Annotated in this window: 825 protein-coding genes, 24 pseudogenes and 1 riboswitch (2 of these 850 running past the window's edge); of the genes and pseudogenes, 454 read left to right on the forward strand and 395 right to left on the reverse strand. The window is 62.2% G+C overall.

What is annotated here, in order from left to right; genetic code table 11:
• Positions 1-256: the final stretch of a type III secretion protein HrpB7 gene (locus FAZ95_RS24300; RefSeq protein WP_175425741.1), read on the forward strand. 260 nt of this gene lie to the left of the window's left edge; 256 of the gene's 516 nt are visible here — the last part of the coding sequence; its start codon lies beyond the left edge, outside the window; it ends in the stop codon at positions 254-256.
• Positions 253-1,077, forward strand: coding sequence for a type III secretion system export apparatus subunit SctT (gene sctT / locus FAZ95_RS24305; protein WP_137335080.1), 825 nt, complete (start codon positions 253-255; stop codon positions 1,075-1,077). Before FAZ95_RS24300 ends, sctT begins: the two co-directional genes overlap by 4 nt.
• 95 nt (positions 1,078-1,172) lie before the next feature.
• Here the strand turns inward: sctT and FAZ95_RS24310 are convergent, their stop codons facing one another.
• Entirely contained in the window at positions 1,173-2,051 is an 879-nt protein-coding gene (locus FAZ95_RS24310; RefSeq protein ID WP_137335081.1) for a LysR family transcriptional regulator, read from the reverse strand.
• A 109-nt stretch (positions 2,052-2,160) separates the two neighbouring features.
• Here FAZ95_RS24310 and FAZ95_RS24315 point away from each other — a divergent pair, with 109 nt between their 5' ends.
• From FAZ95_RS24315 to sctC, 3 genes are all read left to right on the forward strand, one after another.
• Positions 2,161-2,439 (forward strand): hypothetical protein, encoded by a 279-nt coding sequence (locus FAZ95_RS24315; protein WP_137335082.1) that lies wholly within the window; start codon positions 2,161-2,163, stop codon positions 2,437-2,439.
• Between the two features lie 188 nt (positions 2,440-2,627).
• Positions 2,628-4,103, forward strand: a complete 1,476-nt coding sequence (locus tag FAZ95_RS24320; RefSeq protein ID WP_137335083.1) for a helix-turn-helix transcriptional regulator — start codon at positions 2,628-2,630, stop codon at positions 4,101-4,103.
• A gap of 52 nt (positions 4,104-4,155) precedes the next feature.
• Positions 4,156-5,952 carry a type III secretion system outer membrane ring subunit SctC gene (gene sctC, locus FAZ95_RS24325; RefSeq protein ID WP_137335084.1) on the forward strand — a complete coding sequence of 599 codons (1,797 nt, stop codon included), beginning with the start codon at positions 4,156-4,158 and terminating at the stop codon, positions 5,950-5,952.
• Between the two features lie 56 nt (positions 5,953-6,008).
• Here the strand turns inward: sctC and FAZ95_RS24330 are convergent, their stop codons facing one another.
• The gene (locus FAZ95_RS24330) at positions 6,009-7,019 is read right to left on the reverse strand and encodes a response regulator transcription factor (RefSeq protein ID WP_437437779.1); all 1,011 of its coding nucleotides are present in this window, start codon (positions 7,017-7,019) and stop codon (positions 6,009-6,011) included.
• A gap of 479 nt (positions 7,020-7,498) precedes the next feature.
• On the opposite strand from FAZ95_RS24330, the gene FAZ95_RS24335 reads away from it, so the two are divergent.
• Both FAZ95_RS24335 and FAZ95_RS24340 read left to right on the forward strand, forming a co-directional pair.
• The gene (locus FAZ95_RS24335) at positions 7,499-8,605 is read left to right on the forward strand and encodes an aromatic ring-hydroxylating dioxygenase subunit alpha (protein ID WP_137335085.1); all 1,107 of its coding nucleotides are present in this window, start codon (positions 7,499-7,501) and stop codon (positions 8,603-8,605) included.
• Complete coding sequence (locus tag FAZ95_RS24340) at positions 8,605-9,972, forward strand: polysaccharide pyruvyl transferase family protein (RefSeq protein ID WP_137335086.1); 1,368 nt, start codon at positions 8,605-8,607, stop codon at positions 9,970-9,972. The genes FAZ95_RS24335 and FAZ95_RS24340 overlap by 1 nt, the downstream gene beginning before the upstream one ends.
• 59 nt (positions 9,973-10,031) lie before the next feature.
• Here FAZ95_RS24340 and FAZ95_RS24345 read toward each other — a convergent pair whose 3' ends face one another.
• On the reverse strand, positions 10,032-10,691 hold the full coding sequence (locus tag FAZ95_RS24345) for a DUF3455 domain-containing protein (protein WP_137335087.1): 660 nt from the start codon (positions 10,689-10,691) through the stop codon (positions 10,032-10,034).
• 235 nt (positions 10,692-10,926) lie between these two features.
• Here FAZ95_RS24345 and FAZ95_RS24350 point away from each other — a divergent pair, with 235 nt between their 5' ends.
• Positions 10,927-11,328 (forward strand): hypothetical protein, encoded by a 402-nt coding sequence (locus FAZ95_RS24350; protein WP_137335088.1) that lies wholly within the window; start codon positions 10,927-10,929, stop codon positions 11,326-11,328.
• A gap of 160 nt (positions 11,329-11,488) precedes the next feature.
• On the opposite strand, the gene FAZ95_RS24355 is transcribed toward FAZ95_RS24350, so the two are convergent.
• From FAZ95_RS24355 to tssJ, 3 genes are all read right to left on the reverse strand, one after another.
• Entirely contained in the window at positions 11,489-12,268 is a 780-nt protein-coding gene (locus FAZ95_RS24355; RefSeq protein ID WP_137335089.1) for a DotU family type IV/VI secretion system protein, read from the reverse strand.
• Positions 12,265-13,611 (reverse strand): type VI secretion system baseplate subunit TssK, encoded by a 1,347-nt coding sequence (gene tssK, locus FAZ95_RS24360; protein ID WP_137335090.1) that lies wholly within the window; start codon positions 13,609-13,611, stop codon positions 12,265-12,267. Before tssK ends, FAZ95_RS24355 begins: the two co-directional genes overlap by 4 nt.
• Before the next feature lie 115 nt (positions 13,612-13,726).
• A complete protein-coding gene (gene tssJ / locus FAZ95_RS24365; protein ID WP_137335091.1) occupies positions 13,727-14,341 on the reverse strand; it encodes a type VI secretion system lipoprotein TssJ in 615 nt (204 codons plus the stop codon).
• A 347-nt stretch (positions 14,342-14,688) separates the two neighbouring features.
• On the opposite strand from tssJ, the gene FAZ95_RS24370 reads away from it, so the two are divergent.
• The 15 genes from FAZ95_RS24370 to FAZ95_RS24440 all read left to right on the forward strand — a co-directional run bounded on the left by FAZ95_RS24370 (position 14,689) and on the right by FAZ95_RS24440 (position 33,708).
• The gene (locus FAZ95_RS24370) at positions 14,689-15,375 is read left to right on the forward strand and encodes a tetratricopeptide repeat protein (protein ID WP_137335092.1); all 687 of its coding nucleotides are present in this window, start codon (positions 14,689-14,691) and stop codon (positions 15,373-15,375) included.
• A 33-nt stretch (positions 15,376-15,408) separates the two neighbouring features.
• Positions 15,409-15,945, forward strand: coding sequence for a type VI secretion system contractile sheath small subunit (tssB, locus tag FAZ95_RS24375; protein WP_137335093.1), 537 nt, complete (start codon positions 15,409-15,411; stop codon positions 15,943-15,945).
• 22 nt (positions 15,946-15,967) lie between these two features.
• Positions 15,968-17,458, forward strand: coding sequence for a type VI secretion system contractile sheath large subunit (gene tssC, locus FAZ95_RS24380; protein ID WP_137335094.1), 1,491 nt, complete (start codon positions 15,968-15,970; stop codon positions 17,456-17,458).
• 131 nt (positions 17,459-17,589) lie between these two features.
• Positions 17,590-18,093: an Hcp family type VI secretion system effector gene (locus FAZ95_RS24385; protein WP_137335095.1), complete on the forward strand. Its 504-nt coding sequence runs from the start codon at positions 17,590-17,592 to the stop codon at positions 18,091-18,093.
• Between the two features lie 83 nt (positions 18,094-18,176).
• Entirely contained in the window at positions 18,177-18,656 is a 480-nt protein-coding gene (tssE, locus tag FAZ95_RS24390) for a type VI secretion system baseplate subunit TssE (RefSeq protein WP_137335096.1), read from the forward strand.
• 44 nt (positions 18,657-18,700) lie between these two features.
• Positions 18,701-20,536, forward strand: coding sequence for a type VI secretion system baseplate subunit TssF (gene tssF, locus FAZ95_RS24395; protein WP_137335097.1), 1,836 nt, complete (start codon positions 18,701-18,703; stop codon positions 20,534-20,536).
• Positions 20,500-21,594 (forward strand): type VI secretion system baseplate subunit TssG, encoded by a 1,095-nt coding sequence (gene tssG, locus FAZ95_RS24400; protein WP_137335098.1) that lies wholly within the window; start codon positions 20,500-20,502, stop codon positions 21,592-21,594. Before tssF ends, tssG begins: the two co-directional genes overlap by 37 nt.
• Positions 21,595-21,634: 40 nt before the next feature.
• On the forward strand, positions 21,635-24,334 hold the full coding sequence (gene tssH / locus FAZ95_RS24405; RefSeq protein WP_137335099.1) for a type VI secretion system ATPase TssH: 2,700 nt from the start codon (positions 21,635-21,637) through the stop codon (positions 24,332-24,334).
• Position 24,335: 1 nt separating this feature from the next.
• Positions 24,336-25,457 (forward strand): type VI secretion system protein TssA, encoded by a 1,122-nt coding sequence (gene tssA, locus FAZ95_RS24410; RefSeq protein ID WP_137335100.1) that lies wholly within the window; start codon positions 24,336-24,338, stop codon positions 25,455-25,457.
• Between the two features lie 459 nt (positions 25,458-25,916).
• Positions 25,917-28,460, forward strand: a complete 2,544-nt coding sequence (locus tag FAZ95_RS24415) for a type VI secretion system Vgr family protein (protein WP_137335101.1) — start codon at positions 25,917-25,919, stop codon at positions 28,458-28,460.
• Positions 28,461-28,485: 25 nt separating this feature from the next.
• Entirely contained in the window at positions 28,486-29,301 is an 816-nt protein-coding gene (locus FAZ95_RS24420) for a DUF4123 domain-containing protein (RefSeq protein ID WP_175425742.1), read from the forward strand.
• Between the two features lie 28 nt (positions 29,302-29,329).
• Entirely contained in the window at positions 29,330-31,906 is a 2,577-nt protein-coding gene (locus tag FAZ95_RS24425) for a T6SS effector BTH_I2691 family protein (RefSeq protein ID WP_137335103.1), read from the forward strand.
• A 2-nt stretch (positions 31,907-31,908) separates the two neighbouring features.
• Entirely contained in the window at positions 31,909-32,856 is a 948-nt protein-coding gene (locus tag FAZ95_RS24430) for a DUF6708 domain-containing protein (RefSeq protein WP_137335104.1), read from the forward strand.
• 14 nt (positions 32,857-32,870) lie between these two features.
• Positions 32,871-33,389, forward strand: coding sequence for a hypothetical protein (locus tag FAZ95_RS24435; protein WP_137335105.1), 519 nt, complete (start codon positions 32,871-32,873; stop codon positions 33,387-33,389).
• Positions 33,390-33,423: 34 nt separating this feature from the next.
• Positions 33,424-33,708, forward strand: coding sequence for a PAAR domain-containing protein (locus tag FAZ95_RS24440; protein WP_137335106.1), 285 nt, complete (start codon positions 33,424-33,426; stop codon positions 33,706-33,708).
• 70 nt (positions 33,709-33,778) lie between these two features.
• Here FAZ95_RS24440 and FAZ95_RS24445 read toward each other — a convergent pair whose 3' ends face one another.
• From FAZ95_RS24445 to FAZ95_RS24460, 4 genes are all read right to left on the reverse strand, one after another.
• Complete coding sequence (locus FAZ95_RS24445) at positions 33,779-34,735, reverse strand: OmpA family protein (protein ID WP_137337575.1); 957 nt, start codon at positions 34,733-34,735, stop codon at positions 33,779-33,781.
• Between the two features lie 13 nt (positions 34,736-34,748).
• The gene (gene tagF, locus FAZ95_RS24450) at positions 34,749-35,738 is read right to left on the reverse strand and encodes a type VI secretion system-associated protein TagF (protein WP_137335107.1); all 990 of its coding nucleotides are present in this window, start codon (positions 35,736-35,738) and stop codon (positions 34,749-34,751) included.
• Positions 35,735-39,703 carry a type VI secretion system membrane subunit TssM gene (gene tssM / locus FAZ95_RS24455; protein WP_137335108.1) on the reverse strand — a complete coding sequence of 1,323 codons (3,969 nt, stop codon included), beginning with the start codon at positions 39,701-39,703 and terminating at the stop codon, positions 35,735-35,737. The genes tagF and tssM overlap by 4 nt, the downstream gene beginning before the upstream one ends.
• 105 nt (positions 39,704-39,808) lie before the next feature.
• Complete coding sequence (locus FAZ95_RS24460; RefSeq protein WP_175425743.1) at positions 39,809-40,702, reverse strand: M15 family metallopeptidase; 894 nt, start codon at positions 40,700-40,702, stop codon at positions 39,809-39,811.
• 125 nt (positions 40,703-40,827) lie between these two features.
• Between FAZ95_RS24460 and FAZ95_RS24465 the strand changes: the two genes are divergently transcribed.
• On the forward strand, positions 40,828-41,787 hold the full coding sequence (locus FAZ95_RS24465; protein ID WP_137335109.1) for a hypothetical protein: 960 nt from the start codon (positions 40,828-40,830) through the stop codon (positions 41,785-41,787).
• A gap of 240 nt (positions 41,788-42,027) precedes the next feature.
• Here FAZ95_RS24465 and FAZ95_RS24470 read toward each other — a convergent pair whose 3' ends face one another.
• Positions 42,028-42,738: a hypothetical protein gene (locus tag FAZ95_RS24470; protein ID WP_137335110.1), complete on the reverse strand. Its 711-nt coding sequence runs from the start codon at positions 42,736-42,738 to the stop codon at positions 42,028-42,030.
• A gap of 575 nt (positions 42,739-43,313) precedes the next feature.
• Here FAZ95_RS24470 and FAZ95_RS24475 point away from each other — a divergent pair.
• Positions 43,314-43,559, forward strand: a complete 246-nt coding sequence (locus FAZ95_RS24475; RefSeq protein ID WP_137335111.1) for an H-NS family nucleoid-associated regulatory protein — start codon at positions 43,314-43,316, stop codon at positions 43,557-43,559.
• A 192-nt stretch (positions 43,560-43,751) separates the two neighbouring features.
• Here FAZ95_RS24475 and bluB read toward each other — a convergent pair whose 3' ends face one another.
• From bluB to FAZ95_RS24495, 4 genes are read right to left on the reverse strand one after another with little or no spacing between them, the layout of a single operon-like run.
• A complete protein-coding gene (gene bluB, locus FAZ95_RS24480; protein WP_137335112.1) occupies positions 43,752-44,408 on the reverse strand; it encodes a 5,6-dimethylbenzimidazole synthase in 657 nt (218 codons plus the stop codon).
• Positions 44,392-45,693: a cobyrinic acid a,c-diamide synthase CobB gene (locus FAZ95_RS24485; protein WP_137335113.1), complete on the reverse strand. Its 1,302-nt coding sequence runs from the start codon at positions 45,691-45,693 to the stop codon at positions 44,392-44,394. Before FAZ95_RS24485 ends, bluB begins: the two co-directional genes overlap by 17 nt.
• 3 nt (positions 45,694-45,696) lie before the next feature.
• Positions 45,697-46,299: a cob(I)yrinic acid a,c-diamide adenosyltransferase gene (gene cobO, locus FAZ95_RS24490; RefSeq protein ID WP_137335114.1), complete on the reverse strand. Its 603-nt coding sequence runs from the start codon at positions 46,297-46,299 to the stop codon at positions 45,697-45,699.
• Positions 46,296-46,703, reverse strand: coding sequence for a cobalamin biosynthesis protein (locus FAZ95_RS24495; protein WP_137335115.1), 408 nt, complete (start codon positions 46,701-46,703; stop codon positions 46,296-46,298). The genes cobO and FAZ95_RS24495 overlap by 4 nt, the downstream gene beginning before the upstream one ends.
• A gap of 215 nt (positions 46,704-46,918) precedes the next feature.
• On the opposite strand from FAZ95_RS24495, the gene FAZ95_RS24500 reads away from it, so the two are divergent.
• From FAZ95_RS24500 to FAZ95_RS24530, 7 genes are all read left to right on the forward strand, one after another.
• Positions 46,919-47,197, forward strand: coding sequence for a type II toxin-antitoxin system RelE/ParE family toxin (locus FAZ95_RS24500; protein ID WP_137335116.1), 279 nt, complete (start codon positions 46,919-46,921; stop codon positions 47,195-47,197).
• Between the two features lie 12 nt (positions 47,198-47,209).
• Complete coding sequence (locus tag FAZ95_RS24505; RefSeq protein ID WP_137335117.1) at positions 47,210-47,512, forward strand: HigA family addiction module antitoxin; 303 nt, start codon at positions 47,210-47,212, stop codon at positions 47,510-47,512.
• A 71-nt stretch (positions 47,513-47,583) separates the two neighbouring features.
• Positions 47,584-47,851, forward strand: a riboswitch (cobalamin riboswitch).
• A 155-nt stretch (positions 47,852-48,006) separates the two neighbouring features.
• Positions 48,007-49,068: a HoxN/HupN/NixA family nickel/cobalt transporter gene (locus FAZ95_RS24510; protein WP_137335118.1), complete on the forward strand. Its 1,062-nt coding sequence runs from the start codon at positions 48,007-48,009 to the stop codon at positions 49,066-49,068.
• Between the two features lie 15 nt (positions 49,069-49,083).
• The gene (cobW, locus tag FAZ95_RS24515) at positions 49,084-50,160 is read left to right on the forward strand and encodes a cobalamin biosynthesis protein CobW (protein WP_137335119.1); all 1,077 of its coding nucleotides are present in this window, start codon (positions 49,084-49,086) and stop codon (positions 50,158-50,160) included.
• A gap of 45 nt (positions 50,161-50,205) precedes the next feature.
• Positions 50,206-54,027, forward strand: coding sequence for a cobaltochelatase subunit CobN (gene cobN, locus FAZ95_RS24520; protein ID WP_137335120.1), 3,822 nt, complete (start codon positions 50,206-50,208; stop codon positions 54,025-54,027).
• Positions 54,024-55,148 carry a magnesium chelatase ATPase subunit I gene (locus FAZ95_RS24525; RefSeq protein WP_137335121.1) on the forward strand — a complete coding sequence of 375 codons (1,125 nt, stop codon included), beginning with the start codon at positions 54,024-54,026 and terminating at the stop codon, positions 55,146-55,148. The genes cobN and FAZ95_RS24525 overlap by 4 nt, the downstream gene beginning before the upstream one ends.
• Before the next feature lie 53 nt (positions 55,149-55,201).
• A complete protein-coding gene (locus FAZ95_RS24530; RefSeq protein ID WP_137335122.1) occupies positions 55,202-55,819 on the forward strand; it encodes a vWA domain-containing protein in 618 nt (205 codons plus the stop codon).
• A 32-nt stretch (positions 55,820-55,851) separates the two neighbouring features.
• Here the strand turns inward: FAZ95_RS24530 and FAZ95_RS24535 are convergent, their stop codons facing one another.
• From FAZ95_RS24535 to FAZ95_RS24560, 6 genes are all read right to left on the reverse strand, one after another.
• On the reverse strand, positions 55,852-56,577 hold the full coding sequence (locus FAZ95_RS24535; protein WP_137335123.1) for an amino acid ABC transporter ATP-binding protein: 726 nt from the start codon (positions 56,575-56,577) through the stop codon (positions 55,852-55,854).
• A 41-nt stretch (positions 56,578-56,618) separates the two neighbouring features.
• On the reverse strand, positions 56,619-57,275 hold the full coding sequence (locus tag FAZ95_RS24540) for an amino acid ABC transporter permease (RefSeq protein WP_137335124.1): 657 nt from the start codon (positions 57,273-57,275) through the stop codon (positions 56,619-56,621).
• Positions 57,272-58,027 (reverse strand): amino acid ABC transporter permease, encoded by a 756-nt coding sequence (locus FAZ95_RS24545; RefSeq protein WP_137335125.1) that lies wholly within the window; start codon positions 58,025-58,027, stop codon positions 57,272-57,274. Before FAZ95_RS24545 ends, FAZ95_RS24540 begins: the two co-directional genes overlap by 4 nt.
• 43 nt (positions 58,028-58,070) lie before the next feature.
• Positions 58,071-58,895 (reverse strand): transporter substrate-binding domain-containing protein, encoded by an 825-nt coding sequence (locus tag FAZ95_RS24550; protein WP_137335126.1) that lies wholly within the window; start codon positions 58,893-58,895, stop codon positions 58,071-58,073.
• Between the two features lie 415 nt (positions 58,896-59,310).
• Positions 59,311-60,219, reverse strand: a complete 909-nt coding sequence (locus FAZ95_RS24555; RefSeq protein ID WP_137335127.1) for a flagellar brake protein — start codon at positions 60,217-60,219, stop codon at positions 59,311-59,313.
• 145 nt (positions 60,220-60,364) lie between these two features.
• Complete coding sequence (locus tag FAZ95_RS24560; RefSeq protein WP_137335128.1) at positions 60,365-60,709, reverse strand: hypothetical protein; 345 nt, start codon at positions 60,707-60,709, stop codon at positions 60,365-60,367.
• Between the two features lie 149 nt (positions 60,710-60,858).
• Between FAZ95_RS24560 and FAZ95_RS24565 the strand changes: the two genes are divergently transcribed.
• Together FAZ95_RS24565 and FAZ95_RS24570 are read left to right on the forward strand one after the other, a co-directional pair.
• Complete coding sequence (locus tag FAZ95_RS24565; protein WP_137335129.1) at positions 60,859-61,773, forward strand: LysR family transcriptional regulator; 915 nt, start codon at positions 60,859-60,861, stop codon at positions 61,771-61,773.
• A gap of 113 nt (positions 61,774-61,886) precedes the next feature.
• Positions 61,887-62,720 carry an NHL repeat-containing protein gene (locus tag FAZ95_RS24570; RefSeq protein WP_137335130.1) on the forward strand — a complete coding sequence of 278 codons (834 nt, stop codon included), beginning with the start codon at positions 61,887-61,889 and terminating at the stop codon, positions 62,718-62,720.
• Positions 62,721-62,761: 41 nt separating this feature from the next.
• Here the strand turns inward: FAZ95_RS24570 and FAZ95_RS24575 are convergent, their stop codons facing one another.
• On the reverse strand, positions 62,762-63,103 hold the full coding sequence (locus FAZ95_RS24575; protein WP_137335131.1) for a superinfection immunity protein: 342 nt from the start codon (positions 63,101-63,103) through the stop codon (positions 62,762-62,764).
• A gap of 372 nt (positions 63,104-63,475) precedes the next feature.
• On the opposite strand from FAZ95_RS24575, the gene FAZ95_RS24580 reads away from it, so the two are divergent.
• Positions 63,476-64,150, forward strand: coding sequence for a peroxiredoxin-like family protein (locus FAZ95_RS24580; protein WP_137335132.1), 675 nt, complete (start codon positions 63,476-63,478; stop codon positions 64,148-64,150).
• A 76-nt stretch (positions 64,151-64,226) separates the two neighbouring features.
• Here the strand turns inward: FAZ95_RS24580 and FAZ95_RS24585 are convergent, their stop codons facing one another.
• Entirely contained in the window at positions 64,227-64,826 is a 600-nt protein-coding gene (locus FAZ95_RS24585) for a LysE family translocator (RefSeq protein ID WP_137335133.1), read from the reverse strand.
• A 140-nt stretch (positions 64,827-64,966) separates the two neighbouring features.
• Between FAZ95_RS24585 and FAZ95_RS24590 the strand changes: the two genes are divergently transcribed.
• The 4 genes from FAZ95_RS24590 (at position 64,967) to FAZ95_RS24605 (ending at position 66,536) form a co-directional block, all read left to right on the forward strand.
• Positions 64,967-65,539, forward strand: a complete 573-nt coding sequence (locus tag FAZ95_RS24590) for an RNA polymerase sigma factor (RefSeq protein WP_175425744.1) — start codon at positions 64,967-64,969, stop codon at positions 65,537-65,539.
• A 12-nt stretch (positions 65,540-65,551) separates the two neighbouring features.
• On the forward strand, positions 65,552-65,875 hold the full coding sequence (locus FAZ95_RS24595) for a hypothetical protein (protein ID WP_137335134.1): 324 nt from the start codon (positions 65,552-65,554) through the stop codon (positions 65,873-65,875).
• The gene (locus FAZ95_RS24600) at positions 65,863-66,165 is read left to right on the forward strand and encodes a 4Fe-4S dicluster domain-containing protein (RefSeq protein WP_137335135.1); all 303 of its coding nucleotides are present in this window, start codon (positions 65,863-65,865) and stop codon (positions 66,163-66,165) included. The genes FAZ95_RS24595 and FAZ95_RS24600 overlap by 13 nt, the downstream gene beginning before the upstream one ends.
• Before the next feature lie 65 nt (positions 66,166-66,230).
• Positions 66,231-66,536 (forward strand): HigA family addiction module antitoxin, encoded by a 306-nt coding sequence (locus tag FAZ95_RS24605; RefSeq protein WP_137335136.1) that lies wholly within the window; start codon positions 66,231-66,233, stop codon positions 66,534-66,536.
• Positions 66,537-66,590: 54 nt separating this feature from the next.
• Here the strand turns inward: FAZ95_RS24605 and FAZ95_RS24610 are convergent, their stop codons facing one another.
• Entirely contained in the window at positions 66,591-67,361 is a 771-nt protein-coding gene (locus FAZ95_RS24610) for a ParA family protein (RefSeq protein WP_137335137.1), read from the reverse strand.
• Positions 67,362-67,848: 487 nt separating this feature from the next.
• Here FAZ95_RS24610 and FAZ95_RS24615 point away from each other — a divergent pair, with 487 nt between their 5' ends.
• The 3 genes from FAZ95_RS24615 (at position 67,849) to FAZ95_RS24625 (ending at position 69,721) form a co-directional block, all read left to right on the forward strand.
• Positions 67,849-68,217, forward strand: a complete 369-nt coding sequence (locus tag FAZ95_RS24615; RefSeq protein ID WP_137335138.1) for a BON domain-containing protein — start codon at positions 67,849-67,851, stop codon at positions 68,215-68,217.
• A gap of 306 nt (positions 68,218-68,523) precedes the next feature.
• Positions 68,524-69,270: an SDR family NAD(P)-dependent oxidoreductase gene (locus tag FAZ95_RS24620; RefSeq protein WP_137335139.1), complete on the forward strand. Its 747-nt coding sequence runs from the start codon at positions 68,524-68,526 to the stop codon at positions 69,268-69,270.
• Positions 69,271-69,322: 52 nt separating this feature from the next.
• Positions 69,323-69,721 (forward strand): DUF427 domain-containing protein, encoded by a 399-nt coding sequence (locus tag FAZ95_RS24625; protein ID WP_137335140.1) that lies wholly within the window; start codon positions 69,323-69,325, stop codon positions 69,719-69,721.
• On the opposite strand, the gene FAZ95_RS24630 is transcribed toward FAZ95_RS24625, so the two are convergent.
• The 5 genes from FAZ95_RS24630 to cobG form a co-directional block, all read right to left on the reverse strand.
• Positions 69,718-70,803 carry a glycosyl hydrolase family 18 protein gene (locus FAZ95_RS24630; protein WP_175425745.1) on the reverse strand — a complete coding sequence of 362 codons (1,086 nt, stop codon included), beginning with the start codon at positions 70,801-70,803 and terminating at the stop codon, positions 69,718-69,720. The genes FAZ95_RS24625 and FAZ95_RS24630 overlap by 4 nt on opposite strands.
• A 111-nt stretch (positions 70,804-70,914) precedes the next feature.
• Positions 70,915-72,741, reverse strand: a complete 1,827-nt coding sequence (gene cobJ / locus FAZ95_RS24635) for a precorrin-3B C(17)-methyltransferase (protein ID WP_137335142.1) — start codon at positions 72,739-72,741, stop codon at positions 70,915-70,917.
• Positions 72,729-73,487 (reverse strand): precorrin-2 C(20)-methyltransferase, encoded by a 759-nt coding sequence (locus FAZ95_RS24640; protein WP_137335143.1) that lies wholly within the window; start codon positions 73,485-73,487, stop codon positions 72,729-72,731. Before FAZ95_RS24640 ends, cobJ begins: the two co-directional genes overlap by 13 nt.
• On the reverse strand, positions 73,488-74,114 hold the full coding sequence (locus FAZ95_RS24645) for a precorrin-8X methylmutase (protein WP_137335144.1): 627 nt from the start codon (positions 74,112-74,114) through the stop codon (positions 73,488-73,490).
• Positions 74,107-75,558 (reverse strand): precorrin-3B synthase, encoded by a 1,452-nt coding sequence (gene cobG / locus FAZ95_RS24650; RefSeq protein ID WP_437437780.1) that lies wholly within the window; start codon positions 75,556-75,558, stop codon positions 74,107-74,109. Before cobG ends, FAZ95_RS24645 begins: the two co-directional genes overlap by 8 nt.
• Positions 75,559-75,756: 198 nt before the next feature.
• Between cobG and cbiE the strand changes: the two genes are divergently transcribed.
• From cbiE to FAZ95_RS24680, 6 genes are all read left to right on the forward strand, one after another.
• Positions 75,757-76,992, forward strand: a complete 1,236-nt coding sequence (gene cbiE / locus FAZ95_RS24655) for a precorrin-6y C5,15-methyltransferase (decarboxylating) subunit CbiE (RefSeq protein WP_137335146.1) — start codon at positions 75,757-75,759, stop codon at positions 76,990-76,992.
• Entirely contained in the window at positions 76,992-78,098 is a 1,107-nt protein-coding gene (locus FAZ95_RS24660) for a cobalt-precorrin-5B (C(1))-methyltransferase (protein WP_137335147.1), read from the forward strand. Before cbiE ends, FAZ95_RS24660 begins: the two co-directional genes overlap by 1 nt.
• Positions 78,095-78,826: a cobalt-precorrin-6A reductase gene (locus FAZ95_RS24665; RefSeq protein WP_137335148.1), complete on the forward strand. Its 732-nt coding sequence runs from the start codon at positions 78,095-78,097 to the stop codon at positions 78,824-78,826. The genes FAZ95_RS24660 and FAZ95_RS24665 overlap by 4 nt, the downstream gene beginning before the upstream one ends.
• 73 nt (positions 78,827-78,899) lie before the next feature.
• The gene (gene cobM, locus FAZ95_RS24670) at positions 78,900-79,631 is read left to right on the forward strand and encodes a precorrin-4 C(11)-methyltransferase (RefSeq protein WP_137335149.1); all 732 of its coding nucleotides are present in this window, start codon (positions 78,900-78,902) and stop codon (positions 79,629-79,631) included.
• Between the two features lie 148 nt (positions 79,632-79,779).
• Entirely contained in the window at positions 79,780-80,613 is an 834-nt protein-coding gene (locus FAZ95_RS24675) for an RNase A-like domain-containing protein (protein ID WP_137335150.1), read from the forward strand.
• A gap of 8 nt (positions 80,614-80,621) precedes the next feature.
• Positions 80,622-80,915 carry a contact-dependent growth inhibition system immunity protein gene (locus FAZ95_RS24680; protein WP_137335151.1) on the forward strand — a complete coding sequence of 98 codons (294 nt, stop codon included), beginning with the start codon at positions 80,622-80,624 and terminating at the stop codon, positions 80,913-80,915.
• A 93-nt stretch (positions 80,916-81,008) separates the two neighbouring features.
• Here FAZ95_RS24680 and FAZ95_RS24685 read toward each other — a convergent pair whose 3' ends face one another.
• From FAZ95_RS24685 to FAZ95_RS24705, 5 genes are all read right to left on the reverse strand, one after another.
• Positions 81,009-81,473: a hypothetical protein gene (locus tag FAZ95_RS24685; RefSeq protein ID WP_137335152.1), complete on the reverse strand. Its 465-nt coding sequence runs from the start codon at positions 81,471-81,473 to the stop codon at positions 81,009-81,011.
• 121 nt (positions 81,474-81,594) lie between these two features.
• On the reverse strand, positions 81,595-82,839 hold the full coding sequence (locus FAZ95_RS24690) for a patatin-like phospholipase family protein (RefSeq protein ID WP_137335153.1): 1,245 nt from the start codon (positions 82,837-82,839) through the stop codon (positions 81,595-81,597).
• Positions 82,836-83,621, reverse strand: coding sequence for a 3-hydroxybutyrate dehydrogenase (locus FAZ95_RS24695; protein ID WP_137335154.1), 786 nt, complete (start codon positions 83,619-83,621; stop codon positions 82,836-82,838). Before FAZ95_RS24695 ends, FAZ95_RS24690 begins: the two co-directional genes overlap by 4 nt.
• Positions 83,622-83,679: 58 nt before the next feature.
• On the reverse strand, positions 83,680-84,420 hold the full coding sequence (locus FAZ95_RS24700) for an acetoacetate decarboxylase (RefSeq protein WP_137335155.1): 741 nt from the start codon (positions 84,418-84,420) through the stop codon (positions 83,680-83,682).
• Between the two features lie 547 nt (positions 84,421-84,967).
• Positions 84,968-85,198, reverse strand: coding sequence for a hypothetical protein (locus FAZ95_RS24705; RefSeq protein WP_137335156.1), 231 nt, complete (start codon positions 85,196-85,198; stop codon positions 84,968-84,970).
• 575 nt (positions 85,199-85,773) lie between these two features.
• Between FAZ95_RS24705 and FAZ95_RS24710 the strand changes: the two genes are divergently transcribed.
• The 8 genes and pseudogenes from FAZ95_RS24710 to FAZ95_RS24745 all read left to right on the forward strand — a co-directional run bounded on the left by FAZ95_RS24710 (position 85,774) and on the right by FAZ95_RS24745 (position 108,255).
• Positions 85,774-87,948, forward strand: coding sequence for a two-partner secretion domain-containing protein (locus tag FAZ95_RS24710; RefSeq protein WP_137335157.1), 2,175 nt, complete (start codon positions 85,774-85,776; stop codon positions 87,946-87,948).
• Positions 87,933-89,768 carry a ShlB/FhaC/HecB family hemolysin secretion/activation protein gene (locus tag FAZ95_RS24715; RefSeq protein ID WP_137335158.1) on the forward strand — a complete coding sequence of 612 codons (1,836 nt, stop codon included), beginning with the start codon at positions 87,933-87,935 and terminating at the stop codon, positions 89,766-89,768. The genes FAZ95_RS24710 and FAZ95_RS24715 overlap by 16 nt, the downstream gene beginning before the upstream one ends.
• A 16-nt stretch (positions 89,769-89,784) precedes the next feature.
• Complete coding sequence (locus tag FAZ95_RS24720; RefSeq protein ID WP_137335159.1) at positions 89,785-90,684, forward strand: peptidylprolyl isomerase; 900 nt, start codon at positions 89,785-89,787, stop codon at positions 90,682-90,684.
• Positions 90,685-90,832: 148 nt separating this feature from the next.
• On the forward strand, positions 90,833-101,920 hold the full coding sequence (locus tag FAZ95_RS24725) for a filamentous hemagglutinin N-terminal domain-containing protein (RefSeq protein ID WP_137335160.1): 11,088 nt from the start codon (positions 90,833-90,835) through the stop codon (positions 101,918-101,920).
• Between the two features lie 383 nt (positions 101,921-102,303).
• Positions 102,304-102,936 carry a VENN motif pre-toxin domain-containing protein gene (locus tag FAZ95_RS24730; RefSeq protein WP_137335161.1) on the forward strand — a complete coding sequence of 211 codons (633 nt, stop codon included), beginning with the start codon at positions 102,304-102,306 and terminating at the stop codon, positions 102,934-102,936.
• Between the two features lie 32 nt (positions 102,937-102,968).
• Entirely contained in the window at positions 102,969-103,310 is a 342-nt protein-coding gene (locus tag FAZ95_RS24735) for a hypothetical protein (RefSeq protein ID WP_217497470.1), read from the forward strand.
• Between the two features lie 412 nt (positions 103,311-103,722).
• Positions 103,723-106,538, forward strand: a pseudogene (locus tag FAZ95_RS40155) (DUF637 domain-containing protein); the annotation flags it as partial.
• A gap of 673 nt (positions 106,539-107,211) precedes the next feature.
• Complete coding sequence (locus FAZ95_RS24745) at positions 107,212-108,255, forward strand: hypothetical protein (protein WP_137335163.1); 1,044 nt, start codon at positions 107,212-107,214, stop codon at positions 108,253-108,255.
• Positions 108,256-108,889: 634 nt separating this feature from the next.
• Here the strand turns inward: FAZ95_RS24745 and FAZ95_RS24750 are convergent.
• The 3 genes from FAZ95_RS24750 to FAZ95_RS24760 are packed head-to-tail and all read right to left on the reverse strand — an operon-like array spanning position 108,890 to position 111,863.
• A complete protein-coding gene (locus tag FAZ95_RS24750; protein WP_137335164.1) occupies positions 108,890-110,335 on the reverse strand; it encodes a LutB/LldF family L-lactate oxidation iron-sulfur protein in 1,446 nt (481 codons plus the stop codon).
• Positions 110,332-111,066, reverse strand: a complete 735-nt coding sequence (locus FAZ95_RS24755) for a LutC/YkgG family protein (RefSeq protein ID WP_137335165.1) — start codon at positions 111,064-111,066, stop codon at positions 110,332-110,334. The genes FAZ95_RS24750 and FAZ95_RS24755 overlap by 4 nt, the downstream gene beginning before the upstream one ends.
• Positions 111,063-111,863, reverse strand: a complete 801-nt coding sequence (locus FAZ95_RS24760) for a (Fe-S)-binding protein (protein WP_137335166.1) — start codon at positions 111,861-111,863, stop codon at positions 111,063-111,065. Before FAZ95_RS24760 ends, FAZ95_RS24755 begins: the two co-directional genes overlap by 4 nt.
• A gap of 181 nt (positions 111,864-112,044) precedes the next feature.
• On the opposite strand from FAZ95_RS24760, the gene FAZ95_RS24765 reads away from it, so the two are divergent.
• A complete protein-coding gene (locus tag FAZ95_RS24765; protein ID WP_254700277.1) occupies positions 112,045-112,767 on the forward strand; it encodes a FadR/GntR family transcriptional regulator in 723 nt (240 codons plus the stop codon).
• A gap of 132 nt (positions 112,768-112,899) precedes the next feature.
• Here the strand turns inward: FAZ95_RS24765 and FAZ95_RS24770 are convergent, their stop codons facing one another.
• On the reverse strand, positions 112,900-114,417 hold the full coding sequence (locus FAZ95_RS24770; protein ID WP_137335167.1) for a peptide MFS transporter: 1,518 nt from the start codon (positions 114,415-114,417) through the stop codon (positions 112,900-112,902).
• Between the two features lie 615 nt (positions 114,418-115,032).
• Between FAZ95_RS24770 and FAZ95_RS24775 the strand changes: the two genes are divergently transcribed.
• On the forward strand, positions 115,033-115,605 hold the full coding sequence (locus tag FAZ95_RS24775; protein WP_137335168.1) for a helix-turn-helix domain-containing protein: 573 nt from the start codon (positions 115,033-115,035) through the stop codon (positions 115,603-115,605).
• A gap of 156 nt (positions 115,606-115,761) precedes the next feature.
• Here the strand turns inward: FAZ95_RS24775 and FAZ95_RS24780 are convergent, their stop codons facing one another.
• From FAZ95_RS24780 to FAZ95_RS24810, 7 genes are all read right to left on the reverse strand, one after another.
• Complete coding sequence (locus tag FAZ95_RS24780) at positions 115,762-117,498, reverse strand: FAD-dependent oxidoreductase (protein ID WP_137335169.1); 1,737 nt, start codon at positions 117,496-117,498, stop codon at positions 115,762-115,764.
• Positions 117,499-117,610: 112 nt separating this feature from the next.
• On the reverse strand, positions 117,611-118,606 hold the full coding sequence (locus FAZ95_RS24785; RefSeq protein ID WP_137335170.1) for a DedA family protein/thiosulfate sulfurtransferase GlpE: 996 nt from the start codon (positions 118,604-118,606) through the stop codon (positions 117,611-117,613).
• Between the two features lie 294 nt (positions 118,607-118,900).
• Positions 118,901-119,146, reverse strand: coding sequence for a hypothetical protein (locus FAZ95_RS24790; protein WP_137335171.1), 246 nt, complete (start codon positions 119,144-119,146; stop codon positions 118,901-118,903).
• A 212-nt stretch (positions 119,147-119,358) separates the two neighbouring features.
• Positions 119,359-119,928 (reverse strand): TetR/AcrR family transcriptional regulator, encoded by a 570-nt coding sequence (locus FAZ95_RS24795; protein ID WP_137335172.1) that lies wholly within the window; start codon positions 119,926-119,928, stop codon positions 119,359-119,361.
• Between the two features lie 649 nt (positions 119,929-120,577).
• Positions 120,578-121,321, reverse strand: a complete 744-nt coding sequence (locus FAZ95_RS24800) for a cytochrome c biogenesis CcdA family protein (RefSeq protein WP_254700278.1) — start codon at positions 121,319-121,321, stop codon at positions 120,578-120,580.
• Entirely contained in the window at positions 121,321-121,707 is a 387-nt protein-coding gene (locus FAZ95_RS24805; protein WP_137335173.1) for a thioredoxin family protein, read from the reverse strand. The genes FAZ95_RS24800 and FAZ95_RS24805 overlap by 1 nt, the downstream gene beginning before the upstream one ends.
• Before the next feature lie 28 nt (positions 121,708-121,735).
• Complete coding sequence (locus FAZ95_RS24810) at positions 121,736-122,527, reverse strand: YkgJ family cysteine cluster protein (protein ID WP_175425746.1); 792 nt, start codon at positions 122,525-122,527, stop codon at positions 121,736-121,738.
• A gap of 245 nt (positions 122,528-122,772) precedes the next feature.
• Between FAZ95_RS24810 and FAZ95_RS24815 the strand changes: the two genes are divergently transcribed.
• From FAZ95_RS24815 to FAZ95_RS24830, 4 genes are all read left to right on the forward strand, one after another.
• Positions 122,773-123,471: a J domain-containing protein gene (locus FAZ95_RS24815; RefSeq protein WP_137335174.1), complete on the forward strand. Its 699-nt coding sequence runs from the start codon at positions 122,773-122,775 to the stop codon at positions 123,469-123,471.
• Positions 123,472-123,608: 137 nt separating this feature from the next.
• A complete protein-coding gene (locus FAZ95_RS24820) occupies positions 123,609-124,796 on the forward strand; it encodes a GGDEF domain-containing protein (protein ID WP_137335175.1) in 1,188 nt (395 codons plus the stop codon).
• Positions 124,797-125,125: 329 nt separating this feature from the next.
• A complete protein-coding gene (locus tag FAZ95_RS24825) occupies positions 125,126-125,386 on the forward strand; it encodes a hypothetical protein (RefSeq protein ID WP_137335176.1) in 261 nt (86 codons plus the stop codon).
• 144 nt (positions 125,387-125,530) lie between these two features.
• The gene (locus tag FAZ95_RS24830) at positions 125,531-126,145 is read left to right on the forward strand and encodes an NUDIX hydrolase (RefSeq protein WP_137335177.1); all 615 of its coding nucleotides are present in this window, start codon (positions 125,531-125,533) and stop codon (positions 126,143-126,145) included.
• Here FAZ95_RS24830 and FAZ95_RS24835 read toward each other — a convergent pair.
• Positions 126,142-127,734 (reverse strand): sensor domain-containing diguanylate cyclase, encoded by a 1,593-nt coding sequence (locus tag FAZ95_RS24835; RefSeq protein WP_137337580.1) that lies wholly within the window; start codon positions 127,732-127,734, stop codon positions 126,142-126,144. The two genes, FAZ95_RS24830 and FAZ95_RS24835, sit on opposite strands and share 4 nt — an antisense overlap.
• A gap of 290 nt (positions 127,735-128,024) precedes the next feature.
• On the opposite strand from FAZ95_RS24835, the gene FAZ95_RS24840 reads away from it, so the two are divergent.
• Complete coding sequence (locus FAZ95_RS24840; protein WP_137335178.1) at positions 128,025-128,261, forward strand: DUF2442 domain-containing protein; 237 nt, start codon at positions 128,025-128,027, stop codon at positions 128,259-128,261.
• Positions 128,262-128,337: 76 nt separating this feature from the next.
• Here FAZ95_RS24840 and FAZ95_RS39470 read toward each other — a convergent pair whose 3' ends face one another.
• Positions 128,338-128,697: a hypothetical protein gene (locus tag FAZ95_RS39470; protein ID WP_175425747.1), complete on the reverse strand. Its 360-nt coding sequence runs from the start codon at positions 128,695-128,697 to the stop codon at positions 128,338-128,340.
• 525 nt (positions 128,698-129,222) lie between these two features.
• Between FAZ95_RS39470 and FAZ95_RS39475 the strand changes: the two genes are divergently transcribed.
• Positions 129,223-129,627 (forward strand): hypothetical protein, encoded by a 405-nt coding sequence (locus tag FAZ95_RS39475; protein WP_175425748.1) that lies wholly within the window; start codon positions 129,223-129,225, stop codon positions 129,625-129,627.
• Between the two features lie 51 nt (positions 129,628-129,678).
• Here the strand turns inward: FAZ95_RS39475 and FAZ95_RS24855 are convergent.
• A pseudogene (locus FAZ95_RS24855) lies at positions 129,679-130,593 on the reverse strand (LysR family transcriptional regulator).
• A gap of 114 nt (positions 130,594-130,707) precedes the next feature.
• Between FAZ95_RS24855 and FAZ95_RS24860 the strand changes: the two are divergent.
• Positions 130,708-131,802 (forward strand): tartrate dehydrogenase, encoded by a 1,095-nt coding sequence (locus FAZ95_RS24860; RefSeq protein WP_137335179.1) that lies wholly within the window; start codon positions 130,708-130,710, stop codon positions 131,800-131,802.
• A gap of 95 nt (positions 131,803-131,897) precedes the next feature.
• Positions 131,898-133,193 (forward strand): MFS transporter, encoded by a 1,296-nt coding sequence (locus tag FAZ95_RS24865; RefSeq protein WP_137335180.1) that lies wholly within the window; start codon positions 131,898-131,900, stop codon positions 133,191-133,193.
• On the opposite strand, the gene FAZ95_RS24870 is transcribed toward FAZ95_RS24865, so the two are convergent.
• Positions 133,141-133,407: a hypothetical protein gene (locus FAZ95_RS24870; protein ID WP_137335181.1), complete on the reverse strand. Its 267-nt coding sequence runs from the start codon at positions 133,405-133,407 to the stop codon at positions 133,141-133,143. The two genes, FAZ95_RS24865 and FAZ95_RS24870, sit on opposite strands and share 53 nt — an antisense overlap.
• 187 nt (positions 133,408-133,594) lie before the next feature.
• Here FAZ95_RS24870 and FAZ95_RS24875 point away from each other — a divergent pair, with 187 nt between their 5' ends.
• From FAZ95_RS24875 to FAZ95_RS24890, 4 genes are all read left to right on the forward strand, one after another.
• Positions 133,595-133,960, forward strand: coding sequence for a hypothetical protein (locus tag FAZ95_RS24875; protein ID WP_137335182.1), 366 nt, complete (start codon positions 133,595-133,597; stop codon positions 133,958-133,960).
• Positions 133,961-134,225: 265 nt separating this feature from the next.
• Complete coding sequence (gene arsH / locus FAZ95_RS24880; protein ID WP_137335183.1) at positions 134,226-134,999, forward strand: arsenical resistance protein ArsH; 774 nt, start codon at positions 134,226-134,228, stop codon at positions 134,997-134,999.
• 5 nt (positions 135,000-135,004) lie between these two features.
• On the forward strand, positions 135,005-135,334 hold the full coding sequence (locus FAZ95_RS24885) for an ArsR/SmtB family transcription factor (protein ID WP_437437781.1): 330 nt from the start codon (positions 135,005-135,007) through the stop codon (positions 135,332-135,334).
• Entirely contained in the window at positions 135,335-135,805 is a 471-nt protein-coding gene (locus tag FAZ95_RS24890) for an ArsI/CadI family heavy metal resistance metalloenzyme (RefSeq protein WP_137335184.1), read from the forward strand.
• 47 nt (positions 135,806-135,852) lie between these two features.
• Here the strand turns inward: FAZ95_RS24890 and FAZ95_RS24895 are convergent, their stop codons facing one another.
• A complete protein-coding gene (locus FAZ95_RS24895) occupies positions 135,853-136,194 on the reverse strand; it encodes an ArsR/SmtB family transcription factor (RefSeq protein ID WP_137335185.1) in 342 nt (113 codons plus the stop codon).
• 204 nt (positions 136,195-136,398) lie between these two features.
• Between FAZ95_RS24895 and FAZ95_RS24900 the strand changes: the two genes are divergently transcribed.
• Positions 136,399-136,902: an arsenate reductase ArsC gene (locus tag FAZ95_RS24900; RefSeq protein ID WP_137335186.1), complete on the forward strand. Its 504-nt coding sequence runs from the start codon at positions 136,399-136,401 to the stop codon at positions 136,900-136,902.
• Positions 136,899-137,642: an aquaporin gene (locus tag FAZ95_RS24905; protein ID WP_137335187.1), complete on the forward strand. Its 744-nt coding sequence runs from the start codon at positions 136,899-136,901 to the stop codon at positions 137,640-137,642. The genes FAZ95_RS24900 and FAZ95_RS24905 overlap by 4 nt, the downstream gene beginning before the upstream one ends.
• Positions 137,643-137,761: 119 nt before the next feature.
• Here FAZ95_RS24905 and FAZ95_RS24910 read toward each other — a convergent pair whose 3' ends face one another.
• Genes FAZ95_RS24910 through FAZ95_RS24925 form a run of 4 tightly spaced genes read right to left on the reverse strand, consistent with a single transcriptional unit; the run spans position 137,762 to position 141,799 of the window.
• Positions 137,762-138,064: an acylphosphatase gene (locus FAZ95_RS24910; RefSeq protein ID WP_137335188.1), complete on the reverse strand. Its 303-nt coding sequence runs from the start codon at positions 138,062-138,064 to the stop codon at positions 137,762-137,764.
• Positions 138,065-138,088: 24 nt separating this feature from the next.
• A complete protein-coding gene (locus FAZ95_RS24915) occupies positions 138,089-139,438 on the reverse strand; it encodes a sigma-54-dependent transcriptional regulator (protein ID WP_137335189.1) in 1,350 nt (449 codons plus the stop codon).
• Between the two features lie 14 nt (positions 139,439-139,452).
• On the reverse strand, positions 139,453-140,910 hold the full coding sequence (locus FAZ95_RS24920) for a HAMP domain-containing sensor histidine kinase (protein ID WP_137335190.1): 1,458 nt from the start codon (positions 140,908-140,910) through the stop codon (positions 139,453-139,455).
• Between the two features lie 10 nt (positions 140,911-140,920).
• Complete coding sequence (locus FAZ95_RS24925; RefSeq protein WP_137335191.1) at positions 140,921-141,799, reverse strand: substrate-binding domain-containing protein; 879 nt, start codon at positions 141,797-141,799, stop codon at positions 140,921-140,923.
• A gap of 174 nt (positions 141,800-141,973) precedes the next feature.
• Between FAZ95_RS24925 and FAZ95_RS24930 the strand changes: the two genes are divergently transcribed.
• From FAZ95_RS24930 to moaA, 3 genes are all read left to right on the forward strand, one after another.
• Positions 141,974-142,498: an arsenate reductase (azurin) small subunit gene (locus FAZ95_RS24930; protein WP_137335192.1), complete on the forward strand. Its 525-nt coding sequence runs from the start codon at positions 141,974-141,976 to the stop codon at positions 142,496-142,498.
• A 16-nt stretch (positions 142,499-142,514) separates the two neighbouring features.
• On the forward strand, positions 142,515-144,992 hold the full coding sequence (locus FAZ95_RS24935) for an arsenate reductase (azurin) large subunit (RefSeq protein WP_137335193.1): 2,478 nt from the start codon (positions 142,515-142,517) through the stop codon (positions 144,990-144,992).
• A gap of 80 nt (positions 144,993-145,072) precedes the next feature.
• Positions 145,073-146,200, forward strand: a complete 1,128-nt coding sequence (moaA, locus tag FAZ95_RS24940; protein WP_137335194.1) for a GTP 3',8-cyclase MoaA — start codon at positions 145,073-145,075, stop codon at positions 146,198-146,200.
• Between the two features lie 74 nt (positions 146,201-146,274).
• Here the strand turns inward: moaA and arsC are convergent, their stop codons facing one another.
• The 3 genes from arsC to merR form a co-directional block, all read right to left on the reverse strand.
• Positions 146,275-146,697: an arsenate reductase (glutaredoxin) gene (gene arsC, locus FAZ95_RS24945; RefSeq protein ID WP_137335195.1), complete on the reverse strand. Its 423-nt coding sequence runs from the start codon at positions 146,695-146,697 to the stop codon at positions 146,275-146,277.
• Positions 146,698-146,702: 5 nt separating this feature from the next.
• A complete protein-coding gene (locus tag FAZ95_RS24950) occupies positions 146,703-147,788 on the reverse strand; it encodes an ArsO family NAD(P)H-dependent flavin-containing monooxygenase (RefSeq protein WP_137335196.1) in 1,086 nt (361 codons plus the stop codon).
• Between the two features lie 142 nt (positions 147,789-147,930).
• On the reverse strand, positions 147,931-148,350 hold the full coding sequence (gene merR, locus FAZ95_RS24955) for a mercury resistance transcriptional regulator MerR (protein ID WP_137335197.1): 420 nt from the start codon (positions 148,348-148,350) through the stop codon (positions 147,931-147,933).
• 67 nt (positions 148,351-148,417) lie between these two features.
• Between merR and FAZ95_RS24960 the strand changes: the two genes are divergently transcribed.
• From FAZ95_RS24960 to FAZ95_RS24990, 7 genes are all read left to right on the forward strand, one after another.
• Complete coding sequence (locus FAZ95_RS24960; RefSeq protein WP_137335198.1) at positions 148,418-148,768, forward strand: mercuric transporter MerT family protein; 351 nt, start codon at positions 148,418-148,420, stop codon at positions 148,766-148,768.
• A 9-nt stretch (positions 148,769-148,777) separates the two neighbouring features.
• Entirely contained in the window at positions 148,778-149,065 is a 288-nt protein-coding gene (gene merP / locus FAZ95_RS24965; RefSeq protein ID WP_137335199.1) for a mercury resistance system periplasmic binding protein MerP, read from the forward strand.
• The gene (locus FAZ95_RS40160; protein ID WP_137335200.1) at positions 149,065-149,277 is read left to right on the forward strand and encodes a GDCCVxC domain-containing (seleno)protein; all 213 of its coding nucleotides are present in this window, start codon (positions 149,065-149,067) and stop codon (positions 149,275-149,277) included. Before merP ends, FAZ95_RS40160 begins: the two co-directional genes overlap by 1 nt.
• 249 nt (positions 149,278-149,526) lie before the next feature.
• Positions 149,527-149,730 carry a cold-shock protein gene (locus tag FAZ95_RS24975; protein ID WP_042305669.1) on the forward strand — a complete coding sequence of 68 codons (204 nt, stop codon included), beginning with the start codon at positions 149,527-149,529 and terminating at the stop codon, positions 149,728-149,730.
• 81 nt (positions 149,731-149,811) lie between these two features.
• Positions 149,812-150,003, forward strand: coding sequence for a hypothetical protein (locus FAZ95_RS24980; RefSeq protein ID WP_137335201.1), 192 nt, complete (start codon positions 149,812-149,814; stop codon positions 150,001-150,003).
• Positions 150,004-150,196: 193 nt separating this feature from the next.
• Positions 150,197-150,469, forward strand: a complete 273-nt coding sequence (locus tag FAZ95_RS24985; protein WP_137335202.1) for a DUF1488 family protein — start codon at positions 150,197-150,199, stop codon at positions 150,467-150,469.
• A 104-nt stretch (positions 150,470-150,573) separates the two neighbouring features.
• On the forward strand, positions 150,574-150,801 hold the full coding sequence (locus FAZ95_RS24990) for a hypothetical protein (RefSeq protein WP_137335203.1): 228 nt from the start codon (positions 150,574-150,576) through the stop codon (positions 150,799-150,801).
• Between the two features lie 143 nt (positions 150,802-150,944).
• On the opposite strand, the gene FAZ95_RS24995 is transcribed toward FAZ95_RS24990, so the two are convergent.
• The 3 genes from FAZ95_RS24995 to acuI form a co-directional block, all read right to left on the reverse strand.
• The gene (locus tag FAZ95_RS24995) at positions 150,945-151,760 is read right to left on the reverse strand and encodes a class I SAM-dependent methyltransferase (RefSeq protein ID WP_137335204.1); all 816 of its coding nucleotides are present in this window, start codon (positions 151,758-151,760) and stop codon (positions 150,945-150,947) included.
• Positions 151,761-152,724: 964 nt separating this feature from the next.
• Positions 152,725-153,324: a short chain dehydrogenase gene (locus FAZ95_RS25005; RefSeq protein WP_137335206.1), complete on the reverse strand. Its 600-nt coding sequence runs from the start codon at positions 153,322-153,324 to the stop codon at positions 152,725-152,727.
• Between the two features lie 1,072 nt (positions 153,325-154,396).
• The gene (gene acuI / locus FAZ95_RS25010; RefSeq protein WP_137335207.1) at positions 154,397-155,404 is read right to left on the reverse strand and encodes an acrylyl-CoA reductase (NADPH); all 1,008 of its coding nucleotides are present in this window, start codon (positions 155,402-155,404) and stop codon (positions 154,397-154,399) included.
• A gap of 247 nt (positions 155,405-155,651) precedes the next feature.
• Between acuI and FAZ95_RS25015 the strand changes: the two genes are divergently transcribed.
• From FAZ95_RS25015 to FAZ95_RS25025, 3 genes are all read left to right on the forward strand, one after another.
• Positions 155,652-156,362: a lysophospholipid acyltransferase family protein gene (locus FAZ95_RS25015; protein ID WP_137335208.1), complete on the forward strand. Its 711-nt coding sequence runs from the start codon at positions 155,652-155,654 to the stop codon at positions 156,360-156,362.
• 372 nt (positions 156,363-156,734) lie between these two features.
• Positions 156,735-157,427, forward strand: a complete 693-nt coding sequence (locus FAZ95_RS25020) for a glycine zipper 2TM domain-containing protein (protein ID WP_137335209.1) — start codon at positions 156,735-156,737, stop codon at positions 157,425-157,427.
• A 150-nt stretch (positions 157,428-157,577) separates the two neighbouring features.
• Complete coding sequence (locus FAZ95_RS25025; protein ID WP_137335210.1) at positions 157,578-157,868, forward strand: hypothetical protein; 291 nt, start codon at positions 157,578-157,580, stop codon at positions 157,866-157,868.
• A 252-nt stretch (positions 157,869-158,120) separates the two neighbouring features.
• Here the strand turns inward: FAZ95_RS25025 and FAZ95_RS25030 are convergent, their stop codons facing one another.
• Genes FAZ95_RS25030 through FAZ95_RS25040 form a run of 3 tightly spaced genes read right to left on the reverse strand, consistent with a single transcriptional unit; the run spans position 158,121 to position 163,374 of the window.
• On the reverse strand, positions 158,121-161,156 hold the full coding sequence (locus FAZ95_RS25030; protein ID WP_137335211.1) for an efflux RND transporter permease subunit: 3,036 nt from the start codon (positions 161,154-161,156) through the stop codon (positions 158,121-158,123).
• 20 nt (positions 161,157-161,176) lie between these two features.
• Positions 161,177-162,214, reverse strand: coding sequence for an efflux RND transporter periplasmic adaptor subunit (locus tag FAZ95_RS25035; RefSeq protein WP_137335212.1), 1,038 nt, complete (start codon positions 162,212-162,214; stop codon positions 161,177-161,179).
• 8 nt (positions 162,215-162,222) lie between these two features.
• Positions 162,223-163,374 (reverse strand): TolC family protein, encoded by a 1,152-nt coding sequence (locus FAZ95_RS25040; RefSeq protein ID WP_175425749.1) that lies wholly within the window; start codon positions 163,372-163,374, stop codon positions 162,223-162,225.
• Between the two features lie 304 nt (positions 163,375-163,678).
• On the opposite strand from FAZ95_RS25040, the gene FAZ95_RS25045 reads away from it, so the two are divergent.
• The 3 genes from FAZ95_RS25045 (at position 163,679) to FAZ95_RS25055 (ending at position 166,619) form a co-directional block, all read left to right on the forward strand.
• Positions 163,679-164,353, forward strand: coding sequence for a response regulator (locus FAZ95_RS25045; RefSeq protein ID WP_137335214.1), 675 nt, complete (start codon positions 163,679-163,681; stop codon positions 164,351-164,353).
• A 29-nt stretch (positions 164,354-164,382) separates the two neighbouring features.
• Complete coding sequence (locus FAZ95_RS25050) at positions 164,383-165,654, forward strand: ATP-binding protein (protein WP_254700279.1); 1,272 nt, start codon at positions 164,383-164,385, stop codon at positions 165,652-165,654.
• A gap of 623 nt (positions 165,655-166,277) precedes the next feature.
• Entirely contained in the window at positions 166,278-166,619 is a 342-nt protein-coding gene (locus tag FAZ95_RS25055) for a YciI family protein (RefSeq protein WP_175425750.1), read from the forward strand.
• Positions 166,620-166,684: 65 nt separating this feature from the next.
• On the opposite strand, the gene FAZ95_RS40715 is transcribed toward FAZ95_RS25055, so the two are convergent.
• From FAZ95_RS40715 to FAZ95_RS25075, 5 genes and pseudogenes are all read right to left on the reverse strand, one after another.
• On the reverse strand, positions 166,685-166,903 hold the full coding sequence (locus FAZ95_RS40715) for a transposase domain-containing protein (protein ID WP_367873625.1): 219 nt from the start codon (positions 166,901-166,903) through the stop codon (positions 166,685-166,687).
• Positions 166,904-166,909: 6 nt separating this feature from the next.
• A pseudogene (tnpC, locus tag FAZ95_RS25060) lies at positions 166,910-167,688 on the reverse strand (IS66 family transposase); the annotation flags it as partial.
• Entirely contained in the window at positions 167,583-167,948 is a 366-nt protein-coding gene (tnpB, locus tag FAZ95_RS40720) for an IS66 family insertion sequence element accessory protein TnpB (RefSeq protein WP_367873324.1), read from the reverse strand. The pseudogene tnpC and the gene tnpB, both read right to left, overlap by 106 nt.
• On the reverse strand, positions 167,945-168,376 hold the full coding sequence (tnpA, locus tag FAZ95_RS25070) for an IS66-like element accessory protein TnpA (RefSeq protein WP_367873326.1): 432 nt from the start codon (positions 168,374-168,376) through the stop codon (positions 167,945-167,947). Before tnpA (FAZ95_RS25070) ends, tnpB begins: the two co-directional genes overlap by 4 nt.
• Positions 168,377-168,490: 114 nt before the next feature.
• Positions 168,491-168,820, reverse strand: coding sequence for a hypothetical protein (locus FAZ95_RS25075; RefSeq protein WP_137335217.1), 330 nt, complete (start codon positions 168,818-168,820; stop codon positions 168,491-168,493).
• A 470-nt stretch (positions 168,821-169,290) separates the two neighbouring features.
• On the opposite strand from FAZ95_RS25075, the gene FAZ95_RS25080 reads away from it, so the two are divergent.
• Entirely contained in the window at positions 169,291-169,491 is a 201-nt protein-coding gene (locus FAZ95_RS25080) for a hypothetical protein (RefSeq protein ID WP_137335218.1), read from the forward strand.
• A gap of 125 nt (positions 169,492-169,616) precedes the next feature.
• On the opposite strand, the gene FAZ95_RS25085 is transcribed toward FAZ95_RS25080, so the two are convergent.
• From FAZ95_RS25085 to FAZ95_RS25100, 4 genes are all read right to left on the reverse strand, one after another.
• On the reverse strand, positions 169,617-170,429 hold the full coding sequence (locus FAZ95_RS25085; RefSeq protein WP_137335219.1) for a class I SAM-dependent methyltransferase: 813 nt from the start codon (positions 170,427-170,429) through the stop codon (positions 169,617-169,619).
• Between the two features lies 1 nt (position 170,430).
• Positions 170,431-170,979, reverse strand: coding sequence for a hypothetical protein (locus tag FAZ95_RS39480; RefSeq protein WP_175425751.1), 549 nt, complete (start codon positions 170,977-170,979; stop codon positions 170,431-170,433).
• Positions 170,980-171,164: 185 nt separating this feature from the next.
• Complete coding sequence (locus FAZ95_RS25095) at positions 171,165-171,611, reverse strand: hypothetical protein (protein WP_137335220.1); 447 nt, start codon at positions 171,609-171,611, stop codon at positions 171,165-171,167.
• 202 nt (positions 171,612-171,813) lie between these two features.
• Positions 171,814-172,950: an NHL repeat-containing protein gene (locus FAZ95_RS25100; RefSeq protein WP_137335221.1), complete on the reverse strand. Its 1,137-nt coding sequence runs from the start codon at positions 172,948-172,950 to the stop codon at positions 171,814-171,816.
• A 2,194-nt stretch (positions 172,951-175,144) separates the two neighbouring features.
• Here FAZ95_RS25100 and FAZ95_RS39775 point away from each other — a divergent pair.
• Complete coding sequence (locus FAZ95_RS39775) at positions 175,145-175,369, forward strand: hypothetical protein (protein ID WP_137335222.1); 225 nt, start codon at positions 175,145-175,147, stop codon at positions 175,367-175,369.
• A gap of 414 nt (positions 175,370-175,783) precedes the next feature.
• On the opposite strand, the gene FAZ95_RS25110 is transcribed toward FAZ95_RS39775, so the two are convergent.
• Positions 175,784-176,059, reverse strand: coding sequence for a hypothetical protein (locus FAZ95_RS25110; RefSeq protein WP_137335223.1), 276 nt, complete (start codon positions 176,057-176,059; stop codon positions 175,784-175,786).
• Between the two features lie 213 nt (positions 176,060-176,272).
• On the opposite strand from FAZ95_RS25110, the gene FAZ95_RS25115 reads away from it, so the two are divergent.
• From FAZ95_RS25115 to FAZ95_RS25135, 5 genes are all read left to right on the forward strand, one after another.
• Positions 176,273-176,689, forward strand: a complete 417-nt coding sequence (locus FAZ95_RS25115; RefSeq protein ID WP_137335224.1) for a hypothetical protein — start codon at positions 176,273-176,275, stop codon at positions 176,687-176,689.
• A gap of 53 nt (positions 176,690-176,742) precedes the next feature.
• Positions 176,743-177,294, forward strand: coding sequence for a DUF1444 family protein (locus tag FAZ95_RS25120; protein WP_175425752.1), 552 nt, complete (start codon positions 176,743-176,745; stop codon positions 177,292-177,294).
• A 243-nt stretch (positions 177,295-177,537) separates the two neighbouring features.
• Positions 177,538-177,879 carry a hypothetical protein gene (locus FAZ95_RS25125; protein ID WP_137335226.1) on the forward strand — a complete coding sequence of 114 codons (342 nt, stop codon included), beginning with the start codon at positions 177,538-177,540 and terminating at the stop codon, positions 177,877-177,879.
• A gap of 1,217 nt (positions 177,880-179,096) precedes the next feature.
• A complete protein-coding gene (locus tag FAZ95_RS25130; RefSeq protein WP_137335227.1) occupies positions 179,097-179,336 on the forward strand; it encodes a DUF2442 domain-containing protein in 240 nt (79 codons plus the stop codon).
• Between the two features lie 91 nt (positions 179,337-179,427).
• A complete protein-coding gene (locus FAZ95_RS25135; protein WP_137331109.1) occupies positions 179,428-179,631 on the forward strand; it encodes a cold-shock protein in 204 nt (67 codons plus the stop codon).
• A 201-nt stretch (positions 179,632-179,832) separates the two neighbouring features.
• Here FAZ95_RS25135 and FAZ95_RS39485 read toward each other — a convergent pair whose 3' ends face one another.
• Positions 179,833-180,000 carry a hypothetical protein gene (locus FAZ95_RS39485; RefSeq protein WP_175425753.1) on the reverse strand — a complete coding sequence of 56 codons (168 nt, stop codon included), beginning with the start codon at positions 179,998-180,000 and terminating at the stop codon, positions 179,833-179,835.
• A 25-nt stretch (positions 180,001-180,025) separates the two neighbouring features.
• Positions 180,026-180,193, reverse strand: coding sequence for a hypothetical protein (locus FAZ95_RS39490; RefSeq protein ID WP_175425754.1), 168 nt, complete (start codon positions 180,191-180,193; stop codon positions 180,026-180,028).
• 245 nt (positions 180,194-180,438) lie between these two features.
• Here FAZ95_RS39490 and ligD point away from each other — a divergent pair, with 245 nt between their 5' ends.
• The 3 genes from ligD to FAZ95_RS25150 all read left to right on the forward strand — a co-directional run bounded on the left by ligD (position 180,439) and on the right by FAZ95_RS25150 (position 184,835).
• Positions 180,439-182,952, forward strand: coding sequence for a DNA ligase D (ligD, locus tag FAZ95_RS25140; protein ID WP_137335228.1), 2,514 nt, complete (start codon positions 180,439-180,441; stop codon positions 182,950-182,952).
• A 120-nt stretch (positions 182,953-183,072) separates the two neighbouring features.
• Positions 183,073-183,999: a non-homologous end joining protein Ku gene (ku, locus tag FAZ95_RS25145; RefSeq protein ID WP_137335229.1), complete on the forward strand. Its 927-nt coding sequence runs from the start codon at positions 183,073-183,075 to the stop codon at positions 183,997-183,999.
• Between the two features lie 29 nt (positions 184,000-184,028).
• Positions 184,029-184,835, forward strand: a complete 807-nt coding sequence (locus FAZ95_RS25150) for a tetratricopeptide repeat protein (RefSeq protein WP_175425755.1) — start codon at positions 184,029-184,031, stop codon at positions 184,833-184,835.
• Between the two features lie 47 nt (positions 184,836-184,882).
• Here FAZ95_RS25150 and FAZ95_RS25155 read toward each other — a convergent pair whose 3' ends face one another.
• Positions 184,883-186,664, reverse strand: a complete 1,782-nt coding sequence (locus FAZ95_RS25155) for a hybrid sensor histidine kinase/response regulator (protein ID WP_137335231.1) — start codon at positions 186,662-186,664, stop codon at positions 184,883-184,885.
• Positions 186,665-186,841: 177 nt separating this feature from the next.
• Between FAZ95_RS25155 and FAZ95_RS25160 the strand changes: the two genes are divergently transcribed.
• Positions 186,842-187,222, forward strand: a complete 381-nt coding sequence (locus FAZ95_RS25160) for a response regulator (protein WP_137335232.1) — start codon at positions 186,842-186,844, stop codon at positions 187,220-187,222.
• An 816-nt stretch (positions 187,223-188,038) separates the two neighbouring features.
• Here the strand turns inward: FAZ95_RS25160 and FAZ95_RS25170 are convergent.
• Complete coding sequence (locus FAZ95_RS25170) at positions 188,039-189,346, reverse strand: tryptophan leader peptide (RefSeq protein WP_137335234.1); 1,308 nt, start codon at positions 189,344-189,346, stop codon at positions 188,039-188,041.
• Between the two features lie 254 nt (positions 189,347-189,600).
• On the reverse strand, positions 189,601-190,194 hold the full coding sequence (locus FAZ95_RS25175) for a short chain dehydrogenase (protein WP_137335235.1): 594 nt from the start codon (positions 190,192-190,194) through the stop codon (positions 189,601-189,603).
• 311 nt (positions 190,195-190,505) lie between these two features.
• Between FAZ95_RS25175 and FAZ95_RS25180 the strand changes: the two genes are divergently transcribed.
• Positions 190,506-190,838 carry an antibiotic biosynthesis monooxygenase family protein gene (locus tag FAZ95_RS25180; RefSeq protein WP_137335236.1) on the forward strand — a complete coding sequence of 111 codons (333 nt, stop codon included), beginning with the start codon at positions 190,506-190,508 and terminating at the stop codon, positions 190,836-190,838.
• Positions 190,839-190,939: 101 nt separating this feature from the next.
• Here the strand turns inward: FAZ95_RS25180 and FAZ95_RS25185 are convergent, their stop codons facing one another.
• Together FAZ95_RS25185 and FAZ95_RS25190 are read right to left on the reverse strand one after the other, a co-directional pair.
• Positions 190,940-192,097: a pyridoxal phosphate-dependent aminotransferase gene (locus FAZ95_RS25185; RefSeq protein ID WP_137335237.1), complete on the reverse strand. Its 1,158-nt coding sequence runs from the start codon at positions 192,095-192,097 to the stop codon at positions 190,940-190,942.
• A gap of 36 nt (positions 192,098-192,133) precedes the next feature.
• Positions 192,134-193,576, reverse strand: a complete 1,443-nt coding sequence (locus FAZ95_RS25190; RefSeq protein ID WP_137335238.1) for an MATE family efflux transporter — start codon at positions 193,574-193,576, stop codon at positions 192,134-192,136.
• A gap of 548 nt (positions 193,577-194,124) precedes the next feature.
• Between FAZ95_RS25190 and FAZ95_RS25195 the strand changes: the two genes are divergently transcribed.
• Positions 194,125-195,198 carry a DUF6765 family protein gene (locus tag FAZ95_RS25195; protein ID WP_137335239.1) on the forward strand — a complete coding sequence of 358 codons (1,074 nt, stop codon included), beginning with the start codon at positions 194,125-194,127 and terminating at the stop codon, positions 195,196-195,198.
• Positions 195,199-195,366: 168 nt separating this feature from the next.
• On the opposite strand, the gene FAZ95_RS25200 is transcribed toward FAZ95_RS25195, so the two are convergent.
• Positions 195,367-195,693: an H-NS histone family protein gene (locus tag FAZ95_RS25200; protein WP_137335240.1), complete on the reverse strand. Its 327-nt coding sequence runs from the start codon at positions 195,691-195,693 to the stop codon at positions 195,367-195,369.
• 292 nt (positions 195,694-195,985) lie between these two features.
• On the opposite strand from FAZ95_RS25200, the gene FAZ95_RS25205 reads away from it, so the two are divergent.
• On the forward strand, positions 195,986-197,005 hold the full coding sequence (locus FAZ95_RS25205; RefSeq protein ID WP_137335241.1) for an H-NS family nucleoid-associated regulatory protein: 1,020 nt from the start codon (positions 195,986-195,988) through the stop codon (positions 197,003-197,005).
• Between the two features lie 18 nt (positions 197,006-197,023).
• On the forward strand, positions 197,024-197,506 hold the full coding sequence (locus FAZ95_RS25210) for a hypothetical protein (protein WP_137335242.1): 483 nt from the start codon (positions 197,024-197,026) through the stop codon (positions 197,504-197,506).
• Between the two features lie 54 nt (positions 197,507-197,560).
• Here the strand turns inward: FAZ95_RS25210 and FAZ95_RS25215 are convergent, their stop codons facing one another.
• Positions 197,561-198,964: a GntP family permease gene (locus FAZ95_RS25215; RefSeq protein WP_137335243.1), complete on the reverse strand. Its 1,404-nt coding sequence runs from the start codon at positions 198,962-198,964 to the stop codon at positions 197,561-197,563.
• Positions 198,965-199,207: 243 nt separating this feature from the next.
• On the opposite strand from FAZ95_RS25215, the gene FAZ95_RS25220 reads away from it, so the two are divergent.
• From FAZ95_RS25220 to FAZ95_RS25250, 7 genes are all read left to right on the forward strand, one after another.
• Complete coding sequence (locus tag FAZ95_RS25220) at positions 199,208-199,735, forward strand: BON domain-containing protein (RefSeq protein ID WP_137335244.1); 528 nt, start codon at positions 199,208-199,210, stop codon at positions 199,733-199,735.
• 107 nt (positions 199,736-199,842) lie between these two features.
• Positions 199,843-200,076: a hypothetical protein gene (locus FAZ95_RS40170; protein ID WP_254700281.1), complete on the forward strand. Its 234-nt coding sequence runs from the start codon at positions 199,843-199,845 to the stop codon at positions 200,074-200,076.
• 224 nt (positions 200,077-200,300) lie between these two features.
• A complete protein-coding gene (locus tag FAZ95_RS25230) occupies positions 200,301-200,465 on the forward strand; it encodes a hypothetical protein (RefSeq protein WP_437437782.1) in 165 nt (54 codons plus the stop codon).
• Between the two features lie 204 nt (positions 200,466-200,669).
• Complete coding sequence (locus FAZ95_RS25235; RefSeq protein WP_137335246.1) at positions 200,670-200,957, forward strand: H-NS histone family protein; 288 nt, start codon at positions 200,670-200,672, stop codon at positions 200,955-200,957.
• Between the two features lie 620 nt (positions 200,958-201,577).
• Positions 201,578-202,102, forward strand: a complete 525-nt coding sequence (gene fae, locus FAZ95_RS25240; protein WP_137335247.1) for a formaldehyde-activating enzyme — start codon at positions 201,578-201,580, stop codon at positions 202,100-202,102.
• A gap of 105 nt (positions 202,103-202,207) precedes the next feature.
• Complete coding sequence (locus FAZ95_RS25245; protein ID WP_137335248.1) at positions 202,208-203,245, forward strand: aldo/keto reductase; 1,038 nt, start codon at positions 202,208-202,210, stop codon at positions 203,243-203,245.
• Positions 203,242-204,693, forward strand: a complete 1,452-nt coding sequence (locus tag FAZ95_RS25250) for an NAD-dependent succinate-semialdehyde dehydrogenase (RefSeq protein ID WP_137335249.1) — start codon at positions 203,242-203,244, stop codon at positions 204,691-204,693. Before FAZ95_RS25245 ends, FAZ95_RS25250 begins: the two co-directional genes overlap by 4 nt.
• Before the next feature lie 211 nt (positions 204,694-204,904).
• On the opposite strand, the gene FAZ95_RS25255 is transcribed toward FAZ95_RS25250, so the two are convergent.
• The 3 genes from FAZ95_RS25255 to FAZ95_RS25265 are packed head-to-tail and all read right to left on the reverse strand — an operon-like array spanning position 204,905 to position 207,985.
• Positions 204,905-205,873, reverse strand: coding sequence for a GDP-mannose 4,6-dehydratase (locus tag FAZ95_RS25255; RefSeq protein WP_137335250.1), 969 nt, complete (start codon positions 205,871-205,873; stop codon positions 204,905-204,907).
• Positions 205,860-206,903, reverse strand: coding sequence for a GDP-mannose 4,6-dehydratase (gmd, locus tag FAZ95_RS25260; protein ID WP_137335251.1), 1,044 nt, complete (start codon positions 206,901-206,903; stop codon positions 205,860-205,862). Before gmd ends, FAZ95_RS25255 begins: the two co-directional genes overlap by 14 nt.
• Positions 206,904-206,932: 29 nt before the next feature.
• Entirely contained in the window at positions 206,933-207,985 is a 1,053-nt protein-coding gene (locus tag FAZ95_RS25265) for an acyltransferase family protein (protein WP_137335252.1), read from the reverse strand.
• A gap of 460 nt (positions 207,986-208,445) precedes the next feature.
• Between FAZ95_RS25265 and FAZ95_RS25270 the strand changes: the two genes are divergently transcribed.
• From FAZ95_RS25270 to FAZ95_RS25280, 3 genes are read left to right on the forward strand one after another with little or no spacing between them, the layout of a single operon-like run.
• Entirely contained in the window at positions 208,446-210,611 is a 2,166-nt protein-coding gene (locus tag FAZ95_RS25270; protein WP_254700348.1) for an NHL repeat-containing protein, read from the forward strand.
• Positions 210,612-210,666: 55 nt separating this feature from the next.
• On the forward strand, positions 210,667-212,133 hold the full coding sequence (locus tag FAZ95_RS25275; RefSeq protein WP_137335253.1) for a flippase: 1,467 nt from the start codon (positions 210,667-210,669) through the stop codon (positions 212,131-212,133).
• Positions 212,130-214,601: a glycosyltransferase family 4 protein gene (locus FAZ95_RS25280; RefSeq protein WP_137335254.1), complete on the forward strand. Its 2,472-nt coding sequence runs from the start codon at positions 212,130-212,132 to the stop codon at positions 214,599-214,601. The genes FAZ95_RS25275 and FAZ95_RS25280 overlap by 4 nt, the downstream gene beginning before the upstream one ends.
• 48 nt (positions 214,602-214,649) lie before the next feature.
• On the opposite strand, the gene FAZ95_RS25285 is transcribed toward FAZ95_RS25280, so the two are convergent.
• The 5 genes from FAZ95_RS25285 to FAZ95_RS25305 form a co-directional block, all read right to left on the reverse strand.
• Positions 214,650-215,027 carry a BON domain-containing protein gene (locus FAZ95_RS25285; RefSeq protein WP_137335255.1) on the reverse strand — a complete coding sequence of 126 codons (378 nt, stop codon included), beginning with the start codon at positions 215,025-215,027 and terminating at the stop codon, positions 214,650-214,652.
• Positions 215,028-215,057: 30 nt separating this feature from the next.
• The gene (locus FAZ95_RS25290; RefSeq protein WP_137335256.1) at positions 215,058-216,203 is read right to left on the reverse strand and encodes a porin; all 1,146 of its coding nucleotides are present in this window, start codon (positions 216,201-216,203) and stop codon (positions 215,058-215,060) included.
• Between the two features lie 188 nt (positions 216,204-216,391).
• The gene (locus tag FAZ95_RS25295; protein ID WP_137335257.1) at positions 216,392-218,335 is read right to left on the reverse strand and encodes an acyl-CoA synthetase; all 1,944 of its coding nucleotides are present in this window, start codon (positions 218,333-218,335) and stop codon (positions 216,392-216,394) included.
• A gap of 5 nt (positions 218,336-218,340) precedes the next feature.
• On the reverse strand, positions 218,341-219,294 hold the full coding sequence (locus tag FAZ95_RS25300) for a fumarylacetoacetate hydrolase family protein (protein WP_137335258.1): 954 nt from the start codon (positions 219,292-219,294) through the stop codon (positions 218,341-218,343).
• Between the two features lie 67 nt (positions 219,295-219,361).
• Positions 219,362-220,435, reverse strand: coding sequence for a VOC family protein (locus tag FAZ95_RS25305; protein ID WP_137337585.1), 1,074 nt, complete (start codon positions 220,433-220,435; stop codon positions 219,362-219,364).
• Positions 220,436-220,614: 179 nt separating this feature from the next.
• Here FAZ95_RS25305 and FAZ95_RS25310 point away from each other — a divergent pair, with 179 nt between their 5' ends.
• The 4 genes from FAZ95_RS25310 to FAZ95_RS25325 all read left to right on the forward strand — a co-directional run bounded on the left by FAZ95_RS25310 (position 220,615) and on the right by FAZ95_RS25325 (position 222,756).
• Positions 220,615-221,220, forward strand: a complete 606-nt coding sequence (locus tag FAZ95_RS25310; RefSeq protein ID WP_137335259.1) for a TetR/AcrR family transcriptional regulator — start codon at positions 220,615-220,617, stop codon at positions 221,218-221,220.
• A 133-nt stretch (positions 221,221-221,353) separates the two neighbouring features.
• Complete coding sequence (locus tag FAZ95_RS25315; protein ID WP_137335260.1) at positions 221,354-221,746, forward strand: YciI family protein; 393 nt, start codon at positions 221,354-221,356, stop codon at positions 221,744-221,746.
• A gap of 68 nt (positions 221,747-221,814) precedes the next feature.
• Positions 221,815-222,111, forward strand: a complete 297-nt coding sequence (locus FAZ95_RS25320) for a YciI family protein (RefSeq protein WP_137335261.1) — start codon at positions 221,815-221,817, stop codon at positions 222,109-222,111.
• 57 nt (positions 222,112-222,168) lie between these two features.
• A complete protein-coding gene (locus FAZ95_RS25325) occupies positions 222,169-222,756 on the forward strand; it encodes a malonic semialdehyde reductase (protein ID WP_137335262.1) in 588 nt (195 codons plus the stop codon).
• Positions 222,757-222,848: 92 nt separating this feature from the next.
• On the opposite strand, the gene FAZ95_RS25330 is transcribed toward FAZ95_RS25325, so the two are convergent.
• Positions 222,849-224,021, reverse strand: coding sequence for an acyltransferase family protein (locus FAZ95_RS25330; RefSeq protein WP_137335263.1), 1,173 nt, complete (start codon positions 224,019-224,021; stop codon positions 222,849-222,851).
• Positions 224,022-224,265: 244 nt separating this feature from the next.
• Between FAZ95_RS25330 and FAZ95_RS39495 the strand changes: the two genes are divergently transcribed.
• On the forward strand, positions 224,266-224,409 hold the full coding sequence (locus FAZ95_RS39495; protein ID WP_175425757.1) for a hypothetical protein: 144 nt from the start codon (positions 224,266-224,268) through the stop codon (positions 224,407-224,409).
• Between the two features lie 165 nt (positions 224,410-224,574).
• Complete coding sequence (gene galU, locus FAZ95_RS25335) at positions 224,575-225,462, forward strand: UTP--glucose-1-phosphate uridylyltransferase GalU (RefSeq protein WP_137335264.1); 888 nt, start codon at positions 224,575-224,577, stop codon at positions 225,460-225,462.
• A 157-nt stretch (positions 225,463-225,619) separates the two neighbouring features.
• On the opposite strand, the gene FAZ95_RS25340 is transcribed toward galU, so the two are convergent.
• Complete coding sequence (locus FAZ95_RS25340; RefSeq protein WP_137335265.1) at positions 225,620-226,759, reverse strand: acyltransferase family protein; 1,140 nt, start codon at positions 226,757-226,759, stop codon at positions 225,620-225,622.
• Positions 226,760-227,026: 267 nt separating this feature from the next.
• Between FAZ95_RS25340 and FAZ95_RS25345 the strand changes: the two genes are divergently transcribed.
• The 3 genes from FAZ95_RS25345 (at position 227,027) to FAZ95_RS25355 (ending at position 232,262) form a co-directional block, all read left to right on the forward strand.
• Positions 227,027-228,418: a hypothetical protein gene (locus FAZ95_RS25345; RefSeq protein ID WP_137335266.1), complete on the forward strand. Its 1,392-nt coding sequence runs from the start codon at positions 227,027-227,029 to the stop codon at positions 228,416-228,418.
• Positions 228,415-229,506 carry a 3-phosphoserine/phosphohydroxythreonine transaminase gene (gene serC, locus FAZ95_RS25350; RefSeq protein ID WP_137335267.1) on the forward strand — a complete coding sequence of 364 codons (1,092 nt, stop codon included), beginning with the start codon at positions 228,415-228,417 and terminating at the stop codon, positions 229,504-229,506. The genes FAZ95_RS25345 and serC overlap by 4 nt, the downstream gene beginning before the upstream one ends.
• A 641-nt stretch (positions 229,507-230,147) precedes the next feature.
• Positions 230,148-232,262 carry a phosphocholine-specific phospholipase C gene (locus tag FAZ95_RS25355; RefSeq protein WP_137335268.1) on the forward strand — a complete coding sequence of 705 codons (2,115 nt, stop codon included), beginning with the start codon at positions 230,148-230,150 and terminating at the stop codon, positions 232,260-232,262.
• Between the two features lie 121 nt (positions 232,263-232,383).
• Here FAZ95_RS25355 and FAZ95_RS25360 read toward each other — a convergent pair whose 3' ends face one another.
• The 4 genes from FAZ95_RS25360 to FAZ95_RS25375 form a co-directional block, all read right to left on the reverse strand.
• Positions 232,384-232,548, reverse strand: a complete 165-nt coding sequence (locus FAZ95_RS25360) for an FmdB family zinc ribbon protein (protein ID WP_137335269.1) — start codon at positions 232,546-232,548, stop codon at positions 232,384-232,386.
• A 240-nt stretch (positions 232,549-232,788) separates the two neighbouring features.
• A complete protein-coding gene (locus FAZ95_RS25365) occupies positions 232,789-233,112 on the reverse strand; it encodes a hypothetical protein (RefSeq protein ID WP_137335270.1) in 324 nt (107 codons plus the stop codon).
• A 141-nt stretch (positions 233,113-233,253) separates the two neighbouring features.
• Positions 233,254-233,826: an alginate lyase family protein gene (locus tag FAZ95_RS25370; protein ID WP_137335271.1), complete on the reverse strand. Its 573-nt coding sequence runs from the start codon at positions 233,824-233,826 to the stop codon at positions 233,254-233,256.
• Entirely contained in the window at positions 233,819-234,163 is a 345-nt protein-coding gene (locus FAZ95_RS25375) for a DoxX family protein (RefSeq protein WP_137335272.1), read from the reverse strand. Before FAZ95_RS25375 ends, FAZ95_RS25370 begins: the two co-directional genes overlap by 8 nt.
• 139 nt (positions 234,164-234,302) lie before the next feature.
• Between FAZ95_RS25375 and FAZ95_RS25380 the strand changes: the two genes are divergently transcribed.
• Positions 234,303-234,905 carry a TetR/AcrR family transcriptional regulator gene (locus FAZ95_RS25380; RefSeq protein ID WP_137335273.1) on the forward strand — a complete coding sequence of 201 codons (603 nt, stop codon included), beginning with the start codon at positions 234,303-234,305 and terminating at the stop codon, positions 234,903-234,905.
• 114 nt (positions 234,906-235,019) lie between these two features.
• On the opposite strand, the gene FAZ95_RS25385 is transcribed toward FAZ95_RS25380, so the two are convergent.
• Both FAZ95_RS25385 and FAZ95_RS25390 read right to left on the reverse strand, forming a co-directional pair.
• Entirely contained in the window at positions 235,020-237,749 is a 2,730-nt protein-coding gene (locus FAZ95_RS25385; RefSeq protein WP_137335274.1) for an MGH1-like glycoside hydrolase domain-containing protein, read from the reverse strand.
• Between the two features lie 85 nt (positions 237,750-237,834).
• Positions 237,835-239,892, reverse strand: coding sequence for an amylo-alpha-1,6-glucosidase (locus tag FAZ95_RS25390; RefSeq protein ID WP_137335275.1), 2,058 nt, complete (start codon positions 239,890-239,892; stop codon positions 237,835-237,837).
• Between the two features lie 355 nt (positions 239,893-240,247).
• Between FAZ95_RS25390 and FAZ95_RS25395 the strand changes: the two genes are divergently transcribed.
• Positions 240,248-240,694 carry an HU family DNA-binding protein gene (locus FAZ95_RS25395; RefSeq protein WP_137335276.1) on the forward strand — a complete coding sequence of 149 codons (447 nt, stop codon included), beginning with the start codon at positions 240,248-240,250 and terminating at the stop codon, positions 240,692-240,694.
• A gap of 75 nt (positions 240,695-240,769) precedes the next feature.
• Here FAZ95_RS25395 and FAZ95_RS25400 read toward each other — a convergent pair whose 3' ends face one another.
• The 4 genes from FAZ95_RS25400 to FAZ95_RS25415 form a co-directional block, all read right to left on the reverse strand.
• Entirely contained in the window at positions 240,770-240,946 is a 177-nt protein-coding gene (locus FAZ95_RS25400; protein ID WP_137335277.1) for a helix-turn-helix transcriptional regulator, read from the reverse strand.
• Positions 240,924-241,646 (reverse strand): alanyl-tRNA editing protein, encoded by a 723-nt coding sequence (locus FAZ95_RS25405; RefSeq protein WP_137335278.1) that lies wholly within the window; start codon positions 241,644-241,646, stop codon positions 240,924-240,926. The genes FAZ95_RS25400 and FAZ95_RS25405 overlap by 23 nt, the downstream gene beginning before the upstream one ends.
• 123 nt (positions 241,647-241,769) lie before the next feature.
• On the reverse strand, positions 241,770-243,242 hold the full coding sequence (locus FAZ95_RS25410; RefSeq protein WP_137335279.1) for a cytochrome-c peroxidase: 1,473 nt from the start codon (positions 243,240-243,242) through the stop codon (positions 241,770-241,772).
• A 143-nt stretch (positions 243,243-243,385) separates the two neighbouring features.
• Positions 243,386-245,062: a phospholipase C gene (locus tag FAZ95_RS25415; RefSeq protein WP_137335280.1), complete on the reverse strand. Its 1,677-nt coding sequence runs from the start codon at positions 245,060-245,062 to the stop codon at positions 243,386-243,388.
• 1,020 nt (positions 245,063-246,082) lie between these two features.
• Here FAZ95_RS25415 and FAZ95_RS25420 point away from each other — a divergent pair.
• On the forward strand, positions 246,083-246,997 hold the full coding sequence (locus FAZ95_RS25420; protein WP_137335281.1) for a proteasome-type protease: 915 nt from the start codon (positions 246,083-246,085) through the stop codon (positions 246,995-246,997).
• Positions 246,998-247,118: 121 nt separating this feature from the next.
• On the opposite strand, the gene FAZ95_RS25425 is transcribed toward FAZ95_RS25420, so the two are convergent.
• From FAZ95_RS25425 to FAZ95_RS25435, 3 genes are all read right to left on the reverse strand, one after another.
• Positions 247,119-248,318 (reverse strand): porin, encoded by a 1,200-nt coding sequence (locus tag FAZ95_RS25425; RefSeq protein WP_137335282.1) that lies wholly within the window; start codon positions 248,316-248,318, stop codon positions 247,119-247,121.
• A gap of 400 nt (positions 248,319-248,718) precedes the next feature.
• Positions 248,719-249,858: a YihY/virulence factor BrkB family protein gene (locus tag FAZ95_RS25430; RefSeq protein WP_137335283.1), complete on the reverse strand. Its 1,140-nt coding sequence runs from the start codon at positions 249,856-249,858 to the stop codon at positions 248,719-248,721.
• A gap of 156 nt (positions 249,859-250,014) precedes the next feature.
• Positions 250,015-250,971 (reverse strand): chemotaxis protein CheV, encoded by a 957-nt coding sequence (locus FAZ95_RS25435; RefSeq protein ID WP_137335284.1) that lies wholly within the window; start codon positions 250,969-250,971, stop codon positions 250,015-250,017.
• Positions 250,972-251,322: 351 nt separating this feature from the next.
• On the opposite strand from FAZ95_RS25435, the gene FAZ95_RS25440 reads away from it, so the two are divergent.
• Positions 251,323-252,531, forward strand: a complete 1,209-nt coding sequence (locus FAZ95_RS25440) for a sensor domain-containing phosphodiesterase (protein ID WP_137335285.1) — start codon at positions 251,323-251,325, stop codon at positions 252,529-252,531.
• Positions 252,532-252,558: 27 nt separating this feature from the next.
• Here the strand turns inward: FAZ95_RS25440 and FAZ95_RS25445 are convergent, their stop codons facing one another.
• Positions 252,559-253,452, reverse strand: a complete 894-nt coding sequence (locus tag FAZ95_RS25445; protein WP_137335286.1) for an IclR family transcriptional regulator — start codon at positions 253,450-253,452, stop codon at positions 252,559-252,561.
• 35 nt (positions 253,453-253,487) lie between these two features.
• Positions 253,488-254,300, reverse strand: coding sequence for an IclR family transcriptional regulator (locus tag FAZ95_RS25450; RefSeq protein WP_137335287.1), 813 nt, complete (start codon positions 254,298-254,300; stop codon positions 253,488-253,490).
• A 303-nt stretch (positions 254,301-254,603) separates the two neighbouring features.
• Between FAZ95_RS25450 and FAZ95_RS25455 the strand changes: the two genes are divergently transcribed.
• From FAZ95_RS25455 to FAZ95_RS25465, 3 genes are read left to right on the forward strand one after another with little or no spacing between them, the layout of a single operon-like run.
• Complete coding sequence (locus FAZ95_RS25455) at positions 254,604-255,563, forward strand: MBL fold metallo-hydrolase (protein WP_137335288.1); 960 nt, start codon at positions 254,604-254,606, stop codon at positions 255,561-255,563.
• Positions 255,564-255,616: 53 nt separating this feature from the next.
• Positions 255,617-257,332, forward strand: coding sequence for an FAD-dependent oxidoreductase (locus FAZ95_RS25460; RefSeq protein ID WP_137335289.1), 1,716 nt, complete (start codon positions 255,617-255,619; stop codon positions 257,330-257,332).
• A gap of 21 nt (positions 257,333-257,353) precedes the next feature.
• Positions 257,354-257,581, forward strand: coding sequence for a DUF2783 domain-containing protein (locus FAZ95_RS25465; protein ID WP_137335290.1), 228 nt, complete (start codon positions 257,354-257,356; stop codon positions 257,579-257,581).
• On the opposite strand, the gene FAZ95_RS25470 is transcribed toward FAZ95_RS25465, so the two are convergent.
• Entirely contained in the window at positions 257,544-257,867 is a 324-nt protein-coding gene (locus FAZ95_RS25470; RefSeq protein WP_137335291.1) for a DUF4148 domain-containing protein, read from the reverse strand. The two genes, FAZ95_RS25465 and FAZ95_RS25470, sit on opposite strands and share 38 nt — an antisense overlap.
• A gap of 444 nt (positions 257,868-258,311) precedes the next feature.
• Here FAZ95_RS25470 and FAZ95_RS25475 point away from each other — a divergent pair, with 444 nt between their 5' ends.
• The 5 genes from FAZ95_RS25475 (at position 258,312) to cysS (ending at position 262,890) form a co-directional block, all read left to right on the forward strand.
• Entirely contained in the window at positions 258,312-259,118 is an 807-nt protein-coding gene (locus FAZ95_RS25475; RefSeq protein ID WP_137335292.1) for a transporter substrate-binding domain-containing protein, read from the forward strand.
• 68 nt (positions 259,119-259,186) lie between these two features.
• Positions 259,187-259,864 carry an amino acid ABC transporter permease gene (locus FAZ95_RS25480; protein ID WP_137335293.1) on the forward strand — a complete coding sequence of 226 codons (678 nt, stop codon included), beginning with the start codon at positions 259,187-259,189 and terminating at the stop codon, positions 259,862-259,864.
• A complete protein-coding gene (locus FAZ95_RS25485) occupies positions 259,861-260,511 on the forward strand; it encodes an amino acid ABC transporter permease (RefSeq protein ID WP_137335294.1) in 651 nt (216 codons plus the stop codon). Before FAZ95_RS25480 ends, FAZ95_RS25485 begins: the two co-directional genes overlap by 4 nt.
• The gene (locus FAZ95_RS25490) at positions 260,498-261,217 is read left to right on the forward strand and encodes an amino acid ABC transporter ATP-binding protein (protein ID WP_137335295.1); all 720 of its coding nucleotides are present in this window, start codon (positions 260,498-260,500) and stop codon (positions 261,215-261,217) included. Before FAZ95_RS25485 ends, FAZ95_RS25490 begins: the two co-directional genes overlap by 14 nt.
• Before the next feature lie 284 nt (positions 261,218-261,501).
• The gene (cysS, locus tag FAZ95_RS25495; protein WP_137335296.1) at positions 261,502-262,890 is read left to right on the forward strand and encodes a cysteine--tRNA ligase; all 1,389 of its coding nucleotides are present in this window, start codon (positions 261,502-261,504) and stop codon (positions 262,888-262,890) included.
• Between the two features lie 57 nt (positions 262,891-262,947).
• Here cysS and FAZ95_RS25500 read toward each other — a convergent pair.
• Together FAZ95_RS25500 and FAZ95_RS25505 are read right to left on the reverse strand one after the other, a co-directional pair.
• Positions 262,948-263,049 (reverse strand): annotated as a pseudogene (locus FAZ95_RS25500) (mechanosensitive ion channel family protein); the annotation flags it as partial.
• A 216-nt stretch (positions 263,050-263,265) separates the two neighbouring features.
• On the reverse strand, positions 263,266-264,375 hold the full coding sequence (locus tag FAZ95_RS25505) for an alginate lyase family protein (RefSeq protein WP_254700282.1): 1,110 nt from the start codon (positions 264,373-264,375) through the stop codon (positions 263,266-263,268).
• 493 nt (positions 264,376-264,868) lie between these two features.
• Here FAZ95_RS25505 and FAZ95_RS25510 point away from each other — a divergent pair, with 493 nt between their 5' ends.
• From FAZ95_RS25510 to FAZ95_RS25525, 4 genes and pseudogenes are all read left to right on the forward strand, one after another.
• Positions 264,869-265,051: a hypothetical protein gene (locus FAZ95_RS25510; protein ID WP_137335297.1), complete on the forward strand. Its 183-nt coding sequence runs from the start codon at positions 264,869-264,871 to the stop codon at positions 265,049-265,051.
• A pseudogene (locus tag FAZ95_RS25515) lies at positions 265,041-265,439 on the forward strand (molybdopterin-dependent oxidoreductase); the annotation flags it as partial. The gene FAZ95_RS25510 and the pseudogene FAZ95_RS25515, both read left to right, overlap by 11 nt.
• A gap of 48 nt (positions 265,440-265,487) precedes the next feature.
• Complete coding sequence (locus FAZ95_RS25520; RefSeq protein WP_137335298.1) at positions 265,488-266,102, forward strand: hypothetical protein; 615 nt, start codon at positions 265,488-265,490, stop codon at positions 266,100-266,102.
• A gap of 189 nt (positions 266,103-266,291) precedes the next feature.
• Positions 266,292-266,876, forward strand: coding sequence for a DUF308 domain-containing protein (locus FAZ95_RS25525; RefSeq protein WP_137335299.1), 585 nt, complete (start codon positions 266,292-266,294; stop codon positions 266,874-266,876).
• 469 nt (positions 266,877-267,345) lie between these two features.
• Here FAZ95_RS25525 and FAZ95_RS25530 read toward each other — a convergent pair whose 3' ends face one another.
• The 9 genes and pseudogenes from FAZ95_RS25530 to FAZ95_RS25570 all read right to left on the reverse strand — a co-directional run bounded on the left by FAZ95_RS25530 (position 267,346) and on the right by FAZ95_RS25570 (position 274,758).
• Positions 267,346-267,801 (reverse strand): hypothetical protein, encoded by a 456-nt coding sequence (locus FAZ95_RS25530; protein ID WP_137335300.1) that lies wholly within the window; start codon positions 267,799-267,801, stop codon positions 267,346-267,348.
• A gap of 134 nt (positions 267,802-267,935) precedes the next feature.
• Positions 267,936-268,280, reverse strand: coding sequence for a cupin domain-containing protein (locus FAZ95_RS25535; RefSeq protein WP_137335301.1), 345 nt, complete (start codon positions 268,278-268,280; stop codon positions 267,936-267,938).
• Positions 268,281-268,319: 39 nt separating this feature from the next.
• The gene (locus tag FAZ95_RS25540) at positions 268,320-269,297 is read right to left on the reverse strand and encodes a M14 family metallopeptidase (RefSeq protein WP_137335302.1); all 978 of its coding nucleotides are present in this window, start codon (positions 269,295-269,297) and stop codon (positions 268,320-268,322) included.
• Positions 269,294-270,766: an NAD-dependent succinate-semialdehyde dehydrogenase gene (locus FAZ95_RS25545; protein WP_137335303.1), complete on the reverse strand. Its 1,473-nt coding sequence runs from the start codon at positions 270,764-270,766 to the stop codon at positions 269,294-269,296. The genes FAZ95_RS25540 and FAZ95_RS25545 overlap by 4 nt, the downstream gene beginning before the upstream one ends.
• 49 nt (positions 270,767-270,815) lie before the next feature.
• Positions 270,816-270,932, reverse strand: a pseudogene (locus FAZ95_RS25550) (tartrate dehydrogenase); the annotation flags it as partial.
• 269 nt (positions 270,933-271,201) lie between these two features.
• Positions 271,202-271,699, reverse strand: coding sequence for an Lrp/AsnC family transcriptional regulator (locus tag FAZ95_RS25555; RefSeq protein ID WP_137335304.1), 498 nt, complete (start codon positions 271,697-271,699; stop codon positions 271,202-271,204).
• 43 nt (positions 271,700-271,742) lie between these two features.
• On the reverse strand, positions 271,743-273,152 hold the full coding sequence (locus FAZ95_RS25560) for an aspartate aminotransferase family protein (RefSeq protein WP_137335305.1): 1,410 nt from the start codon (positions 273,150-273,152) through the stop codon (positions 271,743-271,745).
• Positions 273,153-273,325: 173 nt separating this feature from the next.
• Positions 273,326-273,777: pseudogene (locus FAZ95_RS25565) on the reverse strand (NAD(P)-dependent oxidoreductase).
• A gap of 96 nt (positions 273,778-273,873) precedes the next feature.
• Positions 273,874-274,758, reverse strand: a complete 885-nt coding sequence (locus tag FAZ95_RS25570; RefSeq protein WP_137335306.1) for a GNAT family N-acetyltransferase — start codon at positions 274,756-274,758, stop codon at positions 273,874-273,876.
• Positions 274,759-274,999: 241 nt separating this feature from the next.
• Here FAZ95_RS25570 and FAZ95_RS25575 point away from each other — a divergent pair, with 241 nt between their 5' ends.
• The 11 genes from FAZ95_RS25575 to FAZ95_RS25625 all read left to right on the forward strand — a co-directional run bounded on the left by FAZ95_RS25575 (position 275,000) and on the right by FAZ95_RS25625 (position 288,922).
• On the forward strand, positions 275,000-276,478 hold the full coding sequence (locus FAZ95_RS25575; RefSeq protein ID WP_137335307.1) for an aldehyde dehydrogenase family protein: 1,479 nt from the start codon (positions 275,000-275,002) through the stop codon (positions 276,476-276,478).
• 206 nt (positions 276,479-276,684) lie between these two features.
• Positions 276,685-277,353, forward strand: coding sequence for a haloacid dehalogenase type II (locus tag FAZ95_RS25580; RefSeq protein ID WP_137335308.1), 669 nt, complete (start codon positions 276,685-276,687; stop codon positions 277,351-277,353).
• Between the two features lie 31 nt (positions 277,354-277,384).
• Positions 277,385-278,659: an NAD(P)/FAD-dependent oxidoreductase gene (locus FAZ95_RS25585; protein ID WP_137335309.1), complete on the forward strand. Its 1,275-nt coding sequence runs from the start codon at positions 277,385-277,387 to the stop codon at positions 278,657-278,659.
• A 27-nt stretch (positions 278,660-278,686) separates the two neighbouring features.
• Positions 278,687-280,303 (forward strand): ABC transporter substrate-binding protein, encoded by a 1,617-nt coding sequence (locus FAZ95_RS25590; protein ID WP_137335310.1) that lies wholly within the window; start codon positions 278,687-278,689, stop codon positions 280,301-280,303.
• Positions 280,304-280,368: 65 nt separating this feature from the next.
• On the forward strand, positions 280,369-281,325 hold the full coding sequence (locus FAZ95_RS25595; RefSeq protein ID WP_137335311.1) for an ABC transporter permease: 957 nt from the start codon (positions 280,369-280,371) through the stop codon (positions 281,323-281,325).
• Positions 281,322-282,278 (forward strand): ABC transporter permease, encoded by a 957-nt coding sequence (locus tag FAZ95_RS25600; RefSeq protein WP_137335312.1) that lies wholly within the window; start codon positions 281,322-281,324, stop codon positions 282,276-282,278. Before FAZ95_RS25595 ends, FAZ95_RS25600 begins: the two co-directional genes overlap by 4 nt.
• Positions 282,275-284,104, forward strand: coding sequence for an ABC transporter ATP-binding protein (locus FAZ95_RS25605; RefSeq protein ID WP_137335313.1), 1,830 nt, complete (start codon positions 282,275-282,277; stop codon positions 284,102-284,104). The genes FAZ95_RS25600 and FAZ95_RS25605 overlap by 4 nt, the downstream gene beginning before the upstream one ends.
• A complete protein-coding gene (locus FAZ95_RS25610) occupies positions 284,101-284,421 on the forward strand; it encodes a (2Fe-2S)-binding protein (protein ID WP_137335314.1) in 321 nt (106 codons plus the stop codon). Before FAZ95_RS25605 ends, FAZ95_RS25610 begins: the two co-directional genes overlap by 4 nt.
• A complete protein-coding gene (locus FAZ95_RS25615) occupies positions 284,400-285,803 on the forward strand; it encodes an FAD/NAD(P)-dependent oxidoreductase (protein WP_137335315.1) in 1,404 nt (467 codons plus the stop codon). Before FAZ95_RS25610 ends, FAZ95_RS25615 begins: the two co-directional genes overlap by 22 nt.
• Positions 285,800-286,966, forward strand: a complete 1,167-nt coding sequence (locus tag FAZ95_RS25620; RefSeq protein WP_137335316.1) for an NAD(P)/FAD-dependent oxidoreductase — start codon at positions 285,800-285,802, stop codon at positions 286,964-286,966. Before FAZ95_RS25615 ends, FAZ95_RS25620 begins: the two co-directional genes overlap by 4 nt.
• Positions 286,967-287,149: 183 nt before the next feature.
• Positions 287,150-288,922 carry a methyl-accepting chemotaxis protein gene (locus FAZ95_RS25625; protein WP_137335317.1) on the forward strand — a complete coding sequence of 591 codons (1,773 nt, stop codon included), beginning with the start codon at positions 287,150-287,152 and terminating at the stop codon, positions 288,920-288,922.
• Positions 288,923-289,054: 132 nt separating this feature from the next.
• Here FAZ95_RS25625 and pdxR (FAZ95_RS25630) read toward each other — a convergent pair whose 3' ends face one another.
• Both pdxR (FAZ95_RS25630) and FAZ95_RS40725 read right to left on the reverse strand, forming a co-directional pair.
• Entirely contained in the window at positions 289,055-290,521 is a 1,467-nt protein-coding gene (pdxR, locus tag FAZ95_RS25630) for a MocR-like pyridoxine biosynthesis transcription factor PdxR (RefSeq protein WP_137335318.1), read from the reverse strand.
• Between the two features lie 612 nt (positions 290,522-291,133).
• Positions 291,134-291,343, reverse strand: coding sequence for a GntR family transcriptional regulator (locus FAZ95_RS40725; protein WP_137335320.1), 210 nt, complete (start codon positions 291,341-291,343; stop codon positions 291,134-291,136).
• A gap of 236 nt (positions 291,344-291,579) precedes the next feature.
• Between FAZ95_RS40725 and FAZ95_RS40730 the strand changes: the two genes are divergently transcribed.
• From FAZ95_RS40730 to FAZ95_RS25665, 6 genes and pseudogenes are all read left to right on the forward strand, one after another.
• Positions 291,580-293,634: a PepSY domain-containing protein gene (locus FAZ95_RS40730; protein WP_367873358.1), complete on the forward strand. Its 2,055-nt coding sequence runs from the start codon at positions 291,580-291,582 to the stop codon at positions 293,632-293,634.
• Between the two features lie 96 nt (positions 293,635-293,730).
• Positions 293,731-293,913, forward strand: a pseudogene (locus FAZ95_RS25650) (hypothetical protein); the annotation flags it as partial.
• A gap of 46 nt (positions 293,914-293,959) precedes the next feature.
• On the forward strand, positions 293,960-294,703 hold the full coding sequence (locus tag FAZ95_RS25655; protein WP_137335322.1) for a DUF4198 domain-containing protein: 744 nt from the start codon (positions 293,960-293,962) through the stop codon (positions 294,701-294,703).
• A 28-nt stretch (positions 294,704-294,731) separates the two neighbouring features.
• Positions 294,732-294,866 carry a hypothetical protein gene (locus FAZ95_RS40545; RefSeq protein WP_302674758.1) on the forward strand — a complete coding sequence of 45 codons (135 nt, stop codon included), beginning with the start codon at positions 294,732-294,734 and terminating at the stop codon, positions 294,864-294,866.
• 227 nt (positions 294,867-295,093) lie between these two features.
• A complete protein-coding gene (locus FAZ95_RS25660) occupies positions 295,094-296,248 on the forward strand; it encodes a porin (RefSeq protein WP_137337587.1) in 1,155 nt (384 codons plus the stop codon).
• A 492-nt stretch (positions 296,249-296,740) separates the two neighbouring features.
• A complete protein-coding gene (locus tag FAZ95_RS25665; RefSeq protein WP_137335323.1) occupies positions 296,741-297,040 on the forward strand; it encodes a CysS/YqeB C-terminal domain-containing protein in 300 nt (99 codons plus the stop codon).
• Between the two features lie 57 nt (positions 297,041-297,097).
• Here FAZ95_RS25665 and FAZ95_RS25670 read toward each other — a convergent pair whose 3' ends face one another.
• Together FAZ95_RS25670 and FAZ95_RS25675 are read right to left on the reverse strand one after the other, a co-directional pair.
• Entirely contained in the window at positions 297,098-297,952 is an 855-nt protein-coding gene (locus FAZ95_RS25670; protein WP_137335324.1) for a mechanosensitive ion channel family protein, read from the reverse strand.
• Positions 297,953-298,064: 112 nt separating this feature from the next.
• The gene (locus FAZ95_RS25675; RefSeq protein WP_137335325.1) at positions 298,065-298,325 is read right to left on the reverse strand and encodes a hypothetical protein; all 261 of its coding nucleotides are present in this window, start codon (positions 298,323-298,325) and stop codon (positions 298,065-298,067) included.
• A 95-nt stretch (positions 298,326-298,420) separates the two neighbouring features.
• Here FAZ95_RS25675 and FAZ95_RS25680 point away from each other — a divergent pair, with 95 nt between their 5' ends.
• The 17 genes from FAZ95_RS25680 to FAZ95_RS25760 all read left to right on the forward strand — a co-directional run bounded on the left by FAZ95_RS25680 (position 298,421) and on the right by FAZ95_RS25760 (position 319,212).
• The gene (locus FAZ95_RS25680; RefSeq protein ID WP_137335326.1) at positions 298,421-299,203 is read left to right on the forward strand and encodes an AraC family transcriptional regulator; all 783 of its coding nucleotides are present in this window, start codon (positions 298,421-298,423) and stop codon (positions 299,201-299,203) included.
• A gap of 173 nt (positions 299,204-299,376) precedes the next feature.
• On the forward strand, positions 299,377-300,348 hold the full coding sequence (locus tag FAZ95_RS25685) for a MurR/RpiR family transcriptional regulator (RefSeq protein WP_137335327.1): 972 nt from the start codon (positions 299,377-299,379) through the stop codon (positions 300,346-300,348).
• Positions 300,345-301,319, forward strand: a complete 975-nt coding sequence (locus FAZ95_RS25690) for an isoaspartyl peptidase/L-asparaginase family protein (protein WP_137335328.1) — start codon at positions 300,345-300,347, stop codon at positions 301,317-301,319. Before FAZ95_RS25685 ends, FAZ95_RS25690 begins: the two co-directional genes overlap by 4 nt.
• Before the next feature lie 63 nt (positions 301,320-301,382).
• The gene (locus FAZ95_RS25695; protein WP_137335329.1) at positions 301,383-303,335 is read left to right on the forward strand and encodes a dipeptide ABC transporter ATP-binding protein; all 1,953 of its coding nucleotides are present in this window, start codon (positions 301,383-301,385) and stop codon (positions 303,333-303,335) included.
• A gap of 46 nt (positions 303,336-303,381) precedes the next feature.
• On the forward strand, positions 303,382-304,944 hold the full coding sequence (gsiB, locus tag FAZ95_RS25700) for a glutathione ABC transporter substrate-binding protein GsiB (protein ID WP_137335330.1): 1,563 nt from the start codon (positions 303,382-303,384) through the stop codon (positions 304,942-304,944).
• A 73-nt stretch (positions 304,945-305,017) separates the two neighbouring features.
• Positions 305,018-305,938 carry a glutathione ABC transporter permease GsiC gene (gene gsiC / locus FAZ95_RS25705; protein ID WP_137335331.1) on the forward strand — a complete coding sequence of 307 codons (921 nt, stop codon included), beginning with the start codon at positions 305,018-305,020 and terminating at the stop codon, positions 305,936-305,938.
• Positions 305,939-306,110: 172 nt separating this feature from the next.
• The gene (gsiD, locus tag FAZ95_RS25710) at positions 306,111-306,995 is read left to right on the forward strand and encodes a glutathione ABC transporter permease GsiD (protein WP_137337588.1); all 885 of its coding nucleotides are present in this window, start codon (positions 306,111-306,113) and stop codon (positions 306,993-306,995) included.
• On the forward strand, positions 306,992-308,038 hold the full coding sequence (locus FAZ95_RS25715) for a DmpA family aminopeptidase (protein WP_137335332.1): 1,047 nt from the start codon (positions 306,992-306,994) through the stop codon (positions 308,036-308,038). The genes gsiD and FAZ95_RS25715 overlap by 4 nt, the downstream gene beginning before the upstream one ends.
• Positions 308,035-308,871 carry a M55 family metallopeptidase gene (locus tag FAZ95_RS25720; protein ID WP_137335333.1) on the forward strand — a complete coding sequence of 279 codons (837 nt, stop codon included), beginning with the start codon at positions 308,035-308,037 and terminating at the stop codon, positions 308,869-308,871. Before FAZ95_RS25715 ends, FAZ95_RS25720 begins: the two co-directional genes overlap by 4 nt.
• 52 nt (positions 308,872-308,923) lie before the next feature.
• The gene (locus tag FAZ95_RS25725; RefSeq protein ID WP_137335334.1) at positions 308,924-309,589 is read left to right on the forward strand and encodes a cupin domain-containing protein; all 666 of its coding nucleotides are present in this window, start codon (positions 308,924-308,926) and stop codon (positions 309,587-309,589) included.
• A 334-nt stretch (positions 309,590-309,923) separates the two neighbouring features.
• Entirely contained in the window at positions 309,924-310,226 is a 303-nt protein-coding gene (locus tag FAZ95_RS25730) for an EF-hand domain-containing protein (RefSeq protein ID WP_137337589.1), read from the forward strand.
• 129 nt (positions 310,227-310,355) lie between these two features.
• Positions 310,356-311,912 (forward strand): efflux transporter outer membrane subunit, encoded by a 1,557-nt coding sequence (locus FAZ95_RS25735; protein ID WP_137335335.1) that lies wholly within the window; start codon positions 310,356-310,358, stop codon positions 311,910-311,912.
• Positions 311,896-313,026 carry an efflux RND transporter periplasmic adaptor subunit gene (locus FAZ95_RS25740; RefSeq protein ID WP_254700283.1) on the forward strand — a complete coding sequence of 377 codons (1,131 nt, stop codon included), beginning with the start codon at positions 311,896-311,898 and terminating at the stop codon, positions 313,024-313,026. The genes FAZ95_RS25735 and FAZ95_RS25740 overlap by 17 nt, the downstream gene beginning before the upstream one ends.
• On the forward strand, positions 313,023-316,151 hold the full coding sequence (locus FAZ95_RS25745; RefSeq protein WP_137335336.1) for an efflux RND transporter permease subunit: 3,129 nt from the start codon (positions 313,023-313,025) through the stop codon (positions 316,149-316,151). The genes FAZ95_RS25740 and FAZ95_RS25745 overlap by 4 nt, the downstream gene beginning before the upstream one ends.
• A gap of 18 nt (positions 316,152-316,169) precedes the next feature.
• Positions 316,170-316,883 (forward strand): response regulator, encoded by a 714-nt coding sequence (locus FAZ95_RS25750; protein ID WP_137335337.1) that lies wholly within the window; start codon positions 316,170-316,172, stop codon positions 316,881-316,883.
• Positions 316,880-318,226, forward strand: a complete 1,347-nt coding sequence (locus tag FAZ95_RS25755) for an ATP-binding protein (RefSeq protein ID WP_254700284.1) — start codon at positions 316,880-316,882, stop codon at positions 318,224-318,226. The genes FAZ95_RS25750 and FAZ95_RS25755 overlap by 4 nt, the downstream gene beginning before the upstream one ends.
• Positions 318,227-318,447: 221 nt before the next feature.
• Positions 318,448-319,212 (forward strand): DUF4410 domain-containing protein, encoded by a 765-nt coding sequence (locus FAZ95_RS25760; RefSeq protein ID WP_175425758.1) that lies wholly within the window; start codon positions 318,448-318,450, stop codon positions 319,210-319,212.
• On the opposite strand, the gene FAZ95_RS25765 is transcribed toward FAZ95_RS25760, so the two are convergent.
• Complete coding sequence (locus tag FAZ95_RS25765; RefSeq protein ID WP_137335340.1) at positions 319,205-319,435, reverse strand: hypothetical protein; 231 nt, start codon at positions 319,433-319,435, stop codon at positions 319,205-319,207. The genes FAZ95_RS25760 and FAZ95_RS25765 overlap by 8 nt on opposite strands.
• A 155-nt stretch (positions 319,436-319,590) precedes the next feature.
• Between FAZ95_RS25765 and FAZ95_RS25770 the strand changes: the two genes are divergently transcribed.
• Complete coding sequence (locus tag FAZ95_RS25770) at positions 319,591-320,418, forward strand: hypothetical protein (RefSeq protein ID WP_137335341.1); 828 nt, start codon at positions 319,591-319,593, stop codon at positions 320,416-320,418.
• A gap of 36 nt (positions 320,419-320,454) precedes the next feature.
• Here FAZ95_RS25770 and FAZ95_RS25775 read toward each other — a convergent pair whose 3' ends face one another.
• Positions 320,455-320,823 carry a tetratricopeptide repeat protein gene (locus FAZ95_RS25775; protein WP_137335342.1) on the reverse strand — a complete coding sequence of 123 codons (369 nt, stop codon included), beginning with the start codon at positions 320,821-320,823 and terminating at the stop codon, positions 320,455-320,457.
• A gap of 1,346 nt (positions 320,824-322,169) precedes the next feature.
• Entirely contained in the window at positions 322,170-322,958 is a 789-nt protein-coding gene (locus FAZ95_RS25780; protein WP_137335343.1) for an AraC family transcriptional regulator, read from the reverse strand.
• A 136-nt stretch (positions 322,959-323,094) separates the two neighbouring features.
• Between FAZ95_RS25780 and FAZ95_RS25785 the strand changes: the two genes are divergently transcribed.
• Positions 323,095-323,859: an alpha/beta fold hydrolase gene (locus tag FAZ95_RS25785; RefSeq protein WP_137335344.1), complete on the forward strand. Its 765-nt coding sequence runs from the start codon at positions 323,095-323,097 to the stop codon at positions 323,857-323,859.
• Between the two features lie 14 nt (positions 323,860-323,873).
• On the opposite strand, the gene chrA is transcribed toward FAZ95_RS25785, so the two are convergent.
• The 6 genes from chrA to FAZ95_RS25815 form a co-directional block, all read right to left on the reverse strand.
• Positions 323,874-325,112, reverse strand: a complete 1,239-nt coding sequence (gene chrA / locus FAZ95_RS25790) for a chromate efflux transporter (RefSeq protein WP_137335345.1) — start codon at positions 325,110-325,112, stop codon at positions 323,874-323,876.
• 64 nt (positions 325,113-325,176) lie between these two features.
• Complete coding sequence (locus FAZ95_RS25795) at positions 325,177-326,598, reverse strand: ATP-binding protein (protein ID WP_175425759.1); 1,422 nt, start codon at positions 326,596-326,598, stop codon at positions 325,177-325,179.
• Complete coding sequence (locus FAZ95_RS25800; protein ID WP_137335346.1) at positions 326,598-327,257, reverse strand: response regulator; 660 nt, start codon at positions 327,255-327,257, stop codon at positions 326,598-326,600. Before FAZ95_RS25800 ends, FAZ95_RS25795 begins: the two co-directional genes overlap by 1 nt.
• A 204-nt stretch (positions 327,258-327,461) precedes the next feature.
• Positions 327,462-329,387, reverse strand: a complete 1,926-nt coding sequence (locus FAZ95_RS25805) for a potassium transporter Kup (RefSeq protein WP_137335347.1) — start codon at positions 329,385-329,387, stop codon at positions 327,462-327,464.
• 361 nt (positions 329,388-329,748) lie between these two features.
• Entirely contained in the window at positions 329,749-331,194 is a 1,446-nt protein-coding gene (locus FAZ95_RS25810; RefSeq protein ID WP_137335348.1) for an NAD-dependent succinate-semialdehyde dehydrogenase, read from the reverse strand.
• A gap of 115 nt (positions 331,195-331,309) precedes the next feature.
• On the reverse strand, positions 331,310-333,541 hold the full coding sequence (locus FAZ95_RS25815; RefSeq protein WP_137335349.1) for an SLC26A/SulP transporter family protein: 2,232 nt from the start codon (positions 333,539-333,541) through the stop codon (positions 331,310-331,312).
• A 176-nt stretch (positions 333,542-333,717) separates the two neighbouring features.
• Here FAZ95_RS25815 and FAZ95_RS25820 point away from each other — a divergent pair, with 176 nt between their 5' ends.
• Positions 333,718-337,026, forward strand: coding sequence for an adenylate/guanylate cyclase domain-containing protein (locus FAZ95_RS25820; protein WP_137335350.1), 3,309 nt, complete (start codon positions 333,718-333,720; stop codon positions 337,024-337,026).
• Positions 337,027-337,183: 157 nt separating this feature from the next.
• Here FAZ95_RS25820 and FAZ95_RS25825 read toward each other — a convergent pair whose 3' ends face one another.
• A complete protein-coding gene (locus FAZ95_RS25825; protein WP_137335351.1) occupies positions 337,184-339,199 on the reverse strand; it encodes an alkaline phosphatase family protein in 2,016 nt (671 codons plus the stop codon).
• Between the two features lie 552 nt (positions 339,200-339,751).
• Here FAZ95_RS25825 and FAZ95_RS25830 point away from each other — a divergent pair.
• On the forward strand, positions 339,752-340,225 hold the full coding sequence (locus tag FAZ95_RS25830) for a hypothetical protein (RefSeq protein WP_137335352.1): 474 nt from the start codon (positions 339,752-339,754) through the stop codon (positions 340,223-340,225).
• A gap of 49 nt (positions 340,226-340,274) precedes the next feature.
• On the opposite strand, the gene FAZ95_RS25835 is transcribed toward FAZ95_RS25830, so the two are convergent.
• A complete protein-coding gene (locus FAZ95_RS25835) occupies positions 340,275-340,592 on the reverse strand; it encodes a hypothetical protein (protein ID WP_137335353.1) in 318 nt (105 codons plus the stop codon).
• A 718-nt stretch (positions 340,593-341,310) separates the two neighbouring features.
• On the opposite strand from FAZ95_RS25835, the gene FAZ95_RS25840 reads away from it, so the two are divergent.
• Positions 341,311-341,685, forward strand: coding sequence for a hypothetical protein (locus tag FAZ95_RS25840; protein WP_137335354.1), 375 nt, complete (start codon positions 341,311-341,313; stop codon positions 341,683-341,685).
• Between the two features lie 215 nt (positions 341,686-341,900).
• Here the strand turns inward: FAZ95_RS25840 and FAZ95_RS25845 are convergent, their stop codons facing one another.
• Positions 341,901-342,785, reverse strand: coding sequence for a LysR family transcriptional regulator (locus tag FAZ95_RS25845; protein WP_137337592.1), 885 nt, complete (start codon positions 342,783-342,785; stop codon positions 341,901-341,903).
• Positions 342,786-342,886: 101 nt separating this feature from the next.
• Here FAZ95_RS25845 and FAZ95_RS25850 point away from each other — a divergent pair, with 101 nt between their 5' ends.
• Both FAZ95_RS25850 and FAZ95_RS25855 read left to right on the forward strand, forming a co-directional pair.
• Positions 342,887-343,330, forward strand: a complete 444-nt coding sequence (locus tag FAZ95_RS25850) for a multidrug/biocide efflux PACE transporter (protein ID WP_137335355.1) — start codon at positions 342,887-342,889, stop codon at positions 343,328-343,330.
• Between the two features lie 230 nt (positions 343,331-343,560).
• Positions 343,561-343,821 (forward strand): hypothetical protein, encoded by a 261-nt coding sequence (locus FAZ95_RS25855; protein WP_137335356.1) that lies wholly within the window; start codon positions 343,561-343,563, stop codon positions 343,819-343,821.
• A 323-nt stretch (positions 343,822-344,144) separates the two neighbouring features.
• Here the strand turns inward: FAZ95_RS25855 and FAZ95_RS25860 are convergent, their stop codons facing one another.
• On the reverse strand, positions 344,145-344,354 hold the full coding sequence (locus tag FAZ95_RS25860) for a hypothetical protein (RefSeq protein WP_137335357.1): 210 nt from the start codon (positions 344,352-344,354) through the stop codon (positions 344,145-344,147).
• Positions 344,355-344,873: 519 nt separating this feature from the next.
• Here FAZ95_RS25860 and FAZ95_RS25865 point away from each other — a divergent pair.
• From FAZ95_RS25865 to FAZ95_RS25885, 5 genes and pseudogenes are all read left to right on the forward strand, one after another.
• The gene (locus FAZ95_RS25865; RefSeq protein WP_254700285.1) at positions 344,874-345,830 is read left to right on the forward strand and encodes a fimbrial protein; all 957 of its coding nucleotides are present in this window, start codon (positions 344,874-344,876) and stop codon (positions 345,828-345,830) included.
• A 260-nt stretch (positions 345,831-346,090) separates the two neighbouring features.
• A complete protein-coding gene (locus FAZ95_RS25870) occupies positions 346,091-346,369 on the forward strand; it encodes a response regulator (RefSeq protein WP_175425760.1) in 279 nt (92 codons plus the stop codon).
• 164 nt (positions 346,370-346,533) lie between these two features.
• Complete coding sequence (locus FAZ95_RS40185) at positions 346,534-347,673, forward strand: metal-dependent hydrolase family protein (RefSeq protein ID WP_254700286.1); 1,140 nt, start codon at positions 346,534-346,536, stop codon at positions 347,671-347,673.
• Positions 347,595-348,302 (forward strand): annotated as a pseudogene (locus tag FAZ95_RS25880) (AAA family ATPase); the annotation flags it as partial. The gene FAZ95_RS40185 and the pseudogene FAZ95_RS25880, both read left to right, overlap by 79 nt.
• A complete protein-coding gene (locus tag FAZ95_RS25885; protein ID WP_254700287.1) occupies positions 348,299-349,132 on the forward strand; it encodes a response regulator transcription factor in 834 nt (277 codons plus the stop codon). The pseudogene FAZ95_RS25880 and the gene FAZ95_RS25885, both read left to right, overlap by 4 nt.
• Here the strand turns inward: FAZ95_RS25885 and FAZ95_RS25890 are convergent.
• The 3 genes from FAZ95_RS25890 to FAZ95_RS25900 all read right to left on the reverse strand — a co-directional run bounded on the left by FAZ95_RS25890 (position 349,119) and on the right by FAZ95_RS25900 (position 351,123).
• Positions 349,119-349,865: a glutathione S-transferase C-terminal domain-containing protein gene (locus FAZ95_RS25890; protein WP_137335359.1), complete on the reverse strand. Its 747-nt coding sequence runs from the start codon at positions 349,863-349,865 to the stop codon at positions 349,119-349,121. The two genes, FAZ95_RS25885 and FAZ95_RS25890, sit on opposite strands and share 14 nt — an antisense overlap.
• A 174-nt stretch (positions 349,866-350,039) precedes the next feature.
• Entirely contained in the window at positions 350,040-350,222 is a 183-nt protein-coding gene (locus tag FAZ95_RS25895; RefSeq protein ID WP_137335360.1) for a hypothetical protein, read from the reverse strand.
• A 13-nt stretch (positions 350,223-350,235) separates the two neighbouring features.
• Positions 350,236-351,123 carry an NmrA family NAD(P)-binding protein gene (locus FAZ95_RS25900; RefSeq protein WP_137335361.1) on the reverse strand — a complete coding sequence of 296 codons (888 nt, stop codon included), beginning with the start codon at positions 351,121-351,123 and terminating at the stop codon, positions 350,236-350,238.
• Positions 351,124-351,316: 193 nt separating this feature from the next.
• On the opposite strand from FAZ95_RS25900, the gene FAZ95_RS25905 reads away from it, so the two are divergent.
• Positions 351,317-352,216 (forward strand): AraC family transcriptional regulator, encoded by a 900-nt coding sequence (locus FAZ95_RS25905; RefSeq protein WP_137335362.1) that lies wholly within the window; start codon positions 351,317-351,319, stop codon positions 352,214-352,216.
• A gap of 32 nt (positions 352,217-352,248) precedes the next feature.
• Here the strand turns inward: FAZ95_RS25905 and FAZ95_RS25910 are convergent, their stop codons facing one another.
• Positions 352,249-353,322 carry an alkene reductase gene (locus tag FAZ95_RS25910; protein WP_137335363.1) on the reverse strand — a complete coding sequence of 358 codons (1,074 nt, stop codon included), beginning with the start codon at positions 353,320-353,322 and terminating at the stop codon, positions 352,249-352,251.
• 187 nt (positions 353,323-353,509) lie between these two features.
• On the opposite strand from FAZ95_RS25910, the gene FAZ95_RS25915 reads away from it, so the two are divergent.
• Entirely contained in the window at positions 353,510-354,385 is an 876-nt protein-coding gene (locus FAZ95_RS25915) for a LysR family transcriptional regulator (protein ID WP_137335364.1), read from the forward strand.
• 176 nt (positions 354,386-354,561) lie between these two features.
• Here the strand turns inward: FAZ95_RS25915 and FAZ95_RS25920 are convergent, their stop codons facing one another.
• The 3 genes from FAZ95_RS25920 to FAZ95_RS25930 all read right to left on the reverse strand — a co-directional run bounded on the left by FAZ95_RS25920 (position 354,562) and on the right by FAZ95_RS25930 (position 358,486).
• Complete coding sequence (locus FAZ95_RS25920; RefSeq protein ID WP_137335365.1) at positions 354,562-355,428, reverse strand: M48 family metallopeptidase; 867 nt, start codon at positions 355,426-355,428, stop codon at positions 354,562-354,564.
• A gap of 220 nt (positions 355,429-355,648) precedes the next feature.
• Positions 355,649-356,815, reverse strand: a complete 1,167-nt coding sequence (locus tag FAZ95_RS25925) for a porin (protein ID WP_137335366.1) — start codon at positions 356,813-356,815, stop codon at positions 355,649-355,651.
• Between the two features lie 603 nt (positions 356,816-357,418).
• Positions 357,419-358,486 (reverse strand): DUF3466 family protein, encoded by a 1,068-nt coding sequence (locus FAZ95_RS25930; RefSeq protein WP_254700288.1) that lies wholly within the window; start codon positions 358,484-358,486, stop codon positions 357,419-357,421.
• Positions 358,487-358,860: 374 nt separating this feature from the next.
• On the opposite strand from FAZ95_RS25930, the gene FAZ95_RS39505 reads away from it, so the two are divergent.
• Together FAZ95_RS39505 and FAZ95_RS25935 are read left to right on the forward strand one after the other, a co-directional pair.
• Entirely contained in the window at positions 358,861-359,010 is a 150-nt protein-coding gene (locus FAZ95_RS39505; RefSeq protein ID WP_175425762.1) for a hypothetical protein, read from the forward strand.
• Between the two features lie 139 nt (positions 359,011-359,149).
• A complete protein-coding gene (locus FAZ95_RS25935; protein WP_137335367.1) occupies positions 359,150-360,037 on the forward strand; it encodes a LysR family transcriptional regulator in 888 nt (295 codons plus the stop codon).
• 41 nt (positions 360,038-360,078) lie between these two features.
• Here FAZ95_RS25935 and FAZ95_RS25940 read toward each other — a convergent pair whose 3' ends face one another.
• Positions 360,079-360,792 (reverse strand): phosphatase PAP2 family protein, encoded by a 714-nt coding sequence (locus tag FAZ95_RS25940; protein WP_137335368.1) that lies wholly within the window; start codon positions 360,790-360,792, stop codon positions 360,079-360,081.
• A gap of 246 nt (positions 360,793-361,038) precedes the next feature.
• Here FAZ95_RS25940 and FAZ95_RS25945 point away from each other — a divergent pair, with 246 nt between their 5' ends.
• Positions 361,039-361,521, forward strand: a complete 483-nt coding sequence (locus FAZ95_RS25945) for a D-alanyl-D-alanine carboxypeptidase (protein ID WP_175425763.1) — start codon at positions 361,039-361,041, stop codon at positions 361,519-361,521.
• Between the two features lie 45 nt (positions 361,522-361,566).
• The gene (locus tag FAZ95_RS25950; protein WP_137335370.1) at positions 361,567-362,211 is read left to right on the forward strand and encodes a DJ-1/PfpI family protein; all 645 of its coding nucleotides are present in this window, start codon (positions 361,567-361,569) and stop codon (positions 362,209-362,211) included.
• Positions 362,212-362,275: 64 nt separating this feature from the next.
• On the opposite strand, the gene FAZ95_RS25955 is transcribed toward FAZ95_RS25950, so the two are convergent.
• Positions 362,276-362,644, reverse strand: coding sequence for an antibiotic biosynthesis monooxygenase family protein (locus tag FAZ95_RS25955; RefSeq protein WP_137335371.1), 369 nt, complete (start codon positions 362,642-362,644; stop codon positions 362,276-362,278).
• A 144-nt stretch (positions 362,645-362,788) separates the two neighbouring features.
• Between FAZ95_RS25955 and FAZ95_RS25960 the strand changes: the two genes are divergently transcribed.
• Together FAZ95_RS25960 and FAZ95_RS25965 are read left to right on the forward strand one after the other, a co-directional pair.
• Positions 362,789-363,217 (forward strand): MarR family winged helix-turn-helix transcriptional regulator, encoded by a 429-nt coding sequence (locus FAZ95_RS25960; protein WP_254700289.1) that lies wholly within the window; start codon positions 362,789-362,791, stop codon positions 363,215-363,217.
• Positions 363,218-363,251: 34 nt separating this feature from the next.
• Complete coding sequence (locus tag FAZ95_RS25965) at positions 363,252-363,785, forward strand: cysteine hydrolase family protein (RefSeq protein ID WP_254700290.1); 534 nt, start codon at positions 363,252-363,254, stop codon at positions 363,783-363,785.
• Positions 363,786-363,853: 68 nt separating this feature from the next.
• On the opposite strand, the gene FAZ95_RS25970 is transcribed toward FAZ95_RS25965, so the two are convergent.
• A complete protein-coding gene (locus FAZ95_RS25970) occupies positions 363,854-364,282 on the reverse strand; it encodes a hypothetical protein (protein WP_137335374.1) in 429 nt (142 codons plus the stop codon).
• 306 nt (positions 364,283-364,588) lie between these two features.
• Here FAZ95_RS25970 and FAZ95_RS25975 point away from each other — a divergent pair, with 306 nt between their 5' ends.
• Together FAZ95_RS25975 and FAZ95_RS25980 are read left to right on the forward strand one after the other, a co-directional pair.
• Positions 364,589-364,828, forward strand: a complete 240-nt coding sequence (locus FAZ95_RS25975) for a hypothetical protein (protein ID WP_137335375.1) — start codon at positions 364,589-364,591, stop codon at positions 364,826-364,828.
• 274 nt (positions 364,829-365,102) lie between these two features.
• On the forward strand, positions 365,103-367,475 hold the full coding sequence (locus tag FAZ95_RS25980) for a DNA polymerase II (protein ID WP_137335376.1): 2,373 nt from the start codon (positions 365,103-365,105) through the stop codon (positions 367,473-367,475).
• A 92-nt stretch (positions 367,476-367,567) separates the two neighbouring features.
• Here the strand turns inward: FAZ95_RS25980 and FAZ95_RS25985 are convergent, their stop codons facing one another.
• The 3 genes from FAZ95_RS25985 to FAZ95_RS25995 all read right to left on the reverse strand — a co-directional run bounded on the left by FAZ95_RS25985 (position 367,568) and on the right by FAZ95_RS25995 (position 370,765).
• Entirely contained in the window at positions 367,568-368,455 is an 888-nt protein-coding gene (locus FAZ95_RS25985; RefSeq protein ID WP_137335377.1) for an isocitrate lyase/PEP mutase family protein, read from the reverse strand.
• A gap of 73 nt (positions 368,456-368,528) precedes the next feature.
• The gene (locus FAZ95_RS25990; RefSeq protein ID WP_137335378.1) at positions 368,529-369,422 is read right to left on the reverse strand and encodes an amidohydrolase family protein; all 894 of its coding nucleotides are present in this window, start codon (positions 369,420-369,422) and stop codon (positions 368,529-368,531) included.
• Between the two features lie 59 nt (positions 369,423-369,481).
• On the reverse strand, positions 369,482-370,765 hold the full coding sequence (locus tag FAZ95_RS25995; protein ID WP_137335379.1) for an MFS transporter: 1,284 nt from the start codon (positions 370,763-370,765) through the stop codon (positions 369,482-369,484).
• Between the two features lie 140 nt (positions 370,766-370,905).
• On the opposite strand from FAZ95_RS25995, the gene FAZ95_RS26000 reads away from it, so the two are divergent.
• The gene (locus FAZ95_RS26000) at positions 370,906-371,793 is read left to right on the forward strand and encodes a LysR family transcriptional regulator (protein WP_137335380.1); all 888 of its coding nucleotides are present in this window, start codon (positions 370,906-370,908) and stop codon (positions 371,791-371,793) included.
• Between the two features lie 146 nt (positions 371,794-371,939).
• Here FAZ95_RS26000 and FAZ95_RS26005 read toward each other — a convergent pair whose 3' ends face one another.
• From FAZ95_RS26005 to FAZ95_RS39510, 4 genes are all read right to left on the reverse strand, one after another.
• Positions 371,940-372,209, reverse strand: a complete 270-nt coding sequence (locus tag FAZ95_RS26005) for a DUF1488 family protein (RefSeq protein WP_137335381.1) — start codon at positions 372,207-372,209, stop codon at positions 371,940-371,942.
• Positions 372,210-372,395 (reverse strand): hypothetical protein, encoded by a 186-nt coding sequence (locus FAZ95_RS26010; RefSeq protein ID WP_137335382.1) that lies wholly within the window; start codon positions 372,393-372,395, stop codon positions 372,210-372,212.
• A 454-nt stretch (positions 372,396-372,849) separates the two neighbouring features.
• Positions 372,850-373,167, reverse strand: coding sequence for a hypothetical protein (locus tag FAZ95_RS26015; RefSeq protein ID WP_137335383.1), 318 nt, complete (start codon positions 373,165-373,167; stop codon positions 372,850-372,852).
• Positions 373,168-373,352: 185 nt separating this feature from the next.
• Positions 373,353-373,508 (reverse strand): hypothetical protein, encoded by a 156-nt coding sequence (locus tag FAZ95_RS39510; RefSeq protein ID WP_175425764.1) that lies wholly within the window; start codon positions 373,506-373,508, stop codon positions 373,353-373,355.
• 628 nt (positions 373,509-374,136) lie between these two features.
• On the opposite strand from FAZ95_RS39510, the gene FAZ95_RS39515 reads away from it, so the two are divergent.
• Both FAZ95_RS39515 and FAZ95_RS26020 read left to right on the forward strand, forming a co-directional pair.
• Positions 374,137-374,277, forward strand: a complete 141-nt coding sequence (locus tag FAZ95_RS39515; RefSeq protein ID WP_175425765.1) for a hypothetical protein — start codon at positions 374,137-374,139, stop codon at positions 374,275-374,277.
• Between the two features lie 553 nt (positions 374,278-374,830).
• A complete protein-coding gene (locus FAZ95_RS26020; protein ID WP_137335384.1) occupies positions 374,831-375,706 on the forward strand; it encodes a lipid A biosynthesis lauroyl acyltransferase in 876 nt (291 codons plus the stop codon).
• A 407-nt stretch (positions 375,707-376,113) separates the two neighbouring features.
• Here FAZ95_RS26020 and FAZ95_RS40905 read toward each other — a convergent pair.
• From FAZ95_RS40905 to FAZ95_RS26035, 3 genes and pseudogenes are all read right to left on the reverse strand, one after another.
• Positions 376,114-376,359, reverse strand: a pseudogene (locus tag FAZ95_RS40905) (cytochrome c biogenesis protein DipZ); the annotation flags it as partial.
• Positions 376,360-376,469: 110 nt separating this feature from the next.
• A complete protein-coding gene (locus tag FAZ95_RS26030; RefSeq protein ID WP_137335385.1) occupies positions 376,470-377,219 on the reverse strand; it encodes an alpha/beta fold hydrolase in 750 nt (249 codons plus the stop codon).
• Between the two features lie 43 nt (positions 377,220-377,262).
• Positions 377,263-377,568: a putative quinol monooxygenase gene (locus FAZ95_RS26035; RefSeq protein ID WP_137335386.1), complete on the reverse strand. Its 306-nt coding sequence runs from the start codon at positions 377,566-377,568 to the stop codon at positions 377,263-377,265.
• 107 nt (positions 377,569-377,675) lie between these two features.
• On the opposite strand from FAZ95_RS26035, the gene FAZ95_RS26040 reads away from it, so the two are divergent.
• The gene (locus FAZ95_RS26040) at positions 377,676-378,635 is read left to right on the forward strand and encodes a GlxA family transcriptional regulator (RefSeq protein WP_137335387.1); all 960 of its coding nucleotides are present in this window, start codon (positions 377,676-377,678) and stop codon (positions 378,633-378,635) included.
• Positions 378,636-378,780: 145 nt separating this feature from the next.
• Positions 378,781-379,566: an acyl-ACP--UDP-N-acetylglucosamine O-acyltransferase gene (lpxA, locus tag FAZ95_RS26045; protein ID WP_217497490.1), complete on the forward strand. Its 786-nt coding sequence runs from the start codon at positions 378,781-378,783 to the stop codon at positions 379,564-379,566.
• Between the two features lie 35 nt (positions 379,567-379,601).
• Here the strand turns inward: lpxA and FAZ95_RS26050 are convergent, their stop codons facing one another.
• Positions 379,602-380,609, reverse strand: coding sequence for a questin oxidase family protein (locus FAZ95_RS26050; protein WP_137335389.1), 1,008 nt, complete (start codon positions 380,607-380,609; stop codon positions 379,602-379,604).
• 83 nt (positions 380,610-380,692) lie between these two features.
• On the opposite strand from FAZ95_RS26050, the gene soxR reads away from it, so the two are divergent.
• Positions 380,693-381,181 (forward strand): redox-sensitive transcriptional activator SoxR, encoded by a 489-nt coding sequence (gene soxR, locus FAZ95_RS26055; protein WP_137335390.1) that lies wholly within the window; start codon positions 380,693-380,695, stop codon positions 381,179-381,181.
• A 96-nt stretch (positions 381,182-381,277) separates the two neighbouring features.
• Here the strand turns inward: soxR and FAZ95_RS26060 are convergent, their stop codons facing one another.
• Together FAZ95_RS26060 and FAZ95_RS26065 are read right to left on the reverse strand one after the other, a co-directional pair.
• Positions 381,278-382,648: an epoxide hydrolase family protein gene (locus tag FAZ95_RS26060; protein ID WP_175425766.1), complete on the reverse strand. Its 1,371-nt coding sequence runs from the start codon at positions 382,646-382,648 to the stop codon at positions 381,278-381,280.
• A 133-nt stretch (positions 382,649-382,781) separates the two neighbouring features.
• The gene (locus FAZ95_RS26065) at positions 382,782-383,708 is read right to left on the reverse strand and encodes a DMT family transporter (RefSeq protein WP_137335391.1); all 927 of its coding nucleotides are present in this window, start codon (positions 383,706-383,708) and stop codon (positions 382,782-382,784) included.
• A 100-nt stretch (positions 383,709-383,808) separates the two neighbouring features.
• On the opposite strand from FAZ95_RS26065, the gene FAZ95_RS26070 reads away from it, so the two are divergent.
• Complete coding sequence (locus FAZ95_RS26070) at positions 383,809-384,711, forward strand: LysR substrate-binding domain-containing protein (RefSeq protein ID WP_137335392.1); 903 nt, start codon at positions 383,809-383,811, stop codon at positions 384,709-384,711.
• Positions 384,712-384,753: 42 nt separating this feature from the next.
• Here the strand turns inward: FAZ95_RS26070 and FAZ95_RS26075 are convergent, their stop codons facing one another.
• Positions 384,754-385,386 carry an arylsulfatase gene (locus tag FAZ95_RS26075; protein ID WP_137335393.1) on the reverse strand — a complete coding sequence of 211 codons (633 nt, stop codon included), beginning with the start codon at positions 385,384-385,386 and terminating at the stop codon, positions 384,754-384,756.
• A 201-nt stretch (positions 385,387-385,587) separates the two neighbouring features.
• On the opposite strand from FAZ95_RS26075, the gene FAZ95_RS26080 reads away from it, so the two are divergent.
• The 4 genes from FAZ95_RS26080 to FAZ95_RS26095 all read left to right on the forward strand — a co-directional run bounded on the left by FAZ95_RS26080 (position 385,588) and on the right by FAZ95_RS26095 (position 388,936).
• Positions 385,588-385,914, forward strand: a complete 327-nt coding sequence (locus FAZ95_RS26080; RefSeq protein WP_137335394.1) for a DUF2322 family protein — start codon at positions 385,588-385,590, stop codon at positions 385,912-385,914.
• Between the two features lie 114 nt (positions 385,915-386,028).
• The gene (locus FAZ95_RS26085) at positions 386,029-386,658 is read left to right on the forward strand and encodes an Lcl C-terminal domain-containing protein (protein ID WP_137335395.1); all 630 of its coding nucleotides are present in this window, start codon (positions 386,029-386,031) and stop codon (positions 386,656-386,658) included.
• 398 nt (positions 386,659-387,056) lie between these two features.
• Positions 387,057-388,292 (forward strand): PAS domain-containing sensor histidine kinase, encoded by a 1,236-nt coding sequence (locus tag FAZ95_RS26090; protein WP_137335396.1) that lies wholly within the window; start codon positions 387,057-387,059, stop codon positions 388,290-388,292.
• 8 nt (positions 388,293-388,300) lie between these two features.
• Complete coding sequence (locus FAZ95_RS26095) at positions 388,301-388,936, forward strand: response regulator transcription factor (protein ID WP_137335397.1); 636 nt, start codon at positions 388,301-388,303, stop codon at positions 388,934-388,936.
• A 46-nt stretch (positions 388,937-388,982) separates the two neighbouring features.
• Here FAZ95_RS26095 and FAZ95_RS26100 read toward each other — a convergent pair whose 3' ends face one another.
• On the reverse strand, positions 388,983-389,993 hold the full coding sequence (locus FAZ95_RS26100) for an AraC family transcriptional regulator (protein ID WP_137335398.1): 1,011 nt from the start codon (positions 389,991-389,993) through the stop codon (positions 388,983-388,985).
• 242 nt (positions 389,994-390,235) lie between these two features.
• Between FAZ95_RS26100 and FAZ95_RS26105 the strand changes: the two genes are divergently transcribed.
• The 19 genes from FAZ95_RS26105 (at position 390,236) to FAZ95_RS26195 (ending at position 410,188) form a co-directional block, all read left to right on the forward strand.
• Positions 390,236-391,291, forward strand: a complete 1,056-nt coding sequence (locus FAZ95_RS26105) for a beta-keto acid cleavage family enzyme (protein WP_137335399.1) — start codon at positions 390,236-390,238, stop codon at positions 391,289-391,291.
• 25 nt (positions 391,292-391,316) lie between these two features.
• Complete coding sequence (locus tag FAZ95_RS26110; protein WP_137337597.1) at positions 391,317-392,639, forward strand: MFS transporter; 1,323 nt, start codon at positions 391,317-391,319, stop codon at positions 392,637-392,639.
• A 32-nt stretch (positions 392,640-392,671) separates the two neighbouring features.
• Positions 392,672-393,652, forward strand: a complete 981-nt coding sequence (locus tag FAZ95_RS26115; protein ID WP_137335400.1) for a quinone oxidoreductase family protein — start codon at positions 392,672-392,674, stop codon at positions 393,650-393,652.
• A 17-nt stretch (positions 393,653-393,669) separates the two neighbouring features.
• Positions 393,670-394,518, forward strand: a complete 849-nt coding sequence (locus FAZ95_RS26120) for a TauD/TfdA dioxygenase family protein (RefSeq protein WP_137335401.1) — start codon at positions 393,670-393,672, stop codon at positions 394,516-394,518.
• A 20-nt stretch (positions 394,519-394,538) separates the two neighbouring features.
• Entirely contained in the window at positions 394,539-395,099 is a 561-nt protein-coding gene (locus FAZ95_RS26125; RefSeq protein ID WP_137335402.1) for an RBBP9/YdeN family alpha/beta hydrolase, read from the forward strand.
• Positions 395,086-395,445 (forward strand): Rieske (2Fe-2S) protein, encoded by a 360-nt coding sequence (locus FAZ95_RS26130; protein ID WP_437437784.1) that lies wholly within the window; start codon positions 395,086-395,088, stop codon positions 395,443-395,445. Before FAZ95_RS26125 ends, FAZ95_RS26130 begins: the two co-directional genes overlap by 14 nt.
• A gap of 67 nt (positions 395,446-395,512) precedes the next feature.
• The gene (locus FAZ95_RS26135) at positions 395,513-396,658 is read left to right on the forward strand and encodes a porin (RefSeq protein ID WP_137335403.1); all 1,146 of its coding nucleotides are present in this window, start codon (positions 395,513-395,515) and stop codon (positions 396,656-396,658) included.
• A 30-nt stretch (positions 396,659-396,688) separates the two neighbouring features.
• Positions 396,689-397,072, forward strand: coding sequence for a BON domain-containing protein (locus tag FAZ95_RS26140; RefSeq protein WP_137335404.1), 384 nt, complete (start codon positions 396,689-396,691; stop codon positions 397,070-397,072).
• A 160-nt stretch (positions 397,073-397,232) separates the two neighbouring features.
• A complete protein-coding gene (locus tag FAZ95_RS26145) occupies positions 397,233-397,784 on the forward strand; it encodes a hypothetical protein (RefSeq protein WP_137335405.1) in 552 nt (183 codons plus the stop codon).
• Positions 397,785-397,953: 169 nt separating this feature from the next.
• A complete protein-coding gene (locus FAZ95_RS26150) occupies positions 397,954-398,340 on the forward strand; it encodes a response regulator transcription factor (protein ID WP_137335406.1) in 387 nt (128 codons plus the stop codon).
• A gap of 105 nt (positions 398,341-398,445) precedes the next feature.
• Positions 398,446-398,913, forward strand: coding sequence for a glycine zipper domain-containing protein (locus tag FAZ95_RS26155; protein ID WP_137335407.1), 468 nt, complete (start codon positions 398,446-398,448; stop codon positions 398,911-398,913).
• A gap of 28 nt (positions 398,914-398,941) precedes the next feature.
• A complete protein-coding gene (locus tag FAZ95_RS26160) occupies positions 398,942-399,337 on the forward strand; it encodes a hypothetical protein (protein WP_254700292.1) in 396 nt (131 codons plus the stop codon).
• Positions 399,338-399,354: 17 nt separating this feature from the next.
• Entirely contained in the window at positions 399,355-400,671 is a 1,317-nt protein-coding gene (locus FAZ95_RS26165) for an efflux RND transporter periplasmic adaptor subunit (protein WP_137335408.1), read from the forward strand.
• Between the two features lie 12 nt (positions 400,672-400,683).
• Positions 400,684-403,875: an efflux RND transporter permease subunit gene (locus tag FAZ95_RS26170; protein WP_137335409.1), complete on the forward strand. Its 3,192-nt coding sequence runs from the start codon at positions 400,684-400,686 to the stop codon at positions 403,873-403,875.
• A 1-nt stretch (position 403,876) separates the two neighbouring features.
• A complete protein-coding gene (locus FAZ95_RS26175; protein ID WP_137335410.1) occupies positions 403,877-405,361 on the forward strand; it encodes an efflux transporter outer membrane subunit in 1,485 nt (494 codons plus the stop codon).
• Positions 405,358-406,653 (forward strand): paraquat-inducible protein A, encoded by a 1,296-nt coding sequence (locus FAZ95_RS26180; protein WP_137335411.1) that lies wholly within the window; start codon positions 405,358-405,360, stop codon positions 406,651-406,653. Before FAZ95_RS26175 ends, FAZ95_RS26180 begins: the two co-directional genes overlap by 4 nt.
• A complete protein-coding gene (locus tag FAZ95_RS26185) occupies positions 406,628-408,247 on the forward strand; it encodes a PqiB family protein (RefSeq protein WP_137335412.1) in 1,620 nt (539 codons plus the stop codon). Before FAZ95_RS26180 ends, FAZ95_RS26185 begins: the two co-directional genes overlap by 26 nt.
• Positions 408,244-408,834, forward strand: coding sequence for a PqiC family protein (locus FAZ95_RS26190; protein WP_137335413.1), 591 nt, complete (start codon positions 408,244-408,246; stop codon positions 408,832-408,834). Before FAZ95_RS26185 ends, FAZ95_RS26190 begins: the two co-directional genes overlap by 4 nt.
• A 55-nt stretch (positions 408,835-408,889) precedes the next feature.
• Complete coding sequence (locus FAZ95_RS26195) at positions 408,890-410,188, forward strand: TAXI family TRAP transporter solute-binding subunit (RefSeq protein WP_137337600.1); 1,299 nt, start codon at positions 408,890-408,892, stop codon at positions 410,186-410,188.
• 16 nt (positions 410,189-410,204) lie between these two features.
• Here FAZ95_RS26195 and gltS read toward each other — a convergent pair whose 3' ends face one another.
• From gltS to FAZ95_RS26210, 3 genes are all read right to left on the reverse strand, one after another.
• A complete protein-coding gene (gene gltS / locus FAZ95_RS26200) occupies positions 410,205-411,410 on the reverse strand; it encodes a sodium/glutamate symporter (RefSeq protein WP_137335414.1) in 1,206 nt (401 codons plus the stop codon).
• A gap of 28 nt (positions 411,411-411,438) precedes the next feature.
• Positions 411,439-412,650, reverse strand: a complete 1,212-nt coding sequence (gene nhaA, locus FAZ95_RS26205; protein WP_137335415.1) for a Na+/H+ antiporter NhaA — start codon at positions 412,648-412,650, stop codon at positions 411,439-411,441.
• A gap of 174 nt (positions 412,651-412,824) precedes the next feature.
• Positions 412,825-413,181, reverse strand: coding sequence for a hypothetical protein (locus FAZ95_RS26210; RefSeq protein ID WP_137335416.1), 357 nt, complete (start codon positions 413,179-413,181; stop codon positions 412,825-412,827).
• 251 nt (positions 413,182-413,432) lie between these two features.
• Between FAZ95_RS26210 and FAZ95_RS26215 the strand changes: the two genes are divergently transcribed.
• The 3 genes from FAZ95_RS26215 (at position 413,433) to FAZ95_RS26225 (ending at position 414,505) form a co-directional block, all read left to right on the forward strand.
• Entirely contained in the window at positions 413,433-413,696 is a 264-nt protein-coding gene (locus tag FAZ95_RS26215; protein WP_137335417.1) for a hypothetical protein, read from the forward strand.
• A gap of 232 nt (positions 413,697-413,928) precedes the next feature.
• Positions 413,929-414,060 (forward strand): hypothetical protein, encoded by a 132-nt coding sequence (locus FAZ95_RS40550; protein WP_302674759.1) that lies wholly within the window; start codon positions 413,929-413,931, stop codon positions 414,058-414,060.
• Between the two features lie 118 nt (positions 414,061-414,178).
• Positions 414,179-414,505, forward strand: coding sequence for a DUF4148 domain-containing protein (locus tag FAZ95_RS26225; RefSeq protein ID WP_137335418.1), 327 nt, complete (start codon positions 414,179-414,181; stop codon positions 414,503-414,505).
• Positions 414,506-414,719: 214 nt separating this feature from the next.
• On the opposite strand, the gene hmpA is transcribed toward FAZ95_RS26225, so the two are convergent.
• The 6 genes from hmpA to FAZ95_RS26255 form a co-directional block, all read right to left on the reverse strand.
• The gene (hmpA, locus tag FAZ95_RS26230) at positions 414,720-415,907 is read right to left on the reverse strand and encodes an NO-inducible flavohemoprotein (RefSeq protein ID WP_137335419.1); all 1,188 of its coding nucleotides are present in this window, start codon (positions 415,905-415,907) and stop codon (positions 414,720-414,722) included.
• A gap of 137 nt (positions 415,908-416,044) precedes the next feature.
• Positions 416,045-416,830, reverse strand: coding sequence for an enoyl-CoA hydratase (locus FAZ95_RS26235; RefSeq protein ID WP_137335420.1), 786 nt, complete (start codon positions 416,828-416,830; stop codon positions 416,045-416,047).
• A 32-nt stretch (positions 416,831-416,862) separates the two neighbouring features.
• On the reverse strand, positions 416,863-418,089 hold the full coding sequence (locus FAZ95_RS26240; RefSeq protein WP_137335421.1) for a CaiB/BaiF CoA transferase family protein: 1,227 nt from the start codon (positions 418,087-418,089) through the stop codon (positions 416,863-416,865).
• Positions 418,090-418,118: 29 nt separating this feature from the next.
• Positions 418,119-418,901 (reverse strand): enoyl-CoA hydratase-related protein, encoded by a 783-nt coding sequence (locus tag FAZ95_RS26245; RefSeq protein ID WP_175425767.1) that lies wholly within the window; start codon positions 418,899-418,901, stop codon positions 418,119-418,121.
• A gap of 149 nt (positions 418,902-419,050) precedes the next feature.
• Entirely contained in the window at positions 419,051-419,989 is a 939-nt protein-coding gene (locus FAZ95_RS26250; RefSeq protein WP_137335423.1) for a 3-hydroxyacyl-CoA dehydrogenase NAD-binding domain-containing protein, read from the reverse strand.
• 21 nt (positions 419,990-420,010) lie between these two features.
• Entirely contained in the window at positions 420,011-420,925 is a 915-nt protein-coding gene (locus FAZ95_RS26255) for a 3-hydroxyacyl-CoA dehydrogenase (RefSeq protein WP_137335424.1), read from the reverse strand.
• 341 nt (positions 420,926-421,266) lie between these two features.
• On the opposite strand from FAZ95_RS26255, the gene FAZ95_RS26260 reads away from it, so the two are divergent.
• Positions 421,267-422,562, forward strand: a complete 1,296-nt coding sequence (locus tag FAZ95_RS26260) for an NAD(P)/FAD-dependent oxidoreductase (protein ID WP_137335425.1) — start codon at positions 421,267-421,269, stop codon at positions 422,560-422,562.
• A gap of 235 nt (positions 422,563-422,797) precedes the next feature.
• Here the strand turns inward: FAZ95_RS26260 and FAZ95_RS26265 are convergent, their stop codons facing one another.
• The 3 genes from FAZ95_RS26265 to FAZ95_RS26275 are packed head-to-tail and all read right to left on the reverse strand — an operon-like array spanning position 422,798 to position 425,531.
• Complete coding sequence (locus tag FAZ95_RS26265) at positions 422,798-423,076, reverse strand: DUF3331 domain-containing protein (protein ID WP_137335426.1); 279 nt, start codon at positions 423,074-423,076, stop codon at positions 422,798-422,800.
• 44 nt (positions 423,077-423,120) lie between these two features.
• Positions 423,121-424,104: a cytochrome d ubiquinol oxidase subunit II gene (locus FAZ95_RS26270; RefSeq protein WP_137335427.1), complete on the reverse strand. Its 984-nt coding sequence runs from the start codon at positions 424,102-424,104 to the stop codon at positions 423,121-423,123.
• A 32-nt stretch (positions 424,105-424,136) separates the two neighbouring features.
• Positions 424,137-425,531, reverse strand: coding sequence for a cytochrome ubiquinol oxidase subunit I (locus FAZ95_RS26275; protein ID WP_137335428.1), 1,395 nt, complete (start codon positions 425,529-425,531; stop codon positions 424,137-424,139).
• 282 nt (positions 425,532-425,813) lie between these two features.
• On the opposite strand from FAZ95_RS26275, the gene FAZ95_RS26280 reads away from it, so the two are divergent.
• The gene (locus tag FAZ95_RS26280) at positions 425,814-426,056 is read left to right on the forward strand and encodes a hypothetical protein (RefSeq protein ID WP_137335429.1); all 243 of its coding nucleotides are present in this window, start codon (positions 425,814-425,816) and stop codon (positions 426,054-426,056) included.
• 222 nt (positions 426,057-426,278) lie between these two features.
• Complete coding sequence (locus tag FAZ95_RS26285; RefSeq protein ID WP_137335430.1) at positions 426,279-426,797, forward strand: lecithin retinol acyltransferase family protein; 519 nt, start codon at positions 426,279-426,281, stop codon at positions 426,795-426,797.
• A gap of 59 nt (positions 426,798-426,856) precedes the next feature.
• On the opposite strand, the gene FAZ95_RS26290 is transcribed toward FAZ95_RS26285, so the two are convergent.
• From FAZ95_RS26290 to FAZ95_RS26310, 5 genes are all read right to left on the reverse strand, one after another.
• Positions 426,857-427,525, reverse strand: a complete 669-nt coding sequence (locus tag FAZ95_RS26290; RefSeq protein ID WP_137335431.1) for a response regulator transcription factor — start codon at positions 427,523-427,525, stop codon at positions 426,857-426,859.
• 31 nt (positions 427,526-427,556) lie between these two features.
• A complete protein-coding gene (locus FAZ95_RS26295) occupies positions 427,557-427,928 on the reverse strand; it encodes a response regulator (protein ID WP_137335432.1) in 372 nt (123 codons plus the stop codon).
• Positions 427,928-430,372 carry a PAS domain-containing protein gene (locus tag FAZ95_RS26300; RefSeq protein WP_137335433.1) on the reverse strand — a complete coding sequence of 815 codons (2,445 nt, stop codon included), beginning with the start codon at positions 430,370-430,372 and terminating at the stop codon, positions 427,928-427,930. Before FAZ95_RS26300 ends, FAZ95_RS26295 begins: the two co-directional genes overlap by 1 nt.
• 192 nt (positions 430,373-430,564) lie before the next feature.
• A complete protein-coding gene (locus FAZ95_RS26305; protein ID WP_137335434.1) occupies positions 430,565-436,051 on the reverse strand; it encodes a trifunctional serine/threonine-protein kinase/ATP-binding protein/sensor histidine kinase in 5,487 nt (1,828 codons plus the stop codon).
• Between the two features lie 135 nt (positions 436,052-436,186).
• A complete protein-coding gene (locus FAZ95_RS26310) occupies positions 436,187-436,474 on the reverse strand; it encodes a DUF1330 domain-containing protein (protein ID WP_137335435.1) in 288 nt (95 codons plus the stop codon).
• Between the two features lie 537 nt (positions 436,475-437,011).
• Between FAZ95_RS26310 and FAZ95_RS26315 the strand changes: the two genes are divergently transcribed.
• Complete coding sequence (locus tag FAZ95_RS26315; RefSeq protein ID WP_137335436.1) at positions 437,012-437,716, forward strand: LuxR C-terminal-related transcriptional regulator; 705 nt, start codon at positions 437,012-437,014, stop codon at positions 437,714-437,716.
• Between the two features lie 43 nt (positions 437,717-437,759).
• On the opposite strand, the gene FAZ95_RS26320 is transcribed toward FAZ95_RS26315, so the two are convergent.
• Positions 437,760-439,706 carry an ATP-binding response regulator gene (locus tag FAZ95_RS26320; RefSeq protein ID WP_137335437.1) on the reverse strand — a complete coding sequence of 649 codons (1,947 nt, stop codon included), beginning with the start codon at positions 439,704-439,706 and terminating at the stop codon, positions 437,760-437,762.
• Positions 439,707-439,775: 69 nt separating this feature from the next.
• Entirely contained in the window at positions 439,776-441,605 is a 1,830-nt protein-coding gene (locus tag FAZ95_RS26325; protein ID WP_217497474.1) for an ATP-binding response regulator, read from the reverse strand.
• Between the two features lie 705 nt (positions 441,606-442,310).
• Here FAZ95_RS26325 and FAZ95_RS26330 point away from each other — a divergent pair.
• Positions 442,311-442,664 carry a DUF4148 domain-containing protein gene (locus FAZ95_RS26330; RefSeq protein WP_137335439.1) on the forward strand — a complete coding sequence of 118 codons (354 nt, stop codon included), beginning with the start codon at positions 442,311-442,313 and terminating at the stop codon, positions 442,662-442,664.
• Positions 442,665-442,960: 296 nt separating this feature from the next.
• Complete coding sequence (locus FAZ95_RS26335) at positions 442,961-443,530, forward strand: hypothetical protein (RefSeq protein ID WP_137335440.1); 570 nt, start codon at positions 442,961-442,963, stop codon at positions 443,528-443,530.
• Positions 443,531-443,560: 30 nt separating this feature from the next.
• Here FAZ95_RS26335 and FAZ95_RS26340 read toward each other — a convergent pair whose 3' ends face one another.
• Entirely contained in the window at positions 443,561-444,070 is a 510-nt protein-coding gene (locus FAZ95_RS26340) for a MarR family winged helix-turn-helix transcriptional regulator (protein ID WP_137335441.1), read from the reverse strand.
• Positions 444,071-444,318: 248 nt separating this feature from the next.
• Here FAZ95_RS26340 and FAZ95_RS26345 point away from each other — a divergent pair, with 248 nt between their 5' ends.
• Both FAZ95_RS26345 and FAZ95_RS26350 read left to right on the forward strand, forming a co-directional pair.
• Entirely contained in the window at positions 444,319-445,290 is a 972-nt protein-coding gene (locus FAZ95_RS26345) for an amidohydrolase family protein (RefSeq protein ID WP_137335442.1), read from the forward strand.
• A gap of 8 nt (positions 445,291-445,298) precedes the next feature.
• The gene (locus FAZ95_RS26350; protein ID WP_137335443.1) at positions 445,299-446,696 is read left to right on the forward strand and encodes an MFS transporter; all 1,398 of its coding nucleotides are present in this window, start codon (positions 445,299-445,301) and stop codon (positions 446,694-446,696) included.
• 83 nt (positions 446,697-446,779) lie between these two features.
• Here FAZ95_RS26350 and FAZ95_RS26355 read toward each other — a convergent pair whose 3' ends face one another.
• Positions 446,780-447,187 carry a DoxX family protein gene (locus FAZ95_RS26355; protein WP_137335444.1) on the reverse strand — a complete coding sequence of 136 codons (408 nt, stop codon included), beginning with the start codon at positions 447,185-447,187 and terminating at the stop codon, positions 446,780-446,782.
• A 135-nt stretch (positions 447,188-447,322) separates the two neighbouring features.
• On the opposite strand from FAZ95_RS26355, the gene FAZ95_RS26360 reads away from it, so the two are divergent.
• Positions 447,323-448,249, forward strand: coding sequence for a LysR family transcriptional regulator (locus FAZ95_RS26360; protein WP_137335445.1), 927 nt, complete (start codon positions 447,323-447,325; stop codon positions 448,247-448,249).
• 56 nt (positions 448,250-448,305) lie between these two features.
• On the opposite strand, the gene FAZ95_RS26365 is transcribed toward FAZ95_RS26360, so the two are convergent.
• The 9 genes from FAZ95_RS26365 to FAZ95_RS26405 form a co-directional block, all read right to left on the reverse strand.
• A complete protein-coding gene (locus FAZ95_RS26365) occupies positions 448,306-449,019 on the reverse strand; it encodes a hypothetical protein (protein ID WP_137335446.1) in 714 nt (237 codons plus the stop codon).
• Positions 449,020-449,705: 686 nt separating this feature from the next.
• On the reverse strand, positions 449,706-450,101 hold the full coding sequence (csgH, locus tag FAZ95_RS26370; RefSeq protein WP_137335447.1) for a curli-like amyloid fiber formation chaperone CsgH: 396 nt from the start codon (positions 450,099-450,101) through the stop codon (positions 449,706-449,708).
• Positions 450,102-451,364 (reverse strand): hypothetical protein, encoded by a 1,263-nt coding sequence (locus tag FAZ95_RS26375; protein ID WP_137335448.1) that lies wholly within the window; start codon positions 451,362-451,364, stop codon positions 450,102-450,104.
• Positions 451,365-451,491: 127 nt separating this feature from the next.
• The gene (locus tag FAZ95_RS26380) at positions 451,492-452,037 is read right to left on the reverse strand and encodes a hypothetical protein (protein ID WP_137335449.1); all 546 of its coding nucleotides are present in this window, start codon (positions 452,035-452,037) and stop codon (positions 451,492-451,494) included.
• 52 nt (positions 452,038-452,089) lie between these two features.
• Positions 452,090-453,004, reverse strand: coding sequence for a CsgG/HfaB family protein (locus tag FAZ95_RS26385; protein WP_137335450.1), 915 nt, complete (start codon positions 453,002-453,004; stop codon positions 452,090-452,092).
• On the reverse strand, positions 453,001-453,435 hold the full coding sequence (locus FAZ95_RS26390; RefSeq protein ID WP_137335451.1) for a curli assembly protein CsgF: 435 nt from the start codon (positions 453,433-453,435) through the stop codon (positions 453,001-453,003). Before FAZ95_RS26390 ends, FAZ95_RS26385 begins: the two co-directional genes overlap by 4 nt.
• Positions 453,436-453,445: 10 nt before the next feature.
• Positions 453,446-454,000: a curli production assembly/transport protein CsgE gene (locus tag FAZ95_RS26395; RefSeq protein ID WP_175425770.1), complete on the reverse strand. Its 555-nt coding sequence runs from the start codon at positions 453,998-454,000 to the stop codon at positions 453,446-453,448.
• Between the two features lie 576 nt (positions 454,001-454,576).
• Entirely contained in the window at positions 454,577-455,143 is a 567-nt protein-coding gene (locus FAZ95_RS26400) for a hypothetical protein (protein ID WP_137335453.1), read from the reverse strand.
• A 419-nt stretch (positions 455,144-455,562) separates the two neighbouring features.
• Positions 455,563-455,805 (reverse strand): hypothetical protein, encoded by a 243-nt coding sequence (locus FAZ95_RS26405; protein WP_137335454.1) that lies wholly within the window; start codon positions 455,803-455,805, stop codon positions 455,563-455,565.
• A gap of 165 nt (positions 455,806-455,970) precedes the next feature.
• On the opposite strand from FAZ95_RS26405, the gene FAZ95_RS26410 reads away from it, so the two are divergent.
• On the forward strand, positions 455,971-456,588 hold the full coding sequence (locus FAZ95_RS26410; protein WP_254700295.1) for a HupE/UreJ family protein: 618 nt from the start codon (positions 455,971-455,973) through the stop codon (positions 456,586-456,588).
• A 3-nt stretch (positions 456,589-456,591) separates the two neighbouring features.
• The gene (locus tag FAZ95_RS26415) at positions 456,592-457,218 is read left to right on the forward strand and encodes a HupE/UreJ family protein (RefSeq protein WP_137335455.1); all 627 of its coding nucleotides are present in this window, start codon (positions 456,592-456,594) and stop codon (positions 457,216-457,218) included.
• Between the two features lie 35 nt (positions 457,219-457,253).
• Here FAZ95_RS26415 and FAZ95_RS26420 read toward each other — a convergent pair whose 3' ends face one another.
• The 7 genes from FAZ95_RS26420 to FAZ95_RS26455 all read right to left on the reverse strand — a co-directional run bounded on the left by FAZ95_RS26420 (position 457,254) and on the right by FAZ95_RS26455 (position 465,372).
• The gene (locus FAZ95_RS26420; RefSeq protein WP_137335456.1) at positions 457,254-458,387 is read right to left on the reverse strand and encodes a HupE/UreJ family protein; all 1,134 of its coding nucleotides are present in this window, start codon (positions 458,385-458,387) and stop codon (positions 457,254-457,256) included.
• Entirely contained in the window at positions 458,384-459,514 is a 1,131-nt protein-coding gene (locus FAZ95_RS26425) for a tetratricopeptide repeat protein (RefSeq protein WP_137335457.1), read from the reverse strand. The genes FAZ95_RS26420 and FAZ95_RS26425 overlap by 4 nt, the downstream gene beginning before the upstream one ends.
• Positions 459,515-459,779: 265 nt before the next feature.
• A complete protein-coding gene (locus tag FAZ95_RS26430; protein WP_437437785.1) occupies positions 459,780-461,282 on the reverse strand; it encodes a DUF4331 domain-containing protein in 1,503 nt (500 codons plus the stop codon).
• 482 nt (positions 461,283-461,764) lie between these two features.
• A complete protein-coding gene (locus FAZ95_RS26435) occupies positions 461,765-462,079 on the reverse strand; it encodes a YdhR family protein (protein ID WP_137335458.1) in 315 nt (104 codons plus the stop codon).
• 337 nt (positions 462,080-462,416) lie between these two features.
• Positions 462,417-463,046, reverse strand: coding sequence for a nucleotidyltransferase domain-containing protein (locus tag FAZ95_RS26440; RefSeq protein ID WP_137335459.1), 630 nt, complete (start codon positions 463,044-463,046; stop codon positions 462,417-462,419).
• 459 nt (positions 463,047-463,505) lie between these two features.
• Positions 463,506-464,357 (reverse strand): aldo/keto reductase, encoded by an 852-nt coding sequence (locus FAZ95_RS26450; RefSeq protein ID WP_137335460.1) that lies wholly within the window; start codon positions 464,355-464,357, stop codon positions 463,506-463,508.
• A gap of 31 nt (positions 464,358-464,388) precedes the next feature.
• A complete protein-coding gene (locus FAZ95_RS26455) occupies positions 464,389-465,372 on the reverse strand; it encodes an aldo/keto reductase (protein ID WP_137335461.1) in 984 nt (327 codons plus the stop codon).
• 111 nt (positions 465,373-465,483) lie between these two features.
• On the opposite strand from FAZ95_RS26455, the gene FAZ95_RS26460 reads away from it, so the two are divergent.
• Together FAZ95_RS26460 and FAZ95_RS26465 are read left to right on the forward strand one after the other, a co-directional pair.
• Positions 465,484-466,416, forward strand: a complete 933-nt coding sequence (locus tag FAZ95_RS26460; RefSeq protein WP_137335462.1) for a LysR family transcriptional regulator — start codon at positions 465,484-465,486, stop codon at positions 466,414-466,416.
• A 116-nt stretch (positions 466,417-466,532) separates the two neighbouring features.
• Positions 466,533-466,937, forward strand: coding sequence for a hypothetical protein (locus tag FAZ95_RS26465; protein ID WP_137335463.1), 405 nt, complete (start codon positions 466,533-466,535; stop codon positions 466,935-466,937).
• 91 nt (positions 466,938-467,028) lie between these two features.
• Here the strand turns inward: FAZ95_RS26465 and FAZ95_RS26470 are convergent, their stop codons facing one another.
• Positions 467,029-467,286 (reverse strand): GNAT family N-acetyltransferase, encoded by a 258-nt coding sequence (locus FAZ95_RS26470; RefSeq protein ID WP_437437786.1) that lies wholly within the window; start codon positions 467,284-467,286, stop codon positions 467,029-467,031.
• Positions 467,287-467,293: 7 nt separating this feature from the next.
• Entirely contained in the window at positions 467,294-468,595 is a 1,302-nt protein-coding gene (locus FAZ95_RS26475; protein WP_137335465.1) for an aspartate aminotransferase family protein, read from the reverse strand.
• 104 nt (positions 468,596-468,699) lie between these two features.
• Between FAZ95_RS26475 and FAZ95_RS26480 the strand changes: the two genes are divergently transcribed.
• On the forward strand, positions 468,700-469,557 hold the full coding sequence (locus tag FAZ95_RS26480; RefSeq protein ID WP_137335466.1) for a LysR family transcriptional regulator: 858 nt from the start codon (positions 468,700-468,702) through the stop codon (positions 469,555-469,557).
• On the opposite strand, the gene FAZ95_RS26485 is transcribed toward FAZ95_RS26480, so the two are convergent.
• The 4 genes from FAZ95_RS26485 to FAZ95_RS26500 form a co-directional block, all read right to left on the reverse strand.
• Positions 469,538-471,163: an efflux transporter outer membrane subunit gene (locus FAZ95_RS26485; RefSeq protein ID WP_137335467.1), complete on the reverse strand. Its 1,626-nt coding sequence runs from the start codon at positions 471,161-471,163 to the stop codon at positions 469,538-469,540. The genes FAZ95_RS26480 and FAZ95_RS26485 overlap by 20 nt on opposite strands.
• A complete protein-coding gene (locus FAZ95_RS26490; protein WP_137335468.1) occupies positions 471,160-472,236 on the reverse strand; it encodes an HlyD family secretion protein in 1,077 nt (358 codons plus the stop codon). The genes FAZ95_RS26485 and FAZ95_RS26490 overlap by 4 nt, the downstream gene beginning before the upstream one ends.
• Positions 472,237-472,248: 12 nt before the next feature.
• Positions 472,249-473,892 carry an MFS transporter gene (locus FAZ95_RS26495; protein WP_137335469.1) on the reverse strand — a complete coding sequence of 548 codons (1,644 nt, stop codon included), beginning with the start codon at positions 473,890-473,892 and terminating at the stop codon, positions 472,249-472,251.
• 83 nt (positions 473,893-473,975) lie between these two features.
• Entirely contained in the window at positions 473,976-474,647 is a 672-nt protein-coding gene (locus FAZ95_RS26500) for an antibiotic biosynthesis monooxygenase family protein (RefSeq protein WP_137335470.1), read from the reverse strand.
• 225 nt (positions 474,648-474,872) lie between these two features.
• Here FAZ95_RS26500 and FAZ95_RS26505 point away from each other — a divergent pair, with 225 nt between their 5' ends.
• A complete protein-coding gene (locus FAZ95_RS26505) occupies positions 474,873-475,805 on the forward strand; it encodes a LysR family transcriptional regulator (protein ID WP_137335471.1) in 933 nt (310 codons plus the stop codon).
• Here the strand turns inward: FAZ95_RS26505 and mug are convergent.
• Both mug and FAZ95_RS26515 read right to left on the reverse strand, forming a co-directional pair.
• A complete protein-coding gene (mug, locus tag FAZ95_RS26510) occupies positions 475,766-476,311 on the reverse strand; it encodes a G/U mismatch-specific DNA glycosylase (RefSeq protein WP_137335472.1) in 546 nt (181 codons plus the stop codon). The genes FAZ95_RS26505 and mug overlap by 40 nt on opposite strands.
• Positions 476,308-477,288: a GlxA family transcriptional regulator gene (locus FAZ95_RS26515; RefSeq protein WP_137337603.1), complete on the reverse strand. Its 981-nt coding sequence runs from the start codon at positions 477,286-477,288 to the stop codon at positions 476,308-476,310. Before FAZ95_RS26515 ends, mug begins: the two co-directional genes overlap by 4 nt.
• 256 nt (positions 477,289-477,544) lie before the next feature.
• Here FAZ95_RS26515 and FAZ95_RS26520 point away from each other — a divergent pair, with 256 nt between their 5' ends.
• From FAZ95_RS26520 to FAZ95_RS26530, 3 genes are all read left to right on the forward strand, one after another.
• Positions 477,545-478,138 (forward strand): AraC family transcriptional regulator, encoded by a 594-nt coding sequence (locus FAZ95_RS26520; protein WP_137335473.1) that lies wholly within the window; start codon positions 477,545-477,547, stop codon positions 478,136-478,138.
• A 123-nt stretch (positions 478,139-478,261) separates the two neighbouring features.
• Positions 478,262-480,127, forward strand: a complete 1,866-nt coding sequence (ilvB, locus tag FAZ95_RS26525; RefSeq protein WP_137335474.1) for a biosynthetic-type acetolactate synthase large subunit — start codon at positions 478,262-478,264, stop codon at positions 480,125-480,127.
• Positions 480,128-480,162: 35 nt separating this feature from the next.
• Entirely contained in the window at positions 480,163-480,462 is a 300-nt protein-coding gene (locus FAZ95_RS26530; protein WP_137335475.1) for an ArsR/SmtB family transcription factor, read from the forward strand.
• A 157-nt stretch (positions 480,463-480,619) separates the two neighbouring features.
• Here FAZ95_RS26530 and FAZ95_RS26535 read toward each other — a convergent pair whose 3' ends face one another.
• The 5 genes from FAZ95_RS26535 to FAZ95_RS26545 all read right to left on the reverse strand — a co-directional run bounded on the left by FAZ95_RS26535 (position 480,620) and on the right by FAZ95_RS26545 (position 483,406).
• The gene (locus FAZ95_RS26535; protein ID WP_137335476.1) at positions 480,620-481,717 is read right to left on the reverse strand and encodes a hypothetical protein; all 1,098 of its coding nucleotides are present in this window, start codon (positions 481,715-481,717) and stop codon (positions 480,620-480,622) included.
• Positions 481,718-482,185: 468 nt separating this feature from the next.
• Positions 482,186-482,584, reverse strand: coding sequence for a hypothetical protein (locus FAZ95_RS26540; protein WP_137335477.1), 399 nt, complete (start codon positions 482,582-482,584; stop codon positions 482,186-482,188).
• A 162-nt stretch (positions 482,585-482,746) separates the two neighbouring features.
• A complete protein-coding gene (locus FAZ95_RS40555; protein ID WP_302674760.1) occupies positions 482,747-482,878 on the reverse strand; it encodes a hypothetical protein in 132 nt (43 codons plus the stop codon).
• 33 nt (positions 482,879-482,911) lie between these two features.
• A complete protein-coding gene (locus FAZ95_RS39520) occupies positions 482,912-483,076 on the reverse strand; it encodes a hypothetical protein (protein WP_175425771.1) in 165 nt (54 codons plus the stop codon).
• 18 nt (positions 483,077-483,094) lie between these two features.
• Positions 483,095-483,406: a hypothetical protein gene (locus tag FAZ95_RS26545; protein ID WP_137335478.1), complete on the reverse strand. Its 312-nt coding sequence runs from the start codon at positions 483,404-483,406 to the stop codon at positions 483,095-483,097.
• Between FAZ95_RS26545 and FAZ95_RS26550 the strand changes: the two genes are divergently transcribed.
• The 4 genes from FAZ95_RS26550 (at position 483,381) to FAZ95_RS26565 (ending at position 488,606) form a co-directional block, all read left to right on the forward strand.
• On the forward strand, positions 483,381-485,174 hold the full coding sequence (locus tag FAZ95_RS26550; RefSeq protein WP_254700296.1) for a PQQ-binding-like beta-propeller repeat protein: 1,794 nt from the start codon (positions 483,381-483,383) through the stop codon (positions 485,172-485,174). The genes FAZ95_RS26545 and FAZ95_RS26550 overlap by 26 nt on opposite strands.
• Positions 485,175-485,209: 35 nt before the next feature.
• Positions 485,210-485,965, forward strand: a complete 756-nt coding sequence (locus FAZ95_RS26555) for a carbonic anhydrase family protein (RefSeq protein ID WP_137335479.1) — start codon at positions 485,210-485,212, stop codon at positions 485,963-485,965.
• A gap of 226 nt (positions 485,966-486,191) precedes the next feature.
• Positions 486,192-487,259, forward strand: coding sequence for a glycosyltransferase family 2 protein (locus FAZ95_RS26560; RefSeq protein ID WP_137335480.1), 1,068 nt, complete (start codon positions 486,192-486,194; stop codon positions 487,257-487,259).
• A gap of 168 nt (positions 487,260-487,427) precedes the next feature.
• On the forward strand, positions 487,428-488,606 hold the full coding sequence (locus FAZ95_RS26565) for a glycosyltransferase family 87 protein (RefSeq protein WP_137337605.1): 1,179 nt from the start codon (positions 487,428-487,430) through the stop codon (positions 488,604-488,606).
• On the opposite strand, the gene FAZ95_RS26570 is transcribed toward FAZ95_RS26565, so the two are convergent.
• The 12 genes from FAZ95_RS26570 to FAZ95_RS26625 all read right to left on the reverse strand — a co-directional run bounded on the left by FAZ95_RS26570 (position 488,570) and on the right by FAZ95_RS26625 (position 499,130).
• Positions 488,570-489,580, reverse strand: a complete 1,011-nt coding sequence (locus tag FAZ95_RS26570) for a pilus assembly protein TadG-related protein (RefSeq protein WP_137335481.1) — start codon at positions 489,578-489,580, stop codon at positions 488,570-488,572. The two genes, FAZ95_RS26565 and FAZ95_RS26570, sit on opposite strands and share 37 nt — an antisense overlap.
• 71 nt (positions 489,581-489,651) lie before the next feature.
• Positions 489,652-490,080: a TadE/TadG family type IV pilus assembly protein gene (locus FAZ95_RS26575; protein ID WP_137335482.1), complete on the reverse strand. Its 429-nt coding sequence runs from the start codon at positions 490,078-490,080 to the stop codon at positions 489,652-489,654.
• Positions 490,077-490,955 (reverse strand): tetratricopeptide repeat protein, encoded by an 879-nt coding sequence (locus FAZ95_RS26580; protein WP_137335483.1) that lies wholly within the window; start codon positions 490,953-490,955, stop codon positions 490,077-490,079. Before FAZ95_RS26580 ends, FAZ95_RS26575 begins: the two co-directional genes overlap by 4 nt.
• Entirely contained in the window at positions 490,952-491,902 is a 951-nt protein-coding gene (locus FAZ95_RS26585) for a type II secretion system F family protein (protein WP_137335484.1), read from the reverse strand. The genes FAZ95_RS26580 and FAZ95_RS26585 overlap by 4 nt, the downstream gene beginning before the upstream one ends.
• A complete protein-coding gene (locus tag FAZ95_RS26590; RefSeq protein WP_137335485.1) occupies positions 491,899-492,873 on the reverse strand; it encodes a type II secretion system F family protein in 975 nt (324 codons plus the stop codon). Before FAZ95_RS26590 ends, FAZ95_RS26585 begins: the two co-directional genes overlap by 4 nt.
• Before the next feature lies 1 nt (position 492,874).
• The gene (locus FAZ95_RS26595; RefSeq protein ID WP_437437787.1) at positions 492,875-494,224 is read right to left on the reverse strand and encodes a TadA family conjugal transfer-associated ATPase; all 1,350 of its coding nucleotides are present in this window, start codon (positions 494,222-494,224) and stop codon (positions 492,875-492,877) included.
• A gap of 15 nt (positions 494,225-494,239) precedes the next feature.
• Positions 494,240-495,442, reverse strand: a complete 1,203-nt coding sequence (locus FAZ95_RS26600) for a CpaE/TadZ family protein (protein ID WP_137335487.1) — start codon at positions 495,440-495,442, stop codon at positions 494,240-494,242.
• A gap of 11 nt (positions 495,443-495,453) precedes the next feature.
• On the reverse strand, positions 495,454-495,870 hold the full coding sequence (locus FAZ95_RS26605; protein WP_137335488.1) for a CpaD family pilus assembly lipoprotein: 417 nt from the start codon (positions 495,868-495,870) through the stop codon (positions 495,454-495,456).
• A gap of 58 nt (positions 495,871-495,928) precedes the next feature.
• Positions 495,929-497,305: a type II and III secretion system protein family protein gene (locus FAZ95_RS26610; RefSeq protein WP_175425772.1), complete on the reverse strand. Its 1,377-nt coding sequence runs from the start codon at positions 497,303-497,305 to the stop codon at positions 495,929-495,931.
• Positions 497,306-497,345: 40 nt separating this feature from the next.
• Positions 497,346-498,350 carry a Flp pilus assembly protein CpaB gene (cpaB, locus tag FAZ95_RS26615; RefSeq protein ID WP_137335489.1) on the reverse strand — a complete coding sequence of 335 codons (1,005 nt, stop codon included), beginning with the start codon at positions 498,348-498,350 and terminating at the stop codon, positions 497,346-497,348.
• A 19-nt stretch (positions 498,351-498,369) separates the two neighbouring features.
• Complete coding sequence (locus tag FAZ95_RS26620) at positions 498,370-498,837, reverse strand: prepilin peptidase (RefSeq protein WP_137335490.1); 468 nt, start codon at positions 498,835-498,837, stop codon at positions 498,370-498,372.
• A gap of 110 nt (positions 498,838-498,947) precedes the next feature.
• The gene (locus FAZ95_RS26625; protein ID WP_137335491.1) at positions 498,948-499,130 is read right to left on the reverse strand and encodes a Flp family type IVb pilin; all 183 of its coding nucleotides are present in this window, start codon (positions 499,128-499,130) and stop codon (positions 498,948-498,950) included.
• Positions 499,131-500,018: 888 nt separating this feature from the next.
• Between FAZ95_RS26625 and FAZ95_RS26630 the strand changes: the two genes are divergently transcribed.
• Both FAZ95_RS26630 and FAZ95_RS26635 read left to right on the forward strand, forming a co-directional pair.
• Positions 500,019-501,842, forward strand: coding sequence for a S10 family serine carboxypeptidase-like protein (locus FAZ95_RS26630; RefSeq protein WP_137335492.1), 1,824 nt, complete (start codon positions 500,019-500,021; stop codon positions 501,840-501,842).
• An 87-nt stretch (positions 501,843-501,929) separates the two neighbouring features.
• Complete coding sequence (locus tag FAZ95_RS26635; protein WP_137335493.1) at positions 501,930-502,319, forward strand: 2-oxoglutarate dehydrogenase; 390 nt, start codon at positions 501,930-501,932, stop codon at positions 502,317-502,319.
• A 90-nt stretch (positions 502,320-502,409) separates the two neighbouring features.
• Here FAZ95_RS26635 and FAZ95_RS26640 read toward each other — a convergent pair whose 3' ends face one another.
• Positions 502,410-502,877: a helix-turn-helix domain-containing protein gene (locus tag FAZ95_RS26640; protein WP_137335494.1), complete on the reverse strand. Its 468-nt coding sequence runs from the start codon at positions 502,875-502,877 to the stop codon at positions 502,410-502,412.
• Between the two features lie 74 nt (positions 502,878-502,951).
• Here FAZ95_RS26640 and FAZ95_RS26645 point away from each other — a divergent pair, with 74 nt between their 5' ends.
• From FAZ95_RS26645 to FAZ95_RS26660, 4 genes are all read left to right on the forward strand, one after another.
• Positions 502,952-503,803 (forward strand): class I SAM-dependent methyltransferase, encoded by an 852-nt coding sequence (locus FAZ95_RS26645; RefSeq protein ID WP_137335495.1) that lies wholly within the window; start codon positions 502,952-502,954, stop codon positions 503,801-503,803.
• Positions 503,804-504,002: 199 nt separating this feature from the next.
• The gene (locus FAZ95_RS26650) at positions 504,003-505,667 is read left to right on the forward strand and encodes a tetratricopeptide repeat protein (protein WP_437437791.1); all 1,665 of its coding nucleotides are present in this window, start codon (positions 504,003-504,005) and stop codon (positions 505,665-505,667) included.
• Positions 505,668-505,947: 280 nt separating this feature from the next.
• Positions 505,948-506,742 (forward strand): substrate-binding periplasmic protein, encoded by a 795-nt coding sequence (locus tag FAZ95_RS26655; RefSeq protein ID WP_137335497.1) that lies wholly within the window; start codon positions 505,948-505,950, stop codon positions 506,740-506,742.
• A complete protein-coding gene (locus FAZ95_RS26660) occupies positions 506,739-509,486 on the forward strand; it encodes a bifunctional diguanylate cyclase/phosphodiesterase (protein ID WP_137335498.1) in 2,748 nt (915 codons plus the stop codon). Before FAZ95_RS26655 ends, FAZ95_RS26660 begins: the two co-directional genes overlap by 4 nt.
• Positions 509,487-509,511: 25 nt before the next feature.
• On the opposite strand, the gene FAZ95_RS26665 is transcribed toward FAZ95_RS26660, so the two are convergent.
• Positions 509,512-510,864, reverse strand: coding sequence for a TAXI family TRAP transporter solute-binding subunit (locus tag FAZ95_RS26665; protein ID WP_137335499.1), 1,353 nt, complete (start codon positions 510,862-510,864; stop codon positions 509,512-509,514).
• 237 nt (positions 510,865-511,101) lie between these two features.
• On the opposite strand from FAZ95_RS26665, the gene FAZ95_RS26670 reads away from it, so the two are divergent.
• Together FAZ95_RS26670 and FAZ95_RS26675 are read left to right on the forward strand one after the other, a co-directional pair.
• The gene (locus FAZ95_RS26670) at positions 511,102-512,166 is read left to right on the forward strand and encodes a phytoene/squalene synthase family protein (protein ID WP_137335500.1); all 1,065 of its coding nucleotides are present in this window, start codon (positions 511,102-511,104) and stop codon (positions 512,164-512,166) included.
• A 63-nt stretch (positions 512,167-512,229) separates the two neighbouring features.
• Entirely contained in the window at positions 512,230-512,835 is a 606-nt protein-coding gene (locus FAZ95_RS26675) for a helix-turn-helix domain-containing protein (RefSeq protein WP_137335501.1), read from the forward strand.
• A gap of 5 nt (positions 512,836-512,840) precedes the next feature.
• On the opposite strand, the gene FAZ95_RS26680 is transcribed toward FAZ95_RS26675, so the two are convergent.
• On the reverse strand, positions 512,841-513,797 hold the full coding sequence (locus FAZ95_RS26680) for a queuosine precursor transporter (protein ID WP_137335502.1): 957 nt from the start codon (positions 513,795-513,797) through the stop codon (positions 512,841-512,843).
• 664 nt (positions 513,798-514,461) lie between these two features.
• Between FAZ95_RS26680 and FAZ95_RS39785 the strand changes: the two genes are divergently transcribed.
• A complete protein-coding gene (locus tag FAZ95_RS39785; RefSeq protein ID WP_217497475.1) occupies positions 514,462-514,704 on the forward strand; it encodes a hypothetical protein in 243 nt (80 codons plus the stop codon).
• Positions 514,705-514,724: 20 nt separating this feature from the next.
• On the opposite strand, the gene FAZ95_RS26690 is transcribed toward FAZ95_RS39785, so the two are convergent.
• The 4 genes from FAZ95_RS26690 to FAZ95_RS26705 form a co-directional block, all read right to left on the reverse strand.
• Positions 514,725-515,495: an ATP-binding cassette domain-containing protein gene (locus FAZ95_RS26690; RefSeq protein ID WP_175425773.1), complete on the reverse strand. Its 771-nt coding sequence runs from the start codon at positions 515,493-515,495 to the stop codon at positions 514,725-514,727.
• Complete coding sequence (locus FAZ95_RS26695) at positions 515,495-516,496, reverse strand: ABC transporter permease (RefSeq protein ID WP_137335505.1); 1,002 nt, start codon at positions 516,494-516,496, stop codon at positions 515,495-515,497. Before FAZ95_RS26695 ends, FAZ95_RS26690 begins: the two co-directional genes overlap by 1 nt.
• The gene (locus FAZ95_RS26700; protein WP_137335506.1) at positions 516,497-517,591 is read right to left on the reverse strand and encodes a sugar ABC transporter substrate-binding protein; all 1,095 of its coding nucleotides are present in this window, start codon (positions 517,589-517,591) and stop codon (positions 516,497-516,499) included.
• A 333-nt stretch (positions 517,592-517,924) separates the two neighbouring features.
• A complete protein-coding gene (locus FAZ95_RS26705; RefSeq protein ID WP_137335507.1) occupies positions 517,925-518,653 on the reverse strand; it encodes a FadR/GntR family transcriptional regulator in 729 nt (242 codons plus the stop codon).
• 256 nt (positions 518,654-518,909) lie between these two features.
• On the opposite strand from FAZ95_RS26705, the gene FAZ95_RS26710 reads away from it, so the two are divergent.
• The 4 genes from FAZ95_RS26710 to FAZ95_RS26725 all read left to right on the forward strand — a co-directional run bounded on the left by FAZ95_RS26710 (position 518,910) and on the right by FAZ95_RS26725 (position 522,686).
• Positions 518,910-519,254: a YciI family protein gene (locus tag FAZ95_RS26710; RefSeq protein WP_137335508.1), complete on the forward strand. Its 345-nt coding sequence runs from the start codon at positions 518,910-518,912 to the stop codon at positions 519,252-519,254.
• Positions 519,245-520,207: a sigma factor gene (locus FAZ95_RS26715; protein ID WP_367873420.1), complete on the forward strand. Its 963-nt coding sequence runs from the start codon at positions 519,245-519,247 to the stop codon at positions 520,205-520,207. Before FAZ95_RS26710 ends, FAZ95_RS26715 begins: the two co-directional genes overlap by 10 nt.
• Positions 520,208-520,388: 181 nt before the next feature.
• A complete protein-coding gene (locus tag FAZ95_RS26720; protein ID WP_137335509.1) occupies positions 520,389-520,979 on the forward strand; it encodes a BPSL1445 family SYLF domain-containing lipoprotein in 591 nt (196 codons plus the stop codon).
• Positions 520,980-521,105: 126 nt separating this feature from the next.
• Positions 521,106-522,686: an amidase gene (locus FAZ95_RS26725; RefSeq protein ID WP_137335510.1), complete on the forward strand. Its 1,581-nt coding sequence runs from the start codon at positions 521,106-521,108 to the stop codon at positions 522,684-522,686.
• Positions 522,687-522,737: 51 nt separating this feature from the next.
• Here the strand turns inward: FAZ95_RS26725 and FAZ95_RS26730 are convergent, their stop codons facing one another.
• From FAZ95_RS26730 to FAZ95_RS26740, 3 genes are all read right to left on the reverse strand, one after another.
• Complete coding sequence (locus FAZ95_RS26730; RefSeq protein WP_137335511.1) at positions 522,738-525,785, reverse strand: efflux RND transporter permease subunit; 3,048 nt, start codon at positions 525,783-525,785, stop codon at positions 522,738-522,740.
• 13 nt (positions 525,786-525,798) lie between these two features.
• Positions 525,799-526,950, reverse strand: coding sequence for an efflux RND transporter periplasmic adaptor subunit (locus FAZ95_RS26735; protein ID WP_137335512.1), 1,152 nt, complete (start codon positions 526,948-526,950; stop codon positions 525,799-525,801).
• Positions 526,951-527,081: 131 nt separating this feature from the next.
• Entirely contained in the window at positions 527,082-528,584 is a 1,503-nt protein-coding gene (locus FAZ95_RS26740) for an efflux transporter outer membrane subunit (protein WP_137335513.1), read from the reverse strand.
• 99 nt (positions 528,585-528,683) lie between these two features.
• Between FAZ95_RS26740 and FAZ95_RS40910 the strand changes: the two are divergent.
• Positions 528,684-528,986, forward strand: a pseudogene (locus tag FAZ95_RS40910) (ArsR/SmtB family transcription factor); the annotation flags it as partial.
• Between the two features lie 45 nt (positions 528,987-529,031).
• Positions 529,032-529,475: pseudogene (locus FAZ95_RS40915) on the forward strand (SRPBCC family protein); the annotation flags it as partial.
• A gap of 12 nt (positions 529,476-529,487) precedes the next feature.
• On the opposite strand, the gene FAZ95_RS26750 reads toward FAZ95_RS40915, so the two are convergent.
• From FAZ95_RS26750 to FAZ95_RS26770, 5 genes are all read right to left on the reverse strand, one after another.
• Positions 529,488-530,126, reverse strand: coding sequence for an HAD-IA family hydrolase (locus FAZ95_RS26750; RefSeq protein WP_137335515.1), 639 nt, complete (start codon positions 530,124-530,126; stop codon positions 529,488-529,490).
• A gap of 217 nt (positions 530,127-530,343) precedes the next feature.
• Positions 530,344-531,426: an alkaline phosphatase family protein gene (locus FAZ95_RS26755; RefSeq protein ID WP_367873424.1), complete on the reverse strand. Its 1,083-nt coding sequence runs from the start codon at positions 531,424-531,426 to the stop codon at positions 530,344-530,346.
• A gap of 161 nt (positions 531,427-531,587) precedes the next feature.
• Complete coding sequence (locus FAZ95_RS26760; RefSeq protein ID WP_254700298.1) at positions 531,588-532,031, reverse strand: universal stress protein; 444 nt, start codon at positions 532,029-532,031, stop codon at positions 531,588-531,590.
• Positions 532,032-532,073: 42 nt separating this feature from the next.
• A complete protein-coding gene (locus FAZ95_RS26765) occupies positions 532,074-532,265 on the reverse strand; it encodes a hypothetical protein (protein WP_137335516.1) in 192 nt (63 codons plus the stop codon).
• A 556-nt stretch (positions 532,266-532,821) separates the two neighbouring features.
• Positions 532,822-536,442, reverse strand: a complete 3,621-nt coding sequence (locus FAZ95_RS26770) for an indolepyruvate ferredoxin oxidoreductase family protein (protein WP_137335517.1) — start codon at positions 536,440-536,442, stop codon at positions 532,822-532,824.
• Positions 536,443-536,541: 99 nt separating this feature from the next.
• Between FAZ95_RS26770 and FAZ95_RS26775 the strand changes: the two genes are divergently transcribed.
• From FAZ95_RS26775 to FAZ95_RS26810, 8 genes are all read left to right on the forward strand, one after another.
• Complete coding sequence (locus FAZ95_RS26775) at positions 536,542-537,447, forward strand: LysR family transcriptional regulator (RefSeq protein WP_137335518.1); 906 nt, start codon at positions 536,542-536,544, stop codon at positions 537,445-537,447.
• Between the two features lies 1 nt (position 537,448).
• On the forward strand, positions 537,449-538,324 hold the full coding sequence (locus tag FAZ95_RS26780) for a LysR family transcriptional regulator (RefSeq protein ID WP_137335519.1): 876 nt from the start codon (positions 537,449-537,451) through the stop codon (positions 538,322-538,324).
• 147 nt (positions 538,325-538,471) lie between these two features.
• Entirely contained in the window at positions 538,472-539,350 is an 879-nt protein-coding gene (locus FAZ95_RS26785) for an MBL fold metallo-hydrolase (protein WP_137335520.1), read from the forward strand.
• Between the two features lie 186 nt (positions 539,351-539,536).
• Positions 539,537-540,694, forward strand: a complete 1,158-nt coding sequence (locus tag FAZ95_RS26790) for a patatin-like phospholipase family protein (protein WP_137335521.1) — start codon at positions 539,537-539,539, stop codon at positions 540,692-540,694.
• 40 nt (positions 540,695-540,734) lie between these two features.
• Complete coding sequence (locus tag FAZ95_RS26795; protein WP_254700299.1) at positions 540,735-541,961, forward strand: substrate-binding domain-containing protein; 1,227 nt, start codon at positions 540,735-540,737, stop codon at positions 541,959-541,961.
• Positions 541,962-542,020: 59 nt separating this feature from the next.
• Entirely contained in the window at positions 542,021-543,568 is a 1,548-nt protein-coding gene (locus tag FAZ95_RS26800; protein ID WP_137335522.1) for a sugar ABC transporter ATP-binding protein, read from the forward strand.
• Positions 543,569-543,589: 21 nt separating this feature from the next.
• Positions 543,590-544,591, forward strand: a complete 1,002-nt coding sequence (locus FAZ95_RS26805) for an ABC transporter permease (RefSeq protein ID WP_137335523.1) — start codon at positions 543,590-543,592, stop codon at positions 544,589-544,591.
• Between the two features lie 8 nt (positions 544,592-544,599).
• Positions 544,600-545,592, forward strand: a complete 993-nt coding sequence (locus tag FAZ95_RS26810; RefSeq protein ID WP_137335524.1) for an ABC transporter permease — start codon at positions 544,600-544,602, stop codon at positions 545,590-545,592.
• On the opposite strand, the gene FAZ95_RS26815 is transcribed toward FAZ95_RS26810, so the two are convergent.
• From FAZ95_RS26815 to FAZ95_RS26825, 3 genes are all read right to left on the reverse strand, one after another.
• Complete coding sequence (locus tag FAZ95_RS26815) at positions 545,565-546,362, reverse strand: HvfC/BufC N-terminal domain-containing protein (protein ID WP_137335525.1); 798 nt, start codon at positions 546,360-546,362, stop codon at positions 545,565-545,567. The genes FAZ95_RS26810 and FAZ95_RS26815 overlap by 28 nt on opposite strands.
• Positions 546,346-547,251: an MNIO family bufferin maturase gene (gene bufB / locus FAZ95_RS26820; RefSeq protein ID WP_254700300.1), complete on the reverse strand. Its 906-nt coding sequence runs from the start codon at positions 547,249-547,251 to the stop codon at positions 546,346-546,348. The genes FAZ95_RS26815 and bufB overlap by 17 nt, the downstream gene beginning before the upstream one ends.
• A gap of 68 nt (positions 547,252-547,319) precedes the next feature.
• Positions 547,320-548,330 carry a VTT domain-containing protein gene (locus FAZ95_RS26825; protein WP_137335526.1) on the reverse strand — a complete coding sequence of 337 codons (1,011 nt, stop codon included), beginning with the start codon at positions 548,328-548,330 and terminating at the stop codon, positions 547,320-547,322.
• 108 nt (positions 548,331-548,438) lie between these two features.
• Between FAZ95_RS26825 and FAZ95_RS40200 the strand changes: the two are divergent.
• Positions 548,439-548,549, forward strand: a pseudogene (locus FAZ95_RS40200) (IS6 family transposase); the annotation flags it as partial.
• 10 nt (positions 548,550-548,559) lie between these two features.
• On the opposite strand, the gene FAZ95_RS26835 reads toward FAZ95_RS40200, so the two are convergent.
• The 3 genes from FAZ95_RS26835 to pdxR (FAZ95_RS26845) all read right to left on the reverse strand — a co-directional run bounded on the left by FAZ95_RS26835 (position 548,560) and on the right by pdxR (FAZ95_RS26845) (position 551,218).
• On the reverse strand, positions 548,560-548,976 hold the full coding sequence (locus FAZ95_RS26835) for a cupin domain-containing protein (protein ID WP_137337610.1): 417 nt from the start codon (positions 548,974-548,976) through the stop codon (positions 548,560-548,562).
• A gap of 244 nt (positions 548,977-549,220) precedes the next feature.
• A complete protein-coding gene (locus FAZ95_RS26840; protein ID WP_137337611.1) occupies positions 549,221-549,676 on the reverse strand; it encodes a DUF3788 domain-containing protein in 456 nt (151 codons plus the stop codon).
• Between the two features lie 135 nt (positions 549,677-549,811).
• Complete coding sequence (gene pdxR, locus FAZ95_RS26845) at positions 549,812-551,218, reverse strand: MocR-like pyridoxine biosynthesis transcription factor PdxR (protein WP_137335527.1); 1,407 nt, start codon at positions 551,216-551,218, stop codon at positions 549,812-549,814.
• 296 nt (positions 551,219-551,514) lie between these two features.
• On the opposite strand from pdxR (FAZ95_RS26845), the gene FAZ95_RS26850 reads away from it, so the two are divergent.
• From FAZ95_RS26850 to FAZ95_RS26890, 8 genes are all read left to right on the forward strand, one after another.
• Positions 551,515-552,435 (forward strand): AraC family transcriptional regulator, encoded by a 921-nt coding sequence (locus FAZ95_RS26850; protein WP_137335528.1) that lies wholly within the window; start codon positions 551,515-551,517, stop codon positions 552,433-552,435.
• Positions 552,436-553,077: 642 nt separating this feature from the next.
• The gene (locus FAZ95_RS26855) at positions 553,078-553,602 is read left to right on the forward strand and encodes a DUF4142 domain-containing protein (protein ID WP_137335529.1); all 525 of its coding nucleotides are present in this window, start codon (positions 553,078-553,080) and stop codon (positions 553,600-553,602) included.
• 507 nt (positions 553,603-554,109) lie between these two features.
• The gene (locus FAZ95_RS40210) at positions 554,110-554,442 is read left to right on the forward strand and encodes a cupredoxin domain-containing protein (RefSeq protein WP_302674765.1); all 333 of its coding nucleotides are present in this window, start codon (positions 554,110-554,112) and stop codon (positions 554,440-554,442) included.
• A 131-nt stretch (positions 554,443-554,573) separates the two neighbouring features.
• Positions 554,574-554,990, forward strand: a complete 417-nt coding sequence (locus FAZ95_RS26870; protein WP_137335531.1) for a cupin domain-containing protein — start codon at positions 554,574-554,576, stop codon at positions 554,988-554,990.
• 115 nt (positions 554,991-555,105) lie between these two features.
• Positions 555,106-555,741 (forward strand): nitroreductase family protein, encoded by a 636-nt coding sequence (locus FAZ95_RS26875; protein WP_137335532.1) that lies wholly within the window; start codon positions 555,106-555,108, stop codon positions 555,739-555,741.
• Between the two features lie 186 nt (positions 555,742-555,927).
• The gene (locus FAZ95_RS26880; protein WP_137335533.1) at positions 555,928-556,473 is read left to right on the forward strand and encodes a carboxymuconolactone decarboxylase family protein; all 546 of its coding nucleotides are present in this window, start codon (positions 555,928-555,930) and stop codon (positions 556,471-556,473) included.
• Positions 556,474-556,616: 143 nt separating this feature from the next.
• A complete protein-coding gene (locus FAZ95_RS26885) occupies positions 556,617-557,312 on the forward strand; it encodes a glutathione S-transferase N-terminal domain-containing protein (RefSeq protein ID WP_137335534.1) in 696 nt (231 codons plus the stop codon).
• A complete protein-coding gene (locus FAZ95_RS26890; protein WP_137335535.1) occupies positions 557,309-557,707 on the forward strand; it encodes a DUF3331 domain-containing protein in 399 nt (132 codons plus the stop codon). Before FAZ95_RS26885 ends, FAZ95_RS26890 begins: the two co-directional genes overlap by 4 nt.
• Here FAZ95_RS26890 and pdxR (FAZ95_RS26895) read toward each other — a convergent pair.
• On the reverse strand, positions 557,637-559,061 hold the full coding sequence (gene pdxR / locus FAZ95_RS26895) for a MocR-like pyridoxine biosynthesis transcription factor PdxR (RefSeq protein ID WP_137335536.1): 1,425 nt from the start codon (positions 559,059-559,061) through the stop codon (positions 557,637-557,639). The two genes, FAZ95_RS26890 and pdxR (FAZ95_RS26895), sit on opposite strands and share 71 nt — an antisense overlap.
• A 90-nt stretch (positions 559,062-559,151) precedes the next feature.
• Between pdxR (FAZ95_RS26895) and FAZ95_RS26900 the strand changes: the two genes are divergently transcribed.
• Positions 559,152-559,589 carry a GNAT family N-acetyltransferase gene (locus FAZ95_RS26900; protein WP_137335537.1) on the forward strand — a complete coding sequence of 146 codons (438 nt, stop codon included), beginning with the start codon at positions 559,152-559,154 and terminating at the stop codon, positions 559,587-559,589.
• On the forward strand, positions 559,586-560,230 hold the full coding sequence (locus tag FAZ95_RS26905) for an FMN-dependent NADH-azoreductase (protein ID WP_137335538.1): 645 nt from the start codon (positions 559,586-559,588) through the stop codon (positions 560,228-560,230). Before FAZ95_RS26900 ends, FAZ95_RS26905 begins: the two co-directional genes overlap by 4 nt.
• Positions 560,231-560,281: 51 nt before the next feature.
• Here FAZ95_RS26905 and FAZ95_RS26910 read toward each other — a convergent pair whose 3' ends face one another.
• Positions 560,282-561,229, reverse strand: coding sequence for a helix-turn-helix domain-containing protein (locus FAZ95_RS26910; protein WP_137335539.1), 948 nt, complete (start codon positions 561,227-561,229; stop codon positions 560,282-560,284).
• Positions 561,230-561,314: 85 nt separating this feature from the next.
• Between FAZ95_RS26910 and FAZ95_RS26915 the strand changes: the two genes are divergently transcribed.
• From FAZ95_RS26915 to FAZ95_RS26930, 4 genes are all read left to right on the forward strand, one after another.
• Positions 561,315-561,620, forward strand: a complete 306-nt coding sequence (locus FAZ95_RS26915) for a carboxymuconolactone decarboxylase family protein (protein WP_137335540.1) — start codon at positions 561,315-561,317, stop codon at positions 561,618-561,620.
• A gap of 495 nt (positions 561,621-562,115) precedes the next feature.
• Positions 562,116-564,938, forward strand: coding sequence for a PAS domain-containing protein (locus tag FAZ95_RS26920; RefSeq protein WP_137335541.1), 2,823 nt, complete (start codon positions 562,116-562,118; stop codon positions 564,936-564,938).
• A gap of 10 nt (positions 564,939-564,948) precedes the next feature.
• Positions 564,949-566,595: a CHAT domain-containing protein gene (locus tag FAZ95_RS26925; protein ID WP_137335542.1), complete on the forward strand. Its 1,647-nt coding sequence runs from the start codon at positions 564,949-564,951 to the stop codon at positions 566,593-566,595.
• 27 nt (positions 566,596-566,622) lie between these two features.
• Positions 566,623-567,882: a hypothetical protein gene (locus FAZ95_RS26930; protein WP_137335543.1), complete on the forward strand. Its 1,260-nt coding sequence runs from the start codon at positions 566,623-566,625 to the stop codon at positions 567,880-567,882.
• A 114-nt stretch (positions 567,883-567,996) separates the two neighbouring features.
• On the opposite strand, the gene FAZ95_RS26935 is transcribed toward FAZ95_RS26930, so the two are convergent.
• Entirely contained in the window at positions 567,997-570,450 is a 2,454-nt protein-coding gene (locus FAZ95_RS26935) for a S53 family peptidase (RefSeq protein ID WP_137335544.1), read from the reverse strand.
• Between the two features lie 589 nt (positions 570,451-571,039).
• Between FAZ95_RS26935 and FAZ95_RS26940 the strand changes: the two genes are divergently transcribed.
• Entirely contained in the window at positions 571,040-572,071 is a 1,032-nt protein-coding gene (locus FAZ95_RS26940; RefSeq protein ID WP_137335545.1) for a LuxR C-terminal-related transcriptional regulator, read from the forward strand.
• A gap of 203 nt (positions 572,072-572,274) precedes the next feature.
• Here FAZ95_RS26940 and FAZ95_RS26945 read toward each other — a convergent pair whose 3' ends face one another.
• Positions 572,275-572,538 (reverse strand): hypothetical protein, encoded by a 264-nt coding sequence (locus FAZ95_RS26945; RefSeq protein ID WP_137335546.1) that lies wholly within the window; start codon positions 572,536-572,538, stop codon positions 572,275-572,277.
• A gap of 222 nt (positions 572,539-572,760) precedes the next feature.
• Entirely contained in the window at positions 572,761-572,907 is a 147-nt protein-coding gene (locus tag FAZ95_RS39525) for a hypothetical protein (protein WP_175425775.1), read from the reverse strand.
• A 344-nt stretch (positions 572,908-573,251) separates the two neighbouring features.
• Between FAZ95_RS39525 and FAZ95_RS26950 the strand changes: the two genes are divergently transcribed.
• A complete protein-coding gene (locus FAZ95_RS26950; protein ID WP_137335547.1) occupies positions 573,252-576,314 on the forward strand; it encodes an NAD(P)-binding protein in 3,063 nt (1,020 codons plus the stop codon).
• Positions 576,315-576,354: 40 nt separating this feature from the next.
• Here the strand turns inward: FAZ95_RS26950 and FAZ95_RS26955 are convergent, their stop codons facing one another.
• Positions 576,355-580,371, reverse strand: coding sequence for an AAA family ATPase (locus tag FAZ95_RS26955; RefSeq protein WP_137335548.1), 4,017 nt, complete (start codon positions 580,369-580,371; stop codon positions 576,355-576,357).
• A 952-nt stretch (positions 580,372-581,323) separates the two neighbouring features.
• Here FAZ95_RS26955 and FAZ95_RS26960 point away from each other — a divergent pair.
• A complete protein-coding gene (locus FAZ95_RS26960; protein ID WP_137335549.1) occupies positions 581,324-581,650 on the forward strand; it encodes a hypothetical protein in 327 nt (108 codons plus the stop codon).
• 175 nt (positions 581,651-581,825) lie between these two features.
• Here FAZ95_RS26960 and FAZ95_RS26965 read toward each other — a convergent pair whose 3' ends face one another.
• Positions 581,826-582,377, reverse strand: a complete 552-nt coding sequence (locus tag FAZ95_RS26965; protein WP_137335550.1) for a methylated-DNA--[protein]-cysteine S-methyltransferase — start codon at positions 582,375-582,377, stop codon at positions 581,826-581,828.
• Positions 582,378-582,702: 325 nt separating this feature from the next.
• Between FAZ95_RS26965 and FAZ95_RS26970 the strand changes: the two genes are divergently transcribed.
• The gene (locus FAZ95_RS26970; RefSeq protein WP_137335551.1) at positions 582,703-583,152 is read left to right on the forward strand and encodes an ester cyclase; all 450 of its coding nucleotides are present in this window, start codon (positions 582,703-582,705) and stop codon (positions 583,150-583,152) included.
• Between the two features lie 516 nt (positions 583,153-583,668).
• On the opposite strand, the gene FAZ95_RS26980 is transcribed toward FAZ95_RS26970, so the two are convergent.
• Positions 583,669-584,157 carry an SRPBCC family protein gene (locus FAZ95_RS26980; protein ID WP_137335553.1) on the reverse strand — a complete coding sequence of 163 codons (489 nt, stop codon included), beginning with the start codon at positions 584,155-584,157 and terminating at the stop codon, positions 583,669-583,671.
• Between the two features lie 356 nt (positions 584,158-584,513).
• On the opposite strand from FAZ95_RS26980, the gene FAZ95_RS26985 reads away from it, so the two are divergent.
• The 10 genes and pseudogenes from FAZ95_RS26985 (at position 584,514) to FAZ95_RS27030 (ending at position 594,621) form a co-directional block, all read left to right on the forward strand.
• The gene (locus FAZ95_RS26985) at positions 584,514-585,647 is read left to right on the forward strand and encodes an extracellular catalytic domain type 2 short-chain-length polyhydroxyalkanoate depolymerase (RefSeq protein WP_137335554.1); all 1,134 of its coding nucleotides are present in this window, start codon (positions 584,514-584,516) and stop codon (positions 585,645-585,647) included.
• Between the two features lie 452 nt (positions 585,648-586,099).
• On the forward strand, positions 586,100-587,797 hold the full coding sequence (locus FAZ95_RS26990; RefSeq protein ID WP_137335555.1) for a sialidase family protein: 1,698 nt from the start codon (positions 586,100-586,102) through the stop codon (positions 587,795-587,797).
• A gap of 46 nt (positions 587,798-587,843) precedes the next feature.
• Positions 587,844-588,200: pseudogene (locus FAZ95_RS26995) on the forward strand (hypothetical protein); the annotation flags it as partial.
• 168 nt (positions 588,201-588,368) lie between these two features.
• A complete protein-coding gene (locus FAZ95_RS27000; RefSeq protein ID WP_137335557.1) occupies positions 588,369-589,235 on the forward strand; it encodes an alpha/beta fold hydrolase in 867 nt (288 codons plus the stop codon).
• Positions 589,236-589,495: 260 nt separating this feature from the next.
• A complete protein-coding gene (locus FAZ95_RS27005; RefSeq protein WP_137335558.1) occupies positions 589,496-590,329 on the forward strand; it encodes an ABC transporter substrate-binding protein in 834 nt (277 codons plus the stop codon).
• 54 nt (positions 590,330-590,383) lie between these two features.
• Positions 590,384-591,100 (forward strand): amino acid ABC transporter permease, encoded by a 717-nt coding sequence (locus FAZ95_RS27010; RefSeq protein ID WP_137335559.1) that lies wholly within the window; start codon positions 590,384-590,386, stop codon positions 591,098-591,100.
• Positions 591,101-591,115: 15 nt separating this feature from the next.
• The gene (locus FAZ95_RS27015) at positions 591,116-591,763 is read left to right on the forward strand and encodes an amino acid ABC transporter permease (protein ID WP_137335560.1); all 648 of its coding nucleotides are present in this window, start codon (positions 591,116-591,118) and stop codon (positions 591,761-591,763) included.
• Complete coding sequence (locus tag FAZ95_RS27020) at positions 591,760-592,512, forward strand: amino acid ABC transporter ATP-binding protein (RefSeq protein ID WP_137335561.1); 753 nt, start codon at positions 591,760-591,762, stop codon at positions 592,510-592,512. The genes FAZ95_RS27015 and FAZ95_RS27020 overlap by 4 nt, the downstream gene beginning before the upstream one ends.
• A 38-nt stretch (positions 592,513-592,550) precedes the next feature.
• Entirely contained in the window at positions 592,551-593,312 is a 762-nt protein-coding gene (locus tag FAZ95_RS27025) for an IclR family transcriptional regulator (RefSeq protein ID WP_137335562.1), read from the forward strand.
• A gap of 34 nt (positions 593,313-593,346) precedes the next feature.
• Positions 593,347-594,621: a lactonase family protein gene (locus tag FAZ95_RS27030; RefSeq protein WP_175425777.1), complete on the forward strand. Its 1,275-nt coding sequence runs from the start codon at positions 593,347-593,349 to the stop codon at positions 594,619-594,621.
• A gap of 81 nt (positions 594,622-594,702) precedes the next feature.
• Here the strand turns inward: FAZ95_RS27030 and FAZ95_RS27035 are convergent, their stop codons facing one another.
• From FAZ95_RS27035 to FAZ95_RS27050, 4 genes are all read right to left on the reverse strand, one after another.
• Positions 594,703-594,975: a hypothetical protein gene (locus tag FAZ95_RS27035; protein WP_137335563.1), complete on the reverse strand. Its 273-nt coding sequence runs from the start codon at positions 594,973-594,975 to the stop codon at positions 594,703-594,705.
• 94 nt (positions 594,976-595,069) lie between these two features.
• Complete coding sequence (locus tag FAZ95_RS27040) at positions 595,070-595,495, reverse strand: Ohr family peroxiredoxin (RefSeq protein ID WP_137335564.1); 426 nt, start codon at positions 595,493-595,495, stop codon at positions 595,070-595,072.
• 566 nt (positions 595,496-596,061) lie between these two features.
• Positions 596,062-597,333, reverse strand: a complete 1,272-nt coding sequence (locus FAZ95_RS27045; RefSeq protein ID WP_137335565.1) for a three-Cys-motif partner protein TcmP — start codon at positions 597,331-597,333, stop codon at positions 596,062-596,064.
• A gap of 29 nt (positions 597,334-597,362) precedes the next feature.
• Positions 597,363-598,220, reverse strand: coding sequence for a DUF5131 family protein (locus FAZ95_RS27050; RefSeq protein WP_137335566.1), 858 nt, complete (start codon positions 598,218-598,220; stop codon positions 597,363-597,365).
• A gap of 267 nt (positions 598,221-598,487) precedes the next feature.
• Between FAZ95_RS27050 and FAZ95_RS27055 the strand changes: the two genes are divergently transcribed.
• Positions 598,488-599,312: a three-Cys-motif partner protein TcmP gene (locus tag FAZ95_RS27055; protein ID WP_254700302.1), complete on the forward strand. Its 825-nt coding sequence runs from the start codon at positions 598,488-598,490 to the stop codon at positions 599,310-599,312.
• Positions 599,313-599,486: 174 nt separating this feature from the next.
• Positions 599,487-600,035: a hypothetical protein gene (locus FAZ95_RS27060; protein ID WP_137337614.1), complete on the forward strand. Its 549-nt coding sequence runs from the start codon at positions 599,487-599,489 to the stop codon at positions 600,033-600,035.
• A gap of 88 nt (positions 600,036-600,123) precedes the next feature.
• Here FAZ95_RS27060 and FAZ95_RS27065 read toward each other — a convergent pair whose 3' ends face one another.
• Together FAZ95_RS27065 and gcvA (FAZ95_RS27070) are read right to left on the reverse strand one after the other, a co-directional pair.
• The gene (locus tag FAZ95_RS27065) at positions 600,124-600,891 is read right to left on the reverse strand and encodes an SH3 domain-containing protein (RefSeq protein WP_137335567.1); all 768 of its coding nucleotides are present in this window, start codon (positions 600,889-600,891) and stop codon (positions 600,124-600,126) included.
• A gap of 190 nt (positions 600,892-601,081) precedes the next feature.
• The gene (gene gcvA / locus FAZ95_RS27070) at positions 601,082-601,972 is read right to left on the reverse strand and encodes a transcriptional regulator GcvA (RefSeq protein ID WP_137335568.1); all 891 of its coding nucleotides are present in this window, start codon (positions 601,970-601,972) and stop codon (positions 601,082-601,084) included.
• Between the two features lie 112 nt (positions 601,973-602,084).
• Here gcvA (FAZ95_RS27070) and FAZ95_RS27075 point away from each other — a divergent pair, with 112 nt between their 5' ends.
• The 8 genes from FAZ95_RS27075 to FAZ95_RS27110 all read left to right on the forward strand — a co-directional run bounded on the left by FAZ95_RS27075 (position 602,085) and on the right by FAZ95_RS27110 (position 613,604).
• Positions 602,085-602,933: a transketolase gene (locus FAZ95_RS27075; RefSeq protein ID WP_137337615.1), complete on the forward strand. Its 849-nt coding sequence runs from the start codon at positions 602,085-602,087 to the stop codon at positions 602,931-602,933.
• Positions 602,930-603,931: a transketolase family protein gene (locus FAZ95_RS27080; protein ID WP_254700303.1), complete on the forward strand. Its 1,002-nt coding sequence runs from the start codon at positions 602,930-602,932 to the stop codon at positions 603,929-603,931. Before FAZ95_RS27075 ends, FAZ95_RS27080 begins: the two co-directional genes overlap by 4 nt.
• 71 nt (positions 603,932-604,002) lie before the next feature.
• Positions 604,003-604,767 (forward strand): SDR family NAD(P)-dependent oxidoreductase, encoded by a 765-nt coding sequence (locus FAZ95_RS27085; protein WP_137335570.1) that lies wholly within the window; start codon positions 604,003-604,005, stop codon positions 604,765-604,767.
• A gap of 164 nt (positions 604,768-604,931) precedes the next feature.
• Complete coding sequence (locus FAZ95_RS27090; RefSeq protein WP_137335571.1) at positions 604,932-605,972, forward strand: TRAP transporter substrate-binding protein; 1,041 nt, start codon at positions 604,932-604,934, stop codon at positions 605,970-605,972.
• Between the two features lie 10 nt (positions 605,973-605,982).
• A complete protein-coding gene (locus FAZ95_RS27095; RefSeq protein ID WP_137335572.1) occupies positions 605,983-607,845 on the forward strand; it encodes a TRAP transporter large permease in 1,863 nt (620 codons plus the stop codon).
• A 120-nt stretch (positions 607,846-607,965) separates the two neighbouring features.
• Positions 607,966-609,987 carry a transketolase gene (tkt, locus tag FAZ95_RS27100; RefSeq protein WP_137335573.1) on the forward strand — a complete coding sequence of 674 codons (2,022 nt, stop codon included), beginning with the start codon at positions 607,966-607,968 and terminating at the stop codon, positions 609,985-609,987.
• Positions 609,987-610,952 (forward strand): D-2-hydroxyacid dehydrogenase, encoded by a 966-nt coding sequence (locus tag FAZ95_RS27105; RefSeq protein WP_137337616.1) that lies wholly within the window; start codon positions 609,987-609,989, stop codon positions 610,950-610,952. Before tkt ends, FAZ95_RS27105 begins: the two co-directional genes overlap by 1 nt.
• Positions 610,953-611,681: 729 nt before the next feature.
• The gene (locus tag FAZ95_RS27110) at positions 611,682-613,604 is read left to right on the forward strand and encodes an FAD-dependent oxidoreductase (protein ID WP_137335574.1); all 1,923 of its coding nucleotides are present in this window, start codon (positions 611,682-611,684) and stop codon (positions 613,602-613,604) included.
• Between the two features lie 502 nt (positions 613,605-614,106).
• Here FAZ95_RS27110 and FAZ95_RS27115 read toward each other — a convergent pair.
• Positions 614,107-614,613: a YkgB family protein gene (locus FAZ95_RS27115; RefSeq protein WP_137335575.1), complete on the reverse strand. Its 507-nt coding sequence runs from the start codon at positions 614,611-614,613 to the stop codon at positions 614,107-614,109.
• 360 nt (positions 614,614-614,973) lie between these two features.
• On the reverse strand, positions 614,974-615,279 hold the full coding sequence (locus FAZ95_RS27120; RefSeq protein ID WP_137335576.1) for a carboxymuconolactone decarboxylase family protein: 306 nt from the start codon (positions 615,277-615,279) through the stop codon (positions 614,974-614,976).
• 30 nt (positions 615,280-615,309) lie between these two features.
• Here FAZ95_RS27120 and FAZ95_RS27125 point away from each other — a divergent pair, with 30 nt between their 5' ends.
• The 3 genes from FAZ95_RS27125 (at position 615,310) to FAZ95_RS27135 (ending at position 617,753) form a co-directional block, all read left to right on the forward strand.
• The gene (locus tag FAZ95_RS27125) at positions 615,310-616,005 is read left to right on the forward strand and encodes a response regulator transcription factor (RefSeq protein ID WP_254700304.1); all 696 of its coding nucleotides are present in this window, start codon (positions 615,310-615,312) and stop codon (positions 616,003-616,005) included.
• A 75-nt stretch (positions 616,006-616,080) separates the two neighbouring features.
• Positions 616,081-616,758, forward strand: a complete 678-nt coding sequence (locus FAZ95_RS27130) for a hypothetical protein (protein WP_137335577.1) — start codon at positions 616,081-616,083, stop codon at positions 616,756-616,758.
• Positions 616,743-617,753, forward strand: a complete 1,011-nt coding sequence (locus tag FAZ95_RS27135) for a VTT domain-containing protein (RefSeq protein WP_137335578.1) — start codon at positions 616,743-616,745, stop codon at positions 617,751-617,753. Before FAZ95_RS27130 ends, FAZ95_RS27135 begins: the two co-directional genes overlap by 16 nt.
• A gap of 47 nt (positions 617,754-617,800) precedes the next feature.
• Here the strand turns inward: FAZ95_RS27135 and FAZ95_RS27140 are convergent, their stop codons facing one another.
• Positions 617,801-618,490, reverse strand: coding sequence for a cytochrome b/b6 domain-containing protein (locus tag FAZ95_RS27140; RefSeq protein WP_175425778.1), 690 nt, complete (start codon positions 618,488-618,490; stop codon positions 617,801-617,803).
• A gap of 641 nt (positions 618,491-619,131) precedes the next feature.
• Here FAZ95_RS27140 and FAZ95_RS27145 point away from each other — a divergent pair.
• From FAZ95_RS27145 to ccsB, 4 genes and pseudogenes are all read left to right on the forward strand, one after another.
• On the forward strand, positions 619,132-619,548 hold the full coding sequence (locus tag FAZ95_RS27145; RefSeq protein WP_137335580.1) for a DUF3331 domain-containing protein: 417 nt from the start codon (positions 619,132-619,134) through the stop codon (positions 619,546-619,548).
• Between the two features lie 166 nt (positions 619,549-619,714).
• Positions 619,715-620,176, forward strand: coding sequence for a hypothetical protein (locus FAZ95_RS27150; protein ID WP_137335581.1), 462 nt, complete (start codon positions 619,715-619,717; stop codon positions 620,174-620,176).
• A 1,247-nt stretch (positions 620,177-621,423) separates the two neighbouring features.
• Positions 621,424-621,735, forward strand: a complete 312-nt coding sequence (locus FAZ95_RS27155; RefSeq protein WP_137335582.1) for a high-potential iron-sulfur protein — start codon at positions 621,424-621,426, stop codon at positions 621,733-621,735.
• Positions 621,736-622,051: 316 nt separating this feature from the next.
• Positions 622,052-623,143: pseudogene (gene ccsB, locus FAZ95_RS27160) on the forward strand (c-type cytochrome biogenesis protein CcsB); the annotation flags it as partial.
• 50 nt (positions 623,144-623,193) lie between these two features.
• Here the strand turns inward: ccsB and FAZ95_RS27165 are convergent.
• Entirely contained in the window at positions 623,194-623,532 is a 339-nt protein-coding gene (locus FAZ95_RS27165; protein ID WP_137335584.1) for a hypothetical protein, read from the reverse strand.
• 2,042 nt (positions 623,533-625,574) lie between these two features.
• On the opposite strand from FAZ95_RS27165, the gene FAZ95_RS27180 reads away from it, so the two are divergent.
• The 3 genes and pseudogenes from FAZ95_RS27180 to FAZ95_RS40560 form a co-directional block, all read left to right on the forward strand.
• A complete protein-coding gene (locus tag FAZ95_RS27180) occupies positions 625,575-626,492 on the forward strand; it encodes an NADP-dependent oxidoreductase (protein ID WP_137337617.1) in 918 nt (305 codons plus the stop codon).
• 64 nt (positions 626,493-626,556) lie between these two features.
• Positions 626,557-627,474, forward strand: a complete 918-nt coding sequence (locus FAZ95_RS27185) for an NADP-dependent oxidoreductase (protein ID WP_137335585.1) — start codon at positions 626,557-626,559, stop codon at positions 627,472-627,474.
• Positions 627,475-627,701: 227 nt separating this feature from the next.
• A pseudogene (locus FAZ95_RS40560) lies at positions 627,702-627,860 on the forward strand (peptide-methionine (R)-S-oxide reductase); the annotation flags it as partial.
• Between the two features lie 95 nt (positions 627,861-627,955).
• On the opposite strand, the gene FAZ95_RS40565 reads toward FAZ95_RS40560, so the two are convergent.
• The 4 genes from FAZ95_RS40565 to FAZ95_RS27210 all read right to left on the reverse strand — a co-directional run bounded on the left by FAZ95_RS40565 (position 627,956) and on the right by FAZ95_RS27210 (position 631,354).
• Positions 627,956-628,117 (reverse strand): DUF2798 domain-containing protein, encoded by a 162-nt coding sequence (locus FAZ95_RS40565; RefSeq protein WP_137335586.1) that lies wholly within the window; start codon positions 628,115-628,117, stop codon positions 627,956-627,958.
• Positions 628,118-628,985: 868 nt separating this feature from the next.
• Positions 628,986-629,375 carry a pyridoxamine 5'-phosphate oxidase family protein gene (locus FAZ95_RS27200; RefSeq protein WP_254700305.1) on the reverse strand — a complete coding sequence of 130 codons (390 nt, stop codon included), beginning with the start codon at positions 629,373-629,375 and terminating at the stop codon, positions 628,986-628,988.
• A 550-nt stretch (positions 629,376-629,925) separates the two neighbouring features.
• Entirely contained in the window at positions 629,926-630,462 is a 537-nt protein-coding gene (locus FAZ95_RS27205; protein ID WP_137335588.1) for a peroxiredoxin-like family protein, read from the reverse strand.
• Between the two features lie 253 nt (positions 630,463-630,715).
• Positions 630,716-631,354 (reverse strand): cytochrome P460 family protein, encoded by a 639-nt coding sequence (locus tag FAZ95_RS27210; protein WP_137335589.1) that lies wholly within the window; start codon positions 631,352-631,354, stop codon positions 630,716-630,718.
• A gap of 434 nt (positions 631,355-631,788) precedes the next feature.
• Here FAZ95_RS27210 and FAZ95_RS27215 point away from each other — a divergent pair, with 434 nt between their 5' ends.
• Positions 631,789-633,873, forward strand: coding sequence for a cytochrome c biogenesis protein ResB (locus FAZ95_RS27215; protein ID WP_137337618.1), 2,085 nt, complete (start codon positions 631,789-631,791; stop codon positions 633,871-633,873).
• Positions 633,874-634,109: 236 nt separating this feature from the next.
• Positions 634,110-635,433, forward strand: a pseudogene (locus tag FAZ95_RS27220) (IS5 family transposase).
• Between the two features lie 73 nt (positions 635,434-635,506).
• Here the strand turns inward: FAZ95_RS27220 and FAZ95_RS27225 are convergent.
• Positions 635,507-635,800, reverse strand: a complete 294-nt coding sequence (locus FAZ95_RS27225; protein WP_137335590.1) for a DUF2818 family protein — start codon at positions 635,798-635,800, stop codon at positions 635,507-635,509.
• A gap of 700 nt (positions 635,801-636,500) precedes the next feature.
• On the opposite strand from FAZ95_RS27225, the pseudogene FAZ95_RS27230 reads away from it, so the two are divergent.
• The 3 genes and pseudogenes from FAZ95_RS27230 to FAZ95_RS27240 all read left to right on the forward strand — a co-directional run.
• A pseudogene (locus FAZ95_RS27230) lies at positions 636,501-636,638 on the forward strand (cold-shock protein); the annotation flags it as partial.
• Between the two features lie 260 nt (positions 636,639-636,898).
• On the forward strand, positions 636,899-637,189 hold the full coding sequence (locus FAZ95_RS27235) for a GNAT family N-acetyltransferase (RefSeq protein ID WP_137335592.1): 291 nt from the start codon (positions 636,899-636,901) through the stop codon (positions 637,187-637,189).
• Entirely contained in the window at positions 637,186-637,803 is a 618-nt protein-coding gene (locus FAZ95_RS27240; protein WP_137335593.1) for an FMN-dependent NADH-azoreductase, read from the forward strand. The genes FAZ95_RS27235 and FAZ95_RS27240 overlap by 4 nt, the downstream gene beginning before the upstream one ends.
• Positions 637,804-638,125: 322 nt before the next feature.
• Here FAZ95_RS27240 and FAZ95_RS27245 read toward each other — a convergent pair.
• Positions 638,126-638,227: pseudogene (locus FAZ95_RS27245) on the reverse strand (IS6 family transposase); the annotation flags it as partial.
• Positions 638,228-638,824: 597 nt separating this feature from the next.
• Here FAZ95_RS27245 and FAZ95_RS27250 point away from each other — a divergent pair.
• Positions 638,825-639,496: a response regulator transcription factor gene (locus tag FAZ95_RS27250; RefSeq protein WP_137337619.1), complete on the forward strand. Its 672-nt coding sequence runs from the start codon at positions 638,825-638,827 to the stop codon at positions 639,494-639,496.
• Between the two features lie 44 nt (positions 639,497-639,540).
• On the opposite strand, the gene FAZ95_RS27255 is transcribed toward FAZ95_RS27250, so the two are convergent.
• Positions 639,541-639,843, reverse strand: a complete 303-nt coding sequence (locus tag FAZ95_RS27255) for a response regulator transcription factor (protein ID WP_437437788.1) — start codon at positions 639,841-639,843, stop codon at positions 639,541-639,543.
• Between the two features lie 870 nt (positions 639,844-640,713).
• Between FAZ95_RS27255 and FAZ95_RS40230 the strand changes: the two are divergent.
• Positions 640,714-640,866, forward strand: a pseudogene (locus FAZ95_RS40230) (LysR family transcriptional regulator); the annotation flags it as partial.
• Between the two features lie 176 nt (positions 640,867-641,042).
• Positions 641,043-641,711, forward strand: coding sequence for a response regulator transcription factor (locus FAZ95_RS27265; protein ID WP_137335595.1), 669 nt, complete (start codon positions 641,043-641,045; stop codon positions 641,709-641,711).
• Here FAZ95_RS27265 and FAZ95_RS27270 read toward each other — a convergent pair.
• Positions 641,683-642,057 (reverse strand): response regulator, encoded by a 375-nt coding sequence (locus tag FAZ95_RS27270; protein ID WP_254700306.1) that lies wholly within the window; start codon positions 642,055-642,057, stop codon positions 641,683-641,685. The two genes, FAZ95_RS27265 and FAZ95_RS27270, sit on opposite strands and share 29 nt — an antisense overlap.
• Here FAZ95_RS27270 and FAZ95_RS39540 point away from each other — a divergent pair.
• Positions 642,037-642,258: a hypothetical protein gene (locus tag FAZ95_RS39540; protein ID WP_175425713.1), complete on the forward strand. Its 222-nt coding sequence runs from the start codon at positions 642,037-642,039 to the stop codon at positions 642,256-642,258. The genes FAZ95_RS27270 and FAZ95_RS39540 overlap by 21 nt on opposite strands.
• Before the next feature lie 304 nt (positions 642,259-642,562).
• Positions 642,563-648,067, forward strand: coding sequence for a trifunctional serine/threonine-protein kinase/ATP-binding protein/sensor histidine kinase (locus FAZ95_RS27275; RefSeq protein WP_137335596.1), 5,505 nt, complete (start codon positions 642,563-642,565; stop codon positions 648,065-648,067).
• Positions 648,068-648,898: 831 nt separating this feature from the next.
• Here FAZ95_RS27275 and FAZ95_RS27285 read toward each other — a convergent pair.
• The 5 genes and pseudogenes from FAZ95_RS27285 to FAZ95_RS27305 form a co-directional block, all read right to left on the reverse strand.
• On the reverse strand, positions 648,899-649,444 hold the full coding sequence (locus FAZ95_RS27285) for a carboxymuconolactone decarboxylase family protein (RefSeq protein WP_137335597.1): 546 nt from the start codon (positions 649,442-649,444) through the stop codon (positions 648,899-648,901).
• 186 nt (positions 649,445-649,630) lie between these two features.
• Positions 649,631-650,266: a nitroreductase family protein gene (locus FAZ95_RS27290; RefSeq protein WP_137335598.1), complete on the reverse strand. Its 636-nt coding sequence runs from the start codon at positions 650,264-650,266 to the stop codon at positions 649,631-649,633.
• Positions 650,267-650,704: 438 nt separating this feature from the next.
• A pseudogene (locus FAZ95_RS27295) lies at positions 650,705-650,857 on the reverse strand (LysR family transcriptional regulator); the annotation flags it as partial.
• Between the two features lie 1,511 nt (positions 650,858-652,368).
• A pseudogene (locus tag FAZ95_RS27300) lies at positions 652,369-652,806 on the reverse strand (dimethylsulfonioproprionate lyase family protein); the annotation flags it as partial.
• A complete protein-coding gene (locus FAZ95_RS27305) occupies positions 652,754-653,560 on the reverse strand; it encodes a DMT family transporter (protein ID WP_137335600.1) in 807 nt (268 codons plus the stop codon). The gene FAZ95_RS27305 and the pseudogene FAZ95_RS27300, both read right to left, overlap by 53 nt.
• Before the next feature lie 202 nt (positions 653,561-653,762).
• Here FAZ95_RS27305 and FAZ95_RS40740 point away from each other — a divergent pair.
• Positions 653,763-653,951, forward strand: a pseudogene (locus tag FAZ95_RS40740) (N-formylglutamate amidohydrolase); the annotation flags it as partial.
• 301 nt (positions 653,952-654,252) lie between these two features.
• Here FAZ95_RS40740 and FAZ95_RS27315 read toward each other — a convergent pair.
• Together FAZ95_RS27315 and FAZ95_RS40235 are read right to left on the reverse strand one after the other, a co-directional pair.
• A complete protein-coding gene (locus FAZ95_RS27315) occupies positions 654,253-654,915 on the reverse strand; it encodes a dihydrofolate reductase family protein (protein ID WP_137335601.1) in 663 nt (220 codons plus the stop codon).
• Entirely contained in the window at positions 654,912-655,262 is a 351-nt protein-coding gene (locus FAZ95_RS40235; protein ID WP_137335602.1) for a low molecular weight protein tyrosine phosphatase family protein, read from the reverse strand. The genes FAZ95_RS27315 and FAZ95_RS40235 overlap by 4 nt, the downstream gene beginning before the upstream one ends.
• Before the next feature lie 367 nt (positions 655,263-655,629).
• On the opposite strand from FAZ95_RS40235, the gene FAZ95_RS27325 reads away from it, so the two are divergent.
• Positions 655,630-656,013 carry a nuclear transport factor 2 family protein gene (locus tag FAZ95_RS27325; RefSeq protein WP_137335603.1) on the forward strand — a complete coding sequence of 128 codons (384 nt, stop codon included), beginning with the start codon at positions 655,630-655,632 and terminating at the stop codon, positions 656,011-656,013.
• Positions 656,014-656,074: 61 nt separating this feature from the next.
• Here FAZ95_RS27325 and FAZ95_RS27330 read toward each other — a convergent pair whose 3' ends face one another.
• The 4 genes from FAZ95_RS27330 to pcaH form a co-directional block, all read right to left on the reverse strand.
• On the reverse strand, positions 656,075-656,815 hold the full coding sequence (locus tag FAZ95_RS27330) for an acetoacetate decarboxylase (protein ID WP_137335604.1): 741 nt from the start codon (positions 656,813-656,815) through the stop codon (positions 656,075-656,077).
• A 94-nt stretch (positions 656,816-656,909) separates the two neighbouring features.
• The gene (locus FAZ95_RS27335) at positions 656,910-659,306 is read right to left on the reverse strand and encodes a hypothetical protein (protein WP_137335605.1); all 2,397 of its coding nucleotides are present in this window, start codon (positions 659,304-659,306) and stop codon (positions 656,910-656,912) included.
• Positions 659,307-659,754: 448 nt separating this feature from the next.
• Positions 659,755-660,348: a protocatechuate 3,4-dioxygenase subunit alpha gene (gene pcaG / locus FAZ95_RS27340; protein ID WP_137335606.1), complete on the reverse strand. Its 594-nt coding sequence runs from the start codon at positions 660,346-660,348 to the stop codon at positions 659,755-659,757.
• 3 nt (positions 660,349-660,351) lie between these two features.
• Positions 660,352-661,059, reverse strand: coding sequence for a protocatechuate 3,4-dioxygenase subunit beta (gene pcaH / locus FAZ95_RS27345; RefSeq protein ID WP_137335607.1), 708 nt, complete (start codon positions 661,057-661,059; stop codon positions 660,352-660,354).
• Between the two features lie 119 nt (positions 661,060-661,178).
• On the opposite strand from pcaH, the gene pcaQ reads away from it, so the two are divergent.
• Positions 661,179-662,186, forward strand: coding sequence for a pca operon transcription factor PcaQ (pcaQ, locus tag FAZ95_RS27350; protein WP_137335608.1), 1,008 nt, complete (start codon positions 661,179-661,181; stop codon positions 662,184-662,186).
• Between the two features lie 114 nt (positions 662,187-662,300).
• Positions 662,301-665,168 (forward strand): EAL domain-containing protein, encoded by a 2,868-nt coding sequence (locus FAZ95_RS27355; RefSeq protein ID WP_137335609.1) that lies wholly within the window; start codon positions 662,301-662,303, stop codon positions 665,166-665,168.
• 42 nt (positions 665,169-665,210) lie between these two features.
• Here the strand turns inward: FAZ95_RS27355 and FAZ95_RS27360 are convergent, their stop codons facing one another.
• The gene (locus FAZ95_RS27360) at positions 665,211-665,870 is read right to left on the reverse strand and encodes a glutathione S-transferase family protein (RefSeq protein WP_137335610.1); all 660 of its coding nucleotides are present in this window, start codon (positions 665,868-665,870) and stop codon (positions 665,211-665,213) included.
• Positions 665,871-666,093: 223 nt separating this feature from the next.
• The gene (locus FAZ95_RS27365) at positions 666,094-666,951 is read right to left on the reverse strand and encodes a sigma-70 family RNA polymerase sigma factor (RefSeq protein WP_254700308.1); all 858 of its coding nucleotides are present in this window, start codon (positions 666,949-666,951) and stop codon (positions 666,094-666,096) included.
• 166 nt (positions 666,952-667,117) lie between these two features.
• Between FAZ95_RS27365 and FAZ95_RS27370 the strand changes: the two genes are divergently transcribed.
• Entirely contained in the window at positions 667,118-667,447 is a 330-nt protein-coding gene (locus FAZ95_RS27370; RefSeq protein WP_137335611.1) for a hypothetical protein, read from the forward strand.
• A gap of 63 nt (positions 667,448-667,510) precedes the next feature.
• On the opposite strand, the gene FAZ95_RS27375 is transcribed toward FAZ95_RS27370, so the two are convergent.
• Complete coding sequence (locus FAZ95_RS27375; RefSeq protein WP_137337621.1) at positions 667,511-668,755, reverse strand: RNA-guided endonuclease InsQ/TnpB family protein; 1,245 nt, start codon at positions 668,753-668,755, stop codon at positions 667,511-667,513.
• A 21-nt stretch (positions 668,756-668,776) separates the two neighbouring features.
• Between FAZ95_RS27375 and tnpA (FAZ95_RS27380) the strand changes: the two genes are divergently transcribed.
• The 3 genes from tnpA (FAZ95_RS27380) (at position 668,777) to FAZ95_RS27390 (ending at position 676,181) form a co-directional block, all read left to right on the forward strand.
• Positions 668,777-669,193 carry an IS200/IS605 family transposase gene (gene tnpA, locus FAZ95_RS27380; RefSeq protein WP_137335612.1) on the forward strand — a complete coding sequence of 139 codons (417 nt, stop codon included), beginning with the start codon at positions 668,777-668,779 and terminating at the stop codon, positions 669,191-669,193.
• A gap of 205 nt (positions 669,194-669,398) precedes the next feature.
• Positions 669,399-670,295 carry a LysR substrate-binding domain-containing protein gene (locus FAZ95_RS27385; RefSeq protein ID WP_137335613.1) on the forward strand — a complete coding sequence of 299 codons (897 nt, stop codon included), beginning with the start codon at positions 669,399-669,401 and terminating at the stop codon, positions 670,293-670,295.
• Between the two features lie 384 nt (positions 670,296-670,679).
• Positions 670,680-676,181 (forward strand): trifunctional serine/threonine-protein kinase/ATP-binding protein/sensor histidine kinase, encoded by a 5,502-nt coding sequence (locus tag FAZ95_RS27390; protein ID WP_137335614.1) that lies wholly within the window; start codon positions 670,680-670,682, stop codon positions 676,179-676,181.
• Between the two features lie 45 nt (positions 676,182-676,226).
• Here FAZ95_RS27390 and FAZ95_RS39550 read toward each other — a convergent pair whose 3' ends face one another.
• Together FAZ95_RS39550 and FAZ95_RS27395 are read right to left on the reverse strand one after the other, a co-directional pair.
• On the reverse strand, positions 676,227-676,376 hold the full coding sequence (locus FAZ95_RS39550; RefSeq protein ID WP_175425780.1) for a hypothetical protein: 150 nt from the start codon (positions 676,374-676,376) through the stop codon (positions 676,227-676,229).
• A gap of 52 nt (positions 676,377-676,428) precedes the next feature.
• On the reverse strand, positions 676,429-676,959 hold the full coding sequence (locus FAZ95_RS27395; protein WP_137335615.1) for a lecithin retinol acyltransferase family protein: 531 nt from the start codon (positions 676,957-676,959) through the stop codon (positions 676,429-676,431).
• Positions 676,960-677,256: 297 nt separating this feature from the next.
• Here FAZ95_RS27395 and FAZ95_RS27400 point away from each other — a divergent pair, with 297 nt between their 5' ends.
• Together FAZ95_RS27400 and FAZ95_RS40240 are read left to right on the forward strand one after the other, a co-directional pair.
• On the forward strand, positions 677,257-678,477 hold the full coding sequence (locus tag FAZ95_RS27400) for an acyl-CoA dehydrogenase family protein (protein ID WP_137335616.1): 1,221 nt from the start codon (positions 677,257-677,259) through the stop codon (positions 678,475-678,477).
• A 112-nt stretch (positions 678,478-678,589) separates the two neighbouring features.
• Positions 678,590-678,891: pseudogene (locus FAZ95_RS40240) on the forward strand (carboxymuconolactone decarboxylase family protein); the annotation flags it as partial.
• A 442-nt stretch (positions 678,892-679,333) separates the two neighbouring features.
• On the opposite strand, the gene pdxR (FAZ95_RS27410) reads toward FAZ95_RS40240, so the two are convergent.
• Positions 679,334-680,785: a MocR-like pyridoxine biosynthesis transcription factor PdxR gene (pdxR, locus tag FAZ95_RS27410; RefSeq protein ID WP_175425781.1), complete on the reverse strand. Its 1,452-nt coding sequence runs from the start codon at positions 680,783-680,785 to the stop codon at positions 679,334-679,336.
• A gap of 192 nt (positions 680,786-680,977) precedes the next feature.
• Between pdxR (FAZ95_RS27410) and FAZ95_RS27415 the strand changes: the two genes are divergently transcribed.
• On the forward strand, positions 680,978-682,003 hold the full coding sequence (locus FAZ95_RS27415) for a hypothetical protein (protein ID WP_137335618.1): 1,026 nt from the start codon (positions 680,978-680,980) through the stop codon (positions 682,001-682,003).
• Between the two features lie 462 nt (positions 682,004-682,465).
• Here the strand turns inward: FAZ95_RS27415 and FAZ95_RS27420 are convergent, their stop codons facing one another.
• Positions 682,466-683,212: a response regulator gene (locus tag FAZ95_RS27420; protein WP_137335619.1), complete on the reverse strand. Its 747-nt coding sequence runs from the start codon at positions 683,210-683,212 to the stop codon at positions 682,466-682,468.
• A 340-nt stretch (positions 683,213-683,552) separates the two neighbouring features.
• Between FAZ95_RS27420 and FAZ95_RS27425 the strand changes: the two genes are divergently transcribed.
• On the forward strand, positions 683,553-684,170 hold the full coding sequence (locus FAZ95_RS27425; protein ID WP_137337622.1) for an HAD family hydrolase: 618 nt from the start codon (positions 683,553-683,555) through the stop codon (positions 684,168-684,170).
• Positions 684,171-684,356: 186 nt separating this feature from the next.
• Positions 684,357-685,157: a PhzF family phenazine biosynthesis protein gene (locus tag FAZ95_RS27430; RefSeq protein WP_137335620.1), complete on the forward strand. Its 801-nt coding sequence runs from the start codon at positions 684,357-684,359 to the stop codon at positions 685,155-685,157.
• 46 nt (positions 685,158-685,203) lie between these two features.
• Here the strand turns inward: FAZ95_RS27430 and FAZ95_RS27435 are convergent, their stop codons facing one another.
• The gene (locus tag FAZ95_RS27435; RefSeq protein ID WP_137335621.1) at positions 685,204-686,502 is read right to left on the reverse strand and encodes an APC family permease; all 1,299 of its coding nucleotides are present in this window, start codon (positions 686,500-686,502) and stop codon (positions 685,204-685,206) included.
• Positions 686,503-686,632: 130 nt separating this feature from the next.
• On the opposite strand from FAZ95_RS27435, the gene FAZ95_RS27440 reads away from it, so the two are divergent.
• Positions 686,633-687,616, forward strand: coding sequence for a helix-turn-helix transcriptional regulator (locus tag FAZ95_RS27440; protein ID WP_254700309.1), 984 nt, complete (start codon positions 686,633-686,635; stop codon positions 687,614-687,616).
• A 121-nt stretch (positions 687,617-687,737) separates the two neighbouring features.
• On the opposite strand, the gene FAZ95_RS27445 is transcribed toward FAZ95_RS27440, so the two are convergent.
• The 4 genes from FAZ95_RS27445 to FAZ95_RS27460 form a co-directional block, all read right to left on the reverse strand.
• The gene (locus tag FAZ95_RS27445) at positions 687,738-687,917 is read right to left on the reverse strand and encodes a hypothetical protein (protein ID WP_137335623.1); all 180 of its coding nucleotides are present in this window, start codon (positions 687,915-687,917) and stop codon (positions 687,738-687,740) included.
• 26 nt (positions 687,918-687,943) lie between these two features.
• Positions 687,944-688,174, reverse strand: coding sequence for a hypothetical protein (locus FAZ95_RS27450; RefSeq protein WP_137335624.1), 231 nt, complete (start codon positions 688,172-688,174; stop codon positions 687,944-687,946).
• A gap of 222 nt (positions 688,175-688,396) precedes the next feature.
• Positions 688,397-692,863 (reverse strand): DEAD/DEAH box helicase, encoded by a 4,467-nt coding sequence (locus FAZ95_RS27455; RefSeq protein WP_254700310.1) that lies wholly within the window; start codon positions 692,861-692,863, stop codon positions 688,397-688,399.
• A 160-nt stretch (positions 692,864-693,023) separates the two neighbouring features.
• Entirely contained in the window at positions 693,024-693,530 is a 507-nt protein-coding gene (locus FAZ95_RS27460; RefSeq protein ID WP_137335626.1) for a metal-dependent hydrolase, read from the reverse strand.
• Between the two features lie 290 nt (positions 693,531-693,820).
• Between FAZ95_RS27460 and FAZ95_RS27465 the strand changes: the two genes are divergently transcribed.
• Positions 693,821-694,342 carry a hypothetical protein gene (locus FAZ95_RS27465; protein ID WP_137335627.1) on the forward strand — a complete coding sequence of 174 codons (522 nt, stop codon included), beginning with the start codon at positions 693,821-693,823 and terminating at the stop codon, positions 694,340-694,342.
• Between the two features lie 33 nt (positions 694,343-694,375).
• Here FAZ95_RS27465 and FAZ95_RS27470 read toward each other — a convergent pair whose 3' ends face one another.
• On the reverse strand, positions 694,376-695,089 hold the full coding sequence (locus FAZ95_RS27470) for a BPSS1780 family membrane protein (protein ID WP_137335628.1): 714 nt from the start codon (positions 695,087-695,089) through the stop codon (positions 694,376-694,378).
• A gap of 268 nt (positions 695,090-695,357) precedes the next feature.
• On the opposite strand from FAZ95_RS27470, the gene ggt reads away from it, so the two are divergent.
• The gene (gene ggt, locus FAZ95_RS27475; protein WP_137335629.1) at positions 695,358-697,091 is read left to right on the forward strand and encodes a gamma-glutamyltransferase; all 1,734 of its coding nucleotides are present in this window, start codon (positions 695,358-695,360) and stop codon (positions 697,089-697,091) included.
• 44 nt (positions 697,092-697,135) lie between these two features.
• Here the strand turns inward: ggt and FAZ95_RS27480 are convergent, their stop codons facing one another.
• A complete protein-coding gene (locus FAZ95_RS27480; protein ID WP_137335630.1) occupies positions 697,136-698,161 on the reverse strand; it encodes a S1C family serine protease in 1,026 nt (341 codons plus the stop codon).
• 286 nt (positions 698,162-698,447) lie between these two features.
• On the opposite strand from FAZ95_RS27480, the gene FAZ95_RS27485 reads away from it, so the two are divergent.
• From FAZ95_RS27485 to ppk2, 3 genes are all read left to right on the forward strand, one after another.
• Positions 698,448-699,044 carry an FUSC family protein gene (locus FAZ95_RS27485; protein WP_175425782.1) on the forward strand — a complete coding sequence of 199 codons (597 nt, stop codon included), beginning with the start codon at positions 698,448-698,450 and terminating at the stop codon, positions 699,042-699,044.
• A gap of 101 nt (positions 699,045-699,145) precedes the next feature.
• The gene (locus tag FAZ95_RS27490; protein ID WP_137335631.1) at positions 699,146-699,541 is read left to right on the forward strand and encodes a VOC family protein; all 396 of its coding nucleotides are present in this window, start codon (positions 699,146-699,148) and stop codon (positions 699,539-699,541) included.
• A 125-nt stretch (positions 699,542-699,666) separates the two neighbouring features.
• Positions 699,667-700,590, forward strand: coding sequence for a polyphosphate kinase 2 (gene ppk2 / locus FAZ95_RS27495; RefSeq protein WP_137335632.1), 924 nt, complete (start codon positions 699,667-699,669; stop codon positions 700,588-700,590).
• 105 nt (positions 700,591-700,695) lie between these two features.
• On the opposite strand, the gene FAZ95_RS27500 is transcribed toward ppk2, so the two are convergent.
• Positions 700,696-702,282, reverse strand: a complete 1,587-nt coding sequence (locus tag FAZ95_RS27500) for an inorganic phosphate transporter (protein ID WP_137335633.1) — start codon at positions 702,280-702,282, stop codon at positions 700,696-700,698.
• A 345-nt stretch (positions 702,283-702,627) separates the two neighbouring features.
• Between FAZ95_RS27500 and FAZ95_RS27505 the strand changes: the two genes are divergently transcribed.
• The 6 genes from FAZ95_RS27505 to FAZ95_RS27530 all read left to right on the forward strand — a co-directional run bounded on the left by FAZ95_RS27505 (position 702,628) and on the right by FAZ95_RS27530 (position 711,004).
• Positions 702,628-703,899, forward strand: a complete 1,272-nt coding sequence (locus FAZ95_RS27505; protein ID WP_137335634.1) for an NRAMP family divalent metal transporter — start codon at positions 702,628-702,630, stop codon at positions 703,897-703,899.
• Positions 703,900-703,994: 95 nt separating this feature from the next.
• Positions 703,995-704,936, forward strand: coding sequence for a LysR substrate-binding domain-containing protein (locus FAZ95_RS27510; protein ID WP_137335635.1), 942 nt, complete (start codon positions 703,995-703,997; stop codon positions 704,934-704,936).
• Between the two features lie 262 nt (positions 704,937-705,198).
• The gene (aldA, locus tag FAZ95_RS27515) at positions 705,199-706,623 is read left to right on the forward strand and encodes an aldehyde dehydrogenase (protein WP_137335636.1); all 1,425 of its coding nucleotides are present in this window, start codon (positions 705,199-705,201) and stop codon (positions 706,621-706,623) included.
• Between the two features lie 149 nt (positions 706,624-706,772).
• Positions 706,773-708,089, forward strand: coding sequence for an MFS transporter (locus FAZ95_RS27520; RefSeq protein WP_137335637.1), 1,317 nt, complete (start codon positions 706,773-706,775; stop codon positions 708,087-708,089).
• Positions 708,086-709,303: a mandelate racemase/muconate lactonizing enzyme family protein gene (locus FAZ95_RS27525; protein ID WP_137335638.1), complete on the forward strand. Its 1,218-nt coding sequence runs from the start codon at positions 708,086-708,088 to the stop codon at positions 709,301-709,303. The genes FAZ95_RS27520 and FAZ95_RS27525 overlap by 4 nt, the downstream gene beginning before the upstream one ends.
• Positions 709,304-709,333: 30 nt before the next feature.
• Positions 709,334-711,004 carry a GMC family oxidoreductase gene (locus FAZ95_RS27530; protein WP_137335639.1) on the forward strand — a complete coding sequence of 557 codons (1,671 nt, stop codon included), beginning with the start codon at positions 709,334-709,336 and terminating at the stop codon, positions 711,002-711,004.
• A 67-nt stretch (positions 711,005-711,071) separates the two neighbouring features.
• Here the strand turns inward: FAZ95_RS27530 and FAZ95_RS27535 are convergent, their stop codons facing one another.
• Together FAZ95_RS27535 and FAZ95_RS27540 are read right to left on the reverse strand one after the other, a co-directional pair.
• Positions 711,072-711,662, reverse strand: coding sequence for an IMPACT family protein (locus FAZ95_RS27535; protein ID WP_137335640.1), 591 nt, complete (start codon positions 711,660-711,662; stop codon positions 711,072-711,074).
• A 123-nt stretch (positions 711,663-711,785) separates the two neighbouring features.
• A complete protein-coding gene (locus FAZ95_RS27540; RefSeq protein ID WP_137335641.1) occupies positions 711,786-712,442 on the reverse strand; it encodes a glutathione S-transferase family protein in 657 nt (218 codons plus the stop codon).
• 377 nt (positions 712,443-712,819) lie between these two features.
• On the opposite strand from FAZ95_RS27540, the gene FAZ95_RS27545 reads away from it, so the two are divergent.
• Both FAZ95_RS27545 and FAZ95_RS27550 read left to right on the forward strand, forming a co-directional pair.
• The gene (locus FAZ95_RS27545; RefSeq protein ID WP_137335642.1) at positions 712,820-714,136 is read left to right on the forward strand and encodes a polyhydroxyalkanoate depolymerase; all 1,317 of its coding nucleotides are present in this window, start codon (positions 712,820-712,822) and stop codon (positions 714,134-714,136) included.
• 216 nt (positions 714,137-714,352) lie between these two features.
• Entirely contained in the window at positions 714,353-715,081 is a 729-nt protein-coding gene (locus tag FAZ95_RS27550; protein ID WP_137335643.1) for an OmpW/AlkL family protein, read from the forward strand.
• A 57-nt stretch (positions 715,082-715,138) separates the two neighbouring features.
• Here the strand turns inward: FAZ95_RS27550 and FAZ95_RS27555 are convergent, their stop codons facing one another.
• On the reverse strand, positions 715,139-715,570 hold the full coding sequence (locus FAZ95_RS27555; protein ID WP_137335644.1) for a cupin domain-containing protein: 432 nt from the start codon (positions 715,568-715,570) through the stop codon (positions 715,139-715,141).
• A 333-nt stretch (positions 715,571-715,903) separates the two neighbouring features.
• Here FAZ95_RS27555 and FAZ95_RS27560 point away from each other — a divergent pair, with 333 nt between their 5' ends.
• Positions 715,904-716,989, forward strand: coding sequence for a GGDEF domain-containing protein (locus FAZ95_RS27560; RefSeq protein ID WP_137335645.1), 1,086 nt, complete (start codon positions 715,904-715,906; stop codon positions 716,987-716,989).
• Between the two features lie 49 nt (positions 716,990-717,038).
• Here the strand turns inward: FAZ95_RS27560 and FAZ95_RS27565 are convergent, their stop codons facing one another.
• The 4 genes from FAZ95_RS27565 to FAZ95_RS27580 form a co-directional block, all read right to left on the reverse strand.
• Complete coding sequence (locus tag FAZ95_RS27565) at positions 717,039-717,560, reverse strand: hypothetical protein (RefSeq protein ID WP_254700311.1); 522 nt, start codon at positions 717,558-717,560, stop codon at positions 717,039-717,041.
• Complete coding sequence (locus tag FAZ95_RS27570; protein WP_137335646.1) at positions 717,560-718,426, reverse strand: hypothetical protein; 867 nt, start codon at positions 718,424-718,426, stop codon at positions 717,560-717,562. Before FAZ95_RS27570 ends, FAZ95_RS27565 begins: the two co-directional genes overlap by 1 nt.
• 212 nt (positions 718,427-718,638) lie before the next feature.
• The gene (locus FAZ95_RS27575; protein WP_137335647.1) at positions 718,639-720,417 is read right to left on the reverse strand and encodes a peptidoglycan D,D-transpeptidase FtsI family protein; all 1,779 of its coding nucleotides are present in this window, start codon (positions 720,415-720,417) and stop codon (positions 718,639-718,641) included.
• 60 nt (positions 720,418-720,477) lie between these two features.
• A complete protein-coding gene (locus FAZ95_RS27580; RefSeq protein WP_137337625.1) occupies positions 720,478-721,095 on the reverse strand; it encodes a trimeric intracellular cation channel family protein in 618 nt (205 codons plus the stop codon).
• A 257-nt stretch (positions 721,096-721,352) separates the two neighbouring features.
• On the opposite strand from FAZ95_RS27580, the gene FAZ95_RS27585 reads away from it, so the two are divergent.
• The 9 genes from FAZ95_RS27585 to FAZ95_RS27625 all read left to right on the forward strand — a co-directional run bounded on the left by FAZ95_RS27585 (position 721,353) and on the right by FAZ95_RS27625 (position 727,915).
• The gene (locus FAZ95_RS27585) at positions 721,353-721,883 is read left to right on the forward strand and encodes a DUF4142 domain-containing protein (RefSeq protein WP_137335648.1); all 531 of its coding nucleotides are present in this window, start codon (positions 721,353-721,355) and stop codon (positions 721,881-721,883) included.
• A 16-nt stretch (positions 721,884-721,899) separates the two neighbouring features.
• The gene (locus FAZ95_RS27590) at positions 721,900-722,268 is read left to right on the forward strand and encodes a cupredoxin domain-containing protein (RefSeq protein ID WP_437437789.1); all 369 of its coding nucleotides are present in this window, start codon (positions 721,900-721,902) and stop codon (positions 722,266-722,268) included.
• A 20-nt stretch (positions 722,269-722,288) separates the two neighbouring features.
• Complete coding sequence (locus FAZ95_RS27595) at positions 722,289-722,990, forward strand: RNA polymerase sigma factor (RefSeq protein WP_137335649.1); 702 nt, start codon at positions 722,289-722,291, stop codon at positions 722,988-722,990.
• Positions 722,987-723,388: a hypothetical protein gene (locus FAZ95_RS27600; RefSeq protein ID WP_254700312.1), complete on the forward strand. Its 402-nt coding sequence runs from the start codon at positions 722,987-722,989 to the stop codon at positions 723,386-723,388. The genes FAZ95_RS27595 and FAZ95_RS27600 overlap by 4 nt, the downstream gene beginning before the upstream one ends.
• Before the next feature lie 98 nt (positions 723,389-723,486).
• Positions 723,487-724,389 (forward strand): LysR substrate-binding domain-containing protein, encoded by a 903-nt coding sequence (locus tag FAZ95_RS27605; protein WP_137335650.1) that lies wholly within the window; start codon positions 723,487-723,489, stop codon positions 724,387-724,389.
• A gap of 209 nt (positions 724,390-724,598) precedes the next feature.
• Positions 724,599-724,835 carry a DUF3311 domain-containing protein gene (locus FAZ95_RS27610; protein ID WP_137335651.1) on the forward strand — a complete coding sequence of 79 codons (237 nt, stop codon included), beginning with the start codon at positions 724,599-724,601 and terminating at the stop codon, positions 724,833-724,835.
• Positions 724,832-726,355 carry a monocarboxylate uptake permease MctP gene (mctP, locus tag FAZ95_RS27615; RefSeq protein WP_137335652.1) on the forward strand — a complete coding sequence of 508 codons (1,524 nt, stop codon included), beginning with the start codon at positions 724,832-724,834 and terminating at the stop codon, positions 726,353-726,355. Before FAZ95_RS27610 ends, mctP begins: the two co-directional genes overlap by 4 nt.
• A complete protein-coding gene (locus FAZ95_RS27620) occupies positions 726,339-727,049 on the forward strand; it encodes a class I SAM-dependent methyltransferase (RefSeq protein ID WP_254700313.1) in 711 nt (236 codons plus the stop codon). Before mctP ends, FAZ95_RS27620 begins: the two co-directional genes overlap by 17 nt.
• Positions 727,049-727,915, forward strand: coding sequence for an MBL fold metallo-hydrolase (locus FAZ95_RS27625; RefSeq protein ID WP_137335653.1), 867 nt, complete (start codon positions 727,049-727,051; stop codon positions 727,913-727,915). The genes FAZ95_RS27620 and FAZ95_RS27625 overlap by 1 nt, the downstream gene beginning before the upstream one ends.
• Before the next feature lie 2 nt (positions 727,916-727,917).
• Here FAZ95_RS27625 and FAZ95_RS39555 read toward each other — a convergent pair whose 3' ends face one another.
• Both FAZ95_RS39555 and FAZ95_RS27630 read right to left on the reverse strand, forming a co-directional pair.
• The gene (locus tag FAZ95_RS39555; protein WP_175425783.1) at positions 727,918-728,064 is read right to left on the reverse strand and encodes a hypothetical protein; all 147 of its coding nucleotides are present in this window, start codon (positions 728,062-728,064) and stop codon (positions 727,918-727,920) included.
• 62 nt (positions 728,065-728,126) lie between these two features.
• Positions 728,127-729,233, reverse strand: a complete 1,107-nt coding sequence (locus tag FAZ95_RS27630; RefSeq protein ID WP_137335654.1) for a YeiH family protein — start codon at positions 729,231-729,233, stop codon at positions 728,127-728,129.
• 297 nt (positions 729,234-729,530) lie between these two features.
• Here FAZ95_RS27630 and FAZ95_RS27635 point away from each other — a divergent pair, with 297 nt between their 5' ends.
• Positions 729,531-730,481 carry a LysR family transcriptional regulator gene (locus FAZ95_RS27635; protein WP_137335655.1) on the forward strand — a complete coding sequence of 317 codons (951 nt, stop codon included), beginning with the start codon at positions 729,531-729,533 and terminating at the stop codon, positions 730,479-730,481.
• 18 nt (positions 730,482-730,499) lie between these two features.
• Here FAZ95_RS27635 and FAZ95_RS27640 read toward each other — a convergent pair whose 3' ends face one another.
• The 5 genes from FAZ95_RS27640 to FAZ95_RS27655 form a co-directional block, all read right to left on the reverse strand.
• Positions 730,500-731,486 (reverse strand): zinc-dependent alcohol dehydrogenase family protein, encoded by a 987-nt coding sequence (locus tag FAZ95_RS27640; RefSeq protein ID WP_137335656.1) that lies wholly within the window; start codon positions 731,484-731,486, stop codon positions 730,500-730,502.
• Positions 731,487-731,714: 228 nt separating this feature from the next.
• On the reverse strand, positions 731,715-733,256 hold the full coding sequence (locus tag FAZ95_RS27645; protein ID WP_137337629.1) for a methyl-accepting chemotaxis protein: 1,542 nt from the start codon (positions 733,254-733,256) through the stop codon (positions 731,715-731,717).
• Between the two features lie 188 nt (positions 733,257-733,444).
• Positions 733,445-733,597, reverse strand: a complete 153-nt coding sequence (locus tag FAZ95_RS39560; RefSeq protein ID WP_175425784.1) for a hypothetical protein — start codon at positions 733,595-733,597, stop codon at positions 733,445-733,447.
• Between the two features lie 60 nt (positions 733,598-733,657).
• A complete protein-coding gene (locus tag FAZ95_RS27650) occupies positions 733,658-735,217 on the reverse strand; it encodes a TIGR03915 family putative DNA repair protein (protein WP_137335657.1) in 1,560 nt (519 codons plus the stop codon).
• Between the two features lie 201 nt (positions 735,218-735,418).
• A complete protein-coding gene (locus FAZ95_RS27655) occupies positions 735,419-736,003 on the reverse strand; it encodes a nucleotidyltransferase family protein (protein ID WP_137337630.1) in 585 nt (194 codons plus the stop codon).
• A 125-nt stretch (positions 736,004-736,128) separates the two neighbouring features.
• Between FAZ95_RS27655 and FAZ95_RS27660 the strand changes: the two genes are divergently transcribed.
• Positions 736,129-736,695, forward strand: a complete 567-nt coding sequence (locus FAZ95_RS27660) for a cysteine hydrolase family protein (RefSeq protein ID WP_137335658.1) — start codon at positions 736,129-736,131, stop codon at positions 736,693-736,695.
• Between the two features lie 310 nt (positions 736,696-737,005).
• On the opposite strand, the gene FAZ95_RS27665 is transcribed toward FAZ95_RS27660, so the two are convergent.
• Together FAZ95_RS27665 and FAZ95_RS27670 are read right to left on the reverse strand one after the other, a co-directional pair.
• Positions 737,006-738,358, reverse strand: coding sequence for an MATE family efflux transporter (locus FAZ95_RS27665; protein WP_137335659.1), 1,353 nt, complete (start codon positions 738,356-738,358; stop codon positions 737,006-737,008).
• A gap of 467 nt (positions 738,359-738,825) precedes the next feature.
• Positions 738,826-739,434 carry a hypothetical protein gene (locus tag FAZ95_RS27670; RefSeq protein WP_137335660.1) on the reverse strand — a complete coding sequence of 203 codons (609 nt, stop codon included), beginning with the start codon at positions 739,432-739,434 and terminating at the stop codon, positions 738,826-738,828.
• 289 nt (positions 739,435-739,723) lie between these two features.
• Between FAZ95_RS27670 and FAZ95_RS27675 the strand changes: the two genes are divergently transcribed.
• On the forward strand, positions 739,724-740,812 hold the full coding sequence (locus tag FAZ95_RS27675) for a zinc-binding dehydrogenase (RefSeq protein WP_137335661.1): 1,089 nt from the start codon (positions 739,724-739,726) through the stop codon (positions 740,810-740,812).
• A 2-nt stretch (positions 740,813-740,814) separates the two neighbouring features.
• On the opposite strand, the gene FAZ95_RS27680 is transcribed toward FAZ95_RS27675, so the two are convergent.
• Together FAZ95_RS27680 and FAZ95_RS27685 are read right to left on the reverse strand one after the other, a co-directional pair.
• The gene (locus FAZ95_RS27680; RefSeq protein WP_137335662.1) at positions 740,815-741,186 is read right to left on the reverse strand and encodes a DUF6697 family protein; all 372 of its coding nucleotides are present in this window, start codon (positions 741,184-741,186) and stop codon (positions 740,815-740,817) included.
• A gap of 69 nt (positions 741,187-741,255) precedes the next feature.
• Complete coding sequence (locus tag FAZ95_RS27685; RefSeq protein WP_137335663.1) at positions 741,256-741,492, reverse strand: hypothetical protein; 237 nt, start codon at positions 741,490-741,492, stop codon at positions 741,256-741,258.
• 767 nt (positions 741,493-742,259) lie between these two features.
• Here FAZ95_RS27685 and FAZ95_RS27690 point away from each other — a divergent pair.
• From FAZ95_RS27690 to FAZ95_RS27710, 5 genes are all read left to right on the forward strand, one after another.
• The gene (locus FAZ95_RS27690; RefSeq protein WP_137335664.1) at positions 742,260-744,584 is read left to right on the forward strand and encodes a DUF3141 domain-containing protein; all 2,325 of its coding nucleotides are present in this window, start codon (positions 742,260-742,262) and stop codon (positions 744,582-744,584) included.
• Positions 744,585-744,629: 45 nt separating this feature from the next.
• Positions 744,630-745,568 carry a phosphate acetyltransferase gene (locus tag FAZ95_RS27695; protein WP_254700314.1) on the forward strand — a complete coding sequence of 313 codons (939 nt, stop codon included), beginning with the start codon at positions 744,630-744,632 and terminating at the stop codon, positions 745,566-745,568.
• Between the two features lie 4 nt (positions 745,569-745,572).
• Positions 745,573-746,757: an acetate/propionate family kinase gene (locus tag FAZ95_RS27700; protein WP_137335666.1), complete on the forward strand. Its 1,185-nt coding sequence runs from the start codon at positions 745,573-745,575 to the stop codon at positions 746,755-746,757.
• Positions 746,758-746,797: 40 nt separating this feature from the next.
• Complete coding sequence (fabI, locus tag FAZ95_RS27705; protein WP_137335667.1) at positions 746,798-747,583, forward strand: enoyl-ACP reductase FabI; 786 nt, start codon at positions 746,798-746,800, stop codon at positions 747,581-747,583.
• A gap of 72 nt (positions 747,584-747,655) precedes the next feature.
• Positions 747,656-747,913, forward strand: a complete 258-nt coding sequence (locus FAZ95_RS27710) for an RNA recognition motif domain-containing protein (protein WP_137335668.1) — start codon at positions 747,656-747,658, stop codon at positions 747,911-747,913.
• On the opposite strand, the gene FAZ95_RS27715 is transcribed toward FAZ95_RS27710, so the two are convergent.
• Both FAZ95_RS27715 and kdpB read right to left on the reverse strand, forming a co-directional pair.
• The gene (locus FAZ95_RS27715) at positions 747,888-748,628 is read right to left on the reverse strand and encodes a response regulator (protein ID WP_137335669.1); all 741 of its coding nucleotides are present in this window, start codon (positions 748,626-748,628) and stop codon (positions 747,888-747,890) included. The genes FAZ95_RS27710 and FAZ95_RS27715 overlap by 26 nt on opposite strands.
• Positions 748,629-748,653: 25 nt before the next feature.
• Entirely contained in the window at positions 748,654-750,711 is a 2,058-nt protein-coding gene (gene kdpB, locus FAZ95_RS27720) for a potassium-transporting ATPase subunit KdpB (RefSeq protein ID WP_137337631.1), read from the reverse strand.
• A gap of 284 nt (positions 750,712-750,995) precedes the next feature.
• On the opposite strand from kdpB, the gene FAZ95_RS27725 reads away from it, so the two are divergent.
• Complete coding sequence (locus tag FAZ95_RS27725; protein ID WP_137335670.1) at positions 750,996-751,247, forward strand: AbrB/MazE/SpoVT family DNA-binding domain-containing protein; 252 nt, start codon at positions 750,996-750,998, stop codon at positions 751,245-751,247.
• Entirely contained in the window at positions 751,241-751,591 is a 351-nt protein-coding gene (locus FAZ95_RS27730; protein ID WP_137335671.1) for a type II toxin-antitoxin system ChpB family toxin, read from the forward strand. Before FAZ95_RS27725 ends, FAZ95_RS27730 begins: the two co-directional genes overlap by 7 nt.
• Before the next feature lie 85 nt (positions 751,592-751,676).
• Here the strand turns inward: FAZ95_RS27730 and FAZ95_RS27735 are convergent, their stop codons facing one another.
• Positions 751,677-752,969 (reverse strand): aspartate carbamoyltransferase, encoded by a 1,293-nt coding sequence (locus FAZ95_RS27735; RefSeq protein WP_137335672.1) that lies wholly within the window; start codon positions 752,967-752,969, stop codon positions 751,677-751,679.
• A 341-nt stretch (positions 752,970-753,310) separates the two neighbouring features.
• Between FAZ95_RS27735 and dapA the strand changes: the two genes are divergently transcribed.
• The gene (gene dapA / locus FAZ95_RS27740; RefSeq protein WP_137335673.1) at positions 753,311-754,168 is read left to right on the forward strand and encodes a 4-hydroxy-tetrahydrodipicolinate synthase; all 858 of its coding nucleotides are present in this window, start codon (positions 753,311-753,313) and stop codon (positions 754,166-754,168) included.
• Positions 754,169-754,224: 56 nt separating this feature from the next.
• On the opposite strand, the gene FAZ95_RS27745 is transcribed toward dapA, so the two are convergent.
• Together FAZ95_RS27745 and FAZ95_RS27750 are read right to left on the reverse strand one after the other, a co-directional pair.
• Positions 754,225-754,971 (reverse strand): hypothetical protein, encoded by a 747-nt coding sequence (locus FAZ95_RS27745; protein ID WP_137335674.1) that lies wholly within the window; start codon positions 754,969-754,971, stop codon positions 754,225-754,227.
• A gap of 77 nt (positions 754,972-755,048) precedes the next feature.
• Positions 755,049-755,501 carry a rhodanese-like domain-containing protein gene (locus FAZ95_RS27750; RefSeq protein WP_137335675.1) on the reverse strand — a complete coding sequence of 151 codons (453 nt, stop codon included), beginning with the start codon at positions 755,499-755,501 and terminating at the stop codon, positions 755,049-755,051.
• Between the two features lie 62 nt (positions 755,502-755,563).
• Here FAZ95_RS27750 and ftrA point away from each other — a divergent pair, with 62 nt between their 5' ends.
• Complete coding sequence (ftrA, locus tag FAZ95_RS27755) at positions 755,564-756,550, forward strand: transcriptional regulator FtrA (protein WP_137335676.1); 987 nt, start codon at positions 755,564-755,566, stop codon at positions 756,548-756,550.
• Between the two features lie 36 nt (positions 756,551-756,586).
• Here ftrA and FAZ95_RS27760 read toward each other — a convergent pair whose 3' ends face one another.
• Positions 756,587-757,555 carry an AraC family transcriptional regulator gene (locus FAZ95_RS27760; RefSeq protein ID WP_137335677.1) on the reverse strand — a complete coding sequence of 323 codons (969 nt, stop codon included), beginning with the start codon at positions 757,553-757,555 and terminating at the stop codon, positions 756,587-756,589.
• Between the two features lie 113 nt (positions 757,556-757,668).
• On the opposite strand from FAZ95_RS27760, the gene FAZ95_RS27765 reads away from it, so the two are divergent.
• Positions 757,669-758,205, forward strand: a complete 537-nt coding sequence (locus FAZ95_RS27765; protein WP_137335678.1) for a carboxymuconolactone decarboxylase family protein — start codon at positions 757,669-757,671, stop codon at positions 758,203-758,205.
• 54 nt (positions 758,206-758,259) lie between these two features.
• Here FAZ95_RS27765 and FAZ95_RS27770 read toward each other — a convergent pair whose 3' ends face one another.
• On the reverse strand, positions 758,260-759,378 hold the full coding sequence (locus FAZ95_RS27770) for a 3-deoxy-7-phosphoheptulonate synthase (protein WP_137335679.1): 1,119 nt from the start codon (positions 759,376-759,378) through the stop codon (positions 758,260-758,262).
• A gap of 106 nt (positions 759,379-759,484) precedes the next feature.
• Positions 759,485-760,681 (reverse strand): phytanoyl-CoA dioxygenase family protein, encoded by a 1,197-nt coding sequence (locus FAZ95_RS27775; protein WP_137335680.1) that lies wholly within the window; start codon positions 760,679-760,681, stop codon positions 759,485-759,487.
• Positions 760,682-760,909: 228 nt separating this feature from the next.
• Here FAZ95_RS27775 and FAZ95_RS27780 point away from each other — a divergent pair, with 228 nt between their 5' ends.
• The gene (locus FAZ95_RS27780; RefSeq protein ID WP_137335681.1) at positions 760,910-761,497 is read left to right on the forward strand and encodes a LysE family translocator; all 588 of its coding nucleotides are present in this window, start codon (positions 760,910-760,912) and stop codon (positions 761,495-761,497) included.
• Between the two features lie 22 nt (positions 761,498-761,519).
• On the opposite strand, the gene FAZ95_RS27785 is transcribed toward FAZ95_RS27780, so the two are convergent.
• The gene (locus FAZ95_RS27785) at positions 761,520-762,353 is read right to left on the reverse strand and encodes an AraC family transcriptional regulator (RefSeq protein ID WP_137337632.1); all 834 of its coding nucleotides are present in this window, start codon (positions 762,351-762,353) and stop codon (positions 761,520-761,522) included.
• A 153-nt stretch (positions 762,354-762,506) separates the two neighbouring features.
• The gene (locus FAZ95_RS27790; RefSeq protein ID WP_367873479.1) at positions 762,507-763,310 is read right to left on the reverse strand and encodes a glycosyltransferase family 9 protein; all 804 of its coding nucleotides are present in this window, start codon (positions 763,308-763,310) and stop codon (positions 762,507-762,509) included.
• Between the two features lie 33 nt (positions 763,311-763,343).
• Here FAZ95_RS27790 and FAZ95_RS40745 point away from each other — a divergent pair, with 33 nt between their 5' ends.
• Entirely contained in the window at positions 763,344-763,526 is a 183-nt protein-coding gene (locus tag FAZ95_RS40745; RefSeq protein WP_367873481.1) for a hypothetical protein, read from the forward strand.
• Positions 763,527-763,758: 232 nt separating this feature from the next.
• Here FAZ95_RS40745 and FAZ95_RS27795 read toward each other — a convergent pair whose 3' ends face one another.
• The 3 genes from FAZ95_RS27795 to FAZ95_RS27805 form a co-directional block, all read right to left on the reverse strand.
• A complete protein-coding gene (locus tag FAZ95_RS27795) occupies positions 763,759-765,522 on the reverse strand; it encodes a tetratricopeptide repeat protein (protein WP_137335683.1) in 1,764 nt (587 codons plus the stop codon).
• A gap of 160 nt (positions 765,523-765,682) precedes the next feature.
• A complete protein-coding gene (locus FAZ95_RS27800) occupies positions 765,683-765,988 on the reverse strand; it encodes a high-potential iron-sulfur protein (RefSeq protein ID WP_137335684.1) in 306 nt (101 codons plus the stop codon).
• A gap of 18 nt (positions 765,989-766,006) precedes the next feature.
• On the reverse strand, positions 766,007-766,984 hold the full coding sequence (locus FAZ95_RS27805; protein WP_137335685.1) for a LysR substrate-binding domain-containing protein: 978 nt from the start codon (positions 766,982-766,984) through the stop codon (positions 766,007-766,009).
• 73 nt (positions 766,985-767,057) lie between these two features.
• Between FAZ95_RS27805 and FAZ95_RS27810 the strand changes: the two genes are divergently transcribed.
• The gene (locus tag FAZ95_RS27810) at positions 767,058-768,059 is read left to right on the forward strand and encodes a carbon-nitrogen hydrolase family protein (protein WP_137335686.1); all 1,002 of its coding nucleotides are present in this window, start codon (positions 767,058-767,060) and stop codon (positions 768,057-768,059) included.
• 21 nt (positions 768,060-768,080) lie between these two features.
• Here FAZ95_RS27810 and FAZ95_RS27815 read toward each other — a convergent pair whose 3' ends face one another.
• Entirely contained in the window at positions 768,081-768,854 is a 774-nt protein-coding gene (locus FAZ95_RS27815; RefSeq protein WP_137335687.1) for an SDR family oxidoreductase, read from the reverse strand.
• 231 nt (positions 768,855-769,085) lie between these two features.
• On the opposite strand from FAZ95_RS27815, the gene FAZ95_RS27820 reads away from it, so the two are divergent.
• Positions 769,086-769,505 (forward strand): type II toxin-antitoxin system HicB family antitoxin, encoded by a 420-nt coding sequence (locus FAZ95_RS27820; protein ID WP_137335688.1) that lies wholly within the window; start codon positions 769,086-769,088, stop codon positions 769,503-769,505.
• Here FAZ95_RS27820 and FAZ95_RS27825 read toward each other — a convergent pair.
• From FAZ95_RS27825 to FAZ95_RS27835, 3 genes are all read right to left on the reverse strand, one after another.
• The gene (locus FAZ95_RS27825) at positions 769,441-770,283 is read right to left on the reverse strand and encodes an oxidoreductase (RefSeq protein ID WP_137335689.1); all 843 of its coding nucleotides are present in this window, start codon (positions 770,281-770,283) and stop codon (positions 769,441-769,443) included. The genes FAZ95_RS27820 and FAZ95_RS27825 overlap by 65 nt on opposite strands.
• Positions 770,284-770,431: 148 nt before the next feature.
• Entirely contained in the window at positions 770,432-771,361 is a 930-nt protein-coding gene (locus FAZ95_RS27830; RefSeq protein WP_137335690.1) for a LysR family transcriptional regulator, read from the reverse strand.
• 37 nt (positions 771,362-771,398) lie between these two features.
• The gene (locus FAZ95_RS27835; RefSeq protein WP_137335691.1) at positions 771,399-772,673 is read right to left on the reverse strand and encodes an aspartate aminotransferase family protein; all 1,275 of its coding nucleotides are present in this window, start codon (positions 772,671-772,673) and stop codon (positions 771,399-771,401) included.
• Between the two features lie 144 nt (positions 772,674-772,817).
• Between FAZ95_RS27835 and FAZ95_RS27840 the strand changes: the two genes are divergently transcribed.
• The 4 genes from FAZ95_RS27840 (at position 772,818) to FAZ95_RS27855 (ending at position 777,018) form a co-directional block, all read left to right on the forward strand.
• Positions 772,818-773,312 carry an SRPBCC family protein gene (locus tag FAZ95_RS27840; protein ID WP_137335692.1) on the forward strand — a complete coding sequence of 165 codons (495 nt, stop codon included), beginning with the start codon at positions 772,818-772,820 and terminating at the stop codon, positions 773,310-773,312.
• A 141-nt stretch (positions 773,313-773,453) separates the two neighbouring features.
• A complete protein-coding gene (locus tag FAZ95_RS27845; protein ID WP_175425786.1) occupies positions 773,454-774,974 on the forward strand; it encodes an alkaline phosphatase family protein in 1,521 nt (506 codons plus the stop codon).
• Between the two features lie 209 nt (positions 774,975-775,183).
• On the forward strand, positions 775,184-776,614 hold the full coding sequence (locus tag FAZ95_RS27850; RefSeq protein ID WP_254700356.1) for an amidase: 1,431 nt from the start codon (positions 775,184-775,186) through the stop codon (positions 776,612-776,614).
• A gap of 26 nt (positions 776,615-776,640) precedes the next feature.
• Positions 776,641-777,018, forward strand: a complete 378-nt coding sequence (locus FAZ95_RS27855) for a nucleotide pyrophosphohydrolase (protein WP_137335695.1) — start codon at positions 776,641-776,643, stop codon at positions 777,016-777,018.
• Between the two features lie 37 nt (positions 777,019-777,055).
• Here FAZ95_RS27855 and FAZ95_RS27860 read toward each other — a convergent pair whose 3' ends face one another.
• On the reverse strand, positions 777,056-779,146 hold the full coding sequence (locus tag FAZ95_RS27860; protein ID WP_137335696.1) for a 2Fe-2S iron-sulfur cluster-binding protein: 2,091 nt from the start codon (positions 779,144-779,146) through the stop codon (positions 777,056-777,058).
• Between the two features lie 222 nt (positions 779,147-779,368).
• On the opposite strand from FAZ95_RS27860, the gene FAZ95_RS27865 reads away from it, so the two are divergent.
• Together FAZ95_RS27865 and FAZ95_RS27870 are read left to right on the forward strand one after the other, a co-directional pair.
• A complete protein-coding gene (locus FAZ95_RS27865; RefSeq protein WP_137335697.1) occupies positions 779,369-779,791 on the forward strand; it encodes a DUF302 domain-containing protein in 423 nt (140 codons plus the stop codon).
• A 90-nt stretch (positions 779,792-779,881) separates the two neighbouring features.
• On the forward strand, positions 779,882-781,084 hold the full coding sequence (locus FAZ95_RS27870) for an amino acid aminotransferase (RefSeq protein WP_137335698.1): 1,203 nt from the start codon (positions 779,882-779,884) through the stop codon (positions 781,082-781,084).
• A gap of 13 nt (positions 781,085-781,097) precedes the next feature.
• Here FAZ95_RS27870 and FAZ95_RS27875 read toward each other — a convergent pair whose 3' ends face one another.
• A complete protein-coding gene (locus tag FAZ95_RS27875; RefSeq protein ID WP_137335699.1) occupies positions 781,098-784,085 on the reverse strand; it encodes an EAL domain-containing protein in 2,988 nt (995 codons plus the stop codon).
• A 126-nt stretch (positions 784,086-784,211) separates the two neighbouring features.
• Positions 784,212-784,970, reverse strand: coding sequence for an N-acyl amino acid synthase FeeM domain-containing protein (locus FAZ95_RS27880; protein ID WP_137335700.1), 759 nt, complete (start codon positions 784,968-784,970; stop codon positions 784,212-784,214).
• Between the two features lie 697 nt (positions 784,971-785,667).
• On the opposite strand from FAZ95_RS27880, the gene FAZ95_RS27885 reads away from it, so the two are divergent.
• Positions 785,668-786,576, forward strand: a complete 909-nt coding sequence (locus FAZ95_RS27885) for a LysR family transcriptional regulator (protein WP_137335701.1) — start codon at positions 785,668-785,670, stop codon at positions 786,574-786,576.
• Positions 786,577-786,621: 45 nt separating this feature from the next.
• On the opposite strand, the gene FAZ95_RS27890 is transcribed toward FAZ95_RS27885, so the two are convergent.
• The 4 genes from FAZ95_RS27890 to FAZ95_RS27905 form a co-directional block, all read right to left on the reverse strand.
• On the reverse strand, positions 786,622-787,980 hold the full coding sequence (locus FAZ95_RS27890) for a chloride channel protein (RefSeq protein ID WP_254700357.1): 1,359 nt from the start codon (positions 787,978-787,980) through the stop codon (positions 786,622-786,624).
• A 107-nt stretch (positions 787,981-788,087) separates the two neighbouring features.
• A complete protein-coding gene (locus tag FAZ95_RS27895) occupies positions 788,088-789,125 on the reverse strand; it encodes a lysylphosphatidylglycerol synthase domain-containing protein (RefSeq protein WP_137335703.1) in 1,038 nt (345 codons plus the stop codon).
• Positions 789,126-789,238: 113 nt separating this feature from the next.
• Positions 789,239-790,366, reverse strand: coding sequence for a bacteriohopanetetrol glucosamine biosynthesis glycosyltransferase HpnI (hpnI, locus tag FAZ95_RS27900; protein WP_254700358.1), 1,128 nt, complete (start codon positions 790,364-790,366; stop codon positions 789,239-789,241).
• A gap of 638 nt (positions 790,367-791,004) precedes the next feature.
• Positions 791,005-791,955, reverse strand: a complete 951-nt coding sequence (locus FAZ95_RS27905; RefSeq protein ID WP_137335705.1) for a LysR family transcriptional regulator — start codon at positions 791,953-791,955, stop codon at positions 791,005-791,007.
• A 138-nt stretch (positions 791,956-792,093) separates the two neighbouring features.
• Here FAZ95_RS27905 and FAZ95_RS27910 point away from each other — a divergent pair, with 138 nt between their 5' ends.
• Together FAZ95_RS27910 and FAZ95_RS27915 are read left to right on the forward strand one after the other, a co-directional pair.
• On the forward strand, positions 792,094-792,735 hold the full coding sequence (locus tag FAZ95_RS27910) for an NADPH-dependent F420 reductase (RefSeq protein WP_175425787.1): 642 nt from the start codon (positions 792,094-792,096) through the stop codon (positions 792,733-792,735).
• 167 nt (positions 792,736-792,902) lie between these two features.
• Positions 792,903-796,469 carry a hypothetical protein gene (locus tag FAZ95_RS27915; RefSeq protein ID WP_137335707.1) on the forward strand — a complete coding sequence of 1,189 codons (3,567 nt, stop codon included), beginning with the start codon at positions 792,903-792,905 and terminating at the stop codon, positions 796,467-796,469.
• A 119-nt stretch (positions 796,470-796,588) separates the two neighbouring features.
• Here FAZ95_RS27915 and FAZ95_RS27920 read toward each other — a convergent pair whose 3' ends face one another.
• Entirely contained in the window at positions 796,589-797,140 is a 552-nt protein-coding gene (locus tag FAZ95_RS27920; RefSeq protein WP_137335708.1) for a thioredoxin family protein, read from the reverse strand.
• A 228-nt stretch (positions 797,141-797,368) separates the two neighbouring features.
• On the opposite strand from FAZ95_RS27920, the gene FAZ95_RS27925 reads away from it, so the two are divergent.
• The 13 genes from FAZ95_RS27925 (at position 797,369) to FAZ95_RS27975 (ending at position 806,268) form a co-directional block, all read left to right on the forward strand.
• Positions 797,369-797,740 (forward strand): GFA family protein, encoded by a 372-nt coding sequence (locus FAZ95_RS27925; RefSeq protein WP_137335709.1) that lies wholly within the window; start codon positions 797,369-797,371, stop codon positions 797,738-797,740.
• On the forward strand, positions 797,737-797,859 hold the full coding sequence (locus FAZ95_RS40570) for a hypothetical protein (protein ID WP_302674761.1): 123 nt from the start codon (positions 797,737-797,739) through the stop codon (positions 797,857-797,859). The genes FAZ95_RS27925 and FAZ95_RS40570 overlap by 4 nt, the downstream gene beginning before the upstream one ends.
• A gap of 7 nt (positions 797,860-797,866) precedes the next feature.
• Complete coding sequence (locus FAZ95_RS27930; protein ID WP_137335710.1) at positions 797,867-798,607, forward strand: response regulator; 741 nt, start codon at positions 797,867-797,869, stop codon at positions 798,605-798,607.
• On the forward strand, positions 798,604-799,944 hold the full coding sequence (locus FAZ95_RS27935) for a HAMP domain-containing sensor histidine kinase (protein WP_254700315.1): 1,341 nt from the start codon (positions 798,604-798,606) through the stop codon (positions 799,942-799,944). Before FAZ95_RS27930 ends, FAZ95_RS27935 begins: the two co-directional genes overlap by 4 nt.
• A 307-nt stretch (positions 799,945-800,251) precedes the next feature.
• Positions 800,252-800,566 (forward strand): DUF4148 domain-containing protein, encoded by a 315-nt coding sequence (locus tag FAZ95_RS27940; protein ID WP_137335711.1) that lies wholly within the window; start codon positions 800,252-800,254, stop codon positions 800,564-800,566.
• Between the two features lie 187 nt (positions 800,567-800,753).
• Entirely contained in the window at positions 800,754-800,918 is a 165-nt protein-coding gene (locus FAZ95_RS39565) for a hypothetical protein (protein WP_175425788.1), read from the forward strand.
• 94 nt (positions 800,919-801,012) lie between these two features.
• Positions 801,013-801,222 carry a hypothetical protein gene (locus tag FAZ95_RS27945; protein ID WP_137335712.1) on the forward strand — a complete coding sequence of 70 codons (210 nt, stop codon included), beginning with the start codon at positions 801,013-801,015 and terminating at the stop codon, positions 801,220-801,222.
• 117 nt (positions 801,223-801,339) lie between these two features.
• Complete coding sequence (locus FAZ95_RS27950) at positions 801,340-801,801, forward strand: MarR family winged helix-turn-helix transcriptional regulator (RefSeq protein ID WP_137335713.1); 462 nt, start codon at positions 801,340-801,342, stop codon at positions 801,799-801,801.
• A 194-nt stretch (positions 801,802-801,995) separates the two neighbouring features.
• Positions 801,996-802,994 carry an NAD(P)H-dependent flavin oxidoreductase gene (locus tag FAZ95_RS27955; RefSeq protein ID WP_137335714.1) on the forward strand — a complete coding sequence of 333 codons (999 nt, stop codon included), beginning with the start codon at positions 801,996-801,998 and terminating at the stop codon, positions 802,992-802,994.
• A 76-nt stretch (positions 802,995-803,070) separates the two neighbouring features.
• Entirely contained in the window at positions 803,071-803,301 is a 231-nt protein-coding gene (locus FAZ95_RS27960; RefSeq protein WP_254700316.1) for a 4-oxalocrotonate tautomerase, read from the forward strand.
• A 90-nt stretch (positions 803,302-803,391) separates the two neighbouring features.
• Positions 803,392-803,817 carry an organic hydroperoxide resistance protein gene (locus FAZ95_RS27965; RefSeq protein WP_137335715.1) on the forward strand — a complete coding sequence of 142 codons (426 nt, stop codon included), beginning with the start codon at positions 803,392-803,394 and terminating at the stop codon, positions 803,815-803,817.
• A gap of 146 nt (positions 803,818-803,963) precedes the next feature.
• Positions 803,964-804,851: a LysR family transcriptional regulator gene (locus FAZ95_RS27970; protein ID WP_137335716.1), complete on the forward strand. Its 888-nt coding sequence runs from the start codon at positions 803,964-803,966 to the stop codon at positions 804,849-804,851.
• A gap of 139 nt (positions 804,852-804,990) precedes the next feature.
• Positions 804,991-806,268 carry an MFS transporter gene (locus tag FAZ95_RS27975; protein WP_137335717.1) on the forward strand — a complete coding sequence of 426 codons (1,278 nt, stop codon included), beginning with the start codon at positions 804,991-804,993 and terminating at the stop codon, positions 806,266-806,268.
• Positions 806,269-806,467: 199 nt separating this feature from the next.
• On the opposite strand, the gene FAZ95_RS27980 is transcribed toward FAZ95_RS27975, so the two are convergent.
• From FAZ95_RS27980 to FAZ95_RS27990, 3 genes are all read right to left on the reverse strand, one after another.
• Complete coding sequence (locus tag FAZ95_RS27980; RefSeq protein ID WP_137335718.1) at positions 806,468-807,445, reverse strand: LysR family transcriptional regulator; 978 nt, start codon at positions 807,443-807,445, stop codon at positions 806,468-806,470.
• 670 nt (positions 807,446-808,115) lie between these two features.
• Positions 808,116-809,882 (reverse strand): sensor histidine kinase, encoded by a 1,767-nt coding sequence (locus FAZ95_RS27985; protein ID WP_137335719.1) that lies wholly within the window; start codon positions 809,880-809,882, stop codon positions 808,116-808,118.
• Between the two features lie 56 nt (positions 809,883-809,938).
• A complete protein-coding gene (locus FAZ95_RS27990; RefSeq protein WP_137335720.1) occupies positions 809,939-810,646 on the reverse strand; it encodes a response regulator in 708 nt (235 codons plus the stop codon).
• A 320-nt stretch (positions 810,647-810,966) separates the two neighbouring features.
• On the opposite strand from FAZ95_RS27990, the gene FAZ95_RS27995 reads away from it, so the two are divergent.
• Positions 810,967-811,788: a sulfite exporter TauE/SafE family protein gene (locus FAZ95_RS27995; RefSeq protein WP_217497476.1), complete on the forward strand. Its 822-nt coding sequence runs from the start codon at positions 810,967-810,969 to the stop codon at positions 811,786-811,788.
• 103 nt (positions 811,789-811,891) lie between these two features.
• On the opposite strand, the gene FAZ95_RS28000 is transcribed toward FAZ95_RS27995, so the two are convergent.
• The 6 genes from FAZ95_RS28000 to FAZ95_RS40575 form a co-directional block, all read right to left on the reverse strand.
• Positions 811,892-812,335, reverse strand: coding sequence for a hypothetical protein (locus FAZ95_RS28000; protein WP_137335722.1), 444 nt, complete (start codon positions 812,333-812,335; stop codon positions 811,892-811,894).
• The gene (locus FAZ95_RS28005) at positions 812,332-812,592 is read right to left on the reverse strand and encodes a hypothetical protein (RefSeq protein WP_175425790.1); all 261 of its coding nucleotides are present in this window, start codon (positions 812,590-812,592) and stop codon (positions 812,332-812,334) included. The genes FAZ95_RS28000 and FAZ95_RS28005 overlap by 4 nt, the downstream gene beginning before the upstream one ends.
• A gap of 176 nt (positions 812,593-812,768) precedes the next feature.
• On the reverse strand, positions 812,769-813,194 hold the full coding sequence (locus tag FAZ95_RS28010; RefSeq protein WP_137335723.1) for a VOC family protein: 426 nt from the start codon (positions 813,192-813,194) through the stop codon (positions 812,769-812,771).
• 251 nt (positions 813,195-813,445) lie between these two features.
• A complete protein-coding gene (locus FAZ95_RS28015) occupies positions 813,446-813,676 on the reverse strand; it encodes a tautomerase family protein (protein ID WP_137335724.1) in 231 nt (76 codons plus the stop codon).
• Between the two features lie 64 nt (positions 813,677-813,740).
• Entirely contained in the window at positions 813,741-814,451 is a 711-nt protein-coding gene (locus tag FAZ95_RS28020; RefSeq protein ID WP_137335725.1) for an SDR family NAD(P)-dependent oxidoreductase, read from the reverse strand.
• A 311-nt stretch (positions 814,452-814,762) separates the two neighbouring features.
• The gene (locus FAZ95_RS40575) at positions 814,763-814,888 is read right to left on the reverse strand and encodes a hypothetical protein (protein ID WP_302674762.1); all 126 of its coding nucleotides are present in this window, start codon (positions 814,886-814,888) and stop codon (positions 814,763-814,765) included.
• Here FAZ95_RS40575 and FAZ95_RS28025 point away from each other — a divergent pair.
• Complete coding sequence (locus FAZ95_RS28025; protein ID WP_137335726.1) at positions 814,887-815,882, forward strand: LysR family transcriptional regulator; 996 nt, start codon at positions 814,887-814,889, stop codon at positions 815,880-815,882. The two genes, FAZ95_RS40575 and FAZ95_RS28025, sit on opposite strands and share 2 nt — an antisense overlap.
• Here the strand turns inward: FAZ95_RS28025 and gcvA (FAZ95_RS28030) are convergent.
• The 6 genes from gcvA (FAZ95_RS28030) to FAZ95_RS28055 all read right to left on the reverse strand — a co-directional run bounded on the left by gcvA (FAZ95_RS28030) (position 815,842) and on the right by FAZ95_RS28055 (position 824,300).
• Complete coding sequence (gene gcvA / locus FAZ95_RS28030; RefSeq protein ID WP_137335727.1) at positions 815,842-816,798, reverse strand: transcriptional regulator GcvA; 957 nt, start codon at positions 816,796-816,798, stop codon at positions 815,842-815,844. The genes FAZ95_RS28025 and gcvA (FAZ95_RS28030) overlap by 41 nt on opposite strands.
• Before the next feature lie 106 nt (positions 816,799-816,904).
• Complete coding sequence (locus tag FAZ95_RS28035) at positions 816,905-817,651, reverse strand: SDR family oxidoreductase (protein ID WP_137337635.1); 747 nt, start codon at positions 817,649-817,651, stop codon at positions 816,905-816,907.
• 107 nt (positions 817,652-817,758) lie between these two features.
• Positions 817,759-818,313, reverse strand: coding sequence for a carboxymuconolactone decarboxylase family protein (locus FAZ95_RS28040; RefSeq protein WP_137335728.1), 555 nt, complete (start codon positions 818,311-818,313; stop codon positions 817,759-817,761).
• Positions 818,314-818,478: 165 nt separating this feature from the next.
• Positions 818,479-819,933 carry an efflux transporter outer membrane subunit gene (locus FAZ95_RS28045; RefSeq protein WP_137335729.1) on the reverse strand — a complete coding sequence of 485 codons (1,455 nt, stop codon included), beginning with the start codon at positions 819,931-819,933 and terminating at the stop codon, positions 818,479-818,481.
• On the reverse strand, positions 819,926-821,104 hold the full coding sequence (locus tag FAZ95_RS28050; protein WP_137335730.1) for an efflux RND transporter periplasmic adaptor subunit: 1,179 nt from the start codon (positions 821,102-821,104) through the stop codon (positions 819,926-819,928). Before FAZ95_RS28050 ends, FAZ95_RS28045 begins: the two co-directional genes overlap by 8 nt.
• Positions 821,094-824,300: an efflux RND transporter permease subunit gene (locus FAZ95_RS28055; RefSeq protein WP_137335731.1), complete on the reverse strand. Its 3,207-nt coding sequence runs from the start codon at positions 824,298-824,300 to the stop codon at positions 821,094-821,096. The genes FAZ95_RS28050 and FAZ95_RS28055 overlap by 11 nt, the downstream gene beginning before the upstream one ends.
• A 285-nt stretch (positions 824,301-824,585) precedes the next feature.
• On the opposite strand from FAZ95_RS28055, the gene FAZ95_RS28060 reads away from it, so the two are divergent.
• Positions 824,586-825,428 (forward strand): oxidoreductase, encoded by an 843-nt coding sequence (locus tag FAZ95_RS28060; RefSeq protein ID WP_137335732.1) that lies wholly within the window; start codon positions 824,586-824,588, stop codon positions 825,426-825,428.
• A 77-nt stretch (positions 825,429-825,505) separates the two neighbouring features.
• Here the strand turns inward: FAZ95_RS28060 and FAZ95_RS28065 are convergent, their stop codons facing one another.
• Positions 825,506-826,447, reverse strand: coding sequence for a LysR family transcriptional regulator (locus FAZ95_RS28065; protein ID WP_137335733.1), 942 nt, complete (start codon positions 826,445-826,447; stop codon positions 825,506-825,508).
• Positions 826,448-826,555: 108 nt separating this feature from the next.
• Between FAZ95_RS28065 and FAZ95_RS28070 the strand changes: the two genes are divergently transcribed.
• The gene (locus FAZ95_RS28070) at positions 826,556-828,067 is read left to right on the forward strand and encodes a CoA-acylating methylmalonate-semialdehyde dehydrogenase (protein WP_137335734.1); all 1,512 of its coding nucleotides are present in this window, start codon (positions 826,556-826,558) and stop codon (positions 828,065-828,067) included.
• A 59-nt stretch (positions 828,068-828,126) separates the two neighbouring features.
• Here the strand turns inward: FAZ95_RS28070 and FAZ95_RS28075 are convergent, their stop codons facing one another.
• Complete coding sequence (locus FAZ95_RS28075; RefSeq protein WP_137335735.1) at positions 828,127-828,813, reverse strand: haloacid dehalogenase type II; 687 nt, start codon at positions 828,811-828,813, stop codon at positions 828,127-828,129.
• 245 nt (positions 828,814-829,058) lie between these two features.
• Here FAZ95_RS28075 and FAZ95_RS28080 point away from each other — a divergent pair, with 245 nt between their 5' ends.
• The 4 genes from FAZ95_RS28080 (at position 829,059) to FAZ95_RS28095 (ending at position 832,972) form a co-directional block, all read left to right on the forward strand.
• A complete protein-coding gene (locus FAZ95_RS28080; protein ID WP_137335736.1) occupies positions 829,059-829,979 on the forward strand; it encodes a LysR substrate-binding domain-containing protein in 921 nt (306 codons plus the stop codon).
• Between the two features lie 40 nt (positions 829,980-830,019).
• Complete coding sequence (locus tag FAZ95_RS28085; protein WP_137337636.1) at positions 830,020-830,931, forward strand: LysR family transcriptional regulator; 912 nt, start codon at positions 830,020-830,022, stop codon at positions 830,929-830,931.
• 37 nt (positions 830,932-830,968) lie between these two features.
• Positions 830,969-832,069 carry an NAD(P)H-dependent flavin oxidoreductase gene (locus FAZ95_RS28090; RefSeq protein WP_137335737.1) on the forward strand — a complete coding sequence of 367 codons (1,101 nt, stop codon included), beginning with the start codon at positions 830,969-830,971 and terminating at the stop codon, positions 832,067-832,069.
• Between the two features lie 198 nt (positions 832,070-832,267).
• A complete protein-coding gene (locus FAZ95_RS28095) occupies positions 832,268-832,972 on the forward strand; it encodes a glutathione binding-like protein (RefSeq protein ID WP_137335738.1) in 705 nt (234 codons plus the stop codon).
• A gap of 104 nt (positions 832,973-833,076) precedes the next feature.
• Here the strand turns inward: FAZ95_RS28095 and FAZ95_RS28100 are convergent, their stop codons facing one another.
• The 3 genes from FAZ95_RS28100 to FAZ95_RS39570 all read right to left on the reverse strand — a co-directional run bounded on the left by FAZ95_RS28100 (position 833,077) and on the right by FAZ95_RS39570 (position 835,558).
• Complete coding sequence (locus FAZ95_RS28100; protein ID WP_137335739.1) at positions 833,077-833,967, reverse strand: SDR family NAD(P)-dependent oxidoreductase; 891 nt, start codon at positions 833,965-833,967, stop codon at positions 833,077-833,079.
• Between the two features lie 103 nt (positions 833,968-834,070).
• Positions 834,071-835,216 (reverse strand): LysR family transcriptional regulator, encoded by a 1,146-nt coding sequence (locus tag FAZ95_RS28105; RefSeq protein WP_217497477.1) that lies wholly within the window; start codon positions 835,214-835,216, stop codon positions 834,071-834,073.
• Positions 835,217-835,339: 123 nt separating this feature from the next.
• Positions 835,340-835,558 (reverse strand): hypothetical protein, encoded by a 219-nt coding sequence (locus FAZ95_RS39570; RefSeq protein WP_175425715.1) that lies wholly within the window; start codon positions 835,556-835,558, stop codon positions 835,340-835,342.
• On the opposite strand from FAZ95_RS39570, the gene FAZ95_RS28110 reads away from it, so the two are divergent.
• Positions 835,495-835,734, forward strand: a complete 240-nt coding sequence (locus FAZ95_RS28110; RefSeq protein WP_254700359.1) for a DUF4148 domain-containing protein — start codon at positions 835,495-835,497, stop codon at positions 835,732-835,734. The two genes, FAZ95_RS39570 and FAZ95_RS28110, sit on opposite strands and share 64 nt — an antisense overlap.
• Before the next feature lie 186 nt (positions 835,735-835,920).
• On the opposite strand, the gene FAZ95_RS28115 is transcribed toward FAZ95_RS28110, so the two are convergent.
• From FAZ95_RS28115 to FAZ95_RS28140, 5 genes are all read right to left on the reverse strand, one after another.
• The gene (locus tag FAZ95_RS28115) at positions 835,921-837,048 is read right to left on the reverse strand and encodes an amidohydrolase family protein (protein ID WP_137335741.1); all 1,128 of its coding nucleotides are present in this window, start codon (positions 837,046-837,048) and stop codon (positions 835,921-835,923) included.
• Positions 837,049-837,618: 570 nt separating this feature from the next.
• A complete protein-coding gene (locus FAZ95_RS28120; protein WP_175425792.1) occupies positions 837,619-837,882 on the reverse strand; it encodes a DUF4148 domain-containing protein in 264 nt (87 codons plus the stop codon).
• Positions 837,883-838,938: 1,056 nt separating this feature from the next.
• Positions 838,939-839,124, reverse strand: a complete 186-nt coding sequence (locus FAZ95_RS28125) for a hypothetical protein (protein ID WP_137335743.1) — start codon at positions 839,122-839,124, stop codon at positions 838,939-838,941.
• Between the two features lie 247 nt (positions 839,125-839,371).
• Complete coding sequence (locus FAZ95_RS28130; protein WP_175425794.1) at positions 839,372-840,379, reverse strand: dienelactone hydrolase family protein; 1,008 nt, start codon at positions 840,377-840,379, stop codon at positions 839,372-839,374.
• Between the two features lie 912 nt (positions 840,380-841,291).
• Positions 841,292-842,152: a DMT family transporter gene (locus FAZ95_RS28140; RefSeq protein WP_137335744.1), complete on the reverse strand. Its 861-nt coding sequence runs from the start codon at positions 842,150-842,152 to the stop codon at positions 841,292-841,294.
• A gap of 738 nt (positions 842,153-842,890) precedes the next feature.
• On the opposite strand from FAZ95_RS28140, the gene FAZ95_RS28145 reads away from it, so the two are divergent.
• From FAZ95_RS28145 to FAZ95_RS28170, 6 genes are all read left to right on the forward strand, one after another.
• The gene (locus tag FAZ95_RS28145; RefSeq protein WP_137335745.1) at positions 842,891-843,958 is read left to right on the forward strand and encodes an ABC transporter substrate-binding protein; all 1,068 of its coding nucleotides are present in this window, start codon (positions 842,891-842,893) and stop codon (positions 843,956-843,958) included.
• A gap of 30 nt (positions 843,959-843,988) precedes the next feature.
• Positions 843,989-845,725 carry an ABC transporter permease gene (locus FAZ95_RS28150; protein ID WP_137335746.1) on the forward strand — a complete coding sequence of 579 codons (1,737 nt, stop codon included), beginning with the start codon at positions 843,989-843,991 and terminating at the stop codon, positions 845,723-845,725.
• Complete coding sequence (locus tag FAZ95_RS28155) at positions 845,726-846,796, forward strand: ABC transporter ATP-binding protein (RefSeq protein ID WP_137335747.1); 1,071 nt, start codon at positions 845,726-845,728, stop codon at positions 846,794-846,796.
• 89 nt (positions 846,797-846,885) lie between these two features.
• Positions 846,886-847,500, forward strand: a complete 615-nt coding sequence (gene nthA / locus FAZ95_RS28160; RefSeq protein WP_137335748.1) for a nitrile hydratase subunit alpha — start codon at positions 846,886-846,888, stop codon at positions 847,498-847,500.
• On the forward strand, positions 847,497-848,159 hold the full coding sequence (nthB, locus tag FAZ95_RS28165; protein ID WP_137335749.1) for a nitrile hydratase subunit beta: 663 nt from the start codon (positions 847,497-847,499) through the stop codon (positions 848,157-848,159). Before nthA ends, nthB begins: the two co-directional genes overlap by 4 nt.
• Complete coding sequence (locus FAZ95_RS28170) at positions 848,156-848,521, forward strand: nitrile hydratase accessory protein (RefSeq protein ID WP_137335750.1); 366 nt, start codon at positions 848,156-848,158, stop codon at positions 848,519-848,521. Before nthB ends, FAZ95_RS28170 begins: the two co-directional genes overlap by 4 nt.
• A gap of 413 nt (positions 848,522-848,934) precedes the next feature.
• On the opposite strand, the gene FAZ95_RS28175 is transcribed toward FAZ95_RS28170, so the two are convergent.
• The 4 genes from FAZ95_RS28175 to FAZ95_RS28190 form a co-directional block, all read right to left on the reverse strand.
• A complete protein-coding gene (locus tag FAZ95_RS28175) occupies positions 848,935-850,095 on the reverse strand; it encodes an IS30 family transposase (protein WP_137335751.1) in 1,161 nt (386 codons plus the stop codon).
• 580 nt (positions 850,096-850,675) lie between these two features.
• Entirely contained in the window at positions 850,676-851,266 is a 591-nt protein-coding gene (folE, locus tag FAZ95_RS28180; RefSeq protein ID WP_254700318.1) for a GTP cyclohydrolase I FolE, read from the reverse strand.
• Positions 851,267-851,438: 172 nt separating this feature from the next.
• Positions 851,439-852,053, reverse strand: a complete 615-nt coding sequence (locus FAZ95_RS28185; protein ID WP_137335752.1) for a hypothetical protein — start codon at positions 852,051-852,053, stop codon at positions 851,439-851,441.
• Positions 852,054-852,210: 157 nt separating this feature from the next.
• Complete coding sequence (locus tag FAZ95_RS28190; protein WP_137335753.1) at positions 852,211-852,864, reverse strand: FMN-dependent NADH-azoreductase; 654 nt, start codon at positions 852,862-852,864, stop codon at positions 852,211-852,213.
• 118 nt (positions 852,865-852,982) lie between these two features.
• On the opposite strand from FAZ95_RS28190, the gene FAZ95_RS28195 reads away from it, so the two are divergent.
• Positions 852,983-853,834: a LysR substrate-binding domain-containing protein gene (locus tag FAZ95_RS28195; protein WP_137335754.1), complete on the forward strand. Its 852-nt coding sequence runs from the start codon at positions 852,983-852,985 to the stop codon at positions 853,832-853,834.
• A gap of 484 nt (positions 853,835-854,318) precedes the next feature.
• The gene (locus tag FAZ95_RS28200; protein ID WP_137335755.1) at positions 854,319-857,756 is read left to right on the forward strand and encodes a hypothetical protein; all 3,438 of its coding nucleotides are present in this window, start codon (positions 854,319-854,321) and stop codon (positions 857,754-857,756) included.
• A 69-nt stretch (positions 857,757-857,825) separates the two neighbouring features.
• Here the strand turns inward: FAZ95_RS28200 and ampC are convergent, their stop codons facing one another.
• Positions 857,826-858,968, reverse strand: coding sequence for a class C beta-lactamase (ampC, locus tag FAZ95_RS28205; RefSeq protein ID WP_137337640.1), 1,143 nt, complete (start codon positions 858,966-858,968; stop codon positions 857,826-857,828).
• Positions 858,969-859,238: 270 nt separating this feature from the next.
• On the opposite strand from ampC, the gene FAZ95_RS28210 reads away from it, so the two are divergent.
• Genes FAZ95_RS28210 through FAZ95_RS28225 form a run of 4 tightly spaced genes read left to right on the forward strand, consistent with a single transcriptional unit; the run spans position 859,239 to position 862,855 of the window.
• A complete protein-coding gene (locus FAZ95_RS28210; RefSeq protein ID WP_137335756.1) occupies positions 859,239-860,060 on the forward strand; it encodes a MipA/OmpV family protein in 822 nt (273 codons plus the stop codon).
• Positions 860,061-860,070: 10 nt separating this feature from the next.
• Positions 860,071-860,802, forward strand: coding sequence for a response regulator transcription factor (locus FAZ95_RS28215; RefSeq protein WP_137335757.1), 732 nt, complete (start codon positions 860,071-860,073; stop codon positions 860,800-860,802).
• Positions 860,799-861,494, forward strand: coding sequence for a response regulator transcription factor (locus FAZ95_RS28220; RefSeq protein WP_137335758.1), 696 nt, complete (start codon positions 860,799-860,801; stop codon positions 861,492-861,494). Before FAZ95_RS28215 ends, FAZ95_RS28220 begins: the two co-directional genes overlap by 4 nt.
• 5 nt (positions 861,495-861,499) lie before the next feature.
• On the forward strand, positions 861,500-862,855 hold the full coding sequence (locus FAZ95_RS28225; protein WP_137335759.1) for a sensor histidine kinase: 1,356 nt from the start codon (positions 861,500-861,502) through the stop codon (positions 862,853-862,855).
• A gap of 17 nt (positions 862,856-862,872) precedes the next feature.
• Here FAZ95_RS28225 and FAZ95_RS28230 read toward each other — a convergent pair whose 3' ends face one another.
• Both FAZ95_RS28230 and FAZ95_RS28235 read right to left on the reverse strand, forming a co-directional pair.
• On the reverse strand, positions 862,873-863,715 hold the full coding sequence (locus FAZ95_RS28230) for a helix-turn-helix transcriptional regulator (RefSeq protein WP_137335760.1): 843 nt from the start codon (positions 863,713-863,715) through the stop codon (positions 862,873-862,875).
• A 102-nt stretch (positions 863,716-863,817) separates the two neighbouring features.
• A complete protein-coding gene (locus FAZ95_RS28235) occupies positions 863,818-864,954 on the reverse strand; it encodes an MBL fold metallo-hydrolase (protein WP_137335761.1) in 1,137 nt (378 codons plus the stop codon).
• Positions 864,955-865,038: 84 nt separating this feature from the next.
• Here FAZ95_RS28235 and FAZ95_RS28240 point away from each other — a divergent pair, with 84 nt between their 5' ends.
• Positions 865,039-865,653 carry a TetR/AcrR family transcriptional regulator gene (locus FAZ95_RS28240; protein ID WP_137335762.1) on the forward strand — a complete coding sequence of 205 codons (615 nt, stop codon included), beginning with the start codon at positions 865,039-865,041 and terminating at the stop codon, positions 865,651-865,653.
• Positions 865,654-865,704: 51 nt separating this feature from the next.
• Here the strand turns inward: FAZ95_RS28240 and FAZ95_RS28245 are convergent, their stop codons facing one another.
• From FAZ95_RS28245 to FAZ95_RS28260, 4 genes are all read right to left on the reverse strand, one after another.
• Positions 865,705-866,781, reverse strand: a complete 1,077-nt coding sequence (locus FAZ95_RS28245) for a PQQ-binding-like beta-propeller repeat protein (RefSeq protein WP_137335763.1) — start codon at positions 866,779-866,781, stop codon at positions 865,705-865,707.
• A 224-nt stretch (positions 866,782-867,005) separates the two neighbouring features.
• On the reverse strand, positions 867,006-867,995 hold the full coding sequence (locus FAZ95_RS28250; RefSeq protein ID WP_137335764.1) for a zinc-dependent alcohol dehydrogenase family protein: 990 nt from the start codon (positions 867,993-867,995) through the stop codon (positions 867,006-867,008).
• A 44-nt stretch (positions 867,996-868,039) separates the two neighbouring features.
• Positions 868,040-869,143, reverse strand: a complete 1,104-nt coding sequence (locus FAZ95_RS28255) for an alkene reductase (RefSeq protein ID WP_137335765.1) — start codon at positions 869,141-869,143, stop codon at positions 868,040-868,042.
• 99 nt (positions 869,144-869,242) lie between these two features.
• Positions 869,243-870,088 carry an alpha/beta fold hydrolase gene (locus tag FAZ95_RS28260; RefSeq protein WP_137335766.1) on the reverse strand — a complete coding sequence of 282 codons (846 nt, stop codon included), beginning with the start codon at positions 870,086-870,088 and terminating at the stop codon, positions 869,243-869,245.
• Positions 870,089-870,403: 315 nt separating this feature from the next.
• Here FAZ95_RS28260 and FAZ95_RS28265 point away from each other — a divergent pair, with 315 nt between their 5' ends.
• Both FAZ95_RS28265 and FAZ95_RS28270 read left to right on the forward strand, forming a co-directional pair.
• A complete protein-coding gene (locus FAZ95_RS28265; protein WP_137335767.1) occupies positions 870,404-871,285 on the forward strand; it encodes a LysR family transcriptional regulator in 882 nt (293 codons plus the stop codon).
• A gap of 194 nt (positions 871,286-871,479) precedes the next feature.
• On the forward strand, positions 871,480-872,049 hold the full coding sequence (locus FAZ95_RS28270; RefSeq protein WP_137335768.1) for a lipid-binding SYLF domain-containing protein: 570 nt from the start codon (positions 871,480-871,482) through the stop codon (positions 872,047-872,049).
• Between the two features lie 54 nt (positions 872,050-872,103).
• On the opposite strand, the gene FAZ95_RS28275 is transcribed toward FAZ95_RS28270, so the two are convergent.
• Positions 872,104-872,865, reverse strand: a complete 762-nt coding sequence (locus FAZ95_RS28275; protein WP_137335769.1) for a bestrophin-like domain — start codon at positions 872,863-872,865, stop codon at positions 872,104-872,106.
• Between the two features lie 276 nt (positions 872,866-873,141).
• Complete coding sequence (locus tag FAZ95_RS28280; RefSeq protein WP_437437792.1) at positions 873,142-874,581, reverse strand: sensor domain-containing diguanylate cyclase; 1,440 nt, start codon at positions 874,579-874,581, stop codon at positions 873,142-873,144.
• 299 nt (positions 874,582-874,880) lie between these two features.
• Here FAZ95_RS28280 and FAZ95_RS28285 point away from each other — a divergent pair, with 299 nt between their 5' ends.
• Complete coding sequence (locus FAZ95_RS28285) at positions 874,881-875,312, forward strand: YybH family protein (RefSeq protein WP_137335771.1); 432 nt, start codon at positions 874,881-874,883, stop codon at positions 875,310-875,312.
• A gap of 70 nt (positions 875,313-875,382) precedes the next feature.
• Positions 875,383-875,859 (forward strand): VOC family protein, encoded by a 477-nt coding sequence (locus FAZ95_RS28290; protein ID WP_137335772.1) that lies wholly within the window; start codon positions 875,383-875,385, stop codon positions 875,857-875,859.
• 69 nt (positions 875,860-875,928) lie between these two features.
• Here FAZ95_RS28290 and FAZ95_RS28295 read toward each other — a convergent pair whose 3' ends face one another.
• Positions 875,929-876,492: a c-type cytochrome gene (locus FAZ95_RS28295; RefSeq protein WP_254700319.1), complete on the reverse strand. Its 564-nt coding sequence runs from the start codon at positions 876,490-876,492 to the stop codon at positions 875,929-875,931.
• A gap of 546 nt (positions 876,493-877,038) precedes the next feature.
• On the opposite strand from FAZ95_RS28295, the gene FAZ95_RS28300 reads away from it, so the two are divergent.
• From FAZ95_RS28300 to FAZ95_RS28320, 5 genes are all read left to right on the forward strand, one after another.
• Positions 877,039-877,953, forward strand: a complete 915-nt coding sequence (locus FAZ95_RS28300; RefSeq protein ID WP_137335773.1) for a LysR substrate-binding domain-containing protein — start codon at positions 877,039-877,041, stop codon at positions 877,951-877,953.
• A 181-nt stretch (positions 877,954-878,134) separates the two neighbouring features.
• Complete coding sequence (locus tag FAZ95_RS28305) at positions 878,135-879,427, forward strand: dicarboxylate/amino acid:cation symporter (RefSeq protein WP_137335774.1); 1,293 nt, start codon at positions 878,135-878,137, stop codon at positions 879,425-879,427.
• On the forward strand, positions 879,424-880,908 hold the full coding sequence (gene cuyB / locus FAZ95_RS28310; RefSeq protein ID WP_137335775.1) for a cysteate racemase: 1,485 nt from the start codon (positions 879,424-879,426) through the stop codon (positions 880,906-880,908). Before FAZ95_RS28305 ends, cuyB begins: the two co-directional genes overlap by 4 nt.
• Positions 880,892-882,310 carry an aspartate ammonia-lyase gene (gene aspA / locus FAZ95_RS28315; RefSeq protein WP_137335776.1) on the forward strand — a complete coding sequence of 473 codons (1,419 nt, stop codon included), beginning with the start codon at positions 880,892-880,894 and terminating at the stop codon, positions 882,308-882,310. Before cuyB ends, aspA begins: the two co-directional genes overlap by 17 nt.
• A gap of 229 nt (positions 882,311-882,539) precedes the next feature.
• Positions 882,540-883,034 (forward strand): GNAT family N-acetyltransferase, encoded by a 495-nt coding sequence (locus tag FAZ95_RS28320; protein ID WP_137335777.1) that lies wholly within the window; start codon positions 882,540-882,542, stop codon positions 883,032-883,034.
• Positions 883,035-883,144: 110 nt separating this feature from the next.
• Here FAZ95_RS28320 and FAZ95_RS28325 read toward each other — a convergent pair whose 3' ends face one another.
• From FAZ95_RS28325 to argH, 9 genes are all read right to left on the reverse strand, one after another.
• A complete protein-coding gene (locus tag FAZ95_RS28325) occupies positions 883,145-884,524 on the reverse strand; it encodes an FAD-containing oxidoreductase (RefSeq protein ID WP_137335778.1) in 1,380 nt (459 codons plus the stop codon).
• A 48-nt stretch (positions 884,525-884,572) separates the two neighbouring features.
• Complete coding sequence (locus FAZ95_RS28330) at positions 884,573-885,523, reverse strand: Dyp-type peroxidase (RefSeq protein WP_137335779.1); 951 nt, start codon at positions 885,521-885,523, stop codon at positions 884,573-884,575.
• A 152-nt stretch (positions 885,524-885,675) separates the two neighbouring features.
• The gene (locus FAZ95_RS28335; protein WP_137335780.1) at positions 885,676-887,070 is read right to left on the reverse strand and encodes an MmgE/PrpD family protein; all 1,395 of its coding nucleotides are present in this window, start codon (positions 887,068-887,070) and stop codon (positions 885,676-885,678) included.
• A complete protein-coding gene (locus tag FAZ95_RS28340; protein ID WP_137335781.1) occupies positions 887,067-887,981 on the reverse strand; it encodes a polysaccharide deacetylase family protein in 915 nt (304 codons plus the stop codon). The genes FAZ95_RS28335 and FAZ95_RS28340 overlap by 4 nt, the downstream gene beginning before the upstream one ends.
• On the reverse strand, positions 887,978-888,850 hold the full coding sequence (locus FAZ95_RS28345) for a polysaccharide deacetylase family protein (protein WP_137335782.1): 873 nt from the start codon (positions 888,848-888,850) through the stop codon (positions 887,978-887,980). The genes FAZ95_RS28340 and FAZ95_RS28345 overlap by 4 nt, the downstream gene beginning before the upstream one ends.
• Before the next feature lie 6 nt (positions 888,851-888,856).
• A complete protein-coding gene (locus FAZ95_RS28350) occupies positions 888,857-889,690 on the reverse strand; it encodes an ABC transporter substrate-binding protein (RefSeq protein ID WP_137335783.1) in 834 nt (277 codons plus the stop codon).
• A 91-nt stretch (positions 889,691-889,781) separates the two neighbouring features.
• Positions 889,782-890,546 (reverse strand): amino acid ABC transporter ATP-binding protein, encoded by a 765-nt coding sequence (locus FAZ95_RS28355; RefSeq protein WP_137335784.1) that lies wholly within the window; start codon positions 890,544-890,546, stop codon positions 889,782-889,784.
• Positions 890,547-890,588: 42 nt separating this feature from the next.
• Positions 890,589-891,449 carry an amino acid ABC transporter permease gene (locus FAZ95_RS28360; protein ID WP_254700320.1) on the reverse strand — a complete coding sequence of 287 codons (861 nt, stop codon included), beginning with the start codon at positions 891,447-891,449 and terminating at the stop codon, positions 890,589-890,591.
• A 47-nt stretch (positions 891,450-891,496) separates the two neighbouring features.
• Entirely contained in the window at positions 891,497-892,930 is a 1,434-nt protein-coding gene (gene argH / locus FAZ95_RS28365) for an argininosuccinate lyase (RefSeq protein WP_217497479.1), read from the reverse strand.
• Positions 892,931-893,046: 116 nt separating this feature from the next.
• On the opposite strand from argH, the gene FAZ95_RS28370 reads away from it, so the two are divergent.
• Entirely contained in the window at positions 893,047-893,925 is an 879-nt protein-coding gene (locus FAZ95_RS28370) for a LysR substrate-binding domain-containing protein (protein ID WP_137335786.1), read from the forward strand.
• Positions 893,926-894,005: 80 nt separating this feature from the next.
• Here the strand turns inward: FAZ95_RS28370 and FAZ95_RS28375 are convergent, their stop codons facing one another.
• From FAZ95_RS28375 to FAZ95_RS28385, 3 genes are all read right to left on the reverse strand, one after another.
• The gene (locus FAZ95_RS28375; protein WP_137335787.1) at positions 894,006-894,602 is read right to left on the reverse strand and encodes a mobile mystery protein B; all 597 of its coding nucleotides are present in this window, start codon (positions 894,600-894,602) and stop codon (positions 894,006-894,008) included.
• Positions 894,587-895,042 carry a mobile mystery protein A gene (locus tag FAZ95_RS28380; RefSeq protein ID WP_254700321.1) on the reverse strand — a complete coding sequence of 152 codons (456 nt, stop codon included), beginning with the start codon at positions 895,040-895,042 and terminating at the stop codon, positions 894,587-894,589. The genes FAZ95_RS28375 and FAZ95_RS28380 overlap by 16 nt, the downstream gene beginning before the upstream one ends.
• 422 nt (positions 895,043-895,464) lie before the next feature.
• On the reverse strand, positions 895,465-896,196 hold the full coding sequence (locus tag FAZ95_RS28385; RefSeq protein WP_137335789.1) for a GntR family transcriptional regulator: 732 nt from the start codon (positions 896,194-896,196) through the stop codon (positions 895,465-895,467).
• 153 nt (positions 896,197-896,349) lie between these two features.
• Here FAZ95_RS28385 and FAZ95_RS28390 point away from each other — a divergent pair, with 153 nt between their 5' ends.
• From FAZ95_RS28390 to FAZ95_RS28420, 7 genes are all read left to right on the forward strand, one after another.
• Positions 896,350-897,732: a class-II fumarase/aspartase family protein gene (locus tag FAZ95_RS28390; protein ID WP_137335790.1), complete on the forward strand. Its 1,383-nt coding sequence runs from the start codon at positions 896,350-896,352 to the stop codon at positions 897,730-897,732.
• Positions 897,733-897,753: 21 nt separating this feature from the next.
• Positions 897,754-899,166 carry a cation:dicarboxylate symporter family transporter gene (locus FAZ95_RS28395; protein ID WP_137335791.1) on the forward strand — a complete coding sequence of 471 codons (1,413 nt, stop codon included), beginning with the start codon at positions 897,754-897,756 and terminating at the stop codon, positions 899,164-899,166.
• Positions 899,167-899,481: 315 nt separating this feature from the next.
• Positions 899,482-900,993 (forward strand): sugar ABC transporter ATP-binding protein, encoded by a 1,512-nt coding sequence (locus FAZ95_RS28400; RefSeq protein WP_137335792.1) that lies wholly within the window; start codon positions 899,482-899,484, stop codon positions 900,991-900,993.
• Positions 900,994-901,012: 19 nt separating this feature from the next.
• Positions 901,013-902,038 carry an ABC transporter permease gene (locus tag FAZ95_RS28405; protein ID WP_137335793.1) on the forward strand — a complete coding sequence of 342 codons (1,026 nt, stop codon included), beginning with the start codon at positions 901,013-901,015 and terminating at the stop codon, positions 902,036-902,038.
• Positions 902,039-902,137: 99 nt separating this feature from the next.
• On the forward strand, positions 902,138-903,079 hold the full coding sequence (locus tag FAZ95_RS28410) for an ABC transporter substrate-binding protein (protein ID WP_137335794.1): 942 nt from the start codon (positions 902,138-902,140) through the stop codon (positions 903,077-903,079).
• Positions 903,080-903,255: 176 nt separating this feature from the next.
• Positions 903,256-904,554, forward strand: coding sequence for an L-fuconate dehydratase (locus FAZ95_RS28415; RefSeq protein WP_137335795.1), 1,299 nt, complete (start codon positions 903,256-903,258; stop codon positions 904,552-904,554).
• 88 nt (positions 904,555-904,642) lie between these two features.
• Entirely contained in the window at positions 904,643-906,391 is a 1,749-nt protein-coding gene (locus FAZ95_RS28420; protein WP_137335796.1) for an FAD-dependent oxidoreductase, read from the forward strand.
• Between the two features lie 24 nt (positions 906,392-906,415).
• Here the strand turns inward: FAZ95_RS28420 and FAZ95_RS28425 are convergent, their stop codons facing one another.
• Together FAZ95_RS28425 and FAZ95_RS28430 are read right to left on the reverse strand one after the other, a co-directional pair.
• Positions 906,416-907,165, reverse strand: coding sequence for an SDR family NAD(P)-dependent oxidoreductase (locus FAZ95_RS28425; RefSeq protein ID WP_137335797.1), 750 nt, complete (start codon positions 907,163-907,165; stop codon positions 906,416-906,418).
• Positions 907,166-907,270: 105 nt separating this feature from the next.
• On the reverse strand, positions 907,271-908,386 hold the full coding sequence (locus FAZ95_RS28430) for an alkene reductase (RefSeq protein ID WP_137335798.1): 1,116 nt from the start codon (positions 908,384-908,386) through the stop codon (positions 907,271-907,273).
• Between the two features lie 296 nt (positions 908,387-908,682).
• On the opposite strand from FAZ95_RS28430, the gene FAZ95_RS28435 reads away from it, so the two are divergent.
• The 3 genes from FAZ95_RS28435 to FAZ95_RS28445 all read left to right on the forward strand — a co-directional run bounded on the left by FAZ95_RS28435 (position 908,683) and on the right by FAZ95_RS28445 (position 911,446).
• Positions 908,683-909,777 (forward strand): SDR family oxidoreductase, encoded by a 1,095-nt coding sequence (locus tag FAZ95_RS28435; protein ID WP_137335799.1) that lies wholly within the window; start codon positions 908,683-908,685, stop codon positions 909,775-909,777.
• A gap of 266 nt (positions 909,778-910,043) precedes the next feature.
• Complete coding sequence (locus tag FAZ95_RS28440) at positions 910,044-910,712, forward strand: MlaC/ttg2D family ABC transporter substrate-binding protein (protein ID WP_137335800.1); 669 nt, start codon at positions 910,044-910,046, stop codon at positions 910,710-910,712.
• A gap of 197 nt (positions 910,713-910,909) precedes the next feature.
• Complete coding sequence (locus FAZ95_RS28445) at positions 910,910-911,446, forward strand: DUF4142 domain-containing protein (protein WP_137335801.1); 537 nt, start codon at positions 910,910-910,912, stop codon at positions 911,444-911,446.
• A 115-nt stretch (positions 911,447-911,561) separates the two neighbouring features.
• Here FAZ95_RS28445 and FAZ95_RS28450 read toward each other — a convergent pair whose 3' ends face one another.
• Both FAZ95_RS28450 and FAZ95_RS28455 read right to left on the reverse strand, forming a co-directional pair.
• Complete coding sequence (locus tag FAZ95_RS28450) at positions 911,562-911,879, reverse strand: YnfA family protein (RefSeq protein ID WP_137335802.1); 318 nt, start codon at positions 911,877-911,879, stop codon at positions 911,562-911,564.
• A gap of 161 nt (positions 911,880-912,040) precedes the next feature.
• Positions 912,041-912,331, reverse strand: coding sequence for a hypothetical protein (locus tag FAZ95_RS28455; protein ID WP_137335803.1), 291 nt, complete (start codon positions 912,329-912,331; stop codon positions 912,041-912,043).
• Positions 912,332-912,441: 110 nt separating this feature from the next.
• Between FAZ95_RS28455 and FAZ95_RS28460 the strand changes: the two genes are divergently transcribed.
• The 5 genes from FAZ95_RS28460 to FAZ95_RS28480 all read left to right on the forward strand — a co-directional run bounded on the left by FAZ95_RS28460 (position 912,442) and on the right by FAZ95_RS28480 (position 916,541).
• The gene (locus FAZ95_RS28460; RefSeq protein WP_137335804.1) at positions 912,442-913,407 is read left to right on the forward strand and encodes a GlxA family transcriptional regulator; all 966 of its coding nucleotides are present in this window, start codon (positions 912,442-912,444) and stop codon (positions 913,405-913,407) included.
• Between the two features lie 139 nt (positions 913,408-913,546).
• Complete coding sequence (locus tag FAZ95_RS28465; RefSeq protein WP_137335805.1) at positions 913,547-913,816, forward strand: MoaD/ThiS family protein; 270 nt, start codon at positions 913,547-913,549, stop codon at positions 913,814-913,816.
• A gap of 38 nt (positions 913,817-913,854) precedes the next feature.
• Complete coding sequence (locus tag FAZ95_RS28470; protein WP_137335806.1) at positions 913,855-915,039, forward strand: WD40/YVTN/BNR-like repeat-containing protein; 1,185 nt, start codon at positions 913,855-913,857, stop codon at positions 915,037-915,039.
• Positions 915,040-915,147: 108 nt separating this feature from the next.
• Complete coding sequence (locus FAZ95_RS28475) at positions 915,148-915,993, forward strand: SPFH domain-containing protein (RefSeq protein ID WP_137335807.1); 846 nt, start codon at positions 915,148-915,150, stop codon at positions 915,991-915,993.
• Positions 915,990-916,541 (forward strand): hypothetical protein, encoded by a 552-nt coding sequence (locus tag FAZ95_RS28480; protein ID WP_137335808.1) that lies wholly within the window; start codon positions 915,990-915,992, stop codon positions 916,539-916,541. The genes FAZ95_RS28475 and FAZ95_RS28480 overlap by 4 nt, the downstream gene beginning before the upstream one ends.
• 8 nt (positions 916,542-916,549) lie before the next feature.
• Here the strand turns inward: FAZ95_RS28480 and cydB are convergent, their stop codons facing one another.
• Positions 916,550-917,180, reverse strand: partial view of a cytochrome d ubiquinol oxidase subunit II gene (gene cydB, locus FAZ95_RS28485; protein ID WP_137335809.1) — the 3' portion only. It continues 371 nt past the right edge of the window; only the last 631 of its 1,002 coding nucleotides appear in the window; its start codon lies off the right edge, out of view — the gene reads right to left on this strand; its stop codon occupies positions 916,550-916,552.

Consider the following 917,180-nt stretch of genomic DNA (forward strand, 5'->3'; position numbering starts at 1 on the left):
CGACATCGTCGCCGAACGCCTGCGCGCGAGCGAGGCGCACCTGGCGCAAGCGGAACACGCGGTGCAGGCGAGCCTCGACGCGATCGCGAAGACGCAACGCGATATCGCGCTCAATCTCGGCCGCATCGATCTCTGCGATGACCGCGTGAGGCAGATCCACCGCCAACAGGAAGAAGCCGCCGCCATCGCGGGCGACGACGAAGCCGAAGAAATCGCGCTCGCCCGGCGCTTTCAGGATCGCAGAGCGAACGCATGAACGACATTTTCTCGGTACTGCCCGACCTCGGGAATTTTCTCGTCGGCTACGTCACGCTGACGGGCGTCTGCTCGCTGCGGCTCTTCATGGTCATGTTCATTTTTCCGCCGACCGCGGACGGCTTGCTGCAAGGCGTCGTGCGCAACGCGATCGTCGTGCTGTTCAGCTCGTACATCGCCTACGGCCAGCCGATCGCGTTCATCCAGACGCTGCGTGGCATCACGCTGATCGAAGTGGGCTTGCGCGAGGCGCTGATCGGCGTCGCGCTCGGCTATGCCGCGTCGATCGTGTTCTGGGTGGCCGAAGGCGCGGGCACCTATATCGACGACCTGACCGGCTACAACAACGTGCAGGTCATGAACCCGTCGCGCTCCGAGCAAGCGACGCCAACCGCGACGCTGCTCATGCAGATCGCCTCGGTCGCGTTCTGGGCGCTCGGCGGCATGACGTTCCTGCTCGGCACGCTGTACGAGTCGTATCACTGGTGGCCGCTGACGTCGTCCGGGCCGAGCATGTCGAACGTGCTCGAATCGTTCGTCTTGCAGCAGACCGATTCACTGATGCAGACCATCGCCAAGCTTGCCGCGCCGATGATGTTCATTCTGCTATTGATCGACTTCGGGTTTGGGTTTGCGTCGAAGTCGGCATCGAAGCTCGATTTGATGACCTTGAGCCAGCCGGTGAAGGGGGCGGTGACGGTGTTGATGCTGGCGCTCTTCGTCGGCGTGTTCGTCGATCAGGTCAAGGAGCAGATCACGCTGAGCGGGCTGACGGCGGAGATGCGGGCGTTGTCGGGGGGGCATCAAGGCAAGCCGGATTGAGCCACTCGGTCAAGCCTTGCCGCGCATTGAGCCCTAGCCTGGTGTCCCCGAAGGCCGCTTCGGCGCTCACCGACGAAATGACAAACCAAGCCGAACTATCGTAGCTTCGATAACACATCGAGCGCGAGCTGTGTCGAGCGATCCACCTGTGCGGCGTGCGCGATGCCAAGTTGACGCCATAGGGCCGGACGAAGCGGTCGCACGACCATGCGTGTGTCTTGCGCTGCGTTGGCGCCGCCTTCGTGCGGAAGCAGCGCCGCGCCGTAGCCCGCCGCAACGAGACTTCGGATCGCGTCGTTATAGTTGAGTTCGATTCGGGCAGCGGGCCGTTGTCCGTCCGCGGCGAACCATTCCGTGGTCAACCGCGAGAGCTGCGTCGTCGAATCGTTGAGGATGAGCGGCCGGCCGGACAGCCACTTCGGCGTCACGCGAGCCGGGCATGGCCATTTCGCCGGAAGGAACGCCATGACGGGATCTCGCCGCCAGGGCTTGATGACGAGGCCTGCCGTGGCTGGTTGCGGCAACGCAACCAGCCCGATATCCAGCGTCCCTTCTTTTAACCGGGTCAGCGTCTCTTGCGAGGTGAGCACAGCGATCTGAACGTCGATCGACGGATGTCGCTGCTCCAGCACTTCCAACGCCTGCGGCAACAGATGCGCAAACGCGCCGGTCGATGCGCCAAGCCGGACACGTCCCTCGAGCCCTTGAACTTGCCTCTGGATATCGTCCACTGCGAGTTCCGTATCGGCCAGAAGACGCCGCGCACGTGCGAGAAGTGTTTCGCCAATCGCCGTAGGGCGGACGTGACCTCGCTTGCGCGATAGCAGCGGGGCGCCGATACGGTCCTCCAATTCCTGAATATGAAGGCTGACGGTCGGCGGGGCCAAGTGCAGGATGCGTGCGGCTTCGGCAAAAGAGCGGTGATCGGCGATCGTCACCAACGTACGCAGACGGTCCAGGCTGATCTCTCTCATTGCCGCACCATGATTCAGAAAAGCTGAATATACGCTTTTTTAAATTCAACTTTTCGTACTTCACTCTCGGTCCGAGAATCGGGATTCGCAAGCTCACCGGGGATCGGAAATGGCAGATATCACGGAAGGTGTTCAGAGCAACAAGAACGCTCAATGGCTGGACGGTAACGCGCACATGAAATGGTGGGTCTGTATGCTTGTGCTCAACGGGCTGATGCTGACGCTGCTCGTCGTCGCAGGGCTGTATTTTGAAGCGACACCCCGTGACGTAGATCGGGCATGCTTCAAGAACAAGATGAGCGACGCGCACACCTTAGACGAGGCGTTCTTCCAGAGTCCGCCCGATCAGAACGCCATACAGCAGGCCATTCGTGCCTGTTCGCGCTGACTTAAGCCAACGCATGCCGTTGAGCTTTGGTTGAGAAATCCGCGCGCTTCTCTCCAAACCTCAATCCTCCTCAAATCCCGCCCGTTCATCAGATTAATTGAGAGTTAGCACGAGACGTTTGACTACTCTGACTCCAGCCCAAGCAGCGCGCTTCAAACGCTGCGGCGCGCACTCAAAGGAGTCGATCCATGTTCTCGATGCTGTATTTCCCCGTTGTCGCCGCACTCGCCACGCCGGCGCCGTCCGGCGAGCGGGCGCTCTCGATCCGTTTTCTCGACGCGTTGCTGGGCGGCAAGCTCGCCGCCGCAAGCCAGCAGGCTAGCCGCTGGGCCGACGAGGGCGGTGGCGACGAGGCCGCCGCCTACGGCTTGCAGTTGCACGCCGATTTGCAATTGATGCTCGGCATCGAAGTCGAGGCCGAAGAAAGCTATCGCCGCTCGCAAAAACTCATCCGCTCCTCGAAGCTGGCGATTCGCACGGCGTCCTGCCGCAACGCCGCGTGGCAGGCTTTCTTCCGGCACCGTCTCGGCACCGCGCTCGCCTGTTTCTCGCGCATTGCCGACGAATCCGAAAACGAAGCCGAGCGCGCCGCGGAGGCGCAATTCGGCATCGTCCTCGTGCTGCATGAACTCGGCCGTGCGAGCGAAGCGCTCGACGCGCTCGACGCGCTCGCCTCGCAGCTCGACAACGGCCTGACCGACCCGTTCGGCCATTGGCGCGACGTCGTCGCGACGCTGCGCTTCGAGCTGGCGGTGCAATACGAGCTGCGCAGCGCGCCCGCGTTGAGCGACCACGTCTATTGGCAATCGGGGCTCTCGACCGACCGCCTGCCGGCGGGCGCCACCACGACCGACATCACCGTCGACGGCCTCAATCGCGCGGTGCAAAGCGTGCGCTCGCCGCTCTTGCGCGCACGCATCGACTACCTGCGCCGCTTGCGGCTCGCGGCGTGCGCGGACCGCGATGCCATCGGCGGCCTGCAAGAGCATCTGCTCTGGGCGCGCGAGCAAGGTCTCGGCGACTATCAGCGCACGCTGCGCCTCGAAATCGCGCTCGCGACGCTCGCGGGCGCGGCGCCGAATCTCGCGCACTCGATGCTCGAACCGCTGCATCAGATCGGCCGCAACGGCTCGACCGGGCACCGTCAGCTCGAGTACCTCTATTGCTCCGCGAAGACGCGTCAGGCGCAGGGCCGCGCGCAGGAGTCGCTGCAACTGTATAGCCGCTATGCGCTCGTCGCGATGCAATGCCTGCGCGAGAACTCGCAGGCGCGCACGCCGTTCCTGCAGCGCGCGGCGAAGTCGTCGCCGCAGCTCGACGATGTCGGCGCGCGCCTGCCCGCCAAATATCGCCGCGCCTATAGCTATGTGCTCGACAACCTCGACCGGCGCGATTTGTCGGTGCGCGAAGTCGCCGCGGAAATCGGCGTGACGGAGCGTGCGCTGCAAAGCGCGTTCAAGAACTTCCTTGGGCTGTCGCCCACCGAGCTTATTCGCCGTCAGCGCATGGAGCGCATTCGCGCGGAGCTGACCGACAAGTCGTATGCCAGCGATCGCGGCGTGCTGGGCGCGGCGAGCAAGTGGGGCGTGCTGAACCGCTCGACGCTCGTCAACGGCTATCGCAAGCAGTTTCATGAAGCGCCGTCGGAAACGCTCGAACGCTGAGCCGCGCATTGTTCACTTCATCCATTCGCTACCTTTTCACCCACACGACACCATGAAACCGAAGAAGCTGTTCTGCGCCGCGTGGCTCGCGGCGTCCCTCATGTGCGCGGCGCTCGTTCCGGCGAACGCGGCCACGGTGCGCTGGCGCAGCTCGGCCGTGCATATCGCCGTCGAAGGCAAGGACCTCAAAGACGTGCTGCGCGACTTCACCGCGAGCCAGGGCGTGGCCGCGTCGATTGCGAGCGACGTGCAGGGCACCGTGACGGGGCACTTCGACATGTCGCCGCAACGCTTCCTCGACACGCTCGCGTCGACGTTCGGCTTCGTCTGGTTCTATGACGGCAGCGTGCTGACGATCAGCGGCGCGAACGACGTCACGCATCAAGTGATCCGGCTCGATCACGCATCGCCCGAGGATCTGCGCGCGACGCTGCGCACGATGAACATCGACGACCCGCGCTTTCCCGTGGTCTACGACGAAAACGCGGGCACGGCGCTCGTGAACGGCCCGCCGCAATACGTGCAGCTCGTGACCGAAGTGGCGCGGCGGCTCGACGACAACGCGGCCAGCAAGACGGGCTCGGTGATCCGCGTGTTCAAGCTCAAGCACGCGTGGGCCGCCGATCACAAGGTGCAGATCGACGGCAACACGATCACGGTGCCGGGTGTCGCGAACGTGCTGGCGAGCATGTATCACGCGAAGAAGGACAAGCAGAACGGCGATGCGCCGTCGACGGCGACGGCCACGCCGAACATGCAGCGCGTTCCGCCGATGAACGACGTGAACGGCAGCTCGCTCGGCGGCGGCCCGCAATTTAATCCGCCTTTGCCGGAGAACATGCCCGAAGGGCAGGGCGCGACCCTCGGCGGCCTCATCAGCGGCAGCCCGCCTTACCCGGGGGGCGGCGGCAACGTCGGCTATGCGAGCGCGTCGCCGGGCGGCTACGCGCCATCGCCCGGCGCGGTCAGCGGCGGCGACGTGGCGCTACCCGTCATTCAGCCCGATCCGACGACCAACTCGGTGCTGATCCGCGATACGCCGCAGCGCATCGCGCAATACGCGTCGCTGATCGATCAGCTCGATACACGGCCCAAGCTCATCGAAATCGAGGCGCACATCATCGAGATCGACGACAACTTCCTCAAGCAGATCGGCATCGACTGGCGCGCGCACAACAGCCACTTCGATCTGCAAACGGGCACGGGCACCTATCAGCAGAACGACTACTCGACAGGCCAGATCAATCCGAACTTCGGCACGACCACGCTGGCCGACGGCACGACGGTCGTGAGCACGACGCCGGTCGGCGCCTCGATTACGGCAGTGCTCGGCGATGCGGGGCGTTACCTGATGGCGCGCATCAACGCATCGGAGCAGACCAACAAGGCGAAGATCGATGCGTCGCCGAAAGTCGCGACGCTCGACAACGTCGAAGCCGTGATGGACAACAAGACGCAATTCTTCATACGCGTGTCGGGCTATACGTCGGCGGACCTGTACAGCGTGTCGACCGGCGTGTCGCTGCGCGTGCTGCCGATGGTCGTGCAGGAAAACGGCCAGACGAGCATCAAGCTGCAAGTCCACATCGAGGACGGCGAGGTGACCAGCCAGAAGGTCGATAACATTCCGGTGATCACGCAGAGCGACATCAATACGCAGGCGTTCGTCGGCCAGGGCGAGGGTCTCTTGATCGCGGGCTACAGCACCGACAACAACACGAACGGCGTGACCGACGTGCCGGGGCTGTCGAAGATTCCGCTCATCGGCGCGCTGTTCCGTTTCAACAGCGATTCGCGCTCGCATATGGAGCGGATCTACTTGCTGACGCCGCGGGTGCTCGATCTGTGAAGTGAGGGGAATGGGCGGCGCCTGCGTTAAGCGCCGCCCGTGTTGTCGGCACGTCTTCAGCGGCGCCAGAGCGGTGCGCCGAGGAGCGCGGCAGGAAAGGAGAACGAAGGCAGCGCAGTCGTGCTGCCTTTTGGCGTTTTAAGCGGTGTTTTGAGCGGCGCTTCAAGCGACGTTCCAAGCGACGTCTCAAGCGTCTCGGGGCTGGGCTCGACGAAGTGCGCGACGATCTTCGGCGCTTGCAGCGTGCCCAGGCTCCATATGTTGACGGCCGCATGCTTCTCCCAGGGCTGCGCGCTGCGCGCGGCTTCGCTGTCTTCGGCATGCACGAGCGTCTCGACGCCGCGCTCAGCTTCGGCCTTGCCCTCCTCGCACAACTCGACGCGATACCCGTGCGCATACATCGTGCGCAGCTGCACGCCGTCCGCGCCATTCAGACCGAGCTTCTTGCGCAGCTTGTAGATGTGCTGTTCGAGCGTGCGGCCGACGATGTCCTCGGTGCTGCTCCAGATCGTGCCTGCGATCTGCCGGCGGCTCACGTATTCGCCTGCGCGCGAGAACAGCAGCCACGCAATCGCGAATTCGCGCACCGTCAGCTTCACGAGCCGGTCGTGGATCAAGACCGCGCCGGTGCGCCGGTCGAGCCGGTAGGGGCCGAGCGTGGCCCAGTCGTCCGATTGTCCCGATTGCGCGGCGGGCGCGGCTTGAAAGCGGCGCAGCGCGAGATAGGTGCGCGCCGTCAGCTCGCTGCGATCGATCGGCGCGCGCACGACGTCGTCCGCGCCCGCTTCGAATGCGCGCTCGATGCTGCCGCGATCGGCGAGCGCGCCGACGACGACGAGCGGTGCGCGTCGATCGCCGTAGCACTCGCGGCGCGCGAATACGGCGCGCGTCGAATCGATTCCCGTGGCGGCATCGACGAGGATCGCGTGGTACTCGTCGCGATAGATCGCTCGCGACAGGGCGACGTCGTCGTCAAAGCGGCGGCACTCGATCCTGTCGTCGGAAAAGCATTGGCAAATCAGATTGAACAGACTGCTGTTGTTTGTCATGACGGCGAATTTCAACATGCTCTCCAAAACTGATGGCCGAAGGTCTCACTCCCGAAACGAAGTTTCTGACCGAAAATTACGGCTCTTGATTTATCAGGGCTGTAACCAATTGTTTCGATGTTGCATGCCACGCAAGCGCTTAATGTGCGATGACTTGTTTAAGACGCGCTTGGCTCGGCAATTCAGAAAAAAGTTATGCGAAATAGCGGTAAAAAAGGGCGCGAATTCAATATTGCGGTATCAATTGCAAGCATGATTCGCCTCCAGGTAAAAGCGACCGGAGTCCCGCTAGATTGCGCGGGACGCAAAGCTTTACGGCACCTTTCAGCGTTGCAAGCGGGGTTCAGCTTTGTTGAGGTTTCGTTTGACGGGTTGTTGTGCATCGCTTCGCGAGAACATGAGGTTTATTGAATCTGTATTGCGAGCGGCTAATTAAAATCGTCGAGCAATGTCCGTAGAACGCCTCACTCGCTCATCTATTCCGTCCGAGTCCGCTCATGCCGTTTCTTCTGAATGCGTGGTATGTCGCCGCTTTCGCGCACGAGGTGCGCGCCGATGCGCCGCTTGCGCGCACCTTGCTCGACCGGCCCGTCGTCCTCTATCGCGATGCGGCACAGCGCGCGATCGCGCTCGACGACCGTTGCCCGCATCGTTTCGCGCCGCTTTCAAAAGGGCGGATCGTAGAGGGTGTCCTCGAATGCCCGTACCATGGGCTGCGTTTCGACGCGACGGGGCAATGCGTGCATAACCCGCACGGCGACGGGCGCGTGCCGGCCGGCGCGAAGGCGCGGGCCTATCCGTCGGTCGAGCGTGACGGCGCGATCTGGTTCTGGCCGGGCGATCCGCAACAGGCCGATGCGTCGCTGCTGCCTTCGTTCGATTTCGTCGACCCCGGCAAAAACCTGACGCACACCGGCTACCTGCTCACGCGCGCGCACTATCAATTGAGCGCGGACAACCTGCTCGATCTGAGCCACTTCCAGTTTCTGCATCCCGATACGCTCGGCAGCGAGGCGATTGCGCGCGGCAACATGCAGTCGGGCAGCGTCGAGGACACGGTCTGGGTGCGCCGCACCACGCACGACGAAGTGTTGCCGCCGTTCGTCGCGACCGGCTTCGGCGTGCCGCCCGGTGCGCGCGTGGACCGTTGGATGGACGTGCGCTGGACGCCGCCCGGACTCATGTCGATCGTGATCGGCGTGACGGGAGCGGGGATGCCGCGCGAAGCCGGTTTGATCTCGCCGTCCGCGCACTGGCTCACGCCCGAGACCGAGCGCACGACGCACTACTTCTTTGCGTTCGGCTTGCCGAAGGAAATGGGCGATGCGGGGCGCGAGCTCGTGCGCTACGCGGTCGAAGGGCTCATGCAGCCGTTCGAGCACGAAGACCTGCCGATGCTCGAAGCCCAGCAAAAGAGCCTCGGCGACAGCGATTTCTGGGCGGCGCAACCGGCGCTGCTGCCGATCGACGCCGGGGCGATCCGCGCGCGTCGCGTGATGGAGCGGCGGATTGCGGAGGAGCGCACGGCGGCAGGTACAGCGGATACGCCGAGCACGTTGCGCGGTGTACGCGTGACGGTGGCGGACCCACTAGGGGCAGGCTGATGGATTGGACCATCGCGGAAGATCCTGTCCAGCGTTCGCTCACCGCGCTGCATCGATACGCTGGCGCGGCAGCGCCCGATGAAGTCTTTCTCGACGATTTGCAAGAACGCATCGACGCGGCGCGGCGGCGTAGCGCGCGGGCGCGTCCGAGAGCGCTTGCCTCGGGCCGTGAACCGCGTGTCCTGCTGCTCGGCTATAACGGCGCGGGCAACACGGGCGCCGATCTGCGCGCCATCGAAACGGTGATTCAGTTGCGGCGTCTCTTGGCGCCACGTGAGCCGCGCATCACGCTCTTCGCGCTCGGCGATTGCTTCGATCATCCATTGCTTGCGTCGCTGCCGCGGCTGGCGTCGGCGTTGCCGTATCTGCCGGATGCGCTCGACGCCGCGGTTCAAGACGCAGACATCGTGCTGAATGTCGAAGGCTCCACCTACACCTCGAAGTTTTCCGACTCCCTTGCCGGGACGCTGATCGGCGGCGTCGCGCTTGCGCACGCGCATGGCCGGCGTGCGATCGCATACGGCGTCGATAGCGGCGCGATGACTGGGACGCTGACTCGCTTTGTCGAGCGCAATGCGCAAGGCGGGCTCGTGATTGCCCGCAACGAGGCCGCGCGCGTGCAGCTCGAGGGGCTCGGCATCGCGGCGCAGCCGGGCGCGGATACCGCTTGGACGTATCGCGCGTCGTCGAGCCCGCGAATCGCGGCGCTTGGGCCGCGCGTCGCGGCGTTGTGTCCCGCGAATCCGTTCTGGTGGCCTGTTTGCGCCGACGCGGCACGCGCACGCTCGCTCGATGCGCGCGGCGAGTCGTCGCCGTTCCGTTATGGGCCGCTGCATTTTCATAGCTGGGACGAAGCGCGTGCCGCGGCTTATGACGCTTACGTCGAGCGTTTTGCCGCGATTGCCGCGGGCTTGCGCGACGAAGGCTACACGCCCGTGCTCGTCGGCATGGAGCAGCTCGATCTGACGGTTTGCCGCGACCTGGCGGCGCGCTTGCCGTTCGCGTGCGAGATCGTCGCGCGCGGACCCGACCGGCTCGACGATGTCGCGGCCGCCGTCGCGCACGCCGCGTGTGCCGTGACGACGCGCTATCACGCCGCCGTGCTGGCGATGTCGCACGGGGTGCCGATGTTCGGCTTGTCGATGGATACGCGGATCGCGCGCTTGCTGGAAGAAGCGGATTGCGCGCAATGGTATGCGGCGTGCGATGCGCTTGATGGCGCCGAGCGCGCGCTGGCGAAGATCGGGAGCCTCGATGAAACGGCCAAGCGTGAAGCGCTTGTTACGGCGTTCGCGCGGTATGCGGACGCGCAGCGTGTGCGTTTCGACGAGATGGGCGAGCGGTTATTGAAGGCGATCGAGATCTGAGCGATATCCAGGCGGATTCTCGGCGACGACGCAATGTCTTGCGCCGTCGGCTTTCGCTTTTAGTGCGCAGGCGTGGAGGGATTGCTTGCCGACAACGCGATGGGCGAGCTGCCTTTGGTTCGATAGATCATGTAAGTCGCCGAATACGGCACGAGCAGATGCGCGCCTTCGAGATCGCAATCCGGTTGCGGAGGCAATCCGCCCGCCGTATCGATGCGCTGGATCGAGCTGACGTCGGCAAAGCGGCCTTCGCGCGGACGCGGCGTGGCGATGTAGCGCGTGGTGAAGCGGGCCCACGTCAGCGCGTTGGCCGAGACTTGGCTCTCGCCTGCGGGGTTCACGATCACGTAGCTGCCGTCGTACGCGAGGAAGTAGTGGTTGGGAGCCACGGTGCCCGCGCTCGTGCCGCTCGTGTCGACGAGCGTGGCTTCGGAGCCGGATTGCGTCCACAGAAGCTGGGTGCTTGCCGCTGCGGCTTCCGTTGCGTTGGCGTCCGAAGGGACGCGCCGGCAGAGATAAGTCTCGTCGCCGTGCGTGGTCATGACTTCTTGCAGTTCCTCGTCGCCGCTTGCGCGCAGGTTCGGGGGGAGGGAGTCGTTGGCGGTGGGCGTCGGCGCAGGCGGCGTGGCACACCCGTAAAGCGCCAGCATGCCGCCGATGCCGATGACAGCAGCGAACCGGCGAACGGGAAAAACAGCGCGCGTGCGAAAGCCATTCATGAGTATCTGCACTGGTGACGGACGATACCGCTATCACAACCGATTCGGCACGAAGCCACCCGGCACGATACGAAACGCTGCACGGGAAAACGCACACGTACGCGGCGGCGCGTGGACGTGTGCAAGCGTTCGCGATTTACGCACCGTGTTCGCCGATTCGACCCGCACGCTGCGCGATTGCGTTACCGTCGAGCACTGGCGCGTCAAGCCTCTATCAACTCGCGCAAAGGACCCAATGAACGATCCAGCCTACGCTCTCCACGCATCGAAGACCCGATTTCTTTCGCGCGTGGCTTCGGCCGCAGCGCTCACGGCGCTGGTGTGCGCGGTGATACCTGCGTCTTCGTATGCTCAGGTCTCGACTACCTTGGTGAACATCTGCAAAGCGCGCGCGAACACCGCGAAGCTCGTCGCACAAGACCGGGATGCCGGCGTGAGCAAGGAGGACGAGCTGCGCAAGTCGCGGGAAATCGCCGCGGCCATGCCGGTTGGGCGGCAGGAATATGCGCTCGCGGAAATGGCGGCCTTCATCGACAAGCTCTACGGCAAATACGCGTCGATGCCGCCGCAGGATGTCTACACGAAGTACCTGGCGTATTGCGAGGCGCAGGCGTCGGGGCAGAAGCCGCCGTATTGATCCGGCGCGGGTGGCCGGTGATGCGCGCGCGTGCTGCGCGACGAAAGATTGCTTTTCGATCAACGACTTCGCTCGTCTATCAGCGAGTTGTCCACAGAGCTATGAACAAAATCTGTGGACAACCTCCTGGATCGACGCGTCTTGCGGAAACGCGATCGCGCTACGGCAACGAAATCGTCAAATTCGCCTGCTCCGCGCCCGCCTTGATCAACTGCGAATACGGCGCCAGGGTCTTCGCCGTGCTGTCGCGCAGATACGCATTGAGCCCGATAAACGCACCGAGCGCGATGAGCGCGAACACCGCGCCGACGGCCCACATCGGCACTTCATGCTTCAGGCGGTGCGCGACCTGATCCGGCAGCGGCCATTGCGGCGCGAACGGCGCGCGCTTGCCCTTCAAGTGCGCGATTTCATCGCCGAGGCGGGCCGTCAGATACGCGAGCTTTTCCGGCCCTTCGAGCAAATACTTGCCCTGAAAGCCGAGCAGCAGGCACATATGAAACACCTCGAGCGATTGCAGCCGAGCCGCGCCTTGCGCACGGCATTCCTCGAGATGCTGGTAGAACTTCTCGCCCGCCAGCTGCTCGCCGAACAGCACGAGCTGCAGCGGTTTGCGTTCCCAGTCCGCGCGAATCTTGAACGCCGACGACAGCACCGATTCGTCGACCGCCGCGCAAAACGCGAACTTGGACGCGTACACGTCTTCGGCCGCGACGTTGAGCTTCTTCGTGCCGCGCTCGAAGTCGCCCAGGAACGACTGGATGCGCGCGCTGAATTCGCCGGCGTCGCTTGGCTCGTGACCGTTCTTCAAGAGGAACAGCATGAAGAACCCGTCGTACAGCAGATCGAGCAGCGAGCGCGCCTGGTAGTTCGGCTCGCTCACGGGCGCGGGCGGCGCGGACGGCATGCTGCCGCCAAAGAGGGAAGGCGCGTAGCTCATGATGTGACGGCGATCAGTTCGAGTTTGAGGTCGTTGATGCCAGACGGCGCGTAGATCATCGCCGACTGGGCCTGCAGCATGCGGTCATAGAGCGCGCTGCGCGATTCGAAAGCGAAGTAGCATGCGCCGGGCCGCACCGGAATCGCGGGCGGCACCTGTGGCGTATAGACGAGGCGCACGCCGGGCATCGCGGACAGCACCAGCTTGTCGACGTCGTCGGGCGCGCCGACCTTGAAGCGCGCGGGCACGGCGTCGATCAGCTCGATGGTCGGCATGTCGGCCGAGACGGCGATATAGAACGTGGTCTTGTCGTCGATCTTGCCGGAGTCGAGGCGGCCGACGTGGAACGACGGACGCACTTCGTCGAGCGCGATCGCGAAGTAGCGCGTCGAGATCACCGTTTCGAGCAGATCGCGCAGGATCGAATCGAGCCGCGCGAAGCCTGGGCCGGGATCGTCGTGACGATAGGCGGGCAAGTCGGCAAGCGCGTAGCCCTTCGAGAACGTCATCAACTGGCCGGCCAGGCGCAGCCATTCCTGAAAGAGCCGCTCGGGATGCAGCGCCGCATGCTGATGCAAATGCGCGAGCGTCGCGAACGCGGCGCTTGCCGTATGCAGCAGCCAGAACGATGCGATATCGCCGGAACGGAATTCGATGATGTTCTTGGTCGGCTCGCGATGAAAGCCGTAGAGCGCGCTGACCTTCGCCTGCAACGCATCGATCAGCTGACGCAGGCGCTGATGAAGAATCGGCGACGCTTCGATCGCGAGGCACGGCGGCACGAAGCTGTCGTCGATCTCGAAGCCAGAGGTGGCGGTGCGGCGCACGCGCACGAGCGGCACGGACAGCAATTGATCGCGCGGCTCGGTATGGGCGATCAGCTTGACGCTCGTCTTGAGGAACGTGATGTCGGCAACGGCTGCGTCGGTGAAGTGGTCGGCCACCGGCGCCTGCTCGCTCACGTAGCGCGAGATGAAGCCGGCGTCCGCGTTCTCGGCGTAGTTCGCGCCGGTCTCGCGCAGCGGATGCAGCGCGAGATAGAACGTGAATTCGCTGATGCCGTCGGGCAAGGTATCGAGCGCGATCGGCGGCGGCAGATTATCGGCCTGCGGCGCGGCATAGAGCGTGCCGTCGGGAAACACGAGCGACAGCTCGCTCAAGCGCAGCACGTTGCTGCCGAGCGCATCGCGATCGAAGCGCACCGAGCGCACCCCCCAGTTGTACGGCTGGATCGCCTGTATCGATTCAAAGAGGCGCGCCTCGTGATAGGCATCCTGCCGCTGGAAATGCTGCGGTCTGAGAAAGAGCCCTTCTCCCCAGAGCACCTTTGCCGAATAGCTCATGTGAAACCCGTTAAATGCGTTCAGTGGTTGAGTGCGCTTGCGGTTCGGAAGCCGCTTGTTGTCATTGTCATGGCCGGATCGTGAAATCGTTTCAAAGCGCTTTCAATCCGGCGGATTAGCCGCAACTGACCGACGAGAGCATATTCAACTGCTGCGGCGGCATACTCGGATCGGCCGGTATCACCGTGCCGTTGGTAACGGTCATTGCGCAGTTATGCAGGCCGATCATTATGCCGGATTTCTCCGACTTGGCCGGATCGAATGCGAATTTCCAGCGCTGCAATGCCGGGTCGCGGAATAGCGCGACTACGCCGAATGCCTGCGCTTCACGCGAGACTTTCTCGGTGACGTTGTAACGCTGCCCCGGTATCAGCGTGACTTCGCGCACGCTGAGCAAATCGGTACCTAAAGTACTTTTTTCCTTATTCGGATCGGTAAAAGTATCAAACGGCGCTTGCTGGAATGAGGTCGGGTCTTTCAGCGCATATAACCGGACCACGAGCGCCAGCGGCTTTTGATCGGTGGCGGCATTCAGATTCGGCGCGGCCGCGAGCGTCAGGCCGATATTGCGCGGCGGCTTTTGGGAATCGGGCACGTCCGGCTTGCCGATACCCGCGGCCTGTAAGGCGGAGGAGGCGGCGGCGCCGAGCACGGACACGCCCGCGGCGCACCCCGTGAGCCACGCGCAAAACAAGACCGGCACCCCGTAGCGAATAAATTGCTGCTTCATTTAATTCGGCAAGCCAAACCCTGCCGCCCCCTTAAAGCCTTCGACAAAATCACAAAAAAATACACATATTCGGGCATCCCGCGCACCGGCCGCGCAGTGCCGTCATTCGAGGCTCCGCCCCGGAAAATTTTGCCGAATATTCACGCGATTTAACAATTAATCCGGAAATAATTTCTTCGCTCATTAGCCGAATTGCAAAACACATTCAACTCGCAATCGGTTTTTCACGCGAAAGTTGAATTATCAAAAATTGGCCTGTACTATACCCGCGCATTCGCCGCAAAGCAAAACTGCGGTTTCTCCAGTTTCTCCATGAATTGAATAAACCGCACGCCGGTAATAGAACGATGAAACAGCAACTTATCTCTAGACTCTCCGGTGTGGTGCTTGCATGCGGCGTCATCGCCGGTTGCGCCACGCAAAACACCAACCCGGCGGCCACGCCTGAAGCCTTTAATAAGGGGCTCGCCGATGCCGACGCGGTTGCGAAGGCGGGCGATCAGGATCGCGCCCTCGGCCTTTATCAGCAATTGACGAAGGCCGATCCGACGCGCGAAGAGCCGTGGTCGCGTATTGCGCAAATCCAGTTCTCGCAAACGCATTACGGTCAGGCGATCGTCGCGGCGCAAGAAGCGCTGCAGCGCGACAACACCGACCGCAATGCGAAGAGCGTGCTGGCCGTGAGCGGCCTGCGCGTCGCAACCGAATCGCTCGGCCAGTTGCGCCAGGACGCGGCGCTCCAGGGCGACGCGAAGTCCGACGCGCAAGTTCTCGCGAAGCAGTTGCGCGACACGCTTGGCGAGGACACGTTGTTCCCCGACGAAGCCGAGGCGAAGAAGCCCGTTGTGAAAAAGAAGAAGTGGGTTCGACGTCCGGCGGCAGTCGCCAAGGCGTCGAGCGACGCGGCGGGCACCGACGCAGCCGCGCAGAAATCCGCCCAGCCTGCGGCAACGCAGGCGGCGCCGCAGCCGGCCGCGCCGGCCAAGGCAGCGCAAAGCGGTGGCGCTTCCGATCCGTTCAGCGCACTTCGCTGAGCAAACGCTGACATTCCCAATCCGAGGGCCGTGATGGCTAAGAAAGAAAGCATCCAAAAGCGTTTGCAAAAAGTGCGCCCGCCGCGCGTTCAACTGACGTACGAGGTCGAGCGCGGCGATGCGATCGAAGTGAAGGAGCTGCCGTTCGTCGTCGGCGTGATGGCCGATCTCGCCGGTCAATCCGAAGTGGAGCAGCCGAAGCTGCGCGACCGCAAGTTCGTCAGCATCGACCGCGACAACTTCGACGACGTGATGCGAGGCATCGAGCCGCGCGCCGCGTTTCAGGTGAAGAACCGGCTGAGCGATGCGGGCGGCAAGTTTGCCGTCGACCTGAAGTTCCGCTCGATGGCCGATTTCAACCCCGACGAAGTGGTCGCGCAGATCGAGCCGCTGCAGCGTTTGCTCGAGGCGCGTTCGAAGCTCGCGGACTTGCGCAACAAGCTGGCCGGCAACGACAAGCTCGAGGACCTGCTCTCCGAAGTGCTCGCGAACACGCAGCAATTGCAGACGCTGGCGAAGAACACCGGCGCAGGCAGCGACACGCCGGATCAGGACAAGCCAAGCGAATAAGAACGAAGACGGGGGGTGTGAGATGAACCAGCAAACAGCCGCGGCCCAACTTGCGCAAGTCCAGACGGACGCCGGACCTTCTTTGCTCGACCAGATCGTCGAGAAGAGCAAGGTGGCGAAGTCCGAGTCGGAGCATGCGCGCGCGAAAGATCTGATCGGCGAACTCGTGAACCAGGTGCTCGAAGGCACCGTGGTGGTGTCCGACAATCTGTCGGCGACGATCGATGCGCGCGTCGCCGAGCTCGACCGCCTGATTTCCGCGCAGCTTTCCGAAGTGATGCACGCGGCGGAATTCCAGCGCATGGAGAGCACCTGGCGCGGCCTCAATTATCTGGTGATGGAGAGCAACACCGGCTCGACCATCAAGATCAAGGCGCTGCATGCGCCCAAGCGCGACATCGTGCGCGACTTCAAGAGCGCGAGCGAATTCGATCAGAGCGCGCTCTTCAAGAAGGTTTACGAAGAAGAATTCGGCACGTTCGGCGGTGCGCCGTTCGGCGCGCTGATCGGCGACTTCGAAGTGACGCGCCAGCCGGAAGACATGTATTTCATCGAGCAGATGTCGCACGTCGCCGCGGCCGCGCACGCGCCGTTTATCGCGTCGTCCTCGCCCGAGCTGCTCGGCCTCGAATCGTTCGCCGATCTCGGCAAGCCGCGCGATCTCGGCAAGGTGTTCGACACCGTCGAATACGCGAAGTGGAAGTCGTTCCGCGACGCCGAAGATTCGCGCTATGTCGGCCTCACGCTGCCGCGCTTTCTCGGCCGCCTGCCGTTCAATCCGAAGGACGGCGCGATCGCCGAGAACTTCAACTTCCTCGAAGACGTCGACGGCACCGACCATTCGAAGTACCTGTGGTGCAACGCGGCGTGGGCATTCGGCGCGCGCTTGACGGCTGCGTTCGACGACTTCGGCTGGTGCGCGGCGATTCGCGGCGTCGAAGGCGGCGGCTTGGTCGAAGACCTGCCGACGCACACGTTCAAGACCGACGACGGCGAGATCGCGCTCAAATGCCCGACCGAAATCGCGATCACGGACCGTCGCGAGAAAGAGCTTTCGGACCTCGGCTTCATCCCGCTCGTGCACTGCAAGAATTCCGATTACGCCGCGTTCTTCGCCGCGCAATCGGTGCAAAAGCCGAAGAAGTACAGCACCGATAGCGCCAACGCGAACGCCGTGCTGTCCGCGCAGCTGCAATACATCTTCTCGGTGTCGCGCGTGGCGCACTACTTGAAGGCGATGATGCGCGACAAGATCGGCAGCTTCGCATCGGCGCAGAACGTCGAAGTGTTCCTGAACCGCTGGATCTCGCAGTACGTGCTGCTCGACGACAACGCGACGCAAGAGCAAAAGGCGCAATTCCCGCTGCGCGAAGCGTCGATTCAGGTCGCCGAGATTCCGGGCAAGCCCGGCTCGTATCGCTCGGTCGCGTTCCTGCGTCCGCACTTCCAGCTGGACGAGCTGTCGATCTCGCTGCGGCTCGTCGCCGACCTGCCGAAGCCGGCGGGCGCTTGATCAGATTGAGGGTAGGCTCTGCATGCAGAGCTGGCAGGGCCTGAGAGGTAGAAGAAGTAAATGAAGTCAGTGCATCCGGGCGGGCCGCCCGGATAGCTTGTCAAACCGCAATGCTCGGGAGTAACGAAGTTATGAAGGACATCTATCTAAAGTTTGGCAACCCTGCCATCAAGGGTGAATCCGCCGACAAGGATCATTCGGGCTGGATCGAGATCGATTCGTGGAATCACGCGATCACGCAGCCGCGCTCGGCAACCGCCTCGACGTCCGGCGGCCACACGTCGGAGCGCTGCGAGCATGACGACATGCAGTTCACGAAAGACATCGATGTCGTGAGCCCGCTGTTGTACCAGCACGCTTCGGGCGGCACGACGTTCGACGAAGCGACGATCGAATTCATGCGCTCGGACGGCGAAGGCAACCGGGTCAAGTACCTGGAAATCAAGCTCAAGTACGTGATTATCTCGAGCGTGGCGCCGAGCGTCGTGGGCGAAGGTCTGCCGACGGAAAGCTTCTCGCTGAAGTACGCTGCCGTGCAATGGAAGTACACGCAGCAGAAGGTCGGCGGCGGTCAGGGCGGCAATGCGCAAGGCGCATGGAGCCTGACGAAGAACGACAAGACCTACGCGGTCTGATGACGTGACGTAGAGAGCGGCGCGCCTTTGGCTTGACCCTAAAGGCGTGGCCGCTCTTTGCTTCGCATCGCGGACTACTGCTGATGAAACGCTTCGAACCGAGCTTTCTCGACAAGCTGTTCGATGACGAACCGCACGTGCCTGCAACGGCCACGATGCGGCAATTGTCGTTGGATGAGCTGAAGAGCACCGTCGCGCGCGATGTCGAGGCCATTCTGAACACGCGGATCGCGCTGACCGAACGCGAGCTGGCGACGCTGCCCGAGTGCCAGCGTTCGGTGCTCACGTATGGCCTGAACGATTTTGCGGGCCTGAGCCTCGCGAGCCACTACGACCGTGCGTTCATCTGCAAGTCGATCCAGCAGGCGATTGCGCGTCATGAGCCGCGCTTGCAACGCGTGTCGGTGGAGCTGGAGCTCAACGAACAGTCGACCAACGCGCTGTATTTCGCGATCTCGGCGCTGCTCGTCGTGCATCCGGCCGAGGAGCCGGTCAGTTTTGACGCGATGCTGCAACCGTCGACGTTGCAGTATTCGGTGACGCGCGCGCGGGCGAAGCTCTGAGCACGCTCGAAAGGCAGTAACCAAGCCGTACCGGGGAACGATTGATGGAAGAATTGCTGCCTTACTACGAGCGCGAGCTGGCCTTCTTGCGGCGCGGCTCGCGCGATTTCGCCGATCGTTACCCGAAGATCGCCGCGCGCCTCGCGATCTCGGGCGAGCACTGCGAAGATCCGCACGTCGAGCGGATGATCGAATCGTTCGCGCTGCTCGGCGCGCGCATCAACAAGAAGCTCGACGACGACTACCCCGAATTCACCGAAGCACTGCTCGAAGTGCTTTACCCGCATTATCTGCGGCCGTTTCCGTCGTGCTCGATCGCGCAGTTCGGCGCGGCCGACGCGCACCAGCTGACCGAACCGGCCACGATCGAGCGCGGCACCGAGCTCAGAAGCCGCGCGCTGCGCGGCGTGCAGTGCCGCTTTCGCACCGCGTATGACGTGACGCTCGTGCCCATTCGCATCGCCGAGGCGCGCTGCGTGCCGATCTCGATGGCGCCGAGCGCCGCGCTGTTGCCGAACAACGCGACGGCGATCGTGTCGATCACGTTCGAATCGACCGCGCCGCAGCTCGACGTCGGCGCTTTGAAAGTGAACACGCTGCGCGCCCACCTGCACGGCGAGCAGTCGTTCATCGCGGCGCTCGCCGACAGCCTCTTCGTCAACGCCATGGCGACCTACGTCGAAGCCGACCGCAGCGGCCAATGGAAGCTGCTTCGCGCGGCGCCGCTCGCGCAAGCGGGTTTCGACGAGGCCGACGCGCTGATCGACTATCCGGCGAAATCGCACCCGGCGTATCGCCTGTTGACCGAATACTTCGCGTTTCCCGAGAAATTCAACTTCGTCGACTTCGACCTGGCGGCGATGACGCGTGCGAGCGGGCGATGCAAACGCCTCACGCTGCACGTCGTGCTCAAGGACGTGCGCAGCGATTCGCACGTCGCGCGCCTGCTCGAATCGTTGTCGGCGCAACATTTGCGGCTGTTCTGCACGCCCGTCGTCAACCTGTTTCAGCAGCACGGCGAGCCGATCCGCGTGAATCATCAATCGGTGTCGTACCCGGTCGTGGCCGACGCGCGCCGTGCGTTCGCCTACGAGGTCTATTCGATCGATTCGGTCAAGCTCGTCAAGCAGCGCGCGCATGAGGAGACGGTGACGGAGTTTCGTCCGTTCTATTCGTTGCATCACGGCGAGACGGCACGCGAGGGGCACTACTGGTTCGCCCGCCGCAACGACTGGGTCGCGCAGAACAGCCCCGGCTACGAGACGGAAATCTCGGTCGTCGATATCGACTTCGAGCCGGCCGCGCCGCAAACCGATACCTTGTCGCTCGATCTCACCTGCACCAACCGCGACCTGCCCGAATCGATGGCGGTGGGGCTCGAAGGCGGCGACCTGTTTTACGAAGGCGGCTCGCTCGCGGGCAGCATTTCGCTGTTGCGCCGGCCGACGCCGACCGTGCGCTTCGATCGCGGCCGCGCCGCGCACTGGCGGCTCGTCTCGCATCTCGCGCTCAATCACGTCTCGCTCGCGAGCAGCGGCTTGGCCGCGCTCAAGGAAATGCTCGTGCTCTACGACTTGCGGCGCACGGCGGTATCGGCGCGCCATATCGACGGGCTCGTCGGCATCGAGCAGCGCGCCGCGGTGCAGTGGCTGCCCGGCAAGCCGTTCGCGACTTTCGTGCGCGGCATCGAGATTCAGCTGACGATCGACGAGGAGCATTTCGTCGGCACGAGCCTCGCGTCGTTCGTGCGGGTCATCGACACGTTTTTTGGGCTGTACGTGCATTTGAACAGCTTTGTGCAACTGGTCGTCGTGTCGAAGCGCACCGGCGAGGAGATCATGCGATGCAAGCCGCGCAGCGGAGAATCGATCCTGGCGTAGTCGAACGCCTGCTCGACGAGCCGTATCGCTTCGAATTTTTCCAGGCGGTGCGGATGCTCGAGAAGTGGTTCACGCAGCAGGCGCCCGAGCGCGCGAATGCGCGGCCCGGCGACGTGCTCGCGCGCCATATTGCGTTTCGCAACACGCTGTCGCTCTCGTTTCCGGCGAGCGAAATTCACCACGCCACGCCTTACGACGAGGCGGGCGCGGCCATTGCCGATAGCGCGAAGCGTGCAGAAGCGATCGAGGCGGGGGAGCTGGCGCGCATCGAACTGATGCCGATGTTCTTCGGCCTATTGGGCGGCCAAGGCGCACTGCCGCTTCATTACACGGAGCAGATGGTTGCGCGCGAGATGAAGCGCGACCACGCCGCGCGCGAGTTCTTCGACATCTTTTCGAATCGCGCCACCGCGCTCTTCTACTCGGCGTGGAAGAAATACCGGCTGCCGTTCCACTACGAACTCGACAAGGACGAACGCTATCTGCCGCTCTTGCTCGCGCTCGCGGGCGTGTCCGATACGCCGTCGCGCACGAGCGTTCAGCAGGGTCGCGGCGCGCTCGAAGACGAAGCGATCGCAGGCTATGCGATGGCGGCGCGGCATCGGCCGATGTCGGCGGCTTATTTGCAGCGCACGCTGGCGGAGTATTTCGACGTGCCGGTGCGCGTCGAGCAATTCGTCGGCAAGTGGTACGACGTGCCGCCCGATCAAGTGACGCTGCTCGGCAACGTCAACGCCACCTTGGGTGCGACCGCGCTTGCCGGCGCGCGTGTCTGGCAGCGCGACATGCGCGCGCGGCTCGTCGTCGGTCCGCTCAGGATGGCCGACTACGAGGCGTTCTTGCCCGGCGCCGAGCGCGCCGTCGCGCTCGAACGGATGCTGACGCTGCTCGCGGGCGTGACGCTCGAGTATGAAGTGAAGCTCGTGCTGCGCCGCTCGGAAGTCGGCTCGATTCACCTCGGCCGCGGCGCGCGCCTTGGCTGGGACGCCTTCCTCTGCACCCGCGATGCCGAGCGCGATCGCTCGGACGCCCGCTACGAACTCCACGTCATTCACTGACTGACCGCAACACAACAACACGAGAACCGGACCGCACGATATGAGCACGCCCCTCAAGACCCTCATCGCGAAGCTCGACACCACCTGCCGGGACGCCGCGTCGCGCGCGGCAAATCATTGCCTTGCGCGCGGCCACTACGAGGTCGATCTGGAGCACCTGTTCATCGCGCTGCTCGACGAAACGGCGAGCGACTTCGCGGTCGTGCTGAAAGCGAATCGCGTGAGCGCCAATGCGGTGCGCTCGGATCTCGAGCGCGAGCTCGAACGCCTGAAGACCGGTAATACGCGCACGCCCGTGTTCTCGCCGCATTTGATCGCGCTGTTCGAGCAGGCATGGCTGATCGCATCATTGGATTCGCAGATCGGCAGCATTCGCTCGGGGCACGTGCTTCTGGCGCTGCTGAGCGCGCCTGACCTCGCGCAATTCGCCCAGCGCATGTCGCCGCTCTTTGCGAGCATTTCGGTGCCGGACTTGAAGCACAAGTTCGACGAGACGACGGAAGGGTCTTGTGAGAGCGAGCGCGCGCGTTCAACCGCCGCCGCGGCGAGCGATGCAGCGGCGCGCGACGACAACGACGGCTTTGCCCAAGCGCCCAAGGGCCCATCGAAGACACCCGCACTCGACACTTACACCACCGATCTCACGCAACGCGCGCGCGACGGCGCGATCGATCCGGTGATCGGCCGTGAAGCGGAAATCCGCCAGACCATCGACATCCTGATGCGCCGCCGGCAGAACAACCCGATCCTCACCGGCGAGGCGGGCGTCGGCAAGACGGCCGTGGTCGAAGGGCTCGCGCTGCGCATCGCCGCGGGCGACGTGCCCGAGCCGTTGCGCGGCGTCGCGCTGCACGTGCTCGACATGGGCTTGCTGCAGGCCGGCGCGAGCGTGAAGGGCGAGTTCGAGAACCGCCTGAAGAATGTGATCGACGAAGTGAAGAAGAGCGTCCACCCGATCATCCTCTTCATCGACGAAGCGCACACGATCATCGGCGCGGGCGGTCAGGCTGGGCAGAACGATGCGGCGAACCTCTTGAAGCCGGCGCTTGCGCGCGGCGAGCTGCGCACCATCGCCGCGACCACATGGAGCGAATACAAGAAGTACTTCGAGAAAGACGCGGCGCTCGCGCGGCGCTTCCAGGTCGTGAAGATCGAGGAGCCGAGCGAGACGCTCGCCGCCGCGATGCTGCGCGGCATGGCGACGAAGATGGAGGCGCATTTCAACGTGCGGATTCTCGACGAGGCGATTGTCGAGGCGGTGCGCTTGTCGCATCGCTATATCACGGGACGTCAGCTGCCGGACAAGGCCATCGGCGTGCTCGATACCGCTTGCGCGAAGGTTGCGCTCGCACACAGTTCGACGCCTGCCGCGATCGACGATACGAGAAAGCACATCGAACGCGTCGATGCGGAGATCGTGGCGTTGGAGCGCGAGGCCGCAACGGGCGCTTCACACGGGGAACGTTTGGCGCAACTGCATGCGCTGCGCGAGGAGGACCTCGTCGCGCTTGCGCGCGATGAAGCGCGATACGAGGAAGAGCGCGCGATCGTTACGCGCATCGAAAGGCTGCGGGCGGAGATCGACAAGGCGCGCGAGGCGGTCGCGGCAGGCGACGCCGAGCAGACCGCGCAAACCGCGCAAACCGCTGACGTCCGTGACGCGCTAGCTGCAGAGACCTCGAAGCTGCAAGCGCTGCAGAACACGCAACCGATGGTGCCGCTGCAAGTCGATGCGCACGTGGTTGCGGAGATCGTCGCTGCTTGGACAGGCATTCCGTTGGGCCGCATGGTGAAGGACGAAATCCAGACTGTGCTGAACCTGCAGCCGCTGCTGGCCGCGCGCGTGATCGGCCAGGACCACGCGCTCGAAGCGATCGCGCAGCGCGTGCGTACCGCGAGCGCGAGCCTCGAAGACCCGAACAAGCCGCGTGGCGTGTTCATGTTCGTCGGGCCGTCGGGCGTCGGCAAGACCGAGACCGCGCTCGCGCTCGCCGACATCCTCTACGGCGGCGAACGCAAGCTCGTCACGATCAACATGAGCGAATACCAGGAGGCGCACAGCGTCTCCGGCTTGAAGGGCTCGCCTCCGGGCTACGTCGGCTACGGCGAAGGCGGCGTGCTGACCGAGGCCGTGCGGCGCAATCCGTACTCGGTCGTGCTGCTCGACGAAGTCGAAAAGGCGCATCCCGACGTGCTCGAAATGTTCTTCCAGGTGTTCGACAAAGGCGCGATGGACGACGCCGAAGGCCGCGAGATCGACTTCCGCAATACGCTGATCATCCTGACGTCGAATGTCGGTTCATCGGCCGTGATGCAGGCGTGCCTGAACAAGAGCGCCGAGGAACTGCCAGACGCGGACGCGCTGGCCGAAACGTTGCGTCCGCATCTATACAAAGCGTTCAAGCCCGCGTTCCTCGGCCGCATGAAAGTGGTGCCGTACTACCCGATTCCTGACGACGTGCTGGCCGAGATCATCGAGCTCAAGCTCGATCGCATCAAGAACCGCATCGCCGCGAATCACAAGGCGGCGTTCGAATGGGACGAGTCGCTCGTCGACGCCGTGCTTGCACGCTGCACCGAAGTGGATTCGGGCGCGCGCAACGTCGATCACATTCTGAACGGCACGCTGCTGCCGGAGATCGCGGAGCACGTGCTGGAGCGGATCGCGGAGGGCGAGTCGATCGGAAAGATTGCCGTGCATGCGAACGATGCGGGCGAATTCGAATACACGGTGGCTTGATATGGCGATCGATCTGAACACTTTGTTGGCTCCGGTTTCCGATGCGTCGCCTTGCGGCGAGGACCTGCTGTTCTCGTCGGATTTCGACGCGATTCAGCACGCGCGGCGCTTCGATGATCCGTCGCTCGATCAGGGCGAGTGGGTCACCGAAATCAAAGAGGCCGACTGGAACTTTGTCATTGAGCGCAGCACGGCGCTTTTGAAGTCGCAGACGAAGGACTTGCGGCTTGCCGCGTGGCTCACCGAAGCGTTGGCGATCGAAGACGGCCTGCCGGGACTCGCGCAAGGCTATGCGTTGCTGGCCGGATTGAGTGAACGCTATTGGGATCACTTGCATCCGCTGCCCGAGGGCGACGACGCCGAGTACCGGCTCGGCAACGTCGCGTGGCTGATCGGCCGTACTGCGCAGTTGCTGCGCGAGGTGCCGCTTGCGCAGGCGCCGGGCGGCGCGCCGTTTACGGCGCTCGATATGGAAGTGGCGACGCACGTCGCGCAAGCGGTGAAGCGCGATCCCGATCACGCGGACGACATCGCGCGGGGGAAGCCGTCGATCGAGCAGATCGATGCGGCGAAGCGGTCGACGCCGGTGGCGTTTTATCGCTCGCTTTTAGGTGATTTGACGCGCTTCGAAGTGGCGATGCTCGCGCTGGAGAAGGAGCTGGATAAACGCGCAGGTGATTCGGCGCCGAGCTTCCGTCAAGCGAAGGATGCGTATGAGGTCGTTTATCGGCTTGCCGAGCGGTTTGCGCGGGAGCTTGGCGTGAGTGCGGCTGAGCCCGTCGCTTCGCCTGCGCAGCAGGCCGATCAAATGACGCACAACGAAGCCGGCGGACGCGCCGAACCGACGTTCAAGGCACCGACGCAAACGCAACGCGAGGAACCCATGCTGAACACGACGCCGCAAGCGGCAGCCGGACTTCAGAACCGTGCGCAAGCGGTCGCGCAATTGCGTGCGGTGGCGAAGTTTTTTAGGGCGACGGAGCCGCATAGTCCGGTTGCTTATCTCGCCGATAAGGCCGCGGAATGGGCGGATATGCCGTTGCATCAGTGGCTTGAGACCGTCGTGAAGGACGATGGGTCGCTTGCGCATTTGAGGGAGTTGTTGGGGGTGAAGGCGGAGTGAGGCTCCGATACAGATCTCGCTGCCTAAATGTGGGGTAGTGCGGTACTACGACGTCGTAGGAAGAATTTAAGAGAAAAATCGCGAGTGCAGTCGAGAATTCTTTCGCAACTTGCTCAGAAAGTCGCCATTTTAAAATTTGGCGTTTTGGGTCATTTCGTGCACGGTTGTCAACATATAGCAATAGCTCAAATCGATAGCGTTTGATGGTCGCTGGAATTGCAAGATTTGACAATTTTTAGGTATGGCAGTCGATATCATAGTGTTTGTGAAATAACTAGCCGAAGCGACCGATTAGGTAATTATTCCCTGGATTTTGTGAGGTCTGGATAATAAATACCGAAAGCGTTCGGTCGTCGGTGCGCCTCAACTGAACAAGAAAGGGATTGCGTTGTGAGTTCAACGCTTTCCACTTATTATTCCGGTCGCATTCAGAATCAAGAAACTGACGGGTGAGAGATTATGGGAGCGCAGGACCTTAATTCGATAATGAAGGCTGGTGTCTATCAAACAGACCGCCTCCTCAAGCTGGATACACCCCTTGGTTCTGATGTTCTACTGCCGCAGCGTGTGGTTGGAGAATCTCGCATCGGCCGAAATTTCGAATTTACGGTCGATGTCGTTTCGCTGAAAGGCGAAATAGAGTTGAAGACGCTGGTCGCGCAATCGGTCACGTTGTGGATTCAGCAAACCGACAAGTCCTATCTGCCGCACCACGGTTATGTCCATACCGTGCGGAAGCTCGGCGCCGACGGACAGATGACGAGCTATCAGCTCGCCTTTTCGTCATGGATGCATTTTCTGAAGTTTCGCAAGGACGCTCGAATATTCCAGGAAAAGACGGTCGAGTCCATCCTCGAAGAGGTCTTTGACGCGCATCCACAGGCAAAAGGCGCCTATCGATTCGCGCTTCGCAGCCCGACGCCGACACGCTCGTTTTGCGTTCAGTACGAGGACGATTGGAATTTTGCTCATCGCCTGATGGAGTCGGAAGGCCTGTATGGCATCTTTGAACAGGCGAGCGACGGCAAATCCCACACGCTTGTCATTACCGATGACCTGTACACGTGCAAGCCGGTGGAGCCACAGCAGGTCGAGTTTTATCGCTCAGGCGTGAACAGCGAGACCGATGCGTTTGTGCAGTGGTCCGGCACACGCACGTTGCAGAGCGTGACGTATTCGACAAGCACGTTTGATTACAAGACGCTGAACGCGCGAAAGACCACCAGCGCCCCAACCGTGCAGAATCAAGGCGATCTGCCCGACCAGGCGGAAGTTTACGAATACACGGGGCCGTACACGTATCAGCAGAGCGGGCGTGGTGACCATCTCACGAGCCTGCGCCTCGAGGAATGGGAGTCGCGAGCGAAGCGATTTTATGGCGCGGGTAGCGTACGCCGCGTCGATGCAGGGCGTTGGTTTCAGCTGGCAGACCACCCCGAACATGATAGTGACAAGTCGCAGGATCGCGAATTCGCGGTCATCGCTGTCCAGTGGTACATCGAGAACAATCTGCCGATTGGGGAGAGCCGCCCCTTTCCTCATAGTCTGCGGGCTCGTCTTGCTCAGGTGCGCGCGGAGCATCAGGACGGGCTCGCGCAATCGCTCGTAAAGGATTCCACCGGCGGTGAGGGGTTCTTCCTGGCTGAAGTTGAGGTGCAAAGGCGGAACGTCCCCTTCCGCAGCCCGTTCGAGCATAAGAAGCCGGTCATGCACACGCAGACGGCAACAGTTGTCGGCCCTTCGAATGAGGAGGTCTACACGGACAGTCTCAACCGCGTCAAAGTCCGCATGCATTGGGACCGGGTTAGCAGTGGAGATGAAACGTCGTCTTGCTGGATGCGCGTCATGTTTCCGCACGCAGGCGGTGATTTTGGGGGGGTCTTCGTGCCGCGCGTGGGGCATGAGGTGGCCGTGACATACCTGGATGGCGATTGCGACAGGCCCGTCATAAGCGGTTGTTTGTTCAACGATGCTCAGCAGCCGCAGTGGCACACGAATGGCCTCATGTCCGGCTTTAAGTCCAGCGAGTACAAAGGCTCGGGTTTCAATCAGCTCGTATTCGACGACTCCACTGGACAAAACCGCGCCCAGTTGCTCAGCTCGACAGCGAACAGCTACCTCCACGTCGGCTATCTCATCGACCACACCGGCAATACGCGAGGCAATTATCTCGGGACCGGCTTCGACCTGAAGACCGAAGCCTACGGCGCGGTACGGGCCGGCCAGGGGATGTATTTGTCGACCTTCGCGCGGGGCGGCACGTCGAGCCAGCCGCTGGATGTGCATGAAGCGAAAGAACACCTGACCGAATCGGTGAACGTTGTGGAGATTCGCTCCGACGCGGCGAAGGCAGTGCAAGCCGAGGATTTGACGGGCGCGCACGACGACTTGCAAGCGTTTACCAACGCCACGGAGCTGGAGGCTTCTGGTTCGGCGTCGGGGGGCAGTACCGCAGGAGGTGGCACGGGTAGCGCTAACGGATTTTCGGAGCCGGTCATGCTGCTTGGCAGCCCGGTGGGCATCGGGCTGACAACGATGAAGTCCGTGCATGCGGCAGCCACCGACAACGTCAATCTGGTCAGCGGCGCCAACACGCACGTGGCAGCTACGAAATCGTTCATCGCGAGTGTGGGCGAGAAAATCAGCCTCTTTGCACAGACCGCGGGTATGAAGCTTTTCGCTGGCAAGGGCAAGGTTCAGGTGATGGCGTTGTCCGACAACATCGAGATGACTGCGGATAAGACCGTCAAGATCATATCGACTTCGGACGCGGTATCCGTGGTCGCGCAGAAGGAAATAACCCTGTCTGCCGGTGGGGCTGTGATTAAGATTTCCGGCGGGAACATCTCGGTTCACGCACCGGGCGCTTTGGATTTCAAGGGAGCGTCGCATTCCTTTGCCGGGCCGCAGGGAGAAAATGCTTCCGCGAGCGTGCCTGCGTCGAGCTCCTGTGCCTCGCAGTTCGCTTCGGCGGCGTCGAGCGGCGCAGCGCTGGTTGGGTAATGTCCTTGCGTCCACGAGAAGAAGCATGACGACCACAACGTACATCATTGTCGAACCGAGCAACGGGGCACTGGATATGTCGCCAGCGCCCAACGCTTACGAAATCGGCGAACTCATCCCTGTCGCGCGCCCCGAATTGGAAGGCGTAGCCCCGGTTCTATACCGGCTTGAACACACGGAGCGCCAGTTGCCGCGTGTGCGCGAACTGGCCGAATCCCACCATCGAGACGGGCGTCCGCCGCTGATCTGCTGCGTGCTCGAAACCGAAGCAGTGACAGACGTGATTCGAGAGCATCTTGCGGAGTCACTTCTACTGCGCAAGCCTGCTGATGGAAGCGTGGTGTTTCGCTACTACGATCCGCGTGTCTATGCGCATCTGGGTTCGATACTCGCGCCGGGGCAGATGCTTACGCTGATGGGACCGGTGACCCGCTGGACGTATCTGGATGTGGCTAGAGCGTGGCAAGAGGCAAGCTTCGACGGAAACGGTAGCGGTAGCCTTGCTGTGACTGACGAACAGTATGAGCAGATAGCACGTCTGAGTTTCGTTCGACGAGCACTCGAGCTCTTGCGCGATGCAGGTGTCGCGATGTCGGCCGACTTGCCGCGTCAGCTCGATACGCAACTGCGCAAGGCTGAGCGTTATGGTCTTTCTCCGGAAGACCAAATCCCGTTTGCACTGCACGGTGTGCTCGTCGCGCCCAATTTCGACCGCCATCCGCAAGTGCAAAGCGCGCTGTCTCAGGTCCGTGAGACGCCGTATGTCGATGCAGTTGGACAGTGGAGCGATAACGACTGGCAGCGCATCGGCCAGGAAAGCGCTCAGTACCCGCTCTCGTAAACAATCTGCTTTTTAAGGAATGACTCGCATGCTGCTAGATGACTCCGGTTTTCAAAGCATCAGCCAGATTACGAAAGCCGCAGTGTCTGCGGGCGCCCCAGCAACACAATGCAAGATGTGCCAGAAGAAGGGGCTGCCGATACTACCGGTGCGCTATTCGGCGCTGGCGGCTACGCGCGCGCATGGCATCGACGGTGTGCCTCTAGTAAGTGGCAGCTTTGGCGCCCACGTGCAGGGTGTCGCGTCGGGTAAGGCAAAATACACGCTTCGCTCCCTGCGATACGGTTTTGTGTACGTCTACTACCCGAAGACATCGGCGTGGAAGTGCTACGCGGTAACCAACGAGGGCAACTGCTACGACTATCCACTCGATGTCGTGCTGGACCGCTCGACCGAAATGCCATTTTCGTGCACGCAGACCGGACATCCGGAACTCGCGCAGTGCATCACGATCGAGAACGCCAACAAAGTCGGGACTGTGTACCTTGCCTTCAGCGACGTTCAGTGGACCAAGGCGGTGCGCGACGCTTACGCCGCTGATAAGGAAGGTTGCCGCACAAAGCGGATGCAGGCATTCAATGCTTCTGCCTGGTTTGCAAGTCCGGGCCACGCGCCACATGCGGCTTCGGCGACTCAGGTCCAGCAACTGGTATCCGAGTACAAGGGCGGGGGCGATAAGGTGTTTTACACCTCGCCTTTTCCGTATAGAGACCGCAGCACGGAAGGTGCGGCACTCAACACAGCGATGGACCACCTCGCCCCTCATAAAGGTGCAGTGTTCGCGCTTTGGGACCCCGTCGGCATCACACAGGAACTCAACGTGGAGAACCATTACGCCTACGGTGTGGTGAAAGCCGAGTATGAATGGGGCGTCTGGTCGGCCACCATGGCCAAGAACTGGAAGGAGGTCGTTGAAGACGGCGCGGTCAAGGATGACAACATGGCCGAACAGATGCTCGAAGGCCAGACGATGGAAGCAGAGGCACTCGGTTCGCTGTTCGACGGCGGCAAGCAGCTGAACAAAGACCTCGCGCAGTTGCGCTCGAGCCAGCAGGCCGAGCTTTCACAGGTCCGTGAGAAGGCGTGGGAGAGTTATGGGGAATCTGTCAGCACGACGGCGGCCGACGAATATCTGCAGAAAATGCAGACTGACTATGCAAATGAGCAGAACGCGACCTGGTTGCCTTTGTCGCAGGACTACACCCAGTGGCTCAGCTCGCCGAATCTCGCGCACGTCTTCCAATATGACTATGACGAGCAGGACGCGTTAAGCGGGATGTTTTACGAAGGTGCCTTCACAGCTTGCATCAAGGGAGCGTCCGAAAGAAAGGAGGCGCTGGACCAGCTCGCGAAGTGGTTGCAAGGCAAGGCGGACGACCACTCGAACCTGCTACTGCGAGCATTTTGCCTGAACCTGAAAACGAACGTTGACCACTTGATGTCGACGGCGGGCTTTCCCTATTCCGAATTACGCGAAACCTGCGCCAAGGCCATCGAATCCTGGTTTCAGGCTGCGAAGGCAGTCGAGGGCAAGGCGCCAAAATATTTTGCGGACTTCTATCTGCGCGGAGCGCGTCTGGTCTACGAACTTGGAGCGCCAATTGCCCGTGTCATGTCTTCCGGTGCGGAAAGCGCCGCCGCGAAGGTTGCCGTCTATCTTGCCAGTGCGAGAAGCGGCCGTGTGGTGCTCTACAGGCCAGTGCAAGGGAGCCAGTCGCAATGGATTACCTACTTCGCGCGTCAGATGTACGAAATGATGCCGGCCGCCAAGCGGCCCAGCATGCGCGACCTGAAGTCACAAATCCGCACGCAGTTCACGACGAATGGCGCCGACGGCCGAATAATGGAAGTGCCGCAGTTCATTATCGTCGACGAGGCTGGGCTCACCAACATCAATCAGGGTGCACCGGGAAAAGCGACTGCGCAGCAGGTCACCAGTCCTGCGAACAAGCTCATGCTCACGGATGAGACCATCGAGAAAGACTTCGTACCGACCTTCCGCAAGCTGACGGGTGGGGAGGTGGCGGGTTCCGGCATCTCGGCCGTGTTCACCGTAGTGAACATGATGTACGCGCTAAAGGAGTTTCAGAAGTCCACGCACTTCAACAGCCGGGAAACGATGCTCAAGTTCGGAACCTCACTCACTACGGTGGCGGGCGGTGTCATGAGTCTATCCGGCAATCTGCTTGAGGCTGCGCATGGCGCAAAACTCACATTGCCAACATTTCTCTCCAAGGAACTGGCCGAGCGGCTTGGAATTGCCGGTCGCATCCTCGGGGCACCAGCTGCGGTCGTGGGTGTGGTTTATGACTTTATCAACGGCACGGAGCAGTGGAAGTCCGGCCATGTAGGACTAGCCATTGCTTACTGGCTGTCCTCCGGTATGGGAGCCCTGCTTGCCATATGCCTGACGTTCGGCGTGTTGACCTCCTGGATACTGCCGTTGACCATCCTGCTTATCGTCATCGGGCTCGTCATCATGTGGTTCAAGGAGCGCGAGATAAAGGAGTTTTTGGGGCGCAGCTACTTTGGGACCAACAAGAAGGGCGACAAGTATCATACGCTGCAGGAAGAACAGAAAGCATATAGCGGATTGGGAGCCTAGCCATGGCATGGGATGGCATTGTATGGGTGAAGCTGCGCAGGCAGCTCAACGATGAAGAGAGGGCGCGACAGCTCAAGGTAAATGCTGTGGTCAGCACGAAGGCGCAGGACGACTTTTCGGTGTTCGAGATGAACGACATATTTCTCGAGACCACCAATGCTGCCTACGCACAGCGCGGGACGCTGACTTACGGCTGTATTTTTATCTTCGCGATTGGGGTGCTGTTCGTCTGCGGGATGATATGGGCCGTGTTGAATCCGCCGCCCAACACGAGCGGTGCGGAACTCATACTTGCCATGGCCTTCGTCGTGTGCTTCATGTTATTTGGACTGGGCATCATATTCGTGTCGCTTTGGGGGTTTCACCAGGAGAATTTCACTTGGACAAGAATCCCGGTGCGCTTCAATCGCAAGACGCGCATGGTCCATGCCTTTCGTGGCGCTGGCTCGAAAGGCGTTATCTCAGTTCCCTGGGACAAAGCCTTCTTCTTCATCGAACAGCGTCCGAAAGACCCGATTTCGCGTGGAACCCCATATGGACTGCGCTGCCACGTGCTCGACGATGGGGGGCAGGTGATGCAGTCGTTCTCGGTCGGCCGACGCGTGTACACAATTGACGACGAGTCAACAGAAAATGGGCGCTCCATCGTGCATGGGTTAAACGACCAGTTCGAGTTCATTCGCCGTTACATGGAGGGTGGCCCCTCTGCCGTGCCCGCCCCAGAGTTGGTTCCAACTGAAGTCTCACTCCGGAATAGCGGCAACCTATACTTCCGCACTGACAGGAAACTACTCGCCGAAGGCAATGTGGTCGCCACGCTGCTTGTCTGGCTGCTCAAGCCATTTATTGCACTTACCGTGGTGTTGCACTACACCGGCATGCGCACGAGCCGCGAGCCGGTCTGGCCCGCGGACATCGATGCCAGCCCGATGTCGCTAGCAAAGACCTAATCAACGGACTCAGGATGAAAAAGCCCCTTAACAGTGGCCTCGTTCTGGCGGCATTGCTTGCACTTGGCGCCTGTCACAGCTCATCGGACAGCCCGCTTGCCCGTGCGGCCGCGGCGATGGCAAAAACCGAGGCGCCACGCGACGCCCAATGGGTCAAACTCGATAGTAGCGACAAGGTCGTGCAGGAGTGCTCCATCAAGTTCCCCGAGTCCGGCGAACCGTGGACGGGGCGTCTTGCGCTCAAACAGGGTGAATACGCCATTCACGCACGACTTGAGCAGGACGGAACGAGTGGTGTTTGGTCGTCTGGTGAGGTGTGGTCGGACGCAAAGACCGACCTCGGCAAAGATACCGTTGACGAGAACGTGCTACGTACGCGCCTGCACAATTGTGTTGCGCATACCATGGCGCTGGGCATGCTCGCGAGCACCGTAGGCCCGGACAGCCCCGTTGTTGCTGCACTACGCGAGCAGGAGCGGCAGGAAATCGACGCTGCTCGAACTCGAGCAGCGTCGAGCAAGACCGCGAACTAGTTCGGCGGATTTCCAACCCAACGGAGTCTCGCATATGAGCCGCAAATTCATTCTTAAAGACGACAAGACTGACCACGACGGTGTGGTGCTCGATGGCATCGCGGGCTCATCGTTTGATGGCCGGCCGCTTGCGTATCTTGGCGCGCCTGTCCAATGCCACACATGCAAGTCCGAGGGGACCATCATCACAGACGGTGCACCTCATACGATGTCGGTCATGAGCAAACAGGTAGCGTTGGAAGGCGACTTGTGCCAATGCAAGTGTGATCCGCTGCCGAAGCTGATTGCGTCGCAGGCGACGGGAACATTGTCGAGCTGACGACGGCTGCCGGCTTTGGCGTCGGCGTGCTCGCAATCACGCCAGCTCCAAAGCCTCACGCAACACCCCCCTACCGCCCCACCCGAAACTCAATCCTTCGATTTCTCGCTCTCCCATCCGCCGTATCATTCGAAGCAATCGGCTGATCCGGCCCAACTCCCATCGTCGCCATCGATTGCGGCGCAATCCCCTGCGTAACGAGATACCCCTTCACCGCATCCGCACGCGCCTGACTCAGCGCAATATTCGAAGACCGATTCCCCGAGTTATCGGTATGCCCGATGATCTCAACGGACTTCCCCGGCATCTTCGAAAGCACCGCCGCCATTTGATTGAGAATCGCGCGGCCTTCGGGCGCCAGCGTCGCGCTACCGGTTTCAAATTCGATCGTGCGATTCGCGAGCGTCTGATCGAGCAGCCCCTGTTCCGAAGCAGAAACACGCAAGCCATTGCGAATCGTATAAGTCGGATTCAACGCATTGGCCATATCGCTAGCAATCTGCTGCCGCTGCGCTTCGTTGTTCACTTCGCCCTTCACGTCGATCGACGTGCCGTCGATCTTCAACTGCCCCTTGCTGATCTGCTTGAGCTGCGGCCCGATCAGCTTCTGCACGTTCCCTGCCCAGTTCGCTGGCGTCGAGACGTTGCCCACTTCGATCTGATCGACCACGTTCGCGGCGCCATACGTATCGCGCAGACGCTGAAGCACGGCATCGCGCGTCGCTTCGTCCGGCACCTTGCCGCTCACGACCACCTGCCCAGGCGTCGCATTGGCCGTGGGCGGCGTGTACGAACTCGCGGCGCGATTACCCGCAGGCGCAGGAGCAACCGCATTCGACCCACCCGCCGAATTCGAAGCACCTGACGCCGGCAGAACCGTCATCTTGACCGTGATGCCACTGTTATCAATCGGCGTAACAGTCGCAGGCCCGGCGTTGTCGGCAAGCGCCGACCCATTCGCAGCAAAACAAGCCAGCAACACCGCCACCGCAAGCGAATGCCGCTTACCCAACCGTGAAAAATTCATCATCGCCATCGCATCAAGCCCCAACAAACGCTTCGCGGAACGTGTCGATGCCGACACGCAACGAGAGCTGCGGTTGTTCAAGATAGCTGACGAGCTTGCTGATTCCATGATCGTTTTGTGCGTGGTCGTCGATCCATTCGGGATCGTCGATGTCGATGTTGTGCGCGGCGTATGCCTGCGGGTCGAGGACGCTGTGCAGCGTTTTCGCGGACGCGCCGTTGAAGCCGACGATGAGCCGTTCGCGCTCGGCGATCGTGCCAATGAAAATCGCGAGTTCAAAATCGGCCTGCGAGACGAACGGCGCGATCAACTCGAGCCAGAACGCAGCGACGAGGCTGCGATAGAACGTGTCGTTCGGCAGCGGCAGCGTGAGGCCGCGTTCGAGATGCGAGGACTTGCTCTGCATCACGGGCCTGAGCAGCGAGCCCAATGCGAGCATCGCGCCACGCAAGCGCACCGGATGGCCGCTCGCGAGCAGCATCTGTTCGAGGCCCGCCATCGTCTGATGATCGACGAAATCGGCGAACGTGCCGTCGTGCGGATTGGCGGGCCCGCCCACGTCGATCGGCACCTGCGTTTCGCCGAGCGCCTGCAGCGCCGCCGTCGGTTCGGCTTCATCGAGCAGCGAGCGCATCTGCGTTGCAGCACGCCCCCATAGCCGCGCGAACGCGAGCGGGCTGCGCGCGAGGAACGGCAGCGGCCGGTCGACTTCGAGCGCGGTCGCGGCGAGGAACGGGAAGCGCCGCGACGACACGTCGTGGCTCGCCATGATGTGCCCCGCGATCGCGAGCTTGCTCTGTGAGCCGAGGAACGCGAAGTGCATCGGCTTCGAGTTCTCGTAGACGATCTTCCAGCGCGGATCGTCGGCGAGCAGTTCCATCGCCTGCGCGACCCAGCGGTCGAGCGTCTGCAAGAGCTGCGGGTTGTGCGCGCTCTTCACAAAATCGCCGCGCGAAGGGAGCTTGCCGAAGTAGGCGAGTTGCGCCTGAACCGATTGCGTCATTGCGCACCTCCAGTGTTGCCGGCCGCCGGGGCGGCCGGCGCGTTCGCGGTCGCCGAGACGTTCACCGGCGTGCCTGTTTGTGCGTTTGCGGCGGCGCTGGCGCCGGCGAGCGCGCTCGAAGCGCCGCCGACGTTGCCGCTCGCGATCGCGAGCGCGGCGTTCGCCGCGCCGATATCGGCCACCGACGACGGCAGCTTCAAGCCACGCAGGCTCTGCTGCTGCGGCTGGTCGCTGCTGCCGCCGCCGGTCGGCTGCGACGTGCTGATGATCCGCATCGACAGCGCGACCGTCACGTTGCCCTGCGTCCACGACAGATCGAACGTGCCGTCCGGACGGCGCTTGCGCTGCGCCGAGTTGATGAGCTTCTCCAAGCCGTAGCGGCCCGGCTCGTTGACGAGCTGGATCGTGCGGCCGTCGAACGTCGTCGCGGACAGCGTCGCGCCCGGCGTGCCTTGCGGATTCGGCCACACGAAGTTGGTCCACTGCGGCGGCGTGTTGCGGTAGCGCAGCTGCTGGCCGTCGATCGCGATCGTGTACTCGGTCGTGCCGGTGCTCGGCTCCGGCAGGATCTGGAACACCGTCTGCGGCTCGGACGATCCGCCGCCGCCTGCACCGCCACCGGCCGCGCCGCCCGCGAGCGGTGCGACCCAGCGTGCAAAGCCGGTCGTGAAGTCCGGCGTGAGCGTCAAGCCCATGTCGCCCCAGGTGCGCGCGGTGAGCGTGTCGCCGCGGCGCACGGCGAGCGGCCCGAGCGTCGTGTTGACGAACTTCGCGACCGAGCCGTCCGGCCCGAACACCTGCGCGATTTCGCCCGCGCCGGCCTCGACCTTCGCGTCGCTCGCAAACGGATACTTGTTCGCGAGCGAGCCCTGGAACGGCTGGTACACCTGCGCGTTCCACACCTTGTTCACTTCGGCGCTGGCGGGCTGGATCACGACCGCGAACGCCTGCATCAGCGGCCGCACGAGCAGCGGTCGCAGCGCCTTGCGTTGCGAATCGGTGAGGCCCGTGAGCATTTGCTCGTCGACGAGCTTGAGCGAATCGGCGAGTTCGGAGCCGTTGCCGTCGAGCGTCTGCTGCATCAGCTCGCGCGCGCCCGGCCCCGGGTCGCCCTGGTTCTTCAGCACGTTAAAGCGCGTGCGGACCTTCGAGAGCGAATCCATGTAGCCGCGCAACAGCGAGTTGCCGTCTTGCGTCGCGACCACGCGTGCGAGCCCCGAGAACTGCTGGCCGATCGGACCCACGCCCAGCTCGACCGGATTGCCGTTGATGTCGATGTTCGCGGCAACCGTGCCCGACGGTGCGCGCGAGAACAGGTTCTTGAACCAGTTCGTCACGCCGCCTTGCACGCTCTTCAAAGCCGAGTTCGCGAGCGCGGGGTTGTCCCACGAGGTCTGGTCGTAAGCCGTTTGGAGCACCTTCTTGATCGGCGAATCTTGCGGATCGCCCAGGCGGTTCATCGCATCGACCGCCTGATTGAAGCTGCCGAAGCTCTGCACGGCGATGCCCTGCATGAACTTCTGCCAGTGCTGCGCGTACTCGTCCTTGTACATGCCGACGAGCGCCTTCTGGATCTGCTCCGGGCTGCCTTCCAACGTCAGGTCGTCTTGCGATGCCGTGTTGAGCACCCAGTCCTTCGCTTGCAGTTCCTTCGTCGCGGCGTCGCGGATCGCGGGCTGCACGTACTGGAACCACGCTTCGCGCGTGAAGGTGCCCGGAATCGCGTAGCTGCCGCCGATCAGGCTCGTGTTCTGATCGCCGACGATGCGTGCGATCGTCATCGGCGCGAAGCGAGTCGACGCGCGCGCCTTGATCTCCTCATACACACGCTGACGCGCCGGCATGCCGCGCACGACGCGGCGCAGGTTCTCGCGCGTCTGGTCGACGAGCGAGAGGTTTGTTTCGATCATCGGCCAATCGTCGTCGTTCACGCGCGCCAGATAGAACGTGATCATGCGTTCGGCGCTGCGGATCATCTCGTCGCGAGGCATGTTGCCGCGATTCGATTCGAGCCAGCCGCGCCAGAAGCGGGCGATCTGGTCGGTCAGGTGCGCCTGCTCGACGTGGCGCTTGTCGGAGAGCATCAGGTAGGTCTTGAGCGCGTTGTAGGCGTCTTCGACGTTGGTCGGCGACGCGTCGCTATAGAGGCCGCCCTGGCTGCCCGCTGCGCTGGAAAGGCTCGTTGCGCCCGGCGTGCTGGCCGCGCCGGGCGTGCGCGCGGCCACCTGGATCGCGCCGGAATCGGGCGCGTGCGTCATCGGCGCGAGCTGGTCCGGATGCGCGTTCACGTCCTTCAGGAACGACACGAGATTCTGCGAGACCGGATCGAGCATCAATTGCTTCACGCCGCTGTAGTACTCGGCGAGCAAGCGCTGCTCCATCTGATCGCCTTGATACAGCCCGAGCGAGACGGACAGCGGCCGGTCGCGGCGGAACTGCTCGAGCTGATCGATGCGGTCTTCGAGGATGTCCATCGCTTGCAGGCGCGACTGCAGGTCTTCGCGGTTCTGCTGCAAGCGCACGACGTTGTCGAGATCGGCCTGCACGTTCGCGGCGAGCTGCTGATTGCCGATGGTCGACCATGTCCAGCCGCCGAGCGCGAGCGCGAGCACGGCGACAAAGGCGAAGAACGTCGCGTAACGCAGCCGCGTTTTTGCGGGGCTCGCGAATTGGCGCACCGTCTGGCGGTCGGCGAAGATGACTTTCGAAAACAGGTCGCGCAGGAAGAACCCGTTCTTCGAGAACGCGCTCTGCGGCTTGGGGATGCTGTCGGTGTTGAGGCCGAAGCGCTGGCCGATGCGCTCGGCGGCGGCGCTGTTCGTCTCGCCTTCCTGCAACGCGCTCGTGAAGTAGAAGCCGCGGAAAATCGGCTTGTACTGGAACGGGTTGTTCTCGAACAGCGTGGCGAGGAAGACGCGCAGCGCGGGCTTGATCGTCGAGAACTCGAGCGGGAAGCTCAATTGCCCCGGCGACAATTTATTGCCCCGGCTGATCGACATCTGCGCAACGCTGATCTCCTTGAGCCCGTCGTAAAGCGCTTCGAAGCGCTCGTCGAAGAGGGCGACGATGTCGCGCTTCTCGTCGGGTTCGTAAGGCAGCGTCGCGCCCCAGACGCGGTCGTACTCCGTGCGGTCGCTGCCGCTGAAGAATTCGGTGAAGCCGGTGATGAGGTCGGTCTTCGTGAACATCACGTAGACCGGCGCGAACACTTCGAGCTTTTCAGTGAGCTCCTGCACGCGCTGGCGCAGGTTTTTTGCAAGGTTGATCGTCGCTTCGGGGCGGTTGCCGGTCAGCTCGGCGATGCTCGCGGTCACGATGATGCCGTTGATCGGCGCCTTCGGGCGGTAGCGCTTGAGCAGGTTCAGGAAGCCGAGCCATTCGCTGCGGTCCTCCTCGTGCACCGAATAGCGGCCCGCGGTGTCGAGCAGAATGCCCTCGGTCGTGAAGAACCAGTCGCAATTGCGCGTGCCGCCGATGCCGTGGACCACCGCATTGCTCTTGTCGGCGAACGGGAACTGCAGCCCCGAGTTCAGCACCGCGCTGCTCTTGCCGGCCGCCGGGTTGCCGATGACGATGTACCACGGCAGTTCATAAAGCGCGGAGCCGCCGGACATCTGGCCGATCTTCGAGGTCTTGATCGTTTTGACCGCCTCGACGAGCCGCGTGCGCAACGCGTCGAGCTCCGGCTGCTTTTGCGACACGGCCGCGGTCGTGGTCGCCCCGGCGCCCTGCTCGGCCTGCGCTTCGAGCATCTCGCCGAGCTTGTTGTTCGCCCGCCGCGTGCGCAGCTTTCGCCATAGCCAGACCAGCAACATCAGCAGGACGACTGCGCCGAAGATCGCGGCCGGCCAGACCAAATCGATCTGCAGCGCATCGGCGCCGATGAACAGCACCGCCGCGAGCGCGATGAGGCCGACCACGGTCAGCGTGCGTTTATGAGTCAACCAACTGAGAAAGCGTTGCATAAGGCGTTCTGGTCTTGATGATAGGCGTGGCTAATTGCGGCTAAGCGTGGCTAGTTGTGGCTGCTTGTGGCATTAAGTGCACAATTGGAATGGCGTCTGATTGGTTTATTGGCGCAAGGAGGCGCGGCTTTCAATGTTTTGCAATTGCGGGGGCACCGGGCTCTTCCCCATTACGAAACCCGGCTTGTGATATTCGACGTGTCCGAGATCCATCAACTTCCATCGTCCGCCCCAAACCAGGCCGCATTGCTCGGCCGTTTGCCCATATAACTGATATCCCCGCATGGCCCAGGGGTCTTTTTCGGAAATGACGAGCTTGCCGTCGCGCAAAAAGGCGTTGTCCGTGGCCAGCCCGTATTGGTGATAGCTCTGAAATGCTGCGGCATTGGTGACGCCCCCCAATTGCGACAGCCGGTTTTGCCGCTCCGGGCTGCGATAACCTTCCAGCAAAGCCATTTGATAGCCGTATTGCTCGCGCATGATTTTATAAACGAGCAGCAACCGTGTTCTGAAGTCTGCGTCGAGCAAATTCCAGTCGCGGCTGGCGTCCTGCAACGCAGGCCGGACCTGTTCCACTTCCTGCGTCGCAAACACCTCGGGCGGCAGCTGTGGCGGCGGCACCAGCTGTTCGCCGTTCAACAGCGCGGCAATTTTCTCGTCGGGAACGCGGGTCGTGTCGTCGTACTGAAATAAAAGCTGACGGCCGCGTAATGCAATTGCGATTAACGGCGGCGTCGCAAGAATACCTGCCGTTATGAAAATCAGCAAGCGCCGGCGAAACAGTAATTTTTGCGTGTCGACTAAAATGCTTTGCGAAGTTTTTACTGATTTTGTTAAATGTCCGCGAGCGCGCGACGCGCTATTGGACGCGCGACGGCTTACGCGGCCATGCAAATCGGCTACGGCATTCAATATTGACGCGCGTATCGGCGGCAATAGCAGCATTGCGGCCACGGTGACGGCGACGGCGAAATAGGCGATCAGTGCGACGACAAACAAGGGTAAGCCCCGGAAATTCGAAATAATTGAATTTTGTAATGCTTGCTCTTAGAATCGGGCCTGCTAAGAGACAGGCCGAAGCGTATTATCACGGCGAATTAAACAAGGATTCAATGAGGCAGTGAATGAATGCGCCGGACAGTTCCAATTCAAAAGCGCCGCCTAGCTTGCTAGCCGATGCGGCCAAGGGCGCACAAGCGAACAATGCGCGCATTCTGGCGAATCTCGAAGGGCGCGTGGCCGCGCAGCCCGCGCCTGCGAAGAAGCGCTCGAAGCTGCCGTTCGTGCTGGCGGGATTGCTCGTGATCGCCGGCGGCGGCATTGCGGCGTGGCAAGTGCAGAAGGTCAAGCAGACGGATCACGCGCTTGCGGCGGTCGCGCCGGCGGCGGGCGACGCCGAGCAGAAGGCCGCCGTGTCCGCGAATGCGGGCAGCGCGGCGCAGCTTGCCGCGGCCGCCAGCGCCGCGCAGAAAGACGCGGCTTCGGCCCCGCATGCCGCGACCATCATCACGGAAGACAACAGCGACGCCGACACCAAGGCCGCGCCGCTCGCGGGTGCGAGCGGGGTAGCCGACAATCGTTTGTCGCGCGCACTGGCCGAAGGCGCGGAGCCCGCGAGCGGAGCGCCGCCCGGCGGAGCAGCGCCTGGCGTATCGACGCCGGCTGTCGCCGCGGCGCCCGCGATTGCAGCGGCGAAGCCGGTCAGCAGCGCGAAGCCGTCGAACACGGCGGCATCGCGCGCCAAACGCGAAGCGGCAAGCGAGCGTCACGCGAGCAAGGTCGAACTCGCGCACGCCGCCAAACACACGGAGACCAAGAAGGTCGCGTCCAAGAATGATTCGGATGCCGATCTACTTGCAGCGCTCGTCGCGCGTACGCCGCCGTATAGCGCGAAGAAACCGGCCGTGCCGGCCGCTCAGCCGGGCGCGAAGGCGCCACAGGCTTCGACGAGCCTCGCCGAGCAAGTCAAGGATTGCAGCACGCGCGGCTTCTTCGAAGATCAATTGTGCCGCTGGCGCGTGTGCGACGGCCACTGGGGCACGGACCCGGCTTGTCCGAATGCGGCGCAAGCCAAGCAGCCGTGAGATGACGTGAGGTTCGCGGCGGGCGCGATGCCAGGCGCCGCGCGATGAATCGTCAATTAAGGTGAGGTTTTTCGGGAGCGCCTGGTTTTACGCTCCCGGCCTTGGCGCAGTCGCTTGCTGGATGGGCGTTTGCGAGGACCGGAAAAGCGCCGTTCGTGCTCAAAGGTGAGCGTTTTCGGGAGTGTGCGCTCGGCCGCGCATAGAACCGTTCGATCGAATGCCGCGTTCGGCGCGCGCAAGCTAGTGAGCTTGCAGGCAGCTAGGGTAGGGCGCGCGCTCGCCCGGCACGATCGGACACAGCCTGATCGGGCTCAGTTGGCGCAGGCGGTCCAGCCATTTGCTGTTCTCCGACGCGAGCTCGTCCGTCGCCACCGGTCCGCGCTCGGCCCATTGCATCGTGTAGTAGTCGGATGTCCCTTTGAGCGTCATCACGATGGCGGTCTCGCTATGCGTCGAGGCGCCATCGGAGATCGAGCCGCAGCGTATCACCGCCACAAAACCCGAAAAGCCGGCGACTTTCGCGTCGCCAAACGGGTTGACCGCAAACGTGTCCGGACACGCGCGATGGAATCCGCCCGCGATGGTCTCGGCCAGCACGCGCGGATTCGCGTCCGGGTTGCTGCCGAGCCCCTTGATGCCCGTTACGGTGATCATCTGCGTCCAGTGATCGACCGTCTCGCCCTTCAGGACCGATTCGCGAATGTAGTTATCGCCCTGAGTCTTTTCGAAGTCGGCCGGGTTGAAACCGGCCGGCAACGTAAATCCGACCAGTTGCCCGAAGATCGGCGTGATCGTTTGAACCGATTTTTGCTGGGGCGGGAGCGCGGCGGAAGCGGCGGCTTCCTGCGCGTTGGACGTGACAGAGGCAAGCAATGCCGACAAGCACGCGGCCAGCATGACCGTGCGGCTAGCCAGCTTGGCGCGATGAGTTCGATCCGCGAATTGGCGCATTTTATGAATATTGATGTGCTACGAGTTTGCGCGTGTTAAGCGCGCACTCGCTAGAGTGTGGATCGAAAGTGTAATGGCTCTGGTGGAATCGTGCGGCGAACTTCGCGCGAGCCCCGGACGCGCACGCAGCGCACGCGGCTCGCTGCACGGCTGTGCGGGGCGAGCCTATTCGCGCCATCGCTCGAGCGATGTGCAACTTCGTGTTGCGAAACCGTAGCGATTCGATATACGCTTTGCCACCAGAAAGCGCCGCAAACTAATTCGGCGCGCATAATGTGTAAATCGGCACGATTGCGATTTCAGATAGTCTATCTATTTGCGGGGATCGTGAGGGCGCTGGCGTGCTGCAATGCGGCGTCGTCTAAAGAACGCCTCGGTAATCTCCGCTAAGAAAGTCCAACGGCAGGGTGCGCGGGTTTCCCAAGCGACGCTTCGCGTCGGCGTGCACGGCATCCGCCAGTGTCTTGATTCGCATTAAATGATCGGTAACGCTCCGTCGCCGCGTGTCGAGTATGATTCGGCTCTACTCCTTTTGGGGCCCACGCGCTCCCGCATCAACCGTATCGGAATCATCGATGGAACAGCTCAATGGCGAAGCTCGCGACCGGCTCATTCGCTGGCTGCGGCGCCGAATGGAAGAATATGGCATTACCGAAGAGGCGCTCGCCGCCTCCGTGATGGCGGACCGCCAGGCGGAGCGCGAAGTGCTATACCGGGATGCCTATGGAAATACCTGGGACGGTCACGGCGATCTGCCTGACTGGCTGCGCCGCGCCGTTGCGGCCGGGCAGCATGTCGAACATTTTCGAATCGGCGGTTAAAAATCGCCGCGTTTTCGAGGGTTTGATTCGGATGACGGAACGCCGGATCGCGCGTTCTAGCGGGACAGCCGGAATGTTCTGATCAATCCGCACCGCCGCCGCAGGTTAAACGGCAATCGTTCTGGTCTCTTCTGTTCTGTTTCGTTTGTATCGCAGCGCCTATCGGTACGGGTAGGGTACGGGTAGCGTCTGTCAGGCACCGTTTTCCGCGCACGGCCAATAGTTCTCGAATACGCATTCGGCGACGGGCATTCTTTGCGCCCAGCGCTCCATTTCGAGCATCGGCTTTTGATAGAACTGCTCGACGTGACCGAGGCAGAGAATCGCAACCGGCTTCGCACCGGGCGGCATCTTGAGCAAACCGCGCACTTCGTCGAGGTCGAATAGGGACACCCATCCCATCCCGAGTCCTTCCGCGCGCGCCGCGAGCCACATGTTCTGAATCGCGCAGGCGACGGACGCCAGGTCCATTTCCGGCAGCGTGCGCCGCCCGAAGACGTGTTTCTCGCGGCCATCCATCAGCGCCATGACGAGCAGTTCGCCGCAGTCGCGCATCCCTTCGACTTTGAGCTTCATGAATTCGTCTTGCCGCTCGCCGAGCGCTTCGGCGGTCTTGACGCGTTCGCGCTCGACCGCCGCGTGCAAGGAGGCGCGCAGGCTCTCTTCGGTCACGCGCAGGATGCGCCACGGCTGCATGAAGCCGACGCTTGGCGCGTGATGCGCCGCGTCGATGAGGCGCTGCAACACGTCCGCATCGACCGGCTCGCGCACGAAGTGCCGCATGTCGCGCCGCTCGTAGATGGCGCGGTAGACAGCGGCTCGTTCGGATTCGTCAAATTGCATTGCCATGAAATAGTGCGGCCGCGAAAGCCGGGTTCGAGGGCCAATAGCCGTGCATATACGTCGCGACGATCGAGCCGGAGCGAAACACGGCTTCGCCCGGCGCGCCCGAATGCGGATGCACGGCCGTCAGCACCGGCGCGAGCGGCGTGCTCACGCGCGAATAGTGGAACGTGTGGCCCGTCATCGCGCCGTGCAGGCCGTTCAATTGCTGCATGCCGAGCGCCGACAGACGCGCTTGCAACGCCGCTTGCCCGGGCACGAGGCCGAGCATCGGCGTCGTCGTGCCGGCGCTGTCCGTCAACGCATCGAGCAGATACAGCATGCCGCCGCATTCCGCGTAGATCGGCTTCGCGGATGCCGCGTGCGCGCGGATCGTATCGGCACTACGAGTGTGACCGGCAAGCGCCTGCGCGTGCAACTCGGGATAACCACCCGGTAGGTACAGCGCATCGCTGGCATCGGGCACGGGTTCGTCGGCGAGCGGGGAGAAATAGCGCACGTTCGCGCCGAGCGCTTCGAGCAGCCGGATATTGGCCGGATAGATGAACGAGAACGCGGCATCGCGCGCGACGGCGATCCGCATGCCGTCCAGCAAGCGCGGCAACGCCACGGGCGCTTGCGGCTCGGCGAATTCGACCGCCGGGGGCAACACGGCCAGCGGCGTCGAGGCGAGCGCATCGGCGGCGCGCTCGAGACGCGCGTCGAGGTCGCTGATTTCGCCGGCCGTATGCAAGCCGAGATGCCGCTCGGGCAATTCGATTTCGCTCGTGCTCGCGATATAGCCGAGCCAGCGCATGCCTTGCGGCACCGCCTCTTCGAGCATGCGCGCGTGGCGCTCCGAACCGACGCGATTGGCGAACACGCCAAAAAACGGCACCTGTGGCCGGAAATTTGCGAGGCCGAAGGCGATGGCGCCGAACGTCTGCGCCATTGCCTTCGCGCCGATCACGGCGGCCACGGGCACGCCGAACGCGGTCGCGAGATCGGCGCTCGACGGCGTCCCGTCGTAAAGACCCATCACGCCTTCGATCAGAATCAGATCCGCTTCGCGCGCGGCCTCGGCGAGCAGTTGCCGGCACCCGTTTTCGCCGACCATCCACAAGTCGAGCGATTCGACCGGCGCGCCGCTCGCGTGCGCGAGGATCATCGGGTCCAGAAAATCGGGGCCGGTCTTGAAGACGCGTACGCGCCGTCCTTGCCGCCGATGGAGCCGCGCGAGCCCCGCCGTGATGGTGGTCTTGCCTTGGCCCGAAGCCGGTGCGCTGATGAACAGCGCGGGACACGCGGACATCGTTTAGAACTCCACGCCGCGCTGCGCCTTCACGCCTTGCTCGCGATACGGATGCTTGACGAGCCGCATTTCGGTGACGAGATCGGCCGCTTCGATCAGCGCGTCGGGCGCATGCCGTCCCGTCACCACGACGTGCAGCATCTCGGGCCGCGACGTGAGCACGCCGAGCACTTCGTCGAGCGGCAGGTATTCGTACTTCAGCACCGTATTGAGCTCGTCGAGAACGACCATCTGGTAGTCGCCGCTTTCGATCATCCGGCGCGCCTCGTCCCAGCCTTTGCGCGCGGTGGCGACGTCGGCGTCGCGGTTCTGCGTATTCCACGTGTAGCCGTCGCCCATCGTGACGAAATCGCAGTTCGCCTGAGCGCCGAGGAAGTCGCGCTCCGACGTGTGCAGCGCACCCTTGATGAATTGCACGACGCCCAGCCGCATGCCGTGCCCGAGCACGCGCACGGCCATGCCGAACGCGGCCGTGCTCTTGCCCTTGCCGGTGCCGGTGTTGACGATCAAGAGGCCCTTTTCGACAGTGGCGGCGGCCTGCTTTTTCTCGTGGCCTTCGCGGCGCCGCTGGGTCATGCGTTGGTGCGATTCGGGATCGGTTTTCATCGAGTGTCCTGGTCGTGTGTTTCGTGCGTGGCGACGGCTGCCGTCACCCCATCGCGTACGGTCTTGCCGACGATGAGCCGCCCGCCTCGCGACGCGAGCAGCGCGCACGGCTCGCAGACGCCGTCGACGCCGAGATGCGCGAGCGCCGCGGGCGAAGGCGTGAGCGTGAGTGTCGCGGCAAGCGCCTCGATCTGCGCGCGCGTGAAAACCTCGAGCGGCAAGCCGTGCCGCGCGCAAAACGCGACGAGCCCCGGCTCTTGCGCTTTCGCATCGATCGTCGCGACTGCGCGGACGTCGTCGAGCGAATGCGCGCCGAGCGCGGCGCGGACGGCGGCGTCGATCTGTTCGGCCGACGCGAAGCGCCGGCAGCCGATGCCGAGCGTGAGCGGCTTATGCGATTGCATCAGACGTGGCGGTGACAAGCAAGGCGAGAATGAACGCGTGGAAAGGTGCGGAAAAGGTGCCAAAAAACGCGCGCATACGATAGCACAGGCCTATTCGTTGGATACGACAAGTAAAAGCTCGCGTGTCGCGCGGCATCTCGTAGTACGTAAAGCGCCTGCATCACGCACTAAGTTTCCTCTTGACGTATTACGCGTAACGTAATACTGTGGGCGTTATGATTAAGTCCTTCCGATGCAAAGACACCGAAGCCCTTTACGCCGGCAAATCGCCGAAACGCTTTCGTGCAATTGAGGCGGTTGCGATACGCAAGCTTCAGATGCTGGAGGCGGCCAAGGAACTGAAAGATCTACGCTCACCGCCTGGCAACCAACTCGAGGCGCTCAAAGGCGACCGGCGCGGCCAGTGCAGCATCCGCATCAACGGTCAATGGCGTTTGTGTTTCGTATGGACGGACGACGGTGCGACCGAGATCGAAATCGTCGACTACCACTGAAAAGGAGTTCATATGGTCAAGAACGGAATGCGCCCGGTACACCCGGGCGAAATCCTGCGGGAGGAATATCTGGTTCCGCTGGAAATGAGCGTGAATGCGCTCGCGCTGGCACTGAACGTGCCAGCAACGCGACTTCACGAGATCGTGAAGGAACGGCGTGGCATCACTGCCGACACCGCGTACCGGCTTGCGCGTTACTTCGATTCGACGCCCGAATTCTGGCTGAACCTGCAAGCCGCGTATGACCTTAAGACGCTGTCGACGCGGGCCGAGATTGATCGCAAGGTCGAGCCTCGCGAGGCAGCGCATCCATGATCGAGTCGGGCCTGACCGACTGGTCATGACGTTGTCCTGGGCTTCGCCTTGACGCTAAGCAATGGCACGCCTACACTCCCACGCACTTTGGTGCTCGTATGCGCGCTCATCGCGCATGCAGTTAAACGGGAAACAGGGCGCGAAGCCGCATCGGCCGAGCCAACCTGTGCTGCCCCCGCAACGGTAAGCGAAGGCATCGCGCCACGCGATGCAGAGCCGACTTCAATGTGTGCACGCAAGGCCGTGCCCACATTAGCCACTGCGCGAGAAATGCCTCGTGCGGGAAGGTGAAGCGGCGCTTTCGCCAGCCCGGATACCGGCCAGAGCAAGGGGTTGGCGCCGCGGGGATGCGGCGTTACTGCCACGAACCGCACCGCGCTTTCCCGCTGACGTGACGATGTTGTGACGATCGATGCTTCGCACGCGGGGTTTTTCGCCGGTGCTGTTCGTGTTGGCAATCTGTGTGTTTGTCGACCGTTCAAAAAGGGGCGATCGTGCTCAAGTCTGTTTCCCAGTTGTTCAATGACAGTCCGACGGAATTACGCGGCAAGATCGTCGGGATCTACATTGTGTTGATTGCGTTCAATATCGGTGCGTGGATCTGGGCCTTCGCGGCTTTTCACGGCCATCCGGTGCTGCTCGGCACCGCGCTGCTCGCCTATACGTTCGGTTTGCGCCATGCGGTCGATGCGGACCACATCGCCGCGATCGACAACGTCACGCGCAAGCTGCTGCAGGAAAAACGCAATCCGCTCGGCGTCGGCTTCTTCTTTTCGCTCGGGCATTCGACGGTGGTGATCGTGATGACGGTCGTGGTGGCGATGACGACGGCGTCGCTGTCGAACCACTTTTCCGATCTGAAAGATATCGGCGGCGTGATCAGCACTTGCGTATCCGCATTCTTCCTGTTCGTGCTCGCAGCGGCGAACCTCGTCGTGCTGCGAGGCGTGTACCGTACGTTCCGCGCCGTGCAGCGCGGCGAGCCGCTCGTCGAGGAGGATCTCGATCTGCTGCTCGGCAATCGCGGCTTTCTCGCGCGCATTTTCAAGCCGCTGTTCAAGCTCGCTTCGCGAAGCTGGCACATGTACCCGATCGGCTTTCTGTTCGGGCTGGGTTTCGATACGGCCACCGAGATCGCGTTGTTCGGTATTTCTGCGACGCAGGTATCGAGCGGCGTGTCGTTCTGGGCGGTGTTGGTGCTGCCGGTGCTGTTTACCGCGGGCATGTCGCTCATCGACACGACCGACGGCATCCTGATGATGGGCGCCTACCGGTGGGCGTTCGTGCGTCCGATCCGCAAGATCTACTACAACATGACGATTACGTTCGTGTCGGTGCTGGTGGCCGTGTTGATCGGCGGTATCGAATCGCTGGCACTCGTCGCCGACAAGCTCGATTTGAAGGGACCGTTCTGGGATTTCATCGGTACGCTGTCCGACAATTTCGGCACGCTCGGCTATATCGTCATCGGTCTTTTCTTTGTGAGCTGGATCGTGTCCGCGCTCGTGTATCGCTTGAAGCGCTACGACGAGATCGACGTCACGGTGTCCACCTGATCTGGAGTCAGCAGAATGCAAACGCGCAAAATTCCCGTCACCGTCGTCACAGGCTTTCTCGGCAGCGGCAAAACCACCCTGCTGCGGCACATCCTCAAACATGCCGACGGCAAGCGCATCGCCGTGATCGTCAACGAGTTCGGCGAGCTCGGCATCGATGGCGAGATCCTCAAAGGCTGCGGCATCGGCTGCGATGAGGACGGCAACGAACAAGCGGGCCAGCTCTATGAGCTCGCCAATGGGTGCCTCTGCTGCACCGTGCAGGAAGAGTTCTTTCCCGTGATGGAAGAGCTGGTCGAGCGGCGCGGCGACATCGATCACGTGCTGATCGAAACGTCCGGCCTCGCGCTGCCGAAGCCGCTCGTGCAGGCGTTCAACTGGCCGTTGATCAAGAACAGCTTCACGGTCGATGCGGTCGTGACGGTGGTCGACGGTCCCGCCGCCGCGAGCGGGCAGTTCGCGGAGAATCCGCAAGCCGTCGATGCGCAGCGCAAAGCCGATCCGAATCTCGATCACGAATCGCCGCTGCACGAGCTCTTCGCCGATCAGCTTTCGGCTGCGGATCTCGTGATTCTCAACAAGACCGACTTGCTCGACGGCGCGCATCACGAAGCGGTCGTCGCCGCGATTCGCGAAGAGATTCCGCCGCAGGTGAAGATCGTGCCCGCGCAGATGGGCCAGCTCGACGTCCACGGGCTGCTTGGGCTCGCGTCGGCGTCGGAAGAAACGATTCACTTGCGCCATGACCATCACGGTTCCGCCGACGACGCCGATCACCATCACGACGAGTTCGATTCGGTCGTGGTGGCAGGCGAGACGCGTTCGCGCGAGGCGGCGATCGCCGCGCTGCAGACGCTCGTCGAGCAGCACACGATCTATCGCGTGAAGGGTTTCGCGGCGCTGCCCGGCGCGCCGATGCGTCTGGTCGTGCAAGGCGTGGGCCGGCGCTTCGACAGCTACTTCGACCGTCGCTGGCAGGACGGCGAGGCGGTGACGAGCCGCTTCGTGCTGATCGGCGAAGACCTCGATCAAGCGGCGTTGCAGGGCGCGCTCAGCGCCGCGCTTGCGGCGGCCGAGGCTCAGCAGGCTTAACCACCCCTACCCGCCACCACTCGCCATCACAGGAAAGACCGCGCCATGCACCTGCTGCGAACCACGCCGGGCGGTTTCGTCGACGACACGGCGGGCGTGATCCGCATCGATCAGCGTCCCGCCGACATCGTCGTGCTCAGTTCGGCCGATACGACGCTGTCGCTTCTCGCCAGCGTGTTTCCTCGCTTGGGCGAGGGCTTTCCGAGCGTGCGGCTCGCGAACGTGACGTTTCTGCGGCAGCCGGCGTCGGTGGATTTTTACATCGACGATGTGTTGAAGCATGCGCGCGTCGTGGTGGTCGATCATCTGGGCGGCGAGGCTTATTGGCCGTATGGGATCGAGCAGGTGGTCGCGCTCGCCGAGCGCAACGGCCAGTTGCTCGCGATGTTCTCCGGCGATTTGCAGGAGGACCCGAACCTGCTCGCGAAGAGCACGGCGGATGCCGAGTTCTGCCACGTGCTATGGCGCTACTTGCGCGAGGGCGGCGCGCAGAACGCGGAGGGTTTTCTACGCTGCATCGCGTACCGCGGGCTCGGATGGGGCGAGGAGCCGGCGCCGCCGCGTCCGCTGCCCGCGGTGGCGCTCTATCACCCGGCTCATGACTTGGCGACGATCGAGCACTGGCAGGCGGATTGGCGCGCAGGCGCGCCGGTCGTCGCGGTGCTGTTTTACAAGGCGCATTTGCAGGCGGCGAATACGGCGGTCTTCGACGCGCTCTTGAAAGCGCTCGCGGACGAAGGAATGAACCCGCTGCCGATCGCGATCACCTCGCTCAAGGATGCGTTGAGCCGAGACGTGGTCCAACAGCTGTGTGCTCAGCATCATGTGGCGCTCGTGCTGAACACGACGGCGTTCGCGGCATCGGCGATCGACGACCCCGAGCCGCTCGCGCTCGCCGGCGACGCGCCCGTCATGCAGGTGATCCTGAGCGGCGGCAACCGCGACGATTGGCTCAAGGACAACCACGGCCTCAATTCGCGCGATATCGCCATGCATGTCGCGCTGCCGGAAGTCGACGGCCGCATCATCACGCGCGCGATCAGCTTCAAGGGGCTGGCGTACCGGTGTCCGCATACGGAAGTCGACGTCGTTCGCTATCAGCCGGATCTGGAGCGGATCGCGTTTCTCGCCGAGCTTAGCCGCCGCTGGTGCCGGCTAAAGCGTGCCGGCAACGCCGACAAGAAGCTCGCGCTGATTCTCGCGAACTATCCGATGAGCGAAGGGCGCATCGGCAATGGCGTAGGGCTCGATACGCCGGCGTCGGTCGTTAACATTCTCGCGATGCTGCGCGACGAGGGGTATCGCGTGGCGGACTTGCCTTCGGACGGCGACGCGCTGATACGCACGCTCACGCAGGGCGTGACGAACGATCCCGTGGTTCGCGACTTGCGGCCCGCGCTGCAGAGTCTCGCGCTCGACGACTACTTGCAGTACTTCCAGCAGATCCCCGCCGAGGCGCGCGATGCGTTGAATGCGCGCTGGGGGCAGCCTGAACAAGACCCGACGCTCCGTCACGGCCGCTTCATGATCGCGGGCTGGCGCTGCGGTCAGGTGTTCGTCGGCATCCAGCCGGCGCGCACGCGCGCGGAAGGCGACTATGCGAGCTATCACGATGCCGAACTCGTCCCGCCGCATTCGTACCTCGCGTTCTATTTCTGGCTGCGGCATCGCTTCGGCATCGACGCGGTGGTCCACGTCGGCAAGCATGGCAACCTCGAATGGCTGCCGGGCAAGAGCGTCGCGCTAAGCGACGCATGCTGGCCCGATCTCGTGCTCGGGCCCATGCCGCATCTGTATCCGTTCATCGTCAACGATCCCGGCGAAGGCAGCCAGGCGAAGCGCCGCGCGCAGGCCGTGATCATCGATCATTTGATGCCGCCGCTCACGCGCGCCGAGAACTACGGCCCGCTGCAGGACCTCGAGCGGCAAGTCGACGAATACTACGAGGCGCTGATGGTCGATCCGCGCCGAGCGAAGCTGTTGCGCAAGACGATTCTCGCGACGATCGTCGAGCATCGGCTGCACGAGGAATTGAGCGTCGGCTTGCCGGCCGATCAGGACGCGGAAGACGCGCTGCTCACGCGCGCCGATGCCTACCTCTGCGAGCTGAAAGAGGCGCAGATCCGCGACGGCTTACATACATTCGGCGAGTCGCCGCAGCGCGAGCAGCGTCGCGATACGCTGCTTGCGCTCGCACGCTTTCCGGTGAGCGGCGGGCAGGGCGCGAATGCCGGGTTGATCGAGGCGCTCGCGAGAGACCTGCAGGTCGACGCGATCTTCGATCCGTTGGCGCCGGATTGGTCGGCTGAGTGGAACGGGCCGCGTCCGGAGTTGCTGCAGCGGGCGAGCGATGCGCCTTGGCGCCACAACGGCGACACGCGCGAACGGCTCGAATGGCTGGCCGCCGAGCTGTTGAAGAACCTATGCGGCGAGGCGGACGACGAGCCCTCGGCGGCGGCGGCCATCGCAACGCCTGCCCCCAACACACTGCCGCACACCGAGCGTGTGCTCGCACGCGTGCGCGACGATCTCCTGCCGCGCCTCGACGCGTGCGGCGCGCAGGAAATGCGGCACTTGAAGCGCGGGCTCGAAGGACGTTTCGTGCCGCCGGGGCCGAGCGGTTCCCCCTCGCGCGGACGCCCCGACGTGCTGCCCACCGGCCGCAACTTCTATTCGGTCGACACACGCGCCGTGCCGACGCAATCCGCGTGGGCACTCGGCTTGAAATCGGCGCAGCAGCTGATCGAGCGGCACGTGCAGGAACAGGGCGACTATCCGCGCGCGGTCGGCCTCTCGGTGTGGGGGACGGCGACGATGCGCACGGGCGGCGACGACATCGCGCAGGCGATGGCGCTGATCGGCGTGCGGCCGAAATGGGCGCCGGGCAGTCATCGCGTGACCGACTTCGAGATCATGCCGATCGAGGCGTTCGACCGGCCCCGCATCGACGTGACGCTGCGCGTTTCCGGCTTCTTCCGCGATGCGTTCACGAACGTCATGCATTTGTTCGATGCAGCCGTCCAAGCCGTCGCCGAACTCGACGAGCCCGAGCACTTGAATCCGATTCGCGCACGTGTGCTGCGCGAGCGCGACGCGCTGATCGCGCGCGGCATCGAAGCGGGCGAAGCACGGCGCCGCGCGGGCTGGCGCGTGTTCAGCGCGCGCCCCGGCGCATACGGCGCGGGCCTGCAGGAACTGATCGACACGACGCAATGGCAGAGCGATGCCGATCTTTCCGACGCGTATCAGGCGTGGGGCGGCTATGCGTATGCGCAGCAAAGCGCGGGCGTCGAAGCGCGGCAGGCGTTCGGCACGCGGCTCGCGACGCTCGACGTCGTCTTGCAGAACCAGGACAACCGCGAGCACGACGTGCTCGACTCGAACGACTACTACCAGTTTCAAGGCGGCATGGTGGCGGCGGTCCGGCATCTCGCGGGCAGCCAGCCGCACGTCTATCACGCGGATCATGCGAACCCTGCCGCGCCGCGCATCCGCACGCTGCAGGAAGAGATCGCGCGAGTGATCCGCTCGCGCGTCGTCAATCCGAAGTGGCTCGACGGCGTGAAGCGCCACGGCTATAAGGGCGCGGCGGAGATCGCGGCGACCGTCGACTACTTGTACGGGTACGATGCGACCGCACGCGTGATTGCCGACCATCAATACGCGCTCGTCACCGACGCCTATCTGAACGACGACGACACGCGCGCTTTCCTGCAACGCCATAATCCGCACGCACTGCATTCGATTTGCGAGCGGCTGCTCGAAGCGATGCAGCGCGGGCTGTGGCAAGCGCCCGGCACGTATCGCGAGCAAGTCGAGCAGCATCTGCTCGCGAGCGAACAGCACCTCGAAGGAACACGGCAATGAACACATCGAATGACGGGCGCGCAATGAATGCGGAGCGGCACGCCGAGCGCGCGAACCACGCAGGCGCGGCATTCGGATCGCGTCCCGCGTTCCCCTTTGCCGCGCTCGTCGGCCAGCAGCCGTTGCAGCAAGCACTGCTGCTCGCGGCGATCGACCCGGGCATCGGCGGCGTGCTCGTCAGCGGGCCGCGCGGCACCGCGAAATCGACGGCGGCGCGTGCACTGGCGGAGCTGCTGCCCGACGGGCGGCTCGTGACCCTGCCGCTCGGCGCGAGCGAAGACCGCTTGATCGGCACGCTCGATATCGAAGCGGCGCTGCGCGACGGCTCCGTGAAATTCTCGCCGGGCCTGCTCGCGCACGCGCATCGCGGCGTGCTCTACGTCGATGAAATCAACTTGCTGCCCGACGCGCTCGTCGATGCGATGCTCGATGCGGCGGCGAGCGGCGTGAACACCGTCGAGCGCGATGGCGTCTCGCACAGTCACGACGCGCGCTTCGTGCTGATCGGCACGATGAATCCGGAAGAGGGCGAGTTGCGTCCGCAACTGATCGATCGCTTCGGTCTGGCCGTCGAGCTGGAGAATTGTTTCGAGCCGAACGTGCGGCAGCAGATCGTCAAGGCGCGTCTCGCGTTCGATACCGATCCGCACGCGTTTCGCGCGCAATACGCGACGCAGCAGGCCACCTGCGCCGAGCGCATTCGTGCTGCGCGCGATGCGCTGCCGCTTCTGACGTTCGACGATGCCGTGCACGCGCGCGTGAGCGCGCTGTGCATCGCGGCGGCCGTCGATGGCTTGCGTGCCGACCTCGTGATGCTGCGCGCGGCACGCGCGCTCGCCGCGCTCGAACACAGCGATGCGGTGACGACCGGGCATGTGGAGCGTGTTGCCGAAGCGGTGCTGTGGCATCGACGGCGCGAGCACGATGAATCGCAGGCGAATTCACCGGCACAACCGACGCAATCCCACGCCCACGCGTCGAACAACACGTCGAACCCCGCGCAAGCACCGGAGCCCGATTCGCCCGACGGCGACTGGGGCTACCTGCCGCCCGAGCCAACGGGGCTCATGAAAGTCAAAGGCGTCATCCCGCTGCCCGCTCATCCAGCAAAAAAACGCTGAGCCATCGAAAGCTCGCCGCCGCTCGCACGAACTCGACGAGCGGTCTTCGATGGCTGACGGGCGGAGGCAACGTTGCACGCGGCGGTGTACCTGGCTCACGCATCGCGTGGCCGCAAACGCTCGCCGCCAAGCGCGCCGAACGCTTGCGCGCCGAGCATCTGCGTTTCGCGCGCGAAGCGTCGCGAGAAAGCGTGCTGCACTGCTTCGTGCTCGATTGTTCCGGCTCGATGCTGACGGGCCAGCGGCTCGCGCTCGCAAAAGGCATGCTGCTCTCGATGTTCGAACACGCCGCGACGACGCGTGCCGAAGCGGCGCTCGTATGCTTCGGCGGCGCGCGCGCCGACGTGCGCTTCGGGCCGCTCGTGCCGCGCTGGTGGAACGAGCGCTGGCTCGCGCCGGTGGGCGGCGGGGGCGGCACGCCGCTCGCGCTGGGCGTGCGGCGCGCGGCGCAATTGCTCGAACAGACGAAGCGGCGCAAGCCCACGCAGGCGCGCTGGCTATGGGTACTGTCGGACGGCCGCAGCCGTGATTGGCCGGCGCGCCCCGATGCGGCCGATCAGATCGTCGTCGTGGACTTCGAGACCGGCGCGCTCAGGCTCAACCGATGCGAACGCCTTGCGAACGAGTGGGGCGCGAGGTTGTGCCGCCCCGAGGATTTGATTGGCCGTTGAGATGTGGCGCGCCGCGTGAACCGGCGGGCCCGTCAATGCAGAATCTTCCCCAGAAAATCTCTGGCCCGCTCGGAGCGCGGATTGGCGAAGAACGCCTCCTTGCTGTCATCCTCGACGATGCGCCCCTGATCCATGAAGATCACGCGATGGGCGACCTTCTTGGCGAACCCCATTTCGTGGGTGACGCACATCATCGTCATCCCTTCTTGGGCCAATTCGACCATCACGTCGAGCACTTCGTTGATCATCTCGGGATCGAGCGCCGACGTCGGCTCGTCGAACAGCATGGCGACCGGGTCCATCGATAGCGCGCGAGCAATCGCCACGCGCTGCTGCTGGCCGCCCGATAACTGTCCCGGATACTTCCCGGCGTGCGCGCGAAGCCCGACGCGATTGAGCAGGCTCAGCGCTTTGTCCGCCGCTTCGTCCTTGGCGCGGCCCAGCACCTTGATTTGGGCGAGGGTCAGATTGTCGGTGATGGACATGTGCGGGAACAGCTCGAAGTGCTGAAACACCATCCCGACTTTCGAGCGCAGCTTGGACAGGTTCGTTTTCTTGTCGCCCACCGACTCGCCGTTGATGGTGATCGCGCCCTGCTGGAACGGCTCGAGCCCGTTGACCGTCTTGATGAGCGTCGACTTCCCGGAACCGGAGGGGCCGCAGACGACAACCACCTCGCCCTTCTTGACGCCGGTGGTGCAGTCGGCCAGAACTTGAAAGTGGCCGTACCACTTCGATACGTTGCTGATGGAAATCATGATGCCTTTCGCTTCTGAAAGTGTTGTACGGGTGCGCGCCTTTAGCGATGCCGCCCAAGCCGATACCGGCGCTCGAGCGCGCGCGCATACCACGTCAGCGGAAAACACATTGCGAAGTACAGCAGCGCGACCATGGCGTAGATCGGGAACGGGCGAAACACGGCGTTCGTGATCATCGTGCCGGTCTTGGTCAATTCGGTTAGACCGATGATCGACGTCAGCGCAGTGCTCTTCACCACTTGCACGAGAAAGCCCACCGTCGGCGGGACGGCGATCTTCCACGCTTGCGGCCAGACGACATAGCGCAGCTGCTGTGTCCAGGTCATGCCGAGGCTCGCCGCCGCCGCCCATTGGCCACGCGGCACGGCCTCGACGCAGCCGCGCCAGATGTCGGCGAGATACGCGCTGGTGTACAGCGTGAGCGTGACCGTCGCCGCCGTCCAGGGCGATACTTCGACGCCGAGCAGCGGCAAGCCGAAGAAACCGAGGAAGAGCTGCATCAAAAGCGGCGTGCCCTGGAACAACTCGACGTACAGCATCACGGTCCGCCGCAGCCACGCGAGCGGCGATACTCGCATCGCGAGCAGCACGAGGCCCATGACGCCGCCTCCGAGGAACGCAATCAGCGACAGCAGCAAAGTCCACCGCGCGGCGAGCAGCAGATTGCGCGCGATGTCCCAAAGCGTGAACTCGATCATCGTGAAGGCTCCTCGGTCGCTGCCGCGCGAACGCGGAGAGCAAACAATGCGCGCAGCCTGCCTCGCGGCGCGAGGCTGTTGCCGCGGGCTGCACGTCCCGCAAAGAGCCCCTTGCCGAGCCAGTTGATCAAGAGCCGCAACACGATCGAAAGCAGCAAATACGTTGCGGTGATGATCAAGTAGCTTTCGAACGAGCGGAAGTTGCGCGACTGGATGAAGTTCGCGGCATAGGTCAAGTCGGGGACGGAGATCTGCGATACGACGGCCGAGCCGAGCATCACGATCAGCACCTGCCCGAGCAACGCCGGAAACACGTTCGCGAGCGCCTGCGGCAGCACGACGTAGCGAAACACCTGCCGCCCCGGCAGACCGAGCGCCAGCGCCGCCTGAATCTGGCCGCGAGGAATCGAGTCGATTCCCGCACGGACGATTTCGACCGCGTAAGCACCGAGGTTCACGGTCATCGCGAGGACGGCCGCCTGCATCTCGTCGATATGCACGCCAAGGCTCGGCAGCCCGAAGAACACGAAGAAGAGCTGCACGAGAAACGGCGTGTTGCGGATCAGCTCGACGTAGGCCGCCACCAGCGCGCGGACCCACTTCGGGCCCGCAACGGCAACGCAGGCGCCGACGATACCGACGATGCCTCCTAGCACCGTCGAAACCGCTGTCAGCCCGAGCGTCACTTCGACGCCGCGGGCGAGCATGCCCGCATACAGACCGAAGCCGCTGAAGTCGAACGTATAGGTCATCTCGGTACCGTCCTTCGTGCGGTTGCCTGGAAGACGACAAGCATCACAGATCGGCCGGCAACGGCGTGCGCAGCCATTTCTGCGAAATCGCGTTCATCGTGCCGTCCTTCTTCGCGTTCGCAATGGCGTCATTGACCTTCTGCATCAGGCGCGGCTCGTTCTTGTTCAGGCCCACGTGGTCGGGCGAGCTGAAGAGCTCGAATTTCTGCTCCGGATCGTTGGCCGGGTGGCGGGCCATGATCGTTGCGCCCACATCGTTTCCTACCACCAGCAACTGCGCCTGACCGGACAGGAACGCCGAGATCGCGCCATTGGGATCGTCGAAGCGCTTGATCGTCGCCGAGGGCGGCGCAATCTTGCTGACGCTCAAGTCCTCCAGCGTGCCGCGTGCGACCGCGACAGACTTGTTGGCAAGGTCGCCGGCGTTCTTGACCGCCAGCGACTTGGGCCCAAATACCGCGAGATAGTACGGCGCATAGGGCTGCGAGAAGTCGATCACTTTCGCGCGTTCTGGCGTCTCTCCGACGGAGAGCAGCATGTCGGTCTTGTGATCGGCGAGGTAAGCCATGCGGTTGTCGCCCGTCACCTGTACCAGCTCGACTTTGGCGTTGAGCGCCTTGCCGATCAGGTTCGCGACTTCGATGTCGTAGCCTTGCGGTTTCATGTCCGGGCCGATCGAGCCGAAGGGCGGATAGTCTTCGAAGACGCCGACGCGCACGACGCCGGACTTCGCGATCCCGTCGAGCGCATCGGCATGGGCTGCCGGTGCGAAGGCGCTCAAGCCGGCGACGCTCGTCAAGGCAAGTGCGAAAGCGGCATGGGCAAACAAGCGCTGCACGGCGCTCGTGGTTTGCGTGGATTGGCTCATTTGCTACGGCTCCTCTATCTGCGAGATGCAGTCGAAAGTGAAGGATCGATGAATCGGTGCGCGGCGATCCGCTTGCGCGCGTGAGCGGGCATATCGGCGGACACTCGCAAGTCGGCGCTCAGGTCAGGGGGTGACGAAGAGCTCGCGCGATCCTGTCGATTTGATAGGGAATCCGAAATAAGGCTTCTTGAGCCATCTCGGAACGCGGGGGCGATTCCCGGACGCGGTTGTCGGAAATCTTGCTTCCACGCGACAAATTCTGGGTGGCTAGAAAACGAGCGGCAATCGATAAGTTTTCATGGCGCGCATGACATTCATGCATGGCCTATGGAAAACCCTGGGCGGCGCGAATTGCCGGGCAAACGCGCTGCGTGGGAAGCGGAGGATTCCTTGCGGAACCCCCCGTCTGGTCAGGTCAACGCGAGCCGCCGACCCAATATTCCGTGTCTTCCTGACGATCGAACACAAACGACTTCAGCGCCATTTGCTGGGCCGGTTCGAGCGGATCGAATTCGAGGCCATGCGTCGTGGTCATCCGATCGGCATTCGGCGTGTTCTGCACGTTGCGGATGACGGCCGTCGTTTCGATGTGCGCGTCGAGGTCGTCCGAGCGCAATTGGAACGCCAGCTTGATGCGCTCGCCGACCTCTCCGAGCGCGCGCGGGGCGATCAACGACATGCCGGATGCGCTGATTCCGCTGGCCAGCGCGAGGCCGCCGTAGACGTCGCCTGCCTCGTTGGTCGCGTAGCGCACCGGCAGCCGCGTGCGAACGCGGATGGACTTGCGCTCGCGCAGGCGGCGAATCGCGCCCGGCGAGGACAGCACCACGTAATCGAATGGATGGCTGCACAGCGCTTCCACCGTGCACGAGAAGCGGAACACCGCCTGGCTCGCGATGGCGACGACGTCGACGTTCTCGCCTGCCATCAGCGGCGCCGGACGGCCGCCCGCGAGCGGCGGCGTGACGAAGAGCGCTTGGTTCGGCGAGAAGCCGATGAGCCGGCTCGGCTGCATGGCGCTGCCGCCTGCGCGCGAGCGGATGCCGAGCAGGCCGCCGATCGTCAGGTGCATGTCCTTGAGCGTCGGGGGCTGCGAGGCGTCGGGCTCGTTGTCGCCGCCGCGGGGCGCGGATTGCGCTTGCGCCGCCTCTTGCGTCAGCCGGTGCGGACGAAAATGCGCAAACAAGAACGCGAGATCGCGCTCGCCGGCAAGCGCAACGCCGCGATCGAGCAGCAGCGCGCCGGTTTCATCGACGATCGCCCATTCGAGCGGCGCGCCGACCGGCACCTCTTCCTGGTTCAAGCTCGTTCCTGGTGTATCCATGCTCTCGGTGCTCCCGTGTTTTTGACAGCGCCGCCCGCGAATCCGGCGAGCGCTTTTTAAGGGGATGCTTAGCTATGAACGTATTACGTCAGGATGATAGGAAAGTTTAGGTGCTTCGCGCTAGGGCAGAACCCTAGCCACGGACTCAGCACGGAAACGCCGACTGCAGCGAGCGCAAGATCGCGAGGCCGATCGGGAAATTGTCGGGAAGGTCGGGGTGGTTCTGGAAGAACTGATCCAAAAGCGGGTACACGTTCTGGTTGCCGAGGATCATCTCCTTCGGCTGGCAGTACAGCGGCGGGTGCTTCTTTGCGATCAAATCGCCGTTGGCCCAGCCGTACGCGTTGATCGTGCCGGTGATGTAGGCGGCGTACACCGAGTTGTTGTCGACGTGCGCCCATTGCTTGTACTGCGCGGCGGTCATTTCGGCGTGGGCGGTGACGGCGAAACATGCCGTAAGCAAAGCCAGCGCGGTGGTGCGTATCTGCATGGTGGGGTCCTTCCTTGTGCTTTTTTTGCTTATGTCGCTTATGTTGATGTCGCCGAGCATTGTAGGGCAGCCGGGTAGGGGCATGCAGATGCGCGTCGTTTGACGGTGCGCTGCACGAACTTCTACCATTCGCACGAGGAGGAATGATCATGGACCGTCTGACGGCGATGGAGACGTTCGTTTGCGTAGTGGAGTCGGGGTCTTTCTCGGCGGCGGCACGGTTGCTCAATGTAGGGCAGCCTGCCGTTTCGAAATCGATTGCGTTGCTGGAAGAGCGGCTCGCCGTTCGGCTGCTGCTGCGCTCCACGCGCGGCCTGACGCCCACCGAGGCGGGCCTCGCTTTCTACGAGCGCGCAAAGCGCGCGATCGAAGAAACGGACGAAGCCGAGCTCGCCGCGCGCGGCGCGGGCGCCAGTCTGTCGGGCCGGTTGCGCGTTTGCGCGGCCGTCACGTTCGCGAGACTGCACATCGTGCCCGCAATGGGCCGCTTTCTCGACCAGTACCCGGATCTCACGCTCGACATCGTGCTCGACGACCGCAATGTCGATTTGCTCGAAGAGGGCGTCGACGTCGCGCTGCGCATGGGCAAGCTCGATGATTCGGGCATGACCGCGCGCAAACTGAGCGAGGCGCGCCGGCTCGTCGTCGGGACCCCGGCGTACTTCGAAAAGGCCGGCGTGCCGGCTACGCCGGCGGAACTCGCGACGCACCAGGCCATCGTCTATGGCCAGCGCTACGGCGGCACGGCGTGGACGTTCCGGCGCGAAAGCTCGGAAGTGTCGGTCGCGGTATCGGGGCGCATGACGGTGAGCGCCGCCGAAGGCGTGCGCGAGGCGGTGCTGGCCGATCTCGGCGTCGCGGTGGCGTCCGAATGGATGTTTGCCGACGAGCTGAAGAGCGGCAAGGTCTGCGCCGTGCTCAAGGATTGGGCCCTGCCGCCGATCGAACTCTGGGCGGTGTTTCCGGCCGGCCGCATGGTTAGCGCAAAGGCGCGCGCCTTTGTCGGCTTCGTCGAAGAGACGCTGATGTCGGCAAGCGCGGCGCAATCCGAATCGGCCGTTTAGTTTCCGCCATTCTTTCCAGCAATAAGTGTTATGCGCTTGGAGCACGTAGAGCGAGACGTGCCGCATGAATAGACTCGATCCCATTCCATTCGATCTATCCGGAAGGTTTCGACATGCGTGTTCTGGTGACCAGCGCCTCCGGCGCCAATGGCGACGGCTACGGCGCGCTTTTTTCGTTCGGACTCGATGGCGCCCCGCTCGGCCGGTTCAGCGATGACCCGCGTATCGCCGATCCGCGCGGCTTGAGCGTCAGCCCCGATCGACAGCATCTCTATGTGAACAGCGGCAGCGACCGCGTGCTGGCGCTTGATGCGCGAGGCATCGTCACGCGCGACACCGGCCTCGTTCCCGGGCTCAATGCCGGCGGCGGCATTTTTGGGGCCGATGGTCGTTACTACGTCGGATTGCGCAGCGCACGCAGCATCGCGGCGTTTTCTCCCGCGCTTGACGGTCCCGCAAAGGCGGTCTTGCCGAGCGGCGTCGTGCCGTTTCCTCGCGGATTTGCGTTCGATGCGGATGGAAGGCTCTTTCTTGCCTCCGGCATCGGGCCGGGCGGCGAGGGAGAAAACACCATCGCGGTGTTCGACGCGCACGGCGAGTTGCTGAGCCCCCGCTTCATCTCCGACGATGAAGCCAGCCCGCTCGACCTTATCGTCGCGCCGAACGGCAACGTGCTGGTGTCCAGCGAATTCCCGTTCGGCAAGGCCGACGCCGTCGCGACGATACGCGAATACGACGGCGCGACCGGCAGACGGGTCCGCGTGTTGGCTGCGGACTCGAGCACGCGTTTTCAAAGACCCAGAGGATTGCGTTTCGGTCCTGGCGGATATCTGTTCTGCGTCGCGCGCGATAACGTGCTTGCGTTCGACTTCGCAGATGGGCGATGCCTCGGTCCTATCATCGACATGCCCAAGCTCAACGGCCAGGCCATCGCGTTCTTCGCTTGACGCTCGCGCTCGATGAGATCGCGAGCGTCAAGCCGTCGACATCACATGCAGCGTCCCGGCATCGCGTGACCCTGTTCCTTCGAACGGCGCTGAAACGGTGCACAGTTGCTTGCGTGCGCAACGATCTTGTCGACGGTGGCATGCGCGGCTGCGTGGCGGACGCGGAGCGCGACGCGCGCGATCCGCTTTTCGCCCGACGGGTTGCGCGCTGCACGCAAAGCCGCGAACCAGCCGACGATCGTCCAGCCGAGAAACACGTTGACGAGCGTGATCGCGAGCGCGTGGTCATGTTCGCGCGCGTCCGCTTCCATTGCCGGAATCAGATACACGATCAATCCGCCCACCAAAACGATGCTTTCAAACAGATGCAGCGTGGCATTCATGTCATTACCCCTTCTTTGAACCGGCGGTGTGGCGCTGAGTGCAGAGGCGGAGTTTCGCCGAATCTGCGTAGCGCATTGGCCGCGTAGTTGGATGAATGGCCGCTGACCGGATAGGGCAGGGCCGTGGGTAACAATTTAGGCGCTATTCCGACAATATCCATGCCGGCATTCGGAAAAGACAGTCGCGGATTCGAGAACAATGGGGCCAGTCCGCAACAGTGTGTTTCGTTTTGTGTCGATGCCGTATTCCCCGCGGGAATGATAGTTACGCGTGCGCGCCGCCTACTGTGCGGGGCCGTTTTGCAAGAACCTGAACACCGTGATGTCCGACATCGCAAAGCAAAACGACCCTCTCACGCAAGGAGCCACATCATGTCACTGCAAAACAAACTCGACGCCTTCAAAGCAGACTTCAAGGCCGGCAAAGCGCCGTTTTTCGCGCCGCCGGAAATTCACCCGGTGATGGAGCGGGCCACCGCGGAACTGATCGCATCGGGGCAGGCGGAGCGCGCGCTGCGCGCGGGCGACCAGGCGCCGGTCTTCACGCTCAACGATCCGAACGGCACGCCGGTTTCGTCGGAAGCGCTGCTCGCCAAAGGGCCGCTCGTGATCAGCTTCTACCGCGGCGTTTGGTGCCCGTATTGCAACCTGGAACTGCAGGCGCTGCAGGAGGCGCTGCCGTCGTTCGAGGCACTCGGCGCGAGCCTCGTCGCGATCTCGCCGCAGAACGCGGTGAACAGCCGCAAGTCGGTGCGCACGAACCAACTGGGCTTTCCGATCCTGAGCGATACGCACAACGATGTCGCCGCCGCGTTCGGCCTGCGCTTCGCGCTGCCCGACTATCTGGTCGAGCTCTACAAGCAATTGAAGAACGATCTTCCGGCGTTCAACGGCGACCCGAACTGGACACTGCCGATGCCGGCGCGCTACGTGATCGGCCAGGACGGTACGATTCTGTATTCGGAAGTGAACCCCGACTACACGCATCGGCCGGAACCGGCGGACATGCTGCCGGCACTGCGCCGTGCCACGGCGCGCGCGGCGTGACGCGGCTCGAGGTGGGTGCGCGACGACTGCCCGCCTTTCATCGCCGTGCTCGTTCGCGAGTCGCGACCGAGCACGGCTAGCGAATCACCGTCCACGCGAGCGATAAAGAAAACGTACCGAGCACGACCGACGCGCAGCGTTGCACCTGTGCCGGGCTGACCCATTTCAGACGGCCGCGTCCGAGCTCCGCGCCGAAAGCGATCCACGCGAGGCCGATCGGAACCAGCAGGGCCGAAAAAATCGACATCGCCTCGAGATACGCCGGCCAGCTCGCGAAAGCGGCGGCCGGGAAAATCGTGCCGGCGAAGAGGATGGCCTTCGGATTGAGCAGCGTCGCGACGAACAGCGTACGCATGCCGATGGACCCTTGCGGCGACGAAGCAAACGAGACGGCCGCGTGCCACATGCGGACGGCGAGATAGGCGATATACAGACTGCTTGCGAGGCGCACGAGCATCGGCAGCCACGCGAGCGGGCTCGCCAAGTGCGCCAGGACATGCCCCCAGAGCGAAATCGACACGAGGTAGCCTGCGAGTTCGGCGCCGGTCAGGCGGGCCGCGCGCCCGATGCCTTGGCTCAGGCCGGCAGCGGCAAGCAGCGTGTTGGTGGGGCCGGGCGTGATCAGGATGACCGCGCTACCCAGCGCGAGGAGTGCCGCATTGGTGGTTGGAAGCATGGACGGGCAGAGGGACGGACTGGAGCAAGCCGTTTTTACCACAGTTGTATTTCGTGGCAACGCGCGCGTCAAAATTGTCACCGGGCCATTTTTTTTGCGGCTCGCGACAATATTCCCGATTGTGAATCGTCATCACACGCATGGAACCGCCGCACACCCCGAACCGGATGATCGAACGAGACAGCGATATCGCTGAGACCGTGTTGCGCGAGCGCACGCGGCTCGGCAATTTCATCCGTCGGCGCGTGCGCGATCCTGGCGAGGCGGAAGACATCTTGCAGGATGTCTTTTATGAGTTCGTGCAGGCGTACCGGCTTCCGGAGCCGATCGAACAAGCCGGCGCGTGGCTGTTCCGCGCGGCGCGCAACCGCATCGTCGACCGCTTTCGAAAGAAGAAAGAGCAGCCCTTGCCCGAGCCGGCCCACGACGACGACGGCGAATACCGGCTCGATCTCGCACTGCCCGCTACCGATGCGGGCCCCGAAGCGGCCTACGCGAGATCGGTGCTTTTGGAAGCGCTGCAGGCGGCGCTCGACGAATTGCCTGCGAATCAGCGCGACGTCTTCGTCGCGCACGAACTCGAAGGGCGCAGCTTCAAAGATTTGGCGGCCGAAAGCGGCCTGAGCGTGAACACGCTGCTCGCGCGCAAGCGCTATGCGGTACTGCATCTGCGCGCACGCCTGCAGTCGGTCTATGACGATTTGGAAATCTGAAGGAGTCGATGGATGAAATTCAAAGCGAGACATTTTGGCAAAGTGCTGTTGGTCCTGGCTGGCATTGCCGTGCTGGGCGTCGTGGTGATGCTGTTGTGGAATTGGATCGTGCCGGCGGTATTCGCGGGCGGCCGGGCGATCGGCTATTGGCAGGCGCTGGGTCTGCTGGTCCTGAGCCGGATACTGTTCGGCGGATTTCGCGGACATGGCGGCTGGGGCGGACACCGGCACTGGCGACGCTGGGAACGGATGACGCCGGAAGAGCGCGAGCGCTTTTTGAAAGACGCGTCGTCCGTCAGCGGCAAGCGGCAGGAGGATCAGCCATGGGCCGGTTAACTAAGCCTGTGACGCCTGCATGCAAACAGGATGCAGGTGTGTTTGCCCCGGTGGTCAACCTGAATCGATGTGAAGGCAAAGGCGATTGCGCAGCGGTGTGTCCCGAGCAGGTCTTCGAGGTTCGCCGGATCGATGCTGCGGACTATGAGCAGTTCGGGCCGCTTCAGAAGCTGAAGCTGCGCGTGCATGGGATGAAGGTCGCTTATACGCCTAACGCCGATGCGTGCCGCGCGTGCGGGGTGTGTGTGACGGCGTGTCCTGAGCGGGCGATTACGTTGGCGCGGGTGTGAGGGCGCGGCGACAAGCGATTCTTGTCGCTTGACGGGTCTAGACTTCGCCGATATTGTTTCGACCCATGGCCGATTCAGAATTCATCCATCCCGGCGAGACCGTTCGGCAGAACTGTCTCGCTCGATTCCACTTGAGCGTCACCGAAGGCGCAAAGATTCTTGGCGTCAGCCGTCAGGCGTTGACGAACTTGCTGAGCGGCAAGGCGGGAATTTCGCCTGAAATGGCGCTACGGCTCGATAAAGCGTTCGGCGGCGGCGCCGAAATGTGGTTGCAGAGACAACTACTGCATGATCTCGCCAAGGCGCGCGTGCGGTTTCGCGAGCTCAATGTCGTGCCGATGGTGCCCGCTCAACAGGGGGCGTTGTTTTAAGGCGGCTTACTAAGGCCGCCTATTAAGTCCGCTTATTAAGTCCACTTAACCGGCCTATTCCCCAACCAATTCCCGATGCAAAGCCAGATACTCTTGAGCGAGCTTATGCTTCGGCTCCAGATGGATCATCGGCTTCGCATGCTGATGCGATTCGCGAATCTTCACTGATGACGACAAGCGCGAATCCAGCACCGGCAATCCCTCGCTCACCAGTTCGTCGACCAGTTGCTGCGGCAGGCTCGCGCGCGGTTGAAACTGATTGATGACGATCCCTTCGACTTCCAATGCTGCGTTATGGTCCTGCTGGATTTCTTTGACGTTATCCAGCAACGCGTACAAAGCACGGCGCGAAAAATCATCGCAGTCGAACGGAATCAGGCAGCGTTCCACCGCGATCAACGCAGAGCGCGTGTAGAAGTTCAAAGCAGGCGGCGTGTCGATATAGATCGCGTCGTAAATCTCGTCCAGCTCGTTTAACGCGTCGCGCAGCTTGTAGATCTTGTAGCGCGATTCGAGCTTGCCGTGCAGCGAGTCGAGATCGGGATGCGCCGGCATCACGTCGAGATTGTCGAACGGCGTCGGATGCACGAACGACGCGACATCGACCGGCTTAAAGCTGAACCCCAAGGCCGTTTCGAAGAACGTCGCGACATTCGGGTTCGCTTCGCTAGCGCGTGCGCCCAGCAGGTATTGGCTCGAATTGCCTTGCGCATCGAGGTCGATGACCAGCGTGCGCAGGCCCTCGACGGCGCTGATGGCCGCGAGGTTGCACACAATGGTTGATTTGCCGACACCGCCCTTCTGATTGAATACGACGCGCCGCATCTGTCCCTCTCGATATGAACGTGCTAAAGGCAGCAGCATACCTTAGCAATTGGGACGTTCGTGTGGCTAACACGGTCGCAGTGCGAAGGTCGCAAGTCATGCCGTCCGAGCGGTAATCAAAGTGGCTTCGCGCGTCGCGGCGCCAACCCGATTCGTATGAAGTGAACGCTTAGCTGAGGCTCCCGAACCCGGCTCGCCAACTGCTTGCGCGATGTCGCGTTGCGTCGCGCACGATTCACATGCGCGTTGCGCGCCCCATTAAATGCTTTGCGCTTCTCGTCCGGCTGGATTACATTGGCTTTCGCCGTCTTAGGGTCAGCGCCCTTGCGCGCACGCTTTGATTCCACAGGCCGGGGCATGACAGGGCGCATGACACCGCTTCAATATTTGAGTCGCAGTGCAAATATTGATGCCCGGCCGGGCAGTCGTTTGTTCGTTTCTTCCATCTGCAACACGCGTAGTTTTCAAGCGAAGCAAAAGGAGAATCATGAAAGCAACCGATATTTTGAAAGCGCTGGGCGTTGTCGTGTGTATTGCCGTGGCATCGAGCGCCTATGCCCAATCGAGCGACGCCATGGCGGCTTCGGGCACGATGGCCGCACCGTCGGCGAAGGCCGTCAAGCAGGCCAACCGTAAGCTGGGTCTTGCCGTGCGCAAAGCGTTGGCTCACGCACAAGGCTTCGACGTATCGAACGTCTTCGTGCGCGCGCGCGGCGGCGCGGTCACGCTGACCGGCACGGTGCCGGACAGCTCGCAGATCGGCCAAGCCGAAGAAGTGGCGAAGAGCGTGCCCGGTGTGACGTCGGTCTCGAACAAGCTCACGCTTGGCGTGCAAGGCGGCGGCGGTGGAGGCTGAGCCAAGCTGCACCTGAATGCAAGCAAAGGGGACGCTTAGCGTCCCCTTTGCATTTCCCGCCTGTCGTCGGTCACAGCGGTCGATCACGGCGATTTTGTCTGAAGAGATTCCATTCATTCCCCGCCCCCTCGACAAGAACAGTGGCCATGCCTGTGAGGCATGCCAGTCAGCCTACAAAGTCTTTTCCCTTTGGGCGAGCGATCACTAGATTAAGGCTCAAGGCGGCGATACGAAGCCGACGGCGAACCCGCCAAGGTCAGCTGCCCCATACCTTCTATCTATCTCTCTCTCGGAGAATCCGCGATCATGGCTCAACTTATCGGAAAGACAGCGCTCGTGACGGGCGCCTCACGCGGCATCGGACGCGCCACCGCACTCGCGCTCGCCAAATCCGGCGCTCAGGTGCTCGTTCACTTCAGCAGCGCGGAGCAAGCGGCCGACGCCGTCGTCGCCGAGATCCGCGCGGCCGGCGGCCATGCCGACAAAGTCGCCGCCGACCTGCGCGCAGCCGATGGCCCGCACAAGCTCGCCAAGCGCGTGAAGGAGATCGTCGGCGGGCGTCTCGACATCCTCGTCGCGAACGCCGGCATCTCGAAGGCCGCAAGCATCGAAGAGACGACCGTGCAGGATTTCGACGACCTGTTCGCCGTGAACGTGCGCGCGCCGTACTTTCTCGTGCAGCAACTGCTGCCCGTGATGTGCGAGGGCAGTAGTGTCGTGCTGCTGTCGTCGCTCGCGGCGCGCGCGTCGGTCGGCACGCTGTCGGCTTATGCCGCCACCAAGGGCGCAATCGACACGCTCGTGCGGCACTTCGCGTCCGCGCTCGGCGCGAAAGGCGTGCGCGTGAACGCGGTCGCGCCGGGCGTCGTCGAAACGGATATGTCGAGCTTCGCGAAGACCGACGCGGGCCGCGAGTACTCGCTAGGCATGCAGGCGCTCAAGCGTGTCGCGCAGCCTGACGACATCGCCGGAGCCGTCGTTTTTCTCGCTTCGGACGACGCACGCTGGATGACCGGCGACACGCTGAGCGTCGACGGCGGGTCCAAGCTCTGAGCAAAGAACGTCTGTTTGCAGGATCATGGAGCTACCTACCAGGAGTTCGACCATGTCAGACAACGACACCAAGTCGACCCGGACCGTCAGGATTCCGGGCCCGGATCATCCGATTTCGATCGAGCGCAATCCGTCGCGCGTGGTGGTCACGCTGGCGGGGAACGTGATAGCCGATACGCGCGATGCGCTGACGCTGTGCGAGGCGGCCTATCCACCTGTCTTCTATATCCCGAGAAAAGACGTGGACATGGCGCTCCTGAAGCGCAGCGCGCATGCAACCTACTGCCCGTACAAAGGCGAATGCGCGTACTACTCGATCCCGTCAGGCGGCGAGCGCTCGGTGAACGCGGTGTGGACGTACGAGCACCCGTACGAAGCGGTCGTGGCGATCAAGGATCATCTCGCGTTTTATCCGGACCGCGTCGACGCGATCGTGGAGCATGCGGATTAGAACCCCGCCGTGACGGCGCTCCAGAAGGTCGCGTCCTCGTCGCCCAAGGCCCACATCGATACACCCGCAAGGCCCAGCGTTTTCGCGAATTGGGCCTTCGCCTGCAAGCCTTGCGCGGTTTCGTACCAGACTTGATGCGCGCTGCTGTCCGACGCGGTGTAGTTGATATATGCGGAGCGGGTGGCGGCGTCCCATTGGGGCGTCGCCCCCGTCGAAGCGAGCAGCGCGGGCATCTCCTTGTAGGCGACCGAGGTGCCGCCGCCCGCAGTCAGGTTCCAGTCGTATCCATACGCGGGCAGCCCCAGCAGAATCTTGCTCGCTGGGATCTGACTTGCGGCGTACTGCAACGACTCGAGCATCCAGTCGCTGCCGGCGACGGGGCCCGGGCTCCGGCTGGGCACGTTTTCGTCGTAGGTCATGACCTGAATGATGTCTGCGCTCTGGCCGATTGCCGCGTAGTTGAAAGGCCAGGTCCACGTGTTGGTGGGATCGTCGCTCGTTTTGGCGGGCACGCTCAGCACGAGACTCGAGTGGATCGCGTGCAGTTGTGTGGCCAAGTCGGTCACGAAGCTCGTATAGGCATCGCGGTCCGCCGGGTAGATGCCTTCGAAGTCGATGTTGATGCCGGTGAGGTTCGCCGTTTTCGCGAGCGCAACGATGTTCTGGATCGTGGCGGCGCGGTGGGTGACCATGGCGCCATGCCCGATGTCGGGATCGAAGTCCGTCGCGCCGAAATTGGAAATGCTCGCGTACGACGCCTTGCCTGCCGCCGCGTCGCTCGAGAGCAGACTCGAGGGCAGCGTTCCGCTCAAGCTGCCATCGGTCGCTACAAGGATGACGTCCAAGGACACCGCGGTCACGGGCGTCGACGCACTCATCGCTGACGTCATGGACTCGGTCGTGCCGTCGTAGTAGCCGAGTACCACGTTCGCCGCCGAGGCGATGGGTTGGGTCGAAGCGGCCGGAGCCGAAGCGGCGGCGGGGGCCGACGTGCCGGTCTGTGCCGCGCTGCCGCCACCACCGCCGCAACCGAACAGCACAAGCGCGGCGCCGAGCGCGCCGATCAAGCGGACTACATTCACGAGGGACCCGTCGAATTTTTTGTATTTGGGTTTAACGGTTGGCCGTGCCAAAACTTGAATTCGCCGACGAGCGTGCAAGCGGCCGATCATCGACCGACCGCTCGCTCGCCGTCACTCATACCATCGCGGCGTGTACACCCACTCGCGCGCGTCGAGTCCGCCATGGCGCGCAAACGCCCGCGTCGTCGACGATCCGACGATCACCATCGTTCGCATGTCCACTTGCTCGGAGCGCAGCTCGCCGAGCGTCGTCGTCGTGAGCGCGGCGCCGGGGCGGCCGATGTCGCGTCCGAGCACGACCTTCGTCGCGGGCGACCGGTGTTCGCGCACGATGTCGAGCGCTTTATCCAGTTGCCATGGGCGCGCCCGCGAAATCGGGTTGTAGAACGCCATCACGAGATCGGCGATGGCCGCATGCCGCAGGCGCGTTTCGATGATCGACCACGGCTTCAGGTTGTCCGAGAGCGACAGCATGCAGAAATCGTGGCCAAGCGGCGCGCCCGCCAGCGCGGCCGTCGCCATCGCGGCGGACACGCCCGGCACGATCTCGAGCTCGACGGCGGCCCAGCGCGCGTTGCTCGAGGTTTCGAGCGCTTCGAGCACGGCCGCGGCCATCGCGAACACGCCCGGGTCGCCCGACGATACGACGACGACCGAACGTCCCGTGCTCGCGAGCTCGAACGCGTCGCGCGCACGTTGCAGCTCTTGGCGGTTGTCGGTGCAGTGAAGGCGCTGGTTGGCGCGAAACGGGCCGGCCATCTTCACGTAGGTCTCGTAGCCGAGGATGTCGGCGGCTTCGTTCAAGGCGGCGCGCGCGGCGGGCACCATCAGCGAGGCGTCGCCCGGGCCGAGGCCGATCACCGTCAGGCGGCCGCGTGCCTGGCCGATCGATTGCGGATCGATGGGGGTGTCGCGGGTCTCGCAGATGGCGAGCGCGATGTTTGGGGCCCGTGCTGAGGAGACGTCCAGCACGCGATGCGGTGTGCGCATCGCGCTGGTGAACAGCGCTCGGGCGTCGCGTCGCGTACCCGTCTCCTCGTCGTAACCGGCAAAACGGAGCGGCACGCTCAAGATTTCAGCGGCTCGTGCAAGCGCGGGCTCCGTCATGCGTTCCGCAGGCGCGAGAAGCGCGGCGAGCGAAAGCGGTGCGAGCCGATGCGCGCTCAACGCGTTGCGTACGGCTTCGACGATGCGCTCAGCTTCGTCATCTGTGAGGGCGCCGCGGCTGCCATCTTCACGCGGAGAATTCGCCATCACCGCCGCCACGACACAACGCGGATGAATCACCAGTTCATCGCTGCTGCCATCCCACACCTGCGGGCTCACGCGTATGGCGAGCCGAGCCGATGGCGTCAAAGGCAAGCGCGCGTCGTCGAGCCACGGCGCCTCGCCTTCGATGCGCGTGCTTTCCCCGGCGAGCAGGTCCGACACGAAGCGCTTGCCTTGTTCGAGGCTCGCGAGCGCGTAGCCGTCCGGCGGATTGAGCACGCACGTGCCGAAGCGCAACTCGCCGCTCGTCGTGATCGCGGGCGCGACGGCGAGCGCCTCGCCGATCTCGCGCGCCATCACGTTGACGCCGGCCAAGCCGCCCAAGAGCGGCACGACGGCGCTGCCGTCTTCGGCGACGGCCAGCACCGGCGGCTCGGCGCCCTTGTTGGCGAGCAAAGACGCGAGCGCACGAATCACGATGCCCGCCGCGCACAGCGCGACGATCGGCGTGCCGCGCGTGTAGAGGTCGCGCAGATGCGGGCCGAGTGCTTCATAAGCGATGTCGGCGCGATCGTCCCCGCCGCCGCTCGCGACGCGACCCGTCAGGCCATGCACCTGCGCGCCGGGGTAGCGCGCAGCGATGCGCCGCGCGGTGGCGAGCGCGCCGGGTCCGAGAACGACGATCGCCGGCTCGACCGCGTTTGCGGCGGCGGAATTCACCCCTGCCATTTTTCCCCCGGCACGACGAGCAGCGAGAAATACGGCGACGCCATCGGATCGACTTCGGCAAGCGGCACGATGCGCTGGTTCGCCATCGTCGCGCGCTCCACGTACAGCGCGCGGTCGGCGAGACCGAGCGCATCGAGCACGCGGCGCACCTTGTCGAAATTGCGTCCGAGCTTCATCACGACGGCGGCGTCGGCATCGGCGAGACGCCGCGTCAATTCGTCTTCGGGCAGCACGCCCGACAGCACCGACAGCGTTTGATTCCGATACACGAGCGGCGAGCCGAGCACGGCCGTGCCGCCGAGCATCGAGCAGACGCCGGGCACCACCTGCGTCTCGAAGCGCGCGGCGAGGCGGTCGTGCAGGTACATGTACGAGCCATAGAAGAACGGGTCGCCTTCGCAGATCACGGCCACGTCGCGGCCCGCATCGAGATGGCCGGCCACGACCTCGGCCGCCGTGTCGTAGAAATCGGCGATCACCGCTTCATACGAGAGCGGGGGTTCGAGCGCTTCGGTCGTCACCGGATAGACGAGCGGCAGGCGCGTTTGCGCATCGCTCAAGTGAGCTTCGATGATGCCGAAGGCGTTGCCCTTCTTGCCTTTGGCGACGAAGTACGCGACGACCGGCGCGGCTTGCAGCAAGCGCAACGCCTTCAAGGTGATGAGCTCGGGGTCGCCGGGGCCGACGCCCAGGCCGAAGAGCCGGCCCGGCTGCGCGCCCGGCTGGGTTCGATCGATGAGCGCCATTTACTCTGCCTCCGACGCCAAGGCGTTGACGGCCGCCGCGACCATCGCGCTGCCGCCGCGCCGCCCAACGACCGCCACGTAGGGCACGCCGCGGCTGTCCTCGGCGAGCATCGCCTTCGATTCCGCCGCGCCGACGAAGCCGACCGGGAACCCGAGGATCAGTGCAGGGCGCGGCGCGCCGGCGTCGAGCATGTCGAGCAGATGAAAGAGCGCGGTGGGCGCGTTGCCGATCGCGACCACGCTGCCGGCCAGATGCGGCCGCCACAATTCGAGCGCCGCGGCCGAGCGCGTGTTGCCGATCTCGTTCGCGAGCGTGGGCACCGATGCGTCGCCGAGCGTGCAGATCACGTCGTTGCCGGCAGGCAGGCGCGCGCGCGTGATGCCCTCGGCGACCATGCGCGCGTCGCACAGGATCGGCGCGCCGTTCGCGAGCGCGCGGCGGCCGGCATCGCCGGCGCCTTCGGAAAAGCGCAACGCGTCGACGATATCGACCATCCCGCACGCATGGATCACGCGCACGGCGAGCTTCTCGAGGTCGGGGGGAATGCGCGCGAGGTCGGCCTCCGCGCGAATCGTCGCGAAGGATTGGCGATAGATCTCCTGACCGTCGCGGATGTAGTCAAGCATCAATGGGGCTCCAGGGCTGCCGGCTCAAATGGGCGGCGGCCTCGTCGATGGTCATGTGGCGCGCGACGCAACAGCCGAAGCCGGATTGCAACGGCAGAGCATCGCGCTGGTAGAGGTCGTAGCGGCCCGGCGCCACGGCGAGCAAGGTATGCGGCGCGCAGTGCGCGGCGGCGCAAGAGCGTGGGCAGCCGCTCAGATGAACGTCGACGCCTGCGGGCAGACGTAACGCGAGCTGCATGGCGTCGGCCTTCGTGTCGGCGAGGCCCTTCGCGCAGCCGGTCGAGCCTGTGCAGGCGATGAGGCGCGTCAGCGGATCGCCGGAGCGGCATGCAAGACCGAGTGCGCTCAGCGCATCGATTGCGGCCGTTACGTGGCGGCTCGGCACGTCGGGCAGCAGCACGCTTTGCCACGGCGTCATGCGCAGCGTCGCATTGCCGAGTTCTCGCGCGAGGGCGGCGAGGCCGCGCAGCGAGGCCGCATTCAAGCGGCCGAGCGGCGCTTGGCCGCCCACGTGATAGAGGTCGTCCGTGCGTTGTCGATGCGCGCCGAGTCGCAGGGAGGCGTCGGCGGGCGCGCGGCGCCATGCGCGGATGGACTCGTGGCACACGAGCGGGAAATCGATGCGTGATTCGACGTGCCGCATCAATTCATCGACGGAGCGAACGCCGAGCAGATCGCGCATGCGCGTCATGTCCGGCTCGGCGAGATCGAGGAACGTGTGCAACAGCGCAGCGACCAGCATACCGGCGTGTTGCGGCTCGACCGCTGCGAGGGTGGCGCGAGTCACGTCACAACTCGCGGCGCCGTCGCCTGCAACCGGCGGGCAGCCCGCGAGGCCGAACGCGAACAGCGGCGCTTCGGCGTGTGCCGAGGGCATCGCTGCGAGCCAGATATCGTGCGGATGGTCGAGCATCGCGAGGCGCTCGCCGCCGTCGAGCAGCAGCGCGAATTTCGCGGACAGCGCGTGCAGGCGCGTGTCGGTCCGCAGCCGTTCGAGGATGTCGTGCGCGAGAGGGGTCGTGTCGATCGACGCCTGCGGATCGCGTCCGGCCGCCGGGCTGACCATGACGTTGCGGACGTCGTCGGCCGCGAGGCTCGTGGCCGATTGTGACGATTGCGCGGTTTGATCCGTCGATCCGGAAGCGTCCGATCGACCATCGGGCCCGAGGCCGGCGTCGATCAGCGCTTGCGTCAGCGCGCTTTCGTCGCCCGAGCGCACGCCGCGCAATTGCAGATTCGCCCGATTGGTGACGTCGACGACGCCCGAGGCGTAACGCCCGGCGGCGTCCGCAAGCGCACAAGCCTGCTCGGCGCTCAACTCGCCGCACGGCAGCTTGATCCGGCAAATTCCGCCATCGAGCGCGGCGACGATGCGCGCGAGCCCGGGGCAGGCGGTGGGGCGCGGCGCTGTGGACGTCGTGACGGCAGGCATGGATCGATTCAAGAGGCGGCGCGGACTTGCTGCATTCGGTTGCGGGAGCGGCCACGGTTGCGCTGGGTTCCCTCTACGCGCCCGCAAAGGGCACAAAAGGGCACCGGCGAACGCTGTATTATGCCTTCTTTCCCCTTGGACAAATCCGCTGCGGCCCTCTCCAGGCTTGCCGCAGCCGAATTTATCGCGATCGAAAGAAAGGATGGGCAGATGCCGGCGTGGCTGACCGTGGTAGGGATGGGAGATGACGGTTTTGCCGGATTGGGGCGGGCGGCGCGGCGCGCGCTCGTCGAAGCGTCGGTGGTGTTCGGCGGCGAGCGGCATCTCGCGATGCTGCCCGCGCGTCTTGCCGCGCGGCGCGAAGCGTGGCCGCGTCCGTTCGATCTCTCGCGTGTCCTCGACCATCGCCATGCGCCCGTATGCGTGCTCGCGAGCGGCGATCCGATGCTGTTCGGCGTCGCCGCGACGCTCGCTCGCCAGTTGCCCGCCGGAGAAATGCGCGTGCTGCCCGCGCCGTCGTCGCTGTCGCTTGCGGCGGCGCGTCTTGGCTGGCCGCTGCAGGACGTGGCGACGATCTCGCTGGTCGGCAGGCCGCTAGCCGCGTTGAATGCGCACCTGAGGCACGGCGCGCGCGTGTTCGTCTTGAGCGCCGACGGCGAGACGCCCGGCGCCATCGCGGAGCTGGCCGCCGCGCGCGGCTTCGGGCCGAGCCGCATGATCGTGCTGGAACACCTGGGTGGCGCGCAGGAGCGTATCGCTGAAGCGCGCGCCGATGAATGGCGCGATCGCTTGAGGCTTGCCGAGGCGGGATCGATTGCCGCGTTGAACATCGTCGCCCTGGAGTGCCGCGCCGCGACGGGCGCGTTGAACCTGCCGTTGACACCGGGCCTGCCCGATGACGCCTACCTTCACGACGGCCAATTGACCAAGCGTGACATCCGCGCTATCACGCTCGCGCGCTTGGCGCCCCGTCCCGGCGAATTGCTGTGGGACGTCGGCGCGGGCTGCGGCTCGATCGGCATCGAATGGATGCGCTCACACCCTTCGTGCCGCGCCGTCGCGATCGAAGCGAACGCCGAGCGGCGGCGTTTCATCGAACGCAATCGCGATGCGCTCGGCGTTCCCGCTTTGCAACTCGTCGCGGGACGCGCGCCGGAGGCGCTCGACGGCCTGCCCGCGCCCGACGCGGTTTTCGTCGGCGGCGGCGTGACCGTGCCCGGCGTGCTCGATCTCTGCTGGCAGCGTCTCGCGAGCGGCGGCCGTCTCGTCGCGAATGCGGTCACGCTGCAAGGCGAAGCGGTGCTCGTGCAGTGGCGCGAGCAGCACGGCGGCACGCTCACCCGGCTCGCTGTTGCCGAGGCTCAACCGCTCGGCGGCTTCGAAACGTGGCGGCCGGCGCTGCCGATCACGCTCCTCGAGATCGCCAAGCCGCGCGACGAAACGTGATGCGCGACGAGACCCCCGAACAACCCGCGCCGCTCAGGAGCGGCTACACGACAGGCAGCTGCGCGACGGCGACGTCGCTTGCCGCCGCGCGCCTGCTGCTGGCCGGCATCGCGAGCGACGTCGCCGAAATCGTGCTGCCCAAGGGCCAGCACGTGCCGATGCCGCTGACCTTCTGCCGGCTGATCGACGAGGCTGCGGGTGCGGCGGGCGGCGCCGAGGCCGGCACGATCAAGGATGCCGGCGACGACCCCGACGTCACGCACGGCGCGGTCGTATTCGCGCGCGTGCGTCTGTCGCAGGAACCTGGCGTGCGTTTTCACGCGGGGCCCGGCGTCGGCACGGTCACGCGCGCGGGGCTGACGCTTGCCGTCGGCGAACCCGCGATCAACCCCGTGCCGCGCAAGATGATGACCGACCACCTCACCGGACTCGCGGCCGAGCACGGCTATGCGGGCGGCTTCGAGGTGACGATCGGCATCGAGGGCGGCGAGGCGCTCGCGTTGAAGACGATGAATCCGCGGCTCGGGATCGTCGGGGGCTTGTCGATCCTCGGCACGACCGGCATCGTGCGGCCGTTTTCGTGCTCGGCCTATATCGCGTCGATCCATCAAGGCATCGACGTGGCGCGCGCGAACGGCTATCGGCACATCGCGGCTTGCACGGGCAACGCGAGCGAAGACGCGATGCGCGCGCACTACGGCCTGCCCGATATCGCGCTGATCGAGATGGGCGACTTCGCCGGCGCGGTGCTCAAGCACGTGCGCCGCGCGCCCGTCGACAAGCTCAGCATGTGCGGCGGCTTCGGCAAGCTGAGCAAGCTCGCGGCGGGACACCTCGATTTGCACAGCGGTCATTCGAGCATCGACTTGGCTCAGCTTGCCGCATGGGCGGCGGAGCATGGCGCGGGCGCAGCATTGCAAGAAGCGATTCGCGCGGCCAACACGAGCCAGCAAGCGCTGGTGCTCGCGCGGCAGGAAGGCGTACCGCTTGGCGACGTCGTGTGCGAGCACGCGTTGCGCGTCGCGCGCGAGATCGTGCCGCCGGAAGTCGCCGTCGAGATGTTCGCGATCGATCGCCAGGGCCACATCGTCGGAGTCGCGCGATGACGGCGGCGCGCATCCTGCTGCTCGGCGGCACCGGCGACGCGTTGAAGATCGCGCGGCAGCTTTCGCGCGAACACGTCTATAGCCTCGCCGGGCTCGGCAAGGTGCCTCACGATCTGGCATGCGCGGTCCGCGTGGGCGGGTTCGGCGGTGCGCAAGGGCTCGCGCGCTATGTGCGCGACGAAGGCATCGGGCTCGTGGTTGACGCCACGCATCCCTACGCGGCGCAAATCAGCGCGAACGCGGTGGCCGCGAGCCGTTCGGCCGGCGTGCCGTGCTGGGCCGTGCGTCGTGCTGCGTGGGAACCGCAAGCCGGCGACGACTGGCGCACGGTCGCCGATTGGGACGGCATCGTTGACGCACTCACGCCGTTCGCGCGCCCGCTCTTCACGCTCGGCCGCGAACCGCTCGCGCATCTCGACGAGATTCCCGTGCATCAATTCTGGACCGTGCGCTGCCTCGACGCACATCCGGGCAACGCGCGCTCGCGCGTGATCGACGCGCGCGGGCCGTTCACCGAAGCGGGCGAGCGCACGCTAGTCGATGCGCAAGCGATCGACGTCATCGTCAGCAAGAACAGCGGCGGCGGCGCGACCGAAGCGAAGCTCGCCGTCGCGCGCGAGCGGGGGCTGCCGGTCGTGATGCTGCGGCGTCCGCCGCTGCCCGCCGCCGATCGCGAATTCGACAGTCCCGAGAGCGTGTTGGCCGCGATCGAGGCGTTGCTGCGATGACGCAGACGTTGGCGCACTCGCGCGCGAGAACGCTCACGCAATCACAGCCCTTCACTGCATCACGGAGCTAGGCATGACGGTATTTTTCATCGGCGCGGGTCCTGGAGACCCCGAACTGATCACGGTAAAAGGGCAGCGTCTCGTGCGGACCTGCCCGGTGATTTTGTACGCGGGGTCGCTCGTGCCGCAGGCCGTGCTCGAGGGGCATCGCGCCGAGACCGTGGTGAACACGGCCGACCTCGATCTCGACGCGATCGTCGCGTTGCTCGACGATGCGCACCGTAAAGGCCACGATGTCGCGCGCGTGCATTCGGGCGACCCGTCGCTCTACGGCGCGATCGGCGAGCAGATCCGGCGCCTGCGCGAGCTGAACATTCCCTACGAGATCGTGCCGGGCGTGACGGCGACGGCCGCATGCGCGGCCGCGCTCGGCTGCGAGCTGACGCTGCCGGACATCTCGCAGACGCTGATCCTCACGCGCTATGCAACCAAGACCACGATGCCCGAGGGCGAGCAGCTCGCCGATCTGGCGCGCCATCGCGCGACGATGGCGATCCACCTCGGCGTGCGGCACCTTGCACGTATCGTCGACGAACTGCGGCCGCACTACGGGGCCGACTGCCCGATCGCCGTGATCTACCGCGCGAGCTGGCCCGACGAAGAACGCGTGACGGGCACGCTCGCCGATATCGTCGGCAAGGTGCAGTCGACGAATATCGAGCGCACCGCGCTGATTCTGGTCGGGCGCGTGCTGGCGGCGGAAGGGTTCAGTGAATCGACGTTGTATGCGAAGGCGGGTGGGTGACGGGGGGGGTGTGGTCCTCGTTCTTTGTGATTCAAGCGGGATTTTTCCTCTGACATGACCAGAAGCAAGGCTTTTGGTCTATCCCAAAAAATATTCAGGAAAGCGAACTGTTAGCATCGTGACTTTTCGTCGACAGGAGACAGTCGAGATGTCACAAACCAATGATGCTGATGTCATGCGTGTGGTTCTCAGCCCGGTTCAATTGGCGGCGGTGCTGTCCAGGGGATCGCTGAGTCAGGAAGCCACGCTTTCCAACCGGCTGTGGGGCGGTTTGCAAATTGTGGGCGGGGTGCTGGAAATGGTCGGCGCAGGTGCACTCTGCGTTCTGCCAGAGCCGACAATGGCAAGCAAGGCTGGCTGCGTCGTGTTTGGAGTGCATGGATCGGACACGGCGGCGACCGGTATCCGTCAAGTCTGGACGGGCCAGGATACGGCGACCTTGACGCAACAGGGCACGTCAAAACTGGCTGAGACTTTGAGGGCCAGCCCGGATATGGCTGGCAATATAGGCTTATCGGTCGATATTGGCGTGTCGTTTGGCGTGGCGGGGGCGTTGAAGGCGGTACGTGCGTCCAGTGTCACGCTCGGGCGGATTAATCTGGTGCGGCATGAGGCAATACGGGGAAGCCGGATTGGCGGGCATACGCTTGAAAAGCATGTGGGGCAGACTGAGGCACAATTGCGCGCCAGATTGATAGCTGAACCAGATAGAAAAGCGGTATCAACGTTTCTGAACCTGGAAATGGCGGAGCGGGCAATATCGAAAGTGATGCAATCTAATGCTATGAAAATTAAAGCATGGTCGCAGTCATCGCCAAGCTACCCCTTGGTTCTTGTGCAAAATGTTGGGGAGAATGTTGGCTACGGTGTAATTCGAAAGACGGGAGAATTCATCCCGATGAATAAGGTGAGGGTTATTTTGAAGTGTCAGAAGTATAATGGTATGGATTATTATATTCTGACATCTTATTTGGAGATTTAGGAGGGCTAATGCGCGAAAATTCACCATACCCGAATCTTGATTTGCTTTTTGATGGATATTTAAATCAAGATTACGAGTTGTTTGGCGAAAAGATTGGCGACGTTTTGCGTGTGTACTGCAAGGAGATTACGCCATCTATGCGTCAGTCTGCCATTTTGGAAATGGAGAAATTCAAGGCGTCGCATATTGATGATCTGGAGGAGGCATTTGAGTTAGCCTACGAGCGTGAAATATCCATCAAATCGCACGGTTATACTGCCGAATCATTCTTTGATGAATTATGTCGGCTATTGCGAGGGTAACTAATTGCATTGCTATAGGTAGCCGAGGCTCGCGGATCGTGCGAAGCTTCTCGATTCGCCCGCCGCCAGTTGCCAAGGCTCCGAAAGCATTCTTCAAAGCTTTTGCGCCTGCGCCAGCGTCAAAATCCGCGTCCACCGATCGGCATCGCGCTTGTTCGTCATCGGCAGCTTCCACTCGGCGCGGACCTTGTCGCGAACTTTCACGATCAGATACCAGCGCCCGTCCATATCCTTCGCGGCGCAATCGTGCAGATCGGTGAGCGTGTACTTGCCTTCGGCGCCATCGAGCGACAGCCACAGCAGCCCCTTCGTCGCCGACAAGCGGATGCCGCCCCAGGTTTGCACGAGTGCGTGCGTCCAGTCGCCTTCCTTCGTGTTCGGCGCGATCTCGCGGCGGCGCTGAATCCAGCGCGCCGCGAGCGCGATCACCACCAGCGCAACGACGATCGAAATGCCGATGGCGGCGGGTTCGCCCAGGCGGGCGGCGATCACATCGAACGCATACACCGCACCGACAGCCAACGCGCCCAATACCAGCAGAGCAATGATGATCGGCATCGTGGCCTCTTATTCGTTGGTTCGACCCAAACGAAAGACACCGGCACGGCCCGCGGCCGTCCGGTGTTGTCGTTCAAGCGCCTCCCCGTGATCCCGCGTGAGCGGATCGACTGACGCTGATTTACTTGCTGATTCGATGCACGTCGTGCGTGATGAAGCCCGCGTCGTTATCCGGCAACTCGAGCCACGAATCGTGCTCGAGCGTCTTGCGGATATCGGCGAGACCCGCCGACCAGTGGCTGCGCATCGTCGATGCGCCGAACTGGTAGTCCTTGTAGTCGTGCTCGAACTTTTGCTGCTGATAGATCAGGTGCAGCACGTTGTAGCGCTTGCCGCATGACAGGTCTTCCGCGAGCTGGCACCACGCGTCTTCCTTGCGGACGCTCTCCGGCACCTTGTCGAGCACTTCGCGCAGCACGTTGCGATAGCGCTGTTCGCGCTGCAGGATGTCGGTGACGAGACGCGTGCGGCTCGAATACTGAATGTCCTTCATACGTTCGGAGACATCGTTCAGGCTCTCCGGCACCGGCCCGCGCGCGCTCCACAAGTCGACTTGGAACGCGAGCGTGTCGTGGCGCGGCGTTGCGTTCAGCACTTCGCGCAACGGCGTGTTCGACACGACGCCGCCGTCCCAGTAGAACTCGCCGTCGATCTCCGTCGGCGCGAACGCCGGCGGCAGCGCTCCCGATGCGATGAAATGCTCGGCGCGCAACTTGATGCGCGAGTTGTCGAAGTACGCGAAGTTGCCCGAGGCGACGTTGACCGCGCCGACCGACACGCGCGTTTCACCGGAGTTGATCCGGTCGAAGTCGCACAGCCGCTCGAGCGTGGCTTTGAGCGGCGCGGTGTCGTACCAGCTCGCCGTATCGGGGCTGCTCGACACCCACGGCACCGGCGTCGGCTTGCGCGGCTGGAAGAAGCCGTTCTGCCCCTGCCAGATGGCGCTCGCCGCCTGGAACGCGGTGAGCATCTGGCGGGTCACCTCGGTGCCGTTGAACAGCGCATGTTCGAAGATGTGCGGCAGCGGCGGCGTGGCGGCCGGCCTGCAGATCGTGTCCCAGAACTCATGCAGGCGCTGGACGCGATGCTCCGGCGCATTGCCCGCGATGATCGCGGTGTTGAGCGCGCCGATCGAAATGCCGGCGATCCAGTTCAGCCGTATGCCGGCGTCGTGCAGACCCTCGAACACGCCGGCCTGATAGGCGCCGAGCGCGCCGCCGCCCTGTAGCACGAGCGCCACCGTTTCATACGGCAGATGACGCTCGCGGCGCTCGTGATGCGGATGCGCGTGCGGGACGGCGCCGGTCTCGACCCTGACGCCGGACGGGTCGGTTGCCTGCCTTTCGGTTTTGGCGTGCGGCTTCATTGCATGTACCAGCCGTGGCTGACGATGAACGACTGGCCGGTGAGCGCCGCGCTCGGGAACGCCGAGAGGAACAGCACCGTCTGCGCGACGTCCTCGACCGTGGTGAACACGCCGTCCACCGTCTGGCCGAGCATCACCTTCTTGACCACTTCCTCTTCGCTGATGCCGAGTTCCTTCGCTTGCTCGGGGATCTGCTTGTCGACGAGCGGCGTGCGCACGAAGCCCGGGCAGACCACGTGCGAGCGCACGTTGTGCGCCGCGCCTTCCTTCGCCAGCACGCGCGCCAGGCCGAGCAGCGCATGCTTGGCCGCCACGTACGCCGACTTCAGCGGCGACGCCTCATGCGAGTGCACCGAGCCCATGTAGATCACGACGCCGCCGCGATTGTCCTTGTACATGTGCTTGAGCGCGGCCTTGGTCGTGAGGAACGCGCCGTCGACGTGGATCGCCTGCATCTTCTTCCAGTCCGAGAACGAGTAGTTCTCGATCGGATTGACGATCTGGATACCGGCGTTCGACACGAGGATGTCGACCGAGCCGAATTCCGCGGCAACCTTATCGATGCCCTGGTTGACCGCTTCTTCGTTGGTGACGTCCATTGCGACGCCGACCGCCTTGCCGCCCTTTTGCTTGATCTCGTCGGCCACGGCTTGCGCGCCGGCCAGGTTCAAGTCGGCGATCGCCACCGCGGCGCCTTGGGCCGCGAGCACCAATGCGATTTCCTTGCCGATGCCGCTTGCTGCGCCGGTTACGACTGCGGTCTTACCGTTGAGTGTCGTCATGTTCGTATCGTCCTGGTTGATGGGTTGTCGGTGTTTGCGTTAAGCAGGTTTTGCTGATTTAGCGCGCGAGATAGTCGTGCACGACGGTGCCGAGGCCGAGCGTCAGGTCGGCAACCAGATGCCGCGCTTCGACGATCTCGAGCACAGGCAGATCGGCCACCGGCGCGAGCGCGTGATGCGCGAGCTGCAGCGATGCCGGGCCCGTCCATGCGCCCTTGAGCTTGATGTCTTCCAGGTAGTAGCGCACGAGCTCGCAGACGCGCGGCGAGCCGTCGACGTGAGGAATGATCTTCAGCAGATAGTTCGGAGCGGCCATGCGCTTCGTTTGTTCCGCAATATCGAGCTCTTTGTGCTTGTAGCCCATCGTGCCCGTGGCGACACGGACCGAACCGTAGTTGAGCGTGCCGAGCAGGTGGTCCGTGTCGACGTGCAGCGTCGGCTTGGCGAGCTTCTTCGGAAAGCCCCACAGCTCGCGGCCGCCGGCGATCGGCGGATGGTCGTCGAGATACATCGCGAGCGTGTAGCTGCCGGGCTTGCCTTCGTAGGTGACCGGAATCACCTGTCCGCTTTCGGTGTAGTCGCCGAAGCCGGTCGAGTCGGCCATGCGGATGAATTCGTAGTGGACGTACGGATCGGTCACCTGGAGGGGCTCGGGGACGATCTCGCGGAGCAGGTCGAGATCGGTGCGGTAGGTGATGATGAGGAACTCACGGTCGTAGAACTTGTACGGACCCATCGGAAACGCCGGGCTCGTGAGCGGCATGGCAAATGCTTTCGAAACCACGCGGTCGGGACTCATAGGTACTCCTTTAAAAAGCGTTGGCCGAGGAAAACGTGCCGACATCGTATATGGAGGTTGTGTCTTTCGCGAGTCGAGAGTGGGGAACAGATTGTTGCGTTTTCTGCGCCAAACGGCGGGCTAACGAGAATAACACCGTCTCATTAATGAGGTTAAACGGATAATCTGAGGCGAAAATTAAGGTGCGTGGCCGGTGACTGGTCGCGATGCGCAGCACACGGCGATAGCTGTGCCGCGAGCCAGTATGTCGTGAGTGTGCCGAGGCGCGACGCCAAAGGTGAGCGTTTTCGGGAGGGCTTCGCGGAGGATGAAACGGGCGGCGCGTTTTCGCGGAGGCCGGGTGCTGGCGCGCGGAAAAATTCACGCAGCGTGCTTGTTTTTGCGGGGAAAACGAGCGGAATTGAAGTGCTCAGGTGAGCGGCGACGGCGCCATGGCTCACCGTCTAAACGGCCGAGCGAGCACAAAGGTGAGCGTTTTCGGGAGCCTTTGCGCGGGTGAGGCGGTGACTGTTGCGGACCCGCCCGTGTAGAAGAAACCGCTAGCGGGCTAGCCGGCGTAGATGGTCATGTCGAATTCCGCTTGCGTCCCTGCTGCGCGTTCCTGGTGTTCGCTCTGGATCGGCTGGTCCGGCGAGGACGTGGGCGGCTCGGGCTCGCTGGCCTCGGCGGCCAGCGCCGCCAGTTCGGCGGCTTGGCGGGCATCGCGCAGCGCGGTACAGCGCTGGGCCCGCCGGATGTCGGAGAGTGTGCGAACCAGGCGCATCGTCCTTTTCGACATGGCTTTCTCCTTCCGTTGCAGTCGCAACTTGATAAAGCACTTTAAGTTTACTGCGCGGAGGGCTGATGTATAAGGCTCTTTGTGGTTATGGCAACAGTTTGACGGGAAAATCCCAAGGTTTCTCGGTTGTGCAAGGGGAGGGTCAAGAAAGAGGGCGCGATTGCCGATAAAACGCTGACGAATACCTTGCGCACCTTGCAGGCGTGTTCGAAGCACTGAAAACGGCACAGCGTATGAGGAAACGAAATGAGCGACGCGTGTACCTTCAACACAAGGATATTGCCCAAACTAATTTGCTTATTCGAATTGCCAATAGTTCTAAGCAATCTTTCTATTAAATTGAATCAATCATTCTAAAGGCTTTCAATATTTAAGGGCGATTCCAGCTTTCCCCGCTAAATGATTGAATTTACTGATGTGAAAGCCATCGGAAAGAAAATTTTTCAAATAACGCCCTAAAGAATCCCCTGCGGCTGTCGAAAACGTCATAACAATGCGCGCGTGCATAAGCATTCGCCCAAACAAACAAGACCAATTGAGAACCCGTAGCGCACCCGGCGCCGGGTTACATTCGAATGAAAAACCGGTATCGAGGCCGGCGCGCAAGCAATGGGGGCTTGCGCGCCTTGCAGTGTTTTGCCCTTCTTTTTTCGGCGTTACCCGCTGCGGTATTGGCCGCAGGCATCGTCCCAGATGGCGGGACGGCGACATCGGTTTCAACGGCCGCAAATGGGCGGCAAACGGTCAATATAGCGCCGGCATTTTCCGGCGTATCACAGAACACATATAACTCATTCAACGTTAGCGCTGCCGGTGCGACGCTGAATAACACCGGCATTAATGCCCGGACCATCGTCAATCAAGTCACCAGTACCAATCCGAGCTTGATTGAAGGGCAGATCAGCGTGAGCGGCCCGAACGCCAATGTGGTGCTCGCCAATCCGAACGGCATTACCGTCAACGGCGGCTCGTTTCAGAACATCGGGCACGTCGCATTGACGACGGGCCAAGTCAGTTTCAACGATTTGCAAATCGCCCCTGGTGTCGTCCAGCGCAATGTCGTTTTGAATACGACATCCGGCACCATTGTGGTCGGCCCGCAGGGCCTTTCCGGCGCGCTCGTCGGCTTGGACCTGATCGCGAAGAACATTGCCGTCAACGGTCCGCTGACCAACAGCTTCACCTCGCCGACGGCCTATGTGCGCCTTGTCGGCGGAACCGAGCAGGCGACCCTGAACACCGGCCTGTCGCCGACCGATAACGCCAACGATTGGCTGACCGTCCAAGCGCCCGCGACACCCGCGACGGCGAATTCCGTCGCCGTCGACATCACGGCGGCCGGCAGCGTGACCAGCGGACGTGTTGTGCTGATCGTGACCGACCGCGGCCCAGGCGTGGCGAGCGCCGGCCCGCTCAACGCAACGCTCGGCGATTTCACGCTGACCTCGAACGGTAGCGTGCAGATTTCGAACACGACGGTCTCGGTAGCGCAGAACGCCAATCTGCAAGTGCAGGACGCGATCACGCTGACCGATACGCAATTCAACGTCAGCAACGGCACGGCGACGCTTGCGGCTTCCCTGCCTGTCACGCTGACCGGCAGCGGCCTGATCGCGAGCGGCGGCATCTCGGTGACGGGCGGCGGCATTACGCTGCAGCCGGACAGCAACCAGACGGGCTCGACCATCGCCTCGGCGAACTCCGGGGTCGTGCTGACGAGCACGGGCGACATCACGAATATCGGCTCGCTCGTGCAAGGGCAGACGCGAATCGCCAACGATTCGGCGTCGCTTGGCGCCGTCACGCTCAACGCCGCGGGCGACGTCCTGAATCAATCCAAGCCGAGCACGGGCCTGGGCATCCTGTTCGGCGTGAACGACGACGTCTCGGTGACGGCCGGCGGCAACGTGATCAACGAGGACGCCCGCATCCTGTCGAACCAGAACGTAGCGATCGCGGCGGCCGGCGACGTGAACAACATCGTCGACCACTCGACAGGCGTCAACAACGGCGCGGAGTCGAGCTATTCGAACCGGGGTTGGAGCTTTCTGTTCTTCACGCATCGCAACGACGGCTTCTCGATCGATTACGGCGAGTTGAGCGATCCGCAGAAGCTGTCGTACATCACGGCGGCAGGGGGCGACGTCACGATTCACGGCAACAACGTGTCGAACGTGGGCGGCTCGATTCTCGCGGACGCAGGCAACACAGCCGACACCGGCAACATCTCGATCACCGCGAACCATTCGCTGCTCACGCAAGCGGTCTTCACGGGCCAGGTGAACTACAACCAATCGTGCTTCATCTTCTGCCACTCGAGCGCATCGAGCACGGTTCAGGCATTTGGCGGCGTGATCGAAGCGAACACGAACATTGATCTGAAGGCCGGCACGCAGATCACGAATACGGGCGGCATGGTGCTCGCGCTCGGCACGCTGACGCTCGATGCGCCTAAAACGCTCGCGCAGGGCGTACTCGGCTATAGCGCAATCAATCGCGACAACGACCTCAAGGCGTGGTTCGGCAACGCTTGGGGGACCATTTACGCGTCCGACACCGGCGGCATCTTCAGCGGCGGCTCAGGACAGGTCGAGCTCACCGGCGAGGGCGTGATCGACGGCGGCGCGTTCAGCGCGCCGGGCGGCGTGAACGCGGCAGGCGGCATCGTCACGATCAGCAAGCCGTACACGCAGCCGGTGACGGTCGGCGCTCACAATCACATCGGGCTCGTTTCATGGCTCGGCCTGTGAGGCGCCGTCTGCCCGGCGTGGCGAAGTGCGCGCTCGCGCTCTTGGCGGGCGCGGCCGCGGCGCGGGCCTGGGCGCAGACGCCGCCGGGCGCGCCCCCGCTGCCTGGCGGTGGTGCGTTGCCGGGCGGCGCGTTGCCGTTCAGGCCCGAGCAAGACCCGGGGCAACGCCTTCTGCAAGAACAGCGCGACCAGCAGCGCCAGCAGCAGCTTCAACAGGCGCCTGCGCAGATCGCCGTGCCGGCACAGCCCACGCTGCCGAACCTGCCCGAAGGCGCGGACATCGACACGCTGCCCGACGTCGAGCCGATGTTCGACATCGAGCACATCGATTTCATCGGCGACAAGGTGTTGAGCCAGCGCGAGCTGACCGCCGTCGCCAAGCCGTTCATCGGCAAGCGCCTCGGACGCAACCGCATCAACCTGTTGCTCCGGCGCGTGACCGAGGCGTTCATCGCGCACGGCTACATCACGACGCGGGCCTACTTGGGCCCGCAAAACCTCGCGTCCGGCACGCTCAAAATCAATATCGTGGCGGGCCGCGTGGCGGCGTTTACGCTGAACGGCAAGCCGCTGCGTCCGCGCGATCCCAACGCAACCCTGCTCGAAACGCACGGCGGCGGCCTGCTGACCGACGCCGGCACAGCATGGGCGTTCGGCGACAGCCAGGGCGATGTGTTGCGCTTGCCGGATCTGGAGCAAGGCGTCGACCAGATCAACCGGCTGCGGCGCAACCAGGCCGAGATTCAGATCATGCCGGGACAGTCGCCCGGCGATTCGATCGTGGCGATCACGAACCACTACGGCGACCGCTTCTACTACGACGTCGGCATCGACAACTACGGCAGCTCGCAGACCGGCACGCTGCGCTATCGCGCCGACGCCGAAGCGGACAACCTGTTCGGCCTGCAGGAATCGCTCTCGCTCAACTACGTCGGCACCGAGGACACCAACGCGCTCGTGTTCTCGGCGGCGGTGCCATACGGCTATCAGACCTTCAGCTACACGACGTCGCTCTCCGAGTATCAGCAGACGATCGGCGACACCGCGCTGCTCGAAGGCCGCACGTTCAGCCAGATGCTTGGGTGGAACGACGTGCTCACGCGCTCGCGCACCGGCAACATCAGCCTCGACGTGGCGCTCAACAAGATGCGCATCGAACGCAACCTGAACGGCTTCTTCTTGTCGCCGCAGGATTTGACGGTGCTGCGCGTGGGCGTCAACGGCTTGTATCGATTCGTCTCGCGCGATCAGGGCGCTGCGGCGACCTGGGACGTCGGCATCTCGCAGGGCCTGCCGTGGCTCGGCGCGAGCCATGACGCGTCGGACATCGACAGCACCGACGCGCACAGTCAATTCACCAAGGCCGACGCCAACGGCACGCTGCAAATCTCACTCGGCACGCTCGGCAAAACCGCGTGGACGTATCGCGGCACGCTGCGCGGCCAATTCAGCCCGGTCGCGATGTTCGGCAACGAGCAGATCTTCCTCGGCGGCATGGACTCCGTGCGCGGCTTCACCGAGGGCGGGATCAGCGGCGACAGCGGCATCTATCTGCGCAACGAAGCGGCCTGGCAGAACGCACCCGCGTGGCGCGACGCGCGCATCGAGCCGTACGTGTTTCTCGACGGCGGCAAGGCGCATCTGGTCGCGCAAGGCGGCTGGCCGACGCTCGTCGGCACGGGCGTCGGCGCACGCGCGCAATGGCGCATCGGCAAACAAACGATTTCGAGCGAGGTGCTGCTCGGGCAAGCCCTCATTCAGCCGGCCGCACTCGGTAGGAAAGCGACCGTGCTGCTCGCCACTCTCAACTGGTCCGAATAGAAGATAGGAGAACCCAATGAACCATCGATCGAATCCGCGATTCACGACTTTCGCAAGCGCGCTTTGTCTCGCGCTTGCCGCGACGCTCGCGCCGGCTGCTCACGCGGCTAGCCAGCCTTCGAAAACGGACAAAGCCGCTGCGCCACAAAGCGCATCGGCCCCGTTGCCCGCCAACGCGATTGCCCGCGTGAACAACGTGCTGATCACGCAGGACGAACTCGATCAGGCCGTGCGCGCGACGAATGCGCCCGATACGCCCCAGTTGCGCACCGGCTTGAAGAACCAGCTGATCGCGCGCGAGCTGTTCCGCCAAGCGGCGGCCAAGGCGCACTACGACACGAAGCCGCAAGTGATCGCCGCAGTCGAGCAGGCCAAGACGATTGCGATGACGCAGGCGTACCTGCGCGACCAAGTGAAGCCCGCGCCCGTCACCGACGCCGACGTGAAGGCGAAGTACGACGCGATCGTCGCGACGCTCGGCGAGAACGAATACAAGCCGAGCGTGATCGCGGTGAAGGACGCCGATACCGCGAACAAGATCCTCGACCAATTGAAGAAGGGCACGGATTTCGCGCAGCTCGCCAAGCAGTACAGCCAGGGCCCGAACGCTGCGCAAGGCGGCGCGCTGAACTGGATCTCGTTCAAGACGCCGATTCAACCGGGCAACACGCAGAACTGGCCGCAGCCGCTGGCGGAAGCGCTGGTGAAGCTGCCGCAAGGCGCGGTATCGAGCGCGCCGGTACAAGTGGGCGACGTCTACTGGATCTTGCGCGTCGATGAAAAGCGTCCGACGCAGGTGCCGCAACTCGATCAGGCGCAGGCCGAATTGCGCAAACAGCTCGAACAGATCGCGCTTGAGAAAGCGACGGCGCAGGTCGTCGGGTATCTCGTGAAGAACGCGCAGATCCAGCAGTAACGCAGTAACAGCAGCCTCGAGAAGCCACACCGCACGGCGCGCAATAACGGGCACATAAGCCCGGACGCGCCGTGCTCCGCCGGCTGGCCGGCCGGCGAGCGATCGCATGAAACGCAGCGAATAACAACGAAGAACGATCGATAACGATATGAACACGACCACACGGGGTAGTTTGCGACAGCTCGAACGCGCTCAAGCGGCGCGCGATTTTGCGCGCCATCGGGCGTTCGAGGCGTTTCGTGCATCGACGCGTCTGCGCATGCCGGCAGGCGGGACGCCTCGCGTGTACACGTGGTGGCAGCGCGCGATCAGCGCTGTCGTGGCCGCGACGCTGTTCGTCGGGCCGATTACCGTGACGGTCGAACAAGGACGCGCAGCGGCGGGTGTTCTCGCCGCAGGCAGCCATCGCCTCGACGACGACGCTTGGCAGGTCATACAAGACCTCGCCGCACTGCGCGTGCGCTTCGCGATGCAAATGGCCGAGGCGGCGCCGATCGTCGACCCCACCGCACCGATCACGTTCCAGCCGAAGATCACGCAATCGACCGGCGCGAACGGCGGCGTGCCTGTCGTCAACATCACCGCACCGAACGGCGCGGGCATCTCGCTCAATCAGTATCAGAGTTTCAACGTCGATCCGGTCGGGCTGATCCTCAATAACAGCTTGATGTCCGGCACGTCGCTCACGGGCGGCAACGTCGCGGCCAATCCGAATTTGAACGGACGCACGGCGAGCGTCATCGTCAATCAGGTGACGTCCACCGGCACGGCGTTCGCCACGCTGCTCAACGGCCCGCTCGAAGTGTTCGGCGCGCCCGCGACGGTCATCATCGCGAACCCGAACGGCGTCGCGACGCAGGGCGCGGGCTTTACGAACACGATCGGCGTCACGCTGACGACGGGCACGCCGCAATTCCTGACGAGCGTCGGCGGCACGGCGACCGGTTTCGCGAACGCGCAGGCGGTCGGCTACAACGTGACGGGCGGGCACATCCAGATCGAAGGCAATGCCGGCGTCAACGGACCGGGGTCCGGGATCGAAGGCACGGTCGGCACGATCGACCTGATCGCCGAGACGATCGGCGTCAATGCGCCGCTGTACGCGGGTAACCGCATCAACGTGATCGCGGGGCGGCAGTTCGTGGCGCCACAAGCGGTGGACAGCAACGGCACGACGACCTACGCGACGTCCTCGAACGGCGCGACGAACACGGCCGCGGCGATTAACGCAGGCAACGGCAACGCGAACAACGGCTATGCCGTCGACGCGACCGCGTACGGCGCGATGACGGCTGGGCAGATTCAAGTGATCGGCACGGCGGCCGGCATGGGCGTGCGCACCGATGCACAGCTTGCCGCCAATGCGGGCGACTTGTCGCTGTCGGCGAACGGCGATGTGCAGATGGCGGGCAGCATTGCGCAGAAGCTAGTGAGCGTGCAATCGAGCGGAAACGTGACGCTGACGGGCTCGCACATCGGCATCGGCGGCTACACGATCAACGCGAACGGGGATGTGACGTCGACTGGCACGCTGCAGTCGGGCAGTGACGTGAGCATCACTGCGGGCGGCAACATCACGACCAGCGGCAACGTGAACCTGGACGGCAACCTGACGTTGAGCTCTGGGCAAACGACCACGATCGCGGCGCAGGCGACGGCCAAGCAAGCGGTGGCGCTGAGCGCAGGACAGAGCATTTCCGTGACCGGGTCGCTCGCGAGCGGCACGACGCTGACAGCTACAGCGCAAGGGGCGTTCAGCGCCGCAGGCTCGGTGCTGATCGGCACGGACGCGACCATCAACGGCGGCAGCATCGACGTGGCGGGCGTGCTGATCGCGCAGAACAACGGCACGCTCGCGGCGCAAGGCGACCTCACGGGCAGCGGCTCGATCGCGTTCGGGCAGAACGGCACGCTGACCACGGGCAATGACGTGTCGCTCACGGGCAAGCTGCTGGCCAACGGCCTGAACGTGGCGGCGGGCAACAGCGCGACGTTTGCGCAGGTGCAAGCGGGCGGGGCGTTCAGCGTGGCGGCGAAGGGCGCTTCAGGTGGCACAACCGGTGCGGGCGACGTGACGTTCAACGGCGACGCGGCGGTGGTCGGCGCGACGACGGTGCAGGCCGCGCGCGACGTGATCGTGAATGGAACGCTGGCGGGCGGGGCGCGGGTCGGTTTAACTGCGCAGCGCAACGTGACGGTGGCTTCGGGTGGAACCGCGCAGTCGGTCGGCGATATGTCGATCGTGGCGACGACGGGCAACGTCACGTCGACGGGCACGATCAACAGTGGCGGGGCTCTCGGCGCGCAGGCCGCTCAGAATCTCTCGCTGACCAGCTCGACAAGCGCAACGGGCGACATGACGCTCAAGGCGGGCAACGACTTGACGATCGGCGGCTCGCTCGCGGGCCAAGGAAACGCGACGCTCAGCGCGGGCCACGACGCGATCCTCGGCGGTAACAGCGGCATCGCGAAGGACGTGACCGTCACGACCGGCAACGACATCGCGATGACCGGCGCGCTGCAGGGCAACCACGTTTTGATGACCGCGGGCAACTCCGCGACGCTTGACAACATCCAGGCCAACGACACGCTCACCGTGACCGCCAACGGCGCGGCGGGCGGCGGAAACATCACCGTGAACGGCCTCGTTGCGTCGTTCACGAGCGGCACGCTCAATGCCACGCAAAACGTCACCGTGAACGGCACGCTGCAGACGGCGTCGGGGCTCGGCATCACGGCGGGGGCGAACACGTCGGTGGCGGGCACCGTGCAGTCGAACGGCAACGTCACGTTCACGAACAACAGCGGGTCGCTTGCGAGCACCGGCAACATCGCGGCGGGCGGCAACCTCGTCGCCAACGCATCGCAGTCGATCAATCTCGGCACGCTGAGCACGTCCGCGCTCGGCGACATGACGTTGACGGCCGGCCAGAACATTCAGATGGACGGCACCGTCGTCAGCCAAGGCAACGGCAAGCTGAAGGCGGGCGGCAACATCGCGGGCGCGGCGTCGGCGGCGTTCGGCCTGGCCGCGAACCTCACCTCGGGCGGCGACACGGATCTGACCGGATCGCTGCACGCCGCGACGGTGCAGACCAGCGCGGGCGGCAACGCTACGCTCAACAACGCCCAGGCCGGCTCGACGATTTCGCTCAACGCGCAGAACAGCCTCACGGTGACGGGCGCGGTGGCGGGCGGCTCGACCGTTGCGCTCAACGCGGGCCAGGACATCGCCATCAGCGGCTCGATTCAATCGACGGGCGATACGAACCTGACCGCGCAGAACGGCAGCGCGGGCTTGAACGGCACGTCTGCATCGATCGCAAGTAGCGGCGCACTGAACGTGCAGGCGGGCACCGACATCAACCTCGGCGGCACGACCACGGTTGCGCTCGACACAACGCTCAACGCGACGCGCGACGTCAACGTGACGGGATCGATCAGCGGGCAGGGCAATGGCCTCGTCACGTCGGGCCGCGATATCGGCGGCGCGGGGTCGATCAGCTTTACGCAGGCGGCGACGCTGCTTGCCGGACGCAATGTCGCGCAAGGCGGCCTGATTCAAGGCAACACGGTGCAGGTGTCGGCGGCGAGCGACGCGACGGTCAACAACGTCGAGTCCGCGACGACGATTGCGCTGACCTCGGGTAAGTCGGGCGCGGGCAACCTCACGGTGACGGGCGGCGCGGCCTCGACGGGCGCGATCACGGCGATCTCGGCGGGCGACGTGACGATCGCGAGCACCGGCAAGCTCGCGAGCGGCTCGACGATCGGCGTTGCGGCCGCGAACGACATCAACGTGGCGGGCGCGATCGAATCGAACGGCGATACGACGCTCAAGGCGCTGCAAGGCAGCCTGAACGTGACGGGCGGCATCAACAGCGGCGGCAAGCTGACGGTGACGACCGGCCTCGACTTGTCGCTCGGCGCAAGCACGAGCGCGGTGGGCGATGTCACGCTCAACGCGGGCCGCGACGCCGTGCTGAACGGCACGCTCGTCGGACAGGCGAACGGCCATGTGACGGCTGGTCGCGACATCTACGGGCCGGGCACGAAGTCGTTCACGAACGCGGCAGCGGTGCTCAACGCGCAGCGTGACATCGCGCTGACGGGCTCTTTGCAGGCCAACGTCGTGCAGGCGACGGGCGGCGACAACGCGGCGCTGAACAACGTCACCTCGGCGACGACGCTCACGCTCACCGCGAACGGCAACGCAGGCAACGGCGACGCGTCGATCACCGGTACGGCGACGGCGCCCGGCGTGGTCTCGCTCACGGCTGCGCGCGACGTGCTCGTGAGCGGCTCGCTCACGGGCGGCAGCACCGTCACGCTGAACGGACAGCGCAACGTGACCGTGAGCGGCGGCGTGCAATCGCAAAGCGACCTCGACGTGACCGCGACGACGGGCAGCGCCTCGCTGACCGGCACGACGACCACGAACGGCGCGTTGAACGTGACGTCGGGCCTCGATACGCAGCTCGGCGGCCAGATCGCGGCAACGAACCAGGTCACGGTGCAGGCGGGACGCGACATCATGCTGACCGGCGCGCTCGCCGGTCAGGCGGGCGGCAAGTTCACGGCAGCGCAGGACATCAACGGCGCGGGGGCGGCGGCGTTCGCGCAAGCGGTGAGCGTCAACGCCTCGCATGACGTTGCGTTGACGGGCTCGCTGCAGGGCACGGCGGTCACGGTGACGGGCCAGAACAACGCAGGACTCGGCAGCGCGCAAGCGACGAGCGGTGACCTGAACGTGACCGCGAAGGGCAACGCGGGCGGCGGCGACGTGACGTTCGGCGGCGCGGCAACGGCCTCGGGCAACCTGACGCTGACTGCGGCGAACAACGTCAACGTGGCGGGCGCGATGAACGCGGGCGGCACGACGAACATCACCGCGCCGGGCAGCGTGACGCTCGCGAGCGCGAACTCGACCGGCGACTTGACGATCGGCGCGGGCGCGGGGATCGCCGCGAGCGGCAGCGTCACGACCAACGGCAATTTGCTCGCGACGGCGGGCAACGATATTTCGATGGGCGCCGCGCTCGCAAGCGGCACCGTCAATCTGCAAGCGCAGGGCTTGAATGGCGCGGGTGACGTCAGCGTGACCGGCACGCTCGGCTCGGGCGGCGCGACGACCGTCTTAGCGGTGCGCGACGCGACCGTAGGCGGCAACGTATCGAGCGGCGACAAAGTCACGATTACTACGGGGAGGAACCTGAGCGTCGGCGGCAACATCGGCGCGGGCGCGGATACCGCGCTGACGGCGACGGCGGGCAATCTCGCGGTGACCGGCTCGACGACGGGCACCGGCAACCTGACCGCGAACGCAGGCGGCACGCTTGCGCTGGGCGGCGAACTCGTCAACGGGGATACGACGCTGAACTCGGTCGGCACGGCGACGTTGACCGGCGCTTTCTATGGTTTGGGCGCGGCCACCGTCAACGCGGGCTCGATCGTGGGCGGCGGTGCTCTGACGTTCGGCAAGGACATCAACCTCACGGCGAACTCGGGCGGTATCACGCTTGGCGCGATTCAAGGCGCGGGGCAGTTGATCGCGACGTCGAGCGGCGACATGTCGTTCGTCGCGTCCACGGCGGTCGGCAACGTCAACGCCACTTCGAAGAACGGTAGCGTGACGTTCAACGGCGAATTGCAGACGGGCGGCAATGCGCAGATTCAAGCGGCCGAGAATGCGGCGGTGACGGGCGGCATCTCGTCGATGGGGACGGTGAACGTCACCGGGACGAACGGGAACGTGACGGTGGCGGGCGTGTCGTCGAACGGCGATACGACGATGACGGCGGGCCAGACGCTGACGCTTTCGGGCACGAGCGTCGTCGCCGGACAGTTCCAGCTGACGGGCGGCAACGTGACGTTGAGCGGCTCGGCGAGTGGCTCCAAGAACGTCACGGTGACGGCGCAGAACACGCTCGATGCGAGCCAGGCGACGCTGGTTTCGACGCAGAACACGCAGGTGTCGGGCGCGAACGTGACGCTCGGGAATCTGGTGGTCGGCGGGACGTTGACGGCGAACGCTTCGAATCAGCTGTCGATCGCATCGGGTAGCGCGGTGGACGTGGTGGGCGCGACGACGCTTGCCTCGCAGAACGGCTTGACCAACGCGGGCCAAGTGCTCGCGGGTGGGCCGCTGAAGGTGTCGGCAGTGAACCTGACCAACGCTGCGAACGCGTCGCTCGCGTCGACCGGCACGACGATGATCAACGCGACGAGCTTCACGAACGCGGGGCTCGTGAACGGTCAGACGACCACGGTCAACGTGGCGGGCGGACTGAGGAACGTCGGCGGGTCGTTGATGGGCGTGGATGCGCTGACGATCAATACCGGCGCGTTGAATAACCAGAACGGGGTGATTTTTGCGGGCAATCCGAATTCGTCGGGCGGCCCGACGACGGGGGATTTGTCGCTGACGATCAACGGCGGCAATGGGTCGCTCTATAACGCGGGCGGGCAGTTGCTTGCCCAGCGCAACATGGGGATCAGCGCGGTCAACTTGGCGTTCGACCCGTCGCAAGGGACGATCAGCCAAGGCGGGCAGCTCTCGATTACGGCAGGGACGATCAGCAACAGCGGGACGTGGAATTACGGCGGGCAGGGTGTATCGATCGATGGTCTCTACGGGATCTACAACGGCGGGACGATGACCGGTACTGCACCGCTCACGATTTCGACGGGCGGGACGTTCACGAATGCGGGGAGCGTGATTGGCAACGACGTCACGTTCAACGGGACGCTGTACAACGCCGGCGGCGCGTTGACGCATGCGAACGATGCGCTGACGTTGAATGGCAATACAACCAACCGTGGCACGGTGGAGTCGGGGAACTCGCTGACTGTCAGCGGCGGCAATTACGACAACCAAGGGGCGTCGACGCAGACGCAGGGGAATGCGACGTTCAATTTGGGTGGGACGTTGCAGAACACGGGTGGGTCGATTTCCACTGGAAACAACCTCACGATCAATGCGGGTGCGGTGGTGAATGACCAGACCGCGCCCAGTGGTTCGGCGACGAGCACCACGGTTGTAGCTGATCCGGCATTGCTTTGGTCGGGTGCGGTGGGGACCGAATATGGTCAGAGCCAAAAGCGGTTGAATGCCGACACCTGGATACCGTTCAACTGGCAGTTCAATGTAACGCTAGGGGATGTCCTGTCACCGACAGGGTGTAGCTCGACGAGCAGTTGCGGGGCGTCAGGAGGAGGAACGCAGCCTGTGGCCGGTTCGGGCTCTCTAACGCTCAACGAATACAGCGTAGCGGTCGGATCGGATCAGAACGGCGACACGACGTATGAAAACGTTTGGTACGTAGGGACAAGCGCTGATCCGAATGCGATCAGCTCGATGACGCTTGCCTTGCCGACCGTCTATCAGAGCACCACAACACAGCAGCCGGGGACGTCCGGCGTGATTTCTGCCGGCGGCTCCATATCGCTGACGGCGAGCTCATTGTCGAATCGGGGTGGGCAGATCGCGGCGCAGGGGAATGTGTCGCTCAATATTCAGTCGCTGGATAACGGTGCGGTGGCGCCGACGTTGGCGAGTCAATCCACGACGTACGTCGATCAGTCGCAGTACTCATCATTTCTCTCTCAGCTCAACGCGCTCGGAACCTTATCGGTCGCTCCCCCGGCCAACAGCCCTTGGCAGAATCCACCGACGCTGTTCAATTTTGCGCTCGGCGCGGCTGCACCCACGGCTACAGGCACGCTGAGCGATTCGACGCCGACCGGGATGATTGCTGCCGGTTACAACATGACGGTTGGGGGTGGGAATCTCACGAACGCTGGCCTTATGTATGCCGGTAACAACGTAGTGATCACTTCCGGGTACCTCACAAACCAGGGCGGGAATTCACAAAACTATTCGTCCCAAGTGGGCTGCGCCGCGGGCGTTCCGAACTATGACTGCGGCGGATTCGGCCACCCCCGCGGCGAAAACCCGAATACGACGACCTTCAGTTATTCGCAAAACGACGCCACGATCTATGCCGGCAACGATCTAGTTATCGCCGCAGGACAAGTCAACAACACCTACGGCAACTTGCTTGCCGGTCACAACATCGTCATTGGCGGCGTAGGCACGACGGCAACATCGACGACCCCGGCTCAAAGCCTGAACAACACGTCGGGCAACATCGTTGCAGGCAACAACATCACGCTGAATGTCTCCGGCGCGATCACGAATAATCTGCCGCCGCCGGTACTGGTCCACCAGAACTACGGCGCCAAGGAGGAATACAGCGGCTGCATGACCGCAGGCGGCTACAAGGAAAGCTACTGCGAAGGCTACGTAGAACAGCAATCGGGTAGCTCGTCGGTGATCGGCGCGGGCAACAACCTGCAGATCAACGCCGGCAGCCTGACCAACATCGGCAGCCTGATCGCGGCGGGCACAAGTGCGACCATCAACGTGACCGGCCCGGTCGTGAACGAAGCGCAAACGCTGAACGCCTACTGGCACTCGCACTGGGTGCAAGAGACGGGCGATTTCAGTCCGGACAAACGTCACGACGTCTGGGCGTGCGGCTCGGTGGCTGAGTGCACGCAGTTGTACGGCAGCGCATATACCAACGTAGGCGGCTCCATCGATCCGCCCACGCCGGTCGGCAACATCGCCGCGACGATTCAGGCACCGAACCTGACGGTCACCTCGGACGGGCAAATCCAGAACGTCGGCAACATCGTCGGCACGTCGGTGACGCTCACGGGCCAACGGCTGATCAACGGCATCACCACGGCGAACACGTACACGCCGCACGTGAACGCGCCGTCGCAAGTGATCTCGCTGAGCCCAGTGGACTTGCCGGGGCTGAACCTGTCGTTGCCGCTCGTGTCGGGAAGCTCGATCCCAACGGCGGTGGCGGGGACGGCGTCCTACGTGGAGCAGTCGCTCGGAAGCTCGTCGCTCCTGGGCCCGCAGCAACTCATCAGCGCGCTGCCCGCGAGCCTGCAGCCGAGCTCGACGCTGTTCTACTACAACCCGCAGGAAGAGGACCTGGTGCTGCAGCAGGCGGCGCTGCAGCAGACGGGCCAGTCGAGCTTCGTGAGCGGCCTGACGTACGACAGCACGAACGGCTTGTCAGTGACCGATCAAGAGAAGGCGATCCTGTATCAGAACGCGATCAACTACGCGAAGCAGAACGATTTTCAACTGGGCGATGCGCTGTCGCAGACGCAGATCAACGCGTTGACGCAGCCGATGTTGTGGTACGTGCAGCAGACGGTGCCCGACCCGAGCTGCACGGCGACGGGCACGGCAACCTGCCCGACGATCACGGCGCTCATGCCGCAGGTGTATCTGCCGCAGAACTGGAGTGCGATGTCGGCGGGCGGGAACATTGAGGGCACCAATGTCACGCTGAACTTCAATCAGGGTGGTCAAGGCAGCATCCTGAATACGGGAAGCATCACCGCGTCGAACACGCTGACGGTGAACACGCAGTCGCTGACGAACGAGGCGAATCAGGTCAACGTCGGCAACATCTGGCAGTACGTGAAGGACACCGGCTACCAGGACACAACGGGTACGGAGGTGCAGCCGGGCGGGTTCATGAGCGCGGCGAACATGAATCTGAACGTGGAGACGCTGCAGCAGATTGGTGGGGCGCTGCAGGAGCTCAACGCGGACGGCACGGTCAATCAGGCAGGCACGCAGCAGATGTTGGCGGCGTTGCAGCAGCAATTGGGCGCGAATTTCACGCAAACCAGTGTCAGCGACAATCTGCACACGAGCTTCACGGCGGAGGGTGGGTTTGGTGTTGGCCAGTTGGCTTCGATGGTAGTCGCGGTGGCGCTGTCCGCGATGGGCATGCCGGTGCTTGGCGCCATGTTGGCCGCCACGATGAACGAACTAGCTAGCGGTCAGGGACTTAACCTCGGTAGCATCATCGAGGCGGGAGTGGTGGCGTATGCGACCGAAGGCCTTGACTCCGGACTGGGGCTGAACGATCTGCAGCTTTCCAACGTGGGCAGTGACATCGCCGCGGGGACGGCGAGTGCAAGTGAAATTGCGCAGGGCGCAGTAGAGGTCGTGGGTCAGAGCGCGGTATCGGCGGCGGTCAATACCGTGGCGTACGGAGGCAGCTTCGGGCAGGCCTTGGAATCGGGCCTTGCGAGCAACCTTGCGGCGGCGGGCGCAGGCGCAATCGGCGAGCTTAATAGCGAAGGGTTCTTTACTAATACGTTTGGAGACTTTTCAAAGATTGCGTACGCTGCATCTCACGCGGCGTTGGGGTGTGCTGCCAGCGCGGCTGAGGGAACGGGGTGTGCAAGTGGGGCCATTGGCGGGGCGGTGAGCTCCGCGTTCACTTCCCTGATTCCAGATCCTACCGATAGCAACGGCAATCCGACTTCGTGGTCATCAGGTCAGGTTGCGGCACTGACTGCTGCATCTATGGTGTTAGGTGGGACTGCAGCGGGTTTACTGGGACAAAATGCCGAGGCCGGAGCGACAGCGGCTGAAAACGAGACGCTTAACAACCGAGTGCTGCACCCGCAGGAACAGCCGCTTGCGCAGCAACTTGCCGCCGCTGCCAACGCTAAGGGAATTACCAATTCGGACGGGGCGGCGGTGACTGCAAACGACATTGCGAACCAGCTGGCTCAGATGAGCTATAGCCAGAACGGGAGTTCGGAAAGCGGAGCTGCGGCGACGGTAGAAGGAGCTGTACCGCCGAATGACGGGACGACGTGGGCGAAGGCTGGGGTTGACGCGAATACAGGGCAGACCATCTGGACACAAATACCGGGAGCGGCGAATCCGACGCTGCAGGCTTTTATCCTACAGAATACAAATGGTGCCGACGTACCGCTGCTCCAGCAGTATAAGGCGTCGTCCCCGGGAGATCAGTCGAGTTACGGGCCGCAGGGGATTTCGGTGGGGTCGGGTGCAGGATCGATCTGTCCGAACGGAAATTGCGGTTTGGCTAATGGTAGTGTGCAACTTTCGTTTCCAAGCCCGGCGACATTAACTGATCAAGCCTCGACAGGATTCGGTTTGGTAGCGATTTGGCTTCCGCCGCCATATGGCGAAGTCGCGCTTGCCGGTGCAGCGGCAGTAAAATCGTTGAATTACCTTTACAGCCAACCGACACCTTTTAGCGTTGTGTACGATACGGTTAACGCGATGGTCGGGGCTGTGATTCCTCAAGGACGAGCGGTACAGACGATTTTTACGCTCGGGACAACTGCTGCACAGCCTTACGTGGTGCCAAAAAAATGAGAAACGACTTGGTATTGTCGGAGGAGAGTGGCGATGAATGATCAGCGTTGGAGTGATGACTTGATTCCATTGGAGCGGAAGGTCTATCGACTAATCGCTTATTCGGCTTTAGGCGTGGTGTTATGGTGCCTAGTTGTACTTCACAGTCCGTCTGGTAGAGATTCTCTGACTTTCGTAGGTATTGCTTTTGCTGCTCTCTTCATTGGTATTGTCTTTGGATGGGGGTATAACAAGAGTGTGAGAGTGCTAGATCTTCGACGATTCGAGAAAAAATAGCGAATTCCGACTGATGGATGTGTACCGCTGCTTAAAGATACGAACAAGGTCGCAAGCCGATAATCGCCTATGCTAATGGGGCCATTGGCGGGGCCACCAGCGCACTTGTGGCTCCGTTCCTGGTTGACCAAGCGGGCGGACTAGCGAACCTGACCGATGGGCAGCGAGCCGCAATCGTCGGGGCGTCAATGTTGCTCGGCGGTTTGACGGCAGGGCTCGCAAGGCAGAATGTAGCGGGCGGTGCGAACGCTGCCACGAACGAGTCGCTGAACAATTCGACGAATCCAGAAGATATCGTCCACGGCAAGGATCTGATCCCGCTTGAAGGCGGTGGTGGCGGAAACGGGGGAGACATCGTTTCAGAGGTACCCCCTGTAAGCACCAGTGGTTCCGCCGACGCTGATTCGGTTACCACGCCTGCCACAAACAACGCGGGAGCTACTTTAGGAGATATTCTTGCGCCAAATGGTCAACTGGTTGGCTATGTGAACCAAGGGGCAGGAGCGAACATTCGAACCGTCACACCGGATCAGTTTAGTCAAATTGAATCGCAGTTAATGCAAGACGCAACACCGGTGGCGACGTCACCTAGCTATGCCCGGAATGGCGGGACCTACTATCAAATGCCAGACGGAACCATCTTTGGGATCAGACAGAGTGCAACAAGTGGCACGACTATAGACGTTATTCAGAGCAATAACCCAAGTCTACCGCCTGGATTCAAGGTGCATCAAAAATGAGCGAACCTCGTGATCGATATAGCGGGGATACCATGAGCGAATACATCGCCAAGGTTCCCAACGAACTTCCGGTCGATGCAGTAGGGCTATGGCAAATAGTTCCTTATGGCCGTCGCGGATTTGGATTGGAAGGAGACGAGCTGGTTAGCTATGTTCGTCGCAACTTACATGCGTTGCTCGAACGAGGGGCGAAACCAGTAGTTGGAGCGACCGACGGCATCCACTATTGGCAGTTGCAGAATCAATACGGCACGACGACCGAGGAGATTGCAAATGCAGTCATAAAGGAGTGGCTTGCCAACGGTGGGGACGATCCGGATCCAGGTGGCCTTTGGTTCGCCCTCCCTGAGGTATACGAAATGACCAAGAAATGAGAAATGCCGCTAGAGGCCGTATGATCCATCTCCGTTCTTGTAGGTGAAAATGAACTTCTCCCTCACTGCAGGCGTGGGCCGGCTATTGCCCGGACAGCAGCAGTAAGACGAGCCCGGCGTGAGCCGGGTTTGTTGTTTATGGGGTCCGCGAGCATAGCGGTGCGGTCATCAGATTTGTGCAATTCGCGGTCGTTGTGCGTGCGGCGCCGGTTGACTAGAAAAGCCCCCTGGCGACTGCGCGGCCGAAGTCCTCGTTGAGATGCATTTGCTTCGAAGTCTGCATCGCGCGCTGTATCCACTCGGAGCCAAAATCCCGATTTGTACCCTGCTGCATGTCGTGTGTCGTGGTGGCGGAAATGTCGGAAATCCCGCTGAGCGCTACGTGGTCCATGGTCGCCGAATTGCGCGATTGAGCATCGCGGCGACGATCCAGGCGCCGAACTTGACGGTCACGTCCGGCGGCCAGATCGTGAACGTCGGCAACATCATCGGCACGTCGGTGACGCTCTCGGGCCAGAAGCTGATCAACGGCATCACGACGGCGAACACGTACACGCCGCGCGTGAATGCGCCGTCGCAAGTCATCTCGCTGAGCCCGCTGGATCTGCCGGGGTTGAATCTGTCGATGCCGCGCGCGGCCGGCAGTGGCTCGATGCCGACTCCGGTGGCGGGTCAGGCTTCCTATTTCGAGCAGTCGCTCGGCACGTCGCAGACCTCGACGCTGGGTCCGCAGCAATTGCTCAACGCGTTGCCGGCGAACCTGCAGCCGAGCACGACGCTCTTTTACTACAACCCGCAGGAAGAGGACTTGGTGCTACAGCAGGCCGCGTTGCAACAGACGGGGCAGGCGAGTTTCATCAGCGGGTTGACGTACGACAGCACGAACGGCGTGTCGGTGACCGACCAGGAGAAGGCGGTTCTGTATCAGAACGCGCTGAACTACGCGCAGCAGAACGATCTTCAAATGGGCGACGCGCTCTCGCAGACGCAGATCAACGCGTTGACGCAGCCGATGTTGTGGTACGTGCAGCAGACGGTGCCCGACCCGAGCTGCACGGCGACGGGTAACGCGACGTGTCCGACCGTGACCGCGCTAATGCCGCAGGTGTATCTGCCGCAGAACTGGAGTGCGATGTCGGCGGGTGGAAACATCGAGGGCACGAATGTCACGCTGAACTTCAACCAGAACGGCCAAGGCAGCATCCTTAATACGGGGACGATCACCGCGTCGAACACGTTGACGGTGAAAACGCAGTCGCTGACGAACGAGGCGAATCAAGTCAACGTCGGGCAGGTCTGGCAGTACGTCAAGGACGCCGGGTATGAGGACACGACTGGCACGCAGGTTCAGCCGGGCGGGTTCATGAGTGCGGCGAACATGAATCTGAACGTGGATACGCTGCAGCAAATCGGCGGGGCGCTGCAGAAACTCAATGCCGACGGCACGGTCGATCAGGCTGGCACGCAGCAGATGCTGGCGGCGTTGCAGCAGCAGTTGGCGGGAATTTCACGCAGACGTCGGTGACCGATCATCTGCACACGGACTTCTCGAAGCAAGGGGGGAGCTTTTCCGACCAGCAACTCGCGGCGCTGGTGGCCGCCGTTGTGGTAACGATTATCACGTTCGGAGCGGCGAGCGAAGCGATCGGTGCAACGCTGGGTGCCCAGGGGGGCACGTTTGCGGCCGGTGCAGCGGGGTCCACAGCGGGGCTGGGTAACGTGGCGCTATCCGCCGGTATTGCAGGCGTGGCATCGAGTGCAACCAGCCAAGCAATAGGAAATGATGGTCAGGTCAACTGGGGCAGCGCATTTGAAGCGGGTGCGGTGGCGGCAGTTACGGCGGGGCTGACCAATGGCATCACCTACAACTCGACTACCGGCTTAGGGTTCTCGACACAGCCGCTGGCGATTGGCGGTCCCACCGTTTCGCTGGCGAGCCTGGCCGGGGTGAGTCCAGCGATCGGCAATACGGCGAGCCAAGCGAGCACGCCGCTTGCCACGACGATTGAGACGCGCGGCCTGGCGATGCTGGCGGACGCGGGGATCTCGGCTGGGGTGAGCAGTGCGATCGAGGGTGGGAGCTTCCTGACGAACTTGAAGCAGGACCTTGTGAGTGAAGGTGCAGCGGCTGGAGCGTACGAGATCGGCAATCTCGAACCAACGCTCATGAAGGACCTGGGACAAACAGGCGGAGAGCTTGCTTACCTTGGGGCTCATGCCGCTTTGGGGTGCCTGACGAGCGCGGCAGACGGTACGGGATGTGCGGGTGGGGCGATTGGCGGGGCGACTTCCGCGCTGGTATCACCGTGGGTAACCTATGCGGCATCGCAGACGGGTGCGCCGCTAGATGTTCAAAACGGGATTGTCGCGGGTCTTGCGACGCTTACTGGTGGCCTCGCTGCCGGATTGGCAGGGGCCAACGCGCAGGCGGGGGCTATATGGGCCCAGAACGAGGCATTGAACAACACACTTCAGCATCGGGATCAGGTTCTCGCGGCTATCAAGAAGACGCTGAGCGCCAACCCGACGCTGGCTTCAAAGTACAGCGCGGATACGCTGCTGAAGGCGGCCGAGAATGTGTACGGCGGAAACGGCGGCATGGGTGTTTGGACCAACCAAGCCGATGCCCAGGCCGCCACCGCGCAGAACGGCACGACATACTATCGGAATGCGCAGGGGCTGTATGTCGAGCAATGGAACGTCCCCGCCGGTGCAGAAGAAGTCGCACAGAATATCGTTGATAACGCGTATCACGAGTACGGAGCTCAGTTTAAAGCGGTAACGTTTGACAACCAGAGCCAACTGATGTCGACGTATTTAAAGGCGTTTGGCTTTGACCCGTCGCAGTTCCAGGGAGCGGCGGAGCTAGCGGCGGGCGGTGCCTTGTCTGGGATTAGTGGCAGTCTTGGCGCATTCGGGGGGACCATAGACGCCACTGCCACTCTAGCAAAGTATGGAAACTCGGCCGCAAAGCTCACACATATCTTTGACGATCCGACGCACGATCTGGGACAAATGGTCGACCAATACGGGAGTAATGAAGCTGCGTTTGCCGCTGTCGACGCCGCTGCGCAACAGTTGGCGGGTCGACCCGGGGTAGTTACCGAGTGGATCAATGTGGGAGGAACCCCGGTATGGGTGCGTGGAACGACGGTCAATGGATCGTTCAGAATTGGTACCTTTTCGGGGAATACAGCCAACCCCAAATATCCTTTGCCGGGTAAATGAAATGGGAACTAAGCCAGAACTGTTTGAACTGAAAGTCATGAAGCTCGCCTTAAGGGGCGATGCTGACTGGATTGTGGGTATGCGGGCGCAGCTTCCGCACTTGACTGTCGCTGACCGTCGATCATCCGGGAGTGGTTTCACAACCGACTTTAACTGCGCGGAAGACGCTGTTCCGGTCAGCGTCCCCCGCAGGCCGGACGGACTTCCCGTAACGGGGTATCCACCAGCAATCAACGCGAGGCGCAGCAAGCCGATTGAGGGCCTCGTGAGCTTTATCGTTTGGTTAGGTCATGACGGGAAGATTCGACAACTCGAAGCGTGTCCGTTGACGGACGACCAATGGCCAGACGACCTATTTAGCGGTTTTCACTTGTTCCAAGATGATGTGGGAAATATCGTCGAGGAGTGAAAGACGCTAAAAGCGGAGGGTGTTGCCAGATCACCGAAGTGAACTGCAGAAGGATGAGGTCGCGTTCAAGGAGCGGTATTCGAAGGAACGAGGCTTTTGCCCAGACAGCAGGAGAGACACGAACCACTTCTTTCCAATTGGGCACGCCGGTGGGCCGAAAACCGCGTCTGGGCAAAAAATCCTCTGAGCCGAACCGCATGGGGGCGTGAGCGCGCGCAAAGCCGCATGGGTGTCTAGGTTTGCGGGCGATTGCGAAAGCGGGGCGTGTTGGGTGCTGGATACGGGGCGATTGGCGGGGCGACTAGTGCGGCGTTCTCGCCGGACTTTATCAAGGCGATCGATCCGACGGCTGCTGCGTTGGATTCTGGGCAGCAGGCTGGGTTCGCGACTTTGCTGGGCGGGGTAACGGCTGGATTGGCTGGGCAGAACGCCCAGGCTGGTGCGATGGCGGCGCAGAACGAGGCGCTGAATAACGCTGGAAAGCACACGGATGAAGGCGGGCTGTTTAGCAAGTTGGGCGATGCTTTCACGACCGCCTGGAACAACTATCAGAATCAGCAGGCGGCGCAAGCCATAACGGAGTCTCAGGTTGGCGCCGGGGTAGGCCAGACATTGGCGCCGGGGGCTGCTGGTACCGTGCAGGCGGGCACTGGCTTTGGGATGGCCGCTCTCGGTTCGAGCGTGGTCACCGCTGGATTGGCATCCTGTCTCGAAACGTTCCTCATCGGTTGTGGGCTAGCCGCTGGAGGAGCGGTGATGGCGTTCACCGGCGCTGACAATATTGCGTCCGGTACCGCCCTAGCGCTGACAGGGCAATATTTGCCGACGTTGGGCTCGGGCTTGGTCGGCAACGTTCTGCCCGTGGATCAGCAGACGGCTGAGGCGATTTATGGCTCGTTGAGTGCGGGGGCGGCTGGTAAGCTGGCACCCGTGGCCTTCACGATGCCTGCTGGTTTCGGTACAAACAGCGTGGTGGTGGGCGCTGATTCGGCGCAGAATATTGCAACCGCGAAGCAACTGGCCCAGCAGTTGCAGCTTGAATCGGCTAATTCACCGTTCACGGCAGGTGGTACGCTGACGCAGAATGCTATTAACGATGTGCAGGCAGTCCCCGGATTGGGTCCGGGTCAATTGGCCAATCCCAACATACCGGCAGGCTTCGGCAAATATACGACGCAGACTTATCAAAGCCCTGCGGGACCTTTCCAGGTGCATTTCTATATGAATCCAACGACCGGGGAGGTGTCCTATGGTTTGGATTACAAGGCAGTCTTCAACAATATGTCTGGCGTGCCCAAGAAGCCATGAAGGTTAAATGCACCCGCTTACTTGATGCCTTCGGTCGAGAGGTTGAGTTCTCTCCGTGGCTGACGCTCGGACGTATCTATCATGTAATGAGCATCGAGATTGACCCGGATGGAAAACGTAGTTACGGGATAGTGACGTCTGAGCGGGCGGGGGAGTGGCCAAACATGGGGGGGCACCAAGTAGAGTGCTTTGAGATCGTAAGTACGACGGTGCCATCGAACTGGCGTCCAAAAATAAATACGAATGGTGGGATCAGAATTGCGCCTGAGGCTTGGCAAGAGTCAGGCTTCTTAGAGGCTTTTTATGATCGAGATCCTGCTGCGCATCCGATCTTCGAGCGAGAGCGCGATCTCATTCTGAACGAGGACCCGTAAGCACTTGCGGGATAGGCTTGCACCGGGTTTTTTCCGGCCAGCCGCAGCGAGACGAACCCGGCCGCGTGAACTGACCCCGCAAAGTTGGACAGTTAAAGACTAAGCGGCTCACAGCCTGAGATTCGCAGACATCGTTTCACTTTCGTGGAGACCTTTTTCTCGGCTTGTCGGGGTTGGCGACTCCCATAGGCGTGGCAAGCCGGCGCGCCGCAACCGCCGTAGATTTCATGGACATTGACGGAAGCACCAAGCCCTTCCGCCTATTCCCCCTGTCCCCGCTCCCGCAACAAATCCGCAAGACTCCGCCGCGCAGGCTCAAGCGGCATCCGATACCGCGTCCACCCCATCTGTCTCGCCGGCGTCAACGCACGCAGCCTCGTCGCCGCCCACCGAAACACCCGATACACCCGCGGATGCCCAAACGCCCCACTCCAAAACCGCCAAATCAACTGCTCCCCGCGACTGAACTTCGCCCCTTGCCCGCGCAACGGATGCTCAACTGCTTCATGCGGATTCCGATTCGCCTCTGTCCTCAACCGAATCAGCAATTGCGGTATCGGAATCCGCACCGGGCAAACCTCTCCACAAGCCCCGCACAAACTCGACGCGGTAGGCAAATCCGCCGTCGCCTCGAGCCCAAGCAAATGCGGCGAAATAATCTTGCCGATCGGCCCCGGGTAGGTCGTGCCATAAGCATGCCCACCGATACGCGCATAAACCGGACAGTGATTCATACACGCCCCGCACCGAATACATTGCAGCGTCGTGCGTAGTTGTTCGTCCGCATACGCCTGCGTGCGCCCGTTATCGAGCAGCACGAGATGAACTTCGCGCGGACCATCGAGCTCACCTTCGCGACGCGGCCCTGAAATCAGATTGAAGTAAGTCGTGATCGCCTGCCCGGTGGCCGATCGCGTCAACAGGCTCGCGAGCGGCACGATATGTTCGAGCTTCTCGACAACCTTCTCGATGCCCATGATCGCGATGTGCACGTCGGGCACTGTCGTCGCGAGGCGCCCGTTGCCTTCGTTCTCGACGAGCCAGAGCGTGCCGGTGTCCGCCGCCGCGAAGTTGACACCCGAGAGCCCGATATCCGCGTCGACGAACGTCTGACGCAGCGCACGCCGGCCCGTCTGAATGAGTTCGTCGACGTCCTCGGTGTAATGCGCATCGGGGATGCGTTCTTCGAACAGCTCGCCGATGTCGGCTTTAGTCTTGTGAAGCGCGGGCATCACGATGTGCACGGGCTTCTCGCCGGCGAGCTGGAGGATGTACTCGCCCATGTCGGCCTCGATGCAGTCGATGCCGCGCTCGGCGAGATAGTGATTCAGCTCGATCTCTTCGCTCGCCATCGACTTGCCTTTGACGATGCGTCGCGCGCCGTGCGATTTCGCGATCCGTTCGATGGTGGCGTTGGCTTCGTCGGCGGTCTCGGCCCAATGGACGTGTACGCCGGCGGCGGTCAGTTTTTCTTCGAGTTGCGCAAGCAGATCAGGCAGTCGTGACAGCGCGTGCTGACGCACCGCTTCGCCGAGATCGCGCAGGGGCTCGAGTTCATCGGCGTCGGGAAACTGGATCGCGCGCTTGCTTTGCAGGAAGTTCATCGCGCCGCGCATGCTCTTGCGCAGCTTCGGATCGTCGAGTGCCGCGCGGGCGCGTGCCTTGAAGTCTTCGGTGGGGACGAAGTGCAGTGGGCTCGTGCTCATTGGCTTACTCCTGTCCCATGCAAAGCAGCCTCATTGGCGGTGTGATCGTCCGTGACGATCACGACCCACAGTTCGCGCGGCCCATGCGCGCCGTAGGCGAGCGTTTGCTGGATGTCGCTCGTCTTCGACGGGCCGGAGACCAGTACGAGGTTCGTCGGCATCCCTTCGCGCCAGCGTTCGGTTTTGGCTGCCGAGTGCATGTCGGGATAAAGCGTGTGCGCATGAACGAGCGCGATATGCAGCGGCGGCGCGAGCGACACGCTACGCGGCGTTCCCGTGTCGGGTTCGACGATCAGCGTACCTGTCGAGGCGATTCCAGAACGGGCGATGGTAAAACCGGCATCCACAGTCTCGAAGAGTTCGGCTTTCCAGTTCTCGATCGGTGCAGCGAAGGGCCGTGCTTCAACCGATGGGGGTAGCGCGCGCGTCAGAGCGGCGCCTTCCGCGCACGCGTCATCGACAAGCAAGCGCCGCACGCCTGCCGCAGCCATTCGTTGCGCTATGAGAGCCGGCCATGAGGCGGCGTCGGCGCACCAGACTTCGGCGTGCGAGGCTATGAGCGCGGTTTGCATCGATTGCACGAGTTGCTGTGCCGATAACGCAGCCCGTCGACGTTGCTGCTCGTAATGAACGTCGATGCGCGCATCGATATCGCACGTATCCAATATGGCCGAGGGCGCGGCGGCGCGCAGCCGCCCGAGTATGCGTTCGCGTGCGCTAAGCGTGCTCATGCCGACTCCCCTGCGTCGTCGACCTTGCCGCCGGTGCGCCGCCACAGAAACGACGCGAGGTGTTCGACCGGCAGCGGCGCGCCTTGCTTCGCGGCGGCATGACCGATGTTCAACAGACATCCGCAGTCGGCTGAAACCAACCGGTCGCAGCCTGTCGCGCACGCCGACGCGAGCTTGTCCTGCACCATCGCACCGGAAATATCGGGGTGCTTCAATGCAAATGTGCCACCGAAACCGCAGCATTCCGATTCGCGTTCATGCTCGATGCGCATGACGCCGGGCAGCGCATCGACGAGCTCAACGCCGTGCGCGCGCGTTCCCATTTCGCGGCGTGCTGCGCAAGACGTGTGCAGCACGACCCGCTCCTGCGCGAGTCCTTCCGCGCATTCGTCGGCGTACTGAACCTTGAGCACGTGCAGCAGGAATTCACCGAGTTCGTAAACGCGCTCGGCCAGAGCACGCGCTTTCTCTTGGGCGGCCGAATCGTGCTCGAAGAGCGTCGGCCAATGGTGCCGCATCATTCCCGCACAAGACCCCGAAGGCACGACGACCGGCCAGGGCTCGCGGAACAGATCGAGTTGCGCGCGCGCTACCTCGCGCGCTTGCTCGGGATTGCCACTGCTATACGCCGGCTGGCCGCAGCAGCTTTGCGCACGCGGGAAGTGAACGGTCAGGCCCTCGCGTTCGAGGAGGCGCACCGCGTCGAGCCCGGCCTGCGGTACGAACAGATCCACCAGACAGGTGCCGAATAGATAGGCGTGCGCGGGGCGCACGGTGGGGTATTGCCGTTCGATCATGTCTCGCTCGCTGATGTCGTGTGCCGCTTTTCCCGCTGCGTAATTCCGCGCGATTTCAACGTGCCGGTGCGGTTTTCGCGTGCTCCAGCGCATAATTCCCGCTTACATGCGTGGGTTCAAATTGGTTGGACCAGTTGGGGCGGCAATAGGCGGTGCAGCGAGACAAAGGGCAGGGAAAGTGATGACGACAACAAGGAAGATATCGGCAAGAGACGCCGCGCGCGGACGCGTCGAAGGCATCATGCGCCAAATGGAGACTGCGCTGATCGACGGCACTTGGCGCGCCGGCTCGCGCCTGCCTGCCGAGCGCGCGCTGGCGGAACAGTACGACGTATCGCGCAACACGATACGCGAGGCCATCCAGCGGCTCGCGGCGCGCGGCTTGGTGCAAAGCCGGCGCGGCTCAGGCGTATTCGTCACCGATCAACTGCGTACAGGCATTGCGTCGCCGTGGGGGCAACTGGTCGCCGATCACCCGGCGCTGCGCGAAGACATTCTGGAGTTCCGTCGCGTGCTCGAAGGAGCGACCGCGTACTTCGCCGCACAGCGCGCCAGCGCGGAAGACCGCAAGCGGATTCGCGCGCTGCTAGTCGAGCTGGAGCGCTCGCACGCCGCCGACGACAAGCCCGCCGAAGCACGAGCGGACGCCCAACTGCACGAGGCGATTGCGCAGGCGTCGCACAACGCGATGTTCCTGCACTTGCATACGAGCGTGATCGGCATGCTGCGCGAACACATCACGACGAGCGGAACGGGGTTAAGGGAACAGGACGCCAACGCGTCCGATCAGTTGCTGATGCAGCACCGCAAATTGTGCGAGGCGATTTGCGCGCGACAGCCGGAGGAGGCGCGCACGGCGATGCAGTCGCATATCGACTTCGTGCGCGCGAGGATGGAGCCGTAAGCGGTGGGAGGGAAGCTTGAAGACCAGCGGCTTGAACTTTAACCGAACCAGTTCAAGCCGCTGCTGCAAGAAGCAAACGGCGCAGGTCCGTCCGCGTTCGGCGCCTAAGCGCCGATAAACAACTGAAGTGACTTACGCCTGCTTAGCCGCAAGCGCTTCCGCGCGCCTATCATCGCGCTGCTGCTCAGCGCCTTGATGATGCCGACGCGAGAGCTTGCCCATGAACGGCAGCAGCAGGAACGCCAGCAGTGCGCCCCCCGCGGCGAGCCAGCCGAGACCAAAGAAGAGCTTCGTATACATCGGCAGCGACTGCAGCGGGCTCAGCTCGTTCGACGGCATCTCCGCAAAGTTCGCGACCACGCTGCCGAGGTATTGCGACACGCCCGTCGCGACGAAATACGCGCCCATCATGAAGCCGCTCATGCGCGTCGGCACGTAGCGGGCGATCATCGCGAGACCGAGGCCGCTCACGAGCAATTCGCCGAGCGAGTAGAGGCCGTAGCCCCACACCATGAACCACGACGACACGCGTCCGTCGACGGCATAGCGTCCGCTGATCGCATAGACGAAGAAGCCCGCGGCTACCACCACGAAGCCCATCGCAAACTTGCCGGCCACCGGCACGTCGTTGCCGCTCGTGGCGAGACGCGTATAGAGGATCGCGAGGAACGGGCTCAGCAGCATGATCCAGATCGGATTGAGCGCTTGGAACTGCGCGGCGCTCCACGAGAACAGATGCACGCCGAACACCGAGAAGCCCGGATCGACGTTGCGCAGCGCGAACAGCGTGAGCGACGTCGACATCTGCTGATAGAAGATGAAGAACAGGATCGATTGCAGCGTCAGCACGAGCGCCGCGATCAGGCCCGCGCGCTCGGAGCTTGCGCATTTGGCAAGCATGTAGGCGAAGATCGCGAGAATCGCGACGCCCGCCGCATACACGCACGCGACGGCCACGGCCTTGTGCTGCAGCACGAACATCGTTGCAAGACCGAGCGCCACGCCGCCCACGGCGATCGCGCCGACACGGCCCCAGCGGATCGGCTGGTCGTCGGGCAGCGAGCCGATGCGCGACAGCGAGCGGTGCATCAGCAGGAAATTGATCACGCCGAGCAGCATGCCGGCGCAGCATACCGCGAAGGCTTCGTGCCAGCCCCAGTGGTCCTTGATCCACGGCGTCGCGAGCATCGAGACCGTCGAGCCGATGTTGACCGCCATGTAGTAGATCGTGAACGCGCTGTCGATGCGCGCGTCGTCGCCTTCGTAGATGCGGCGCACGAGGTTCGCCGCGTTCGCCTTGAAGAGACCGTTGCCGACGACGATCACGCCCAGCGACGCATACATGAATGCGAGGCTGTCGTTGGGGATCGAGAGCATCAGGTAGCCGCCGCACAGCACGAGTGCGCCGAACACCATCGTGCGGCGCGCGCCGAGCACCTTGTCGCCGATCCAGCCGCCGATCGACGGCGACGCGTAGACGAGCGCGGTAAAGGCGCCCCATGTGAGGTTCGCGTGGCTGTCGGTGAAGCCGAGCTTGTCGATCATGAACAGGACAAGCAGGGCTGCCATCCCGTAGTACCCGAAGCGTTCCCACATTTCGATCAGGAAGACCGTGGTAAACGAGCGGGTCTGCGATATCGGTTGGTTCATCGAGGACCTCTTATTTGAAACTTGAGTCGCGCCATACCCAGTCGAGCCAGGATTGCGGCGGCGTAGATCGAAAGCGCGCAATGATACCGGTAGCAAAAAAACGCGGAATTTGGCGCGCGACGAATGACCTCTACGAGACGAGGGCAGGATGAGAGCGCGCAGGCGGGGGCGTGGAAAGATAAGTCATTTCTAAGGTGTCGGCGACCGCCCGGTGGGGCGTGCTTGAGAAAGCCGGCGCGCAGGATCGCTGCGTGGGCATTCGTTGCGAAGGCGAATCGTAAGTTTTAGCGACTCGCAGGGTGGCGAGATTGTCCAGAGGAAAGTCACGGACGTCACTACGGGAATTCACTGACGTGCCGATTTAAGACGATGTAAGTGGGGCGGAAACGTTTGCCTCTCGAAAGCCCGCGCCAGCCCCTCGGTATCTTGATATCGTTGATTCCCCGATTGCTGAAGCTTTGATATACGCCTTACGATTTGCCTCTGGCAAGATAGAGCGTTGTCTCTAAATTGCGCGTCCCCTTCGCCTCGGCTGCCCGGCATCGTGCGCCCCGCATTCATCAAACAAAATTAACCAGCATCAACCTGTTTTTGGCTGGCGAACTACGGACTGGTATGGTCTCTACACTCGAAAACGTCCACTCCTCCTCGGAGTTGGGCAGCAAGATCCGCGCGCTCAGACAGCGCCTCAAGCGCACGCTCGACGAAACTGCAACCGCAGCCGGTATTTCGAAGCCGTTCTTGTCGCAAGTCGAGCGCGGGCTCGCTTCGCCGTCGCTGACGTCGCTGAAGGGCATCGCTGGCGCGCTCGGCGTGACGATGCAGTATTTCGTCGAGACGCCGAGCGAGGAGCGCTCGGTATGCCGCGCCGATCAATTGAAGTTTTTCAGCTTTGCGAATTCGGCGAATCTTTTCGCGCGGTTGACGAATTCGACCGGCGGCCGCCAGTTGGAAAGCATCCTCGTGCGCCTGCCGCCGGGACAGCGGCGTTCCGAGGTCACCACGCATGCGGGCGAAGAGTTTCTGTATGTGATCGCAGGTCAGATGGTGCTGACGCTCGAAGGCAAGACGTTCGAGCTGCACGCCGGAGACAGCGCGCACTACGAATCGACGGTCCCGCATGCCTGGATGAACAACGGGAACATCGAAACGATGGTTGTCTGGGTGGGTACGCCTAGGCTGTTTTAGGATCGATGGCCGGCGCGAACGGCGCCTAGGCCGCGCAATCCACGTTCGGCGTGGATTGCTTGTCGGTGAATTATTTAGGGATGCGAAGGTAATGATGGGCCGAACGGACTTCGTAGCGGCAGGGCGGCTCGTGCTGCCACGGCCGCAACCAGCCCGCTAGCAGCCGCCTTCCACCGCTTCTCCAGCGTGCGCCGCAAGCATCTTGTGAATCTGCGCGACCACCGCTGCGCCTTCGCCCACGGCCGCGGCCACCCGCTTGGTCGAGCCCGCGCGCGCGTCGCCGATCGCGAACACGCCTTCGACGCTCGTCGTCAGACTCGAACTGAGCGGGGCTCCCGGCGCGTTGCCGCGTGCTTCGTTCGGGCCATCCGAGCCGGTCAGCACGAAGCCCTTGGGGTCGAGTTCGACACTGCAGGTACGCAGCCAATCGGTGTTCGGATCGGCGCCCGTGAACAAGAACAGATGCCGCACGTCGAAGCGCGTCGTGCCGTCGGGGAGCGGCTCCTTCAACACGACCGCGCCCAGTCCGCTCTCATCGCCTTCGAGGCTGCCGATTTCCGAATGCGGATGCACGGTCACGTTCGGCAAGGCGTCGATCCGGTCGATCAGATAGCGCGACATCGTCGCTTCAAAGCCGCTTCTGCGGATCAGCACGTGCACGTGCTTCGCGTGCGTCGCGAGATAGACGATGGCCTGCCCGGCGGAGTTTCCGCCGCCCACCAGCACGACTTCCGCATGCTTGCACAGGCGCGCTTCCACGGGCGAAGCCCAGTAGTACACGCCGCGCCCGTCGAACTTGTCGAGACCTTGGATATTCGGCCGCCGATACACCGCGCCGCTTGCGATCACCACCGAGCGCGAGGAGATCGAACCGCCGCATCCCGTCTCCAGCCGGTATGGCCGCTCGCCGCAATGGAGCGCCGTGATCGTCACGGGGATGGCCACGTGCGCGCCGAATTTCTGCGCCTGGACGAATGCGCGCCCCGCGAGGGCTTGCCCCGAAATGCCGGTCGGAAAGCCAAGGTAGTTTTCGATTCGTGCGCTCGAGCCCGCTTGGCCACCCGGTGCCCGCAAATCGCACACGATCACCGACAGCCCTTCCGACGCCGCATAAACCGCGGTCGCGAGACCGGCCGGCCCGGCGCCGACGATGGCGACGTCGTACACGCAGGAGTCGTCCAGGTCCGGCAGCAGGCCGAGCTTCGACGCGAGCAGCCCGTCGCTCGGACGGCGCAGCACGGTGCCGTCGGGACACATCACGAGCGGCAAATCGTCGGGCTCGGCCGAAAAGTTTTCGACGAGCGTGCGCGCATCGTTGTCGGCGCCCATGTCGAGCACCGTGTGCGGATGGCCGTTGCGCGACAGAAACCCTTGCAGCGCGACGAGCCGCGCCTCGTTGCTGTTTCCGATCAGCACCGGGCCGCCCGCGCCGTGCTCGATCAGCGCGACGCGCCGCAGGATCAGCGAGCGCATGATCCGCTCGCCGAGCTCCGCTTCGGCGATGATCAACGCGCGCAGTTGGTCGGGCGGAATGAGGAGGACGTCGACGGGGCCAACCGCCACGCCGTCGACGAGCGAATGCCGCCCCGAGAGCTGGCCGACTTCGGCCATGAAGCCGCCTGCGTGATGCTCGACGACCAGATGCTCGTTGCCGAAGGCGTCGCGCTGCAGGACGCGAACGGTGCCGCTCAGCAGGACGAACATCCCTGGGCCGGGGCGGCCGGTCTGGAACAGCAGCTCGCCCGATTCGCAGCGCTTCTCCGTGCCGAAGCGGCGCATCCGGTTGATTTCCTCGGGGCTGAGTTGCGGATGCAACTGATGGAGCCGCGTATGCAGCGACGAGTACGGTGCTTCGACTACCGGTTGTCCTTCGACATCGCTTGACGCAGGCATTCGGAAGACTCCTTGGGGGAAATGGGAAACCGGCGACACGCGGCGCCCGGCGGATTTGGCGAACCCGCCGGTGCATGCGCCGCTTGGTGAGCGGCGGGCGTGAACAGGCGGCTTAGACGGCCTTCGGCGTGGGCTCCGCGGCCGCGTCCGGCATCGTCGTTGTCGCCGCGGGCAGCGGCGACAACGGGCGACCGGCATCGCGCCACGCATCGATGCCGCCGAGCAGCGGCACCACGTCGTTGAAGCCGGCCTCGCTCAGTTGCTTCGCCATCCACGCGGCCGACACTTCGTTCGGGCACGAGCAATAGATGACGAGCTTCTGCTCGGGACGGTAGGTTTTGACGATGTCCTCGAGATGACGCTCGTCGGCGAACACCGCGCCGGGAATCACGTACGGATCGAGCACACGCTTTTCGTCCGAGCGGATGTCGAAGACGATCGGCGTTTGCTCCTGGCGCATCAGGTCGTACAGTTCGTCGACTTTGATGCGCGCGGCCGCGAGCTTCTTGAGGAGCGCGCGGCGGCGCGTCCAGCGATAGGCCGCGTAAAGCAGCAAGAGCACAACGGCGATAAGCGCCGCGGCTTTGCCAAGCCGGTTGATGCCCGCGAACAGCATGTCGATCTGTTGCGAAAAGACCGCGCCGACCACGAGCCCGACGCCCGCCCAGATCGCCGCGCCAATACCGTCGTACAAAAGGAAGTTGCGGTAGGGCGTGTTCATCGCGCCGGCCATCGGGATCGAGACGATCGACAGCCCCGGCACGAACTTCGCCACGGCCAATACGCGCACGCCCCAGCGGCCGAAGAAACGCTCCGTTTTCTTCACGCACGTGTCGCGCGACAACGAAAGCTTGCAAATGGTTTTCAGCGTGTTGCCGCCGTAAATGCGGCCGGCGAGGAACCAGGCGCTATCGCCGATGAGCGTGGCGAATACCGAAAGAATCAAAACGGGCGCGAGCTGCGCCCCGACCGATTCGGGATGGAGCGCGGCCATGGCTCCGAATAGGACGAGCGTGGGCAGCGCGGGAACAGGCAAACCCAGCGACGCGGCCAGCACGTTGGCAAATACGAGCGCGGGGCCATAGCGCACGACGAGGTCATGTAGCATCGGCTTACTTCCTCGGCCTTGGAATAGGTCTGTTAGGCGGTTTGAAAACTTTCGAATTATCACGCATTTCAGTAAACGGTGAGCGTTGCCTGCGCAATGCCCATGCGCGTACTAACGTCTTCCAGTTTATTCAATATCGCGCAGACGGCGCAGTCCAAAACTTGGGGCGGAATGGAAAAAAGGAAGGCTAGCAGCGCCGCTTTAGCGGCGCCGCTCAGAAGGCGGTGTCACGGCGCGCCAAGGTGCGGGCCGCCGGGGCGTGCAAACGAAGGTGAGGCTTGAGGTTCGGCAGGTTCAGCGCGCGTGATGCTCGCCGGGCAGCTCGGCCCCATGTGCGCGGATCGCTGCGATCAGTTCGGCAGGCGTGATTTCGTAGCGCACTTCCCGATGGATGCCGGGCTTGCGTTCATCGATATCGATCAGAAGAATGCCTTTGCCGTCGGCGGTTGCCTCGAGCCGCAGCGAACGGACTTCGCGGCTGTTCGCCTCGTCGAATTCGGTGAGCAGGGTCATTGCTCCGGATGAGCCGGTAGTGCGCATCGAACGTGTCCTCGAGTCGTCGTTGGATGTGATTGTACGGACTGAGTGTAACGCGATCTCGGATTTTGGCCGCGGCCTTTTTAAAGCGCACGATCGGCGCACCGCGACGGGCGTCGCGTGAGGCTTGCCGCTCTCGGTTCGAGCGGCGCGGGCTCCCGAATGTTCTCACCGCAGGCGGGCCGCAACCGCTGGCGCGGCCCGTCTGTGGCGCATCAGGCGACTTGCAGGCGTTCGTTTTCGATGAGGGCCGCTGCCATCTCCCACGCATCGAGCGCGGCGTCGTGGCGGCCGCTGACCTGCGCGGCAATCGCCGCGCCGTCGAGCAGCATGGCGCAGCGGCGCGCAGCTTTCTCCGCGTTTTCGGCATCGAGGATGTCGGCGAGAATGCCCGCGAGCATGCGGATAAATCCCTCTTTTTGCGCCGATGCCGCCGCGAGAATTTCGTTTTCTTCGGCATGGAATTCGGCGGCCGCATTGGTGAACATGCAGCCGGTGAAAGCATCCGAATTGATCCACGTGTTATGCCAAAGGAAAACCGCATGCAGTTTTTCCAATGGATCGGAATGCGGCGCGACTGCCGCAGCGATATCGGCGGCGCGTGCCGCGTTTTGGGTATTCAGTACTTCGACGACGAGCTTGCTCTTCGACGGAAAGTACTTATACATCGTCATCTTTGCCACTTGGGACTCGGCGATAATGCGATCGATTCCCACAGCGTGATAGCCGTGTTGCGCAAATAACCGCGTGGCGGTGTCGACTAGCGCTTTCTTTTTCTCGCTCATACTCGTTTCCCGGGGTTGTGTGCGAACGTGCTGCGTTTTGCGTCGGGGGGCGGCGCACTGAGAACATTTCTGAAACAATCCGGCGCATTAAAGCTCTCGATGAAATTAACCGCTTTAGTCCGCCGGTGAATCTATTCGGAGCGCGTGGCAATCCGAGACTCGTCATTCAAATCCAATTGAGCGGCAAAATCAAGCATTAGTTTTCTTTATCCAAATCGTTAATTTATCCATTCGTTGTTTTACTAGCCGATACGCGATGAGAGCAGCTTTGCATGGGACCCGAGTAATCGCTGAAGCGATAACTCGAGTCGACAAAAAAAAGCCCGCCCCGTAAAGGGCGGGCGCTTAACGCCGTAATTGCTCGGATCAGCCGTCCGCAATGGCGGAGCACTGACGCATCCATGCTATCCGGCCTTAATACCGTGTCCAGCCAGGGGATACGCCAATATGCGGGATGAAAGAAAAATCGGCATTCGCCAGGCTGGCCGGCTTATCGGATCGATCGAGCGTCGCCGGTCGGCCGGCCCTGAACTTATCCCCATTTTTTGTTGGCAAGGCTGTGGGTAACTTGGGCACAGGCCGACCAAGTGCTTGACCCGCAAGCGTTCTTTGCCGCGGACGCGCGCCTGGGCAGACGCGAGCCTGCAGCTCAGATGGAAGTGGTCAGCGCGGTCAGCCAGTCGGGGCTCAGCGCGAGCAGCGCGGATTCGAGTTGGCGATCGAGGCCGGTCACGATCAAGACGCCGAACGCGACGAACAGCGTGCCGAGCGCAACCCGTCCGGCCGCGCCGATCGCGCCGACGCGGCCTCGAAACTTGACGAGCGCTGCGCGCGAGAACGTGCCCAGCAGCATGAGCGGCAGCGCGGCGCCGATGCCGAAGCACGCCATCAGCGCCGCGATGTTGCCGAGGTGCTTGCCTTGCGCAGCGAGCGTGGTCGCGGCGCCGAGCGTCGGACCGACGCACGGCGCCCACACCGCGCCGAGCAGGAGGCCGATGCCGAACTGGCCGAGCACCGTTTCGCCTTTCAGCTTGGCGAGCCACCCTTGGGCACGGTCGGCGAGCGGGGAGACGCCGCTCGCGAAATGCGCCTGCAAGCGGCGCGACAGCATGACGACGCCGAACGCGATCAGCAGCACCGCTGCGATCTTGCGGAGCACGTCGTCATCGAGGCCGAGCGACGCGCCGGCGGCAGCCAGAAAAATGCCGATCGCGGCAAACGAAAGCCCGAGCCCGGCCGCGAGCGCGAGCGGCCCCAGGCGATGAGCGGCGAGCGCCGAGGCCATCAGGATCGGGATCAGCGGCAGCACGCATGGCGAGAGCGTCGACAGCGCGCCGGCCAGCAGGCCGAGACCGTACGTGCTCCACGCGAAGGCGCCGCCGGCCATGTCCATCACAGCGCCTTGTCGAGCGTGTTCTTGATCGCCGGCTCGGTGGTCTCACCGGTCGAACGGGCGACTTCGTGCCCGTTCTTGAAGACGACGAACGTCGATTGCTGCGTCACGTGCAACGCACGCTTGAGCGCGACTTCCTTGTCGTAGTCGGCTTCGAAGAGCGTCACGTCTTTCAGGCGGGCCGACGCGCTGAGCCGGTCGACGATCGGCTGCTGGATCTTGCAGGTCGGACACCACGTCGCGTGGAAGTAGACGACGACCGGCTTGCCTTCGGCCTTCAGTTGGTCGAAGGCGGCCTGGTCGAACGGCCGTTCGCCGGCCGCCGCGAGTCCGGACGCGAACAACAGGCACGCGAGCGCGAAATATCTGCCGATGCATTTCAACATGGAGTCTCTCCAGACAGGGGCAAAACGGCTAGGCCGATGGGGCCAGGAATCCCAAATACTCATACGCGGCGGGCGGCGATTCAGATGCGGCATCGACGAACTCGCCCTGTGCGCCAACCGACACCAGCACATCCACCATCTTGCGCTGGTTCGATACGAACGACCACGACGTCTCCGTGCGCGCATCGTCCGGTAGATCGGCCGAAGCACGGGCCTGCTTCAATGCGGCATGCAGTTCAGCGGCTTGCGGCGTGTGCGCGACAAAGCCTTCGTTGGAAACCGCGGCGCGGTCGATGCCGAGCGCGGCGCACACCTCCCGTTTCAACGGCGCTTCGCGCTCGTCCGCGCTGCGCGAGCGCGCGATCAGGTCGCGCAGCGCCGCGTCGACGATCGTGCCGTGCCTGACGTACGGCGTCGACGGCGCCCACGCTTCGGGCGGACAGCCCTTGTGGCTCGGCACGAGCGGCACGAACGGATTGATCTCGGCGGGATAGATCCGGCAGACGAGCGGGCGGTCCTCGTAAATTCCGCAGCGCATGTCCGGCCCGAGATTCGGACACGGACCGGCGAACGTTCCCGCCAAAACGACGATGACGCGCGCGGGCAGCGTACCGCTCGTCGCGGCAAACGAGCGCTTGCGCTTGTGCTGGGCCTGCAGATCGTTCGCGCCGGGCTCCTCGAGCCAGGGCAGCGCTTCGCACAGGACTTGAACCTGCCCGCCGCGTTCGATCCAGGCCGTCGCTTCGTCGACAGTCAACGGCAGGCGCAGGTCGTGGCAGCAGTTGCCGCACATCGTGCAGGTGAAATCGATATCGTCCACGGTGGCGCCTTCGTTTTGTATCCGGTTAGCGGGGCAAGACCCGGTTGAGTCGTTCGAAGACGAAGATTCTTACGAGGGAAAGCGAAATTGTTTTATGGGGAAACAACGTCGATATAGTGCGGCTGCGTTGCCGGCTGAGCGCTTGGCGCCATGGTATTGCCCGCGCGGGACGCTGCCCGAGCGTCCCGGTGCTGCCATGCATGCGTGCTACGATGGCCCGGCATGCAACTTGGATCGAGCAATGGATGGCGACGCTATATGACACGCTGGGTGTGCGCGAGGACGCCACCGTCGACGAAATCAAGGCCGCGTATCGCAAGGCCGTGATGAAGTGGCACCCCGATCGCAACGTGGGCCGCGAGGAGCAGGCGCGTGCGGCGTTTCTGGAGATCAAGGAGGCTTACACGATCCTGTCGGACCCTTTGCAGCGCAAGGTGTACGACGCCGTGTACGCGGACGAGATGCGGCGCCACGGCCGCCAGCAGGAACAGGAAAAGCGCGCGAAGGCCGAGCGTGAGGCGCAGGCTCAACACGCCGCCGATGCGTCGTACGCGGAACTCGTGAAAGTGGCGATGCGCTTCGCGGAGGACGGGCACAACCGCGATGTGCTGTTCGGCGTGCTGCTCGGCCGCGATTGCGACGTTCCGCTTGCGACGCGCATTGCCAATAGCGTGTGGGCGCTGCATGAATCGCGTAAAGCGCCGGCACCCGCGCCCGCGCCGGCGAATTTCGCCGAGGCCGAAACGCGGGCCGAGGAGCCGGCAGCCGCATCGGCCGCCCAATCCGCCTCCGCCGCCGAACCGGAGCCGCCTAAAAACGAAACAGCAGACGAAACAGCGGACGCAGCAGCGGACAAACAAGCGGACGAACCCTCGACCCAAGACCAGCGTCACGCCGGCGTATTCAATTCCCTCTGGCACAGCTTTTTCGGCATCCGCTCGTAGCGCAAGCGGTGCGATTGCAAACTTAGTTGCGTACGCAACAATTCGGCGTATCGGCATCAAGAGTGCGTTACGGCGGCCGTTAACCGGTTTGTGTACACACGTTGCGGAGTTTTGGCGGCACCTCCTCCCGCGCGCCTATGCTATTGAGCCCAGTCAGCATACTTGCCGTCACCGTTCTCTCCGGCCTCATGAGCATGGCGGTGCTCGGTTCGTTGCGCTCCGCCGCGATTCCGGGGGTGACGTACTGGATCGGCGCCAACGCCATATCGATCGTCTCGTTCGTGCTGTTCGCCATGCAAGGGCATGCGCCGCGCGGCATCACGATTCTTTGCGCAAACGGCTTGCTTGCCTACGCCGTGCTGCTGGTGCTGCACGGCTGCCGCCTGTTTTTTGGCCGGCGGCGCGCGTGGTGGCCGGAATACGCGGCGCTCGGCGCCACGATGCTGGCGATCGCGTACTGGACTTACGACACGCCCGACATCTACGTGCGCATCGCAGCGGTCTCCGCGTTTCACGCTTACATCTACATGGCGGTGGGCTGGCAAGCGTTGCGGGCGCGTCCGCCGCAGCGGCCGAAGTACGCCTACCGTTTCGTGACGATCGTCGCGTTTCTCGGCGGCGCGGGGCACGCGGTGCGCGGCCTGACCTACGGCTTCGGGCTCGTTCAGCAGCACACGCTGCTGGAATCGACGCCGCTCAACATCGCGTTTCTCGGGCTCGGCATTCTGATGCTGCCGTGCATGTCGATCGGCATGGTGATGCTCGCGCACGACCGCATGGCCGAGCAGCTCGAACGCCTCGCAAACGTCGACGAACTGACGGGCGCGGTCGCGCGCCGCGCGTTTCTCGCGCAGGCGCACGCGATGGCGAAATCGCGGAAGGGCACGAAAGGGCGGCTCTTCATGGCGATCGTCGACATCGATCACTTCAAGGCCATCAACGATAAGCACGGCCACGCGAGCGGCGATCTCGTGCTCGCGCATTTCGCGTCGGTCGTCGCCGACAATCTGCGCCCGTGCGATCTCTTCGGCCGTCTCGGCGGCGAGGAATTTGCGGTGTTCTTTACGGCCGACGAAGGCGAAGCGGCGGCCGGCATGATCGACCGGCTGCGCGTGGGCGTGTCGGCATCGCGCTGCAAGGTGGCGGACGCGGAGCTGTCGTGCACCTTCAGCGCCGGCATCGACGAATACCGCGACGGCGAACCGCTCGCGGACCTGTTGGCGCGCGCCGACAACGCGTTGTATGCCGCTAAGAGCCAGGGTCGCAATCGGGTCGTGCCGGCTTGGTCGCTCGACCTCGAAACCGAGGGCGCGGAGCCGCTTTGATTCGTGCGGCAGTTTTGTCTGGTAATGCCTGCCGCATTCCCTATATTGATTGAAGCGGCGCGGCCTTATTCGCGTTCGCCGACTCACGAAGTCATGATGCGCAGAATTGCGTGCGCCCTTTCCGCACGTAGCTGCCAGCGCTAATCCGCCAATTCGGCATTAGCGTCATGCGCTGGAAATCGGTTTCAGCTTTCCAGCGCTTACGTCAATAACGTCCACTTCCCGGGCCGTTGCACGCTGGTCGGATGCCGGCGCGCCAACCCGTCCAGGCTAGCGAGTTGCCGCGATTTTCATTCGGGCAATTGGCACAGCATGAAAGGAGTGTCGAGATGAAATCACGCTTTGTATTGCCGATAGCGGGTGCGCTGCTCCTCGCGGCGGCGGGTGCGGCGAGCGCCGCCGATATGCAGCCGGCGGACCAGCAGTCGCAGGGTCAGGCGCAGATGATGCAGAACGCGGATACGTCCGCGCAATCGAGTACGGATACGGCCTATGGCGGCGTTTCGGATACGCGCAGCGCTGCGGGCGGCATGCGCACGAATACCACCTGTCTGTCACGGCCGCAATGCGACATTTTCTTTGGCCAGTGAATCGCGGCCGCGGTTGACGCCGCTGCCGCCGACGCGGCAGCGGCTTACATCGAGATAACGCGCCGTCAGGGTCACGGCCATTTCAACGCAAACGCCGACGCTGCTAACCTAAGCGCTTCCAGCAGCGACCGGTGAGGACCCAACTTGACGAATCGACGTTTGGAGCAAGCGCGCCGCTTGCTCGCGCTTGCGCAAACCGGCCTTCACTATACGAAGGCCCCGTTCGACGCCGAGCGCTATCAGGAAATCGAGAGCATCGCTCACGCGCAGCTCGCCGAAATCGCCAACTTCGACACGGAGGAAGTCGCGCAGCTGTTCTCGAAGGAGCAGGGCTACGCCAATCCCAAGATCGGCGTTCGATGCGCGGTGTTCAACGAAGCCGGCCACGTGCTGCTCGTGCGCGAAAAAACGGACGGCCTTTGGTCGCTTCCGGGCGGATGGGCCGACATCGGTGCGACGCCGGTGGAAAACGCGGTGCGTGAAGTCCAGGAGGAGAGCGGTTTTACGGTGCGCGTGACGCGGCTCCTTGCGGCTTGGGACCAGCGCAAGCATGCGCATCCGCCGACGCTCTTCCACATCTGGCTGCTGGTGTTTCTCGGCGAAGTCGTCACGCCGGGCACGCCGCCTGGCTTGGAAACCGATGCCGCCGATTTCTTCGCCCTCGATGCGCTGCCGCCGCTTTCGCTCAAGCGCGTGCTGCCCGAGCAATTGCTTCGCTTGGGCGAGCTGTACCAGAGCGGCGAAATCGAGCTCGACTAAACCAGCTCGCTGCTGCCGCGGGTCGCATGCCGGTTCGCCAGGGCGATGACCGCTTCGTTGTTCCCTTTGATCGACGCGAACCGGAACGTCCCTTTTCCGGCGGTCTTCGCGTCGTACAGCGCGGCGTCCGCGCGCCGCATCAAGCGTTCGAACGTGTCGCCGTTGACGGCAAACGCAATGCCGATGCTCGTGCCGATGGCGACCGTTTCGCCGGTCGACAGCGAATAGGGCTCGGAGAGCCGGTAAATGACGCGCTCGGCCAGCGCCTCGCTCGTGGCAGGCGCGGCGTGCTCGACGATGACGGCGAATTCGTCGCCGCCGAGCCGGGCCACGAGCTCGCCGTCGCCGGAGCGCAGCATCGCGCGCAGGCGCGCCGCGACGGCGGCCAGGACTTCGTCGCCGGCGTGATGGCCGAGGCTGTCGTTGACCTGCTTGAAGCCGTCGAGGTCCAGGTACATCACCGCGAGCGGCGCCGCTTGATTGGCCGCATTGCGCGCCAGCAACTGGCTGAGCCGCTCGGACAGTTCGCGGCGGTTCGGCAGGCCCGTGAGCGGATCGTGCCGCGCGAGGTGCAGGATTTTGGCTTCGGTGAGGCGGCGCTCCGTCACGTCTTCGATGATGATGACGGCGCTGCCGTCCGGCACCGGGTTGCGCGTCATTTCGAGGCGGCGGCCGTCGTTGAGCGGCAGGTCGAGCGAGGTGCGCTCCTCCGCGAGCCACGCGGTGCATCGCTCGACGAGCTGTCGCCGGAGCGTCTCCCCGAACTTCGCCAGGCCGGCGTGCCCGATGAACTCCGGCAGCGGCACGTTGAGCCGCAGCATTTCGACGGTCGCGCCGAACAGCTCGGCGGTCCGGCGGTTCGCGATCACGACCTTGCCGGCGTCGTCGATCGTGCAGAGGCCGTGCGGCATATGGGTCAGCGCCGCGTCGAAGCGCGCCGCGAGCTCCGCGTGCTTTTGCTCCGCGGTCATCAGCGCGACGAGGCTGTCGTAGTGCCGTCCGACGATCGCGGCCATGCCGGCGATATAAAGCGCGAGCGGCGGGATCAGAATCCACGCCGAGCTGCGCGGCGCGAGCGCGGCGCCCACGCCGATCGGAAGCGCGCCCAGGCAAATCTGCGCGATGGCGAGGCGCGGCAATGCTGCATTGCGCGACGCGACCCCGCCGAGAATGCCGGCCGTCACCATCGTCGCAAGCGAGGCCAGCTCGGAGTCGGGCGACATCACGCAGCCCATCGTTCCGGCGCCGAGCGTGAGGCAGTAGACGAGCGAAACCGGTGCGTATTGGGCCGCCCAGGGGCCCGGATGCACGGCTTCGGCGCGATTGCGCGCGACATAGCTGCGGATGATGCCGAACCGTGCCGCAAGCAGCGCGAGATCGGCGATGAGCCAGCACAGGGCCCATTCCGCGCGCAAGCGGAACAGCGCGACCATCGCCACGAACGCGCCGGCGGCGCCTGCCATGAGCATCGAGCGGGTGTTCTCGAAGAGCGTCGACAGCAGCGACGCGCGAATGGACGCCGTGACGTCGCTGTGGCCCGACGGCGGCGTCGCGAGAATCGAATCGAGAAGGGTTGGCTTGCCTGGCATGGTGTGGCGCATCGTGGGCGCTGCGTTCCACGTGGCGTCGGTCGCAGCTTGTCCAATGCGTTATCGGCACTGACAGCGGTTTGCTTGATAGGTGAAAACCGCTAGTTGGCTCGGGGTTTGCTTTTTGTAGGCGTGCGAGGCCCGGAGGCGTCGCATGCGCAGCGCCCGCCTACATCGCGCCATGCGCGTTGTCCGGCCCCGTTGCGGGCGCCGGCGGCGTGCTTGACGCAACAAAGCCGCGACCTATTCTGTAAGCCGAAGACCCATTGCTCTGGACTCTGGAGACGACCATGGAAACCAGCGCCGTTGACGTACGCTTCGATCCCACTCATCTGTTTCTCCAGTTGTCCGACGGCCAGGAACTCGAGTTTCCGTTGCGCTGGTTTCCGGTACTGGCGGCCGCGACGCCGGACGAACGCAGTCACTTTGCGATTTCGATCGACAGGCAAGAGCTGTATTGGCCCGATCTCGAAGAAGACATGAGCGTCAATGCGCTGGTCCGGTCGTTGCCGGACATGCGGCATTGAGCGGATTGCGGCGCGTGGCGGTTCGAACCGGCGTGCCGGCGGGCGCCGCGCGTCATGGCGCCCGCTTCATGACGGCCTAGACATTCGGCGCGAGGGATGAAGGCGTCGTGCTAGGCGCGAAGGAAACTTCGCGAATCGCAAAGCCCTGCGGGTTCGCCGGCCGGCAATGGCCGCGCGCGGCTTCTACTTCTACCGCAAACGCGCCCGGGTCAGGGTCGATCACGAAGTGGTGGCGCGCATTCGTCGCGCCGGCGAATTGCACGTCGATCAACGGCGTCGTGGTCATGGCCAGCGCCACGCCCTTCGATGCGGGCAGCAGCCCCGCGAATGCCGCGATACCGGTCCCGCATGCTGCCGTCACGGCGACAGCGGTCACGGCGGCGAGAACACGAATACGAGTCGACTTCGATTTCGCCGCGTTCGATGAGTGGTTCATGACAGCGTCCTCCTATTCGGTGCAGTCCAATATAACGTCCGATGGAAGCCGATTCGCCCACACCGGCGTCACATTTGTAAGTAAATGTCCGAAGCCGCGCCCGCGGCTCGCCGCCTGACAATCCCGCCCGTTTCCTTGCCTTAACCGCCATCTCGCGAGGGCGTACGCGAATCGCGTACGCCCGTTCATTTGCCGCTGCGGTCCGAAAGCGCGCTCGCCGCACGCGACACGTCTCGTTACACACAAACACAAAGGTAATCGGCTCGATCCCTATCTTGGTTCCTGGCACTGATACGCGAGGAACGCCATGAAACGAATCCTGTTGCTGGCCTTGATGGCCGTCTGTCTCGGAAGCGCGTTGAGCGGTTGCATCATCGTGCCGGACGGCGGCTATCACGATCACTGGCACGACCACGACCGCTATTGATCGCTCGATCGAGCACTTGGACACGATGCATCCGCTCTTGGCTTTGCATAGGACCGGAGTAAGCGCAAAGCCCAGCCGACACAGAGGAGAAGCAAACGATGAGCAGCACCTTGCAAAAGATGGCCGTCGACGGTCGTGGCATGTACGGCAAGCCGGGCAAGAATAACGACATCAACGGAATCCCCCGTCCACGTCCCAGATCGGAACTCGTGGAATGCGCCGCGCGCTATGAGCTCGAGCTGGCGCGCGGCGCTTCGCATCTGGCGAGCATGATGTCTTATGCGACGCTCGAAGCGGCCATGGTCGAGGCGGTCGCCGAGTTCGTGAAGCAGCACGGCGACGACGATTTGCCGGTATTTCTCGAACTGCTGTCGCGGCGCTTGTCGGAGCGCAAGAAGCCCGAGGCCGCATCGGCGCTCCGCATCCTCAAGGACAGCGGCCGGCCCCCCAGCGCCGATGAGCTTCGCAGACTCTGGAGCTCGGTCGGCATGGCGATGGGCTGACGATGTCTTGACTGCGACGGGCCTTGGCGACCGGCTTCGGCGACCTCGCGCTTATCCTCGCTTGCCGAGCGCTGCCACGAGCATGTCGACGAACGCTTTGACGCGCGCGGTCATCTGCAGGTGCTGCGGGTAGACCGCATAAATGTCGGCGCCGGGCGTGCGGTATTCGGGCAGCACGTGGACGAGGCGTCCGTCGGCGAGTTACTCCGCGATATCCCATTCCGCGCGCATCAGAATGCCGTGGCCGTCGAGCGCCCATTTCACGGCGATCTCGCCGTCGTTGGTGGTCAGGTTGCCGCGCACGTGCACGGTCTCCGTTTTTTCCGCCGCGCCGCGACCGCTCGTCAGACGCCAAAGCCCGTAGGCGTCGTCGCCTTGCCGGATGCCGATGCAGTTGTGCTGCGACAGCTCGGCCGGACTGCGCGGCAGCCGCCGGTTCGCGAAGTACGCCGGCGCTGCGCAGAGCAGGCGCCGATTCGGCGCGACCCGGCGCGCGATGACGCGCGCATCGGGCGGCTCGCCGAAGCGCACGCAGACGTCGAACGCATCGTCGGAAAGCGGCGGCGGATCGACCGATAGCTGCAGCTGCACGTCGACTTCCGGATACGCGCGCACGAACCGCGAGATCAGCGGCGCGACGTGGCTTCGGCCGAAGCCGAGCGTCGCGTTGACGCGCAGCAGACCTTTGGGCGTGGCCTGCGCGCCGCCGAGCAATTGCGCGAGGTCGTCCATCTCGCCGAGGATGCGGCGCGCTCTCGCGAGATACAGCTCCCCCTCGGCAGTGAGGCTCATGCGGCGCGTCGACCGGTTGACGAGCGAGACGCCGGCGCGCGCTTCCATTTGCGCGAGATGCTTGCTGACGGCCGCCGTCGTCAAGCCGAGTTCGCGCGCGGCGGCGGTCAGACTGCCGCTCGCCGCGAGCGTCGAGAAAAACGCGAGGTCCTCGGGCTGGATCGAAGCGGTCATGCGCGTCTCCCTCATTGTCAACTTCAAGTTAAGAATGCTTTAAGTCTAGCGGCGTTTGCAAAGCCCGTCGCCGTCCTACCATCGTCATCACATTCACATATCTGGAGACGACAGGTGAGGACTTATCGCATTGCCACGATTCCCGGCGACGGCATCGGCAAGGAAGTGGTTCCGGCCGGACGGCGCGTGCTCGAAGCGATCGCCGCCGGCAGCACGGACTTTGGCTTCGACTTCGAAGACTTCGATTGGGGCGGCGACTACTACCGCAAGCACGGCGTGATGATGCCGGCCGACGGGCTCGATGCGTTGCGCGACAAGGACGCGATTCTGTTCGGCTCCGCCGGCGACCCGCACATCCCCGACCACGTGACGCTCTGGGGCCTGCGCCTGAAGATCTGCCAGGGCTTCGACCAGTACGCGAACGTGCGTCCCACCCGCATCCTTCCCGGCATCGACGCGCCGTTGAAGCGCTGCGGCCCGAAGGACCTCGACTGGGTGATCGTGCGCGAGAACTCCGAAGGCGAGTACTCCGGCGTGGGCGGCCGTGCGCATCAGGGGCATCCGATCGAAGTGGCGACCGATGTTTCGATGATGACGCGCGCGGGCGTCGAGCGCATTCTCCGCTTTGCGTTTCGTCTCGCGCAATCGCGCCCGCGCAAGCTCCTGACCGTGATCACGAAGAGCAACGCGCAGCGTCACGCGATGGTGATGTGGGATGAGATCGCGCTGCAGGTGTCGAAGGCATTTCCCGACGTCAAATGGGACAAGGAACTCGTCGATGCGGCCACGGCGCGCATGGTCAACCGGCCCGCGACGCTCGACACCATCGTCGCCACGAATCTGCATGCCGACATCCTGAGCGACCTCGCCGCCGCACTCGCCGGCAGCCTCGGCATCGCGCCGACGGCGAACCTCGATCCCGAGCGCCGCTATCCGTCGATGTTCGAGCCGATCCACGGGTCCGCATTCGACATCATGGGCAAGGGCTTGGCCAATCCGGTCGGCACGTTCTGGTCGGTCGTCATGATGCTCGAGCATCTCGGCGAGCGGAGCGCCGCGCGTCAACTGATGGACGCGATCGAACGCGTGACCGCCAACCCGGCGCTTCATACGGGCGATCTCGGCGGCAAGGCGACGACCGTGGAAGTGACCGATGCCGTTTGCGCGATGCTCGCTTCGAACGCGGCGGCGGCTTCGCAGGCAGCCTGAGACGCTTGAAGCCGGCAACGGCCGACCACGCACGCAAACGAAGACGCCCGGGCCGGAGCGATCAGGCCACGGGCATCTCGCTGGAGACGACGTTCATGAACACCGATTTGGAAACCCGCACGGTGCGCAAGCTGATCTGGCGCATTCTGCCGTTCGTCATGCTGCTTTACTTCGTCAGCTTCCTCGACCGCGTCAATGTCGGCTTCGCGGCGCTGACGATGAACAAGGACCTCGGACTCACGCCGACGATGTTCGGACTCGGCGGCGGCATCTTCTTTCTCGGCTATTTCCTGTTCGAAGTGCCGTCGAACCTGATCCTGCACAAAGTGGGCGCGCGCATGTGGATCGCGCGCGTGATGGTGACGTGGGGGCTCGTTTCGGTGGCGTCGGCGTTCGTCACCGGAGAGAAGTCGTTCTATGTCCTGCGCTTCCTGCTCGGCGTGGCGGAAGCGGGCTTCTTCCCGGGCATCATCCTCTATCTGAGCCAGTGGTTTCCCGCGCGTCAACGCGCGCTGGCCGCCGCCGCATTCATGGCGGCGGCGCCGCTCTCGACGGCGATCGGCTCGCCGATTTCCGGCGCCCTCATGCAAATGCCCGTTATGGGCGGTCTCAAGGACTGGCAATGGCTCTTCATCATCGAGGCCGTCCCCGCGATCGTGCTCGGCTTCGTCGTGCTGAAAGCGCTGACCGATTCACCCGCCAAGGCGGCCTGGCTCGCCGATGACGAAAAGGCGTGGCTCACGGCAACGCTGCGCGAAGAGAGCCGCGGCCGAGAGTCCGAAGGCGGGCACGTGGCCGGCGCGCTGGGCGCGCTGCGCGACCCGCGCGTGTGGGTGATGGCGATGATTTACTTCGGCACGTCGGCGGGCCTGTATACGCTCGGCTTGTGGGCGCCGCTGATCATCCGCCAGTTCGGATTCTCGTCGTTGGAGACGGGCGCGTTGAACGCGATACCGAGCGTGCTCGCCGTGATCGGCATGGTGCTCTGGGCGCGCCGTTCCGATCGCAGCGGCGAGCGCACTTGGCACGTCGTGATTCCCTGCGTGGCGGCGTGCGCGGGGCTCGCGTGGGCCGGCTTCGCCGATACCGCGTTGAGTGTGGTGCTGGCGCTCGTCGTCGTGAACGTGGGCATCAGCGCGGCCAAGGCGCCGCTTTGGGCGATGCCGAGCACGTTCCTCTCGGGTGCCGGCGCGGCCGCCGGCATCGCGATGATCAACTCGATCGGCAACCTCGGGGGCTTCGTCGGGCCGTTCGCGATCGGCTGGCTGAAGACGCTGACGGGCGGATACGCGGCGGGGCTTTTTGTCGTCGCGGCGAGCCTCGCACTTTCGGCGATGCTCACGCTGTTCGTCGGGCGGCGCGGGTATCGCGTGACGCCGATGGCGCGCTGAACCGGCCCTCGGGATACACGCGCCAGCTTCCATCGCCGTGCCGGAAAAAATACAAAGCGCGCACGCCGCTTTGCGATTGCGCTTCGACGCAAACGTAGCGTGCGCCATCGATGCGGGTACGGCCGAACGCCGTCACGCGCACCGGCGTCGCCAACTCCGGCGTGAGCCATTTCTCGACTAGGCCGCGCAAGGATGCCTCGGCTGGGGTTTTCATGTTTCGCTCCGCTCGGCGAAAAGGGCGGCGATGCGCCGTTCCCCTCCATAACGCCTTCGCGGCGTGCGATGTTGACCGGGGTTTTCCGGGGTTACATGTGACACCTTTGGATACACAAAAACACACGCGCGGTATTCCGTCTCGATAAAGTTCGCAACGTTGCATCTGACACTCGAGAAAACAAATCATGAACATCACACGAAGCCGCTGGATTGCGATAACACTGATTGCGGGCGCCGGAATAGGCGCATCGTCCGCGGCGTTCGCGCACGTGGATATCGGGGTCGACATCGGTGTTCCGGGTGTCGTGTATGCACCCCCGCCGCCGCCGGTGGTGTACGCACCGCCGCCGCCTGTGATTTATGCCCCGGCTCCGGCGCCGGGCGTGGTTGTCGTCAGTCCGGGCTGGTATGGGGAGCGCTACTACGACGGGCGTCGCTACTGGGATCGCGATGAGTGGGAAGAGCGGCACCATGGCTGGGACCACGATCACGGCCACGGCCACGGCGAGTGGCACCATGAACACGAGTGGCATCACGACCACGACGACTGAGCGTGGCCGGTGGCGGGGCGCCTTCGCTGTCCATGACGGGCCTCGCCTTGATTGATAGCGACGTTCACTGCAGCAAGCGCTATTAACGCCCCTCGCCATCCGCACCCATCCACGAAACCGTGGGTCAGCGGGATGAAGACGATCCTGGCGAATCCTGCAACCAAGGTGATCGGGGTACGCCGACGCCTGTCAACACTTCCACTTGCAATTTCTCGATATTTCCATAAACTTGGAAATATCAAATCATGCGTTGCATTGGTGCTCGATGACGCTCGCCTTCTCCGAATCCTCCTCACTTCCGGCGGCCAAGCCGCAGTTTCTCGACACGGCAATTGCAGCGCGCCTAGGCATGTCAGACGCGCCGCCAGTGCGCATCCTGCTGCTGTACGGCTCCTTGCGACAGCGTTCCTACTCGCGTCTGCTTGTCGAGGAGGCGGCCCGTCTGCTTCAGTTATTCGGTGCTGAGACGCGTATCTTCGACCCGCGTGGACTGCCATACCCCGACGAGGTGGAAGGTAACGACCACCCGAAAGTGAAGGAGTTGCGAGAGCTGTCTTTGTGGTCCGAGGGGCAGGTCTGGTGCAGTCCGGAACGCCACGGCACGATTTCGGGCGTTCTCAAGACGCAGATTGACCAGCTTCCCCTATCGATGGGCGGTATTCGTCCCACCCAGGGGCGGACTCTTGCCGTGATGCAAGTCAGTGGCGGCTCTCAGTCGTTCAATACCGTGAACCAGCTGCGCCAGCTAGGCCGGTGGATGCGCATGTTCACCATCCCCAATCAGTCCTCGGTTGCAAAAGCGTACGAAGAGTTCGACGAGGAGGGGCGCATGAAGCCTTCGTCGTACTACGACCGGTTGGTCGACGTGATGGAAGAGCTCGTCAAGTTCACGTTGCTGCTGCGAGGCCGTGCCGACTACCTAGTGGACCGTTACAGTGAGCGGGTCGAGGCAGGCCGTCCGCTTGACCCGAAGACGGACCTGGCGTCCCTGGCGATGGGACTCGGCGAGTCGGCGCCGCAGCAGGAAGATATCGAGTAATCCCTATGGCGACGATCGATTCAAAGTCAGCGGTGACGGCTCTCGCCGCACTTGCGCAGGAATCACGTCTCGCAGCGTTCCGGCTTCTCGTCACTGCGGGCCCTGCGGGCATGAGCGCGGGCGCCATCGCCGAGGCGTTAGGACTCCCTTCGCCCAGTCTGTCGTTTCATCTCAAAGAGTTGAGTCACGCGGGTCTTATCGAAGGTCGCTCGCAGGGAAGGCACATCATGTACAGCGCGAATTACGCCAACATGCAGGCGCTCATGGATTTTCTTATGGAGAACTGCTGCGCGGCCCAGCAAAGCGGTTGTGCACAGAACGAGACGGAGGCTTGAATGAAGCGATTTCACGTGCATGTGGTGGTTCCGGCGCTCGAGGAAAGCGTGCGCTTTTACACCGGACTGTTCGGCGCAGAGCCCACGGTATTAAAGGACGACTATGCCAAGTGGATGCTGGACGATCCACGCGTCAACTTCGCCATCTCGTCCCGAGGCGGTGCGGTCGGTGTGAATCACCTTGGATTTCAGGTCGACAGCGACGAAGAACTGGCTGAGCTGCGGGAACACGTGGTGGCGGCAAGCGTGAAAGTCGCAGACCAGCCTGGTGCGCAGTGCTGCTATGCGTCATCCAATAAGTATTGGAGCCAAGATCCCGCGGGTATTGCCTGGGAAACGTATCACACCCTCGGAGACATTCCCTTGTTCGGAGCAGACAACAGACAGGCATCTACCGCGACGAGCGAAGCGTGTTGCGCTCCGGTTACTTCAATTCCGGCTGTGATAGGTCGACAGGTCAACTGCGGCTAAGCCCCAAAAGCCACCAGCCGCATGAAGGCGGCCGGTGTAATCAAAGATCAAGCCGGTACGGGCTTGCATTTGACTTTCCTGCGAGGCTTGCACTCCGCGGACTCTACGCCCTGACAGCAGTTTTCCGTCAGAAACCCGATAAGGCCGTTCATGTGCTCGATTTCCGGCGCGTAGTAGACGAACCGGCCTTCCTGGCGCGAACTGACCAAGCCGGCATACGCCAGTTCTTTCAAATGGAACGACAGCGTCGCACTGGCCAGCTCCATTTGCTCTTGGATAACGCCGACGCTCATCCCGTCCGGGCCGGCTGAAACAAGCAGTCGGAAAATTGCCAGTCGGGTGGGCTGGGCCAGCGCAGACAAGGCTTTGATGGCGTCTTTTTCGTTCATGGTGCAAATGTTGCCGCGTTAAATCGATGATTCTAACGCCATTGAGACGTCATAGCGCGACACCCGAATTGATGGCGCGACGAACAGGGCGTCCTCTATTCACTATTGCTTCCAGGTCCCGGCTTGTCGTCGATCTACATTTCCATTATATTGGAGATGTCGATTCATACGGCAAGCTCGCCCGGCGTCCGACTGGAGCCTCTCATGACCGAAGTCCGAAAATACAACGTACTTTTTCTATGCACCGGCAACTCGGCGCGAAGCGTGCTTGCCGAAGTGCAATTGAATACGTTAGGTCGTGGTCGCTTCAATGCCTATTCGGCGGGCAGTCACCCGAAAGCGGAAGTTAACCCGTTCACACTGGATTTGCTCACTAAGATGAGGTTGTCCACCGAAGGACTGCGAACGAAGTCATGGGATGAGTTTGCCAAGCCCGACGTTCCCGTTATGGATTTCGTGTTCACGGTATGTGATCAGGCCGCGGGGGAACAATGCCCGCTTTGGCCAGGGCAGCCGATGACAGCACACTGGGGGATTCCCGACCCAGCCGCCGTTGAGGGCTCTGACGACGAGAAAATGCGCGCGTTCAAGGACGCAGCTGCGAGCCTGCGCAAGCGAATTGAGCTGTTTATCAGCTTGCCGATTGCGTCCCTTGAACGGCTCGCGCTCCAGAAGGAGGTCACGGCCATTGGGAAAACGCCGCTATGAGATTGCGCCACGCGGTCGTCGCCGAGTTTTTTGGCTCAGCGCTCTTGCTTGCCACCGTGGTTGGCTCCGGTGTGATGGGCGAGCGACTCGCCGGCGGCAACGTGGCAATCGCGCTTCTCGCCAATACTTTGGCGACAGGCGCAGGCCTGGTTGCGCTGATTGCCACGTTCATCAGTATCTCGGGCGCGCACTTCAATCCCTTGGTGACGCTCGCTGAAGTTTGGCTCGGCAAGCTGCGTTGGAAGCACGCGGCGGCCTACATCGCAGCACAAGCCGTTGGCTCGATCGCGGGTGTGATCGCGGCTCAGGGTATGTTCGATTTGCCGTTGCTCGAGATGTCCCGGCATGTGCGCACCGGGCCCTCTCAGTGGTGGAGCGAGGTAGTCGCATCATTCGGCTTGCTCACCGTGATTCTGAACGTGGCAAAGCGGCGCATCGAGTTCGTTCCGGCGGCCGTCGGCGGCTATATCACTGCCGCCTATTGGTTCACGGCATCGACGTCGTTTGCCAATCCGACCGTGACCATCGCGCGTTCGTTCACGGATACCTTTGCCGGTATCCGGCCTATCGATGCACCCGGATTCATCGTGAGCGAACTGGTCGGCGGAGCACTCGCAGTCTTTCTGTTCCGCTGGATGGAGGGGCGTCCGCATTCCCCATCGGGAAGCGCGTCCACGGCAGCGGGTAGCGAATCCGGGAAGAAACATAAGACGGATGTCTCTGTCGAGGCGGGACATTAGGATAAGGAGCCCGTCAACTAAATTGACGACGCCGAGCCTCGTCGCGCGCAGTAACGCCGCAGTAACGCTAATAGGGGGGCGCAGTTAGCGTGCGCGTCCCTGCATCGCGCCGACCAAAGTCACAGGGTTGGCAGCCGTTCGAATGCATCGAAGCGGGTAAACGGCGGCGGTACTTCCGTCACCTCGAGTTCTTCGACAAGCGCTGCGGACATTCCTTCATCGAGCCACACGCACATGTCGTCAAGCTGCTCCGGGGAACCCTGAAGCATGACCTCGACCGAGCCGTCCATGCGGTTGCGCACCCAGCCCGTGACCGCCGACGCTCTGGCCCGGCGCACACAAGCTTCGCGGTACCCGATACCTTGCACCTGGCCGCGCACCCTCACCAGCCTGGTCTCGAGAATTCCATCGTCTGAGCTCATACGACGTCCTCTGCGTCGGTGGTGCTACTTCGCAGCGTCGATGGGCGACTCTGCTGCAATCGCATGCCGACGCATCTTTTCCCATAGACTCTTCCGCGAGATACCGATGGCCTGGGCAGTCTCGGAAATGCGTCCTTGGTGCTGCATCAGCGCTGCGCGCAGGAAGGCGTCTTCGCACGCGGCCATATAGTTGTCCAGCGGCGTATCCGTCTCCGTAATGGCGGGGGACTCCGTTCCTTCCTCCTCGAAGATGTCAGACGAGAGAAGCATGTTTCGAGCGCACACAATACATGCTCGTTCGAGGCGGTTTTGCAGCTCCCGCACATTCCCGGGCCAGCCATACGTCGCAAGTCGCGCCTCTGCTGATGGGTGAAACAACTTCACGGGCTCTCCGAGCCGGCTGGCAATATGGCGGACAAGACGATGCGCAAGCCATAGGACGTCGTCGGGCCGGTCGCGAAGCGCCGGCACGTGTAGCCGGAGGATATTGATGCGGTAGTAGAGGTCCTCGCGAAACTTCCCGAGCCGGACTTGTTCGGCCAGGTCTCGGTTCGTCGCACAGATGAGGCGGAAATTCGCTTCGACGTCATGTTCGCCCCCAACTCTCGTGATGCGGCGCTCCTGCAATGCGCGCAACAGCTTCACCTGCATAAGCAGAGGCAAATCGCCTATTTCGTCGAGGAAGAGCGTGCCGCCGGATGCCTGCTCGAAATACCCTTTCTTTTGCCGGTCCGCTCCGGTGAACGCTCCCCTCTCGTGTCCGAAAAACTCGGATTCGAGCAGCGTCTCCGGAACCGCACCGCAATTGACTGCGACGAACGGCAGCGAGTCGCCGGGCGCATGTCGATGGATAAACCGCGCAAGGACTTCCTTGCCCACTCCTGACTCGCCGGTAACCAGTATCGACTTGGCGCGGCCTGCGACTCTCGGCACCAGTTCCGCAAGCCGCCGCATCGGTTCGGACACGCCTAAGTCGCTTTGAGCGGGCATCGCCTGGTCCGGTATGCCTGCGCCGGTAAGCAGTCTGATTTTGTCGACCAGCGCGCCGATGTCGAATGGCTTCGTGATGTAGTCCGCCGCGCCGCGCTTCAGCAACGAAACGGCCGTATCGACCGACGCGTAGGCGGTGATAAAGACAAACGGGGGATTGGATGTGCGCGTCGAGACCGCGCGAGCAAACAAGTCGTCACCGGAAATGTCAGGCAGACGGATGTCGCTGATGACGGCCTGATAGGGGCGGGTTTGCAGTGCGCTCCAGGCGGACTCACCGTCGGTGTGCCAGTCAACTTCGAATCCTTCCAGCCGGAATCGGTCAGCCAGAGATTCCCCCATGATGGGGTCGTCTTCAATGACACAGAGAAGGGCAGGCAACATGACGTGCTCCTGCTTTAGCGAGCAGAAATCGGCAACAGCACGGCAAAGCACGTCTGCCCCGGTTCGCTATCGACTGAAATGGTGCCACCGAGCTGCGTCACGATTTGATAGCTGACCCACAGACCGAGGCTATGTGAACGACGTCCCTCCCTTGCTGCGACCGACCCGAACGGCTCGAATAGATGTTCCATCGCGACGCCGGATATGAACTGGCCTGAATTGGACACGGCAATCTGCAGAGCACCTTCGCTCACCGCCACTGAGCAGCTAACGCGGCCGCCCGTTTCGACCGCCTTGGCGGCATTCAGAAGCAGGTTAAGCACGAGCTGCCGCACGAGATGGGCCGGTAACGCGACGTCCCCGTCCAACACGATGTTCCAATGAAACGATGCTTGCTTGGCGTGAATCTGCGGCGCCGCCAGCAACTTCAAGTCCTGCCAGTCGGATAAACTGATTGCCGGTGAGTCCAGTCGTGCCTCAAACAGCAATGCGCCAACCGTTGCGCGAATTTGGCCCAGACCGCGCTCGAGGAGTCCCAGCGTCTTCCGGGTTTGGGCGTCGGGCTCACCATGCGTGTTGAGCGTGTCGATGGCGTTTAGCATGCCGCCCAAAGGGTTGTTGATTTCGTGCGCGATACCCGCTGCAACGCGTCCGACGGCCGCGAGCCGTTCGGAGACGACGACTTCGCGTTCGAGGGCCTGCTTTTGTCCGAGCTCGGCGAGCATGGCCTGGAACTGTTGTCCGAGCTGGCCGATTTCGTCGTTGCTTTGCGTCGTGATGTCGGCTCCGACTTTATCTGGCGGCTCCTTGCCGATGCGGGACATGGCAGAAGCGAGGCGCAGGAGCGGTTTCGCCATTCGGTCACCCCAGACCCAGCCCAGCGGTATCAGCAGCAACAGGACCGGCACCGTGGCCACTCCGAGTTTGACCAGCGTCGAGCGCACACGGCTGTAGAAGGTGTCGGCGTCGTAAACCAGAACCACATAGCCGAGGCGGCTCCCATCATCGGAATCCACCGTCATGCCGGCAGTGACGTCACGACGCGCGAATAATCCGGGGAAGTCAAAGAAGAACGGGTCCCCCGGGCCGCCCAGCTTTGAGATGACCGAAGCAAACTCAGCAGGAAGTTGGCTGACTGGGCGTTGAATCGGTTCCGTCTTCGGCGAGGTCGAGACGTATACGCGGGCCCTCGCATCAAATAGGACGATTTCCTTGAGCGGATTGGTGGGTTCCCTCACCGACACGGGTGTTCGAATCACCTCGAACGCATGCCATAGGTCGTCCTTCACCATCGGATTGCGAAGCGACAGCGTGAGCACCCGGCAAAGATTCTTTGCACTGCTTTCCAGGTCGTTTCGCGCGTCGGACACCGCAACGCTCACGAGCGCGATGGTCACGAGCAATTCCGTCAGCAGAATAACGGCGGAGAGCGCCAGCGGAATCTTGTAGCGGTAACTGAGGCGGGACAGCATGGACGCGCCCTTAGATGGGTCCGGCGTTCAAGATGGCGACCAGGCGGCGAATGCCGTCGAAGACCTTGTCGTCATCGCGCACAAAGCCATCAAGGTTCAGTCGCTGCAGCACTTCGCGGCCGTCGGTGCGGTCTTTCATGCCGACAAGCGCCTGCTGGATGTGAAGAAAGGCGTCTTCGTCGAGGGAGCGACGTGCCACGATAGGGGGAAAACCGTACTTGGGGGAGCGCCAGGCAACACGTACGTCACGCGTGCGTTCGGGGTCCTGCTTTTCGATGGTGTCAAACACGTAACCGTCGATTTCTCCGCCGTCCGCCACGCCGGAACTCACCGCATCGACCACCTTCCTGTGCGCATAAGTGAAGAAATACCGCTTGAAGAACTGGCTCGGCCGGATGCCTGAGCGAATCAGTTCGGTGGTCGGCACCAAGTAGCCAGAGTTGGATTCCGGGTCACTGAACGCAAACACACGGTTCCTGAGTTGGGAAATGTGGTTCGTCGTCGAGTCGCTTCGCGGAACAAGGAGATAGGAGCGATAGAGCGGCTGAGCGTGATAGTCCGGTATGGCCAGCAGCCGCATCGTCTGAGGATGCGTGACGTAGGGAAAACCACACACCCACGCGACGTCAAGTCGACCGCCGGCCAGCAGGTCATCGATTTCCCGATAGCTATTGCGCTGCACAAACTCCACATCGGTATTGCAGACGTTCCCCAGCTCGCGGCTCCACTGGTCGAGCAGGCTGATTTCGTTGTCGAGGAACACGGCGGTCGTGCCAAACGCGAGTGCTGGATTTTCGTTAGCGGTGCTGACTTTGATTTGTGAGAGCAAAGGAATGCTCAATGCGAAGCGCAGAATCTGCCGCCGCCGGATGTTACGAAGTGGTGACATAACGGCGCACTCTCCCCGACGAACCGTTACCGAACGGTAATGCCGTCCAGCAGTTCCCTGACGGCAGCGACCGCGCACGCGCCTTTCTGCAAAGGTCAAGCCGGATGGCATACCTCTTGCCGTTGACTCGATGCTAACGACAACACCTGCAAGATTCAAGCAAAGGAGGAGGCCATGTCAGACCTGAAAATCGCGCGCCGGACGTTCCTAAAAATCGGTGCTGGCTCGGTTGCCGCGACGGCCGCGTCGACGCTCGCGCCGAAAGCCGTCGCTGCCGCGAATCCGGTGGATACAAGTAAGACGAATCTTCCCTATCCGACGAAGCCGGTCGCTCAGGTGGGGCGCATGACGGTCAACGCGCCGGTTTCCTTCTCCTATCCGGATGCGTCGTCGCCGTGCACTGCCATCAAGCTGGGGAGCCGCGTCCCTGGCGGCGTCGGACCGGAAGGCGACATCGTGGCCTATAGCGCCATGTGCACCCACATGGGCTGTCCGGTGACCTACGACGCGGCGACGAAGATCTTCAAGTGCCCGTGCCATTTCAGCATGTTCGACGCCGAGAAGGCTGGACAGATGATTGCCGGTCAGGCTACCGAGAACCTCCCCCGGATACGACTGCGCTACGACGAAAAGACCGGGACGGTATCTGCCGTCGGCATCGAAGGGTTGATATACGGCCGTCAGGCCAATGTGCTTTGAGTTCGAGGAGCTGAAAATGGCTAAGGACAAAGACCGTATCGTGTTACCGCCTGTCACGGCCCAGCGAACCAATATGACCTGCCACTTCTGCATCGTTGGATGCGGATATCACGTCTACAAGTGGCCGGAGGACCAGGAAGGCGGCCGCGCGCCCAGCCAAAACGCGCTGGGCGTGGACTTCCGCAAGCAGGTGCCGCCTCTGACGCTCATCATGACGCCTGCAATGGAGAACGTGGTGACGGACCACGATGGCACGCGACATACCATCATGATTGTTCCGGACAAGAGCTGCGTCGTGAATAGCGGCCTAAGCTCGACGCGGGGCGGCAAGATGGCGACGTACATGTACACGCCGGACGGCATCACGCAGGAGCGATTGAGGAATCCTCGCGTCTTCGTGAGCGACCAATGGGTCGACACGAACTGGGATGACGCGATGGCGCTCTACGCCGGGTTGATGAAGAAGGTGCTCGACAAGGACGGGCCGAACGGCATTGTGTTTTCCTGCTTCGACCACGGCGGCGCCGGCGGCGGATTCGAGAACACGTGGGGTACTGGCAAGCTGATGTTCTCGGCGCTGCAAACTCCGATGGTACGCATCCACAATCGCCCAGCCTACAACTCGGAATGCCACGCCACCCGCGAGATGGGGATCGGCGAGCTGAACAACTCGTATGAGGACGCCGAAGTCGCAGACGTTATCTGGTCCATCGGCGCCAATTCGTATGAGACGCAGACCAACTATTTCCTCAATCACTGGGTACCGAACCTGCAGGGCAGCACGCTCGGCAAGAAGCAGAAATGGTTCGCGGGCGAGACATTCCCGAAGACGAAGGTCGTGTTCGTGGACCCGCGACGGACGCCAACCATTGCCATCGCCGAGCAGGTCGCGGGAAAGGACAACGTCCTGCATCTGGATATCCAGCCGGGTACGGATATCGCGCTCTTCAACGGCCTCTTCACGTATGTAGTGCAGCAAGGCTGGATTGACCGCGACTTCATCGCGGCTCACACGAACGGGTTCGACGACGCTGTGAAGGCGAACACTTTGTCCTTGGCTGATTGCAGCCAGATTACCGGGGTGCCTGTCGAGAAGATTCAGATGGCCGCGGAATGGTCGTATAAGCCGAAGGCCCCGGGCCAGATGACACGGACGATGCACACCTATGAGAAGGGCATCATCTGGGGCAACGACAACTACCTGATTCAGTCGTCGCTCGTCGACCTCGCGCTCGCCACGCACAACGTCGGCCGTCGAGGCACGGGATGCGTGCGCATGGGCGGCCACCAGGAGGGATACACGCGGCCACCGTATCCGGGCAGTACGAAGATTTACATCGACCAGGAGCTCATCCACGGCAAAGGACGGATGATGACCTGGTGGGGATGCAACAACTTCCAGACGAGCAATAACGCTCAGGGCTTGCGCGACGTCGTCCTGCGCCGCTCGCAAATCGTCAAGGATGCGATGCAGGGCGCACGCGGTGCGACGACTGAGCAGATGGTCGACGTTGTCTACGATGCGACGTCCAAGGGCGGCCTGTTTGTCGCGAGTATCAACATCTACCCGACGAAGCTCGCAGAGGCCGCACACATCATGCTTCCCGCCACACACCCGGGCGAGATGAACCTGACGTCGATGAATGGCGAACGCCGCATGCGCCTCTCTGAAAAGTTCATGGACCCGCCGGGCACCGCGATGCCGGATTGCCTCATCGCCGCGCGCGTGGCCAACACACTGCGCGATATGTACCGCAAGGATGGCAACGCGAAGATGGCGTCGAGATTTGACGGCTTCGACTGGAAGACCGAAGAGGACGCCTTCAACGACGGATTCCGTCGCGCCGGACAACCGGGCGTGGAGAAGATAGACAGCCAGGGTGGCAGTACAGGCAATCTGGTCACGTATGAACGCCTGCGGGTGATGGCAAACAACGGGGTGCAGTTACCGACAAAGGCGTGGGAAGGTGGCAAGCTGGTCGGCACGGAAATGCTGTACATGGACGGCAAGTTCGATACGCCGGACGGCAAGGCGCAATTCAAGCAATCGCCGTGGCCTGGTCTGCCGAAGCTGGTCGCCGACCTGAAAGGCAAGTACCGCTTCTGGATAAACAACGGTCGAACGAACGAAGTGTGGCAGACGGTCTATCACGACCAGTACAACGAGTTCGTCCGCGCGCGCGACCCGATGGCCTACATCGAAATCAACCCCGGCGATGCGCAGGAACTCGGCGTCAGTGCGGGCGATATCGTCGAGGTTTACAACGACTTCGGGTCAACCTATGCAATGGCCTATCCGGTTGCGGAGGCGAAGCACAACCAGACTTTCATGGTGTTCGGCCACATCAACGGCATTCAGGACGATGTGACGACAACGTGGACTGACCGCAATATTGTCCCGTACTACAAAGGAACTTGGGCGAACATTCGCCGGGTCGGGTCGATGGAAGATTACAAGCGAACAGTGAGCTTCAAGAGTCGACGTTACGTGTAGGTGATGGCGGCCGGCGTTACGCCGGCCGCATCTCGCTTTTTTCGGATTCGACGGCCATCCGCATGGGGAGTGGCGCTGCGATGAAGGCATTTACGCTGGGGAGAGTCATCCCGCTTGTGGAAGTCAGCGCCGCAAGCTCGGCGGAGCAGCGTTTGCATGCGGCTGACCTCACCGCGATTGAGCTGCCGCTTCGCGACACGCGCCAGCGCCCGTTGCGAGATCTGCGCATTTCGGTCACCGACCGATGCAACTTTCGCTGCATCTACTGCATGCCGAAGGAGGTGTTTGGCAAGGACTACGCGTTCCTGCCCCGGAGTGAGCTGCTCAGCTTCGAGGAAATCGAACGCGTTGCTCGGGTGTTCGTTGGTCTCGGTGTCGAAAAGATCCGCTTGACGGGCGGAGAACCCCTGCTGCGAAAAGACCTCGAGTACCTTGTCGAGCGGCTAGCCAGATTGCAAACGCCTCGCGGTGCAGATATCGACCTGACGCTGACGACCAACGGTTCGCTGCTCAGTCGCAAAGCACAATCACTGCGCGATGCGGGGATGAAGCGCATCACCGTCAGCCTCGACGCGATAGACGAGGCCATATTCCAACAAATGAATGGCGTCGACTATCCGGCAGCGCGAGTGCTCGACGGTATCGAAGCCGCGCAACGTGCCGGCCTGGCTCCGGTCAAGGTCAACATGGTGGTCAAACGCGGCGTGAACGACACGCAGATTTTGCCCATGGCACGGCACTTCCGGGGAACCGGAGCGGAGGTCCGCTTTATCGAGTTCATGGACGTCGGCACGAGCAATGGCTGGAACATGGAGTCGGTAGTGCCTTCGTCCGAGGTTCTGCGCATTATCCATGCTGCCTTCCCACTGGTGTCAGCCAACCGCGACAGGCCTTCCGACACATCGGTTCGATTCCGCTATGCAGATGGTCAGGGAGATATTGGTGTCATCTCGAGCGTCACGCGGCCTTTCTGCGGAGGCTGCACGCGGCTACGGTTGTCTGCGGACGGCCAGCTCTTCACTTGCCTGTTCGCTTCTCGCGGACTGGACATCCGCAATCCAATGCGAAACGGCAGCTCTGATGATGCATTGCGATGGCTTGTCGCCGACTTGTGGACGCAACGGGCTGACCGCTATTCAGAACGCCGTGGCGAAAATAGCGCCGCGCACGACCAGCCCAAGGTCGAAATGTCGTTCATTGGTGGTTGAGGCTGCGCCGACTGTCCGTCCATCAAGATGAATCGTCGAAGTCGTTGCTGAGATTCATCGCCCCTTGTGTTCCGCTACTTCACGCGATGCCCGTGTTCGTCAATGACCACCTCGCCATCTTCTTTGGTAAATGGAACGTTCTGCGCTTCCGGCAGGATGTCCAGAACCAATTCTGACGGCCGGCACAATCGCACGCCATGTGGCGTCTCCACGAACGGGCGGTTGATGAGTATGGGATGCTTCATCATGGCGTCGAGAAGCTCATCGTCGCTGAGCGACGGGTCGTCAAGGCCCAGCTCCGCGTACGGGGTACCTTTCTGCCGCAAAACTTCACGCACGCTCAGGCCGGACTTGCCGATAAGCTCCAGCAGCCGTTCGCGGGTCGGCGGTGTTTTCAGGTATTCAATGACGACCGGTTCGATTCCGGCGTTGCGAATCATGGCCAATGTGTTCCGCGAGGTGCCGCAATCCGGGTTGTGGTAAATCGTGACGTTCATGGTGTCTATTCCTTAAGGGTATTCAAATACTGGTCAATCTGCGTAGCCGCCGACCTCGCGGTACGCATCACACCGATGAGCGTCGCGGATGCAAAGCCGCACCATTCACCGTATCCGACGAGCCAGAGTCTCGGTTCCTGCACTGCGCGACCGTCGAGAACATCAACGCGGCCAGCGTCGTTTAGGACGTGCAGCGGACGCAGATGCTCGAGTGCGGGCCGGAAGCCGGTACACCAGATCATGGCATCGACGTGCGAGTGGGAGCCGTCCTGCCATACGACGCCATCGACCGCAAAGTGCGAGAACGGGCGCTCGGAACGCAGCACTCCCCGGCCACGCGCTTCACGCACGGGCGGCACCATGACAACGTCGCCTAGCCCGCCAGTTGGCGCAGGGTCCGGACGACCTTCGGCCCGCGCTTTCCATCGTGCCGTAGCGCGTTCGAAGAGCACACGCCCGTCAACGTCGTCCGGCAAGAAAGTGGGCTCTTCCAACGTAACCCATGTCGTGTGACAGACCTGCGACAGCTCCGCGAGTATCTGGGCGCCTGAGTTGCCCCCACCCACGACCAGTACGTTCTTCCCGCGAAACCCCTCCGGGTTGCGATAGTGTGCCGAGTGCAACTGCTCACCCTCGAAACTCGCTTGCCCCGGGTAGTCTGGAATGTACGGACGGCCCCACGTGCCCGTGGCACTGACGACCGCTTTTGCGAGCCATTCCCCCTTGTCCGTCGACACGAGCAGCCCGGCGTCGCGACGCGCTACGGACGTGACGTCGACTGGGCGCTGGACCGGAATTTCGTATCGCTTCTCGTACTCGGTGAGATAGCGAAGGACATGGTCGCGCGACGGGTATTGCTCTGATGCGGGCGGCATTAACCAGCCTGGCAACGAGCTCCACTGCGCGGGCGAAAAGAGGTGAAGCGAGTCCCACGTATGCTGCCACGCTCCGCCGGCGGCCGGCTGGTCGTCAAGGACCATGTAGCTGATACCGGCGCGGCGCAGGAAATAGGCAGCGGCGAGGGCCGATTGACCGCCGCCGATAATGGCAACATCGATTGGTGTAGTCGCTGACGCGTTGCTGTTAGACATGGTGGGTCGAGTAGGCGATATTTCGATAATACCGGATATGTTGTATTTGATGGGGTGCGCGAGATGTGCGGTGACTTCTGACCTGTCGAAGATAATCAGCGGACTCAGTGTGGACCGACACCGTCGTCCGGCCGGCCAGGAGCTAGCGCTTTGAATGGGCCAAATCGCTGCCGTCCATCAGTGCATTGATAAGCGGACAAGACACCTTGCCTTTCGACCTCGAACAGCGCTGTACCAGCGTCGTCAATGCACCTTCCAGCATGGACAAATCCTGTATGCGCTGACGCACTTCAGCGAGCTTGTTCTCGGCGATTGCGCGCGCCGTCGAGCACGCTCGTCCGTCGTGCAGAGACAACAGCGCCTCCACCTCATCGAGCGAAAAGCCGAGCGACTGCGAACGCTTGATGAAGAGAAGCCTGGTCAACATATCCGCCGGATATCGTCGAATGCCACCTATAGGGCGGGGTGGTGCTGGAAGTAACCCGCGGCGATGGTAGTACCTCACTGTTTCGACGTTGACCTCTGCCGCTTCGGCCAACTGTCCGATGGTCATTTCTTGCATGGTGCGCTTGACTCCGTACTTAGGTACGCACCTAGACTAGACTCAACCAATGCGTAAAGGAAGTGCCATGCGACTTCGATGGGCCACCACTGGCTCCCTGCTCGCCGGAATTGCTGCGGCATTTGGAGCCTCCGCTTGCTGTGCTGGCCCCTTGCTTCTTGTCGTACTGGGAATCGGGGGCGCCTGGGGCTCGCGCTTGACCGCGCTTCGACTGTTCCAACCCCTATTTGTCGCCATATCCATCGCCTTTTTCGCGGTCGCTTTCCGCAGGCTATACGCTAAATCCGATGAATGTGCGGTGGGCAAAGCTTGCGCGGTGCCCTCGGCGCGACATCGTCAACGGTTCATTTTCTGGGTCGTGATGCCGGCCGCGCTCGCGTTGATGTCGTTCCCGCTGTATGCGCCGCTCTTCTATTAAGTACCTGCCATGAAGAAACTGATTGCTGTGCTCGTCGCGACGGCGCTGACCGCGTCCACGGCCCTCGCCGACGGACTTCGCACGGTCACCCTTGATGTCACGAACATGGATTGTGCTGTGTGTCCGATTACGGTTCGCAAGGCACTTGAGAAAGTGCCCGGTGTGACCTCGGCCAAGGTCGACTTCGCAAGCAAACGCGCGAAGGTGGTGTTTGACCCGAAGAAGGCTTCGGTCAACGCGTTGACGAACGCCACGGCGGATGCTGGCTATCCGTCCCACGTAATGCAGGTGCAGTGATGACTGCAGTCGTGCTGAAATCCTGCGTCACGTGTCCGGAGTGCGGGCACAGGAAAGACGAGACGATGCCCACTAACGCATGCACGTGGTTTTACGAATGCGAGCATTGCAAGGCAGTGCTCAGGCCAAAACCGGGGGACTGCTGCGTGTACTGCTCGTATGGCACCAACAAGTGTCCTCCAATACAGCAGTCTGGCTCCTGCTGCGCCTGAGCAAACTTACGGAATAAGCCAGGCGCGACGCCGACGCGGGTCGCCCCGACAGTCACCGTTTCCGGAAGCTGCAGTAAAGAAAGTTGCACGGCGCTCCCGGTAGCGAACCCGGAAGACTCTAGTTGCGGATATTCGCCACGGGTGCGCGCAAACGAATCACCCATGAATCTGAGCTATTATCAAAAAGACCCATGCGTTTCTCATCGTATGGGTCTAACTACACGACCTATTTTAATTTTGGACACAATCATGGCAACCGGCACTGTGAAGTGGTTTAACGATGCGAAGGGCTTTGGCTTCATTACGCCGGACGATGGCGGCGAAGACCTGTTTGCTCATTTTTCGGAAGTAAAGGCGGAGGGATTCAAATCTCTTCAGGAAGGGCAAAAGGTGAGCTTCGAGGTCAAGCAAGGACCGAAGGGCAAGCAGGCCGCGAACATCCAGCCGCTGTAAGCACAAGGGGGCCCGTCTGTCGCCGCGTTTTCCAGTGGGTGACGCCGCTCGGCGACATTCCGTCTGCTACATGACCGCCGAATGGTTGATGGCTATGCGCAGGGCAAGCGTAGGCCACAGCATGGCATCGCAGTTCTCATCGACCGCCCTGGCGTCTTTGTGAACCGAAGTGCCGTAAATACCGTTCTGGATTTCGACGTCGTGAAACGGATTGTTTTCAAGGACGGGTCGTGGCTTGATGTTCGATACTCCGGCCCGGACATCGACCTCTAATCGGCGTGGCTCAATGTCGTCAACATTGTGCGAGAGTCGCGGCGCCAGCCGTGAATATCACTCGCGTCAGCACGCTCGGTTTGAATATCAGACGAAAGCCGAGCGGTACTAATCCGAGCTTTTCGTTGAGATTTTAATGGGGTCTCCAGTACGATATGGGGAGCCCGATAATCAAATTTGAAGAGTCGTGACCGTGGAAACCCTCGACGCACCGCCGAGCGTAGCACCGGACAACCAAAGCGTGATTTTTACCCTTTCGACTCACGGACGTGAAGTCGAGTGTTCTGTCTCACGTGACGCGCTTGAACAGCACTTTTGGGTGCAACCAGGAGCCAGCGATAAACGCATTCTCACGGCGTTCGCAGATGGCCGTAAGCGCATTATGGCCATCGCGGAGAGGAAGATACTTGCGCACTCCAGCGAACGGATTGTGTTGACCGCGGTCGACTTCGAGGCGCGGACGTAACGCGCCGAAGCCGCGAGGCCGTGTGCGCGCAGGAAACGAAACAACGACGGTGATGTCAAAATCGGCCGAGACGTTGCAGCGACGGCTGCGCTGGCGACAGAGACATGACGACACGAAACACACTTTCGCCTGAAGCCACTGCGCTCGAGCGAATTGCCGCTGCGGCGCGTGAAGTGCAGGCCGCGTCTGCCGTACTAGAGCAGCGCTTCGGCAGCACGCCACGCGCACAGCCATCGACGCTAGAACTTGCGAGGTTCACTGCGGCGATGCAGGAACTGCTCAATGCGCGCGAAGAATTCGACCGCGTTGTGGCCGACTCCGCGCCGCATTAACTTGTCGGCATTTGCCGAAGTCGTCGGGCTCACCCGTAGGTGCTTCGAACGATGACTTGGTCTGTTCTGCACTCTTACGCTACAACCGCGCGTCTCTCTCACCGTGGAACAGTACGCGACTGACCAGTGTGGCGGCCGCGCCCCTAAGCCTTGAGCGCGGAAGCCAAGACACAGGGCATGGGAATCCGCAGTTCTCCTGCATCGGTCCGGTACGCCTCTGCATCGCGCGCGACGGTCTGTTCAATGAGCGCCAGCGCGGCTGGAGTCTGAGCGTTTAGCATGGCGGCAAGTCGAACGCCACCGCGCATGACCGCGTGAAACGGTGTATCCGGAGCACGAAGCACAAGGGTTTGCTCAACCTCCCGCACTTTCGGTTGGACGAACCCGGCATCGAGCAGTGCGCGCCGCGACTCCTTCCAATCACTGAACCGAAAGAAGGACGCTACCGGCGGCACTGCCACATCGGTCGTCCCATGCTGCTTGATTGCGTTTAACACCATAGCGAAGCCGACTGCCTTGTCCGGCGCCGACAAGACCGTAAAGGCAATTCTGCCGCCAGGTCGCAACACGCGAAACGCCTCCGCGAGCGCACGCTCAGGGTGCGCAAAATGCGGCATCCCGAAGCTGATTCCGACCGCGTCAAAGCTTTCGTCGGAAAAGGGCAAATCCTCGGCATTGCCGATACGAAACTCGAGTTCGGGAAAGACGCGTCTCGCCTTTTCGACCATCGCGAACGAGAAATCGATGCCGGCGACGTCCGCGCCGCGCCGCTTGGCTGCAGCGGCGAGGTAGCCTGGGCCGGATGCTACGTCCAAAAAACGCGAACCTCGCTGAATGCCGAGCACCTCGAGCATTGCGTGGCTCGACTGGGTGGTCAAATCACCGAAGTACTCGTGATAGGCCTGCGCGACCCGCTCCCAACCTTCGTGCTCATATGCGCTGAAGTCGACTTGTCCCATGATTGCCCCCACTCGTTCGGCACCTTGGCGCGTTGGAGCGCAGGCCTTCATATTCCTCGTACAGGTATTGGCTGTCTATTGAGGGAACAATCCAGACTGGCGACTGAAGCGCGAGCAACTCTGTGGTGCGGCGCACCAACAAGCGTCGACCAAAGCTGCCGAGCATGCACTTTTGCACTAATCTTGTTTCTGTTGCTATCTCGCTGAAATGTACGCCAGTACCCGTATCTAGCGCTATAGTTAAAGTGGTTTCTTAGCTGTCGATGCGGCGCGGGAAAAACGCGTCGTATATCAAAGGCAACCGGTACATGCATGGCATTTCGCCCCTTTGGCGAATGGGCTGCGAAAATACGGGTGCACGGGAGCGGCAGATGAAAGGCACTAAGGCTCAGTCACTGCGGTATCAAGTCGAAAAATGGCTTGGCCCCGCTACACCAGTGCATGTGACCGCGTTTGGTCACACCCGCTCGGGCAGAGGGCGCTACGTATGTGTGGAGACCTGTCTACCAGCGGGCCCACACGCGCTTTTCTTCTTCCGGCACCACGACGGTTACTGGAACGTGTTCCCGCCCGTGGCTGACACCGAGCAACAACACGTACGGCGCACAGGCACGTATGGCGGTTAAGTTTGCTCTTCCAGGAGGTTAGTCCGCCGCCTGCACACTTGCTTTCTCGGCTCACCCACGTCTGGCACGACGGGCAGACTGCACCCCAGCAAGTGTGGTTTTCTTTGAGGCACGCGCTTGGCGGCAGCCTTTCTGGTCATGTGCTATTAGGGTGACGCTTACTCCTCTTGCTGGCCCCTCCTGATTCATGTAGCTGCAATTTTTCCGCGGGTCCGCATATCACTCAGCGAGTCCATCACGTCGCAGATGGATACGGTAGCCGTGGTTTTCGACTCATGCGCCGGCCCAGGAGAGGTTCGCCAGTTTGATGCGAGCAGTGATGAACTCAGAGCGCTCGCTTACCACTTGACGACCTGAATGACCTGGCCCGTGATGTCCTCGACCAGACTCCGTTTGTACGCCTGGGCCACGGCCTCGGCGGGAACGCCGGCAGAGCGGGCCTGGCCCATTGCGGCAAGTGTCTCGGACACCCAGCCCGGACTGACGACATTGATTCGTGCCTTGCCTTGCAGTTCGAGTGCTGCCGACCTGACGAATGCCTCAACCCCTGCATTCACGATGCTCACGGCGGAACTGCCGTTCATCGGATGTTGGGCCAGGATGCCGCTGGTTAGTGTCAGGGACCCACCTTGCGTAACATGGCCGACAGAGCATCGGACGAGATTGACCTGACCCATCAGCTTGTTGGCAAGACTGAACGCAAAATCTTCATCCGTCAGCGATTCCAGCGGTGCGAATTTCGCTGCACCTGCGGTGCAAATCACGGCATCCACGGTTTCGAGTTGCCGATACATGGACACGATGGATGCTTTGTCTGCGAGGTCGACGGAGAGGTGAGAGCCTTTGCGGCTAGCGCCGATGACCTCGTGCTCGGGTGAGAGCAGGCGAACGACCTCTTTGCCGAGCAGTCCGGTTGCGCCGACTATCAGGACACGCATAGGTCCTCCTTTGTCTGGAAAGGACGCGCGAGCGCGGAACGACGCTTCACGCAAGGCGTGAGGAGAAAGGACCGGAATATCGTACTACCGCTCGCGGCAACGTGAACACAGCACCCTGTGCTTTGCAGCGGGCTGGCAACTATGTCCCGTTGGCCCCGGTACCCCGACGTCTGCGTAGAGGAAGGACGCCACAACTACTCGCACTACCGAACGGGGGCTATTCCCAAGTCACCCCGACCTGGGGATGCGCGAGAGCCACTTCTTGCAGCGAGGTTCTGCGAGGCGTCGCTCAATAGAGACAGCGCGACACGCATCGTCTCACCGCTACACGCCTGACGGGACGATTCTCCCTCCGAGGCGCGTCTGTTCTATCAAACAAAGAGCGACTGCTATTGAATGGAGGTACGGTTTTCCGGCGACGACTAGGAGGAGTGTGCGCGATGAGGTCGGTACAGTATGTTTGCGCGTCGAGCAGCAGGAAAATCGATGGAAGGCTCGATGAGAGCACAGCCTGGTTCGAATTCCGTCAGGTTGCCCATCTGTTCGGCATGAATCTCGAACAGGCAACCAAGTTACTCCGGCAAGCGTGCGCGACCGGCGACATTGAGCCGACAAAAGACGTCAGGTCGTCGGACCGCTGCAAATGCCTATTGAGTCACCGGGCAGTCGTCGCGGTCGGATACCGGGCCAACTATGGTCGGACGACAGCCTTCCGTCACTGGTGCGCCTCGGCCCTGACTGTCCTGTTCCGTTAAATCTTCCGCCGACTGACAGTTCGATAAATCCCGTTGAACAAGTACTCAGTCGCACGTTGGCTGTGACCGTTAGAACCGGGCAGCGCTTCTATTCGCAGCCGTCGTCTGTTGCCGCCGGGGCGCGACATCAAGTTGATGGTGTGCCCCTGCCTGATTTTCATCAAGCCAGCCATATGTGACATTAAGGCAACCTTGGCACCGAATTCGAGTTCGACGTCATCGCAGCGTGCTTTATTGGTGGTGCATCCGCATTGGCGAGGGCTCAGTTGTCATCACCCCGGCCAGATTGCTTGCCGGGTCCGCCTCGCGCTCTTCGCTCAAGGAGCGCGGTTCACGTCAACTACCGTTCTTCCTCGCACACGTCCGGCGAGAATTTGCTCGGCGGTCGCAAAGACATCTCCCAGGCCGACGACCGTGGTTATCGCGTCGAGCTTGCGGGCATCGAAGTCGCTTGCAAGTGCACTCCAGGCGCTCGTGCGTCGCTCCATCGGGCACATCACGGAATCGATACCGATGAGTTTCACGCCTCGCAAAATGAAGGGCGCGACGCTTGCCGGAAAATCCATCCCTTGAGCCAGACCGCAGGCCGTTACGATGCCGCCGTATCGGGTCTGCGCACAGGCATTCGCAAGCGTATGCGAGCCAACCGAATCGACCACCGCCGCCCACCGCTCTTTTTGCAGCGGCTTGCCTGGTGCCGCGAGCGTCGCCCGGTCCAGAACCTCCGCTGCACCCAGTGCGAGAAGGTAGTCCGCCTCGTTCAGCTTTCCTGTTGCTGCCACGACCCGGTAGCCCCAAGAACTCAGAATGGAAACGGCAACGCTGCCGACACCCCCGCTCGCGCCGGTGACGAGGACATCTCCGGACGTCGGCGTCACGCCTTCGTTACGCACGGCGAGGCAGCAAAGCATGGCGGTGAAGCCGGCCGTTCCGACGGACATGGCGTCTGCGGTGCTGAAAGAGCCTGGCAGCGCGACGAGCCAGTCGGCTTTGAGCCTGGCGCGTTGGGCGAGACAGCCCCAGTGCGTTTCCCCAAGGCCCCAGCCAGTGACGACGACACGGTCGCCTGCCTTCCATTTGGGGGCGGACGACGACTCGACGATGCCGGCGCCGTCAACGCCGGCGATCATCGGCCACACTCGCACAACCGGACTGCGGTTGGCAATCGCCAAGCCATCCTTGTAATTGATGCAGGAGTGTTCAATGCGCACCACAACCTCGCCCTCGGATAGCGGGTTGCTATCGAGGACATTGTCTTCGAGATGCTTCAGTTCCGCGGAGAACAGGTCACCGTCTTTGGTCAGATAAACAGCAGTAAAGGACATGTCGGCCTCCAGATAGAAGCTGCCATGGACGCGCCGGACCGGGGCATGGTGCGACCAATTCGTCTATAAGGAAGCACGGATGGCCATCTTCGAACGAGTCCAGAACTGTAGGATAGCGCCCTGTGCAAACCAGTGACCTGGCCGGATATTCAACTGCGCCAGACGCGCGAACGAATCGCACACCGCGCAGTCCCTATTGGTAGCGACGAAAACCTCCCGCTGCCAGGTCCACCTCATTCGGCTCACCATGCGCTCCACATTCATCAAATGGCTGTTCATTGTCTACCTGCTCGGCAGCGGGACGTTGTACTCGATGGGGATACTGGTGTTCTTTCCTTTCGTCGGTAGGTCCGGCCGCTACTGGCTGGCGGCGCAGTGGTGTCGCGCAATGGTTGTCGTGATGCGCTGGCTACCCGGTATCACGTATTCGGTGGAAGGGCTCGAGCATCTTCCGGAAGGACCATCAATAATCTTGTGCCGCCATGAATCGACGTGGGAGACGCTGGCATTCCTCGCCGTGTTTCCACGACGCATCAGCTTTGTGTTCAAGGAAGACCTTCTGCGGATTCCGTTCTTCGGATGGGTCCTGCGTGGCCTCGACATGGTCAGCCTGAATCGTGGCTCGCCGCGCCAGGCGCATCTGGCAGTGACACAGGAGTGTGCCGAGCGGCTGGCAAAGGGCGATGTCGTAGTCATATTCCCGGAAGGAACCCGGGTGCCGCACGGTGCGCCATTGAGACTGACGTCGGGCGGAATTCGTCTGGCATGCGCGACCGGCGCTCCGGTCGTCCCTGTCGTCCACAACGCCGGAAAAGTTTGGCCCGCGAAGGGGTGGCCTGACGGGGTGGGGCATATCCGAGTGGTCGTTGGCCCCGCACTTTCACCCCGAGACACGTCGCAACAAGAACTGAGCCGGACTGTCCACGATTGGATGAAAGCAGAGTTACTGCGGCTCTGACGGCCGCTGCGCCGGGTGGCTTTCAGCCCTTCGGGTACGCGCACAAAGCTCTGCGTAGGCCAGCTGAATGGACTGTCGATTCCGCGGTTCTCTCTCGCAGAGAGGAATCGCGCGACTTCAACATCCACTGCTTTAATCGCATGCCTCTTGTTGCGCCCGGTGTCGGGTGAGCCTGGAGAGCTAACGAGTTGGCGCTCGACGCACCCCCATCGCTATGGTCATCATAGGCGACCTGCTCGAGCTGCCAACCGAGTTGGCTTGCGCGATTGGGTCGGACCGAGACGGTACAAATGCTTACAAAGCATTGTGCTTGCGGGTACACCATCCTCGCTGCTGTGACGTTATTGCAGGCACATCCCAATGGAGGTCGCAATGACCACGAACGTCACCTCGAACATGCCGCCGCGCGGTCGCATCCATCCCCTGGTCGCGGGTGCGGCCGTGGCCGTTATCCTCGCCAGTGCGACCGGCATCGCGGCGATGACCGGAATGCTGCCCACTTCACGAGCTGTTACGGCGCCTCCGACACAAGCTGTACCGGCCGCCGCCCCGGTTGCCAGCGCGCCGGTTATTTCGCCGCAACCGTACGTTGAACAACGCGCGATGCAGGAGGCGCCAGTCCAGCCGCGCGTCCATCATCACCATAGCGCTCCGGTTGAACCGGCTCCGAGGTATGCGAACAACGATACCTATCAAAGTCAGACTCAACCCGCTCCAAGGCCAGTAGCAGTTGACCCGAATGCCGGGGAGGTTGTCGCCGTTAACGCAGTCCAGGAGCCCGAGCCGACGACGGGGCTTGGAGCCGTAGGCGGCGCTGTCGCCGGCGGGCTGTTGGGAAATCAGGTCGGTGGAGGACGCGGTCGTGTTCTCGCAACGATAGCTGGCGCGGTCGGTGGCGGGTTTGCGGGCAATGGCATCGAGCATGCGGTGCGCAAGTCTACGACCTACCAGGTGCAGGTCAGAATGCAAGACGGCAGCTACCGCAATTTCACCTACTCGACGCAGCCTCAGGTTCAGGTCGGTGAACGTGTCCGTGTCTCGGGCGACTCCCTGGCCGCCTTGTAAGCATGGTCGGTACCGGCAGTATCACAGCGGGTTACTGCCGGTTACGGATTTGACGTTTTCGCCGCACCTGCTTCCGCGCGCCACCCCTAAAATCCGCATTGTTCGCCATTGTTTGGCGCCCGCCAGAAACGAGCAGGACAGGAGAACTCCATGAAACACGCAACCCTTTTTCTGGCAGTGGGCGTTTCCGCTGCGTGCGTATCCAGCGCGGCGCTCGCTCACGCGGACATCGGAGTTTATCTGGGCGTGCCAGGACCAGCCTATGTCGCCCCCCCTCCTGTCGTGTACGAGGCGCCGCCGGTGGTCTACGCGCCAGCCCCGGCCTACGGCTACGGCTACGGTTACCGCTATGAAGGGGATTACGACGACGAGCGCAGGTGGCATGACCACGGTCGCCACCGTGGATGGGAACACCATCATCATGATGACGATGACGACTGATGCACCGATGGCTGCGCCCCATAGCGACTGAATGCTCGCGGACGGGATTCGACGCGCACCCAAATCGGGTGTTCATCCTGTCAGCGCAAGCTCAGGCGAGTTCGAATCCCCCTCGACGTGCGTTCGTCGGCATTGACCAGGCCGTCATTTGCCGCCGTGTTTCGCTTGCCATCTCTGCATAAAGCTGATTTCGTCGTGCTGGGCACCATGAAGCTCTGCTCTTTGACAGAGCAACGTCGCGACTCGACACGCCTAGGATGCCTTCTGAAGCTGCTTCTCACGCCTGGCGACATATAACGCAGGCAGCAGGTTGGTACTGAGCAGGCCGCTCCAGACGAGCCCACCCAGCGTAACGATGGCCAGTCCTTGTTCGGGCGCGGCCCCTTTGCCGAAGCCGAGCGCTGTGGGTAACAGACCCAGCGATGCTGTCAGGACCGTTAGCAAAATCGGCCGGAAGCGCACATCGACCGCGTCGCGCACAGCGTCGACCACGGACAGTCCCTGCGCTTCGTTTCGTTTCACCAGTTGCAGCAACACGATGCCGTGGTTCAAGCTCACTCCAATCAGGGTAAGAAGCGCTATCAGGCCGATGGCATTAAGACCGACGCCGCTCACTACCAGGGCAATTGCGCCGCCCGAGAACGCCAGTGGCATTTGCAGCAGTAGCAGGCCCGGTACGAGCAGGCCATCGAATTGCAGCGTCAGGATGCCCAGCATCAGCGCCAGGGCGACCGCCGCTGCGACGCCGACGTTAAGCGCGGCACGTTCGAGTTGTGGGTACAGGCCGCCAAACTTCACTTCATAGCCGGTCGGCAAAGAGAGCGTCGCAAGCGCCTGTTTAGAAGCTGAAATCACCTGTCCGAGAGGGGCGGTAGGTGTTGCGAGTATCTCAACCGCACGGAGTCCATTCAAATGCCTGATGACATTGGGTCCGGTCGCCATGCGGACGTCGGCCACGTCGCTCAGCGCAATCCATCCGCTGGCCATGACGGGAATTCGATTGAGTTGCTCGACGGAAAATTGCGTCGGGTCGGTCAGTCTCACGAACACGTCCAGGTGACCGTTGCCTTCGGGGACCGTCGCAACCGTTTGACCGGCCAGCAGGATGTGCAGTTGGGAAAAAAGCTGCGCGGGCGTAATGCCATGGAGTGCAAGCCCGTCCGGTTTGGGCGTGATTTGCATCTCGGTGATGGGATAGCCGTCGTTGTTGAAGACGTCCGACAGGTTGGGCACACGGGCTAGCCGGCGCGTGACTTCTGACGAGAGCGACTGCAAGGTTGTGATGGAATCGCCGTACACGTCAATAACGAACGGTTGGGGCAGTCCGGAAAGCGTTTCACCCACCCGTTCCAGTGTCGGCGTCCCAATCACGGTCTGCACGGCAGGCAGCTTCGATGCGTCCAGAACCTGCTGTCCGATTTTGTCGAGGCTGCTCGCATTTACATTCGGCTTCAGCGCAATTTGAATCTCCCCAGCGTAGGCAGGCTCCGTGTAGGACGTCCCCGATGCGGAGCCCACACGTGAAAAAACGTGCGCTACAGGTTCGAGCCTGAGCAATCGCTGAGCGATGCGGTCCGCCGCATCCTGGGCATCGTGCAATGACGTTCCAGGCGGAAGAGTGAAGCTCTCAAGCAGCACGGCCTCGTTCGGCAGTGGCAAGAAATCGACCGGCACCAGCACAAGTCCAGCAACAGAGACCGCGAAGATGGCCACGCAAGCCCAGAGCGAGGCCCCTGGACGACGCAGGGCAACGTCGAACAGGCGAAAGTTCTGGCTCTTGAGCCACGCGACTGCGCGCGCCCCTGATGTCGCGCGCCTCTCGATATGTGGGCCGATGAATCCCAGCACGAGCGGAATCAGGCTCAGCGAAATGAGTAGCGACGCAATCAGGCTCACCGTCATCGCCAGGGAGAACGGGACAAAGAACAGTCCCGCGAGGCCGCCTACGAACGCAAGCGGCAGAAATACTGCGACGGTCGTCATTGTCCCGGAAATGTCAGGACCGGCAATGTCGCGTAAGCCACGTGCGACCCCCTCCCACCGGCCGTCGCCAGCCTCCCATCGGTGGTAGATGCTCTCGAGCACAATGATGGCGTCGTCGGCGAGCAAACCCACGGCCACCGACAAGGCGCCGAAAGTCAGCAGATTCAGCGTTTGTCCTGCCAGGTACAGTCCTGCGATACCGAGCAGAAGCGAGAGCGGGATGCTCAAAGCGAGCGCCCAGATTCCGCGACTCGCTCCGAGCATCCAGAAGAGGACTGCGACGGCAAGTACGGCGCCGATGGCCAGATTCCTGCTCAAATCAGCAGCGACCACGCGGACAATGTGTCCCTGACTGTAGATACGCACAAATCGTGCGCCGCCGGGCAACTGAGGCTCAAGCTCATGCAGTATCCTGTCGACCTCCTTGACGACGGGTAGCGTCGAAGCGCCCGGCTGCTTGAACACAATCAGCGCGATGGTCGGCCTGTTGTCGAGCTTGACCGCATGATGAGACGGGGGCGCGGACCGAACAATGTCCGCAATCGAACCTAGCGGGACGGTGCCGCCGGATGTCGCGACAGGCACTCGGGCGTAGTCGGAGGGCTTCGTCGGCAGGTTTCGGCCTTCGACGAAAACATCCTGGTGTCCGAGGTCGACATACCCACTCGGCACCATTGCAGTCGTCGCATCGAGCGATGCCGCGAGCGCCGATGCAGAGACGTTGAAACGCTGGAGCTTCGCCAGGTCCGGACGCACCCATATCGCATCCGCGCCCGGGCCGGCCACCGACACGCGCTGCACACCCGCAACCGCACGGATGCGCGGCGCGAAATTTGACTCAACGATTCGCTGCACCTGTGACGCATCCGCTCCGTCGGGAATCTGGATTGCGTAGTCCGCGACCTCATTTATCGCGTTGCCGGAGATTTCCGTCGTCAGGCTCGTGTCCTTCGGCAGCGAACTGTTGACGCGCCCGATGACGCCATTGACGTCTTGCAGCGCGGTTGCTGCGGTAGTCCCCTCTGCAAATCGCGCCTCAATCTTGACGGAACCCTGGCCTACGACGGTTCGCACGTCGCTCAATGACTGGAGCGACAATAGTTCGGCTTCGATGGGCCGTGCAATCAGTCCCTCCAGGTCCAGGGTCGTCGCTCCCGGTAGTTGGGCGACGATGCTCACCTGCGGCAGGTTGAACTGCGGCAGGACCTCAGCGTGAATGTTGAGGAGCGCGTAGATGCCGTACGCAATCAGCGCGGCATACAGCATGACCCAGAGCAGCGGCCGTTTGACGATATCGTTGAGCATCTTCTTGTCGGCAGAGGGGGTCAATCGGCTTGCTGGTAGCGCGTAGCGAAGTCCTGGTGAAAGAGAAGATAAGTGTCCTGCGTCACGACTCGCTCACCTGGCGCAAGTCCTTGCCTGACTGACGTCCAGCCGCCCTCGGAGGGCCCAGGAACGACACGTCGCCGGTGGTTGCCGCCCTTATCGCGCACCAATACCCACCATTGGCCGCCGTCGAGAATGAGCGCTGCGGATGGAACGGCTAAGCGTTTGTCGTCGGATGCGGTTAGTGAGACGGTGCCGACGGTCCCTGCCACGAGGCTGTGACCCGGCTGGGCATCAAGCCAAACTTCCAGTTGACCAGGTGCGGTAACGCTCCACGAGGTGCGTTGTACGGCTACGTCAACGGGAGCATCGGTGCCTTCCCGAAGAAAGACGCCTTTCATTCCCGCAGTGACCGATGCCGCGTCGCTCCCGTAAACATTTGCGACCACGTGAAGGTCGCGCGCCGATGCCACGGTTACCAGTGCCTGCCCGGCGCTTACATATTGACCATCGGCGGCATTGACTGCCGTCACCACGCCAGGCTCTGTCGTTCCAATGTCGGCCAGGCTTGTATAGCTTCGGGCAGCCGCTTGTGCGGCGACGAACTGCTGGCGCGCGGTGTCGAGCTCGGCGTGAGCGCGGGCGACAGCGTCGCGGGTGCTGAGTTGCTCATCAAATTTCTGTTGCTCAATGGCGGCGGCTTGGGCTGCGGCAGACACACGTATCTGGGCCGACTTCAGGTCGGCCGCGAGGCGCGCGCGCTCTGTCGATACCATGGGACCGGTCAAATGCGCTATCGTCTGCCCAGACCGCACCACTTCCCCGGGAAGGATGCGCAAGCCGGAGACGATGCCGGCCGTAGGCGCACTCAGCACGGTGTTGGAGGTCGCCTGCACACGCGCCGGCGCTGAGACCGTGACCACAATGCGCTTCTGTACCGCAGGCATCGTCACGACGTCCTGAGCGAACGCATGATGACTCGCGACGGACCACGTACCGGTGATTGCCACAAGAAAGAGCAGCCGGATGGCATTCATGGAAGGTCCTAGTGAAGCGGTTTGTGGTCAATGGCGCTCACGCCAATTAAGGTGCAGAGCTCGACCTGCTGTTGAAGTACGGAATTCGCGAGCTTTGCCGTCGCCACGCGTTGGTTCAGCAACCGGGATTCAAGGTCAGCCAATACCGGCAGTGTCACGTCGCCTGCGTCGAACGCGGCACGCGCTTGCATCACCGACGCCTCGAGTGCAGCCTCCATTGACTGCCCGTTACGAAGCTGGTCACCCAGCAGGCTCAGCTCCGAGCTGATGCCGTCGACAGCCGTGTACGCGTCGTCGAGTCGTTGACCGTATTCCTGATAAAGACTCTCCCGAGTGGCTTTTTCCACCGCGATATTTCCTCGATTGCCGTTGAACAGGGGAAGCGTCGCGGAAACGGTAAGTCCTGAGGTATAGATGGCCGACGTGTCTCGGCCCCGTGTGACTCCAATGTCCAGTCGCGGAAACTGTGCGAGGAGCGCGCCGCGATAGCGTTCGTCCTGTTCGGCGTAGCCAGCACGCAGTGCTAGCAAATCAGGGCGACGCTGCCCGAGGCTGACGAGCGCCTGTTTGATAGTGTCTTGCGGGACCTCATACGGCTCCGGTGGAGCTGCAAGTGTCAGGCGTGTCCCCGGGCGCAATTCGAGCAGCGTATGGAGTTCCTGTTCTGCTTTGAGGTGTTCCTGTCGCAGCGTACTCAGCTGTTGCACGCTGTCGCGGTACGCGGTTTCCGCCTGCACGGCGACGTCTCGCGTCACATCGGCGCGCGCGAGTGCCTTTTGCATTAGTTCAGTGACACTTTTCTGATAGGCCACCCGTTGCTCGACTTCTCTCTCAAGACGCTCGAAACTCACGTTGTTGACGTAGAGCGCATACGCGTGGTTCGCGACCTGCCATTTCGTCCATTCCAGCGCGAGTCGTTGCTTCTCAAGAGCGTTGTCTGCCGCCCGCTTCTTCGCGGGACGGTCAACGAGTGCGGACACTTCATAGCTAAGCCCGACCATGAATGCGGGGACGAAGCCCTCCGCACCGGGGCGGTCAGTACTGAAGCTGAGTGTTGGGTCTGGTAGCAAGCCATCCGCGTACTTCCTGGCGGAGGCGATATCGAGCTCGCGTTCAGCGCGATGGATATCCGGGCTATGCCCGAGCGCGCGTTCGACCACCTGGTCAACTGAGAGTGGGGCGGCTGTTGACGCAATGTCATCAGGCCATTGAGGTGTGTCCGGCAGCGGCCTAGGTGCATACGCTGCGCAACCGCTCAATGCCACAGCCAGCGTGACAAGCGCGACTCGCGCGGGTGCAAATACGCTGCAACGTCGCCGACCAGTTGCGGGAATCCTGCATTGCAACCTACTATCGTAAGCACCGTGGGTCACGACGGATATCCGATGCAAAAAAAACGCTTCGGATAATAATCCGCGAGACTTAGATTTGACTTAGCACGCTGCTTCGACCTTGGTGAAACGCATGAGAATTCTCCTCGTGGAGGATGACGAAATGATTGGCGATGCAATCCTCCAGGCATTGAAGGATGCGGCGTACGCGACCGACTGGGTGCGCGACGGTGAGTCAGCGATGGGTGCGCTGTTGGGTCGGGAGCACGATGTGGTACTGCTGGACCTGAATTTGCCGAAACGCGACGGCATCGATTTGCTTCGCGTGATACGAGCGGGAGGCAGCAAGCCTCCGGTCATTATTCTCACGGCGCGCGATAGCGTTGAGGACAGAATCGTCGGACTGGACGCTGGTGCCGACGACTACCTTGTGAAGCCATTCGAAATCGGCGAACTACTCGCGCGCCTTCGGGCGGTGACTCGCCGACTCGGCGACCACGGCGATACCAGGATGACGAGCGGAAGCCTCACGCTGGATTCTGCTACGCACATTGCGGTGTACGGAAACACCGAATGCCGACTGACGAGTCGTGAGTTCGCGCTGTTGAGCGCGCTGTTGATGAGGCCTGGGACGGTTCTGTCGCGAAGCCAACTGGAGCGGAAACTCTATGCCTGGCAGGAACAGGTCGAAAGCAATGCTGTGGAAGTCCTGATTCACGGCATTCGGAAGAAGCTGGGGGCGTCGGTCATTCGAAACGTACGAGGTGTGGGATGGTTGGTAGACAAGGAAGACAATCACGCTCTCTGACGTTGCAACTATCGGCGTGGATTGGTTGTGTGATTGTGGCTGTCGGAGTTCTCGCTTGCGGTTTCTCGTTTGCGTTTGCCTATCAGGAAGCCAGGGAGCTTCAGGACGGGCAATTGAAGGAAATCGCTGCGCTGATTGATAGTCGCGCATTGGCGTTCACTGGGTCTCGCCCGTCAATTGAGAGTTCCCAGGATGCGGACGTCAAAGTGGTCATCGACAGATTGAGCGACGCAACTTCGGGCGTCGCACAGGCCGCTGGACTCGTGATTCCGAAGGCAATGTCTGACGGGTTTCACGACTTGAACGGCATAGGACAAAGCTGGCGCGTCAACATCCGAACGCTCCGCAGCGGTGAGCGCATCGCCGTTGCGGAGCCCTCCGCGTTGCGTGACGAAATTGCACAGGACGGCGCAATGAGAACGCTTGTTCCCATGCTCCTTTTGTTGCCGGGCCTATTCATCGTCATCGTGGTGATAGTTAGAACGAAGCTGGCGCCGCTCACACGTCTTGCGAGTGTTGTGGACCGACAGAATGATACGTCGCTCGAGCCGTTGCCTGAAGATGGGATAACTAACGAAGTGTTGCCATTTGTCCGGTCGATTAACCGTCTGATTACGCGACTGAAGGAGGCAATCAGTCACCAGCGCCGTTTTGTCGCGAGCGCTGCCCACGAATTGCGCTCGCCGCTGGCAGCGTTGTCGTTGCAGGCAGGAAATCTCGGGGCAACCATCACGTCGCCGGATGCTCGTGAGCGGCTCCTGGCCTTCCAGTCTGGATTGCGCCGTACCCACAGACTGGTGGAGCAGTTGCTCGTATTGGCGAGGTCTGAACAGGGCGCACTCGAGCAGCCGACAACGGTATCGCTGCGAGCCATGGCAACCGAGGTCATAAACGTCACAATTGGGCTTGCCCGCGAGAAGAATATCGACCTTGGATTCGACCACTTCGATGAACTTGATGCAATTGTCGACGTGTCGGCGGTTACGGTGGTGCTGAGAAACCTGGTCGACAACGCGGTGCGATATACACCAGCCGGCGGGAAGGTGGATGTGTCCGTTGTTCAGTCAGGAAGCGAAGTGTTGTTTGAAGTTGTCGACTCGGGCCCTGGTATTCCGGATGAGGAACTGGAGCGTGTCCTGGAGCCGTTCTATCGGCTGGACCGTTCCGTTGCAACGGGCAGCGGGTTAGGCCTTTTCATCGTGTCCGAGATTGCACGGCGGACCGGCGGCCGCCTGGTGCTCGAAAACGTCGACGGCGGATTTCGCGCGCGTTATTTCCAGCCGTTGCACCGGAACGGCTGATAGCGCACGATGGAGCAGGCTTACGTCCACCTGTTGCATTTGCTCGCCGGACACGCCGGTGCTCTTGAAAATGACCGTTTGCATTCCGATGCAGAAGTGCCAAAGCTGTGACCCGCTCCTTGAAGCCGGAATAGCCCGGCAATATGGAGTTGGCGCCTGCGCCGACAAGCAACAACACGATAACCATCCATAACGCCTGCTGATAGTTCCCTTGCAAGTGAAAGAGACGCCCCGCAAAGACGGGCCCGATCGCCGCTCCCACAACAAACGCGCTGTAGATGACGGCGTAGAGGCGCCCGTAAGACCTCATGCCGAAATAGCGCGATGTGAGGAAGGAAATCATGTTGACTTCCGCACCCAACGACAGCCCAATCAGAAGGGCTGTTAAGGACGCCAGTTCCTTGCCCCCGAGCATCAGGAGTAGGGTAAGCGAGTACGGCGTACCGTCTAGACGCTCCAATCAGAAGTTGCCTGAGTAGCCCCCGCCACATCGAGTAGGGGGACTACTTTGACAACAGAAGCACCGACGAGAACTGGCCGTAAAGGCGTACCGAATCATCCGCTCGCATTCCGGCGCGAGATAGCCCGACTGGCGAGCGAACTCACACTCGGAGGACCGAACGATGACGAAGTACCTAATCTCCTTCCCCGGATCGGCGATGGACATCTCCGACGAAGACATAGCTGCGGTCGGCGAAGCGGCACACGCAGTCATACGCGAGGCGAAGGATGCCGGCGTCTATGTGTTCGGCGGTGGTATCAACGAGGACGTCGCGCCGCTGATGGTCGCCGCTGACGGCACCGTCACGAACGAGACCTACCCGCAGACCAAGGAGTTCGACGGCGGCCTTTGTGTCCTGGAACTCCAGTCGCGCGAAACCGCCGTCCAATGGGCCGCGAAGATCGCCAAAGCCTGCCGCTGCTCGCAGGAGCTCCGCGAGTTCGGGTACGACCCGGAGAGCTGACCCGCGAGGTCGCAGCCCGATGGTAAGTGTGGCACCAGCGACGTTTTGACTAAGGATCGTGATCTTCAGACTGCGGTGCGGAGCTGATCGGCGACGACCCACGGGGCGAGTTCGTCGATGCGGTTAATCGCGTGGTCGGCGATGCGTGCGAGCACGTAGCGCAGATATGCCTCAGGATCGATGCCGTTGAGTTTTGCGGTGCCGACGAGGCTGTAGATTGCGGCGGCACGTTCGCCGCCAGAGTCTGCTCCAGCAAACAGATAGTTACGTCGACCGATGGCCACCCCGCGTAGCGCGCGCTCGACCGGCAGATTGTCGATTTCGAGCTGGCCGTCATCGCAATAGCGGGTGAGCGCTTCCCACCGGTTCAGCGCATAGAGGATCGCCTGACTTGTATCCGATTTGCGCGAGAGCGTTTCCAGCGTCGTCGTGAGCCACGCATGGAAGCGGTCGAGTAGCGGCCGCGCATGTTCCTGGCGATGCACCCGGCGCTCGTCGGGCGGTTTGCCCGGATCGTTTCCTCAATTCTGTATAGCGCGCCGATACGCTGGAGCCCTTCGGTGTTCAACGCATTGGGGCGTGCTGCGTGTAGTTCATAGAACTGTCGTCGGGCGTGCGCCCAGCAAGCCGCCTCCATGACGCGCCCTGTTTCGTAGATGGCCTGATAACCACCGTATGCGTCGGCTTGCAGCGTACCCTTGAACGACTCGAGATGCTGCTGCGGATGGATGCCCTTGCGATCCGGCGTATAGGCAAACCACACCGCCGGCGGCGTCATGTCGGCCGACGCACGATCATCGCGCACATACACCCACAAGCGACCGGTCTTCGTCTTGCCATTGCCCGGTGCAAGCACTGGAACCGGTGTGTCGTCGGCGTGCAGTTTCGTCGCCGACATCACATGACGACGCAGTGTTTCAACGAGCGGCTGCAGCAGTGTCGCCGCGTGTCCAACCCACTTCGCTAGCAGTGAGCGATCAAGCTCGACGCCTTCTCGCGCGTACATGACCGACTGCCGGTAAAGCGGCAAGTGATCTGCGAACTTCGAGACCAGGACATGTGCCAGCAGCCCTGGGCCGGCGAGTCCGCGCTCGATGGGACGACTCGGTGCAGGCGCCTGAGAGAAATCAGCAGGCACATGCCATCGCCGCTCCACCACAGCACTTTGAGCAGGTCGCCGCGTTTGCCGCGAAACACGAAGACGTGCCCGCAGAAGGGATCCCGTTCAAGCACGGTCTGCACCTTGGCGGCGAGACTGTTGAATCCGGCCCGCATGTCGGTCACGCCGGCAGCCAGCCACACACGCGTGCCGGCAGGAAGGCCGATCACGTCTCAGCCTCCGCAGCGGCACGCAATGTACGCAACACAACACGCAGCGTGGCCGCGTCGGGCGTGCCCTCGATACGCACGCGTGCGACGCCGACGCAAATCTCAATCACTCCCGCGACGGCCGGCTGAGCCTTACTCTGCGGCTGAACGGGCAATGAAGCCGCGTTCTCGATCGTACGCTCCTCGGGCACCACATTTACCGGCAACAGGGTCGGCGGTTCATACTGTCCAGCCTGATAGGCTCGGCGCCATTTGAACAACAGATTGGTATTGAGCCCGTGTTCCAGAGCCAGTCGTGCGACCGACACACCCGACTCACCTGCTAGCTTTGCGCGTTCTCGCCGAAATTCGATGGGGTGGTTGGGGGTACCTCTACGCGTCCGTCTCGCTGCTGTCGCTATCTCAGGTGACAAAGTAGTCTCCACCACTCATTTGGTGGGGCCTACTGTGTCCACTTTGGCACCATCGGTCTAGACGGTGCTGGGGCAACGCTTACGCAGGTATCGTGGACGTCCGCGCATCTGCTGCGCCTCGCGGTGCTCTTACGACCGACGACCGGTATCGGTTTTCCTGCCATCCAACTCGGGAACAGGCGGCAAAGTACCGCATCCTCGCAGGTGCAGGACGGCGTTCGCCGCTTCGGGCTTTTCTCGTTTTTGCAGTCGCTCAGCCAACAGCTCCAGAAAGAGCGGTAAATCTTCATGCCCCTGTCTCGCGATGAACACTTCGACAGCTTCGTTGATAGCGGCATTGAGCGTTAAGGGCGTAAGAGTGCCAGCGATAAAGCAACTACCTCGCGCCAGACAATAGCTCCATTTGGCCTCAAGGTGGGCTCTGCTTGCGCGAGTGCGCTTTCCTTGTTTGACCGGCATGATTATTTTCCCCCGAACATTTTTTGTCTCTGTCACCACGGGCACCAGCGTACATCGTCAACGTGAAAACGATATACCTCGCGTTGCAAAATAAAAGGATTTCGCCATGCACTGAGCTTCGTCAGGAAATGCTCCCCGCCTTGAAGTGACTTTTTGAGGTCTGCATGCTCACATTTTGATTCGCGCCTCGATTGATGCGGCTTGCCAATAGACGTCACCGTCTCGCAAGCTAGAAGATGACCACCGGGATATTGGCAAGTGGACCATCTCCCTTCGGACCTCAGGCTGCCTTTAATTGTGAGAGCACTTTCAATGGCTCTCGTGAGCACCATTTGGTGACAGGACTGTGACGGGTGAAATTTCGAAATCAGCCCAGGCTCCGCATGTCAACGAAACCGAGCCCGACGCGTTATGACGCTTGGACGACGCCAAAAATTGTCGCCTCGCCATCCATCTCTTTGGAGAATCACATGAAGAAGCTCGCTGCCGTCCTGATTGCATCGCTGTTTACTACCGTCGCGTTCGCACAGGCCTCGACACCGGCCGCGACCGCACCGGCCACGCCGGCTGCGACCACCCCGGCTCCGGCTGCTGCGTCCAAAGTGCACAAGCACAAGGTCAAGCATCATAAGACGACCGTCGAGCCGGCCAAAGCAGCGTCGGGCGCATAGGTAGCGGCGTCCGGAAGTCTCAGAACCGTGCTTTGGCAGGGTTCTTTGCTTTGGGGCCGGCATTATGACTGAGTTACGCCTTGACTTCCGGAGGCGTTGAGGCTCCGAGTAGCGAACGCGGCCGCCTAGCGCCTTCGCGCAGAAGCGAGCACGGCGGGCATGGGCACTCGGACCTCTCCGTCAACTTCGTATGCGGCCGCGCTTTCGGACACCGTCTTCTCAATCAAAGCCAACGCCACGGGCGTTTGCGCCTTCAGCGTTGCGGCCACCCGCACGCCGCCGCGCATGAGCGCGTGAAAGGGCGTTTCCGGCGCGCGGATAGACCACGTCTGATTGACCTCCTGAACTGTGGGCTGCACAAAGCCCGCTTCGAGCAGCACACGCTCGCATTCAGCCCAGTCGCTAAACCGAAAGAACGGCGGTCCCTCTGGCAGGCCGACATCCGTTTTGCCGCATGCTTCGATTGCTTTGAGTACGATGTCCAGGGCGACGGCCTTGTCGCGGCTCGCCCAGACCGTAAAGGCAATTCTGCCGCCGTGCCGTAGGACGCGAAACGCCTCCGCGAGTGCTCGTTCGGGGTGCGAGAAGTGAAACATTCCGAAATTGATGCCCACTGCATCGAAGCTCTCATCGGGGAACGGTAGGTCCTCCGCGCTGCCCACTCTGAAGGTGAGTCCTGGGTTGAGGTGCGTCGCCTCTTCGACCATTGCCGCTGCGAAATCAACGCCAACGGCATAGGCACCTCGCGCAGCTGCTGCCGCAGCAAGGTAGCCTGGACCCGATGCAACATCGAGAAAGCGGGTTTCGCGCCCGACACCGAGCACGTCAAGCAGTAAGCCAATCGACTGAGTCGTCAAGTCCGCGTAATACCAGTGATACGACTGGGCAAGATGCTCCCAACCTTGGTGCTCGAAAGCGCTGAATGCATCTTCTTCCATGTCAAACATCTCCGTTGGGTCGTTGCCATTCGAAGCTGCACCCTTCACGGCCGTCGGTGGATTCACATACAACGCCGTCGAACAATGAGAGGGCGTATTCCCTACTAAGTCCCCCACCAGGCAACTTGAACTGCCACGTCACATTGTGTTCAACCTCAGTGGCGCCCAAGCCTTGGTCCGGTGCCGAAAGGCGTATCACCGTGTATGGCGCGGTGCCGGAAATCCCCTTGTACTTGCCGGTGCCACCTATTAGGGTGTGCACGCGGGCGGCCGCATCGAACGTTGTAAATATCTTGTCGCCATCCATGTCGGTCTCGGTACAGGCACCAACGCCGCCCACTTTGCCGCCCATGGCCGTATGGAAATACAGGCAGCGCACCGACATGCTATCGAACAGCTTCTGACCATCTGCGTTGCGGGTGATGCCTACCGGCTCCCACAGTGCGTCTTCACCGACACCGCCCATATCAAGGCTGGCAGGCGAGTGGCTGGTGTAGTACGTCACATAGGTTGCGGTACCTTGTTTTGGCATCTGAGCCTTGTCGGCCATAGCAGTCTGGTCAAAAAAAGGACAGGGCGACGGCAAGGATTGCAGAAGAGAGCGTTTTCAAATTAGCCTCACTTATTGATGGGGCGCTACGGGGGGGCGTACATACGCGAGTTCGCAACCTACAAGCAGCAGACGCTAGGACCAGTGAGCGACGCACCACGCGTCGCGCCCCCTGCTGCTGCCACTTACGTTGCCAACAAAGCAATTCGCATGATGCCGACGATAGTGTCGCTTTGGTTTGTGGTCGTTTCCGCCATACCCTTTTTGCAGGTCCAGACATCGCCCGTCTTGGCGACGAAGGGCTTACCCATTCCCTGGTCAACGAGTAACTCACCCTCCAAGCAATGGCACACCATGTCAGTTGCCATCGCGGGGTTGGCGAACTTCGACTTGGGCTGGAACACGAGGTCCACCAGCGCCACCGACTTATAGGCAGGGATTTCCGATGTCCGCTTCGAGACTTCGACTCGCCTGACACCGGGTGCGAGCTGCGTTCCCTCATCTGCGCGGTAACGCTCTGCAGACGCGTCGGTTGGTAGCAGCAGGGCCGGTGATGCCACGGCGCTCGCCAAGGCAAGGGTCAGCACAGAGCGCCGATTCGCTTGGTGCTCTTCTGACGTCGAGTGATTCATGTTGACCTCCATTTCGGCTAGAGAGGATGGCACTGGTCGCTGAACGTCGCGAGCGCGAGCGTTAGACGAGAGCGCAGTGCGGTGGAGTATCGTCGAAACGTCAGCATGATTGCGCCCTCTTGATGACGCGTTCGACGCGGCGAACTGGCATGAGCAGGCAAAGCCTGGCTACGGCGCCGGGCCTTCCTGCCCCTCATCATTTCTAGTCGTCGTAGCTAAGTGTCGCAGGGTCGCTGTTCCTAAAGATTAAGTACCACGGAGACTGCAACGGGCCACCCTTGGAGTTGGCCGGCACAATGACGTCGCACTGAACGGGCGTGGTCGTGGTATCGCAACGCTGCACCTCACCTGTCGTCGCCGGGTCACTGCCAGTGTTAGGTACGCCAGTGATAGGGATGTACAGATAGCCGCCCGGCCCGAAGATGATTGCTTCCGCGAATGACCTGGGCGAACCCGCTACGTCTAGTTCGAGCTTGTAGAGCAGGTGACCGGTCTTTCCGTCAAGTTTCAGGATTTTGTCGGTGTCCGTGGCCCCCGCACGGGGGCTCGTGACCCACAGGTTGCCTGTGCTGTCGAAGACCAAGCCCTCTGGGCGGTGCAAGTCGGAGACCGTTTCATCTGAAGCGAACACATCAACGAATGCATTGGTGCGTGGGTCGAAGCGCAAGACGTAGCCGACAAGAGGGGCATTCGGGTCCTTCGAGACGGGGCAGGCTCTTGCAGAGACATACAGCAGTCCGTCGGGTCCGAAGACGACTCCACGCGGGTAAAACCCTGGCTTGAAGTTCGTCCGGTTGAGATTGCCCAGAAAAGCACCCGCCGCATCATATTCCTTTACGTCCCCTTCGTTAGCACATTTGTTGGACCGCGTACCATCATCGGCCACATAAAAGCTGTTGTTTGGCCCACCGCGCACAATGCCGCGAGGCGCGAAAGGCGCGTTGAGGTCGCTCGAAGAGACAAGTTTGCCGATAAATGTGCCGGTCTGCGCATCAAAGCGTAGAACCTCACCGTTAGATGGAGTGTTGACATTCTGATTGACGACCACGAGCTGCCCATCCGTAAAAATCATCCCCCGTGGCCCGTTCAGCCCGGCAGCGGCAGCTCCCGAAGCGACAAACGGGCCAAGATAGGCTCCGCTAGCATTGAACCGTTTGACGGAATTGTCGCCAGCATCGCCAATGAACAACTGCTGCGCCGTCGAAGATTGACTGACCACCAAGGCACTCAGCCCCACCGCCGCTGACAGCAAGAGAGAGCGCAATACATTACGACACGTTGGCCGGCGTTTTGCCTGCAGGAAGCCGAAGCGCGAAGAGACAGGATTTCTTGCAATCATTTGATGCCTCCGTTGAGTATTTGCGACTTGGTATGACAACAAGAACATCTAAGTAGACATCCTAACCACCGTTTGCCGGCGCCGACGCAGCAGAATTGTTGACTGCGGAACCGGCGGGACCTGCATTGTCACCGCCGCATGCGGTCAATGTCGTTGCGACCAAAACGGCGAATGCTGATGCCTGCAAGGCCTTCCTGACTAATGCGAGCAAGACATTCATGGCGAACTCCGACGAGGGTGGTGTAACCGACGAGTTGTTCGTCGCTATCGAAGAAAACGCATGGCGACCAGTGAGGTGCCTGCTGCTTTCAAGCAATGCGCGGGGGGGGGCCGTCGCGCGCTTCGGACGGACGTTTCACGATGCCCTCCTTGAAGGTTATGCTTGTTGCACACAACGGGCGGCGTGAAGTTGGCTGCACCGTAAGCGACGGTGCAGCCGGACGGAGAAATCCCGAAGTGGTCTAGCCCCAGGTCAGGGGGTCACGGTGATTGTGTACGTGGCGCTTTCCGAGACGCCGAAACTAGGGAAGGCACCTTCAACATGTATTGTGTGTGTCCCGGGTGATTGCGGTTCTATCATCAGCCAGTATCCATCGCTTACCGCGGACCCCGTGCCCATGGGTGCGATGAGAGGTGGAAAATCGGTGACGAACCAATTGTTCGTTGGAATCGAGAACTGAAAAAACGGCGATTGCACCCTAAACGCCGACAGTGCATTTACGGGTATATCGTGACCGTCAATGGAGGCCTTGAGCGTGTTTGGGCCTATCGCATCCGCCAGGGACTTCGCACACGCACTGCAGTCCTGAGCATTCGTGCAGCTGCTGGGGATATATGGAGGTCCGGCCTCCACAGTTGAGCACTCCGCGTTGATAATCGGAATGAATATGAACTTAGCGGCCGGCACCGTGCATCGTTCGACACCGCTGCCTGATGTGGGCTCGCTGAGAAACCACACGGCTCCAGACTGGTTGCTACTACAACCCGTCCCATCAGAGTAAAAAGTAGGGTTTGGGAGGCCCTTGCCATACGGTATCGCAAGCATCCACTGCCACCATGCGGCAGACCACTGACTGTAGGTCTCTCCGTGAACTGCTGCTTGAGGTGGAGACACATCCGAACTCTGCTGTGCCGATACCTCACGGCTTGCGACGCCCAGTGCTAGTGCCAACATTGCTACGACGATGGGGCACAGCCAATACTTCTTAACTCGTTTCATATTTACCTCCATAGAACATGCCCTAGGCGTGCCGAGACGCCCAATCGGACGACCGTCCGGCGGCTCAATACGATTGTTGAGCTAGAAAGCGCGTCTCAGGATTGGCTAAGGCGTCCTGCCCCCGCTCGCCGGCATGGACTGGGCCGAGTCCTTGTCAACGGCCGAACCCGTGGCGACATCACTACCGCCGCCCCCAACCACATCCTGTGAGTAGTACCGTCGCCATGGATATGACGGTCGGTGATGTTTTGAACGCACTTTTGACGAGTGGGACGAAATCTTTCATGGCGACCTCCATCGTTCCAAAGCGTGTTCTACGGGAGGGCCGGAATCGTGCGGCCGCGTGCAAAGAGATGCGGACAACAGCCAACGCGATGCCGGCAGGCAGTGGCGCAATAAGTTGGCCGAAGGTGTTGCTTACTGTGCATGCGGGCAGAATTAAACTCTCCCGCTTCGTCGGCCCAAGCTGAGCTGAAGACGGAGTTCAAGAGCATTGCCCGATGCGATAGTGGAAAGAGTAGTCGTGTAATACGTGCTCTGAAGAAGTAGCAGCCTCCTCGCAATTAATCTTAGTAATTGGCGACAAACAAACGTTTTAACTTCTTTTAGAACGCATATCGAGACTCGCACCCAGTATAGGACACGTGTGTTACCAAAAATTACTTTTTATATTTTTCCGATAGCCACTGTGTTATGGCGGGAAATCGCTACCAGGACTGCCTAATCTTAGCGATTGGTCGAAGTCTGCCCGCGAGGTCGAGGCCGACCTGTTGAGCTTATGCGTAAGGACCAACAGCGACTGATTTTGCCTTGCTTTTGTCCGCCCGTTACCGTGGGTCAACCAATTATTGCGGACTCCTCTCAATTTCCAATGCAGAAGCAGCTACGCAGTACGCGATACTTGATGGCAGAGACCGGCCTTTTTACGAACATCGATTGGCTGCTTGACCGCTCGCAATTATCGGCTACTGACGAATGGACCTTTGGATTCAACCCTGCGCGCGGTGCGCTGACCTCTACGGGAAGTCCGCAGCCGAACCTCCGCATCAGGACCTCACGCTCAACGGCGCCGGCGCGGTGAAAGATGCGCGAGTAGAAGAACACTACACCTGCGTTCAGTGCCGCGCGGTGTTTGCGCGGATTCTTGCCGGGCCGCCGACACGACAGATTTGGATGCTGCTGAACGCCGGCCAGCATTGACGCGATGCTGGCGCACGCTCAAACGCGGCGGATTTGGCGGCGCTCCGTGCCATTTGCGATGACAGGGGCCCGCCGTTTGAAGAGCATAGGTTACGTTCCGGAGGTTCTCAATAGGGTTGTCCGGATGGCTTGGGATAGCTCGCCCAAGTTCAGATTCCATGTTGGCTTTGCCATCGCTCACCTCGATTTCGACCTCGACGGCAGCGAAAAGCATTTGGTTTCTGGAGTTTGCACTTGAACCTCAGTACTCGATGCTCACGACATCGTCAGGAAAGTGTTGGTCTTCCCGTGCGACTCACTAATACTTCGGTACGCCGCCTCGTTTCCGCAGTTCCAGCCTCGGAGGAAACCTTCTGCCGAGTAAGCGCCGGTGGCCATCCCTTGGACCTGTGGGTCCTCAATCACCGGATTGAATCAGCCGACAAAGGCCGACACCTCGGGCTCAGCTTCGAGACCAAAAATGTGCGGGCGAAAATAGTTCAAGTTGAAGGCGATGCGCCGTTGCGGACCGGTACCTTGCTCATTTGGTACTTCGCCTTCATCAACCGCGAAGGAGAAGTAAACGCCCGTGTCCGGATTTTCGTATGTGGCGCCGCCGTCGACCCTGTAGCACCTGCGCTGTCGAAAGTACGCTTCGACGTCATCTTGAGCGACGTCAGCAGGCAAGGTAAAGAAGAGGTCGTAGCTCATTGATATCGGGCCCCCGGTTCTTGATTATTGGATTATGGCTGATGACTTCGCTGCTGCGTAGTGGCAGCGCGTTGCGAGAGAAAGCGCTGTGCAACCACCGCACTCGCCAATCGCTCGATAGTCTAAAGCTTAGTTGGCAATATGCCGTTAACCCGTGAGGCCCGTCTTACTCGCTGACGGGAAAAGTGAAAAACCGAGGCTTCGAGGGCACTGATGGCTGCAATCAACGCGTATATCCCAACGGTTACACCGCTGTTGTTCGACACTGAAGAAGGGAGGCGCACCGCAGGCGCGTGCCTTGAATTCGGCGGTTGGAATCACGACAAGAAGACGCTGACGCCAATTCGCGTCGAGGCCTTGCTGGCAATGCCGCACAATCCCGCGCTTTTCTGGGTGATGGACAGCCTCGCCGCGGCTGCGGAAGCCGGGCGATTGGACGCAAACAGATATATTGAACAACTGTTTGCAAGCCGCAGCGACGCGCGCGCGTTTCGGCTCGTCCTGCGTGACGCTGGAGCTGACCATTGGCTCAACGACCGGCACCATAACGCTTTGCGCAAGCTCGGCTGCGCGAGTATGGATGCGGCCATCTATCCGGTTCTTGCTTCCTTCTTTGACCCGGAAGCGTAACGACACCATCCGCGACTGCATCGCAAACCTTCAACAATGAACGTGGAGCAATCTTGGAGTCGTCACCGTCATTCTGCAGAAAGGCCATCGCTTACCTCAAACCTACGGTCAAGGACGCGGTACCGACAACCTCACTCTCGCAGCGAGAGTCGGCTGTTCTCCAAGTTATCAACGAGGACTTGGTAGTAGCGTATCTCGTCGACGCCGGCACCCATTTCCAGTATGTAGAGCATTGTCACATTGAGGAGGAAGGCCTGTCGGTTGACGAACTGCATGGAATCGCGGTTTCAAACCTGCAGAGTCTTGCTGAAGAGAAGTTGGTTGTTCGTGAGTATGGGCCCATCTACATCGCCCTGTTGGGTGGCAATTTCGAAGCGAGCCTTCTGATGGTTCATGCGATGTGGACCGATTGGTACGCTCATCTCGTACAGGGCGCCTTTATGGTTGCCGCGCCAGCGCGAGATGTTCTCGCATTCTGTGATGCATCGTCGGCGGACGGCGTTGCGGAACTCCGCCAAGTTATTCAAAGGGCAGAAAACGGCGACCACCTTCTTCATCCGCATTTGTACCAGCGGGTCGGCCTCGAGTGGCAAACAATTACGTAATTGCAGCAGCGGCACGAGCAGTATACGAGCGAACAATGTGGACTGAAAAACCTGATTCGATAGCCACACGTTGCTTCAAGGCTGCAGTGGCTTGCGTTATCGCAGTTGTGTGGGCCTGTGGGGCGGTAAGCGCATATCAGACATCACAGGCGCTCGAGAAAGACTCAGCCGTCGTCGAAGGGCGCGTCCTACGGTTCGAGACAGGTTCTAACGGCAATCTAAGTCCGCTTGTCGGATATTCGTATGGCGCGCATCTACGTTTCATACGATTCGATTCCTGAACTCACGTCACTTCCACAGGCTACACGTAGGGCCGTGGTTCGAAGCGCTGCTTCAGCTCTCGCAGGAAGCGCAGAGGGTCGTAGTCAGTTCCGACTTCAAGTCGGGTGGCTTGTCTTCGTTGCGGTGTCGTGCGCGCTCTTCATTATCCTCAACAACACCGTACTCTCCGGCTGGCTGTCCGCTGTCGCCATTGTGGTGGTTGTGGTTCTGAGCTACACCGTCGTATTTCAGTTCCAGGTGCGGCGCCTGCGTCCTCACATACGGGCAGTGTTGTCGGCCGAGCAAAAGGGCGAAAGCAGCTGAAGTGTTCCGCGGGAATGCCCTTGAAGATTGCGTCGCAGTAGACGGGGGCATTGTCGAACTGACGGTTTGCTATCTCGAACTCAACCGTCGTTGTATATCTGGGCCGGACGCCCGTGAATACCGACAAGTTCTGCGTCCGCCTCAGTTTTGATACGGCCCATCTCGCCTGCGCCGCGCGGTGCAGGCCCCAATGGGGCTTTCTGCCTACGCTGCTGACTGCGCGGTATACCCGTGGTGCATCAAGCACCTACGATGCGTGTCCGCAGGTTGTCCACAGCCTTGCCAACAAAATGTGGGGATAAGTGATGGCGCCGCGAGCGACGGCGGACCATCGCCGCGTCTGCTATTGCGCCCGCTCCGCTTTTCGTTGTGCGGCTTGCTCTTCGGCGTGCTTCTTTGCCATGTGGTGTCCCACAATGCAGCCGCCGATTGCTCCGACAACTGCGTGGTGTCCGGCGTAGTGGCCGGCTACGCCGCCGACCGCCGCGCCCTAAACAGGCTTATCGTCTACGCCTGAACAGGCCGGTCGGCCGTCGCGACTGATACCTGACATTTTCTCGTTTTGGCGGGCGTGACCGTGGTTCGAGCGCCAGCCTGCGAGCTTCGTCTGCCTGCGGCGAACTCTCCGACAACTCGTCGTTGCTCCACATCCAGAGTGGCAGAACAGTAACGACAGCCCAGTTACCGATATCTTGCACGACGACAAAACAGCGGTCGTCGGCTTTACTGTAGATGAGGTAGCACCGCCGGTTGGGCGGAACCTCCCCAAGTGACACGCATCGACCTGCGTCCAACATTTCTCGAACAGATGTTGCCGACAGCGCAGACCGTTGACTCACACGTTCCTTCGCGTGAGGTGCAACCCACGACCCTCGAGGACCGGACCGTCTCTTGGAGAAATGAATCTTTGCCTCCTACGCGTTACTGGCGCTCCCGCGCAAGTCTGTATCGCCTTCGGCCTCATCGCAACGCGACCATCGGCGGTTCTGGCGAGCCTGGCTCATGCGCGCGACCGATGAGGTGTCCCGTGGGCTTCCCTTGCTCGCAACCTCACTGGCCAAACACCGCAAACCGCTACTCGGCGATATCGCGTTGAAAATGGAGAGATGCATCGCTTCATACCCAACGCCCGGCGCAGCCCGGCTTGCCAGCATGCGCGCTTGTGTGGCGCCCTGCGGCGGGCTATCTTTTAATGGCTTCTCATTCAGGAGACGACCATGGAAGGCGCTGCGGTGGGTGCGCATTTCGACAGCGCGCACCTGTTTCTTGACCTGTCCGGCGGCAAGACGGTTGAATTCCCACTGGACTGGTTTCCTGTCCTGCAGGCAGCGACAGCAGCAGAGCGCGAACACTTCGCCATCTCGATGGACCGCCAGCAACTTTTCTGGCCGGAAATCGATGAGGACGTGAACGTTCCCGCGCTGCTTTCATATCAGCCCGCAACGATGCGTCAGTAGCGTAGCTCACGACTGCTTCATGTGGGAATCCCTACGACGAGCGATTGACGACTATATAAATCTGACTGTTTCAATTCTGGACACAACTACTATGGCAACCGGTACTGTGAAGTGGTTCAACGATGCGAAGGGCTTTGGCTTCATTACGCCGGACGATGGTGGCGAAGACCTGTTTGCTCATTTTTCGGAAGTAAAGGCGGAGGGATTCAAAACTCTCCAGGAAGGGCAAAAGGTGAGCTTCGAGGTCAAGCAAGGACCAAAGGGCAAGCAGGCGGCGAACATCCAGCCGCTGTAAGCACAAGGGGCACAGCTATCGCCGCGTTTTCTAGTGGGTGACGCTGCTCCCCGAAAGTCTGGTATCGAATCCGCCGCCTCCCCGTCGTTCACGTTTGCCGTGTCACATTTGTGGCTTTCGTCACCACGATACGGCTTGCCGGCCAAATGTCTGTTACCTACCCGGATTCAACTCGGGCGGCCGGTGTGAGTAAGGCGCTGCTTACTTCAATTTGTAGTGCGCGCCGGCGCCAGTGCGCGATGGCGGGAAGCGGGCGCCCTCAACGCATGTGGCATCGAATGTCCGGCCCTCGTTGTCGCCGCCCTCAAGTACGACCGAATAGATTCCCGACACCTTGACGAATTCTCCGGGTTTGAAGGTGTCTGCCATGGTGTCTCGTTCCTTGCGCCGGTCATTACTCCGGCGAATCTTCATCGATTTCTTCGCCGTCCTCTGACTCGATGCGGGTGGCTCCGCCCGTCGCGGGCGGGTCGCTGGCGGGGAAAGTGCCGTCTATAGCCTTATCGATGTCGTCCTCGGACTTCTCGCTGGTTGGATTCTGTGTCTTCGCCTTTGTGGCCATGTGTGTCTCCGCTGGTGTTGTGAGTAACTCGATAGCAGCAAGGCGTATTCTGCGACCCGGCAAGAAAACCGCCGCATCGGGCGTTCTTATCGCTAGTGCCCGGTTTACGTTTGACCAGACTTCTATTCGGCCACGGGGTTAGGTCGCGTCATACGCGAAGCCGGAGTCAGACCAAGCGGTTCGATTGGACCACTCGGATTCCTTGCTGACCCTACTTGAGGGGCAATAGGACCTAAACTGAACCCATGCCCTCCATTCCCCCTGACCGGACACGTTTGCCGCTGTCCAACTACCGGAAGAAGCGTGATTTCCGCGTCACGCCGGAGCCCGCACCGTCGGCTGCGAGCCCGTTAGCTGACGACCAGCGACTGGCCTTTGTCGTGCAAAAGCATTGGTCTGGCCGGCTGCACTATGACTTCCGACTCGAACTGGGTGGAGTCTTGCTGTCCTGGGCCGTTCCGAAGGGTCCCTGCTACGACCCGAAGGAAAAGCGGATGGCGATTCACGTCGAGGACCATCCCGTCGACTATGCGAGCTTCGAAGGCACTATCCCACCCAAGCAGTATGGCGCCGGCACCGTGCTTGTATGGGACCATGGAACGTGGGAACCCGTCGGTGACGCTCACGAGGCCGTGAAAGCGGGCAAGCTTGTTTTCCGACTCCACGGTGAAAAGCTGGCCGGACTGTGGGAGCTGGTGCGCATCGCAAAGCCGGAGGACACGCAGGACTCGTGGATGCTCTTCAAGAAACGCGACGAGTGGGCGCAACCACTTGCGGAGTACGACGTCATCAAGGCGCTTCCCGACAGTGTTGTCACGAAGCCGCTTGGGCTTGTGGAAGAGCGCGAGCCCAAATCGGCTCGGCCCTCGAGCGGCGTGGATACGGAAATCGACCTCTCTGCTGCAGCGCCGGCGCCGCTTCCCGCGAAACTCGAGCCTCAACTTGCGACCCCGGCAGATTCCCTGCCTACGGGAGGAGACTGGATAACCGAGGCCAAGCTGGATGGTTATCGAATGCTCGCGCGAATCGATAAGGGGCGCGTGCGACTGTTCACCAGCGGAGGACACGACTGGACAAAGAAGCTCGTAGGTCTCGCCGCAGAGGTGGAAAAGCTAGCAGTTTCCAGTGCGTGGCTCGACGGCGAAATTGTCGTTCTCAAAGACGGCATTCCGGATTTCGCCGCGCTGCAGGATGCGATGGACGGCCCGTCCGACCGGAGTATCGTCTACTTCGTGTTTGATGTGATGTATCTCGACGGAAAGGACCTGCGGAAGGTGCCCCTGTGGGCGAGGCGCGCGGCCCTCAGCGAGCTTTTGGAAAATGCGGGCGACCGGATTCGCTTCAGTCAGGACTTTCAGGCGCCCCCGGCTCAGGTATTTGAAGCCGCCGCGGAACTGGGTCTTGAAGGCCTGATGCTCAAACGGCGTGATGCGTCGTACGTCTCGGGGAGGTCGCAGACGTGGTTGAAGGCAAAGTGCCGGCTGCGGCAGGAGCTCGTCATCTGTGGCTTCACCAATCGCAGCGGCACAGCTGGGGAAATCGGCAGCTTGCTGCTCGGATACTACGCCGACGGCACGCTCCACGACGCCGGCAGCGTCGGCACCGGATGGGATGCCCGGACTGCGCGGGACCTGTGGGCCCGCCTCACCCCGCTCGAAGTAGACTCCCCGCCCTTTGATGTCGCCGCTGCGAAACCACGGCGGTGGTCAAGACGGGCCGCCGGCGGCGAGCGCTGGGTTCAACCCGTGTTGGTGGCGGAGCTCGAATTTGCCGCCTGGACCACGGATGGTCTCGTGCGACAAGCCTCGTTCAAAGGACTGCGCGTCGACAAATCCGCAAGCGGTGTCATCCGCGAAGCAGGTAAGGCGCTTTCGACGAATCCCGTTCCCCAGGTCAGGGTTACTCACCCCGAGAGAATCATTGACCCGTCGACTGGCGTCACGAAGCTCGACCTGGCCCGCTACTACGCGAGCGTCGCGCAGTGGATGCTGCCTCACCTGAAGGACCGCCCGTTGGCGATGCTCCGCGCGCCGAATGGCATCGCCGAAGAGGTTTTTTTCCAGAAGCACGCGGAGAAGACGGGCATGCCCGGTCTGACGGCACACGACGGGAGTCTGTGGCCAGGACACCCATCCTTGCTGACTGTCGACACGCTCGATGCGCTGTTGTCGGCAGCGCAAATGAACGTCGTTGAATTTCACACCTGGAACTCGACGGTTCGACGGTTGGATAAACCCGACCGGGTTATTTTCGACCTGGACCCAGGTGAAGGCGTGAAATGGGTGCACATACAGGAGGCGGCACTCCTTGTTCACACGCTTTTGCTAGAGCTAGGTCTCAAGGCGTGGCTGAAAACAAGCGGCGGCAAAGGGCTGCACGTCGTCGTGCCATTGACGCCACGACTTGATTACGAGGAGGTGAAGTCGTTCTCGCGGGCGTTTGTTCGACACATTGCGAAGACAATTCCCGAGCGTTTTTCCGCGACATCAGGCGCCGCCAACCGCGTCGGCAGGGTTTATGTCGACTTCCTGCGCAACGGGATGGGGCAGACGACGGCGGCCGCCTTCTCAGCCCGCGCCCGTCCCGGCATGGGGGTTTCGATGCCAGTCTCTTGGGAGCAGTTGTCCGCCCTGAAAAGCGGGGCGCAGTGGAATGTGCAGACAGCGCGCGAGTATCTCAGCTTCCAGTCGGAGGACCCGTGGGCGGATTACTGGTCGACGAAGCAGACGTTGGCGTCAGCGTTAAAGCGCCTACAATAAATCGACTGGCGGCCAGCGCAGGAACCCGTGACGCTCGCAGCTAAGCAGTCTGGCGCCACCGGCGGCGGCATACCCCTTGCTCGGCGATTTGCTGAACCGCCAATCCGAGAGGAGAACTCCATGCCTGCTCGTTCCATCGCCTCCTTATCCCTGTCCTTCGGGCTCGTTTCCATACCGGTGAAGCTGTACACGGCGACGGAGAGTTCGTCTGACGTTAGGTTCAATCTGTTGGCTCCAGATGGTTCCCGCGTAAAGCAGCAGTACGTCTCAGAGGCAACGGGAGCGGTCGTCGAACGCTCGAACATGAAAAAGGGCTACGAATTCGAAAAGGACAAGTTTGTCGTGTTCACCGCCGACGAACTAAAAGCCCTGGAGGATGCCGCCAGTCACGTCGTCGAGATACTCGCCTTCATACCGGAGAAAGCGGTCAATCCGGTCTATTACGACAAGGCGTACTACATTGCCCCTGACAAGCGTGGTGGGAAGCCATACTGCTTGTTGCAGCAGGCGCTGGCCGAGAGTGGCCGATGCGCACTTGCCAAATGGGCATTCAAAGGCAAGACCCGAATCGTACAGGTACGGCCGGAAGCCGACGGACTCGTCTTTCAGCAATTGCTTTTTGCGGACGAGGTTCGGTCGCTCGAGGAGTTGCACATCGAACACATACAAGTGTCCGACGCTGAATTGAAGCTCGCGCTTCAGATTATCGACCAGGGGGCCGAAGACAATTACGACCCGACTGCGTACGAGGATGACGAGAAGAAGCGCATTCTTGCCGCCATCGACGAAAAGATTGAAGGCAAGCAGGTCGTCATTCACGAGCCCGACGAAGCCACGGCGGGCGGTGCGCAGGTCATTGACCTCATGGAAGCTTTGCGCGCCAGTCTAAAGGGAGGGGCAAAAGCGAAGCCCGCTTCCACACCTAAGCGCAAGAGCGCAGAGGAGCCCGTCGCGGAAATTGCAGCGGCGCCGAAGACGCGCAAGCCTGCGGCGCGCGCCCCCAAAACGCCTGCACAAGAGCCCGCAAAGGTCCGGGCACGCAAGTGACGTTAGGAGATTCCGCGCGCGAGATTTCGATGCGCGAGTTGCAATCGATGCTCGGCGTTTCCCGCGCGGTGGTTTCTGGTCTGGTCACAGCGGGTTTCGTCACGCCCAGTCGGGGGCCGCGAAACGGATATCGCTTCACCTTTCAGGATGTCGTTCTGCTGCGAACCGCGCTGCAGTTGCGCGCTGCCCGGATACCGCCTCGCAAGATAATTCAGGCGCTCTCGCGGCTCAGGGAGGTACTGCCGGATGAGCTGCCGCTAACAGGCATTCGCGTATCAGCGGTCGGCAACGATGTGGCGGTAAGGACAGGCCCCTCTCAATGGGATGCGGTGACGGGACAGCTTCTACTGGATTTTGAGGTCGCTGAAATCAAAGGCGACGTCGTCTTCCTTGACACCGCACCGGCACAGAAGGACCTCGCGCGTCAGGCTGAGGAATGGTACGACCTCGGTGAAAAGCTGAGAACGTCGGACATGATGGGCGCTGAACAGGCATACAGAAAGGCAATCGCGCTTTCCCCGCAACCGTACTACGCCGCCTACGTTGACCTGGGTGCGCTGCTGTGTGAACTCGAAGCGCGATGTGTAGATGCGCTTCAAGTATTTGACGAGGCGCTGTCCTACTTCCCCAAGGACTCCGTCCTTCACTTCAATCGAGCCATCGCCTTTGAGGAACTGGGCCGGCTTGACGATGCAGAGCAGAGTTATCAACGATGTCTCGAGCTTGACCCATCCTACGCGGACGCCCATCACAACCTCGCAATTCTGCTCGAGACACGTGGCGACCAGCAGGGGTTGATACGCCATTTGAGTGCTTATCGTCGGCTGACTGAGTAGCAGGATGGTCTCGACGAACATGTTCAGGCGCAGCCGGCGCCCTGTCACTATGTTGCTGATTGCCTCAGAACCGTCGCCAGGTCACCAAGGGAGACCGGCTTGAGGAGCTTGTAAGCGAAGAGACTACTGGCTTCCGGACGTTCGGCCTCGAGCTGGGAGAGACCAGTCATCGCGACAAACCGCGTCGTTGCGCACTGTGTGCGCTCGCGAAGCAGTCGGGCCAGTTCCGTCCCGCCCATGTCTGGCATGACAATATCAATAAGCGCGACTTCCGGTGCAAATGTCTCGACGATGGAAAGCGCCTCGCGGCCGCTCTGAGCTTGTTTCACCTCATGGCCTTCCAATTCGAGCAACGTTCCGAGTGCCTCTGTCGCGTCGACATTATCATCGACCACTAGAATGCGTCGCGGTGTGGAGGCTGGCGAGACGGACGCAGCACATTCCTCTTCGTCTTCCGAGACCCTACGGGACGCTATTGGCAGGCGGACAATCACCCGCGTACCCCTTCCTTCGCCTTCACTGAAGATGTCAACGCGTCCGCGATGAGCGTCAACAAGGCGCTCCACCACTGACAGACCAATGCCTAGTCCTCCCTCTGCCCGAGTGCGGGCGGACGCCGATTGCGAAAACATTCGAAAGACGTAAGGCAGCAACGCTGGCGAGATACCGATGCCGTTATCGCGCACTGTGATGATGACGTCCTCCAAAGGGCCCCCCGCGGTAGGACGATTGCTGAGGTCCGGCGCTTCCACGAGTACATCGATTTTTCCGCGCGCTGGCGTGTACTTCACCGCATTGGAGAGCAGGTTCGAGATGACTTGGACGATGCGCGCAGTGTCGGCACGCACCTGCACCGGATAAGCAGGTACATTGACAGTCAACCGATGCTGGCGTCGCTCAGTCTCTGCTTTCACCGCAGCCACGGCATCAGCGACAATGTCTTGAAGGAGCCCGTAGGTTGGTTGAATCGAATGCTTGCCATGCTTCATGCGAGATGCATCCAGCAGGTCATCTACGAGGCGACATAGGTGGACTACCTGACGGTCGACGATATCCAGGGCCGAGAGGGCTGGGGGCTTGTCCGTACACAACTTGCGAAGGACCTTGAGCTCGGCGTCAATCGGGGCTAGCGGGTTGCGCAGTTCATGCCCAAGCGTTGCGATGAAGCTGTCTTTGTGCACTTCCGCCAACGCTAGCGCATCCTTCGCCGCTTCGGCTGCCATTGCATGACGCCGCGCATCCGACTCAGCCCTCGAAATCGTCAAGGCGGCGCAAGTGAAATCTGCGAGCGCCGTCAGGAGCCTGCGATGCTCGGCGTCGAACCCGTGACGCTTATCCCTGGACGCGACCCAAAGCGTGCCCCAGGGCACCGGCTGCCCGGGAATCGGCACCACGAGCGCTTCCACAACGTCGGGCATTTTCGCGTACAGCCCATCAAAGTGATGCTGAGGATGTGCGAAAAGCTGTGCGCCCCGCAGATACAGCGTCATGCCATCTGGACTGTTGTCAGCAGGAATTGACGCAACTGCCGCGTTGACTTCAATGTCACCTTCGAATGCGGAGCAGTGGAATTGCCGTTTCCCGCCCGAGTCAACCGTCGCGAGGTTGATGCCAGCATAGGTGGCACCACATAGCTCACGGGCAATATGCGCGAGTTCCCGCAAGACCGCCCCGCTCGAGGTGGTCAGCGCTTGTGCGAGCTTGTGCAGTGCGCCGTTCTCCGCAGAGAAGTCGGGCGTGCGGTGCGGACGCTGGTCGAGGGCGTCGGTCACAAGCACGCCTGCCCGCCTTGCTCGGTCGACGGCGGCAGACAAGGAAAGCTCGGCCATCAAATCTCTCTCGCGAACTGTCAATCGACGTAACGAGTGAAAAAAGTACAAGTAACCGAATCGCTCACGTAGCCAAAAGAACCGGATTCGGTGCTAGGGACGTTCCAGTCTAGACTAGCGCCCGCCAGGAACGACGGTTGCTGCGCGTCACGTTGCTCTTTGATACAAGGTTTGCCCATGGTTACAATCCTCGCCGTCGACGACGACCCCAATTTACTGCGTGCCCTCGGAGTCCTGTTCGAGGAGGAAGGGTATCGCGTGCTCACCGCATGCGACGCACAAGCCGCCATGGCGATAGCCGTCGCGGAGCGGCCGGACGTTATCCTCACTGACTACATGATGCCGGGCATCAACGGCGCCGAGTTTTGTCGTCGTCTGAAATCCAACTTTACGACCGCGCGCATACCCGTGGTCGTGCTCACGGCGTTATATCCTCCGCCATCTGCGTCAGAGGACCTATGGCATGCCGTGTTGACGAAGCCGGTATCCGTTGCGAACCTACTGAAAGCAGTCAGGGCGTTTTGGGATAGAACAGGACCGAACGCGCCTGCTTGCTGACAAAAGCTGAAGGGGCGGCAGCGTATACCGCAGCGGTAACAGCCGCAGCAAAACGAGACGATGTCCAACTTGCTTGATGCTTGCGCCGCGCCTGTCTTACCGGCTGGGTGCCGGTTCAGATAACCCGCGCACTGTCACGGAGGACAGCACGAGACACAAACGTGGTGACCCCGTGACGTTGCCGACGTTATGCTGCACGCCACCGCGTCGCGTGTGCTGCGGCGCTAAGCCTTCGCAGCAGCGCTTTCCCCGCAGCTGTGAGTGTGTACTTGGCTTCGCCAAGCTCCGATGTGACCCGCTGGACCAGCGAGATTTCTTGCAGCGCCAAGACGTCCGGGGTTGAAGCTATTGCCCCTGTAGGCGTGTTGCGCAGCCGTAAGAGCGTCGCGATTTCATGCGCACTCAACATCCGATGCGGCCGAAAGCCACGATGCGCTGATGCACCATCAGGGCGCGTTGCTGGTACAACCAAAGCCTTACTCCAAGTTGCGCGGCCCACTTGAGGCCACGCCAGATTCCGAAACAGCGAGAATTATCGACGACCTAAAAACCGACAGGGGAAACTGCAGGTTTTTTCGCGTAACCCTTTGTAAGTCAAGTTGCAAGTTCGCACGCCAATCCGTGACCCTTGCCGTCGCGTCAGGACGGCAATTCGCACGGAGCGATGCTACCAGCGGGTTGTTTCCGGCGTTTGCCGCCGGTTCAAAATGCGAACGCTTCGCATGGTTCCCGTTGCAAGGCGGCTTGATGGCGTCAAAGGTCTCCGCCCCCTCGGCAATGGCAGTCGCGAGATGTCGAGCGTGTCGATGAGGAACGTCAGGCCGGCACCTGCCCGGGTGTACCGTCCAGGATACGAAGCTTGTCGCTCATATCGGGAACGTTGTGACCTGCCGCGCGAAGCTCGCCCACGAGCCGATGTGCAGCTGCCCGGCAGTGAGCAAGCGTCTCACGCAGGCGTGGCTCTGCCTGCAGGCCGGCCACCGCTTTCTCAAGTTCAGAAGGAGATTCGCTTAGCAGGGCGGGAACAACTTCGTCCGGCGGTATCACGGAGCCGTGACTCAACAGCTGCGCGGTCCAGTCGCACCCATACAGAAGCGCACGTCGTTCGGCCTTTCGCGCTTCGTCCTGCTCGAGCGTGGCGAGGCTGTGTCGGTTCTTCTGAATCTCAGAGCGCCACGCCGCCAGGATGTCGGCTCGCAGCGCCGCTATCGCGTCAGCGAGCGACGCGTTCTGCCCACCCGCTATAAGGCGGCGTTCATCAAGTCTGTCTAACCGGTCCCGATAGCTTTCGAGGTACGGCTGCCAATTCAACGGTAACTCCGACTTTTCGAAGAACGCGTGGCTTACCTCAGTGAGTTCGTTGCGAATATCCTGAAGGGCCTGATTGTCGGCAAGACGCGCTTCATGCACGTCGTGGGCCGTCACCATCTGCCGGTGTAGAGGGAAGAGTGGATTGCTGAAGCGCCGCTGTAGATGTCGCTCAGCCGCGCCCGGCCGGGCGCTCCATTTCCAGTTGGGCAGCGAGTTCGCGTCAAATTCGACCGCCTGTATCATCGGCCTGAAAACAGCCAGCGCTTCTTCTGTGGCATGGCGAAAGCAGTCTGCCAGTTTGTAGTCGTTGCCTTGCAGGGCGGCGCCCGCATTCCCCGCATAAGGTGAGTCGGGGGTGAGCCTGAGCGTGCCTGTGGCCAAAAAGAATTCCACCGGCAATTCCACGGACAGGCCTTCCTGCCTGAAGGTGCGCTGTTCAGCGGAAATTGCCTCGACTGAATGCGCCAGGCGGTTTTCCAGGTCGAGAAGCGCATCAATGGTGTCTCCCGACGACGGCTGCGCCGCATCGGCAAGCAGGCAGAAAGTTTCACGTGCCATCCTCGCCGCGATAGTTCCGTGCTTCTCAGCAAATAGCCAGAACCAAAGGGCAAGCTGGTAGCCCATGGCACCGTTTCGTGCGATGGGTTCGACGTCAGGTGTGAATGCGATGCCCGGCGCGGCCCAGCTTGCAAACGGCGGTGCTCCGGCGCCCTGGTACATGCCTAGGAGTTGCCGTATCGATTCATGCGTATCGTTGGGCCAGTTGCGCGCCTCCTCGTGGCGCTTCTCGGTCTTCCAGAACCTCCAGTCCATTCTGAACCTCGCAAGACAGCAAGAGTATCTGTGCTACGCGCTGCGAGGGATACTTGCACACTATGCGGAGGGCGTAAACCGGAGACTGTCCTTCGCCGCCTGCCGGCGAGGTTCATGGTCGTCCCCTCAAAACCTGCCCTGGCATGCAGCATCGTACGAATCTCGCCGTTGCTACGAGTTAAGACAGCGAGACTGACGTCGACCGCGGTTGCTGCGACGGCACGCGTTGAACGACGGCGGTGCTACTTTCACGATTATTTGACTGGAATGACCTGTCCCGTGATGTCCTCGACGAGGCCTCGCTTGTATGCTTGGGCCACTACTGCGGCGGGAGTACCTGCCGAATAGGCCTGCCCCATCGCGGCAAGTGTTTCCGAAACCCAGCCTGGGCTGACGACGTTGACCCGTGCCTTGCCGTGCAATTCGAGAGCTGCGGACCGGACGAACGCCTCGACTCCTGCATTCACGATGCCCACCACGGCACTCCCCGTGACCGGATGCAGGGAGAGAATGCCGCTGGTTAGCGTCAGGGACCCGCCTTGTGCGATGTGACCGACCGAGCACCGGACGAGATTGACTTGTCCCATCAGCTTGTTGGCCAGACTGAAGGCAAAGTCTTCATCCGTCAGCGATTCAAGCGGTGCGAATTTCGCCGCACCTGCAGCGCAAATCACGGCGTCAACGGTTCCGAGCTGTTGATACATTGAGACGATGGATGCCTTATCTGCGAGGTCCACCGACTGGTCAGGGCCATTGCGGCTCGCACCGATGACCTCGTGTTCGGACGAGAGCAGTCGGACAATCTCCTTGCCGAGCAGTCCGGTTGCGCCAACTATTAGTATGCGCATGGCTCCTCCTTTTCCTGAAAGACAACACCAGCGCGGAGCGACGAAGCGCTCGTGTGCTGACGAACGAATATCGTACTACCGCGGCTCACGACATTGCGAACACCACCACTAACGCGGCGCCGTGGGGCAGGATGGCGCATCCCCAACCCGCCTCTGTAGTATGAAAATTCAGGAGCACCGCAACGGACTTATGCTGTCCATCGTCGCTTGACTACCGAGGGTAGATGGAGCCAGCATTGGCGAAGCGCCGCATTGCCGTGCCAGCGAGCTGTCAGAGGGAACAGCCAGTGAAAACTGCCGAGGAGACTTCTATGATTGAAGTGACCAATACCTATGACCTACGGCCGGATGTAAATCTGGAGTCTTACGCTGAATGGGCGAGGAAGACTTCGGAAACGATTCGGCAGCAGCCTGGCGTGCTCGAGCTTCGTGCAAACCGAAATATGTTGGGCAGCCCGCAGATTCGAACGACCACTTGCTGGAACTCTATGACTGACTGGGCAGCGTTCGCGGACGGGCCGTGGCGCACGATGGAGCAGGAATTGCGAACATTTGCGACCAATTTCAAGGCCGAAGTTTGGGGCCCGTCGCCGCTCTTGCCGACGCCACTCCGTCCGGACCCAACGGGCGGTGCTGGCGCATGAGCAGACCCAGAAGCGTCTCCAGCATACAGAGCTGCGGTCGGTTCACTCTGTGACGTCCGGCTGCGGCTCTGTATGCTGCCGCTTCAAATCGTGCCCGCCTTTCAGATTCCCCATGCCGCTCGCACGCGATTGCGGATATCCGCGAGCCGGGACACCGGTTCGTTAGCGAACACGAAGCGAATATATCGGCTAGCAACCGGTCCCCAGCCAACCATTGGAGTAGCGGCCACTTCACCCTTCGCGAGCAGCATTCGTGACGCATCGGGAGACGACAGTTCGAGTTGTTCCGTGTCGATTAGCATGGACCAACCTCCATCAGGGCGAATGACAGGAAGGTCGTGGAGCTCGCCTAGCAGAAAATCACGGCGCGTCTGCCACTCGGCTACCGCTTGCGCCACGCCATCGTCCGAGCAAGTGAGCGCGGCTGTCGCTCCAGGCATGCCGATGCCAACTTGGCACACGACGTTAGTCAGACTGGTCAGCCGGACGTCGGTCATGATGACTTCAGGGCCGACAATCCAGCCCACGCGCCATCCAATCATCCTGAACTCCTTGGAGACGGACCCAACCGTGATGGTGCGTTGCCGCATGTCCGGCAACGCAGCTGGATGAATGACCTGGCGGCCATCGAACAGGATGCGCTCCATCGCAGCGTCATAGACGAGCCAGGCATTCGATTGCCTGCAATGCGCCGCGATGGCTGCCCACTCGGTTTCGGTCGCAACAAACCCGCTCGGCATGGAGGGCGACATGACGAGTAGCGCGCGCGTCCGCGGTCCAATTGCTGCTGCAAGACTGTCGAGGTCTAGCCGCCAACCGTCGGCACCTGGTATCAGGCGCGCGAACTTCGGAACGCCGCCGGCCAGACTGACGCGGTTGATGAGCCCTGCGTAGGTCGGGTCCGTCAGCACCACCTCGTCGCCGGGTTCCAGTATCGATAACAGGACGTTGAGAATACCGGCTAGCCCGCCCGCGGATATGATGCATTCGCTGTTCGCGTCGTAGCTGATGCCGGTCGATTGCTTCATACGCGCGATGACCGCCTCGCGCAGTGCGACCTGACCGGTGAACGGTAGGTAGCTGTTCGCGTCGTCATCGTCGACTGCCTCGTGGGTTCGACGGATGGCCTCGGCGGGCGGTCTTAGGTCGGTATCAAGATTCTCGAGCCGTAGGACGTTGCGGTTTTTCGATGAGTCCGCGGCGTCGCCCATTTTGTCGACGCCGATGCCGGGAATATCTCGCAGACGAGAGACTGTCACAGCAACCTCCTCAAACTGACCGGTAGGTAGGGAGCATCATTGCACACGAGGCGCGATGGTATTGCCAGCCGCCGCGCCTGGGACGCTGACCGCCGACGAAGTCGGCTCGTTGGCGTGCCGCTGTGCCAGTCGAGCGCAATCTTCCATCGGCAGACGCCTGACGACAAGAAAGGCGACCAGCATCGCCATCGTTCCAAAAATCGCGCTGCCGGCTGCCTGGCCCACCAACACACCGATGGGACCATGTCGGATTCCGACCGCTACAAACGGCAGTGTTCCGACCGTTGCTCGTCCCCAATTGAATAGCGTTGATAGAAGAGGACGGTCTAAATTGTTGAACGTCGCGTTCGCCACGAAGAGACAACCAACGAAGACATAGCTTGCGACCAGCCACGAGCAAAAAGTCGAGAGGATTGTTGCGGTTACACCGTGGGCGGAAAAAGCGCGAATTAGACTGTTCTGAGCGAACGCCAGCACGAGCCAGGCCACTGCAACGGTTAGCAGGACGAACGCGAGGCTGTTGCGTACAGTTTCCCGAATTCGGTCCGCTCGCCCAGCACCGAGGTTCTGCGAGATGATGGGACCGACCGCACCGGTCAGCGCGTATATCAAGGCGAAGGCGACCGGTGAGATGCGGTCAATTGTGGCCTGTCCGGCGACTGCCGCTGGACCAAAACGCGCCATTGCATGCGTGACGTATGCACTGGCGACCGGCGTCGCCAGGTTGGTCAGGACGGCCGGAAGTGCCACCTTCAGCACGGGCTTCACGTCCCGCCACGAGCGCCCAATACGTGGGCGGCCGACCAAGTGATTGACTCTAGCCACTCCGTACAAACCTACAACGGCCAACGCTATGCGTGCGACGACGTTCGAGACGGCCGCACCAGTCAATCCAAGGCGCAGGCCAAAGATGAGAATTGGGTCTAGAACTGCAGTGATGACCGCCGCCGTGAGAGTTACCATCATGGCTCGTCGCGCGTCGCCAGTCGAGCGCATAATCGCCGCTGTACACATCCCAATTGCAAGCAGCGGATAGGTCGGGCCAGTGATGTAAAGGAAAGTGCGCGCCAACTCGCGCGTTTCTCCTCTCGCACCAAGCGCGTTGAGAATTGGGTTGAGTAGCGCCAGCGTCGCTGCGCTCAACACGATGGTCACCAAGCCCATCCAAATGAGACTGGCAGAAGCGACCTGTCGAGCTTTGGCATGTTGACCAGCGCCGAGTAAGCGAGCGACGGTCGCACTTACTCCAATGGTCGCGCCGATTGAGATGGCGACATGAAAGAAGGTGACGGTGCCCGCGAAGCCCACAGCCGCCGCTACCGAAGCATCGCCAAGAAGCGATATATAGAAAAGGTTCGCAAGGTCGACCGCGAATACCGCCATCAGGCCGATTGCGCCGGTGCCGGCCATGACAACCACATGACGCATGGTCGAGCCCGAAACGAAACGGGCAGAATGTGCTGAGGTGCGTACGTTCATCGCGTCGATGTGAAGGTCACAGTCCACGAATCATGGCACGAACCGCAGCCGTACACGGTTACGCCACTTTCTAAGCGCTCAACACGACCGGGAGATGACGGCGACGGAAGCGACCTGTTTGCAGTCGCGGACCGCGCGCTCTATGCCGCCAAACGCCGGGGACGGAACCGGACCTGCGTGGCCGGGGCCGATAGCCGGATGAGCCAGTGGTGTGACGCGGACATGTATTCAGAGCCTGTGCGGCGTTGTGTTCCCGTCGACTTCCTGCCGAGAATCGAGCGCGTTTTTTGAAGTCTGGGTGTTCTCGGTCGTTTCACTCACATGGAATAAGGCGCCTGCGTGGATTCTTCGGCCGGCGCGCCAAGGCACGCTATCAACCCAGAAAACCCGCGGCTCGACACAAGAGCAGAGCGGAGCAAGACTCGTGTCTCGGTCAGGGCAATCGAATCGTGCGGCGCTTTGTAACGGGGGCAGCCCGGGTTGGCGTGTACGCGCAATTCTCGCGACTCGCTGTTCCTCCAATGAGTTGCGTTTGAGGAGAGTCGTCAATGAACATCGATTTCCACTATGGCGTTGTGTATATCGTCGCGCGCCTGGCCGGCATGCCGGCCGACCAGGCGCTGACGGTGGCACACGCCTGCCAGTACGTCGATGACGCAACGACGGCGGGGATATTGCGATTTGCAGGAGGCGAGACGTTTGAGCGCTTCGCAACTGCGCACAGGCTGTTCGATTATTCCAACACTGAAAACGACCAAAATAGGCTTGTGTGGACGCCATTCCATTTCCTCCCCGCTGGCGAGGGTGAAACCCTGCAGGAGAAAGCCGTTTGTCGCGCAGATAGCGCGATTGCGCGAGATGTCGTTCGGCGGGCGATTCGGCAAAGGGACGCCGATACCGCCCTGCATCGATTGGGCGTGACGCTCCATGCCTACGTGGATACATGGGCGCACCAGGGGTTCGCGGGAATCGACTGCGAGTTCAACCGCGTTCTTCGACTTGAGGCCGAGGACTGCACGACGGAGCACTGGCTGGCACATCTGGTCCATGCGACCGAGCACCTGGTCGATGACTTGGAGTCCAACGTGCTGACGAAGGCACTGCCAGTTGGTCACGGTGCTGCGCTGCATTATCCAGACCAGCCATGGGCGAAATGGAGTTACGTCGACGGTAGAGGAACGCCTGTCGAAAGGCACAATCTGGAAGACTTCGTTTGCGCGGCCGATATGGCTTGCCGTGTCGTTCAGGCATTTATCGCAGGAGCGGACGGTTTCGAGTCTCAGCCAGGAATACCGCCTAACGTGAAAGAGGTGCTTCGCAACGTACTCGCTAACAACAGAAGCGACGACGACCAGGAACGACTTCAGGCAATTTGCGATTCAGTGCATACCGGAGCCATTCCTGGCCTGAAGGAGCGCATACCGGACTATGTGGCAAAAGGACTCGGCTCTTGGAAGTTCGAAGCGACAGGTTTGCTGTCAGACGATGACCATGGCGACCGTCCACGATGGGGCGAGGCCTTTGAAAGAAGCGACTACCGACGCTTCCACGACGCAGTGAAGGAGCATCGCTTCGTTGTCACGCAGGAGATTCTGCCCGCTCACGGACTGCGTATAGCCTGAATTGATTCACGTCGGGATTGGGTCGGCAGTGGCGTTACCTGCTCGCTCGAATGTGGTCGGTCCGACTGCGACGAACGCATCCGAGCCTTGCGCGTGGCAAGCACACTTCGGAGTTCGCTGAGCCACTCCGCCGTCATCGGCACTTCATGCAGAGTGCTTGCACCGCGCCTAACGCGAATGACTTTCCTGCCGCGCGAGCGGGGTGCCCGCAAACGGGTCATTACGCCAATCCACGCCTGGTCTGCTCGACGGCACAGGTTGTGCCGCCTTTGGTGCCAATTTAAAGTGGTCAAGGGATTGACCCGCACTAATCGCTTGCTTGAGCCACTGCGGCATTTCTCCTTCGCCGGTCCACGTGTCTCCCGTCGCACTAAGGTAGCGAGCTTCTGTCTGCTCGTTTGCTAGCGCTGAAGCCAGGTCCTCTGGCGTGATGCCAAACTCCTCTATGCGATGGCGGAGATAAGCAATCATGCTGTCTCGCTTACGTTCGTCCATAAAATATTCCTTCTCGAATGCCAATGGCTGACAGCTACTAAGCGCCGCTTGTGGAGAATCGCACCGTACGCTCATTGCGCCGATGTAACGAGGTAGTCATGGTGGTGACAAGCTGCAGCACTTCCGCAAGCGCCGGTGTCGCAGCCTATCTGATTGAGGGGCCAGAAAGCCAACTCGTCGATGTCGAATTTGAGAACCGGATTGATACTTTCGGTGACCTATGAACCCATAGCCACAGTATGCATCCATATGGCATAGTGCGCTCGATTAATCAACAACAAGGGGAGCCCAGATGGCAACTTTAGAGCAAATTCAGGCAAAGCTGCAGAAGCTTCAGGCGCAAGCCGATGCGCTCGTCGCAAAGAAGTCGTCGGCCATCATCGATAAAATCCGCGAACTGATGGCACAGAACGACCTGACGACAGCTGATATTGAAGCCCACACCGGTCCAGTGAAAGGGGGCGCAAAGCGTGCCGGCAAGTTGGCAGTTGCGGCGGTGGAAAAGCCTGCTGCCAGCGCGACGGGCAAACTGCCGCCGAAATACCTGAACCCAAAAACTGGCGAAACTTGGAGCGGTCATGCCCGTCCGCCGGCTTGGATTAAGGACGTCAAGGACCGCAGTAAGTTTTTGATTGCAGGCGGTGTCGTCAGCTCGGCGCCGAGTGCCGCAAAACCAAAGAGAACTGGCGCTTATGTCCGAGGCCCGCAACCACCAATGTATCGCGACCCCAAGTCCGGGTCGACGTGGAGCGGGCGTGGTCGCGCGCCGGCGTGGATTGCTGAAGCCAAAGACCGGAATAAATTCTTGATTGCCGGTAGCACTAAAGCGACTGCTCCCGCGACCGCAGGTACAGCGACAAAGGCAAAGACTGCGGTCAAGAAGACAGCGTCGAAGGCTGTTGGTTCGGGCGCTGGAAAGGGGCAGCCGAAAGGTCCGCAGCCTGCGCTTTACCGTGACCCCAAGTCCGGTGCGACGTGGAGTGGCCGCGGCCCTGCACCGGCTTGGCTGGCTGGTGCCAAAGACCGGACGGCGTTTTTGATTGCAGGCGCGGCGAACGAAGCGGCTACCAGCTCTAGCGCTGTGACGAAGAAGACTCCCGCAAAGAAAGTTGGCGCCAAGAAAGCCGTGACGAAGGCCGCTGTTGCCAAGAAGGGACCTGCAAAGCACGCGGCCGCCGCCGGCAAGGTTGCTAGCAGGAAGTCTGCTGCCAAGAAGAGGCCTGGCCGCAAGACGGTCGCGACCGAGCAGACAGCGGTGGAGAAGGAGATTGCTCCGGCATCAGTCGCTGCGAGCACGCCCGCGAGCGAATAAAGGAAGTCGCGTTCTCAGATGGCTTATACGCTCGAATCCGAAGAGCAGGACAAGATTGTCCTGCTCGACTCTGTTCCCGTTCCATCGCCCGGTTCGACCGAGCCGTTTGTCATTGCCAACGAGCGCCAAGTCGCCATCGTGTACCGAATCGCGGAAATTGACTTTGAACGGTACGGTCCATTTAGCGACGAGGACGAGCCGTTCTGCCTGGTACAGTTTCCGTGGGCGGCGTTCCATCGACTAGGACCGCCGAATGATGAAGGGTTGGGCTCTCATCCGTTGGCAGCGGTAGGCTTGAAGTGGTATCAAGCACACGAGGTCCTAAAATCCTCGTTCGTCGCTAGCTCCTGGAAACGGGTGTCACCTCATCATCCGCGGCGGCATTTTGTGTTCACGTTTCAGGACAGTACTTTTGAGTGCGTGGCGGCGGACTGTGTGATGTCAGGGGTGTACGGTTCCGCAGATATTGCTGGCAGGGAGGCGTTCTCGCTATTTCGGTGAGGTGCGGCTTGGTACCTTGAAGGTCGGCTTTCACCGCAGCCTTTTATTGCCGACTCAAACCAAACCGGTCAGATAGTAGACAGCGATCACAAAGAACACCGCCATCGTCTTGATGACCGTCACCGCAAAAATGTCGCGATACGATTCGCGGTGTGTCAATCCGGTGACGGCCAACAGCGTAATCACCGCGCCGTTGTGCGGCAGCGTGTCCATCCCGCCGCTTGCCATCGCCACGACGCGATGCAGGACCTCGAGCGGGATCTGCGCGGCTTGCGCGCCCTTGATGAACACGTCCGACATCGCCGCGAGCGCGATGCTCATGCCGCCCGACGCCGAGCCGGTGATACCCGCGAGCGAGCTGACCGAAATGGCCGCGTTCACGAGCGGATTCGGAATGCTCTTGAGCGCATCGCTGACCACGAGAAAGCCGGGCAGCGCGGCGATCACGCCGCCGAAGCCATACTCCGACGCCGTATTCATCGCCGCGAGCAGCGCGCCGCCGACCGCGGTCTTGGTGGCGGAGGCGAAACGCTCCTGCACCCGGCCAAACGCGGTGATGACGACGAGCAGAATGCCGAGCAGAAGCGCCCCTTGCACGGCCCATACGGCCACCACCGATTTGATCGTCGCCGAAACCGGCGCATGCACGCCTGGCAGGACGTCGGGCGCGACGGTATAGGTCTCCGTGCCGTACCACTGCGGAATCCACTTCGTCAGCGCGAAGTTCGCCACGCCGACGAGCAGGAGCGGTGCAATCGCGAGCAACGGATGCGGCAGTGACGACGCTTCGACGCGCTCCGGCTCGTTCACGAGCGACGTGCCATAGCCCTCGCCCTTGGCGATCGCGGCGCGGCGGCGCCATTCCAGATACGAGAGGCCGACCGCGATGATGAACGCCGAGCCGATCACGCCGAGCGCGGGCGCGGCCCAGGCGGTCGTCTTGAAGAACGTGGTCGGGATGATGTTCTGGATCTGCGGCGTGCCCGGCAGCGAATCCATCGTGAACGAGAATGCGCCGAGGGCGATCGCGCCCGGCATCAGCCGCTTCGGAATATTGCTTTGGCGATACAGTTCGGCGGCAAACGGGTAGACGGCGAACACGACGACGAACAGCGACACGCCGCCATAGGTGAGCAGCGCGCACACCGCGACGATCACCGCATTCGCGCGCGAGCGGCCGATATAGCGGATCGCGGCGTGCACGATGGCCTCGGAGAAGCCCGACAGCTCGATCACCTTGCCGAACACCGCGCCGAGCAGGAAGACCGGAAAGTACAATTTGACGAAGCCGACCATCTTCTCCATGAAGATGCCCGAGAACACGGGCGCGACGGCGGCGGGCTCGGTCAGGAGGACGGCCGCGAGCGCGGCGATCGGCGCGAACAGAATGACGCTGTAGCCGCGATAGGCGGCGAACATCAGGAACGCCAGCGCAGCGAGGACGATGACAAAGGACATTGAGTCTCCGTTTCTGAGTTGCTTTCCGTACGCCGGACGGAGTGGGCGGGCGCTCGCGGTTGCCGCATCGGCTCGCGCGTGGCGCGCCGCGCCTCGCGTGCGGCGTGCTTCAATGCTTGCTGTGTCGAAAGAATTCGCGAGCGATTGTACAGAAGCGCCCTTTTTCGTGCTTCGCAGTGGGCTTGCGTTCTGTCTGTTGGACTGGGACTGGGCGAAGGAACGTGAACGACTGGAGGGGCTGTCATGAAGCGTCTTTTTGTCGCGAGTATGCTGCTCGCATCGAGCGTGGCGTCTTATGGGCAGGAGGCGTCGGCGGCAGCGGCGCCTGAGCCGGCCGCGCCGGAAATACGGAACTGGTTCAACGATCCTTTCTTCACGCTTTCGCAAGACTTCACCGGCTGCCCGGTGCCGCTCGGCCCGTTCACGGGCCGCGCCGAAATGGAAGACGATGCGCATTACCGTGTCGAGCGCGGCACCACCTGCTGGCTCGCGCACAAGTGCACGAAGCCGAATTCGTATATGTACGACGCCGATATCGCCGACGCAGTGCGTTCTCGCTTCACAGGCGCCCCAACGCTGCACGGCACGAGTATCTGGATTACCGTGCAGCGGCGTTTCATTTACGCGGACGGCTGCGCGCCATCCGCGTTTGACCGCGATGCGCTCGAGAAGCAACTCGAGGCCGTTCCGGATGTCGAGAAGGTTTTTATTCGCCTGAGCACCGATCCGCACGCGCCTCTGCCGTATAAGCCATTTCCCGCGCAGAAGTAACGGCGAGACGCGCACGCATGGCATACTCCGGCAGATCAAAATAAGAGCGCCGATGGGGTGATTCGATGAAGCACACGCAATTTTTTTCGGTTCGATTTGGCGTCGCAATGCGCGCGATGGCGGCTGCCGCATTCGCGGCGGCGCTCGGCGGCTGCGGCGGCAGCGCGCCGCTCTTCACCGGCGACGGCCGGGTGACGACCCAAGTCCAATGTCCATCCGCCGGACCGTGGGATACCTGTATGCAGAATGCTCGCGGTATCTGCCAGGGTGATTTCGACATCGTCAAGCAATCGAGCAGCGGCGACACGCGCACTTTGTTGTTTGCCTGCCGGGCGAAATAACGCGCAGTGTTGCGCGACATGTGGACCGGACCCGAAAACCATCAATCGGTTTAAATCGCCAAACCACATTGACCGGATGCACAAAACTTTCATCGTGTTTCGCCAATAATCGGCTAAAGGCCCGTTTTGCCGGCATCGCAGGCGGGACGCCGAACGTCGAGGCTGAATGTGCAATCCGGGGGCGGTAAATGGGTCATTGCCACGTCGAACAAGATCTCGAGCATTTGGAGCGGATCGTCGCCCGCATTTCCCCCGGCGACCGGATTCCGTTGTCATATTGGCGCAAGCGCGTGGATTCCGTTTTGGCGGCGGCGCGCTTGCCTTCGCATATCGAGCGCGCAAAGAAATTAATCGGCACGTTGGATTTGCTTGAATTGAGCGCTCACTAAAGCCTGTTATTAGCATCGACAGGTCCTGGCGAGTAGTCAGTTCCGCTAATTGCCTATCGTTCCGGCAATCGCATTTGCGCTGCTTGCCGAGTCGAGGCGCACCCCTATCGGTAAGAACGGACCTATTTGCGCACCCCGTGCGGCACTTTTTGTTCATGGCACAGTCACATTGCTGTAACCGATGACAATGGGAGGCAATGATCCATGGCGACATACAAACAGCTCACCCTGCAACTTGAAAAGCTTCAGGTTCAGGTCTTGGAGGCCCGCGAGAAGGAAATAGAGGCCGCGATTGCGCAGATCAAAGAAAAGATTGCGGAATATGGCATTACCGCTGAAGAACTTGGCTTTTCCAGCAAACGTCCAACTGCGCGCAAAGCCGCGTTGCCCGCTAAATACCTCAATCCGAAAACCGGCCAGACTTGGAGCGGACGCGGCCGCGTGCCGGCATGGATCGGCAAGAATCGCGAGCGTTTCCTGATCGAAGGCTGACGGCAAAGTCGCCTAAGCGGTTTTAAGCGGCGACCTGCAATGAACTACCGCCGGCGCGACTCTGCAATCCGCAGGTCGCGCCGGCTCCCGAATCGGCTCACCTTTGGCATGACGGCTCAGCCGAGTGAGCGCGCGAGAGAGGCGCGTGTCCCCGGTTTCGCAGGCATGGCTTAACGTGCTCAACCCGTTGTCGTGACGGATGCGGCGAGCCGCGCAACGTGCAACGGCCGCTCTGCGGCGCATTCCCGGCGATTCGCGGAAAGCCTTATCTGACAAGGGCTGGCGGCGTATTCATCGAGCGCTTCACGCTATTCCCGGCTCGGCCGGCAGCGACTCGACGCGCCAATTCTTTGCGCTTTCCATTGCCAAAGTTCCAGCCACTACCGGTGCGTCACCGTCCATCGATATCCATCGCCGAACGCCTCTCGCGAGCGGCATTGTCCCCGCTCCCGAATTTCCTCACCTTTCCCGCCGCCGCGCCCGTTTCCGCCCGTCAAGACTCCGTAAAAACCCGAACTTGAGTCGGCCTCATACCCCAGATCAAAAAACATCGCTTCATACGCTATTCGGCCCGATAGCACAATCGTTCCACCTCCCCAACCTCCAACGGGTTCACACACATGAGCGCAGCAACGGACAAGCAACTCTATATCGGCGAAGGCTTCGAAGGCCCGGGCGTCAATCTCGCCCACATCAACGTGCTGGTCGGTCCGCGCAACGGCCCGGCGGGCCAGGCGTTCGCCACGGCGCTCTCGACGCCGTCGGCGGGCCACGCGCCGTTCGTCGTCATCGCGCGCCCCGGCGTGCCGACCAAGCCGCTCACGCTCTATGTGAACAAGGCGCAGATCGAGGGCGATTTCCACGGCAACGCAACGTGGGGCGCATCGCAGGCGGGCATCGCGAAGGCCGTGGCCGAGTCGCTCGAAAACGGCACGCTGCCGCCCGAAGCGGAAAACGACTGGGTCGTCGTCTCGGCGAACTGGGTCAATCCGAAGACCGACGATCTCGACGCCGTGTTCGAGAACAACTACCGCGCTTGCAAGAACGCGATCCTCGCAGCGATGAAGGGCTTGCCGCACAAGGAAGAAGTGTTTGCCGCCGCGCGCGAAGTTTCGAACCCGTTCTACACCCCCAAACAACGCTAATACATGCACTGCGGCTTGGGTGTCGTTAGAAGCGCCGCCGCTAGCTTTGCATGGGACCAGAGTAAGCACTAAAGCGCCAACTCTGGTCGACAAGGAGACACAAATATGGAATACGTCCGCCTCGGCCAATCCGGTCTGAAGGTTTCGCGCCTGTGCCTCGGCACGATGAACATGGGCACGCCGCAGTGGAAGCCCTGGATTTTCGACGAAGCGCAAAGCGAGCCGATCGTGCGTCACGCGCTCGAAGCCGGCGTGAACTTCATCGACCTCGCCGATTTCTATTCGACCGGGGTGGGCGAGGAAGTGGTCGGCCGCATCCTGAAGCGCCTCGCGCGGCGCGAGGAGATCGTCGTGACGACGAAGGTCGGCTACGACATGGGTGCCTATCAGAACGCAGGCGGCCATTCGCGCAAGCACGTGATGGACGGCATCGACGGCTCGCTCAAGCGCCTCGACATGGATTACGTCGACATCTTCATGCTGCACTTCTTCGACGTGAACACGCCCGTTGAAGAAACGATGGGTGCGCTCAACGATATCGTGCGTGCAGGCAAGGCGCGCTATGTCGGCGTGTCGACGATGTACACGTGGCAGCTCGCGAAGATCATGCAAGTCTGCGATCGCAATGGCTGGGCCAAGCCGATCAACATGCAGCTGCAGCTGAACCTCGCGTATCGCGAAGAAGAGCGCGAGATGATGCCGTACTGCTTCGATCAAGGCATCGGCGTCTCGGTGTTCAGCCCGCTCGCGCGCGGCCTGTTGACCTCCGATCCGAACTCCACGCGCAATCAGACCGACTTCTTCACCGCGCAAATGTACGGCGACAAGGCGTCGCTCGAGATCGCGGCATCGGTCGCGCGTGTCGCGAAGCGGCGCGGCGTGAGCCCGGCGCAGATCGCGCAGGCGTGGGTGCTGAATCAGCCAAGCGTGTCGAGCATGCTGGTCGGCGCGGATACGCCCGCGCAATTCGACAGCGCGCTCGCCGCGCTCGAGACGAAGCTCGACGCCGACGAGCTGTATGAGCTGGAACGCAATTACACGCCGTGCGATCTGATCAACGATTACACGGCAGGCAAACGTATCGCCCGCGAAGCGCGTCCTGCGCAGGGCGTGTTTGCCGACACTTTGGAAAAAGCAGCATGAGCGAATTTCTCCGTACTGGACACTACATCGACGGCGAATGGCATTCGGCCAAGGGCCAGGGCGACGGCACCTATGCGGTGCTCAACCCGGCTACCGGCGAAGTCATCACCCAAGTGGCGAAGGGCGGCGCAGCCGAAACTGCGCAAGCGATCGCCGCCGCGGAACGCGCGTTCCCCGCCTGGCGCAAGCTGACCGCCAAGGAACGCGGCGCGCGCGTGAAGCGCTGGGGCGAGCTGATGCTCGAACACCGCGAAGCGCTTGCCGAGCTGATGGTGCGCGAGCAAGGCAAGCCGCTTGCCGAAGCGCGCGGCGAAGTCGGCTACGCGGCAAGTTTCCTCGAGTGGTTCGCCGAGGAAGCGAAGCGCATGTACGGCGACGTGATTCCGAGCCCGCGCCCGGATTCGAAGATCGTCGTCACGCGTGAGCCGATCGGCGTCGTCGCCGCGATCACGCCGTGGAATTTCCCGCTCGCGATGATCACGCGCAAAGCGGGGCCCGCGCTTGCGGCCGGCTGCACGATGGTGCTCAAGCCCTCCGAGGAAACGCCGCTGTCCGCGTTTGCGCTCGCCGTGCTGGCCGAGCAAGCGGGCATTCCGGCGGGCGTGTTCAACGTCGTGTCCGGCGATGCCGTCGCAATCGGCAATGTGCTGACGTCGTCGTCCGTCGTGCGCAAGCTGTCGTTCACGGGCTCGACGCGCGTCGGCAAGCTGCTCGCGAAGCAGTCGGCCGACACGCTCAAGAAGCTCTCGCTCGAACTCGGCGGCAACGCGCCGTTCATCGTGTTCGACGATGCCGATATCGATGCCGCCGTGCAAGGCGCGATCGCGTCGAAGTTCCGCAACACCGGGCAGACCTGCGTGTGCGTCAACCGCTTCTATGTGCAGGACGGCATCTACGACGCGTTCATGCAGGCACTCACCGTTGCCGTGAAGAAGATGCGCGTCGGCAACGGGCTCGAAGGCGACACCGAGCAGGGGCCGCTGATCAACGAAGCGGCGCTCACGAAGGTGGAACTCCACGTCGAAGACGCGTTGAAGAAGGGCGCGCAAGTGTTGACGGGCGGCAAGCGCCACGCGCTCGGCGGCACGTTCTACGAGCCGACGGTGCTCGTGAATGCGTCGAGGTCGATGCTCCTCGCCGACGAAGAGACGTTCGGCCCGGTCGCAGCGGCGTTCCGCTTCAAGACCGAAGAGGAAGCGATCGCGGCGGCCAACGACACGCCGTTCGGCTTGTCCGCGTACTTCTATACGCGCGACCTGGGCCGTGCATGGCGCGTCGCCGAGGCGCTCGAGAGCGGCATGGTCGGCATCAACGAAGGCATTATTTCGACCGAAGTGGCGCCGTTCGGCGGCGTCAAGGAATCGGGCCTGGGCCGCGAAGGCTCGAAGTACGGCCTCGACGAATACGTCGAACTGAAGTACATGATGATGGGCGGTCTCGGCCGCTGACGCGCCAAGCGCGTTGGCCCGCGTCGCGTCGTGAGCAGAGTGAGCTTGGGTAGACTTGGCCTCTCGGTTTCGTAACCGAGAGGCTTTTTTTTTGTCGATCGGAGTTAGCGCTTCAGCGCTTACTCCGGTCCCATGCTGCGGTTGCCTGGAGTTAGCGCTTTAGCGCTTACTTCAGGCCCACAGCGATCTCAAACGCTAGGGGGCGCGCTTGTCAGCCGGCTTGCGATCCATTGTGCTGAGGCGTGGTTTCTTCGCGCTGCGCCGCTGCCTCATACATCCATTCGAGCGTCTCCGCGAGCGGTGTCACCGGTACGCGTCCGATCGCGCGCTGCAGCTTGCGATTGGAGCCGACGAGCCGATGCACCTCGTTCGCCCGCAAAAACCGCGGATCGACGAACACCTCGATCTCGTAGCCGGCGATGCGCGAGAGCATCGCGAGCACTTCGCCCAGCGAGTGCCCGACGCCCGAGCAGATGTTGAACGTCTCGCCCGCAGGCGCGGCTTCGAGCAGGCTGCCGTAGATCGACACCACGTTGCGCACGTCCGAGAAATCGCGGCTGACGTTGAGGTTGCCGAGCGAGATTTTCGCCTCGTTTCGCGCATGGTGGCCGACGATCTTCGGCAGCAGGTAATCCTCGCGCTGCCCGACGCCCGTGTAGTTGAACGGGCGCGCGACGACGATCGGCAAGCGGTCCATCCAAAGCCGCGCCGCGTGCTCCATCGCGAGCTTGCTGACCGCGTAGTCGTTGGCAGGTGACGGCTCGATGCTCTCGTCGAGCACCTCGACGGGCGCGTTACCGTAGACATTCGCGCTGCTCGCGAGCAATACGGCGCGCGGCGGCTTGTCGAGTGAGGCGAGCGCCGACAGCAAGTTGCGCGTCCCGACGATATTCACGAGGTACGTATTGCCCGCCGTGCCGTTCGCCACGTGCGCGGCGCCCGCCAGATGCACGACCACGTCGGGCCGTGCATCGGCGACCATCGCCTTCATGCCTTCGGCGTCCAGCAGATCGACGGAACACACGAGGTGCCGGTTCGAAGCGACGTCCGCCAATTCGGGCGACACCGTGCCCCACACCTCATAGCCGGCGTCTTCGAGATAGTCGGCCATGTGCTGGCCGGTGAACCCGCCCAGCCCGGTGACGAGCGCGCGACGCCCTTGCCGATCAGAATGTCTCATGGTGCTGATTGCGTTCGAGATCGGCATCGACCATCAGCTGGCACAGTTGCTCGAGCGTCGTCTCGGGCTGCCAGCCGAGCTTGTCCTTGGCCTTGTCCGCGCAGCCGATCAGCAGATCGACTTCGGCGGGCCGGTAGAACTTCGGATTCACCTGCACGAGCACCTTGCCCGTCGACACGTCGAGCCCTTTCTCCTGCTCGCCTTTGCCCGTCCACTCGATCTGGTAGCCGGCCGCGGCAAACGCCATGTCGACGAAATCGCGCACCGTCTCCGTGCGATTGGTGGCGAGCACGTAGGTATCCGGCTCGTCGGCTTGCAGCATGCGCCACATGCCTTCGACATATTCCTGCGCGAAGCCCCAGTCGCGCTTCGCATCGAGATTGCCGAGTTCGAGCTTGTCCGTCTTGCCGAGCTTGATCTTCGCGACGGTGTCGGTGATCTTGCGCGTGACGAATTCGCGTCCGCGCAGCGGCGACTCGTGATTGAACAGGATGCCGCTGCAACCGAAGATGTTGTACGACTCGCGGTAGTTGATCGTCGTCCAATGCGCGAACAGCTTGGCCACGCCATAGGGGCTGCGCGGATAGAACGGCGTGGATTCCGATTGCGGAATCGCCTGCACCTTGCCGAACATTTCGGAGGTCGAAGCCTGGTAGTAGCGCATGCGCGGATTGAGCAGCCGGATCGCTTCGAGCAGGTTCAACGCGCCGATGCCGGTGACGTCCGCGGTGGTCGCTGGCTGATCGAACGACACGCCGACGAAGCTCTGCGCCGCGAGGTTGTAAAGCTCGCTTGCTTGCGCCTTTTCGATCAGGCGCATGCTGGATCCGAGGTCGGTCAGATCGTGCTCGACGAGCGACAGGTTCGGATGCCGGCTGATGCCGAGTTCATCCATGCGCCAGAAATTCACGGAGCTGGTTCGCCGATAGGTGCCGGTGACGTGGTAGCCCTTTTCGAGCAGCAGCTTGGTGAGATACGCGCCGTCTTGTCCTGAGACACCGGTGATGATCGCTTTGCGTTGAGGGTCCATGGCGTTTCCCTAAGAGTGATGCGAGTGTTTTATTCGACGGTCAGCAGTTGGCGTGCTTCATGGCGGGGCCCGCCGTGAATGAGCCGCTTTTCGAAGCCAAACCAGGTGAGGCTTGCGTAGGCGAGCGTGATGGCGAGCGCCGCTGCGGCCGCTGCATAGCGGCTGTGGATGTGCGGCCAAAGCGCGTAAAGGATGCTCAAGTGAATCAGGTAGATCGTGTAGCTGATCGTGCCGATATAGACGAGCACGGGGTGGCTCAAGAGGCGCTTCACGATCCCTTTGCTTTGCAGCGCGATCACGACCAGCGACGTGCAGAGAACCAGCGACACGCTATAGAGCCCCGCATTCGACAGCGGCGTGTTCGCGGCGCGAAAGCGCGGATAGTGAAGATGCAGCCACGCGAGCACCGCGAGCGCTGCGAAAAAGCCGACATAGGCCGCTGCTTTCAGCCGCACGAGCGCATTGGCGTCTTGCCGTACCAGCACGGCCAGCAATGCGCCTGCCGAGAGCAAGTCCATGCGAAACGGCGTGAGGTAGTAAATCGGCCAGAACGTATCGAAGAACGGCGTCGAGACCGCGCGCAGCACCGGCACGATGACGATCAAAGCCGCGGCGATGAACAGCAGCGCACGTTCCGACGCAAACAGCACGACAAACGGCCAGAACACATAAAACTGCTCTTCGACGGCAAGCGACCACAACACGTTGAGGCTGGGGTGGCCGGCTTGATCGAGCGCGTCGCCGATATTGGTGGCAAAGAACGCGTACCACTGCCAATGCTCGGCCCAGCCGAGGCCGAACAGCAGCGACGAGACGATCATCAGCAGCACGTAAGGCGGCAGGATGCGGCGAGCGCGGCGCGCGTAGAAGTAGCTGAAATAGGACTGCCCGCGCGCCTTGCGATCGAGCAGGATGCCGGTGATCAAGAAACCGCTCAACACGAAAAACAGGTCGACGCCCATCCACAACGGCGCTTTCAACGCGTGTTGCGCGAACACGGCAAGCACGGCGATGGCGCGCAGGCCGTCCAGTTGAACGATGCGTTCACGGCGCGTAGCGGTGGGTAGTGCGCTGACAGTCATTGAGCGATCTATGCAGTGTCGAGAATAAGCATGCGGCAATGGATTAGCGAAAGGATTTCGCGTATTGCCAATGGCGTACGTGACGCTTTGCAGGCGCAATCGATTCTAGGGAAAAGAAATTGACGAAAAAACCGACCAGTAATGAATAGGAATTAGGCGTGGCGGGCGGAATTTTCTACCTGGATGCCGTCTGGTGCGGGCGTGATTCGGTCGATATTGCGCGCAAAAAATCGGTTCGGCAGACGCGATTCTTTGTGAGGCGATCAAAAATCGCGGGTATTCGCGAAACAAAATTCATTCGAAATTTTCGGAATTATTTGTCAATTCCTGCCGATATTTTTGCTTGTACTCTGAGTCGCCTTGAACGGATTCCCCGATCAATCCCGGCTCAGCTGGACCAGTGGGCCTCGAATGGAGGAACGCCTTGTTCCGCGCAATATCCAGTTCAACGCTTGCCGCCGTGCTGTGCGTCAGTTTCGCGCTCGATGCGGGCGCCGTGCCTTCGGAAACCGTTTTGCCTGCGTCGACGTCCTGGATCGGCAACAGCTTTGGTTATGGCGACGGCACGTGGACGCCCATCAATATTGCCGCGATTGCCGTCGCGCCGGACGGCCGCGTCTATACGAACGCGCCCTGGGACGAAAGCGGCGCCGAAGTCAGCATCTTCAAGGACGGCAAGATGCTCGGCTTCGCGGGCGGCACGCACGGCTGGGGCAATACGGGCGGCAGCGCGATTGCGATCAACAAGCGTTATTCGTATATCGCGACTTCGGTCGGCAACGAGAAGGGCCGGCTCGTCGCGCAGGGCGTGTGGCCCGAATCCGGACAGCAATGGTTTGGAATTTCGCGCCGCGTGATCAGCGATGTCAAGGAAGTCGCGCCGCTGCGCTCGGTGAACATGGAGCCACGCGCGCGGCTGGCGGCGAGTTTCCTGATGATGAACCAGGTGCCCGTCGGCACGCGTGCGGAAATCGGCGGCTTGGCGGCGAACGATTCGATGCTTTACGCGGCGAATACGACGCGCGACGAGGTCGATGGCTACGACGCGGCGTCGATGCAGCCGAAGAGCAAATGGACCGTCCACGAGCCGGGCCGCTTGGCGATCGCCGGCGACGGCACGGTTTGGGTGCTGGCCGGCACGCTGACCGATTCGGCGCCGCACGTCGAGCACTATTCGGCAAGCGGTCAGAAGCTCGACGATACGCTGCCGCTGCCCGCCGATGCCGTTGCGGTGGATATCACCGTCGACGATAAAGGCCGCGTACTGGTCGCGGATAACGGTCCGCGCCAGCAGGTGCTCATTTTCAGCAAGCGTGACGGCCGCTACGCGCTCACCGACACGCTCGGCGAGCGCGGCGGGATCTTCGCCGGGGCGCCGAGCCAGTCGGGGCGTCCCGGGCCGCTGCGCTTCAATGGCCTGACCGGCGTCGGCGTGGATGCCGCGGGCAATATCTACGTGTCGACCAATGGCATCGGGCCGAAACTCGGCACGACCGGCGCGGGCCTCGGCGCCACGCTCGAAAGCTACGCGCCCGATGGCCGCTTGCGCTGGCAAGCGCAGGGGCTCTTGTTCGTCGACGGCGCGTGGATGGACCCGGGCCGGCCCAACAGCGTCTTCACCGGCAACAAGCGTTTCGAACTCGATCTATCGAAGCCGGCGGGGCAGCAATGGAAGTACGCGGGCTTTCTCTCGAACCGCTTCAAGTATCCGCAAGATCCGGTGTTCAGCACGGACCAATGGCCAGGCCTGCCGATGGCGCGCAAGCTCGACGGCCGCACGTTCCTGTATCTGACGGATATGTACGCGGATCACTTGAAGATCTACCGCTTCGATCCGCAGCGCGACGGCGAAACGGCGATTCCGTCGGGCTTGATCGCAGGGCGCGCGCGACCCGTCGACAAGATTCCGAATCGGCCGCCCGGCGGCGACTGGATCTGGCGCGATACGAACGGCGACGGCAAGTTCGACAGCAGCGAATTCACGCTGAACACGACCAAGGCCAAGCTCGCGGGCGGCTGGGGATGGTGGGTCGATACGAAGGGCGATATCTGGCGCACGAGCGATCAGCGCGGCATTCACCGCTTCCGCTATGGCGGCCTTGATAGCGTCGGCAATCCGATCTATTCGTACTCGGATATGACGACGTACCCGATGCCCGCGCCGTTTTCCGAATTGCGGCGCGCGATCTACGAACCGCAAACCGACACGCTCTACGTGACCGGGTACACGTCCGATGCGCCGGCAGGCGCGCAAGGCACGTGGAAGGAAGTCGGCCGGCTGCTGGTGCGCTACGACAAATGGTCGACGGGTGCGCCCGTGCAGCGCTACGCGATCACGCTGCCGTGGGACACGAATGCGAAGCCGATCCAGACGTTCATCAGCGTGACGGTCGAAGGCAAATACGTCTTCGCGGTCGAACCGGCCGGCGACGTGCACGTGTACGACAAGGCGACGGGCGCCGCGATCGGCGTGATCAAGCCGGGGCCGGAAGTGGGCAGCGCGTCGGGCTGGATCGACGTGCCCAACGGCATCAGCGCATACCAGCGCGACAACGGCGAATACCTCGTGTTCGTCGAAGAGGACGCGCGCGGCAAGGTGATGATGTACCGCTGGAAACCGCAATGAGCGCAGTGACCGCCATGACGTCGGCATTCGCACGCATCAATCGATAGGGCATTCGATGGACAAGAGCATTCTCAAGAACGTCTCGATCAATTTTTTGGGGCTGATCCTGCCGACGTTCGTTTCGCTCGTGACGGTGCCGGCTTATATCAAGCTGCTCGGCGTCGAGCGCTACGGCGTGATCGCGCTCGTGTGGACCCTGATCGGCTACTTCGGGTTTCTCGATCTCGGCATGAGCATGGCCGCGCAGAATCAGATTTCGAAGGCGCGCGCGTCGAACGACGAGAGCCTGAGCGCGCGCGTGTTCTGGAGCGCGTTCTGGCTCAATCTGGCGACGGGCATTGTAGGCGGCTTGCTGATCTATTTCGGCGCGTTCATCTATACGGCCTACTTCACGAAGGTCTCGGCCGAGCTTCAGCATGAGGTATATCGCGCGTTGCCGTGGCTTGCGGTCGCGATTCCGATTGCCAACGTGTCGTGGGTGTTCGCGGGCGCGATCAACGGCGCCGAGCGCTTCGGTGTCTACAACACGAATCAGACGATCGGCACGTTCCTGTTTCAGCTGCTCCCGCTCGGCGCCGCGTGGCTGATTGCGCCGACGCTGCAGAGCGTGCTCGCGGCGGCGGTCGTCGCGCGCATTCTCGCGGCCGTGCTGCTCGCGCACGCGAGCCTGAAAGTGCTCAATATCCGGCACATTCAGATGCCGCAACTCGGCGTCACGAAGGGGCTCTTCAGCTTCGGCGGCTGGATGCTCATTGCGAGCATGACGAGCATGATCTCCGATACGCTCGATCGCGTGATGCTCGGCGCGGGGCTCGGCGCGCGCTTCGTCACGTACTACACGGTGCCGCAGAATCTCGTCACGCGGCTGAACATGTTGCCGAATGCGTTGATACGTACGCTGTTTCCGCGCTTGTCGGCCGTCGAGCGCGAGCATGCGGACGTGCTCGTGCGGCAGTCGCTCGAATTCCTGAATGGCGTGTTCACGCCGGTGGCGATCGTCGCGATCATCGTGCTTGGGCCGTTCCTGCAAGTGTGGGTGGGCAGCGATATCGCGACGGCTTCGTCGCCCGTGGGCCGCATTCTAATCATCAGCGTTTGGCTCGTCGGGCAGGCGAGCGTGACGCGCATTCTGATCCAGTCGCAAGTCAATCCGGCGCGCGCCGCGTGCGTGGGCCTCGTCGAACTGCCGTTCTTCGTGGGGGCGTTGTGGTTCGGCATCGCGCATTACGGGCTGGTCGGCGCGGCCGTTGTCGTCGCCAGCCGCGCGCTCGTCGACTATGGCGTGCTGCTGTATCTGTCCGCGATTCGCATGCGCCCGATCGTGCTCGACATGCTCGCGCACCTCGCATTCTTGCTCGCAAGCCTGTATGCCGCGAATGCCGTGTCGAATCTCGCCACGCTTGCCGTCGTGGGGATCGTGCTGCTCGCGGCGAACGTCGGCTGGTCCATTTCGATGACGCCGGCGCTGCGCAATCTCGCGCGCGATCTGCTGCTTCGGTTGAATCTGAGGAATAGCGCATGAGCGATAACGCCTACGCAGACTATGACGAGGCCGCCGCGCGAGCCGTGGCCGTCGACGTCGATGGCGGCGCGAACCGCGTCGCACTTAACGAAACGAAAGACCGTCCACAGACGATGCCCGCCACGCGCGCGTTGCGAGTGGCGATCGTGCACGACTGGCTCGTCACCTACGCGGGCGCGGAGAAGGTGCTCGAGCAGATCATCGCGTGCTTTCCCGACGCCGACGTGTTCAGCCTTGTCGATTTTCTCGACGACAGGTCGTTCCTGCGCGGCAAGCGCGCGACGACGTCGTTCATCCAAAAGCTGCCGATGGCGCGCAACAAGTACCGCTCGTACTTGCCGCTGATGCCGCTCGCGATCGAGCAGCTCGACGTCAGCGCCTACGATCTCGTCATTTCGAGCAGCCACGCGGTCGCAAAGGGCGTGCTGACCGGGCCGGACCAAGTCCACATCAGCTACGTGCATTCGCCGATTCGCTATGCGTGGGACTTGCAGCACCAATACCTCGAACAGTCGAAGCTGACGAGCGGCCTGAAATCCGCGCTCGCGCGTGTGATTCTTCACTACATCCGCAATTGGGACATTCGGACGTCGAACTCGGTCGATCACTTCGTCGCGAACTCGGCGTTCATCGCGCGCCGCATCAAGAAGGTGTATCAGCGCGACGCGCAGGTGATCTTTCCGCCGGTCGATGTCGAAGCCTTTTCGCTGAATACGCAGAAGGAAGACTTTTATCTGACCGCGTCGCGCATGGTGCCGTACAAGAAGATCGATTTGATCGTCGAGGCGTTTGCGCGGATGCCGGGCAAGCGTCTCGTCGTGATCGGCGACGGCCCGGAAATGAGCAAGATCCGCGCGAAAGCGGCGGGCAATGTCGAGATCATGGGTTATCAGCCGTTTGCGGTGCTGCACGACTGCATGCGCCGTGCGAAGGCGTTCGTGTTCGCGGCGGAGGAGGACTTCGGTATTTCGGTGGTCGAGGCGCAGGCGTGCGGCACGCCGGTGATCGCATTCGGCAAGGGCGGGGCGCTGGAGACGGTGCGCGACCTGTCGCGATCGCAGCCGACCGGCATGTTCTTCCACGAGCAAAGCGCGGGCGCGATCGAGGCGGCTGTCGATGCGTTCGAGCAAAACACCGGGCGTTTCTCCGCGCAAGACTGCCGCGCGAATGCGCAGCGCTTTTCCGCTGCGCATTTCCGTGAGCGCTTTACCGAGTACGTCGAGCGCGCGATGCCGGCGGTGTCGGCGCGTTCGTGGCCGGTTGCCGCGCCCGCGGCGGCGCTTGACGCGGCCTCGCAAGTGAAGGTGCTCGCGATCGATCAAACGGGCTTGCTGGGCGGCGCGGAGTTGTCGCTGCTGGAAATCGCGAAGAACCTCAAGGAAACGATGAACGTCGTGCTGTTTTGCGACGGGCCGTTCCGGATCGCGCTGGAAGAGGCGGGTGTGAACGTCGACGTGCTAGATGTGCCCGCGTTGCACGGCATAAGCAAAGACGGCAAGGGGCTGCCTAAGATGCGTTCGTTGACCGGACTCGTTTCGCTGGTGCGCGAAACCTGCCGGCGCGCGCGCAACGCCGACATCATCTACGCGAACACCCAGCGCGCGATGGTCGTCGGCGCAATGGCCGGCCTGTTTGCGCGCAAGCCGGTAGTGTGGCACTTGAGAGACATCGTCAGCGCCGAGCATTTCGGAGGCGCCCAGCGCGCCATCATCAAGTGGGCGAGCAAGCTCGGCGTCGATCATGTGATCGCGAATTCGGATGCGTCGGCGCGGGAGTTCATTGCGTTGACGCATGCCGATGCGAAGCGCGTCGATGTCGTGTTCAACGGTATCTCCGAGGCGCCTTTTGCGGCGCTCGAAGGCGTCTCGAACGCCGAGCTTCGCGCGCGCTTCAATTTGCCGTTGGACGCGTTTCTGATCGGCGCCTACAGCCGGCTCGCGAGCTGGAAGGGGCAGCACGTCTTGCTCGAAGCGATCGCGGCGAATCCCGACATGCATGCGGTTCTCGTCGGCGCCGCGCTGTTCGGCGAGGACGAATACGAGGCACAGCTGCACGCCTATGTGAACGAACAAGGGATTGCCGGCCGCGTGCATTTCCTCGGTTTCCAGCGCGATATTGCGGCGTGCATGAAGGCCGTCGATGTCGTCGCTCATACGTCGATTACGCCGGAGCCGTTCGGCCGGGTGATCGTCGAGGGCATGCTGGCGAAGCGGCCGGTGGTGGCGTCGCGCGCGGGCGGCGTGGTCGAGATCGTCGACGACGGCGTGAATGGCATGCTGTGCGAGCCGGGCGACGCGCAGGCGCTCGCCAAGACGCTGGCTGAACTGCAAACGAATGTGCAGTTGCGTGCGCGGCTTGTCGAGAATGGCTATGCGACGGCGCGGCGCAAGTTCGGCACGCGCAACTATGTGCAAAGTGTCGAGCGCGTGCTGGCTGGCGTGGCGGGGAAGCGGGGCAAGCGCAAATAAAGGCGGTTGCCCTCGTTCCCGCATAGCTCGCATGCCGACGACCGCCGCCTACGTTCCGCCAAATGGTTTTTGCACGGTCAACTTGTTGATTACCGAAGTCACCCCTGGCACGCCCTTCGCGATCTCCGCGACTTCGTCGATCTGGGAAGCGTCCGTGACCGTGCCATGCAGCGTCACCGCGCCGTCTCTCGCGATGACGCTGATATTCCCGGCGCTGATCTCCTTGTGCTGCCCGATGGCGGCATAAACCTTCCGACGCAGGGCACGATCCGCTTTCTTTCCGTTAGCCGGCGACGTTGCGCCGGGCGCCGCCATCGCGGATGCGCCCGGGGTGCTGGCCGTCTGACCCGTCTGGGACCCCGCGTTCATGGACGCTGCGACGATCAAGGTAGAGACCCCCAGCACGATTACCTGAATGCTTTTCATCGGACACTCCGGTTGATGTGGATAGCGGAACTAGAAGCTATGGCGGATGCCGATCATCGCCGCCGTGGTGGACACGCCCGGCGCAACCGCGGACCCGTAAACAACGGTCTGGTTCATGGTCCCCTTGTTGTCGACATACCCGACTTGCACATACGCCTTGGTGCGTTGGGACAGGTTGTATTCCGCGCCCACTGCGAACTCGCTCGAGTGATTCGCCGAATTGTTCCGATCCTTCAGGTAGTAGTAGCCGGACGTGATCTTGAAACGCGGACTGAACTGATAGCCGAGACCCGCCGATGCCATTTCGAGGTTCGCGGCGTTGAGGTTGGCCGGGTTCTTGCCGATGCCGTACGAGGTCGAAACGGAAAACCCGCCGATCGTGTACATCGCACCGAAATAGTAAAAGCGATTGTTGTCGACACCTGTCGCGGGGGTAGCGGGAGTCGCCGGATAGGTCAGCGGGAACGGATTGGTGTCGTGTCCGTTGTAGTACACGGCGGCCAGATTCAGGCCGTAATTCGAATAATTGAGCACGGCGGACTCGCGCGTGCCGCCCTGAAACTGGCCGGCGACGCCGCCCGGCGCGTACTCGAGCGCAAGCGAGGCGCCATAGAATTTCGGCGAATTGTAGACGAGCGCATTGCTGTCATACAAGGCGCCGATCGGGCCGTTCGTACTGGTGCCCGGCCAGCCGGCCGCCTGTCCCATGCCCAACCACGCAGTCAGGATGCTGCCGAAATACTGTGCACCGCGAACGTCGGTTTGCCCCATCGCGTAGACCATCGGGACGATCTGCCGGCCGGCGTCGAAGCTGCCAAAGGGCCCGGATACGCCGACCGTCGCGAACTGGCTGAAGATCGCGTTCGTGCCTGGTGTGTCGGAGAGGGTGAATTTACCGTTGTTGGTGTAGAACGAGCCCTGCAGTTTGAAGTTGACCCGGTAGCCGCCGCCGATGTCTTCGCTTCCCTTCAAGCCCCAGTTGCTGGAATAGATGCCGCCGTCCTTGAATTGATAGACGTGGCCCAGGTTGGGCGCGTGCGGTAGAAATGTCGCCGCCGAGGTGCTCTGATACTCCAGTCCACTATCGAGTACGCCATAGAGCGTGACCGACGTTTGGGCATGGGCGGCATTGGCGAAGATCGCCAGCACCGCAGCGCTGCTTAACCTCAATTTCATTCCGTCTCCTCCGGTTTTGGGGGCGCCTGGTGGACCAGGCCGTCTTTTGGATGGATAAAGCTGGGTTTCTGCGAGGTCGGCGTGTCAGGCCATAACGTAGTACTACGAATTTATTGGGTTAATGGTTTTAGAGCACCTTGCCCTTTGCACCGATGGGAGCCGCGTCGACGAACGGTCCTCCCGAACGGTCAGTCGATGGAAAAAGAAAATGGAAAGCGGCCAAGCACCTGTCGAGCGGCGACATCGGAGGCGTGCGACTCCAGCCGTACGTTCACCGCCAGTCCCTTCGACTTGTCGTCCACAACCACGAGCTCTAGGAAAGCGACCTGGGCATCACGCAATGCAGCTTCAAGGGCATCCTTTGTCTCGCGATGTTTGAGCGCGGGCTTGAAGATCTTGCCGACAGCCGTCAGCGGCATCGCCTGGATGATGTGCACCTGGCGAGGCAGCGCAGCCCGTTCTGCGATCTCAGTCTTGAGGAAGGCGAAGAGTTCGGCTTCGGTGGCCGACGCGCCGGCGCGCAACTGCACGTAGGCAACAGGAAGCTCTCCGGCGTGTGTGTCGGGGCGGCCGACGGCGGCGGCGATTTGCACTGCGGGATGACGGTGCAGCGGCTCCTCGATCGTCAAAGGATCGATGTTGTGGCCGCCCCGGATGATCAGTTCCTTTTTGCGACCGGTCAGCCAGAAGTAGCCCTGCTCGTCCTGCCGCGCGAGGTCGCCGGTGTTGAGCCAGCGCGCGCCGTCTTCGCGATCGATCCACAGTCCGTTGTTCTGTTCCGGCACGAGGTAGCCCGAAAAAACATTGGGACCCGACACGATCAGCACGCCGACCTCACCGATCGCGCAGTCACGCACGTACTTGCCCTGCTCGTCGAGCACGACTGTCTTCATCATCTGGCCTGGGACACGCAGCCCGATCGAGCCGATGCGACGATCGCCCAGTGGCGGATTGACGCTGCTGACACACGTCGCCTCAGTCAAGCCATAGCCTTCCAGAATCTTGATCCCGGTCTGCTGCTGGAAGTTGCGGAATACTTCCACCGGCATCGGCGCTGCGCCGCACAGGCCATACTCGAGCGAGCTGATGTCGCGCGACCCGACAGGCACCTGCAGGAGCGATGCGTAGAGCGTCGGCACGCCGCTGAAGAAGTTGATGCGGTGATGCTCGACGATCTCCCAGAAACGCGTCACCACGCCCTCGCCGCGAAAACCCTGCTGCGTCCCGAGAATGACGTGCGCGCCATTGGAAAATGGCTGCAATCCGGTAACGAGCACGCCGTTGACGTGAAACAACGGCAAGCCGCAGAACACCACCTTGCCCGGCCCCATCACGTCGCCCAGGACCTGTGCGGTGCTCCATGCGTTGGCGACTTCGTTGCCGTGCCGGCGCATCGCGATCTTCGGCAGGCCGGTGGTGCCGCCGGTGCAGAAATACGAGGAGGCGTCTTGCTCCGAGAAACGGCGTTCGCTCTTCAGGCGATCCGAAGGCTGGTTGCCGATCGCGCTGTTGAAATCGTGAATCCGGATCTGTGCCGGGACCGCGCCAAGCCGTTCCGGCGAACCTTGCCAAGGCCCGATTTCGCTCTTCTGCATGATCCGCGCAGCGTCGTGCCCGTAAGCCCGGACCCGATCCGCGAGATTGACCAGCGCCAGATGCCTGAGCGACTTGATCGACGGCAAATGCGGCTGCAGCTTGGCCCAGATATCGGTGCCCGGAAACGGCGCCAGCGTCACCAGCACGCTCGCATTCGTCGCGTTCAACAACTCGGCGAGCGCCGTGCCTTCAAGGAGCGGGTTCAAGGCGGCCACGATGCCCGCGGCTTGCCCGCCCCAGATCACGAAATGCGTTTCCGGCAAGTTGGGCAATACGAAGGCAATGACGCTGTCCTTTTTGACGCCGATATCGTCGAAGAAGTTAGCCGTCTGCGTGATGCGCGCGAGCAACTCGCGGTAACTCCAGGTTTCCGGCGTCTGATGCTCGTCGACGCTCAGAAAGAAGCTGAGTGCCGGGGCTTCCGGATTCATGTTCGCGCCCCGGTGGATCATCTCGTAGGTGCTTTTCGGCAAATCGGCCGTCAAGCCGTGCGCCTCCGCAACTTCGACATCGTAAAGTGTGGCGATTCCTGACATGGCCTTCATTCCTGAGCGACGATGCGATTGCGCTGCACGCCCAGGTCCATGCGGCCGTCAGCGGTACGGATGCTGGCTTCCACCACGTCACCGGGCTTCAGATACTGCGGCCGCGCGGCCTGAACCTTCAGGAACATGGCCCACTTTTCCTTTTCCGGCAGCAACGCGGCGATCCTTTGCTTGGCCGGAGACGGGACGGACAACGCACATCCGGCAGGCGTGCCGGTGGCGAGCAAGTCGCCCGCTTCGAGATCGTGTACGCCTGAAAGCTCGGTTAGCGTCTCGGCCGGCCCATAGATGAGATTCGCCGTCGTGTCGTTTTGCCGGACTTCGCCGTTGACGGTCAGCTTGAGCTGAAGATTGTTCAACGCCTCGATATCGTCGACGTCTATCAGCGTCAGCCAGGGCCCGACCGGACCGAAGGTCCGGAAGGACTTGCCTTTGTAGAACTGCGTCTCTGGAATCTGGATGTCGCGCGCCGAATAGTCGTTGACGATCACCACGCCGGCGACATACTCGTGAAGGTTCGCGTTCGTGAGCTTGACTGCATCGTGGATGGCCTTGCGCATGACCAGACCCAGCTCGATCTCATAGTCCAAAAACTGCACCACGCGCGGTTTCACCACGTCGCTATCGGCCGGGACGATGCAGCTCGGCGCCTTCGTGAAGATCATGTTGTAGCGCTTCACGTCGGGATCGATGCCGGACTCGATCATGTGCTGGCGGTAGTTGGCTCCCTGGCAGACGAACTGCTGGTTTCGCGTGACCGGCGACAAGAGCTTCACGGCGGACAGCGCCAGCGTGTCGGCGTCGAGCGCCGCGAGCTCGGCCAGCGAGGTATTGCGGACGAACTCGCCAGTCGTGGCGTAAGTGCCGGGAATCGGCGTGATTTGCGAGCCGCGAATCACGCCCCACTGGACGTGATTTTGATGCTCGAAGCGGACGATATTGACGGACATGGAAAAAAACTCGTTCGAGGAATGAAGACGTAGTGCTTGCGGATCTAGCGGTCGGCTCGCGTGCTCATCATCCGAATATCCGGGCTAGCGTCACCAGCTTGCGGAAGGTCAGATCCGGACTGCGCCGCAGATTGCGAATCAGTGCCGCAATCGCCGATAGCGTCAGCTTGGGCTTGGTAAAACTCTTGGGCATCGGCTGACCCCACTGCGACATCGCCTCACGGCTGACTGCGTGAACGCCCATGGGATGATGATTCGCGGTGAACACGTCGCCGTCGCAGTAGTGCTCGTGCTTGTCGCCCCAGGGGTCCTGCCAGTAATCGAAGATTTGACTGCCGAGTATGTGCCGGCCGATTCCCCACGCGTGTTTCCAGCCCTTTTCGCGCAATACGCGTTGCCCCATGCCCACCGCATCCGCGTCGACGACTTCATAGGCGCTATGGCTGTAGAGCGGCATGAAGCTCTGCGCCAATGCCAACGTGTGATGGTCGGTGGGCGTGTCGCCGAGATCGAGGCGGAAGAACGTCACCGAGGGAGAGCCATCGGGCAACACCTGCACGTCGCTCGGAATCAGACCGAGATGCTGCGTGTACCACGCACTAGCCGCCTGGAAGTTCGCGACCTCCAGCACGCAATGACCGAGACGGATCACTTCGGGCGGCTTTGCGGGCGGTCGCTGCGTGATGTCGACTCGATGCAACTCGTCCGCGAAATTGACCGGAAGCGGTTCGCGGCGCGGCAACTCGGCAACAGGAGCCTGACCGCAGATGATTTCCACCGCGTAGCCGTCCGGATCCTGCAACACGAGACGCTCGCCGCCTCCGGGATGGGTGACGCGCTCAATGCTGCCGGCGCCCGGCAGTCGCGCGAGTTTCTCCAGATCCTCGCGGCTGCCCACGGTGAAGCCAATGCCGACGAAGCGCGGCTTGTCGGCACGATGCACGCGGTAGCAGTAAGGTGCGCTGGAGGTGCCGCGCAGGTACAGCACCTCGTCGGTGCGCCGAGCGACGGCGAAGCCGAAATCGACAAGGAAACGCTCGGCTTGCTCGAGCTCGGGCCGCTCGAAAATCACATAGGCGAGAGAGGTGGCCTTGGCCGTCGGATTCGGATGTCGGGCCGGTTGGGCGGTAAGCAGTTTGATCATGGCAACGGGCGAAGTGGCGGACGTCGCGTCCTCCGGCAATCTCTCGGTAGAACATATGGCGTCAATTATGAACACGTGTGTTCAAATTTGTTTATAAGTGTAAATCACTAGTGCGCGCTGTTGACCAAGATTGAACATTGGTGTTCAATGGCGGGTATCAAACGAAGGATTCATCCATGGAGCCAAATCTTCAGATCGTTTCGCGTATCCATCGGGCCGCGTTCGAACTGTTCGCCCAGAAAGGCGAGACCCAGGTGAGCATCAGCGAGCTAGCCCAGGCGGCCGGTATCGCACGCGGGACCGTCTATAACAATGTCCCGTCTCCCGAGACGCTGTTCGAAACCGTCGCCGCGCAGATGGCGGAAGAAATGCACGGGCGCATCCTGGCGAGCTTCTTGGACATCACCGACCCTGCGCAGCGGCTGGCAAACGGTATTCGTTACTTCATCCGGCGCGCGCACGAAGAACCTCAATGGGGACGTTTCCTGAGCCGATTCGCCTTCTCCCACGACTTGCTGCAAGGCATGTGGACGGGGCCGGTGATGCGCGACGTGATCGGTGGCCTGGAACAGCATCGGTACGATTTCCGAGCCGACCAAATGCATTCGGCGATCGCCCTCATTGCCGGCGCCGTGCTCGCTTCGATCGTTGTGGTGCTCGACGGCCACCGTACATGGCGCGACGCCGGTTCCGATACCGCCGAACTGGTGTTACGCGGTCTCGGTGTCGAGGCAGCGGCGGCTCGGCGTTACGCGACGACCGAGCTGCCGCCGCTGCCGTAAGGGAGTCAAAATATCAAGCGGGCCTGTCAGTAGGCTAATTAAATAGGATGACTAATGAAATTGCGGAAGGATCAAGAGCGGACGCAGAAGGGCGATCCGATATGTGTTAACCCCGTCAACAGGAGAGGCAATCATGGAAGCGAAGCGCGTTACACGTGAGCAGGCTTTTGAAGCCAGCAAGGGCATGCTCAGGAAGCAGTTTTACGTCATCTTTTCGAAGCCGACCGCTGGTTTCGGTCCCGTCATGGCGAGCCTCCCGGCCCACCTCGAACATCAATGCAAGATCGAGCGTGAGGGCATTTTGGTGGCTGCCGGGCCGAATTGGACCGACGACGAACACTATTGGGACGGTGACGGGATGTTCGTGATCCGTGCTTCCTCCATTGAGCACGCGCGCGACCTCGCCGCTACGGATCCCATGCATCAGAGCGGCGCCCGGTCGTTCACCGTTCGTCCGTGGCTCGTCAACGAAGGTCGCCTTAACCTGAAGATTGATTTCTCGACTGGAAAGGTGGCATTCGACTAGTAGGGTGCGATCTTTTTCCGTCTTTTAGATTTAGTACTACGTAGTGTGTAAATTACCGGAGGAATGTGATGCTTTATATCCGACTATGTTTTGACAAGGCTGGCCAGCTTGAATTGCGCGAAAGCACGAGGGCTGAGCATCGTGCCTACGTTATGCCCATTCTTGCGCCAACTTCGGTGCCGCGCTTGGTTCAGGGCGGTCCGCTTTGCGTTAGTGACGCCGACGACACGAACATCGCGAGCTTCATGATTTTGGAGGCTGACAACATCGAGCAGGTGAAACGATTCCACGAAGGGGACCCGTTCACGAAGGCCGGTTTGTATGAGCAGGTCTACATTCATCGATGGGACAAGCATGTTGGTTAGCAACTGAATACGCTTGGGTTTTATCGATCAACAGCATTGTTAACAGGAGAAAGTCAAATGTCCAACTCCGTCGCCGACCTGATTTTTTCTCAGGCCCGCAGCCAGAACGGTTGGCTCGACCGTCCCGTCAGCGACGAGCAGCTGCACGCACTGTACGAGCAATTGAAATGGGGCCCTACCTCCATGAACTGCTCGCCGGCACGCTTCGTGTTTCTGCGCACGTCCGAGGCAAAGGAGAAACTGAAGCCCGCGCTGATGCCGGGCAACGTCGACAAGACCATGAGCGCTCCGGTCGTCGTGATTGTCGGCTACGACGCACGCTTCTACGACCGTTTGCCCGAACTGTTCCCGCATAACCCGGCCGTCAAGATGTTGTTCGAGGGCGAAGGAAAGCGGGAGATCGCGCACGCCACGGCGTTCCGCAACGGCACGCTGCAAGGCGCCTATATGATTGCGGCAGCGCGCTCCGTGGGTCTCGATTGCGCGCCGATGTCGGGATTCAGCGAAGCGGCCGTCGATCAACTGTTCTTCGGCGGCACCACGGTGAAATCCAATTTTCTGTGCGGCCTCGGATACGGTGATCCGGCGAAACTTTTCCCGCGAGGTCCACGCCTCGCGTTCGACCAGGCGTGCACGTTCGCCTGATGCTCGGCAAAAGGCGGATGCGTTTTCAAACGCGTCCGCCTTCGATCGTCACCAGAACTGCAACGAAGCTTACATAACACGTGAGATCGAGGCTAACCACGCCGGGGCTTAATACTCGCCGACCACTGCATCGCCGGCAGTTCGACGAGACGGTAGAACACGTAGGCCACGGCAATCGCGACCAGCATGAAGCCAAACGACGGCCAGATCGAAAGCTGCAGCGTCGAGCGAAACAGCACCGATGCGAGGCACACGAAAATCGGCAGGTGGATGAGGTACAGCGAGTAGCTGAAGTCGCCGAAGCGTCCGAGCACGCGAGCTGCGAGATTGGGTTTTCCGGACCCGTCCAACGCCTTGTACAGATAGCACGCAAAACCAAGCGCCCAAAGCTGAAACGCGCCGTATTGACCGAAGTGGAACGCTACACAGCCAAGCCCGGTCAGCACCGCCGCTGCCGCGTACCAAAGCCAGGACTTGCGCGACTCGACTGCGCTTGCGGCGCGAATGTCGGCGATATACGCGCCGATCGTCCACGACAGCCAGTAGGACGTGAAGAACTGCAGGTCATGGCGTTCGAGCACGAGCGCTGAGACGACATTCACCGCTGCCACGGCGCCCAGTACCGCGTTCATTCCAAAGCGCCGCCGCGCCGCAAAGAGAAGCGGGTAAATGGCGTAGAACTGCACTTCGAGCGACAACGTCCACAGCGCGCCGTTAGACCCGTACGTATAGCCCGCCACGCCTTGCAGCGAAAACAGGTTGACGAGAAACGGCACCAGGCCGAACTCGCGAATCTTGTGGCTGACCGGCGGGAAATGGAGGCTGATCGTATCGAGCGCGAGCGTGAGCAGCAGTGCGGCGAGCAACACCGGATAGATACGTGCAAAGCGCCGCGCCCAGAAATTCCCCGCGTCGAGCCGGTATTGCGGGTTCGCGGCAAGCCGTATCGCCGAATTGCGATGAATACAGTAACCGCTGATGACGAAGAAGATCGGCACGCCCGCCGAGCCCCAGGCGATCGGCAGCGTCAGGTAGCCGGCGATGGTGCTGAGATCCAAGGATCGACCGACCGTGCGGTGGAACTGCTCCATCCCGACCCAGACAACTTGCCGGCAATGAAAGTACGCGACCAGGAGCGCTGCAAAGCCGCGCATCGCATCGATGACGAAGTCCTTCGGGGCCGCCGCCGCTCGTGCCTCGGGCTTGCGGATGGCGGAGAACGCGGGGTTCGCGACGGCTGTCTGCAACGCTTGGGAATCGCTCATTCGAGATCGTCGTCCGTGCTGTTGGGAAGTCTTGGCGCGGCATGCGAACCGGACCGCGAGCCGCCCTTCATCCTAGCGCAGCGAGAATGCGCGAAATAAGGAAATTAATTCGCAAGCGCTATTCATTTTGATAGCTCCGTTGGAAATGATTTCCGGAAAAAATTCGCGTGCGAGAAGCACAAATTATTTGCCGATTTTTTCATGTTAATTTGACGTTCGGAACGATCAGACAAGGAGGTGCGTCATGGACTTGCATTGGGTTGCCGGCATCGTGGTGTTGTTGGTCCTGGTCGCGATCTCGGCCTATCGAGACGCGCTGAAGAACGAGCCGATCGGTCATTTCGGCATGGCCCACGGCGATCTTCCGCAAATGGAAGAAATCGAATAGCAAATGGATTTCTGAAGCAGGTCGAATTTACTCGATTCATTTCGGAAAATCGGTAAATCGGTAATTTCGAATTGAAGGCACACATTGGAGACATGAGCGGGTAAAAAGCGGCTGCCCGCGCATTTCATCTGCACGTTTTTTACATCACGACCGGGAATTCTCACGATGTTGAAAGTCACCAAAGCCGTGTTCCCCGTAGCGGGCCTGGGCACACGGTTCCTTCCGGCAACAAAGGCAAGCCCCAAGGAGATGCTTCCCATCGTCGACAAGCCGCTCATTCAGTACGCGGTCGAGGAGGCGATCGAGGCAGGGATTACCGAAATGATCTTCGTCACGGGGCGCAGCAAGCGCGCCATCGAAGATCACTTCGACAAGTCGTACGAGATCGAGGCCGAGCTCGAGGCGCGCGGCAAGCAGAAGCTGCTCGATCTCGTGCGCAGCATCAAGCCGAGCCATGTCGACTGCTTCTATGTGCGCCAGCCGGAGGCGCTCGGCCTCGGCCATGCGGTGCTGTGCGCCGAGAAGCTCGTCGCCGATCATCCGTTCGCGGTGATCCTCGCCGACGACTTGCTGCACGGTCCTCAGCCGGTGATGAAGCAGCTCGTCGACGTGTTCAATCACTATCACAGCTCAGTGGTGGGCGTCGAAGCGATCGCGCGCGAAGACAGCCGGTCGTATGGCGTGGTCGAAGGGCGCGAGTGGGAAGAGGACGTCATCAAGCTGTCGGGCATCGTGGAAAAGCCTGCGCCGGAAGTCGCGCCGTCCAATCTCGGCGTGGTCGGGCGCTACGTGCTGATGCCAAGCATCTTCGATCACATCAAGAAGCTGAAGCCGGGCGCAGGCGGTGAGCTGCAATTGACGGACGCGCTGCAATCGCTTCTCACCGAGGAGCAAGTGCTGGCTTACCGCTACTACGGCACGCGTTTCGACTGTGGCAGCAAGCTCGGGTATCTGAAGGCGACCGTCGAGCTGGCGCTGCGTCACCCTGAAGTCAGCAAGGAATTCGAAGCGTACTTGCGCGGCTGCTTGCCGGCTTTTGCGACTGCCGCCTGAGACTGCTTCTCTTCATTGATCGCGTGTCCCCATTGGCATTGCCTCCGTAACGACGTTGCGGGGCGATGCCTTTTTTCTTTGCGGCGCCGCTTCGAAGACTCGGAAGAGGAGCGCGGCGTTCGCGACCGCGGCTTACTTCGAATAGCGCGGTAACCAGTCAATACGGTTGCGGCTCCACACCCACGCGCACGCGGCTCCGCAGCGCAGCCTCGATCGGCTTCTTTAGCGCGAGCACGCGTTTTTCCAGCAGATGCCACGACAAGTGCGCGAGCAGGAACGAAAGCTGAAATTGCAGCACGATGGGCAGCGCATGCTGTAACGCGATCGGCACATGCAGCCGCGCGTAGAGCGCGGGCGCCTCGCCGAGCTTCGTCGGGATGAGGTTGTGAAAAAGATAGAACCCGTAGCTGATCTTGCCGAGGTAGTCGAGGGCGGGTGTATCCAGTGCGCTAACAAGCGAGCTGTCTTGCCGGTTGACGACGTGAAGAAAGACCCCGCACAGCGAGACGGAAAGGCCGAGATCGATCCATCCGAGCGCTACGGAGCTCAGCGCGGGCGCCCATAGCGGCTGCGAAACGCAGATGCCTGTTCCGGCAAGTGCCATCGCCAGCCATGACGTACGGCGCGCATAAGCGGCAACTTGGGCGCCAATTTGCGCATCGTCGCGTGCCATGCCGCACATCCCGCCTAGCGCGAGCAGCGCGAAATTCCACGGCGAAAGCGCGTAAATCAACGGCTGGCTTGCGCCGCTCGCGTAAAGCACGAGATGCAGCACCGCGCAGATCGCGACGATCGCCGCGCACAAACGCAAATGCACCGATGCCCGCGTCAACACCAGTGCGAAAGGCGCGACGAGATAGAACTGCTGCTCGATCGCGAGGCTCCAGAAGTGCGAGACGGTCCCGGGCCACTTTCCGATGACGACGCCGATCCAGAAGTTCGAGAGAAACGCGAAGTGCCACGCGAGCCCAAGATGGACGCCGCGCTGATAGAAGAGCCGATGGGCGATCGCCAGCGCGATCAGCAGCAGGTAGTAGACCGGAAAGATGCGCAGCGCGCGCTTGACGAAGAACACCGCAATGACAATGCGGCCTTGCTGCGTGCCGTGCTCGATGCCGGCGCGGTTGCGATGCAGCTCGCCGACGATCAGAAACCCGCTGATGAAGAAGAAGATCCAGACGCCGAGCTTGCCTGCATCGATGGCCTCGAAATGCGCCTTGTGCGACAGGAAAACCAGAATGACCGCCAGCGCTCTGAGACCGTTCAAGCCCTTCACGTGCTTCGTACTGTTCTCCATAGTCGTTCCAGAGCACGAATGACGCGAAAGTATAGGCAGGCATTTATTCGCGATTAATTCTGAAGACTTCTCCAAAGGCGACAATCGTCTTTCGCGGCTGCAATCAATATTGGCAATTTGAAAGATTGCGACGGGTCGCGCGGGCCTAAGCCAAGCGTAAATTTTCGTAACCGGAATAAGCGGCGCTGTAATGTGGATGACAGCGGGCGCGGGTATGCTTCGGGCGCCCGCATCCAGGCCCCACGAACGGATTCCACCCCTACGGCGATGACACGAGACTCCGACCCCGCCAGCGGCGCGCCGCCAGCGGCGCAGCCGCCCGACGCGCTGGTCCGCGCGCTCGCCACCGTGCCGCGAGACGCCGCGTTGCATCGCTCGATGGCGGACGCAAGGCGAACGCAAGGCGACGAGCTTGGCGCAGTCGCGCACTTGATCGCCGCGCAAACCCTCGATGCGTATGCGGCGGGGTCTCCCGATGCATCGGTCGGCGACTTGTGCATGGTTGCCACGGGCTACTTCATGAAGGGCGATAGCGAAACGGCCGCCAGCTGGTACCGGCTAGTGCTCGCCATCGATCCGCGCACTGCGATCGCTTATCAGAATCTCGCCGCCATTCATGCGACCGAGGGCCGTAACGCGGAAGCCGAAGCGTGCCGCGCCAAGGCCTATGAAATTCAACGCGTGTTCGTCGAACGCTCGGGCGAGCCGGTTCGCGACGTGCTGATACTGTGCACGGGCGCGGGTGCCGGCAATGTGCCGTTCGACGCGCTGCTGCCGAGCGCCACGTGCGGCCGGATCAAATACGCGATCGACTACGCGCACGACACCGAAGACACGCGTCTGCCGCCGTATGACCTTGTCTTCAACGCGATTGGCGACCCGGACGCCGCCGCGCCGCTTGCCGGCCGGCTCGAGCGATTCGCAGCGCGTTGCGAGCGCGCCTTGCTCAACCCGCCCACCGCGATAGAGCGGACGTTTCGCGATCGGCTGCCCGGCTTGCTGAACGATCTCGATGGCGTCGTGACGGCCGCTTGCATTCGCTCGGAAACGCCGCCCGCGTCGCGCGCCGAGCTCGACGAGCGGCTGTCCGCCGGCGGGCTCGCCTTGCCGGTATTGGCGCGTCCCGGTGCGACGCATGGCGGCGAAGGTCTCGCGCGCTGCGACTCGCTCGACGCGCTCGAAGCGAAGCTGAAGACGCTCGACGGCACGCACTATCTGACTGCGTTCTCCGACTATCGCTCGGCCGACGGCTACTACCGCAAGTACCGGATGATCTTCGTCGACCGCGAGCCTTACCCCTACCATCTCGCGATTTCGCCGCATTGGATGGTGCATTACTTTTCTGCCGAGATGGAACCGCACGCCTGGAAGCTCGACGAAGAGCGACGCTTTCTCGACGATCCGCGTGCCGCGCTCGGCGGCGGCGCGATGGATGCGGTCACCGCAATCGCCCGCACACTCGACTTGGACTACGGCGGCATCGATTTCACCGTGCTGCCCGATGAACGCGTCTTCGTCTTCGAAGCGAATGCGACGATGCTGGCGCACTTCGAACGCGGCGACGGTGTGCTCGCGCATAAGAACCCGCATGTGCAGCGTATCGTCGGCGCGTTCGAGCAGATGCTGGCGCGTCGAACCATCACTAGGGGCGGCGCGTGAACGAGCAAAAAAATTTCTCGGGCGGCCCCGGCGCACTGCCGCTTGCCGTATTGCGCCAAACGCGCGACGCCATCGAGGCATTGCCCGAGACGGGGCTCTCCGTGCTCGGCATGAGCCACCGGTCCGCGTGGTTCCGCGCTGTGCTCGACGAAGCCGAACAGAACCTGCGCACGCTGCTCGGCATTCCGAGCCACTATCACGTGCTGTTCATGCAGGGCGGCAGCAGCCTGCAGTTCTCGATGCTGCCGATGAATTTCTTGCGCGGCACGAAGCAGCGCGCCGAATACATCGTCTCCGGCTACTGGAGCGCAAAGGCGCCGCCGGAAGCGCGTCACGAAGGGCCGGTGAGTGTCGTCTGGGACGGCTATGACGGAGGCTATACACGCTTGCCGCACGCGGACGAATTGCCGTTGTCGCGCCATGCCGCGTATCTGCACTACGTGTCGAACGAAACGGTCGAGGGCCTGGAATTTGCCGGTGTTCCCGGGTTGCCCGACGTGCCGCTCGTGTGCGACATGTCGTCGAATCTGCTCGCGGGGCCCGTCGATATCGAACGCTACGCGATGATCTACGCGCATGCGCAAAAGAACCTTGGGCCATCCGGCGTCACGGTCGTCATTCTGCGTGACGACTTCGCGCGACGTGCGCGCGGCTCGTTGCCGACGATGCTCGATTACCGCACGCATATCGACACGCGCTCGCTCTACAACACCCCGCCCGTATTCGCGATCTACGTGCTGATGCTCGTCACACGCTGGCTGCGCGACGACATCGGCGGCGTGGCGGCCATGGCCGACATCAACCACGCAAAAGCGCGGACGGTGTACGGCGCGCTCGATGCGCATCCCGGCTTTTATCGCGTGCATGCGGAGCGGCCCTATCGCTCGTCGATGAACATTGCGTTTCGCTTGCCCGATGCGGTCACGGAGACGCTGTTCCTCGACGCGGCGAAACGCGACGGCTTTCATGGCCTCGAAGGGCACCGCTCGATTGGCGGTTTGCGTGCTTCGCTATACAACGCGGTGACACCGGAAGCTACGGCAGCGCTTGCGCAATGGCTGACCGATTTCGCGCAGCGATACGGCTGATCGGCATTCGCACGCGCGTCAATCGCTAGCGGTCTATATTCCAAAAGCGACTTCTAAAGTCGCATCGAAAATACCGCTTCGCAATTTTTAAAGTGGTCTACTCCAATTCACAAATTGGACATGATCGCTTTCTATCCTTAAGCGCCAAACCGTATGGCGCCTTTCCAATTCTTGTTGCGCCGACGCTCATTTCGCGCGTGGAGAGAGATCGTGCACATCAGGTCCCGTTTCGTTTGCGTTTGCACAATCGCATTCGCGTGCGTAGCCGTGGCTGCTTGCAGCAATGACGACGGCTCGAGCGTGCAAGGGCAGCGAAGCGCGGCAGAACGCTCGCCGCAGTTGCCCGGCATATCGCAGTTCGCGGACACGCACGTGAACGCGCAACAAGCTCCGCTTCTCGCACAAGGTTTCGATACACCGCAGCCGGGCGCCGCAACAGGCGCATCGGCGCCGCGTCCGCTTCTTCCACCCGTATTCCACACGGCGGATTGAATTAGACGCAGCTCGTTTTATTCGCTTTTCCGCTGTCCGCTTTTTCGTGCTTTTCGCAGTTCGGTTGTCCCCCCAAAAGGCTGTATTCACCGACGCGTATCGCCCGCTCGCGTGCCGTCTTATTCCATCCTTATCCAAAAGAAACGAATATGACTTCGAATAGCCGACGTGACTTTCTGCGCGCCACCGCTCAAGCGGCCGGCGCCGCAGCCGCGATGGGTGCGTTGCCCGCTGGCATCCGCAACGCACTCGCCATTCCCGCCAACAATGCGACCAAGAGCATCGAGGACGTGCAGCACATCGTCATCCTGATGCAGGAGAACCGCTCGTTCGACCACTACTTCGGCACGCTGCGAGGCGTGCGCGGATACGGTGACAAGCGCACCATCACGCTGCCCACGGGCAAGCCGGTCTGGTATCAGCCGCTCGCGGGCGACCTCGGGTATGTGCTGCCGTTCCGCCCGAGCGCACCCGATCTCGGCCTGCAGTTCATCCAGGACTTGCCGCACGACTGGAACACGACGCACACAGCCTGGAACAGCGGCAACTACGACCAGTGGGTGCCGGCCAAGGGCACGACGACGATGGCCTACCTGACGCGTCAGGACATCCCGTTCCACTACCAGCTCGCCGACGCGTTCACGATTTGCGATGCGTACCACTGCTCGGGCATGACGCCGACCGACCCGAACCGCTACTACATGTGGACCGGCTGGGTGGGCAACGACGGCAGCGGCGGCGGCCCGGTCATCGACAACGCGGAAGCGGGCTACGGATGGTCGACCTATCCCGAAGTGCTTCAGCAAGCGGGCATTTCGTGGAAGATCTATCAGGACATCGGCACGGGCCTGAACGCGGCCGGTTCGTGGGGCTGGACGAGCGATGCGTACATCGGCAACTACGGCGACAACTCGCTCCTGTACTTCAACCAGTATCGCAACGCGCAGCCGGGCAACCCGCTCTACGACAACGCGCGCACCGGCACCAACGTCGCGGTGAGCGGCGGCTATTTCGACATCCTCAAGCAAGACGTGGCGAACGGCACGCTGCCGCAAGTGTCGTGGATCGTCGCGCCGGAAGCGTATTCGGAGCATCCGAACTGGCCGGCGAACTACGGTGCGTGGTACGTCGATCAAGTGCTGCAGATCCTGACCTCGAATCCCGAAGTGTGGAGCAAGACGGTGCTGCTCGTCACCTACGACGAGAACGACGGCTTCTTCGATCACGTCGCGCCGCCGTATGCGCCGTGGTCGAGCGCGGAGGGCTTGTCGACGGTCGATACGAACAACGAATACTTCACGGGCAACTCGACGTATTCAGCGGGCCCCTATGGCCTCGGACCGCGCGTGCCGATGCTCGTGGTGTCGCCGTGGTCCAAGGGTGGCTGGGTGTGCTCGGAGACCTTCGACCACACGTCGATCATCCGCTTCATCGAGCGCCGCTTCGGCCATCATCACAACCTCTCCGAGTCGAACATCACCGCGTGGCGCCGTGCGGTGTGCGGTGACCTCACGCGCGCCTTCGACTTCACGAACCCGAACGCCGCGTTCCCGACGCTGCCGAGCACGAGCGGCTACGTGCCGCCCGATCAGAATCGTCACCCGAGCTACGTGCCGGTTCCGCCGCTCGTCCAGGCGATTCCGCAGCAAGAGCCCGGCGTGCGTCCGGCGCGCGCGCTGCCGTACGAGCTGTTCGTGCGCGGTCTGCCGCAAGCGAACCAAGGCAAGTTCAATATCGAGTTCGTCAACTCGGGCCAGGCCGGCGCCGCGTTCTCCGTTTTCGCCGCACACAGCACGGGCGCGCCGCGTGCGTACACGGTCGAAGCGGGCAAGCGGCTCAAGGATCAGCTCGCGTTGAACTCGGACGGCAGCTACGGCTTCGCCGTGCACGGCCCGAACGGGTTCTTCCGCCGCCTCGCCGGCAAGGCGGTGGCGATGCACTGGTGGAGCGGGACGGACGCGGCGATTCCGGATGTCGCGGAAGGGTATGACGTCGCCAACGGCAATATCCAGTTGACGCTCAAGAACACGGGCAACGCGGCGTGCCAGTTCACGATCTTCAACGCGTTCGACCGTGGCAATCTGATTCGCCGGTCGGTGGCGGGCGGCGACAGCGTCAACCTGTATATCGATCTGCGTGCGCAATACGGCTGGTACGACCTGCGCGTGACGGTCGATACGGACGCGTCGTTCGAGCGTTGGCTGGCCGGTCACGTCGAAACGGGCAGCAGCAGCATGAGCGATCCGGCGCTGGGTCAGTCGTGATTGAGCGTTGCAGCGGTTGAGATAGCAGCACACTGAACCCGCGCTTCAGGCGGGTTCGTGGATGAGGGGCCTGACGGGCCCCTCATCTTTTTGCACGGTGGCACTCGGCGTCGAGCCGATTTCAGCTTTTTCTCGACGTTTGCGCGACAAATGGCGTGGGTACGTGTTGGACCTGCTCGCTTCCGCACTTGGGGCAAGGCGGATGCGCCTTCTCATGTTCGGCGAGGTGTTCGATATGCTCGAACGTTTCACCGCACTTCTCACAACGATATTGGTAAGTCGGCATGGCAGTCCTCCGGCACGAGTCCTGCACGTGCTTGCCCAACAGCGCTGCGGGCGGTGTGCGGCACTCTATCGACTCATTGTAGTGCAGGAAAATGAGCCGATCGGACGGCGTTTAGCGCGAATCGAAGTGCGGACTGACGTGCTGAATGCAAGGAAACCGACAGGATTCTTCTTGCGGCGCGAAGCCCCAGTGGGCTCATCGTCCCGTCATGACGACGGGACGACATCGTTTACCGATCGCTTAAGGATTGCTTTGCGGCACGTCTTCCGCGACACGCAGCGCGGCGTGAGCCGCAACCAGCAACATGGCGTCGTGCTCGCGCAGGGACGCATCGACGGCGTTCAACGCCTTATGAAGTTCGTGGCGTCCTTCTTCGGTCGAATTGCCGTTGTCGAACACGAGTTCGGCTTCCTTTCGTAGCCGCTTAATGAGCTTGGCAGCGCAGCGGCTGTCGAGCGTGCCGTTATGAACGAATGCACTGATTTGGAGCGTAAGCGCCGCTAGCGTGGCCTCGGTGGTTTGGTTGAGATTTTCTAATTCGTCAGACGACGATCGCTTGCTCATCGAGCTTCTCCGATGTGCGTTCGGTTGAAAAACACTGGATAGACGCTGCGGTATATGCGGCTCCGTGGACGTCCGATGGGTAGAGCGATCTATTCTAATAGACGATCCTGTATTTATCGACCGCCGGCGAGCGTGAAGCCGTCAACTCCACGCAGCCGTGACGTTTCCGCCGAGCCGCAAATTGATGAACGGCCGGCGCGTCGCCATCAGGGCTGGCAGGCGTGGATCGTGGAAGCGCGCGTAGTAGGGCTCCATCCAGGCGAGGTCGCTTTCGAAAGTCCACGGAAACAGCTTTTGTGGCGTCGCGCTATAGGCGGAAAAACTGTCGGGGTTTTGCACGGCTTCGATGAGCACGTTCGCGAGCCGCTTGATGGCGCCATGATTCTCGTCATAAAGATCGACGCCCCGCGCCCGCGCCAATTCAGCCGTGAAAACGAGGGGAAGGAGATCCAACAAGCACGTTTTGTCCCCGGCGTCCGCGGCCTTGTTGACTCGCTCGATAAAGGCGTGGAGCGGCGCGATCTCGCGACTGTACCCCGCAGGGTCGTCGTAGAAGCCGGGGACGTCGATCGAGGCCAGCGGCGGCGGGACCTCGCACGCTTGCGCTTGCTCGGGGGCGTAAGTGAAAGCGACGAACGCGAAGGCTGATGCGATGACGGCAAGTGTGTGCCGTGCGCGCGCTCGATGATCCTTCTGAATCGTCGCGTCAAACATAGGCGGCTCCCACCACTGCGAGCAGCGCTGAAAAAACCAGTGCCGGGGCAAAGTGGCGAAGCGGTTCTTTATTGCGCGCGAGCGTGGCAAGCACGCCAGCCATGATCGCGGCGAGCAGCCCGAGCCCCCAAAGCCGCGTGGTATGCACGAACAAAAGCACGGCCCCAATCAGCTCGAGCCCGCCGCAAACCAAATTGAAGCCGGCCGGATAGCCCCAGCGCGCGAAGTCTTGCTTCACGGTGCCGCGTCCCGAGAGATTGATCGCTGCCGCCACCGCGAACAGGCCCGACACGAGCGTCGCAGCAATCGTCGTAACGAGTGAGTGGTTCCATTCCATCTTTGCTCTCCATGAAAAAGCCGTCAAAAAGGTCGTCCAGCAAACGGCGACAAGACGAGACTCATCAGTCTCGTTGCGGAGCGTAAACGAGACTGATGAGTCTTGTCAATGATCAGGCGATCTGTTATTTCTTCTGTCCATGAACTCATCACCTATTCCCGACCTGACGCCGCTGCAACGCCGCAAGCGGTCCGCGATTCTCGACGGCGCAGAAGCCGTCTTCCTGCGCGAAGGCTTCAGCCTTGCGACCATGGACGACGTGGCCGCCGCCGCAGGCGTCGGCAAGCAGACGGTCTACCGCCACTTCAAATCGAAGGAGGCGCTGTTCGTCGGCTTGGTCGTATCGAAGTGTGTGCAATTCGGCGAAGTCGTCAGCGCTCGAAGCGAATCAAGCGACGGTTCACCCGAAGCGGTATTGCGAGAGTTGGGATGGTCGCTCGCCCGTAACCTCATTACGCCCGACAAATTGCGGCTCTATCGCGCGGTCGTTGCCGAGGCGGAGCGTTTTCCCGAACTCGGCAAGGTCTTTTACGAACACGGCGCAAAACCGGTACGCGCGTTTGCGGCGGAGATTCTGAGGCAGCGTTTCGACAAGAAGACGGCCGCCATCAGGGCGTCGACGTTCGTTCAAATCGTGCTGGGCGACACGCACCTCGAGTTGACGCTCGGCTATGAGGTGCCTGATGTAGAGGCGCGTCTCGCGGCGCAGATCGAAGAAGCGTTGGAAGCCGCGCTTCGCTGATACGAGCCAAGCGCGGGCACACCGCTAAGCGTGCAGGACGAGCTTTTGCACGCGCCAGTTCAGAAGCTCGGCGACATAGAGCACGTTCGGCGCGAGTACGGATCGAAAACGGTGTTACTTCATCACGCTCTCGGTCTGCATCTCACCGGCCTCGTCTTCAAGCGCACGCACGCCGTGCGCGCACGACACCATCCCAGGCTGCAGCAGCAGCGCGACTAATCCGCTCCAGCCGGTCTGATGCGAAGCGCCGACGCCGCGCCCGTTGTCGCCGTGAAAGTATTCGTGGAAGAGCACGAGGTCGTCGCAGCGCGGGTCCGCTTGCAGCTTCGGATACGCGCCCATGACCGGGCGTTTGCCGTCTTCCCCTTTCAAGAACAGCGTCGTAATGCGGCGTGCGAGGAAGAAGGCGATCTCGCGCAGCGAATACTTTTCGCCGGACCCGGTCGGGTACTCGACGCGGAAATCGTCGCCGTAATAACGGTGGAATTCGAACAGCGATTCGATCAGCAGGAAGTTCACGGGCATCCAGATCGGCCCGCGCCAGTTCGAATTGCCGCCGAACACGTGCGAATCGGATTCGGCGGGCAAATACTTCACGAAGAAGAAGTCGCCGTTGTGCTGGAAAGTGAACGGCTTGTCGCAATGCGTTCGCGACAGCGCGCGCACGCCGAATGGCGACAGGAACTCGTTTTCGTCGAGCATGCGCCGCAAGAGGCACTTCATCCGATGGCCGCGCAACAGCGAGAGCAGCGCGCTGTTGCCGACGCCCGCTTCATGCCAGCGCGACACGAGGTGCGCGAGATCGGGGCGATGCTCGAGGAACCACAAGAGACGCTCGCGCAAGCCGGGCAGGCTGCCGTGCCTGCGCTGCTCGAGCACGCGCACCGCGAACAGCGGAATCAGGCCGACGATCGAGCGCATTCTGAGCGGAATGCTGCTGCCGTCGGGCAGGCGCAGCTTGTCGTAGTAGAAGCCGTCTTCGTCGTCCCAGAGTCCGGTGTCGCAGGCGTCGTTGCAGCCGACCGCTTCCGCGATATACAGGAAGTGCTCGAAGAACTTCACCGCGATGTCGACGAACACGGCGTTTTCGATCGCCAGTTCGAGCGCGATCTGCATCAGGTCGAGCGCATAGGCGGCAACCCAAGCGGTGCCGTCGGCCTGATCGATGCGGCCGCCGGTCGGCAACGGCGCCGAGCGGTCGAAGATGCCGACGTTGTCGAGCCCGAGAAAGCCGCCTTGGAAAATGTTATGGCCGGCGGCGTCCTTACGGTTGACCCACCACGAGAAATTCAACAGCAGCTTGTGGAAGATGCGCTCGAGAAACATGCGGTCGCCGCGGCCCGTGAGCACCTTGTCCATTTCATAGACACGCCACGCGGCCCACGCGTGGACCGGCGGGTTCGCGTCGGAAAACGCCCACTCGTACGCGGGCAACTGCCCGTTGGGGTGCTGGTAGCGGTCCTTGATCAGGAGGATCAGTTGTTGCTTCGCGAACTCGGGGTCGATCATCGCGAACGCGACCGCATGAAACGCGAGGTCCCACGACGCGTACCACGGGTACTCCCATTTGTCGGGCATCGAGATCACGTCGCAATTCGACAGATGCCGCCAATCGGCGTTGCGCGCGTTGCGGCGCGTGCGCGGCGGCTTTGGTTGCGCGGGGTCGCCGTCGATCCAGCGCGTCACGTCGAACTGGTAGTACTGCTTGCTCCACAGCATCCCGGCCAGCGCCTGACGCTGGACGAGCCGCGCGTCGGCATCGTCGAGGTCTTCCTGCAGCGCGGCGTAGAACTCGTCGGCTTCCGCGCGGCGCATGGTGACGACGGCGTTCGCGTCGACATGCGCGGAGCGTTCGGCCGAATCGGTGCGCACGCGCAAATGCACGACGCGCTTTTGGCCGGCGGCGAGCGAAAGGTGTACGCGAGCGGCGGCGCGCGTGCCGCGGTCGCGCCGGATCGCGTGCTTGTCGCCGGCGACGAGGTAGTCGTTGAAGCCGTCCTTGAACGGTCCCGCGCCCTCATTGCCGAACAGGCGCCGCACGTTGGTGTCGTTTTCGCAGAAGAGCCATTCGACCGGCGCGTCGGCGCTTGCCGTGACGATGAGCGGTTCATGGCCGGCATGGCGCGCGATCACGCAGGTCTTGCCGTCGAGCGCTTCGAGCGTCAGCGAGGGTTTCGTCTGATCGGGCCACCACGACCAGACGTTGCGCGCCCAGATCTGCGGCAGCACGTCGAGTTCGGCCGGCTCGCTCGCGCGGTTCTCGACGGTCACGCGCATCACGATGTCGTTGGGGTCGCCCTTCGCGTATTCGATCAGGATGTCGAAATATTGGTTCGAGTCGAATACGCCGGTGTCGAGAATTTCGTATTCGGGTTCCTCCGCGCCGCGCCGGGCGTTTTCTTCGACGAGCGCCGAGTAGGGAAACGCAGCCTGCGGATACTTGTAGAGCATCCGCATATAGGAATGGGTCGGCGTGCCGTCGACATAGAAATACAGCTCCTTCACGTCCTCGCCGTGGTTGCCTTCGGCATTGGTCAGGCCGAACAGGCGCTCTTTGAGGATGGAGTCGCGCCCGTTCCAAAGCGCGACGCTCATGCACCAGTTGAGCTTTTCGTCGCCGAAGCCGCCGATGCCGTCCTCGCCCCAGCGGTACGCGCGGCTGCGTGCCTGGTCATGCGGAAAGTAATCCCAGGCGGTGCCGTTCGCGCTGTAATCCTCGCGCACGGTGCCCCACTGGCGTTCGCTCAAGTAAGGGCCCCAGCGGCGCCAGCGTGCGATATCGGGCCCATGGAGGCGGCGGCCTTCGACGGTGTCGAGGAGCTTGGAGCGGCGCGGACTGAGCATGTCGACTTCCTCGGATGAGGAGCGGAAGAGGCCAATTTAGCGCATTCGGGGCGTGATGTCTTATGCGCCCGCTCGATCCCTCGGCTTACGCGCTGCCGCGTGCGCCTCCGGGTCCGCCATTCGGCTGCACCGATGCCAGCAGCGCTTCGACACGCAGCAATTCGCCGAGCGACCACGCCTGGAACGGCGTGCCGCGCGGCGTGTGCGGCGCGTCGCCGTCGGCGATTTCGCAGACGTGGCCGAGGCCGTCGCTACGCAGATGCGCAAAGAGCGGCGCGAGGAAACGCCGCCGCGCTTCGGCGCGTGTATGGGGCGAGCTGCCGTGCACTTGCAGCCACGCTTCGACGAACGGCCCGATCAGCCAGGGCCAGACGGTGCCTTGGTGATACGCGGCGTCACGCTGCCGGACGTTGCCCGTGTAAGTGCCTGCATAGTTCGGATCGGATGGCGAAAGCGTGCGCAAACCGAGCGGCGTGAGCAGATGCGTTTCGACCTGCTCGACGATACGGCGTGCGGTTTCGCCTTTGACGAGCGCGAACGGCAATCCCCCGGCCGCGAAGATCTGATTCGGTCGGATGCTTGCGTCGACGCGGTTCGGCACGTGATCCGCATCGACCACATCGAAGAGCGCGCCGGTCTCCGGATTGACGAAGCGCGCGTGAAAAGCGTGGGTCGCGCGTTCTTCGAGGTTCTGCCACTGCGCGGTCCAGCCGAGCGAGATACGCAGCGCGTTGATCCACAGCGCCTGCACTTCGACCGGTTTGCCGATGCGCGGCGTCACCACCCAGCCGTCCACTTTCGCGTCCATCCACGTCAACTGGACGCCGGGCACGCCCGCGCGAACGAGGCCGTCCGTATCGGCGCCGATCGCATAGCGGGTGCCGTGCGCGTAGCCGTCGAGCACTTCATCGACGGCGTTGCGCAACGCCAGGCGGGTGACGTGGCTCGCATGGTCGGTGCGCAGGTAGTCGTGCACCGCGACGACGAACCACAACGACGCGTCGACGGAGTTGTATTCGGGCTCGTTGCCGTCGTCGGGGAAGCGGTTCGGCAGCATGCCTTGCGACACCGTGCGCGACCAGTCGAGCAGGATCGCTTCGGCGTCCGCATAGCGGCGCGTGACGAGCGCGAGACCGCGCATCGCGATGAACGTGTCGCGGCCCCAATCGGTGAACCACGGGTAGCCGGCGACGAGCGTCTGGCCCGTGCCGCGCGTGACGAAATACGCGTCTGCGGATAAACGCGTGCGCGAGCGGAACGCGGCGCGCCGGGCGTGCTCGGCGCGCGCGAGTCCGGCGGCGCGCGTGTCTGCGTCATCGGCGAGTTCGCCGTTCGAGCGCAGGATGATGACGGCGTGGCGCGCGCCGATGTCGAACGAAAACACGCCAGGGGTCGCGAGATCCTCGCTGTAGTCGAGTCCGCGCTCGCGCTCGCGGACGTACAAGAAGTTCTGGTACCAGTCAGGCGCGTGCAGATAGGCGCCGTTCGTCAGCGCGGTTATGGCGGGCAAATCGCCGTACGGGCGCCACGTGACGTTGCTGCCTGAATGGCCGCCGGTTTCGCCGCCCGCTTCACGATAGGCGAAGCTGAAGGCCGCGTTTTCGTGGTGCAGTGCATGATGGTCGCGGCCGGATAGCAGCAATCGCACCTTCAGCTGAAGCGGTCCCGCGATGTCGTGCGCGCCTTCGAGACGCCAGCGCAGCACCGTTTCGCCATAGCCCTTTGCGACGAACAACTCATAGACGAGCGTCGCGTCGTCGTCGATACGGAAGCGCCAGGTGGGCCACGGCGCAACGTCGAAAGCGATCAGGCGCGATGCGAGATCGGGATGGACGACGTCGGGAAGATAGCGCTGCGTCGAAAGCGGAACCCGGCCGTCAGGCGTTTCGAGCCATGCTTCGAGTCCGTTGACGAGCGCCACGCGGCCGGTCGGCGGATGCGTGGCGGCAAGCAATAGCGCGTGATAGCGGCGCGTGCGCTCGCCGCCCGCGGTGCCCGACGCAAAGCCGCCGAAGCCGTCCGGCTCGAGCCATTCGGCGTCGGCATCGAACTGCTCCGCGAGGAAATCCGGCGTGCCGCCGGCGCCTCGCGCGGTGCTGCTGCCGTCGTCCGGCAGGTGTTCCGAAGGGATCGTTCGTGTCATGTCGAAGCCTTTCCAGGTCGCTCGAAACTCGCTCGAAACGCACAATGAGCGCGCAATGCAGGTATCGATGCATCGTATCGCCTCGCCGCGGAATCGGTTCGCCGACTCGGGAAAACACGGTGTCCGCCGAGCTGCTCACGGCATGCCGAACTCGCATCGAACTCACTTTGACACCTGAAACAAGGCTCAAAATGCATCGGACAGTCTGCGCCGCGCAACACATCAAGCGATAAAGCAGCGAGAAAAACACAAAAGTGCTGCACGAAACGTTGTGGCGCTTGTAGAATCCGCCGTTGAAGCGCACGCATACCGCGCGCTCTTCGGTTAATCACTGACCACAACTGGTAGGAGAAACATGGCGACTTCCGCAAAAAAGGTAGCCAAGAAGGCTGCCCCGGCACCGGCTAAGAAAGCAGTTGCAACGAAAGCTCCCGCGAAGAAAGTAGCGGCTAAGAAGGTCGCCGTGAAGGCGTCCGGCGCATCGTCGCCGATCAAGGACACCTTCACGAAGGCCTCGCTGGCTGCTCACCTCGCTGAGCGCGCTGCTGTCGAGCCGAAGTCCGTCAAGGCTGTGCTGGCTGCACTCGAAGACACGATCCTCGGTTCGGTCCACAAGAAGGGCGCTGGCGAATTCACGCTGTCCGGCCTTCTGAAGATCGTCGTGCAAGCGGTTCCGGCGAAGAAGAAGCGCTTCGGCAAAGACCCGTTCACGGGCGAAGAGCGCTGGTTCCCGGCTAAGCCGGCAAGCGTGCGCATCAAGGCACGTGCACTGAAGAAGCTGAAGGACGCAGCAGCGGCGTAAATGCCGGCGCGTTTGCTCTAAGGCGAACGCTCTGCTGAGGAATCCCCGCGAGGCGAAAGCCCGCGGGTATTTTTTTTACTGCCGAGAGGGTGCGCATGCAGACGCGCGCATCAGATGAAAACGGCTGAGCCCGACGAGCGCCGCGAGCGCGTCGATCGAGACGTCTTCGCGGTAGTGCGCGTCGAGGTAGTCGCGCGCCTGAGCCATCTTGCGCGATTCGCGCTGCACGTCAGCATAGTTCGATTCGCACACGGCGGTTGCGCCGGCCCTTGTTTTCGATCTTGGCGATGCGAACGGGGCGCGATTGCGCCGTGTTGGTCAGATGCGTGCCGCCGCATGCTTGGCGGTCGAGCGTGCCGATTTCGACGATGCGGATCTTGCCGTCGGGCGTCGGCGGCGGCGCAACCGACAAGCTGCGGATCAGCCCCGGCGTGCTGCGCGCGTCGCTCGCGCTGACGTAGGTCGCGCGCACGTCGAGGCCCTGGCGGATCACGTCGTTGAGCGGGGCCTCCAGCGCACGCAGCAGGTCGTTGTCGGCGTCGGGCAGATCGAAGTCCATGCGGGCGGTGCCGTCGCCGTTGATCTGCGCGCCGGTGACCAGCGCCCCCGCGAATTGCCGATAGACGAGCGCGTTGAGGATATGGGTATCCGTATGAAGTTGCGCGACGGTCGAGCGCCAATCGGCATCGATCGACACGTGCACGTCGCCGCTCAACTCGAGCGCCGCGTGCTCCGGATCGAGCAGATGCCAGTAGCGGCCGTTTTCGAACGACACGCCGACGATACGCGCGACCCCATGCGCGTGCGTAAGCGTCGCGACATCCGACACCTGCCCGCCGCCGCCGGGGTGCAGCGCCGAGCGCGCGAGCACGATTGCGCCCGGGCGCGCGTCGATCACATCGGTGTCGAACTCGAGCAAGTCGGGTGCTTCGTGGCATAAGTAGTGCGGCATCCCGGGTTCCTTGGCGAAGTCAGCGGAAAACGCCAGTGTAGGACTGCCGCGCGGCGGGTGATTGGTGAAAAGTGCTGTGCCGCGGGACGGGCGCCGCATGCCCGTCCCGCAGTCTTTTCAGAACTACGGCTTCGAGTCGAGCGCCACCTTCGAGTCCGGCTGATAACCGTCCGTCAGCGTCTTCACGAACGCGATGATGTCGCGGATATCGTCGTCGGTCATCGACGGCTTGTCGCCGAACTTGCGGTCGAACGGCGCATCGGATTTGTCGATGTTCGCGCGGTAGCGGGCGGGCAGGTCGTTGTACTTGGTGACCTTGCCGTGCGCATCGCGCGGATAGATCTTCGCCGGGTCGATGTCGCGCAGGTTGTAGAACGCCATCACCTGATCGAGCGAGTGGTAGACGCCGTTGTGGAAGAACACTTCGCGTGTCGCCGAGTTGCGCAGCGTCGGCGTGAGGAACATCCCGCAGTACTGCGTTTGCTTCGCGAGGTCGGTCCGGTACGGGCCGCAGATCCCCATGTCGTAGTACTTCGGGTTATGGGTCGCGGCGAGGCTCGTATTGCGCGGCACACCGAGCGCTTCGTACTGGTAGTCGGTAAACATCGGCGGCAGGCCGTCCTTGCCCGGCTTCGACAAGTGGCAGCCGGCGCAATTGGCCTTGTTCGGATCGTTGAAGAGCTGCAGGCCGTGCAGCTCGGCCTGGGTCAACCGCGCCTTGCCTTCGAGCCAGTAGTCGTACTTGCTCGTGTACGGATGGAACGACGAATCTTCGAACTGGTAGCGCGCCACTGCGAACATCGCCTCCGACACCAGCATGTTCGGATTGTTGAAGATGCCGGCCCCGAAGAGCTGCGCGAACGTGTTGTGGTACGCGCTGGTCTTGAGCTTGGCGGCGATCGCGTCGATGCTCGGGTTCGCCATTTCGGTCGGGTTCAGCATCGGGCCGATCGCCTGCGCTTGCAGCGTGTCGGCGCGGCCGTCCCAGAACAGGCCGCCTTGCGGCACCATCGCGGGCGCGGCGGGCGCGACGCCGGCCGTCTTCTGCGCGCGCGCGACGCCGCTGGCGGCGTCCGCGGCTTGCGCGAGGCTGGGCGCTTGTTCGTCGTCGCCCTGATCCGGACCGATGCTGAAATTCGGCTGCCGGTAGAGGTACCTCAGCGAGGGCGGCGGACGATCGCCCTGCAGCGTCAGCGACGGGCCGCCCATTTGCACGGGCAGGCCGTTGGGCGGGCCGTACGCGTGTTCGGGGCTATGGCACGAGGCACACGACATCTTGCCCGAGCCCGATAGCGTCTGGTCGTAGAAGATCTGCTTGCCGAGCTGCGCCATCACGGAGAGCTGCGTCGTCACGGGTGGGCGCTGCAGATGCACGGGGTGCGGATTCGCGCCCGTCAGCTGTTCCACCATCTTGCCGACGGTGGCCGGTGCCTGATCCGGCGCGTTCAGCGCCCACACCGACAGGCCGGCGGCAGCGCAAGCGGCGGCGATCGCGCCGCTGACGATCCAATGCGCGCGGCGGCGCGCAACGCGAGGGGAGGCGTCCGCGGACGGGACGGATGGCGTGGACGGAGCGGCGTTCTGCGATTCGTTCATCGAAGTCGTCTTTGTCGAGTATCAGAAACGGCTACAGCCCGTCTCCGGGCTGTGGGCATGCATGCACTGCGATAGCGGTTCCTGAGCGCTTGCGTGGGTCTGGACGCTCGCGCTGCAGGAACCGCGAGGGCTTCAAGCGTTCATCAGGTCGATGGCGGCGTCGTCACTTGCGTGCCCGACGTCGGGTCCAGATAGAGCACCGGGTTGTTGCCGCTGCCACCGAAGTTGAACATGTTCATGATGCTGCCCGACGTGGAGTCGAACGCACCGCCGCCGAGACGCTGGCTGCCAAGCCAGTTGTCTTCGATGAAGCGCACGACCGACGCTTGCGTGAGCAGCGTGTGGTCGACGTAGTTCTGCTTCGCCCACGGCGAGATCACGAGGAACGGAATGCGCGTACCCGGACCGCAGCGGCCGTTCACTGGGCTGCCGTTCAGACCGTTCGGCGCCGTGCCGCTGCCGCAGATGCCCGAGCCGTTCACCTGGTCGGCGACGGAATCGAACGAGGCATTGGTCGGCTGCGTGTACTGATGGTCATACCAGCCGTCCGAATCGTCCCATGCCACGATGACCGCCGTGTTCTTCCAGTCCGGCTGCTGCTGGAGGAAGTTGACGACCTTCGTCACGAACGCCTGCTCGTCGAGCGGATCGGAGTAGCCGGCATGGCCGTCCTGATAGGCCGGCGCCTTCAGGAAGCTCACCGACGGGAAGTTGCCTGCCTTGACCGAGGCGAAGAAGTCGTCCGTGTCGTACTGGTGGTTCGCCGGATCGACCGTCTTGTTGTCCGCTTCCAGCGTGAAGCCGATCGCGGCCGTCGAGCTCGGGCGCAAGTGCTGCGGGTTGGCCGTCGACGCGAAGTACTGGAACCAGTTGTGGTGCGGGATGTAGTCGGTCGTGCTGGCGCCCACCACGGTCGAGAGCGTGCTGCGCTTGCAGCCCGTCGTGCCGTTGCCGTTGGTCGTCGACAGGTTGAAGCCGCCCATGAAGCCGCCCCACGAGATGCCCTTGGCGTTCAGCAGGTCGCCGATGTTCTTGCCGGTCATCATCGCCTGGTCGGTCGTGCTGGAGCAGGTGTCGAAGCCCGGGTCGACGTCGTTGATCATCGTGAAGCCGCCTTGGCCGTCATTCACGTAGTACGAACCCGCCACCGACGGCTTCTTCGTGGTCTTGACCACGGTCATGCCGTTGGTCTGGCCCGAGACCACTTCGAGCGCGCCCGGCGTCGACGGACCGTACGTCGACGTGTAGGTGTTGTCGCTCATCGCGAAGTTCTGCGCGTAGTTCCACATGGCCGTGACGGTGTTGCCGTCGAAGTAGCCGAGCACCTGCCACGGCGTGCCGAACGCGCCGGCGCCGCCGCTCGTGCCGTTACCCGTGTACTTCGGGAACAGGTCGGCCGCGCCGTTGTCGTACGCCAGCTGTTCCGCGGTGTACGCGTGGTTCTGGTCAGCCGTCGCTGCCTGCGTGCGGTCTAGACGAAACGGGTTCGTCGCGCTGGTTTGCGGGTTGTTCGTGTTCAGCAGGTTGGGGTTCGACGTCAGGAGCGTACCGGATAGACCATTCGGCGTGGTCGTGCCCGCGGCGGCGTTGAACGCCGGCTCGCCGGCCGGGTTCGTCGCAACCGGATAAGTCGCGAAGTAATGATCGAACGAGACGTTTTCGTTATAGATCACCACCACGTGCTTAATCGGCGTCGCGGTTGTTGCCGCATCTTGAACCGACTCGCCATTCGGAGTCGGACTGTCATTGCTGCCACAGGCAGCGAGTGCGATCAAACCAGCGATCGCAAGAGAAACGGGAACGAGCTTACGGCGGAACATCGACGGAACTCCTTTTGTAATTGAATTACCTGAAACCCTTCGTCCGGAACGCTTTTACGTCCTCTCGAACAGACTTGAACCGGGGGCTGGGTAATGCGGTGGTTGTTTTACGGAATTGCGCGGCATTGGACCATGCGCGTGTTAAGGCTTGGAGACACCTTCCTTTCGAATTGTTTTCAATCATTTTCAATACATGATTTGGCAAATCGGCGTGAATCTTTTGTGACGGGGAAAATCGAGGCACGCGATTTGTTTTGAGAATGGTCTGAAAATTACTCGCTTGTCTTAAATCGCGGGAATTCGATTTATGTTTGGATGAACTTTCAATATCGAAATCGCGCCGGATTAAATTGATAAGGATTTCGTATTAATGAGGTGTCGTTCGGGTTAATGTGTTTCATCGCGGCGGGATTAATCCCGAATCACAAAATCGGCTGAACTGGCTTGAGCATTCGTGTCCTGTTCAGGCTAGGTCTATACCAGCACGCAATATCGTCCTGAGAGGTTCGTGTTGTCCGGCAAGACCGTCGAGATGGCCTCGGGCGGGCTGACTCGGGTGGTGTTGCAGGAAGGGCCGCTCGTCTCAACGGGATGCCGTCATGCTTAGTCGTACTGCCGATCATCTTTTCTGGACTCGCGTCGCCCGAGGGTGTCTGCACGAATCTGGCGTATCTGACGATCCGCCACCAGGTCGTCTAATGCTACGAATCCCCGGTTCACTACTCGATTAAGCGATTGCATCTGACGCCGGGAAGCAGTGGCGCGCGGATCGGCGAACGTAAGGAGAGCCTCGTGGCGCCGGTGAGCGTCGCCGAGGCGTCCCAGTAGGGCGGCGCGGCGTCGGCCGGGGTTCGACTGTGGTTCGAAAGCGACTCCCACACCGCCGAAACCGCGCAAAACCCGGCAAAAGGGGCCAATGAACGGTCAAAAAGTGTCCGAAACCACGCCCGGAACCCTATGCCGCATCGCCCGCGCATTACAATAGCGGCGTTTGGTTGGCTTCCGATTCGAGAAAAACCCATGACTTACTGTGTGGCGATGTCCGTCGACGAAGGGCTCGTCTTCTTGTCCGACACGCGGACCAACGCCGGTGTCGATCACATCAGCACCGCGCGCAAGATGACCGTGTTCGAGCAGCCCGGCGAACGCGTGCTGGTTCTGCTGGGCGCAGGCAATCTCGCGTTGACCCAGGCCGTGCTGCACGAGCTGTCCGAGCCGTCGAACCCCGATCGGCCTACGTTGTGGACCGCGCCGACGATGCCCGATGCCGCGCGCGTGGTGGGTCAGGCCGTGCGCGACGTGCATCAGCGCGAAGCCCGCGCGTTGCAGGAATTCGGCGTCGACTTCAATTGCAGCTTCATTCTCGGCGGGCAGATCGCCGGCGCGGCGAACGGCCAAGGCGCGAATGTCGAGCTCAGCAACGGCCGCGCGCACAATCGTCCGCGTCTCTTCATGATCTATTCGGCGGGCAACTTCATCGAGTCGTCGAGCGTGAATCCGTATTTCCAGATCGGCGAGTCCAAGTACGGCAAGCCGATCATCGACCGCGTGCTGACGCCGGCGACGCCGCTCGGCGAAGCGGCGAAATGCGCGCTGGTGTCGATGGATTCGACGCTGCGCTCGAATTTGTCGGTGGGTTTGCCGCTCGATCTGCTGGTCTACGAGACGGATGCGTTGCGCGTCACGCGCTTTGTCTCGATCGATCAGGACAACGCTTACTTCGACTTGATTCACCGGACTTGGGGTGAGCGGCTGCGTCAGGTGTTCGCCGAGATTCCGGATCCGAATTGGCAGGATGGGGCCGAAGTGCCGCTGCAGCGGCCCGAGCGCGCCCCCGTATTGCACCGCTCGCCCTTGGCCGGTGCGGAAGCGGCTCATTCGTCGGTGCCTGCGCAGACGCTCGCGCAAGACGATAAAGCGAAACCGCAGCGCTAAGCGCAGGGAAGGCGGAAGCGTTAAGGCGTTTGCGTCGTCGATTCGAAAATAAGCCCGTCTCCGGCGTTAGCCGGGACGGGCTTTTTAACCGCGTGAAGCTTCAGCTGTCAGTCAAGTCCAATTAGAACTTGTGACGCAGGCCGAGCGCGACGAGCTCTTGCGTGTTGGTGCCGCCGTCGTAGCCGTACGAACCGATCGAAGCGACGGCGTTGACGGTTTGCGTGCCGGCCGCGTTAAGCGTATCGCCGCTCGCGTGCTGGTAAGCGCCAACCAGGTATACGTCGGTGCGCTTCGACAGGTTGTAGTCCGCGCCCAGCGAAACCTGATGGTAGGTCGCGCTCGTGTTGCCGCTCGACTTCGTGTAGCTGTAGCCGAGGCCCAGCAGCAGCGCAGAGTTGGCTTGGTAGTTGAAGAAGCCTTGTCCGGTGTTGAACTTCTCGGTCGACGTGAACACCGAGTAGCCGTCGTTCTTGTATTGCGAGTTGCTGTAGGCGGCGCCGAACGTGAACGGACCTGCCACGTATTGCGCTGCCAAGCGAGCGATGTTGATCGACTTGGCCGACTGGTAGCCGAGGTTGACCAGCGAACCGTCGAACGTGCCGCCCGACGTTGCGCCGCTGCTCCAACCGTCGCCGGCGGCATCCGACTTACGCGGGCCGTCGTTGTTGTCCGCGACGAAATAGCCTGCGGCCACGGAGATCGGACCATTGTTATACGACGCAGCGAGCGACCATGTCTGACCCGAACCGGTCTGGCCGGCCACGCCGCCCAGCGCATACATGCCTTCTGCCTGGAAGCCGGCGTACGTCGGCGTCACGTACTTGATCGCGTTGTTCGTGCGCGAGCTGTTGTCGTAGTTGTCGACGTCGCCGACGGTCGCGAACGGGCTGCCGAAGTAGTTGTCACCCGTGATGCCTTGGACCATGTCGACGAGCGGGTCGTACTGGCGGCCCAGCGTGAACGTGCCGAACTTGTCGCTGTCGAGGCCGACGAATGCTTGACGGCCGAACTCGCGGCTACCTTGGAGCAGCTTGCCGGTACTCGGATCAAAGCCGTTTTCCAATTGGAAAATCGCCTTCAGGCCGCCGCCCAGGTCTTCCGTGCCCTTCAAGCCCCAGCGGGTGCCCGACAGGTCGCCGCCGCTGGCGTTGCCCAGCGCCCACAGGTTCTGGCTCTGGCCTTGCGAGTTCTGTGCGGCGTTATGAACATAAGTCAGCGACGTATCGATCGTGCCGTACAGCGTGACGCTGCTTTGGGCGTGCGCTGCGCCAGCGGCGCCGAGCATTGCCAGCGAGAGGGTAGACAGTGTGATTTTTTTCATCGTTTCTCCACGCGAATGAATAGTTTATTTGTTGCGGGGGGGAGAATAGCGCAATGATGTGACCGCTTAGAACTGGAAAAAAACGACTGTCTCGAAAATGAAACACGCGTCCAAGTCCCTGATATATAAGGAAGATAAAGAATTGTTGCCACAATCGAAATATTGAATTGTGGCGGTTGAGAGATTTTCGCTTTAACGATGCATCTCGCCACCTTTTTGGGGCGTTAATTAATCTATTTGTAAGAAACGTGCACCAAATATTAAAGTCGAGTGATTAATTTTGGAGCTCGTGCACGTAAAGGCGGCCTGTGCACTGGAATGTCCGGTAAGCGGTGAGCGCTGGACGGCATAGGCGCAATGTGCTCGACGACGTGCGGCTCTCAGCCGCTGTCGTTTAGCGTCAACGGTCGTCGCGCGAGGTCGCACCGTTGCCGCGCCCGACGACCGACGTGAGAAAGAGCGCCGCGCCGGCAGCCAGCATCACCGCTCGCCACGGGTGCTTTCGCACATAGCGGTCGGCTGCGGCGGCGCGGCGCCCGGCTGCGGACATCGCGGTATCGCCATCGCGCGCGTCGCGCGATCCCGCCGACACGGTCGAAGCCGCAAGCGCCGACGCCAGCATTGCCCGGCTGCCCGCGGGCGTGTCGTTGTCCTGCAGCCCCCAGGCGCCGCGCGGATCGTGGAGGTGGCCGCGGGCCGAGGCGAATTCCGCACCGAGCAGCAGCACCGCCGCCGAAAAGTACAGCCACATCAACAGCACCGCGAGCGACCCCGCCGCGCCGAACGAATTCGCCATGCCCGCATGGGCCAGGTAAAGCGCAAAGAGTTTCTTGCCGACGGAGAACAGCACGGCGGCGACGATGCCGCCCGTGAACGCATCGCGCCAGACCACCGGCGCATCGGGCAGGAACTTGAGCAGCGCGGCGAACGCGACGGCGAGCACCAGCAAACCGACGGCCAACTGCAGCAGGTTGCCGATCACGATGTACGGCGTGTTGCCCCACAGCCATTGGCCGACGAACGTGATGGCCGTATCGAGCACGAGCGAGACGATCAGCAGAAACGCGACGCCGAGCACGAGCCCGAACGAAATGAGCCGCACCTTGACGAGCGCGACGACGGTCGACGTGCGTGAGCTGGTCTCGGGCCAGATGATGCTGAGCGCGGTGTTCAGCGACGAGAACGTCGCCGACGCGCCGACGAAAAGCAGCGCGAACGAAATGATCGCGGCGATGCCGCCCGCGCTGCCGCTGCGATGCGCGTTCTGGACGATGGTCTGCACACCGGCGGCGGCTTCGTTGCCGAGCAGCCCGTGGACGTGGCTGAAGATCTGCCCGCGCGCGGCGTCGTCGCCGAAGAACCAGCCTGCCACGGCGATCACCATCACGAGCATCGGCGCGAGCGAGAACGCGGAGTAAAACGCGATGCTGGCCGCCATCGCGGCGCAGCGGTCCGCGCCGAATTGCTTGAATGCGCGAAGTCCCCACGACGCTTCCCTGCGTATCGATGCGTGCAGTTTTTGGGTGGAGAGTGTGCTCATGGCTCGGCCTCAGTGCTTCAAGAGGTCTAGATGCTACCTGAACTGAGCACGATGCAGCAGGGTTGCTGGCAGATGAGCGCGGTTGTTCACAGACGTAAAAAAACGCGGCATGCCCCCGGAATGGAAGCGATGCCGCGCGACAGAGTAAAAATCAGATCAGGAAACCAGCGCCTGCCGGATGGCGGCGGCCAGATCGCCCGCCACGAATTTCGCCACGTAGCCCGTCGCGCCGGCGTTCTTCACGTGCGCTTCGTTCGCCGCGCCCGTCAGCGACGAATGAATGACGACCGGGATATCGCGCGTGCGCTCGTCGCTCTTGATGAGGCGGGTCAGCATGAAGCCGTCCATCTCGGGCATTTCGAGGTCCGTCAGTACGAGCGCGATCTTGTCGCGGGCGCGCAGGCCCTCGGCCTGCGCCTCGCGGGCGATCTTATCGAGCATGTCCCAGGCTTCCTGACCGGTCTTCGCCATCAGGTGATCCGCGCCGATCGCGGTCAGGCTCTGCTCGATCAGCTTGCGCGCGAAACCGGAATCGTCGGCAGCGAGAATCTTCGCGCCGGGCCGCATGCTGATCGTGTTGCCGACGTCCTTCGGCTCGACGCTCGGATGCTGCGCCGGGAACACGTCGCGCAGCACCTGCTCGACGTCGACCACTTGCGCGAGGCGCGAGTCGCCGGTGTTGCCGTCGATGCGCGCGATGCTGGTCACCGAGTTGCCGCCCGTCGCCGCGCCTTCGGCCGCGAGCACCTGATTCCATTCGAGCCGCACGATATCGTCGACTTCCTCGACCGCGAACCCTTGCGTCGAGCGCGCGAACTCGGTGACGAGCAGGATGTTGCGGCCGCGCGTCGGGTTGCAGCCCAAGAGCTTCGGCAGATCGATGACGGGAATGATCTGGCCGCGGATATCGACCGCGCCGATCATGTGATCCGAGGCGCCGGCGATCGGCGTGACGGCCGGCATCGTCATGATCTCGCGGATCTTGAAGACGTTGATGCCGTAGAGCTCGTGTTCCTCGCTATCGGCGACGCAGCCCAGGCGAAACAGCAACAGTTCGAACTTGTTCGAACTCGTCAGATTGGTGCGCTCGTCGATCGAATGATGATCTGCCATCGAAATGTTCGGTTCCACCATTGCGCCGCCTGGCCCCGTGCCGGCCCGGCTCGCACGCGTGCGGAACCGGTGCGCAGTTCTCAAACTTCGATATCGGCGCGGCGCGCCAAAAGTTGAAGGGGATGGGCGAAAAGTTCAATGGATTCAGCGCTTTTGCGCAAATTTTTACTCAGGGTTTGCTTACTTATGAAATATTGCCCAAGAAATTAGAACGGGTTAAGTTTGCAGCCTTCAAGTCGCGGCATCGTTTTGACGTTATCCCGTGGGTGAGACGAACCGGCGGGTGGCGACTAGGCAACCCACACACCTCTTGCGCCCCGCACTTTATCGACCTCATTAAAAAACGCTTACATGAGCGATGCGCAAAACCCCAGCCTGCCGACCATAGAGAGTGCGTTTCAGCCGATCTTCTCGCTCGCGCATCAGGCGCCAGTGGGCTACGAGGCGTTGCTGCGCCCGTCGTACCGCGGCGAGGCGTGCTCGCCCGTCGCCGCGTTCGGCATCGCCCGCGGGCTCGCCTTGAGCGGCGAGTTCGAGCGGGCCTGCGCGCGCAACCACGTCGGCCGTTTTCTCGGCATGGGCGACAGCGATAGTGTGCTGTTCCTCAACGTGCACCCGGACGTGCTCGTTCACCCGGTGCATGGTCAAGGGCTCATCGATGACATCCTGGCCTGCGGGATTGCGCCGTCGCGCGTCGTGATCGAGATTCTCGAAGCGCCCCAGGACACCGCAGCGTTGCTCGCGGATGCGGTCGCGCGGCTGCGTCTCGCGGGGTTTCTGATCGCGCTCGACGATTTCGGCGCCGGCCTCACGAACCTGGGCCGCGTGTGGGATCTGCATCCCGACGTCGTGAAGCTCGACGGCGAGCTGATCCGCAAGGCCGTCACGAGCTATCGGAATGCACGCAGCCTGCTGCGGCTCATCGAACTGCTGCATGACATCGGCACGTTCATCGTGGTGGAGGGCATCGAGACCGAGGCGCAAGCGCTTTTGAGCATGGATTGCGACGCCGATTTCGTGCAGGGCTATTACTTCGGCCGCCCCGAAATCCTGACCAACGGCAAGCACAGCGCGCTCCCGGTGACGGAGCCGCTCGCGCGCCGCTTCATGGATGCGCGGAAGATTCCGCAGGTCGCCGACATGGAGGAGCTGACGCCCTACCGTCACGCCTTTCGCACGATGGTCGAAGCGTTCATCAATGGGCACAGTCTCGACGAGAGCGCCGCGCATTTCCTGGCGCTCGAATGGTCGATGCGCGTCTTCCTGATCGACGAGCAAGGCGTGCAAGTCGGCAACAACATCGAATCGGTGGCGCACAGCAAGCGCCGCCGTGTCACGTTTCCGTTGCTGTCGCGCCCGGCCGGCGCCAATTGGTCGAAGCGGGCTTACTTCAGGAATGCGTTGGCGCATCCGGGAACGCTCATGGTGAGCGAGCCGTATATGTCGTCGAGTTCGACGAATCTGTGCGTCACGCTTTCCGTTCACATCAAGACGGCGCAGGGCGGGCGGGTCGTGGGCGGGGATGTGTTGTTCGAGGGGTTGAGCCGGTTGCTCGAATAGCGGGGTGACGCCTCGCTTTGGCTGGCGTTATCGCGCGTGCGTCCCCGCGTCCTTCGCGTCCTTGACGGGCCACCACCCCAATCTCCGCGACAACCGCTGCACGGCATCCCGCAGCCGATTCGCCGGTTCGCCGTGCGGATCGCAATCGAAACTGCCCGCCGAGCCCATCAGCGCGATGACCAGGCAAATGTCGCCGGTGTGATCGAACACGGGGGCCGCGAGCGAGTCGATGCCGGGCACCGGCTTGCTCAGCGCGGTGTCGATGCCGTCGGCGCGAATTTGCGCGAAGCGCTGGCGCAGCGGAGCGAGCAATTCGCCCTGGTTCGCCGCGGCATCCTCGAAGATCTCCCCGCGCGCCGCCCCCGCCAGCCGCAATCCATCCTGCGCAAAGAGCGGCGCGAGCACCTCCGCGCTCACATGCGCGGCATACGTCCTGCCGATCGCGGTGTTGACGAGCGACATCACCGTGCCGACCCGCAAGCTCACATGCTGCGGCGTCGACGATTCTTCGAGGCGCACGACCGTCGGCCCGAGCGGCCCGAGCACGGCCATCGCGACGCTCAACGCCGTGGCCGACGCGAGTTCCATGATCTCGGGCTCCGCTTCGCGTGTCGGCGACAGCCGCTGCATCGCGATCAAACCCAATTCCAACGCGAGCGGACCGGCTTCGAAATAGCCGTTGTCGTCACGGCTCAGCAAGCCGATCTTGAGCAGGCTCACAAGATGCGGAAACGCTTTCGCGGGCGGCATGTTCGCGGCGGCAGAGAGGTCGCGCAGCGACAGACGCTCGCCCGAACCGACGAGCGCGACGAGCAATTCGCCGGTGGTGTCGAGCGAGTTGATGCCGCGTTGCGGCTTCGCGCCGGACGCGGATTCTTCGCGCTTGCGTGCGGCGGTTGATGAGGAGGGCGTGGATGGCATCGCGTGAGTCAGGCAATCAAAGCGTCGAAACATCGTCAGGACGTGGACGCGAGTTCGCGGCCGATCGCATCGCTGGCTGCTCGCATTGCGCGGGCGATCGAGCCGTCGAAGGCCACGTCGAGCGCCCCCGACGAACCGATGACGGTCAGCGCGGCGCCAAGCTCGCCGTTCGCGTCGAGTACGGGCACGCTCAGGCTGCTGGCGCCGGGGCTCGGCGCGTCGACCGCACGTTCGATGCCGCGCTTGCGGATCTCGCCGAGCGTCGCTTCGAAGACGCGCTGTTCGTCGGCTGACGCAAACGCGTCGAGCGCGCGCTTGGTCTGCGTGGCCCACATGGCTTGCACGCGCTCGGCGGGAAGGAACGCGCAGAAGACGCGCCCCGTAGCCGTCTTCGTGAGCGACATGACCGTGCCGACGTGCAAGTTCACGTGCAGAGGAAATCCCGAGCGCTCGTAGCGCACGATGGTCGGGCCTCGAGGCCCGGCGATGCAGATCGCGACCGTATGGCCGATCGCTTTGGCAAGCGCCGCCGCATGCGGGACGGCCGCGCGATAGACCGGCTGATGCTCGAGATGCAGAAGGCCAAGCCGCAGCGACAGCGGCCCCGGTTCGTAGCGCCCCGACAGCTCGTCGCGCTTGATGAGCCCAAGGCGCGTGAGGCTGACGAGATACGTGTGCGCCTGGGCGGAGGCGAGTTCGGCGCTCTCGGCGAGATCGGTCAGCGCAAGCGGCTCGCGAGCGCGCACGAGCGCGTGCAGCAGGCGGCCGCTGACTTCGGCGCTTTGCACGCCGCGCTGTGCCTTCTCCTTCTGCTTGCCGCCGGCTTCGCCTGCTGCCGAATTCTTCATACGCTAAATCGGGTTGAAAAACGGCGAGTGTAATGGATGGACTCGCGATCGACTTGCGATCGCCCCCTGCTGTCGGAACCGGCCTCGCCACTGCGCCGCCGTCACGCTCCTCAAGATATTAGCAAATAGCAACGTGATTTGTTATTGACAAATAATTCGACCGCCCCCATGATTGACTCCACCCCGGCATAGCAGCCGCATACTTAGAAACGGGGCGAGACACCTGCCGTTCCCACAAGCCGCGCGCAAACCGCGTGTCGAGTGTCCCGCCGCCGTCGGTCCACCCTTTTGACGGAGACAACCATGGCGAAGGCATTCGCATCTCAGGCCGATCTCGAAGAGAAAAAAATCACGTTCACGCAGCTCTCGGAGAACGCGTATGCGTACACGGCCGAAGGCGATCCGAATTCGGGCGTCATCGTCGGCGACGACGGCGTGCTGATCGTCGATACCACCGCGACGCCCGCGATGGCGCAAGACCTGATCGCGAAGATCCGCACCGTCACCGACAAGCCGATCAAATACGTCGTGCTCTCGCACTACCACGCGGTGCGCGTGCTCGGGGCGTCCGCGTATTTTGCCGAAGGCGCGCAGCAGGTGATCGCGAGCCGCGGCACGTACGAAATGATCGTCGAGCGCGGCGAGGCCGACATGAAGTCGGAAATCGAGCGCTTCCCGCGTCTCTTCGCGGGCGTCGAAACAGTGCCGGGCCTCACGTGGCCCACGCTCGTGTTCGAGAAGGAAATCACGCTGTGGCTCGGCAAGCTCGAAGTGAAGATCGCGCATCTGGGCTCGGGCCACACGAAGGGCGATACGGTGGTGTGGCTGCCGTCGCAGAAGGTGCTGTTCTCGGGCGACCTCGTCGAATACGACGCCGCGTGCTACTGCGGCGACGCGCAGCTCGAACAGTGGCCCGCCACGCTCGAAGCGCTGCGCGCGCTCAACGCCGACAAGCTGGTGCCGGGACGCGGCCCCGCGCTCTTGAATCCGGCCGAAGTGAACCAGGGCCTCGACTACACGAAGGATTTCGTCACGACGCTGCTCGCGCAAGGCCGCAAGGCGGTCGAGCGCAAGCTCGATCTGAAGGCCGCGATGGCGCTCACGCGCGAAGCGATGGACCCGAAGTTCGGCCACGTCTTCATCTACGAGCATTGCCTGCCGTTCGACGTGTCGCGCGCGTTTGACGAAGCGAGCGGCATCACGCATCCGCGCATCTGGACCGCCGAGCGCGACAAGGATATGTGGGCGGCGTTGCAAGACTGAGTGCGGCAAGCGTAGAGCAGATAAAAGTTGGAGACGTTGGAGGGAGACGAGCAATGAGCATCAACTACCAAACCGTGTCGTTCGATTACCGGCGCAGCGCGGAGCAGGAGGGCAAGGGGGCGCCGCTCCATCCGGTGATCGTGGTCGGGGCCGGGCCTGTGGGCCTCGCCGCCGCCATCGACGTGGCTCAGCGCGGCGTGCCGGTGGTGCTCGTCGACGACGATTGCACGCTGTCGACGGGCTCGCGTGCGATTTGTTTTTCGAAGCGCTCGCTCGATATCTTCGACCGGCTCGGCTGCGGCGAGCGCATGGTCGAGAAGGGGGTGCGCTGGCATGTCGGCAAGGTGTTCGTGCAGGACGAGCACGTGTATACGTTCGACTTGCTGCCAGAGAGCGGACACCGCCGGCCGGCGTTCATTAACTTGCAGCAGTACTACGTCGAAGGTTTTCTCGTCGAACGCGCGCAGGAACTGCCGAATCTGGATATCCGCTGGAAGAGCAAGGTCACGGGCATTCGCCAGGAAAACGGCGGCGACGTCGGCGGCGCGACCGTGACGCTCACGATCGAAACGCCCGATGGTTCATACGATTTGCGCGGCCGCTACGTCGTGGCGGCGGACGGTTCGAGAAGCCCCTTGCGCACGTTGCTCGGGCTCGACAGCAAGGGGCGGATTTTCAAAGACCGCTTCTTGATCGCCGACGTGAAAATGAAAGCGGACTTCCCGAGCGAACGCTGGTTCTGGTTCGATCCGCCGTTTCACCCGAACCAATCGGTGCTGCTGCATCGCCAGCCCGACAACGTCTGGCGCATCGATTTCCAGCTCGGCTGGGATGCCGATCCGGTGCTCGAAAAGACGCCCGAGCGGATCATTCCGCGCGTGCGCGCGCTGCTCGGTCCCGATGTCGAATTCGAGCTGGAGTGGGCGAGCGTCTATACGTTTGCTTGTGTGCGGATGGAGCGCTTTCGCCACGGCAACGTGCTGTTCGCCGGCGATTCCGCGCATGGCGTTTCGCCGTTCGGCGCGCGCGGCGCGAATAGCGGCATACAGGACGCGGAAAACCTTGCATGGAAGCTCGAGATGGTGCTCGCCGGCCGCGCGCCGGACGCCCTGCTCGACACCTATGGGAGCGAGCGCGAATACGCGGCCGACGAGAACATCCGCAATTCGTCGCGCTCGACGGATTTCATCACACCGAAGACGCCGGTCTCGCGCGTGTTTCGCGACGCTGTGCTCAAGCTCGCGAAACAGCATCCGTTTGCGCGGCAGCTGGTGAATACGGGCCGTTTGTCGGTGCCGGCGGTGCTCAGCGAATCGACGCTCAATATGCCCGATCGCGATCGCTTCGAGGGGCAGATGGTGCCGGGCGCTGCGTGCGTCGATGCGCCCGTGCAATGCGGCGGCAACGACGATTGGTTGCTCTCGCAACTGGGCGGCGCGTTCACCGCGTTGGTGTTTTGCGGGCCCGAAGGCGTCGACGCGGCGAGCGTTGCCGCTTTGAGCGCGTTGCGCGACGCGGCGCTGCCGGTGAAGTCAATCGTGGTGAGCGCCGGGCCACTCGACGATTACCGCCAGGCAGGCGCGGCGCTTGCCGATATCACGCTGCTCGAAGATACGGAAGGCATCGCGGCGCAGCGCTATGACGCGAGCCCCGGCACGCTCTACCTGATTCGTCCCGATCAGCACGTCTGCGCGCGTTGGCGGCACGCGGAGCCGGGCGATCTCGAAGCGGCGTTGAAGCGCGCGCTGGGCGTGCGAGGCGTTGCCTGAGCCGATCAACCGGAGACAACCATGGCACTGAATACGCAACCCAATCTGACGCGCCCCGACGACTTCTACGAGGCGCTGCTCGACATGCATCGCGATCTCGACGAGGCCGCGAGCCAGTCAGCCAACGCGCAACTGATCCTGCTGCTCGCGAACCATATCGGCGATTACGCGACGCTTGTCGAAGCGATCCAGCACGCACGCGAAGGCGTCCTCAGCCGGCCGGAGCCGGCACTCGCGCACGCGCTGTAGTCGACGTACTGACGGCATCGGGCGCGCAATCCTTCTGATATTTGGCTTGCAGCGCCTGCTGTGCGCGTTGGAGGTTCGTGGGGTAATCGGGGTCGTCGGCAGTCGGGTCATACCCGACCGACTCCAGCTCGCCAAGCTCGCGTATCAACTGCGCGCGCGTGACTTCACCGGAAGCGGGCTTGAACGGGTAACTGTTGCATTCGTGCGGCGTAAGCGGTGCCGCCATGGCGGAAGCGCTGACGAGCGACAGCATCAATAGTGCGATCGCGGTCGGGGTCGATCTCATGTTCGTGCTCCATCCTTCTTTTCGCGTCTAGCCGGATTCGATCCGCTGGTGGACGCGGCATTCGGCAGCAAGCTCACGATAAGCGAGCCGCACCGCCGAAACGCTGTCATGCAAATGAAGGATGTTTCATTGAAGCCTGGCGGAATAGGGCACAGCACACATGCTGCCGCGAAAATTAAGACTTTTTACACGTACACGCTGGGCAAGCCGGGGCGATGCCGTTTTAGCGGGGGCGCGCGGCTCAATGCCATACGCGGTGCATATGCCCCAAAACGGGGAATCCCGAATTCCCACGCGCCGGATTACAGCCTTCTGCCGGTGCTTGCCATCGCGCTCGGCGCGTCACGCGGTGCCTGGCCCGTTCCTTGCTCCTATGCCGCCTCGACCTCGAGCGTGCGTCAGCATGCGCGTGCCGCCCCAAATCACTCAGCTTCGGAAATCAAGATGGAACACACGCCTCACCGCACCGCTCGGCGCAGCTGGCTTGTCGCACTCGTCGCCGTATCGGCATTCGTTTTCTCCGCTTCGCAAGCCGCGCATGCCGATGCGCTCGACGCGGTCACGAAGCGCGGCACGCTGCGCGTAGCGGTGCCGGAGGATTATCCGCCGTACGGTTCGGTCGGCCCCGACATGAAGCCGCAAGGCTATGACATCGACATGGCCACGCTGCTCGCGAAATCGATGAACGTGAAGGTCGAACTCGTGCCGGTCAATAGCGCGAACCGCATTCCGTATCTGCAAACCGACAAAGTCGATCTCATCATCTCGTCGCTCGGCAAAACGCCCGATCGTGCGAAGGTCATCGATTTCTCCGCGCCGTACGCGCCTTACTTCCAAGGCGTGTTCGGCCCGGCCGACATCAACGTCAAGACCGCGTCCGATCTCGCCGGCAAGACGGTAGGCGCCACGCGCGGCGCGCTCGAGGAAATCGCGCTCACGGACATGGCGCCGAACGCGACGATCCGCCGCTTCGACGACAACAACGCCACCATTCAAGCGTTCCTCTCCGGCCAAGTCCAACTCATCGCGGCCGGCAACGTCGTCGCGGCCGCCATCATCGCGAAGCACCCGCCGCGGATGCCCGAAATGAAATTCATCATCAAGGATTCGCCCTGCTACGTCGGACTCGCCAAGAACGAGCCGCGACTGCTCGCGAAGGTCAACGCAACGATCGAGCAGGCGAAAAAGGACGGCACGCTCCAGGCGATTTCGATGAAGTGGCTCGGCCAGTCACTGCCGGCCACCTTCTAAAACGCGTCCGCATCGGGCTCACCGCCGCGCGGCGAGCCATTCCGTCGTTTGCTTCAACGGTATCGTTCATGAGTTATCAACTGCAGTTCGGCGAACTCGCGGCCTATGCCGGCATGTTCGCCAACGGCGCGGCCGTCACGCTCGGTCTGACAGCCGCATCGACACTGCTCGGCGTGAGCGTCGGGGTGCTCGGCGCGGCAGCGTGCGAAAGCCGCTACGCGGCGGCGCGCAGGCTGAGCTTCGCGTACGTCGAGGGCATTCGCAACACCCCGTTTATCGTTCAGCTCTTCTTCGTTTTCTTTGGCCTGCCCGCGCTCGGCATCCACATCGGCGAGTACACCGCGGCCATCGCCGCGATGACGCTCAATCTTGGCGCCTATTCGGTCGAAATCCTGCGCGCGGGCATTCGCGCCGTGCCGAAGGGACACCATGAAGCCGCCGCGGCACTCGCGATGTCGCCGCGCGAAACCTTCATCCATGTCCTGCTGCCGCAGGCGTTCGCGAAAGTCTTTCCCGCGGTCGCCAGCCAGATCGTGATTACGATGCTCGGCTCGGCAGTGGTTTCGCAGATTTCCGTGGCCGATCTCACCTATGCGGCCAGCTACGTGCAATCGCGCAACTTCCGTGCATTCGAAACGTACTTCCTGATCGCCGGCGTCTATTTCGTGATGGCGCTCGTCCTGCGCGCTGCGCTTCACGCGGCAGGCCGCCGGCTCTTCGCACGCAATCTGCGAGGTGCCCGATGATCGAGTTCACTTTCGGACAAATTCTCGAAGCGTTGCTGCTCGCCGCGCGCTGGACCGTCTTGCTCTCGCTCGTCTCGTTCGTCGCGGGCGGAGCGGTCGGGCTCGTGCTGCTCGTCATGCGCGTATCGAGTTCGAGAGCGTTGCGCGCGCTGGTGCGCGTCTATATCGAGGTGTTTCAGGGCACGCCGCTGCTGTTGCAGCTGTTCATCGTGTTCTTTGGATTGCCGCTTGTCGGCATCGATGTTTCGCCCTGGGTGGCGGCCACGCTCGGCCTCACGTTCTTCACGAGCGCCTACCTCGCCGAGATCTGGCGTGGCTGCGTCGAGGCTGTGCCAAAAGGGCAGTGGGAGGCGTCGGCGAGCCTCGCCATGAACTACTTCGAGCAACTGAGGCACGTTATCTTGCCGCAGGCGGCGCGCATCGCCGTCGCACCGACCGTCGGCTTCGGTGTGCAAGCGATCAAGGATACGGCGCTCGTCTCGATCATCGGATTTTCCGAGCTCGCGAAGGCCGGCGCCGAAATTTCAAACGCGACGTTTAAGCCGTTCCTCGTGTACGGGCTCGTCGCGCTCATTTATTTCGCGCTCTGTTATCCGCTTACGCGTTACGCGCGAACGTTGCAAAGGACTTTGTATGGCGCTCGTTGAAACCATTGGCGTCGAAAAGCAGTTCGGCGCGAACCAGGTATTGAAAGGGATCGATTTTTCCGTCGAGCGTGGGCAAGTCGTCTCGATCATCGGCCGCAGCGGGTCGGGCAAAAGCACGTTCCTTCGTACGCTGAACGGGCTCGAAAGCATCGATGCGGGATCGATTCACATCGACGGCGAGCATATCGACGCGCGTCATGCCGACTTGCGCGCACTGCGCCTGAAAGTGGGCATGGTCTTCCAGCAATACAACCTCTTTCCGCATCTGACGGCGGGCGAAAACGTCGTCCTTGCGCAGACCGTGGCCAAGAAGACGCCTCGGCACGAGGCGCGCGCGCTGGCCGAGAGGATGCTGGAGCGCGTCGGTCTCGGCGACAAGTTCGGTGCGTATCCGGACCAGCTCTCGGGCGGACAGCAACAGCGCGTGGCGATCGCTCGCGCGCTGGCAATGAACCCAACCGTGCTGCTGTGCGACGAGATCACGTCGGCACTCGATCCGGAACTCGTCGGCGAAGTGCTGAGCGTGGTCGAGAGCCTCGCGCGCGAGCATATGACGCTCATCATGGTGACGCACGAGATGCGATTTGCGCGCGCGGTCAGCGACAAGGTCGTCTTCATGCACCAAGGCCGCGTGTGGGAAAGCGGCTCGCCGGAAGCGATCTTCGATCGGCCTTCGACGGTCGAATTGCGTCGCTTCATCCAATAGCGGCGCCGGTTGTGCAAGGGCTCGACATGCGATAGCGATGAATTGGCTGCTTTATTGACCAAGCTACGCGCAGCCGTTAGCATCCTCCCCATGACCGCCTATCTCCGCTCCCTCGTCTTCGTCTCGCAGGCATGCTGTCGCAGCTTGCCATGGGGAGCGCGCGCGTTGCGCTGAGAGTCCGTCATTCCGCTTACCCGTGGCCGCCCGTTGAAAAACCGGCGGCCATTTTGTTTTTCGAGCCGCTTTTTGCGCGACTTGGCCGTTTCGCCACCCGAGGCATCCCGATGACACTCGCCTTGTACGACACGTGGACGCGCTCTGTGCGCCCCTTCGAACCGCTCCAGCCCGGTCACGCCGGCCTCTATTGCTGCGGCCCGACCGTGTACGACTACGCCCACATCGGCAACCTGCGCACTTACGTATTCGAGGACGTGCTGCGGCGCGTGCTGGCCGAAAACGGCTACGAGGTTCGGCATGTCGTGAACATCACCGACGTCGGCCACCTCGTCTCCGATGCCGACGACGGCGAAGACAAGATGGAAAAGGGCAGCCGCCGCACGGGCGAATCGGCGTGGACGATCGCCGAGCGCTACACGGCCGCGTTCATGGACGACTGGCGCGCGCTGAACCTGCTCGAACCGGCGATCTGGTGCCGCGCCACCGACCACCTCGCCGAGCAGATCGACTTCATCGCCACGATCGAACGAAACGGCTACGCGTACCGCACCGCCGACGGCCTTTACTTCGACACCAGCAAGCAGGACGACTACGGCTACCTGGCGCGCCTCGACCATGCCGGCTTGCAAAGCGGCAAGCGCGTGGCCATGGGCGAAAAGCGGCACGTCACCGATTTCGCGCTATGGAAGTTCAGCCCGCCCGATACCCAGCGGCAGATGGAATGGGACAGCCCCTGGGGCCGTGGCTTTCCAGGCTGGCATATCGAATGCTCGGCGATGTCGGCGAAGTACTTGAGCCCGTGGTTCGATATCCATTGCGGCGGCGAGGACCACATCGCCGTGCATCACAGCAACGAGATTGCGCAGACGCAGGCGTGCCACGGCACGCGTCTCGCGAATTTCTGGATGCACGGCCGGTTCTTGACGACCGGGGACGACGCGAAGATGTCCAAATCGGCGGGCGATTTCCTGCGCATGCAGACCTTGATCGACCGCGGCATCGATCCGCTCGCGTATCGGTATCTGTGCCTGACGGCGCACTATCGAAGCGAGCTGCGTTTCACGTTCGATGCGCTCGACGCGGCGCAGGCCGCGCTTGGGCGCTTGCGCAACGCGTATGCGAGCTGGCCGGCGGGCGGTGCGGCCGATGAAGGTTTCGTCGCGCGCTTTCGCGCCGAGATCGACCAGGACCTCAACATGCCGCGCGCACTGGCCGTGCTCTGGGAGCTGGTGAGAAGCGATTTGCCGCCCGCTGTGCGGCGCGCGACGGTCGATCGATTCGACATCGTGCTCGGCTTGCGGCTCGCGGAGTGGAAAGCGGAGGACGAAGCGGTGCCGCCAGACGTCGCGGCGTTGCTCGCGCAACGTGAAGCGGCGCGCGCCGCGAAGCACTGGCCGTTAGCCGATGCATTGCGCGACGCGTTGAAGCAATTGGGCTGGCGAGTCGAGGACAGCGCGAATGGCCAACGGGCGACACGTTGCGGCAGCGGCACGTAATCGCGCGTTAGAAGCGAGGCCGCGCGCCGATCCGCGCCGATTCGCAAATAGGCCGCCTTACTTCGACTCCCCCGCGTTCTGCACGATATGCAGTTCGCGCGTGCGAATCGGCAGCGCGCACTGCGCGTCCGCGAGCGTCTGGCGCACCTTGCGCGAGAGGTCGATGGTGGCAGCACGCTCTCTAACCACGCTCGGTAATGCTTGCTTGCCCATAGCATTGCTGCTTTTCTTTGGCGCCAGAGTTGCGTGCGGCTTGGCCGACATGGATTGGCAATTGCGTTCAGCACTTCGAGCTTGCAAGTCTCCTGTGTAAAAGGCAATCCTCGTGTTGCGCCAGCCACACCGTACCTGATAATCTGCCTGAGACGCTGGCCGTCATTTAAGCGTATATGTCAACGTCCCATATCCCAGTTGATCGAAGCCGCCGCTGTTGGGACCGTAGTCGCCACCGCCGCCTTCCGGCGCGACCTTGCGGGCAAAAGCCTCGACGTCCGGCGCGGAGAGCCCTTTGAGCACAACGTAGTGGTTGTAGACGAGTGCCCAGATCGGACGCCCGTCACCGCGCGAATTCGGCGAGATGACGGGCTGCGTGACGTCGCTGTTCGTGTATTGCGTGTAAGGCACGTCCTTCCCGAGGTTGTATCGGGCGGCGTATTCCGCTCCGCGCAGGAACCGGTTGTCGTCATATCCGTAAAGATCGTCCCCCTGGCTCCAGGCCATCTGGCAGAACGCCCCGAGCAGCGCGATATCGAGCATGGTATGCCCCTGGTCGCGCCCGCTTTCCTGCACCTGACCCAGCCCATTCGGATACAGCTTCCACACCACGTGTTCGATTGAGCCGTTGCCGGCGCCATGCCTGAAATAGTCGACCGCTTGGGCATAGATGTCGTGACGGTCGGTCAGGACCCCGATTGCCAGCATGGATGCCATGTTTGCGAGATCCCAGTTGGCCCAGTAGTGGTCGATCTTTGCGCCGTTGTGCCGCGCCAGGAAGTCGTGGTTCATGGGATAGAACACGCCTAGCATCATCGACTGGAAGCGCCGGAAATCGTCGGCGCGCCACAGTGGGGACGTGCGCAGGATTTCGCCGGCGTTCGCCAGCTGGTAGCCGTAAATACCGGAAGCCAGGAACTTGTCGGAACTGCCACCGATCATCGTCAGCGTGCGCGACCACGCATTCAGGACTTCTATGGCGTGTTGCGCATAGGCATCGTCGCCGGTGATCTTCCACCGAAGTGCAAGCGCGTAGGCCGCAGCGGCATCGTTGAAGAGCGTGGCGTAATTCTCCGCGTGGTCGGGGTTGCGTCCGCGATAGATGGCCGGCTGCGGATTCGGTTTCCAGTCGAGCGACGCATGCCGGTTGGCAACCAGGCGTTGCCAGCCGTCGAACCACGGCTGCCGCCGCGCGGCGACGTTTTCGCGCATGCGCGTGAAATCGCTCTCCGTATGCAGCAGGCCGGGGTGAACAAAAGGTGCGCCGGCCATGCGGGCGCCGGGCGCAGGCTTAGGCTGCGCGTCGGTGTGTGACTGATATGAACCGGTCACGTCGGTATGGTGCTGCGTCGCGGCGATGCACCCGCTAAGCATCACGATGCAAAGAACGGGAATCGTGGCTGCTGCTCGCAAGGACAGACGAAACGCCATATGGCTCCGATAATGATTGCGCCGGTCTTGTTGAGAAAGAATCAGCACGGAATCGAATAGGAACCGGCGTGCGAAGAACGGGCCGCCGGGAGAAAACCGCTTTGCAACGTATGAACGGTCCTCGCGACGCTACGGTTGACAGTAAGCATGCCGTAAAGATTCGTCCGGCATCCCGGGAAGACTCATTCCGATTTTGCGCATACCGATCTAACAGGCGTCGCTTACGGACCGCATACCTTTCTGGCGATCTGCCCATCGGTCAATTGACCGATACCCCGGCGGCGCCTTCCTTGCGATCCTTTCGTTCACACCATTCGCGAGCCCCGACAGCACGATGCTCTGGCGTTACAGCGGGAAATCTGGCTGGGCCGGCGATGTGCATCACGCTGCGCTCGTCGATGGTCGCGACGCGTTTTACATTGTCTACAAAGAGATTGTTTTGAACACCGCAACAGTTCATCCCGTATGGGTCCGCACGCTTCACTGGATTAATGCCGTGGCTGTCATCTCTGGCTGAACTCAACGCATTGCCGAAGCGCAGTCAGGTTACACGGCATATCTGTATCGAAGGCTGGAGCGCGATCGGCAAGTGGGGCGGGGTGCGTTTCTCCGAATTTCTGTCGACGGCTGGTGCGGATACCACGGCGAAGTACGTCGCACTGCACTGCGCTGACAACTACTGGACGAGCATCGATATGCCGACGGCTCTGCATCCGCAGACGCTTCTGACGCTGACCTTTGATGGCCAGACTTTGCCAGCGAAGTATGGTTTCCCGATGAAGCTGCGCATGCCGACCAAGCTCGGCTATAAGAACCCGAAGCATCTCGTCGCCATCACGGTGACAAACGAATTTCCCGGCGGCTATTGGGAAAACCAGGGCTACAACTGGTTCGGCGGGTCCTGACCCGCCAGCCACCAACAACTGCAATCCCATCATATCAACGGAGCATATATGTCCATCCGTATCAAGCTTGCTGCTTCCCTCGTCGCACTCTCGCTTGCTAGTGCATCTTTCGCACAATCTCCAGCGACAAAGCCTGAGCGCATTCGCGGCGACATCGTGTCGCTCTCGGGCAATACCTTGACCGTACATCGCCGCAGCGGCGACACCGTAACGGTCACCTTAAGCGACGCGTCGAAGGTAAGCGCGGTGAAGGCGATCCAGCTCTCCGATATCAAACAGGGCTCATATGTCGGCGCCGCGGCTGTGCCCGGTCCCGACGGCAAGCTGACCGCCACGGAAGTGCTGGTGTTCCCCGATGTCGCGCGAGGAACGGGCGAAGGGCACTATGCATATGATCTCGGCGCCAACAGTTCGATGACGAATGCCAATGTGGACACGGTCGTCGAGGGCACGAGCGGACGCGATCTGAAACTTTCGTACAAGGGTGGCAGCAACACCGTCACGGTGCCGACCAATGCGCCGGTCGTGACGCTTGCACCTGCCACGCGTGCCGATTTGGTTGCAGGCAAGAAAGTGTTTGTCGTCGCTGCCCCGGCCAACGGCGGAGCCCATACCGCGCAATTTGTCGTGGTCGAAAAGGACGGCGTAGCGCCGCCGATGTAATTGTCTCCGGGGTCGCAGCGCGACGGATGGCGATGTCGTCACCGAAAACGTCGGCGAAACCCGCCGCGTTCGCCGTACAACCGGACCAGCGCAGCAGCGAAGTCTCGCGGACCGCATCGTTCGCAGTTGGGTCTATCCCGGATGCATCGCATCAAGCGACGCGACAGGCAAAATTTTTAAGGAGTTTCAATGGCTACTCGTCTTTCGGAAACTACTCGCCTTCAGGATGAGCTGTGGCTCAAATACTTTTACTTTACCCGTGCCGCGTTCTCTGTCGTCTGGGTCGCACTTGCGTTCACCATCGGGCAGCAGGTCACGGCGATCGGAGCCGCACTGCTAATTGTCTATCCCTTATGGGATGCGCTGGCCAATTACGTCGACATGTTGCGTAGCGGTGGAATGCGCGGAAATTCTACTCAGGCTTTCAATGTCTTCGTTAGCTCGGCTATAGCGATTGCGGTGATTGTCGTGTTGCAGGTCAACGCAAGCTCGGTGCTTGATGTATTCGGAGTCTGGGCCGTTGTGTCCGGATTACTTCAACTCGCCACTGCTGTCCGCCGCAGGAAGGTCTTTGGTGGGCAATGGGCAATGATTCTGAGCGGAGGCCAGTCAGCGCTGGCGGGTGCGTTTTTCATCGCACAGGCCTATGCATCGGTGCCTCCGGCGATTGTCAAAGTGGCCGGCTACGCAGGTGTAGGGGCGATCTATTTTCTTGTCTCCGCGTTGTGGTTGTCTGTCGGGCAACTGCGGCGCAAGTTCGCATCGATGCCTTGAAGAACTGGACTAACGTGACCGCTCTTTCGTGCGGGTGCTGCGATTCGGCGATCGCTATAAGGTGAACGCCAGCATGGATTGAATGAACCGCCAAGCAATCGAACGTGTGAGGTGTTAAAGGCGTAGTGCTTCCGCCACCGGTTGCCAGGTCTCCCTTTGGCTGTCACCCGATTGATGTTGATACAAGTGCACCCCAATGAATTCAACGCGGCGAATGTTGCGAATTGCCGACTGTAGCGGCGTAGAGCGGTCGGACGGCAGCTTCCTGCATCGGGAATCTACCACTCCTGGTTTCCTGTCGCCGCGCCGCATGCGAAACGGCCAGCTGCTTGAGCCGGCCGTGTTCGGCGCATATAAAGCGGCGCGTATCGACGCCACCCAGGGAATCGAATCGGATTAGAACCAGTGAATCAGGCCGACACCGCGCCCGATCTGAGTTCGCGTCGACGAAGGGGTGTTATTGAAGCCGTCATCTGCGCCGGGACCGCTGAACAAGTGCCGGAATAGACAATCGTCTTTCAGCAGATGCATGGAAGTTGCGCTCGGCGCGTTGATGCGCCGCGATCAATTCATCAAATGGCGCCGTCCGCAGCTGACTATCGTAGAGTTCTAGCAGCCGCGCGGTAGTTTCAAAAGCATGCGGTCCTAGACTGTAACTAGATGCGAGGCTTCGGGACATTGCGAGTTCACCGAGGCTCCTGTCGGTGTCGATGTAGATCGACAGATTTCCGTCGCCGAAGCCAGCGTCAAACAAATAGAACGACGCAAACATCGTTCTGACGATAATTCCCAAATGGAATGCGCAGCCATGCTCCGAACGCAGAGCACTGAGACTCAGATGATTCCGAAGCGACAGATCGATAATCACCGCATCGGAAAGCCTGCTTTTCACCGGCTGCGCAATATCTCGAGCACGCAATGCCATGTTGAGTCGGAAGAAATGGTTCGTGCAGACGTCCGAGCGGCCACGTGTTTCGGCCACGCCAACGACGGCATATGAAGCGTCTGATCCGTCCCAATCCTCGGGGCGTCAGCGTAAAGAAGGCTTCAACTAGGACGTTAAAAGATCACGTAGACCTTGCGCATCGTCTCTTCGACTTCCCACGTGCCTTCCGTGTGTGCCTCAAAGAACAGCGTGTCACCGCCCGTGAAGTGGATTGTGTCTTCGCCGTCGGGCGTGAAGCGGCCGCGGCCGCTGAGGAAGTGCATCACTTCGGCCTGCTTGACCGAGCGCCGATATGTGCCGGGCGTGCATTCGAAGATGCCTGTATCGATCGCTTCGCTGCCCCGTATCACTTTCTGCACACCCAATACCTTGATCTCCGGCGTGCCCGGAAGGCCGGCCGTGCCCCAGTCCTCCAGGTTCTGCAACGCAATGCTTTGTTTGATCTGCTGGACTTTCATCTCGTGGTTTCCTTGACGATGGTTGAATGACGACAAGACTTATTGCGCGTGTGCGATGCGGCGCTCGATCTTGCCGAGCCGCACGACGGTCACGCCCGCCCGTAACTGCCTGAGCGAGGGCATCACGAGCATGCAGTCGGCGTAGGGGGTGCGCACGGCTTCGTCATCCGACCAGCCGATCACGCTGCCCGCTTCGGGAAACACTTCGAGGCCTGTGTAGTTATCCGCGAAACGAAAATCGAGGCTCTTCGCGACGACAGGTTCCGTCACGCGCACGATCAGCATTTCGTCGGGCAGCGGAAGGGTCCACCCGGCAGGCAGGTCCGCCTCATCGACGACACCGGACCGCACGAGAAAGCGCGCCGTTACATCCCGCGCGACTCCGGCGGCGCTCGCTTCCCAGTGCTGTCCGCATTCGATCAGCAGCGCGTTTTTCGCACTTTGCGGATCGCCGAAGCCGTCATAGTCGCGCATGCGGCGTCCATCGGGATGGCCTTCGTCGCAGATCACCGTGGCGGGCGTGCCGAGCTGTTCCGCCAGCGCAATGCCTTTGTCGAGCGGGCCCGCGACGATCAACGGCTTGCTCTTCTCATGCATCGAGTGCAGATCGAGCAGCAGATCGACGGTATCGATCACGGGCCGCATCGCGCGAGCACGGCGCAGTTCGCTCGAATCGAGGGAAGCGTCGTCGAGCGTTTGCGATGTCCAAACGCGGTTGAAGTCCTGATCGACGAAGCGCGCCGCGTCGGGTTTCGACGAATCGAAGCGCGCATACGCATCGACGTTCGCGAACGCGAACGTCAGCTTGCCGCGCCGTGGACGCAACCGGGCGCGCAGCAACGCATCGACGACAATCGCACCGCACACTTCATTGCCGTGCGTGAGCGCATTGATCATCACATGCGGACCGGCGACGCCCGAATCGAACGTATGCACGTACGCAATGCCAGTATCGCTTTTTTCGTGCGCGGAGATGTCTGGAAACGCGAGCTCGATCGGATAGGCGCGCGCGCTCATTCGAGTCCGCCCTGGCAAAGATATTTGATCGACAGATAGTCGTCGAGGCCGTATTTCGAGCCTTCGCGGCCATAGCCGGATTCCTTCACGCCGCCGAACGGTGCCGCTTCGCTCGCGAGCGCGCCTTCGTTGATGCCGACGATGCCCGCTTCGAGCTGCCGCGCAACGCGGTCGATGCGCCGCACGTCCTGGCTATAGAAGTACGACGCGAGGCCGAACGGCGTGTCATTGGAGGCGCGGATCGCCTCGGCTTCGTCGTCGAAACGGGATAGCGGCACGACGGGGCCGAAAGTTTCCTCGCAGCTCAACTGCATGTCGGGCGTCGCGTCGGCGAGTACGGTCGGCGCGTAGTAGTTCGGACCGATTTCGGGCAGACGCTTGCCGCCTGTCATCACGCGCGCGCCGCGGCTCACGGCGTCGTCGACGTGACGCGTAATTTTGTCGATCGCCCGCGCATTGATCATCGGACCAATCTGCGCGGCGGGATCGGTGGCGGGCGCGACCTTGAGCGCGGCGACGCGCGTCGCCAGCAGATCCGCAAAACGCTCGTACACGCCCGACTGCACATAGACGCGGTTCGGGCACACACAGGTCTGCCCGCCGTTGCGGAACTTCGCGGCCATCAGGCCCGTGACGGCGGCATCGAGATCGGCGTCGTCGAACACGATGAACGGTGCATTGCCGCCCAGTTCCAGCGACAGCTTCTTCAGCGTTTCAGCGGATTCGCGCGCGAGATATTTGCCGACAGGCGTCGAGCCCGTGAACGTGATCTTGCGCACGCGGCTGTCGGCGAGCCAGTCGGCGACGGTGGGCATCGCGTTGTCGCGCGATGCCGAGATCAGATTCAGCACGCCCGGCGGCACGCCTGCCTCGTGGGCGAGCATCGTGAGCGCGAGCGCGGTGAGGGGCGTATCTTCGGCGGGCTTGCCGACGACGGTGCAGCCCGCCGCGAGCGCGGGTGCGATCTTGCGAGCGATCATCGCGAGCGGGAAATTCCACGGCGTGATTGCGGCGACGATGCCGATGGGCTCCTTCACAGCGCTCATGCGCTTGCCGCGCTGCTGCTGCGGAATGATGTCGCCGTAGATGCGCGCCGCTTCGTCTGCGAACCACGCGACGTACGACGCGCCGTACATCACTTCGGCACGTCCTTCCGCAAACGGCTTGCCCTGCTCGAGCGAGATCAGTCCGCCAAGCGCGTCCGCGTTCTCGACCATCAGCGCATGCCAGCGATGCAGCACGGCTGCGCGATCCTTGGGCAGCGTGTCGCGCCATGTGGGGAAGGCGCGGGCGGCAGCATCGGTGGCGGCACGCGCGTCGGCGGCGACGCTGTCGGCGACCTGCGCGATCACTTCGCCCGTCGCCGGATTCGTGACGTAGAAGCGCTTGCCGCTCGTAGCGGCGACCCATTGGCCGTCAATGAAATTGTCGCTGCGGATCAGTTCGCTCAACTCGTATCGCTTTGTCACTAGAACACTCCTTTGCAGTTCAAGCGGGGCGCGTCACGCGAGTCGATGCGTCGAGGCCGATGCCGTAGCACTCGCTGACGGCGTCGAGCGCGCGCAGCGTTTCGGGCATCACTTCCTTTCCGATGCCATCGCCGGGCATCACTTCGATGCGATAGTTGCGGGTCATATTCGTCTCCTCTTCCAGTGTTCGCGAATGGTTGGGTTTCATACCCGTGCACAGTTGAAAGGCGTGGTTTCTTGAGGGCAATGCGTAAGGAGGTAACGTTCACGACGACGACGGACGGCGCCGAGCCGCGAGAAGGCGCTTATCGATGAGCTGTGAAGCGACGCTTCAAAGTCAGACTGGCGCGCAGTCGGTCTCCTCGCGGAGTGCGTGTCCGGGGCGACGCCTAAATAGGTGACCTGGTTGCTTGACCGTCAAGACGATTTGCCATCCTAATGATGGTTTTGCGAGAAGAGTGATTCGAGGGGATACTGGGTCTTCAGGAACGCGGTTTTGATGATGACGTAGCTGAAGTACTTCTCGATGCCGATATCGCGCTCCAGTAGCCCTTCAATGATGCTCTGATAGTGGCTGACACTGCGTGTGACAAACTTCAGCAGATAGTCGTAACCACCGCTCGCCAGATGGCATTCGACGATCTCGTCGACGTCCTTGATCGCGTTGACGAAGTTGACGAAGTCATCGCGGCGATGGTCGGCAAGCGTCACCTCGGTGAATACGAGCTGCAGGTCGCCGAGCTTTTCGAACTGGATCTGCGCGCCATATCCGACAATATAGCCAGCTCTCTCCAGACGCTTGACGCGTATCAGGCATGGACTCGCCGACAGCCCGACTGCGTCGGCGAGCTCGATGTTCGTGATACGCCCTCGCTTTTGCAGTTGCGAGAGGATGCGCAGATCGATTCGGTCCAGCTTGCAGTCGGTACTCATCGTGATTCAGTCGCGTCCGCATGTCGAGGTTCGGTCGATGCTATCAAGCGGCCGCACGACGGTTGGATTCGATCTGCCCCTTAAGCGCGGCGCGGACATCAGCTTGCGCAAGCACTTCATCGAGCGTCTTTTCGAGGCGCTCGAACAGCATGTCGAACTCGCTTTCCGTGTAGCACAGCGCGGGCGCAAAGCCGAGGATGTTGTCGCCGAATGCGCGAAACACGAGACCGTTGCCGTACGCGGCGGCGGCGATGCGGTCAGGCAGTTTCAGCGACGCGTCGAAGCCCTGCCTCGTGTCCTTGTCCGACACGAGTTCGAGCGCGCCGAGCAGACCTCGATGCCGCGAATCGCCGACGAGCGGATGCGCAAGCAACGCGTCGAGCCCTTGCGCGAAGCGCGGCGCGCGAGCGATGCCGTTCGCGAGCAACCCGCCTTCATGATAGAGGCGCATGACTTCGAGTCCGATCGCAGCGCTCACCGGGTGTGCCGAGTACGTATGCCCGTGGCCGATCGCCGCCGACACGTCGCTGCCGTCGGCGATGCCCTGATAGACGGCATCCGACATCAGCACCGCGCCCATCGGCGCATAGCCCGCCGTGAGGCCCTTGGCGACGGTCATCAGGTCCGGCTCGACGCCTTCCGCTTCGCACGCGAAGAGCGGCCCCGTCCGGCCGAAACCCGTAATCACTTCGTCGGCGACGAACAGGATGCCGAGCTTGCGGCAAGCTTCGCGCATCGCCTTCAACCATCCGACGGGCGGCACGATCACGCCGCCCGAGCCCTGGATCGGCTCGCAGAAGAACGCGGCGACGTTGTCCGCGCCGAGCGCTTCGACCTTGGCTTCGAGAGCGGCGACGGATGCGGCGATCAGCGCGTCGTCGTCGGCGTAATCGTTGCGGTACGCGTAGGGCGACGGAATGTGATGCTGCGTCGGCAGTGGCACATCGAAGTTGCGGTGGAACGCGGGCAGCGCGGTCAGCCCCGCGCCGATCGCCGACGAACCATGATAGCCACGTTGCAGCGCGATGATGTGTTTCTTCGACGGGCGGCCCGTCGCGTTGTAGTAGTGCGTGATGAAGCGTAGCGCGGAGTCGACGGCATCCGATCCGCCCAGCGTGAAGTACACGTGCTGCAGCGACGCGGGCGACAGTTCGACGAGCTTCGCCGCGAGTTGGATGGCGGGCTCAGAGCCGAAGTGAAAGTAGCCCGTCGCGTAGGGCAGGCGAGCCATCTGCTTCGCGGCCGCATCGACGATGCTCTGATGGCCGTAGCCGGTGTTTACGCACCAGAGGCCTGAAAATGCGTCGAGCAGCGCGTTGCCGTCGATGTCGCGCAGGAACACGCCCTGCGCGGATTCGAGGACAGTTACGCCACGCGCTTCATGCGCGCGATAGCTAACGACGGGGTGGATCAAATGCCTACGGTCGGCTTCGATGAGCGATGGGATAGACATGGTGCAGTTCTCTTTTAAGAGTAGGCGTTGGACCATTTCAATATTACGTGAGAGCCCCATCCACTGCTTCGCAAAATCAGTCATGGAAAAACGAAAAAGCGGCTTTTTATAGGCTACGTACAACATTTTGTGCTTGCGTTCGACTTTGATAGGGAAGTACGGATTCCATATCGTTAGTAGCCAAGGCTGCGGTCAACTTGCCCAAGCATCGGCAAGCCGTCACGATGACGGCGGATGTTGTCCAGCACCACATCCACGGCCGTCTCGGGCCGCGTCGCGCTAGCGATATGCGGCGTGATCCGCACGCGCGGATGCGTCCAGAAAGGATGCGACTCGGGCAACGGCTCGGGATTGGTCACGTCGAGGATCGCGTTCTGCAGTCGAGCGCATCGAGCGCATCGAGCAGATCGAACTGGTCGATGCCTGCGCCCACCGAAAAGATTACTTCGAGATTCGGCAGCGTGCGCGCCGGGTCCTCGGGCGGCTGCCACGCGGCGAGATAGCTGACCGATGCCGGATCGCCAATGTCGGGCCAAAGGCGAAACGGAATGTCGGGTGCTTTCTGCGCAAAGAGGCGTGCCCATTGCTTACCGCGGTCAGGATCGGCCTTGTAGAGTAGTGTCATGTTTTGGTCCGGCTCTTGAGCGGTTTGTCCTGGCAAAGAGGCATCAGGATTGTTAATTAAGTGAGGGCTGCCAGGTCAGAAGGGCATGATCGTCAACTAGCAGACGGCCTGATTAACGATGCCGAATTGTCGAACGGATGCATCAGCGGGAAGCGTACCGTTGCGTGCCATTTTCACAACGGTACCCGCGCTTGCAAGTCCGAGTCCTTCCAGCCATTCCGAGAGTCGGCACTCATGAGGCGTGTCAATACGTACGAATGCGCCCGCGTTCAGCGCGAGCCAGTAACTGATTAACGCCTTGGCACGGCAAGAGTCGTCGGACTCCGGCGCGACGACGGGGCCGATCGCGAAACCGGGTCCGAAGCGTCGGAAAAGCGCGAAGCCAATGAGATCGCCATCACGGGCGAGCGCGATCCCTTCGGAAACTTCGAGAAGCGCAGGCAGGAGCGTGCCGCGGTCCAGGCCGCTAGCACGGGACGCGAGATCGATCAGGCGCGCAGTATCGTTCGAGCCGAGCGGGCGAAGCCTCTCGCCTTGTGGGAGCGAAACAAGTGGCAACTGGAATGCGGTTCCCTGGTGCTGATGGATTGTTCCAATCGCTTCGAAGCCGAGCTTCTTATACAGCGGCTGGCCCTCTGTTGTGGCGTGAAGAATGACCGTCCTCTCGCCGAGTTCTTCCATCAGAAGTTCCATGAGCTTTCGTCCGATTCCCTGACCTTGGTGCTGCGGAGACACAATCAACATTCCGAGCGATGCGCGATCAGGCCCGTACTTCCAGCAGAGCCCCGTGCCAACCAGTGTTCCGCCGCCATCCTGCGCGACGAATCCCTTGCCCACCTGAGCGACAAATTGCCAGTCCTCCAGGCGATGAGGCCAACTGAGCTCGCTCGAAAGTGCGCGCGCTGCGGCGGCGTCCTCGAGTGAAAAAGGACGGTAGACAATTGCGCGACTCGCGACCTCGGATTCGTTTCGGCCGGACATGCCTTTCTCCTTAGCTAGGTGCTCACGCCCAAACTCTCGCATTGCCTTACTCCGTTGTCCATAACGTTGAGAGGGTGCACGCTAAATCGACGCAAACTGCAGTGTCGACGCGCTAAAAACGCTCTGGATCTGCTAAATCGCGCTTTTAGTCAACGAGTTCTTTTAGGCGGTCAGCGGTACGATTTCCACCTGAGACATAGCGCAAAATCAACGTCAGATGCATGAGTCAAAAGGACACGAAATGGACAGCTTCGATCCCGGCCAAGTAGCGGTGCGTTCGGGGCATTTCATCGGCGGAAAACATGTCGAGGAGGGCGCGCAGAAGCTACAGGTGGTTCGGCCCTCGGATGGGGTTGCATATGCGTCGATACCAGTGGCCAGTGCTGAAATGACGGATCGTGTTATCGAGAATGCGTGGTCCGCCTGGCGTGCGAGCGGCTGGGGACAATCTGCACCGCGCGAACGCGCAAGTGTCTTGCGACGCTTTGCTGACCTTGTTGCTGCAGATGCCGAGACGCTGGCGCCGCTGGAGGCGCTTGGCTCGACCCGCCCGATTCGCGAGGCGAGAGCCTGGGATGTGCCCTTCACAGCCGAGGGCATCCGCTTCTACGCCGAGTTCGCCGACAAGATCGGCGGCGATGTCGCCGCGACTGATCACGACCACCTCGGTATGACGATAGCGGAACCTTACGGAGTGGTCGGCGCGATCGCGCCGTGGAATTTTCCCCTGGTGATGGCTTCGTGGAAGCTTGCACCGGCACTCGCGGCGGGAAATGCAGTCGTGTTGAAGTCCTCGGAGGCGACGCCGTTTTCGGTGCTGCGCCTCGCGGAGCTGGCCGTCGAAGCGGGCGTGCCAGCGGGTGTTTTCAACGTGATACAGGGCGACGGTCACACGACCGGCGATGCCCTTGTGCGTCATCCGCATATCTCGAAAGTGACGTTCACCGGGTCCACGCGCACGGGAGCCGCGATCATGGCGGCATGCGCTCAATCAGGCACGAAGCCGGTTACCTTGGAACTGGGCGGGAAGAGTCCCCAGATTGTCTTTGCGGATGCCCCGCGGCTCGACGACGTGGCGCGTCGCATTGCGACAGCGGTGGCAGGCAACGCTGGCCAGGTGTGTGTCGCGGGATCACGTCTACTGGTCGAGCGGTCAATCGCGGACGACCTGGCCGAGCGGATCGCGTGCATCTTCGCCGAACGTAAGGCGGGCGCGACATGGTCGCACGGCACGACTCTCTCGCCGATCATCTCCGCGGCCCAGGCGGCGCGCATCGAATCGATTGTGCGGCGCACAGTAGCTGGCGGCGCCACCGTGCTTTGCGGAGGGCGTCGCGCGGAGGGGGAATGGGGCGGAGCATTCTATTCGCCAACCATTCTCCGCAACGTCAATGAGCAATCCGAAGCGGTGCGGGAGGAGGTGTTTGGCCCCGTTCTGACACTTCAGACGTTTGATACAGAAGAAGAAGCGCTGGCGCTGGCCCAGCACCCCGACTATGGCCTGGCGGCAGGTGTGCACACCGCGGATCTGGGTCGTGCACTGCGCTTCGTGCGCGCTATCGAAGCGGGAACCGTATGGGTGAATCGCTACGGGAGAACCAGCGATTTCATGATTCCAACGGGCGGCTACAAGCGCTCCGGCATTGGAAAGGATCTTGGGCGGCAGGCATATGAAGCGAATCTGCGTTTCAAAAGCGTCCTGATCGACATGCGGTCATGAACGGGCCAAAAAACTAACGGCAGCAGGGCGTGCGCTGGCCGCAGCAGACTGTGCTGTTTCAGTCTTTTATAAAGCGTTGAGGCCACGTTTTGCCGAACAGATTCGACGACATCTTCTTCTTCGCAATGCTTAAATTCTGTTCAGGAATACTTCCTGATTTCGCCACTGGACCCCACGCGGGTTCCTAATACGATAGGACTGACACCATGATCGATTTCGAGCCAAAGTACATCACGTTCGACTGCTACGGCACGTTGACGAAATTCCGCATGGGCGACATGGCCCGCGAGATGTACGGCAATCGCCTTCAAGGCGCCGAACTGGAGCAATTCGTCGCGTTCTTCTCGGGCTATCGCCGCGACGAAGTGCTGGGTGCATGGAAGCCGTATCGCGACGTGATCGTCAATGCCGTTCGCCGCGCCTGCAAGCGCATGAACGTCGAGTTCAATGAAGCGGAAGCCGAAAAGTTCTACCTCGCCGTGCCGACGTGGGGTCCGCACCCGGACGTGCCGGAAGGCCTCTCCCGTCTCGCGAAGAAATACAAGCTCGTGATCCTGTCGAACGCATCGGACGACCAGATCCAGAGCAATGTTGACAAGCTCGGCGCACCCTTCCACCGCGTGTTCACTGCCCAGCAGGCCCAGTCATACAAGCCGCGCATGCAGGGATTCGAGTACATGTTCGACCAGCTGAACTGCAACCCGGAGGACGTGCTGCATGTGTCGTCGAGCCCTCGCTACGATCTGATGACGGCGCATGACATGGGCATCAAGCACAAGGCGTTCGTCAAGCGCGGCCACGAACCGGATGCGCCGTACTACGAGTACTATGAAGTCGACACCATCGGCGATCTGGCAACGCAACTCGGCCTGTGATCCACTGCTTCCACTTATGCAAGGACAGCCGATGAAACTCGACTCCTACTGGCTCGACACCGCGCCTGCCGGCATTCAGGCTTGCGAGGGTCCCGTCAATGGACATGTGGACGTCGCTGTGATCGGCGGCGGTTTCACCGGACTGTCTGCTGCGCTCGCGCTCGGCAAGCGCGGCGCGGCGGTTGCGGTGCTCGACGCCGGACGCATCGGCGGCGGCGCGTCGGGGCGCAATGGCGGCCAATGCAACACGGGCGTCGCGCAGGACTATGCGACGCTGCGCGAGCAACTGGGCGTCGAGCGCGCCCGAGGCTGTTATCTCGCGTATGCGGCCGCCGTCGAGACCGTTGAGCGGCTGATTCGCGAAGAGCGCATCGATTGCGATTACCTTGCGTCGGGCAAGCTGAAGCTCGCAGCGAAGCCGCATCATCTCGCACATCTCGAACGTACGGCCGAACTGATCAGCCGCGAAGTTGATCCCGATGTCGAGATCGTTCCTCGCGGGCGCATTCGCAGCGAAGTCGAGTCGGACAGTTTTTTTGGCGGCCTGCTGCATAAGCACGGCGGGCAGATGCACATGGGCAAGTTCGCGGTTGGTCTGGCGAATGCGGCCGTCCGCCAGGGGGCGAGGCTGTTTGAACATGCTGAGGTAACGTCCATCGGCAAGTACGGCAGCGTATATCGCATCGAGTCCGCGCGCGGCTCGTTGCATGCGCAGCAGGTGTTGATCGCGACAGGCCCATCGCGACACGGGCCCTTCGGCTGGTACCGGCGTCGAATGGCCCCGGTTGGATCGTTCATCATTGTGACGGAACCCTTGCCCGCCGAGGACCTCGCGCGGCTGTTGCCGAATCGACGCTCCTACACGACGAGCCGTCTGATGCATAACTACTTCCGTGTCACGCCCGATTCCCGTCTGCTGCTCGGTGGACGCGCGCGCTTCACGGCATCGGAGCAGCCGTCGGATGAAAAAAGTGGTCGTATTCTGCAGGCGAATCTGGCGCAAATCTTCCCGGGCCTTGGCAACGCGCGCATCGACTATTGCTGGGGTGGACTCGTCGATATCACGGCTGACCGTCTGCCACGCGCGGGACAACACGACGGTATTTACTTTTCGATGGGTTACAGCGGCCACGGCACGCAGATGTCGACGCACATGGGCCAGGTGATGGCCGATGTTATATCCGGAAACCCAGAAGCCAACCCATGGCGCGACTTCGACTGGCCCGCCATTCCAGGGCATACGGGCAAACCATGGTTTCTGCCGCTCGTCGGCGCCTATTTCCGGATCAAAGACGTCTTTTATTGACGAATTACTCCCTCGCGGAGGAGACAAATGCACAAGATAAATATGCCCGATGCTGCCGCCGGTGTCGGAGCTGAGCTCGAACAACTCACCGGCAAAGGCCTGTCGCGGCGCAATCTGCTTCGCGCGATGGCGGCAGGGGGAATGCTGTCGATGACCGGCACGGGATTGCTCGCGGCGAGCGGGTCGGCATTTGCCCAACAGAATCCAAAAAAGGGCGGCAAGATTCGCGTCGCGACTCAATCCGCATCCACTGCCGATACGCTGGACCCCGCGAAGGGCGCGTTGAGTACGGACTACGTGCGCGCCAACATGTTCTACAACGGTCTGACGGAACTCGACTCGCATCTCGGCGCAAAAATGGCGCTCGCAGAATCGCTGGAATCGAAGGATGCGACCGTGTGGGTCGTCAAGCTGCGCAAGGGCGTACAGTTCCACGACGGTAAGGCGCTGGCCCCCGCCGACGTAGTCTATTCGATCATGCGCCATAAAGACCCGGCGACCGCCTCGAAGGCGAAGACGCTCGCTGACCAGATCAAGGACGCGAAGGCGACGGGTGCGAACGAAGTGACGATCACGCTGGAAGGGCCGAACGCCGACCTGCCGGTGATTCTCGCGACCTCGCACTTCATGATCATCAAGGACGGTACGAAAGATTTCAAGACGGCCGTCGGCACCGGTCCGTTCAAGCTCAAGGAATTTTCGCCGGGCGTACACACCGTCGGCGTGCGCAACGAGACGTACTGGAAGACCGGCCTCCCGCATCTTGACGAGATCGAACTCATCGGCATCGGTGATGAACCGGCACGCGTCAACGCGTTGCTTTCCGGTGACGTGCAATTGATCAACGCAGTGACGCCCAATTCGGCGCAGCAGATCAAGGGGTCGCCCGGGTTTTCCGTGCTCGAGACGAAAACGGGCCAGTACACCGACCTGATCATGCGCGATGAAGGCGGCATTACGGGCAACGAGGATTTCCGCCAAGGCATGATGTACCTGTTAGACCGTGAGCAGATCCTCCGCGCGGCTTTTCGCGGCTACGGAGCAATCGGTAACGACCAGCCTATTGATCCGACGAACAAATACTACTTTGCGGGTCTGCCGCAGCGGACCTTTGATCCTGACAAGGCAAAATTCCATTTCCAGAAGGCAAAGCTTGGCGGAACGCCGCTGCAAGTTTACGCGTCGCCGGCGGCCACCGGATCGGTCGAAATCGCGATGCTGCTACAGGCGGCAGCGCCGCAGGCAGGGCTCAACCTCCAGGTGAGCCGCGTTCCGGCGGACGGCTACTGGTCGAACCACTGGATGAAGCATCCGCTCAGCTTTGGCAACGTCAACGCACGGCCGAGCGCAGACGTGCTCTTCACGCAGTTCTTCAAGTCCGACGCGCCATGGAATGAAGCGAACTGGAAGAACCCGAAATTTGACCAGATGCTCATCGCCGCACGGGGCGAACCCGACGAGGCGAAGCGAAAAAAGATCTATGGCGACATGCAGGTGCTCGTACACGAAACCGGCGGGATTGGTATTCCTCTGTTCGTGAGCTCACTCGACGGCCATACGACCCGGCTGAAAGGACTCGGCTCCATTCCGCTCGCTGGCCTGATGGGCTTCACGTTTGCGGAACACGTCTGGCTCGAGTCCTGACCTGCTATTTCTTCTGTCGTGCCGCTGCTCGCGGCGTACATTTCTATTCAGGAGGCGTTTCTCGTATGAAAGCAAACGCGCAACGACTCATCGCCGCCCGCCTCGGCTTCGCGCTGGTCACGCTGCTGCTGGTGTCCGCTATCGTGTTCGCGATCACCGGCCTGCTGCCCGGCGACGCAGCGCAGCAGGCACTCGGCCAGGCGGCGACGCCAGAACAGGTGGAAGTCTTGCGTCACCAGTTTGGGCTTGATCAGCCCGCGCTGCAGCGCTATTTCCAGTGGCTCTTTCATCTGGCAAGCGGCAGCTTCGGCACCTCGCTGTCGAACAACATGCCCGTGAGCGAGCTGATCGCCACGCGCCTGCCGAATACGCTCATGCTCGCAGGGCTGACGGCCGCCGTGTCGGTGCCCGTCGCACTAGCGATCGGTATCTTGTCGGCGATGTATCGTGGTTCGCTGCTCGACCGCGTGCTCAACGTGCTCACTTTGTCGACCGTCGCCGTACCCGAATTCCTCATCGCGACCATCGCTGTGCTGATCTTCGCCGTCAAGCTGCGCTGGCTGCCGGCGCTCTCGTATCTGTCGGAGGTCACGTCGTTCAGCGCACTAGTGCGTATCTATGCCATGCCCGTGATGACGCTGTGCTGCGTGATCGTGGCGCAGATGGCGCGCATGACCCGCGCGGCGGTGCTCGATCAACTGAGTGCGTCATACGTCGAGATGGCTGTGCTCAAGGGCGCGTCGCCGGTACGCATTGTGTTGCGCGATGTGCTGCCCAACACGATCGGCCCGATCGCCAATGCGGTCGCCCTGAGTTTGTCCTACCTGTTCGGCGGCGTCGTGATCGTCGAATCGATCTTCAACTATCCGGGGCTCGCGAGCCTGATGGTCGACGCCGTGACGAATCGCGACATGCCGCTGGTGCAAGGATGCGTAATGGTGTTTTGCGCAGCGTATCTCGCGCTCGTACTCATTGCCGACCTCTGTCAGATCATCTCCAATCCGAGGCTGCGTCAACGATGAACCGACCCGACACACCCCACGCGAGGACCGTTTTTTATGCGGTGCCCGATGAAGAAACCCCTGCTGGTACCGAAGCGTTTCAGGAGACGTCCGCCGCGGTGCCTGTTGCAAAGCGTGGTCCGCTGCGCCGTTTCGCGAGCCGCTTCTCGCTGCTTGGCCTGATAGGCCTCGTCATCGTCGTGTTCTGGCTCGGCGTCGCGTTTATCGGGCCGCTGGTTGCGCCGTACAAGGGGGGCGCGGTAACGTCGACGGAGGTGTTCGGGGCGTATAGCGCGGCACATCTGTTCGGCACCGATTACCTGGGCCGCGATATGCTGAGTCGCGTTCTCTATGGCACGCAGTACACCGTGGGACTCGCGCTGGCATCGACGGTGCTCGCCAGTTGCATCGGCACGTTCTTCGGGCTGGTTGCTGCCGTGTCCGGGAGGTGGGTCGACGAAATACTGAGCCGACTGTTTGACGCGCTGATCTCAATTCCGAGCAAGATCCTGGCGCTCGTCATCATCGCCGCATTCGGTTCGTCGGTGCCGATGTTGATCATGGTCGCCGCGCTCGCGTACATTCCGGGTGCGTTTCGCATCTCGCGTTCCCTCGCTGTCAACCTGATGACGCTCGAATACGTGCAGGTCGCGAAAGCGCGCGGCGAAGGGCTGTTCTACATCGCGCGCGTCGAGGTGCTGCCCAACATGATTCATCCGATGCTCGCAGATTTCGGCCTGCGCTTCGTGTTCATTGTGTTGCTGCTTAGCGGCTTGAGCTTCCTTGGCCTTGGTGTGCAGCCGCCGAATGCCGACTGGGGTTCGCTGGTGCGCGAGAACATCAGCGGGCTCGCGCAAGGCGCGCCTGCCGTGCTGATGCCCGCCATTGCGATTGCAACGCTGACGGTCGGCGTGAATCTGCTGATCGACAGCCTTCGCCGTCATGGCGCGCGCGCTCATGGAGGCGGCCAATGAACATGATCGAAGTCAAAGGCCTGCGCGTGGTAGCTGGCGAGGAGCCCGACCCGGTCGTCGAGATCGTCAAGGGTGTCGATTTCTGTGTGAAAAAAGGTGAGGTGCTCGCGCTTATCGGCGAGTCGGGGTCGGGCAAAACGACGATTGCGCTTTCGTTGCTCGGGCACGCGCGCGGCGGCTGTTCGATTGCAGGCGGCTCAGTGAAGATCGGAGGCGTCGAAGTGCTGTCACTCGATGCAGCCGGACGCCGCGCGTTGCGCGCGCGCATGGTCGCTTACGTCGCACAAAGCGCGGCCGCGGGCTTCAACCCCGCCCGCACGATTATGGACCAGGTGACGGAGCCGGCGCTGCTGCACAAGCTGATGACGCCCGCTGCCGCACGCGAGAAAGCCATCGGACTTTTCCGCTCCCTTGCATTGCCGTCGCCCGAGACGATCGGGACACGCTATCCGCATCAGGTGTCGGGTGGCCAGTTGCAGCGGCTGATGGCTGCGATGGCGCTGATCACCGATCCCGCCGTCGTCGTTTTCGACGAACCGACGACGGCGCTCGACGTCACCACGCAGATCGAAGTGCTCGCTGCGTTCAAGAAAGTGATCCGCGAACTGGGCACGACAGCTGTCTATGTGTCGCATGATTTGGCTGTGGTCGCGCAGATGGCGGACCGCATCGTCGTGCTCAACGGCGGCACGGTGCGCGAAAACGGCACGACGGTTCAGGTACTCGATGCGCCCGCCGACGACTACACTCGGCAGTTGCTCGCGGCGACACGCCGTCCGGAACCGGAGCTCGCGGGACCGGCCACCGATGCGTCGCCACCGCTGCTCGAGGTGCGCAATCTGAACGCGGGTTACGGGCGCATCGACGCCAACGGTGTCCCTGCTGTATGTGTGCTCGACAACGTGAGTCTGCGTATTGCGCGCGGCAGTGCGCTTGGCGTGATTGGCGAATCGGGTTCAGGCAAGACAACACTGGCGCGCGTGGTGGCGGGTCTCGTCGATCGTGCCCGCGGTGAAGTGCTGCTCGACGGCAAGCTGCTCCCAGCGAAGCTGTCAGAGCGCACACTCGACCAGTACCGGCGGGTGCAAATCGTGTTCCAGAACGCGGATACGGCGCTCAATCCGAGCCGCACGATCGCCGATATTCTCGCGCGGCCGATGAACTTCTATCACGGCCTGCGCGGCGCGGCGGCGCACAAGCGGATGCTCGAACTGCTCGATCTGGTGAAACTTCCGGCATCTATTGCGAAGCGCCAGCCCGGCGGTCTGTCGGGCGGCCAGAAGCAGCGCGTAAATCTGGCACGTGCGCTTGCGGCCGACCCCGCGTTGATTCTCTGCGACGAAGTCACCTCCGCACTGGATACCGTGGTTGGCGCGGCAATCCTGGATCTGCTCGCAGAACTGCGGCGCGAGCTGGGGGTGTCGTACATGTTCATCAGCCACGACATTTCGACGGTTCGCGCAATCTGCGATGACGTAATGGTGCTCTATGCCGGTCAATGCGTGGAAGCCGGCCAGCGCGATGTGCTGGCCGCGCCACCCCACCATCCGTACACGGGGCTGCTGGTCGATTCCGTGCCCGCGCTGCGCCCGGGCTGGCTCGACTCGCGGCGCGCGCTCACAGGCGGGCCCTTGCCGTCGATGGGGCCCGCCAGCGAGTCGGCTGAGCTTTGCAGTTTTCGCGCGCGTTGTCCTATGCGCATCGACGGCAAATGCAACGTCACGCCCCCGTCTGCCACGAAGCTCCCTTCCGGCGCTGTGATCCTTTGCCATCGCTCTGCCGCGGAACTCGCGCTCGCGCAGAAAGCCGATCCGGTGACCGCATGACCGCGCGTTTCGTGAGAGTCGCGGAGACAGCGCGCAAGACCTTTGAAATAGCCGTCGACGGGGATACCGTTCAGGCGGCCGAAGGCGACATGCTGCTGGTTGCGCTATTGACGGCGCAAGACACGTTGCGTGATTCCGAGTTCGGCGATGGCCGCCGGGCGGGCTTCTGCCTGATGGGAGCGTGCCAGGACTGCTGGGTCTGGACCGCGCAGGGCGAGCGCGTACGGTCGTGCACGACGCCTGCGATGCCAGGCATGTCGATCATCACGCGGGTCGAGCTAGTCGGGGAGGGCGTATGGCCACGACTGCAGAAGTAAAGCGCCCAATAGTCGTAGTCATTGGCGCCGGACCGGCGGGTGTGCGTGCCGCTCAGGCGCTGGTCGAAGCGGGGCTGCGTCCTACAGTGATCGATGAAGGGCGCCGCGACGGTGGCCAGATCTATCGGCGCCAGCCCGAAGGCTTCTCGCGCTCATACGAAATGCTGTATGGCACCGAGGCCACGCGGGCGGCGTCCTTGCATCGCGACTTCGATGCGCTGCGCGCGCAGATCGACTATCTGCCTGATACGCTCGTGTGGAATATCGGCCCAAATGCTGTGCACGTCGTAAGCGGCACGCGTTATCGGCAGATCGCGTTCGATTCGCTGATCATCTGCAGTGGCGCAACCGATCGCCTGATGCCTGTTCCTGGCTGGCATTTCGCGGGCACCTACGCTCTGGGGGGCGCACAGGTCGCGCTGAAGTCTCAGGGCTGCGCTATTGGGGCGCGAGTTGTAATGATGGGGACAGGGCCGCTGCTGTATCTGGTGGCCGCGCAGTACGTCAAGGCGGGCGCAACGGTGAGCGCCGTGCTCGATACATCTACATTCGCGCAACGATTGCGCGCGTTGCCCCAGTTGCTCGCGGTGCCTTCGACATTGAGCAAGGGCATCGCGCTGATGCGTGCCTTGCGCCGTGCCCGCGTGCCGGTTCGGCGCGGCGTGACACCTCTCGCAATCAGTGGTTCGCCAGAGCATGGCGTAACCGGCGTTCGCGTCAAGCTTGCCAACGGCGAGACGTTCGACGTGGCGTGCGAAGCCGTCGCGCTCGGCTATCACCTGCGTCCGGAAACGCAGCTTGCCGATCTCGCCGGCTGCAGCTTCCGTTTCGATGCTGGAACGCGGACATGGCTTCCCGAGATCGACGAGGACGGCCGCAGCAGCGTCACGGGAATCTATCTGGCGGGCGACGGGGCACGCGTGCGCGGAGCTGACGCCGCCGAGCACGCGGGTCGGCTCGCCGCACTGGCCGCACTGCATGACGTGGGTATCGAACGGCAGGGCGCCGCCAAGCTGCGCGCCGAGCTCGCGCGCTTGACGCGCTTCGCGGCCGGCTTGCGCGCGGCGTTTCCGTGGCCCGCCCGTTTCGCGGCGGCGCTGCCCGACGACACCATCATATGCCGCTGTGAGGCAATCACGGCAGGCGAATTGCGGCATGTCGTTCGTGCGATGGGCGCGACGGAAGCGAACCGCGCGAAGGCGTTTTCACGCGTCGGCATGGGCCGCTGCCAGGGGCGGTACTGCTCGCACGCAGGTGCTGAAGTCATCGCAGCCGAAGCGCGCGTGCCATTGGAAGCAGTCGGGCGATTGCGTGGTCAGGCGCCCGTCAAGCCGCTGCCTATGGCGCTTGAAGCGGAGCCCAAAATGGAGGACGTACGATGAACCGATACGCCGATGTGATTGTTATTGGCGGCGGCATCATGGGTGCGTCGACGGCTTTCTTCCTGCGCAGGCGCATGCGATCGGTCATCCTGATCGAACGCGGCCTGATCGGACAGCAGGCGAGCGGCACAAACTTTGGTGGTGTGCGTCGGCAGGGTCGATCTTTGCCGCAGCTTGCAATAGCCAATCGCGCGCTGGATATCTGGTACCGCACCCGGGAACTGCTGGAAGAGGACGTTGAATTTCTGCCCTCTGGTCACACGCGGGTTTGCTACCACGCGCATGATGCTGAATATTTTCACCGTTATGCCGATGAGGCGCGTGCGTTTGGCTTGGACCTCGACGTGCTGGAGGGTGAAGCCATGTTCAGGCGCTTCCCTTTTCTGGGGCGAGAAGTTCTGGCCGCTTCCATATCACCGCTCGACGGGCATGCCAATCCGCGGATCGCATCACCAGCGTTCGCGCGCGCTGCCATGCGGCTCGGCGCACAGATCGTCGAAAATACCGACATCGTGAGCGTAGAGAAGGACGGCGCTGAGTTTCGGGTACAGAGCGGGGCAGGTGAAACCTATCGCGCAGCGAGGGTGGTTATCTGTGCGGGCGCGTGGGCGAACGCGCTCACCCAACAGTTCGGCGAGCCTGTGCCGATGACGGCGCGTGGTCCCCAGATGGCCGTCACGGAGCCGGTACCCTATGTATTTCGCTCATCGATGGGCGTCTATACGTCGATCAAGGAAGAGAGCGTCTATTTCCGGCAGATCCCGCGAGGCAACATCGTGCTCGGCGGCGGCCCGCCAGGTCCCGCCGATGCCGTCACGCGAAGGGCGTCTGTACTGCCGGAAAACACGGTGCAACAGTTGGCGCAGTTCCGTCGTCTTGCGCCCGCGCTGGCCCACCTGAACGTCATCCGCGTTTGGAGTGGCGTCGAGGGTTACCTTGCCGACGGGGAACCGGTGATCGGTCCAAGTTCGAAGGTGGACGGTCTTTTCTACGCATTTGGGTTCAGTGGCTCAGGGTTTCAGATCGGACCAGGCGTGGGGGAAACGCTCGCGGAGTTGATCGATACCGGGCGCACCCCGATCCCGCTCGACACATACTCGATCGATCGGTTTGCCGCGCTACCTGCCACTGATGCACCCGCAGCCATCCAGTGCGACGCCTGACCGGCCAGACGCTCCACTCAACGGAATGAAGGAAGGCTGGTCTTCGCTGCCACGCGCCTTTTTGTGATGCGACCGCCAACGCACGAGGCTGACGATTCGATAAGAGACATTGTCCGCCAGCCACGTCTTTCACCCGAAGAGATCACGGGAACAAAGGTTAGTTATCCAATACAGAGTCTATAAATGTTATCGTCCATTCGCGCGCGCGTTGTTTGTGCTTGCGTAGCTCTTGTGGTTCTTTCAGTTGTCTCCAGTACCGCGACTAACTATTTCATCGCTAAGGCGAGCAATGAGGAGGAGATTGACCGCAACTTGAGCTCTGACGTAGATAACCATGCTGTCGTTATCGGCGAGTGGGTCGCCTCGAAGGCCCGAATGATTTCGTCGCTGCAGGACGTTGCTCTGACGTCCGACCCGGTGCCAATGCTTAAGCAGGTTGCTATGGCGGGAGGATTCTGGGATATCGGCGTCGGCTATCCGAACAAGACGGCCAAGTTCACTGATTGGCCCAACATTCCGTCCACCTACGATCCCACCAGTCGCCCCTGGTACAGGGATGCCGTGCGGGCCGGAAAGCCGATTGCCACACCCTACGTCAGCGTCAGCGGGGCGTTGCTGGTTGCGTTTGCGGTACCCGTGGTGCGCGATGGTGTGCTGAAGGCTGTGGTCGTGGGGGATGTGGCGTTAGACAGCGTGGTTGCGAACGTAAAATCGATTCATCCGACTCCGACGAGTTTCGGCATGTTGATCGATAACGGCGGCCGGGTCATTGCGCATCCGGACCGGAAGCTCACATTCAAGCCTGTTACTGATCTCACACCGGATTTCGACAGAGTCACTACCACTCCGTTTGCGGTCACGATCAATGATAAGACGAAGCTAATACGCACACAGTCGGTGCCAGGAACCGATTGGCGCGTTGTTATCGCTCTCGACAAGTCTGAAGCGACTGCAGGAACGCGGTCGCTATTGACTGCGTCACTCGTGTCCCTCATCGTCATCGTCGGCATCGCATCGCTAATCGTTGGCGTTATAACGACGACCGCGTTCCGCCGCCTTAGACATGTCTGCGACGCGATGGCGGCTATCGGTTCGGGTGATGGTGATCTGACTCAGCGCTTGCCGGCCGATGGGCGCGACGAGGTGGGTGACATCGCACGCTCGTTTAACAACTTCGGAGAGAAACTGCAAAGCGTAATGCTGCAGATTCGCGACGCAAGCGAATCGGTGCGCACGGCTGCTAACGAAATCGCAACCGCAAGCCACGACCTTTCGTCCCGTACAGAGTCTGCCGCGGGGAGCCTGCAGCAAACGGCCGCATCGATGGATGAAATTACCGGGATTGTAGATCAGTCAACCGCGGCGGCCCGCGAGGCCGACGAGCGTTCGGCCGGCGCTGCGAAGATCGCTTCGCATGGTGGCCAGTTAATGGCTAATGTAGTCACGACAATGGCGAGGATTGAGAAAGCGTCCGACCGGATAGGCGAGATCATCGGCGTGATCGACGGCATTGCCTTCCAGACTAATCTCCTCGCGCTCAACGCTGCTGTCGAGGCCGCGCGAGCAGGCGAGCAAGGCCGTGGCTTTGCAGTCGTCGCGCAGGAGGTGCGCAGCCTCGCCCAGCGCAGCGCGCAGGCTGCGCGCGAAGTTAAGGAACTCGTCGAGTCTACGGTAGCAAGCGTTGCAGCGGGCTCGGTGCAGGTGCGTCAGGCGGGTGAGACGATGAGCGAGATTGTCACTAATGTGACGGAGGTCAAAACGATTATCTCGGGGATCACGCGTGCGGCCAACGAACAGACACGCGGGATTCAGGAAGTCAATCGCGCGGTCACACAGCTCGATAGGATGGTGCAGCAGAACGCAGCGCTCGTCGAACGGTCGGCAGCGGCAGCAACCGTCTTGCAGACTCAGGCTAACTCGTTGGCATCTACCATCGAACAGTTCAAGGTCGCATAAAAGAGGCGGGGGCGACGGCTTAGTCGAGAAATTTCTCGCGCTTTCTGCTTCTCTGACTACGCGTAGCGGGACTTCAGTCACACCGTGCCGGCTATCTTGTCGTCCGGCGACAGCGGGGCACAATCCGGAATGTCACGGGCCCGGCACGGAAACTACGCTCTCGACGATGCGGGCGAAGGTCTGGACAGCGGGACGGATGGCTTCGATATCGAGCGCGCCGAATCCCAACAGAAATCCGTCACGAAATCCTGGATCGCCTTGATTGAACGTGTGCAGCCTGCGAAGGTAAATTCCCTGCTCAAGCGATCGCGATACAGTCGTATCGAAGTCAACCAGATCCCGGATCCTGATTGTCATATGCAGACCCGCGGCGTTCCGTGATGTTTCAAGTGCATCGCCAAAGCACTGGTCCAGACATCGGAGCAATTCCGATTGCCTCGCCCCGTAGATATCGCGCATCTGCCGAATGTGCTTCGAGAAATGCCCGTCCGCAATGAAGTCTGCCATCGCTGCCTGCAAGGAAAGGTGCCCTGGTCTGTATAAGCGCAACGAAGCGGCTGCGAAGGAATCGACCAGGCCGGGCGGAACAACGATATAGCTGAGCCTCATGCCGGGGTACATGACCTTACTAAACGTTCCCATCAGAATGACACGGCCGCTTTCATCGACGCCTTGAAGAGACGGAAGCGGACGCTGGTCATATCGGAATTCACTGTCATAGTCGTCTTCCAGAACGAATGCGTCCCACTGCTCAGCGGCCGCACGCAGATGGGCACGCCGTTCGTCCGACAACGTCACCCCCATTGGGAACTGATGCGATGGGGTCGTCACTACGAGTCGAGGTCGGCGCAAACATCGTTCGAGCTTCATACCGTTACTGTCGACGGCAATAGCCTCCACTTCCAGCCCGTTGGCGCGCAACAGGATTGGCGTTGCCCAGTGGCAAGGGTTTTCAACATAGGCCAGTTCACCCACGTCGGCCAGAATGTGTGAGCAAAGGTCAATCGACTGATTGCTCCCCATTGTTACGATGATCTGTTCCGGGGAGGCCCGAACCGCGCGCGATACGCGCAAATACTCCGATAGCGCGCGGCGCAACGGGAGATATCCGCCTGGATTGGAGTAGCCCATGAGGTGCGCATGCTGCTCCCCGAGATAGCGATTCTGGATACGCCTCCAAATCTGATAAGGAAAATAATCCGTATCGCAGACACCCGGCACGAACGCCCCCTTGCGTTCCTGGATGCCCGCAGGAGCGCGTATCAGTCGCTCCCCGCGCTCGGACAGGGTTCGTGCGGTTGATTCCCGAGGCGCCGACTTCATCGCTTGCGGCAGCTTGTCGGAGACAAACGTGCCACTCGTGGAATCGGTATGGAGATAGCCGTCGGCCGCTAGCCTGTCATAAGCCGTTACAACGGTTATGCGGGAGACCCCTAGTGCCGCCGCGAGCGTTCGGGAGGACGGCAAATGTGCGGATGCCTTCAGAGTGCCGTCGGATACCGCGTCCCGGATCCCGTTCGCGATCTGGATCTGTAGTGGTACGGACCCGTCTCGACAAAGACGGCCGATCAGGAGGTCAGCAAGCAACGAGTCAGCCATTGGACCTATCAAAAGAAACGGCGACGTACCGGTTAAACAGCCGTTCCGACTCCATCTAAACAAGGACGTATGGTCGGGCGGGCTGGATAAGGCGGGAATACCCGCCACGCACCATCTGCATGTTGAAAGAAGCAAAGCGCGACTATTCCCTCCAGTCGCGACGCCTCGACCCGCACATAGTGTCCGTGAGCGCAGCGTGCGTGAGTGAACCGTGTTATCCGGAGCGATGTGGTCAAAGTTGACGCCAACCATTTTTCAACCACCAGACGCAAGGACATCTCTGCGGGGTTCATCCAACTCTCCATCAACTATGTTCCGTCAGTACTGCCTGCCCATTTGCACGTGCCAAGTGACGGCCTGGCCCACAAAGCGTTTGGCTGCTTCGGCAAATTTTTGCTGGATGCATCTTAGTGAATCGCACCCAACCTGCGTCATTGAAAATACTTTAATCAAGCAAGAATGCAGATGTCGCTGATTCGCAGTGTGACGACAACATAAAGCGCGCGTTTTGGGGCCGCTCGACAGCAGAGTCTGCCGCGCTCCGATAGGGCGTGGCGGCCGAACTGTTTGCGTGAGCCGGCAGCTCGCGTCGCGCGGCGACAAAAAAGTTCGTCATGCTAATCGATAAGCCGTTACAACGGTTATTCGGGAGACCCCTAGTGCCGCCGCGAGCGTTCGGGAGGACGGCAAATGTGCGGATGCCTTCAGAGTGCCATCGGATACCGCGTCCCGGATCCCGTTCGCGATCTGGATCTGTAGTGGTACGGACCCGTCCCGACGGAGACGGCCGATCAGGAGGTCAGCAAGCAACGAGTCAGCCATTGGACCTATCAAACTTTTTGAATTGGACTCATTGGTTCGCCGCGGGTACGCGTACTGTCAAGGCTCGCCATCGACCAAATCATCAAGTCGAAGTGCGCCAGGAGAATTCGTGGATCTTACCGCTATTAAGCGTCATAGGGGCGTTAATTTGGAGTCTTATCTTATCGGGTTTGCTCCTGACGTACTATCCGGCCCTAACGATCAAAGCCAACGTCATTCCAATTATAGGTAATCCTATGCGTGTATCTCTACGTGAGCGTATTCGTCAGTTACATCGCGTGACAGGCCTGAGCATCGGTCTGTTCGTCGTCATGGTGGCGGTTACCGGCGCGGGCATGCTGTTTCGGGAGCCACTCGAACCTGTCATCTACCACGATCTGCTCAAAGTCGCATCGTGCAAAGAGCGCCTGCCGCTCGATACGTTGATTGCCAATGCCAGCGCTTCCAATCCAGTCGCAGGTCGGCCACAGCAGCTGCGCATATACGACAACGCGGATTCCAGCACGCGTGTTCTTTTCAGCGACCACCGGTGGTACTACGTCAATCCGTGCACTGGCAAAGTGCTTGGAAGCGAGGATCGTTACGGCGGCCTGTTCGGTGTGATGGCCAAACTGCACAGCTTTCAGTTTCTGGAGAACGGAAGCGTCGTCGCTGGATCGCTTGCGCTGACATTCGCGATTGTCCTGATCGGTGGCGGCTTGGCTGTGTGGATTCCAGAGGCGTTGCGCAAACGCAGGCGCGCCGTCACGATCAAGCCCAACCTCACCGGTCGCGCGCGCTGGATCAATCTGCACAAAACCCTTGGCGTCTATGTCAGCCTCATCCTGCTTGCGTCCGCGCTCACCGGCGCGCTGCAATCGTTTCAATTCGTGAGGGATGCGCTCTACGCACTGACGGCCTCCAAGCCCCCCGCACCTTCTCCTAGATTGGTCGTGAAGGCGGATACGCAAAGCCTGCCAGTCGAGGCCCTCTGGCAACGCGCGCAGGCATTGGTGCCGCAACCGAAATATGCCCGCATTCACTACCCCGGCAAGCCCGGGGATGCTTTCAACGTCGATCTTGTCGCGCGCGACGCACCCCATGTCAATGCGTTTTCCTACGTTAGTCTCGATACGAGCACAGGCAAAGTGTTGCGCTTTACTCCATATGGCGAGAACAGCTTAGGTCATCGAATTTACCTGGCGGCGCTTGCGCTGCATTACGGATGGCTAAGCGGCGGATTTATTCAAGTGCTGCAACTGATCGGCATGCTCTCTATACCGGTATTGGCTTTCGCCGGCATCGGCAGTTATCTGCGCGGCAAACGCCCTCGGCCGGCTCCCGCGTCGCCCCGAACGACGCTCGCGTTGAAAGTGGCCAGGAAAACGGCCGAAGCGGAGAACATTCAATCTTTTGAACTTGTGGACCCTGCCGGAAAAGCGCTGCCCCCGTTTACTGCTGGTTCCCACGTTGATGTTCATGTACCCGGCGGAAAGGTTCGACAATACTCACTGTGCAATCGTCCTGAGGAAAGACATCGCTATCTCATTGCCGTCATGCGGGCGGAACCCACGCGCGGTGGGTCGCGGGCCATGCATGAGCAGGTCAAGGAAGGCGACATGATTGAAGTCAGCGCCCCGAAAAATCACTTTCCGCTCGTGGAATCCGCGAAGCACTCCGTGCTCATCGCGGGCGGTATCGGTATTACGCCGATTCTTTGCATGGCGGAACGCCTGGCTGGTCTCGGAGCCGATTTCAAAATGCATTACTTCGCGCGCTCGGCGGCGCGCGCAGCCTTTGTCGACCGCATCGCGCGCTCGAAATTCGCCGGCCGCGTTTTCTTCCACTTCACGGAAGACGAGAAACAGCAACGGCTAGATCTAGCCGCGCTTCTCGAAACGCACGATGCCGAAATGCACTTATATGTATGCGGCGGCGAGGCATTCATGAATGCTGTCATCAACACCGCATTGCAAAAAGGCTGGCGCGAAAACAATGTGCACAAGGAATATTTCAGCGTTGAGCGCAGGGAATCCGACAGCAATATCGAATTCGACGTCACGATCGCAAGCACCGGTAAGACTATTTGTATCCCTGCAGAAAAGACGGTGATTGCTGCTTTGGCCGATTGCGGAATCCATATTCCGGCGTCCTGCGAGCAAGGCGTCTGCGGAACCTGTGTGACTCGCGTGCTGGAAGGCGAGCCGCAGCATCGCGACGTGTTTCTCTCCGACGAAGAGAAAAATAGGAACGATCGCTTCACTCCCTGCTGCTCGCGTGCCAATAGCCGGACGTTGATACTCGATCTGTAGATGGAAAGGCCGGCACTGTCGGCAAACTGTAATCTAAAGTTTTGATCTGAGCGACTGCTGGCGCGATAGAGGATAACACGGTATGGATACCTAAATATTGAAGGATTCGAGTACGTGTTCGACTCCGAGGACGTTTTGCGTGTTTCGCCGAGCTTGCGCTACGACCTGATGACGGCGCATGACAAGGGCGTAAAGCACAAGGCGTTCGTCAAGCGCGGACGCGAGCCGTCGACGCTTTACTACGAGTACGCAGCGCATAACCTTCACGGCCATCAATAGCGATGCGAATTGACCGTTTTTTTCCAACCACTGAAAGGAGACACAAATGAAGATCACCGGAAAGCTTGCTGTCGTGGCAAGCCTGATTGCAGGCATGGGTGCCGCCAGCCTGGCGCAGGCCCATGGCATCTGGTTCGCGCAACGCTCTAACCAGCTGGCGCTGATCTACGGCCTCGGCGGCGACGACCTGGATGTCATCAAGCGCCAGCAAAAGGTGAAGAGTGTCTCGGCCTACGACGAGCAGGGTAAGGAGGTCTCCACGCAGCTCACGCCCAGCGGGCCGCTGCTCGTGGTGAATACCGACAACCAGCCGGCAATCGTTGCCGGGATTATGGACAACGGCCTGTGGAGCAAGACGGCGGACGGCAAGTGGTACAACAAGGGCAAGGACGAGGTGCCCAACGCCACGATCAGCGAGCACACATTCAAGTACGCGGTGCATCTGCGCCGGCCTCTGGATGGGGCGATGCCCGTACTGCCCGCGCAGAAGCTGCAGATCGTGCCGGTCGGCAAACAGCTGCCGGATCAGATGGGCCAGCCGCTCACGGTTCGGGTGCTCTTCGACGGCAAGCCCGCGCCCGGCGCCAAGGTGCAGCCAGACCTCCTCAACGACCCCGATTCCGAACCGCTGAAGACCGGCGCCGACGGCACCGTGACGATAAAGGTGCGCAACCAGGGCCTGAACGTAGTCGTTGCGATATTGGATACGCCGCCGTCGGAACCCGCGAAGACGAACAGCGACGAGCATGAGGCCACACTGTCGTTCGTGTTGCAGCATCTGCCCGAATGATCAACCGTTATCTGCTGGCGCTATTCCCATGAAACGAATTTCCGGCCTGGCCGCACTTGCTGCGGCCGCTCCCGGCGTGAAGCTTGTCAAGGGCGACAAGGCGATCGCTCTCGTGACGATGGAAGACGAGTCGACGAGCAGCGCGCGCGTGGTCATCAAGTAAGGAAGGCTCCCTGGACGCCGGCAACTCTGGTTGCCGGCGTTCCAAAAAGAGTCGTCCAAGGGCAGGTCGCGTGACCTTGCTAATGCGGAGATTCCAGGCAGGCTACATCCATCTTGACGCTGCGAGTTGAGAGGACTCCTATTCGCGGCGCCTCCCGGAGTGGTCTGGTGACGACGCGTGATGAGCGTCGTTTCCATTTATTTTTTATCCAAATGCAAGACCTTCATATGAAAAAGTCCTTGATTGCGGCGGCCGTTGTAGCCTCTTTCACATGTACCGCACGTGCTCAGAACAGCGTCACACTCTACGGTTTGATTGACGTCGGCATGGCCTATGCGAACAACATTGGCGGCCACAAGCAGTATTCGATGACCGTCGGAAATCTCAGTGGCGACCGTTGGGGGCTGCGAGGCGCTGAGGACCTCGGCGGCGGACTGAAAACACTTTTCGTGATCGAAAACGGCTTCAGTGTTGCGAACGGAAAGCTCGCTCAAGGGGGCGACGAGTTCGGACGCCAATCCTATCTCGGCATTTCATCATCGAACATAGGTACCTTTACGTTCGGGCGTCAATATGATTCGCTTACTGACTTCACCTACATGTTCGTGGCGGCACAGATGTGGGGCGGATATGCCAGCGCCCATCCTGGCGATGTAGATAACCAAGACGGCAGCAACCACGTCAACAACGCGATCAAGTTTAGTAGTCTGTCGTACGGTGGATTCAAGTTCGGAGGCCTCTACAGCTTCGGCGGTGTCGCTGGGAAATTCAATCAAAACCAGATCTGGTCAGTCGGGGCGAACTACAATTGGGGACCACTCACGCTTGGCGCCGGCTTCGTCAACGCGCAGGATCCTAACTTCTCGTATTTTGGCAATACCGCAGCTTCGAGCACTACGGGGTCCAACATGACTGCAAGCCCCGTGTATTCCGGCTATGCGTCCGCGAAAACGCAGCAGATCTTCGCCGCAGGCGCTTCTTACGTCGTTGGTTCCGCTACGTTCGCCGTTGACTACAGCAACACGCAGTTCAAGGGTATCGGGACACTACCGGGTCTCCCGGCTACCGGCGCAGGCGGCGATGCAAAATTCCACGACATTGAAGTCAACGTCGGCTATCAACTCACGCCTACCCTCCACCTCGGCGTTGCCTATAACTACTTGAAAGGATACGGCGTCAACGGTGCAACTTACAATCAAGGCACGATCGGGGCAGACTACTTCCTATCCAAGCGAACTGACCTTTACGCAGTCACTGCTTATCAGCATGCGTCTGGCACTGATTCGACCGGCGGGAAGGCGGTCGCAAGCCTCACTGGCCTAACCGCCTCCAAAACTCAGAGCCAAGTGCAAGTAGTTATTGGCATCCGGCATCGCTTTTAGCGGAGCTTGAAGCAGGCTTCAGTTCGACGAACTGGGCGCTGTGAAAATGAGTCTCGTACGCGCTCAGCCGTTCAGGCAACGATGGGCTGGCTAGCGGCCGGCCGGTGCCCGGTTCACGATGGCCGCGCCGCGACTGCGTTTGCGTCCGAACTCAGGTGCGTTGCGAGATGCAGCAGACGTGTCCAGTGAGGCGCAGCAAGGCCAGGAGAGAAGCTGATGATGATAGGAGGTGTACGAACTGTTTGCGACCGAACGTTGCGATGACGTGGGCTGGCTGATTTGTGCGGCTTGCAATCGCTGCGTCCGACGTCCGCAAGAGTATCTTTGGGAAACCGTGCAGGCTGCCGCGCCTTTGGGCAATACTGAGCTGCTGGTGCCTGCCGGAGGCAACATGCCGCGGCGTACAGCACGCCTGACATTGCGCTGTGCGGCAGTGCGACCGATGAAGGTTTCGTCGCGCGCTTTCGCGCCGAGATCGACCAGGACCTCAACATGCCGCGCGCACTGGCCGTGCTCTGGGAGCTGGTGAGAAGCGATTTGCCGCCCGCTGTGCGGCGCGCGACGGTCGATCAATTCGACATCGTGCTCGGTTTGCGGCTCGCGGAGTGGAAAGCGGAGGTCGAAGCGGTGCCGCCAGACGTCGCGGCGTTGCTCGCGCAACGTGAAGCGGCGCGCGCCGCGAAGCACTGGCCGTTAGCCGATGAATTGCGCGACGCGTTGAAGCAATTGGGCTGGCGAGTCGAGGACGGCGCGAATGGCCAACGGGCGACGCGTTGCGGCAGCGGCACGTAATCGCGCGTTAGAAGCGAGGCCACGCGCCGATCCGCGCCGATTCGCAAATAGGCCGCCTTACTTCGACTCCCCCGCGTTCTGCACGATATGCAGTTCGCGCGTGCGAATCGGCAGCGCGCACTGCGCGTCCGCGAGCGTCTGGCGCACCTTGCGCGAGAGGTCCCAGCGCATGGTCCAGAAGTCGGCGATGTTGGACCAGACGCGAATGTTCACGACGGCCGTGCTGTCGTCGAAGCGGATCACCATGACTTGCGGCGCGGGGTCCTTCAACGCGGCGGGTTCGCTCTCGGCGAGGGCGCGCAACGCGTCGAGCGCGCGATTGACGTCGTCGCGCACCGACACTTCGACTTCGAGGTCGAGGCGGCGAGTGGGGTTGCGCGAGTAGTTGCGAATCGAATTGCTCCAGAGCGCGCTGTTCGGCACGTATTCGCAGATGCCGTCGGGTTTCGTGAGGCGCGTCGTGAAGAGGCTGATCTCCTCGACCGTGCCGGCCACCGATCCGCCGCCGCCATCGATGTAATCGCCGACCCCGAACGGACGCAGAAGCAGCAGCATGATGCCGGCCGCGATGTTCTGCATCGTGCCTTGCAGCGCAAGGCCGATTGCCAGGCCGGCCGCGCCGAGCACCGCGACGATGCTGGCCGTCTGGATGCCGAGCTGCGACAGCGCGCCGACGATCGCGACGATGCGGATGCCCCAGATGCTCGCATCGCAGACGATGGGGCGCAGCGTCGTATCGAGGCGCGCCTTGTTGGTCAGCACGCGGTTGAGCCAGCGGCCGACGCGCGTCGAAATCCACCAGCCGATGACGAGCACGAGAACGGCGGTGCACGCGTTGACCGAGAACGTCGAGAGCGCGTTCCAGAGGAAAGTCCAGTTGTCCGGATGAATATGTGCGAGAAGGTCTTGCACGGAAATCGCCTCCTGGTGAGATCCGCAGACGGCAAGCGTCCGCGGAGTTCGAGAAAGGCGGGCATTTTAATCGATCTCTCCGGCTTTTTTAGAGACGTAAAGGAAAGCGGCCCTAGCGGACAACCCTGTCATTCACCAATGCGCGCAACGTTGCGTCGCGAATCTCGAAGACATCGAAGACGCCGAGCGCACGAAGCGCGGGCAGCAACTCGACCATATCGCGCTCGGCAAGCGCGCGCGCTTCGTCGGAAACCTGGGGGTCGGCGAGGGTCTTCGCATTCGCGAGAAAGGCGCCGACCGAGCCTTTGCGGACGACGACGCCATTGAATTCGCCGGCATTCTTGTCGTCGGGAAGCATGTCTTCAGCACGCATGGTGTATCTCCGTGAGGGTCAGGGGTGAGGCGAGTGTAGCCAGCGTGCTTAGGCTCGGATACGCTATTGGGGCCATTCAATACCGCATTCAGGCCATGTCAGATCCGCTCATTTCTCCGTCGCGCGCCGAATCCGCCGGCGGGCCGCTTGTCGTCGCAGCCCAACGGATCGGCGACACGCCTCGTTCGACGGCCGCGCACAGCCACGCGCGCGGGCAGTTGCTCGGCGCGTCGCGCGGGCTGCTGACAGTCGGCACGGCGAGCGGCCATTGGGTCGTGCCGGCGATCCACGCGGTCTGGATTCCGCCGCATCACGTTCATTCGCTGCGCTCGCACGGCGCCTTCGCGGGCTGGAGCGTCTATGTCGCGCCGCACGCATGCGACGTGCTGCCCGACACGCCTTGCACGATGCGCACATCGGGCTTGCTGCGCGAAGCAGTGATGCGGGCGGCGACCTGGAGCGACGCGCCGCACGAGGAAGCGCAGACGCGCATTGCCGGGGTGATCCGCGACGAGATTCGCAGCTTGCCGCGCGAGCCGCTCGGCTTGCCGCTGCCGCGCGACCCGCGCCTCGTGCGTATCGCGCAGGCGCTCGCCGACCATCCGGCGGACAACCGGCGCATCGACGACTGGGCCGAGTGGGCCGCGATACCGGTGCGCACGCTCACACGCCGCTTCGTCGCCGAGACGGGCTTCAGCTTTACCGAGTGGCGCCAGCGCGCGCGGCTGATGCGCGCGCTCGAAATGCTCGCGGCCGGAACGCCGGTGACTCGCATCGCGCTCGACCTCGGCTACGACAGCATCAGCGCGTTCATCGCCATGTTCCGCCGCACGCTCGGCGTGACGCCGACCCAGTACTTCTCCGCTTCGAACGTTTGATGCATGTTCCGCACAGGTGCGCGGCGCTCGTTTGTGTGCGTATGCACGCGTATTAGAGAAAACCCGCACTGGATGAAAATATTTTTTTCTCGGAAAATTTTCGTGTAAACATATTTTCATTACGAGATGAAAGTTTTCCGTAGCCGCTTCAATCGCGACACCCTTTGAACCCCATGGCCCGTCACTCTTCCACGCAGGCTTCCACGCAGGCGCCGCCTGTCGAACAGACGATTTCGGCGCGCATTTCCGCGGCGATGCCCAGCCTCACGCCGATTCACCGGCGCATGGGCGAGTACGTGCAGGCCAATCTGTTTCGCGCGGCGACGATGCGCATCGACGAACTGGCCAACGCCACCGGCGCGTCGGTCGCGAGCGCCAACCGCTTTGCGCGCGCGCTCGGCTTCGAGGGCTATCCGGCGTTTCGCGACGCGCTCGTGCGCGGCTTCGAGGCCACGCTCGCGCCGGTCGAGCGCTTGCGCAGCGCGCAGGAATCGCCTGCGGGCGGCGGCGAATTGCTCGACGCGTCGCTCGAACAGACCATCGCCAACCTGCACGCCACCCAACGCGCGATCGATGCGGCGAGCGCCGAGGCCGCCGTCGAAGCGATCCTCGCCGCGCGCCGCGTGTTCGTGCTCGGCTATGGCTCGAGCGCTTTCCTCGCGGGGCTGATGGAACACGGCCTCGCGCCTTATCACGAGAACGTCGAATCGCTCGCGCTGGCCGGCGGTCCCACGCACGCGGCGCGGCGGCTCTTCAACGCGAGTGCCGACGATCTCGTGATCGCGATCGCGTTTCCGCGCTACGTCGACGACACGATCGCGCTCGCTTCGCGCGCCGCCGGGCTCGGCGCGCGCGTGCTCGCGCTGACCGACAGCGTCGACTCGCCGCTCGCGCAGTTCGCTCACCTCGCGCTGTATGTGCGGGCCGAGCGGCGCCTCGCGGCGAACTGCGACGCCTCGGTGCTCGCGGTGATCGAGGCGCTTTGCGATGCGGTCGCGCACCGCACCAAGCGCTCCGCCAAGGCCGCCGCCGAGATGACCGAATTCGTGCTGCCCTGGCTCACGAAGCCGCGCGCGGCCACCGAACCGATTGCGGCCGGCGCGCCACTGAAATCCCGTCTTTCCAAACGTTCGAAAACACCATGACTCGCACCGCCGTTCTCGCCATCCATGGAGGCGCAGGCACGATCCTGCGCGCCGCGATGGACCTCGCAGCCGAACAGTCGTATCACGCGGCGTTGCGCGACGTGCTCGCCGCCGGCCAGCGCGTGCTCGCCGATGGCGGCAGCGCCCTCGACGCGGTAAGCGTCGCCGTGCGCCTGCTCGAAGACTGTCCGCTCTTCAATGCCGGACACGGCGCCGTGTTCACGTCGGATGGCACGCATGAGCTCGACGCCGCGATCATGGACGGCCGCACGCTCGAAGCGGGCGCCGTGTGCGGCGTGAAACGCGTGAAGAATCCGATCTTCGCCGCGCGCCGCGTGATGGAGCAAAGCGAGCACGTGATGTTCGCGGGCGCCGGCGCCGAGGCGTTCGCCGAGAAGCAGGGGCTCGAAATCGTCGACCCGTCGTACTTCCATACCGACGCGCGCTACCAGCAGCTGTTGAAGGCGCGCGAAGCCGGCAAGGCGCTGCTCGACCACGATGCCGCCGCGCTCGCCAGCGCGCAGGACATTCCCCACGAACCGATCGATCCGAACCGCAAGTTCGGCACGGTCGGCGCGGTCGCGCTCGATCTGCACGGCCATCTCGCCGCCGCGACGTCGACGGGCGGCATCACGAACAAGGAGCCGGGCCGCGTCGGCGATACGCCGCTGATCGGCGCGGGCTGCTATGCGAACGACGCCACCTGCGCCGTCTCGACCACGGGCAGCGGCGAAATGTTCATGCGGATGGTGGTCGCGTACGACGTCAGCGCCCAGATGGAATATCGCGGCGTGCCGCTCGCAACCGCCGCGGATGACGTCGTGATGAACAAGCTGCCGCGCATCGACGGACGCGGCGGCCTCGTCGCCGTCGATAAGTACGGCAACGTCACGCTGCCGTTCAACACCGAAGGGATGTACCGCGGATACGCGCGCGTGGGCGAGGCGCCCGTGACCGCGATCTATCGATGAGCGCGACTGCCGCGCACCTAACTTTCAAGTGCTAATCGAGCGCTAAACGACGAGGAATCGATCGTGTCGACTTCATCGAATGCAACGGGGCCGCTTGCCGATTTGCTGCCTGAGCCGCGCGTGATCGCGGTGGACGATCTGTCGGTCGCGTTCAGGCGCGATGCGCGCACGTTCGAAGCGGTGCGGCAGCTGTCGTTCTCGGTCGACCGCGGCGAGACGCTCGCGATCGTCGGCGAATCGGGGTCGGGCAAATCGGTGACGTCGCTTTCGCTGATGCGTCTCATCGAAAACGGCGGCGGGCGGCTCACGAGCGGACGCATCGCGTTCAAGCGCCGCAATGGACGCGTGCTCGATCTCGCGCAGGCGTCGAACGCGACGATGCGCTCGATTCGCGGCGCGGACATCGCGATGATCTTCCAGGAACCGATGACATCGCTGAATCCGGTGTTCACGGTCGGCGATCAGATCGCCGAGGCGATCGCGCTGCATCAGAGGAAGAGCCGCTCGGAGGCGCGCGCCGAAGCGCTGCGCTTGCTCGATCTCGTGCGCATTCCGCAGTCGCGCCGCGTGTTTGCGCGCTATCCGCATCAGCTTTCGGGCGGGATGCGGCAGCGCGTGATGATCGCGATGGCGCTCTCGTGCAAGCCGTCACTGCTGATCGCCGACGAGCCGACCACCGCGCTCGACGTCACGATCCAGGCGCAGATTCTGCAATTGATCCGCGGCTTGCAGGACGAGATGAACATGGGCGTGATCTTCATCACGCACGATATGGGTGTGGTCGCGGAGGTCGCCGATCGCGTGCTCGTGATGTATCGCGGCGAGAAGGTCGAGGAAGGGCGCTCGGACCGGATTTTCGCGGCGCCGTCGCATGCCTACACGAAGGCGCTGCTCGCCGCGGTGCCGCGCTTGGGCTCGATGGAGGGCACGGAGCGGCCCGCGAAGTTTCCGATTCTCCAGGTGCAGCAGGATTCAACTGCGGGTGCCGCCGAGAATCTCGTTGCGGACGCAACGAACGCGAACGTCGCTGCGGCTGCGGCGCCCGGCGTCGACGCGCAGCAGCCGGAAGTGCACGAAAGCACCCCGCCGATCCTGCGCGTGCGCGATCTCGTCACGCGCTTTCCGGTCAAAAGCGGCCTGTTCGGACGCGTCGCGCAGAACGTGCATGCGGTCGAACGCGTGAGCTTCGATCTGCGTCCCGGCGAGACGCTTGCGCTCGTCGGCGAGTCGGGCTGCGGCAAGTCGACGACAGGGCGATCGCTGTTGAGACTCGTCGAAAGCCAGAGCGGCACGATCGAGTTCGACGGTCGCGATATCAGCTCGCTGAGAGGCACGGACCTGCAAGCGCTGCGCCGCAATATCCAGTTCATTTTTCAGGACCCGTTCGCGTCGCTCAATCCGCGCTTGACGGTCGGCTTCTCGATCATGGAGCCGCTGCTCGTGCACGGCGTCATGCGCGGCGAAGAAGCGCAAGCGCGCGTCACGTGGCTGCTCGAGAAAGTCGGCTTGCCGGCCGACGCCGCGCGCCGCTATCCGCACGAATTCTCGGGCGGTCAGCGTCAACGCATCGCCATCGCGCGGGCGCTCGCGCTGAACCCGAAGGTCGTGATCGCCGACGAGTCCGTCTCCGCGCTCGACGTTTCCGTGCAAGCGCAGATCGTCAACCTGATGCTCGATCTGCAGCGCGAGCTGGGCGTCGCGTACCTGTTCATCTCGCACGACATGGCGGTCGTGGAGCGTGTAAGCCATCGCGTCGCGGTGATGTATCTCGGCCAGATCGTCGAGATCGGGCCGCGCCGTGCGGTGTTCGAATCGCCGCGCCATCCGTACACGAAGAAGCTGATGAGCGCGGTGCCGGTCGCCGACCCGGCGCGCCGGCACGCGAAGCGGATGCTCGCCGCCGATGAAATCCCGAACCCGATTCGCGCGATCGGCGACGAGCCGCTCGTGGCGCCGCTCGTCGCGGTCGGACCGGATCACTACGTCGCCGAGCATCGCATCGGCGGCGCGTATTAAGACCTCAAACCTGAGACCTCAAACGGACTACTAAGGAGCCCAAGGCATGACGTCGTCTCTCTTCTCTTCCCAGTTCCGCTTGCGAGCCCTGATTGCCGGCGGCGTGTGCGCGTTCGCGTTGGCAGCGGGCGGCACGGCGCATGCCGAACAGCAGGCCGTGATGGCGGTTGCGTCGACGTTCACGACGCTCGATCCCTACGACGCGAACGACACGCTTTCGATGGCGGTCGCGAAGTCGTTCTATCAGGGCCTCTTCGGCTTCGACAAGGACATGAAGCTCGTCGACGTGCTCGCGACGAGCTACGAGGCGAGCCCCGACGCGCGCGTCTACACGTTCAAGCTGCGCCAGGGCGTCAAGTTCCAGGACGGCACGGATTTCAACGCGGCTGCCGTGAAGGCGAACTTCGACCGCATCACCGATCCGGCGAACAAGTTGAAGCGCTACAACATGTTCAGCCGCATCGACAAGACCGAGGTGGTCGATCCGTACACGGTGCGCGTGACGCTGAAAACGCCGTTCTCGGCGTTCATCAACGTGCTTGCGCATCCGTCGGCGGTGATGATCTCGCCGACCGCGTTGAAGAAGTGGGGCAAGGACATCGCGTTCCATCCGGTCGGCACCGGCCCGTTCGAGCTCGTCGAATGGAAGCAGACCGACGACCTCAAGGTCAAGAAATTCGATGGCTACTGGAAGAAGGGCTACCCGAAGATCGATGCGATCGACTGGAAGCCGGTGGTCGACAACAACACGCGCGCCGCGCTGATGCAGACGGGCGAGGCCGATTTCGCGTTCCAGATCCCGTATGAGCAGGCGGGCGTGCTGCAGGCGAGTCCGAAGGTCGATCTGATTTCGGTGCCGTCGATCATCAATCGCTACGTGAGTCTGAACACGCAGCAAAAGCCGTTCGACAACCCGAAAGTGCGTGAGGCGCTGAACTACGCGATCAACAAGGACGCGCTCGCGAAGGTCGCGTTCTCGGGCTTCGCGACGCCCGAGGACGGTGTCGTGCCGCAGGGGGTCGATTACGCGGTGAAGCTCGGACCCTGGCCGTACGATCCCGCGAAAGCGCGCGCGCTGTTGAAGGAAGCGGGCTATCCGGACGGCTTCGAGACGACGCTCTGGTCGGCGTACAACAACACGACGTCGCAGAAGGCGATCCAATTCATCCAGCAGCAGCTCGCGCAAGTCGGCGTGAAGGCGCAGGTGCAGGCGCTCGAGGCAGGGCAGCGCGTGGCGAAGGTCGAGAGCGCGCCGGACCCGGCCACCGCGCCGGTGCGGATGTACTACATCGGCTGGTCGTCGTCGACCGGTGAAGCCGATTGGGCGATCACGCCGCTGCTCGCGTCCGCTTCGTTCCCGCCGAAGCTCGTGAACACCGCTTACTACAAGAACGCGGATGTCGATCAAGCGTTGTCGAAGGCGCTTGAAACAACCGATCGCACGCAGAAGGCCGCGCTGTACGGCGACGCGCAAAAGCGCATCTGGTCCGACGCGCCGTGGCTCTTCCTCGTGCAAGAGAAGATCGTCTATGCGCGCAGCAAGCGCCTGTCCGGTGCGTATGTGATGCCGGACGGCTCGTTCAACTTCGACGAAATCGCCATCAAGTAAGGGTGGCTTGGCGGTTTGGTTGCGCGCACAACGAGCGTGCAAGCAAGCCGCGTTTCGACACGGACCCGCTCGTATGCTGAATTTTCTCGTCAAGCGTCTCTTTGGCCTGCTGCCGACGCTCTTGATCGTCGCGGTGCTGGTGTTTCTGTTCGTGCACATGCTGCCCGGCGACCCGGCCCGTCTTGCCGCCGGCCCGGAGGCCGACGACGCCACGGTCGCGCTCGTGCGTGCCGACCTCGGGCTCGACAAGCCGCTGCCCACGCAGTTCGCGAACTTCTTCACCCGCATCGCGCATGGCGACTTCGGCGTCTCGACGCGCAGCAAGCGCCCGGTTGCGACGGAAATCGGCGAGCGCTTCATGCCGACGATGCTGCTCACGCTCGTGAGCATGGTGTGGGCGACGGTGTTCGGGATGGCGATCGGCATCGTGTCGGCAGTGTGGCGCAACCGCTGGCCCGACCGGATCGGCATGACGCTCGCGGTCTCCGGCATTTCGTTTCCGGCCTTCGCGCTCGGCATGCTGCTGATGGAGATTTTTTCGGTGAAGCTCGGCTGGCTGCCGATCGTCGGCGACGGCACGTGGAAGAGCTACGTGCTGCCGTCGATCACGCTCGGCGCGGCGGTTGCCGCCGTGATGGCGCGCTTTACGCGCGCGTCGTTCGTCGAAGTGATGAACGAAGACTTCGTGCGGACCGCGCGCGCGAAGGGCGTGCGCGAATCGATCGTCGTCGTGAAGCACTGCCTGCGCAATGCGCTGATTCCGGTCGTCACGATGATGGGCCTGCAATTCGGCTTTCTGCTCGGCGGCTCGATTGTCGTCGAGGCGGTGTTCAACTGGCCGGGGCTCGGGCGGCTGCTCGTCGATGCCGTTTCGATGCGCGACTATCCCGTGATTCAGGCCGAAGTGCTGCTGTTCTCGCTCGAATTCATCGTCATCAATCTGGTCGTCGACGTGCTGTACGCCGTCATCAATCCGACCATCCGCTTCAAGTGAGGTCTAGATTGAACTACCCCCACGCTCACTATCGTTCGCTGCCCCCCGAGGGGGCGGATGCCTCCCTTGGGGCGGCATGGGACCCGAGTAAGGCGCTGAAGCGCCAACTCGGGTCGACACGGGAGGCATCATGAATGCGACTGCCAATGAGGACGGCGCGGTGAAGTCCTCGATGTCCCCGTCGGCCGCCGTGCCTGAAGCGCGCGCGATCCGCACGCCGTGGAGCGAGTTCTGGCGCAAGTTCAAGAAGCAGCCGGTGGCGCTCGCGGCCGGTGTTTTCGTGCTGCTGCTCGTCATCTGCGCGATCGTGGCGCCGCATCTGGTGCCGTACGATCCCGAGAACTATTTCGACTACGACGCGTTGAACGCAGGCCCTTCCGCTGCGCACTGGTTCGGCGTCGATTCGCTGGGCCGCGATATCTTCAGCCGCATTCTCGCCGGCACGCGCATTTCGCTCGCGGCGGGATTTTTCTCAGTGGCGATCGGTGCAGTGATCGGCACGTTCTTCGGGCTGCTCGCCGGCTACTACGAAGGCTGGTGGGACCGCATCACGATGCGCGTCGCCGATGTGCTGTTCGCGTTCCCCGGCATTCTGCTCGCGATCGGCGTGGTCGCGATTCTCGGCAACGGCATGGTCAACGTGATCTGCGCCGTGGCCGTGTTCAGCATCCCCGCGTTCGCGCGGCTCGTGCGCGGCAACACGCTGATGCTCAAGCACCTCACGTATGTGGAGGCGGCGCGCAGCATCGGCGCGTCGGACTGGACGATCATCATGAGGCACATCCTGCCGGGGACGATCTCGTCGGTGGTCGTGTACTTCACGATGCGCATCGGCACCTCGATCATCACAGCGGCGAGCCTGTCGTTCCTTGGTCTCGGCGCGCAGCCGCCGACGCCCGAGTGGGGCGCGATGCTCAACGAAGCGCGCGCCGACATGGTGACCGCGCCGCATATCGCGCTCTTTCCAAGCCTCGCGATTTTTCTGACCGTGCTGGCGTTCAACCTGCTCGGCGACGGGCTGCGCGATGCGCTCGATCCGAAGTTGGACCGGGCATGAGTGGCGCGATCACCGATGTGCCGGGCGTCAGCGTCGGGCATTGCACGCTCGACGATGGATCGATTCAAACGGGCGTGACCGTCGTGCGCCCGAATGGCGGCAACCTCTATCGCGACAAAGTCCCGGCGGCGGCGACGGTCATCAACGGCTTCGGCAAGAGCATCGGCCTTGTGCAAGTCGAGGAGCTGGGCGTGCTCGAGACGCCGATCGCGTTGACGAATACGTTCGGCGTCGGCGCGATCGCGCAGGCGCAGATTCGCGCGACGATTGCGGAGAATCCGCTGATCGGCCGCGAATGGCCGACGGTCAATCCGCTCGTGTTCGAATGCAACGACGGGTATTTGAACGATATTCAAGCGCTGGCCGTTAGGGAGGAACACTACGACGCCGCGTCTGCGGCAGCGAGCGGGACGTTCGCGCGCGGTGCCGTTGGCGCCGGACGCGGGATGTCCTGCTTCGATCTGAAAGGCGGAATTGGATCGGCTTCGCGCATGGCTTTGGCCGCGGGGACTTCGTACACCGTCGGCGCGCTCGTGCTCGCCAACTTCGGGCGCCTGCCGATGCTGACGATCGGCGGCGTGCCGGTTGGACGCGCGCTCGCCGAGCGAGCCGCCTTGGAGCAGCGCGCAAATGCGGACATTGCAGGCGCGCTCGTAGCAAAACCCGAGCAAGGCTCGATCATCATGCTGATCGCAACCGACGCGCCGCTCGATGCGCGCCAGTTGAAACGGCTCTCGATGCGCGCAGCGGCCGGGCTCGCGCGCACCGGCTCGACCTATGGCCATGGCAGCGGCGATATCTCGCTGGCGTTCTCGACGGCGTACACGGTGCCGCACGAAGCGGACTTCGTTGCGGTGCCGCCGTGCGTGGCCGATGCGCGGCTCGATCCGCTTTTTCACGCGGCGGCCGACAGCGTCGAACAAGCGATCATCGACGCACTCTTTCAGGCGACGACAGTCACGGGCCGCGACGGTCACCGACGCCTGTCGCTCGCCGACGCGGCGCCCGATCTCACGCAAATCCTCGCTCAACCGACACGATGAAAGTCCTGATTTCTACCGATATCGAAGGCGTCGCAGGCGTCTTTCACACCGAACAGACGCGCCCCGGCAACGGCGAATACGAACGCGCGCGGCGCTGGATGACCGAAGAGGCGAACGCGGCGATCGAAGGCGCGTTCGCGGGCGGCGCGACCGAAGTGTGGGTCAACGATTCGCACGGCGGCTTTCGCAATCTGCTGCCCGATCTGCTGGACGAGCGCGCGCAGGTGGTGCTCGGCAAGCCGCGCACGCTCGGGATGATGGCGGGGCTCGAATACGGCGCGGAGTGGGTGTTCATGATCGGCTATCACGCGAAGGCGCAAAGCCGCGGGATACTCGCGCATACGATCAACAGCTTTGCATTTGCGCGCGTGTCGATGAACGGCGCGGAGGTGGGCGAGGCGGGAGTGTATGGGGCGCTGGCTGCGGAATATGGGGCACGTGTCGCGCTTTTGACCGGCGACGATGTGTTCGTCGAGGAGACGCGCGAGACATTTCCGGAGGCGGATTTCGTCACGGTGAAGACGGCGTCGGGGCATGCAAGCGGCGTCACGCAGACGCCGGCGGCCGCGTGTGCGGCGATTCGTGCGGCGGCGCAAGAGGCGATGGCGCGGCGAGTGCGTGGTAGTGCCGGTCGATTTGAGCGATCGGGCGTGACGCAACGCCCCACCCAGTGCGAACTCCGCGTGCAAACAACCGCGCTCGCCGACTTGTTCTGCCAATGGCCCACGCTCACGCGTATCGACGGCGTGACGCTTCGCTTCGAAACACCTTCGGTCGAACACGCGGTGAGGACGCTGAACTGCTTGTCGGCGATGTCGTTTATGTTGCGGTGACGATCGTTGCGGGTATATTTGCCGGTTCTGACATCTGCGACGAGACGAGGGCATGAAAAAGCAGCCGGAAAAGAAAGACAAATCCGCAAAGGAAGAGAAATCCGCAAAGAAAGAAAAATCGCCAAAGAAAGGCCAATCCACGAAGAGCAGCCCGTCCAAAATACAGAGCGCACTGCCCTATGTCGTGAACGTCGACAATGTCAGGGAAATCGAGCGCTTGAACGGCGAGCACTGGGGCAGCGCGTGGAAGCCGCTGACACCGGCGCTCGATTCGATCCCTGGCCGCCTCGGCGCCAACCTGACACGTTTGCCGCCGGGCCGCACGGCCTGTCCGTTTCATGCGCATGCACGCGAGGACGAAGTGTTTTTCGTGCTGTCCGGTCGCGGGGTTTTGCGTTACGGCAATGCGCTCCAGGAAATTCGCGCCGGGGACTGCATCTCGTGCCCGGCCGGTATGGGCGTCGCTCACCAGCTCGCCAATCCGTTCGACGAGGATTTGCTCTTTTTCGCTGTGGGACTGAACGACCCGCATGAGGTCTGTACCTATCCCGATACCGGCAAAGTGATGATCCGCAGCTTGAACAAGGTTGCCCGGCTGGCGGAAACGCCTTACTTGGACGGCGAGCCGGATACGCCGCGCGTGCTGGAATTGGCGCGATCGATTGCGGGTGTGTCGGTGGGCAAATCGAAAGGCAAAAATAAGAAGCGCAAGCGTTGATTTGCGGTGATGGATTGAGTGTGCAGGCGGGGAGGCGATCTGAGCTTATGTACGATTTCGCCGATATGTACGACAAAATCGTACACGTGCAAAAAAACGTACAAAACGTACATAAGCTGCTGATTTAAATAATTTTTATGTTGCAGTCCAACGTGCGCGACTGGCCGTGACGCAAGGTCCCGGTTCCCTTTTTTTCCGGCGACATCCCACGACATAATTCCCAAATTGCCTTCCCAGCCTCCGTGGCCAAGAATTCGCCCTGCCGTCGAACGCATCGCAGCACACCGCCAGCGACGTTTCGACACCCAACCCCACGGAGAACCCCATGAACGCCATCCACAAGATGATCGCCATCCAAGCGCTGTGCCTTGCCTCGACCTGCGCCTTCGCTCAAACCGCGCCGCAACCCGGCATGGGCAACATGAGCCCGCAGAAGATGGAGCGCATGGCGCAGCAGCTGCAGACCCGCTTCGCGAACGCGAACACCACCCACGACGGCAAGCTCACGCGCGAACAGGCCGCCAGCGGCATGCCGATGGTCGCCAAGCACTTCGACGAGATCGATACGCAGAAGCTCGGCTACGTGACGCTGCCGCAGATCGCCGCATTCGTCCAACAACGCGGGGTAGCGAACTGAATCGCGCAAACATCGGATGGATCGTAGGCGTGTCGCGCGCCGTGCCTCGCCGCGTGCGGGACATTGCGTGCAGAGCGGCTGCCGGCCGCCTGGATCCGTGTATCGACCTGGCCTTAGCGAAACAACGCAATGAAACCTGTCACGTCACGTCGGTTGTGGCTCGCTTGTGCGCTGTGCACGGCGCTCGCCGGCTGCGTGACGGTCGGCCCCGACTTCAAGCAGCCTGACGTCACACTCGAAGATCAATGGTTCGAGAGCTTGCCGCCAGCGGCGCAAGCCACGCCCGCCGCCGAAGCGGCCTGGTGGAAAGCGTTCAACGATCCGGTTCTGACGGCGCTCGAACAGCGCGCTTATGAGCGCAACATCTCGATTCAAACCGCAGGGCTCAACGTTCTCAAGGCGCGCGCGCAACTGTCGATCAGCGACGAAAACCTGCTGCCGCAGCAAGGCGGCGTGTCGGTGGGCGCGAACCACATCAACAGCAGCGGCGTCGGCCCGGTTCCGCCTGCGCACTTGTGGGCCCAGCATGCGAAGTCCAACGTGAGCTGGGAAATCGACTTCTGGGGCAAGTATCGCCGGCAGATCGAGTCGGACACGGCCGCGCTGCGCAGCTCCGAAGCCGCGTATGACAACGCGCTCGTCTCCCTGTTCGGCAACGTGGCCAACGCCTATATCGACTTGCGAGCGCTCGAGCGGCGCATCGTCATCGCGCAGCAGAACCTGGATTCGCAGCAAAAGAGCCTCGATTTGACGAAGGCGCGTTTCAAGCACGGCTCGGTGAGCCAGCTCGATGTCGAGCAGGCCGCGACGCTCGTCGCCGAAACGCAAGCGCAAATTCCGCCGCTGATCAAAGGCCGTGCGCAGGATCGCGACACGCTTGCCTTGCTGCTCTCCGATACGCCCGAAGCAATCGAAGCGATGCTCAAAGATTCGAGCGGCATTCCCGTCGCGCCGACGCAAATCGATGCCGGCATTCCGGCCGATCTGCTGCGCCGCCGTCCCGATGTGCGTGAGGCCGCGCTCAATGCGGCGTCGCAATCGGCGCTGATCGGCGTCAACAAGGCGAAGCTGTATCCGTCGCTGTCGCTGACGGGCCTGTTGGCGGCGTCGTCGGGCGAGGAGCAGGCGCTTGGGTTGACGTCGTTGGGGGCCAAGACGATCGGGCTTTTCTCGGCGAGCGTTTCGATACCGATTTTCAATCGCGGACAACTGAAGAACGCCGTGCGCATTCAAGACGCTGCGTTCCAGGAGGCGGTGCTCAATTACCAGAACACCGTGCTGCAGGCGCAAAAGGACGTGGAGGACGCGATCGTCAACCTGCGCACGACGCTCGACGCGCTCGACGCCACCGCGCGCGCGGCCGATGCGTCGCAGCGCGCGCTGAAACTGGCGAACGCGCAGTACCGCGCGGGCAAGGTGACCTACGACACCGTGCTCGATTCGGCCCGCTCGCTGCTGAAAGACGACGATTCGCTCGCCCAGTACCAAGGGCAGGCTTCGCTCGCGGTCGTGCAGCTCTATATCGCGCTCGGCGGCGGATGGGAAGTCGCCAAGGACCAGCCGGTCGTGAGCGAGCGCATTGCCAAGGAAATGGCGCAACGCACCGATTGGGGACGGCTCATCGAACCGCCCAAGGGCTCGTCGTTTGCGCGCACCAGTGGAGACCCGCTTGAAACCGGAAAATAAAGGCGTCGCGGCGCGGTCGCGGACCGCGTTGACGGCCATCGCGCTCTCGTTGCCGTTGCTGAGCGCGTTGAGCGCGTGCAGCGGTCACGATTCGGCAAGCGCAGCGTCCGCAGCCGAGGCGCCGACTACAGCGGCCCGGCCTAGCGTCACCGTCACGCACCCCATCGCGCGCGAAGTGCAGCCGCAGATCGATCTGACGGGCACCGTCGCGCCGTCCGCGACCGTCACGCTCGTGGCGCGCGTGCAGGGCGCGCTCAAGGAAATCGGCTTTACCGATGGCTCAAATGTGAAGCAAGGCCAGTTGCTCTTTCGCATCGAGCCTGACTCGTACCGCGCGCAACTTGCTTACGACCAGTCCGTGCTCGACAACGCGGAGCAAAACCTCACACGCGAGAAGCAACTGACATCCGACCAAGCGACGTCCGTATCGTCGCTGCAAAACGCGCAGGCGACGCGCGACCAAGCCCGCGCCAAACGCGACATGTCGCGCATCAATCTCGGCTATACGGAGATTCGCGCGCCGTTTGCCGGTCGCATCGGCGCGCGCGCATTCGATGTCGGCAACGTGGTCGGCACCTCGGCGGACACGACCAAGCTCGCGACGCTCGACCGCATTCAACCCGTCTACGTGAACTTCACGCTGAACGAGCGCGACGCGAACCGGATCGGCCTTTTCACAAAACCGCCGCGCACGGTGCGCGTGAACGTATTGGGCGCACCGGCGGCAAAAGGCGACGACGCGGCGCTCGAATTCGTCGATACGCGTATCGATTCGGGAAGCGGCACGCTCTCGCTGCGCGCGGATGTCGCCAATCTCGACTCGCATTTGATCCCCGGCATGTCCGTCGAAATCCACATTCCCGCGGGCCCGCCGCAAACCGTGCTGCTCGTGCCCGACGCCGCGTTGCGGCGCGATCAAACCGGCGCCTCGGTGTTCGTTGTGAATGCGGCAGGCGAGATCGAAAAGCGCGCAGTCGTCACCGCCGGGCTCTACGACAACCTTCGCGCCGTCACCTCCGGCCTCGAGCCCGGCGATCGCGTGGTGACGAGCGGCGCGCTCGCCGTCCCACCGGGCGCCAAGGTGCAAGCAGTGAACGCGCAGGGGCAGTCATGATTCGCTTCTTTGTCGAACGGCCGGTATTGGCGAACGTCATCGCCGTGATCGTGATGCTGCTCGGCGCGGTGGCGATGATCAACCTGCCGATCTCGCAGTACCCGCCGATCACGCCGCCTACGGTGCAAGTCGTCGCGCGCTATCCGGGCGCGAGCGCGGCGACGCTGATCGACCGCGTCGCGCTGCCGATCGAAACGCAGGTGAACGGTGTCGAGAACGCGCTCTACATGCAGTCGACGAGCACCAACGACGGCACCTATACGCTGACGATCACATTCGCCGTCGGCACCGATGTCGACAAGGCGCAGGTGCTCGTGCAGAACCGCGTGTCGGCGGCCACTGCGCAACTGCCGCAAGCGGTGCAGCAGCAGGGCGTGACGGTGAAGAAGAAGTCGACCGCGATCCTCCAGCTCTACACGCTGCAATCGAACGACCCGAAATACGATTCGCTGTTTCTCGGCAACTACGCGGTCATCAGTCTGAAGGACGCGCTCGCACGCATTCCCGGCGTCGGCGATGTAACGGTGTTCGGCACGGGGCAATACAGCATGCGCGTGTGGCTCGATCCGCAGCGCCTGGCCGAGCGCAACCTGACCGCCGCCGACGTGATGAATGCGATCCAAAGCCAGAACCAGGACGTGAGCGCGGGCCAGCTCGGCTCGGAGCCGGGCGCGGGCGGCCAGGCGTTTCAACTGACGCTGACGATGGAAGGCGGCTTGACCGATCCGCACCAGTTTGACGACATCATCATCAAGGCGGACCCGTCCGGCGGCGGGCGTTTCATCCGCATACGCGATGTCGGCCATACCGAACTCGGCTCGTCGAGCTATAGCCAGTTCTTCAACATCGACGGCAAGTCGGCCGCCGGCATCGCGATCTATCAATTGCCGGAGGCGAACGCGCTCGAAGTCGGCAACGCCGTGAAGGACACGATGGCGCGCCTGGGTGCGCAGATGCCCAAGGGGGTCACGTATTCTTTGCCGTTCGATACGACGCGCTTCGTCCGGCAATCGGTGAACGACGTCTACAAGACGCTCTTCGAAGCCGCCGCGCTGGTGCTCGTCGTGATCCTGCTGTTTCTGCAGAACTGGCGCGCGATGCTGGTGCCCGCCACGACGATTCCCGTGACGATCCTCGGCACGTTCGGCGCCATCTACGTCATGGGATTTTCGATCAACCTGCTCACGCTGTTTGCGATCGTGCTCGCGATCGGGATCGTGGTCGACGACGCGATCGTCGTGGTCGAAGGCATCACGCAGCACATCGAGCGAGGCAAGTCACCGAAGCAAGCTGCGATCGACGCGATGCACGAACTGCTCGGGCCGATCGTGGGCATCACGCTGGTGCTCGTGGCGGTGTTCCTGCCGTCGGCGTTTCTTGGCGGCGTGACGGGGCAGATGTATCGGCAATTCGCGCTCGTCGTCGTGACGACCACGATCATCAGCGCGATCAATGCCGTCACGCTCAAGCCGGTGCAGAGCGCGAAATGGCTGAGGCACAAGCCGCCCGGCCGGCCCAATATCGTTTATCGCGTGTTCGAAGCCGGCTATGGGCGGATGGAACGGTTCTATGTGGGCGTGGTGTCGTGGCTCGTGCATCGCAGCATGCTCGCGCTGGTAGTGGCGCTCGCGCTTGCTGCCGGTTCGGGGTATTTGCTCACGCGTGTGCCGACGAGCTTCATTCCGCTCGAAGACCAGGGCTACATGCTGATCGCCGCGCAACTGCCGGATGCCGCGTCGCTCTCGCGCACACGCGAGGTGAGCCACGAAATCGAGCAGCGTATCGGGCCGATTCCCGGCGTCGATCACGTGGTGTCGATCGGCGGCATCTCGGCGCTCGACAATAACGCGTCGCTGCCGAACTCCGTGCTTGTCTATGTGACGCTCAAAGACTGGAGCGTGCGCGGCAAGGGCGAGGACTTGCGTTCGCTTTACGAGCGCATGAACGGCGAACTCGCGAAGTTGACCGACGTGAATTCGATCGTCATCGTGCCGCCGCCGATTCAAGGTCTGGGCAACAGCGGCGGCGTGCAGATGCAGGTGTTCCTCACCGACGGCTCGCAGGACTATCAGCGCCTGCAGGACGCGACCAATGCGCTGATCGCGAGCGTCGAAAAGCGCCCCGAGCTGCAGCGCGTGTTTACGCCGTTCCGCGCGTCGGTGCCGACCGTCGAGCTGACGCTCGACCGGGCCAAGGCCGAGTCGCTGCAGGTGCAAGTCGGCGACGTGTTCGGGATGCTGCAGGACTATGTCGGTTCGAGCTACGTGAACCAGTTCACGGCGTTCAATCACACGTTTCCGGTCTTCGTGCAGGCCGACGGCCAATTCCGCCGCGAAACCGACGACATCCGCCGACTCAAGATTCGGAACAACAGCGGCAGCATGGTCGAACTCGGCACCTTCATCGACGCGCATCCGAGCATCGGTCCCGCGGTCGCGACGCTCTACAACCTCACGCCGTCCGCGACGGTCAACGGCAACCCGGCGGCCGGCTACAGCACCGGCCAAGCGATCGCCGCGTTCGAGCAGGAAGCGAAACGCGTGCTGCCGCCGGGCGTCGGCTACGACTGGACCGCGATGTCGTACCAGGAGAAGCTCGTCGGCAACTCGGCGTACTGGGTGTTCGCGATCGGCGTGCTGCTCGTGTTCTGCGTGCTCGCCGCGCAATACGAAAGCTGGCTGCTGCCGGTCGCCGTCGTGCTGGCCGTGCCGCTCGCGCTGCTCGGCACCGCGACGACGCTCGCCGCGCTCGGCGTCGCGAACAACTTGTACACGCAGATCGGCCTCGTGCTGCTGATCGCGCTCTCGGCGAAGAACGCGATCCTGATCGTCGAGTTCGCGCGACAGCGGCGCAAGGACGGGGTGAGCATCGTCGACGCCGCGATCGAAGCGGCGCGCCTGCGCCTGCGGCCGATCATGATGACGTCGTTTGCGTTCATACTCGGCGTCGTGCCGCTCGTGGTCGCCACGGGCGCCAGCGCGAGCGCGCGCCGCTCGCTCGGGATCGCCGTGTTCTCCGGTATGCTGGCATCCACCTGCATTGCCGTGCTGTTCATTCCGTCGTTCTATGTGTTGCTGCAGCGGCTCGCCGAGCGTTGGGACGCACGTCACCCGGCGCACGATTGAGTCATGGAGATAGCCATCATGGACCGTCCCGCCAAGATCATCGTGCTCGACGACGAAGCCGAGCTGCGCAACATGCTGCAGCGCTTTCTGACGCAGCACGGATTCGAAGTGCGCGTCGTCGAGGATAGCCGCCGTCTCGATCGCTATTTGCAGCGCGAGCCCTACGATCTGCTCGTGCTCGATTTGATGATCGGCGAAGAAAACGGCCTCGAGATCTGCAGCCGCTTGCGCGCGGAAGGGCAGACGCTGCCGATCCTGATGCTGACGGCCAAGGGCGATCCGCTCGACAAAGTGGTCGGCCTCGAGACCGGCGCCGACGATTACCTCGCGAAACCGTTTCTGCCGCGCGAGCTGGTCGCGCGGATCAAGGCGCTGCTGCGGCGCCAGAAGATCGCGGCGGGCGACCCCACGGTGACGACGCAAACGGTGCGCTTCGGCGATTTCAGCCTCGATGTCGGTAAACAGGAACTCATGCGCGCAGGCGAGCGGGTCGAAATGCACTCCGCGCAGATGCAATTGCTCGTCGCGCTGGCGTCGTCGCCGAACCGGCCCGTGAGCCGCGATAACTTGATGGCGCGCGCCCGCGGACGCGAGCACGAAGCGCTCGATCGCAGCATCGACGTACAGGTGCTGCGCCTGCGGCAGATGGTCGAAGCCGACCCGTCGAAGCCGCGCTTCATCAAGACCGTATGGGGCGTGGGCTACATGCTGATCGCGGACGTCGAATCATGAGACGCCGCTTGCTGCCGAAATCGGTGCTCGCGCGCAACATCGCGCTGCTGATCGTGGTCGTGATGCTGAGCCAGGTGTGTTCGTTGGTGGTGCTCGTGCATTACGTGCAGAAGCCGCGCGTGGAGCGTGCGGCGACGGTGTTCGCGAACTATGTCGCGCTGCTCGATTCGCTGCTCGATGTCGTTCCGGATCACGCACGCGATGCGGTGATCGCACGCTTCGATGGGCGCAAGACCCCGCCCGAAGAGGCCGCGTCCGCGCCGACGCCGAATCCCTTGATGCTCTATCACTCGTATCAGCGCGACGTGTTCCTCGACAGCCTGCGCCAGCATCTGCCGGGCGACATGCCGGTGCGCTGGCAAAGCGAAGGCGGGACGCGCTTGTGGATACGGATGCATGCGATGAACTCGTCGTATTGGATCGCGCTGCCGCTTCCCGAGGATGCGCAAGGCGAAGGCCTCGAAGTGGCGATCCTGCTTTCGCTCGGTCTCGCTGCTGTCGCCGCGTTCACGGGCTATCTGCTCCAGCGCCACCTGAACCGGCCGCTGCAGGACCTCGCGAGCGCCGCGCGCCACGTGAGCGCGGGCGACACGCCCGCTCCGCTGCCGACCAACGGCCCCACGGAAATCGCCGAAGTCAGCACGGCGTTCAATCAAATGACGGCGGCGTTGCAGCAAGCCGAAGCGACGCGCGCCGTGATGCTCGCGGGCATTTCGCACGATATCCGCACGCCGCTCACGAAATTGCGGCTTGCCATGGCCATGGCGCCCACCGATCACGGCGACGACAGCTTCACCATTGCCGCCGAATCCTATCTCGACCAGATCGATACGATCGTGCAGCAGTTCATGGACTTTGCGGGCAGCAGCGAGCGTGAAGCGCCGCAGCGCGGCGACGTGAACGCGCTGGTGAACCGGCTCGCGGGAGACTTTGCCGGGTTGGGCCACGAGTTCGAATTGACGCTAGGCGACGTACCCCAATTTCCGTTTCGTCCGATCAGCATGATGCGCTTGCTGATGAATCTGATGCAGAACGCGGTTGTGTACGGGCGTGTCGGCCTTTCAGTGCGGACGTGGTTCGATGCGGGGACGGCTTATGTCGCGGTGGGCGATCGCGGCGAAGGGCTGACGGTGCAGGAGCTCGAGGCACTGAAAGCGCCATTTCAGCGCGGGCGCAATGCCCGCACACATAGCGGCGGGACCGGTCTCGGGCTGGCGATCGTCGAGCGGATCGCGAAGCTGCACGGCGGCACAGTGCAGTTTCATGCGCGCGAGGGCGGAGGGCTGGAAGTATGGGCCGTGCTGCCCGTCGACCCTGCGGCGAGCACTGCCAAGCATCGCTGAGCCGGTGACATTGCGCGACACAATTCTCGAATAGTCATGCGCGGGGCGTTCAACCATACTTCGTTCCGCGTGCAGGAGCCTTGTTAAAACCACATCAGAGCAGGCGCATCACGCATCGGTGAGATCTGCGATGACGGAAGCCATACAGCGTGTTTCCAGTCATCGGCTGATACGTATGAGCTAACGGCGGCACGCCACTGTTGATGACAAGGCTGAACATTGTGCTTACTTCATTCGAATTCGTAGGAAAAAAGGCGGCGCGCTGCGCCACGGTCGCGCTGACGTTCGGTGCGTTGCTGCTGGGCGGTTGTGCGTCCGGCATCACCAACCAGGCGCAGTACAGCGCGCAGCCGCAACTGCATCCCGACAGCGTCTACGTCTACACCTTCCGGGTGATGCCCGATCAAGTGAAGCTCGATACGAGCGGCGTTGCGCAGAAACTCAAGGCGCAAATGAGTGGCGCGTCGCCTGAAGCGGAGCAGGCCGAGGCGGCCATGGAAGTGCGCGAAGCCTTGACGAGCGAAGTCGTGCAGAAGCTGCAAGCGATGGGGCTGCGTGTGATTCGCTCCGACTCGCCGCCGCCCGCCGATCAAAACGTCCTGATCGTGCAGGGCAGCGTCTCGAAAGCGGATGAAGGGAATCGCCGGCGCCGCGTCGTGATCGGACTTGGCGCCGGCAAGAGCGAAGTCGCTGCATCGGTGCAGGTGCTCTACAAGCAGGCGGGCGGCGCGCCGATGTTCGTGCAGAGCTTCGATGCCAGCGCGGATAGCGGCAAGATGCCGGGCGTCGCGGAAACGGCTGGCGTCGGCGCGGCGGCGGGTCATGTGGCGACTTCGGCGGCGGTCGGTGGCGGCTTGCACGGCATCGGCGAAGTGAAGCACGCCACGCTGACAGCGGTTTCCGAGAAACTCGCGGACAAGATCGCCAAGCAAGTCGGCGAGATCGGCGTGAGCCAGGGCTGGATGGCGGCGGATCGGGTCAAATGACGGGGTAAGTGACGGGCCAGCTGACAATCGCGAGGCGCGGCCCGTCGCAATGCCTGACCCAAGCGCATTCCGCTTGCAGATGCCACGCTTCGCTCAATCCACTCAATACCGCTGCTTTACCGCGTGAAGTGTGCCGCCCGATGCGCTGGCACGCTTCACAAAATTCGACGATTTTCAATCGAAGCGACGCATCCTGTATCTCTTCCGCAAGTTCGCGAAGCATGCGCGGGTCCATGCGGCACGCGACCTTCCAGTTCGACTCGGCGAGTGCATCGTAGGGGGTCGAGAATTAGGCGGAAATGAGGTTTAGCGTCTATACCAGAGGAGTGCATCCACAAGAGAGAAACGATTAAGCACGCGGGGCAAAGAGGAATCGAGATGTCTCATGAACTCTACGTTCAGGCGCTGAGCGCGATGTTCCTGTTCTGGAACGGCGCGCGGGTTCTCACCTACTTGCCCACCATCGGCAAACTGTTGGCAAGGGAAACCGATGTGCGCAGCTACAGCCTCCTGAGCTGGGGGAGCTGGGTACTCAGCAACGGGACGTTCGCGCTCATGCTGCTCGAAATGAGCCGAGGGGTGCCGAATCAAATGTTCTGGATGAATGCCGCGAACACGCTGATGTGCCTCGTGGTGTCTTTCATCATCGTTCACCGGCGTTTCCAGCAGTTGCGCGCGTGCGTGAGCGGGCAGGACGAACCGCAGGTGCAGCGCAGGCGTCTGGTGGTTTGGGGGACGACCACGGGGATCTTGTCCATTGGATTCGCGAGCGCCGTCGCGTATGGAGTATGGGCCGGGCAGGAGCAGCGCGGTCAGGTCGCTATGCGGGCGGGCGCGCACCCAGCGCTCGAGACGGCGGGCCCGGTTGCGGTGACGCCATCAACCGCGGCGTCTCAGCCTTCCGTGCTCGCATCGGCGCCGTTGACGGCCACGACTGCAGCCGCCGGTGCGCGGCTCGCGTCAAATGCGTCCGTTGTTCCGTCCGATAGCAGCGCAGCAGCCCCCACGCATTCCGCGGCGCCGAAAGTGGCCGCTGTGCAGCCCGTGCATGCAAACAGAGCCGCCGATCCGAATCACCGTCATGTTGCGGCACGTGGCGTTAGAACGGACAGCGACTTGTTCACGCGCGTGAGCTTCTTTTTTCGTCACGTGATTTATCGGGGGCACGGCGCGAAAAGCCGCCGGTATGTCGACGATCATCCTTGACTTAAGTGCCTTCGCGCGCAACGCGGCTTCGCACGTTCAATGGTAGCCGGGGGGCATCACAGGGCCGTCCGGCATGTCGGGGCCCGGGCCCGCCGGCAGGTCCATCGCGCCGGAACCGACGATCGAGCGCTGGACCATCGCCTTCGCCTCCGCACTGCTGCTGTCGATCGCGAGCGCTTTGCCCGCGTTGTGCCACGCGCAGCGCCATTGATGCTGCGCGGCGCAGCCGCGTGCGGCAATGAGCGCGTCGTCGCGGTTCTGTTCGCGCGACATCAAGTCCTGACGCAGCATGAACGCTTCGCTGTTGTTGGGGTCCGCTGCGAGGGCGCGATCCAGTGACCCTTGAGCGCTTTTCAGATCGTTCTTCTGCATGCTCTGCCATGCGGCGGCAAGTTCATGCGGCACCGCCTCTCTGCGTTGCGAGTCGCGCGATTCGCGCGACGATGGAGCGGGCGGGGATGGGATTCTCGAGCGCGTGTTCGCGTACATCGGTGGCGAGGGCACCGGCGCTGGGGCGGAATTGGCGCTGAGTCTCCGCGTCGGCGAAGGCGGTTGCGGCACCTGAGCCGTGTAAGCCGAAGCAGGTGGCGGATGGGGTACCGAAGTCGGCTGTGCCTGCGCGATTGCCGCTTGTGCAGGTGCGGGTGACGGTTCGATAGTTGCTGGCGCCGCTGGAGTCGGTGCCGGAGCGGGAGCGGTTACGGTTGGTGCCGGCGCAGTCGGAACCGGTGCGATGGCGACGTGTGCCGGCGCAGATGGCGCTGGAGCCGGAGCGGCTGCGACGGGCGCAGGGGTGCTCGGCTTCGGCGCAGCCGGAGCCGGAGCCGGAGCCGGAGCCGGAGCCGGTTGTGAGACACGCGGAGCCACCGCCGGTTGCTGCGAGGGTGGCGGTGGGGTCATGGCCAACGCTTGAGGCGAGGGCGAATTTTTCGTGGGGGGCGGTGTTGCTTGAGCGTGATCCTCGGCCCCGGGTGTCACCGAGCCCACTGACGTGTGCATCAACACATCGCGTGTGTGCTGTTCCGTTTTATCGCTCTGCTGACTTAGCAGAATGGAGCCGCCGAACAGCACGACGAACGCCAGCAGCGTGATTCCCGTGCCGGTTTTCAGGCCCCACTGACGCGTGTTGTCATACGTCGCCGTGCTCGAACCGCCACCGCCGTGCGCAGCCGCACCGGCCGGCATGAAAAGCGGTACTGGACGCGGCGGACGAATCGCATCGCCGAGCGGCACGTCTGCACGCTCGTTCTTTGCCCATGACTTCGCATTGGGGAACGCAAGCATCGCATTCGCACCGCAATGCGGACAGAACGATACGGGTCTCGATACACGGCCGCCGCACTTGCGGCACGTCGCGGAAAAAGTCGAATTGGAGGCGGTTGGACTACTCATCGCTGATTCTGTCCCATGCAAAGCGGCGGGCGTTCTTGCTGACCGAGTCGACGTGTGGATTTCGCAATCGCCGAGACTCTCAGGTCCTTTACCGAAGTAAGCGATTGGTACGCTTTATTGAACCGTGCGCGACGACAATAGAACCGAACCAGTGACCAATATGTGTCTGTTTACTCGGAGCGTCAAGAAACGTAGCACTTTGAAACGTAGCACTTTCACGCCGGCAAAATCCGCCATAAATGTAAGATTTCGTTATTTAATTCGTAGACCGTAGTAATGATTCTTGAGAGGTGACTTTGTCTTTCGGCTCGAAGTGATTGATGTGTTGCCGGTTTTTTGATCGACCGAAACGTGCTCGATCAATGCGATTCGGGCCGGTCTTTGAAATAGCGGCTCGGCGGTGCGCCGAGTACGCGCTGGAATAGCGCCGTGAATGCGCTCGGACTGCTGTAGCCGAGATCCAACGCCACGTTGGTGATGCTCTCGCCGTCGCCAAGCCGCGTGATGGCGGCGAGCAGGCACGCTTGCTGGCGCCACTCGGCAAAGCCAATGCCGGTTTGGGCCCTGAAAAAGCGGGTAAACGTGCGCCGGCTCATGTTGAGCGCATTGGCCATGTCGTCGATGTCGACTTGCAAGGACGGCTGATCGAGCAGCGCGCGGCACAGGCGTGCGAGCGCCGCGTCGGCAGGCAGCGGCGCATTGAGGGACAGCTTCGGCATCACCGCGATCTCTTCGACGAGCAGCCCCATGATCTTGCCTTCCCGTCCATCGAGGTCGTAGTGCGCCGGAAGATCGACGGCCTCGGCGATGAGATTGTGCAAAAGAGGCGATACGCCCATCACGCAGCACGCATCGGGAAGACCTTTCTCATCGGCGTCCTCTGCGGCGACGAACGTGTTCAGCATGGTCACCGGACCGCGGATACGCATTTCGTGCACGACGCCTGCCGGTATCCAGCACGCGCGCGTGGGCGGAACGACCCAATTGCCCTGCGACGTATACATGCTGATCGTGCCGGATGCCGCATAGGCAAATTGTCCCCGGCGGTGCGTGTGGGCGGTAAAAAAGGACGATGCGGGATAGTCGTTTGCGGTAACGACTACGGTTCGCGGAATGTCTTCGTAGGGGTTGAGCAGGGTGTCGCGCATGGCCCGAAGTCTACAGAAATTGACCCTGAGCAGAAAGCGGGCCGACGTGGGCCTCTTTACGATTAGGCCAGCCTTTGCATGACGTTGCGGCGCATGGCTCGCTTCTCTCTCTTCTCTCTTTTCTTAAGGAGGCTAAATGATCAATACGTTTCATCGCGTGGGGACAGGCCCGCATCCCGTCATCGTCCTGCACGGCTGGTTCGGCGATGCCCGCTCGTTTGCGCCCATGGAATGCGCGCTCGATCACGACACCTTCACCTACGTCTTCATGGACTACCGCGGCTACGGGCAGATGCAATCGGCGCACGGCGACTACACGATCGACGAAATCGCGAACGATGCGTTGGCGCTCGCTGACGCGCTCGGCTTCGACACGTTCAGCCTGATCGGCCATTCGATGGGCGGCATGGCGATCGAGCGCGTGGCGATGCTAGCGCCGAAGCGTGTGCGGATGCTGATTCCCGTGGCGCCGGTCCCGTCATGCGGCGTCGAGTTCGACGATAGCCGGCGCACGCTGTTCGAATCGGCGGTCGAGCAGATCGAATGCCGTCAGGCCATCATCGATCGAAGCACGGGGCACCGCCTTCCTGCCGCCTGGGTGCGGGCGAAGGCGATGTATTCGTGGACCCATTCATCGAAGCGCGCATACGGTGCGTACCTCGAGGCATGGAGCAGCGCTAACTTCAGTGAGGCGATCAAGGGTGTCCCTTACCCCGTGCGCGTGTTGATCGGCGAGCACGATCCGACCTACAACGCGGCGTTGATGAACGCGACCTACCTCGCCTGGTATCCCGACTCGAAGCTGGAAGTCCTGCCGAACGCCGGTCACTATCCGATGGATGAAGTGCCGCTCGCGTTGGTTGCGAGTCTCGAGCGCTGCTTGCTGAGCGCGAAAGTCTAGCGCGACACGCCTGCTCACTTCCACATCGATTCGATCAAGGCCGCCGCTACGCAAAAGACGACGACAACCAGTGGCGGCGCCTTCCAGCGCGTCAACAAGCAGAACCCAATCGCCGCGACGACGAAATCGATCTTTGTCACGACCGCGCTCGTCCATACCGGCGAGTACAGCGCGGCGCCGAGCAAGCCCACGACGGCGGCGTTCGTGCCGCTGAGGACCGCGGTCAGCGGCGCACTGGCGCGAAGCCGCCGCCAATAGGGCAGCGTGCCGAGCACCAGCAGCAATCCCGGCAGGAATATGCCCGCCGTCGCGAGCCATGCGCCGGCCCAATGATGGGGCGCCGCGAGCATCCTCCAGCCGAGAAAGGCGGCGAACGTGAAGAGCGGGCCGGGCACGGCCTGCGCGGCGCCATATCCGGAGAGAAAGTCGCTCGGCGCGACCCAGCCTGTCGCCACGGTTTGCTCTTGAAGCAGCGGCAAGACGACGTGCCCGCCGCCGAACACGAGTGCCCCGGAGCGGTAGAACGCATCGAAGACGGCGAGCGTGTGGCTTGGGTAAATCGCCGCGATGGCCGGCAGCGCGAGCAGAAGCGCAAAGAAGGCCGCCAATGCGAGCAAGGCGACCTTGTGCGAAATGGGAAATTCCTCTGCGCCGAGGGGGCGCAAGCGCGCGGCGTCCGAGCTCGCGGGGCGGCAGAGCGCGAGCCCAAGCGCCGCGCCAAAGGCGATGACCGTCAACTGCCCATAGGCGTTGGTCAACACGCTCGCGGCGGCAAGCGCAAAGAGCGCAATGGCCGCACGCGTGAGATCCGGGCAAAGACGCTTTGCCATGTCCCAGACGGCCTGCGCGACGACCGCGACGGCCACGAGCTTCAGGCCGTGAATCAGGCCGGCGCCGAGCGTGCCGTTCAAGTCCGGCGCGATGGCGGCAAAGCCCAGCAGCAGCGCGACCGAAGGCAGCGTGAACCCGCACCACGCGGCCAGCCCGCCGAGCCATCCGGCACGCAACAGGCCGATGGAGAACCCCACTTGGCTGCTCGCGGGGCCGGGAAGCAACTGACAAAGCGCGACCAGATCCGTGAACGATTCTTCATCGAGCCAGCCGAGCCGCTCGACGAACTGCCGGCGGAAATAGCCAAGATGCGCGATAGGGCCGCCGAAGCTCGTCAGCCCGAGCTTGAGAAAGACGATCAACACCGTGAGTGCCGAACGTTGTTGTTGCCGTTGCGGATACGGTATCAGCTCAGTTTGCATAGCGAGGCGCCGGAGGGATTCGAAGTGATCGGCTATGCGTCAAGATATCGCCGATCGGCAACGCTCAAGTTTCGGCCGCCGATGTGACACGAGCCGGTGCGACGGCTGCGCCGGGAAAGGCAATTTCCGCACTCAGGCCCGCACCGCCGATTCCCGTATCGAACGTCAACTGCGCGCCAAAGTATTCGACGATGCGCGCCACGATCGACAGGCCCAAGCCGCTGCCGCTCGCTTGCATGCCCTTGCCGCGGAAGAATCGATCGGTCAGGCGCGCGCGATCCTCGGCGCTCACGCCTGGGCCGTCGTCCCGCACCGTCAGCAGCACCGCTTGGTTTTCGCGCCGTATCGCCACTTCGACACGCCCGCCCGTATCGCCGTACTTGATGGCGTTGTCGATCAGGTTGTCGAGCAAGATGCCGATCAAGAGCGGCTCGGCGACGACTTCGCAAGGCTCGCTGTCGATCAATGCGACGTGCATGTCCTTGCGCCGCGCGCCGGGCACTTTGGCGGCGATCGCATTGCGCGCGAGCGTCTCCAGCCGGACAGGCGCCGTCGGCAGCCTGTCGTGCTCGTCGAGCCGCGCGAGCAGCAGCAATTGCTCGGCGAGACGCGCGCTGCGATCGACGCCTTGCACCACGCGCTGCATCGCCAGCTGTTGCGAAGCCGCATCCTCCGCGCCGAGCGCGACCTGCGCTTGAACCTTGATCGCGGCGAGCGGCGTTTTCAATTCGTGCGCGGCGTCGGACGTGAACGCGCGCTCTCGCTTGATCGATAACGCGAGCCGCGAAAGCAATTGATTGAGCGCGTCGACGAGCGGGCGGACTTCCGCCGGCGTCGGTCCCATTTCGATCGGCTCGAGCTTGCTGACATCGCGCGTGCGGATCGCCTTCGACAGCATCTTCAACGGCGCGAGACTGTGGCCGATGCTGAACCAGACCAAGATCGCAAGGACCGGCAGCGCGAACGCGATCGGCGCCGAGATGCGCCGCGCGGCGCCGGTCGCGAGATCGCTGCGCGTGTTGGCAGGCTCGAGCACGCGCACCGTCCGGCCGCTGGCCGTGTCGTGGAGCGTGAACGTGTGCCACGGCTTGCCGCCGAGCGTCATCGAGCGTATGCCGGGGCTGGCCGGCGTCTGCGCGTCCCACCCTTGCAGCGACGCGAGCTCCGGGCTGCTCGCGAGGATGCGGCCGTCGGCGTCGCGCACTTGCATCAGGATGTCGCGCGGCAACGCGTCTTGGTCATCCTTGGCATTGGCGTGCGTGATGTCGAATTCGTCGCGCGCATCGATGTGCCGCTTTGCCAACGTCGTGAGATCGGCGGGATTCAAGACGACGAGGAATTGCGCGAATTCGGCGAGGCGCGCGTCTTCCCATTCTTCGAGTTCCTGCGTCGCGTGGCGATAGCTGGACACCAATGCGACCGTCCATACGAGCGCGATGCTGGCGAGAATCAGGAACACCAGACGGCGGCGTATCGAAGCGGTCATCAGACCTTCTCCATCACATAGCCGATACCGCGCACCGTGGTGATCAGATCCGCGCCGAGCTTCTTGCGCAGATTGGATACGTGCACCTCGATCGCATTGCTTTCGATTTCCTCTTGCCAGCCATACAGGCTTTCTTCGAGACGCGATTTCGATTGCGGCACGCCTTGATGGGTCAGCAATTGAACCAGCACCGCCAGCTCGCGCGCCGTGAGCGGCACGCGCGCGTCGTCGCGCAACACCGTTTGCCCAGCCGGGTCGACGACCAGGTCGCGATAGCGGATCACTTCGACGCTGCGCCCTTGCGAGCGGCGCAACAGCGCGCGGCTGCGTGCGACGAGCTCGAGGAGATCGAACGGCTTGCCGATATAGTCGTCGGCGCCGGCCTCCAGTCCGTCGACGCGATCGGCGACGGTGCCTTTCGCGGTCAGCACGAGCACCGGCACGTCGTTGCCGGCGTCGCGCAGCCATCTCAGCAGCTCGTTGCCGGACATGAGCGGCAAGCCCAAGTCGAGCACGACGAGCGCATAGGCGGTGGTTTCGAGCGCGAGCATGGCCTTGCGGCCGTCGCGTGCCCAATCGACTGTGAAGCCGGCTTGCCGAAGACCCGCTTCGACGCCGCTGCCAATCAAATCATCGTCTTCAACTAGGAGGATGCGCATGAGAAGGAGTGGGGGTGGCCCGCATAAGGTTTCCTTCAGGATCGGCCGGTACCGTCGCTTGGCCCGGTTCGATACAGAGGGGTCCGCGTAGCATAAGCCATCTGCCGCGCTTTTCGCCGAGAGGCGACCCCGCATGCATTCCCTATCTGTGCCGATGCGTATCGTCGAGTCGAGCCGAGTTGAGTCGCGTTGCGCCGATAAGCTTCAAAGCTCCACGCGAGCCCCGAGTTCGATGACGCGATTGGCGGGCAGCTTCAGATATTCCGCGACGTTGCCGACGTTATGCAGCATCACCGCGAACATCTTCTCGCGCCACAGTGCCATGCCGACGTTGGAAACGGGGACGACGCTGGCGCGGCTCAGGAAGTACGACGTCTCCGTCGGGTCGAACGCGAGGCCGAGCGGCTTGCACGCTTCGAGCGCGACCGGCAGATTGACCTCGTCCTTGAAGCCGTAGTGGATCGTGACCTGGTAGCACTCGTCTACGAGCCGCTCCACCGTCGCGCGCTGGCTTGGCGGAACCCACGGAATTTCCTTCGTGCTGACAGTTAGGAACACTACGCGCTGGTGAAACACGCGGTTGTGGATGAGATTGTTCACGAGCGCATGCGGCACGCTATGGGGATTCGGCGAGAGGAAGATCGCCGTGCCGCCGACGCGCGTCGGCGAGTGCGCGAGCAGCGTGCTCAAGTACGACTTCAACGGCGTGGTGCCGGCGCGCACACGGGCTTCGGCCAGCATCATTTCCCAGCCGCGTCCCCAAGTGGCCATCACCGTGAACATCACGATGCCGATCACGAGCGGGAACCAGCCGCCTTGCACGATCTTGAGCAGGTTCGCCGAGAAGAACGTCGCGTCGATGAGGAAGAAGAACACGGTCGCGAACACGCACAGGAACCAGTTGTAGTTCCATGCGTAGCGCACGACGAAGAACGTGAGGCAGGTCGTGATGAGCATCGTGCCGGTCACGGCGATGCCGTAGGCGGACCCGAGCGCGGTCGATGAACCGAAGCCGACCACCGCGGCCACCACGGCGCACAGCAGCGCCCAGTTGATGCCGGGCACGTAGATCTGGCCGATTTCCTGGGCCGACGTGTACACGACGGTCATGCGCGGCAGGAAGCCGAGCTGCATGGCTTGCTTCGCCATCGAATAGGTGCCGGAAATCACGGCTTGCGACGCGATGATGGTGGCGATCGTCGAGAGCACGATCATCGGAAACAGCGCCCATTGCGGAAACAGCAGGTAGAACGGATTCTGCATGGCCTTGGGATTGGCGAGCAGCAGCGCGCCTTGTCCGAGGTAGTTCAAGGCTAGCGCCGGGAACACGAGACCGAACCACGTGAGGCGGATCGGGTTTGCGCCGAAGTGGCCCATGTCGGCATACAGCGCTTCGGCGCCGGTCAGCGACAACACCACTGCGCCGAGCGCGACGAACGCGAGCCAGCGGTGATGCAGGCAGAACGCGAGCCCATGGAACGGATCGAGCGCGCTCAGGATGGCGGGCGCATCCGCGATGTTGACGACCCCGGCCACGGCGAGCACCGCGAACCAGACCACCATGATCGGGCCGAACACCGCGCCGATGCCGGCCGTGCCGTGCTTCTGCATGATGAACAACGTGATCAGCGCTGCGAGCGTGACCGGTATCACGTAGGTCTTGAGCACCGGCGCCGCGACTTCGAGCCCTTCCACCGCGCTCAGCACCGAGATCGCCGGGGTAATCACGCTGTCGCCGAAGAACAGTGCGGCGCCCATGATGCCGACCAGCAGCAGCGAATTGCGCAGCCGCTTGCGCGTCGCCACCGACGACGCGGCGAGCGACAGCAGCGCCATGATTCCGCCTTCGCCGTGGTTGTTCGCACGCAGAATCAGGGCGACGTACTTGAGCGAAACGACCACCATCAGCGACCAGAAGATCAGCGAGACGATGCCGATCAAATTGAACCGGTTCAGCGCGAGGCCGTTGGCGGGGTCGAAGACGGTTTGGAGCGTGTAGAGCGGACTCGTGCCGATATCGCCGTACACGACGCCGAGCGCGGCGAGCGCCAAGGCGGGCATGGCCGGTTTGTGCGGCCGAGGCTCGCCGACATGCCCGGCGCCGGAGGTTTCGGTTGCAGGTAGGCTCATGTCTCCCTCCAGATTGACGCTCGCTGCGCAAAGGAAGACCGTATCCGTTTGCGCCGCATGGCGGCTCTGAAAGCTGGTTGTATTGTTCGATGCTTGGCTTTCTATCTGCAGTTGTTCGAAGTATAGGGAAGCGTCGGCGTAAGAACCGTGACGCGTTAAAAAAACGTTAACGTGTAGTTAAGCAAGCGTCGGGCAGGGTGGCGTGCATGCGGCGTGCCCGCTTGCGCTCGATGGCGTCTCTTGTCATAGGAATGGGGGAGGCGTGCGGCGCGGTCCATGAATGCAACGCGGGCCTTCTCGTCAGATACCGAGAAGGCCCGCGCCGTACCGCCTGATTGAAGCCGCGAGGCGGCTGCCTTGCTTATACCGCCGCGACCGTCACCGACTTGGTCACCAAATAGCCTTCCATCGCTTCCGGCCCGCCTTCCGAGCCGTAGCCCGAATCCTTGACGCCGCCGAACGGCATTTCCGGCCAGGGCGTGGCGGGCTGGTTGATCCACAGCATGCCGACTTCGAGCTGTTGCGACAGCAGGTGCACGTTCTTGAACGACTTCGTGAACGCGTAGCCCGCGAGGCCGAAGGGCAGGCGGTTGGCTTCGGCGATCGCCTCTTCGAGCGAATCGACGCCGCGCACCGCCGCGACCGGGCCGAACGGCTCGTTGTTGAACACGTCGGCTTCGAGCGAGACGTTCGACAGCACCGTCGGCGCGAAGAAGTTGCCTTCCGTGCCGACGCGCTCGCCGCCCGTCTCGACCTTGGCGCCCGTGGCGCGCGCGTCTTCGAGCACCTTGCTCATGGCCGTGAGGCGGCGCGCGTTGGCGAGCGGCCCGAGGTTGGTGCCTTCGGCAAGACCGTCGCCGAGCTTCAAGTTTTCGGCGTGCTTGACGAGCTCCCGCACGAATTGTTCGCGGATGCTGTTGTGCACCAGAAAGCGCGTCGGCGAGATGCAGACTTGGCCGGCGTTGCGGAACTTCGCGCCGCCCGCCGCCTTGACGGCGAGCGCGACGTCGGCATCTTCCGCGACGATGACCGGCGCGTGGCCGCCCAGCTCCATCGTGGCGCGCTTCATGTGCGCGCCGGCGAGTGCCGCGAGCTGCTTGCCGACCGGCGTCGAGCCCGTGAACGTGACTTTGCGGATCACCGGGTGCGGAATCAGGTAGCCCGAGATTTCGGCCGGATCGCCGAACACGAGGCCGACCACGCCGGCGGGCACGCCCGCATCGACGAACGCTTTCAGCAACGCGGCCGGCGACGCCGGGGTTTCCTCGGGCGCTTTCACGAGAAACGAGCAGCCGCTCGCGAGCGCGGCGGAGAGCTTGCGCACGACTTGATTGACGGGGAAATTCCACGGCGTGAACGCGGCGACGGGACCGATCGGCTCCTTCTGCACCGTTTGCTGGACCGCGAGATTGCGCGGCGGCACGATGCGGCCGTAGACGCGGCGGCCTTCGTCGGCGAACCATTCGATGATGTCGGCGGCCGACAGCACTTCGATGCGCGATTCGGCAAACGGCTTGCCTTGCTCCATCGTCATCAGGCGCGCCACGTCGTCGGCGCGTTCGCGGAACAGGGCGGCGGCTTTGCGCATCGTGGCCGCGCGTTCGTGGGCCGGCACCTTGCGCCACGTTTCGAAGCCGCGCTGCGCGGCGGCGAGCGCCCGGTCGAGATCGGCAATGCCGGCGTGCGCGACCTTGCCGATCGCCTTGCCGGTCGCGGGATTGATGACGTCGATCGTCTTGCCGCTCAAGGCGTCGCACCATTCGCCGTTGATCAAGAGACGGGTATCGGTGTAGCTCGATGTGACCATGCTGAATTCCTGATAAGTGGGGGACGACAGGCTGCGTTCGCTAGGGAAGCAGCCGAGGGGGGCCTGCGGATAGGACGATCTTATCTGATTACGCCGCAACGCCGCGAGCCAGCGCTCAATACGCGGCGCGCAACGCTTCGTTCGCGACGGCAAGCCGCGATGCGACGACCTTGACCAGAAAGCGGTGGAATTGCTGCGCGGCGACAGGATCGTCCTGTTCGAGCGCGAGAAGCGCCGCCAGGGACAAGCGCCGCACGCGCGCGGGTGTCTCGGCGAGCACGTCCGCGCTGCGCCGCTGCTGCGTGTACACCGCCATTTCGCCGACGACCGTCCCCGGGCCGAACGAGCGCAGCCGCACCGAGCGGCCATTGTCGAGCGGCAGCGAAATGGCGACTCGCCCGCGCTCGACGATGTAGAGCGCGTCGCCCGGCTCGCCGCGAAGAAAGAGCGGCTGGCCAGCCTGCAAGTCGCGCACTTCCAGGCGAGCGGACAGCGCGTCGAGCGCCGGGGCCGTGAAGTGCGGCGCCAGCATCGCGTGGAAATCGCCGCCGTCCTGCCCCGGCGCTCGCGGATTCGAAGCGAGCAACTGGTCTTCGACCCATTCCAATCCGGCATCGAGCGATTCGAACTCGTGAATGCGCAGCTTGAGCGTGCCGGTTTTCACGAGCAGATCCCGCGAGCGCGACGGCAGCGCGGTCAGCACCAGGTCTGCGTTTGCCGCCGCGCAAAGCTGCCGGAGCTTGACGAAGCTGATCGACACCGAAGCATCCATCCCATTGGTCGAAGCGAAGTCGAGGACGACGAAGCGCACCGGCGTCGAGCCGCGCGCAGCAAGCCGCTCGCGGATGTGCTGCAAGATCGAATTGGCCGTGCCGAAGAACAGAAAGCCTTGCAGGCACATTCCGTACATCTGCGAGCCGAGCCGATGCAACTGCTGGGTCTCCTCGATGCTGCGCTCGACGGTCGACGTGCGCGTGCCGGTGTCGAATTCCATGCGTATGCAACTGACGCGGCCGTATAGCAGCGTGAACATCACGCAGGCCGCGACGACGCCGGCCGCGACGCCCGCGATCACACCATAGCCGGCGATCACCGCCAGGATGACCGGCACGAGCAGATACTCGTACCAATTGAGCTTCGCATAGGCGCGCACCAGCCATTCCATCAAGAGGCGCAGCCCCATGTAAATCTGCAGTCCGACCAGCACCGGCACCGGAAACAGCGCCGCCAGATCCGGGGAGACGGCCAGCACCACCAGACACGCGAGCGAAGCGAACACCCCCGCGATGCGGGTCGTTGCGCCGGCGCGTGCGTTGAGCATCGAACGATTGAACGATTGATAGCCGACCATGCCGCCGAGCAATCCGCTTGCGACGTTGGCGATGCCCGCCGCGCGCATCTCGCGATTCAGGTCGATATCCTCGCCGGTCGCCGCGCCGATGGCCGTCGAGTTCATCAGGATCGTGATGGCCGACGCCGAGGTGACCACGAGCGTTTCCGGAAGGTGCGCGCCAATGGCCAGCCAGTCGATGCTCGCCTGCGCGAGCGGCGCCGACAGATGCCATTCGGGAAGGCGAGGCAGATGCATGGCGACGCGCGGGAGCAGCAGTCCCATGTTGCGCGCGTCGTCGGTCGAGAGGCCCGCTGTGTGGAGCAGGACATAGAAGAGCGCAATGCCGAGGGCGAGCACCAGCGGCAACGCGGCGGCGTGCTTCCAGCTGCGCACCAGGATCGTCGCCAGCGCGCCGACCAGCAGCGCGGGCACCCATGCGAGCCAGGGCAGATGAATCAGCAGCGCGAGCGTGCGCCAGTGCGGCGACTCGCCCGTCAAGACGCGAAACGCCCCTGCCAGCAGCAGGTACCCCGTGCCGGCCAGAAATCCGCCGACCACGGGGTACGGGAGAAACTGCAGCGAGCGGCTGCGTTTCGTCGAACCGATCGCATACAGGACGAGGCCCGTCACGATCGAGCACAACGCGATCGCGAGCAGCACGGTCAGAAGGAGGGTCTGCGGGGAGCCGCCGTCGGCGCGGACGCTGCTGGCCACGCCCGCCGCGACCCCCGCGAGAAACGCGGTGGCATTGCTGTCGGGCCCGCCGATGTTCAGGCGCATCGAGCTCGTCAAGGCGATCACGAGCGCGGTCACGACGCAGCTGACGAGCGCGGTGGGCACGCCGAGCACGGCATAGCGGGCGAGATCGGCGCTGAAGATCATCGTGCCGAGGCTCATCGCGTAACACAGCATGACGAGCGTCGAAACGGCGCCGCCGGTCAGGTCGCCGAGCAAACTGGCGAAGCGGGAGCCGGGGGAAACCTCGGAGACGGAACCGGTGGTGCCAGGCTTCACGGCGATCTCCGGTGAGGGACGGCGGCGAGCGGGAGGCGCGCTTCAGTATCCGTCCGCACTTTTCAGTCTGTCAATTTCCATACGGCGCGCTTGGCAAGGTCCTACACTGGGTAGCACCGGGCGGGCGAAGCAGTCTTGGCAAGCGTGCCGCGCGGCACCGGATACAGGCGACGGCGATGGACATCGGGCAATGGCTGGCGGGATTGAGCCTCGAGCAATACGCGCAGGCGTTCGGCGAGAACGACATCGACCTGTCGATGCTGCCGCAACTGACCGATGCGGATCTGAAAGAGCTCGGGGTCCAATCGCTCGGCCATCGCAAGCGCATCCTCGCCGCCGCCGCGCAACGTTCGGCGCCGCCGCCGGACGCCACGGCTCGCGTATCCGCCACCGCGCCCGCCGCCGCATCCGGCCCGCCGGAGGACGAGCGCCGGCAAGTCACCATCCTCTTTGCGGACCTTTGCGGGTACACCGCGCTTTCGCAGTCGCTCGACCCGGAAGAATTGCGCGAGCTGATCGGCCGCTATACGGCGCTGGTCGACGGCATCGTGCTGGCGTATGGCGGCACCGTCGACAAGCACATCGGCGACGCCGTGATGGCGCTGTTCGGCGCGCCTCGCGCGCACGATACCGACCCGCTGCGAGCCGCGCGCGCCGCGCTCGATATCCACGACGCGCTCGCCGAGCTGAGCGCGCGAACGGAGCGGCGGTTGCAGGCGCACGTGGGCATCGCGAGCGGCGAAGTGGTCGCGGGGGCGCTCGGCCGCGCCGACGCCCAGGACTACACGGTGCACGGCGATCCGGTCAACCTGGCAGCGCGGCTCGTGGCCGCCGCGCGCGGCGGAGAGACGCTGCTGTCCGACGACGTGCGGCGCGCGCTCGGCGAGAGCGCGCTGTGCGAGCCGGCCGGCGACATGCGCTTCAAGGGTATCGATGAACCCGTGCCCACGTGGCGGCTTTCCAGCATGACGAGCGAGGCGGCAGCGGTGAGCCGCAGCCGCTTCATCGGCCGCCATGCCGAGCTCGATCAATTCCGCGGCATCGTCCACGCGTGTCTCGAGCAGCGGGCCGGCCACGTCGTCTATGTGCGCGGCGAGGCGGGCATCGGCAAAACGCGGCTCGTCGACGAGATGCGCGGCCAGGTCGAGGCGCAGGGCTTCGAAGTCCATCGCGGCCTGGTGCTGGACTTCGGCGTCGGCAAGGGGCAGGGGCCCGTCCACGCGATCGTCGGCAGTCTGCTTGGCCTGCCGCTCGCCGCGCCGAGCGAGACGCGGCAAGCGGCGGCCGAGCGTGTCGCCGCAGAGGGTGTCATCAAGCCCGAACAGCGCGTATTCCTGCACGACCTGCTCGGCCTGCCGCAAACGAGCGAATGGCGGACCCTTTACGACGCGATGGATCACGGCGCGCGCAAGCGCGGCAAGGAGGCGCTCGTCGCACGGCTTACCGAGGAGGCATGCCGGCGCGCGCCAACCATGATCGTGGTCGAAGACGTGCATTGGGCCGACCAGCAGGTGCTCGACTATCTGGCCGCGTTTGCCTCGGGCGTCGGCAACGGGCCGGGCCTCGTCGTCATGACTTCGCGCGTGGAAGGCGACCCGCTCGACGCGGCATGGCGCGCGCGCTGCCGCGACATCCCCTTCGCCACCATCGATCTCGGGCCGTTGCGCAAGGAGGAGGCGCTCTCTCTCGCCGGCAACTTCATCGATGCGACCCAGCGCGTTGCGCTGGCGTGCGTCGAGCGCGCGGACGGCAATCCGCTTTTTCTCGAGCAGCTGTTGCGCAATGCCGAGGAGGGCAGCGGCAAGGCGGTCCCGGGCTCGATCCAGAGTCTCGTGCTCGCGCGCATGGACAGGCTGTCGCCGCGCGACCGCCTCGCATTTCAGGCGGCCGCGGTGATTGGCCAGCGCTTTGACATTGCCTTGCTGCGGCAGCTCGTCGACGAGCCGGATTACGTCTGCGATGGGCTGCTCGCCAACGCGCTCGTGCTGCCGGAGGGCGACGATTACCTGTTTGCGCACGCCTTGATTCAGGAGGGCGCGTATTCGACGCTGCTGCGAACCCGCCGGCGCGAATTGCACCTGCGCGCGGCCGAGTGGTTCGCAGCGAGCGACCCGACGCTTTACGCCCAGCACCTCGACCGCGCGGAGGACGCGCGCGCCCCGCGGGCCTATCTCGATGCCGCTGTCGCGCAGCGCGCGGCGCATCTTGCGGAGGCCGCTCTGCGCCTGACCGAACGGGGCCTGGAGATTGCGAAAGCGGATACGGACCGTCACGCGCTTAGCTGCTTGATGGGCGAGCTGCAGCGGGACTTGGGCGCCATCGAGGCATCGATTGCCACGTATCGCGCGGCGCTTTCCGCCGCTGCCGATGACACGAGCCGCTGCCGCTGCCAGCTCGGGCTCGCGGAAGGCTTGCGCGTGAACGAGGGGCTCGAGGAAGCCCTCGCGCTGTTGGACGCTGCGCAGCAGGTTGCCGAGCGCGAGGACCAGGTGGCGGAACTCGCGCGCCTGCATCACCTGCGCGGCAACATTCTGTTTCCCCTCGGAAGGATCGAGGACTGCAGCGCCGAGCACGAACGCGGGCTGACCTACGCCCGGCGCCTGGGCCTGCCCGAAGCGGAGGCGCGTGCGCTCGGCGGTCTCGGGGATGCGGCCTATGCGCAAGGACGCATGCGGACCGCTTTCGAGCACTTCAGCCGTTGCGTCGCCTTGAGCCGGGAACACGGCTTTGGGCGGATCGAGGTCGCCAATCGTTCGATGCAAGGCTTTAGCCGCATTTATTTGAACGAGGCGCGGCTGGCGCGCGAGGACACGGCTGCGGCCACACGCGCCGCCGAACTGATCGGGCAGCCGCGCGCGCAAATGCTTTGCGAAACGCTAGGCGTGTTCGTGTGTCACGAACTGGGGGACAGCGAGGCGACCCAGATCCATCTCGAACAAGAAATGCGTCTGATCCGGCAGCTTGGCGCGCGCCGTTTCGAGGCGCAGAACCTGGAAATGCGAGGCCGGATGTTGCTCGATTGCGGACGGCGGCGTGAGGCCGCGCATATGTTGCAGGGCGCGCTCGACATCTGCCGCGAAGTCGGTACGCAGTTCTGCGCGCCGAAAGTCGTGGGCGCGCTTTGCCGCGCCGTCGAGGACGACGCCGAGCGCGCTCGGCTCCTCGCCGAAGGCACGGGTCTATTGGGGCGTGGCGCGGTCGGCCACAACCACCTCTGGTTCTATCGCGACGCCATCGAGGCATCGCTCTCGATGGGCGACGCGGACGGTGCGGCGCGCTATGCACAAGTTCTCGAAGACTACACGCGCGGCGAACCGCTGCCTTGGGCGGCACTGTTCGCGGCACGGGGGCGCGCCCTTGCGCGGGCTCTGGAGAGGCCCGGCGACGCGGCCGAGCGGCGCGAACTCGAGCGCGTGCGTGCGGCGGTGCTCGCAGCCGGATTCAGGGGCTACCTTTCCGCCATGGATGCGGCGCTCGCCGCCTGACTTGACTGAAGACACGTCACGATCTGCGCAATCGGTGCCGTCACAACCAGAACATCGAGCCGTCGGCGTCGTAGCCGTCCGCGCATAAAAAAACGGCGCGACCCGGTGCACACCGGGCCGCGCCGATCAAACCACACGAAACGCTTTTCTACTCGGCTCAGAACGGCGGCATGCCGATCGGGCCATTGCCGTGGTCATCGCTATCGTGATCGCCCTTGTCGTGACCGGGCGGCACGAACCGGAACGCGTCGAACAGATCGTCGAGCGCGGGCGAATTGGTCGGCACGTACGGATTCGACGGCAACTGCTGCGGATTCGGCAGATTGTCCCGGCTGCGCGAAGTGATCGGCCCAAGCGACCAGTTGCGCTCGATGAACTTGACGAGCGAAACGTGATCCGCGTAGTCGTGCACGACGCGCCCGCCGCGCGAATACGGCGACACGACGATCAGCGGGATGCGCGGTCCGTCGCCGAAGAAGTCGACCGGCTGGATGTAACCCGAATCGTAGTAGCCGCCGCCCTCGTCGGTCGTGATGAAGATCGCCGTCGACGCCCACAGTTTCGGGTTCGCCTGGACGAGATCGACGATCTGGTGCACGAAGCCTTCATACAGACCGAACTTCGACGACGACGGGTGCCCGTCCAGCAGCCCTCCCGGCTTCACGAACGAGACCGCGGGCAGCGTGCCGTTCTTGATATCCGAGTACAGATTGGGCGTGTCCTGCAGGTGCTGCGAAACGGTCGTCGGATTCGTCATGATCGCCGTTTCGTACAGGAACGGATTGCAGATGTTGCAGTAGACGCTCGTCAACGGACTCGTGATGAAGGTGCCCCAGCCTTCGCCGTAGTACTTCCACGAGATGTTCTTCGCGAGCAGCGTGTCTGCGATCGTCTTCACCGGCGAAGGCGGAATCGTGGACGTGCTCGTGTTCACGGTGCCGTCGCCGTTGTAGCCCGGGTTGTAGTTGTTGAGCAGGTAGTACGTGCCCGCCGCGCAGTTCGCGTTCGGTTTATAGGGCAGCGAATCGAGGTAATGCCGAATTGCGCCGACCCCCGGCTGGCTCGTCTCGGAGCAGTTGCTGTAGGTGCCGCCCGAATAGCCGTCCTGCGTGTACCAGTTATTCGTGCCCTTCACGGGATGCGGATTTTCGATTTCGTCGTTCGGCGGAGTGATCGCCTTGCCGTGGCCGTCGGTGTAGTAGAGCGCGTCGGCCGTGCCGATCATGATGCTGTTGGCCCCCGTGCCGCCCATCACCGGCTGGTGATAGTTGTCGCTGATCGTGTAGTGACGCGCGAGGTCGGTGAAATACGGCATGTCGCCGGTGTTCACGTTGTAGAAGCCAAGTGCGGTGGCCCCTTCATGGGTCGTCTCGTCGTCGAAGTTCGCCGGCTGCGGCTTGCCGTCCGAGCCCGCGCCGACCGACGTCTCGACCCACGCGAACAAGTCCATCTTGCAGCCGCTCGGGTTGTCGAAGGTCGCGTCGGAGACGTTGCAGTCCGCTTGCTGCCAGTTCTGATAGAAGCGGTGCACCGGGCTGTTCATGTACTGGTCGTAGTTCGGGCCGACCTTCGAGATTTGATACGGGCCGTTCGGCAGGTTGTGCGTGTTCGAGCCGAAGCGCGTATCGAAGGAGTCTTTCGGCAGGCCCGTCGCGCCGGTCGTCAAGTGAACGATGTCCGGCGTTTCGAGCGCGTACCCTTCGGCCGCCGTTGCAGCGGCAAGCGTGGCGAACGGCGGCGGGTTGGTGTCGCTTGCCGCCATCGGCGCGCCGCCTGTGTTCGGCGCAGGCAGGTTGGTATAGGGCTTCTTCGATCCCGGGCTCAAGTCGAAGCGCGACGGGTTCGTCGCTTGGGCCGTGTTTTGCGCGGCGAGCCAGAAGTTGGGGCCGGCGGAACCGTCGGCGTTGATGATGCCCTTCGACAGCAAGTTCGACACGGTCTGGCCATGACGCGGCTGATAGGCGCCGAAGACATGATCGAACGTGCGGTTTTCACCGACGATCACGATGACGTGCTTGATCGGCGAAACGGTGTTGGCCGATGGGTCGGCGGGCGTTTGCGACTGGCTTTCCGCAAGCGATGGAAAGACGGCGCTGCCTATAGCCAGGGCGGCAGCACCGCATAGCAATGCGGCATGCCTTAAAGGCATGCTGAATTGGCGTTTTCGCTTCATGAACATCTCCGTTGACGTGGTGCGCTTGGGGGGGAGCACTGCGTATGCAAGCACCATTGCGGTGCCTGAGATTTCTTACGGCTTGTTACCACGGAGAAAGTTAGAGGCCGATGGTGACGAGGCGGAGGCGGAAATGTGTCGCGATCGTGGTGGACTTGTGACGTCGCTGACGAATGGCTTGGGAGCGGCTTTCAGGGGGATGTGCGCAGCCCTAAGCCTCGCCGCCCGTTTCGGCGCGCGCGTTCATCGTATCGAAGACCTTCACGCCGGCGGGGATACGTTTGCACGGCGCCATGCTAGGCCCCGGTATAACAAATAAGAAGCCCTGATAGGGTCGAAATCAGGACCTCACAATGACATCCAACCGATGACAAAAAATGGATTTGCAATTGTTAACAGTTAATGAAGAAATACCATCAAGACTGACAGTTAAAGAGGTCCCGCTCCATTCCTAACATGTTGATCAGCGTTGCCTCAACCCGAGACACGCGACTCCTCGTCGGAACCGTCTATGTACCACCGACATTGACTCAATACCTTTGGAGAATCAACATGGCAACCCCGAATGAACTGGCCGCAACTGTTACTTTCAAAATCGTCTCGTATGTTGATCCGGAATTCGTCTTGTACGTGAAGCGCGGCGACCCCGGTCAACTGGTCAGCGTTACGTCGCAACCCATTCCCAAAAGCTCGCTCTCCACATGGATTTACGACGGCAGTAACAGCAAACTGTTCCTGAAATATGACTTCGATGCGACAAACGAGGACGGTTCGTACAAAGTCGTAGGCAACTCATCCGACGCAGCAGCAAGAATCAAAGTTACGGTCCCCGATACCGACGATTGTCGTACCTGGACCATGACCAAATTCAATGGCAATTTGTACAGATTTGATTCCGTCGAAAAGCCTGGATTGTCTCTCGGGCTGCCGGCCGGCGTCGGCGATGATTTCGGCGTAAAGTTCGTCCCAACCGACGTTACCTGGCAGACGCCCGGACAGATTTGGCAATGCACCGTTAGCGCTTAAAGCAACCTCATGCAGGCGGCCGGGCGTCGCTGCCCGGTTACGAAGGTATTCAAAAGATTTTCGAACAAAGCGCTATTCCGATAGGAAAACCGACGACCATACCGAACGCCCGGCCTATCAGCATTGCATTCAGATCCTCATCGAACAGCAGTGGATCTCGCCGCGATCGCAAGACTGTTCTGAGCAAAATTGGCCGCGGGAAGAGGACACAGGCAGCAACCGCGATCGGTGCTGCCCCTTGAATTGCCGCGTGCGCGTACGGCCCTGACGGGATGCCGAGGCACCCGAAGATCACCTCCGCAGCCGCCGTGACTATTGCTCCAATCAGCGCTCCACCAAAGAGTTTGCCTGTCGAATGCGTATCCATTTCAATTCCCTTCTGAAATTCGGAAGTGAACTAAATCGCAACGCGGAATAGCAGCTTTTGCGATGCCACGGCAGTGCTTAGTTTATCCGTATCAGTTCGGTCAAAATGTCAATAACTGTGAAACCGCCAAGCGGCCACGTCTCCCTCAGACCGGCGACAATTGCTGACATGTGAGGGCCACATTGTGAATGCCCCTAGTTACGTCGACCTCTCGATCAATCGGGGACAGGAGCGTGACACACCTCCAAGCACTGCCCGCCCATCGGAGCCCCGAGATGACTCCCCGATTCTTCAGGCTTCCCTTTTTCTATCGCTGATCTGCTGCAGGAATCCTGGGCAGATATGCGGCAATGAAAAGGCTTTCGGAAATGAAAAGGGGCTGCGGTATTTTTCCGTAGCTCTTTAATTATTCTGGAAACTAACTTAGCGAGAGAGGAAGTGCTGCATTGTCAGGCAGGCCCTGCCAACGTTAACAGGGAACGCGTTAAAAAATAATGCCTATACTCAACGCGCAGAACGCCAACTTTTCTTTACTGGAAGTCGAAATTCTGCTCAATACGCCTTGCATAAATCGCGTCGAACTTCCCTTCGCCGCGAGATCTTTGTTTGTGAGATCGAATATTGCAGGGTAGCGCCACATGCGCTGCGATGCTCGTGTCAGTGATTTTAAAAGTGATTTTGCTAGCGAGTTCGAATTAACAACCAACGAGGACGGGACATGGATACGAATTTGGCATATGCGGAGTCAAAAAAATCGGCGCAGCCGGCGGCCTTCGAGTCGAAATGCGAGTATGACTCCGGCTGGCAACCTGCTGACAACCAAACCAATCACAATCTGCTGTTTGCTCACAAGCTGGGAGTGACGCCCTCTCAGATTTCGATTTTTTTCTCACCTGATCAGGAAACTTCATACCCCTTGCTCTGGCCCTGGTCTAACAACACTTCTGGAAATCCCGTTTCGATTTGGGCCGACACAAAAGCGGTGACGATGTCCGTCTTCAATGGATGTCCATTGCATGGCAATTGGAATGGGCAGACCGCCAGTTGGACATATTGGAGCTCGGGTTTCTTCCGGGTTTTTGCTTCAGCCTGAGTGGGTGGGCTGCATGCATGGCATGGCGGTCGCAAAGAAAAGAAGCCCTGCATACGCGGGGCTTTTGTTTTGTACAACGTCAGCTGAGGCTCGCTATCAGCCTGAAGTGTCGGGCCAAACAGCGCTGGAAGCGCTTCCAGAGTCTTCTGGCTGGAACGAAATCGCTCGAATCCCTCATCATAGTTTCCACAACGTGTGATGCGCGACGACCTCCCTCACCCCGCCAACATCGTCTCCAGCAGCCAGGCCCCAGCAGGCCCCAACGGCCGTTTACGCGACCACACCGCATCCACCAGCACGCGTCGCGGCCAGCCACGCGCGCGCACCTCATGCAACTGCCCGGCCGCGAAATGTTCGACCAGCCAGCGTGGCAGTTCAGCCCAACCGAAGCCCAGCCTGGCCATTTCAAGCAGCATCAGATAGCTTGGCGCGGACCATCGGCGCGCGCTCCCCACGCGGTGCGCGTCGCTGTTTGTGCCGCTCGGGTTGACGAAGGTGTTGAGCCGCAGCTCGCGCGTGTCGCGCAGCGCGGCGTGCGGCACCTCGGCATCGCCGTAGGCCGCGAGCGGATGCTGCAGGCCGACGAAGACGCCAATTTCCGATTGCTCGGCAATCTTCGCCGTGCCGATGTCGGGCGGGTAGACCGCCCGCGCGGCCATCAGCCCGAGTTGGGCCCGGTCCTGCTGGATCAGGTCCAGCACGTCCTCATGCTCGGCGATCAGGTATTCGAGTTCGAGATCGGGAAAGCGCTGCTCGAGTGCGGCCAGCGTGTCTTCGTAACGGTCGGAGTAATAGGTGTCGGAGACGACCACGGTGAGCCGCACCTCTTGCCCGCCGGCGATCTGCGCGGCGAGGCGGTCCATGTGCTCGCTGGCGTCGAGAATGCGTTGCGCCTGAGACAGCATGGCGCGCCCGGCCTCGGTCAGCGTGGGCTGGCGCGTGCTCCGGTCGAACAGGGTCAGGCCGAGGTCGATTTCCAGCGCGGCAATCGCTTCGCTGATCGTGGATTGTCGTTTTCCCAGCTTGCGCGCGGCCGCGGAAAACGAACCGAGGGCGGCGGCCTCCGCAAAGGCCAGCAAGGCTTCGGGCGAATGACGCATGAGCCGCTCCTTCGATGTATCGGAAAAACCGATGATATCGAACTGGATTGTGCCGATCAAACCGATAACATGGCGCTCATTGGTTTTATGGAGCTTGTGTCATGAGTGCCTTGAGAAAATCTCCGGCCGAGCGCGTCGTCCATGCGCTGGCTTTCGAAGTGATCGCGACCATGATCTGCGCGCCTGCGCTCTCTTTGATCATGGGTAAGTCGCTCGCGCAAACGGGCGTGATGACGATCATGTTTGCGCTGGTGGCGATGACCTGGAACATCGTGTTCAACGCGGGCTTCGATCGCGTCGAAAAGCGCTTCGGTTTCAGGCGCACGATCGCCGTGCGTATCGCGCACGCGTGCACGTTCGAAGGTGGACTGATCGTGTTCCTGGTGCCGCTCGCTGCGTGGTGGATGAACGTCGGCCTGCTGGAAGCGCTGATGCTCGACATCGGCATCATGTTGTTCTTTCTGCCGTACACGTTCTTCTACAACCTCGCTTATGACCATCTGCGCGCGCGTTGGATGGCGCGGCGCATGCCGACGGTCGCTTGATGTCCGTGCTTGAGAACGCGCCGCTTGACGATCAGCGCGTGCGCGATGCCGAGCGGTGCCGCAAATAGCGGTCGTTGAGCCTCAACGCGGCGTCGGTCAGGCATGCGCCGGCGATCTGCATGCGCCGGCTCGACACCCGTCGATGACGACACGACGAACGCTGTCACCGGCAACACATCCATGAACAGCACGCCGTTCGCGGGGTTTCGATTGCAGTTAGACTATTCGTCATGGACACATGTCGTTACTGCGGAAAAGTCCGTGACGAATGGGACTGCCACGGGCAGGAGTGCCGCACGGCCATCGCCAAGGCATTGCGGCGTCAGCGTTCGGGCTTGCCGATGGTGCACGATGTCATCCGCAATGAGATTCCTCCTGGCGCGACGACGGGCGAAGTCATCGCCGTCTTGTCGCGTCAACGCTTGCGCGCTCGCCGCAGCAACGAAGAGCGGCGCGAGCGCAAAGCCATCGAAGACGGCGACGGCGAGTGATCTTGGCGGCCGTGTCGACCATGCGCCGCATCGCTTATTGGTCCAGTTGGTCGTCAAATAAGACTCCCGATGTCCAGTCCCAGTGACCCCAGCGTCGCTTTCGAAAAGCAGGCTTGCGCCGAAGGTTGTCAGCTTGTTGCGTGAGTCTTCGATGTAGGCGACCCGCTTTCCGTAGATCAAAACCGCTGCCTGAGAATGGTATAAATTTAGTATTGCTAATTGCCATTCATGGGTCACGCCCATGCGTTGCGACATGCCATTCGCCTTGAGGCGGGACAGGAGCATCACGTTCGGCACGCCCCTGTCATCAGCCTGAAAAACGCTTACCGATACGACAGCGTATAGGTCGCGTTGGAGTTGGCAGTGCCGACCGATGTGATGCCCGTCGCCATATACCGGGCGTTGTAGCGCAAGGTTGCCGTGCCACTTTCCATGGTTTGGTCAGCACTGGCCGGAGGTTGCTGGCCGAACGTGTTGTCGGTGCCGGTTACGTCGAAGACAGCGGCCTCTCTACCCAATGTCAGGAGGTTCAACTGGGTTTGACTGTTTATAGGTCTAGTACGAATCGTTCGACCTATTTTTAGAGCTAATCCTATTTATATGCATTACGCATAAAATTACATTTTCATCACTGAATCTTGAGCTCAGCCTTGTCATGAAGAAGTCGCAGTTCAGCGACGATTCAACTACAACCGTCCACGCTACCGGGCTCCCCCAACTGTCAAATATAAGGCCCGTCTTATTGAGTGATCCATAGATGAGGCATGGGTCCCAAATCCGATGTTGTCGGAAATTTTTGAGATATCGATCAAGAAATATCGATTGGTGATCTCGAACTGGAAATGCTGGGTTTCAGTATTCAGGGCGATTGAGGATGCATCGATATGTCGACAGGGGATTTCGTACAGGTGAACGGCTTGATTCGATGTCGAAGCGTGTGGAAGCTATCGCCGCGCGAAATCGAGGTGATTCGGCTTTACCTGTCCGAACGGAGCTGTCAGGCGATCCGTACGCGAACAAAGTGCAAGGATAACCAGGGACGAGGAAGTGAGATGACGAACACGACGAACGATGCGACGCGCACGGTCTGCGCGCGGGCGCTGCTGCGCATGATGGCCTTGCTTGCCGCAGTAGTGGCCGGCGCGGTACCGCTGTCTGCTTGGGCGCAAAATTATTACTCTGCCGATGCATTTGGACAACAGATTTCGATCCCGAAGAGCGTGGCTAGCGGCACCGTGCTGGCGCGGCATTACATCACGCCGATACAGGCGTGCGGTCAGACGAAGTGCACGGCGACGAGCTTTAACAACTTTCCCAATGGCGGGAGCCTGGGAACCGGCCCGACGATTACGACGAACGTGTCGGGCGTGTCGACGCGTCTGCTGATCAATGGCCAGATGTATGCAACTGGGACGTTCGCCACGCCGATCGAGTTTACTCAACCGCTCGAAGTGCAATTGCTGAGCGATGGCCGGACGAATACAGGCGGCTCTCTTGCGGGCGAGATGGTGGGCTCTCCGTTCTATTTCTCCTTTCGTTATTCAAACGGCGACCTTCTAAGGGTCTACCTGGGAGGAAGGATCACGCCGATCGACGGCACCTGTTCGGTACCGGCCCAGACCGTGACATTGCTCGACGCGACGTTGAAACAATTCGGCGACGTCGGCTCGACGGTCGGCACGCAGAGTTTCCAGATACGGATCAACAATTGCCCGCAGGGATACAACCGCGTCGGCTACACGCTTAACCCGACCGGCGGAGTGATCGCGAATGCGCCGGGCGTGCTGCCGCTTACCGCTGGCTCAACCGCACGCGGCGTGAAGATCCGGGTCGCTGACAACAAGGGCGTGCCCGCGATCTTCGGCACGTCGATCAATGTGGTCGATTACAACAAGGCGACGGGTGGCTCGTACACGATTCCGATGGAGGTGTCCTACGTCAAGACCGACGCGACGATCCAGTCCGGCACGGTGAATGGCGCGATGACCGTGCTGCTCGACTATCAGTGACGTCGAGTCGTCACTGCCCAGCGCGGCTCGCTCGTATTCGGCACTTGTTTTCGCGATAAAACTGCCGAAACACCGTGCCGAGATCGATGCTGCAACAGGTCACTCGATCGGTGGAGAATAATATCGAGATATAATCGGTGCGTTATGCATAACGAATAAACACGAGACGTCGCGCACGGCGTCGCATTCCGGATAGGGGTGACCGACGGACGAATTTTCGGTTCGAGTCGTAGTGGCAGACGATCATCCCGTGATGGGGCATGGCATTGTGCAGGGGCTGGGCGGCATGCCGAATCGACGTGGTCGCGCCCGTCTCGTTTCTGCGCCGGCGCTACTGGCAATCGCCGATCGTGACGGTGACAATGCTCAAAACACCGGCGGTATTCCGCGCGCTGCTGCAGCTCGGCGTGCAATGCATCGCGAGCAAGTTCGATGCGATGTCGCGCATGATTGCCGCCGTGCATGCGGCACACTCGCAAGGCCATTACCTGTCGCCGAAGGTCCGGCCGCTTGTCCTTGCTGAGCCGCGGCTCAGTTGAATACCGGTTCATAGACGTCAGCGCTGTTATCTGCCCAGGAGTCCATATTGAATAGGTTTTTAAATGAAGAGCGTCGCGCGTCGTATCGCGCTTCATGTGGTTGTCAAAGCGCCCTTGCCGCAAGCGTAAGCAGACGTCTGACGGAAAGACTGTCTCGAAGGGAGGTGGTCAAGAGCATCGCTGCCGGCCTCGCCGTTTCATCACTCGGCTTTGCGCCGGCTGCGTTCTCGCAGCCGGACGATCGTCCAATCGTGCTCAAGGGCGCACGAATCTTCGACGGTAGACGAAACGCGCTGATCGAGGGGCAAGACGTCGTCGTGAAGGACAACAAGATCACCGGCCTCGTTCCGACCGGGCAAGTGACGGAAAACGTGGATGTCGTTGACTGCGTGAACAAAGTCATCATGCCCGGCATGATCGATGCGCACTGGCATTCCATATTTGCCGCGGTGCCGCCCAGCGTAGCGCTCTCACCCAATATCGACGTCAACTACGTCTACTTGCTTGCCGCTCAAGAAGCGGAAAAAACGTTGATGCGGGGCTTTACGACCGTCCGGGACGTCGGAGGACCGTCGTTCGCATTGAAGCGGTTCATCGACGAGAGCCGGCTTCCCGGGCCGCGTATCTATCCGTCCGGCGCAATGATTTCACAGACCTCCGGCCATGGCGACTTCCGCAATCGCAACACAGTCTCCAATCCCGCGCTATGTGCGATAAGCGCCGCCGAAGTGGCGGGGGCCTCGGCCATCGCAGATGGTGTCCCCGAGGTGCTGAGGAAAACACGCGAGCAACTGAAGTTGGGAGCCAGTCAGATCAAGATCATGGCCGGTGGCGGCGTGACATCCTTGTTCGACCCGCTCGACTCGCTGCAGTACACGAAAGAGGAGATGCGCGCGGCGGTCGACGCCGCAAGCGATTGGGGAACCTACGTTTGCGCGCACGTGTACACCTCTGCGGGAATTCAACGCGCTCTCTCGTGCGGCATCAAATCGATCGAGCACGGCCAGTTGGCTGACGAAGAAACCGTGCGGAAAATCGTCGACGCCGACGCATGGTGGAGTATTCAACCCTTTCTGGTCGACGAAGACGCCAATCCCCAATCAACCGAGGAACAGCGTGCGATGCAGCGGACTATCGCCGAAGGCACACTGCGCTCGTTCGAGTTGGGTCAAAAGCACAAAGCCAAGATGGCGTGGGGAACGGATATCTTGTTCAACCCTGCAGGTACCAGGAGGCGCACACCGTGTCGGGCCTCAAGGGGGCGCCGCCCGGATACGTCGGTTATGGCGAGGGCGGCGTGCTGACCGAGGCGGTGCGTCGGCGGCCATACTCGGTCGTGCTGCTCGACGAGATCGAGAAGGCGCACGGTGACGTGCACGAAATGTTCTTCCAGGTCTTCGACAAGGGGTACATGGAGGACGGGGACGGCCGCCTGATCGACTTCCGCAACACGACGATCCTGCTGACGAGCAATGTCGGCGCGGAGCTCAGCGCGAGCCTGTGCGCCGACGAAGCATTGGCTCCGGACGTGGAGGGCCTGCGCACGGCGCTGGCGCCGGAGCTTTTGAAGGTGTTTCCGGCCGCGTTCCTCGGGCGCGTGACGCTCGTGCCGTACCGGCCGCTCGAGCAGCAGTCGCTCGCGCGCATCGTGCGCCTGCATCTCGATCGCGTCGTCAAGCGCATGGCGGCACAGCAAGGCGCCGAGCTGACTTACGGGGGCGGCGTGGTCGACTACGTCGTCGTCCGTTGCATCGTAGAGGAGACCGGCGCGCGGCGCCTGATCGGGTTCATCGAACAGCACATCCTGCCGCGGCTTGCCGCGCTGTGGCTCGATGCGGTGTCGTCAAAGCGGGCGCTGGCGCGCGTGGCGATCGAGGTGGCCGACGGTTCGGCGCCTCCTGCGACAGCGCTTCTATTCATGGAACAGCATTGAGCGGCGTCGATGACGCCTGCGTGCAAGGCCCGCTCGTGCGGGCTCCACATCCGGCGTGCCGGCACGCGGGCGAAGCGACGCCGCGCCGTATCAACCGGGAAACGCAAGTGAACGAAAACCAGTCGCCGATACGCGTCGCCATTCTCGACGATCATCCGGTCGTCCGGCATGGCATGCGGATCTGTCTCTCTGGCCAGCCTGATATCGAGGTGGTCGGTTGCTTCGAGCGGTCGCGCGATCTGCTCCAGTGGATGAGGAAAAATCGAGCCGACGTGCTCGTGCTCGATTACTCGCTCGGCCCCGGCGAAATCGACGGCATCGCCCTGATCCGCGCGATCCGGTCGCGCTTCGCAGGCAGCCGCATCGTGATCTCGTCGTCGTTCAATGCGCCGACCACGGTCGTGTTGACGGCAATGGCCGGCGCGAGCGGCTTCTTCAGCAAGGAGCAGCACCTGAGCGAGCTGGTCGGCGCGATCCGCAGGGTCAATGCGGGCGGCACGTACTGCGACCCGTCGTTGGGAATGGGCGTCGCCGTAGCGTCGACGCACCTGGGCATGCATGCGCCGCCGTCCGCCGCCGAGTGCGCCGAGGCGGACGGCACGGTGGACGGGAACTGCCGCGCCGCGTTGTCCCCCAAGCTGGTCTTGAGTCCCCGCGAGTATGACGTGCTGCGTTGCTGCCTTGCCGGAATGTCGCTCATGGATATCGCACACAAGTTTTCCCGGAGCCCGAAGACGATCAGCACGCAGAAGAACGCGGCGTACCGCAAGCTCGGTATCCAATCCGACATCGAGCTGTTCGGCAGATTTCAGGACTTCACGTTGGCTTGACGATGTGTGCCGGCCTGAAGTGCCGCGATAGCCGCCTCGCGTTTCTCCCGATCCGCTCGTGTATCGCCTTGCAATGCCGAACGAGATTCGGCCGCGACAGCACATAGCCCTTCAACGGCGTATCGATCTCGTAGTAGTAGATGTTCGCGACGCAGCCGTAGATCGCGGCATCGATCGTGGCCGGCTTCGGCCCGAAGACAAACCCGCTGTCGCCGAGCAGATCGGCCACCACGCGCAGATCGCCGATGCCGCGCTCATACGCCTGATCCGGCTCGTAGCGGCCGATGCCCTGATAGTGATACCGCAGCCGGTTGTACTCGCTCGCGGCTTCGAGCGCGCTCGCGGTGACTTCGGGGTGCGCCGCCATGAACGCATGGCAGAACGCGGGGCGAAAGCGCTCGTCGCGCCAGCGCGAAAAGCTCATCGGCCAGTACAGGTCGTCGAGCGTGCGCCGCACCAGGAAGTCGAGATTCGATTGCCCCGCGGAGAGCGCGCCGTCGATGCGCAGATCGTACTTGCGCTTGAGGTAGGCGATGATCGTATCGCTATCGCCGATCGATGTGTCGCCGTCGACCAGATACGGCAACTGTCCGCGGGGCGCCTCTTTCGGATCGAGAATGTGCTTGTGCTCGAAGTCGAGATCGCACAAGCGCATGAACGCATAGACCTTCAGACCGAACGGATTGTTGTCGGCGACGCCGAACAGGTCCGGATAGGAATAGAGCGTCGGCATGAGCCTCTCCCGTGATGGCGACACGATGCGGCCGGCGCCGAGGGCCGTCGAGGGCGCTCAGGGCCGGCCGCAGTGGGTGATCGTGACACATGGAGGGGCGGCTCGACTGTGACCCAGCGAACGCAGCCAATGCGCTGACGAAGCGGCTGCGCGAGTCGGCATCAGGACGCTGTTCTAAGCGGCGAAGTCATCGTTGCTGTCGGGGATGGCGGCCAGCAGCTGTTCCAGGCTATGCCATCCCAACCGCTCGGCCATGCTCGCAGCGAACACGTACAGCGTGCTCGCTGCGCCGCCGCGTACAGGATTGCGTTCGCGCCGAACGTCCAGCGCGATGCGCAGCAAAGGACACGTATGCATGCGATGTTCCTTCTCAACGGGTAGCGAGTGCCGGCATCAGTGCGGCCAACACTTCGCGCGGCGTCGTCGCGCCGAAACGCCGCTCGCCGACACCGTTTTCGACATCGATCCGTCCTGCATTCGTCGCGTCGTAGAGGTCGGTGATGAGCTGCGCGTGATTCGCGTTGAGCCCCGCACGCAGCAGGGTCGGCGTCCATTGGTCGCGTGGCAGCGCACGCGCGACGACATCACGGTGGCTCGCCTCGCTCAATGCGTGGGCGACATCGTTCGGACTGTAGCGGTGACTGCCCTCGATACTCACCACGCGGGCCGTATGGCCCGTATTGCGTTCGAGCAGCAATTGCGCCGCGACAACGCCGACGTCGTGTGCCGACACCATCGGAAACTTCCGATCGACTGGCTGATGAAAGCTCGGCAGCACGCCCGTTGCGAGTGCGACCGGCATGACGCGAGCCCAGTTCTGCACATGCTCCGCCGAACGCAGCAGCGTGAGGTGTCGCACTGCTTGCTTGAACTGCGCTTCGAGATGGTGAAAGACCATCGTGATGCCCGTGTCCGCATCGAGCTCGGCGCCGTAGTCGGACAGCGCGACGACATGCAGCGCCGGATACGCGCTCAACGCCTTGGCGGCCGTGTCGACCACGCGCCGCATTGCGTCTGCGGGCTCGGCGTCGCCGCGCGCGACGGGGCACAGCATCTGCGCACTGTGCGCGCCATCGAGCGCGCGCACGACCGAATCGCCATCCATCAGATCGCCCAGCACGACTTCGCACCCGAGACGCGCGAGCGGCTCGCCTTGCGCCGCATTTCGCACGACAGCGCGCACAGGCTGATCCGCGCGCCGCAGCGCCGCTGCCGACGTCTGCCCCACTTTGCCCGAAGCACCAAAAATCACGAACATCACTCGACTCCTCGATCCATGACACGGAGCCAAGCGTAAGCCGCCCCGCAGGCGGATGCGCGCAGGCAAGGATGCTCGACAGCAGATTCGGATGACGATCGAGTCGTGGCGCACGGCGAGCGCCATATGACCCTCAGCAGGAAAATGCAAATCGCAGCACAATGCGCAATTCGATGATCGAAAGGCGCAAGCGATGAAAGCCGTCACCTCCTCCTTGATCTCTCATTCCGCTGCCCGCGTGAGCCTGCGCTCGAGCGCAGCGCTTGGCTGGTCAGGCTTTGGCGCGCAAATGCTGGGCATTGCGGCGGGGTTGCATCGCATCCCAGCGATGGCGGTACATCGCGTCGGCGTGCATGTGGGTGCGCCGGTCAGGGCCGACTGCCGGTCCGATGGCAAGCGCTATGTGCGCATCCAGGCGCATGGCGATACCGATGTGATTCCCGCGGGCCTCGAGGGCGAATGGCGCGACGACGCGAGCTGCACGGTGCTGCACGTCTGGATGACAGACGAGTTCGTCCGCAACACGTTCGATCAACTCGGCCTGCGCGCTTCCGACGCGCAGATCCGGCATCAGTATCAGATCCGCGATCCGCGTCTTCAGCATCTGGCGTGGGCCATGCGCGCGGAACTCGAAGCCGAAGACGCCTCCGATCCGCTCTATGCCGAGAGCCTGTGCACGGCGATGGTCGTGCGGCTCGCGGGTGCCTCGGCGTCACGCGATGAGCGACGGCGCACGCTGACGCCGCGTTCGGCGGCGCGCGTCATCGACTACATCGAGGCGCACCTCGACGAACGCTTGACGCTCACCGAGCTTGCCGCACTTGTCGAGCTGAGCGTGCCTCACTTCAAGGTGCTGTTTCGCGAGACCGTCGGTGTGCCTGTGCATCGGCATGTCGTGCAGAGGCGCGTCGAGCGCGCGAAGGCGCTGCTGATGCAAGGCCGCCTGAGCGCGAGCCAGGTCGCGCTCGAAGTCGGCTTCGCACATCAGAGCCATATGGCGCATTGGATGAAGCGGCTGCTCGGCGTCACGCCGCGCGATATTGCACGCGAAGGCGTGGCGCCAAGCGAGATGCGGCTGATCGTGTCGCGATAGCCGCGTGCTGTCCGCCCTGACAGACAACATCTTCAGAGAGCGTCGGCTTCGCTTAGAGTCGGATAGTCGGTGTAAAACTTCTCCGAGCCACCAAAAAAGCCTTCTCTACGCGGCTCATTCATCGGGGCATTGATCTTAAGGCGTTCGACGAAGTCCGGGTTCGCCAGCACCATGGCACCGTAGGCTTCCAAGTCGGCGATACCGGAAGCGACGTCGGCGCCCACCTGTTCGCGCGATCGCCCTGGACGGTTCAGAATCAGCTTGCCAGTCCAGAGCTTGCGGATGTCCTCCAGAAGCGTCTCGTTGCCTTGGTGCATGACGTGCAGATAGGCCAGCCCCAGCTTGTCGAGTTCGCCGACCAGGTAGCGGTAGAGCTCCGCGCCTTCGGCACCTTCGTCGATGCCCCACATCGTCGTGCCGGGCGACAGGCGGATGGCCGTTCGGTCAGCGCCGATCTCGCGGGCAATTGCCCTCGCTACCTCGATGGCGAAGCGCGCGCGATTCTCGATGGAGCCGCCGTATTCGTCTGTGCGCGTGTTGGCGCTTGGGGCGAAAAACTGCTGAACCAGATACGCATTCGCGCCGTGAATTTCGACGCCGTCCGCCCCGGCTTCAATCGCGCGGCGTGCCGCGAAGGCGAAGTCGGCGACCGTCTGGTGGATTTCCTCGATTGTCAGCGCGCGCGGCACGGGAATGTCCTGCATTCCCTTGGCGGTAAACATGCCCGTGCCTGGCGCGATCGCAGACGGAGCGACACCCGGGCGATGGTGAGGCGTGTTGTCCGGGTGGGACATGCGTCCGGCGTGCATGAGCTGAATGAACAGATGGCCGCCTTTCCCATGCACCGCGTCTGTGACGCGCTTCCAGCCGGCCACGTGCTCATCGGTGTAGATGCCGGGCGTCATCAGGTAGCCCTGACCGTCAGCCGAGGGCTGCGTCCCTTCCGACACGATCAGGCCGACACTGGCGCGCTGCGCGTAATACTCGACGGCCAGCTCGCCTGGCGTGCCGTCGAACTGGGCACGCGACCGGGTCATCGGTGCCATGACCAAGCGGTTTTGCAGGGTGTAGCGGCCGACACGGACGGAATCGAATAGTTTGCTCACGTTTAAATCCTTGGTTGGAGTGGAACAAGGGCAGGCACGATGACTCGACGAAGTGACGGACACTGCCGTGGCCCCACGAACGCGTCGGCTGCAGCCTGAGCTTGCGATGGACGAATCATCGTCTGCTTCGCACGGAAGATAAAGATGGTCTTTCGGATATCATTGCTCCATCGATGGAGCAATGCGGATGGACGATTACCTCAATGACATGGCTTTGTTCGTAGAAGTCGTCAAAGCCAAAGGCTTTCGGAACGCGGCGCAAGCGCTGGACATACCGAACTCGACGGTGTCGAGGCGAATCGGCGCACTCGAGAAAACCGTCGGGCTGCGTCTGCTGCATCGCACGACCCGCAAGATCGAGCTGACAGAGGCTGGCCAGATTTATTTTGAGCGGTGCAAGCGCATTGTCGACGAGGCCCGCCTCGCCCACGAGCAGCTCGGCGAAATGCTGGCTCAGCCCAGCGGCGTACTGCGCGTGTCGCTGCCGGTCGACTTCGCCGTGACTTACCTGGCGCCGCTTGTCGTGGAGTTCGCTGAACTCTATCCCGGCATCAGCTTCGATTTCGATCTCACGTCGAGGCGGATCGATCTTGTCAGTGAGCCCTACGACGTTGCGATCCGGATAGGCGAGTCCGAGGACTCTCAGTTGATTGCGCGTCCGCTGGCCTCGCTGACCCCGTACCTGTTTGCGTCACCTGGCTATCTCAAACTAGCGGGGGAACCGAACAAGCCCGCCGATCTCACGCGGCACGAATGCCTGACGATCCTAAAGGCGGCCACCTGGACATTGCAGGATGGAAAGCGGACGACTACGGTGCCGGTACGCGGGCGGTTCGCGCTCAACAGCGTCGGCATGATTCGACGTCTCGCAGTGCTGGATCGAGGCATTGTTCTGATGCCGCGGGAAGTCGTCGTAGACGATCTGGCCAGCGGGACGTTGCGCCCGGTTCTGCCGGGCTGGCACGGCACGGCCGTGTCGATCTATGCCGTCACGGAAACCCGGTTGCTGCCCGCGAAAACGCAGCGCTTTATTGAATTCCTTCAGGGACGGTTGGCACGGTAGAGCAGTGAATGCCGACTTCAAGAGAGTTCGAATCCGAAGCGTCAATGGCCGGCACTTCTTGTGCCAATTCCCCAGCGCTACGCGGGACCGCGGGAATTCCCGGACGACGAAATTGCGCGCTAACGTTTGCGATATATCTTGCGTTGGCGCGCGTCGAATTTTGCTTGCGCCGATCCTCAATTTGAGTCGAGCGTGTGGCTGCCGACGTTGAATTGCGGCTCCCGCGAGGCGCCTTCGAAGCCACCGAGTGCATGGTTTGCCACGCTGCTGTCGATTGCAGCGACGCGCCGCGTCAGCCGCGGATGGGTCCGGAAGATTTCGGTGAGGAAACCGAAGATGGGCGGCACCATTTTTTCCTGAGCGATGAATGCATTGGAATTCATCGATGCATTCAGGCGTCGGCAGCCGCAACCCAGCATCTGCAATGCGCCGCGTGACGCGTGGGCGTCCTTTGATAGATAGGCGCCAATGCTGTCGCATGTGTATTCCCGCGAGCGCGAGTAAGCCTTGCCGAGAAATGGGACGACGTGCGCCGGCAGCTTGAGCGTGTTGATCCACGGATTCAGGTGCCCGGCCGCATGATGGCCCAACTCGTGACCGATCACGAAACGCACTTGGGCGTCGCTGTTCGCTTCGACGAGAGCACCGGTCAGGAAGACATAGCGGCCGCCGAGCAGGCGCCGCGCAAAGGCGTTGAAAAGGCCGTTCGAGTTGTAGATGAAGGTCTTCGGCGGCTCGGACAGGCCGATCTCCCGCGAGGCTTCGACGACCATCGCGTGGAACTCCGGGAACTGCTCGCTGCCCAGCAGCACCATGTTGCCGAATGCGGACGCCCGATAAGCCGCGGATGCCAGCCAGTAGAAAATCGCTGCCGCGACGCCATATCCGACGTAGAGGCGGATGAAGTGGCCCGCCTTGGGGTCGTTCCAATGGTTATAGATCGCCAGCGCAATGGCGATCCACAAAAGGACGCCAATCACGATCATGATCCGTTGATAGCCCTTCTCCCGCTTGTTTCTAAGTAAATCGAATGTATTCGCCATTTGATTTTCCCCAGCCTCGGATTGTTAATTGGTTTTCTCTCAGAGCGGCATAGCGGGCCGCAATAAGTATATAGAGGGCTTTGGGGATTGGGCGCAAGTTTTTTTGAAGGGCGGGCCGCCGCATATCACGCGGATGAAGCGCTGCGGCGATTCGTGGAGATTGCCCGTGAAGCAAGGCACAGCTTCCTCGCGTTCGTGCGATGAAGCTGTGCCAAGGCGCTTAGAACGCGTGCCGAATGCCGACCGTCACGGCCACTTGCGTGCTCGTCGACGACGGTGACAGCGTGTTGATCATCGCGTCGCCGAGCACGGAGCCCGCAGGCGCACCGTGCACGTTCTGATAGACGCCTTCGAGGTAGACGTCGGTGCGCTTGCTCAGCGAGTAATCGGTCTGCAGCATGACCGTGTTCCACCCCGGCGTTGCGTTCGTCGCGCCGTCCGAGTAGGCGCCGTCGGTGTACGTGTACGCAGCCGACAGCGTCAACGCCGGCGTGAGCGCGTATTTCGCATTCACTTCGAAGTTGTCGAGGCGCAGGGTTCCACCGAGCGGCATGTAGTTGCCCGTGCCCAGCGAGATGACGCTCGCCATGTTGTCGATCTGCGTATGGCTCCAGACCAGACCGACGGTGGCCGGCCCGAACGTATAGTTGCCGCCGGCGCCCCAGATGCGCTGACGTTCGGCGATAAAGTTGGCGCTGCCGTCCTTGACCGCGATGGCGCCGTTCGGGTTGGTGCCGAGCACGCCGCCACCCGGATTGTTGAACTGGAGATAGCCGGCCGCCAGATTCACCGGGCCTTGGCTGTACCCCACGCTAAAGCCATAGACGCGGTTGTTCGCAAATCCACCCGCCGCATTGCTGAAGGAATACATGGCTTCGCCCGTGATGCCGGCGATGGTCGGGCTCACGTACTTGACCGTGTTGTTGACGACGACCGAGTCAGCTGCGAGGTTGTCGTTCTCGAACGGATGCGCCGCGATGTTGCCGCCCCACGTGTTGCTTTCCGCGGAGAGCGGTCCGAGCAGGTCGTTGACCACGTCGAACTGCCGGCCGAATGTGACGGTGCCGTAGGGATCGCTCTGCAACCCGACCCACGCCTGCGAACCGAATCCGTCGCCGGAGAATGCCTGGGTGCCGTTGTTCAGGTTGAAGCCTTGCTCGAGCTTGAAGACCGCATGCAAGCCGCCGCCCAAGTCTTCAGAGCCCTTGAGGCCGAAGACGGTGTTCTGCGTCGAGCTGGTGGCCATTTGCCAGGCGCTATGACCGGTCTGGTTGTTCGTATAGACGATGCCGGTATCGATGAGACCGTACAGGGTCACGCTGCTTTGCGCATGGGCCGATACCGCAAATGCCCCGGATACCGCGAGAGCCAGCAAGGACTTTTTCACTATTATCTTCTCCGTAAGTTTTAACGAACTGCGAAAACCACTATGCCTCTATTGCTGGTCAGCACGACGACCCGCCGCGGTGCGGGCTCATGACCTGTGGGGCGGCAGGGTGCGCGCGCGAGCGTGGCGATTGACTGGACTTCATGAGATTCTCTTGTTGTTGTCAAAGCGGCTGGCGTAACGCGGTTCCCGGCCGAGTAAGCACGAGGCGTGCAAATCTAAAGAGCTTCACTATGCAGCAAGCAAACCGGCCGCAAGCTATGAACGGCCTATACAGCAAATCACGTGCCATGGGCGTTCATCGGCCGAAGCTACGATTGCCTGTTGCTGGAAGGGACCGTCGTTCCGAAGCCAGTTGGGTCAATGCCAGAAGATAAAACGATTAATGACGGTGATTTAAATGCGGGTGGCAGCGTTATTGATAAGGGAGGGTGAAGATAGGGGATGCGAATGGAAATCGCTCCGCCACTTGATATGACGTCAAACGTGAAAGATGAATTTGGTGCACAAGTTGCTTTCACTTGTGGCACGAATGGGCATCTTTGGTGCTCTGTTGAACGATTCGGGCGATTTGGCGCGAGAGGGGGAGTTAGAGGTCGGCAGTCATCTATCGCGAGTCCAAAGGACGGCGTGCCACACGGAGTTACTCGGCGCGGAGTAACCCGCGATTTCTCCGCGGTTGTTGATTGACCGAGCCATACTTTGGTTGTCACCGGGGAGCATGCCCAGGTCGGTCATCACCCCGTGCTCATAGAGAAAGGCGTGCTGCTCCCACCCGCTTGCCGTGGACGATGAGCCGACCACCTGGCCGCGCTCGTTGATCCCGTAAGCGGCGCTGTTGGTGCCGCCGGGGAGCGTGCCCAGATCGATCATCTGTCCGTGCTCGAACAGAAAGGCGTGCGTGTTCCCGCTTGCCGTGGACGACGAACCGACCACCTGGCCACGATTGTTGATCGCGTAAGCGGCGCTGCTGTTGCCGCCGGGGAGCGTGCCCAGGTCGGTCATCACCCCCTTTGCAAACAGAAAGGCGTGCTCGTTGTTCCCGTTTGCAGTGGACCAGCCGACCACCTCGCCGCGCTCGTTGATCCCGAAAGCGGAACTGAAGTAGCCGCCGGGGAGCGTGCCCAGATCGGTCATCACGCCGTTTTCGTAAAGAAAGGCTTGCGACGCCCGGCTTGCGTTGAACGACCAGCCGACGATTTGACCGCGATTGTTGATCGCGTTAGCCGCGCTGTTGTCGCCGCCAGGGAGCAGACCCAGGTCGGTCACGACCCCGTTCTCGAACAGCGTCGCATGCGGGTAGCCTTTCGAGTCGAAAGAGTAGCCGACCGCCTGGCCGAGCTCGTTGATTCCGTAAGCGGCGGCACTGCGCTCGCCACCGGGAAGCGTGCCCAGGTCGGTCACCACTCCGTTATCAAACAGAGCAGCGTGCGGGTAATTCCTCGAGTTGATCGAGCCACCGGCGATTTGGCCACGCTCATTGATCGCGATCGCTTGGCTGCTCTTGCCGCCGGGGAGCGTGCCGAGGTCCTTGATGCTAAAACTTTGGTTGGCGATGTCAGCGCTTTGACCTGCGGCGGGTTGGAATGCGGCGATCGTGACCAGGGCGAAAACAATCAGAGCGCAGTGAACGTAGTTCACACTGCTAATTAGCTTGCGTACAGATTGCATGACGATCCCCATTCATGGGACATGACCTGGATCGCAATCGGCGACCCGTCCGTAAGCGCGCCGAAGCCTGCTAAAGCTAGCTGAACTTTTGACAACTCACTGCGTGATAGTCAGAGGCATAGGTCGACATCGAGATGGACGTCGGCAGGACTTCGATTCGCGTGCGGTGCGAAGCGCCACGCCTTGCGTCTCAATGTAGGCAAAGGCCGAAAGAAAGTCGAGTTTTATTATCAATAAAAAATCCAGTAAATTTTCCATCCATTGCATATGGGTCGGAATAAATTCCATTGAAATGAATGCGGATATAGGCTATCGGGCGATCAACGGGACAGCCCAAAACATCATCGATTGACTCAAGACGAGGAGCATTTGAAATGGATTGGCTACATGCCATCTCTTATTTTTTCGGCGGTGCGTTTTTCGCGAATGTCGTGCCATTCGGCATGCGAATCCTGGCGATGGGGCTGTTCTGTGCTCGGCACTTCGGCAGCTTGCATGGCGGCAATACTCGGGAACGTATATGATCGCCTCGGCAACCGGTACCTTCAGGCTACTGAAGCACTTCAGCTTTCCCGCATTGACTCATACGCGTGCTCGAACTGCTGCGCCGCACGCTAGCAGGCAGGAGTAGACTGCGCAATCCGATACGAGCCAAATCCATCAATGCAGCGCGTCGACTTCAACAATCTCCGGGCTTTCATCGTGGTCGCGCGCGAGCGCAGCTTTACTCGCGCGGCGGCGCAGCTTGGCGTGTCGCAATCGGCGCTCAGCCACACGATTCGCGGACTGGAAGAGAAACTAGGCATTCGCCTCCTCACGCGCACGACGCGCGGCGTCTCGCCGACCGAGGCGGGCGAGCGGCTGCTCTTGAGCGTGGGGCCGCACTATGAGGGAATCGAGTCCGAGCTGACCGCGTTGAACGAGCTGCGGGAAAAGCCTGCCGGCACGATACGCATCACGGCGCACGATCATGCGATCGATACCGTGCTCTGGCCGAAGCTCGCGAAGCTCATGGCCGAATACCCGGATATCACGGTCGAACTCAACGTCAACTACGCGCTGACCGATATCGTCGCCGAGCGCTACGACGCCGGGGTGCGCAACGGCGATCAGGTGGCCAAGGACATGATCGCCGTGCGCATCGGTCCTGACGTTCGCATGACGGTGGTCGGCGCTCCGGCGTACTGCTCGAACAAATCGCTGCCGAAAACGCCTCGAGACTTGGCTGCGCACGTCTGCATCAATCTTCGGCTGCCTACCTATGGCGGGCTCTACGCTTGGGAGCTCACCAAGGACGGCCAAAATCTGCAAGTCCAAGTACGCGGCCAATTCATCGTCAATACCACACCGCAGATACTCACCGCTGCGCTTGCGGGTTTTGGCCTCGCGTTCTTGCCGGAGGACGTGGTGGCGACGCATATCGAGGCGGGCCGCCTCGTGCGCATGCTCGACGATTGGTGTCCGTCGTTTCCCGGCTATCACCTGTATTACCCGAGCCGCCGGCAGGTGTCGCCGGCGTTTGCACTGCTGGTGAATGCGTTGCGCTATTGACGTCCAAGTTTAGACGTCAACGATAGACGTCAACGAGGACGTCAATGCAACAAGCCGTGCGCCAGCACGCGCAGCTCGTCGAACTGCGTCGTCAGCTCAAAACAGAGTATGAACGCCCCGCCGTAAAACACGCCGGGATAGCGCTGGGCCAGTGAGAGCATCGGTGCGGCGACGCGCGTGCGTATCGCGTTCACGTTCATCAAAGAGGCGATGCCGATACCGAGTACCGCGCCGGCGAGCACGTCGGTCGGGTAGTGCAGTCCGAGCAGGATGCGTGGCACGCCGATCAGCACGATCGCGTGGAATAGCGCGTAAATGCCCACAGGCCGCGAGGCGAGAAAAATGCCCATGGCGACCGCGGACCAGAGCATGACGTGGTCGCTCGGAAACGCACTCCACGTTCGCAGCACGGGCTCGTCGATATTGGCTTCTGGAAAGTACGCGCGTAACGCCGGTTCATACATCGGCCGCAGGCGGAACGGCAGATAGTGCGCAAGCAGGCGGCCCGCCGCCAACGCGATAAACCCGCTCACGATCGCGATCACGACGATTTCGCACTGGCGTCGCCTCAAAGCCGCACCGTCTGGCCCGTCCGCACGTTCGGATCTGAACCAGATCCACCAGAGCAGCATCGTCAAGACCACGCCTTTGAACAAATACATGGCCACAATCGTTTCGATGGCGTGGTCGAAACGCGGAGAGTCCATGATCGCTGGACTCATGAGCTCGATGAGCCATGTGTCGAAGTGAGTCATTCGCTTAGATGTCCTCCTCGATAGGTAAGAACAATAAGTGGATATACGGTAACGATGCTTGGATATAGGGTATGTGCGTTAGCGCAAGCAGCGTGCCTGATCGATCCGAGCGTCAAGGCGGCAGACCGCATCGCTGTGCCGGCGCTGAAATCCATGACGCCAGCGCCTATAGCATTCATGGATGCGGGTGCAAAGAAGTATCGTCTGCCGAATGCATTGCTTGCCGGCGCCGAGACGAGGGCTGTCATGTCCAGACGAATCGTGGGTGCCATAGCGGCGTGCTTAGCGTGTGCGGGTCTCCTCGTGTCCGGTGGCGGCGGCAGCGTGACGCTCGATCCGATCGTCGCGATCATGAGCAAACCGCGCTACGTCGCAGCGAATTCGCAGTGGTCGATGGTGGTCATGGACGCCGCCTCGGGCAGCGTGCTCTATTCGGTCGACCCGGACGTGCTTTCCTACACGGGGTCGGTGCGCAAGCTGTTTTCGGTGGGCACGGCGCTCGACGAGATCGGCCCGAGTCACCAGTTTGAAACGCCCGTCTACCGGAACGGCACGGTGAGCGCGGGCGGCACGTTGCCGATGGCCGGCTATATCGACGCCAAGAGCGGGCGGCGCCTCACGTTCGCGCTATTCGTCAATCACGCGGGACCACTCACGGCGTTCACGGATACACTCGATGTGTACGACGACGAAGCGCAGATACTCGGCATCGTCTATGACAGCTTCTAAAATACATCGCATCTCAACCGGCTGGGCTCGATGCCCGGGAGCGCCATGCACATCGCCATCCTCACGTTCGACGGTTTCAACGAGCTCGACTCGCTCATCGCCCTTGGCGTCCTGAATCGCATCAAGAAGCCCGATTGGCGCGTGACGTTGTGTTGCCCGCAGCCGGAGGTCACGTCGATGAACGGCGTCACCGTTCGTGCTCAGTCGATGCTGGAGGAGGCGCGCACCGCCGATGCGGTGATCGTCGGCAGCGGCATCAAGACGCGGGAGGTCGTCGAAGATGCGGGACTGATGGCCCGTCTGGCGCTCGATCCGTCACGTCAATTGATCGCCGCGCAGTGCTCCGGCACGCTGATCCTGGCCAAGCTCGGTTTGGTCGGCGGCATCCCGGCTTGCACGGACCTGACGACGAAGCCTTGGGTGCAGGCGGCGGGCGTGGAGGTGCTGAACCAGCCGTTCTATGCGCACGGCAATGTTGCGACGGCGGGTGGCTGCTTCGCTTCGCCTTATATCGCGGCATGGATCATCGCGCGGACGGAGGGCGTGGAGGCTGCCGCTGCCGCGCTGCACTATGTGGCACCCGTCGGCGAGAAAGAGGCGTATGTGGAGAACGCCATGAAGCGGATTTCACCGTACTTGCCGGAGCAAAACGCACTGCGCGGCATGCCGCTTCACGCGCCTGCGGCGTAGCGCGCCGCTAATAACGCGCGTCGGCCGGATTGCCGCCGTTGGGCCAGTCTTGCGCTTTCGCCGCTCAAGCGACGCAAATTCCCGGCACCGCGACCTTCTGGAACAGGTGCGGCGAAGCGACCGCCGATGACGGATACGCGGTGATCTTCGCCTGGAATTCCGGATGGGTGAACGCCGCCCGAAAGTGGGCGTTGGACTCCCAAACCGCGTAGTTCAAATACGTCGGACTTTCTCCAACCGCGCGGTGAAGCTGCGTCGAAATGAAACCGGGCTGCCGCTTCATGAACGCGGCATCGTCCTGCCAGACTTGGAGAAACGTCTGCTCGTCGGCCTGATCCAGTGTGAAGACGTTGACAAGGACGACCGGGGCGGCGTCTGCGGCAAGCTGACGCTGAATCGGGAAGGCAGGGTCAAGGGGACGCATGTGTGGCATGATGGGCTCCGTCAATTTGGTTGCATGATGTCAATTCGACATAGATGATGTATACTGCGTTGACATCTCAATGTCAATTTAGTTTTATGGTGACAGATGCGCAAAACGAAGCGAACACCCGCTGGTGAGACCCTCACGAGTTTCATGCTCGATTTTTTCAGGCTCAACAGTCGGATTCTGGCCGCCGGCGACCGGCTGGTGGCCGAACTCGGGCTCACTAGCGCGCGCTGGCAGATTCTTGGCGCCATCACGGGAGCGGAGCAGCCGCAGCCTGTCTCATGGATCGCGCGAGACTTGAGCGCCAATCGCCAAAACGTGCAGCGTATCGTCAACGACCTGGAAGCGGACGGGCTGGTGAGATTCGAGGCCAACCCCCACCATCGCCGCGCGCAACTTGTCGTGATGACGGACAAGGGCAAGCAGACCTTCGAGGCGGCAATGGGCCTTCAGGCTGCGTGGGTCAATAGCCTCTCGGACGGGTTATCGGTCAAGGAGATCGAGGCGACGCACGACGTCGTGATGAGGCTGCGAAAGAATCTGGACGACATGAGTGAACCCGACAGCCAGGAGTGATTGACAAATGAACTCGCTACCACGCGACGCTGTTTTGATCGTCATCGACGTGCAACAGGCATTCAACGATCCAAGCTGGGGCCAGCGCAACAATCCCTCGGCCGAAACCAACATCGCGGCGCTCCTTGCAGGCTGGAGAAAAACACAGCGGCCGATCATTCACATTCAACATCGTTCTGCGCGGCTGGAGAGCTTGTTTCATCCCGATCGCCCGGGCTTCAAGGTCAAGCCCGAAGCCGAACCGTTGTCCGAGGAGCCGGTTATTTACAAGGACGTGAATAGTGCGTTCATCGGCACCGATCTTGAACAGCGCTTGCGTACGATGGGTGCCAAGACGTTGGTGATCGTCGGCATTACGACCGATCACTGCGTATCGACCACGACGCGCATGGCCGGCAATTTCGGCTTCGAAACTTATCTCGTGTCGGATGCCACGGCAACGTTTGAGCGCCGTGGGCCAGACGGCAACGTTTTCAGCGCGGAGCTGATGCATGAGACAGCGCTAGCGAGCTTGCATCGGGAATTCGCAACGGTGATCGATACGGCGAGCGTCCTGGCCGGGTTGTAGGAGACTGAGCGCCGGTCATTGGCGCAATCGCGTCGATCGATTTCCTGCCGCCGCTCGTCGCCAGGTATTCAAGTGCCGCGATGCCCCCTTTCCCGCGCGAGCAGTTCCTGTTTCAGCGCAAGCGCCTCGCTGTTGTCGCGCTCGATCGAAAGCGCCCAATAAACGCCCGAGCGCGCTTTGCGCAGATCGTTTTTGTCGAGGCCGTCATGCGCTCGTGCCAGTGCGAGCGACAGCAGCTTGCTGCGTCGATCGCCATGGGGCGCTTCGCTCGGCGGCGCGGAGCTGGGCGGCAGCGCGGCCACGGCCGTTGACGGCGGCGTCTTGGCGGGAGCGGCCGGCGTCGGCGGCAACGCCGGATGGGGGGCGGTTTGTGTGCTTAGCGGCGGCATCGAATTGCGGTCCATCGTGGGCCCCTGCGTCGCCGCTACCGGGGCGCGATCGTGGCTCGCGCCTTCGGGAATGACGCTGCCCTGTACCACCGTTTGCATTGTTTGCATGTCATGCCGCTCGAGCGCGGCAGTGCTCTCATACCGCTGCAAAGCCGCTGATGCGCCGAGGAGAACGAGAAATGCGAACGATGCGATCGCTGTGTTCGGCCTCACATTCCAGAATCGGAAAGCGCTATGCAATGGCGAGCGCACGTTCCCATCGAGATAGCGGTCGGGCGACTCGAACAAGAGCGTCGGCCGCGGGAGCCCTTGCAGTTCGCCGAACGAAATCGCAGCACTTCCACCTGCTGCGCTTGCGGGGGCGAATGCCGTTGCCATCTCGGGCCGCTTTGTACGCGTGCGTTCGCTGAGAGCATGGCGAACATTCACGCCGCAGTGCGGGCAATAGGCGACCGGCTCAAGCAATCTGCCGCCGCAACGGGCGCACGCCGTCGGAAAAGCGCGGTCATGAGCGAGCGGATCGCTCGTCGTAAAAAGTTCCGTTCTGGTCTCAAGCATGAAGAGGGGAATAATGCGTTGGGGTCGGATGGCGCGCTCGCCGAGCGAGCGCAAACCAGGGATCGATCCGTTAAAGAGGGTCTGCTTTCGTCGTGATGGCGATACGAATTAGACGAACGACCCCGGCCAATATCGAACAGCGGCGACACAGCGTCAACCCACGAAAACCGTGTCTATCGGGACTCATCCGCCAAACATCAGAGGCTGTCCGCCATAGGGCCCAGCGAGCACTCGCGGCGCCTTTTGATCAGATCAGCAGGAGTTGTGCCAGGTCGCTAATCGAGTTCAACGCGAGTTCAGCGGCCGCCTCGCTCAAGCGCTAAAATCCGCCGCTTGGGCATCAATTGAGCATCAACGGCGAGCGTGCGTTTTGACGGAGTTCGAGCAGGGTTTCATCCTCACCCGCCACTGGCGGGATACCCCGGACGGCATCGAGATCGAGTTCTGGCTGGCGACCGGACGCGGTCCGCGCCGGGTGCGGTTGCGCCCGCAGGATGCCGTCGCGTTCATTCCAGCCGAACAGCGTGACGAGGCCGAGCGCGTGCTGGCGGGCGAAAGCGGCACCGAGCTGCGTCCGCTCGCGCTGCACGACTTCCGTCAGCGGCCGGTCGTCGGTCTCTATTGCCGGCGGTATCGTCATTTGGGCGCGTTGCAGAAGCGTTTGACTCGGGAGGGCGTCGACGTCTACGAATCCGACGTGCAGCCGCCGGACCGCTACACGATGGAGCGGTTCATCACGGCGCCCGTGGTGTTTCGCGGTGTGCCGGCCGCCGATGGCGTCATCTCCGACGCCGAGCTGAAGTCCGCGGACGACTATCGTCCCGCGTTGCGATGCGTGTCGCTCGACATCGAGACCAGCGCGCGCGGCGAACTTTATTCGATCGCGCTGGAAGGCTGCGGGCAGCGGCAGGTGTTCATGCTGGGGCCTGCCAATGGCGACGCTGGGGACCTCGACTTCGATTTCGAGTACTGCGATAGCCGGCCCGCGCTGCTCGAGCGGCTCAACGACTGGTTCGAGCAACACGACCCGGACGTGATCATCGGCTGGAACCTCGTCCAGTTCGACTTGCGCGTGCTGCACGCGCATGCCGAGCAGTATCGCGTTCCATTGCGGCTCGGACGCGGCGGCAGCGTGCTCGACTGGCGCGCGCACGGCCAGCAGCCCGATCGCTTCTTCGCGGGCGCCGCGGGGCGCCTCGTGATCGACGGCATCGACGCGTTGAAGTCCGCTACCTGGACCTTTCCGTCGTTCAGCCTCGAATACGTCGCGCAGTCGCTGCTGGGCGAAGGCAAGGCGATCGACGATCCGTATGGGCGCATGGAGGAAATCCAGCGCCGTTTCGATCACGACAAGCCCGCGCTCGCGCACTACAACCTGAAGGATTGCGAGCTCGTCACGCGCATCTTCGAAAAGACGGATCTGCTCTCGTTCATGCTCGAACGCGCGACCGTCACCGGCCTCGCGGCCGACCGCACGGGCGGATCGGTCGCGGCCTTCACGCATCTCTACCTGCCGAGAATGCATCGGCTCGGCTACGTCGCGCCGAACCTCGGCGACGTGACGGGGCAAACGAGCCCCGGCGGCTTCGTCATGGATTCGCGTCCGGGCCTCTACGATTCGGTGCTCGTGTTCGACTACAAGAGCCTGTACCCGTCGATCATCCGCTCGTTCCTGATCGATCCGGTCGGGCTGATCGAGGGCCTGGCTCACCCCGGCGACGATGAATCCGTGCCCGGCTTTCTCGGCGCGCGTTTCTCGCGTACGCGCCATTGCCTGCCGGACATCGTGCGGCGCGTCTGGGACGGCCGCGACATCGCGAAACGCGAGCGCAACCAGCCGCTGTCGCAGGCCCTGAAAATCATCATGAATGCGTTCTACGGCGTGCTGGGTTCGACCGGCTGCCGGTTCTTCGATCCGCGACTCGCGTCGTCGATCACGATGCGCGGCCACGAAATCATGCACAGAACGCGCGAGCTCATCGAATCGCACGGCTACGAGGTGATCTACGGCGACACGGATTCGACCTTCGTCTGGCTGAAGGAGCCGCATACCGATGACGAAGCCGCGCGCAAGGGACGCGCGATCGTCGAGCACGTGAATCGCTGGTGGAAGACGCACTTGCACGAGCGCTTCGGTTTGGAGAGCGCACTGGAGCTGCAGTACGAGCGGCACTACCGGCGTTTCCTGATGCCGACCATTCGCGGTGCGGAGGAGGGCAGCAAGAAGCGCTATGCGGGCCTCGCGGTCACGCCGGAAGGTAGCGAAGAGGTCGTGTTCAAGGGCCTCGAGACGGTCCGCACCGATTGGACGCCGCTCGCCCAGCAGTTTCAGCGGGAGCTGTACCGGCTCGTCTTCATGCGGGAACCGTATCAGGACTTTATCCGCGACTACGTCCGCCGCACGCTGGCCGGCAAGCTCGACGCGCTGCTCGTCTATCGCAAGCGCGTGCGCCGTCCGCTCGCCGAATACGCGCGCAACGTGCCGCCGCATGTGCGCGCGGCGCGCATCGCCGATGCGTTCAACGAAGCGCACGGCCGCCCGCTGCAATATCAGCGCGGCGGGTGGATCAGCTACATGATGACGACGGCCGGCCCGGAGCCGCTCGAAAGCAGGCGCTCGCCGATCGACTACGCGTTCTATGTGAGCCGCCAGCTCCAGCCCGTCGCCGACGCGATCCTGCCGTTTCTGCGCGACGACTTCGAGACCGTGATTTCCGGGCAAGAGCGGCTGTTCGAGGGTTAGCGATTCGATCGCGGGATTATCGGATAGATCGAGGTGGGCAACAATTGCCGGGGGATTGGGTTGAGATTGGTGCGATCGAGTAGCGTTTCCGCTCACTCGTCCTTTACGGCGTACTCGCGATCGAGCTTGTCGTAGAGCGGCTTGTTCACAAGGCGCTGGCGTTCGCTGAATGGTGCGACCAGGGAGGCGTCTTCATCCAATCGGCCATGTTCGCGCAACGCGCCGAGCGCTCGCTGCATGCCGAGTACCGCACCTTGCAGCGCTGCGTTCGCGTACAGCACGATCCCATAGCCGAGGCTGGCGAGCGCTTCACGCGTTTGCACCGGCGTCTTGCCGCCGATCACGATGTTGATCAATTGCGGCCTATCGAACAGCGACGGCAGACGCGTGATGTCGGCGAGCGATTCGATGGCCTCGATAAACAGAATGTCCGCGCCGGCTTCGATGAAGCGATGGCCGCGCTCGATCGCGTCTTCGATGCCGTGCACGGCAGCCGAGTCGGTGCGCGCCATGATCTGTAGGTTGCCGTCTTCGCGGGCATCGACCGCAGCGCGGATCTTGCCGGCCATCTCACTCACGCTAACCACTTCTTTGCCCGAGAAGTGGCCGCATTTCTTCGGCATGACCTGATCTTCGAACTGGATGACGTCAGCGCCGCTGCGCTCGAGCACGCGCACGGTCTGACGCACGTTGAGCGCATTGCCGAAGCCGGTGTCGGCATCGACGATCAACGGCAGCGCGACGGCGTCGCGGACTCGTGCGGTATGTTCCGCGATTTCGTGCAAGCCGACAAAACCGAGATCGGGAAGGCCGAGTGACATGTTGGTCACGCCCGCACCGGTCAGATAGAGCGCTTCGAAGCCAGCGTCCTCTATGACGCGCGCGCTCATTGCGTTGAAAGCACCCGGTACGAGAAGGCCCTGGCGTTCTGCGACCTTGGCGCGAAACGCTGCGCGGCGAGCAGTGGACGAAATAGACATAGCGTGTCTCCGAATGATCGTGTGAGGGACGACTCCGCGGCGGGCAGTCGATTGCGGTGCTAACGGCTCAAGTCTAGAAACGAAACAGATTCGCTGCCGACGTCGTAAGAATCGTCCGCCTGGTGGCTTCGTCGGGAATCCACTGTTGCAGCGCGTTTGCGGCTGCGGCGTAGTCGATCAGGTGACGATGCTGCGTATGCGGCCAGTCGCTGCCCCATACGAGCCGTTGCGCACCGAATGCGCCGAGCAGTGCGCCTGCGAGCGCGATCCCGCTCTCCGTGCCGCATGTTCCTTCCCCGCTGCGATAGGCTGCGGAGAGCTTGACCCATACGTCGCCGGACGATGCCTTCGACAACAGATGGCGAAAACCGGGATCGTTCGCGCCGAGCGTGGCATCCGGACGGCCGAAGTGATCGACCACGACCGTGCAGCGATGCGCGAGCAACGAGTCGAGCACATAGGGCAGATCGGCCGCGTGCGCCTGCACTTCGACATGCCAGCGCAGCGCGTTGAGCCGCGACAGGAGCGCCGACCATCGGCGCTCTTGAAAGCCGGGCAGCGGCAGGCCGATCAGATTCAAGCGCGCCCCGACGACATGTGCGGCATTCAGGGTCTCGAGTTCCGCGTCGCTGACTTCCGGGTCCACGACAGCGACACCGCGAAAGCGCCGCGGATATCGCTTCGACACCGCCGCGAGAAACGCGTTGTCGACGCCGAGAAAGCTCGGCTGCACGAGCACGCCCTGAGACATGCCGTGCCCGTCGAGCTGGTCGATGTACTGATCGAGCGTCGCGTCGTAGTTGGGCGCGTGACGGCGCTGCGTGGCGAGGGGCAGCCCCCGCACGAAGATGTGCGCATGCGAGTCGATGCCGGTGATGCGCGGCTCTTCTCTGGCGAGCCATGCGGCGCTCTTCATGGAGAGGGCAGTGAACGGATCGGCCACGGTTGCGGGCAGAGTGAGGTCCATCGTGCGGTTAGCCTGAGAGTCGATTGAAGATGAGCGGGCGGCGACGGGAATGCGCGAACTCAGCTGCGGGAAGCGGCAGGAGCCTCGGCGACCGTGCCGTTTTGCGCAGAGGCCGCCATGCGAGCGCCGCGTGTCTCGGGCAGCATCAGGGCAGCGATGACGACGAGGCCATAAGCCGCGCCCGCGTCGATGCCAAGCGCCGCGCCCAGCGACATCGAACTGCTCATGTGGCCGATCAGCACCGGAAAGCCGGCTGATGCGATGCGGCCGAAGTTGTAGCAGAATCCGACGCCCGTGCCGCGCACGCCTTGCGGATACAGTTCGTTGAAGAGGGCGCCGAGCGTCGCGGGAATGCCCGCCGAGAACAGCCCGAGCGGAAAGCTCAGGATCAACATGGTGGTGTCGCTGACCGGCAGGAACGTGTAGATATTGACCATCACCGCGCAGCAAACCGCAAAGAGGATCACATTCCAGCGACGCCCGATGCGGTCCTGCAACCAGGCGCTCACGAAACATCCCACGATGAACGCGACGATGACGACTGCCAGATAACCGCCCGTACCCAGCACCGACAGGTGTCGCTCGGTCTTGAGGTAAGTCGGCAGCCAGGTGGTGATTGCGTGATAGCCGCCGTGCGCGCCGAGTCCGATCAGAGCGCCGACAAGGGTCGTGCGAATCACCGCTGGGTCGAAAATACCGGCGGCAATGCTGAAGACGCCGCGCTGACCACGATCGTCGCGCGCGGTCTGCGCCTCGCGCGCCGGCTCGACAATGTTGCGGCGCAAGTACAACACGAGCACCGCGGGCGCGAGACCGATCGCGAACAGCACCCGCCAGGCCCATTGCGGCGACACGAACGAAAAGACCAGCATATAAAGCAGCACCGCTCCGCCCCACCCGAAGCCCCATGCGCTCTGCACGATACCCATCGCCTTGCCGCGATGCTTCGGGTTCATCGTCTCGCTGAGGAGCACGGCGCCAGCCGTCCACTCGCCGCCGAAGCCGATGCCTTGCAGCGTCTTCAACGCCAGCAACTGGTCGAAGCTTTGCGCGAACGCGCTGAGAAAGGTGAACAGCGAGAACCAGATGACGGTGATTTGCAGGGCCCGCACACGGCCCACGCGGTCAGCCAGAATGCCCGCGAGCAGGCCGCCGAGCGCACCGGCGACGAGCGTCGCGCCGCCGATCAATCCTGCTTGGCCCTTGCTGATGCTCCAGGTCGCCAGCAGCGACGGAATGACGAGGGAAAAGACCTGCGTGTCGACGCCGTCGAGTGCCCAGCCCGCGAAACAGCTCCACAGCGTTCGCTTTTCGACGGACGTGATGTCCCGATACCAGCGCATAGTCGTCTCCTTGTGCGCGCCGCTGGGCGCGGCGGCCGATGATGGATCAGGACGGCCGCTGTTGATTGGTGCAGGTCATTCTAAAAAAGGCGGCAGTGCGCGCATACTATGGAAATGTTGTTTTTTCATAGCGATTTGATATGGAATCCGTCCGCACGCTCAAGTATTTTCTCGCTGTCGTCGATGCCGGCAGCGTCACCGGCGCGGCCAGCCACCTCGGCATGGCGCAACCTGCGCTCAGTCAGGCCATCACGCGGTTGGAGCAGGATCTTGGCGTGAAGCTCCTTGCGAGAACGCGCCGCGGCGCGGCGCTCACGCCAGCTGGTGAGGCGATCGTCGAGGACATCCGGCTGAGCGTGTCGCGAATCGAGGCGGCCGAAAGGCGTGCTCGTGATATCGGCGCGCAGCGTGGCGGGAGACTCACGATCGGCTTCGCGTCGGCGGCGCTGTTCGAGGTGATGCCCAAGGCGATCAGGGCACTGCGCCTCGAGGTGCCCAACGTCGAACTGACGCTGCGCGAGATGAGCAACGCCGAGCAGGCTAGCGCGCTTGAATCCGGCGAGATCGACATTGGCCTGCTCCATACGCCGGTTGCCGTGAGCGGGCGAATGCGCGAGAAGCTGATCGTGCGTGAACGGCTGCAGGCGGTCGTGCACGAATCGCATCCGCTCGGTGCCGACGGCAAGCTGGGCCTCGCGGATCTTGCGCGCATCGGGCTCGTTTGGTTTCCGCATGGCCAGTTGCCGGTGGTGCGCGCCGGCATCCTTAGCGCGTTTCGCAAATTCGGCTGCGAGGCCAATATCGTGCAGGAGGCGAATCGGTCGCTGACGGTGCTCGCTTGTGTTGCGTCTGGCTGTGGAGCTTCATTGCTGCCGCAATCGGTGAAGGCGCTTCAGTTTGCCGGCGTGCGCGTGTGCGAAGTGCGCGAGGGCGATGCGCTGCCGTTCTTCGAGCTCAGCGCAATCTGGCCGCACCGGTCCCGCCCAACGCTCGCCGACAAGTTCGCGGCGCTGTTGAGTCCGCGATGAGTCGCGTTGGCTTTCAGATTCATAAGCTCGACGTTGAAGCGCGGCCCGAACGATTAGCGGGTCCCGAGCGAGCAGACAACTACCTACGGCTAGTGCAGGTCAGAAAGAAGGTGCACGTCGGGTGTGCGCGCAAATGGAGACCCTTCTCACGAGATCGTGTACCTGATCTGGGGACCACCCTTATAAAGGTCTCTGGCGAGTGCCAAAATCCGCTCGCGATTGCGGTCGAAGGCCGCAAGCAAGGCGGGCTCGCCGGAACCCATGTCAGAGTTCAGTTTCGCCAGCATCGCATCGTCGACCAGAAAGGTAATCTCGCGAGAAGAATTGTCGTAGCCCCAGAAGCACACACAGTGTCTGGAAACGTCGTAGGTGCGACTGGGATTAGGAAAGTTGAGTGTCACGTCACTTTTGCCCATCTAACCCTCTTCACAGATATAACGCCACTTGCTCGCGTTGACATTGATGCGGGCGTCATTTTCTTGCCGCTTCTGGGCGCGCTCGATGTCCGCGCGCTTCAGTGCCAAGGAGCGTGCCTTTTGCCCATCAACGAAGTCGCTTTGCCTGACGGGCGTGGCTGACTTCAGCTCGGTTTGCTTTGGCATGCTGGTTCCAAAAAAAGAATTTCAAATGGCAGGACCGTCGCGGCGACCGAATTTCATCGTCGTCCGCCCTATGGGAGGTGCGCACGACTACCCGCGCGGGCTTGCCGCCGACGGCATCTCTTGTGCACTGAACAGCCGGATCGAGCCTCACAGTGAGGCCCGGTTAACGCGAAAAGTTCGCAGCTTCGACGTTCGCTCGCGGGATCGTTGTGGTGAGCTTTCTGCGGAGCCGTGCTGACCGGGGGTATCGCAAGGAGTCGACGCAAAACCACCGGTCGTTCACATCGCACTTCCCGAGGATGCGCCCGATACCACAGCCATGCAAGCGCTATCTCGACGCGTCAGTTCACTCAAATCCCCCGCGCACGTACCTTTGGCCTGCAGGCTCCGATGAATTCTTTCACTTCCCGTGAGGCAGAACGCTTCGTTTCCAGACGAGTGCATCGCCCGGGATTCAACGTCTAGGTCCCTTCATACCTTCGGTTTCCATGGCCGCATGCCGCTCCTCGTTTGCTTCTATGGGTTCCATGGCCTCGTCGATGGAAGCTGTGGCGCGCTCGGTGGCCGATCGGGTTTCGTCGACAGTGGCCCCGGGTTCTCCGTCTTCGTTGCGCGGGGGCTCCAGCATATCCTTAAGCATTGCCGTCAACTCCGGCGTGTCCCACGGCTTTCCGCGCTGCTTGTTCTTCTTTATGTAATGCCTGACTTCCGCGTCCTGCTCCGGCGTCAAGGGAAGACCGCGAAAAGTGTTTTGGGGGGTAATGTCGGCCATGGTACTGCTCCGAGATTTGTCCTGTTGAAGTTGAAGGCTGTCGCAAAAGCTGCCGGCGATGTCCATCTGAAGGCGTAGGCAGAAGTACCATGGCCTTTCCCGTCTTGGGCGGCGCTGGAACCCGAGGTCTTCATGCAACGAACAATCGAATATCGCGGATCGGAACCGCATCGTTGACCGCGCCGTCAATGCTTACGGTGCATCCAACCCATGTGATGTGCATCAAGCCACTGCGCCATCCCGTCGCCCTTGTGGTCGTGCATGTAACGTTGCGCCAGCATGAACGCGACGACCAATAGGACCGCCAGGCCGACCATAAAACTAATCATTGACTGAGTCATGGCAACCTCCTTGCCAGGTCGCGACCATCTTTACATTGTAGGTGATGCGCTCACGGAAACCGCCATCCCGCCCGGTTCCTGTCCCTCAGGGACAATTCGGTGTTTCCCTGGCCCGGCGGTCGTGTGGAGGCCGCCCGCTTCACTTCGGTTCCGGCCAGTTTTCTTGTACGTCAGACAAAAAGCCGGCGCTTGGCCGGCTTCTGCTGACTGCTCTTCAGCAGTCTCGCGACTGACGCTTGTCAGACGCGCTGTTCCGTGGTTTAAGGCGCAATGGGCGTTTCCAATGTATGTTCGGCGCCGTCATTTTAAGCTTCGGCTTACTTGCGCTTGCCGTGCTCAACTTGCTGTGCGCGCCGCAGATCCGATGCTTGACCTCGTCACGGTTGTTCCCGTTTTGCTGTTGCTTCGTTACAAACTCCGGTGTACTGCAAAGTCCATTCTGTCTCGCGAAACTTCAACTAATTCGTAATCCTACAAATTAGACTTTGGAAAAATCGTTACGTTCGGAACGGAGTTGTAACAGCCGGCCGAATCGCTGAAAACGCTTCGCGACAGCGAGCTGAAATCAGCGCACAATGCTTGGACACTCGAGCTTTTTGGCGAGCACCAATACCACCGGAGTAGTGTGATGGCAAAAGGTCAGTTGCGCAGCAATCGCGAAGCAAAGAAACCGAAGCAGCCGAAAAAGCCGCCGCCCGGTTTGTCGCCGTCCAGATCGGTCGCACCCAGCGTGCAGCCGAATTCTGTGGATACGAAAAAAAAGCGTTGAGGACCCTCTCGTCCAGCCAATTCGTCGGCGTCGCATCGATGCCCGACAACTTTGTCTCGAGCTCATCCGGTCGCGGTTTCGATGATCCTCGCTTGCCACAACGCAGGCGTGGGTCTTCGTGCGCATGCCGCCGGTGCTCGTCCTACCGAGTTCCCGTACGCCGGCGGGCCGACAGCGATACCTCTCTCTGAGCGCATGCCGTTAGGCTTGCCGATGTTCTTTGTTAGGTGCACAGCCGACGTTTGAATGTCCGGGCGGCGGGGTAAACGATCGTCTCCTTCTGGCCGCACTGACCCGAAGCCACTGTCCACTGTTTTGCAGAACGGAGGTCCCCTTTCGGCGTGGAATTATCATTCGCATACTCACGATCAAAATCTTCGGGGTAGGTCGAACCTTGGCCGTCCGTTATACTCGCGAACTTCGCATGTCGTCTCAGTAACCCGGTGATCACGCTTGCACTGTATGGTCCACGGTTGATATATCGAGCGGAAAGGTCGCCTGCCTGGCGTTTAACTTCACTTTCCGCCACGCCACCACACATAGGGGACAACCTTTGGAACGCCTCAGCCTTGCGCTCATCGTGGCGTTGCTCCGCACGCTTTCCGTGCTTCCTTACAAGTTTGTCGCAAGGCTCGGGATGGTTGTCGGCACTGCGTTGTATGTGCTTCCGAGCCGCCGCAAGCATATCGTCCTGGTGAACTTGCGTCTCTGCTTCCCCGAGAAGACTAGCGACGACCATCACAAGCTCGCAAGAGATCACTTTCGTCATGTTGTTCGCAGCTATCTCGAGCGAGGCATCCAGTGGTTTGGCAGTGCGCAGTCAATCCAGGATATCGTACAGATCGAAAGCAAAATTGATCTCAATGCCAAAGAAGCCCCGCCCACCATCTTCATGGGCTTTCACTTTGTGGGCATTGAGGTCGGCTGCATGCTTTACTCGACGCACCTCCCCGTCGCCTCCCTGTACACACGTATGTCAAGCGCAGCCCTATGCGACCTGGCCAAGCGGCAACGCGGCAGATTCGGCGCAGAGATGATCGAGCGCGCGACAAGTGCCAGAAAGATCGTGGGATTGTTGCGTTCCGGCAAACCGGTCATGCTCGCGGCGGATATGGACCAGGGCGTCGACAACTCCGTGTTTGTCCCTTTCTTCGGCGTTCCCGCCTGCACGCTCACGGCTGTTTCGCGTCTCGCGAGACTGGGGCGTGCGCGGGTTGTTCCCTTCGTGACTGAGGTGCTTCCGAATTATCAAGGGTATAAGTTGACCATTTTCGATCCGCTCCTGGACTTCCCATCGGGGAGCGATGAGGTCGACGCGCGTCGCATGAATGCGTTCCTTGAGGAACAGGTCGTTAAATTTCCCGAGCAGTATTACTGGGTGCACCGACGTTTCAAGCACCGACCACCGGGTATGGCATCGGTATATTGAACGGTTCGCCCGGTCAATGAGCTTGCCGGCAGCGTTTGCCAGCATCCATGCGTTGTGCGTTTTCAAAGGATGCTAGGCGCTCATCGCCCCGATGCTTCCGGGAGCGGGCTGGTGAGTGCCGCGCCCGTTGAGTGGTCAGTATCGCGGACGATGTAGTCGACGCCCAGACCCTTCACGGCCTGCGTGACGTTTTGCGGATCCTTCTCGAAGGCGAACTCGGGTGCGTGCACGCCGATCACCACGAGGCCGTGATCCTTAAAATTGCCGGCCCAGCTGCGTACGTAGGGCAGCGCACCCACGGCTCTGGCTGCGGCCTGCACGGGGCCGACGAGATGTACCGCGTCGATCAGCTTCTGTTCAATTACGCCGGCACTCTCCAGCGACATTCGTGTCAGCAGATGAGTATCCAGCCCGAGCGCAATGGCGGCTACCCGCGCGAGCGCGAGCACGCCCAAAATGCAGCGCGCCAATTCGCCGGCGCCAAGCACGCGCTTCATGGCGGCGAAGGTGAGCGCCTTGCCGGCCGGCATGGGCTGTCCATTACGTGCGAACGGCCGGTCTGTGCGAGCAAATACGAACGGCAGCACGCGCAGGATGCCGGGACTCGGAATGGTGAGTACCCCGCCCAGGTAAGCAAGGATCAGTAAAAGCATGGGAGCGACTTCCGTGGTGGGTTCATGGCGCTATTCGCGCGACCCCGCGCCCGGGTTATGTCCCGGTGTGCGCGAGGCTGCGGACAGCACGCTCTGGCGTCTACGCCGGTCTACTTTGCGGCAGCCTCGATGACTCGAGCGACCTCGTCAGGATGCGAGATATAGACAGCGTGGCCTGCGCTCACTTCGGTAACCTTGGCGCCCGAGCGTTGATACATCCAGCGCTGAAGCTGAGGGCTCACGACACGATCCTGAGTGGTCAGCACCGCATAGCTAGGCTTGCTTCGCCATGCCGCGACAGGCAATGGGGCTGCCACGGCTTTCTGCGCAAGTGGCTGCTGCGAGTCCGCCAGGAATTGCGCGTCTGAAGGCGGAAGATCCTGCGCGTAGGTTTCGCGGAATCTCGCCGGCGGGATGTAGAAGTACTTATCCGGCGAGGCGCGCATGGCATCGTTCGGCGCGGCAAACTTCTGCAAGAGTTGACCGGTGGCTTCTCCTTTGTCGGGTTGGAGTGCGGCGACATAGACGAGTGCGCTGACCTTCGGGTCGGCGCCTGCGTCCGTGATCACGGAGCCGCCATAGCTATGACCGACGAGCACGACCGGGCCCGGCAGCCGATCGATGACGCGTTTGGTCGCGTCGACGTCCTCGTCGAGGCTCGTCAGCGGTTCTTGCACGATACTCACGTGGTAGCCGTCTTTCGAGAGGATGTCGTAGACGCCGCGCCAGCCCGAGCCGTCCACGAGCGCGCCGTGAACAATGACGATTTCTTTGGCCGCCGTTCCAGTCTCGGCGTGGGCCATCGTGCTGCCCATGGCAGCCATGACGGCAATGAAAATACTCTTTCGCAGTGCGAACATTTTAATCTCCACAATGACTTTCGAATATGCTTGTCTAGGGGTGTCAGGCCAGTACGTTTTTCATGGCCAGAACGTCGAACGCCTCGACCGCCGGCGGGCGTGCCAGCATCTCTTCGACCCGCGCCATCAGGCTCTGTGCCATGTTGCCGGCGAGGTGCGCCTGGCGATCCTCTTCACTCGCAAAAGCGTCGAAGACACCGAACGTGTTCGGCGACAGCCTGAGGGCGAACCAGATCGGCGTCGTTGCCTCCTGATTCGTCATTTCCAAGCCGTCGGCAAGAAAGTCCGCTACCGCCTGCTCCTTACCGGGCTTGGCTTCCAGTTTCACAAATAAAGCGTGCTTGATCATCTGCGTTCTCCTGTATTCGCGTGAAGGGCCACGCGATGAACGCACTTTACAAACTGAGCAGGCTGGAGAACACTGTCTGAATCGACAATTTTGATAGCGATTCCGCCATGAGGATTTTTGTTCTGGCACTCGAAGGTGTGTTCGACACGGGCCTCACCATCGTGCTCGATGCCTTGATGACGGCCAACGAGCTTGCGCGCGCGACGGGGATCGCCATACCGGACTTCGAGATCACCGTGGCCGGGATGCGACCGGAGGTGCGCACCGCGCTTGGGCTGCAGGTGCCCGTCCGCGATGTGGCAGACGCCCCTGCGCCGGATTGGGTCGTCGTACCGGCGATCAACAGGACGACAACGGACCTGCTCGTGCCTTCGCTCGGTCGGGCCGACGTGATCGATGCGCTCGGTGCATTGCGCTCGTGGCACGGTGCCGGCGCTCATATCGGGGCCGCCTGCACGGGTACCTTCGTGCTGGCCGAAAGCGGCTTGCTCAATGGGCTCGAAGCCACGACCACCTGGTGGCTCTCGCCGGTGTTCCGGCAGCGTTACCCCGACGTGCACCTGGACGCGCATCGCATCGTCGTTCCCAGCGGCAACACAGTGACGGCAGGGGCCGCTCTGAGCCATCTCGACCTTGCGCTCTGGCTGATCCGCAACAACAGCCCCGAGCTTGCGGCGCTCGTAGGCAAGTACCTTGTATTCGATTCGCGGCCGTCGCAGTCCGCCTTTGCGATCTCCGACCACTTGGCCCATTCGGACCCGCTCGTCGAACGTTTCGACCGCTGGGTGCGCGAGCACCTCGACACGGCAATCGCACTCGACGACGTCGCGGATGTATTGGCGACAAGCACGCGGACCTTGACGCGACGCCTGAATGAGGTGCTCGGTAAGACGCCCGTCGAGTACATACAGGATCTGCGGGTCGAGCGCGCCGTTCATCTGCTGAAAACGAGCAAGGACAGCGTGGATCGCATCGCCGAGCAAGTCGGCTACGCAGATGGTGTCACTTTGCGCACGCTACTGCGGCGGCGGCTAGGTAAGGGGGTCCGTGAACTGCGGGCGCCGTGAGACTTGCCGATTTCGACGCTCTGCAATTGAAAGGAAATTGAAGGTAATGCGTTGCGGCGCGACGCTTCGTTAAGATAAGCGGGTCACGCGTTGGCATTGTCCCTAGCCATCGCATCCATCGATAACGATAAGGACTTGACCCGTGATTCACGAAACTGCTGTCATTCATCCCAGTGCGATTATTGAAGAAGGCGCGGTGATCGGCGCGCGCGTCCGCATTGGGCCGTATTGCTGCATAGAAGGCAACGTCGAGATTGGCGAGGGAACGGTCCTTAAGGCGCATGTCGTCGTGAGCGGACACACCCGCATCGGCCGAGACAACACTGTCTATCCTTTTGCCACGATTGGGGAAGAGAATCAGGATCTCAAGTATGCCGGCGAGGCAACCTTCGTCGAAATAGGCGATCGCAACAGAATACGTGAGAGCGTCACGATCCACCGGGGAACGGTTCAAGGCGGCGGACTCACGAAGGTCGGCAACGACAACCTCCTGATGGTCAACGCTCACGTCGCACACGACTGCGTGGTGGCCGATCATTGCATCTTGGCGAATAACGCGACACTCGCCGGCCATGTCACGCTAGACGACTATGTGATCGTTGGCGGCATGTGCGCGGTTCACCAATTCTGTTCCATTGGGGCGCATGTCATGGTGGGCGGTTGCTCGGGCATTGCTCAAGATGTGCCGCCCTATGTGATAGCACAAGGCAATCACGCTTCTCCAAAGGGTGTGAACACCATCGGGCTCGAGCGTCGCGGCTTCAGCAAGGACGCGATTCAAGCGATTCGCGAAGCCTATAAGGTGCTATATCGAAGCGGAAAGACGCTGGAGGAGGCGAAGCCGGAAATCGCCCGGATTGCCGAGGCTCAACCCGAAGTTCGACCCTTCTACGATTTCCTATCGCGTTCGACGCGGGGCCTGATCCGCTAAACGTTGATCAAGTCAGTGCTCGGCCGATAGTTCGCTCAGCCCATGCCCACCGCTCGTGCTGCTGAGGCGAGATATAGCGGCGATGGTTCGCGACGGTTCTCGCAAAGACAGGTGTATGTCATCTTGATCACGTGATCGTCGTTCGAAACCATTGCCCGCTGGCATACCTCGTTCCACCCGGCATCGATGTCTGGCGTAATCGCTTCGACGTCCAAAGGCTTTCGCACTGTTGCGTAAGCCGCGCAAAGCGCAACCCACAAGCCGGGCAGCAATGGCTCGACGAGAGAATCGTCTAGCCGGGCGAACAGGGTACGCGCCGCGTGCGCGGCGGTCACCGTGTGAAGCACGGTGAAATCCGGCGTACGCCAGTACGCGGCAATCGCGGCTCGCGCGATATCGTCCAGCAAGGACGAGGTAACCGGGGGCGCAAGGATTGCCCGCCTGAACCGGACATCGCCCGCAACAGCGCGCAACCGTGCGGTGATCGAGTTGCCTTGCGCGAGATCGTCGCCCATCGCACAGGCGACATGGACAAACGCCGCATCGGCGCTTTCTGCTGCTGGCCTCTCGGCGAAAGAGACATCAATGGGTAGATGCGACGAAATCAATGCCGCCAGGCCCGCGGCGATCTCGCCGCGATGTGCTGCCTCGATACCGTAAGCCAGGCGGATCAGTGCATGAAAGGCGCCCGTTGCCGGCGCGAACGGCACTTCTTTCAGTACGGTAGCGATGACCATATCGGGATCGTCGTCGGCCATCCAATCCAGGAAGCAGAGGCGTAAGGCGCCGAATGCAGCGGTATTGCCTAAATGGCTCGCCCATTCGCGGCGGTCGATGATGGTGCCGACTGGCGGAGCGCTTAACGCGTATTCGCGCTCCCACATATCGAAGAATTCCTGAAGTCGAGCCGGCGATGCCCCCATTTCAGCCAACGCGACAAGCGCCATTGGGCAATGATTCGTCGTCCCTCGAGCCGCCAAATCGAAGCGTGCATTGGCATCTAGGAGCTCGTGCAGCTTGAGAGCCGTACCTTCCTTTAGCATTTCCCAATCCTCGAATTCAAAAGCACAACCCATTGTAAAAGTTCAAGTAAGCTTGAAGGCAAGTGAAGATTGTGGGGTGCGCCATGAAAGAAGCGGTCATTTCCATTGGAGAACTCGCGAAGCGCTCGGGCGTGGCGGCGAGTGCGATTCGTTTCTATGAGGAAGAGGGCTTGATCAGCAGCACTCGAACGGATGGCGGTCAACGTCAGTATCGAAGGGACGCTCTCCGCCGGGTCGGGTTCATTCGTGCCGCGCAGGCCGTCGGGCTGAATCTGGCGGAGATTCGTTCTGCGCTCGAAACCTTGCCTGGGCAGCGCACGCCCACCAAGCAGGATTGGCAACGTCTCTCGCGCGCGTGGCAGCCACTGCTTCAAGAGCGGATTGACGGTCTCATCGCATTGCGCGATCAGCTTGCTTCGTGCGTGGGATGCGGTTGTTTATCGTTGAAGTCGTGTTCTCTCTACAACCCTGGCGATGTTGCCCGGCGGCGCGGGAGCGGTGCGCGATATTTGCTCGGCGACACGTCGCGTGCGGTGTTGGCGGATGCCAATCGGGACCAGCAGGAACCGTAGCGGGACACGCGTCCAAGATCGGGTGACCTATCCCGACTTCTCGCGACGATTGGACCGGGGCGCGTGCGTTGCCCTTCGGCAACGCACGAATAGCCATCAAGTGCGCAGCGATCTCAACCCCGCGCGAACCTCCTCGGCAAACAATTGCGGTTGCTCCCACGCCGCAAAGTGCCCGCCTTTATCGAGCCTGTTGTAGTAGATGAGGTTGTGATACGCCCGCTCAGTCCAACTGCGCGGGGCCTGATAGTTCTCGCGCGGAAAGACGCTCACGGCGGCCGGGACGGACACATCGGCGGCGGCGGTAAAGTTGAGGTGCGACTCCCAATAGAAGCGCGCCGCGGAAACGCCGGTGTTCGTCAACCAGTAGAGCGTGATGTCGTCGAGGACGTCGTCGCGCGTCATCGCACCCGACGATTCCCCGTTGACGTCGCGCCCGTACACGGCCGAGGTCAGTGCCGCCGCAGGCTGAATATAACCGTCGCCGTGATCGAGCATCCAGCTTGCCAGGCCGATAGGCGAGTCCGCCAATCCATACAGCGTTTGCGGGCGCGTGCTTTGCTCCGCGATGTAGGCGCGGCGCTTCTTGGCCGCACTGCTCAATTGCTCGTAAGCGTGCTTTTCGTCGTCCGAGAGGCCGGAGGGAGGCGGGTCGCCGTCCTGAAGCGCCTTGACGATCTCAGGCGGTATCGTTGCAGGGAAGTTGACGTGGATGCCGAGCAATTCCGGCGGCGCCTGCTTGGCCATCACGTTCGCGACCACCCCACCCAGATCGCCGCCCTGCGCCGCGAATTTCTCGTATCCCAAGCGCTTCATCAGAACGACCCAGGCACGCGCGGTGCGCTCCGGACCCCAGCCGGTCTCGGTGGGCTTGCCCGAAAATCCGTAGCCCGGCAAAGACGGAATGACCAGATGAAAAGCGTCCGACGCGCTTGCACCATAAGCTGTGGGATTGGTCAGCGGGCCGATGATCTTGAACTGCTCGATGATCGAGCCGGGCCATCCGTGCGTGACGATGAGCGGCATCGCGTTCTCGTGTTTCGAGCGAACGTGGATGAAGTGAATATCGAGTCCGTCGATTTCGGTCACGAAATTCGGCAGGGCGTTCAGTTTCGCCTCGCACTTGCGCCAGTCGTAATCGGTCGACCAGTGGCGCGCGACTTCCTGCATCATCGCGAGCGGCACGCCTTGCGAGTCGTCGGTGACGGTCTCCCGGTCGGGCCAACGCGTCGCTTTGATGCGGCGTCGCAAGTCGATCAGTTGCGATTCGGGCACATGCACGCGAAGCGGACGAATAGCGGTTTTATCGCCGCCTGCCGCTGAGGCGACTTCCGTAATTGCCTGTTTGGTATCCGCAAAAGCGAGCTGACTTAAAGTGCCCGCGGCGACGGTTGCGGCCGCCACGCCGACAAAACGGCGGCGAGACGGCGATTGGGGAAAGGGAATATCAGTGATGGGTTTCGTCGTCATATCGTCCACCTATCCGTTGCGTTAATAGTGCTTATGCACATTGATGCGGTGCTGACCTTGCTACGGACGGTATTGGAGCGTGCGAACGTATCCCGAATGTGTCGCGGAAGGGCGGTGTGTGTATACGCGTGTTTCAGCGCGCTTTGCCGATACGTGGCGATACAAAGTTGGCTTGTGCGGCCCCGGCTTGCCTACGGCTTTGCAGCAGATAAACACCGCCGAGAATCGCCGCCATTGCCGCCAGATCGAGCGGCCGCATCGGTTCGTGCGCGATCGTCAAGCCCATGAGCAAGGCGACCACCGGCGGGATATACGTCACGCTCGAAGCCGCGAGCGCGCCTAGCTGTCCGACGATGAAATAATAGAGGATGTAGGCCACGCCCGTGCCCGACAAACCGAGCCCGAGCACGAGGCCGGCAAACGCGCGCGTATCGCCGGTCACGCGCGTCATGCCATGGAAATCGGTGACGCAACTGAGCACGACAAGCGCAAAGCCGATTTGCCAGGTCGATAAAGCGAGCGGCGAGAGATCGAGGCCGGAGAGGAAGCGCCGCGCGTACACGAACGAGCATCCGACGCTCAGCGAGCCGGCGACCATGTAGAGCACGCCGAGCAGATTGATCCCCGCACCGTGCGCATTCCACGGTTGCGCGATCATCAGCACGCCGGCGAACCCCACGAGGATGCCGGCGATCATCCGCCCGGTCGGCCGCTCCTGCCGCAACAGCGCCCATGCGCAAACGAACGAAAACAGCGGAATCGCGCCGCTCAACATGCCCGCCACGCTGGACAGCAGCAGCGCCGCGCCCTTCGCAAACGCGTAGTAGTAGACGGCGGTCGCGAGCAGCGACATCACGAAGAAATGATGCGCGTGCTTCAGATGGCGCCATTTGAGCGCCCGGGTGAGGAGCGCGAAAGCCAGTATCGGCACGAAGCCGAACAGCACGCGGAGAAAGACGATCTGGCTGGCGGAAATGTCGACGCTCGCCCACTTCATGAACATGAAATTGGTGCCCCAGATGAGGCCGAGCGCGGCGAAGGCGAGGTAGGCGGGATTCACGGCAATGACTCTGAAGAAAGTTTCGTGTCTTCATTGTCGTGACGGCACCGATGCGGTACAAACGATTTAATGTCCCTCGATGCTATAGAGAAACTACGCCATGAGACCGATTCCTCCTTTAAAAGCCTTGGTATCGCTGGAGGCCGCGATGCGGCTAGGTAGTTTTACTCTAGCTGCCGAAGAGCTGAGCGTGACCCCCGGCGCGGTCGGCCAGCAGATCCAGAAGCTCGAAGAGTGGCTCGGCGTCGCGCTGTTCGTGCGGCAGGTCAGGCAGGTGGCGCCGACGGCCGAAGGCCGCGCGTATTTCGCTCGAATCCAGCCTGCGCTCGCGGAGATCATCCATGCGAGCCGCCGCTTGCGGGAACGCCAGAACAAGGGCTTGCGGCTTTCGATGCCGCCGAGCTTCGCCGCCAAGTGGTTTGCGCCGCGCATGGCGGACTTGCTGCAGGCGCACCCGGGCATCGCGCTGAGCCTATCGACGTCGACCAGCCTCGTCGATTTCGAGCTCGATGCGGTCGACCTCGCCGTGCGGTATTTCAATGGCGTCGACCCGCAGCTTTCGGTGCAACGGCTTTGCGCCGACGAGGCGCGTGTCTATTGCAGCCCGGCTTACGCGAAGAAATGGAAATTGAAGCGGCCCGAAGACCTTCAATCGGCGACGCTGCTGCACAACACGCTGCATCCTCACTGGCCGGCCTGGCTGGCGCGCTTCAGCAGTCTTGCCGATGCGCGGATCGAGGCGATCGCCGGCATTCAATTCGATCAGTCGCTGATGGCGATTGAAGCGGCTGTTAGCGCGCAGGGGGTGGTCCTGACGAGCGCCATTCTGGTCGAAGCCGAGCTGGTGGACGGTTCGCTTGTCGAGCCGTTCGACAAGGCGCTTCCCTTGCCGACTGGATACTATCTCGTCCACCCCGAAACGGATGAGCCGCCCCCAGGCGTGCAATCGCTGAAAGCGTGGTTCGCCGACAAGATCGCTGCCGATCGCAACGTTTCAGATTGAATGAGGGGCGGCGAGACTTTTACGCTGCCCCCGGATGCGTCGTTATTGCATGACCGCCCGCAGCGCGGCACGGGGGCTATCGAGCGCCACGTGCCCCGCGCGAATCAGCGACACGGCCGGCGCCATCCATGGGTGGGCAAAGGCGACCACCGTTGCGCCGATATCGTAGGCCCGCTCGGCTGCCCGTGCGGTTTCGGCGAGGCAGGCATCGAAGTCTCCACCGCTAAAAAGCGCCCATACGCGCGGGACGTGAACGACCGTGACGGGACCCTGGTTCGCGGCGGCTGTAAACGTTTCGAACAACCGCCGCGTGGATTCGATAGCGGATTCCGCCGCACACAACACGACAACGCTGCCGCCGGCTTTCGCAGCCGCCGAAGCCAACGCGGCATCGGCCCGCACGATCGGGATGGGAAAATGAGGGAGGCCGTCTACGGCTGGACCCAGCGTGGCGCAGGTGACGACGACGGCGTCGGCCTCAGCAGACAAATCCAGGAGACAGCGCGTGATCGCCTGCCTCAGTTCGCTGGTGATGCCGCCCGCCAGCTGCACGGCCACGCGCAGGTCCGCTCGAACCTCATGATGAAGATGCTCGGCCGAGAGCCCGAGATCGTTGGCTGCCTGCTCGAATATGGCTTGGTTGGCGTCTATCGTGTGCAAGAAGGAAATCCGCATGGTTCACTGCCCCCGTAAAGTGTCGCCACGATTGTTGCAACGCCGGTCGCGGCGAACAAGACAACCTCGAGTACTGGTATGAGCGGTACCCGTTTCGAGCACCGCCAAGGCCATTCCCGCGATTCCAGCGGCGCGGCGCCGTGCCCAATCGGATAAGATGCGGCTCGCCAAGCAACTTCCCGAACGATTGGAGTGTTTTCAATGATTCAACCGAGCAACGTATTCAAGGACAACCTCGCCCAACTGCCGGGCATCGACGGTATCGAACGCATCGATCTGGTCGACGGCAACGGCGCCGTGGTGGCGAGCATCGAGAACAAGCCGGGCAAACAGGGCTCGCTCGCGGTGTATCACTATCTGCGGGAGGCGTTCGGCACGCTCGACGCCAAGGCCGCCGAGCACGGCCTCGCGGTGTTCGCCGAGCACACGGCCGACGCGCGCAACCGTCCGGGCGCGCATCCGAACGTCGACCGGTTGCTCGCGATCGTCGCGGGCGGCGAAGCGCTGCGTATGAACGTTGTCAAATGAATCGTCTGCGTTGATGGACCAAAGTCCTATTTCGATTTCCACGCGTACCCATTAGCCTGAATCTGCGGGACTGCGGTTGCAGCCAGTGCAGCCCTGGATACCGGAGCGCAGGCTATGGGCAAATTCAGTTTCGTCGGGCTCGCCGACACAGCCAGGACTACGAATGCGCGCGATGCGCACGCGGCAGGGGCGCTGATGGTGGGATGTGTCTCGCTGATGCTGGCCGTTGCGCCGGACCGCGCGCATGCGCAGCTCCCTGACCCTCCGGCCGGCAGCATTTGCATGCCGGCCGGCAAGTACCCGGTAGCGGGCGGTACGGACCTCGTGCTGAGCACGCCTCGTTGTTTCAGCCCGCCTGGCGCGCAAGAGGGGCCAGGCGGCAAAGCCGGCTTGGGCCGCCCAGTCAAGCGCGATTCATTCAGCGGTACCTCGGTAGGCGGCTATACCTACGACGAGGCCGTTCACTATTGCCTCGATCGCCACATGCGCTTGCCGTCGAGCGACGAGCTCAAAGCGCTGGTCGGCTACGCCAACGGCCCAGAACATCCCAACGGCGGCTACGCGATCGTCGCTTCCAAGGACGACACCCGCTATCCCGGGGGCATGTACGGGTGGGGAGGACAGCTTGGGTATTGGACTTCGACTTTTGGCGGGCACCGGCTTCATGACATCGTGCAGTTGACAGACGGACGGGGCGGTCCGTATCACAATTCGCATCGCGCTTACGTAAGTTGCGTCCAATAGGGACGCTGCGAGGGGAAAGCGGGCCACTGCCATGAATTAAGCAAAAATATAGTCTTACCGATGATCTGAATGGTCTAACTAGCGAAAAGCGGCGCTGGCGCAAATAATGTCGTGCGCGCGGAAAAAAAGTGACTAAGATCAAGAAGCAACTGCCGCACGTTCGTATAAATGGCTGCGGAATTGAAGCACGATGAGCGCTGTATCTTCTCGACATAGCGGCGAGCCAAGTTTGCCGCTTTTTGCGAACACGAATAAATCCATGTTTGAGAAGTCGGTGAGCTTGCAGGCATTGCGACGCCCACCCACTTAGCTCTTCCCGAGTGCGACTGCCAGTTAGGCGCGATTTGGAATACTTTGGCCAGCCTTATGCCGCGCGCGCTGGCAGGGAGAAATTTGCCATGCCTATTGCCATGCCGGGCTACGAGGCTGTGATGGCTGCGATCGGACAAGCTTGCCGCTTCGTGGCGGGTGTGGCTGAACGCCTGCCGTCGATCATCAAGCGTATCCAGCCTCGCTCTGTAGCTCGACGCGCAACGGCCCCGATGCGCAATACCCTGGAATGCGTGCCGGTTGCGATCATCGGTATTCGCCGCTCCGGAGTCATCGGATTCGCAAATGCAAAGGCAGCGGAATTGTTTGGCTATCCCGGCGAAGCATTGATCGGAGCGCCGCTCGATCTGTTGATTCCCGAATTGAAACCGGCCGATTGGCTGGCCGTTGCCGATCCCCCTCTCTCGAAACCGGCGGCGATGGCCGCACCCGTGCAGGGTGCCTTTACCGCAAAGCGCCGCGACGGCAGCGAGTTTCCCGCCGAGGTGACGACGAGCCAATGCGACGTCGACGGCACGCCGACGCAGCTTGCCGCGATCGTCGACCGAAGCGAACGATACGAACTCCACCGCAATCGCCAGGAGCTGGCGCATCTGACGCGCATCTCCGCGCTCGGCGAGCTGGCCGGCTCGCTCGCCCACGAACTGAACCAGCCGCTCACGGCGATCCTGAGCAATTCGCAAGCGGCGCAGCGCTTCATGGACGCGGACCCGATCAACGTCTCGGAGGTGCGGGAAAGTCTGAAAGACATCGTCGCGGACAATTGCCGGGCGAGCGAAATCATCCGCAAGATGCGCGCGCTCGTCAGGAAGGGCGATGTGGAATTGCAGTCGCTCGATGTGGGCAATGTGGTTCGCGATGTGGTGTTGCTCGTGCATAGCGACGCGATCATGCGCGGGATTCGAACGCGGCTCGAAACCCCCGCGGTTTTACCTCCGGTGCGCGGCGACAAAGTGCAGCTGCAGCAGGTCGTGCTCAATCTCTTGCTCAATGCGTTCGACGCCATGCACGAGTGTCTTCCCGCCGATCGCGTGGTGGATGTCCAGATCGCGTGGAAGCCCGGAGAGATGGTGCGCATTGCCGTCCGGGACCGCGGGCCGGGGCTCACCGTCGACCAGATGGACAAGATCTTCAAGCCGTTTTTCACGTCGAAGCCGCATGGTCTGGGGCTCGGCCTATCGATTAGCCGCAACATCGTCGCGGCACACGGGGGACGTCTTTGGGCGGAGAACAACGGCGCACGAGGCGCCTCGTTTTATGTTTCGTTGCCGGCCGAAGGCATCGCGGGACCGAACCGGACGTGAGGGTGCCCATGAATGAGTCTGCTTCCCGAGTGTTTGTCGTCGACGATGACGCCGGCATTTGCCGTGCGTTCGCACGGCTCTTGCGATCGGCCGGATATCAGGCCGAGATCTTTGAATCCGCGCATTCGTTCTTGAATGGCGCCGACCTGTCGAGCGGCCCCGCATGCGTCGTGCTGGACCTGCAGCTGCCCGATTTGAGCGGGCTCGAGGTGCAGCGCGAATTGAACATGAGCCTGCCGATCATCTTCGTCACGGGGCACGGCGATATCGGCACGACCGTCGATGCCATGAAGGCGGGCGCAGCCGATTTCCTGACCAAGCCGGTATGCGACAGCGTGTTGCTGGACGTGGTCGAGCGCGCGCTCGAGCGCGCGCGCGTGATTTTCGAGCGCCGGCGGGAACTGGCCGAAATTCGATTGCGGCTCGACCGTCTGACGCCGCGCGAGCGCGAGGTGATGGCGCGTGTCGTCACCGGCCGCTTGAACAAACAGATCGCCGGCGAGCTCGGCATTGCCGAGAAGACCATCAAGATTCATCGCGCCCGCGTGATGGAGAAGATGGGCGCGCAGACGCTGGCCGATCTGATCCACCTTGCCGACAAGGCCGGCATCGGCGCTGCCGAGTCGGTGCGGCTGCTGCATTGACGCGCGGAGTGCCGTGCGAAGGCACGTTGAACCTGCTCCTTGCGATTCAGGCCGGTACTTTTGCCGCAGCGGCCCGCCACGCGCGGGGCGTCATGCCAAAGCGCTGGGTGAACCAGTGCGTGAACGACGACTGGCGGGTATAGCCGAGCAGTGCGCCAACGCGTCCGATCGAATAGCGCGGGTTGACCATGTAGCGCAGGGCGAGGTTGTGGCGCACCTCGTCAACCAGCGTCGAGAAAGTGGTGCCCCCCGCATCGAGATTGCGCTGCAACGTGCGGACGCCCAGCCGCAAATGGCCCGCGATGTTCTCGATATTGACTTGTTCCAGCGGGAGCAGCAGGTAGATGGCCCGGCGCACGTCCATCACGATCGCGTCCGGTCCCGACACATTGAGCGGCGCGGCGAGACTCTCCGCATACCGGACCAGTTCGGGATCCGCCATGGGATTCGGACGGTCGAGATCCGCGGCGTCGCAGACGATCCCGTTGAAGTCGCTGTTGAACACCGGCGGGCAGCCGAAGAAGCGCCGATGAACGTGCAGCTCGACGGGCCCTGCGTGGATGAAATGGACACTGCGCGGTTTCCAGTGCGCGCCAAGCACTGTGCTGCAGTGGCGCGCCATGACACCCACTGCAAGCTCGGTTGCCTGGCGCTTCAGGACACCCGGTTCCGTGACGATTTCCTCGCGAATGGTCACGGTATCCCCCGTTGTTTCGACATAGATGCCGAGCGCTTCGTTGAGCAGGTGCCGGTATTGAACCGTTGCGAGAAGGACTTCGCGCAGGGTGCGCTTGTGCGCGAGCAGAATCCCGATGACGCCGAATCCGAACTTCTGGCGAGTTTCGGCGATTTGCAGTCCCAAGGTTTGACATGAGGCGCCGGCGGCCGTGAGCTCGAGCAGCCGGCAAGCGGCTGCGGCGGAAATGCGAGTTTGCGGGTCGGCGAGCGCCGACGCATCAAGCCCCACTTCCCGAAGAAAGTTTCCGGGATTGAGACCAAGCTGCCTCGTTACCTCGACGTACCCGCTCAAGCTGCCTGAGCGCACTGACGTTACCATCGTTCGTCCTGATTCCGGCGTATTGCCTCACCGGGTGCGCTGCCCGTCGTTGGCAACGACAGATTGGCCGCGACCCGGGGTTTACGCCATGTGTCACGAAATGCGAAAAAAGTGTCACGTAAAAGCAAAAGCATACTGCCTGAGTTCCCTATATTTCAACCCATGGCGCGGCACGTTTCGACGGTCAAACCGCGCAATCGAACGCTTGGGTCGAAAGCCCGCAATCAGGCCAGGAGGACGTGATGCAATTTCTAGACGATTCGCTGCACCCCGAGAACCAGGACAAGGTCGTGATCACCGTCGCGCCCTATGGTCCGGAATGGATGCCGGCAGATTTTCCGGAAGACATTCCGGTGACGATGGATCAGCAGATCCAGAAGGCGGTCGATTGCTACAACGCCGGCGCTACCGTGCTTCACCTGCATGTGCGGGAACTGGACGGCAAGGGGTCTAAACGCCTGTCGAAATTCAACGAGCTGATCGCGGGCGTTCGCGCCGCGGTGCCGGACATGATCATTCAGGTGGGCGGCTCGATTTCGTTCGCACCGGAAGACGATGGGCAAGCGGCCAAGTGGCTCTCGGACGATACGCGCCACATGCTGGCCGAATTGGCGCCGAAGCCCGAACAGGTGACCGTGGCGATCAACACCACGCAAATGAACATCATGGAGCTGCTGTACCCGGAATACCTGGAGGGCACGTCGCTCGCCAACCCGGCGCTTCATGCCGCCTATAGCGAGATGACGGTGCCTGCCGGTCCGGCGTGGCTGGAAGAGCATCTGAGGCGCCTGCAGGCGTCCGGCATCCAGCCGCATTTTCAGCTTACCGGCATGCATGCGCTGGAAACGCTCGAGCGGCTCGTTCGCAAGGGCGTTTACCGGGGCCCGCTGAACCTGACCTGGATCGGTATCGGCGGCGGCTTCGACGGCCCGAATCCGTTCAATTTCTTCAACTTCATCCACCGCGCCCCGGATGGTTGCACGTTGACCGCCGAATCGCTCTTGAAGAACGTGCTGCCGTTCAACACGATGGCGCTCGCGATGGGGCTGCATCCGCGCTGCGGCATCGAGGACACGATCATCGATCAGCACGGCAAGCGCATGACCTCGGTGCAGCAGATCGAGCAGTGCGTGCGCGTGGCGCGCGAGCTCGGCCGCGAGATCGCGTCGGGCAAGGAGGCCCGCCGGATCTATCGTATCGGCGTGCAATACGACACGGTCGACGAAACCCTGGCCGCCAACGGGATGGCCCCGAACCGCAAGTCCGGCCAGCTCAACGTGCCGCTGCGCGCGGCTTGATGTGTCACGGGACGCGCGGGAGACGATCATGCTGACGCATGCTGAGCCTGTATCAGGAAGCCTTTCGGCAACGCCGAACGACGTGCGCCCCTATGCGTGGGCCGTGTTCGCGTTGACCGCGGGTCTGCTGCTGTCCGACTATATGTCGCGGCAGGTCCTCAACGCTGTCTTTCCGTTGTTGAAAACGGCATGGCACCTGTCCGACACGCAATTGGGCTCGCTCAGCAGCGTGGTCGCGCTGATGGTAGGAATCCTAACTTTCCCGCTGTCGGTGCTGGCTGACCGTTGGGGACGCGTGAGGAGCATTGCGCTGATGGCCGCGATGTGGAGTCTCGCCACGCTCGGATGCGCGATCTCGACGAATTTCGGCGAAATGCTGGCGGCGCGCGCGTTCGTCGGCATCGGCGAAGCCGCGTATGGCAGTGTGGGCGTGGCGCTGGTCCTGAGCATCTTCCCGGCTCGCCTGCGCGCTACGCTGACAGCTGCCTTCATGGCAGGCGGGGCGTTCGGTTCGGTTCTCGGCATGGCGCTCGGTGGCGTCGTCGCGGTGCACCTCGGGTGGCGCTGGTCGTTTGGCGCAATGGCCATCGTCGGCATCGTTCTCGTCGTGCTGTACCGCCTCGTCGTGACCGAAAAACGGCTCACGCCGCTGCAGCCCGCTCGCGCGTTCGCGCAGCCCGGATCGGCAGACATACGGGCCAGTTTGAGCACGCTGTTGAGGGAGCTCTTTTCATCGAAGTCGGTGGTGTGCGCCTACGTTGGCAGCGGCCTGCATCTGCTCGTTCCGGCCGCGCTGTGGGCTTGGATGCCCAGTTTCCTGAACCGTTACTACGGCATGGCGCCCGGCAAGGCGGCAGTGGGGGCCGCGGGATTCGTCCTGGTGACGGGCCTTGGCATGGTGGTGTGCGGAGTCTTGACCGACCGCGTCAGCCGGGGGGCGCCCGAGAAGAAGTGGCTGACGGCCATCGTCTATTGCCTGCTGTCGTTCACGTTGCTGGCCACCGCGTTCCGGTTCGCGCCAGGGCCGCTGCAACTCATGTTGATCGGCGCCGGCATGTTTGTCAGTGCGGGTGCGTGCGGACCCGCGGGAGCGATGGTGGCCAACCTCACGCCGCCGTCTATCCATGCCTCGGCCTTCGCCACTCTGACGCTTGCGAACAACTTCCTGGGTCTCGCCCCTGCCGCCGTGCTCGCGGGAATCATCGCGGACCGGATCGGCCTCTTGGGCGCCTTGCAGCTGGTCCCGCTCGCGCCGCTTGCCGCGATGGTCGCATTCGTGATCGGCAGACGGAACTATTCCCGCGACCTGTGCCGATTCGAAGCGCAGCGTGATAGCGCACAACATTGATTTCAGATCGAGTGAATTGCAGGAGATCGAGCATGGCAAAAGCAGTCCGTTTCCATCAACCCGGCGGCCCCGAGGTCTTGCGATACGAAGACGTCGCGGTAGGCGAGCCCGGCTGCGGCCAGGTCCGTCTGCGCCATGAAGCCGTCGGGCTGAACTTCGCCGACACGTACTTCCGCACGGGTCTCTATCCGGTGCCATTGCCCGCCGGCATGGGCGTCGAGGCGGCGGGCGTCGTCGAGGCCATCGGTTCGGATGTGACGAATGTCGCGGTGGGCGATCGCGTGACCTACACCGGCTTTGTGAACACACTCGGCGCGTACAGCACGGAGCGGCTGATCCCGGCCGCGCCGCTCATCAAGCTGCCGGCCGGAATCTCGAGCGAGACGGCGGCGGGCATGACGATGCGCGGCCTGACCTCGGCGTATCTGTTGCGCCGCATCCACGACTTCAAAGCGGGCGACACCCTTCTGCTGCACGCCGCGGCCGGCGGCGTCGGCCTCATCGTGTCGCAATGGGCGAAGCTGCTGGGCCTCACCGTGATCGGCACCGTATCGAGCGACGCCAAGGGCGCGGCGGCCCGCGCACATGGCTGCGATCACATCATCGACTACAGCCGCGAAGACGTCGCCAAGCGCGTGCGCGAGCTGACCGACGGCGTTGGTGTGAACGTGGTGTTCGACAGCGTCGGCAAGGATACCTTCGAGGCGTCGCTCGATTCGCTCAAGCGCCGCGGTTTGATGGTGTGTGTCGGCACCGCATCGGGCCCGATCCCGCCGTTCAATCCGCAACTGCTGGCGATGAAGGGCTCGCTCTACCTGACTCGTCCGGCGCTGGCCGACTACATCGCCGACCCGGCCGAGAAGAACGAGCTGGCGGCGGAGGTCTTCGGCCATGTCGCCGCCGGACGCATCAAGATCGAGATCAACCAGCGCTATGCGCTCGAAGATGCCGCGCAAGCGCATCGGGATCTCGAATCGCGCAAGACGATCGGCTCGTCGGTCTTCGTCATCTGAGCACTTGAGGAGGAGACATGCGTATCGAACCACTGACGTGCGCGCTTGGGGCCGAGATCGTCGGCATCGATCTCGCCGACGCGGTGCATGACGACGGCCTCTTCGCCGAAATCCGCGCCGCGCTCGTCGCGCACCGCGTGCTGTTCCTGCGCGACCAGGACTTCACGCGCGCCGAGCACGTCGCCTTCGCGCGCCGCTTCGGCGATCTCGAGGACCATCCGGTCGCGGGCAGCGACCCGGAGCATCCGGGCCTCGTGCGCATCTACAAGACGCCGGAGCAGCCAAACGATCGCTACGAGAACGCCTGGCACTCGGACACGACGTGGCGCGAAGCGCCGCAATTCGGCGCGGTGCTGCGCTGCGTGGAATGCCCGCCGGTGGGCGGCGACACGATGTGGGCGAATATGGTATTGGCCTACGAGAAGCTGCCCGAGCATGTCAAGGCGCAGATTGCTGACCTGCGCGCGCGCCACAGCATCGAGGCGAGCTTTGGCGCTGCGATGCCGATCGAAAAGCGGCTTGCGTTGAAGGCGCAGTTTCCCGATGCGGAGCATCCGGTTGTCCGCACCCACGCGGAGACCGGGGAAAAAATCCTGTACGTGAATGCCTTCACCACTCACTTCACGAACTTCCACACGCCCGATCGCGTGCGCTATGGCCAGGACGCCAGCCCTGGAGCCGCCGACCTGCTGAGGTATCTCGTCAGTCAGGCCGCCATCCCCGAGTACCAGGTGCGCTGGCGCTGGCGCAAGAACAGCGTCGCAATCTGGGACAACAGCGCTACGCAGCACTACGCGGTGATGGACTATCCGCCTTGCCATCGCAAGATGGAGCGCGCGGGCATCATCGGCAGCAAGCCGTTTTGACTTAGGGCGATCACCGCGTCATGAAACAGAAAACGTCTCCCTCGATCCTTATCGTGCCTGGTTTGCGCGATCACGTGCCCGAGCACTGGCAAACGTTGTTGCAGGCGACGCTGCCCAACGCGGTATCGGTCGCGCCGCTCGAACGCGACAAACTCAGTCGCGCGGCGCGCGTCGCGGCATTGGATGCGGCGCTGGCGGCAATCCACGGCCCGGTGATCCTGGTCGCGCATAGCGCCGGAGTGATGATCACGGTGCATTGGGCGAGGTGGCATGAGCGCGAGATTCACGGTGCGCTGCTTGCCACGCCACCCGATTTGGAGCGGCCGATGCCGGCGGGCTACCCGACTGTAGACGTGCTGAGGCAGAACGACTGGTTCCCTTGCCCGCACCAACCGCTGCCGTTCCCGAGCATTGTCGCGGCGAGCCGCAACGATCCGCTTGCGCAGTTCGATCGCGTGGTTGCGATGGCGAACGATTGGGGCAGCCGTCTCGTCGACTTGGGCGAGGTCGGCCACCTCAACCCGGCCGCAGGCTTTGGCGAGTGGCCGATGGCGGAGACGCTGATCCGTGAACTGCTCTGACACGAACGCGCAACCAGCGATGCCGCGCCGAATACCGGTCGTGTCGGACGATGAACTCGCGCCTGGGCAACGCAAGCTCGCGTTCGTCGAGGGACGCGGCATCGTGCTGTTCAACGTTGGGGGTGCGATCTGCGCCATTGAGAACGCCTGTCCTCACAACGGCGCATCGCTCGCGAACGGCAGGCTCGAGGGCAGCATTCTGCAATGCCCCGCGCACGGCTTGCGTTTCGATGTGATCACCGGCTGCATGCCGGCGGTGGATGGCTTGCGTCTCACGACCTTTCCCGTCAGCGAATCGGAAGGTCAATGGTTCGTGAGTCTCGATACACGAAACGAACCGCGCTAATTCCGCATCAGTGGATAGCCCGCCGGGACCACCCGGCATATTAAAAAGCCCCATCCGGAGGAGACATATGAAACTGAAGTTGAGCGCCGCGACGGCACTCGTCGCATTTGCCGGCGTGGCGCACGCGCAGTCGTCGGTGACGCTGTACGGCGTTCTCGATTCGGGGCTGCTGTACCAAAGCGCGAACGCGGCGAATTTCCAGTCGAAAGTGAATCTCGGGCACGTCTACGAGCTCAAGGACGGCGGGATCTATTCGAGCATCTGGGGCTTGAGGGGAACCGAGGACATCGGCGGCGGCTATAAAGTCAATTTCAAGCTGCAAGGCTCGTTCACCAGCAACAATGGCAAAAGCGGACTGTCGGACACGCCGGGAGGCACCGCGGTGTTCAATCAGCAGACGACAGTGGGCGTGTCCGGCCCGTTCGGTTCGCTCGACCTGGGCCGGCAGATCGTGCCGATGATCTATGCGATGGCGGACACCGACGTCCGCAACGCCCAATACTTCGGCAGCATCCTGACCGCCTGGCTCGGCTTGAATCAGGCGGCCGGCTGGCAGGGCACCAGCACGAACGGTTCGATCGGCGCACTGTATGACGACAACGCGATCGTCTATCAGTCGCCCAAGTTCTACGGCGCGTCGCTCGGGCTCGAGTATGCGCCGGGCGGTGTCGCGGGCCAGTTCCAGGGCGGCACGCGCGAGTCGGCGGTGCTCAAGTATTCGAACTACGGCCTGAACCTCGCGGCGGTTTACTACAACGGCCACGACACCAACCCGTTTACGACGACGGCCAGCGGCGCGATCGTCACGGCGCCGTCGACCGGCTTGAACAACAACCGCTTCTACTACATCGGCGCGATGTACACGTTTCACGATTTCATGGTGTCGACGTCCTACAGCATCGGCAAAAACCCGGCGAAAAGCGGCCAAGACAACTTCGAGATGATCTCGGGCGGGCTCGGCTACAAGTTCACCCCGTTCTTCAAGGTCACCTCGGGCTTCTATTACCTGAAGGACCGCAACGTGTCGGCCAATCAATCGAATCTGTTCGCGGTGGGCGCGGAGTACAACCTGTCGAAGAGCACGCTCGCCTACGCCCAGGTCGGCTACGTGAACAACCGGGGTGCCATGAGCCAGACGATCATCTACGGCGCGCCGGTTCCCGAAGGCCATTCGACCACGGCGGCGATGCTCGGCATCCGCCACGCGTTCTGATCCGAGCCGCTATCTTTCACGGAGAATTCAATGAAAATAATCAAGGCATTCAGGCTGGCCGGCGCCGGACTGATCGCGCTGACGTGCGCGCACACCTGGGCCCAAGGAAGCGAAACGGGGGCGGGAGCCGCGTCGAACCAAGCGGCCGTCGCCGCCTCGGGCGGCATGTCGGCGAAAGACGCCCGCAAGGCCAATCGGGCGCTGCGCCGCCAGGTCTATGCGGCGATCGTCAAGCACAAGGAAATCAACGCAGGCGACATCAGCGTCATCGCGAAGGGGAGCGCGGTGACGCTCGACGGGACAGTGACCGATGCTTCGCAGATCGACAAGGTAGCGGAAATTGCGAAGGGCGTTCCGGGAGTTGCCTCCGTGACCAACCAATTGACGGTCAGGAAGTCATTCGGCGGCCAGTAGACACAGCAGGCACCGTAGCTACGGCGAGGACGACAAACGGCCCTGGAATTCCTAAACTGGTTAATAGCCGGTTTGGATTCAAGCCAGCCATTCCCTCGGCGACGTTCGATCGATTCGGCAGTCAAATCCAAACGGGTGCGAGCGGATCGAGGTGGGCATCATGAATGGGCGTGGCGTGGGCAAGCTCTTGGTAGTGGCGGTGATGGCGGCGGCGAGCGCGACCGCCATCGCGGGCCATGGCGGCGGCTGGGGCGGTGGCGGTGGCGGCTATTACCACGGTGGCGGTTGGGGAGGCGGCGGCTGGCATGGAGGCGGCGGCTGGCACGGAGGCGGCGGCTGGCATGGAGGCGGCGGCTGGCATGGAGGCGGCGGCTGGCATGGAGGCGGTCATTGCTGCAGGACGTCCGTCGGTTTCTTTTTCGGCCCGGGCTTCGCCTACGGCTATCCCTATCCGTATTATGGGTATCCGTATTACGGCTATCCGTATCTGTATCCGTACTACTACCCTTACGGCCCGGCAGCCGACGTCACCGCGATGCCGACTCAGTACATAGAGCAAGGGCAAGCCGGCGACGACGACGCGGGCGGCGGCACCGATGCGCCGCAAATGGGCTACTGGTATCACTGCGCGAGACCCGAGGGCTACTACCCCTACGTCAAATCTTGCCCTGGCGGCTGGGAGCGGGTGCCGGCCCGGCCACCCGGCTACTGATCGCGCTGCGCCGACTCACGCAGGACATGCGGAACGTGTGCGGCTCAGGCGCAGGCCGCGCCGGCGCACACGTGGACCAAAGTCCTATATCGGATTTGTCTTGTGCTGACTAGCCTGAATCTGCGGGATTGCGGTTATACGGGCAACCACCAGATTCGGACTTCTCACAATGGGCAATCTCAAACCGTTCGTTGCGGTTGTCGACGACGACGATTCGGTGGGCCGGGCCATCAAGCGTCTGCTGCATTCCGTCGGAATTGGAGCAGACACGTTTTCGAGCGGCGACGACTTTCTGGACATGCTGTCGTCCATGCCCTCGTATCGCCCCGGCTGTGTGATTCTCGACATTCAGATGCCCGGCTTGAACGGGCTCGAGGTCCAGCGCCGCCTGGGCGGCAGCGGCATTCCCGTCATTTTGATCACCGCCTACGACGACGTGGGCGTGCGCGCCCAGGCACTGGCTTCGGGCGCCGCGGCCTATCTACGCAAGCCTTTCAACGACTCGATCCTGATCAAGACCGTACAGACGGCGCTGGGCATCGTGCCGGCCCCCTGAGTGCGCGGCGAGCCGGTCGATATCGGACCAAAGTCCCATTGTCTTCGGCAAACCCGGCTACCAAACTTGTGAGCATCGGTCTGCTCCGTCGCCAAAGGAAAGGACATGAGGCAGCTCATCGTGGCGGGCGCGCTAGCGCTCATGCTTGCCGGCTCGGCGTTCGCGCAGCAGCCGATCTACTACCCGGCGAAAGGACAGAGCGCGCAGAAGCAGCAGACGGACACCGCAGAGTGCCAGGTATGGGCGAAGCAGACGACCGGCGTCGACCCGGTGGCGCTCGCGCAGTACGCGGCCCAGCCGGGCGCTCCGCAGCCACAGGGTGGAGCCGTGAGGGGGGCGGCCGGTGGCGCCGCGCTGGGCGCAGCCATTGGCGCGATCGCCGGCGATGCGGGCAAGGGAGCCGCCATCGGCGCGGTGACCGGCACGGCGGGAGGCGCCATGCGTCAACAGCGGCAGAGGCAGGCCGCCAGCCAGCAGCAACAGACGGAGCAGCAGAACATCGCCGGTCAGCTCTCGACATTCAATCGGGCGGTGACTGCATGCATGAACGGCCGAGGCTACACGAGCCAGTAGTGTCGCAGCCGCTTGGAGGTGCGCAATCGTGATCAGGTTCGAATCTGCGGGACTAGCGGCGATCTTCCTGCTGAGTGGCGCTTGCGCGTGGGCCGGCGACTTCGACGGCAGCAAGCCGCTGCTGTGCGCGACGATCGACGGCCATGCGTGCGATCCCGGCTTGGCCTGCGAGCGCGCGCTGCCGGCGGATCTGGGCGCGCCGCGTTTCTTGTCCATCGACTTCACCAAGAAAATCATATCGGGGCCTAACCGAGCGACGCCGATCGTCTCCATGAGCAAAGCGCAGGGCCAGATTCTCATGCAAGGCACCGAGCTCGATTTTGCGTGGACCGTCGCACTCGACACGAGCGACGGGGAGATCACCCTGACCCTGACGAATCGCCATGACGCGCTGGTGTTGTTCGGAGACTGCACGGCGATGTAGTTTCGAGGAGCCGTACGATGAAAACCGCACTCGCTCTTGATCGCGTCCTTCGACAGCGGGCGCCCGCCTTGAAGCGGCGGCGCGGCGCAGTCGGGCGGGCGCGAGGTGCGTTGCCCCTGTTGGTGGTGGCGGCAGCGCTATCGTTGTTCGCCGGCTGCAAGAAACCGTCCGGACCGCCGGCGCTCGGCGCGCCCGAGGTGACGGTGATGACGGTCGCTGCGCGCGACACGCCGGTCGACATCGAATTCACCGCACAGACGCAAAGCTCGCGCGAAGTCGAGATCCGCGCGCGCGTGGACGGCTTTCTCGACAAGCGGATGTACAACGAGGGCCAGGAGGTGAGGACCGGCCAGGTCATGTTCCTGATGGACCCGAAGCCGTTCCAGGCCGCGCTGCAGACTGCGCGCGGCCAGCTCGCGCAGCAGGAGGCGGGCCTCGTCGTCGCGAAGCAGAACCTCGCGCGCGTGAGGCCGCTTGCCGCTCAGAACGCGTTGAGCCAGAAGGATCTCGACGACGCGATCGGCAACGAAAAGCAGGCGGAGGCCGCGGTGATCGCCGCGCAGGGGCAGGTCCAGTCGGCGGAGCTCAACCTCGGCTACACGACGATCAAGTCACCGATGAACGGCCTCGCGAGCTATGCGCGGCAACAGGACGGCAGCTATCTGATCGCGAATGCGTCAGGGCTCCTAACCTACGTTTATCAGCTCGATCCGATGTGGGTGAACTTCAGCATTTCCGAAAACGAATTGCTCCACTTCCAGGACGAGATCTCGGCGGGCAAGCTGATCTTTCCGCCGCACAGCGAGTTCGTCGTGTCGGTCGAGCTCGCCGACGGCACCGAGTTTCCGCAGCACGGGACGATCAGCTTCGCGAATCCGGCGTTCAACACCGAGACCGGGACCTTCCTCGTGCGGGCCGTGCTGGCCAACCCGCAGGGTACGCTGCGCCCGGGGCAGTTCGTGCGCGCGCGCGTGTCGGGCGCGATCCGGCCCAAGGCGATCCTCGTGCCGCAGCGCGCGGTGCTGCAGGGCGCGAGGAGCCATTTCGTGTGGGTCGTCGACGCCGACTCGAAGGCTCGGCAGCGCGTCGTCGAGGTCGGCGACTGGAACGGCGACAACTGGTTCATCAACGACGGCCTGAAGGCCGGCGAGCGCATCGTCGTGGACGGTGCGATTCGCGTCGCGCCCGATGTGCCGCTCAAGATCGTCGGCACCGTGGCGTCGACGGAGACGGGAGGGAAGACGATCGTCGAAAAAAGCGGCGCCTCCGACGCGCAAGCGCAGACCGAAGCGCGTCCGGCCGCGCCGGCCTCCGCGAGCGGCGCATCGCAGTGACGAGGAGACCCCATGAGCATCTCCCACTTCTGCATCGACCGGCCGATCTTCGCGTCCGTCATCTCGATCGTCATCACGCTCGGCGGGACGCTGACGCTGTTCTCACTGCCGATCGCGCAGTACCCGGACGTCACGCCGCCGCAGGTCACGGTCTCAGCGACCTACCCGGGCGCGAGCGCCGACGTCGTCGCCAACAACGTGGCGGCGCCGATCGAGGAGCAGGTCAACGGCTCCGACAACATGATCTACATGTCGTCGTCGAGTTCGTCGACCGGCAACTACACGCTCAACGTCTTCTTCGAGATCGGCACGAACCCGCAGCTCGCGCAGGTCGACGTGCAGAACCGCGTGAACCTCGCGCTGCCGCAGCTGCCGCAATCGGTGCAGTCGCAGGGCGTGCAGGTCCAGAAGAAGTCGAACGCGTTCATGATGGTCATCGCGATCTACTCGCCGGACCAGCGCTTCGACCCAACCTATATCGCGAACTACGCGAACGTCTACGTGCTCGACACGATCAAGCGGATCGGGGGTGCCAACCAGTCGGCGATCTTCGGCACGCCCGACTACGCGATGCGGATCTGGCTGAAGCCCGACCGCATGGCGCAGCTCGGCATCACGGCCGGCGACGTGCAGAACGCGATTCGCGCGCAGAACCAGCAGTTCGCGGTCGGCACGGTCGGCCAGTCGCCGACCGGTAGTCCGGTGGAGCAGTCGTTCGCCGTGACGACGACGGGGCGGCTGGCGACGCCCGAGCAGTTCGACAACATCATCATCCGCGCGGCGAGCACCGGCGCGGCGATCGTGCGTCTGAAGGACGTCGGCCGGACCGAGCTCGGGCAAAAGAGCTACTCGAACCGCACGACCTACCAGGGCAAGGCGGCCACGATCATCGCGGTCTACCAGCAGCCGGGCGCGAACGCGCTCGACGTGTCCAAGCAGGTGCGCGCGACGCTCGAGCAACTGAAGAAGTCGTTCCCGCAGGGGCTCGATTATCAGATCGCGATGGACACGACGGACTTCACACGCGCGTCGATCACGGACGTGGTCCACACCTTCTTCGAAGCGCTCGTGCTCGTCGTGATCGTCGTGTTCGTGTTCCTGCAAAACCTGCGCGCGACGATCATCCCGGTGCTGGCCGTGCCGGTGTCGATCGTCGGCACCGCGATGGGAATGTCGCTCCTCGGCTTCTCGATCAACATGCTGACGCTGTTCGGGATGGTGCTGGCGATCGGCATCGTGGTGGACGACGCGATCGTCGTGATCGAGAACGTCGAGCGCAACATGACGGTCCACAAGCTGAGCCCGAAGGACGCGGCCAAGCGCGCCATGGACGAGGTGTCGGCCCCGGTCGTCGCGATCGTGCTCGTGATGTGCGCGGTGTTCGTGCCGGTGGCGTTCCTCGGCGGGATCACCGGGCAGCTCTACAAGCAGTTCGCGATCACGATCGCGATCTCGGTGGTGTTCTCGGGCCTCGTCGCGCTGACGCTGTCGCCGGCGCTCGCGGCGCTCCTGCTCAAGCCCACGCACCACGAGAAGAAGGGCTTCTTCCTGTGGTTCGAGAAAAGTTTCGCGCGGATGACGGCCGGCTACGGGCGCGCGGTCCACGTCATCATCCGGCGCTACGTGATCGGCCTCTTCGTGTTCGTGGGCGTGATCGTGCTTGCGGTGCTGATGGGCAAGACGATCCCAACCGGGTTCCTGCCGCCCGAGGACCAGGGCTACCTGCTTGGCGCCGTCATCATGCCCGACGCGGCGAGCCTCGACCGCACCGGCGACGTCGGCGACAAGGTCACCGAATACTTCATGAAGCAGCACGCGGTCAGCAGCGTGACGATTGTGAACGGCTTCAGCCTGCTCGACAGCCAGAACAAGAACAACGCGGGCACGTTCTTCGTCGGCCTGAAGGGATTCGACGAGCGCTACAAGTTTTCGAACATCAAGGAGGACAACGCGCGCGCCGTGCTGGTCAAGGCTTACGAGACGCTCTCGAAGGTGCAGGAGGGCATCGTGGTGCCGGTCAATCCGCCGTCCATTCCGGGCCTCGGCACGACGGGCGGCACAGAGATATGGATCGAAAGCCAGGGGGACGGGTCGATCCAGCAGCTCGCCGGCGTCGTCCAGGACTTCGTCGCGAAGGCGAAGGCGCGGCCGGAGCTGGGGAGCGTGACGACGACGTTCAACGCGTCGTCGCAGCAGCTGCTCGTCGACGTCGATCGCGACCAGGCGGAGACGCTCGGCGTGCCGGTCGAGGAGGTGTACAGCGCGATGCAGACGATGTTCGGCTCGCTCTATGTGTCGCAATTCAACAAGGACGCGCGGCTCTGGCAAGTCATCGTGCAGGCCGATCCGCGCTACCGGCTCACGCCGAAGGACCTCGATCAGATCTACGTGCGCAGCCGGAACAACACCATGGTGCCGATCAAGGCGGTGATGACCTACAAGTACGTGACGGGGCCCGACCTCATCACGCGCTTCAACAACTTCCCCGCCGTGATGCTCACGGTGAACCCGAAGCCCGGCTACAGCTCGGGACAGGTGATCGAGGTGCTGCAGGATCTCGCGACGCAGATGCCGCCAGGCTATGCGGTGGGCTGGAGCGGCGAGGCCTACGAAGAGCTCAAGTCGGGCAGCACCGGTGGCCTCGTGTTCGTGTTCGGGATCATCATGGTGTTCCTGATCCTGGCGGCGCAATACGAGAAGTGGTCGCTGCCGTTCGGCGTGCTGATGGCCGTGCCGTTCGCCCTGTTCGGCGCGCTGCTCGCGATCCTGCTGCGCGGGCTCAACAACGACGTCTACTTCCAGATCGGCCTGACGATGCTGATCGCGCTCGCCGCGAAGAACGCGATCCTGATCTTCGAGTTCGCGGTGCTGAACCGGGAGGAGGGCAAGTCGCCATACGACGCCGCGCTGACCGCCGCCGAAGAGCGCCTGCGCCCGATCGTGATGACCTCGCTCGCGTTTATCCTCGGCTGCGTGCCGCTCGCGATCGCGCTCGGTGCCTCGCAGAACAGCCGGCATTCGATCGGCACCGGGGTGATCGGCGGGATGCTGGGGGCGACGGCGATCGCCGTGTTCTTCATCCCGATGTTCTATTGGGGGATCGAGTCGCTGTCGTCGCGCAAGGGGGGCGGCGAGAACACGCAGGCGCCGGGCGGTTCGGGCTCGCCGCATGTCACGCCGTCCGCGCGGCGCGAGGACGATTGACATGCGCCGCGCCGTCCACCTAATCACGCCGATCCTGCTGCTCGCGCTGAACGGCTGCCTGCTCGGCCCCGACTACGTGCGGCCGAAGGTGGATGTGCCGCCGTCGTTCCGCTTCGAGTACAAGGAGGCGCAGGACGTCGCCAATACAAAGTGGTGGGAGCAGTTTCAGGACCCGGTGCTCAACGAGCTGATCGCGACGGCGCTGGCGAACAACCTCGACGTCAAGAACGCGACGGCGCGCGTCGACGAATTCCTCGGCCAGTTCGTGAGCACACGCTCGGCGCTGTTTCCGCAGGTCAGCGCGGGGTTCGACGCTTCGCGTCAGCGCGCTTCGCAGAGCGCTGCGATACCGGTGCCTGCAGGCGTCAGTCCGGTGTACAACCAGTTTCAGCAGAGCGTCTCGGCATCGTGGGACATCGACTTGTTCGGCCAGGTGAGACGCGAGACCGAAGCCGCGCGCGCGAACCTGCTCGGCAGCGAAGAGAGCCGCCGCGCGACGATCCTGACGCTCGTGGCTTCCGTCGCGTCGTCGTATATCGCGCTGCGCAGCCTCGACCGGCAGCTCGAAATCGCACAGGACACGACTGAGAGCCGTGCCGAGTCGGTTCACGTGTTCGAACTGCGCTTCAAGGGCGGGCAGGTGTCGCAGATGGAGCTTGCGCAGAGCCAGTCGGAATACGAGGCGACGGCCGCGACGATCCCGCAGCTCGAAACGCAAATCGGGCAACAGGAAGATTCGCTGTCGGTGCTGCTCGGACGCAACCCCGGGCCGATCCTGCGCGGCCGCGTGCTGGCGGCGTTCGCCACGCCCGCCGTGCCCGCGGGACTGCCGTCCGACTTGCTCGATCGCCGGCCCGACCTGCGACAGGCCGAACAGAATCTGATCGCGCAGAACGCATTGATCGGCGCGGCGAAGGCACTGTATTTCCCGTCGATATCGCTGACCGGGCTGTTCGGTTCGGTCAGCTCGCAGTTTTCGAATCTCTGGAGCGGGCCCGCGAAAGTGTGGTCGTTCGGCGGGGCGGTCACGGTGCCGATCTTCACGGGCGGCAACATCACGGGGCAGGTTCATCAGGCCGAGGCGCGGCAGCAGGAAGCGCTTTTCGCCTACGAGAAGGACATCCAAGTCGCATTCCAGCAAACCGAGGATGCGCTGATCGCGCTGCAGAAGTCGCGCGAGCAACTGGACATTCAAGCCAAGCAAGTCGACGCGCTGCGCACTTACTTGCGGATGGCGCGGTTGCGCTACGAAGGCGGTTACACGAGCTATATCGAGGTGCTCGACGCCGAGCGCAGCCTCTTTAACGCGGAGTTGCAATACACGCAGACGCAGAGCCTGACGCTCACGAGCCTCGTCAGCCTCTACATGGCGATGGGCGGAGGATGGGTCGTCGAGGCCGAGCGCATGATCGCACCGCCGCCGGCGGCGGGAAGCGTGCCGCCTGCCGCGGCTGCCGCCGGGCCCGTCGCGGAGGCGCCGCAATGAGCCGCGTCAATCTCATCGCCTGCCACGAATGCGATCTCCTGCAGCGCGAGGTTGCGGTGCCGCCCGGCGGCGTGCTGCGCTGCCGGCGCTGCCATGCCGAGCTGGTTCGGAACCGCACCGGTGGTCTCGAGCGTGCGCTCGCTTTTTCGCTCGCGGCCGTCGTGCTGTTCGTCGTTTCCAACCTGGATCCGATCGTGGGCTTGTCGGTGAGCGGCACGGTGGTCGAAACGACGCTGCTCGGGGCCGTGTGGGTGCTCTATCAGGACGGCATGTGGCCCATCGCCGGGCTCGTTTTCGCAACCACGTTTCTGTTGCCGGTGGTGCAGACGCTGAGCATGCTCTGGATGTTGCTGCCGTTGCGGTTCAACCGCGTGCCGTGGGGCGCGGCCTTCATGTTTCGTTTGTGCCGTGCAACCGCGCCTTGGGGCATGACTGAGGTGCTGATCCTCGGCTTGCTCGTTGCGCTGGTCAAGCTCGCGCACATCGCGAGTGTCGTGGTGGGCACCGCGCTATGGTCGTTCGGCGCGCTGATGCTGATCTTGGCCGCGGCGGGCGCGGCGTTCGATACGCGGCAGATTTGGGCGCGCATCGCCGCTGTGCAAGGACGCGGCAGCGCGGCTGAGCAAAGCGTGAGCACCTCGTTGCCTTCGGGCGTCGTCACAGCCGCTCAATGCGGCCTCGTGCTGTGTCACGACTGCGGGCTGCTCGCGCGCGCACCCGCCCATGCGCACGATCTGACATGCCCGCGTTGCGGCGCCCACATGCACCTGCGCAAGCCCGCGAGCTTCTCGCGCACCTGGGCGCTGCTGATCGCCGCGATGGTGCTGTACATCCCCGCGAACGTGCTGCCGGTGATGTACACGAGTTCGCTGTTCGGCGCCGAGAAGGACACGATCCTGAGTGGAGTCGTCTATCTCTGGACTTCGGGCTCGTGGCCGCTTGCGGCTATCGTTTTCATCGCGAGCATCGCGGTGCCGATGCTCAAGATTCTCGCGATCGCGTATCTGGCGATCTCGACGCAGCTGGGTTCGCGCTGGCTGCCGGAGCAGCGCACGCGCATCTATCGCGTGGTCGAGTTCGTCGGGCGCTGGTCGATGCTCGACATCTATGTGATCACGATGCTCGTCGCCCTCGTGCAGTTCCAGGCATTGGCGACGATCCAGGCCGGCGGCGCGGCGATTGCGTTTGGCGGCGTGGTCGTGCTGACCATGTTCGCGGCGATGGCGTTCGACCCGCGCCTGATCTGGGACGCAGCGGAGCAAGACCATGCCGGGACCCGAACAAAAACCTGACGCCCCTGAACTGCCCGAGGCGGTGGTCGCCACGCGCTCGCGCTGGCGCATGCAACTGGTGTGGCTCGTGCCGATTGTCGCGTTGCTGATCGGCGGGTGGCTCGCGGTCAAGGCGGTGATCGACCGGGGGCCGACGATCACCATCAGCTTCAACACCGGTGAAGGGCTGGAGGCGGGCAAGACGAAGATCAAGTTCAAGAACGTCGATGTCGGCGTCGTGAAGACGGTGACGCTGACCGCCGACAGCAAGCGCGTGATCGCGACGGCCGACATCACCAAGGACGCCACCAAGCTGCTGCTCGACGACACGCGCTTCTGGGTCGTGCGCCCGCGCATTTCAGGCGGGACGGTTTCGGGCTTGGGCACGCTCTTGTCGGGCTCGTTCATCGGCATGGACGTCGGCAGCTCCGACAAAGAGCGCCGCGATTACATCGGCCTCGAAGTCCCGCCGGTGCTCACGAGCGACGTGCCCGGCCGGGAGTTCGTGCTGAAAAGCGACGACATGGGCTCGCTCGACGTCGGTTCGCCGATCTTCTTCCGCCGTCTGCAGGTCGGGCAGATCGCCGACTATCAGCTCGATCCCGACGGCAAGGGCGTGACGCTGCGCGCGTTTATCAACGCGCCCTACGACAAGTTCGTGAAGGCCGATACGCGTTTCTGGCACGCGAGCGGTATCGACGTGAAACTGGATACCACCGGCGTGCACGTGAGCACGCAGTCGCTCGTGTCCATCATGCTCGGCGGGCTCGCGTTCGAGACGCCGGAGGACGCGCTCGCGCAACCCGCGGCGGCGGCCAAGACCACATTCACGCTGTTTGCGAGCCAGGCCGAGGCGTTCAAGCGCCACGACAGCATCGTCGAGCCGTATATGGTGAACTTCACGGAATCGGTGCGGGGCCTCACCGTCGGGGCGCCTGTCGAATTTCGCGGCATTACGATCGGCGAAGTGACCGGCATCTATACGCGCTTCGATCCCGTGACTCACCAGTTCAGCATTCCGGTCGAATTCAACCTGTTTCCGGAGCGCTTCACTTCGCGCTATCAGACCGGGGAAAAGGGCCGACGTCTGAGCAACGATCCGAAAAAATTGACGGACTTCCTGGTCGCGCAAGGCATGCGTGCGCAGTTGAGAACGGGCAACTTGTTGACGGGGCAGCTCTATATCGCGCTCGACTTTTTCCCAGGGGCGGCGAAAGCGGCAGTGAACTGGGCCTCGAATCCGCCTGAATTGCCGACCACGCCGGGCGCCTTGCAATCGTTGCAGGATTCCATGACACACCTGATGGCTAGGTTGAACACGATTCCGTTCGAGGCGATCGGCAAGAACGCGCAGGACACGCTCGCGGAAGCCAACGCGCTGCTCTCGCGGCTCGACACGGAAGTGCTTCCGCAAGCCGGCTCGACGCTGGCCGCCGCCCATGCCGCGCTCAATTCGGCCAATAGCGCGTTGCAGCCGGGTTCGGCTCTGCAGCAGAACACCAGCGACGCCATGCAGGAACTGGCGCGTACCGCCGCGGCCTTCCGCACGCTTGCCGATTATCTCGAGCGGCATCCGGAGTCGCTGATTCGTGGCAAACCGGAGCCTCAGCCGTGAAACGCCTTCTCTCATTCCTCGCCGTGTTGCTTTTAGCGGGCGTGCTCGGCGGCTGCGGCAGCTCGCCGACCGCGCGTTTCTACACGCTCAAACCCGACGCGACGTTGACGAGCGCCAACGACGCCGTGCCGCTTCCTGTCGTCGTGAGCCCCGTTACGATTCCGGATATTGTCGACCGTCCGCAGATCGTGACGCAGGGCGCCGGCAACCAGGTGTCGCTCGACGAGTTCGCGCGCTGGGCCGAACCGCTGAAGGGCGATATCGCGCGCGTGATCGCGGCGGACCTGGGCGAATTGCTGGGCTCGGAACGCGTGACCGTGTTCGATACGGGCGCCGATTTGTCGTCGGCCTGGCACGTGCGCGTCGATGTCATGCGCTTCGATACCATGCCGGGCGACGCGGTCACGGTCGACGCGCAGTGGACGGTGTGGCCGCCGAAAAATTCCTCGCCTGTGACGGGGCATTCGCTCGAACACGAACCGGTGCAGGGCCAAGGCTATGACGCCGTCGTCGCGGCTCACGATCGCGCGCTGGCCGCAGTGAGCCGCGATATCGCGTCGGCCATTCGCACGAGCCGGGCTCAGTGACGGCATCAGGATGTCCAAGCTGAACCCCCTGCCTCATCGCGGAGCGAAAGCCCCGATGACACCGGGACGCCGGCGGCTTCTCATCATCGCCACGATTCCGTTGCTGGCCGCGTTGGGCTGGGCGCTCGCGGCAGCGCTCGAGCCCGCTTTTCAGCACACGATCGTCATCACCACCGGGGCGGACAAGGGGATCTATCGCGGCTTTGCGGATCACTATGCCCCCATCCTCAAGCGCGACGGCATCACGCTGGATATTCGCAGCTCCGCAGGTTCGGTCGAAAATTATCAGCGGCTGAAGGACCCCGATAGCGTGTACGACGTCGGCTTCATCCAATCCGGCACGACGAACCCAAGCGAGACTGACAATCTGCAGACGATCGTTGCCGTCTCATACGAACCGATCTGGGTGTTTTACCGTGGCGAAACCACGATCGACCGGCTGGCACAGCTGCGCGGCAGGCGGATTTCCGTGGGGGTTGCCGGCAGCGGCCTGCTCAACGTCGCCTTGGTTTTGCTCGGCTACAGCGGTATCACGCGTGACAACACCACACTCGTGGAAATGGACGCGCCCAGCGCTTATCAAGGTCTGGAAAATGGCCGGCTCGATGCGGCTTTCTTTATCGGCAGGCCCGATGCGCCGATGCAAACGACACTGCTGAACAGCGACCTGAAGCTGATGAGTTTTGTCCAGGCCGATGCACTGGTGCAGCGATTTCCTTCTCTCTCGAAGATCATTTTTCCGCGTGCGTCGACCAGCATCGCCAACGATCTTCCGAAGGCCGATGTCACGCTGTTGGCCGCGACGGCTCTGCTGGTCGCCAAAGACACGCTGCACCCCGCGCTCGTCTACTTGCTGCTCGACGCGGCCAAGACCGTCCACGGCGGCGAAGATTACTTCACGCCGATCGGTACCTTTCCCAATCTGAAAACCGAGGAATTCCCCATTTCCGACGAAAGCGCTCGCTACTTCAAATCCGGCCGCCCACTCCTGCAGCGCTACCTTCCTTTCTGGCTCGCCAGCTTCATCGAAAGGCGCCTGCTGATCGTCGTTCCCTTCACCGCGTTGCTCGTGGGCTTGCTGCAGGCATTGCCGCGCATCGTGGAGGCGCGGATCAAGAAGCGGTTAGTCGTGTGCTATGCGGCAATCAAAATCCTGGAAGATGAAATATGGAGAACGCCGCAACCGACCCAGGACCAGATTGCCCAATGGCGCGATGAAATCGAGAGCGTCGATGCGCATGCCAGTCGGATACGGATCCCGCGGCGCTATTTCCAGGACGTTTACGCCCTCAAGCAAGCGATCGGCGTCGTCCGGGAACGGATCGTCCAGGTTACCCGGAAGGCGGGGGCATAGCGTGCGGCGCCGCGCGTCATCCGTAAATCGGCAGCAGCAGGAACAGCTTGATGACGATCGCGTTGGCGATATCGATGAAGAACGCGCCGACCATCGGCACCACCAGAAACGCCAGATGGGACGGGCCGAACCGCGCCGTGATGGCCTGCATGTTGGCGATCGCGGTCGGCGTGGCCCCGAGGCCGAAGCCGCAATGCCCTGCGGCCAGCACCGCCGCGTCATAGTTGCGGCCCATGACGCGAAAGGTCACGAACATCGCGTAGGCGGCCATCGCAACGGTCTGGATGGCCAGGATCGTGAACAGGGGCAGCGCAAGCGAGGCCAGATCCCATAGGCGCAGGCTCATCAGCGCCATCGCGAGAAAGATGCTGAGGCTGACGTTGCCGAGCATCGACACGGCGAGATCGGAAACCGCGTACAGGCCGCGTATCGCGAGCACGTTGCGCAACACGACGCCGACGAACAGCACCCACACGAAAGCGGGCAATTCGATCGCCGTGCCGTTGGACCACGACGCGAGCGCCGAGCCGGCGGCTAGACATACCGCAATCAACGCGACGGTTTCGATGACGGAGTCCGGCGTAATCGGGCGCACCGCCTTGGGCTCTTCGAAACCGGTTGCGTTGGCGGTGCCATCGGGTTGCTGCGCGGGGACGAGACGATAGCGCGTGATCAGGAATCGCGCGACCGGCCCGCCGATCAAGCCGCCGAGGATCAACCCGAAGGTGGCGCACGCAATGGCGATTTCGGTTGCCGCCGCGAGCCCGTGACGTTCGGAGAACACCTTGGCCCACGCCGCCCCCGTGCCGTGACCGCCCGAGAGCGTCACCGAGGCCCCGAGCAGGCCGAGAATGCGCTCTTGTCCCAAGGCCCAGGCAAGTGCGATGCCGAGCACATCCTGCATGACGAGCAGGCCGGCTACCACGCCGAGAAAGACGATCAATGCCCGTCCGCCGGATTTCAGCGACGCCAGATCGGCGTTCAGGCCGATGGTGGCAAAGAACGCGAACATCAGCGGCGATTGAAGCGCGTTGTCGAAGCGGACTTCGATGTGCGAGAAGCTGCGCAGCGCGAAGATCAGCAGCGCGACGAGCAGCCCGCCTGCGACGGGTTCGGGAATGCTGTAAGTGCGCAGAAACTGGACTCGGGCAAGGATTTGCCGCCCGAGCAGAAGTACGAGGCACGCTGCGGTTAGCGTTTCCAGCGCGTCGAGGGTCACCATGTTGTTCTCCGTTTTATGGTTCGATCGATCAGGCGCGCGGCGCAGTGGTGTTGACGTGTCCGGGCGCCAGTCTGAGCAGCATATAGCCACCGATGCCCGAGAGCAACGAGCCGGCGATCACGCCAAGGCGGATCGGCGTGAAGTACTCCGGTCCTTCGAACGCAAGGGAGCCGATGAACAAGCTCATCGTGAAGCCCACGCCGCACAGTGCGGCCACGCCGGCCAGTTGCGGCCAGCTCGCGCCGGCAGGGAGCTTGGCGAGCCCGAGCCCGATCAGCACGGCACTCGCTCCGCAAACGCCGACGAACTTCCCCGCGAAGAGGCCGGCGGCAATACCGAGCGGCAGCGGCTCCGCGAGCGCGGCGAGCGTGATGCCGGCGAACGAGACCCCGGCATTGGCGAAAGCGAAAATCGGCAAGACCCCGAACGCGACCCAAGGATGGAGGCCGTGCTCGAGCCGGTGCAGGGGGGCGTGTCCTTCGGCATCGGCCGTCTTCAGCGGCACGGCGAAAGCGGTTGCGACGCCGGCGAGCGTCGCGTGCACGCCTGACTTCAGAACGAACACCCACAGGAACACGCCGACGATTATGTAAGGCGCGATCCGCGTGACCTTGAAGAGGTTCAAGGCAATCAGCAGCGCGACGGCGACGGCTGCGAAAAGCAGCATCGCAACCGAAAGGTCGGCGGTATAGAACAGCGCAATGATGACGATCGCGCCCAGGTCGTCGGCGATCGCCACGGCGGTCAGGAAGATCTTGAGCGACACCGGCACCCGGTCGCCGAGCAGCGACAGAATGCCGAGTGCGAAGGCGATGTCGGTGGCCGTCGGAATCGCCCAGCCGTTCAATGCCGCGCCGCTGCCGCGATTGATGAGGAAGAACACGAGCGCGGGCACCACCATCCCGCCCAGTCCGGCAGCGACAGGCAGCACGATCTGCGCGGGCGTGGACAGTTCGCCTTCGATGACCTCGCGCTTGACCTCCAAGCCGACGACGAGAAAGAAAATCGCCATCAAGCCGTCGTTGATCCACAGTAACAGCGGCTTCGCGATGGCGAACGATCCGAAGCGGATCTCCACGGGAATGTTGAGCAGGTCGTCGTAAGCGACGCGAAGCGGCGTGTTGCTGCAGATCAACGCAAGCGCGGCTGTCGCCGCAAGCAGCAAACCGCCTGCCGACTCCAATCTGAGGAAGTCGGAAATGCGGTCGGTCGTCTTGCGAATCGCGGTGCCGATCACCATACCCGTTCCGCTGTTTGCGCATTCGCTTCGGATCGGAACTTGACGAGCGCGGAACGCCAAGCCGAGGGCCTGGTTCGATTGTGTCACGTGGTATAGCGGAAGCAATAAGACCTTAGTCCGACGCTTTAGGGCGAACCGTGGCCGATGCGTGTCTGCGGGGTGGCGCGCCGATATCTAACAGCTGTGCGTTCTGAAATAGATAATCAGCTGCACGATTCGTAGCGAAAAGAAGAGGTAAGCGATGCTCAGCGCGGCCTGCAAAGCGTAGTGCCATCGCAGTCTCGCGAGCTTTCGCAACGCGTCGACGAAGTTGAGCGCCACGAGCAGGCATCCGATTCCCGCGACGACGTAGCCCGCAAACAGGGGATTGGACAAGCCAGGCACGTCGATCGTATCGAAGCGCTTCACCGTTTCGAAGCCTGCCGCGACGAGGACCGTGGCGATCACGAGATTGCGGATGTGCTCGAAGGCCGCTTTCAGGCCACCTTGATCGAAGAGTGTCCGCACGACAAAAGTTGAAACGGATTTCATCGAGCTCCTCCTGAGTGCGGTCACGAAAGCGACAATATAGCGAATACCGCGAGTAGGCCTCCAGCGGAATGATCGCCCGCGCAAATCCGGGCGCCGTGTCAATCTTTGTCAAATGGCCCACTGCTCGAGGCGATTCAGTCAACGACATTGCCTTGTTTTCCGTTGAGGGAGGACCGGCGAATCATCTGCCGCGCATCGTCACAGTGGTGACGGTTCCAGTGCATTCATCGAATCCTACTTCGGAGTACGGTATGAAATATCCTCTCTTGGCATCGTTGGCCGTAGGCCTTGGTATGGGTCTGTCCGGTGCGGCCCAGGCGGTTGATCTGAGCATCAATGTCGGCACGCCTGCCCCTGTAGTCGTCACCCAAACACCGGTTGTTGTTGGCTGGCATGGGGACAGGTACTACGACGGTCATCGTTACTGGGGACGAAGTGAGTGGGAAGATCATCATCGCCACCATGACGATCATGACCACTGCCCTCCGGGACACGCCAAGAAGGGCGAGTGCTAACGGCATCGCACAGCGGTCAAAGAAAAGCTGAATATCCGTAACGGCAAGGAGCCGATGCGGTTCGCAATTCAGTGGATCGAGAGCCAATAGGGCGGAACTGCTTACGGAATAAGGTAATCCCTGAGCCTCTTTTAGGACGCTCGCCTGATTCCTTCGCATTGGGTCAGCGAATACAGTCATAGCTGCCGGCGTGCCGCGTTGGCAATGTCAATGCACCGTGCTGGAGAATGCGATGAAAGCCATGATTCTGAGCCGCGTCGCAGCGTTGTCGCTGCGTACGGACGCGTTTGAGTTATCGCTCTATCGCCAGACAAATATCGTGGCCAAATCAACGGGTAAATTTTCCGGGCGCAGTTTCGTTTAGCCGGAAGGAACGCCGCGAGCGCCACGCCCCTCATATCATTCTCGTATGGTTGCCCGCCTAGACTCCAAGGATGGGAAAACCGGGCATTTGTGCGGGCAACGCGCAATAGGAGGTCGTCGTGAAATTGGTTATTCTGGCAGTCACCGCCACATCCGCCCTCGCCGTATCGCTCGCGGCATACGCCCAGTCTGACACGCAGGCGCCCGTCACACGCGCCCAGGTGCGCGCCGAACTCCAGCAACTCGAGCAGGCCGGCTACACCCCCTCGATGGGCGAGAACTTCAATTACCCGCAAGACATTCAGGCAGCAGAAGCGCGCGTGGCAGCCCAAAAGGGCTCAACTGAGTACGGCGGCGTAAAGAGCGGGTCATCGGCAACGGGTTCGCCTGCGACCGTCTCGCCCGCTTCCCCCACTTCCCCCGAGAGTCAGGTATACGATTACTGACCACCCCACCCAATCGTGAAAGACGGGGCCCATCCGGTTGTTAGCGGCCCCGTCGCTGACGCGGGTGATGCAATCAGCCAGCGGTGCTCTTTGCCTCCACGAGCTGTAGCCTGATCAGCGAAAAGCTGTTGTTGAGGACTTCAATGTCCACTCTATGGCGCGTTAATCGAACTGGTGGCTTGGCCGGCCCGGTTGTAACCGGCCAAATCGCATCTCAGTTTAGTTCTTCGGCGGGGCCGAAGAACTCGTACCGGCTTCTTTCCTCGGGTACGCCGAGTTCGTGCAGCGACCGCTTGATGAAGGCCATGAACGGCTTCGGACCGAGGAAATAGGCGTCGAAGTTGCCGTCGGCCGGAAGCCAGTGCCGCAATTGCTCCAGGGTTGGCCGGCCTACCCCGTCCGGGACGGGTGCTTGACCAGCTTCGGACTCTTCATAGACGACGTAGGATCGAAACCGCGGGAAGCGGGCATGCCATGCCTTGAGTACATCGGCGAAGGCATGCACCAGCGCGTTGCGCGCATAGTGGATGAAAATGACACCCCGATCGCTGCGGTCTAAAGCCGCTTCGGCCATGGCCAGCGTTGGCGTGATGCCCACGCCTCCACTGATGAGTACCAAGGGCTTGTCGCTATCGCGCAGGGTGAATTCGCCAGCAGGCGGAAAGAGCTCCAGGATGCTTCCTTCGGCCACCGCGTCGTGGAGGAAGTTGGAAGCGACGCCACCGGGCTCGCGCTTGACGCTGATCCGGTAGCTATGTCCGTTTGGTGCGGCCGACAGCGAATAGTTTCGGCGGATTTCCTCACTGTTCACGATCAGGCGAAGCCCGATGTATTGGCCCGGAGTGAAGTCGACCACCGCGCCGCCATCGACCGGCTCCAGGTAGAACGATGAGATTTCGGCGCTCTCCGGGACTTTGCGGACCACGCGGAACGCCCGTTCACCTCGCCATCCCCCCGGCGCGCTGGCCAGCGCGTCGTAAGCTTGTCGCTCAGCGCTCATTAAAATGTCGGCAAGCTGCTGGTAGGCCACACCCCATGCCTCGATGACTGCGTCGGTCGCGACGTCCGGACCCAGCACCTCCCGAATGGCACGCAGCAGACAGGCGCCGACGATAGGGTAGTGCTCGGGTTGGATTTGCAGCGCAACGTGCTTGCTCACAATCCGCTTCGCAAGCGGGCCGAGAGCATCCAGATGGTCAATATTGCGCGCGTAAGTGAGCACGGCGTTGGCAAGCGCGCGTTGCTGAGAGCCACTGGCTTGATGATGCTCGTTGAACAGTGGACGCACCTGCGGATACCCGTCGAGCATCAGCTTGTAGAAGTGCCTGGTAAGGGCTTCGCCGCTCGTTTCCAGCAGTGGAACGGTGGCCTTGATGATGTCGCGTTGGCTGTCGGTCAACATATGAATCTTGCTCGTGAACGGTTGAGATGTCGCGACCACGCTATTGCCCTGCTTGCTTCAAAAAGGCAACCGGTGCGGTCGATTGGACAGGCGTCACATTCAGCATCGACGGTAACGCCGTCGGGTTTGCGGCTGGACTATTCGGCGGCCCCGTGCGTCGGGCTCTTCGTAAAATTGGGCGCACGTTTCTCGAGGAAGGCCGAGAACGCTTCCTTGGCCTCGGCCGAACTCACTCGCTCCATGAACACCTGGTTTTCACTCGTCACCGCCTCATTGAGCTGGTCGAGCGATGTCTCCTTGATGAGCCGCTTGCAAGCCAGCAACGCGCCGCCCGGTTTTGCCGCCAGCTTCTGTGCCGTTGCGGTGGCGGTCGCAAGCAAGTCGCCGTCGGGCACCATGCGAGTCGCGAGGCCCAGCTCCACCGCCCGCTGGGCGGTGAAAGGCTCTCCCAGCAGGAACAATTCCGCCGCGCGGAGATAGCCCGCGCGTGCCGGTATCGAGAAGCTCGATCCGAATTCCGGCACCAGCCCCAGGTTGATGAAAGGCACCTGGAACTTCGCGCTCTCGCCTGCGTAGACGAAATCGCAGTGGGTGAGCATCGTGGTTCCGCCGCCGATCGCCGCACCTTGCACGGCCACGACGATCGGCTTTTCAAACCTCATGAGCGCCGCGATCAGGCGGCCCTGCGGGAAATCACCCGCTCTGGGCGGATGCTCGAGAAAATCCTCGATGTCGTTGCCTGCGCAAAACGCCTGACCGACGCCATGCCAGAGCACGACGTGGATAGCTTCGTCTTCGGCGGCCTCATTGAAGATATCCGCGAGGCGCGTGTACATGCCTCCGGTCATGGCGTTCTTCTTCTCGGGGCGATTGAATGCGACCCGCAGGATGCCGTCGGTACGCTCGGTGATGATGTCGCTCATTGCTGCTCCTTTCTCTGTGTCGGGTCTCTGTGTCAGGCTGCGTGTTCGTTGACGTTCGGCACCGCGCCGCTGGCGCGCAGCCCCTCGATGTCCTTCGCGTCGAATCCCAGTTCCTGGAGGATCGCTTCGGTATGCTCACCAAGATCGGGCGCACGCCGCGCGGACACCTTGTCAACGCCATGCACCTGAATCGGATTGCTGATGGTTGAGGTCAGCTTGCCGCCGGCGCCTTCGAGCGGAACGATGACATCGTTTGCGCGCAGCTGCGGATCGTCGATCACCTCTTGTGGTCCGCGCACGGCGCCGTACGTGACATGGACGCCGCTGAAAACGTCGTGCCAGTGCGCCATCGGCTGCGCAGCGAAGACTTCGTCAAGAATGGCCACGAGCTGCGGCATGTTCGCCGTCAGCGTCGCCGGATCGGAAAACCGTTCATCTGTCAGCAGATCCGGGCGGCCGATGGCGTTCGCGACGGCCGCCAACTTGTCCGGCATGACAACGAGAACGAACCACGTGCCGTCGGATGCGCGGTACACGTTGAGCGCTGCATTCGCGGGGTGCTTGCGATCGTGCGGCGCGGCAAATTTCGCGCCGGCCAAGGCGGCCTGGATCGCAACGCTTGCCGACCAGACCCCTGAGGCAAGGAGCGAAGTCGTGACATACGCCCCTTTCCCGGTGCGCTCGCGGCGATAGAGCGCTGTGACGATCGCCGAATAGATTCCAAGGGCCGTCGCGTTATCGCCGCTTCCGGCCACGGGCCAGGTCGGCGGCACGCCGGCGTCGCGCGTCATCGAGAGCAAGCCGCTACGCGCCCAGAACGCGGTGATATCGAATCCGGGCAGATCGGCATCCGGCCCGCTTTCGCCAAAGCCGGTGAGGTCCGCATAGATCAGCCGCGGGTTCCAGCGCGCCAGATCGTCGTATTCGAGCTTCAATTTTTTGCGCGCGGGATGTGGCGTATTGACGATGAATACGTCGGCCCACGTGACAAGCTGCTGGACGACCTGTTGGGCGCCAGGCGACTTCAGGTCGAGCGTCATGCCGCGCTTGTTGCGGTTGGCAAGATGCCACTGATAGGGTTCGTCTGCTGCCGGCTGCGGCGCAATCTTGTGCGCATGTCTCCAGGGGTCCCCGCCCGGCGGTTCGACTTTGATGACGTCGGCGCCGAAGTCCGACAGGATGACGGCGGCGCCGGGCGCCGCGACGAAGCTGGAGAAGTCAACCACCTTGAGTCCAGCAAAAATGTTGTCGCTTGCCATTGAGTGTCTCCTGAATGGTGGCGTTGGCTTCACCGCCCCATGAACTGCGGGGCGCGCTTTTCGAGGAACGCGGACGTGCCCTCTCTCTTGTCATCCGTCCCGGCGCATAGCCCGAAGTAAGAGGCTTCGAGGGCGAGGCCCTCGCTCTGGCCCGTGTTCAACCCTTTGTTCACCGCTTCGAGCGATAGCTTCACGGCGATAGGCGCGTTCGAAGCGATCGTCTTCAGGATGGCTTGCGCACGCGGGATCAGATCGGCAGCCGCGACGACCTCGTTGACGAGCCCGATGCGCCAGGCCTCCTGCGCGCTGATGACCTCCGCGGACAGAATGAGCTGGAGTGCGCGGCCCTTTCCGATGAGGCGCGGCAGCCGCTGCGTGCCGCCACCGCCGGGCAGCAATCCCAGCTTGACCTCGGGCTGGCCGAGCTTCGCGTGCTCCACAGCGATGCGGAGGGTGCACGCCATTGCCGTCTCGCAGCCGCCGCCGAGTGCAAAGCCGTTGATCGCCGCGACCACGGGCTTGCCAAGGTTTTCGATCAAATCGAGCACGTCTTGCCCTGCACGGCTCGACTGCTCGGCTTCGATCGCGCTCGCGTGCGCAAGCTCGCCGATGTCGGCGCCGGCGATGAACGCCTTGTCGCCCGCGCCGGTGAGAATGACGCCGCGCACGGCAGCGTCCTCGCGCGCATCTTCGAAAGCCGTTCGCAGGTCCTTCCAAGTCTGCGTGTTCAGGGCGTTGAGCACCTTGGGGCGGTTCACGGTCACGTACGCGATCGCGTCGCGCTTTTCGTACAGGACGTTTTCGAGCGTCACTGATTCCTCCTTTAAATTGTTATGTACTACTACATGTGAAGATGCGGGTGTCGTGATTTCCGATGACATGTTGAGTTTTCCTTCTGGTTTGCGCGCGGGCGAAACGTGCGCCGGCTCGCTTGCGGAATCAGATAATTCAGTTCAATTTGCTAAATTTTTCTGCGCAACTCGAGCAGCCCGAGCAGGACCTCATCGCGCTCTGCCTCCAGCTCCTCGATGGAGCGCGATCCGGCCTCCGCGTGGACGCTGTCGATGAGCTTCTTCTGAACCTCGGGCGTGAGCACCGGCGCGCCGAGGGTCTTCCACCAGGCGGTCATCGGGCCGCTGAACTGCTGGAAGAAGTGCTCGATGCCGCCCGGACCGCCGCCAAGATGGTTGAGCATCATGTTGCCCATCACGCCCCAGCGCAGGCCCGGGCCCCAGCACAGGGCGGTGTCGACGTCGGCGGCGCTCACCACCCCCTCGGCGACGAGGTAATACACCTCGCGGGCCAATGCGGCCTGCAGCCGGTTTGCGACGTGACCGGGCATCTCCTTGTTGACCCGCACTGTGCGCTGCCCGATCGACGTATAAAAATCCGCGGCGCGCTGGATCGTCGTTTCCGAGGTCTTTGCTCCGCCGACGATCTCGACCAGCGGGATCAGGTGAGGCGGATTGAACGGATGAGCGATAACGCAGCGCTCGGGATGCGCCGCGGCTCCCTTCTGGATTTCGCTCATGGTGAGCCCCGACGAGCTCGAAGCAATGATCACGTCGGCAGGCAGCAGCTCGTCGAGTTGCCCATAGAGCTTCTGCTTGAAATCGATGCGCTCCGGGCCGTTTTCCTGGACCAGATCCGCGCCCGCGAGCGCTTGCTCGAGCACGGGCGTGAACGTCAGGTTCGCTTGCGACGCTCCGGGCGAGAGGCCCAACCTCGTAAGCGCCGGCCAGGCGGACTCCACGAATTGCCTCAACGAGGCTTCAGCGTTTGGTGCGATGTCCGTCGCAACCACGTGCAATCCCTTGGCAAGAAACAGCGCGGCCCAGCTCGCGCCGATCACGCCCGTGCCGATGATGGCGACGCGGCGAATGGGTTGGGTGTCGGTCATGTGATTTCTCCAATGCGTTGATCAGACTTCGGCGTAGGCGATACCGGCGAGATTGCCTTGGGCGTAGAGGAAGTTCCGCTCGTTCTTTCCATCGAGATCCGCTGAATAGACGGAGCCGCCCAGGTCCGTGAAGAACATCCGGTTACCGGCAACGTCGAGTGCGATGCCGATCCCCTCCAGCAGGTGCGTGATCTCGATCTCCGGCGCCGCCGGCTCGTCGATCGGGGCGCGATTGACCGTGTTGCCGCGCGGGGGATCGCCGCGGTCCGTCCAATAGAGGACGCGGTTCTCCACGTCGAGCTCGAGGTCGATCGGCTCCGGCAGTTGGTCGAACAGCACCTCGATGTCGGAGCGGGTCGCGGGACTTTCGCCATTCGGGATCTCCAGGTTCGCGCGGAAGATGCGGCCTTGGCCACCTTTGTCGGGACCTTTTTGCGTCCAGTACATCTTCTTGAGCTTCGGATCGATGGTGATCCCGACGCACCACCGGGTCTGATCGTGCCGGTCGTGATCGCCGCTCCCGGCCTCGATCAGCGTTTCGACCTGAGTGCCGTCGAGGTTGGCGCGCATCACGCGCATGCCCTCGCGGTCGCACCAATAGAGCTTGCCGCCCTCCTTGTCGAGGTGGATCTGCTTCGGCGTATGCGTGATGCCTTGCGGCACGATGGGCACGCGGTTCTTGCCGTCGAGGTCGGCGCGCTCGATCGAGCCATTGTGGGCGCCCACCGAACCCATATTCGTCCAATAGATATGACCGGCATCCGTATCCACCACGATTCCGTCCGGAAGGTGGCAGTCCGTGACGATCGTCTTGCGGTCAGAGCCGTCGGGATCCATCGAATGAATGCGGCCGCCGCTCAATTCGAGGAGAAACAGTCGTCCGGAGCGGACTGCATCATGAGAAACGTTGCTTGCACTGCGGTTAATCGCGGTCATTTGGTATCCTTACGTGTTGCCGAAATCGGTGAATGGCTACGTTTGAGCTGCGCCGGCGTTGTGAGGCCTTGCTCATGGACTGCAATTTAGGCGGTCACGGTGTGCGATTCAATTGCACGATGGTGTAGCAACACCTTCGTATAGGTGTAGGGATACCTACGTATAGGTGGGAAAGAATGTCGACTATTCCTGCACCCAAGGTGTAATTGCGACCGTCATCGACATTCCCTAATTTTCACAAGTGCCGATGGGCCTCATTGGCGCAGCTGACATCGCAAAGCTGCGCTTTGCCTGTCGGCTCCGTTTATTGGAAGTCGTTGATCATTCATTGAGTGCTAGTCATGAAACAACCAACTCGTATCGTCATCGTAGGTGGAGGAATCGCCGGGATTCTGCTTGCAACCAGGCTCGGCGACCGGTTGGGCCAATCGGGTGAGGCAACCGTCACCTTGATTGATCGAAGCCCGACGCATATATGGAAACCCATGCTGCACACGATTGCGGCGGGTACGCGCGATGTGAATCAGCAGCGCGTTTTCTTTCTCTCACATGCGCGTCAACACGGCTTCACGTATCAACCGGGAGAGATGTGCGGACTGGACCGGCAACGGCGCGAGGTCCAGCTTGCGGCGATCAGCGCGCACGAAGGCAGTTTGGTGCTCGAGCCGCGAACGGTACCCTACGATGTACTGTTGCTGTCGATAGGCAGCCGCGCGAACGATTTTGGCGTGCCTGGCGTCATGGAGCATTGCCATCTCATTGACAGCCAGCAGCAAGCAGAGACGTTCAACGTCGCGTTGCGCGAACGTGCTCTTCGCTCGGTCGTCAAGGATGAGGCGCTCCGGGTTGCGATTGTGGGCGCGGGTGCGACCGGGGTCGAGTTATCGGCCGAGCTGAGTCGTCTTTTCGAACTCGCTGCCAGCTATGGCGACCCCAAGATCAGAGAAAGGCTGAGTCTGACGCTTCTCGAGGCCGGACCACGTGTGCTTCCCGCCTTCCCACCGGAGATCTCGTCAGCCAGCCAGCAGCGACTCGAGAAAATTGGCTTTCGCGTAGCGACTTCGACGGCAGTCTCATCAGTGGAACCGGGAGGCTTCCGGTACGGAGACGGGAAGCTTGCCGAAGCGGATTTGATGGTATGGGCTGCGGGTGTCAAGGCACCTGATTTCATGAACTGGCTCGCTGGCCTGCAAACCAACCGGGCGAACCAGATCGTGGTGTCGGGCACGCTGCAGGCTCTGGACGATGCGAACATTTTTGCTCTCGGCGATTGTGCTTCCCTGACGCAAGAAGGTGCGCGGCGAGCGCTTCCTCCTACCGCGCAGGTGGCCACTCAACAGGCGGAGTACTTGGCGCGCCATCTGCCGGAATGGGTCCGTCACAATAAGCCTCTTCCTCGTTTTGAATTCCGGGATTTTGGATCGCTGGTGTCATTGAGCGACTACGACGCCTTCGGCACGCTTGGGCGCTTTGGCTTCTTTCCTGGAGGTCTCATTCGGGGCAGGCTCGCCCAACTCAGCCACGCAATGTTGTACCGACGTCATCAGCAGGCGCTGCACGGCTTTCGCAGAGCAACGCTGCTCTGGACGGCGGAGCAGATCAACGGGTTGGCTCAACCGGACATACGGCTCGCTTGACGGGCTTTCTCGCCAACGGCGAACCTCGCTCAAGACAGGTATGTGCATCTCTTTGGGATTCCGGCGGCGGTCTCGTAGTACCGCCGCTCTTCACATTCGCCGCTCTTTTGGGCGGCGTTTTACTTTCCAGCGTGGTCGGCTCCGCGAGCGACTTTTCGATTGCGACGATTGGCCTCGCATCAAACTTCGTGAGTCTGCCGCCGGAATTTACGCGGTGACCGGAATTCTCTGCGCGCTATATTGAATAGCCGAACGCTTCCACAGAGATCATCGCCGATGCGTTCACTGGGGTGGGGCGTTCGGCGGGGCAAAAGACGGCATCGCCACGGCGGATTGCACGTCGCGACACAACGCATACGCCCGACGCTCTCGCATGACGACGCCGCCAGCGCTGCTCGCCGTAATGGCATCGTCCGGGTTCCACCCAGCGGATGATGAGTGTGTTTTCAGATTGTTCGAGAATTTCGACCCGGACTCGTTCGGGGTCTACCACGGCGTACTCTCTCGTCTTCATTGGCTGCTCCTGGAATCGAGCTGTTTTGATGATTTCGCGTACCCTCACGCGCGGGTCGTGTCGATCACCTTGCCGCGGAAAATCACGTACTGGTACAGGTTGTAGCCGATCATCACCGGGAACACGAGGCCGATCCCGATCAACATGAACGCGAGAGTCAGGGTGTCCGACGCGGCTTGCATAACCGTGAGCCTGCCCGGAACGAAGTCAGGATAGAGGCTGATCACAAGACCCGCGAACGACACGATGAAGAGCGTAACCGCTGCCCGGAAGGGCTCGCGTTCGCTTCTCCAAAAGAGCGACGCGACGAGCCAGACGTACGCCAGGACGGCGAGGGCGCCGAGTCCCGCAAGCCGGGCGAACACGCCCGGCTGGGACCAGCGGACATGGACGGCCACGCCGTCAATCCAGGTCGCCGCGGTGAGCGCGATCGCGGCAGCGACGGTGAACTGCGCACTCAGCAAACCCAGCCTCCGGGCCCAACGTTCGAGCTCCCCGACCGTCTTCTTCACGAGCCAGGTCGCGCCTAGCAGTGCATAGCCGGCCACCACGCCGATGGCAGTCACGGCGATGAACACCGTACTGGACCCGCCAGGCACGAAGCCCGTTATCACCTTGCCAAGTACGACACCCTGCGATATTGCCGCGACGAGACTGCCCACGCCGAACACGGTGTCCCATAGCCGTCCATGCTGGGCGCCATGGCGGAATTCGATCGCCGCCCCCCGCATGATCAGCCCGCCTATCATCGCCATCACGGGCAGATAGAGTTCCTGCATGAGGATCGCGTAGGCCGAGGGAAAGGCGCCGAAGAGGCCACCGCCAACTACGACGAGCCATGTCTCGTTCGCATCCCACACGTGACCGATGGTCTGAACCATCACGTCGTGGTCTTCGCGCTGTCTTCTCAGCAGGGTGAGCATGCCCACGCCAAGGTCGAATCCGTCCGTCACGACGTAGAAGACCAGCATCAGGCCGATCAGGCCGAACCAGGTGACGGCAAGCAGGGAATGAGTGGTGCTATCCATCGAACTATCTCGCTTTGTTGGAGAAAGAAGTTTCAGTATTCGGTCGCCGCAGTCTGGGGCGGAACGACTCTGGTCGCGGGCGGTGTTGCCGTGAGATCGGGACCGTTCTTCAGCCAACGCCGTGCGAGAAGGAAGAAGGTGACGAGCAACACGACGTCGAAGGCGAAGAACATCGCCATGCTGGCTGTGACCGACGTCGCGGGCACCGCGGAGGCGGCTTGACTCGTTCTCAGTAGCCCATAGACAACCCATGGCTGACGTCCCACCTCGCGTACGATCCATCCGGCCTCGACGGCCAGGTAAGGCAGCGGGATGCACAACACCCATGCGAGCAGGAGCTTGCGCTGTGCGAGAAGACCATCGAGACTGCCGCGCGCTTTACGCAGTGCACACGCCGTCCAGAACGCGAGCAGCATGAACGCAAAGCCGATGCCGGCCATCACGCGGAATGCGTAATAGAGGAGCGGCACCATGGGCGGCTGGTCGGCGCGCGGGAAGTCCGTTAGACCCAAAACTCGTCCGTGCAGCGAATGGGTGCCAAGGATGCTGAGGAGTCCCGGCACTTCGATCGACCAGTCGTTGCGCTGCTTTTGCTGATCGGGCCACGCAACGAGCGACCATGCGGCCGCCTCGCCGGGCTTGTTGGTCTGCCAGTGTCCTTCGATGGCGGCGCCCTTCGCCGGTTGTGTCGCGAACACGCTGGTGCCGCTCGAGTCCCCGAGCCAGACCTGAACCGGCGCAACGAAGACGAGCACGACCAGTGCGATCTTGAACGAACGCGCAAAGAACTCGGGATGGCGTCGGCGGAACAGGTGGTAAGCGGAGATGCCCGCGATCACGAACATGCCCGTTTCGATCGCGGCCATCCACATGTGCGAGACGCCCCACACCATGTCGGGGTTGAAGATGGCGGCCACGTAGTCCGTCACCACGACCTTTCCGTTGACGACGGCGAAGCCGGCGGGCGTCTGCATCCACGAATTGGCGACCATGATCCAGAACGCGGAAATGCTGGATCCAAGCGCCACCATCGCCGTGGCGAAGAGATGAACGCCACGGGGTACGCGTCCCCAGCCGAGCGTCATCACGCCGACGAAGCCGGCTTCGAGCATGAACGCCATGGCGCCCTCGAAACCCAGGATGTTGCCGACGAACTGGCCGCTGAACCGTGCGAAGCCGGACCAGTTGGTGCCGAACTGAAACTCCAGCGGAATGCCGGTCACTACGCCCACGGTGAAGTTGAGCACGAGCAGCTTGCCCCAGAAGCGGGCGTGGCGGTAGTACATCACGTCGCCGGTTCTGATCCACAGGGTCTCTAACAGCAGCAGGAACGCCGAGAGACTGATGGTCAGGATCGGCCACGCAATGTGGAAGATCGTGGTCATCGCGAACTGGGCGCGCGAAAGGTGGAGTACGTCAGTCAGCATGATGACCATCCCATTAACGTTTGAGCTACGCCAGCGTCGGGAGACGTTGCTCTTGGACAGTCACTTTAGGCGGTCAGCGGTGGGCGACTCAATTGCACGATGGTGTAACGACACCTTCGTATCGACGGGAAGGCACGTCGCCGATTCCTGCATCCAAAGTGTAATTGCGGGCTTCCTTGGCACTCCATAAATTGGTTCGCAGTGTGAAGCAAATGCTCAGCGGATAACGCAGCATGAGCAGCACGAACCTTGGAATCAGACGACGACGCGAAGGAGGTCACCATGAGCCCGACCGGGAAGACACTGCACTGGGCCGTCGACAAATGGCTCGCGCCAACGCCTGCCAAGCCCGCGCGCGTGGTGCGCTTCTCTCGTATGCAGGGGCAACGCCGCTGCGTGTGCGTCCAGGCGATGGGTTCCGGCGGTCTGCTGTCGATCTTCTTCTTCCGTCACGATGACGGGTCGTGGAATGTGTTTCCACCTGCGCAAGCGCGGCCAGCCATGTCTGCATGGAGGACTGCGTGATGAACGACGGCGCACCTTTGAAGCCGGCCGGCTACGCGATACTCGCGGTCAATGTCGTTGCCCTTCTTTTGGCCGCGATGCTGTCGACCTGTTGGGGCCGTGACGGACTCGACTGTGTGTTACGGGTGGGTTGGTGGTTTGGGTGAAGCCTGGGCAATTGAGCTCACGCATTGCCGCCCGTTTTCAGCAGCAGCCAGTCGCCCCTGGAATTAGAGCAAAGCTATGAACCGCAACCTCCAATCATCAGGCATTGAACAAGGCGCAAGCCGCGCAGCCGCATATGCCGCGGCAGACGTCGCGCTAGGCGACTCCAATACTGAGCCCACCCTCGGTGCCCATCTGATCACGGAACGCCGCGGCTACGAACATCACGGCATTTATGTCGGTAGCGGCAAGGTCATTCACTACGCGGGTTTCGCCAAGTCCAAGCGTCGCGGACCCGTCGAAGAAGTCCCGATCGAACAGTTCGCCGACGGTCACGCCGTCGCCGTGCGTCCGCATCCGTTCCCGAAGTACTCGGGCGAAGAAACCATGCGTCGTGCTCGCTCGCGCCTCGGTGAAAACAGCTATCGCCTGCTGACGAACAACTGCGAGCACTTCTGCGCCTGGTGCCTGCTTGGCGAAAGCCGCAGCGAACAGGTTCATGCATGTCTCACACATCCGCGTGCGGGCGTCCATGCGCTGCTGTGCCTCGTGAGCACTTTCATCGGTGAGCGGATGAAAACCCGCCTTACCGCTTGAGTACACGCGCTGCGTGGCCGGCGACTAAACAGCGTGGTTCTGCATCGTGAGCGCCGCCCTCACGCAGAGGAGCGGCCAGGATGAAGTCTTCCTGCGATGTTGACCAGTTCGGGGAGCGAGCGGACGCCCATCTTTTGCATGACGTGCCTGCGGTGCACCTTCACCGTGATCTCGCTGATGCCCAATTCTCCTCCCACCTGCTTGTTCAGCAGGCCGGAGACCACCAACGCCATGACCTCCCGCTCGCGTCGACTGAGCGAGGCGTAGCGATCACGGATCGACCGCATCCCGGCTTCCTCGCTCAAGGCCGCGCGGCTGCGCTCGATGGCGTGCCGGATAGCATTGAGCAGGACCTCGTCGTCGAAGGGCTTGGTGAGAAATTCGGCGGCTCCCGCTTTCATCGCTCGCACCGTCATCGGCACGTCGCCGTAGCCGGTGATAAAGATGATCGGCATGTCGGTACGCTCGGATGCAATGAGATTCTGCAAGTCGAGGCCGCTGAGATCCGGAAGACTGACGTCCAGCACCAGGCAGTTCGGGACCATCGCGCGCGCGCGCCCAAGGAAGTCCTGGGCGCAAGCGTACGTTTCTGCCCTGAGACCGGCAAAGCGAATCATAGCTTCGAGCGACTCCCGCACCGAGACATCGTCGTCGACGACGAAGACGACCGGCGTGGCTTGCGCCGAAGACAATGCTGATTCGCGTTCAACTGCATGAGCGGGTGTCATTGCGAACTCCATTCATAGGCACCTGGATGAATCATTCGACCTGGAGCGCGGCCTGGATCGCCCCGAGCAAGGCGGTGTCGCTGAATGGCTTGAACAGACATTCGGCGGCGCCCTGTCCGAGCACGAGCGGCCGGAGGGCCTCGTCCCCATGCGCCGTAATAAAGACGATCGGAACGGTTTGCCGGCGCCGCTTGAGTTCGTGCTGCAGCTCTCGGCCAGACATGCCGGGCATGGCGATGTCGAGGATCAGGCATTGCGCTTCGCCGACACAGCCGGAGGCCAGGAACTCTTCCGCCGACGAAAACGCCCGTGCCGCAAAGCCGAACTCGCGCAGCAGGTCGGGCAGCGATTCGCGCACCGACTCGTCATCGTCGACTACCGCGATAAGCGAGCGCTCGGTCATCACCGGCTCCTCTCGGCCTGCTCGGCGTCCGCGTGCGCAGACTGTCCCGTGGGCGCGGACTGATCGGAAGACGTTATGCTGTCCGCGCTACGCGGGATGGAAAAGGTAAATGTGGCGCCGTGGTCTGCGTTCGAGGAGGCCCACAGGTAGCCCCCGTGGCTCTCGATGATGCGGCGGCTCACGGACAGGCCGATGCCCATGCCTTCCCGCTTCGTCGTCGAAAACGGATCGAAGAGCATGCTTGCATGCTGCGGGTCGAATCCCACGCCGGAATCGGTCACCGCGAGCCGCACGCCGTCGCCATCGTCGCGCTCGATGCTGACCAGCATCTGCCGTGGACGGTCATCGACGCCATTCATCGCATCCACAGCGTTGAGAAGCAGGTTCAGCACCACCTGCTGGAGCTGGACCCTGTCTCCAGTGACAGTCGGCAGGTCGTCGCCAGCCTTCAGATGCAGCACGATCCGTTTATTGCGAATCTCGTCTCGCAGCAACTCGACAACCTCATGCGTGGCTTCAACCAGATCGACAGCATCCGTCGTCACGGCCTTCTTGCTGAACAACGCGCGCAGACGGGTCATCACCTCCGACGCGCGGTGCCCGTCACGGATTGTGCGTCGTACCGTCTCGATCGCGCCTTCGACATTGGGCGGCTCTGCACTCAACATGCGAAGACCGGTGCTGGCGTTCGTCACGATGCCTGCAAGCGGCTGGTTGATTTCGTGTGCGATCGAGGCCGCCAACACGCTGTGACTGTTGACCCGGCTCAGGTGGGCTAATTCAGCGCGCAGCGCGAGGAGCGCATCTTCGGACTCCCGGCGCTCCGTTATGTCCTGCGCGGCGCCGATATAGTCCAGCAAGCCTTGCGGGTCACGCGTGGCGTGAGCCTGGATGTGAATGCACCTGACCGAGCCATCGGGCAGCAGCAGGCGGTGTTCGAACTCCAGATCGTTGCCTTCTTGCGCCAGTCCGATCATTTCATTCAGTAGATGGCGGTCTCCGGGGTGGCATCGGGCCGCGATCATATCCATCGTAATTGGCACCCCGGGTTCGATCCTGAAGATGCGATAGAGCTGCTCGGACCACGTGATCGAGCCGGTCTCCGGGCGCCAGCAAAAGCTTCCGCTCGAGCTGAGCTGCTCCACTTTCGCCATCAGTGCCGCGCTTTGGCGCAACCTCTCGTCCGCGTCCTGACGCGCCGCGATGCTATGCGCCCGTTCGATGGCGATGCTCGCGATGTGTGTGAACTGTCCGATCAGATCGCGCTGGAAAGGCGTGGGGTTGCCGGGATCAGCGCGGAATATGGTGAATGTTCCCAGCAGTTCGTTCGTACGCGACAGGATCGGCGTCGCCCAGCAGGACCGTAGTCCGTGTGCGAGGCTGCGCTCCCGCCATGCCTTGGTCCAGCGTGCGTCTGACGCGACATCCGGCACGATCACCTGAGCCTTGAGGGACACCGCCATGCCGAGGGGGCCGGAGTCCCGGGAGGCGGCACGCACACCGGGAGGGGGGAGGAAGCGCTTCGGGAGGCCAGGAGACCCCAGGTGCCGGCACGCCGTGTCGTGGGCGTCCCGAAAAGAGACTCTGCAAAGGCAGTCGCTCGCGATCTCTTCGACCAGCCGGCACAAGTCATCAAGAACGGTTGGCAAAGGCAGACCCGTGGCGACCATTTCGAGCAGTCGATTCTCACCCGCAAGCAGCGCCTCGGCACGCTTGCGGTCATCGATATCCGTCTGAAGGAAATACCAGAGAACGATTCGGCCCTCGTTATCGCGCAGGGGAAAGCCCTGCACTCGGAACCATCGATAGATGCCGTCGGCACGGCGATGGCGCGACTCCCCTTCATAAGGCTCACCGGTGCTGAGCGACGCACGGAAGCGGGCAATCACCGCTTCCCGGTCATCCGGATGGGTCAGGCCGTTGGTCTTCCATTTCTTCAACTCTTCGATGGTCACGCCGGAGTATTCGAGCGTATGGCGGTTGGCGTGCAAAACGTCACCGTCGGGCCCAAAAAGGATGACCCGCGTGGGGAGGCTATCGACGATCAGCTCGAAGCGCTGCTCTTGCGCGCGCAGGGCAGCCTCGGTTTGCTTACGGTCCTCGATGTCCGAGTTGATCCCGCACCACTTTACGATTTCACCGGCAACATCGGTAATCGGACTGGCCCGGCATACGAACCAGCGATACGTGCCATCGAAACGACGCATGCGCGCTTCCGCCTCGCCTCTCTCACCGGAGGCGACGACAGTCTCCCAGGCTTCGAGCAGCGCGCGCCGGTCGTCGGGATGAAACGCCGTCTGCCAACCTTCGCCCGCCGCTTGCTCAACGGAAAGCCCCGTATATTCGCACCAGCGTCGATTGACGAACTCGATGCGGCCGTCAGGCAAGGCAGTCCATACCAGCCCGGGAAGCGCATCCACAGTACAGCCGAGTTCGTTGTCCATCGCTGTCCCTTTCTGCAGCGCTCCTTTCGATACAACGATCGGCTTTTGCGAAAGGAGAGTCAATATACCTTGGTGTCGGTTTTGGGCCTTCGGGGGCGCCCCACAGACAGTTCGGGCGAACTTTGCGACCCGGATTGACGCAAGGCGGAGTCCGGCGATGGGATACCCCGCGGTGCGCAATGCGAGTTCGTCTTACGATGAAACCGCTGGATGGACAGGCACCGTGAACTGGAAGATAGCGCCACGGGGCTCATTTGCGCTCGCCCACAATCGGCCGCCGTGTGCTTCGATGATCGAGCGGCAGATCGACAGTCCTATCCCCAAGCCGGTCGCCTTCGTCGTATAAAACGGCTCAAAAAGGCGCTCGATGTTCTCGGCAGCGATGCCCGGTCCGGAATCGCGCACCGCCACAAGGACGGCATCCTGCTCATTCATGGCGGTGCTGATCGTCAATTCTCGCGGTCCGTCGTCAACCGCGCTCATCGCATCAATGGCGTTGATCATGAGGTTCAGCATCACCTGCTGGAGTTGCACCCGGTCGGCTTTGACGAGCGGCAAGTCCTGCGCAAGCTGCATCCGCACAGAGACACCGTTCCTGCTTGCTTCACTGGACGTGAGCGCATTGACCTCGCGAATCGCTTCGTTGATCTGCAGAATCTCGTTGGACGTCGGGGCCTTTTTTACGAGGCCATGGACGCGCTTGATCACCTCGGCTGCGCGCCTGGCGTCGCGGACAATCCGATCAAACGCTTGACGGGCCTCCGCCACTTCGGCGGGTTCGCGACCGAGCCAGCGCAGACCCGTCGACGCATTGAGTGTGATCCCCGCGATCGGCTGCTTCATTTCGTGGCTGATGGAGGCTGCGAGCTGCCCGAGCGCCGTGACGCGATTTGCATGCGCAAGCTGAAGCTGCATCTGGCGTGCATCCGCTTCCGCCCGCTTGCGCTCGCTCAGGTCGAGCACAAACGCGATACCGTGAGTCTCGCGCTCTTCCAGCATCGCAACGCCGACCAGCACCGGCACGCGGCTGCCGTCCTTCCTGAAATACTCTTTCTCGTAGGGCTGCAATATCCCCGTCTTCTTCAGCTTTTCCCACTCTATTTCGCTGCTTTCGAGCCACTCGGGGGGTGTAATGTCCGACCAGCGTAGATGCCCCGCCAAGAGATCGTCACGGTCGTATCCGACGATGCGAAGAAAAGCGTCATTGGCTTCGAGGATCCGGCCATCGAGATCGCCAATCAAGACCCCGACGATGTTGGCGTCGACGAGGCGCCGGATCTTCGCTTCACGTTCTGCGAGATCGCGGTACAGGCCAGCGTTTTCCAATGCGATCGCCGCCTGTGAGGCGAGCAGCTTCAACAGGGCGATGCGCTTCGGAGCAAAGACGCAGGGCGCGAGGTTGTTCTCCAGGTAGAGCACGCCGATCAGCTTGGTCTGCTTGAGTAACGGCAAGCAAAGGACGGAACGTGCGCGTTTCTGGCGGATATAGGGATCGGCGGAAAAGCGGCTTTCGGCTGAGGCATCATCGACGATGACGGGTTCATGCGTACTTGCGACATAGCGCAAGAGCGAGTCCGGCAGTGCCGCCGGGCTCGGCGACTGCTGCGGCAATTGCACGTTGACTTTGCCGCCTTGAATGGTGGCTTCGGCCTCGATGCGCAGTTGGGCGCCCTGTGGAAGGATCAATAGTCCGCGTTCCGCGCCAGCGTGCTCGACCGCGGTCACCATCAAAGACTTGATCAGGTTTTCAAGCACCATTTCGCCCGAGATTGCCTGAGCCGTCTTCACGATAGTCGCGACATCCAGTTGCTCGGGGCTTTCCTCGATAGTCGCGCGTGAGACTGGCGCCGCTTCGGGTTTGCCAAAGGGGTAGCGCCGGTCCAGTTGATCGACTTTGCCGTGTGCGCCCCATTGGGAATAGCCGTCCCGCGCCTCGCGCAAATAGGCCCGCGCCGCGCGCTCGAGGCCAGAGGCGAGGCAGCATTGCCCAGCCAGCTCGTTCGCCAATGCGCGATCCTGGACGAAGCCGCGCTCGCTTGCCAAGCGGGCGGCCTGCTCATAAAGCTGCACGGCCTGCATTTCGTGTCCGTCCAGGCGGGCCAGTTCCGCGCGCAGCAGCAGATGCTTGTGCGCAAACGTCACCGGGCAGCTTTGCGCCCACCTTTCGAACGCTTGAATGTTCGCGGCGATTTCGGCCTGGATCTCGGCTTGTCGATCCGTCGATGCGGTGCTGTGAACCGCGGCGAGCGCGAGCGAATAATAGAAGCAATAGTTCGCGAACTGGATATGGCAGCGTCCGGACCAAAGAAGCGGCTTGGCTTTGGCGGCGCACGCGAGCGCTTTCTCGGGTTCACCCAACAGGTAGTGGCGCTGGATCTGCAAAATCCAATGGAAGCAGTTGACCACGGCAATGCCGCCTTCCGTCATCTGCGCCTCGATCGTCGCGTCCTCTATTAGCGCCTGGTCGCCGCTGCGCCCGTGTAGCCTCTGGATGAATTGCTGGATGCTGGAGAGAATGTCGTGCACGTGGCGGAAGTTGAATCGCTTGACGAACTCGATTGCCTTGATCGATTCGAGCCACGCCTCGTCGAGATGATCGCCGCGCGCCAGTAGATCCGTCAGCCGATGTTCAAGGCTGAAGCAGGTATAGATGACCTCGCCTGTCTCTTGCGCATACCGAATGGCCGTATCGATGCACCCTAATGCGACTTCGATCGGTTGCGTCCAGAGAACCGCCATTTGCAGAAAAAAGTGCGCGGCCACCTGCTGAGCCGCGAAGCGGTGCTTCTCCGTCACTGCGACCGCCAACCGGGCGAACGCCTCGCCGTCCCGGTGCCGGTGGAAGAACGGGCCTACCAGGATGGAAAGGAACGCATAGGCGAGGACAGCCGATTCGGTTGTGCCATATTGCAGCGTCACGGTGACCATTCGGCAAGCAATCGTCTGGGCGAGATTGATATCGGTGAAATAGGCCGTCTGCCCCAGCATGTGGAAGATGTACATGACCTCCCGCATCTCCGGGTCCTCCATCATCGGCAGGCCAAGGAGGCTTTCGATCGGGCGCGCGCCAAGGTGCTTCCAGACGGCATCGTATTCCGCCAATACTTCGTCATCCGTAGGATGCTCCGGCAATTCGATGTCGAACATGCCCAGACATTCGCGGGCGGTTCTGACAGCGGACGCATTGTCGCCATTCACCAACTGCAGGACCATCCTGAGCCGGTAGGCTTCGGCGCGGTGGATCTTCGCTCGCGCTCGAAGCAACATCTCATCGATCAAACGGGCGGCTTCGCTGAAATGGGAGAGAAGAAACTCGCAGTCGGCCCGCTCGAACCAGACGCTGAAGGTCAACTCATAACAGTCGTCCCACCCCTGCTGCGAAAGCAGCGACGCAGCTATCGCGAGATAGTTGCAGGAAGAACGGTAAGCGGTGGAGGCCTTCGCCTTTTTCGCAGCGTCGAGATTGAGAGCGGCTGCGCGATATCGTTCGGGCCGCTCGACAATGAGCTCACAGCCAAGATTCAATTGATTCACGAGATCAAATATCCTGGCTGTAATGTCCGCATCACCGAGCCGCGACAAGAGCAGGCGGCCAATGCGCAAGTGATGTTCCGCGCGAGAAACGGCTGGGATCAGCGCATACGCCGCTTCTTGCACCCGGTCATGCAGGAACTTGAAGCTGCGGTCCATGGAGATGATGGCGCCGGCCCGGACGGCTTCAGCGAAATCCGCATGCACCTTCGCCTCGGAGTCGCCCGAGACGCTCGCGAGGATGCTGAATTCTGCCTGGCTGCCCAAGCAGGCAAGCAGCTTCAAGGTGTCCTGTGCGGTAGGCGAAAGCCTCTGCAGCCTGCGGATCATCAGATCCACGACGTTTTCGGTGAAGCCTTTGGCGTCGATGCACTCGAGGTTCCATCGCCACGAGGCCGAATTCGACTCGAACTCGAGGAGACCTTCCTCAAAGAGATTCGTCAAAAACTGGCCCGCAAAAAAGGGATTGCCGCCGGTTTTCTGGTGAACCAGCCTGGCCAGCGGCAAGGCTTGCTCGCGCATGCATCTGAAAGCGTCGCAAAGCAATTCGCCGAGGTCGTTCGGCGAGAGTGGGCCGAGCACGATTTCATGTACCGTCGTTCCGGCCTTGCGAATCGAAGCGAGCGTCCCCATCAGCGGATGCCCGGGCCCGACTTCGTTGTCGCGATACGCGCCGATCAATAGCAAGTGGCGCGTGTCCAGATGCGTTATCAGATATTCGACCACGGTCAAGGTAGCCGGATCGAGCCACTGCAGGTCATCCACGAAAATGACGAGCGGATGCTCGGCGCGTGCGAACACGCCGACAAACTTTTGAAAGACCGATTGAAACCGCAGTTGGGTTTCCAGTGGCGAGAGTACGGCAACCGGGGGCTGCGGTCCGATCAAGCTTGCGAGTTCGGGAATCAGATCGGTCAGCAATCGCCCTTGCTGGCCAACGGCTTCTTTGATCGCGTCACGCCAACGCGCAACGTCGGCATCTTGGCCGTTCAGAATTTGTCGGATCAATTCCGCAAATGCCTGGGCCAAGGTGGAGTAGGGGATGTCCCTCAGGCGCAGGTCGAACTTTCCCGAGATGAAGATACCCCGAGGCAGCACGATCACCTTGTGCAACTCGTTGACGACGGAGGATTTTCCAACCCCCGAATAGCCGGACACAAGCACCAGTTCCGGTGTGCCTTGCGTTGCGACGCGCTCGAAGGCCTCCAGAAGCGTCGTGATTTCCGTGTCGCGCCCGTAGAGCTTCTCGGGGATTAAAAGCTGTCGCGTCGTATCGTGCGTTCCGAGCGGGAAAGGATCGATCCGATGCGAAGCTTCCCACTCTGCCAGGCATCTTCTGAGGTCCCACTCCAGGCCGCTTGCGGATTGATAGCGATCCTCGGCGGGTTTCGACAGAAGTTTCATCACGATTGCCGAGAGCGGGGCCGGGATGCCTTTGGCGCGCTCACTCGGCGCAGCGGGCTGACGCGCGATGTGGCAATGCACCCATTCCAGGGGATCCAGCGCCGTGAAAGGCAAGGTCCCAGTCAACATCTCGTACAGCGTCACCCCGAGCGCGTAAAGATCGCTGCGCGAATCGATTGACCGGTTCATCCGCCCGGTCTGCTCCGGAGCCATATACGCGAGGGTGCCTGCGATCAACTCGGGATGTTCCGGCCTCTGGCGTTCGCGCGGCAGTCGCGAGGCGATGCCGAAGCCGGTGAGCCTGACTTCGCCCTTTGCGCTGTTCACCAGGATATGCGCCGGCTTGATGTCCTTATGGATGAGGCCGCGCTGATGGGCCTTGCCCACGGCAGTGACGATGCCGACGGCGAGTTGCAGGAAGCGTTCCAACTGAAGGGGGGGGCCGAGCAGCCGGTCGAGTGGCTCACCGCCCGGATCCTCCAGCACCAGCAGCGTCCCGCCGCCTTCGCGCAGCAGTTCCAGCGGCCGCACCGCCCACGCGCCATCGAGTTCGTCCTTCAATTCGAATTCGTGAGCGAGCCGCTCGAGGCTGGCAGATGAAGGCTGCTCGACGGCGGGCCGCGCGATGAGTCGCGTCTCGTCGCCGCCGTCGGCCGGCCGTCGTGCACGGCTGAAGACGCGCTCCCCATCCTGCCACAAGGTTTGGAGGTCACTGCCCGTCTCGCCGTAATTTTGGGTAGCCATTTGCCGCCCCCCGCCATCCGGTCAGGATACACCCGGCGACTTATGAGGACGGAGGCTGGCCGCCTTGATGCGAAACAGGTCCAGCCCGCGCGGATCAAGGCCTGGCTCCACGGGCCGGAGCGTCGTTGCCTTTCGTCACACGCCTTCGACGAGGACGGCGCGATAGCGCGCGCCCTTGAACCGGTGCTGCGCGACTTCCTGATACGCCGGGCTGTCGTACCACGCTCGCGCGGCCTCAGTCGACGGAAACTCCACGATCACGACGCCCTCTGGCGCTTCGCCCTCAAGAACCTGTTGAGGTCCGTAGGCTGCGAGAATCTTGATCGGATGACCTCCGAAAGTCTTGCCGACCTTGCTTAGGTAGATGTCGAGCTCACCCTGATCCTGCGTGCTTTCCCTTGTGAATACGATATAAGTCGCCATGGCGTACGCTCCTGGAGTGGTGTGAAGGTGCGCACGATGATGCCATGAAACCGCATCGGGCCTCGATGCGCAGCGTCGGTGCAGACGTCGACCCATCCAGTGCGCGAGAGAACCCCCCGATGCTCGCAAACAGACGTTCACGAGGAGATAGTTGGGGCAATGTGTGGGGCACCGAACTGTCGGTACGCCGCAGACATCCAACGGCGAGGCTGTCGGCGCGGCACCACCACTTCGCGGATCGCAGTCATACCCGCGGCTGCCGCGGAGGCCCGATTCGATTGTGCAACGCCGCGTGCCGCCTGGGGCGCGGCACGCGGCGCGAACATGGCACGCCCTGTGCGAGAGAGACTGCGGGTCCGCAACACTCTGCAAAAGAATCAACCAACACCAAGGTCATCTGTTTTTGCACCGCTTAACGCACAGAACTCAAATAGATTTTCGGTCTCGCCCGATATGCTAATCTGTTAAGCGGTGCTGCGCGCAAATGCAGCGTGCGATCGATTGCTTTTCTCGGATGTACGAAGAGGAGAAGCGACCATGAAAATCTTATGGGTCGATGATCACGAAATTCTTTGCGTCGCTCTTTCCGAATATGTCCAAACACACGCGCCGGAGTTGAGCGCAACCCCAATCGACATCACGCCCGTCTTTACGCTTGCCAGCGCGCTTGAAGAAGTCAACAAGACACCTCCCCCGGACCTGGTATTCCTGGATCTCAATCTGGATGGTGAGAACCGTGGCGCCGCGACACTTGAGCATTTCCAGGCCGGAAATCCGTCCAATGTTCCCGTAGTGATCTGCACGGGACTTGCTCCTGGAAACGATCACGAAGTCGAAATTTTGCGCACGTGCATGCGTGACTACGCCGCTCGAGGAATCCTTTTGAAAGGAGGCGCGCACAAGAAAATGTTCATCGGACTGAGCAGGATTTTAGGAGGTGAGCTCTGGATTCCGGAAGAAGTCTTGTTGCGCTTTGCCTGCTCGACACAAGCGCCCTCAGCTAGCCGGACTCAGCATCATCTTGGACTGTCTCCGCGAGAGTGGGACCTGGCGCGTTGCATTGCACGTGGCCTCTCAGGGAAACAGATCGCAAGGGAGCTCAATGTCTCCGAGGGACATGTCAGACAGGTTTCTTGTGTTATTTACGACAAACTCCAAGTCAGAAACCGCGTTGAAGCTGCACTTAGAGTCAATGCCGAGCTGACCCTTGGAAGGGGGGCAGCAGATAAGGGAGCGTCGTGAAGATCTCTGCTACACCACGCTTTATGTTCCGCCGCCATCACTTTCACTCGCCTTCGGTCAATTTTTTTGGCTTATGTTTTGCAAGTAGGGTCAATAAGGTTTTTTCCGAAACCGGTTTCGACAAAAGCTTTATGCCACTGACAGCTACTTTTTTTAGCACAACTGACGAGGTGTCTCCCGACCACAAAATCGCAGGGATCGAAGCGCCGGTAGCCGCGCGGACCGCTGCAATCGCAGCAATGCCATCCTCGTTTTCCAGCCGGTAGTCGGAGAGGATGAAGTGCGGACCACTTGTCAAAGCCTCGATGCGCAACTGCTCGACGACGTCGGAGGATGATGCTCCCGCGACGACGTAGCAGCCATGCTCGATCAGGCGCATCGATATTTCGATTCTTAAGTCGCTATTGTCCTCGATGATCGCCACGACCATATTGGTCAGGTCCGGGTCGCCGTCTTCAACCGTTTGAACCTCGAGCAACTCCGGCGGTATGAGTCCCATGAAGGGAACCGCAACCGAAAAACGCGATCCCCGTCCTGGTGTCGAGTCCACGTCCAGTTTGTGATCAAGAAGGTTCGCGAGACCCTGGACAATGGACAGACCCAGGCCGAACCCTTTTTCGCGATTTCTCTCGGGATTGGCGACCTGTACGTAGCTTTTGAAGATATCCTTTTGCCTACCTTCAGGGATGCCGATCCCGTTGTCCCAAACGCTAATCTTGATGCGGTCGCCACGCCTCTGGCAACTCACCAGCACATGTCCCTTCTTTCCTCCCTGCTCGGAAGGCGTGTAGCGGACCGCATTGATCACCATATTCCGGACGATCCTGTCCAGCGCGTGTCGATCCGTACGAACCAGATAGGGCCGGCTATGGAGTCTTAACTTCAGCCCCTTCGCCTCGGCCAGCGGCTGCATATCCACAACGATGCCGTGTAAAAGGGAAGGCAGCGCCACCTCCTGAATTTCTACATTCCAGGTGCCGGACTCGAGGCGGCAGATATCCAGTGCGCCGTTAATCATCCCTTCCATCGCATCCACTTGCCTTTGTGCAAGCGAGACGTCCTCGACCAGATGGGTCGATTGAATGCTCCGCTCGATGAAATTTAACTCCAGGCCGAGTGTTGTGAGCGGTTGGCGCAAGTCATGGCTTATCGCGGCGATCAGCAGGTTCTTCTCCGCCGTTGCCGCTTCAGCCTGCTTTCGCGCCTCATCGAGAATCATCTCTTTAACATATGCGCGTTTCTGATTGTAAAAAACAATCCACGCGAGGAAGCAGTAACCGATGAGTTGAGCCGTATAAAAGCCTAGCATTGCTGGCCGGTAAATATATAGAGGGGGCCCCAAGCTAAATCCGAACGGGATAGCACCGAGCACGAATGAACCTAAATTCGCACGAAGACTGGGTGCGAGCAGCAGCAAAGTAAATGTGTGGCTGATTAGCGTGTACTCAAGGAAGCCGGAACTGGCCAATTTGACGTAGGGAGCATGGCCCGAGAAATCGGGTGGGGTTAGCCCAAAGCTACCCGCCGCCCACCAGAACGATGTCAGTGTGACGGCTGCAGCCCATGCCCAGTGCATCTGCTCGACGGTGTTGACGCCGGCGTGCTTCGGGAGCGCCATGGTCTTTTTCAGTAAGTATGCAGCCAAGGGAGTGGCTATCCCCCACAGTCCCAGGACCCAGGCGATACGGAACCAACGATAGCTATCCGACGTTTTGATCCACGATCCATATATGCACAACAGCGAGGCTCCGACCGACACTAGCACGATCCAACATACCGCTCGACGGGCCAGCGATTGCAATAACTCACGTTTGACAAAGAGATTCTGCTCGGTACTGAGTGCTGCAACCGATCCCAGAAAGGGATTCATCAATTCAGCGAATCTGCGGCGCTCGATGGTGTGAGCCGTTTCACCCGCGCACAGTGATGTTCCGGCCCCGGGCGTTTCGCCCGCGTCAGAATCACGTCGTGTTTGAATACGGGACGCCATAGCAGGCCTCCGAGAATCAAGTGCAGCTACGCTCCGTTGTGCTAGCTTTGTGTTCCCCTGCCATCTCTTTCACCCGCCTTCGGTCAATGTTTTTGGCTTATGTTCTGCAAGTAGGGTCAATAAGGTCTGTTCCGAATCCGGTCCCGACAAAAGCGTTATGCCGCTGACGGCTACTTGATTGAGTGCAGCCGACGAAGTGTGCCCGGACCACAAGATCGCAGGGATCGAAGCACCGGTTGCCGCGCGGACCGCCGCAATCGCAGCAATACCATCCTCGTTTTCCAGCCGGTAGTCAGAGAGGATGAAGTGCGGACCACTTGTCAAAGCCTCAATGCGCAACTGCTCGATGACGTCGGATGATGATGCTCCCGCGACGACGTAGCAGCCATGCTCGATCAGGCGCATCGATATTTCGATTCTTAAGTCGCTATTGTCCTCGATGATCGCCACGACCATATTGGTCAGGTCCGGGTCGCCGTCTTCAACCGTTTGAACCTCGAGCAACTCCGGCGGTATGAGTCCCATGAAGGGAACCGCAACCGAAAAACGCGATCCCCGTCCTGGTGTCGAGTCCACGTCCAGTTTGTGATCAAGAAGGTTCGCGAGACCCTGGACAATGGACAGACCCAGGCCGAACCCTTTTTCGCGATTCCTCTCGGGATTGGCGACCTGTACGTAGCTTTTGAAGATATCCTTTTGCCTACCTTCAGGGATGCCGATCCCGTTGTCCCAAACGCTAATCTTGATGCGGTCGCCACGCCTCTGGCAACTCACCAGCACATGTCCCTTCTTTCCTCCCTGCTCGGAAGGCGTGTAACGGACCGCATTGATCACCATATTCCGGACGATCCTGTCCAGCGCGTGTCGATCCGTACGGACCAGATAGGGTCGGCTATGAAGTCTTAACTTCAGCCCCTTCGCCTCGGCCAGCGGCTGCATATCCACAACGATGCCGTGTAAAAGGGAAGGCAGCGCCACCTCCTGAATTTCTACATTCCAGGTGCCGGACTCGAGGCGGCAGATATCCAGTGCGCCGTTAATCATCCCTTCCATCGCATCCACTTGCCTTTGCGCAAGCGAGACGTCTTCGACGAGATGGGTCGATTGAACGCTCCGCTCGATAAAATCTAGCTTCAGGCCGAGCGTTGTGAGCGGTTGGCGCAAGTCATGGCTTATCGCAGCGATAAATTGGTTCTTCTCCGCCGTTGCCGCTACCGCCTGAGATCGCGCCTCCTCGAGAACAACCTCTTTTACACATATGCGTTGCTGATCGTTGCAAATAAACCATGCGATGACACAATAGCCAATTAATTGAGCCGAATACCAGTCAAACATTCCTGGCCGGTAAATAAAGAACAGTGGTGCGATGTTAAATCCGAACGGGATAGTGCCGGTCACGAGTGAACCTAAAGCCGCACGAAGACTGGGTGCGAGCAGCAGCAAAGTAAATGCTTGGCTGATCATCGTCAGTTCCAGGAAGCCATACCTGGCAAATCTAAAGTAATAACCATGGAGAACCACGAAGTTGGGTGGGGTTAGCCCAAAGCTGGCTGCCGCCCACCAGAACGATGTCAGCATGACCAATGCAGCCCATGCCCAGTGCATCTGCTCGACCGCGCTGACGCCGGCGCGCTCCGGGAGCGCCATGGTCTTTTTCAGTAAATAGGCTGCAAAGGGAGCGGCCATCCCCCACAGTCCCAGGATCCAGACGACACGGAACAAGGGATACATATCCGGCGTTTTGATCCACGATCCAAATACGAACCAGAACGGGCTTCCGGCCAACAGTAGCGCGATCCAATATACCGAGCGGCGGGACAGCGATTGCAATAACTCGCGTTTGACGAGGAGATTCTGCTCAGTACTGAGTGCTGCAACCGGTCCCACAAAAAGATTCATCAATTCAGCGAATCTGCGGCGCTCGATGGTGTGAGCCGGTTCGCCCGCGCACAGTGATGCTCTGGCCCCGGGCGTTTCGCCTGCGTCAGAATCACGTGGTGTTTGAGTGCAGGACGCCACAACAGGCCTCCGGGAATCAGGTGCGGCTACGCCCCATTGTGCTATCGGCCCGCCAGCAAGTCGATGGACAAGTGTTCTGTTTTTTGCCGAACAAAAGTTCGTGATCCACGCAGGGGGTCCTACCTGAGGTGTGTGCCGCGTCGAACTGCATCCGTAACCCGGAGTGCGCCGTACTCTCAAGAAGTCACTCTGACGAATTATCGTAAAGCGACACCGAACATTTATTCGGCCGAAAAGGAACATTTAATGCCGAACATCAAATTATCGACGTAACTACAACTGACACGGTTACACGGCGTAATAATGCAACATAATTCTACGCAAGGAGGGCGTCAATCACGGCACAGCGACTCACGTTCTTCTCTTTCCGGGAGATTGCCATGATCCGCAATATGCACCCGAGTTAAGCCCTCTGATTAGCGGACAACTCCACACCCCGTATCAACCACAATTTCTAGTCTGTCCGCAGACCCTGCTGCAATTCTCCATTAGGCATCCTGATTTTTAAGCTAGCCATAGATGGAGGACAGCATTCGAGCCGTCGTAACAAGACGTTCCCGTTCAAGCAATTCAAGGAGCTCCATCATGAAAACCCTTGCATGCCTCGTCCTCGCCAGCTGTGCGTTTGCCAGCCCAGTCGTCAGCTTCGCTCAGAGCACCGCGCCCGTCACCCGCGCGCAGGTGCGCGCGGAACTGATCCGCCTCGAGCAGGCCGGCTATCACGTCGGCGATGGCGACCATACGACGTATCCCGCGGAAATTCAGGCAGCTGAAGCGAAGATCGCTGCGGAGGACAGCCAGCAGGCGGGCAACAGCGACGTTGGCGGCACGACGAGCAACGGTACCTCGGCCGCCGGCAGTTACCAGCATCTGCCGAATCCCTCGCCATCGTCGTGCGTCGGCCCCGTAAGTTATTGCAACCTATTCTTCGGCAACTGAGCGCCGATGGCTCGCCCGACACCGCCCCGACGATCCAGGTAGCGTGCCTGAATCGTCAGGGACTATAACGAGTGTTCGCAGAGCAAAACCGAACATTTGTTCGTCCGTGAAAGAACATTTAATACCGAACATCAAAGAGTCAACCTAACGACAACTGGCATGGTTATACGGCGGGCCAGATGCCACTGCGACCACTTTTAGTCTCTTTTGCTTGAACTGGATGTCTGATTCCGCCAGGCAATAGGCCCCTGCGCGCTGTGATGTCAAGCGCCTGTTTCGGTGACAAGGAGATAACCATGAAGCTCAAGTATTTAAGCATTGCGTCAGCAACAGCCGTTGCACTTCTCTCGTTCAGTGGTGCCGCGCAGGCCGACGGCCTGTGCTCGAACGCAACGCTAAAGGGCCCGTTTGGGTTTACCGGTCACGGAGAGATTCTTGGATTGATAGGTTCCGATGGAACGGTGCATCCGTACGCCGCCTCGTTGATCCTCGATGACGTCGCACTGGTGACATTTGACGGTAAGGGCCATTTTTCACGCACCGACTTCGGAGTGATCGGCGGGCTGCCGAAAGGGGGGCAACTGACATTCAATCCGTACCAGAGCGGCACCTACACGGTGAACTCCGATTGCACCGGCACCATGAAAGTCGTCTATACCGCTGGCGGAGCCGTGCCGGCCGGCGTCGAGACTGATCTGAACATCGTCGTCACTACCGACGGGACGCTCATTGAATCCGTTGTCTATAGGGCGGTCACCGTGTCAGGCGAGAGCGCGGACGGCGTGGCAAAGTGCCCACCGAATTGCGAGCAAGGTGTGCAAGAAAGCTTCGAGGGGAAAAAGGTCGCGGTCTACGGTTTCCGCTAGTCGAGTCTCGGATGGGTTCACGCCTGCTCGCTATGGCGCTTTCCCGGAGTGAGTCAACTCCGCATCGACGTGAAAGTCATCCAAGGGCTCCGCGTTGTCGTAGAGCCTGATTAGCCATTCGCGCAACAGTTCGGCCTCCGCCGCGCTGAAGCAGTTCAGCGCCACGGCCTCGTAGTGTTGGGCGAGCGGAACGATCTCACGCGTCAACTCGGCGCCTTGTTCGGTCAGTGCAAGTTGAACGGCGCGGCCGTCGTCGGCGCTCCTTTCGCGGGACACGAACCCCTGTGCAATCAGTCGGTCCACGATGCGCGAGAGCACGGACATATCGACGCACGCTTGCGTAGCGAGCTCCGAGAGCCGCTGATGAGGCGCATGTCCGAGCGACGCTAGCACACGCCATTCACTCAAGCTCAGGCCGTACGGCTTGAGCGCTTTCGAAAATGCGTTACCCATGCGGCTTCCAGCGCGTGCCACAAGGTAAGGCACGGCGCGCTGCAGATCGTGATCGACCGTGATCGTCGTCGGACGCTGCTTCTTCATTTTCCGTTGTCCCATCATATATTTGCAAATGCAAGTATATATCAGGACTTCGTTCGTTGGCCAGTTCAGAGGAAGGCGGCATCATTCCGGCGAAAACGTCCGAGGATTTCGGGTATTTGTAAGGGTATTCCCGAGTGCGCGTTTGATATCCCAGGTATACACTCCGCTGGAAATTATGTGCTTTTACAAGTAATTGAACCTGCCTCGCGTGGCGATGAGCTGCGCGCCTTTGCTACCACCTGGATATCATGAACGACAAGATTGCTCTCGAAGAACACTTCGCCATTGACCAGACCATCGCAGATTCCGAAGTGTATGCACGGCCCGAAGTCTGGGCGGGCTTGCGCGCGAATCTCCTTGATTTCGAACAGCAGCGCATCGAGCAGATGGACCAATGGGGGACGTCGTATTCGATCCTCTCGCTGAACTCGCCCGCCGTGCAGGCGATTCCTGATCCGGATCGCGCTTTCGATGTGGCGCGCCGGGCGAACGACATCCTCGCGGAGCAGATTCACCGCCATCCGACGCGCTTCGGCGGCTTCGCGGCGCTGCCCATGCAGGACCCCGAGCGTGCTGCGCGCGAACTCGAACGCTGCGTCACGCAGTTGGGTTTTCACGGCTTTCTTGTCAACGGCTTCTCGCAGGTCGGCGACGCAAACACTGTGGTCTATTACGACGATCCGCGCTTCGCCGGCTTCTGGGCCGCCGCCGCTGCACTGGGCAAGCCGTTCTATATGCATCCGCGCGATCCGCTTGCGTCGCGCGAGCCGATCTACGACGGATGTCACTGGCTGACCGGGCCGACGTGGGCCTTTGCGGCGGAAACCAGCGCGCATGCCCTGCGGTTGCTGTCGAGCGGCCTGTTCGACCGTCATCCGCAATTGCAGATGATCCTGGGCCATTTCGGTGAAGGCATTCCGTTCAACGTCTGGCGCATCGATCACATTTTGCGCAAAGGCCGCCGCGGCATGCCGTGCGAGCGCGAAATCGGGGACTATCTGCGAAGCAACGTCTACATCACGACGAGCGGCAATTTCCGCACGCCGACGCTGCTGTCGACGATGCTCGAGGTCGGCAGCGATCGCATCATGTATTCGGTCGACTATCCGTTCGAGAAACATGAAGACGCGGCGCGCTGGTTCGATCGCTGCGAGATCAGCGAACTCGACCGCCGCAAGATCGGACGCGACAACGCGCGACGTCTCTTCGGCCTGTCATGATGCGCAACATGGAGCAAGGGACGGGCGCGATAGCGGAATCGCAAACCGGAGACGCAGTGCGTTCGAGCGCCGTCGATATCGCCGCCGTCATCGACGCGCGTTCCGTCGGCCGGTATCAGGTGGCGATCATGGTGCTGCTCGCGCTGTGCGTCGTGATCGACGGCTTCGACGTGCAATCGATGGGCTTCGTCGCGCCCGCGTTGATTCGTGAGTGGCACGTATCCCGTGCCGCGATGGGGCCGGTGTTTGGCGCGAGCCTGATCGGCATGCTGCCCGGCTCGCTGCTGATGGGGCCGCTCGCGGATCGCATCGGTCGTCGCCCGGTGCTGATCGGATGCTCCGCGTTTCTCGGTGTCTGCATGCTGGCGACGGCGTTCGCGTCGTCGTTGTCGCAGTTGCTCTGGTTGCGCTTCATCACCGGCGTGGGGCTTGGCGGCATCATGGGTAACGCGATTGCGCTGGCCGGCGAATACAGTCCGATGCGCCGGCGGGCCACGCTGATGATGTGGGTCTCGTGCGGCTTCACGGGCGGCGCGGCGCTTGGCGGCGTGCTAACGGCGGTGCTGATTCCGGCGCACGGCTGGCGCTCGGTGTTCGTCGTCGGCGGCGTCGTGCCGCTCGTCATCTCGCTCGCGATGCTGTTCCTGCTTCCCGAGTCGATGCAGTTCATGGTGGCGAGCGGGCGTGGCCGCGAGCGCCTCCAGCGCGTGTTGCGCCGCCTCGCACCCGAGCTCTCGGTCAACGCCAAAACGCGTTACGTGTCGCACGAGCCACCCCATCGCGGCAGCCGCGTGACGGCGCTCTTCGCCGACGGCCGCGCGCGCGTGACGCTGCTGCAATGGGGCGTCAACTTCCTGAACCTGTTGAATCTGTTCTTTCTCGCGAACTGGCTGCCGACGATCGCCACGGACTTCGGCTACGACGTTGCCAACGCCGCGCTGATCGGCACGACGCTGCAGATCGGCGGAGTGATCGGCACGCTGGCTATGGGACCGTTGATCGACCGCTGGGGCTTTTTTCGCGTGCTGGGTCCGTGCTATCTCGTCGCGTCCGTCGCGATCGCTTCGATGGCAAGTACGGCGTCGGTGTCGCTGCTTTTGCTGCTGGTCGTGGTTGCCATCGGCGGATTCGGCATCGTCGGCGGACAGCCGGCGAACAACTCCCTTTCAGCGACGCTGTACCCCGTGACGCTGCGCGCGACGGGCGTCGGCTGGAGTCTGGGCGTCGGTCGCGCCGGATCGATCGTCGGGCCGCTCGTTGCCGGAGGACTGATGCAATTGCACTGGAACTCGCAGCAGCTCTTTTGCGCCGCAGCCATTCCCGCGCTGCTCTCGGCAGTGATGCTTTGGCTCATGTCCCGCGATCGGCTGTTTGTTCGTGGCGATCCCTCTGCGGAAGCGGCCTGACCCAATGCCTTGTCGATGACGTTCTTGTGTAGCGGGATCGAACAGAAGCGTCATCGCAGTTCACGCGTTTCTCGGCACGCGACCTAACGCCGTGCGGCTGCCGGTTGCATGATCAGCAGCAGGAAGCCGCCGACCATCGCGATGTTCTTGAAGAAGTTGTTGAGTTGCGGATTGAACTGGGCTGGGTCGGCGGCCCAGAAGCGATGCGCGATGAACGCGGTGACCAGTGTATAGACCGCAAGAATCGACGCGACTTCGCGCCTGCGCCAGCCGGAGATCAGGGCAACCGCCCCGCCGAGCTCGAGCAGGATGACAAGCGGCACCACGATGGCCGGGAACGGCAGGCCGAGCGCCGAGAAGTAGCCGGCGGTCGCCGACCACGTCAGCAGCTTGCGTATGCCGGAGATCAGGAAGAGCGCCGACATCAGCGTGCAGGCGATGCGCACTTGCGTACGATTTTCAAGGGTGATCGAGTTTGTGTTCTTGCTCATGAGGAGTGCTTGCGAGTGATGGCAGAGAGGATCGATTGACCGCCGCGAGCGCGGCGCTCGGCAGTCACTGTATCCGCTTGAATCGCGCAGAAATATGCGCTGGTGGAAGAACATCCTTCCGCGAGATGGAGAAATATGGATCGCTTCGCGCAAATGGAGTTCTTCGTGATGACGGCCGAGCTCGGCAGCCTGTCGCGTGCCGCCGATCGTCTCGGCTTGTCGAGTGCGGCCGCGAGCCGGATGCTCACTGCGCTCGAAGACCGCCTGGGTGTCAGGCTGATCGAGCGCACGACGCGGCGCTTGTGGCTGACGGAGGCGGGGCGCGACTATCACCAGCGCTGCAGCGCGCTACTCACAGGAATGGCCGAAGCAGAGACGGCGGCGAGCGAACTGTCGGGTCTTCCGCGCGGCACCTTGCGCGTGACCTGCTCGGTGTCGTTCGCGCTTCTGCACATCGTGCCGTGGTTGCACGAGTTCAGGTTGCGTTATCCCGAACTGCGCGTCGAAATCGTTGCCGCGAACCGCTACCCGAATTTCATCGAAGCCGGCATCGACGTTGCCATCCGAACACGCGAGTACGAGAGCGATTCCGGCATCACCGTGCAGCGCCTCGCGCAGACTCGCCGAGTGCTCGCCGCATCGCCCGCGTATCTTGCACGACACGGGCGCCCGGATTCGCCAGACGATCTCGCCCGCCATCAGTTGCTCGTCTATTCGTTTGCGTCGGACCCGTATGTGCTGCAACTCGAGCGAAACGGCGAGCGTCGCGAATTGCCGATCAGCGCGGCTTTCGAGTCCAACGAAGGGCAGGTGATCTGTGCGGCCGGGCGTTCCGGAATGGGCATCGTGATCCAGCCGCTCTACCTCATTCACGACGACATCGTCGCGGGGCGCCTCGCGACAGTGCTGGAGGATTGGCGGCTGCCGCCGTTGACGATCAATCTCGCGTATCAGAGCCGCAGGCACCTGCCGGCGAAGATTCGAGCGTTTGCCGACGCGATGCGGGAATACGTACGTTCGTCCAATCTGGAAGCGCGGTGGAACGCGGTCTACGGGAGCTGATCCGCTGTCGACATCCTGGACAGAATTGAAAGGGCAACCTCCGAACGCGCAAATTCTCAAGGCGGGGAGGCCGCCGCGACCGGATGAGCTTGACCCGCCGCAGCCAGCAGCGAGACAGCGGCGGGGTCGGGCAATCCGTTGGTGTCGATGGCGCCTGCTGTCGCCAGCAGGCCGAGGTCGCTGTCAACGCCGCTTTGCCCGACGACAAACGGTGTCGTCAGAAACGCCGGTGTGCTCAGCGTCACCGAATAGTGCTGCTGCAGATTCGCGACGACTGCCGATTGCGCAGCCAGTACGTCGGTCTGGTTTGCCAGCACCTGCTGGAATAGCGCGTTGCTCGGTAAGCTCGCGATCAGATTGGCCTCGCTTGTGCCGAGTTGCGAAGCGAGGTAGACGAGCATCAACTCGGTTTCAGGCGTCGTATTGAAAGTGCCGCCGGCGAATGCGAGCGAATGCAGGGTCGTGCCGCCGGAGGTGACGATGATGATGCAGGGGAGCGTGGCGTTGAACGTGGCGCTGTAGTGTCCGCCGCCGTCCGACAGGACGCCGCCCGCCCCCTGCGCACAGCTGAAGTTGACGCTTGCGCTGGCGAGTGCCTTGCCGGTGGCGGCGGTGCCGGATACGGCGACGTTCGGCAGTTCGTTTACGCTGCAGCCGCCGCCGTCGGAACTGAGACAGACGGTGCCGCCGCACGCGACGAGCGCGGCGCAGGACGCGGCGCAAAGCGTCGCCAGGGCGGGTCGGATGAACCGTGCATCGTGAGTGCTCATGGCCGCCTGCGATCGGTGGAAAGGGGCAAGGCGACCGGTTCCACGCAAGGGGACCGGTGCGATGACTTGATTTTAGGCTCGATGAGCGGAAATCGTTTGTCTCTCGAGGCACGTAGCGCCGCGCGGCGGCGCTGCTTTGCTTGCCATTACGGCACTCGTGCTTTAACTCATGCTGCCGTCGGCGGCGGGGGCTGCCGTGGGCGTGGGCAGTTCGCCCCACGCCGGAGTGGCTATGCCAAGCGATGCTCGAGGCGCGCCAGAAGCCTCGCGCGGGGACCCAAGAGGACGCGCTCTACTGGATGCGCGATCATCCCGCCGGCTCGGGCATGCGGATTTCCGAGCGCGACCACGCCGACTATTGAGAACGGGTGCTCGCGCTGGCGGATGCGGGTTTTCTAGAGAGGCGACGGGCGCTTGTCGACCCCTTCCGGTCATGCGCGAGTGGCAGATTTGCGGCGGCCAAAATTCGGGCCGAACATAGAATCCAATGCGGATTGTCGTGCTTTTGGTGCATGTAAAAACGGGTGATTGCTTCAAGATGCCACATTAATCATCGGCGTGCGGAGCCGCCTATTGGGCCAACGGGCGGGCCTGACGGTGTTGCATGAATGCTCGAATTGCCGGTCAGGCGTATCGCCTGGTTCATGGTTGTACCGCTTGACAGACGATTTCCAATCGCTGAAATTTTACTTCTTCACGCCGCAATCAAAAGTATATTGCCCCACCTGCTCGTCGTCCTCACGGAGGGTGAGATCAACTTCGCAGTTGCTCCCGGTCTGCGGAGTCACACGGACAGACGAGATGGCTTTTGGCTGTCCAGCTGACACGCTTATCGTGCCCCCTTGCGAGATGCTCGACGTTCCCGCCTTGCCGCTGTTCAGGATCTTCAAGTCATACCGGAGCCGTGCGTCGCGCTCCGACCTGACGTACGGGACGACGTAACTTGAGTTCTGATTCGTGTCCACGTCGAACCAAACGTGAAAATTGACATCAGCTATCACCACGACCTCCTTCCAGACAAAAAGGCTTCCGCCTGTCATGCGATGACGGTCGGACTCGCCGGCCGCCATCGCTGCGACCACTTAGTGCTGAGCAATGCTTGCGTAGTTTCCGGTGCCGTTCTGGCTGACCGTCGCTTTATTGGAGTTGCCCACCTGAGTCACATAAGCCTGGTTATACGTCCCATTTTGCGCAATATTCAGGCCGTCGTAGTAGCCGGCTTGATAGGTCTGGGCGTAGTTCCCGCCGCCGCTTTGGTTCACGTCCGCAGTGGAGTAAAACGCAGCTTCCTGCTCGACATAGGCACTGTTGCCGACATTTGCCGCCGTGTCGTCCTGACTGACATTAACCGTGTTCGAGCCGCCGTTCTGCTGAAGCACGCTTGCGGCGTTATTGGGGCCACCGTTATTGTTGCTGTTCTGCGTCACCTGGTCGGTGTCCGCGGTCTCAAAGTTTTGTGCGATTCCCACAGTGTTTTGCGAGCCAGTCTGGGTCACGGTGTCAATGTTTCCGATCGCGGCATATTGCGCAACTGCTGCAGCGTTTTGCACACCGGTTTGGTTAACACTCACGTTGTTGTAGCCACCGTACTGTTGCTGAAGGCTGGCGATGTTCGCAACACCGTTCTGGGTCACGTTGTCGGTGTCGGCCCCCTCATAGGTTTGAGCGACTGAGGCGCCGTTTTGCACGCCGTTCTGATAAACGGTCACGTTGTTAAACGCACCGCTCTGTTGCTGAAGGCTGGCGCTGTTCGCGACACCGCTCTGGGTCACGTTGTCGGTGTCGCCCGTCTCAGCGGTTTGAGTGACTGAGGCGCCGTTTTGCACGCCGGACTGAGAAACAGTCACGTTGTTATAGCTACCGTTCTGTTGCTGAAGGCTGGCGCTGTTCGCGACACCGTTCTGGGTCACGTTGTCGGTGTCCCGCGTCTCAGCGGTTTGAGCGACTGAGGCGCCGTTTGAGATGCCGTTCTGATAAACGGTCACCGCGTTATAGGCGCCGCCCTGTTGCTGAAGGTTTGCGCCGTTCGAGATGCCCCATTGGGTCACGCTGTCTGTGTCCGCTGTCTCATTGGTTTGAGCGACCGTGGAGCCGTTTTGCACACCGTTCTGATAAACACTCACGTTGTTGCCGTTCGTATTCGTCTGCGCAACCGAAGCGCTGTTGGCGTTGTCGTGCTGTTCAATGTACACGACGTCATTCTGGCCGCTGGTCTGGTTGACCGTAGCCAATTGCGCGGTGTCATACTGATTAATGGTGGCTTGCTCGTTATTCGACTGTGCATACGCCTGTGAATAACCGGCGGCCAACAAGCTTGCCGCGATAACAATTGCCTTCCGTTTCATGGTGGACTCCAAGAGTAAACGGGCCTAGACAGAGAACGACGCCAGCCGGCCCTGATGCTGGGCGATGCTTGCTGCACTGCCGTTGCCGGTTCGGCGAACGGCCATGCCTGAATGGGTGCTGACACTGCTAGTGCTGAACGACCGTTGCATGCATTCCGCTGCCGACCTGCTGAATGGCAATCGATTGATGCACGCCGCTCTGCCGCAATTGGACCGAGTCCCCGTTGCCCACCTGCTGAACCATTGCGGTGTTCGCCGACCCGGCCTGGGTCATCGAAGATGAATTGCCGTTGCCGAACTGATTGGCTGTCAGCGCATTGCGAGAACCTTGCTGATAGAGCGATGCCTGATTGCCGTTGCCGCTCTGGTTGAGAGCCACCGCATTTTGCAAACCGGCCTGCGTCACCGCAGCGGCGTTGTTGGCAACCGACTGGGTCGTCCACGCAGCATTCGCCACTCCGGTCTGACTGATGGTTGCCCACTGCGACATCCCGTTCTGCGTGATGCGGGCCGTTTGCCCGCCGTTGGCAAAGGCGGGCTCTTCCGGGCCCAGATCGAACGGCGGCGCGTCTCCCGCCGCGTGTCCCTGGTGCGGGAACAGCAGCGCAGCGCAAACGGCGATGCACAGGCACGGCAGACGGCGTGGCAGACCCAGTTTTGGCGGCTTACTCATATCGGTATCCTAAATAAGCTATCGTATTCATGACGCGTTCCGTACGCCCAGACTACCCGCCGCCGTTTGATGTCTTCACGGCACCTTGGGGCGATTCAGGAAGGGCAACCTGCTTCAGATACGCCGTGTCCTCGCGTGCGTAGTTCTGAATCACAGGGTTGTTCCAGTCTTTTGCATCTTTGAGATTCCACGTGCCCGCGCTTATGCCCTGGACGATCAGATGCATCACCGCTGCCTCGATGGCTTCGCGCACGCACAGCTGCTGTGGCTCGGTGTAAGTCAGGCCAGCGTCGACCTGGAGCAGATTCTGGTAGCCCACGAACTTGAACACGCCCGCCGTCAACTCGTACGAGTAAACCGTCTTGGTGGTCGACACGCTGTTGAGAATCTGGCCGTTGCGGATATCGACCGCCCTGAGTGCGATCGTGACTTGATCGACCCGATATTGCGTGGCGCCGCCAATGCCAAGGTAGTTCACGCCTAATCCACCGGTGCGCAGATTGGTGTCGTAAGCGACAATGCCGCCTTCGATGATGACGTTAGCGGGCGTCAGCGCGCCGATCGCCTCTACCGGTTTAGCCTTGTCGGCAGGTGTTTCGAGTGCCCTGACGATCTTGCGCTCCGTGAGCAGATCCTGGAGATTCTCGCGCTCGACCGGCATGAACCACCCTGATTCGCGCAGCGCATCGACCAGCATCGACGCGGCGCCCTGCGTCACCTCGGACGAAAACGAGCTGTCGGGCGACGGCTTGTATTGCCCGGTTTGATCGCGGAACCCGTATACCGCGGTCACGACCCTGCCTTTCGGAGGCGGCAATTGAAGCAGATCTCGCGTGAGTTGCGTGGTAGGCGAAAGCGTCGCGTTGTCGAACACCGGGACAGGCGCCGCGCACCCCGTCAGGCACAGCAGCGCCGCGATCGCGAGTGTTGTGGCGATGCGGCCTTTGTTGTTGTCGAAACGGCTCATTGGCCCACCTGGAAGCTAGTGCTTTGTCCGGTAGACGTGTCGGTCGTCGTCACCTGCAAAGAACCGTTGCCAAGATTCGTGACCGAGACCGTGAACTGTCCTGTCGTGATGGTTCCCGGCTGAAGGGTACCGTTCGGGCCGATGATCGATTCGGTCGCCGACGACGCGATCCGCGACAGGATCGCCTGCTCGAGTTCCGAGTTGAACTGTTGCAACGGCGTTTGCGCGCTGATGCCGTCGAGGCCGCTCGTTGCCGGCGCCGTGTGTTTATTCACCGCATTGGCCGTCGAGAGCAGAAAGGGCCCGTTATTTGGATCCCCGCCGAACGTAGGGTTGACGGGTGTGTAGATCAATCCGGTCGCGTGGCACATGCTGACTTGAAGTACGCATGCTAGTGCCACGGCACTGCTAAGCGAAGGTTGCTTTTTCATTGTGGTCTCCTCACATTTCGTCGGGGCCGAGATCCTGATCCCGGAACAAAAGCCGTTCAATATCCGTTCGCACCATGTTCTGATACGCCACGTTCGCGGCGCGCTCTGCGGCCAGCTTGATGTTGCTTCGAGTCGGCGATAGAAATGCCTCGAATAGATGCCGGTGCTCGAACTCAACCCACACAAGACTTCCCCATCTGGCGGAGGGCTTTTCGTGGATCGAGATGTTGTATCGACTCGCAAGAGGCAACTCGCGCCAGGCCGCAACGAAGTACCCGTAGAAGTTCTGGCCGATGAGCGTCACCACCTGGTCTGTAACGATGCCGGCAAGCGTTTCCTGCAGCGCGCGCTTGTCGCCAACTTCGGGAGAAGGGGGCACGCTTGCTGATCCACTGCCATTGCCGGATGGCGCGCTCGATGGCGACAACGGTGCGCCATCGACGATGTCCTTTGGCTTGATGTTCGAAGCGGAGGATGGTGTTGTCGGCTGCGTTGCCGGAGGCGTTCCCGGCGCGATCGATTGGGCGCTGGCGTGGCCCGCGAATGTACCGAGTGCCAGGCTCACTCCCATAACCAGGACGTGGCGCCGAAAACGGTAAACAAGCCACCTCGCTGGCGTCGAAGTCGGGCGCGGCCACGCCCCACGCCTTCCCGTTTTTTTTGTCATCGCGGACCCTTATACCTCGTTCTTGTTTATCGAGCGAACGTGCGTACGTTCGCAGGCGTGGGGTATGAGAGCAGAACCCGTGCCAATACAGGGTAGGTCGGTGTTTATGATGGTCGCTTGACCAATCACGCGCAGTTTCGTTTCAAACTCGCAACACTGGAGCGGGAGACAGCACCCGATGGCTCCGTTTTTCGCACGGTTGGCAAGTTAAGCGAGCATGTACAAACTCCGTGTATGGGACGGGCGAACGTGGCCTTATTTTTTTACCCAGACACACCCGATGAGCATCAGGAAAGCGGTCTTCGAATATGTCTCAAGGTCGATGCATGGCAACGAAGTGGCAAACGAGGGTCTCGATCTAAAACCGATACTCCGGTTCATATGCGACCGGCCGCTTTCGGGAAGGCAATTTGAACGCCTCTATGACCGGTATTGGCCGAACTCTGTCCCATGTGCTTGCGCACATCGGAGCAACTACTTGACTGTGCTCGTAATGTGGACCCCTTCGTTCCGCAACCATTGCACCATTTCATCGTATAGCTCGATCGTGTTCAGCCAGACATCGACCCGGTCCCCCTCCCACAGATAGAAGGTTGCAATCCCTGCTGCAAATAAATATGCGCTCATGCCACAATTAATAACACTGGAGCAACACCCAAACATCTCGTCCGCTTCGCAAGGTTCGAACAATATTCCGACCGCAGCGAATGTTGGCCGGTCAGGGGGGCATTTCGATTCCAGATCAATCAACATGGCATTTTCGAACTCCGCATACCGCGACCAGTCCGCCATTTGAAATAGGCAGGTTTTCGGTGATCGCAAGCAATTGCGAATGGCGTCAATCACGAGAGAGATTGTTCCGTCTGTCTTCGGAATGCCGAACTGTAGATACGAAGTCGCGACCAAGTCGCCTTTTCCATAAGGCGATTCAGGACAACCTTTGCTCTTCAACCATGCCGAGCATTCGGATACGTTAAGAACTCTCATGTTGTCGCGCACGTGCGCTCCAATAAGATGTTGATGCTGCGCATCGTCGACCATTTGAATGGTCGTGTCGACATACCGTATGTGGCCGCAATCAGGTGCCCTCGCGTTTGCGCTGCTTGCGTATCGAGAACGTGACCGTGAAGTCTGGGTTCACAACTACTTCGCCGGTTGATCGAAGGCGATACTCTCCGGGGGCCGCTTTCCAGGCAGCTTCTCTGCAAGAGCAACGTCCCATGGCTCCTCGTTCTCAATGTCGTCGTTCACTCATCGTCTCCAGGAGAATGGCATCCCTCATAACGCACATTGAGTCATCACTGGCTTCCATCGTGCCCCCCGGCGTAGCTTGACGGTCTCGATTCTCAGTGTCCCAAAGCATTCTCGCCTAATTACCTAGGCTTCTGATCGAACTCGGGCGAAGGCACCTGGCCGAGTTCGATCATATCCGGACAGAGGGATGGTCTCTTGTGCGACACCTAACGATGTTCCCGATCTCGCCGACCGCCACAGGCGGCCGATTTGCTGTCTGGAATCTGCGCCGCGTAGCCGGTTCGGTTGTCAACAATTTTCATCGCGAAGTCGAATGTCCCCTTGTGGCCGCTGCTGCCTATCATCGTTGGCGTGTCCGCCAGGGTCACTTTGAGATTCGATTGATTCGTGCGTGAGCGGAGGTGATGCAGCAACTCAACGCGCAACTCGGCATCGGTGCGTGTGCTCACGCAATAATGTTCGGGGTGATGTTGGCGCCTCACTGCAAGCGACCTATAGTGAAGATCGCCAGACAGGTGAAGGGAATCGCCCGACAGATGCATCCATGAGGCCGGAGTGTTGGCCTCTGTTCTGTGCGGCGTCCGGTCCCTGTCATGTGGGCCCGCGAGAAGATCATGCTGACTTTCGACATGCGACGTGCTCTCCATGGGGGGTTGATATTCGGGTGTGGGTCTCTCATTCCCGTCATCGCACTCGCGCATACGGGGCAAGGCGACATATCCGGTGGTTTAGTGGCCGGATTCAAACATCCGATTTCCGGCCTGGATCATGTTGTCGCAATGGTTGCAGTCGGATTGTGGGGGGCACAGTTGGGGAGGCCTGCGATCTGGGTGCTCCCGGTCACATTCCCGCTCATCATGGCCTTCGGCGCTGTTCTTGGCGGCCTGGGAGTCTCGATTCCGGGGATAGAGGTCGGCATCGGGCTTTCGGCACTGTTGCTTGGTGGGGCGGTGGCGCTTGCTTGGACTCCGCCTCTCTGGATTGCGGGTCTGCTGGTTGCGCTCTTTGCCATCTGCCATGGACACGCGCACGGCGCGGAACTGCCTGGATTTGCGAATCCAATGACCTATGCGATCGGGTTTGTCGCGGCCACCGGCACACTTCACGCGCTTGGCATCCTAATTGGCACTGTCAATCGCTGGAAAGCCGGCAGCTTCGCACTGAGAACTGGCGGAGCCCTCATTTCCGGCTGCGGAGTATATTTCCTCACGTACGCGATTCGAGGAGCGTGACGCATGTGTGCGTTGCAGCGCGTGGCCTGGCCAGCGGTTTGCGGTCTGATTGTGCTGATGTTTGTCGGGTCAGCCAATGCGCACGCCGTATACCAAGGCGCGGGCGATTTTTACGCCGGGATGCTGCATCCGCTGACGTCGCCGGAACATTTGTTGCCCATGCTGGCACTCGGCGTTCTCGCGGGACAGAACGGTCTGAAGCGATGCGAATTCGTGCTTTGGGCGTTTCCGGCCGCTTTGGCTGCCGGCGCGTGCATCGCCCTTGCCATTACGGATCTACACGGGATATTTCTGTTCAACATTGCCTCAGGCGTGCTGTTGGGTTCCCTCGTGGCGGCCGCTTTCAGGCTTCCGTCATGGCTGATTTTGATCCTGGCCGCCGTATTTGGCCTGAGCCACGGGTATGCAAACGGCGCAGTCATCATGGGCCAAATCCGCCCAGGCGTTTTCATAACAGGCTTAGTGTGCGCGAGTTTCATCCTGATCGCCTACACGGTTGCCGCGACATCGTTCCTACTGCGGCTACGTCCCACCTGGATTGCCATTGCTGTGCGAGTCGCGGGCAGTTGGGCCGCAGCAATCGGTCTTCTCGTGCTCAGTCTCAGTCAACGGGCTTTGCTGCTGTCCTAAAGCCGCCATCTCCACGGCCGTCGAAGTTCTCGTTTCTAGAGTGCAAGCACTGTCAGTCCGGTCGTTCGTTCATAAATCCACATTGTCGCGAAAACGGTGATGGCGGTCGATCCGCCGTATAACGTAGCTACGCGAAACCAACGACTGGAGCGATAGATGTACAGAATTGGCAATAGCAGCAGTACCAGCGTGATCTGTCCTAATTCCACACCAATATTGAAGCCGGCAAGCGCTACCGCCAAATGGAATGTGGGGAGGGCCATGCTGGCGAGCACGCTTGCGAAGCCGAAGCCGTGGATCAAGCCAAAAGCAAACGCGACCAGCCAACGGCGCGTTCGCACCAGCGGAACCATGTTGTTGACAGCGGAAAGCAGAATGGTCACGGCAATGGCGACTTCCACCCACCGCGACGGCAATGCCACGACGTGAAGCGTGGCGAGTGACAGCGTGATCGCATGCGCGGCCGTGAACGCGGTGACGAACTTCAATACATCGATCGTCACGGCCCCCGGAGAGTCGGCAGGGTGCCATCTCCCCCCCTGCAGTACACAGGCGGCCGGCAACAGCAGTGACAGGAGGAATAGGGCATGGTCGACACCCCGCCAGATGTGCCAGATGCCCTCCACGACGAAGTCGATGAAAATGCGCCCTAACCCCTTCCCGCGTGCATCCACGATCTCCGTCGGATGATCAAGACCAAGAATGGCCGTGGTCGTCGCGCCGTTGCTCACAACGTGCACGAGGCCTTTGTGCAGCGTGTCCAGGTCGGCAAATAAACGATAGTCGATCCCGAGCCGAGTCGGTCGAACTGGACAGTCCGCCTTGAATTCCAGAACCGCATACGCGCCGTCGCTATGGCGGTCGATCAGCATGTCGCCCGGATGAATCACGCACGCTCGCCCGTCACCCGTAATCTTGATCCGCGTGAAAGCGTACGACTTGATGTCCGCCTCGCGGATCCGAACCTCGCCCCACGTTAGCGCGCCGTCCCCGTCGGCATCGAGAACGAGCGGGTTATCCAGGTCGCGAAGCGCGATATCCCATCGGCCGGTAATCGTTTTGTCGCCGACGATTAGCGTCAAGTAACTGTCACTGGGCTTGTGCGCGTCCACTGCGGCGGCCCAGCACAGCATGAGGAGAGCAAGCCACGCGGACGCATACCGTTTCATGCGGATGAGACGCTGCGCGTCGCCTGCAGCGCGAGGTCGGCCTCAAGGAAAAAGCTTGCCAGCCGCGCTTCGAGTCTCATCAAAGCCGGCGTGCGCAATCGTGCGGTCTTCAGCCATATCATCGCGGGCGCGGCACGGGCAGGCTGTCGGGCGGCGATCGCGGCCTCCATCAAAATCCGGCAATCCGCTACCTCCTTTTGCACCTGCCAATTGGCCTCGGCCAGGTTGAGCGCTTTTTCCGGGTCGTTAAGTAGTTTCAGATTAAAAATGGCTTCCTCGCGCATGTGCACGCGATCACCCCGCTCGGCAGACGCCGCGAATCGGCTGCCCAAGTCATCGACATGACGCGCCAAATCGGCATTCAGCCCTGCCTGTTTCTCTGCGAGCGCTAGACGAAGGAGCAGGTTGTCGTTGCGGATGTCGCCCGCCAAGAGGGCGAGGACCTCCCTTGGCCGATTCTGGTCGAGCAGAAAGTCAGCCCACGCCGCTCTCAGGTACGCGTCGCGCGGATTGGCGGCGAGTGCGTTGCGAAAGAACTTTTCGGCATCCGTCTGCCTGCCCGTCCAGACCGCGGTTTCGGCTTGACTTACCAGCAGCCACGGGTAGAGCGAATCCTTCGGCGCTATCTGCGCGGCGAGACGTTGCAGAAGGAGATAAGCCTGGTCGGCCATGCCGCTGACCGACGCTACATTGGCGAGGCATATCCCGGCGATGACGGTATTCGTCAATATGAGCCGACCGCAACTCTGCTTGGCCTCCAAATAGTGGCCTTGAACTTGGAGGATACTCGCACGTATCAGCCAGGCGTCCGGATTGTCGGGCTGGGCGCGAATTGAGTGTTCGAGATCGTCGAGCGCGCTCGCGAAGAGATGATTGCTTTGCCGAACGCGGGCGCGCAACACCAATGCGCGCGGCGGCGGGTTTGGCTGTCGCAGCCACGGTTCGATTGCGGCCTCGGCCTGCCCCAGGTCGCGCGGGTCTTGATCGCGCCGAAAGCGCTCCAAGTGGCGCTTCGCGAGTTCGGCCGCAAGGTCGAAACTGTGGCCGTCCGCGGCCAGTGCTGCCTGCAGGCTCGCGATGGTCGAATTAAGCGCATCGTGCGCACGGGGCGGGAGCGTTTCGAGCACCTGTGAGTCCTCTTGCGGCCGTACCGGGGCGGCGTCCGCCAAGGCACCCGCGAACCCGGCGAAGAGACATGCTCCGCACAGTACGCGTTGCACGCGGGTAACCCTTCCAGCGACCGGGGTTCGGTTCAAACGATAGGCTCGCTGCACCTTGGGGGTGCTTGATATTATTCGGGCCACGTCGGCTCTTGCGAACGGAAAGTCGCCAAGTTCAACGCCGATGCACTGTGATCCGGTGCAACTCATACTGATTGCGCTAACCCGATCATCAATTGGTCGCACCAGGGATCGGCGTCGTCAGATAAGGAAATGAATTATCGAATACGCTGTCGTCGATTGCTGCGCCGTCTGTCAGCGGCGCCGCTCCGGCTGGCGCGTCGGCCGGCGAGCAGCCAAAGATTTTCGGATTGTTGAATGTGCACAGGACGCCTATCACCACCCTGAGTGACGCCGTGACGACGTCGTCCCCGGGTCGCCGTCCGTTTGGGAAGCCCGCGTTGTCTCCAACCAGGACGCCCAGATTCCTCTGACTGCCTTTGGGTGTGGGCGGAATAGACGTATTCAAGCGCAACATTTCAGACGCTGTGACCGTACTTAGCTGGTTGAGCCCCTGAAATCCTGTGAGGAACGTAAAAACCAGATCGACGCGCGGAAAGTTTGTCGGCGCTTTCGCCGCGGGGAACAGGCTCTCGATCAGTGCTGGAAGTGTGGGATTCGTCACATATTCGGCAAACTGCGCGTCGTTCGCGGGCGTCGAATTGTTGAATTTGTCCTTGTCCTTCAGACCAATCACGAGTTCGTTGACCAGTGGCATCCCGAGTCGGGAAACTTGTATCCACCCCCCCTCTGATTTTTCTGGCGTGCTGTTTGCGCTACCTGGATTTAAAGCAAGCAGCTTCTCCTGGCGAACGCTTGACGTCGTCCAGCCTCCAATGACCGGGGAGCCGCTCCCGCCCATCAGACATGCGGTCGGCACTTCGAGCGCGATAGACGTGATGTTCTTGTCGGCCAAATCATTCGAATTACCGTTTCGTGGCCCAAGCGGATTGAGGTTGAGCAAGTCGAACGTCTTGCCGAGCGCCACCGCAAACGACTCCTTTCGCTGGCCCACAAAAACGCGCCCCGGAGATCCGCACCCGGGAATGTTGATCGTGTAAATATATTGCCGCGCGTAGCGGGCGTAATCGCTAGCGCTGCCGAACGTCTTGGTCCCTATGAAGTCCGTTGGTTTGGTGAACGTTGTAATACCGCCCGGGCCTGTGACCGCTTCCCCAGAATGGTCGTGACCGGTGCCACGCAATACGTTAAGCGTGTACGTTTCGTTGACGTTCAGCTTCGATGAATCGCCCGCCGACACCGGGCCCGCCTGAACAAGAGGAATCGGCACCTGCTTGCCGCCGACATTCAGCGCGATATTGCCCACCGTATTCTTGAAACGAAACTGAAACGTGAGATGCGCTCTGGCATCGCCGACGTTGTCGATATGAATTTCGTACAGTGCGTCAGGGTCGAGGGCGAAGTAATTCGGGCCGCCGTACGCATCCTCCAAAGGCGAGTAGTTGGCGATCAACGTCACATAGCCGCGTCGGTTCGGTTCATAGCTATTGAACATGTAGAAGTCGGTGCCATCTACCTTCGGCATCGTCGTAATCAGCGGCGCTTCACGATGGCTCGACGCATAAGCACCGCCCACGGCGGCGTACAAAAGTACTGCTGCCGTGAGTACCTGCATTGATGCGAAGTAGACCGGCCGATCCTTCGAAGTGAGCATGGCAACTCCTCAAAGATACGACGCCGCCAGCAGACTGCTCGGGATGAGTCTCTTTCTCTGTATAGACGTCTTCCCATGAAAAGGCGGACAAAACCAATGCGGGATTTTCCACTAGCCGCCGGTATCACCTGCGAGATCGATATGAGCTTCGCTTCGGCGGCAGGTACGTCGGCCGCAAAGTTCGCATGGAGCTGGACCTGGTCGAGATACGGGTAACCGTCTACGGTTGCCTTGATCGCCAGCGGCATTTTTTTGTCAGATCCATCTGACTTTCGCCGGCATCGGGTGGAATACAACGGACATCGCCCGTCGTCGGCGATCGTCGCAATGCGGCCGCGTTCGACTAGACCATCCGTTACGAACAAGTCTCCTTGCGGTGTGCTAAATCTCGCGTCGTGGCCCCCGTGGGTCGTCGGGGTTTGCGGTGCCTGGATACGAATGACTATCCAGGTGCACTCCGCATGGCCGGTCCCCGACGCCGTTCAGTCGAGTCCGCCCGCCTGGCCGCTCGCCTTGTCGGTCAGTGCCACGGTCTCGAAATAGCTGATTGTCGGCTCTGTGCCGTAGCGGGCGCGGATTCCGGCGAGCCATTCGCCGGAATAGAAGCGTTCGGCGGACTCCTGGCTTTCCCACATGTAGACGCCGCCCGCGACCTTGCCGTCACGGGCACAGATGAACTGCTTGCGTAGGAAGCCCGGAATCCTGAGGAAATCCGGTGCAATCTTCGTGAAGTGGACGCGGCACTCCTCGAGGCCAATGCCGGGCGGCAGGTCGTAGAGGACGATGGCTGTAATCATACGTGTCTCCTTGGGTCGAGGGGGCCGGGACTTGCGGAAAGCCCAGGTACTCACGGTCGCGCGACCAAGATACGCGTCCCGTACGTTCGGACTCGTGGTCAGCAAGCAGGCGGCCAACGCGCCATCGAAACTTTAGTGAAGCAGGTGTTCCAGCTGAAGCCTCAAATCGCAATACGGTTGAACGTGAGGATGAACAACCTGAGAGCCACCTCGTGCTACCGAAAGTGCGGCTTTGTTGACATCGCCACCGGTGTAAAGACAAATCAAGACGGCGAGATCGTCAACTTCTTAACAATGGAACTCCGCCCTCGCGTCCAGTGACCTAAGGGAGGCGTTGTTAAAAGACCGCATACAGTTCAAATGTCGCCGCGACCGCTTCTTCGATCGCTTCGAGGCTCGCCTCGGGTCTGAGCGCGCTTTTGAATACCTCGCAGTGTTTCTCGCTCACGCCTTCCATGGCACGAAGGGCTTGCTTTGGGCCCAAATACCACTGACCACGCACGGCGAAGTAATCTTCAAGCAGCGAGAACAACAGCCAATGACGTCGGTAGTCGCCTTCGGTATCGCCTTTTCCGGCCCGCCTTAGCATCTTCTCTGCCCAAGCCCTCCGAATCGCAATTTCACTTTCGGATAGCTGTTCTGGCCCAGCATGAAATCGAGCACTCACTTCCGTAAGCACTTGATCTCCGAATGCGTCTCGCTGGAACAGGACTCGGCCCCCATGAATCCGAATCCAGTCAGGTTCAGCCTCGTCATTTGTGGCGTGAATGAACATATCGAGGTACAGGCCGTTCCACAGCGATGCGACGCGCTGACGACCTCCAGCATCGCGAAACGCAATCACGTCGATGTCACTCGTCGCGTCCCAATCGTCGCGTGCGCGCGAACCGTAAAGAATCGCAGTATGGCAATCGTAGGTTCTATGAAGCTCGGCAGACAGGTTTATCAACACGTCGTTATCGAGCATCAGTCGCCTCGACCGCGTTTGATACGGTTGTTAGCGGGCAGACGCCTATAGCGGCCTGCAGCGGGAAGTGTGGTGCGCGGCTCGGGGCGAGCGAGCGAAGATGGGGGTGCGCTTGCACCCGTGGCCATTGATCAAATCCGTTGTCCGTGCATATACAGCCGCACCTATGAGGGCGGTGGTGGCAAAGGCGATGCATCGGAAAATGGATTTACATCGGAACGTTTCGGTCCAGCTGCTGGGATTTTGCGCATCCTAAGTCAGAACAAACGCGACACGCAAGTTGATCTTTTAATATCTAACGCTCACCCGTAACTTTCGATCGGGTCCTGCTGTAATGCGAAGAAGCAAAGGAGTCTACGAAGGATGCCAAGTGCCAGTGCGGGAAGCTCTCCGTGAATTTACCCGGCCCGAGCTTATCGGTTGTCGCTTGTCATTGCAGCGACTGCCTCGGTTGAGGTCTCACCCCTCCAGTTTCCTCTCACTCATCCATTTGACGATTCCCGGATCTTGATGCGAGAAGAAGCTGCTTTCCCGTGTATCCAATCCGGCAATCAGAGCGAAATCCGACTCGTCGAGCTGAAAGTCAAAAACGTCTAGGTTCTCAACCATTCTTTCCTTGCGCACAGACTTCGCCAGGGCGACGATCCCGCGCTGAACCAGCCAGCGCAGAACCACCTGGCCGACGGATTTCCCGTGCTTCACGGCGATTTGCTGCAGGATGTCGTTATGGAAGAGATTGTTCTTGCCCTCGGCAAAGGGCGCCCACGCCACGCACTGAACGCCGATGCTCTTCATGAAATCGGCGCTTTCGACCTGCTGATGAAACGGGTTGACTTCCACCTGATTGACGGCTGGCGCAATTTCATTGAACGCCTTGATGTCCATTAGGCGATCAGGGTAGAAGTTGCTCACGCCAATCGCACGGACCTTGCCTTGGCGAAGGGCATTTTCCATCGCGCGCCAAGCGCCATGTACATCGTTGTAGGGCTGATGGATCAGGTAGAGGTCGACATAGTCGAGCTGCAGGCGGCGCAGTGAAGTGTCGATCGCTTGCTGAGTGCGCTCGTAGCCAGCGTCTTGCACCCAGAGCTTGGTGGTAACGAAGAGCGCGTCCCTCGCGACGCCGCTCTTCTTGATGCCTTTGCCGACCGCCTCTTCGTTCATATAAGACGCGGCAGTGTCGATGTGGCGGTAGCCGGCGTCGATCGCGTCGATCACGCACCGCTCGCATTCGTCGCTGTCGCGTATCTGGAAGACGCCGAAGCCGAGGACAGGCATTTCGATGCCATTGTTGAGCGTCACGTGTTGCATATCTATTTCCTGTCTCTTGGATTGCTCGGCACTAGCGGTCAACGCGTTGCTGAATGTGGGCCGGATAGCGCTCTCCGACTATCTGGATGTCGCGCAAGGCTGATTCGATCGCCGTCAGATCGTCCGCGGACAGCTCCACGGCTGCGGCCCCCACGTTCTCTTTCAACCGGTGCAGCTTCGTGGTGCCCGGTATCGGCACGATCCACTGCTTTTGCGCGAGCAGCCACGCGAGTGCGATCTGCGCTCGCGTTACGCTTTTTGCGTCCGCGATTTGTCCGAGCACGTCGACGAGCGCCGCATTCGCCTTGCGATTCTCTTCGGAAAAGCGAGGCACGACGTTACGAAAATCGTTCGAGGCGAACTCGGTGCTTGCGTTGATCGCGCCGGTCAGGAAGCCCTTGCCCAATGGACTGAAAGGAACGAAGCCGATACCGAGCTCTTCGAGCGTCGGGAGCACCGACTGCTCCGGCTCGCGCCACCACAACGAGTATTCGCTTTGCAGCGCAGCGACCGGCTGTACCGCATGAGCACGACGAATCGTCTGCGCGCCGGCCTCCGACAAACCGAAGTGTTTGACCTTGCCTTCCCGGATGAGGTCTTTCACGGTTCCCGCAACTTCTTCGATCGGAACGTTCGGATCGACGCGATGTTGATAGAACAGATCGATACGATCGGTTTTGAGGCGCTTCAACGACGCTTCGGCGACCGCCCGGATGCGTTCGGGGCGGCTGTCGACGGGCTTCTTCGAATCGCCGTCCTGAAAGCCGAACTTCGTCGCGATCACGATCTGATCACGAAACGGGGCGACCGCTTCGCCCACCAGTTCCTCGTTGACGAACGGACCGTAGCACTCGGCCGTGTCGAAGAACGTGACGCCCGCTTCGAACGCCGACCGGATGAGGGTGATGCCGTCGACTCTTTCGACAGCGGGGCCGTACCCGAAGCTGAGGCCCATGCAACCCAGACCGATCGCTGAAACCTCGAGTCCACTGTTACCCAGCTTGCGCTTTTGCATTGCTCTATCTCCGTCGGATTGCCTGTGGCATTGGGAGAATCAAGCTTAGTCTGCTGCGACAGGTTCAACAATCGGTCTACAATTTCATAAGCTTATGAACATTGCTCAACTATGAAGAAAGCTGGCCTCTCGGAATTGACGGTATTCGTGGAGATTGCCCACCAGCGCAGCTTCAGTGCAGCCGCGCGCAATCTCGATGTGTCTCCGTCAGCGCTCAGTCATGCCATGCGCGCATTCGAAGCGCGCCTCGGGGTGCGGCTCTTCAACCGGACGACCCGCTCGGTCGCGCTCACCGAAGCGGGAGAGCGCTTGCTACGGCGTGTCGGTCCCGCCATCGCCGACCTGCAGGACGCCGTGAGTGAAGCGGCTTCCTCACGCGATCGTCCGTCGGGGGTGATTCGCATCAGCGCGTCGGAATCGGCGGCAAAGCTGCTCGTGCGCAACGTCTTGCCCAGCTTCCTGACGCGGTACACCGACATTCATGTCGAGATCGTCGTCGATACGCGCTTGGTCGATATCGTCGCTGATGGGTTCGATGCGGGCATCCGCGTATTGCAGGACGTTCCACGCGACATGATCGCTGTGCGCTTCGGAGGCGACATGCGCTTCATGGCCGTAGCATCGCCCGGCTATCTGCAGCAGCATCCCGCACCACAGGCGCCGCATGATCTCGGGCAACACCGATGCATTCGATTTCGCTTCGAGAGCGGCGCGCTGTATCGATGGGATCTCGAACGTCGCGGAAAGAGTGCAAGCCTCGACGTGGATGGCCCAATGACGCTTGGCAACGTCAATCTAATGATTGAAGCCGCGCTCAATGGGATAGGCGTCGCGTGGGTTCCGGATTATCTTGCGGCCGAGCACGTGGCGTCGGGGCGACTCGTCCACTTGCTCGCGGACTGGAGTCCGTCGATTCCCGGGCTCTGCCTCTATTACCCCGCGAATCGCCATCCCCCGACTGCACTGCAACTCTTCGCAACTGCAGTTCGCGAATGGGCCGAATGCAACATGAAAGACAGCGCCCCAAGGCTTAGGCCACGATGATTGTGGACGGCAGGAAAGTAGACGTCTGGCCGAGCGCGACTTGTGTTTTCCGATCGGCCGTTTTGCAGGATGCCACTACAATCCACCACATCGATTCGACAACCAGGACTCACGCGATGAAATACATTTTTGCATCGATCGTTGCGGCGCTCATCGTGGCCGCAAGCGCCGCTGCGATAGCCCAAACATCCGGCGCCGCCGGCGATGCGCCCAAACAGGAGTGCGCACTCGGGTATGTCACCGGCGTCGGCGGGTCAGCCCAGAGCATGCGCGAATACCTGGCGACTCCCGACAGAGACAAATATCGCTACCTCGCAGACAACCAAATCCAATGCAAGATCTCCGACGAGGGGCGCGCGTCCGCGTGTACCGGTGTCACGAACCTTCGGCATGAACAAGCCAGCGTGTACGACGACAGCGACAGCGCGACGATGGTCGTGGTCGCCCGAGTGGAGCTCGACCAGGGGACTTACCCGGTGATGGTCGTTGTGCGAAGGCAGGATATGCATTGCGACCAGTGAATGAGCCTCACGGCGCTCACTTGATTGTTCCAAGCCTGCTCGTCGTACTGGAGCCAACTGGTGAGTGACGCGCTCGCGGTCAAGTAAGCGGCTAGCGGCTGCTATCCGCGCGCTTGACGATGTTGAGGCGAAAAGCCTGCCTCAGTTCGAACCCGAGGCGTTCGTACAATCCGATCGCGGCTTGATTGCCGCTGATGACATGCAGGAACGGCGTATCGCCGCGAGCCTCGATATCCCTGCGCAGGATATTGATCAGCCGACCTGCAAGGCCCTTGCCGCGATACTCGTCATCCACGCAAACCGCGCTGATCTCGACATAGCCATCGATGCGCATGCGCTCACCCGCCAACTAGCGCCTACAAGGACCGTTGAATCGCCTGCCCAAGCAACTCAAGCCCCAGATCGATCTCCTCCTCGCGCACGTTCAACGGCGGCGCAATCCGGAACACTCCGCCCATCCCGGGCAACTGCACGATATTCATGCTGAGCCCCAGATTCATGCATTCGCGGGTAATCTTCGCGCCCAGCCCATCCGCCGGCTCCTTCGTGCGGCGATCCTTGACGATCTCCACGCCCAGCAGCAACCCGCGTCCGCGAACGTCGCCGATGCACTCGAAGCGCTCCATCAAATCCAGCAAACCGTGCTTGAGCCGCTCGCCCATCACGTTCGCGCGCGCCACCAGCCCCTCGCGCTCCACGACATCCAGCACACGCAAACCGACGGCGGCAGGAAGCGGATCGGACACGTGGGTCGTGTAAAACAGATAGCCGAGTTCATGAGCCCGTTCCTCGATCTGCGCGGAAGTCACGAGGGCCGCGAGCGGCAAGCCGGCGCCGAGTGTCTTCGACAGCGTGAGCATGTCGGGCGTGACGCCGTCGCGCTGGCACGCGAACATCGTGCCGGTGCGCCCGACGCCGGTCTGCGCTTCGTCGAGGATCAACAGCATGCCGCGCTCCTCGCATTTGCGCTTGAGCGCGGCCATGTAGCCTGGCGGCAGTTCGATGATCCCGCCTGAGCTGAGGATCGGCTCCGCGATGAACGCTGCGAGGTTGCCGCTTGACTGGCGATCGATGAGATCGAACGCATAGTCCAGCTCCGCCAGATAGTCGTATTCGCCATTGCGCTCGAACCGTGGCCGGTACAGGAACGGGGCAGGGATCGCGAACGAACCGACAGCCGCGGGGCCGACACCCTTGCGTCCGGCGCTATAGGTCGCGGACGCCGCCGCACCCGTCATGCCGTGCCAGGACTGGGCAAAACCGACGATTTCGTATTTGCCGGTGACGAGCTTCGCCATGCGAATGGCGGCTTCGTTCGACTCCGCGCCGGTACTGAGCAACAGCGCGCGGTCGAGCCCGTCAGGCGTGATGTCGGCCAAGCGCGTCGCCAGATCGACCACGGGCCGCGAGAGCATCCCGCTGAAGAGGTGGTCCAGCTTGCCCGCGTATTCGCTGATGACCGACACGATTTCGGGGTGGCTGTGCCCGAGCACCGCGCTCATCTGCCCCGAGGTGAAATCGAGGATCGTGCGGCCATCCGCGTCGTAGACGAAGCTGCCCCGGGCGCGCTCGATGATCATCGGCTCGAACGTGCCGCCGTACCGGATGAGGTGCTGTTTGGCGTTGTGCCAAAAGGTTGCGTCGTTGTTCAGGGACACGGTGCGTCTCCTGGCAGGTGGTGGGGATGACTTGCAGTCTAGACGGGCCTCTGCTTTTATAGAATCGAATAGTTCTTATCGAAGATAGAAGCGGGGTTAATATCTTGGGTCTTTCACTCGAAATCGATCTGCTGCGCTCGTTTGCCGTCATCGCCGAGGTGCGGGCGCTCAGTCGCGCGGCCCATCGCATCGGCCGGACTCAGTCCGCGCTGAGTCAGCAGATGAAGCGGCTCGAGGAAATCGTCGATCAGCCGCTGTTTCAACGCACCGGTCGCGGCGTGGTGCTGACGAGTCCCGGCGAGCGTCTGCTGATTCACGCCCAACGCATTCTGCGCGCGCACGACGAGGCGATGGCCGATCTGTGCGGCAAGGGGCTGTCGGGGCGGATCCGCTTCGGCTGTCCGGACGACTACGCCGCCGTCTTCCTGCCTTCGTTGCTGAGGCAGTTCTCGAGCCAGCATCCGCATGCGCTCGTGGAAGTCGTTTGCGCGCCCACGCCACGCCTTATCGAACAACTGGAAAAGCGTGCCGTGGACCTCGCGATGATCTCGTTGCCCGAAGGCAGCCCGAACGACGACATCATCCGCCGCGAGCAGTTGGTCTGGGTCGGCTATCCCGGGATGGATTCGGCGCACTTCGACCCGTTGCCGCTCGCGCTTTCCGATCCCGACACGCTCGATCACCTCGCGGCCTGCGACGCGCTGCAACGCGCCGGCCGCGCGTATCGCATCGCGTATGCGAGCAGCAGTCTCTCGGGTCTCACCGCGCTGGTTCGCTCGGGGCAGGCTTTCGCGGTCCTCACGCAGACCGCCGTTCCAGCGGATCTGCAGGTACTCAATGCCGACCCTGGATTGCCACCGTTACCCAGTGCCGGCATCTCCCTGAAATTCGCGCGGGCGCGTCCATCGCTCTTGAGCGCCGCGTTTGCGGAGCACATCAGGCTCAGTCTGCCTTTGCTGTGATCGACGCGTTCTGTTCTGCCTGAACTGGCTGGGATTGAGACGCCGCAGTGCCCTTGTCAGCTTGAGGCGTTTGGCCTGCATAAGTCGATTCCCACCCACCGCCGAGCGCCTTGCAGAGCTCGATCAGATTCGCAGCAGCAGTCGCTTGGCTTTGCTCGAGGTTGCTCTGGCCTTCGAGCAGTTGTTTCTGCACGTTCAGCACGTCGAGATAGTCCAATGCCCCAGCCTTGTAGCGCTGCTGCGCCACGGCGAGTGCGCGCTGGTTCAGCGCCACCACCTCCTTCAGCTTGTCGCGGCGCAGCTGCTCGGCATCGTAGGCGACCAGTGCGTCGTCCACCTCGCGCCAAGCCTCGAGCACGGTGCGCTTGTAGACGATCGCCGCCTCCTGTTGTTGCGCCTCGCGTAACTGCAGGGTGCCTTTGAGGCGCCCGCCTTCGAAGATCGGCATCGTGATGGAGGGGCCGAGAACGAACTGCCCCGACGCCCAGCTGGCGAGGCTCGTGAGCTGAAGACTCTGGAAACCCGCGCTGCCGTTGAGCGAGATGTGCGGATAGAAGTCGGCCTTTGCCACACCGATCGACGCCGTCGCCGCATGCAATTGCGCTTCCGCTCGCCGGATATCGGGCCGGCGTTGCGCGAGCTCGGACGGAAAGCCGATGGGCACTTGTCCAGGCAACTCGGGCACCTCTTGCGGCTCGCCGAGCGTTTGCTTGAGCGCGCCCGGCTCCTCGTCGAGCAAGACACCAATCGCGTTGATCCTGGTCTCGCATTGGGTTTCGAGCGTTGGAATCAGACTTTCGATCGACGCCGCCTGCGCGGAGGCATTGGCGACATCGAGATCCGTCGTCACGCCGTCACGCTCGCGGATTTGCGTGAGCTTCGTGGTATTGCGGGCAATCTCGAGGTTTTGTTTCGCGATGTTCAGCAGCTGTTGTGAGTCGCGCAATTCGACATAGTCTCGCGCGAGCTCGGCGCGCGCAGACAACAACACGGCGTTCCGGTCTTCGTAAGAACCATCCGACAAGGCGGACGCCTCTTCGACACCGCGTCGAGCACCGCCCCAGATATCGAGTTCCCAAGAGGCATCGAAGCCCATTTGATAGAGGTTGTAGGCCGGCGAGCCCTTGGAGCCGGGAATCGGCGCCACGCCAAGCGGCGTTTTACCTGAAGCGTTTTGCGATTCGGGGCCGAGCGAGGGCACGCCGAGCAGCGACAGAATGCCGTTCGGACTGCCGCGTTCGCGGTCGTAGGATGCCGCGCCGTCCAGCGTGGGCAATTCCGCCGCCCCTGCTATGCGTTGTCCGGCGCGGCTTTGCCGGAGGCGCGCCGACGCCGCGGCCACATCGAGGTTCGCATCGGCCAGTTGCTTTTCGAGCGCGTTCAACGTGGGATCGTTGAACAGCGTCCACCAATCGGAATTGAATTCGGTTTCGGTGGCCTTGCTCGGTGCTTGCGCCGCGTCGGTGCGTTCAAAGACTTGCGGCGGCGTGGCCGCCGTGGGTGGCACGAAATTCGGTCCGACGGTACAGCCGGCGATCACGAGGCATGCCAGGATTTCCAGCGCCAACGCGCGGATGGCGCGGAATGTGAAGTCTCGCGTACTCATTTTTGCTCTCCTGCTTCGGCCCGTGCATCACTATGTCGACCGGTGGCCACTTCGGTTTCGACAGAAAGCCCCACGCTCAACGCAGACGCCGCCTCTTGACCTTTATCGATGTCGATCTTGATCGGCACGCGTTGAACGATCTTGGTGAAGTTGCCCGTCGCGTTGTCGGGCGCGATCGGCGCGAAGCTCACGCCGGTGGCGGGCGCGAGACTATCGATCCGGCCGCGAATCACAACGCCAGGCAGGCTGTCCACCTTGATGCGCACGCTTTCGCCGGGCCGCATCTTGGTGATCTGGTTTTCCTGGAAGTTGGCGACGACATAGGCTTCCGAAAGCGGCACGATCGCGAGAACCGGCGCGCCGGGCGTCACGTAGGCGCCAACGCGTGCGGAACGCCGTCCAACCTTGCCGTCGATCGGCGCGCGAATCTCCGTATAGGAGAGGTTGAGCTGCGCCTGATCGAGCGCCGCCTCGGCGCGTGCGAGCGCGCCGGCCGCTTTGTCGCGCTGGGTGTTCAGGACGTTCAGGTTCTGCTCGGTCGCTTCCAGCGCGGCTTGGTCGTGGGCCTGCTGCGCGAGCTGCTCCGCGAGCGCGCTCGACGCGTGCTGTTGCTCCTGCGCCGTGCCTGCGCCGGTTTGCGAGAGATCCTGGTAGCGCGTGGCGTTGTCGCGCGCAAACGCGATCGCCGCATCGTCGGACTTGAGCGTCGCGCGCGCCTGATCGACGAGCGAGGGCTGCCGCGCGATCTCGGCGTCGAAGTTAGCGACGGACGCTTTGGCCGCGGCGACGTCCGCTTGAGCGCTCATCAAGGCGGCCTTGTAGTCGCGGTCGTCGATACGCACCAGCAATTGCCCGGCTTTGACCGACTGGTTGTCGTCGACCAAGACTTCGGCGATCTGGCCGGGGATGCGCGGTGCCACGAGCGTGAAATCGGCCTGGACGTAGGCATCGTTCGTGGATTCGGTATTCGAGCCGCCTGACAGGCTTGCATAAGCCCATGCGCCAACACCGAGTGCGACGGCAATAGCGGCGGCAGGAATGAGTTTGAGGGGAGTTCGAGCAGCGGTTGACATGATGGCGTTCCCTTAATGTGAAGACGAAGAGGGCGGCGTCGTGCTCCACGGCGGGTAAATGCGCACGGGTAACACAGGCACGAGGAGAAGAAGCGCGACGGCGACTCCCGCCATCACGAGGTAGAGATCCGCCGATGTCAGTACCGCTGCTTGCTCGTGGATCCGGTGTGCAAGTTCGCCGAGGCCACCATGGGCTGCGTCGAGGCTTTGGCTCGTCACCAGCGCGTGATTGCCTAATTGGTCCACGAGCATGTTCGAATGAAGGCGTTCGCGATCGGTGCCCAACCCTTCGATGAGACCCGTCGCCACCGCCGCGGAAAACGTCTTGAGCGAGTTAAACATCGCTGAAGCAAAGGGACCTTCCGTCGGCGGCAAGCCCGTCGTCACGCCCATCAGGATTCCGAGAATCACCATCGGCTGCGCGACGACCTGTATCGATTGAAGCCAGTAGAAGTTGTCGCGGATCCATTCGGACGTGATGAAGCTGCCCATCACGCACGTGGCGATCATGAGGCTCAAGCCGATGGCCATGACCCACCGGTGGTCGACGCGCCGCAGATTCAGAAGTGCCGCCGTCAAAGGCAGCGTGATCAAGAGCGGCGCGGCAACCAGCAGCGACAAGGGCGCGGTTTGCAGCGGCCGGTAGGCGTGAACGGTGGCGAGAAATTGGCCGGGTATCGCCGCCACGCCAACCAGCAAGATCACCGCGCCTGTGAGCGTCGTGAGTCCGTGCGTAAAGTTCCTGCGCTTAAGCAACTGCAGCTTGAAGAAGGGATGCGGGTGAAACCACTCGTTGACGAGGAACATCACCAGCATCAGCCCGCCACCGATAAACATCACGCGAATGAACGCGGAATCGAGCCAGTCGAGACGATCGCCTTGCAGAAGGCCGATCACGAGCATGGCGACGGCCGGAAAGCCCGTCAGAAACCCGGTCCAGTTGAATGCCGCGAGCCGTTCGAGTTTGAGCGGATCTTTCGGCAGGCCCCACTGAATTGCCACGCAGCTCACGATGCCCAGCGGCACGATTTGCCAAAAAGCCATTTGCCAGCCAACGAACTCGGTCCACAACGCGGCGAGCGGTGTGCCGAGCGCCGGCCCGAAGGTCGCCGTGAGCGCGTACCCGGCGAGCCCATAGAGCTTCACTTTGGGCGGCAGATAGCGCAGCGCCACGATGATCAGCATCGGGGGAAGGCATCCGCCGGCCATCCCCTGCAGCACGCGCAGCCCATAGAACGTGAAAAGGTTCGGCGCAAACGGGCAAAGGAAACCGAAGATCATCGTCGCGACCACGGCGCCGATCGTGAATCGCTTCAGCGTGAAGGTGATCCCGAACCACGGGGCAAACACCATCGTCGTCACATTGGCCGCCTCGAACAGAGCCGTCAGCCAGGTTCCGTCGTCGTGACCGATCGAGAACGCGCCTTGAATGTCCGCCATCGCTTGCGCCGTGACCTGCTCGTTGAGAATGGCCAGGAGAGACGCAAGCAGCATCCCGACGAGGCCGGTGGCGAGGCGCAGCGTCAGGGTGGACTGTTGCGGGGGCGTCGGCTGTGCGGGAGCCTCCGGCTTCGGCGCAGGAGCGGGTGCCGGAGCCGGCGCCTGCGCGACGGTCAATCGTTCCGCTCCAATGGTAAAAGGGTCGACGGTGGTCATGGAAACCTCGTTGCTACTCGTGTTCGATAGGAAATCTAACTATTTCCTATCGAATCACCTCAATGACGGGCGCAGCTGAATTACTACGAGCGTTGTGCCTCTGCAAAATATTGCGGTGCTTCCCGGCGATCGAACATGCCGTACTCACGGATGATGCGTACGTTCCGGCGGCGCGAGCCGTCTGCCGCCGCTGCACCGCGTTCGAACGCTTCGGTCGCCGCTTGGTCGCGCCACGTCACCACCGCGATCACGTCCCCCGGCGTCATCAGTGCGTCGAACACGTCCCAGGCAACGAGGCCAGGCGCGTTCGTATCGACGCCAAGCGCTTTCGCCACCGCTTCCGCGCCAGCTTGCTTGACCCAGTCCGGCGCGAACTGCCCTTCATGCAAGGTCACTGCCGTGCCGCGTCCCGTCTCGGTGACATCCAAGCGCTGCTCGATCAGGGCCTGTCCCGCAGGCAGTTGGTTGTCGCTGACGACCTGACCGATACGCAAGCGATAGTCGGCAAACACCCGGTCACGCGCGGCTTGCATGATCTTGTGGTGGACCTGCTGGCTGCGCCAGCGCACGAGCGCCTTCTCGTCGCGCCAGCTCGACAGCGACAGAACCCATCCTTCGCGTGTGAGACTGGCGTAGCGATTGTTGTCGATGAACCCGTCGATCTTCTCGAGTTCGGGGCGCAGCACCTTGGCCATGCCGAGATACGCGTTGAACTGTTCGGGCTTCGGATTGACTTCAAGCATTGCGGCAAACATAGGCACCTCTTTCGGTTGGTGAGTGATACGACGTGCAGTGATTGTCGGGGAAAGCCTCAATTCGCAGGGGCCCAAGCTGGTTGCTATTGGGCCAATGAATTTGCGATTTTTGCCAACCCGGCAAATGCCGTTCCGATTGCCATCACAGCCTGAAAGAGTCCTTTGAGAAGCGATCGAATAGAATCACGGCGAGTGGTGGACGCGGTGATCAAAGTAGGAGGCGGAATGGACAAATTGCGTGAGATGGAGATCTTCGTCGCGATCGTCGACCGAGGCAGCTTTACCGGCGCCGCCGACAAACTCGACATGTCGCCCGGCGGGGTTTCACGCGCGGTCAATTCGCTGGAATCCCGTCTCGGCACGCAACTGCTCGCCCGGACGACTCGAACGGTTCGTCCGACGGATGCGGGCATGGCTTACCTCGAAGCCTGCAGGAAGGTGCTGGACACCATCACGGACGCGGAAGCCAGCATCGCGGTCGATCCGCTCAATCCCGTAGGGACGTTGACCGTCTCCGCGCCGGTCCTGTTTGGCCAGCGATATGTGGCGCCGCTGATCAACGCCTTCGCGTTGCGTTATCCGGACGTCACCATCAACGCGGTGTACGCCGATCGAACCACGCGGCTTCTAGAGGAAGGGGTGGACGTGGCGCTCCGTATCGGCCACCTCGGAGACTCCTCGACATACGCCATTCCGTTGGGTTTTGTGCGGCGTCGAACCTATGCGGCGCCCTCTTACCTAGCCGAGCGTGGGGAACCTGATCACCCCAGGGATCTGATCAATCACCACTGCGTGTCGTTCACCGGCGTCTCGCAACCGCTCGAATGGGTGTTCAACGAAAACGGCTCGAGGCTGCCCGTCCGGGTTCGGCCGCGGATGGTGGTCGACCTCGGTCCCGCCGCCATCCTCGCCGCCGCCGAAGGCGTGGGCATCACTCAGTTGCTGTCGTACCAGGCGGCGCCGGAGGTAGCCGACGGCAAACTCCAACCGGTCCTGACGTCATTCGAGCCCGAGTCGGTCCCGGTGAGCTTGTTGCATGTCGAGCGGCGCAGCACCAGCGGCAAGATTCGCGCTTTCGTGGAATACGTGACCGAGACGCTGCGTAAGAATCCGCACCTTCAGGCTGCGGACGCTACCGCTACGCGAACTTCGCGGTAGGCGGTCACCAGCGCATCGAGGTCGAACGCCCGATTCAGCCCGCTTGGATTGGGGACGACCCACGCGCGTGCGCCGCCGAATGGCTCTGTTTGCAGCCCCCAAGCAATATCGCGCGTGCCGGAGATGGCCGAAAGCGCCATCTTTCCGAGGAAAACGATGTGCCGCGGCGCGTATCGCTCGATCTTTCGCCGAAAGGCATCACCGGCCAGTTCAATCTCCGCTCGCGAGAGCTCGGCGGCCTGTGCGGTGGGTCGCGGGACCACGGTAGTGAGACCGCAGCCATATCGAAGCATCGTGTGATCGTCTTCGGGCCGAATTTGCTCGGGGGTAAAGCCGGCGAGATGCATGACCCGCCAGAAGCGATTGCCTCGGCCCGCAAAGTGGTGACCTGTCGATGCCGCACGGATACCGGGATTGATTCCGCAAAATACCAACGACAAGTTCGGTTCAAGAAGATCGGGAAGCGCTTGAAGCGAATCGGCATCCGTCACGGATGAGCGAGTCATTGAATCGAGGCCTGCGTGCCTGCATCGCCGCGGAATCGCTGCCGATATTGTTTCGGCGTGACTTCCAACCGCCGGGAGAACGTCGTGCGCATATGCGTGGCACTGCGGAAGCCGCATTGGTAGGCAACGGTTTTCAGCGGCGCATCCGAATCTTCGAGCAACTTCCTCGCGCTGTCGACGCGAACCTGCTCGACAAACGCGGACGGCGTCACTTTCGCGTACTTGGCGAAGACTCTCGAGAAGGTCCGCCGGCTCACGCCAACTGAGTCCGCGAGCTGTTCGATGGAGAGCGCATCGGTGATGTGCTCGGTCACGTACCGGTGCACCTTGCCGATAATCGGATCTTCATCCCTGCCGGTTCCCATATACGGGCTGTACTGAGATTGGCCGCCTTCGCGCTGGATATAGACGACAAGACGTTTTGCAACACGCACCGCCACTTCGTGTCCCCAATCTTCGGCGACCAGCGACAGGCACAGATCGATGCCGGCCGTCACGCCCGCCGACGTAATGAGGCGTCCGTCGCGAACGAAGATCTTGTCGGGCTGCAAACGCGCCTGCGGGAATTCGTCGGCAAGGCGGCCCGCGTCCGCCCAGTGGGTCGTCACTTGCTTGCCGTCGAGCAGTCCGGCATGGGCAAGCACGAATGCCCCATTGCAAATGGAGCCGAATCGCGTCGCGTTTTGTGCCTGATTTTGCAGCCACGTCAGAAAATCGTTCGACGGTTGAACGTCGGGCAATTGCGGTCCGCCTGCGATCAGCAGCAAGTCGAATTGCGTGTCGAGATCGGCATAGCTATACGGCACGGAAAGCCCCATCCCGTTCGAGCAGGTCACGGTGCCGGCCTGGGGGCCCACCAGCGTGACTTCATATTTCTGCTGCGCAGTCAGGATTGTGTTGGCTTCCGCAAACACGTCGAGGGGGCCCGCAACATCGAGCGCTTGAACACCATCGAATATGACAATGGCGACTTTCATGCCGTGACCTTCATGGAGTGAATCGTCCTGACGACGATCGGTAACGGAGCGTACCGCAGTGGCCCAAAAACAGGGACGTACTGGGCTGAAACTGTCTTTTGAGTGCGAGTCATCAATGGAGTGGACTGGGGAGCGGTCAAACGCACGTTGGCCCAAATCTGAACTCGATTGGCCCAGCACGGCGCCAGCTCCGTGTTTCCTCGTCCGTGCCGCCTGAATAGACTGGGTCTCATGAATGTAGCCGGAGCGACGGCGTATGCAAGTAGCGATGATGTTGTACGAGGGATTCCGGCTGCTCGAAGTGACGGGCCCGATGGATGTCTTCCACGAAGCGAATCGTCTGAGCGGCGCAATGTTGTACGAGCAGCATCTCGTGGGGCCGTCCCCGGGGCCCGTCGCGTGCTCGAATGGCGTAGCGGTAGGCACGACGGAGTCTCTGTTGGATGTGCGTACTTCATTCGACATCGTCGTCGTGCCGGGCTCGCCGGCCGTCGGCGCGGGGCGCGAGCATTGCGAGCTGGTGGACTGGCTTCGCGATGCCGGAAGCAGGGTGCGACGGCTCGCGTCGGTGTCCAACGGGGCTTTCTTGATCGCGCGTGCCGGCCTTGCGGACCATCGCGCGTTGACTATGCATCGACGCGACGCACAGCGTCTCTCTACCGAATTTCCCCTCGTGCACGTCATCAGCCATCAAAGCTATTTGAAGGACGGCAACTTGTACTCGTCGCGTGGCGTGAGCGACGGTATCCGGGTGGCATTGGCGCTCGTCAGAGAGGACCTTGGCGAAGAATTCGCCAGAGGCGTCACGCAGTCATTGTCGAGGCAGCGTTCATGGCCCAAATGTAGCTAAGTTTGGCCCATGCGCCACCGCAACGAAGGGACCGCACGGTTCCGATCGTTGGCAGAATCGTTGTGTCCTTTCTCGCCATTGTTCCAGCGGCAAACGCGTCTCGTGTTTGCCCGCAAGCCAGCCATGACTCAAAACCCAATCATTGCTTCACCAGCCGATCTCAAGCCAACGAATACACGTGAAATCCTGTCGGGCGCCGACATCATCCTGCGCGTACTCGCCGAGCAGGGCGTCGACACGATGTTCGGCTATAGCGGCGGCGCGATCTTGCCGACGTACGACGCCGTGTTTCGTCATAACGAAATGAACGCGGCACATGCCGAGCGTCAGATCAAGTTCGTCGTCCCCGCCAATGAGCAAGCCGCGGGCTTCATGGCCGCCGGTTATGCGCGGGCCAGCGGAAAAGTCGGCGTCTTCATGGTGACGTCCGGCCCGGGCGCAACGAATGCCGTGACGCCGATCGCCGACTGCAATGGCGATTCGATACCGGTTGTGCTCATCTGCGGGCAGGTGCCGCGCGCCGCGATCGGCAGCGATGCGTTTCAGGAGGCGCCCGTCTTCAACATCATGTCGGCGTGCGCGAAGCAGGTGTTCCTGGTCACCGACCCGGCGAAGCTCGAGCCAACGCTGCGCACCGCATTCGAAATCGCTCGCACCGGCCGACCGGGCCCGGTCGTCGTAGACGTGCCCAAAGACATCCAGAACTGGAGGGGCCCCTATCATGGGCAAGGCACGCTGCATTCTCGCGGCTACGCCGATCGTCTCCGAATGGTGGCGCGAGGCGCGCGTCTTGAACGAGAGAAGGCCGACGGTTTCTTCGATCTTCTGCGCGAGAGTCAACGGCCGCTGCTCTATGTCGGCGGCGGCGTGATCACGGCTCGCGCAACAGCGGAGCTGAGAGCGTTTGCCGAGCGCAACTGCATTCCGATCGTGACGACGCTCATGGGGCTTGGCGCCATCCCTGCCAATCACGAGTTGTATCTGGGCATGCTCGGCATGCATGGCACCGCCTGCGCCAACTACGCCGTTGAAGACTGTGACTTTCTCATCGCGGTGGGCGCCCGGTTCGACGATCGGGTCGCCGGTGGCCGGCCTGAATCATTCGCCGCCGGTGCTCGCCATGTCGCTCATATCGACATCGACGAGGCGGAGATCAACAAGGTCAAACGCGCGCACTGGGCTCACGTGGGAGATGCGAAGGACGCGTTGCGGGCTTTGATCGAGCACAGTCCAGCGACGTCATCGCTCTCGAAATGGCTCGAACGCGTCGCGGAGTTGAAGCGGACGTTCGGGCAGAACTACGACCGAAACAGCCCCGCGATTCAGCCGCAGTACGTGGTCGAGAAGCTCAGCGAAATCACGGGTGGACGAGCGATCATCACCACGGGCGTCGGCCAACATCAGATGTGGGCCGCGCAGTACTTCGCGTTTGTCGAGCCTCGGAGCTTTCTGACATCGGCAGGCATGGGGACGATGGGTTTCGGGCTGCCCGCGGCGATCGGCGCGCAATTGGCGCGGCCGGACGCCCTCGTGATCGACATCGACGGCGACGGAAGCATACGGATGAATATCGGCGAACTGGAGACGGCAACCACGTACGGCGTCCCCGTGAAGGTTTTGCTGCTCAACAATCGCGGTGACGGAATGATCCGGCAGTGGCAGCGTCTTTTTTATGAAGGACGGATGTTCGTCAGCGACAAGTCGTTGCATAGCAAGGACTTCGTGATGACGGCGCAGGCCGATGGCTTTGAATTTGCGCGTCGCGTTCAAGCAATGGATGAACTCGAGGGCGCGCTGAGAGCGTTCGTGGCATTCGACGGGCCTGCCTTTCTCGAGGTGATGATCGACGAGAACGCCGATGTCTTTCCGATGGTAGGCCCGGGACAAAGCTACTCGAACATGATCACAGGTCCCTTCATTCCGTCTCGCATCGGGCAAGAAACACACAGTCAGGGCGTAGGAAAGAACAGTGCTACGGATATGTTCTAGCCCTTCAACTGCTACTGAGGCGTTTGTCGAAATCCATGATTGACGAGAATTTGATTCATAAGGCACTCGCGAACCCGTTCCGGCGTGAGGTTTTAAGGTGGCTAAAGGCCCCCAACGAGCACTTTGTGCAAGGCCACATCGATCTGGCTCGCGGGGTGCCGTCGAATGCGATCCTCGCGCGCAGCGGGCTGGCACAATCGACCGTATCGGCGCACATCGCGGCATTGGTCGAAGCTGGGCTGGTTGATTCGACCCGCTTGGGTCAGTGGATGTTTTTATCGCGAAACGAAGACGTTATTCGCGACTTCGCGGAACAGATCAAGTCGCATTTGTAGCCGCGGGTGTTGTCGACCGACGTGTCGGCGCTTGCTCGCATACGTTACAAGACGAAACACTTGGTTGCCTCTCGCAAAGAACCTGGCCTGCCTCCTGCGGCTGAATAAAAGCGAAGTCCTTTCTCGTCTCCTCGACATCAACCTTGCATCGAGCGGGTCAGTGCCCGGTGTCGGGGCTTTGACCCTCTGCCTGATCGGTTGCTCCCCAGTTGACGAGCGAGCGCTGTTCCAAGGCGCTGGCCTCCGCACTGCTGGAGTCGATCGACAGCGCGTTGCCTGCGCTGTGCCATGCACACTTCCACGAGTGCTGCGCGAGACAGGCGCGAGCGGTATTCAGTGCCGCGTCGCGTGCGTGTTCGCGCGAGAGGAGATCCTGACGCAGCATGAGCGCGTCGCTGTTAGCCGGTCCTTTGTCCAGCGCCTTGGTTAGGGCGGCACGCGCCCCGGCCAGATTGTTTTCATCCAGATCCGTCCGAGCCGTCGCAAGGTAGGGAGTCGTCAGATCGTTGTCCTGCGGCTTATGTGTCGCTGGAGCGGCTGCGGATCGGGCATCTGCATCGGTGCGGTTGTCAGCGAATCGCTGCTGGGATGCGACTGGCGCAGGCACATGACCCTTTGCGCTTGGAGCGGGTGCCGGAGATCGCTGAGCGATATGCGCTGACTCACGGTCTTTTGCTCCGGGAGCGGGTGCAGGAGGTTGCTGAGCGACATGCGCCGACTCATGGTCCTTTGCGCTCGGCGCGGGAGCCTGGGGTTGCTGTGCGACCGGTGGAGCAGCCGGCGGTGCCGGCAACGAGGAGGGCGGTTGCAAAGGCTCATGCAATGGCGCCTCCGACGAATTCGAGGGCGCCGGAACTTGCTGCTGCGCGACGGGGGGAGCGGTTGACGGTGCCGTCAACGACGCAGCCGGCTGCGTCGGTTCCTGCAACGGCGCCGCCGAAGCGTGCGAAGACTCCGGAATATTGGTCGAAAGGGATTGCGTTCCGGCGGCTTGATTCGTGGCGGTCTCCTGCGCAGGCACCGGATTAGCGGACACGCTCGAACCACGACTCGGCGTCACTTGTCCGATCACCGTATGCAGCGGCCCTTCATGACTGCTCGTTCTGTTGGCGTGCTGCGTCATGAGCGCATAGGCGCCGAACAGCAACACGAAAATGACCAGTGAGATTCCTCCGGTGTGGTTCAGCCTCCATTGACGCGGCACCGGCCGCGCGGTTTGTCTTTCTTCGTTGTACGCACCCGTACCGGCAGGCATAAAGAGCGGAGTCGGGCGTGATAGCCCAATTGCATCGCCGAGCGATCTCTCTGCGCGCCTGCCGCCCGCCGGCTCCCTCATGCCAGCGGATACCTGCGATACGCGTTGACCGCAATGTGGGCAGAACGAATCGGCACCCGACACGCGACCGCCACATTGGCGACACGTCATCGATACGCTAGGGTCTGTTGAAACGTGCATGATCAAGATAGAAGCGAAGTCGTAACCAATATGTGATCGTTCGTTTTGACGGTCAAGGCCGGTAGCGTCCATATGCCGACAATATCCGCAAAAAATGTAAGATTTCGTTATTTATTTCGTTATCCATATTGTATTTTGGAGAGCGCGGACGAGGCGTTGTCCTGTCCGATCTGGAACTAATACGATTATTTGCAGAGCGGCAGCGCGCCTTTGAGATTGCGCAAAATTCGTACCGACGAAGCTCGGTCTCGACTAGCCTCGCGCGGTTCATTTCGGATAATTGCTTAGATGTGGCGAAAATCCGCCAATCAATAGGATCGATTGACACGTCGCCTTGGATACTGCGGCAAGCTTGTCAATAATAGGCGATATTGACTTGTCACTAAGCCCATTGCTCTGTTCTTTGTCGGCATGCGAGGTACTCTCGCGTGCTCCGGACGCGCCGCTGTTCATCATTCGTTTAAGTGAAATTGTCTGCGTGAACTGGATTTCCCGGGTCGAGCTTTGCTCCAACCGGGTGGATAAATTTGTCCGCTTGATCTCTAGCAGGTCGGCTTTGATACGGGTAATGGCGGCACGCTGATTACCCGAGGTGTCGATAAGCAACGCGTCATTTGCTCGATTCCCCCGCAAGGGGTTAAGAAAAAGAGGCTCGGCGATGCGCAAGATCTCTTGTTCTCCCTCTCGTTTTCAATTGACGATTGCGCAGCCCAGCGGCTCGCCGAAAGCGCTGCGCATGCGTCTTGCCGTACCCATGGTCGCGTCGCTGATAAGCCTCGCTCCAATCGGAGGGCACGCGCAAAGCACGCTAACCATCAGCGGCGTAACTTACACGCTGTGCGCAACGGAAGGGACGTTTTGCTCGTTCACCGGCACGGCGATGGTCGTGTTCGGAACGACCTCGCCCTCGCTGATGTACGACATCAACGGGCCGTTCACGAACGGGGTGAATTGCGTCAATGGCACGGTGTCGCAAACCGACCCGGCCTATGGTTACTCGAAGAGTTGCTGGTATGGCGGCACGTCATCGGGTTCATCGGGGTCGACATCAGGCTCAACGGGTTCAACAGGCTCAACGGGGTCCTCCGGATCTTCAGGCTCATCTTCGTCAGGCAGCTTGACGCAGTGCGCAGTGGAGAATGCTTTTTGCTCGTTCACCGGGACCGTGTTGGTTCTCTACGGCGGCAGCACGACGGCCAACAACGTCACGAAGTCATTTACGAATGGCGTGACGTGCAATAGCGCTTCGTTTGGAACGGACCCGGACTTCGGTGTGACGAAGGCATGCTGGATTCCGTCATCATCTTCATCGTCGGGTTCGACGGGGGGAAGCTCGGGTTCGACTGCGGGGTCGTCCTCCGGGTCGAGTTCCGGTTCAACGGGGTCAACGGGTTCGACAGGCTCCTCCGGTTCTTCAGGCTCGTCCGGTTCGTCAACCTCAGGGAGTTGGAAGCAGTGCGCAGTGGAGAATGCCTTTTGCTCGTTCACCGGAACGATGACGGTTCTCTACGGCGGCAGCACGATGGCCAATAACATCAGCAAGAGCTTTACCAACGGCGTCACATGCAACAACTCGTCGTTCGGAACGGACCCGGACTTTGGCGTGACGAAGGCATGTTGGATTCCGTCGACATCGTCAGCGTCGACGGGTGGCAGCACGGGTTCGGGCTCGACTTCGGGCTCCACCGGTTCCTCCGGATCGAGTTCCGGCTCTACTGGCTCATCCGGGTCATCAACCGCGTCGAACGTCGATGTCCCGACCTACCACAACGACATCGGCCGCACCGGGCAGCAGCTGGCCGAAACGATCCTTTCGCCGGCCAACGTCAATTCGACGACGTTCGGCAAGATCGGTTTCGACACCACCGACGGCAAAGTCGACGCCGAGCCGCTCTATCTCTCGCAGGTGACGATCGGCGGCAGCAAGCACAACGTGCTGTACGTCGCGACGGAAAACGCGAGCGTGTATGCGTTCGACGCCGACTCCGGCGCGACGCTCTGGAAAGCCTCCACGCTCGGCACGAACGAAACGGCGAGCGACGACCTCGGGTGCTTGCAGATCACGCCGATGATCGGCATCACGTCGACACCGGTGATCGATCGAATCAAAGGGCCGAACGGCGCGATCTACGTCGTTGCGATGTCGAAGGACGCGTCGGGCGCCTATCACCAGCGCATCCACGCGCTCGACATCACCACGGGCGCCGAATTGTTCGGAGGCCCGACGGAAATCAGCGCGTCCTATCCCGGCAACAGCACCAACGGCTCGGGCGGCACGCTCACGTTCAATCCGAAGCAATACGCGGAGCGCCAGTCGCTGCTGGAGCTGAACGGCAACATCTACACGGGCTGGACATCGCACTGCGACAACGAGCCGTACAACGGCTGGGTGATCGCCTACAGCACGACGACGCTGCAGCAGTCCAGCGTGCTGAACCTCACGCCGAACGGCACCGGCGGCTCGATCTGGATGAGCGGCGCGGGCATGGCCTCGGACGGCCAGTCGATTTACTTCCTCGACGCGAACGGCACCTTCGACACGACGCTCACGGCCAACGGCTTCCCCTCGCAGGGCGACTACGGCAACGCGTTCCTGAAGCTCGGCACGACGAACGGCCTGACCGTCTCCGACTACTTCAACATGTCGAACACGCTCGCCGAGTCGCAGGCCGACGAAGACCTCGGCTCGGGCGGCGCGCTGGTGCTGCCGGATCAGACCGACGCGAGCGGCGCCGTCCACCATCTCGCGGTCGGCGCGGGCAAGGATTCGAGCATCTACGTCGTCAACCGCGACTCGATGGGCAAATTCAACGCGAGTACGAACAACATTTATCAGCAGATCAACGGACAGCTCGTCGGATCGGAGTTCGGCATGCCCGCGTACTTCAAAGGCACGATCTACTTCGGCTCGATCGGCGATAAGATCAAGGCGTTCCCGATCAGCAACGCGCAGGTGGCGACGGCCCCAACCAGCCAGACGCCCGAGACGTTCGGCACGCCGGGCGCGACACCGAGCATCTCGGCAAACGGCACGTCGAACGGGATCGTGTGGGCCGTGCAAAACGGCACGATCGCAGCGCTCTACGCCTACGACGCGACGAATCTCTCGAACGAGCTGTATAACAGCAACCAGGCGGCCAACGCGCGCGATCAGTTCGCGGGCAATAAATTCATCACGCCGATGATCGCGAACGGGAAGGTCTACGTCGGCACGACGACCGGGGTGGCCGTATTCGGGCTGCTCGGCAGCCCATAGCCACCCCGTCGCGGCCAACTGTCATGGAGGTTCACATGGAATCGGCAAAAGATTGCTGTCTGAACGCTCATCCAAACAACCAAGGACGGCGGGCGTGGCTGAAAGTCGGTACGGGTGCTTGCGCCATGGCGTTGTTGAGCGGGATCGGATTCGGACCGGCCGAAGCCGAAGCTGCTGCCTTGACCAAGGAGCAACGAGACGCCCTGACGCCCGATCAGATCATCGAAATGATGAAAAAGGGCAATGTGCGGTTTCGCTCCGGAAAAATGAAGGAGCAAGACTATCTTGCGCAAAAGCGATCCAGTGCGGCGGGCCAGTACCCTGCGGCCATCGTGCTCGGCTGCATCGATTCGCGCGCACCGGCCGAAGTCATTTTCGACATGGGGATCGGCGACACTTTCAATGCCCGGGTAGCCGGAAACATCGCCAATCAGGACATGCTCGGCAGCATGGAGTTCGCGTGCGCGGTGGCGGGTGCGAAAGTCGTCTTGGTGCTGGGGCATACCGCCTGCGGGGCGATCAAAGGCGCGATCGACAACGTGCAGCTGGGCAATCTCACAGGGTTGCTCGAAGCGATCAAGCCGGCGATCCAGGCAACCGACTACCAAGGGGAGCGCACGAGTAAGAATGCCGAATTTGTCGATGCCGTGGCGCGGTCGAATGTCCGGTATGTCATCGGCCAAATACGCAGCAACAGCGAAATCCTCGCGGATCTGGAAAAGAAAGGCCAAATCAAGATCGTGGGCTCGATATACGAGTTGCACAACGGAATGGTGACTTTCCTCAGCTAATTTTCCTTGCACCTCCCTCCCGGTTTTCTAAAATCAATTTTGGTTTCAACGCAATAAAGGCGTAATCCTGGCAATACGCCAGGATAATCCCGAGGCGGGTGGTTTAGGGCCTGTTATTAGCGTAAGCAGACCCTAAACGTTTGCCCGTCAAGAATGACAGCTAGTCGCGGCGCGCCGCAGGCGTGACGCTACAAAAAAGGGAATTGCCGACGCGCTCGGAGGGACCATGCCCGCGCAAGCCAATAAACCGTTGATCTCGCTGGTGGTGCCGTTCTACAACGAACAGGAGGCGGTGGCGCCTTTTTTCGCCCGAACCGTTCCGATACTCGAAGCCATGGCCGACCTACGCTTCGAAATCGTGTGCATCAACGACGGCAGCACCGATGAAACGCTCCGCCGCCTGATCGCGGCCAGCGCGCGGGACGCGCGCGTGAACGTGATCGACCTCACGCGAAACTTCGGCAAGGAGGCCGCGTTGACCGCCGGCATCGACGAGGCGATCGGCGACGCCGTCATTCCGATCGATGCCGATTTGCAGGACCCGCCCGAGCTGATTCCGGCGATGGTCGAGCACTGGCTCAACGGCGCCGAGGTGGTGGCCGCCAAGCGGACTGACCGGGACGACGACACGTTGGCGAAACGCACCGCGGCCGCGCTTTATTACCGCGCCCATAACGCGCTTTCGGAAATCAAGCTCCTGCGCAATGTCGGCGATTACCGCCTGATGGATCGCGAGGTCGTCAATGCGCTGTGCCTGCTGCCCGAGCGCCGCCGCTTCATGAAGGGGCTATTTGCATGGGTCGGCTATCGCACCGTGATCGTCGAATACAAGCGCGAGCCGCGCAGCGCGGGCCGCTCGAAATTCTCCGGATGGCAATTGTGGAATTTCGCGCTCGAAGGCATTACCGGCTTCAGTACCGTGCCATTGCGATGCTGGAATTATCTCGGCGCGCTGATCGCCGTTGGGGCGTTTCTCTATGCCGGGGTCGTCGTTGCCAAAACGCTTTTGTTCGGCAATCCGGTTGCGGGCTATAGCTCGCTGATTTCCGTCATGCTGTTTCTAGGCGGAATCGAATTGATCGGGATTGGCGTGATTGGCGAATATATCGGCCGCATCTATTACGAATCAAAAGGACGGCCTGTCTACCTCGTTCATCGCCGCTATCGCGGCAACGCACAAGAGAGCGTGACGCCGATCGGGAACGGCGCGCCTTCGCCGCGCAGGAACTTGAAGCTCGTGTCCACGCGGCGGCGGCCGCCGGCACGCGCGCGCGCATCCGGCAGCGGCCACTGATCGACGGACCGCTTTGTACATCCGCTTAGTGCCCGAGATTAAGGCTCCATGTCCTCCTACGATCAATCCGTGAGCGCGCGCGACCAGAACGTCTCGGACCGGCCCGCATCCGGACGGCCGATCAAGGGATGGCTGACGCAAAGACGCCTGCTGCTCTACAGCGGCATCATGCTGCTGCTGCTCGTGCTGTTCATGGTGGCCTGGGCGGGCGTGAGCCACGGCTTCACGACCGAGGCCGTAGCGCGCCCCGGTGTGGACTTTTCGGTTTTCTGGGCCGCGTCGTATCTGATGCTTCACGGCGCGCCGTGGCAAGCCTACGACCACATCGTTTTCGCCACCACCGAGCACGCGCTCTTCACGCTGTACGGCAAGGCCGATTTCCTGCCTTGGCTTTACCCGCCGACTTATCTCGTCGCGGTCACGCCGCTGGCGCTGCTGCCCGTCAGGGTTGCGCATCTGTTGTTCGTCGCCGGCAGCGTGCTCGTGTTCGCATCCGGCGCGTTGCGCGTGTCCGGCCTTGCGCGCAGCGTCGGAGGCTGGCGCACGGCAGCGTTTCTGGTGGCCGCCTGCCCGTGCGTGTTCGTCACGAGCGTGTTCGGACAGAACGCTTTGCTGACCGCCGCCATGGCCGCATTCGCCGTGTATTGGCTCGAGCGCCATCCGGTGCGCGCCGGACTTTGCATCGGCTTGTTGGCGATCAAGCCGCAGATGGCCGTGGTGTTTCCGTTCGTCCTGATCGCGGCGGGCGCTTGGCGCGTGTTTGCCGTGGCGGCGCTAAGCGGCGCAGCGTTTGCGGCCATCAGCGCGTGGATTTGCGGCATGCGCGCGCTACAGGGGTTCTTCGTGAATCTGCGGCTTGGGCGTGAACTGATACTCGAGCACAGCGTGCGCTTTCATCTCGCGTCGCCCACGACGTTCGCGGCGCTGCGTCTCGATGACGTGCCGCTCGTTCCCGCCTATCTCGCGCAAAGCGCCGTGGCCGCGATTGCGATCGCCGCGGCATGTGTCGTCTGGAAGCGCTCGCGCGATACGAGTATGCGCGCGGCTGTGCTCGTCACCGCCACCTTGCTGTCGAATCCGTATCTCTGGCACTACGAGCTTGCGTGGCTCGGCATCGCGCTCGCGTGTCTGACCGCAAGCGGCTTGAGCGGCGGATGGAGGCGCGGCGAACAGGGCGTCATCGTGTTGGGGTGGCTGCTGCCGCTCTACGAGTTCTTCAATCCGGGAGTGCTATTGCCCCAAGTCGGCCCAATCGTTCTGCTGCTCGTGCTCTGGGTCATCTTGCGGCGCACTAACGCACACATTCGCGCTCACATCGCCAATTGCGGCGCCGCATACGCCCCATAGTTCGGCCCGACGCCGCTCGTCGTCACGGGAATCGTGTAGCCGGAAACGAAATGGCCCTGGATGTACTTGCCGCTGCCGCCCACCGACGCATCGATGTAGAACGGTGCGAACGCAACGATCGCGACATACGTCTGCGTGAGCGTTTGAGTGACGACCGGCAACAGCACCGTGGTATTGACCGGCACCGAACTGTACAGCGTGGTCTTGGCGCCGGGCACGAGATAGACACTGTTGCCGATGCTCAAGGAGGTCGGGTTGCCGGTCGACATCAGGTTGCGCATGGTGGTGACGTCGTTGGCGCTGTCGAGGAAGGTCGTCCATTGGCCTGCCGAGCACGAAGCGCCATACGTGGAGCCGTCGGTGATATTGAACTCGTATGGCGCGCCGGTTGAGGGATTGATGAGCGGCGAGTTCGTGGCCGAATTCCAGTATTGGTTGTAGACGCACTGATCGAGTGCGACGGGAAAGAGCCCGCCCGAGCCGATCGCTCCCGGCGTCCTCACCACCGCCACCGCCGACGCGCTGCCGGACGTGCTCGTGATGTTCATCACGCCGGCCAGCAGCAATGAAATCGGCCCGCCGTTGACGTTCGCCGTCCGCGCGATGGTGACCTGCACGGCCGGCATGTCGTAGGTGCCGGGCGTAATGGTGGCGGCTTCGAGGCTGGCCGGCGCGCCGGTCAAATTCCAGTAGCCGGTTTTGATCGTGCCCGTCGAGAGCGTCTTGCCGTCCGACGCGTTGAGCGAGACCGCGCTCGTCGCGGCGGTTTGCGCTTGGGTCCAGTTGGGCCCCGAAGCGGTGGACGGTGTCAGCGCGGCGGCCCCCGCGAGCGCCGCCGCGTCGGCTGCGTTCTGCAATTCGTTGCGTGCGACGGCGAGGCGCGCCATGTCGATCGCAAATGCGCCGAATGCCAGCAGCGGGATCAGGAACAGCAGAAAGTACAGCACGACGGAGCCGCGTTGCGGCGCTCGCATCGTCCGTTGCCCATGGAGGCGATGAAGTCGAGAGGAACGTGCGGGATGAGGCTTAAAGCGACGCATGGCGCTCACTCGTAGTTCATCACAGTCGTCGCGGAGAGCGTGACGGGACCGGTGAGCACGCTCAACGCCGAACCGACGACAAGACCCTCGTACGTGTAGCTGACGGTCACCGTCAGCGGATTGCCTGACGACGTGCCGCTCGATTGATTGACCGTGACCGTCGGCGTCGTGGCCGTGCCGCCCGTGATCAGGCTGTTCTGCGCGTAGTTGAGCGCGACCGTCGTGATCTGCGCGGCGGTCAAGGGCGGCACGCGCACGACCACGCCGGCGCGTGCGGCCTCGCGGCTCGCGTTGGTGATGACCGCCTTGTCGCACAAGAGGAGGCTCACGTCGACGATGCCGAACAGCACCATCATCAGAAACGGAAACACGAGCGCGAACTCGAGGGCGACGACGCCCTCGTCACGTTTCGCGAGCGCGGCGAGGCGCTTCATTTCGTTGTGTCCGGACCCGCTTGCGCCGAATTGGATTCGGCGATGCCCGGCGCTTTTACAACCGCAGCGGCCGCGCTTCCCCGCCGCGCCGCGAGACCGGCACGCACGGCCTGATAGACACGCAGGTTATCGTCGACGGCCGAGGGCGGCAGATCGAGCTGCAGGATCTTTTTCGCGGAGTCGGCATTGCCGAGCACCCCATAGCCGAACGCGAGATTCTGCCGCGCCTGCCAGGGCGCATCGGAGAGATTGGCGACATCCAGCAGCACGTTCACCCCTTCGCGCGCGTGGCCGTCGACGATGAGCGAGAGCCCGAGATCGACGCGCAGTCCCTGCGCGTCGGGATGCACGCGCAGCGCCTCGCGATAGACCGCTTGCGCTTCGTCGTGGCGGCCTTGCAGATCGAGCGCCGTGCCGAGACCTTCCGAGGCGAGCACGTTGTTCGGTTGCGCGACCAGCAGCGTTCGATACAGCGCGGCGGCGTCGTCGAGGCGGCGCTGCCGCAGCGCGACGCGCGCGAGGCCGAGCTGTGCGCCGAGTTGCGCAGGCGCGCGCGCCGCGGCTTGCGCGTAGAGCACTTGGGCGCGGTTCAGGTCGCCGGTTTGATAGGCGACATCGGCGAGGCCGAGTTGCGCGTCGACGGAGTCGGGATGCGCCGCGAGAATTTTTTCGTAGAGCGTCGCGGCCAAGTCCGTGTTGCCGCCGGAGAGGGCACTGTCGGCGACTTTCAGATCGGCCTGCGGGTCGCTGCGCGGCGAGGCGGCAACGGGCTTGACATTGTAGGCGTTGTTCGCGCAGCCGCCCGCTGCCAGGGCCACGAGGAGTACCGGCAGCGCGATGGCGAACGCCAGCGTGTTAGCGTGAGCGATTTTCATTGGGCTCTGAATACGGCGAGTAGGCGAATCACGGCAGGGCCGGCGGCGATCAGGCCGACGGTCGGGAGAATGAAGAGCATCATCGGCAGCGTGATTTTCGTGGCGAGCTTCGCGGACTTTTCTTCGAGTGCCGTCAATTGCTCGGCCCGCTCGATATGGGACAGCGTGCGCAGCGCCTGCGTGATCGGCGTGCCGTATTGCTGGGACTGGATGAGCGTCGTCGCGAGCGCATGCACGGACGGCACATCGACGCGCGCCGCCAGATTCCGCAGAGCCGTGGCTTGGTCCGAGCCGATCTGGAGTTCATCGGCGGTGAGCGTCAGTTCGTCGGACAGCGGCGGACAGATGTTGCGCAGCTCGTAGGCCACGCGCTTGACGCTGACAGCGAGGCTGTTGCCCGCGTTCGTGCAGATCACGAGCAGATCGAGTGCGTCGGCGAGGCACGCCGAGATCTTCTTTCTGCGCCGCGCGATCAGTGCGCCGAGCGCGTACTCGGGCGCGATCAGGCCGATCACGAAGCCCCCTGCCATCGCGATGAGGCGAATGACGAGGTAGTCGCCGAAGCGCGGAATCATGGGCGCCAAGGCGAGCGCTGCCAGCCCCGCGAGCGCGCCCGACAGCAGCTTTACGCCGATCATCGTCGATAGCGCGCGGGGGTCGCGAAACCCCGCGCGAATCAGTTTTCTTTTCAGCGCATCCCGTTGCGTCGGGTCGAGCATCGGCACCCGCTCGCCGAGCGCGGCGACGCGCTGAAACAAGCCTCGCTTCAGATCGGCGGGGCGCAGCACGCTCGTCGCGGCCGGCGCCGCGTTGCCGAGCGACGTCGCCAGGCGCATGCGCTGCGCGATCTGCGTGCGCACGCGCGAGCGCGGGCCGGCCAGGGCCAGCGCGGCCCAGCCGAGCAAGAGCATGAGCGCGAGCAGCGATATGACGTCGAAAGTCTTCATCGCGACGTATCCAGTTTCGCAATCTTGTTGATGGTCAGCAAGCCGATGGCGAGCAGGACGGCGGCCGCGGTCAGCATCTTGTGTCCCGCACTCGTGGTGAACAGCAGCTCGATATAGGACCGGTTCACGAGGAACAGGAACCCGGTGATCACAAACGGCACGGCGGAAATGACTTTCGTCGTGATCCGTCCTTCGGCGGTCAGCGCGCGGCTTTTCAGCCGGATTTCGCGGCGCGAGCGAATGATTTCCGCGAGCTCTTCGAGCGTTTCGCCGAGGCTGCCGCCCGTCTCGCGCTGCAGCAGCAGATAGACCGTGAAGAACGAGAAATCCGCGATCTGCAGACGCTCGGACGCCTGATTCAACACGTCCTTCAAGTCGGCGCCGAGCAAGAGGCTGTCGCCGATGACCCGGAAGGTCGAACGCACGGGTTCTTCGGCATCGTGACCGGCGGTGTTGATTGCCTGAACGACGGGGATGCCCGCGCGCACGGCGCGCACGATCAGGTCGATCGTGTCCGGAAACGCTTCGAGAAAGCGCGTGCGAAAGCGCGAGACGAGAAACCGGTAGCTCATCCGCACCGCAAGCAACGGCACGCCGGCATAGGCGACGACCCGCACGATGGCCGGCGCGTCGGCAAGGCTCGCGCCGGCGGCCGCGAGCAGGAAGCCGATCACGGCGCTCGCGCCGATCAGCCGCATGCCCGCCTTGCCGCCCACGGCTCGGACGTGCGCCGCATACCGGTGCAGCCACGCGGCTAGCGGGCCGCGCTGGCGATCGAGGCTCAAGAGCGCGACGCCCGACCCCGGCCGATCGGTCTGCTGGCCGCCGCCTCGCAGCGAGATCTCGCGCATGCGCCGGCGGATGCGCTTCCGCGCTTTGCGATGCGCGAGTGGAAGCCAGCGCGGCACATAGAACCCCAGCGAGGCGACCGTGAGAAACGCGACGACGGTAACGAGATTGACGGCGTTCATGTCATGTCCGCAGCGCTTCGATCAGCGCGTCTTCGACGCCGTAATAGGCGGCGCGCGCCGCGAACGCGGGCCGTATCGAGGTCGATTCGAACGCGCCGGTCACGTCGTCGAGCGACGCCCCCGCGTTCTGGCGAAACGCGAAGAGATCCTGCGAGATGACCACGTCGCCTTCCATGCCGACGATCTCGGTGATGCGCGTGATGCGGCGCATGCCGTCGCGCATGCGCTCGATCTGCACGATCAGATGCACGGCGCTTGCGATCTGGCGGCGGATCGACAGCAGCTGCAGATTGGCGTTGGCCATCATGACCATGCTTTCGAGCCGGCTGATGGCGTCGCGCGGCGTGTTCGCGTGGATCGTCGTCATCGAGCCGTCGTGGCCGGTGTTCATCGCCTGCAGCACGTCGAACGCTTCCGGGCCGCGGATTTCGCCGAGGATGATGCGATCGGGCCGCATCCGCAGTGCGTTGCGCACGAGATCGCGCTGCGACACGCCGCCTGTGCCCTCGGTGTTCTCCGGACGCGTTTCGAGGCTCACCACGTGCGGCTGCTGCAATTGCAGCTCGGCGGCATCCTCGATCGTCACGATCCGTTCGTGCGCCTCGATGTGCTGCGACATCGCGTTGAGCAAGGTCGTCTTGCCCGAGCCCGTGCCGCCGGAAATCACGACGTTCAGGCGGCACATGCAGGCGATCTTGAGCACTTGCAGGATCGCCGGCGACAGGTTGCCTTGCTGCGCCATGCGCGCGAGCGTGATGTCGCGCTTCGCGAACTTGCGGATCGAGATCGACGGCCCGCGCATCGCGATGGGCGGCAGCACGACGTTGACGCGGCTGCCGTCGGCGAGCCGCGCGTCGACCATCGGCGAGCTTTCGTCGACGCGGCGGCCGACCGCGGCGGCAATGCGCTGGGCGACGTTGACGACGTGGGCGTCGTCGCGGAACTTGAGCGGCGTCAGCTCGAGCTTGCCTTGACGCTCGACGTAGACCTGGTCGGCGCCGTTGACGAGGATGTCTGTGACGGTGTCGTCGGCGAGCAGCGGCTCGATCGGACCGACGCCGAACATGTCGTTCAGGATCGCGTCGACGATCTGGACTTGCTCGCTCCCGGTGATCTTCAGTTGCTCGCGCTCGATCGCGTGGCGCGCGATTTCGTCGATGCCGGCGCGGACTTCGCCGCGCGACTTCATCAGCGCGGCCGACAGATTCATCGAGGCGAACACGGCGGCGCGGATCGTCTCGAAGCGCTCGGAGCGAATCAGTTCCTCGTGGCTGTCGAACGGCGCCTGGGCTCGAGCCGCCGGGCGGCTTGCGGAAGCGGGAGCCGGCTTGGGCGGTGTGTGGTCCTTCATGCCGAATTTCACGGTCTACCCCCGCTTTTTCGTGAACCATGCATACCAAGGCTCAGCGGCGGCCGCGCCTTCGCCCGTGATGCCGTGCGCCACCGCCGCGATGGTGCTCAGAAAGCCGTGCCGCGCGGCGGCGACGGGTTCGCCGAGGTTCTCGGCGAGCGCCAGCGCCTTGGGCGCATACGGCAGCTCGTGCGCGATCATGCGGCCGAACGCCTGATCGAAGTCGGCGCCGTCGACGCGGCCGTTCACCGGTTCGAGCGGATTGTTGAGCAAGACCGACGTGATGCGCTCGCCGGGCAACTCCTGCGCAAAGCGGATCAGGCGCGCGCATTCGCGCGCGGCGTGCACCGAGCGGTCGGCGACGAGGTAGACGAGATTCGAGGTGTCGAGCGCTTCTTCCATGACGTGCCCGCCGCCGCGCGGAACGTCGAGCAGCACGTAGTGGAAGTCCTGCTTGAGCGCATCGACGAGTTCGGCGACCGCGCCCGGCCGGATCGACGGATCGGCGCCATACGGAAGCTCGGCGGAGAGCACGAAGAGGCGGTCGGTCTTCGTCACGAGCACGCGCTCGATGAACGAGGCGTCGGGCCGCTGCGGCATTTGCAAGAGCTCGATCAAGCCGTTGTTGTTCAGCACGCCGAGCTGCGCGTTCGCCGCGCCGCCGTTCAGGTTCAGGTCGACATAGGCGATGCGCCGGCGCGTTTCGCTCGACAGATGGCGCGCGAGACACACCGCTATCGTGGTGACGCCCACGCCGCCGCGCGCGCCGATGAAGGAGAGCACCTTGCCGGTGCGCACCTGCAGCACCGGCTCGTTCGAGGCGAGCGAGCGCCGCAGCAACTCGACGGTCAGCGGCTTGACGAGATAGTCCTGCACGCCGATGCGCAGCAGATTGCGAAACAGGCCGACGTCGTTCTGGTCGCCGATCGCCACGACCTTGATCGACGGTTCGCAGACTTGAGCGAGCCGGTTCAGATCGGAAAGCGGCATCGCGAGGTCCGACACGTCGACGATGAGCTGGCGCGGCGAGCGCTCGACTTGCTGCAGCAGCCGGATGGTGTCTTCGAACGTGCCGAGCTGCAGATGCGCGTTCGGGATCGCGTGGTCGAGCAGCAGCTTGCCGATCACGTCGCGGCTGCCGGGATCGGTGACGATCGCGACGAAATCCGCCGTCTTGACCGCGGCGGGCTGGCTGGAGAAGGGCGTCGCGACTTTCATGATGCCTTCCGTCAGTGGGCGTACTGCGAAGTTGTCGGGGATGCCGGCGTTGTCGTCGTCGACGTCGGGGCCGTGGGCTGCTTGATGCGATCCTCCTGGTAGCGGCGCACGGCCGAGGCCGCGGTGGCGGCGTCGGCGCCCGCGTAGGGCAGCGGCGCGACGACGTCCTCCGGACGCGCGATCATGACGGCGAGGTTCGAATAGGTCGCGCAACCGAACGCGACGCTCGGCTGCCGCACGCCGGCATCGACGAGATGCGACGGCTCGTTGAGCTTCGCGCAGTCAGGCGGCACCGCGCGCCCGTCCTGGTAGCCGATCACCGACGCATCGGGCAGGTTGAGCGGCGGCGGCGCGGACAGGCACCCGGAGAGCGCGAGCGCCGCCAGCGCGGCGAGTCGCGCGGCGCGGCGGAAGGCTGGACGTGACATAGGCGCTCCTCGCTAAATGGATCAGTCGCGCATCCGCTGCGCGCGTCTGTTACACGCGTCAATAAACAAAGCCCGCCGCGCCGGCGAGGCGCGGCATCTTGCCCGAGAGCGGATCGATGCCGAGGTCGTGCTGCAAGACGAACTCGAGGTCGCTGCTCGGCCTCATGACGCTGTCGAGCGGCGTGGTCAATTGCCCCGGGTTCGCGGGCTGCACGATGTAGGGCGTGACGATGACGACGACCTCCGACTTGTCGTCGAGGAAGTTCTTCGACGAGAACAGCCGCCCGATGATGGGCAGCCTGCCCAAGCCCGGCAGCTGAGATATCACGTCACTGGTTTGGCTCTGCAACAGGCCGCCGATCGCGAAGCTCTGGCCGCTCGACAATTCCACGGTCGTTTCGACGCGGCGCACCGTGAGCGCGGGGACTTTCACGCCGGCCGTGATCACGCTGTTGGTGTTGTCGATCTCGCTGACTTCGGGGCGCACCTTGAGGCTGATGCGGTTGTCGGCGAGCACGGTCGGCGTGAAGTCGAGCGACACGCCGTACGGCTTGTACTCGATCGTGATCGCGCCGGTCGTGTCTTGCGCGACCGGGATCGGGATCTCGCCGCCCGCGAGAAAGCTCGCCGTTTCGCCCGACATCGTCGTGAGGTTCGGCTCGGCGAGCGTCGACGTGAACCCCTCCTGGTCGAGCGCGTCGAGCACGACGTCGATCGACCACTTGGACGTATGGAAGCCGCCTCGCACGGAAAACGCGTTGGAGGGCGACAGGTTGAAGAGATTGGTGGTCGGGTCGATCAGCTGCCGGCCGTTGAAGAGGCCGCCCATGAAGTTGCCGACATTGCCGAGCGAGCTCCAATTGATGCCGAGCTGCTGCGTGATGTTGCGATCGACCTCCGTCACGCGCACGCGCAGGTAGACCTGAACCGGCCGCGACAGCGTCAGGCGGTTCACAAGCGTTTCCTGGTCATGCAGGTAAGGCTTGAGCGATTGCACGACCGCGTCCGCATCGGCCGCGCTCGGCACTTTGCCCTCCACCATCAGCGAGCCGGGCGCGCTCGTCACCTTCAGCCGCAGTTGCGGGAAACGCGCGTCGAGGATGCGCTGCAGCGACTGCGTATCGATGCTGACGACGACGGTGTCCTGCAGGATCGTGCGGTTGTTCGCGCCGAGCGCCATCAGCGTCGTGGTGCCCGCTTTCTTGCCGAGCACGTAGATCGTGCGCGGCGTGGGGACGTGCACGTCGGCCACGCTCGGATCGGCGACGAACACCGAGGTGGCGGGCTCCGGCAGCTGGATCAGCTTGCCGCTGCCGTTCGCGATGGATAAGGTCCCCGTGGCGTTTTGAGCGGATACCCCGTGCGCGAGCAGCACGCCGAGTGCGAGCGCCCAGAGCCGGTGTGTGCGAACCATCGAATGGGCCGTGCGAGCCATGTCGTGCCTTGTCGATATCTGCGTCGGGTTGTTTTGCGTTCTAGTGCTTCGTTGCCGTGGACGCGTCGGCTGTCGCCATGGCGCCCGCCGGTGTCGATGGAAGCGGTGGCAAGGGCGGCAAGCCGGGCGTGCCCGGGGCGTTCGCCGTTTCCCCGTCGTCGACCTTGGAGCCGCGATACACGACCACCGGCCGCGGCGAGTACTGCACGTGTCCGCTCGCGCCGTCGGCTGCGGACGTGTCGCGCGCGGACGCGCCGGACGCACGATAAGCGCGCGACACGTCGCCGGCCCACACGGGCGGCGTGTTCGATTCGAGCTCGTCGCCCGCGGCCGGCTCGCTGCGATCGTTCGTCGCGAAGCTGCGCAGCGCGAGCGACAACGTGCCGAGGCGAGTCGCCACCGAGACGACTTGCGCCGTATGAGGCGTGACTTCGAGCGTGATGGTGCGCGCGCTGGCAACCGGCTCGCTGGCGGCGGCCTTGCTGCGCTGGAGCGTGGAGCCGACCGCGAGCACGCGGACCCGCCGCACGATCGTCTCCGACTCGACCGCCGCTTCCGGCGACACCGGCGCGTCGCGCGTGCCGGCGAGCTGCTGCGTGAGCAGCACATCGACGTAGTCGCCAGGCTGGATCAAGCCCGCGTTGCCTGAGACCTCATCGATCGGCACCGAGATCGCCCGCATGCCGGGCTGCAGCGCGGCGGCGAGGAAGTCGGGTGCGTCGGCGGCGATCACGTCGGCCGTGCGTAGCGGCGTACCCGCGCTCACGCGGTTGCGCAACAGGGCGCCTTTCAAGCCGCCGCCGCCGTTTTGGGCTGCGACCAGCACGTCCGCTGGAGCCTGCCCATGCGGCACATTGCGCCACTGCAGGTCGCTCTCGCGCAGCAGGAGTCCTTGCGGCAGGTCGGCCGCCGCCACGGGGATGCGATCGTAGACCGCCGTAGCGGGTGCCTTGGGCGTCGACGCCGCGACGTAGAGGATGCGCACGACGAACGCCCCGATCGCGGCGATGAGGATGAGCAGTGCGATTCTCAGTGCGTTCGGCATGGATGACATCGCCCGTGGGTCATGGTCTCGGCGCGGCCTGCGCGAGCGGCAGCCAGACCGCCGCGGCGCCGGCCGCCGCGAGCGCGATGCCGTACGGCACCTCGCGCGAGCGGGCCGGGTGGCGCGGAGCGATGCGGTTCAACGCGAGCATTGCGAGGCCGAGCAGGAGTCCGCACAAGCTCGTGATCAACAGCGTCGGCATCGAAAATGCAGGCCCCGCCCACAGAAACACGGCGGCCGCGAGCTTGGCGTCGCCCGCGCCGATCCAGCCGAAGCGGAACATCGCCGCCGACAGCACGAGTGCAGCGGCGGCGGTGCCCAGATGCTGCGCGAACGTCGCCGCACTCGTCGGCATCAGCGGCGCGGCGACGACGTAAAGCGCCGCGACGGCGAGCACCGAGCGATTGGGCAAACGCCTGCAGCGCATGTCGTGCGCCGCCAGCGACGCGAGCACGAGCGAGGCTGCCAACTGGACCGCGTGAAGCATGAAACGCCCCCCGATAGCAGCGCGCTGCCGCGGGCCATGGCTACCATGCCTGGATTCGCGTTGGCCGTTGGCGATGTGCGCGGAAAGTATCTGAGCCGAACGCGGGCCGTTTAGATCAGGCCCGCGATCTTCGACATCAAGCTCGTGAAGATGGAGGGAAGACCGGAGCTCGTGCTGCTGAGAATCGCGCCGACCGCCGCGACCGCGACCACCACGATACCGGCGAGGACAGCGTATTCGAGTGCGCTGACACCCCGTTCGTCGCGAGCCAGCGCCTTGATGAATTGCAGCATGAGTATCTCCCTGAGTTGCATGCGGCTCGCAGAGCGAGCCTTGCTTACTTATCGTCGGGCGAACCTAGCCAACGAGCCTGTGGTTGCGCACATGCGCAATGAGTACCGAAACCGGAACCGGCCGTCGCACAAGGACGAGCCGGCCCGCGGCGTGATACCCGCGAATCTTCGAACCCCCTAGTCTGATGATTCGCAATTAATGTATAGACGATTGAAGAATTGATTTCAAACCGGAAAAGAGGGGAATTCGCGGGCGACTTTGGGAGATTGGAAATGAACGCTTGACGGGCCTTCTAGCCGGGGCTCATCGATCCTTTCGATCGCTTCGACCGTCATAGCGTCATGGCTCGCTGAATGGATTCGCCGTCGCTTTCGCTGCGATGCGGCATTACGACCGTTCAGTGCGAAAAATCGGCGAAGCGATGGTTAAAGAAACGAATGCGCCATTGGGAATTTGTTTCGCAATGTAACGGGGCTTGCATTCGGTGCATTTCAATTGCGTCAAACCCCCTCGGCTTCAAACACGGCTGCTTCGCCATTCGAGCCACGTCGAAAGCTCGAAATCAGACAGGCCCGTCCAGCCGGAAGGCGGCTTGACAAAGCTCGGCCCCGCCTTCTATTTTTCCTCTGCCTTCGTTCATTACCAAATCTTTCGATTACGGAAATCGTATAGAAACAGTACAAATTACCGGCATCGAATCGCACCATGTAGTTAGTTCTATTTATTAATTTAAATTGAGTAAGCGGTATTCAGGCTGTTGGAAAAAAGAAAGTGAAATGTCAGCCGCTCCATGCCGAAGCGTTCTGCACGTGCTGTCTGCTTTTCATGCGCCTCACCGGCAAGGGTGGCCTTTGTGTTGCGGTATCTCACCAATCACAGGGACAGAAATGAAACCAGACCGTAGCTCTAGCGGTAGCCGCGCTCGCGGCCTGGGCCGGCTAGCCGGCCCAGGCGCGCTGATCATCGGCATGCTGATACTCGCGGGATGTGGTGGAGGCGACAGCAGTCCTTCGGCATCGGGCGCGAGCGCGATGAGTCAAGTGAGCGCGAATGCGCAGGCCAACGCGCAGTCCAATGCTCAGTCACACCCGGCCAGCCAGCAGCCGTACACCGATCCCGTCGCCTATTCGCCGAATGCCACCGACGGCTTGCCGGCGTCGCAAGTCGCCGAGAAGGCCGCCGTCATGCACTATCAATGGACGTCGGGCAAGACGACCGTCAACTACACCACGACGACCGGCCACCTGATCGCATCGGATGCGAACGGCAATCCCGAAGCGACGATGTCGTATGTCGCGTACACGGCGCCGAGCGCGAACGGCGCGCCGCGGCCTGTCACGTTCTTCTATAACGGCGGCCCCGGTTCGTCGTCGATTTGGCTGCGCCTCGGTTCGTTCGCGCCCACGCGCGTCGCCACGCCCGACCCGTTGCTCACCAACTGGCCGAACTACCCGATCGTCAATAACGAGCAAAGCCTCATCGATACCACCGATATGGTGTTTATCGATCCTCCCGGGACAGGGCTTTCCGAAGCGATCCTGCCGAACACGAACCAGACGTACTGGGGCAGCGATCCGGACGTCAACGTCATGCGCGATTTCATCGAGCGCTATCTGAACGTCAACAATCGCGGCAGCTCGCCGATCTACCTCTACGGTGAGTCGTACGGCACGCCGCGTACCGACATGCTGGCGCTTGCGCTCGAATCGGCTGGTGTGCACCTCACGGGCATCGTGCTGCAGTCGTCGATCCTGAACTACTTCGCCGATGCGATCGAGGCCACCGCCATCGAGAATTCGACAGCGGGCCTGGCGCTCGATACCGACACGCTCGCCGGCTATTTCCCCGGCTATGCGGAGGTGGCCGCGTACTTCAATCAAGTGTCTCCGGCGCCGGTCGATCAGGGCCTCTACGCGTTGCAAATGAGCTTGTTCGTCACGGCCGAGTATCCGCGCTTCCAGAAGTACTCGCAGACCTGGGTGCTCAGTCAGCTCGGCATTCCCGCTGCGCTCGGCACGCCCGTGGTTCCGAACAGCGCGACGCTGGCGTCGTGGCAATGGCCTTCGAGCCTCACGCAGCAGGCGCTGCAAGGCTACTTCAGCATCAACAGCTTCGGCGTGTCGCTGCTGCCGGGCTACACGATCGGACGCTACGACGGACGCGTGTCGCTGCCCGATTCGGACCCGCGCCTGCAAAACGATGGGGACCCGTCGGACATCCTGATCTCGCAGCCGTTCACGACCGCGCTCGCCACACAGTTGCCGCAATACCTCGGCTATAGCGCGCCGAACGCGACGTTCATGCCGCTGAACGACAACATCATCAACGTTTGGAACTTCTCGCACGAAGGCCAGCCGCTGCCCGATACGCTGCCTGATCTGCTCGCCGCGATCACGCTCAATCCGCAGCTCAAGGTGCTGTCGGAAAACGGCTTCCACGATCTGGCCACGCCGTTCTTCAATACGGAGAAGCAGCTCGCGCGCTTGCAGACGGTGCCGAGCCTGAATCCGAATCTGCAGGTCAGCTTCCACCAGGGCGGGCACATGATTTATCTGGACGATGTGGCGCGGCCGCAGATGAAGCGCGATCTCGTCTCGTACTTCGATGGCCGGCCGGTTCCGTTCGCGCTCTCGCTGTGGACGCTGCCCCCGCCGTGGCGGGACGAAAGCCCAGCGGGCACGCCGACGGCCGTTGCGCAGACGGCGCAATGAGCGCGATCGCAGCAGTAGCCTAATCTTTAGGGAAAGGGTCCCTGCCGGACCAGGGACCTCCTGCTTACCTCTTTATGGCGAGTGATCATGTCTCTAATCGATATGCTGCGGCGCCTTCTGCCGCTAATCGTTCTCGGTGCTGTGGTCGGCAACGCGCAGGCGGCGACCACCCAGGCCGTGGCGCCCGTGACGCTTCCGAAGGGCGGCCACGGCGTGGACGGCCCGTTTTTCCCCACTAACCGGCCCGCGCCCGTCACGCCTTCGACCGGCGCGCAACTCCAACAACAGGCGCAACAGCGGCTGGAAGCGCGCCTTGGCGCGAACACGGTGCTGAACAACGGCGCCTCGATCACCAAGGAGCAGGCTCAGAGCAACGGGCTGGGCTATATCGCGAAGCACTTCGACCAGATCGATACGGCGCATTCGGGCCGCGTGTCGATGGACAGCGTGCGGCAGTATCTGCAGCAACAGCACTGATGACGCGCCTCGTGTAGTCCGCGTCGGGCGCCCCGCTTAGCGACAACGGTACGTCGAGGGACTGCCGCCGTTGTCGTTGAGCGAGGCGTTTTATTGCCTCGTGGATGACTTGCGTTTGACGGCGGCGGCGGGTGCCTGCGGAACGGATTTCCCCGGCGCGCCGATCGCGCCCGACGCCGCCGCGCGCAGATAGCGGCGGAACGTCGGGCATTCCATATGGCTCGGCTTCGGGCATGCCGCCGCGTGCCGCAAGCCGTCGCGCATGGCGCTCAACTGGCGTATCGTCCGGTCCAATTCTTCCGCCTTGGCCTTGAGCATCTGCCGGTCGATACTCGGCGTTTTGCCCGACGCCAGGATCGGCGCGATTTCATCGAGCGAAAAGCCCGCGGCGCGTCCGAGCGCGATCAGCGCAAGACGCTCGAGCACGGCGGCATCGAACACGCGGCGCAGGCCGTGCCGGCCGATCGACGCGATCAGCCCCTTGTCTTCGTAGAACCGCAGCGTTGAAGCCGGCACGCCGGAGCGTCGCGCGACTTCGGAGATGTCCAGGCTTTCCATCCTCTTGACCTCAAGTCGACTTGAATTCGTATAGTGCAGCGTCAGGATTCGCTAAGGCAATCGAGGAGAAGGTCATGGAAGTCACGCCGCAACCTGGAAACGATCAGGCAACGCATTGGAACGGCCCGGCGGGACTCGCCTGGGTCGAGACGCAAGCCGTGTTGGACGCGTTGTTCGAACCGTTTGAAGCGCTGCTCGTCGAGGCAGCTTCGGCGAAGTCCGGCGGACGGGTGCTCGACGTGGGCTGCGGCACGGGCAGCACGACGCTCGCCGTCGCGCGCCGCCTTGGCGCCGCGGGCCGTTGCGTCGGCATCGACATTTCGGAACCGATGATCGCCATGGCCCGAGCGCGGGCGGAACGGGAAGGCTCGCCCGCGCGCTTCATCTGCGCCGACGCGCAGGATCATGCGTTCGAGGCCGCGGGCTTCGATCGGATCGTTTCGCGCTTCGGCGTGATGTTTTTCGCCGACCCTGTCAGGGCTTTTGCGAACCTGCGGCGCGCCGCCAGCGACGCCGCCGAATTGCGCTGCATCGCGTGGCGCAGCCCGTCGGACAACCCCTTCATGACGACTGCGGAACGCGCCGCGGCCCCGCTGCTGCCGAACCTTCCCGCGCGCCGGCCGAACGCGCCGGGGCAGTTCGCTTTCGCCGATCGGCAACGCGTCGACGCGATCCTGCACGAGAGCGGATGGGCAGGGATCGAGATCCGGCCGATCGATGTCGACTGCACCATGCCGGAGGCTGGGTTGGTCGATTACCTGAACAGGCTCGGTCCGGTTGGCCTGATGCTGCGGGAGGTGGATGACGCGACTCGCAAGCAGGTCGTCGAAACGATTCGCGCGGCGTTCGCGCCTTACGTTCATGGGAGCGAGGTTCGCTTTACCGCGGCCTGCTGGATGGTCGAGGCGCGAGCGGCGATGGTGTGAGGCGGGTCGAGCACGGCGTGGCGTGCTTTAGGAGGGATTGCTGCGGCTAGAGGGGGCCGCCATCGGCCTTCGATCTTTCGAACAGCGAGGCGCAATGGGCTCATTTCCTGGCGTCGTCTCGGCGCCGGGCATCGTAATCTGCGTGACAGTGGCGCTTGTCGCGCTTTGCCACTCATTTGCCACTCAGCGAGACTCATTGATCTTAGAGCAGCCAATCCCATCCGTGACTTCCCTATCGACAGACGCCTTCCCGAACGCCGACTATGCCGAAGCCCACAACCGGCTCGGCAACATGCTCACGGGACTCGGCCGCCTGTCCGAAGCGAAAGAGGCGTATCAGCGTGCAATCGAGGTTCGTCCTCAGTACCCCGAGGCGCTCAATAACCTCGGCAACGTGCTGAGGTCGCTGGGCCAGCACGCGCAGGCCGAGATGGTCTGCCGGCTCGCGCTCGTAGCCCGCCCGGATTTCGCGGACGCGCACAACAGCCTCGGCGTTGTCCTGAGCGACCTCCAGCGCTTTCCGGAAGCCGAGACGGCCTACCGGCAAGCCGTCTTCTTTCGCCCCGACAATGTCGAGGCGCATTACAACCTCGGCATCGTGCTGCGCGCACTCGATCGGCTCTCCGAGGCCGAAGCGGCCTACCGGCAGGCGCTGGCCATTCGCCCCGACTGCGTCGAGGCGCTGAACAACCTTGGCAGCGTGCTCCAGGCGTTCGACCGCCTGCCCGAAGCCGCGGCGGTGTATGGCCAGGCGCTGACGCTGCGCCCGGGTTTTGCCGAGGCGCACCAGAATCTCGGCAACGTGCTCAAGGAACTCGGCCAACTGCCGGAGGCCGAGGCGGCCTACCGGCGCGCGATCTCCTTTCGCGCCGACTATGGCGACGCGATATTCGGCTTGGCGACGCTGCTCCTCAGCACGGGCCGTTTCGAGGAAGGATGGCGGCTCTACGAATGCCGTTACGACCAGCCGGAATTCGTCCATCAGATGAGCCGGTCGCTGCTGAGCTGTCCGCAGTGGCAGGGCGAGGCGCTCGCGGGCAAGTCGGTGCTGGTGTGGCAGGAGGACGGCCTCGGCGACATGATCCAGTTCGGCCGCTACCTGCCGCTGCTCAAGGCCCAAGGCGCCGCGCACGTTGCGTTTGCCTGTGTTCCGGCGTTGCACAGGCTCTTTGCTGCCGTCGACGGCATCGATGCCGTACTCGATCACGACACGGCGCAAGCGCGTTCGTCCGGCTACGACTGCTGGACGAGCCCGCTAAGCGCGCCATTTCGCATGCGCACGACGGTCGACACTATTCCGCACTTTGTATACCGAATACCCGAGCCGTCTCTCGTCGAAAGCTGGCGCGCGCGGCTGTCGACGCTCGCGCCCGGCCCGAGGATCGGCCTCGTGTGGAAGGGCAATTCGAAGCACCACAACGATGCGAACCGGTCGCTGCCAACGCTCGCCGCGCTGGCGCCGCTTTGGAGTGTGCCGGGCGTCGGCTTCGTGAGCTTGCAGAAAGGGCAGGGCGAGGACGAAGCTCGATGCCCGCCGCCCGGCCAACCGCTGCTGCATCTCGGCTCGGACGTGACGGACTTCGCCGATACCGCCGCGATCGTCAGCCAGCTCGATCTCGTGATTGGCGTCGACACGTCGACGGCGCATCTGGCCGCGTCGCTCGGCAAGCCGTGCTGGGTGTTGCTGCCGGGACGGGACGTCGACTGGCGCTGGATGCGCGAGCGGACGGACTCGCCGTGGTATCCGGGCACGCTGCGCCTGTTCCGGCAATCGGCCGGGGAAGGCTGGCCGGCCGCGATCGAGCGCGTGCGCCAAGCCTTAGCCGAGGCACTCCCCGCGCTGACTCAACCTGTCGCCGGATGAGCGACTTTCCCTTCCTTGCGCAATCACAAAAAATTCTTCTCGAAGTAGTACAAACCCGCTCTTAAGAACCGCAGCGTGTTGCCGATAATTCGAACGGAGCAATTCGCAGACGAAAGGGTCTGGCCGCGGCACGCGGCTTCGTTTCAAGCAGGCAACGTGTAAGGAATCTCCCCGCAGTACCGTTCCCGCAGGCGGCAAAGGGCCTGGAAAGGCACCGTCGACTCTGCGCTCGGCAGCACCGAGCTTTGCATTTCAATCACTCTTCCCACGAGGGGGCACTGTGATTCGACGCGGTATTGCCGGCTTGTTCATCGCGCTTGGCTGCGCCGGCAGCGCATTCGCGGGCGGTCCCGACTGCTCGCGCACCTACACGCTCGCGCTCCACGATCACGGCTTGCTGTATTCGGTCGACAGCGATACCGGCATCGACAAGGATTTCGCCGACGAACTGATTCGCCGCAGCGGCTGCAAGATCAACGTGAGCCTGATGTCGCGCGCGCGGATCTGGAAGCTGATCGAATCGGGCGCGCTCGATTTCAGCTTGTCGGGCATCGCCAACGACGAACGCAATCAGTACGCGTCGTTCGCCTGGTACTTCAGCGACAAATACTATTTGCTCGTGCGCAAGGACTCCGGCATCCGCACGATGTCCGATTTCGAGCACAACGACCAGTTCGAGCTCGGCGTCATCCGCAGCTTTCGCTATAGCGACTCGGCCAATCAACTCGTCGACAAGCTCGCCGCCGAAAACCGCGTGAGCCAGGCGGGCGGCCTCGAACCGCTCTACGAAGCGCTGATCCTGCGCCGCATCCAAGGGATGATCATCGAGCCGTTCGATTACCCGGCCATCGACGAAAAGCGTATTCGCGACGTCACGACGGTGCTCGACTTCAACGATCCGCCGATTCCGCACGGCGTCATCATGTCGAAGAAGGCGCTGTCGCCGGAAGAGCAGCAGAAGTGGCGCGATCTCGTGAACCAGATGCGCGCCGACGGTACCGTGCGCCGCATCTTCCGCAAATATTTCAAGCCGGACTTGGCCGATTCGATGGTCGACGTCCAATTGCCGCCGTGAGCTGGGCACGTCAATTCCTGATTCCATCGCTGGTCTTGAGCGCCGCGCTTGGCCTGACCTGGATCGTGTGGGATCACGAACGGCAAGCGACGCGGCACGAACTGCTGTCGCAGTTCGATTTCGCATTGGGCGACGCCGTGAGCCGGGTCGACCAGCGCATGGCCACCTATCAGCTGATGCTGCGCGGCGTGCAGAGCATGTTCGCCGCGACCGGCACGATGGACCGCGCGCGCTTTCGCGATTACGTCGGCACGCTCAGTCTCGACCCGACCTTCTCCGGCATCCAGGCGATCGGCATCGTGGAATGGGTGCCGGCCTCGCGGAGACCGGGGCATGTCGCCGAGATGCGCCGGGAAGGCTTGACGCACTACGCGATTCAGCCCGGCGGCGCGCGTGACGACTACGCCCCCATCATTCAGCGCGAGCCCTACGTCGGCCGCAATCGATCCCGGATCGGCTTCGATACCTGGGCCGACCCGGCGCGGCGCAACGCGTTGGAGCGGTCGCGCGATTCCGGCATGGCGGCGATCACCGGCAAGCTGCGCCTCGCAGTCGATCAGGACGACGCCGCCCATCCCGGCTTCATCATGTATCTGCCGATCTATGCGCGAGGCCAGCCGCAGGACAACGTCGCCGAGCGCCGCGCGAATCTGATCGGCTGGGTCTTCGCGTCGTTCCACATGCGCGACATCATCGCGAGCCTTTACGGCGAGGAGCCGCCCGGTCTCACGCTGGCGGTGTACGACGGCGTCGAGCCGTCGCCGGCGTCGCTGATGCACCGCTCGTCGCGGGCGGCCGCCGAGCGTCAGCCGCCCGCGCTGTCGGCGAGCGAGTACCTCGTTGTCGCCGGGCACGACTGGACCCTGACGCTCTCCGCCAGCGACGCCTACAAGGCCCGCTTCGGCCGCCACGCGGAAATGGTGATCGCGCTGGCGGGCACGGGCTTGAGCTTCTTGCTCGCGCTGCTTGCGTGGCTGCTGGTGACCGGACGCGGCCGCGCGATGCGGCTTGCTTCGGCGATGACGCGCGAATTGCGCGAGCACGAGGCCGAGCTGCGCATCGCCGCAGTCGCCTTCGATTCGCTGGAACCGATGATGGTCACCGACGCCCACGCCAAGATCCTGCGCGTGAACTCGGCCTTCACGGAATGCACGGGCTACACGGCCGGCGAAATCGTCGGCGAGACGCCGAACATCCTGAATTCGGGCCGTCACAACGCGGCGTTCTTCCGCGAGATGTGGGAAACGATTCAACGCGACGGCGGCTGGCAGGGCGAGATCTGGGATCGCCGCAAGAACGGCGACATCTATCCGAAGTGGCTCACGATTTCAGCGGTGCTGGGCGAGGATGGCCTCGTCAGTCATTACGTCAGCACGCATCACGACATTACCGAACGCAAGATCGCGGAAGATCGCATCAAGGAGCTCGCCTTTTTCGATGCGCTGACGCGCCTGCCGAATCGCACGCTGCTGATGGATCGCTTGAAGCAGGCGATCACGTCGAGCGCGCGCAGCGAGGCGTGCGGCGCGCTGCTGTTCATCGATCTCGATCACTTCAAGACGCTCAACGACACGCTCGGCCACGACAAAGGCGACCTGTTGCTGCAGCAAGTCGCACAGCGTCTCGCGGCCAGCGTGCAGGAGAACGACACGGTGGCGCGCGTGGGCGGCGACGAGTTCGTCGTGGTGCTCGGGACCTTGAGCGAGAACCGGCAGGAGGCGGCGCGGCAGACGGAAGCGCTCGGCGAGCAGATCATCGCGGCGCTCGGCAATCCGTATCAGCTCGACGACATCGAATACCGCACCACGGCCAGCATCGGCGCGACCGTGTTCCGGGGGCACCAGGCGTCGATGGACGAGCTCCTGAAGCAGGCCGACCTCGCGATGTACAAGTCGAAGGAACGCGGGCGCAACGCGATGTGTTTCTTCGACCCGGACATGCAGACCGTCGTCGTCGAGCGGGCCGCGCTCGAGGCGGGGTTGCGCAACGCGATCGAAGAAGATCAGTTCCTGCTGCACTACCAGGCGCAAGTCGACGGCGATCGCGTGACGGGCGTCGAAGCGCTCGTGCGCTGGCAGCATCCGCAGCGCGGGATCGTGCCGCCTGCCGAATTCATTCCGCTCGCCGAAGAGACCGGGCTGATTCTCGCGCTCGGCAACCGCGTGCTGGAGATCGCGTGCGATCAACTGGCGCGCTGGTCGGCGCGGCCCGATATGGCCTGCCTGACGATCGCCGTCAACGTCAGCGCGCAGCAGTTCCGCGCGCCCGACTTCGTCGACAAGGTGCTGGCCGTCATCGATCGAACCGGCGCGAGGCCGGATCGGCTGAAGCTCGAGCTGACCGAGAGCGTGCTCGTCGACAACGTGCAGGACATCACCGAGAAGATGGACGCGCTCAAGGCGAAAGGCGTGGTGTTCTCGCTCGACGATTTCGGCATCGGCTATTCGTCGCTTTCGTATCTGAAGCTGTTGCCGCTCGATCAGCTGAAGATCGATCGCTCGTTCGTGCGCGACGTGCTCGTCGATCCGAACGATGCGGCGATTGCGAGAACGATCGTCGCGCTCGCGCAGAGCCTCGGCTTGGGCGTGCTCGCCGAGGGGGTCGAGACCGAGGCGCAGCGCGACTTCCTCGCGGCCGCGGGATGCCATGCGTACCAGGGCTATTACTTCTGCCGTCCGTTGCCGATCGACGGGTTCGAAGCGTTTGCGAGCGGGCTCGAGACGCGCCAGTGCGTTGCCGAGTAGTCGCGAAACGTAGCGGCTTGCGCCGCTACAGGCGCGCCTTGGCCCACTGCGGGTTGTTCAGATGGGCGCGCACGAAGCCGACGTGCTCGCGCAGCACATAGAACGCGTCCGCATAGGCGAGCGGCATGCGCAGATGATTGAGCGAATCCTCGATGTCGTCGAGTTCCGCCATGAGTTGCTGCCGCTCGTCTTCCGTGGCGCCGTCCAGTACGCTGCGCTCGATCGCAATCAGCGCGCCGTAGTAGCGATAGATGCGCGAGCGCACGCGCCAGCGGAAGAGGGCGGGGATGAGCCGCAAGCCGGGGATCAGCAGCACCGCTACGGGCAGCAGCAGAACCAGCAGGCGATCGGTCACCGTCGCGAGCCAGAACGGCAGGTAGCGATAGAAAAAGCTCTTGCCGGACTTGTAATAGCGCGTCGCGTCTTGGCTGATCGGAAAATCCTGCGCGACCGGATTCGGAAATTGCCCGGCGCTCTGCAGCAGCCCGGCCGAGCCGTGAACTTCCTGCGCGGCTTCGATGATGAGGTCCGAGATGGCCGGATGCAGGCTCGGGCGCGCGATGATCTCGACCGTCGGGCCAATCAGGTGGATCGTTTGGCGAGGTACCGTCCTTTGCAGATCGAGCACGCCTCGCGGCAGATCGATCTCGTTGAGATACGGAAAAAGCCGCGTGTAGGCGCTCGCCTCCGTGAAGTCCAGCGCGGTAATGCCGGGTATCGTGAGCAATCCCTGCATCATCTCGCGCGTGGCCGAGTCTCCGCTGAACAGCGCCGCGTCGATATTCCCCTTGATCAGCTCCGTTGCGGCTTGCAGGCCGTCGTAGGGCAACAACGTGGTGGTGCCGCCGGGCACGATGCCGTTCGCCGCCAGCAGCTTGAGCGACAGCACGCGCGTGCCGCTGCCCTCGCGGCCGATCGCGATCCGCTTGCCGTCCAGGTCGGCCAGGTGAGTCACGCCATTGCCGCGGTAGAACACGGCGATCGGCAAGTATCGAATGCTGCCGAGCGACGTCAGCTTCGACGTATCCACGCCGTCCGCCACGCCGCCTTGCACGAGCGCGAAGTCGACGTGCTGCTTGGGGTCGAGCAACCGATGCAGGTTTTCCACCGAGCCGTCGGACTCGAGCACGTTGAGCGTCACGCCATTGCGGGCGAGGATTTTTTTGTACTCCAGGGCCGCCTGCATGAAGATGCTGTTGCGCGGCCCGGCGCTCATCGTGATGGTCTTCGGCGGCGCGGGATCGATCAGCCAGATGATCGCCGCGATCGTGGCGACGAACAGCACAATGACCGGCACTGCCGTCAAGGCGAGATCGCGCCACACGGGATGCGCGTGGTCTCGAAGGAAATTCGGCGTATGCGGGCGATATCGTTTCATTGGACTAAGTTGGATATGCGGTCCTTTGTTTTACCGCCTGAACATGGGGCCAAGGTGTTCATTCTACTGCGCGAGACCCGCGCAGCACGTGCTGCATCGGTATCGGAACGCGGTTTCGTCCGCGTTTTCGTGAGTAGACGTCCCGGTCCGCTGCAAGCCCGCTGAGGGGTCGTCGCGCCGAATGCCGGATACAATTCGGCTGCGCCTGATTCGGCCGTCAACGACTTCCATTTATTCATGAGCAACCCTACTCGGGCCTTCCTGCTTGGCCCTCTGCTGAAAGGCGTCTCACGTTCGTTCTACCTCACGCTGCGCGTGCTGCCCGCCGGGATGCGCGATCCCGTGGGCCTCGCGTATCTGCTGGCGCGCGCGGCCGACACGATAGCCGATACGTCGCTGATCCCGCCGGAGCGACGGTTGGAGTTGCTGCTTGCGCTGCGCGCGCAAGTCAACGGCACAGCAGATGACCCGACGCTTACGCAGCGTCTCGCGAATGAAGTCGCAGGCCAGCAGACTCAATCCGACGAGAAGGTCCTGCTCGAATCGATCGGCCCGGCGTTGACGGTGCTTGCGCAATTGAGCGACGCAGACCGGCAAGCCGTGCGCGAAATCGTGACGACGCTCACGCAAGGCATGGAATTCGATTTGCGCACGTTTCCCGACGAACGTTCGGGGCAGGTGGCGGCGCTTCGTGAATTCGCCGAACTCGATCGATACACGTATCTGGTGGCGGGATGCGTCGGCGAGTTCTGGACCAAGATGACCGATGCCCACGTGCCGGGCGCGCTCAAGGCGGAACTCGAAACGATGCTGCACCGCGGCGTTCGCTTCGGCAAAGCGCTGCAGATGGTGAACGTGCTGCGCGATTGCGGCAAGGATTTGCGCATCGGCCGCTGCTATCTGCCGACGGAGATGCTCGACCGCTTCGGCCTGCGTCCGCAGGACCTCATGCTGACCGATGGCGCCGATGGCTCGCTACGCGCGCGGCCTTTGATGTTCGAGCTGGTCGGCGTGACCCTCGATCATTTTCGCGCGGCGCTCGACTACATGCTCGCGATTTCCGCATTCTCGCCGCGCTTGCGGTTGGCTTGCCTCTGGCCGATCGTCATCGGCTTGGAGACGCTGCTGCTTCTCGTGCAGAACGAGCAATGGCTCGATCCGGCGAAGGTGTCGAAAGTGCGGCGCAACGACGTCTATCGAATCCTTGCGTGTTCGCTGCCGGTTGCGCCTTCCAACGCTATCCTGCGCGGCTGGATCGAGCGGCTGATCGGGAAAATCGAAGCCCGGCTAACGGCCCGATGACACTGGCCGGCTCACGGAAAATCGCTAATGAACCAACTTGCATAGGAAATTCCACATAGCCCTATGAAAATGAGCCAGAGGGTCGTCCTGATGGTTGCGCGCATCAGAGCCCTCATGCACCAGCAAGGAATGAGCGACGCAGACTTGGCGCGCAAGACGGGCATCTCTCCCGCTACGTTGAGCCGCGTCCTGTCGCTGGCTACAGAAGATCCTCGCATCAGCACGCTAACGGCCATTGCGGAAGCATTGGGGACCACCGTTGGCTATCTACTGCACAGCGAACGCGCATACCCGATTCCGATCCTGGATTGGAGTGAGATGCTCGCCTTTGTGCGCGATAGCGGTAGCGTCAGTCAAAGGACGGAATGGCTGACCGTCAATTCCCCAAAGAAACCGGGCACCTTCGCGGCCCGTACGCTACCTTCCATGGCGCCGCGGTTCCGCGAAGGCTCCATCATCGTCGTTGAACCCAGCGACGCTTATCGGGACTTTCAGGTCGCTGTGGTGGCGTTCGGCAACACTGCGCCGACCCCGCGGCGAATCGTCAGAGTCGGCGCCGAAACCTATCTCAAGCCGATGAGCTCGGCGACCCAGGAGAAAGAGGCGATCTTGAATGACAGCGTCACCATTCTTGGCGTGGTGACGGAATCGAGAATATTCAACCCCTAAGCGATTCAACCCCTAAGCGAGAAGGGATTGAAGTTGGTGTGATAGTCGTAGTAGTCGACCCCATCTATTTCCTTGAGCCGCCTCGAGACAGTTGTCACTAGCGGAAGGAGGATCAATTCGTAGAGGGTTTTCACCACGATTTGAGTACCAATGATGACGATGATCATCGAAGTTGGCAGTCTTCCCCAGAACAGGATCGCGCAGAACAGAGTGCTGTCGATAACGTTGGCAATGCTCGTGCTGAACACCACGCGGACCCATAGATGCTGGCCAGCGCTCGCTAACTTGAATTTTGCCAACGACATGGCGTTAACAAACTCTCCGAAAAAATACGCGACTGTCGATGCAAGAAACGTTCTCGCGAACTCGCCGGCAAGCACGCCGTAGGACTGGGCAAGGGCGCTGTTCTGTGCTTCCCAAACTGGCGAGTTGGGTATCAACGATAGAAACCACATTCCGATTACAAACATGAAATTCACCGTCATGCCGCCCCAAATGACGATTCGGCTGACGCGATACCCGTAGACCTCGGTGATTATGGTGCTGAACGCGTACGTCATTGGAAATACAACGAGCGCAGCCGGAAAATCAATGCTGAACTTTCCCAGGAGGCCGGGCCAATCCAAGTTGCACTCCACCACGCGTCCACCCGTTACATTCGATAGCATGAGAAAGCCTACGAAGAGAAACGAGAGCGCAAGGACGGCGTGCGTCAACGGGCGCTTGCGAGTGGGGAAGTACTTGAGCGGGACAAGTTCATCAGTGTAAGTCGCGGCGTTCAGAAAGCCGATATGCGCGACATCTTCCTTCGAGAATTTCTCAAGCCATGCCTTCTTGTTTAGATCGTGTGGCGACATCTTGAAAGTGGCACGTGAGTCTCGCACTCGAACTAGAACAAGAATCTTGTCTGTGTTTGTTGTCGGTTCGAAAACCGCTTCGATTACATGGGATGGCTGTTCCATAAATTTCGTTTGCAAAAGATGAACTCACTGCCTCATCAGACGCATGTTCAAGATCTCAGGAAGGCTCGGACAGGGTTGATGTCGATGTCTCCTCGATGCATGCGGCGGACTCCCACTTTCAGCCGCAAGCCGACGGCTGCCAAATGGGGCGTCAATCATTCAATGCCGAACGAGAAGTTGCACCTATCTAACTTGATGGGTTTTGTCGATGGGGAATTCGGCTAAATTAGCCCAAATGAGTTAATCGTTGCATTTTTGCAATTCTGTGGCGCCGGGCCATGACGTGCGAAAGGCGGCCTCAGATCATGAGCGAAAGAACGCCAATTCCCGGCAGACACAGTCACCGATGGTCCGTGCAATGAGAACCGCTATCCGATTTCAGATTGGCTCGACATGGCTGTGCGTCGAGGACGGCAATGGTGACGCGTCTGAGCATCCTGATTGTGTCGCTGTGACGTTACGCGCAAGCCGGCCCGACGGTAGACCGGGGCGGCGCATTGCGGCAAACCTCGCGACCCAGCGCGACGAGATATTGGCGCTTGGGTTGCGCTTGTTGGATTTGGCCGATCGCATGACGCCCGTAGCGTCCTGGTCGTCTTGCCAAACCGAGGGCGACACCGGCGATCGCCCGGTACCGGTCAATTTGGGTCCTGGAGATCGGGATTTGATCGAGCGCCTATCGGCTGACCGCCCCATCGATTTTGCACGCCATGTGTACGCAAGTGCGGAGCGTCTGCGCATCCGCATGCCGATTCTGCGTGCGGCTCAATGCGTGCTCGAGTATTGCGACGACGAAACGGCGAGCGGCCTGCACTCGATATTGGCGGCCGTCGATATGCATGGATGCCTTCCGTTCCCGCAGGTGGCTGTCCTCGGCGCAGTGCAAAACGCGGGAACCGTGCGCTGACTTGTTTCGGTCGGCAAACCTCACTGCCCGTTCGCCCGCATCGCCCGATACTCGCGCCTCACGATATCCATCAGCTCCGCCACCGAGGTGCTCGCCGAGTCCCGCTGATACGTCACGTGCCCGCGCTGCATCAGCATCACGCGATCGGCGATATCGAGCGTCTGCGCGTAGTTGTGCATGATCATCACGATCGAGATATTGCCCTTCTGCTTGAGCCGCAGGATCAGATCGATGATGAGGCCCGCCTCGCGCGCGCCCATCGCGGCAAGCGGCTCGTCCAGCAGCAGAATGCGCGCATCCGAATTGACGGCGCGCGCCACTGCGATGGCCTGCCGCTGCCCGCCCGACAGCTTTTCGACCGGCAGATCCACCGACGGCACGTTCACGCCGATGTCCTCGAGACATTCGGCGGCGCGCTTGCGCATCGCGCGGTTGTTCAGCAAGCGGACCGGCCCCGGATAGACGATCTCGCGATTCAAGAACATGTTGTGATAGATGGAGAGCGAATTCGCGAGCGCGAGATCCTGATAGACGCATTCGATGCCGAGCGAACGCGCATGATCGACCGAGCGCAGCAACGTCTCCTCGCCGCGCACGAACACCTTGCCGCTCGTCTGCTGATGAAAGCCCGTGAGGATCTTCATGAGCGTCGACTTGCCCGCGCCGTTGTCGCCTAGAATGCCGAGGATCTCGCCATCCGCGAGCGTCAGCGATACCCCGTCGAGCGCCGTCACCGCGCCGAAACGCTTGACGATGTTTTCGACGCGCAACGCTTCCTTGGCGTCGGCCATCACAAGTCTCCCTTGTTGCGCGCGAGACGCGTCACGTGGATGTTGAAGATCATCGCGACGAGAATCGCTGCGCCGAGAATCATGTTGAACGTGAACGCGTTGATGCCGATCAGCGTGAAGCCGTCGTTGAGGATGCCGAGCACCGCCGCGCCGATGAGCCCGCCGATGATCGTCCCCGAACCGCCTGCCAAAGGCGTGCCGCCGATCACGGCCGCGGCCACCGCAAGGAACATGATCTGGTTGCCGCCGGCCTGCGGATCGATCGACGAGATGCGAAAGCCTTCGAGAATCCCCGTGAATCCCGCGAACACGGCGGCGATGATGAAGTTGCCGAGCTTCAAGCGGTTGATCTGAATACCGGCTTCGCTCGCGCCTAGCGGATTGGCGCCGGCGGCCACCGTGTGCAGGCCCCATCGCGTGTGGCGCAACAGCACGTGCATGAAGAGCGCGATCACCACCGCCCAGATGATTTCGCTGTAGCCCCAAGCGCCGAAGATCGAAGCGAAACCGGCGTCTTCGGGCGGCGTGACCGGCGTGCCTTGCGAGATCGTCAGCGTGAAGCCGTTGACGAAGAAGAGCGTGCCGAGCGTCGTCACGAAGGAAGGAATGCGTAGATACACCGTCAACGCGCCGTTGACGAACCCGACTGCCGCCGCCGCGAGCACGCCGGCCAGCACCGACGCCCACGCAGGCAGGCCCGCATCGTTGGCGAAGTGCATGATGAACGGCGCGAACGCAAAGACCATCCCCGCCGATAGATCGATTTCGCCGCCGATCATCAGCATGATCTCGCCGCAAGCGATGATCGCGGCCGGCGCGATGAACTGCGACAGATTCTGGAGGCTCGCGTTGGTCAGGAGGAAGTCGTGATTGACCGCCTCGAAGTACGCGCTAAGAATCACCGCAACCAAAAGGATGCGGGCTTCGCTCGATCGTGTGATCGCGCCCGCCCAGTGCTTCGGGCGGGCGCGCGCTTGACTGCTGTCAGTCACGGATGCCATTTACGATTTGATAGCGCCGCTGCGCGGCACGATTTGCGGCTTCGTGCTCTTGCCTTCGTAGCGCGTCGAAGTGTTCAGATACGGATCGACCGTGCCCTTGGTCACGAACTTCAAGCCGGTGTTGATGTTGGCCGGCCCGACGAGACCGCCCGATGCGAGGAACACGAACGCTTCCATCATCGTGTAGAAGCCTTGCACGTAGGGCTGCTGGTCGATCGTGAAGTCGAGCACGCCTTCGTGGATCAGCTCGACGGTGCGCGGCAGCAAGTCGAAGCCGCCGCCGTGCACGCCCTTCGATTGCAGGTTCGACTCCTTCATCACTTCGGCGACGCCCTGCGTGCTGCCCGCATCGACGGCGAACATGCCCTTGAGATCCTGGTGACCCAGATAGAACGACTTGATCTTCGAGAGCTCTTCGTTGACGGTCGCGCCCGTTGCGATCATCTGCGCGTCGATGTTCTTGCCGGACTTCTTGATCGCGTCCTTCGCGCCGTCCAGGCGCGGCTGGATGTTGAGCTGGCCCGGCGTCGCGATGAAGAGCGCGACGAGTCCGCTGTCGATGAGGCTCACGATGCGCTCGCCCATCTGATAGCCGGACAGATAGAGGTCCTGGCCGATATAGGCGAGGCGCGGATTCGTCGTGCCGGCCGGCGCATCGGCGTTGTACGCGAAGACGGGAATGCCCGCGTCGAGCGCGTTTTGAATCGGTTTATCGAAGGCTTTCGGATCGACGATCGGCACGGCGATCGCATCGGCTTTGGCGGCGACCGCGGCGTTGAGCGCGTTGACCATCTCGCCGACGTCGGCATTGGCCGAGCCGGTCCACTGATAGTCCATGCCGAACATGGCGGCGGCATCTTGGATGCCGTATTGCGTCGGCACAAAGAACGGATTGGTCGTGACGTGATTGACGAATACGACTTTCCAGCGTTTGTGTCCCGGGAATGGATTCGCTTCGGCCGCTTGCGCCGGCGTCATCGTGCCCATTGCGGCGCCGCCCAGAAGCGCCATTGCCGTCGCGAGGCCGGCGCCTTGCAGCAGCCCCCGGCGCATGCCTTGCACTTCTTCTTCCTTGTCTTCGCGCTCATGCGCCATGTCATCCTCCGTTTCTCTTCGTTGTTGAACACCACCTTCATTAAAAGGCGGAGCCTCGGCCTCGATCGGCACGGGCTCCAGGCATGACAACTCCTGCGAAACCTGCGGATTCTTAAAGTGTATGCGCGCGCATAACCACTGTCTCCAAAAATGCTATATCAGGCACTTTTAGCGAATAATCGATGTATACCCTTATATAGTCGGACTATTTCACGACGTGGTCATCGACAGTTAGGAATGCAGGCGAGTTACGCATTTGCACTTTGCAAATGCTGGGAGGCGGAGCGTTTAATCGGATGAATTGCGGCTTTCGTCTTAAATAGTAAGACTAAATCAGCGCACGGTGCGGCTACCCACTTCGAGGATCGAATCGGCATCCGCGCGCGCGTTTTCGAGCTGCACGAGGCTGGCGTGGCGCGCGGCGAGCGGATCGCGATTCTGGATCGCGACGAGAATCGCTTTGTGGCGCGGCAGGGAAAGCGCGTGAGTATCCGGGTGGCGGCTCGTCAGCTTGATCGATTCCGACAGCGCGAGCGACATCATGTTGCCGATGAACGCCAGCATGTCGTTGTGCGTGGCCGCCATGATCGCGCGGTGAAACTCGAGATCGGGTTCGAGCAACGCCGCGGCGGTGTCGGCGCGCTCCATGCGCTCGTAGGCGGCGTTGATGCGCGCGAGATCTTCGTCGGTGGATTCGGTGGCGGCGAGCGCGGCCGCAGCCGGTTCGATGATGCGCCGCACGGTCAAGAGCGAACGGAAGAACTCGCCTTCGGGAATGCTGTTGAGCGTCCAGTAGAGGACATCGGGATCGAGCATGTGCCAGTCTTCGCGCTGGCGCACGATGCTGCCCACGCGCGGCTTCGACACCACGAGGCCCTTGGCGACCAGCACGCGAGTCGCTTCGCGCAGCACGGGGCGGCTCACGCCATACATTTCGCACAGGCTCGGCTCGGGCGGCAGGCGCGCGCCGGGCGCGAGCTTGCCGCTGACAATCTGGATGCCGAGTTCCTGCACGATGCGCCCGTGCATGCTCTTGCGATTCTGAAGGTGCCGATAGTCCATAGTGTTCGATATTGCTTGGGGGAGGTGCCCTCGGAGGAGCGAGGACGTTTGGACGCACAGCCGGGTGCCTGTGTACGAGGATAGCATGCGGCATGCCGGAAAATGCCGAGTTGTGGAACTTTGTGGCGTCGAGCGCGACAACGCAAAGCGTCGCCTTGAAAACAATTTTTCCGGGTCTGTCGAAATGCTGTTTGACGAAGCGTCATTGTCGTAGCGGCGCATGTTGCTCCGCTAAAACCGATAAGGAGAAGACGTCATGCAATACCTGCTGCTGCTGTACCTCGACGAAAAAGCCATGATGAATTTGCCGAGAGAGGAGGCCGGCCAGCTGCACGGCGCTTACATGGCCTACGTCGAAGCGATGACGAAGGGCGGCGTGCTGCTCGCGAATCACGGCTTGCGGCCGACCTCGGAGGCGACCACCGTGCGTGCGCCCGGCGGCAAGCAAAGCGTGTTGAACGGTCCGTTTGCGGAGACCAAGGAGCAGCTCGGCGGCTACTTCCTGATCGACGTGCCGGATCTCGATGCGGCGCTGTCGTGGGCGGCGCGCTGCCCGGGCGCGCAGCATGGCGCGATCGAGGTGAGGCCGGTTTGGGGGTAGCCGAAACCGCGGAGGCGGTCGCGCGCGCGAGCTACGGCAAGCTCGTCGCGTTTCTGGCCGCGCGCACGCGCGATGTCGCCGGCGCCGAGGACGCGCTTGCCGATGCGTTCGCCGCAGCCCTCGCCGATTGGCCGCACAGCGGGATTCCGCGTGTGCCGGAGGCGTGGCTCTTGACGGTCGCGCGGCGCAAGCTCATCGACGCCGCGCGGCACCGCCGCGTAAGTGACGAGGCAACGCCTACGCTGATGCTGCTCGCGAGCGAGTTCGACGAAAGCGGCGACGATGCCGCCGCGTTGATTCCCGACGACCGCTTGCGGCTGATGTTCGCGTGCGCGCATCCGGCGATCGACGCCGGCGTGCGCGCGCCGCTGATCCTGCAGACGGTGCTCGGCTTCGACGCGGTGGCGATCGGCGCGGCGTTTCTCGTTGCGCCGGCCACGATGGGCCAGCGGCTCGTGCGCGCGAAGAGCCGCATCCGTCAGACGGGGATTCCGTTTCGCGTGCCCGACGATCGCGATCAGCTCGCCGAGCGGCTCGACGCCGTGCTCGAAGCGATCTACGCGATCTATGCGGAAGGCTGGTCCGATCCCGCGGGCACGCAGGCGCACAGCCGCGGGCTGGCTCTATGCGCTGACCGGCTCAGTGGTGGTGGCGATCAATCGTGCCGTCGCGCGGGCGTCGCAAATCGCTGGGGCGCAAGGCGCGCTCGAGGGCCTCGCTGCACTCGACGCATTGAGCGACGACAAGCAAGTTGCCGGTTATCAACCTTATTGGGCGGCCCGGGCCGCGCTGCTCGCGAGGACCGGAGACTCGGAGGCCGCGGCCGACGCCTACCGGCAGGCGATCGGGCTCGAATCCGATCCTGCCGTGCGGCGTTATCTACAGACGCAGCTTGCCAAGCTCGGGCCGGCGTTCGGCGCTTGAGGCGATGCCGGCGCCATGGGTCGACGTGAATGCGCGACTTCAGCACTCGCGGATTTGCCGGAGTTTGTAAGGAAGCGTAAGTCGTGTTACCGGTGGCTGAACTCGGTCTGGCGACTGGAGTCTCAAGGGCCAGGACAATCTTTGGACTCTCCTGTGCGCGGCTTTCTGCACCGCGCGGGAAGTCGAAATCTCTCCCTAGAGGAAACTGTTATGCGTCGACGTCAATTCCTTCTCGGCACCGGTGTGACCGTTGCGGCGAGCGGCCTCGCGCTGGCGGGCTGCACGACGACACCGCTTAGTTCTGGCGACACCACCTCCGAGAACGCGGATAAGCGCAAAACGATCGACGCCGATTACGACGCCACGCTGGCCCGTCTCTACAACTCCGTGAGCGGCTCGCACGAGCTGCTCGACAAGGCGCGCGGCGTGCTCGTCTTTCCGTCTGTGATTGCAGCCGGATTCTGGGTCGGCGGGCAGTACGGCCAGGGCGCAATGCGCGTCAATGGGCAGACGATCGGTTACTACAGCATCGTCGGCGGCTCGTTCGGCTTGCAGATCGGCGCGCAATCGAAGGCGATCATCTTTGCGTTCATGACGCAGGAAGCGCTCGGTGGCTTCCTCCAAAGCCAGGGGTGGGCCGCGGGCGCGGACGCCACGGTCGCGCTCGTCAAGATCGGCGCCAACGGCAACGTGGATACCTCGACGGCGACGGCGCCGATCCAGGCTTTCGTGCTGACGAATGCCGGGCTGATGGCGGGCGTATCGCTTCAGGGCACCAAGATCTCGCGGCTCCTCATTTGAAGCGAAGCCGCGTAGAGTCGATGCTCGACATCGCGGATTTTTGTTGAGGTAGTCTCGCGCGAGCGCAGCGGCGGCCCACCGTCGCCGGCTGCGACGTCTCGTTGAACACTCACACAAGAGCGCCTCATGCAACGACGCCGATTCTTTGCCTCGATTGGGATACTGACCGCTGCCATGAGCGCCAAAGGCGCGTCGGCCGCCGAGCCACACGTCGCCGACACACCGGGCGGCGTCGTGCCGGATGCGCCCGCCGGCGGCGCGAGCGCGGAGCAAGCGCTGCGGATTTATCTCGAGCGCATCGCCGAGATCGACCGCAAGGGGCCGCAGTTGCGCAGCTTCATCGAACTGAATCCGGACGCGCCGCACATCGCCAGAGCGCTCGATGCCGAGCGCAAGGCCGGCATGGTTCGCGGCCCGCTGCATGGCGTTGCGATCGCGCTCAAGGACAACATCGCGACCGGCGACCGCATGGCGACCACTGCGGGCTCGCTTGCGCTCGACGATGTGCGAGCCACGCGCGACGCGTACCTCGTCGCCCGCCTGCGCGATGCGGGCGCGGTGATTATCGGCAAGACCAATTTGAGCGAGTGGGCAAACATCCGCTCGACGCGTTCGTCGAGCGGATGGAGCGCGCGCGGCGGCCTCACGCGCAACCCGTATGCGCTCGATCGTTCGACGAGCGGCTCGAGTTCGGGCTCGGCTGCCGCGGTCGCCGCGAATCTGGTCGCGATGGCGGTGGGCACGGAAACGGACGGGTCGATCGTGTCGCCCGCTTCGATACACGGCTTGGTCGGACTCAAGCCGACGGTCGGCCGCATCAGCCGCGACGGGATCATTCCGATCTCGCACACGCAGGACACGCCCGGGCCGATCACGCGCACCGTGAGCGACGCCGCGCTGCTGCTGTCCGCGATGGCGGACGCCGATACTCAGGACTCTGCGACATCGCAAGCCCCAACGCCTGACGACTATCTGCGCGCGCTCAACAAGGACGCGTTGCGCGGCGCACGCATCGGCGTGGCGCGCGACTACTTCACGGGGCACGACGAAGTCGACCAGCAGATCGAGCGGGCGATCGCGCAGATGAAATCGATGGGCGCCGAGGTGATCGATCCGATCGATCTGCCCAAGGTCAGCTACGGGGACGAAGAGCAGGCGGTGCTGCTCCACGAGCTCAAGCACGACTTGCCGCTGTGGCTCCAAACGTTCGTGCCCCATGCGCAGGTGCGAAACCTGGCCGACGTGATCGCATTCAACGATGCGCATCGCAGCCGCGAAATGCCGTACTTCGGCCAGGAGCTGTTCACGCAGGCGCAGGCGCTGGGCGACCTCGACAGCGACGTCTACAAGAAAGCGCTCGCCACGTGCAGCAAGAAGGCACGCGACGAAGGTCTTGCGCGCGTGATCCGCGCGCAGCGGCTCGACGCGATCGTCGCGCCGACTGGCGGCACGGCGTGGCTCACCGACTTCATCAACGGCGACAGCGCGGGCGACGGCTTCTCGACGCCAGCAGCGGTCGCGGGCTTCCCGCACTTGACGGTGCCCGCGGGGTTCGTGCGCGGCCTGCCGGTGGGCGTGTCGTTCGTGGGCCCGGCGTGGAGCGAGGCGCGTTTGCTCGCGCTCGGCTACGCGTTCGAGCAGGCGACGCAGTGGCGCAGGGAGCCGCGCTATGTGGCTCAGACGAGCATGCCGCCGCTCGACGCGTGACGTAAGCCGCCAACCACGTTGGCGCGCGGCTACGAAGATTCGAAACCGGTCTTACGACGCGCTTTGCGCCCGCTTATGGTGGTCCGCCCCGATGAACATATACATCGCGGGCACCACGAACAGCGTGAACAACGTCCCGATCGACAACCCCGTAAAGATCACGAGCCCCATCGCGTTGCGCCCCGCCGCGCCGGCGCCCGACGCGATCACGAGCGGCACCACGCCCAACACCATCGACGCGGTGGTCATCAAGATCGGCCTTAACCGCACGCCTGCCGCTTCCTCCAGCGCCTCGCGCTTCGAGCGTCCCGCGAGCTGCAGCTGATTGGCGAACTGCACGATCAGAATGCCGTGCTTGCTGACGAGCCCCATCAGGGTGACGAGCCCCACCTGCGTGTAGATGTTGAGCGTGGACAGGCCGATGTTGATGAAGATGAGCGCGCCGAACAGCGCCATCGGCACCGACACCAGAATCACGACGGGATCGATGAAACTCTCGAACTGCGCGGCGAGCGCGAGGAACACGATGATCGTCGCGAACAGCAGCGTGACGACGAAGCCGCCGGACTCCTGCACGAACTGCCGCGACAGCCCCGAGTAATCGACCGAATACCCGGCGGGCGCGGCTTGCATCGTCGTCTTGCGCAGGAAGTCGAGCACTTCCCCTTGCGATACGCCCGGCACGATCACGCCCGAGATCGTCGCGGAGTTGAGCTGCTGAAAGTGGTTGATCGATTCCGGCACGACCTTGTGCTCGATGTGCGTGACGGTCGAAGCGGGAATGACGCTGCCGTCGGGCGTATGAATGTAGTAGTCGAGCACTTGCGTAGGATTGAGGCGATCGGTCTGCAAGACCTGCGGGATCACTTTGTACGACCGTCCCGCGATCGAAAAGTAATTGACGTAGTCGCCGCCGAGCGCAGCGCCGAGCGTTTGTCCGATGTCGCTTTGCTGGAGGCCTAGCGAGGCGACTTTATCGCGGTCGACCACGAGCGTGGTTTCCGGCTTGTCGAGCTTGAGGTCGCTGTCGACGAAGAAGAACATGCCGCTCGCTTGGGCCTTTTGCAGCACCGCTTGCGAGATCTCGTTGAGATTGTCGAACGGCTCGGTCGTGGTGACCACGAACTGCACCGGCAACCCTTGCGAGCCGGGCAGCGGCGGAAACTGGAATGCCGCGATGCGCGCGCCGGCAATCGTATTCCACTTCTGCTGCAGCTCCTCCTGCAATTCGGTCGCGCCTTTCTTGCGCTTGTCCCACGTCTTGAAGAGCACGCCGCCGATGCCCTGGTTGATGGTGGGCGAGCCCGTCAACTGGAACATCTGCGAGTATTCGGGCAGGGCCTTCGAGATGTCGAACACCTGGTCCGAATACATCTGCATTTGCTGGATCGTCGCGTTCGGCGGCCCCTGGATCTGCGACAGCACGATGCCCTGATCCTCCTGCGGCGCAAGCTCCGACTTCGACGTCATGAACAGGTACACCGTGCCCGCGAGCAGCAGCGCGCCCATCACGACGACGACCGGCCACGTATCGAGCAGGCCGTGCAAGAGCCGGCCATAGCCGCGATGCACGCGGTCGAACTGGCGATCGATGAAGCGCACAAGACGCCCGCCTTCCTGCTCGGCACTGAAAAAGCGCGAGCACATCATCGGCGACAGCGTCAGCGCGATCACGCCCGACACGGTCACCGCCCCCGCGAGCGAAAACGCGAACTCGGTGAAGAGCGCGCCCGTCAGCCCGCCCTGAAAGCCGATCGGCACGTACACGGCGACGAGCACGACGGTCATCGCGAGAATCGGCCCGCCGAGTTCGCGCGCGGCGATGATCGCCGCTTCGAGCGGCGACTTGCCTTCGTACTTCATGTGGCGATCGACGTTCTCGACGACGATGATCGCATCGTCCACGACGAGCCCGATCGCGAGCACGAGCGCGAGCAGCGTCAAGAGGTTGATCGAGTAGCCGAGCATCAGCATCACGAAGAACGTGCCGACGAGCGACAGCGGCATCGCGATCACGGGAATGATCACCGCGCGCAGGCTGCCGAGGAACAGATAGATCACGACGGTCACGATCAAGAGCGCTTCGATGAGCGTCTTCTCGACTTCGCGGATCGCGGTATTCACGAAGTCGGTGGCGTCATAGACGATCTCGCCCGTCATGCCGATCGGAAACTGCGCCTGCAGCGCGGGGAACGCGGTTCGCACGCGCTTGGCGACATCGAGGATGTTCGCATCCGGCGCGACTTTGATGCCGATGAACACCGACCGCTTGCCGCTGAACGCGACGTTGAAGTCGTAGTTGTCGGCGCCGAGCACGACGTTCGCGACGTCTTCGAGGCGCACGATCGCGCCGTTCTTCTGCTTGACGACGAGCTGCTTGAATTCGTCGACGGAGTGCAGGTCCGTGCCCGCGTTCAGGTCGACGCTCACCATCTGCCCCTTGGTCGCGCCGAGCGTCGCCAGATAGTTGTTGTTGCCGAGCGCGGTGTAGACATCCTGCGCGGTGACCCCGTGCGCGGCCAGACGCGTCGAATCGAGCCACGCGCGCAGCGCGAACTGCCGGCCGCCCAGCACTTCCGCCGTCTGCACCCCTTCGATCGAATCGAGCTTCGGCTTCACGACGCGCAGCAGATAGTCGGTGACGTTGTTGCTCGGCAGCACGTCGCTGTAGAAGCCCATGTACATCGCGTCGGTGGTCTGCCCGACCTCGACGGTCAGCACCGGCTGCTGCGCTTGCGGCGGCAGCTGGTTGCGCACGGAGGCGATCTGCGTGTTGATTTCGGTCAGCGCGCGGTTCGAGTCGTAGTTCAGGCGCAGCGTCGCCGTGATGACCGAGGCTCCGGTGATGCTCGACGACGACAGATAGTCGATGCCCTGCGCCTGCGCGATCGCCGCTTCGAGCGGCTGCGTGATGAAGCCCGCGACGGTATCGGCGCTCGCGCCGTAGTAGGCCGTCGTGATCGTCACGACGGCGTTTTCGGTCTGCGGATACTCGCGCACTTTCAGCGCGACGAGCGAGCGCAAGCCGAGCACGAGGATCAACAGGCTCACGACCGCGGCGAGCACGGGGCGGCGGATGAAGATGTCGGTGAAGTTCATCGCGCGCTCCTCGTCATTGCTCTTGCGGCGAGGGGTTCGGATTGTCCGCGGGCTGCACGCGGTTATCGATGATGAGCGACGTGCCGTTCTTGAGTTTCAACTGGCCGCTCGTCACGACCTGCGTGCCTTCGGAGACGCCCTTCATGATCGCGACCTGATCGCCGCGCGTCGGCCCCGGCGTCACGAACACCTGCTGCGCGACGGGCAGCACTTTGCCTTGCGCGTTCGGCCGGGTGCCGGGCTTGACGACGAACACCGTCGCGCCATACGGGTTGTAGGTGATGGCCGTTTGCGGCAGCGTCAGATAGCGCTCCTTCGCCCCGGCATCGACCTTCACGTTCGCGTACATGCCGGGCAGGAGCTTGCGTTCGTGGTTGTCGACGGCCGCCTCGATCTGCACGTTGCGCGTGTTGCTGTCGACTTTCGGATTGATCGAGAGAATCTTGCCGGCGAACGTGCGTCCGCTGTACGCGCTCGTGTCGACGATGACGGTCTGGCCGATCTCGAGCTGTCCGAGCTGCTGCTGCGGGAGATAGAAGTCGGCGTAGATCGGATCGACGGCTTGCAGCGTGACGATCGCATCGCCCGGGTTGAGGTATTGCCCCGGGTTGACCGTCGTGATGCCGAGGCGCCCCGCGAACGGCGCGCGTATCGTCTTCTTGTCGACGAGCGCGGCCTGTTGCGCGACCAGCGCTTTCTTGTTGCGCAAGTCGGCTTCGTCGGCGTCGAGCTGGGCTTTCGCGATCGCCTTGATGTCGTATTGCGCTTTGTCGCGGTTGAAGACGGTCTGCGCGAGATCCGCCTGCGCCTTCAGCGATTGGAGCAGCGCGACGTCGTTGTCGTCGTTGAGCCTGACGAGGACTTGCCCGGTCTTCACGTCCTGGCCGGAATTGAACGTGATCTCGCGCACGAGGCCCGCGACTTCCGTCGTCACGTCGACGCCGCGCACCGCGCGCAGACTGCCGACCGCCAGGAGCTGCGGCTGCCACGACTGGTAGCCCGCCGTGATCGCCGTGACGGTCTCAGGCGGCGCCGCATTCGACGCCATGAACTTCGCGAACATATGCGCCCGGAACAGGTTGAAGCCGACCAATGCGCCGAGCAGCAAGCCGACGCAGAGCAGCATGATTGTCATTCGCTTGGCCAACGGTCGCTTCTGGTTCATCGTCGTTTCCTTGCACGGCGTGGGGCGAAATCCCTGTTTGTTGTAACGGTGCGCGTGGGTGCTTATTCCTTGTTCGTGGTGCGAGTGATGCGTGCCAACGCTTGCGATGCGATAGCGGGGGCGAACTGCGGTCAATGCGGCGTATCCGCGGCCGCTTCCGGGGGCGGCGCATTCCACCAGCCGCCGCCGAGCGCCTGAAACAGCGCCGCGGTGTCCGCATAACGCGACGCCTGCGCCTGCGCGAGACTCACGACGGTTTGCTGGTACTGACGCTGCGCATCGAGCAGCGCGAGATAGCTCACGCCGCCGACACGATATTGGCCGCGCGTGAGCGTCAGCGAATCGCTGGCGGCGCGCCATGCCTCGGTCTGCGCCTTGAGGCCGGTCGCGTCGTGATCGAGCGCGCGCAACGAATCGGCCACGTTCTGGAACGCGAGCAGCACCGTCGCGCGATACTGCGCATTGGCTTGGTCATAGGCGTCGACGGCGGCGCGTTTCTGCGCGCGCAGTTGCCCGCCCTGGAAAATCGGCTGCAGGATGCCTGCGCCGAGGCTCCAGATCGTGTTCGCTTGCTGGAACGCGCCGGCGGGCGTGAGCGCCTCCGTGCCGTAGCTCGCGGACAGCGTGATCTGCGGATACATCGCGGCGGTGGCGACGCCGATTTGGGCGCTCGCCTGATGCAGCAACGCTGCGGACGCGAGGATGTCGGGCCGCTGCTTGACGAGCGACGACGGCAGGGTCACGGGCAGCGTCTGCGGCAGCGTGAACATCTCGAGCCGGAATTCGGGCAGGGCGGGGTCGCTCGGCAGCATGCCGGCCAGCACCGCGAGCTGATGGCGCGTTTGATCGAGCGATTGCGCGAGCGGCGGCAGCGTCGCGCGCGTTTGCGCAAGCAGCGTTTGTTGCGCGAGCACGGCGGTCTTGGCCACGCCGCCGAGTTCGAACTGCTGGTTGAGCACTTGCAGTTGCTGGTCTTCGTCCGTGGCAATGCGCTCGGTGGCGTCGATCTGCGCGCGCAGCGACGCTTCCTTGACCGCTGCCGTGACGATGTTGGCCGTAAGCGCAAGATAGGCGCCCTGCAACTGATAGCGCTGGTAGTCGATCTGCGCGGCGAGCCCTTCGAGCTGGCGGCGCGCGCCGCCGAACACGTCGAGCTTGTACGAGACGTTCACCGACGCGTTGTAGAGATTCAAGTAGTCGACGACACCCGGCTCGCCGAACGTGACGCCGTTGAATTTTTCACGTTGCCCGTTGAGCTGCGCATTGACGCTCGGCAACAGCGAGCCGCCGAATTGCGCCAGGTAGTTTTCGTGGGCTTGCCGCAAGACGGCTTGCGCTGAGGCGATGTTCGGACTGTCCGCGAGCGCCTGGCGGATCAGCGTATCGAGCGGCTCGCAATGAAAGAGCGTCCACCACTCGGCGGGAATGTCCTGGCCGGGCGCGAAGCGCTGCGGCACGCCCGCGGCGCCGGGCGCGGAGGCCGTCTGCTCGGGCAGCGGCGTGACGGTGTAGTGGTCCGTCGGCGGCGCCGCCGGCGATCGATAGTCGGGGCCGACCATGCAGCCGGCCAGCGCCGTGCAGCACAGCGCGGCGCCATAGTGCGGAATCCAGCGGGTACGCGGAGTAGGAGCCATCGTCGATCCAGCCTTTTGGGGATGATCGGGCACGCGCTAAATCATATCTCCGTGGAAACACTTTGACATGTGACCATATGGTCACCTATTATCGATCGCATGGACGACGTATTCCGAGCACTCGCTGACCCGACGCGCAGAAGCCTGCTCGACGAGCTGTTCAAGCAAGACGGGCAGACCCTGAGCGCGCTGGAGGCCCGCGTGCCGATGACGCGCTTCGGCGTGATGAAGCACCTGAAGGTGCTCGAAGAGGCGCACCTCGTGGTGACGCGCAAGCACGGGCGCGAAAAGCTGCATTTCCTGAACGCCGTCCCGATCCGGCTCATTCACGACCGGTGGGTGAGCAAATTCGCCGAGCCTTGGGTCGCCGCGCTGAGCGATCTCAAGCACGATCTGGAGGAAAGGAAGATGGAGAAGGTCTACGAGATCTACATCAAGACGACGCCGGAACGCCTGTGGGAAGCCATCACCAACACCGACATGCGGGCCAAGTACACGTTCGGGGTGCGCGTCGTGTCGGAGTTCGCGCCGGGCTCCAGCTATGTCGGGCGCGCAAATCCGCCGGGGCAGGCCGACGAGCTGACCATCGTCGAAGGCGAGAATCTGGAAGTCGATCCGCCGCGCCGGCTCGTGCAGAGCTTCCGCGCGCTATGGAGCGATGACGTGAAGAGCGAAGGCACCTCGCGCGTGACGTGGGAGATCGAGCCGGTCGGCGATTCGTGCCAGCTCACGGTCATTCACGATCAACTGCGCGAAGGCGCGAACGCCGAGCTTTACGGCGGCTGGCCGATGGTGCTGTCGGGTCTCAAGACGCTGCTCGAAACCGGCGAGCTGCTGACGACGCCTGGGTCGCTGCGCTATGCGTCCGGCGGGGCCGCGTCGTGCCATTAGAGGCTCGTGAAATTAGCCGTTAGCGGCGGGACTCAAGCGCAGCAAGTCGGCTGGCGTGCGGAAGACCTCGGCCGGTTGATGGCGCAACAGCGCATCCAGTGCCGTGTATCCCCACGCCACCGCGCCGAACTGAATGCCCGCGCGCTGAGCCGCTTCGGCGTCGCGGATTTCATCGCCGATATAGATGGTTTCGGATTTGTCGGCCTGGGTTGCGTGCAGGATTTGGCGCAAGCGGTATGGCTTGCCGAATAGCGGCGAGCCGCATTCGATCGCGGCGAGCTGATCGATGAGCGACGCGCCCACCACCGCGCTGACGTTGTCGATCGTATTCGAGGTCGCAACGGCCAGCTCGATCTGTTGATCCGCCATGGCCTGCAGCGTTTCCACGATGTTCGGAAACGGCCGCACTTCGTGGATTCTCTCGCGCATGATCGCTCTGAAATCCGATATCACGGCGGGTACGCGCCAGATCGGAAGCTCGAGCTCGCGGAGGATATCGGCGGCGCTCAGCTGACGCAGCGTGTGCTCCTCGTCTTTAGCGATTTGCCGGAACTGATGCCTCGCCGCGAGGGCGTTGATCGAGTCGACGAAGACGGGGTAGGTGTCGGCGAGCGTGCCGTCGAAATCGAAGATCGCGAGTTTGACTGTCATGGAGGTTGGAGAGTGGCGTTTCGTTGCGACAGCCAGCATTCGCCATTGCCGCGAGCGGTCATGGTAAAGGAAATCCGCCGAACTGCGGCCAACCGGGTTGGGAGCAGGACGTTCGCAAGTGGCTGCAATGAGCGCGTAGCCTTGGGATCGACGACGCCCTCACTCCCGAGGCAATCGCTCCAACCCGCGCGAGCGGCGCAGTTGATCGAACGCGTTTTCAGTGTGCGTTTCGCGCGCGCTCTTGGCCGCGAAGAAGCCTTTGCTGAGCCAATGTCCGAGGATCACCATCGCGTAGCCCAGGGCTCCTGTCATGCGCGTCCACGCGGTGTTCCGTCGAGCCAGCGTGGCGACGGAACTCACTGCATCGCTCGCGGCGTTGTCGAGATCGGCGAACAAGAAGTCGGCAAACCAATGGAGCCCTTGCGCGTGGCGATTCGACGTTCTTCGCTCGAGTTCGGGGAACTCCGGTATCAGCGATCAGCTTCTCCGCCTTCATGATGTTGTGCGGCGGGTGATCGTCGTTCTGTGCTTGACCGAAATACTTCGGTTCGATGAGGACAAACTCGGGAAAGGTGCTTTCGTCGGCTGCGGCGTCTTCGAAGAATGTCCCGAATGAATGGTAATTGGCGAGGTTTTCGCGTTTCCTTTGATTCACGAGCAGCAAAGAGGCGGGGAAATCGTAGAAATAGACTTTCCAGCTTTTTTGTTTTTCATTCAGCCGATCGAAGATTGTCGTCTGCGTTTCCTCGGTGTACCACTTGGGTTCGAGGGCATTGATTCCCTCCGGCATCGCCACTTCGCCCATCGACGTCCCCGAAAGCGCGAAAAACCGGTTGGGCCAGGTCGGCCCCGGCAGCGAAGAAAACCATCGGTCGCAAATCGTGAATTGCCGGCCCAGCGTATGCAGCGCGGGCAGGAAATCGAGCGGGTAATAGCCCATGATGTCCTGGCGCTGGGCCTGGCTGCTGCGCGGATAGTGGCGCGCGAAATTGCGAACGAAACCGCCGTTGTTGCCTGCGAGCTGTTCGAGCACGTCCGGATGATCGTGATACGGGTCCAGCTTCATTTGACGCTCTTGCGTCGGTTCGAGACGAAAGGACTTTCCGTGGCCGTCGTCGTTGATTGTCGCGCGCCCGTTCTTGATGCCGTCGAGATCTTCATGCACCGCATCGAGCGATCCCAGCATTTGATCGAACGAGTGGTTCTCCATCAAGAGCAAAACGACGTGCTTGATGGGATCGGTTTTCGTGTTTTTTGCTGCGTTGTCGCCGTTTTGTACGCGGTTGTGCACGTCACTCATCTCATCTCCTTTGGGAAATTATGGAGAAAAGCATCGACAGCCTTACGCGTTTATGGGTTAAACGCGTGAATATTAACTGTCAATCGGCGAGAAGGGGAGAGTGGCGACGTCGCGAACTACGGACGCTCCTGAGGGTGTGTCGCGTTTATCGGACGTGTTAGTCAAGCGGGCGTGACCGTGACGATCATCGAACCTTTCACTCTTTCCACCAGGTCGACGTGAAGCGCGCGGCCGTGATACCAGCGTTCGAGCCAGCTTCTCGTGCGATGACCGACGACAATCACGTCGGATTGCAGCAGGTCGACCATCCGCGTGATGGCCTCCAGAACACCGCCGAAGACAACGTGACCCCGCGCGACTACGCCATTCACGCCTAGTGCGTCGATAGCCTCTCTCAACGCACTTCGGGCCTGGTCTTCGAGCTGCGTCATCGCGGCGCTCGACAGCATGCCGCCACACATCGCGTTGTCATCCGCGAAATTGACCACGGTGACAACATCGACTCGTGCCGCGAGTGCGACCGAGAGCTCCGCGCAGCGAAGCAAAGCCGACTTCGCTTCGTCCGTTCCGTCATAGACCAGGAGGATTTTGGAAGATAAAGACATGAGTCGTCGCCGTAAGTAGGCGCTGCGGGTTAAGGAAAGGTGTTAGGAAACCGACAGCCAGTTGAATGCGACGACGAGCGAAATCGCCAGTCCGTTGCAGAACAAGGCAGCGATTGCCATGGCGCGCCAGTTCATCGCCGGGCGACGAACGCCGACATTGATGGCAAAGCTCAGCGCTAGAAGAAGGGCGGCGACGAAGTTAGCCGGGTGCAATAGCAGGATCGAAGCGTTCATAGGAAGAGTGGGCACCGATGCTCAAGGGTTTCACCTCTCTGAACGCTTGACGATGCCGACTTCTTCCGTCGTCTTTGCGGAAAAGTATTCACGCAGGGGAGGCGAGTCGTTCAAGACGAATTCTTATTCGCTGTCTCTCCCGCCGGACCGACTGGCCCACCCCAAGCAGGCGCTGGGAATAAACGAAGCAGCACCGTGTTTTCTATCACGGGGAAACCAACGAGGTCCTCTCTCCGCTCTTCACTTCGTGTCTAAGAACACCATCCAGAGACTATTTCGGTGCAGGCGCGCCTCGGGAAATTAGACATCCCACGATCTCGGCAACTGATGAAGGCTTTCATGAAAATTCTTATTGCTTCCACACCGGTGGCAGGACACCTCAATCCACTTCTGTCTATTGCTTCGCTATTGGCATACACGGGCTCACCACAAAGGGTGTTGTGTCCAATGACCTTTCCCCTCTGAAATATCCCGGGGTAAGGCGAATGACAATGCGGCCGCTACGCCATCCGAAGGCGTAGCGGCCGCATTTTATTGCGTTGCTTAGTTGCGTTACTTAGGCGGCAGCGTCCAGCTTGCGTGCCTGACGATACTCGTTCATCAACCGCTTATGATCGAGCGCTGCCTTCTGCACTGCGCGCTCTTTCACGTGACCGTAGCCGCGAACGTCGTCGGGAAGATTCGCCAGCTTGAGCGCGGCATCGAGCTTTGCCTGATCCAGCGAGGCGCAGAACTCGTCGACCATCGCGATGTAGTCTTCGATCATCGCGCGCTCGTTGCGGCGCTCTTCGGTCTTGCCGAAGAGATCGAGCGCGGTGCCGCGCAAGCCCTTCAACTTCGCGAGCACGCGGAACGCCGGCAGCATCCACGCCCCGTAGCGCTGCTTCACGAGGTGCCCGTGCTCGTCGCGCTTCGCGAACAGCGGCGGCGCGAGATAGAAGCTCAGCGTGTAGTCCTTGCCCGGCTCGCCTTCGAATTGCGCGCGCAGCTTGTCGAGGTACGCGGGGTCGGCATAAAGGCGCGCGACCTCGTATTCGTCCTTGTACGCCATCAGCTTCGCGAGATTGCGCGCGACAGCTTGCGTGAGCGGCAGGTGCGAGCGCTTCGCGTCCGAACGATCGCCGCCGGCAAGCTGCGTTTCCTTTGCTTGGATACGATCGACGACGCTGCGATAGCGTGCCGCGTAAGCCGCGTTCTGATAACCGGTCAGCAATTGTTCGCGCGCGGCGACCAGCTGGTCGAGCGATTCAACGGGCTTGAACGCGATCACCTGTTGCGACGCCTGGCGCGGCGCGAACGCTTCGATGGCTTCGGCGCCATGCTGCGCGACGTAGCGGCCCCAATCGAACGCAAGACGGTTCTTCTCGATCGACACGCCGTTCAATTCGATCGCGCGCTTGAGGCTCGCGAGTTCGAGCGGCAGCCAGCCCTTTTGCCACGCGAAGCCGAGCAGCAGCGGATTGGAGTAAATCGTGTCGCCGAGCAGCGTCAAAGCGAGCGCGTTTGCATCGATGAAGGTGCAGCCGTCGCCGATGCCCGAGCGCAGATCCTGTTCGGTCTGCGCGCCCGGGAACGACCACTTCGCGTTGCGCACGAAATCGGCGGTCGGCGTGGCGCCGCTGTTGATCGCCGCGTTCGTCACGCCGAACTGCGTGCGCGAGAGCACGTCGAGCGAGGCCGACACGATCGCGTCGCAGCCGATCACGAGACGCGCCTCGCCGGTGGCGATCCGCGTCGCGTGCAGCGCGTCCGGCGAGGCGGCGACTTGCACGTGGCTCAGCACGGCGCCGCCTTTTTGTGCGAGGCCGGCCATGTCGAGCACGGTCACGCCCTTGTTCTCCAGATGCGCGGCCATGCCGATCAAGCCGCCGATCGTCACGACACCCGTGCCGCCGACGCCCGTCACGAGAATCCCGTACGGCTTCGCAAGCGCGGGCAGCGTGGGTTGCGCAAGCGTTGCGAAGTCGGGCAGGGCGGCCTTGTCACCGATCGCGGCTTGGGGCTTCTTGACCTGCGCGCCTTCCGCGGTCACGAAGCTCGGGCAAAAGCCCTTCACGCACGAAAAATCCTTGTTGCATGACGACTGGTTGATCTTGCGCTTCGCGCCAAGCGGCGTCTCGAGCGGCTCGACCGACAAGCAGTTCGATTGCACCGAGCAATCGCCGCAGCCTTCGCAGACCGCGTCGTTGATGAACGCGCGCTTGGCCGGGTCCGGGTAAGTGCCGCGCTTGCGGCGGCGGCGCTTTTCGGTCGCGCAGGTCTGGTCGTAGATCAGCACGGTGGTGCCCGGCACCTCGCGCAGCTCGCGCTGCATCGCGTCGAGCCGGTCGCGATGGTGGACGGTCACGCCGCTCGGCAGCGCGACTGTCGCGTCGTATTTCTCGGGCTGGTCCGTGACGATGACGATCCGTTTCGCGCCCTCGGCGGAGACCTGATGCGCGATCTGCGGCACGGTCAGCACGCCGTCGACGGGCTGGCCGCCCGTCATCGCCACCGCGTCGTTATACAAAATCTTGTAGGTGATATTCGCGTTCGCGGCAATCGACGCGCGGATCGCGAGCAGACCCGAGTGGAAGTAGGTGCCGTCGCCGAGATTCGCGAACACGTGCTTGTCGCCCGCGAAATGCATCTGGCCAAGCCACGCGACGCCTTCGCCGCCCATCTGGCTGAACGTCTCGGTCTTGCGGTCCATCCAGATCGTCATGTAGTGGCAGCCGATGCCCGCGAGCGCGCGCGAACCTTCGGGCACGTTCGTCGATGTGTTGTGCGGACAGCCCGAGCAGAACCACGGCTTGCGTTCGACCGTCACGCGCGGCTTGGCCGCTTCGCGCTCTTTCGCTTCGATGATCGCGACGCGCGCGACGATGCGCGCGCGCACGTCATCGGGCAAATCGGCTTTGGCGAGCCGGCGCGCGATCGCCTTCGCGATCAGCGCGGGCGACAGCTCGTAGTGCGCGGGCAGCAGCCAGTCGCCGCGCGGCACCGACCATTCGCCGCCTTCGTTGTCGCGCTCGTCGAACTTGCCGTAGATCTTGGGGCGCACGTCCTCGCGCCAGTTGTACAACTCTTCCTTCAGCGCATATTCGAGGATCTGGCGCTTCTCTTCGACGACGAGAATCTCTTCGAGACCGGTGGCGAACGCGCGCGCGTCCTGCGCGTCGAGCGGCCACACGCAGCCCACTTTCAGCAAGCGCAAGCCGATGCGCGAGCAGGTGTCGTCGTCCAGGCCGAGGTCGACGAGCGCCTGACGCACGTCGAGATATGCCTTGCCCGCCGTCATGATGCCGAAGCGCGGCTTAGGCGAATCGAGCACGATCCGGTTCAGCTTGTTGGCGCGCACGTAGGCGAGCGCGGCATACCACTTGTGGTCGAGCAGGCGTGCTTCCTGCGCGAGCGGCGCATCGGGCCAGCGAATGTTCAGGCCGCCTGCGGGCATTTGATAGTCGGCCGGCGTGACGATTTGCACGCGGTCGGGATCGAGGTCGATCGAGGCGGTGGATTCGACCACGTCGGTCACGCACTTCATCGCGACCCAGAGGCCCGAGTAGCGGCTCATCGCCCAGCCGTGCAGGCCGAAGTCCAGATATTCCTGCACGTTGGACGGATACAGCACGGGAATGCCGGCCGCGATGAACGCGTGCTCGGACTGGTGCGCGACCGTCGACGATTTCGACGCGTGGTCGTCACCCGCGAGCACGAGCACGCCGCCGTTCGGATCGGTGCCCGCGGAATTCGCGTGCTTGAAGACGTCGCCGGTGCGGTCGACGCCCGGGCCCTTGCCGTACCACATGCCAAAGACGCCATCGCGCTGCGCATTCGGCCACAGATTGAGCTGCTGCGAGCCCCAGACCGCGGTCGCGGCGAGGTCTTCGTTGATGCCGGGCTGGAACACCACGTCGTTGGCGTGCAAATGCTTCTTCGCTTTCCACAGCGCCTGATCGACGCCGCCGAGCGGCGAGCCGCGATAGCCGGAGATGAAACCGGCCGTATTCAATCCCGCGCGCTGGTCGCGCTCTTTTTGCAGCATCGGCAGTCGCACGAGCGCCTGCGTGCCGCTGATATAGACGCGGCCTTTTTCGAGCGTGTACTTGTCGTCGAGCGTGACTTCGGGAAGGGTGGCGGGGGCGGCGGACGACGCTAGCGCGTCGCGCTGTTCGGCGGATAGGGGCGCATTCATGCCTGATGTCTCCGGTCAAGGCAATATTGAGGCGCAGTATAGGAAGCGGATTTCCTATCGTAAAATCACAAATAAATAACTCGGGTATCTGAAAAACGCATGGCTAAGGACGTCACACTGCGCCAGCTGCGCTACTTCGTTGCCGCCGCCCAGACGGGGCAGTTCTCGATGGCCGCCACCGACGAGCACGTGTCGCAATCGGCGATCACGAATGCGGTGCTGGCGCTCGAAAGCGCGCTCGGCACGCGCTTGTTCGAACGTCTGCCGCAGGGCGTCGAGCTCACGCCCGACGGACAGGATTTCTATCACCACGCCCGGCACGTGCTCGATTCGGTGCGTGATGCAATGCACAAACCGCGCTTTCGCTCGCACGATTTGCGCGGCACCGTGCGGATCGCGGCTTCGTACGTGGTGCTCGGGTATTTTTTGCCGGAGCTGTTTGCGCGTTTTCGTGCGAGCTATCCGGATGTCGAAATCGATCTGCGCGACGTCGATCGGCCCGGAATCGAAGCGGCGGTGCTCAACGATGACGTCGATCTGGGCGTGACGATCTTGTCGAACGTCGAGCGCCTTTCGCGCTTCGGTCACCAGGTCCTGATGCGCTCACGGCGACAGCTGTGGGTGGCGCCGACGCATCCGCTCGCGCAATTGCGCACGCCCTCGCTCAAGGACATCGCGCAGCACCCGTATATCCTGTTGACCGTCGATGAAGGCGAGCAGTCGACGCTGCGCTACTGGGCCAAGAAGCGCATGACGCCGAATATCGCGTTTCGGACGAGTTCGATGGAGGCGTTGCGCGGGCTCGTGGCCTACGGGTTCGGGGTGACGGTGCTGTCGGATATGGTGTTCCGGCCTTGGTCGCTGGAAGGCAAGCGGATCGAGGCCAGGCCGGTGCTCGATACGATTCCGCAGATGGATGCAGGGATGCTGTGGAGGAAGGACGCGCAGATGAGCGCGCCCGCGCTGGCGATGCAGCAGTTCTTGATTCATGCGTGCGGGAGCTGAGATGGAGCTCCGGCATCTTCGCTATTTCGTTGCCGTCGCCGAATTGCGCAGCGTACGCGCGGCGTCCGAACAATTGCACGTGACCCAGCCGGCGATATCGCGTCAAATCCAGGACCTCGAAGGCGCCATTGGCGTGGCGCTGTTCGAACGCACGCCGCGCGGTCTCACGCTGACGGATGCGGGCGCGGCCTACTTGGCCGAGGCGCGGGATATCCTCGCCCGCGTCGATGCCGCGAATCGGCTCGCGCGTCGCATTGCCGCCGGCGTACAGGGTCATTTGCGCATCGGCTTCGTGGAAAACGCGGCGTGGAGCGGCATCGTCTCCGGCGCATTGAGCGCGTTCGAGCAGGCCATGCCGCAGGTGTCGCTCGAACTCCAGCCGATGAATACGCCGGAGCAACTCGAGGCGATTGAGGCAGGGCAGCTCGACGGCGGCTTTTGTTATCGCGTCGGCATGTCGCCCGAAGGGATCGCGAGCGTGCCGGTGCTCGAACAGAACGTGGTGCTGGCCGTGCCGGAAACGTGGGCGCTCGGCAAAGCGGGCGCCGTTGCCGCGAGCGAGCTGACGGGTGTTGCGTTTGTCGTGTTTCCTCGCCGCGTTTATCCGGCGTACTACGACCGGCTGTTGTCCGCTTGCGCCGAACGCGGTCTCACGCTCGACATCCGGCAGGAAGCGACCACCGAAACGGCGATCCTCTCGCTCGTGTCCGCAGGGATGGGTGCGGCGATCGTGAATGCCGCGAATCGCGATCGTCCGCCGGCGCGTGTGCGGTTTGTCGACCTGCGGGACCTGTCGGTGCCGCTGCCGCTCGAATTCTGCTTCGCGGCTAATGGGACCAACGCCGCGCTAAGCCGGTTCGTCGAACACCTGAAATAGGCGGCACGCAAGCGTCGGATCTGGCGAAACGCGATGCCTCCAAGGCATCGCCTGCCTCAGAAAACGGCATTAGCCAGGCAGGGTGCGGTCGGCGATAGTAACGACAACGCTTCAGCGCTCCAATTCTTTCGACAAAAGACCATCGCCATGAAAGACGCTTTCCTGACTCATCGTGTCGGCGCGGCCACCATTACCCGGGTCGACGAAACCACCTTCGCACTCGCGCCCGACACGTTATTTCCGGATTGGGGCGACGCCCACGGCCGCGAGTTGGAAGAACACCTCGCGACGGCCAGCCTCGACCTCGCGAATCGGCGCGTACCGTTGCGAACGCATCTATGGGTGGCCGAAGTCGGCGGACTGACGGTCGTCGTCGATACGGGGATCGGCAACGGGAAGACACGGCCGTTCAACTCGCTGTTCGACCGCCTCGACAATCCTGTGCTCGAGCGTTTCGAAGCGGCGGGCTTTCGCCGCGAGCAAGTGGACTATGTGCTGCTTACGCACTTGCATGTCGATCACGTTGGTTGGAACACGCATTGGCGCGATGGCCGATGGACGCCCGTTTTTCCTAACGCGACCTATGTCTTCGGCCAGCGCGAGCGCGACTACTTCGCAACGCCGCAAGGTGAACCGCGGCGCATGGTATTCGAGGACAGCGTCTTGCCCCTCATCGAAGCCCGGCAGGCACGTGCGGTGCCGGATGCGGGAGAGGAGATTGTCGACGGCATCCGCTTTCTGCCGACGCCGGGTCACAGCATCGGACATATGGCCGTCGAGATTCGCTCGCAGGGAGAGACCGCATTGTTCTCCGGCGACGTGATGCATAGCCCGTTGCAGGTCTATCGTCCGCAGTGGAATTCGACGTTTTGCCTCGATCGAACGCTGGCGCGGGAATCGCGCCAGTGGCTGCTCGAACGTGCGGCGAACACGGGGGCGACGGTCTTTGCCGCGCACTTTCCGGAGGCGTCGGCCGGTACGGTGCACGAGGGCAGGAAGGGGTTTGAGTGGCGTTATTTGAAGTGAAGAGCGGCCCAGGCAAAGAGTCGTGATTTTCGGCTCTTAGGAAGTGTCGCTGCGAGGCCATATGAAACGGGTGTCTATGATATTGTCGTGAGCACACCTCGGGTCATGAGGTTGCGGTCGGTTTGTACAGCTGAGTTCACATATGCACGAGCGGGTCTGATCAACTCTTCAAGCGGGCATGGAACGATGAACACAAAAATCGGCAAGCTACCCTCGCAAGTCGCAGAAAAACTAGGCAAGTTCGACCGCAGAGTGCTCGTGCTCCAGGGTGGCGGAGCATTGGGCGCCTACCAGGCCGGCGTATTCGAAGGCGCCGCGGCGTTGGGCTTTGAGCCCGATTGGGTCGCAGGCATATCGATCGGGGCGATCAATGCCGCGCTGATTGCCGGCAACGCGCCGGAGCGCCGCGTCGAACGGTTGCGGGAGTTTTGGGAGCGCGCGTCAGCGCGCAGCGCATTCATTCCGCCCGCCGCGCTGGACCCGATGCGGCAATACTTCAACGCGCTCAGTGCGGCGTCGGCAGTCGCTCTCGGCGTTCCGGGCTTTTTCGTGCCGCGCGTCCTGCCTCCCTTCATGGCGCGCCCCGGCGACCCCTCATCACTGAGTTTCTACGACACGCAGCCGTTGAAATCGACGCTCGAGGAACTGGTCGACTTCGATCTCATCAACAGCAAGCGTGTGCGTCTTTCGCTGGGCACCGTCAATGTCCGGTCGGGGGAGTCCGTCTACTTCGACAATACGAAGACGCAGATCGGACCCGAACACGTGATGGCCAGCGGTGCGCTGCCGCCCGGCTTTCCGCCGATCAACATCGACGGCGAGTGGTACTGGGACGGCGGCATTTCGTCCAATACGCCGCTTTGGTACGTGGTCGACGAGAGCTACCGCGCGAGCGCGCTGATCCTGCAAATCGACGTGTTCAGCGGCGCGGGTGAACTGCCGCAGAATCTCCACCAAGTGCAGGAGCGCATGAAGGACATTCAATATGCGAGCAAGTCGCGCTTCGGCTCGGCTCGCATCAAGCAGTTCGAGGAGCTGCGCGGCTCGCTGCGCCGCGTGCTCGATAAGCTCCCTCCAGAGATTCGCTCCGATCCCGATGTGCAGCGGCTTGCCGAGGTCAGCACGCGAGGGGCGGTGGCGCTGGTCCACTTCACCAATCGCCACAATACGCACTCGTCCGACTTCAAGGATTACGAGTTCTCGCGGGCCACGATGACCGAGCTATGGGAAGGGGGGCTTGGCGACGTGCGCGGCGCGATCGAGCGCGAGGAATGGCAAAACGTCGTGGAACTCGCCGAGGGGATCCGGATTTTCGACTTTACCCCCTTGGGTCCGACGCAATAGGCGCGCGCGAGGAGCGCGGGCAACAGGGCTGTCCCATTTAGTGGTCGCGCCGTTGATAGTCCTTGACAGGCCAAATGCCGCTAACCAGACTTATTTTGGTCAGGCTGGTACACATTTTGTCGGCGAGGGTAGATCGATGAAAAGTATGCGTAAAGCTCTGCTGTCCACGGTTGCCGCCACGCTGTTTGCGGCTGCGCTATCCACGCAAGCCATTGCCGCGGGCCCCAAGGTGCTGAGTGGTCCGGGCGCGGATGCGGCCTGTTTCAAGCCGGAATCCGCCAGCACGAAATACTTCCAGTGGCCGGCAAAGCACGGTCCTTACCGGATCGCGCTGGTGAACGGGTTCATCGCCAATGACTGGCGTGTCCAGATGATCCGGGTCGCCAAAGCCTATGTTGCCCAGCCCGCGGTGCAGACCGGCATCAAGGAGTTCAAGGTCGTCTCGGTCGGACAGGACATCGCCGCGCAAATCGCCGCCTCCGACAATTTCATCGACCAGGGGTTCGACGCGATCATCATCGACGCCAACAACTCCGCGGCCTTCAAGGGCGTGGTGCACAAGGCGAATGAAAAGGGCGTGGTGGTCGTGTCGTTCGACAACGTGATCGACAGCCCGGACCAGATCTCGGTCAACGTGAACCAGCTCGGCCTCGGCGAGATGGCCGCCACCTTCCTGCTCAAGCAAGCCAGGAAGTCGGGTGACCTGACCTTTCTGCACGTGCGCGGGCCGTCCGGCCAGCCGGTCGACCTCGCCCGCGACAAGGGCTTTCACGGCGTGCTCGACAAGTCGGGACGCAATGTGAAGGTAGTCGACGTGATCGGCAACTGGGCGCCGGGCGATGCGCAGAAGGCGACCGCGGACGCGATCGCGGCAGGCGGCGTCTTCGACGGCATCTATGTTCAGGGCGGCTCGCAGGGCGCGGTTCAAGCGATGCTCGACGCCGGCAAGTTCAAGGCGCCGGTCTCGGGCGAGACGGAGAACGCCTATCGCCAGCTCTGCGACAAGGCCAGCTTGACCTGCCAGTCGGGCGGCACCGGCCCGGCGCAGAGCGCGGTGGCCATCAAGACCGCGATTGCGGCGCTGCAGGGCAAAGTGATTCCACAAAGCATTGCGCTGCCCACTTCGGTCGATTATTCGCCGTTCACGGCGGGCAAGAACGTGTTCCCGGATTTGCCGGGCAGCTTCTTTGCCGGCAACGACTTTCCGAGCTGCAACATCGGCTTCTCGGCCGCGGAGATTGCGAAGCAGAGCGGCCAGAACAACTGAACGGGCGCGCGGGGCGAAAAGAGCCAACGCGTCGGCGAGCGGCAGGGAGAGCCAAGACGATGATCGAGGGGACGCCGGACCCGCTCCTGCGGGTGGAGGGGGTTTCTAAGCAATACGGCGGCGTTCGGGCATTGGAGGACGTGCAATTCTCCTGCCGCGCAGGCTCGATCCACGCGCTTCTGGGCGAGAACGGGGCGGGCAAGTCCACCTTCATCAAGATCCTTTCCGGCGTCGTGCAGCCTGATCGCGGCCGCCTCTTTCTCGGCGGCGCGCCGGTCAGCTTCGCCACGCCCGGCGCGGCGGCGGACGCGGGAATCTCCTGCATCTTTCAGGAGCTTTCGCTGCTGCCCGATCTCACCGTGGCCGACAACATCGGCATCAGCCATCCGCCGCGCCGGTTCGGCATGATCGACCGGGCGGCGCAGCGGCGGCAGGCGTCGGAGATGCTGGCCCGGGTGGGCGGCGAGGACATCCATCCCGACGCGCCGGTGGGCGAGCTGCCGCTGTCGCGACAGCAAATGGTGGAGATCGCCAAGGCCCTGGCGCGGCAACCGAGGGTGCTGATCCTCGACGAAGCGACGTCGGCTTTGACTTCGGCCGACGTCGCCAAGGTCTTCAAGCTTCTGAAGCGTCTCCGGGCGGAAGGGATGGCGATCATCTACATCTCCCACCGGATGCACGAGATCGCGGAACTGGCCGACGAATGCACGGTTTTCCGCAACGGCCGCTATATCGAGACTTTTGCCGCCGGCACCCGGTCGGATGACGCCATCGTCGAGATGATGATCGGCCGGGAATACTCGAGCGCTTTCCCGCCGCTCGGCGGGACTAAGCGCGAGGGGAAACCGGCGCTCGCGGTCCGCCATCTTTCCTGGGCGGGCGAATTGAAGGATGTCTCGCTCGAGGTGCATCCAGGCGAGGTGGTCGGACTTGGCGGGCTCGACGGCCAGGGGCAGCGGCAGTTCCTGCTGGCGCTGTTCGGCGCGCTGATCGGTGTCGAGGGCGAGCTCGAAGTGGCCGGTAAGCCCGTGAAGATTTCGAGCCCCCGTCAGGCGAAGTCGCCTGCGCTCGGGCTGGCGCTGATTCCGGAGGACCGCAAGAACGAAGGGCTGATGCTGCCGATGACGGTGCGCGAGAACCTGTCCTTTGCCGCGCTCGATGCGGTGAGCCGATTCGGCCGGATCGACCGCAAGGCCGAGGCCGCGTTGATCGATGCGCTGGTGCGCCAGCTGGCGATCAAGTCGGACGGACTCGATGGTCCCGTGGCGGCGCTGTCGGGCGGCAACCAGCAGAAGGTGGTGATCGGCAAGTGGCTGATGACGAAGCCGCGCATCGTGCTGCTGAACGATCCGACGAGAGGGATCGACGTCGGCACCAAGCAGGAGATCTATCAGCTGCTGCGGCGGCTGGCGGAGCAGGGGACCGCTGTCCTGTTCTATTCCACGGACTACGACGAGCTGATTGGTTGCTGCGACCGCGTGGCCATTTTCTACGACGGCACCGTCAGCCGGATCCTGCAGGGCGCCGAGCTGACCGAGCGCAACCTCGTGGGCGCCGCGCTGAACCTGACATCGTCGGCAAACCGGCCTGCCTCGAATGCCGCATAACCTGACCATTGCCAAACGAGGATGACCATGACGGGCAGACCGCGCGAGGGCTATTGGCGTTTTTGGTTCGCGGCGCAGCGCGGGGCGCTGATCGCCATGGCCATATTCCTCGCGATGTTCGGCGTGTACGGCGCGGCCCAACCGATCGGGCTCTCTGCCGATGTCGTCAACACGGCGGCCAACAAGGGCGCGCTGCTCGCGCTGGTGGCCATGGCGCAGACGTTGCCGGTGCTGACCGGAGGGCTCGACCTTTCGGTCGGCATGACCTTCATGCTGGCGAACTGCCTGGCGTCGACCATCGTGATCGGCGGTCCCGCGACGACTGCGCTCGGCATCGTCGGCGTGCTTGCAGCGGGCCTGCTGTGCGGCCTGGTGAATGGGGTGATCGTCGTCTATGGCCGGCTGCAGCCGCTGATCGCCACGCTCGCGACCAGCGCGATCTATTTCGGCATCGCCCTCGCGCTGCGCCCGCAGCCGGGCGGCGACATCAACGGCGACTTCGCCGATCTGATGACGCGCTCGACCTTCGGCGTGCCTTCCTCCGTGCTGTTGATCCTGGGCGCTGTCGTTTTCGTCTGGATGCCTTACCGGAACTCCATGCTGGGGCGGGCCGCCTATGCGGTGGGCTCGTCGGAGCAGGCGGCCTACATGTCGGGCGTGCCGATCGCGCGGGCGAAGCTCTTGGCCTATGCGCTCGCGGGGCTTTTCGCGGCTCTGGGCGGGCTGCTGCTGACCTGCATCACGTTCTCCGGCGAGGCGCGGGCCGCGCTCGGCGGCGACTACACGCTGAACTCGATCGCTGCGCTGGTGATCGGCGGCACCTCGCTCTTCGGGGGCGTCGGCGGCGTGGTCGGATCGATCTTCGGGGCCTTCGTGATGCGGACGGTGGGCGATCTGCTCGTCGTGTTCAACATCAATCCCGTGCTGCAGCCGCTGTTTGTCGGGATCGTCCTGCTGTTCGCGGTCAGCCTCGGCTCGCTGCGCCTGCTGCGCGTTCGCAACAAACTGGACCTCTTTCGCTAATGCTGCCCATGCCTCGCTCCCTGCCCAAGATCGACGCGGCGACGCTGATCGCCTTCGGCTGCATTCTGCTGCTGCTCTTGCTGGGCGCGGTGGCCAAGCCGGGCTTCCTGTCCGTCGAATATCTGGCTCAGCAGCTTCAGGTGGCCTCGTTCCTCGGCACGATTGCGACGGGGGAAATGATCGTGATCCTGATGGGGCAGATTGACTTGTCGATTCCCTGGACGATCGCCATCGGCGGCATGATGGCCACCGGCGCCTCGGGGATTCTCGGGCCCACGCTTGGCGTGCCGCTCGCCATTCCGTTCGGGATCTTCTGCGGTTTCCTGGTGGGGGTGGTGAATGGCCTGGGGGTGGCCTATCTGCGGGCGCCGTCGATGATCTTCACGCTGGGCATGAACGCCGTTGCTCAAGGGCTCATGGTCTATCACACCGGCGGTTTCGCGCCGCAGGATCGGGCCACGGAGCTGATGGTCGCGGTGGCAAGCGGCCAGTTGATTCCGGGTGTGTCCAATCCCTTGCTCGCTTGGATCGCGCTTGGGGCCGGCGCGGTCTACATGCTGACGCGCACCCGGCTCGGCCGCCAGATCTACGCGATCGGCAATCGGGAGCGGGCGGTGTTTCTTTCCGGTGTCGACACACGGTGGGTGACCCTGATCGCCTTCGCGCTGTGCGGCGCCTGCGCGGCGGCCGGCGGCGTGATGCTTGCAGGGTGGGCGAATCGCTCCTATCAGGCGATGGGCGACCCCTACCTGCTGCCGACCATCGCGGCGATCGTGCTGGGCGGCACCAATGTGCTCGGCGGCCGCGGCTCTTATCTCGGCACCATTGCGGGTGTGATCCTGATCACGCTTCTGCAATCGATCCTTTCCGTGCTGCAGCCGCAGGACTATTTCGCGCAAATCGGCATCAAGCTGCCGGCCGATGTTTTCCGGCAGGTGGTGTTCGGTCTGGTGATCATCGTGATGATGATGCTTTATGGGCGGGAGAAGGTGGTTCGGTAGGGGGAGGGCGAGACGACGATTCCGTGTTCGACCCACTCCCGCCAGTGACTCGCAAAGTCAAAATCGCTCTCGCGCGCCAGTGCGGCGTCGAGTGCAGCGCCCATTGTGGCGCCGTCGCGCAGCTCACCCAACATTGCGAACGCATTCGGCGATACCACGAGGACCTCCGGTATCCAGCGAGGCCGGGCAATAACCATCCGTTGTGCGCGTTCGACTCCGTGCGGCTCGAGTTCCTCGCCAAAGTCGCGAGAGGCACGCCAAAGATCCGCGGCACTCGTCGACGTATGCAGCAGCTCAACGGCGGGATGAAGCCGGATCGAAGAATTTTCCAACGTCTCCGGCGCGCATTGCGCCCATCGATCCGGTGACCACGTCATCGCGTTGGCCGCAAAATACGCTCGGTGGATAAGCCACTCGAGGCGGGCAACATCCGCCAGATAGCGATACGTAGCGCTGGGAGGCCATGCCTCCAGCAGGTCTGCCATCCGGCTTCCGAACCGGTTGAGATCGCCCGACCCGGCCGGATCAGCCGTGCCGTATTCGTGCGACAACATTAGAAAGAAGCTGTCGCCCATTAGCGCGTGAAGCACGGGATAGGTGGACGCCAGAACCTTCTGCCAGGTCTGCGTGAGATTGCCTCGATAGAGCGCCACCCGATTTCTGTTCTTTGCCTCATCTCCGGCAAGTGAGCCAAGCAGTCGCTGTTCGGCATTCACATGCAGCAGTGCGGTTGCAAATTCAAGCTGTATACGTTCAAGAGGTTTGTCCATCTCGCCCTCTTCTGTCAAACGCTTCAGCAACGCTTCTGGCCGTCGCGGCTTCGTCCAGAAGAATCTCAATCGGAGGAACGTCGGTATCCCACTCAATGAGCGTCGACACGGTCCCGAAACGCTCGACCGCATTGTCGTAAAGCCGCCAGACATCGCTTGAGACCCGGTCGCCATGATCGTCCACGACAGCGTCTTCAGTAGCCAGATGTCCCCCCAGATGGATCTCCGCTACAGCATCCGTCGGAATCCGCCCTAGCGCCTCAAGCGCATCCTCACCGTGATTGCGCTGGTTCACATAGAGGTTGTTGACATCGAGAAGCATTGCGCAGCCAGTACGGCGCACCACTTCCAGAAGAAACTCGGTTTCCGTCATCTCGTCCTGCCGAAAGCGAACATGGCTCGAGACGTTTTCGATGAGGACGGTCCGCTTCAACACGTCCTGCATTTGGACGACGTGCCGTGACACCACATCAAGGGACTCCGATGTAAACGGTAAGGGAAGCAGGTCATGCAGATGACGGGTCGACACGGTCGACCAGCACAGGTGCTCGGATACCAGTGCGGGCTGAAACCGATCAACCAGTGACGCGACCCGATCCAGATGGTTGACGTTTAGCGGTACCGCCGAGCCGATACCGAGTCCTACACCATGGAAACTCAACGGATAGTCCCTCCGGATCTGCTCCAGCACATGCAGATCGTAGCCGCCGTCCCCCATGTAGTTTTCTGTGTGGACTTCCACCCAATCCACCGGTTGCTTTCCAGCCAGAAAGTCGAGGTAATGCGCATGGCGGAGGCCAATGCCCACGCCGAGATCACGATTCGGGCGTACCGAACCGGCCGCGCGAACGCGCGTCGACCCGGATACTGATCGTCCGGTTGCCATCATTACGTCACGCCTCCTTCACCGGCGGAAAATCGACGGTGGTGTCGTTGATACTATCCGCAGCTGCATACTCAGCTCGCAGATGTTCGATAGATCCTGGCTGTGGCTTTTTGCGTTGCCGCGTCAAGAACCAGCGGCTCGAGGGTGAAACCAGCCGCCCGCCAGGCATCGAGCCCGCCAACGAGTGGAAACACATCCGTGTAACCCTCAGCTTTCATCTGCTCCGCGACTAACGCGGCGCTCACTTCATTCGGACAGTCACAATAAACAACGAATGTCCGGTTGCGGCCCAGCGCGTCAAGCTGTGCTAACGACGCAGCGTGATCGAGCACGATCGCGCCCGGAATTCGGACAGGATCCCTGTGTCGATGCACCTCTTGTCGTGCGTCGATGATGCAAGGTGGCGGATTTTGTGACAGCAGCGCATCAAGCCGGAGGGTGTCGACCCGAGGCATGCGCAAACGACGCAGCAAGGTTGCCCGCTTTCGCCATCGAATACCAACGTAAATCACTAGAAGTGCCGCAGCGATGAGGGCCGCCCCCCAGCCGAACCAGTCCAGAACATTGAGAATGGTGCCCACTGCATCGGCAAACAGCGCTCCGAGGCCTACCCCAGTGGTCGCCCATAGTGCTGCCCCGACGGCATCGTAAATAAGGAAACTGAGGAGGGTCACGCCCGTCGCGCCAGCGACAGGTATTGCGAGGGCCGATAGACCCGGAATGAATTTGGATACGGCCAGGACACGAACGCCGAACTTTCCGAACACCTCCTCACTCCGGCTCACACACGTGTCCCGTGAGATGGACAGGTTACACAGGAATCCGAGGACGCGGCTCCCGTATCGCCGTCCCAGCCAGAACCATAGCAGGTCACCGAACAGGGCTGATGTTGCCGCAACTAAAACCACATTGACCAGGGACAGTTTCATCGCCCACACGGTGCTGCCGGCGCCCACCGAGGCTGTGATTGCCCCCGTGAGGATCAGTGTCGGCATCGCGGGAACCGGCAAGCCGAGGGACGCGAGCAGTACGTTCAGAAAAACCAGCAGAAAACCGTACTCGACGATCAATTCTCGAAGCATGGATTGGACTCAGGAAAAAACACATGATTTGCGGACTCACGCCGTTGTATGCGTGCTCCAGCCATTCACGTATCTTGTCCTCCAGCAACAGTCGCGGACTCGGATACGGATATCGAGGAGTCGCTGCTTGAGCGCGACGTAACAGTCAGCTACGAATCCGTGCGTAATGTGTGCGACCGGTTCGGCGCGCAATTTGCGCGTCGTGCAAAAGCTGCGCGCATGCACGAGATTAATTGACTGGGGTGGTCAGGGGCTTGTCTTCGGTATCCACCACGAATACCGCAAGCAGCTTCGCGGGCTGCGTCATGCTCGCATTGCGGCTGACACGGTGAATCGCACCGGGCTCCTCAAAAAAGCTTTCACCAGCGTGATAGACCCGCTTGGGGCCGTTGTTCACTTGTGACTCGACAGCACCCGATACGACATAGACATAGATGAAGGCCGACTTTGCATGTTCGTATGACGGCGATGCTCCGCCGGGGGCATAGTCGACGACTACAGCGGTTAACGACTTGCCGGGAAGGTTGGGAATAGTGTGATCAGCGTTCGGCGTGACCGTTTCGCCGAAGCCGTGCGCCACGGCCGGCAACGCGGCGGTGAACGCGACGGCTGCAAAGGCCGCGCCGATGACAGATCGAATGTTCATGAACATGTTTCTCCTTTAGGCCCGTGTATTGTTGTTTGCCGCTGGGTCACAGGAAAGGACCAAGAATGAACATTTCTTTATGTACCATGATCGGATGAGTAAGCCACTGGAAATCCAACTCGAGCTTCCAGATCCGCTTGCCCGCGCATCGCTAGGAAATGCACATGGCTTGCGGGCGACGCGGCTATAAAGCGCCGTACCTCGCCGCCGCTCCATTCACCAATCTTTAGGACTTCCGCAACATTCAACCACCTAATATTGGAGGGCGCTTCATGCTTACAAGCTCCCTCACCTCATGCCGATCATCTGCGGATGAGATCGCAACAATCAACCATTTCCCGTCATGGTACGCTCGGGCTTCATCGTAGAGCTTGACCAACTGCGGGCTCCAGGAATAACGCCGCTCCTCAAACTTCTCTTGCTCTGCTCTCCCCAAGACCACCAGAACCGAAAACAGCCGGTATGCCGGCAGCAATGTGCAGAACGCCTTGGTCTTCTTGTAGCGCAGTGACCAACCGCGTTTCTTGCCACCATAGAGCCAATCTGGCGCGAAAACACCGGGGTAGGATGCCTCGATCCAGCTCTGCAGCTCGGCCCAATGCTCGAACGCCTCCGGCCCTATCCAGTCGCGGACAGTGCGCTCATCGGGCGGTGCTGATTTGTCGGTGATCCTGTCGCCGATTTGGGGGGACTGTTTCATGTTGCTTTCCTCTTCCTCTTTATGGGCGGAATGCTTTTGGTGGTGCATGTGCTCTCCTTTCCGACGATCTTATATGAGCTTCTCGCAGGCGATTTAAATGAGCGAACAACAACCGACGAGCCGACCAGCTTCGCATCATGTATAGCGTGTTATCACCTCATGCAGCCGGTCGCAGGATGTGGCGAGGTGTCTCTCTGGTGAGGTCGCGACACCCAATAACAGTCCTGATCTCGCGGAGGCCGGCGACGCATACCAAGGTGACAGCGGTGCGGGACCCAATCCGAACGCCGACAATGCTCTCGCGATGGACATGTCCGATGCGCCGTCAGGCAACCGCACGAGTACGGCCAAACCGGCGGTCGTCGTCTCGATAGTGCGCTGCTCGAGGCATTTGAGCAACGCATCGCGTTGAGCGGCATAAAGGCGCTTCATCCGTCTCAGATGGCGCATGTAGTGCCCGTCGCGCATGAACCGCGCTGTCGCGAGTTGCACGGACATCCAAGGTGCCGGAGCAAGGCATGCCGCCACTTCTGCGAACCGGGATACAAGCGGCAAAGGGGCGACCACGAATCCCAATCGCAGCGCAGGACTGATCGTTTTGCTGAAGGAACCAATATGTATGACGCGCTGGCCACGATCAAGCGACGCGAGCGCCGGCGCGGCGCGTGCCGTCAGTTGCAACTCGCTCAGATAGTCGTCTTCGATGATCCAGACTCCTTTTTTTGAAGCCCAGTCGAGAAGACGCAGACGCCTGGTGAGAGAGAGCGTGGGACCGAGCGGCGCCTGCTGCCCGGGGGTGATGACAACCAGATCGGTATTCGGCTCATGTTCGAGGCCGTAATCGATATCGAGTCCTTCCGCATCTACCGGTATCGGCGAAAGTGACATATTCGCGAGTTCCAACCCGTGTCGGGTGAACGGAAAGCACGGGTTCTCCACCCACGCCCTTTTGCCCTCGAGGCCCAGTACGCGGAGTGTCAGTCCGAGCCCGCCGCTAAATCCGCTCGTGATGACGATCTGGGCAGGTGAGCACGTGACGCCGCGCGAAATGGCGAGGTAGGCAGCTATCTCGCGCCGCAGCTCCAGTTCGCCCCGAGGATCGGGATAATTGACGGCGGCGCAGTTTTCGGCGCGTACGGCGAAAGAACGAACTTTGGTGAAAAGTTTGGCGGGTAGCGTTTCCTGTCCGGGCACGCCCATCCGGAACATCACCGGCCCTTCGGTTAGTTCCCCGTACATTTCCATGAACGAGCCTGGATCATGCCGTTCCTCCGCCTGAACGGGCGCCGGCGGCCGATCCGCCACTCGCGTTCCCGTCGTCCGGGAAGCAATGATGAGTTGAGCGTCGGCAAGTCTGTCGTATGCCAGGCGCACCGTGCCCCGGGCAACGCCAAGTTGGGCTGCGAGGTCCAGCCATGATGGCAGACGTGCTCCTGGTGAAAGCACACCGCTCTCAATTGCGGTGCAGATTGCTTTGCGGATCTGCTCGGCCAATGGAGTCTTTGCAGACCGATCGAGTTGAATTTGTAGCGGCTTGGTCATCCGGTCATGGTACATAAGAAATGTTCAATTCTGTTTCTTACTTGTGGCCCAGAGCGCAGCCACAATGCAAGGGCCCTAAGGTGAAACATCCTGATGAACATACCTCAACTAAATGGACTGCATGCTTATAGTAGAGGCGTGCCCGTTCCATCTGGTCGCGATTTGGTTCGAATTTGTCTAATGACTCAGGAGCCCCCAGCAATTCATCCGATCCTTGGCCACCAGCTGGCCGCGTTCCGGCGCTGGTCAAGGTCGAAAAACACGCTGAGCCGATTCGCCAGCACGGAGTGATCTCCATGAAAGACGTCTTGAGCGATATCCTGGACACCATCGAGTTGAAAGGCGCCCTCTATTTTCGCACCGACTTTTCGCCCCCATTTGCGATCGGGGTGCCGGCTTATGGCAAGGCCGCCCGGTTCCACCTTGTGGTTCAGGGCTGTTGCCACGTGACGGTGTCAGGCGGCGTGGAAGTGCTGCTGCAACCGGGCGATCTCATACTCGTTCCCTATGGCAGCGCGCATGTGCTGTCCGACGTGGCCGGGCGGGACGCAGTCCCGCTCGAGAACATCGTGGCCAACACGGGCTATACGGGCGAAGGCACGTTCGTCATCGGCTCGGGAGATCCAACGGCCTCTACCCAATTGGTCTGCGGTCACTTCACATTCGCCGAAGGCGCGGATCATCCGTTGCTGCATGTGCTGCCAAAAACGCTTCACCTTACTGCGGAGGACAGAGCGCGTCAGCCGATACTCGATGACGTATTGCGACTCGTCGCGCGCCGAATTTTCCAGGACAGTCCCCGCACGTCTGCTTCGATCAGCCGCTTGTCCGAGGTGCTGTATATCGAGGTGCTGCGCGCCGGGATCGACCGCGCGCCGGAACTACAACGCATATTCTCGGCGGTCAACGATCCGCAAATCGGCAAAGCGCTGAGCCTCATCCACCAACGGCTCGATCACGATTGGACAGTCGACGGCCTCGCCTCGGAGATCGGCATGTCGCGCAGCCGGTTTGCTGAACGCTTTCGTGAACTCGTGGGCTCAGGGCCTATGGGCTACCTGACCGATTGGCGCTTGCAAAAGGCACGACTGCTACTCGGGCAGCCACGGGCTTCCGTAAAGGAAGTCGCGTACCGGACGGGTTACAGATCGCCCACCGCGTTCAGCCGTGCTTATGCACAGAAATTCGGACACCCACCCAAGGACAGCCGACCCTGACCGAAGCGTGGAGACATTGCAGATCGTCCCAACCTTTCGATAGAACGTCCCGGATTTATTCCGTGACTTATTGCGCTTGCGCGCATACGGCTGTTTGTCGTCGCGTAGGGCTCACCGTCGAAGAAACACACAACAACCGTTCCGGGTAGTCGGACGATCCGAAGGTCGAAGGCGCTCTCCCGTTCGCACCTCTAATCGTCGAAAAGCGCTGCCGGGTCAATGACCCGGATCATTCTGCATGCCGCGCCGCCGTTCATAGCGAGGAGGTCCTGGGCGAAGTCCTGTCCCACGTAGCGCTCCATATCTACAAGGCCCGCACGTTATCGCGGGACCGCAAGCGCATGGTATCGATGCCCTGGTTCCATGCGGTCTCGATTGGGTTCCAATCCGTCCAATCATCCCCCCACGCGCGCGAATCGCCGGTGTCGTATAAGGCCCCCTCGAGAGAGCTTGCAGATCGTCCCAAACTCGCCATAGATCGTCCCAGTTTGATCGCGTGATATTGCCGGGCAACCTATGTTCAACGCATCATGGCTCCGTGGTGAGTGATTGATTTGCAGCACATCGACGCGAATCATCCTTGCCGCCCCGGATCTTACATTCCAGGCTTTCAAAAGATTATTTTCTTTAGGAGACTACACAATGTTAAACATCAAGACCATGCGCGTGGCTGCCGCGACGCTTATTCTTTTCGCCGGCGTCGCCCGTGCCCAGGAGGGCCTCAACGATCTTGAGATTGCCCACGCGGCCTACACGGCCGACAAGATCGATATCGCGTACGCGCAAATCGCACTCGCCAAAACGATGAACCCGGAGGTCCGCCGCTTCGCCGAACTGATGATCAGGGACCACACCGCAGTGAATCAGGGTGCCGCCGCGCTGCTCGCAAAACTGCGCGTTCAACCCGAGGACAATGCATTCAGCCAGGCGTTAATCTCGGGAGCGACGGCCAAAGAGGCGCAACTGAAAGCGCTTCAGGGCGTGGCGTTCGACCGCGCCTACGCCGCCAACGAGCTTGCATACCATCATCAGGTGAACACGATTCTTGGCGAGACATGGCTCCCGACCGTCCAAAACGCTGACCTCAAGGTATTTCTGACTCAGGCGCTCGGCACGTTCCGCGTCCACGAAGAACATGCGAGCCACATGGTCGATTCATTGAAGTAGTCATGCTGGTGTCGCGAGTTAGAAATTCGCTTATATACCCCCGTTTGAAGACCGCGATCGGTACAGAGACACGCTAGATATCGCGGGAACATGTTGCGGTCAAAGCAGCGTCGGATTTGCACTGCTAAGTAGAATTCGCGCCAACGAGTCATACGTTGTGAGGAGGCGATGATGAATTCAGCAGAGGGAAATCTGCATTTGCTAGTTGACAAATGGCTTGGGCCGACTCCAGAGGCGCCGTTGAGGGTGATGGGGTTCGGGCGGCTACCTTCGAGTCGGCGACGGTATGTTTGCGTCGAGGCGTTAAGGGCCCACGGGCGCGCTGACAATTTACTTCTTCCTCCACGATGACGGTAGATGGTGTGTATTTCCGCCTGTATCGGAACGTCCGGCGATGGCCGCGGTACGGTTTGCAGCCTGATAGCGAAAGCCACTGGCGGAAGGCGCCCAACATCGATGGTTAGCAATCGAATTTTCAACTCACCACACGAAATCAGGAAAGCGGATATGTTGAACAGACGCCGGTTCTTGCTGACGCTGGCGGTCGGAGCGTGTGCTTCGCCGCTACGCGCCCAAACGCCCACGCGATTGACTCACCAGGTGAAGATCACGAACTTCGCCTTTTTGCCAGCGCTACTCAAAGTCCGCGCGGGCGACATCGTCGAATGGACCAATCAGGATTTGGTCCCGCATACGGCAACAGCGAATGACCACAGCTGGGACACCGGCTCGCTGGAGAACGGCGTGACGAGTCGCATTGTGATGAGCGCGCCTGGCACGTTTGCGTACCGCTGCGCGTTCCATCCGCATATGGAAGGTGTGGTTACCGTTGAGAAATAGGTCGTCACAAGCATGTCTCGCTTGCAGCCGGTGCACATCCGTCCATGGTACATAAAAAATCTCCATTTCTGGTTCTTACTTGTGGCCCAGAGCGCAGCCACAATGCGAGGGCCTTAAGGAGAAACATCCTGATGAACACTCGATCTGCCCTCGGTGCTGCCTGCGCGGCCTTTGCATTCACCATCTCAATGCCTGCTACTGCACACGGGACGGGTGAAACCGTCACACCCGACTTCGAGCATGCCATCCCTAACATTCCCGGCAAGTCATTGACCACCGTGGTCGTCGACTATGCGCCCGGCGGAGCGTCGCCCTCACACGAGCACGCAAAGTCGGCTTTCATCTATGCCTATGTCGTCTCGGGTGCGATTGAGTCACAAGTAAACGATGGCCCGAAGCGGACCTACCATGCCGGCGAAAGTTTTTTCGAAGAGCCGGGTTCCGTTCATCGTGTGAGCCGTAATGCGAGCAAGACCAGACCCGCGAAACTGCTGGCGGTGTTCGTGGTTGATTCCAACGATATGCCCCTGACCACACCCGTCAAGTAAAGCAGGCACCCGAAGCAAAGGAGAAAACGTCCCCGACACCTTGAACGAAAGCAGGTCCGCATAGCGCGAACATGCTCTTATGCATCAACTTATTCCATTATGAGTAGGATTCCTCATGAACAGCAGAACCCCCATCACCAATACCGTCATCGAATGTATCCTGAGCCGAAGCGCCGCGAAGTACTACGACCCCGCCGCAACCTTGAGCGACGACCAAATCCGAGAACTGGTGCGAATCGGCACTTCCGCGCCGACGTCCTTCCATTTGCAGAACTGGCGCTTCATCGCTGTGCGCACGCCTGAAGCGAAAGCTCGGCTCAGTCCGATCGCCTGGAATCAGCCTGCAATCACCGACGCTGCCGTTACCTTCATCGTCTGCGGCCAGTTGGCCGATTCCAGCGTAATACCAGAACGCCTGGCACCGCTGGTGGAAGCGGGCGTCATGCCGGCAGAGATGGTGCGGGAATGGGAAATCCCCGCGCGCGATCTGTACAAGGAGTACCCGCAACGCCAGCGCGACGAGGCGGTACGCACTGGCACCTTCGGCGCGGCGGCGATGATATATGCGGCCCGCTCGATGGGCCTGGGTTCGACGCCGATGATCGGTTTCGATGCCGATGCCGTGCACCGCGAGTTCGGACTGACCGAGGACGAGGTGCCGGTCATGCTGTTGACCGTCGGTGCAGAGCGTCCGGGAAACTGGGCGCAGAAACCGCGCCGTCCCGTGGCCGAGGTGCTGGATTTGGTATAGGTGCACCGCCGCGGCTGTGATCGCGGCGAACGATTAAACGGCTGCCAAGTGAGAGGCGACTACACGCCACCTCCCGCTTAAAGGCCCAACCCGCTTCGACTCAAGACTTGGGCACGAAGTAGCCGAGGGAGGGTTCTCACACGGACTTCCCTCTATTAGTGAAACCAGTGACTTACGGAAATTACGATGGCACGATCTATTGCTCTCAAGCCGGACCAGGTGCCGGCCGATTCGAAACCGACTCTCGATGCGTTCACCAAGAACATCGGGTTCACTCCAAATATGATGGCGACCTTCGCGCAGAGCCCGATCGCGTTCAATGCATGGGCCACCTTGCTCGGCTCCATGAGCAAGGCGCTCGACGTGAAGACGCGTGACAGCATCGGCCTTGCTGTCTCCGAAGTGAACGGCTGCAACTACTGCCTGACGGTTCACAGCTTTACGGCCGAGCATATGGCCCAGCTGCCGGCCGAAGAAATCATTCTCGCTCGTAAGGGCCATGCCACCGACCCGAAGCGGGACGCCGCCGTCCGGTTTGCGCGCAAAGTCATCGAGACCGGCGGAAAGGTCAGTGACGCCGATCTGAAAGCGGTCCGCGATGCTGGCCACACGGATGCGAACGTCACGGAGATCGTCGCGCTGGTGGCCATGTACTCCCTGACGAACTACTTCAATAACGTGTTCGATCCCGAGAAGGACTTTCCCGCCGTTACGCCGGCTGGCTCGATCTGAACTCGATCCGGTCGCATCGACCATCTCCTAGGTTCCAGGAGGCTTGATCTGATGTAGGCCTAATGCCAAAGCCCGGATGCACCCAGGAACGATTTTTGGGAGCGTGTCCGGGCATAGGGAGGCCGTCACCGAGGATGGAGAAAGTGACACTCAATCATCCAATTTTCACGCGCTGGCCGGCGCGGTACCCCGATCGGCTCCAGCTCTTTTCCCTGCCGACGCCTAACGGAGTGAAGGTCGGCATCATGCTGGAGGAGACGGGCCTCGCCTATGAGCCGCATCGCATCGACATCACGGCGGACGAGCACCACGATCCGGCCTTTCTCGCGCTCAACCCCAATGGCAAGATTCCGGCGATCTACGATCCCGGCGGGCCGGGCGGCCGGCCGCTGGCCTTGTTTGAATCGGGAGCGATCCTGATCTATCTCGCCGACAAGACGGGACAGTTCCTCTCGACCGATCCCAACACGCGCTACCTAACGATCCAGTGGCTGATGTGGCAGATGGGCGGTGTCGGGCCGATGTTCGGCCAGGTCGGCTTCTTCAACAAATTCGCCGGCAAGCACTATGAGGACAAACGGCCTCGCGACCGATACGTGAGTGAGTCGGCGCGGCTGCTCAGTGTGCTCGACTCGCGGCTGGCGATCCGCGACTGGGTCATGGACGACGGCTACAGCATCGCCGACATCTCGCTGCTCGGCTGGGTGCGCAACCTGATCGGCTTCTATGAGGCGCGCGAGCTCGTCGGTTTCGACCACTTCACGCATGTCCAGCGCTGGTTCGACCGCGGTCTCGCGCGGCCGGCGGTGCAGCGCGGATTGACGGTGACGGCGCTATGACCTGTCGAAATGAGGACAATATCGATCGCCGAAGCGGTCCCGCTTCACCCAGGACATTTGAGCCTGTCGTCGCCGACCCGGTCCCCGCTCGCATTTCCATTGAGCGGCTGTCGTCGGACGCGGTGAGCGTATGCTGGAGCGACGCCAGGTTGGGCCGTTGCTCTGAACAGACATGGCGACTCGGACGTGCGCGTATCGATTCGTATTGCCTGCTGACGGGCAGACGGATTCGATATGGCGACAAAGTCTTTCGACCTCGGACGCAGCAAGGCTATCCCTCTTCCGAATACAGCCGGATGATCCTTGCTTGTGTCCTGAATGATTTTATCTGGCGCGCAGGTCAAATGCGCGAAACAGCTCCGTCACCAGACGCTGCGCCTGGGCCTGACTGCTGATGTTCGTGAATCCCATCAACAGGCCGCGAGGCCCGGGCGAGCCGTTGCGCCATGTCGTCAGCGCACGCACGGCGAAGCCTGCGTCGTTCGCCCGGCTGGCGAGAGCGACGTCGTCGAGATCTTCGCGCACGTCGACCAGCAGATGCATGCCGCCGTCCTGCAAATGAACGACAAAGCCATCGGCCGCATAAGGCGCAAGCGATTCGGCGAGCATCGCGCGCCGCCGTGCGTACAGCGTCCGCATTCGCTTGATATGCCGGGAAAAGTGGCCTTCGGCGATGAAGTCGGCTACCACCGCCTGCATGAGTTCGGGACAACCGCCATGCACGGTACGCCGGCACGCCAGTTCGAATTGCGGCGCGAGGTTCGGTGCGACAACCACATATGACAGCCGCAGTCCTGGGAACAGCACCTTGCTGAGCGTCCCGCAATAAATTACGCGACCGCCCGCGTCCATGCTTTTCAACGCGGGCAAAGGATGGCCGCGATAACGATATTCACCGTCATAGTCGTCCTCGACGATCCACGCATCGTGCGTGCCCGCCCAGTCGAGAAGTTCGACGCGCCGTTGCAGCGACAAGGCAACACCCGTTGGACTCTGATGCGATGGCGTCACGACAGCAAGCCTCGCGTTCTCGAATCGCTTTTGCCCAAAAGCGACGTCGAGGCCATGTTCGTCGACGGGCACGTCGCAGACTCGCAGGCCAATGCGCTTTAGCGTTTGTGCGGTGGGCGGATAGCCCGGACTTTCGATCCACGCGCTCTCGCGTGCCAGCCCGAGCGCGTCGATGATTAAGGCAAGGCTCGCAGTGTAGGCCGGGACGACAAAGACTTGCGCGGCGTGCGCGTCGACGCCGCGAGAGCGGTGCAGATAGGCCGCCAGCGCCTCGCGCAGCGGCATGTATCCCGCCGGCGGTGGCTTGTTCAGCGATCCCACCTTGCGCGCCTGCCGCGTCATCAGCCTCGCCCAGAGCTTCCTCGGAAATTCGTCGAGCGCAGGCAGGCCCATCTGCAACGGCAGGGGATTGCCGCCTTCTATGTCGATGATCGCTTCGGGCGCGGACAATACGCTTGCGGCGACGGGCGCGTTCTTCGCGTGAGCGGGTTTGGCGGGAGGCGTGCCCTCAGTAACAAAGGTCCCCGCAGGACCTCGGGCAACGAGGTAGCCCTCTCCGAGCAGGCGGTCGTAGGCGACCTGCACCGTTCCGCGCGCGACACCAAGTTCGGTGGCCAGCGCTCGCAACGACAACACCTTCTGGCCCGGACTCAGCTGTCCCTGGTCGATCATCGAGCGAAAGCGCGCATAGATTTGCTCGTGAATGGGCGCCGCCGCGCGGGTCATTGGCTGGGTCATGGCCTGGTCCAAAGCAACGAAAATGTCCCTGTCAGCGATGTCGCCGAACGACGACACTTAAGCCTACACCAACCCTCGTTCATCAGCTTCATGACAGACGCCCCGATTCTCCGACATGCTGAAACAGACGCCGATGTGATGGCGTGTTTCGGCGTCATGCAGCAATTGCGTCCGTATCTGCAATCATCCGAAGATTTGCTCGCCCGTGTCGCGTTGCAGCGCGCACAGGGCTATCGGCTGCTCGCAATATGGGACGGCAACAAGCCTGTGGCGCTCGCCGGCTACCGACGCATCGACAACCTGATTCACGGCCGTTTCATCTACGTCGACGATCTGATCACGGATGCAGCGGGGCGCGGCCGAGGGCATGGCGAGCGCTTGCTGAACGAATTGCGCACGCTTGGCCGCGCGGACAATTGCAACCGGATCGTGCTCGACACGGCGCTCGCCAATGCACTGGCGCAACGTTTCTATTTCCGATTTGGCTTGTTGGCCAGCGGTCTTCACTTCAGCATGGATCTGCAATGAACAGTCTCAAGTTACTGCTGCTCGATTGCAGCCCACGGCGCGAGAATTCGACGAGCCGGCATTTTGCCCATCATGTGCTGCCCGCGATGGCTGAGCGTCTCGGGCGAGACATCCAGGTCAACCGGCGCGACCTTGGCGCAGAGCCGCTGCCGCCGATAACGGCCGAGTACGCGGAGTCGCTGGTGTTGCCCCTTGCCGAGGCGAAGGCGCGGTTCGGTGCGGCACTTGCTCTCTCAGAGCATTTGATTCAGGAGCTCGATGATGCAGACATGCTCTGGATCTCGGCGCCCGTACACAACTTCACGGTGCCCGCCGTGCTCAAGAACTGGATCGATCTCGTAGTTCGTCGTGACGTGACATTCAAGATCACTGAGAAGGGCAAGGTCGGCCTGTTGGCAGACCGGCCGACCTTCGTTGCGGTGACCTCGGGCGGCGCCATGTTTCGCGAGCCAGCGCTACAGCCCGACTTCTTTCGTCCTTATCTGAAAGCGGCGCTCGGCGTGATCGGACTCAAGGACGTCACGTTCATGCACGCCACGGGCCTCGCATTTGCGGACGAACCGCTTTCCATCGTGGAGACGAAGGCGGGGCAGTGGCTACGCGAGGCGTCTTTCAAACAAACCATTCATTCCATCGTTTAACTCATCGTTTCAGCAGAGCTTCGCGCGGTCTGCGCATAGGGCGTAACCCGATTAGTTCCCCGCGCTCGGACGACGCCTGAAAGCGGTCGGGTCCATGCCGTGCATTGCGTGGAACGCTTGCGAGAAGTTGCTTCGACTCGTGAATCCGACCATCCTCGCGACCTCAGCGACCGGGCGCGTGGTCGTCGCCAGCAATTCAGCCGCTTTTCGTAGGCGCACGATCTTCAACATGCTCATCGGCGGCTGCCCGAATGCCTTCATGAACTGGGCGGCAAACGCCGAACGGCTCATGCCGGCGATATCGGCCAACCGCTCCACGGTCCACGGCGATGACGGACGCTCAAAGATCGCTTCGAGCGCCCCTGCGAGCCGCTTGTCGGCAAGGCCTGTCGCCCAAGGCAGCTCCATTCCCCCAGCCTCGATCTGCCGTCGCATCACCATGATCAAGCACTGCTTGAGCAGCGCTTCCACCAGTGCACGCGAGCCGAGCCCCGGCTGCGCGCATTCTGCCAGCAGCATGATGAACTGGTTCTTCAAACTCGACTGCCCGTCGAACTGCGCGATCAGCGGCCGACGCATCGCGCTGAATGGATCCGTGCCGTGATTCGTGTCGAGCTTCAATTCACCGCATGCCGTGGCGATGCCGGCCGCACTTTCACCCGCCTGGATTGTCGGCACTGTTTCTCGCGAAGGCCAGTCCGTGAGACGTCCGTGGTTCGTTTCGTTGCCGGGCGACGGACGGCCGCTTTCGATCGCGTACGCGATGCCAGGCGGCAACAGCACAAAACTGTGCAAACTCAGCGCGACGCGTTCGCCCGTTTGCGTCACGAGTGCGCCTCTGCCTTCCATGCAGTAGTGAAGGCTTGCCGTTGCGCAGGCGTCGAAGCGGGCGCTCCAGCCATCGCGAATGTCGCACAGGGTGAAATTCGCCACGCCGATGTCCAGTGCGGCAAGGAAGCGTTCGAGGACGGGAAGCTCAAAGATAGCGCGACTAGTCATGGACGAATTCGAACCAAATCGAGACCAAAAGGAACGGGCACGTCTCTACTATAAGCATGCAGTCCACTGATTACAGGAGAATCCCATGTTCGATATGAAGAATCTTAGCCGACTCAAGAAGCTGGATGAAAACGCACCGGAATCGATGAAAAGCTTCTGGGCATTTGACAAGGCGGTCTTTGAAGAAGGCGCGTTGAGCGTGCAACAGAAGCAGCTTATTGCCGTCGCTGTCGCATTGACGACGCAGTGCCCCTACTGCATCGAGCTGCACACGAAAGCAGCGCGCGACGCAGGCGCCAGCGACGCGCAACTGTCGGAAGCCGCCCTCGTGGCGGCGGCCATTCGTGCAGGCGGCGCCATCACGCACGCTACACATCTGTTCCGGGGTTAAGCTCGGTCGAGAGCCCGGTTTGGATCGGGCTCTCGAACTTGCATGTTCGGGCGGGCGCTCTTACGTTAGCGACCCTGCTTTATTTCACGCCATTTTCCGCCGTCTCGGAGACCCTGCCTTCGAACAGCGATTCTGTGAGAATTTTCTCCATCCTCGTATTCTTTCCATTGCCGACTCCTATCCACATTCGTAAGCGATTTATAAAATTCCATCTACCACCTCGCTCGGAAACTAGTACGGAATCCGGAAGAGCCGTTCAAAAATGTGGCGCTGTTTTCGTCCTTGTTTCATATACTGCGTAGGTGCGGAGATCGACAAAATACTCTCAAAACCCCGCACGACAATATTCCGTTTTCCGATCGCAACCGTGTTTGCCTCGCCATCAGAGGCAAGGGCGAAGCTTTGTTTGAAATGGCACGGGTTTATACAACGCGTCACCCTGCCTTTTAATGATTCAGCTTCGTTTTAATGCTTTAGCGTCCTGCGGCGGTCAATATGAATACATCGAGACAAGCCTATACCGAAGCCACACCAGCTACGGAAAACACACGCCCCAGTCCATTGCTTGGAGCAAGTTTTCTGAGTGGCAATACCCCGTGCGCGATCGTCGACGCAGGAGGTCTGATTCTCGAATCGAACACCGCATTCGATGCGCTGTTGCCAGGCGCAGCCGGTACGCCGCTCGCCGCGCGCTTCGCAGGGAGCGCTGATGTCGTGCTCGCCTTGGCGCACGGCGGAGACACACTCCAAGTGACTTACCGGCGCGCGGGAGGAGAGGTTGTCCCGGCCGCATTGCATCTGCTGCGCATGGACGATAGCGAACCGGCGCGCACGCTCGCCGTGATTACCGACGGCGCGCCGTTCCGCCACGCCGAAGCCGAGCGCTTCGAGTCCACACCCTGTCCGGTTCTTCGCGTCGAGACGGGCGGTACGATTACATTCGCAAACGGCGAGACGGGTAAGTCGTTCGGATGCGCGGCTGAGAAACTCGTTGGCAGGCGGCTATCCAGCTTGTTCGCCCCAGCGTTTGCCGAGCTAGTCGATAAGGCCATTGCTACGAGCATCGCCGAGCGATGTTCGAAGTCACTTGAAGTCACCTCCGCGGCCAACGGACGTCCGGGTACCCGACTCGTCGTGCTCGCTTTCACGCCGGATCCGGCGCCCTCCGGACCACCCCTCGGGGCGCTAGTCGTGATTCAGGCGGCGACGCAGACCGTGCGTGACAAGATCCGCCGCATCGCACTCGAAGGGGACACCAGTGTGCCTAAAGTAGCGAACGCCGATACGGAGCATGCTCCGTATCAGCCGTCATGGCAGCCCCAATTCGACCGTGTGCTCGAACAGATCCGCACGCTGATCGATTTCGATCACGCGATCTTCGGCATATACGCCGACAACACCACACTGTTCCGCGCCGAGGCCATGTGCCCCGCCGATAGCCCGGTGTGGCCGGCACGCTGGATGTCGCTGCCGCCCGGCATCCGAGACTGGCTGGAAAGTGGCGAGACTGCGATTCCGGATGCGAGGCGATTCACCGATGACTATCCCGAATTGCTCGAGAGCGAAGTCACGCGCTGCTACTTTGATTTCGGCATCAATTCATCGGTCACGTTCGTTGTGTGCGGCGATGACGGTCCGACGTCAGCACTGTCGCTTTGCTCGCGCGAGATAGGCAAGTACACGCAAGCAGACTGCGATCTGTTGCGCGAACTTGACCTCGACCCGGTGCTATTGCGTTACGAAGAGAAGATCGTGGCCGAAAGGCGTGCCTTCTGCGAGAGGGTGCAAGCCATACTGGATGAACCGGTACCGCTTCGCAAGGCGGCGCGGCGCATCGTCGACCTGATCGCACAGCACTTCCAGTGGGATTATGTCGGTCTCTTTCGCGTGAATCGGTATCGGGACCGCTTCGAACTCGTTCATCAGTCGCCTGGACCCGCCGACTTCCTGTTGCCCGACGATTACACCCAGAACATCGGCGAGGGCATGCTCGCCTCGACGCTCAAAGGCTTCGGCAGCGTACGTATCGTCGACGAGATCGGTAAGTCCCCTCAGCAGTACGGCTATATCAGCCCCAGACGTAGCGGATCGGGGTGTCGCAAGCTTCAATCCGCAATGACGATTCCAGTCCATCTGAATGGGCGGATTCGCTGGATCCTCAACATCGAATGCGAATCGTCGCACGCGTTTCGCGGGCCCGACGAAGCGTCGATCCGCGAGGTCGTCGCGAGCATCGAGCAGGGCCTGAAGCACCGCATGCTGGACGACATGAAGAAGTGCCTGTTCAAGGAAACCGACCGCGGCGTGGTCGTCGTCGGTACGGAAGGCACGATCATGGAAATGAACGAGACGGCGGAGACCTTGTTAGATACCGATCAGGCCGACTGTATCGAGATGAATGCCCGCCTGAGCCAGTTTGCCGCCGACGAGCACTCACGGGACGTGCTCGACTCCGTGGATCATGCCGCCAAGCGCCGCGTCGAACTGAAGAGCAAGAGCGAACGCAACAAGGTTGCGGTCGCCACCCGAGTCGATCTCGAGTCGAGTTTCGACACCAGCGTCTGGTTCCTGACCGATGTGGAAGGCGTTGAGTGGAACCGCAGCCTGCGCTTCCTGCGTGAAACGGTCACCGAGGTGGCCCAGCAAGCCCGCGAGCCGCTCGCGCTAGCGTCCCTATTCGCGCGCGGGCTGCCACGTGCGTTCGCGGGACCCGGCGCAGGCGAACATCCCATGAGCCGGGCTGCCCAGATGCTCAGCACGCAGATGCTCGCTGAGATTAGCAAGGCTGATATTACGTTCGAGCGGCTCGCGGAGGCCACCTCGATTCGTATGCATCCCGTGCGCAACCTTGCGAGCGTCGATCTGTGCGGCTGCGTGAACGACGTTCTCGGCTGCCTGCCCGAGCGGGACAGGAACAGCATTGAGGCGCAAACGGCGAAAAGCGTCTATGTGCAGGGCGATGCGGGACGACTCACGTATGTCGTACGCTCGACTATCGCGCACTTGCTGCGCGTGCGGCTCAGCGAGGCCACCAAGGTCATTGTGTCGCTGACCGGTAACGCCAAACAAGCACGCCTCGAACTCGAGATCGATGAGGTGAGTGCGCCGTCGGGCGCGAGCGAGGAGACGTCCGACGACATCGACGTGCTACTGGCCGCTTCGCGTGATGCGAGAGAGGCGGTGAGGCTGTCACTCGCCGGCATTCGCCATATCGTGAGCGCCCACCACGGAACCATCGAGGCCACTGCTGGCCACGTGCCCGAGGCGGACGGGGCGCCGCGCTGGGTCGGTTTTGTGATCGAGTTGCCGCAAGGCTAGGGAGCCCGCTATGAGCCAGCCGATTCTGATTGTTTGCGGAAAAGATCAAACGGGGACCACCATCCAAATGAGCCTCGGCGATCTGTGCGACGCCGAGGCGCGTTACCCCGAGCTCGCATACTTCCTCGGTAATCATCCGCCAATTCGTGTCAACACGGCTGCTTTTGCAAAGTCTTTTTTGAGCGATAGGCCAGACCCCACCGCGACGCCAGTACTGATCGTCATCGACGCGCTGGTGCGCGAATCAGACGAAGTCAACCTGGTAGTGGAAGGCTCTGCTGCCATCGGTCTCATGGACTGGCTCGATGAGTACCGCCCACGGATCCCGGTCCTTACCGTCGCAGCCACGCCCACGGAGAAAGTCGAACGCCGGGTGGTCGCGCGCGCTAATGCCGCTTTGTGGCGCATGAACGTGTCGGACGCCTCCGGGCGGCGCGACGTTCTAGCGGAAACCCTGGCGGGCATCGTTCCCGAGGACGCTCAATTGGGCCGCGCGCGCCAGACGCGCCACATCACCATCGACGTCCGCCGTAATTCCGCATGCTATCGGCTGAGCAACGGCCGTTACGAGTTCCTCTCCTCCAATCCGATTGCCTATGCTCACGACAAGAGGCTCGACAGGCTGATCGACAAGATCGAGCGCCTGACGCCATGGCCCAATGAGGCAAGCGGCCGACCGTACGGTGATTGGTACGAGCGGGTCATCGATGTCGGTGGCGCGCTCTACGAGTTGTTGATGCGTGACACGGTGGGTGTGCACGTGAAAGATCTGTTGCGCAATCCGTCGAACGCGCCCGACGGTACACCGCCGAGTGTCGACCTGAGCTTCGAAATAGACTCGGAAGACAACGACTACGTCAACCTGTTCAAATTACCGTTCGAGTTGCTCAACGACAGCGCCTACGACGGGGTCATGTGCTCGCGGGTACCGATGGTGCGGCGCCTGCGCATCAAGCGCACCGACGCATACGCCGAAGTGGTGCCCCCCCCACCTCACGCGCCGCTGCGCGTATTGTTCATGGACGCCAACGTGAGCGGCAATGTCCGCTTGCGGAAGCGGCAAAGTCCACTGGAAGAAAACGCCCGCACCTTCGCACGGCTCAGCACTGCCGACAAGGAGCTTGCGATTCTCGAGCATTTCGCTCGGTCGCTCGGCGCGGAGCGCATGGCGACGCCCGAGGTGATTGGCCGCCCCGCTGGCGAGCTCGTCGGCGCCGCGCTATGCGACAGCGTTCGCGCGAAGCTGCTCGAGGGCCACTACGACTTGTTTCACTTCTGCGGCCACTCCGCCACCCTCGACGACGGACAAACGTACTTGATCTTCCCGGGCGAAAGCGGCAAGGCCGAAGCGGTGCCCATCGGCTATGTCGCCGAATGGCTGCGCATGGGCCATACGCGCATGGTGGTGTTGTCCTCGTGCGAAGGGGCTTCCGCGATGACCGCCCTCGAAACGATGCGGGTCGGCGTCGAGCGCATGCTCGGCTTTCGCTGGAAAGTCGAAGAGGATATGTGCGTCGAGTATTTCCGCCGCTTCTACGAAAAATATCTGGTCGACCAGAATTTGTGCGAGTCCTACCGCTTCGCATGCAATGAGCTGAGGCTCGCGCGCGACGGCTCGCCGGCCTGGGCATCCGCCCTCGCAGTACAGCGCGACTAACGTTGCCGCCCACCCCGGAGCATAGCCATGTCTTCCTTCCTCGCTAAATTGTCACACAGCACGTTTAGCGTGCCGAACCGGCGCAACCTGGACTGCACGTACAAGGCGCCGGAAGACAGCGACGACCCGCGTGCGGCGCGTCTGCGCGGCGACCGCTTCGCGCCCGAGGCCAGCTACTTCAGTGTGCGCATTGCCGAGATGCGGCTGGCTGAGGCCGGCAACTATGTCAACGCGTATCTGCCCATGTGCACGTGCTTCCTACGTTACCGCTACGGTCTTGAAGAGCGCGAGGTGCCGTTCATCCTCAACTACGACAGAATCCGCGCACCGCTGCGTGAAGGCAAGGCAACCGCTGGGACAGGCAGCATTGCGGTCCTCAACACCTACGTCGTGAAGGACGTGCCGCTGAAGGCCGGCGGCGTGACGCTTTTCGCTGCGTTGTGTCGTGTGTCGGATAGCAGCTTTGCGCGCGGCATGCTCGACCTCGTCGGGGACGCTGCCGAGGCAGTCGGTGGTGCGTCTGTCGGGCTCGTGGCGAAGTCCGGCATCGACATGGTGAAGCGTCTCAGCTCGCTGCTGGGCTCGGACGGCGTCTCGACGCGTTTCGGCATCTACGACGGCGATGCGCTCATCGAGAGCGGCTATCGAGTCCTTGCCGGTGCAGGCACGGATGTTGACCAGTTCGAGGTGAGGGACGGCAGGTTGCAGCGCAGGAACGACAATGGTGCGATGGCGAGCGTGGACGACATTGATTACCTCGTCCTCGCGCTCGAATATCGCAAAACGCTGATCGACGAGTCGTATGCCACGCTGGCCAGCATGCCCTTTCACGCAAGATGGATCGAAACGCGCAAGAAACTGGTGGTCGGTGAAACAGCCGCGGCGGAATACGACTTTCGGCAACTGAAGACTGAGATCGTCTCTTCACCCGATCTGGTCGAAGCCGACCGGTTCGGCGTGCTGGGTGCGTATATCGCCGCGATGGAAGCATGGAAGGAAAAGCAGTCCACAACACCGACTTTGAAGGGCGACGTCGCGGCGATGAGCGCACAACTGGCCGACCGCGCAGCGAACTCGGCAGGCACGGAGTCCAGCTTGCTTGACATTGCATCGACGCATCTGATCATGCTCGACGACGACGCCCGCTTCGCCGACGATCCGCTTTCCGACGAAGCGGTCTTCGAACATGCCCGCAAGCTCGGTGCCGCGATAGAGTCAACGCAGGCCGACTCGATGGCGCTAAGCGCATCGACCGCGCAACTGCTGGTGGCCAGCTCGCAGCCCTGATGCGGAGCGGTCCTGCTTGAACGATACAGCCAGCGACACGGTCGCCCGAGCGCGAGCCCCCCAAAGGGATCGAAGCGCGCTTGCGTAGCGGCTGCGATCCCTTAAGGCGCTTCGTCAAATGCTGCCAGCGGCAGCCCCCGCTACAGCTTCCGGCCCGGCCTTGTTTGTTTCATCCAGGTCCGTGCTTGTGCCCACGCCGGGAACGATTTGCTGGGCGGCCCACGTGGCCCCGTTATAGGTCGTCCACCAGATCCGCTCGTCGCCGGTCATGCCCTTCCATGCGGCAAACACTCGGTTCCCGAATGTCGCGATACTCGGCCCGATACTACTGAGGACGCCCGGGATCTGCTTTTGCGGTGTCCAACTGCTGCCGTTGAAGCTCGCATACCAGAGCCTTTGATCGCTGAACTCTCCCTTCCAGGCCGCGATCAGTTGGCCGTTGTACACGGCGAGGGAAGGTCCCTCGCTGGTGCCCGTGCCGGCGACCAGCTTTTGCGGCGCCCAACTGCTGCCGTTGAACGTCGAATAGTAGATGCCGGGATCGCCGAATTCGCCCTTCCAGATGGCGAACAGCGCACCATCGTATGCTGCGATCGCCGGCCCCACGGCGCTCGCGACACCCGGGATCTCCTGCTGCGGGGCCCACGTCGAGCCGTCGAAGCTCGACCACCACAGGCGCTGGTCGTCCTCCATCCCTTTCCACGCCATGTAGAGCTTGTTGGCAAAAACGGCGAGGCGCGGGCCGGTGCTGGTGGCAACGCCGGAGACCTCTTTCTGGGGCGCCCAGTTCTTTCCATCGAAAGTGGACCACCAGATCCCCTGGTCGAAGTCCTCCCCCTTCCACGCCATGTACAGCAGGTTGCCAAATACCGCGAGCGCGACACCCGCGCTCGTCGCGACTCCCGGTACGAGCGTCTGCGGCGCCCACGCCGAGCCGTTGCTGGTCGTGAAGAAGATGCGATCGTCGAACTCGATGCCTTTCCACGCCATGAACAGCGCGTTGTCGTAGACCGCCAGCGCCGGCGGCAGACCGATTCCCATCAGCGCGCTGCTGAGCGGCGATCCATTGATGCTGCCGAGACCCGTCACTGCATCCCAGCCCGGCCCTGCGTTGTACGACCCATTGGAGCCCGACGTCACGTCGTCGAACACATACGGCCCCTCGGACGAGTAAAGATTCTGATTGAGGAAGCCGAGCGGCGCGCCAAGCTGAGCGCCCAGCACCGCGGTCAGCCCCGCATAGAGCGGCGCGACGGCGCTCGTGCCGCCCCACGCGCCGATTGACTGGCCATTCAGGATGAGCGGGTAACCACTCGACGGATCCGCGTTCCCCGCGACATCCGGCACGCCACGGCCGACATGCCCTTTTGGATTAACCGATGGCGGAACGCGCGCCCACGATTGCCACGACGGCAGGGCAAATGCGCTGCTCACGCCGCCGCCGCTTCCCGACCAGGCCGTCTGCGTGAACGACGAGCCGGACACGTTGGAGATCGTTGTTCCACCACACGCAGTGATGCCTGGATCCGACGCCGGGTACGAGACCTCCGCGGGGTTCTCCGACCCGCTATCGCCGGAGGACGCGAACAGCGTGACACCGAGCGGCGCAGCTTCGGCGATCACCTGGCTCATCGTGTTGATCGTGCTCCCCCAGCCGCTTTCGTTGCCGCCCCAGCTGATCGACAGCACCGCGGGCTTGTTGGTCGTATCGTGAATGGCGGTCGTGAAGGCATCCACCCATCCTTGGCCGGTATTCGGTGCGAAGTAAACAACGATCTTCGCCCCTGGCGCGACCGAGCCGGCAACGGCGATGTCGAGCATCACTTCCGTGTCGGAACCCGTGTCGACGCCCGGTGAATTGGTCGCGCCGTCGATGCCGACAAAAGAAACGGCGGGCACCGGCAATTTGGCGACGTTCGTGAACCACGTCTGGATATCGCTCTCGCGGTAGCCGCCACCGAACTCCAGAATGCCGATCGTGACGCCCGCCGCGGAATGGGTCGGGAACTCATAGAGCTGCGCGACCTGTGCCGGCAGGAGCGACGTGATCCCCTGGCTGCCTTGCGCCTGGCGCGTCATCGGCGCCGCGAGCGGGCGCGTATCGAGGCCATGCACGCTTTCGACAATGGCGCCGAGGTCCGCCGGCACGCTCGCAGACCCTGTATGGCCGATATAGGTCGCTTTCGCCGTGTGATACTGCTGCAGCTCGACTGAGAACGCCTTGTTGATTGCGGCCACCGTGCCGGAGACGACCACCGTCCTGCGCGCGGGGCTGCTTTCCATGATCGTGAGCCCTTGCGCGGTGGCATAGGCCTTGACGCGCTCGAGATCTGCTTCGGACGCACCGTAGCGTTCGGCGAACGCTTCGCGCGAAAGATAGTGGCGCGCCCGTGGAGGCGTGGTGGACATGGCTCCCGCCCCTGCCGGCAGCGAGTCCTGTTGCGAGCGTACGCGAATACTGACGAGGAGAGTCGTGTCCGGCGAGGCGGCGCCGATCGGTGCCGCACCAGGGGCGAGCTTGTGCTCGGAGTGCGGAATCGCGTACAGGGAAGAGGCGTTTCGTACCATTTGAAGCTCCTTCTGCGAGTGGCCCACGCGCTCGCGAATCGAGTTGGGAGCGTGCGGGATGGGAAAGCCGAATGCGGTCCTTGATAGCAACGGGGGCTTAGGCAAGAGGGTGCAGCGATGCCACGGGTATGAGGTAGGGCGTTGACCGACGAACACTATGCAAACCAGTGTGAGCGTTAGGCGCAGTTCAGGTCGATATGCTTTTGGTGATAGCGGTCACTGGCGTCACTACAACGGCACAGCCGCGTGCTTGGCGGTCGCTCGGTCTTTTACGGCACAACCGGAATCGTTTGCATCGGTTGCAGATTCGACGCCGCGGCCTGAAGTTTTCCTTAAGGACGGGGTTTGACGCGCCTTCGAATCAAAGAATTGACGTCGCGGAATTATTCAATTCTGCAAGGCTCGCTTATCCGTCGTAGCAGCGATTCATGGGGTGGCGAATGGTCATTGCGCGAGCTCGCGGCAGCGTAGAAAATCGCTAACATCGACCGTTGCTTGCGAATTTAACGTCAGACGATTGGCCCTGCGCGCGCAATGGACGAGGTGCTCGCAATCCGGCCACGAACACTAAGGGATGCAGCCGTAGCTCATGCGTATTCTCCTGATTGCCCCTCCCGGGCTGTTTCGCGATGGCCTCGCGCGTGTCGTCGCGGAGTTGGCCGCGGACGCCGAAGTGAAATGCGCCGATTACGGGGAGAGCCAGTCCGACGTCACGTCTGGCGTAGATCTTCTCGTCCTCGATGGCGATAACGTCGACGAGGCGCTCGTGGCGTTTGCAGCGGCGCGACAACGCAAGCCCGACTTGCCGGTCGTCGCGCTGCTCGGCGTCATCGCCCGCGCCGGCGTCGAGCACTTCACGGGGGCGGGGGTCAACAGCTGCGTCGACAAATCGGAGTCGGCCGCCGAATTGATGAACGCGCTTCGCGCGGCGCTGGCGGGTGGCATCCGACTGTCGCCCGAATGGCTCTCGCTCGCGGCCGGTGAAGCCCAGCCCGCCGCGCCCCCCGAGGTGACGCCCGACGCGTCGGCTCCGGCCACGCGCGCTGTGCTGACGCCGCGGCAAATCGAAGTCCTGGCACTCGCCGCACGCGGCGAGTCGAACAAGGCGATCGCGCGCCGACTCAAGATCACCGAGGGGACCGTGAAGGTCCATTTGTACACGGTCTACAAGGCGCTCAACGTGAATAGCCGTGGTCAGGCGAGCGTCGCGGCGATGCGGCTCGACAAGGTCGGAGACCAGCAATGGCATCAGGCGCTCAACGGGGACCTCTCGGTGCGGCGGTTGTTCGCTTCGATGATGCCCTGTCGCTTCAAGCCCGGTGACGTGCTGTTCCATAAGGACGACGCGAGCGATGCGCTCTATTACCTGGTGCGCGGAAGGATCCGGCTGCAGGAAATCGGGATCGAAGTGAGCCCCGGCACGATAGTGGGCGAAATCGGCTTGTTTTCGGCCGATCATCGGCGCACGTGCACGGCGCGCTGCGAGTCCGACTGCGAATTGCTTTCGATGTCGGCCATGGAGGCCATGCGCTTCTACTATCAGGACCCTGAGTTTGCGGCCTTTCTGATCCAGCTCATTACGCGCAGATTGGTGGACGATAAATCACGCTCGGAGCGTTAGGGCGATCAGGCATTCATTTCGCGCATTTTCTGGCGGCCGGGCCCGGACAGACGGCACGCCCGCCTGTCCGAGTGCTGCTATGGGCCGCCGCTCCGTGCGCCGGGGCCGGCCGGGTTACCCTGCCCCGGAAGACTCGCGGAATCGAGCCGCATGACCGTCTTGACTATGTCGGAACGCGGCCGGTGGCGTTTCAGCCGGCACGATCATTGGCCCTTGTAGAAGTCGCGTATGCGCGCGGCTTCGCCATCGGTTTGCGACCTGACGAGATCCTGGTAGACGTCGGCCCGGGTCTTCCCGACGTTTGCGGAAGGCCCTCCCGACATCGTGCCTGCGCTGCCTACCGGGCCTTCGGCATTGTTCACGACATCCGCCGTCGCGGCCTGTGAATTTCCACTGGCATCGGCTGCATACGCTTGCCATGCCGACACGCAGAGCAAGCCGCCAACCAGTACACAAACTGTCTTCATGAGAGCCTCCTATCGAAACAACCGGCGTCTGACTCATTGCGCCGGACCCACAAAAAACGCGTGCGCGCTGCCCGAGTGAGGTTGGCCGAGCTCGCACGTCGAGTGAAGCGCGCACGTGTCTTGGCGACGCGCACTACCACGACGGATGTCCGTCATGTGCATTGGAATGGTCTGGCGACTTGGCGGGGGGAGGTGACCGGATCTGCGAAAAGGCAGTGTCGATCAATGCATTTGCCAGACAATCGGAGATCGGAAATGCGCGCGGTCGACGAAAGAGAATGCCTTCAAACGTGTTTCGCAGAGGGTGTTGCGGGTAGTATGGTTTTTCATCGGCGCCGAGCCCATACCACGTTGGTGATAATCATCCATGCCATTTCCGCCAAGCCATAAGCGCTTTCGACCACGGCCACTGCGAGTTGCGCTGCCTCGAGACCTGGAGGGCGCTGCCGATCGTTCCGCCATCGTGGCGATCATCCCTGCGGACTGGATTACGCATCTGCAGGCTTGGCGCCCGCCAAAACCCCGGAAAGCTACGCCGTGTTGCTCGGCAAGCGGCATCGTGTGCTAAAACAGATTTGGCAATCGGCCGCTAGTGCGTACTGCCGGCTGGCCCGACGATTAACGACGGCATCGGGAACTGACTCAAGACCAACGAGATATCTGGACGATCGTCGGCCTTTCCCAATTCTTGGGGCCTTGGAGGAGCGAGAAAAATGGCGGAATATCCGGCGTACATCTATACCAGCGGCTCTCCATTGCAACATACGCCGATGCACCTCAACGCATCCGATATGTATGGCTTTTTCATCAAAGGAGACTTGGAGAAGTTGCAGGAAACCGTCGACGCTACACTCAATCGGGTTGCCGCTAATCGGATGACTTTCCGCGCACTGTCGCCGTACATCATGCTGACGTTCACGCGCGTGGAGCATGCCCAATCGAGCTTCCCCGCGGACTACAACAAAGGGTGGGGCAAGGAATGCGACATCATTCCCTGGATCCTTGTTGGGCAAGTCGAGGAGAATGACGGCAACACAAAACTGCATCGTGTCTTTCTTTACCCGTCTTATACCTGGGTCGACGTGCCTATGGCGATTTCCATAGGCCGTGAAATCTTTGGGTATCCAAAAAATATCTGTCAACTCAGCATGCCGGAACCGGGAGACGATCCGCTGGCATTCAAGATCTCCTGCGAAGGCTGGGAACCCTACAGCCCGGAAACACAGCTCGACGTCCATCCTCTGATTGAGATAGCAGCAACCGATACGGGAAAAACGCATCAGCCAGTGTCAGGGTTTTTCGATGTGATACGTGAGGGTTTGAAGATTCTTCGCTCGGAACCGGATCTATTTGCGCTTGACGAAGCAGGGCTCCAGGACTTCGAATCCCTGCTTTTACGACCGCGCATCGATCAACTATTTCTAAAGCAGTTCCCGGACGCAAGTGGCGTCAAGGCCGTATACCAGGCAGTTGTCGTCGCGCCTGCGGTAATCGACAAAGTGTATGAAGCCGAGTTGCTTGGCTATACCTATGCGTGCACGGTGCATAAGTTTGATACCTTTCGGCTGGATGAGACGCTGGGTCTTGAGCTCGGTACTCAGCCTGTATTGCTGCCGTTCCACATCAAGATGGACTTCACCGTCACTGAAGGCGAAGAACTACTCGAAGCCGCCGCAACGAGCCCGCAGAAAATCGCCATTCTCGGCGGAGGCCCGGGCGCGATGACCGCCGCGTTTTATCTGACCGACCAGCCCAATTGGCAAGACCGATACGACATCACCGTTTACCAAATGGGGTGGCGCTTGGGTGGGAAATGTGCGAGCGGGCGCAACGCCAGGTTGGGGCAGCGCATCGAAGAGCATGGCTTGCATATGTGGTTCGGCTTCTACGACAACGGCTTCGCCCTCATGAAAAAAGCCTACGGCGCTCTGAACCGACCCGCCTCTGCGCCCCTCGCGACCTGGCAGGACGCCTTTAAGCCGCAGAATTACATTGTGCTCACGGAGAGCATCGGAGAGGGTTATAAGTTCTGGCCAATTCAGATACCGGAGAAACCGGGCGATCCCGGCGAGCACAACGAGGAAATAACATTTGAGAAAGTAGTGACGACGCTGACAGCGTGGATTCGGCAATGGTTGAAAGGTCTCGACCAATGTATATCCGATGCCGCTAAAGCGGAGCCTGAGAAGGACGCCAAGGGGCTCGGACCTTTTTGGGAGGGCTTCCTGGGTCTCTTGAAGCACGTGCCCGAAGCGTTCCATTTCCTGGAAAAGCCGAATCACGAATCGCTGTTGGGCGCGTTGCGGACAATCCAGGATTCTTTACTCCAGCGTGTCGAACATCTACTGGACAGTGACGACGAAGCGAGGCGCTTCTTCATTTCCATTGATCTGGCCGTCACGAGCCTGATCGGTATGCAGGCCGACGGCGTCTTGCTCAACGGCTTCGACGTCATCAACGACATCGAATTTCGCGATTGGTTGCGCAAGCACGGCGCCAACCAAGACTACACGATCGATTCTGCGCCGGTCCGGGGATTCTATGACTTGGTGTTTGCTTATCTCGATGGAGACACCAGCCGCCCGAACATCGAGGCCGGAACGATGTTGCGAGGCATCCTGCGGATCGCTATCGGTTATCACGGCGGCTTCATCTGGAAAATGCAGGCCGGTATGGGCGACACCGTGTTCACGCCGCTGTATCAGGTCTTGAAGCAGCGTGGCGTGAATTTCCAGTTCTTCCACAAAGTCGAGACACTGATTCCCGACGGCGATGGCGTGGGTGAAATCGTGATGACCCAGCAGGTGGCCCTTGCAGACGGCATGACGGAATACAACCCTCTGATCGATGTCGCCGATTTGGCGTGTTGGCCGAGCTACCCGAACTATGGGCAGATCGACACAGATCAGGCGCGCTTGCTGCAAGCCAACGATGTGAACCTGGAATCCCACTGGAGTGATTGGGCGCAAATTTACGAGGCGCACTTTGGCCGGCCGCTGCCGGTCAAGCAGCTAAAGCGCGGAGTGGATTTTGATCAAGTCGTCTTCGGTCTGTCGATAGGCTCGCTGCCGCAAGTCTGCCAGAAGCTCCTCGAGAAAAGCCCCCCCCTCAAAGCGACCAGCGATAACGTCAAGACAACCGCGACTCGGGCCTATCAAGTATGGCTGAACAAGAGCCTGCGAGAACTCGGCTGGGCGGCTTTCGGCTCCGAAGCAGAGGATCCTGTATTGAGCTCGTTCAGCGAGCCCTTCGACACCTCGACGCCGATGAATCAATTGTTGATTCGGGAGGTCTGGCCTGCGGGTCACGCTCCGCAAAACGTTTCTTATTTTTGCAGTCCCATGCGCATGCCGGATGTTCCGCCTCATACCGAAACCGATTTCCTCGCACGTTGCACGGGAACAGTGAAACTGGGGGCGCTTGGCCAACTGCGCCAGCAAGCGTTCAATTTATGGCCCGCTGTGGCGACGGAAGACTCGTTCGATTGGCAAGCATTGATCGACCCGGATAACAACAGCGGAGAAGCGCGTTTCGACGCACAGTATTGGCGTGCAAACGTGAACCCTTCCGATCGTTACGTGCTGTCGGTCGTGGGTAGCACACAGCACCGGCTAGCGAGTGATGCCTCCGGTTTCAGCAATCTTTATCTCGCAGGCGATTGGCTCAAGACGGGCTTGAATGCCGGTTGTGTGGAGGCGGCCGTCATGGGCGGCATGCAGGCTTCGCGTGCGATTAGTGGATATCCGTGCGCGATCAAGGGGGAGACTGACCGCTAAGCGGTGTCGATCTTTCGATGCTGGAACTTCGGCGATGTTCTTAGGCGCGCGCTAGCGGCGCTCCAATACGTTCGTGTCGAACACGCGCCTGCTCCAGAAATTCGGTTCGCTCGGCGCTACCGTGCGGACTGTGGTTGCCGAGTTCGTACAGTAGCAACACCTCGTCATAGCCGGCGCCGAGCGCGCGTGCGGCCGCGAGCCCTTTACGCCAGCATGCGACTGCGCGACGTCCATCATGTCGGGCTGCCGCCATTCGGCCCGCCAGCAACGCCGCTCGCGGCGCCGCCGCCTTCGTGGCGCGCGCATAGTGCGCGAGAATACGACACGCATGGTGCGCCTCGCGCCAGCTGGCCAATCCGCACGCCGACGCATCGATTAGCGTTTGCGCAATACCAGCGATGCCGTCGGTGATGTACCACGCCACGGGCACGCCCGCCGATAACGTGTCGAGGCCCGCCCGAGCCGACTCGATAGCGCGCGTGTGATCGCCTAGTCGCCAATAGGAGGCTGCGATCAATCCTTGGCAGAATATTCGGTCAAACTGCGCTAATTCGCGTGCACCCATGATCTTGCCCAGGCTCTTCACAAGTTCCTGCAATCGACGTCCTCTCGCCAAGGCGAGGCAGGTATCGAAGCCATACAGGTAAGCCGCAATTTGTGCCGGCGTGTCATGGCGTACAGGACGCAACTTGTCCAGCCATTCCTCTGCATCCGCCAATTGCCCTCGCGCCAGAGCAACGGCGCACAGGCCTGCAATCGATTGCTGCCAACGCTCGATGGCGCCGAGGCGCACATAGAGTGAAGCCGAGTAAGTCAGACACGCCACGGCCTGTTCCCAGCGGGCATCTGCCGCCCAGTAGACGCCGCTCACTACGTTAGCGTAGGCGATATCGTCGATTCCACCCTGTTCCGCGGCCAACGCCAGTGAGCGCTGGTTATAGACTTGTGATAGCCAGCGTTGGCCCGAACCGGCGAACCCGATCGCCATGGCAGCGAAGCCTTTCACCGTTTCACGCACGCTTCCTGAGCGTTCGGCAAGATTGAGAGACGTCAGCGTCGAATGCAGAAGAGACAGTTGTCCGCTGTTGAAGTAAGCGATTTCACTGAGCCTCTCATGAATCTGCGAGATCCGGGGCAGCAGCGGGTTTGCGCTCCGGCCGCGCGTCAGACCCGCACGCGCACTCAATTGTTGGGTCAATTGCCAGGCAACGTCCAAGATCATCACAGTGGCGAAACGCGGCACCCGTCGGCCGGCGCACACCAGCGCGCGATTGAAGTGAAGCTTTGCCGCACCATACTGAAACAATTCGTTATAGCCTTCGCCGAGAATCGCCTCGCAGCGCATCTCGCGCGCTCGATCGGGCGGCAAGTTGTGCTCGTTCGCAAGCCTGAGTGCCCGGTCCGCCTGCCTGACGGCATCACGGTTCGCATAGTGCTTCAATGAAAGCTCTGCAGACTTCTCGAGGTACGTGACGGCAGTTGGAATGTTGAGTGCGCGTTCCCAATGGGACGCCAGTGCTGCGAAGTGGGGCTCGAGATTGTGCGATTCGTTGCGTTCGACCCAGCCGGCGATATCGCGATGCAGTTCTTGCCGGAGCGCGTACGGCAGCATTTCGTACACCGCGTCCTGCAGCAATACGTGCTTGAAACGGTAGCGGTCACCCTCGTCACCTGCGAGGTAGTCTTCACCTACGGGGTAAATGACGTCTTCATGGTCGAGCCCCCGTGCCAATTTTTTGAGGTCGGCCATGCCTCTATCGCCAGGATAAAGATCGCATAGCATTTTCAGTGAAAACTCTTGCCCAATGACGGCCGCGATCTTCAACATGAGCTGCTCAGCGGCGCCAAGCGCATCGAGTCGGCTGACGATAACGCCGCGCAATCCCTCAGGCAACGAGACATTGGCCTCGCTAGCGGCCTCGGCGCTGAACGTTGCAACACCGTCTGTCACTTCGATATAGCCCGAGACGTGAAGCGCCAAAACGACCTCTTCGGCATAGAAAGGATTCCCCTCAGTGCGTTTCGCTACGAAATCCAGAAGTTCGTGCGTCACCTCAGCCGCACCTAGACGGTCGGCTATCAACGTGCCTAACGCCTCGCGCGTCAGGCCAGATAGGCAAATGCGACGCGATTCGTGCACGACGCCATGCGCCTCGACAGCGGAGGAATCGTCGAGAGGCCTGGTGGCGGCCAGCAGTAAGAGACCCGGTGGTCGCGCGACCGCGAGCTCCAAAAGCAACGTCGCCGACGCGCTGTCGAACCAGTGCAAATCATCGGCGATCAGCAATATGGGCATGTCATGGGATGTGCGCGAAGCCAGTGCCGTAACGAGCATTCGTAAGCCCTTGGCACGCGCGTGGCCGACCATCTCCTGCGTGACTTCGGTATCGATGAATTGGAACGGCAGGATGTCGTTAAGCAGTGGCAGCCACGAAGTCAGGCATTCGTCGTCCGCAACGAGATTGGCGGCGACACGGCCCGCCTGTGCCGGGTCGAACCTGCCTCCGCCGGAAAGCAGCTGTTCGAGGATGTGTCGCCAAACATAATGAACCGACATCGATTCCACTGCGAAACCGGCGCTCCAAATGACTAACATCCCTCGCTCACGCGCCCGTGTAGCCAAATCCGCGATGAGTCGTGTCTTGCCGAGGCCTGCCTCACCACACAACGAGATAACGTCGCCGTGGCCGGCCATCACCCGATCGAGCGCGATCGATAATTGTTGGGCTTCCACGTCGCGGCCGACAGATACACCCGCGAATGGATGTCCCGCATACGCCACGCCTGCCCGCGGTTGCCACACGGCGACGACTTCGGCGAATCCCTTAGCCGGAACAGCGTCACGCGCCTCGAATTGAAACTCGCGCGCGGCGGCATCGCGCGTTGACTTATCGCACAGTGTGCCGCCTTGCGCAGCGGTCATGAGCCGCGCGGCGCGGTTCACTACCCCTCCCGTCAGTCCCGCATGGCGGCGCTCATTGCCGCCGCGGTCTGCGTAAAAAGCCACGCCCGAGGCGATGCCGATGCTCACCGCAATGTCGCGCTCGCACATTGCGTCAGCAAGCGCGCGCGCCGCGGCTACCGCGCGAACTGCGTCATCCTCGTGTGCCATCAGCGGCAAACCAAATACCGAGAGTACCGTAACCCCTTTGTCATCCGCTGAAAGCTCGGCAAGTATGCCGCCAAAACGCTCATGGATCCTTTGCGTGCACTCTACTGCGGCTTGCAGAGGGTTCAGCGCGTGGTCGCGGGAGCAATCGACGCCGGACAAGCCGATAAATAACGCGGTGATGTTTCTAAATTCTCCTAACCAACGGCCGCCACCCATGCGCACGCGTTCAAGAAAGTGTCGACCGAGAAAGCTTTCCAGCATCCCAAGTGGCGGACTGAGCGCAGAGGGTGGCGCTAATGGCATCAATACGGGGTCGCGTTCTTCCGTGATTGCAGCACCACCGCCAAGCAGCGGTCGAGCGTCAAAATGTCCTCTTACCTTGCTCCACAAGGATTCACATACGACTACCTCGTCCGCGCCACCCTTATGATTGGCTGCAGCCGCCTCGGCCACTGGACGGCCTGCGGTAAGGCTAAACCACTTTCCACCGAATCCTCCGACCGTCAGATGCGTGAGTTTGCCCTCTGCAAGCGAGACCCGTTGACGCATTTGCACGCCGGTTTCCGCAATGATTTCAGGTAGCGCACGTTGAAGTGTCAAGCCGCAGTGCACGGCGAGCCGCGCTTCCTCATTCGGTGTCGTGCCGTATTCCCAGATCACTCGAATGGCGTCGCCCGCGAAATCCAGAACATCACCACCGTACGCGATCGCGATTCCGGTCATTCTGCCGAAGTAGCGGTCAAGAATTCCTGACAGGCGTTCCGCTCCCGCTACCCCTTCGCGCGCGAATGTTTCCGTGAGCTCGGTAAAGCCCGCGATGTCCACCATCATGGCGACGCCTTCGAAATCGCGAGCACCCGGGCGCTCGCACTCGCCCGACGTCAACAGGTGCCGCGGTACGTAGCGCGAAAGCCCAGTGGGAGTGAATGCGCTTGTCTCGCCCATCTTTCTATCCCCCGCAGACAACACATTACGTCCGTTCGCTTGGGTTGCATCGGTGGCATTCCGCCGGAAATCGGCGCTCGCCTGTTGGCGCGTGTCGTATCGAGGCACTATCCGCGAGACGCAATTTCTTTCCGGAGGAGATCGTAGCGTCGCTTTCAGCCCGATCTCCCCTGCGCCATAAGGATAGGGGTTCGATGACACGTTGGCCGCGACCTTATCTTTGGGTTGCTCGAAGAAGGCGAATTCCGCGGCGAGATCGCATTGCTTGTTGGGCGGCCACGTATTGCAGTCGCTGACGAGCCCCCGACTTTGAAATACCGTCGGTACATGCGAGATGTTATTTTAATTATCGAAAGTTACCAGCCGTTGATTTGGCGGAGGTTGCAGAGACTTTGACCGGTCAGCGCCAAATATAAGACGAGCGCGTCCTTACGTGAGTACGTGTAACTGAAAAATCAAATAGGCTTCATCACCAGAGTAGGTAAGCAATCAATTAAAAGCGGGCCGAACGAGCTCGGCTAAGCAGGCTCCATTGGCGGGACCGACCGCGTGAAGATTGGACGTGTCAATGCTCGGAAACCCGTCGTGACGGTTCGCTTCCTCGGCTCGAACTTCGCGCCGCTGGGGCCGAATTCGGTTGCATCGCTCAAGATTGACCTACGTCCTATACGCGTCGGCCGCGTTTCGCCATAGGCGAGCTAGCGCCGGCTCCAGGGGGCGTCCAGGCATCACGGGAAATATCGTTCCCGCACCTACGTCAACCGATTCAAGGAACTCAAAAATGCCACTGGATAGAATCTCGAGCAGCACAGTGCCCCAAAATACGTCTGCGTCGGAGGAGCCCAGCTCCAGCCAACAGGGCCATCTCGGCTCGGCGTCGAGCAACGCCCCTGCGCACCCGCAGTTAGGCGCCCTGCAGCGACCCCCACACACTGTCGGTCAAGTGCAGGATATGGCCAAAAAAATCTTTGGCATGACGACCGGTGTTTCTCCGAAGGTCGTGAGTGAGTCCGGCGGCGAGAAAGGACAGGCGCTACGTAAGCTGCCGGCAACCGCTGAGAATATGACAAAGCTTTCTGCGTTCGAACATGCGGCCGCCAATGCGCCCGGCGACGCTACGACAGCAGACAAAATCGCAGCAGCGGCAGGCTTCGCGCGCAACGGCGCCGCCCATGTTGCTGCAAGCACAGCGGCGCTCGGCGCCGACGGCCTGCGAGGGGCGCATGCGGCGGGTTATCTCGAGGATCATATTGAGAATATCTCATCGAACTTTTCCTGACGGACTCAATCTGCCGAGCATGCCCGGTTGGCCAGTCACGGCATGCATCGACGCCGAATAGCAATGCATTTTCTCGGCGTCGAAAACGTGGACGAAATGCTCATCCGTCGCACTTCGCGTCGCGACACAGCCGACTTCTGCCTTGCCAACTGAGCATCCATCGGATGAGCAAGAGTCAGAACCCAGGAAGCCTCATAGTCTGCGGACTGTGGGACCGCGGCGGTATCGCCTTCTCATGTTCGAGCAGCCAGCGCTTTCTGTTGGGGCCCCACGCGTAGCCCTTGAGATCGCCATTGCTGGCGATCACCCGATGGCACGGCACGACGATGGCGATCGGATTGGCGCCATTGGCCACGCCGATGTCGATGGCTGCCCGCGGGTCGTTGAGGCCCAGATCCCTCGCGAGCTGGCGGTAAGTCGCGGTGGTGCCCACGGGAATGCGGCGCAGCGCGGCCCATACTCTGCGTTGCAGGTCAGAGCCCGCCGTGGCCGTTAGCAGGCCGTCGAGCGCATTCAACTCGCCCAGGAAATAGCGGGCAATGGCTTGAGCAATTCCCGACGGCGCACAGGCGTCGAGCAATGCGAGCGCGCCGTAGTGTTCGCGCAAGCCGCGATGCAGGTGCGCCCTATGGTCGGCGAAATCGAGCGCACGTATCGTCTGCTGAGCATCTGTGACAAGCAGGATGTCGCCGAGCGGCGACTCGAGGCGACTCAGAAACAGTTGCATGATGTGATCCTCATCCGTCGGATGCGACTCGCCACTGCCGACACGCGTCATCGAAGACCATGCATGCCGTGCTCGTGCGGAGCCCCTATCGCGTTTGCGCTTGTGGAGTACAAAAAGCGCCTTCCGCGAGATTGACAATAAATCGCTCGATGGCTCCTTTCGATCCGTTTCTTGCTGTAGCAATCCGTGTGGCTTTTGAGCGGAGCAGCCTCATTCGAATTTCACCGCAAGAAACGGGTGGCAGGGGGACACGTCGATCGATATCGTCGATTCCAAGCGGAGCAATTGGGCTTCGCCGTCTATCAGGATCAGGAAGGAGTCGAACATGTCGAAGCAAGATGACAACAAGGCGATCGTAGGCCGCTGGTTCACGAGCTTCTGGGGTGAGAATTGCAATCTCAGTATCGTCGACGAGATCGCCGCGCCGGACATGCTGCTCAAGTATTCGCTGCACGAGCCGCGCCGCGGCCGCGAAGACATCAAGGCGTTCATGACCGATTTCCGCGCAGCTTTCCCGGACCTCAATTTCTGGGGCGCTGCCGAGCTCATTGCTGAAGGCGACTACGTCGTCGGTCAATGGGAAGGCGGCGGCACGCATACGGGCCCGGCTTTCAGCGACTTCCTCGCCGGAGCGCTACCGGCAGCGACGGGCCGCAAGATGCGCTTTACCGGCACCACGGTGTTGCGTCTGAAGGACGGCCGAATCGTCGAAGAGCTCGGTCTCGATGACGGAGTGACGGCTCTCACTCAACTGGGACTGATCAAAACGGTCTGAGTGCGGCTAGCGCGGCATTGCTGGCGCGATCCGCTGGAGTAAAACCATGTTGCCATTTCTCTCGCTTCATGCACTTGTAGCGCAACGCGGTGATGGGTTGCGTCCAGAACTTCTTGCTATGTTCCAACGCTACGCCAGATCGGAAGCCGGCCTCAGTGCCGCTATCGAGCCGGACGAAGCAGAGGTCCATTGCAAGGCGCCGGACGTCGTTCGGAGTGCCCCTGCGAATAGCAACTTTCGCGATGAGCCGTTGACGAACGGCTCATGCCGCAGCGCGAGCGGACAGTAAGAAAGGACCACCGAGTGGCGCGATCGAGTCGTATTGCGCCACTCGGTGACTGCGGGCTGGGGTCGTTGCCGACTTATTCGGGGTTGATCGATGTCCATCAAGGCAAGCGGCACGGAGGGCTACGCCGAAAACGCGTCGTCGCTTACATACTCTACCTCGATGGCAAGAGATGCCATCGAGGCAAAGCGGAAACGTTGCACAGCGTTCAATCCATTGCCGCGCCAGCTTCACCCATGCTCGACGCCAAGGAGCCGAGCGTCCAGCCGCCGAGCCAGCGCCGCGCCGCCCTCGCGCATCACCGCATCGTGGTTCCATTGAAAAACCGGCCGCAACAATGGCGCCAAAGCATTCATCCATGCGCGGTTCGTATGCACGCACCAGTCATAGCGGACGACGGTAAGGTTGCGTCCGTCGGTCGAAAAGCTCCACCGCCCGGCACCCTCGACGTCGCCACAGGCTTCTCCCTCCAACGCAAAGAACGGGTCGACGCGCGTCACCCGCATGTCGAACACAAGGCGATAGGGCAACCAACCTTTCCACGTATAGCGTTGTACCGCGCCCACCCCCTTATCGGAACCCGCCTCTATCTGGTCGACGCGCTCGACGTTATTCCACCACTCGGGCCAGCGCGCCGAATCCCGAATTGCCGCCCAAACGAGTGGTAATGGCGCTTCGATGCGCCAAATGGTGCAAAAGCGATATTCGACTGTCCGCAAGCTGCCTCCATTTTTTTCTTAATATTCTTCTATCGATTTTGTCAGATGCATACCGCATGCGTCACCACTGGCGAATCCTGTTTGATGACTTTGAAGTCACCTATAAACATCGCCTCCTAATCGTCGGCCGCGTACGTCGCGCAGCCTGAAAAAAAGGCCGACACGGAAATACACGAGATTACGGTAGCCAATTATTGCGATCGTAAACGTTACAGGACCGATTTTTGCTCTTTCGGCGTATCAAGGCACGCATCGCACGCCGCAATCATCGAGTCTTAGGCGGAAGCAGAGACGGCAGTAGTTCGAAGGGCGGAGCGATGTCACTAATTTAATGGTGCTCTGACGTGGAGACGACGATGACGACGATGGCGTTGGGCCTGCGGTTAGCTGCGGCAGCCGTGTTAACGATTGGCTTCGCCGGGTGCGGGGGTGGTGGAGCTTCGGCCAGTACGGATGCCACTGCATTGGAAGCCTCTGCACAGGCGAAGGCGTCGGCCGCGTCCAAGAGCACAAAACTTCAGCGCTATCAGATCGACCCGACGAAGGTCTTCGTCGCGGGTATTTCGTCCGGCGGTTTCGCGGCAGTGCAGATGCACGTTGCCCACTCTTCCACCTTCAAAGGGGCCGCGGTCTACGCTGGCGGCGTGTACTGGTGTGCTGGCGCCGGTGGAGCCGCGACAGCGTTGGCAAACTGTGGCGGCTTGACCCTTCCGTCGAATCAGGCGTCGTACCACAGCACGCTGACTGAAGCCGAGGCGTATCTTGACGCGCAATCGTCCCTCGGCACCATCGACCCGGCGACGAATCTGCGTGGACAGCCCGTTTACCTCTGGTCCGGCACGCAAGACGAGGTGGTCAATCCGCTCGAGATGGCCGACCTCAATTCGGAATACCAACGCTATGGTGCCAACGTTCATTTCGACAACACGTTTCCCGCCGAGCACGGCTGGGAATCGCCCGATGGCGAACTTGCATGCGGCACGCTCGGAAGTCCCTACATGGTGCGCTGCTCGGCAAATGGCGCAGTCTACGATTCAGTAGAAACGTGGCTGACGATGTTCCTCGGCCCATTGAACCCGCGCAACAACGGAAAGCTGTCGGGGACGCTGTCTGCATTCGATCAAACGGAGTTCGGGGCTTCCCCAGACCTTTCGATGAGCTCGACAGGCAGCGTTTTTGTTCCCAAGGCCTGCGCGCACGGGAACACGTGCGGATTCGTGCTCGCTCTGCACGGCTGTCTGCAAGAGGCATCACTGATCGGAAATCGCTGGGTCACCGAGGCCGGCATCAACGAATGGGCCGACACGAACAATCTCGTGGTCGTGTATCCCGACACGATTGCGTCATCTGCGCCGGGGCCGACCAACCCGAATGCATGCTTCGACTGGTGGGGCTACTCCAATCAATACGACCCGAACTACGCGCTCAAGAGCGGCTTGCAGATGTCGGTGCTCTACGCGATGGTGCAGCGCGTGACCGGCCGACCGTAGCGTCGTCGTGACTCAGGTTTGCGTGGACATCAACAATCGTGCCGATGATCGGGTCATCTTCCTCCTGCCAGGGACCTTGTCGCGCGTATGAAAACAACGGGGTAGAGCCAGGTTCTGCCGTTTAACGCACAGGTTGATTCGAGGCACTACGCTTCTGCAAGCACATACATATTCTGGCCGACCTTCTGCACGCCTCATGCCACATCAATAAACGTAGGGACGCCGCGACACTAGCTGGCATCCGAAACGAATTATTCACACAGATGAGGCTGTCGCGACCTAGTGTGTTTTTGCAGACGAATCTCTCGGTGGGTGGCAGCGAGCGGCGGTTTTGCGGTGAGACAAGTCGTTTATCGCACGTGAATCGACCGTTCACATTTCGAGAGTCATGGTGCCGGTGATGGGCAGCCGGCAGTGCAAAGGGGGTTCTACGCATTTTCGCGAGGCAGAGAATGAAATCAATCACGAAAGGCCTATCTAGTTTTATTTTCCAGGGGCTCGCAGGTGGCGGCATCATCGCACTCACGTATGCGATCAGCCCGGGTGCCCAGGCGCAAACGCTTGGCCCGCCCGTCCAGGTGGCCGCGGGCGATCCATTTAGCGGATGCAGCGCTGACCAGCTGCACGCGCAGGAGTCCGCATTCGGGAGCATCCTTTATCCAGCGACGTCGATCGAGCCATGGGTAGCGGCCGATCCGACCAACTCGTCTCGTCTCCTCGTCGGCCACCAGCAGGACCGTTGGGACGACGGTGGCTCACGCGGCAGCGTCGGCGTCGTCTCCAACGATGCGGGCAGCTCCTGGGCCAATTCGATCCCGAGCGGCGCCACTAAGTGCACTGGGGGTGTATTCCGTCGCGCCTCTGATCCCTGGGTAGACTTTGCGCAAGACGGAACGGCGTTCTTCATGTCGCTCGTGTTGGACCCCATGAAGCCCACGACTCCGTTTGGCGCACGGAATAGCGGGATGCTGGTCAGCCGCTCCGTCGACCACGGCGCGACCTGGCAAACCCCGGTTACGCTGATCCGCAGCACATCACCGCACGTGCTCAATGACAAGAACTCGCTCACCGCCGATCCAACCGCGAACGGCTACGTCTATGCGGTCTGGGATCAGCTGAGCGTTTTTCCTCAAACCACCGACGCGGCTCAGTTGCTCGCGGGAAACGATGGTGTCGCAATCGCACGCCAATTGCTGAATTCGACAGCGGGCGGGTCTTCGGTGTGTGCGCCGTTTACGAAGCCGCCGTGCAAGGGCGGTGCCCCGGCCTTCAAGTTCAATTTCACGGGCCCGAGCTTCTTCTCGCGCTCCACTGACAATGGCGTGACCTGGAGCACGGCTGCCCCGATCTATCAGCCGGGCACGAACGCACAGACGATCGACAATATCGTGCGGGTGTTGCCTGACGGGAACCTGCTCGATTTCTTCACCGCGATCAATGTTCCCGCGCCGGGGAATCTCAACATCGGCTATATAGCGTCCACGGATAAGGGCGGGACCTGGAGCGGGCCGGCGTTCGCCAGCGATATTCAAGTGGTCGGAGTGGTCACGCCGGACAGCGGCCAGGCAATGCGCGATGCCTCCCTTCTCTACAGCATCGCTGTCAATCCGGTCACGGGGGCCATTTATCTCGCCTGGCAGGACGATCGCTTTTCGACAGGCACCTGCACGACACCCACTGGGTCAATCCCGGTCGACGGAATCGTCTTCAGCGAGTCGGACAACGGCGGGGCCACCTGGTCGGCGCCGGTGATGATCAACCAGACTCCGGCGAACGCGACGAACCCGTGCCGTCAGCAGGCCTTCATCCCCGCGGTGGTAGCGACGGGTGACGGCAAGACGATCGTGGTGACCTACTACGACTTTCGTAACGACACAAATACACCTACCGGCTTCGAGGGCACCGACTATTTCGCGCTTTTCTGCCCTGCCGCCAGCGCGTGCACGAATCCCGCCAACTGGGGCAACGAGCAGCGCCTGACCACCGCCTCTTTCAACATACTCGACGCGCCGGTGGCACGTGGCCATTTCCTCGGCGATTACATGGGCTTGGCTGCTAGCGGGCCCACGACCGTGTACCCGGTATTCGGCATCGCCACGGGTCTCAACGTGACGGCTGAGTTCACCCGCGAAATCTCGGGATTGCCATGAGCGTAACCGGCGGCGACTTCAGGAGAGTCGCCGCCCAGTCAAATAAGGACGGACAGCCTGGCTCAAGCGCGCGTTTCCCGACGCCATGCATGTGGGTCTCCTGCGCAACCCCGCTTCGCAGTTTGCTTCCGGCTGGACGCTGAAGCAGGAATGGAGCAATCCCTTTTTCGTTGCAGCACCGTTTCGCGTGCTGGGCCTTAACCAGGGCGAGCCTGAGGCAACGCGAAATGCTCGACGGATGAAGGAAATTGACGGTCGGCTGCTGCGCCCCATCAACTTTTCGGCGCAGAAATTTCTGCTTGCGCAGATCGAAGCATCGGGCGGCTTGCAGAGCCCAATCGCTGAGATCGTTCGGCAGAAGCTCTCGCTTGCCGACGAAATATCCGGGCAGTGGCGCTATTGAACTTTCCGACTACGAAGGCCGTTTCTAAACGGCCTGAGGCGAGCCTTCTACCCAAGTTTCAAACGCCGCATACATCGTAGTGACCGATTCATCATTGCTCGCGATACGCTCGGCACCATGATTAATCTATCCTCGATCTTCATCCCCGTCCGATCCTCGAGGTGATTCATGATCGAATCTTTGCCGCAGCACTTTCCTGGTGCGTTGTCATTGGCGCATACCTTCGACTTCAACGGTCAAGCGGTACGTTATGGCGTGATCGGCAGTGGCGATCCCATGGTGTTCGTACATGGCACGCCATTTTCTTCGCAGGTCTGGCGACGCATCGCACCGATCGCTGCGCGATTTCGCCAGGTCTTCTACTTCGATCTAGTCGGCTACGGACTCTCCGAGAAGCGCTCGGGCCAGGACGTTTCGCTCGGCGTTCAGAATCGCCTGCTTGCCGCTTTGCTCAAACATTGGCAGTTGGAAAAGCCAGACGTCGTTGCCCACGATTTTGGCGGCGCGACAGCGCTCAGGGCCGCGTTGCTGGACAAGTGCGAATATCGATCTCTACTGTTGATCGATCCGGTGGCGGTCGCCCCGTGGGGCTCGCCATTTGTGCGCCATGTGCGCGCACATGAGACTGCCTTTGGCGGCGTACCCGCGTACATCCATGAAGCGATGGTCGACGCGTATCTAAAAGGCTCGGCATATCGCACGCTTGCGGCAGACACCTTGCGCATTCACTCGTCGCCATGGATGGGCGAGCAGGGCCAGGCGGCGTTCTATCGGCAAATTGCCCAGATGGACCAGCGCTATACCGACGAAGTCCAGCCGCATTACGGAGAACTTCGCTGCCCGGTCTCCATCTTGTGGGGCGAGGACGATCAGTGGATTCCGGTAGACCGGGGCGTGGAATTGTCGAAGATGATCCCCGGAGCGCGTTTTACGCGGGTCCCCGGTTCGGGACATCTGATGCAAGAGGACGCTCCCGAAGCGATTGTTGGAGAACTGATGGATTTCTTGCGGCTCGGGCGGGGCGTGCAAAGTTGACGGCCATCCGCGATTCAACGTAATGCGCCCGTAGTTGCCCGCTCTGGCCCGTAAAACGCCTGCGCGTATACCCGCATTGCCACGCTCTTTTTTGCGCGAAAGACTGCCTCACATCTGCTGTGTCGGATTCGTGTCCGATATACCAGACAAGCAAGGTGTAGACGCGCGATCCAATCGATCCCTATCCCGGGCACGCCGCGAAGGCGGTGCTGAACGCGGTCTGCATACGCGGATTTCCCACTCCAGATCAGGATCGAGAAATGAAACACGTCAAAGAAAGCGCAAAGTACGCCTGCTTGTTCGCGCTGGCGGGTCTGCTGGCACTCGCCGGCTGCACCAAAGTCGCGACCCCCGGCCAAGACACCACGGCGGCGTCGACCTTGCAGGGGGTGCTCCAGCGCGGGACGCTGCGCGTCGGCGACTGCCTGACGTTCGCGCCGTTTGGCTTCTACAACAAGGACGGGCAGCCGGACGGCTATGACGTGGATCTCGCCAAGGAACTCGCGAAGGAAATGGGCGTGAAGCTCGAAGTCGTGAACACCACGAGCGCCAACCGGATTCCGAACCTGCAGACGGACAAGGTCGACGTGGTGTTCTGCAACTTCACGCGCAATCTCGAGCGGGCCAAGGAGATCTCCTTTACGACGCCGTATGTCGTCGCCAGCGAGGCACTGCTCGTGAAGAAGAGCAGCGGCATCAAGTCGGTTCAGGATATGTCGGGCCGCACGATCGCGACGGTCAAGGGCTCGACGAACGGCGACGAAGTCCGGGCGCTGAACATCCCGATCAAGATCCAGGAGTACGACAGCTCCCAAGCTGCCATCCTCGCCGTCAAGCAAGGACAGGCCGACGCCATGATCGAAGACAACAACTTCCTCGCCTACCAAGCCACGCTGGACCCGGATCTGACGGTCACCAACGAGGCGCTGGTGCCCCTCGAGTACAACGCGTTCGGCGTGAAGGCAGGCGACCAGGTGTGGCTGAACTATCTCAACTTGTTCCTGTTCAACATCAACGCATCGAAGCTGAACGCCCAGCTCTACAAGAAATGGTTCGGCACTGATCCGCGCTATTCGCTCAACCCGCAATTTTGAGCGGAGTTTCATGATGGGCACGGCAAGCGGTGGGCATTCCCACAGGGAGGAGAGATGAGTTATCAATGGCTCACATTGTGGGGCTACGTGCCCGACTTCATGCGCGCGGCGTGGCTCACGTTGCAGGTGACGCTGCTTGCCTTTGGCCTCTCCTTGGTTCTCGGCCTGTTGGCCGCGCTTGCCGGGGCCTCGCGCGTCGGCCTGCTGCGCGTGGCGGCGAGCGCGTATATCGAGCTCATTCGCAATACGCCGGTTCTGCTGCAGATCTTCATTGTCTTCTTCGGTCTGCCGTCGCTAGGCATCAATCTGAATGCGTACACGGCGGGTGTCATCGCCCTCGGCGTCAACGTGGGTGCTTATTTGGCGGAAGTGTTCCGTGCCGGCATTCAATCGGTGCCGCGCGGACAGCTCGAAGCGGCAAGCATTCTGGGCCTCGAACGGTCCCAGATCTTCATCGAGATCGTGCTGCCTCAAGCGGCGCGCGCCGTCTATCCGGCGATCGTCAACAACCTGATTCAACTGCTGCTCGGCACCTCGCTGCTCTCGGCCATCGCGCTGCCCGAGCTGACCGGCACGGCCACCGTGATCAACTCGCGAACGCTGCTCTACCTCCAGACGTTCACGGTGACGCTGATCGCGTACCTGGTGCTGAGCAACTGCCTTTCCTGGCTGGCCGGACAGATCGGCGTGCGGGTGTTTCACCCGCCGCTCGTCTTGAAGAAGCGCACGCGGCGGCCGTTCTTTGTCGCGCGTCAGGCCAACCGCACGTGAGCCGGGAGAGTCGCCATGTCAGCCGAATTGTTGAAGACCAGCCTGTCGATCCTGCTTCAAGGATTGCTGACGACGTTGCTGCTGTCCGCAGCCGCGATCGTCGGCGGAACGCTGATCGGCCTCGTCGCCGCAATATTGCGCACGTTCGGGCCGTGGGGGACGTCCCGCGTCGCCAAGCTCTATACCGAACTGTTTCGCGGCACACCCGTGCTGATCACGCTCATGTTCATCTACTTCGGCGTGTCGTATTTCGGCTATGCGATCGACGTGTTCGCGGCCGGCGCCATCGGTTTGAGCGTGTATCAGGGCGCCTACATCTCCGAGGTGTTCCGCTCGGGCATCGAAGCGGTGCCTAAAGGCCAATGGGAGGTTTCGCAGATTCTCGGCCTGACCAAGACCCAGACTTTCTTTTCGGTGGTGCTGCCGCAGACAGGCAAGATCGTGCTGCCGCCGCTCATCGGCCAATATCTGTCGCTCATCAAGGACACGTCGATTGTCAGCATGATCGGCATGTCCGAATTGATGCACGGGGGGCAAGCCATCGTCGACCGGGTCGGGCAACCGGTGGAAATCTATGGGCTCGTCGCCGTGCTGTATTTCGTCGTGTGCTTCCCGCTTTCGCAGTGGGTGCGCCACCATGATCGAAGGAGCTTGCCGTCATGACCGCTTCCGTTTCGTCGAAACCCGTTATCAACCTTGCTGGCGTCAGCAAATCGTTCGGCGCCACCAAGGTGCTGAAGGAAATCAACCTCGACGTTCGCTCCGGCGAAGTGCTGGTGCTCATCGGCGCCTCGGGTTCGGGAAAGAGCACGGTGCTGCGCATCATGGCCGGACTGGAAACGGCCGACTCGGGTGAAGTCTGGGTCAACGAGGTGCCGCTGCACGACGAGCGCCGGGCCAAGGAAATCCGCGGCCACGTGGGCATGGTGTTTCAGCAGTTCAACCTGTTTCCGCACAAGACCGCGCTCGGCAACGTGACGCTCGCGCTGATCAAAGCCCGCAAGATGAGCCCGGCCGATGCGAAGAAGCGCGCCATGGAGACCCTCGATCGCGTGGGCCTTGCAGAGCGGGCCGAACACTATCCGAGCCAGCTTTCGGGGGGGCAGCAGCAGCGTGTGGCGATTGCGCGGGCGCTGGCGGTCGAGCCGGGCATCATGTTCTTCGACGAAGCGACGTCCGCCCTCGATCCCGAACTGGTCGGCGAAGTGACCGAAGTGATGCGCGGGCTCGCACGCGACGGCATGACGATGGTCGTCGTGACGCACGAGATGGGCTTCGCGCGTAAAACCGGGGACCGTGTCGTGTTTATGGACAAAGGCGTCATTGCCGAGCAAGGCGTGCCGGAACACATCTTCGGGAATCCGCAGAACGAACGCACGCGACAGTTCCTGCATCGGGTGCTCGACCATTGAAACCAAAATCGAAACCCATCGCCGACGGAGTGGAATGAATGTCTGCACCTGAGTCATCGAGAGCCAGAGGGGTGGACCGCGTCATCGGCATTCTCAAGCAATTGCATATTGCGCGACGCCCTATGACGATGCGCGAATTGATCGAGGCGACCGGTGCACCGCGCTCGAGCATCTACGAACTGGTGACGATTCTCGCCGAAGCCGGATGGCTCGAGATCGCGGCCGACGGCGGCGTGTTCTTCGGCCGCGAGATGCATTACTACGGCGCCGACTACGCCGTGCATAACGATCTGATCAGCCGTGCCCACCAGACGATCCTCGCACTGGTGAGGAAACATGACGAGACGGCACAGCTGTGCATGCTCGAGGGCAACAAGTACACGGTGGTGCTGTCGGAGAACAGCTCGCGGCCGTTCAACATCAGCGCGGACATCGGCGTCAAGGTGCCGATTCCGTGGACCGCGACGGGCCGGCTGCTGCTCGGACACTTGCGCGTGGAGGAGATTCGCGCGCTGATTCCGGATGAGGATTTCGTGCTCGACAACGGCAGGCGCGTCGAGTTTCAGGACTTTCTGCGCGATGTCGAGCAGGCGGCCGCGCACGGTTACTGCTGCACCGAAGGACTCTCGAACACGTTTCGGCTGTGCATGGCCGCGCCGATCCGCGACCGAACCGGCCTGCCGGTTGCCGCGCTTTGCTTCATGACGAGCCGCGACACCGACCCGAAGCGGCGCGAATTGATGCTCGATGACCTCATTGCCTCTTCGAAGGCGCTGTCTCAGCCTTATAGTCAAACGTAGTCACCAGTGGCTGTCGTCACCTAGGAGGCAATGGATGAGCAAGGATCGGCAACTCGAAGTCCCCGGTTCAGAAGCACGGCGCTCTTGGCTGAAAGGTGTGAGCGCGATGGCGGCGGTGTCTGCGATGGGCACGCTCGCGAGCCCGCGGCCGGTGCGCGCGGCAGCCGGCAAAGGCGCGGTATCCGCAGCGGCGGCGCAGGACGGCAAAGCGTTGTTCGCCTACGTCGGCACCTACACGCCGCATGGCCTCGGCATTCACCGCTTCCAGGTCGACCGTGCGAGCGGCAAGCTCGATTCGCTGGAGCCGGTGCAGGGCATCGAGAATCCGAGCGCGCTCGCAATCGATTCGAAGCAGCGCTTCCTGTTCAGCGTCAGCGAGGTGAAGAACTACAACGGCACGGCCAACGGCTCGGTCAGTTCGTATGCGATCGAGGCGGGCACCGGCGCGCTGCATCCGATCAGCACGGTCAACTCGCAGGGTGCGGGGCCGGTTTATTTGAGCCTGCATCCGAACGGACGCTTCTTGCTCGTCGCGAACTACAACAGCGGCAGTGTCGCGGTGCTGCCGGTCGCGATCGACGGCGTGCTCGGCGAGGCCGTTTCCGTCCAGGCGCCACAGGCGCCGGCTGGCGCGCAGCATGCGGCCGAAGGCGTGCCCGGTAGCTTCGCGATCAGCGACCACGACGGCCCGCACGCGCACACGATCGTGCCGTCGCCGGACGGCCGTTTCGCGATCTCGACGGATCTCGGCGTCGATCGCACTTACGTGTGGAAGTTCGACGAAGCAACCGGCGCGCTGTCGCCGAACGATCCGCCGTTCGTCGCGGCATCGGCGGGAGCGGGCCCGCGGCACGTCGCGTTTCATCCCAACGGCCGTTACCTGTACGAGGTCACCGAGGAAGCATCGACGCTCGTCTGCTATGGCTATGACACGGCGAGCGGCACGCTCACGCAGTTGCAATCGGTGTCGACGCTGCCGCCCGGATACCAGGGCACGAGCTTCGCATCGGAAATCATGCTGTCGCACGACGGCCGCTTCGTCTATGTCGCGAACCGCTTGCACGACACCATCGTGCAGTTCGGCATCGGCGCGAACGGACATGTGCAGCGGATCGGCGAGACGCCGACCGGCGGCGACTATCCGCGCGTGATTCGCTTCGATCCGTCGGGGCGTTTCCTTTATTCGCTGAATCAGCGCAGCGACCACATTGCGATCTTTGCCGTCGATAAAGCGAGCGGCAAGCTGCGCTTTACCGGCGATTACGTCGGGGTGGGAAGTCCGTCGGATATCGCGTTTGCGTCGGTGTAGGCGAGCGCGAAAGCGTTAGCCGCACGATGGCGCGCCGAATGTCTTGCGGTATCGGCGCCATCGTGACGGACCCTCTGCGGCTCAGTGGTGAGCGTAGAGCGTGTCGCGCGCCGGGAGGACGGTGCGGCTAGCCGATTGGGATGAGCCGGCAACCACGCCGCCATAAGCGTCTTGCGAGGCGTTGGCGCTGTCTCGCTCGGCGGCGAGCGTCTGCGCGCTCTCGCCCCGCTGCGACGCCGGAGCGCCGACCGAGGGCTTGTAGAACGGGGCGGGGCCGTAGCCGCTGGCGAATGCGGGAGCGGCGGCCGTTGCGGAAAAGGCGACGAGCAGTGCGGCGATGAGCTTGGTCTTCATGATGGAGTCTCGCTAAAAAAGATTCGGTGCTAGGTGGACGAGGCGCGCCTTGCGGGAGCGCGCCCCGAATGTCCGTTGGGTTCGTGTGCGGGGGTTAGCGCACGTTGATGGCGACGTCGATGTTGCCGCGCGTGGCCTTCGAGTACGGGCACATTTCATCGGCGGCATGCACGACCGCTTTGGCCACTTCATGCGCCACGCCCGGCATGCTCACGTCAATGCGCGCTTGCAGGAAGTACGCGCCGCCGGTCATGCCGAGATCCACTTCGATATCGACCGACAAGTCGGACGGCAGCGCGACTTTCTGCGCCTTGGCTGCGAGTTCGATCGCGCTGATAAAACAGGCCGACCATGCGCCCGCGAACAGCCGCTCGGCGGTCGGATGCGCGACGACGTCCGAGAACAACTGCTGCGGTTGCGCGTCGTTGCCGGGCGACGAGAGCGCAAGGTTCACGCGCTCGCGGCCGCTAATCGTCGTGTGGGTCTTGCCGGTGAGCAGCACAGTTTCGATCTTGGTCATCACAAATCTCCTGGGTGGGTGCTGTAAGAAGGTTTATATCGGATGCGATGTAATCGCATGCGTCGAATGATGGTGGAAAGGTCGAGCGATGTCAAGCGTATAAGATTAAATCGCATGCGATTTTTGATAGCCTGCAGACCCGGAATTCCGCTGACGAATCGTCACGGCGCCGAGGCGCTGTCGCGCTGGGCGCATGAGAGGGTGGAGTGGCCGGGGCGCGGCACGCTGATGCGGGTGGATTTGGCTGCGCTGTGCGGGCAGGTGGCGACGGTTTGACTGTGGTTTGAGCGCGTTTGAATTCTGGATACTGCGACGAAACACCGCAAAATCCTCCCCGGCGCTTCAAATCCGACCCTCATGCATCACATCACTGAGGATCGAGGCGAGTCGAGTGGTAGATACGATTCCGCCGATGGACGCGGGGAAGCCATGGCGGAAGAACACGGAGATGAGTGCGCCCGAGCTGGAGATGCAGCAGCTCTCAATTCATGCGTGCGGGAGTTTAGGGGGCGGAAGCGGCAGTTTGTGGAAGGCGGTTTCGGCGGAAACGTCGCTTCCTACGAGCCCTAAAGGTTGCTCGGCAAAAAGAGCTTAAGTTGTTTCGACTTGTCTACGAAGTCGGTATCAGACATATATCGTGCCCGATAGCGCGGTTTACCATCCATCGAGCGGACGGTAACTTCACCTTCTGTAATGAGCGTTGCGAGAGCCTCTTTGTACATAGAGGCGGTGGCAGGTGTGCCATTGCAAGTTTCTGCGAACAACCTCGAAAATGGCTTGGGGTCGGGCTGCTCGAAGATACAGCGAGCAAGTTGGATAACGAGTTCCTTGTCTGACTTGGCGCGCGCTACGTCGTCGAACTTAAACCCGCCGTCAAATTCCTGCAGGAACCCCATAGTTTGTGGAGCAAGCATGTTCAGCCCTGGGCCGCCGTAGTGCATGAAATGATTGCTATGCTGCCAGTGGACTTGCTTCATCACATCTTGCGCACGGTGATGCTGCGACAGATGGACTAACCAGTATTCTCCGTGACCAGCACCCGTGCCGCGAATGAAGAACGGTGTGAAAAAGTCTGCGCCGCATCCTTCTACCAGAGCTTCATACAGTGCTGCCTGAATGAATCGACGCCAGTCGGCTTCGTCGCGTTTGATCTCCTCAATGGAACGCCCGCCCAAGTGCTTGAATATATCGATTCGAAGCGTCGACGAAATCTTTCTCGCGAGCTCGTCGTTCGTATATGTCGCAAAAGACGAGACATGGAACGTCAGAATAACCTCCGCATCACGAGCACTGGCGAAGATATGTTGGATAAGTGCTGTAGGTACCTCGGTGTAGCCGTACTGGTCCAAAAAGAAAAGCACCGTTCCGGAACGAGGAGTATGCCGCACAACGCTGGCAAGAACGTCACTAACGGCTGAACCAAAGTCGGCGTGCAGGATGTGGATCGTTTTACCTATCGCCTGTTCGTACCCTCGCTCTTTCAGGACATCGCGCAAGTGGTTGAGAGCCTTCTTGTCCTTGTCAATAAAGATGAACTGGACGTCAAAGAGAATCTGCTTAGGACGCTCTCGATTGATCTTCAACGATGCTTCTTCAACTGCCTGGAGGATGCGGATAGGCGAACCATCAACGAGTTCGCTCGTTCCTTCGAGATGATATAAACCCCCTCCACAAAATCCATCGACCAGCGTAATCCGGATTCTGTCACGGCCGCGTGCATTTAGCAGACGCTGCTGGAAATAGCGGATGAGGTAGTCGACCAGAACTTGATGTTTAGTCTGGCTATGCGGTTCGAGCGTGGCCGGGCCGTTACTCCAATCGTAGTGACTTTTTGCCAAGTGAGGACCTTCGAAAGAGATTGAGCGGACTACAGGACGGTGCTCGGAAACTGATCCCAGTGCTTGCCGGCCAATATCCGGCCTGCCTTGCCCTTGCCGATGGCTGCAACCGAGACCTCTGAACCGTCCTTTCGAATGACATGAATCGGGGTGCCCTTCTTCATGACGTCGACTACCTGCTCAACAGGTGCCCAGTGACCCCATTGCTTGAAATGGAAGGGTACTTTCGCCTTCGCGCACTGACGCTGCAATGCGGCCGGCCAAGCCGGATCCATCGGCCGAGAGTGCGGACCAGATTCGCCGCCGGCGATTACCCAGTCAACGCGATTTCCGATTTCATTTCGAACGAGATATTCGGAAAGGTCAACAGCTGACAGAAGCGGTTCGCACGATAGAAATCTGACCGAAGGAGAGGAGAATTCTAGAAGGTGTTTTATTCGCTTTTTTGCAGTCGCCTGATCTTCCACGGTGGTGCCGAGCCACACATGCTTCGGAAATTCATACCCTTTTGGTAGCTGCTTCCGAACCAGATGAATGCGCTTCGTTAGTAGCAGCCAGTCCAGATTTGGCGTCTTTTCAATGAGGTCAAGTAAACGCCGCCGTTCTGCAATCAGATCCGACCTGTTCTCAAAAATGTCGGCCATCGATGCGCAGAAAACGCGTCTGCGAACCTTATCTCGCGCAGCGTCCTTATCCCACCTTAAGGGCTCCTTCCAGTGAGCATCACTGAAGAAGCGACGAGGGGTGTGAGGACCCCATAGACCTTCTCCCAGGCGCTTTGCCCAGGTCTCCGCGTAGCAGTGATCACACGCGGCCGATACCTTGACACATCCCCACCACGGATTGAAGGTGTGGTGCGTCCATTCGATGCGAGAGTCTTTTCCCATTGCCGGCGACCTGTTTCCAGTTGGAGTGACATTGTACTCGTCACGATTCGGCGGCAAAAGGATGTCCGACGTTCAGTCAATCGGGCATCCCCGCCTAGGCAGATCGCTGCTCAGTCTAGCTCTAATCAAGCCGAGAAGTGGGTATCCGATGCCGAATGAAAGACGTGCGATAGCCATTTGGGGGAGATTGTCGTTTGAGTCCAGAAGCTTATATATTGGCCAGGTGCATCCTCAAACAACAACTGAAAAATACAAGGGAAGAACAGAGTGGAAACCGACGATAAAATTGCGATGGATCCGGTCGACGGACTCCCGGCCATGGTTGTGGGACGTTGGGTAACGGAGGAGAAGCATCAAATCATCAAACGATACATCGATGCATCTTGGGCGGCGCGGCAGAAATTTACGAGCCAGCGAACATATATCGATTTGTTTGCCGGAACTGGACGGGTCAAGATCAAGCACACTCAATCATTCCTAGATGGTGGACCGCTCGCGGCATGGCGAATCGCCCAGCAAAGGCGAGGGGCGTTTTCAGACTTTTTCGTCGCGGATGCAAACTCTGAATATCTAACAGCGTGCGATGCGCGCCTGCGCGGCCTTGGGGCGCCAGTCAGGTCAAAGGTAGGGCGGGCGGATGAAACCATCGACTGGGTGATGCCGCAGTTGTCCCAAAGTGGACTCCATTTGGCGCTGCTAGATCCTTTTAACGCCGGTCATCTTCACTTTTCCATTATTGAGGCGCTCGCTACCATGCCGGCAATGGATATCGTGGTTCATCTAAGCACAGGCGACATACAGCGCAACATCGCGTCGGGTCTCGAGGCCGAGCAATCGCCGTTGGACAAATTCGCCCCGGGCTGGCGAGACGTAGTTAAGAAGCAGAGTTCGAAGCAGACGATGCGCAACGCATTTATCCAATATTGGACGAGTTTGATCAAAAAGGCGGGTATGAACGTGTGCGACACCATGTACCCCGTGAGGAATAGCAAGGAATCGACGATGTACTGGCTATGCCTGCTGTCCCGGCATTCGTTGGCGGAAAAATTGTGGCGCGTAGCTTGCCAATTCGAAACTCGCAACCTTTTCTAAGATAAGGTCGAGCTAGCTCGAAGCATCGGATACGACCGTGAACGAGCGCGAATAGGTCGCAGCGCTGGATGGGCCGGGCGAAGCGGAATTCCAAATATTGCGAAGAAACACCACAAAATTTTTTCCGGCGTTTCAAGTCCAACCCTCATGCATCGCATCACGCAAGGGGGCAGTATGACTTCGCGCAGAATGAACGCAGTCATTCCGCGACGGGATCGCTTCAGGGCGCTGCGTGGCATAGGCGCCTGCGTCCTGATGCTGACGCTCAGCGCCTGCATCCAACCCTGGGACCGCTTTCACCCAGGCGAGCCCGAATCGGCCGTCACTGCGGCCCTGGGTCAGCCGAAAGAAACCTACGACCTGCCGAACGGCGGCAAGCGCGTGATGTGGCCGACGCAACCGATGGGCGAAACCACCGTCGCCGCCGATATCGATCCAAGCGGAAAAGTCGTCAGCGTTCGCCAAGTGCTGCAACCCTTGGAGTTTTATCGTGCGGAACCCGGCAAGTGGACACGCGCCGACGTGCTGGTCAATTTCGGCCGGCCGGAAGAGACGATGTATCTGCCGCTCGTCAAACGCGAGATCTGGACCTACCGGTATGAAGAAGACAACACCTGGTACCAGCTCTTCCACTTCTATTTCGACGACGCGGGCGTGCTGCGCTCGACGCAAAAGAGCCCCGACCCGCTACACGACCATCCCGACAACGAGAATATGAACTGAGCGGCGTCAGTCCGAGGCCGGGTGATGAGCCGGCCTCGGGTTGCGCCGAAACGCGCTTGCGATAACGCGCGTGAAGCGCGAGCGGGCGCTAGTGGTTACTCGAATGGTCGCGATCGTCGCCGCCGCCGTGCTGCTCGTTGCCGCCACGTGGGGCGGGCTGTCCGCCCGGGTGGGCCATCTGGCCTTGAGGGCTGCCCATCGCATGCGCAGGTTGCTGCGGCTGTTGCGCCGGTCCGTGAGCGTAGCCCGGTTGCTGCGCCGGCCCATGCCCGTACTCCGGTTGTGGATGTGGCTGCTCCGGCCCGTGGGTATAGCCAGGCTGCGGCTGCGGATGTTCCTGCGGCCCATGTCCGGAGCCCGGTTGTGGCTGCGGCTGCCCACCTTCACGAATCACCGGCCTCGGGTTCAAAGCCGGCCCACCCTGCGGGGGCGGCCCGCCATGTGGCGGCGGGTGATTGGCCCAGCGGTCCCGATCGTGGTACCACGGCCGGTCGTAATAATAGCGGTCCCAATAGCTGCCGAACGAGAACACCACCACCGGCACCCCGATCTGCACGCCGTACGTCATGATCGGCACTTCCGAGCCTTCATAGGGATAGCTCAGATATCCGCCGTAGACCCATCCGCGAAACTCGGACGTTGAGACGTCGCACCAGCTGTAATCGGATACGCAGCCGTTCACGGCAAGCTCCACTCCGGGCGGCAGTTCCGCGACGACCGGGTAGTCCGAAGCGGGACCGGCGTACACGTAGACCGGTTGCGTCGTGTACGCCGCCGATTGCGCGAACGCCGCGCCGGATAGCGCCATCAAGCAGGCGCTTGCCACGGCGGTGCGAATGACGGTTTTCTTTTGCATGTTGCCTCCCTCGGAAAAGCGGCTGCCTGTACGTCTTATGTGTGATGAGTATCGCCCCGCAAAATCGACGGTTCTATCGCGCCGACACATTCCTTTGACATGTCTAGTGTCTGCTGAATTGCATGCGGCTGCCCGGCCAATTACCGTTTGTCAGCTTTCTTACGATTGAGCAAATTCCGTGCTGCGCCGCTCACGCTTCGAGCTGTTCGAAGAGCCAGTCCTGGAAGCTGCGCAGCTTGGGCAGGTCCGCGCGCGACTTGAGCAGGTTAAGCGTGTAGCCGTGAACCTTCAATCCCTCCATCCCCAGCGGCGCGACGAGCCTCCCCGTTTCCAGCTCGCGTTGCACGAGCAGCAGGCTTTCCAGGCACACCCCCAATCCATCCACCGCCGCGCTGATCGACATGAACGAGCGGTCGAAGCGCGGTCCGCGCGTGATGTCGAGACGCGTCTTGCGATTCAGCCGCATCCAGTCGCGCCACCCGACGAGGCAGCTTTCGCTATGGATCAGTGTGTGGTGCTGCAAATCGGCGGTCGTGCGGATCGGCTGCTCGCCGTCGGCAAGCTGCGGCGCGCACAGCGGCACGATCGTTTCGGGCGGCAGCTCCAGCACGATCGTGCCGACCGGCTGCAACTTGCGCGCGCCGTAGCGGATGTCGACGTCGACGGCCTCCGTGCCCAGGTCCGCGGGGTCTGACGATGCGTTGAGCCGCACGTCGATGTCGGGATTGAGCGCGGAAAAGCGCGCGAGGCGCGGCATCAGCCATTGCGTCGCGAAGCTCGGCGTGGCGTGCACGGTGAGGATGTCGCTTTTCGCGACGCGGCCGATGTTGCGCGTCGCCGCATCGATGCGTGCGAAGGCGGCGGCAATCTCCTCGGCGTATTGGCGTCCCGAGTCGGTCAAGACGACCGCGCGATGCACGCGATGAAAGAGCCGCACGCTCAATTGCTCTTCGAGAAGCTTGACCTGGTGGCTGATGGCGGAGGGCGTGACGAACAGCTCGTCTGCGGCAAGCGCGAACGACGAGAGCCGCGCCGCCGCCTCGAACGCCTGAATGGACTTGAGCGTAGTGCGATTGTGCATCACAGCATTCCGATGAATTGAATTCAGCGATACGGCCACTTTAATTCGTTTGAGCGCGAGAACTCAAGGGCCTACGCTTACAACAACTCATACGGAGGAGATCACGGTGACTATGAGCGAAGCCGGACGGACGACCGAATCCGTCCAACTCGCGGAACGCGCATACCGCATCCGCCGCAACGCGCTCTTGATGGGCGAGGTGCAAGGGCAGGGCTACATCGGCCAGGCGCTGGACATTGCCGACGTGCTGGCCACGGCCTACTTTCATGCGATGACATACCGCGCGGACGACCCCGACTGGGAAGGCCGCGACCGTTTCCTGCTGTCCAACGGCCACTACGCGATTGCGCTCTACGCCGCGCTGATCGAAGCGGGCATCGTCCCCGAAGAAGAGCTGGAAACGTATGGCAGCGACGACAGCCGCCTGCCGATGTCCGGCATGGCGAGCTACACGCCCGGCATGGAGATGTCCGGCGGCTCGCTCGGGCAGGGTCTTACGATCGCGGTCGGCCGCTGCCTCGGATTGAAGCGCAAGGGCTCCGGTTCGTTCGTCTACACGCTGTTTTCCGACGGCGAACTCGACGAGGGCGCGGTGTGGGAGGCGCTCATGTCCGCCGCGCACTGGCAGCTCGACAACCTGATCGGGATCGTCGACGTCAACAACCAGCAAGCCGATGGGCCGTCGACGCAGATCATGGCGTTCGAGCCGCTCGTCGAAAAGCTCGAAGCGTTCGGCTGGTTCGTGCAGCGCGTCAACGGCAACGACCTCGAGGCGGTCGTCGCCGCCTTCGACGCGGCGCGCGCACATCGCGCTCCACAGCCGCGCATGATCGTCTGCGATACGAAGATGGGCTGCGGCGTGCCGTTCCTCGAAGCGCGCGAGAAGAACCACTTCATCCGTGTCGACGCGCACGAATGGCAACTCGCGCTCAAGGCGCTCGAAGAAGGAAAGCAATCATGAGCCAAGCCATCGCACAAAAGCCGCGTCTGAAGACGTCGGCGATGATCGCGTCGATTGCGGGCGAAGGACAGGCCACGCGTTCCGCCCCGTTCGGCCATGCGCTCGTCGAGCTGGCGAAGCAGCGCCCAGAGGTCGTGGGCATGACGGCCGATCTCGGCAAGTACACCGACTTGCACATCTTCGCGAAGGCGTTCCCTGAGCGCTACTACCAGATGGGCATGGCCGAACAGTTGCTGATGGGCGCGGCCGCGGGCATGGCGCACGAGGGTGCGCAGCCGTTCGTCACGACGTATGCCGTGTTCGCGTCGCGCCGCGCCTACGACTTCATCCACCAGACGATCGCCGAGGACAACCTCGACGTGAAGATCGTCTGCGCGCTGCCGGGTCTTACGACGGGCTACGGTCCGAGCCATCAGGCCGCCGAGGACCTCGCGCTCTTCCGCGCGATGCCGAACCTCACCGTGATCGATCCGTGCGACGCGCACGAGATCGAGCAGATCGTGCCGGCGATCGCCGACCATCGCGGCCCCGTCTATATGCGCCTGTTGCGCGGCAACGTTCCGCTCGTGCTCGATCAATACGACTACCGCTTCGAGCTCGGCAAGGCCAAGCTGCTGCGCGATGGCGCCGAAGTGCTGATCGTCTCGACCGGAATCATGACGATGCGCGCGCTCGAAGTGGCGAAGGCGCTCGAACAGGACCGCGTCGACGTGGGCGTGCTGCATGTGCCGACGATCAAGCCGCTCGATACGGTGACGATCCTGCGTGAAGCGCGGCGCTCGGGCCGCCTCGTCGTGGTGGCCGAGAACCATACGACGATCGGCGGTCTCGGCGAAGCGGTCGCGACCACGCTGCTCTGCGCAGGCGTGACGCCGCCGTTCCGTCAGATCGCGCTGCCCGATGCGTTCCTCGACGCGGGCGCGCTGCCGACGCTGCACGACCGCTACGGCATCTCCACGAACGCGATGGCCGACACGATCAAGGGCTGGCTCAGCTAAGCCGCATTCATCACGTCACTTCACTACACGACATTCAGCGCTCGAAGCGCACCCTATCAGGAGACTTCAACATGTCAGAGTCGACACTTCTTGCCGGCAAGGTCGCCGTCATCTCGGGCGCGGCCTCGCCGCGCGGAATCGGCATGGCCACGGCGCGCATGTTCGCCGCCCACGGCGCGACGGTCGCGATCCTCGATCTCGACGAGCGCGCGGCGAGCGAAGCCGCGTCGTCGATCGGCCCGGCGCATCGCGGCTACGCCTGCAACGTGACCGACCGGCAGGCGTGTCACGCCGCGGTCGAGCGCGTGGTCGCCGATCTCGGCAAGATCGACGTGCTCATCAACAATGCGGGCATCACGCAGCCGGCCAAGCTGCTCGACATCGATCCGGAAAGCTGGGACCGCATCCTCGACGTGAATCTGCGCGGCGTGCTGTATCTCTCGCAAGCGGTCGTGCCGCAGATGAAGAAGCAGGGCAAGGGGTCGATCGGCTGCATGTCGTCGGTGTCGGCGCAGCGCGGCGGCGGCATTCTCGGCGGCCCGCATTACTCGGCCGCGAAGGCCGGCGTGCTGGGGCTCGCGAAGGCAATGGCGCGCGAGCTCGGCATCGACGGCATCCGCGTGAACTGCGTGACGCCCGGCTTGATCCAGACCGACATCAACGCGGGCAAGATCAGCGACGACAAGCGCGGCGAAATTCTGGCCGGCATTCCGCTGAACCGCCTCGGCGTGCCCGATGACGTAGCCGGCGCGTTCCTGTTTCTAGCTTCGGATATCTCGTCGTACATCACGGGCGCCGTGATCGACGTGAACGGCGGCATGCTGATCCACGGCTAAGCGCGGAGCGGCAGATCGTCCGGCCTGCGTTTGACGGAGGAGACACCGGACGATCGCTTTGCGGCAATGGCGGTAAAGGCGGCATACGCGCGTCGCCAGAAAGCGCTACATCACGACATTACACAGCACAACAAGAATGAAAACCCATATTGGAGGAGCACATCATGACGACCCAGTCGAATGCTCGAGGCGGCATCGATCGCCGCACGTTTCTGAAGGCCGGTGCCGCTTTGAGCGTGGCGGCGCCGTTCATCGGCATGTCGCGGCGCGCCTCGGCGGCCGAGTTCTCGTATAAGTTCGCGACGGGCCAGGACCCGTCGCACCCCGTCAACATCCGCGGCAAGGAAGCGCTCGACCGGATCCGCGAGGCCACCAACGGACGCCTCGACATCAAGCTGTTCCCGGCCAATCAGCTCGGCTCCGATACCGACCTGCTCTCGCAGGTGCGCAACGGCGGCGTCGAGTTCTTCAATCAGGCGTCGTCGATTCTCGCGACGCTCACGCCCGCTGCCGGCATCGTCAACACCGGCTTCGCGTTCAAGGACTACGACACGGTCTGGCGCGCGATGGACGGCGATCTCGGCAATTACATCCGCGCGCAGATCGCGAAGTCGGGCATCGTCTCGGTGTGCCCGGTGTGGGACAACGGCTTTCGGCAGATCAGCTCGTCGACGCGTCCGCTCAAATCGCCGGCCGACTTGAACGGCTTCAAGATCCGCGTGCCGCAGGCGCCGATGCTGACCTCGCTCTTCAAGGCGCTTGGCGCGGGCCCCACGCCGATCAACTTCAACGAGCTCTATTCGGCGCTGCAGACGGGCGTGGTGGAAGGCCAGGAGAACCCGTTGCCGATCATCGCGACGGCCAAGCTCTACGAAGTGCAGAAGTACATCAGCCTCACGTCGCACGTGTGGGACGGCTACTGGATTCTCGGCAACGTCGCGGCCTGGAACAAGCTGCCGCCGGATATCCGCGCCATCGTGCAGCGCGAGTTCACGCGCGCTGGCATGGACCAGCGCGCCGATATCGCGAAGCTCTCCCAGTCGCTGCGCAACGACCTGAAAGGCAAGGGCATCACGTTCGTCGACGTCGACCGCGAAGCGTTCCGCGGCGCGCTCGCGAAGACTTCGTTCTATGGCGACTGGAAATCGAAGTACGGCGGCGAAGGCTGGGGCATCCTCGAAAAGTACGCCGGCAAGCTCGCCTGAAGGGGACGCCATGATCACGCTCTCTTACCCGCATCATTCGCCGCGGCGTTTCGCGTGCGCGCTCGACGCCGCGCTCGGGCCGCTGGTCGAAATTCCCGCCGCGCTCTTGGTGGTCGCGGAAATCGTCGTATTGCTGGCGGGGGTAACGAGCCGCTATGTGCTGCGCTCGCCGCTCGTCTGGTCCGACGAACTCGCCGAGATCCTGTTTCTATGGCTCGCGATGCTCGGCGCGGTGGTGGCCTTGCGCCGTGGCGAGCACATGCGGATGACCGCCGTGGTGGGCATGTGCTCGCCCGGCGTGCGTGCGTTCCTCGACATGGTCGCTATCGCGGCGCCGCTCGCGTTTCTCGGGCTCGTCATGTGGCCGGCCGTGCAGTTCGCGCAGGACGCATCGATGGTCACCACGCCGGCGCTGAGCCTCTCCGATTCCTGGCGCGCGGCGGCGTTCCCGGTCGGCTCGGGGCTCATGCTGCTCGTGACCGTGGTGCGGCTCATTCGCGAGGCCAACTGGCGCCTCGTGATCGCCGCGCTGGCCGCCGTCTTCGCGATCGGCTGCGCGTTCGTCGCGCTCGGACCGGTGCTGAGCAATCTCGGCAACTACAACCTGCTGATCTTCTTCGTCGGGCTCGTGGCGCTCGGCGTGCTGTCCGGCGTGCCGATCGCGTTCTCGTTTGCGCTCGCGACCTTCGGCTATCTCGCGCTGACGACGAGCACGCCGATGACGGTCGTCGTCGGCCGCATGGACGAGGGCATGTCGCACCTGATCCTGCTGTCGGTGCCGCTGTTCGTGTTCCTCGGCCAGCTGATCGAGATGACGGGCATGGCCGCCGCGATGATCGCGTTTCTCGCGAGTCTGCTCGGGCATGTGCGCGGCGGTCTGTCGTATGTGCTGGTGGGCGCGATGTATCTGGTATCCGGCATCTCGGGTTCTAAAGCCGCGGACATGGCGGCGGTCGCCCCCGTGCTGTTCCCCGAGATGAAGGCGCGCGGCGCGAAGCCGGGCGAACTCGTCGCGCTCCTGGCCGCGACCGGCGCGCAGACCGAAACGATACCGCCGAGCCTCGTCTTGATCACGCTCGGTTCGGTGACGGGCGCCTCGATCTCGGCGCTGTTCACGGGCGGCATGCTGCCCGGCATCGTGCTCGCCATCACGCTGTGCGCGCTCGTGTTCTGGCGCAATCGGCGCGAGGATCTCTCGCACGTGAAGCGCGCCGGCGCTGCCGAAATCGTCCGCAAGCTGCTGATCGCATTGCCCGCGCTGGCGTTGCCGTTCGTGATCCGCATGGCGGTGATTCGCGGGATCGCGACGGCCACCGAAGTCTCGACCATCGGCATCGTGTACACGGTGCTCGCGGGCCTCTTGATCTATCGCCGCTTCGAATGGGCGCGCCTGAAGCCGATGCTGATCGAAACGGCGTCGCTGTCGGGTGCGATTCTGCTCATCATCGGCGCGGCGACGGGGATGGCCTGGGCGCTCACGCAGTCGGGCTTCTCGGGCGAACTCGCCGACACGCTCGCCGGCTTGCCGGGCGGGGCCGCGACGTTCATCGCCGCGTCGATCGTGGTGTTCATCGTGCTCGGCAGCGTGCTCGAAGGCATTCCCGCCATCGTGCTGTTCGGGCCGCTGATGTTCCCGATCGCGAGGCAGTTGGGCATCAACGACATTCACTACGCGATGGTCGTGATTCTTTCGATGGGCGTCGGCCTGTTCGCGCCGCCGTTCGGCGTCGGCTACTACTCGGCCTGCGCCGTGAGCCGCATCCATCCGGATCAAGGCATGAAGCCGATCGCCGGCTACATCGTCGCACTCGTCATCGGGCTCATCGTGGTGGCCGCGGTGCCCTGGATTTCGACGGGCTTCCTGCATCAGTAATCACGCTCGCGCGCCGGCCTTCGGCTTCGGTCGAGGGCGGCGGCGCGCGGCGCTCTCACTCACTCATCGTTTTCAGCAGCGCCGCTTGTTGCGAAGCCGCGCGCAAGGAGCCTTTTTGCCATGTCCACCCTAGACGAAGCCGGAACGCCGCTCGCGAACGCCATCCGCTTTCTTTCGATCGACGCGATTCTGCGCGCGGGCGAAGGGCACCAGGGCGTGCCGCTCGGCATGGCCGAGATCGCCACGGCGCTGTTCACACGCCACCTGAAGTTCAATCCGGCCGACCCGCAATGGCCCGACCGCGATCGCTTCGTGCTCTCGAACGGCCATGGCTCGATGCTGCTGTATTCGCTGCTGTATCTGACGGGCTACGCGCGTATCGATCTCGATCAGATCAAGACGTTCCGCCAGTTCGGCTCGCACTGCATGGGGCACCCCGAATACGATCCGGCATCCGGCATCGAAGTGACGACCGGCCCGCTCGGGCAGGGGATCGCGAACGCGTTCGGGATGGCCGTGGCCGAGGCGTATTTGAACGCGAGGTTCGGCAGCGGCATCGTCGATCACTACACGTATGCGTTCGTCGGCGACGGCTGCCTGCAGGAAGGCATCGGCCAGGAGATGATCTCGCTCGCGGGGCATCTGCGGTTGGGCAAGCTGATCCTGTGCTGGGACGACAACCGCATCACCGACGACGGCAGTACCGAGCTGTCGATCAGCGAGGACGTGCGCGAGCGCTTTCGCGTCGCGGGCTGGCACGTGATCGATGTCGATGGGCATGACATCGACGCGGTATCGGCGGCTCTGGAGCTTGCGCGCAAAGACCCGCGTCCGTCGATGCTCGCGTGCCGGACCGTCATCGGCCGAGGCATCGCGCGGCTGCAGGGGCAGCGCGGCGGCCATAGCGGGAAGCTGTTCGACGCGGACGCCGAGGCGGCCCGCGAACTGCTCGACTGGCCGCATGGGCCGTTCCATGTGCCCGACGAAATCTTGTCGGCGTGGCGTCGCGCGGGGCGGCGCAGCGCTGACTCGTATCACGCTTGGCAGGCCCGCGTGGCGGCGCTGCCGGCGGACGAGCGCGCAGAGTTTGAGCGCATTCAGGCAGGCCGCTTGCCCGACGGCTGGCGCGATGTGCTCGAAGACTACCGGCGTCGCGCGGCGGAAAACACGGAAGCGCAGCAGGGCATCATGGTGTCCGCCGAGATCAACGATCTGTTTGCGACGACGCTGCCGGAGCGCATGGTCGGCTGCGCCGACCTCGAAGCGCCGACGAGCCACAAGCGCCGTTTGCACGCATTCACGGCCGCGGACCGCAGCGGCGCGTACGTGCACTGCGGCGTGCGTGAGCACGTGATGGGCGCGATGGCGAACGGCATGGCCGCGCACGGCGGCGTGATCGCGACCTGCGTCACGTACCTCGCGTTCTCCGATTACGAACGCCCCGCGATGCGCATGGCCGCGCTCATGGGCCTGCCCGTGAACTTCGTGTTCAGCCACGACTCGATCGGCCTCGGCCGAAACGGCCCGACACATCAGCCCGTCGAGATCCTCGCGTCGTTGCGCGCGATGCCGAACATGCACGTGATGCGTCCCGCCGATGCCGTGGAAGCGGCGGAGTGCTGGGAGATCGCGCTCGAACGCAAGGACGGTCCGAGCACGATGGTGTTCGCTCGGCAGGCACTGCCGCCGGTGCGGTGCGTACATGTCGCCGAGAACCTGTCGCGTCGCGGCGCGTATGTGCTGGCCGAAGGCGTTGGAAGCGCGCGCCAGGTCACGCTGCTTGCCACCGGTTCCGAAGTGGCGATCGCGCTCGAAGCACGCGCGCGCCTGGAAGCCGAAGGCGTGGCGACGGCGGTCGTCTCGATGCCATGCTGGGAAATTTTTGACGAACAGGACGCGGATTATCGCGCCGCCGTGCTCGGGCCGGGCACGGTGCGTGTCGCCGTGGAAGCCGCCGTGCGCTTCGGCTGGGACCGCTACCTCGGCGAACGCGGCGGCTTTGTCGGCATGACCGGCTTTGGCGCGTCCGGTCCCGCCGAGGTGCTGTTCGAGCACTTCGGCATCACGGCGGGCCACGTCGTGGAAGAAGCGCGCCGCCATCTTTTGAAGGGAATCGAACAGGAGCTCAAGGAAGAAGCATGATGGAAAAGATCGTCTTTCTCGACCGCGCGACGCTCGCGCCGCAAATCAAACTGCGCAAGCCGGGCTTCGCCCACGAATTCGTCGAATACGAAAAGACCGCCCCCGAAGACGTGCTGACCCGGCTCGCGGGCGCAACGATCGCGATCACGAACAAGGTGGCGCTGACGAAGGAAGTGCTTGACCGGCTGCCGGGTTTGAAGCTCGTCGCCGTGGCCGCGACCGGCACCGATTGCGTCGACAAGGCCGCTTGCCAGCATCGCGGCATCGCCGTGGCGAACATTCGCGGCTACGCGCTCAACACCGTGCCCGAGCACACGTTCGCGCTGATGCTCGCGCTGCGCCGCAACCTCGTCGCGTATCGCAACGACGTGCTTGCGGGCGTGTGGCAGAAGTCGGGGCAGTTCTGCTTCTTCGATCATCCGATCCATGATCTCGGCGGGGCGCGGCTCGGGATCATCGGCGAGGGCGTGCTCGGGCAGCGCGTCGCGGAGATCGGCAAGGCGTTCGGCATGGTGCCGATGTTCGCCGCGCACAAAGGCAAGCAAGGCTTGGGGCCGCTTTATACGCCGTGGTCGGAAGTGCTCGCGACGAGCGACGTCATCAGCATCCACAGTCCGCTTACGCCCGAGACGCGCAACATGCTGGCGATGCCGGAGTTCCGCGCGATGAAGCGAAAGCCGTTGATCATCAACACGGCGCGCGGCGGGCTCGTGGACGAAGGCGCGCTCGTGCAGGCGCTCGATGAGGGCTTGATCAGCGGTGCCGGGTTCGATGTGACCGATGGCGAGCCGCCGCGCATGGATAGTCCGCTCATGCGTGTTGCGGGGCGGCCGAATGTGATTCTGACGCCGCATGTGGCGTGGGCTTCGGATGAGGCGCAGCAGGCGCTTGCCGATCAGCTGGTGGACAACATTGAGAACTTTGTTGGCGGCAAGCCGACGAATTTGGTGCAGAGCGCGTATTGATTAAGGGGCGGCGGCGGATATGCCTTCGAGAGTCAGGAAGGCTCGACATCCATTTCGTTGGCTGAATTAGCCGCCGCCAAAGTCGGTCAGGCCAAACCGATCCATACAATGGCTTTCGGGCGTTGGTTTTGCCCTGCTCGATGGCAGCAAGCAAAGTGCGTCGGCCATTCGGTTCTCTCGTGCATGTTCTCATATCCCATAAAGACCAAATCGCACGATTGAGTAGCGGTCTGGCTATTAGCCGCGAAGCGTTGACTAAACGGATGGCGCTTAAGCCGGATTGTCGCTAAATGACTGCGGAGGCGTGCTTTTGGTTGGTCGGATACTGGCGGTTGTTCACAAGCTGAGTTGTCTGGAAAGCTGACGGGCCGCAATCCTGAATCTGTCGACGCTGCTCGACGTGGTGGCTTCTCCGGTAAGTGTACATAGAGCAAACGTATTGCGGGTTCATACCTGAGCATATGAACCCGATACCTTGTGGGCGTTGTCGGAATCTTCCGCATGCACGAAACTGTAGGGGAATCAGATCATCCCGGTGGAGAACTATTTTGCCGAACACAACGATGACTGGATCAACTGTAAATCGATGCGACCGCATCACCTGGGCGCGACGTCATCATGAGCGACGGTGGCGGACTTTTTCCAAAGGTGGGACGGGGATAACTTCCGGCTGTGGTCACCGTTGTAGCTTAGTCTATGGGACGAAAGTTCCGATCAACCAGATGCTCTATGAATGCAGACGAGGAATCCACGTTCGACCCAGAGCGTAAGGATTCGACAAAGAATACCGATGGACAGTCGCCAGACATTACACAAGACGACTTCTCTGATGTCCCGCCAGAGTCGTCTATCCCCGTGGGCGGCGTTTCCGCGAACTATGGTCGCTACATTTCGAATGAACCAACGGATCACGCTCCGGTGACGTCGCGGAATGCGCGCGCGGGACGGTCTGCTAACTACGGCTCTTATCTGAATCGAAGTCGTGCGATCGGGGACGAGGAGCGGGCGACGCGGACAGCGATCGAACAACGGCGCCCTCAGATGTTTCCGCGGCTCGGAGTTGCGGACGTCGAACGTACACGTCGATTCGGCGCGCTGGAGTCATGGAAAGCCGGCGAGACGATGTTCCGCGCCGGCGAGAAGGGACTCGGAATAAGAGTTATCTTACGGGGCAATGTCTTGCTTACGCGGCGAGATGGACTGGGACAATCACGATTTTTGGCGGAACTGGCTGAGGGGCAGTTCCTTGGGGAGACAGCGCAGCTCACGGGGAAACCATATCTAGTAGACGGATATGCGCTCAAGGATGTGGACGCGATCCTGATCTCACCCGCGCAGGTACGGGCACTCCTGATAGAGGAGGCACAGCTGGGTGAAATCATCATGCGCGCCCTCATACTGCGCCGCGCGGAGCTTGTTCAGGGAGGCAGCGGCCCGGTACTCATCGGACCGGCGACAGACACCAAGACCTTGGCGCTCGAGGGATTCTTTCGGCGAGTAAATCATCCCTACCGGGTGGTCGATACGGAGAGTGATGCGGAAACCGTCGGCGTCCTCTCAAAGCTTCCGGACTGGCGCGAATCGACGCCAATTGTGGTGCTGGCCGATGGAACTATCTTACGTCGACCTGACGAGGCGACGCTGGCTGACAGGCTTGGGCTCTTGCCAGAATTGGCTCCAACGAGTATTTACGATGTCGCGATAGTCGGGGCGGGCCCGGCTGGACTGGCGGCCGCGGTATATGCCGCGTCAGAAGGCCTGTCCGTCATCGTGTTCGACTCACACGGCGCTGGCGGGCAGGCCGCGGCCAGCGCACGTCTCGAAAACTATCTGGGCTTTCCCGCCGGGATTTCGGGTCACGCACTGGCCTATCGCGCATTCATGCAGGCGGTAAAGTTCGGTGCGGAAATTTCGATTCCGTCTGAAATCTCGAAGCTGGACTGCGCGGTGTCGCCGTTCAGGGTTCATCTCACTGGTGGCCGTCTCGTCAGTGCGCATTCAGTGGTAGTTGCCAGTGGCGCCTCGTATCGTCGTCCAGATATCGATGGTCTTGATTTGTCCACGGCGAAAGGCGTCTATTACTGGGCGTCTTCGGTCGAAGCGAAGCTTTGTCAGGGCACAGAGGTTGTACTAGTCGGAGGAGGAAATTCGGCCGGGCAGGCAATCGTTTACCTCTCAAACTATGCGAGCCATGTCCACGTACTCGTGAGGCGGGGAGGACTCGAAGAGAGTATGTCTCGATATCTGATCGATCGTGTAATGGCCCTACACAACGTGACGATACATACACGCACGACGATCGAATCAGCATCCAGCGATGAAGACGGACTTTGCGGTCTGACGGTGAATACGGAGGGGCGAAATGCGTCAATCGAGACAAGACACCTCTTTCTGTTCACAGGCGCCGATCCAAATACCCAGTGGCTTCGCAACTGCGAAGTGGAAGTTGATGACAGAGGCTTTGTTTTGACAAGGGCTGCGGAGTCGTCCGACTCCTCTAGATGCCTCACATTCCAGACCAACGTGCCCGGCATCTTCGCTATAGGTGACGTGCGCTCGTCGTCTATCAAGCGAGTCTCGGCTGCAGTCGGAGAAGGTGCGGCGGTTGTATCGGAAATTCATTTGATGCTCGCGCAGACGCGTGCATGTTGAACACATCATGCCAGCCATCTTATGGCTGACGTTGAAATTCGTTATGCAATGTAGGACGCTAGTCGACAATACCCACGATCTGCGTGTGCGTGCGCCTTGATGGCTTGGGATGTGTCGAATAGAACACGACTCCCCATGTCATCGCCGACAGAGGCTTTTCCTCGAGTGCGGAAGAGTTTGCCGACGCGCTGGCGCGCTTAAGTCATCACGTCCGCACTGGCAGAGGCGGCTGGGGATATCGCCCCACCTATCTGATATGACGTTTCAATGCTGGCGGCTTGAGCGCCCGTAGCGCCTTGTGGCGCGACAAAGTCACCCGCGCTGCCGGGCTTCGTGCTTCCACTCCGGAACCCGGGACGATGGTAGTCCCGCGACAGCCCGCTCGGACCCGGTGGCGATGCTGGCGCGACGGCGCCAATTCCTTGGCGTGTGCACCGGATTTGTCCACGGTCGAGGCGTCCGTGCGTAACGTGCGCACAACGAGCGCCAATAATCTACGAGGCTATCGAGGCATTGCTGCAGCCTCTGGAGTGCGGACCGGTGCAACCTGAATTGATTTGATCAACAGGCAAGCGGACGCGGCGAGAAGGACAAGGTCCTTGAGCAGGAACTGCCCGACATCACCTGATAGCCAAGGGAAGCCGCCCAAGGGGGCTGCTGTTACGCCTGGAGTGCTAAACATAAACGACAACGTGGTGATATACGTCGCGCACGACATCGCCGCACCAAGGGCGGAAAACAGCGGGACGAATGCGCCCAGGATAAGGGCGGCGGCTGTCGACAGTTCGAGGACACCGATGACATCGCTCGCACCTTGTACACCGAATAAGGTGTTAAGCCAGCCCATAATCGGACTATGCACGATGAACGAGGAGATCCCGTGAGCCTCGTAACTGGTGAACTTCATGCAACCGAACCAGAGGAATACGACTACCAGGGCCCAACGGAGGAACCCAAGCGGCCAGACGGAAATGTCACACTTTTCGGCGACGTATACGTTCTTAAGCATCTTTCGCTCCAGTAGATTTGATTTGAGAAGTTAGGTTGATCGAGCCAACGCCATGACAACATCTGCGACTATTTAGTCGTTGCAAGCGAGGGAAATGTATAGAGCGGCCCTTCTGGCGGGCGAGCTTGCAATCGGACCTTCAACCCCCATTAACAAACATACGTGAGTATCGTTGGATGTTCGCATGGACGCACATATTCAAGAGTCCGAACAAGGTCGAGGGGACACGGTTTGTCAGCGCGCCGAGAAGTAATAAAGCCTAGCAATTCTCGCGGGCAGTGAGACAACGCTGCGTCCGGCTAACACCGGCCTACCACGCAATCTGCTGACGTGCGCACGGCGCGTACAGGGGAAACACTATTATTCCTGCATCAGGTGCGTGGCATGAGTGATCGCGCCGCCCGCGCGAATTGCAGCTGCCACCACCGCAGTCTCCGCCAACTGGGCGTTAGTCGCACCAGCGTCCCGCGCGGCAGTCGTATGAAGCTCGATGCAATACGGACACTGCGTGGTTAGCGCGACAGCAACCGCAATCAGTTGCTTGGTTTGAACGGACAACGCACCTTCCTCAAAAGCGGCTTTGTCGAACGCCCAGAACGCCGCTATTCCCGCTGGTGCGTGTTCTTCAAGTTTTTGAAGGCGATTCAAATTTGACATGTCAAACATGTTCAACTCCCGACATGGTGAAGCACCTGCGTGATAAGTCTTGCAGCTTCGGATGATGGATTCGGTGTCGACAAACAGGATCACGCCCCTCGTGTTTACCGGCACCTTTTCGTCAATTGGATCATATGCGGATATGCGCCGGTCAACAAACATACTTCGGTATATCAAAACCTCTACTGTGAATCCCTCGCTGATCTTTTGGCGACGGTGGGTCTGAGCGTGAAACTCTTCACCTCCGCCACCGAAATGTTCGATGTGTTGGAGCGGACTGCAGATAAATGCACCGCCGCACCTAACTGCCTCATTTTGGATGTTCGAATGCCCGGGATGGGAGGTCTTGAGGCACAAGAGCGTCTCGCCAAGCTCAAGCAGCACATACCGATCGTCTTTATGACGGCACACGGCGATATCGCGATGACTGTGAAGGCGATGAAGTCGGGTGCCCATAACTTTCTGAGCAAGCCCTTTCGTGACCAGGACATGCTTGATGCGGTGCGGTCCGCAATGATGCACGACCGCACGCATCGCGAAAACGAGCGGGTACGGCGCGAGTTACGCGAGCGATACGAATCCTTGACCGCCCACGAGCGCAAACTCCTGTCCATGGTCACGAGCGGTCTGATGAACAAGCAGATTGCGGCAAAGATGAACCTCAGTGAGATATCAATAAAGGTTCATCGCGGGCACGTGATATACCGAGGTATCGCACAAGACACTGGAAGATAATTGACGACAACGTCGGATTTTTATTGAATTACGCATAGCTCTTTCTGTCATTCCATAACTAGTTCGAGGACTGTGATGTACGATCCAGCGGACATGATGAGTGTATTTGCAATCTGCGTTGCGCTCGCGGGCATCGCTTACCTTCGCCAGCTATTTGCCGCTACGGAACTGTCAGCGCTTCACAATTCCGCGCTGGAATATTCAATTTATGGCGATCTCATTCTCCCTACCGATTTTTACGCCTGGATCTATGTGCAGTTAACCGACGCGTCGCTCCACAACCCGGTCGACTTCGACATGGTGATGAACTATCCCGATGCGTACATCGCCCCCTCCGCCTATGAACATTTCCTGTCCACTCATACCCTTCCAGATGGCATCATAGCTTTCAAAAGGATTGTTGGACGCTCCGCAATTACGAGTTCGGGACTTGCCGATCAAAGTTGCAGACCGTGTTCTGTACCCTCCGATATAGAACGCGCAAATGTCGCGGTCAAGGACCGGCTACAATTCGGCGAGAATCATGGGTGGGGATTTTTTCGCCTGAATCAACATGAGCTTAACGGCTTGCGGCGTAAGACTTTGAACGTACGCCCTCCAAAACACGATGACTCAAACCGATCGAACGATGCGCAGGAGGGCCGCGATGCGCGCGTGCTTGGGGTCGTTCATCGGCAAACACGGGACGTCACAGGCCATGCTGGCAAATCATGTGTCTTGTTCCCTGAGTCGAATCCATGCTTCGAGAATTGATCGTCGAGTACGGCGTTCCGCTGGTTTTTCTGAACGTACTGCTCGAGTCCCTCGGCTTTCCTGTTCCCGCGATGCCGGCACTCATCCTCACCGGTGCAATCACCGCGTTGGTAGGCGGTCACGGCAATGTTTGGGCGATGAGACTGTCCTTGTTCAATGTGGTTCTCGTTGCAGCGAGTTCGGCCCTGTTGGGTGACTTGTTATGGTTCTGGCTCGGACGGCGTTACGGGAGTCGCGTCCTAGGATTTCTATGCAGCATGTCGATCTCCCGAGACAGCTGTGTGAGCAGGAGCGGCGAAGTTTTTGGGAAGTTCGGCGTTCGTGTGCTTGCCGTAACCAAATTCATTCCGGGTCTGTCGACCCTCGCAATACCTGTCGCTGGTGCGATGAGCGTGTCCCTCACCAGTTTTCTTTTTTACGATTCCGTCGGGGCGGCGCTATGGGCGACCGTCGGGGTAGCTCTCGGCGTGCTGTTTGCCGACGCCGTGGACACGATTCTCAATCTCCTGGACTGGTTCGGCTTGGGGGCAGTCGTGATCACCGCGATATTTCTAGTTATTTATGTGGGTATCCGATGGCGACACCGGGCGACCCTGCTTCGTCGTTTGCGCATGCCTCGGGTCGATGCCGTGGAGCTTGATGCGCTACTGTTAGAAGATCCCCCGCCTTGCATCATCGATGCCCGACAGGGAGTTCGGCGACGGAGCGATCCTGTCCGAATCCCGGGTGCGATCGTGCTTGATCACGGCGCATCCGCAGCACAGCTCGACGGAGTGGACAGGAGCAGAAGATTCGTTATTTATTGCGATTGTCCGAACGAAGTGAGCGCGGCATTAGTCGCGGAGCGAATGAAGACAGAGGGTTACAAGAATGTGTTCCCACTTGCTGGTGGACTGGATGCGTGGCGGGCCGCGGGGTTTGCCCTCGAACCGTTGCTTCTTGACGCGGCGTCGCGAGAAGCAGCGGACAAGATTCATCACAGTTCCGCGCCATGAGACGTGGTAAAAGGTCGTTCTGGTCGCTTGGCATGCGTCATGGCGCGTCAAAGCTGGCAAATCAGCGTCGCAATGATGACGGAGCAAAGAAATAGCGACAGCGCTCGCCTGGCGGATATGATCCGTGGCTTCTCAAAACCGGGTGGTAGATATTGTATTCCCGTCAACATCGGCCGAACCAGATTTTGTCGCTTCACAATCCAGTAGAGGGCGACCACAGCTATGTGAATCGCGACGAACGAGATCAAGAGAGTGAACAATTTTTCGTGCACAGATACCAGTGTGTTCGAGGTATCAGCGGAAAAGATGCCGAAAAGCGGTCCTACTTGGGCCACGTCGTTGTACGCATATAGGCCCGTCAATACTTGCGTCGACAGTACCAAGATAAGTGCAACCACCATCCATCCGCCGCCGGGTGTGTGTCCGAGGTACGTAGGACCGGCGTGTGAAAAGAAGCGACGGGTGTATGCCAACGCAACCGAGGGCCGTACCAGAAGCCGTCTGAAACGCGCGGTTTCGCTACCCCAAAAGCCTAACAGAATGCGGAAGATCAGCAACGTCAGGGTTAATTGTCCCAGACGAACGTGCCACGTCATCCAGTTGTACCGGGATGTTACGTATGCGGCGATGACGAGACTGACAATTGACCAATGAAAGATTCTCACTGACCAGTCCCACACGTGCACGGGCTCGCGCACGGTTTCAGCGGATGGTGACTTCGATGCCTTATCCAACATTGGCTCTTTTTTGGCAATATGATGGCATGAGTTCATGCTGCGAGTGTACGTCACGGCGCTGGCATTATTAGGAACACGATGCAGATAATTCGTATCGCGTTTTATACCAAAGTATTTCCCGCTCTTGAGGTGCGGAGTTATATCGAATCGCTATAGAGCAGGTGAGAATATGACATGACAATGCGCCCGGGCACGAGGGCATTTCACCAGACACTACAGTCGTAGGAATAGCGATAGTACGAAGGGCTGTGTGCTTAAGGCAGAAGAGTTTCCATCGTCCGATGGATATTGAGCGGCGACGGTCTGTTTGCTCCGGTTGCCGCGCGGCGTTCGTCGCGTCGATCGTGGTAAGCGCTATATCGAGCAATCTCTGTGCATATTGGCAGTCGGCATATGCGCCGGATATACCGACGGATGCGCGAATGATACGCGACGAATGTTGTCCGCTAGCTTCTCGATCGATAACATTGCCTACGAGTTCCGTCAGGTGGTGATCACCCTTCGGCTGCATGATTGAGGCAGCACGTTGACGGGGCGTGAAGGAGAAGGTCAGGTTCGCGTCTCCTAACACCACAGGGCCGGTGTAATCGGGATCGAAAAGATTAATCGTATCCGATGTCGATCGACGAGGAAGGTGTCAAATGACTCAAGAAGCTGGCAAAGACATTATTGAGCGAGCGTTGCTGTGCCTGTTGGCGCCGCAACCGGCGCCGAAAGTGACGCTTGTTAAAAAGAAAAGATTCCGCAGAACGAAAACGCTGCTCTGTCAGGGGGCGAACGAAGAGCCCAAGAAAGAACTGTTGCCTGCCAGGATTTCTATAATCGAGCGACTTTCGTCGGTCTCGCTTAGCATTTGCTGGAGCGACTCGACCACAGGTTATTTTGGCGAACAGGTGTGGCGGATGGGGCGCGCGCACGTTCAATCATTCTGTGCTCTGAGTGGTATGCCGATCAAGATCGGAGATTCCGTATTTCGACCGTGGGTGAGCGAGACGCGCGCACTGGCAAACAGTCATCGAATGATCCTTGCCTCGCGCGTGCGTATGCCGTGTTCGTGACTGCGATCGGCGGGGAGATGTACATCAAACTAATCACGCGTCTTCCCTGACAGTCGGAAGGAGATCTGCACTATGAGTGGCACAGATGGTTGCACTTCTCCGCGCCTACATGAGCCCTTAACGGACCCCGGTGCGGGTGTCCCGGTCATTGAATCTTGGAGCGAGCATGTCCGCCACTCGTCTGAGTAATATAGAGAAACGTCTCGAATACGTAGCTAATCGAGTTAAGTCTTTCCGCGGTGAAGAGAAAGGATTTATCGCTAGTCTGTCACCTATAATGGTAAGTGCCGCGCGACGTGCGCTTCCGCTCTCTGTTGCAATATGGTCAATACTTGAGCTACCAATCGAGCTGATCCTCGCACAATCATCGGTAGAGCGTTTCGCTTCGACGGCGGGGCGTCTTATCTGGGTCGCTTTGGCCTTCGGGGCGATATACAAGATTCGGTCTGCCAGGGTTATATTTCTTTTCCTCTGCGCTGTCAGTTCGATAGTTGTAGCACTGGCGCTGCCGATGGCATATGAATCATCTCCGCTGGTGTTCAGTGTATTGGCGGTCGATCTTGTCCTGAAACTACTGGCACTCCTTATCTCGTTGATCCTCACTCTCATGCCCCCGTATTCTCGCTGATATGAGGGTGCTTAAGCGCCGGCGTTCTCCCCGGATTCGGCCCCGTGACTGCCGTGCAAGGCGCACAAAGGACGGGGATTCATGTTGCAGGTCGGCGACGTCGCGCCGTGAGAGCGTGCACTGCCGCAGCCAGCCGCGGTGATTATGTGCGCCGTGAATCCGGACGGTCCCTGTCCCTTATCCCGCGGCCCTCTAGGTCCTTCGGGCCGGTGCGCGTTTTGCAGCGGCCGCAAGTCCGGGGTGAAATCCGTTCATCAAGCTAAACTAACCAGACGTAAACGCAATCGCTTTGAACTTCCGCATGGGTTTAATTTTCTGTGGAGTGCGAGTACGTGGACTACTTGTGGGGGTGCCGCGCTTTCGTATTCCGCATCGATAGCTTAAATTGACTGCGAGTGCAGCGTCGATTCGGTCTTGCTTGCCTTCCTTCCTCAAGGGAGGAATTCTTGGACTGACAGGAAGTGGCGCCCGGGTTCGCGGACCTTCTGTGAAGGCTCGGTGCGCAAAAAAGAGCCCGCCTGTAGACGGGCCAAATCCTTTCGAGTCCGACGACAGAGGTGTCGTCGAAGTGAGCGTAACACCGAGTTAAACAATCTCGCGAAAATTCGTTACGCGATAACGGTAGCGGGTGCTCGTCACCGACGCAAGTCTGCTTTGAATATTGTTTAGCGACGTGATCGATTCACACGCCCGTGCAATCGCTATTATATCGCGGCATGATCCGGAACCGCCCTCGCCCCGCATCAAGCACAGATTTCGCCATCCGTGTTTTTGCGGGTGCCGAAGGGGGCACGTCGCCAATGAAAATTGCGCTGTATTCGTTCACGAGCGCTGCGGAAAGCTGTACACCTGGTCTTTTCGGGAATGCTTCAGTTTTGCGTGAAGATGACGCGGAAGTGGAGATGCAGTCCAACCTTGCCCGTGGCTTTCGTAAGCGAATGGAACTCGTAGCCGAAGAGGGCTTCTTTCATTTTGGATGAAGGCCGGGGTGTTCCACGCCGCGCGTAAATAACATTCACGCGGTATGCGGCAGTATATAAGCCTGATACCCACGTGACGTTGCGGCATAAGGCACATGGCCATAATATCGATCGCGGATGTGACATGCTGTCCCGTCCGACGTAGCCGCAACGGACACGTCTCGACGGACACTATCGACGAATATATTGTCTTGGCCGTTCCAGATGTGCATCCAAGGAAGTCTCCGAATAGTCAACATCGCGGAACAAGCCAACGAGGAGGTTGAAATGAAATCGTGTCGCCGTGAGTTCATCGTAGGAAGCGTTGTAGGGTTGGTATCGACCGCATTCCTTCCGCTCGTCGCTCATGCTGCGGAGCAACTGTCCGAGACGGATCCGAGCGCAGTCGCGCTTGGCTACCGAGTGGACGCGACCAAGGTGGACAAGGTCAAGTTTCCAAAGTACGCCGCCGGCCAGGAATGTGCGAACTGCCAGTTCTACCAGGGCAGTGCATCTACAAAGACTGCGGCCTGCCCGCTGTTCAACGGCAAGACGGTCGAAGGGGCGGGTTGGTGTAATGGGTACGCGAAGAAGGGGTAACGACGTCGGCGGATTCCGCCTGCGCACATCGTACTTCTGCAGAAAATCGCTTGAGCGTATTCTCCCGTTTCCCGGCGGCGTCGAGCCAAAGTGGACCGGCTCGCAGCCGCTCGGGACGTCGCCTGCCTGAAAACCGGTCTCCGCTACACAATACATTCCGGCGAAGGGCCTACGTGGCATATTCCCAGGATCGAGGTCGAAAATGGACGTGACATCTGATGCTCCGCATCGCCCATCATTGCGCGACAAGAAAGTGGAAATCGCGCCCTCTTCGCGCATTAGGGTCTGGCAACCTAGGATCCCGCCGAAGACGTTGCTTGTTGATCTGCTGTTCGCGGTGGCCTTGGTCTGCGGGGCAGCGTTCGCTCTGGCTAAGTATCACTCGCATATGAATTATTACGACGGACTGGTGCTGGTATGCGCGGTTCCCGCGCTCACCACGCTGGGATGGCGTTGGAAGCAAGCACGCGTGTTAATGGTTGGTATCGCGGCATTATCACTGTTTGCGATTAACCTGTACGGTGATGTTCTCGGTCGGGCTGATCATGCATTTTTTCTGAAGTACCTTCTCTCAAGCCAATCCGCGATCCTGTGGATGAGCGCGCTATTTGTCCTCGCAACACTGTTCTACTGGATCGGTATGCTAGCGCGCGCGCCTTCGGCGGGGGCAATTGCATCGAAGCTGACGTGGAGCGCTGTTCTGATGGGTTTCGTCGGGATGATGGTGCGGTGGTACGAGTCCTATCTGATCGGACCGGACATTGGGCATATCCCCATCTCGAACCTGTACGAGGTCTTCGTACTGTTCAACCTTATCACTGCGCTCTTCTACCTCTATTACGAGAGACATTACAACACACACGCGCTCGGCGCTTTCGTCCTTCTCGTAATTAGCGCTGCAGTCGTTTTTATGATGTGGTACTCAATATCGCGAGATGCGCAGCAAATTCAGCCGCTTGTCCCGGCGCTTCAGAGTTGGTGGATGAAAATACACGTACCGGCGAACTTCATCGGGTATGGCACTTTCGCTCTGTCCGCGATGGTTGCAGTCGCCTACTTGATGAAAGACAAGGGCATCCTGGATGATCGCCTTCCGGCGCTCGATGTGCTCGAGGATGTTATGTATAAGGCAATCTCCGTGGGTTTTGCTTTTTTTACCATTGCGACGATTCTCGGTGCGCTATGGGCGGCGGAAGCGTGGGGCGGGTACTGGAGCTGGGATCCTAAGGAGACCTGGGCGCTGATAGTATGGCTGAACTACGCTGCATGGTTGCACATGCGTTTGATCAAGGGCCTTCGGGGCAGGCCCGCGGCGTGGTGGGCGTTGACCGGGTTGGTAGTAACGACATTCGCCTTCATTGGTGTCAACATGTTTCTTTCGGGTCTGCATAGCTACGGGAAACTGTAGGGGTGGCGTGGGCCGCCATAACGACTCGCGGTCTGTGAGTCATCGGTTAATCAGGTGATACTCGCGGGGAGGCCACGACTGTGCAGTGGACGCCGCGACCCTTTGAAACGTGGACGGCCCCGTTTCCCGAACAGGTACTGTTCAAGTGCCAGGAAGACTCGTGTCGCGATGGCTTGGGTTTCGTGAGAACCAATCCAGTCCGCAAGGCCGGCCACATTCTTGTGCGCGACCGCGAGCGAGTGAAAGGCATATTCCGTGAAGCGCTGTGCGTGCCGTACCGCCCTGAAGGCGTCGTTGCGCGCGGTGCCTTTGAGCAGCTTGGGTGCGGCGGCCCAGCGCTCGTCGACCCGATTTGCCTCAACGATCCGGAGGCCCTCTTGCAGCATCACTTAAATTAAAGGTCCGTTTGCCTCACTCACGGCGCGAGCGAAGTCTGGACACGTGGGCTGGCGACGTGTCCAGCGATGATTTAACGATGAGAGTCGGGCACTCTTTCTATGCGCTACGTGAAGCGGTGGTTGCGTGCGCTCGGCCGAAGTCCTCCCATCCTTCAGAGTTCGGTTGTTGCCCTCTGCGCGAGAAGGAGGGGATTCCTTCTGCAAGACGGCGCCGTTCTGCCGCGGAAATGTTCAGCGCGGCGTTGATGTCGCGATGATGAGTTGCATCATCGCGGGGCATATCGATGAAGGACCATCACGCCCTCAAGGTAACTGTGCAGAGTCGACCGCGAGGGCCTCGTCCCGGATGGTCTTCCAGTTCGCTTTGAGGGGTGCCAGTTCGGGAAAGCCGGATGCATCGATGTAGGCACCCCGCTTCCGCGTCGAAAATATGTAGAAGACGGCGTTAATCGGCGCTAGAAACGTTGAGTGGTTGGACAATTGACGCCAGAACGCAAAGCGTACCTAGCCTCGCTTGGCGACATAGGAGGCGCGTGCGATAAACCAGAACAGAAACAGCATGCGCGTCCTTACGCTCCTAAATAATTCGCGAAGATCGTTCGATCGGCAGGTAAATGTTTCGGCCAATGCGTAGCGTGCGCGTCCGTGCCCGAGTTTTGTCTTAATCGAGAGGCAGGTCTGTGCCGGCATGCCGCGTCGTTATTGCGTCACGCAAAAGCAGGCCGCCAATCCCCGGCAGGAGCTGGGGGATCGCGAGATGTCGATGGTCGCGCCGGAGCGTCACGAAAGGCTAACGCGCTTTAATCGATTGAAGATTTATATACATTCACTTCTCTTTTGCTTTCTCTAGCCGACCAGTGGCGACACGAAAGCGCGCGGAGGGAGATGATGAGTTCCCTACATGCTAAATGATGTGGAATCGGAATCGGTTGATCTTTCGGTATAGACGGCTGATACGTGAGCATCTGTGGCATGGGCCCGAGGCTCGTTGCTGACAGGCCGCTTCCGGCTTTGCATCATCGGTGCATCGCTCGCGCGAGCTCAGCGAACGACGGTTTACGAGACATCGGCGCTGCGTCGGACGCATATTCGCAAGTGACCGTCACGATCCACGTCTATCGCTTCGGACCGAGAGACAAACACGGCGCGCTGCTGCGCGACCTTGCGCGAGGTCAGCATGGTCTTGAACGACGTGAAGGAGCTATCGCTGAAGGTCTTGGAGCGCGAGCGCCGCATTCTGTCGAGCTATGACTTTGATTCATTTACCCGAGGGGCGGGCGGCATTAGGGTTGTGCTCTCAAAGGAGCCCTGCTGTCGGTGAAGATTTTGCTGTGCGTCTCAAGGATGTCCGTCGATCCCTCGGCTGGGCTGACTTCGCGAGGGTGTTCAGTCAACCTACGCGCTATGAGCGAAATCTCGGAGGCATACTCACGCATATTGCTCGCATACTCAAGCGCCGTTGCACCTCTATGTCTTCCGGCGGGAAACTAGATGTGTTCTCCAACACACGAGGAGCAGGGCCATGAGAATTGTCGGTGCCTTGGGCGTCGCCCTGGCGGGATTGTCCATGACGGTCGCTGTCACAGCCTACGGGCAGACGGATACGCGATCACCGTACAAAGGAACGACCGCGGCTGTTGTCGACGGCAAGCAAAATATGCACGTGCTTACGGACTACTAAGCTTTGTGGCGACCGATGGGGTTGGTCGTGGTTTGATGCAACCGATCCGAAGCAGACTACATCCACGGACTACAAGAAGGACTGTCAGTCGTGTCACATACCGGCGTAATCGTCAGACTGGATATACACCACCGGCTGTCCGCCCCTAAGCCGATAAATTGGGCACCGCCTCGATGAAGTGTTGGTCGAACCGCTGCGCTACATCGAGCAGGGGGGAAGCGAGATCACGACCACGGGCGAGGCGCTGTTCGTCCTTCGCTTTCGGAAATTTCCCGTGGCGCCTCGCGTCAGAGGTCGAACGGGTTATTCACCGCAGCAACATTTTCTGCGAAAAACCGAGGAGTTAAATCACATGAAGGCGATCATCGTGACGGACCAGGCTGCCGGGACGGCTGGGATGAAGTTGGTCGAGTGGCCCGGGCCGGAGGCGGGGATAAACGACGTTGTCGTTCAGGTCCATGCGTCGGGGTTCACCTGGGATGAGCTGACGTGGCCCTCGACGTGGACCGATCGTCAAGGCCGTGACCGGACGCCGTCGATTCCCGGGCAAGAGTTGGCCGGAGTGGTCACCGCTCTCGGCTATGGCACGAGGGGGCTGTCGGTGGGGCAGCGAGTGTTCGGCCTCACGGACTCATATCGCAGCGGCACCTTGGCCGAGTATGTGTCGATCGAGGCACGCAACCTCGCGCCGCTGCCGGGCGACGTCGACTTCACGGTGGGCGCGAGCGTCGCAATGCCGGGACTGACCGCTTGGCAGGGATTATTCGACCACGGCCGCCTTCAGGCAGGGCAAAGCGTCCTCGTGCACGGCGCGGCCGGTGCAGTCGGCTCGATGGTAACTCAGCTTGCACGTGAGGCCGGGGCTCATGTCATCGGTACCGGACGCACCGCGCACCGTCAGACGGCGCTTGAGTTCGGCGCGCAAGAGTTCATCGACCTTGAGAACGACGACCTAAAAGATGTCGGTGGAGTCGATCTGGTCTTCGATGTGTTCGGCGGCGACATCGGGAAGCGGTCCGCAGGGTTCATTCGAGCTGGAGGAAGGCTGGTGACCATCGCCGGACCGGCCGAGGCGCGACCCGTTGACGGCCTGGCGATCGACTTCGTTGTCCTATCCGATCGCGCTCAACTGATCGAAGTCGTCCGGCGAGTGCGTGACGGACGGTTGCGGACGAATATCGGCAAAGTCGCTACCCTCGAGGACGCCGTTGCCGCCCTCAACCCGACCGGAAAGACTAACGGAAAAACGATCATCCGAATTCGTCCGTGAGCGACACGCGGCCGTCCTTGCGACGGTTCCACTAAAGAGGCACGTAACCATGGAAAGAATCCACATGAAGGCGATTGTAGTAGCAGATCAGGCTGCAGGATTGGCCGGATTGAAGCTGGTCGAGCGGCCGGAGCCGTCGGCAGCGATAAACGATGTCATCGTTCAGATTCATGCGTCGGGATTCGTCCCGACTGAGATGGCGTGGCCCTCGACCTGGACCGATCGCGGCGACCGTGACCGAAAACCTTCGATCCCTGGCCATGAGCTGGCGGGAGTGGTCACCGCTCTCGGCTACGGAACGACGGGGCTGTCTGTGGGCCAGCGGGTGTTCGGCCTCGCCGACTGGTACCGTGACGGCACCCTGGCCGAGTATGTGGCGATCGAGGCACGCAACCTTGCACCGCTGCCGGGCGATGTCGACTTCACGGTGGGCGCAAGCCTGCCGATCTCAGGACTGACCGCATGGCAAGGGCTGTTCCAACACGGGCGTCTTCAGGCAGGCCAGCGCGTCCTCGCTCACGGTGCGGCCGGCGCAGTCGGGACGATGGTGACGCAACTCGCACGAGAGGCCGGCGCGTATGTCATTGGCACCGGGCGCGCCGCCGACCGTCAGAAGGCGCTCGACTTCGGCTCGCAAGAGTTTGTCGACCTCGATAGCGACACGCTGGAGGACATCGGCAGAGTCGATCTGGTGTTCGATGTCATCGGTGGTGACATCGGTAAACGATCTGCGGGCCTGCTTCGAGCCGGCGGGGCACTCGTGTCCGTTGTCGGGCCGCCCAACGCACGTCCCGACAACGGTCGCGTAGTCGACTTTGTTGTCGAGTCCGATCGTGCCGAACTGAATGAGATCGTCCAGCGGGTGCGCGACGGGCGACTGCGGACGAACATCGGTCACGTCTCGACCCTCGACGATGCCGTCGCGGCCTTGAACCCGACCAAGCGACGCGAAGGGAAGACGATCATTCGCATTCGTCCGTGAGGACTCGCGGCGCGTGGTCGCCGATACAGGTGCGATTTGCTTGATCGCCCGAGCAGCTTTGCTGCGACCAGTCGGGTCGCGCGCGGAACCGGAAGCGATGCCGGTACTAGAATGCCAACAGCAATGCGCTCGGCGCTCAAGCAAGGCGATTGAGACTCATGATGCGGTATGGAAAGTCGTATGAAGCGATCGATCGACTGACGCCAGATTAGCGCCGTGTCACTCCGGAGACTAGGGCCGAGCGCCTGGTCTCCGGGGAATACAACGATCATACGGAAGCTGGCGTCTACGTGGATATTGTCTTGGTCGAGCCTCTTGATTCGTCGTTCGACAGGCCTGAGCAGGGCTGTGGATGGCCAAGGTTCACTAAGCCTATCGTTTCCGCGAACATCGACGTGTTCGGCTCCTCTAGTCTAGAAAGCGCTCTTTCCTCTAGACACCGGCATACCCAACATCCACCAGCCAGCATGAGGTACAAGGCTTATTTCGCAATTCGTTCGGCGACCCTGCGAATAAATGGAGCCGCTGTCATGACAACCGGAAGCATGGTCACCCACGAAATGCCCCATGACGTTAACCAATGCGATACAAACATGTCACCTTTGTGAGTCACTGTGCCACCTGCGTGGATTGCCACCGCCATGCGCGAGGATTCGGCCGGTCACTCATCATTGGCACTGGCATCGCTGGAAGCTTTCGTGTGCAATTCGATGCAGGTCCGGTTGCAGTGCGCATCATCACCGCGACGTCAACGCGGCAGTGAACATTCTCTCGGCGGGACGTCGGCGTAATCCGATAGCACTCCCCGTCCTTTCCGCATTGAGCCCAGCAGCCCCAGGCTGAAGGTTGGGTGGACATCCAAACTCTCCGGCGAAGCAGCGTTCGGGGGCTTCCTTTTGAGTCGCGCATCAATTGAAGAACTGGGACGCGAGATCAGCCAGGATTATCCCTGCATGAGCCCATTGTCTATGACTCGTTGGCCAGCGCTGAACCCGGCCATGAGTGCCGCCCCTTCCGTTCCGAACAACTTCTGATTGTCTTTCTTCGGACGGATAGGAGATACCAGCGGACTCGACAACTCCTTCGGCCCGATAGACACGATGGTGACAAATCCGCTCGGGAGCGACGGCACGGCGCTCCCTGACGGTTCCCACACGGCTTCAAGGGCTACGGTTACTTCAAAACCTCTGTATCGGTGTGTGCGTTGCATATGTCGCGGCTGACAGTTCTTCGGTGAGCAAAATGTCAGCGATACTCGGCACTCGAGCCTGAAGATAGATTTAGAAAAATTCGATGGTGAATGCCTTCTGCTGCCTCAGTGATCGCCAGGCAAACCGGGCGTTAGAGGCGTCGGCGGACATGATCAGCGACGCCTAGACGAAACCAACATTCGGACGACTCTGACAATGCGTCGACCGACGCCCGCTCACGGTCCAAAACACGGCGAGCTGTAGTGCTGTCGGACAGTAGCTATCCGAACGGAGTTCGCCAATAATCTGCAATGGCATGCTTCAATCCCGCTTCTGCACACCGTATTTCGCCATATACGTTTCCCGAAGACTGTCTTCCGATGCCACGTCTCCGAAGCGGTAGGCAGGTGACAGCAGCGGCCGCGCCTCACGTACGTCAATGCGGACGACGTGATTCACGGGATAGTCCGAGCCGTTCGTCCGCCAAACCCACTCGGCGACGAATTCCCAATCAAGATCGCCAGCCGGCAGCACACTTGCGGTACCGTTGAAGCGATACCCACGCCGGGCGAAGACATCGACCACGTTGATCGAGATTGCCGGATTTCGCCGAACATTCTCGACGGTCTGGGGCGAGGCGATATCAGCGAAAAACAGTGCGTCATTGAGCGCGATTAGCGATCGCCTTCGGCGAAAGATTCGGCGATCCATCCTCGTTTACTGTCGCTACGAATGAAAGGATCGCGCGCCGGATTACGTCGAGCATATCGGTGGTAAGAATCGGCATCATAGGCTCCCAAAGTGCAAGTGGCGGAGTGCCACCGGGCCTATACTATGAATCCGATGGCATATCGTATAGAGCCAAGATTCGGCGCGCTCTCTATGCCATGAATCGCGCACGAACGGGTGCGTTGTTCTACGCAAACTCGCATTGCTTGCTCGCTACACACATGCGGAGCCACGACATGTAGGGCCCAAGCGTTGACCGACCGGAGCATCGGCAAAAAGACAGAATCGGCCTCGCTTCGCGGGTTTCTATGAAAGCACCGCCTAGAGACTCCGAACGCACATTTTCTCGAGCTCTTCTGGCCGAGATGGCGATAACGATACAATGATTTCGCCAGCGCAATGACCCAAAAAATACGCACTCTTTGGCCCTTTGCTGCTGCGTGGTCATGCAAGACTGTCACTACGCTTTAGCCGCGCTGTGAGCACTCCCTTCTCGGTGAGCGCTCAAAGCAACACGAATCGACCTAAAAGGTCATAATGCGCCTGCGTACTCGCCGCGCGCCGGGTAATCATGCTGTATCGAGAAATCAAGAGCCTGCAGTAGTTCCTTGAAATTGGGACGCACGAAAGGCATCGACTGGACGGAAAGATAGTAGATAGTCCGGTCTGGACGCAGCAAAAATAAGCCAGGTTCGGAGAACATTTGAGGCTCATCGACCCCAATGGATGATTTGCCGCGCGAAGTGGAGATATAAAGTCCCCATTTTCGTGCCTCCGTTACCGAAAGTCCGTAGCCGATGCGCAAGCTGTTAGCTCCAACCTTTTTCTGCATCTCTCTCGCGCGAGGTTCGCTATCGGAACTGATGGCAATTGTCGTGATCCCTCGCTCAGCGAATTCCGGCGTCAGTCGTTCCAACTCCCTTAAATACATCGCACAAGTGGGGCAATGAAGCCCGCGATAAAAGCAGATCAGCGTCATTCGCACTGGCACTTCTGAGGCGAGATCGAACGAACCGTGGTTCAACGTATCAACGACAAGTGCAGGTGCCATTTGACGAGGGAAAAGCATGGCGTCACTCCTTTCGTAACCGATGATTCTTCGCGTCAGCTGACACGAGTGCTCGACTCTCGCATATTTTTCAGCACAAGAAATCCGAAAGACATGATCGAGAGTCCGGTATTAAGAGCGAGGTTACAGTCCTTGACGCGTCCGGCGCCGCGGAATGTGCAATGCGACGCAGAGGTACGGCGCTGGTTGGCCGACGCGATCTCATCGGATGCCTCGCGTGGCCTCCCAGCAGATATAGCCGGGGCGCACGACCCTACTGAGATTCCGGCTTGTAATTGGGGTTCAGGTGCCCATCATCGTCGAGCAATCGATAGAACTGCGTCCACACGTCGTCCTTCTTCGCACTAGCGATATGGCAGAATGCGCACTCCTGTTTCGCCTTGACTTTTGCCATCTTCGCCTTCGGCTCGAAGTGATTGAAGTTGAAGTATCCCCAACCGTCGGTTGCGGCAAAGCGCTTCGAATCCTTCACCGTGACATCGGCTCCGTTGAACTTTCCAGGGAAAAAGCCTCGCCCGGAAGGCTCATTCCTTGACCCATCAGGGAACTGTTGCGGCTGGGTCAGCTGAAGCTCTTTGACAAAGATAGTACCTTCAGGGAACTCGCCAGTCTTTTTATAGATTGCGTACGAACCCGGTTCGATGTACACGTTGTGAAACTCCGGAAAATTCGCCTTTCCTCCGTTAAGGGCGTTCGGTGTCAACGGACTTCCGACATAGATCCACTGATGAAAGTTCTTTGGAAGTAGTAGCTGGCCATCTACGGTGTATTGCGGTAGTTGTCGTTTTACTGCGGGGAGGTCTTGACCATCCGAGTCAGCCCAAGCGCCGGTGCTAAACGACGATGTGCACGCGATCAAGACAGCACCAATGACTGAGAGTCGCTTCAACATGCGGATTCTCCTATATGTGAACGAGATAACCGGGATCAAGTACGCTTTGCGACGTCCCAGTCCGTAGCCGGTGTCGGCTACTGAATTAGATACTTTCAATCTCCATCAATCAACGATCCACAGGTATATGAATCATGCCCTTATGGTTGCGGCCCGTTGATGGCGAACGGCGAAACCCGCCATATACGCATGTATAGTCAGCTACTCTTTGTTCTCGCCATAAACTCGTGTAGAAATCAGGATTCGGGATTGGATGTATTAGTGAAGAGGACAGCGACAGTCCGACATGACATGGATACCAATCCTCCACACCATCGAAACCACCACTACATGGAGTGCCCTTGAGCGAACGTCCGACAGCGGAAGGCCAGATTTGCTTGAGAGTTCGTCGAAATCCATACGAACTCAAGCACGCCATAGACCTCCTCAGGTCAATGCGCTTTGCCATCGCTTTGCTAGTGATACTGGCGATTGCAAGCATCATCGGTACTGTCCTCACGCAGGAGGATCCGTACGCAAATTACGTGAATCAGTTCGGTCCATTCTGGGCCGACATCTTCCGTAGCGTCGGTCTGTATGACGTGTACAGTTCGTGGTGGTTCATGTTGATCCTGGTCTTTCTTGTGATATCGGTCTCGCTCTGCGTGATTCACAACGCCCCGAAGATGATCATGGACGCGCGCAGCTGGAAGGACCGCGTGCGCGAAGGGAGCCTACGCGCATTCCGCTATAAGAGTGAGTTCCACGCGGCCACCATAGGTGGCGTCAAGACGGCAGAAATCCTGATGCGCCTCGGACGCCAGTTGGGCTACAAGCTAGTCACGCGTGATACCGGTGCAGGCGAGATCCTGATCGCAGGCAAGCGCGGTGCCCTCACAAAGCTGGGCTACATTTCGGCTCATTTGGCGATCGTGGTCATCTGTGTGGGCGGTCTGCTGGACAGCAATCTGCCCATCGAACTGCAGATGTGGACCTCTGGCAAGACAGCGACTGAGTTGGATTCCGACGTCGACGCAATTTCTCCAGACCATCGACTATCGCCTTCAAATCCAACGTTCCGAGCGTTCGCTCTTGTACCCGAAGGACAGCAGACTAGCTCGGCGGTACTTAGTCGACCGAACGGTTCACTGGTCCAGGATTTACCGTTTTCAATTCAGTTAAAGAGGTTCGTCGTTGATTATTATTCGACGGGTATGCCCAAGCTGTTCGCAAGTGACATTGTTGTCACGGATCGTAAGACAGGTCGGCGCGTTCAGGCGCGCGTCCAGGTGAACAAGCCGTTCACCTACGACGGCATTTCAATCTATCAGTCGAGCTTCCAGGACGGTGGTTCGAGACTCGCGATGACGGTATGGCCGATGGCGGGTAGGACGGAAGCCACGGAGCCGCTTCAGGGTGTGATCGGAGGTATAACGCATATTGGTCCTCAGACCGCTGGCGAGAAGGCAGAGACGGTGGAGTTCACCGATTTCCGTTCGATCAACGTCGAAGATACGCGTAACGCCGACAGCGCTCATGGTGTGCGAAGCGTTCCCAAAGAACATGCGCTCGAAGATGAGGTTGTCGCACGACTTGGGTCAGGTGCGAAACGCAATCAGCCTACGAGTTTGCGAAATCTCGGACCCTCGGTGCAATATAAGGTCCGCGATGTCAACGGCCAGGCATATGAATACCGGACTTTTATGCTTCCCGTTAATATCTCGGGACAGCAGATGTTTCTGACCGGCGTGAGGTTGGATCTCAACGATCCATTCCGGTTTCTCAGGATTCCCGCCGACGAACATAATTCGGTACGGGACTGGATGAACCTGCGAGCCGCCTTGCAATCTCCCGACATGCGTAACCGGGCGGTGGCCCGATTTATACGGCGTTCGTATTTAAATGCTGATACTGATACTCAGAGACGCGCTGAATCCGACGTATCTCGACTACTGGATGAGTTCGCAGGTGTTCAACGGGACAATGCTGCAACGACTGTCATGCAATCAGCGGGCGGCTTCCAGGCGATTGCCGGCTTGCTTGACCGATCGGCACCCGAAGTGCAACAGGAGAAAACGGCCGCGGCGCTTCTACGCACGCTCAATGGCGTGATGTGGGATCTCTGGCAGATTTCGCGGATTAAGCATGGCGAGCCCGAGCTGAAACAGACCCCGTCACATATTTCGTTTATCCGATCCTCAATCGATGCGCTCTCGGACAGCTTCTACTATGGGGCGCAGATCTTCCTTCAACTCGATTCATTCACGCAGGTACAGGCGTCGGCATTCCAGCTGACGCGGGCGCCGGGTAAGACACTAGTCTATGTCGGGAGCCTTTTTCTTGTGGTCGGAGTTTTCTCCATGTTCTATGTGCGTGAGCGCCGTCTCTGGTTTTGGATCAAGAGCTCGGACGATGGTGGCGCAGACGTCTTGATGGCGATGTTCACCGCTCGACACACGCTTGATTTCGAGAATGAGTTCGCACGTACGCACGACGCGGTAAACGCTGCGTTAGACGCGAAAAGGATTCAAACACCTTAACGTCGCAACCAGCCGGCCAACATGTCCGGCTGAAAGCAGGACATAGCCGATACCCTACTTGGCACTGAATGACTCCAACGACGTCTCGTCATCTGCCAGCCTCTTCGCTATTGAGTCGAACCTGAACAATCCTAGAAGCCTTGTGTGGCAAGGGTTTTGGGCCTGAACGGTGTTGATGGAATTGCAGGAAGCAGGCATATTAGCGCGTAAATCCTGCATTTTTTGACGAGGTGCGGATGGGTCAGAAGACGCCTGTGGCAGAGGGAGATTTCTTCCGGCAACCGTTGCGCGAGCAGATCAACTTGAAGCATCCGTTGGTCGGTTTGGCCGATCTGATCAACTGGGATCGATTGGGCGTGTCGATGAGCGAGAGCTTCGTCTCACGCAAGGGTCGTCCGGCAACGTCACCAAGGCTGATCGCTGGCCTGCTGTATTTACAACATGCATTCGACTTGTCCGACGAAGAAGTCGTCTGGCAATGGGTGGAGAACCCGTACTGGCAAGTTTTCACTGGCGAGACGTACTTGCAGACCCAGGCGCCGATCGATCCGTCGAGCCTCACGCGCTGGCGTAAGCGTCTGGGCGAAGCTGGCGTTGAAGAGTTACTGGCCGAGACAATCGACGCCGCCAAGCGTGCGGGTGTGATCAAGGCCTCAAGCGTGAAGCACGTGATCGTCGATACGACGGTCATGCAAAAAGCGATCGCCCATCCCACCGATTCGCGCTTGCTCGAGCGGTGCCGCGAGCATCTGGTGAAGGCCGCCACGCGACACGGATTGAAGCTGCGGCAGAACTACAATCGCGAGACCCCGCGCCTGGCCAGTCAGATTGGCCGCTACGCACACGCCAAGCAATACAAGCGCATGAAGAAGACGCTGCGCACGTTGCGCTCGCGCGTTGGGCGGGTGATGCGTGATGTTGAGCGTCAACTCGATTCAGTCGCCGACATCGGGCGCGGCGCGCTGCAGGAGTTGATCGGCCGCACCAAGCAGATCCTGTCGCAAAAAGCAGAAGGACAAGAACAAGCTGTATGCGCTGCATGCGCCAGAAGTCGAGTGTTTGGCGAAAGGCAAAGCCCGCACGCCGTACGAATTTGGTGTGAAAGTGTCGATCACGACGACCCACAAAGAGGGGCTTGTGGTTGGCGCCCGCTCGATGCCAGGTAACCCATACGACGGTCACACGCTGAGTGAAGCGTTGGAGCAAGCGGCAATCTTGAGCGACGTGAAGCCGGAAGTCGCCATCGTCGATCGCGGCTACAAGGGCGTCGCTGTAGAGGGTGTGAAGATCTACCACCCGGGATTGCGGCGCGGGATCACGCGCGGGCTGCGCGCGATGATCCGACGGCGAAGCGCGATCGAACCAGCCATCGGTCACATGAAGGCGGACGGCAAACTCGATCGGAACTGGCTCAAAGGCGCGCTCGGTGATGCGATTCACGCCGTGATGTGCGGTGCCGGCCACAACTTGCGCATGATCCTCAGGAAGCTGCGGCTTTTTTGCGCCCTTGTTCTGATGGCTTTGCTCAACCGATCGGCCCTTGTCGCCTTCACGGCATGAGAGCCAGCGCCGCGCAAAACGAATTATTCAGGCCCGACTATTGATTCGGGTTCGGCCAATCCATAGCGAAAAGCTATTTGCGTGGGAGTAGAAATCGAAACACAAATCCCGGAAATGAGAAAACTGCCAGCAGCGATACAGTGATTGCGTAGAATTGCCAACCTTGGTCGAACACTCTACCCTCCCGTGCCTCTAATGCATAAGCAGTGGAGGCCAAAATCAGATACGTCAACGCAAACTCCGCTAGGTAAATCCAGATTCTCTTGCCATGCCGAAGAGAGATGACACCAAAGAACCTTGTTGTACTGAAAGGAAGATTGGCCATCGACAAAGCCAAGGTGACAATAAACCAGCCAGAGACCGACATTAAGGATGACCTCGTACCATTTGTAACGTTAGACAGGAAGCTCTGTGATGGGACCGGTGAACCCCGGTTAGGATGCCGGTGCCAGTCGCCCCAAGGCTACCAACTTCCAATTGAACGAAACATCAGAGCACTATGCAATCTTCCATCAGTATATAAATTCAATACCCGAGCTCTTTCAACGGGTTCGCGGCGTGACACCGCGAGTCACAGAGCGAACCACACGAAGGTCTTGATTCGTCAGGACAGCGGGAGCGGCACTCCTAGTGCTATGGCTCCGACGTTCGAGTCTGCAGCGTTGAAAGATCAAACTCAGTTGATCTCATCCAGTCGAGATACGGTGTGCTTCGAAACCTCAAATATGATGCAGCCGCCTCCGGGTGTCGACGATGTGATTCAGGAAGCGCGTGAGAGGTATTTTCCGAGGTGTGTCCGTCCGTGAACCCGTTCGGTGTCTTGGCGGCGACGACCCTATACGTGAGTCTATACGCGGATACTAGAGGTTCGTTGAGTATTCCAAAAACGTCCAATAGAATCGGCAACGGTGATCGCTGCATTCAGAGCAAGGACAGACTTTTCCCTGTTCAACTGGCAGGCACGGATGACCTCCTTTCATGTGATGGTCGAGGCGGCGTTGATATCGATCGCCCAGCCCTCATAGTCAAATGCATTATCTCGGTAACCGGATTCAAAGGCGGAGAAAATGGCTGCAGATACCATGAAGTGGTTCAATGATGCAAAAGGTTTCGGCTTCATCAAACCGAATGACGGAAGCGAAGACCTTTTCGCGCATTTCTCGGAGATGCGATCCACCGAATACAAGTCCCTCAGGGGAAATCAATAAGTCTCCTTTGAGATCGGAGCGGGCTCGAAAGGCAAGCAGGCGTCAAATATCCGCACATCCTGTCGAGCTACGAAGGATCTCCCTCGAGCGCGAAGGACGAAAACCGTCGGCGATGTGTTCAAGACTACCGCTCTCGTCAGGTATCGTCGGACTGGTCGAGCCATCGAAGATGGCCTGGTCCGATGATCATTTCTTGGCCCTACAGCGCGTTTCGTCAACTGGATATGATAGGCGCGATGCAATATGGACAACACGGTATGGACACGACCCCGACCTTCCGGCACCTCGATTCCCCCGATGACTGGACCCGCGCCTTCGACATCATGAAGGAACTGCGACCGCATCTGACTGACGCTGACGCCTTCTGCGCGCAACTGCTCAACAAGGTTCGCGAGATTGCTCGTCGCGCGTCCTGCGCGCATTTCCTGCTCGATACCGGATTGCACATGGCGCTCGCGCAACGCTTTTACTTCCGCAACGGCTTGCTCGCCAGAGGTATGCACTTCGTCGAATCGCTCGCCCAGAGCGGATCGGAGTGCGCGCGATGAAGATTCTTTTCGTTAACGCAAGCCCGCACGGCGAAACGAGCCACGGTTACGGTCTCGCGATTGAGATGATCCGCACGTTGGGCAAGAGTGCGCATGGAGCAGTGGTAAAACGTGATCTTGCCTCGCAGCCATTGCCACCGATCACGCAGGACTATGCGAAAGCCATCACTTCACGTGACCCTGATGCGAGCCGGTTCGACGTGTCCGAGCAACTCATTCGCGAGATCGAAACGACGGACGCGCTTATCATCAATACACCGATGCATAACTTCACGGTTCCGGCCGCGCTGAAGCTGTGGATCGACTATGTGCTGCGCGTTCATCGCACCTTCGCCGTAACGCCTGAAGGCAAGGTCGGTTTGATGCGTGACCGACCCACGTTCGTGATTGTCGCTTCGGGAGGTTTTCATAGCGGCGAGCGTGCGTGGCAAGGTGATTTCCTCACCCCGTATCTGCGTTACGCGCTCGGATCCATCGGGTTGAAAAGCGCTCACTTCGTCTTGCTGCAGGGACTCACACACGGCGACGAGGCCGTGACGGACGCCCTTCAGCGCGCGCGCGAAGGAGTCGCGCGACACCCACTCTTCGCGTCCGATAACGCCATCACTCTCTAGCAGTTTTTATCTGTCGTACGCGCGCCGCAGAATGCGTGCGATACGCACGACTTCACCCGCGTCGCTGACATAGGCGAAGCCGAGAACCACGCTGCGCAATGTGCGCTTTGCGGGCACCGAGGTAACGCGACAATACCCCGCTCAGCACGAGCCCTTCTTTGCCCGTGCCAGTGGCAATCATGAGATCACCGACGGGAAGGTCCGCGTCCGCTCCGAACAGCACGGCGAGATGCATGCCGCCTAGTAGCGGCTCGACGCTCGCGGTGCTCCCAAATACTTGTACGAGTCCTCGAGCCAATCACCGTTAGTTGGAGGGTGCACAAAGCGGATAGGCCACGTACCAGCGCACGCAGGTCAGTATTACATCGAGCGGATAATGCAGGCGCTTGAGCACTCGGGCCACCGCCGGATTCAACGTCTTCATCGAGCTTATTCGTGTCGTTTTCACGCATCGTAACGGAACGCCTTACTGCAACAGATCCAGCGGCGATGCTCGGGCGGAACGACATCTTCTGCCTCTTGTCGATGATTTTCATCGTGACCATTCCTCTAATCTGGCTGATGAGGCCAAGCAAGGGCAGCGGCGGGACTTCGGCGGCGGGCGCGCACTGAGATCGGCGCACGCACGTGTAGTCTGCGCCCCGAACTCCAGCTCGTCCGGCAGGCGCATCGCCGGCGACGCCGATTACCGCGCCCAGGTTACCCCCAATGGAAACAGTGCAGGAAAGACGTGCGAATCCAAATCACCTAGAATAGCTACCGTGATCCTCTGGCAGGGACGGGCAGCGGTCGGTCGAAAAAACAGGACGTGAGTATGTCCGGTTTTCAACCTCTGAACGAGCAGCGCGGAAGTATGGACGGGCATGTCGGCGCCCCGTTGGCCTGTACCCCCGGCATGAATGAACACCGCCATGAAGGACGGGTTCGCCGAAACCGGTTCATTGCAGCGCGCAGCGTCGTCGACCACATTGTCGGATACGACGCCCCCGCGTGCGCCGTCAGTTGGGGGAGAGGAGGTGAGATGAGTTCGGGTTCGCATTCGACCCGGAGCCCACACGATCGCAAGGAGCCAGTGGTCTATGTGGTCGACGACGACGAGTCGATGCGTTTAGGCCTTGCCAATTTGCTGCGATCGGTCGGGCTACGCGTGGAGACATTCGAATCGCCGGGGGACTTTCTTGCTTTCCCGAAGTACGACGACGCGCCCAGTTGCCTGATTCTCGATGTCAGGCTGCGCGGCGAAAGTGGCCTTGCCTTCCAGGAACAGATTGCGAAGCGCGATGTGCACATGCCGATCGTATTCATGACCGGACATGGTGACATTCCGATGACAGTCAAGGCCATGAAAGCGGGGGCAGTCGATTTTCTCCCGAAGCCGTTTCGCGAGCAGGACATGCTGGATGCGGTCGCCAATGCGTTGGTGCGCGACGGTGAGCGGCTCGCCTCCGAACAATCGATCGCGGCGCTCCGTGTTGCGTATGGCTCGCTCACACCGCGTGAACGAGAAGTCATGGCGTTCGTCGTGGCCGGACTGATGAACAAGCAGATTGCCTCCAAAATGAATCTCAGTGAAATCACTGTGAAGATTCATCGTGGGCAGGTCATGAAAAAGATGGCGGCGCGATCCGTCGCGGATCTCGTCAAAAAATCGGAATCGTTGCGCGTCAATGCGCAGTCGCAGAAGTCGTCTTGAGAGCGGCGCGATCGGAAGCACCGTTCCGGCCTCTTGTCGATCCGCTATGGCACGTCCAGGGCAATGCTGAGCCAATGCGCGACGGCGTCGGGATCAACCGGTTTCTCGAGTACAGCCAGCGCGCCATTTGCCAGGGCCTTTGCTTTCAGGTTGGCCGTTGCGAACGCCGTAATGAAGATGGTCGGCGGCGCATACCCGAGTGCAATGATGCGGTCGTGCATTTCCACTCCCGACATGCCGGGCATCATGACGTCGGAGATCAGGCATGACGTCGAGGCGAGATGGCCGGATTGCAGGAATTCCTCTGCTGATGCGAACAGGCGTGTATGCCTGCCGATCGAGCGCACGAGATTCCCCATCGCGAGGCGGGCGGCCTCGTCGTCGTCAACTATCGAAACTACCGGAGCAGAACACAAGATCAGCCTCGATCTTCAGGAAAGGGAGTTCACGCAGCAAGAACGCCACTGCATGCATCCGCCTGCATCTACGTTACCCAGCGTAATTGTCGTACCAGCGGCCGGGAATCATACACAAGTATTAGTGCCCCGCATTCGCATCGCCCAACCCTGCTCATCGCGTGCCTATGCCGGGTACCGCTTGCAGGTTTGCCGATACGGCGAACACATACTTTGGTATGAGTTACAGCGTTCCTTGCGTCGCAACCGTGTGAGTGAATTGCTACATATCCGGACCGGCACACGCAGACCATCCGCCGCGGTGCGGCGAGAGCCTGGCAACGCGCGGCACGATGCCAGGTGCTGACGCTACTGCTCGCGACAGCGGGCCGAAAACGGCGCGTCGGACTATCCGTGCCTCAAGCGTGCCTCCAACTTGCGGCGAGTATCCCGGCCCCGCAGGTTATACCCTGGTATGAGCGTCTGAAGCCTAGGTAGGAGCAGCGCCACCCGTCCGTAGGGTGGTCTTTAGGCGCCCGCGCGCCTACCCTTGTGTCATGGCCGATGCGATCGCGCGGTGCGCCTCGCAACACGTCGTGTGAAGTCACGGCCAGTTTCGAGGGGGATACATCATGTACAACGTACTGCACAACTGGATCTTTGTCGGTGCAAATGCATACGACGAGTACACATTCGTACCGTGGCTCAACCGGAACGTGTATCGGCGAACAGTAGAGCTGCACCGCATTTGCCTGCTCTAGCTGGTGCAATGCAGATCGGCATTGAGGTCGACCATGCATGTGCCAATAGTGGGGGCTGTCAATGGATCAATTGGCTATTTCTCAACGTGGCTTTCGCATTGGATTGCTATATGGCGCTGACGCGTTATCTATCTGTTTCGCGACGAGCTACGCCGGGATCATCTCGTTCATGGAGGTCGCGACGGAAGGAAGCTTCGCCAAGGCAGGGGAACGAGCGGAAGTATGGATGGGCATGTCGGCGCCCCGGTGGCCTGTACCCCCGGCATGAATGAACACCGCCATGAAGGGCGGGTTCGCCGAAACCCGTTTATAGCAGTGCGCAGCGTCGTCGACCACATTGTCGGATACGACGCCCCCGCTTGCGCCGTCAGTTGGGAGAGAGGAGGTGAGATGAGTTCGGGTTCGCATTCAACGCAGAGCCCACGCGACCGCAAGGAGCCAGTGGTCTATGTGGTCGACGACGACGAGTCGATGCGTTTAGGCCTTGGCAATTTGCTTCGATCGGTCGGGCTACGTTTGGAGACATTCGAATCGCCGGGGGACTTTCTTGCTTTCCCGAAGTACGACGCGCCCAGTTGCCTGATTCTCGATGTCAGGCTGCGCGGCGAAAATGGCCTTGCCTTTCAGGAACAGATCGCAAAGAGCGGTGTGTGCATGCCGATCGTATTCATGACGGGGTATGGTGATATCGAAATGACAGTCAAGGCCATGAAAGCGGGAGCAGTTGATTTCTTCGCGAAGCCGTTTCGCGAGCAGGACATGCTGGATGCGGTCGCCAATGCGTTGGTGCGCGACGGTGAGCGGCTCGCCTCCGAACAATCGATCGCGGCGCTCCGTGTTGCGTATGGCTCGCTCACACCGCGTGAACGAGAAGTCATGGGGTTCGTCGTGGCCGGACTGATGAACAAGCAGATTGCCTTCGAGGTGAATCTTAGTGAGATCAGTGTGAAGAAGCATCGTTCGCAACTCATGAAAAAGATGGCGGCGCGATCCGTCGCGGATCTCGTCAAAAAATCGGAATCGTTGCGCGTCAATGCGCAGTCGCAGAAGTCGTCTTGAGAGCGGCGCGATCGGAAGCACCGTTCCGGCCTCTTGTCGATCCGCTATGGCACGTCCAGGGCAACGCTGAGCCAATGCGCGACGGCGTCGGGATCAACCGGTTTCTCGAGTACAGCCAGCGCGCCATTGCCAGGGCCTTTGCTTTCAGGTTGGCCGATGCGAACGCCGTAATGAAGATGGTCGGCGGCACATACCCGAGTGCAATGATGCGGTCGTGCATTTCCACTCCCGACATGCCGGGCATCATGACGTCGGAGATCAGGCATGACGTCGAGGCGAGATGGCCGGATTGCAGGAATTCCTCTGCTGATGCGAACAGGCGTGTATGCCTGCCGAACGAGCGCACGAGTCGCCCTATCACGGTAGCTGGTTACGGTTATTGATTGCGCGGTCCGGTGATATTTTCGCTTCAACCACCGAACAGATCCGCGCGCTTGACCTGAATTATCTGACCGGGTTCAACGTGGATGATGCCGAGACTTCGACATGGAATGGTGGCATCAATCGGGTTTCGCGGCTGTGCGCGGCCGACGCGATTGTACTGTGAGCGCCGTTCGCGACGCTGGCCCCCACGTACCGCGCGAAGCCCGGCTTTTGACGACTGGCATATCACGCACTCAGGCAGAAGCGGCGTCAGTGACGCCGGGCCGTGTCCGGGCGGCAGTCAGCGTAGCGTGAACGCGGGCCCCGACAAGTTCCTCTGACTACTATCGATGGCACCGCGGTCGCCGAAGTGTATCCTGATGTAATCATCGCTTCCGTGGGAACGAATGTAGCGTCTCCACCAATGACGGGCGGCGGCGAGAAGGCCCCGTGCGCCAGATGACAACCTACATTTGGTTCCGGTGCCAATGGGTAACAGCCTCCAGATCCTGTGGGACGATGGCGAGCGCGTCCTCTGCCGAGGGCGGCGCCCGGGTGTAGATAGCCACAACGTCCTGCTGGTGCGTCCCGCCGCCGAACATCCATTACCCGCCAGCCTTGATCGCCTCGTTCACGCGTTTGGCCTGAAGAATGAACTCGATGGCGCGTGGGCAGTGCGGCCGCTGGAACTAGTGCGCGAAGGCGGCCGGACCCTGCTGGTGCTCGAGGACCCGGGCGGTGAGCCGCTCGCGCGTCTGCTCGGCGCGCCGATGGAGATGGGAGATTTTTTGTCGCTCGCTGCCGGCATCGCCGCAGCGCTAGGCAAGCTTCACCAGCGCGGCCTCGTCCATAAGGATCTCAAGCCCGCGCATATCCTCGTACATTGCGCCGACGGACAGGTCCGGCTCACCGGCTTCGGCCTCGCCTCTCGGTTGCCGCGTGAGCGACAGGCGCCCGAACCGCCCGAGACGATCGCCGGCACGCTCGCTTATATGGCACCCGAGCAGACGGGCCGGATGAACCGCTCGATCGATTCGCGCAGCGACCTCTATGCGTTCGGTGTCACGCTCTACCAGATGCTGACGGGCGCGTTGCCGTTTACGGCTGCTGACCCCATGGAATGGGTGCACTGCCATATCGCCAGAAAGCCGGTGCCGCCGTGCGAGCTGGTGGAGACCGTCCCTGCCGCAGTCTCCCACATCGTCATGAAGCTGCTCGCCAAGACGGCCGAAGAGCGCTACCAGACCGCCGCCGGTGCTGAGCATGATCTGCAGCATTGCCTCGTTGACTGGCAGCGTCGGCACCGGGTCGATGCCTTCCCACTGGGCGAACACGACACGCCTGACCGGTTGCTGATACCCGAGAAGCTGTATGGGCGGGAGCGCGAGGTCGACACCCTGGTCGCCACGTTCGATCGGATCGTTGGGAGCGGCCCACCTGAGCTGGTGCTGGTCTCCGGCTATTCCGGCATCGGCAAATCCTCGGTCGTCAATGAACTGCACAAGGTGCTGGTGCCGCCGCGGGGGCTCTTCGCGTCCGGCAAGTTCGACCAGTACAAGCGCGACATCCCCTATTCGACGCTGGTCCAGGCATTTCAAGGCCTGGTGCGCCCGCTGCTCGGCAAGCCCGACACGGAGCTGGCGAGCTGGCGCGACGCCTTGCTGGAGGCGCTGGAGCCCAATGCCCGGCTCATGACCGACCTTATCCCCGAACTGAAGCTGATCATCGGTGAGCCGCCACCCGTCCTGGCACTAGAGCCAAAACTGGCGCAACGCCGTTTCATGCTCGTGTTCCGACGTTTCATCAGTGTATTTGCCCGGGCGGAACATCCGCTTGCGCTCTTTCTCGACGACCTGCAATGGCTCGATGCCGCGACACTCGACCTGCTCGAGGACCTGCTGACCCACCCGGATCTGCGGCATCTGATGCTGGTCGGCGCCTACCGTGACAACGAGGTCGATGCCACGCATCCGCTGACCCGCAAGCTCCAGGCCATCAAGAACGCGGGCGGCTGGATCCATGAGATCACGCTGGCTCCGCTCGCCTGCGAGCATGTCAACCAGTTAATCGCCGAGGCGCTTCACAGCGAGCCGGCGCGCATCGCGCCCCTGGCGCAACTGGTCCATGACAAGACGGGTGGCAATCCGTTCTTTGTCATCCAGTTTCTGCACGCGCTTGCCGTAGAAGATCTGCTCACCTTCGATCATGACGCGGGGCAGTGGTGCTGGGATCCCGGTCGCATCCATGCCAAGGGTTACACCGACAACGTCGTGGACCTGATGGTTGGCAAGCTAAGCCGGCTGCCGGCTGGGACGCGGCACGCGTTGCAGCAGCTTGCCTATCTCGGCAACGTCGCCGGGATCACGACACTGTCGACCGTTCTCGGCATTCCGGAGGCGCAGGTCCACGCGGCGTTGTGGGAGGCGACGCGTCAGGAACTGGTCGAGCGGCTGGAGGGCCACTACAGGTTTGGTCACGACCGTGTTCATGAAGCCGCGTATTCACTGATCCCCGACGCCTCGCGCGCCGCGGCCCATCTGCGGACCGGGCGGCTGCTCGCCGCGCGGACGCCTCCGAAAAAGCGGGAGGAGGCGATCTTCGAGATCGTAGGTCAGCTCAATCGCGGCGCCGCGCTGATCACCGAAGAGGGTGAACGGGAGCAACTGGCCGGGTTCAACCTGCTCGCCGGCCGGCGCGCCAAGGCGTCGACAGCCTATGCCTCGGCGCTCACCTATCTCATCACCGGCGCGGAACTATTGAACGACGAATGCTGGGAGCGCCGGCATGAGCTGATCTTTGCGCTGGAACTGAACCGGGCCGAATGCGAATTTTTGACCGGGCAGTTATCGGTGGCAGACGAGCGCCTGGCGGCGCTATCGAATCGGGTCACGACAACGGTCGAACGAGCCAGCGTCGCATGCCTGCACATGGAAGTCTGCACGACTCTCGGTCAGAACGACCGCTCGGTCGCTGTGTGCCTCGCCTACCTTCGGCATGTCGGCATCGAGTGGTCACCTCATCCGGACGACGAGGAGGTGCGACGGGAATATGAGCGCATCGGGACACAGCTTGGGGACCGGACCATCGAGGAACTCATCGATTTACCGGTGATGGAGGACGCAGCCTCGCTCGCGACCGTCGAGGTGCTGGGCAAGTTTTTCGCGCCTGCCTTGTTTATAGATGCGAACCTGGCTTCCCTGACAACCTGCAAGGGGGTCAGTCTCAGCCTCGAGCGTGGTAACTGTGACGCTTCATGTGTGCTATATGCCTGTGTCGGCAGGGTCACTGGAGGGCGTTTCGGTGACTACGAGGCCGGATTCCGGTTCGGCCAGCTCGGCTGCGACCTCGTCGAACGACGTGGACTAAGAGGGTTCGAGGCGAGCACGTATCTTTGCTTCGCGGTTTTCGACATGCCCTGGATGAAACACGTGCGGTTTCGCCGTGATCTGATGCGCCGCGCTTTCGAAGCGGCGAACCGGATCGGAGACCTCGCGTATGGAGCCTACGCGGGCAACGAAATCAACTCGGACCTGCTCTTCGCCGGCGAGCCGCTGCACGAGGCGCAAGGCGAAGCCGAACGCGGCCTTGCGTACGCCGGGAAGGTGCGGTTTGGTCTTGTCATTGACCTCATCACCACACAACGCGCTCTGATCCGGACGCTTCGCGGGCTGACGCCAACGTTCGGCTGCTTTGACGACGGACAGTTCAATGAACCTCGCACCGAAACCCATCTGTCCAGCGACCCGCACCTGGCATTAGCTGCGTGCTGGTACTGGATCCGGAAATTGCAGGCGCGCTATCTCGCCGGCGACCATGCGGCAGCCATGGACGCCGCATCAAAGGCGCAACGGCTGCTCTGGACCTCATCCTCGTTAATTGAGGAAGCCGAATATCACTTTTACGGCGCGTTGGCCCGGGTCGCGTGGTGCGAGTGCGTCTCGGCCGACGAGAGGCCACAACACCAGGACGATGTCGCCGCACATTACCGGCAGCTCCAGATCTGGGCGAAAAACTGCCCGGAGAATTTCGCGGACCGCGCCGCGCTGGTCGGTGCCGAGATCGCCCGGATCGAAGGCCGCGTGGTGGATGCCGAACAGCTCTATGAACAGGCCATCCACTCGGCGCGGGAAAGCGGCTTTGTCCACGGTGAGGCACTCGCCAACGAACTCGCGTCGCGCTTTTACGCGGCGCGCGGTTTCGGGAAGATTGCCCGTGTGTATCTGCAGGACGCACGATATGGCTACCTGCGTTGGGGAGCCGACGGAAAGGTGCGGCAACTCGAGGAGAGGTATCCCGACCTGAGGGCGGAAGAGCGTGCGCCCGGGCCGACGACCACGATTTCAACGCCAGTCGAACACCTCGACCTCGCGACGGTGATCAAGGTGTCGCAGGCCGCCTCGGGCGACATCGTGCTGGACAAGCTGATCGAGATGGTCATGCGTACGGCCATCGAACAGGCGGGCGCCGAACGAGGCGTGTTGATTCTGTCGGCTGACGGCGAAGAACGGATCGCGGCGGAAGCGCTGACCACCGGCGACGCGCCCACGTTGCAGCTGCGCGATGTTCCCGTTAGCCCGGCGATGCTGCCGGAGTCGATCCTCTATCATGTCCTGCGCACCCGGGAGAGCGTCTTTCTTGACGATGCCGCGGCTGAGTCCTCGTTCGCCGCAGATCCCTATATCCGTCAGCATCGCGCCCGTTCAATTCTCTGCTTCCCGTTGATGAATCAGGCGAAGCTCACCGGCGCGCTCTACCTCGAAAACAGTCTGACTGCCCGCGTGTTCAGTCCGACCAGGATCGCCGTGTTGAAGCTGTTGGCCTCGCAGGCTGCGATTTCGCTGGAAAATGCCCGCTTGTACCGCGATCTTGCGGAGCGCGAAGGGAAGATCCGGCGCCTGGTCGACGCCAACATCATCGGGATCGTCGTCTGGAATGCTGGGGGCGACATTCTAGAGGCCAATGACGAATTTCTTCGCATGGTGGGATACGAGCGGGAGGATCTTCTCTCGGGTCGCGTGGGCTGGAGGGATCTGACGCCGCCAGAATGGCTCGAGCGCGACGAACGGGCCCTGGCAGAGATCGGGGCGACGGGGCGCGCGCAGCCTTTCGAGAAGGAGTACATCAGGAAGGACGGCAGCCGCGTGCCCGTCATGCTCGGTGCGACCGCTTTCGAAGCAAGCCGGAAGGAAGGTGTCGCTTTCGTGCTCGATCTGACCGAGCGTAAGCGCGCGGAGGCCAAAGCGCGCGAAAGCGAGCGGCGCTATCGCGAGGTGCAGGCCGAACTCGCACACGCGAACCGTGTCGCAACCATGGGCCAGCTTACGGCCTCGATCGCCCACGAAGTCAACCAGCCGATCGCCGCAACGGTGGCCAACGCCCATGCCGCGCTGCGGTGGCTGCGCGCCCAGCCTCCCAACGTCGACGAGGTAGGGCAGGTGCTCGGGCTTATTGTCAAGGACGCAGCTCGGGCGGGGGACGTGCTCGGCCGGATCCGCGATCTGGTCAGGAAGGTGCCGCCGCGCAAGGAGCCGGTGGACATCAACGAGGCGGTCCGCGAGGTGATCGAGCTCACGCGTGGCGAAGCCATGAAGACTGGCGCCTCGGTACAGACGCAACTCGCGGACGGCTCGCCATTCATCGAAGGAGACCGTGTCGAACTGCAACAGGTGCTCCTCAATCTGATCATCAACGCGCTCGAAGCGATGAGCGGCGTCAGCGATGGCGCGCGACACTTGCTCGTCAGCACAGGCAAAGCCGACTCTGACTGCGTGCTCGTGACAGTGCGCGATTCAGGGCCCGGCTTTGCTCCGCACGACGCCGATCATGTTTTCACTCCCTTCTACACCACGAAGCCTAGCGGTCTGGGGATGGGGCTGTCGATCTGCCGTTCGATCATCGACGCACATGGCGGCCGGTTGTGGGCCAGCGCGAACGTCCCCCGCGGCGCCGTTGTTCAATTCACCGTGCCAGCCCATCCAGGCGTTTCATCGTGATTGCCACGCATGTCAGCTACGGGTACCCGATCGCATACGTCTGCTGCCCGCGTGGGGCTTTCTTTAATTGGTGCCGGGCGGACAACATCGTGCGGCTGTTTGCAGGCCTACCGCAACATGTGGCAAGGCCTACGATGACCACGTGCTCTAGCGAGCCCAACGTGTGGATGAAACTCGAGCGATCAGCGATTCGGTCGTAAATCCGCACGCTCTTCGGGGACCCTGCATCTATACCCCGATGGGTTTCACACCGTACTTTTGACAGTAGGTTCTCCTGATTTCGTCCTGACTTCGAGAAGGATGGGCGAAGACATGGGCTGGAGACGGCAAAGGGGGTGATCGAAGTGGTTTCGATTTTGACTACGTGAACGACGGGATACCCTGAAGCGTTCGTCGCCAGACCCCGGTCGGCGATCATCAAATACTCATCATCGCCCGGCGGCAGTATCAACGCTCGGCCCTTGAATCGATAACCGCGCCTCTGGAAGACGTCGACTACTTTGATTTCGACGGCGGGATTACGCTTCAAGTTCACTATTGTCCCGGGCGATGCGATATCGGCAAACGCCGTTCGTGACCGCCAAGGACGCCTTCGGCGAAAATCGTCGATTCGCTAACATCGGAACGCGACGCCGTTTCGTCCAAAAATTCCGGAAGACGATCACTGCGGTTGAGTGTCATTTTCGTCCCCCTAGACTTGTCGGCTCATACGAAAAGCCCAGATACGTTGCCAAGACTCCTTCCTGCGTGCATCCGGGCTTTGGCATTATGCTCGCATCAGCTGACACCTTCTAGGAACCCTCGGAGATCATCGATGCGAGCTGATAGAGTTCAGATCGAGCCAGCCGGCGTAACGGCGGGAAAGTCCTTCTCGGGATCAAACACGTTATTGAGAAAGTTCGTCAGGGAGTACATCGCGACCAGCGCGACGATCTCCGTGACGTTCGCATCCGTGTAGCCGGCCTCGCGGACCGCTTTCAGATCGGCGTCACTGACCTTTCCGCGGGTCTCGATGACTTTGCGCGCAAACCGGACGGCGGCGTCCCGCTTCGGGTCGGTGGCATGGCCCTTACGAGCGAGAATGATTTCATCGGCCGGCAGCTGGGCCATATGCTCGGCCGTAAAGCTGTGAACCGTCAGGCAGTAGTTGCAGCCGTTCACTTCGGAGACAGCAAGGCCGATGCTGTCACGCGTCTTCACGTCGAGCGCCTTGCTCATGGAGCCGAGCAGGGTGGCCCATGAGTTGAACGCGATAGGGCTTTTCGCGAAGGTCGCCAACATATTTGGGGTGAACCCGATGTTCTTGGTGAACGCATCGAGAGTGGGTTTCGAATCGGCCGGCACCTGGCCCGGTGATAGAGCAATACTTCTCGACATCTTGGTACTCCTTAGGTTACTGATTTTACTAATCGAGGAAAGTCCTTGTGCGAACTGTCCGTCAGCTTACTTCGTGCGCGGGTCTTGGGTCGAAGCTGGTTGGTCCTTCAAGGGAGGTGGCTTGCGTTCGCCTCTCACTTGGCGGCCATTCAATCGGTCGGCGCGGTAACCGCCGCGGCGACACGCTTATACCAAATCCAATACATCGTTCACAGGACGGCGCGGCTTCTGCGCCCAGTTTCCCGGACGCTCTGCACCCACGGTCAACAGCATGACCGGCACCTCGTCCTCGGCCAGTCCGAACTCGCGGTGCACGGCTTCGGCATCGAAGCCGATCATCGGCGTCGAACCCAGGCCCATCGAGCGGGCCGCATAGATCATCGCCGCTGCGCCGAAGGTGCCAGTGCGTACTGCCTCGTCGCGCTGGCGTTGTGGGTACTCCTTGTACAGACCGCGTGCGGGGGTTTCCCATTCCGCCACCATCTCTGCCGGCATGACACCCGCTTCCACCAGCGGAGCCAGGCGTTCCGGTATTACGCTGGAATCGGCCAACTGGCCGCAGACGATGAAGGTAACGGCAGCATCGGTGATTGCGGGCTGGTTCCAGGCGATCGGACTGAGCCGAGCCTTCGCTTTAGGCGTGCGCACGGCGATGAAGCGCCAGTTCTGCAAGTGAAAGGATGTCGGCGCGGAGGTGCCGATTTGCACCAGTTCGCGGATTTGATCGTCGCTCAAGCTGGCAGCGGGGTCGTAGTACTTGGCGGCACTGCGGCTCAGGATACATTCGATGACAGCATTGCTCGTGGTGGTTCCGTTAGTCATGCTTAATCCTATTGGTGAATGGATAGGTCAAGGTACAAGAATGTTTTCGCTTTATGCAGAGCTGCGGTATTCAAGTTCTGAAGCCAAATATCGCGTAGGCCAAGTCGATATCCTGGCAACGGCACAGTCTGCGTCGATGCTGCGCGTCAGCAGGTGGTCGGCGTTCACCAGAAAAATAGAGCTCTTAGGGGGCATCGCAACTGTAAAAATAAAAATGCGCGCGGCATTCTCGATACCCACCGTCCCATCCAGCGGGGCATACAAGACCAGCGATGGAATTCGGAACCGCGCGATCCGTGACGCCAGTTCGTGACGCGCCAGGTCCTCGATAAAACCCTCGCGCACGCCATTGAACCGGTTTCGGCGAACCCGTCCTTCATGGCAGTGTTCACTCATGCCGGGCCACCGGGGCGCCGACATACCCATCCATACTTCCGCTCGTTCCCCTGCGTTGACGAAGCTTCCTTCCGTCGCGACCTCCATGAACGAGATGATCCCGGCGTAGCTCGTCGCGAAACAGATAGATAACGCGTCAGCGCCATATAGCAATCCAATGCGAAAGCCACGTTGAGAAATAGCCAATTGATCCATTGACAGCCCCCACTATTGGCACATGCATGGTCGACCTCAATTCCGATCTGCATTGCACCAGCTAGAGCAGGCAAATGCGGTGCAGCTCTACTGTTCGCCGATACACGTTCCGGTTGAGCCACGGTACGAATGTGTACTCGTCGTATGCATTTGCACCGACAAAGATCCAGTTGTGCAGTCCGTTGTACATGATGTTTCCCTCTCGAAACTGGCCGTCATATCACACGACGTGTAGCGAGCGCACCGTGCGATCGCATCGGCCATGACACAAGGGTAGACGCGCAAGCGCCTAAAGACCATTCTACGGAGGGGTGGCGGCACTTCTACATAGGCTTCGAACGCCCATACCAGCGTATAACCCGCGGACAGAGACACGCGCCGCAAGTTGCCGGCGCGCTTGAGGCACGGTTAGTCCGACGCCTCATTTCCGGCCCGCTATCTCAGCACCTGGCATCGTGCCGTGCGTTGCCACGCTCTCGTTGCGCTGCGTCGGATGGTTTGCGTGTGCCGAACCGGAACGCTTGGGTGCGTTGAGGGACGCGGAAACCCGGCATCCGACGCTTGCGTTCCCGCGTGGGCCGATCAGCTCGCCGAGCTTCGCATGCTGGCTCGCGTTGACCGCTGTTGATGTTCGTTAATTCCGCTAGCCATGTTCACGGCATTTGCTAGCGCAAGAAAGTCCGCAGCCCCTGCCAGATAACGCTGGGAGACCCGATTGCTAGTTCTGTCACCCGTTGCGTTTAAGCAACGGGTGAGCGACAGGATGTCCGTTAATTTTGCTAGAGCGTTTGGCGTGTCCGCAAATTCGGCTAATGCGGTTGTAGAGGAGCGCGATAGGTGCATTCGCTTGAAGCTGCAGCAAATGCAAATCCCGGGGGTCATTTTTTTTTGATCTTTGGAAGGTGCTCATCCCAGTGCGCAGATCAAAAACGCCATACAGTATGACATTTTGTGTGTCACTTTGGCGGTCTTCAACATCCCCTTGTGTGGGTGTTGGTCAGCGCGGTGTCGTCCTGCGCCTAGTCAGTCGTGTCGGGCAGTGAGTTCGCGTTGCGGTAGAAAAGCCGCGCTAGCAGAATTAATGGGCACGATTAGCGCGCCAACGGACATCATTAGCGGAATTTGCGAACTTCAACAGCAGCGCGAGTTGGTTGCGATACAGCCGACACCTGGCCGATACGAGACTGTCTTCTAGCCTTTGCCTAGTCAGTATGACTCCCGTGAGGTGGTGGCTGGCCTGCCGCGAGGAATCAAACGCGGGTTAGCATCGCTGCCAGAGCCGCACGGTGCGGACAGGGCCGCACCCGGTGATGTCCAGCGCGGAGGCCACAAGATCGACAACCATCGCGTGGCTGTCATATCAGCGAAGCAACTATGCGGTTCGGAAGGATGCACTGGCCCGCTGTGACGGAGCCGAGCCTGAGCATGCTTCAGTGGATGTATTCGTTGCTGGATATATTGGTCGGGGAAGTCACGTGTCCGATCACAGGCGATCCGCAGTTACCAGGCAATCAGATCAAGAGACACCAAAGCGCCAGAAACGGGACCGTTCCAGAGCGCATCGCGTGCACAACGTTGGATGGATTATGCAGGCCCCCGCCGATTCCCGGATTGAACCAATCTCCATCCCGTTGCCTGAACTCGCCCGGCGTGAGCAGCACATATGCCTCTTCAGGGAGATGCTGATGGTCTGGATACCGGGTGAGAGGCGCCAGCAACGAAAACCCGAGTTGGATGTCGTAACGGCTTTCGATGCCCCCGGGGCCGCAAACCATTCCGTTAGCGTGCCTCTCGACATAGTTCTCGCTTCCATTGAGCCCCGACGTTCGCCGTTGCCAACCCATGGATGGATCGAGTGCCTTGATAGCGTGCGCCGCGACACCGAGATCGGACGGGTCATCTAGAACATACGCCAGAGCGGAATCGAGGAAGTCGCAGGCTGGAAAACGTTGATGCGCCTGTACCAAGCAATCCCAGTCCGATCACCATCCCTGCTGCGGCGCGCCAGTTCTGGAGTATCTGCCCGGTGCCTGCGACGTTGGCCAGGACAATGAGCAACAGCAATGCGAGGCCCATCTGCCACGTCACGATTGCAAGGGGAGCCAGGTTAATCGGAGAAACAAAGCGTCGGACATAGATATAGGACAGTCCAAAAACTATCGTTCCCGCTAGCATCCATGCGACGCCCACAAGGCTGATAGCGTTGTTGTCACTCATGCTAGTCCATGGGCGGGCGATCAGCGTGATGCCGGCCATTCCCAATGCGACACCGCATACCATCAACCGGTTCATCTTTTCATCGCGCAGAAACAGACCCGATGCCATCGAGGTGAAGATCGCCGAAGACCCTCCCAGCACGCCGGCGATGCCCGACGGGAGCAGCGAGGTACCCTTTGCCGTCGCGAAGTAGCAGAAAGCCGTTGTCAGGGCCGCCATCACTAAGAAATGATGCAGATAGCGCAACTGGCGAAGCCTCATGACATCTTTGCGCCACGCGAGCACAGCCAACGGCACGAAACCAAAGAGCACCCGCAAAAGCGATATCTGATCCGGGCTGATGAGTGCAGCCGCCCACTTCATGTAGATGAAATTTGATCCCCAGAATACTCCGAGAAGAACAAAGGCGATGTAGGTCCGTATCAAGTTGCGATCCAAGCAGATTTGTCTGTCGTCGCCGTCCCCGAGCCGGCGAGGGTGCAGCATCCACGCGAAGCATAACCAGTGAAGATGCCGAAAGGCGGCTTGTTGATCGGGCTTATAGATAGTACAAGCGACATTTGATTAATCGTGCCTTGGCATTCTGGATGTTAATGTCGTCAGCTGCTTGCTCCATCAGGGTCTCGACATTCTCGCGTTTCCGAGCATCGCGGAAGAACTTGCGCGTTTGCGCTCTAAGCATAGTCATGTGCTGCTGTTTGTATCGCATGCGAGCTGGTGGCTTTCGCTTTATCGAGACCAGTCGACTGGACGCGATTGCAATATCGATACAAATCAGGGTAAAGCCTGCAGCCGCCAACTCGTCGCGGCACTCACTGAGACGGTTCAGGCACAAAGACGGTCCTGGGTTGTCAACGGCAATTCTGTTGAACTTTTCACGTCCCAGCACTATGGGAATCCCGTTGGCGGCGTCCATGTGATAGAAGCGGAAATTTCAGGCCGGTGGCGCAGCGATTGCGCTGCGCAGGTCGATGAAGCCTTGGTTGGTTCGAATAGGCAGGCTGAGGTTCTGGCCACCCTAGGCGACGACCAGGTCAATTGCGGGAGAGCGATGACCTTACTCTTGACTGCCCTTGAAGGCAGCTTGCGAATGCGGAGGGTCGGTGATTGGAAAAGCGGACACTCAACGTCTAAGCTAAGGCCGTGGCCCGTCAGGGACGTCGGCCTTCAGCGAGTGGTTAGGCGTCCGTGCGCCCTTGGCGCCTTAGGACGACATGCGTGGCTTTTTCCGACGCCACGAATTCAACGCATTCGTATCCCAGAGTCCGCAAGTCGACGCCTTCGAACAGCGATTCTCCCCTGCCGAGCAGGACCGGCGCGATAGCAATGTGCAGTTCATCAATAAGGCCCTCACGAAGATACTGCCGGATTGTGTCCGACCCACCGCCGATCCGCACGTCCATTTCGGCAGCGGCCTCGCGTGCACGGTCGAGCGCCTCGCGAATACCTCCTGTGATGAAGTGGAACGTCGTGCCGCCCTCCATCTCGATGGGGAGACGAGCATGATGCGTCAAGATGAAGACTGGAACGTGATACGGCGGACTGTCTCCCCACCAGCCTTTCCAGGTCGTGTCCGGCCAGTCCCCACGAATGGGTCCGAACATGTTCCTCCCAAGAATCCAGGCCCCAACATTCTGAAAGCCACGGGCGGCGAAATCATCGTCAATCCCCGTTGTACCGCTGTCCTTGCCGAACAGGGCCCGCTGGAACGTGCGCGTTGGGATTAGCCACTGGTGCAGTTCCGTCCCGCCAATGCCGAGCGGGTTGTTGATATCTTGATTCGGACCTGCCCCGTATCCGTCGAGCGAGATGGTGAAGCCGTTAACGCGAACTCGTGTCATCGGTTGCCTCCGTTTAGACGCCTAACCCGCAAAAATCTTCCGGCCTTCCGTTCCAGCTCGACGATTAGTTCCGGTTGCATAAATGCGTACTTGTCGGGAATGTCGAGGCACACAACCCTTTTTCCCTTCAGGCGTGAGCCGAACTTCTTCGACAATTTGACCTTGTGTGCGCGTTCCATGACAAAGATTATCTCCGCCCACGCGATCTGCTCGTCCGACACGATCGCTATCGAATCGGGAGCAAGGCCCGCTGAATCCGCTTCGACGCCGGGCCAACTGGAAAATACCTCTTCCGCGCTTGGGCTCCGAAGCCGGTTCCGGCTGCAGATGAATAGTGCTCGCGTCAATTTCCACCACCCGAAAGATAAGGGGATCGTGTAGGCGTTTGGAAAACGCTCATTGTCAATGAACTAGACGTTGCAGTCGACGGACCGCTCCTGGCCGCGGATTCAACCCGTCGATGCAACACACTTGAAGCTGGATAGCAGCAAGGAGTGTCGCAATGAAACAGAGACGGCGGATCTACTATACAGACAGTCAGAAAGCGTTAATGTGGGAGCGCTGGCGCAATCCCGTATCCGCCAAGGATTGACCGTTGACGTCTAGCTGCGCACAGGCAATCGCACCGGTTCTGGTGTCTATGATGGATCGAGACCATAGTAGATACGACATGCAGTCATGTACGGCGGAACTTGCCTGATCAGGAGGTGACCCATGCACGAGAGTCAAATGCGTGAAGCCCTGAATGCGCACTGGCAGGCGTCGGCCGCTGGGGATCTGAACGCCGAACACGATATCTATGACGATGGTGCCGTCTGTGAATATCCGCAATCCGGCGAACGCATCGTTGGAAGAAGCAATTTGCAGGCGTTGCGAGGCCATCATCCAGGCAAGCCCGCAGGGTTCGATGTCAGGCGAATCCAAGGCAACGGGAATCTCTGGATTACGGAATACACGATCACCTATCAGGGCCAGGCATCGTACGTCGTGAGCATCATGGAGTTCGCTAACGACAAGGTCGTGCACGAGACCCAGTATTTTTCGGATCCCTTTGAGGCGCCGAGCTGGCGGAGTCAATGGGTTGAACCGCGCGCGTAAAAAGGCCGGCGTCGAGCCGGCCATGACAACATTCCGCTTCAGGCCTTTTGCGCGCTTCCTCTCACTCAGCGAGATAGTCGTGGACGACGGTGCCCAACCCGAGCGTCAAGTCGGTCATGATATGCACGCCCGATATCACTTTGAGCACCGGCAGCGCTGCGACTGGCGCGAGCGCATGGTGAAACAGCTCGAGCCCGGCCGGCCCCTCCCAGGCTCCCTTCACGGTAATGTCCTCGCAGAAGTACCGTACCAATTCGCAGATGCGAGCGGTGCCATCCACATGCGGAATGATCTTAAGCAGGAAGTTCGGTGCCGACAGCGAGGCCAGAATCGGATCGTGCGCAAGCGCTCGGTGCTTGTAACCCATCGTTGCGACCGCGATCGGAACCGGCCCGTACCTCAGGACGCCACCGATCGTGTCTTTCTCGATGCGAATTTCGGGCGAGGCGAGCTTCTTGGGAAATCCCCAGAGTTCACGCCCTCCGGCAATCGGAGACCCATCGTCGAGAAACATCGCGTGCACATAACCGCCGCGTTCGCCGCGGAAGCTGACCGGGATGACCTGACCGCTTTCCGTGTAGCTGCCGAACCCGGTTGAATCAGGCATCCTGATGAACTCGAATTTGACGATGGGATCGGTCATTTCCAGCGGAGCGGGAATCACTTCGGCCAGCGCGTCGGGATCGGTCTGATAGGTGATGATCAGGAACTCCCGATCGACGAAACGATAGGGACCCGGCGGAAACGCCGGACTTGTGAGCGGCATTGCAAAGGCGCGCTCTTTTACGTCTGCTTCTGTCATGTGCGATGCTCCTGTTGTCCGGTCACTGACCGGTAAGGTCATAGACGCGGATACGCTTGCCAAGGTCCGTTACCTCCTTCCACTCCGCGGACCGCTATCGGCGAAAACCGCCGCCACCGCCCCCGCCACCGCCCCCGCGTGGGGCGTAGCGTTGGCTCCCGGCCGCACCTCGCTGCCGATTCTGCATCTGCTGGTTCAGGTCACCGGCGGAGGCCTGTTGGCTGGCCCGGCTCACGCCACCGGCAGAACCTTGGGGATTGCCGCCACCCGGCCGGTTTGCAGGTGACGTAGGCGCGTTCTGCTGTTGATAGCTCTGTGCTCGTTGCTGAGCGGCGGCGGAATTGGCGGTCTGGGTTCCGGCGGGACGCTGTTGTTGAGCGCTCTGTGCTCTTTGCTGGGCAGTGGCCGAATTGGCGGTTTGGGTTCCGGTGGAACGCTGCTGCTGAGCGCTTTGAACTCTTTGCTGGGCAGTGGCCGAATTGGCGGTTTGGGTTCCGGCGGAACGCTGTTGCTGAGCGCTCTGTGCTCTTTGCTGGGCAGTGGCCGAATTGGCGGTTTGGGTTCCGGCGGAACGCTGTTGCTGAGCGCTCTGTGCTCTTTGCTGGGCAGTGGCGGAATTGGCGGTCTGGGTTCCGCCGGAACGCTGCTGCTGAGCGGTCTGTGCAGTCTGTTGTGCCGCCTGTGGCGTGGGCTTGTTGACAGGAGACCAGGCGCCGTTGTCGTATTTCTGCCAGCTGCCGTTGGTGTTCTTATAGACGTTCCCGTCACGGCCCGCGTACATGTCGCCGCTCGCGGTTTTACCCGCCACTGCACGGCCGTTGGCGCTCGTGCCAGCAATGGCCTTGCCTCCTGCGGAGTTCTGATACGTACCGACCGAGCCCTTGGCCGTCGTCGAATGCTGGGTCGCAGCCCACTGGTTGCCCTTCGTGACAACCGAACTTCCCCATTGGCCGTAAGCGTTCGAGCCTTGGCGCGTAGCAGCATAGGCGCCGGTGTACGGGTTGTAGGCTTGCGCGACACTTGCGCTGCCGTATCGCCCGGAAACCGTCGCGCCGCGTGCATAGGTGCCGGTGGACGGGTTGTACGACGCACCCCACTGAGCGCTCCCGTTCGGTCCGTAAGCGACGCCTCTCACGGCGCTCGTGCCCGTATAAGGGTTGTAGGTGCGATAGCCATAGGGCGCCGGACGGGGGTAGTACACCGGGTAGGGCCCGCGACCCACGCCGACGTAGGGCGGGTAGTAGTACCCGTTGCCTTGCGCGATGATCGCGCCGACTGTTGCGCCTGCGATGAAGACGCCGAGATACCCCGCTGTGTAGCTTGCCTGTACCGCGCCGGTGGGGGTCGCGTATTGCGTGACATAGGTCACGTTATAGACGGGCGAACTCGGCGGAATCGTATAAATGACCTGGGGTACGGAAGTGCTGGTTTGCCACGGCCCGGTTGGCGACGAAGAATCGAACCAGACACCCTGAGAGCAAGCGTAATAGTGATTTTGCACTTTGATGACTTTGTCAGGCGTGTTCACCGCATAGGCGAGCGTCGTGCCTTGAATCGGCTGGAACTGAGGGTCGCCGCTGTACGAGACTTTGACCGCGGCCGCTGCCGCGGCGGGGTTGATCTCCACCGTCGTCGGGATCTGCGCGAGCAGCACCGCATCGTTGGCTTCTGGCGTTCCCGGCACGGAACTCAGGACCCGGGCGGCCGCACTGTCGCGCGGAATCTTCGCGAAATCAGGCGGCAATTGATTCGTCGCGAACGTCCACGGCCCGGTGGGCCCGGGCGCGGAAAACCAGCGGCCGGCGCTCAAGTAGTAGTACGTGCTGGTCGGTGAATAGACGAACACATCGCTATCGGTATTTTTTGCGAAGACCAGTTGGGTGCCGGGAATCGTTGCATAAACAGGCTTTCCGTCGAAGACAATCAGTTCCGCGGGCGTATTGCTGAAGAACACGCCGGGCGCTTTGGCCTGCTTTCCTTTGGGCGGGGGGATATAGGGCTTCAAGTCTGCCCAGGTGGGATCGGCAGGCACCTTCGACATCTTGGCGGGAAGCGTCTGCGCTTGCGCCCATCCGCTTTTCAGGTCGGTCGACGTCATCCATGACTGTCCGGTGAAAAGGTAGTACTGGTGGCCGGCGGCATCGAAGAACAGTGGCCAGCTTGCGTTGACGACGAACGCGAGGTCGGAATTCTGAATCGGCGCAAGAATCGGTTCGCCGTCGACAAACAGCAGGATCGCCGGACCGAAACTGACAAAGATGGTGGGCGGGTCGTTCTTGACTGCGGCGATCGGCGGAGCGTTCTTTTTCTCCACGCTTGCGATCAGGCGGTCGACCGAGATGGTCAGCGAAGCCTGTGGGTTGAGAAACTTCCGCACGAGCTGATCGAGTTTTTGGGCCGTTGCCGGGTCCGTGTCAGGAAAACTCGTACCGGTAATTTGCGGATGGCTCAAGAGCACGGTGTGGCTGTCGACGTCGACATCCGTGTGCATCTGCAGCTCGACAATACCGACTCGCGGCTTGTCGCCGCGCGGCGTCACGCTGATCGCCATGCGACCGCTGACTTCCTTGAATTCTTTCCAATCGTCGATCTGCGGCTGGTAGTAGACGAGCGTGGCGTCGTCTCTCGTGATCTCTCGCGGCCAACCGGGGTCTTGCGCTGCGACAGGGCCCGGAAGCGCTGCCGATAGCATCAGCGCAAGGGCCAGAGTCCGTGCCAGCGCATAGATCGGCATTTTCGACGTCGCCATGTCTTGCTCCTTGCCGGCGTCGTGGCCGGCCGGCCGCCCGTCACTCGACTCTAGGAATCTAGGTCAGGCATAGCGCTCGGGCAATTGGACTTTGGTCTCATCCAGCTGGCGGAGTCATTCGGTTGAACCGCGCACGTAAAAAGGCCGGCATCGAGCCGGCCCTGAGCACATTCCAATTGCGCGCGGCGCGTCAAACGTCGAAGAACACCGTTTCACCAGCCCCCTGCATACGGATGTCGAAGCGATACACGTTACCTCCCGCTTGAGCATCGCGTCGCGCGATCAACGTCGCGCGGCGATTCGCAGGCACCGCTTCGAGCACCGGGTCCACGGCGTTCGCAGCTGCTTCATCGTCGAAGTACATGCGTGTGAACGCATGCAGCAAGATGCCGCGCATCAGCACCGTCACGTTCACATGCGGCGCGCTATCGGGCGCGGTCTTGCCCGGCTTGACCGTTTCGATCACGAAGCGGTGCTGCGCATCGGTGCCCGTGCCCACCCGGCCGAAGCCGCGAAAGCCGTTGGCCGCGATGTCGGCGCGCGAGGCCGGATAGCGGCCTTCGCTATCGGCTTGCGTCACTTCGATCAACGCATCGCTGACGGGATTGCCGTCGCCGTCGAACACCTGTCCGACGATCGTGATGCGTTCGCCCGGCGTTTCAGGCGCGACGAGCACCGGCGTGAACAGGCTCTTCAAATCGAAGTTGTATTGCTGCGGCACGAGGCCATAAGCGAAGTACGGCCCGACCGTTTGCGACGGCGTTTGCTTGAGGGTCTGAGTCATGGCTTAGCGCTCCATCGGCGTTTCGTTGCGGCCGCGCAGCACGATGTCGAACTCGTAGGCGAGCGCGTAGCCTTCCTCCGTGCGGTCCATCGTGAAGCGCGAGATCAGCCGGTCGCGCGCGTGTTCCGGCGTGCCCTGGAAGATCGGGTCGTAGGCGAGCAACGGATCGCCCGGGAAATACATCTGCGTGACGAGGCGCGAACCGAAGTACTCGCCGAACAGCGAAAAGTGGATGTGGTTCGGACGCCAGGCGTTCGGATGGTTGCCCCACGGGTAGGCGCCGGGCTTGATCGTCAGGAAGCGATAGCGGCCTTCGTTATCGGTGATCGCGCGGCCTGCGCCGAGGAAGTTCGGATCGAGCGGCGCGTCGTGCTGGTCGACCTTGTGGACGTAGCGTCCGGCCGCGTTGGCCTGCCAGATTTCGACCAGCGTGTTGCGCACCGGGCGGCCGCCTTCGTCGAGCACGCGGCCCGTGACGATGATGCGCTCGCCGAGCGGATCGCCGTTCCTCGCGGCGTTGCGCGTGAGGTCGTTGTCGAGCGCGCCGAGATCCTCGGTGCCGTAGACGGGCACGTACTGATCGCGCAGCTTCTCCTTCAGCGGAATCAGCGGCAGCGTCGGGCCGCGCTTGACCGAGGAGCCATAGGGCGGGTGGATGTAAGCCGGATGCGACGGAAAATCGCGTTCGGTCAGGATGATGGGTTGATCCATCGCGGTGTCTCCATGAGGGGATTGTGTTTGTCGCCGTTAGGGCGTCGTGTACTGGACTTTATATAAAGCGGAAAGTTATGCAAAATGACCTTTTTTCGCGCTTCGTATAACGGATGGTTATGCAACGTCGCCTCGCGGATGGCCGCGTCAAATTCCGGCATCTCCAGTGCTTCCTGGCCGTCGCGCAGTTCGGCGGCGTGCAGAAGGCTGCGGAGAGTTTGTCGATCACGCAGCCGGCCGTATCGAAGACGGTCGCCGAGCTGGAGGAGATCCTCGGCGTGAAGCTCTTCGAACGCGGGCGCCACGGCGCGGCGATCACGCGCGAGGGGCAGCTCTTCGTGCCCCACGCGAGCGCCTGTGTGAGCGCGCTGCGCCAGGGCGTCGATCTGCTCACGCGCGAGGGCGGCGGCGCGCCGGCGTCGCTCGAGATCGGCATGCTGCCGACTATCGCGCCCGCGCTCGTGCCGCCGGTGCTTGCGCGCTTCGCCAAGGATTGGCCGCAGGTGGTCGTGCGGCTCGTCACGTCGTCGAACGCTGAGCTGCTCGAACGCTTGAAGGCGGGGACGATCGAGTTCGCGATCGGGCGCCTCGCGGACCCGGAAAAGATGATCGGCTTGAACTTCGAGCAATTGTTCAACGAACCGTTGGCCGTGGTCGTGCGCGCCGGTCATCCGCTTGCCGCGAGTGCCGCGTCGCCCGCAGCGCTGCCGGCCGCGCTCTCCGAGCACTTTCCCGTGGTGCTGCCGCCGTTCGGCACGCTGATCCGGCAATCGGCGGAGAGCCTGCTGACGATGAGCGGCGCGGCGCCGCTCGCGTCGTTTGTCGAGGTGCTGTCGGTGTCGGTGGGGCGCGCGCTCGCGCTCGAAAACGACGCGCTGTGGTTCGTGCCGCTGTCGGCGGTCGAGCGCGATCTCGACGACGGCGCGCTGGTCCGCTTGCCGCTGCCCTACGCGGGCACCGAAGAACCGGTCGGTCTGATCCGGCGGACCGATTCGGAGCCCACGCCCGTCGCGCGCACGCTGATCGAGGCGGTGCGTGCCGTGGCGCGGCAGCGCATGGCGGCGCAAGACGCGCCGCCGCGCGGCAAGCCCAAGCGGCGAGCCAAGCGGGATCTCAGCGACGGCTGAAAAAATGGCGCTATGAAATCGAATTCATAACGGGAAAGTCCTATGTAAAGTCTGTGCCGCCATCGTCGTAATCCCGTTCAGGCCTTCCACATAAGAAAGCGCACTGAACCAGTCATGAGACCACCAGGACGAGGGTCGACCACCCGCGAGACCAGGGCCGTCGGCGCGAGGCGCACTGCTGCCGCACTCTTTCCGCTATGGCTTGTCGCCATTGTGATTACGGCGTTTGCGTCGTTGAGCATCGCCGTGATGTCGATTTTTCTCGGCTACGTCGCGGGCGAGAGCAATTGGTCGAAAGGCCAGAAAGACGCCGTGCACGCGCTCGAGCGCTTCGCCAGCACCGGCGCAGAAGCGGACTACCAGGAGTTCGAGGCCAGAATTGCCGTGCCGCTCGCGGACCGGACCGCCAAGCTCGAGATGAACAAAGCGGACCCGGACCGTGAAGTCATTACGGACGCCTTTCTGAACGGAAAGATCGAGCCGCAGGACATCGACGGCATGATCTGGCTGTACCGCAACTTCAAGACCACGCCGTGGTTCCGCCGCGCGGCCGACTACTGGGACATCGGCGATATCTACCTGCTCAGGCTGCGCGACATCGGCAACCAGCTTCACGCGCTGGTGACGAGCGGAAAGAGCAACGAACTCGAAGCGTTCCGGCTCGTTTCGGAAGTGCAGCACATCGACGATCATCTCGCGCCGATCGAAGACGGTTTCTCGCGCTCGCTCGACGAAGTCGCGCATCAAACGAGAGACGCGCTGATCCTCACGCTCACGACGTCGGCGCTGCTGCTGCTCGGCGTCTTCACGATGGTCATCTGGCGCTCGTTTTCGCGCAGCGAACGCCTGAACGCCCAGCTGCGCCAGAGCGAGGAGCGCCTGAACCTCGGCTTCGAAGGCATCAGCGCGGGGTTGTGGGACTGGGATGTCGAACGCGACCGCATCTATCACTCGCGCTGGCTCTACGAGCAGCTTGGGTATAGCGCGGCGGATTTGTCGATTCACACGTCGGCGTTCGTGTCGCTCGTGCATCCCGACGACCGCTCGCGGGTTCGCCATGCGATGCGCTATCACCTGGCGAGGAATGCGCCTTACGACGTCGAGTTCCGGCTCAAGATGGGACACGGGGACTACCTGTGGGTCCGCTCGCGCGGCAAGGCGTTGCGCAACGCGGAAGGCCGCGCGGTGCGGATGGTGGGGTGTCTCTTCGACGTCTCGGATCGCAGGCGCGCCGAGGCCGACGCTCAAAGCGAGCGGGAGCTCGCCGAGGTGACGCTGGCGTCGATCGGCGATGCGGTTGTGCGAACCGACGACCAGGGCCGCGTCACCTATTGCAACAAGGTCGCCGAACGCATGCTCGGCCGCACGGCGGCGGACATGTGGATGAAGACGTTCGACTCGGTCTGCGCACTCGCCGACGGTGCGACGTGCGAGTGCGTTCCGACCGGCATCGACCGTCTGCGGCCGCGAGAAGACGCACCCGATACCGAGTTGCCGCGCAATCTCTGCATCGTGCGTCCCGACGGCCACACGCTCGCGGTCGACTACTCGGTGGCGACGATGCGCGATGCCGAAGGCCATGCGCTCGGCACGGTGATGGTGCTGCACGACGTCAGCGCGGAGCGCAAGCACGCCGCCGAGCTCGCGTACCAGGCGACGCACGACGAACTGACCGACTTGTTCAACCGCCGCGAATTCGAGCGCAGGCTGAGCCGCTTGCTCGAACCCGGCGCGGGCGGGCACGCCGAGCACGCGGTGATGTTCCTCGATCTCGACCAGTTCAAGGTCGTCAACGACACGAGCGGTCACGCGGCGGGCGATGAGCTGATCAAGCACGTCGGCGCGACGCTCAAATCGTGCCTGCGCTCGAGCGACATCCTCGCGCGCCTCGGCGGCGACGAGTTCGGCATCGTGCTGCCGCATTGCACGATCGCGAAAGCGCTGCAGATCGCGGACAACCTGCGCCAGGCCGTGGCGGACATCCATCTGCCGTGGGTCGAGCGCGTGCTGACGACGGGCGTGAGCATCGGGGTGGTGGGCGTCGGCGCGAACCTGACGTCGTCGAAGGAAGTCATGAAAGCGGCGGACGTCGCCTGCTATATGGCGAAGGAAAAGGGCCGCAATCGCGTGCACCACTTCCGCTTCGACGATCAGGAATTGTCGGCGACGCATAGGCAGATGGAGTGGGTGTCGCGTGTGAAGACGGCGCTCGAGCAGGATCGCTTCTGTCTCTATACGCAGAAGATCGCACCGTTGAAAAGCAGCCGGAAGAAGGGCAGGGAGAACGCGCAGCGCGGCGCGCACGTCGAGCTGCTGCTGCGCATGAGGGACGAAGCCGGCGCGCTCGTGCCGCCATCGTTCTTCATCGGCGCGGCCGAGCGCTTCAACCTGATGCCCGCGATCGACCGCTGGGTCATCGCGCGTGCGTTCTCAGCGATCGCCGACAGTGCGGACGAGGTCGGCACGTGGTCGATCAATTTGTCGGGGGCTTCGCTGGGCGACGAGCGTCTGCTCGACTACATCGTCGAGCAGCAGCAGCGGCACGGCATTTCGTTGGGACAGGTGTGCTTCGAAATCACGGAGACCGCCGCGATCACGAACTTGCAGAAGGGCATGGCGTTGATCAACAGCCTGCGAGAATTGGGGTGCCGCTTCGCACTCGACGACTTCGGCGCGGGCATGTCGTCGTTCAACTACTTGAAGCATCTGCACGTCGATTACTTGAAGATCGACGGCAGCTTTATTCGCGGCATCGTCAACAGCGCGCTCGATCGCGCGATCGTGCAATCGATCAATCAGGTCGCCCATGCGACCGGCAAACAGACGATCGCGGAGTTCGTCGAGAACGACGCGATCATCGAATGCCTGAGCGAGATGGACGTCGACTATGTGCAGGGGTACGGCGTCGGTATGCCGGAACCGCTGTCGCTGCCCCCGCGGGTTCCGGCGTATGAGGACGCGTTTGCGGACCAGCCGGAATAGGGCCTGCTGGCTTTATTCGCGTTTTTTGTTGGCATGTCCCGATCAATCGCGATCGGGCGCGCCGAGCGGAAAGAACGAGCGGTAGGGCCGCCCTTCGTCGACAGCGCGGGCGAACGAAGGCCGCTTCAACAGCCGTTGCCGGTACGCGATGACATGACGGAAATCGCTGCCGATGCGATGCGTCCAATCCGCGTAGAACAGAGACGGCGCGGCGCTGCAGTCGGCGAGACCGAAGCGGTCGCCTGCGGCCCACTCGCGGTTTGCGATGACGTTGTCGAACCAGGCGTAGGCGGTGTCGAGCATCGCGCGTGCCTCGGCGACGCCGCGTGCATCGCGCTCCGCCTCCGGACGCATCGCGTCGAAGACGATCTTTTGCACCGGCGTCGAGATGTAGTTGTCGAAGAAGCGGTCCATGAAGCGGGCTTCGAGCGCTTCGCGCGGATCGGTTGGCAGCAGCGCCACCGGCCCGGGATAGTGAAGGCCAAGGTACTCGATGATGATGGTCGACTCGCGGATCGTTCGCCCTTCGTCGACGAGCATCGGGAAGCGTTTGATCGGCCAGAGCGCCGCGAACTCGGCCATCAACTGCGGGTCGTCGTGCGTCAGCTTGCGGTATTCGAACGGCGTGCTGTTTTCGTAGAGCGCGATCAGGACTTTTTGACAGTAAGCGGAAAACGGGTGGGCGTAGAGTTTCAGGGGCATCGCTAGTCTCCTTGGGCGGATAGGGATGGCGATCGAACAATCACGCTAGCGCGGGATCGCCGCTTTATCCAACGACGAACGAGGCTGGACGAAATCGACACGGTGCCGAAAAACTTTCGACGGTTCTCTTGCGTCTTCCTGTTTGCCGATGCGCCCCTGGTTCAGCCTGACGTTCAGGAACGGCGGCGCGGGCGATGATCCGTCGCGAGATCGAGGCGGCGAGTCACAGGCTTCGCACGTCCAGGCTCTCCGCCACGTAAGGCGCGTATCGGAAGTCGCGAATGGCGGCGATGCGATCGCCGTCCCAGTCGAGCAGGATCACATAGCGGGCCGCCACGTTCGGATCGCTCGCGAGCAGTGCGGGGCGTCCCTCCGCCCAACCCACGGCGAGCCGGCAATCGAGGTTCTGCTCGTAGCGCGTGAAGTAGATCGAGACGTCCTTGCGTCCGGCGAGTCGAATCCGGTTGACCAAGTCGAGCCGCACTTCCTCGGAGAGCAGGTCGCGCAGCGCATCGAAGTCGCGAGCGTTGAATCGATCGGCGTAGCGAGTGAGCCGTTCGCGATCGTCTTCGGACAGGCTCGGCATCGAATGGTCCGGCGTATCGACGAGTTCCTGGAGCCGGACACGGCCGCGGTGCAGCGCCGACTTCACGGCCGCAAGACTGACGCCGAGGATGTCCGCCGTTTCGTCGAGCGAATAGCCGAGCACGTCCGCGAGCACGACGGTCGAGCGCTGGATCGTCGACAGATACAGAAAGTTCGCGAGACTCGCCGCGGCCGCGACGCGCGCATCGGCGTGCGCGCTGGGATCGGCCAGATTCGACAGCGCCTCGTCCGAGTCGGTCACGCCTTGGCGTTTGCGGCGGCGCAGCGCGTCGAGCGCCGCGTTATGGGCGATGCGCAGCAACCAGCTTTCCGGATGCTGAATCTCGCCGGCGGCTGGAAACGCCTGAATCGCACTCGCGAGTGCGTCCTGCACGACGTCCTCGCCGTCGAACGCCGAGCCGACCATGCGCGTGCAGTAGCGATGCAGGCGCGGGCGCAGGTCCGCCATCAATTGTGCCAACCCGTCCGAATCCAAGGCGCAAGTCTCCTTTTTTCAAGAGGCCAATAACGGTAGACGTTTGGGTCTACACAAAGGATTCGCCGGCGAACAAATATTTTTTCCGCGAATCCTTTGCGTCGCGCGCGTCGTCTTTGGCGTTATCGACACACTTTCGTGCCGAGTCCCTTGAAAGGAAAACGTCATGCAACGAGCTGTCTTTGTTCGCTATACCGTCAAGCCGGAATGCGCCGCCGAAAACGAGGTGCTGGCGCGGGCCGTGTTTACCGAGCTGCGGGAAGCCAAGCCCGAGGGCGCCGCCTATGCCGTGTTCAGAAACGGTCTCGAGTTCGTCCACATCTTCGTGAACATGGCCGCGGATGATTCCGCCGTCATCACGGAGTTGCCGAGCTTCAAGGCGTATTCCAAGGATATCTCTGCGCGCTGCGAAACGGAGCCGGAGGTGGCGCGCTTGAGTGTCGAGATGCTGGAATCCTATGGCTTTGCGGCGACGCCAAGGAGCGGGCGAAACTAGCACCGGCTGCAATCGCCGCAATCGTGCTGCAGAAAGGAAACCTTTCTTGACATCCTCCCCCGCCTAAAGCCGGAGGATTCCTACGGCGTTCATTTCGGCATCGAGCCGCGATGAGTCGCTTCGGTGGGGTCCTGCTGCTGGCGGCATGACTGCGCCGCTCACTTCACAGGCGAACTGGGCGTGCCCCGCCCTTAAGACATTGATTGCGCCGACCACATCGGCGTTTTCCTCGTAACCACACTCGACGCACGCGAACAGCGCCTGCGTCTTGCGGTTGTCCTTCGACACATGGCCGCAGCACGGGCAGGTGCGGCTCGTGTTTTGCGGCGGCACGGCGATGAGATAGCCGCCACGCCACGCCAGCTTGTAATCGAGCTGACGCCGGAACTCGAACCAACCTTGATCGAGAATCGACTTGTTCAGGCCGGATTTAGCCCGAACCTTCTTCCCAGGCGCTTCGGTATTGCCCGCTGCCGACTTGGACATGTTCCGCACCTGCAAGTCCTCAATACACACCATCGCGTGGTTTTGGCTGATCGCGGTTGAGCTCTTGTGCAGGTAGTCGCGGCGGGCGTTGCCGATACGGCCGTGGAGGCGCTGGACGCGGGCTTTCGCCTTCTTCCAGTTATGGCTGAACTTGGTCTTGCGGCTCATCGCCTGCTGCGCTTTGCGCAGAGCGGCTTCTTGCCGTTTGAAGCTGTTCAGCGGTGCGTAGAACGTGCCATCCGACAGCGTGGCGAACCGCGTTACACCCATGTCGATGCCGACCGCCTCGCCGTTCGGGACGGCCTTCTCGACCTCGCGCTCAGTCTGGACGCTGATGAACCACTTGCCGCACGACAGGCTAACCGTGACGTTCTTTACCGCGCCCAGCACGTCCCGACTATGGCGGTAGCGCAGCCAGCCCAGCTTGGGCAGGAAGATGCGGCGGTTGGGTTGATCCAGCTTGATCTGCTTCGGGTCGGGATAGCGGAAGCTGTCGCTTTGCCCCTTCTTCTTGAACCGAGGAAAGCCGGCGCGCTTGGCGAAGAAGTGGGTGTAGGCCCGCTCCAGATCCTTCATCGCTTGTTGCAGCGGATGTGTCGGCGCGTCGGCAAGCCACGGTGTTTCGGTGCCGTTGCGCCACGCCGTGAGTTGCTTGCACAGTCCGGCGTAACCGAGCTTCTTCTCACCACGCTCATAGCGCGCCTTCTGCAACGCCAGCGCCTTGTTGTAGACAAACCGGCACGACCCGGCGAAGCGGCGCATGTCGCGCTGCTGCTCGCCGGTCGGCATCAGTTCGTATTTGAAGGCTTGGAGACGCTGCATCGAAACAGTATAGTTTGGTCTATGGGCAACGACAACGACATCCGGCACGGTAGACATTGCGTCTTCCTGATGCATGTTCACTTGGTCTTCGTAACCAAATACCGCCGCGAGGTGTTCACCAAGGAAATCATCGACGACTTGCGCGACATCTTCGCCAGCGTCTGCTCTGACTTTGAGGCGGAGCTTGTGGAATTCGACGGTGAGGACGATCACGTTCACCTGTTGGTGAACTACCCGCCGAAGGTGGCCGTCTCGACGCTGGTGAACAGCCTGAAAGGCGTATCCAGCCGGATGATCCGTAAGAAAAGCTATCCGAGCATTCGCAGGAAGCTGTGGGGTGGCGCACTGTGGTCCCCGTCCTACTTCGCCGGAAGCTGCGGCGGTGCGCCCATCGAACTCATCCGCCAATACATTGAGCAACAGCAAACACCGCACTGACCGCCTGAAGGACGCCTACGGCGTCCGCGCTATCCTTCCCCGCCCTGCGCCCCGAAGGAAGTCCCTTTGGGGGGAAGAACGGGGCTTGCCGCGCACCTGGTCAGCACGATTGCGGGGCCGCGCGCGGCTTGATTTGCGTGCCGCACGCAAATGAAAACAAGGATAATCCGGCCAGCGTCAAAGAAAATCTTATGGCCGATTATCCATGCGTCCCCGTCTACCGCTTAACGCGCTGCGCGCTTTCGAATCGTCCGCGCGGCATCTGAGCTTCACGCGCGCCGCGCTCGAATTGAACGTGACGCAGGCGGCGGTCAGCCAGCAGGTTCGTTCGCTCGAGGACCGGCTCGGCGCGACGCTCTTCAAGCGGTTGCCGCGCGGGTTGGCCATCACGGACGAAGGGCGCGCTTTGCTGCCGGTCCTGACCGACGCATTCGGCCGCATCGAAAACGTGCTCAAGCAATTCGAGGGCGGCCATTTTCATGAAGTGCTCACGGTGGGCGTCGTCGGCACCTTTGCGGTCGGCTGGCTGATGCCGAGGCTCAAGCGCTTCCGCGAGCAGCATCCGTTCGTCGAATTGAGGCTGCTCACCAACAACAACCTCGTCGATCTCGCGGCGGAGGGGCTCGACGTGGCGATTCGCTTCGGCGACGGAGTCTGGCCCGCGACGCACAACGTGCTGCTGCTCGATGCGCCGCTAAACGTGCTGTGCACGCCGCGCATTGCGAAGCGGCTTGCCGTGCCGTCCGATCTGGCGAGGGAAATCCTATTGCGCTCGTATCGCGCGGACGAATGGGACAAGTGGTTCGAGGCGGCCGGACTCGAACCGTGGCCGGTCAACGGCCCGGTGTTCGATTCGTCGCGGCTGATGGTGGAAGCCGCCGTTCAGAGCGCGGGCATCGCTTTGGCGCCGCCGCGGATGTTCGTCCGCGAATTGCAAACCGGATTGCTTGCCTGCCCGTTCGATACCGAGGTGAAAACCGGCAGCTACTGGCTCACCTGGCTGAAATCGCGGCGCATGTCGCCTGCGATGCAGGTGTTCCGTAACTGGATCCTCGATGAGGCAGGCAATGAAGCGGCGTATCGCGGCGGCGACGATTCCTGATTCGCCAGGTCTCGGGTGCCACAGAAAGTGAAAACTGCGCCAGGTAAGTGAAAAACTGCTGACACACTTGTTGAAAAGTTTTGGGCGGGCGGCGTTCAATCCGAGAGTGCGCGGCCCGAGGCTGTCTCAGTCCGACCCGAAGCAGCCGCTGGGCCAAGCTTCTCGACTATGGCCGCTTTTCAGTGCAAAACTGACACCTGCTCGTAAAGACTCCCTGCAATTTCTCGCGAAACTCAACGGTCACCGGCCAAGGTTAGCTGGCCGCGGGACGCGAATCGTGCCGCGCAAGCGCTCCGCGTGGGCCGGACCTGTTTCACGTCAAGGAGCGGGCTCCGTCTTCATGAGTCGTCAGGTGTATTCTGGCGAGACGGTAGGGGGCGGCAAATGGCTACCCATGTTTACGGCGAGATGTGCAACGACCTCCAGACCCTGTGGGAGGATGGCGAGCGCGTCTTCAGCCGAGCACGACGGACGGCCGATGGCGGCGACGAAACGCGACTCATTGCACGGGCCGCCGTCAAGCAGCCTTGCCCTGCCAGTCTTGACCGGCTCGCTCACGAATTCGAGCTGAAGGGCGAACTTGACGGTGCGTGGGCGGTGCGGCCGCTGGAGCTGGTGCGCGAAGGCGGTGTGACGCTGGTGCTTGAGGATCCGGGCGGTGAGCCGCTCGAGCGGCTGATCGGCGCGCCCATGGCGGTGGGCAGTGCGGTGCGCCTCGCCGTCGGCGTCGCCGCGGCACTGGGCAAGCTTCACCAGCGCGGCCTCGTCCATAAGGACCTCAAGCCTGCCCATATCCTCGTGAACTGCACGGACGGACAGCCGCGGCTGACCGGCTTCGGCATTGCCTCGCGGCTGCGACGCGAGCGACAGGCGCCCGAGCCGCCAGAGACCCTCGCCGGCACGCTTGCCTACATGGCCCCGGAACAGACCGGGCGCATGAACCGCTCGATCGACGCCCGCAGCGATCTGTATGCGCTTGGTGTCACGCTCTACCAGATGCTCACCGGTGCGCTGCCGTTCACCGCGGCCGATCCGATGGAGTGGGTGCACTGCCATATCGCGCGAAAGCCCGTGCCGCCCAGCGAGCGGCTGGAGGGCATCCCCGCCGCGCTGTCGGCCATCGTCATGAAGCTGATGGCCAAAACGGCCGAGGAGCGCTACCAGACCGCCGGCGGCGTCGAGCGCGATCTGCGGCGCTGCCTCGCCGAGTGGGAAACCCACGGTGACATCGACGACTTTGCACCCGGTCAGCAGGACACGCCCGATCGGCTGCTCATCCCGGAAAGGCTCTACGGGCGCGAGGGCGAGGTCGAGACCTTGCTGGCCTCCTTCGATCGCATCGTCAAAAGCGGCGCGCCGGAACTGGTGCTGGTCTCCGGCTATTCGGGCATCGGCAAGTCCGCGGTCGTCAACGAATTGCACAGAGTGCTGGCGCCGCCGCGCGGGCTGTTCGCCGCGGGCAAGTTTGACCAGTACAAGCGCGACATCCCTTATGCGACGCTCGCTCAGGCGTTTCAGAGTCTCGTGCGACCGCTGCTCGGCAAGCGCGACGCTGAGCTATCCGCCTGGCGCGACGCCTTTGTCGAGGCGCTCGGGCCGAACGCACGGCTGATGGTCGACCTCGTACCCGAGCTCAGGCTCATCATCGGCGAACAGCCACCGGTCCCCGAGCTTCCGCCGCAGGACGCTCAACGGCGTTTCCAGCTGGTGTTCCAGCGTTTTATCGGCGTCTTTGCCCGGGCGGACCATCCACTGGCGCTCTTTCTCGACGATCTGCAATGGCTCGACGCGGCCACGCTTGATCTGCTCGAGGATCTGTTGACACGCTCGGATCTGCAGCACCTCATGCTGATTGGTGCCTATCGCGATAACGAGGTGACAGCCGATCATCCGCTGAGGCACAAGCTCGAAGCTATCAAGGCCGCGGGCGGCAAGGTCACGGAGATCGCCCTTGCACCGCTTGAGCGCACGCATGTGCGGCAGTTGCTTGCGGACGCGCTTCACTGCGAGCCCGAGTATGCCGCACCACTGGCGCAACTGGTCCACCAGAAAACCGGCGGCAATCCGTTTTTTGCCATCCAGTTCCTGATGTCGCTCGCTGACGAGGGCATGCTCGTCTTTGACCACGATGCGGCGCGCTGGTGCTGGGATCTCGACCACATTCACGCCAAGGGATATACCGCTAACGTCGTCGATCTCATGGTCGCGAAACTCACGCGCATGCCGGTCGAAACACAAAATGCGCTGCAGCAACTGGCATGTCTTGGCAATAGCGCCGGGACGGCGACGCTCTCACTGGTCCTCGGGACGTCGGAAGAGCTGGTTCATGGGTCGCTCTGGCCCGCCGTCCGGCTGGAACTGGTCGAGCACCGCGCGGCCGGCTACCGGTTCGCCCACGATCGCGTCCAGGAAGCCGCGTATTCGCTGATCGCCGAAGCGCAGCGAGGCGAAACTCACCTTCGGATCGGCCGACTGCTGGCCGAGCACACGCCGACCGGGAAGCGCCAAGAGGCGATCTTCGAGATCGTCAACCAGCTGAACCGCGCGATCCCCCTCATCACATCACAAGCGGAGCGGGATCAGCTCGCCGGGTTCAACCTGATCGCCGGGGAGCGTGCCAAGGCTTCGACCGCTTACGCGTCGGCGCTCAAGTATCTGGTCGCCGGCGTGACGCTCGTGGGCGACGACGGCTGGGTTCGCCAGCGGGAGCTCATATTCAAGCTTGAGTTGCACCGGGCTGAATGTGAATTTCTGACCGGTGCGCTGGCGGCTGCCGACGAGCGTCTGGCGGCACTGGCAGCCCGCACGAAAGATGAGGTCGAAGCCGCGCGCGTCGCATGTCTGCACATGGATCTGCAAGTGACCCGCGATCAGAGCGGCCGCGCGGCCGGCGTCGGTCTCGACTGCCTCCGGCGTCTGGGCATCGACTGGTCGCCGCATCCGACGGAAGAGGAAGTGCGCCGGGAGTATCAGCGGATCTGGTCAACCCTTGGGGACCGCCCAATTGAGGCACTTGTCGATCTGCCCTTGATGAGCGACCCGGCACCCCTCGCGACTCTCGATGTGCTGGCCAAGCTCGGCGTGCCTGCCTTGTACACGGATGCGAACCTGGTTTTGCTGCTCACCTGTCGCATGGTCAATCTGAGTCTCGAGCACGGCAACGCCGACGCATCCTGTCTCGCCTATACGTGGCTCGGCGTGATCGCCGGCATGCGCCTCGGCGACTACGAGACTGGATATCGATTCGGCCAGCTCGGCTACGAGCTCGTCGAACAGCGCGGGCTGAAGTGCATCCAGGCCCTGACCTATATCGCCTTCGGCATCCTGCCGTGGAAGCGACATATCCGGGCTGGCCGCCAACTGTTGCGTCGCGCGTTTGAAGCGACCCACCAAAGCGGGGACCTGAATTACGCGGCGTACACTTGTAGCCACCTGAATACGAACCTGCTTGCCGCCGGCGATCCGCTGGACGAAGTGCAAAGCGAAGCCGAACGGGGTCTCGCGTTTGCGCAAAAGATACGATTCGGTGCTGCCGTTGACCGCATCAACGCCCAGCTCGGCCTGGTACGGACGCTGAGGGGACTGACGCCGACCTTTGGCCGCTATGACGATGGCAATTTTGACGAGCTTCAGATCGAACGCCGCTTCACGGAGAACCCGAATCTGGCCATCGCCGAGTGCTGGTACTGGATCCGCAAGCTGCAGGCGCGGTTCTTCGCCGGCGACTATGGTGCGGCGCTCGATGCCGCATTGCGGGCGCGACGGCTCCTTTGGACGTCGCCAACCTTCGAAATCGCTGAATATCACTTTTACGGCGCGTTGTCGCGCGCGGCCTGTTTCGATACGGCAACGGCTGATGAGCGAGAGGTTCACATAGCGGCGCTTGCTGACCATCAAAGACAACTCGAGATCTGGGCAGGGATTTGCCCGGAAAATTTCGGGAACCGCGCCGCCCTCGTGAGGGCGGAGATCGCCCGGGTCGAAGGCCGCGCGCTCGATGCCATGACCCACTACGATCAGGCAATCCGCTCGGCCCAGGCAAACGGCTTCGTTCACAACGAGGCGCTTGCCAATGAACTGGCTGCGCGTTTCTTCTCGATGCGAGGTTCTGAGAAAGCAGCGCGCGGCTACCTGCAGGATGCCCATGACGCTTATCTGCGTTGGGGTGCGCATGGTAAGGCCCGGCAACTCGAAGAGAGCTTCCCCTACCTCAAGGCCTACGCGGACCATGCGCGCCAGACGGCCACACCCGGAACGCCCATCGAGCAGCTGGATCTCGCTACCGTGCTGAGCGTCTCACAGATCGTGTCGGGCGACATTGTGCTCGACAACCTCATCAATGCGCTGATGCGGACCGCAGTGGAACACGCGGGTGCGCAACGCGGCCTGCTCGTGCTTCCGCGAGATGCCGGGCTGTGGATCGAGGCGCAGGCCGATACGGACGGCGGCTCAGTCACGGTCGCGCTCCGCGAGACACCGATTGCTGCCGCCGAGCTACCCGAGTCGATTCTCCAGTATTGCGCGCGTACACAGGAGAGCGTCATCCTCGATGATGCGTCAGCCCGGGGCGCGTTCATCGATGACGAGTACATCGCCCGCATCCAGGCGCGATCGATCCTCTGCCTGCCACTCGTCAAACAGGGAGGGTTGATTGCCCTGCTTTATCTGGAGAACCGCCTCGCCGCCGGTGCCTTTACCCCGGCAAGGATTGCGGTCCTGAAGGTACTGGCTGCGCAGGCCGCGATGACGCTGGAGAACGCCCGTCTGTACCGCGATCTTGCAGAACGCGAAGCGAAAATCCGGCGCCTCGTCGACGCCAACATCGTCGGGATCTTCATTGCGAATCTCGATGGTCGGATCCTCGAAGCCAATGACGCGTTTCTTCGCATTGTCGGTTACGACCGTGACGACCTCCTGACGGGGCGTCTGCGCTGGACCGACCTGACGCCACCGGAGTGGCTTGAGCGAAACAGAAGCGAGTGGATGCCGGAACTCAAGATCACGGGGACATTGCAGCCCTATGAGAAAGAATACTTCAGGAAGGACGGTAGTCGCGTCCCAGTGTTGATCGGCGTTGCGACGCTGGACGCGCGCGGGACTCAAGGCATCGCGTTTGTGCTCGATCTGAGCGAGCGCAAACGGGCAGAAGCGAATGCACGCCAGATGCAACTCGAGCTCGCGCATGCAAACCGTGTCACGACAATGGGGCAGCTCACGGCCTCGATTGGCCACGAAATGAAGCAGCCGATCGCGGGGATCACACTCAATGCGTCGACGGGCCTGCGTTGGCTTGATCGCGAACCGCCGGATGTTGGAGAGGTCCGTCAGGCATTCGATCGTATCGTCCGCGATGCCAGGCGTGCAGGCGAGGTGATAAATCGCATTCATGGCCTTGTTACAAAGGCCCCGACGTGCAGCGAGAGCCTGCAGATCAACGAGACGATTCGCGAAGTCATGGCGCTCACCTCGAGCGAAGCGAACAGGAACGGCGTCTCTGTGCGGATGCAGTTTTCGGAGGACTTGCCGTTCATCAAAGGCGACCGCGTGCAACTGCAACAGGTGATGCTGAACCTTGTTATCAATGCCATTGATGCAATGAGCGCGGTGGACGTTGGGCCGCGGGAATTGACGATCAGCACCGCCATGCATGAGCCGGGTGCCGTCCTGGTGTCGGTGCGCGATTCGGGGCCGGGGATTGCTCCTGAGAATGCCGAGCGCCTCTTTGAGCCGTTTTACACAACGAAGGCTAGCGGGATGGGCATGGGGTTGTCGATCTGCCACTCGATCATCGAAGCACACGGCGGCCGATTGTGGATGAGCGCAAACGTACCTCGCGGCGCTCTCTTTCAGTTCACGGTGCCCGTCCGTCCAGATGTTTCGTCGTAAGCCGGCCTCGCACTCCAGCACCGCAGGGTATCGCGTGGAGATTCGTCAATCCGCCGGGCAAGATTCGCCTGAATCGGATGCGCTTTTTACAACCGCGCAGGTGCCGCGGAATTTTTCACCAAGGCGCTCGACGACCAGGTTCTCCTCGATGCAATTCAGTGCGCGGCCGCGCGGCATGAGCGAGAGCAATCGCATGGTGCACTCCTTTGTCTCTGCCTGCTTCAAACTTCAGTTGCGGGGTCGCTGTTCATGCTGCGCTAACAACGGTGCGGCCAATTTTCATCTGGTTGCCGATGAAAGTGCTCACGAGGCAGAACAACGTGTGGATGCCCGTGCGCGGATGCGTGAGGCCTACATGAATCTGTTCGCTGCGACTTTCACCGAGCAGGCACCATGAGCAGAAGTGCTCGCAATTGTTTGTCAGCACGCGATAGCGGTTTTCGCCGAGGCGCGAGCGGGCGCGCAGGACGGTCTCCACGCCCGCATACTTCGGGAACGGATGTGGACGCACGGCGATGGCGTGACCGTCGGCGAACTGTTCGAGCGGGATTTCTTCGACCGGGGCGCGATGCGCGGACTTGGCGAAACCAGCGTAGTGAATGACGTTGCCGCGACCGACATAAACGCCATGATGCTCGTAGCCGCATCGTTGCGTGACCAGGTGGGCACCGAGTGCCGGTTCATCATTGAAACTGCAGAGCGCAACGTCCGCCGATGCATAGGCAACCCTGCCGCTTGCGCCTTGCGCATTCCTTGATTGCCGGAAGTTGCGGTTCATGGAGCGACCTCGTTGGTGTCCGTCTGCGAACCAATTTAGGGTGTGCCCAGAGCGACCGCAATTGCACTTTGGGTTAGGTATGACACGACATTCCTTCCCACCTATACGAAGGTGTCGTTTACACCATCGCGCAATTGAGTCGTGCACCGCTGACAGCCTAAAGTTCCTGTCAGGAAGCAACGTCTTCCAACGCTGGCGCAGATCAACTGTAGTCAGTCGCGCAACGTCACGGGAGCATCGCGCGCCTCCGGCACCGAGCACCCCCGACCTTCAAGCCACAGCGACAGGAATCGCAAAATGCCTACCACAGACACAGCAAGCAAGAGCGCCGCGAAGCAGCTTCCGGCGCCGAACAGTGATTTCTATCACTTCGTAGATACCTTGAACGCAGACGAACGAGCGATTTTTCAGAGGGTTCGCACGCTCATGGAGTCCAAAGTCGCCCCGATCATCAACAAGTATTGGGTCGAAGACGCTTTCCCGTTCGAGTTGCTTCCCGCGTTCATGGAGCTGAACCTCGGCGGTCTCGGCATTCAGGGATACGGCTGTCCTGGCGGGAGTCAATTGCTGGTCGGCCTGATTGGGATAGAAATGGCGCGGATCGATGCCTCAATCGCGACTTTCTTCGGCGTCCACAGCTTCCTGGCGATGGGTTCGATCGCGCGTGCTGGGTCGGAGGAGCAGAAACAAAAGTGGCTGCCGCCGATGGCGCGCATGGAAAAGATCGGCTGCTTCGGCCTGACCGAGCCGCTGGTCGGCTCGGGCGCCGCCGGCGGCCTGACCACGACAGCGAAGCGCGAGGGCGACACCTGGGTCCTCAACGGCCAGAAGCGGTGGATCGGTAACGCGCCCTGGTGCGATATCTCGATCATCTGGGCGCGCGACGTCGACGACAATCAGGTCAAGGGCTTCATCATCGAAAACAAGACCACGCCCGGCTTCAGTGTCGAGAAGATGGAAAACAAGATCGCGCTCAAGGTGGTTCAAAACGGTCAGATCACGATGAAGGACTGCCAAGTGCCGGAAGCCAATCGGCTCGCATCGGGCGCCCAGTCCTTCCGCGATACTGCGGGCGTGCTGCGTGGGACGCGGTACTACGTGGGATGGGAATCGACGGGATGCCAGATGGGCGCCTACGAGCACGCGCTCAAGTACGCACAGGAGCGATTGCAGTTCGGCAAGCCGATCGCCTCGTTCCAGCTCATTCAGGACCTCCTTGCAAAAATGCTCGCCAACATCACGGCCTGCCAGTGCATGGTGGTTCGCACAGCACAGCTCGCGGACGAAGGAAAGCTGACGGACCAGCAAGCGGCGCTTTCAAAGGCATTCACGACGTCCAAGGCGCGTGAGACGGTCTCCTGGGCGCGAGAGGTGCTGGGCGGCAACGGCATTCTCGCCGACCACAACGTCGGGCGTTTCTTTGCTGATGCCGAGGCCCTCTATTCCTACGAGGGCACCTACCAGATGCAGAACCTGATCGTCGGCAAGGCGATCACTGGGTTCAGCGCGTTTATCTGAGGCCGCAAGCGAGCCGGCGCGCGTCTCGCCGGCTTTTCCAGAAAGCGTCCGCCCACTTTACGAAGAGCCAGATGCACGTGGCGGCCGAATAGTCCGTGCTCGCAGCGCTTGATGGGAGCAGTATCGCGAGCAACTCACGCTTCGGCACCGCGAATTCTCCAAACTTGCCCCGGAAACCATGGAGGGCATCGTGTCACCAGGTCAAACTGGAGAGAAGACGAACCATCTCGACGCGAAGACGAGGGACTGATTTCTCTCGCCGTTCCCGTGACCACGCGCTGCGATGGCTGCATTGCGTTCCGCGCGAGTGAGGCGAAGAAAGCGGGCGCGACGGTGGAGGAACTTTCGAAAGCGCTCGGCGTTGCCATCAACCTGAATGCTGGCGCCGCAGTAGCGATTCCGTCTCAGGCGGTGGCGCCGTCAGCTGCCACCGTCGATGCTAACTACTCCAATGCGAGGGCTCAAAGCACCGGCATCAATGGCCGTTCTCGATTGCATAGCCGACCTTTGAATGACTGACGGACAGTTTAAGCGACTGACGTCTAATGGCCGAACCCCGCCCGATGCTGAACCAGCGAGCTGGGCCGCCATTCATTGACCGGCATCCGGCGCAAGTCGACCCTTTCCTGCCCCTCGGAATAACTTATTGAGTGTCCGTTTTGGAGTTGAGTCGCGACGATCGCCGATGATTCCCGGCTTTGCCCTCAGTTCGTCACCCAGTAATTCTTTCAGCCCACTACCGAGAGTCACTCGGTTTGCCTGTTCATTCGGGGGTAAGCAAGGCTTCAAGGACGTCGATGGCACGTTAGCGAGCTTGAATTCTTTTGGCTATTCAAACCCGTAAGACATGCATTCGCTATGGGCATGAGCGCAGCGATCGATCTTCACTCTGCCATCCCGAGGCGAGCAAACTGATACCTTTCGTGATCTGTTGTACCGGGGTTCCGCCAAAACCGAACACCAGTATGTCGGACGCACGTCCGACGCTTGAAAATATGTCCCCTCTGTAAATGCCGACTCCCTCTTCGTCCGCTATACGACATAGCGCGTCGACGTCGTAACCGGCGTTCACTCGCGTGGAGATGTGCAGACCGCACGTTGAGTCCAAGGGTGTCAGCCACGTGGAGAGATGATTGCGTATCGCTTCCAGCAAGGTCGCGCGTCGCCTCTTGTACTCCATACGACTGCTGTTCAGGTGGGTAGCGAAATCGCCGCTTACCATGAACTGCAACAATGTATTCTGGACATGCGTGGACGTTTGCCTGTCCACTATCCATTTTGCTCTTCGAAGCCTGTCGAGCAGCCAGGGCGGCGAGACAATGAAGCCTAGGCGGAAAGCCGGCGCCAAAGTCTTTGACAACGAGCCGAGGTAAATCACACGCTGTTCCCTATCAGCTGACTGCAAACATGGGGACGGCATAGTACCGTAGTAAAACTCGCAATCGTAGTCATCTTCGAGAATGACGAAATCATCTATCGCCGCACGCGCGAGCAGCGCTTTCCGTCGCTCCGGCGAGAGCGTAACGCCTAACGGAAACTGGTGATTGGGCGTACAGTACAGGCCGGCAATTCCTTCTGGAATGTCCTCGACCTTGACTCCTTGTTCGTCGACCTGAAGCCGATACAGCTCGGAGCCGGATAGCCGCGCAATATCGGCGACGACGGGAAAGCCCGGATCCTCCACGGCGAATGACGTTCCCGGGCCCAGCAATAGTCTCGACAGAAGATCCAGTGACTGGTGCGTGCCGGTGGTAATGACGATATCCGCCCCCGTACAACGAACGGATCGCGATTGCCGCAAGTAGGCGGCAATCCGCTCGCGCAGCCGCGCGTCTCCCTCCGGCTGGCTATATTCAGAGAGCCGTCCCGGCTCCATGTCGGACGGCCAACGCGCCAAGCGCTTGCGCCGAAATACCTGTTCGACGTCGCTAGAAACTGCGCCTGGACGAAAATCTACATCCACGTCCTTTTGTGGCAGCACGAATCTCTCAACGGGGAGACGCTCCGACCATTCGGATAGACGCAACCGGATCGCTGGGCTTGTAGTGGGGGAGCGGGACGGCGACGGGATTGCGCGCACAAATAGGCCGGAACCGGTACGAGCCTCGAGCCAGCCCTCCGCCATCAACGCCGCGGTGGCTTCTCTTATCGTATTGCGCGACACCCCAAGTTGGAGCGCCCATGTTCGGGACGCCGGCAAGCGTTGCCCCGGCTCCAGGCGACCGTCCTCCAGGGCCGCGTAGATGCCTTCGTACACCTGCTGCTGGATCGGACCGGTGCCGTCCAGTCGAATCAAAAGGTCGCCCACGTGGCCCCCTTCCCTGATACACGTCTTCCCGTGAGGCATTCGTTTTGCCAGATGAATAGTCCTTTACGGCCCAATTCATGCGGGCAATTTCGGCCCACGTTCCGGGTGGCCCGATCATAAACTCGATACTCGTCACATCTTCCCGGCAAGTATTCGCGCCCGTTAGCGGTTGAAATCTTCGGAACCACGATTATGAATTCTACGGTTGCTCAAGCTGATCGGACCGTGTCACTTTATTGGCACTTCGCGCCAACTGTGTTGGCGCTAGGCTATCCATGGTATCTCGCCAGGTTTTACGAAGAGGCTGGCAGCCACCACACAGTCGGCGCGTTGTTCGCGATCGCGTTGGTATTTGCGGTTCCGGCGAGCGCGTTCCTCAGCCTGCTGTCGCTCGCACGGCTCGATGTGAGCGGCGGACAGGCTGTCGTTTTGCGGCGCCTCACGCACTTCACGTTTGCCTCGCCGCCGCTGTTTGTCATTCTGGGGGTCCTGCTTTATCTGATGAAGATAAACGGCGCGGACGGGAAAGTGTGGCTGGGGTTGTGGGCGGCCGTGATCGTCGGAAGCCTATTGGCAATCTCCACTGAGCGAAGCGATGCCGCCCGTTCGCAGCCGAACCTAAACACGGCGAAGGTGCGCGTGCTTCATGGTGCGGCATCGCTTGCCATCATCGCGGTGTTTCTATTTCCTCATCTAGGCAACCACGCAGTCGGCATTTTCGGGACCGATGTGCATAAGGCCGTCATGCTTGTGCTCCGTCATGTCTATCGGGCAGGATGGCTAGAGCCTATTTTGATCGGACTCTTCTTCTTTCAAATCGTAAGCGGCCTTGTGCTGTTGATGCCGAAGCTTAGCGTTAAGCTGGACACACTCGGATCGCTCCAAACTGCATCCGGAGCGTATCTTGTCATTTTCATTGCCTCGCATATCAATTCGGTATTCATTCTCGCGCGTTACTTCGGGACGGACACTGACTACGCGTGGGCAACCGGGGCCCCGACCGGACTAATAGGTGACGCTTGGGATGTGCGCCTGATCCCTCACTATTCGCTTGGCGTGTTGCTCGTCCTTTGCCATATCGCCTGCGGTCTGCGGACAGTTATGCTGGCTCACGGCGTAAGCATGCAAAGAGCAAACCGGGTTTGTTGGCTCCTGATTGCCGCTTGCTCGGTTTGGGCCACAGTCGTCGTGACGGGCATGTTAGGGGTTCGCGTCTAAACCGTGCACCTTGCACTTTCGCGAGCGGCCAAGCTGACGCGCGGAATTCAGATGTGCGATCGTGAAATGCTGCCTCAGGGCAAACGGAATCAGGGTTGGCTCTCGATATCGCATATATGGCAACGCAGCAACCGCGCGTTAAAGAGTTTTTGTAGCAGAAAGGACGCGTCGGTCTCCAGTCTGCCAATAAGCAGTCGTTCGGCGGCGGTATGCAATCGTCTCTTTATGGCCGATTATTGGCGCACGCCGGTTGCAGAGTTTTTCAATCTGCGCCGGTCAAGTCAGACTTGTTGCCCTACGGCGGGAATTTTCATTATTTGTGGCGCAAGCGACAGGAATTTTCACATTCCACGACACCAGCCAGGATATGCGTGCCACTGTTAGTGAAAAATCCGTTTGGATTCCGCACGGCGTTTTTCGCTTTCCATGTCACTCGACACCAGGAAAGCAGCCTCGCGACAATCAATGCGCCACCGGCACCGGATGTTCCCCGTCCGGGACGAACACGTAGCCGCGGCTGCGCACGGTTTGAATGAACCGCGGTGACGAAGGGTTGGTTTCCAGCACGCGGCGCAGTCGCCAGACCTGCACGTCGATGCCGCGATCGGTGCCGTCGTATTGCGGACCGTGCAGCAGCTCCATCAGGCGTTCGCGTGTGAGCGTGCGCATCGGGTGATTGACGAAAATCTTCAAGAGCGCGAAGTCGCTGCCCGACAGCGCCAGCGTCTTGTCTTCGAGCGACAGCGTGCGCGAATGGAAGTCCAGCGTGAAACGGCCGAACGTATAGGGGTCGCGTTGTTCCGGGGGCCGGCCATCCGGCGCGGCAGCGATGGCCGATACCGCACGGCGTCTGCGCAAAATCGCCCGCACGCGCGCGAGCAGCTCGCGCGGATTGAATGGCTTGCCGATGTAGTCGTCGGCGCCCATTTCGAGGCCGATGATGCGATCGATGTCGTCGGTGCACGCGGTGAGCATGATCACCGGGATGTCGTCGCCGGACGCGCGCAGCTTGCCGAGCGCCGTGAGGCCGTCGCCGTCCGGCATCATCTGGTCCAGCACGATCAGGTCCGGACGCTCCAGTTCCAAGCGACGCGCGAGCGAACCCGCGCCATGCAGCACCGACACCTCGATGCCTTCGCGTCCGAGGAACTCGCGCAGCAGTTCGCGAAGCTCGAAGTCGTCGTCGACGACAAGGATTTGAGTGTTCATGGCATGGGGTTGATATGGGCTGAGCATGGATTTCCAGAGCACGCGGCGAGCCGCGCCGCGTGTCGGGCGGCGTGGCTTACAACGCTGTCAGCAAGCGATCGTTCGGCCGGTGTGCCGGACTATCTGGTTCTTAAACGGGGGAGCGTGCGGAATCCGTCGCTGCGGGAGAATTTTTTTGCATGTCGCGGCAAATGGCAGCGCCGAGTGCGTCGCGGGCTCGATATCGCCATGGATCGAGCCGCGTTTCGTTAAGGCACAATACAAGGCTTCAGCCTTCCGGATATCGCGTCGCCGGACGGCCGTCATCCAGCATCCCGCAGGCTTTCGAAGCGAGGCCGACATGCTCACCCCATCGATAGCGCTGGTCCTGTTCGACATGGAGGGTGTCCTGTCTCGCTACGACCGGGCGGCGCGCGTCGATCGCTTGGCGGCGATCACGGGCCGGCTGCCTGAAACCGTGCGGCATGCCATTTGGGGATCGGGACTGGAAGCGCAGGCCGACGCGGGCATCATCGGCGACGACGAGTATTTGCACGCGTTGGGTGGACTGCTCGGATGCCGTGTCAGCCGCGACGACTGGCTGGCCGCTCGCCATGCGTCGATCACCCCGAACGCGGACGTGCTCGCGCTTGCCGAGCGAGTGGCCAAGAGGCACAGGATTGCCGTGCTGACCAACAACTGCCGGCTCGTGGCGGACCATATCGGCTATTTGAATCCGCCGGTTGCACAGCTTTTTGGATCGCACGTTTATGCGTCCGCGTCGTTCGGCGCTGCGAAGCCTGCGGCGCAAACTTATTTGCGCTGCCTGGAAGGGCTCGGTGTGAGCGCGGCCGAAACGCTTTTCATCGACGATACGGATGCGAATGTTACCGGCGCGCTCGACGCCGGTTTGCAGGCGTACAGGTTCGTCGATGCCGACTCGTTATCGGTAGAACTCGCGCGCCGGCAATTGCTTTGATCGGTACCACGTTGTCTGCGCGGTCACGACGGCGGCGATCGCCAGCCGTTAAGGCGTCGTTCTCGACGCTGTACCGGTCACTGGCCCGCTACTCGACGGCGAACTGTACCTGTGCTCGCGCCCGACCCGCCGATATCGTATGTGCTGTACCGCCAACACATCTAACGACGAGAGTACGGGCCGCCGATGAAGCTTCGGATCTATCAGGTCGACGCATTTACCAATCAAGTCTTTGCAGGCAATTACGCGGCAGTCGTGCCGCTCGATCGCTGGCTTCCCGACGCTTTGATGCAAGCCATCGCCACGGAGAACAACCTGTCGGAAACGGCGTTCTTCGTGCGCAGAGCCGACGGCGCATTCGATATCCGCTGGTTTTCCCCGCTCACTGAAATCGCCTTTTGCGGGCATGCGACGCTCGCGAGCGCCTACGTGATCTTCCGGCACTTCGAGAGCCGCGATGTTTTGGAGTTCGAGGCGGAGTCGGTGGGCCGGTTGAGCGTTCGCCGCACGTCGAGCGGTCTCATCGAAATGAGTTTCCCACAGCGCCGGCCCGAGAAACTCGCTGACGTCCCTGCGAATCTGCTCCAAGGATTGTCGCTACGGCCACGGGAAGTGCTGATCAACCAGCAAGCCTATATCGCCGTCTACGATACCGAACGCGAAGTCCGCTCTGTCGTGCCCGAACTGAGTTTGCTCGCCACGCTCGGTCCGCTCGATGTCGCCGTGACCGCGCCCGGCGACGAGCACGATTTCGTCTCGCGCTACTTCTGGCCCGCGAACGGCGGCGACGAAGATCCCGTGACCGGTTCCATTCACGCGGCACTCGCGCCGTTCTGGTCCGAGCGGCTCGGCAAGACCGATCTCGTGGCCATGCAGGCGTCGCGCCGCGGCGGGCTGCTGCATTGCCGTGTCGACGCTGATCGCGTGTATGTTTCGGGCCACGCGGTGCAATACCTCGAAGGGGTCATCGTGGTGCCGGATATCTAAGCTCTTTTCACATTCAAAAGTCTTCACTCATTAGTGTGAGCACGCCCTAGACCGTAGACGCATTGCGCGCCGGCTTCCGCACACGCAAATAAAGCAACGCGCCCGCCGTGATGCAAAGCGGCCACAGCAAATACCATCCCGTCATCACAAACAAGAACGCGACCGCCACGAGCGCGACGAGCGCGCATCGATGCGCGCCGCTGCCGCGCGGCAGCAACCGCAGCGCGGCCGCCGTGCCCAGCGCGTAGACCGTGACGAACGAACCGGTCGTGATGAGCACGAGCGCCTTCGGCCCGACGCCCGCCACGATCGTCACGAGCATGGCCACGCCGGCCAGCACGGCGATCACCGCGAGGCTGCGGCGCGGCACGTCGCCCACGCGGCTGCCGTGCGCGAGCCAATCGGGCAACGCACCGTCGCGTCCAAGCGCGGCGCCGAGCTTGGCCGCGCCCGCGTAGTACGCGTTCATCGTGCCGAGGGTCAGCAGCACGGCCGCTCCCGCCGCGAGCACCTGCACCTTGCCGCCGATGCCGATCGCGAGCAGCTCGGCAAGCGGCGCGCGCGAGGTGCCGGCTGCTGGTCCGAGGACCAGCACGCTGGCCGCCGCCACCGCGAAATACAGCACGCCGACGACCACGACCGCCACCGCTGTCGCGCGCGGCAAATCATGCTTCGGTCGGCGGAATTCCCCGGCGAGATGCGTGATCGCCTCCCATCCGGCGAAGCTCCAGACGAGCAGTGCAGCAGCCGGGCCGATCGCGAGCCAGCCGTGCGGCGCGAACGGATGCAGGTTCTCGACACGCGCATACGGCAGCGATGCGATCACGGCGGCAAGCAGCAACGTGACGAGCAGCGCGGCGAGCACGAGCTGCACGCGCCCGGAGATGTTCACGCCGAACGCGTTGCCGAAGGTCACCACGGCCATCAGCGCGACCGCCGTGATCAACGTGACGGTCTCCCCGCCGCCGAGTGCAGCGGACACATAGGCGCCGCAGAAAATGGCCGCGGCGGGCGAACCCGCGGGCACTGCAAAGTAAAAGCACCAGCCGACCACGGCCGCGGCCTTGGGCCCGAACGCGCGGCGCACGTAGGTCGAGACGCCGCCCGAATCGGGATAGCGCGCACCGAGCGCGGCGAACGTCGCGGCGAGCGGAGCGGAAATCAGGACGAGCGCGAGCCATGCGAATAGGGACGCAGGGCCGGCGACCTCGGCGGCGAGCGCGGGCAACGCGATGACGCCGGTGCCGAGCACCGCGCCGATGTAGAGCGCCGCACCCTGCACGACGTTCAACTGGCCGGTGGCGTGAGCGGGGGCGTCGCAGGGATTCAGGGATGTCTGGGTCATGTTGGAGGGGGTGTCTCTCAGTCGAGCGTGCTCTTGGTTTTCGTTCGATCGTTATAATCCGCAATAGCTGACAAAGCATGTCAGGATTTTCTCGAGCGAGGAAGAATTGCGAACGAGCCGCTTGGTCTCGATGCTGCTTCTGCTGCAAATCAAAGGGCGCGTGACGGCGCAGGCGCTGGCCGACGAGTTCGAAGTCTCGATCCGCACGATCTATCGCGACATCGATCAGCTCGGAGCAGCAGGCGTACCGGTCTACGCGGATCGCGGGCCGGGCGGCGGCTTTGCGCTGCTCGGCGGCTATCGCTCGCATCTGACGGGCATGACGAAGGCCGAGGCCGAGACCTTGCCGATCGCGGGCCTCGCCGACGCCGCCTCGGCGCTCGGCGTCGCCGATGCGTTTCATTCGGCGCAGCTCAAGCTCGTCGCCGAACTGCCCGAAGCCGCCGCGGATACGTCGCGGATCGGCTCGCGTCTCTTTGTCGATCCGGTCGACTGGTACAAGCGTTCCGCCGCGGCGCCGCTTTTGCCGCGGCTTGCGCAGGCGGTGTGGGACGAGAAGCGGATCGCGATCGAATACGAAGGCTGGGCTGCGAGCGGAGCGCGCACGCTCAAGCCGCTCGGACTCGTGCTCAAGGCCGGCGATTGGTATCTTTTCGCCCGTGCCGCGCGGCGCGGCAGAGCGAGCGAGGAGGACCGCATCTACAAGGTCGCGAACATCGCGCAGCTGAAGGTGCTCGACGACACGTTCGAGCGCCCGGCCGGATTCGAATTGCGCGACGCGTGGCTTGTCGCCGTCGAGCGTTTCGAGCGCGGATTGTTGACGGGCACCGCGCGATTGCGCGTCACGGAGGAGGGCCTGACGCGCCTGCATCGGATGGGTGCGGCAGCGGTCGAGCAGGCGCATATCGGCGCGCTCGTGGACGGCTGGCGCGAAGTCGCGTTGCCGATCGAGCCGGTCGATTTCGCGGCCGAGCAATTGCTGCGGCTCGCGGGCCATGTCGAGGTGTTGGAGCCGGTCGAATTGCGCGAGCGGCTGCGGCAGGTGGGGGCGCAGATCGCGGCATTGAATGCGCCTGCCGATGCGAAGCGGCGCCGCTCAGTCGCGTCGCGCTAAGCGCAGCCGTGCGTCTTCCTTTGTGCCGGCATCGAGCGCAGTCCAGGATTTCACGCGCATGGAACCCTGGACGTCTGCCTATCAAACACCACCGGAATCGGAAGGTTTGAATGGCCGGGTGCTACCGGCTGTGCTGAGCGTAAAACGCCTTGATATCCGCTGTGTAATTGTCGGCAGCCTCGACGACGTGCACCGTGTGCCCGGGCTTCAGCTCGGGCCGAAGCGAGGGCTCGCCGGCAGCGGGATTCTCGAAGGTCGCGATGACCTTCCCGTTTGCATCCTTGACCAGATTGACTTGCATCGTTCGTCTCCTAAACGCCGTTGCTTTCAAACACCGTTGCTTTCGAAGTTTCCGGTGATGCCCAGATTGACCGGGTTGGCGAACTGATCGACCGCGTTGAGCGTAATGCCATAGCTCGGCTCGCCGCCCGAATCGTCGTTCTCGACGAATACGGTGATGTCGGAAATCAGCGCACCAACATTGTTTTCCGCGCTCTGCAATGTGAACGCGAAAGCTTCGTGATTGGTAATGTTGCCGCCCCAGGCGAACCAGCGCACAGGGCCGCCAGTCTGTGTAATCGTTCTCCACGTTGCCATCGCAAACCTCCATTCAAGTTATGAAACGATTTGTCCATTCCGTGCGTGCGGTTCGATCCAAACGATCACCGCAGGCCGGCGGATTCACGGATGAAGGCGCCGGCAAATGCTCAGACGAATAGGGCGCGGCGTTTTTGAAGAACTTGAAGAGGCTTTTCGAAGTATTTATCGCAACGGCGCCGCTCAGTAGTGTCGCGCCAAGCGCAGCCGCGCGTCTTCCTTCGCGCCGGCATCGAGCTCCGTCGAATACTCGAATTTTCCGGCGATCAGCGTCGCGATCGGCACGCCGTCGCGAAACAGCACGCGGTTGCCCGCGAGCGCGGGGATTTTGTCGCCGGGCAGGATCGTGCCGACGAGATTGAGCGGATCGGCGCCGCACACGCAGATCATCTGCGTTTGGCCGGCTCCGCTTTGGCGCTGTTTGCGCACTTCGCGCAAGAGCGGTATCGCTTCAGGCAGCGCGAACTGCTCGCCCGAAATGCCATTGACGAAGCGTCCGCCGCGCACCTGGCCGCGCGCTTCGAGCCGCTGCAGCACGCGCAGCAAGTCGCGCCATCTCGGCAGCCACGCGGCCTCGCGTTCGAGCAGCAGCCAGCACACGACGCCGTAGCGCCGCAGCAGCGTCATCGCGATGTGTTCGAGGACTTCGGGCTCGGCACGATGCGATGAGGAAGCCGTGGCGCGAGGAACCGCGATGGTGTCCTGGTTCGCTTCTTCCTCATTCGACACCGCGCGCAGCGGGCGCCGCACGAGCGCCCAGCGGCCCGCGTCGTCCATCCCGCCGATCAGCGCGCCCGCGCGCAGAGGGCGGCCGCTGCGGCGGCGGGGGGCGCCGTGGCGCCCGGCCGCAGGCGTCAGGAGCGCGCGCAGGCCCGCGAAGCTATCCGAGTTCACGAGCCCGGCGGCGACGAGTTCACCGAGCGCGCTCTCCAGCTCGACGCGCAGCAGATGCGTGTCGCCGAGCAGTTCGTCGAAGAACATCGCGCCGTGTCGCGTCAGCGCGTCGTGCACGCGCTGCGCACGCGCCGACAGCTCCGGCTCGTTCGACGGATCGCCGAGCGCATGCCACGCCGCCAGCTCGCGGCGCGGCAGCAGCACGATCGGCGTCGTGCGCACGGGCGTGCTGGCGCCGTGCTGCGCGGGGCGAACGGAAAGGCGTCCGCCGAGACGCGTCCACACCACCTTGCCCGAGCGGCACAGCTCGTCGATGGCCGTGACCGAATAGTCCTTGAGCCGCGCGGGCAGAATCTCTTCCTCCCAAGCCGACGCAGCCGCCTCGAAGCCTTCGAGCTGATCGACGATCGCGGCGAGCGCATCGCGTCCTTCACCGCGCGTGTCGGGCGTGAGGTGCTGCCATTGAAAGAGGAAGCGCATGAAGTCCGCGCGTTCGACCGGCTCGATCTCGCGTCGCAAGCGCCGCACCGTATAGCGATGAATGCGCGCGAGCAAATGCCGCTCGCACCATTCCTCTTGCGCGGCGCCGGGGCTGAAGCGCCCGCGCATCACATAGCCTTCGCTTTCTAGCCGCACGAGCGCGGCCGCCACCGTCGACGCGGGCAATGCGAGCGCGCGTGCAATCGCGGGGACGGGCAACGGGCCGAAGCCGGTCAGCCGCGCACGCACGACATCGGTGACGGCTTCGTCTTCCGTCCACGCATCGGTGAAGCCCTTGGGTGGCGCGAGACGCGGTTCGAGTCGCGCTTCGGGATAGATCGCGCGCAGACACATCACGCGCTCGGCGGGGAGCCACAGCGCGTCGTCGCGCGCGACTTGCAGCCGTGCCGCGCGCCCCGCTGCGGCCAGCGCTTCGAGCCACGCGAGCCAGCCGTCGTGGTGGCGCGCTTCGGCGTCGGTGATGCACGCGAGGCCCGTGAGCGCTTCGTGCATTTCGTCGTCGCTGCGTACTTGTGGCCACGCTTCCGCGCGCACGCTCGCAATCGCGTCGGCGTCGAGCGCGCCGAGGTCGTCCGCGCTTTCCGGGTCGCTCCAGCGTCGCGATAGCACGGCCTGCGTGCGGCGCTCTTCGAGCGGCGCGTCGTCGAGGAACGCGTACGGTTTCGCGTTCAGGATCTCGGCCGCGAGCGGCGACGGCGCAGGCAATTCGCGCGTGACGAGCGCAATCTCGCCGCGCTCGATCCGGCGCAGCAGCGCGAGCCAGCCGTCGGCGTCCATCGCGTCGTGCAGGCAATCGTCGATCGTTTGATCGACGAGCGGATGCGACGGCAGCTCGCGTTCGCCGACCACGTTCTCGAGGCACGCGACTTGATCGGGAAACACCGACGCCAGCAAGTCCTCGCTCTTCATCCGCTGCAATTGCGGCGCGGTCTTGCGGCCGCCCGTGTAGCGCGGCAAGGCGAGCGACGTCGTCGCGTTCCAGCGCCAGCGCACGTTGAAGAGCGGCGCGTCGAGCAGCGCCTGGATCAGGATGTGCTCGGCGCTGTTCGAATGCAGATAGCGCCAGACATCGTCGAGCGTGAAGCTGTGCGCGCCGGTGAGCGAGAGGACGATCGCGTCCTCGGTCGCCGCTGCTTGCAGCTCGAAGTTGAACGTGCGGCAGAAGCGCTTGCGCAGCGCGAGCCCCCAGGCGCGGTTGATCCGGCTGCCGAACGGCGCGTGGATCACGAGCTGCGTGCCGCCGGATTCGTCGAAGAAACGCTCCATGACGAGCGTGTCCTGGGTCGGCAGCACGGTGAGCGCGGCGCGCGCTCGGGCGAGGTAGTCGACGATTTGCTGCGCGGCGCTGTCGCTCAAGGCGAGTTCGTCGACGAGCCAGGCGATGGCGGGCGCGAGGGTTTGCGGCTGGCCGCGCTGCTGAGTTTGAGATTGCGATTCGCCTCCCAGCAACCGGTTGAGCTGCGCACGCATTCGGGCCACCGCTGCCGACAATTCATCGCTGCGCCCCGGCGCCTCGCCGAGCCAGAACGGGATGTTCGGCGCCTGCCCTTCCGCATCCGCGACGCGCACGCGCCCCGGCTCCACGCGCAGGATGCGATACGACGTGTTGCCCAATTGAAAGACGTCGCCCGCGAGGCTTTCGATCGCGAAGTCTTCGTTGACCGTGCCGATGTTGACGCCTTGCGGCTCCAGCAGCACGGCGTAGTCGGCGTTGTCGGGAATGGTGCCGCCCGAGGTGACGGCGGTCAGCTTGCCGCCGCGCCGGCCGCGCAGCGTGCCGCTCACGACGTCGCGATGGATGTACGAGCCGCGCGGCCCATGCCGGCTCGTATAGCCTTCGGCCAGCATGCGAAGCACCGCGTCGTACTGCTCGCGCGTGAGCGCTTCATAGGGCGACGCGTGCTTGAAGCGCTCGAAGAGCGCGTCCTCGCTCCACTCGTCGCAAGCGACTTCGGCGACGATCTGCTGCGCGAGCACGTCGAGCGGCGCGCGCGGAATGACGAGCGCGTCGAGCTCGCCGCGCTTCACGCAATCGATGAGCGTCGCGCATTCGATCAGATCGTCGCGCGAGGTCGGAAAGAGCCGTCCCTTGGGCATGCCGCCCACATGGTGGCCCGAGCGTCCCACGCGCTGCAGGAACGCTGCGATCGCGCGCGGCGAGCCGATCTGGCAGACGAGCTCGACATCGCCGATATCGATGCCGAGCTCCAGCGACGCCGTCGCGATCAGCACGCGCAGCTCGCCGCGCTTCAAGCGCTGCTCGGCATCGAGCCGATGCTCCTTCGCCATGCTGCCGTGGTGCGCGGCGACGGCGAGCTTGCCGAGCCGCTCCGTCAAATGACGCGCCGCGCGCTCGGCCATGCGCCGCGTGTTGACGAAGACGAGCGTCGTCTTGTGCGCGGCGGCGAGCTCGGCGAGGCGGTCGTAGACGCGCTCCCACACCTCGTTGGCCATCACGGCTTCGAGCGGCACGGGCGGCAGCTCCAAGGCGAGATCGCGCGCGCGGACGTGGCCGGTATCGACGATCTCGCAAGGCTCGCTCTCTCCGCTCTTGCCGCCCTTGCCGCCGACCAAAAACCGCGCGACCGCTTCGATCGGCTTTTGCGTCGCGGAGAGCCCGATGCGCGGCAAGCGCCGTTTGCACAGCGCGTCGAGCCGTTCCAGCGAGAGCGCGAGATGACTGCCGCGCTTGCTGCCCGCCATCGCGTGAATTTCGTCGACGATGACCGTGCGCGTGGTGGCGAGCATGCGTCGGCCGGAATCCGACGACAGCAGGACGTAGAGCGATTCGGGCGTCGTCACGAGAATGTGGGGCGCGCGTTTTCTGAGCGCGTTGCGCTCGGCTTGCGTGGTGTCGCCGGTGCGCACGGCGGTGCGGATCTCGACGGCGGGCAGGCCGCGCCGCGCGAGCTCGTCGGCAATGCCGGCGAGCGGCACGTCGAGATTGGCGTGGATGTCGTTCGAGAGCGCCTTCAACGGCGAGACGTAGACGACCATCGTCTCGTCCGGCAGCGCGCCGCCGTGCGCGAGCCCTTCGCGCACGAGTTCGTCGAGCGCGGACAGGAACGCGGTGAGCGTCTTGCCGGAGCCGGTCGGCGCGGCGACGAGCGTCGAGCGGCCGCGCAGGATGTGCGGCCACGCGTGCGCTTGGGCGCTGGTGGGCGCGGAGAATGTCCGCGAAAACCAGGCTGCGACGACGGGATGGAAATCGGCCAGTGCCTCGGCAGACGGAGAGGGGCGCGGTTGACTGCTCATTGGCGCGACGTGAGGGCGTGTCGCGCGCATTTGCCTCGCGCCGCGCCCTGCCTTTTGGCTGAATAAGCGGAAAGTTTGCCAGAGAGCGGGGCGGTGCGCTTGCGGTGGTGCTATGTCACTTGCTGTCAGCTGACAGCGAAGCTGGCGGCTTCGACGATCGCTATAGACGCCGCAGAAAATGCGGCAGGTCGATGCCGCTTACCCACACGTGGCGACAGACAAAAAACGCGATGCCCCACGCGGCGGCGACGATCAACAGATCGCAATGTCCGCTGTTCCACCAATTCAGCGAATGCCGGCGCGCGATCCACGGCACGCCGAGCGGATTGGGCCAATCGGCGAGCAGATGCATGAGTCCGCCGCATGCGAATCCGAACGCGAGCGCCGCCACGTGATGATGCCGAAGCTGCAAGTACGACGCGACCAACAGCGCGGCCCACGCGATACCCCAATGCGTGAGCGTGCGATGCGTGATCCAAAGCCTGCGCGATTTCGACCACCATGCGAGTTCCAGCCAATCGGGCGCGGTGCCGCCGGCAATGCCTGCAAGGCAGGCGAGCACGCTCCACACGTAGGCGGGCCCGCCCGCGCCCGCTCGAGTGACGATGGCGGCGGCGATGACGCCGGCGGCCCATCCGGTGGCGTGGTGTGCTTTGTTGGATGCCATGATTGCAAGCGGGAGAGGCGAACGGCGCGCTAGGACGCAAACAGATGAAAACGGGCGCGTATCTTCGCAGATCGCCGCGTGCGCGTGTACAAGCGTTACACCTCGAAACGGACTGGCTAGGCTGACTCGATTCACGAACTCAACTAACGGCCATGCACGAACGTCAGTCTTCCTCGGCCGAATGGCATAGGACGCGCAAACGTGCTCGCAAACGCAGGTAGAATCCATCGCTCGCGCTTCACGACCTCGCAACACCCTCGCCACACCTTCGCACTCGAAACGCCCCTGCCATGACCGAAGTCCCGATGCCATCCTCCGACGACCCGACGCTCGATTCCACCTCGGACGACCAGTCCGACATCCGCGAGCCGCGCCTGTGGCGCTGCGACGGCTGGACCGCGCGCGTGATCAAGAACGAGGACGACGAAGGCTGGGCCGTCGAGATGATTCAGGACGGCGAGGCGGAGCCGGCGCTCGTCGGCCCGTGGACGATGGGCCGCGACAAGAAGAACCCCAAGCCGCTCGACCAGGCGGCGTTCAACACGCTCGTCAAGACGGCTTCCGAAGTGCTGCGCCGCCACGAGCAGCAGCTGCACGCGATGCTGCACAGGAGCGTGACGGTGCCGGGGGCGGAGGGCGATATCACGGTGACGCTCGACATCGTCCCCGACGAATATGAGCCGCACGCGATCCTGGCCGCTCTCGACGAAACGGGCGGCGAGCTCGCGCGAGTCAAGACCGCGCCGAACTTCAAGCTGACGCAGGCCAGCGCCTCCAAGTGGATCGAAAGCGATTTCGCACGGCCGGGTTGAGCGCGCGGCCGCGTGACATACCTTCCTCTTCCTTCAAGACGATTCGGAGGAGTCGAGCGAAAAGAGCTCGCGGCAGGCCGCGAATGTCGACAGGTAGAGCAGCGGCACGATCACGAGCAAACCGAGCCCGAGCGTGACGATCGACGCGATCGCGAGTCCCGCGACGATCAATCCGTAGATCAGCGTCGGCCACACATTGCGGCAGGCGGCGGCGAAGCTCTGCTTGAGCGCGTCGACGGGCGCGGCATCGGTCAGCACGATGAGCGGCGGCGCGAGCCATAGCGCCATCGCGCCGCCCACCGCAGCCACGACATAGACGAGCACGTACAGCCACGGCACGTCTTGCCAGACGCCCGAGAACTGATGGCTCGGCACGGTCTTCAGCAGCAGCGAAAAGCCGTCCGACACGCTGCCGCCAGTCAAATCGCAAATGATCGTGATCAAAAACGCGAACACGCCGGCGGCAAAGAGCGGCTGGAGTTTGGCGCGCATGCCGTCGGTCACGTCGGCGATGCGCACGACCCCCGTGGTGCGGCAGCGTTCGGCGGCGACGCACATGCCGCCTGTCCAAAGCACGGCGAACACCGAGTTCAGCGCGCTTGCGTAAGGAATCGACTCGAGGATCAGGCTGACGACCAGATTGATCACGCCGAGCGCGATCCAGATCCACGGATGCAGCCGGAACAGCGCCCATCCGTCGGCAATCCACTGTGCGCCTTGCCTGGCGGGTACGGTGCGCATGAACATGGGGAATGGCTCCGCAAAGGTATGAGGGTCTGATGCTCGAATGTAACTACGGGAAGTGACGCGCGCAAGTGCGCTCGGTTACCGAACGTTGGCTGGCGCTGGTTGGGGGGCTTGGGGCGGGGCGGCGCGGGTTGTCATACGGCGGCCGCTCCACTGCGGCGGCGCCAGGATGTCCGGATGGCTTTGTTCGCAAACTAATTAGGCCGTGGTATACAAAGGTCGGCCGTTTTTTATCAGACCAAAAGAGGACTTTCGTGGGAGACAGCGAATGAATAGCCTGGACCGAGTCAAGAAAACCGTCGCCGGCATGACCGTGGTTGCATTTGCAACCGCTTCGATCGGCTTTATCGAAAGCGCGCCGGCTTACGCCAAGGCGCCGTCGGCGCAGACGCCGGTACTGAACGCATCGGCCGTCGCGGTCGCGGACAAGTTCAGCGCGGACGCGGCCGAGCAAATCTTCAAGGAAGGCGGCAACGCAGTCGACGCCGCCGTCGCGATTGCCTTCACGCTCGCCGTGACCTATCCCGAAGCCGGCAACATCGGCGGCGGCGGATTCATGACGCTCTACGTCGCCGGCAAGCCGTACTTCATCGACTATCGCGAGAAAGCGCCGCTCGCCGCCACGAAGACCCTGTACCTCGACAAGGACGGCAATGTCATCAAGGGGATGAGCCTCATCGGCGCGAAGGCGGTCGGCGTACCGGGCACGGTCGACGGCATGTGGGAGGCGCAGCGGCGCTTCGGCAAGCTCAAGTGGAAGCAGGTGCTCGCGCCGGCGATCCACTACGCGACCGACGGCTTCGAAGTCAGCGATCAACTGCAGCAGCGCCGCGACGACGCCGCCAAGGACTTCGACGACAAGACCAATTTCAACCAGTATTTCGGGTCGATGAAAGCGGGCGAGACCTTCAAGCAGCCCGAGCTGGCGGCCACGCTCACGCGGATCGCGAACGAAGGCGCGAAGGGCTTCTATACGGGCAAGACCGCAGACCTCATCGCCGCATCGATGCGTGAGGACGGCGGCCTCATCACGAAGCGCGACTTGCTGGAATACAAGGCGGTCTGGCGCCAGCCTGTGGAAGCGAACTGGAACGGCTATCGCGTGATTACGGCGCCGCCGCCGAGTTCGGGCGGCATCGGCCTCGTGCAGCTGCTGAAGATGAAGGCCGACCTGAAGCCTGAGTTCGAGGGCGTCGCGCTCGATTCGCCGCAGTACATCCACCTGATCTCGGAGATCGAAAAGCGCGTGTTCGCTGACCGCGCGCAGTATCTCGGCGATCCGGATTTCTACAAGGTGCCGATTGCGCAGCTGATCGACGATCCGTATCTCGCGAAGCGTTCGTCGGAGGTCGATCCGAACAAGCCGTCGAATACGAAGAGCGTGCAGCCGGGCCTCGGCACGTCGATGCCGGAGAAGGCCGAGACGACGCATTTCTCGGTGGTCGACAAGTGGGGTAACGCGGTCTCGAACACCTATACGCTCAACGGCTATTTCGGCTCGGGTGTCGTGGTGCCGGGCACGGGGATCGTGCTGAACGACGAGATGGACGATTTCTCGGCGAAGCCGGGCGTGGCGAACATGTTCGGCGTGGTCGGCAGCGATGCGAATTCGATCGCACCGGGCAAGCGGCCGCTTTCATCGATGACGCCGACGATCCTGACGAAAGACGGCAAGGTTGCGCTCGTGATCGGCACGCCGGGCGGCTCGCGGATCTTCACGTCGATCTTCCAGGTGATCAACAACGTCTACGACTTCAATATGCCGCTCCAGGATGCGGTCGCGGCGATGCGCTTCCATCATCAGTTGCTGCCGCCGAATACGATTTTCTGGGAGCCGTACAAGCCGATCGACGGCGAGCTGGCGCAGAAGGTCGAGGCGATGGGCTATGTGCTGAAGCAGCAGTCGTTCAATGGCGATATTCAGGCGATCAAGATCAACGGGGATACGCCGGAGCCGGCGGCTGATCCGCGTGGGCGGGGCGTGACGCGGGTCGTGCAGTAAGGGGTTGCGAACGCTTCGGGGGGCGGATGAGGCCCCCCGAACGCCTACCCCTGTTCCACCGGCACCACCCTCAACGCGAGCCTCTGCGTTCTCCTAATCACGACAACCTCTACGTCCTTTCCGACCCTCGACGCGTCCATCACCCGCTGCAGCGCGTCGATCCCGTCGACGGTAACGGAATCGACCGCCACCAGCGTATCGCCCGCCCGCAGCCCGGCCGCCGCAGCCGGGCTGCCGCCGACGATCTCCATCACATGAACCCCAGTCGCAGCCGGTAGTTCGAAAAACCGCTGCACCTTGCGCGGAATCGGCGTCGTCGTCCCGGCAATGCCGATATACGCACGCCTCACGCGCCCATGCGCAAACAGCTGCATCACCACCCACTTCGCCGTATCGATCGCCGTGGCAAACGAAAGCGCCTGCGCGCCTGGAATGATCGCCGTATTCACCCCGATCACCTGGCCCGCCGAGTTGACGAGCGGACCGCCGGAGTTGCCGGGATTGAGCGCCGCATCGGTCTGAATCACGTCGTAGATCATCCGCCCGGAATATGAGCGCAGCGACCGCCCAAGCGCGGACACGACTCCCGTCGTCACCGTCTGCGTCAGCCCGAGCGGATTGCCGACCGCAATCGCAATCTGCCCGACGCGCAGCTTCCCCGATTCGCCGAGTTCGACATGCGGCAGCGCCTCGGCCGACCCGATCCGCAGCACCGCGAGATCGGTATTCGGATCGTCGCCGACGACGCTCGCCTCGTATTGCGATCCGTCCGCGAGCGTCACGCCGATGTGCGCCGCGCCATGAATCACGTGGCTGTTCGTCAGCATGTAGCCGTCGGGTGTGAAGAGGAACCCGGAGCCGCTGCCGCCGCGCGGCGCACCCCGGTTCGCGCCGCCGGCCGGCTGCCGCTCGACGGCGACATAGGCCACCGACGGCTGCACGCGCTCGAGCGCGCCGATTACGGTGCGCGAGTAGGCGTCGAGCAGCGCGTCGTCGCCGAGCGGGGTGGGGTCTCCGGCACCTGACGGCGTGCGCGTCAGGTCGTCGATGAATTGCGGACGGCGTCCCATCGTGACGCTCCTGATGAATTGAGGCCCGCATATGCGTGGCGAGCGTCCCGATTTCAAGATGGGCGCGGGAAGCCCTTCCAGGCTGATTCGGCACGCGCGTCGAGGCGATATTGCGGGGCGGCTACTTAGGACCTGTTATTCGCGCGAACCGAGGCCCTAGGCATAATGCCGGAATCCGTTGCGCGCGGCCGTTCGGTTCGCAGTGCTCGATTCCGGGCCCGGCGCAACGTATTGGATGATTGACGCCGCGAGTGCAAGGCTCGCCGCGTCTCCTCGGAATTCCCCCATGACTGAAAACATGACCCGTACGACCACCGACGCCAAGCAGACCCGCCGAGAAGTCCGCACCCAGGCCGGCGACCTGCTGTTCGCGCTCCTCAAGAGCCTGCCGTTTCGCGACCGTCTCGCCGAGGGCCTCCTGATGGCGCTGCAAGCGATGGGCGGGGCGTGCATGGCATACGGCATCGGCCTGGCGGTGCATCCGGAACAGGCTTTCTGGGCCGCCATCACGGCGATTGCCGTGACGCAGCACACCTATGCGGACACCCGGAATCTGTCGCGTGACCAGTTCATCGGCGCGATGGCGGGCGGGCTGTTCGGCTTCGCCGGCGCGTGGCTCGGCGCCGGCACGCACGAGATCCTCGGCTATGCGACGACCATCGGGGCGGTGATCCTCGTCTGCTGGTGCGTGAACGTGGGCAGTGCGGCGCGCCTCGGCGCCATCACCGCGACGATCGTGCTGCTGGTCCCGCAGCAGGGCCCGCTCTGGGACGTGGCGCTCTACCGGCTCGGCGAGGTGACGCTGGGCACGCTTAGCGCGCTGTTCGTCAGCCTGCTCGTATCGAGGCTTCAGCGCGTGCTGGCGGGCACTAGAATCGGGTAAGGATTGGCAGCGCGAGGCAGGCCCAGCCGCACGAATCAAGCGGTTGCACCGGGTTGGTGACGAATTTGTTTTGTTCTACGACACTTACGACGAGCGTTTCGATGGCAACGAACCCGATTCCCGCGACGCCGGAGCCCGGCATAGAGCGTTTGAGCGCGATTACGCTGGTGACGCGCGACATGGGCGCCGCTGTGCGCTTTTACGAAGCGCTCGGTTTTCAACGCAAGTACGGCGGGCCGGATGCGGCGTTTACGTCGTTTGCTTTCGGGCCGTCGTTCCTGAATCTGAGCGCGGAGGCCGGGAGGCCGCCCGGGACGGGCCCGGGCTGGGGGCGAACGATCGTCTATGTCTCGGACGTCGACGCGATGTACCGGAAGGCGCTGGCCGCAGGCTTGACGCCGGAATTCGCCCCATCGGACGCGCCGTGGGGCGAGCGCTATTTCCACATCCGCGACCCCGACGGGCACGAGTTGAGCTTTGCCAAGCCTTTGGGTTAAAGCCGGTTATCGGCGTTGAATCGGCGAGAATCGGTTTTCGGCAGTTAGGGACAGGTAACACGCCTGACACCAGCCAATTCGATAATCGTTGGTTGCGCCACTATTTGCCGTAGAGGAGAAAATCGATGAACGAAAAGGAAAACCCCGCTGACACGCTCAACCAGGAACGCCAGCGCCGCTTCGAAGAAGACCTGATCGACGCCTACGACGAAGAACTCGAGATGGAGGTCGACGACCGCAAGCTCGACGGCGATAGCGTGTTTTCGGCGGAAGCGCGCGAATCGCGCAAGATGTATTTCCGCGAGCTGTTCCGCTTGCAAGGCGAGCTCGTGAAGCTGCAGGACTGGGTGGTGAGCACGGGCCACCGGCTCGTGGTGATCTTCGAGGGACGCGACGCCGCGGGCAAGGGCGGCGCGATCAAGCGCATCACGCAGCGCCTGAATCCGCGCGTCTGCCGCGTCGCGGCGCTGCCTGCGCCGAACAACCGCGAGCGCACCCAGTGGTATTTCCAGCGCTATGTCGCGCACCTGCCCGCCGGCGGCGAAATCGTGCTGTTCGACCGGAGCTGGTACAACCGCGCGGGGGTCGAGCGCGTGATGAACTTCTGCACCGATGAGGAATATGAGGAGTTCTTCCGCTCGGTTCCCGAGTTCGAAAAGATGCTCTCGAGAAGCGGCATTCAGATCATCAAGTACTGGTTCTCGATTACCGACGAAGAGCAGGAAGTGCGCTTCGAGAGCCGCATCATCGATCCGCTCAAGCAGTGGAAACTGAGCCCGATGGACCTCGAAAGCCGGCGCCGCTGGGAGGACTACACGCAGGCGAAGGAAATCATGCTGCAGCGCTCGCATATTCCCGAGGCGCCGTGGTGGGTCGTGCAGGCCGTCGACAAAAAGCGCGCGCGCCTGAACTGCATTCATCACCTGCTGGACCAGGTGCCGTATACCGACGTCGAGCATCCGTCGGTGACGCTGCCCGCGCGCGTGCATCACCCCGACTACCTCCGCCAGCCCGTGCCGTCGACCATGATCGTGCCGGAAATCTATTGACGCGCGTAACCATGCACTGAAAGCAAATCGGCCGCCCAAAAGGGCGGCCGATTGCATTTGGGCGCCGGCGGTGAAAGCAGGCCGGCAGGGAGTGTCGCGAACGCGTCAGAAAAGCTGCCGGAACACCCAGTAAAGCGCACCGGACAACATGATCGACGCCGGCAGCGTCAGCACCCACGCGAGCACGAGGCTGCGCACCGTGCTCCATTGCAGGCCGGAACCGTTGGCGGCCATCGTGCCCGCCACGCCCGAGGCGAGGACGTGCGTCGTCGAAACCGGCAGGCCCCAAGCATCGGCCATGCCGATCGTCGCCATCGCCACCATCTCGGCGGAGGCGCCTTGCCCGTAGGTCAAGTGCTGCTTGCCGATCTTTTCGCCGACCGTCACGACGATCCGCTTCCAGCCGACCATCGTGCCCAGGCCAAGCGCAATCGCGACGGCCACCTTCACCCAAGTCGGGATGAACTTGGTCGCATGGTCGACTTGGCTCTTGTAGTTGTCGATCGCCTTCTTGTCGTCCGGGGAGAAGGCGACGGCGTTCGATTTTTCGATCAGGCGGATCGCTTCGGACGTGACGTACATGTTGTTGCGGACGTTGTCGACGACGCTTTGCGGCACGGCGGCCATCGACCCCGATCGGTGGACCTGCTCGCCGATCGTTTCGGTGAGCTGCTTGAGCGCGGGCATCGTCTCGGGCGTCAACTGACGCGTACGCACGTAGGATTCGACGTCGGCGCGCGGGTCCTGGGAAGGCGGGGCGCCATTCGTATACTTCTCGAACACCGTGGACACGTGCTGCGTGACCGCGATGAACGTCTCGGTTTGCGCGGGCGTCACGGCCTTGTTCAGCGCGTAGGCGGTCGGCACGGTACCGATCAGGATCAGCATGATGAGGCCCATGCCCTTTTGGCCGTCGTTCGAGCCGTGTGCAAACGAGACGCCGGTGCAGGTCAGGATCAGGAGCGCGCGAATCCAGAACGGCGGCGGCGTATTCTTCGTCGGTTCCGAATACAGCTTCGGCACGCGCACGAGCGCTTTCAGCACGATCAGCAGCAGGGCCGACAGCACGAACCCGACGATCGGCGAGAAGAGCAGCGCCTTGCCGACGCCGGCCGCTTGGGCCCAATCGACGCCGCTCGTGCCCGAGGGGCCATGAATGATCTGATTCATCAAGCCGACGCCGATGATCGAGCCGACGAGCGTATGCGAGCTCGACGACGGCAGTCCGAAGAACCAGGTGCCGAGATTCCAGATGATCGCGGCGATCAGCAGCGCGAACACCATCGCGAAGCCGGCGCCGCTGCCGACCTGCAGGATCAGCTCGACCGGCAGCAACTGCAGGATGCCGAACGCGACCGCGCCGGTCGACACGAGCACCCCGAGAAAATTCCACGCGCCCGACCAGACCACCGCGAGATGCGGTTCGAGCGAATTCGTATAGATGACGGTGGCGACCGCGTTGGCCGTATCGTGAAAGCCGTTGACGAATTCAAAGCCGAGCGCGATGAGAAGCGCGACGCCGAGCAGCAAATAGGGAAGTGCGGAGCCTAGTTTGACGGGCTGTAGATCGGATGCGATATGGGCGGCGACGTAGACGGCGCCGATCGCGATGATGAGTAAAAAGATGGCGAAACTGATATTGCGCCCGCGCCCACTGATCGTACTCGTCTGGGGATAGGAGAGGTCTGGCATGGCCGGCTCCGTGATCGCGAGACTTACGATGTACTGCGCAAGTCTCAGGATAACTGTGAAGGATTTATGTCGGATTTCTTACGATAATCTGCAATACGAAATAAATAATTCGTGGTGTTTCTTATGAATGAATCGGCGTTGCAGGATGAGGCAGGAACTGACTAACGGCTTATGGCAGGACGGCGGACTACGCAAACCGGTTAGTTCATCGCAAATGGGATGATGGCCCGGTGTTATTGGATCGGAGGCGTGTTTCAGCTGAGTGACGCGGCATTATCCTGAGAATAGGAGCCGGTCGGCAAGCGTTATCCTGTGACATTTCTCATAAAGACGAACGAAAGACGGATGAATCAGATTCGGTCTACGGTCAGACGCTTGCCTCTGCTCCGCTCGATTGCCGTGTGGGGCCCGGGGCTCCTCGTGATGCTCGCCGACACCGACGCCGGCAACGTCGTCACAGCCGCCCAGGCCGGCGCGCAATGGGGCTATCGGCTGCTGCCGCTGCTCGTGCTGCTGATCCCGCTGCTCTATATGGCGCAGGAGCTGACCGTGCGGCTCGGCATCTATACCGGGCGCGGACATGGCGAGCTGATTCGCGAGCACTTCGGGCCCGTGTGGTCGTGGGTGTCGGTCGCGGGGCTTGGGGTCGCCACCGTCGGCTCGCTCGTCACCGAGTTCACGGCCGTGGCGGGCATCGGCGAGCTGTTCGGCGTCTCGCGCTCGCTGACGCTGCCCGCTGCCGCGCTGGGGCTCGTGGCCATTGTCGCGACCGGCTCGTATCGGCGGATCGAGCGGATGGCACTCTTGATCGGCTTGCTCGAACTCGCGTTTTTCGCGGTCGCATGGTCGACGCACCCGGATTGGCGCGTGGTCGCCGCCGACGTCGCCGATCTGCCGCTCGGCAATCACGAGTTCCTATATCTCGTGGCCGCGCTGATCGGCGCCGTGTTCAACCCGTGGATGGTGTTTTACCAGCAGGCGGCCGTCGCCGATAAGGGGCTCACGCCCGCCGATTGCCAGGCCGAGCGCTGGGATACGGCCGTCGGCGCCGTGCTCACGCAGGCGCTGACGGCGGCGGTGCTCGTCGCCGCGGCGGCGACGCTCGGCGCGAGCAGCGGAAGCGGCGGCAGCGGCGCGCACGGGTCGCTCGACAGCGTCGGCGAGATCAGTAGTGCGCTCGCGCCGCTGCTCGGCGCGCAGTGGGGGCGGGTCGTGTTCAGCGCCGGCGTGCTCGGCGCGGCGCTGGTGGCGGCGATCGTCGCGTCGCTTGCGCTCGCGTGGGGTGTCGGCGAGGTCACGGGTGTCAGACGTTCGCTCGAATACCGGCCGCAGCAGGCGCCGTGGTTCTACGGCGTCTACGTGGCCGCGGTGGCGGGCAGCGCGGCGCTCGTCTGGGCGTCGCGCGATCTCGTGTGGCTCAACATTGGCGCGCAGGTCGTCAACGCGTTCCTGCTGCCGCTCGTGCTCGGCCTCCTGGTCGCACTGGCCGCGCGGGCGCTGCCGGATGCCGCGAAGCTGTCGCGCCCGTATACGTGGATACTGGCCGGCGCGACGTTCGCCGTCTGCGTGCTCGGCTGGTTCGGCGCGCTGTGGGGCTGGATCGGCAGCGTAAAATGAGCGCCCGGCCGATGCCGAACCGGTAGCCGAACCGGCTTTGCCAGCCTGGCCGTCTTTGCCACCTTCGCCATAGGGCCCGCGACTTGAAACGAAAAATGCCCGCGCTGAACGCGCTCAAAGCCTTCGAAGTGGCCGGCCGCACCGGCAGCTTCACGCGTGCGGCAGAACTGCTGAACGTGACGCAAAGCGCGGTCAGCCGGCAGGTCCGGCAACTGGAAGAGCAACTCGAAGAGCCGCTGCTGCAGCGCCGCCATCATCATCTCGAGTTGACGGCCGCGGGCCGCGTGCTGCTGCAGGCGCTGCAGCAGTCGTTCGACAAGATCGAACTCACCGTGCGCAGCATCCAGGAGAAGACGCACCTGAACCGCCTGCGCGTGAATGCGCCGCCCACCTTCGCGAGCCGCTGGCTGATGCCGCGCCTCGGCCGGCTGCGCGAGCAGCATCCGGAGCTCGAGATCAGCCTCACCACGCGCACACAGGACAGCCTCGCCGAATCGAGCGTGCTCGATTGTGCGATCCGCTTCGGCAACGGCGAGTGGGAGGGGCTCGACAATGTGCTGCTGATGCAGGAGCGTCATGTCGCCGTTTGCGCGCCGGCGCTGCTCGCGCGGCGGCAGGATCAGGACGGCATCGATTTGAACCGCTTCACGCTGCTGCACGTGCTCGCGAGCGACGATCAGCGCTACCTGACCTGGCAGCACTGGCTGAAGGCGGCCGGCATCGAGGGCGTCGATATCCAAGGCGGGTACGAATTCGATCTGCTCGATCACGCGATTCGCGCGGCGGTCGACGGCCTCGGCATCACGATCGCGGACCGCAGCATGATCGCGCGCGAACTCGCCAGCGGACAGTTGACGCAAGTGCTCAATGTCCACGTGGACGGCCATCAATCGTATTGGCTCGTGACGCGGCCCGAGCAAACCGCGCTGCCGCATCTCGTTCAGTTCAAGGAATGGCTGCAGCAGGAGGTGTGGCTGGCCGAGCGCAATCTGGAACCGTCGTCGCCGTCGCGTGAACCGCTTCAAGCGCGTCTTTGAGATGCTTTAATCTCATATTTAATTCGCATCCGCTCGTCTTGGTGTTTTCCCTAGGCCGGTCCCGAACCCGCAACCGGCCGAGTCCCGCCATCTTCAATGGTCATCGGCCTTAGCCTGGCAACGTGAGTTTTTCGAATGTTTGTCGCTCGAAATACTCGCTTGCTGAGCCCGCATCCGCCGCCAAGAATTCACTCACTCCCCTGTATTCGCGGCGTTTTACCGGTCGCGAGCGGCAACGCTTCCATCTTCTTGGGCAATGACTATGCGAGTCGATCGAAACTACATCAACGGTCAGTTCACCGAGCCCGCCGGCGCAGCGCGCATCGCGGTCTTCAATCCGGCGACCGAAGCGCAGATCGCCGAGATCTCAGCCGCCACGAAGGCCGAGGCCGTGGCGGCCGTCGAAGCGGCGGCTGCCGCGCAAAAGAGCTGGCGCAAGCTGCCGGCGGCCGAGCGCGCCGCTTACATGCACAAGCTCGCCGACGCGCTGACCGAACTCGCGCCGGACATCGGCCGCGCGCTCGCGGCGGAATCGGGCAAGAGCGTGTCGGACGCGACCAACGAGTCGATCTACGCCGGTCAGATCACCCGCTATCACGCGGAATGGGCGCGCCGCATCGAAGGCGAAATCATCCCGAGCGATACGCCCGATGAAAACCTCTTTCTGCAGCGCGAGCCGATCGGCGTCGTCGCTTGCCTGATTCCGTTCAACTACCCGGTCTACACGCTGATGCGCAAAGTCGCGCCGGCGCTGATCTCGGGCAACACCGTGGTGGTCCGTCCGAGCAACAACACGCCGACCTCCGCGTTCGAAATCGCCAAGGCGGTCGACCGCGCGGGCTTCCCGGCAGGCGTCGTCAACATCGTCTCGATGGATCACGACACGGCCGAGGCGGTCTGCACGCATCCGGCGGTCGGCATGATCACGCTGACGGGCAGCGTCAACGCGGGCCGCAAGGTGCTCGAGTACTGCAAGGCCAATATCGCGAAGCCGTCGCTGGAACTGGGCGGCAAGACGCCCGCGATCATCGAGGCCGATGCCGACCTCGAAAAAGCCGCGCAGGCGCTCGTGGCGTCGAAGACGACGCACTGCGGCCAGCTCTGCACGGCCATCGAGCGTGTATACGTGCAGGAAAGCGTCTATGAGCGCTTCGTCGCGCTCCTCAAGCAGCACATGAGCGCGGTGAAGATCGGCGATCGCAGCGAGCATCCGGAACGCATGGGCCCGCTCGTCAACGACGCGTCGCGCAAGGGCATTCACGCCATGGTCGAGCGCGCGGTAGCCGAAGGCGCGAAGGTCGAAACCGGCGGCCGGATTCCGGAAGGCAAGGGGTACTTCTATCCGCCGACGCTGCTCACGAACGTGCGTCAGGACATGGAGATCGTCCAGGAAGAAACCTTCGGTCCGATCATGCCGGTGCTCAAGTACCGCACGATCGACGAAGCGATCGAGATGGCCAACGATCACCAGTTCGGTCTGTCGTCGGTGCTCTATACCGAGAACTACCGCACGGCGATGAAGGTGGCGAATGCGATCGAAGCGGGCGAGCTCTATGTGAACCGCACGCCGGCCGATCCGTACCAGGGCTTCCACGCGGGCTGGAAGCGTTCGGGCCTCGGCGGCGACGACGGCAAGCACGGCATGCTCGAATTCACGCAGACGCGCCTCGTCGTCATGAAGTACTGACCGGGCGCCAAGCCCTGTCGCGCAACACGCGCCGTGCTCACCGGGCACGGCGCATCGCAATAAGAAACAGAACAATCAGGAGACTCGGCCGAACCGCATGTGATTAGGATCGCTATGCGTGTTGGACGCGTCGATGACGGAGTGTCTTAATGTCAGGCAGTGAAGTGTCTCAGGCCGTAGCCGTCGAAGCGGCAAGTCGCGCGGCGGCGCAGGCCACGCGCGGGCAGCGCTATGTGCAGCTGATGCTGCTGGTGCTCGCGGCGGGCGCGATCTATCCGATTCTGTATCTGCGTCAGGTGTATCAGACGACGATGCTCGAAGTGTTCGCCATCAACGATGCGCAACTCGGGTATCTGTACTCGTCGCTCGGCACGCTGTTCCTCGTGAGCTATTTGCCGAGCGGCTGGCTCGCCGATCGCATCGCACCGCGCTTGTTGATCTGCTTTTCGCTGATCGGCACCGGCCTGCTCGGCGTCTGGTATGCGACGGCGTCGTCGTTCCCGATGCTGATGCTGATTTTTTGCGGCTGGGGCATCACCACGGGGCTGACGTTCTGGGCAGCCGTCATCAAGCGCGTGAACATGATTGCCCACGACGAGCAAGGGCGTTTCTTCGGCCTGCTCGACGGCGGCCGCGGCTTGATCGAAGCGATGCTCGCCACGATTGCGATCGGCTTGTTCGCCTATGTGACGAACACGCGCGGCGAAGGGGCCGCCACGGGCTTCAAGCTCGTCGTCCATATGTATGCGTTCATCTGTATCGGCCTTGGCGTTCTGCTCGCGCTCGTCAAAGATCCCGAAGCGAAGGGCGCCACGGTGGCCGCTCGCAAGCACAGCGGCAATGTGCTGACCGATCTCAAGCAGCTCGCGTCGATTCCCGAACTGTGGCTCGTCACGGCCATCGTGTTCTGCGGCTACCAGGTGTTTTGGGCGACCTATAGCTTCGCCCCGTATCTGCAGGAAGGCGGCTTCGGACTCTCCGCGGTCGCGGCCGGCACGATCACGACGCTCAAGCTGTGGATGCGGCCGATCGGCGGCATCGGCGGCGGCTTTCTCGGCGACCGGTTCTCCAAGGTCAACATTCTGATTCTCGCGTTGGTCCTGGCTGCGGTATCGCTGGTTGTGCTGATCGCGTCGCCGGGGTTCCACAGCAACGTGTCGCTCGTGTTTCTCGTGCTGTTCCTCGGCGTGCTGACCTACGCGATCCGCGGCCTCTACTGGGCGCTGCTCGACGACTGCAACGTGCCGCCGCACATCGCGGGTCTGGCGATCGGCCTGATCTCGGTGCTCGGCTACTCGCCGGACGTGTTCCTGCCGCTGGTCAACGGCTACTTCACGCAGACATTCCCGGGTGCGCTCGGCTATCAGATCTATTTCGGTTGCGTCGCGTTCATGGCGCTCTTGGGCGCGGTTGCCGCGCTGGTATTGAGAAGCAGGCTCCACAACAGGAAATCGGGTGCGAAATGAAAGTTATCTCGCTAGAAACGCATGTCGTCGCTGTTCCGCCGCCGTACGTGGGCGGCATGTACTGGATCTTCGTGAAGTTGAAGACCGATGACGGCATCGAAGGCGTCGGCGAAATCTACTCGGCGACGTTCCATCCGAAGGCGATGGTGCCGATCATCGAAGACGTGTTCCAGCGCTACTTGCTGAACCACGATCCGCACCGTATCGAGCGCCTGTTCCGCGAATGCTATTCGAGCGGCTTCACGCAGCGCCCCGATCTGACGATGATGGGCGTCGTGAGCGGCTTGGAAATGGCGTGCTGGGACATCGTCGGCAAAGCCGCGAACAAACCGGTGTACGAGCTGCTGGGCGGCCTCGTGCACGAGAGGCTGCGCTCGTACACGTATCTGTATCCGAAGAATTCGAAGGGCGAGTACGACTACGACGATCCCGATCTCGCCGCCGAATGCGCCGCCGAGAACGTCAAGAAGGGCTTCACGGCGGTCAAGTTCGATCCGGCTGGCCCGTACACGGCGTACTCGGGCCATCAGCTTTCGCTCGAGGTGCTCGACCGCTGCGAAACGTTCTGCCGCAAGGTGCGCGAGGCCGTGGGCAACCAGGCCGACATCCTGTTCGGCACGCACGGGCAGATGGTGCCGTCGTCGGCGATCCGCCTGGCGAAGCGCCTCGAGAAATACGATCCGCTGTGGTTCGAGGAGCCGGTGCCGCCGGGGCAGCCCGACGCGATGGCCGAAGTCGCGAAGCACACGAGCATTCCGATCTCGGCGGGCGAGCGCCTGACGACGAAGTACGAATTCCACAAGCTGCTCGAAGCGGGCGGCGCGTCGATCATTCAATTGAACGTGGCACGCGTGGGCGGCCTGCTCGAAGCGAAGAAAGTCGCGACGCTGGCCGAGGTGTACTACGCGCAAATCGCACCGCATCTGTACAACGGTCCGGTGGGCGCGGCGGCGAGCATCCAGCTCGCGGCGTGCACGCCGAACTTCCTGATCCAGGAAAGCATCATGACGTGGGGCGGTTTCCATGCGGAAGTCGTCAAGACGCCGATCCGCTGGGAGCAGGGCTACATCGTTCCGTCGAAGGAGCCGGGCCTCGGCATCGAGCTGAACATGGACGTGGTGAAGAAGCACAGCCCGTACACGGGCGAGCGTCTGCATCTGCAAATGGCGGCGAAGCCGCAGGACGTCAACGACTTTTCGCCGGCCAAGGGCTGACGAGACACGCATCGTATAAGGCATGCTGAAATGAAATACGACTACATCATCGTCGGCGCGGGCTCCGCGGGCTGCATCCTCGCCAATCGCCTGACCGAGTCGGGCAAGTACACCGTGCTGCTCGTCGAAGCGGGCGGCAAGGACAGCTCGTTCTGGTTCAAGGTCCCGGTAGGCTTCACGAAGACCTACTACAACGAGACCTACAACTGGATGTACTACAGCGAGCCCGAGAAAGAGCTCGACAACCGCTCGATCTATTGCCCGCGCGGCAAGGTGCAAGGCGGCACGGGCTCGATCAACGCGATGGTGTACGTGCGCGGCCAGCGTCACGACTTCGACGATTGGGCGGCCGCCGCCGGCGACCCGGGCTGGTCGTACGAAGGCGTGCTGCCTTACTTCAAGAAGCTCGAATCGCATCCGCTCGGCAACACGAAGTATCACGGCGCGGACGGTCCCATCGGCATTACGCCGATGAAGGAAGGCGTGCACCCGATCGTGCACACGTTCCTCAAAGGCTGCGAGCAGCTCGGTTACCGCCGCAACGAAGACTTCAACGGCGAGCAGATCGACGGCGCGGGCATCTACGATCTGAACACGAAGAACGGGCAGCGCGCATCGAGCAGCTTCATGTATCTGCATCCGGTGCTCGGCCGTCCGAACCTCACGGTGGAGCGCGACGCGCTCGTCACGCGTGTCCTCTTCGACGAAAAGAAGCGCGCGGTCGGCATCACGCTCACGCAGCACGGCAAGCAGCGCGAATTCACGGCAAGCAAGGAAGTCATCATGGCGGCGGGCGCGGTCGATACGCCGAAGCTGCTGCAGTTGTCGGGTGTCGGCGCAAAGGCGCTGCTCGCGAAATACAACGTGCCGCTCGTGCATGAGCTGCCGGCCGTCGGCCAGAATTTGCAGGACCATCTGTGCGTGAGCTTCTACTTCCGCGCCAACGTGAAGACGTTGAACGACGAGATGCGGCCGCTACTCGGCAAGCTCAAGATCGGCCTGCAATATCTGCTCACGCATAAGGGGCCGCTCTCGATGAGCGTCAACCAGGGCGGCGGCTTCTTCAAGGGCGACGAGTCGCTCGAGCATCCGAACCTCCAGCTCTATTTCAATCCGCTGTCGTATCGGATTCCGAAGAGCAACAAGGCGAGCCTCGAGCCGGAACCGTATTCGGGCTTCCTGGTCGCGTTCAATCCGTGCCGGCCTTCGAGCCGCGGGTCGATCGAAATCGGCTCGAACCGCGCGGAAGATGCCGCGAAGATCCGCATCAACGCGCTGACGACGCAGAAGGACATCGACGAAGCGATTCAAGGCAGTGTGCTGATTCGCAAGCTGATGACCGCCCCGGCGCTCAAGGACATCACGATCGAGGAAATTTCACCCGGCCCGCAGTGCACGACCGAAGCCGACATGCTCAAGTATTTCCGCGAGAACTCGGGTTCGATCTATCACCTGTGCGGATCGTGCGCGATGGGCGACGACGTTGCCACGTCGGTCGTCGACTCGCGTCTCAAGGTGCATGGCATCGAGGGGTTGCGGATCGTCGATGCGTCGGTGTTCCCGAACGTCACGTCGGGCAACATCAATGCGGCGACGATGATGGTGGCGGAGAAGGGCGCCGAGCTGATTCTCGAAGACGCGCAAGCGTCGGCCGGGCGCGGCGGTGCAGCGCGCGCTTCCGAGGCGCTGCATTCGCATTGATATCGCTGTGGTGACGGCGCGCGTGGGTTGATCGATCCGCGCGCGCCGTTTTTGCGCGTGTTTTCCTTTACGTCGTGGGGAACGCCGCACGCCCCTGCGTGAGATCGCGCAGCGCGTCGCGTGCCGGATCGATTGCCGTTGCGGGCATGCGAATCGTGAGGCGCACGTTCAGTTCGTAGACGCTGTCGATCAGCTCCGCGCCTTCCTGCTCGATCCAGCGCCGCACGCGCGCCTCGTCGGCAAAGCCCATCTCGACGACAAGACATGCGAGCGCAATCCGCTCGACACGCTCTGCATTCAAAAGCGCGCTAGCGATCGCATCGGTGTAGGCGCGCACGAGGCCGCCCGCGCCGAGCTTCACGCCGCCGTAATAGCGCACGACCGCGGCGAGCACGCCGTCGAGATCGTGATGACGCAGCACTTCGAGAATCGGCCGGCCCGCCGTGCCGGAAGGCTCGCCGTCGTCCGACATCCCCGATTGCCCGCCCGCGAGCAGCGCCCAGCAGACGTGGGTCGCAGCGGGATGCGCTGCGCGCAGGCGGCGCAGTTCATCCATCGCGGCTTCGCGGTCGGCGACCGGGAGGGCGTGCGCGATGAAGCGGCTTTTGCGGATTTCGAGTTCGGCGCTGACGGCGGCGGCAAGCGTGAAAGTGGGCAAGGTGAACGGTTCAGAGGGTGCGGGATCGATGGAAAGCGGCTCGCGCGATGGCGATCCGCATGAGCCGAGTCCCGCAATGGTAGCGCAGAGCGCGCAGGCGCCTGTTTTTAGCGTGAGCAGGCCCTAAAACTCGACGTCGAGCTCGTCGATCTCTTCCGTTTCCTCTTGCGCCGCAGCGATCCACGCCTTCATTTCAGGCAGTTCGAGAATGCGCGCGCAGAATGGCTTGATGTCGTCGCCGAGTGGCACATCGTAGGTGATGAAGCGTGTGACGACCGGCGCGTACATCGCGTCCGCCTCGCATTGATCTTCGCCGAACAAAAACGGGCCGCCGTATCGCGCGAGACAATCACGCCAGATCTCGAACACGCGCTCGATGTCGCCTTGTGCGCGCGACCACACCTTGAAGCCCGGAAAATGTGCCTTGAGGTTCATCGGCAGCGCGCCGCGCAGCGCACTGAAGCCCGAATGCATCTCGCCGCAAATCGCGCGGCAATGCGCGCGTGCCGCGCGGTCGGAAGGCAGCAATCCGGCTTGCGGACACACTTCGTTCAGGTACTCCGCGATCGCGAGCGTGTCCCAGATCTTGATGCCGTCGTGCTGTAGACAAGGCACGAGAATCGACGGCGACAGCAGCAGGATTTCGGCACGCACGCCGGGCGCGTCGATCGGGACTTCGATTTCGTCGAACGGCAGGCCGCTGAACTTCGTCAGCAGCCAACCTCGCAGCGACCACGAAGAGTAATTGCGGCTGCTGATGGTCAAAGTCGCTTTCGACATGTCGGTGTTCCCTAAGCGGGTGCTGCAAACTCAGCATGCACTGCTTCGATGCATCCGTGCACCACTTCGTCGCTGTCGGCGACGCATGGATGGCCGTCGCGCTGGCTCGATGTGCCGGCCGATCGAGCGCAATCCGCAACCCGCCGCGAGACAGTGCCGCGGTGCCGCGACTGGCGCTGCATGCCACGCTAGGACGCGCGCAATAGCCATGCCAATGCACGTGTCGCGTGGTGCATATCGCAACCAGACCCACAGTCAGACCCGCACCCGGACCGCTCGTGCAACACATGCCTCATGCGCGCCCATCCGCACGCGATGCGTCGCGCCGTGGCATACGTATTGCGTCGATTCGACAGCCTCTTTGCCGTGGCGGGATCATGAATTGGCTAGCGTATCCAACCTATCAGACCGTGTCCGACGTCATGCGCCCCGTCTCCGACGTGGCCCGCATGACGGGCTCGCTCATCGATACGTGGCCGCCCGGCCTCGCCGCGCTCGATGGCGTGCGCTACTACGGCGCCGCTTGCGACGTGCTCACACTGGCGACGCTCACGCATAAGCGGCCTGAGTTCGGCATCGCGAGTATCGAGGTGGATGGACGCGAGACCGCGGTGCTCGAGGAGGTCGTGGCGAGCACGCCGTTCTGTTCGCTGCTGCACTTCAAGAAGGATACGCCGGCCGTGCATCCGCGCGTGCTGATGATCGCGCCGATGTCGGGCCACTTCGCGACGCTGCTGCGCGGCACCGTGCGCACGATGCTGCCGGAGCACGACGTCTACATCACCGATTGGCACAATCCGCGCGACGTGTCGCTCAAGCACGGACGCTTCGGCTTGACGGAATTCGTGCAGCACGTGATCCGTTTTCTGGAGCACCTCGGCGAGGGGGCGCACGTGATGGCGATTTGTCAGCCGACGGTGGCGGCGCTCGCCGCCGTGGCGCTCATGGCCGAAGACAGACATCCGGCCCAGCCCGCGAGCATGACGCTGATGGCCGGACCGATCGATACGCGCATCAATCCGACGCGCGTGAACGAATTGGCGAAGAGCAAGCCGATCGAATGGTTCGTGAAGAACCTGATCAGCGCGGTGCCGCCGGGTTTTGCGGGCGCGCATCGGCGCGTCTATCCGGGCTTCGTGCAGCTGAGCGCGTTCATTTCGATGAACGCCGAGCGTCACGCGAACTCGATCGCCGACATGTTCTACGAGCGCGCGAAGGGCGATGCGGAAAAAGCCGAGGCGATCCGCGTTTTCTACGAGGAATACTTCGCGACGATGGATCTTGCCGAGGAGTTCTACATCGAGACGGTCGCCACGGTGTTCCAGCAGCACGCGTTGCCGCTCGGCGCATTGGAGGTGGGCGGGCGGCTCGTCGATCCATCGATGATTCGGCGCACGGCGCTGTTGACGGTCGAAGGCGAAAAGGACGATATCTGCGCGATCGGCCAGACGCTCGCCGCGCAGGATCTTTGCTCGCGCTTGCGCCCGTATCTGAAGACGCATCATGTGCAAACGGGCGTCGGGCACTACGGCGTATTCAACGGCAAACGCTGGGAGCGGCAGATCTATCCGCTCGTGCGTGCCGTGATCCACGACAACGAGGCGGCCCCGACGCTCTCCGCGCGCATCCAACCCGCGCCGCTCGGAAGCGCTGACGAACCCCGCGCAACGGCGACGGCGCCGTTGCCGGGTTAGCGCAGCCGCGCGTCGAATCCTTACCAAATTCCAGAGGTCATCCACTATCGGCGGCATGCCGAAACGAACGGTCGTGCACATAGAATCGCCTTCACGCTGTCGACCGGAGTTGGCGCTTTAGCGTGTCGACCGAAGTTGGCGCTTTAGCGCCTACTCCGGTCCCATGCAGAGCCTTACTCCGGTCCCACGCACAGCGCTTAACAACGAGGAGGAGATATGAAGCACAACCGAGCAATTGGCATGGCAGCAGCCCTGCTCGCGGCCACATCCGCGCATGCGCAAAGCGCGGGCGATGTCGTTGCAAACGTCGGCTGGTTCCACTTCGCGCCGCAGGTGTCGAGCCAGCCGTTCACGATCAACGCGCTCGGCGCGAGCACGACCTCGGCCGGTTCGGGCGCGACGGTCGACAACGCGGACACGATCGGCATTACGGCGACTTACTTCGTCACCGATCACATCGCGGCCGAAGCGGTGTTCGGCGCGCCGCCGCGATTCACGCTGTCGGGCACCGGAACGCTCGCCGCGCTCGGCCAGATGGGATCGGCCTACGAATGGAGCCCCACCGTGCTCGTGAAGTACTTCTTCAACGACGCGCAAAGCCGGTTCCGGCCGTTTGTCGGCGCGGGCGGCTCGTATGTCTGGTACAGCGGGGTGAAGCTGAGCACGGCGGTATCGAGCGGGGCTTTCCTGTATTCGTCGACTTACGGCACGGCCTTGGAAGGCGCGACGAGCGCGAAGCTCAGCAACTCGTTCGCACCCGTCGTCAATGCGGGCTTTACGTACAACTTCGACAAGCACTGGTCGGCGGGAGTGTCGGTTTCCTATATGTGGCTGTCGACGAAGGCCACGCTGACGACCCAGTCGAGCGTGGGCACCGTCACGAGCACGTCGAAGATCAAGCTCGATCCGATCATCACGTTTGCGTCGGTCGGGTATCGGTTCTAAGGCACTCGCTCGCGGCGCGCGGCTTCGTAAGCAAACGAGGCGAGCGTCGCCGCTTCGTCAGGTCGCTTCCGGCCACGGTGTAACGGCAGGCACGTCGCAGACCGGTTCGGCGTCGATCGTTTTGAAGTCGGCGGGCGCGACGATTTCCAGATATTCCATTTCCGGCGAATAGTCGAACAGGTAGTGCACGATGCCAGGTGCCTGATGCACGCAGTCGCCTGCCGCGACGAGCGTTTCCTGATCGCCGTACATGAAGCGGGCCCAGCCCTTCAACATGATGACGATATGAAATTCGGCTTCGTGGCGGTGCCAGCCGGTGCCAAGTTCGGGCGGGATGTTCGCCTTCACGAGTTGAGCGAGCACTTTGCCGCCCGTTGCCTCGGCGATGCCCAGATCGCGGTAGAGAAAGAAATCCCGCAGGCCGTTGTCGACATACTGCGTGTCTTGCGGGCGCACATGCGAGAACCGGGTAGTGAGTGGGGCAGTCATGTCGATGCTCCTCGGCCGGTGGGCCGTCGAGAAGAAAAAGCATCAAGCGTTCCATCGCGCCGAAGGCCGTCGAGCGTCGCTCGCCGCGCATGGCGCAGCGTGGCGGGACGGGATACGGTGCAGCGATGCGCCCGTTTGCAGCGTGCGCACCGTATTGAAACGCGTGAGGCCATCTAAAGATGATAGATGCCGGACGTGGAAACCTCCGGCTCAGCGCACTCGCGTAATCAGTATGTAAGCGCTGAATGTCTCAAGACTTCGCCGGGCGAGCCGTTATAGCGAAAGTTGAGGCTCTGTGGCCTCGTAACGGTTCGGGGCCATCCCCCGCACAACGTGACCGACGACTCTCAGACGCGCTTATCGGAGCGGCTTCGCGTGCTCGTCCAAACCGTCCAGCAAAACGAGCGGACGCTGCGCCGCTTTCAGGACGTCGAGCTCGCGCTGATCGGCGCGCAGGATTTCGATTCATTCCTCGAGGTTCTTTTTGTTCGCCTGCCGCAGGAGTTCCGGCTGCATTCGGTGCGCCTGTGGGCGGATACCGCGCTGCCCTTGCTCAAAGAATTACTGGAGCTCGGAGCCCCGCAGGGCGCGCCGCGTCCTGAATTGCTGGTCCATGCGGCGGCGCGCGACGCGGGCGCACGGCTTTGCAAAGGCGGCTCGCCGTGGCTCGGCCGCGGGGACGCGAACGTGCCAAGCCCGCTCAGCACGTTCTTCGCCGATGCATTGCCGAAGAGCGCGATCTTGCTGCCGCTGACGCAGCGCGGCATGACGCTCGGTTATCTGTGCCTCGCCAGCAGCGATCCGAACCGGTTCGCGCCGGGCATGGCCACCGACATTCTCGAGCGCTTCGCGAGCATCGTCACTGCGAGCCTCGACAACATCGCGCACCGCGAGCGCCTGAAGCGGCTCGGCATGACCGACGCGCTGACCGGTCTTGCGAACCGGCGTCATTTCGACGAACGCCTGCAGGAAGAGGTCATGCGTGCGGCGCGTCACGGCGTGCCGGTGACGTGCCTGTTCGCCGATATCGATCATTTCAAGCGGATCAACGATACGCACGGCCACGCGGCGGGCGACCGCGCGCTGATCGCGGTGGCGGGTTGCGTGCGCTACCAGTTGCGCGCGACCGATATCCTCGCGCGCTACGGCGGCGAGGAGTTTGCGGCACTGCTCGTGCAGACCGACCGGCAGGGCGCACGGATCGTGGCGGAGCGCATCCGGCGCGCGGTCGCGGCATTGGAGGTGTTCGACGAGCGCGGCGAGCGAATCGCGCTCACGCTGTCGATCGGCATCGCGGTGAAGATGATCGACGCGCGCCGCGACGCCGCCGGCGCCGCGCACGCGCTGATCGAAGACGCCGATCAGGCGATGTATCGCGCGAAACGCAACGGGCGCGACCGGGTGGAAGAGGACGACTAGCGGGGTGAGGAGCGCAGCCTAGGACCTCTCGTTGCCTTGGACGCTGGGGCTAATCATCGGACGGCTTGGCGGGCTCTGCGACCTTGAAAGGCTGGATGACGTACTTCTCGCCGTGCTTCATGCAGTCGTCGGCGACGGCGTGCCACCATTGTTCCGTCACGAGGTAGGTGCTGCCGTTGATGTCATTCTCGGTTTTGACCGTGTCTTTGCCGAGTTTCAAGCTGCGGTGAACGCCGATCAAAGTGTCTGCTCGACTGTCGGGATCCAACGCGCCATCCCAAAGAAGGAGCCGCTTTTCTTCTCTCCAGAGAACCCAGACATTCACGTATCCGTCCGGCCATTGGTAGCCGACGACGCAGAAACGATTGATTTGATGATTTTTTTTGAAAAACGCGACAGCGTTCTTCATGACAACCAGCGGATCTTTGTAGTAGGGATCGTCGGATACGACGAATCTAGCGGCTGGCTTTTCGCTGAATGCATCGGGAAGATCGTCTGCAGCAAAACCCGTCGTGCAGATGAGTGTGGCCGACACCCATGCCGCAATGAGGTTTGTGGCGTTTTTTTGCATTATGGCCGTTCCCCTGCCTGAGATTGTGCTTTCGATACGAAATCGCTCGTTAACGTGTAGAAGTCTTGTCCGCCCTTCGTTGTGAATTTGACAAAATTGCCACCAGGTGACTTTTCTCCTCTAGTACGCCACGCATAGAGGCCAGTCGGACAGGGGTCCGCGCTTCTGAGCTCACCTCTTGCCACCGCTAATACGGTTTCAATGAAGTCTCGATATTGCTCGTTGAGCCTGTGCGTTCCGTCATTTGCATTCTTGAGTGCCTTGTCTATTAATCTTTGCTGCAGAGTTCCTATGTTTGGGTACTTCTCAAATCCGTCAACTTGATTGGGTGCCTTAATCAGCGCCTCAAGGGTGCTCGCGTGTTGGCCCGCGGCAAAATGGCGCGCGCCGAGCTCGAGACGATTCCTCAGCACAACGACCATCCACTGCATCGCTTCACGTGCCTCGTTCAGGTTGACGAAACGTCGATGCTCCGGTCCCGCATTCTCCGAAATCAACATCCGCGCCAGCATCCCCGTATCGGTGGCAACCGGCGGCAGCTCGAGTTTCGGGAGTATCCGCACGGCGAGCCGTTTGTGGAGATCGGGACTAAGGGGATGACCGCGCTCATCGCTAACGTAGGCGTCAACGTGAGCAATTTGGCTACACGAAACCCCGCACTCGCTCACTTCCAGCATAAGACGCTGCTCGATGTTCCGATGATCGACGCTGATCGGCATGACTCGCACCGAGCGATGGTTGCTCACCAGAATCAAATGTCTGCGGTTCGGCCCCAATCCGGAGACCTTGAAGGGGAGCTGGTTGCCCGCGACCAGCGTGATTTGGGCTTCGATGTGGATCCCGTTGTTGCGTAGCAAGTTAGCCAAGTAGAAACCTCGTCAGTTGGTGGAGGAGCCCACCATGCCGCCCGAGTTGTGAGATTTCCATCAGAAAATTCCGAAAGGCTTGGTGCCAGCTTTTCTCTTCATGCCAAATGCATCGGGTTGTCGAGTCTACGAAGGCAACTGCCACCCATGAAACATTCAACCCCGCAATCCACCCAGCCCGCCTATCCCCCTCTCCGGATGAAAAATTCGGGCTAGGAAGTACCGTTGGCTTGAACCATTTCCATGAGATCGGGCGGCACGCCGAACAACTGCAAGGTGCCGCCCGTCACCGAAGAAAACACCGGCCCGGCCACCGTCCCGCCGTAATAGCTGCGTCCCGAGGGCTCGTCGATCATGACCGCGACGATGATCCGCGGATCGCTCATCGGCGCCATGCCGACGAAGAGCGACCGGTACTTGTTCTTCGCGTACGACTTGCCGATCTGCTTCCAGGCCGTCCCGGTCTTGCCGCCGACGCGATAGCCCGCGACTTGCGCCGCGCGTCCGGTGCCGCCCTGGCCAGCGGCCATTTCGAGCATCGCGCGCATCTGGGCGGCGGTGGCGGGCGTCGTCACGCGGGTGCCGGGGCGCAACGGGCCGTCGTCGTCGGGACCGAGATCGACGCCGGTCGCCGGGTCGACGTTGGCGAGCAGCGTCGCCGGATGCAGCGTGCCGTCGCCGGCATAAGCGGTGTAGACCTGCGCGATTTGCAGCAGCGAGGTCGACAACCCGTAGCCGTAGGCCATCGTCGCCTGCTCGATCGGACGCCAGCGCTTGTACGGCCGCAACCGGCCCGACGCGACGCCGGGAAACGTCAGATCCGGCGCGCGGCCGAGCCCGTACTCCTGATACTTCGTCCAGATCGTTTCCGCCGGCAGATTGAGCGCGAGCTTCGCGAGCGCGATGTTGCTCGACTTCTGGATCGCCTGCGCGACCGTCATCGTGCCGTGGTTCGAGGTGTCGTGAATCACGTTCGGGCCGATCTTGTAGCGGCCCGGCGACGTGTCGATGAGCGAGTTCGCCGTGACTTTGCCTTCGTCCATCGACAGCGCGACGACGATCGGCTTGATCGTCGAGCCCGGCTCGAACGTGTCGGTCAGCGCGCGGTTGCGCAACTGCTTGCCGGTCAGCCGCGTGCGGTCGTTCGGATCGAAAGTCGGATAGTTCGCGAGCGCGAGGATTTCGCCGTTTCTCGCGTCGAGCACGACGACGCTGCCGGCCTCCGCGTTGTTCAGCGCGACCGCAGCCTGGAGCTGCGCATAGGCGAGCTGCTGGACGCGCCGGTCGATCGTCAGGCGCACGGTTGCGCCGTTTTGCGGCGGCACGAGCGGACGCGTGTCGGAGACGATGCGGCCCAGCCGGTCGCGAATCACCTCGCGCTGGCCGGGTGCGCCGAGCAAGCGCGCGTTCGCCGCGAGCTCGACGCCTTCCTGACCGTTGTCCTGGATGTCGGTGAAGCCGACCACGTGCGCCGCCGATTCCCCTTCCGGATAGAAACGCTTCGAATCGGCGAGCTGCGTGATGCCCGCGAGATCGAGCTTGGCGATCTGGTTCGCGGTGTCGGCGTCGATCTGGCGCTTGAGCAGCACGAACGAACGGCTCGGGTTCAAGCGCCGGGCAAGCTCGGCCTCCGGCATATCGAGCAGTTTCGCGAGCGCCGGGTAGGCGGCTTTGTCGATGAGCTTCGGCGTGGCCCAGATCTCATAGGTGACCAGACTGACGGCGAGCAGCGCGCCGTTGCGGTCGACGATGCGGCCGCGCATCGCGTCGAGTTCGATGGTGCGCTGATAGCGCTTTTGCCCTTGGTTGGCGTAGAAATCCTGATCGACGATCTGAATCCAGAACGCGCGCGAGGCGAGCGCGGCGAAGCCCAGAAAGACGAGCGCCACGATGAACGTGGAGCGCCAGGCCGGCAAGCGCGGCGCGAGCATCGCGTTCTTCACGACCGGCGCGTACATGTCCTGCGATTGCGATTTCTTCTTGAAGATCATGGTCCCGTTGCTGAATGCCTATGCTCGGCGAGCGCGCGCCGATTGCCGATTGGTTGGGGGTTAGTGGACGCCGCCCGAGTCGGCGGCCGCGAATGACTTCAGCCGCCAGCGGTAGCGCACGGCCGCCAGGCGCAGCCCGAAGCCGCCTATCAGCGCGACGGCCGAAGCGGTGTTCTGCTCGACGCCGACATGCTGCAGCGCCAAGTACAGCGTGCCGGCCGCGAGCGCGACGCTCGCATAGAGGTCCTGGCGCAGCACGAGCGGCATCTCGTTGCACAGCAGATCGCGCAGCATGCCGCCGCACACGCCGGTGATCGCGCCCGCCAGCACGACGATCGGCGCGCTCACGTCCATTTCCGCGGCGACGTTGCAGCCGATGATCGCGAAGGCGACGAGGCCGAGCGCATCGACCGTGACGAAGAGACTGCGCAGACCGTGCAGCGGTTTGGCGAGCGCGGCGGCCACCGTTGCGGCACAGATTGTAATAAAAATGTAATTCGGATGCGAGATCCAGCCGAGCGGGTAGTGCCCGAGCAGCACGTCGCGCACGGTGCCGCCGCCGAGCGCGGTGACGGCGCCGACGAGCGCGAGGCCGAAGCGGTCCATGCCGCGGCGCATGCCCATCAGCGCGCGGGACATGGCTTCGGCGACGATGGCGGCCAGATAGATGACGTGCAGCAGCATGGGGCGGGTCTCCGAAAGGCGAGGCCGGGCGCGTCGATGGGGTGTGCGTGACGCCCGGGCGTTGAAAGGCGCCATTATCGACAGCCGCGGGAGATGCTGAAATCAGATTTAGCCAATTTCGGTCATGCCAAATTTGGCTTAAGTGAGTTGGCTTAAGTGAGCGATCCGGAACGGCGTGGGAAGACGTGACATCCAATGCCGTGAACCCGGTTGCGATATCGAACGCGCGACCGTCGCCAAGGAGACCATTCATGAAGCTGATTAGATTTGTACTGTCAGGAGCGCTGGCGCTCGTCTGCGCCGCAGCGCAGGCCCAAAGCGGCCCCACCGATCCCCAGATCGCAGCCATCGTCGTGACCGCGAACCAGGTCGATGTCGACGCGGGCAAGCTGGCGGAGTCGAAAACCCAGTCGAAGGACGTGAAGGCGTTTGCAGAGCGAATGGTCGCGGACCACACCAGCGTCAATCAGGCGGCCGCCGATCTCGTGCACAAGCTCGGCGTGACCCCGGAAGACAACGCGACGAGCCTAAGCCTCAAGCAAGGCGGCGACGCTAACCTCGCGAACCTCAAGACGCTCTCCGGTAAGCGCTTCGATCGCGCGTATATCGACCACGAAGTCGCGTATCACGAGAGCGTGATCGAAGCGGTCGACAAGACGCTGATTCCGAGCGCCCAAAACGAGGAGCTGAAAGCGCTGCTCGTGAAAGTTCGGCCAACCTTTGTCGCGCACCTCGAGCACGCCAAGCGTCTGCAGCAAGCGCTGGGGAAGGGCGGTGCTTAAGGGGCGCGTGGGGAGCTTGACCGCGAAGTTTCGGGGGAAGACAGGCGCATATCGGCGGTGGCTTGCGCTGGTGTTTGCCGGGTTGGTCGGCGGGGCCGTGCTCGCCTCGCCGGCTGGGCGCGCCGACGAGGCTCCCGCCACCTACGTGGTCACGATCGAGCAGATGCGCTTCAATCCGCCGGTCCTGAAGGTGCGGCCCGGCGATCGCGTGACGTGGGTCAACAAGGACCTCGTGCCGCACACGGCGAGCGCAACCTCGAAAGCGTTCGAGTCGCACAGCATCGCGCCGAACGCTTCCTGGAGCTATGTCGTGCGAACACGCGGAAACTTCGCGTACGGGTGTGATTTTCATCCCACGATGCATGGCACACTGGACGTACGGTGACGCAAGCCGATGAGGGTCCCATGCTAGACAGCGCGCAAACTGCTTTGCCTCCGGTCGCCGACGACGACCTGTCGATCGTCCGCCGCATTGCCGCCGGCGACCGCTCCGCGTTCGAGCTGCTGATGCGCCGCCACAACCGGCGCCTCTACCGGCTCGCGCGCGCCACCTTGCGCAACGACGCCGAAGCCGAGGACGCGCTGCAGGACGCCTACCTGTCGGCGTACCGCTCGATCGGACAGTTTCGCGGCGATGCCGCGCCGCTCACCTGGCTGTCGCGCCTCGTGCTCAACGCATGCTTTGGCCGTCTGCGCCGCGACACCCGGCGCCAGAATGTGTATCCGATCGTGGACCTGAACCCGCACGCCGAGATCGACGCCATGAGCGCACCCGATTCCGATACCCCAGACAACGCGGCCGCGCGCGCCGAAGTGCGCGCGTTGCTCGAACGCAAGCTCGATGCGCTGCCCGAGGCGTTTCGCGTCGTCTTCGTGCTGCGTTCCGTCGAGGAAATGAGCGTCGAGGAGACCGCGCAGTGCCTCGACATTCCCGAGGCGACCGTGCGCAGCCGGCACTTTCGCGCGAAGAGCCTGCTGCGCGAATCGCTCGCGCGCGAGATCGATCTTACCGAGCGCGATCTGTTCGAGTTCGGCGGCGCGCAATGCGATCGCGTCGTGGCCAAGGTGATGCAAACACTGGGCACAGACGACAAGGAGCGGACATGACGAACGCGATGCGTACGACTAGCCGCGGCCATTGCGCCGGGCACGTTGGCGCACTCCGATGCGTTTGCGCGTTCTTGAGCCTCGCCGTTTGCGCGAGCGCATGCGCGGCCCAAGCGCGCGAAATCCGGATCGTATCGGGCACCTATGGCGGGAGCTGTGGAGCGCCGCGCGGCAACGCAACCGCCGACCTTGCCCGCCAATGCGACGGGAAAACGACATGTCCGTACGTCTTGACGGAATCGCTTGCGGGCCGGAAGCGGGCTGCATGCCGGGACGATTTTCTTGCCGAATGGACCTGCAAAGACGCGGAATTCCATGTCGCGGCGCTGAGCCCCGAAGTCACGCCGGGCAGCACGCTCGTCTTGAGCTGTGTCTGGCCGGCCGGCGCGGGTAAGTAGCGTTCGGCGTTCGACGGCATGCTCGGGAGCGTGCGCGCAATCGTCCCGGCTTTGGCGACCTACACTGTAGGTATTGTTGCCGGACGGAAACGATCGCCGTGCTCGATCTCAACGATCTGTATTACTTTTCCGTCGTCGTCGAAAAGCGCGGCTTTTCCGCCGCGGCGGATACGATCGGCGTGCCCAAGGGCACGCTGAGCAAGCGCGTGCGGGCGCTCGAACAGGCGCTCGGGCTGCGGCTCGCGAACCGGACCACGCGCAAGTTCTCGCTGACCGAGGCCGGCGCCGATTTCTACGCGCATTGCACCCGCGTGATGAACGAGGTGGACAGAGCCGAGCAGGCGGCGCGCGCGCGGCTCGACGAGCCTGTCGGGCGCGTGCGCATCACCTGCGCCACCGGTATCGTGCGCATGGCGCTCGACGATCTGCTGCCTACGTTCATGGCGCAGCATCCGAAGATCGACGTCGAGCTGCTGACGTCCAACCGCTACGTCGATCTCATCGACGAAGGCTACGATCTCGCGCTGCGCAACCATACCGAGCCGTTGCAGAGTTCTACGCTGATTGCGCGGCCCGTCGCGCAAACGCAAGTGACGCTCGTCGCGAGCCCCGCGTTCTTTCCGCGTGGTCTGCCGGAGGCGCCCGAGGACCTGGAGGGCATCGACGGCATCCACCTTGCGCGCCGGGACGCAGCCAGCGCCTGGCTGCTGCACGCTTCCGACGGGCGCACGGCAACGGTTCCGTATCACGCGCGAATGCGCTGCAACGATGCGCCGTTCGCGAAGCGTGCCGCGCTTGCGGGCCTGGGTGTGGCGGCCCTGCCGTCGCCGATCTGCCGCGCGGATATCGCAGCGGGCCGGCTCGCGCGCGTGCTTCCAGAGTGGCACATACAGCGAGGCACATTGAGCCTCGTCTTCCCTTCGCATCGCGGCATGTCGCAAGCGATGCGCGCCACCGTCGACTTTCTTGTCGAATCGCTTCCGGAATATTTGAACGACTGAAGCGTTGTGCGTTTATCCGAGTCCGTTTCGGCCGTGCGGAGGCGTTAGCACGCCTATCCATCATCGTTTCCGTGCGGAAACAGTTTTCTGCCGACGACCTACTTTTTCGCGCACTCGATGCTGCCTACGCTGTCGCTTCGCTGGAAGCACGTCGGCCGGTATCGGACGCCGGGCGTCTACACGTCAACTGTCATTTGGGACGGCAACACATGAAATCTAGGCTCAAATTTTCATTGCTTTCGTTACCGATCGCGGCCGGGCTTGCCGTGCCTTTCTACAACCGCGCGACCCCCACGCTCGGCGGCTGGCCGTTCTTCTACTGGTGGCAAACCGCGTGCGTCCTCGCGGGCGCATTGCTGACCGGCGCCGCTTATTGGCTCGACGAGCGGAAGGCCCTCGGCGCCGAATCGCACAGCGCTCGTCCCGATGAGGGGCGAGCCGAATGAATGTCACGACGAATGCTGTCTTTCTCGCGCTCTTCGCGCTCGTCACGGTTCTCGGTCTTTATGCCTCTCGATGGCGGCGCGCCGATCTGACCGGCCTTCACGAGTGGGGACTGGCCGGGCGCCGTCTCGGCACCGTGATGAGCTGGTTTTTACTCGGCGGCGATTTGTATACCGCCTACACCTTCGTCGCCGTGCCGGCACTGGTCTTTGCCGCGGGCGCGCTGGGTTTCTTCGCGATTCCCTACACCGTTATGACGTTTCCGCTCGGCTACGTCGTGTTGCCGCGTTTGTGGCGCGAGGCGCGCGAGCACGGTCACGTGACCGTCGCCGACTTTGTCGAGCACCGCTTCGGCAGCCGGACGCTCGCACTTGCGATCGCTCTGACCGGCATTCTGGCGACGATGCCCTACATCGCGCTGCAACTCGTCGGCATTCAAGTCACGCTCGGCGCACTGGGCTTTCCGACGCACGGCTGGGCGGGCGAGCTGCCGCTCCTGGTCGCCTTCGGCGTGCTCGCCGCCTACACGTGGTCGAGCGGATTGCGTGCCCCCGCGATGATCGCCGTCGTCAAGGATCTGCTGATCTACGTCACGATCATCGGCGCACTCGTGTTGATTCCGGCGAAGCTCGGAGGCTTCGCGCACATCTTCGCGGCCCTGCCGCCGCCGAAGCTGCTGCTGAAAGCGCCCGACGCGGCGAGCCTGAATGGCTATTCGACCTACGCGACGCTCGCGCTCGGCTCCGCGTTCGCCTTGCTGCTGTATCCGCATTCGATGACGGCGACGTTGTCGGCTTCGTCGGATCGCGTGATACGCCGCAACATGGCGTTGCTGCCGGCGTATTCACTGATGCTCGCGTTCGTCGCGCTGTTCGGCGTGATGGCGCTTGCTGCCGGCGTGGGCTCAATGCCCGAGTATGCGGCGCAGTTCAAGCAGTACGGTCCCAACTTCGCCGTGTTCGCCCTGTTTCAACACTTCTTCCCGCCGTGGTTCGCCGGCTTGGCGTTCGCGGCGATCGGAATCGGCGCCTTGGTGCCGGCCGCGATCATGTCGATTGCGGCGGCGAATCTCTTCACCCGCAACGTCTGGCGTCCGATCGTGGCGCGCGATGCCTCGCCCGCGCACGAGACGCGCATGGCGAAGCGGGTGTCGCTGTTCGTCAAGTTCGGTGCGCTCGGATTTGTTCTGCTGGTGCCTGCGCAATTCGCGATTCAGTTGCAACTGCTCGGCGGCGTGTGGATCGCTCAGACGTTGCCTGCGATCGTGCTCGGCCTCTTCGTGCCGGCGGTCCGCGCGCGCAGCTTGCTGGCCGGATGGGCGGCGGGGCTCGCGAGCGGCACGTGGATGGTCGCGCAAAGCGGCTTTAAGAGCGCGGCGTTCTCATTGCATGTGCTGGGTGTTGCCGTGCCCGCCTACGCCGCGCTGATTGCGCTTGCCCTCAATCTCGCGGTCGTGCTTGCGTGGTCGATGCTGTCGGTGCCGTTCCGTGCAGGGGAGGGGCAACGTGACCTCTCGCTCTGAATCCGTCGCCGACAGGCTGGCGGGACTTGACGCGCGGGCGTTGCTTTCGCAGTTGGGCTGTCCTGCCGGCGAGACCGGTATCGAGGTTGGCGAGCTGATGGAACGTGTGAATGCGGCGTTGATCGACGCCGCGTACAGCACGCTCGGCGTCAAAGCCAACGAGCGCATCCTCGAAGTGGGACTCGGCAACGGCGGCCATGTCGCCTCCGTGCTGGCGCGCGCGCCGCGCCTCTCGTTCACTGGCATCGACATCTCGCCGACGATGATCGCCGCCGCGCGCTCGCGCAACTTGGCCAGCACCGAGCGTGGACAGGTCACGTTGCAGGTCGCGAGTGTCGAAGCCATGCCGTTTCCCGATGCCGCATTCGATAAGGCGATCGCGGTCAACGCCGTGTACTTCTGGCCGGAATTGACAGCCGGACTGCGCGAGATGCGGCGCGTGCTGCGCGAAGACGGCGTGCTTGTCGTTGCCGCAATGACGCCCGAAACGTCGCTCTCGATGCCTTTCGCCGAGCACGGCTTCAAGGTCTACGGGCCGACGAGCCTTCGCGAAGCGTGCTTCGAAGCTGGGTTCGACCACGTCCAGATCGAGCGATACGCCGACCAGCCTTCCTCCCCGCCTTCGCCTCGCCGCGAATTTTTTCTTGTTCGAGCTTCGCGCATGCCGCGCGCTATGTCAGAGGAGTGTCGTTGATGTTTCCACACGTCGAGTCTTTTTACGATCCGTCGACCGGTACGGTCAGTCACGTTGTCTACGCCGGTTACGGTTCGCCGTGCGCCGTCATCGATCCTGTGCTCGATTTCGATGCTGCGTCCGGCCTCACCTCGACGCACTCCATCGAGCATCTCATCGGTTTCATGGAGGAACGATGTCTCGAGGTTCAGTGGATACTCGAGACCCACGCGCATGCGGATCATCTTTCGGGGGCGTCCGAGCTGAAGCGGCGCGTCGGCGGCAAGATCGGCATCGGCCACCGCATCGTCGATATCCGGTCGATGTTTTCGGCAACGTTCGATCTGGCCGGCGAGCACGGCTTCGATCATCTCTTCGCGCCGGATGAGGTGTTCTCTATCGGCGCGTTGCGGGCCCAGGTGCTGGCGACGCCCGGACATACGCCGGCCGATGTCGCATTCATGATCGAGGACTCACTCTTTGTCGGCGACACCCTGTTCATGCCGGACGTGGGCACGGCCCGCTGCGATTTCCCGGGCGGCAATGCGCGTTTGCTCTATGCGTCGATCCGCCGGTTGCTCACGCTGCCGAAGTCGATGCGCGTGTTCGTCTGCCACGACTATCCGCCGCGCGGCCGCGAAGCGAGGTTTTGCAGCACGGTCGGCGAGCAGCGCAAGTTCAACATTCACGTGCGAGACGGTATCTCCGAGAGCGATTTTGTCGAGATGCGCACGACCCGCGACAGCACGCTCAAGATGCCGGCGCTGCTGTTTCCGGCGATGCAGGTCAATTTGCGCGGCGGCCGGCTGCCGGCTCCGGATGAGAAAGGCCGGCGCCAATTCAGAACACCGATCGACGACGTGCGCTTCGCTCAGAAACTGCTGTGATCTTAGGTCCGTATGGGATGCGTGAGCGGCGTGCTTGCGCGCCGGAAAGGCATGAAGGGGCGGCCGAAGCGGCCGCCCTTGTCGAGGCCATGCCGATGGAGCGGGGCGGTGATTCGCCGCACCACGGCGAACGGGGTTCGCTGTCTCATGAAGAACTCATGTGGTACGGCTACCGGGCCATGGCCGGCGCGTATTGATGACGTCGATCGGCTCAAGAGAGGTGCAGCAGCCCAACGATCAGCAGCAGGCTCATCGCGGCAAGCGCGACGATGGAGAGCACGACCGCCGCGGTCACGCGCGGCCCGGCTTTCGCGACGGTCCGGATATCGACGCCGAGACCTAGCGCCGCCATCGAAACGATCGTGAACAGGCTGCCGATCTGATTGGCGGGCGCCAGCAGAACGGCCGGAACGAGTCCCGCCGAACGTGCGGCGCCGAGCACGAGAAAACCGATGATGAACCACGGAACCAGTTTCTTCGACGCGATACGGCTTGGTTTAGCCGCCGCGAGATTGGTGCAAGCCGTGGACCCGTTTGAGGATTGGCGCTCGCGAGTCACGATGGAAAGCAGCAGCATCACCGGGCCGAGCATGAGAACGCGCACGAGCTTGACCAGCGTGCCGATGTGCGCGCTGAGCGCGGAAACGGGCACCGTAGCGGCCAGGACTTGCGGCACCGCATAGACGGTCAGCCCGGCGAGTGCGCCGTATTGAACCGGGTTCAAATGCAGCGCATAGGACAAGAGCGGGAGACCGAGCACGACCAGCACGCCAAGCACGGCGGTAAACGCGATCGATGCGGCGACGTCGTCGCGATTCGCGCCGATCACTGGAGCGACAGCCGCGATCGCCGAATTGCCGCAAATGGAGTTGCCGCACGCAACGAGCAACGCCATTCGCCAGTTCAGCTTGAGCGCACGCCCGATGCCGTAGCTCACGCCGATCGCGATGATGACGATGGCGACGATACCCAGCAGCAAGCCGATTCCGGCCGCCTTCAACGCGGTGGCGCTGAACGAAGCGCCGAGCAGCATGACGGCGACTTCGAGCAGCGTCTTCGCGCTGAAGGCAATGCCTGACAGCCATCGTTCTCCTGGCGTCCAGAGGCTTCGGATCGCCGTGCCGAGCAGGATCGCGAGTACGAGCGACTCGAGCCATGCGCGACCGAAGAGGTGCGCTTCGGCAATCTGGAGGCACCATGCGCCTAGTGTCACGGCCATGCACAGCGCGATGCCCGGAGCGACGTCAGAGGAAAATATTAAGGGTGCCGAAGTTTTGAGGCGTGAGAATGTGTCCTTGGGGGAGAGGAAGGTCGACATGATCAGGCGAGTCCGTGGTGAGGAGCGACAAGCCTAGGTCGTGGTCGACATCATGAAAAATACAAAATACGCACCCCCGCTCTGACTTTTGCTTATGTCGTCCTAAGCAGTTACCTAACATGAGAATCGAAGCAGATCGTTTTCGTCAGGAAACAAACTTTCGCCTTCGCGCGGCTTTAACGTGCGAGAAATGACGTCTACGATTGCGGCACTTTCACTGTTCTCCAGTGCAGTTCGTCATAGCGGCGGCGCGCAAGCGTGCAACACCGCTCAAGGAAGTGCTGCCGCGCATCGCTCATGAATTTCACGCATCTGTTTGCCTTCTATGAAGTGGCCCGAGCGGGCAGCCTTAGCGGCGGCGCGCATCGTTTGCGGGTGAGCCAGCCGGCAGTCAGCCGGGAGATCCGCGAGCTCGAAGACCGTCTCGGCTTGGTGCTGTTCGACCGGCTCCCGCGCGGCATTTCGCTGACGCTCGCCGGGAAGCTGCTGTTTGGCTACGCGGAGCGGATCTTCACGCTCGCGGATGCTGCGCGTTCGGAGTTGAAAGAGGTGGCCGGCCTGAGCGCCGGACAACTGAAGATCGGCGCGAGCGCGACGATGGGCGTCTATCTGGTGCCGGACATGATCGCGAAGTTCAACGCGCGCTTTCCGAAGGTCAGCGTCGATTTGACGGTGACGAATACGCAGCAGGTCGAAGACGGTTTATGCAATGGCGAATTTTCGCTGGGCTTCATCGAAGGGCCCTACGACGAGACGCGTCTTCAGGCCCGGTTCATCGGCTCAGACGAAATTGTGCTGACAGCTGCGGCGGGCTATCGAGAGGCGGCACATGGACTCTTTGCCCGCGACTTCGCCACGGAGGCGGTCATCCTTCGCGAACCCGGCTCGGGAACGCGCGCGGTGGTCGAGAGCGCGTATTCGCGCGCGGGCCTCAAGATGATTCCGTCGATGTCGGTCAGCGACACCGAGGCGATCAAGCGCATGCTGCTTGCGCAGCGCGCCGTTGCCTATCTTTCGACGCTCAGCGTCGACGACGAAGTGCGGCGCGGCGTACTCAAGGTGTTGAACGTGGCCGATTTGCGGATCGAGCGCGCCCTGCACATGGTCTGGCTGAGGGGCCGCTCGCTGTCGCCGAGTTCGCAGGCGTTCTTCGATCTTGCCGTGCAGCACATCGAACAGGAGGGGCGCGCGAGCCTGATACGGCCCGCTGCCGATGTCGAAACAGCAAACGTCGAGCGCGCCGCATGAGTGCGCATCGATGGACGATCACCGCATGGTCAACACGGCCGCTCCAACAAGCGCCCCATGGCGCAAATCGTTCAATGCGCGGTTGGCTTCAGCGAGCGGATAGGGGGACGTCGTGATGTGCAATGGCGTGTCTTCGGCCAGCTTCATGAACGCCTGACCGTCGGCGCGCGTGAGATTGGCAACCGACACGACGCGGCGCTCCTCCCACAACAGCGCGTACGGAAACGACGGGATGTCGCTCATATGGATCCCGCCGCACACGACGATGCCGCCCTTCGCGACCGCACGTAGCGCGGCCGGTACGAGCGAACCGGCGGGGGCGAAGATCAGCGCGGCATCGAGCGTATCGGGCGGGCTTTCGTCGCTGCCGCCGGCCCAGCGCGCGCCCAACTGCCGCGCGAATTGTTGCGAAGCGGTGTCGCCGGGACGCGTGAACGCGTAGACGCCGCGGCCCTGGTGACGCGCCACTTGCGCGACGATGTGCGCGGCGGCGCCGAATCCATAGATGCCGATCCGTTGCGCGTCGCCCGCCATCGCGAGCGTGCGATAGCCGATCAGTCCGGCGCACAAGAGCGGCGCGGCTTCCACATCGGAATAGCGTTCGGGCAGAGGAAAGCAATAGCGGCTGTCGGCCACGGTGCGCTCCGCGTAGCCGCCATCGAGCGTGTAGCCGGTGAAGCCGGGCGCGTCGCACAGATTCTCGCGGCCGCTTTGGCAGTAGCGGCAGTGGCCGCACGTATGGCCGGTCCACGGCACGCCGACCCGGTCTCCGATCGCAAACCCGGTGACGCCCGTTCCCAACGCGGCCACGACCCCGACGATTTCGTGGCCGGGTATCAACGCTCGCTTCGGATGAGCAAGCTCGCCGTCGATCACGTGCAGGTCGGTGCGGCAGACGCCGCAAGCATGAATGTCGATCAGCAGTTGACCGGCGCTCGGCTGGGGATCGGGCACTTGCAAGTCTTGCAAAACCGGCGTGCTGCCGTCGAATACCATGGCCCGCATGAGCTTGCCCTCCCGACGCTGATAGGTCCGTTTCCCGCGATCAATTCATGATAGTCGCTGCGTGCGCAGCCGCGACCGGCCCATGCGTGACCTAGGGCGGCGAGCTTTGTCTATGCGAAGGGAGGGTGCAACGCTTACGTGAAGAAAGCCTAAGCGGCTTGGATTGAAGGAAGCCGTGCGGGAGACTCTGCGAAGCCGCACGGCTTCTTGGGTCAAGCGGTCACTACATCAAGCAGGCAACGCAAAACTCGAGATCGCTTCGCGCAGCGAACTCACCTGGTCCTTCAGCGAATGCGCGGCCGCCGCCGCTTCTTCGACCAGCGCGGCATTCTGCTGCGTGACCTGATCCATCTCGCCGACCGCGCGATTCACTTGCTCGATGCCCGCGCTTTGCTCGCGCGATGCGTGGCTGATCTCCTCGAGGATTTCGTTGACGCGCCGCACCGATTGCACGATTTCGCCCATCGTCGAGCCCGCGTTCGCAACGAGCGCCGCGCCTTGATCGACGGTATGCGTCGACGATTCGATCAGCACCTTGATTTCCTTCGCGGCGGTGGCGGAGCGTTGCGCGAGGCTGCGCACTTCCGATGCGACGACCGCGAAGCCGCGCCCTTGTTCGCCGGCGCGCGCCGCTTCGACGGCCGCGTTCAGCGCGAGGATGTTGGTTTGGAACGCGATGCCGTCGATCACGCCGATGATGTCGCCGATCTTCTGCGAGCTCGACGTGATCTCGCTCATCGTGCGCACCACGTCGTCGACGACGCTGCTGCCGCGCATCGCGACGTCCGCGGCCTGCTCGGCAAGCCGGGCGGCCTGCGTGGCGCTTTCGGCGCTTTGCTTCACGTTGGCCGTCATCTGATCCATGCTCGACGCGGTCTGCACGAGCGCGGCGGCCTGCTGCTCGGTGCGCTGCGACAGATCGGTGTTGCCCGCAGCGATTTCGTTCGCGCCGACGTTGATGTTCTCGGTGCCGGTCCGCACGCGGGAAACGGCATCGACGAGGCCTGCCTGCATCGAGGCGAGCGCGTGCATCAGGCTCGAATCGTCGTCGCGGCGCACCGGCACGCGCACCGTCAGGTCGCCCTCGGCGATGCGCCGCGCGGAGTCGACCGCCAGCTCGATCTCGCCGCCGAGGCTGCGGCGCACGCTCTTGAGCACGAGCACCATCGCGATCGTGGCAACGGCGCCGAGCACGAGGATGGTCGCGAACCAGCGCAGCGCGCTCGCGATCACCGCGTCCTGCACGTCGTCCATGTACATGCCGGTGACGATGCACCAGTCCCACGGGGCGAAGCGCCGCGCGAAGCTCGTCTTCGAGACCGGCTGGTCATGGCCCGGTTTCGGCCAGTCGTAGCTGACGAAGCCGCCGCCGTCCTGGTTCGCGGCCCTGACGATGTCCATGAACAGGTTGCGGCCGCTGGGGTCCTTGAAGTTCGCCATGTTCTTGCCGACCAGCTCCGGCTTGAACGGATGCATCAGCATGTCGGCTTGCGAGTCGTTGATCGAGAAATAGCCGTCCTTGCCGTAGCGCAGCTTGGAGATCGTCTCCAGCGCTTTTTTCTTGGCATCGTCTTCGCTCATCGTGTGCTGCTGGGATGCCGTGTAGTAGAAGTTGGCGATGCTCGTCGCTTCGTCGACGAGCGAGACCAACTGATCGCGCCGGTCGGCCAGCGTCGACGCGCGGTTTTGCCACGCGCCCATGACGCCGATCAGGATGAGGCCGATCCACAGCACGGCGATCATCGAGCCGAGCTTCTGGTTCAAGGTCAGTTTTTGCATTGAGTTGCTCTGGAGTGGTCGGTCAGTCAACGGCTTTTTTTTCGCGAAAAGTCGCAAAGAAGCCGCGCCTATCCGAATTGACGGCAAGGCATCTGATGCAGCGCAGATCGGGGAAACCCCTAGGTTTTTTGGGGATTTGTATGAATGAACGAGACGGTGAACGGCCTGCAGCCTGGCTCTCAGACCGGGTCCTTGTCGGGCGGGCCTTCGGGACGTTGCGGTTCGTCGTTGTGATGGCCGGGAGATGGCGGCACGTAGGGATCGCCTTCGGGATCGCGTGTCGGATCGGCGGGCCGTTCGGGAATTGGCGTGGTGTGCATGCAGTAGCTCATGAACTCACCTCCGGAATGAAGGGCCGGGGAAGGGCCGGGCAAAGCGCCCTCGTCATTTTGTTATACGTCATTCAACGAGTGCTTCGCCGTTAAATTTTGAAGGTCGCTCGCGAGTTGCTTGGCGCGCGTCAGCGCGGCGACGAGCGTCGCGACGATCTCTTCGCGCAGCTTCGCATCGGACGTGCGCAGCGCGTAGGCGGGGTGATAGGTCGGCACGATGAGCCAGCCGTCGTGCTCGATGGTCTGCCCCAGGTACTCCGATAAACTGAGCGGCTGCCGCGTCAGCGCCCGCAACGCGGTGGCCCCGAGCGCCACGACGGCGCGCGGCTGCACGCGCTCGAGTTCTTCGCCGAGCCAATAGCCGCAGGCTTCGACTTCGTTGGGAGCGGGCGTCTTGTGCACGCGTAGCGCGGCCTGCCCTTGGGCTGTCTGCCGCGGCGTTTCCAGCATCTCCCACTTCGAATGCTTGACCGCATTCGTCATATAGAGCGACGCGCGCTCGAGCCCCGCGCGGCGCAACACGTCGTCGAGCAGTTCGCCGGCTGCGCCGCGAAACGGCTCGCCGCTCAACGCGTCTTGCTCGCCCGGCTGTTCGCCGACCAGCATGATCGCGGCGGGAACCGGCCCGGCGCCGGCGATCGGCTTGGCCTTGGTGCGCCACAGTCCGCACAGCTTGCAGGCCGCGAGCGAGGCCGGCGGCGGGCGCGAAGCGAGCGCGCCGCTTGCGGGCTTGGGCTCGGGCGGCGGCACGTGGACTGCGGATTCTGCTTGCGCCGTTTGTGCCGTTTGCGCGGTTTGCTGGATGCCGGCGAGCGGCTTCACGGCGAACGATGGCGCCGCCTTGCCGTCCGCCGGCGGTTTCCAGTAGCGCACGGGCAGGTCCGAAGGCAACGCGGGCTCGCAGGGGTAGTCCGGGTTGAACGTGCTTTCGTAATACGCGAGCCACAGCGCTTCCGCCGCATCGCCGGTGGCGGCCTCGCCGGTCGAGCTGAGCGAGGTCAACGCTTCTTCCGGGTCGGTCGTGCGATCGACGCGCAACAGCGCCCCGTCCCAGAAGGCCGCGCCGTAGGGCGTGGCGATGACCCAGCTCGAGCGGCCCATGCGCTTCGCGAAATGGGCGGCGGCGCGCTCGAGCACGTCGTGACGCGGATCGAACCAGCCGACGAATTCGGGCGGACCCAGCGACGGATCGCGGCGCCGAAAACGCAGCAGCGCCTGCATCTGCTTCAGCTCCTTGTCGACTTCCTCGATACGCTTGGCGAGGCGCGCGCCGTCCGCGTCATGCGCGGAGACGACCGAGCGTTGGCCCTGCGTCCAGCGCCACAGCACGCGGTAGAGGAATGCCCAGCGATCGGGCGCGCGATAGCACGCGGCGGTTTCGAGCTTGGCGAGCAGCGTGCGGGAGATGGTGGGGGCGGCGGGTGTGGTGGCGGGCTCGGCGTTGGAGTGGGTTTCGGCCTCGGTCTCGATGAACGCGGGCGTGCCGTCGGCGCTCAGGAGCGCAGCGCTTTCGCCGGCCTCGATCCATTCGACTTCGTGCGGGGCCACCGCCTCTTGCAGCAGTGCCCGCGCGATATGCCGCCACACAGCAAATGAAGGTTCGATACGGATGCTTTTCATCAGACTTTTCCAGCGCGGTGATGCGCGCTGTATGGCTGTCGACAAAGGCGTTTTCGCGGCTCGGGTCAGGATTGGCCATACGGCGCCGTGCACACCAAATACTGTATATTTATACAGTATTTGGTGTGCAACATGCAATGTCGCCGATGCGGCGAAACAGGGAGGGCGCAGCCGGGAAACGGTGGAGGAGAGAGGGGGCGCCTAACGGCGCAAATCTTCCGGCGTATCGACGTCGCCGAGTATCCCCGCGTCGTCGACTTCGATTTTCGTGACCTTGGGCGAAGCCAGCAGGCCGCGGGCGCCGACGTCGCCATCGAGCGCGGCAAGCGCCTCGCGATGCTCGGCGTGAAAACCGACCGGGTGTCCGCGCTGTCCGCGATACATCGGCACGACAATCGACGCGCCGTCGTCGAGCGTGCGCGCCACCGTATCGATCGTCGCCGATGCGATCCACGGCATGTCGGCGAGCGCGACGATCCAGCCTTCGGCTTCGCTGCTGGCGTGCACGCCGGCTGCGAGGCTCGCGCCCATGCCGCGCTCGGCGTCGAGCGTGAACACGACTTCGCAGCCCGCGTCGTTGAGCACGTGAGCGAGCGCCTCGGCGCCGGGGCGCACGACGGCGATCACATGCGGCACGGTGAGGAGAAGCTGGTGCGCGGCGGCGCGCGCGACGGGCATGCCGTTGGGTAGCGGCGCAAGCAGCTTGTTTTGCAAACCGAGCGGATCGAAACGCGAGCCGAGGCCGGCAGCGAGCAGCAGGCCGGTGGCGGACGAGGCGTAGGTCATCGTGCGGGGCAGCAAGGAAGATGGATCCGATTGTGCAACGTGATGTGCAGTGCAGCAAGCCCAATAAGTGGCGGTCAGTACAATGAGCGCCTGTTGATCCAATCGTCTGACCACACGCACACACCATGAAGCCGATCGATCGTCACGCCGCGCTGGTCATCATCGACTTGCAGAAGGGAGTGCGTTTCCCTGAGGCAGGACGCCGCAACAATCCCGATGCCGAGCGACACGTCGAGAGGCTGCTTTCGCTTTGGCGTGCCACGTCGCGGCCGATCGTGCATGTCCGGCACATCTCGCGCTCGGAGACGTCAGTGTTTCGTCCCGGCCAGCCCGGTGCGGAGTTTCAGGACGCGCTCATGCCGTTCGCGCACGAGCATGTGCTCGAGAAGAACGTGCCGGACGCGTTTGCCGCGAGCGGTCTCGAACGCTGGCTGCGCGTGCGCGATATTCGCCAGTTGATCGTCGTCGGCGTATCGACGAACAACTCAGTCGAGTCCACCGCGCGCTCGGCGGGCAATCTCGGCTTCGACACGATCGTCGTCGACGATGCGACGTTTGCCTTCGATCAGCGCGATCTCAGCGGCAGGCTGTGGTCCGCCGAGGACGTGCATGCGTTGTCGCTGGCCAATCTTGCGGCGGACTATGCGGAGGTGGCGGTGACGGCGGAGATCGTCGAGCGAGCCGGCCGGTAATCCCGATCTCTCCAATCCCGCGCGCGCCGATAAACGTTGAAAGACTCGCGCGATCATCGCCGTCTTTGTCAATGTTCCGGCGATTTCTTGATCCATCATTACGTACGACTGATGGTTTAGCGCGGAACATTGCGTTCCGCTTTCGCGAGCCATTCCCCTTTCAATCGATGAAGCATAGGCACATACCAGCGCTCGCCCGTTTCCTTGCTTTCGCGCTTCCTGCTTGATTCAGGGGGGGCGGCATCCGCTTGCGCTTTTGCGGCGCAAGCGGAGGTTGCTTTTGCGGCGCTTGATTGGCGAAATGGCGAAATCAATTCACCGCAACCGAAGCCGGCTCCGTTGCTTCGACGCGTTTGCAGCGCACCCGATAGATCCAGATGCTCGCCACGAGCGTCACGATTTCCGTGGCTGCGGCTGTCATCCAAATGCCTTGCTCGCCGAGCCAGATCGTCAAGAGCCACAGCAATCCGAGCAGCAGCACCCAACTGCGCAGCAGCGCGACGATCATCGACGCCAGCGGCGCTTCGATCGCGGTCAGATAGCCGGTGATGGTCAGATTGAGCGCGGCGGGCACAAAGGCAAGCGCGCACCACGGCAGGGCTTCGCGCAGCAACGCTTGTGCGTTGGCGCTGGCGGGCACGAACAGCTCGCCGAGCGGCTGCGCCAGCGTCAGCGCGGCAATCGCTGCTGCGAGTGCGAAGCCCGTCGTCACGACCAGGCCGATGACGAACGCGCTCGACATGGCAGCCGGATTGCCCGCGCCGCGTTGAAAGCTCACGATCGGCTGCATGCTTTGGACGAGCGCCACCATCGTCACCACGGCGATCATCGTCATGTACTCGACGACGGCAAACGCGACGAGCCCCGTATCGCCCAGCAAGCGCAGCACGACGTGATTGAACGCAAAGATCGTGACGCTGGGCGCGATCTCGCCGAGAAATTCGGACGCGCCGTTATAGGCAATGCGCCAAGCGTAGTTGCATTTGGCGAACGCGCGCGCGAGCGGATAGACGTCTTGTGCCTTCACGAAATGGTAGGCAAGCATCGGGATGCACGAGATCGTCTGGCTGATGCCCGCTGCGAGCGCGGCCCCCGACATGCCCCATCCCAGTTGGCCGACCATCAGCCAGGTCAGCGCGACATCCGCGAATGCGCCGCCGATCAAGCAGAAGAGACCGTATTTCGCGGCGCCTTCCACGCGCAAAAAGAGTTCGAGCGCATAGCACGTGGTCGAGAACACGACGAACGGAGCATAGGCGCGCAAATACGCTTCCGCCAACGTGTGCAACTCACCCTGTGCGCCGGTCCACGCGACGAACGTGGCGGCCCCGAAATGAATGGCGATCGCGAACGACACGCCAATCAAACCGAGCAGCCACAGCGACTGCGTAAAGGCCGCGGCGGCATCGCGCTGCTTACCTTCACCGAGCAAGCGGGCAACGAGGGTCGACCCGCCGACGCCGATCATGACGCTGAACGCGTAAGGCAGATACAAGAACGGCGTGAGCAGATTCAGAGCGGCGAGCGCTTGCGCGCCGACGTGCCGTCCGACGAAGACACCGCTGATGACCGAGTGCAGGCAGAAGATCCAGGCGGCACAGACGGTAGGGACGGCAAGGCTCGCAAATTGGCGAACGAGCGAAGTTGAGCGATAGGTATGCATGGCTTGCGACCAAACGAAATGATGAAAGACGCGTTAGCGTCATCGCGTTGATTGCGGTACCGGTTACGGACGTCCTGATTCGATGCAGCGGCGCGGCTAGCGCGAGCGGCATGGGAAGCTGGCGAGATGGGGCCGCATGAGGGACCGCAGGAAATTGTCGTCGCCTGGCGGATGCCAGGCGCCGGCGCCGTGCTTGGCAGCGGGCCGGACAGGCTTTCGGCGACGTTTAACGCCTAGGAAAGCGGGAATTGAAACGCGATTGACAGAGGGTGGGGCTTAGCGAAGACGGATAAGAAAACGTCGTTTGCGCCGTTGTTCCAGCCCCAATCCGCAATTAGCGGAGTCGCGCTATTTTACCGCATCGAAAGCTCAAATGGCTTCTTCAGCAAATGCTTCGTCCATTTTTCCTTTGGACGTTTGCATGCGGCCATGCGCCAAAGAACGACGCATGGCGCGCGTTTGCACGCTTAGTTTTGTATCACCTTAGCGCCTTTGACGGTGCCGGCCACGCTAGCGCCTTTCGCGATCACGACTTCGCCGTTACCGGAATCGAAGGTGATATCGCCAAGCACTTTCGTTCCGCCGAGCAACGTCACCGTTTGCGTTTTCGCTGACGTGTCTTTCTTGATCACGAGGTTTCGCAGCTTGCAGCGATCGAGCGACACCTGATTGCTGAGCACGGCGACATCCGTGAACGAGCTGTCTTCCGCTGAGAATCCGCCGATCACATCGGTGCTGTCTTTCGCCACGAATCGCTTGACGTTGAAGGGGCCCGTCACCTTCACCGGGCCTGCGGCCACGACATTCGATCCGGACACGGGGCCTTGCGCCGTCAGTGCGCCGGAGAGCGTGACGTCCTTGAAGGTCAACGGGCCCGTCACGTCGATGCTTTTGGCGGTGATTTGCTTCATGTCCGCAACACCGACGATCTTCACGTCGTCATAGGCTTTGCCTTGAAGCGCAACGAACCCCGTCATCGATTGCGCGCTTGCGGTCCCGGATAACGCGAGGCCCGCTGCCATCAGCGCGAGGGCGGCGGTCTTCTTGATTCGATGCGGCTTGCCGAAAGAAAACATGTGAGTGCTCCTCCAAAGGAAACAAGTGATCTTGCGTGGTTGGCAGAATGCCGCCAAGCCTTGGACGGGAACACATCGTATCGGTAAAAGCCCGGTAAAAGCGAAGTAAAAGTGGCCGCCGCACGCGGCGGTTCAAGCTCGGCGGAGGTTTTCCCATCTAGACAGATTCGTCCTTATTTCAAGCGGCGCTGGTAATTCATCTCGGGTCTGATGCATGAAATTGATTTTGGAAGTTACGTAGGCAACGACTAGAGTTCAACCGTTCGAATCGACCGAGACGAGGAATTCGATGAAAGCATGGCTACTAGACGAACCTGGCAGGCCGCTGGCATTGCGTGATGTCCCGGAGCCGGTGACGCGCCGCGATGCGGTGCTGATCAGGATGGAGGCGGTGCCGCTCCTCACCTACACGCGTGCCTACCTTTCGGGCAAGCTCCCCTATGCCTATCCGCCGATGCCGTTTTCGCCCGGCACGAATGGCATCGGCCGCGTGAGCGCAGTAGGCGAGGGCGTGCGTTCGTTCCGCGTCGGCCAGCGTGTGCTCGTGAATCCGTACTGGATCACGAACGAAACCGTGCGCGACCCTGAGCAGATCCTGATCGGACTGACCGCAATCAGCGCCGGTAGCGCGCCGATGCAAGCCGATTATCCACACGGCACATTGCGCGAGCTCGCGGAATTTCCGGCCTCGACCGTCGTGCAGCTCGGCAGTCTCGAAGACCTCGCGCCTGAACGGCTTGCGGCGCTCGGCAAGTTCGCGGTGCCGTTCGGCGGCTTACGGCGGGGACGCCTTACCGCCGGAGAGACAGTCGCGGTCAATGGCGCAACCGGCTACTTCGGCTCGGCAGCGGTACTTGCCGCGCTGGCGATGGGCGCGGGCCGTGTCGTCGTGCTCGGGCGGCGGCTCGACGCGCTCGAGCCGCTGACCGAATTCGGGGGCGGCAGAGTGGTGCCGGTCGCGCTGACAGGCGACGTGGAGCGCGATGCCGCTGCCGTGCGCGATGTTTCGCAAGGCGGCGTGGACCTCGCGTTCGATATCGTCGGCCAAGCCGCCGACGCGAACTCCACCGTCGCCGCGCTCATGAGCCTGCGCCGCGCGGGGCGCCTCGTGCTGATGGGCAGCATGCAGGTGCCGCTGCCGATCCCATACGCGCAGATGCTGCGCAATAACTGGGAGATCATCGGCCACTTCATGTACACGCCGGCCGATTACCTCGCGCTGGTGGCGCTGGCGTCGTCGGGGCAATTGCCGCTCGACGCGGTCGAGGTGCGCACGTTCGCGTTCGCCGATCTAGAAGCGGCGATCGACGAAGCCGAGCGCATTCAAGGATTGCAATCGGTGGTGGTCAGCGCGTCGGTGGGACGCGCTTGGGGCTGACCTTAGCAGCGCTTGAGTTTGATCACGCGCGAAACCTGCGCGGCCGTGAAGCTGGTATGGCGTGCATAAGGCGCGCAATCGAGCGGTGTGGTGAGCGATTCGATCACGGCGAATTGCCCCACATAGCGGAACGAATCGCTCTCGCGCTTGATGAACACCGGTATGGCGTCGGTCTGTCTCGCAAGCGTGCGCCCGGCGGCGCGTGCTGCTGCTCCGCCGTTGCAGACGATGACTTCGGGTGCTTGCGGATTGAGATCCGGACGCAGGCACGCCGCTACGACTTTGCCTCGCTTGACCGGCAAAAAAGCCTGTTTGCTGCCGCCGCAAATCGAATGGATGGTTTCGCGTGAATAGTCCTTGCCGACTTCAAACATGATTGATCCCAAGGTAATGCGTTGTTAAACGTTGTGTGATGGATGATGGGTTGGAACGCAGCGCTGGAGTCATCCCGCTTCCAGCGCCCTGAGCACGGCATCGCCATTGGCTGAAATGACGAACCTCAATTTGCCGTCATCGGATTCGATGAGCTTGACAAGGTGTGCCCTTCGAAGCGCGATGACGTCGGGCGTCGCCTTGCCTAGGTCGATGGGCGCGTCGCGCAGCAGCATGAGCGTTGCCATCTCGTGTGCGCTCAAGCGCAACACGCCTTCGAGATGATCGTTGCGTTCAATCGATTTCATGGTTGGCTTCCGTTGGTGCAGATCGACGCGTCAAGACGCGGCCGCGAACTTGCGTTCGCGACGACACGCCATTCGGACGCATGTAAAAGCAGCGTCCGGATGGCGCTGAGAAAAGTGCACGGGAAGGTTGACTGCGACGCGCACCGCTTACCTGCTGGCAAGACGGCGGCTAAAGAAAGAAGAGCGCGGACGTCCTGCCGGCTAGGCAGTGAAGGACCAACTGGTTCGACGACATCGGTTGAACATGGCATGCGCTCTCTTTATTTAAGACCTTGCCATTGTAGATTGGCGTGAAAATCGGCGGCAAGTAAAAAGGTGGTAAACGTCCATGCGGAAGGAGAAAAAGAGATAAGCGTAGGAATGCTGAATCAATGCGATTCAAGAAAGGCTGGAGGACGCACGATTATTCACCTGTGGCGCTAAGTCGCAAGCGAGAAGGCATGGCCTTCGCTTAAGCTACTGGATGCTTCCGGCGCCGGAAATAGGACTCCTTCCATATCGCGGCGTACCCCTTGGACCACACGCCCGCCAGAACCCATCAGCTGTGGTGTCGATTGCAGACCGCCGGGGCAAGACATGCGCTTGACGCATGACGCAGTGACAATCGGTTCAGCCGCCAGGCCGCTGGTTTGATCGTGAGCGGCACAGAGCCGGCGAGACGTCGCGTTCGGTGTGAGTAAGCGCGTCGAACCACGCGGTCGCCGTTCGCGAGCCGAGCCGTCGTCACTTCCAGACTGTCCATCCACTCTGACTTCGAGGTCGACTTTATGGAAGCAGGAACCCAGCTTGCACGCAGCCGCGACATCGGCGAAAAAATCACTCTCGTTCTCCAAAAGCGCATCCGGAATGCACAGGAGCAGTTCGCCGAGCGGGCGAAGGCCGCCTTGAACGGCGGCGCGGCGACGCTTCCGTCGCTGATGGCGTCTTTCACGCCGTGGAACGCATTGAGCTACGCGGTCGACGCCGCACAGCGGTCGGTCCTGTTTTGGGATACGCTGCGCGAGCGCGGAAACGCGTTCGTCGAGCAGTCCTCCAAGGGGCTCGAGCCGGTACTCCACTTCGACTCCAAGGTCGTACTCGATGGTCGCCGGTTCGAGCGGCCCGTCAACTACGCACTCCTGGAAATCACGCCGCCGGAAGGCATCACGGTTGACGCGAGCAAGCGTCCGTACTTGATCATCGACCCGCGCGCGGGCCACGGTCCCGGCATCGGCGGCTTCAAGGACGATTCGCAGGTCGGCGTCGCGCTGCGCGCGGGGCATCCGGTGTACTTCGTCATTTTCTTTCGCGATCCCGAGCCGGGCCAGACGATGCTCGACGTCTGCGCGGCCGAGGATGTGTTCGTAAAGAAGGTCCGCTCGCTGCATCCGGACAGCCCGAAACCGGCTATCGTCGGCAATTGCCAGGGCGGCTGGGCGGCCATGATGGTGGCGACGTCGAACCCCGACGATACGGGCCCGATCGTCGTCAACGGCACGCCGATGTCGTACTGGAGCGGAGCGTGGAGCGATGGCGGGGGCGACAATCCGATGCGCTATGCGGGCGGCATTCTTGGCGGCACTTGGCCCGCGTCGTTTGCCGCCGATCTCGGCAACGGAAATTTCGACGGCGCATACCTGGTGCAGAACTTCGAGAACCTGAACCCCGCCAACACGCTGTGGGACAAGTACCGCCACCTCTACACGAACATCGACACGGAGCCGCCGCGCTTTCTGGATTTCGAGCGCTGGTGGGGCGGCTTCTCGCTGATGAACCGCAGCGAGATCGAATGGATCACGCGTGACCTGTTCGTCGGCAACAAGCTGTGGTCGGGTGAGGTCAAGGGACCGGACGGCAAGGCGTTCGACCTGCGCGAACTGCGTTCGCCGATGATCCTGTTCGCGTCGCTTGGCGACAACATTACACCGCCGCAGCAAGCCTTCAACTGGATCGCGGACATCTACAAAAGCACCGACGAGATCAAGGCGCGAGGCCAGGTCATCGTCGGACTGATGCATCAGGACATCGGCCACCTGGGCATCTTCGTCTCGGGCAGAGTGGCGCGCAAGGAGCACGCGCAGATCGTTTCCGTGCTCGAGGAGATCGAGGGGCTCCCGCCTGGTCTCTACGGGATGGAGATTACCGAGCGCAAGGGCGGCGACGGCGCCGTCCAATACGACGTCGAGTTCCGCGAACACTGGCTCGAAGACGTCGTCGGGAATTTCAACCGTTTTCAGCGTCAAGACGAGAAGCCGTTCGAGGCGGTCGCGGCAATCTCTGATTTCAATCAGCGCGCATACGAGCTGTTCATGCAACCGTGGGTCCAGTCGATATCGAACGAGGCGACGGCGCAGACGCTGCGCGATTTCCACCCGATGCGCCTTCAGCGCTGGTCGTTTTCGGACCTGAACCCGTGGCTCGCGTGGCTGCCTTCGGCAGCCGCTGTGGCCAAGTCGAACCGGCGGGCTGTCGACGCCGACCAGCCATTGCGCAAGGTCGAGGAGATCGGCTCCGAGTTCGTGAGCGCGTCGCTCGACTACTACCGGGCGATGCGCGATGCGAGCACGGAAGCGCTCTTCTTCGGCATCTACGCGAATCTGTTTTCGATGTACCTCGCAGATCGGCACGACGAGCGCGCGAGTGCCGCGCCGCAAGCGGAGGACGCGCGCGACCGGCCGTTCGTGCGGGATGCGCTCGCTGCAATCGAAGAGGGCGGCTATATCGAAGCGCTCGCGCGCGCCTTGGCGTTGATGGCGCGCAAAGGCGAGCCGCTGCCGCTCGCGCTCCTCACTTTGCGCGAGGAGCTGACTAAAGACTACGCCGAGTATCTGCCGCCCGCGCTGCCCGCCGATCAATGGCGGCGTGTTCGCGGCGAGCAGGAAATCATCGCGAGCTACGAGCCGGAGCGGGCTGTTCAGACGCTGCCGGTACTGCTCGCCGATCATGGCGATCGAAAGCGGCTGCTCACGCTGATCGACAAGCTGCTGGTCGACGAGCGCGTGCAACGAGCGGAGCCGACGAAGGAGCAACTGGCGATGCTCGCGCGTATCCGGGCGGCGCTCGCGCCGAAGCCCGCTCGCGGGCGGGCTGTCGCTGCCGAGCTTGCGCGCTAGTCGCGGCAGATGTCCTGTTCCACGCGCCGAAGGGAGATGCAAAAAATGGAAGTGAAACACGCGAAGTACCAGCAGCTGATCGACGCCTGCAAGGCACTGGAGCCGCTGCCGACCGCCGTCGCGCACCCGTGCGACCAGAACTCGCTCGAGGGCGCCGTCGAGGCCGCTCAGTTGGGGCTGATCGCGCCGATCCTGGTCGGCCCCAAGGCGCGGATCGAGGCGGTGGCCGCCGACCATCGGATCGAGATCGCCGGCTATCCGATCGTCGATGCGCCATACAGCGAGGCATCGGCGGCCGCCGCGGTGCAGATCGTGCGCGAAGGCAAGGCCGAAGCGCTGATGAAGGGGAGCCTCCACACCGACGAGCTGATGAGCGCAGTCGTGAAGCGCGACACCGGGCTGCGCACGGCGCGGCGCCTGTCCCACTGCTTCGTGATGGACGTGCCGGAGTACGAGCAGCCGCTCATCATCACCGATGCCGCGATCAATATCGCGCCGACGCTCGAGGAGAAAGCGGACATCCTGCAGAACGCGATCGATCTCGGTCATGCGCTGCAGCTTCCGCAGGTGCGCGTCGCGATCCTGTCGGCGATGGAAACCGTCAACCCGACGGTGCCGTCCACGATCGAAGCCGCTGCGCTGTGCAAGATGGTGGATCGCCGCCAGATCACTGGCGCGCTCGTCGATGGTCCGCTTGCGCTCGACAACGCGATCGACCTCGAAGCCGCGAGAATCAAGCAGATCGATTCGCCCGTTGCCGGGCGGGCCAACGTTCTGCTGGTCCCCGACCTCGAGGCGGGCAACATGCTCGCGAAGAGCCTGTCGTTTCTCGCCGGAGCCGATGCGGCCGGCATCGTGGTCGGCGCGCGCGTGCCGATCATCCTGACCAGCCGCGCCGATTCGGTGATGACGCGGCTTGCGTCGTGCGGGGTGGCGGTGCTCGTCGCCCGCGCCCGCCGCGAGCACGCCAAAGCAATCGGGTGACGCGATGGCCGACATCATTCTGGTACTGAACGCGGGCTCGTCGAGCCTCAAGTTCTGTGTGTTCGAGGCGCAGGGCGGCGACTTGCAGCTGATCGTGCACGGACAGGTCGAGGAGCTCTACACCGAGCCGCACTTCATCGCCACCGGCATCGGCTGCGACAGCGTGACGAAGAAATGGGGCGCGGGCGTCGTGCTCGGGCACGAAGGCGCAATCGAGACCATCGGCGAATTCCTGCGCAGCCAATGCGCGAGCCATCGGCTCATCGCGGTCGGGCATCGTGTCGTGCACGGCGGGCAAGGGTTCGCGAGCCCCGCGCGTGTCACGCCCGCCGTGCTCGACGCGCTCGAAAAGCTGGTCCCGCTTGCTCCGCTGCATCAGCCGCACAGTCTGAAGGCGATCCGCATCTTCAGGCAGCACCGTCCCGACATTCCACAGGTTGCCTGCTTCGATACGGCGTTTCACCGCACGCAGACCGAGGTCGAGCAAGCCTACGCGCTGCCGCCTTCCGTCACGGAGCGGGGCGTGCGCCGCTATGGCTTTCACGGCTTGTCGTACGAGTACATCGCGAGCGTCTTGCCGCAGTTCGACGGGGCCGCGGCGGCCGGCCGAACCGTCGTCGCTCACCTCGGCAATGGGGCCAGCATGTGCGCGATCGTCGCGGGCAAGAGCGTCGCGAGCACGATGGGTTTCACAGCCGTCGATGGGCTGCCGATGGGTACGCGCTGCGGGAGCCTCGACCCAGGTGTGATCCTCTACCTGCTCGACGAGCTGAAAATGGGCGCGCGCGATATCGAGGACCTGATCTACCGGAAGTCGGGGCTCCTGGGTGTTTCCGGCGTGTCGAGCGACATGCGCGCGCTTCTTGCAAGCGACGATGCGCGGGCGCATTTCGCGCTCGAGCTCTATGCATACCGAATCTCTCGCGAGCTCGGCTCGCTCGCGGCCGCGATGCAGGGTATCGATGCGCTCGTCTTCACGGCCGGTATCGGCGAGCATGCGGGCGCGATTCGCGAGCGCGTCGTGCGCCGTGTCGCGTGGCTGGGGGCCGAGCTCGATCCCGCTGCCAACGAGGCAGGCGGCCCACGGATCAGCGCTGCGTCGAGCCGGCTGCCGGTATGGGTGATTCCGACCAACGAAGAGTTGATGATCGCGCGCCACACGTGCGACACGCTCCGCGAGCAGCGTTGAAGACGGTGGCGTCAATGAACCTGAATTGCCGGAGTATTCCATGACATCAGTCGAGCTACGGAGTCCGATCCTGGCCGGCGCAAAAGCGCTCGTTACGGGCATCGCCAACGAAAATTCGATCGCCTGCGGCTGCGCCAAAGCGTTCAAGGAACTTGGCGCGGACCTCGCCGTCACCTACGTGAACGAGAAATCGAAGCGCTACGTGGGGCCGCTTGCGCAGGCGCTCGAAGCACCGATCTTCATGCCGTTCGACGCGGCGAGCGAGGGCGAGCTCGAAGCCGTGTTCGAGCGGATCGAGAAGGAGTGGGGCCGCCTCGACATCCTGCTTCATTCGATTGCCTGGGCGCCGAAGGACGACCTGCAAGGCGGCTTGCTCAACTGCTCGAGCGAAGGCTTCGCGAGGGCGATGGACATTTCCTGCCACTCGTTCGTGCGCATGGCGCGCCTCGCCGCGCCGCTCATGAAGGACGGCGGCACGATGTTGACGATGAGCTACTACGGCGCGAACAAGGTTGTGCCGAACTACAACGTGATGGGGCCGGTGAAGGCGGCGCTCGAAGCGTGCGTGCGCTATCTTGCATACGAGCTCGGGCCGCGGCGCATCCGTGTCCATGCGATCTCGCCGGGGCCGCTCATGACGCGGGCGGCGTCGGGTCTCAAGGACTTCGACCTGCTGCTCAACCAAGCGGCGGCGCGTGCGCCGCTCGGCGAACTCGTCGACATCATGGACGTCGGCTATACCTGCGCGTTTCTCGCGACGCCCTATGCGCGGCGCGTGTCGGGAGAGACGCTGTATATCGACGGCGGCGTCAACATCATGGCGTAGACTTGTTTCGGGCCGAAGGCGCTTTGTTTTGCGTGGTTTTGTTTTGCTGAGTTTTGTATAGGGAGAGAAATAATGGCCAATCTATGGATGGAAAATGTCGATGCCGACACTTCCGAAGACGAGATCAAGGAATTCCTGATCAGGTATGGATTTCCGCCGTTCGACGCAATTCAGTACGTGCCGGGGACGGGGCAGAGTCCCGCCGTGGTGCTGAGCTTCAACAACGTCGAAGAGGAGGCGTTGCGCCTGCTGCAGCCGCGCATCCACAACATCTTCTGGCGGGACCGCACGATTATCGTGCAGGTCATCCCTCCGGAGCGCGAAGGCTAAGCGGCTCGACCGGATCGGCCAGCGCGCCGACGAGCCGGTAGCCCACGCCGGCCTCCGTGACGATGTGCTCGGGGCGCGCCGGATCGCGCTCGAGCTTCTTGCGCAAATGGCTCATGTAGATGCGCAGGCAGTGGTAGCTGTTTGCGCGCGGCCGTCCCCACGCTTCCTGTACGAGCTGCTGATGCGTGAGCACGTGCCCGGCGTGGCGTACGAGCGCTGCGAGCAGCCGGTATTCGATCGGGCTGAGATGGACGGTCTCGCTGCCGCGCAGGACTTTGCGCGCGCTCGGGTCGACCGTGACGGCGCCGAAATGGGTCGCGCGCCACCCGCCGCCGCTGCCGCCGGCCCCTCGGCGCACGCGCGCGCGAATGCGCGCTGTCAGCTCCGAGAGGCCGAACGGCTTGGTGAGGTAGTCGTCGGCGCCGGCATCGAGCGCGGCGACTTTGTCTTGCTCGGCGCTGCGCGCCGACAGCACGATCACCGGCACCGTCGACCCGCTGCGCAGATCGCGGATGACATCGATGCCGTCCATGTCGGGCAGGGTCAGATCGACAATGACGAGGTCGGCGCGCTTCGCTCCGGCCAGCGCCAAACCTTGTTGCCCGGTCTGCGCCTCGACGACGGTCATCCCATTTGCATGCAGCGCGGTATGGATGAGACGTCGAATGGTTTTATCGTCGTCGATCAGCACGACGGTAAGGGTCGGCCCGCTCATGGCTTGGCCACGCTGCTCGCCTGGCTCAAGCCCATCCGCACGCCGTCAGGACCATGTCGATCAGCTTGATGAACGGGAACGGCAACAGAATGCCGCCGAGGCCGTAGATCAGCAGGTTGCGACGCAGCAGCGCCGAGGCCCCCAGCGGACGGTATTTCACGCCCTTGAGCGCGAGCGGGATCAACGCGACGATGATCAGCGCGTTGAAGATCACCGCCGACAGGATCGCCGAGGACGGCGACGTCAAATGCATCACGTCGAGCACGCGCAGTTGCGGGTACGTCGTCGCGAATGCGGCCGGGATGATCGCGAAGTACTTCGCGACGTCGTTCGCAATCGAGAAGGTCGTGAGCGAGCCGCGCGTCATCAGCATCTGCTTGCCGATCTCGACGATCTCGATGAGCTTGGTCGGGTTCGAATCGAGATCGACCATGTTGCCCGCTTCTTTCGCCGCCTGCGTGCCCGTGTTCATCGCCACCGCGACGTCGGCCTGCGCGAGCGCGGGGGCGTCGTTGGTGCCGTCGCCGGTCATCGCGACGAGACGGCCTTCGGCCTGATGGGCGCGAATCGTCTTGAGCTTCGCCTCCGGCGTGGCCTCGGAGAGGAAGTCGTCGACGCCTGCTTCGGCTGCGATCGCGGCGGCGGTCAGGCGGTTGTCGCCCGTCACCATCACGGTCTTGATGCCCATCTTGCGCAGCTCGGCGAAACGCTCCTTGATGCCGCCCTTGACGATGTCCTTCAACTCGATCACGCCGAGCACGCGTGCCGCGCCTTCGCCTTTTTCGGCAACCACGAGCGGCGTGCTGCCGCGGCGTGCGATGTCGGTCACCGCTTGATCGACTTCGGCCGCGAACTTGCCGCCGTGCACTTCGACATAGTGCTTGATCGCATCTGCTGCGCCCTTGCGGATCTCGCGGCCAGGCAGATCCACGCCGCTCATGCGCGATTGCGCGCTGAATGCGAGGAACGTCGCGTGCAACGTATGCATGTCGCGCTGACGGATGTTGAAACGCTGCTTCGCCAGCACGACGATGCTGCGGCCTTCCGGCGTTTCGTCGGCCAGCGACGACAGTTGCGCACCGTCGGCGAGCGCTTCTTCGGTGACGCCCGGTGCCGGAACGAATGAAGAGGCTTGCCGATTGCCGAGCGTAATCGTGCCGGTCTTGTCGAGCAGCAGCACGTCGACGTCGCCGGCCGCTTCGACCGCGCGGCCCGAGGTGGCGATCACGTTCGCTTGCATCATGCGGCTCATGCCCGCGACGCCGATTGCCGACAGCAAGCCGCCGATCGTCGTCGGAATCAGGCAGACGAGCAGCGCGACGAGCGCGGTAATCGTCACGACGTGTCCAGTCTTCACCGCTTCGACGGCGAACTTCGAAAACGGCAACAGCGTGGCGGTGGCGAGCAAGAGCACGATCGTCAATGCGACGAGCAGAATCGTCAGTGCGATTTCGTTCGGCGTCTTCTGACGCTTCGCGCCTTCGACCATCGCGATCATGCGATCAAGGAACGCTTCGCCCGGGTTCGCTGTCACCTTCACGACGATCCAGTCCGACAGCACGCGCGTGCCGCCCGTCACCGACGAGAAGTCGCCGCCCGATTCACGAATCACCGGCGCGGATTCGCCTGTGATCGCCGATTCGTCGACCGACGCGACGCCTTCGACCACTTCGCCGTCGGCCGGGATCGTATCGCCTGCTTCGACGAGCACGACGTCTTCGCGGCGCAGATCGCTTGCGGCCATGATGCGCACTGCGGCTTTCGGATGGGGCTCCTGGAGCTTCTTCGCGACCACGTTGTGTTTCGCGCTCTTGAGCGACGCGGCTTGCGCCTTCGAGCGGCCTTCGGCGAGCGCCTCGGCGAAGTTCGCGAACAGCACCGTGAACCACAGCCACAGCGCGATCGCGAGGATGAAGCCCGCGGGCGCCTCGGCCTGCCCGCCGAGCGCGGCGGCCCAGAGGATCGTCGTCAGAATGCTGCCGACGTACACGCAGAACATCACGGGGTTGCGCAACTGATGGCGCGGCGCGAGCTTCTTGAACGAATCGGCGAGCGCCGGCTTCACGATCGCCGGGTCGAACATCGAACGCGCGGCGGTGCGCGCCTGGCCGATGTTGCCGGGCTGATGGACGGGCGGTTGGGTGCTCATGCTTTCCTCTACCTTTTTATCGCGAATTCCTATGACGGAGTTCGTCGAACGTAATGTAGGAAAACCCGCGTAAAGGTCGTGGCAAGGGTGGGGGTGCGGGTGTAAAGAAGGCGTAAAACTATCTAGATGACGCTCTTGTCAGTATCTTCATTGTAGATACAAGCTGCTTGCAATTCATGCGACATGTTTCTACAATGGATAAACATTAGGAGCCTGAGATGGAACTCAAGATTCAAAAGTGGGGCAATAGTGCGGCAGTGCGTTTACCTAGCGTGCTGCTCGAACAGATCAACGCGTCGGTCGGCAGCTCGTTGAGCGCAGACGTGCGCCCGGATGGCGTGTTGCTTTCTCCGGCTCGCCGCAAATATTCGCTCGACGATCTCATTGCCCAATGCGACAAGAAAGCGTCATTGCCGGCCGATATGGCGGCCTGGGGCGAGGTCAAACCGGTCGGGCGTGAAGCATGGTGAGGCGGGTCAAGTTCGAGCGGGGCGATATCGTGCGCGTGAGCCTGAATCCAACTATCGGTCGTGAGCAGCAAGGTGATTTTCGCCCAGCCCTCGTGCTCTCTCCGGCGGCGTTCAATTCCCTGGGCGTGGCGCTCGTCGCTCCGATCACGCAGGGCGGGGACTTCGCCCGCTTTGCAGGCTTCGCGGTGCCGCTTTCCGGCTCGGGAACCGAGACGCAGGGCGTTGCCCTCGTGAACATGGTGCGTATGCTCGATCTGGACGCGCGCGGCGCGCGCAAGGTTGAACGCGCGCCGCTCGAGGTGGTCGAGGACGCGCTGGCGCGGCTTCAGACGATCATTGAGTAAGAAAATCAGAAAGCGGGGGCACGCCCGGTGTTTCTACATCAAACAAGCATTGGGTTGTTTGCAATCCAATGAACCGAGACGACGCTCAATCAATCCCATGAAACACCGCATCGTCCGGCCCGAGATACGCGGGCGGCTGCCACGTGGCATCGCGCATCGAATGCTGAACCAGATGATCGACGCCGAGCAGCACCGCAAAAATCGCCATGCGAACCGGAATGCCGTTGTCGGTCTGCCGGAAGATTGCGAGCCGCGAATCGTGATTCAGGTCGACGGAGAGGTCGTTCGCGCCCGGCCGGCTGTCGCGCGGCAGCGGGTGCATGATCAGCGTGTCGCGGCCGCAGACCGAATCGACCAGCGCTTGGTTGATCTGGAAATCGGGCGTGTAGCCTTCGAACGATTCGTCGGTGAAGCGCTCCTTCTGAATCCGCGTCGCGTAGACGACGTCCGCGCCTCGCAGCCCCGTCGCGAGGTCGTGCGTCTGTTCGACGACGTGTCCGTGGCGTGAGATCTGGTCGACGATATACGCGGGCATCTCGAGCGTCGGCGGCGAAACCAGCGTGAACTTGAGGCCGCGATAGAGCGCGAGCAGCTTGACGAGCGAATGCACGGTACGCCCGTACTTGAGGTCGCCGACGAGCGCGATGTGCGCGCCGTCGACGATCTTGCCGAGCCGCGAGAACTCGCGCTGGATCGTGTACAGGTCGAGCAGCGCCTGGCTCGGGTGTTCGCCCGGGCCGTCGCCGCCGTTGATCACCGGCACGTTTGTCGCGCGCGCAAATTCGGCCACCGACCCTTGCTCGGGATGGCGCACGACGAGCGCGTCGACATAGCCGCTCATCACGCGGCTCGTGTCGTAGATCGATTCGCCCTTGGCCATCGACGAGAACGTGAAGCCGGTCGTATCGCACACCGAGCCGCCGAGCCGGCAGAACGCCGCGCCGAACGACACGCGCGTGCGCGTGCTCGCTTCGAAGAACAGGTTGCCGAGCACCGCGCCTTCGAGCACGCGCGAGATTTTCCGGCGGCGGGCGATCGGCTGCATGATGTCCGCGACCCGGAACAGCGCCTCGACCGATTCGCGCGAGAACTGATCGACCGACAGCAATTGCGCCTTGCCTTCGAACAGCATCTGGCTCGCCAGCGTTCCGCTATGTACGCTCTGCGTAGCCTTTTCGTCGTGATCGCCGTGAACGACGATCTCCGACACAAACCGCTGCACGATCTCCGGCATCGCGCGCGATTCCTGCGAGTCCTCGGGCAAAAGCCACGTATCGAGGGCGCGGCGCGAGACGCCGATGCGGTTCGCAAAGCTTTCACGGGTCATGTTCATGCGGCGCATGGCGTCGCGCAGGAAGGCTTGCTGGGGCACGGTCATCGATCGCCTCGTTGGGTGGTTGTACGCGCTGCGTATATTAAGACGAATTTCGGGATGTCAAGAAAAATGCTTGGCGGGTAGCCAGGCGAACCGGTAGACTCGCCCGGATGGAAACCGCACGCATCCCCTTCGCGCTCGAACTGCTCGCCGGCCACTCGGTCGGCACGGTGTTCGCGCGCCCGGTTTCCAAAGCCAAAAAACAGCTGCTCATCTGACCGGAGCAGACTGTTCCGTCAGATGTGCGACGGGACAGTTTGCGAGGCACGCCTTAGACGTCTTTCTCTACTCCCTTGCTGCACACTCTGAACGGATTCGATTTGGTCACGTTTAGAGGTGAAGTCATGAGTTTGTTTTCAGGTATCTGGATTCCGCTGGTCACGCCGTTCAATCGCGGCGCCGTCGATTACGCTGCGTTGCGCTCGCTCGTCGAGCGCTATGCGAAGGCGGGGGTGTCGGGTCTGGTCGCGCTGGGCACGACGGGCGAGCCGAGCGCATTGAGCGAAGCGGAAAGCGACGAGGTGCTGGCGACGATTCTGCAGGCGGCGCGCGGGTTGCCGGTCATGGTGGGCATCTCGGGCAACCAGACCGCGCGGCTCGTCGAGCGCGTCGCGCGCATCAATGAACTGCCGGTAGCGGGGATTCTGGTGTCGGCGCCGTACTACATCCGGCCGTCGCAGGCGGGGCTGATCGACCATTTCACGCAGCTCGCGGACGCGAGCGCGAAGCCGGTCGTGCTCTACGACATTCCCTACCGGACCGGCGTGCGGATCGAACTCGATACGCTTTTGACGCTGGCCGCCCATCCGCGCATTCAGGCGATCAAGGATTGCGCGGGCTCGATCGAGACCACGCTCGCGTTGATTCTCGACGGTCGGCTGCAAGTGCTGGCCGGCGACGACAGCAATATCTTCCATACGCTGTGCATGGGCGGCAGCGGGGCCATCGCCGCTTCGGCGCATCTGCGGCCGGAGCGTTTCGTTGCGATGTACCGCGCGCTGGCGGAAGGGCAGCTCGTCGAGGGCAGGGCGATTTATCACGAGCTCGCGCCGCTCGTGCGTGCGCTGGGCGCGGAGCCGAATCCGGCGCCGGTCAAGGCGGCGCTGGCCGCGCAGGGGCTGTTGCGCAACGAACTGCGCGCGCCGATGACTTGCGCGACTGAAGCGCTCGGCAAGCGGCTTGCCGAACTCGTGCTCGATTGACGATCTTTGGTATGCAATATCCGGCGTACTGCATGCAGAATGGCGGCGCGTCAGCGCTACATCATGCCGACGCCGCCTCCCGTTCCTGTGCCCGTGCCTCCCGTCGTGCCGGGGGGCGTGACCGGCGGGGGCGGAAGCGGATGCTGCGCGCCGAGCGTCATCATCAGCGTCACCGCGACGGGGTCCGGCTCACCGTTCGAGTCGATGGCGCCGGCAGCGAGCAGCGTCTCGAGATCGCTGTCGACGCCCGGCTGGCCGACGACAAACGCCGTGGTCAGGAAGTTCGGGGCGCTGAGCGTGAGGTGGTACTGCGTATCGAGCCCTTGGACGACGGCTGCTTGCGCGTTCAGCACGGTGCTTTCGTTCGCGAGCGTCTGCTGAAACTGCGCACTGTGCGGAAAGTTCGCGATAAGGGTGCCTTCCGTCGTGCCGAGCTGCGCGGCCACGTAGACGAGCAGCAATTCCGTTTCCGGCGTGACGTTAAAGGTGCCGCCCGCGAAGGCGGTCGAATGCAGCACCGTGTTGCCGGACGTCGCCGTGATCAGGCACGGTGCGGCCGCCGAGAGCGTCGACTGAAAAGCGCCGCTCGCGTTGGTGGTCGTACTAGCCGAGCCCTGCGCACAGACGATGCTGAGCCCCGCGTTCGGCAGCGCCCGGCCCGTGGCCACGGTACCGGACAGCGCGATTGACGGCGGCGGGGAACTGCCGCCGCCTCCGCCGCCGCATGCAGCCAGCAACGCAACGCCCAGCGCCAGCAACAGTGCATTCCCGGCTGGCGTGAAAGATTGGAACCGCGTGTTCATCGTGAGCTCCCGCGAACAATCGGGTACGCCCTATAAACGAATGCCGCCCAGCCCCTATTCCACGCTTGCCCGGCCTTTTACAGCATCTGCGCCGGCTCAGGCGTGACGAGCGCAAACCCCTCGTCGATCCAGCCCGTGATGCCGCCCGTCATCACCTTCACGGGCCGCCCCAATTGCGCGAGCCGGATCGCGCCGCGGGTCGCGCCGTTGCAGTGCGGGCCCGCGCAATAGGTGACGAACACGGTATCGGGCGCGAAGTCCTGCAGCTTCGACGCGACGATCTTGCCGTGCGGCAGGTTGATCGCGCCGGCGACATGCCCGCTCGCGAATAGCGCGGGGCCGCGCACGTCGAGCAGGATGAAGTCAGGCGTGCCGGAGGCGAGCGCCTGATGCACGTCGGCGCAGTCGGTTTCGAAGCGCAGGCTCGCTTGGAAGTGGGCGAGCGCGGCTGCGCTGTCGGCGGGGGCGATGTCGGTGACGGCGGACAAGATCGATCTCCTTGTTTCGAATGAAGCAACGGGAGTCGTCATTGTCGCGGCGCGGTCCTGTGGACGGTAGTGGCGTGATCGACAAGTTTCGGTAACATCGCGCCATGGACAATCATCTCGTCGTCGCGCTTGCTTACGATCGCCTCTGCACCTTCGAATTCGGCTGTGTCGTCGAACTGTTCGCGCTGCCGCGCCCGGAACTCGAGATCGGCTGGTACCGCTTCGCCGTTTGCGCGGCGGAATCCGGACCGATCCGCGCGGCAGGTGGCATTACGATCGAAGCGCCTTATACGCTGAAGCTGCTCGATCGCGCGCAGACGATCGTCATTCCCGGCTGGCGCGATGCCGACGAGACGCCGCCCGAACCGCTGTTGCGCAAGCTGCGCGCAGCCTATCGGCGCGGCGCGCGGATGTGCTCGATTTGCTCGGGCGTCTTCGTGCTGGCCGCGGCCGGCGTGCTCGACAACAAGCGTGTCACGACGCACTGGCGCTACGCCGACAAGCTCAAGCAGCGCTACCCGTCGTTGCAGGTCGAGCCCGATGCGCTCTATGTCGACGAAGGGCAGATCGTCACGTCCGCAGGGTCGGCGGCGGGGCTCGATATGCTGCTGCATGTCGTACGGAGCGACCATGGCAGCGCGGTCGCGAATCGTGTCGCGCAGCGTCTCGTGGTGCCGCCGCATCGCGAAGGCGGTCAGGCGCAATTCGTTCCGCGGCCGATGCCGCCCGGCGACAGCAGTCGCATCGCCAAGCTCATGGACTGGGTGCGCGAGCGTCCCGCGTTGCCGCATACGCTCGCGTCGCTTGCCGAGCGCGCGGCGATGAGTCCGCGCACGTTGCAGCGTCAGTTTCTCGAGGCGACCGGGTTCGGTCCGTACGAGTGGCTGATTCGCGAGCGCGTGGCCGTCGCGAAGGAGATGCTCGAAGCGGCGGCGGCGGCGGCGGCGATGCCGATGGCGAGCGTCGCCGAGCGCGCGGGCTTTGGGTCGGAAGAATCGTTGCGCCGGCACTTCCGCCGTATCGCGTTGACGAGCCCCGCCGCCTACCGGCGCGAGTTTGGCGCAAGCTCGGCGGGGCGCGCGGAGGACTAGCGCGTGCCGGCCGATGCGAACCGGTGCCAGCCGCTTCTAGCCCATGAGCGCCTGCTTCGTGCGGTCCGCGCGCCAGCGCGCCGGGCTCGCGCCCGTGTGCCGCTTGAAGGTCCGCTGAAACGCGGCCTCCGATTGATAGCCGACAGCCTCGCCGATCGCCGCGATCGGCTCGCCGCTCTGCGCGAGCTTGCGCGCGGCGAGCGTCATGCGGATTTCCGTGAGTACGTCGTTGGCCGAGCGGCCGAGCGCGTCGTCGAAATGGCGGACGAACGTCGCGCGCGACATGTGGCAGAGCTCGGCGAGCGCGGGCAGGGTCCACGGCTTGCCGGGCGTATCGAACATCGCGGCAAGCGCAGGTTGCAGACGTGAGCGCTGTGCGAGCGCGAGCAGCCCGCGCGGCGGCTCGGGCGCCTCGCTCGCGAAGCGCAGCGTCAGCGCGAACAGCGCGCCGGAGAGGTGGTTGATGAGCGCCGTGCTGGCCGGTGCGCCGTCGAGCGCTTCTTCGCGCATCAATTGAATCAGCCGTGTGAGGCGCGTATCCGCGAGCGCGGCGGATTCGGCCTGCGCACCGCCGTCGGCGGGCGCCGCGACCCGGCTGCGCACGACTAGGCGCTCCGGCAGGTAGTCGCGCAACAGCCGGTCGGGCATGCCGGGCAGCAGAAAGCAGCCGCACAGGATATCGGCGCGCTCGCCCGCGCTGCGGTTCTCCTCGACGAGCAAGTCGCCCGCGCGATGCCGGGCAACCGGTTTCGGGCGCTTGCCGCTGCCGTCGTGCAGCCGGTGCGGGCTGCCGCCCGGGAACAGCACGATATCGCCAGCCGCAAGGCGTTGCGGCGCGCCGTTGCCGTCTTCGAGCGTCGCCTCGCCTTCGAGCAGCACGTGATAGGGGATTTCGCTCATCGGCGCGGCAGGATGGTCGATGACCCAGGGCGCGCCGAAGTGGCAGCGCACGTCCACCCGGCCATTGACCGGAAGCAGCGCAAGCAGGCGGCTTAGCAGATCCATGTGAGACGATCGAGCAGAAATGTGCGGATTTTGGATATTAACAGGATCACGGGCGGTGCTTAAAGTGACCCCATGCCAGACGATCTGGCCCATCACCGACCCAGGAGCCCATCATGTCCCGTTTTACGTCCGTCAGTCCCGAAGCCGCCACCGGCGCCACCGCCGAAGTGTTCGCGAAGATCACGAAGGCCGCAGGCAAGGTGCCGAACGCGTATGCGACGATCGGCAGCCACACGCCGGCCGGACTGAGCGCGATGCTCGCCGCGGACGCCGCGGTGGCGGCCGGCAGTCTTTCGAAGCCCGATGTCGAAGCGATCAAGCTCGCCGTCAGCGAAGCAGGCGGCTGTGACTACTGCGTCGCCGCGCACACGATGGTCGGCAAGATGGCCGGCCTCAAGCCCGAAGAGATGAAACAGATCCGCGCTGGCGAAGCGACCGGGGCTGCGCAGCGCGACGCGCTCGTGCGCTTCGTGCGCAACGTGATCCGCTCGAGCGGCACCGTCGATGCCGCCGAAGTCGAGGCGATCCGCGCTGCGGGTTACTCGGAGACGCAGATCATCGAAGCGTTGCTCGCGGTCACTGTCATCACGTTCACGAACCTCGTCAATCGTGTGAACGATACGACGCTGGATTTTCCGGCTGTCGCGTAAGGGTTGGGCCGCGGCCGTTAGACGGCCGCGGCTCGGCTAACGAGAGTTGATGATTTATCGGCCGCGGCGCGCACGCACCGCGGCCGCGAGCGTTTCGAGCACCGGCTCGGTCTGCGTCCAGCCGAGGCACGCATCGGTGATCGACACGCCGCGCTTGAGCGGCACGCCCGGTTTCAGATCCTGCCGGCCTTCTTCCAGGTGGCTCTCGACCATCACGCCGATGATCCGTTTTTCTCCGCCCGACAGCTGGCCGGCCAGATCCTGAGCCACGTCGACTTGCCGCAAATGCGACTTGTTCGAATTCGCGTGCGAGCAATCGACCATCACCTGCTCGCGCAAGCCGGCCGCACGCAATGCCGCGCAGCATGCCTCGACCGATGCCGCGTCGTAGTTCGGCCCCTTCTTGCCGCCGCGCAGGATCACGTGGGCATCGTCGTTGCCGCGCGTTTCGAAGATCGCGGCCATGCCCATCTTCGTCATGCCCATGAACGCGTGGCTCGCGCGCGCCGCGACGATCGCGTCCGCCGCGATCTGCACGCCGCCGTCGGTGCCGTTCTTGAAGCCGATCGGGCACGAGAGGCCCGACGCGAGCTGACGATGGCTTTGGCTCTCGGTCGTGCGCGCGCCGATCGCGCCCCACGCGATCAGGTCGGCGATGTATTGCGGGCTCAGCAGATCGAGGAATTCGGTGGCCGTCGGCAGGCCGAGCGCGTTGATGTCGAGCAGCAGCTGGCGTGCGCGGCGCAGCCCTTCGTTGATGCGGAAGCTGCCGTCGAGGCGCGGGTCGTTGATATAGCCCTTCCAGCCGACCGTGGTGCGCGGTTTTTCGAAGTAGACGCGCATCACGATCAAGAGGTCGTCGCGCAAGGCGTCGGCTTCGCGCTTCAGGCGCTCGGCGTACTCCATCGCCTGATCGTGGTCGTGGATCGAGCACGGGCCGACGACGATCAAGAGCCGGTCGTCGCGGCCCTTGAGGATATCGGCGATGGCCGAGCGGCTTTTCTCGACGAGGTCTAGCACCGGCTTCGCGGCGGGCAGTTCGTCGAGCAGCAGCGCGGGGGAAATCAGCGGACGGACCGCCCCGATGCGGGTATCGTCGACGCGGGTGATGTCTTCCGTCGAGTCGGCGATCCCGACTTCCTGATCGTGCGACGGGTTGTCGATGCGGCTCAAGATCTTCTCCAGGCTTCTTTGGCAGACGCTGATTATGGCACTGTCGGCGGGCATGGCGCGCTGAATCTGGCATTCGGTATACCAAAGCTGGCATTCCGCATTCCATTCAACGCGCTTCGCGGCGGCGGGCCTGCGAGCGAAGGGCTTCGACGAACTGGGTCGCGGACCAGTCCTCGCGCAGCGCTTGCTTGCACAGCATCTGCTGACTGGGCGGAGCGAGCCCTCCCAGCGGTGGATCGCGATCCAGATTGGTCGGAAACGGATAGCCTTCGGCGCTCGCGGCGATGACGGCATCGAGCTGTGCATCGCTCATCCGCTGCTCCGCGCGACACGCGCGCAGCACGGGATAAAGCGCCTCGCACATCCCGGCGCGATCGACGGATTCCATCGCTCGCCCATATGCCGACGAAATTTGCAGCAGGTTCGCCATGCGCGAGATGTTCGGCGTGCGATTCGATCCGGCGGCATGAAAGAGCGCGGGGTTGAAGAACAGCGCGTCGCCCTTGGCGAGCGGCAACTGCACGCAGTGCGCTTCGAAGCAGTCGCGAAAGTCCTGACGGCGCCACGCGAGATAGCCGGCCGCGTAGCGCTGCGAAAACGGCAGCAGCTTGGTTGGGCCGCTCGCGATGGGCATGTCGCCGTGCGCTACCGCGCCTTGCAAGGTCAAGAGCGGCGACATGTGATGCACGTGCGCCGGATAGCGCTCGGCGTCCTCGACGGTCTGAAAGCCGAGGTGGTAGTCGCGATGCGCCTGCTGCGCTTCGCCGCCGGGCCGCACGACGTTGATTTGCGACGTCATCTGATAGTGCGGGCCGAGCCATGCAACCGCTGCCGCCGCAAGAAACGGGTTCGCGTAGTAGCGCGCGAAGATGTCGGGTTTGAGGAGGCAGAGCTTCTCGAGCGCGTTCCAGATACGGTCGTTGGCGCCCGCTTTCGCGAAGTGGTCGGCGCCGCTTACGCCGGAAGCACGTTCGTCCGCGATGATCGATTCGAAGACGACTGTCGCGGCGTCGATAGGCTCGGTGTCGCCGTAGGCGCGTTGCAGCACGATAACGCCTGCCCCGTCGAGCATCACGCGAGCCCATTCGGCGAGAAGCCTCGGTTGCGCGCCAGGGTCGTTCAGCACGCTTTCGAGAGCGGAACAGTCGTACACGGGGATGTTGCGTTGTATCTCGGACGCGAACGCGAGGCTTGCCTTATCGGTCTGCAAGCGCACCAGCGCTTCGAATTCTCCGATCGAGCAATCGACTTCGCGGTACCACGCGGCGGCTTGCTGCGATGGATGCGAGGTGTGTTCCGGCATGGCGTCGTCTCCTGATCTCGTTTGACGAGACTCGTTTGGCAAGAGGATATCGCCTTGATCGAGCGGTGCGTGAACGGCAATCGATTAAAACCGCATCCGCTTCGATAAATCGATTCCGATTCATGGCGGGCTATGCAGCCGGAGGTCAGTTTTCTTCAATACGAGCCTGCATGCCGCGGCCTACGCTGCGGACATTCCAACTTCAGAACAGGCATTCCAAGCATGCTCATGACCGCTCTTCCTTCCATGGCCGCATTCGCGCTGGCGTCGTCGATTTCCCCGGGGCCCGTCAATGTCGTTGCGCTGAGTTCGGGCGCACAGTTCGGGCTGTCGGCGAGCATGCGTCACGTGACAGGCGCGACAGTCGGCTTTTCGGCATTGCTCTGGTTGACCGGCATGGGGCTGCACGATGTGCTGAACCATTGGCCGCATCTGACGGAAGTCATTCAATGGGCCGGCGTGGCGTTTCTGCTTTATATGGCCTGTAAGCTCGCGCTCGACGACGGCACGTTAAGCGAAGGCAAAACGCCGAAGCGTCCGTCGCTCATCTATGGCGCGACGATGCAGTGGCTCAATCCGAAGGCGTGGCTCGCGTCGCTTGCCGGCATGGCGGCGTTCGCGGCACACGGCGAGGCGGCGCTGGTTTCGCAATTCACGCTGATCTACTTCGTGATTTGCTACGTATCGATTGCGTGCTGGGCTTGCGCCGGGGCGCTGCTGCGGCAGCATTTGCGCGACGCGCGGCGCGTGCGTTTTTTCAATCGCGTGATGGCGGCATTGCTCGCGGCAAGCGCGCTCTACTTGCTGGAAGCCTGAGCGTCACGTCGGCGCGCCATGTTCAAGAGCGGTATTGACCGGGCGTTACCGCGAGGAATTGCTTGAACGCACGCTGGAAATGCGCCTGGTCGGAGAAGCCGGTTTCGTAGGCGACGTCGGCGATCGGATGGCCGTCTCTCAAGCGCGCGCGGCCGATCTGAATGCGGCGGTTCACGAGATATTGATGCGGCGTCATCCCGTAGTGCTTGCGGAACGCTCGGATCAGATACGACGCGGAAAGGCCCGCTGCCGCGCAGATTTCATCGAGCGTCAACGTTCGCGTGCAGTTGTCCGCGAGGAACTCGGCGGCGCGCGCGACCTTGTCGCTCGCATCCGCTTTGGTTTCCCGAGCGCGCACGGGGCTCAGTTCGTGCTGCACGTGAGAAAAGAATTCGATTGCTGCGCTGTGTTTGTGCAGCGTGTCGGCGTGCGCGTCGGTCAGCGTGTCGCAGAGGTGGATCAGGCCGTCATAAAGCACGGCATCGGTGGTTAGCAGGGTGGCGAACGGCGTCAGGTCGCGGCCATTGCCGATGCCCATGTCGTGCTGGAGTCCGGTGAGCCACTGCGTGTCCACATAGAGCATGCGATACGCCCACGCCTGATCGTCGACGGGATTGCATGCGTGGACGTCCTGCGGGTTCATCACGACCACCGCACCCGCACCGACACGTTCTTGCCGGTTGCCGTTCAGATAGGTGCTGCGTCCGCCCGTGACCGCGCCGATCGAAAACGTCTCGTGCGAGTGCCGTGCGTAGCAAAACGCGCGGCCGTCGTGCACGACGCGCGCTTCGATAAACGGCATCGACGCATCGCGCCAGAAGGTCGATCGGGTTCGATGGGCAGGGGGGCCGTTCATGTCGATACTCAAGTCGTGCGACGGTTTGTCGATGCGGCTCAAGATCTTCTCCAGGCTTTGAGACAGTCGCTGATTATCGCATCGAGGCGCGGTCGGGAGCGAAGATCCTCTGGGCGAGATGCCGCGCCGCCGCCGGAAAAACGCGCAAGCGGCCTATTGCGCGGACGGGTGCGCCGGCGCCAATTCTGCCAACAACGTGCCGACGGCCTTTTCGACCGTTTCGAAGGCGATGTCGTCGACCCTCGCCCCGGCGTGCAGAAGAATGTGGCGCGTGCCCAGCGGGTGCCAGCGCAGGTATTTTTCCGGGCGGTTTTCGAACAGGGCCACGATGGGCAACTGCAATGCCGAGCCCAGGTGCACGGGCGCGCTGTCGGCCGACACGATGAGATCGAGCAGGCTCATCGCTGCGATCATGTCCGATACCGTCGCCGGCGCGAGGCTGCGCGCGGCCCGGCAGGTCGGCTGTGCGCTCGATTGGGCGTCGGCCGGATCGCGGAAGATCAGCACCTCGGCCCGTTCGCTGAGCGCGTCCGCCAGCCGGCTCCATTTGTGCAAGTCCCAGCGCCGCTCGGCGGCCTTGTTCGAAACGAACAGCCCCACGCGCGGTTTGATTCTTGGCCCCAGCTCGCTTGCCCGGCTGGCTTGCAGAGCCGGATCGGGGTAGGCGTACAGCTTCAGCGCATCGATGTCGGTGCGCTTCAGTTCGGGCATCAGCGCAAAGCCGGACAGCACCTCATGCCTGATCGGCCGGTTGGCGACATGGTCGGGCTTGCGATCGTCGAATTCGCTGTCGGCGTCGTGCCAGCGACAATCCTTCGCGTTGAGCTGACGGGCGAACTGGATGCCGTTCTTGTTCATGCCGCCGTTGGGCACGACCAGCAAGTCGAATTTCAGGCGTCTCAGGTGCAGGATCAGCGACAGGCGGCCGAATATCGCATTGAGCTTGCCGGGGCGCACGTTTTTCGCGCTGTCCTTGCTGTAGACATAGGTGTGAATCGCGCTGATGTCCGGATTGCCTTCCAGGACGGCCCGGTTGTATTTGTTCGCGAGCACGTGGATTTCCGCATGGGGCCAATGCTGCTTGAGGGCGCGCATGAACGCCGTCGTGCAGGTCATATCGCCAAGGAAGTCAATTCGAATGATCAGGATTCGTTTCATGACTCCAAGCCGTAAATAGTGACTGGGGCGAATTGGGATTGTGCCAAACGGCTATCGGCGTTGGGCGCGCAACCCTTAAGGCCCGCGTGGCCGCGGCCACGCGGGAATGGAAATCTCGGCGAAGTGTGAAGAATACCTTGGCGAGCCCTGGACGCAATAAGGAATCGGGTATACGTAAGGGCCTCCACATGATGGCCCGCGAACTTGAACGGGCGTTACCGCGAGAAACGGCTTGATCCTGTCGCTGTTACGTAGCGGCTTGGGTTGCTGCGAGCGCAATCAGGGCCTCGCGCGCCGAATCGATCACGCTGTCCCAGTCGCCGAGCGTCGGTTGACGGAACAGCCGCACGTCGGGATACCACGGACTGTCATCGCGTCCGAGCATCCAGCGCCAGCACGTGTCGAGGCGGTTCAGAATCCAGACCGGCTTGCCGATCGCGCCGGCGAGGTGGGCCGTCGACGTGTCGACGGAAATCACGAGATCGAGATTCGACACGAGCGCGGCGGTGTCGGCGAAGTCCGTGAGTTCGGCGGTCAAGTCGATGATGTGCCGGGCGACGCTTCGCGGGCTCGCTTCGTGACGCTCGTGCAGCGCTGCCAATTGCTGCGCAGGCGGTCCTTTCTGCAAGCTGAAGAACTGGACGTTCGGCACATCGAGGAGGGGGATCAGGCGTTCCAATGCAAGCGAGCGCCGCGCGTCGTTCTTGCGCAACTCGGGTACGTGGGGCCGGTTGCCGCCTGCCCAGACGAGGCCCACTTTCAAGGTGTCGGCGCCCGATGAAGACGCATCCATCGCTGCCGCAACGCGTGAGCCCCAGTGCGTCACAGCCTCGGGAGCGGCGAACAGGTAGGGCGTCGTGCCGGGAATGCTTGCAAGATCGGTCTTGAACGCGAGCGGCAGGCTCAACAGCGGACAGTGAGTGTCGAACGCGGGCAAGGGCTGGCCCTGCGCGACGAGCTGCGTCACGCCTTCGAGCGGCCCAAGCAGTCTCATCAATTCGGGCTGCACTTCGAGCACGATCTTCGCGCCGAGTTTCGCGACCATCGGCGCGTAGCGGCAGAACTGCAGCGTGTCGCCGAGACCTTGCTCGGCATGCAGCAGGATCGTTTTTCCTTCCAGCGATTCGGCGCCGAGCCACAGCGGTTGTGTAAAGGCGCGCAGACTCGCTTTGCTCCGGTTGCGCCGCCAGCGCCATTCGTACTCTTGCCAGCCCGCGTCGAGATTGCCCATCTGCAGCAGACACAACGCACGGTTCCAATGCCCTTCGACGGAATCGGGCTTCAGCGCGAGCGCGCGATCGTAGCTCGACAGCGCGTCGGCATGGCGGTTCATGTCGACGAGCGCGAGGCCCAGGTTGTTCCAGGCATCGGCGAGCGTTTGCTGCGCCGCGATGGCCTGGTGATAGCTCTGTTCCGCTTCTTGAGGACGGTTCAGGTCGCTCAACGCGTTGCCGCGATTGCTCCACGCTTCCGCGTAGTTCGGCCGCAGGACGATCGCGTGATCGCAGCTCGTCAGCGCGTCGGCGGGGCGGTCGAGATCGCGCAATACGCAGCTGCGATTGTTCCAGGCTTCCGGCATGTCGGGCTTGAGCGCGAGTGCGCGGTCGAAGCTCGCGAGCGCCTCGGCCGGCGCATCGAGCGCGCCCAGCGCCGTGCCGCGATTGTTCAGTGCATCCGCAAAATTCGGCATTAACGCGAGCGCGCGGTTCGCGCTCGCGAGCGCGTCCTTGTACTGCTGCTTGGCGTTCAGCGCGAAGGCGAGATTCGAATGAATCGGCGCGTGCATGCCGTCGATCGAAACGGCTTTCTTGAGGAAGGCGATGCCGTCGTCGAGACGCCCCGCTTGCAGCGAGAGTGCGCCGAGCAATTGCAGCGCGTCGAAGTGCTTGGGACGGATCGCGAGGATCTCCCGGTACAGTTCCTCGGCCTCGGCCAAGGCACCGTTTTGCTGGAGCGCCACGGCCTGCTGAAGCAGGGTGTCGAGTTGTCGCTGATTGCCGGGCTTGCTCATGAATGATGCGGTGAGGCAGGGCACATCGCCCTGCGGATGGAGACAAAACAATGGGGCCGATTATCGCTGAAACGGCGGCGCGCTTATTGGTGGCGCATTACGATTTTCTTACGCGAGCGAGATGGCTCTACGGGATCGCTATGAGTTCGTTACGAGTTCGCTATGAGTTCGTGTATGCGCTGCACCACCCATGCGCCGCGACCTCTTTCGCGCCGAACAGCACGCAGCCGCCCGATGGGGCGCCCGCCTTGCCCGAGTAGAGCGAGCAATTCGCGCATTCCTGCCCGGCTTGATAGGTGGCGTATTTCGACTTGTCGACTTTCGACGCATCCGTTTGGTAGCCGTACGACAGCGCCTGCGGATCGGATTCGCTCAGCTGCTCCGCTGCGCCGACCCGCTGCGCCAAGATCAGGGACGATCCGATGCCGACGCTGGCGATCAAGAAGCTGCGACGTGATGCCTTCATGGTGGGACTCCGTTCTGACTACGTTGGGGACTTCCTCGTGTTCTTCTTCGACGACGAACGCAACGCGCGCTGATCGTCGAGCGACCGATACGCTTCGTGCACGATGCCCTTGAACCATTCGAGCCCAGGATCATGCGCGCTCGCGCGGCGATAGAGCATCGATACGTCGTAGTCATCGAACCGCACCGGCGGCGCGCACATCTCGAGCTGTGAGATTCGCGCGAGCACATGGGCGGCGTGCAGCGGCAGCGTGGTCACCGCTTTCACCGACGCCAGGAACGCCGGCACCGCCGAGAAATGCGTGAGCGCGGTTTGCACGTGACGCGCCTTGCCGATCGCGCGCAAGGCGGTATCGACGGCGCCTTCGCGTCCCGAGAACGACACGAGCACATGCGGCAAGGCGAGGTAGTCGGCCAGCGTGAGCGGCATCTTGATGCCCCAGCGCGCGCTGTCGACCACGCACGCGTAGTTGGATTGCCCGAGCGTCTCGCGGCAGGCCCAGCGCTTCGGCGATGCGCCTACCGTCACCGCGAGCTCGATCTGCTGTTCCTCCAGCATCGCGTCGACGGTGTGCCGGTTCGTCTGCCTGAAGATAACCGATACGCCGCTCGCGCGCTCGAGGACGCGCCGCGAGATTTCGGGGCCGATCGCCAATTCGAAATCGTCGGACATGCCGATGACGAAGCGCCGCGTCGACGCGAGCGGATCGAACCGGGGCACCGGCGCGAGCGCGGCCGCGAGCGAACCGATGCCGCTTTGCAGCGGCTCGACGATGTCGAGCGCGCGCTGCGTCGGCTGCATGCCGCCTCTGACACGTATGAAGAGTTCGTCCTCGCACGTCTCGCGCAGACGCGCGAGCGCGGCGCTCGTTGCCGCCTGGCTCAACGCGAGCCGCGCCGCCGCACGCGTGACGCTGCGCTCTTGCCAAAGCGCGAGAAACACCACGGCGAGATTCAGATCGATCTTCCTGACATCCAAAATATCGATTTTCATCATCCAAAGAATTTGTTTTATTCATATTCACGGCGGTAGCATACTTGGCTTCCTCAACTTAGGGGAGGGTCGTTTGATGAGCACGCATCGCGTTGCCGTGGTTCAAGCCGGGTCTACGCTGTTCGATACGCCGCGCACGCTCGAGCGCATGCGCGCGCATTGCGAAACGCTCGCGCGCGAGGGCGCCGAGCTGGCGGTGTTTCCGGAGGCGTATCTAGGCGGGTATCCGAAGGGGCTCGATTTCGGCACGCGCGTCGGGTCGCGTTCGAGCGCCGGACGCGACGATTTTCTGCGCTACGCACGCTCGGCGATCGACGTGCCGGGCGTCGAGACCGAGCGCATCGGCGCGTTCGCCCGAGAGGCGCGTTGCAGCCTCGTGGTCGGCGTGATCGAACGCGGCGGCGCGACGCTCTATTGCACGGCGCTCTTCTTCAACGAACGCGGCGTGCTCGTGGCCAAGCACCGCAAGCTGATGCCGACCGCAAGCGAGCGCTTGATCTGGGGCAGCGGCGACGGCTCGACACTGCCGGTGGTTCAGAGCAGCGTCGGCAAGCTGGGGGCGGCGATCTGCTGGGAAAACTACATGCCGATGTTGCGGCAATCGATGTTCGCTCGCGGCGTCGAGATCTGGTGCGCGCCGACGGTCGACGAACGCGACATGTGGCAGGCTTCGATGCGCCATATTGCGTATGAAGGGCGCTGCTTCGTGCTGAGTGCGTGCCAGTTCCTCACGCGCGAGGATTGCCCGCCCGATTACGACTGCATTCAAGGCAACGAGCCTGGCACGCAGTTGATCAAAGGGGGCAGCGTGATCGTGAGCCCGCTGGGAGAGGTTCTCGCGGGTCCCGTCTATGGACAGGAGGCGGTGCTCACGGCCGATATCGATTTGGACGATGTCGTTCGCGGCAAATACGACCTGGACGTGGCGGGGCACTATGCGCGCCCCGATGTGTTTTCGCTGCACGTCGACATGCGGCCGAAGAGCAGCGTCGTGTGCACGACGGATGCGCTCGACGCAAATGGTGACGACGCGGCAAGCCGTTTGCCCGAGCCGCCGCCGATGGCGCATGGCGAATGAGCGTGGCGCGGGCGGTTCGCGTCACGCCTGCGGCAACTCCCTCACGTCGGCGGTCGGGACAAGGCCGAAGCTATCGCTCAACAGATAACCGATCAGCTTCGACGCCGATTGCTCCGGCGTCGCGAGCTGCCCGTTGCGCTTGAGGTCTTCGAATCGTTCGCGCAGCGGGAACCGGTCGACTCCCGTGCCGCGGATTTCGGCTTGCATGTCGGTATCGACGACACCCGGCGCGACGCTGCAGATTGTCAGCGCGCGGCTCTCGTCGAGCGCCACCGAGCGCGCGTGATGATCGAGCGCGGCCTTGGTCGCGCAATAGATGCTCCAACCGGCATACGCATTGCGCGCGGCTCCGCTCGAGATATGAACGATGCGGCGCTCGCCTGCGTCGGCGGTCGCCGCCGCGAAGGCGCTTGCAAACATCAGCGGTGTTGCGACGTTCAGCGAAACGGCACGCGCGATCTCGCCCGCGTTCTGCATTTCGCAAGGGCCGATCGGCTGCACTGTACCGGCGTTGTTGATGAGCAGCACGCGTTGCCCTCCGCTCGTGAAGCGGCGCAGCGCGTCGCCGGCGAGCCATTGCTCGACGAGCGCGAGGTCCGACAGATCCAATTCAGCTTCTTCGAGCAAGCCTGGGAAGCGTTGAGCCAGCGTCGCGTGGCGCGAACGCGAGACGCCCAGCACGGCGATGCCGCGCGCGAGAAGCTGCTCGGCAAGCGCCGCGCCGATGCCGCGCGTATGGCCGGTGAGGATGGCTTTGGTGAGCGGGGTGCTGCTGGAGGGGAGAGGGGTGGTCATGGCGAAGTTGGGTAGACGCGGGAAGATTCAAAGTGTGTGTATTTTGCGGCTGAACGCTGCGCTGCGCGCGCGAATGGCACAGCGGCGCGAAAACCGCCGCTCGTGCGGGGCACCGAACCGTTGATGTGATATCACTTCCTGATTGCAATGTGATAGCATTTTTTGCTATCGCGTGGGCATGAAATGGAAACACGCTCGCACCCTTCGGTTTATGGAAATGGGAATCAAGTCATGAACAACGCCATGACTTACAAGGGATATTTCGCCCGGATCGATTTCGACGGGCGCGATAACATTTTCGTCGGCCATGTGCTCGGCGTGGACGACAAAATCAGCTTCCACGGCAAGACGGTGGACGAACTGACGCGGGATTATCACGCTGCTGTTGATCACTACCTTGACGACTGCAAGCGCGCGGGGCGTGAACCGCAGAAGGCCGCGTCGGGCAAACTGATGCTCCGCATCGACCCGGCCGTTCATGCACGCGTCAGTATCGCTGCCGCCCTGCAGGACGAAAGCATCAACCAATGGTCGGAGGAAGTGTTGGGGCGCGCAGCCGGCGAAGTGCTGGAGCGCGCCGGTTACTTCACTGAAAATCCGTCGACACCGACACCACCTCCCACGCATCGATCTCCGCTTTCAGCGCGCTGAGCTTTGCCCGCACCAACGTCACCGCGTCACGCCCGAGCAAAAGATGCATCGGCGGGTTCTCCGACGCCACGAGCTTGAGCATCGCTTGTGCCGCCTTCGCCGGATCGCCCGGCTGGTTGCCGTCGAGCTTGCGGCGCCGCTCGCGAATCGGATTGAACACCTCGTCGTAGTCGGCGATCTTGCGTTCGGCGCGCACGAGCGAGCGGCCCGCCCAATCGGTGCGGAACGCACCCGGTTCGACCGCCGTCACGGCGATGCCGAGGCTCTTCACCTCCTTCGCCAGCGCCTCGGAAATGCCCTCGAGCGCGAACTTGCTGCCGTGATAGATGCCGAGACCCGGGAACGTGATGATGCCGCCCATCGACGTCACGTTGAGAATGTGGCCCGCGCGGCGCTTGCGCATGAAAGGAAGTACCGCGTGCATCATGGCCACGGCGCCGAAGACGTTGACGTCGAATTGCTGGCGCAATTGATCGAGCGTCGACTCTTCCAGCAGCCCCTCGTGGCCATAGCCGGCGTTGTTGACGAGCACGCCGATCGGACCGAAGTCCGCTTCGATTTCGGCAACGACGCGAGGGACGGCATCGGTGTCGGTGACGTCGAGCAGCTTGCCGAGGGCACGCTCGGGGTCGAGTCGATTGAAGGTTTCGAGCGCGTCTCTATTGCGCACGGTGCCGACGACGCGATGTCCATCGGCGAGCGCGGCTTCAGCGAGCGCGCGTCCGAAGCCGGAGTTGGCGCCGGTGATCAGAAAGACCTTGCTTTGCGGGTTCGACATGGGTTTGACCGTTCGGTAAGGGAAGGAGCCCTCATGCTAGGTCGGACCCTTGCGTTCGGTAACCCGTTTTGGCGCGTCAGCCTTTTAAGCAAAACTTCAAGCGGACGATCACAACAGCAGCAGCGCCGCGTCGAGCGCAAGCCCGCCTCTATCGCAAGAACGCTTCCGTGTAGAGCGTTCCTGCTTTTTCTTCCTGCCGCAGAAAATCGATCAACGCCCGCAGCTTAGGCGGCACGCGTCGGCGGTCCGTGTAGTAGAGCGTGAAGCCGGCGAGCGGCGGGCTCCAGTCCGCGAGCACGCGCACGAGGCGTCCGTCGTCGAGGAAACGCTCGAGGTAGCCGTTGATCATGTAAGCGATCCCGATGCCGTCGAGCGCCGCCTGCACGAGCGCAGCGGAGTCGTTGACGATGAGCGGCCCGCAGACCGCCAGCTCCAACGTTTCTCCTTCCTTCTCGAACGACCAGCGTTCGATCTGGCCGGAAGTTGAATGCCGGAAGCAGATGCACGCGTGATTGAGCAGATCGTGCGGCTGCCGAGGCAGACCGTGACGCGCGACATACTCCGGCGAAGCGATTACATGAGCCGTGATCGGCGGCCCGATTTTGACGGCGACCATGTCGCGCTCGACGAGATCGCCGAAGCGGATTCCTGCGTCATAACCGCGCCCGACGATATCGACGAGCGAGTTTTCGATCGATACGTCGAGGCGGATGTCGGGGTACTGGTCCAGAAAGCGTCGCAGGATCGGCTGCAGCACGATCATGTAGCCCGAGCGCGCCACGGTCAGGCGCAGCAAACCGGCGGGCCGGTCGGCGACTGCGCCGAGTTCCTCCGAGGCGAGCGTCAGCTCGCGCACGGCCGGCAACACGCGCTCGAAATAGGCCGCGCCGGCTTCGGTCAGGCTCGTGCCGCGCGTGTTGCGGTTGAACAGCGTCAGCCCGACGCGCGCCTCCAGATGGCGGATCGCCTGGCTGACCGCCGACGGCGACACGCCGAGCTTGACGGCCGCCGCCGAAAAGCCGTTTTCTTCCGCTACCGCAATAAATGTGACGATTCCATCGAGCTGATCCTGACGCAATTGCAAGCTCCTGCGATTGGCGAGGTGACGGTCTCGGTCAACGCACTTTCAGCGCGTCTTCGAGACGGTTGCAAAACATATCGCAAATCGATTCGTCATGCGCGATCGACAAGTAAAACTTCGTGCCCATCGGATTGAGGAAGATCCCTCGCTCGAACAAACCGAGCATCATCTTGCGGGCCATCTGCTTGTCGCCGCGCGCGCTCGTGCGGAAGTCGTTCACCGTGCCGCTCGTGAAGACGATTTGCGCGAGCGGACCATCGCCGATCACTTGCCCCGCCACGTCGCATTGCTTTAGCACGTCTCGCAGCGAGGCGCGAAAGCGCTCGCCGAGCGCATGCAGCGCCGCATAGGTGTCCGGCGTGCGCAGCACCGCGAGCGCCGCATTGCCCGCCGCGCTCGACACCGGATTGCCGCCGAGCGTCGAAGCCATCCACACGTAACCCGGCGAACCGATGTGCTGCTCGTTCACGTGATCCATCAACTCGGGGCGGCCGCCGAACGCGCCGATCGGATAGCCGCCGCCGAGCGCCTTGCCGTAGGCGACGAGATCGGGCACGACGCCGTAGTATTCCTGCGCGCCGCCATACGCGAGCCGAAACCCGGTGACGACCTCGTCGAAGATCAAGAGCACATGCGCTTCGTCGCAGATGCGGCGCACGCCGGCGAGAAAGCCTGGCTCCGGCGGCGTGCAACGCTGCAGCGGTTCCATGACCACCGCGGCAAGCTCATGGCCGTGCTGCGAGACGATCAGCTCGGTCACGCCCAAATCGTTATACGGCGCGACGAGCAGCTCGCGATCCACCGACGGCGTGCCCGCGCTCGTGTGCTCGGGCTGCGGAAACGGCAATTGCTTGGTGGGGAAGAGGCTCGTTACACCCGCTTCGTTGGCGCCGTGATAGGCGCCCTCGAACTTGAGTATCTTGGGCCGCTCCGTCGCGGCGCGAGCGAGCCGTTGGCAGTACATCGTGGCCTCGGTTCCCGACGCGCAGAAGCGAAGCTGTTTCGCCGCCGGGCTCACGCGGCGGATTTCCTCGGCGAGCAGCAAGCAAGGTTCGTTCAAGTGCGCAAAGTTTGAACCCAGCGCCGCCTGCCGCTGTACGGCTTCGACGACTTCCGGCCGCGCGTGCCCCACGAGTGCCGAACCCCAGCCCATCGAAAAGTCGAGATATTCGCGCCCGGCGGTGTCCCATAGCCGGGCGCCGTGTCCCCTGTGTATGGCGATCAAGCGCTCCGGCGGCCAACCGAATTCGCCGTTGGCAATGCCGCCGGGGAAGACCTGTAAGGCTCTCGACGCAATCGACTCGGCCATGATCGTTCTCGCGATGACATGATGTTGCAATTCGCAAAACACCTTTCAGTCAGCATAGACGATGATGCAGGGAGCGCACGATTCGGCGCGAGCCGTGGTGTTTTACGGCTTAGTGTCACGTTTTACGCAAACCCGGAGGGAGTCATGACCCAACAAAGCGATTGCATCGAAAAGAAGGTTTTGCTGCGCGCGCCGCTGGAGCGCGTATGGGAGGCGATCAGCGATTCCACGCGGTTCGGAAGCTGGTTTGGCGTGGCCTTCGACGGCCCCTTTGTAGAGGGCTCGCGCCTGTTCGGGCGCATCACGCCGACCACGGTCGACGCGAAAGTTGCGAAGGCGCAGGAACCTTACGCGGGCGCGCTGTTCGAAATCGCCGTCGACCGTATCGAACCCAAGCGGCTTTTCTCGTTCTATTGGCATCCGTTTGCCGTCGATCCGGCTTTCGACTATGCAAGCGAACCGATGACGCGGGTCGCTTTTGCGCTCGAGCCCGCGCCTGACGGCACGACGCTGACGCTCACCGAATCGGGCTTCGATCGAATCTTTGCTGAGCGTCGTGCGAAGGCGTTCGAAATGAACGAGGGGGGCTGGGCTGCGCAGATGACGCTCATCGAGAAATATCTCGCCAAGACGGCCTAGCGGCGAACGCGCCGCGACATCAAAACGCCACAAGACACGTTGAGCATGGCCCACACGCCGCCGCGCTTTGTGGCGCGTCGCGGCAGGGCGACGCTTGGACTCAACGCAGCCACGATTCACGATCCAGCAAAGGAGTGCACTATGGACCTGCAATTCGATCACGTCGTTGTTCTGATGCTCGAAAACCGATCGTTCGACCACTTGTTCGGCTACCTCGGCATCGGAGAAGGCGTGCCCGCCGGAGGCTTCACCAACTACAAGACAGCCGGCAACGCCAAGAGCACGGCGTATCAGACTCGGCAAGGCGGCGACTACACGTCAGTGGGCCAAGGCCCGGCGCACTCGCTCAAGCAGATCAACGAGCAGCTCTTCGGCAAAACGAACGTGCCTGCCAACGAGCCGGCCACGGAGGCGACGCTCGATGGTTTCATCGCGTCGTTCAATACGTCGTTGCGATACGACCTCAAGCGCGATCCGACCGATAGCGAGCTGCAGCAAGTGATGAATGGCTTCGACCCGGTGCAATTGCCGGTGCTCTCGACGCTCGCGAAGAACTTCGTGCTGTGCGACCACTGGTTCTCGGACGTGCCCGGGCCGACCGTGCCGAATCGCGCGTTCGTGCATGCGGCGACCTCGCAAGGCTATACGTACAACGCGAACTGGAAGCCGAATCTCACCTGCGACACGATCTACGACCGCATCAACGCGACGAACGGCGCGTCGTGGCGCGTCTACTATCACGACACGAACGACGTGCTCCAGCTCTTTCCGAACGTCGAGAAGACGCCGCAGAACAACGTGCTGTTCGAAGGCAACTTTCTCGCCGACGTGTCCGGCGACAAGCTCGCCACGTACTCGTTCATCATGCCGGCGTTCATCGGCTCGCCGACGCAGCCGGTCAACAGCATGCACGCGCCGGCCGACGTGAGGCCCGCTGAAAAGCTCGTGGCGGACATCTACAGCGCGCTGCGCGCCAACGAGGACGTCTGGAAAAAGACGCTCTACATCATCGTGTTCGACGAACATGGCGGCTACTACGACCACGTGCAGCCGCCGGCAACGGTGTCGCCCGACGGCATTCCGGGCCGGCTCGACGAGTCCTATCTCGTACCGTTCGATTTCGATCGCCTCGGGCTTCGCGTGCCTTGCATCCTGGTTTCGCCTTGGTTTCAACCCGCCGTCGATTCGACCGTGTACAGCCACTCGACGATTCCCGGTTCGATGATCGAAGCGTTCGGCCTCGGCAACTTCCTGACCAAGCGCGATGCGCAGGCGGCCAAGCTGACCCAGAAGTACCTCGCCAAGAACGACACGCTGACGTGGCGCACCGACACACCCGATGTGACCGTTCCCGTTCAACCGCAGGCCATGGACGCGATGCAAAGAGAGATGCTCGACGGCTCGGTGCATCTCGATCCGCACCCCGCGAACCGTAATCCGCTGCGCACGCAGGACATTCAGGACCCGCAGCAGGCGAAGGACTTTATCCGGACCCAGGTCGCGAAGCATCTCGAGCATTACTTCGCTTCGGGCGGCAACAGCAAGGTCGCGGCCGGGTTGTCGGCCGACAATCAGCATCCTGGCGCTTCCGTCAGCGCGTCACGTATCGACGAGTTGCGGGCATCGAAGGGGCATCATGCGGCGCCGAAGGAACGGCCCTAAGCATTGATGCGGCAGATGCCGGCCCTCGACCGTAAGGCGAGGGCCGGGGCGTGTACGGGAGCCAATGAAAACGACGTCGCGCGCACAACGGCAACGAAGCAGCGTATCGTCTCGAACAGGGCGGGCCGACGATGCCGCAGCAAAGGCGTCATCGCTCCGGCAACACCGAATCAACCGGCAGGAGACACGACTTGAATCCACTCGTCGCGATGGCGGCCGACGATCTTGCACAAACGATTCGTGCGCGCGAGGTGTCGTGCCGCGAAGTGATGCAGGCATACCTCGACCAGATCGATCGCTTCAATCCTTCGGTCAACGCGATCGTCGCGCTGCGCGAGCATGACGCGCTGCTCGCCGAGGCCGCGGAGAAAGACGCCGCACTCGCGCGCGGACACTATGAAGGCTGGCTGCATGGCATGCCGCAGGCGCCGAAGGATATCGCGCAAGTCGCTGGCATGATCACCACGCTGGGCTCGCCGATTTTCCGCAGCAACGTGACCGCCATCGACGGGATCGCGGTGGAGCGCGTGCGCCGCGCCGGGGCGATTTTCATCGGGCGCACCAACACGCCCGAGTTCGGTTTGGGCTCGCACACCTTCAACGAAGTCTATGGCGCGACGCGCAATCCCTACGACGCGAAGAAGAGCGCGGGCGGCAGCAGCGGCGGCGCGGCCGCGGCGCTCGCGATGCGCCTCTTGCCCGTTGCCGACGGCAGCGACTTCGGCGGGTCGCTGCGCAATCCCGCTGCGTTTTGCAACGTCTATGGCATGCGTCCGTCGCGAGGCCGGGTGCCCGCAGGGCCCGCTCCCGAGCGCTTCATTCAGCAGCTCAGCACGGAAGGGCCGCTCGGGCGCACCGTGAAGGATGTCGCGATGCTGCTCGCGATTCAGGCGGGCTACGATGCGCGCGCGCCGCTCTCGTTGGCGGAAGATCCCGCGGTCTTCACGCAAGCGCTCGACACCGATGTGAAGGGCCGGCGCATCGGCTGGCTCGGCGACTGGAACGGCTATCTGCCGCTCGAGAACGGCATTGCCGCGCTGTGCGAGCGCGGGCTCGGTGCGTTACGCGGCATCGGGTGCGATGTCGATGAACTCGCGCCGCCCATTGCGCCCGAGAGTCTGTGGCAGACCTGGCTCGTGCATCGGCATTGGCTGGTCGGCGGCAACTTGCTCGCGCTCTATCAGGACGAGGCGAAGCGCGCGTTGCTCAAGCCCGAGGCCGTGTGGGAAATCGAGGGCATGCTCAAGCTTTCCGCCGCCGATGTCTATGCGGCCAGTGTCGAGCGTTCCCGCTGGTATGACGTCCTGCTCGGCGTGTTCGAGCACTTCGATTACCTGGCGGTGCCGACCGCGCAAGTGTTCCCGTTCGATGTGAACCGGCGTTGGCCGGATGCGATCTCGGGCGTGCAAATGGACACGTATCATCGCTGGATGGAAACGGTGTGCCCGTGGACGCTGTCGGGCTGCCCGGTGATCAACGTGCCGGTCGGGTTCAACGATGCGGGCTTGCCGATGGGGATGCAGTTGATCGGGCGGCCGCGCGGCGATTTCGCTTTGCTGCAGCTTGCGCGCGCGTATGAGCGGGAATGCGATTGGGTCAATACGATCCTGCCGCCGGCACTGGCCGACCGGATCGACTGAAGCGTCCTACAAGCACGAGATCGAGTATGGAAAGTCACGAAACACGAAGAGACCTGATCGAGCTGCGCGATCGCTTTCGCGAGTTCGCTGCCGAGCGGGACTGGGAGCGATTCCACACGCCGAAGAATCTGGCGACGGCGCTGAGCGTCGAGGCGAGTGAATTGCTCGAGCCGTTTCAGTGGCTCGTTTCCGGAAACGAGGCGTTGGACGACGCCAAGCTGAAGGCCATCCGCCACGAAATGGCAGACGTGCTGGCCTATTTGGTGATGCTCGCGGACAAGCTCGACATCGACCTCTATCAAGCGGCTTTGGAAAAGATCGAAATCAATCGCGCGAAGTATCCGGCGGGCAAGGTGCGAGGGGACTCGCGCAAATACTCGGAATACAAGGATTCCGAGCGATAGCCCGTTATAGGGCGAGCCGGCGCGCTGGGCGTGGGCGTCACAGATCGAGCATCAGCCGCTCGCTACCCGCCTTCTCCGCTCTCGCGGGAACGGCGCAGCAAATCAGCGCTTCGCCAGCGGGCACTTCGAACATCGGCGCTTCACGATAAGCGACCGCGCCTTCCACGATCCGCGTGCGGCAGGCGCCGCACATCCCGGCGCGGCAGCCGAACTCGGGCGTCAGCCCGCGAGCTTCCGCCAGCGCGAGGAGCGTTCCGTCATCGGGCGTCCAGCGCGCTTCCTTGCCCGAGGCGACGAATACCACCGGCACCGGCTGTTGCGCGGGTGTCGGCGCCTGTTCGGCCTCCGCGCATCGATCCTGGGTGCGCTGCAGTCCGGCCGGACCGAACGACTCGGCATGAATGCGCTTGTCCGCGATCGTTAGTCCACGCAAGCCGTCATAGAGCGATTGCGTGAATCCGGCTGGGCCGCAGAGATAGAAATCGAAATCGTCGAAGGGCAGCGTTGCTTTCAGCACGTCGATATCGAGGCGGCCTTGGGCATCGTAGTCGCGCTGTTCGACGGCGCCCTCGGTGTCGGTCAGCAAGCGAATGATGCGCACGGCGCCTCGCGATTTTTCGACCAGCGCTTCGATCTCCCCCGTGAATGCACGCTCGGTGAGCGAGCGCGCGGAATAGAAGAACCACGCCGGACGAATCCGTCTGCGGCGCAGGCCCTCGTAGACGAGATGCCGCAACATCGCGAGCATCGGCGTCACGCCGACGCCGCCAGCCAGCAATACGACGGGGCGCGATTCGTGCGCGTCGATTGTGAAGTTGCCCGCGGGCGCGCGCGCTTCGATCACGTCGCCCTCGCGCAGCGTATCGTGCAGATGTTGCGATACGACACCGTCGCGCTTGACGCTGATCCGGTAGGCGTTGTCGGACGGCGCAACCGATAGCGTATACGTGCGAATCAGCGGCGTGTCGCCGGATGTACGCGAGATTCGGATCGGCAGGTGCTGACCGGCCAAGTGAGGGACCAGTCCCGCCCCATCCGCGGGTTCGAGATGAAACGAACGGATCACCGAGCTTTCGTCGACGATCTTCGCGATCCGGAAGGGCCGCCAGGTGTCGGCGAGCCGCATCGCCTCGATGCGTTCCGCGCTTTCTTCCCAGCTTCCGGTCATGGCCGCATAGGGCGAGACGCCGTCTTCCGGCAGCGTCCAGCGCAGCGGCATCGCCCCCGCGCGATAGACGATGCGGCGCGGCGTGAAGCGCCACAACCGCTCCGCGCCCCGGAACGTGGCGATCTCGGGCGAGTCGAGGTCCACTTCGGCCTCGCCCGTCAGCTGCAGCAGGTCGCCGCTTTCGAAATCGGCAAAGACGAGCCCGGCCTTCGGGTTCGACAGAAAATTGCCGAGCGTATTGAAGAACAAGTTGCCCGAGAAGTCCGGCACGGTGAGTACGCCGTCTTCACCGACGCGCACGAACCCGCGTTTGCCGCCGCGATGCGAGACGTCGACCTCGCGGCTGCCGATACGTTCTTTGTCGCGCTCGACGTATGACGCGACGAAAAACGTATCCGCTCCCGCGATAAGCGCGGCCGCGCGCGCGTCGAGACGAGACAAATCGACGGGCGTCTGCGCCGACGGCAACGAAGGCTCGCGGACGAATTCGAACTGACGCGCTTGGATATAGCGGTTGCAGTTGCCGAACGACTGCCTGACGCCGATATCGAATCCGCGCTCGGACGCATGGCTCACGACGCCATTCAACCGGTTGCGCCGCCGCGTGTGCAATTCGACGCCGATGAGCGCGATGGCCGCGCCGTCGCGAATCCCGGCGCTGGCCGGATCTCGCGGATCGCGCATCGCGTTCACATGCAGCGCGTCAGGCGTCGGCGCCTGCAGGAAACCGGGCTCGCCCGCGAGCAACGTAGCCCATACGTCGCCCGCTGCGTCCACGGCGCCGAGCGCGACGAACGGAATCAGCGGATAGAACTCGCGATGCTGGTCGATCAGATGATCGCGCACCACGCGGCGGCCCACGCCGTCCATTTGCCGGACGACTCCCGCACGCTGCTGCAGCGCCAATTCGCCCGCATGCCACGGCGAACGGGTGTCATTCTCTTGTGCAGGTGCCGGCATGATGAGCCCTTTGCGTTAACGCGATTGGCGTAGTGCGAGATCGAAGGATTGTAGGGTAGCGCTCGCCGCCGCGCTTCGATAGACACCGGGCCCAGGCTTGAGACGATTGAGCGTATATATGAGCCTCCCGAGCGTGCGCCGGCGAGACGAGTCTCCTACACTGGAGCCGCAACGCGCCTCGCGCGCACCCGCTACTTCTGCGTCCACAGGAGGACCCATTCCATGACGACACAGCCTGAACCGTCCGCGGCGCCTCCGTCCACGGCGCTGACGCTGCCGAGCCGGCACGATTTCCAAACCACGGTCATTCGCCTGAAGGAAGCGTTGGCCGCGAGCGGCATCACGCTGTTCGCCGACATCGACCAGGCCGCCGCCGCGCGCGAAGCAGGGATGGCATTGCGCCCGACGAGGCTCTTTCTGTTCGGCAATCCGAAGGCGGGCACGCCGGTCATGGTGGCCAATCCGCTTGCTGCGTTGGAATTGCCGCTCCGCGCGGTGATCTGGGAGGACGACGAGCACGCGGTCCACCTCACGTATCACGACGTGACGAAAACACTCGGCGGCGTGTATCGCGTCGATCCCTCGATCTACGCGCCGTTGAGCCGAATGCCTGGGCTGCTGCAGCGCATCGTCGACGAGGATTGAAAGCGAGCGTTACCCTCGGTTGTCGAACGCCGCGATCTGACCGACACTATGCGTCTCACTGAACGCATAGACGCTACCCGGAGAATCGCGATGTTCGAGCACGTTCCCGCCTATCCTGGCGACCCGATCCTGAGCCTCAACGAAGACTTTCAGCACGATCCGCGGCAGAACAAGGTCAACCTGAGCATCGGGATCTATTTCGACGACGCCGGCGCGCTGCCGGTGATGGGCGCGGTGCGCGAGGCGGAAAGCGCGCTGCTCGGCAGCATCGGGCCGCGTCCCTATCTGCCGATGACGGGCCATGCGCCATACCGCGACGCCGCGCAGGCGCTCGTGTTCGGCGCCGATAGCGAAGCTCGGGCGAGCGGCCGGATCGCGACGCTGCAGACGATCGGGGGCTCCGGCGCGCTGAAAGTCGGCGCCGATTTCCTGAAGCGCTATTTCCCGAACTCGCAGCTGTGGTTGAGCGATCCGAGCTGGGAGAACCATCGCGTCGTGTTCGAGAGCGCCGGGATCACGGTCCATACGTATCCGTACTACGACGAGCACTCCGGCGGCTTGCGTTTCGAGCAAATGCTCGACAGGATCAAGAGCCTGCCGCCGCAAAGCATCGTCTTGCTGCACGCGTGCTGCCATAACCCGACAGGCGTCGACTTGGACGACGCGCAATGGGCGGAACTCGTTCCCGTCTTGCAGCAACGCAAGCTGATCGCATTCGTCGATATGGCCTATCAAGGCTTCGGCGCGGGGCTCGAGGAAGATGCGGCATGCATCCGTCTGCTCGTATCGTCGGGCGTGCCGCTCATCGTCGCCAACTCGTTCTCGAAGAATTTCTCGCTGTACGGCGAGCGGTGCGGCGCGTTGAGCGTCGTGTGCGAATCGGCCGATGAAGCGAAGCGCGTGCTCGGCCAACTGGCGTCGAGGGTGCGCGCGAACTACAGCAATCCGCCTACGCACGGCGCGCGGCTGGTCGCGGGCGTGCTCAATGCGCCGGCGCTGCGCGCATCGTGGGAGCAGGAGCTGAGCACGATGCGCGAGCGGATTCTCGCGATGCGCAAGCGCATTTACGACGGGCTGAACGGTCACGTCGAAGAGCGGCTTCTCACGCGCTATCTCGCGCAGCGCGGCATGTTCACGTATACGGGCTTGACCGAGATCCAGGTGGAGCGTTTGCGTGAAGAGCACGCGGTGTATCTGCTGCGCTCCGGGCGCATGTGCGTGGCCGGCTTGAACGAGCGCAACGTCGGCTACGTGGCTTCGGCCATTGCCAGTGTCGTGAAGAGCACCGCGTGAGCGGCCGCGCTCTTCATGCGATGTTCGGCACCGGGGAATGCGCGGATTGATCGGACAGACTCTCGATGAACCGCGCGACCAGCGGATCGGCGACGAAGCTCGCGGCGGAATCGGCGAGCAGAATCGCCGAGCACTCTTGCGGCTTCGCGACGACATAGCCTTGCACGTAATCGACACCGATCTCGTGCAGCGCCTTTAGCGTATCCAAGTCTTCGACCCATTCGGCGACGCTGCGCATGCCGAGATTGTGGGCGAGCGCGACGAGCGCTTCGACGATCGCAACGTCGGCCGGATGCGAGCACATCGAGCGCACGAATTCGCCGTCGATTTTCAGGGCGTCGGCCGACAGCGACTTCAGATAGCGGAACGACGTATAGCCCGCGCCGAAATCGTCGAGCGCGATCTTGGCGCCCATGTCGTGCACGCGGTTGATGAAGCGCTGCGTGTTCCCGAGGTCGTGCAGCGCGACGCTCTCTGTGATCTCAAGGCAGAGGTAACGAAGGATCGAACGGTAGCGGATAAACAACGCGAAGATCTCTTCGGTGAAGCGCTCGTCGTTCAGCGAGCCGCCGTTCAGGTTCACGCAGATGAAGCGCGTCTTCGGCAGCGACTTCTGGTTCGTTTCGATCCAATCGAGCGTCGTGCTGACCACCCATTTGTCGAGCGCGGCGATGTTGCCGGATTCTTCCGCGGCGGAAATGATCTTGTCGGGCGTGACGACTTTGCCGTCGGCCGCGCGCATGCGCAGCAGCACTTCGAAATTCAGCGATTCGGTCGGCGCGGTGAGCGACATGATCGGCTGCATCACGAGGAAGAGCCCCGCCGGCAACTGATTGCGGCCGAACGATTCGACGAGCTTCAGCTCCGCGGCGCGCTGTTCGAACGCGGCAGCGCCCTTGCGATACACGACGAGCCGGTTGTGGCGGCTTTCCTTGGCCTCGCGGCACGCGCGGTCGGCGTGCGAGAGCGCATCTTGCACGCGCACGCCGTGAGAACACTCGACGAGGCCGATCGACGCCTTGACTTGAAACGCTCGGCTGCCCACCTGATACGGAATTTCATTGAGTTCGGCGAGCAGCCGCGTGCAAAGCTCGACGGCTTCGTCGATCGACGTTTCGTTCATGACGCACACGAACTCGTCGCCGCCCATGCGCCCGAACGAGAAGTCGTCGTGAAAGCGCGCGAGCACGCGGTCGGCGACTTGCTTGAGCACTTCGTCGCCGGAGCGGTGGCCGAAGAGATCGTTGATCAGCTTGAAACGGTCGAGATCGATATAGGCCAGTGTCCAAAGCGCCGCGTTCTCGCTTTGCGTCGCGATCGCCTTTTCCAGGCCGCGCCGGTTCAGCGAGCCCGTCAGCGGATCGTGCTCGGCGAGAAAGCGCAGCCGGTCGATCGCCTTCGAGCGTTCGGTCACGTCTTGCAGCGAACCTTCGATCCAATCGTTCGACGTGATCGCCTTGAGCAGATAGCGGCGATCCGCCGTGCCGTGCGCTTCGGAGCCGCCGATTTCGATTTCGCTGTTGCGGCCTTTGAGCGACAGCGCTTGCAGCGAGCCCCATGCGCCAGGCTCGAAATAGTCGTTCCAGTGGCGCAGGCCGTAGTCGCTCTTTTGCATGGCGAGCATCTCGCGCAGCGCAGGATTGGCGCGCACGAAGCGTCCGCGCGAATCGAGCGTGAAGAGGCCGATCGGCGTGACCTCGTAGGTGTTGCGCAATTCGACCTGCGCCTGGCGTCGATGCTCGCGTTCCGCGCGCATCTGTTCGGCGATGGCGAAGGCGGCCATCATGCTCGAGGTCAGCGCAGCAAGTACGGGGCTGACGCCGGCAGCCAACTGGCGCACGCCGAACGCCGCGCCGAGCACTTCGGAGAAGGTGGCGAGCAGCACGACCGCGAGCGATGCGACGTACCACATCACCGTGCGCGAGCGCGCTTTCCAAAGCAGCCGCGTAAGCAGAAAGATCAGCACGCTGATACCGAATCCGCCGAGCACCCACAGCGCGGGGATGAAATGCGCGTAGGAGAGGGGAATCGAGAGGACGAGCAGCACGAGCCCGACATTCTGCGCGACGCGCAACAGCCAGCGATAGCCGACGATCTTCAGCTCGCGGCGAAACAGTTGGCTAAATAGCGCACCCGTCAGCAGGTAATAGGCGGCAAAGGTGACTTTGCGCAGCAGCGGCAGATCGGCGGGAGGAATCACGCGATCGAGCCATTCGGTATCCCAGCCCATCGCATTGGCGCACAAGCGCAAATTGCCGACGAGCCACATCGCGAAGATCACATAGGTCCACTCGCGATTGATGATGGCCGTGACGAAAACGAAGACGGCAAGCGTCAGCAGGCCGCCCGCGATCAAGCCGGAACTCTCCTGGAAGTCGAGCGCCGAATTGCGCAACTGCTCGGCGTTCACCGCTTCGACGGTCAATTGCGCGGGGCCCGAGAACGTGCCGCGGCAGAGCAGCTGCGTCGGACTCGCGGGTTTGCCGAGCGAAACCGCAAAGCCGGCTTTGACCGTGCGCATCGCTCCGGATACGGCGTCGCGGCTGGCGCGGCCGAGCGACTGCAGCGCCGGCACGGTCCAGCATTCGAGCGTTTGCGCGTGGCGCGATGGAAATTCCACGAGCGTCGTCAGATGCGTGCTGGTGACGGGTGCGGAAAACGTGAACCAAATCGGGGATTCCGCGAGTTTCGTGCTGAAGTGATTGACTGCCGGCGCGTTGGCCAGCGCGTTGATTGCGGAAGCGGGAGTGAGCGTCGATGTCTTGTCGTTGAGCGCGCGAAAGGTCAGCGGGCCGGAACTGGTCGACGGGTATTGCCGAGGCAGCAGCAAAAGAACCACGATCGTGCTGAAGGCGATCAGCCCCGGCACGATGTAAATGGAAAAGAGGTAAAGCGCTTGATCGAGCCTCGATCCGGCGCGCGCGCGTCGGAAACGGGCTAGGGGGCCGCCGAAGCGGCCGCCAAACAATCCACCAGGACCACGAGGACCAAGCGACGCCATATCTGCAATTCCCCCAGCCACACTCTCGCGCCGCCGGAACGGCGGCGGTGCGAATCTTCGCCCGCCGCCACCCGTTCGCTATTGCGCCCGATCATATTAGAGCGCGGCTTTATTTCAATAGCTTGATTAAGCAATACGCGATCCTTCCTGGCATCGTACCGGTTCCGGCCTCAAAGATAAATCGTTCGGTACGCGCAAATCGATATCCGGATGATGTGTCTGAAAGACGAATTTGAATAGTGGGTGCTTCGCTTCCCCCCACCGCTGGCGCGCGACGCCGACCTCGCCGGCCATGACCCGGTGCGGCAAGCCGCCGACATGGGCCATCGGCATAAATTGCCGATGTTCAAAAACATCTTCGAACAGCATTGCATCGTATTCGCGATCGATTGGCGAACGCGCAGTAATGATCAACCAATCAATTTGTTGTTGCTCGCAATAGAGGAACAATGCCTTGAACAACATCATTTTCACGACTTTGCCGACGGCGCCGTTCGCCACGCCCAAGCGAGTGGCTTCGGCAAGACGCGACGCACCAAATCTGGGCGGCAGTTCCACCGATTGTTCGACGGGAAGCGGCGCGAACTCGTTGGTCTGAATGCGCATCGTGCCGATCGGCTCGTCGTCGAGCTTGGCTTCCGCGAGCAGCACGGTCGTGCCGGGCTCGCGGTCGCAGGCTTCCACCACCATCTTTTGCGCGAACTCCGGCAAGTGCCGGCCATATGCCGTGCGCCGCACATTCACGCATTTCCTTAGATCGCGTTCACTGGTCGCAATCCGGATCGCAAACGGCATCCGTTCGGGATTTTGGAGCGCTTGAATAGCCGGTAATTCAAGCCTGCTGGCGAGATCGCGAGCATCCTGCATAATTTCCATTGCATTCATTTTGAACCCCTTTGTATTGGTGAGGGAGAGCCGTAGCGTCGGCCGTATTTGGCGCGGCAGAGCGGCAGGATTAGCGTCTCACGAAGACAAATTGGGGAGTGCGGTGTACCGAAGATTCGGGAGTACTTTTTGCGGCTTACGATGAGAGATTGGCGGATCGCGGCAGCAGGGAGGGGGCTCGAGTGCGCGGCGCAGCACTGACGCGGCAAAACGGATGCGGCTGAGATATCAGGTGATGGGACGGCGGCGTGCGCGCGAGCGGCGCAAGAGCCGCAAGAGATCGCTGCTTTAGCAGCCTTTCATTAGCCTGAATAACGATGAGATTGCACGGTGCATTCGCGGCTTCATCGCGCGGGATGCCTGACGCACGCATGCCGTTATCAGGATTTCGCGCGATTTCCACTCCAGATCGATGGAATAGCGCTTTCGACTTTTACACGCGAGCAGATCAAATCGTGGGATACGCAACGCGCGGTCGCTATTGCGTTTTCCATTCGTGCGACTGTCTCTAATTCGCAGATCGCGAGAAAATTTACGGAATTGCGACACATCCGGTTTTGACGAATACGCCAAAGCTATTTGAAAGGTTGTGGGCGAGCGGTACCTCCCCGGGGGATGTGAGGCCGTTGAAGTCGGGATTCATCCCCGGCTAGTATTCGGTGATGGGGCCTTATAACTCACGAGGAGGAGCACCTGCATGGACCGCCTTCAGGCGATGGAAGTCTTTACGCGCGTCGTCGAGACCAATAGTTTTTCCAAGGCGGCCGAGATGCTCGAGTTGCCGCGCGGATCGGTGAGCAACCTGGTGCAAGCGCTGGAGCAACACGTCGGAGTGCGCCTCTTGAACCGGACGACGCGGCAGGTCAGCGTGACGGAGGACGGGGCGCTTTACTACGAGAAGTGCATCAAGATTCTGGCCGAGATTGCGGACGCCGATTCGTCGCTGTCGAACAAGCGCAAGAACCCGTCGGGCACGATTCGCGTCGACACGTCCGGCACGATTGCCAGGTCGCTGCTGTTGCCCGCGTTGGACGAGTTCTACCGGCTGTATCCGCTCATCGACATCCGGCTTGGGCTTGCCGACCGCAACATCGATATCATTCAAGACGGCGTCGATTGCGTGATCCGCATGGGCGCGCTCGAGGAGTCGAGTTTCGTCGGGCGCCGTATCGGCGATGCGAAGATCGTCACGTGCGCCTCGCCGGCTTATCTGGAAGAGTACGGCGAACCGGCCACGGCGGAAGACCTGAGCCAGCATCGCGCCGTGAACTATGTATCGCAGCGCACGGGCAGGACGTTTCCGTTCGAATACGAAATCGGCGGCGAACTCGTCAAGATCCCGATGAACGGCGTGCTATCGGTCAACGACGGTTCGACGTACATCACGGCGGGCGTGCTCGGCTATGGGATCATCCAGCCGTCGCGCTACATGGTGGCGGACTTGATCTCGCAAGGAAAATTGAAGGAGATTCTTACTTCATACTATTGCCCGCCGACGCCTATTTCAGTCGTTTATCCGCATCGCGAACACCTTAGCTCGCGAGTCCGCGCGTTTACCGATTGGGTGATCGAAATGGCGGCGCGCAATCCCGATCTGCGGATTTGAGCGCGATTCAGCCGGCGGCGCGCGCCTGCGAATCGTCGGCTCGACCTAGACCCGCTCGCGATTCCGCACGCCGGCCGGGATCGTCAGAGGCAACCTCACACGCCCTTCCGAAAGCAGCTTGAATGTCGATACCGATCCGGCCACAGCCAGGCCGATCGGAATGAGAAAGTCGTGGCTGACGCGCGTGAATTCCATGAGCAGCACGATGGCCGTGAGCGGCATTTGCATCGACGCTGCGAGAAACGCCGCCGCGCCGACGATCGCAAACGCGCCCTGCGAGGCGCCCGGCCAAACGAGATTCCACAGGCCGCCAAGCACGATCGCGAGCAGTGCGCCGTTGGCGAGACCCGGCGTGAGCAATCCGCCTTCGGCACCGGCGCGCAGGCTGCTCGCGCAAATCGCGACCTTGAGGATCAGCAAAGCAGCCGCGAGCCCGATGGTCAGGTTGCTGTCGAACGCGAGACTTGCCGGGCCCTTGCCGTTGCCCGGCAATTGCGGAAAGTGCATCGCAAGCACGCCGATCACCGCGAAGTTGATCAGCGACAGGAGGGGCAAGCGCCAATCTTTGGGCGCATTCGCGCGTGAGCGCGTCATCAACTTCGTGAATCCCCATGCGGCCGCCCCGAAAACCGGGCCGCACACTAACGACCAGACGAAAAGGGGACTGCTCACCGCGAGCTGTGCAACCCCGTACTGATGCTCGTTGCCGAGCCCGGCCCACGCCACGACCGCGGCCACGGCGGAAGTCACGACCGCCGGCACCAGCGCCGGCCAGCCAAAGGTGCCCAGCAGCACTTCGAGCACGAAGATCGCGCCGCCGAGCGGCACGTTGTAGACGGCGGCAAGGCCCGCGCCCGCGCCGCACGCCACCATGATGCGGCTTTCGGCAGCACTCAATCCCGCACGATGCGACACCCAGCCGGCCCACATCGAGCCGATCTCGCGCGGTGCCACTTCACGCCCCAGCGGCGAGCCCAACGCGACGGTCACGATTTGCAAGAGCGCATGAACGGTCGTGCTGACGATCGGCATGCGCGGATCGTCTGCCTTGACGGCTTTCTTGATGCTGACGAGCGGACGTCCAAAACGATAAAGCGCCCACCAGCCGGCGCCCGCGACTACGCCGCAAACCGTGAGCGCCATCAGGCGCCGCTCCGGCGCGGCAGCGCTTACGCCTTGCAAAAAGCTTTCGCTGCTGATCACGTGGTCCACGCTGAAGCCGTAAGCGATGTGCTGAATCCAATGCAGCAGCAACGCGAGCAGCATGCCGCCAATGCCGGCCCCGACACCCGTCAGGAGCGTGACCGCGATAAGTGCGCCGAGGGGGCTTCGGTCGCGAAGCGTCTTGGCGTGCGTGATCGGAGTGGTGGGCATGGCGTTGCGAATGGGAAGGCGGTTTGGAATGCCGCCATCCTATTGGGCAACGATGCATGAGACAAATTGATTTTTCTCACCTTTTAATGCGCGCATTGCATATGCGCAAGGCGAAGCCGTTTCGGCAAGACCGACGTTTAGTTTTGTTCCTGTCGATGCCGGTTGGCGCTCAGAAACGAGGGCAACACGCTGGACAGTCGCGTCAGCAGCGAGCCCGACGATTCGGCGACTTGCCACGCGAACAAGCCGGGCACATAGATCAGCAGATCGCGGATGCGTCGCGCGCCCGCAAGCGCGAGGCAGGTCGAGGGATCGAGGCCGAGCGCGCCGCCGATCAGGACGAAACCGCCTTCCTGAACGCCGAGTCCTCCCGGCACGAAGAACGCGGCGCTGCTGACGGCCTGGATCAGCGACTCGATGACGACCGCTTCAAGGAAGCTCACATGCGCGCCGAGAAAATAAAGCGCGATCCAAATCTCCAATGCGGTCGCGAGGCATTGCAGCGGTTGCCAGAAAAACAAATAGCGGAGCACCACGCCGCGCCGCCGCCAGATCAGCTTGATCGACCGGTCGATGCGCGCGGATTGATCGACGAGTGCCGCGAGCTGGCCGCTCGTCATGCGGTTGAGTAGACGCGTGAGGCGCTCGAACGGACTCGCGTGCTGGACCAAGGCAAACAGCACGAGAATCGGCGTCAGCACGACGACGCCCCAGGCCAGATCGCCTGCGAGACGCCATGCGCCGGATTGCGCGTGACTGAACAGCACGCCGATGCCGATCATCGTGAAGAGCAGCTGGCTGATCAGCGTGAGCTGAACGTCGGCGACAAGGCTCGCGGCGGCCGTCGCCGGCCGCACGCCGTACTTCTTCAACAGACGGAACGAGACGACTTCGCCGCCGATCCGCGCGACCGGCAGCATGCAATTCACCGATTCGCGAAGCCACACCAGATGCAGCATGCGGGCGAGACTCGGACGATTGGCGCCGCGTATCAGCGTTTGCCAGTCGCGCGCATTGGCGAGCATCGGCAAGACATGGGAGAGCGCGGCCAGCACGAGGCCCGCGCCCGCGGCGCGCATCAGCCCGAGCACGGCTCCCGGATTGCTGTGCCATACGAGCCAGAGCGAGGTCAGCAATCCCGCCAGCGCAGCGATACGGCCAATGTGCTTGCTCATGCAGCCATCACCCACTGCAGAGTGGCCGCGTTGCGGGCATCGAAACGAAAGTCCTGCAACGATATCCAGCCGCAACAGCTCGAGCGGCTGTCCAAATGAATCGACATCACGAATTACTCATCCTGTACCGGCGACAGCAAGCCATTGCCGTCGACCTTGAAACGGAAGCCGCGCCAGACCACGCGTGTCGAAAAGTAGCTGGTCACGAAGATCATGAACGACACGATGTCCCATAGCGGTTGCAGCCACAGGTCCGTTTGCGGCTGCCGCAGCGTGCGATCCGTTTGCCACTTCAGCGTAAAGCGTGCCAGCAGCGCGGCGAGCGCCACGGTCCACGACCATGCTGCGCCGCCCGAAAGCAAAACGGCAAGCATCGCAAACGCGAAGGGGTGGATCAATGCCGAACCCAGGTGACCGATGGGGTCGATGGTGCGGATCGTGCGGCTCCAGCGCAACTCATGCGCGACCAGTTTCGCGGCGCTGTTTTCCACGCACGCATGCGAGACGGTGAAGGGCGGAATGACCACTTTCTCGCCGATCTTGCGCACGGCTTCGCCGATGGCGTGATCTTCGGCCAGATGATGGACGAATTGCGCGAAGCCGCCGATCTTGTCGAACGTCTCGCGCCGCATGGCAATGGTCTGTCCAAAGCACGGGCGCGCCAACCCGAGCGCGAGGCCCGTCACGACGCTCGGCAGAAACTGATAGTTGGTGCCCTTCACCGATAGACGCGGCCAGAAGCCGGGATCGGGCTGCCCGCGATAGACGCAAGTGACGAGCCCAACGCCGGGCTTTTGCAGCTCGCCGATCACATGACGCAGATAGTTCGGCCCGACGCCGACGTCGCTGTCCGCAAAGACCAGCATGTCGTGCCGGGCTTGCGGCAGCATGTTGATAACGTTGCTGATTTTCCGGTTGGGACCGTACAGGCGCGCATCGGCGACGACGGTGATATCGGCCTTGGGAAAGCGGCGGCGCAATTCGTCTACGGTTTTGAGCGCCGGGTCTTGCGAGTCGTGCACGCCGAAGAGAAATTGCACCGGGCCAGGGTAGTTTTGCTTGCAGAAGCTGGACAGGTTGTCGAGCAGCGCCCATTCCTCGCCGTGCAGCGGCTTGACGATCGTAACCGGCGGGAAGCTCGTCGGCTCGGCGCTCGCGCGCGCAAAGAAGCGTCGAATCAAAACGGTCGCGAGCAGTGTGTACACGATGCCGAGGATCGCGGCCGTGCCGCAGACGAGCATCGTGGCGACAAAGAGCCAATGGTCGGCACGCGGCGTTTTTTCGAACGCGATCAGCGCGCCCGCAATCAGCAGACCAATCAGGCCGGCCCGCCACGCGCGGCGTACCGTGGACACGCCGTCTGAACGAGCGGAGTCGAACGGCGCGTGTAGATCGCGTTTCATGCGAGAGCCGAAAGCGAACGACCGGTGCGACGAATAGAAGGAAATACGTGATCTGCGAAAGCGTGTGATGCCGTCATACTCAGGTTTACCCTGCAGTCGCGAATCTGCCATTAGCTTTCCCCTGGCTTTTATAGGTTCTCGCGCGCCCCGGCTGAACGTCGAGGGGTGTTGCTGCATCGTTCGAGAGCCACTTCCTTAGCGTTCGGCCATGTCGAATAGTATTCGATCGACGCGCAAACGGAGTGGTTTTGTGAGGCGAGGCGGCGATAGGCTTAAAGGTAGATGTCACGCGCACTTTCATTTTTCTTGCAAAGCGCAACGAGGCGAGACATTTAGCAGGCTCCATTCTTGCGCATTCTCCGGCCGTATGATGACGATTTGACAGGGCCCGAAGCCGGATAGTTTTACCGTGAGTTACAAACGCCGCGCTTTCTTTTACCGATCGGGGCCGAGTGTTCTGTCTGTGCGTAAACGAACTAAACGAGCGCCCTGGTCGCGCGCTTGAGCACGTCGCTCTGCCTGACCTCTTCGACGACGAACTGGACAAAGGCCGCCACGCGCGGGGGCAGGTGCTTGCGCGCCGCGTAGTAGATGCAAATGTCGCTGCGTTTGTCGTTGAACTTGGGCAGCACGCACTTGAGCTTGCCCGCCGCAATGAGCGGCGCCGCATGATGCAGGCCGAGCAGGACGATGCCGCACCCGGCGACGGCGAGCTCCGTCAAGGCTTCGGTGTCGGTGACGATCAAATGGGAGCGGGGCTGAACGATCGCTTCCTTGTTTTTCGAGCGCAGTTTCCAGGGCTGAATTCTTCCCGAACTGGGAGAGCGGAACGCGATGAGCTCATGGCGTTCCAGGTCGTCGACGGATTGCGGTTCGCCGTTGCGCTTCAAATAAGCGGGCGCCGCGCATAGCACTAACGTCAACGGCGCGAGCGTGCGGGCGACCACGCTTGAATCGGTATCGTGCAGCTTGCCGATCGCGCAGTCGAACCCTTCGGAAACGAGATCGACGTGGCGGTTTTCGAATCGCAGATCGAGCGTGACGTGCGGATAGCGCTCGCGAAACGTGTTCAACACCGGCAAGAGGGCGACGCGGCTGAACGCAAGCGGCAACGAGACTTTCACGAGGCCGCCGACCTGCGTCTCGTCGGCGGACAGCGTGGCAAGCGCGTCTTCGATCTGTTGCGCCGGTTGCTGCACCATCATGTAGAGACGCCGGCCTTCCTCGGTGACGGAGAGATGCCGCGTCGTGCGTTGAAACAAGCGGCAACCGAGCGATGCTTCGAGCAGGCCGATTTGTTTGCTCACGGCGCCGGGCGTCACGCCGAGCTGGCGGCCCGCCGCGGAAAAATTCTCCGACTCGACGGTGGCGGTGAAGGTCTTCAACGCCCTCAAAAGATCGATCGAGCCGCTTGCGCCGTTTTTCATTTTCCACCATCGCTCATCACTGTTTCATCGCTTCATAGCATAGACCAGGGCGGCCGCTGCGCCGAGAATGGACGTCGCGATGCAAGCCGCTATCTCGTTGGCCGCTTGTCATGCAAGTCACGCAAAGGAGGAGGGGTCGTGAAGATAGGGATCATCGGTGCGGGCAATGTCGGGACCGGGCTGACGAGGCATCTCGTGCCGCGCGGCCATTCCGTCATGCTGAGCTTCAGCCTCGACATGGCCAAGCTTGGCGAAACGGCGGCGGCGCTCGGCGCGAGCGTCGGCACCGTCGCGGAGGCGGTGAGTTTTGCCGACGTGGTCGTCTTGGCCACGCCTTGGGGCGTCACCCCCGAAGCGTTGGCGCAGGCGGGAAACGTGACGCAAAAAAAAATCGTGTGGGATTGCACCAATCCACTCAAACCCGACATGAGCGGCCTCGAAATCGGCACGCACACGTCGGGCGCGGAAGAGGTCGCGAAGCTCGCGCCGTGGGCGACGGTCGTCAAGGCGATCCCGCCGTTCGCCCAGACGCTGCATTCGCCGAGCCTGCTGATAGGCGCCGATCGCGCGGCCGTGTTCGTGTGCGGCGACGACGGCGATGCGCGTGCCGTCGTGGCGAAATTGCTCGACGAGATCGGCGCCGCGCCCGTCGATGCGGGCCCGCTGAGGCTCGCGCGCTTTGTCGAGCCCGCGGCAATGCTGCTGGTGCAACTCGCGTACAAGAGCGGGTTCGGCACGCGAATCGGGCTGTCGCTGTTGCGCGATACGGCCGCGCGCTGAGGGTCGATCGGCATTCGGGCGAAACTTCGGATCGCCGAACAGAACTTCCGATCCTGTAGGGAGCCGGCGCTGCCATTCGGGTGTACTGAAGGGTCAAGCGCCAAACGAAGCGCACGAACGGCACGCGTTGTCGAGTGCCTTCCGTCGCGCCCTACAGGAGACAAGGCATGTCGACGCCCATCAGCCACTCAACGAGTCATACCAACGGGCAGACGATCAATCCATCCGAAGGGAACCAGCCGTCCGGCAACGCGCAGGGCACCACCGCCCAGCCCCAGGCCACGAGCACGCCCAAGCATTCGATGCTCGGCGGGCTGGCGAACGTGGCGAACGGCGCCAAGCGCGCGGGCGGCAAAGCGGTGGATGGCGTCAAGACGGGACTCGAAAAGACCGAACCGGTGCTCGGCCCCACCGCGTCGGCCGGCTACGAACTGTGGGCCGGCAACAATGCGACCTCGGACGGGGCCGGCCTCGCCAGCACGTTTCATGGCGCGAACGACGTGACAAACGCGGTTTCCGCCGCCACGAACGATATCGGCATGCTGCCGTCGGGGCTCGATATTGCCTCGACGGCGGTGGGTTTCGCCAACAAATCCTTTGCGCTCGCGAAGACCAGCAAGGATTTGAAGGCCGCAGAGCCGGGCAGCCTCGCCAGCACGGATGCGCAGAGCGCGCACGACCAGGCAAAGGGCAATCTCGCGCGCGCCACGCCGGGTGCGATCCGCGACGTAGGACTTGGGGCGCTGGGTCTCGCAGGCCGTATCCATACGGCCGAAACAGGGCATTCGCTATACGGCCCCAAGCCCGACGCAATGAAGGCGGACGGCGGTTTGGCGATCGCATCGGGCGCGATGTACGTTGCGGCAGGCGTGCTGCAAAGCGCGAAAGTCGACCGTTCCGTGGATCGCATGCAGGCGTTGCGCTCGGCGGTGCGTCAGCCGGCGAGCGGACGAACGGACTCGCAAAGCCCGGTGATGCACCGGCTCGACGACGCGTTCTCGGCCGCGGACAGCAAAATCAGCCCGGAGGCTTATGCGATCTTGCGCACGCGGAGCGAAGCGGACGTGGCGCGCTTTCTCGACAACTACCACGCGCTCGGGCCGATCGGTCAGGGGCGCTTCGCGAAGCTGCTGCATTTTTCCGGCCAGAGAAATGCCGTGCAGGTCCTCAATATGGGCCGCACGACCAATCTGAACACCCCGAGCATACGTAGCGCGGCGCGCGAAGACGTGATCGATGCGTTCATCGGCAAAACGGTTCGCCCGGGGCGCACCGCGAATCTCTTCGACGAGCTGAAGACCGTGCGCAAGGAATCGCTCGGCGGAAAAGCCTCGCCCAACGTCGTTGCACTCGAACGCACGCTGGGCGACGCGCACATCGACCCCGGCCAATTCAGCGCGAACACATTGAAGGCCGTGGCGTCGTCCGGCGAGGGGCGGGCGTTCGCTCAACGCTATGCGACGCTCTCGCCGGAAGACAGGACGCGCTTGCAATCGACGCTGCACTTCGGCTCGTGGCGCTTCTGGAAGCAAGATGCGACGCTGCCCACCACCAAGCACCAGCGCTCCGATATTCGCGCGGCGCTCATCAAGCAGTTTGCGAACGGCGCGAGCCTCGATCGCCTCGATGCGATGAAGGTGCGCTACAACCAGCAAGTGCTGCCGCTGCAGACCGGACGCATGCATCTGCAGCCCGAACCGCCGGACACCCTGCGCGCGCACATCCTCGCGCACCAGGACAGCATGCTCACTGCGCTGAAAGAGGAAAAGCGCCACGCGAAAGTCCAGGTCGGTTACGGCGCGATCAACGCAGCGGCCGGTATCGCGGAGTTGGCGGTGAATCCGGCTGCGGCGTCGGGCATCAGCGCCACGCGCGCGGTGTTGAATCCGGTCTATCTCGCCTATGCCGGGCGGCGCGGTCTGGTTGGCCTGATCAACCAGAAGAACGCGCGGCCGGTCAGCGCCGCGATGCGCGAAGAGGCATTGCTGCATGCCTTGCCGCAGGTGCACGAGCGGATCGCGACAGGTGGCTCCGACACCGGGCGCTTGCGCAATCCGCAGCGATTCCTGCGCGATGAATTGAAGTTGAGCGACTCGGAAATCAAGAAGGTCGATACGCTGGAGCGCGCGGGAAAGCACGACGAAGCGCGCGCGTTTCTCGCGCAGAAAAACCCGGAGGCGAATGCGCTGATCGCACTGCGTGTGGTGGCCGAAGAAGGCGCCGGGTACGGTACCGATCTGCAGAAGCAGAACGCGCTGAACTTCATCGGAGCGGAAGCGGCGGCCAGCCACAACGACGCGCTCGCCGGCATCGACAACTTGTCCGATCCCAACGAGACGTACGAGACACTCAAGGCGCACTTCATCGACGACGTGTCCTACAACCCATCCGCGGGCATCGACGCGCTGGCTCAGCGCCTTTCGACGGGCGCCACGCCGGTCGACTACGGCTTCGATACCGCCCGCTACGCGGGGCAGCCGCAGCAGGACGTCGCGCGCGATCTGCATCGGCGTTTCGCACAAGACAATTCCTCGTTCGCGACGCGCCGTTTCGTGGCGGACCTGTTCGGCGGCGGACAACGGGCCGTCGACGCGCGCAACATGCTGCGCGACTTCCGTTTCAGCGAAACCGAAATCGCCGAGTTGCAGAGCAAAGGGAAGAAGGGAGCGGCCACGTGGCTCGAAGGCCATCTGTTCGGCGAGAACTTGCGGCGGCGCTTCTCGACGCAACGGCTCGATCAGCAGGGGCGCGACAGCGCATCGGCGGTCGCCGACCGCATGCCGGCTCACCAGGCCAGCGCCGGCGAGCCGTTGACGTGGCGGCGCAACCTCGAGGACGCAGGCGTCGACGTCATCGACAACGCCGGTACGCCGGGCCTCGATTCGATGCTGCATGCGCTCCATCAGAACTTCTCGGGCAAGACCGATTCCGCGTCGGGCGCGATGAACGACAAGGTCGTCGAGGCTCGGCGCCGTGTGATCGCGCACGTCACGGCAGGCGCGCCGGGGACTCATGTCGACGTGACGCAGCATCGCGACGACATCGTCCGCATCGCGGGGCAGGTGTTCGGCAAGCCCGGCGCGACCGTCAAGATCGTGCAGGCGTCGGGCGCGGAGCCGGCAGAACGCGTGGGCGCCGGACAAGCCGACCCGCATGTGCAGATCGCGGGCGTGCTGTGCCACGACGCGCAAACCCGGCGCACGTTTGTGTTGCACGGCGGCGATGCGAGCAAGCTGACGGCGCCGGTGACGGCGAGCGCGGCGACGACAAATGCGACGACGACAAATGCGACGACGACGACCACAGCGACGACGGCCGTCCCAACTACGACGACGCCTGTGACACCGCCGACAACAACGACGGCTACGACCGCGACCGCATCCAGTTCGACACCCGCGACATCGAATTCGACACCGCTTGCCCCCGCCTCGATACCGATCTCGATTACGCAGGCGTCGTCCGCCATGTCGGCCACAAGCATTCCAACGACAGCCACGACGACGGCTGCCCATCCGCTGCCGCCCGTTCCATCGTCGAGCACGACAAACGGCGCCACAGGCAGCCAGACGGTCCGGAACACCACCCCGGCGACACAGCCATTACCGGCGACTCCCAGCATCCCATTGATGCCGTGGGCCGATTTGCCCGATGGATTCAAAGCGCTCTACAAAAACCAGGCGGAGTACGAACAGCAGCTTGCGCAGCCCCCGCAAGGCACCAGCGGCACCGTCTAGCCGCGGGTGTGGCCGGCGTTGATCTGGTATACCGCATGCGATATCCCGTATACCGGATCGACCGCATTTCGCGTCGCGGCGAACCGCTTCCGCGAGGGTGATCTGTCCTCCGCCGGCCTTCAATTGGCTTTCGCCAACTGAGCCCGAATTTCCGCTTCGGTATGCTCGTAGTTGCCTTCGCCGAAGTGGGTGTAGACCACCTGTCCCTTCTTGTCGATCAGATAGAGCGCGGGCCAGTACTGATTGCCGTAGGCGTTCCACGTCGCGTACTCGTTGTCCTGCGCGACGGGGTAGCCGAGACCGTATTGCTTGATGGCGGCGCTCACCTTGCCGGTATCGCGCTCGAAGGGATATTCCGGCGTATGCACGCCGACCACGACGAGGCCCTGGTCCTTGTACTTCTGATACCAACTCTGCACATAGGGCAGCGTATGGATGCAGTTGATGCACGTGTAGGTCCAGAAATCGACGAGCACCACTTTGCCGCGCAATTGCTGCATGGTCAGCGGCTGGCTGTTGAGCCATTTGTCGATGCCCGTGAATTCGGGGGCAGTGCTGTTGCGCTCGACCGGAAGCGCAGCCGTTGCGCCGCGGCTTGCCGCGAACGCGGCAAACAGGGCGCCGGCGGCGAAAGTCGAAACGGCGAGAGCGGTCTTGAATCGAGAGAACATAGTGGCATCCTTTGTCGAGCGCGCAAAAAAGCAAAATAAGGCCGGAATTGGCATGACCGCATTGAAACGCTCCGAGGTATCTCGCTTGTGTCCGCCGCGCGGTGCCGTGCAATGTTTTGTATCCCGGCATTCGCCAGATACAGTGCGATACAAAGCGTCGCGCTCATTGCGCTATAAAGCAGGCGTTACTCAATCAACTTACTCAAGTTACTCGACGAGGAGAACCAGATGAGCGCCGAACTGCTGCACGGGTCCTGCCATTGCGGGGCCGTGAAATTCGAAGTCCGTACTCCGACCACGCCCGCCGCGCGCTGCAATTGCAGCCTGTGCCGCCGCAAGGGCGCGCTGATGTCGCCGGGGTTCGCCGCCGATCAGCTGAAGATCGTCAGCGGCGAGGATGCGCTGACGATGTATCAGTTCAATACGCGCGTGGCGAAGCACTATTTCTGCAAGCACTGCGGTATTTATCCGTTTCATCAGACGCGTAAAGATCCCCTGCTTTGGCGCGTCAACATCGGTTGCCTCGAAGGCGTCGACCCGTATGCGCTGGAAGCGGGGGTGGCGGACGGAGCGAGTCTTTCGGTCGTGGAGGACGCATGAAGCGGCTCTTAGCAATCGCCGCCCTCTTTGTGGGCGGGCTCGCCGCGGAAATCGCGCACCCCGTGCAGTGCACGCTGATCACCGCGAGCAGCATACGGGTCAAGCGCCGCAAGGTATGATTTCGCGATGGATAAGATCGACCACGTCCTGCTCGTCGACGACGACCGGGCCATTCGCGAACTCGTCGCGACCTATCTCGAGAAGAACGGCATGCGCGTTTCGCTTGCCGCCAACGGCCGCGAAATGCGGGCTGCACTGGAGTTCGGCGCGCCCGATCTGATCGTGCTGGACTTGATGCTGCCCGGCGAAGACGGGCTGGTCTTGTGCCGGGAATTGCGCGCCGGCAAATTCCGCACCGTGCCCGTGCTGATGCTCACCGCGCTGAGCGAGGAGACCGATCGCATCGTCGGCCTCGAAATGGGCGCGGACGACTACCTTGCGAAGCCGTTCGCGGTGCGCGAGCTGCTCGCGCGCATCCGCGCCGTGCTGCGCCGCGCGCGCATGCTGCCGCCCGGCATGCAGGTGACGGAGGCGTCGCCGATGCTGAGCTTCGGCGACTGGCGTCTCGACACCACCGCGCGTCACCTGCTCGACGCGGAAGGCACGATGGTCGCGCTGAGCGGCGCGGAATATCGCTTGCTGCGCGTCTTTCTCGATCATCCGCAGCGCGTGTTGACGCGCGACCAGCTGCTCAACCTGACGCAAGGGCGCCAAGCCGATGCGTTCGACCGCTCGATCGACTTGCTGGTCAGCCGATTGCGTCAGCGCCTGCGCGACGAGGCGCGCGAGCCTCGCTACATCAAGACGCTGCGCAGCGAGGGCTATGTATTCTCGGCGGCGGTCACGATGATCGAAGGGACGCCATGACGACGCCCTTGACGAGGCCGTTGATGCGGCCCTTGTGGCACTGGCCGACTACGCTGTTTGCGAGGCTTGCGCTGATCCTTTGCGTGGGGCTCGTGCTCGCGCAAACGCTGTCGTTCTGGCTCACGATGACCGAGCGCGACGACGCGACGTCCCACATGATGATGAACTACATCGATCGCGAGGTCGCGAGCTCGGTGGCGTTGCTCGATCATTTGCCGCCGGACGAACGTGCGGCGTGGCTGCCGCGGCTTGCCCGGCGCAGCTACGGCTTCATCCTCGGGCCCGGCGAGCCGGGCAATCCGCCCGATGCGCGATTGTCCGAGCAAGTGGCGCGCGCGATCGACGACGGCATCGGCAAAGCCTATCCGCTGACCGTGAACGCGATTCCCGGCACGCGCGAGCATCTGCAGGTCCATTTGCGTTTGAGCGACGGCTCGCCGCTCACCATCGACATTCGTCCGATATCGGGCATTCCGCTATCGGGCTGGCTGCCGGTCGTGCTTGTGCTGCAACTGGCCGTGCTGGCCGCCTGCTGTTGGTTTGCGGTGCGCGTGGCGACGCGTCCGCTGCATCAATTGGCGAAAGCCGCCGATACGCTGGGCCCGGACTTGAAGGCGTCGCGCTTGCCGGAAGACGGCCCGTCGGAAGTCGCGCGCGCGGCCCGCGCGTTCAATGCGATGCAAGACCGCATCGGGCTCTATATGACCGAACGCATGCAGATTCTGGCGGCAATTTCTCATGACCTGCAAACGCCGATCACGCGCATGCGCCTTCGCCTCGACGTGATCGACGACAACGCGGAGAGCGCCAAGCTGCGACAGGATCTGCTCGAAATGGAGAATCTCGTCAAGGAAGGCGTCACCTACGCGCGCACGCTGCACGGCGCGGCGGAAGCGCCGCGCCGCATCGATCCGGATGCGCTGCTCGACAGCCTGGTGTACGACTACGTCGACGCGGGGCAGCCGGTCTCCTTGGAAGGGCGTGTCGAAACCGCGCTGGTCACGCGGCCGCAGGCTTTGAAGCGGATCGTCGGCAACCTGGTCGACAACGCACTGAAATACGGCGGGTCCGCCGAGATCAATGCTCACTCGGACCCGGGCGGGCAAGTGACGATCTCGGTGCTCGACCGCGGGCCCGGTATTCCGCCGGAATCGCTGGAGGCGGTATTCGAGCCGTTCTACCGGCTCGAAACGTCGCGCAATCGCCATACGGGCGGAACGGGCTTGGGCCTCGCTATTGCCCGCCAGCTCGCGCTCGCGATGAATGCCGTGTTGTCGCTGCATAACCGGCCGGGCGGCGGGCTCGAAGCGCGGCTGACGCTGAAGAACCGGGGCTGAATGACGGTCAGTGGGACTGCCTGTCTCGAACGCGGCACGACACGTCGGCTCATCGGTCGGCAAAGCGGTCGACAGATCGGACCCGGAGGATGTTTGTATCGCAGTGTGTCTATCTGGCGCATGAATACAAAACGTTGCACAACCGGGGCATTCCGGAAATAAGCCAGATACCTCAGAGAGTTCAAATACATCCAACGCCAGAACTGCTGCTGATGACGAGTTTGAATCAGCGGCAAGTCGAGGCGGCATCGATCGCGCGAAAGCGCAAACGGTGTTTTTACACACTCACTCTCTCGAGGTACACACCATGAAGCTCGTTCAATCGCTCGTCATCGCCGCTGTCGTTGCCATCCCGGCCGTCTCGTTCGCGCAGTCCGCGCAACCGGTCACGCGTGCTCAAGTGCGCGCAGAACTGGTTCAACTGCAAAAGGCCGGCTACAACCCGGCCAGCGATCAAACGCAATATCCCGTGAACATCGAAGCGGCTGAAGCGCGCATCAGCGCGCAAAACAGCGTGGCGGCAACGTCTTATGGTGCGCCGATGGAGGCGACGTCGGCTTCGGGCTCGCACGCCCAGCAAGCCGAAATCGCAGGGCTCGGTCCGATCTACGCCCATCCTTGAGCCGTCTTCGCGGGGTTCTCGATGTGCCTGTGTGGCTTCGAGTTCCCCGTCATTGTTCTCAACTTGAAAACAGTGAATTCTGCCCAGCTCCATTGATGTAGCCAGCAGGACGATTAATCTTGATGGCATGGGTTGCTGGCTTTGGCTTGCTATTTCAGTCGTACAAATCTTCGGCGGAGAGACTCAAATGGACATCCTTGAATTGGCCCGTAAGTCGGGTATGACGATTGTCCTCGACGCCAAGATCGGACGTCAGGAATACCGGACCGTGCATAGCTCGGTTGACGCGCTCGAACGGTTTGCCGAGCTGGTTGCGGCAGCGGTGGAATGCGAGGCGCTCGAGCACCATTGATGGGCGGTGAACGCGGTATGAGCACCGATTACATTGTGTGAAACCATGACGTCGAACACGGGACGTCATGGCGGATTCTGCAGAGGAAAGGACGATGAAACAGGACTCTTCGAATTATCTGAATATCGAGGCCCAAGGCGGGTCGAGTGTCCGGCGCGGGACAAAAACGGCATCGAGCGAGGTCTCGCAAGCGATGATCGAGAAGAAAGCGATTGCCAGGAATTGGGCATGGGCGCATCACAGCGAATCGTATGACTGGATGGATACTCACAGTCCGTTTTCGCCGGCGGATCTTGACGACTGATTCAGACGCCGTGGAAGTTCGGCTCCAGATTTAACGCACTTGCGACTAAATCGCATCCGATCTATATAATGTGTCCTTGATAAGGTTCCCACCGAGTGTGGGCAAGCGAGGACACAGATGAAATCCACCGACACCGCAGAAGCAGCGGCTTTGAAGCTGTCCGACTTTCTATGCTTCGCCGTCTATTCGGCGAATCTCGCTTTCGGCAAGGCGTACAAGCCGATTCTCGACGAGCTCGGCCTCACGTACACGCAATACATCACGATCATTGCGCTGTGGGAGGAAGACAATCAGACCGTCGGCAGTCTCGGCGAAAAATTGTTTCTCGAGTCGAACACGCTCACGCCGATCCTGAAGAAGCTGGAAGCGATGGGCTATCTGCACAGGCAGCGCGATCCGGAGGACGAGCGTCAAGTGCTGGTCGGTCTGACGAAGGCCGGGCGGCGCTTGCGCGAAAAGGGCCTGTCCATGGACATCGTGGACGCTTGCGGCCTGACGCCTGAAGAATTCCCCAAGGTACAAAACGCGATCGTCACGCTGCGCAACAGCCTCATCCAGTCCGTGCGGAACCAAGAGTAAGCGCACTGTCGCGCGCCAGTTTTCGTTCGATAGGGCCTGGTCACGCCAATTGGCGTGACCAGGCCCTAGCTATCTGTCGGAGCGATTGCTGCTATCTCAACAAATCGTTTCAAATGCCGGGTTCGATGCATCAGTATTGTCGGACGGGCATTCAATCAGAGATAGCGATCTATCTCGACGATTAGGAGACGAAGATGTTTGAGCGATACGAGCAGCTCGCACGGCAACTCGGCGTTGAACATCCGGTATTGCTTGCGCCGATGGATCTGGTCGCAGGCGGCCGGCTTGCCGCCGCTGTCACGAGGGCAGGGGGCTTTGGCATGATCGGCGGCGGCTACGGCAACGAGGCGTGGCTGCGCGAGCAGTTTGCCGCGGCGCAAGGCGCGCGGGTCGGCGTGGGGTTCATTACGTGGAGCCTGTCGCGCCAGCCGCATCTGATCGACGTCTGCCTCGAACACGAACCGGCCGCAATCATGTTCTCTTTCGGCGATGCCAGCGAGCATATCGCGAAGACGAAGAAGGCCGGCATTCTCACGATCTGCCAGGTTCAAACCGCCGCCATGGCGCGCGAAGCCGTGGACTACGGCGCGGACATCATCGTCGCGCAGGGCGCCGAAGCCGGCGGCCACGGCATTGCGTGCGGCACGATTTCGCTCGTTCCCGCTACCGTCGACGCAGTCGGCGACAAAGTGCCAGTCGTCGCCGCCGGCGGCATCGCGGATGGCCGGGGCTTCGCGGCGGCGCTCGCGCTCGGCGCTGCGGGCATCGCGATGGGAACCCGTTTCTATGCGAGCGAGGAAGCGCTCGGCGACGACGATGCCAAGCGGCGCATCGTCGCGTGCCGTGGCGGCGAGGAAACCCTACGAGGCATTCTGTTCGACATGGCCCGCAACAACGTATGGCCGTCGCCGTATTCGGGCCGCGTGCTGCGCAACGCGTTTTCGGACAAGTGGTATGGGCGCGAGCGTGAGCTGCTGCAGCAATTGCATGTCGAACAACCTCGCTACCAGGAAGCTCGCGCCAATCATCGTTACGACACGGCTGCCGTGATCGCCGGCGAGTCCGCGGGATTGATCCATGAGGTCTTGCCGGCCAAGACGATCGTCATGAATGTCGTCGAGGAAATGCGCGACATTCTTGGCTATTCCTCGTCCAAGGTGTCCAAGCCATCCACGCAGCGGCATGAGGCTTAACCCGTGAGCACACCCACGACCGCGCAGCGTATCGGCAAGTTTGCCTACGACGCGCACGCCACGCATCTCACGCCACATGCGCGCGACGTCTTCAAGCGGAACATCCTCGATAGCCTCGGGTGCGCGATCGCCGCATTGCCCGGCACGACGCGAACAGCGCATCAGGGATATCATCCAGGTCACGCACGATTCGATCGGATCGGACCCGAAGATCATCAATGTCATCGTGCGTGAACATCCGGCTGAAAGTATCAGCGTTTCCAGCCGCATCAACGGCGAGGACTTCAGGAAGGTAAAGACGAACTGATTGCGCGGCTGGATGTCAACCCGAGTCCTTGAACTTTTAGGCGCCTTTCGGCAGTGCGGGGTGCCTAAAACACCTTTAAAGGAGTGTGTAATGTCGATCGAACAGGTTCTCTACCGAGCTCAGGCGCAAGTCACCGGCGGCCGCGACGGCCGCGCAGTGGTCCCCGACAGCAAGCTCGATCTGCACCTGACCACGCCGAAGGAACTGGGCGGAAAGGGCGGCGATGGCACGAATCCCGAGCAGCTGTTCGCGGCCGGCTACAGCGCGTGCTTCATCGGTGCGATGAAGTTCGTCGCCGCGCGCGATAAGATCGCGATGCCGGCGGATGCGTCGATCAACGGCAGCGTCGGCATCGGCGCGATTCCCAATGGCTTCGGCATCGAAGTCGAGCTCAAGATCTCGCTGCCCGGCATGCCGCGCGATGCCGCCCAGGACTTGATCAACAAGGCGCATGTCGTGTGCCCGTATTCGAACGCGACGCGCAACAACATCGACGTGACGCTGACGCTCGTTTAAGCCGCTCGTCCAAGCCAACTTCCTGCTTTATCCGCAGCTGGCCGCCTTTCCCATAGGCGGCCGGCGCATGTCTCCGGCCAATGCCTGATTTCGCTTTGGTGTAGCATGAGCGTCATACTTGCGCTGACTGCATCGAGGTGCGAAGCATGGATGTTGCCGACCTCAAGGTATTCGAGGCAGTGGCCCGTCATGGAAGCATGAACCGCGCGGCCACGGAACTGCATACCGTTCAATCGAACGTCACCGCTCGAATCCGATCCTTGGAAAGAGAGGTCGGCGTGGCGCTTTTTCAGCGCCACGTGCGTGGCGTGAGCCTGACGCCGGCGGGGCAGCGGATGCTGCCCTACGCGGCGCGTATCGCGAAGCTCGTGGCGGACGCCAAGCTCGCCGCGCTCGACGACGGCCCACCCAGCGGCGCGCTCATATTGGGCACCCTCGAAACCACGGCGGCGCTGCGCTTGTCTCCCATCCTCAGCAATTTCGCGAGAATGCATCCGCAGGTGCAGTTGTCACTGACCACCGGCACGAGTTGCAGCCTGACGTCGGATGTCGCCGAGTGCCGGCTCGACGGCGCATTCGTAGCGGGACCGGTGGACCATCCGGACCTGCATACGGAGACGATCTTTCAAGAGGAACTGGTGCTGGTCACGCCGCGCACCTTGCGTTCGCTGGAGTCGATCCTGTCGGTCAAAGATCTCAAGACGATCGTCTTTCGCATGGGTTGTTCCTATCGTCAGCGGCTCGAAGCCTTGCTTGCGGAAATGGGCGTCCTCACTGCGACGCCGCTCGAATTCGGCTCGCTCGACGCGATCATCGCGTGCGTGGCTGCCGGGATCGGAATCACGCTGCTGCCGCGCGGCGTGGTGGCGAATGCAGCGGCTCAAGATCTCGTCGGCATTCATCCGATCGCGCCTGAAAAGGCGCAAGTCGCAACGCTCTTCATTCGACGTCACGACGCTTACGTATCGAGCGCGATGCGCGCATTTGTCGATGTGGCGCGTTCCGAGTTCGGCCCGCGCATGGTTGCCGCTTAGCCCTCGCGAATTCTTCCGTCTCGTCCATTCAGATTGACCCGAACCAGGAAAAGCACTTGTTCCCGGCGGGTAACGATTTCCTTGCATGCCGCCCCTAGAATGATCGTCAATGATTGTTCTAGCGAGACTCGCAACTGCCATGGAAAACGCCACCACCGCCCTCCCGCGATCGGCAGCGCCGCATGCCGAGAAGGTCACTTACGCGGCGCGCAATGCGCCGTATTGGCGACGGAATCTGATTGTCTGTGTGTTCGGCTCCTTTACGACGCTGGTCAGCTTGAGCATGCTGTTGCCGTTTTTGCCGCTCTATGTGCAGCAGCTCGGCGTCACCTCGACATCCGCGGTCGTGCAATGGTCGGGCGTGGCGTTTGGTGTGACGTTCCTGGGCACGGCGCTCACCGCGCCGATCTGGGGGCAATTGGCCGACCGCTATGGACGCAAGCCGATGCTGGTTCGCGCAGCGGTCGGCATGGCCGTCGTCATGTCGACGATCGGTCTCGCGCACAACGTCTACGAGCTCGTGGCGCTGCGATTCGCGGCCGGCTTGATCGGCGGATACGCATCGGCCTCGATCGTGATGATCGGTACGCAGGCGCCCCCCGAGCGGTCGGGCTGGGCGCTGGGCGTGCTTTCGACGGGCGTGCTGGCCGGCAATCTCGTCGGCCCGCTCATCGGCGGCGTGCTGCCGAATCTGATCGGCATTCGCGGCGCCTTCTTTGCCGCAGGCGGAATGATCGCGGTGGCCGCGATCCTGACGATCGCGCTGGTTCGCGAAGACTTCAGCTTGCGGCCGGAGCTCAAGGCCAAGCAAGCTCAGGCGGCTGCATCCGGCGGCAAGCGCAATTACCCTGCGCTCGCCGCGCTGCTCGTCACGGCAACGATGGTGCTGCTGTCGAACATGTCGATCGAGCCGATCATCACGGTCTATATCGGTCAGTTGGGCGTGGCGCATAACCGGCTGGCCACCATTGCGGGCATCGTGATGGCGTGCTCCGCATTCGGCAGCATGTTGATGGCGGCGCGGCTCGGCGCGCTGGCCGATCGTATCGGCGGCTGGAACGTCATCATCGGCTGTCTCGTCGCGACGGGTCTCGTGATGATCCCGCAGGCATTCGTGACCGAATGGTGGCAGCTCGCGGCGCTGCGCGGGTTGATGGGCATGACGCTGGCGGGCCTGTTGCCGTCCATCGCCAAGCTCGTGCGCCATGCCGTGCACGAGCGCGAATCGGGAAAGATGCTGGGCTATCTGCAGTCGTCGCAATACGCCGGGCAGGTGATCGGCCCGCTGATCGGCGGGGCGATCGGCGTGCATTTCGGCATGCGCTATGTGTTCTTCGTGACAGGTGCGCTCTTGGTCGCCTGCGCCGTGCTCGACAAGTGGGCCAAGCAAAAAGCGGAGACGACGACGGCGGCTTGAACGCCTGCTTGAACGCCTGCCTGATGCTTCGAATTCGATCGCCCCGCCTTGACGCTGCTGGACATCAGCCGTCAAGGCGGGGCGATGCGTTTATCGGGGAAGCGCTTCGCTCGTTGCCTGCGCGTCGAGTGCGCAAAGCACGGCGAGGGCGCCGTCTCGCGACGGGCGCCCTCGCTGGCAAGGCAGGGTCTTGCGGCGATCAGGCGGCGACGAGCTCGGCGGCCTTGCGCCGGCGTGTCTCGGGTGCCGCTGCGATCGATTCCGCGCGGGCAGTGGCGCTATCTCGGCGGAAGAACTCGGTGCAAAAATCCACGAAGGTCCTGAACCGTGCCGGGAGCAGCTCTCGATGCGAATAGAACAAACAGATTTCGACATTGCCGTCCGATGTCGAGCAGCCGGGCAACACCGGGACCAAACGGCCCATCGCAACGTCTTCGCGGACCATTGCTTCAGGCAGCTCCGCGATACCGGTGCCCGTCAGTGCTGCCGCGCGCAGGAGCACTTCGTTGCCGTCCATCGATGACATCGGAATGACCTTCACCGGCTCGCTGTTTTCAAGCAGCTCGATGAAGTGGGTGCCGCGCTGCCGCGATTGAGGCGGCAGCAACAAGAAATGCGCGGAGAGATCGGCTGCGCGTGCCGGTTTGCCGTACTTGCCGAGATAGCCAGGAGCGGCGACCAGCACCCTCGCGGACTTCGACAAGGTTCTGCGGATCACGGCCGATTGCTCCACTTGGTGGGGCGGGAGAATTGCCATGTCGAAGTGTCCGGCGTAGAGATTGACCGCCCCCTCTTGCACGGAAACCATGACGTTCACATTGGGCGCAATCGCTCGATAGTTCGACAAAAACTTCGAGAACGTCTCGCTGACCAGCATGGGGTGGACCACGAGGCGCAGCTTGCCGCTATCGACCTCCCGTTCCTGCGTGATCCGGCGGTTCGCCTCATCGAGTTCTTCGAGCAGCCGGCAGCAGCTCAGGTAATACGATTGCGCTTCCTCGGTCAGCGTGACCGAACGCGTCGTGCGGTGAAGCACGCGGGTTTGGATGGCGGCTTCGAGCTTGGCGATGGCTTTCGAAATGGACCCGGTCGTGACGCCCAGCGAGGCGGCCGCCTTACTGAAGCTGCGGAGCCTCGCTGCGGTGACGAACGCTCTCAATACGTAAAGCTGGTCCATCTCTCACCTCGACTTCGATTGTTGCCTGACTGAGATGGAATCACTTTAGCAACACATGGGGAGGTGAATGCGCGGTTTGTTTCGATAGGGCTATCACTGGAAGTGATAGCGGTTGGCCGTAGTCTTTCTAATCGTGTATGTAACGCAGCCGTGAGGGACCGTCAACGGCATTCACGTGATCGGCTGTGTGTGGCAGCAACATGGCACGGAAGTGACAGATGATTCGGATAACGAATTTCTGCCGAAGCAGAAGAGTTCGGTAAAGAGATTTTTGAGTGTTTGGGGCTTAATCCTGGGGAAAACCCTAACTAGAATCCAATCACCGCCGCAGAAACCGATTCGCGGCACAACTTGGATTCTTGGAGAAAGTCATGAAATCACTCATCGCCTCTGTTGCTATCGCTGCCGCTTGCTCGCTTTCCGCAACGGCGTTTGCACAATCGAACGGATCGGATAACGGTTCGCAAGCGCTGACTGTGGCAGCACAGACGGCATCCGCAAGGAGCGAAGGCCAAAGCGGCCATCGTTGGAGTTCGTTCCTGCGTCACGGCGCAAATCGAAATGCGGTTCGCGGCGATGAATGCGTTGGCCCGGCCGGCTTCTGCAACCGGTATTTCGGTAGCTAATTTGGCGCCTAATTTTCCGGTCCACTGCGCCTCAAGCCCAAAATTTAAGCAGGAGACCTATCCAAGGCAAGATGCGGAACGTGCACCGACAGCAAGGTCTTATCGGCCGTGCGCTGAATGTCGAACGTTCCGCCGAGGCGCCGTGCCCGGTTCCGCATGCTGCGCATCCCGGTGCCGTGAGGCAGTCCGGTGCTGAAGGCATTCAGGCCGATGCCGTCATCTTCCACCACGAGCCGGAGTCCGTTTTCGTCGCGGCACACGGCAATGCTCACGTGCTGCGCGCGGCTGTGCTTGAGCACGTTCGTCAGGGCTTCCTGCACGATCCGCATGATGTCGAGCGTCTGCGAGGCCCGCAGATAGCAGTTTTCCACGCCGCTGATTTGCCATCGGCACTCGATATCCTGGTTTTCGAGCAGGCGGGTCAGGCGGTGCCGCAGCGGACCGATTTGCTGAGCGAGCGAATGTTCGCCGACGTTTTCGCTCGAGGCCGTATCGATGATGATGCGCAGGTCGTCGCGCAGCTCCTTGAGAATCGACAGAAAACGCTGCGGCGGCATCGCATGGGGCGCTAGCTCGAGCGTGGTGATGCTGCTGACGAGCATGCCGCCGAGCCCGTCGTGCAGGTCGTGCGCGAGATTGAGCCGGGCGTTCAGATGGGCGTTGGCCACCTCGAGTTCGTGTTGTTTTCCCAACGTCGATGCCAACTCGGCTTTCGCATCCGCGATGCCTACGACCAGGTCTTGATTGAATCGCTCGATGCGCCGGAGGTTCGAAACGAATCGCCAGCCCAGCACCAGCGCCATGCCGATCGTCAGGAACTGGGAAGTGAAGGGCGTGTAGTAGTGGTTGTCGGTGAGCACGCCGATGAACGAGAGCAAGTCGTGTATCGACGCCGTGATGTAGGTCACGATGCACAAGGACAGCATGCGGTGCTCGGTACGTCCCGCGCGCCATGCGAAATAGAGAAAACCGCAGCACGTCGCGAGGAAGCCGACCTCCTGCGTAACGGCGACGACGGTCCGGGCGATCGGCACATAGCGATGAGGCACGGCCAGCAAGGCAGCCGTGCTCAGCGCGACGAGCAGCCAGGCGGCGAATTCGGCGCGCGGCAGCCGCGCATCGCAGAAGCGCACGATGAACATCGTGAAGGCGGCGCTGTAGATGCACAGTGCGATCAGCGTCGACTGTTCCCACGCATCGGTCGTCGCGAACGGCCATGGACTGCTCACGACCTGATTGAGCGCCACGACGCCCCACGCCAGGGACATCAACGTGAACCAGCCGTATGTCGCGTCTTGCCTGCGCATCAGCCACAGCGAAAGGAAGAAGCAGCCGAGCGTCGCCGTGATCGAGAGGCCGAACAGCTCCAGATCATGACGCAGCCGGTAAGCGGCGTCGTAACGCTTCTGAAGCGTCGTGGCGTCGCCGATGGTCGCCCAGCCCAGCCCCGGTTGGTATGCCGCCAGACCCGAGACCCGGAGCAACAGCGTATTGCTGCCTTCACGGAGCAGCGATGGCGGCAGGCTTTGGTAACGCGGCGTATTCCACGTGCGCGTCAACGGCTCGACGAGTTGCGGGTCGCGCGTCAGCAGCTCGCCGTTGAGATAGACGGCGCCCGCCATATTCAAGTAATCGAGCATGACAGCGACCGGGGCCGCAGGCTTGGGCTGCTGCCAAGTCAGCCGGTACCAGACGACGCCGTCGAATTCGGGCCAGCGTGTTGACCAGTCGTCAGGCAGCGAGACGGAGACCCATCCCGAGGCCGGCGGAGCATCGGCCAGCCATGTGGACCGCGCCGCCTCGACGCGCATGGCGCCCTGAGCCGGCTCCGCGGCCCAGGCGCCGGTTTGCAGGGCGAGCGCCCATATCAGGGCAAGAAGCCATGCGCGCGCGCTTCGAAGACAGCCTGCGTGCGCGAGCTGACCGCCAGCTTCTTGTAGATGTTCTTGATGTGGCACTCCACGGTCAGCTTGGACAAACACAACAGCTCCGCAATTTCCCGGTTGGTCAGGCCCTTGCTTACCAGCGTCAGGATCTCGATCTCGCGGGCAGTCAGCGTCGGCGCCGCGCCGGAACGCGAGACCTTCTCTTCTCCTGCAACTGCGCGGGGGGTATCCAGACTGACGAGTTCGAGTATGCGTCGGGCGACGAATGGATCGATCGGAGCGCCGCCGCGTAGCGCGCTGCGGATGGACAGCGATATTTCGATGTCGTCGCGCTCCTTGAGCACATAACCGGTGGCGCCGGCACGCAAGGCGGTGACGATCACCTGCTCCGTACTCCACGCGGAGATTACCAGAACGGGTAGTGCGGCGTCTCGCTCATGGAGCGAGCGGATCAGGTCGATGCCGTTGCCGTCCGGAAGCCCCACGTCGACCAGAACGAAGGCGAACGGTTGCTCGTTCAGTAGAGCGTTGGCCTCGGCAATGCTTCCTGCAAACGAAAGCATGTCGTCGGTATAGCCGAGCGTCAGCAAGACGGCGCGCAGCCGGACTTGCATCAGCTTTTCGTCTTCGACGACCAGCAAGGGGCCGGGAAGCATGGATTCGGGCGAGCCTGGAAGCGATGGGTTCATGCGGAGAGGTTGACGGGTGTGTCCCGGTGGTTTTGTCTTGAGCGCATAGCGCCGATTGTGTCCGCAAGCGTGTCATAACGGCGAGCAAAAAAATATACCTGGAATCAGGTAATGAGCGCGAGATGGGCCTGGAGCCGGGCGGCGGGAGGCTACCTGATTCCAGGTATTGCTGCGTCGATAACGGGGCAGTTAAATCCGCTTCGCCTGCGTTGGTGAGACTGGGTAAAGCACACCACGCGGCTTCCACAGCAAGCCGAATCAAAAGCACTTCAATTCGAACTACATCTAGAACCAACTTTTAAAAGCAAATGGGGAGCGTAATGAGTCTTTCAGAGTCATTTCAGTTGAGCTATACCAGCGTCGTCATTCTAATGATGATCCTCTCGGTGTCTGCGGTCACCAGCGGGTTGTCGGGGTTTGGATTTTCGGCGATAGGCGCTGCCAGCTTGTGGCTGCTGCCGCCTAGCTTGGGAATTCCGTTATTGATGGCCCTGTCGTCGGCAAACCAGTTGATGTCGCTAAAGCAGATCCGCAGCGACATGAAGCCGCTACGGCAGTGGTGGCCGAACGGACCCGCGCCGTATATTCTCGGCGGCCTGCTTGGTGTTCCTCTCGGCCTCGAGATCTTGCATTCCCTGCCGACACCCGTGCTGATGGTCTGCTTCGGTGCCTTTCTGATCACTTATGCGGGCTACTCGATCTTCAGGCGCCCGAAACAGCGTCCGAATACAGGTGGATGGCCGTCATCCGTTCTCGTGGGATTGCTGGGAGGCGTCATTGGCGGATTCACGGCTTTTCCCGGGGCGCTGGTGGTGATCTGGATTGGCCGCAGCGGACTGCCCAAGGAAGAGTCACGAGCCATCGTGCAGCCTTATATCTTTGCCATGCAACTGGTCTCGCTCTGCATGCTCGCAGTACAACATCCCTCGACATTTGACGCCCGTTTCTGGAGCCTGTTCGCGACTGCCGTGGTGATCGTCCTGCCCTCTACATTGCTGGGCGTGCGCATTTACAAGTCGCTTTCGGATATGAATTTTCGCCGCATCTGCTTCACGCTGCTCGGCACGTCGGGTTGCGCAATTTTCTCGAAAGGATTGGGCGCACTAGGCATCGGTACAGCGCTTGCACTGCTGGCGCACTAGTGGAATTCCGGTCATTGGCAGGCCGCTATGCACGGCAATGCGACTTCCGGCAAAAAAGGAACAGCGCAGCGTTCGCGTGGTGGCGGCCAATGGCCGGTCAGTTCTATTCGTTTGAATTCTGTCGACCGTGGCATACGGAGCTCATCCCGACAAAGGGACCCGACTCGGCAATCTCGCCCACCAAAGCACGCACCTCCTGTTCGAGGGCGATCAGGTGAGCGCGGGTGACCAAGAGCCTGCCTCCAACCGGCCATGCCGGCAGATCAGGATCGGAGCCGGCGCCCGCAAGCGCTGCCGGCTCGTGGCCGCTTGACGTAGCGATCATGGCCAGTCGCGAATTGAGCGCGTCGAGCTTCCGGGCCATGCCGATGGGCATGAGCGGTCGACGCGAGTGGGACGCGATGCTCAGTTTGATCGCCTGGTCCGACACATCGTCGAGGCGCCGCTGATACACCGCGTCATCCAGATCGTCCGGCGGATAAGCACAGCGATGCACCACTTCGTGCAGTCGAATCAGCTCCGGAAGGATGGCTACAATCGCCGTCATACGCTGGTGCGACGGCTCTGCCGCGTTGGCCCAACGTTCTCGATATCGGCGGGCTCGTGCGCATGCAGCGCCTCGATCTGCCGCAACGTCTCCTGCAGGCGACACCAGCGGCGGTGTTGCTCAACGGCAAGCCTCGCCGTGCCGATTTCGTTGATACGTGCGCGCCAGTATGACAGCGGGATACGGTCGGCAGCGGAAATGCGCGTGATCACCCGTTCGAGGTGCGCGATTTCCTTCTCGATGAAATGATGGTCCATGCACGGCCCCGTTGCGCTGCGTGTTGTGTTCTATCATCGGCAAACGGTCGCAGTGTGGGTCCGGCGGGTGCGTAGCTGCAATCCCTGGAACTTGGTAAATGGGGTGGCACCTACCAGGTTCCAGGTATGGCCCGGGCGGAAAATGCGGGGGCGCGCTAGCGCCCCCCGTCAGGCTGTTAGGCCGCTGCTTGAATACGTGGATCAAAATCGAACTCGAGGCGGATGCCGCCCGGTTCATAGATCATCGTGTGCCGCTTGGGCCCATCGCCAAGATTCTCCGGCGCAAACTCGACCTTGACGCCCGGCCACCGGGACACTTGCGCAAAGATTTCATTGAGCGCTTCTTCGGAGCCGACACGCAATGCGAGGTGATGCAGACCGACGTTCGTCTTGCGGTCGAACTCCACGCGTTGGTCCTGATTCTTGACTTCCCAGAGCGTCAGCACGGCGTGTCCGTCCGACACGAAAGCGGCGGGGTAGGCGGGGCGCTCGCCGACCTGTTTCCAACCGAGGCAATTGACGAAGAAGTCGCGAGTGAGGCTCAGATCACGCACGCTCAGTCCGATATGGTCGAGGCCGAGCGTCAGCGGTTTAGCGGTCATTTTCCAGTTCTCCAATTCGGTGACAGCGGTAGCGGCGTTCGCGACTTGCTTTCTTCGAGGGACGCTTACCCGCCCGCCATGCGAAGCATAGACTTAATTCAATGCATCAGACCAACAACGTCGTAGCAGCTCATGCGACGTCGATTGAGCGTGCACAAAAGCGAATAGGCAGCCGCGATGCCTCAGCTCGTGGCTGCGCTATCTCGCAGGCTGCCGCTCAACCGGCTAGGGTGATAGCCGGTTGAGATTCCCTACTTCAATGCTCGCTGTTTGCGATACTCGTCGACCGGTAGTCCGCCCCAGCCCCAGTTTTCTTTCTCCACCTCTTCAATGACGACGAAGGTGGCTTCGACCGGCTTGTTCAGCACGTCGCGCAGCAGATGGCTCACGCCCTTGATGAGTTGGGCCTTTTCGTCTGCGGTAACCGAATCGGTGCCGGGCTGGGTTCCTTCGCGGGTAACTTGAATCGTGACGATCGGCATTTGGCTCTCCTTGAAACGCGATGAACGAAGGGAGCGCCGGCAAGCGGCGCTCCGCGTCGGGTGCTTAGTGGCCGGCGCTCTGACCGCCGTCGACGTGCAGGATTTCGCCCGTCACGAACGGCGCGGTATCCAGATACACGATGGCGTTCACGATATCGCTCATCTCGCCCATGTGGCCCATCGGATGCAGCGCGCCGAGCGCAGCGTGCGTTTCTTCAGGGTGCATCGGCGACTTGATGATGCCCGGCGCGACCGCATTCGCGCGAATGCCGCGCTTGGCGTACTCGATCGCCAGCGAGCGCGTCGCGGCTGCGATGCCGCCCTTCGTCAGCGATGCCAGGACCGACGGCACGCCGTCGACTGCGTGATCGACGAGCGTCGTCGTGATGTTGACCACGTGGCCGCTCTTGTTCTTCTCCATCTCGGCGATGGCGAGCTGCGTGACGTAGAAGAAGCCCGACAGGTTCACGTTGGTGATCGCCGCGTAGTCTTCCGGCGTGTATTGCGTGAACGGCTTGGCGATGAAGATGCCGGCGTTGTTGACGAGCGTATCCACGCGGCCGAAGCGCTTGATGGCTTCCTCGACGACGCGGCGGGCCGTCGCCGGATCGCCGATGTCGCCCGCCACGGTCGCGAGGTTGGGATCGTCGGACGGCTTGATGCTGCGCGCGGTGGCGACGACGTTGTAGCCCAGCTTGCGGAACGCCTTGACCGTTTCCGCGCCGATGCCTTGCGATGCGCCCGTGACGATGGCGACTTTTTGCGAATTGCTCATAGGTAACCTCGAAGTAGGAAAATTTAGCTTTGAACCTGTTCGGAATCGCTGCTCCGATGGGTGCCAAATTTAGGCTTGTTCACGCCGGGTACGAATACCCGGAGGGGACAAACAGTCTTGCGTCGATGTAACAAATGGGCGTGCCGTCAGAGGCAGGCGCGCATTCCGATCGTCTGAAGCGAGCCATCTCGTTCGCTATCGCAAGCTACCGTTTCCTTGGGGCATCGCATCTTTGCGAATTTTTCCGCGATGGAAAATATGAGCCGGCGTCGCGCCGAAGAGGCAAGCCTGGCTTGGCCTTCGCGATTTTTTCAAGCGTGCTTCCATTCGAAATTCAAAGCGGCGCAGACCATGACGCGCGTGTTGGTATCTACGGCGGCTTTCAATTTAAGGCACCATTCGCTGGAATTTGCCGCTAGGGAGGGTTCGACAGCCATGGACACGCTCCGCAACATGAAGATCTTCGCCGAGGTCGCCGAGTCCGGTAGCTTTACCGCGGCAGCACGGCGCCTCGATCGGACAACCGTTTATGTGTCGAGGTCGGTTGCCGAACTCGAAACGCATCTGCGCACCCGCCTCCTGAATCGAACGACCCGGCGTCTTGCGTTGACCCCCGCCGGCGAGCGATATCTGCAGCGGTGCCAGCAGATCTTGGACGCCATTGCACTGGCCGAGGTGGAGGCATCGGGTGTGCACGCCAAGCCCGTCGGATCGCTGCGCGTCCACGCACTCGCGGGCTTGGGGCAGCGCTATCTGATTCCCGCCATCGCCGACTATCAGGAGCGGTATCCGTCCGTCACGGTCGACTTGACGCTCTCTCAGAACGTTCCGGATCTGATCGAGGAAGGCTACGACGTCGCGTTGAGAGTCGTGCCCGAGTCGCTGCCGGATTCCGCGTACATTTCGCATCGGCTCGGCACGCTTTCTCTCGTGCTCTGCGCGTCCCCGCGCTATCTCGAGAAGCACGGCATGCCGCGAAAGATCGAGGATTTGGAGCATCACACCTGCTTGCAGGTAGGTTGCCCGCCACTCTCGCCAGACCACTGGTTGTTGGAGGGCGCGAACGGGCGGCGCGAATTCAAGCTGCCCGACGGACGATTCAAAGTGAACGTCCCGGATGCCATGGCGGTGGCGGTGCAAGCGGGGATGGGAATCGGCGCGCTGCCGCTGTTCACGATTCAATCGATACTGCGATCGGGGGCGCTGGTGCGCGTGTTGCCCGAGTACCAGCTTCAACCGCTGAATGTTTTCGCGATCTATGCTTCGCGACAGTTCCTCGACGCAAAGATCAAGACGTGGATCACGTTTTTGCGCGAGCGCTTTGCCGAGACGACAGGCGTCGAAGACGTGGGGATTCAGGGCGTTTCGAAGCAGCGCGAGTTCGAGCAGGCTAGTGTGGCCGAGGCCCCGCCGCTGAAGCTGGTTTCGTGAGCGAAACCAATCCGGCCTCTGAAATCAACCACTCCTTGAAGGCAAGCACGGGCGCAGCATGCTCGCTTTCCTTCCTGTGAACCAGGTAGTACGCGAGTTCGCAGGTCTGCGATTCTTCGAACGGGCGCACGAGCCGTCCTTCCGCAAGGTCGTGTTCGACCAGCGTGGTCCTGCCCAGTGCAACACCGGTTCCCGAGATTGCCGTTTGGAGCGCCGCTGCGGAATCGTTGATCTGCAGGCCGCGGTTGCAGTCGACAACATTTCGGCATCCTGCTTTCTGAAGCCAGGACCGCCAAGTCGGAAAGGCGCTGAAGGTCTGCATCGAGATGTCGTGGACGAGCAGATGATGCTTCAGGTCGGAAGGCGCCTTCAGTGGATGCTCGCCATTCAGCAAGGCAGGGCTGCACACCGGGAAAAATTCGTCGCGCATGAGGAAGGTCGAAACGAGGTCCGGCCATGCACCCGCGCCATATCGGATGCCAACGTCAATCCGGTCGGCGGTGAAGTCGATGAGGCGGTTACTGGTGTCGATGCGCAGGTCGTAGTACGGATGTTTCTGCTGAAACCGCTCAACGCGCCGCAACAGCCACTTGTCCGCAAAGGCGACTGGGACTGTCACGGTGAAGGCGATGCGCGACTTGCTGGCCTTGAGTGCTTCGACAGCCTCGGACAGCAGGTCGAAGCCGGCCTGAAGCGAAGGCAGCACCGACCTTGCCGCATCCGTGAGGACAAGCCGGGAGGGCCCCGACGTCGAGCGATGAAAAAGCTCGACGTCGAGTGTGTCCTCCAGGCCGCGTATGAGATGGCCGACGGCCGCAGGCGTCACGTTCAGCTCTTCAGCAGCCGCCGCGTAGTTCAAATGGCGTGCGACGGCTTCGAAGGCGCGAAGTGCATTCAGATGATTCGGTGCTCGCATTGACCTGGGCTGGCTGCGTTCAAGTCCGACGGACCCATCTTCCCAGCGCCCCGTGGCGTCGTCAACCGAAGCAGCCGTTTGCGGGGCGCCTGTGCTTGCGCGGTCTTTAGAATTGCGACAAGCCGCCGTCGACCACGAATTCCGCGCCCGTTGTGAACGACGAATCGTCGCTCGCGAGGAACAGCGCCGTCTTCGCGATTTCGACGGCTTCGCCGAAGCGTTGCAGCGGCACTTTCGCCTCGATCGCAGCAGCGGTCTCCGACAATTGCGCTACCGTCAGACCCAGCTTACCGTGGAAGGGCGTTGCAATCGGGCCCGGGCTGACTGCGTTCACGCGGATGCCGCGCGGTGCGAGCTCAGCGCCGATGGAGCGGACCAGCGAGCGAACCGCCGCCTTCGTGGCCGACAGAATCGACAGCCCCGGCGTGCCGACAGTGTTCAGGAACGACGTGGTCACGACGATGTTGCCGCCCTTCGGCATAGCGGGAGCCGCCTTCTGGATGGTGAAGAACAGGCCTTTGAAATTCAGTGAGAATTGCTCGTCGATCTGTTCCGGCGTGATGGCTTCCAGCGGAGCAGCCGTGGCCGCGCCTGCGTTCGCGAAGACGATGTCGATGCGACCAAACCTCGCACTGACTTCCAAGACCGCGCGCTCGATTTCAGCGGGGTGGCGCAGGTCAACCGGCAGGACCAGTACGTCACCGCCCAATGCTTTCTCCGCGGCTTCAAGGCGTTCCGGGTTCGTCCCGGTCACGATGACTTTCGCGCCTTCGGCGCGGAACAGCTTAGCGGTTTCCAGGCCGATGCCCGACGTGCCCCCAGTGATGAGCGCAACCTTGTTTTGCAGCTTCATTTCAATCTCCTTCGAGGATGGAGAGAACCGTTCGTTGTCGAGTTGACGATGGGCCGTACCAGCCAAAGGCTTGAATACGCCATGTGGCCTGCACGGCCCAATCGGCGTTAGACGGCGAAGGTCTTGTTGCGTACGACCGGGAAATCGATATCCGTCTGCGCGACCACGTTGACGTAGTTCGTCCATACGTTCAGCGCGACGCTCAGTACGATTTCGACGATCTCTGCATCCGTGTAGCCGGCCGCCTTCACGTCACGCACGTCTGCGTCCGTCACGTGGCCACGCTCGCGCGCCACCGTCGCGGCGAATCGCACGGCTGCATCGGCTTTCGGATCATTCGAGCCGCCATTACGGTTCGTGGTGATTTCCGCATCGTCGAGCTTCGCGAGGTTCTTCGCCAGGTAGGCGTGAGCGGACAAGCAGTAGTCGCAACCGTTGATCTCGGCGACAGCCAGCGCGATGCGCTCGCTCGTTTGAGCACCCAGCGTGCCTTTTCCCAGGGCAGCGGACAGGCCAAGATAGCCATCGAGCGCTGCCGGGCTGTTGGAAACGAGCCGAAAGAGGTTCGGCACGACGCCTAGCTGTTTGTTGACGGCTTCGAGCAGCGGACGGGATGCTTCAGGTGCGGCGTCGATCGTGGAGGGGGTCGGAATACGGGACATCAGGGTTCTCCTAACGGAAGTGAAAATGTGTCGCAAGTGACCGAGAGCTGTTGTGCGTCCTCGGTGCATGCAATATGGCTTTTCGAACGACGGGGAACAAATGAGAAGATCTCGCGGCGCGGCGTAGAAAATCTAGTTCGGCTTTTTTCAACAGGAGCCGGCCCCTCAAACGCCCTTCGCAAAGGGCTCGGCCACGTCCGCCGACTTGAGGTCATCCTGGCTCCATCCACCCCCGACTGCGCGAATGAGATCGACGTTCGCATCGAGCTGCTGAGTCTGGATCTCGATCACGCTGCGTTCCGATTGGAGCGCGGCGGATTGCGCCTCGACGACGTCCAGGTAGCTGACCGCACCGCGCCGGTAGCGCGAGAGCGCGAGATCGACCGACAGATCGGCGGCGCTCGCGGCGTCCTGCTGCTGAGCCGTCGCGGTGCCCAGTTCGGTGAGCAGCGTCAAGTCGTCTTCCACTTGCTTGAAGGAAGCGAGCACCACGCTTCGATAGCGCTCGCCGGCCTCCGACTTGGCCGCCTTCGCGGACTCGACTTGAGCGCGCCGCTTGCCGCCGTCGAAGAGATAGACCGCCAGCGTCGGCCCGATCGTCCAGAACGCGCTCGGCGCACTGAGCAGATCGGCGTACACCGAACTCTGCACGCCGCCTTGGGCGCTCAACGTGAGTGACGGGAAATACGCCGTGCGCGCCACGCCGATTTCGGCATTCGCCTCGGCGACGCGCCGCTCGGCGGCGGCGACGTCAGGGCGCCGCTGCAGCAACGCCGAAGGCACGCCGACGGGAATCGCGGGCAACGCGACCGGATCGATGCCCGGTGCAATCCGGAAGTCCGACGCCGACGCACCGACAAGCGCTGCGATGGCGTGCTCGAGCAGCGCACGCTTGGCCCTGGCTTGCGTGAGGTCGGACTGTGCCGACGACAGTTGCGTTTGCGCGCGCGCCACGTCGAGCCCGGATACGACACCGCCGCCGTGCAGCGTGCGGGTCAGCTCGAGCGCTTTCTGGTAAGCCTGCGCGGTGCCTTCGAGCAAATGGATTTGCTGATCGAAGCCGCGCAGATCGAGATAGCTGCGCGCCAGTTCGACTTCGAGGCTCAATTGCGTCGAAGCGAGGTCGGCTTTCGTTGCCGCGCTTTCGTCCTTGCCCGCGGTGATGGAATCGCGCACGCGTCCCCACAGATCGACTTCATAGTCGACTTGGGCGCCGAGCGTGGCCGAGTTGTAGTCGGCGGGCGCGGTCGGGCTGCGCAGGGGGCGAGTGTCGGATTCGCGCTCGCGCTGCACGTTGCCTGCAGCCGATACCTGCGGATAGCGTTGCGAGCTGACCTGCTCGACGTACGCCTGAGACTGAACGTAGTGAAAGTACGCGGCGCGCAGGTCGTGATTGTTGGCGATCAGGCGCTGCTCGAGGTCGTCGAGTTGAGGCTCGCGATAGAGCGTCCACCATCCGGCGCGATCGAGCTGATCGGCGGGAGCGGCAGTCGTCCACGGCCCCTGCGTTCGATACGCCTGCGCGACCGGTACCTCGGGAACCTCGTAGCGAGGCGCGAGCGAGCACGAGGACACGATGGCGGCGCCGGCGAGCAAGACGGCAGTACGGGCCTTATTCATGTTTCGCTGCCTTGCTGCCGGCACTCGCGACGCGGACAGGATCGCCTTCGGCGAGGCCGTCGGGCGGCGTGTCGATGACGCGGTCGCTCGCCGTCAATCCCGAGCCGATCTCCACCGCACTGCCCAAGTCCCGCTCGATCGCGACAGGCTTGAATCGCACGTTGTCATGGTCGTCGATCGTCGCGATGCGCAGCCCGCGATTGTCGAATATCAGCGCGCTTGCGGGCACCCGCAATGCGCCGGCCTGTACCGGCAGCGCAAAGTGCAGATTGACGAAGCTGCCCGGCAGCAGCAGGTGGCCGGGGTTGTCGACCATCAATTGAACGAGCGTCGTTCCCGATGCCGCGCTGACCGAATCGGCGAGACCGGCGACCTTCGCCGTGAAGCGCTTGCCGGGGTACTCGGGGACGTTGAACGTCGCGGTGTCGCCAGGCTTGACCATCGGTGCGTAATCCTGCGGCACGTGCACGTAAACGCGCAGCTTGTCCACGTTCGATACGGAAAAGAGCTGCGCCTCGCTGCCGCTGCCCGCGTTGATCAACGCGCCGATGTCGGTGTTGCGCGCGGTGATCACGCCGTCGAACGGCGCGGCGATCTTCGCGAAGGCTTTCGTGGCAACGAGACGCTCGACGTTCGCCTGTGCCGCGACGACGCGCGCCTTTTTGGCTGCATAGTCTTGTGTGCGGTCGTCGACCTCCTGGCGCGAGACCGAGTCGGAGTCGAGCAGGGCCTGCCAGCGGTCGGCGGTCGTTTTCGCGAGGGACGCGTCGGCTTGTGCGCTCGCGAGGTCGGCTTTCGCCTGATTCAACTGCTGGTCGAGTTCCGGCGTATCGATGACGGCGAGTTCTTCTCCGGCCTTGACGCGGTCGCCGATATCGACGCGCCATGATTTCAAATAGCCGCTGACGCGCGCATAGATGGGCGCGTCCGTAAACGCCTCGAGACGTCCGGGCAGATCGAGCAGGCCGCCCGATGCGGGCCTGGCCGGAGCGATCCAGCTCACGGTCGGCACCGCTTGCGCCTCGGTCCAGTTCTTGAGCTGGTGCGCATCTTTCACGCGCACCGCGGCGCCCGCGGCCACGATGACGATGGCGACGGCGGTCCCTGCCATCGCGGCGACGGTGAGTTGACGTTGCGGCAGAGAAGAGCGCGATGTGGGTTCAGACGACATGAGCAGGACCTCGGGAAATCGGAGCGGAGGTCGAAGACGATCGACCCGGGCGGGAATGGACGATGCAAAAGACGGCGGGTACGAGCAACAGCGTGGCGGCCGTCGCGAACAGCAGGCCGCCGATCACGGCGCGGCCCAAGGGCGCGTTCTGCTCGCCGCCTTCGCCGAGGGCGAGCGCCATCGGCGCCATGCCGATGATCATCGACAGAGCGGTCATCAGCACGGGACGAAACCGCGTGGCGCCGGCTTCCAGCGCCGCTTTGAAGGGATCGCCGTGCGCGGCGAGCCGCTCGCGGCAAAAGCTCACCACGAGAATCGCATTCGCCGTCGACACGCCCATGCACATGATGGCGCCGGTCAACGCGGGCACCGACATCGTGGTGTGCGTCGCGAACAGCATCCAGACGATGCCGGCCAATGCGCCGGGCAGCGCGGTGACGATCACGAGCGGATCGGCCCACGACTGGAAGTTGACGACGATCAGCAGGTAGATCAGCACCACCGCACCGAGCAGGCCGAAGAGCATCCCGCTGAACGCGCCGTTCATGGTCTGCACCTGGCCGAGCAGCACGACCTTGGCGCCCTTCGGCACGTCTTTGGCGTTGGCGGACAGGATGTGCTGGATGCCGGACGCCACTGCGCCCAAGTCGCGTCCCTGCGTGGTGGCGAAGATCTCGACCATCGGCTGGATGTTGTAGTCGCTGACGACCTCGTTGCTCGCCGTGCGATGAATCGTTGCCACGCCGCCGAGGATTTGTCCGCCGTTGGCTTCCGCGCCCGCTTGGCCCGTGATGGGCAGGTTCACGAGCGAGGGCAGCGTATCGAGCCCGTACTGCGGCGTTTGCAGCACGATCGGATACTCGACGCCGTTGGCGGGATTGAGCCAGTACGTCGGGGCCACCTGACCGGAGCCCGCCATGTGCACGACGAGGCTGTTGGTCACGTCGCGCTCGGTGACGCCCTGCAGCTGCGCTTGAGTGCGGTCGACGTCGACGTCGAACTGCGGATTGGCCTGCGATTGCTGGATGCGCGCGTCGACGATGCCGGGCACGTGGCGGATCTGGCGCAGCAACTGGTTCGCGTAGGCGAAATCCGCTGGCAGGTTTTTGCCGCGAATCTGCAGATCGATCGGCGCGGGCGAGCCGAAGTTCAGGATTTGGCTGACGATATCCGCAGGCGGAAACGAGAACGTGACGCCAGGGAACGCCAGCGGCAGCGCTTCTCGCAGCCTGCGCACGTATTGCGCGGTGGGGCGATGGCCTTCGTTGAGCGAGATCTGGATGTCGCCGTCTTGCGAGCCGTCGGTGCCGGTGTTGTTGTAGGCGGTGTTCAAGCCGCTGATCGAAATGCCCATGTTGTCGACGATCGTGCCGAGCTCGGCCGGCGGGATCGTCGCGCGGATTTGCTTTTCGACGTTCGCGAAGATCTCCGCCGTTTTTTCGACGCGCGTGCCGACCGGAGCACGCACATGCAACAGGATCTGCCCGGCGTCGACATCGGGAAAGAAGTTGCGCCCGAGAAACGGCACCAGCGCGAACGACATCGAGACGAACGCGAAGAACCCGGCGACGAAGCCGCGGCGATGCTTCAAAACCCGTTCGAGAATCACGCTGTAGTGGGTGCGGATGCGCTCGAAACGCGCCTCGAAGCCGCGTTGAAAGCGCACGAGCGGATTGGCGGTCTCGGCGGGCTTCGCGTGTTCATCGTCATGCGCGTGCGGCTTGAGCAGGGACTTCGCCATCGTCGGCACGAGCGTGCGCGACAGGATGAACGACGACACCATCGCAAAGATCACGGCCTCTGCCATCGGCACGAACAGGAAGCGCGCCACGCCATCGAGAAAGAACATCGGCACGAACACGATGCAGATGCAAAGCAGCGAGACGAACGCCGGCGTGACGATCTGCGCGGCGCCATCGAGAATCGCGCTGTCGACGGCTTTGCCTTGCTCCAGGTGCCAGTTGATGTTTTCGATCGTCACCGTGGCGTCGTCGACGAGAATCCCGACGGCGAGCGCGAGTCCGCCGAGCGTCATGATGTTCAGCGTCTCGCCGAGCAGCGACAGCATCGATATCGAGCCGAGCACCGCGAGCGGAATCGACGTGACGATGATGATCGTCGAGCGCCAGCTGCCGAGGAACAGCAGGATCATGAGGCTCGTCAGCACCGCGGCGATCAAGCCTTCGCGTGCCACGCCGGAAATCGCCGAGCGCACGAAGATCGATTGATCGCCGATCGCGTCGATACGCAAGCCGTCCGGCAACGACGCCTTCGCATCGGCGACCTTCTGCCGGATGCCCGCGATGATGGAGAGCGTCGATGCCGAGCCGTTCTTCAGCACGGTGAGCAGCACCGAACGCTTGCCGTCGACGTGCACGATGTTGGTCTGCGGCGGGCTGCCGTCCGTCACGTCGGCGACGTCGCGCATGTAGACCGTCGTGCCGTTCGCCGACTTGACCGGCATGTCGGCAATCGCGCTGATCGACGACGGCGCGTCGTTCAACTGCACGGTGTACTCGTAGTCGCCGACCTTTTCGGTGCCGACCGGCGTGATGAGGTTCTGCGCGGCCAGTGCGTTGGCGACGTCCTGCGCGGAGAGTCCGCGCGCCTCGAGCGCCGACGGCTTGATGTTGATCTGCACCTGCCGCGACTTGCCGCCATAGGGGTAGGGCAGCGCCGCGCCTTCGACGGTCGTCAGGATCGGCCGCAACTGATTCAGGCCGAGATCGGCGAGGTTCTGCTCGGAAAGCCCCTTGCCGGAGAGCGCGAGTTGAATGATCGGCACCGTCGACGCGTTGTAGCTGAGGATGAGCGGCGGTGTCGCGCCGGGCGGCAATTGCTTGAGGATCACCTGGGCGATCGACGTCACCTGCGCGTTCGCGGTTCGGATGTCCGCGCTCGGCTGGAAGAAAATCTTGACGACGCCATAGCCCGTAATCGATCTGCCTTCGATGTGCGAGACGTCGTTGACGGTCGTCGTCAAGACGCGCTCGAACGGCGCCGTGATGCGGCCTTCCATCTGATCGGGCGGCAGCCCCGTGTATTGCCAGATGACCGCGATCACGGGGATCTTGATGTCGGGAAAAATGTCTGTGGGTGTACGAAGGGCCGCGAGCGGACCGACGATAAGAATGAAGATCGCCAGAACGACAAACGTATAGGGCTTCTTCAACGCGATGCGAACGATGCCGACCATGAAAATTCCCAATCTCGGAGTTGGCCGAAGCATGCGCTTGCGGGAGGCGGGAGAACAATCCGTGAGTTGGTTAACACTCTCTTAACCAACGGAGATACATTCGCGGCCGATCATTGAGCCGCTAATGCGTTACCCGGCGACTTTTGCCTCGCGCGAACAATAGTTTTGACGTGGAGCCGGTTCAAGGCGCTGGCTCTGAGCAAGTACAGTGCGATCACCGGGTTGCGCGATGTCCGAGTTGCACCCGCTAGCAGTGATTGAAATGTTATCGAAGAGATCGGCACCATGGACAAACCTGCACAGCGCGTGTTCTTGATTACCGGCGCCAGCTCCGGCTTCGGCCGGGCATTTGCGCAAGCCGCTTTGAGCGCGGGGCACACGGTGATCGGCACCGTCAGGAGCGCGGCGGCCAAGGCCGAGTTCGACACGCTGCACGCGGGGCGCGCTCACGGCGTGATTCTCGACGTGACGGACTTCGCGGCAATCGACGCAGCGGTCAAGCAAGCGACGGCGCTTACCGGGCCGGTCGATGTGCTCATCAACAACGCGGGCTACGGTCACGAAGGCACGCTCGAAGAGTCCCCGCTCGACGAACTGGTGCAGCAGTTCAACGTCAACGTGTTCGGCGCCGTGGCGATGATCAAGGCGGTGCTGCCGTCGATGCGCATGCGGCGCACGGGCCACATCATCAACATCACGTCGATGGCCGGCCTCGCGACGTTCCCGGGCATCGCGTACTACAGCGGCAGCAAGTTCGCGCTCGAGGGCATGTCGGAAACGCTGGCGAAAGAAGTACGCGGCTTCGGCATCAAGGTCACGACTGTCGCGCCGGGCGCATTTCGCACCGATTGGGCGGGCCGCTCGATGGTGCGAACGGCGCGCAGCATCGAGGACTACGACACCGTGTTTGCTCCGATCCGCCGCGCTCGCCGGGCAAAGGACGGTAAGCAAACCGGCGATCCGGCCAAGGCTGCGCAAGTGCTGCTCGATATCGTCGAGCACGACAATCCGCCGGTTCACCTCCTGCTCGGCAACGACGCGCTAAGCGTCGTCAGGGAAAAGCTATCCGCGCTGACCGCGGAAATCGACGCGTGGGAAGCGGTGTCGAAATCGACTGATTTTTCCTGAGCACATCCCCTTTCTCATATCCCTGTCCACTCCGTAGCAGGGATTGGCAAGCCGGCGGTTTCCGCCGGTTTTTTTCGCTACATCGGAAAGCCCTCGGCGAATTGCTCGCGAAGGTAAGCGACGAAGAGCCCGACCGCACGCGGCACGTGCGACGTATAGGGACGCAGGATGTAGAGCTGCTCCGCGAACGTGCCGGTGACGCGCCATTCGGGCAACAGCACGACCAGCTTGCCGGCTTGGACAGCCGCTTGCGCTGTGAAGTCCGGCAGCAGGGCGATGCCGAGGTCGTCGAGCGCCGCATCGCGAAGCGCTTCGCTGTTATTGGCGGAGAACTGTCCGTTGATCGGCAGCGAGACGCTTGTCGCGGCGGATTTTCGTGCAGCTTTGCGCTCGAACGACCACATCGGCGCCCCTGTCGAGCGCGGATAGAACAGACAGTCGTGCGTCGATAGATCCTGCGGGAGGTGCGGCGTGCCGCGCTTGCGCAGATACGCGCGCGTCGCAACGATCACCGATCGGGTTTCGCAGAGCTTCCAGGCGACGTGCGTATCGGGCGCGGCGGCGCTGTGGCGTATCGCCAGATCGAAGCCTTCCGCCGCGAGGGAAACCAGCCGGTCGGAGACTTCGAGCTGAACGCGAACCTCGGGATTCGTCCGAAGGAATCCGGACAGCCGCGGCAGCAACTGCTGGCGCGCGAACGCGACGGGCGCGGTGACGCGCACGAGCCCGCGCGCCACGCCCGCCAATTCCCGCACGCTCGCAAAGCTCGCCGCGATGTGCTCGTACTGGCCGCGCGTGTTGTCGACGAGCCGCTGTCCGGCCTCCGTGAGCCGGACGCTGCGCGTGGTGCGCTGCACCAGCGAAATCCCGGCGGCGCGCTCCAGCTCGGAGATGCGCTGGCTCACGGCCGCCTTGCTGACGCCCAGGCGCGACGCCGTGGCCGTATAGCTGCCTTGCTCGGCGAGCATGGCGAGCCAGTGCAGATGTGTCCAGAGTCCTTCGATCTTTTGGGTATCCATACACTCATTGTTCATTCGGCTAAACAATGAGTTCAATGTTAGCGTCTTTCCAATGAGGCCGCCGCTTTCTACACTGCGTACATCATCCATTTACGCCAAGGAGCCGGCATGCAAGCCTATAACGACAGCGCGGACGTCGTGCATTTCATTCATGGTCAGCGCGTGACGGGCAGCGGCACCCGCAGCCAGCCCGTGTTCAATCCCGCGACCGGCGCACGCGTCCGCAAGCTCGTTCTGGGCGAAGCGGCGGATGTCGATTCAGCAGTGGCCAGCGCGAAGTCCGCGTTTCCGGAGTGGCGCGATACGCCGCCGATCAAGCGCGCGCGCGTCATGCTGCGTTTCCTCGAATTGATGAACAAGCACGCCGACGAACTCGCCGCCATCATCACGGCCGAGCACGGCAAGGTGTTTTCCGATGCGCAGGGCGAGGTCGCGCGCGGCATCGACGTCATCGAGTTCGCGTGCGGGATTCCGCAACTGCTCAAGGGCGACTACACCGAACAGGTCTCGACGGGCATCGACAATTGGACGACGCGTCAGGCGCTCGGCGTCGTCGCGGGCATCACGCCGTTCAATTTCCCTTGCATGGTGCCGTGCTGGATGTTCCCGGTCGCCATCGCGGCAGGCAACGCGTTCATTCTGAAGCCGAGCGAGCGCGATCCGTCGGCGTCGCTGTTCATGGCGGACCTGCTCAAGCAAGCGGGCCTGCCCGACGGCATCTTCAACGTGGTGCAGGGCGACAAAGTCGTGGTCGACGCGCTGCTCGAGCACCCCGATGTCAAGGCGGTGAGCTTCGTCGGCTCGACGCCGATCGCCAACTACATCTACGAAACGGGTGCGAAGCATGGCAAGCGCGTGCAGGCGCTCGGCGGCGCGAAGAATCATATGGTCGTGATGCCGGATGCCGATCTCGACAAGTCGGTCGACGCGTTGATCGGCGCCGCTTACGGCTCCGCAGGCGAGCGCTGCATGGCGATTTCGGTCGCGCTGCTCGTCGGCGACGTGGCCGACAAGGTCATTCCACAGCTCGCCGAGCGCGCCCGCAGCCTCATCGTCAAGAACGGCATGGAAGCCGACGCCGAAATGGGCCCGGTCGTCACGCGCCAAGCGCTGGAGCGCATCGAAGGCTATATCGCGGAGGGTGTGAAGGAAGGCGCGACGCTCGTCGTCGACGGCCGCGGCCTGAAGGTGCCGGGTCACGAGGATGGCTTCTTCACCGGCGGCACGCTGTTCGACAACGTCACGCCCGACATGCGCATCTACAAGGAAGAAATCTTCGGCCCGGTGCTCGCGTGCGTGCGCGTCAAGGACTTCTCCGAAGCGATCGATCTGATCAATGCGCACGAGTTCGGCAACGGCGTCGCGTGCTTCACGCGCGATGGTCACATCGCTCGCGAGTTCGGCCGCCGCATCGAAGTCGGGATGGTCGGCATCAATGTGCCGATTCCGGTGCCGATGGCATGGCACGGCTTCGGCGGCTGGAAGCGCAGCCTGTTCGGCGATACGCATGCTTACGGCGAAGAGGGCGTGCGTTTCTATACGAAGCAGAAGTCGATCATGCAGCGCTGGCCCGAGAGTATCGAGAAGGGTGCGGAGTTCGCCATGCCGACCGCGAAGTAAGGTCTCTCAGCGTGCGGGCAGGGCGGCGCCAGGGCCGCCCTGCGTGTCGACGCGGCGCATCAGCCTGCGTTGTGTGCCTTGATGTAGCCCGGCAACGCATCGATGCTCGCTACGACCTGGTCCGGAACCTGGCCGAGTTCCTCGAAGACATTGCCGCTGCGATTCACCCAGCAGACTCGATAGCCGAACTGATGCGCGCCCGACGCATCCCACGAATTCGACGACACGAAGAGTATTTCCGAGCGATCGAACCCAAGTTCGTTTTCGCCAAGCTCATACACCTTGCGGTGCGGCTTATAGACCTTGACGCTATCCGCGCTGAGCAGATGCGTGAAGCGCTTTTCCAAGCCTGAATGGCTGACCACACTGCGGATCGATTGCACGGACCCGTTCGACAGAATCGCGAGAGGCAGTCCCATCGACTGAAGCTCGGCGAGCGCGGCAGGCACCTCGGGATGCGGCTCCAGTTTCAGATACGCGTCGCACAGTTGGGCGCGCGTGTCGTCGTCGAGCGGCAGCTTTAGCGCGTTGCACGCGAAGACGAGCGCGTCCTCGGTTAGCGCCTCGAACGGAACGTATTCCTCCATGAGCGTGCGCAGCCATGTGTACTCGAGATTCTTCTGGCGCCACAGGGCGCTGATGTCTTTCCCGCGCCCAGGGAAGAACCCGTCGCAGCGCGCGGCGACCGAGTGCACGTCATAGAGCGTTCCATACATGTCGAAAGCGATGCCTTTGATGGCGGTCATTTGGATACTCCGCATAAAGTCCGATCAAGGCCGTGCCGCACAGCGCACGACGCAACGACAGCATAGAACTTAAGCGCTCACAAGGTGACGCCGCTTGGTTTCCATGAGGGAATAACGTTGTGTCGTTGAATGGTTTTTCCCGCAGGTAAAGACTGTTTTTCCGGCCGGCCCGTTGACCGCTCGATCGCGAAAAAAGAACAATCTCGTCAGGACGATCTCTGAGAGAGAACCTGATCGAGAGCAACATGGATTTCTCTTCGCTGGAAATTTTTTGCACGGTCGCTGCGGAGCAGAGCATCACGCGAGCGGCTCACCATCTCGCGCGCGTTCAGTCGAACGTCACGACGCGGGTCAAGCAGCTCGAAGAAGAGCTGCGGGTCGAGCTGTTTTCGCGGGAAGGCAGGCGCATGACGTTGACGCCCAACGGACGCCGGATGCTCGTGTATGCACAGCGTCTGCTCGCGCTGGCCGAAGAGGCGCGAGAAGCGATGAGCCCGGATCAGCCTGCCGGCGTGTTGCGTATCGGCGCCATGGAAAGCACGGCGGCCACGCGCCTGCCGTCGTTGCTCTCGGTCTACCACAGCCGCTGGCCCCAGATCGAACTGGAGATCTCGATCGGCACGTCGTGTTCGCTCATCGACGACGTATTGATGAGCCGCGTGGACTGCGCGTTCGTCGCCGACGCAGGCTTCGGGCATGTTCCCGGCATCGGCGGCGTTGCCGAGCGCAGCGGCTTGAGCGCAACCCGCGCCTGCACGGAAGACATGCTGCTGGTGTTGCCGCCCAATCATCCCCCCGTCAAACGTCCGGAGGACCTTCAGATCAGGACATGGGCCGCCTTTGCCAAAGGGTGCAGCTATCGAAGCGTGCTCGAGCGGTGGCTCGGCATCCGGAATGCGGAGCACGAGACCGGCTGGAAGCTGATGGAGCTCACGTCCTATCACACGATGCTTGCCTGCGTGGCGGCGAGATCGTGTTTCGCGTTGTGTCCGAAGTCGGTATTGGAGCTGCAGCGTGCGCCGCTGCATGTCCGGACCCAGCCAATCGCGGCCGTCGACACTTATCTGATCGCGCGCTCAGCGTACAGTAGCGGTGCGTACGAGGCGCTGCTTCGAGCCGTCGACACCCGAATTCGCGTGACGCGCGAAAACGGCGCCGCTCGGTAGCAATGCTATGAAGAACAACCGCGGATGGGGCGACACGGCCATGCAGCGTCAATTTGAAGATCTCGTTCTGGGCAGCATCGAACTGTTCTGTCTGGCTGCGGAAGTCGAAAGCTTCACGCTCGCGGCCAATGCGGCGGGCGTCACGCCGGCCGCCGTCAGCCGGGCGGTGGCGCGCCTCGAAGAGCGGCTCGGCGCGCGGCTTTTCGTGCGAACCACGCGGCAGATCCGCCTGACCGATTTGGGCAAGCGCTACTTCGAGCAATGCCGGCAGGCGCTGACCCAGCTCTCGGAAGCGGAGCGCGAAGCGACCGGTCAGCAGACCACGCCCGCCGGCCTGCTGCGCATCAGCATGCCGACGCCATACGGCCACTACCGCGTTCTGCCGATCCTCAGCGACTTTCGCTCGCGCTTTCCCGAGGTGCAGGTGGCAACGCACCTGAGCAATCGCAACATCGACTTCGCCGAAGAGGGATACGACCTCGCGATCCGCGGGCGCGCGCCGCGCGATTCCGGCCTCATTGCACGCAAGCTCGAAGACGCGGAGATCGTCGTCGTCGCGGCGCCCGCCTATTTGCGGCAAGCCGGCAAGCTCGAGACGCCCGACGACCTCGCTCACCACGACTGCATCCAGTTCGAGTTGCCGAGCACCGGGCGCAATCTGCCTTGGACGTTCAAGCGCGACGGCGAATCGGTCGAGCTGGTCACGAACGGAGGCTATGGGTCGTCGGGCGATGCGTTGGCCGGCGTGACGCTCGCGCGTTATGGCGCGGGCGTCTTCCAGACCTATCGCTTCATTGTCGAGAAAGACATCGTGGACGGCACGCTCAAGGTCGTGCTGCCTGCCTATGGCGGCTGCTCGCGGCCGTTCTACCTGCTTTATCCGCACGGCCGGCATTTGTCGTCGCGCGTGCGCTGCTTCGTGGACTTCCTGATGCTGAAACTCGAGGCGTAGCGCGAGTGCGACGCCACCCATTTGAAGAGGAACCGACATGACTCACCCGACAGACAATCGAACGCTGCTGCGTTTGCTGGGCATTGAAAAACCGATCATCCAGGCGCCGATGGCGGGCGTCAGCACGCCGGCGCTGGCGGCTGCCGTATCGAATGCGGGCGGGCTCGGCTCGCTCGGCGTCGGCGCGACGAACGCCGAAGGCACGCGCAAGTTCATCAAGGACACGCGCGCGCTGACGTCGAAGCCTTTCAACATCAACGTGTTCTGCCATAGCCCGGCGATGGCGAACGAAGCGGTCGAACGCCAGTGGCTGCAGTGGCTCGCGCCGCACTTCGCGAAATACGGTGCGACGGCGCCCGCTTCGCTGTGGGAGATCTACACGAGCTTCCTCGCGGACCCGGAGTCGGTCGAGGTCTTGCTCGAAGACAAGCCGGCCGTGGTCAGCTTCCACTTCGGCTTGCCGACCGCCGAGGTCATCGCCGATCTGAAGAAGGCCGGCATCAAGCTGCTGGGCGCGGCGACCAATCTCGACGAGGCAGCGCGGATTGCCGATGCCGGTCTTGATGCGATCATCGCGCAAGGCATCGAGGCGGGCGGCCATCGGGGCGTGTTCAACCCCGATGCGATCGATGACTGCTTGGGCACGTTTGCGCTGACGCGTCTGCTCGTCAAAACGTTTTCGCTGCCTGTCATTGCCGCGGGCGGCATCATGGACGGCGCGGGAATTGCGGCGGCGCTCGCGCTCGGCGCACAAGCGGCGCAGCTCGGCACGGCGTTCGTGGCGTGTCCGGAAACGTCGATCGACGAGGGCTACCGTCGCACGCTGCTAAGCGATTCGGCACGCCACACGACGTTTACGTCGGCCATCTCCGGCCGCGTGGCGCGCAGCATGGTCAACCAGTTCACCGAGCTCGGCAGCGACGCCAACGCGCCGAAGGTGCCCGACTATCCGATCGCCTATGACGCAGGCAAGGCGCTGCACGCAGCGGCCAAGGCGAAGGGCGAGTTCGGCTACGGCGCGCAATGGGCGGGGCAGGCTGCGGCGCTCGCGCGGTCTCTGCCTGCGGCGGAGCTCGTCGCTCAGCTCGAGCGCGAGTGGAAGGAGAGCGTGGGACAACTGCTGCAGCTTGCGGGCTGAAGCGCATCGCTCGTCGTCGGTCAATAGGACCGCATGCACGCTAGCCCGCTGCATCACGCGGTCTGCAGCGGGCTAGCGCCGGAAAGCAAGACACATCCTGCGCGGGTAGAATCCAGCAGTGGTTTGAATTCGCCGCCTATTCAACCGGCGGCATCGAAAAGCAAACTCTTGCTACCGTTACGAGGCTTAGGACCGCGCATGACGAACCTTTCCGACTTTCCCATCACGGCCAAATGGCCCGCGCAACACCCTGACCGCATCCAGCTTTACTCGCTGCCGACGCCCAACGGCATCAAGGTGTCGACCATGCTCGAAGAAACCGGGCTGCCGTACGAACCGCATCTCGTGCGCTTCGATTCCGACGACCAGTTGTCGCCTGAATTCCTGTCGCTCAATCCGAACAATAAAATTCCGGCGATTCTCGATCCCAACGGCCCGGACGGCAAGCCGCTCGCGTTGTTCGAATCGGGCGCGATCCTGATCTATCTGGCCGACAAGAGCGGACGCTTCATGCCGAAGGACCCGGCCGGCCGCTACGAGACGATCCAGTGGCTGATGTTCCAGATGGGCGGCATCGGCCCGATGTTCGGGCAAGTGGGCTTCTTCCACAAGTTCGCGGGCAAGGAGTATGAGGACAAGCGTCCGCGCGACCGCTATGTCGCCGAGTCGCGGCGTCTGCTCAACGTGCTCGAGGGACGGCTCGACGGCCGCCGCTGGATCATGGGCGACGACTACACGATCGCCGATATCGCCACGTTCCCTTGGGTGCGCAACCTGATCGGTTTTTACGAGGCAGGCGAAATGGTGGGGATCGCGGATTTTCCGAATGTCACGCGCGTGCTGAAAGCGTTTGTCGAGCGTCCGGCTGTGGCGAAGGGGATCAATATTCCTAAGCGGGATTAATGAGCGGAATTAAGGCTGGATTGAGGCGCGGAAAAGTCCCCCGGCTGACTGGACTTCGCTCCGCGCCACTCCCCTGGAAAGGCGGTTGAAGTAGCACCGCGTGCTTAGGCGGCCGCCGACGCGTAGGAACGCAACTCCTCGACGATCGAGCGTCGCGACGGACGCCAATCAAGCTCGCGTTTTGCCTTTTCGCCCGAGATGACCTGATCGCAGGCGATCGCGTCGGCAAAGGCCCAGAGCGACTGGCGCGCCTCGTCGAGCGGCCATGCCGCCACGCGGCCTTCGGCGCCGGCGGCCTCGCTCGCCGCGCGCGCGATGTCGATAATCGGTATCGCCGCTCCGTGAACGCCGTTGAAGACTGAGCTCACCGGCGCCCGATCAAGCGTGAGCGCGTAGAGGTCGGCGAGGTCGTCAGCGTGCACCGTCGACCAGCGGTTTCGCCCGTCGCCGACGTAGCGCGCCACGCCGTATTCCTTGGCCGCGCCGTACATCATCATTGCCGCGCCACCCCAGTTGCCGTAAACCCAGCCTGGCCGGATTACGCTCGGGTGAACACCCGCCGCCGCAGCCGCGAGGATCTCGTCCTCGAGCGCTTGGCGCCAGCGCACGAGCTCGACTGGATTCCGCGGGCTGTCTTCAGTTGCGGGTGTGTCGCCGGTCGATCCGTAGATCAGACAACCGCTTGTATAGATAAAATGCTTGCCCGTGCCGCGCAGCGCTTCGATGATCGAGCGCGTCGCAGCGATGTCATAAGCAGCCGTATTCTGGTCGTTAGGCGAGGCGGCGTGTATCACCGCGTCGACGGCACGAGCTGCAGAAGCGACGCTCGCCGAGTCGGCGAGGTCGCCTTGCGTCACGGCAAAGCCCTCGCCGGTCAGCTTGCTCGCACTCTTTTCCGAACGGGCGAGTCCCACGACCTCATGGCCGCTCGCCATCAAGCGACGCGCTACAGCCCCCCCAATCAAACCCGTTGCTCCTGTCACCAATACTCGCATGTCCGTTACCTCTTCCAATGTCGGTGCAGGCAATGGTAGTGGGCCGCTTTTTCAAATGGAAATCGCAAGTTCTGATGTACTGATATCGCTCGCGCCGATGACATCAAGCCGAGGCGGCGACCTCGGCGACGACGTTTCGCAGCCAACGAGTGGCCGCGTGAGCGTCCGCACGTCGATGCCACATCATCGCAAGCGACCAGGTGGGCAGTTCGATTGGCGGTCGATGTACGGAGATGCCGACCCCGGTCGCTGCGAACCGCCGAGCGACACGGGAGGCGAGTGTTGCGACGAGATCGGTCTCGGCGATCACGAACGGCGCGACCAGAAATTGCGGCAAGCTCAGGACCACGCGCCGTCCGAGCCCCAGCTTGGCGAGCTCGCGATCGACCACACTCGAGCGGTCGCCCTCGGGAGAGATCAGGAGATGAGGCGCATTCGTGAAGGCGTCGAGGCCAGCACCGGGCGCAAACGCGGGGTGCTCGGGACGCGCTACGCACGCAAAGTCCTCCTGGAGCAGAGGGCGCGTGAGGATGCGTGCCGAAGCTTCGACCGGGAAGCCGATCGCGAGGCTGACTTCGCCGCTTTCGAGAAGTCCGAGCGCCTCATCCCGGCCGAACGTTCCGTGCACGTGCACGTCGACGTGAGGCGCCTCGATGCTAAGGCGTGCCAGCAGCAGCGGTAGTAGAACGAAAGCGGAATAGTCGTTCATCGCGATCGTGAACGCGTCACTAGCGGTCGCCGGATCGAAACCGTCGGCCCGTAACGCACCTCGTACCAGCCGGAGCGCGCTGGATATCGGACCCGCAAGATCGTGAGCCCGTGGGGTCGGCTGCATCCCCGACGGCGTGCGCAAGAACAGCTCATCCTCGAACAGCTCACGCAACCGGGTAAGGGCGCCGCTCATCGCGGACTGACTCAGGCCGATACGCAGCCCGGCGCGCGTCACGTGACGCTCCGCATAAAGAGCGTCGAATGCCTTCAGTAGATTGAGATCGAAGCCACCGATATCCATAGTTTCAAGCCTCAAGATGGTCATCTGCGGAACTGCCGGCGACTTACCGCTCGGCCGACGACCCGCCCGACGAACCAGAAACGCGAACGGCCGTTGTACTTCGCAAGAGGGCAGCGCAATCGCTGGACGATGACCGACCGCTTCGGGCCGGCTACGGAAATTCGAGGTTACTCCGACAACGGCGCCTGGCAACGGCAAAGGAATTTCCGGGTTCGGCCAACTTCGGGCGTTCGACATCAATGCCTAAATTGCCGACAATCGCTATTCCGCTGAGAAAACCTATGCTGACCATAGCGCACAAGTCTTCGGGGGGCGTTATGAGACAGGCCGCCCGGGTCGTAGTAACCTGCACCATGCACGCTAGGTTTCCGGCAGGTTGGATTGGGTCGGCTCTCTTAAATAAAAACACCAGAGTAGTTCATTGATACCGGTCTGCTTGCCCATCAGGCAAGTGTGCAGATCGGTAAAGAGGTGTTTGGAGAGCGATGATGAAACCAATGCAGTTGATGATGACAATGGTCGTGGCAACACTGTCTGTAGCGCCCACTCTGGTGTGCGCCCAATCCGTTCAATCTTCACAGTCAAGCTCGACGCAGGCGGTGTCGACTCAAGGTCCGAAGACGCGAGCGCAGGTGCGCGCGGAATTGGCCCAAGCCCGTGCGGACGGGAGTATTCCGCGTTTCGGCAACCCGGATCCTTATGGGCCCGGTGGTACGCCGAATTTTATTAGCCATTCGGCGGCACATACCTGGTAGGACGATTGTGTGAACAGCGCATGCGGCTGTCCGCTTTGTGGGGTCGGCAGCCGAAACTCGCGGTCCACCCGGAGTCGGGTTGCCGTCGAACTGACGACTTCGGTCAAGAAGAGACAGCCGCCGATGCTGCTTTCCGGGACCGCTCGTGCCCCTGCTACCGGTCGTATTGGCTCGGCGAGCGCGCTGTCACTGCGACAGACGCGGAAGCAGTGCAAGCGCGTTCTCCCGGCCGATAGCACGCAAATCGGCGTGAGAGAGACCTAGCTGCCTCATGCGACGGACTGTCTCCGCCACAGGCGCGTAGGGGTTGTCACTCCCGAAGAGAATCTGTGTCGTCGGCACCAGGCTAGTGAGTGCGGCGATCGCCGGAGCGAAGGCTGTATCGGCAATATCGTAGTAGAGGCGCCGGAGTTCGTACTCAATGCCCTTAGGAGCGTTCTCGGCCAAGTTTGCTGGAGGGAACTCGAGCATGCGTCCGTACATCATGGGCATGGTGCCGCCCGCATGCGCGAAGATAAAGCGTATGTTTCTGTGCCGAGAGAATGAGCCTGTGTACAAGAGGTTCGCAATGGCGCGCGCGGTATCCTGCGGAATCTCGTCCATTACCGGCGGGACGTTTGCCAGCAAGGTTCGACAACAGATTGGCACGGTGGGATGCACGAACACCACCGCTCTGCGGCGGTCGAGTTCTTCGAAAACGGGCCCGTACGCTGCATCACCCAGCCACCTATCACCGTAACTGGTCAGCAAGCCGATTCCGTTTGCATGCAGCACGTCGAGCGCGTACTCGATTTCGCGAAGACTGCCTTCCTGATCGGGCAGCGGAAGGGCGGCAAACAGCCCAAAGCGGCCCGGATAGGCCCGGCCGAGGTCCGCGGCATACTCGTTGACCCGTCGAGCTGTTTTCCGTGCCTCCTGCGCATTACCGAACCAAACGCCCGGTGTCGTGAGCGACAGTATGGCGGTGGCGACACCGCTGTCGTCCATCGCCTTAATCGCATCCTCGGGCGTCCAGGTGTTCCACGCTGGGGTGAGCTTGCCGCCGAATGAGGCAGTGATCCGTTCACGGTTTTCGGCGAGATAAAACGGTGGAATGTGATGATGATGCACATCGATCAGGCCTGACTTCACGATAGCCGGCGCTTGCGCAAATGCGCGCGAAAGGCATCCAGTCCCGATCGCTGCGGCGGCAAGCGCTACCTCTGCGGCGCCGGTGAGGAATCCTCTCCTTTTCTCACTGACTGGGGCGGAGATCGAAGGATTGCAGCAGCCACAGTGACTGAGAAACAGACGTTGCCCAAAGTGGTCGCGCATACACTTCTCCCGGTGACGCAAGGGTCGATTAGGTCGCGCGCATTTCAGGGAATACATGGCCGGCCCTGTCTCTCTAGATTCAAGGTGGCGAGCGGCTATTGGTCAAGAGGGACACAGCGATGGACGACACGGCACACACCCCGTGCGCAACCGCTCTCTCCAACCGGTCGGCCGCGGAATTCCCGCGCCACGCGGCCGGTGGTACGTTCGACGGGTAATCCACCCCCTGTTTCCTGACAAGCCGGCAAGAAATCACTAAGTCGTCGCGGGCATCGTCAAACGCTACTCACGGTAATACGCCGATCGACGCCGATTGGGTCATTCATGTCAATGCGCAAAGTGCTTGCGACACCGGCCGTTCATGCGCGGAGTACGTCGGTCACGTCGTCGGCTTATGCGAAGCTTTCCATAAAGCGTCAGGCCGGCGCCCGGGTCAGGCGCTTTCCCCACCGGGTAGAAGGGGCCGAGGAGTCCTGACATTCTCCCGGGCTGTGGCCCTTCGCTCCAATTTTTGGCGTCGTCTCCCGGGACGCTGTGCGGCGCGTACCGTACGGCATCCCGTGCGTCTGCTCACTGCCCGCCGTAAAGCGCATTCAAGCGATCGAGCGAGCCGTCCTTCTGGGCCCGCAGCAATTCCTGATAGACCTCCGCGCGAGTCTTGCCAATGGCGGCGCCGCTCATGCTACCGCCCCCTGACGTGCCGCCGACTGCGTCCGACGTCATAGCTGCGTTGCTGTCGGAGGCCGTGCTGGATGCGTCACTGTTGTCACCCGCATAGGCCAGTGTGGTGCACAACGTCAATGCGGCAATAGGGATTAAAGTCAGAGTGTTCATCGTATCCTCCAGCATCATGCTTGACATACCCGACGCCAATCGAATCATGAAGTTTGCGCCGGGATTTCGTGCCGCTTCGAAAGGCATTAAAGGTTCTTGCGAGGACTTGGCACGCTCTTGCAATACCAAAGCAGAATCTCCCTTATTCCAGCGTTACTTTTTTTGTATCACGACCGCTCCAGAATCGGCCCCGGGCATTCAGCCTGGATCTATTTTCATTACCTGCAACTTACTCCCTTGGTGTTTATGGATGCTCTGCTGGTTGTTCCAGTCGGAACAATATTGGCATTATTTTTGTGCTCTGAAAGCAGAACGTCGGCGTAGCCCGCGCAAGGATTGCGGCACGCCGACAGGTATCAGTGCACTGTATGCGCTGACTGCATCCGCGTGAATAAGGGGCCGTTGCTAAAAGAGGCTAGGGGATTGCCTGATTCCGTGGGCGGGCCCCGCCTTATTGGCTCTTCATCCATTGTTTCACTGCCTTGACTCTGAGCAGGCCTTCAAGCGCCTGCGCTGCGATCAATTGCAGTGGCAAACCCCACTGACTAGCGATAGGTAGGTTCTACCGTCCACGATTACGGTCCCTTATGGACGGACACGTGTTATTCAGATGATACCGGAGGGTCCTGACAACCTGATGTCTGGGGACGTCGCGACGCTCGTGTTCGTAAGAAGCTTTCACTGTCCCGGCGATTGGGTGTCGAGTAGTTTCGTGCGAACGACCGGTCTAGGTTCGCAGACGGCAGTTGGGAATGAATCGACTCGACCGCCGCAACGGGTCGATAGCGCCAGTTCGATGGACCTTCTTCGATGCGGAGATTGAGATCTCAACGGGGCTTTTTCGACGGCCTGCGTGGACGCGTGACATCGGCCACAAACCGCCGTTCACAGGCGTCGCCGGTCGGACGTTCAGGTGTCGGCTCCGCCCTGTAAGCGGCCATCTCACCGCCAAAGACGAACGCTCCTTCATCGGCCAAAGTTGACGTTCAGGTGACGCCGCCGGTGAGGCAGCTTCAAGTCGCTTTCCTGCCGTTCCCGTATCGATGGCCGCGAATGTCAGGTCGCGTTTTCGGCGAACGCGTGCTCCCGACCCGTTGCTGCCGGTCGCCATCTTGCGAACTGTGCGGCGCGTTTCGGATGTACAGCCGCCATTCGCGGGGTGAATTTACTGGCGAGTTCTTCGCCTTCGCGGTCATTCGAGTACTGGTGCCGGTCAGGCAGCGACTTGATGTTCGCCACCATCTTGCACTCGCGCTCGCAACAGCAGCTCGTTGAGCAGTCAAGCGCACCATGCAGGAAAAGACCATCGGAGAGCTGGACGAAGCGGCAGAGGTCAGTGTCGAAACCGTACGGTCCTACCATTAGCACACTAGCCCCGGGCCTTGCCCGCGCAACACGCGCTTGCAACACAACCAGGATACAGCAAGCCCGTGTCACAAGTTCGTTGGTCAGCAGCCCGCTCATAAGTCGTTGCGGCGAACGATCAAGGTTATGGAGATTGATGTGGCTTGAGCGTGGCGGCAACAAACTCTGCAACCGCCTTTCTGGCTTCCATCGCCGCCTTCTCGTCGTACGCGACGGTTGCACCCCGTTCTATGCAGGGGTCGCTGTACGAGAACGGCTGTTTGGTCTTGGTATTGAAAAGCTGCCCGTTATCCCCTTCCTCCAACCGGCAGTTCCGCAGGGTCTGCCCCTGCGGGAATACTACCGGTGGTTTGAAGGCTCGCCCGTCGAAGACATGGCCAGCTCCGGCGTATTCAATCAGCTGGACGTCCCTGCCTTTGGCTTTCAACCGGCCAACGTACGCTCGGCATGGCGCAATCGGGTTGTAGTTGTCATCCGTACCATGAAACACGCGCATGGGCTGCGCAGCTATTTCTTCTTCGTCGCGGTACGTGATGGTGCAGTCAGGATAAAAGGCCACGTACGCAGCGAATTGCGCGCCTGATGCAGCAGCATGCATCCGTTGAAAACGCGTCAGGCTCGCATAGAGGGTGTTTGTCCCGCCTCGGGAAAAACCCATTAGCATCACTCGGGTAGAGTCAATTCTCGGATGCTTTGCCAACTGGGCAAGTGCGCGGTATGCATCCTCGACTTGCGTGAGTCGTCCGATTTGGGCAAGGTCGTTGGTTGTACTAGTGATGCCGCGCCCAGTGAAGCTATCAATGACGAAGGTAGCAACACCCATCGCGAGAAAATACGATTCCCAGTCGACAACATAGCCGCCAATACCGCCACCCCCGTGGAGCAGAATGACGAGCGGGAATCGCTCGGTGCCCGCACGTGGCAGGCGCAGTTCGCCCGCAACGGTGACAGGCTCGCCGTCCTCGCGTCCGACCAGGAACTCCTGGTCAGTCAGGGTCAGCGACTTGAACGGGATAATTTCCGTTCGTGAAGCCTGCGCGTGCGCCAGTGGAAAGTGCATGACGACGAAGATGCAGAGCGCGACCAGCGCGATGAGGCGGAAACGTAGCCGATACCCTTCAGGCGCAAGCATGGCAAGTCCTTCTTAATCACGTATTAGTCGACAAACTGTTGACAATAGCGTAGTACATGCACGTGCAACTACAACCTGCCGAAGATAACCGGCCGTACTTCAGCCCTACGAGCGCGTCTTGTTTTTCCGGCCACGTGTTGTCGTTTCCCTTGTATCCGTGATTGACCCGCCGAACCTGGTGGAGGCGGACGCGGTCAGCATTTGCCGATGCTGGCATCTGTCGACGGGGGACGAGACACAGCCCTCGCGACCGGGCGCGACGATTGCGAGCGGTAGATGAAGGTCAGCTGTCGGGTTCGGAAACCGACGTTTGAATGTCGCTCCAAGCATTGGAACGTATGACCGAAACTGGCCGCACTCTGTCTCACGTCGGGCAAAGTGATCGGTCTAGTGGCTTGCTTACGCTAGTCGCTGAACCACGGTTCCGCATCCATCGCGTAGCTTTACTTGAGCCAACGCGCCGTTGACGAGCGACAGTTGCGGAGGGACATGCCCAATATCCATGTCATATATAACGGGGCACTGAATGTCGCCAAGAGGGACACAGCGACGGACGACACGGCACACCCCGTGCGCAATCGCTCTGTCCAACAGGGCGGCCTCGGAAATCCACCGCCGCGCGGCCAGCGGTACGTTCGACGCGTAATCCTGTGGCGACGAACGGCAGACTTGCCAGCTTGTCAGGAGACAAGGAGATGGTGTGCGCTTGAAAACATCTACGCACGCACCGCCTTTGTACGCTCGGTCCGCCTCGAACGGCGGAGGCCATGACTCCTTCTCGGAGCACTTGGAGATTTTGGATGCTATCGAGACACGCGGAAGTGAGATGTCAACAGGTTCTTTTCGTAAGACGATGCTATATCTGGGAGGCCTGCGAAGCCGATGGCCGCAATTACTCGGCTAAAGGAAGGTCTACGTTCTCTCGATGTTGGCGGGCCGCCGGCCCTTGAGGACGACGACGGCGATTCCTCCCAGGATTGCCACCGACGCCAGCACGATTCTGGGCGTGAGGCTCTCGCCAAGGAAAATGGTAGCGCCGATGGCGGCGATCACAGGCACGCTCAGTTGCACCGTTGCGGCATTAGCGACTCTCAATTGTGGCAATGTGGCGTACCAAAGGACATAACCGATGCCAGAAGTGACAGCCCCGGACGCGATCGCGTACGCAAGGCCTGCCCAGTCGAACGCGGCATGCATGTGCGTGATAGCGCTGAGCGCCCCAGCGAAAGGCACCGCGCGCGTAAAGTTGCCGGCTGTCTCCATCGTCGGATTTCTCGCGCCTTTGCCGCGCAGCGAATAGATGCCCCAGGCTATGCCGGCGGCAAGCATAAGGGCCGCCCCTCCTGGCGGTGGCGCGGAAATACCGGGAAGCAACAGTCCCACGAGTCCCGCCAGGGCACAAACGAGGCCAATCCATTGCAGCACGGAAAATCGCTCGCCGGTGCAGACGCCGTACCCGATCATGGTGGCTTGAACCGCGGCGAACAGCAGCAAAGCTCCAGTCGATGCGGGCAGGCTGAGGTAGGCGAACGAGAAGCCAGCAGCGTAGACGAAAAGAGCCAGTGCGGACGGCCAATTGCCGGCACGCGGAACTCGGCCCCGTTGAACCCACACCGCAAGCAACAGGACAAAGGCGCCGGACATGATGCGAATCGACGTAAAAGTCGCCGCGTCGATTCCGGTGCCCCGTAGGGCGACACGGCACAATAGCGAGTTCGCCGCAAAGGCCACCATCGACAGTACTGTCAGCGCGACGACACGAGCGGAAGACACGGCAAGAGCCCTCTTTCGAAAATGATGGCGGTAGCGGCACCAAGATACCTCACAAACAATCGAACGAGCGGGCGAATGCGTCGCGGCCCCGAGCACCAGCGCGAGTGAATGCCTGCGCGGCCAATTTGCCAGCGGCGCAATACCGGTCTGGAAGTTTGAGCGGGACGACGAAGTCGTGCGGCTGGATCCTCCCGGGCTGCTCGTGGTCAGCCTCGGCGCGACGGTCGATCTCACAATCAGTACCGCCGGGGAAGGGGTGGCTGTCCTTCACCTTTTCGAGGCCATTTCTCTGCTATCCAGGGCGTCAGTAGATGCCTGCACAGTTGCGAGTTTTTATCGATTTTCTGAAGGCTGGTGCATCACTGAATAGGCCGAGCCCTTAAATCGAGCAGGGGCGATCGTATATGCATGTCCGCAAATAGGCGCTATGCGCATTTGCCTTGGGATTGTCGGTACCCCCACGTTTGATTCCTCACGGCTCGCCAGCCTCTGCCTGAGGGAAAGTCACGCTCCCTAAACCGGTCGCGCGTTACTGGTGCCTGTCCGATACTGACCTATACTCGATTTGTTTGTGCCAGAACAAAAGACACGAGACGGGGAAATCGTGCATGTGCCGAGCGTCGCAAAAAATGAACTTACCGTATTGGCTTGCATTAGCCGTTGCCGCGGCCAGCCTCGCCTAACCCCTAATCGAGGGGACGGGGAGATTTTGCGCAAAAGCATCGTGAGGGAATCGCAATGACAAGGTTTGTCACGCGCCGTGAAATCCTCAGATGCGGATCTGCCGCTTTCGCGCTTTCAATGGTCGGCGGAGCGCGGCTGGTTGCGGCGACCGCGATGACCGCTCACACGAAGGACCTTTACGAGGCGGCGACGAAGGAGGGCGAGCTCACCTGGTACACCGCCCATTCCGATGACGTGACTGCGCAAGCGCTCGGCCATGGCTTCGAGGTGGCCTATCCCGGGATCAGGGTGAACGTGGTGCGCACGACCGCGCAGGTGGCGTTCCAGCGCGTGTCTCAGGAGCTCAAGGCCGGCGCCGTGCAAGTCGACGTGCTCAGCTCGACCGACATCGGCCACTACGTCTACCTGAAAGAAAAGAAGGCACTCGAGCAATACGTGCCAGAGAACGCTAGCAAGGTGCTCGACATCTACCAGCACTACGATCCCGACGGATATTACTTCGTGACCTCGGCGGGCCTCATCGGCATGGTCTATAACACCGCCAAGCTCAAGGAAGCCGAGGCGCCGAGAAATTGGAGCGATCTCACCGACGCGAAATGGAAGGACAGGATCGCGCTCGGCCACCCGGGGTTCAGCGGCTACGTCGGGACCTGGACCGTAATGATGCGCAAGCTCTACGGCTGGCAATTCTTCGATTCCCTGGCCAAGAACAATCCGCAGATCGGCCGCTCGATCAACGATACGATCACCATGGTCAACGCCGGCGAGCGCCTCATCGCTGGCACCGCCCTGATTGCAACCGCTGCCGAGAACGTGCAGAAGGGCAATCCCTTGGCGATGGTTTACCCGACCGACGGCACGGTGCTAATTCTGGCACCGTCGGGCATCTTCAAGGGAGGGAAGCACCCTAAGGGCGCGCGGCTGTTCATGGAATATCTCATGAGCGTCGACGCGTCGAAGATCTGGGTCGACCATTTCTTCGAGCCGCTCCGGCCAGAAGTGGCACCTTCGCCCGGCGTCAGGTCTGCCAGGGAGCTGAAGACCATTCGTCCGAGCGGCGAGGAAATCGTCAAAGGCATTCCCGAAGTAATCGAGCAGTGGCGGAGCACCTTCGGCGTATAAGCACCGCTTCCAGAACCGCTGATCTCTACGATGAGCAACTCGGACGACACGCGGGTTGAACCCCCGCCAGGAGCAACGCTCGCGCGTCGGCTACGCCGTTTTGAGCCCAGCATACTGCTGTGGCTCGCCATGATTGCCGTGCTCGTGTTCCTAGTGGCCAGCCCGATGCTCCGGTTGCTGATCTCGAGCTTCGAGGAAGCGGAGACCGGTCGGTTTACGTTCGCCAATTACCGCGACGCCTATGGCAGCCTGCGCCACCTGCAAGCCCTGCTGAACTCGCTGGAACTCGGTGCCGGCGTCGCGCTGCTTGCTGGGGTGCTCGGCGTGCCGATCGCCTGGGCTATCTCGCGCACCGACATGCCGGCCAAATCGTTCGTGCGGTTGACTGTGCTGGGCGCCTTCATCACTCCGCCGTATCTCGGCGCCATCGGTTGGATCCTGCTGGCAGGCCCGAATTCGGGCTGGCTCAATCGGGTTTGGATGGCGTTCACTGGGGGCGACCACGGTATCTTCAATGTCTATTCCATGACCGGGCTGATCTTAGTGGTCGGTGTTGCCTCGTTCCCCTATGTGTTCGTGTTCACGAACTCGGCACTCGATCTCGTCTCCTCGGAGATGGAGGATGCAGCGAACATTCTGGGCGCCGGTACTTTGCGCACCACTTTCCGAGTGACCCTGCCGCTGGTTCTGCCGGCAATCCTAGGGGGCCTAATCATCAGCTTTCTGGAGGCCATTGCGCTGTTCGGCGCCCCGGCTCTGATCGCTCTGCCGGCACGCTTCAACGTGGTCTCGACCCAGCTGTGGCAATTCTTCGAATATCCGGTTCGGGTCGAGGAGGCGGCCGCCTATAGCATCCCGCTGCTGCTGATCACCATGCTGATGTTCTGGCTGCAGCGCGCGCTCACCGGGCGCAAAGGGTACGTGGCCGTGTCCGGCAAGGGCGGCGAGCGGCGCTTGATCCGGCTCGGGCGCTGGCGCTGGGCGATGCTGTTCTACGCGCTGTTCGTCGCGACCATATCGGTGCTTCTGCCTATGGGGGTGCTGCTGCAGGCGGCCTTTAGCAAGGCATGGGGGCGCGGGTTTTCCATAGTAAACCTCACGCTGGGTAATTTCCGCTATGTTTTGTTCGAGCAGACGCAGGCGAAGCAGGCGATCCTCAATACTTTGCTCTATGCGGGCGCGACCGCCTTCGCCGCGATCGGTCTTTCGCTAGCGATCGCCTATGTAGTGAGCCGCAAGCTCGTGCCATGGAGCAGCGCGCTGGCCTTCCTGTGCATGACACCGTTCGTCATCCCGGGAGTCGTGCTGGCGATCGGTTTCTATGCGGCCTACGCGCCGCCTCCGCTCGCGCTCTACGGCTCGGCGACGATTATGATTCTCGCCTTCACCACCCGCTTCCTGCCGATCGCCTATACGTCGAGCGCCGCCGGCATGCGCAGTATCAACCCGGAAATGGAGGAGGCGGTGCGCATTCTGGGCGGCGGCCGGCCCACCGCCATTCGCAAAGTGCTGGCGCCGCTGCTCAAGAAAAGTCTCGCCGGCGCCTGGATCCTGGTATTCATTCCGGCAGCGCGTGAGCTGTCCGTAGCTATCTTCCTCGTAGGGCCCAACACGCGAGTCATCTCGGTGATGCTGTTCGACCTCTCCGAAGAGGGCAATTTCGAGGTGCTGGCAGCGCTCGGCACCATCCTGCTGGCCGTGTCGATTGCCATCGCGGCGCTCGGCTATCGAGTCATCGGCCGCGATTTCCTGCTGCGGAGAAATTGAGTGAGCAAGCTCGCACTGCGCGGCATCGAGAAACGCTTCGGTCAAGTGCTGGCCGTCGATGGCCTGGAACTGGTACTCGAGGAGGGGGAGTTCGTGTCGCTGCTCGGCCCCTCCGGCTGCGGGAAGACGACAACACTGCGAATGATCGCCGGCTTCATCGATCCGAGTGCCGGCACGATCGAGATGGACGGCAAGCTGTTGTCCTCGCCCGCGGGAGCTGTGCCGCCGGAGCGGCGGCAAATGTCAATGATCTTCCAGAGTTACGCGGTGTGGCCAAACATGACGGTCGAGCAAAACGTGGCATTCGGGCTCAAGCTGCGGCGGCTGTCGGGTGAGGAAATGCGCAGGCGCGTCGGTGAGATGCTCGACGTCGTTCATATGAGCCACCTGGCACAGCGCTATCCCGCCGACCTCAGCGGCGGTCAGCAGCAGCGCGTGGCGCTCGCGCGCGCCGTCGTCATCCGGCCCTCTGTGCTGCTGCTTGACGAGCCGCTTTCCAACCTCGACGCCAACCTGCGCGAGGAGATGCGCTTTGAGATCCGAAGGCTGCATGACGAGTTCCGCATTACTACCGTATACGTCACCCACGATCAAGCGGAGGCGATGGTGACGTCCGACCGCATCGCAGTGATGAACCAGGGCCGCATCGAGCAGGTCGACAGCCCGCATACGCTCTATACCAGGCCCAGGACGCGCTTCGTTGCCGGCTTCGTCGGCCGCACCAATCTGATTGATGGCGCCTGCAACGGCGCTGAGATCGTGTTTGATCGGTTCAGCGTACCGCGCAGCGCGTTGCCGGACGGCGGTGCGCTCGCAGGCAAGGTGACTTTCTCGGTGCGGCCTCAGAGCATGCGGCTTTCGCGCAGCAAATCGCAACGCGTCGACCATGTCCCGCAGGTCGAGGTGAGAGTCCTTGAGCGCGCATACCTCGGCGAGTATTGGGACTACGCGGTGGTCCCAGTGGCGAGTTCGACGCGCTTGCGCGTGAGCGCATCCCCGCTCGACGTCTACAATGTCGGGGAGGTGCTCTGGCTGGAACTCGACCCCAGCCAGATGGCGGCGATCGTATGACTTTCCTGCTCGCCTCGTTGCACGAAAACGCGCACATTGTGCGGGGGGTACCGCCACGGAGCCTGGTCTCTACCGGCTAACATCGCATCATGACGCACGACTACGATCAGAGCGGCGAACATAGCGAACTGAGCGAGATGGATCTGCGCGTTCGCGCGCTGCAGACTGTGCTCTCCCAGAAGGGTTATATCGATCTGGCGGCTCTGGATGTACTGATCGATACCTACGAAACAAAGATCGGGCCACGTAATGGAGCCCGTGTTGTCGCAAAGGCTTGGGTCGACCCGGCCTTCCACAAGTGGTTGCTCGAGGACGCGACTTCCGCCATCGCGTCACTGGGGTATACAGGTCGGCATATGGTTGCGCTCGAGAACACCGAGTCGCGATACAACATGGTTGTGTGCACGCTTTGCAGTTGCTATCCATGGCCCGTCCTTGGGCTTCCGCCAACCTGGTACAAGAGTACGGCGTATCGTGCCCGTGCGGTCAGGGATCCGCGTGGTGTGCTAAGGGATTTTGGCGTCACGCTGCCTGAATCGACGGAGATCCGCGTCTGGGATTCCACCGCCGAGGTGCGCTATCTCGTCATTCCGCGACGCCCTGCAGGCACCGAGGGCCTGAGCGAGGAGGAGCTAGCGGCCCTGGTCACGCGCGATTCCATGATCGGGACCGGACTGCCGAGGAGTCCGGGGAGTTCAGGATGAGCTATTGTTCCCACGCGGACCTGGGCGGACAGAAGGGGGCCGGCCAGGTCGTCCCCGACCCTGACGATGAACTGTTCCACGCGCAATGGGAGCGGTACGCGCTGGCCCTGACGCTGGCGATGCGCGCGACTGGCGCATGGAACATCGACATGTTTCGCAGCGCGTGCGAAACCTTGCCCGATTACACTGCATTGACCTACTACGGTGTCTGGGTCAGGGCACTGGAGCAGCTTCTCATCGAAGGGGGCCTGATCGTTGAAGACGAGCTCGTGGCAGGCCGCATGCTGCGCCCACCGGCCCCGCTGCCGAGCGTCTTGCGAGCAACCGAAGTTGCCAGGGTGGTGGCGAAAGGCAGGATGACCGAGCGGTCCGCGACGTCGCCAGCCCGCTTCAAGGTGGGTGAGGATGTGCGCACTCGCCAATCCGAGGTCCAGCACCACACCCGTCTGCCCGGCTACGCCAGAGGGAAGATAGGGCGCGTCGAACAGATCCGCGGCGTGCACGTGTTCGCCGATGCTAACGCGCAGGGCTTGGGTGAGCACCCGCAGTGGCTTTATTCAGTCGTGTTCGAAGGACGCCAGTTGTGGGGCGACGATGCACCCGAAGGTCTGAGCGTTTCGATTGACGCATGGGAACCCTACCTGGAGCCGCTTGCATGAGCAACCAATCCGATGAGTTGCCCGGAACGCTTCGTGACGATGACAGCCCCAGGTTTCAAGCACCCTGGCAGGCGCAGGCCTTCGCGATGGCTGTCGCGTTGCATGAGCGCGGCCTTTTCACCTGGTCCGAATGGACACGGGCGCTCGCCGGGCAGATCGCCAAGGCGCAGGTCACAGGCGATGCCGGTCTCGATGATAACTATTACCACTGCTGGCTTTCAGCGCTTGAAACGCTGATCGCGGCGAAAGGCGCCAGCTCGGAAAAGGAGCTGCTTGACTATCAACGGGCATGGGGGCGCGCCGCGGCTCGCACGTCGCACGGCCAGCCGATTGAGCTTCAACGCGAGGATTTCGAGAGCTGAGCGACTGCAAGGTCCGTTGGTGCGGGGCGCCCGCCTGCCTTTCGATACATGACCGTCGCGTTTCGGGAGACAGCTTTGCCCGCTATGTAGGGTCGATGGCGGTCCGTCGCGAACAGCAAGAATCGGCCGAGCGGTCAAAGCTGAAAACTCTATGGGGCGTCGCTTTATTCCTCCCCAGGTGCCACGAAGCCCATATAGCCGAGATTGGCGGCATTCGCGAATGTCCGTTCATGGGCCCGGGTGCGGCTCAACGCCGAACCCGCCCGACAGCGGACATTGGTCATCATCATCTTGCTGCCACGAACGGCAGTAATGGCGGAGTACTTACCGGCCGACATGACTACACGAATGACCGTTGTACCTAAGCGGGCGTATTAGCGTCGATGGGCGAACGGCAGCATTGGCCGGCGGATTCAACCGGTCGATGCAACGAATTGATGGAATCGTTCAGCGGGCGTCTCGTAGTTTAGGGTCTTTCTGGGACGCTCGTTCAATCGTCTCGCAACGGCGTTGAGCTTGGCCTGTGAATGGACCGAGAGGTCAGTTCCCTTTGGAAAGTACTGTCTTAGGAGTCCGTTCGTGTTCTCATTCGAGCCGCGCTGCCAGGGATGCTGCGGATCACAGAAATAGACTTTGATGTCGGTGGCCACTGTAAAGCGTTTGTGGTCCGTCATCTCGGTTCCGCGATCCCACGTCAATGATTTATAGAGCTCCTGCGGCAGCTTGCAGGCATGCTTGATTAGCGCGTTGATGACTGTCTCGGTGTCCTTGCTGGCGATCTTCACCAACATCACATAGCGAGTCTGGCGTTCAACGAGGCTCACAATCTGGCTGCTCGCACTGCCGCATAGCAGGTCGCCTTCCCAATGGCCAGGAACAGCGCGGTCTTCGACTGCGGCTGGGCGTTCGCTGATTGGTACCGTGTCGTGAAGTCTGCCGTGATCCTCAGTCTTTTGCGTATGGTGGCGCGAGCGACGCATGGCCCGGGTGCGCCGCAAATGCTCCAGCAATTCCTTCTTTAGCGCACCGCGAGCCTGTATATAAAGGCTCCGGTAGATCGTCTCGTGCGACACCTGATAGTCCTTGTTGACCGCGTATGAGTGCGTGAGCCAACCGGCAATCTGTTCTGGCGACCACTGCAGCTGAAGTTTGCTCGCCACGACCTGGGCGAGCGCTCGATTTCTGACGAGCTTACATTCCTTTGGGCGACGGGCCCGCTCCCAGGCAAGCTGGTCGGCCTGATTTGCTCGATAGCCTTGAGCTCCGCCATTTCGCCTGATTTCCCGGCTGATGGTGGAAGGCGCTCGTCCGAGCCGGCTTGCCACCAAACGGATCGAGTGCCCTGCCACCAAGGAGCGCGATATTTCTTCTCGCTCGGCAAGTGTCAACGCCAGTCTGGAGCGGTGTCGTCGTGGCGGTTGTATTCCGCCTGTTTCCGCAAGAATCCCCTGTACCGACGAATGATTCCGGTCGAACAGCTGGGCGATCTTCTGAAGCGATTCGCCTTTCCGCCAGCGTTCCCACATTAACGCTTTCTGGCTCTCTGTGTAGTAAATCCGCCGTCTTTGCTTCATTGCAACGCCCTTCACTGCTTATGCAGTCTTAAGTGTGTTGCATCGACCGGTTGAATCCGCCCCGAGAACTTGCCGATCGAAACCACTGCTCGAACGGCCGTTGCACCCCCGTAAGCGGCCATCTCACCGCCAAAGACGAACGCTCCTTCATCGGCCTTTGCCGACATTCAGGTGTCGCCGTTCGTGAGGCAGCTTCAGGTTGCTTTTCTGCCATTAGGACCGCCGCGACCACGAATGTCGGGTTTCACTGCGAGCGAATGCGTACTTTCCCTTCTCGGCCACTCGCGTTCTCGCGCATCGAATGGTCAGTTCCGGAGTACAGCGGTCATCCTCCTCGCAACAATGCCCGGCGGGCTATCGGGCATTCGCGCCGGTGTTGCACGCATGCTCGATGAAGTACGACGTTCGTCACGACGCGCTTGACGTATCACGTAGACATGGACGTGCTCACCGACCTGCGCCGTGGGCTGCGGTTCCGGAGGCCGGGGGTGAGCTTGGAGTGCCGGCAGTGCGTTCGTGCGCCACTCCGGCCTCGGAATGACTTCCCGGACGCCGAAGCTGGTTGAGTCCTCGTAAAGCTCTAACTCCGCGCCAGTGCAAGAAACTCAGCGCGTGCTGCATCCCGCTCGCGAATGCATCCGCGTAGCGCTGTGGTTATGGTTTCACTGTTCGTGTGCTGTACGCCGCGCGACTCGACGCACAAGTGGCGGGCACTGACCCATACTCCAACGCCGAGCGGTTGCAGGTGCTCCACCAGGGCGTCAGCGATCTGGCTCGTCAAGCGCTCCTGTACCTGCAATCGGCGCGCGAACGCGTCCGCCAGACGGTCCAGCTTCGACAGTCCAATTACCTTCCCATCAGGTATGTAGGCAATGGTGCACCGACCGATAATCGGAGCCAAATGGTGCTCGCAGTGCGAATAGACCGGGATGTCCTTGCGCACAACCATCTGGTCATAGTGTTCCGCCCCGTCCTCAAACACCTTCATCAGCTCGGCGATGTCCACGCGGTATCCGCCGCACCAGTGCCGCCACGCCTTCGCAACCCTCGCCGGTGTATCGCGCAACCCCTCACGCAGCGGGTCGTCATCAACCAGTGCGAGCAGGTTGGTGATTACAGACTCCAACTCCTCGTTTGGGTGGTAAGGCAGTTCCATCTTCTTCAACTGCATGACAATCAACTCTCCTGTAAATCGCACTGTTGACACCGTGTTTCGCTCATTTCTAAGCGTGACCACACGCACGCAGTCGTCCGCGTTCATTGTTCACCAGCACAACCGCAATATGAAAGGTTGCCTACGCGAACGATTGGCTCGCAGGCGAACGACTTATCAACATTTCGCACTACAGCGACGGTATAACGCCGTCTTTTTCTACTAAAACCACGTGCGCTTCATAGACACCTTGCTGAGCGGGAGTCACCACGACGATCACCTTCTTGCCCGACGTGAGGTCGGCTCGCGTCGCCGGAGCAAACGTCACGACCGGCACGTTTCCGGGCACTGTCACCGTATTACTCCCGCCCCTATACGACAGTTTGAGTTCGCGACCGCTGGAACCCGTGACAAGACTGTCCACGTTGGCATTCGTCATCGTGCTGTTGGGTCCGAAGTCGTAAGCGAAGTGTCCTTCCTGTGTGCCGCGTGCCGCTTCCGGAAAGAGCAGAACGGAAGTAGCAGTCATCTTTCCGTCGGGGCCCGTAATTGCTGGCGTCCCGACATAGGATCCCACTTTGACGTCCGAGAGCTTGATCACCTTGAGGGCCGTTACCGCGACGTCAGGCTCGACTTCGATCGAAACATTGTCGCCGCTGTGGCGATGCACTGTCAGCACGTTGCCGCGAAGCGACACAATATCGCCGCGGATGCGTTCGCGTTTGACGTCAGACGTCTGTGCGAACGAGACACAGGCCAATGTCAAGGTGGCGAGCAAAACGCACAGTTTCTTAAGAGTGGACATGGATACTCTGTATGTAAGTTGTGTTGAAGACGGCTCGCACACAGTGCCTACTTTGCCTGACGCGCTGCGGAGATGATCGCGGCAGCGACCTCTTCAGGCTTCGACAGCTACCGCATGCTCAATCCACACAATCAATTCGTTAAACGGTCCGAATCAATTACTCAATTGCCGGCTGAACAGAAGTCGCTCGCGCCAGCGCCACTGCGCGCTCGCGCGCAGCCTGTCTGGCCGCTTCGTCCACTTCGGGACCTAGGAGTGTTTTCTCGAGGACGATCGATTCAACGTCGGTCACGCCGACGGATCGCAGCCACGTTTCCATAAACGGCCGCTGAAAATCGAACGAATGTGCGGGTGTGCTCGAGTCCATTGAATAGTCGAGACCTCTCGCATAGATGACCACCGCCTGCTTGTCTTTCAGCAATCCCGTCATCCCTCGCTCGTCGAAAGAGAAGAGGATGTTCCGGTGCGAGACGACATCAATGAACTGCTTGAGCTTGTACGGGATCGAGAAATTCCACAGCGGCACGGAGAAGAGCAGCGTATCGGCGTCGTGCAACCGCTGCGCGAGCGCCCGGATGCTCGTCCACGCCTGCTGTTGGGATTTGCTGAGCGGCGTGCCGCTCAGGTCCGCATATTTGGCATCGAGCGCGTCGCCGTCGAACTCCGGCAACCCGACTGACCACAGATCGAGCGCATCGATCCGATGGTCTGGATGCGCGTCGCGATAAGCGTCCAGATACGCGCGCGCGACGTCAAGCGACGCAGATCGCCGCTTACGGGGCGACGATTCGATATGCAGTAAGGTCGGCATGGGATAGCTCCAGGTGTGTGACAGCCATCATCAAAACATATCGCGACGCAAAATATAAACGAAGTATCATCGTGTCATTCAGTGTTAATCGCACTGAATAGACCCAAGGAAATGTCCGATGTTTGATACTGTGGTGCTGCGATCCTTCGTGGCCGTCGTCCAGGAAGGCGGCTTCACACATGCCGCTGCCCGTCTCAATCTGACGCAGTCCGCCGTCAGCGCGCATGTGCGGCGCCTGGAAAAACAGGTCGGCCGCGACCTGCTCGCGCGCACCACGCGCTCGGTCGCGCTCACTGCCGACGGCGAGTTGCTGTTGGGTTACGCGCGCGCGATCCTCGCGCTCAATCACGATGCTCAGGCGCAACTCTCACGCGGACCGAGCGAGGGCGCGATCCGTGTCGGCCTCTCCGAAGATCTCACCAACGTCAGGCTGATGAACGTGATGCAGGCGTTTGCGGTGCGCTACCCGCGTATCGAGTTCAGCGTCCGGGTCGGCATTGCGGCTGAACTGCTGGCCACGATGGATCACGGCGAACTCGACATGGTGATCGGCGGCCGCTGCCAGGGCACCCGCCCTGGGCGCGTGCTGTGGCGCGAGCCGCTCGTGTGGGCCGGCGCGGAGTGGGCATCGCTTACGCCCGGCGCGCCCGTGCCGCTCGCGCTACTTCCGGAGCCCTGCCCGTATCGAGAGGCTGCACTGGCCGCACTTGCGCGGGCAGGCGTCGACTATCGGATCGCACTGGTGTGTTCAAGCGGCGGCGGCCTGTGCGCGGCGGCGCAGGCCGGTTTTGCGGTGACGCCGATCGTGCAGACACAACTCGTGCATGGCCTGCACGTGGTCCCGCCGGATGCCGGCTTGCCTGCGCTGCCCGATGTCGAGTTCACGATGTTCGCCGCGGCGGGGGCATCGGCGCACATCGCCGACGAACTGGGCAACGCGATCGTGCTGGCATTCGTGCGCAAAGGATGACGTCGAGCGGGCGCGAGGCGGGCTGGCGAAGAGAACAAATCAAGACCTCGCTCGACCCGCGCTGGCCAATGAGTCGTCGAGCCTCGACCAGATTTGTTCCGCACGCGCAAAATTATTTGTCCACGGTGGGCGTTTGCTCGGAGCGTCGACACGCCTAGATTTGGGGAGGATCGGAGCCGCCGGCCCGGTCGGCAAGAGAGCCGAATCCAATTCTCTGAGTCCCTTGGAAGCAGTCGTAGACGCGGCGTCTGGTCGAACGGCGGTAGAGGGTCGAAATGCCCCCCTTGAACAGCGCGCGCTCAACACCTCCACTATTCGCGCCGCAGCAAAATATGTCGGCACCAACCGCGAAATGCGGATACCCGAAAGCTTAAAAACCCCTTCGCGCCGTTTCGTCTTACGTAAGCGACGCGGCGCCGAGTTCCTGCTCGCATGGCAAGGCGACTCGGGCGGGCGCGCGCGACAGCCATCCGGGGGGAACGACATGGCCGATATCCGCATGCTCATGGTTACCGACGGTAACTTTTTCAACTACGGCCCGCAGACGACCTCGCATTACGACTCGTCCTGCTTCTCGCTCGTCACGCTCGTCAATGCGCTCAACAATCCCAGCAATATTCCGTCGATCCAGGTCGACACCGCGCACCGGCGCGGCGCGAAGTTTGCCGGGCAAGATCCCGACACCTCGCAGAACTTGACCTACCCGGGCGATTTCGTCTTCACCGATGTGCCCAATCTCGCGGTCTACGACCTCATCTGGCTGATCGGCGACGAAGGCTATAACGGCACGCAATTGGCCAACTGGAATACCAACATCACGCCCGACGAACAAATCGCCATTGCCGATTTCATGAAGGGCGGCGGCGGGGTGTTTGCGGTCGGCGATCACGACGGCCTCGGCGCGTGCATGTGCGGTGGCCTGCCGCGCATTCGCGTGATGCGCAAATGGTTCGAGTGGGATCATGCGTTCACCGATCCGGCGACCGGCCAGACGTTCATGCCGAACTGGTCTGTCGGCGGCGACGGTACGTCGCCCGGCTATCCCGCCGGCATGACCGATCGCTTCGATACGCTGCAGCCCGATGCGACGATGTTCGGCGGCCAGAAGGTCTATTTCTTCTGGGACCAGTCCGACCCGACGCCGCAAACGTTGATGGATGCCGCGGGCAATCCGTTGACCCAGTCGCCGAATCCGATCCATGCCGTGTTGCGCGGCACGGGCGGCGTGGCGATCGCCGATTTTCCGGACCACATGCACGAGGGCGAGGCGACCGATTTCTCGACGATTCTCGCATCGGGCGCATCGTTCAATCCGAACGACGGCGGCGGTACGCCCAACGCGCTGACTTTCATCGACAGCGGCAACCACCCGCATTCATACCCGGAGTTTCCGAACCCGGGCGGTTATCAGCCGACACCCGAGATCATCGCGTACGGCAAGGATGTCGGGCACGCGACTTACGACGGAAATACGCCGCCGGGACAGATGCCCGACTATGCCGCCACGAACGAAAAAGTGCATGGGACCGTCTGCGTCTATGACGGCTACGGCGCGAACGTCGGTCGGATCGTGACCGGGTCGACGTTCCATCACTATCTCGACAAGAATCTGATCGGCGATCCGCACTCCGATACGATGCACGGGCCGCCGACCAACACGGACTTGGGTCTGCCGCCCGCCATCCTCGAACCGATCACGGAGTTCTACGTCAACGTCGCCACGTGGCTCGCGCGGAAGAATCCGACGTTCCATTTCTGGACCCTCAAGAACACCTTCGGCGCCGACGAGGTGCAAAGCGCCATGACCAGCGGCAAGAACTTTCCCGACGCGTTCTACCTCGCGCTCGAAGGTTTCGCACCGAGTGTGGTCGGCAATCCGATGATTCAGTTTTCCGGACCGTTCGCGGCGCAAGGCGCCAAGTTTCTTCAGGGCGGCGCCGTCTTCAGCGGGAACCCCAACACGCCGCAGCGCATTCTGTTTCCGATTACGGTCGTGTCGATTCCCGGCGGGGCTTTTCCTTCCCACGGATCGACAGCCCCGGCGATCTATCCGCTCGAGGCCGGCATCGCGTTCGGCTCGCAAGCGTTCAACGCCGAAGCGTTGTTCGAACTCACGGCCGGCGCGGACCCGTATTTTACCAACGTCGACGCGAACACCACCCCGCCCAATGCGTTCTATCTGAGCCAGGATCTGCGGGTGTTCCAGGTCATCCCGGACTTGAACCAGGTGCCGTTCATCAACTTCCCGGGCGGCGCCGATGCACCGTTCGGCTACCTCGGCAATCTGTTGCTTTACCTGAACGATCCGTCGAATGGCTACACGCAGCAAGGCGGCACCGATCCGTTCCAGACGCTCAATGAGCAGAACGATCTCATCGAGGATTCGTCGGTGGCGAATCAGGTGCTCGGCCCCGACAACAAGAAGCACACGGCGTACAACTTCGCGATCGCGCGTGTGCGGATGAGAGGCACCGGCTCGATGGCCACCAACGTCAAGGTGTTCTTCCGGATGTTCGCGACGCAGTCGAACGACACCGACTACGATCCGCAAACCACGTATCTGAGCACCTACGATGCGTTGAATCTGCCCGACAAGCCGCTCAACGGCGTGGACGCCACGACGAACCCGCCCGACAACCTCACGTTCGCGTTCTTCGCGACGAGCGGCGGCACGGGCGATTACGATCTGAGCGGCAGCAACCCCGGGGCCAACGAGGCGACGATCAGCAGTTCGAGCTACAACGAGACGTATCACTACTTCGGCTGCTATCTGAACGTGGGTGACCTGCCGGCGAATGCGCTTCCGGGCACGCATCACTGCCTCGTTGCGCAAATCGCCTATGACGCCGCGCCGATTCTCAACTCGAACGGGATCACGCTGAGCCCGGAAAACACCGACAAGCTCGCGCAACGCAATCTGCAAGTGACGTGGTCCGGCAATCCGGGCGGGCCCGCCACGCACCGCATTCCGCAAACCTTCGACAACAAGCCGAGCCTGCGCACCGACAACCCGCTGACGACGATGCTCGGCTATCCCGACGAGCTGATGATCGATTGGGGCAACACGCCGAAGGGCAGCGTCGCGAGCATCTATTGGCCGCAAGCGAGTTCGCTCGACGTGGTGCGGCTGTCGATGCTGCTCTACGCGGACGTCCCGTGGACCGCCACCGACGAGCACACGGTGCAATGCACGGTCGATCATCCTGTGACGTATCTGCCGATTCCGTTCGGGACCGGCGCGAGCTTCGCGGGCCTCTTCACGATCGACCTGCCGATCGGCGTGAAGGCCGGGCAGCAGTTCAACGTGGTGGTGCGCCGCGTGCGCAGCCGGCAACCGCCTGCGTTGACGAACAACACGGGGATCGTGGCGCAGGCGCGTGCCGAGGCCGAGCGCAAACCGCCGGTCACCGACTGGCGCTACATCGTCGGCACGTTCCAGGTCACGATTCCGGTTTCGCTCGAAGAGCCGTTGCTGTGGCCCGAGGAGAACACGCTCGCGATCATGAAGTGGCGCTTCTTGAACACGCCGCTGACGAGCCGGTGGTATCCGGTGTTGCAGCGCTACTTGTCCTACCTGGTCGGCCGCGTCAATGGGTTCGGCGGCAAGGCGGGCGCGATCCCGGCGTCGCCGAACGGCGCGCCGGAGCCGGGCCCTGGCCAAGGGCACGGTCCGGGGCAGGGCGGCTGCGGCGGTGAGCTCGTGCCGTATCGCGGCAAGGTGTGCGAGGTGCTGTTCGATTGCTTCGGCGATTTCGAGGGCTTCGTCCTCGAGAGCTGCTGCGGCACTCAGCGCTTCAGCACCTGCGAATCCGGCTTCGCCGATGTCGTGTTGCGTGCGTGCCGCGAGCGATTGGTGCTGACCGTCTTTGTCGAGAAGGGACGCAAGGACAAGATCCGGCAACTGATGGTCACGTGCTGCTGATCGGGTGAGCCATCGCTGCATCGGGCAGCACGTCGATCGAATCGCGCCGGTCACGCCGGCGCGATTCGATCATTTCTGGTCCGTGAGCGAGCTCAAGATCCGATAGGCCGCTGCCACCCGAGCATCGATCGGGTAGGACTTGTTGGCGAGGATCACGATGCCGATCTTGCGCGCCGGGATGAAGACCGCGTAGGTCGAGAAGCCGTTCGTCGAGCCGGTCTTGTTGATGAGCGCCTCGGATTGCGGCGGCAACGGCGGCGTCAACTCGGTCGCCGCGGCGCCTTTGTAAATGACGTCGGGCGAGTTGCCGGCCTGCAGCGTGTTCAACGCGACCGGATACGGATACTGCTCCCAAATCAGGTCCTGGACGAAGGGCCCGATGGCGTAATAGCCCGTCTGAGCGCACGCAATCGCTTGCTGCCACTTGGCATCGACGGGCGACACGTTCATGTTGACGTCGAGGAATCGCAGGACGTCCGCCGTATCGGTCTTGATTCCGTATGCCTCGGAAGCCAGCGCGCCGGGGTTCAGCCTCACCGGGGCGTCGTTTTTGTTGTAGCCCTGCGCGTAGTCCTTCATCACGCCGGCCGGCACGTCGAGGTAGGTGTGCGTCATGCCGAGGGCGGGCAGCAGCATGCCTTGCATCGCGTCGTCGAACGGCTGGTTCATGCTTTTCGCCGCGATCAGGCCAAGGGTGCCGATCCCGGGGTTCGAATAGAGGCGGAACGTCCCGGCCGGATGTTCCGGTTTCCAGTCGCGCAGGAACGTCGTCAGTTGCTCGTTGTTCGCGATGCTGTCAGGGACATAGAGGGGCAGGCCCGACGTGTGCGTGCCGAGGTTCAGCAAGCTCGCGCGTGCGAGGTTGCTGCCGCGCAGACCCGGTAAATGCTGGCCGGCCGTGTCGGACAGCGACAGCTTGCCGTCGACTTGCGCGTAGCAAGCGAGCGTGGCTGTGAGCGTCTTGCTGAACGAGCCCACCTCGAAGAGCGTGTGACGGGTCACGGGATCGCGCGTGTCCTTCGACGCGATGCCGTAGTTGTAGAAGGTGTGCTTGCCGTCGACGGTCACGCCGACCGCGATGCCCGGAATGCCGTACTGCTGCTTGACGGGGGCGATGGCCGCGTCCACGGCGCGCTGCAGTGCCGGTTGCTGAGCGTCGACGGCGGTGGCGGCTTGGCTTTGGGATGCGACGACACAGGCGATCGTCGTCATCAAGGCTTTGAGTTTCCGATTCATTGTTTGGGAGGTTTGGGAGTTGGCAGCTTATCGGTGGAAGAAGGGGGAGAAGCGTTCGAGGTGCAGCGATTGTCGTTCCCGCCTGGGCCACGCGACAAGCGAGGATAACTTGACCGAGCCATAAGAAATTCTTTGCGCTCGCGCGAGCAGACGATTCCGCTTTCCTTTTATTGCGAGTAAGTAACGAGTAAGTCGACCGGTCCTAGAGTCGCGTCTGTTGCCTTCACCGACCACCGGAAAACGACTGTGAAAATTACGCTCCGCCGCGAACGTCCGCTATTGCTTGCCATTGCTTCTCTTGCGCTCACGTCGGGCACCGCCTGGGCCGACGGCGCCATCGGCGCGGAAGCGTCAGGCACGAACGACTCCGGCCTCACCATCCTGAGCAACGCCACGAACGTGACCCGCTGGGGGCTCGGCGCCGGAGTCGGCGTCGAGGAGGGCGCGTACAAGGGGTACGGCGCCAAGACCACGCCGCTGCCGCTGTTCTATTTCGACGACAAATGGGTGCACGCCCTCGGCACCACGATCGACTTGAAGATCGGCAACTGGAGCGGCGTGAGCGTCGCGCTGCGCGGCCGGTACGCGCTCGGCGAGGGCTTCAAGGGGTCGGACGCGCCGATCCTGAACGGCATGGAAAATCGCAACGGCGCGTTCTGGTACGGCCCGGCGCTCGCGTGGCGTACCGCATTCGGCACGCTGTCGACCGACTACCTGCTCGGCGGCAACAAGGGCGAGCGGGCCAATATCGATTTCAGCAAGTCCTTCGATCTGGGACGTTTTTCCCTCACGCCGCACGCCGGCGTCGAATGGCTGAGCAGCAAATACGTCGATTACTATTACGGCGTGCGGCCGTCCGAAGCAGAGGCGGGGCGCCCGGCGTACACCGGGACCTCGACCTGGAACATGTCGGTGGGCACGCGTGTCGACTACCACTTCACCAAGCAGCAGCAGGTGCTTCTCGATGTCGGCGTGTCGCATCTCGGCAGCGCGATCACCGACAGTCCGATCGTCGGCAAGCGGTACGTTCCGAAGGTCATGGTCGGCTATCTTTACCACTTCAATTGAGCGCAGCGTCATGTCGCGAGTTGCGATTGTCGAAGACCACGAGCGCCTCGCCGGCATGGTGCGCCAGGCGCTGGGCGACGCGGGGATCGAAGCCGATTTGTTCCGCAGCGTCTCGGAGGCGAGCTATGGCGTGAGCCAGGCCGACTACGCGGTGCTGATCATCGACCGCGGCCTGCCCGACGGCGACGGGCTTGCGTTCCTGCGTTCGCTGCGGGCCGCGGGAAGGATGACGCCTTGCCTGATGCTGACCGCGCGCGATGCGCTGCATGACCGCGTCGACGGCCTCGAGAGCGGCGCGGACGATTACGTCACGAAGCCGTTTGCGATGAGCGAGCTCGTTGCGCGCGTGCGCACGCTGATGCGCCGGCCGGCTGTGCTGACCGCGCTGATCGCGTCGTTTGCCGATATCAGCGTCGATCCCCGGCAGCGTGTCTTGCAGTGCGGCGCCGAGTCCGTCGTGCTTGCGCCGACCGAGCTGCAGATCATGCAGTGCCTCATCGAAGCCGCCGGCGGCACGGTTCGGCATGCGACGCTCGAACATGCCGCCTGGGGGCTCGGCGGCGCCGTAACGCCCAACGCGCTCGAAGTGACGCTGCATCGCTTGCGCAAAAAGCTCGCGGCGATCGGCGCGGCGACGCGGCTCACGAATACGCGCGGCGCCGGCTTCGCGCTGCAGGCGGGCGCCCAGGGCCCGCTCTCGAGCGACGAGCCGGCGCCGTCGAAACGGGACGCGGGCGTATGAAGCAGCGCATTCTCGTCGTCGATGGCGACGCCGCGTGCCGCGACGCGCTGCGCGTCTGCCTGCACGCGAGCGGCTACGATGTCGCCGTGCTGTACGAGCCCGGCAAGATGGAGAAGCGGCTCCGTGAAGAGCGCCCGGCCCTCGTCGTCATGGCGAGCGGCGCAGTGCTCGGCAGCGGTCTCGCGGCGCTGAAGGCATTGCGCCGCAGCGGCGACGACCTGCCGGTCATCATGCTCGGAGAGCGGGACGACGCGGTGGAGCGCATCGTCGCGCTCGAATGCGGCGCGGACGATTTCATCACCAAGCCGTTCAACGCGCATGAGGTGCTCGCAAGAATCCGGCGCGTGCTCGCGCGCGCCAAGGACGTTTCGTTCCAGGACCCGGCATCGCGGCCGCCCTTTAGCTTCGACGGCTTCGAGCTCGACTTCGCCTCGCGCACGCTCAGGTTTCGCGGCGAAGCGGTGCCGCTGTCGGAGCGCGACTATGCGATTCTCAATCTGTTCACGAGCGCGCCGAACCAGGTGTTGTCGAGAGAGCGGATTGCCCAGGGCATCTGGCCTGAGACGCCGTACCGGCCCGGGTCGGTGTCCGCCGCGGTGCATCGCCTGCGCCGCTTGATCATGAGCCGGTCCGCCATTCCCGATCTGATCCAGACGGTGCGCGGGACCGGCTATGTGTTTTGTTCGAGCTAGTCATCATGTTCAAGCACTGGATTCGAAGTTTGTCCGCGCGGCTGTGGCTGACGAGCGTCGCTGCGCTGGCCCTTGGCCTCGCGCTGTTGGCGACGTCCGTCATTTACGTGCTCGAGCGCTATCCGGACCCGTTGCTCGGGCGGCGCGAGCAATTGGAATTCGTCGCCGCCGTCGCGCGCGGCCTTAACTTCGACTCCGCCGGCCATCCCGTCTCGGTGCAGCTTCCCGAGCCGATATCGTGGCTATTCAATGTGACGCCGACGGAAGTCCAGTACCGCGTGCTCGACGAAAACGGGCGCTTGTTAATGGCGTCCGCGAATGCGAGAAGCGGCGACCCCTGGCTTGCCGAGCGCCTGTCCGACGTGAGCGGCACGATTGCTCATGCGACCATCAATGGCAGGCCGTATGGCGTCGCCACCGAGCGGATCGTGAAGGGCCAGACCGTTTCCTACGTGCAGTGCGCAACGAGCGCGCACTTCATCAAGGAGCTGGTGAAACTCAAGGTGAAGCCGATCCCGGAGATCGTCTCGATCCTCCTCCTCATCGCGACGGTCACGTTCGGCTTGACGCTGCCGCTCACGATTCACCGCGTGCTCAAGCCGCTGCGCGAGGCGTCGCGCGCGGCGGAGCAAATCACGCCGCGCAACCTGACGACGCGTCTTTCGACCACCGGCGTTCCGAGCGAAATCAAGCCGCTGATCGACGCTTTCAACGAAGCGCTCGGCAGGCTCGAAAACGGCTTCACGGTTCAGCAGCAGTTTCTTGCGGCCGCGGCGCACGAGCTGCAAACGCCGTTGACGCTGGTCAGAGGACAGATCGAGCTGCAACCCGAGATCAAGGACAAGGAGCTGCTGCTTCGCGAGATCGATCTGATGGCGCGTCAGGTGCGGCAGTTGCTGCATCTCGCGGAAGTCAGCGAGTCGCAGAACTTCACGTTCGGTCAGGTGATCATCGCGGACGTGGCGCAGGACGTCGTCGCGTATCTCGCGCGCAAGGCGGACGCGAAAGAGGTCAAGCTCGAGATCGAGCCGCACCCGACACTGCCCGCGATATGGGCCGACCGGAGCGCGCTCTTCATCATGCTCAAGAACATCGTCGAGAATGCGATCAACGTGTCGCCGCCCAAGAGCGTGGTGTCGTTGGCGATCGACGAGGCGTCGATCCAGATACGCGACGAAGGGCCGGGTATCCGCCAGGAGCATCTGCCGTTTCTGTTCAAGCGGTTCTGGCGTGCGCCGGATGCGAAGCACGACGGCGCGGGTCTCGGGCTCGCCATCTGCAAGGAAATTGCCATCGCGCACGAATGGCGGTTGACGGTGAGCCGCCTCGCGGCCGGGACCTGCTTCACCGTCTGGCTTTAGCCATGTGACGGCTGCCGCTAGCGAGCCTCTCGATTCATTTTGTCGGCGATCAGGAAGTCGATTCGCTCCCGGGTCGCCTCCGTTGCCGGGTTGTAGATCACGAGGCAGAGATCGGGCCGGCCATCGACAGCAAAGGCCGAATATTCGAGCTCGATAGGCCCGACGAGCGGATGCCGGATTTCTTTCGTGCCTTCGCCATGCGTGCGCACGTCGTTGTCGCGCCAGATCCGATCGAAGTCGGGCGAGAGCCGGCTGAGTTCTTCCACGAACGCCTGGACGTTCCTCGCCGCTCCCGCGCGCGCGGCATCGGCCCGGAACGCGGCCACGACGAACCGCGCCACGCGTTCCCAATCGGGCTGCGCGGCACGCACCAAAGGATCGAGAAAGATGAGACGCAGCACGTTGCGCCGCTCGGGCGGGAGCGCGCCGTAGTCGGTCAGCACGGCTGTGACCGCGCGATTCCACGCGACGATGTCCCAGGTGGACGTCCTCACGACGGCGGGGCTGAATGTCAAGGAGTCGAGCACGCGTTGCAGCCGAGGCGGCACGTCGCCGATCGCCTGATAGCGGACCTCGGGCGGGCGTCCGAGTCCGATCAGAAAGAGGTGCTCGCGCTCGACGTCCGTCAGCATCAACGCCCGCGAGATCCGATCGAGCACCTCCGCCGACGGCGCGCCGCCGCGCCCCTGTTCGAGCCACGTGTACCACGTCGCGCTGACATTCGCGCGTTGCGCGACCTCTTCGCGCCGTAAGCCCGGCGTGCGCCGCCGTGCAACAGGGAACCCCAATGCCGCGGGGTCGAGTTTCGTGCGGCGGCCTCGGAGATAGGCGCCAAGCAGATTGTCGTTTCCGTTCGCCATGCTCATCCACACGGACGGTATTTCGAAAGCTGATTCGCCGCGCGCCGGCGCGGCGATTTTCAGCGGAATCCGGATCGTTGATCCGGATTCCTGATGATTGCTTTAAGAGTTCGCCTGTCCGGTATTGCGGCAGGCAGTGCGCCAGCGCGACGCCGTCTTCGACGCTTCCGCGCTTTCGGCGACTTCGCGCCACCACCTCTCGCCGCGATGCGGTTCGGCCAGGTCGAGCCGCTCGCCCATGCGCGGCGTCGAAAGGGCGATCCCGCGCGCCGCCGTCAAGCCCGTCACGCGCTCGAACGGTTCCTGCCAGCGATGCATGGCGAGATCGAACGTGCCGTTGTGAACCGGCATCAGCCAGCGGCCGCGTAGATCGACATGCGCCTGCACAGTGTCTTCGGGCTGCATGTGAACGTACGGCCATTGCGCATCGTAGGCGCCCGTTTCGAGCAGCGTGACGTCGAACGGGCCGAGCCGCTCGCCGATGGTCTTGAAGCCGTCGAAGTAGCCCGTGTCGCCGCTGAAGAACACGCGCAAATCGCCGTCGACGATCACCCACGAGGCCCACAACGTGCTGTTGCCGTCGAACAGGCTGCGCCCGGAGAAGTGCTGCGCGGGCGTCGCCGTGAGCGACAGGCCGTCCCTCTCCACGTTCTGCCACCAGTCGAGCTGACGGATCTTCGCGGCGTCGATGCCCCATTCGATCAGACGGTCGCCGACGCCCAGCGGCGTCAGGAACAGGCGCGTCGTCTCGGCGAGCGCGAGCACGGTTTCGCGGTCGAGATGGTCGTAGTGGTCGTGAGACAGAATCACGCCGGCGAGCGGCGGCAGATCCGCGAGTGCGATCGGCGGCGCGTGGAAGCGCTTCGGACCGACGCGCTTGAACGGCGACGCGCGCTCGCCGAACACCGGATCGGTCAGCCAGAACTGGCCGCGCAGCTTGAGCAGCATCGTCGAATGCCCGAGGCGGTAGAGGCTGCGGTCGGGCGCGGCGTCGAGCTGCTCGCGGGTGAGCGCGTCGAGGGGCAGTGCGCCTGCGGGTACGGTGCCGCCTGGCTTGTTGAACAGCACGTTCCACGTGATGCTCAACATCTTGCGGAAGCCTTCGACGGGACGCGGCTTGACGTTGCGAAAGCGCTCGCCGTCGTGCTGCGGGGACAGGTGCGAGCGGGACAACTCGCGCCCGCGCTTTGCGGCGGTGAGACCCAAGGCGCGGCTGAGGAAACCGGAAAGCGATGTCATGTAAGACGAATCCGTGATGGAAAGTACACCGGGCAGTGTAGTTTATTTTCGAGAAAAGTAAACTGCGCGGTGTAAAATTTCCGAATGGAAACGACCGCCACCCCCCAACGCCTGACTGATCGAAAGCGCGTCGCCATCATCGAGGCGGCGATCGAGGAATTTCGCTCGGCCGGCTTCGACGCGACCAGCATGGACCGTATCGCCGCGCGCGCGAGCGTCTCCAAGCGCACCGTCTACAACCATTTCCCGAGCAAGGAGGCGCTGTTCGCGTCGATCCTGCACCAGCTGTGGGATGCGAGCCGGACGGGCAGTGCGCCCGCCTATCGCGCCGACGCGCCGTTGCGCGTGCAGTTGCTCGACCTGCTGATGCGCAAGCTGCGTTTCATGAACGACGAAGCGTTCTTGTCGCTGGCGCGCGTGGCGATCGCGGCGGGCATCCATTCGCCGGAGCGCGCGCGCGACATGGTCGCGCGCATGGGCGAGCGCGAGGAAGACTTGATGGTGTGGGTACGTGCGGCCGCGGCCGATGGGCGTCTCAAGACATCGGACCCGGTATTCGCCACGCACCAGTTGTACGGGCTCGTGAAGGCGTTTTCGTTCTGGCCGCAGGTGACGATGGGGCAGCCGCCGCTCAGCAAAAGCGAACAGAAGAAAGTGGCGGAAGCGGCCGCCGATATGTTTCTCGCGCGCTATGCGTGACTAGCGCGCGAGAGAAGTGCGAGAAGCGCGAGAAGCGGCGCTAACGCGCCACTACTGCTGATCCTCCGTCGAGATGAAGACCATGCCGTGCGGGCTCTGCAGATTGGTCACGAGCGGAAGCAGGGCGCCGCTCTTCATATCGAGCTGACCGACATAGGCGGGGACCGCCGGCGTCGTGCCCGCGGCGGGCACGCCCGTCGACGCGGAGAACGCGGCGTCTTTCTGCCAGACATCGGCCGTGATCTTGTAGACGATGTTGGCCTTCGTGTCCGACACCAGGATGTAGCCCTTACGCGAGGAAGCGAACACCGTGTCGTCGACCTGCACGTTGCCCAGCAGCGGCAGATATTCGATTTGCGGATCGGTGCCCGGCGCGCGCCACAACACGAGCTGACTGTCGCCCTGGTCGTCGAGCAACACGTCGCCCGACGGCGTCAGCGTCATCGAGTCCGGATCGGTCAGGTTCAGCCGCTTCACCGTGCCGAACGGAATGTTGCTCGCTGCCGGCGTGCCGGAGAACACCGCGGAGACCTCGATCGTGCCGTTCGATTCGAGGATCGCGCGCACGATCGAAGGCCCGGTGTTCACGCCGCTCCCATTGAGCGTGGGATTGGACGCGCTGAAGTACGCCTGGCCATCCTTGAAGATGACGTCGTCGTAACCGCCGCCGTGCGGCGGCTTGCCGAAGACATAGCGCGTGGTGCGGCCCGTCGACGAGTCGATCGTGACGAGGTTGGCGTTCGCATCCTCGTTCTGCACGGCCCAGATTTCCCGTGTGTACGGATTGACCTTCAGGCCGTCGTTGTGTCCCACCACCGTGATGCTGCGCAGGACGTTGCCGTCGCGCGAGTATTCGACGATCTGGCTTTGCGCGTTGCCCGTACCGTCGGGCGCGCCGCCGTTGGCGTAGCCGATCCAGATGTGATTGTCGAGCACGGTGATCGAGTCAGGCGCGCTGGACCCTGCCGGCGGCTTGGCGAAGACGCTGATGCTGAAGCCGGGCGTGACGACCGGGCTCGGCGGCGTCTGGGCGACGGCGCCGGCGGAGGCGAGGCAGTAAGCGGCGAATGCGAGCGTGGTGCGATGAAGAATGCGGCGAGCAGCAGAAACAGATTGAATGCAAGGCATGTTCGGCTCCTGAGACGGGTATGCGGGGGGACGCAAAAGGCGCCGGACGGATTGAGTCGAGGCGGATTGGCCCGACGCAGATCGACCGTAATACGCAGAAATATTTCGTCAGACATGAAAGCATTCGAATGTGACTGAGGGGTGTCGGGGCCGCAAAAGAGGATAAGTTTACGAAGAGGCTACAGGCGGACTCCTACGGGTCCGCCATGCACTCGCCTTGCCGCTTAGACCTCGACGACGACCTTGCCGAACTGGCCGTTGTTCTCGAGATAGCGGTGAACTTCGACCATCTCGTCGAACTTGAACTTGCGATCGATGACGGGTTTGAGCGCGCCGCTTTCGAGGCCCTTGACGACATACTCGACAGCCGCCTTGCGCCGCGTTTCGTCGCCGCTCGTGAGCCAGATGTTGTGCGCCTTGATGGTCGGCATCTTCGCGATCATCGCGAGCACGGGGATCGGCGTTTCGCCCTCGGCGAGCGCACCGTAGAGATAGACCGTGCCTTGGAAGGCCAGCGCGTCGATCAGCTTAGGGAAGTTCGGGCCGCCGATCGGATCGAACGCGACGCGGGCACCCTTGCCTTCGGTGATGCGAAGGACTTCCGAGACCATATCGACCTCGTCGGTCGCGATCACATGCGCGGCCCCCGCCGCCAGCAGCGGGTCTCGTTTTGCCGAAGTGCGCGTCAGCGCAATCGACGTCGCGCCGGCATAGTTGGCGATCTGGATGGCCGCGAGCCCGACGCTGCTCGATGCCGCCGGAATGATGACGAAATCGCCTTTGCCCACCTTGGCGTCTTCGACCAGTGCGCCATAGGCGGTAACGAACATCATCCAGACCGATGCCGCTTCGGCAAACGACAGCGACTTCGGATGCTTGACGACCGCATAGCCCGGTACGTTAATGACCTCGCCGTACGTGAAATACTGGTTCATCGAAAACGACGGGATCACGCTGACCTCGTCGCCCACCGCGATGCCCGTCACCTCCGAACCGACTGCGTCGACAATGCCGGCCGCCTCGTAGCCGAGCCCCGCCGGAAACTGAACGGGCTCGATATAGATATCGGTGCGCCACATCGATTCGGCACGGTTGATGCCGATCGCCTTGACCTTGATGCGAACCTCGCTCGGGGCCGGTGTGCGCACCGGCGCGTCGACGAACTCGAGAACTTCCGGGCCACCGGCCTTCGAAAACTGAATGATGCGTGACATGTGAGACTCCTGAACTGAATGCATGGGTGAAAGAGGATGCCCGCTCAAGCCTGCAGCGCGGCGGCGTAGGTCGGGAAATCCGAGTAATGACGTTCGTCGCCGCCCCAGAACGCAGCGCGCACGTAAGGCGTGAGCGGCAGCTTGTGCTTGAGGCGGTACGGCAGATCGGGATTCGAGCTGAAGTGACGGCCGAAGGCCACGAGATCCGCGTCCCCCGATGCGACGATGGCTTCCGCGCTTTCGCCGTCGAATCCGCCCGCGGCGATAATCGGCCCGGAGAAGTGCGGGCGAAGATACTTCACGGCGACCGGGGGGTGTCCTTCATGCAGCGTGTCGTCGCCTTTGATGCGCGGCTCGATCACATGCAGGTAGGCGATCTTGTACTCGTCGAGCACTTTGGCCACGTGGCTGAACGTGGCTTCCGGATTACTGTCGGAGATGCTGCCCCATTCGCCGGACGGCGAGATCCGCACGCCCACACGATCCGCACCCCACACCGAGATCAGCGCTTCGACGGCTTCGCGCAGGAAGCGCACGCGATTCTCGATCGAACCTCCATAGGCGTCCGTGCGCTTGTTGGTGCCGTCCTGGATGAACTGGTCGACGAGATAGCCGTTCGCGCCGTGCAGTTCGACGCCATCGAAACCGGCGTCGAGCGCACGTTGTGCGGCGACACGAAATTCCTCGATGATGCCGGGGATTTCTTCGACATCGAGCGCACGGTGCGGCGACGCCGGTACGAAGCCGTCCTTCGTGAGCGCAACGCCCTCGAACGGCACGACCGATGGCGCCACAGGATCGGCGCCCTCCGTCATGTCGACATGGCTCTGACGACCGCCGTGAATCAGCTGCATGAAGACACGCCCGCCTTTGGCGTGGACGGCGTCCGCAATCGCCTTCCAGCCTTCCGTCTGGCCGTCGTGATAGAAACTCGCGGCACCGAGATACGAGCGCGCAGTGATCGAGATGCTGACGCCTTCGACGATCTCGAGGCCACCCTCGGAGGCACGCTGGCCGTAGAAATCGGCCATCATCGGACTCGGGATGTCGCCCGGCTGAATCGTGCGCAGACGGGTCATCGGGGCGAGCACAACCCGATGAGAGAGCGGATAGGCGCCAACTTTCGTCGGCGTGAACAGGTGAGTCATGATCTTTCCTTGTGTAGCGGTTTTTCCATAAAGATTAGTAGTCACGATGATTCTCCTTGAAGGTTGAATGTCGAGGAGCGTCGATACGTCCGATACGGCTTACGAAAGGAATCGGGAAACGTCTTCCACGAAGCGCTCGGGGTATTGGTAGAGCGAGCCGTGGTTGGCGTCGGGGTAGAGGATCAGCTGAGCATCCGGGATGTGCTTGCGCAGGATCAGCGAATTGACCGTGTAGATGATCACGTCGTTATCGCCGTTGACGACGAGTGTCGGCTGCCTGAGCGCGGACAGATACGCGTACGGGTTGTCCTGCGGCTTGCCCCATTTGGCGAGCGCGGCGAGCTGCGCCGGCGCCACGGTGTCGCTGGCGGCCGGATCGCGGTTCTCCGTGCGCCGGCGGAAGCGCGCGAGAAACTCGCGGCCCGCTGCCTGGCTGGCTTCGGAGGGGGAGAAGTGCACACGCAGCCAGAGATGGTCCGGCTCGGCATACGCGGCGCCGAAGATTTCCTGAGCTTCCGGTGTCAGCGAGGCCATGCCTTCGCCGCTTCGCGGGCCAGTGCCGACGAGAATCACGCGGCGGACCAGCGTGGGCTCGGCAATGGCGAGCGTCTGCGCGATCAGGCCACCCATCGAGAAACCGAGAACGTCGACCTGTTCGAGGCCGAGCGCGCGGATGAACGCGGCGGTGTTGGCGGCCATCTCTTCGATCGATTCGGGAACGGTGCCCGAACTGCTCGAGATGCCGGCATTGTTGAAGAGGACCACTTCACGCCCTTGCGCCAAGCCGTCGGTCACGGCAGGGTCCCAGTGATCCATGGTGCCGGTGAAGTGAATGTTCATTACGAGCGGAACACCGGCGGGATTGCCGAAGCGGCGATAGGCGAAGCGGATGCCGTTTGCTTCGACATACTGCGTCGGCGCGGTGTGGTGGGTATGGAGCGTCATGATCAGTGTCCTTTCGGGTGTCGTTTGGCCGGCGTGTTTCATCCGGTATGTCTGAGATGCATGGGCTGCGGTTTCCAGATCCAGCCACTTGCCGGCGAGTGTTGCGCGGCGGTGCCTGTTGATGGGTAATGTAGGCTTTGTCCGGCAACCGAGAAAAGACTTTGTAGGCAAGTAGGCATGCCTGGCAGGCATGGGGAGTTGGGCCGGTCATGAGGATGATTTCCCCCCTGATGGAATCGACCGGCAGGACGCGCTTGCTCCAATGAAAGAGACTTTGTAAGCTGGCCGCCATCTCTCACAGGCATGGCTGATTGTATGGAACTGCGTCATCTGCGGTATTTCGTGGCCGTGGCGGAAGAGGGCAGCCTGACCGTCGCGGCGGAGCGGCGGCTCTATACGTCCCAGCCCTCCCTGAGCCGGCAGATCCGCGACCTCGAGTACGAGGTCGGGGCGCAACTGTTCGTGCGCAGCGCGCGCGGCATCGAGCTCACCGATGCCGGCAAGGCATTTCTCGACCATGCGCGACTGGCCCTTGCACAGGTCGAAGCGGCGCGTGAGGCGGCGCGGCGGGCGGCACGGCCGGCGAAGCCGACGTTCGCGGTGGGCTTCCTGAGCGGCCAGGAGGTGACCTGGCTCGGCGAAGCGACGCGCGTGCTCGGGAGCGATCTTCAAACCCTCGAGATGACCGTGTCGAGCGAGCACTCGCCCGATCTGGCCGAGGGGTTGTCGACGGGGCGGCTGGATGTTGCGTTCATGCGTGCCGAGCCCAACCGGCCCGATCTCACCTACGTCACGGTTGCGCGCGAGCCCTTCGTCGTGCTGATGCCGAGCGATCACCGCCTCACGGACCACAAGGAGATCGACGTGCGCGAGCTGGCGAACGAACCGTTCATCAGCGGCTCGGACGTGGCGGGGCCCATGCGCCGTGCGATCGAGAGCTATCTGGCGGCGAATGCGCTCGACATCGAGCCCGCGCATCGCGTCCACAACCTGACGATGGCGATGTCGCTGATCGCCTCGACGAGAAGCGTTGCCTTGCTGCCGGCTTACGCCGAGAAGCTGATGCCGTGGTCGGTCGTGAGCCGCCCGCTAAAAGGCGAGCCGCCGGTGATCGAACTGGTGGTGGGCTACAGCAAAGACAACCGCTCGCCGATCCTGTCGATGTTCCTGTCGCGAGTCGATCAGCTCAAGAGATGAGCCAAATCGTCTGATGAACGCGTCGCGTCGTGCGTTCTGTGGAGCAAAGGCAAGCTGACTCTAGCGATAACGCTATGGGACCAAGGTCCGATTGTCTGATCGGAACGCAACTATCACGATTCAAATTAGCCCCGACCTCGAGGTGGAGATGCGTTCAAAACCGTAACTTCGATATTTTCAATGGAGTTCGTATCATGATCAGGTACATTCGGCTCGTTCTCGCGATTCCCGTCTTTCTGTTTGTCCTGGCCTGCTCGACGAACCCGACCGTTGCCAATGGCGGAGACCCCGAGCTAGTGGCGAAAGCGCAAGCTGCGCTGCAACAACTCTACGACACCACGCCAAAGGCCAAGGAACTCCAAGCTCAGGCGAAAGGCATCGTCGTGTTTCCCGACATCGTCAAGGCGGGGTTGATCGTCGGTGCCCAAGGCGGAAAAGGGGTGATGTTTGGTCCGGACGGGAAAGTCGTCGGGTACTACAGAGCGCGCGCAGTTTCCTACGGCTTGCAGGCGGGTGCTCAATCGTTCTCCGAAGCCTTGTTTCTCATGACCGACGAGGCGATTACGACGCTCACCAGCGGCACCGGATTGTCGGTGGGTGTGGGGCCGAGCGTCGTGGTGGTGGATGCGGGGATGGCTAAGTCGATGACCACGACCACGTTGAAATCCGATGTCTACTCTTTCATTTTTGGCCAATCGGGCCTGATGGCCGGTCTTGGCATGCAAGGGCAGAGAATCGTCAAGTTCGACGACAATGATAAGTGAAGTGTGAAATCGCCCTGTGCAGGCGTCTTGAATGGAATGGCGAGGCGGCCGCCGCTATTGACCCAGTACGGCGAGCGCCTCGCGCATCGGCGCGAGCGAGACCGTGACCATCCCGGCGAGCGGTGTGTTCATCTCGAGAATCAGAAATATGGCAACGGACGTGGACAGCGCGCCCAGAAGCAACCCGAAAATGACCGTCGGGTTGGCGGGAGCGAACAGACCAAACGAACAAAAAATAATGGCGAGCCACAACACCAGACAGATCAGCAACGGGGCGGGGGTCGAGCCCTCGGCTTGCAGCATCGTAAGCTGGCGCGCAGCCAGCACCTCGTCCCCAATCTGGACCGCGCGTGCTTGCAGTTGACGTTGCGCGTCGCTGTGCGGCGACAGTTCCTCCAGCTTGTGTTGAATGCTTTCCGCCCGGCTCATTGCCTCGGGGGTGCCAAGTTTTGCGATCTGCGCAGGTTCGCCGGAGGCTAGTATCTGGATCAACGTACCGACTCTCTGCTTAATCAGCTCGCGAACCTCCTTCGTTTCCGGACCATACTGGGCAAGAACGCGATCGAGGAGGATGACGTTGGCGGAATTGCGCACGACCTCGCTGGTCACGGTATCGAACGAACTCTTCGCCGACGAAATCAGCAGGCCGAGCACGATCGCGGCCATCGTGGCGATCAGGCCGACCGCCAGCTTTAAGACGCCGGTTGATTCATCGCTGAGGTGATGCTCCGGCAAGACGGTGCGCACGTACATGCCGACCAGCGCGCTGCCGAAGACACAGGCAAACACGATCCAAGCGATTGTGACGTGGCTCACTCTCTTACCCTCCGCCTGCAAGAAGCAGTCCAGCATGCGTCGCGGTCTGGTTATTTCGTGTCGTTGCCCTCGTGCCCGGTGTTCGGTCGCCGGGTCTGGCGCGCGTCGGCATGCGAATGCACGAACGATACCCCCAAGTGCAAGAGGGTACGGTACAGGTTAGCTGGGAATCCCGACATTGGCCTTTGGTCCCATATGCGTGCGGCCGACGTGCCACCGCTTCGCCGAGCGGCTCGGCTCAGTGGCCGCAGGACTTCAAAGCCGGATCGGTGCCCCCTAGCGCTCCGAGTGATTCGCCGCTTCGTAGTGATTCCGCTTGTTCTCGTACATCGCGGCGTCGGCGGCGCGCAGCGTGTCTTCAAGACGGCCGCCTTTCTCGCAGGTGGCGCTGCCGACCGAGAAGCTGAGCTTGGGACCGGTGTAGAACTGGTTGTTGAGCTCGACGAGCTTGTCGATGCTCTCGATCACGAGCTCCGCATCGCGCGCGTCGGCGCCCGGCATCAGGACCGCGAATTCGTCGCCGCCGATGCGCGCCGCCTGGAACGGCTTTTGAATCGCCTTGCCGAGCACTTCGCCGGCGCGGCGCAACAGCGCGTCGCCGGCCGCGTGGCCGAGCTGGTCGTTCACGGCTTTCAGGTTATTGAGGTCCACGATGATCGCGCTGACCGGGAACGGACCCTTGCGCTCGAGCCGGTTCAGTTCGTCGACATAGAACGAGCGGTTTTTCAGCTTCGTGAGCACATCGTGCTTGCCGAGATATTCGAGGTACATCTCGGCCTTCTTGCGCGCGGTGATGTCGGTGAGCGCAAGCAGCACGAGATCCCAGTGTTCTTCGTGTCCCGGGAACACCGAGAACTGCAGATGCACGTTCACTTCGTTGCCGTCGAGCGCGTAGTTGACGACTTCGCGCTGCTGAAAGAGCCGTCCTTCCCACAGATCGATCAGCTGCTCGCGAAAGTGCGGACGCATGTCGTCGCGGAACACCTCCGGCAGCCGCGAGAGCAGCGTTGCCTTGTCCGGCGACTTGAACATGCCGAGCGTGTGCTGGTTGACGTCGAGCACCTGGATTTCGGCCATGCAGCGCTCGACGAACTCGGGGTGCACGTCGGTGAAGGTGCGAAAGTCGGTGATCCCCTGCATGCGCACTTCTTCGAGCAGCATCTTGATGCTCGAGAAGTTCTCGACCCATAGCGAAACGGGCGCGTGCTCGAACACGCCGCGTGCGTACTCCTCGCTCGCGGCGGCGCGGCGGCGCGCGTCTTCGAGCTCGGTGATGTCGTCGATCGCCACCAGCACGCGATCCCATTGCGCCTCGTGTCCGGGCAGGATCACGCCTTTGAGCAGAATGTCGAGGCGCCGGCCATCGAGCGTGTAGTTCACGCTCTTGCTCTCGAACGACGTGTGTCCCGACCACATCTGGACGAGTTCATCGACGTGCGCTTCGAGCATGTCGTCGCGCAGCACGTGATCGAGGCGTGACGTAAGCTCTTCGAAAGACTGCGCCCCGTAGAGCGCGAGCGTGCGGCGGTTGACCTTCAGCACGCGGATGCAGGCGGAGCAGGCGGCCACGCGCCGCGTGTCCTCTTCGAGAAAGCGGCGCAGGTCGGTCACGCCTTGCGCGCGCCAGCTGTCGAACAGCTCGCGCAGCTGGCTGTAGTCCTCCAGCCACAGCGACGTGGGTGTCAAGTCGAAGAAGTCGAACAGCGCGACGCCCATGGTCGCAAAGCTGGCGGCGGTGGTGGGAGAGCCTGGTTGCATGACGGTCGGAATGGCTGGGGGGATTGAGAGGCTGATGCTACGGTCTTCAAAAACTTCGTGGCTAACCGTCTAACGGCAAACTTGCGCTCAAGTTGAGCGGTGAAGCATGGAGGGTTTCCATCGACTTGACGCTTTCATGTGTCGATTTTGCCGGTTGTCGATCGTCGTTGCTTTGGAATACAACCGGTCAAGCGCCTCGGATTTGCCGTTTTCCTCGAGTTCTGGCCGTCATCACAATCCGATTCAGGAGGAAACACGTGGGCAAACTCGACGATTCGATCCTGCAGGTTCTGGACGACTACAAAGCGGCGGTGTTCGAAAAAGACGTCGACTCGTTCGTCGCACTGTATGACAAGGACGTGTTGGTCTTCGACATGTGGGGCGCCTGGTCGTACAACGGCATCGAGTCCTGGCGGGACATGGCGGCAGGCTGGTTCAGCTCGCTGGGTACAGAGCGCGTTATTGTGGATTTCAGCGATGCGCAAGCAATCGTCGCTCAAGACCTCGCCGTGGTTCATGCCTTCGTGACATACAAAGCGGTGACGGCCGAAGGCGTGGAATTGCGCTCGCTGGACAATCGGCTGACGGTAACGCTCAGGCTAAAAGGGGAGGCGTGGAAGATCATCCACGAGCATACGTCTGCCCCGATCGATCTCGATACGGCGAAGGCCATTTTCAAGCGTTGCTAGCGCCTGGTCGAGACGGGCCATGCTTTTCTCGCAGCCCATCGACTGCGCGTGTTTCTAAAAGGAGATTGCAATGACTGAACTCGTCACATGCATGTGGTTCGATGAAGGCAAAGCACGCGAGGCGGCGGAGTTCTATGCCGCCACCTTTCCCGATAGTCATATCGACGCAGGCCATGCATCCCCGATACCGGGCATTGGACAGGGCCCGGAGTTGACGGTCGAGTTCACCGTGCTCGGGCGTCGCTTCTTGGGGCTGAACGGCGGGCCCGACGTCAAACCCAATCAGGCAGTCAGCTTGATCGTCCTGACGGATAGCCAGGAAGAGACCGACCGATATTGGAACGCCATTGTCCGCAATGGCGGAGAGGAAGTGGCTTGCGGCTGGTGCAAGGACCGCTGGGGCTTTTCGTGGCAGATCACGCCCAAGATGCTGCTCGACCTCGTCCATTCGCTCGATCGTGATGCCGCCAAGCGCGCGATGGAAGCGATGATGAAAATGAAGAAGATCGACATCGCCACGATAGAGCGCGCAGCGGCAACTGAATGACATGCAGGCGCGGCGGTTCGCCCTGTCAAACCCTGTCGCTTGCCGCTACACGCAAATTTGCGCAACGCATCATTTTCCCGAGCCGCTGGCCGTCATCTTTTCGTAGTCGTGCGGGGAGATGCCGCGCGCTTGGTAAAGAAAGGACGCGATCTGCCAGAGTTGCGCATCGTCATGCGTCTTGCCGAACGCAGGCATCGCAGTCATCTTGACGCCGTTCCTGATGACCCAGTACATCAATTGCGGATTGTTGCGGCGCGTCGCTCCCAGAAGGTTGGGAGCCAGCGGCAGGATGCCTTGTCCGATCGGGCTGAGCGGCTGTCCGGGCGCGCCATGGCAAAGCACGCAGGTCGACTGGTATAGGCGTGCGCCGGCTTCCACGTTGGCTGTGGTCATCAAATCCGCGGGCACGTGGACGTTTTTCGCGTGCCGGTGCAGCGACTGCTCATAAGTTGCGTGCAGGAACCAGGCGACGAGAGGATTGTGGCCCGATGCCGCCGACACGTCGTAAAGGCCCGAATACATGAAGGCGAATGCGCCGGCTAGGGATATCAGCGCGGCTGCAACGAGGACGAAGAATGTCGAACGGGCTGAAGGGAAAATGGAGCGATTACCTGAATTCATTTCGATTTCCACTGAGCGTGATGCAGTTAAAACGATGTGTGTCTCGGCTTGGTGCGGCGAGGGCACCCAAGTGCTGCGCTCAGCCTGAGCCCTCAGCGGACTTCGAATCGTTGCTTGGGAAGACAGGACAATTGACCTTGACGTGCATCCACTCGCACGGGTAAGGCGTCCAAGTCGGCGCGGATGCGAGTCCCTGTGCGCGACTTTCGGGGGGAGCAGCGTGCATGTCTGCGCACGCTGCCGTGGTCAATGTGATGCTTGAGATGACGACCCACTTCAGGATATTCACGACCTCTCCGTTCAATCTCGGAAGTTTGCTGGTTCGAGGCATGCGGCTTGCCTCGAGCCCCTAATGCTCACGTGTGCTTCTGAAAAGGCTCAGAGCCGACAGGAACACCTGTAGTGTTGGACGCAGCGAATTTCCGGAGCCTTGCCGGTTGATTACAGATTTGTCATGTGCTTTCCCCTATCCGAAGCGGAACGGCGCAAGCTGGCACAAGCGTAAAATTCCAGCTTCCCGAACACGCCGTTCCGTGTCCCACAAGGCCGCCCCCGAGTATGGAAATCAAGTGGATCGAGGACTTCATCGCCCTTGCTCAATACCAGAGCTTCTCGCGCGCGGCGGAATTCCGGAACGTGACGCAGTCCGGATTCAGCCGGCGGATTCAATCGCTCGAGCAGTGGGTTGGCGCGGAGCTGATCGACCGCAGCAGCTTTCCGCCCGTGCTGACGCCCGCAGGTCAACTGTTCCGTGAAGTCGCGGACGATGTCCTGAACAAGCTCTTCGATACGCGCGCCATCATCCGGACCGAGCAGCGGATCGCAGGCAAGAGCCTTCAGATCGCCGCCGGGCACACGATCGCGCTGAATTTTCTTCCTGCCTGGTTCAAGGCGCTTGCCACCCACTTTGGGGAAATGCGCGCGCGCGTGGTGCCGACCAATGTGCACGACTCGATCCTGATGCTCGTGAACGGCAACTGCGAACTGATGTTCGCGTACCACCACCCCGAGCTGCCCCTGCATCTCGATCCGGCGAAGTATGAGCACGTCACGGTGGGGATCGACACGCTGATGCCTGCCAGCCGGCCCACTGGCCGTTCGGCTCCGATGTATCGACTGCCCGGCACGGCGAAGCAGCCGCTGCCTCACATTTCCTATACTGAGACGAGTTATTTCGGGCGTTGCCTCGCTTTGCTGCTGGGTCGAGCCCCCACGCCACCGGCCTTATTGCTTCACTACGAATCGGACATGGCCGAGGTGCTCAAGAAGCTGGTCATGGAAGGCGAAGGTCTGGCGTGGCTGCCGAAAAGCGCGATTGCCGCCGAACTCGATGCGGGCGAGCTGGTGCCCGCGGGTCCGCCGGTCTGGAATCTCGACATCGAGCTGCGCGTGTACCGCGACGCATCGAATCGCAATGAGTTTGTGAATACGCTTTGGCAACATCTCCATGCGGTATCACAATTTGGCGGCTAGGGTTTTCCCGCCTTATGCGAAATTCGCATACGCACATGCAACACCGGCATTAACGTCTTTTTGTTCATCCCTATCATCCGCTCTAGCTCCCGAGCGAAGGTTAGCCGACGTCGCTCCAAACTTCTCCCATCGTATTTCGGTCACGCCGAGACCGCATGGCGCCACTCAAGGACAGATGAACATGAAAAATCGCCTCACACTGTACATTGCCGCCGGGATGATATTGGGCGTCATAGTGGGCTACGTGTGCCATATCAGTGCATCCGATCCGGCCTCGACCAAAGCCATCGCGGGCTATTTCTCGATCCTCACGGATATCTTCCTGCGGCTCATCAAGATGATCATCGCGCCGCTGGTGTTCGTCACGCTGGTGTCCGGCTTGGCCGGCATGGACAGCGGCGAGGACGTGGGCCGCATCGGCTTGCGCTCGGTAGGCTGGTTCGTTTGCGCCTCGCTGATTTCGCTCACGCTGGGCCTCGTCTTCGCGAATCTCCTGCACCCGGGCGCCGGCCTGCACATGGTCGCGGGCAACGGCGAGGTCAACACCGGCCTGAACACCTCGGCCTTGAACTTCAAGGATGTGCTGACGCACGCGTTCCCGACCAGTCTGCTCGACGCGATGGCGCGCAACGACATCCTGCAGATCCTGGTGTTTTCCGTTTTCCTTGGTCTGGGGTTGAGCGCGGTGAAGCAGGACCCGCGCGTCAAGCTCGTGATTCAGACGATCGACGGCATGGTGCCCGTCATGCTGCGCGTGACGGACTACGTGATGCGCGCGGCGCCCTTTGGCGTATTTGGTGCGATTGCTTCGGCCGTTACGCTGCGCGGCGTCGACGTGATCGCCACGTACGGCAAATTGATCGGTTCGTTCTATCTGGCGCTGGTGGTGCTGTGGGCGATTCTCATCCTCGTCGGTTATCTGTTCCTTGGCCGCCGCGTGGGCACGTTGCTCAAGGCGGTGCGTGAACCGCTGATGATCGCGTTTGCGACGGCGAGCAGTGAGGCGGCCTATCCGCGTCTGACCGAGCAGTTGGAGCGATTCGGCGTCGACAAGAAGGTGGTCGGCTTCACGCTGCCGTTGGGCTATGCGTTCAACCTGGACGGCTCGATGATGTATCAGGCGTTTGCCGCCATCTTCATTGCGCAAGCCTTCGGCGTCGACATGCCGATTTCGCAGCAGATCTTCATGCTGCTCGTGCTGATGCTGAGCAGCAAGGGCATGGCGAGCGTGCCGCGCGGCTCGATTGTGGTGGTCGCTGCGGTGGCGCCGATGTTCCACTTGCCCGTTGAAGGCGTGGCGATCGTGCTCGCGATCGACCAGATTCTCGACATGGGTCGCACGATGACCAACGTGATCGGCAACAGTTTGGCGACCGCCGTGATCGCGAAGTGGGAAGGCGGGCGGCAGAGCACGTTCGGCTTGCTCGAAGAAGACGAGTCGGTCTTCGGTCAAACGCAAGGCGACGCAAAATGACTGCCGACATCGCCGGACGCAAGCGCAGGTTCGGCATAGTCGGCGGCCTCGGGCCGCTGGCAAGCGCGGATGTCTTCTTCAAGCTGGTGAAGGCGACACCCGCATCGAACGACGCCGACCACTTCGACGCGATTTTTCAGCAATCGCCGTTTCCGAGCTCGGGTTCGGGAAGCGCGGCGACGACGGAACGCAAGCTCTATATCTTCGAGATGATCCGCGACTTCGAGAAGCGGGGCGTGACGACCATCGTCCTGCCTTGCTTTCTCAGTCACACCTTCATCGACGAATTGCGGGCGAACACGAGCTTGCAGATCGTGGATATCGTCGAAGCGGTTCGCAGCCACGTGCGACGGAAGTTTCCGGGCGCAAGCCGCGTAGGCGTGCTGGCCTCCGACTACACGCGGGACAAGCACCTGTTCGAAAAGTACTTCACGCCCCCCGAGTTCGAGGTCTTGCATCCGCGCCGTCACGAAGGCTTCGATCCCGTTACGGAAGCGGTATATGGCGCGGACGGCATCAAGAGCGGCAATCTGCGCGGCCATCCGGTCGAGCTGTTGCGCAACGCGTGTCAGGACCTGATCGGGCAGGGCGCCCAGGTGATCGTGCCCGGCCTGACCGAAATCGCGCTGGTTGCCGACGAAATCGGCCCATTGAGCGTGCCGCTCGTCGATGCCAATCTCGCTTACGCGCAATATGTCGTGTCGGGACGGTATGGCTCGCCTGCGTCGGCCTTCAAGGTTGGCGTGGTCGGCGGAGTCGGCCCGGCGGCGACGGTCGACTTCCTGCAGAAGATCGTCCGCAATACGCCGGCTGCGCGCGACCAGGATCACATCAAGCTGCTGGTCGAACAGAATCCGCAGATTCCGGACCGCACGGAAAACCTGATCGGCGACGGCGCCGACCCGACGGTTTCCCTATACGCGACGTGCAAGCGGCTCGAAGACGGCGACGCGGACATCATCGCGATTCCCTGCAACACCGCTCACGCGTTTGTCGAGCGCATCCATCCGTATCTCAACATCCCGATCGTGAACATGCTGACCGTCACGGTGCGCTATCTGCGCGAGACGTATCCGGCGCTTCGCGATATCGGCGTGCTGGCGACGTCGGGCACGATCGAGAGCGGCGTCTATCGCAAGGCGCTCGAATTGGAAGGGCTTCACCAGGTTGTCCCCGAGCCTGCGCTGCAGGAGCGCGTGATGGAAGCCATCTACGGGGAGCACGGCGTCAAGGCGGGATTTTCGACGGGGCAGTGTCAGGACGATATCGCCGCCGCCGTGGAAGCGCTGATTGCGCAAGGCGTGGAAGTCGTCGTGCTTGGGTGCACGGAACTGCCGCTGCTTCTGACCGGGAGCGAATTCGTGGGCAAGAGCGGCGCCCGCGTCAAGCTGGTCGATCCCACCGATGTTCTCGCTCGACAATGCATCGCGTATGCAATAGAAAACTCTCTAACGGAGCAAAGCCATGTTAACGCCCTCTGAACGCATCGAACACGATCTGCTTGGCGACCTCGCCGTGCCCAACGAAGTCTATTACGGGGTCCACACGTTACGCGCACTCCACAATTTTCCGATCACCGGTATTCCGATTTCGACGTATCCGAATCTGATCAACGCTTTGGCGTATGTGAAAGAGGCCGCTGCGCTCGCGAACCACGAGCTGGGATTGCTTCCTGAGAACAAGATGAAGGCCATCGTTCACGCGTGCCGGCAGATCCGCGATGGCCGGGCACACGATCAGTTCGTGGTGGACGTGATTCAGGGCGGCGCGGGCACGTCGACCAACATGAACGCGAACGAAGTGGTTGCCAATCTCGCGCTGGAACATCTTGGGCATCAGCGCGGGGACTATGCGGTGCTGCATCCGAATGAGGACGTGAACCTCGGCCAAAGCACCAACGACGTCTATCCAACCGCGCTGAAAATCGCGACCTATATGGGCATCGCGCAGCTGGTCGATGCGATGGGTGTGTTGCGCGAATCGTTCGAGCGGAAGGCCGAGGAGTTCCGCGACGACCTGAAGATGGGACGCACGCAGCTGCAGGACGCTGTGCCCATGACGTTGGGCCAGGAGTTCAGCACGTTCGCCGTCATGCTCGACGAAGATCAAGAGCGTCTTAGGGAAGCGTCCAAGCTGATTTGCGAAATCAACCTGGGCGCCACGGCGATCGGCACCGGCATCAACACGTCGCCTGCCTATGCGCCTCTCGCTTGCAGTCATCTGGCCAGCATCACGGGTATCCCGGTCACCACGTCGCCGAATCTCGTGGAAGCGACGCAGGACGTCGGTTCGTTCGTGCAACTGTCGGGGGTGCTCAAACGTGTCGCCGTCAAGCTCTCGAAGGTCTGCAACGACCTTCGCCTGCTGTCGAGCGGACCGCGCGCGGGTTTCGGCGAAATCAATCTGCCGCCGGTTCAAGCGGGCTCCAGCATCATGCCGGGCAAGGTCAACCCGGTGATTCCGGAGGTCGTGAATCAGATCGCTTTCGAAGTCATCGGCAATGACGTGACGGTCAGCTTCGCCGCGGAAGCAGGGCAACTGCAGTTGAACGCGTTCGAGCCCATCATCGCTCACAGCCTCTTCAAGAGCGTCGCGCATTTGCGTGCAGGGTGCCTCACGCTCGCGTCGAAGTGCGTCGACGGCATCACGGCCAATCGCGACCGGCTTCGCTCGCTCGTCGAAAACTCGATCGGTATCGTGACCGCGCTGAATCCGTACATCGGCTATACGAATGCGACCCAAGTCGCGCAGGAAGCGCTCGTGTCGGGAAGAAGCGTGGCGGAAGTCGTGATCGAGAAGGGGCTGCTCACCCGCGAGCAACTCGACGAAATTCTGCAACCGGCGTTGCTGACGCAGCCGCGGCAAACTTTGTCGTTGTCGTAGCGGGGCAAACGGCGGAGGTTGCGTCCTCCGCCGTTGTCCGCGAGTGCTCCGTCACGAGCGTTGTCAACGCGACTGTCCTTCACATCGTTTTGCATAGGCGAATAAGGTGCTCGAGTCGATCGAGCGCCTTACCCTGCCATGGCACCTCGCTGCGATGCTACACGTCGAACAAGATGCATGACTGCGCGGTAGTCTAGAATCGGCGGCGATCAGTCATTCCGGGGCTCCTATGCTTACCATTCGTGCCATCACTCGAGAATCGGCAAGCGATTCAGTCGATGTTTTGCGCATCTTTATGGAGGCGCCTTCGTACACTCGTCTAGTCGAAGGTCGCCCACCCTCGGGAGCCGATGTCGATGACTTTTTCAGCGGTATGCCTGCTGGAAAGGAGGCGACAGACAAATTCTCGATTGGATTCTATGTCGACACAGACATGGTGGGCTGCGCTGACGTGATTCGATCGTATCCCGCGAACGATTGTGCATTCATTGGACTACTGCTCTTCTCGGAAGCGCATCAGAGTCGAGGTTACGGAAAGATCGCGTTGAGCCTGATCGAGGAAATGGCGCGAGGCTGGAACTGCTCGAAGACGCAGCTAGCCGCAATTTCGACGAATCCGCGAGCTTTGGCGTTCTGGCAACGAGAGGGTTTTGAAATCCTGCGTCGAACAAGCAATCCGAGATTCACGGGTGATGTCATCGTGATGGAGCGAGCTATAGCGTAGGCGCCGCCTTGGGGTGTGGACTTGGGATGTGCGGATTAAGCTCCTAGTCCCCAGTGTGCTCAAGCGTCTTTGCTATTTTTTCCACTCTAAGTCCAGACTCAGAGCATCGCTCATTCCAGCGGATGCAAATCCTGAAGCAGCGTCGGCACCAGCTCCGTCACGGTCGGATGGATGTGCATCGCGCGGCTGATCGTGGTGTACGGCGCGTTCGCGTACATCACGTCGAGCAGCGAATGCACGACTTCGTCGCCGGTCACGCCGAGGATCGAAGCGCCGAGAATCCGCTTGGTGTCCGCGTCGACGATCACCTTCATGAACCCGAGGCTCTCGCCTTTTTCCACGGCGCGGCCGACGCGCGTCATCGGCCGCGTGCCCACCAGCAGCTTGCGGCCCGATTGCTTCGCCTCGTTCAGCGTCATGCCGACGCGGCCGAGCGGCGGGTCGACGAACAACGCGTAGGCCGGGATGCGGTCCGACACCTTGCGCGGGTCGTTGTCGAGGAGGTTGGCCGCAATGATCTCGTAGTCGTTGTAGGCCGTATGCGTGAACGCGCCGCGGCCATTGCAGTCGCCCATTGCCCAGACGCCGGGGACATTCGTGCGCAGGTGCTCGTCCACTTTGATGTAGCCGTGCGCGTCGGTTTCGACGCCGGCCTTCTCGAGCCCGAGATCGTCGGTGTTCGGCACCCGCCCGACGGCGAGCAGCAGATGCGTGCCGGCCGCTTCGCGCGCGCCGTTGGAGCAGTCGAGGCCGACGACGACATTGCTTCCATCGCGCCGGGCGCTCAGGCAGTTGGAATCGAGCTGCACGTCGATGCCCTCGGCTTCGAGGATGTCGCGCACCGCCTGCGACACGTCCTCGTCCTCGCGGTGAATCAGGCGCGGGCCTCGCTCGACAATGGTCACCTTCGACCCGAAGCGCCGATACATCTGGCCGAACTCGAGCCCGATGTAGCTGCCGCCGACGACGATCAAATGCTCCGGCAGGAAGTCGACGTCCATCATGGTCGAGTTGGTGAAATACGGCACGTGGTCGAGGCCGGGCATGGGCGGCACCAGCGCCCGTCCGCCGACGTTGATGAAGATCCGCTCCGCTTCGAGCAATGCATCGCCGACGCGTACCGTATGCGCGCTCTCGAAGCGCGCATGGCCTTGGTAGACCGTGCAGTTCGCCTGGCCGCGAACCCACTTTTCGACGTTGCCGCTGGAGCGCTGCGAAATCTGGTCTTTGCGCGCTTTGACCTTCTTCATATCGACCGTGACCGGCCCGCCCGTCATGACGCCGTACTCTTCACCCCGCCGCGCCAGATGGGCCGCATAAGCGCTGGCCACGAGCGTCTTCGTGGGGATGCAGCCGGTATTGACGCACGTGCCGCCGAAGCGCCCGCGCTCGACGACGGCGATTTTCATGCCGGCGCCCGACAGCCGCGCGGCGAGCGCGGGGCCGGCTTGTCCGGTGCCGATGATGACTGCTTCGAAGCGTTGAGTCATGATGCCCTCCTACGCGGCTGGCGGAGAAGAACGGCGAGCCGTTAGCCGCTAGCGTTCCGCGAGCTGCTCCAGCAGGCTCGCCGACGGGACAAAGAACAAGCCGCCCGTGACCGCGCGGCTGTAATCGAGCAGCCGGTCGTAATTGCCCGGCGGCCGGCCGACGAACATGTTTTCCAGCATCTGCTCGATCGGCGCGGGCGAACGCGCGTACCCGATGAAGTAGGTGCCGAACTCGCCCATGCCGGGGCGGCCGAACGGCATGTTGTCGCGCAGGATTTTGATTTCGCGGCCGTTCTCTTCGAGCGTCGTCAACGCGCTGTGCGACGACGTCGGCTTGACCGCCTCGTCGAGCTCGATGTCCGACAGCTTCGTGCGGCCGATGATGCGTTCCTGCTCTTCGACCGAAAGCGCGTTCCAGCCGCTCATGTCGTGCAGGTACTTCTGCACGAGCACGTAGCTGCCGCCAACGAAGGCCGGGTCCTCGTCGCCGATCACGGTGAAATCGACGGCCTCGCGGCCGGTCGGGTTCTCGGTGCCGTCGACGAATCCCACCATGCTGCGCAAGTCGAAGTAGCGAAAGCCCTGCACTTCGTCGACCACGGTGACGGCGTCGCCGAGCCGGCCCACGAGTTGCGTGGCGAGTTCGAAGCAGAGGTCCATCTGATCCGCGCGGATGTGCAGCAGCAGATCGCCCGGCGTCGCGACGGCGCGGCGCTCGCCTTCGCCGAATTCGCGGAACGCGTGCAATTGCGCGGGGCGCGGCGCGCCGAACAGCGTGTCCCACGCGCTGGCGCTGAAGCCGCACACGCACGACAGGTTGCCCGAAGGCACGCGCTTGCCGACCGAGCGGACGAGGGCGGCGACGTCTTCGCACCACGCGCGCACTTTGGCCGCGTGCGCTTCGCCGGCCGCGAGGGTTGCGACGATGTAGATGACGCTGCGGGTGATGGGACTACAGATGGCTTGCGGTTCTGGAACGTCTTTCGTGTCTTGAGGCATCGGATCGCATCCTGTTGAAAACGTTACCGAGTCGAACACATACGACAAAAGCGCAGACAGAAAAGCAGAAGGTGCAGGCGTGAGAGTACGCCGATTGATGCGTTTGTGCTGTGCTAGAGCCTGCTACTAGCGTGAACAGGCCCTAAGCTCGATCAGTAAAGAAGCGCTCGTCCGTCGGCCTCTCCGCGCAGCAGGTCGTCGAAGCTCCGCGTGTCTGCGCATGCTTCGATGTCGAGAACCGCATCGGCGAGCGCGCCGACCGCCGGTTCGGTCAACGCCATCCCGGCGAGCGTGCGGAATTTCGTCAACAAGGCGTCGTCCGATACGGGGTTGGCGGGGCTGCCAAGCGGGACAACGACCCGGCGCGTCGCAGGCGGCGCGTCGCCTGCGGCGAGCGTCACTTCGGGCTCGTCGAGATCGGCCATCGCGGGATCGACCACCAGCGTGATGCGCGCGAGCATCGCGGCGATACGCGCGTCGGCGCGCCGCTCGGCGAGATAAGCGTCGATTCCTGTGTCGCCGAACACCAGCGCGGCGGCGAGCGCATAGGGCAGGCTCATTTGCGCGGCAGCGAGCGTGCCGAGGTCGCGTGCGCCGCACATGCGGTTCACGAATCCGCTCAGGCGCACGTGGACGGCGCGAACGTCCGCGGCATCGTAGGTTCGGCCTCCGGTCAGCATCAGCATCGAGTCGACCGCGGCATGGGCGCTGCGGCACGAGGCATGCGGCTTGATCGAGCAGCGCATGATCTTCCAGTTTTCACCCAAGCCGTCGAGCAGCAGTTCGGGCGCTTGGGCCTGCGGCGCGAACGTGTTGAAGAATCCACCCCACACGTCGGCAAAAACGTGCGCCGGTCCGCTGACGTTCTTTTGCGCGAAGCGCGCCGCGAGCAGGCCGCCTTCCGCCGCGCGTCCCGCATGCAGGCGCTTGGTTTGTGAGGCGTCGTGGATGAAGCCCCATAAGCCGCCGGCAAAGCTCGCCGCATGACCCAAGGCGTGGCGGGTCTGCGTGGCGTCGAGCCCGAGTACGCGCGCGCTGGCCGCCGCCGCGCCGAATACGCCGCAGGTCGGGGTCGAATGCCAGCCTGCGCCGTTGTGAGCGGAATAGCCGCCCGCCGCTTCGAGCACGCGGCGCCCGACGTCGTAGCCGAGCACGATCGCCATCAGCAGCTCTCGTCCCGATACCGGCCGCTCCATGCACGATAACGCCGCCAGCGCCGCCGGCAACACGACCGCGCCGGAATGGTCGCAGCCGCCGGCATCGTCGAGTTCCAGCGCGTGCGCGGCCACGCCGTTGACGAACGCGGCATCGCGGGCGGTCAGCGTGTGATGCGTTCCCCAGGCTGGCGAGGCTCCGCTGCCCGGGCCCGCGACGATGTCGAGTGCACAGCGCGTTTCGAGCGCGCGTGCTCCGGCGAGCGCTGCGCCGAACGTATCGAGCACGTGACGAATCGTCTTGTGCGCAACCTCGGCCGGCAACGCGCCGGCGGGTGTGTCCGCCACGAAGGCCGCGATCTGTCCCGCGAGCGACGGTGGATTGCGCGTCACGATGCGTGTTTCCTGTGATGAGCGTAGATCTCGACGGGATGGCGCGGCTCGTTGCCGGGCACGGTATCGCGCCACCAGTGCGCCACCTCGGCGCCGGTTGCGAACCAGACGTCGCCGTGCGAGCGCATGTGGGCGAGTAGGTCGCGCAAGAGGTCGATGCGACCCGCGGTGCCGATGATTTCCGGATGCAACCGCATCACGAAGCACAAGCCAAAGCGGCGGAACGCGTCGAAATCGTGTTTCCAATTGACCAGCACGTCGCGATACGAGGCGATTCTCGGTTGCCCGATAGGCACCGGCGGCGCGAGGTTGTAGACGAAGTACGGTTCGTCCTCGAGCTCGTAGTGCAGCGGCAGTTCGACGAGCTTCGCACTGCGCGGAGCGGGCTCCGTATCGATCACATCGTCGACGTGGTAGTAGGGGAGGTCGTCGCCACGCCAAGAGGACGACCATGCGATGCCCCGCTCGCGCAGGAAATCGGCGAAGCCGGGCGCCCAGTTGCCGCCTAGCGAACGGAAGCCCGCGGCTGCGCGCCCGAGCGTCTCGCGAAGCAGGGCCTGGCCTGCGTCGAAGGCGGCTTGTTGATCGGAGAGCGAGAGCGCGTCGAAGTCTTCGCAGCGCTCACCGCTGACCCCAATTTCGTGGTGCTTCGCCGCGATGCGGCGCACCGTTTCCGCGTGCGTCTTCGCGACCTGTCCCGGCACGAACCAGCTGGCTCGCACGTCGAATTCGTCGAGCGCGTCGAGCACTCGGTCGACGCCGCGCTTCGCGCCATAGCGCCAGACCGACAGCGATTTTTCGCGTCCCGCGATGCGCGGCTCCTGAGCCAGGATGTCGAGATCGTCGTTGAAGTCGACGGTGACGACGGCCGCGCAGCGCGCGCCGTGCGGCCAGCGTGGAAAGGGCGTCATGGGGTGTCCGGGTTGTCCTGCTGCTCGGAGGGTGCGTGTTGCGCGAGCCACCAATCCGCCACGTCGCGGCAGCGCGCGAACCATACGCCGCCCTGCGCCGCCATGTGATCGATGAGCCGCTCGATGATCCCGATGCGCCCAGGCTTGCCGCATACCTTCGGATGCCACAGCGTCGTCAGGCACAGCCCCTCGCGATGCGCGCCGTCGAACTCGCGCATCCAGTTGTCGAGCGTGGCTTCGTAGCTCGCGATGCGATCGAGGCCCGCAGGGAAATCGGGCTTGCGCTGATAGGCGAGCGACGCATAGTCGTCCATCTCCCAGCGGCCCGGAATCTCGACGAGTGGCGCGCTCCCCGGTTCGACCGGCAGCCAATACGGACGATCGTCGCCGCGCATCGAACTCGAATAGCGCACGCCGGCTTCCTGGAGAATGCGAATCGTGTCGAGCCCCCAGTCGCCCGACGGCGTGCGAAAGCCGACCGCGCGAATGCCGAGGTAGCGCGCGAACACGTCGGCCGAGCGCGCCATCACTTCGCGTTGCCGGTCGCCATCGAGGGTCCAGAAGGCTTCATGCTGGTAGCCGTGATAGCCGATTTCATGACCGCGCTCGACGATCGCGGCGCAGCGCTCGGGCCAGTTCTCCACCACCCAGGCGGGCACGAAGAAGGTGGCCGGCACCGCCCGCTCGTCGAGCACGTCGAGCAACCGGCCCAGCGCGCGCCACGGCCCGTAGCTGCCGAGCGTGAAGTACGACGGGTTGCGCCAGATCGAACCGTTCAACATCGCGTCGCCGGTTGGACCGTCGAGATCGAATGCGAGCGCGACGCACGAGCGGTTCGCGTCTGGCCAGCGCGGCATGGGCTCAGTCATGCCGTGTCAGACCGGCGCGTTGATCGCGGCTTTTTGCACGGCATGTTCTTGCAGACCCCACTTGGCGAGGATCTTCTGATACGTGCCGTCGGCGATGAGCTGGTTGAGCGCGGTCGCGATGGCGGAGGCGAGCGCGGAATTGTCCTTTGCGACCGCGATGCCCGTGTACTGCGCGAGGAACGGCTTGCCGATTGGCGCGTAGGCGTTCTGCTCGAGGCTGTTCTGGTAGGGCAGCGTTTCGCCGCCTTGCACGCCTGCGTCGATGCGCCCTTGGCGCAGCTGCAGCCGGGCATCCGCCGACCCGTCGGTGCCGACGACGTTGATCGCCGGCTTGCCGGCCTTCACGCAGTGCTCGGCGCTCCAGGTCGCGATGTCGTTCGGGAACGACGTGCGGCGGCTCGTACCGACGCGCTTGCCGCACAGCGATTCCATTTGCGGGAACGACGCGGCTTGGGCCTTGAGCGTATAGAACTGCGGGCCGGTGGTGATGTAATCGACGAAGGACACGCTATCGCGGCGCGACGGGATATCGGTCATGCCCGAGAGGATGATGTCGACGCGCTTGGTGGCGACGGCGCTCAGCATCTGATCGAAGCTCGTCTCCTCCCACTGGATCTTCACGCCCATCTTCGCTGCTATTGCTTCGCCGAGGTCCACGTCGAAGCCGGTGAGCTTGTCGGTGGCGGGGTCCTTGAATTCGAACGGCGGATAGTTCGGCACGATGGCCGCGACGAGCGGGTTCTTGGCCGCAGCCGACTGCGCGGCGGCCAGCGATCCATGAAACGCGACGGCGCAGAACGCCGCGGCAACGAAGGCACGGTGAAGGAATGACTGGGTCATGACAATACGCCTCGCTACGGGTAAGGACGTTGGAAAGAGTCGAGTGAAAAAAACGGGTGAAGCCCAGCGGCGCCGCCGGTTTAGGCGATGGTTAAGCAATGACGGCGGAAATGAAATCCTGAGTGCGTTTGTTCTGCGGCTGCGACAGCACCTGCTCGGGCGGACCGCTTTCGACGATCTGGCCGCCGTCCATGAACACGACGCGGTCGGCCACCTCGCGCGCAAAACCCAATTCGTGCGTCACGACGATCATCGTCATTCCGCTTTTGGCGAGGTCGCGCATGACGGCGAGCACTTCGCCGACGAGCTCCGGGTCGAGCGCCGAAGTCGGCTCGTCGAACAGGATCAGCTGCGGGTGCATCGCGAGCGCGCGAGCAATCGCGACGCGCTGCTGCTGCCCGCCGGAGAGCTCGATGGGAAACGCGTTGCACTTGTGTTCGAGGCCCACGCGTGCCAACAGCGTGCGCGCTTCCTGTTCAGCCTCGGCGCGCCGGCGCTTGAGCACTTGGACCGGTCCTTCTATGACGTTCTCGAGCGCGGTTTTGTGCGGAAAGAGGTTGAAGCGCTGGAACACCATGCTGGTTGCGAGCCGCTGGCGGGCGATTTGCCGCTCCGACAGTTCGTAGAGCTTATTGCCCGCCTGCCGGTATCCGGCCAGCTCGCCGTTGACCCACAGCGCGCCGTCGCTGATCGTTTCGAGCTGGTTGATGCAGCGCAGAAACGTGCTCTTGCCCGAGCCCGACGGGCCGATGATGCACAGCACTTCCCCTTGCGCGACGTCGAGCGTGATGCCCTTGAGCGCCTCGAAATCGCCAAACGATTTGCGTACGCCCGCGGCGCGAACAATCGAAGTCATGTCAGTTCCTCAAGCGGTGGAGCGATCGGTGGTTCGGGTGGTTCACTTGCGGGCGGCCGCACGGCCCGCGCCTCGCGCATACCGGCGCTCGACGCGCGACTGCAGGAGCGAGAGCACGGTCACGACGACGAGATACCAGATGCCCGCGACAATCAGCAGTTCGATCACGCGTGCGTTCGCGTAGTAGATGTTCTCCGCGTTGTGCAGCATTTCCGCGTACTGAATGACGCTCGCAAGCGAAGTCATCTTGACCATGGCAATCAGTTCGTTGCCGATCGGCGGGACGATGACGCGCATCGCTTGCGGCAGGATCACGCGGCGCAGCGCCTGCAAGCGATGCATGCCGATCGACTTCGCGGCTTCGTACTGGCCGGTGTCGACCGAGAGCAGCCCGGCGCGCACGACTTCCGAGGTGTACGCCCCTTGATTGATGCCGAGCCCGAGCAGTGCGGCGAGGAATGGCGTCATCAGGTCTACGGTGCGCCATTGGGCCAAGCCCGGAATGCCGATGGTCGGAAAGACGAGCGCAAGGTTGAACCACAAGAGCAGTTGCAGGATCACCGGCGTGCCGCGAAAGAGCCAGACGTACCCTTGCGCGACGAGGTTGAGCACCGGGTTCGTCGACAGCCGCATGACGGCCGTCACGACGCCGAGCGCGATGCCGAGGCTCATCGCGAGTATCGTCATGACGATCGTGTTGCCGAGCCCGGTCAGGATCGAGTGCGCGGTGAAAAAGCGCCCGACGTACGACCATTCGATCTGGCCGCGCGCGAACGCAAGGGCGATATAGCCGAGGCAGGCCACGATGACGGCGGACGCCGCATAGCGTCCCCAGTATCGACGGCGCACACGTTCGAGGCCGCCGACGTCCGTGATGTCCGCGCTGTTGTCCGAGCTCTTCATGGCATCCGCAGCAAGGTGCGCTGCGCCTTCGTGTCGTTCCGATGCGCTCAACATGCCGGCCCCCGGTAATCGGCCGCCCACGCGGCCTGCTTGTCGATCGCGCTCTGCAACCGTGCGATCTGCTCGGACACGCGCGCGGGCGCAGTGCCGCCAAAACCGCAGCGTGCCGTGACGGCTGCGTCGAGCGCGACGTGCGCAAGCACGTCCGGCGCGAGACGCGCATCCACGTCGGCCAGCATGCCGGCCGATACGTCGCCGAGTTCGATGCCCTTCGCTTCGCACGCGCGCACCAACTCGCCCGTGATCTCGTGCGCTTCGCTGAACGGTACGCCGGCCAGCGCGAGCCAGTCGGCGACTTCCGTGGCGAGCGTAAAGCCGAGCGGCGCCTGCCGGCGCATCTCGTCGGCGTTCGCGCGCATCGTGCGGATCATGCCGGCCATGGCGGGCAGGACGAGACGAAGGGTGTCGATACAGTCGAACGCCGCGATCTTGTCTTCGGCGAGATCGCGGTTGTACGCGAGCGGCAGCGACTTGAGCGTCGCCAACAGGCCGCTCAGGTTGCCGATCAGCCGCCCGGCCTTGCCGCGCGTCAATTCGGCGATATCGGGGTTCTTCTTCTGCGGCATGATCGAGCTGCCCGTCGCGTAGGCATCGTCGAGCTCGACCCAGCGAAACTGCCGCGACGTCCACAAGATCACTTCCTCGGATAAGCGCGACAGATTCACCGCGAGCATGCTCGCGATGAAGACGAATTCGGCGACGTGATCGCGTGAGGCGACGGCGTCGATGGAGTTTTCGCACGGGGCGTCGTAGCCGAGTTCCGTGGCCGAAAGCTCGGGCTGCATGCAGATTGCCGAGCCGGCCAGCGCCGCCGCGCCGAGCGGCGAGCGCGAAGTACGGCGGTCCCAGTCGATCAGGCGGTCCAAGTCGCGATAGATCGACTGCGCGTGCGCCAGCAACGGGTGTGCGAACACCACCGGCTGGGCCGGCTGCAAGTGAGTAAAGCCGACCGTGACGCTGTGGACGTGGGCCTGCGCCTGCTCGATCAGCGCACGCTGCAGATCGAGCACGGCCAGCGCGAGCTTGCGCGCCTCGGCGCGCAGATAGAGGCGCAGGTCGTTCGCAGCCTGATCGTTGCGCGAGCGGCCCGCTCGCAGTTTGCCGCCGAGTGCGGGCAGGCGTTGCGTGAGCACGCGCTCGAGGAACGTATGGACATCCTCGTCGGCTTGCGAAGGCTCGATGGCGCCGGCGCTGAAGTCTGCTTCGATTTGCGTCATCGCATCGAGCAACTGCTGCAGCTCGCCGCCGTTCAGGATGCCCGCGCGGTTCAACTCCCGGGCGTGCGCGCGGGAGCCCGCGAGGTCGTACGGCGCGAGGCGAAAGAAGCTCGGGTCCGAGCGGGACAGCGCTTGCAACGCTTCGGAAGGCTCCGCTTTGAAGCGGCCGCCCCACAGACGCTCGATCGGTTCAGAAATGTTCATTGCCGCAAACCTTGACGCAGTTGAGTTGCCCCCACTCTAGTCGTCCAGATTTTTTTCTTGTAGCGAGATTTTGACTCGGCTTAAATGAAATTTTTCTCAACACCTGCCGCCCGCTCATGCGCCAACGTCTGCCGCCGCTCAATCCGCTCCGTGCGTTCGAGGCCACCGCGCGGCGCGGCAGCGTGTCGAGCGCGGCCGAGGAGCTGCACGTCACGACGAGTGCCGTCAGCCACCAGATCCGCATTCTGGAAGGGACGCTTGGCGTGGCGCTGTTCGTCCGGTCCAAGGCACGTGTCAAGCTGACCCCGGAAGGCGAGGCGCTCCTGGAACCCGTCAAGGGTGCGTTCGACATGATTGCGAACGCCGTCGTCAAGCTCGCTTCGCACGAGATGGTCGGCAACCTGGTTGTGTCGGCGCCGCTGTCTTTTACCTCGCGATGGCTCGCGCGCCACATCGGCGAGTTCCTCGACGCGTACCCGGCGATCAACCTCAAGATCATTCCGTCTAACGATGATCGCGAAGTCTATTCGGACGATGTCGACGTCTGCGTGCGCTATGGCGAGGGCCGCTGGCGGGACCGCAAGGTTCAGCTGATCACGCATCCGGCGTTGTTCCCCGTCGTCAGCCCCGCGCTGATGAATAGCGACGGGGCGATCCGCAAGGTTCAGGATCTCGCCGGCAAGACGCTGTTCTGCGAGCACTCAGGATCGTGGATGCGCTGGCTCGCCGCGGCATCCGCGGACAAGCTGGAGGGCATGCGGATTCTCGAAATCGGCAATGCGCACATCGGAATCGAGGCCGCCGTGCGCGGGCAGGGCGTCGCTCTCGGCGACAGCTTCTCGGTGCGCGACGATCTCGCCGACGGGACCCTGATCCGTCCGTTTAGCGTCACCGTGCCGTCGCGGCACGCGTATTACCTCGTCTCGCGCCACGAGCTATCGGACATGCCGCTCGCGTCGACGTTTGCGGGTTGGCTGGTGGCGACGCTCGGGTAGGAAAAAGTAAAAAAGCACACAAATGGCTTGAAGTAAAAAAGCACACAAATGGCTTGACGTCCTTCTTGCCCGTGCGACGGCTAAGCAGTACTTCGCACGAAGACCAAGAGCAAACTGTAGTCACCTTTATCTGCCGCACGCAAGGCGGTTAAGTAATCCGACCGGGCGTTATCCGCTTTAACCAATGTCCCGCCGCCGCCCCACGAAAACGGCTCCTGTTTCATGCTGCGCAAGAGCGCATCCGCCATCATTCGCGAGTGTCGACCATTGCCGTTTGGAAAAGGATGAATCCACACCAGCTCGCGGTGAAATCGTGCGGCAATCTCATCGGGCGGGAATGTGCCGTTGTCGACCCACCACCGCGTGTTATCGAAAAGGTTTTTCAGCTTGACGCTGACCTGCGTCCACTCACATCCGAGGTTCTTGTCGGACTTGCGGAACGTGCCTGCCCACGACCAGGTTTGGTCGAACATTTTCTTGTGAATGTTGCGACAGAACGCTTCACTGAGGACATCGACGTTGCGTTGACGGCGAGCCCATTGCACGGCTTGCAGGATGTTCTCCTGCTCCCAGTCATTCAGGTCGCCCTTGGTGGCCAGGTGCGTCGGTATCAACCCTGCAAGCTCGTCAGGGTCGAGCGGTGTCTGGCCGTCCTGTTCGTCTAAATCGATCGCCATAGGTCGGACCAGCGGCCCCGGAGTAGTTCTGCCGTTCTCTGCTCAACCTGTTTGCGAAGTCGGTCGGTTGCCGGGCGTTGGTCTTCCAGACTCATGGTGTGCGCAACGCCACTCACTTCCTGCAGGGCGATTGAGCGCGCCCGGTCTTCGACCACTTGAGTCAGCGGCTTTCTGGGCACCAGAGCATAGACCAGCTCGCAGTCCAGCCCGTCAGCCAACTTGCGCAGCTGTCCGAGCGTGATTCGATCCTCAGCTTCCGCCGACTCCGACTTGTGCAGGGTCGAACCGGTAATGCCTAACCTCTCGGCTTGCTGTCGCTCGGTGAGCCCTAACGACTCTCGGATGGCCTTCAGCCATCCACGCGGCGGGGGCCGACGGTTGGTCAAATCCGAGTACGCTGCGACCGACGCCTGGACCTGCTCAAGCCGGAGCTGTCTCATTCTGGAATCCATATTGCTGGCCTATAGGCTATCGAAAACGCAAAAAATGATAGCCTATAGTGAAGTAATTATCAAGATTGTGCTTCACTGAAATGAAGCTGGTAACTGTATTTTGCGTCGCCATAGTGACGCGAGGTCGAGTCACTTGCTTCGTTTTATGGAGGCGAAAGATACCGGTTTGCTTCACTATGAGTCATCAAATTTCACGCAATTGCTTCAATTTATGGAAGCGAGTCTCTAAGCTGGTCTCGAAGCTCTTTTTTCGGGCGTCTACCCGCCATGCTCGGACTCAACGTCGAGAAATCTTGCGCCCGCCACCTCCCGGAAATATCTCCGGCAAGAAAAAGACCCGCAATCCCCTTTGGGACGCGGGTCTCAGCGTTAATTAACTCAAAAACCAACACCTTTGTGGTACGGGTAATTCAGACGTCCGAGCGCTTCAATCTCATCGACACCGAAAACCGTTCGGCGGGGTGCACGCTGATCGATACCTCGAATGCGGCGCCGGTGGAATCGATGTAGCGTCGCACGATTTCCAGTGCGGCCGTGCCCGCGGCCACCTGAAGCCGCGCGGCCATTTCCGGTGAGACGTTCACCGCCTGAATGTTCTGCTGGATTTCCGCGACGCACCGGCCGTAGCGCGCTTCGATCAGTGAGCTGATCAAGGTGTCCGGCTCGTCACGGACCGTTTCGGCGATGTCGGCGTAGGCCGGATCGAGATAGACGTCGGTCCATCCGACGGGCGGGCGAGTCCGGTCGCGCGCGACGCGCAAGCTCGAAATGCGCAGCCACGGCGTGCCCTCGTCGCACTGCAGGACCTTGGCCAGCTTTCCGGTCGCGGCCATCTCCTCGGTCGATTGCACCACGCGCAGGTGCTCCGAGCCGAACTGAACGAGATCATCCACCGACGCGAGAGAAGGCCGGAAATCGTTTTTCGGCTGCGCCGATTCGACCCGCGTGCCCGCGTTCTTGCGCCGCGACACGAAGCCGAGTTGCTGAAGTTCATGCAAGGCCGCGCGAATCGTGTGCCGGCTGGTGTTGTAGCGATCGCGCAGTTCGAGTTCGGTCGGCAGATACGAACCGACGGGGAAGCGGCCCGAGGCGATGCCTTCCGTGAGGTCCCGCGCGATGTCGGCGAAGTGGGGTCTGTTCATGGGTTCCGCAAAACAGTCATGGCTGGCAGTTCAGGGTAAATCATAGCTTGAACAATATGTCCGGACATAATAGATTAAATATGTCCGGACATATGGTTCGGCTCCGAGCCTGCCGTAGTCCTTCATCCCGTTCTGTTTTCGCTCAAGACCGCCATGACTAGCCGCAACCTCTCCGCTTCCAGCACCGTTGTCGATTCGATCCTGTTTCGCGATGCCTTCGGCACCGCAAAAATGCGTGCCCTGTTCTCCGATCACGCGCTCGTGCAGCGCTACATCGACGTCGAAGTCGCCTTGGCGAAGGCCGAGGCGCGCACCGGCGTGATCCCGGCCGAGGCGGCCGAAGCGATCGCGCGCGAATCGCAAATCGAGCGTATCGATTTCGACCACATGCGCGAGGAGACCGACATCGTCGGCTACCCGATCCTGCCGCTCGTGCACCAGCTCGTCGGCATGTGCGGGGAGGCGGGCCGCTACGTTCATTGGGGCGCCACGACGCAGGACATCATGGATACCGCTGTGGCGCTGCAGGTGCGCGACGCGCTCGATTCGATCGACGGCGACATTCGCGAACTGCGCGGCATCCTTGCGGACCTCGCGAAGAAGCATCGCGATACGCCCATGGCAGGGCGCACGCATCTGCAGCAGGCGCTGCCCATCACGTTCGGATACAAGGCCGCGATCTGGCTCGCGATGTTCGACCGCCATCAGCAACGGCTCGCGCAACTGCGTTCGCGCGTGGCTGTCGTGGAATTCGCCGGCGCGGCGGGCACGCTCGCTTCGCTTGGACATGCGCTGGGCAACAAGGGCTTCGAGGTGCAGCAGGCGCTGGCCGAAGAGCTGAACCTGGGGGTGCCGGCCACGACCTGGCACGTGGCGCGCGACGGCTTTGCCGAAGCGATCAACTGGCTTGCGCTCGTCACGGGCTCGCTCGGCAAGATCGCGATCGACATCATGATCATGGCGTCGAACGAGTTCGCCGAAGTGTACGAACCGTTCGTGAAAGGGCGCGGCGCGAGCAGCACGATGCCGCAAAAGCGCAATCCGATTTCGAGCGAGTTGATGCTGGCCGCCGCCAAAGCGGTACGGCAGCACGCGGGGCTGATGGTCGACGCGATGATCCAGGACTTCGAACGCGCAACGGGCCCGTGGCACGCCGAGTGGATCGCCATCCCGGAGAGTTTCATTCTGACCGCCGGCGCGCTGCATCAAGCGAAGTTCGCGCTGGGAGGACTGATCGTCGATACCGAGCGCATGAAGCACAACCTGGGGATCAGCAAAGGTCTCATCGTCGCCGAGGCCGCCATGATGCAGATGGCGCCGTTCACGGGGCGCCAGCAGGCGCACGACATCGTGTACGACGCGTGCCGCACCGTGAACGAACAAGGCGGCACGCTCGCCAAGGCGTTGGCGGCGCTGCCCGAAGTGACGCGGCATTTCGATCGCGACGCGATCGAACGGATGACCGATCCGGCCAACTATCTGGGCCTCGCGCCTCGGATGGTGGATCGGGCGATCGAATTGTCGAGCGCGATCTGAGCGGACGCAGGAGGAGACGACATGAACCACCCCAACGCGTTATCCGAAGATTCGGTCGCTCCGGCGACTAAGCGGCCGTGGTACCGGAAGCTGGGCATGCAGGTTCTGGCGGCGCTCGTGCTCGGCATTGCCGCCGGCCTGGTGTTTCCGAAATTCGGCACGCAGCTCAAGATCCTCGGCGATATCTTTCTCGCGCTGATCAAGGCCGGTGTCGCGCCGCTCGTGTTTCTCACCATCGTGCACGGCATCGCTTCGGCGGGCGATGTCAGGAGCGCGGGGCGCGTCGGCTGGCGCTCGATCGTCTACTTCGAAGTGGTTTCGACGATCGCGCTCGCAGTCGGTCTCTTGGCCGGCAACCTCTTGCGACCCGGAGCGGGGATGACGGCGGTGAGCGTCGGCGCGGTGCCGGTGACGGCGACCAAGGCGGCGCCTCAAGGCTTCCAAGAGTTCGTCATGCACCTCGTGCCGGACAACTTCATCGGCGCCTTCGCCAAAGGCGAGCTGCTGCAGGTCGTGGTGCTGGCCGTGATGGTCGGCATCGGCATTCTCGCGATTCCGGAAAGCCGGCGCGTGCGCATCAACGAAGGGCTCGACCAGATTTCCGAAGTGTTGTTCTCCTTCATCAATCTGGTGATGAAGCTCGCGCCGCTCGGCACCTTCGGCGCCGTCGCGTTCGCGGTGGGCAGTAACGGAACCGCGGTGCTGATCGCGCTCGCGCAGCTCGTGCTGAGCTTCTACGCGGTCATCGTGCTGTTCATCGTCGTCGTGATGGGGGTCGTCGCGAAGCTCGCGGGTTTCAGCATGTGGCGATTCATGCGCTACATCAAGGACGAAATCCTGATCGTGCTCGGCACGGCCTCTTCGGAAAGCGCGTTGCCGCGCCTCTTGATCAAGCTCGAACGGCTCGGCTGCGCGAAGCAGACCGTGGGGCTCGTGTTGCCGACCGGGTACGCATTCAATCTCGATGGCACGTCGATCTTCATGTCGATGGGCGTCATGTTCATCGCTCACGCCTACAACGTGCCCATCACGCTCGAACATCAGATCGGCATCCTGCTGCTGATGCTGCTCACGTCCAAGGGGGCCGCGACGGTGTCGGGCGGATCGTTCGTCGTGTTCGCGGCCACGGTGACGTCGACCGGCATGCTCCCGGTGGAAGGGCTCGCGCTGATCTTCGGCGTCTACCGTTTCATGTCGATGGCGATCGCGACGTGCAACACGATCGGCAACAGCCTCGCGACGGTCGTGGTCGCCAGATGGTCCGGAACGTTCGACACCGAGGCGGCGCGGCGCCATCTTTACCCCGAGCGCTATCCGGAAACGGCGCGCGCCGATGCGAGTCTCGATGACGGAAACCTGCTTCTCGAAGATGCGAATGTTGCCCATCCTCATCCTTCGGGCGTTCCGTTGAAGAACGCGAGGGGCTCGCGTTAGACACGGTGGCGTTCCGCTGGTGGAGCAAGCGTACGCCGGTTTGCTGCGTCGCAAGATAGGCAGAACCGGTGCGGGGTCCCAATTAACGGGAACCGGCGCGAGTTGCGGCGCGACAGGGCATAGAGGAATGCCAGAGCTTGAGCCCGCGCTTTCCAGCGACGTAAAATAGTTTCACATCGATTTGCGGGGCCCAGACATGAATCTGGCTTCTCCTTGCAATTTCAGGCTGGAAAGCCGGCAGCGCCCGGCATGCTTTGGCAACGCCCTTCCCGGCGAGGCCAGACGTCGTCATGCCATGGCCGCCAAACCCGCGCCATGACCCCGCTCATTTCCGTCAAACGGCTCAGCAAGAGCTTTCCCGGCGTGAGGGCGCTTCACGAAGTTCAATTCGAACTGATGGCCGGGGAAGTTCACGCGCTGATGGGCGAGAACGGCGCCGGCAAATCGACGCTGATGAAGATTCTCGCCGGCGTCTATACGCGCGATTCGGGCGAGATCCTCTACGACGGTCAGCCGGTGGATTTCCATAGCCCGCGCGAGGCGCAGGCCGTGGGCATCGGCATCATTCATCAGGAACTGCAGCTGATGAATCATCTGACCGTCGCGCAGAACATGTTCATCGGCCGCGAGCCGCGCTCGCGCTTCGGCCTCTTTCTCGACGAAGACAAGCTCAATGAGCAAGCGCGCGAGATTCTCGCGCGCATGCACGTGAAGCTCGATCCGCGCGCCATCGTCGGCTCCGTCACCGTCGCCAAGCAGCAGATGGTCGAGATCGCCAAGGCGTTGTCGTTCGATTCCCGCGTCCTGATCATGGACGAACCGACCTCGGCGCTCAACGACGCCGAAATCGCCGAGCTCTTCCGCATCATCCGTCAGCTCAGGGACCGGGGCGTGGGCATCATCTACATCTCGCACAAGATGGATGAGCTCAAGCAGATTTCCGAGCGCGTCACCGTGCTGCGCGACGGCGAATACGTGGCCACGGTCGCCACGAAAGACACGAGCGTCGAAGCGATCATCGGCATGATGGTCGGGCGAACCTTGAGTGACTTCACGCCTTCTCACGGCACGGCGGACCAAGGCGAGGTCGCGCTCGAAGTGAAGAACCTCAACGCCGGGCCGCTCGTCAGGGACGTGAGCTTTGCGTTGCGCAAAGGCGAGATATTGGGCTTTGCCGGGCTGATGGGCGCGGGGCGCACCGAGGTGGCGCGCGCGGTGTTCGGCGCCGATCCGGTCGAGTCGGGCGAAACGATCGTGAAAGGCGAGAAGGTGACGATCAAAAAGCCGAGCGACGCGGTGGCGCACGGCATCGGCTATCTCTCGGAGGACCGCAAGCGCTACGGTCTCGCGACCGGCATGGACGTCGAATCGAACATCGTGATGTCCAACTTGCGCAAGTTCCTCGCGCTCAATTTCGTCTTGCGCCGCAATCAGATGCGCCGCACCGCGTCGCACTTCATCAAGCTGCTCGCCATTCGCACGCCGTCCGCGGCGCAGCAGGTGCGGCTTCTGTCGGGCGGCAATCAGCAGAAAGTCGTCATTGCGAAGTGGCTCGAGCGCGACTGCGACGTGCTTTTCTTCGACGAGCCGACACGCGGCATCGACGTCGGCGCCAAGAGCGAGATCTACAAGCTCTTGCGCGCGCTGGCCGACCAAGGCAAGGCGATCGTGATGATCTCGTCGGAGCTGCCGGAAATCCTGCGGATGAGCGATCGGATCGTCGTGATGTGCGAGGGGCGCATCACGGGCGAACTCTCGGCGGCTCTAGCGACGCAAGAACGCATCATGCAATTGGCCACGCAGCGCGAAACCTTGAAAGCGGCGTGAGCCGCGAGAGATTCATTACATGACACAACCATCGGATACGTCGGCGCTGGGCAACAAGGAAAGGCCGCCGAGCCTGAAAGCGCGCGTCTTCGCGCCGAGCACGCTGCAACGCGTGCTCGCCTTCGCGAGCTTGATCTTGCTGCTGGTGTTTTTCAGCTTCGCCTCGCCGGCGTTCATGCAGATCGACAATATTCTCGGCATTCTGCAAGCGACGGCGGTCAACGGCGTGCTCGCGATCGCGAGCACGTTCGTGATCATCACGGGCGGTATCGACTTGTCCGTCGGCACGCTGATGACGTTCACCGCCGTGATTTGCGGCGTGTTTCTCACCTACTGGCATTTGCCGATGTGGACCGGCGTCGTCGCGGCGATCGGGACGGGTGCGTTCTGCGGAACCGTATCGGGCACGCTGGTGGCGAAAATGAAAATACCGCCCTTCATCGCCACCTTGGGGATGATGCTGCTGATGAAGGGGCTTTCGCTCGTCGTCTCGTCCGACGAGCCGATCTATTTCACCGACACCGAAAACTTCTACCGGATCTCGCAGGATTCGCTGATCGGCTATTTTCTGCCGAGCGTGCCCGTTCCGAACGCGGTGCTGATTCTGTTCTTCCTGGCGATCGTGAGTTCGATCGCGCTCAATCGCACCGCACTCGGCCGCTACACGTTCGCGCTCGGCAGCAACGAAGAAGCCGTGCGTCTTTCCGGCGTGAATGTCGCTCGCTGGAAGATTGCCGTGTACGGCATGGGCGGCGCGATTTGCGGCATCGCGGGGCTGCTCATCGCGTCGCGCCTGAATTCGGCGCAGCCGGCGCTCGGCCAAGGCTATGAGCTCGAGGCGATCGCGGCCGTGGTGATCGGCGGCACCTCGCTTTCAGGCGGCTCGGGCACGATTCTGGGGACGATCATCGGCGCGTTCATCATCAGCGTGCTGACCAACGGACTGCGCATCATGTCGGTGGCGCAGGAGTGGCAGATCGTGGTGACGGGTCTCATCATCATTCTCGCGGTCTACGCCGATATCTTGCGGCGCAAGAAGGGCTGACGTGGCGCGGTACGAGTTCGAGAAGGGGAAGTGCGAAAGGAGAAAGGCCAGGTTCCAAACCACTGGAGGTTGATGGTCCACCTTAGGAGGAGAGACATCATGTTGAATAAAAGAATAGTCGCTGCGGTGTTCGGCGTTGGCGCTCTGATCGGCGCGACGAGTGTCGCCGTTGCGGAAGAACCGTATATCCCGCTTATTTCGAAAGGTTTTCAACATCAGTTCTGGCAGGCCGTCAAAGCCGGCGCGGAACAGTCAGCCAAGGAGCACAACGTCAGGATCACGTTCGAGGGTCCCGAAACCGAGGCAATGGTCGATAAGCAGATCGACATGCTGTCGGCCGCGCTCGCCAAGAAGCCGCAGGCGCTCGGCATCGCCGCGCTCGACAGCAAAGCGGCCATTCCGCTCTTGAAGCGCGCGCAGTCCGAAAAGATCCCGGTGATCGCGTTCGACTCCGGCGTCGACAGCAACATTCCGCTCACCACGTGCGCGACCGACAACCTTGCCGCCGCCGCGCTCGCCGCCGACAAGCTGGCCGAGGCGATCGGAGACTCCGGCGAAGTCGGCGTGATCGTGCATGACCAGACGAGCCGCACCGGCATCGACCGCCGCGACGGCTTCCTGAACGAGATGAAGGCCAAGCATCCGAACATCAAGATCGTCTCCGTGCAATACGGCGGCGGCGACCACTTGAAGTCGGCGGAGATCGCCAAGGCGATGATCGCGGCCAATCCCAACATCAAGGGCATCTTTGGCGCGAATGAAGGCTCGGCGGAAGGCGCGGCGATCGGCGTCAAGGAATCGGGCAAGAAGCTCGTGCTGATCGGCTACGATTCCGGCAAGGAGCAGAAAGAGGACATCAACTCCGGCCTGATGCTCGGCGCCATCACACAGAATCCGGTCGGCATCGGCAAATGCGTGGTCGACTCCGCCGTGAAGGCGCTCCATGGCGAGACGCTGCCGAAGAAAGTCGACACGGGCTTCTACTGGTACGACAAGACCAACATGAGCGATCCGAAGATCGCTGCGGTGCTCTACGACTGAACGTCGTCGCCAAAGCGCGGTTGCGCTGCGACTCGACGGGAGAGGAGGGGCCGCGGCCCTTCCTCTTCTTTTTTGTCGACCCGAGTTAGCGCTTTAGCGCTTACTCGGGTCCCATGCTGTGGTTGCTGGAGTTAGTGCTTTAGCACTTACTCCAAGCCCACAGCGAGGGGCCACAGATGACTACGATCACAAGACTGTCGGTTCGGGATATACGGTTTCCCACTTCGCGTTCGCTCGACGGCTCCGATGCGATGAACGCCGCGCCCGATTACTCGGCCGCCTACGTCACGCTCGAAACCGATTCGCCGAAGGGGCTCGCAGGCCATGGCCTCACGTTTACGATCGGGCGCGGCAACGAGATTTGCGTGACGGCCGTGCAAGCGCTCGCGCCGCTCGTCGTCGGCAAGACGCTCGAGGATATCGCCGCGAACATGGGGGCTTTCTGGCGCGCGTTGACGTCGGACAGCCAGTTGCGCTGGATCGGCCCGGACAAGGGCGCCATTCATCTCGCGACGGCGGCTGTCGTGAACGCCGTCTGGGACCTGTGGGCCAAAGCGCAAGGCAAGCCGGTGTGGAAGCTGCTCGTCGATATGAGCCCGGAAGCGCTCGTGCGCTGTCTCGACTTCCGCTACGTGACCGACGCGATCACGCCGCATGAAGCGATCGCGATGCTGCACCGGCATGCGAACACCAAGGCCGCGCGCGAACAGGAGATGCTCGCGCACGGCTATCCGGCCTACACGACGTCGGCCGGCTGGCTCGGCTACGACGACGACAAGATCCGCCGGCTCGCACGCGAAGGCGTGGCGCAAGGCTGGACGCACTTCAAGCAGAAGGTGGGCGGCGATCTCGAAGAAGATGTGCGGCGAGCACGCATTCTGCGCGAGGAAATCGGCGCGGACCGCAAGCTGATGATGGACGCGAATCAGGTGTGGGACGTCGACGAAGCGGTGGCGAACATGCGGCGCCTCGCGGAATTCGATCCATGGTGGATCGAGGAGCCCACGAGCCCCGATGACATTCTCGGTCACGCGACGATCCGGCAGCGGCTTCATCCCATCGGCGTCGCGACCGGCGAGCATTGCCAGAATCGCGTGATGTTCAAGCAGCTCTTGCAGGCGCATGCGATCGACTTCTGCCAGGTGGACAGCTGCCGCTTGGGCGGTCTGAACGAGGTGATTGTCGTGCTCTTGATGGCCGCGAAATACGGCGTTCCCGTGTGTCCGCATGCGGGCGGCGTCGGCTTGTGCGAGTACGTCCAGCACATCTCGCTCTTCGACTATATCTGCGTGTCGGCGTCGCTCGAGAACCGGGTGCTCGAATACGTCGATCATCTGCATGAGCATTTCGTCGATCCGGTCGTGATCCGCAGCGGACGTTACATGCCGCCGCAACGTCCAGGCTATAGCGGCGAAATGCACGCGGCGTCGCTGGATCAGTATCGCTTTCCGGATGGGCCGGTGTGGCGGCCGTGAATCTGCTGACGGGCGTCAAATGCCGCGATGACGTCTGCCGCAATCGCGACCCGGTCCCGTGTTCAGGCATGCGGCGAAGAGACTTGCGATGAAAGACGACGCGACTTCCCATGGTGATGTGCCTCAGCGCCAACCCGATGCCGGGACAGAAGGCACCGATGACTTCGCATTTGAGGAACAGACGCCTCGTAGCAATCCGCGCTACGACCAGATGTTTCCGGTGCTGACCGAATCGGAAATCGAGCGTGTGATTCGATTCGGCGCGTCGTGCCGCTACGCTGCCGGCGAAATGCTCTACCGGGCTGGCGGCGCAAGCCCCGGCATGTTCGTGCTGCTGTCGGGGATGATCCGCTACGTCCGCCGGGATGGACTGGGCCATCGCGGATTGCTTCGCGCCAGGGTGTCACGGGGCGAGTTCACGTCCGACATCGGCATGCTCTCGGGTAAGCCCGGGCTGGTCGATGCGGAAGTCACGGAACATGTCGAGGCAGTGGTGATTCCGCCCGACCGGTTACGCGCGTTGATGATTGCCGAAGCCGAGCTTGGCGAAAGGATCATGCGCGCGCTGATCTTAAGGCGCGTCGCAGCCATCGAGCGCGGACAAGGGGCGGTGCTCGTCGGCGCGCCCGACGACGCGCAGCTGCTCGCGCTCCAGAATTTCCTGCGTCGAAACGGCCAACCGCACATGACGCTTGACGTACAAGATTCCGAGGCCATCGCGTTGCTCGAGCGCTTGACCCCCGTGCGCAGCGACATGCCGCTCGTTTTATGCCCGAACGGCACCGTGCTGCGCAATCCCGATGAGGCACAGTTGGCATCGTGCCTGGGGCTGGTTCCCGAATTCGATCCCGCACACATTTATGACGTCGCAGTGGTGGGCGCCGGGCCGGCCGGACTCGCGGCGGCCGTGTACGCGGCGTCTGAAGGCTTGTCGGTAGCCGCTTTCGATTGCCGGGCCCCCGGTGGCCAGGCGGGCGCGAGTTCGCGCATCGAAAATTACCTCGGTTTTCCGACCGGAATCTCGGGTCAGGCGCTCGCGGGGCGAGCGTTTAATCAGGCGCAGAAATTCGGCGCGCACATTGGCATTCCGATCGAAGTGACGGCCTTGCACTGCGACCGCTATCCGCTCGAAATCGAGCTGGCAAACGCTCAACGTATCGCGGCCCGTACGGTAGTGATTGCGAGCGGTGCCGAATACCGGCGTCCGGCGGTGCAAGGTTTAGCGCGCTTCGAAGGTCGCGGTGTTTATTATTGGGCGACGCCGATTGAAGCGCGGCTGTGCCGCAACGAACCGGTGCTTCTGGTCGGCGGCGGGAATTCGGCGGGACAGGCGATCGCTTTTCTCGCCCCGCAGGTTGCGCATGTGCAAGTGCTCGTTCGCGGCCCGGATCTCGAGCGCAGCATGTCACGTTATCTGATCGAGCGTATTACATCGCTGCCGAACGTGACGATCGACACAGGCGCAGCAATGACGTCGCTGGAAGGCGATGAACGACTCGAGCGTGTCCACTATCGGCGGAGCGACGGTCTGGACGCGCACCTCGCGACGCATCATCTTTTTCTTTTCATCGGCGCCGACCCGAATACGGGCTGGCTGCGAACGTGCGGTGTCTCGCTGGATTCGAAAGGATTTGTATTGACGGGCACCGACGTCGGAGCGGTGGCGGCGACGCGCACCTTGCCGCTGGAAACCAGCGTGGACGGGGTGTTCGCCATTGGCGACGTGCGATCGGGCTCCACGAAGCGTGTCGCGGCAGCCGTCGGCGAAGGCGCCGCCGTGATCGCGCAGATTCATACGTTTCTGGCGGCGCGTGCCGGTTCGGCTGCGATTCGCTAGCGGTCGTTTCGTGAGCTTGAAGATTTACACCTGTGCGAGGCCGCCGTCGACGAACAGATCGATACCTGCGACGAAGCTGCTGTCCTCGGATGCCAGGAACAAGACAGCGGCCGCGATTTCCTCGGGGCGACCGACGCGTCCCAATGGCGTCGCGGCGGCGAACCGGGCACGCAGCTTGTCCGCTTCGTCAGCGGTGGAAACCTGACTTTCGATAATCGGCGTGTCGATGGCGCCGGGGCTGACGGCATTGACGCGGATGCCGCGGTCCTTCAATTCGATCGTCCAGGTGCGAGCGAGTGAGCGAACGGCTGCTTTTGCCGCGCTGTAGGTGTCGTGGGCGGGTAAGCCTTTGACTCCCGCGATGGAACTGGTCAGGACGATGCTGCTGCCAGCGGACATCAGCGGCAACGCCTTCTGCACGGTGAAGATGAGCCCACGCACGTTGACGTTGAAGGTTGCGTCGTAATGTTCGGGCGAGATCTCGTCGATCGTCCGGTGTTCGATCGAACCTGAATTGGCGAACAGCACGTCGATGTTGCCGCGCGCCTGCCTGACGATGGAGAACAAGCGATCAAGGTCGTCGAGCTGGGTCACGTCGGCCTGCACGGCCGTTACATTGCGGCCGATCTGTTGCACCGCCTTGTCGAGTTCCGATTGCCGCCTGCCGACGATAAACACATAAGCGCCCTCGTCGACAAACCGTTGCGCGGTGGCAAGGCCGATGCCGCTGCTGCCGCCCGTAATGACGGCTGTCTTGTTCGTGAGTCGATCCATGACGTTCTCCAGCGAGTGTTTGGGAATGAGATGTGTGTGATGTGAAAGGGCAGTCGGCCAAAACGGTGCTCGAGCCCGTTTTGGCCGGCGCTTTTCGAAGCGCGGTTATGCAGCAACGTCCTCGGAATGAAAGGCGTAGTCCGTATAGCCGCGTGCATCGCCGCCGTAGAACGTCGAGCGGTCATAGCGAGTGAGCGGCTTGCCGGTGCGCAGACGGTCGGGCAGGTCGGGGTTCGAAATGAACATGCGCCCAAACGCGACGAGGTCCGCATGGCCGTCGACGACGATCTGTTCGGCGCTATCCCCCGTAAATCCACCCGCGGCGATAATCGTGCCTCGGTAAATGCGGCGCATGTCCTTGGACGTCACGTCCGATGCGCTCGTCTCCTGCTCGACGATGCCGCGAATGCGTGGCTCGATCACATGCAGATACGCAAGGTCGTAGCCGTTCAGACGCTCGGCCACATAACCAAACGTGGCATGCGGATCGCTGTCGGACATCGTGCCGTAGGTGCCGCTGGGCGACAGGCGAACGGCGACACGACCACGGCCCCACACCGAGACGACGGCATCGAGCGTTTCGAACAAGAAGCGCGCACGGTTTTCGATCGGACCGCCATACGCGTCAGTGCGGTGGTTCGTGCCATCCAGCAGGAACTGCTCGAAGAGATATCCGTTTGCGCCGTGCAGCTCGATACCGTCGAAGCCTGCTTCCTTCGCAAGCACGGCACCGTGGCGGAATTGCTCGACGATGCCGGCAATTTCGTTCAGCTCGAGCGCGCGCGGCACGACCAGTTCGGCTTCGGTGATGTTGCCGTCTTCGTCGCGAATGGCGGCGTGCTCGAGCGAGCGCAGCGCGGAAGGGGCCACAGGCGTGACGCCGCCGGTGTTGGCCGGATGCGCCTGGCGTCCGGCGTGCCACATTTGCAGGAAGATACGCGCGCCCTTCGCGTGGACGGCGTCGATCACGCGTTTCCAGCCTTTCACCTGCGCTTTTGTGTAGATGCCCGGCGCGTCGACATACGCGATGCCAAGCGGCGAGACGGCGGTTGCATCGGTAATCAGCAGGCCGCCTTCGGACGCGCGCTGCGCATAGTAGTCGACCATCAGGTCGCCGGGGACATTGCCTTCCTCGGTGCGCATCCGCGTGAGCGGGGCGAGCACGACACGGTGATCGAGTGCGAAAGGTCCGACATGTATACGGCTGAAGAGCTTGTTCATTCGTTCATCCCTCTGGTGGGCGTTGAAGATGAGCGAATCATGGCCACCCTGGCGGCCGCGCAAAAGAGGGCTGCCGGCGATAACTGTCATTCCGTGCCGGCATACCGTGAAGCGCGACCCGACCCATTACTCAATGGAATAACCGGAATTCCGTGCTGTCTACTACTGCCATCTCTTTGCGGAAACTACATTTCGCTCAACCGGCTGGGACGCCGGAACGTCGCTCGAATACATCGCACGATACGCGGCGCGAAAGCTTCGAGCGGGTACATAAACGACCGAATTGGAGAAATGGAATGAGCAAGAGCAGCAAGGTTCTGGTAGTGGGTGCGAGCGGACTCATTGGAGTCGCCGCTATCGAAGGCTTTCTCTCGGCAGGCTGGGATGTCGTCGGAATTTCCAGGCGCAAGCCGGCGTTGCCGAGCGGCCGCGACTTCGAATTCATCCCGGTGGACTTGCGCGACGAGAAGGCTGCCCGTGAAGCACTGTCTGCGCTCGAAGGCATCACGCATGTTGCGTATGCGGCGATCTACGAAAACGCGGACGATCTGGTGAGCGGCTGGTCGAACGCCGAGCAGATCGAAATCAACAATGCGATGCTGCGCAACGTCATCGAGCCGCTCGTTTCAGGGAAGTCGACGCTCAAGCACGTATCCATCCTGCAGGGGACGAAGGCATATGGCGTCCACCTTCACCCTATCGCTATCCCTGCGCGCGAGAGCGATCCCCGCGACAATCACGCGAACTTTTTCTTCGACCAACAGGATTACATCCGCGACGCGGGTGAAAAGCACGGCTTCACCTACACCGTGCTGCGCCCGCAACTCGTTACCGGCAAGACCGCCGGCGCGCTCAATGTGCTGCCGGCCATTGGCGTCTACGCAGCGATCCGCCGCGAAAAGGGCGAAGCATTCGGCTTTCCGGGCGGCCCGTCGTTCGTGTGGGAAATGGCCGACGCCGATCTCGTCGGCCAGGTGATGGTTTGGGCGGCGCAATCTCCGCAAGCGGCGAACGAGATCTTCAACGTCACCAACGGCGACGTCTTCGAATGGCGGAGCGTGTGGCCGGCGATGGCGAAGACGCTGGGCGTGAACGTCGGCGCCGATGAGCCTTTCAGCATCGCGCAGTACATTCGCGACAACGCCGGCGTATGGGCGAAGATCGTCGACAAGTACGGTCTTGCGAGTGGCGATCTTCATGCGTTCGTCGGACAGGGCGATCAGCATGCGGACTTTGCGTTTGCATACGGCGCGCCGGCGGGCCCGGTGGCTTTCGTCAGCACCGTCAAGCTTCGCAAAGCGGGATTCAATGCGGCCGTCGACACCCGGGATGCCTTTTGTGACGCGCTCCAGTCTTTCATCGACCGGAAGCTCCTGCCGCCCGCGCTGTGACCGGCCGAGGCGGATAGATCGGCGCGTTGAATCGCCGGCGCGGCGAGGCTCGGGCGAAGCGGCCTCGAGACTCGCCGCGCGCCTCGTGAAATCGGCGAAGCGCGTCACGCTCGGTCACGAGCGGGTCCATGACCGCCTCGACGTCGACGTCCGCGAGCAAAAGCGCGCGTCAAAGACGATAATAGGGGCCGCGTCGATAGCTTGACTGAACCGTGCCGTCACCGCTCCGGCGGTCCGCTGATCCCTTCTCGGAATCGAGGTTTGCGATGAAGCACTTCTGCCGAAGCACCGTTGTCCGTTCCGCGTTCATCGTGTCGCTGACCCTTGCGGCCGGCATCGGGTCGCTGTGCGCGCCCGAGCCCGCATGGTCCGCTCAAATCAACGACCAGACCGACCCGCAGACACTGATCCAGACCGTGACGCAGCAAATCATGGAGGAGGTGCGCCAGCAGGCCCTCACGCCGGACGACATCCCGCGCATCATGAGTATCGTGAACCGGGACATCCTTCCGTACGTCGACTTTCGCCGCACCACGCAGTACGCGATGGGCCGCTTCTGGCGCTCATCGACACCCCAGCAACAGGACCAGGTGGTCGAGCAGTTCAAGCAGTTGCTGATTCACACGTATTCCGGCGCGCTCGCGCTAGTCAATACCGATCAGAAATTCGAGTACCCGCCTTCGCCCAACGACTCGAGCGCCACCGACGCCGTGGTGCGGACGATCGCGCCGGGCAAGAACGGCCAAATTCAGATCGACTACCGGCTGTACAAATCGCCGCAAGGCTGGCGCGTCTATGACATCAACGTGCTCGGCGCATGGCTGATCCAGACCTACCGGACGCAATTCAACGGGCAGATCCAGCAAAGCGGCGTCGACGGGCTGATCCAGTTTCTCACCGACCGCAACAAGCAACTCGCGTCAGGCGGTCAGTGATCGCGCTAAGCGCACCGCGCGCTTAACAGATCGTTACAGAATCGACGTCATCGTTTCACCTGTCCGGCAGACGAGTTCCTAGAATTCCTCAGACTGTTGAGCGGCACCCCCTACCGCGGAAAACAGTCTCGTGCCACGCCACCTTGCCTGCGGCCGGGGTGGCGTAATCGATACCAACCATGCACAAAGGAATTCAGATGACTCGCCTCTCGATTAGCTCGTTCATTGCCACGTCGGTCGTCAGCCTCTGCGCCCTTGCGCCGAGTGCCCATGCCCAAACTCCTGCGCCGACAGAACTGCATGCCGCCGACAAAACCTTCATTGCCAACGGTACGCAGAGCGTTGCGACCCAGCGAGATGCCGCCCGCCTTGCCGACTCGCGTTCCAGCGACCGCGAGGTGAAGGCTTTCGCGGAGAAGCTGGTGGCCGACTATACGAACCTCTCGAACTCGATGCGCGCGGCCAGTCCGCGTGGCGTGGACGTGCCGCGCGATGACCCGGAAACGGCCGTGCTCGACAGCATCAAGGATTTGCGCGGCGCCGATTTCGACAAGACGTACATCGAGCAGGTCGCGCTGAGCGGCCAGCAGAAGACGCTCTCGGCTTTTCAGGCCGAGATCGCTGCCGGCCGCGATGAAGGGCTGAAGAAGGCCGCACGGGAAGGCTTGCCGGTGATTCAGGCCGATTACGCGAAGGCGGTGGAGCTTGCAAAGCGCAAGCATCTCGCCGGCTGATCGAGCCGCGCCATTGCGTCAAGACTGTGCCGATCAATCGGCAAGGACGCAAACGTAATGGCAATACGAAGCTTGGCCGGACTCGGGGCCCATGACGGCTCCGAGACTGAAAAAGTCAGCGTGGCTGAAAGGCGATGATCGCCATTCCTGCGAGCGCAAACGCGACCCCCGCGCAGTCCCATCCGCTGGGGCGGATGCCGTCGACAAGCCATAGCCAAACCAGCGCTACGCCGATATAGACGCCGCCGTAAGCCGCGTAGACCCGCCCCGCAGCGGCTGGGTGTAACGTCAGCAGCCAGGCAAAAATAGCAAGGGAGATTCCTGCTGGGATCAGCAGCAACGCACTCCGGCCCTCCTTGAGCCAAAGATACGGCAGATAGCAGCCGACGATCTCAGCTATCGCTGTCGCGACATAAAGAAGGAACGTCTTCATTCTCGTGGTTGAGTAAAAGGGTGTCATGCTAACCGAGAATCGCCGACGTTCTGCAGCGCGCCGAATGTGCGTCCGGGCGCGGCGCCTCGCTTAACGCGGCGAAGCGCCGGCGCCCAGGACTTACGCGTTCGAATTCAGCTTGACGCTAATCGCGCATGAACTCACTTGTTCTGGATGAGCCGGCCAAGTGGAACAAGCGGGCCGACCGGCATCAGTTCGTAGGTCATGAGACCGTCAGCCACCAGCGGCAGCGCATCCAGCGTCGCCTTGGCTTGTTCGACCGATTCGACGTTCATCAGAAAGATCGGGCCGGCCTTCTCACGAAACCAGAACTGCTCGACCTTCCCGTCGAGATAGAGCTGGAGCGTGGCTGGGACCTCGTGTGGCAAGTGCTGCTGGAGCTTGTCGGGAGTGAGGGTCGATTGCGCGGATGCGATGGCAAACACTTTCATGAGAGACCTCCTTGGTCAGTCTTCGTTGCGATGGGCAACGGGGATCACTGTAGCCATCGAACGGAAAAATCTGTATCGTCGTTAATGACAACTTTGAGGTCATTTACGCCATGCGCATTGCCATCCTCGCCCTCGAGGGACTGTTCGATACGGGCCTCACCGTCTTGCTCGACGCATTCGCGCTCGCCAATCAATTCTCGGCCGCACAAATGGGCGGAACACCCCATTTCGATGTGTCGATCGTAGGCGTGCGCAAGAAGGTCCGATCCGCACACGGGCTGGCGATTCCCGTGCAAGCCATCACCGCAGGCTCGAGGCCGGACTGGGTGGTCGTTCCGGCACTGAGCACCGGGACGCCGGAGCGGTTGGTCCCGTCGCTCGGACGACCGGATGTGAGGCAGGCCAAGGCGCAACTTCTGAACTGGCACGCCGAAGGCGCGCTGATCGCCGCGTCCTGTATCGGGACGTTCCTGGTGGCGGAAACGGGACTTCTCGACCATCGCCAAGCGACGACAACCTGGTGGCTCGGCCCGTTGTTTCGGCAGCGCTACCCCAAGGTTTTGCTCGACGAGTCTCGCATGCTGGTGCCGTCGGACGTGGGGGTGACGGCCGGCGCCGCGATGGGGCATCTCGATCTCGCCCTCTGGCTGATACGCCGAGCCAGCCCGAAGCTGGCAGCGCTCGTCTCGCGCTACTTGCTCGCCGACATACGCTCCTCGCAAGCGCCCTACATCATCCCCAACCATCTGGCTCAGGCCGATCCGCTCATTCAGCGCTTCGAACTGTGGGCGCGAGACCATCTCAAGGAGGGGTTCTCGCTGCAGGAGGCGGCCAAGGCGCTGGCGACGAGCGCGCGCACGCTGCAGCGGCGTTGCCAGGACGTGCTTGGCAAATCGCCGCTTTCTTACTTTCAGGACCTGCGTATCGAGCATGCGCAGTCTCTTCTGCACGGCAGCGGCCTTGGCGTGGACGCCATCGCAGCCGAGGTGGGTTACGCCGACGGAGCGACGTTGAGAACGCTCTTGCGCCAACGGCTCGGAAGAGGCGTACGCGATCTTCGTGACGATCTGCGCTGATGGCGTGTCCGGTCAGCCGTAATTAGCGAGCCGGGCCATGCCGGCAATCGCCCGGTGTTTGCCGATACCCCGAAGCGCGCGGCGGATCGCCTAAACTACAGAACCAACGAATACGACGGATACCACGCAGCGACCTGCCATGGCGCACATCTTCTTCGCGGCTTCGATTCAGCGGCATATCGCAACGCCCGAGCGTGAGGTCGGCGCGCGCACGCTCGGCGACGCGCTGGAAACCGTCTTTGCCGAGCAACCCCGGCTGCGCGGTTACATCCTCGACGATCAGGGTGCGCTGCGGCGGCATCTCGCCGTGTTCGTCGACGGCCGGCCGGTGCGCGACCGGCAACATTTGTCCGATGCGCTCGACGAGGGCAGCCGGGTTTACGTGGTACAGGCGCTGTCGGGCGGATAAGCGAGGCCACACACTCGAGGAGAGAGGAGACACTCGACATGAGCGATCGATTGCTTGTCGCAACCCGCAAGGGACTGTTCGTTCTGCAAGCCGATGGCAAGGGCGGTTGGACGCTCGGGGAGCCGTATTTCGTCGGCGAGCCGGTGAGCATGGTGCTCGCCGATCCGCGCGACGGGACGCTCTATGCCGCGCTCAATCTCGGCCACTTCGGCGTGAAGCTGCATCGGCGGCGCGCGGGGAAGGCGGATTGGGAAGAGTGCGCGGTCCCGGTCTACCCGCCGCAGCCGGCCGACGAGACGCGTCCGGGTGACGGCACGAATGCGAACCCGGACGCGAGCACGCAGGCGAGCGAAGACACCGGCCCCGACAATGCGAACGCCGCCCCGCCTAGCCCGCCGAACCCTCCCTGGACGCTTCAACAAATCTGGTCGCTCGAAACCGGCGGTCCGGACGAGCCCGGTGTCTTGTGGGCCGGCACGATTCCCGGCGGGCTGTTCCATTCCGGCGACGGCGGCGACACCTGGGTGCTCAACCGCGCGCTGTGGGATCGCCCGGAGCGCCGCGAATGGTTCGGAGGCGGCTATGACGCGCCGGGCATCCATTCCGTGATGGTCGATCCGCGCGACAGCCGGCACGTATCCGTCGGCATCTCATGCGGCGGCGTCTGGCAATCCGACGACGCCGGCGCGACCTGGCGCGTGACGGCCGATGGCATGGAGGCGGACTATATGCCGCCGGAGCGGCGCGGCGAGCCCAATACGCAAGACCCGCACCGCGTCGTGCAATGCGCGGCGAACCCGGATGTGCTGTGGACCCAGCATCACTGCGCGATCTTCCGCTCGACCGACGGCGCGGCGCACTGGCAGCGGATCGAAGCGCAGCCGTCGAGCTTCGGCTTCGCGGTGGCCGTGCATCCGCGCGAGCCGGATACCGCGTGGTTCGTGCCCGCCGTCAAAGATGAGCGCCGGATCCCGGTGGACGGCCAGTTCGTCGTCACGCGCACCCGCGACGGCGGCCGCACGTTCGAGCGTTTCTCGAACGGATTGCCGCCTGCGCCGGCGTATGACCTCGTGTATCGGCACGGGCTCGCTGTCGACGACTCCGGCACACGCCTCGCGATGGGCTCGACCACCGGCGGGCTATGGACGTCCGATGACAGCGGCGAAAGCTGGCATTTGATTTCAGCGCATTTGCCGCCGGTGTATTGCGTCCGGTTTGGATGAAAGTACGCCACCGCTCGTAATGAAACAGTTCGCAGTTGCATGGCGTTTCGAGAAGAGGTGAGATTTCCCCCGTAGTTAAACCACTGGAATAAAGTGAGGGACCGAACTATGGCGATCGCAAGGCAAGTCATCACGTCGATCAGACCCGACGGCACCGATATGCTGGGCACCAAACGCCTGGCGATCAAAATCGCAGACGAGAGCATTGTTTCCGGCTCGCTCTTGACCGTCGAGACCAACCAATTTTGCGTGCTCAAATCGCGCGGCGCCGTGCTCAACGTCTACGAGACAGGGCAGTACGCGCTCGCGACGCCCGACAAGCCGCTGCTCGGCTCCATTACTCAAGGTTTCTTCGGGGGCTCGTCGCCTTGGGTCTTCGAGGTGATCTACATCAACCGGACCAAGCTGCTCATCCGCAACCAGGGCATTGCCACGAGTTCGGAGATGGCGGAAATGGCTTACCAGGTCGATTACTACATTCACATCGATTCGAAGGAATCGGCGCTCGATCTGATTGCCCATCTTCCGTTCAACGGCCCAGTGATCGATACGGACGAGGTGGCCGCCTATGCGGGCCCGGCCATCGAGCAGGCGATCAACCAGATCGTCCAGGTCACGAAGATGGAGAGCATCAACGAGCACATCTCCGAAATCCGCGACTCGGTCAAGATGCATCTTTCGGACTTCTTAAAGACGTTCGGCATCATGCTGCACGATCTCAAGGTCCTGATCTTGCCGAAGGACGAACGGATGCGCGAGTTGATCTCGCTGCAGGCCATCGGCCTCTCGCCCTTGGAGGCCGTGCGCTACTACCTGGCGTTGAAGATGGCCGAGAAGGGCCTGGTGTCGGCGCCCAATGCGGCGGCGGGCGTGCCCTTCCAGATCGGCACCCCGGCCACGGGGATTTTTTCCGTAGCGCCCGAAACGGGGCTTTCCGGGAACGCTCAATCATGAGCGCACAGTTCTACGACGAAGGCGTGCTCCGGCAGACGGCGATCAACCTCTTTTACGGCTGGGGCTACAACTTCTACCGTACCGAGAATCAGCTGCGCGCGGACGATCAGCTCGTGCGCAGCAAAGCGGCGTGGCTGATCGGCATGGCGCGCTCGAGCGTGGAGCGTGCGGAGGCGGACTACCGGCGCGAGTTCATTCCCGCGCCTTCTCGCGAGAAGCCGTTTCCGGACCCGTCGGTCTTGGCGGCGGCCCAGAATCTCGAGCGCTTGGCGGGCCGCATCGGCATGGTCGGCGGCCGGCTGCAATCGCAGCCGGTGCCGGAGAACGACCGCATGACGCAGCGCTACCGGCAGGAAGCGGAGACGCTCAAGGCTTTGATTCGCTGCGATGAGCGGCTCGTCGGTCAGTGCTCGCTGCTGCACGCGATGCTCGATACCCGCGGCGGGGTATGGATGCTCGAGCATTCGATGGAGCTCGAAGAAGGGTTGACGGCGATTCAGGAAACGCTGCGCAAACGCGAGGCGGTGTTGCTCGATCGCATGGCGTAGCCGCGCCGTCAGTGGTAATGCAATTCGGCGTGATCCGTTTTGCCCCGGAATACGCGATATCCGAGCGCGGTGTAAGCGAGGATGACCGGCACGACGATGGCTGCGCCGATCAGCGTGAACGTCTGGCTGGAACGCGGCGCGGCAGCCTGCCAGATATTCACGCCCGGCAGGATCGCGAACGGGTACACGGTGGCGAGCAGGCCGATGTACCCGGCCAGCACGAAGCCGAGCGCGAATACGAACGGGCGCGTACGGCGACGCTGACGCACGGCGTAGAACATGCCGCACGCACACAAGGCGACGACAGCAGGCGCCAGAAGCCCCGGCAGCATGACGGCCGGCTCGGACCAGCGCGCCTTGAACATCGGCGCGAGTTGCGGCGTCCACAACGTGACGCCGAGGATCGTCGCCACCTGCAACACGGTGAGGGGTGTGGCGAGGCGGTACAGGCGGCGTCGCAGATCGCCGTCCGTCTTCGCGATCAGCCAGCAGCAGCCGAGCAGCGCGTAGGTGATGACCAGTGCCAGGCCCGTGAACAGGCTGAACGGCGTGAACCAGTCGAATGCCCCGCCGGCGAAATGACCGTCGACGACCGGCATCCCCGAGAGCCAGCTTCCAATGACGACGCCCTGAAAGAAC

It is taken from the genome of Trinickia violacea, assembly GCF_005280735.1.
Classification (GTDB): Bacteria; Pseudomonadota; Gammaproteobacteria; order Burkholderiales; family Burkholderiaceae; genus Trinickia_A; species Trinickia_A violacea.

Bases quoted from the DNA above. Each gene is read 5' to 3' on its own strand.
- FAZ95_RS25250 (WP_137335249.1), top strand. From the start codon at position 203,242: ATGAGCGAATTTCTCCGTACTGGACACTACATCGACGGCGAATGGCAT.
- pdxR (WP_137335536.1), bottom strand. From the start codon at position 559,061: ATGACCCAGCCAATGACCCGCGCGGCGGCGCCCATTCACGAGCAAATC.
- FAZ95_RS28270 (WP_137335768.1), top strand. From the start codon at position 871,480: ATGATCAGGTACATTCGGCTCGTTCTCGCGATTCCCGTCTTTCTGTTT.
- FAZ95_RS27675 (WP_137335661.1), top strand. From the start codon at position 739,724: ATGAAAGCATGGCTACTAGACGAACCTGGCAGGCCGCTGGCATTGCGT.
- FAZ95_RS24385 (WP_137335095.1), top strand. From the start codon at position 17,590: ATGAAGGACATCTATCTAAAGTTTGGCAACCCTGCCATCAAGGGTGAA.
- FAZ95_RS27930 (WP_137335710.1), top strand. From the start codon at position 797,867: ATGGATAAGATCGACCACGTCCTGCTCGTCGACGACGACCGGGCCATT.
- FAZ95_RS26590 (WP_137335485.1), bottom strand. From the start codon at position 492,873: ATGAACGCCGTCAATCTCGTTACCGTCGTCGCGTTTCTCACGGTCGCC.
- FAZ95_RS39560 (WP_175425784.1), bottom strand. From the start codon at position 733,597: ATGAGCTACTGCATGCACACCACGCCAATTCCCGAACGGCCCGCCGAT.
- bufB (WP_254700300.1), bottom strand. From the start codon at position 547,251: ATGATGGCAACCGGACGATCAGTATCCGGGTCGACGCGCGTTCGCGCG.
- FAZ95_RS28255 (WP_137335765.1), bottom strand. From the start codon at position 869,143: ATGACTCACCTGTTCACGCCGACGAAAGTTGGCGCCTATCCGCTCTCT.
- FAZ95_RS25490 (WP_137335295.1), top strand. From the start codon at position 260,498: ATGGCGCTCGTTGAAACCATTGGCGTCGAAAAGCAGTTCGGCGCGAAC.
- tnpA (WP_137335612.1), top strand. From the start codon at position 668,777: ATGGGCAACGACAACGACATCCGGCACGGTAGACATTGCGTCTTCCTG.
- FAZ95_RS27445 (WP_137335623.1), bottom strand. From the start codon at position 687,917: ATGCAAGTCAATCTGGTCAAGGATGCAAACGGGAAGGTCATCGCGACC.
- FAZ95_RS27500 (WP_137335633.1), bottom strand. From the start codon at position 702,282: ATGCCAGACCTCTCCTATCCCCAGACGAGTACGATCAGTGGGCGCGGG.
- merR (WP_137335197.1), bottom strand. From the start codon at position 148,350: ATGCAAGAAATGACCATCGGACAGTTGGCCGAAGCGGCAGAGGTCAAC.
- FAZ95_RS25585 (WP_137335309.1), top strand. From the start codon at position 277,385: ATGAAACTCGACTCCTACTGGCTCGACACCGCGCCTGCCGGCATTCAG.
- FAZ95_RS39525 (WP_175425775.1), bottom strand. From the start codon at position 572,907: ATGGATGATTATCACCAACGTGGTATGGGCTCGGCGCCGATGAAAAAC.
- FAZ95_RS28355 (WP_137335784.1), bottom strand. From the start codon at position 890,546: ATGACTTCGATTGTTCGCGCCGCGGGCGTACGCAAATCGTTTGGCGAT.
- FAZ95_RS24645 (WP_137335144.1), bottom strand. From the start codon at position 74,114: ATGCTTGACTACATCCGCGACGGTCAGGAGATCTATCGCCAATCCTTC.
- FAZ95_RS25510 (WP_137335297.1), top strand. From the start codon at position 264,869: ATGCTCTGGCGTTACAGCGGGAAATCTGGCTGGGCCGGCGATGTGCAT.
- FAZ95_RS28470 (WP_137335806.1), top strand. From the start codon at position 913,855: ATGAGCGATCGATTGCTTGTCGCAACCCGCAAGGGACTGTTCGTTCTG.
- FAZ95_RS39490 (WP_175425754.1), bottom strand. From the start codon at position 180,193: ATGGCCACAAAGGCGAAGACACAGAATCCAACCAGCGAGAAGTCCGAG.
- FAZ95_RS24930 (WP_137335192.1), top strand. From the start codon at position 141,974: ATGTCAGACCTGAAAATCGCGCGCCGGACGTTCCTAAAAATCGGTGCT.
- cobW (WP_137335119.1), top strand. From the start codon at position 49,084: ATGCAAACGCGCAAAATTCCCGTCACCGTCGTCACAGGCTTTCTCGGC.
- FAZ95_RS25945 (WP_175425763.1), top strand. From the start codon at position 361,039: ATGTCCAGACGAATCGTGGGTGCCATAGCGGCGTGCTTAGCGTGTGCG.
- FAZ95_RS28170 (WP_137335750.1), top strand. From the start codon at position 848,156: ATGAGCAACCAATCCGATGAGTTGCCCGGAACGCTTCGTGACGATGAC.
- tssG (WP_137335098.1), top strand. From the start codon at position 20,500: ATGCAAGCCGCGCAGCGGAGAATCGATCCTGGCGTAGTCGAACGCCTG.
- FAZ95_RS27985 (WP_137335719.1), bottom strand. From the start codon at position 809,882: ATGCGCGTCGAGGCGGCGCGGTCCACATGGCTGGCCGATGCTCCGCCG.
- FAZ95_RS26575 (WP_137335482.1), bottom strand. From the start codon at position 490,080: ATGAAGCGCCTCGCCGCGCTCGCGAAACGTGACGAGGGCGTCGTCGCC.
- FAZ95_RS24765 (WP_254700277.1), top strand. From the start codon at position 112,045: ATGACGACAACAAGGAAGATATCGGCAAGAGACGCCGCGCGCGGACGC.
- FAZ95_RS40575 (WP_302674762.1), bottom strand. From the start codon at position 814,888: ATGGCTGTCGAACCCTCCCTAGCGGCAAATTCCAGCGAATGGTGCCTT.
- FAZ95_RS27050 (WP_137335566.1), bottom strand. From the start codon at position 598,220: ATGGGAAAAGACTCTCGCATCGAATGGACGCACCACACCTTCAATCCG.
- FAZ95_RS27540 (WP_137335641.1), bottom strand. From the start codon at position 712,442: ATGTCGAAAGCGACTTTGACCATCAGCAGCCGCAATTACTCTTCGTGG.
- FAZ95_RS25255 (WP_137335250.1), bottom strand. From the start codon at position 205,873: ATGAGACATTCTGATCGGCAAGGGCGTCGCGCGCTCGTCACCGGGCTG.
- FAZ95_RS24780 (WP_137335169.1), bottom strand. From the start codon at position 117,498: ATGCCTGCGTCAAGCGATGTCGAAGGACAACCGGTAGTCGAAGCACCG.
- FAZ95_RS26620 (WP_137335490.1), bottom strand. From the start codon at position 498,837: ATGCTTCACGCGGTCCAGTTGGCAGCCTCGCTCGTGCTCGCGTCGCTG.
- FAZ95_RS27385 (WP_137335613.1), top strand. From the start codon at position 669,399: ATGCGTCCCCGTCTACCGCTTAACGCGCTGCGCGCTTTCGAATCGTCC.
- FAZ95_RS25955 (WP_137335371.1), bottom strand. From the start codon at position 362,644: ATGCCACACATGCGTCCCCTTGACCCTGCCTTCCCGATTCAGCGTCAG.
- FAZ95_RS27060 (WP_137337614.1), top strand. From the start codon at position 599,487: ATGACTTCGCGCAGAATGAACGCAGTCATTCCGCGACGGGATCGCTTC.
- FAZ95_RS27215 (WP_137337618.1), top strand. From the start codon at position 631,789: ATGCGCTTTGCCATCGCTTTGCTAGTGATACTGGCGATTGCAAGCATC.
- FAZ95_RS25380 (WP_137335273.1), top strand. From the start codon at position 234,303: ATGAACTCATCACCTATTCCCGACCTGACGCCGCTGCAACGCCGCAAG.
- FAZ95_RS28425 (WP_137335797.1), bottom strand. From the start codon at position 907,165: ATGGATCGACTCACGAACAAGACAGCCGTCATTACGGGCGGCAGCAGC.
- chrA (WP_137335345.1), bottom strand. From the start codon at position 325,112: ATGCAAACTGAGCTGATACCGTATCCGCAACGGCAACAACAACGTTCG.
- ku (WP_137335229.1), top strand. From the start codon at position 183,073: ATGCCTGCTCGTTCCATCGCCTCCTTATCCCTGTCCTTCGGGCTCGTT.
- FAZ95_RS26625 (WP_137335491.1), bottom strand. From the start codon at position 499,130: ATGCTGCAATTCATCAAGGCGCTGGCTCGCGACGAACGGGGTGTCAGC.
- FAZ95_RS26105 (WP_137335399.1), top strand. From the start codon at position 390,236: ATGCAATTTCTAGACGATTCGCTGCACCCCGAGAACCAGGACAAGGTC.
- FAZ95_RS24465 (WP_137335109.1), top strand. From the start codon at position 40,828: ATGAATGCGCCGGACAGTTCCAATTCAAAAGCGCCGCCTAGCTTGCTA.
- FAZ95_RS28305 (WP_137335774.1), top strand. From the start codon at position 878,135: ATGAAAAATCGCCTCACACTGTACATTGCCGCCGGGATGATATTGGGC.
- FAZ95_RS27915 (WP_137335707.1), top strand. From the start codon at position 792,903: ATGTCGACGCCCATCAGCCACTCAACGAGTCATACCAACGGGCAGACG.
- gsiD (WP_137337588.1), top strand. From the start codon at position 306,111: ATGTCCCCGTCGGCCGCCGTGCCTGAAGCGCGCGCGATCCGCACGCCG.
- FAZ95_RS27425 (WP_137337622.1), top strand. From the start codon at position 683,553: ATGCTCACCCCATCGATAGCGCTGGTCCTGTTCGACATGGAGGGTGTC.
- FAZ95_RS28075 (WP_137335735.1), bottom strand. From the start codon at position 828,813: ATGACCGCCATCAAAGGCATCGCTTTCGACATGTATGGAACGCTCTAT.
- cysS (WP_137335296.1), top strand. From the start codon at position 261,502: ATGACACTCGCCTTGTACGACACGTGGACGCGCTCTGTGCGCCCCTTC.
- FAZ95_RS28415 (WP_137335795.1), top strand. From the start codon at position 903,256: ATGACTACGATCACAAGACTGTCGGTTCGGGATATACGGTTTCCCACT.
- FAZ95_RS26240 (WP_137335421.1), bottom strand. From the start codon at position 418,089: ATGGCAAGCGACAACATTTTTGCTGGACTCAAGGTGGTTGACTTCTCC.
- FAZ95_RS24785 (WP_137335170.1), bottom strand. From the start codon at position 118,606: ATGCTACATGACCTCGTCGTGCGCTATGGCCCCGCGCTCGTATTTGCC.
- FAZ95_RS27660 (WP_137335658.1), top strand. From the start codon at position 736,129: ATGAAGCCGATCGATCGTCACGCCGCGCTGGTCATCATCGACTTGCAG.
- FAZ95_RS25865 (WP_254700285.1), top strand. From the start codon at position 344,874: ATGACGAACACGACGAACGATGCGACGCGCACGGTCTGCGCGCGGGCG.
- FAZ95_RS25450 (WP_137335287.1), bottom strand. From the start codon at position 254,300: ATGAAGAATTCGGCAGCAGGCGAAGCCGGCGGCAAGCAGAAGGAGAAG.
- FAZ95_RS25960 (WP_254700289.1), top strand. From the start codon at position 362,789: ATGCTCGATTTTTTCAGGCTCAACAGTCGGATTCTGGCCGCCGGCGAC.
- FAZ95_RS27700 (WP_137335666.1), top strand. From the start codon at position 745,573: ATGGCCGACATCATTCTGGTACTGAACGCGGGCTCGTCGAGCCTCAAG.
- FAZ95_RS39475 (WP_175425748.1), top strand. From the start codon at position 129,223: ATGAGCAGCACCTTGCAAAAGATGGCCGTCGACGGTCGTGGCATGTAC.
- FAZ95_RS28395 (WP_137335791.1), top strand. From the start codon at position 897,754: ATGAACCACCCCAACGCGTTATCCGAAGATTCGGTCGCTCCGGCGACT.
- FAZ95_RS28085 (WP_137337636.1), top strand. From the start codon at position 830,020: ATGCAGCGTCAATTTGAAGATCTCGTTCTGGGCAGCATCGAACTGTTC.
- FAZ95_RS27455 (WP_254700310.1), bottom strand. From the start codon at position 692,863: ATGAGCAGTCAACCGCGCCCCTCTCCGTCTGCCGAGGCACTGGCCGAT.
- FAZ95_RS26515 (WP_137337603.1), bottom strand. From the start codon at position 477,288: ATGAAAGTCGCCATTGTCATATTCGATGGTGTTCAAGCGCTCGATGTT.
- FAZ95_RS27795 (WP_137335683.1), bottom strand. From the start codon at position 765,522: ATGAGCAAGCCCGGCAATCAGCGACAACTCGACACCCTGCTTCAGCAG.
- FAZ95_RS26775 (WP_137335518.1), top strand. From the start codon at position 536,542: ATGGCTAAGGACGTCACACTGCGCCAGCTGCGCTACTTCGTTGCCGCC.
- FAZ95_RS26095 (WP_137335397.1), top strand. From the start codon at position 388,301: ATGAATGAGTCTGCTTCCCGAGTGTTTGTCGTCGACGATGACGCCGGC.
- FAZ95_RS25420 (WP_137335281.1), top strand. From the start codon at position 246,083: ATGACTTACTGTGTGGCGATGTCCGTCGACGAAGGGCTCGTCTTCTTG.
- FAZ95_RS26235 (WP_137335420.1), bottom strand. From the start codon at position 416,830: ATGAGCGACATCATCACCGAGCGTACCGACGGCATCCTGCGGGTCGCA.
- FAZ95_RS26610 (WP_175425772.1), bottom strand. From the start codon at position 497,305: ATGGCTCGCACGGCCCATTCGATGGTTCGCACACACCGGCTCTGGGCG.
- FAZ95_RS27275 (WP_137335596.1), top strand. From the start codon at position 642,563: ATGGGTAACAGCCTCCAGATCCTGTGGGACGATGGCGAGCGCGTCCTC.
- FAZ95_RS27760 (WP_137335677.1), bottom strand. From the start codon at position 757,555: ATGGATCTGCTAAGCCGCCTGCTTGCGCTGCTTCCGGTCAATGGCCGG.
- FAZ95_RS24600 (WP_137335135.1), top strand. From the start codon at position 65,863: ATGGGCCGGTTAACTAAGCCTGTGACGCCTGCATGCAAACAGGATGCA.
- FAZ95_RS25505 (WP_254700282.1), bottom strand. From the start codon at position 264,375: ATGGCCGGCGCACCTTTTGTTCACCCCGGCCTGCTGCATACGGAGAGC.
- FAZ95_RS28435 (WP_137335799.1), top strand. From the start codon at position 908,683: ATGAGCAAGAGCAGCAAGGTTCTGGTAGTGGGTGCGAGCGGACTCATT.
- FAZ95_RS25205 (WP_137335241.1), top strand. From the start codon at position 195,986: ATGGCAACTTTAGAGCAAATTCAGGCAAAGCTGCAGAAGCTTCAGGCG.
- FAZ95_RS28370 (WP_137335786.1), top strand. From the start codon at position 893,047: ATGCGCCAACGTCTGCCGCCGCTCAATCCGCTCCGTGCGTTCGAGGCC.
- FAZ95_RS25675 (WP_137335325.1), bottom strand. From the start codon at position 298,325: ATGCGTGCTGAAGACATGCTTCCCGACGACAAGAATGCCGGCGAATTC.
- FAZ95_RS25280 (WP_137335254.1), top strand. From the start codon at position 212,130: ATGAGCGATAACGCCTACGCAGACTATGACGAGGCCGCCGCGCGAGCC.
- FAZ95_RS25460 (WP_137335289.1), top strand. From the start codon at position 255,617: ATGAGCATCAACTACCAAACCGTGTCGTTCGATTACCGGCGCAGCGCG.
- FAZ95_RS27135 (WP_137335578.1), top strand. From the start codon at position 616,743: ATGCTTCGAGAATTGATCGTCGAGTACGGCGTTCCGCTGGTTTTTCTG.
- FAZ95_RS27025 (WP_137335562.1), top strand. From the start codon at position 592,551: ATGTCTGCACCTGAGTCATCGAGAGCCAGAGGGGTGGACCGCGTCATC.
- FAZ95_RS27595 (WP_137335649.1), top strand. From the start codon at position 722,289: ATGCTAGACAGCGCGCAAACTGCTTTGCCTCCGGTCGCCGACGACGAC.
- FAZ95_RS39505 (WP_175425762.1), top strand. From the start codon at position 358,861: ATGGATTGGCTACATGCCATCTCTTATTTTTTCGGCGGTGCGTTTTTC.
- FAZ95_RS27730 (WP_137335671.1), top strand. From the start codon at position 751,241: ATGGTGAGGCGGGTCAAGTTCGAGCGGGGCGATATCGTGCGCGTGAGC.
- FAZ95_RS24920 (WP_137335190.1), bottom strand. From the start codon at position 140,910: ATGCTGTCCCGCCTCAGTTACCGCTACAAGATTCCGCTGGCGCTCTCC.
- FAZ95_RS25755 (WP_254700284.1), top strand. From the start codon at position 316,880: ATGAGACGCCGCTTGCTGCCGAAATCGGTGCTCGCGCGCAACATCGCG.
- FAZ95_RS27640 (WP_137335656.1), bottom strand. From the start codon at position 731,486: ATGCGGGCCATGGTATTCGACGGCAGCACGCCGGTTTTGCAAGACTTG.
- FAZ95_RS27530 (WP_137335639.1), top strand. From the start codon at position 709,334: ATGAAATACGACTACATCATCGTCGGCGCGGGCTCCGCGGGCTGCATC.
- FAZ95_RS26780 (WP_137335519.1), top strand. From the start codon at position 537,449: ATGGAGCTCCGGCATCTTCGCTATTTCGTTGCCGTCGCCGAATTGCGC.
- FAZ95_RS26770 (WP_137335517.1), bottom strand. From the start codon at position 536,442: ATGAATGCGCCCCTATCCGCCGAACAGCGCGACGCGCTAGCGTCGTCC.
- FAZ95_RS25445 (WP_137335286.1), bottom strand. From the start codon at position 253,452: ATGCCATCCACGCCCTCCTCATCAACCGCCGCACGCAAGCGCGAAGAA.
- FAZ95_RS24865 (WP_137335180.1), top strand. From the start codon at position 131,898: ATGAACACCGATTTGGAAACCCGCACGGTGCGCAAGCTGATCTGGCGC.
- FAZ95_RS25415 (WP_137335280.1), bottom strand. From the start codon at position 245,062: ATGTTCCGCCGTAAGCTCGTTCCCGTTTCTCTTGCGATCGCTGGTTTG.
- FAZ95_RS24610 (WP_137335137.1), bottom strand. From the start codon at position 67,361: ATGCGGCGCGTCGTATTCAATCAGAAGGGCGGTGTCGGCAAATCAACC.
- gsiC (WP_137335331.1), top strand. From the start codon at position 305,018: ATGCTGAATTTTCTCGTCAAGCGTCTCTTTGGCCTGCTGCCGACGCTC.
- FAZ95_RS25390 (WP_137335275.1), bottom strand. From the start codon at position 239,892: ATGACACGAACGATCCCTTCGGAACACCTGCCGGACGACGGCAGCAGC.
- FAZ95_RS27400 (WP_137335616.1), top strand. From the start codon at position 677,257: ATGCCTACCACAGACACAGCAAGCAAGAGCGCCGCGAAGCAGCTTCCG.
- FAZ95_RS28050 (WP_137335730.1), bottom strand. From the start codon at position 821,104: ATGTCGTCTGAACCCACATCGCGCTCTTCTCTGCCGCAACGTCAACTC.
- FAZ95_RS27825 (WP_137335689.1), bottom strand. From the start codon at position 770,283: ATGTCGAACCCGCAAAGCAAGGTCTTTCTGATCACCGGCGCCAACTCC.
- FAZ95_RS27290 (WP_137335598.1), bottom strand. From the start codon at position 650,266: ATGACTAACGGAACCACCACGAGCAATGCTGTCATCGAATGTATCCTG.
- FAZ95_RS27820 (WP_137335688.1), top strand. From the start codon at position 769,086: ATGAACAACGCCATGACTTACAAGGGATATTTCGCCCGGATCGATTTC.
- FAZ95_RS25530 (WP_137335300.1), bottom strand. From the start codon at position 267,801: ATGGCATTGCGTGCTCGAGATATTGCGCAGCCGGTGAAAAGCAGGCTT.
- FAZ95_RS26440 (WP_137335459.1), bottom strand. From the start codon at position 463,046: ATGCTCGATAACGACGTGTTGATAAACCTGTCTGCCGAGCTTCATAGA.
- FAZ95_RS27855 (WP_137335695.1), top strand. From the start codon at position 776,641: ATGGAAAGTCACGAAACACGAAGAGACCTGATCGAGCTGCGCGATCGC.
- FAZ95_RS25845 (WP_137337592.1), bottom strand. From the start codon at position 342,785: ATGCGTCATTCGCCCGAAGCCTTGCTGGCCTTTGCGGAGGCCGCCGCC.
- FAZ95_RS25135 (WP_137331109.1), top strand. From the start codon at position 179,428: ATGGCAACCGGTACTGTGAAGTGGTTCAACGATGCGAAGGGCTTTGGC.
- FAZ95_RS27510 (WP_137335635.1), top strand. From the start codon at position 703,995: ATGCCCGCGCTGAACGCGCTCAAAGCCTTCGAAGTGGCCGGCCGCACC.
- FAZ95_RS27950 (WP_137335713.1), top strand. From the start codon at position 801,340: ATGAAATCCACCGACACCGCAGAAGCAGCGGCTTTGAAGCTGTCCGAC.
- FAZ95_RS24445 (WP_137337575.1), bottom strand. From the start codon at position 34,735: ATGAATTTTTCACGGTTGGGTAAGCGGCATTCGCTTGCGGTGGCGGTG.
- gltS (WP_137335414.1), bottom strand. From the start codon at position 411,410: ATGGTGACCCTCGACGCGCTGGAAACGCTAACCGCAGCGTGCCTCGTA.
- FAZ95_RS28035 (WP_137337635.1), bottom strand. From the start codon at position 817,651: ATGAAGCTGCAAAACAAGGTTGCGCTCATCACTGGGGGCACGTCGGGC.
- FAZ95_RS27480 (WP_137335630.1), bottom strand. From the start codon at position 698,161: ATGGGACGCCGTCCGCAATTCATCGACGACCTGACGCGCACGCCGTCA.
- FAZ95_RS25890 (WP_137335359.1), bottom strand. From the start codon at position 349,865: ATGCCGACGCTCTATTCCTATCCGGACCTGTTCGGCGTCGCCGACAAC.
- FAZ95_RS26705 (WP_137335507.1), bottom strand. From the start codon at position 518,653: ATGGACTATCGGCACCTTCAGAATCGCAAGAGCATGCACGGGCGCATC.
- FAZ95_RS25410 (WP_137335279.1), bottom strand. From the start codon at position 243,242: ATGAACGAATCGCAGAACGCCGCTCCGTCCACGCCATCCGTCCCGTCC.
- FAZ95_RS25930 (WP_254700288.1), bottom strand. From the start codon at position 358,486: ATGCAATCTGTACGCAAGCTAATTAGCAGTGTGAACTACGTTCACTGC.
- cobM (WP_137335149.1), top strand. From the start codon at position 78,900: ATGACGGTATTTTTCATCGGCGCGGGTCCTGGAGACCCCGAACTGATC.
- FAZ95_RS28330 (WP_137335779.1), bottom strand. From the start codon at position 885,523: ATGCCTCAAGACACGAAAGACGTTCCAGAACCGCAAGCCATCTGTAGT.
- FAZ95_RS27840 (WP_137335692.1), top strand. From the start codon at position 772,818: ATGACCCAACAAAGCGATTGCATCGAAAAGAAGGTTTTGCTGCGCGCG.
- FAZ95_RS27120 (WP_137335576.1), bottom strand. From the start codon at position 615,279: ATGTTTGACATGTCAAATTTGAATCGCCTTCAAAAACTTGAAGAACAC.
- FAZ95_RS26215 (WP_137335417.1), top strand. From the start codon at position 413,433: ATGAAATATCCTCTCTTGGCATCGTTGGCCGTAGGCCTTGGTATGGGT.
- FAZ95_RS24705 (WP_137335156.1), bottom strand. From the start codon at position 85,198: ATGTCGAAAAGGACGATGCGCCTGGTTCGCACACTCTCCGACATCCGG.
- FAZ95_RS27010 (WP_137335559.1), top strand. From the start codon at position 590,384: ATGAGTTATCAATGGCTCACATTGTGGGGCTACGTGCCCGACTTCATG.
- FAZ95_RS25235 (WP_137335246.1), top strand. From the start codon at position 200,670: ATGGCGACATACAAACAGCTCACCCTGCAACTTGAAAAGCTTCAGGTT.
- tssK (WP_137335090.1), bottom strand. From the start codon at position 13,611: ATGAGCTATTCGGCAAAGGTGCTCTGGGGAGAAGGGCTCTTTCTCAGA.
- fabI (WP_137335667.1), top strand. From the start codon at position 746,798: ATGACATCAGTCGAGCTACGGAGTCCGATCCTGGCCGGCGCAAAAGCG.
- kdpB (WP_137337631.1), bottom strand. From the start codon at position 750,711: ATGTTCGACCCGGCGATCGTGAAGCCGGCGCTCGCCGATTCGTTCAAG.
- FAZ95_RS24755 (WP_137335165.1), bottom strand. From the start codon at position 111,066: ATGAGCACGCTTAGCGCACGCGAACGCATACTCGGGCGGCTGCGCGCC.
- FAZ95_RS27670 (WP_137335660.1), bottom strand. From the start codon at position 739,434: ATGTTTTCTTTCGGCAAGCCGCATCGAATCAAGAAGACCGCCGCCCTC.
- FAZ95_RS24485 (WP_137335113.1), bottom strand. From the start codon at position 45,693: ATGTCCGCGTGTCCCGCGCTGTTCATCAGCGCACCGGCTTCGGGCCAA.
- FAZ95_RS24570 (WP_137335130.1), top strand. From the start codon at position 61,887: ATGCGTGTTCTGGTGACCAGCGCCTCCGGCGCCAATGGCGACGGCTAC.
- FAZ95_RS27655 (WP_137337630.1), bottom strand. From the start codon at position 736,003: ATGACCTACGCCTCGTCCGCCACCGGCCTGCTGCTCGCTGCCGGCCTC.
- tssM (WP_137335108.1), bottom strand. From the start codon at position 39,703: ATGCAACGCTTTCTCAGTTGGTTGACTCATAAACGCACGCTGACCGTG.
- FAZ95_RS27575 (WP_137335647.1), bottom strand. From the start codon at position 720,417: ATGATCTTCAAGAAGAAATCGCAATCGCAGGACATGTACGCGCCGGTC.
- FAZ95_RS24960 (WP_137335198.1), top strand. From the start codon at position 148,418: ATGCGACTTCGATGGGCCACCACTGGCTCCCTGCTCGCCGGAATTGCT.
- FAZ95_RS27885 (WP_137335701.1), top strand. From the start codon at position 785,668: ATGGACCGCCTTCAGGCGATGGAAGTCTTTACGCGCGTCGTCGAGACC.
- FAZ95_RS25820 (WP_137335350.1), top strand. From the start codon at position 333,718: ATGGACATCGGGCAATGGCTGGCGGGATTGAGCCTCGAGCAATACGCG.
- FAZ95_RS26520 (WP_137335473.1), top strand. From the start codon at position 477,545: ATGCAAGTAGCGATGATGTTGTACGAGGGATTCCGGCTGCTCGAAGTG.
- FAZ95_RS25595 (WP_137335311.1), top strand. From the start codon at position 280,369: ATGAAAGCAAACGCGCAACGACTCATCGCCGCCCGCCTCGGCTTCGCG.
- FAZ95_RS25100 (WP_137335221.1), bottom strand. From the start codon at position 172,950: ATGATTGCAAGAAATCCTGTCTCTTCGCGCTTCGGCTTCCTGCAGGCA.
- FAZ95_RS26725 (WP_137335510.1), top strand. From the start codon at position 521,106: ATGCAACGACGCCGATTCTTTGCCTCGATTGGGATACTGACCGCTGCC.
- FAZ95_RS27990 (WP_137335720.1), bottom strand. From the start codon at position 810,646: ATGAACCCATCGCTTCCAGGCTCGCCCGAATCCATGCTTCCCGGCCCC.
- FAZ95_RS24980 (WP_137335201.1), top strand. From the start codon at position 149,812: ATGGTTGATGGCTATGCGCAGGGCAAGCGTAGGCCACAGCATGGCATC.
- FAZ95_RS25045 (WP_137335214.1), top strand. From the start codon at position 163,679: ATGAGAATTCTCCTCGTGGAGGATGACGAAATGATTGGCGATGCAATC.
- FAZ95_RS28265 (WP_137335767.1), top strand. From the start codon at position 870,404: ATGGAACTGCGTCATCTGCGGTATTTCGTGGCCGTGGCGGAAGAGGGC.
- FAZ95_RS26740 (WP_137335513.1), bottom strand. From the start codon at position 528,584: ATGGCTCCTACTCCGCGTACCCGCTGGATTCCGCACTATGGCGCCGCG.
- FAZ95_RS25785 (WP_137335344.1), top strand. From the start codon at position 323,095: ATGATCAATACGTTTCATCGCGTGGGGACAGGCCCGCATCCCGTCATC.
- FAZ95_RS24950 (WP_137335196.1), bottom strand. From the start codon at position 147,788: ATGTCTAACAGCAACGCGTCAGCGACTACACCAATCGATGTTGCCATT.
- FAZ95_RS24310 (WP_137335081.1), bottom strand. From the start codon at position 2,051: ATGAGAGAGATCAGCCTGGACCGTCTGCGTACGTTGGTGACGATCGCC.
- FAZ95_RS27395 (WP_137335615.1), bottom strand. From the start codon at position 676,959: ATGAACCGCAACTTCCGGCAATCAAGGAATGCGCAAGGCGCAAGCGGC.
- FAZ95_RS24500 (WP_137335116.1), top strand. From the start codon at position 46,919: ATGATTAAGTCCTTCCGATGCAAAGACACCGAAGCCCTTTACGCCGGC.
- FAZ95_RS24620 (WP_137335139.1), top strand. From the start codon at position 68,524: ATGGCTCAACTTATCGGAAAGACAGCGCTCGTGACGGGCGCCTCACGC.
- ilvB (WP_137335474.1), top strand. From the start codon at position 478,262: ATGACTCAAAACCCAATCATTGCTTCACCAGCCGATCTCAAGCCAACG.
- FAZ95_RS26790 (WP_137335521.1), top strand. From the start codon at position 539,537: ATGAACACAAAAATCGGCAAGCTACCCTCGCAAGTCGCAGAAAAACTA.
- FAZ95_RS25520 (WP_137335298.1), top strand. From the start codon at position 265,488: ATGTCCATCCGTATCAAGCTTGCTGCTTCCCTCGTCGCACTCTCGCTT.
- FAZ95_RS25780 (WP_137335343.1), bottom strand. From the start codon at position 322,958: ATGCGCGACACCCTGCTCAACCCCTACGAAGACATTCCGCGAACCGTA.
- FAZ95_RS27785 (WP_137337632.1), bottom strand. From the start codon at position 762,353: ATGAACGGCCCCCCTGCCCATCGAACCCGATCGACCTTCTGGCGCGAT.
- mctP (WP_137335652.1), top strand. From the start codon at position 724,832: ATGAATGTCACGACGAATGCTGTCTTTCTCGCGCTCTTCGCGCTCGTC.
- FAZ95_RS24885 (WP_437437781.1), top strand. From the start codon at position 135,005: ATGGCGACGATCGATTCAAAGTCAGCGGTGACGGCTCTCGCCGCACTT.
- FAZ95_RS25575 (WP_137335307.1), top strand. From the start codon at position 275,000: ATGGACAGCTTCGATCCCGGCCAAGTAGCGGTGCGTTCGGGGCATTTC.
- FAZ95_RS28010 (WP_137335723.1), bottom strand. From the start codon at position 813,194: ATGACCGCTAAACCGCTGACGCTCGGCCTCGACCATATCGGACTGAGC.
- FAZ95_RS26840 (WP_137337611.1), bottom strand. From the start codon at position 549,676: ATGAAACAGTCCCCCCAAATCGGCGACAGGATCACCGACAAATCAGCA.
- FAZ95_RS39555 (WP_175425783.1), bottom strand. From the start codon at position 728,064: ATGAGACAGCGAACCCCGTTCGCCGTGGTGCGGCGAATCACCGCCCCG.
- FAZ95_RS24990 (WP_137335203.1), top strand. From the start codon at position 150,574: ATGACGACACGAAACACACTTTCGCCTGAAGCCACTGCGCTCGAGCGA.
- FAZ95_RS27155 (WP_137335582.1), top strand. From the start codon at position 621,424: ATGAAATCGTGTCGCCGTGAGTTCATCGTAGGAAGCGTTGTAGGGTTG.
- FAZ95_RS27440 (WP_254700309.1), top strand. From the start codon at position 686,633: ATGCTGCTTCTGCTGCAAATCAAAGGGCGCGTGACGGCGCAGGCGCTG.
- FAZ95_RS25900 (WP_137335361.1), bottom strand. From the start codon at position 351,123: ATGTTCGTGATTTTTGGTGCTTCGGGCAAAGTGGGGCAGACGTCGGCA.
- FAZ95_RS25325 (WP_137335262.1), top strand. From the start codon at position 222,169: ATGTCCAACTCCGTCGCCGACCTGATTTTTTCTCAGGCCCGCAGCCAG.
- FAZ95_RS27415 (WP_137335618.1), top strand. From the start codon at position 680,978: ATGAATTCTACGGTTGCTCAAGCTGATCGGACCGTGTCACTTTATTGG.
- FAZ95_RS25720 (WP_137335333.1), top strand. From the start codon at position 308,035: ATGAAAGTCCTGATTTCTACCGATATCGAAGGCGTCGCAGGCGTCTTT.
- FAZ95_RS25655 (WP_137335322.1), top strand. From the start codon at position 293,960: ATGAAGATCACCGGAAAGCTTGCTGTCGTGGCAAGCCTGATTGCAGGC.
- FAZ95_RS26375 (WP_137335448.1), bottom strand. From the start codon at position 451,364: ATGAAACGGAAGGCAATTGTTATCGCGGCAAGCTTGTTGGCCGCCGGT.
- FAZ95_RS27815 (WP_137335687.1), bottom strand. From the start codon at position 768,854: ATGACCACCCCTCTCCCCTCCAGCAGCACCCCGCTCACCAAAGCCATC.
- folE (WP_254700318.1), bottom strand. From the start codon at position 851,266: ATGCAGTTGAAGAAGATGGAACTGCCTTACCACCCAAACGAGGAGTTG.
- FAZ95_RS25895 (WP_137335360.1), bottom strand. From the start codon at position 350,222: ATGCATACGTGTCCTTTGCTGCGCATCGCGCTGGACGTTCGGCGCGAA.
- FAZ95_RS27145 (WP_137335580.1), top strand. From the start codon at position 619,132: ATGACTCAAGAAGCTGGCAAAGACATTATTGAGCGAGCGTTGCTGTGC.
- FAZ95_RS40210 (WP_302674765.1), top strand. From the start codon at position 554,110: ATGTTGAACAGACGCCGGTTCTTGCTGACGCTGGCGGTCGGAGCGTGT.
- arsC (WP_137335195.1), bottom strand. From the start codon at position 146,697: ATGAACGTCACGATTTACCACAACCCGGATTGCGGCACCTCGCGGAAC.
- FAZ95_RS24535 (WP_137335123.1), bottom strand. From the start codon at position 56,577: ATGATTTCCATCAGCAACGTATCGAAGTGGTACGGCCACTTTCAAGTT.
- FAZ95_RS24680 (WP_137335151.1), top strand. From the start codon at position 80,622: ATGCGCGAAAATTCACCATACCCGAATCTTGATTTGCTTTTTGATGGA.
- FAZ95_RS25150 (WP_175425755.1), top strand. From the start codon at position 184,029: ATGCGCGAGTTGCAATCGATGCTCGGCGTTTCCCGCGCGGTGGTTTCT.
- FAZ95_RS26710 (WP_137335508.1), top strand. From the start codon at position 518,910: ATGCAATACCTGCTGCTGCTGTACCTCGACGAAAAAGCCATGATGAAT.
- FAZ95_RS26755 (WP_367873424.1), bottom strand. From the start codon at position 531,426: ATGAGTGACGTGCACAACCGCGTACAAAACGGCGACAACGCAGCAAAA.
- FAZ95_RS25685 (WP_137335327.1), top strand. From the start codon at position 299,377: ATGGCCCGTCACTCTTCCACGCAGGCTTCCACGCAGGCGCCGCCTGTC.
- FAZ95_RS27960 (WP_254700316.1), top strand. From the start codon at position 803,071: ATGCGCGCGACGTCTTCAAGCGGAACATCCTCGATAGCCTCGGGTGCG.
- FAZ95_RS28245 (WP_137335763.1), bottom strand. From the start codon at position 866,781: ATGCCTTGCATTCAATCTGTTTCTGCTGCTCGCCGCATTCTTCATCGC.
- FAZ95_RS27225 (WP_137335590.1), bottom strand. From the start codon at position 635,800: ATGTCGGTCTCTGGCTGGTTTATTGTCACCTTGGCTTTGTCGATGGCC.
- FAZ95_RS26390 (WP_137335451.1), bottom strand. From the start codon at position 453,435: ATGAAAAAGCAACCTTCGCTTAGCAGTGCCGTGGCACTAGCATGCGTA.
- FAZ95_RS39510 (WP_175425764.1), bottom strand. From the start codon at position 373,508: ATGACTCAGTCAATGATTAGTTTTATGGTCGGCCTGGCGGTCCTATTG.
- FAZ95_RS25870 (WP_175425760.1), top strand. From the start codon at position 346,091: ATGGCATTGTGCAGGGGCTGGGCGGCATGCCGAATCGACGTGGTCGCG.
- FAZ95_RS28385 (WP_137335789.1), bottom strand. From the start codon at position 896,196: ATGAACAGACCCCACTTCGCCGACATCGCGCGGGACCTCACGGAAGGC.
- FAZ95_RS27865 (WP_137335697.1), top strand. From the start codon at position 779,369: ATGACGACACAGCCTGAACCGTCCGCGGCGCCTCCGTCCACGGCGCTG.
- FAZ95_RS28290 (WP_137335772.1), top strand. From the start codon at position 875,383: ATGACTGAACTCGTCACATGCATGTGGTTCGATGAAGGCAAAGCACGC.
- FAZ95_RS26920 (WP_137335541.1), top strand. From the start codon at position 562,116: ATGAATACATCGAGACAAGCCTATACCGAAGCCACACCAGCTACGGAA.
- FAZ95_RS25625 (WP_137335317.1), top strand. From the start codon at position 287,150: ATGTTATCGTCCATTCGCGCGCGCGTTGTTTGTGCTTGCGTAGCTCTT.
- FAZ95_RS26125 (WP_137335402.1), top strand. From the start codon at position 394,539: ATGAAACAGAAAACGTCTCCCTCGATCCTTATCGTGCCTGGTTTGCGC.
- FAZ95_RS25665 (WP_137335323.1), top strand. From the start codon at position 296,741: ATGCCGCGCGCACTGGCCGTGCTCTGGGAGCTGGTGAGAAGCGATTTG.
- FAZ95_RS27610 (WP_137335651.1), top strand. From the start codon at position 724,599: ATGAAATCTAGGCTCAAATTTTCATTGCTTTCGTTACCGATCGCGGCC.
- FAZ95_RS28325 (WP_137335778.1), bottom strand. From the start codon at position 884,524: ATGACTCAACGCTTCGAAGCAGTCATCATCGGCACCGGACAAGCCGGC.
- fae (WP_137335247.1), top strand. From the start codon at position 201,578: ATGAGCGCAGCAACGGACAAGCAACTCTATATCGGCGAAGGCTTCGAA.
- FAZ95_RS27330 (WP_137335604.1), bottom strand. From the start codon at position 656,815: ATGACAGAAGCAGACGTAAAAGAGCGCGCCTTTGCAATGCCGCTCACA.
- FAZ95_RS27600 (WP_254700312.1), top strand. From the start codon at position 722,987: ATGACGAACGCGATGCGTACGACTAGCCGCGGCCATTGCGCCGGGCAC.
- FAZ95_RS24580 (WP_137335132.1), top strand. From the start codon at position 63,476: ATGTCACTGCAAAACAAACTCGACGCCTTCAAAGCAGACTTCAAGGCC.
- FAZ95_RS25735 (WP_137335335.1), top strand. From the start codon at position 310,356: ATGAAACCTGTCACGTCACGTCGGTTGTGGCTCGCTTGTGCGCTGTGC.
- FAZ95_RS40170 (WP_254700281.1), top strand. From the start codon at position 199,843: ATGCGCGCGATGGCGGCTGCCGCATTCGCGGCGGCGCTCGGCGGCTGC.
- FAZ95_RS28100 (WP_137335739.1), bottom strand. From the start codon at position 833,967: ATGCGAGTATTGGTGACAGGAGCAACGGGTTTGATTGGGGGGGCTGTA.
- FAZ95_RS26555 (WP_137335479.1), top strand. From the start codon at position 485,210: ATGGAATCGGCAAAAGATTGCTGTCTGAACGCTCATCCAAACAACCAA.
- FAZ95_RS27325 (WP_137335603.1), top strand. From the start codon at position 655,630: ATGCACGAGAGTCAAATGCGTGAAGCCCTGAATGCGCACTGGCAGGCG.
- FAZ95_RS28060 (WP_137335732.1), top strand. From the start codon at position 824,586: ATGGACAAACCTGCACAGCGCGTGTTCTTGATTACCGGCGCCAGCTCC.
- FAZ95_RS27940 (WP_137335711.1), top strand. From the start codon at position 800,252: ATGAAGCTCGTTCAATCGCTCGTCATCGCCGCTGTCGTTGCCATCCCG.
- FAZ95_RS26900 (WP_137335537.1), top strand. From the start codon at position 559,152: ATGACAGACGCCCCGATTCTCCGACATGCTGAAACAGACGCCGATGTG.
- FAZ95_RS25330 (WP_137335263.1), bottom strand. From the start codon at position 224,021: ATGAGCGATTCCCAAGCGTTGCAGACAGCCGTCGCGAACCCCGCGTTC.
- FAZ95_RS26905 (WP_137335538.1), top strand. From the start codon at position 559,586: ATGAACAGTCTCAAGTTACTGCTGCTCGATTGCAGCCCACGGCGCGAG.
- FAZ95_RS25680 (WP_137335326.1), top strand. From the start codon at position 298,421: ATGTCAGATCCGCTCATTTCTCCGTCGCGCGCCGAATCCGCCGGCGGG.
- FAZ95_RS27745 (WP_137335674.1), bottom strand. From the start codon at position 754,971: ATGAACACGCGGTTCCAATCTTTCACGCCAGCCGGGAATGCACTGTTG.
- FAZ95_RS28000 (WP_137335722.1), bottom strand. From the start codon at position 812,335: ATGACGGCGATTGTAGCCATCCTTCCGGAGCTGATTCGACTGCACGAA.
- FAZ95_RS25385 (WP_137335274.1), bottom strand. From the start codon at position 237,749: ATGCTCAGTCCGCGCCGCTCCAAGCTCCTCGACACCGTCGAAGGCCGC.
- FAZ95_RS24935 (WP_137335193.1), top strand. From the start codon at position 142,515: ATGGCTAAGGACAAAGACCGTATCGTGTTACCGCCTGTCACGGCCCAG.
- FAZ95_RS25690 (WP_137335328.1), top strand. From the start codon at position 300,345: ATGACTCGCACCGCCGTTCTCGCCATCCATGGAGGCGCAGGCACGATC.
- FAZ95_RS28025 (WP_137335726.1), top strand. From the start codon at position 814,887: ATGGACACGCTCCGCAACATGAAGATCTTCGCCGAGGTCGCCGAGTCC.
- FAZ95_RS25020 (WP_137335209.1), top strand. From the start codon at position 156,735: ATGACCACGAACGTCACCTCGAACATGCCGCCGCGCGGTCGCATCCAT.
- FAZ95_RS28345 (WP_137335782.1), bottom strand. From the start codon at position 888,850: ATGACTGAGCCCATGCCGCGCTGGCCAGACGCGAACCGCTCGTGCGTC.
- FAZ95_RS24835 (WP_137337580.1), bottom strand. From the start codon at position 127,734: ATGCCAGGCAAGCCAACCCTTCTCGATTCGATTCTCGCGACGCCGCCG.
- cobN (WP_137335120.1), top strand. From the start codon at position 50,206: ATGCACCTGCTGCGAACCACGCCGGGCGGTTTCGTCGACGACACGGCG.
- FAZ95_RS27065 (WP_137335567.1), bottom strand. From the start codon at position 600,891: ATGCAAAAGAAAACCGTCATTCGCACCGCCGTGGCAAGCGCCTGCTTG.
- FAZ95_RS25215 (WP_137335243.1), bottom strand. From the start codon at position 198,964: ATGTCCTTTGTCATCGTCCTCGCTGCGCTGGCGTTCCTGATGTTCGCC.
- FAZ95_RS26100 (WP_137335398.1), bottom strand. From the start codon at position 389,993: ATGGTAACGTCAGTGCGCTCAGGCAGCTTGAGCGGGTACGTCGAGGTA.
- FAZ95_RS25345 (WP_137335266.1), top strand. From the start codon at position 227,027: ATGACACGAGACTCCGACCCCGCCAGCGGCGCGCCGCCAGCGGCGCAG.
- FAZ95_RS26760 (WP_254700298.1), bottom strand. From the start codon at position 532,031: ATGTCTTTATCTTCCAAAATCCTCCTGGTCTATGACGGAACGGACGAA.
- FAZ95_RS28090 (WP_137335737.1), top strand. From the start codon at position 830,969: ATGACTCACCCGACAGACAATCGAACGCTGCTGCGTTTGCTGGGCATT.
- hpnI (WP_254700358.1), bottom strand. From the start codon at position 790,366: ATGCTCGTCTGCGGCACGGCCGCGATCCTCGGCATCGTGTACACACTG.
- FAZ95_RS28260 (WP_137335766.1), bottom strand. From the start codon at position 870,088: ATGACGCTCCATACCCACCACACCGCGCCGACGCAGTATGTCGAAGCA.
- FAZ95_RS26415 (WP_137335455.1), top strand. From the start codon at position 456,592: ATGTGTGCGTTGCAGCGCGTGGCCTGGCCAGCGGTTTGCGGTCTGATT.
- FAZ95_RS27490 (WP_137335631.1), top strand. From the start codon at position 699,146: ATGGCAACGAACCCGATTCCCGCGACGCCGGAGCCCGGCATAGAGCGT.
- FAZ95_RS27975 (WP_137335717.1), top strand. From the start codon at position 804,991: ATGGAAAACGCCACCACCGCCCTCCCGCGATCGGCAGCGCCGCATGCC.
- FAZ95_RS28040 (WP_137335728.1), bottom strand. From the start codon at position 818,313: ATGTCCCGTATTCCGACCCCCTCCACGATCGACGCCGCACCTGAAGCA.
- FAZ95_RS27360 (WP_137335610.1), bottom strand. From the start codon at position 665,870: ATGCCCCTGAAACTCTACGCCCACCCGTTTTCCGCTTACTGTCAAAAA.
- FAZ95_RS28125 (WP_137335743.1), bottom strand. From the start codon at position 839,124: ATGGTGGCGAACATCAAGTCGCTGCCTGACCGGCACCAGTACTCGAAT.
- FAZ95_RS27995 (WP_217497476.1), top strand. From the start codon at position 810,967: ATGAGTCTTTCAGAGTCATTTCAGTTGAGCTATACCAGCGTCGTCATT.
- argH (WP_217497479.1), bottom strand. From the start codon at position 892,930: ATGAACATTTCTGAACCGATCGAGCGTCTGTGGGGCGGCCGCTTCAAA.
- aspA (WP_137335776.1), top strand. From the start codon at position 880,892: ATGTTAACGCCCTCTGAACGCATCGAACACGATCTGCTTGGCGACCTC.
- FAZ95_RS26530 (WP_137335475.1), top strand. From the start codon at position 480,163: ATGATTGACGAGAATTTGATTCATAAGGCACTCGCGAACCCGTTCCGG.
- FAZ95_RS24900 (WP_137335186.1), top strand. From the start codon at position 136,399: ATGACCGAAGTCCGAAAATACAACGTACTTTTTCTATGCACCGGCAAC.
- FAZ95_RS27265 (WP_137335595.1), top strand. From the start codon at position 641,043: ATGAGTTCGGGTTCGCATTCAACGCAGAGCCCACGCGACCGCAAGGAG.
- FAZ95_RS27015 (WP_137335560.1), top strand. From the start codon at position 591,116: ATGTCAGCCGAATTGTTGAAGACCAGCCTGTCGATCCTGCTTCAAGGA.
- FAZ95_RS24590 (WP_175425744.1), top strand. From the start codon at position 64,967: ATGGAACCGCCGCACACCCCGAACCGGATGATCGAACGAGACAGCGAT.
- pdxR (WP_137335527.1), bottom strand. From the start codon at position 551,218: ATGACCAAGCCGCTACAAATTCAACTCGATCGGTCTGCAAAGACTCCA.
- FAZ95_RS27250 (WP_137337619.1), top strand. From the start codon at position 638,825: ATGAGTTCGGGTTCGCATTCGACCCGGAGCCCACACGATCGCAAGGAG.
- FAZ95_RS40725 (WP_137335320.1), bottom strand. From the start codon at position 291,343: ATGGCTGACTCGTTGCTTGCTGACCTCCTGATCGGCCGTCTCCGTCGG.
- FAZ95_RS25605 (WP_137335313.1), top strand. From the start codon at position 282,275: ATGAACATGATCGAAGTCAAAGGCCTGCGCGTGGTAGCTGGCGAGGAG.
- FAZ95_RS25075 (WP_137335217.1), bottom strand. From the start codon at position 168,820: ATGCCGGTCAAACAAGGAAAGCGCACTCGCGCAAGCAGAGCCCACCTT.
- FAZ95_RS25425 (WP_137335282.1), bottom strand. From the start codon at position 248,318: ATGAAAAAAATCACACTGTCTACCCTCTCGCTGGCAATGCTCGGCGCC.
- FAZ95_RS26325 (WP_217497474.1), bottom strand. From the start codon at position 441,605: ATGAATCTTTTTGTGGGACCGGTTGCAGCACTCAGTACTGAGCAGAAT.
- FAZ95_RS25175 (WP_137335235.1), bottom strand. From the start codon at position 190,194: ATGCGCATACTAATAGTTGGCGCAACCGGACTGCTCGGCAAGGAGATT.
- FAZ95_RS26465 (WP_137335463.1), top strand. From the start codon at position 466,533: ATGAAATACATTTTTGCATCGATCGTTGCGGCGCTCATCGTGGCCGCA.
- FAZ95_RS24870 (WP_137335181.1), bottom strand. From the start codon at position 133,407: ATGAAAACCCCAGCCGAGGCATCCTTGCGCGGCCTAGTCGAGAAATGG.
- FAZ95_RS26595 (WP_437437787.1), bottom strand. From the start codon at position 494,224: ATGAAGGACCACACACCGCCCAAGCCGGCTCCCGCTTCCGCAAGCCGC.
- FAZ95_RS24545 (WP_137335125.1), bottom strand. From the start codon at position 58,027: ATGACCTATACGTTCGACTTCAGCGGCTTCGGTCTGTATGCGGGCATG.
- FAZ95_RS27850 (WP_254700356.1), top strand. From the start codon at position 775,184: ATGGCGGCCGACGATCTTGCACAAACGATTCGTGCGCGCGAGGTGTCG.
- FAZ95_RS26455 (WP_137335461.1), bottom strand. From the start codon at position 465,372: ATGCAAAAGCGCAAGCTGGGTAACAGTGGACTCGAGGTTTCAGCGATC.
- FAZ95_RS39540 (WP_175425713.1), top strand. From the start codon at position 642,037: ATGCCTGCCGAACGAGCGCACGAGTCGCCCTATCACGGTAGCTGGTTA.
- FAZ95_RS26135 (WP_137335403.1), top strand. From the start codon at position 395,513: ATGAAACTGAAGTTGAGCGCCGCGACGGCACTCGTCGCATTTGCCGGC.
- ggt (WP_137335629.1), top strand. From the start codon at position 695,358: ATGAATAGCCTGGACCGAGTCAAGAAAACCGTCGCCGGCATGACCGTG.
- FAZ95_RS26645 (WP_137335495.1), top strand. From the start codon at position 502,952: ATGGAAGTCACGCCGCAACCTGGAAACGATCAGGCAACGCATTGGAAC.
- FAZ95_RS27550 (WP_137335643.1), top strand. From the start codon at position 714,353: ATGAAGCACAACCGAGCAATTGGCATGGCAGCAGCCCTGCTCGCGGCC.
- FAZ95_RS24760 (WP_137335166.1), bottom strand. From the start codon at position 111,863: ATGATCGAACGGCAATACCCCACCGTGCGCCCCGCGCACGCCTATCTA.
- FAZ95_RS24370 (WP_137335092.1), top strand. From the start codon at position 14,689: ATGAAACAGCAACTTATCTCTAGACTCTCCGGTGTGGTGCTTGCATGC.
- ligD (WP_137335228.1), top strand. From the start codon at position 180,439: ATGCCCTCCATTCCCCCTGACCGGACACGTTTGCCGCTGTCCAACTAC.
- FAZ95_RS27355 (WP_137335609.1), top strand. From the start codon at position 662,301: ATGAGACCACCAGGACGAGGGTCGACCACCCGCGAGACCAGGGCCGTC.
- FAZ95_RS24505 (WP_137335117.1), top strand. From the start codon at position 47,210: ATGGTCAAGAACGGAATGCGCCCGGTACACCCGGGCGAAATCCTGCGG.
- FAZ95_RS26675 (WP_137335501.1), top strand. From the start codon at position 512,230: ATGAAAATGAGCCAGAGGGTCGTCCTGATGGTTGCGCGCATCAGAGCC.
- FAZ95_RS24685 (WP_137335152.1), bottom strand. From the start codon at position 81,473: ATGCCGATCATCATTGCTCTGCTGGTATTGGGCGCGTTGGCTGTCGGT.
- FAZ95_RS25300 (WP_137335258.1), bottom strand. From the start codon at position 219,294: ATGTCCGTCAATATCGTCCGCTTCGAGCATCAAAATCACGTCCAGTGG.
- FAZ95_RS40565 (WP_137335586.1), bottom strand. From the start codon at position 628,117: ATGGCGGTGGCAATCCACGCAGGTGGCACAGTGACTCACAAAGGTGAC.
- FAZ95_RS39565 (WP_175425788.1), top strand. From the start codon at position 800,754: ATGGACATCCTTGAATTGGCCCGTAAGTCGGGTATGACGATTGTCCTC.
- FAZ95_RS27935 (WP_254700315.1), top strand. From the start codon at position 798,604: ATGACGACGCCCTTGACGAGGCCGTTGATGCGGCCCTTGTGGCACTGG.
- FAZ95_RS28200 (WP_137335755.1), top strand. From the start codon at position 854,319: ATGGCCGATATCCGCATGCTCATGGTTACCGACGGTAACTTTTTCAAC.
- FAZ95_RS27315 (WP_137335601.1), bottom strand. From the start codon at position 654,915: ATGACACGAGTTCGCGTTAACGGCTTCACCATCTCGCTCGACGGATAC.
- FAZ95_RS28480 (WP_137335808.1), top strand. From the start codon at position 915,990: ATGAGCGCACAGTTCTACGACGAAGGCGTGCTCCGGCAGACGGCGATC.
- ampC (WP_137337640.1), bottom strand. From the start codon at position 858,968: ATGACGACGATCGCCTGTGTCGTCGCATCCCAAAGCCAAGCCGCCACC.
- FAZ95_RS25715 (WP_137335332.1), top strand. From the start codon at position 306,992: ATGAGTGGCGCGATCACCGATGTGCCGGGCGTCAGCGTCGGGCATTGC.
- FAZ95_RS24775 (WP_137335168.1), top strand. From the start codon at position 115,033: ATGGTCTCTACACTCGAAAACGTCCACTCCTCCTCGGAGTTGGGCAGC.
- FAZ95_RS26000 (WP_137335380.1), top strand. From the start codon at position 370,906: ATGGAATCCGTCCGCACGCTCAAGTATTTTCTCGCTGTCGTCGATGCC.
- tssH (WP_137335099.1), top strand. From the start codon at position 21,635: ATGAGCACGCCCCTCAAGACCCTCATCGCGAAGCTCGACACCACCTGC.
- FAZ95_RS27955 (WP_137335714.1), top strand. From the start codon at position 801,996: ATGTTTGAGCGATACGAGCAGCTCGCACGGCAACTCGGCGTTGAACAT.
- FAZ95_RS27465 (WP_137335627.1), top strand. From the start codon at position 693,821: ATGACCGAAGTCCCGATGCCATCCTCCGACGACCCGACGCTCGATTCC.
- FAZ95_RS25180 (WP_137335236.1), top strand. From the start codon at position 190,506: ATGATTGAAGTGACCAATACCTATGACCTACGGCCGGATGTAAATCTG.
- FAZ95_RS27690 (WP_137335664.1), top strand. From the start codon at position 742,260: ATGGAAGCAGGAACCCAGCTTGCACGCAGCCGCGACATCGGCGAAAAA.
- FAZ95_RS26810 (WP_137335524.1), top strand. From the start codon at position 544,600: ATGCCTCGCTCCCTGCCCAAGATCGACGCGGCGACGCTGATCGCCTTC.
- FAZ95_RS25915 (WP_137335364.1), top strand. From the start codon at position 353,510: ATGGACGATTACCTCAATGACATGGCTTTGTTCGTAGAAGTCGTCAAA.
- FAZ95_RS24355 (WP_137335089.1), bottom strand. From the start codon at position 12,268: ATGAGCTACGCGCCTTCCCTCTTTGGCGGCAGCATGCCGTCCGCGCCG.
- FAZ95_RS25480 (WP_137335293.1), top strand. From the start codon at position 259,187: ATGAGTTATCAACTGCAGTTCGGCGAACTCGCGGCCTATGCCGGCATG.
- FAZ95_RS25765 (WP_137335340.1), bottom strand. From the start codon at position 319,435: ATGCTTCGCGAACTTGCGGAAGAGATACAGGATGCGTCGCTTCGATTG.
- FAZ95_RS27870 (WP_137335698.1), top strand. From the start codon at position 779,882: ATGTTCGAGCACGTTCCCGCCTATCCTGGCGACCCGATCCTGAGCCTC.
- FAZ95_RS39495 (WP_175425757.1), top strand. From the start codon at position 224,266: ATGGACTTGCATTGGGTTGCCGGCATCGTGGTGTTGTTGGTCCTGGTC.
- FAZ95_RS26495 (WP_137335469.1), bottom strand. From the start codon at position 473,892: ATGACCACCGTCGACCCTTTTACCATTGGAGCGGAACGATTGACCGTC.
- FAZ95_RS27800 (WP_137335684.1), bottom strand. From the start codon at position 765,988: ATGAAGGCATCACGTCGCAGCTTCTTGATCGCCAGCGTCGGCATCGGA.
- FAZ95_RS27105 (WP_137337616.1), top strand. From the start codon at position 609,987: ATGGAAAAGATCGTCTTTCTCGACCGCGCGACGCTCGCGCCGCAAATC.
- FAZ95_RS27140 (WP_175425778.1), bottom strand. From the start codon at position 618,490: ATGTTGGATAAGGCATCGAAGTCACCATCCGCTGAAACCGTGCGCGAG.
- FAZ95_RS26785 (WP_137335520.1), top strand. From the start codon at position 538,472: ATGAAAGACGCTTTCCTGACTCATCGTGTCGGCGCGGCCACCATTACC.
- FAZ95_RS40545 (WP_302674758.1), top strand. From the start codon at position 294,732: ATGAAACGAATTTCCGGCCTGGCCGCACTTGCTGCGGCCGCTCCCGGC.
- FAZ95_RS27925 (WP_137335709.1), top strand. From the start codon at position 797,369: ATGAGCGCCGAACTGCTGCACGGGTCCTGCCATTGCGGGGCCGTGAAA.
- FAZ95_RS26185 (WP_137335412.1), top strand. From the start codon at position 406,628: ATGCCGGGACCCGAACAAAAACCTGACGCCCCTGAACTGCCCGAGGCG.
- FAZ95_RS28130 (WP_175425794.1), bottom strand. From the start codon at position 840,379: ATGCTTGCGCCTGAAGGGTATCGGCTACGTTTCCGCCTCATCGCGCTG.
- FAZ95_RS27875 (WP_137335699.1), bottom strand. From the start codon at position 784,085: ATGGCGTCGCTTGGTCCTCGTGGTCCTGGTGGATTGTTTGGCGGCCGC.
- FAZ95_RS26805 (WP_137335523.1), top strand. From the start codon at position 543,590: ATGACCATGACGGGCAGACCGCGCGAGGGCTATTGGCGTTTTTGGTTC.
- FAZ95_RS25285 (WP_137335255.1), bottom strand. From the start codon at position 215,027: ATGAAAAGCATTCAGGTAATCGTGCTGGGGGTCTCTACCTTGATCGTC.
- FAZ95_RS26270 (WP_137335427.1), bottom strand. From the start codon at position 424,104: ATGGATAGCACCACTCATTCCCTGCTTGCCGTCACCTGGTTCGGCCTG.
- FAZ95_RS27185 (WP_137335585.1), top strand. From the start codon at position 626,557: ATGAAGGCGATTGTAGTAGCAGATCAGGCTGCAGGATTGGCCGGATTG.
- pcaG (WP_137335606.1), bottom strand. From the start codon at position 660,348: ATGACTCAGACCCTCAAGCAAACGCCGTCGCAAACGGTCGGGCCGTAC.
- FAZ95_RS24495 (WP_137335115.1), bottom strand. From the start codon at position 46,703: ATGCAATCGCATAAGCCGCTCACGCTCGGCATCGGCTGCCGGCGCTTC.
- FAZ95_RS25835 (WP_137335353.1), bottom strand. From the start codon at position 340,592: ATGGATACGCATTCGACAGGCAAACTCTTTGGTGGAGCGCTGATTGGA.
- FAZ95_RS25355 (WP_137335268.1), top strand. From the start codon at position 230,148: ATGACTTCGAATAGCCGACGTGACTTTCTGCGCGCCACCGCTCAAGCG.
- FAZ95_RS24430 (WP_137335104.1), top strand. From the start codon at position 31,909: ATGGCATGGGATGGCATTGTATGGGTGAAGCTGCGCAGGCAGCTCAAC.
- FAZ95_RS27735 (WP_137335672.1), bottom strand. From the start codon at position 752,969: ATGACCGTGCCCCAGCAAGCCTTCCTGCGCGACGCCATGCGCCGCATG.
- FAZ95_RS25470 (WP_137335291.1), bottom strand. From the start codon at position 257,867: ATGAGATCGACCCCGACCGCGATCGCACTATTGATGCTGTCGCTCGTC.
- FAZ95_RS27375 (WP_137337621.1), bottom strand. From the start codon at position 668,755: ATGCAGCGTCTCCAAGCCTTCAAATACGAACTGATGCCGACCGGCGAG.
- FAZ95_RS28105 (WP_217497477.1), bottom strand. From the start codon at position 835,216: ATGTCGAACGCCCGAAGTTGGCCGAACCCGGAAATTCCTTTGCCGTTG.
- FAZ95_RS24565 (WP_137335129.1), top strand. From the start codon at position 60,859: ATGGACCGTCTGACGGCGATGGAGACGTTCGTTTGCGTAGTGGAGTCG.
- FAZ95_RS24695 (WP_137335154.1), bottom strand. From the start codon at position 83,621: ATGACGACACTCAACGGTAAGACCGCAGTCGTAACCGGCGCAGCAAGC.
- FAZ95_RS28465 (WP_137335805.1), top strand. From the start codon at position 913,547: ATGGCGCACATCTTCTTCGCGGCTTCGATTCAGCGGCATATCGCAACG.
- FAZ95_RS28280 (WP_437437792.1), bottom strand. From the start codon at position 874,581: ATGGGCGTCGCGCTGTTCGACTTCTTCGACTTGACACCCACGTCGCTG.
- FAZ95_RS28350 (WP_137335783.1), bottom strand. From the start codon at position 889,690: ATGACCCAGTCATTCCTTCACCGTGCCTTCGTTGCCGCGGCGTTCTGC.
- FAZ95_RS24995 (WP_137335204.1), bottom strand. From the start codon at position 151,760: ATGGGACAAGTCGACTTCAGCGCATATGAGCACGAAGGTTGGGAGCGG.
- FAZ95_RS25990 (WP_137335378.1), bottom strand. From the start codon at position 369,422: ATGGACCTCACTCTGCCCGCAACCGTGGCCGATCCGTTCACTGCCCTC.
- FAZ95_RS24720 (WP_137335159.1), top strand. From the start codon at position 89,785: ATGAACCATCGATCGAATCCGCGATTCACGACTTTCGCAAGCGCGCTT.
- FAZ95_RS26010 (WP_137335382.1), bottom strand. From the start codon at position 372,395: ATGCCAAAGCAAACCGAGCTGAAGTCAGCCACGCCCGTCAGGCAAAGC.
- FAZ95_RS25745 (WP_137335336.1), top strand. From the start codon at position 313,023: ATGATTCGCTTCTTTGTCGAACGGCCGGTATTGGCGAACGTCATCGCC.
- FAZ95_RS26140 (WP_137335404.1), top strand. From the start codon at position 396,689: ATGAAAATAATCAAGGCATTCAGGCTGGCCGGCGCCGGACTGATCGCG.
- nthB (WP_137335749.1), top strand. From the start codon at position 847,497: ATGAGCTATTGTTCCCACGCGGACCTGGGCGGACAGAAGGGGGCCGGC.
- FAZ95_RS24895 (WP_137335185.1), bottom strand. From the start codon at position 136,194: ATGAACGAAAAAGACGCCATCAAAGCCTTGTCTGCGCTGGCCCAGCCC.
- FAZ95_RS24550 (WP_137335126.1), bottom strand. From the start codon at position 58,895: ATGAGCCAATCCACGCAAACCACGAGCGCCGTGCAGCGCTTGTTTGCC.
- FAZ95_RS28430 (WP_137335798.1), bottom strand. From the start codon at position 908,386: ATGAACAAGCTCTTCAGCCGTATACATGTCGGACCTTTCGCACTCGAT.
- FAZ95_RS27150 (WP_137335581.1), top strand. From the start codon at position 619,715: ATGTCCGCCACTCGTCTGAGTAATATAGAGAAACGTCTCGAATACGTA.
- FAZ95_RS24795 (WP_137335172.1), bottom strand. From the start codon at position 119,928: ATGAGCGAGAAAAAGAAAGCGCTAGTCGACACCGCCACGCGGTTATTT.
- FAZ95_RS25405 (WP_137335278.1), bottom strand. From the start codon at position 241,646: ATGCCGCACTACTTATGCCACGAAGCACCCGACTTGCTCGAGTTCGAC.
- FAZ95_RS26035 (WP_137335386.1), bottom strand. From the start codon at position 377,568: ATGATCAAGCACGCTTTATTTGTGAAACTGGAAGCCAAGCCCGGTAAG.
- FAZ95_RS27765 (WP_137335678.1), top strand. From the start codon at position 757,669: ATGTCCCGTTTTACGTCCGTCAGTCCCGAAGCCGCCACCGGCGCCACC.
- FAZ95_RS25190 (WP_137335238.1), bottom strand. From the start codon at position 193,576: ATGAACGTACGCACCTCAGCACATTCTGCCCGTTTCGTTTCGGGCTCG.
- FAZ95_RS24710 (WP_137335157.1), top strand. From the start codon at position 85,774: ATGAAAAACCGGTATCGAGGCCGGCGCGCAAGCAATGGGGGCTTGCGC.
- FAZ95_RS26955 (WP_137335548.1), bottom strand. From the start codon at position 580,371: ATGGGCGAGACAAGCGCATTCACTCCCACTGGGCTTTCGCGCTACGTA.
- FAZ95_RS26080 (WP_137335394.1), top strand. From the start codon at position 385,588: ATGATTCAACCGAGCAACGTATTCAAGGACAACCTCGCCCAACTGCCG.
- cobO (WP_137335114.1), bottom strand. From the start codon at position 46,299: ATGAAAACCGATCCCGAATCGCACCAACGCATGACCCAGCGGCGCCGC.
- FAZ95_RS26965 (WP_137335550.1), bottom strand. From the start codon at position 582,377: ATGCAACTGTTTCTGAGTCGCCTCGAGTCGCCGCTCGGCGACATCCTG.
- FAZ95_RS26320 (WP_137335437.1), bottom strand. From the start codon at position 439,706: ATGGCGTCCCGTATTCAAACACGACGTGATTCTGACGCGGGCGAAACG.
- FAZ95_RS24905 (WP_137335187.1), top strand. From the start codon at position 136,899: ATGAGATTGCGCCACGCGGTCGTCGCCGAGTTTTTTGGCTCAGCGCTC.
- gsiB (WP_137335330.1), top strand. From the start codon at position 303,382: ATGACGTCGTCTCTCTTCTCTTCCCAGTTCCGCTTGCGAGCCCTGATT.
- FAZ95_RS39470 (WP_175425747.1), bottom strand. From the start codon at position 128,697: ATGAACCACTCATCGAACGCGGCGAAATCGAAGTCGACTCGTATTCGT.
- FAZ95_RS28150 (WP_137335746.1), top strand. From the start codon at position 843,989: ATGAGCAACTCGGACGACACGCGGGTTGAACCCCCGCCAGGAGCAACG.
- tssJ (WP_137335091.1), bottom strand. From the start codon at position 14,341: ATGAAGCAGCAATTTATTCGCTACGGGGTGCCGGTCTTGTTTTGCGCG.
- FAZ95_RS25155 (WP_137335231.1), bottom strand. From the start codon at position 186,664: ATGGCCGAGCTTTCCTTGTCTGCCGCCGTCGACCGAGCAAGGCGGGCA.
- gcvA (WP_137335568.1), bottom strand. From the start codon at position 601,972: ATGCACAATCGCACTACGCTCAAGTCCATTCAGGCGTTCGAGGCGGCG.
- FAZ95_RS26050 (WP_137335389.1), bottom strand. From the start codon at position 380,609: ATGCTAAAGGAAGGTACGGCTCTCAAGCTGCACGAGCTCCTAGATGCC.
- FAZ95_RS26195 (WP_137337600.1), top strand. From the start codon at position 408,890: ATGACACCGGGACGCCGGCGGCTTCTCATCATCGCCACGATTCCGTTG.
- FAZ95_RS27565 (WP_254700311.1), bottom strand. From the start codon at position 717,560: ATGCAAAAAAACGCCACAAACCTCATTGCGGCATGGGTGTCGGCCACA.
- FAZ95_RS40160 (WP_137335200.1), top strand. From the start codon at position 149,065: ATGACTGCAGTCGTGCTGAAATCCTGCGTCACGTGTCCGGAGTGCGGG.
- cpaB (WP_137335489.1), bottom strand. From the start codon at position 498,350: ATGCCGAACGCACTGAGAATCGCACTGCTCATCCTCATCGCCGCGATC.
- FAZ95_RS26815 (WP_137335525.1), bottom strand. From the start codon at position 546,362: ATGGACAAACCTCTTGAACGTATACAGCTTGAATTTGCAACCGCACTG.
- FAZ95_RS25615 (WP_137335315.1), top strand. From the start codon at position 284,400: ATGGCCACGACTGCAGAAGTAAAGCGCCCAATAGTCGTAGTCATTGGC.
- FAZ95_RS24925 (WP_137335191.1), bottom strand. From the start codon at position 141,799: ATGTCACCACTTCGTAACATCCGGCGGCGGCAGATTCTGCGCTTCGCA.
- FAZ95_RS26410 (WP_254700295.1), top strand. From the start codon at position 455,971: ATGCTGACTTTCGACATGCGACGTGCTCTCCATGGGGGGTTGATATTC.
- FAZ95_RS26985 (WP_137335554.1), top strand. From the start codon at position 584,514: ATGACGACGATGGCGTTGGGCCTGCGGTTAGCTGCGGCAGCCGTGTTA.
- FAZ95_RS27305 (WP_137335600.1), bottom strand. From the start codon at position 653,560: ATGCTGCACCCTCGCCGGCTCGGGGACGGCGACGACAGACAAATCTGC.
- FAZ95_RS25800 (WP_137335346.1), bottom strand. From the start codon at position 327,257: ATGCGCATCCTCCTAGTTGAAGACGATGATTTGATTGGCAGCGGCGTC.
- FAZ95_RS26855 (WP_137335529.1), top strand. From the start codon at position 553,078: ATGTTAAACATCAAGACCATGCGCGTGGCTGCCGCGACGCTTATTCTT.
- FAZ95_RS27625 (WP_137335653.1), top strand. From the start codon at position 727,049: ATGTTTCCACACGTCGAGTCTTTTTACGATCCGTCGACCGGTACGGTC.
- FAZ95_RS26835 (WP_137337610.1), bottom strand. From the start codon at position 548,976: ATGAACATTCGATCTGTCATCGGCGCGGCCTTTGCAGCCGTCGCGTTC.
- FAZ95_RS26750 (WP_137335515.1), bottom strand. From the start codon at position 530,126: ATGACAGTCAAACTCGCGATCTTCGATTTCGACGGCACGCTCGCCGAC.
- FAZ95_RS25115 (WP_137335224.1), top strand. From the start codon at position 176,273: ATGGCTGCAATCAACGCGTATATCCCAACGGTTACACCGCTGTTGTTC.
- FAZ95_RS24840 (WP_137335178.1), top strand. From the start codon at position 128,025: ATGGAAACCAGCGCCGTTGACGTACGCTTCGATCCCACTCATCTGTTT.
- FAZ95_RS24420 (WP_175425742.1), top strand. From the start codon at position 28,486: ATGACGACCACAACGTACATCATTGTCGAACCGAGCAACGGGGCACTG.
- FAZ95_RS26925 (WP_137335542.1), top strand. From the start codon at position 564,949: ATGAGCCAGCCGATTCTGATTGTTTGCGGAAAAGATCAAACGGGGACC.
- FAZ95_RS24335 (WP_137335085.1), top strand. From the start codon at position 7,499: ATGCCGTTTCTTCTGAATGCGTGGTATGTCGCCGCTTTCGCGCACGAG.
- FAZ95_RS24585 (WP_137335133.1), bottom strand. From the start codon at position 64,826: ATGCTTCCAACCACCAATGCGGCACTCCTCGCGCTGGGTAGCGCGGTC.
- FAZ95_RS28070 (WP_137335734.1), top strand. From the start codon at position 826,556: ATGCAAGCCTATAACGACAGCGCGGACGTCGTGCATTTCATTCATGGT.
- FAZ95_RS24615 (WP_137335138.1), top strand. From the start codon at position 67,849: ATGAAAGCAACCGATATTTTGAAAGCGCTGGGCGTTGTCGTGTGTATT.
- FAZ95_RS25365 (WP_137335270.1), bottom strand. From the start codon at position 233,112: ATGAGCAAGCGATCGTCGTCTGACGAATTAGAAAATCTCAACCAAACC.
- FAZ95_RS26560 (WP_137335480.1), top strand. From the start codon at position 486,192: ATGCCCGCGCAAGCCAATAAACCGTTGATCTCGCTGGTGGTGCCGTTC.
- FAZ95_RS26960 (WP_137335549.1), top strand. From the start codon at position 581,324: ATGGCCAAAAAAATCTTTGGCATGACGACCGGTGTTTCTCCGAAGGTC.
- FAZ95_RS28420 (WP_137335796.1), top strand. From the start codon at position 904,643: ATGAAAGACGACGCGACTTCCCATGGTGATGTGCCTCAGCGCCAACCC.
- FAZ95_RS26950 (WP_137335547.1), top strand. From the start codon at position 573,252: ATGGCGGAATATCCGGCGTACATCTATACCAGCGGCTCTCCATTGCAA.
- FAZ95_RS25125 (WP_137335226.1), top strand. From the start codon at position 177,538: ATGGCGCGCATCTACGTTTCATACGATTCGATTCCTGAACTCACGTCA.
- FAZ95_RS24875 (WP_137335182.1), top strand. From the start codon at position 133,595: ATGAACATCACACGAAGCCGCTGGATTGCGATAACACTGATTGCGGGC.
- FAZ95_RS28300 (WP_137335773.1), top strand. From the start codon at position 877,039: ATGGAAATCAAGTGGATCGAGGACTTCATCGCCCTTGCTCAATACCAG.
- FAZ95_RS24350 (WP_137335088.1), top strand. From the start codon at position 10,927: ATGAACGATCCAGCCTACGCTCTCCACGCATCGAAGACCCGATTTCTT.
- FAZ95_RS27040 (WP_137335564.1), bottom strand. From the start codon at position 595,495: ATGACCAAGATCGAAACTGTGCTGCTCACCGGCAAGACCCACACGACG.
- FAZ95_RS27725 (WP_137335670.1), top strand. From the start codon at position 750,996: ATGGAACTCAAGATTCAAAAGTGGGGCAATAGTGCGGCAGTGCGTTTA.
- FAZ95_RS26765 (WP_137335516.1), bottom strand. From the start codon at position 532,265: ATGAACGCTTCGATCCTGCTATTGCACCCGGCTAACTTCGTCGCCGCC.
- FAZ95_RS28450 (WP_137335802.1), bottom strand. From the start codon at position 911,879: ATGAAGACGTTCCTTCTTTATGTCGCGACAGCGATAGCTGAGATCGTC.
- FAZ95_RS27665 (WP_137335659.1), bottom strand. From the start codon at position 738,358: ATGCATACCTATCGCTCAACTTCGCTCGTTCGCCAATTTGCGAGCCTT.
- FAZ95_RS25210 (WP_137335242.1), top strand. From the start codon at position 197,024: ATGGCTTATACGCTCGAATCCGAAGAGCAGGACAAGATTGTCCTGCTC.
- FAZ95_RS26880 (WP_137335533.1), top strand. From the start codon at position 555,928: ATGGCACGATCTATTGCTCTCAAGCCGGACCAGGTGCCGGCCGATTCG.
- FAZ95_RS27525 (WP_137335638.1), top strand. From the start codon at position 708,086: ATGAAAGTTATCTCGCTAGAAACGCATGTCGTCGCTGTTCCGCCGCCG.
- FAZ95_RS24560 (WP_137335128.1), bottom strand. From the start codon at position 60,709: ATGCAGATACGCACCACCGCGCTGGCTTTGCTTACGGCATGTTTCGCC.
- FAZ95_RS25315 (WP_137335260.1), top strand. From the start codon at position 221,354: ATGGAAGCGAAGCGCGTTACACGTGAGCAGGCTTTTGAAGCCAGCAAG.
- tssF (WP_137335097.1), top strand. From the start codon at position 18,701: ATGGAAGAATTGCTGCCTTACTACGAGCGCGAGCTGGCCTTCTTGCGG.
- nthA (WP_137335748.1), top strand. From the start codon at position 846,886: ATGACGCACGACTACGATCAGAGCGGCGAACATAGCGAACTGAGCGAG.
- FAZ95_RS24815 (WP_137335174.1), top strand. From the start codon at position 122,773: ATGGCGACGCTATATGACACGCTGGGTGTGCGCGAGGACGCCACCGTC.
- FAZ95_RS27115 (WP_137335575.1), bottom strand. From the start codon at position 614,613: ATGCTTAAGAACGTATACGTCGCCGAAAAGTGTGACATTTCCGTCTGG.
- FAZ95_RS24330 (WP_437437779.1), bottom strand. From the start codon at position 7,019: ATGTTGAAATTCGCCGTCATGACAAACAACAGCAGTCTGTTCAATCTG.
- FAZ95_RS24790 (WP_137335171.1), bottom strand. From the start codon at position 119,146: ATGCGCACTACCGGCTCATCCGGAGCAATGACCCTGCTCACCGAATTC.
- FAZ95_RS28340 (WP_137335781.1), bottom strand. From the start codon at position 887,981: ATGACGCCCTTTCCACGCTGGCCGCACGGCGCGCGCTGCGCGGCCGTC.
- FAZ95_RS39480 (WP_175425751.1), bottom strand. From the start codon at position 170,979: ATGGCCGACAAGGCTCAGATGCCAAAACAAGGTACCGCAACCTATGTG.
- FAZ95_RS25005 (WP_137335206.1), bottom strand. From the start codon at position 153,324: ATGCGTGTCCTGATAGTCGGCGCAACCGGACTGCTCGGCAAAGAGGTC.
- FAZ95_RS26875 (WP_137335532.1), top strand. From the start codon at position 555,106: ATGAACAGCAGAACCCCCATCACCAATACCGTCATCGAATGTATCCTG.
- pcaH (WP_137335607.1), bottom strand. From the start codon at position 661,059: ATGGATCAACCCATCATCCTGACCGAACGCGATTTTCCGTCGCATCCG.
- FAZ95_RS24575 (WP_137335131.1), bottom strand. From the start codon at position 63,103: ATGAATGCCACGCTGCATCTGTTTGAAAGCATCGTTTTGGTGGGCGGA.
- FAZ95_RS26345 (WP_137335442.1), top strand. From the start codon at position 444,319: ATGAACGACAAGATTGCTCTCGAAGAACACTTCGCCATTGACCAGACC.
- FAZ95_RS24540 (WP_137335124.1), bottom strand. From the start codon at position 57,275: ATGATCGAGTTCACGCTTTGGGACATCGCGCGCAATCTGCTGCTCGCC.
- FAZ95_RS24340 (WP_137335086.1), top strand. From the start codon at position 8,605: ATGGATTGGACCATCGCGGAAGATCCTGTCCAGCGTTCGCTCACCGCG.
- FAZ95_RS24750 (WP_137335164.1), bottom strand. From the start codon at position 110,335: ATGAGCACGAGCCCACTGCACTTCGTCCCCACCGAAGACTTCAAGGCA.
- FAZ95_RS27460 (WP_137335626.1), bottom strand. From the start codon at position 693,530: ATGGCATCCAACAAAGCACACCACGCCACCGGATGGGCCGCCGGCGTC.
- FAZ95_RS28410 (WP_137335794.1), top strand. From the start codon at position 902,138: ATGTTGAATAAAAGAATAGTCGCTGCGGTGTTCGGCGTTGGCGCTCTG.
- FAZ95_RS27965 (WP_137335715.1), top strand. From the start codon at position 803,392: ATGTCGATCGAACAGGTTCTCTACCGAGCTCAGGCGCAAGTCACCGGC.
- FAZ95_RS26030 (WP_137335385.1), bottom strand. From the start codon at position 377,219: ATGTTCGCACTGCGAAAGAGTATTTTCATTGCCGTCATGGCTGCCATG.
- FAZ95_RS40730 (WP_367873358.1), top strand. From the start codon at position 291,580: ATGCGTGTATCTCTACGTGAGCGTATTCGTCAGTTACATCGCGTGACA.
- FAZ95_RS26915 (WP_137335540.1), top strand. From the start codon at position 561,315: ATGTTCGATATGAAGAATCTTAGCCGACTCAAGAAGCTGGATGAAAAC.
- nhaA (WP_137335415.1), bottom strand. From the start codon at position 412,650: ATGGTGATCGGCACCGCGATTCGCAAGACGACCGACCGCATTTCCGAC.
- FAZ95_RS27635 (WP_137335655.1), top strand. From the start codon at position 729,531: ATGAATTTCACGCATCTGTTTGCCTTCTATGAAGTGGCCCGAGCGGGC.
- FAZ95_RS39775 (WP_137335222.1), top strand. From the start codon at position 175,145: ATGGACCTTTGGATTCAACCCTGCGCGCGGTGCGCTGACCTCTACGGG.
- FAZ95_RS26720 (WP_137335509.1), top strand. From the start codon at position 520,389: ATGCGTCGACGTCAATTCCTTCTCGGCACCGGTGTGACCGTTGCGGCG.
- FAZ95_RS25195 (WP_137335239.1), top strand. From the start codon at position 194,125: ATGAACATCGATTTCCACTATGGCGTTGTGTATATCGTCGCGCGCCTG.
- FAZ95_RS39485 (WP_175425753.1), bottom strand. From the start codon at position 180,000: ATGGCAGACACCTTCAAACCCGGAGAATTCGTCAAGGTGTCGGGAATC.
- FAZ95_RS28120 (WP_175425792.1), bottom strand. From the start codon at position 837,882: ATGAACACTCTGACTTTAATCCCTATTGCCGCATTGACGTTGTGCACC.
- FAZ95_RS25130 (WP_137335227.1), top strand. From the start codon at position 179,097: ATGGAAGGCGCTGCGGTGGGTGCGCATTTCGACAGCGCGCACCTGTTT.
- FAZ95_RS27095 (WP_137335572.1), top strand. From the start codon at position 605,983: ATGATCACGCTCTCTTACCCGCATCATTCGCCGCGGCGTTTCGCGTGC.
- FAZ95_RS26250 (WP_137335423.1), bottom strand. From the start codon at position 419,989: ATGACCGACACCCAACCCATTCGCCGCGTCGCCATCATCGGCACGGGC.
- FAZ95_RS24690 (WP_137335153.1), bottom strand. From the start codon at position 82,839: ATGAAGCCGCACGCCAAAACCGAAAGGCAGGCAACCGACCCGTCCGGC.
- FAZ95_RS27750 (WP_137335675.1), bottom strand. From the start codon at position 755,501: ATGACGACTCCCGTTGCTTCATTCGAAACAAGGAGATCGATCTTGTCC.
- FAZ95_RS28375 (WP_137335787.1), bottom strand. From the start codon at position 894,602: ATGGCGATCGATTTAGACGAACAGGACGGCCAGACACCGCTCGACCCT.
- FAZ95_RS26385 (WP_137335450.1), bottom strand. From the start codon at position 453,004: ATGAGCCGTTTCGACAACAACAAAGGCCGCATCGCCACAACACTCGCG.
- FAZ95_RS26935 (WP_137335544.1), bottom strand. From the start codon at position 570,450: ATGGTACGAAACGCCTCTTCCCTGTACGCGATTCCGCACTCCGAGCAC.
- FAZ95_RS26280 (WP_137335429.1), top strand. From the start codon at position 425,814: ATGAGCCCGACCGGGAAGACACTGCACTGGGCCGTCGACAAATGGCTC.
- FAZ95_RS25660 (WP_137337587.1), top strand. From the start codon at position 295,094: ATGAAAAAGTCCTTGATTGCGGCGGCCGTTGTAGCCTCTTTCACATGT.
- FAZ95_RS24320 (WP_137335083.1), top strand. From the start codon at position 2,628: ATGTTCTCGATGCTGTATTTCCCCGTTGTCGCCGCACTCGCCACGCCG.
- FAZ95_RS27920 (WP_137335708.1), bottom strand. From the start codon at position 797,140: ATGTTCTCTCGATTCAAGACCGCTCTCGCCGTTTCGACTTTCGCCGCC.
- FAZ95_RS27485 (WP_175425782.1), top strand. From the start codon at position 698,448: ATGACTGAAAACATGACCCGTACGACCACCGACGCCAAGCAGACCCGC.
- FAZ95_RS25830 (WP_137335352.1), top strand. From the start codon at position 339,752: ATGGCAACCCCGAATGAACTGGCCGCAACTGTTACTTTCAAAATCGTC.
- FAZ95_RS25975 (WP_137335375.1), top strand. From the start codon at position 364,589: ATGGCGAACATTCACGCCGCAGTGCGGGCAATAGGCGACCGGCTCAAG.
- FAZ95_RS27370 (WP_137335611.1), top strand. From the start codon at position 667,118: ATGCAACGAGCTGTCTTTGTTCGCTATACCGTCAAGCCGGAATGCGCC.
- FAZ95_RS26565 (WP_137337605.1), top strand. From the start codon at position 487,428: ATGCTGCTGCTGCTCGTGCTGTTCATGGTGGCCTGGGCGGGCGTGAGC.
- FAZ95_RS25295 (WP_137335257.1), bottom strand. From the start codon at position 218,335: ATGTCAGGAATCGCCACACTTTACGATGTCGAAGTTGCGGAGGCGCAC.
- FAZ95_RS24675 (WP_137335150.1), top strand. From the start codon at position 79,780: ATGTCACAAACCAATGATGCTGATGTCATGCGTGTGGTTCTCAGCCCG.
- FAZ95_RS26585 (WP_137335484.1), bottom strand. From the start codon at position 491,902: ATGAAGACTTTCGACGTCATATCGCTGCTCGCGCTCATGCTCTTGCTC.
- tssE (WP_137335096.1), top strand. From the start codon at position 18,177: ATGAAACGCTTCGAACCGAGCTTTCTCGACAAGCTGTTCGATGACGAA.
- FAZ95_RS26635 (WP_137335493.1), top strand. From the start codon at position 501,930: ATGTCTCTAATCGATATGCTGCGGCGCCTTCTGCCGCTAATCGTTCTC.
- FAZ95_RS25995 (WP_137335379.1), bottom strand. From the start codon at position 370,765: ATGCGCTGGTATCGGGACATCACGTCCGTCGAAAAGCGAACGCTGTGG.
- FAZ95_RS25430 (WP_137335283.1), bottom strand. From the start codon at position 249,858: ATGAGCACACTCTCCACCCAAAAACTGCACGCATCGATACGCAGGGAA.
- FAZ95_RS25095 (WP_137335220.1), bottom strand. From the start codon at position 171,611: ATGAATCACTCGACGTCAGAAGAGCACCAAGCGAATCGGCGCTCTGTG.
- FAZ95_RS25085 (WP_137335219.1), bottom strand. From the start codon at position 170,429: ATGGAAGAAGATGCATTCAGCGCTTTCGAGCACCAAGGTTGGGAGCAT.
- FAZ95_RS27650 (WP_137335657.1), bottom strand. From the start codon at position 735,217: ATGAAAAGCATCCGTATCGAACCTTCATTTGCTGTGTGGCGGCATATC.
- FAZ95_RS27555 (WP_137335644.1), bottom strand. From the start codon at position 715,570: ATGACTGCCCCACTCACTACCCGGTTCTCGCATGTGCGCCCGCAAGAC.
- FAZ95_RS25855 (WP_137335356.1), top strand. From the start codon at position 343,561: ATGGACACATGTCGTTACTGCGGAAAAGTCCGTGACGAATGGGACTGC.
- FAZ95_RS27980 (WP_137335718.1), bottom strand. From the start codon at position 807,445: ATGGACCAGCTTTACGTATTGAGAGCGTTCGTCACCGCAGCGAGGCTC.
- FAZ95_RS28015 (WP_137335724.1), bottom strand. From the start codon at position 813,676: ATGCCGATCGTCACGATTCAAGTTACCCGCGAAGGAACCCAGCCCGGC.
- FAZ95_RS26435 (WP_137335458.1), bottom strand. From the start codon at position 462,079: ATGATTACAGCCATCGTCCTCTACGACCTGCCGCCCGGCATTGGCCTC.
- FAZ95_RS25940 (WP_137335368.1), bottom strand. From the start codon at position 360,792: ATGACTCACTTCGACACATGGCTCATCGAGCTCATGAGTCCAGCGATC.
- FAZ95_RS27805 (WP_137335685.1), bottom strand. From the start codon at position 766,984: ATGATGAAAATCGATATTTTGGATGTCAGGAAGATCGATCTGAATCTC.
- FAZ95_RS24415 (WP_137335101.1), top strand. From the start codon at position 25,917: ATGGGAGCGCAGGACCTTAATTCGATAATGAAGGCTGGTGTCTATCAA.
- FAZ95_RS28020 (WP_137335725.1), bottom strand. From the start codon at position 814,451: ATGAGCAATTCGCAAAAAGTCGCCATCGTCACGGGCGCATCGCAAGGC.
- FAZ95_RS24640 (WP_137335143.1), bottom strand. From the start codon at position 73,487: ATGGCGCTCATCGATCGAACCCAGCCGGGCGCGCAGCCGGGCCGGCTC.
- FAZ95_RS27020 (WP_137335561.1), top strand. From the start codon at position 591,760: ATGACCGCTTCCGTTTCGTCGAAACCCGTTATCAACCTTGCTGGCGTC.
- FAZ95_RS24425 (WP_137335103.1), top strand. From the start codon at position 29,330: ATGCTGCTAGATGACTCCGGTTTTCAAAGCATCAGCCAGATTACGAAA.
- FAZ95_RS28175 (WP_137335751.1), bottom strand. From the start codon at position 850,095: ATGAAGCAAAGACGGCGGATTTACTACACAGAGAGCCAGAAAGCGTTA.
- FAZ95_RS25310 (WP_137335259.1), top strand. From the start codon at position 220,615: ATGGAGCCAAATCTTCAGATCGTTTCGCGTATCCATCGGGCCGCGTTC.
- tssC (WP_137335094.1), top strand. From the start codon at position 15,968: ATGAACCAGCAAACAGCCGCGGCCCAACTTGCGCAAGTCCAGACGGAC.
- FAZ95_RS27000 (WP_137335557.1), top strand. From the start codon at position 588,369: ATGATCGAATCTTTGCCGCAGCACTTTCCTGGTGCGTTGTCATTGGCG.
- FAZ95_RS26630 (WP_137335492.1), top strand. From the start codon at position 500,019: ATGAAACCAGACCGTAGCTCTAGCGGTAGCCGCGCTCGCGGCCTGGGC.
- FAZ95_RS27880 (WP_137335700.1), bottom strand. From the start codon at position 784,970: ATGAATGCAATGGAAATTATGCAGGATGCTCGCGATCTCGCCAGCAGG.
- FAZ95_RS26330 (WP_137335439.1), top strand. From the start codon at position 442,311: ATGAAAACCCTTGCATGCCTCGTCCTCGCCAGCTGTGCGTTTGCCAGC.
- bluB (WP_137335112.1), bottom strand. From the start codon at position 44,408: ATGGCAATGCAATTTGACGAATCCGAACGAGCCGCTGTCTACCGCGCC.
- cobJ (WP_137335142.1), bottom strand. From the start codon at position 72,741: ATGGCAGGGGTGAATTCCGCCGCCGCAAACGCGGTCGAGCCGGCGATC.
- FAZ95_RS28190 (WP_137335753.1), bottom strand. From the start codon at position 852,864: ATGCCGACCTTACTGCATATCGAATCGTCGCCCCGTAAGCGGCGATCT.
- FAZ95_RS28045 (WP_137335729.1), bottom strand. From the start codon at position 819,933: ATGAATAAGGCCCGTACTGCCGTCTTGCTCGCCGGCGCCGCCATCGTG.
- FAZ95_RS25275 (WP_137335253.1), top strand. From the start codon at position 210,667: ATGGACAAGAGCATTCTCAAGAACGTCTCGATCAATTTTTTGGGGCTG.
- FAZ95_RS26490 (WP_137335468.1), bottom strand. From the start codon at position 472,236: ATGTCAACCGCTGCTCGAACTCCCCTCAAACTCATTCCTGCCGCCGCT.
- FAZ95_RS27180 (WP_137337617.1), top strand. From the start codon at position 625,575: ATGAAGGCGATCATCGTGACGGACCAGGCTGCCGGGACGGCTGGGATG.
- cbiE (WP_137335146.1), top strand. From the start codon at position 75,757: ATGCCGGCGTGGCTGACCGTGGTAGGGATGGGAGATGACGGTTTTGCC.
- FAZ95_RS26210 (WP_137335416.1), bottom strand. From the start codon at position 413,181: ATGAAATCCGTTTCAACTTTTGTCGTGCGGACACTCTTCGATCAAGGT.
- FAZ95_RS26940 (WP_137335545.1), top strand. From the start codon at position 571,040: ATGCGTATTCTCCTGATTGCCCCTCCCGGGCTGTTTCGCGATGGCCTC.
- FAZ95_RS25055 (WP_175425750.1), top strand. From the start codon at position 166,278: ATGACGAAGTACCTAATCTCCTTCCCCGGATCGGCGATGGACATCTCC.
- FAZ95_RS24475 (WP_137335111.1), top strand. From the start codon at position 43,314: ATGGAACAGCTCAATGGCGAAGCTCGCGACCGGCTCATTCGCTGGCTG.
- acuI (WP_137335207.1), bottom strand. From the start codon at position 155,404: ATGTCCTTTACTGCTGTTTATCTGACCAAAGACGGTGACCTGTTCTCC.
- FAZ95_RS25370 (WP_137335271.1), bottom strand. From the start codon at position 233,826: ATGTTTGACGCGACGATTCAGAAGGATCATCGAGCGCGCGCACGGCAC.
- tssB (WP_137335093.1), top strand. From the start codon at position 15,409: ATGGCTAAGAAAGAAAGCATCCAAAAGCGTTTGCAAAAAGTGCGCCCG.
- FAZ95_RS25935 (WP_137335367.1), top strand. From the start codon at position 359,150: ATGCAGCGCGTCGACTTCAACAATCTCCGGGCTTTCATCGTGGTCGCG.
- FAZ95_RS26485 (WP_137335467.1), bottom strand. From the start codon at position 471,163: ATGAGTACGCGAGACTTCACATTCCGCGCCATCCGCGCGTTGGCGCTG.
- FAZ95_RS24975 (WP_042305669.1), top strand. From the start codon at position 149,527: ATGGCAACCGGCACTGTGAAGTGGTTTAACGATGCGAAGGGCTTTGGC.
- FAZ95_RS26040 (WP_137335387.1), top strand. From the start codon at position 377,676: ATGAGGATTTTTGTTCTGGCACTCGAAGGTGTGTTCGACACGGGCCTC.
- FAZ95_RS26305 (WP_137335434.1), bottom strand. From the start codon at position 436,051: ATGGCTACCCAAAATTACGGCGAGACGGGCAGTGACCTCCAAACCTTG.
- FAZ95_RS25110 (WP_137335223.1), bottom strand. From the start codon at position 176,059: ATGAGCTACGACCTCTTCTTTACCTTGCCTGCTGACGTCGCTCAAGAT.
- FAZ95_RS25610 (WP_137335314.1), top strand. From the start codon at position 284,101: ATGACCGCGCGTTTCGTGAGAGTCGCGGAGACAGCGCGCAAGACCTTT.
- FAZ95_RS26265 (WP_137335426.1), bottom strand. From the start codon at position 423,076: ATGAAGACGAGAGAGTACGCCGTGGTAGACCCCGAACGAGTCCGGGTC.
- FAZ95_RS24805 (WP_137335173.1), bottom strand. From the start codon at position 121,707: ATGTTGAAATGCATCGGCAGATATTTCGCGCTCGCGTGCCTGTTGTTC.
- FAZ95_RS26890 (WP_137335535.1), top strand. From the start codon at position 557,309: ATGACCTGTCGAAATGAGGACAATATCGATCGCCGAAGCGGTCCCGCT.
- FAZ95_RS25030 (WP_137335211.1), bottom strand. From the start codon at position 161,156: ATGCTCAACGATATCGTCAAACGGCCGCTGCTCTGGGTCATGCTGTAT.
- FAZ95_RS28460 (WP_137335804.1), top strand. From the start codon at position 912,442: ATGCGCATTGCCATCCTCGCCCTCGAGGGACTGTTCGATACGGGCCTC.
- FAZ95_RS27240 (WP_137335593.1), top strand. From the start codon at position 637,186: ATGAAGATTCTTTTCGTTAACGCAAGCCCGCACGGCGAAACGAGCCAC.
- FAZ95_RS26365 (WP_137335446.1), bottom strand. From the start codon at position 449,019: ATGAGCACTCACGATGCACGGTTCATCCGACCCGCCCTGGCGACGCTT.
- FAZ95_RS25035 (WP_137335212.1), bottom strand. From the start codon at position 162,214: ATGAATGCCATCCGGCTGCTCTTTCTTGTGGCAATCACCGGTACGTGG.
- FAZ95_RS26695 (WP_137335505.1), bottom strand. From the start codon at position 516,496: ATGGCATCCGTGACTGACAGCAGTCAAGCGCGCGCCCGCCCGAAGCAC.
- FAZ95_RS27210 (WP_137335589.1), bottom strand. From the start codon at position 631,354: ATGTTGAAGCGACTCTCAGTCATTGGTGCTGTCTTGATCGCGTGCACA.
- FAZ95_RS25245 (WP_137335248.1), top strand. From the start codon at position 202,208: ATGGAATACGTCCGCCTCGGCCAATCCGGTCTGAAGGTTTCGCGCCTG.
- FAZ95_RS26600 (WP_137335487.1), bottom strand. From the start codon at position 495,442: ATGAAAGTCGCGACGCCCTTCTCCAGCCAGCCCGCCGCGGTCAAGACG.
- dapA (WP_137335673.1), top strand. From the start codon at position 753,311: ATGAGTTTGTTTTCAGGTATCTGGATTCCGCTGGTCACGCCGTTCAAT.
- ftrA (WP_137335676.1), top strand. From the start codon at position 755,564: ATGGACAATCATCTCGTCGTCGCGCTTGCTTACGATCGCCTCTGCACC.
- FAZ95_RS28445 (WP_137335801.1), top strand. From the start codon at position 910,910: ATGACTCGCCTCTCGATTAGCTCGTTCATTGCCACGTCGGTCGTCAGC.
- FAZ95_RS25440 (WP_137335285.1), top strand. From the start codon at position 251,323: ATGAGCGATGCGCAAAACCCCAGCCTGCCGACCATAGAGAGTGCGTTT.
- gcvA (WP_137335727.1), bottom strand. From the start codon at position 816,798: ATGCGAGCACCGAATCATCTGAATGCACTTCGCGCCTTCGAAGCCGTC.
- FAZ95_RS25525 (WP_137335299.1), top strand. From the start codon at position 266,292: ATGGCTACTCGTCTTTCGGAAACTACTCGCCTTCAGGATGAGCTGTGG.
- FAZ95_RS27775 (WP_137335680.1), bottom strand. From the start codon at position 760,681: ATGCCGGAACACACCTCGCATCCATCGCAGCAAGCCGCCGCGTGGTAC.
- FAZ95_RS25555 (WP_137335304.1), bottom strand. From the start codon at position 271,699: ATGAGTACCGACTGCAAGCTGGACCGAATCGATCTGCGCATCCTCTCG.
- FAZ95_RS26290 (WP_137335431.1), bottom strand. From the start codon at position 427,525: ATGACACCCGCTCATGCAGTTGAACGCGAATCAGCATTGTCTTCGGCG.
- FAZ95_RS25970 (WP_137335374.1), bottom strand. From the start codon at position 364,282: ATGCAAACAATGCAAACGGTGGTACAGGGCAGCGTCATTCCCGAAGGC.
- FAZ95_RS27505 (WP_137335634.1), top strand. From the start codon at position 702,628: ATGAATCAGATTCGGTCTACGGTCAGACGCTTGCCTCTGCTCCGCTCG.
- FAZ95_RS27080 (WP_254700303.1), top strand. From the start codon at position 602,930: ATGAGCCAAGCCATCGCACAAAAGCCGCGTCTGAAGACGTCGGCGATG.
- FAZ95_RS26005 (WP_137335381.1), bottom strand. From the start codon at position 372,209: ATGGGCAAAAGTGACGTGACACTCAACTTTCCTAATCCCAGTCGCACC.
- FAZ95_RS28230 (WP_137335760.1), bottom strand. From the start codon at position 863,715: ATGGCGAACGGAAACGACAATCTGCTTGGCGCCTATCTCCGAGGCCGC.
- FAZ95_RS26850 (WP_137335528.1), top strand. From the start codon at position 551,515: ATGAAAGACGTCTTGAGCGATATCCTGGACACCATCGAGTTGAAAGGC.
- FAZ95_RS40570 (WP_302674761.1), top strand. From the start codon at position 797,737: ATGAAGCGGCTCTTAGCAATCGCCGCCCTCTTTGTGGGCGGGCTCGCC.
- FAZ95_RS27715 (WP_137335669.1), bottom strand. From the start codon at position 748,628: ATGAGCGGGCCGACCCTTACCGTCGTGCTGATCGACGACGATAAAACC.
- gmd (WP_137335251.1), bottom strand. From the start codon at position 206,903: ATGGACCCTCAACGCAAAGCGATCATCACCGGTGTCTCAGGACAAGAC.
- FAZ95_RS27200 (WP_254700305.1), bottom strand. From the start codon at position 629,375: ATGGATCGCCGAATCTTTCGCCGAAGGCGATCGCTAATCGCGCTCAAT.
- FAZ95_RS27695 (WP_254700314.1), top strand. From the start codon at position 744,630: ATGGAAGTGAAACACGCGAAGTACCAGCAGCTGATCGACGCCTGCAAG.
- FAZ95_RS25560 (WP_137335305.1), bottom strand. From the start codon at position 273,152: ATGTCTATCCCATCGCTCATCGAAGCCGACCGTAGGCATTTGATCCAC.
- FAZ95_RS26730 (WP_137335511.1), bottom strand. From the start codon at position 525,785: ATGAACTTCACCGACATCTTCATCCGCCGCCCCGTGCTCGCCGCGGTC.
- FAZ95_RS27685 (WP_137335663.1), bottom strand. From the start codon at position 741,492: ATGAAATCGATTGAACGCAACGATCATCTCGAAGGCGTGTTGCGCTTG.
- FAZ95_RS27945 (WP_137335712.1), top strand. From the start codon at position 801,013: ATGAAACAGGACTCTTCGAATTATCTGAATATCGAGGCCCAAGGCGGG.
- FAZ95_RS27110 (WP_137335574.1), top strand. From the start codon at position 611,682: ATGAATGCAGACGAGGAATCCACGTTCGACCCAGAGCGTAAGGATTCG.
- FAZ95_RS27520 (WP_137335637.1), top strand. From the start codon at position 706,773: ATGTCAGGCAGTGAAGTGTCTCAGGCCGTAGCCGTCGAAGCGGCAAGT.
- FAZ95_RS39550 (WP_175425780.1), bottom strand. From the start codon at position 676,376: ATGCGATTGCTCTCGCTCATGCCGCGCGGCCGCGCACTGAATTGCATC.
- FAZ95_RS28475 (WP_137335807.1), top strand. From the start codon at position 915,148: ATGGCGATCGCAAGGCAAGTCATCACGTCGATCAGACCCGACGGCACC.
- FAZ95_RS26910 (WP_137335539.1), bottom strand. From the start codon at position 561,229: ATGACTAGTCGCGCTATCTTTGAGCTTCCCGTCCTCGAACGCTTCCTT.
- FAZ95_RS27035 (WP_137335563.1), bottom strand. From the start codon at position 594,975: ATGAAGACCAAGCTCATCGCCGCACTGCTCGTCGCCTTTTCCGCAACG.
- FAZ95_RS27335 (WP_137335605.1), bottom strand. From the start codon at position 659,306: ATGCACACGGATGTCGACGTCGACAGCCACACCGTGCTCTTGAGCCAT.
- FAZ95_RS25850 (WP_137335355.1), top strand. From the start codon at position 342,887: ATGAGTGCCTTGAGAAAATCTCCGGCCGAGCGCGTCGTCCATGCGCTG.
- FAZ95_RS26825 (WP_137335526.1), bottom strand. From the start codon at position 548,330: ATGCTTCGAGAATTGATCGTCGAGTACGGTTTTCTGCTGGTTTTTCTG.
- FAZ95_RS25435 (WP_137335284.1), bottom strand. From the start codon at position 250,971: ATGGCAGATCATCATTCGATCGACGAGCGCACCAATCTGACGAGTTCG.
- tagF (WP_137335107.1), bottom strand. From the start codon at position 35,738: ATGACGCAATCGGTTCAGGCGCAACTCGCCTACTTCGGCAAGCTCCCT.
- FAZ95_RS25170 (WP_137335234.1), bottom strand. From the start codon at position 189,346: ATGGACTGGAGGTTCTGGAAGACCGAGAAGCGCCACGAGGAGGCGCGC.
- FAZ95_RS27235 (WP_137335592.1), top strand. From the start codon at position 636,899: ATGGACACGACCCCGACCTTCCGGCACCTCGATTCCCCCGATGACTGG.
- FAZ95_RS25540 (WP_137335302.1), bottom strand. From the start codon at position 269,297: ATGAGCGCGCGCGCCTATCCGATCGAGCTCGCGTTTCCAGACATCTCC.
- FAZ95_RS26310 (WP_137335435.1), bottom strand. From the start codon at position 436,474: ATGGCGACTTATATCGTATTCACAAGGGAAAGCACGCAGGATCAGGGT.
- FAZ95_RS28055 (WP_137335731.1), bottom strand. From the start codon at position 824,300: ATGGTCGGCATCGTTCGCATCGCGTTGAAGAAGCCCTATACGTTTGTC.
- FAZ95_RS27810 (WP_137335686.1), top strand. From the start codon at position 767,058: ATGAGCACGCATCGCGTTGCCGTGGTTCAAGCCGGGTCTACGCTGTTC.
- soxR (WP_137335390.1), top strand. From the start codon at position 380,693: ATGAAAGAAGCGGTCATTTCCATTGGAGAACTCGCGAAGCGCTCGGGC.
- FAZ95_RS25160 (WP_137335232.1), top strand. From the start codon at position 186,842: ATGGTTACAATCCTCGCCGTCGACGACGACCCCAATTTACTGCGTGCC.
- FAZ95_RS26580 (WP_137335483.1), bottom strand. From the start codon at position 490,955: ATGAAAATCGCTCACGCTAACACGCTGGCGTTCGCCATCGCGCTGCCG.
- FAZ95_RS25375 (WP_137335272.1), bottom strand. From the start codon at position 234,163: ATGGAATGGAACCACTCACTCGTTACGACGATTGCTGCGACGCTCGTG.
- FAZ95_RS25795 (WP_175425759.1), bottom strand. From the start codon at position 326,598: ATGACCGCTTCGATACGCCGCCGTCTGGTGTTCCTGATTCTCGCCAGC.
- FAZ95_RS27420 (WP_137335619.1), bottom strand. From the start codon at position 683,212: ATGAACACTCAAATCCTTGTCGTCGACGACGACTTCGAGCTTCGCGAA.
- FAZ95_RS25825 (WP_137335351.1), bottom strand. From the start codon at position 339,199: ATGAAGCGAAAACGCCAATTCAGCATGCCTTTAAGGCATGCCGCATTG.
- FAZ95_RS28095 (WP_137335738.1), top strand. From the start codon at position 832,268: ATGACGAACCTTTCCGACTTTCCCATCACGGCCAAATGGCCCGCGCAA.
- mug (WP_137335472.1), bottom strand. From the start codon at position 476,311: ATGACTCGCTCATCCGTGACGGATGCCGATTCGCTTCAAGCGCTTCCC.
- FAZ95_RS26690 (WP_175425773.1), bottom strand. From the start codon at position 515,495: ATGGCCGACGCCAAGGAAGCGTTGCGCGTCGAAAACATCGTCAAGCGT.
- FAZ95_RS27430 (WP_137335620.1), top strand. From the start codon at position 684,357: ATGAAGCTTCGGATCTATCAGGTCGACGCATTTACCAATCAAGTCTTT.
- FAZ95_RS28115 (WP_137335741.1), bottom strand. From the start codon at position 837,048: ATGCGCGACCACTTTGGGCAACGTCTGTTTCTCAGTCACTGTGGCTGC.
- FAZ95_RS26535 (WP_137335476.1), bottom strand. From the start codon at position 481,717: ATGCCTGCCGGTACGGGTGCGTACAACGAAGAAAGACAAACCGCGCGG.
- FAZ95_RS26155 (WP_137335407.1), top strand. From the start codon at position 398,446: ATGAGGCAGCTCATCGTGGCGGGCGCGCTAGCGCTCATGCTTGCCGGC.
- FAZ95_RS27545 (WP_137335642.1), top strand. From the start codon at position 712,820: ATGAATTGGCTAGCGTATCCAACCTATCAGACCGTGTCCGACGTCATG.
- FAZ95_RS28220 (WP_137335758.1), top strand. From the start codon at position 860,799: ATGAAGCAGCGCATTCTCGTCGTCGATGGCGACGCCGCGTGCCGCGAC.
- moaA (WP_137335194.1), top strand. From the start codon at position 145,073: ATGAAGGCATTTACGCTGGGGAGAGTCATCCCGCTTGTGGAAGTCAGC.
- FAZ95_RS24700 (WP_137335155.1), bottom strand. From the start codon at position 84,420: ATGAGTCCCGACCGCGTGGTTTCGAAAGCATTTGCCATGCCGCTCACG.
- FAZ95_RS40550 (WP_302674759.1), top strand. From the start codon at position 413,929: ATGAAAGCCATGATTCTGAGCCGCGTCGCAGCGTTGTCGCTGCGTACG.
- FAZ95_RS28250 (WP_137335764.1), bottom strand. From the start codon at position 867,995: ATGTCACGCATCATTCAGTTTTCGAAGGCCGGTGGCCCGGAAGTTCTC.
- FAZ95_RS26380 (WP_137335449.1), bottom strand. From the start codon at position 452,037: ATGAGTAAGCCGCCAAAACTGGGTCTGCCACGCCGTCTGCCGTGCCTG.
- FAZ95_RS27390 (WP_137335614.1), top strand. From the start codon at position 670,680: ATGGCTACCCATGTTTACGGCGAGATGTGCAACGACCTCCAGACCCTG.
- FAZ95_RS39515 (WP_175425765.1), top strand. From the start codon at position 374,137: ATGGCAAAAGGTCAGTTGCGCAGCAATCGCGAAGCAAAGAAACCGAAG.
- FAZ95_RS26170 (WP_137335409.1), top strand. From the start codon at position 400,684: ATGAGCATCTCCCACTTCTGCATCGACCGGCCGATCTTCGCGTCCGTC.
- FAZ95_RS25805 (WP_137335347.1), bottom strand. From the start codon at position 329,387: ATGAGCCTACCTGCAACCGAAACCTCCGGCGCCGGGCATGTCGGCGAG.
- FAZ95_RS24910 (WP_137335188.1), bottom strand. From the start codon at position 138,064: ATGAGCTCAGACGATGGAATTCTCGAGACCAGGCTGGTGAGGGTGCGC.
- galU (WP_137335264.1), top strand. From the start codon at position 224,575: ATGTTGAAAGTCACCAAAGCCGTGTTCCCCGTAGCGGGCCTGGGCACA.
- FAZ95_RS26340 (WP_137335441.1), bottom strand. From the start codon at position 444,070: ATGAAGAAGCAGCGTCCGACGACGATCACGGTCGATCACGATCTGCAG.
- FAZ95_RS26505 (WP_137335471.1), top strand. From the start codon at position 474,873: ATGGACAAATTGCGTGAGATGGAGATCTTCGTCGCGATCGTCGACCGA.
- FAZ95_RS25840 (WP_137335354.1), top strand. From the start codon at position 341,311: ATGGATACGAATTTGGCATATGCGGAGTCAAAAAAATCGGCGCAGCCG.
- FAZ95_RS26640 (WP_137335494.1), bottom strand. From the start codon at position 502,877: ATGGAAAGCCTGGACATCTCCGAAGTCGCGCGACGCTCCGGCGTGCCG.
- FAZ95_RS26930 (WP_137335543.1), top strand. From the start codon at position 566,623: ATGTCTTCCTTCCTCGCTAAATTGTCACACAGCACGTTTAGCGTGCCG.
- FAZ95_RS25200 (WP_137335240.1), bottom strand. From the start codon at position 195,693: ATGGACGAACGTAAGCGAGACAGCATGATTGCTTATCTCCGCCATCGC.
- FAZ95_RS28390 (WP_137335790.1), top strand. From the start codon at position 896,350: ATGACTAGCCGCAACCTCTCCGCTTCCAGCACCGTTGTCGATTCGATC.
- FAZ95_RS25465 (WP_137335290.1), top strand. From the start codon at position 257,354: ATGGCACTGAATACGCAACCCAATCTGACGCGCCCCGACGACTTCTAC.
- FAZ95_RS28320 (WP_137335777.1), top strand. From the start codon at position 882,540: ATGCTTACCATTCGTGCCATCACTCGAGAATCGGCAAGCGATTCAGTC.
- FAZ95_RS28195 (WP_137335754.1), top strand. From the start codon at position 852,983: ATGTTTGATACTGTGGTGCTGCGATCCTTCGTGGCCGTCGTCCAGGAA.
- FAZ95_RS25725 (WP_137335334.1), top strand. From the start codon at position 308,924: ATGAAAAAGCAGCCGGAAAAGAAAGACAAATCCGCAAAGGAAGAGAAA.
- FAZ95_RS26360 (WP_137335445.1), top strand. From the start codon at position 447,323: ATGGATCGCTTCGCGCAAATGGAGTTCTTCGTGATGACGGCCGAGCTC.
- FAZ95_RS28145 (WP_137335745.1), top strand. From the start codon at position 842,891: ATGACAAGGTTTGTCACGCGCCGTGAAATCCTCAGATGCGGATCTGCC.
- FAZ95_RS26180 (WP_137335411.1), top strand. From the start codon at position 405,358: ATGAGCCGCGTCAATCTCATCGCCTGCCACGAATGCGATCTCCTGCAG.
- FAZ95_RS24435 (WP_137335105.1), top strand. From the start codon at position 32,871: ATGAAAAAGCCCCTTAACAGTGGCCTCGTTCTGGCGGCATTGCTTGCA.
- FAZ95_RS27970 (WP_137335716.1), top strand. From the start codon at position 803,964: ATGGATGTTGCCGACCTCAAGGTATTCGAGGCAGTGGCCCGTCATGGA.
- FAZ95_RS25590 (WP_137335310.1), top strand. From the start codon at position 278,687: ATGCACAAGATAAATATGCCCGATGCTGCCGCCGGTGTCGGAGCTGAG.
- FAZ95_RS26115 (WP_137335400.1), top strand. From the start codon at position 392,672: ATGGCAAAAGCAGTCCGTTTCCATCAACCCGGCGGCCCCGAGGTCTTG.
- FAZ95_RS26665 (WP_137335499.1), bottom strand. From the start codon at position 510,864: ATGAAACGATATCGCCCGCATACGCCGAATTTCCTTCGAGACCACGCG.
- FAZ95_RS26350 (WP_137335443.1), top strand. From the start codon at position 445,299: ATGGAGCAAGGGACGGGCGCGATAGCGGAATCGCAAACCGGAGACGCA.
- FAZ95_RS24665 (WP_137335148.1), top strand. From the start codon at position 78,095: ATGACGGCGGCGCGCATCCTGCTGCTCGGCGGCACCGGCGACGCGTTG.
- FAZ95_RS25485 (WP_137335294.1), top strand. From the start codon at position 259,861: ATGATCGAGTTCACTTTCGGACAAATTCTCGAAGCGTTGCTGCTCGCC.
- FAZ95_RS25455 (WP_137335288.1), top strand. From the start codon at position 254,604: ATGGCGAAGGCATTCGCATCTCAGGCCGATCTCGAAGAGAAAAAAATC.
- FAZ95_RS24890 (WP_137335184.1), top strand. From the start codon at position 135,335: ATGAAGCGATTTCACGTGCATGTGGTGGTTCCGGCGCTCGAGGAAAGC.
- FAZ95_RS26605 (WP_137335488.1), bottom strand. From the start codon at position 495,870: ATGTCACGTCCAGCCTTCCGCCGCGCCGCGCGACTCGCCGCGCTGGCG.
- FAZ95_RS26680 (WP_137335502.1), bottom strand. From the start codon at position 513,797: ATGGAACAGCCATCCCATGTAATCGAAGCGGTTTTCGAACCGACAACA.
- hmpA (WP_137335419.1), bottom strand. From the start codon at position 415,907: ATGTTGACCGACAGCCAACGCGACATCATCAAGGCCACCGTTCCACTG.
- FAZ95_RS27030 (WP_175425777.1), top strand. From the start codon at position 593,347: ATGAGCAAGGATCGGCAACTCGAAGTCCCCGGTTCAGAAGCACGGCGC.
- FAZ95_RS28080 (WP_137335736.1), top strand. From the start codon at position 829,059: ATGGATTTCTCTTCGCTGGAAATTTTTTGCACGGTCGCTGCGGAGCAG.
- pcaQ (WP_137335608.1), top strand. From the start codon at position 661,179: ATGCAACGTCGCCTCGCGGATGGCCGCGTCAAATTCCGGCATCTCCAG.
- FAZ95_RS28405 (WP_137335793.1), top strand. From the start codon at position 901,013: ATGACACAACCATCGGATACGTCGGCGCTGGGCAACAAGGAAAGGCCG.
- FAZ95_RS25580 (WP_137335308.1), top strand. From the start codon at position 276,685: ATGATCGATTTCGAGCCAAAGTACATCACGTTCGACTGCTACGGCACG.
- FAZ95_RS24525 (WP_137335121.1), top strand. From the start codon at position 54,024: ATGAACACATCGAATGACGGGCGCGCAATGAATGCGGAGCGGCACGCC.
- sctT (WP_137335080.1), top strand. From the start codon at position 253: ATGAACGACATTTTCTCGGTACTGCCCGACCTCGGGAATTTTCTCGTC.
- FAZ95_RS24595 (WP_137335134.1), top strand. From the start codon at position 65,552: ATGAAATTCAAAGCGAGACATTTTGGCAAAGTGCTGTTGGTCCTGGCT.
- ppk2 (WP_137335632.1), top strand. From the start codon at position 699,667: ATGAACGAAAAGGAAAACCCCGCTGACACGCTCAACCAGGAACGCCAG.
- FAZ95_RS26090 (WP_137335396.1), top strand. From the start codon at position 387,057: ATGCCTATTGCCATGCCGGGCTACGAGGCTGTGATGGCTGCGATCGGA.
- FAZ95_RS27285 (WP_137335597.1), bottom strand. From the start codon at position 649,444: ATGTCGAGAAGTATTGCTCTATCACCGGGCCAGGTGCCGGCCGATTCG.
- FAZ95_RS26700 (WP_137335506.1), bottom strand. From the start codon at position 517,591: ATGGCGCATGAGCGCGAAGACAAGGAAGAAGAAGTGCAAGGCATGCGC.
- FAZ95_RS25015 (WP_137335208.1), top strand. From the start codon at position 155,652: ATGCGCTCCACATTCATCAAATGGCTGTTCATTGTCTACCTGCTCGGC.
- FAZ95_RS26075 (WP_137335393.1), bottom strand. From the start codon at position 385,386: ATGCGGATTTCCTTCTTGCACACGATAGACGCCAACCAAGCCATATTC.
- pdxR (WP_137335318.1), bottom strand. From the start codon at position 290,521: ATGGCTGACTCGTTGCTTGCTGACCTCCTGATCGGCCGTCTTTGTCGA.
- FAZ95_RS27710 (WP_137335668.1), top strand. From the start codon at position 747,656: ATGGCCAATCTATGGATGGAAAATGTCGATGCCGACACTTCCGAAGAC.
- FAZ95_RS28360 (WP_254700320.1), bottom strand. From the start codon at position 891,449: ATGAAGAGCTCGGACAACAGCGCGGACATCACGGACGTCGGCGGCCTC.
- FAZ95_RS26260 (WP_137335425.1), top strand. From the start codon at position 421,267: ATGAAACAACCAACTCGTATCGTCATCGTAGGTGGAGGAATCGCCGGG.
- cuyB (WP_137335775.1), top strand. From the start codon at position 879,424: ATGACTGCCGACATCGCCGGACGCAAGCGCAGGTTCGGCATAGTCGGC.
- FAZ95_RS25810 (WP_137335348.1), bottom strand. From the start codon at position 331,194: ATGGTCACATCGAGCTACACCGATACCCGTCTCTTGATCAACGGCGAA.
- FAZ95_RS28235 (WP_137335761.1), bottom strand. From the start codon at position 864,954: ATGACATCGCTTTCCGGTTTCCTCAGCCGCGCCTTGGGTCTCACCGCC.
- FAZ95_RS27680 (WP_137335662.1), bottom strand. From the start codon at position 741,186: ATGTTTGAAGTCGGCAAGGACTATTCACGCGAAACCATCCATTCGATT.
- FAZ95_RS25395 (WP_137335276.1), top strand. From the start codon at position 240,248: ATGGCGACTTCCGCAAAAAAGGTAGCCAAGAAGGCTGCCCCGGCACCG.
- FAZ95_RS26335 (WP_137335440.1), top strand. From the start codon at position 442,961: ATGAAGCTCAAGTATTTAAGCATTGCGTCAGCAACAGCCGTTGCACTT.
- FAZ95_RS24825 (WP_137335176.1), top strand. From the start codon at position 125,126: ATGAAATCACGCTTTGTATTGCCGATAGCGGGTGCGCTGCTCCTCGCG.
- FAZ95_RS24345 (WP_137335087.1), bottom strand. From the start codon at position 10,691: ATGAATGGCTTTCGCACGCGCGCTGTTTTTCCCGTTCGCCGGTTCGCT.
- FAZ95_RS27205 (WP_137335588.1), bottom strand. From the start codon at position 630,462: ATGCTTTTCCCTCGTCAAATGGCACCTGCACTTGTCGTTGATACGTTG.
- aldA (WP_137335636.1), top strand. From the start codon at position 705,199: ATGCGAGTCGATCGAAACTACATCAACGGTCAGTTCACCGAGCCCGCC.
- FAZ95_RS26800 (WP_137335522.1), top strand. From the start codon at position 542,021: ATGATCGAGGGGACGCCGGACCCGCTCCTGCGGGTGGAGGGGGTTTCT.
- FAZ95_RS25570 (WP_137335306.1), bottom strand. From the start codon at position 274,758: ATGTCCGGCCGAAACGAATCCGAGGTCGCGAGTCGCGCAATTGTCTAC.
- FAZ95_RS24660 (WP_137335147.1), top strand. From the start codon at position 76,992: ATGCGCGACGAGACCCCCGAACAACCCGCGCCGCTCAGGAGCGGCTAC.
- FAZ95_RS24915 (WP_137335189.1), bottom strand. From the start codon at position 139,438: ATGTTGCCTGCCCTTCTCTGTGTCATTGAAGACGACCCCATCATGGGG.
- FAZ95_RS26570 (WP_137335481.1), bottom strand. From the start codon at position 489,580: ATGCGAGCGCCGCAACGCGGCTCCGTCGTGCTGTACTTTCTGCTGTTC.
- FAZ95_RS28215 (WP_137335757.1), top strand. From the start codon at position 860,071: ATGTCGCGAGTTGCGATTGTCGAAGACCACGAGCGCCTCGCCGGCATG.
- FAZ95_RS27585 (WP_137335648.1), top strand. From the start codon at position 721,353: ATGAAGCTGATTAGATTTGTACTGTCAGGAGCGCTGGCGCTCGTCTGC.
- FAZ95_RS25535 (WP_137335301.1), bottom strand. From the start codon at position 268,280: ATGAAAGTCCAGCAGATCAAACAAAGCATTGCGTTGCAGAACCTGGAG.
- FAZ95_RS27005 (WP_137335558.1), top strand. From the start codon at position 589,496: ATGAAACACGTCAAAGAAAGCGCAAAGTACGCCTGCTTGTTCGCGCTG.
- FAZ95_RS24820 (WP_137335175.1), top strand. From the start codon at position 123,609: ATGCTATTGAGCCCAGTCAGCATACTTGCCGTCACCGTTCTCTCCGGC.
- FAZ95_RS24715 (WP_137335158.1), top strand. From the start codon at position 87,933: ATGGCTCGGCCTGTGAGGCGCCGTCTGCCCGGCGTGGCGAAGTGCGCG.
- FAZ95_RS25220 (WP_137335244.1), top strand. From the start codon at position 199,208: ATGAAGCGTCTTTTTGTCGCGAGTATGCTGCTCGCATCGAGCGTGGCG.
- FAZ95_RS27905 (WP_137335705.1), bottom strand. From the start codon at position 791,955: ATGAAAAACGGCGCAAGCGGCTCGATCGATCTTTTGAGGGCGTTGAAG.
- FAZ95_RS28440 (WP_137335800.1), top strand. From the start codon at position 910,044: ATGAAGCACTTCTGCCGAAGCACCGTTGTCCGTTCCGCGTTCATCGTG.
- FAZ95_RS24555 (WP_137335127.1), bottom strand. From the start codon at position 60,219: ATGGATACACCAGGAACGAGCTTGAACCAGGAAGAGGTGCCGGTCGGC.
- FAZ95_RS25080 (WP_137335218.1), top strand. From the start codon at position 169,291: ATGAAGAAGCTCGCTGCCGTCCTGATTGCATCGCTGTTTACTACCGTC.
- FAZ95_RS25985 (WP_137335377.1), bottom strand. From the start codon at position 368,455: ATGTCTATTTCGTCCACTGCTCGCCGCGCAGCGTTTCGCGCCAAGGTC.
- FAZ95_RS26315 (WP_137335436.1), top strand. From the start codon at position 437,012: ATGAAAATCTTATGGGTCGATGATCACGAAATTCTTTGCGTCGCTCTT.
- FAZ95_RS24605 (WP_137335136.1), top strand. From the start codon at position 66,231: ATGGCCGATTCAGAATTCATCCATCCCGGCGAGACCGTTCGGCAGAAC.
- FAZ95_RS24625 (WP_137335140.1), top strand. From the start codon at position 69,323: ATGTCAGACAACGACACCAAGTCGACCCGGACCGTCAGGATTCCGGGC.
- FAZ95_RS26295 (WP_137335432.1), bottom strand. From the start codon at position 427,928: ATGACCGAGCGCTCGCTTATCGCGGTAGTCGACGATGACGAGTCGGTG.
- FAZ95_RS26870 (WP_137335531.1), top strand. From the start codon at position 554,574: ATGAACACTCGATCTGCCCTCGGTGCTGCCTGCGCGGCCTTTGCATTC.
- tkt (WP_137335573.1), top strand. From the start codon at position 607,966: ATGTCCACCCTAGACGAAGCCGGAACGCCGCTCGCGAACGCCATCCGC.
- FAZ95_RS26300 (WP_137335433.1), bottom strand. From the start codon at position 430,372: ATGGACAACGAACTCGGCTGTACTGTGGATGCGCTTCCCGGGCTGGTA.
- FAZ95_RS26990 (WP_137335555.1), top strand. From the start codon at position 586,100: ATGAAATCAATCACGAAAGGCCTATCTAGTTTTATTTTCCAGGGGCTC.
- FAZ95_RS24735 (WP_217497470.1), top strand. From the start codon at position 102,969: ATGAGCGAATACATCGCCAAGGTTCCCAACGAACTTCCGGTCGATGCA.
- FAZ95_RS25475 (WP_137335292.1), top strand. From the start codon at position 258,312: ATGGAACACACGCCTCACCGCACCGCTCGGCGCAGCTGGCTTGTCGCA.
- FAZ95_RS25600 (WP_137335312.1), top strand. From the start codon at position 281,322: ATGAACCGACCCGACACACCCCACGCGAGGACCGTTTTTTATGCGGTG.
- FAZ95_RS27470 (WP_137335628.1), bottom strand. From the start codon at position 695,089: ATGTTCATGCGCACCGTACCCGCCAGGCAAGGCGCACAGTGGATTGCC.
- FAZ95_RS27090 (WP_137335571.1), top strand. From the start codon at position 604,932: ATGACGACCCAGTCGAATGCTCGAGGCGGCATCGATCGCCGCACGTTT.
- FAZ95_RS26355 (WP_137335444.1), bottom strand. From the start codon at position 447,187: ATGAGCAAGAACACAAACTCGATCACCCTTGAAAATCGTACGCAAGTG.
- FAZ95_RS26275 (WP_137335428.1), bottom strand. From the start codon at position 425,531: ATGCTGACTGACGTACTCCACCTTTCGCGCGCCCAGTTCGCGATGACC.
- FAZ95_RS28400 (WP_137335792.1), top strand. From the start codon at position 899,482: ATGACCCCGCTCATTTCCGTCAAACGGCTCAGCAAGAGCTTTCCCGGC.
- merP (WP_137335199.1), top strand. From the start codon at position 148,778: ATGAAGAAACTGATTGCTGTGCTCGTCGCGACGGCGCTGACCGCGTCC.
- FAZ95_RS25920 (WP_137335365.1), bottom strand. From the start codon at position 355,428: ATGGCGAATACATTCGATTTACTTAGAAACAAGCGGGAGAAGGGCTAT.
- FAZ95_RS27630 (WP_137335654.1), bottom strand. From the start codon at position 729,233: ATGTCGACCTTCCTCTCCCCCAAGGACACATTCTCACGCCTCAAAACT.
- sctC (WP_137335084.1), top strand. From the start codon at position 4,156: ATGAAACCGAAGAAGCTGTTCTGCGCCGCGTGGCTCGCGGCGTCCCTC.
- tssA (WP_137335100.1), top strand. From the start codon at position 24,336: ATGGCGATCGATCTGAACACTTTGTTGGCTCCGGTTTCCGATGCGTCG.
- FAZ95_RS26420 (WP_137335456.1), bottom strand. From the start codon at position 458,387: ATGAAACGGTATGCGTCCGCGTGGCTTGCTCTCCTCATGCTGTGCTGG.
- FAZ95_RS26060 (WP_175425766.1), bottom strand. From the start codon at position 382,648: ATGACGACGAAACCCATCACTGATATTCCCTTTCCCCAATCGCCGTCT.
- FAZ95_RS27845 (WP_175425786.1), top strand. From the start codon at position 773,454: ATGGACCTGCAATTCGATCACGTCGTTGTTCTGATGCTCGAAAACCGA.
- FAZ95_RS25360 (WP_137335269.1), bottom strand. From the start codon at position 232,548: ATGCCGACTTACCAATATCGTTGTGAGAAGTGCGGTGAAACGTTCGAG.
- FAZ95_RS26460 (WP_137335462.1), top strand. From the start codon at position 465,484: ATGAAGAAAGCTGGCCTCTCGGAATTGACGGTATTCGTGGAGATTGCC.
- FAZ95_RS26450 (WP_137335460.1), bottom strand. From the start codon at position 464,357: ATGCAACACGTGACGCTCAACAATGGCATCGAAATGCCTGTCCTCGGC.
- FAZ95_RS25320 (WP_137335261.1), top strand. From the start codon at position 221,815: ATGCTTTATATCCGACTATGTTTTGACAAGGCTGGCCAGCTTGAATTG.
- FAZ95_RS24800 (WP_254700278.1), bottom strand. From the start codon at position 121,321: ATGGACATGGCCGGCGGCGCCTTCGCGTGGAGCACGTACGGTCTCGGC.
- FAZ95_RS28110 (WP_254700359.1), top strand. From the start codon at position 835,495: ATGGTCGTGGCAACACTGTCTGTAGCGCCCACTCTGGTGTGCGCCCAA.
- FAZ95_RS27780 (WP_137335681.1), top strand. From the start codon at position 760,910: ATGACCGCTCTTCCTTCCATGGCCGCATTCGCGCTGGCGTCGTCGATT.
- FAZ95_RS25290 (WP_137335256.1), bottom strand. From the start codon at position 216,203: ATGAAATTGAGGTTAAGCAGCGCTGCGGTGCTGGCGATCTTCGCCAAT.
- FAZ95_RS27895 (WP_137335703.1), bottom strand. From the start codon at position 789,125: ATGAGCAAGCACATTGGCCGTATCGCTGCGCTGGCGGGATTGCTGACC.
- FAZ95_RS26945 (WP_137335546.1), bottom strand. From the start codon at position 572,538: ATGAAGACAGTTTGTGTACTGGTTGGCGGCTTGCTCTGCGTGTCGGCA.
- FAZ95_RS26150 (WP_137335406.1), top strand. From the start codon at position 397,954: ATGGGCAATCTCAAACCGTTCGTTGCGGTTGTCGACGACGACGATTCG.
- FAZ95_RS24770 (WP_137335167.1), bottom strand. From the start codon at position 114,417: ATGAACCAACCGATATCGCAGACCCGCTCGTTTACCACGGTCTTCCTG.
- FAZ95_RS26165 (WP_137335408.1), top strand. From the start codon at position 399,355: ATGAAAACCGCACTCGCTCTTGATCGCGTCCTTCGACAGCGGGCGCCC.
- FAZ95_RS27085 (WP_137335570.1), top strand. From the start codon at position 604,003: ATGTCAGAGTCGACACTTCTTGCCGGCAAGGTCGCCGTCATCTCGGGC.
- FAZ95_RS24440 (WP_137335106.1), top strand. From the start codon at position 33,424: ATGAGCCGCAAATTCATTCTTAAAGACGACAAGACTGACCACGACGGT.
- FAZ95_RS26120 (WP_137335401.1), top strand. From the start codon at position 393,670: ATGCGTATCGAACCACTGACGTGCGCGCTTGGGGCCGAGATCGTCGGC.
- FAZ95_RS28455 (WP_137335803.1), bottom strand. From the start codon at position 912,331: ATGAAAGTGTTTGCCATCGCATCCGCGCAATCGACCCTCACTCCCGAC.
- FAZ95_RS26430 (WP_437437785.1), bottom strand. From the start codon at position 461,282: ATGCTCACTTCGAAGGATCGGCCGGTCTACTTCGCATCAATGCAGGTA.
- FAZ95_RS26500 (WP_137335470.1), bottom strand. From the start codon at position 474,647: ATGTTTGCCGCAATGCTTGAAGTCAATCCGAAGCCCGAACAGTTCAAC.
- FAZ95_RS27075 (WP_137337615.1), top strand. From the start codon at position 602,085: ATGAGCGAAGCCGGACGGACGACCGAATCCGTCCAACTCGCGGAACGC.
- FAZ95_RS26970 (WP_137335551.1), top strand. From the start codon at position 582,703: ATGTCGAAGCAAGATGACAACAAGGCGATCGTAGGCCGCTGGTTCACG.
- FAZ95_RS27435 (WP_137335621.1), bottom strand. From the start codon at position 686,502: ATGACCCAGACATCCCTGAATCCCTGCGACGCCCCCGCTCACGCCACC.
- FAZ95_RS27835 (WP_137335691.1), bottom strand. From the start codon at position 772,673: ATGGCCGAGTCGATTGCGTCGAGAGCCTTACAGGTCTTCCCCGGCGGC.
- FAZ95_RS24315 (WP_137335082.1), top strand. From the start codon at position 2,161: ATGGCAGATATCACGGAAGGTGTTCAGAGCAACAAGAACGCTCAATGG.
- FAZ95_RS26285 (WP_137335430.1), top strand. From the start codon at position 426,279: ATGAACCGCAACCTCCAATCATCAGGCATTGAACAAGGCGCAAGCCGC.
- FAZ95_RS26175 (WP_137335410.1), top strand. From the start codon at position 403,877: ATGCGCCGCGCCGTCCACCTAATCACGCCGATCCTGCTGCTCGCGCTG.
- FAZ95_RS26070 (WP_137335392.1), top strand. From the start codon at position 383,809: ATGAGACCGATTCCTCCTTTAAAAGCCTTGGTATCGCTGGAGGCCGCG.
- FAZ95_RS28380 (WP_254700321.1), bottom strand. From the start codon at position 895,042: ATGAGACAGCTCCGGCTTGAGCAGGTCCAGGCGTCGGTCGCAGCGTAC.
- FAZ95_RS25025 (WP_137335210.1), top strand. From the start codon at position 157,578: ATGAAACACGCAACCCTTTTTCTGGCAGTGGGCGTTTCCGCTGCGTGC.
- FAZ95_RS25770 (WP_137335341.1), top strand. From the start codon at position 319,591: ATGTCTCATGAACTCTACGTTCAGGCGCTGAGCGCGATGTTCCTGTTC.
- FAZ95_RS28005 (WP_175425790.1), bottom strand. From the start codon at position 812,592: ATGGACCATCATTTCATCGAGAAGGAAATCGCGCACCTCGAACGGGTG.
- FAZ95_RS25340 (WP_137335265.1), bottom strand. From the start codon at position 226,759: ATGGAGAACAGTACGAAGCACGTGAAGGGCTTGAACGGTCTCAGAGCG.
- FAZ95_RS26015 (WP_137335383.1), bottom strand. From the start codon at position 373,167: ATGGCCGACATTACCCCCCAAAACACTTTTCGCGGTCTTCCCTTGACG.
- FAZ95_RS27860 (WP_137335696.1), bottom strand. From the start codon at position 779,146: ATGCCGGCACCTGCACAAGAGAATGACACCCGTTCGCCGTGGCATGCG.
- FAZ95_RS25905 (WP_137335362.1), top strand. From the start codon at position 351,317: ATGAAAGCCGTCACCTCCTCCTTGATCTCTCATTCCGCTGCCCGCGTG.
- FAZ95_RS25950 (WP_137335370.1), top strand. From the start codon at position 361,567: ATGCACATCGCCATCCTCACGTTCGACGGTTTCAACGAGCTCGACTCG.
- FAZ95_RS25620 (WP_137335316.1), top strand. From the start codon at position 285,800: ATGAACCGATACGCCGATGTGATTGTTATTGGCGGCGGCATCATGGGT.
- FAZ95_RS28225 (WP_137335759.1), top strand. From the start codon at position 861,500: ATGTTCAAGCACTGGATTCGAAGTTTGTCCGCGCGGCTGTGGCTGACG.
- FAZ95_RS26145 (WP_137335405.1), top strand. From the start codon at position 397,233: ATGAATGGGCGTGGCGTGGGCAAGCTCTTGGTAGTGGCGGTGATGGCG.
- FAZ95_RS26255 (WP_137335424.1), bottom strand. From the start codon at position 420,925: ATGACCGCGATTAACCGCAGTGCAAGCAACGTTTCTCATGATGCAGTC.
- FAZ95_RS25750 (WP_137335337.1), top strand. From the start codon at position 316,170: ATGGACCGTCCCGCCAAGATCATCGTGCTCGACGACGAAGCCGAGCTG.
- FAZ95_RS27130 (WP_137335577.1), top strand. From the start codon at position 616,081: ATGTACGATCCAGCGGACATGATGAGTGTATTTGCAATCTGCGTTGCG.
- FAZ95_RS25265 (WP_137335252.1), bottom strand. From the start codon at position 207,985: ATGACTGTCAGCGCACTACCCACCGCTACGCGCCGTGAACGCATCGTT.
- FAZ95_RS26400 (WP_137335453.1), bottom strand. From the start codon at position 455,143: ATGGTCGACGATGCGCAGCATCAACATCTTATTGGAGCGCACGTGCGC.
- FAZ95_RS28240 (WP_137335762.1), top strand. From the start codon at position 865,039: ATGGAAACGACCGCCACCCCCCAACGCCTGACTGATCGAAAGCGCGTC.
- FAZ95_RS28065 (WP_137335733.1), bottom strand. From the start codon at position 826,447: ATGGATACCCAAAAGATCGAAGGACTCTGGACACATCTGCACTGGCTC.
- FAZ95_RS28185 (WP_137335752.1), bottom strand. From the start codon at position 852,053: ATGTCCACTCTTAAGAAACTGTGCGTTTTGCTCGCCACCTTGACATTG.
- FAZ95_RS26670 (WP_137335500.1), top strand. From the start codon at position 511,102: ATGAGCAACCCTACTCGGGCCTTCCTGCTTGGCCCTCTGCTGAAAGGC.
- FAZ95_RS24470 (WP_137335110.1), bottom strand. From the start codon at position 42,738: ATGCGCCAATTCGCGGATCGAACTCATCGCGCCAAGCTGGCTAGCCGC.
- FAZ95_RS24725 (WP_137335160.1), top strand. From the start codon at position 90,833: ATGAACACGACCACACGGGGTAGTTTGCGACAGCTCGAACGCGCTCAA.
- FAZ95_RS26735 (WP_137335512.1), bottom strand. From the start codon at position 526,950: ATGAACCAGAAGCGACCGTTGGCCAAGCGAATGACAATCATGCTGCTC.
- FAZ95_RS26085 (WP_137335395.1), top strand. From the start codon at position 386,029: ATGGGCAAATTCAGTTTCGTCGGGCTCGCCGACACAGCCAGGACTACG.
- arsH (WP_137335183.1), top strand. From the start codon at position 134,226: ATGACGCTCGCCTTCTCCGAATCCTCCTCACTTCCGGCGGCCAAGCCG.